Source organism: Pseudomonas sp. AC112 (assembly GCF_979253545.1).
Genome location: NZ_CEEDCM010000001.1, coordinates 3,977,671 through 4,892,472, shown reverse-complemented (window position 1 = coordinate 4,892,472; position 914,802 = coordinate 3,977,671). Strand labels below are relative to the sequence as shown.

843 protein-coding genes, 11 tRNA genes, 1 other RNA gene, 13 pseudogenes and 2 riboswitches (2 of these 870 cut by a window edge) are annotated in these 914,802 nt (G+C 61.5%); of the genes and pseudogenes, 358 read left to right on the top strand and 510 right to left on the bottom strand.

What is annotated here, in order from left to right:
• From AC0IYN_RS22745 to nuoN, 23 genes are all read left to right on the top strand, one after another.
• Positions 1-1,408: the 3' portion of an NADP-dependent isocitrate dehydrogenase gene (locus AC0IYN_RS22745; protein WP_471843354.1), read on the top strand. The gene continues 818 nt to the left of window position 1, outside the view; the window shows 1,408 of its 2,226 coding nt (coding positions 819-2,226); the start codon falls outside the window, past its left edge; it ends in the stop codon at positions 1,406-1,408.
• 180 nt (positions 1,409-1,588) lie between these two features.
• Positions 1,589-1,990: a carbohydrate-binding module family 20 domain-containing protein gene (locus AC0IYN_RS22740; RefSeq protein ID WP_457239991.1), complete on the top strand. Its 402-nt coding sequence runs from the start codon at positions 1,589-1,591 to the stop codon at positions 1,988-1,990.
• A 71-nt stretch (positions 1,991-2,061) separates the two neighbouring features.
• A complete protein-coding gene (locus AC0IYN_RS22735) occupies positions 2,062-2,508 on the top strand; it encodes an NUDIX hydrolase (protein WP_406597496.1) in 447 nt (148 codons plus the stop codon).
• A 59-nt stretch (positions 2,509-2,567) separates the two neighbouring features.
• On the top strand, positions 2,568-3,692 hold the full coding sequence (gene mnmA, locus AC0IYN_RS22730) for a tRNA 2-thiouridine(34) synthase MnmA (RefSeq protein WP_457248064.1): 1,125 nt from the start codon (positions 2,568-2,570) through the stop codon (positions 3,690-3,692).
• Complete coding sequence (gene hflD / locus AC0IYN_RS22725; RefSeq protein ID WP_028616800.1) at positions 3,689-4,312, top strand: high frequency lysogenization protein HflD; 624 nt, start codon at positions 3,689-3,691, stop codon at positions 4,310-4,312. Before mnmA ends, hflD begins: the two co-directional genes overlap by 4 nt.
• 125 nt (positions 4,313-4,437) lie before the next feature.
• On the top strand, positions 4,438-5,808 hold the full coding sequence (purB, locus tag AC0IYN_RS22720; protein ID WP_471843350.1) for an adenylosuccinate lyase: 1,371 nt from the start codon (positions 4,438-4,440) through the stop codon (positions 5,806-5,808).
• Between the two features lie 84 nt (positions 5,809-5,892).
• Positions 5,893-7,059: a ribosomal protein uL16 3-hydroxylase gene (locus AC0IYN_RS22715; RefSeq protein ID WP_099491829.1), complete on the top strand. Its 1,167-nt coding sequence runs from the start codon at positions 5,893-5,895 to the stop codon at positions 7,057-7,059.
• Positions 7,052-7,474, top strand: a complete 423-nt coding sequence (locus AC0IYN_RS22710; RefSeq protein WP_457239988.1) for a GNAT family N-acetyltransferase — start codon at positions 7,052-7,054, stop codon at positions 7,472-7,474. Before AC0IYN_RS22715 ends, AC0IYN_RS22710 begins: the two co-directional genes overlap by 8 nt.
• A gap of 218 nt (positions 7,475-7,692) precedes the next feature.
• Positions 7,693-8,430, top strand: a complete 738-nt coding sequence (locus tag AC0IYN_RS22705; RefSeq protein WP_457239283.1) for a secretin N-terminal domain-containing protein — start codon at positions 7,693-7,695, stop codon at positions 8,428-8,430.
• Positions 8,431-8,922: 492 nt separating this feature from the next.
• A complete protein-coding gene (gene aceA, locus AC0IYN_RS22700; RefSeq protein WP_025858968.1) occupies positions 8,923-10,248 on the top strand; it encodes an isocitrate lyase in 1,326 nt (441 codons plus the stop codon).
• Positions 10,249-10,920: 672 nt separating this feature from the next.
• Positions 10,921-11,334: an NADH-quinone oxidoreductase subunit A gene (locus tag AC0IYN_RS22695; RefSeq protein ID WP_003219575.1), complete on the top strand. Its 414-nt coding sequence runs from the start codon at positions 10,921-10,923 to the stop codon at positions 11,332-11,334.
• Positions 11,335-11,344: 10 nt separating this feature from the next.
• Positions 11,345-12,019 (top strand): NuoB/complex I 20 kDa subunit family protein, encoded by a 675-nt coding sequence (locus AC0IYN_RS22690; protein WP_012724951.1) that lies wholly within the window; start codon positions 11,345-11,347, stop codon positions 12,017-12,019.
• Between the two features lie 72 nt (positions 12,020-12,091).
• Complete coding sequence (nuoC, locus tag AC0IYN_RS22685; protein WP_025858969.1) at positions 12,092-13,876, top strand: NADH-quinone oxidoreductase subunit C/D; 1,785 nt, start codon at positions 12,092-12,094, stop codon at positions 13,874-13,876.
• 2 nt (positions 13,877-13,878) lie between these two features.
• Positions 13,879-14,376 carry an NADH-quinone oxidoreductase subunit NuoE gene (gene nuoE, locus AC0IYN_RS22680; RefSeq protein WP_003174721.1) on the top strand — a complete coding sequence of 166 codons (498 nt, stop codon included), beginning with the start codon at positions 13,879-13,881 and terminating at the stop codon, positions 14,374-14,376.
• Positions 14,373-15,728: an NADH-quinone oxidoreductase subunit NuoF gene (gene nuoF / locus AC0IYN_RS22675; RefSeq protein ID WP_406597499.1), complete on the top strand. Its 1,356-nt coding sequence runs from the start codon at positions 14,373-14,375 to the stop codon at positions 15,726-15,728. Before nuoE ends, nuoF begins: the two co-directional genes overlap by 4 nt.
• A 135-nt stretch (positions 15,729-15,863) precedes the next feature.
• On the top strand, positions 15,864-18,578 hold the full coding sequence (gene nuoG, locus AC0IYN_RS22670; protein WP_457267281.1) for an NADH-quinone oxidoreductase subunit NuoG: 2,715 nt from the start codon (positions 15,864-15,866) through the stop codon (positions 18,576-18,578).
• Entirely contained in the window at positions 18,575-19,582 is a 1,008-nt protein-coding gene (nuoH, locus tag AC0IYN_RS22665) for an NADH-quinone oxidoreductase subunit NuoH (RefSeq protein WP_017137518.1), read from the top strand. The genes nuoG and nuoH overlap by 4 nt, the downstream gene beginning before the upstream one ends.
• 11 nt (positions 19,583-19,593) lie before the next feature.
• Positions 19,594-20,142 carry an NADH-quinone oxidoreductase subunit NuoI gene (gene nuoI / locus AC0IYN_RS22660; RefSeq protein WP_003174725.1) on the top strand — a complete coding sequence of 183 codons (549 nt, stop codon included), beginning with the start codon at positions 19,594-19,596 and terminating at the stop codon, positions 20,140-20,142.
• 9 nt (positions 20,143-20,151) lie between these two features.
• Positions 20,152-20,655, top strand: a complete 504-nt coding sequence (nuoJ, locus tag AC0IYN_RS22655; protein WP_049712667.1) for an NADH-quinone oxidoreductase subunit J — start codon at positions 20,152-20,154, stop codon at positions 20,653-20,655.
• 2 nt (positions 20,656-20,657) lie between these two features.
• Positions 20,658-20,966: an NADH-quinone oxidoreductase subunit NuoK gene (nuoK, locus tag AC0IYN_RS22650; RefSeq protein ID WP_003174727.1), complete on the top strand. Its 309-nt coding sequence runs from the start codon at positions 20,658-20,660 to the stop codon at positions 20,964-20,966.
• Positions 20,963-22,816, top strand: coding sequence for an NADH-quinone oxidoreductase subunit L (nuoL, locus tag AC0IYN_RS22645; RefSeq protein ID WP_095015610.1), 1,854 nt, complete (start codon positions 20,963-20,965; stop codon positions 22,814-22,816). Before nuoK ends, nuoL begins: the two co-directional genes overlap by 4 nt.
• Positions 22,817-22,880: 64 nt before the next feature.
• Complete coding sequence (gene nuoM / locus AC0IYN_RS22640) at positions 22,881-24,413, top strand: NADH-quinone oxidoreductase subunit M (protein ID WP_010209575.1); 1,533 nt, start codon at positions 22,881-22,883, stop codon at positions 24,411-24,413.
• Positions 24,414-24,420: 7 nt separating this feature from the next.
• The gene (gene nuoN, locus AC0IYN_RS22635) at positions 24,421-25,884 is read left to right on the top strand and encodes an NADH-quinone oxidoreductase subunit NuoN (protein WP_028616809.1); all 1,464 of its coding nucleotides are present in this window, start codon (positions 24,421-24,423) and stop codon (positions 25,882-25,884) included.
• A gap of 247 nt (positions 25,885-26,131) precedes the next feature.
• On the opposite strand, the gene AC0IYN_RS22630 is transcribed toward nuoN, so the two are convergent.
• Positions 26,132-27,160 (bottom strand): AraC family transcriptional regulator, encoded by a 1,029-nt coding sequence (locus AC0IYN_RS22630; protein ID WP_099491833.1) that lies wholly within the window; start codon positions 27,158-27,160, stop codon positions 26,132-26,134.
• 203 nt (positions 27,161-27,363) lie between these two features.
• Here AC0IYN_RS22630 and AC0IYN_RS22625 point away from each other — a divergent pair, with 203 nt between their 5' ends.
• The gene (locus AC0IYN_RS22625; protein WP_471843342.1) at positions 27,364-28,305 is read left to right on the top strand and encodes a SphA family protein; all 942 of its coding nucleotides are present in this window, start codon (positions 27,364-27,366) and stop codon (positions 28,303-28,305) included.
• Positions 28,306-28,602: 297 nt separating this feature from the next.
• Here the strand turns inward: AC0IYN_RS22625 and AC0IYN_RS22620 are convergent, their stop codons facing one another.
• Complete coding sequence (locus AC0IYN_RS22620; protein WP_406597502.1) at positions 28,603-29,067, bottom strand: Lrp/AsnC family transcriptional regulator; 465 nt, start codon at positions 29,065-29,067, stop codon at positions 28,603-28,605.
• Positions 29,068-29,225: 158 nt separating this feature from the next.
• On the opposite strand from AC0IYN_RS22620, the gene AC0IYN_RS22615 reads away from it, so the two are divergent.
• From AC0IYN_RS22615 to AC0IYN_RS22605, 3 genes are all read left to right on the top strand, one after another.
• Entirely contained in the window at positions 29,226-31,013 is a 1,788-nt protein-coding gene (locus AC0IYN_RS22615; protein WP_471843340.1) for a tyrosinase family protein, read from the top strand.
• Positions 31,010-32,743: a hypothetical protein gene (locus AC0IYN_RS22610; RefSeq protein WP_457248068.1), complete on the top strand. Its 1,734-nt coding sequence runs from the start codon at positions 31,010-31,012 to the stop codon at positions 32,741-32,743. Before AC0IYN_RS22615 ends, AC0IYN_RS22610 begins: the two co-directional genes overlap by 4 nt.
• Before the next feature lie 67 nt (positions 32,744-32,810).
• Positions 32,811-34,400 (top strand): hypothetical protein, encoded by a 1,590-nt coding sequence (locus AC0IYN_RS22605; protein WP_471843336.1) that lies wholly within the window; start codon positions 32,811-32,813, stop codon positions 34,398-34,400.
• Positions 34,401-34,576: 176 nt separating this feature from the next.
• Here AC0IYN_RS22605 and AC0IYN_RS22600 read toward each other — a convergent pair whose 3' ends face one another.
• From AC0IYN_RS22600 to gspG, 9 genes are all read right to left on the bottom strand, one after another.
• Positions 34,577-46,621, bottom strand: coding sequence for a filamentous haemagglutinin family protein (locus AC0IYN_RS22600; protein ID WP_471843334.1), 12,045 nt, complete (start codon positions 46,619-46,621; stop codon positions 34,577-34,579).
• Between the two features lie 185 nt (positions 46,622-46,806).
• A complete protein-coding gene (locus AC0IYN_RS22595) occupies positions 46,807-48,009 on the bottom strand; it encodes a substrate-binding domain-containing protein (RefSeq protein WP_406597507.1) in 1,203 nt (400 codons plus the stop codon).
• Between the two features lie 449 nt (positions 48,010-48,458).
• Complete coding sequence (gspF, locus tag AC0IYN_RS22590) at positions 48,459-49,670, bottom strand: type II secretion system inner membrane protein GspF (RefSeq protein ID WP_471843330.1); 1,212 nt, start codon at positions 49,668-49,670, stop codon at positions 48,459-48,461.
• A complete protein-coding gene (gene gspE, locus AC0IYN_RS22585; RefSeq protein WP_078049044.1) occupies positions 49,670-51,088 on the bottom strand; it encodes a type II secretion system ATPase GspE in 1,419 nt (472 codons plus the stop codon). The genes gspF (AC0IYN_RS22590) and gspE (AC0IYN_RS22585) overlap by 1 nt, the downstream gene beginning before the upstream one ends.
• Before the next feature lie 793 nt (positions 51,089-51,881).
• Positions 51,882-54,158 (bottom strand): type II secretion system secretin GspD, encoded by a 2,277-nt coding sequence (gspD, locus tag AC0IYN_RS22580; RefSeq protein WP_471843327.1) that lies wholly within the window; start codon positions 54,156-54,158, stop codon positions 51,882-51,884.
• Positions 54,155-54,667, bottom strand: a complete 513-nt coding sequence (gene gspM / locus AC0IYN_RS22575) for a type II secretion system protein GspM (RefSeq protein WP_457239275.1) — start codon at positions 54,665-54,667, stop codon at positions 54,155-54,157. The genes gspD (AC0IYN_RS22580) and gspM (AC0IYN_RS22575) overlap by 4 nt, the downstream gene beginning before the upstream one ends.
• Complete coding sequence (gene gspL / locus AC0IYN_RS22570; RefSeq protein ID WP_457267184.1) at positions 54,660-55,718, bottom strand: type II secretion system protein GspL; 1,059 nt, start codon at positions 55,716-55,718, stop codon at positions 54,660-54,662. The genes gspM (AC0IYN_RS22575) and gspL overlap by 8 nt, the downstream gene beginning before the upstream one ends.
• A complete protein-coding gene (gene gspK / locus AC0IYN_RS22565; RefSeq protein WP_457239273.1) occupies positions 55,715-56,584 on the bottom strand; it encodes a type II secretion system minor pseudopilin GspK in 870 nt (289 codons plus the stop codon). Before gspK ends, gspL begins: the two co-directional genes overlap by 4 nt.
• Positions 56,585-56,592: 8 nt before the next feature.
• Positions 56,593-57,042: a type II secretion system major pseudopilin GspG gene (gene gspG / locus AC0IYN_RS22560; protein ID WP_053140795.1), complete on the bottom strand. Its 450-nt coding sequence runs from the start codon at positions 57,040-57,042 to the stop codon at positions 56,593-56,595.
• 148 nt (positions 57,043-57,190) lie between these two features.
• Here gspG and gspI point away from each other — a divergent pair, with 148 nt between their 5' ends.
• On the top strand, positions 57,191-57,556 hold the full coding sequence (gene gspI / locus AC0IYN_RS22555; protein ID WP_406596446.1) for a type II secretion system minor pseudopilin GspI: 366 nt from the start codon (positions 57,191-57,193) through the stop codon (positions 57,554-57,556).
• Here the strand turns inward: gspI and AC0IYN_RS22550 are convergent.
• Positions 57,543-57,974 (bottom strand): type II secretion system protein N, encoded by a 432-nt coding sequence (locus AC0IYN_RS22550; RefSeq protein WP_406596445.1) that lies wholly within the window; start codon positions 57,972-57,974, stop codon positions 57,543-57,545. The genes gspI and AC0IYN_RS22550 overlap by 14 nt on opposite strands.
• A gap of 93 nt (positions 57,975-58,067) precedes the next feature.
• On the opposite strand from AC0IYN_RS22550, the gene gspH reads away from it, so the two are divergent.
• Complete coding sequence (gene gspH, locus AC0IYN_RS22545; protein ID WP_406596444.1) at positions 58,068-58,520, top strand: type II secretion system minor pseudopilin GspH; 453 nt, start codon at positions 58,068-58,070, stop codon at positions 58,518-58,520.
• Positions 58,517-59,113, top strand: a complete 597-nt coding sequence (locus AC0IYN_RS22540) for a prepilin-type N-terminal cleavage/methylation domain-containing protein (RefSeq protein WP_406596443.1) — start codon at positions 58,517-58,519, stop codon at positions 59,111-59,113. Before gspH ends, AC0IYN_RS22540 begins: the two co-directional genes overlap by 4 nt.
• Before the next feature lie 161 nt (positions 59,114-59,274).
• On the opposite strand, the gene AC0IYN_RS22535 is transcribed toward AC0IYN_RS22540, so the two are convergent.
• The 3 genes from AC0IYN_RS22535 to AC0IYN_RS22525 are packed head-to-tail and all read right to left on the bottom strand — an operon-like array spanning position 59,275 to position 61,425.
• On the bottom strand, positions 59,275-60,201 hold the full coding sequence (locus AC0IYN_RS22535) for a FecR family protein (protein ID WP_457239271.1): 927 nt from the start codon (positions 60,199-60,201) through the stop codon (positions 59,275-59,277).
• Positions 60,202-60,238: 37 nt separating this feature from the next.
• On the bottom strand, positions 60,239-60,784 hold the full coding sequence (locus tag AC0IYN_RS22530; protein ID WP_406596441.1) for an RNA polymerase sigma factor: 546 nt from the start codon (positions 60,782-60,784) through the stop codon (positions 60,239-60,241).
• Entirely contained in the window at positions 60,781-61,425 is a 645-nt protein-coding gene (locus tag AC0IYN_RS22525) for a TonB family protein (RefSeq protein ID WP_457239270.1), read from the bottom strand. The genes AC0IYN_RS22530 and AC0IYN_RS22525 overlap by 4 nt, the downstream gene beginning before the upstream one ends.
• 217 nt (positions 61,426-61,642) lie before the next feature.
• Between AC0IYN_RS22525 and AC0IYN_RS22520 the strand changes: the two genes are divergently transcribed.
• The gene (locus tag AC0IYN_RS22520; RefSeq protein ID WP_471843321.1) at positions 61,643-61,954 is read left to right on the top strand and encodes a hypothetical protein; all 312 of its coding nucleotides are present in this window, start codon (positions 61,643-61,645) and stop codon (positions 61,952-61,954) included.
• A 932-nt stretch (positions 61,955-62,886) separates the two neighbouring features.
• Entirely contained in the window at positions 62,887-63,450 is a 564-nt protein-coding gene (gene mntP, locus AC0IYN_RS22515; RefSeq protein ID WP_406596438.1) for a manganese efflux pump MntP, read from the top strand.
• 148 nt (positions 63,451-63,598) lie between these two features.
• Here the strand turns inward: mntP and AC0IYN_RS22510 are convergent, their stop codons facing one another.
• A complete protein-coding gene (locus AC0IYN_RS22510) occupies positions 63,599-64,666 on the bottom strand; it encodes an NAD(P)-dependent alcohol dehydrogenase (protein ID WP_406596437.1) in 1,068 nt (355 codons plus the stop codon).
• Positions 64,667-64,813: 147 nt separating this feature from the next.
• On the opposite strand from AC0IYN_RS22510, the gene AC0IYN_RS22505 reads away from it, so the two are divergent.
• Positions 64,814-65,632, top strand: a complete 819-nt coding sequence (locus tag AC0IYN_RS22505) for an alpha/beta fold hydrolase (RefSeq protein WP_406596436.1) — start codon at positions 64,814-64,816, stop codon at positions 65,630-65,632.
• Between the two features lie 44 nt (positions 65,633-65,676).
• Here AC0IYN_RS22505 and AC0IYN_RS22500 read toward each other — a convergent pair whose 3' ends face one another.
• Both AC0IYN_RS22500 and AC0IYN_RS22495 read right to left on the bottom strand, forming a co-directional pair.
• Positions 65,677-66,063: a DoxX family protein gene (locus AC0IYN_RS22500; RefSeq protein ID WP_406596435.1), complete on the bottom strand. Its 387-nt coding sequence runs from the start codon at positions 66,061-66,063 to the stop codon at positions 65,677-65,679.
• Positions 66,064-66,139: 76 nt separating this feature from the next.
• The gene (locus tag AC0IYN_RS22495) at positions 66,140-67,015 is read right to left on the bottom strand and encodes a LysR family transcriptional regulator (protein WP_406596434.1); all 876 of its coding nucleotides are present in this window, start codon (positions 67,013-67,015) and stop codon (positions 66,140-66,142) included.
• A gap of 168 nt (positions 67,016-67,183) precedes the next feature.
• Here AC0IYN_RS22495 and AC0IYN_RS22490 point away from each other — a divergent pair, with 168 nt between their 5' ends.
• Together AC0IYN_RS22490 and AC0IYN_RS22485 are read left to right on the top strand one after the other, a co-directional pair.
• Entirely contained in the window at positions 67,184-67,378 is a 195-nt protein-coding gene (locus AC0IYN_RS22490) for a hypothetical protein (protein ID WP_471843320.1), read from the top strand.
• A complete protein-coding gene (locus AC0IYN_RS22485) occupies positions 67,375-68,373 on the top strand; it encodes an NAD(P)H-quinone oxidoreductase (protein WP_406596432.1) in 999 nt (332 codons plus the stop codon). The genes AC0IYN_RS22490 and AC0IYN_RS22485 overlap by 4 nt, the downstream gene beginning before the upstream one ends.
• Positions 68,374-68,415: 42 nt before the next feature.
• Here AC0IYN_RS22485 and AC0IYN_RS22480 read toward each other — a convergent pair whose 3' ends face one another.
• The 3 genes from AC0IYN_RS22480 to AC0IYN_RS22470 form a co-directional block, all read right to left on the bottom strand.
• Positions 68,416-69,540: an alkene reductase gene (locus AC0IYN_RS22480; RefSeq protein WP_457239251.1), complete on the bottom strand. Its 1,125-nt coding sequence runs from the start codon at positions 69,538-69,540 to the stop codon at positions 68,416-68,418.
• Between the two features lie 78 nt (positions 69,541-69,618).
• Entirely contained in the window at positions 69,619-70,296 is a 678-nt protein-coding gene (locus tag AC0IYN_RS22475) for a type 1 glutamine amidotransferase domain-containing protein (RefSeq protein WP_471843319.1), read from the bottom strand.
• Positions 70,293-70,922 carry a TetR/AcrR family transcriptional regulator gene (locus AC0IYN_RS22470; protein WP_457239249.1) on the bottom strand — a complete coding sequence of 210 codons (630 nt, stop codon included), beginning with the start codon at positions 70,920-70,922 and terminating at the stop codon, positions 70,293-70,295. Before AC0IYN_RS22470 ends, AC0IYN_RS22475 begins: the two co-directional genes overlap by 4 nt.
• Positions 70,923-71,095: 173 nt before the next feature.
• Between AC0IYN_RS22470 and AC0IYN_RS22465 the strand changes: the two genes are divergently transcribed.
• Entirely contained in the window at positions 71,096-72,034 is a 939-nt protein-coding gene (locus AC0IYN_RS22465; protein ID WP_406596429.1) for a GlxA family transcriptional regulator, read from the top strand.
• Here the strand turns inward: AC0IYN_RS22465 and AC0IYN_RS22460 are convergent.
• The 3 genes from AC0IYN_RS22460 to AC0IYN_RS22450 are packed head-to-tail and all read right to left on the bottom strand — an operon-like array spanning position 72,021 to position 76,252.
• The gene (locus tag AC0IYN_RS22460; protein ID WP_471843315.1) at positions 72,021-73,442 is read right to left on the bottom strand and encodes an aldehyde dehydrogenase family protein; all 1,422 of its coding nucleotides are present in this window, start codon (positions 73,440-73,442) and stop codon (positions 72,021-72,023) included. The two genes, AC0IYN_RS22465 and AC0IYN_RS22460, sit on opposite strands and share 14 nt — an antisense overlap.
• On the bottom strand, positions 73,439-74,734 hold the full coding sequence (aptA, locus tag AC0IYN_RS22455; RefSeq protein ID WP_457248188.1) for an omega-aminotransferase AptA: 1,296 nt from the start codon (positions 74,732-74,734) through the stop codon (positions 73,439-73,441). Before aptA ends, AC0IYN_RS22460 begins: the two co-directional genes overlap by 4 nt.
• A 12-nt stretch (positions 74,735-74,746) precedes the next feature.
• Positions 74,747-76,252 (bottom strand): serine hydrolase domain-containing protein, encoded by a 1,506-nt coding sequence (locus AC0IYN_RS22450; protein WP_471843313.1) that lies wholly within the window; start codon positions 76,250-76,252, stop codon positions 74,747-74,749.
• A gap of 141 nt (positions 76,253-76,393) precedes the next feature.
• Here AC0IYN_RS22450 and AC0IYN_RS22445 point away from each other — a divergent pair, with 141 nt between their 5' ends.
• Entirely contained in the window at positions 76,394-77,272 is an 879-nt protein-coding gene (locus AC0IYN_RS22445; RefSeq protein ID WP_471843310.1) for an FCD domain-containing protein, read from the top strand.
• Between the two features lie 272 nt (positions 77,273-77,544).
• On the opposite strand, the gene AC0IYN_RS22440 is transcribed toward AC0IYN_RS22445, so the two are convergent.
• The 6 genes from AC0IYN_RS22440 to AC0IYN_RS22415 form a co-directional block, all read right to left on the bottom strand.
• A complete protein-coding gene (locus tag AC0IYN_RS22440) occupies positions 77,545-78,828 on the bottom strand; it encodes an OprD family porin (protein WP_406596425.1) in 1,284 nt (427 codons plus the stop codon).
• Positions 78,829-78,939: 111 nt separating this feature from the next.
• Positions 78,940-80,568, bottom strand: coding sequence for an ABC transporter ATP-binding protein (locus AC0IYN_RS22435; RefSeq protein WP_406596424.1), 1,629 nt, complete (start codon positions 80,566-80,568; stop codon positions 78,940-78,942).
• Positions 80,569-80,570: 2 nt separating this feature from the next.
• Positions 80,571-81,425 (bottom strand): ABC transporter permease, encoded by an 855-nt coding sequence (locus AC0IYN_RS22430; RefSeq protein WP_457239243.1) that lies wholly within the window; start codon positions 81,423-81,425, stop codon positions 80,571-80,573.
• Positions 81,422-82,363 carry an ABC transporter permease gene (locus AC0IYN_RS22425; RefSeq protein ID WP_406596422.1) on the bottom strand — a complete coding sequence of 314 codons (942 nt, stop codon included), beginning with the start codon at positions 82,361-82,363 and terminating at the stop codon, positions 81,422-81,424. Before AC0IYN_RS22425 ends, AC0IYN_RS22430 begins: the two co-directional genes overlap by 4 nt.
• A gap of 13 nt (positions 82,364-82,376) precedes the next feature.
• Positions 82,377-83,933, bottom strand: coding sequence for an ABC transporter substrate-binding protein (locus AC0IYN_RS22420; RefSeq protein ID WP_406596421.1), 1,557 nt, complete (start codon positions 83,931-83,933; stop codon positions 82,377-82,379).
• Between the two features lie 256 nt (positions 83,934-84,189).
• On the bottom strand, positions 84,190-84,696 hold the full coding sequence (locus tag AC0IYN_RS22415) for a GNAT family N-acetyltransferase (RefSeq protein WP_368945950.1): 507 nt from the start codon (positions 84,694-84,696) through the stop codon (positions 84,190-84,192).
• Positions 84,697-84,875: 179 nt separating this feature from the next.
• On the opposite strand from AC0IYN_RS22415, the gene AC0IYN_RS22410 reads away from it, so the two are divergent.
• Positions 84,876-85,748 (top strand): undecaprenyl-diphosphate phosphatase, encoded by an 873-nt coding sequence (locus AC0IYN_RS22410; protein ID WP_471843304.1) that lies wholly within the window; start codon positions 84,876-84,878, stop codon positions 85,746-85,748.
• Here AC0IYN_RS22410 and AC0IYN_RS22405 read toward each other — a convergent pair.
• The 5 genes from AC0IYN_RS22405 to AC0IYN_RS22385 are packed head-to-tail and all read right to left on the bottom strand — an operon-like array spanning position 85,745 to position 90,224.
• On the bottom strand, positions 85,745-86,707 hold the full coding sequence (locus AC0IYN_RS22405) for a Dyp-type peroxidase (protein WP_471843302.1): 963 nt from the start codon (positions 86,705-86,707) through the stop codon (positions 85,745-85,747). The genes AC0IYN_RS22410 and AC0IYN_RS22405 overlap by 4 nt on opposite strands.
• 50 nt (positions 86,708-86,757) lie before the next feature.
• Entirely contained in the window at positions 86,758-87,576 is an 819-nt protein-coding gene (locus AC0IYN_RS22400) for a sugar phosphate isomerase/epimerase family protein (RefSeq protein WP_458375500.1), read from the bottom strand.
• 2 nt (positions 87,577-87,578) lie between these two features.
• The gene (locus AC0IYN_RS22395; RefSeq protein ID WP_458375501.1) at positions 87,579-88,778 is read right to left on the bottom strand and encodes an NAD(P)/FAD-dependent oxidoreductase; all 1,200 of its coding nucleotides are present in this window, start codon (positions 88,776-88,778) and stop codon (positions 87,579-87,581) included.
• A 2-nt stretch (positions 88,779-88,780) separates the two neighbouring features.
• Entirely contained in the window at positions 88,781-89,101 is a 321-nt protein-coding gene (locus tag AC0IYN_RS22390) for a MocE family 2Fe-2S type ferredoxin (protein WP_058426960.1), read from the bottom strand.
• Positions 89,102-89,129: 28 nt separating this feature from the next.
• Positions 89,130-90,224: a fatty acid desaturase family protein gene (locus AC0IYN_RS22385; protein WP_457239238.1), complete on the bottom strand. Its 1,095-nt coding sequence runs from the start codon at positions 90,222-90,224 to the stop codon at positions 89,130-89,132.
• Positions 90,225-90,386: 162 nt separating this feature from the next.
• On the opposite strand from AC0IYN_RS22385, the gene AC0IYN_RS22380 reads away from it, so the two are divergent.
• Positions 90,387-91,430, top strand: coding sequence for a LacI family DNA-binding transcriptional regulator (locus AC0IYN_RS22380; RefSeq protein ID WP_406596413.1), 1,044 nt, complete (start codon positions 90,387-90,389; stop codon positions 91,428-91,430).
• Here the strand turns inward: AC0IYN_RS22380 and rtcA are convergent.
• Genes rtcA through AC0IYN_RS22365 form a run of 3 tightly spaced genes read right to left on the bottom strand, consistent with a single transcriptional unit; the run spans position 91,427 to position 94,489 of the window.
• The gene (gene rtcA / locus AC0IYN_RS22375; protein WP_471843295.1) at positions 91,427-92,452 is read right to left on the bottom strand and encodes an RNA 3'-terminal phosphate cyclase; all 1,026 of its coding nucleotides are present in this window, start codon (positions 92,450-92,452) and stop codon (positions 91,427-91,429) included. The genes AC0IYN_RS22380 and rtcA overlap by 4 nt on opposite strands.
• Before the next feature lie 8 nt (positions 92,453-92,460).
• The gene (locus AC0IYN_RS22370; protein WP_471843293.1) at positions 92,461-93,249 is read right to left on the bottom strand and encodes a nucleotidyltransferase domain-containing protein; all 789 of its coding nucleotides are present in this window, start codon (positions 93,247-93,249) and stop codon (positions 92,461-92,463) included.
• Positions 93,250-93,262: 13 nt separating this feature from the next.
• The gene (locus AC0IYN_RS22365; protein ID WP_406596411.1) at positions 93,263-94,489 is read right to left on the bottom strand and encodes an RtcB family protein; all 1,227 of its coding nucleotides are present in this window, start codon (positions 94,487-94,489) and stop codon (positions 93,263-93,265) included.
• 213 nt (positions 94,490-94,702) lie between these two features.
• On the opposite strand from AC0IYN_RS22365, the gene rtcR reads away from it, so the two are divergent.
• The gene (rtcR, locus tag AC0IYN_RS22360) at positions 94,703-96,283 is read left to right on the top strand and encodes an RNA repair transcriptional activator RtcR (protein ID WP_471843289.1); all 1,581 of its coding nucleotides are present in this window, start codon (positions 94,703-94,705) and stop codon (positions 96,281-96,283) included.
• A gap of 197 nt (positions 96,284-96,480) precedes the next feature.
• Here rtcR and AC0IYN_RS22355 read toward each other — a convergent pair whose 3' ends face one another.
• Positions 96,481-98,442: a sigma-54 interaction domain-containing protein gene (locus AC0IYN_RS22355; RefSeq protein ID WP_471843287.1), complete on the bottom strand. Its 1,962-nt coding sequence runs from the start codon at positions 98,440-98,442 to the stop codon at positions 96,481-96,483.
• Between the two features lie 184 nt (positions 98,443-98,626).
• Between AC0IYN_RS22355 and AC0IYN_RS22350 the strand changes: the two genes are divergently transcribed.
• The 3 genes from AC0IYN_RS22350 to AC0IYN_RS22340 are packed head-to-tail and all read left to right on the top strand — an operon-like array spanning position 98,627 to position 101,353.
• Positions 98,627-99,631 (top strand): Gfo/Idh/MocA family oxidoreductase, encoded by a 1,005-nt coding sequence (locus AC0IYN_RS22350; protein WP_471843285.1) that lies wholly within the window; start codon positions 98,627-98,629, stop codon positions 99,629-99,631.
• Positions 99,628-100,407 carry a TIM barrel protein gene (locus tag AC0IYN_RS22345; RefSeq protein WP_471843283.1) on the top strand — a complete coding sequence of 260 codons (780 nt, stop codon included), beginning with the start codon at positions 99,628-99,630 and terminating at the stop codon, positions 100,405-100,407. The genes AC0IYN_RS22350 and AC0IYN_RS22345 overlap by 4 nt, the downstream gene beginning before the upstream one ends.
• Positions 100,408-100,426: 19 nt before the next feature.
• Complete coding sequence (locus tag AC0IYN_RS22340; protein WP_099491868.1) at positions 100,427-101,353, top strand: sugar ABC transporter substrate-binding protein; 927 nt, start codon at positions 100,427-100,429, stop codon at positions 101,351-101,353.
• Positions 101,354-101,484: 131 nt separating this feature from the next.
• On the opposite strand, the gene yghU is transcribed toward AC0IYN_RS22340, so the two are convergent.
• From yghU to AC0IYN_RS22315, 5 genes are all read right to left on the bottom strand, one after another.
• Entirely contained in the window at positions 101,485-102,318 is an 834-nt protein-coding gene (gene yghU / locus AC0IYN_RS22335; RefSeq protein ID WP_471843280.1) for a glutathione-dependent disulfide-bond oxidoreductase, read from the bottom strand.
• A gap of 44 nt (positions 102,319-102,362) precedes the next feature.
• Positions 102,363-103,463, bottom strand: a complete 1,101-nt coding sequence (locus tag AC0IYN_RS22330; protein ID WP_471843278.1) for an agmatine deiminase family protein — start codon at positions 103,461-103,463, stop codon at positions 102,363-102,365.
• Between the two features lie 150 nt (positions 103,464-103,613).
• Entirely contained in the window at positions 103,614-104,690 is a 1,077-nt protein-coding gene (locus AC0IYN_RS22325; RefSeq protein WP_471843276.1) for an extracellular solute-binding protein, read from the bottom strand.
• The gene (gene aguB / locus AC0IYN_RS22320) at positions 104,687-105,568 is read right to left on the bottom strand and encodes an N-carbamoylputrescine amidase (protein ID WP_471843274.1); all 882 of its coding nucleotides are present in this window, start codon (positions 105,566-105,568) and stop codon (positions 104,687-104,689) included. The genes AC0IYN_RS22325 and aguB overlap by 4 nt, the downstream gene beginning before the upstream one ends.
• The gene (locus tag AC0IYN_RS22315; protein WP_406596405.1) at positions 105,565-106,614 is read right to left on the bottom strand and encodes an agmatine deiminase family protein; all 1,050 of its coding nucleotides are present in this window, start codon (positions 106,612-106,614) and stop codon (positions 105,565-105,567) included. The genes aguB and AC0IYN_RS22315 overlap by 4 nt, the downstream gene beginning before the upstream one ends.
• A gap of 134 nt (positions 106,615-106,748) precedes the next feature.
• Between AC0IYN_RS22315 and AC0IYN_RS22310 the strand changes: the two genes are divergently transcribed.
• On the top strand, positions 106,749-107,606 hold the full coding sequence (locus AC0IYN_RS22310; RefSeq protein ID WP_471843272.1) for a LysR substrate-binding domain-containing protein: 858 nt from the start codon (positions 106,749-106,751) through the stop codon (positions 107,604-107,606).
• A gap of 1 nt (position 107,607) precedes the next feature.
• Here AC0IYN_RS22310 and AC0IYN_RS22305 read toward each other — a convergent pair whose 3' ends face one another.
• Positions 107,608-108,834 carry an MFS transporter gene (locus AC0IYN_RS22305; RefSeq protein WP_471843270.1) on the bottom strand — a complete coding sequence of 409 codons (1,227 nt, stop codon included), beginning with the start codon at positions 108,832-108,834 and terminating at the stop codon, positions 107,608-107,610.
• A 64-nt stretch (positions 108,835-108,898) separates the two neighbouring features.
• Between AC0IYN_RS22305 and AC0IYN_RS22300 the strand changes: the two genes are divergently transcribed.
• From AC0IYN_RS22300 to AC0IYN_RS22290, 3 genes and pseudogenes are all read left to right on the top strand, one after another.
• Positions 108,899-109,897, top strand: a complete 999-nt coding sequence (locus AC0IYN_RS22300; RefSeq protein ID WP_406596454.1) for an AraC family transcriptional regulator — start codon at positions 108,899-108,901, stop codon at positions 109,895-109,897.
• A pseudogene (gene mug / locus AC0IYN_RS22295) lies at positions 109,894-110,427 on the top strand (G/U mismatch-specific DNA glycosylase). Before AC0IYN_RS22300 ends, mug begins: the two are co-directional and overlap by 4 nt.
• A gap of 29 nt (positions 110,428-110,456) precedes the next feature.
• Complete coding sequence (locus tag AC0IYN_RS22290; protein WP_457267905.1) at positions 110,457-111,053, top strand: glutathione S-transferase; 597 nt, start codon at positions 110,457-110,459, stop codon at positions 111,051-111,053.
• Between the two features lie 156 nt (positions 111,054-111,209).
• On the opposite strand, the gene AC0IYN_RS22285 is transcribed toward AC0IYN_RS22290, so the two are convergent.
• Positions 111,210-111,977: an SDR family NAD(P)-dependent oxidoreductase gene (locus AC0IYN_RS22285; RefSeq protein WP_471843267.1), complete on the bottom strand. Its 768-nt coding sequence runs from the start codon at positions 111,975-111,977 to the stop codon at positions 111,210-111,212.
• 138 nt (positions 111,978-112,115) lie between these two features.
• Here AC0IYN_RS22285 and AC0IYN_RS22280 point away from each other — a divergent pair, with 138 nt between their 5' ends.
• A complete protein-coding gene (locus AC0IYN_RS22280) occupies positions 112,116-113,264 on the top strand; it encodes an aldose epimerase family protein (protein ID WP_471843265.1) in 1,149 nt (382 codons plus the stop codon).
• A gap of 114 nt (positions 113,265-113,378) precedes the next feature.
• On the opposite strand, the gene araH is transcribed toward AC0IYN_RS22280, so the two are convergent.
• The 7 genes from araH to AC0IYN_RS22245 are packed head-to-tail and all read right to left on the bottom strand — an operon-like array spanning position 113,379 to position 121,715.
• Positions 113,379-114,347, bottom strand: a complete 969-nt coding sequence (gene araH, locus AC0IYN_RS22275) for an L-arabinose ABC transporter permease AraH (protein WP_068933932.1) — start codon at positions 114,345-114,347, stop codon at positions 113,379-113,381.
• 10 nt (positions 114,348-114,357) lie between these two features.
• Positions 114,358-115,860 (bottom strand): L-arabinose ABC transporter ATP-binding protein AraG, encoded by a 1,503-nt coding sequence (gene araG, locus AC0IYN_RS22270; RefSeq protein ID WP_457239226.1) that lies wholly within the window; start codon positions 115,858-115,860, stop codon positions 114,358-114,360.
• The gene (locus AC0IYN_RS22265) at positions 115,857-116,861 is read right to left on the bottom strand and encodes a substrate-binding domain-containing protein (protein WP_010211214.1); all 1,005 of its coding nucleotides are present in this window, start codon (positions 116,859-116,861) and stop codon (positions 115,857-115,859) included. The genes araG and AC0IYN_RS22265 overlap by 4 nt, the downstream gene beginning before the upstream one ends.
• Before the next feature lie 37 nt (positions 116,862-116,898).
• A complete protein-coding gene (locus AC0IYN_RS22260) occupies positions 116,899-117,762 on the bottom strand; it encodes an SMP-30/gluconolactonase/LRE family protein (RefSeq protein ID WP_458375512.1) in 864 nt (287 codons plus the stop codon).
• Positions 117,763-117,795: 33 nt separating this feature from the next.
• A complete protein-coding gene (locus tag AC0IYN_RS22255) occupies positions 117,796-119,376 on the bottom strand; it encodes an aldehyde dehydrogenase (NADP(+)) (RefSeq protein ID WP_471843259.1) in 1,581 nt (526 codons plus the stop codon).
• Between the two features lie 11 nt (positions 119,377-119,387).
• Entirely contained in the window at positions 119,388-120,377 is a 990-nt protein-coding gene (gene araD1 / locus AC0IYN_RS22250) for an AraD1 family protein (protein ID WP_471843257.1), read from the bottom strand.
• A gap of 15 nt (positions 120,378-120,392) precedes the next feature.
• Positions 120,393-121,715: an MFS transporter gene (locus AC0IYN_RS22245; RefSeq protein ID WP_471843255.1), complete on the bottom strand. Its 1,323-nt coding sequence runs from the start codon at positions 121,713-121,715 to the stop codon at positions 120,393-120,395.
• 192 nt (positions 121,716-121,907) lie between these two features.
• Between AC0IYN_RS22245 and AC0IYN_RS22240 the strand changes: the two genes are divergently transcribed.
• Positions 121,908-123,644: an IlvD/Edd family dehydratase gene (locus tag AC0IYN_RS22240; RefSeq protein ID WP_457239221.1), complete on the top strand. Its 1,737-nt coding sequence runs from the start codon at positions 121,908-121,910 to the stop codon at positions 123,642-123,644.
• Between the two features lie 48 nt (positions 123,645-123,692).
• Complete coding sequence (locus tag AC0IYN_RS22235; protein ID WP_078049097.1) at positions 123,693-124,415, top strand: FadR/GntR family transcriptional regulator; 723 nt, start codon at positions 123,693-123,695, stop codon at positions 124,413-124,415.
• A gap of 63 nt (positions 124,416-124,478) precedes the next feature.
• Here the strand turns inward: AC0IYN_RS22235 and AC0IYN_RS22230 are convergent, their stop codons facing one another.
• Entirely contained in the window at positions 124,479-126,605 is a 2,127-nt protein-coding gene (locus AC0IYN_RS22230; protein ID WP_457267941.1) for a TonB-dependent siderophore receptor, read from the bottom strand.
• Positions 126,606-126,778: 173 nt separating this feature from the next.
• Here AC0IYN_RS22230 and AC0IYN_RS22225 point away from each other — a divergent pair, with 173 nt between their 5' ends.
• Positions 126,779-127,468, top strand: a complete 690-nt coding sequence (locus tag AC0IYN_RS22225; protein ID WP_457267940.1) for an SOS response-associated peptidase — start codon at positions 126,779-126,781, stop codon at positions 127,466-127,468.
• Here AC0IYN_RS22225 and AC0IYN_RS22220 read toward each other — a convergent pair.
• Positions 127,459-128,550, bottom strand: a complete 1,092-nt coding sequence (locus AC0IYN_RS22220) for an NADH:flavin oxidoreductase/NADH oxidase (protein WP_078049100.1) — start codon at positions 128,548-128,550, stop codon at positions 127,459-127,461. The genes AC0IYN_RS22225 and AC0IYN_RS22220 overlap by 10 nt on opposite strands.
• A gap of 78 nt (positions 128,551-128,628) precedes the next feature.
• Between AC0IYN_RS22220 and AC0IYN_RS22215 the strand changes: the two genes are divergently transcribed.
• Positions 128,629-128,940, top strand: a complete 312-nt coding sequence (locus tag AC0IYN_RS22215) for an ArsR/SmtB family transcription factor (protein ID WP_078049101.1) — start codon at positions 128,629-128,631, stop codon at positions 128,938-128,940.
• Between the two features lie 7 nt (positions 128,941-128,947).
• On the opposite strand, the gene AC0IYN_RS22210 is transcribed toward AC0IYN_RS22215, so the two are convergent.
• From AC0IYN_RS22210 to AC0IYN_RS22200, 3 genes are read right to left on the bottom strand one after another with little or no spacing between them, the layout of a single operon-like run.
• Entirely contained in the window at positions 128,948-129,142 is a 195-nt protein-coding gene (locus tag AC0IYN_RS22210) for a hypothetical protein (RefSeq protein ID WP_100520203.1), read from the bottom strand.
• Positions 129,132-130,193, bottom strand: coding sequence for a GGDEF domain-containing protein (locus AC0IYN_RS22205; RefSeq protein ID WP_406596384.1), 1,062 nt, complete (start codon positions 130,191-130,193; stop codon positions 129,132-129,134). Before AC0IYN_RS22205 ends, AC0IYN_RS22210 begins: the two co-directional genes overlap by 11 nt.
• Before the next feature lie 26 nt (positions 130,194-130,219).
• Complete coding sequence (locus AC0IYN_RS22200; protein WP_406596383.1) at positions 130,220-131,062, bottom strand: hypothetical protein; 843 nt, start codon at positions 131,060-131,062, stop codon at positions 130,220-130,222.
• Between the two features lie 494 nt (positions 131,063-131,556).
• Between AC0IYN_RS22200 and AC0IYN_RS22195 the strand changes: the two genes are divergently transcribed.
• The 6 genes and pseudogenes from AC0IYN_RS22195 (at position 131,557) to AC0IYN_RS22170 (ending at position 138,883) form a co-directional block, all read left to right on the top strand.
• Positions 131,557-131,745, top strand: a complete 189-nt coding sequence (locus AC0IYN_RS22195) for a hypothetical protein (RefSeq protein ID WP_406596382.1) — start codon at positions 131,557-131,559, stop codon at positions 131,743-131,745.
• 83 nt (positions 131,746-131,828) lie between these two features.
• The gene (locus tag AC0IYN_RS22190) at positions 131,829-132,719 is read left to right on the top strand and encodes a bestrophin family protein (protein ID WP_010211227.1); all 891 of its coding nucleotides are present in this window, start codon (positions 131,829-131,831) and stop codon (positions 132,717-132,719) included.
• Between the two features lie 146 nt (positions 132,720-132,865).
• Positions 132,866-133,945, top strand: a pseudogene (locus AC0IYN_RS22185) (cache domain-containing protein); the annotation flags it as partial.
• A gap of 321 nt (positions 133,946-134,266) precedes the next feature.
• Positions 134,267-134,809: pseudogene (locus tag AC0IYN_RS22180) on the top strand (methyl-accepting chemotaxis protein); the annotation flags it as partial.
• 345 nt (positions 134,810-135,154) lie between these two features.
• On the top strand, positions 135,155-137,563 hold the full coding sequence (locus AC0IYN_RS22175; protein ID WP_471843248.1) for a glucose/quinate/shikimate family membrane-bound PQQ-dependent dehydrogenase: 2,409 nt from the start codon (positions 135,155-135,157) through the stop codon (positions 137,561-137,563).
• 54 nt (positions 137,564-137,617) lie between these two features.
• Complete coding sequence (locus AC0IYN_RS22170; protein ID WP_457239199.1) at positions 137,618-138,883, top strand: carbohydrate porin; 1,266 nt, start codon at positions 137,618-137,620, stop codon at positions 138,881-138,883.
• A 6-nt stretch (positions 138,884-138,889) separates the two neighbouring features.
• Here AC0IYN_RS22170 and rpiB read toward each other — a convergent pair whose 3' ends face one another.
• Positions 138,890-139,375, bottom strand: a complete 486-nt coding sequence (gene rpiB, locus AC0IYN_RS22165; RefSeq protein ID WP_406596379.1) for a ribose 5-phosphate isomerase B — start codon at positions 139,373-139,375, stop codon at positions 138,890-138,892.
• A gap of 254 nt (positions 139,376-139,629) precedes the next feature.
• On the opposite strand from rpiB, the gene AC0IYN_RS22160 reads away from it, so the two are divergent.
• Genes AC0IYN_RS22160 through dhaL form a run of 5 tightly spaced genes read left to right on the top strand, consistent with a single transcriptional unit; the run spans position 139,630 to position 144,553 of the window.
• Positions 139,630-141,117 carry a sugar ABC transporter ATP-binding protein gene (locus AC0IYN_RS22160; protein WP_471843245.1) on the top strand — a complete coding sequence of 496 codons (1,488 nt, stop codon included), beginning with the start codon at positions 139,630-139,632 and terminating at the stop codon, positions 141,115-141,117.
• Positions 141,114-142,091: an ABC transporter permease gene (locus AC0IYN_RS22155; RefSeq protein ID WP_406596377.1), complete on the top strand. Its 978-nt coding sequence runs from the start codon at positions 141,114-141,116 to the stop codon at positions 142,089-142,091. Before AC0IYN_RS22160 ends, AC0IYN_RS22155 begins: the two co-directional genes overlap by 4 nt.
• A gap of 14 nt (positions 142,092-142,105) precedes the next feature.
• Complete coding sequence (locus AC0IYN_RS22150) at positions 142,106-142,864, top strand: SDR family oxidoreductase (RefSeq protein ID WP_457239198.1); 759 nt, start codon at positions 142,106-142,108, stop codon at positions 142,862-142,864.
• 36 nt (positions 142,865-142,900) lie between these two features.
• The gene (locus AC0IYN_RS22145) at positions 142,901-143,902 is read left to right on the top strand and encodes a dihydroxyacetone kinase subunit DhaK (RefSeq protein WP_406596375.1); all 1,002 of its coding nucleotides are present in this window, start codon (positions 142,901-142,903) and stop codon (positions 143,900-143,902) included.
• Positions 143,903-143,905: 3 nt separating this feature from the next.
• Complete coding sequence (gene dhaL / locus AC0IYN_RS22140; RefSeq protein WP_457239197.1) at positions 143,906-144,553, top strand: dihydroxyacetone kinase subunit DhaL; 648 nt, start codon at positions 143,906-143,908, stop codon at positions 144,551-144,553.
• A 254-nt stretch (positions 144,554-144,807) separates the two neighbouring features.
• On the opposite strand, the gene AC0IYN_RS22135 is transcribed toward dhaL, so the two are convergent.
• Together AC0IYN_RS22135 and AC0IYN_RS22130 are read right to left on the bottom strand one after the other, a co-directional pair.
• A complete protein-coding gene (locus AC0IYN_RS22135) occupies positions 144,808-145,785 on the bottom strand; it encodes a sugar-binding transcriptional regulator (protein WP_078049113.1) in 978 nt (325 codons plus the stop codon).
• Between the two features lie 88 nt (positions 145,786-145,873).
• On the bottom strand, positions 145,874-147,046 hold the full coding sequence (locus AC0IYN_RS22130; RefSeq protein WP_471843240.1) for a XylR family transcriptional regulator: 1,173 nt from the start codon (positions 147,044-147,046) through the stop codon (positions 145,874-145,876).
• Between the two features lie 138 nt (positions 147,047-147,184).
• Here AC0IYN_RS22130 and xylA point away from each other — a divergent pair, with 138 nt between their 5' ends.
• From xylA to AC0IYN_RS22110, 4 genes are all read left to right on the top strand, one after another.
• Positions 147,185-148,501: a xylose isomerase gene (gene xylA, locus AC0IYN_RS22125; RefSeq protein WP_406596372.1), complete on the top strand. Its 1,317-nt coding sequence runs from the start codon at positions 147,185-147,187 to the stop codon at positions 148,499-148,501.
• Between the two features lie 227 nt (positions 148,502-148,728).
• On the top strand, positions 148,729-149,721 hold the full coding sequence (gene xylF, locus AC0IYN_RS22120) for a D-xylose ABC transporter substrate-binding protein (protein WP_471843238.1): 993 nt from the start codon (positions 148,729-148,731) through the stop codon (positions 149,719-149,721).
• Positions 149,722-149,726: 5 nt separating this feature from the next.
• A complete protein-coding gene (gene xylG, locus AC0IYN_RS22115) occupies positions 149,727-151,271 on the top strand; it encodes a D-xylose ABC transporter ATP-binding protein (protein WP_406596370.1) in 1,545 nt (514 codons plus the stop codon).
• A complete protein-coding gene (locus tag AC0IYN_RS22110) occupies positions 151,272-152,408 on the top strand; it encodes a sugar ABC transporter permease (RefSeq protein WP_406596369.1) in 1,137 nt (378 codons plus the stop codon). It abuts the gene before it with no gap.
• 17 nt (positions 152,409-152,425) lie between these two features.
• Here the strand turns inward: AC0IYN_RS22110 and AC0IYN_RS22105 are convergent, their stop codons facing one another.
• Entirely contained in the window at positions 152,426-154,972 is a 2,547-nt protein-coding gene (locus AC0IYN_RS22105) for a hypothetical protein (protein WP_471843235.1), read from the bottom strand.
• Positions 154,973-155,365: 393 nt separating this feature from the next.
• Positions 155,366-156,865: a CoA-acylating methylmalonate-semialdehyde dehydrogenase gene (locus tag AC0IYN_RS22100; protein ID WP_457239193.1), complete on the bottom strand. Its 1,500-nt coding sequence runs from the start codon at positions 156,863-156,865 to the stop codon at positions 155,366-155,368.
• A gap of 109 nt (positions 156,866-156,974) precedes the next feature.
• Between AC0IYN_RS22100 and AC0IYN_RS22095 the strand changes: the two genes are divergently transcribed.
• From AC0IYN_RS22095 to AC0IYN_RS22075, 5 genes are all read left to right on the top strand, one after another.
• Entirely contained in the window at positions 156,975-157,916 is a 942-nt protein-coding gene (locus AC0IYN_RS22095) for a LysR family transcriptional regulator (RefSeq protein ID WP_471843233.1), read from the top strand.
• Between the two features lie 132 nt (positions 157,917-158,048).
• A complete protein-coding gene (locus AC0IYN_RS22090; protein ID WP_223204463.1) occupies positions 158,049-158,312 on the top strand; it encodes a hypothetical protein in 264 nt (87 codons plus the stop codon).
• A gap of 93 nt (positions 158,313-158,405) precedes the next feature.
• The gene (locus AC0IYN_RS22085) at positions 158,406-159,350 is read left to right on the top strand and encodes an ornithine cyclodeaminase family protein (protein WP_471843231.1); all 945 of its coding nucleotides are present in this window, start codon (positions 158,406-158,408) and stop codon (positions 159,348-159,350) included.
• Positions 159,347-160,480, top strand: a complete 1,134-nt coding sequence (locus AC0IYN_RS22080; protein WP_406596364.1) for an NAD(P)/FAD-dependent oxidoreductase — start codon at positions 159,347-159,349, stop codon at positions 160,478-160,480. Before AC0IYN_RS22085 ends, AC0IYN_RS22080 begins: the two co-directional genes overlap by 4 nt.
• Complete coding sequence (locus AC0IYN_RS22075) at positions 160,480-161,106, top strand: helix-turn-helix transcriptional regulator (RefSeq protein ID WP_016978348.1); 627 nt, start codon at positions 160,480-160,482, stop codon at positions 161,104-161,106. Before AC0IYN_RS22080 ends, AC0IYN_RS22075 begins: the two co-directional genes overlap by 1 nt.
• Positions 161,107-161,245: 139 nt before the next feature.
• On the opposite strand, the gene AC0IYN_RS22070 is transcribed toward AC0IYN_RS22075, so the two are convergent.
• Positions 161,246-162,022 carry an ABC transporter substrate-binding protein gene (locus tag AC0IYN_RS22070; protein WP_099491894.1) on the bottom strand — a complete coding sequence of 259 codons (777 nt, stop codon included), beginning with the start codon at positions 162,020-162,022 and terminating at the stop codon, positions 161,246-161,248.
• Between the two features lie 263 nt (positions 162,023-162,285).
• Between AC0IYN_RS22070 and AC0IYN_RS22065 the strand changes: the two genes are divergently transcribed.
• The 4 genes from AC0IYN_RS22065 (at position 162,286) to AC0IYN_RS22050 (ending at position 168,172) form a co-directional block, all read left to right on the top strand.
• A complete protein-coding gene (locus tag AC0IYN_RS22065) occupies positions 162,286-163,986 on the top strand; it encodes an AMP-binding protein (RefSeq protein ID WP_471843227.1) in 1,701 nt (566 codons plus the stop codon).
• Positions 163,987-164,137: 151 nt separating this feature from the next.
• A complete protein-coding gene (locus AC0IYN_RS22060; protein ID WP_010211243.1) occupies positions 164,138-164,593 on the top strand; it encodes a (2Fe-2S)-binding protein in 456 nt (151 codons plus the stop codon).
• Positions 164,593-166,812 carry a xanthine dehydrogenase family protein molybdopterin-binding subunit gene (locus AC0IYN_RS22055; RefSeq protein WP_406596362.1) on the top strand — a complete coding sequence of 740 codons (2,220 nt, stop codon included), beginning with the start codon at positions 164,593-164,595 and terminating at the stop codon, positions 166,810-166,812. Before AC0IYN_RS22060 ends, AC0IYN_RS22055 begins: the two co-directional genes overlap by 1 nt.
• Before the next feature lie 16 nt (positions 166,813-166,828).
• The gene (locus tag AC0IYN_RS22050) at positions 166,829-168,172 is read left to right on the top strand and encodes a c-type cytochrome (protein ID WP_471843224.1); all 1,344 of its coding nucleotides are present in this window, start codon (positions 166,829-166,831) and stop codon (positions 168,170-168,172) included.
• Positions 168,173-168,252: 80 nt separating this feature from the next.
• Here the strand turns inward: AC0IYN_RS22050 and AC0IYN_RS22045 are convergent, their stop codons facing one another.
• Positions 168,253-169,146, bottom strand: a complete 894-nt coding sequence (locus tag AC0IYN_RS22045) for a glycine betaine ABC transporter substrate-binding protein (protein ID WP_471843223.1) — start codon at positions 169,144-169,146, stop codon at positions 168,253-168,255.
• 156 nt (positions 169,147-169,302) lie between these two features.
• On the opposite strand from AC0IYN_RS22045, the gene AC0IYN_RS22040 reads away from it, so the two are divergent.
• Entirely contained in the window at positions 169,303-171,339 is a 2,037-nt protein-coding gene (locus AC0IYN_RS22040; RefSeq protein ID WP_406596359.1) for an oxidoreductase, read from the top strand.
• 134 nt (positions 171,340-171,473) lie between these two features.
• On the opposite strand, the gene AC0IYN_RS22035 is transcribed toward AC0IYN_RS22040, so the two are convergent.
• Positions 171,474-172,163 (bottom strand): TetR/AcrR family transcriptional regulator, encoded by a 690-nt coding sequence (locus tag AC0IYN_RS22035; protein ID WP_406596358.1) that lies wholly within the window; start codon positions 172,161-172,163, stop codon positions 171,474-171,476.
• 217 nt (positions 172,164-172,380) lie between these two features.
• Here AC0IYN_RS22035 and AC0IYN_RS22030 point away from each other — a divergent pair, with 217 nt between their 5' ends.
• The gene (locus AC0IYN_RS22030) at positions 172,381-172,683 is read left to right on the top strand and encodes a hypothetical protein (RefSeq protein ID WP_406596357.1); all 303 of its coding nucleotides are present in this window, start codon (positions 172,381-172,383) and stop codon (positions 172,681-172,683) included.
• A 180-nt stretch (positions 172,684-172,863) separates the two neighbouring features.
• The gene (locus AC0IYN_RS22025) at positions 172,864-173,271 is read left to right on the top strand and encodes an NIPSNAP family protein (RefSeq protein WP_406596356.1); all 408 of its coding nucleotides are present in this window, start codon (positions 172,864-172,866) and stop codon (positions 173,269-173,271) included.
• Positions 173,272-173,283: 12 nt separating this feature from the next.
• On the opposite strand, the gene AC0IYN_RS22020 is transcribed toward AC0IYN_RS22025, so the two are convergent.
• Positions 173,284-174,168 (bottom strand): SMP-30/gluconolactonase/LRE family protein, encoded by an 885-nt coding sequence (locus tag AC0IYN_RS22020; RefSeq protein WP_471843219.1) that lies wholly within the window; start codon positions 174,166-174,168, stop codon positions 173,284-173,286.
• A 2-nt stretch (positions 174,169-174,170) separates the two neighbouring features.
• Entirely contained in the window at positions 174,171-175,016 is an 846-nt protein-coding gene (locus AC0IYN_RS22015) for an SDR family NAD(P)-dependent oxidoreductase (RefSeq protein WP_406596354.1), read from the bottom strand.
• A gap of 295 nt (positions 175,017-175,311) precedes the next feature.
• On the opposite strand from AC0IYN_RS22015, the gene AC0IYN_RS22010 reads away from it, so the two are divergent.
• A complete protein-coding gene (locus tag AC0IYN_RS22010) occupies positions 175,312-176,250 on the top strand; it encodes a LysR family transcriptional regulator (protein WP_406596353.1) in 939 nt (312 codons plus the stop codon).
• Here the strand turns inward: AC0IYN_RS22010 and asnB are convergent.
• From asnB to AC0IYN_RS21975, 7 genes are read right to left on the bottom strand one after another with little or no spacing between them, the layout of a single operon-like run.
• Entirely contained in the window at positions 176,247-178,082 is a 1,836-nt protein-coding gene (gene asnB, locus AC0IYN_RS22005; RefSeq protein ID WP_471843216.1) for an asparagine synthase (glutamine-hydrolyzing), read from the bottom strand. The two genes, AC0IYN_RS22010 and asnB, sit on opposite strands and share 4 nt — an antisense overlap.
• A 12-nt stretch (positions 178,083-178,094) precedes the next feature.
• Complete coding sequence (locus AC0IYN_RS22000; RefSeq protein ID WP_471843214.1) at positions 178,095-179,477, bottom strand: amidase; 1,383 nt, start codon at positions 179,475-179,477, stop codon at positions 178,095-178,097.
• 5 nt (positions 179,478-179,482) lie between these two features.
• Entirely contained in the window at positions 179,483-180,448 is a 966-nt protein-coding gene (locus tag AC0IYN_RS21995) for a class I adenylate-forming enzyme family protein (RefSeq protein WP_471843212.1), read from the bottom strand.
• A gap of 3 nt (positions 180,449-180,451) precedes the next feature.
• The gene (locus tag AC0IYN_RS21990; RefSeq protein ID WP_100490329.1) at positions 180,452-180,736 is read right to left on the bottom strand and encodes an acyl carrier protein; all 285 of its coding nucleotides are present in this window, start codon (positions 180,734-180,736) and stop codon (positions 180,452-180,454) included.
• A 4-nt stretch (positions 180,737-180,740) separates the two neighbouring features.
• The gene (locus tag AC0IYN_RS21985) at positions 180,741-181,136 is read right to left on the bottom strand and encodes a hypothetical protein (protein WP_406596350.1); all 396 of its coding nucleotides are present in this window, start codon (positions 181,134-181,136) and stop codon (positions 180,741-180,743) included.
• Between the two features lie 9 nt (positions 181,137-181,145).
• Entirely contained in the window at positions 181,146-182,885 is a 1,740-nt protein-coding gene (locus AC0IYN_RS21980) for a prenyltransferase/squalene oxidase repeat-containing protein (protein WP_457239182.1), read from the bottom strand.
• Positions 182,882-184,198: an AMP-binding protein gene (locus AC0IYN_RS21975; protein ID WP_099492780.1), complete on the bottom strand. Its 1,317-nt coding sequence runs from the start codon at positions 184,196-184,198 to the stop codon at positions 182,882-182,884. Before AC0IYN_RS21975 ends, AC0IYN_RS21980 begins: the two co-directional genes overlap by 4 nt.
• Positions 184,199-184,625: 427 nt before the next feature.
• Between AC0IYN_RS21975 and AC0IYN_RS21970 the strand changes: the two genes are divergently transcribed.
• Complete coding sequence (locus AC0IYN_RS21970; protein WP_406596347.1) at positions 184,626-185,990, top strand: 3-deoxy-7-phosphoheptulonate synthase; 1,365 nt, start codon at positions 184,626-184,628, stop codon at positions 185,988-185,990.
• A gap of 34 nt (positions 185,991-186,024) precedes the next feature.
• A complete protein-coding gene (locus AC0IYN_RS21965; RefSeq protein WP_406596346.1) occupies positions 186,025-187,215 on the top strand; it encodes an MFS transporter in 1,191 nt (396 codons plus the stop codon).
• Between the two features lie 33 nt (positions 187,216-187,248).
• Here AC0IYN_RS21965 and AC0IYN_RS21960 read toward each other — a convergent pair whose 3' ends face one another.
• Positions 187,249-187,548 (bottom strand): putative quinol monooxygenase, encoded by a 300-nt coding sequence (locus AC0IYN_RS21960; RefSeq protein ID WP_457239200.1) that lies wholly within the window; start codon positions 187,546-187,548, stop codon positions 187,249-187,251.
• Positions 187,549-187,646: 98 nt separating this feature from the next.
• Entirely contained in the window at positions 187,647-188,657 is a 1,011-nt protein-coding gene (locus tag AC0IYN_RS21955) for a zinc-binding alcohol dehydrogenase family protein (protein WP_406596345.1), read from the bottom strand.
• A 98-nt stretch (positions 188,658-188,755) separates the two neighbouring features.
• On the opposite strand from AC0IYN_RS21955, the gene AC0IYN_RS21950 reads away from it, so the two are divergent.
• The 7 genes from AC0IYN_RS21950 to AC0IYN_RS21920 all read left to right on the top strand — a co-directional run bounded on the left by AC0IYN_RS21950 (position 188,756) and on the right by AC0IYN_RS21920 (position 194,666).
• The gene (locus AC0IYN_RS21950; protein WP_406596344.1) at positions 188,756-189,658 is read left to right on the top strand and encodes a LysR family transcriptional regulator; all 903 of its coding nucleotides are present in this window, start codon (positions 188,756-188,758) and stop codon (positions 189,656-189,658) included.
• 103 nt (positions 189,659-189,761) lie between these two features.
• Positions 189,762-190,352 (top strand): amino acid synthesis family protein, encoded by a 591-nt coding sequence (locus AC0IYN_RS21945; RefSeq protein ID WP_078049151.1) that lies wholly within the window; start codon positions 189,762-189,764, stop codon positions 190,350-190,352.
• A gap of 43 nt (positions 190,353-190,395) precedes the next feature.
• Positions 190,396-191,229 carry an alpha/beta fold hydrolase gene (locus AC0IYN_RS21940; RefSeq protein WP_078049153.1) on the top strand — a complete coding sequence of 278 codons (834 nt, stop codon included), beginning with the start codon at positions 190,396-190,398 and terminating at the stop codon, positions 191,227-191,229.
• Complete coding sequence (locus AC0IYN_RS21935) at positions 191,226-192,707, top strand: aldehyde dehydrogenase (RefSeq protein ID WP_252992619.1); 1,482 nt, start codon at positions 191,226-191,228, stop codon at positions 192,705-192,707. The genes AC0IYN_RS21940 and AC0IYN_RS21935 overlap by 4 nt, the downstream gene beginning before the upstream one ends.
• Positions 192,708-192,719: 12 nt before the next feature.
• Positions 192,720-193,205, top strand: coding sequence for a flavin reductase family protein (locus AC0IYN_RS21930; protein ID WP_065905749.1), 486 nt, complete (start codon positions 192,720-192,722; stop codon positions 193,203-193,205).
• Positions 193,206-193,347: 142 nt separating this feature from the next.
• Positions 193,348-194,100: a GntR family transcriptional regulator gene (locus AC0IYN_RS21925; protein ID WP_078049157.1), complete on the top strand. Its 753-nt coding sequence runs from the start codon at positions 193,348-193,350 to the stop codon at positions 194,098-194,100.
• A gap of 2 nt (positions 194,101-194,102) precedes the next feature.
• Complete coding sequence (locus tag AC0IYN_RS21920) at positions 194,103-194,666, top strand: NUDIX hydrolase (protein WP_100492442.1); 564 nt, start codon at positions 194,103-194,105, stop codon at positions 194,664-194,666.
• A gap of 665 nt (positions 194,667-195,331) precedes the next feature.
• Here AC0IYN_RS21920 and AC0IYN_RS21915 read toward each other — a convergent pair.
• The gene (locus AC0IYN_RS21915; RefSeq protein ID WP_471843198.1) at positions 195,332-195,625 is read right to left on the bottom strand and encodes a DUF1330 domain-containing protein; all 294 of its coding nucleotides are present in this window, start codon (positions 195,623-195,625) and stop codon (positions 195,332-195,334) included.
• 69 nt (positions 195,626-195,694) lie between these two features.
• Between AC0IYN_RS21915 and ribBA the strand changes: the two genes are divergently transcribed.
• The 5 genes from ribBA (at position 195,695) to AC0IYN_RS21890 (ending at position 200,898) form a co-directional block, all read left to right on the top strand.
• Positions 195,695-196,804: a bifunctional 3,4-dihydroxy-2-butanone-4-phosphate synthase/GTP cyclohydrolase II gene (ribBA, locus tag AC0IYN_RS21910; RefSeq protein WP_078049167.1), complete on the top strand. Its 1,110-nt coding sequence runs from the start codon at positions 195,695-195,697 to the stop codon at positions 196,802-196,804.
• A 166-nt stretch (positions 196,805-196,970) separates the two neighbouring features.
• The gene (locus AC0IYN_RS21905) at positions 196,971-197,996 is read left to right on the top strand and encodes an ABC transporter substrate-binding protein (RefSeq protein WP_457238734.1); all 1,026 of its coding nucleotides are present in this window, start codon (positions 196,971-196,973) and stop codon (positions 197,994-197,996) included.
• Positions 197,993-198,910 (top strand): ABC transporter permease, encoded by a 918-nt coding sequence (locus AC0IYN_RS21900; protein ID WP_406596343.1) that lies wholly within the window; start codon positions 197,993-197,995, stop codon positions 198,908-198,910. Before AC0IYN_RS21905 ends, AC0IYN_RS21900 begins: the two co-directional genes overlap by 4 nt.
• A 6-nt stretch (positions 198,911-198,916) precedes the next feature.
• Positions 198,917-199,726, top strand: coding sequence for an ABC transporter permease (locus AC0IYN_RS21895; protein WP_078049170.1), 810 nt, complete (start codon positions 198,917-198,919; stop codon positions 199,724-199,726).
• A 17-nt stretch (positions 199,727-199,743) separates the two neighbouring features.
• A complete protein-coding gene (locus tag AC0IYN_RS21890) occupies positions 199,744-200,898 on the top strand; it encodes an ABC transporter ATP-binding protein (RefSeq protein ID WP_457266713.1) in 1,155 nt (384 codons plus the stop codon).
• 232 nt (positions 200,899-201,130) lie between these two features.
• On the opposite strand, the gene AC0IYN_RS21885 is transcribed toward AC0IYN_RS21890, so the two are convergent.
• Positions 201,131-202,537 carry a purine-cytosine permease family protein gene (locus AC0IYN_RS21885; RefSeq protein ID WP_471843189.1) on the bottom strand — a complete coding sequence of 469 codons (1,407 nt, stop codon included), beginning with the start codon at positions 202,535-202,537 and terminating at the stop codon, positions 201,131-201,133.
• Positions 202,538-202,859: 322 nt separating this feature from the next.
• Here AC0IYN_RS21885 and AC0IYN_RS21880 point away from each other — a divergent pair, with 322 nt between their 5' ends.
• Positions 202,860-203,345, top strand: a complete 486-nt coding sequence (locus tag AC0IYN_RS21880; protein WP_252992626.1) for a flavin reductase family protein — start codon at positions 202,860-202,862, stop codon at positions 203,343-203,345.
• A 156-nt stretch (positions 203,346-203,501) separates the two neighbouring features.
• Here the strand turns inward: AC0IYN_RS21880 and AC0IYN_RS21875 are convergent.
• Positions 203,502-204,098, bottom strand: a pseudogene (locus tag AC0IYN_RS21875) (methyl-accepting chemotaxis protein); the annotation flags it as partial.
• Between the two features lie 261 nt (positions 204,099-204,359).
• Positions 204,360-205,292, bottom strand: a pseudogene (locus AC0IYN_RS21870) (cache domain-containing protein); the annotation flags it as partial.
• Positions 205,293-205,636: 344 nt separating this feature from the next.
• Between AC0IYN_RS21870 and AC0IYN_RS21865 the strand changes: the two are divergent.
• On the top strand, positions 205,637-206,680 hold the full coding sequence (locus AC0IYN_RS21865) for an LLM class flavin-dependent oxidoreductase (RefSeq protein WP_471843186.1): 1,044 nt from the start codon (positions 205,637-205,639) through the stop codon (positions 206,678-206,680).
• A gap of 108 nt (positions 206,681-206,788) precedes the next feature.
• On the opposite strand, the gene AC0IYN_RS21860 is transcribed toward AC0IYN_RS21865, so the two are convergent.
• The 6 genes from AC0IYN_RS21860 to AC0IYN_RS21835 form a co-directional block, all read right to left on the bottom strand.
• The gene (locus AC0IYN_RS21860; RefSeq protein WP_406596452.1) at positions 206,789-207,100 is read right to left on the bottom strand and encodes a YdcA family protein; all 312 of its coding nucleotides are present in this window, start codon (positions 207,098-207,100) and stop codon (positions 206,789-206,791) included.
• 473 nt (positions 207,101-207,573) lie between these two features.
• Positions 207,574-207,649: transfer RNA gene (locus tag AC0IYN_RS21855), tRNA-Gly, on the bottom strand.
• 63 nt (positions 207,650-207,712) lie between these two features.
• Positions 207,713-208,273 carry a CDP-diacylglycerol--glycerol-3-phosphate 3-phosphatidyltransferase gene (gene pgsA, locus AC0IYN_RS21850; RefSeq protein WP_099492790.1) on the bottom strand — a complete coding sequence of 187 codons (561 nt, stop codon included), beginning with the start codon at positions 208,271-208,273 and terminating at the stop codon, positions 207,713-207,715.
• 32 nt (positions 208,274-208,305) lie between these two features.
• Positions 208,306-210,129 (bottom strand): excinuclease ABC subunit UvrC, encoded by a 1,824-nt coding sequence (gene uvrC / locus AC0IYN_RS21845; RefSeq protein WP_078049179.1) that lies wholly within the window; start codon positions 210,127-210,129, stop codon positions 208,306-208,308.
• A gap of 1 nt (position 210,130) precedes the next feature.
• Positions 210,131-210,772: a response regulator transcription factor GacA gene (gene gacA, locus AC0IYN_RS21840; RefSeq protein WP_010211277.1), complete on the bottom strand. Its 642-nt coding sequence runs from the start codon at positions 210,770-210,772 to the stop codon at positions 210,131-210,133.
• Positions 210,773-210,923: 151 nt separating this feature from the next.
• Complete coding sequence (locus AC0IYN_RS21835) at positions 210,924-211,289, bottom strand: helix-turn-helix domain-containing protein (protein WP_406596339.1); 366 nt, start codon at positions 211,287-211,289, stop codon at positions 210,924-210,926.
• Positions 211,290-211,371: 82 nt separating this feature from the next.
• Here AC0IYN_RS21835 and AC0IYN_RS21830 point away from each other — a divergent pair, with 82 nt between their 5' ends.
• Positions 211,372-211,611, top strand: coding sequence for a DNA-binding protein (locus tag AC0IYN_RS21830; protein WP_078049181.1), 240 nt, complete (start codon positions 211,372-211,374; stop codon positions 211,609-211,611).
• Positions 211,612-211,646: 35 nt separating this feature from the next.
• Here AC0IYN_RS21830 and AC0IYN_RS21825 read toward each other — a convergent pair whose 3' ends face one another.
• Both AC0IYN_RS21825 and AC0IYN_RS21820 read right to left on the bottom strand, forming a co-directional pair.
• Positions 211,647-212,078, bottom strand: a complete 432-nt coding sequence (locus AC0IYN_RS21825) for a GNAT family N-acetyltransferase (protein WP_457238703.1) — start codon at positions 212,076-212,078, stop codon at positions 211,647-211,649.
• The gene (locus AC0IYN_RS21820; RefSeq protein WP_457247471.1) at positions 212,079-212,828 is read right to left on the bottom strand and encodes a carbon-nitrogen hydrolase family protein; all 750 of its coding nucleotides are present in this window, start codon (positions 212,826-212,828) and stop codon (positions 212,079-212,081) included. It abuts the gene before it with no gap.
• A 610-nt stretch (positions 212,829-213,438) separates the two neighbouring features.
• Between AC0IYN_RS21820 and AC0IYN_RS21815 the strand changes: the two genes are divergently transcribed.
• Positions 213,439-214,518, top strand: a complete 1,080-nt coding sequence (locus AC0IYN_RS21815) for a 3-deoxy-7-phosphoheptulonate synthase (RefSeq protein WP_471843181.1) — start codon at positions 213,439-213,441, stop codon at positions 214,516-214,518.
• A 122-nt stretch (positions 214,519-214,640) separates the two neighbouring features.
• On the opposite strand, the gene AC0IYN_RS21810 is transcribed toward AC0IYN_RS21815, so the two are convergent.
• The 11 genes from AC0IYN_RS21810 to AC0IYN_RS21760 all read right to left on the bottom strand — a co-directional run bounded on the left by AC0IYN_RS21810 (position 214,641) and on the right by AC0IYN_RS21760 (position 227,798).
• Positions 214,641-215,342, bottom strand: coding sequence for an NAD(P)H-dependent oxidoreductase (locus AC0IYN_RS21810; protein ID WP_406596335.1), 702 nt, complete (start codon positions 215,340-215,342; stop codon positions 214,641-214,643).
• Positions 215,343-215,351: 9 nt separating this feature from the next.
• Positions 215,352-216,971, bottom strand: coding sequence for an ABC transporter ATP-binding protein (locus AC0IYN_RS21805; protein WP_471843179.1), 1,620 nt, complete (start codon positions 216,969-216,971; stop codon positions 215,352-215,354).
• A gap of 2 nt (positions 216,972-216,973) precedes the next feature.
• Complete coding sequence (locus AC0IYN_RS21800) at positions 216,974-217,801, bottom strand: ABC transporter permease (protein WP_028619646.1); 828 nt, start codon at positions 217,799-217,801, stop codon at positions 216,974-216,976.
• Positions 217,802-217,804: 3 nt separating this feature from the next.
• Positions 217,805-218,764 (bottom strand): ABC transporter permease, encoded by a 960-nt coding sequence (locus AC0IYN_RS21795; protein ID WP_471843176.1) that lies wholly within the window; start codon positions 218,762-218,764, stop codon positions 217,805-217,807.
• 136 nt (positions 218,765-218,900) lie between these two features.
• Positions 218,901-220,487 (bottom strand): ABC transporter substrate-binding protein, encoded by a 1,587-nt coding sequence (locus AC0IYN_RS21790; protein ID WP_457247475.1) that lies wholly within the window; start codon positions 220,485-220,487, stop codon positions 218,901-218,903.
• A gap of 19 nt (positions 220,488-220,506) precedes the next feature.
• Positions 220,507-222,114, bottom strand: coding sequence for a 5-guanidino-2-oxopentanoate decarboxylase (locus AC0IYN_RS21785; RefSeq protein WP_457238700.1), 1,608 nt, complete (start codon positions 222,112-222,114; stop codon positions 220,507-220,509).
• Positions 222,104-224,212 carry an acetate--CoA ligase family protein gene (locus tag AC0IYN_RS21780; protein WP_471843173.1) on the bottom strand — a complete coding sequence of 703 codons (2,109 nt, stop codon included), beginning with the start codon at positions 224,210-224,212 and terminating at the stop codon, positions 222,104-222,106. Before AC0IYN_RS21780 ends, AC0IYN_RS21785 begins: the two co-directional genes overlap by 11 nt.
• 18 nt (positions 224,213-224,230) lie before the next feature.
• Positions 224,231-225,391, bottom strand: a complete 1,161-nt coding sequence (locus AC0IYN_RS21775) for an acyl-CoA dehydrogenase family protein (protein WP_406596329.1) — start codon at positions 225,389-225,391, stop codon at positions 224,231-224,233.
• A 27-nt stretch (positions 225,392-225,418) separates the two neighbouring features.
• Positions 225,419-226,210, bottom strand: a complete 792-nt coding sequence (locus AC0IYN_RS21770) for an enoyl-CoA hydratase/isomerase family protein (protein ID WP_471843171.1) — start codon at positions 226,208-226,210, stop codon at positions 225,419-225,421.
• A 149-nt stretch (positions 226,211-226,359) separates the two neighbouring features.
• Entirely contained in the window at positions 226,360-226,998 is a 639-nt protein-coding gene (locus tag AC0IYN_RS21765) for a TetR family transcriptional regulator C-terminal domain-containing protein (protein WP_406596327.1), read from the bottom strand.
• Between the two features lie 41 nt (positions 226,999-227,039).
• Positions 227,040-227,798, bottom strand: a complete 759-nt coding sequence (locus AC0IYN_RS21760; RefSeq protein WP_406596326.1) for a class II aldolase/adducin family protein — start codon at positions 227,796-227,798, stop codon at positions 227,040-227,042.
• Positions 227,799-227,928: 130 nt separating this feature from the next.
• Between AC0IYN_RS21760 and AC0IYN_RS21755 the strand changes: the two genes are divergently transcribed.
• From AC0IYN_RS21755 to dkgB, 3 genes are all read left to right on the top strand, one after another.
• On the top strand, positions 227,929-229,884 hold the full coding sequence (locus tag AC0IYN_RS21755; protein ID WP_457238696.1) for an oxidoreductase: 1,956 nt from the start codon (positions 227,929-227,931) through the stop codon (positions 229,882-229,884).
• Complete coding sequence (locus AC0IYN_RS21750) at positions 229,872-230,450, top strand: helix-turn-helix domain-containing protein (protein WP_406596324.1); 579 nt, start codon at positions 229,872-229,874, stop codon at positions 230,448-230,450. Before AC0IYN_RS21755 ends, AC0IYN_RS21750 begins: the two co-directional genes overlap by 13 nt.
• A gap of 162 nt (positions 230,451-230,612) precedes the next feature.
• Positions 230,613-231,431 (top strand): 2,5-didehydrogluconate reductase DkgB, encoded by an 819-nt coding sequence (dkgB, locus tag AC0IYN_RS21745; RefSeq protein WP_471843167.1) that lies wholly within the window; start codon positions 230,613-230,615, stop codon positions 231,429-231,431.
• Here dkgB and AC0IYN_RS21740 read toward each other — a convergent pair.
• The 7 genes from AC0IYN_RS21740 to AC0IYN_RS21710 form a co-directional block, all read right to left on the bottom strand.
• Positions 231,428-231,856 carry an ANTAR domain-containing protein gene (locus AC0IYN_RS21740; RefSeq protein WP_406596322.1) on the bottom strand — a complete coding sequence of 143 codons (429 nt, stop codon included), beginning with the start codon at positions 231,854-231,856 and terminating at the stop codon, positions 231,428-231,430. The genes dkgB and AC0IYN_RS21740 overlap by 4 nt on opposite strands.
• Positions 231,857-231,990: 134 nt before the next feature.
• Positions 231,991-235,605, bottom strand: a complete 3,615-nt coding sequence (locus AC0IYN_RS21735; RefSeq protein WP_471843164.1) for a transporter substrate-binding domain-containing protein — start codon at positions 235,603-235,605, stop codon at positions 231,991-231,993.
• 1 nt (position 235,606) lies between these two features.
• On the bottom strand, positions 235,607-236,236 hold the full coding sequence (locus AC0IYN_RS21730) for a response regulator (protein ID WP_406596320.1): 630 nt from the start codon (positions 236,234-236,236) through the stop codon (positions 235,607-235,609).
• A gap of 303 nt (positions 236,237-236,539) precedes the next feature.
• The gene (locus AC0IYN_RS21725; RefSeq protein WP_471843161.1) at positions 236,540-237,256 is read right to left on the bottom strand and encodes an MgtC/SapB family protein; all 717 of its coding nucleotides are present in this window, start codon (positions 237,254-237,256) and stop codon (positions 236,540-236,542) included.
• A gap of 81 nt (positions 237,257-237,337) precedes the next feature.
• Positions 237,338-240,043, bottom strand: coding sequence for a magnesium-translocating P-type ATPase (gene mgtA / locus AC0IYN_RS21720; RefSeq protein WP_471843159.1), 2,706 nt, complete (start codon positions 240,041-240,043; stop codon positions 237,338-237,340).
• A 420-nt stretch (positions 240,044-240,463) separates the two neighbouring features.
• On the bottom strand, positions 240,464-241,066 hold the full coding sequence (locus AC0IYN_RS21715) for a GNAT family N-acetyltransferase (RefSeq protein WP_471843157.1): 603 nt from the start codon (positions 241,064-241,066) through the stop codon (positions 240,464-240,466).
• Positions 241,067-241,077: 11 nt separating this feature from the next.
• The gene (locus AC0IYN_RS21710) at positions 241,078-241,422 is read right to left on the bottom strand and encodes an FKBP-type peptidyl-prolyl cis-trans isomerase (protein WP_471843155.1); all 345 of its coding nucleotides are present in this window, start codon (positions 241,420-241,422) and stop codon (positions 241,078-241,080) included.
• Positions 241,423-241,811: 389 nt separating this feature from the next.
• Here AC0IYN_RS21710 and AC0IYN_RS21705 point away from each other — a divergent pair, with 389 nt between their 5' ends.
• The gene (locus AC0IYN_RS21705) at positions 241,812-242,057 is read left to right on the top strand and encodes a DUF6124 family protein (protein ID WP_471843153.1); all 246 of its coding nucleotides are present in this window, start codon (positions 241,812-241,814) and stop codon (positions 242,055-242,057) included.
• Between the two features lie 186 nt (positions 242,058-242,243).
• Here AC0IYN_RS21705 and AC0IYN_RS21700 read toward each other — a convergent pair whose 3' ends face one another.
• The 8 genes from AC0IYN_RS21700 to AC0IYN_RS21665 all read right to left on the bottom strand — a co-directional run bounded on the left by AC0IYN_RS21700 (position 242,244) and on the right by AC0IYN_RS21665 (position 249,474).
• Positions 242,244-242,864, bottom strand: a complete 621-nt coding sequence (locus AC0IYN_RS21700) for a transglycosylase SLT domain-containing protein (protein WP_457238691.1) — start codon at positions 242,862-242,864, stop codon at positions 242,244-242,246.
• A 70-nt stretch (positions 242,865-242,934) separates the two neighbouring features.
• Positions 242,935-243,396 carry a RidA family protein gene (locus tag AC0IYN_RS21695; protein ID WP_406596314.1) on the bottom strand — a complete coding sequence of 154 codons (462 nt, stop codon included), beginning with the start codon at positions 243,394-243,396 and terminating at the stop codon, positions 242,935-242,937.
• Complete coding sequence (locus tag AC0IYN_RS21690) at positions 243,393-244,277, bottom strand: PhzF family phenazine biosynthesis protein (RefSeq protein ID WP_406596313.1); 885 nt, start codon at positions 244,275-244,277, stop codon at positions 243,393-243,395. The genes AC0IYN_RS21695 and AC0IYN_RS21690 overlap by 4 nt, the downstream gene beginning before the upstream one ends.
• Positions 244,274-245,314, bottom strand: coding sequence for an ABC transporter substrate-binding protein (locus AC0IYN_RS21685; protein ID WP_457247485.1), 1,041 nt, complete (start codon positions 245,312-245,314; stop codon positions 244,274-244,276). The genes AC0IYN_RS21690 and AC0IYN_RS21685 overlap by 4 nt, the downstream gene beginning before the upstream one ends.
• Positions 245,315-245,338: 24 nt before the next feature.
• Complete coding sequence (locus tag AC0IYN_RS21680; protein WP_123474208.1) at positions 245,339-246,103, bottom strand: ABC transporter permease; 765 nt, start codon at positions 246,101-246,103, stop codon at positions 245,339-245,341.
• Positions 246,100-246,918, bottom strand: coding sequence for an ABC transporter ATP-binding protein (locus AC0IYN_RS21675; protein WP_471843148.1), 819 nt, complete (start codon positions 246,916-246,918; stop codon positions 246,100-246,102). Before AC0IYN_RS21675 ends, AC0IYN_RS21680 begins: the two co-directional genes overlap by 4 nt.
• Positions 246,919-247,616: 698 nt before the next feature.
• Positions 247,617-248,420, bottom strand: a complete 804-nt coding sequence (locus tag AC0IYN_RS21670) for an AraC family transcriptional regulator (RefSeq protein ID WP_028619615.1) — start codon at positions 248,418-248,420, stop codon at positions 247,617-247,619.
• An 85-nt stretch (positions 248,421-248,505) separates the two neighbouring features.
• Entirely contained in the window at positions 248,506-249,474 is a 969-nt protein-coding gene (locus AC0IYN_RS21665; RefSeq protein WP_471843145.1) for a hypothetical protein, read from the bottom strand.
• 173 nt (positions 249,475-249,647) lie between these two features.
• On the opposite strand from AC0IYN_RS21665, the gene AC0IYN_RS21660 reads away from it, so the two are divergent.
• Together AC0IYN_RS21660 and AC0IYN_RS21655 are read left to right on the top strand one after the other, a co-directional pair.
• Positions 249,648-251,138: a PAS domain S-box protein gene (locus tag AC0IYN_RS21660; RefSeq protein ID WP_471843143.1), complete on the top strand. Its 1,491-nt coding sequence runs from the start codon at positions 249,648-249,650 to the stop codon at positions 251,136-251,138.
• A 109-nt stretch (positions 251,139-251,247) separates the two neighbouring features.
• Positions 251,248-251,520 (top strand): DUF1652 domain-containing protein, encoded by a 273-nt coding sequence (locus tag AC0IYN_RS21655; protein WP_078047830.1) that lies wholly within the window; start codon positions 251,248-251,250, stop codon positions 251,518-251,520.
• Here AC0IYN_RS21655 and AC0IYN_RS21650 read toward each other — a convergent pair.
• The 3 genes from AC0IYN_RS21650 to AC0IYN_RS21640 all read right to left on the bottom strand — a co-directional run bounded on the left by AC0IYN_RS21650 (position 251,483) and on the right by AC0IYN_RS21640 (position 253,618).
• Positions 251,483-252,676, bottom strand: coding sequence for an MFS transporter (locus AC0IYN_RS21650; protein WP_471843140.1), 1,194 nt, complete (start codon positions 252,674-252,676; stop codon positions 251,483-251,485). The genes AC0IYN_RS21655 and AC0IYN_RS21650 overlap by 38 nt on opposite strands.
• A gap of 76 nt (positions 252,677-252,752) precedes the next feature.
• Positions 252,753-253,061 (bottom strand): RcnB family protein, encoded by a 309-nt coding sequence (locus AC0IYN_RS21645; protein ID WP_028619610.1) that lies wholly within the window; start codon positions 253,059-253,061, stop codon positions 252,753-252,755.
• A 140-nt stretch (positions 253,062-253,201) separates the two neighbouring features.
• On the bottom strand, positions 253,202-253,618 hold the full coding sequence (locus tag AC0IYN_RS21640) for a nuclear transport factor 2 family protein (protein WP_471843137.1): 417 nt from the start codon (positions 253,616-253,618) through the stop codon (positions 253,202-253,204).
• Between AC0IYN_RS21640 and AC0IYN_RS21635 the strand changes: the two genes are divergently transcribed.
• The 4 genes from AC0IYN_RS21635 to AC0IYN_RS21620 all read left to right on the top strand — a co-directional run bounded on the left by AC0IYN_RS21635 (position 253,617) and on the right by AC0IYN_RS21620 (position 258,657).
• Positions 253,617-254,174 carry a helix-turn-helix domain-containing protein gene (locus AC0IYN_RS21635; RefSeq protein ID WP_406596306.1) on the top strand — a complete coding sequence of 186 codons (558 nt, stop codon included), beginning with the start codon at positions 253,617-253,619 and terminating at the stop codon, positions 254,172-254,174. The two genes, AC0IYN_RS21640 and AC0IYN_RS21635, sit on opposite strands and share 2 nt — an antisense overlap.
• Before the next feature lie 11 nt (positions 254,175-254,185).
• The gene (locus AC0IYN_RS21630) at positions 254,186-255,532 is read left to right on the top strand and encodes a glutamine synthetase family protein (protein WP_457239926.1); all 1,347 of its coding nucleotides are present in this window, start codon (positions 254,186-254,188) and stop codon (positions 255,530-255,532) included.
• Positions 255,533-255,549: 17 nt separating this feature from the next.
• A complete protein-coding gene (locus AC0IYN_RS21625; RefSeq protein WP_457247490.1) occupies positions 255,550-256,650 on the top strand; it encodes a DNA alkylation repair protein in 1,101 nt (366 codons plus the stop codon).
• Positions 256,651-256,797: 147 nt separating this feature from the next.
• A complete protein-coding gene (locus AC0IYN_RS21620) occupies positions 256,798-258,657 on the top strand; it encodes a DUF3857 domain-containing transglutaminase family protein (protein ID WP_406596303.1) in 1,860 nt (619 codons plus the stop codon).
• A 126-nt stretch (positions 258,658-258,783) separates the two neighbouring features.
• Here the strand turns inward: AC0IYN_RS21620 and AC0IYN_RS21615 are convergent, their stop codons facing one another.
• Positions 258,784-259,677: a LysR family transcriptional regulator gene (locus AC0IYN_RS21615; RefSeq protein WP_406596302.1), complete on the bottom strand. Its 894-nt coding sequence runs from the start codon at positions 259,675-259,677 to the stop codon at positions 258,784-258,786.
• A gap of 129 nt (positions 259,678-259,806) precedes the next feature.
• Between AC0IYN_RS21615 and AC0IYN_RS21610 the strand changes: the two genes are divergently transcribed.
• From AC0IYN_RS21610 to AC0IYN_RS21585, 6 genes are all read left to right on the top strand, one after another.
• The gene (locus AC0IYN_RS21610; RefSeq protein ID WP_457239924.1) at positions 259,807-261,453 is read left to right on the top strand and encodes a GMC family oxidoreductase; all 1,647 of its coding nucleotides are present in this window, start codon (positions 259,807-259,809) and stop codon (positions 261,451-261,453) included.
• A gap of 74 nt (positions 261,454-261,527) precedes the next feature.
• Complete coding sequence (locus tag AC0IYN_RS21605; RefSeq protein ID WP_406596300.1) at positions 261,528-263,150, top strand: MFS transporter; 1,623 nt, start codon at positions 261,528-261,530, stop codon at positions 263,148-263,150.
• 167 nt (positions 263,151-263,317) lie between these two features.
• The gene (locus AC0IYN_RS21600; protein ID WP_406596299.1) at positions 263,318-265,267 is read left to right on the top strand and encodes a DNA topoisomerase III; all 1,950 of its coding nucleotides are present in this window, start codon (positions 263,318-263,320) and stop codon (positions 265,265-265,267) included.
• 131 nt (positions 265,268-265,398) lie between these two features.
• On the top strand, positions 265,399-265,839 hold the full coding sequence (locus AC0IYN_RS21595) for a CBS domain-containing protein (RefSeq protein WP_406596298.1): 441 nt from the start codon (positions 265,399-265,401) through the stop codon (positions 265,837-265,839).
• Positions 265,840-265,847: 8 nt separating this feature from the next.
• The gene (locus AC0IYN_RS21590; protein WP_406596297.1) at positions 265,848-266,693 is read left to right on the top strand and encodes an NAD-dependent protein deacetylase; all 846 of its coding nucleotides are present in this window, start codon (positions 265,848-265,850) and stop codon (positions 266,691-266,693) included.
• Positions 266,694-267,238: 545 nt separating this feature from the next.
• On the top strand, positions 267,239-267,568 hold the full coding sequence (locus tag AC0IYN_RS21585) for a hypothetical protein (protein WP_016977362.1): 330 nt from the start codon (positions 267,239-267,241) through the stop codon (positions 267,566-267,568).
• 173 nt (positions 267,569-267,741) lie between these two features.
• Here AC0IYN_RS21585 and AC0IYN_RS21580 read toward each other — a convergent pair whose 3' ends face one another.
• The gene (locus tag AC0IYN_RS21580; protein WP_406596296.1) at positions 267,742-268,641 is read right to left on the bottom strand and encodes a LysR family transcriptional regulator; all 900 of its coding nucleotides are present in this window, start codon (positions 268,639-268,641) and stop codon (positions 267,742-267,744) included.
• Positions 268,642-268,774: 133 nt separating this feature from the next.
• Here AC0IYN_RS21580 and AC0IYN_RS21575 point away from each other — a divergent pair, with 133 nt between their 5' ends.
• Genes AC0IYN_RS21575 through AC0IYN_RS21565 form a run of 3 tightly spaced genes read left to right on the top strand, consistent with a single transcriptional unit; the run spans position 268,775 to position 271,361 of the window.
• Positions 268,775-269,473, top strand: coding sequence for a CoA transferase subunit A (locus AC0IYN_RS21575; protein ID WP_010211319.1), 699 nt, complete (start codon positions 268,775-268,777; stop codon positions 269,471-269,473).
• Positions 269,474-269,508: 35 nt separating this feature from the next.
• On the top strand, positions 269,509-270,168 hold the full coding sequence (locus AC0IYN_RS21570; RefSeq protein WP_078047819.1) for a CoA transferase subunit B: 660 nt from the start codon (positions 269,509-269,511) through the stop codon (positions 270,166-270,168).
• A gap of 11 nt (positions 270,169-270,179) precedes the next feature.
• Positions 270,180-271,361 carry an acetyl-CoA C-acetyltransferase gene (locus AC0IYN_RS21565; protein WP_406596295.1) on the top strand — a complete coding sequence of 394 codons (1,182 nt, stop codon included), beginning with the start codon at positions 270,180-270,182 and terminating at the stop codon, positions 271,359-271,361.
• Positions 271,362-271,422: 61 nt separating this feature from the next.
• Here AC0IYN_RS21565 and AC0IYN_RS21560 read toward each other — a convergent pair whose 3' ends face one another.
• Positions 271,423-271,839, bottom strand: coding sequence for a PaaI family thioesterase (locus AC0IYN_RS21560; protein WP_095016884.1), 417 nt, complete (start codon positions 271,837-271,839; stop codon positions 271,423-271,425).
• 149 nt (positions 271,840-271,988) lie between these two features.
• On the opposite strand from AC0IYN_RS21560, the gene AC0IYN_RS21555 reads away from it, so the two are divergent.
• Positions 271,989-272,852, top strand: a complete 864-nt coding sequence (locus AC0IYN_RS21555) for a DUF4349 domain-containing protein (RefSeq protein ID WP_457267515.1) — start codon at positions 271,989-271,991, stop codon at positions 272,850-272,852.
• A 72-nt stretch (positions 272,853-272,924) separates the two neighbouring features.
• On the opposite strand, the gene AC0IYN_RS21550 is transcribed toward AC0IYN_RS21555, so the two are convergent.
• The 4 genes from AC0IYN_RS21550 to AC0IYN_RS21535 form a co-directional block, all read right to left on the bottom strand.
• Positions 272,925-274,010: a DUF1615 domain-containing protein gene (locus AC0IYN_RS21550; protein ID WP_457239921.1), complete on the bottom strand. Its 1,086-nt coding sequence runs from the start codon at positions 274,008-274,010 to the stop codon at positions 272,925-272,927.
• 289 nt (positions 274,011-274,299) lie between these two features.
• Positions 274,300-275,274 (bottom strand): porphobilinogen synthase, encoded by a 975-nt coding sequence (hemB, locus tag AC0IYN_RS21545; RefSeq protein ID WP_016977356.1) that lies wholly within the window; start codon positions 275,272-275,274, stop codon positions 274,300-274,302.
• Positions 275,275-275,397: 123 nt separating this feature from the next.
• Complete coding sequence (locus AC0IYN_RS21540) at positions 275,398-276,240, bottom strand: PhzF family phenazine biosynthesis protein (RefSeq protein WP_406596291.1); 843 nt, start codon at positions 276,238-276,240, stop codon at positions 275,398-275,400.
• Between the two features lie 2 nt (positions 276,241-276,242).
• Positions 276,243-276,941 carry a glutathione S-transferase N-terminal domain-containing protein gene (locus AC0IYN_RS21535; RefSeq protein ID WP_457247494.1) on the bottom strand — a complete coding sequence of 233 codons (699 nt, stop codon included), beginning with the start codon at positions 276,939-276,941 and terminating at the stop codon, positions 276,243-276,245.
• 251 nt (positions 276,942-277,192) lie between these two features.
• Here AC0IYN_RS21535 and AC0IYN_RS21530 point away from each other — a divergent pair, with 251 nt between their 5' ends.
• The gene (locus AC0IYN_RS21530; RefSeq protein ID WP_471843122.1) at positions 277,193-277,894 is read left to right on the top strand and encodes a histidine phosphatase family protein; all 702 of its coding nucleotides are present in this window, start codon (positions 277,193-277,195) and stop codon (positions 277,892-277,894) included.
• 635 nt (positions 277,895-278,529) lie between these two features.
• Here the strand turns inward: AC0IYN_RS21530 and AC0IYN_RS21525 are convergent.
• The gene (locus AC0IYN_RS21525) at positions 278,530-279,282 is read right to left on the bottom strand and encodes a TerC family protein (protein ID WP_078047812.1); all 753 of its coding nucleotides are present in this window, start codon (positions 279,280-279,282) and stop codon (positions 278,530-278,532) included.
• Between the two features lie 41 nt (positions 279,283-279,323).
• Entirely contained in the window at positions 279,324-279,575 is a 252-nt protein-coding gene (locus AC0IYN_RS21520; RefSeq protein WP_471843119.1) for a hypothetical protein, read from the bottom strand.
• A gap of 134 nt (positions 279,576-279,709) precedes the next feature.
• Here AC0IYN_RS21520 and nhaR point away from each other — a divergent pair, with 134 nt between their 5' ends.
• Entirely contained in the window at positions 279,710-280,612 is a 903-nt protein-coding gene (nhaR, locus tag AC0IYN_RS21515) for a transcriptional activator NhaR (protein WP_078047809.1), read from the top strand.
• A 4-nt stretch (positions 280,613-280,616) separates the two neighbouring features.
• On the opposite strand, the gene AC0IYN_RS21510 is transcribed toward nhaR, so the two are convergent.
• Positions 280,617-281,774: an MFS transporter gene (locus AC0IYN_RS21510; protein WP_406596290.1), complete on the bottom strand. Its 1,158-nt coding sequence runs from the start codon at positions 281,772-281,774 to the stop codon at positions 280,617-280,619.
• Between the two features lie 238 nt (positions 281,775-282,012).
• Here AC0IYN_RS21510 and sstT point away from each other — a divergent pair, with 238 nt between their 5' ends.
• Positions 282,013-283,233, top strand: a complete 1,221-nt coding sequence (gene sstT / locus AC0IYN_RS21505; protein ID WP_406596289.1) for a serine/threonine transporter SstT — start codon at positions 282,013-282,015, stop codon at positions 283,231-283,233.
• A 69-nt stretch (positions 283,234-283,302) separates the two neighbouring features.
• Here sstT and AC0IYN_RS21500 read toward each other — a convergent pair whose 3' ends face one another.
• Positions 283,303-283,812 carry a DUF1993 domain-containing protein gene (locus AC0IYN_RS21500; RefSeq protein WP_471843116.1) on the bottom strand — a complete coding sequence of 170 codons (510 nt, stop codon included), beginning with the start codon at positions 283,810-283,812 and terminating at the stop codon, positions 283,303-283,305.
• A gap of 115 nt (positions 283,813-283,927) precedes the next feature.
• Here AC0IYN_RS21500 and AC0IYN_RS21495 point away from each other — a divergent pair, with 115 nt between their 5' ends.
• The gene (locus AC0IYN_RS21495) at positions 283,928-284,575 is read left to right on the top strand and encodes a YceH family protein (protein ID WP_471843114.1); all 648 of its coding nucleotides are present in this window, start codon (positions 283,928-283,930) and stop codon (positions 284,573-284,575) included.
• A gap of 50 nt (positions 284,576-284,625) precedes the next feature.
• Here AC0IYN_RS21495 and AC0IYN_RS21490 read toward each other — a convergent pair whose 3' ends face one another.
• From AC0IYN_RS21490 to pedF, 8 genes are all read right to left on the bottom strand, one after another.
• Positions 284,626-286,089 carry a DASS family sodium-coupled anion symporter gene (locus tag AC0IYN_RS21490; RefSeq protein WP_457267734.1) on the bottom strand — a complete coding sequence of 488 codons (1,464 nt, stop codon included), beginning with the start codon at positions 286,087-286,089 and terminating at the stop codon, positions 284,626-284,628.
• Positions 286,090-286,166: 77 nt separating this feature from the next.
• Positions 286,167-287,537, bottom strand: coding sequence for an ATP-binding response regulator (locus AC0IYN_RS21485; RefSeq protein ID WP_457240373.1), 1,371 nt, complete (start codon positions 287,535-287,537; stop codon positions 286,167-286,169).
• A complete protein-coding gene (gene ercA / locus AC0IYN_RS21480; protein WP_406596284.1) occupies positions 287,521-288,684 on the bottom strand; it encodes an alcohol dehydrogenase-like regulatory protein ErcA in 1,164 nt (387 codons plus the stop codon). The genes AC0IYN_RS21485 and ercA overlap by 17 nt, the downstream gene beginning before the upstream one ends.
• A gap of 104 nt (positions 288,685-288,788) precedes the next feature.
• On the bottom strand, positions 288,789-288,860 hold the full coding sequence (pqqA, locus tag AC0IYN_RS21475; protein ID WP_010209364.1) for a pyrroloquinoline quinone precursor peptide PqqA: 72 nt from the start codon (positions 288,858-288,860) through the stop codon (positions 288,789-288,791).
• A gap of 234 nt (positions 288,861-289,094) precedes the next feature.
• Complete coding sequence (exaC, locus tag AC0IYN_RS21470) at positions 289,095-290,615, bottom strand: acetaldehyde dehydrogenase ExaC (RefSeq protein WP_457247499.1); 1,521 nt, start codon at positions 290,613-290,615, stop codon at positions 289,095-289,097.
• A 13-nt stretch (positions 290,616-290,628) separates the two neighbouring features.
• Positions 290,629-291,561: a quinoprotein relay system zinc metallohydrolase 1 gene (locus AC0IYN_RS21465; protein WP_457239646.1), complete on the bottom strand. Its 933-nt coding sequence runs from the start codon at positions 291,559-291,561 to the stop codon at positions 290,629-290,631.
• A gap of 2 nt (positions 291,562-291,563) precedes the next feature.
• On the bottom strand, positions 291,564-292,307 hold the full coding sequence (locus AC0IYN_RS21460) for a quinoprotein dehydrogenase-associated SoxYZ-like carrier (RefSeq protein WP_471843111.1): 744 nt from the start codon (positions 292,305-292,307) through the stop codon (positions 291,564-291,566).
• A 3-nt stretch (positions 292,308-292,310) separates the two neighbouring features.
• On the bottom strand, positions 292,311-292,772 hold the full coding sequence (gene pedF / locus AC0IYN_RS21455) for a cytochrome c-550 PedF (protein WP_078047799.1): 462 nt from the start codon (positions 292,770-292,772) through the stop codon (positions 292,311-292,313).
• A 254-nt stretch (positions 292,773-293,026) separates the two neighbouring features.
• Between pedF and exaA the strand changes: the two genes are divergently transcribed.
• Positions 293,027-294,922: a quinoprotein ethanol dehydrogenase gene (exaA, locus tag AC0IYN_RS21450; protein ID WP_457239643.1), complete on the top strand. Its 1,896-nt coding sequence runs from the start codon at positions 293,027-293,029 to the stop codon at positions 294,920-294,922.
• Between the two features lie 57 nt (positions 294,923-294,979).
• Positions 294,980-295,627 carry a pentapeptide repeat-containing protein gene (locus AC0IYN_RS21445; protein ID WP_406596280.1) on the top strand — a complete coding sequence of 216 codons (648 nt, stop codon included), beginning with the start codon at positions 294,980-294,982 and terminating at the stop codon, positions 295,625-295,627.
• Positions 295,628-295,810: 183 nt separating this feature from the next.
• On the opposite strand, the gene AC0IYN_RS21440 is transcribed toward AC0IYN_RS21445, so the two are convergent.
• Positions 295,811-296,437 carry a response regulator gene (locus tag AC0IYN_RS21440; protein ID WP_457239642.1) on the bottom strand — a complete coding sequence of 209 codons (627 nt, stop codon included), beginning with the start codon at positions 296,435-296,437 and terminating at the stop codon, positions 295,811-295,813.
• 153 nt (positions 296,438-296,590) lie between these two features.
• On the opposite strand from AC0IYN_RS21440, the gene AC0IYN_RS21435 reads away from it, so the two are divergent.
• Both AC0IYN_RS21435 and AC0IYN_RS21430 read left to right on the top strand, forming a co-directional pair.
• A complete protein-coding gene (locus tag AC0IYN_RS21435; RefSeq protein WP_214498439.1) occupies positions 296,591-297,130 on the top strand; it encodes a PQQ-dependent catabolism-associated CXXCW motif protein in 540 nt (179 codons plus the stop codon).
• Between the two features lie 27 nt (positions 297,131-297,157).
• Positions 297,158-297,823 (top strand): response regulator, encoded by a 666-nt coding sequence (locus tag AC0IYN_RS21430; protein ID WP_406596278.1) that lies wholly within the window; start codon positions 297,158-297,160, stop codon positions 297,821-297,823.
• Between the two features lie 139 nt (positions 297,824-297,962).
• On the opposite strand, the gene AC0IYN_RS21425 is transcribed toward AC0IYN_RS21430, so the two are convergent.
• The 3 genes from AC0IYN_RS21425 to AC0IYN_RS21415 form a co-directional block, all read right to left on the bottom strand.
• A complete protein-coding gene (locus AC0IYN_RS21425; RefSeq protein ID WP_471843108.1) occupies positions 297,963-299,903 on the bottom strand; it encodes a PAS domain-containing hybrid sensor histidine kinase/response regulator in 1,941 nt (646 codons plus the stop codon).
• The gene (gene nosP, locus AC0IYN_RS21420) at positions 299,845-300,990 is read right to left on the bottom strand and encodes a nitric oxide-sensing protein NosP (RefSeq protein WP_471843106.1); all 1,146 of its coding nucleotides are present in this window, start codon (positions 300,988-300,990) and stop codon (positions 299,845-299,847) included. Before nosP ends, AC0IYN_RS21425 begins: the two co-directional genes overlap by 59 nt.
• A 104-nt stretch (positions 300,991-301,094) precedes the next feature.
• Positions 301,095-301,913, bottom strand: coding sequence for a shikimate 5-dehydrogenase (locus AC0IYN_RS21415; RefSeq protein WP_471843104.1), 819 nt, complete (start codon positions 301,911-301,913; stop codon positions 301,095-301,097).
• A 156-nt stretch (positions 301,914-302,069) separates the two neighbouring features.
• On the opposite strand from AC0IYN_RS21415, the gene AC0IYN_RS21410 reads away from it, so the two are divergent.
• The 3 genes from AC0IYN_RS21410 to AC0IYN_RS21400 all read left to right on the top strand — a co-directional run bounded on the left by AC0IYN_RS21410 (position 302,070) and on the right by AC0IYN_RS21400 (position 303,116).
• Entirely contained in the window at positions 302,070-302,423 is a 354-nt protein-coding gene (locus tag AC0IYN_RS21410; protein ID WP_012723373.1) for a hypothetical protein, read from the top strand.
• 224 nt (positions 302,424-302,647) lie between these two features.
• The gene (locus tag AC0IYN_RS21405) at positions 302,648-302,842 is read left to right on the top strand and encodes a hypothetical protein (RefSeq protein WP_068931762.1); all 195 of its coding nucleotides are present in this window, start codon (positions 302,648-302,650) and stop codon (positions 302,840-302,842) included.
• Positions 302,843-302,933: 91 nt separating this feature from the next.
• Complete coding sequence (locus AC0IYN_RS21400; protein ID WP_078047790.1) at positions 302,934-303,116, top strand: hypothetical protein; 183 nt, start codon at positions 302,934-302,936, stop codon at positions 303,114-303,116.
• A gap of 3 nt (positions 303,117-303,119) precedes the next feature.
• Here the strand turns inward: AC0IYN_RS21400 and AC0IYN_RS21395 are convergent, their stop codons facing one another.
• The 3 genes from AC0IYN_RS21395 to AC0IYN_RS21385 form a co-directional block, all read right to left on the bottom strand.
• The gene (locus AC0IYN_RS21395) at positions 303,120-304,187 is read right to left on the bottom strand and encodes an AI-2E family transporter (RefSeq protein ID WP_406596274.1); all 1,068 of its coding nucleotides are present in this window, start codon (positions 304,185-304,187) and stop codon (positions 303,120-303,122) included.
• 104 nt (positions 304,188-304,291) lie between these two features.
• Complete coding sequence (locus AC0IYN_RS21390) at positions 304,292-305,500, bottom strand: cytochrome c biogenesis protein DipZ (protein WP_471843100.1); 1,209 nt, start codon at positions 305,498-305,500, stop codon at positions 304,292-304,294.
• Positions 305,501-305,526: 26 nt separating this feature from the next.
• Positions 305,527-305,790 carry a DUF2790 domain-containing protein gene (locus tag AC0IYN_RS21385; protein WP_457239637.1) on the bottom strand — a complete coding sequence of 88 codons (264 nt, stop codon included), beginning with the start codon at positions 305,788-305,790 and terminating at the stop codon, positions 305,527-305,529.
• Between the two features lie 224 nt (positions 305,791-306,014).
• Between AC0IYN_RS21385 and trhP the strand changes: the two genes are divergently transcribed.
• On the top strand, positions 306,015-307,334 hold the full coding sequence (gene trhP / locus AC0IYN_RS21380; protein ID WP_457249015.1) for a prephenate-dependent tRNA uridine(34) hydroxylase TrhP: 1,320 nt from the start codon (positions 306,015-306,017) through the stop codon (positions 307,332-307,334).
• Here trhP and AC0IYN_RS21375 read toward each other — a convergent pair.
• The 6 genes and pseudogenes from AC0IYN_RS21375 to AC0IYN_RS21350 form a co-directional block, all read right to left on the bottom strand.
• On the bottom strand, positions 307,331-308,533 hold the full coding sequence (locus AC0IYN_RS21375; RefSeq protein WP_471843097.1) for a pyridoxal phosphate-dependent aminotransferase: 1,203 nt from the start codon (positions 308,531-308,533) through the stop codon (positions 307,331-307,333). The two genes, trhP and AC0IYN_RS21375, sit on opposite strands and share 4 nt — an antisense overlap.
• Positions 308,530-309,189: an RraA family protein gene (locus AC0IYN_RS21370; protein ID WP_457239634.1), complete on the bottom strand. Its 660-nt coding sequence runs from the start codon at positions 309,187-309,189 to the stop codon at positions 308,530-308,532. Before AC0IYN_RS21370 ends, AC0IYN_RS21375 begins: the two co-directional genes overlap by 4 nt.
• Positions 309,186-309,863, bottom strand: a complete 678-nt coding sequence (locus AC0IYN_RS21365; RefSeq protein WP_471843095.1) for an RraA family protein — start codon at positions 309,861-309,863, stop codon at positions 309,186-309,188. Before AC0IYN_RS21365 ends, AC0IYN_RS21370 begins: the two co-directional genes overlap by 4 nt.
• 102 nt (positions 309,864-309,965) lie before the next feature.
• Entirely contained in the window at positions 309,966-310,721 is a 756-nt protein-coding gene (locus tag AC0IYN_RS21360; RefSeq protein ID WP_471844813.1) for a methyl-accepting chemotaxis protein, read from the bottom strand.
• A 102-nt stretch (positions 310,722-310,823) separates the two neighbouring features.
• Positions 310,824-311,645, bottom strand: a pseudogene (locus tag AC0IYN_RS21355) (cache domain-containing protein); the annotation flags it as partial.
• Between the two features lie 137 nt (positions 311,646-311,782).
• Entirely contained in the window at positions 311,783-313,102 is a 1,320-nt protein-coding gene (locus AC0IYN_RS21350) for a Na+/H+ antiporter family protein (RefSeq protein WP_178076901.1), read from the bottom strand.
• A 332-nt stretch (positions 313,103-313,434) separates the two neighbouring features.
• Here AC0IYN_RS21350 and AC0IYN_RS21345 point away from each other — a divergent pair, with 332 nt between their 5' ends.
• Positions 313,435-315,582, top strand: a complete 2,148-nt coding sequence (locus tag AC0IYN_RS21345) for a methyl-accepting chemotaxis protein (protein WP_406596267.1) — start codon at positions 313,435-313,437, stop codon at positions 315,580-315,582.
• 449 nt (positions 315,583-316,031) lie between these two features.
• Here AC0IYN_RS21345 and AC0IYN_RS21340 read toward each other — a convergent pair whose 3' ends face one another.
• Positions 316,032-322,241 (bottom strand): amino acid adenylation domain-containing protein, encoded by a 6,210-nt coding sequence (locus AC0IYN_RS21340; RefSeq protein ID WP_471843093.1) that lies wholly within the window; start codon positions 322,239-322,241, stop codon positions 316,032-316,034.
• Between the two features lie 490 nt (positions 322,242-322,731).
• Here AC0IYN_RS21340 and AC0IYN_RS21335 point away from each other — a divergent pair, with 490 nt between their 5' ends.
• A complete protein-coding gene (locus AC0IYN_RS21335; protein WP_457239631.1) occupies positions 322,732-323,526 on the top strand; it encodes a helix-turn-helix transcriptional regulator in 795 nt (264 codons plus the stop codon).
• The gene (locus AC0IYN_RS21330) at positions 323,526-324,977 is read left to right on the top strand and encodes an efflux transporter outer membrane subunit (RefSeq protein ID WP_471843091.1); all 1,452 of its coding nucleotides are present in this window, start codon (positions 323,526-323,528) and stop codon (positions 324,975-324,977) included. Before AC0IYN_RS21335 ends, AC0IYN_RS21330 begins: the two co-directional genes overlap by 1 nt.
• On the opposite strand, the gene hpaA is transcribed toward AC0IYN_RS21330, so the two are convergent.
• The gene (gene hpaA, locus AC0IYN_RS21325) at positions 324,904-325,761 is read right to left on the bottom strand and encodes a 4-hydroxyphenylacetate catabolism regulatory protein HpaA (protein WP_457239629.1); all 858 of its coding nucleotides are present in this window, start codon (positions 325,759-325,761) and stop codon (positions 324,904-324,906) included. The two genes, AC0IYN_RS21330 and hpaA, sit on opposite strands and share 74 nt — an antisense overlap.
• A gap of 128 nt (positions 325,762-325,889) precedes the next feature.
• Between hpaA and AC0IYN_RS21320 the strand changes: the two genes are divergently transcribed.
• The 8 genes from AC0IYN_RS21320 (at position 325,890) to hpaI (ending at position 333,191) form a co-directional block, all read left to right on the top strand.
• On the top strand, positions 325,890-326,555 hold the full coding sequence (locus AC0IYN_RS21320; protein WP_457249106.1) for a fumarylacetoacetate hydrolase family protein: 666 nt from the start codon (positions 325,890-325,892) through the stop codon (positions 326,553-326,555).
• Complete coding sequence (locus tag AC0IYN_RS21315; RefSeq protein WP_406599855.1) at positions 326,552-327,322, top strand: fumarylacetoacetate hydrolase family protein; 771 nt, start codon at positions 326,552-326,554, stop codon at positions 327,320-327,322. Before AC0IYN_RS21320 ends, AC0IYN_RS21315 begins: the two co-directional genes overlap by 4 nt.
• A 5-nt stretch (positions 327,323-327,327) precedes the next feature.
• Positions 327,328-328,788, top strand: coding sequence for a 5-carboxymethyl-2-hydroxymuconate semialdehyde dehydrogenase (gene hpaE, locus AC0IYN_RS21310; protein WP_406599854.1), 1,461 nt, complete (start codon positions 327,328-327,330; stop codon positions 328,786-328,788).
• A gap of 154 nt (positions 328,789-328,942) precedes the next feature.
• Entirely contained in the window at positions 328,943-329,800 is an 858-nt protein-coding gene (gene hpaD / locus AC0IYN_RS21305) for a 3,4-dihydroxyphenylacetate 2,3-dioxygenase (protein WP_471843087.1), read from the top strand.
• A 15-nt stretch (positions 329,801-329,815) separates the two neighbouring features.
• Complete coding sequence (locus AC0IYN_RS21300; RefSeq protein ID WP_406599852.1) at positions 329,816-330,208, top strand: tautomerase family protein; 393 nt, start codon at positions 329,816-329,818, stop codon at positions 330,206-330,208.
• A gap of 46 nt (positions 330,209-330,254) precedes the next feature.
• Positions 330,255-331,559: an MFS transporter gene (locus AC0IYN_RS21295; protein WP_406599851.1), complete on the top strand. Its 1,305-nt coding sequence runs from the start codon at positions 330,255-330,257 to the stop codon at positions 331,557-331,559.
• 11 nt (positions 331,560-331,570) lie between these two features.
• On the top strand, positions 331,571-332,374 hold the full coding sequence (gene hpaH / locus AC0IYN_RS21290; protein WP_471843083.1) for a 2-oxo-hept-4-ene-1,7-dioate hydratase: 804 nt from the start codon (positions 331,571-331,573) through the stop codon (positions 332,372-332,374).
• A 16-nt stretch (positions 332,375-332,390) separates the two neighbouring features.
• On the top strand, positions 332,391-333,191 hold the full coding sequence (gene hpaI, locus AC0IYN_RS21285; RefSeq protein WP_471843079.1) for a 4-hydroxy-2-oxoheptanedioate aldolase: 801 nt from the start codon (positions 332,391-332,393) through the stop codon (positions 333,189-333,191).
• Positions 333,192-333,283: 92 nt separating this feature from the next.
• Here hpaI and hpaR read toward each other — a convergent pair whose 3' ends face one another.
• On the bottom strand, positions 333,284-333,712 hold the full coding sequence (gene hpaR / locus AC0IYN_RS21280) for a homoprotocatechuate degradation operon regulator HpaR (protein ID WP_061449003.1): 429 nt from the start codon (positions 333,710-333,712) through the stop codon (positions 333,284-333,286).
• A 206-nt stretch (positions 333,713-333,918) separates the two neighbouring features.
• Here hpaR and AC0IYN_RS21275 point away from each other — a divergent pair, with 206 nt between their 5' ends.
• Genes AC0IYN_RS21275 through AC0IYN_RS21255 form a run of 5 tightly spaced genes read left to right on the top strand, consistent with a single transcriptional unit; the run spans position 333,919 to position 337,987 of the window.
• On the top strand, positions 333,919-335,217 hold the full coding sequence (locus AC0IYN_RS21275; protein WP_471843078.1) for an NAD(P)/FAD-dependent oxidoreductase: 1,299 nt from the start codon (positions 333,919-333,921) through the stop codon (positions 335,215-335,217).
• A 31-nt stretch (positions 335,218-335,248) separates the two neighbouring features.
• Positions 335,249-335,614 carry a cupin domain-containing protein gene (locus tag AC0IYN_RS21270; RefSeq protein ID WP_028617036.1) on the top strand — a complete coding sequence of 122 codons (366 nt, stop codon included), beginning with the start codon at positions 335,249-335,251 and terminating at the stop codon, positions 335,612-335,614.
• A gap of 13 nt (positions 335,615-335,627) precedes the next feature.
• Positions 335,628-336,449 (top strand): molybdenum cofactor biosynthesis F family protein, encoded by an 822-nt coding sequence (locus AC0IYN_RS21265; RefSeq protein ID WP_471843077.1) that lies wholly within the window; start codon positions 335,628-335,630, stop codon positions 336,447-336,449.
• Positions 336,442-337,242, top strand: coding sequence for an SDR family NAD(P)-dependent oxidoreductase (locus tag AC0IYN_RS21260; protein WP_457267444.1), 801 nt, complete (start codon positions 336,442-336,444; stop codon positions 337,240-337,242). Before AC0IYN_RS21265 ends, AC0IYN_RS21260 begins: the two co-directional genes overlap by 8 nt.
• Positions 337,235-337,987, top strand: coding sequence for an SDR family oxidoreductase (locus AC0IYN_RS21255; RefSeq protein WP_471843076.1), 753 nt, complete (start codon positions 337,235-337,237; stop codon positions 337,985-337,987). Before AC0IYN_RS21260 ends, AC0IYN_RS21255 begins: the two co-directional genes overlap by 8 nt.
• Before the next feature lie 138 nt (positions 337,988-338,125).
• Here the strand turns inward: AC0IYN_RS21255 and feaR are convergent, their stop codons facing one another.
• The 3 genes from feaR to AC0IYN_RS21240 all read right to left on the bottom strand — a co-directional run bounded on the left by feaR (position 338,126) and on the right by AC0IYN_RS21240 (position 341,203).
• Positions 338,126-339,061, bottom strand: a complete 936-nt coding sequence (gene feaR / locus AC0IYN_RS21250; RefSeq protein ID WP_457248763.1) for a transcriptional regulator FeaR — start codon at positions 339,059-339,061, stop codon at positions 338,126-338,128.
• A gap of 113 nt (positions 339,062-339,174) precedes the next feature.
• Positions 339,175-339,741, bottom strand: coding sequence for a DUF3156 family protein (locus tag AC0IYN_RS21245; RefSeq protein ID WP_457267446.1), 567 nt, complete (start codon positions 339,739-339,741; stop codon positions 339,175-339,177).
• Complete coding sequence (locus AC0IYN_RS21240; protein ID WP_457239678.1) at positions 339,704-341,203, bottom strand: APC family permease; 1,500 nt, start codon at positions 341,201-341,203, stop codon at positions 339,704-339,706. The genes AC0IYN_RS21245 and AC0IYN_RS21240 overlap by 38 nt, the downstream gene beginning before the upstream one ends.
• A 217-nt stretch (positions 341,204-341,420) precedes the next feature.
• Between AC0IYN_RS21240 and AC0IYN_RS21235 the strand changes: the two genes are divergently transcribed.
• A complete protein-coding gene (locus tag AC0IYN_RS21235) occupies positions 341,421-342,743 on the top strand; it encodes an alginate export family protein (RefSeq protein ID WP_471843074.1) in 1,323 nt (440 codons plus the stop codon).
• Positions 342,744-342,775: 32 nt separating this feature from the next.
• Here AC0IYN_RS21235 and AC0IYN_RS21230 read toward each other — a convergent pair.
• A pseudogene (locus AC0IYN_RS21230) lies at positions 342,776-343,255 on the bottom strand (flavin reductase family protein); the annotation flags it as partial.
• Between the two features lie 58 nt (positions 343,256-343,313).
• On the bottom strand, positions 343,314-344,483 hold the full coding sequence (locus tag AC0IYN_RS21225) for a p-hydroxyphenylacetate 3-hydroxylase oxygenase component (protein ID WP_471843071.1): 1,170 nt from the start codon (positions 344,481-344,483) through the stop codon (positions 343,314-343,316).
• A gap of 236 nt (positions 344,484-344,719) precedes the next feature.
• On the opposite strand from AC0IYN_RS21225, the gene AC0IYN_RS21220 reads away from it, so the two are divergent.
• Entirely contained in the window at positions 344,720-346,207 is a 1,488-nt protein-coding gene (locus AC0IYN_RS21220; RefSeq protein ID WP_471843068.1) for an aldehyde dehydrogenase family protein, read from the top strand.
• Here the strand turns inward: AC0IYN_RS21220 and AC0IYN_RS21215 are convergent.
• The 5 genes from AC0IYN_RS21215 to AC0IYN_RS21195 all read right to left on the bottom strand — a co-directional run bounded on the left by AC0IYN_RS21215 (position 346,182) and on the right by AC0IYN_RS21195 (position 350,201).
• Complete coding sequence (locus AC0IYN_RS21215) at positions 346,182-346,604, bottom strand: RidA family protein (protein WP_471843066.1); 423 nt, start codon at positions 346,602-346,604, stop codon at positions 346,182-346,184. The genes AC0IYN_RS21220 and AC0IYN_RS21215 overlap by 26 nt on opposite strands.
• Positions 346,605-346,744: 140 nt before the next feature.
• A complete protein-coding gene (locus AC0IYN_RS21210) occupies positions 346,745-347,677 on the bottom strand; it encodes a flavin-nucleotide-binding protein (protein WP_471843064.1) in 933 nt (310 codons plus the stop codon).
• Between the two features lie 80 nt (positions 347,678-347,757).
• Positions 347,758-348,642, bottom strand: a complete 885-nt coding sequence (locus tag AC0IYN_RS21205) for a LysR substrate-binding domain-containing protein (protein WP_471843062.1) — start codon at positions 348,640-348,642, stop codon at positions 347,758-347,760.
• Entirely contained in the window at positions 348,642-349,562 is a 921-nt protein-coding gene (locus AC0IYN_RS21200; protein ID WP_406599546.1) for a LysR family transcriptional regulator, read from the bottom strand. The genes AC0IYN_RS21205 and AC0IYN_RS21200 overlap by 1 nt, the downstream gene beginning before the upstream one ends.
• Positions 349,563-349,580: 18 nt before the next feature.
• A complete protein-coding gene (locus AC0IYN_RS21195) occupies positions 349,581-350,201 on the bottom strand; it encodes a glutathione S-transferase family protein (protein WP_471843060.1) in 621 nt (206 codons plus the stop codon).
• Here AC0IYN_RS21195 and AC0IYN_RS21190 point away from each other — a divergent pair.
• Positions 350,200-350,352 carry a hypothetical protein gene (locus AC0IYN_RS21190; RefSeq protein WP_471843058.1) on the top strand — a complete coding sequence of 51 codons (153 nt, stop codon included), beginning with the start codon at positions 350,200-350,202 and terminating at the stop codon, positions 350,350-350,352. The genes AC0IYN_RS21195 and AC0IYN_RS21190 overlap by 2 nt on opposite strands.
• Before the next feature lie 117 nt (positions 350,353-350,469).
• On the opposite strand, the gene AC0IYN_RS21185 is transcribed toward AC0IYN_RS21190, so the two are convergent.
• Together AC0IYN_RS21185 and AC0IYN_RS21180 are read right to left on the bottom strand one after the other, a co-directional pair.
• Positions 350,470-351,261: an ABC transporter permease gene (locus AC0IYN_RS21185; RefSeq protein ID WP_099492996.1), complete on the bottom strand. Its 792-nt coding sequence runs from the start codon at positions 351,259-351,261 to the stop codon at positions 350,470-350,472.
• Positions 351,258-351,941, bottom strand: coding sequence for an ABC transporter ATP-binding protein (locus AC0IYN_RS21180; protein ID WP_471843055.1), 684 nt, complete (start codon positions 351,939-351,941; stop codon positions 351,258-351,260). The genes AC0IYN_RS21185 and AC0IYN_RS21180 overlap by 4 nt, the downstream gene beginning before the upstream one ends.
• Positions 351,942-352,114: 173 nt before the next feature.
• Between AC0IYN_RS21180 and AC0IYN_RS21175 the strand changes: the two genes are divergently transcribed.
• A complete protein-coding gene (locus AC0IYN_RS21175) occupies positions 352,115-353,323 on the top strand; it encodes a DUF1835 domain-containing protein (protein ID WP_471843053.1) in 1,209 nt (402 codons plus the stop codon).
• On the opposite strand, the gene AC0IYN_RS21170 is transcribed toward AC0IYN_RS21175, so the two are convergent.
• Complete coding sequence (locus AC0IYN_RS21170; protein WP_471843051.1) at positions 353,302-353,874, bottom strand: hypothetical protein; 573 nt, start codon at positions 353,872-353,874, stop codon at positions 353,302-353,304. The two genes, AC0IYN_RS21175 and AC0IYN_RS21170, sit on opposite strands and share 22 nt — an antisense overlap.
• Positions 353,875-353,971: 97 nt before the next feature.
• Here AC0IYN_RS21170 and AC0IYN_RS21165 point away from each other — a divergent pair, with 97 nt between their 5' ends.
• Positions 353,972-355,900: a hypothetical protein gene (locus AC0IYN_RS21165; protein WP_471843049.1), complete on the top strand. Its 1,929-nt coding sequence runs from the start codon at positions 353,972-353,974 to the stop codon at positions 355,898-355,900.
• Between the two features lie 46 nt (positions 355,901-355,946).
• Positions 355,947-356,771: a 5'-nucleotidase, lipoprotein e(P4) family gene (locus tag AC0IYN_RS21160; RefSeq protein WP_471843047.1), complete on the top strand. Its 825-nt coding sequence runs from the start codon at positions 355,947-355,949 to the stop codon at positions 356,769-356,771.
• Here the strand turns inward: AC0IYN_RS21160 and AC0IYN_RS21155 are convergent.
• A complete protein-coding gene (locus AC0IYN_RS21155) occupies positions 356,740-358,113 on the bottom strand; it encodes an LLM class flavin-dependent oxidoreductase (RefSeq protein ID WP_406599542.1) in 1,374 nt (457 codons plus the stop codon). The two genes, AC0IYN_RS21160 and AC0IYN_RS21155, sit on opposite strands and share 32 nt — an antisense overlap.
• A gap of 287 nt (positions 358,114-358,400) precedes the next feature.
• Between AC0IYN_RS21155 and AC0IYN_RS21150 the strand changes: the two genes are divergently transcribed.
• On the top strand, positions 358,401-358,778 hold the full coding sequence (locus AC0IYN_RS21150) for a c-type cytochrome (RefSeq protein WP_406599560.1): 378 nt from the start codon (positions 358,401-358,403) through the stop codon (positions 358,776-358,778).
• 3 nt (positions 358,779-358,781) lie between these two features.
• Here the strand turns inward: AC0IYN_RS21150 and AC0IYN_RS21145 are convergent, their stop codons facing one another.
• The 18 genes from AC0IYN_RS21145 to AC0IYN_RS21060 all read right to left on the bottom strand — a co-directional run bounded on the left by AC0IYN_RS21145 (position 358,782) and on the right by AC0IYN_RS21060 (position 377,812).
• Positions 358,782-359,216 carry a RidA family protein gene (locus AC0IYN_RS21145; protein ID WP_406599541.1) on the bottom strand — a complete coding sequence of 145 codons (435 nt, stop codon included), beginning with the start codon at positions 359,214-359,216 and terminating at the stop codon, positions 358,782-358,784.
• Positions 359,217-359,227: 11 nt separating this feature from the next.
• On the bottom strand, positions 359,228-360,811 hold the full coding sequence (locus AC0IYN_RS21140) for a flavin monoamine oxidase family protein (RefSeq protein ID WP_471843044.1): 1,584 nt from the start codon (positions 360,809-360,811) through the stop codon (positions 359,228-359,230).
• Positions 360,812-360,823: 12 nt separating this feature from the next.
• Positions 360,824-361,747 carry an ABC transporter substrate-binding protein gene (locus tag AC0IYN_RS21135; RefSeq protein ID WP_457248747.1) on the bottom strand — a complete coding sequence of 308 codons (924 nt, stop codon included), beginning with the start codon at positions 361,745-361,747 and terminating at the stop codon, positions 360,824-360,826.
• Positions 361,748-361,765: 18 nt separating this feature from the next.
• Positions 361,766-362,539 carry an amino acid ABC transporter ATP-binding protein gene (locus AC0IYN_RS21130; protein ID WP_457239660.1) on the bottom strand — a complete coding sequence of 258 codons (774 nt, stop codon included), beginning with the start codon at positions 362,537-362,539 and terminating at the stop codon, positions 361,766-361,768.
• On the bottom strand, positions 362,532-363,497 hold the full coding sequence (locus tag AC0IYN_RS21125; RefSeq protein WP_406599538.1) for an amino acid ABC transporter permease: 966 nt from the start codon (positions 363,495-363,497) through the stop codon (positions 362,532-362,534). Before AC0IYN_RS21125 ends, AC0IYN_RS21130 begins: the two co-directional genes overlap by 8 nt.
• Positions 363,498-363,513: 16 nt before the next feature.
• Positions 363,514-365,922, bottom strand: coding sequence for a TonB-dependent receptor plug domain-containing protein (locus AC0IYN_RS21120; protein ID WP_457267457.1), 2,409 nt, complete (start codon positions 365,920-365,922; stop codon positions 363,514-363,516).
• A gap of 1,109 nt (positions 365,923-367,031) precedes the next feature.
• Complete coding sequence (gene gspD, locus AC0IYN_RS21115) at positions 367,032-369,149, bottom strand: type II secretion system secretin GspD (protein WP_471843038.1); 2,118 nt, start codon at positions 369,147-369,149, stop codon at positions 367,032-367,034.
• 5 nt (positions 369,150-369,154) lie between these two features.
• Complete coding sequence (locus AC0IYN_RS21110; protein WP_457240294.1) at positions 369,155-369,673, bottom strand: hypothetical protein; 519 nt, start codon at positions 369,671-369,673, stop codon at positions 369,155-369,157.
• The gene (gspM, locus tag AC0IYN_RS21105; protein ID WP_457267803.1) at positions 369,670-370,272 is read right to left on the bottom strand and encodes a type II secretion system protein GspM; all 603 of its coding nucleotides are present in this window, start codon (positions 370,270-370,272) and stop codon (positions 369,670-369,672) included. The genes AC0IYN_RS21110 and gspM (AC0IYN_RS21105) overlap by 4 nt, the downstream gene beginning before the upstream one ends.
• Positions 370,247-371,239, bottom strand: coding sequence for a PilN domain-containing protein (locus AC0IYN_RS21100; protein ID WP_457240295.1), 993 nt, complete (start codon positions 371,237-371,239; stop codon positions 370,247-370,249). The genes gspM (AC0IYN_RS21105) and AC0IYN_RS21100 overlap by 26 nt, the downstream gene beginning before the upstream one ends.
• On the bottom strand, positions 371,236-371,937 hold the full coding sequence (locus AC0IYN_RS21095; protein WP_457240296.1) for a type II secretion system minor pseudopilin GspK: 702 nt from the start codon (positions 371,935-371,937) through the stop codon (positions 371,236-371,238). Before AC0IYN_RS21095 ends, AC0IYN_RS21100 begins: the two co-directional genes overlap by 4 nt.
• On the bottom strand, positions 371,934-372,503 hold the full coding sequence (locus tag AC0IYN_RS21090; RefSeq protein WP_457240297.1) for a prepilin-type N-terminal cleavage/methylation domain-containing protein: 570 nt from the start codon (positions 372,501-372,503) through the stop codon (positions 371,934-371,936). The genes AC0IYN_RS21095 and AC0IYN_RS21090 overlap by 4 nt, the downstream gene beginning before the upstream one ends.
• Positions 372,500-372,832, bottom strand: coding sequence for a type II secretion system protein (locus AC0IYN_RS21085; RefSeq protein WP_078049375.1), 333 nt, complete (start codon positions 372,830-372,832; stop codon positions 372,500-372,502). The genes AC0IYN_RS21090 and AC0IYN_RS21085 overlap by 4 nt, the downstream gene beginning before the upstream one ends.
• Positions 372,829-373,254, bottom strand: coding sequence for a GspH/FimT family pseudopilin (locus AC0IYN_RS21080; protein WP_214497862.1), 426 nt, complete (start codon positions 373,252-373,254; stop codon positions 372,829-372,831). The genes AC0IYN_RS21085 and AC0IYN_RS21080 overlap by 4 nt, the downstream gene beginning before the upstream one ends.
• A 7-nt stretch (positions 373,255-373,261) precedes the next feature.
• Positions 373,262-373,651 (bottom strand): type II secretion system protein GspG, encoded by a 390-nt coding sequence (locus AC0IYN_RS21075; protein WP_078049377.1) that lies wholly within the window; start codon positions 373,649-373,651, stop codon positions 373,262-373,264.
• Between the two features lie 13 nt (positions 373,652-373,664).
• Positions 373,665-374,861, bottom strand: coding sequence for a type II secretion system inner membrane protein GspF (gene gspF, locus AC0IYN_RS21070; protein ID WP_471843031.1), 1,197 nt, complete (start codon positions 374,859-374,861; stop codon positions 373,665-373,667).
• Complete coding sequence (gene gspE / locus AC0IYN_RS21065; RefSeq protein WP_454197894.1) at positions 374,858-376,549, bottom strand: type II secretion system ATPase GspE; 1,692 nt, start codon at positions 376,547-376,549, stop codon at positions 374,858-374,860. Before gspE (AC0IYN_RS21065) ends, gspF (AC0IYN_RS21070) begins: the two co-directional genes overlap by 4 nt.
• Positions 376,550-376,771: 222 nt before the next feature.
• Complete coding sequence (locus tag AC0IYN_RS21060; RefSeq protein WP_471843029.1) at positions 376,772-377,812, bottom strand: LacI family DNA-binding transcriptional regulator; 1,041 nt, start codon at positions 377,810-377,812, stop codon at positions 376,772-376,774.
• Positions 377,813-378,020: 208 nt separating this feature from the next.
• On the opposite strand from AC0IYN_RS21060, the gene AC0IYN_RS21055 reads away from it, so the two are divergent.
• Genes AC0IYN_RS21055 through AC0IYN_RS21045 form a run of 3 tightly spaced genes read left to right on the top strand, consistent with a single transcriptional unit; the run spans position 378,021 to position 382,455 of the window.
• Positions 378,021-380,204, top strand: coding sequence for a TonB-dependent receptor (locus tag AC0IYN_RS21055; RefSeq protein ID WP_457240300.1), 2,184 nt, complete (start codon positions 378,021-378,023; stop codon positions 380,202-380,204).
• Between the two features lie 2 nt (positions 380,205-380,206).
• On the top strand, positions 380,207-381,538 hold the full coding sequence (locus AC0IYN_RS21050) for an LLM class flavin-dependent oxidoreductase (protein ID WP_406598299.1): 1,332 nt from the start codon (positions 380,207-380,209) through the stop codon (positions 381,536-381,538).
• Positions 381,535-382,455, top strand: a complete 921-nt coding sequence (locus AC0IYN_RS21045; RefSeq protein WP_457240302.1) for a sulfonate ABC transporter substrate-binding protein — start codon at positions 381,535-381,537, stop codon at positions 382,453-382,455. Before AC0IYN_RS21050 ends, AC0IYN_RS21045 begins: the two co-directional genes overlap by 4 nt.
• A gap of 560 nt (positions 382,456-383,015) precedes the next feature.
• On the opposite strand, the gene fecE is transcribed toward AC0IYN_RS21045, so the two are convergent.
• The 5 genes from fecE to AC0IYN_RS21020 form a co-directional block, all read right to left on the bottom strand.
• Positions 383,016-383,801, bottom strand: a complete 786-nt coding sequence (gene fecE, locus AC0IYN_RS21040) for a Fe(3+) dicitrate ABC transporter ATP-binding protein FecE (protein WP_078049383.1) — start codon at positions 383,799-383,801, stop codon at positions 383,016-383,018.
• 4 nt (positions 383,802-383,805) lie between these two features.
• Positions 383,806-384,774, bottom strand: coding sequence for an iron chelate uptake ABC transporter family permease subunit (locus AC0IYN_RS21035; protein ID WP_471843026.1), 969 nt, complete (start codon positions 384,772-384,774; stop codon positions 383,806-383,808).
• Positions 384,771-385,760, bottom strand: a complete 990-nt coding sequence (gene fecC / locus AC0IYN_RS21030) for an iron-dicitrate ABC transporter permease FecC (RefSeq protein ID WP_078049385.1) — start codon at positions 385,758-385,760, stop codon at positions 384,771-384,773. The genes AC0IYN_RS21035 and fecC overlap by 4 nt, the downstream gene beginning before the upstream one ends.
• Positions 385,761-385,762: 2 nt before the next feature.
• Positions 385,763-386,677, bottom strand: a complete 915-nt coding sequence (locus AC0IYN_RS21025; RefSeq protein ID WP_406598338.1) for a Fe(3+) dicitrate ABC transporter substrate-binding protein — start codon at positions 386,675-386,677, stop codon at positions 385,763-385,765.
• A 222-nt stretch (positions 386,678-386,899) separates the two neighbouring features.
• Positions 386,900-389,305, bottom strand: coding sequence for a TonB-dependent siderophore receptor (locus AC0IYN_RS21020; protein WP_471843023.1), 2,406 nt, complete (start codon positions 389,303-389,305; stop codon positions 386,900-386,902).
• Positions 389,306-389,523: 218 nt separating this feature from the next.
• Here AC0IYN_RS21020 and AC0IYN_RS21015 point away from each other — a divergent pair, with 218 nt between their 5' ends.
• Positions 389,524-390,375, top strand: coding sequence for a lipopolysaccharide biosynthesis protein (locus tag AC0IYN_RS21015; RefSeq protein WP_406598303.1), 852 nt, complete (start codon positions 389,524-389,526; stop codon positions 390,373-390,375).
• A 66-nt stretch (positions 390,376-390,441) separates the two neighbouring features.
• Here AC0IYN_RS21015 and AC0IYN_RS21010 read toward each other — a convergent pair.
• The 9 genes from AC0IYN_RS21010 to thrS form a co-directional block, all read right to left on the bottom strand.
• Positions 390,442-390,518, bottom strand: a tRNA-Pro gene (locus AC0IYN_RS21010).
• 90 nt (positions 390,519-390,608) lie between these two features.
• Positions 390,609-390,965, bottom strand: coding sequence for a MerR family transcriptional regulator (locus tag AC0IYN_RS21005; RefSeq protein ID WP_003174972.1), 357 nt, complete (start codon positions 390,963-390,965; stop codon positions 390,609-390,611).
• Complete coding sequence (ihfA, locus tag AC0IYN_RS21000) at positions 390,946-391,248, bottom strand: integration host factor subunit alpha (protein WP_002553164.1); 303 nt, start codon at positions 391,246-391,248, stop codon at positions 390,946-390,948. The genes AC0IYN_RS21005 and ihfA overlap by 20 nt, the downstream gene beginning before the upstream one ends.
• 3 nt (positions 391,249-391,251) lie before the next feature.
• Positions 391,252-393,630 (bottom strand): phenylalanine--tRNA ligase subunit beta, encoded by a 2,379-nt coding sequence (gene pheT, locus AC0IYN_RS20995; RefSeq protein ID WP_457267374.1) that lies wholly within the window; start codon positions 393,628-393,630, stop codon positions 391,252-391,254.
• A gap of 26 nt (positions 393,631-393,656) precedes the next feature.
• Positions 393,657-394,673: a phenylalanine--tRNA ligase subunit alpha gene (pheS, locus tag AC0IYN_RS20990; RefSeq protein WP_003192486.1), complete on the bottom strand. Its 1,017-nt coding sequence runs from the start codon at positions 394,671-394,673 to the stop codon at positions 393,657-393,659.
• A gap of 108 nt (positions 394,674-394,781) precedes the next feature.
• Positions 394,782-395,138 (bottom strand): 50S ribosomal protein L20, encoded by a 357-nt coding sequence (gene rplT / locus AC0IYN_RS20985; protein ID WP_002553161.1) that lies wholly within the window; start codon positions 395,136-395,138, stop codon positions 394,782-394,784.
• 30 nt (positions 395,139-395,168) lie between these two features.
• Positions 395,169-395,363, bottom strand: coding sequence for a 50S ribosomal protein L35 (gene rpmI, locus AC0IYN_RS20980; RefSeq protein WP_002553160.1), 195 nt, complete (start codon positions 395,361-395,363; stop codon positions 395,169-395,171).
• Between the two features lie 60 nt (positions 395,364-395,423).
• Positions 395,424-395,975: a translation initiation factor IF-3 gene (infC, locus tag AC0IYN_RS20975; RefSeq protein ID WP_015884933.1), complete on the bottom strand. Its 552-nt coding sequence runs from the start codon at positions 395,973-395,975 to the stop codon at positions 395,424-395,426.
• Positions 395,975-397,897, bottom strand: coding sequence for a threonine--tRNA ligase (gene thrS / locus AC0IYN_RS20970; protein WP_471843019.1), 1,923 nt, complete (start codon positions 397,895-397,897; stop codon positions 395,975-395,977). The genes infC and thrS overlap by 1 nt, the downstream gene beginning before the upstream one ends.
• Positions 397,898-398,264: 367 nt before the next feature.
• Here thrS and AC0IYN_RS20965 point away from each other — a divergent pair, with 367 nt between their 5' ends.
• Together AC0IYN_RS20965 and AC0IYN_RS20960 are read left to right on the top strand one after the other, a co-directional pair.
• Positions 398,265-398,579, top strand: a complete 315-nt coding sequence (locus AC0IYN_RS20965) for a hypothetical protein (protein WP_016978147.1) — start codon at positions 398,265-398,267, stop codon at positions 398,577-398,579.
• A gap of 289 nt (positions 398,580-398,868) precedes the next feature.
• Entirely contained in the window at positions 398,869-399,081 is a 213-nt protein-coding gene (locus AC0IYN_RS20960) for a cold-shock protein (protein ID WP_003179963.1), read from the top strand.
• Between the two features lie 75 nt (positions 399,082-399,156).
• Here the strand turns inward: AC0IYN_RS20960 and AC0IYN_RS20955 are convergent, their stop codons facing one another.
• On the bottom strand, positions 399,157-399,477 hold the full coding sequence (locus AC0IYN_RS20955) for an I78 family peptidase inhibitor (protein ID WP_025857833.1): 321 nt from the start codon (positions 399,475-399,477) through the stop codon (positions 399,157-399,159).
• Between the two features lie 144 nt (positions 399,478-399,621).
• Positions 399,622-399,930 (bottom strand): hypothetical protein, encoded by a 309-nt coding sequence (locus AC0IYN_RS20950; RefSeq protein WP_071492213.1) that lies wholly within the window; start codon positions 399,928-399,930, stop codon positions 399,622-399,624.
• Between the two features lie 171 nt (positions 399,931-400,101).
• Between AC0IYN_RS20950 and AC0IYN_RS20945 the strand changes: the two genes are divergently transcribed.
• Positions 400,102-400,314, top strand: coding sequence for a hypothetical protein (locus tag AC0IYN_RS20945; protein WP_010209115.1), 213 nt, complete (start codon positions 400,102-400,104; stop codon positions 400,312-400,314).
• Between the two features lie 33 nt (positions 400,315-400,347).
• Here the strand turns inward: AC0IYN_RS20945 and AC0IYN_RS20940 are convergent, their stop codons facing one another.
• The 7 genes from AC0IYN_RS20940 to AC0IYN_RS20910 are packed head-to-tail and all read right to left on the bottom strand — an operon-like array spanning position 400,348 to position 407,311.
• Complete coding sequence (locus tag AC0IYN_RS20940; protein ID WP_471843012.1) at positions 400,348-401,376, bottom strand: nucleoside hydrolase; 1,029 nt, start codon at positions 401,374-401,376, stop codon at positions 400,348-400,350.
• Positions 401,377-401,401: 25 nt separating this feature from the next.
• Entirely contained in the window at positions 401,402-401,806 is a 405-nt protein-coding gene (rbsD, locus tag AC0IYN_RS20935) for a D-ribose pyranase (protein WP_078049393.1), read from the bottom strand.
• Complete coding sequence (rbsK, locus tag AC0IYN_RS20930; RefSeq protein ID WP_406598308.1) at positions 401,803-402,720, bottom strand: ribokinase; 918 nt, start codon at positions 402,718-402,720, stop codon at positions 401,803-401,805. Before rbsK ends, rbsD begins: the two co-directional genes overlap by 4 nt.
• Before the next feature lie 23 nt (positions 402,721-402,743).
• Positions 402,744-403,766, bottom strand: coding sequence for a LacI family DNA-binding transcriptional regulator (locus AC0IYN_RS20925; protein WP_406598309.1), 1,023 nt, complete (start codon positions 403,764-403,766; stop codon positions 402,744-402,746).
• 3 nt (positions 403,767-403,769) lie between these two features.
• Complete coding sequence (locus tag AC0IYN_RS20920) at positions 403,770-404,747, bottom strand: ABC transporter permease (RefSeq protein WP_010209107.1); 978 nt, start codon at positions 404,745-404,747, stop codon at positions 403,770-403,772.
• A complete protein-coding gene (locus AC0IYN_RS20915; protein WP_457239455.1) occupies positions 404,744-406,297 on the bottom strand; it encodes a sugar ABC transporter ATP-binding protein in 1,554 nt (517 codons plus the stop codon). The genes AC0IYN_RS20920 and AC0IYN_RS20915 overlap by 4 nt, the downstream gene beginning before the upstream one ends.
• A 57-nt stretch (positions 406,298-406,354) precedes the next feature.
• A complete protein-coding gene (locus AC0IYN_RS20910) occupies positions 406,355-407,311 on the bottom strand; it encodes a substrate-binding domain-containing protein (RefSeq protein ID WP_471843005.1) in 957 nt (318 codons plus the stop codon).
• Between the two features lie 561 nt (positions 407,312-407,872).
• On the opposite strand from AC0IYN_RS20910, the gene AC0IYN_RS20905 reads away from it, so the two are divergent.
• From AC0IYN_RS20905 to AC0IYN_RS20895, 3 genes are all read left to right on the top strand, one after another.
• Positions 407,873-408,961: an asparaginase gene (locus AC0IYN_RS20905; protein WP_457239456.1), complete on the top strand. Its 1,089-nt coding sequence runs from the start codon at positions 407,873-407,875 to the stop codon at positions 408,959-408,961.
• Positions 408,962-409,204: 243 nt separating this feature from the next.
• Positions 409,205-409,456 carry a DUF1654 domain-containing protein gene (locus AC0IYN_RS20900; protein WP_028617096.1) on the top strand — a complete coding sequence of 84 codons (252 nt, stop codon included), beginning with the start codon at positions 409,205-409,207 and terminating at the stop codon, positions 409,454-409,456.
• Positions 409,457-409,460: 4 nt separating this feature from the next.
• Positions 409,461-410,150, top strand: a complete 690-nt coding sequence (locus AC0IYN_RS20895; protein WP_457248642.1) for an endonuclease — start codon at positions 409,461-409,463, stop codon at positions 410,148-410,150.
• Positions 410,151-410,181: 31 nt separating this feature from the next.
• On the opposite strand, the gene AC0IYN_RS20890 is transcribed toward AC0IYN_RS20895, so the two are convergent.
• The gene (locus tag AC0IYN_RS20890) at positions 410,182-410,547 is read right to left on the bottom strand and encodes an SPOR domain-containing protein (protein ID WP_406598339.1); all 366 of its coding nucleotides are present in this window, start codon (positions 410,545-410,547) and stop codon (positions 410,182-410,184) included.
• Positions 410,548-410,809: 262 nt separating this feature from the next.
• Between AC0IYN_RS20890 and csrA (AC0IYN_RS20885) the strand changes: the two genes are divergently transcribed.
• The 3 genes from csrA (AC0IYN_RS20885) to AC0IYN_RS20875 all read left to right on the top strand — a co-directional run bounded on the left by csrA (AC0IYN_RS20885) (position 410,810) and on the right by AC0IYN_RS20875 (position 411,839).
• Complete coding sequence (gene csrA / locus AC0IYN_RS20885; RefSeq protein WP_003192511.1) at positions 410,810-411,004, top strand: carbon storage regulator CsrA; 195 nt, start codon at positions 410,810-410,812, stop codon at positions 411,002-411,004.
• A 210-nt stretch (positions 411,005-411,214) separates the two neighbouring features.
• Positions 411,215-411,451, top strand: coding sequence for a hypothetical protein (locus tag AC0IYN_RS20880; RefSeq protein WP_457248643.1), 237 nt, complete (start codon positions 411,215-411,217; stop codon positions 411,449-411,451).
• A gap of 94 nt (positions 411,452-411,545) precedes the next feature.
• Entirely contained in the window at positions 411,546-411,839 is a 294-nt protein-coding gene (locus AC0IYN_RS20875; RefSeq protein WP_406598340.1) for a hypothetical protein, read from the top strand.
• A gap of 26 nt (positions 411,840-411,865) precedes the next feature.
• On the opposite strand, the gene AC0IYN_RS20870 is transcribed toward AC0IYN_RS20875, so the two are convergent.
• Positions 411,866-412,543, bottom strand: a complete 678-nt coding sequence (locus tag AC0IYN_RS20870) for an HAD family hydrolase (protein WP_471843001.1) — start codon at positions 412,541-412,543, stop codon at positions 411,866-411,868.
• Positions 412,544-412,750: 207 nt separating this feature from the next.
• Here AC0IYN_RS20870 and AC0IYN_RS20865 point away from each other — a divergent pair, with 207 nt between their 5' ends.
• The 5 genes from AC0IYN_RS20865 (at position 412,751) to AC0IYN_RS20845 (ending at position 416,339) form a co-directional block, all read left to right on the top strand.
• On the top strand, positions 412,751-413,521 hold the full coding sequence (locus AC0IYN_RS20865; RefSeq protein WP_406598314.1) for an alpha/beta fold hydrolase: 771 nt from the start codon (positions 412,751-412,753) through the stop codon (positions 413,519-413,521).
• 111 nt (positions 413,522-413,632) lie between these two features.
• Complete coding sequence (locus AC0IYN_RS20860) at positions 413,633-413,878, top strand: DUF2790 domain-containing protein (RefSeq protein WP_025857849.1); 246 nt, start codon at positions 413,633-413,635, stop codon at positions 413,876-413,878.
• 42 nt (positions 413,879-413,920) lie between these two features.
• Positions 413,921-414,592 carry a heavy metal response regulator transcription factor gene (locus tag AC0IYN_RS20855; protein WP_010209090.1) on the top strand — a complete coding sequence of 224 codons (672 nt, stop codon included), beginning with the start codon at positions 413,921-413,923 and terminating at the stop codon, positions 414,590-414,592.
• A complete protein-coding gene (locus AC0IYN_RS20850; RefSeq protein WP_406598316.1) occupies positions 414,589-415,989 on the top strand; it encodes a heavy metal sensor histidine kinase in 1,401 nt (466 codons plus the stop codon). The genes AC0IYN_RS20855 and AC0IYN_RS20850 overlap by 4 nt, the downstream gene beginning before the upstream one ends.
• Before the next feature lie 125 nt (positions 415,990-416,114).
• Complete coding sequence (locus tag AC0IYN_RS20845; protein WP_406598317.1) at positions 416,115-416,339, top strand: hypothetical protein; 225 nt, start codon at positions 416,115-416,117, stop codon at positions 416,337-416,339.
• Positions 416,340-416,354: 15 nt separating this feature from the next.
• Here AC0IYN_RS20845 and pcp read toward each other — a convergent pair whose 3' ends face one another.
• Genes pcp through AC0IYN_RS20830 form a run of 3 tightly spaced genes read right to left on the bottom strand, consistent with a single transcriptional unit; the run spans position 416,355 to position 418,667 of the window.
• A complete protein-coding gene (pcp, locus tag AC0IYN_RS20840; RefSeq protein ID WP_457239461.1) occupies positions 416,355-416,996 on the bottom strand; it encodes a pyroglutamyl-peptidase I in 642 nt (213 codons plus the stop codon).
• 7 nt (positions 416,997-417,003) lie between these two features.
• Positions 417,004-417,954 carry a DUF979 domain-containing protein gene (locus AC0IYN_RS20835; RefSeq protein ID WP_078049409.1) on the bottom strand — a complete coding sequence of 317 codons (951 nt, stop codon included), beginning with the start codon at positions 417,952-417,954 and terminating at the stop codon, positions 417,004-417,006.
• A complete protein-coding gene (locus AC0IYN_RS20830) occupies positions 417,951-418,667 on the bottom strand; it encodes a DUF969 domain-containing protein (protein WP_099492559.1) in 717 nt (238 codons plus the stop codon). Before AC0IYN_RS20830 ends, AC0IYN_RS20835 begins: the two co-directional genes overlap by 4 nt.
• Before the next feature lie 468 nt (positions 418,668-419,135).
• On the opposite strand from AC0IYN_RS20830, the gene AC0IYN_RS20825 reads away from it, so the two are divergent.
• Complete coding sequence (locus tag AC0IYN_RS20825; RefSeq protein ID WP_457239463.1) at positions 419,136-420,557, top strand: MFS transporter; 1,422 nt, start codon at positions 419,136-419,138, stop codon at positions 420,555-420,557.
• A 117-nt stretch (positions 420,558-420,674) separates the two neighbouring features.
• Here the strand turns inward: AC0IYN_RS20825 and AC0IYN_RS20820 are convergent, their stop codons facing one another.
• On the bottom strand, positions 420,675-420,869 hold the full coding sequence (locus tag AC0IYN_RS20820) for a hypothetical protein (protein ID WP_457267379.1): 195 nt from the start codon (positions 420,867-420,869) through the stop codon (positions 420,675-420,677).
• Positions 420,870-420,982: 113 nt separating this feature from the next.
• Positions 420,983-421,059: transfer RNA gene (locus AC0IYN_RS20815), tRNA-Val, on the bottom strand.
• 184 nt (positions 421,060-421,243) lie between these two features.
• On the opposite strand from AC0IYN_RS20815, the gene AC0IYN_RS20810 reads away from it, so the two are divergent.
• Complete coding sequence (locus AC0IYN_RS20810) at positions 421,244-422,527, top strand: NAD(P)/FAD-dependent oxidoreductase (protein WP_457248648.1); 1,284 nt, start codon at positions 421,244-421,246, stop codon at positions 422,525-422,527.
• 201 nt (positions 422,528-422,728) lie between these two features.
• Here the strand turns inward: AC0IYN_RS20810 and AC0IYN_RS20805 are convergent.
• The 19 genes from AC0IYN_RS20805 to leuC all read right to left on the bottom strand — a co-directional run bounded on the left by AC0IYN_RS20805 (position 422,729) and on the right by leuC (position 441,733).
• Positions 422,729-422,805 (bottom strand) — tRNA-Asp (locus AC0IYN_RS20805).
• A 106-nt stretch (positions 422,806-422,911) separates the two neighbouring features.
• A tRNA-Asp gene (locus AC0IYN_RS20800) sits at positions 422,912-422,988 on the bottom strand.
• 55 nt (positions 422,989-423,043) lie between these two features.
• Positions 423,044-423,119, bottom strand: a tRNA-Val gene (locus tag AC0IYN_RS20795).
• Between the two features lie 107 nt (positions 423,120-423,226).
• Positions 423,227-423,991 (bottom strand): SDR family oxidoreductase, encoded by a 765-nt coding sequence (locus AC0IYN_RS20790; protein ID WP_078049415.1) that lies wholly within the window; start codon positions 423,989-423,991, stop codon positions 423,227-423,229.
• 11 nt (positions 423,992-424,002) lie between these two features.
• On the bottom strand, positions 424,003-425,214 hold the full coding sequence (locus tag AC0IYN_RS20785) for an O-succinylhomoserine sulfhydrylase (protein WP_078049416.1): 1,212 nt from the start codon (positions 425,212-425,214) through the stop codon (positions 424,003-424,005).
• A gap of 65 nt (positions 425,215-425,279) precedes the next feature.
• Positions 425,280-426,785: an amidophosphoribosyltransferase gene (purF, locus tag AC0IYN_RS20780; protein ID WP_015884965.1), complete on the bottom strand. Its 1,506-nt coding sequence runs from the start codon at positions 426,783-426,785 to the stop codon at positions 425,280-425,282.
• Between the two features lie 41 nt (positions 426,786-426,826).
• Positions 426,827-427,384 (bottom strand): CvpA family protein, encoded by a 558-nt coding sequence (locus tag AC0IYN_RS20775; RefSeq protein ID WP_003192538.1) that lies wholly within the window; start codon positions 427,382-427,384, stop codon positions 426,827-426,829.
• A gap of 202 nt (positions 427,385-427,586) precedes the next feature.
• On the bottom strand, positions 427,587-428,249 hold the full coding sequence (locus AC0IYN_RS20770; protein ID WP_406598325.1) for an SPOR domain-containing protein: 663 nt from the start codon (positions 428,247-428,249) through the stop codon (positions 427,587-427,589).
• Positions 428,233-429,540: a bifunctional tetrahydrofolate synthase/dihydrofolate synthase gene (folC, locus tag AC0IYN_RS20765; RefSeq protein WP_471842987.1), complete on the bottom strand. Its 1,308-nt coding sequence runs from the start codon at positions 429,538-429,540 to the stop codon at positions 428,233-428,235. The genes AC0IYN_RS20770 and folC overlap by 17 nt, the downstream gene beginning before the upstream one ends.
• Positions 429,537-430,457 carry an acetyl-CoA carboxylase, carboxyltransferase subunit beta gene (gene accD, locus AC0IYN_RS20760; RefSeq protein WP_078049420.1) on the bottom strand — a complete coding sequence of 307 codons (921 nt, stop codon included), beginning with the start codon at positions 430,455-430,457 and terminating at the stop codon, positions 429,537-429,539. Before accD ends, folC begins: the two co-directional genes overlap by 4 nt.
• Positions 430,458-430,701: 244 nt before the next feature.
• Positions 430,702-431,334: a phosphoribosylanthranilate isomerase gene (locus AC0IYN_RS20755; protein WP_406598327.1), complete on the bottom strand. Its 633-nt coding sequence runs from the start codon at positions 431,332-431,334 to the stop codon at positions 430,702-430,704.
• A gap of 64 nt (positions 431,335-431,398) precedes the next feature.
• Positions 431,399-432,223, bottom strand: a complete 825-nt coding sequence (gene truA / locus AC0IYN_RS20750; RefSeq protein WP_457267872.1) for a tRNA pseudouridine(38-40) synthase TruA — start codon at positions 432,221-432,223, stop codon at positions 431,399-431,401.
• A 214-nt stretch (positions 432,224-432,437) separates the two neighbouring features.
• On the bottom strand, positions 432,438-435,005 hold the full coding sequence (locus tag AC0IYN_RS20745) for a FimV/HubP family polar landmark protein (RefSeq protein WP_471842984.1): 2,568 nt from the start codon (positions 435,003-435,005) through the stop codon (positions 432,438-432,440).
• Positions 435,006-435,167: 162 nt separating this feature from the next.
• Positions 435,168-436,178, bottom strand: a complete 1,011-nt coding sequence (locus AC0IYN_RS20740) for an aspartate-semialdehyde dehydrogenase (protein ID WP_471842982.1) — start codon at positions 436,176-436,178, stop codon at positions 435,168-435,170.
• 269 nt (positions 436,179-436,447) lie between these two features.
• Positions 436,448-437,560 (bottom strand): aspartate-semialdehyde dehydrogenase, encoded by a 1,113-nt coding sequence (gene asd, locus AC0IYN_RS20735; RefSeq protein WP_034107599.1) that lies wholly within the window; start codon positions 437,558-437,560, stop codon positions 436,448-436,450.
• 64 nt (positions 437,561-437,624) lie between these two features.
• Positions 437,625-438,707: a 3-isopropylmalate dehydrogenase gene (gene leuB / locus AC0IYN_RS20730; RefSeq protein ID WP_406598330.1), complete on the bottom strand. Its 1,083-nt coding sequence runs from the start codon at positions 438,705-438,707 to the stop codon at positions 437,625-437,627.
• Between the two features lie 53 nt (positions 438,708-438,760).
• Positions 438,761-439,525, bottom strand: a complete 765-nt coding sequence (locus AC0IYN_RS20725) for a class I SAM-dependent methyltransferase (RefSeq protein WP_471842979.1) — start codon at positions 439,523-439,525, stop codon at positions 438,761-438,763.
• A gap of 134 nt (positions 439,526-439,659) precedes the next feature.
• Positions 439,660-440,304 (bottom strand): 3-isopropylmalate dehydratase small subunit, encoded by a 645-nt coding sequence (gene leuD / locus AC0IYN_RS20720; protein ID WP_033901804.1) that lies wholly within the window; start codon positions 440,302-440,304, stop codon positions 439,660-439,662.
• Positions 440,305-440,314: 10 nt separating this feature from the next.
• Positions 440,315-441,733, bottom strand: a complete 1,419-nt coding sequence (leuC, locus tag AC0IYN_RS20715) for a 3-isopropylmalate dehydratase large subunit (RefSeq protein ID WP_406598332.1) — start codon at positions 441,731-441,733, stop codon at positions 440,315-440,317.
• A 140-nt stretch (positions 441,734-441,873) separates the two neighbouring features.
• Here leuC and AC0IYN_RS20710 point away from each other — a divergent pair, with 140 nt between their 5' ends.
• Both AC0IYN_RS20710 and AC0IYN_RS20705 read left to right on the top strand, forming a co-directional pair.
• A complete protein-coding gene (locus AC0IYN_RS20710) occupies positions 441,874-442,764 on the top strand; it encodes a LysR family transcriptional regulator (protein WP_406598333.1) in 891 nt (296 codons plus the stop codon).
• Positions 442,765-442,830: 66 nt separating this feature from the next.
• Positions 442,831-446,127, top strand: coding sequence for an EAL domain-containing protein (locus AC0IYN_RS20705; RefSeq protein ID WP_457267887.1), 3,297 nt, complete (start codon positions 442,831-442,833; stop codon positions 446,125-446,127).
• Here AC0IYN_RS20705 and AC0IYN_RS20700 read toward each other — a convergent pair.
• From AC0IYN_RS20700 to uvrB, 12 genes are all read right to left on the bottom strand, one after another.
• The gene (locus AC0IYN_RS20700) at positions 446,124-448,064 is read right to left on the bottom strand and encodes a hypothetical protein (RefSeq protein WP_471842971.1); all 1,941 of its coding nucleotides are present in this window, start codon (positions 448,062-448,064) and stop codon (positions 446,124-446,126) included. The two genes, AC0IYN_RS20705 and AC0IYN_RS20700, sit on opposite strands and share 4 nt — an antisense overlap.
• A 162-nt stretch (positions 448,065-448,226) precedes the next feature.
• Entirely contained in the window at positions 448,227-450,308 is a 2,082-nt protein-coding gene (locus AC0IYN_RS20695) for a hypothetical protein (protein WP_471842968.1), read from the bottom strand.
• 541 nt (positions 450,309-450,849) lie between these two features.
• Entirely contained in the window at positions 450,850-451,809 is a 960-nt protein-coding gene (locus AC0IYN_RS20690) for a tRNA dihydrouridine synthase (RefSeq protein ID WP_406600017.1), read from the bottom strand.
• Positions 451,810-451,864: 55 nt separating this feature from the next.
• Positions 451,865-452,299 carry an acyl-CoA thioesterase gene (locus AC0IYN_RS20685; RefSeq protein WP_100490178.1) on the bottom strand — a complete coding sequence of 145 codons (435 nt, stop codon included), beginning with the start codon at positions 452,297-452,299 and terminating at the stop codon, positions 451,865-451,867.
• A 39-nt stretch (positions 452,300-452,338) separates the two neighbouring features.
• Positions 452,339-453,172 (bottom strand): alpha/beta hydrolase, encoded by an 834-nt coding sequence (locus AC0IYN_RS20680; protein WP_457249262.1) that lies wholly within the window; start codon positions 453,170-453,172, stop codon positions 452,339-452,341.
• Positions 453,173-453,186: 14 nt separating this feature from the next.
• Positions 453,187-453,726 carry a TetR/AcrR family transcriptional regulator gene (locus tag AC0IYN_RS20675; RefSeq protein WP_078050968.1) on the bottom strand — a complete coding sequence of 180 codons (540 nt, stop codon included), beginning with the start codon at positions 453,724-453,726 and terminating at the stop codon, positions 453,187-453,189.
• A gap of 180 nt (positions 453,727-453,906) precedes the next feature.
• Positions 453,907-453,982 (bottom strand) — tRNA-Glu (locus AC0IYN_RS20670).
• A gap of 78 nt (positions 453,983-454,060) precedes the next feature.
• Positions 454,061-454,136, bottom strand: a tRNA-Ala gene (locus AC0IYN_RS20665).
• 50 nt (positions 454,137-454,186) lie between these two features.
• Positions 454,187-454,262, bottom strand: a tRNA-Glu gene (locus tag AC0IYN_RS20660).
• 78 nt (positions 454,263-454,340) lie between these two features.
• Positions 454,341-454,416 (bottom strand) — tRNA-Ala (locus AC0IYN_RS20655).
• Between the two features lie 147 nt (positions 454,417-454,563).
• Positions 454,564-456,045, bottom strand: coding sequence for a glutamate--tRNA ligase (gene gltX, locus AC0IYN_RS20650; RefSeq protein WP_457240478.1), 1,482 nt, complete (start codon positions 456,043-456,045; stop codon positions 454,564-454,566).
• Between the two features lie 200 nt (positions 456,046-456,245).
• Positions 456,246-458,261, bottom strand: coding sequence for an excinuclease ABC subunit UvrB (gene uvrB, locus AC0IYN_RS20645; RefSeq protein WP_078049432.1), 2,016 nt, complete (start codon positions 458,259-458,261; stop codon positions 456,246-456,248).
• Positions 458,262-458,605: 344 nt separating this feature from the next.
• Between uvrB and AC0IYN_RS20640 the strand changes: the two genes are divergently transcribed.
• Both AC0IYN_RS20640 and AC0IYN_RS20635 read left to right on the top strand, forming a co-directional pair.
• A complete protein-coding gene (locus AC0IYN_RS20640; RefSeq protein WP_078049433.1) occupies positions 458,606-459,802 on the top strand; it encodes an amino acid aminotransferase in 1,197 nt (398 codons plus the stop codon).
• Positions 459,803-459,990: 188 nt separating this feature from the next.
• A pseudogene (locus tag AC0IYN_RS20635) lies at positions 459,991-460,254 on the top strand (HAAAP family serine/threonine permease); the annotation flags it as partial.
• Positions 460,255-461,150: 896 nt separating this feature from the next.
• Here AC0IYN_RS20635 and AC0IYN_RS20630 read toward each other — a convergent pair.
• Positions 461,151-461,303, bottom strand: a pseudogene (locus AC0IYN_RS20630) (hypothetical protein); the annotation flags it as partial.
• Positions 461,304-461,395: 92 nt separating this feature from the next.
• On the opposite strand from AC0IYN_RS20630, the gene AC0IYN_RS20625 reads away from it, so the two are divergent.
• Positions 461,396-461,605, top strand: a complete 210-nt coding sequence (locus tag AC0IYN_RS20625; RefSeq protein WP_017847720.1) for a hypothetical protein — start codon at positions 461,396-461,398, stop codon at positions 461,603-461,605.
• A 26-nt stretch (positions 461,606-461,631) separates the two neighbouring features.
• Here AC0IYN_RS20625 and ptrR (AC0IYN_RS20620) read toward each other — a convergent pair whose 3' ends face one another.
• Entirely contained in the window at positions 461,632-462,501 is an 870-nt protein-coding gene (gene ptrR / locus AC0IYN_RS20620) for a putrescine utilization regulator PtrR (protein WP_406599388.1), read from the bottom strand.
• Positions 462,502-462,604: 103 nt separating this feature from the next.
• Here ptrR (AC0IYN_RS20620) and AC0IYN_RS20615 point away from each other — a divergent pair, with 103 nt between their 5' ends.
• Entirely contained in the window at positions 462,605-463,987 is a 1,383-nt protein-coding gene (locus AC0IYN_RS20615; protein WP_406599389.1) for an aldehyde dehydrogenase family protein, read from the top strand.
• Positions 463,988-464,021: 34 nt separating this feature from the next.
• Here AC0IYN_RS20615 and AC0IYN_RS20610 read toward each other — a convergent pair whose 3' ends face one another.
• Entirely contained in the window at positions 464,022-464,927 is a 906-nt protein-coding gene (locus AC0IYN_RS20610) for a LysR substrate-binding domain-containing protein (protein WP_457238569.1), read from the bottom strand.
• A gap of 111 nt (positions 464,928-465,038) precedes the next feature.
• On the opposite strand from AC0IYN_RS20610, the gene AC0IYN_RS20605 reads away from it, so the two are divergent.
• The gene (locus AC0IYN_RS20605) at positions 465,039-466,238 is read left to right on the top strand and encodes an MFS transporter (protein ID WP_471842959.1); all 1,200 of its coding nucleotides are present in this window, start codon (positions 465,039-465,041) and stop codon (positions 466,236-466,238) included.
• A gap of 3 nt (positions 466,239-466,241) precedes the next feature.
• On the opposite strand, the gene AC0IYN_RS20600 is transcribed toward AC0IYN_RS20605, so the two are convergent.
• Both AC0IYN_RS20600 and AC0IYN_RS20595 read right to left on the bottom strand, forming a co-directional pair.
• A complete protein-coding gene (locus AC0IYN_RS20600; RefSeq protein ID WP_406599392.1) occupies positions 466,242-466,547 on the bottom strand; it encodes a protealysin inhibitor emfourin in 306 nt (101 codons plus the stop codon).
• A 14-nt stretch (positions 466,548-466,561) separates the two neighbouring features.
• A complete protein-coding gene (locus AC0IYN_RS20595; protein WP_078049439.1) occupies positions 466,562-467,626 on the bottom strand; it encodes a M4 family metallopeptidase in 1,065 nt (354 codons plus the stop codon).
• A gap of 128 nt (positions 467,627-467,754) precedes the next feature.
• Between AC0IYN_RS20595 and AC0IYN_RS20590 the strand changes: the two genes are divergently transcribed.
• Positions 467,755-468,681, top strand: a complete 927-nt coding sequence (locus AC0IYN_RS20590; RefSeq protein WP_406599394.1) for a DNA/RNA non-specific endonuclease — start codon at positions 467,755-467,757, stop codon at positions 468,679-468,681.
• A gap of 694 nt (positions 468,682-469,375) precedes the next feature.
• On the opposite strand, the gene AC0IYN_RS20585 is transcribed toward AC0IYN_RS20590, so the two are convergent.
• On the bottom strand, positions 469,376-469,513 hold the full coding sequence (locus tag AC0IYN_RS20585; RefSeq protein ID WP_406599395.1) for a hypothetical protein: 138 nt from the start codon (positions 469,511-469,513) through the stop codon (positions 469,376-469,378).
• A 69-nt stretch (positions 469,514-469,582) separates the two neighbouring features.
• Positions 469,583-469,777, top strand: a riboswitch (cobalamin riboswitch).
• A 116-nt stretch (positions 469,778-469,893) separates the two neighbouring features.
• Here AC0IYN_RS20585 and AC0IYN_RS20580 point away from each other — a divergent pair.
• From AC0IYN_RS20580 to AC0IYN_RS20570, 3 genes are read left to right on the top strand one after another with little or no spacing between them, the layout of a single operon-like run.
• Positions 469,894-470,904 carry an ABC transporter substrate-binding protein gene (locus AC0IYN_RS20580; protein ID WP_457248650.1) on the top strand — a complete coding sequence of 337 codons (1,011 nt, stop codon included), beginning with the start codon at positions 469,894-469,896 and terminating at the stop codon, positions 470,902-470,904.
• Positions 470,901-471,905, top strand: coding sequence for a FecCD family ABC transporter permease (locus tag AC0IYN_RS20575; RefSeq protein ID WP_100490166.1), 1,005 nt, complete (start codon positions 470,901-470,903; stop codon positions 471,903-471,905). The genes AC0IYN_RS20580 and AC0IYN_RS20575 overlap by 4 nt, the downstream gene beginning before the upstream one ends.
• Positions 471,902-472,666 carry an ABC transporter ATP-binding protein gene (locus AC0IYN_RS20570; RefSeq protein ID WP_457238564.1) on the top strand — a complete coding sequence of 255 codons (765 nt, stop codon included), beginning with the start codon at positions 471,902-471,904 and terminating at the stop codon, positions 472,664-472,666. The genes AC0IYN_RS20575 and AC0IYN_RS20570 overlap by 4 nt, the downstream gene beginning before the upstream one ends.
• A gap of 117 nt (positions 472,667-472,783) precedes the next feature.
• Here the strand turns inward: AC0IYN_RS20570 and AC0IYN_RS20565 are convergent, their stop codons facing one another.
• From AC0IYN_RS20565 to AC0IYN_RS20535, 7 genes are all read right to left on the bottom strand, one after another.
• The gene (locus AC0IYN_RS20565; protein WP_457238563.1) at positions 472,784-473,281 is read right to left on the bottom strand and encodes a GNAT family N-acetyltransferase; all 498 of its coding nucleotides are present in this window, start codon (positions 473,279-473,281) and stop codon (positions 472,784-472,786) included.
• Positions 473,278-473,502 carry a hypothetical protein gene (locus tag AC0IYN_RS20560; protein ID WP_457238562.1) on the bottom strand — a complete coding sequence of 75 codons (225 nt, stop codon included), beginning with the start codon at positions 473,500-473,502 and terminating at the stop codon, positions 473,278-473,280. The genes AC0IYN_RS20565 and AC0IYN_RS20560 overlap by 4 nt, the downstream gene beginning before the upstream one ends.
• Before the next feature lie 99 nt (positions 473,503-473,601).
• Positions 473,602-474,141, bottom strand: coding sequence for a hypothetical protein (locus AC0IYN_RS20555; protein WP_406599400.1), 540 nt, complete (start codon positions 474,139-474,141; stop codon positions 473,602-473,604).
• 177 nt (positions 474,142-474,318) lie between these two features.
• Positions 474,319-475,245, bottom strand: a complete 927-nt coding sequence (locus AC0IYN_RS20550; RefSeq protein ID WP_471842940.1) for an alpha/beta hydrolase fold domain-containing protein — start codon at positions 475,243-475,245, stop codon at positions 474,319-474,321.
• Entirely contained in the window at positions 475,245-475,685 is a 441-nt protein-coding gene (gene tspO / locus AC0IYN_RS20545) for a tryptophan-rich sensory protein TspO (RefSeq protein ID WP_406599402.1), read from the bottom strand. The genes AC0IYN_RS20550 and tspO overlap by 1 nt, the downstream gene beginning before the upstream one ends.
• A 136-nt stretch (positions 475,686-475,821) precedes the next feature.
• Positions 475,822-476,385, bottom strand: a complete 564-nt coding sequence (locus AC0IYN_RS20540; RefSeq protein WP_406599403.1) for a nucleotidyltransferase family protein — start codon at positions 476,383-476,385, stop codon at positions 475,822-475,824.
• 220 nt (positions 476,386-476,605) lie between these two features.
• Entirely contained in the window at positions 476,606-476,839 is a 234-nt protein-coding gene (locus AC0IYN_RS20535) for a hypothetical protein (protein ID WP_406599404.1), read from the bottom strand.
• Between the two features lie 300 nt (positions 476,840-477,139).
• On the opposite strand from AC0IYN_RS20535, the gene AC0IYN_RS20530 reads away from it, so the two are divergent.
• The 4 genes from AC0IYN_RS20530 (at position 477,140) to AC0IYN_RS20515 (ending at position 481,117) form a co-directional block, all read left to right on the top strand.
• Positions 477,140-478,123, top strand: a complete 984-nt coding sequence (locus tag AC0IYN_RS20530; RefSeq protein WP_457248653.1) for a DUF1852 domain-containing protein — start codon at positions 477,140-477,142, stop codon at positions 478,121-478,123.
• A 27-nt stretch (positions 478,124-478,150) separates the two neighbouring features.
• Positions 478,151-479,179, top strand: a complete 1,029-nt coding sequence (locus AC0IYN_RS20525; protein WP_457266983.1) for a methionine synthase — start codon at positions 478,151-478,153, stop codon at positions 479,177-479,179.
• An 8-nt stretch (positions 479,180-479,187) separates the two neighbouring features.
• Entirely contained in the window at positions 479,188-479,697 is a 510-nt protein-coding gene (locus AC0IYN_RS20520) for a flavin reductase family protein (protein WP_471842932.1), read from the top strand.
• A gap of 175 nt (positions 479,698-479,872) precedes the next feature.
• A complete protein-coding gene (locus AC0IYN_RS20515; RefSeq protein WP_471842930.1) occupies positions 479,873-481,117 on the top strand; it encodes a serine hydrolase domain-containing protein in 1,245 nt (414 codons plus the stop codon).
• 45 nt (positions 481,118-481,162) lie between these two features.
• On the opposite strand, the gene AC0IYN_RS20510 is transcribed toward AC0IYN_RS20515, so the two are convergent.
• Positions 481,163-482,047 carry a LysR family transcriptional regulator gene (locus AC0IYN_RS20510; protein WP_406599409.1) on the bottom strand — a complete coding sequence of 295 codons (885 nt, stop codon included), beginning with the start codon at positions 482,045-482,047 and terminating at the stop codon, positions 481,163-481,165.
• 103 nt (positions 482,048-482,150) lie between these two features.
• On the opposite strand from AC0IYN_RS20510, the gene AC0IYN_RS20505 reads away from it, so the two are divergent.
• Positions 482,151-483,140, top strand: coding sequence for a zinc-dependent alcohol dehydrogenase family protein (locus AC0IYN_RS20505; protein WP_471842923.1), 990 nt, complete (start codon positions 482,151-482,153; stop codon positions 483,138-483,140).
• Between the two features lie 340 nt (positions 483,141-483,480).
• Positions 483,481-483,720: a DUF6124 family protein gene (locus tag AC0IYN_RS20500; protein WP_457248657.1), complete on the top strand. Its 240-nt coding sequence runs from the start codon at positions 483,481-483,483 to the stop codon at positions 483,718-483,720.
• 192 nt (positions 483,721-483,912) lie between these two features.
• Here AC0IYN_RS20500 and AC0IYN_RS20495 read toward each other — a convergent pair whose 3' ends face one another.
• Together AC0IYN_RS20495 and AC0IYN_RS20490 are read right to left on the bottom strand one after the other, a co-directional pair.
• Entirely contained in the window at positions 483,913-484,326 is a 414-nt protein-coding gene (locus AC0IYN_RS20495; RefSeq protein WP_034104958.1) for a hypothetical protein, read from the bottom strand.
• A gap of 247 nt (positions 484,327-484,573) precedes the next feature.
• Positions 484,574-484,813, bottom strand: coding sequence for a DUF7660 family protein (locus AC0IYN_RS20490; RefSeq protein WP_093547024.1), 240 nt, complete (start codon positions 484,811-484,813; stop codon positions 484,574-484,576).
• Between the two features lie 252 nt (positions 484,814-485,065).
• Here AC0IYN_RS20490 and AC0IYN_RS20485 point away from each other — a divergent pair, with 252 nt between their 5' ends.
• The gene (locus tag AC0IYN_RS20485; RefSeq protein WP_231986859.1) at positions 485,066-485,503 is read left to right on the top strand and encodes a hypothetical protein; all 438 of its coding nucleotides are present in this window, start codon (positions 485,066-485,068) and stop codon (positions 485,501-485,503) included.
• Between the two features lie 527 nt (positions 485,504-486,030).
• Here the strand turns inward: AC0IYN_RS20485 and AC0IYN_RS20480 are convergent.
• From AC0IYN_RS20480 to AC0IYN_RS20450, 7 genes and pseudogenes are all read right to left on the bottom strand, one after another.
• Positions 486,031-486,417 (bottom strand): hypothetical protein, encoded by a 387-nt coding sequence (locus tag AC0IYN_RS20480; protein WP_141537488.1) that lies wholly within the window; start codon positions 486,415-486,417, stop codon positions 486,031-486,033.
• 225 nt (positions 486,418-486,642) lie between these two features.
• Positions 486,643-486,936, bottom strand: a complete 294-nt coding sequence (locus AC0IYN_RS20475; protein ID WP_457238554.1) for a hypothetical protein — start codon at positions 486,934-486,936, stop codon at positions 486,643-486,645.
• Positions 486,937-487,107: 171 nt separating this feature from the next.
• Positions 487,108-487,361, bottom strand: a pseudogene (locus tag AC0IYN_RS20470) (response regulator); the annotation flags it as partial.
• A gap of 54 nt (positions 487,362-487,415) precedes the next feature.
• Positions 487,416-487,934 carry a GNAT family N-acetyltransferase gene (locus AC0IYN_RS20465; RefSeq protein ID WP_471842914.1) on the bottom strand — a complete coding sequence of 173 codons (519 nt, stop codon included), beginning with the start codon at positions 487,932-487,934 and terminating at the stop codon, positions 487,416-487,418.
• Positions 487,935-488,004: 70 nt separating this feature from the next.
• On the bottom strand, positions 488,005-488,199 hold the full coding sequence (locus AC0IYN_RS20460) for a hypothetical protein (protein WP_457238547.1): 195 nt from the start codon (positions 488,197-488,199) through the stop codon (positions 488,005-488,007).
• Positions 488,200-488,239: 40 nt separating this feature from the next.
• A complete protein-coding gene (locus AC0IYN_RS20455) occupies positions 488,240-488,971 on the bottom strand; it encodes a hypothetical protein (protein ID WP_471842909.1) in 732 nt (243 codons plus the stop codon).
• Between the two features lie 101 nt (positions 488,972-489,072).
• The gene (locus tag AC0IYN_RS20450) at positions 489,073-489,756 is read right to left on the bottom strand and encodes a hypothetical protein (RefSeq protein WP_471844809.1); all 684 of its coding nucleotides are present in this window, start codon (positions 489,754-489,756) and stop codon (positions 489,073-489,075) included.
• A gap of 300 nt (positions 489,757-490,056) precedes the next feature.
• Between AC0IYN_RS20450 and AC0IYN_RS20445 the strand changes: the two genes are divergently transcribed.
• The 3 genes from AC0IYN_RS20445 (at position 490,057) to AC0IYN_RS20435 (ending at position 493,259) form a co-directional block, all read left to right on the top strand.
• Positions 490,057-490,578 (top strand): hypothetical protein, encoded by a 522-nt coding sequence (locus AC0IYN_RS20445; RefSeq protein ID WP_471842906.1) that lies wholly within the window; start codon positions 490,057-490,059, stop codon positions 490,576-490,578.
• 116 nt (positions 490,579-490,694) lie between these two features.
• Complete coding sequence (locus tag AC0IYN_RS20440) at positions 490,695-491,402, top strand: lysostaphin resistance A-like protein (RefSeq protein ID WP_471842903.1); 708 nt, start codon at positions 490,695-490,697, stop codon at positions 491,400-491,402.
• A gap of 90 nt (positions 491,403-491,492) precedes the next feature.
• Positions 491,493-493,259, top strand: coding sequence for a S8/S53 family peptidase (locus tag AC0IYN_RS20435; protein ID WP_471842901.1), 1,767 nt, complete (start codon positions 491,493-491,495; stop codon positions 493,257-493,259).
• 80 nt (positions 493,260-493,339) lie between these two features.
• On the opposite strand, the gene AC0IYN_RS20430 is transcribed toward AC0IYN_RS20435, so the two are convergent.
• Positions 493,340-493,948: a LysE family translocator gene (locus AC0IYN_RS20430; protein ID WP_457238543.1), complete on the bottom strand. Its 609-nt coding sequence runs from the start codon at positions 493,946-493,948 to the stop codon at positions 493,340-493,342.
• Positions 493,949-494,060: 112 nt separating this feature from the next.
• On the opposite strand from AC0IYN_RS20430, the gene AC0IYN_RS20425 reads away from it, so the two are divergent.
• The 3 genes and pseudogenes from AC0IYN_RS20425 to AC0IYN_RS20415 all read left to right on the top strand — a co-directional run bounded on the left by AC0IYN_RS20425 (position 494,061) and on the right by AC0IYN_RS20415 (position 496,292).
• Positions 494,061-494,924: a LysR family transcriptional regulator gene (locus AC0IYN_RS20425; RefSeq protein WP_457238542.1), complete on the top strand. Its 864-nt coding sequence runs from the start codon at positions 494,061-494,063 to the stop codon at positions 494,922-494,924.
• Between the two features lie 41 nt (positions 494,925-494,965).
• Positions 494,966-495,661 carry a DUF1963 domain-containing protein gene (locus AC0IYN_RS20420; protein ID WP_471842896.1) on the top strand — a complete coding sequence of 232 codons (696 nt, stop codon included), beginning with the start codon at positions 494,966-494,968 and terminating at the stop codon, positions 495,659-495,661.
• A 251-nt stretch (positions 495,662-495,912) separates the two neighbouring features.
• Positions 495,913-496,292: pseudogene (locus AC0IYN_RS20415) on the top strand (hypothetical protein).
• Here the strand turns inward: AC0IYN_RS20415 and AC0IYN_RS20410 are convergent.
• The gene (locus AC0IYN_RS20410) at positions 496,276-496,995 is read right to left on the bottom strand and encodes a hypothetical protein (RefSeq protein WP_457238539.1); all 720 of its coding nucleotides are present in this window, start codon (positions 496,993-496,995) and stop codon (positions 496,276-496,278) included. The pseudogene AC0IYN_RS20415 and the gene AC0IYN_RS20410 overlap by 17 nt on opposite strands.
• A gap of 146 nt (positions 496,996-497,141) precedes the next feature.
• Between AC0IYN_RS20410 and AC0IYN_RS20405 the strand changes: the two genes are divergently transcribed.
• Both AC0IYN_RS20405 and solA read left to right on the top strand, forming a co-directional pair.
• Positions 497,142-498,398 (top strand): hypothetical protein, encoded by a 1,257-nt coding sequence (locus tag AC0IYN_RS20405; RefSeq protein WP_471842894.1) that lies wholly within the window; start codon positions 497,142-497,144, stop codon positions 498,396-498,398.
• Positions 498,399-498,439: 41 nt separating this feature from the next.
• On the top strand, positions 498,440-499,615 hold the full coding sequence (gene solA / locus AC0IYN_RS20400; RefSeq protein ID WP_471842892.1) for an N-methyl-L-tryptophan oxidase: 1,176 nt from the start codon (positions 498,440-498,442) through the stop codon (positions 499,613-499,615).
• A 28-nt stretch (positions 499,616-499,643) separates the two neighbouring features.
• Here the strand turns inward: solA and AC0IYN_RS20395 are convergent, their stop codons facing one another.
• A complete protein-coding gene (locus AC0IYN_RS20395) occupies positions 499,644-500,378 on the bottom strand; it encodes a BPL-N domain-containing protein (protein WP_406599423.1) in 735 nt (244 codons plus the stop codon).
• 126 nt (positions 500,379-500,504) lie between these two features.
• On the opposite strand from AC0IYN_RS20395, the gene AC0IYN_RS20390 reads away from it, so the two are divergent.
• On the top strand, positions 500,505-501,131 hold the full coding sequence (locus AC0IYN_RS20390) for a LysE family translocator (RefSeq protein ID WP_406599424.1): 627 nt from the start codon (positions 500,505-500,507) through the stop codon (positions 501,129-501,131).
• Between the two features lie 20 nt (positions 501,132-501,151).
• On the opposite strand, the gene AC0IYN_RS20385 is transcribed toward AC0IYN_RS20390, so the two are convergent.
• Together AC0IYN_RS20385 and AC0IYN_RS20380 are read right to left on the bottom strand one after the other, a co-directional pair.
• Complete coding sequence (locus AC0IYN_RS20385) at positions 501,152-501,778, bottom strand: glutathione S-transferase family protein (RefSeq protein ID WP_471842889.1); 627 nt, start codon at positions 501,776-501,778, stop codon at positions 501,152-501,154.
• A gap of 68 nt (positions 501,779-501,846) precedes the next feature.
• Complete coding sequence (locus AC0IYN_RS20380) at positions 501,847-502,470, bottom strand: TetR/AcrR family transcriptional regulator (RefSeq protein WP_406599426.1); 624 nt, start codon at positions 502,468-502,470, stop codon at positions 501,847-501,849.
• Between the two features lie 135 nt (positions 502,471-502,605).
• Between AC0IYN_RS20380 and AC0IYN_RS20375 the strand changes: the two genes are divergently transcribed.
• Positions 502,606-503,046, top strand: a complete 441-nt coding sequence (locus tag AC0IYN_RS20375; RefSeq protein WP_406599427.1) for a hotdog fold domain-containing protein — start codon at positions 502,606-502,608, stop codon at positions 503,044-503,046.
• A 37-nt stretch (positions 503,047-503,083) separates the two neighbouring features.
• Here AC0IYN_RS20375 and AC0IYN_RS20370 read toward each other — a convergent pair whose 3' ends face one another.
• The 5 genes from AC0IYN_RS20370 to AC0IYN_RS20350 all read right to left on the bottom strand — a co-directional run bounded on the left by AC0IYN_RS20370 (position 503,084) and on the right by AC0IYN_RS20350 (position 509,091).
• Complete coding sequence (locus AC0IYN_RS20370; protein WP_471842885.1) at positions 503,084-504,826, bottom strand: OPT family oligopeptide transporter; 1,743 nt, start codon at positions 504,824-504,826, stop codon at positions 503,084-503,086.
• Positions 504,827-505,071: 245 nt separating this feature from the next.
• Complete coding sequence (locus AC0IYN_RS20365; protein WP_471842882.1) at positions 505,072-507,129, bottom strand: methyl-accepting chemotaxis protein; 2,058 nt, start codon at positions 507,127-507,129, stop codon at positions 505,072-505,074.
• A gap of 220 nt (positions 507,130-507,349) precedes the next feature.
• On the bottom strand, positions 507,350-507,640 hold the full coding sequence (locus AC0IYN_RS20360) for a DUF3144 domain-containing protein (protein ID WP_406599002.1): 291 nt from the start codon (positions 507,638-507,640) through the stop codon (positions 507,350-507,352).
• Between the two features lie 39 nt (positions 507,641-507,679).
• The gene (locus tag AC0IYN_RS20355) at positions 507,680-508,375 is read right to left on the bottom strand and encodes a tRNA (adenine(22)-N(1))-methyltransferase (protein ID WP_457238531.1); all 696 of its coding nucleotides are present in this window, start codon (positions 508,373-508,375) and stop codon (positions 507,680-507,682) included.
• Complete coding sequence (locus AC0IYN_RS20350) at positions 508,372-509,091, bottom strand: FadR/GntR family transcriptional regulator (RefSeq protein ID WP_406599004.1); 720 nt, start codon at positions 509,089-509,091, stop codon at positions 508,372-508,374. Before AC0IYN_RS20350 ends, AC0IYN_RS20355 begins: the two co-directional genes overlap by 4 nt.
• Before the next feature lie 338 nt (positions 509,092-509,429).
• Between AC0IYN_RS20350 and AC0IYN_RS20345 the strand changes: the two genes are divergently transcribed.
• Both AC0IYN_RS20345 and gudD read left to right on the top strand, forming a co-directional pair.
• Positions 509,430-510,791 carry an MFS transporter gene (locus AC0IYN_RS20345; RefSeq protein ID WP_471842878.1) on the top strand — a complete coding sequence of 454 codons (1,362 nt, stop codon included), beginning with the start codon at positions 509,430-509,432 and terminating at the stop codon, positions 510,789-510,791.
• A gap of 19 nt (positions 510,792-510,810) precedes the next feature.
• Positions 510,811-512,136 carry a glucarate dehydratase gene (gene gudD, locus AC0IYN_RS20340; protein ID WP_471842875.1) on the top strand — a complete coding sequence of 442 codons (1,326 nt, stop codon included), beginning with the start codon at positions 510,811-510,813 and terminating at the stop codon, positions 512,134-512,136.
• 1 nt (position 512,137) lies between these two features.
• On the opposite strand, the gene AC0IYN_RS20335 is transcribed toward gudD, so the two are convergent.
• The 3 genes from AC0IYN_RS20335 to AC0IYN_RS20325 all read right to left on the bottom strand — a co-directional run bounded on the left by AC0IYN_RS20335 (position 512,138) and on the right by AC0IYN_RS20325 (position 513,870).
• Positions 512,138-512,503 carry an addiction module antidote protein gene (locus AC0IYN_RS20335; RefSeq protein WP_471842873.1) on the bottom strand — a complete coding sequence of 122 codons (366 nt, stop codon included), beginning with the start codon at positions 512,501-512,503 and terminating at the stop codon, positions 512,138-512,140.
• 1 nt (position 512,504) lies between these two features.
• The gene (locus AC0IYN_RS20330) at positions 512,505-512,807 is read right to left on the bottom strand and encodes a type II toxin-antitoxin system RelE/ParE family toxin (RefSeq protein ID WP_099492331.1); all 303 of its coding nucleotides are present in this window, start codon (positions 512,805-512,807) and stop codon (positions 512,505-512,507) included.
• A gap of 139 nt (positions 512,808-512,946) precedes the next feature.
• A complete protein-coding gene (locus AC0IYN_RS20325; protein WP_078049478.1) occupies positions 512,947-513,870 on the bottom strand; it encodes an ABC transporter substrate-binding protein in 924 nt (307 codons plus the stop codon).
• 241 nt (positions 513,871-514,111) lie between these two features.
• Here AC0IYN_RS20325 and AC0IYN_RS20320 point away from each other — a divergent pair, with 241 nt between their 5' ends.
• A complete protein-coding gene (locus AC0IYN_RS20320) occupies positions 514,112-515,353 on the top strand; it encodes an acyl-CoA dehydrogenase family protein (protein ID WP_406599007.1) in 1,242 nt (413 codons plus the stop codon).
• A 222-nt stretch (positions 515,354-515,575) separates the two neighbouring features.
• Here AC0IYN_RS20320 and AC0IYN_RS20315 read toward each other — a convergent pair.
• From AC0IYN_RS20315 to AC0IYN_RS20280, 8 genes and pseudogenes are all read right to left on the bottom strand, one after another.
• Positions 515,576-515,680: pseudogene (locus AC0IYN_RS20315) on the bottom strand (MBL fold metallo-hydrolase); the annotation flags it as partial.
• Between the two features lie 196 nt (positions 515,681-515,876).
• Positions 515,877-517,034, bottom strand: a complete 1,158-nt coding sequence (argE, locus tag AC0IYN_RS20310) for an acetylornithine deacetylase (RefSeq protein ID WP_471842868.1) — start codon at positions 517,032-517,034, stop codon at positions 515,877-515,879.
• Complete coding sequence (locus AC0IYN_RS20305; protein WP_406599009.1) at positions 517,031-517,705, bottom strand: DUF1028 domain-containing protein; 675 nt, start codon at positions 517,703-517,705, stop codon at positions 517,031-517,033. The genes argE and AC0IYN_RS20305 overlap by 4 nt, the downstream gene beginning before the upstream one ends.
• Positions 517,706-517,714: 9 nt before the next feature.
• Positions 517,715-518,446 (bottom strand): class II aldolase and adducin N-terminal domain-containing protein, encoded by a 732-nt coding sequence (locus tag AC0IYN_RS20300; RefSeq protein WP_406599010.1) that lies wholly within the window; start codon positions 518,444-518,446, stop codon positions 517,715-517,717.
• Between the two features lie 54 nt (positions 518,447-518,500).
• Positions 518,501-519,331: an ABC transporter substrate-binding protein gene (locus AC0IYN_RS20295; protein ID WP_406599011.1), complete on the bottom strand. Its 831-nt coding sequence runs from the start codon at positions 519,329-519,331 to the stop codon at positions 518,501-518,503.
• 42 nt (positions 519,332-519,373) lie between these two features.
• Positions 519,374-520,246, bottom strand: coding sequence for a phytanoyl-CoA dioxygenase family protein (locus AC0IYN_RS20290; protein ID WP_406599012.1), 873 nt, complete (start codon positions 520,244-520,246; stop codon positions 519,374-519,376).
• Between the two features lie 27 nt (positions 520,247-520,273).
• Entirely contained in the window at positions 520,274-521,791 is a 1,518-nt protein-coding gene (locus tag AC0IYN_RS20285) for an amino acid ABC transporter permease/ATP-binding protein (RefSeq protein ID WP_406599013.1), read from the bottom strand.
• A gap of 334 nt (positions 521,792-522,125) precedes the next feature.
• Entirely contained in the window at positions 522,126-523,094 is a 969-nt protein-coding gene (locus tag AC0IYN_RS20280) for a LysR family transcriptional regulator (protein ID WP_025855077.1), read from the bottom strand.
• 182 nt (positions 523,095-523,276) lie between these two features.
• Between AC0IYN_RS20280 and AC0IYN_RS20275 the strand changes: the two genes are divergently transcribed.
• From AC0IYN_RS20275 to AC0IYN_RS20250, 6 genes are all read left to right on the top strand, one after another.
• Positions 523,277-523,699 carry a RidA family protein gene (locus AC0IYN_RS20275; RefSeq protein WP_010567220.1) on the top strand — a complete coding sequence of 141 codons (423 nt, stop codon included), beginning with the start codon at positions 523,277-523,279 and terminating at the stop codon, positions 523,697-523,699.
• On the top strand, positions 523,696-524,676 hold the full coding sequence (locus AC0IYN_RS20270) for an NAD(P)H-quinone oxidoreductase (RefSeq protein ID WP_457238525.1): 981 nt from the start codon (positions 523,696-523,698) through the stop codon (positions 524,674-524,676). Before AC0IYN_RS20275 ends, AC0IYN_RS20270 begins: the two co-directional genes overlap by 4 nt.
• 13 nt (positions 524,677-524,689) lie before the next feature.
• A complete protein-coding gene (locus tag AC0IYN_RS20265; protein WP_457238524.1) occupies positions 524,690-525,130 on the top strand; it encodes a type II 3-dehydroquinate dehydratase in 441 nt (146 codons plus the stop codon).
• Between the two features lie 182 nt (positions 525,131-525,312).
• Entirely contained in the window at positions 525,313-526,563 is a 1,251-nt protein-coding gene (locus tag AC0IYN_RS20260; RefSeq protein WP_471842858.1) for a flavin-containing monooxygenase, read from the top strand.
• A gap of 205 nt (positions 526,564-526,768) precedes the next feature.
• Positions 526,769-527,299: a hypothetical protein gene (locus tag AC0IYN_RS20255; protein ID WP_471842856.1), complete on the top strand. Its 531-nt coding sequence runs from the start codon at positions 526,769-526,771 to the stop codon at positions 527,297-527,299.
• 64 nt (positions 527,300-527,363) lie between these two features.
• The gene (locus tag AC0IYN_RS20250; protein ID WP_406599018.1) at positions 527,364-527,861 is read left to right on the top strand and encodes a septation protein IspZ; all 498 of its coding nucleotides are present in this window, start codon (positions 527,364-527,366) and stop codon (positions 527,859-527,861) included.
• Positions 527,862-527,921: 60 nt separating this feature from the next.
• Here the strand turns inward: AC0IYN_RS20250 and msrA are convergent, their stop codons facing one another.
• The gene (gene msrA, locus AC0IYN_RS20245; protein WP_406599019.1) at positions 527,922-528,428 is read right to left on the bottom strand and encodes a peptide-methionine (S)-S-oxide reductase MsrA; all 507 of its coding nucleotides are present in this window, start codon (positions 528,426-528,428) and stop codon (positions 527,922-527,924) included.
• Positions 528,429-528,560: 132 nt separating this feature from the next.
• Between msrA and AC0IYN_RS20240 the strand changes: the two genes are divergently transcribed.
• Genes AC0IYN_RS20240 through AC0IYN_RS20230 form a run of 3 tightly spaced genes read left to right on the top strand, consistent with a single transcriptional unit; the run spans position 528,561 to position 531,550 of the window.
• A complete protein-coding gene (locus AC0IYN_RS20240) occupies positions 528,561-529,604 on the top strand; it encodes an alpha/beta hydrolase family protein (protein WP_406599020.1) in 1,044 nt (347 codons plus the stop codon).
• 26 nt (positions 529,605-529,630) lie between these two features.
• Positions 529,631-530,149: a DUF2569 domain-containing protein gene (locus tag AC0IYN_RS20235; RefSeq protein WP_406599021.1), complete on the top strand. Its 519-nt coding sequence runs from the start codon at positions 529,631-529,633 to the stop codon at positions 530,147-530,149.
• Positions 530,150-530,155: 6 nt separating this feature from the next.
• Complete coding sequence (locus tag AC0IYN_RS20230; protein WP_406599022.1) at positions 530,156-531,550, top strand: aminotransferase-like domain-containing protein; 1,395 nt, start codon at positions 530,156-530,158, stop codon at positions 531,548-531,550.
• Here the strand turns inward: AC0IYN_RS20230 and panB are convergent.
• Entirely contained in the window at positions 531,538-532,353 is an 816-nt protein-coding gene (gene panB / locus AC0IYN_RS20225; protein ID WP_406599023.1) for a 3-methyl-2-oxobutanoate hydroxymethyltransferase, read from the bottom strand. The two genes, AC0IYN_RS20230 and panB, sit on opposite strands and share 13 nt — an antisense overlap.
• Positions 532,354-532,492: 139 nt before the next feature.
• On the opposite strand from panB, the gene AC0IYN_RS20220 reads away from it, so the two are divergent.
• Positions 532,493-532,654, top strand: a complete 162-nt coding sequence (locus AC0IYN_RS20220; RefSeq protein ID WP_406599024.1) for a DUF2986 domain-containing protein — start codon at positions 532,493-532,495, stop codon at positions 532,652-532,654.
• 1 nt (position 532,655) lies between these two features.
• Here the strand turns inward: AC0IYN_RS20220 and AC0IYN_RS20215 are convergent, their stop codons facing one another.
• Complete coding sequence (locus AC0IYN_RS20215; protein ID WP_471842847.1) at positions 532,656-533,867, bottom strand: YeeE/YedE family protein; 1,212 nt, start codon at positions 533,865-533,867, stop codon at positions 532,656-532,658.
• A 254-nt stretch (positions 533,868-534,121) separates the two neighbouring features.
• Here AC0IYN_RS20215 and AC0IYN_RS20210 point away from each other — a divergent pair, with 254 nt between their 5' ends.
• Positions 534,122-535,390 (top strand): MFS transporter, encoded by a 1,269-nt coding sequence (locus AC0IYN_RS20210; RefSeq protein ID WP_471842844.1) that lies wholly within the window; start codon positions 534,122-534,124, stop codon positions 535,388-535,390.
• Here AC0IYN_RS20210 and AC0IYN_RS20205 read toward each other — a convergent pair.
• From AC0IYN_RS20205 to AC0IYN_RS20185, 5 genes are all read right to left on the bottom strand, one after another.
• Positions 535,341-536,138, bottom strand: a complete 798-nt coding sequence (locus AC0IYN_RS20205; protein ID WP_457238519.1) for a DNA/RNA non-specific endonuclease — start codon at positions 536,136-536,138, stop codon at positions 535,341-535,343. The two genes, AC0IYN_RS20210 and AC0IYN_RS20205, sit on opposite strands and share 50 nt — an antisense overlap.
• A 133-nt stretch (positions 536,139-536,271) precedes the next feature.
• The gene (locus tag AC0IYN_RS20200; RefSeq protein ID WP_406599028.1) at positions 536,272-537,291 is read right to left on the bottom strand and encodes a sensor histidine kinase; all 1,020 of its coding nucleotides are present in this window, start codon (positions 537,289-537,291) and stop codon (positions 536,272-536,274) included.
• Between the two features lie 8 nt (positions 537,292-537,299).
• Positions 537,300-538,760, bottom strand: a complete 1,461-nt coding sequence (locus AC0IYN_RS20195) for an RAD55 family ATPase (RefSeq protein WP_458375648.1) — start codon at positions 538,758-538,760, stop codon at positions 537,300-537,302.
• A complete protein-coding gene (locus AC0IYN_RS20190) occupies positions 538,757-539,191 on the bottom strand; it encodes a hypothetical protein (RefSeq protein ID WP_471842839.1) in 435 nt (144 codons plus the stop codon). The genes AC0IYN_RS20195 and AC0IYN_RS20190 overlap by 4 nt, the downstream gene beginning before the upstream one ends.
• A 61-nt stretch (positions 539,192-539,252) precedes the next feature.
• Positions 539,253-540,464, bottom strand: coding sequence for an MFS transporter (locus AC0IYN_RS20185; RefSeq protein ID WP_457238517.1), 1,212 nt, complete (start codon positions 540,462-540,464; stop codon positions 539,253-539,255).
• 122 nt (positions 540,465-540,586) lie between these two features.
• Here AC0IYN_RS20185 and AC0IYN_RS20180 point away from each other — a divergent pair, with 122 nt between their 5' ends.
• On the top strand, positions 540,587-541,240 hold the full coding sequence (locus AC0IYN_RS20180) for a TetR/AcrR family transcriptional regulator (RefSeq protein ID WP_457247927.1): 654 nt from the start codon (positions 540,587-540,589) through the stop codon (positions 541,238-541,240).
• Here the strand turns inward: AC0IYN_RS20180 and AC0IYN_RS20175 are convergent.
• Entirely contained in the window at positions 541,237-542,148 is a 912-nt protein-coding gene (locus AC0IYN_RS20175; protein ID WP_457238515.1) for a LysR family transcriptional regulator, read from the bottom strand. The two genes, AC0IYN_RS20180 and AC0IYN_RS20175, sit on opposite strands and share 4 nt — an antisense overlap.
• Before the next feature lie 283 nt (positions 542,149-542,431).
• On the bottom strand, positions 542,432-543,328 hold the full coding sequence (locus AC0IYN_RS20170) for a LysR family transcriptional regulator (protein WP_471842835.1): 897 nt from the start codon (positions 543,326-543,328) through the stop codon (positions 542,432-542,434).
• A gap of 121 nt (positions 543,329-543,449) precedes the next feature.
• On the opposite strand from AC0IYN_RS20170, the gene AC0IYN_RS20165 reads away from it, so the two are divergent.
• The 3 genes from AC0IYN_RS20165 to AC0IYN_RS20155 all read left to right on the top strand — a co-directional run bounded on the left by AC0IYN_RS20165 (position 543,450) and on the right by AC0IYN_RS20155 (position 546,689).
• Entirely contained in the window at positions 543,450-544,115 is a 666-nt protein-coding gene (locus AC0IYN_RS20165) for an RraA family protein (RefSeq protein ID WP_406599035.1), read from the top strand.
• Positions 544,112-545,317 (top strand): pyridoxal phosphate-dependent aminotransferase, encoded by a 1,206-nt coding sequence (locus tag AC0IYN_RS20160; protein ID WP_406599036.1) that lies wholly within the window; start codon positions 544,112-544,114, stop codon positions 545,315-545,317. Before AC0IYN_RS20165 ends, AC0IYN_RS20160 begins: the two co-directional genes overlap by 4 nt.
• A 94-nt stretch (positions 545,318-545,411) precedes the next feature.
• On the top strand, positions 545,412-546,689 hold the full coding sequence (locus AC0IYN_RS20155) for a cation:dicarboxylate symporter family transporter (protein WP_368946082.1): 1,278 nt from the start codon (positions 545,412-545,414) through the stop codon (positions 546,687-546,689).
• A 52-nt stretch (positions 546,690-546,741) separates the two neighbouring features.
• Here the strand turns inward: AC0IYN_RS20155 and AC0IYN_RS20150 are convergent, their stop codons facing one another.
• Positions 546,742-547,200, bottom strand: a complete 459-nt coding sequence (locus AC0IYN_RS20150) for an Hsp20 family protein (RefSeq protein ID WP_099492304.1) — start codon at positions 547,198-547,200, stop codon at positions 546,742-546,744.
• 278 nt (positions 547,201-547,478) lie between these two features.
• On the opposite strand from AC0IYN_RS20150, the gene AC0IYN_RS20145 reads away from it, so the two are divergent.
• The 3 genes from AC0IYN_RS20145 (at position 547,479) to AC0IYN_RS20135 (ending at position 549,150) form a co-directional block, all read left to right on the top strand.
• Positions 547,479-547,781 (top strand): ArsR/SmtB family transcription factor, encoded by a 303-nt coding sequence (locus AC0IYN_RS20145; protein WP_406599037.1) that lies wholly within the window; start codon positions 547,479-547,481, stop codon positions 547,779-547,781.
• Positions 547,782-547,873: 92 nt separating this feature from the next.
• Positions 547,874-548,854, top strand: coding sequence for a zinc-dependent alcohol dehydrogenase family protein (locus AC0IYN_RS20140; protein ID WP_406599038.1), 981 nt, complete (start codon positions 547,874-547,876; stop codon positions 548,852-548,854).
• Positions 548,851-549,150, top strand: coding sequence for an antibiotic biosynthesis monooxygenase family protein (locus AC0IYN_RS20135; RefSeq protein ID WP_471842828.1), 300 nt, complete (start codon positions 548,851-548,853; stop codon positions 549,148-549,150). Before AC0IYN_RS20140 ends, AC0IYN_RS20135 begins: the two co-directional genes overlap by 4 nt.
• A gap of 57 nt (positions 549,151-549,207) precedes the next feature.
• Here AC0IYN_RS20135 and AC0IYN_RS20130 read toward each other — a convergent pair.
• Together AC0IYN_RS20130 and AC0IYN_RS20125 are read right to left on the bottom strand one after the other, a co-directional pair.
• Positions 549,208-549,283, bottom strand: a tRNA-Asn gene (locus tag AC0IYN_RS20130).
• Between the two features lie 60 nt (positions 549,284-549,343).
• Entirely contained in the window at positions 549,344-550,240 is an 897-nt protein-coding gene (locus tag AC0IYN_RS20125; protein ID WP_099492301.1) for a LysR family transcriptional regulator, read from the bottom strand.
• Between the two features lie 101 nt (positions 550,241-550,341).
• Between AC0IYN_RS20125 and lldD the strand changes: the two genes are divergently transcribed.
• Complete coding sequence (gene lldD / locus AC0IYN_RS20120; RefSeq protein ID WP_457238507.1) at positions 550,342-551,472, top strand: FMN-dependent L-lactate dehydrogenase LldD; 1,131 nt, start codon at positions 550,342-550,344, stop codon at positions 551,470-551,472.
• Here the strand turns inward: lldD and AC0IYN_RS20115 are convergent.
• From AC0IYN_RS20115 to AC0IYN_RS20105, 3 genes are read right to left on the bottom strand one after another with little or no spacing between them, the layout of a single operon-like run.
• Positions 551,469-552,701 (bottom strand): CaiB/BaiF CoA transferase family protein, encoded by a 1,233-nt coding sequence (locus tag AC0IYN_RS20115; RefSeq protein WP_406597666.1) that lies wholly within the window; start codon positions 552,699-552,701, stop codon positions 551,469-551,471. The genes lldD and AC0IYN_RS20115 overlap by 4 nt on opposite strands.
• A 26-nt stretch (positions 552,702-552,727) precedes the next feature.
• Positions 552,728-554,257, bottom strand: coding sequence for a 3-hydroxyacyl-CoA dehydrogenase (locus AC0IYN_RS20110; protein ID WP_471842823.1), 1,530 nt, complete (start codon positions 554,255-554,257; stop codon positions 552,728-552,730).
• 2 nt (positions 554,258-554,259) lie between these two features.
• A complete protein-coding gene (locus tag AC0IYN_RS20105; RefSeq protein WP_214498054.1) occupies positions 554,260-555,045 on the bottom strand; it encodes an enoyl-CoA hydratase in 786 nt (261 codons plus the stop codon).
• Between the two features lie 357 nt (positions 555,046-555,402).
• Between AC0IYN_RS20105 and AC0IYN_RS20100 the strand changes: the two genes are divergently transcribed.
• The 4 genes from AC0IYN_RS20100 (at position 555,403) to AC0IYN_RS20085 (ending at position 559,966) form a co-directional block, all read left to right on the top strand.
• Positions 555,403-556,179, top strand: coding sequence for an IclR family transcriptional regulator (locus AC0IYN_RS20100; protein ID WP_406597673.1), 777 nt, complete (start codon positions 555,403-555,405; stop codon positions 556,177-556,179).
• A gap of 69 nt (positions 556,180-556,248) precedes the next feature.
• On the top strand, positions 556,249-557,403 hold the full coding sequence (locus tag AC0IYN_RS20095; protein WP_406597663.1) for an acyl-CoA dehydrogenase family protein: 1,155 nt from the start codon (positions 556,249-556,251) through the stop codon (positions 557,401-557,403).
• A gap of 54 nt (positions 557,404-557,457) precedes the next feature.
• Positions 557,458-558,732: an MFS transporter gene (locus tag AC0IYN_RS20090; RefSeq protein WP_406597662.1), complete on the top strand. Its 1,275-nt coding sequence runs from the start codon at positions 557,458-557,460 to the stop codon at positions 558,730-558,732.
• Positions 558,733-559,039: 307 nt separating this feature from the next.
• Positions 559,040-559,966 carry a GGDEF domain-containing protein gene (locus tag AC0IYN_RS20085; RefSeq protein WP_406597661.1) on the top strand — a complete coding sequence of 309 codons (927 nt, stop codon included), beginning with the start codon at positions 559,040-559,042 and terminating at the stop codon, positions 559,964-559,966.
• A 19-nt stretch (positions 559,967-559,985) separates the two neighbouring features.
• Here the strand turns inward: AC0IYN_RS20085 and AC0IYN_RS20080 are convergent, their stop codons facing one another.
• The 7 genes from AC0IYN_RS20080 to AC0IYN_RS20050 form a co-directional block, all read right to left on the bottom strand.
• A complete protein-coding gene (locus AC0IYN_RS20080) occupies positions 559,986-560,753 on the bottom strand; it encodes a TenA family transcriptional regulator (RefSeq protein WP_406597672.1) in 768 nt (255 codons plus the stop codon).
• A gap of 79 nt (positions 560,754-560,832) precedes the next feature.
• Positions 560,833-563,295, bottom strand: a complete 2,463-nt coding sequence (locus AC0IYN_RS20075) for an EAL domain-containing protein (RefSeq protein ID WP_471842817.1) — start codon at positions 563,293-563,295, stop codon at positions 560,833-560,835.
• A 71-nt stretch (positions 563,296-563,366) separates the two neighbouring features.
• Positions 563,367-565,184: an ABC transporter ATP-binding protein gene (locus AC0IYN_RS20070; protein WP_099492293.1), complete on the bottom strand. Its 1,818-nt coding sequence runs from the start codon at positions 565,182-565,184 to the stop codon at positions 563,367-563,369.
• Positions 565,177-565,779 (bottom strand): DsbA family protein, encoded by a 603-nt coding sequence (locus AC0IYN_RS20065; RefSeq protein ID WP_406597671.1) that lies wholly within the window; start codon positions 565,777-565,779, stop codon positions 565,177-565,179. The genes AC0IYN_RS20070 and AC0IYN_RS20065 overlap by 8 nt, the downstream gene beginning before the upstream one ends.
• A 36-nt stretch (positions 565,780-565,815) precedes the next feature.
• Positions 565,816-566,757 (bottom strand): oxygen-dependent tRNA uridine(34) hydroxylase TrhO, encoded by a 942-nt coding sequence (trhO, locus tag AC0IYN_RS20060; RefSeq protein WP_078049531.1) that lies wholly within the window; start codon positions 566,755-566,757, stop codon positions 565,816-565,818.
• 118 nt (positions 566,758-566,875) lie between these two features.
• Complete coding sequence (locus AC0IYN_RS20055; RefSeq protein ID WP_406597658.1) at positions 566,876-567,172, bottom strand: BolA family protein; 297 nt, start codon at positions 567,170-567,172, stop codon at positions 566,876-566,878.
• 6 nt (positions 567,173-567,178) lie between these two features.
• Positions 567,179-567,697, bottom strand: coding sequence for a DUF2059 domain-containing protein (locus tag AC0IYN_RS20050; RefSeq protein ID WP_003236690.1), 519 nt, complete (start codon positions 567,695-567,697; stop codon positions 567,179-567,181).
• 193 nt (positions 567,698-567,890) lie between these two features.
• Here AC0IYN_RS20050 and AC0IYN_RS20045 point away from each other — a divergent pair, with 193 nt between their 5' ends.
• Entirely contained in the window at positions 567,891-569,273 is a 1,383-nt protein-coding gene (locus AC0IYN_RS20045) for a class II fumarate hydratase (protein ID WP_471842812.1), read from the top strand.
• Here the strand turns inward: AC0IYN_RS20045 and AC0IYN_RS20040 are convergent.
• From AC0IYN_RS20040 to pap, 3 genes are all read right to left on the bottom strand, one after another.
• Positions 569,270-570,226 (bottom strand): DMT family transporter, encoded by a 957-nt coding sequence (locus AC0IYN_RS20040; RefSeq protein ID WP_471842810.1) that lies wholly within the window; start codon positions 570,224-570,226, stop codon positions 569,270-569,272. The genes AC0IYN_RS20045 and AC0IYN_RS20040 overlap by 4 nt on opposite strands.
• 468 nt (positions 570,227-570,694) lie before the next feature.
• Positions 570,695-571,879 carry a thiolase family protein gene (locus tag AC0IYN_RS20035; RefSeq protein WP_471842807.1) on the bottom strand — a complete coding sequence of 395 codons (1,185 nt, stop codon included), beginning with the start codon at positions 571,877-571,879 and terminating at the stop codon, positions 570,695-570,697.
• 108 nt (positions 571,880-571,987) lie between these two features.
• Positions 571,988-573,502 carry a polyphosphate:AMP phosphotransferase gene (pap, locus tag AC0IYN_RS20030; RefSeq protein ID WP_100490096.1) on the bottom strand — a complete coding sequence of 505 codons (1,515 nt, stop codon included), beginning with the start codon at positions 573,500-573,502 and terminating at the stop codon, positions 571,988-571,990.
• Between the two features lie 141 nt (positions 573,503-573,643).
• Here pap and mnmC point away from each other — a divergent pair, with 141 nt between their 5' ends.
• Positions 573,644-575,632: a bifunctional tRNA (5-methylaminomethyl-2-thiouridine)(34)-methyltransferase MnmC2/FAD-dependent 5-carboxymethylaminomethyl-2-thiouridine(34) oxidoreductase MnmC1 gene (gene mnmC, locus AC0IYN_RS20025; RefSeq protein ID WP_457247934.1), complete on the top strand. Its 1,989-nt coding sequence runs from the start codon at positions 573,644-573,646 to the stop codon at positions 575,630-575,632.
• Here mnmC and AC0IYN_RS20020 read toward each other — a convergent pair.
• Positions 575,629-580,461, bottom strand: a complete 4,833-nt coding sequence (locus tag AC0IYN_RS20020; protein ID WP_471842803.1) for an NEL-type E3 ubiquitin ligase domain-containing protein — start codon at positions 580,459-580,461, stop codon at positions 575,629-575,631. The two genes, mnmC and AC0IYN_RS20020, sit on opposite strands and share 4 nt — an antisense overlap.
• Positions 580,462-580,770: 309 nt before the next feature.
• Here AC0IYN_RS20020 and AC0IYN_RS20015 point away from each other — a divergent pair, with 309 nt between their 5' ends.
• The 4 genes from AC0IYN_RS20015 (at position 580,771) to AC0IYN_RS20000 (ending at position 585,900) form a co-directional block, all read left to right on the top strand.
• On the top strand, positions 580,771-582,543 hold the full coding sequence (locus AC0IYN_RS20015) for an N-acetylglutaminylglutamine amidotransferase (RefSeq protein WP_471842801.1): 1,773 nt from the start codon (positions 580,771-580,773) through the stop codon (positions 582,541-582,543).
• A gap of 3 nt (positions 582,544-582,546) precedes the next feature.
• Positions 582,547-584,280, top strand: coding sequence for an N-acetylglutaminylglutamine synthetase (gene ngg / locus AC0IYN_RS20010; RefSeq protein ID WP_471842799.1), 1,734 nt, complete (start codon positions 582,547-582,549; stop codon positions 584,278-584,280).
• A gap of 148 nt (positions 584,281-584,428) precedes the next feature.
• The gene (locus AC0IYN_RS20005) at positions 584,429-585,613 is read left to right on the top strand and encodes an osmoprotectant NAGGN system M42 family peptidase (protein WP_015885092.1); all 1,185 of its coding nucleotides are present in this window, start codon (positions 584,429-584,431) and stop codon (positions 585,611-585,613) included.
• A gap of 59 nt (positions 585,614-585,672) precedes the next feature.
• Complete coding sequence (locus AC0IYN_RS20000; RefSeq protein ID WP_003192759.1) at positions 585,673-585,900, top strand: YheU family protein; 228 nt, start codon at positions 585,673-585,675, stop codon at positions 585,898-585,900.
• Positions 585,901-585,902: 2 nt separating this feature from the next.
• On the opposite strand, the gene csrA (AC0IYN_RS19995) is transcribed toward AC0IYN_RS20000, so the two are convergent.
• Together csrA (AC0IYN_RS19995) and AC0IYN_RS19990 are read right to left on the bottom strand one after the other, a co-directional pair.
• A complete protein-coding gene (gene csrA / locus AC0IYN_RS19995; RefSeq protein ID WP_078049540.1) occupies positions 585,903-586,106 on the bottom strand; it encodes a carbon storage regulator CsrA in 204 nt (67 codons plus the stop codon).
• 128 nt (positions 586,107-586,234) lie between these two features.
• Positions 586,235-587,050 carry an SDR family oxidoreductase gene (locus AC0IYN_RS19990; protein WP_406597652.1) on the bottom strand — a complete coding sequence of 272 codons (816 nt, stop codon included), beginning with the start codon at positions 587,048-587,050 and terminating at the stop codon, positions 586,235-586,237.
• Positions 587,051-587,378: 328 nt separating this feature from the next.
• Here AC0IYN_RS19990 and AC0IYN_RS19985 point away from each other — a divergent pair, with 328 nt between their 5' ends.
• Positions 587,379-587,531 carry a DUF3309 family protein gene (locus AC0IYN_RS19985; RefSeq protein WP_015885095.1) on the top strand — a complete coding sequence of 51 codons (153 nt, stop codon included), beginning with the start codon at positions 587,379-587,381 and terminating at the stop codon, positions 587,529-587,531.
• A gap of 71 nt (positions 587,532-587,602) precedes the next feature.
• On the opposite strand, the gene AC0IYN_RS19980 is transcribed toward AC0IYN_RS19985, so the two are convergent.
• From AC0IYN_RS19980 to AC0IYN_RS19960, 5 genes are all read right to left on the bottom strand, one after another.
• The gene (locus AC0IYN_RS19980) at positions 587,603-589,690 is read right to left on the bottom strand and encodes an LTA synthase family protein (RefSeq protein WP_406597651.1); all 2,088 of its coding nucleotides are present in this window, start codon (positions 589,688-589,690) and stop codon (positions 587,603-587,605) included.
• A 344-nt stretch (positions 589,691-590,034) separates the two neighbouring features.
• Positions 590,035-590,226, bottom strand: a complete 192-nt coding sequence (locus tag AC0IYN_RS19975) for a PLDc N-terminal domain-containing protein (protein WP_003172956.1) — start codon at positions 590,224-590,226, stop codon at positions 590,035-590,037.
• Positions 590,227-590,294: 68 nt separating this feature from the next.
• Entirely contained in the window at positions 590,295-590,825 is a 531-nt protein-coding gene (locus tag AC0IYN_RS19970; protein WP_471842791.1) for a hypothetical protein, read from the bottom strand.
• Between the two features lie 41 nt (positions 590,826-590,866).
• Complete coding sequence (locus AC0IYN_RS19965) at positions 590,867-591,382, bottom strand: ankyrin repeat domain-containing protein (protein ID WP_078049544.1); 516 nt, start codon at positions 591,380-591,382, stop codon at positions 590,867-590,869.
• A 114-nt stretch (positions 591,383-591,496) separates the two neighbouring features.
• Positions 591,497-593,323 (bottom strand): long-chain-acyl-CoA synthetase, encoded by a 1,827-nt coding sequence (locus tag AC0IYN_RS19960; protein ID WP_406597650.1) that lies wholly within the window; start codon positions 593,321-593,323, stop codon positions 591,497-591,499.
• A gap of 352 nt (positions 593,324-593,675) precedes the next feature.
• Here AC0IYN_RS19960 and AC0IYN_RS19955 point away from each other — a divergent pair, with 352 nt between their 5' ends.
• Positions 593,676-593,954 (top strand): DUF3509 domain-containing protein, encoded by a 279-nt coding sequence (locus AC0IYN_RS19955; RefSeq protein WP_010208870.1) that lies wholly within the window; start codon positions 593,676-593,678, stop codon positions 593,952-593,954.
• A gap of 68 nt (positions 593,955-594,022) precedes the next feature.
• On the opposite strand, the gene AC0IYN_RS19950 is transcribed toward AC0IYN_RS19955, so the two are convergent.
• The 4 genes from AC0IYN_RS19950 to aroC form a co-directional block, all read right to left on the bottom strand.
• Complete coding sequence (locus AC0IYN_RS19950; RefSeq protein WP_406597649.1) at positions 594,023-594,292, bottom strand: response regulator transcription factor; 270 nt, start codon at positions 594,290-594,292, stop codon at positions 594,023-594,025.
• 210 nt (positions 594,293-594,502) lie between these two features.
• On the bottom strand, positions 594,503-595,033 hold the full coding sequence (locus tag AC0IYN_RS19945) for a 1,2-dihydroxy-3-keto-5-methylthiopentene dioxygenase (protein ID WP_406597648.1): 531 nt from the start codon (positions 595,031-595,033) through the stop codon (positions 594,503-594,505).
• The gene (locus AC0IYN_RS19940) at positions 595,030-596,193 is read right to left on the bottom strand and encodes an MFS transporter (protein WP_406597647.1); all 1,164 of its coding nucleotides are present in this window, start codon (positions 596,191-596,193) and stop codon (positions 595,030-595,032) included. Before AC0IYN_RS19940 ends, AC0IYN_RS19945 begins: the two co-directional genes overlap by 4 nt.
• A gap of 97 nt (positions 596,194-596,290) precedes the next feature.
• Positions 596,291-597,382, bottom strand: a complete 1,092-nt coding sequence (gene aroC, locus AC0IYN_RS19935) for a chorismate synthase (protein ID WP_471842782.1) — start codon at positions 597,380-597,382, stop codon at positions 596,291-596,293.
• A gap of 143 nt (positions 597,383-597,525) precedes the next feature.
• On the opposite strand from aroC, the gene AC0IYN_RS19930 reads away from it, so the two are divergent.
• Both AC0IYN_RS19930 and AC0IYN_RS19925 read left to right on the top strand, forming a co-directional pair.
• The gene (locus tag AC0IYN_RS19930; RefSeq protein ID WP_471842780.1) at positions 597,526-598,488 is read left to right on the top strand and encodes an alpha/beta hydrolase; all 963 of its coding nucleotides are present in this window, start codon (positions 597,526-597,528) and stop codon (positions 598,486-598,488) included.
• Between the two features lie 99 nt (positions 598,489-598,587).
• Positions 598,588-599,394, top strand: coding sequence for a hypothetical protein (locus AC0IYN_RS19925; RefSeq protein ID WP_406597644.1), 807 nt, complete (start codon positions 598,588-598,590; stop codon positions 599,392-599,394).
• Between the two features lie 542 nt (positions 599,395-599,936).
• Here AC0IYN_RS19925 and prmB read toward each other — a convergent pair.
• Positions 599,937-600,845 carry a 50S ribosomal protein L3 N(5)-glutamine methyltransferase gene (prmB, locus tag AC0IYN_RS19920; protein ID WP_457267464.1) on the bottom strand — a complete coding sequence of 303 codons (909 nt, stop codon included), beginning with the start codon at positions 600,843-600,845 and terminating at the stop codon, positions 599,937-599,939.
• 239 nt (positions 600,846-601,084) lie between these two features.
• On the opposite strand from prmB, the gene AC0IYN_RS19915 reads away from it, so the two are divergent.
• The 4 genes from AC0IYN_RS19915 (at position 601,085) to AC0IYN_RS19900 (ending at position 603,467) form a co-directional block, all read left to right on the top strand.
• The gene (locus AC0IYN_RS19915) at positions 601,085-601,675 is read left to right on the top strand and encodes a cysteine hydrolase family protein (RefSeq protein ID WP_025855010.1); all 591 of its coding nucleotides are present in this window, start codon (positions 601,085-601,087) and stop codon (positions 601,673-601,675) included.
• 142 nt (positions 601,676-601,817) lie between these two features.
• The gene (locus AC0IYN_RS19910; RefSeq protein ID WP_028617257.1) at positions 601,818-602,138 is read left to right on the top strand and encodes a hypothetical protein; all 321 of its coding nucleotides are present in this window, start codon (positions 601,818-601,820) and stop codon (positions 602,136-602,138) included.
• Positions 602,139-602,213: 75 nt separating this feature from the next.
• Positions 602,214-602,771, top strand: a complete 558-nt coding sequence (locus tag AC0IYN_RS19905; RefSeq protein WP_032888029.1) for a Smr/MutS family protein — start codon at positions 602,214-602,216, stop codon at positions 602,769-602,771.
• Between the two features lie 315 nt (positions 602,772-603,086).
• Complete coding sequence (locus AC0IYN_RS19900; protein ID WP_471842774.1) at positions 603,087-603,467, top strand: hypothetical protein; 381 nt, start codon at positions 603,087-603,089, stop codon at positions 603,465-603,467.
• Here the strand turns inward: AC0IYN_RS19900 and AC0IYN_RS19895 are convergent.
• Together AC0IYN_RS19895 and AC0IYN_RS19890 are read right to left on the bottom strand one after the other, a co-directional pair.
• A complete protein-coding gene (locus AC0IYN_RS19895) occupies positions 603,448-603,675 on the bottom strand; it encodes a hypothetical protein (RefSeq protein ID WP_471842772.1) in 228 nt (75 codons plus the stop codon). The two genes, AC0IYN_RS19900 and AC0IYN_RS19895, sit on opposite strands and share 20 nt — an antisense overlap.
• Positions 603,676-604,099: 424 nt before the next feature.
• A complete protein-coding gene (locus tag AC0IYN_RS19890; RefSeq protein WP_471842770.1) occupies positions 604,100-604,633 on the bottom strand; it encodes a glycoside hydrolase family 19 protein in 534 nt (177 codons plus the stop codon).
• Between the two features lie 144 nt (positions 604,634-604,777).
• Between AC0IYN_RS19890 and AC0IYN_RS19885 the strand changes: the two genes are divergently transcribed.
• Positions 604,778-605,002 carry a hypothetical protein gene (locus AC0IYN_RS19885; protein WP_471842767.1) on the top strand — a complete coding sequence of 75 codons (225 nt, stop codon included), beginning with the start codon at positions 604,778-604,780 and terminating at the stop codon, positions 605,000-605,002.
• 11 nt (positions 605,003-605,013) lie between these two features.
• On the opposite strand, the gene AC0IYN_RS19880 is transcribed toward AC0IYN_RS19885, so the two are convergent.
• The 39 genes from AC0IYN_RS19880 to AC0IYN_RS19690 all read right to left on the bottom strand — a co-directional run bounded on the left by AC0IYN_RS19880 (position 605,014) and on the right by AC0IYN_RS19690 (position 632,581).
• Entirely contained in the window at positions 605,014-605,733 is a 720-nt protein-coding gene (locus tag AC0IYN_RS19880) for an SGNH/GDSL hydrolase family protein (protein WP_471842765.1), read from the bottom strand.
• 71 nt (positions 605,734-605,804) lie between these two features.
• Positions 605,805-606,194, bottom strand: coding sequence for a tail fiber assembly protein (locus AC0IYN_RS19875; RefSeq protein ID WP_471842763.1), 390 nt, complete (start codon positions 606,192-606,194; stop codon positions 605,805-605,807).
• Entirely contained in the window at positions 606,191-607,396 is a 1,206-nt protein-coding gene (locus tag AC0IYN_RS19870; protein WP_471842760.1) for a hypothetical protein, read from the bottom strand. The genes AC0IYN_RS19875 and AC0IYN_RS19870 overlap by 4 nt, the downstream gene beginning before the upstream one ends.
• 3 nt (positions 607,397-607,399) lie before the next feature.
• Positions 607,400-607,990, bottom strand: a complete 591-nt coding sequence (locus AC0IYN_RS19865) for a YmfQ family protein (protein WP_471842756.1) — start codon at positions 607,988-607,990, stop codon at positions 607,400-607,402.
• 9 nt (positions 607,991-607,999) lie between these two features.
• A complete protein-coding gene (locus AC0IYN_RS19860) occupies positions 608,000-609,058 on the bottom strand; it encodes a baseplate J/gp47 family protein (RefSeq protein WP_471842754.1) in 1,059 nt (352 codons plus the stop codon).
• On the bottom strand, positions 609,058-609,525 hold the full coding sequence (locus AC0IYN_RS19855) for a phage GP46 family protein (protein WP_206222718.1): 468 nt from the start codon (positions 609,523-609,525) through the stop codon (positions 609,058-609,060). Before AC0IYN_RS19855 ends, AC0IYN_RS19860 begins: the two co-directional genes overlap by 1 nt.
• The gene (locus AC0IYN_RS19850) at positions 609,525-610,058 is read right to left on the bottom strand and encodes a phage baseplate assembly protein V (RefSeq protein WP_471842750.1); all 534 of its coding nucleotides are present in this window, start codon (positions 610,056-610,058) and stop codon (positions 609,525-609,527) included. Before AC0IYN_RS19850 ends, AC0IYN_RS19855 begins: the two co-directional genes overlap by 1 nt.
• Positions 610,051-611,169: a phage baseplate assembly protein gene (locus tag AC0IYN_RS19845; protein ID WP_471842746.1), complete on the bottom strand. Its 1,119-nt coding sequence runs from the start codon at positions 611,167-611,169 to the stop codon at positions 610,051-610,053. Before AC0IYN_RS19845 ends, AC0IYN_RS19850 begins: the two co-directional genes overlap by 8 nt.
• Positions 611,162-612,412, bottom strand: a complete 1,251-nt coding sequence (locus tag AC0IYN_RS19840) for a DNA circularization protein (RefSeq protein WP_471842743.1) — start codon at positions 612,410-612,412, stop codon at positions 611,162-611,164. The genes AC0IYN_RS19845 and AC0IYN_RS19840 overlap by 8 nt, the downstream gene beginning before the upstream one ends.
• A 12-nt stretch (positions 612,413-612,424) precedes the next feature.
• Positions 612,425-614,110 carry a hypothetical protein gene (locus AC0IYN_RS19835; RefSeq protein ID WP_471842739.1) on the bottom strand — a complete coding sequence of 562 codons (1,686 nt, stop codon included), beginning with the start codon at positions 614,108-614,110 and terminating at the stop codon, positions 612,425-612,427.
• Positions 614,111-614,210: 100 nt separating this feature from the next.
• Entirely contained in the window at positions 614,211-614,513 is a 303-nt protein-coding gene (locus AC0IYN_RS19830) for a hypothetical protein (RefSeq protein WP_025858882.1), read from the bottom strand.
• Positions 614,513-614,881, bottom strand: a complete 369-nt coding sequence (locus AC0IYN_RS19825; RefSeq protein WP_471842735.1) for a phage tail tube protein — start codon at positions 614,879-614,881, stop codon at positions 614,513-614,515. Before AC0IYN_RS19825 ends, AC0IYN_RS19830 begins: the two co-directional genes overlap by 1 nt.
• A gap of 23 nt (positions 614,882-614,904) precedes the next feature.
• Positions 614,905-616,377, bottom strand: a complete 1,473-nt coding sequence (locus AC0IYN_RS19820; RefSeq protein ID WP_471842732.1) for a phage tail sheath subtilisin-like domain-containing protein — start codon at positions 616,375-616,377, stop codon at positions 614,905-614,907.
• Complete coding sequence (locus AC0IYN_RS19815; protein WP_025858885.1) at positions 616,374-616,562, bottom strand: DUF2635 domain-containing protein; 189 nt, start codon at positions 616,560-616,562, stop codon at positions 616,374-616,376. Before AC0IYN_RS19815 ends, AC0IYN_RS19820 begins: the two co-directional genes overlap by 4 nt.
• Positions 616,559-617,113 carry a hypothetical protein gene (locus AC0IYN_RS19810; protein WP_471842729.1) on the bottom strand — a complete coding sequence of 185 codons (555 nt, stop codon included), beginning with the start codon at positions 617,111-617,113 and terminating at the stop codon, positions 616,559-616,561. Before AC0IYN_RS19810 ends, AC0IYN_RS19815 begins: the two co-directional genes overlap by 4 nt.
• Positions 617,114-617,115: 2 nt before the next feature.
• Positions 617,116-617,448, bottom strand: a complete 333-nt coding sequence (locus AC0IYN_RS19805) for a head-tail joining protein (RefSeq protein WP_146116084.1) — start codon at positions 617,446-617,448, stop codon at positions 617,116-617,118.
• Positions 617,449-617,463: 15 nt separating this feature from the next.
• Positions 617,464-617,817 (bottom strand): DUF2190 family protein, encoded by a 354-nt coding sequence (locus tag AC0IYN_RS19800; protein WP_471842723.1) that lies wholly within the window; start codon positions 617,815-617,817, stop codon positions 617,464-617,466.
• 83 nt (positions 617,818-617,900) lie between these two features.
• On the bottom strand, positions 617,901-619,910 hold the full coding sequence (locus tag AC0IYN_RS19795) for a prohead protease/major capsid protein fusion protein (protein ID WP_471842720.1): 2,010 nt from the start codon (positions 619,908-619,910) through the stop codon (positions 617,901-617,903).
• Positions 619,870-621,390 carry a phage portal protein gene (locus AC0IYN_RS19790; protein WP_471842718.1) on the bottom strand — a complete coding sequence of 507 codons (1,521 nt, stop codon included), beginning with the start codon at positions 621,388-621,390 and terminating at the stop codon, positions 619,870-619,872. Before AC0IYN_RS19790 ends, AC0IYN_RS19795 begins: the two co-directional genes overlap by 41 nt.
• Positions 621,387-621,596 carry a phage head-tail joining protein gene (locus tag AC0IYN_RS19785; protein ID WP_269131353.1) on the bottom strand — a complete coding sequence of 70 codons (210 nt, stop codon included), beginning with the start codon at positions 621,594-621,596 and terminating at the stop codon, positions 621,387-621,389. The genes AC0IYN_RS19790 and AC0IYN_RS19785 overlap by 4 nt, the downstream gene beginning before the upstream one ends.
• Positions 621,596-623,542: a phage terminase large subunit family protein gene (locus AC0IYN_RS19780; RefSeq protein ID WP_471842714.1), complete on the bottom strand. Its 1,947-nt coding sequence runs from the start codon at positions 623,540-623,542 to the stop codon at positions 621,596-621,598. Before AC0IYN_RS19780 ends, AC0IYN_RS19785 begins: the two co-directional genes overlap by 1 nt.
• Entirely contained in the window at positions 623,514-624,059 is a 546-nt protein-coding gene (locus tag AC0IYN_RS19775) for a terminase small subunit (RefSeq protein ID WP_065890650.1), read from the bottom strand. The genes AC0IYN_RS19780 and AC0IYN_RS19775 overlap by 29 nt, the downstream gene beginning before the upstream one ends.
• A 153-nt stretch (positions 624,060-624,212) precedes the next feature.
• On the bottom strand, positions 624,213-624,953 hold the full coding sequence (locus AC0IYN_RS19770) for a hypothetical protein (protein WP_213553095.1): 741 nt from the start codon (positions 624,951-624,953) through the stop codon (positions 624,213-624,215).
• A 19-nt stretch (positions 624,954-624,972) separates the two neighbouring features.
• A complete protein-coding gene (locus AC0IYN_RS19765) occupies positions 624,973-625,158 on the bottom strand; it encodes a hypothetical protein (RefSeq protein WP_471844860.1) in 186 nt (61 codons plus the stop codon).
• Complete coding sequence (locus AC0IYN_RS19760; RefSeq protein ID WP_330214372.1) at positions 625,121-625,507, bottom strand: hypothetical protein; 387 nt, start codon at positions 625,505-625,507, stop codon at positions 625,121-625,123. The genes AC0IYN_RS19765 and AC0IYN_RS19760 overlap by 38 nt, the downstream gene beginning before the upstream one ends.
• Positions 625,504-625,827 carry a phage holin, lambda family gene (locus AC0IYN_RS19755; RefSeq protein WP_033901767.1) on the bottom strand — a complete coding sequence of 108 codons (324 nt, stop codon included), beginning with the start codon at positions 625,825-625,827 and terminating at the stop codon, positions 625,504-625,506. Before AC0IYN_RS19755 ends, AC0IYN_RS19760 begins: the two co-directional genes overlap by 4 nt.
• A gap of 79 nt (positions 625,828-625,906) precedes the next feature.
• On the bottom strand, positions 625,907-626,164 hold the full coding sequence (locus AC0IYN_RS19750; RefSeq protein WP_471842708.1) for a hypothetical protein: 258 nt from the start codon (positions 626,162-626,164) through the stop codon (positions 625,907-625,909).
• A gap of 251 nt (positions 626,165-626,415) precedes the next feature.
• Positions 626,416-626,979 carry a hypothetical protein gene (locus tag AC0IYN_RS19745; protein ID WP_471842705.1) on the bottom strand — a complete coding sequence of 188 codons (564 nt, stop codon included), beginning with the start codon at positions 626,977-626,979 and terminating at the stop codon, positions 626,416-626,418.
• Between the two features lie 3 nt (positions 626,980-626,982).
• Positions 626,983-627,300: a hypothetical protein gene (locus AC0IYN_RS19740; protein ID WP_471842702.1), complete on the bottom strand. Its 318-nt coding sequence runs from the start codon at positions 627,298-627,300 to the stop codon at positions 626,983-626,985.
• Positions 627,297-627,527 (bottom strand): hypothetical protein, encoded by a 231-nt coding sequence (locus AC0IYN_RS19735; RefSeq protein WP_471842699.1) that lies wholly within the window; start codon positions 627,525-627,527, stop codon positions 627,297-627,299. Before AC0IYN_RS19735 ends, AC0IYN_RS19740 begins: the two co-directional genes overlap by 4 nt.
• 16 nt (positions 627,528-627,543) lie before the next feature.
• A complete protein-coding gene (locus AC0IYN_RS19730) occupies positions 627,544-628,824 on the bottom strand; it encodes a tyrosine-type recombinase/integrase (protein ID WP_471842697.1) in 1,281 nt (426 codons plus the stop codon).
• Positions 628,821-629,192 carry a RusA family crossover junction endodeoxyribonuclease gene (locus AC0IYN_RS19725; protein WP_471842695.1) on the bottom strand — a complete coding sequence of 124 codons (372 nt, stop codon included), beginning with the start codon at positions 629,190-629,192 and terminating at the stop codon, positions 628,821-628,823. Before AC0IYN_RS19725 ends, AC0IYN_RS19730 begins: the two co-directional genes overlap by 4 nt.
• Positions 629,189-629,491, bottom strand: coding sequence for a nuclease domain-containing protein (locus AC0IYN_RS19720; protein WP_368945079.1), 303 nt, complete (start codon positions 629,489-629,491; stop codon positions 629,189-629,191). The genes AC0IYN_RS19725 and AC0IYN_RS19720 overlap by 4 nt, the downstream gene beginning before the upstream one ends.
• Positions 629,482-629,691: a hypothetical protein gene (locus tag AC0IYN_RS19715; protein WP_093544107.1), complete on the bottom strand. Its 210-nt coding sequence runs from the start codon at positions 629,689-629,691 to the stop codon at positions 629,482-629,484. Before AC0IYN_RS19715 ends, AC0IYN_RS19720 begins: the two co-directional genes overlap by 10 nt.
• Entirely contained in the window at positions 629,684-630,379 is a 696-nt protein-coding gene (locus tag AC0IYN_RS19710) for a replication protein P (RefSeq protein ID WP_368945081.1), read from the bottom strand. The genes AC0IYN_RS19715 and AC0IYN_RS19710 overlap by 8 nt, the downstream gene beginning before the upstream one ends.
• Complete coding sequence (locus AC0IYN_RS19705) at positions 630,376-631,119, bottom strand: DnaT-like ssDNA-binding domain-containing protein (protein ID WP_471842690.1); 744 nt, start codon at positions 631,117-631,119, stop codon at positions 630,376-630,378. Before AC0IYN_RS19705 ends, AC0IYN_RS19710 begins: the two co-directional genes overlap by 4 nt.
• Entirely contained in the window at positions 631,119-631,781 is a 663-nt protein-coding gene (locus tag AC0IYN_RS19700; RefSeq protein WP_368945105.1) for a phage regulatory protein/antirepressor Ant, read from the bottom strand. Before AC0IYN_RS19700 ends, AC0IYN_RS19705 begins: the two co-directional genes overlap by 1 nt.
• Before the next feature lie 104 nt (positions 631,782-631,885).
• Complete coding sequence (locus tag AC0IYN_RS19695; protein WP_471842687.1) at positions 631,886-632,308, bottom strand: phage regulatory CII family protein; 423 nt, start codon at positions 632,306-632,308, stop codon at positions 631,886-631,888.
• A 66-nt stretch (positions 632,309-632,374) separates the two neighbouring features.
• Positions 632,375-632,581 carry a hypothetical protein gene (locus AC0IYN_RS19690; RefSeq protein ID WP_471842685.1) on the bottom strand — a complete coding sequence of 69 codons (207 nt, stop codon included), beginning with the start codon at positions 632,579-632,581 and terminating at the stop codon, positions 632,375-632,377.
• A gap of 90 nt (positions 632,582-632,671) precedes the next feature.
• On the opposite strand from AC0IYN_RS19690, the gene AC0IYN_RS19685 reads away from it, so the two are divergent.
• On the top strand, positions 632,672-633,499 hold the full coding sequence (locus AC0IYN_RS19685; RefSeq protein WP_471842683.1) for a S24 family peptidase: 828 nt from the start codon (positions 632,672-632,674) through the stop codon (positions 633,497-633,499).
• Between the two features lie 39 nt (positions 633,500-633,538).
• On the opposite strand, the gene AC0IYN_RS19680 is transcribed toward AC0IYN_RS19685, so the two are convergent.
• Entirely contained in the window at positions 633,539-633,856 is a 318-nt protein-coding gene (locus AC0IYN_RS19680; protein ID WP_471842681.1) for a DUF1654 domain-containing protein, read from the bottom strand.
• A 460-nt stretch (positions 633,857-634,316) separates the two neighbouring features.
• On the opposite strand from AC0IYN_RS19680, the gene AC0IYN_RS19675 reads away from it, so the two are divergent.
• The 6 genes from AC0IYN_RS19675 (at position 634,317) to AC0IYN_RS19650 (ending at position 639,581) form a co-directional block, all read left to right on the top strand.
• Positions 634,317-634,841: a hypothetical protein gene (locus AC0IYN_RS19675; protein WP_471842678.1), complete on the top strand. Its 525-nt coding sequence runs from the start codon at positions 634,317-634,319 to the stop codon at positions 634,839-634,841.
• Between the two features lie 561 nt (positions 634,842-635,402).
• A complete protein-coding gene (locus tag AC0IYN_RS19670) occupies positions 635,403-635,765 on the top strand; it encodes a hypothetical protein (protein WP_471842675.1) in 363 nt (120 codons plus the stop codon).
• Positions 635,762-636,076, top strand: a complete 315-nt coding sequence (locus AC0IYN_RS19665; protein WP_471842673.1) for a hypothetical protein — start codon at positions 635,762-635,764, stop codon at positions 636,074-636,076. Before AC0IYN_RS19670 ends, AC0IYN_RS19665 begins: the two co-directional genes overlap by 4 nt.
• Positions 636,077-636,167: 91 nt before the next feature.
• Positions 636,168-636,515, top strand: a complete 348-nt coding sequence (locus AC0IYN_RS19660; RefSeq protein WP_028619156.1) for a hypothetical protein — start codon at positions 636,168-636,170, stop codon at positions 636,513-636,515.
• A 43-nt stretch (positions 636,516-636,558) separates the two neighbouring features.
• The gene (locus tag AC0IYN_RS19655; protein WP_471842669.1) at positions 636,559-637,374 is read left to right on the top strand and encodes a DUF2303 family protein; all 816 of its coding nucleotides are present in this window, start codon (positions 636,559-636,561) and stop codon (positions 637,372-637,374) included.
• A 68-nt stretch (positions 637,375-637,442) separates the two neighbouring features.
• Complete coding sequence (locus AC0IYN_RS19650) at positions 637,443-639,581, top strand: DNA cytosine methyltransferase (protein WP_471842665.1); 2,139 nt, start codon at positions 637,443-637,445, stop codon at positions 639,579-639,581.
• Here AC0IYN_RS19650 and AC0IYN_RS19645 read toward each other — a convergent pair.
• Positions 639,578-639,808 (bottom strand): hypothetical protein, encoded by a 231-nt coding sequence (locus AC0IYN_RS19645; protein WP_093544177.1) that lies wholly within the window; start codon positions 639,806-639,808, stop codon positions 639,578-639,580. The genes AC0IYN_RS19650 and AC0IYN_RS19645 overlap by 4 nt on opposite strands.
• A gap of 70 nt (positions 639,809-639,878) precedes the next feature.
• Between AC0IYN_RS19645 and AC0IYN_RS19640 the strand changes: the two genes are divergently transcribed.
• From AC0IYN_RS19640 to AC0IYN_RS19600, 9 genes are all read left to right on the top strand, one after another.
• The gene (locus AC0IYN_RS19640; RefSeq protein ID WP_471842661.1) at positions 639,879-640,190 is read left to right on the top strand and encodes a DUF4406 domain-containing protein; all 312 of its coding nucleotides are present in this window, start codon (positions 639,879-639,881) and stop codon (positions 640,188-640,190) included.
• Positions 640,187-641,026 (top strand): hypothetical protein, encoded by an 840-nt coding sequence (locus AC0IYN_RS19635; RefSeq protein WP_471842658.1) that lies wholly within the window; start codon positions 640,187-640,189, stop codon positions 641,024-641,026. The genes AC0IYN_RS19640 and AC0IYN_RS19635 overlap by 4 nt, the downstream gene beginning before the upstream one ends.
• Positions 641,027-641,106: 80 nt before the next feature.
• Positions 641,107-641,397: a hypothetical protein gene (locus AC0IYN_RS19630; protein ID WP_471842654.1), complete on the top strand. Its 291-nt coding sequence runs from the start codon at positions 641,107-641,109 to the stop codon at positions 641,395-641,397.
• A 49-nt stretch (positions 641,398-641,446) separates the two neighbouring features.
• Entirely contained in the window at positions 641,447-642,727 is a 1,281-nt protein-coding gene (locus AC0IYN_RS19625; protein ID WP_471842652.1) for a DNA-methyltransferase, read from the top strand.
• Between the two features lie 49 nt (positions 642,728-642,776).
• Entirely contained in the window at positions 642,777-643,364 is a 588-nt protein-coding gene (locus AC0IYN_RS19620) for an FtsB/FtsL family cell division protein (protein WP_471842650.1), read from the top strand.
• A gap of 44 nt (positions 643,365-643,408) precedes the next feature.
• Complete coding sequence (locus tag AC0IYN_RS19615) at positions 643,409-643,750, top strand: hypothetical protein (RefSeq protein WP_240036027.1); 342 nt, start codon at positions 643,409-643,411, stop codon at positions 643,748-643,750.
• Positions 643,654-644,799, top strand: coding sequence for a tyrosine-type recombinase/integrase (locus AC0IYN_RS19610; RefSeq protein ID WP_471844806.1), 1,146 nt, complete (start codon positions 643,654-643,656; stop codon positions 644,797-644,799). The genes AC0IYN_RS19615 and AC0IYN_RS19610 overlap by 97 nt, the downstream gene beginning before the upstream one ends.
• A 22-nt stretch (positions 644,800-644,821) precedes the next feature.
• Positions 644,822-645,367, top strand: a complete 546-nt coding sequence (folE, locus tag AC0IYN_RS19605) for a GTP cyclohydrolase I FolE (RefSeq protein WP_019826593.1) — start codon at positions 644,822-644,824, stop codon at positions 645,365-645,367.
• A gap of 102 nt (positions 645,368-645,469) precedes the next feature.
• Complete coding sequence (locus tag AC0IYN_RS19600; protein ID WP_078049555.1) at positions 645,470-645,841, top strand: glutathione S-transferase N-terminal domain-containing protein; 372 nt, start codon at positions 645,470-645,472, stop codon at positions 645,839-645,841.
• 96 nt (positions 645,842-645,937) lie between these two features.
• On the opposite strand, the gene AC0IYN_RS19595 is transcribed toward AC0IYN_RS19600, so the two are convergent.
• The 3 genes from AC0IYN_RS19595 to AC0IYN_RS19585 are packed head-to-tail and all read right to left on the bottom strand — an operon-like array spanning position 645,938 to position 648,871.
• Positions 645,938-646,255 (bottom strand): AtuA-related protein, encoded by a 318-nt coding sequence (locus AC0IYN_RS19595; protein ID WP_406597642.1) that lies wholly within the window; start codon positions 646,253-646,255, stop codon positions 645,938-645,940.
• Positions 646,252-647,577, bottom strand: coding sequence for an acyclic terpene utilization AtuA family protein (locus AC0IYN_RS19590; protein ID WP_471842643.1), 1,326 nt, complete (start codon positions 647,575-647,577; stop codon positions 646,252-646,254). Before AC0IYN_RS19590 ends, AC0IYN_RS19595 begins: the two co-directional genes overlap by 4 nt.
• 1 nt (position 647,578) lies before the next feature.
• The gene (locus AC0IYN_RS19585) at positions 647,579-648,871 is read right to left on the bottom strand and encodes a CitMHS family transporter (protein WP_100490090.1); all 1,293 of its coding nucleotides are present in this window, start codon (positions 648,869-648,871) and stop codon (positions 647,579-647,581) included.
• 111 nt (positions 648,872-648,982) lie between these two features.
• Here AC0IYN_RS19585 and AC0IYN_RS19580 point away from each other — a divergent pair, with 111 nt between their 5' ends.
• The gene (locus tag AC0IYN_RS19580; protein ID WP_406597640.1) at positions 648,983-649,870 is read left to right on the top strand and encodes a LysR family transcriptional regulator; all 888 of its coding nucleotides are present in this window, start codon (positions 648,983-648,985) and stop codon (positions 649,868-649,870) included.
• Between the two features lie 75 nt (positions 649,871-649,945).
• Here the strand turns inward: AC0IYN_RS19580 and AC0IYN_RS19575 are convergent, their stop codons facing one another.
• A complete protein-coding gene (locus AC0IYN_RS19575; protein WP_078049560.1) occupies positions 649,946-650,548 on the bottom strand; it encodes a glutathione S-transferase family protein in 603 nt (200 codons plus the stop codon).
• Positions 650,549-650,558: 10 nt separating this feature from the next.
• On the bottom strand, positions 650,559-651,725 hold the full coding sequence (locus tag AC0IYN_RS19570; RefSeq protein WP_406597638.1) for an aminotransferase-like domain-containing protein: 1,167 nt from the start codon (positions 651,723-651,725) through the stop codon (positions 650,559-650,561).
• Positions 651,726-651,806: 81 nt separating this feature from the next.
• Between AC0IYN_RS19570 and AC0IYN_RS19565 the strand changes: the two genes are divergently transcribed.
• The 3 genes from AC0IYN_RS19565 to AC0IYN_RS19555 all read left to right on the top strand — a co-directional run bounded on the left by AC0IYN_RS19565 (position 651,807) and on the right by AC0IYN_RS19555 (position 654,413).
• Positions 651,807-652,235 carry a MarR family winged helix-turn-helix transcriptional regulator gene (locus AC0IYN_RS19565; RefSeq protein WP_078049561.1) on the top strand — a complete coding sequence of 143 codons (429 nt, stop codon included), beginning with the start codon at positions 651,807-651,809 and terminating at the stop codon, positions 652,233-652,235.
• Positions 652,236-652,417: 182 nt separating this feature from the next.
• Positions 652,418-653,764, top strand: coding sequence for an NCS2 family permease (locus AC0IYN_RS19560; RefSeq protein WP_368945459.1), 1,347 nt, complete (start codon positions 652,418-652,420; stop codon positions 653,762-653,764).
• Positions 653,765-653,774: 10 nt separating this feature from the next.
• A complete protein-coding gene (locus AC0IYN_RS19555) occupies positions 653,775-654,413 on the top strand; it encodes a LysE family translocator (RefSeq protein WP_099492375.1) in 639 nt (212 codons plus the stop codon).
• Here AC0IYN_RS19555 and AC0IYN_RS19550 read toward each other — a convergent pair.
• Positions 654,397-659,583 carry a dermonecrotic toxin domain-containing protein gene (locus AC0IYN_RS19550; protein ID WP_471842637.1) on the bottom strand — a complete coding sequence of 1,729 codons (5,187 nt, stop codon included), beginning with the start codon at positions 659,581-659,583 and terminating at the stop codon, positions 654,397-654,399. The two genes, AC0IYN_RS19555 and AC0IYN_RS19550, sit on opposite strands and share 17 nt — an antisense overlap.
• A gap of 155 nt (positions 659,584-659,738) precedes the next feature.
• Positions 659,739-660,092 carry a hydroxyisourate hydrolase gene (uraH, locus tag AC0IYN_RS19545; protein ID WP_457239881.1) on the bottom strand — a complete coding sequence of 118 codons (354 nt, stop codon included), beginning with the start codon at positions 660,090-660,092 and terminating at the stop codon, positions 659,739-659,741.
• 388 nt (positions 660,093-660,480) lie between these two features.
• Here uraH and puuE point away from each other — a divergent pair, with 388 nt between their 5' ends.
• The 8 genes from puuE (at position 660,481) to AC0IYN_RS19505 (ending at position 667,653) form a co-directional block, all read left to right on the top strand.
• Positions 660,481-661,407 (top strand): allantoinase PuuE, encoded by a 927-nt coding sequence (gene puuE, locus AC0IYN_RS19540; protein ID WP_471842633.1) that lies wholly within the window; start codon positions 660,481-660,483, stop codon positions 661,405-661,407.
• Positions 661,404-661,919, top strand: a complete 516-nt coding sequence (gene uraD / locus AC0IYN_RS19535; protein WP_406597636.1) for a 2-oxo-4-hydroxy-4-carboxy-5-ureidoimidazoline decarboxylase — start codon at positions 661,404-661,406, stop codon at positions 661,917-661,919. The genes puuE and uraD overlap by 4 nt, the downstream gene beginning before the upstream one ends.
• A gap of 41 nt (positions 661,920-661,960) precedes the next feature.
• Entirely contained in the window at positions 661,961-662,956 is a 996-nt protein-coding gene (gene alc, locus AC0IYN_RS19530; protein ID WP_078049568.1) for an allantoicase, read from the top strand.
• A 126-nt stretch (positions 662,957-663,082) separates the two neighbouring features.
• The gene (locus AC0IYN_RS19525; RefSeq protein ID WP_099492371.1) at positions 663,083-663,586 is read left to right on the top strand and encodes an ureidoglycolate lyase; all 504 of its coding nucleotides are present in this window, start codon (positions 663,083-663,085) and stop codon (positions 663,584-663,586) included.
• Positions 663,587-663,637: 51 nt separating this feature from the next.
• Entirely contained in the window at positions 663,638-664,942 is a 1,305-nt protein-coding gene (locus AC0IYN_RS19520) for a urate hydroxylase PuuD (protein WP_406597635.1), read from the top strand.
• A gap of 142 nt (positions 664,943-665,084) precedes the next feature.
• Entirely contained in the window at positions 665,085-666,431 is a 1,347-nt protein-coding gene (locus AC0IYN_RS19515) for a nucleobase:cation symporter-2 family protein (RefSeq protein ID WP_406597634.1), read from the top strand.
• Positions 666,432-666,475: 44 nt separating this feature from the next.
• A complete protein-coding gene (locus AC0IYN_RS19510) occupies positions 666,476-666,844 on the top strand; it encodes a hypothetical protein (protein WP_457239880.1) in 369 nt (122 codons plus the stop codon).
• A 23-nt stretch (positions 666,845-666,867) separates the two neighbouring features.
• A complete protein-coding gene (locus AC0IYN_RS19505; protein WP_025854988.1) occupies positions 666,868-667,653 on the top strand; it encodes an outer membrane protein OmpK in 786 nt (261 codons plus the stop codon).
• A gap of 91 nt (positions 667,654-667,744) precedes the next feature.
• On the opposite strand, the gene AC0IYN_RS19500 is transcribed toward AC0IYN_RS19505, so the two are convergent.
• A complete protein-coding gene (locus AC0IYN_RS19500; protein WP_099492370.1) occupies positions 667,745-668,878 on the bottom strand; it encodes a patatin-like phospholipase family protein in 1,134 nt (377 codons plus the stop codon).
• Between the two features lie 42 nt (positions 668,879-668,920).
• A complete protein-coding gene (locus AC0IYN_RS19495; RefSeq protein WP_457248098.1) occupies positions 668,921-669,853 on the bottom strand; it encodes a lipid A biosynthesis lauroyl acyltransferase in 933 nt (310 codons plus the stop codon).
• Between the two features lie 119 nt (positions 669,854-669,972).
• On the opposite strand from AC0IYN_RS19495, the gene minC reads away from it, so the two are divergent.
• The 8 genes from minC to AC0IYN_RS19455 all read left to right on the top strand — a co-directional run bounded on the left by minC (position 669,973) and on the right by AC0IYN_RS19455 (position 678,131).
• Positions 669,973-670,710 (top strand): septum site-determining protein MinC, encoded by a 738-nt coding sequence (gene minC, locus AC0IYN_RS19490; protein ID WP_078049573.1) that lies wholly within the window; start codon positions 669,973-669,975, stop codon positions 670,708-670,710.
• Between the two features lie 200 nt (positions 670,711-670,910).
• Entirely contained in the window at positions 670,911-671,723 is an 813-nt protein-coding gene (gene minD, locus AC0IYN_RS19485; protein ID WP_003175251.1) for a septum site-determining protein MinD, read from the top strand.
• A gap of 3 nt (positions 671,724-671,726) precedes the next feature.
• Positions 671,727-671,981 carry a cell division topological specificity factor MinE gene (gene minE / locus AC0IYN_RS19480; protein WP_003175252.1) on the top strand — a complete coding sequence of 85 codons (255 nt, stop codon included), beginning with the start codon at positions 671,727-671,729 and terminating at the stop codon, positions 671,979-671,981.
• A gap of 95 nt (positions 671,982-672,076) precedes the next feature.
• On the top strand, positions 672,077-672,712 hold the full coding sequence (locus AC0IYN_RS19475) for an RluA family pseudouridine synthase (RefSeq protein ID WP_078049574.1): 636 nt from the start codon (positions 672,077-672,079) through the stop codon (positions 672,710-672,712).
• Between the two features lie 172 nt (positions 672,713-672,884).
• Entirely contained in the window at positions 672,885-674,174 is a 1,290-nt protein-coding gene (locus tag AC0IYN_RS19470) for a M18 family aminopeptidase (protein WP_406597630.1), read from the top strand.
• 207 nt (positions 674,175-674,381) lie between these two features.
• Positions 674,382-674,558, top strand: a complete 177-nt coding sequence (locus AC0IYN_RS19465; RefSeq protein ID WP_406597629.1) for a hypothetical protein — start codon at positions 674,382-674,384, stop codon at positions 674,556-674,558.
• A gap of 52 nt (positions 674,559-674,610) precedes the next feature.
• Positions 674,611-676,776, top strand: a complete 2,166-nt coding sequence (locus AC0IYN_RS19460; RefSeq protein ID WP_406597628.1) for a mechanosensitive ion channel family protein — start codon at positions 674,611-674,613, stop codon at positions 676,774-676,776.
• A gap of 17 nt (positions 676,777-676,793) precedes the next feature.
• On the top strand, positions 676,794-678,131 hold the full coding sequence (locus AC0IYN_RS19455; protein ID WP_471842619.1) for an amidohydrolase: 1,338 nt from the start codon (positions 676,794-676,796) through the stop codon (positions 678,129-678,131).
• A gap of 183 nt (positions 678,132-678,314) precedes the next feature.
• Here AC0IYN_RS19455 and AC0IYN_RS19450 read toward each other — a convergent pair whose 3' ends face one another.
• From AC0IYN_RS19450 to AC0IYN_RS19430, 5 genes are all read right to left on the bottom strand, one after another.
• On the bottom strand, positions 678,315-678,536 hold the full coding sequence (locus tag AC0IYN_RS19450) for an MbtH family protein (protein ID WP_015885138.1): 222 nt from the start codon (positions 678,534-678,536) through the stop codon (positions 678,315-678,317).
• Positions 678,537-678,618: 82 nt separating this feature from the next.
• The gene (locus AC0IYN_RS19445; RefSeq protein WP_471842614.1) at positions 678,619-680,013 is read right to left on the bottom strand and encodes a diaminobutyrate--2-oxoglutarate transaminase; all 1,395 of its coding nucleotides are present in this window, start codon (positions 680,011-680,013) and stop codon (positions 678,619-678,621) included.
• 172 nt (positions 680,014-680,185) lie between these two features.
• Positions 680,186-680,953: an N-acetylmuramoyl-L-alanine amidase gene (locus AC0IYN_RS19440; protein WP_471842612.1), complete on the bottom strand. Its 768-nt coding sequence runs from the start codon at positions 680,951-680,953 to the stop codon at positions 680,186-680,188.
• Positions 680,954-681,077: 124 nt separating this feature from the next.
• Positions 681,078-682,400 (bottom strand): ATP-binding protein, encoded by a 1,323-nt coding sequence (locus tag AC0IYN_RS19435; protein WP_458375707.1) that lies wholly within the window; start codon positions 682,398-682,400, stop codon positions 681,078-681,080.
• The gene (locus AC0IYN_RS19430) at positions 682,397-683,077 is read right to left on the bottom strand and encodes a response regulator (RefSeq protein ID WP_025858611.1); all 681 of its coding nucleotides are present in this window, start codon (positions 683,075-683,077) and stop codon (positions 682,397-682,399) included. The genes AC0IYN_RS19435 and AC0IYN_RS19430 overlap by 4 nt, the downstream gene beginning before the upstream one ends.
• A gap of 164 nt (positions 683,078-683,241) precedes the next feature.
• On the opposite strand from AC0IYN_RS19430, the gene dsbD reads away from it, so the two are divergent.
• From dsbD to dsbG, 3 genes are read left to right on the top strand one after another with little or no spacing between them, the layout of a single operon-like run.
• A complete protein-coding gene (gene dsbD / locus AC0IYN_RS19425; RefSeq protein ID WP_406597622.1) occupies positions 683,242-684,969 on the top strand; it encodes a protein-disulfide reductase DsbD in 1,728 nt (575 codons plus the stop codon).
• Positions 684,969-685,820: a TlpA disulfide reductase family protein gene (locus AC0IYN_RS19420; RefSeq protein ID WP_078049581.1), complete on the top strand. Its 852-nt coding sequence runs from the start codon at positions 684,969-684,971 to the stop codon at positions 685,818-685,820. The genes dsbD and AC0IYN_RS19420 overlap by 1 nt, the downstream gene beginning before the upstream one ends.
• Positions 685,796-686,557: a thiol:disulfide interchange protein DsbG gene (dsbG, locus tag AC0IYN_RS19415; protein WP_471842604.1), complete on the top strand. Its 762-nt coding sequence runs from the start codon at positions 685,796-685,798 to the stop codon at positions 686,555-686,557. Before AC0IYN_RS19420 ends, dsbG begins: the two co-directional genes overlap by 25 nt.
• Before the next feature lie 109 nt (positions 686,558-686,666).
• Here dsbG and AC0IYN_RS19410 read toward each other — a convergent pair whose 3' ends face one another.
• Entirely contained in the window at positions 686,667-699,557 is a 12,891-nt protein-coding gene (locus AC0IYN_RS19410; protein WP_471842601.1) for a non-ribosomal peptide synthetase, read from the bottom strand.
• Positions 699,558-699,608: 51 nt separating this feature from the next.
• Positions 699,609-700,361 (bottom strand): thioesterase II family protein, encoded by a 753-nt coding sequence (locus tag AC0IYN_RS19405; RefSeq protein WP_457267403.1) that lies wholly within the window; start codon positions 700,359-700,361, stop codon positions 699,609-699,611.
• Between the two features lie 302 nt (positions 700,362-700,663).
• Between AC0IYN_RS19405 and AC0IYN_RS19400 the strand changes: the two genes are divergently transcribed.
• Complete coding sequence (locus AC0IYN_RS19400; protein WP_005789991.1) at positions 700,664-701,215, top strand: RNA polymerase factor sigma-70; 552 nt, start codon at positions 700,664-700,666, stop codon at positions 701,213-701,215.
• Between the two features lie 157 nt (positions 701,216-701,372).
• Here the strand turns inward: AC0IYN_RS19400 and AC0IYN_RS19395 are convergent, their stop codons facing one another.
• Both AC0IYN_RS19395 and AC0IYN_RS19390 read right to left on the bottom strand, forming a co-directional pair.
• Complete coding sequence (locus tag AC0IYN_RS19395) at positions 701,373-702,161, bottom strand: substrate-binding periplasmic protein (RefSeq protein ID WP_457239549.1); 789 nt, start codon at positions 702,159-702,161, stop codon at positions 701,373-701,375.
• A 94-nt stretch (positions 702,162-702,255) separates the two neighbouring features.
• Positions 702,256-702,879, bottom strand: a complete 624-nt coding sequence (locus AC0IYN_RS19390; RefSeq protein WP_406597618.1) for a TetR/AcrR family transcriptional regulator — start codon at positions 702,877-702,879, stop codon at positions 702,256-702,258.
• A 153-nt stretch (positions 702,880-703,032) separates the two neighbouring features.
• Between AC0IYN_RS19390 and AC0IYN_RS19385 the strand changes: the two genes are divergently transcribed.
• The 8 genes from AC0IYN_RS19385 to ppnP all read left to right on the top strand — a co-directional run bounded on the left by AC0IYN_RS19385 (position 703,033) and on the right by ppnP (position 712,619).
• A complete protein-coding gene (locus tag AC0IYN_RS19385; RefSeq protein WP_457239550.1) occupies positions 703,033-704,811 on the top strand; it encodes an acyclic terpene utilization AtuA family protein in 1,779 nt (592 codons plus the stop codon).
• A gap of 13 nt (positions 704,812-704,824) precedes the next feature.
• On the top strand, positions 704,825-705,697 hold the full coding sequence (locus AC0IYN_RS19380; RefSeq protein ID WP_457248092.1) for an SDR family oxidoreductase: 873 nt from the start codon (positions 704,825-704,827) through the stop codon (positions 705,695-705,697).
• 3 nt (positions 705,698-705,700) lie between these two features.
• Positions 705,701-707,317, top strand: coding sequence for a geranyl-CoA carboxylase subunit beta (gene atuC, locus AC0IYN_RS19375; protein ID WP_406597615.1), 1,617 nt, complete (start codon positions 705,701-705,703; stop codon positions 707,315-707,317).
• Between the two features lie 45 nt (positions 707,318-707,362).
• The gene (atuD, locus tag AC0IYN_RS19370) at positions 707,363-708,520 is read left to right on the top strand and encodes a citronellyl-CoA dehydrogenase (protein ID WP_406597614.1); all 1,158 of its coding nucleotides are present in this window, start codon (positions 707,363-707,365) and stop codon (positions 708,518-708,520) included.
• Positions 708,517-709,278, top strand: coding sequence for an enoyl-CoA hydratase/isomerase family protein (locus AC0IYN_RS19365; protein ID WP_406597613.1), 762 nt, complete (start codon positions 708,517-708,519; stop codon positions 709,276-709,278). The genes atuD and AC0IYN_RS19365 overlap by 4 nt, the downstream gene beginning before the upstream one ends.
• Before the next feature lie 376 nt (positions 709,279-709,654).
• Positions 709,655-711,538: an acetyl/propionyl/methylcrotonyl-CoA carboxylase subunit alpha gene (locus AC0IYN_RS19360; protein WP_471842591.1), complete on the top strand. Its 1,884-nt coding sequence runs from the start codon at positions 709,655-709,657 to the stop codon at positions 711,536-711,538.
• A gap of 73 nt (positions 711,539-711,611) precedes the next feature.
• A complete protein-coding gene (locus tag AC0IYN_RS19355) occupies positions 711,612-712,154 on the top strand; it encodes a 3'-5' exonuclease (protein WP_078049594.1) in 543 nt (180 codons plus the stop codon).
• A 180-nt stretch (positions 712,155-712,334) separates the two neighbouring features.
• Entirely contained in the window at positions 712,335-712,619 is a 285-nt protein-coding gene (ppnP, locus tag AC0IYN_RS19350) for a pyrimidine/purine nucleoside phosphorylase (protein ID WP_406599995.1), read from the top strand.
• Between the two features lie 65 nt (positions 712,620-712,684).
• Here ppnP and AC0IYN_RS19345 read toward each other — a convergent pair whose 3' ends face one another.
• Both AC0IYN_RS19345 and AC0IYN_RS19340 read right to left on the bottom strand, forming a co-directional pair.
• Positions 712,685-713,491: an MOSC domain-containing protein gene (locus AC0IYN_RS19345; RefSeq protein ID WP_406599994.1), complete on the bottom strand. Its 807-nt coding sequence runs from the start codon at positions 713,489-713,491 to the stop codon at positions 712,685-712,687.
• Between the two features lie 39 nt (positions 713,492-713,530).
• On the bottom strand, positions 713,531-714,466 hold the full coding sequence (locus AC0IYN_RS19340; protein WP_458375712.1) for a chemotaxis protein CheV: 936 nt from the start codon (positions 714,464-714,466) through the stop codon (positions 713,531-713,533).
• 540 nt (positions 714,467-715,006) lie between these two features.
• On the opposite strand from AC0IYN_RS19340, the gene AC0IYN_RS19335 reads away from it, so the two are divergent.
• From AC0IYN_RS19335 to AC0IYN_RS19325, 3 genes are all read left to right on the top strand, one after another.
• The gene (locus tag AC0IYN_RS19335; protein ID WP_406599992.1) at positions 715,007-715,456 is read left to right on the top strand and encodes a hypothetical protein; all 450 of its coding nucleotides are present in this window, start codon (positions 715,007-715,009) and stop codon (positions 715,454-715,456) included.
• A gap of 371 nt (positions 715,457-715,827) precedes the next feature.
• A complete protein-coding gene (locus AC0IYN_RS19330; RefSeq protein WP_406599998.1) occupies positions 715,828-716,721 on the top strand; it encodes a sensor histidine kinase in 894 nt (297 codons plus the stop codon).
• Positions 716,718-717,377, top strand: a complete 660-nt coding sequence (locus AC0IYN_RS19325) for a response regulator (RefSeq protein ID WP_406599991.1) — start codon at positions 716,718-716,720, stop codon at positions 717,375-717,377. Before AC0IYN_RS19330 ends, AC0IYN_RS19325 begins: the two co-directional genes overlap by 4 nt.
• Here the strand turns inward: AC0IYN_RS19325 and yegS are convergent.
• The 15 genes from yegS to flhA form a co-directional block, all read right to left on the bottom strand.
• On the bottom strand, positions 717,336-718,256 hold the full coding sequence (gene yegS / locus AC0IYN_RS19320) for a lipid kinase YegS (protein ID WP_406599990.1): 921 nt from the start codon (positions 718,254-718,256) through the stop codon (positions 717,336-717,338). The genes AC0IYN_RS19325 and yegS overlap by 42 nt on opposite strands.
• Positions 718,257-719,139: 883 nt before the next feature.
• The gene (locus AC0IYN_RS19315) at positions 719,140-719,532 is read right to left on the bottom strand and encodes a DUF2802 domain-containing protein (RefSeq protein WP_368946369.1); all 393 of its coding nucleotides are present in this window, start codon (positions 719,530-719,532) and stop codon (positions 719,140-719,142) included.
• Positions 719,533-720,015 carry a chemotaxis protein CheW gene (locus tag AC0IYN_RS19310; RefSeq protein WP_010564003.1) on the bottom strand — a complete coding sequence of 161 codons (483 nt, stop codon included), beginning with the start codon at positions 720,013-720,015 and terminating at the stop codon, positions 719,533-719,535.
• 80 nt (positions 720,016-720,095) lie between these two features.
• Positions 720,096-720,890: a CheW domain-containing protein gene (locus AC0IYN_RS19305; RefSeq protein ID WP_406599619.1), complete on the bottom strand. Its 795-nt coding sequence runs from the start codon at positions 720,888-720,890 to the stop codon at positions 720,096-720,098.
• Positions 720,890-721,678, bottom strand: coding sequence for a ParA family protein (locus tag AC0IYN_RS19300; protein ID WP_016976611.1), 789 nt, complete (start codon positions 721,676-721,678; stop codon positions 720,890-720,892). The genes AC0IYN_RS19305 and AC0IYN_RS19300 overlap by 1 nt, the downstream gene beginning before the upstream one ends.
• A gap of 51 nt (positions 721,679-721,729) precedes the next feature.
• On the bottom strand, positions 721,730-722,617 hold the full coding sequence (motD, locus tag AC0IYN_RS19295) for a flagellar motor protein MotD (RefSeq protein ID WP_078049602.1): 888 nt from the start codon (positions 722,615-722,617) through the stop codon (positions 721,730-721,732).
• Between the two features lie 15 nt (positions 722,618-722,632).
• On the bottom strand, positions 722,633-723,373 hold the full coding sequence (locus AC0IYN_RS19290; RefSeq protein WP_033900785.1) for a flagellar motor protein: 741 nt from the start codon (positions 723,371-723,373) through the stop codon (positions 722,633-722,635).
• Entirely contained in the window at positions 723,373-724,497 is a 1,125-nt protein-coding gene (locus tag AC0IYN_RS19285; RefSeq protein WP_471842574.1) for a protein-glutamate methylesterase/protein-glutamine glutaminase, read from the bottom strand. The genes AC0IYN_RS19290 and AC0IYN_RS19285 overlap by 1 nt, the downstream gene beginning before the upstream one ends.
• Before the next feature lie 48 nt (positions 724,498-724,545).
• Entirely contained in the window at positions 724,546-726,750 is a 2,205-nt protein-coding gene (locus AC0IYN_RS19280; RefSeq protein WP_457240040.1) for a chemotaxis protein CheA, read from the bottom strand.
• An 11-nt stretch (positions 726,751-726,761) separates the two neighbouring features.
• Positions 726,762-727,550, bottom strand: a complete 789-nt coding sequence (locus AC0IYN_RS19275; RefSeq protein WP_078049605.1) for a protein phosphatase CheZ — start codon at positions 727,548-727,550, stop codon at positions 726,762-726,764.
• An 18-nt stretch (positions 727,551-727,568) separates the two neighbouring features.
• Positions 727,569-727,943: a chemotaxis response regulator CheY gene (locus AC0IYN_RS19270; protein WP_015885173.1), complete on the bottom strand. Its 375-nt coding sequence runs from the start codon at positions 727,941-727,943 to the stop codon at positions 727,569-727,571.
• 168 nt (positions 727,944-728,111) lie between these two features.
• A complete protein-coding gene (gene fliA / locus AC0IYN_RS19265) occupies positions 728,112-728,852 on the bottom strand; it encodes an RNA polymerase sigma factor FliA (RefSeq protein WP_016976604.1) in 741 nt (246 codons plus the stop codon).
• On the bottom strand, positions 728,849-729,682 hold the full coding sequence (gene fleN, locus AC0IYN_RS19260) for a flagellar synthesis regulator FleN (RefSeq protein WP_003192912.1): 834 nt from the start codon (positions 729,680-729,682) through the stop codon (positions 728,849-728,851). Before fleN ends, fliA begins: the two co-directional genes overlap by 4 nt.
• 105 nt (positions 729,683-729,787) lie before the next feature.
• On the bottom strand, positions 729,788-731,104 hold the full coding sequence (flhF, locus tag AC0IYN_RS19255; protein WP_078049606.1) for a flagellar biosynthesis protein FlhF: 1,317 nt from the start codon (positions 731,102-731,104) through the stop codon (positions 729,788-729,790).
• A 12-nt stretch (positions 731,105-731,116) separates the two neighbouring features.
• The gene (gene flhA / locus AC0IYN_RS19250) at positions 731,117-733,231 is read right to left on the bottom strand and encodes a flagellar biosynthesis protein FlhA (protein ID WP_250883698.1); all 2,115 of its coding nucleotides are present in this window, start codon (positions 733,229-733,231) and stop codon (positions 731,117-731,119) included.
• A 580-nt stretch (positions 733,232-733,811) separates the two neighbouring features.
• On the opposite strand from flhA, the gene AC0IYN_RS19245 reads away from it, so the two are divergent.
• Entirely contained in the window at positions 733,812-734,015 is a 204-nt protein-coding gene (locus AC0IYN_RS19245) for a DUF6124 family protein (RefSeq protein ID WP_471842569.1), read from the top strand.
• Here the strand turns inward: AC0IYN_RS19245 and AC0IYN_RS19240 are convergent.
• Positions 733,966-734,166, bottom strand: a complete 201-nt coding sequence (locus tag AC0IYN_RS19240; protein ID WP_471842566.1) for a cold-shock protein — start codon at positions 734,164-734,166, stop codon at positions 733,966-733,968. The genes AC0IYN_RS19245 and AC0IYN_RS19240 overlap by 50 nt on opposite strands.
• Positions 734,167-734,663: 497 nt before the next feature.
• Here AC0IYN_RS19240 and AC0IYN_RS19235 point away from each other — a divergent pair, with 497 nt between their 5' ends.
• A complete protein-coding gene (locus AC0IYN_RS19235; RefSeq protein WP_471842564.1) occupies positions 734,664-738,251 on the top strand; it encodes a YncE family protein in 3,588 nt (1,195 codons plus the stop codon).
• A gap of 184 nt (positions 738,252-738,435) precedes the next feature.
• Here AC0IYN_RS19235 and flhB read toward each other — a convergent pair whose 3' ends face one another.
• The 35 genes from flhB to AC0IYN_RS19060 all read right to left on the bottom strand — a co-directional run bounded on the left by flhB (position 738,436) and on the right by AC0IYN_RS19060 (position 774,843).
• Positions 738,436-739,572: a flagellar biosynthesis protein FlhB gene (gene flhB / locus AC0IYN_RS19230; RefSeq protein ID WP_406599626.1), complete on the bottom strand. Its 1,137-nt coding sequence runs from the start codon at positions 739,570-739,572 to the stop codon at positions 738,436-738,438.
• 3 nt (positions 739,573-739,575) lie between these two features.
• Positions 739,576-740,361 (bottom strand): flagellar biosynthetic protein FliR, encoded by a 786-nt coding sequence (fliR, locus tag AC0IYN_RS19225; protein WP_406599627.1) that lies wholly within the window; start codon positions 740,359-740,361, stop codon positions 739,576-739,578.
• A gap of 4 nt (positions 740,362-740,365) precedes the next feature.
• On the bottom strand, positions 740,366-740,635 hold the full coding sequence (fliQ, locus tag AC0IYN_RS19220; RefSeq protein WP_010208761.1) for a flagellar biosynthesis protein FliQ: 270 nt from the start codon (positions 740,633-740,635) through the stop codon (positions 740,366-740,368).
• A 4-nt stretch (positions 740,636-740,639) separates the two neighbouring features.
• On the bottom strand, positions 740,640-741,383 hold the full coding sequence (fliP, locus tag AC0IYN_RS19215) for a flagellar type III secretion system pore protein FliP (protein ID WP_016976565.1): 744 nt from the start codon (positions 741,381-741,383) through the stop codon (positions 740,640-740,642).
• Complete coding sequence (fliO, locus tag AC0IYN_RS19210; RefSeq protein WP_406599628.1) at positions 741,383-741,826, bottom strand: flagellar biosynthetic protein FliO; 444 nt, start codon at positions 741,824-741,826, stop codon at positions 741,383-741,385. Before fliO ends, fliP begins: the two co-directional genes overlap by 1 nt.
• Position 741,827: 1 nt before the next feature.
• A complete protein-coding gene (fliN, locus tag AC0IYN_RS19205; protein ID WP_033900765.1) occupies positions 741,828-742,295 on the bottom strand; it encodes a flagellar motor switch protein FliN in 468 nt (155 codons plus the stop codon).
• 34 nt (positions 742,296-742,329) lie between these two features.
• Positions 742,330-743,298: a flagellar motor switch protein FliM gene (gene fliM, locus AC0IYN_RS19200; protein WP_017735217.1), complete on the bottom strand. Its 969-nt coding sequence runs from the start codon at positions 743,296-743,298 to the stop codon at positions 742,330-742,332.
• 9 nt (positions 743,299-743,307) lie between these two features.
• On the bottom strand, positions 743,308-743,808 hold the full coding sequence (gene fliL / locus AC0IYN_RS19195; RefSeq protein WP_071489823.1) for a flagellar basal body-associated protein FliL: 501 nt from the start codon (positions 743,806-743,808) through the stop codon (positions 743,308-743,310).
• 233 nt (positions 743,809-744,041) lie between these two features.
• Positions 744,042-745,382, bottom strand: coding sequence for a flagellar hook-length control protein FliK (locus AC0IYN_RS19190; protein ID WP_406599629.1), 1,341 nt, complete (start codon positions 745,380-745,382; stop codon positions 744,042-744,044).
• An 849-nt stretch (positions 745,383-746,231) separates the two neighbouring features.
• Positions 746,232-746,579: an Hpt domain-containing protein gene (locus tag AC0IYN_RS19185; RefSeq protein ID WP_178954099.1), complete on the bottom strand. Its 348-nt coding sequence runs from the start codon at positions 746,577-746,579 to the stop codon at positions 746,232-746,234.
• 30 nt (positions 746,580-746,609) lie between these two features.
• Positions 746,610-748,328 carry an ATP-binding SpoIIE family protein phosphatase gene (locus AC0IYN_RS19180; protein WP_406599535.1) on the bottom strand — a complete coding sequence of 573 codons (1,719 nt, stop codon included), beginning with the start codon at positions 748,326-748,328 and terminating at the stop codon, positions 746,610-746,612.
• Positions 748,325-748,630: an STAS domain-containing protein gene (locus AC0IYN_RS19175; protein WP_028617324.1), complete on the bottom strand. Its 306-nt coding sequence runs from the start codon at positions 748,628-748,630 to the stop codon at positions 748,325-748,327. Before AC0IYN_RS19175 ends, AC0IYN_RS19180 begins: the two co-directional genes overlap by 4 nt.
• A 182-nt stretch (positions 748,631-748,812) precedes the next feature.
• The gene (gene fliJ, locus AC0IYN_RS19170) at positions 748,813-749,262 is read right to left on the bottom strand and encodes a flagellar export protein FliJ (RefSeq protein ID WP_028617325.1); all 450 of its coding nucleotides are present in this window, start codon (positions 749,260-749,262) and stop codon (positions 748,813-748,815) included.
• A gap of 3 nt (positions 749,263-749,265) precedes the next feature.
• Positions 749,266-750,624, bottom strand: coding sequence for a flagellar protein export ATPase FliI (fliI, locus tag AC0IYN_RS19165; protein ID WP_078049619.1), 1,359 nt, complete (start codon positions 750,622-750,624; stop codon positions 749,266-749,268).
• Positions 750,614-751,378, bottom strand: a complete 765-nt coding sequence (fliH, locus tag AC0IYN_RS19160; protein WP_406599534.1) for a flagellar assembly protein FliH — start codon at positions 751,376-751,378, stop codon at positions 750,614-750,616. Before fliH ends, fliI begins: the two co-directional genes overlap by 11 nt.
• 10 nt (positions 751,379-751,388) lie before the next feature.
• Complete coding sequence (gene fliG / locus AC0IYN_RS19155; protein WP_010208743.1) at positions 751,389-752,408, bottom strand: flagellar motor switch protein FliG; 1,020 nt, start codon at positions 752,406-752,408, stop codon at positions 751,389-751,391.
• Positions 752,401-754,179 (bottom strand): flagellar basal-body MS-ring/collar protein FliF, encoded by a 1,779-nt coding sequence (fliF, locus tag AC0IYN_RS19150; protein WP_406599533.1) that lies wholly within the window; start codon positions 754,177-754,179, stop codon positions 752,401-752,403. Before fliF ends, fliG begins: the two co-directional genes overlap by 8 nt.
• 16 nt (positions 754,180-754,195) lie before the next feature.
• Positions 754,196-754,525, bottom strand: coding sequence for a flagellar hook-basal body complex protein FliE (fliE, locus tag AC0IYN_RS19145; RefSeq protein ID WP_015885194.1), 330 nt, complete (start codon positions 754,523-754,525; stop codon positions 754,196-754,198).
• 132 nt (positions 754,526-754,657) lie between these two features.
• The gene (locus tag AC0IYN_RS19140; RefSeq protein WP_406599532.1) at positions 754,658-756,034 is read right to left on the bottom strand and encodes a sigma-54-dependent transcriptional regulator; all 1,377 of its coding nucleotides are present in this window, start codon (positions 756,032-756,034) and stop codon (positions 754,658-754,660) included.
• Between the two features lie 7 nt (positions 756,035-756,041).
• Entirely contained in the window at positions 756,042-757,253 is a 1,212-nt protein-coding gene (locus AC0IYN_RS19135; protein ID WP_078050981.1) for a sensor histidine kinase, read from the bottom strand.
• A 110-nt stretch (positions 757,254-757,363) separates the two neighbouring features.
• Positions 757,364-758,839, bottom strand: a complete 1,476-nt coding sequence (locus AC0IYN_RS19130) for a sigma-54 dependent transcriptional regulator (RefSeq protein WP_033900748.1) — start codon at positions 758,837-758,839, stop codon at positions 757,364-757,366.
• 170 nt (positions 758,840-759,009) lie between these two features.
• On the bottom strand, positions 759,010-759,306 hold the full coding sequence (fliT, locus tag AC0IYN_RS19125) for a flagellar protein FliT (RefSeq protein WP_406599531.1): 297 nt from the start codon (positions 759,304-759,306) through the stop codon (positions 759,010-759,012).
• A 25-nt stretch (positions 759,307-759,331) separates the two neighbouring features.
• On the bottom strand, positions 759,332-759,736 hold the full coding sequence (gene fliS / locus AC0IYN_RS19120; protein ID WP_406599530.1) for a flagellar export chaperone FliS: 405 nt from the start codon (positions 759,734-759,736) through the stop codon (positions 759,332-759,334).
• A gap of 140 nt (positions 759,737-759,876) precedes the next feature.
• Positions 759,877-761,283 (bottom strand): flagellar filament capping protein FliD, encoded by a 1,407-nt coding sequence (gene fliD / locus AC0IYN_RS19115; RefSeq protein ID WP_471842537.1) that lies wholly within the window; start codon positions 761,281-761,283, stop codon positions 759,877-759,879.
• 81 nt (positions 761,284-761,364) lie between these two features.
• Positions 761,365-761,715: a flagellar protein FlaG gene (locus tag AC0IYN_RS19110; RefSeq protein WP_078049626.1), complete on the bottom strand. Its 351-nt coding sequence runs from the start codon at positions 761,713-761,715 to the stop codon at positions 761,365-761,367.
• Between the two features lie 74 nt (positions 761,716-761,789).
• Positions 761,790-763,205, bottom strand: a complete 1,416-nt coding sequence (locus AC0IYN_RS19105) for a flagellin N-terminal helical domain-containing protein (RefSeq protein ID WP_406599527.1) — start codon at positions 763,203-763,205, stop codon at positions 761,790-761,792.
• Between the two features lie 265 nt (positions 763,206-763,470).
• Positions 763,471-764,400, bottom strand: a complete 930-nt coding sequence (locus AC0IYN_RS19100) for a ketoacyl-ACP synthase III (protein WP_406599526.1) — start codon at positions 764,398-764,400, stop codon at positions 763,471-763,473.
• A gap of 275 nt (positions 764,401-764,675) precedes the next feature.
• The gene (locus AC0IYN_RS19095; protein WP_406599525.1) at positions 764,676-766,277 is read right to left on the bottom strand and encodes a flagellar hook-associated protein 3; all 1,602 of its coding nucleotides are present in this window, start codon (positions 766,275-766,277) and stop codon (positions 764,676-764,678) included.
• 14 nt (positions 766,278-766,291) lie between these two features.
• Positions 766,292-768,340 carry a flagellar hook-associated protein FlgK gene (gene flgK, locus AC0IYN_RS19090; RefSeq protein WP_406599524.1) on the bottom strand — a complete coding sequence of 683 codons (2,049 nt, stop codon included), beginning with the start codon at positions 768,338-768,340 and terminating at the stop codon, positions 766,292-766,294.
• 10 nt (positions 768,341-768,350) lie between these two features.
• Complete coding sequence (gene flgJ, locus AC0IYN_RS19085) at positions 768,351-769,622, bottom strand: flagellar assembly peptidoglycan hydrolase FlgJ (RefSeq protein ID WP_471842531.1); 1,272 nt, start codon at positions 769,620-769,622, stop codon at positions 768,351-768,353.
• A gap of 4 nt (positions 769,623-769,626) precedes the next feature.
• Complete coding sequence (locus AC0IYN_RS19080) at positions 769,627-770,733, bottom strand: flagellar basal body P-ring protein FlgI (RefSeq protein ID WP_311893326.1); 1,107 nt, start codon at positions 770,731-770,733, stop codon at positions 769,627-769,629.
• Positions 770,734-770,742: 9 nt separating this feature from the next.
• Positions 770,743-771,438, bottom strand: a complete 696-nt coding sequence (gene flgH, locus AC0IYN_RS19075; RefSeq protein WP_038847728.1) for a flagellar basal body L-ring protein FlgH — start codon at positions 771,436-771,438, stop codon at positions 770,743-770,745.
• A 53-nt stretch (positions 771,439-771,491) separates the two neighbouring features.
• Positions 771,492-772,277 carry a flagellar basal-body rod protein FlgG gene (gene flgG, locus AC0IYN_RS19070; RefSeq protein WP_005790105.1) on the bottom strand — a complete coding sequence of 262 codons (786 nt, stop codon included), beginning with the start codon at positions 772,275-772,277 and terminating at the stop codon, positions 771,492-771,494.
• A gap of 71 nt (positions 772,278-772,348) precedes the next feature.
• Positions 772,349-773,089: a flagellar basal body rod protein FlgF gene (locus tag AC0IYN_RS19065; RefSeq protein WP_368945580.1), complete on the bottom strand. Its 741-nt coding sequence runs from the start codon at positions 773,087-773,089 to the stop codon at positions 772,349-772,351.
• 191 nt (positions 773,090-773,280) lie between these two features.
• Positions 773,281-774,843 carry a sigma-54-dependent transcriptional regulator gene (locus AC0IYN_RS19060; RefSeq protein ID WP_406599522.1) on the bottom strand — a complete coding sequence of 521 codons (1,563 nt, stop codon included), beginning with the start codon at positions 774,841-774,843 and terminating at the stop codon, positions 773,281-773,283.
• Between the two features lie 257 nt (positions 774,844-775,100).
• Here AC0IYN_RS19060 and phhA point away from each other — a divergent pair, with 257 nt between their 5' ends.
• The 3 genes from phhA (at position 775,101) to AC0IYN_RS19045 (ending at position 777,542) form a co-directional block, all read left to right on the top strand.
• Positions 775,101-775,892, top strand: a complete 792-nt coding sequence (gene phhA / locus AC0IYN_RS19055; RefSeq protein ID WP_078049633.1) for a phenylalanine 4-monooxygenase — start codon at positions 775,101-775,103, stop codon at positions 775,890-775,892.
• A 97-nt stretch (positions 775,893-775,989) separates the two neighbouring features.
• The gene (locus AC0IYN_RS19050) at positions 775,990-776,346 is read left to right on the top strand and encodes a 4a-hydroxytetrahydrobiopterin dehydratase (protein ID WP_010208721.1); all 357 of its coding nucleotides are present in this window, start codon (positions 775,990-775,992) and stop codon (positions 776,344-776,346) included.
• Complete coding sequence (locus AC0IYN_RS19045; RefSeq protein ID WP_458375726.1) at positions 776,346-777,542, top strand: amino acid aminotransferase; 1,197 nt, start codon at positions 776,346-776,348, stop codon at positions 777,540-777,542. The genes AC0IYN_RS19050 and AC0IYN_RS19045 overlap by 1 nt, the downstream gene beginning before the upstream one ends.
• 90 nt (positions 777,543-777,632) lie before the next feature.
• Here the strand turns inward: AC0IYN_RS19045 and AC0IYN_RS19040 are convergent, their stop codons facing one another.
• A complete protein-coding gene (locus AC0IYN_RS19040) occupies positions 777,633-778,442 on the bottom strand; it encodes a UDP-2,3-diacylglucosamine diphosphatase (protein ID WP_025855848.1) in 810 nt (269 codons plus the stop codon).
• Between the two features lie 136 nt (positions 778,443-778,578).
• On the opposite strand from AC0IYN_RS19040, the gene AC0IYN_RS19035 reads away from it, so the two are divergent.
• From AC0IYN_RS19035 to AC0IYN_RS19025, 3 genes are all read left to right on the top strand, one after another.
• Positions 778,579-779,328 (top strand): helix-turn-helix transcriptional regulator, encoded by a 750-nt coding sequence (locus tag AC0IYN_RS19035; protein WP_471842525.1) that lies wholly within the window; start codon positions 778,579-778,581, stop codon positions 779,326-779,328.
• A 99-nt stretch (positions 779,329-779,427) separates the two neighbouring features.
• The gene (locus tag AC0IYN_RS19030) at positions 779,428-780,312 is read left to right on the top strand and encodes a DMT family transporter (protein ID WP_406598554.1); all 885 of its coding nucleotides are present in this window, start codon (positions 779,428-779,430) and stop codon (positions 780,310-780,312) included.
• A 127-nt stretch (positions 780,313-780,439) separates the two neighbouring features.
• Positions 780,440-780,721, top strand: a complete 282-nt coding sequence (locus AC0IYN_RS19025) for a hypothetical protein (protein ID WP_406598555.1) — start codon at positions 780,440-780,442, stop codon at positions 780,719-780,721.
• A gap of 41 nt (positions 780,722-780,762) precedes the next feature.
• Here the strand turns inward: AC0IYN_RS19025 and AC0IYN_RS19020 are convergent, their stop codons facing one another.
• Positions 780,763-781,050 (bottom strand): Rdx family protein, encoded by a 288-nt coding sequence (locus tag AC0IYN_RS19020; RefSeq protein ID WP_065873766.1) that lies wholly within the window; start codon positions 781,048-781,050, stop codon positions 780,763-780,765.
• 84 nt (positions 781,051-781,134) lie between these two features.
• Between AC0IYN_RS19020 and AC0IYN_RS19015 the strand changes: the two genes are divergently transcribed.
• On the top strand, positions 781,135-783,324 hold the full coding sequence (locus AC0IYN_RS19015; RefSeq protein ID WP_406598594.1) for a patatin-like phospholipase family protein: 2,190 nt from the start codon (positions 781,135-781,137) through the stop codon (positions 783,322-783,324).
• Positions 783,325-783,457: 133 nt separating this feature from the next.
• On the opposite strand, the gene AC0IYN_RS19010 is transcribed toward AC0IYN_RS19015, so the two are convergent.
• Positions 783,458-783,892: a MarR family transcriptional regulator gene (locus AC0IYN_RS19010; protein WP_028617350.1), complete on the bottom strand. Its 435-nt coding sequence runs from the start codon at positions 783,890-783,892 to the stop codon at positions 783,458-783,460.
• Positions 783,893-784,013: 121 nt separating this feature from the next.
• On the bottom strand, positions 784,014-786,140 hold the full coding sequence (gene recQ / locus AC0IYN_RS19005) for a DNA helicase RecQ (protein ID WP_078049641.1): 2,127 nt from the start codon (positions 786,138-786,140) through the stop codon (positions 784,014-784,016).
• Between the two features lie 276 nt (positions 786,141-786,416).
• Here recQ and AC0IYN_RS19000 point away from each other — a divergent pair, with 276 nt between their 5' ends.
• From AC0IYN_RS19000 to AC0IYN_RS18990, 3 genes are all read left to right on the top strand, one after another.
• Positions 786,417-787,004 carry a UPF0149 family protein gene (locus AC0IYN_RS19000; protein WP_016972455.1) on the top strand — a complete coding sequence of 196 codons (588 nt, stop codon included), beginning with the start codon at positions 786,417-786,419 and terminating at the stop codon, positions 787,002-787,004.
• Positions 787,005-787,024: 20 nt separating this feature from the next.
• Complete coding sequence (locus AC0IYN_RS18995; RefSeq protein ID WP_406598556.1) at positions 787,025-787,408, top strand: YbaN family protein; 384 nt, start codon at positions 787,025-787,027, stop codon at positions 787,406-787,408.
• 118 nt (positions 787,409-787,526) lie between these two features.
• Complete coding sequence (locus AC0IYN_RS18990) at positions 787,527-790,997, top strand: hybrid sensor histidine kinase/response regulator (protein WP_406598557.1); 3,471 nt, start codon at positions 787,527-787,529, stop codon at positions 790,995-790,997.
• Positions 790,998-791,097: 100 nt separating this feature from the next.
• On the opposite strand, the gene AC0IYN_RS18985 is transcribed toward AC0IYN_RS18990, so the two are convergent.
• Complete coding sequence (locus tag AC0IYN_RS18985) at positions 791,098-792,462, bottom strand: DNA recombination protein RmuC (protein ID WP_406598595.1); 1,365 nt, start codon at positions 792,460-792,462, stop codon at positions 791,098-791,100.
• 175 nt (positions 792,463-792,637) lie between these two features.
• Complete coding sequence (locus tag AC0IYN_RS18980; protein WP_078049644.1) at positions 792,638-792,961, bottom strand: SEL1-like repeat protein; 324 nt, start codon at positions 792,959-792,961, stop codon at positions 792,638-792,640.
• A 457-nt stretch (positions 792,962-793,418) separates the two neighbouring features.
• On the opposite strand from AC0IYN_RS18980, the gene AC0IYN_RS18975 reads away from it, so the two are divergent.
• The 4 genes from AC0IYN_RS18975 to AC0IYN_RS18960 all read left to right on the top strand — a co-directional run bounded on the left by AC0IYN_RS18975 (position 793,419) and on the right by AC0IYN_RS18960 (position 796,591).
• Positions 793,419-793,724 (top strand): hypothetical protein, encoded by a 306-nt coding sequence (locus tag AC0IYN_RS18975; protein WP_458375728.1) that lies wholly within the window; start codon positions 793,419-793,421, stop codon positions 793,722-793,724.
• A 444-nt stretch (positions 793,725-794,168) separates the two neighbouring features.
• A complete protein-coding gene (locus tag AC0IYN_RS18970) occupies positions 794,169-794,393 on the top strand; it encodes a hypothetical protein (protein ID WP_005790139.1) in 225 nt (74 codons plus the stop codon).
• Between the two features lie 279 nt (positions 794,394-794,672).
• Entirely contained in the window at positions 794,673-795,155 is a 483-nt protein-coding gene (locus tag AC0IYN_RS18965) for a hypothetical protein (RefSeq protein WP_406598559.1), read from the top strand.
• Positions 795,156-795,301: 146 nt separating this feature from the next.
• Entirely contained in the window at positions 795,302-796,591 is a 1,290-nt protein-coding gene (locus AC0IYN_RS18960) for an OmpP1/FadL family transporter (protein WP_406598560.1), read from the top strand.
• Positions 796,592-796,656: 65 nt separating this feature from the next.
• Here the strand turns inward: AC0IYN_RS18960 and AC0IYN_RS18955 are convergent, their stop codons facing one another.
• From AC0IYN_RS18955 to cobO, 13 genes are all read right to left on the bottom strand, one after another.
• Complete coding sequence (locus AC0IYN_RS18955) at positions 796,657-797,208, bottom strand: glutathione peroxidase (RefSeq protein ID WP_406598561.1); 552 nt, start codon at positions 797,206-797,208, stop codon at positions 796,657-796,659.
• A gap of 150 nt (positions 797,209-797,358) precedes the next feature.
• Positions 797,359-798,558, bottom strand: a complete 1,200-nt coding sequence (locus AC0IYN_RS18950; protein WP_471844803.1) for an MFS transporter — start codon at positions 798,556-798,558, stop codon at positions 797,359-797,361.
• Between the two features lie 63 nt (positions 798,559-798,621).
• The gene (locus AC0IYN_RS18945; protein WP_406598562.1) at positions 798,622-799,026 is read right to left on the bottom strand and encodes a MarR family winged helix-turn-helix transcriptional regulator; all 405 of its coding nucleotides are present in this window, start codon (positions 799,024-799,026) and stop codon (positions 798,622-798,624) included.
• Positions 799,027-799,068: 42 nt separating this feature from the next.
• A complete protein-coding gene (locus AC0IYN_RS18940; protein ID WP_471842512.1) occupies positions 799,069-799,797 on the bottom strand; it encodes an adenosylcobinamide-GDP ribazoletransferase in 729 nt (242 codons plus the stop codon).
• 2 nt (positions 799,798-799,799) lie between these two features.
• A complete protein-coding gene (gene cobC, locus AC0IYN_RS18935; protein WP_471842510.1) occupies positions 799,800-800,375 on the bottom strand; it encodes an alpha-ribazole phosphatase family protein in 576 nt (191 codons plus the stop codon).
• Positions 800,372-801,427: a nicotinate-nucleotide--dimethylbenzimidazole phosphoribosyltransferase gene (gene cobT / locus AC0IYN_RS18930; protein ID WP_406598565.1), complete on the bottom strand. Its 1,056-nt coding sequence runs from the start codon at positions 801,425-801,427 to the stop codon at positions 800,372-800,374. The genes cobC and cobT overlap by 4 nt, the downstream gene beginning before the upstream one ends.
• The gene (cobU, locus tag AC0IYN_RS18925; protein WP_471842507.1) at positions 801,424-801,945 is read right to left on the bottom strand and encodes a bifunctional adenosylcobinamide kinase/adenosylcobinamide-phosphate guanylyltransferase; all 522 of its coding nucleotides are present in this window, start codon (positions 801,943-801,945) and stop codon (positions 801,424-801,426) included. Before cobU ends, cobT begins: the two co-directional genes overlap by 4 nt.
• 91 nt (positions 801,946-802,036) lie before the next feature.
• Entirely contained in the window at positions 802,037-803,488 is a 1,452-nt protein-coding gene (locus AC0IYN_RS18920; protein WP_406598567.1) for a cobyric acid synthase, read from the bottom strand.
• Positions 803,485-804,474, bottom strand: a complete 990-nt coding sequence (cobD, locus tag AC0IYN_RS18915; RefSeq protein ID WP_457239600.1) for a threonine-phosphate decarboxylase CobD — start codon at positions 804,472-804,474, stop codon at positions 803,485-803,487. The genes AC0IYN_RS18920 and cobD overlap by 4 nt, the downstream gene beginning before the upstream one ends.
• Positions 804,467-805,375, bottom strand: a complete 909-nt coding sequence (gene cbiB, locus AC0IYN_RS18910) for an adenosylcobinamide-phosphate synthase CbiB (RefSeq protein ID WP_471842504.1) — start codon at positions 805,373-805,375, stop codon at positions 804,467-804,469. The genes cobD and cbiB overlap by 8 nt, the downstream gene beginning before the upstream one ends.
• Positions 805,372-806,022 carry a 5,6-dimethylbenzimidazole synthase gene (gene bluB / locus AC0IYN_RS18905; RefSeq protein WP_457239601.1) on the bottom strand — a complete coding sequence of 217 codons (651 nt, stop codon included), beginning with the start codon at positions 806,020-806,022 and terminating at the stop codon, positions 805,372-805,374. The genes cbiB and bluB overlap by 4 nt, the downstream gene beginning before the upstream one ends.
• On the bottom strand, positions 806,019-807,350 hold the full coding sequence (locus tag AC0IYN_RS18900) for a cobyrinate a,c-diamide synthase (protein WP_471842500.1): 1,332 nt from the start codon (positions 807,348-807,350) through the stop codon (positions 806,019-806,021). The genes bluB and AC0IYN_RS18900 overlap by 4 nt, the downstream gene beginning before the upstream one ends.
• Positions 807,347-807,958 carry a cob(I)yrinic acid a,c-diamide adenosyltransferase gene (gene cobO, locus AC0IYN_RS18895; protein WP_406598572.1) on the bottom strand — a complete coding sequence of 204 codons (612 nt, stop codon included), beginning with the start codon at positions 807,956-807,958 and terminating at the stop codon, positions 807,347-807,349. Before cobO ends, AC0IYN_RS18900 begins: the two co-directional genes overlap by 4 nt.
• A 78-nt stretch (positions 807,959-808,036) precedes the next feature.
• Positions 808,037-808,289: riboswitch (cobalamin riboswitch) on the bottom strand.
• Between the two features lie 99 nt (positions 808,290-808,388).
• Between cobO and AC0IYN_RS18890 the strand changes: the two genes are divergently transcribed.
• The gene (locus AC0IYN_RS18890; RefSeq protein WP_471842497.1) at positions 808,389-809,702 is read left to right on the top strand and encodes a PQQ-dependent sugar dehydrogenase; all 1,314 of its coding nucleotides are present in this window, start codon (positions 808,389-808,391) and stop codon (positions 809,700-809,702) included.
• Positions 809,703-809,780: 78 nt separating this feature from the next.
• Here the strand turns inward: AC0IYN_RS18890 and AC0IYN_RS18885 are convergent, their stop codons facing one another.
• From AC0IYN_RS18885 to AC0IYN_RS18865, 5 genes are all read right to left on the bottom strand, one after another.
• Positions 809,781-810,320: a C40 family peptidase gene (locus AC0IYN_RS18885; protein WP_025855819.1), complete on the bottom strand. Its 540-nt coding sequence runs from the start codon at positions 810,318-810,320 to the stop codon at positions 809,781-809,783.
• Between the two features lie 144 nt (positions 810,321-810,464).
• Positions 810,465-811,094 carry a C40 family peptidase gene (locus AC0IYN_RS18880; RefSeq protein ID WP_078049660.1) on the bottom strand — a complete coding sequence of 210 codons (630 nt, stop codon included), beginning with the start codon at positions 811,092-811,094 and terminating at the stop codon, positions 810,465-810,467.
• Between the two features lie 213 nt (positions 811,095-811,307).
• A complete protein-coding gene (gene hda, locus AC0IYN_RS18875; protein WP_025855817.1) occupies positions 811,308-812,012 on the bottom strand; it encodes a DnaA regulatory inactivator Hda in 705 nt (234 codons plus the stop codon).
• A gap of 203 nt (positions 812,013-812,215) precedes the next feature.
• On the bottom strand, positions 812,216-813,289 hold the full coding sequence (locus AC0IYN_RS18870) for an AI-2E family transporter (protein WP_078049661.1): 1,074 nt from the start codon (positions 813,287-813,289) through the stop codon (positions 812,216-812,218).
• A 44-nt stretch (positions 813,290-813,333) separates the two neighbouring features.
• Entirely contained in the window at positions 813,334-814,374 is a 1,041-nt protein-coding gene (locus AC0IYN_RS18865) for a DUF2066 domain-containing protein (RefSeq protein ID WP_471842491.1), read from the bottom strand.
• Between the two features lie 355 nt (positions 814,375-814,729).
• Here AC0IYN_RS18865 and purM point away from each other — a divergent pair, with 355 nt between their 5' ends.
• The 4 genes from purM (at position 814,730) to AC0IYN_RS18845 (ending at position 817,634) form a co-directional block, all read left to right on the top strand.
• On the top strand, positions 814,730-815,788 hold the full coding sequence (gene purM / locus AC0IYN_RS18860; protein WP_010208661.1) for a phosphoribosylformylglycinamidine cyclo-ligase: 1,059 nt from the start codon (positions 814,730-814,732) through the stop codon (positions 815,786-815,788).
• Positions 815,788-816,438, top strand: a complete 651-nt coding sequence (purN, locus tag AC0IYN_RS18855; RefSeq protein WP_471842488.1) for a phosphoribosylglycinamide formyltransferase — start codon at positions 815,788-815,790, stop codon at positions 816,436-816,438. The genes purM and purN overlap by 1 nt, the downstream gene beginning before the upstream one ends.
• An 8-nt stretch (positions 816,439-816,446) precedes the next feature.
• On the top strand, positions 816,447-817,160 hold the full coding sequence (locus AC0IYN_RS18850; RefSeq protein WP_406598576.1) for a DUF3108 domain-containing protein: 714 nt from the start codon (positions 816,447-816,449) through the stop codon (positions 817,158-817,160).
• Between the two features lie 285 nt (positions 817,161-817,445).
• Positions 817,446-817,634, top strand: a complete 189-nt coding sequence (locus AC0IYN_RS18845; protein WP_010208657.1) for a hypothetical protein — start codon at positions 817,446-817,448, stop codon at positions 817,632-817,634.
• A gap of 98 nt (positions 817,635-817,732) precedes the next feature.
• Here AC0IYN_RS18845 and AC0IYN_RS18840 read toward each other — a convergent pair whose 3' ends face one another.
• The 7 genes from AC0IYN_RS18840 to AC0IYN_RS18810 form a co-directional block, all read right to left on the bottom strand.
• Complete coding sequence (locus AC0IYN_RS18840) at positions 817,733-818,278, bottom strand: DUF2058 domain-containing protein (protein ID WP_471842483.1); 546 nt, start codon at positions 818,276-818,278, stop codon at positions 817,733-817,735.
• A gap of 25 nt (positions 818,279-818,303) precedes the next feature.
• A complete protein-coding gene (gene mazG / locus AC0IYN_RS18835; RefSeq protein WP_471842480.1) occupies positions 818,304-819,137 on the bottom strand; it encodes a nucleoside triphosphate pyrophosphohydrolase in 834 nt (277 codons plus the stop codon).
• Positions 819,138-819,290: 153 nt separating this feature from the next.
• On the bottom strand, positions 819,291-821,534 hold the full coding sequence (relA, locus tag AC0IYN_RS18830) for a GTP diphosphokinase (RefSeq protein WP_078049666.1): 2,244 nt from the start codon (positions 821,532-821,534) through the stop codon (positions 819,291-819,293).
• A gap of 138 nt (positions 821,535-821,672) precedes the next feature.
• Positions 821,673-823,025, bottom strand: coding sequence for a 23S rRNA (uracil(1939)-C(5))-methyltransferase RlmD (gene rlmD, locus AC0IYN_RS18825; protein WP_471842474.1), 1,353 nt, complete (start codon positions 823,023-823,025; stop codon positions 821,673-821,675).
• On the bottom strand, positions 823,025-823,927 hold the full coding sequence (gene cysM / locus AC0IYN_RS18820; protein WP_025855807.1) for a cysteine synthase CysM: 903 nt from the start codon (positions 823,925-823,927) through the stop codon (positions 823,025-823,027). The genes rlmD and cysM overlap by 1 nt, the downstream gene beginning before the upstream one ends.
• Before the next feature lie 208 nt (positions 823,928-824,135).
• Complete coding sequence (locus tag AC0IYN_RS18815) at positions 824,136-824,741, bottom strand: tRNA-uridine aminocarboxypropyltransferase (protein ID WP_471842468.1); 606 nt, start codon at positions 824,739-824,741, stop codon at positions 824,136-824,138.
• A gap of 7 nt (positions 824,742-824,748) precedes the next feature.
• Entirely contained in the window at positions 824,749-825,642 is an 894-nt protein-coding gene (locus AC0IYN_RS18810; protein WP_078049670.1) for a LysR family transcriptional regulator, read from the bottom strand.
• A gap of 260 nt (positions 825,643-825,902) precedes the next feature.
• Here AC0IYN_RS18810 and speB point away from each other — a divergent pair, with 260 nt between their 5' ends.
• Genes speB through AC0IYN_RS18790 form a run of 4 tightly spaced genes read left to right on the top strand, consistent with a single transcriptional unit; the run spans position 825,903 to position 830,225 of the window.
• Complete coding sequence (speB, locus tag AC0IYN_RS18805; protein WP_021490873.1) at positions 825,903-826,853, top strand: agmatinase; 951 nt, start codon at positions 825,903-825,905, stop codon at positions 826,851-826,853.
• The gene (locus AC0IYN_RS18800) at positions 826,853-827,275 is read left to right on the top strand and encodes a YybH family protein (protein ID WP_406598579.1); all 423 of its coding nucleotides are present in this window, start codon (positions 826,853-826,855) and stop codon (positions 827,273-827,275) included. Before speB ends, AC0IYN_RS18800 begins: the two co-directional genes overlap by 1 nt.
• 21 nt (positions 827,276-827,296) lie before the next feature.
• Complete coding sequence (locus AC0IYN_RS18795; RefSeq protein WP_406598580.1) at positions 827,297-828,808, top strand: purine-cytosine permease family protein; 1,512 nt, start codon at positions 827,297-827,299, stop codon at positions 828,806-828,808.
• A gap of 34 nt (positions 828,809-828,842) precedes the next feature.
• Positions 828,843-830,225, top strand: coding sequence for a sodium:solute symporter family protein (locus AC0IYN_RS18790; RefSeq protein WP_471842462.1), 1,383 nt, complete (start codon positions 828,843-828,845; stop codon positions 830,223-830,225).
• Positions 830,226-830,292: 67 nt separating this feature from the next.
• Here the strand turns inward: AC0IYN_RS18790 and AC0IYN_RS18785 are convergent, their stop codons facing one another.
• The 3 genes from AC0IYN_RS18785 to ptrR (AC0IYN_RS18775) form a co-directional block, all read right to left on the bottom strand.
• On the bottom strand, positions 830,293-832,374 hold the full coding sequence (locus tag AC0IYN_RS18785; RefSeq protein WP_471842459.1) for an FAD-dependent oxidoreductase: 2,082 nt from the start codon (positions 832,372-832,374) through the stop codon (positions 830,293-830,295).
• A gap of 377 nt (positions 832,375-832,751) precedes the next feature.
• On the bottom strand, positions 832,752-832,874 hold the full coding sequence (locus tag AC0IYN_RS18780; RefSeq protein ID WP_003193089.1) for a PA1414 family protein: 123 nt from the start codon (positions 832,872-832,874) through the stop codon (positions 832,752-832,754).
• A 142-nt stretch (positions 832,875-833,016) separates the two neighbouring features.
• Positions 833,017-833,910, bottom strand: a complete 894-nt coding sequence (gene ptrR, locus AC0IYN_RS18775; RefSeq protein WP_078049676.1) for a putrescine utilization regulator PtrR — start codon at positions 833,908-833,910, stop codon at positions 833,017-833,019.
• A 103-nt stretch (positions 833,911-834,013) separates the two neighbouring features.
• On the opposite strand from ptrR (AC0IYN_RS18775), the gene AC0IYN_RS18770 reads away from it, so the two are divergent.
• Entirely contained in the window at positions 834,014-835,222 is a 1,209-nt protein-coding gene (locus AC0IYN_RS18770; protein ID WP_471842452.1) for an MFS transporter, read from the top strand.
• On the opposite strand, the gene AC0IYN_RS18765 is transcribed toward AC0IYN_RS18770, so the two are convergent.
• The 3 genes from AC0IYN_RS18765 to AC0IYN_RS18755 form a co-directional block, all read right to left on the bottom strand.
• Complete coding sequence (locus AC0IYN_RS18765) at positions 835,134-836,576, bottom strand: NCS1 family nucleobase:cation symporter-1 (RefSeq protein WP_406598586.1); 1,443 nt, start codon at positions 836,574-836,576, stop codon at positions 835,134-835,136. The two genes, AC0IYN_RS18770 and AC0IYN_RS18765, sit on opposite strands and share 89 nt — an antisense overlap.
• Before the next feature lie 198 nt (positions 836,577-836,774).
• On the bottom strand, positions 836,775-837,173 hold the full coding sequence (locus AC0IYN_RS18760; RefSeq protein WP_471842447.1) for a DUF2177 family protein: 399 nt from the start codon (positions 837,171-837,173) through the stop codon (positions 836,775-836,777).
• A 61-nt stretch (positions 837,174-837,234) separates the two neighbouring features.
• On the bottom strand, positions 837,235-838,071 hold the full coding sequence (locus AC0IYN_RS18755; RefSeq protein WP_406598588.1) for a CvfB family protein: 837 nt from the start codon (positions 838,069-838,071) through the stop codon (positions 837,235-837,237).
• 323 nt (positions 838,072-838,394) lie between these two features.
• On the opposite strand from AC0IYN_RS18755, the gene AC0IYN_RS18750 reads away from it, so the two are divergent.
• The 3 genes from AC0IYN_RS18750 (at position 838,395) to AC0IYN_RS18740 (ending at position 840,436) form a co-directional block, all read left to right on the top strand.
• Positions 838,395-838,574 (top strand): hypothetical protein, encoded by a 180-nt coding sequence (locus AC0IYN_RS18750; RefSeq protein ID WP_003193095.1) that lies wholly within the window; start codon positions 838,395-838,397, stop codon positions 838,572-838,574.
• Between the two features lie 207 nt (positions 838,575-838,781).
• Positions 838,782-839,504, top strand: coding sequence for a TorF family putative porin (locus AC0IYN_RS18745; protein WP_406598589.1), 723 nt, complete (start codon positions 838,782-838,784; stop codon positions 839,502-839,504).
• 65 nt (positions 839,505-839,569) lie between these two features.
• The gene (locus tag AC0IYN_RS18740; protein WP_471842439.1) at positions 839,570-840,436 is read left to right on the top strand and encodes a DUF6279 family lipoprotein; all 867 of its coding nucleotides are present in this window, start codon (positions 839,570-839,572) and stop codon (positions 840,434-840,436) included.
• Positions 840,437-840,445: 9 nt separating this feature from the next.
• Here the strand turns inward: AC0IYN_RS18740 and AC0IYN_RS18735 are convergent, their stop codons facing one another.
• Positions 840,446-840,835: a hypothetical protein gene (locus tag AC0IYN_RS18735; protein ID WP_017134854.1), complete on the bottom strand. Its 390-nt coding sequence runs from the start codon at positions 840,833-840,835 to the stop codon at positions 840,446-840,448.
• A gap of 152 nt (positions 840,836-840,987) precedes the next feature.
• Between AC0IYN_RS18735 and AC0IYN_RS18730 the strand changes: the two genes are divergently transcribed.
• Positions 840,988-841,263 (top strand): hypothetical protein, encoded by a 276-nt coding sequence (locus tag AC0IYN_RS18730; protein ID WP_457240082.1) that lies wholly within the window; start codon positions 840,988-840,990, stop codon positions 841,261-841,263.
• A gap of 49 nt (positions 841,264-841,312) precedes the next feature.
• Here AC0IYN_RS18730 and AC0IYN_RS18725 read toward each other — a convergent pair whose 3' ends face one another.
• Positions 841,313-842,659 carry a DEAD/DEAH box helicase gene (locus AC0IYN_RS18725; protein WP_471842434.1) on the bottom strand — a complete coding sequence of 449 codons (1,347 nt, stop codon included), beginning with the start codon at positions 842,657-842,659 and terminating at the stop codon, positions 841,313-841,315.
• A 193-nt stretch (positions 842,660-842,852) separates the two neighbouring features.
• Here AC0IYN_RS18725 and AC0IYN_RS18720 point away from each other — a divergent pair, with 193 nt between their 5' ends.
• Positions 842,853-844,151 (top strand): mechanosensitive ion channel family protein, encoded by a 1,299-nt coding sequence (locus AC0IYN_RS18720; protein ID WP_100492368.1) that lies wholly within the window; start codon positions 842,853-842,855, stop codon positions 844,149-844,151.
• Positions 844,152-844,275: 124 nt separating this feature from the next.
• On the opposite strand, the gene AC0IYN_RS18715 is transcribed toward AC0IYN_RS18720, so the two are convergent.
• From AC0IYN_RS18715 to AC0IYN_RS18705, 3 genes are all read right to left on the bottom strand, one after another.
• A complete protein-coding gene (locus AC0IYN_RS18715; protein WP_406598592.1) occupies positions 844,276-845,142 on the bottom strand; it encodes a carboxylate/amino acid/amine transporter in 867 nt (288 codons plus the stop codon).
• Positions 845,143-845,344: 202 nt separating this feature from the next.
• Positions 845,345-845,944: an FMN-dependent NADH-azoreductase gene (locus AC0IYN_RS18710; RefSeq protein WP_078049686.1), complete on the bottom strand. Its 600-nt coding sequence runs from the start codon at positions 845,942-845,944 to the stop codon at positions 845,345-845,347.
• A gap of 138 nt (positions 845,945-846,082) precedes the next feature.
• Positions 846,083-846,397: a 3-phosphoglycerate kinase gene (locus tag AC0IYN_RS18705; RefSeq protein ID WP_078049687.1), complete on the bottom strand. Its 315-nt coding sequence runs from the start codon at positions 846,395-846,397 to the stop codon at positions 846,083-846,085.
• Positions 846,398-846,446: 49 nt separating this feature from the next.
• Between AC0IYN_RS18705 and AC0IYN_RS18700 the strand changes: the two genes are divergently transcribed.
• The 5 genes from AC0IYN_RS18700 (at position 846,447) to aqpZ (ending at position 851,636) form a co-directional block, all read left to right on the top strand.
• Positions 846,447-847,370: a LysR family transcriptional regulator gene (locus tag AC0IYN_RS18700; RefSeq protein ID WP_078049688.1), complete on the top strand. Its 924-nt coding sequence runs from the start codon at positions 846,447-846,449 to the stop codon at positions 847,368-847,370.
• A 14-nt stretch (positions 847,371-847,384) separates the two neighbouring features.
• A complete protein-coding gene (locus AC0IYN_RS18695; RefSeq protein ID WP_471842428.1) occupies positions 847,385-848,188 on the top strand; it encodes an alpha/beta fold hydrolase in 804 nt (267 codons plus the stop codon).
• 3 nt (positions 848,189-848,191) lie between these two features.
• Entirely contained in the window at positions 848,192-848,755 is a 564-nt protein-coding gene (locus tag AC0IYN_RS18690; protein ID WP_010208614.1) for a peptidylprolyl isomerase A, read from the top strand.
• An 81-nt stretch (positions 848,756-848,836) separates the two neighbouring features.
• Positions 848,837-850,669 (top strand): ABC transporter ATP-binding protein, encoded by a 1,833-nt coding sequence (locus tag AC0IYN_RS18685; RefSeq protein WP_457240116.1) that lies wholly within the window; start codon positions 848,837-848,839, stop codon positions 850,667-850,669.
• 265 nt (positions 850,670-850,934) lie between these two features.
• Positions 850,935-851,636: an aquaporin Z gene (gene aqpZ, locus AC0IYN_RS18680; RefSeq protein ID WP_214498119.1), complete on the top strand. Its 702-nt coding sequence runs from the start codon at positions 850,935-850,937 to the stop codon at positions 851,634-851,636.
• A gap of 12 nt (positions 851,637-851,648) precedes the next feature.
• Here the strand turns inward: aqpZ and AC0IYN_RS18675 are convergent, their stop codons facing one another.
• On the bottom strand, positions 851,649-852,773 hold the full coding sequence (locus AC0IYN_RS18675; protein WP_471842427.1) for a GNAT family N-acetyltransferase: 1,125 nt from the start codon (positions 852,771-852,773) through the stop codon (positions 851,649-851,651).
• 283 nt (positions 852,774-853,056) lie between these two features.
• Between AC0IYN_RS18675 and AC0IYN_RS18670 the strand changes: the two genes are divergently transcribed.
• Positions 853,057-854,409 carry a putative porin gene (locus AC0IYN_RS18670; RefSeq protein WP_078049695.1) on the top strand — a complete coding sequence of 451 codons (1,353 nt, stop codon included), beginning with the start codon at positions 853,057-853,059 and terminating at the stop codon, positions 854,407-854,409.
• Between the two features lie 107 nt (positions 854,410-854,516).
• Here AC0IYN_RS18670 and AC0IYN_RS18665 read toward each other — a convergent pair whose 3' ends face one another.
• The 5 genes from AC0IYN_RS18665 to aceK all read right to left on the bottom strand — a co-directional run bounded on the left by AC0IYN_RS18665 (position 854,517) and on the right by aceK (position 862,634).
• Positions 854,517-854,762, bottom strand: coding sequence for an anti-sigma factor family protein (locus tag AC0IYN_RS18665; RefSeq protein ID WP_078049696.1), 246 nt, complete (start codon positions 854,760-854,762; stop codon positions 854,517-854,519).
• Positions 854,756-855,370, bottom strand: a complete 615-nt coding sequence (locus AC0IYN_RS18660) for an RNA polymerase sigma factor (protein ID WP_471842426.1) — start codon at positions 855,368-855,370, stop codon at positions 854,756-854,758. The genes AC0IYN_RS18665 and AC0IYN_RS18660 overlap by 7 nt, the downstream gene beginning before the upstream one ends.
• Positions 855,371-855,506: 136 nt before the next feature.
• Positions 855,507-856,628: a beta-ketoacyl-ACP synthase III gene (locus tag AC0IYN_RS18655; protein WP_457267717.1), complete on the bottom strand. Its 1,122-nt coding sequence runs from the start codon at positions 856,626-856,628 to the stop codon at positions 855,507-855,509.
• Positions 856,629-856,935: 307 nt separating this feature from the next.
• Positions 856,936-860,847: an ATP-dependent RNA helicase HrpA gene (gene hrpA / locus AC0IYN_RS18650; protein WP_471842425.1), complete on the bottom strand. Its 3,912-nt coding sequence runs from the start codon at positions 860,845-860,847 to the stop codon at positions 856,936-856,938.
• A 71-nt stretch (positions 860,848-860,918) separates the two neighbouring features.
• The gene (gene aceK, locus AC0IYN_RS18645) at positions 860,919-862,634 is read right to left on the bottom strand and encodes a bifunctional isocitrate dehydrogenase kinase/phosphatase (protein WP_457240112.1); all 1,716 of its coding nucleotides are present in this window, start codon (positions 862,632-862,634) and stop codon (positions 860,919-860,921) included.
• 390 nt (positions 862,635-863,024) lie between these two features.
• Here aceK and AC0IYN_RS18640 point away from each other — a divergent pair, with 390 nt between their 5' ends.
• Both AC0IYN_RS18640 and AC0IYN_RS18635 read left to right on the top strand, forming a co-directional pair.
• Positions 863,025-864,650: a methyl-accepting chemotaxis protein gene (locus AC0IYN_RS18640; RefSeq protein ID WP_406597994.1), complete on the top strand. Its 1,626-nt coding sequence runs from the start codon at positions 863,025-863,027 to the stop codon at positions 864,648-864,650.
• A 52-nt stretch (positions 864,651-864,702) separates the two neighbouring features.
• A complete protein-coding gene (locus AC0IYN_RS18635; RefSeq protein WP_406597993.1) occupies positions 864,703-865,590 on the top strand; it encodes a DMT family transporter in 888 nt (295 codons plus the stop codon).
• Positions 865,591-865,667: 77 nt separating this feature from the next.
• Here the strand turns inward: AC0IYN_RS18635 and AC0IYN_RS18630 are convergent, their stop codons facing one another.
• A complete protein-coding gene (locus AC0IYN_RS18630; protein ID WP_471842424.1) occupies positions 865,668-866,528 on the bottom strand; it encodes a DMT family transporter in 861 nt (286 codons plus the stop codon).
• Between the two features lie 408 nt (positions 866,529-866,936).
• On the opposite strand from AC0IYN_RS18630, the gene AC0IYN_RS18625 reads away from it, so the two are divergent.
• The gene (locus AC0IYN_RS18625; protein ID WP_406597991.1) at positions 866,937-867,728 is read left to right on the top strand and encodes a CPBP family intramembrane glutamic endopeptidase; all 792 of its coding nucleotides are present in this window, start codon (positions 866,937-866,939) and stop codon (positions 867,726-867,728) included.
• A 73-nt stretch (positions 867,729-867,801) separates the two neighbouring features.
• Positions 867,802-869,367 (top strand): methyl-accepting chemotaxis protein, encoded by a 1,566-nt coding sequence (locus tag AC0IYN_RS18620; RefSeq protein ID WP_058427327.1) that lies wholly within the window; start codon positions 867,802-867,804, stop codon positions 869,365-869,367.
• A 75-nt stretch (positions 869,368-869,442) separates the two neighbouring features.
• Here the strand turns inward: AC0IYN_RS18620 and AC0IYN_RS18615 are convergent, their stop codons facing one another.
• Positions 869,443-870,135 carry an alpha/beta family hydrolase gene (locus tag AC0IYN_RS18615; RefSeq protein ID WP_471842423.1) on the bottom strand — a complete coding sequence of 231 codons (693 nt, stop codon included), beginning with the start codon at positions 870,133-870,135 and terminating at the stop codon, positions 869,443-869,445.
• Between the two features lie 79 nt (positions 870,136-870,214).
• Here AC0IYN_RS18615 and ccoN (AC0IYN_RS18610) point away from each other — a divergent pair, with 79 nt between their 5' ends.
• The 16 genes and pseudogenes from ccoN (AC0IYN_RS18610) to hemN all read left to right on the top strand — a co-directional run bounded on the left by ccoN (AC0IYN_RS18610) (position 870,215) and on the right by hemN (position 885,283).
• Entirely contained in the window at positions 870,215-871,639 is a 1,425-nt protein-coding gene (gene ccoN, locus AC0IYN_RS18610; RefSeq protein ID WP_099493583.1) for a cytochrome-c oxidase, cbb3-type subunit I, read from the top strand.
• Between the two features lie 10 nt (positions 871,640-871,649).
• Complete coding sequence (ccoO, locus tag AC0IYN_RS18605) at positions 871,650-872,258, top strand: cytochrome-c oxidase, cbb3-type subunit II (RefSeq protein WP_017735321.1); 609 nt, start codon at positions 871,650-871,652, stop codon at positions 872,256-872,258.
• Positions 872,259-872,261: 3 nt separating this feature from the next.
• Complete coding sequence (locus AC0IYN_RS18600; protein WP_010208563.1) at positions 872,262-872,462, top strand: cbb3-type cytochrome oxidase subunit 3; 201 nt, start codon at positions 872,262-872,264, stop codon at positions 872,460-872,462.
• Positions 872,459-873,406 (top strand): cytochrome-c oxidase, cbb3-type subunit III, encoded by a 948-nt coding sequence (gene ccoP, locus AC0IYN_RS18595; protein WP_406597989.1) that lies wholly within the window; start codon positions 872,459-872,461, stop codon positions 873,404-873,406. The genes AC0IYN_RS18600 and ccoP (AC0IYN_RS18595) overlap by 4 nt, the downstream gene beginning before the upstream one ends.
• A gap of 351 nt (positions 873,407-873,757) precedes the next feature.
• Positions 873,758-875,200, top strand: a complete 1,443-nt coding sequence (gene ccoN, locus AC0IYN_RS18590; protein ID WP_028617468.1) for a cytochrome-c oxidase, cbb3-type subunit I — start codon at positions 873,758-873,760, stop codon at positions 875,198-875,200.
• Positions 875,200-875,808 (top strand): cytochrome-c oxidase, cbb3-type subunit II, encoded by a 609-nt coding sequence (ccoO, locus tag AC0IYN_RS18585; RefSeq protein ID WP_025854274.1) that lies wholly within the window; start codon positions 875,200-875,202, stop codon positions 875,806-875,808. The genes ccoN (AC0IYN_RS18590) and ccoO (AC0IYN_RS18585) overlap by 1 nt, the downstream gene beginning before the upstream one ends.
• A gap of 5 nt (positions 875,809-875,813) precedes the next feature.
• Entirely contained in the window at positions 875,814-875,999 is a 186-nt protein-coding gene (locus AC0IYN_RS18580; RefSeq protein WP_016775513.1) for a CcoQ/FixQ family Cbb3-type cytochrome c oxidase assembly chaperone, read from the top strand.
• A complete protein-coding gene (gene ccoP / locus AC0IYN_RS18575; RefSeq protein WP_406597988.1) occupies positions 875,996-876,958 on the top strand; it encodes a cytochrome-c oxidase, cbb3-type subunit III in 963 nt (320 codons plus the stop codon). Before AC0IYN_RS18580 ends, ccoP (AC0IYN_RS18575) begins: the two co-directional genes overlap by 4 nt.
• A gap of 220 nt (positions 876,959-877,178) precedes the next feature.
• A pseudogene (locus tag AC0IYN_RS18570) lies at positions 877,179-877,301 on the top strand (VapC toxin family PIN domain ribonuclease); the annotation flags it as partial.
• Positions 877,302-877,412: 111 nt separating this feature from the next.
• Entirely contained in the window at positions 877,413-877,823 is a 411-nt protein-coding gene (locus AC0IYN_RS18565; RefSeq protein ID WP_406597987.1) for a hypothetical protein, read from the top strand.
• 368 nt (positions 877,824-878,191) lie between these two features.
• A complete protein-coding gene (gene ccoG / locus AC0IYN_RS18560) occupies positions 878,192-879,607 on the top strand; it encodes a cytochrome c oxidase accessory protein CcoG (protein ID WP_406597986.1) in 1,416 nt (471 codons plus the stop codon).
• 16 nt (positions 879,608-879,623) lie between these two features.
• Positions 879,624-880,163: a FixH family protein gene (locus tag AC0IYN_RS18555; protein WP_078049713.1), complete on the top strand. Its 540-nt coding sequence runs from the start codon at positions 879,624-879,626 to the stop codon at positions 880,161-880,163.
• A gap of 114 nt (positions 880,164-880,277) precedes the next feature.
• The gene (locus tag AC0IYN_RS18550) at positions 880,278-882,728 is read left to right on the top strand and encodes a heavy metal translocating P-type ATPase (protein WP_471842421.1); all 2,451 of its coding nucleotides are present in this window, start codon (positions 880,278-880,280) and stop codon (positions 882,726-882,728) included.
• 22 nt (positions 882,729-882,750) lie between these two features.
• Complete coding sequence (ccoS, locus tag AC0IYN_RS18545) at positions 882,751-882,963, top strand: cbb3-type cytochrome oxidase assembly protein CcoS (RefSeq protein WP_033900568.1); 213 nt, start codon at positions 882,751-882,753, stop codon at positions 882,961-882,963.
• Entirely contained in the window at positions 882,956-883,639 is a 684-nt protein-coding gene (locus AC0IYN_RS18540) for a sulfite exporter TauE/SafE family protein (protein WP_471842420.1), read from the top strand. The genes ccoS and AC0IYN_RS18540 overlap by 8 nt, the downstream gene beginning before the upstream one ends.
• A gap of 261 nt (positions 883,640-883,900) precedes the next feature.
• A complete protein-coding gene (gene hemN, locus AC0IYN_RS18535; RefSeq protein ID WP_458375750.1) occupies positions 883,901-885,283 on the top strand; it encodes an oxygen-independent coproporphyrinogen III oxidase in 1,383 nt (460 codons plus the stop codon).
• A 10-nt stretch (positions 885,284-885,293) separates the two neighbouring features.
• Here hemN and AC0IYN_RS18530 read toward each other — a convergent pair whose 3' ends face one another.
• Positions 885,294-885,761 (bottom strand): hypothetical protein, encoded by a 468-nt coding sequence (locus tag AC0IYN_RS18530; RefSeq protein ID WP_406597982.1) that lies wholly within the window; start codon positions 885,759-885,761, stop codon positions 885,294-885,296.
• 153 nt (positions 885,762-885,914) lie between these two features.
• On the opposite strand from AC0IYN_RS18530, the gene fnr reads away from it, so the two are divergent.
• A complete protein-coding gene (gene fnr / locus AC0IYN_RS18525) occupies positions 885,915-886,649 on the top strand; it encodes a fumarate/nitrate reduction transcriptional regulator Fnr (RefSeq protein ID WP_015885309.1) in 735 nt (244 codons plus the stop codon).
• A gap of 92 nt (positions 886,650-886,741) precedes the next feature.
• A complete protein-coding gene (locus tag AC0IYN_RS18520) occupies positions 886,742-887,290 on the top strand; it encodes an adenine phosphoribosyltransferase (protein WP_025854263.1) in 549 nt (182 codons plus the stop codon).
• 135 nt (positions 887,291-887,425) lie between these two features.
• Here the strand turns inward: AC0IYN_RS18520 and AC0IYN_RS18515 are convergent, their stop codons facing one another.
• The 5 genes from AC0IYN_RS18515 to dnaX all read right to left on the bottom strand — a co-directional run bounded on the left by AC0IYN_RS18515 (position 887,426) and on the right by dnaX (position 893,065).
• Positions 887,426-888,574, bottom strand: coding sequence for an acyl-CoA dehydrogenase family protein (locus tag AC0IYN_RS18515; RefSeq protein ID WP_457248239.1), 1,149 nt, complete (start codon positions 888,572-888,574; stop codon positions 887,426-887,428).
• 199 nt (positions 888,575-888,773) lie between these two features.
• Complete coding sequence (gene recR, locus AC0IYN_RS18510) at positions 888,774-889,376, bottom strand: recombination mediator RecR (RefSeq protein WP_471842419.1); 603 nt, start codon at positions 889,374-889,376, stop codon at positions 888,774-888,776.
• Positions 889,377-889,441: 65 nt separating this feature from the next.
• Positions 889,442-890,476: an NADP-dependent oxidoreductase gene (locus tag AC0IYN_RS18505; RefSeq protein WP_368945333.1), complete on the bottom strand. Its 1,035-nt coding sequence runs from the start codon at positions 890,474-890,476 to the stop codon at positions 889,442-889,444.
• 134 nt (positions 890,477-890,610) lie between these two features.
• Positions 890,611-890,949 (bottom strand): YbaB/EbfC family nucleoid-associated protein, encoded by a 339-nt coding sequence (locus AC0IYN_RS18500; protein WP_406597980.1) that lies wholly within the window; start codon positions 890,947-890,949, stop codon positions 890,611-890,613.
• 43 nt (positions 890,950-890,992) lie between these two features.
• Positions 890,993-893,065 carry a DNA polymerase III subunit gamma/tau gene (gene dnaX / locus AC0IYN_RS18495; protein WP_471842417.1) on the bottom strand — a complete coding sequence of 691 codons (2,073 nt, stop codon included), beginning with the start codon at positions 893,063-893,065 and terminating at the stop codon, positions 890,993-890,995.
• A 133-nt stretch (positions 893,066-893,198) separates the two neighbouring features.
• Here dnaX and AC0IYN_RS18490 point away from each other — a divergent pair, with 133 nt between their 5' ends.
• Together AC0IYN_RS18490 and AC0IYN_RS18485 are read left to right on the top strand one after the other, a co-directional pair.
• A complete protein-coding gene (locus tag AC0IYN_RS18490; RefSeq protein WP_471842416.1) occupies positions 893,199-893,948 on the top strand; it encodes a substrate-binding periplasmic protein in 750 nt (249 codons plus the stop codon).
• A gap of 53 nt (positions 893,949-894,001) precedes the next feature.
• On the top strand, positions 894,002-894,373 hold the full coding sequence (locus AC0IYN_RS18485; RefSeq protein WP_406597977.1) for a VOC family protein: 372 nt from the start codon (positions 894,002-894,004) through the stop codon (positions 894,371-894,373).
• Here the strand turns inward: AC0IYN_RS18485 and AC0IYN_RS18480 are convergent.
• Positions 894,287-895,246: a DMT family transporter gene (locus tag AC0IYN_RS18480; RefSeq protein WP_457239135.1), complete on the bottom strand. Its 960-nt coding sequence runs from the start codon at positions 895,244-895,246 to the stop codon at positions 894,287-894,289. The two genes, AC0IYN_RS18485 and AC0IYN_RS18480, sit on opposite strands and share 87 nt — an antisense overlap.
• Positions 895,247-895,348: 102 nt before the next feature.
• Between AC0IYN_RS18480 and AC0IYN_RS18475 the strand changes: the two genes are divergently transcribed.
• Entirely contained in the window at positions 895,349-896,212 is an 864-nt protein-coding gene (locus tag AC0IYN_RS18475; RefSeq protein ID WP_406597975.1) for a LysR family transcriptional regulator, read from the top strand.
• A gap of 127 nt (positions 896,213-896,339) precedes the next feature.
• Here AC0IYN_RS18475 and AC0IYN_RS18470 read toward each other — a convergent pair whose 3' ends face one another.
• The 10 genes from AC0IYN_RS18470 to AC0IYN_RS18425 form a co-directional block, all read right to left on the bottom strand.
• On the bottom strand, positions 896,340-896,930 hold the full coding sequence (locus AC0IYN_RS18470; protein ID WP_471842415.1) for a hypothetical protein: 591 nt from the start codon (positions 896,928-896,930) through the stop codon (positions 896,340-896,342).
• A 1-nt stretch (position 896,931) separates the two neighbouring features.
• Positions 896,932-897,978 (bottom strand): N-acetylmuramidase family protein, encoded by a 1,047-nt coding sequence (locus tag AC0IYN_RS18465; protein ID WP_471842414.1) that lies wholly within the window; start codon positions 897,976-897,978, stop codon positions 896,932-896,934.
• A gap of 157 nt (positions 897,979-898,135) precedes the next feature.
• Positions 898,136-900,097, bottom strand: coding sequence for a hypothetical protein (locus AC0IYN_RS18460; protein ID WP_471842413.1), 1,962 nt, complete (start codon positions 900,095-900,097; stop codon positions 898,136-898,138).
• A 20-nt stretch (positions 900,098-900,117) separates the two neighbouring features.
• Positions 900,118-900,549 (bottom strand): hypothetical protein, encoded by a 432-nt coding sequence (locus AC0IYN_RS18455; RefSeq protein WP_471842412.1) that lies wholly within the window; start codon positions 900,547-900,549, stop codon positions 900,118-900,120.
• Positions 900,550-900,675: 126 nt separating this feature from the next.
• An RNA gene (ffs, locus tag AC0IYN_RS18450) (signal recognition particle sRNA small type) lies at positions 900,676-900,772 on the bottom strand.
• Between the two features lie 149 nt (positions 900,773-900,921).
• Positions 900,922-902,085: a zinc-binding metallopeptidase family protein gene (locus tag AC0IYN_RS18445; RefSeq protein ID WP_471842411.1), complete on the bottom strand. Its 1,164-nt coding sequence runs from the start codon at positions 902,083-902,085 to the stop codon at positions 900,922-900,924.
• A gap of 223 nt (positions 902,086-902,308) precedes the next feature.
• Entirely contained in the window at positions 902,309-904,666 is a 2,358-nt protein-coding gene (gene ligA, locus AC0IYN_RS18440) for an NAD-dependent DNA ligase LigA (RefSeq protein WP_406597969.1), read from the bottom strand.
• Positions 904,667-904,753: 87 nt separating this feature from the next.
• The gene (zipA, locus tag AC0IYN_RS18435) at positions 904,754-905,617 is read right to left on the bottom strand and encodes a cell division protein ZipA (RefSeq protein WP_078049731.1); all 864 of its coding nucleotides are present in this window, start codon (positions 905,615-905,617) and stop codon (positions 904,754-904,756) included.
• 259 nt (positions 905,618-905,876) lie between these two features.
• Positions 905,877-909,365: a chromosome segregation protein SMC gene (gene smc, locus AC0IYN_RS18430; protein ID WP_458375757.1), complete on the bottom strand. Its 3,489-nt coding sequence runs from the start codon at positions 909,363-909,365 to the stop codon at positions 905,877-905,879.
• Positions 909,366-909,367: 2 nt separating this feature from the next.
• Positions 909,368-910,027 (bottom strand): GntR family transcriptional regulator, encoded by a 660-nt coding sequence (locus AC0IYN_RS18425; RefSeq protein ID WP_406597966.1) that lies wholly within the window; start codon positions 910,025-910,027, stop codon positions 909,368-909,370.
• Positions 910,028-910,307: 280 nt separating this feature from the next.
• On the opposite strand from AC0IYN_RS18425, the gene xdhA reads away from it, so the two are divergent.
• The 3 genes in view from xdhA to xdhC are tightly spaced (at most 21 nt apart) and all read left to right on the top strand, a layout consistent with a single transcriptional unit that may run on beyond the window.
• The gene (gene xdhA, locus AC0IYN_RS18420) at positions 910,308-911,756 is read left to right on the top strand and encodes a xanthine dehydrogenase small subunit (RefSeq protein WP_406597965.1); all 1,449 of its coding nucleotides are present in this window, start codon (positions 910,308-910,310) and stop codon (positions 911,754-911,756) included.
• Positions 911,749-914,151, top strand: coding sequence for a xanthine dehydrogenase molybdopterin binding subunit (gene xdhB / locus AC0IYN_RS18415; protein WP_457248236.1), 2,403 nt, complete (start codon positions 911,749-911,751; stop codon positions 914,149-914,151). Before xdhA ends, xdhB begins: the two co-directional genes overlap by 8 nt.
• Positions 914,152-914,172: 21 nt before the next feature.
• Positions 914,173-914,802, top strand: partial view of a xanthine dehydrogenase accessory protein XdhC gene (gene xdhC / locus AC0IYN_RS18410; protein WP_457248235.1) — the 5' portion only. 210 nt of this gene lie beyond the right edge of the window; 630 of the gene's 840 nt are visible here — the first part of the coding sequence; it begins with the start codon at positions 914,173-914,175; its stop codon lies beyond the right edge, outside the window.

The following is a 914,802-nucleotide window of genomic DNA, read 5'->3' as shown; positions in this document are numbered from 1 at the left end:
GTTCTATAAAGACGCCCTGGCCAAGCACGCCACCGTGCTGGAGCAGATCGGCTTCAACCTGAACAACGGCATCGGCGACCTGTACGCTCGCATCAAGGCCCTGCCGGCCGAGCAGCAAGCGCAGATCGAAGCGGACATCCAGGCGGTCTACGCCGCTCGCCCTTCCCTGGCGATGGTCAACTCCGACAAAGGCATTACCAACCTGCACGTGCCGAGCGACGTGATCGTCGACGCCTCGATGCCGGCCATGATCCGTGACTCTGGCAAGATGTGGGGCACCGACGGTCAACTGCACGACACCAAGGCTGTGATCCCGGATCGCTGCTACGCCACCATCTACCAAGCGGTCATCGAAGACTGCAAGGCCAATGGCGCCTTCGACCCAACCACCATGGGCAGCGTGCCAAACGTTGGCCTGATGGCGAAGAAAGCCGAAGAGTACGGCTCCCACGACAAGACCTTCCAGATCAAGGCTGACGGCGTAGTCCGCGTCACCGACAGCAAGGGCAACCTGCTGATGGAACAGAAAGTCGAAGCCGGCGACATCTTCCGCATGTGCCAGACCAAAGACGCGCCGATCCAGGACTGGGTCAAACTGGCCGTCAACCGTGCCCGCGCCAGCAACACCCCGGCCATTTTCTGGCTGGACCCTAAACGAGCGCACGATGGCGTCGTGGTCGAGAAGGTTCAGGCTTACCTGAAAGACCACAACACCGAAGGCCTGGACATCCGCATCATGTCGCCGGTCGACGCGATGAAGTTCACCCTGGAGCGCACCCGCAAGGGCCTGGACACCATCTCGGTGACCGGTAACGTACTGCGTGACTACCTGACCGACCTGTTCCCGATCATGGAACTGGGCACCAGCGCCAAGATGCTGTCGATCGTGCCGCTGATGAACGGTGGTGGCCTGTTCGAAACCGGCGCCGGCGGCTCGGCTCCAAAGCACGTACAGCAACTGGTTGAAGAAAACTTCCTGCGCTGGGATTCCCTGGGCGAGTTCCTGGCGTTGGCCGCGTCCCTTGAGCATTTGGGTGTGACGTACAACAACCCGAAAGCCCTGGTACTGTCCAAGACCCTGGACCAGGCCACCGGCCAGTTCCTCGACAACAACAAGTCGCCATCGCGCAAAGTCGGCAACATCGACAACCGCGGCAGCCACTTCTACCTGGCGCTGTACTGGGCTCAAGCCCTGGCCGCCCAGACCGAAGACACTGCACTGCAAGCGCAGTTTGGCGAACTGGCCAAGGCCCTGACCGCGAACGAAGCAACCATCGTTGCCGAGCTCAACGCCGAACAGGGCAAGCCAGTGGACATCGGCGGCTACTACGCGCCGAACCCAGAGCTGACCAGCAAAGCCATGCGCCCAAGCAACACCCTCAATGCGGCAATTGCCAAGTTGAAGTAAGGTTGTAAGGCGATACCACGAACCCCGGCCATGTGCCGGGGTTTGTGTTTTCAGGCCACTGCAAGGGAAGTGTTATCTCGAAAGACTCTAATGAACTGTTAGCTTTGACAGGTTACCTGACGCCCCCCAGAGACCATCCTGCTAATGCGGCTAATGCCCCAAAGAACAGGAGACACTCAAATGTTACACACCTATATTTCTGTACCGCTTTACGCTGTCTTACTTGCAGTGCTGCCATTAGCGAATGCCGGTCAAAATGTCCAAATAAGCTATTTTCTCCACGCCGACTTCACCTGCAAAAATGGCATCACAAAACCCGGATACAGCGTCTATGTAGTGGGGTCGCTGCCAGAGATCGGAAAATGGGACCCAGCTAAAGCCGTTTTACTCACCCCTTCGAATTACCCGACCTGGACCGGCTCGGTGGGATTTTCCAATGTTAAGCTCAATGAAAAAGTGGAATGGAAGTGCATTATCCGCAATGAGAATAACGCCTCAGACGTTCAAAAATGGCAGCCCGACCCGAACAACGAGGCAATACTGACATTTTCCCCGACAGTGCAAACCACTGGCACGTTCTAAGCCTTTCGACATTGCCAGGCGTATCATGCGGACACGATACACACCCCCCCCCCCGTACTTGAGACCCGCTTATGACCTGGCAACCCCACATCACCGTCGCCACACTCGTCGAAGACAATGGCCGCTTCCTGATGGTCGAAGAGCTCAAAGGCGGTCGCGCCGTGCTCAACCAGCCTGCCGGCCACCTCGACCCAAACGAAACCCTGACCGAAGCTGCCATCCGCGAAACCCTCGAAGAAACCGGCTGGGACGTCGAAGCCACCGGCATCGTCGGCATTTACCTGTACACCGCCCCCAGCAATGGCGTGACCTACCAGCGTGTGTGCTTCATCGCCAAAGCCCTGAAACACCACCCTGACTATCAACTCGACGAAGGCATCCTGCGTGCCCGCTGGCTGACCCGCGACGAACTGATGGACCTGCGCGACGACTGGCGCAGCGAGCTGATCATCCGCTGTATCGATGATTATCTGGCCGGCCACTGCCACAGTCTCGAATTGATCCGCCCTTCTCTTTAGCCTTGAAGGCCTGAGCCTGATAGAATCGCGTCCTTTTTCAAGACACCCGTTGAAACCCTATGCGTGATCCAGCCCCTTCTGACACACAAAAGAAGCGCGTCATCGTCGGCATGTCCGGCGGCGTGGATTCTTCCGTTTCCGCCGTTCTGCTCATGGAGCAGGGTTATGAGGTGGAAGGCCTGTTCATGAAGAACTGGGAAGAAGACGATGGAACGGAATACTGCACCGCCATGGACGACCTGGCGGACGCCCAGGCCGTGTGCGACAAGATCGGTATCAAGCTACACACCGCCAACTTCGCCGCCGAGTACTGGGACAACGTGTTCGAGCACTTCCTGGCCGAATACAAGGCCGGCCGCACGCCGAACCCGGATATCCTGTGCAACCGCGAGATCAAGTTCAAGGCGTTCCTCGACTACGCCATGATGCTCGGCGCCGACCTGATCGCCACTGGCCACTACGTGCGCCGCCGCGATATCGAGGGCCGCACCGAGTTGCTCAAGGGCCTGGACCCGAACAAGGACCAGAGCTACTTCCTGCACGCCGTCGGCGGTGAACAGATCGCCAAGACCCTGTTCCCGGTGGGCGAGCTGGAAAAACCCGAAGTGCGCAGGATCGCCGAGAAACACGGCCTGGCCACCGCCAAGAAGAAGGATTCCACCGGGATCTGCTTTATCGGCGAGCGCCGCTTCAGCGACTTCCTCAAGCAGTACCTGCCGGCGCAACCGGGCGAAATCCATACCACCGAAGGTGAAGTCATCGGCCGTCACCATGGCTTGATGTACCACACCATCGGCCAGCGCCAGGGCCTGGGCATCGGCGGCTTGAAAGATGCCGGTGAAGAACCGTGGTACGTGCTGGTCAAGGACCTGGAAAACAACGTGCTGATCGTCGGCCAAGGCAACGAGCATCCGCTGCTGTTCTCCGGCGCCCTGCTGGCTTCGGAAATCTATTGGGTCAACCCGATCGACCTGAGCACCCCGCGCCGCCTGACCGCCAAAGTGCGTTATCGCCAGAGCGACCAGCCCTGCACCCTGGAAAAAACCGCCACCGGCTACCGCGCCACTTTCGATGACCCGCAACGCGCGGTCACGCCTGGCCAGTCTGTGGTGTTCTACGACGGCGAAATCTGCCTGGGCGGCGGCGTGATTGAAGTGGCCGAAGCTTGGAGCAAATCGGCATGAGCCCGACCCAGGAGCAATTGACGGCGCTGGGCGGGGTCTTTCTCGCCGCGGTGCTGGTGGACAAGATCGCCAAGACCGGCCAGGTCACCGAAGCAGGCCTGACCTGCATGCTCGGCAGCCTGCTGATCCGCGACCCCAAGGACACCCTGGAGGTCTACGGCGGCGACGACCTCGCGCTGCGTGAAGGCTACCGCGCGCTGATCGGCGCACTGGAACGCGACCCCAGCACCCTGCAGCGCGAGCCGCTGCGCTACGCCTTGTCGATGCTCGGCCTGGAGCGTCAACTGGCCAAGCGTGACGACATGCTGGAAGTCATCGGCAAGCGTCTGCCGCAGATCCAGTCCCAGGTGGAACACTTCGGCCCGGCCCACGAAAACGTGATCGCAGCCTGTGGCGCGCTGTACCAGGACACCTTGAGCACCTTGCGCCAGCGGATCCAGGTCCACGGCGACATGCGCAACCTGCAGCAACCGAACAACGCCTCGAAAATCCGCGCCCTGCTCCTGGCCGGTATTCGTTCGGCGCGGTTGTGGCGCCAGTTGGGTGGTCATCGTTGGCAATTGGTGATCAGCCGTCGCAAATTGCTCAAAGAGCTTTACCCGTTGATGCGCAACGAATAAGTCGCACCAGCAGGCCTTTTTCAAGCCGTTACGCGTAATACGCCGGTCAGTTGGCAACGGACCGGCGGATTTTTTCATGTATGATACGCGCCCCATTTCGTTGCCCGACTGTCCGAGAACACCCCATGCAGCTCTCTTCGCTCACTGCGGTTTCCCCTGTAGACGGCCGCTACGCCGGCAAAACCCAGGCCCTGCGCCCTATTTTCAGCGAATACGGCCTGATCCGTGCTCGTGTACTGGTTGAAGTGCGTTGGCTCCAGCGCCTGGCCGCTCACCCCGCCATCAGCGAAGTTCCGGCGTTCTCCGCGCAAGCCAACGCCGTGCTCAACACCCTGGCGGAAAACTTCTCCCTGGAGCACGCCGAGCGTGTGAAAGAGATCGAGCGCACCACCAACCACGACGTCAAAGCCATCGAATACCTGCTCAAAGAGCAAGCGGCCAAGCTGCCGGAACTGGCCCAGGTCAGCGAATTCATCCACTTTGCCTGCACCAGCGAGGACATCAACAACCTGTCCCACGCCCTGATGCTGCGCGAAGGCCGTAATGACGTGATGCTGCCGCTGATGCGCCAGACCGCCAACGCCATCCGCGAACTGGCTATCCGTTTTGCCGACGTGCCAATGCTGTCGCGCACCCACGGCCAACCGGCTTCGCCGACGACCCTGGGCAAAGAACTGGCCAACGTGGTGTACCGCCTGGAGCGCCAGATCGCTCAAGTCGCCGCTGTACCGCTGCTGGGCAAGATCAACGGCGCCGTGGGCAACTACAACGCCCACCTGTCGGCCTACCCGGAGATCGATTGGGAAGCCAATGCCCGCGCCTTCATCGAAGACGAGCTGGGCCTGGGTTTCAACCCGTACACCACGCAGATCGAACCGCACGACTACATTGCCGAGCTGTTCGACGCCATTGCGCGCTTCAACACCATCCTGATCGACTTTGATCGCGATATCTGGGGCTACATCTCCCTGGGCTACTTCAAGCAGCGCACCATTGCCGGTGAAATCGGTTCGTCGACCATGCCACACAAGGTCAACCCGATCGACTTCGAAAACTCCGAAGGCAACCTCGGCATCGCCAACGCCCTGTTCCAGCACCTGGCCAGCAAGCTGCCGATCTCCCGCTGGCAGCGCGACCTGACCGACTCCACCGTACTGCGCAACCTCGGTGTGGGCTTTGCCCATAGCGTGATCGCGTACGAAGCCAGCCTCAAAGGCATCAGCAAGCTGGAGCTCAACGAGCAGAAGATCGCCGCTGACCTGGACGCGTGCTGGGAAGTCTTGGCCGAGCCGATCCAGACCGTGATGCGTCGCTACAACATCGAAAACCCGTACGAGAAGCTGAAAGAATTGACGCGCGGCAAGGGCATCAGCCCTGAAGCACTGCAGACTTTCATCGACGGCCTGGACATGCCAGCCGCGGCCAAGGCCGAGCTGAAACTGCTCACCCCGGCCAACTACATCGGTAACGCTGTAGAGCAAGCCAAGCGCATCTGATCATCGCTCGACCCTTTGAGACGCCCGGCCGCGCCGGGCGTTTTTATTCCAGTCTGAAAAGTGCTTTTTTTCAATAGGTTACACATGAATCCTGATATCCCTCTTCAACTTCTGGGCGGCATCACGGCACGGGAATTCCTGCGCGACTACTGGCAGAAAAAACCGCTGCTGATCCGCCAGGCCATCCCTGATTTCGAAAGCCCGATCGACGCCGACGAACTGGCCGGCCTGGCGCTGGAAGAAGAAGTCGAGTCGCGCCTGGTGATCGAACACGGCGAGCGTCCGTGGGAACTGCGTCGCGGCCCATTCGCCGAAGACGCCTTCAGCACCCTGCCTGAGCGCGAGTGGACCCTGCTGGTGCAAGCGGTCGACCAGTTCGTGCCGGAAGTGGCGGAATTGCTGGAGCAGTTCCGCTTCCTGCCAAGCTGGCGCATCGACGACGTGATGATCAGCTTTGCCGCGCCGGGCGGCAGCGTCGGCCCGCACTTCGACAACTACGATGTGTTCCTGCTGCAGGCCCAGGGCAAGCGCAACTGGAAGATTGGCCAGATGTGCAGCTCGGAGAGCCCGCTGCTGCAACACGCGGACCTGCGCATCCTCGCCGAATTCGAAGAAAGCGCTGAGTGGGTGCTGGAACCGGGCGATATGCTCTACCTGCCGCCACGCCTGGCGCACTTCGGCATTGCCGAAGATGACTGCATGACCTACTCCGTGGGTTTCCGTGCACCGAGCGCCGCCGAAGTGCTGACCCACTTCACCGACTTCCTCAGCCAGTACCTGACGGACGAAGAACGCTACACCGACGCCGACGCCCAGCCGGTCAGCGACCCGCACCAGATCCAGGGCGACGCGCTGGACCGCCTCAAGAGCCTGCTGGCCGAGCACATGAGCGACGAGCGCATGCTGCTGACCTGGTTCGGCCAGTTCATGACCGAGCCGCGCTACCCGGAACTGGTGGCGGGTGAAGAGCTGGGCGAAGAAGACTTCCTCAGCAGCCTGCAAGACGGCGCGATCCTGGTGCGCAACCCAAGCGCGCGCCTGGCCTGGTCCGAAGTCGACGACGACGTACTGCTGTTCGCCAGCGGCCAGAGCCGTTACCTGCCCGGCAAGCTGCGTGAACTGCTGAAGCTGGTGTGCTCGGCCGATGCGCTGCACAGCGAGAACCTCGGCGACTGGCTGGCTGACGAAGACGGCCGCGACCTGCTGTGCGAACTGGTCAAGCAAGGAAGCCTGGGATTTGCCGATGAATAAGATTCACGTAAGTGTCGCGGACTGGCAAAAGGATATCGCCGAGATTCGGCGCATTCGTGAAGCGGTGTTTATCGCTGAACAATCGGTTCCACCGGAGCTGGAATGGGACGCGGATGACGCCGGCGCGGTGCATTTCCTTGCATTCGAAGGCGATTTTCCGATTGGCACTGCGCGCCTGCTGCCCAGTGGCGAGATCGGACGCGTGTCGGTCCTCAAGGACTGGCGCGGCTTGAAGGTCGGCGACAAGCTGATGGAAGCGGTGATCGGCGTGGCCGAGAAACGTGGCCAGACCCGGCAGTTCCTGAGTGCGCAGGTTTATGCTGCACCGTTCTATGAACGGCTGGGTTTCAAGATTGTCAGTGATGAGTTTCTTGAAGTCGGGATTCCGCATGTAGACATGGTGCGCGGGGCCTGAGCTGTCTCGTTCGCGAGCAAGCCCGCTCCCACATTCGACCGCATTCCAAAGAGTGCACTCGGTCAAATGTGGGAGCGGGCTTGCTCGCGAAGGCTATTTGAGCACCACTACAAATGCCCTGCCATGCAGGGCATTTTGCCGTCTACGATTCAATTTGCGACCCGCCAGGCCGACAAACTGGCACTATCCAGCCTAAATGACTCGCAGAGATAACGGACATGTCCCTACGCACCCTGCTCACCGCCCTCCTCCTGACCGCCAGCGTCTCGGCGATGGCCGACACCGAAGTCGTCAACCTGAGCAACCGCACCAGCGCCGACCTGCTCCCCGTGGCGCAGAATTTCATCGGCAAGGACGGCACCGTCAGCGCTTACGGCAACCAACTGATTGTTAACGCTGACCCGGCCAAGATCGAGAATCTGCGCGCCCTGCTCTCTCAACTCGACACTCCCGCCAAACGCCTGCTGATCACCGTCGACACCAACGAAAACAATCAGCAGAACAGCGGCGACAGCCAGACCCGCATCATCAGCTATGGCACCACCAGCCGTGACGGTGGCATCCAGCAGATCCAGGCCAGCGAAGGCGTGCCCGCGCTGATCCAGGTCGGCCAGAGCGTACCGCTGACCACCACCCAGCAGGACAGCTACGGCCGCCTGCAAAACCAGACCCAGTATCGCAACGTCACCCAGGGGTTCTACGTGACGGCCAGCGTCACTGGCGAAACCGTGCACCTGGCAATCAGTACCAACCGTGACCGCATGAGCCAGGAACGTCCGGATGTAGTGAATGTGCAAAGTACCGACACAACCGTCAGCGGACGACTAGGCGAGTGGATTCCCCTGGCCGGCATCAATCGCGAAACCCAGGCCGACAAATCCTCTACAACCCGCAGCTACTCTACTCAGGGCCGCGATGACCTGACTGTACGGGTGAAGGTCGACACCCTGAACTGAAGCACCAAAAACTGACTGATGAGTCGTATTAGACTAAAGATGTAGTGCTTGAAAAAAAGCACTACAAAACATTTGACGATCCAAAAAAGCATGGGCATGATGGCCTCGCTCCCGCTAATCAGGGGCCCTGGCAAGGGCCTTCGGATCGCCGCTCTAAGCTACCCACCTGAGCCGATTCGTGTCTGTACCGCCCACAAGGCGTGTTTGACGAGGTTGCGACTGGAACGAAGTTGTCCCGAGGGACGGAAGCTAACCAGGTAACCCGGCTGCACGCTGTTGAACACCCAAGGGCCCACGACGCCCGGAGACTGTTCTCGGTCCGCCTGTACCTACTCCACCCTCTCGCCACTCGTTCATCCCGTCGCATTCCCCGCCAGACCCGACATGACCGCCTAAGCTTCTGGTCAGCGAGCAGCCCTGCCCACGCATTTGAATGCAGGGCTGGCAAATGGATTTTTTCCACCACAAGAAGACGCGACGAGGTTTACTTCCATGGCACTGACACGCGAACAGCAAATTGCAGCCCTCGAAAAAGACTGGGCTGAAAACCCACGCTGGAAAGGCGTGACCCGCGCTTATTCCGCTGCTGACGTCGTCCGCCTGCGTGGCTCGGTCCAACCTGAGCACACCTTTGCAAAACTCGGCGCCGAGAAGCTGTGGAACCTGGTGACCCAAGGTGCCAAGCCTTCCTTCCGTCCCGACAAAGATTTCGTCAACTGCATGGGCGCCCTCACTGGCGGCCAGGCAGTGCAACAGGTGAAAGCCGGTATCCAGGCGATCTACCTGTCCGGCTGGCAAGTGGCAGCGGACAACAACTCCGCTGAATCCATGTACCCCGACCAATCGCTGTACCCGGTGGATTCGGTTCCAACCGTGGTCAAGCGCATCAACAACTCGTTCCGTCGTGCCGACCAGATCCAGTGGAAAGCCGGTAAAGGCCCGGGTGATGAAGGTTATATCGACTACTTCGCGCCGATCGTGGCTGACGCTGAAGCCGGTTTCGGCGGCGTACTGAACGCCTACGAGCTGATGAAGAGCATGATCGAGGCTGGTGCTGCCGGCGTGCACTTCGAAGACCAACTGGCATCCGTGAAGAAATGTGGCCACATGGGTGGCAAGGTACTGGTTCCGACCCAGGAAGCGGTACAGAAGCTGACCGCTGCCCGCTTGGCTGCTGACGTTGCCGGTACTCCGACCATCATCCTGGCGCGTACCGACGCCAACGCCGCCGACCTGCTGACCTCGGACTGCGACCCGTACGACCAACCGTTCGTGACCGGCGAGCGTACCCAGGAAGGCTTCTATAAAGTCCGCGCCGGTCTTGACCAGGCCATCGCTCGCGGCCTGGCCTACGCGCCGTACGCCGACCTGATCTGGTGCGAAACCGCTAAGCCAGACCTGGACGAAGCCCGTCGTTTCGCCGAAGCGATCAAGAAGGAATACCCGGACCAACTGCTGTCCTACAACTGCTCGCCTTCTTTCAACTGGAAGAAAAACCTGGACGACGCGACCATCGCCAAGTTCCAGCGCGAACTGTCCGCCATGGGCTACAAGCACCAGTTCATCACCCTGGCCGGCATTCACAACATGTGGCACAGCATGTTCAACCTGGCGCACGACTACGCCCGCAACGACATGACCGCCTACGTGAAGCTGCAAGAGCAAGAGTTCGCTGACGCCGCCAAGGGCTACACCTTCGTGGCTCACCAGCAGGAAGTGGGCACCGGCTACTTCGACGACATGACCACCGTGATCCAGGGCGGCACCTCGTCCGTGACCGCGCTGACCGGTTCGACCGAAGAAGAGCAGTTCCACTAAGCACCGCGTACACGGCCACTGCGGCCCCAAGGAAGACCTAACCGCAGTGCCGCACAACAATCACGCCCCGACCTGTTCGGGGCGTTTTTTTTGCGCTGGTAAACATTCGACTGACACAACACCGATCAAAATGTGGGAGCTGGCTTGTCGGGTCGCCGCATCGCTGCGATAGCGTTGGGTCAGACACCACATTCATATCTGATGCACCGCCATCGCGGGCAAGTCCGGCTCCCACAGGGAACGCGCCGAGTTGAAGATTTTGGGCAAAACATTGATCCAGAGCGGTATTCGCGTGGATCAGATCGGTTAAAAGATCCCCGTCAGCAACTAAGCGACATTCAAGCAAGTAACGACAACTTCCCCCGCCACACGAGAAACATTCGCTTAAAACCCGCGCAAACAATAGTCATTATCATTTAGCGCATGAAAACTTCGTTACAGGTGAAACAAAACTTAATTGTTCAAAAGCTCGCTAATGCCCACACCGCAAGGGCTGCAGCCCCAAGAAGGTGCACTATGTCCTTATTCCATCGAATAATTTCGCTATCGGAATTTTACTTGCCCGGTGTTTAGCCATAAAATCACCGCGATTGATTGCAGTGCGACATATCGTCACTGCATCGTTACTTTTTCGAGCTCAGAGACCTTTGCTCTCTGTTAAGGATTTCCAGCATGACCGAAGCGACAGGACTCATGGCCCACAACTGGGGCTTTGCCATTTTCCTCCTCGGTGTTGTCGGCCTCTGCGCCTTCATGCTTGGTGTCTCCAGCCTCCTCGGGTCAAAAGCCTGGGGCCGCAGCAAAAATGAACCGTTCGAGTCCGGCATGCTGCCTACAGGTGGCGCCCGCTTGCGGCTCTCAGCCAAATTCTATCTGGTCGCGATGCTGTTCGTGATCTTCGATATCGAAGCCCTCTTTCTCTTTGCCTGGTCTGTGTCCGTCCGCGAAAGCGGCTGGACCGGATTCGTCGAAGCCCTCGTTTTCATAGCAATTCTGTTGGCAGGCCTTGTCTACCTATTCCGAGTGGGCGCCCTTGATTGGGCTCCGGAAGCTCGTCGTAAGCGGCAAGCGAAGCTGAAACAATGAGGCTTTGGCGATGCAATACAATCTCACCAGGATCGACCCGGATGCTCCTAACGATCAGTACCCCATCGGCGAACGGGAAACCGTTTCCGATCCGTTAGAAGATCAAGTCCACAAAAACATCTACATGGGCAAGCTCGAAGACGTGCTGAGTGGCGCGGTCAACTGGGGACGTAAGAACTCCCTGTGGCCGTACAACTTCGGCCTTTCGTGCTGCTACGTGGAAATGACCACCGCCTTCACGGCGCCCCACGACATCGCGCGCTTTGGCGCCGAAGTTATCCGGGCATCGCCGCGCCAGGCGGATTTCATGGTTATCGCCGGAACCTGCTTTATCAAGATGGCGCCGATCATTCAGCGTCTCTACGAGCAAATGCTCGAACCAAAGTGGGTTATCTCCATGGGTTCGTGCGCCAACTCCGGTGGCATGTACGACATCTACTCCGTCGTTCAAGGGGTGGACAAGTTCCTGCCCGTGGACGTCTACGTGCCTGGCTGCCCGCCCCGCCCTGAAGCATTCCTGCAAGGCTTGATGCTGTTGCAAGAATCGATTGGCAAGGAGCGTCGCCCGCTTTCCTGGGTCGTCGGTGATCAAGGCGTGTACCGCGCCGAGATGCCTTCGCAAAAGGAACAGCGCCGCGAACAGCGAATCGCAGTCACCAACCTGCGCAGCCCCGACGAAGTCTGATCCAGCACCGCTTCTTTTATAGAACGAAAACCTGGCTTCATTCTTTACGTTGACCGAAAGCGATAAAAAACCATGACTACAGGCAGTGCTCTGTACATCCCGCCTTATAAGGCAGACGACCAGGATGTGGTCGTCGAACTCAATAACCGTTTTGGCCCTGACGCCTTCACCGCCCAGGCCACACGCACCGGTATGCCGGTGCTGTGGGTGGCGCGTGCCAAGCTTGTCGAAGTCCTGACCTTCCTGCGCAACCTGCCCAAGCCGTACGTCATGCTCTATGACCTGCATGGCGTGGACGAGCGTCTGCGGACAAAGCGCCAGGGGCTGCCGAGCGGCGCCGATTTCACCGTGTTCTACCACCTGCTGTCGATCGAACGTAACAGCGACGTGATGATCAAGGTCGCCCTGTCCGAAAGCGACCTGAGCGTGCCGACCGTGACCGGTATCTGGCCGAACGCCAGTTGGTACGAACGCGAAGTCTGGGACATGTTCGGGATCGACTTCCCGGGCCACCCGCACCTGACGCGCATCATGATGCCGCCGACCTGGGAAGGTCACCCGCTGCGCAAGGACTTCCCTGCCCGCGCCACCGAATTCGATCCGTTCAGCCTCAACCTCGCCAAGCAACAGCTTGAAGAGGAAGCGGCGCGTTTCCGTCCGGAAGATTGGGGCATGAAGCGCTCCGGCACCAACGAGGACTACATGTTCCTCAACCTGGGCCCGAACCACCCTTCGGCTCACGGTGCCTTCCGTATCATCCTGCAACTGGACGGCGAAGAAATCGTCGACTGCGTCCCGGACATCGGCTACCACCACCGTGGTGCCGAGAAGATGGCCGAGCGTCAGTCCTGGCACAGCTTCATCCCGTACACCGACCGTATCGATTACCTCGGCGGCGTGATGAACAACCTGCCGTACGTGCTCTCGGTCGAGAAGCTGGCCGGCATCAAGGTGCCCGACCGCGTCGACACCATCCGCATCATGATGGCCGAGTTCTTCCGGATCACCAGCCACCTGCTGTTCCTGGGTACTTATATCCAGGACGTCGGCGCCATGACCCCGGTGTTCTTCACCTTCACCGACCGTCAGCGCGCCTACAAGGTCATCGAAGCCATCACCGGTTTCCGCCTGCACCCGGCCTGGTACCGCATCGGCGGTGTTGCCCACGACTTGCCGAATGGCTGGGAGCGCCTGGTCAAGGAATTCATCGACTGGATGCCCAAGCGTCTGGACGAGTACCAAAAGGCTGCGCTGGATAACAGCATCCTCAAGGGTCGGACCATCGGCGTCGCCCAGTACAACACCAAAGAAGCCCTGGAATGGGGCGTCACCGGTGCTGGCCTGCGTTCCACCGGTTGTGACTTCGACCTGCGTAAAGCGCGCCCGTACTCGGGCTACGAGAACTTCGAATTCGAAGTGCCGCTGGCCGCCAATGGCGATGCCTATGACCGTTGCATCGTGCGCGTCGAAGAAATGCGCCAGAGCCTGAAGATCATCGAGCAGTGCATGCGCAACATGCCGGCCGGCCCGTACAAGGCGGATCACCCGCTGACCACGCCGCCACCGAAAGAACGCACGCTGCAGCACATCGAAACCCTGATCACGCACTTCCTGCAGGTTTCGTGGGGCCCGGTCATGCCGGCCAACGAATCCTTCCAGATGATTGAAGCGACCAAGGGTATCAACAGTTATTACCTGACGAGCGATGGCGGCACCATGAGCTACCGCACCCGGATCCGTACCCCAAGCTTTGCCCACTTGCAGCAGATCCCTTCGGTGATCAAAGGCGAGATGGTCGCGGACTTGATTGCGTACCTGGGTAGTATCGATTTCGTTATGGCCGACGTGGACCGCTAAGCATGAACAGCACGCTTATCCAGACAGACCGTTTCACCCTCAGTGAAACCGAGCGCTCGGCCATCGAGCACGAGCTGCATCACTACGAAGACCCGCGCGCGGCGTCGATCGAAGCCTTGAAGATCGTCCAGAAGGAACGTGGCTGGGTGCCGGACGGCGCGCTCTACGCCATCGGCGAGATCCTCGGCATCCCTGCCAGCGACGTTGAAGGCGTGGCCACGTTCTACAGCCAGATCTTCCGTCAGCCAGTGGGTCGCCACATCATTCGCGTGTGCGACAGCATGGTCTGCTACATCGGCGGCCACGAATCCGTGGTCAGCGAAATCCAGAACAAGCTGGGCATCGGCCTCGGCCAGACCACCCCGGACGGCCGCTTCACGCTGCTGCCGGTGTGCTGCCTGGGCAACTGCGACAAGGCGCCGGCGTTGATGATCGACGACGACACATTCGGTGACGTGCAGCCTGCTGGCGTGACCCAATTGCTCGAGGGCTACCCATGACCCTGACTTCTTTCGGCCCGGCCAACCTGATCAAGCGTTCGCCTGAGACCCACCCGCTGACCTGGCGCCTGCGTGACGACGGCGAGCCCGTGTGGCTCGACGAGTACCAGGCCAAGAACGGTTACGCCGCCGCGCGCAAAGCCTTCGCCGACATGGCCCAGGACGATATCGTCCAGACCGTGAAAGACGCCGGCCTCAAAGGCCGCGGCGGTGCAGGCTTCCCCACGGGCGTGAAGTGGGGCCTGATGCCCAAGGACGAATCCATCAACATCCGCTACCTGCTGTGCAACGCGGATGAAATGGAGCCGAACACCTGGAAAGACCGCATGCTGATGGAGCAACTGCCCCATCTGCTGATCGAAGGCATGCTGATCAGCGCCCGTGCGCTGAAAACCTACCGTGGCTATATCTTCCTGCGCGGCGAGTACACCACCGCCGCCAAGCACCTCAACCGTGCCGTGGAAGAAGCCAAGGCAGCGGGCCTGCTGGGCAAGAACATCCTCGGTTCGGGTTTCGACTTCGAACTGTTCGTGCACACCGGCGCCGGGCGTTACATTTGCGGTGAAGAAACCGCACTGATCAACTCCCTCGAAGGCCGCCGCGCCAACCCGCGCTCCAAGCCGCCCTTCCCTGCCGCCGTGGGCGTGTGGGGCAAGCCGACGTGCGTGAACAACGTCGAGACCCTGTGCAACGTGCCGGCAATCATTGCCGACGGCGTGGACTGGTACAAATCGTTGGCCCGCGAAGGCAGCGAAGACATGGGCACCAAGCTCATGGGCTTCTCCGGCAAAGTGAAGAACCCTGGCCTGTGGGAACTGCCGTTCGGCGTGACCGCACGCGAGCTGTTCGAAGACTACGCCGGCGGCATGCGCGACGGCTACACCTTGAAAGCCTGGCAGCCCGGTGGCGCCGGTACCGGCTTCCTGCTCCCCGAGCACCTCGACGCACAGATGTATGCCGGCGGCATCGGCAAGGTCGGCACCCGGATGGGTACCGGCCTGGCGATGGCGGTCGACAACACGGTGAACATGGTCTCGTTGCTGCGCAACATGGAGCAGTTCTTTGCCCGTGAATCGTGCGGCTTCTGCACCCCATGCCGCGACGGTCTGCCGTGGAGCGTCAAGCTGCTGATGGCCCTGGAAAATGGCGAAGGCCGCGAGGGTGACATCGAGACCCTGCTGGGTCTGGTCGGTTTCCTCGGCCCAGGCAAGACCTTCTGTGCTCACGCACCGGGCGCCGTGGAGCCATTGGGCAGCGCAATCAAATACTTCCGCTCGGAGTTCGAAGCCGGCATCGCGCCTACCAGCGCCGCCGTCCCGCCTCTGGCGAGGCCGATCGTAGTCGGCGCGTAACGCTTTAACAGGTGAAGGGTCCGTGCCCTTCACCTGCTCATGGGCTGACGCCGTAAAGGCTGTGTTGACGCCCATGAATAACAAGATTCCATTAGCCACGCCCGCTGACAACGGGCCAACGAAGAACTTTGAACCATGGCCACTATCCACGTAGACGGCAAAGCGCTCGAAGTCGATGGGGCAGACAACCTGTTACAGGCATGTCTCTCACTAGGCCTCGACATCCCGTATTTCTGCTGGCACCCCGCGCTTGGTAGCGTCGGTGCCTGTCGCCAGTGTGCGGTCAAGCAATACACCGACGAGAACGACACCCGTGGTCGTATCGTCATGTCGTGCATGACTCCAGCCACCGACAACACCTGGATCTCCATCGACGATGATGAATCCAAGGCGTTCCGCGCCAGCGTTGTCGAATGGCTGATGACCAACCACCCCCACGACTGCCCGGTCTGTGAGGAAGGCGGTCACTGCCACCTGCAAGACATGACGGTGATGACCGGCCACAACGAGCGCCGTTATCGCTTCACCAAGCGTACCCACCAGAACCAGGACCTCGGCCCGTTCATTTCCCACGAAATGAACCGCTGCATCGCCTGCTACCGTTGCGTGCGCTTCTATAAAGACTACGCCGGCGGCACCGACCTCGGCGTATTCGGCGCCCACGACAACGTGTACTTCGGTCGTGTTGAAGACGGCGTGCTCGAAAGCGAGTTCTCCGGCAACCTCACCGAGGTCTGCCCGACCGGTGTATTCACCGACAAGACTCACTCCGAGCGCTACAACCGTAAGTGGGACATGCAATTCGCCCCGAGCATCTGCCATGGCTGCTCCAGCGGTTGCAACATCTCCCCGGGTGAGCGATACGGTGAACTGCGTCGCATCGAAAACCGCTTCAACGGTTCGGTCAACCAGTACTTCCTGTGCGACCGTGGCCGTTTCGGCTATGGCTACGTCAACCGCGAAGACCGCCCTCGCCAGCCACTGTTGGCCGATGGCGCCAAGCTGAGCCTGGACGACGCCCTGGATAAAGCCGCCGACCTGCTGCGCGGCCGTAACATCGTCGGTATCGGTTCACCGCGCGCCAGCCTCGAAAGCAACTACGCGTTGCGCGAGCTGGTCGGCGCCGAGCACTTCTACAGCGGTATTGAAGCCGGTGAGCTGGAGCGCATCCGCCTGGTCCTGCAAGTGCTGAACGACAGCCCGCTGCCGGTTCCGAACATGCGCGACATCGAAGACCACGACGCCATCTTCGTGCTCGGTGAAGACCTCACCCAGACCGCCGCACGTATCGCCCTGTCGCTGCGCCAGTCGGTCAAAGGCAAGGCCGAAGACATGGCCGACGCCATGCGCGTACAGCCTTGGCTCGACGCCGCCGTGAAAAACATCGGCCAGCACGCGCTGAACCCGCTGTTTATCGCCAGCCTGGCTGAGACCAAGCTCGACGACATCGCCGAAGAATGCGTGCACGCTGCACCGGATGACCTCGCGCGCATCGGTTTCGCCGTGGCCCACGCCCTCGACGCCAGCGCACCGGCCGTCGAAGGCCTGGACACCGAAGCCGCCGAACTGGCCCAGCGCATCGCTGACGCACTGCTGGCCGCCAAGCGTCCCTTGATCATTGCCGGCACCTCCTTGGGTTCCAAGGCGTTGATCGAAGCCGCTGCCAACATCGCCAAGGCCCTGAAGCTGCGCGACAAGAATGGTTCCATCAGCCTGGTCGTGCCGGAAGCCAACAGCCTTGGCCTGGCCATGCTCGGTGGCGAGTCCCTGGACGCAGCCCTGCAAGCGGTGATCGACGGCAATGCCGACGCCATCGTGGTGCTGGAAAACGACCTGTACACCCGCACCGATGCCGCCAAGGTTGACGCTGCACTGAATGCCGCCAAGGTCCTGATCGTCGCCGATCACCAGAAGACCGCTACCAGCGATCGCGCCCACCTGGTGCTGCCAGCCGCCACCTTCGCCGAAGGCGACGGTACCCTGGTCAGCCAGGAAGGCCGCGCCCAGCGCTTCTTCCAGGTGTTCGATCCGAAGTACATGGATGCCAGCATCCTGGTTCACGAAGGCTGGCGCTGGCTGCATGCCCTGCGCGCTACCTTGCTGAACCAACCGATCGACTGGACCCAACTCGACCACGTCACCGCCGCCGCCGCTGCAAGCGCGCCGCAGCTGGCCCGTATCGTCGACGCTGCACCGTCCGCCGCGTTCCGCATCAAGGGCATGAAGCTTGCCCGTGAACCGCTGCGTTACTCCGGCCGTACGGCCATGCGCGCCAACATCAGCGTGCACGAGCCACGTACTCCACAAGACCCGGACACCGCGTTCGCCTTCTCCATGGAAGGTTACTCGGGCTCGGCCGAACCGCGCCAACAGGTGCCATTCGCCTGGTCGCCGGGCTGGAACTCGCCGCAGGCCTGGAACAAATTCCAGGACGAAGTCGGTGGTCATATCCGCGCCGGCGACCCGGGCACCCGCCTGATCGAAAGCACCGGTGACTCGCTGAACTGGTTCTCTGCCGTACCGCGTCCGTTCAACCCGGCTCAGGGCACCTGGCAGGTTGTGCCGTTCTTCCACCTGTTCGGCAGCGAAGAGAACTCTTCGAAAGCCGCACCGGTTCAAGAACGCATCCCAGCTGCCTACGTGTCCGTGGCAAAGTCCGAAGCCGACCGCCTGGGCGTCAACGACGGTGCCCTGCTCAGCCTGAACGTGGCTGGTCAGACCCTGCGTCTGCCGCTGCGCATCAACGACGAGTTGGGCGCTGGCCTGGTTGCACTGCCTAAAGGCATCGCCGGCATTCCAGCGGCGATCTTTGGCAAAACCGTTGACGGTCTGCAGGAGGCAGCGCAATGACTTGGTTCACTCCTGAAGTGATCGACGTGATCATCTCGGTGGTCAAGGCCATCGTGATCCTGTTGGCCGTGGTCGTCGCGGGCGCCCTGCTCAGCTTCGTCGAACGTCGCCTGCTGGGCTGGTGGCAGGACCGTTACGGTCCGAACCGCGTTGGCCCGTTCGGTATGTTCCAGATCGCCGCCGACATGCTGAAAATGTTCTTCAAGGAAGACTGGACCCCACCGTTTGCCGACAAGGTGATCTTCACCCTGGCACCGGTCGTGGCCATGAGCGCCTTGCTGATCGCCTTCGCGATCATCCCGATCACCCCGACCTGGGGCGTGGCGGACCTGAACATCGGCTTGCTGTTCTTCTTCGCCATGGCCGGTTTGTCGGTCTACGCGGTGCTGTTCGCCGGTTGGTCGAGCAACAACAAGTTCGCCCTGCTGGGCAGCTTGCGGGCTTCGGCCCAGACCGTGTCCTACGAAGTGTTCATGGGCCTCGCGCTGATGGGCATCGTGGTGCAGGTTGGCTCGTTCAACATGCGCGATATCGTCGAGTACCAGGCGCAGAACCTGTGGTTCATCATTCCGCAGTTCTTCGGCTTCTGTACCTTCTTCATCGCTGGCGTCGCCGTGACTCACCGTCACCCGTTCGACCAGCCGGAAGCGGAACAGGAACTGGCCGACGGTTACCACATCGAATACGCCGGCATGAAATGGGGCATGTTCTTCGTCGGCGAATACATCGGCATCATCTTGATCTCGGCCCTGCTGGTCACGCTGTTCTTCGGCGGCTGGCACGGTCCATTCGGCATCCTGCCGCAGTTGGCGTTCTTCTGGTTCTTCCTGAAGACCGCGTTCTTCATCATGTTGTTTATCCTGCTGCGCGCTTCCATTCCGCGTCCACGATACGACCAGGTGATGGATTTCAGCTGGCGCTTCTGCCTGCCACTGACCCTGATCAATTTGCTGGTGACGGCTGCCGTTGTGTTGTTGAACACGCCAGCCGGCGCGGTTCAGTGAGGATTTGACCCATGTTCAAATATATTGGCGACATCGTTAAGGGTACCGGTACCCAGTTGCGAAGCCTGGTGATGGTGTTCGGTCACGGCTTCCGCAAACGCGACACCCTGCAATACCCGGAAGAAGCGGTGTACCTGCCGCCGCGCTATCGCGGCCGTATCGTGCTGACCCGCGACCCCGATGGCGAAGAGCGTTGCGTAGCCTGCAACCTGTGCGCCGTGGCGTGCCCGGTGGGTTGCATCTCCCTGCAGAAAGCTGAAACCGAAGACGGTCGCTGGTACCCGGACTTCTTCCGCATCAACTTCTCGCGCTGCATTTTCTGCGGCCTCTGCGAGGAAGCTTGCCCGACCACCGCGATCCAGCTCACGCCGGATTTCGAGATGGCCGAGTTCAAACGTCAGGACCTGGTGTACGAGAAAGAAGATCTGCTGATCTCTGGTCCCGGTAAAAACCCTGATTACAACTTCTATCGTGTTGCAGGTATGGCCGTTGCCGGTAAGCCGAAAGGCGCCGCACAAAACGAAGCCGAGCCGATCAACGTGAAGAGCTTGCTGCCTTAAGGAAGAAAGATGGAATTCGCTTTCTATTTCGCGTCCGGTATTGCAGTGGTGTCCACGCTTCGCGTGATCACCAACACCAATCCTGTGCACGCCCTGCTCTACCTGATCATTTCGTTGATCGCCGTGGCCATGACCTTCTTCGCACTCGGCGCCCCGTTCGCCGGTGTGCTGGAAGTGATCGCCTACGCCGGCGCCATCATGGTGCTGTTCGTGTTTGTGGTGATGATGCTCAACCTGGGGCCGGCTTCGGTCGCCCAGGAACGCGTCTGGCTCAAGCCCGGCATCTGGCTCGGCCCGGTGATCCTGGCAGCACTGCTGCTGGCTGAACTGCTGTATGTGCTGTTCGCCCACCAGAGCGGCCAGGCCATCGGCCACACCACCGTAGACGCAAAAGCCGTGGGCATCAGCCTGTTCGGCCCGTACCTGCTGGTGGTCGAACTGGCTTCGATGCTGCTGCTCGCCGCAGCCATCACCGCCTTCCACTTGGGCCGCAACGAAGCCAAGGAGCAATGACGATGCCTGCTATCCCTTTGGAGCATGGTCTGGCGGTCGCCGGCATCCTGTTCTGCCTTGGCCTGGTCGGCCTGATGGTCCGCCGTAATATTCTGTTCGTGTTGATGAGCCTGGAAATCATGATGAACGCCGCGGCACTGGCGTTCATCGTTGCGGGTGCACGTTGGGGCCAGCCGGATGGACAAGTCATGTTCATCCTGGTGATCAGCCTGGCAGCCGCCGAGGCCAGTATTGGCCTGGCGATCCTGCTGCAACTGTATCGTCGCTTCCACACGCTTGATATCGACGCTGCCAGTGAGATGCGCGGATGAACATGATCTTTCTGACTTTCGTATTCCCCCTGATCGGTTTCCTGCTGCTGTCGTTCTCCCGTGGACGCTGGTCGGAAAACCTCTCGGCCCTGGTGGGTGTGGGTTCCATTGGCCTGTCGGCGATCGTTGCCGCCTACGTCATCTGGCAATTCAACGTGGCGCCGCCAGAAGGCGGTCACTACACCCTGGTGCTGTGGCAGTGGATGTCGGTGGAGGGCTTCAAGCCCAACTTCGCTCTCTATGTTGACGGCCTGTCGATCACCATGCTCGGCGTGGTGGTGGGTGTGGGCTTCCTGATCCACCTGTTCGCGTCCTGGTACATGCGCGGTGAAGCCGGTTACTCGCGCTTCTTCTCGTACACCAACCTGTTTATCGCCAGCATGCTGTTCCTGGTGCTCGGCGATAACCTGTTGTTCCTGTACTTCGGCTGGGAAGGCGTGGGCCTGTGCTCGTACCTGTTGATCGGTTTCTACTACAGCAACCGCAACAACGGTAACGCGGCACTCAAGGCCTTCATCGTCACCCGGATCGGCGACGTGTTCATGGCCATCGGCCTGTTCATCCTGTTCCAACAGGTGGGCACGCTGAATATCCAGGAACTGCTGGTGCTGGCACCGCAGAAATTCCAGGTTGGCGACTTCTGGATCACCCTGGCGACCCTGATGCTGCTGGGCGGCGCCGTGGGTAAATCCGCGCAACTGCCGCTGCAAACCTGGCTGGCGGACGCGATGGCCGGTCCTACGCCTGTTTCGGCTCTGATCCACGCCGCAACCATGGTTACCGCCGGTGTCTACCTGATTGCCCGTACCCACGGCCTGTTCACCCTGGCGCCGGATATCCTGCACCTGGTGGGCATCGTTGGCGGCGTGACCCTGGTCCTGGCCGGCTTCGCCGCGCTGGTACAGACCGACATCAAGCGGATCCTCGCCTACTCGACCATGAGCCAGATCGGCTACATGTTCCTGGCCCTGGGCGTGGGTGCCTGGGACGCGGCGATCTTCCACCTGATGACCCACGCCTTCTTCAAGGCCCTGCTGTTCCTCGCTTCCGGTGCGGTGATCGTTGCCTGCCACCACGAGCAGAACATCTTCAAGATGGGCGGCCTGTGGAAGAAACTGCCACTGGCCTACGCCAGCTTCATCGTCGGCGGTGCCGCCCTGGCCGCCCTGCCGTTGGTGACTGCCGGCTTCTACTCGAAGGACGAAATCCTCTGGGAAGCCTTTGCCAGCGGTAACCAGAACCTGCTGTACGCAGGCCTGGTGGGTGCGTTCATGACCTCGCTGTACACCTTCCGCCTGATCTTCATCACCTTCCACGGTGAAGCCAAGACCGAAGCACACGCAGGCCACGGCATTTCGCACTGGTTGCCATTGTCGGTGCTGATCGTGCTGTCGACCTTCGTCGGCGCCATGATCACCCCGCCGCTGCACGGTGTGTTGCCACAAAGCGTCGGCCATGCCGGCGGCGAAGCCCAGCACAGCCTGGAAATCGCCTCGGGTGCCATCGCCATTGCCGGTATCCTGCTGGCCGCGCTGCTGTTCCTCGGCAAGCGTCGCTTCGTGACCGCCGTGGCCAACAGTGGCATTGGCCGTTTCCTGTCGGCCTGGTGGTTCGCTGCCTGGGGCTTCGACTGGATCTACGACAAACTGTTCGTCAAGCCTTACCTGGCCATCAGCCACGTACTGCGCAAAGACCCGCTCGACCAGACCATCGGTTTGATCCCGCGTGCCGCCAAGGCCGGTCACACCGCCCTGAGCCGCAGCGAGACCGGTCAACTGCGTTGGTATGCCGCTTCCATGGCCGCCGGTGCCGTACTGGTCATCGGCGCCATCGTCGTGGTAGCGGTCTGACCATGTCTATGAACCGTGCGAACATTGCCAACTTTGCGAACTTGCGAAAGGAAACGAGCCTGTCATGATTCTGCCCTGGCTAATCCTGATCCCCTTTATCGGCGGCCTGCTCTGCTGGATGGGTGAACGCTTCGGCGCCACCCTCCCCCGCTGGATTGCGTTGCTGACCATGTCCCTGGAACTCGCACTCGGCCTCTGGCTGTGGGCCCATGGCGACTATTCATTTGCTCCGGCACCGGGTGTCGATCCGACCTTCGCGCTTGAATTCAAGCACGTGTGGATCCAGCGCTTCGGCATCAACGTGCACCTGGCCCTCGACGGCCTGTCGCTGTTGATGATCCTGCTGACCGGCCTGCTGGGTATCCTCTCGGTACTCTGCTCCTGGAAAGAGATCCAGCGTCACGTGGGCTTCTTCCACCTGAACCTGATGTGGATCCTGGGCGGCGTTGTCGGCGTGTTCCTCGCCCTCGACCTGTTCATGTTCTTCTTCTTCTGGGAAATGATGCTGGTGCCGATGTACTTCCTCATCGCGCTCTGGGGTCACAGTTCTTCGGACGGCAAGAAAACCCGGATCTACGCGGCGACCAAGTTCTTCATCTTCACCCAGGCTTCCGGCCTGATCATGTTGGTGGCGATCCTGGGCCTGGTACTGGTCAACTTCAACAACACCGGCGTGATTACCTTCAACTACGCCGACCTGTTGAAAACCAAGATGTCCCTGACCACCGAGTACATCCTGATGCTGGGCTTCTTCATCGCGTTCGCGGTGAAGCTGCCGGTGGTGCCGTTCCACTCCTGGCTGCCGGATGCCCACGCACAGGCGCCGACTGCCGGTTCCGTGGACCTGGCCGGTATCCTGTTGAAGACGGCGGCCTACGGCCTGCTGCGTTTCGCACTGCCGCTGTTCCCGAATGCCTCGGCGGAATTCGCGCCGATCGCCATGACCCTGGGTCTGATCGGGATCTTCTACGGTGCGTTCCTGGCCTTCGCACAAACCGACATCAAGCGTCTGATTGCCTTCTCGTCCGTGTCCCACATGGGCTTCGTACTGATCGGCATCTACTCCGGCAGCCAACTGGCGCTGCAAGGCGCAGTCATCCAGATGTTGGCCCACGGTGTCTCGGCCGCTGCCCTCTTTATCCTGAGTGGCCAGCTGTACGAGCGCCTGCACACCCGTGACATGCGTGAAATGGGTGGCGTGTGGTCGCGCATCGCGTACCTGCCGGCGATCAGCCTGTTCTTCGCCGCCGCGTCCCTGGGCTTGCCGGGCACCGGCAACTTCATCGGCGAGTTCCTGATCCTGATGGGTGCATTCGTGCAAACACCGTGGATCAGTGCGATTGCTACCTCCGGCCTGGTGTTTGGTTCGGTTTACTCGCTGATCATGATCCACCGCGCCTACTTCGGCCCGGCCAAGTCCGACACCGTCCTGCAAGGGATGGATGCTCGCGAACTGATCATGGTGCTCGGCCTTGCGGTGCTGCTGATCTACATCGGCGTGTACCCGCAACCGTTCCTGGACACTTCTGCCGCGACGATGCATGGCGTGCAGCAGTGGTTCGGCACCGCCTTCTCTCAACTCGCTTCGGCCCGGTAAGAGCGCTATGGAATTCACGATCCAACACTTTATCGCGCTTGCGCCGCTGCTGATTACCAGCCTCACCATCGTGGTGGTGATGCTGGCAATCGCCTGGCGCCGCAATCACTCGCAAACGTTCCTGCTGTCCTGTGCCGGCCTCAACCTGGCCCTGCTGTCGATCATCCCGGCCCTCAAGGTCGCGCCATTGGCGGTCACGCCGTTGATGATGGTGGATGACTTCGCCCTGCTGTACATCGCGCTGATCCTGGTCGCGACCCTGGCGTGCGTCACCCTCGCCCACGCCTATATGGGCGAAGGCGGCACCGGCTACCCAGGCAACAAGGAAGAGCTGTACCTGCTGATCCTGCTGGCTGCGGCCGGTGGCATCGTGCTGGTCAGCGCACAGCACCTGGCGGGCCTGTTCATCGGCCTGGAACTGCTGTCGATCCCGACCTACGGCCTGGTGGCCTATGCCTTCTTCAACAAGCGCTCCCTGGAAGCCGGCATCAAGTACATGGTGCTGTCGGCGGCCGGTTCTGCGTTCCTGTTGTTCGGTATGGCCTTGCTCTACGCCGAAGCCGGCAGCCTGAGCTTCACCGGTATCGGTCACGCCTTGGCCACCACCAACATGCCTGCGCCAATCGCCCAGCTGGGCCTGGCCATGATGTTGATCGGCCTGGCGTTCAAGCTGTCGCTGGTACCCTTCCACCTGTGGACCCCGGACGTGTACGAAGGCGCCCCGGCGCCGGTGGCCGCGTTCCTGGCCACTGCGTCGAAAGTGGCAGTGTTCGCGGTGATGGTGCGTCTGTTCCAGATCTCCCCTGCCGCCAACACCGGTGTGCTGAGCACCGTGCTGACCGTGATCGCCATTGCGTCGATCCTGTTCGGTAACCTGCTGGCCCTGACCCAGAACAACCTCAAGCGTCTGCTGGGTTACTCCTCCATCGCTCACTTCGGCTACCTGCTGATCGCCCTGGTGGCGAGCAAAGGCCTGGCCGTGGAAGCCATGGGCGTGTACCTGGTCACCTACGTGATCACCAGCCTGGGTGCATTCGGCGTGATCACGCTGATGTCCTCGCCGTTCAAAGGCCGTGACGCCGACGCCCTGTACGAATACCGTGGCCTGTTCTGGCGCCGTCCGTACCTGACTGCCGTACTGACCGTGATGATGCTGTCCCTGGCCGGTATCCCGCTGACTGCCGGCTTTATCGGCAAGTTCTACATCGTCGCCACCGGCGTCGAAGCGCACGAGTGGTGGTTGGTGGCGTCCCTGGTACTGGGCAGCGCTATCGGCGTGTTCTACTACCTGCGCGTGATGGTCACCCTGTACCTGATCGAGCCAAACCTGCGCCGTGTGGATGCCGAGCTGCACTGGGAACAGAAGGCAGGCGGCGTGATGCTGCTGGCCATCGCCCTGCTCGCGTTCTTCCTGGGCGTGTACCCACAACCGTTGCTCACCCTGGTGCAGCACGCGGTGTTGGGCGTTTGATCGCTTAGCGGGATGCAGTAAACAGAACGGCGCCTTCGGGCGCCGTTTTGCGTTTCTGTGAATGAATACATGTCCATAGGACAGACCTCGTGGTGAGCGGGTTTCTGTGGTGAGCGGGCTCGCCCCGCGCTGGGGCGCGGAGCGGCCCCAAAACCGGCTATAGCGTTATACCTGAACGTACCCTGTGATCTTACTGGGGCTGCTTCGCAGCCCAGCGCGGGGCAAGCCCGCTCACCACAATGTCGGCCTATAACGCCCCCCCGCGAAATGCGCTGGGGCTCACCCCCGTCCACCGTTTGAACGCCCGCCGAAAACTGCGCACATCGCTGTAACCCACCTCTTCCGTGATCCGTTCGATAGACAACCCCGGGTTGCCCAGCAGGCCCATGGTCCGCGCGCGTCGCACTTGCTCCAACAAGGCTTCGAAGGTCAGGCCATGCTCAGTCAAGCGCCGGCGCAGGGTGCGGCCACTCATGTTCAAGTCGCTGGCGACCTTCTCCAATTGACTGCCCTGCAAGTCGCGGGAAATCGCGCGTTCGACCGCCTGGATAAGGTCCATCTTCTGGTGCAGCTGGGCGCTTTCCAGCTCCAGCAATTCCAAGGCCTGGCGCAATGCGAGGGCGTGATGGTTGGGCAAGCGCGCATCCATCCAGTGCGGCGCCAGCACCATGCGGTTGTGCAGGCAGCCGAAGCGCACATCGTCACCAAACAGGCGCCGGTACTCGGCGGCATAAGGCGGTGGCGCATGCACGAACTCCATGCGCAGCGGCATGAATGCCGGCCCCACCAGCGTACGGCCATACACCATGAGGCTGGCGAAGAATTCTTCTGCGGCAAACACCTGCACCTCGGCATAGGGCAACAGGCATTCCACGTCGACAAACACCTCATCGGCGCCCTCAAGGGTGCGGGTGGTGGCAATGCCGCCGGAGGTGTGCTGGTGGCGCTCGCCGATCGCGAAGGCATCGCGCAAGGTCTTGCACAGGGAAATCACATGACCGAGTAAACCCAGGGTGCCCAGGACATTCTGGTTGCCCACCCACAGGCCCAGTCCCTGATCGGGCAGCACCTTGAGCGCACGCTGGATCATCGCCACGGCCTGGCGATAGGAGATGCGTTGCGCCGGGTCGTCAAGGTCGCCCAGGGTAAACCCCAGGCCACGGCACAGGGCGTCGGCACTGGCGCCCTTTTGCGCCACCACCTGCCCAAGGGTCTGCAACAGGAACGGCGACACAAGCGCCAGCTCGAACTGCGGGTCTACGGCTTTCCTTTGCATGGATCACGGGTTCCCGACTGAGTACTTCAGTTCTTGTTTTAGAAACATTCTGACAATCATAGGCGCTTGCAAGATTCACTGCACCCTGAGTGAAACCTGTCCGGCAAAGTCCCCCTATCTGGCCGCCAAAACCCTGCCGTGCGGGGCGTACAGGGCTTATTTCTATGGCCTGCGGTGCCCTAACAATAATAATGAGGCCAGACATGAACCCCACCCGTGTGCTTCACCCGCTGCAATTCGCCCTGTTGAGCCTGATCAGCCTGCCCGCCCTGGCCACCGAAGGCGGCGTCGACAACATCGGCCCCGGCACCGATGGGTTCTACATCCTGCCCCTGGATGTGAACAACCTGCCGGACCATATGTTCGCCTTCAACCTCTACTACAACCATTACGAAGCCAGGAAGCTGGACATCAGCTCCCTGGGCGGCAAGGTCTCCGAGGTGCGCATCAAGTCGGACGCGGTCATCCCGCGCCTGGACTACCTGAGCCCCGTGCGTATTTTCGGCGGGCGCCTTGGCGGCTATGTCGCGCAGCCGTACCTCAAACAGCAGGTGGCGCTGTTCGGAATGTCCGACACCCGGGAAAGCATGGGCGACACCACTGTGGCGCCGATCATCCTGTGGGACCTGGGACCCCGCCTGACCTTGGGCGCCGCAGTGGAAATCACCCTGCCTACCGGCGAGTACGACGCTTCGCGGCTGGCCAACACCAGCAATAATTTCTACACCTACAAGCCGTTGGTGTCGGCGACCTGGATGCCTACTGCGCGCACTGAGTTGTCGATCAAGACCACTTACAGTTTCAACAAGGAAAACCACGATACCGACTACCGGTCAGGGCAGATTTTCCATTTCGATTATTCGGCCAGCTACAAGGTCACCGATAACCTGAGCCTGGGTGTGAATGGCTATTACCTCAAGCAGACGACCGACGATAAGCAGTACGGGCATACGGTGGTGAATATCTTGGGTGAAGAGGTGGATGATGGTGTGCGGGGGCAGGTGTTCGCGATTGGGCCGGCGGTGTATTTCACTTTTTTGAAGTACGCGAGTGCGGAGGTGCGGTGGGCCAAGGAGTTTGATGTGGAGAATCGGCCGGAGGGGGATATGTTGTGGGCTAAGTTGACGATTCCTTTTGCTTTGTGAGGCGGATAGAGGTCGTGGTTTGTAGGGGTGTACATATCCGTTTTTTTGATAACGGCGGAGCTCGGTATGCCCGGAATCCGACCGGTATTTTGAGGGGGCTGCCTAAGATTAAAATCAAAAGCAAGCGCATGGCGGCCTGAGTGGTCGGTTCAAAAGCAGGTAGTTGTAGGAGCTGGCTTGCCGGCGATGCAGGCGATTAGGTACGTCAGGCCACCCAGGTGATGCCATCGCCGGCAAGCCGGCTCCTACAGGCTGGGCGGGCATCCCCAAATAACGGATATGCACTCACCCCCCAGATCAAAACCCAACCCCCTGCAACGGCAATTCATAAGACTTCTTAACCGTGCGCACCACCAACGTCGACGAATAAGTCCGAATCGGAATATCCCGATAAGTCTCCAAAAAACGATAGATATACTCCGTGTACTCTGCAGCATCCCGAAACTTCGCCACCATCACAAAATCAAACTCCCCGGTCATCAAATAACAATCCTGAATCTCCGGATGACTCGAGAGTATGTGCTGCATCCTGCGATCAATATCCTTGCTGTCCCTGTCCAGCTTGATCAGGAAGAACGCCGTCACCTGGATCCCCAGCTTGCGTTCATCCAGTACCGCCACTTTCGCCTTGATAATCCCCACGCTTTCCATGCGGCGAATCCGCCGGTAACAACTGGTGGAGGACAGCCCCACGCTGTCGCTCAACAACTCCAGGCTCTGGTCGCAATCCTTTTGCAACTTGCCCAGGATCTTCAAATCCATGGCGTCTGTCATCGGTTCCAAATCGTCCTTGAAAAATGCAATGAATCCGTCGCAATGACGGGCCAATTTGCACAAATCCTGCGCAATGGCTAGTTAACATCGATCCAGCTTAGCAGCCCGGCCAACACCTGGCCTCAAGGCGGCATGAGAGGGATCTTATGATAGTCGCGAAACCGACATGGACCGCTGATATCCAAGGACTTTTCAGCGCCCCTTACTGGATACCCGCCAGCCAGCGCGCGGCCGTGGCGGCCACGTGGGCAGGCTGCATGAATGCCTACGATGTGTTCCTCGAAGACCCGGCGTCGGTCAAGACCTGGTCGCAAACCATCTACCAGCACCTCGCCTCGCGCAACATGCCGTTGACCACCGACCAGCAACAATTCTGGCCCATCGACGCACTGGAAACCTTCCGCCTGTGGGTCAACCAGGGTTGGCGGCTGGACAGCATCTCGCCGTTCGACCTGGCTGAGCGCATCCCGCCACCGACGCTGCCGCATCCGGTCAAGCGGGTGCGCCAGGACATCCGCGCCCTGAGCCCCGAGCAGTTGAACCTGTACCGCGCCAAACTGGATGATGTGATGCACATCAGCGACCCCGACAGCGGTTCGCCCTGGCAGCGCTACGCGTATATCCATACCAACTGGTGCCTGCATTACCAGGAAGCCTTCGCCCTGTGGCATCGCGCCTACTTGCTGTACCTGGAAGCGCTGATCGACTGCGCGATCCCTTACTGGGACTGGATGGCCGCCGACGCCAGTGTCGATGGCAGCCCCCAGGCGGGCCTACCCCAGGCGTTTCTCGATGAGACCTACGTGCACCCGCACACCGGTGAGGTGCGGCGTAATCCATTGCGCTATGCGGCGGCCAAGGATGGCTGTTCAAAGGTCTGCGCCGCTGCGCCCGTGGCGGGCGTGGAGTGCCTGTATGTGCAGCGCAACCCGCTGTTCTACACCCAGGGCGAGGCCTTTCGCATTGAGCGTACCCAGCTGTATGGCATGAGCCGGATTTTCCAGCAGCAGGTGGTCGACGCGCTCGCGTTCACCACGTTCAGCCAGCCCCAGGGCGTACCCGGATACCCCTGGGCCAACATCACCACCTTTGACCCGCCGCAACCCAACAACCTGTACCCCAACCGCGCGCTGAATTTCGACGGCCTCTACGAGCAGCCCCACGACAACTATCACGGCTGGATCGGCGGCGACATGGCCGACAACGCCTACACCGCCTTCGACCCGGTGTTCTGCTCCTATCACGCCAATATCGACCGCATGCTGGAAGTCTGGATCCGCGCCAACCCGGCGGCGCAGTACACCACCCAGTGCCTGTTGCAGCCGTTCGCCGGGCACCAGGCCGACGAGGTGACCTTCACCAGCGCCGATGCCTGGCGCTACACCAGCCTTGGCGACATGGCCCAGGACAGCCGGCACATCGGTTACGACTATGGCACCCCGGTAGCCCCGCAGTTTGGTGCGGCCAAAGCGGCGTGCTGCCCGCAGAAACACTCCGCCGCCAGCGGCCCCTGGGTAGTGTTCGACCACGTGCGCTGCACCCATGACACCTACCTGATCGATGTCTTCCTCAACCAACCTGAAGCCACGCCGCCCCAGGCAAGTGCCGACAACCCGCATTACGTCGGGCGTTTCAGCCGTATCGGCATGGGCCTGGTGGATGACAAGGGGCGCTGCATCAGCCAAGGCGTCTCCCGCGCCCTGAACGCCGCGCGCAACGTCAAGGCACTGAACCTCAAACCAACCGACGCGACGCAGTTATCGCTGATCGTGACCCATCCCGATACTGGCCAGGTGTTGACGCCCGATGCGTACGCGCCCCTGCCTGGCTTTATCGCCCAACTGGTGTGGGACGACCCACGCCAAACCTCTGCCGGCCCCGCTTCGGACGCCGGTTGCTGCTCCACCAACACCAATGCTGGAGAACCAACATGAGCACGCCCTTCACCCAATTCACCTCCCCTGCCGAACAAGCCCCCAAGGACTACAACAAGCTGGGCCTGGAGAACCAACTGCCCACCTTCGAAACCAACTGGAACAACAACGTCACCGGCTGGACCCAGATGTCGGTGATCGGCAATCCGTGGTCCAACCTCAACGACGCACCGCGCTCGGGCTACTACAACCCGCTGGAGAGCGGCTACGGCACACAGACGCCAGTGACCATCACGTGGCAGCCCTTCCCCAATCGGCTGTGGACGTTCTTCTACAACAACGGCGCCGCCGTGGTCCCGCAACTGGGCGGCAAGGCCATGACCCTGGACCAGGTGATGCAGTTGACTGACCACGGCCAGATCACCCTGAACAACACCCTCTATTCGCTGTACCCGGACCCCAAGGCAACCCAACTGCAGATCCCCAGCGTGCTGTGCAAGTCCATCAACTGGAACGGTCCTTACGCCGACTTTTCACCCTCGGGCCCACGGGGCTGGCTGGATGAATACTGCGAGTGGTCGATCACCCGCGATCCCGACGGCAACATGCGCAGCATCATGTTCACCAGTGAGAACCCGGCGTACTTCCTGACCATGTGGAATATCGATCCGCAGGCCGTGCTGGGGTTGTACAAGGCGTATGTCGACCCGCAAGTGAAGATCGAAGACCTGTACCTGCGCTACACCGCCAACGGCCCGACCGGCCAGGCCGGCGAACCGGTGCTCGACCCCACCACCGGCCAGCCCGCCTATGACACGGTGAACAAATGGAACAGCGGCACCGTGCGTATCCCAGGGGTGTCGGGCGGCGCCATGCACCTGACCTCCGGGCCCAATACCCTGAGTGCCGAGATCTACCTGGCGGCGGCCGCCACTATCCTGCGGCCGCTCAACAGCAGCCGTAACCAGCAGAGCCTGATCTGCTGCGCGCAGTACGGGCAGAACTATCGCAACTCCGACCCGCATATCGGCTTTTCCGCCAACCAGGCGGCGGTCAACAACCTGATCTCATTGACCAACCCCATCGGCCTGTACCTGCAACAGCCGAAATCCTTCAGCACCTGGAAAGGCCCGCAAGGCCAGGATGTCAGCAGCTACTGGCGCGTCACCCGTGGCACGGCCGGCACCGGTCCAAACAACTCCGACCAGATCCTGCAGGCGGTGTTCGAGGTGCCACAAAGCGCGGGGTTCTCGATCAATGACATCACCATCAACGGCACGCCGATCGACTACGTGTGGGTGATCGCCAATGAATTGAATGTGGCCCTGAGCGTCACCCCGGCGCCGCTCCCCGCACCGCCCAAGGAATGCGATTGCGTGGCGGCCAACAACACCGATGCGCAACCCTGGCCGGTGCAGTTGCTGCCGATCGACCTGTTCTACGGCCAGTCCCCCAGCGACTTGCCGGCCAGCTTTGCCCCCGGCAGTTCCGGCCAGTTCGTACTGGTGGTGCAAGGCGCCGACCCGAACACCACGGCGGCGGATGCGCGGGTGCAGTTTTCCAACCCAGGGATTACCGCCCAGGTCACCCAGTTCTTGCCGGATGCGTCGGCCATTCCAGGGCAGACCGACAGCGGCGGCACCCAGGGCTACATCATGACGGTCACCGTCAGCAGCAACGCGGCACCGGGGCTGGTCAGCGTGCGTGCGCTGAACCCCAGCGAAGGCGCCAACCCGAGTGCCACCCAGCACCCATGGGAAAGCGGCCTGGCACTGGTGCCCGACGCCTGAGTGCCTCCCGGCCGTGCATGCCTGGCGTGGGCGGCCACCCCTCAAGTCTTGAGCAAGGAATGCGATCATGAACGGATGGCTTCGCCCGCTGCGTCGGGCACGCTTGCGTGTGTTCTGCTGGATCACCTGCGCCCTTCTCCCACTGCTGGCCCCGTCACCGGCCAATGCGGCTACCGATGCCCAGAGCTGCGTCAGCCAGCTGGTGTTCGACCCCACCAGCGGCGGCTTCCTGCCGGTGAATAACTTCGGCACCGAGCAGGACTTTCTCAATTGTTTCGGCTGGCAGCTGTTCATCGCCATGAACTGGCCCGTCAACCCTGGCTGGCCGGCCAACGCGAGCCTGGCCGGCGAGCCGGACACCCAAAGCAGCGTGGCCCAATTCGGCGTGCCGGCAACACCCGGCCAGCCAATGAGCAACGCCCCGGTGTGGGCCAGCTATAAGGATGCCAGCGAGATCTTCCTGCCTGGTGCGCCCAAACCCTCTGGCTGGGGCGTGGAAACCCTGGTGCCGTCCAATTGCACCGCCAGCGGCAACCTCAAGGCCTATGCCACCGGCGCACGTAAGTTCATCACCGCCACCTCGGAAAGCGCGATCAACCGCAAGCACCGTTTCCACCTGTCCAGCGGCACCCAGGTGACCCTGCCGGACTCGATCATGGAAGCCTCCGGCGGCTGGCTGACGGACCAGTCGGGCAACCTGGTGTTTTTCGAGCGCAAGGTCGGCAAAGCCGAGTTCGACTACATCGTCAATAACGAGCTGTACGACGCTGCCAACCAATTGATCGTGGCGCAGAACAGCGACAACCGGCACCCCGCCGGGCTGTCCTTGCCCGCCGGCAAACTGGTGCGTGAACTGCCAGCCCAGGCACTGCCCCAAGAGGAATTGGGCGCCCTGGAGCTGAAGGCGGCCTGGCGCGTACTCACTAACAAGCCCGAATTGTACGGGCGCTACCTGACCACCGTCGCGTGGCTGCAACGCCCGGACACGCTGCAGTGCACCCAGGAAGTGGTGGGCCTGGTGGGCCTGCATATCATCAACAAGACCCAGACCCAGCCGAACTTCATCTGGACCACCTTCGAGCAGGTCGACAACGTGCCCGACGCCGGCCCGACACCGCCCCAAGGCTACAGCTTCAACAACCCGGCATGCAGCGGCACTGCCTGCACGCCCAACGTCGCCCGCGTGCAGTGCGACGCCACCCACGCCCCGCCCAACTGCACGCCCCTGGATCAGCCGGTGCAGGCCACGCGAGTCAATGCCACGCCCCAGGACCTGCAGGCCTTGAATACGGCTGTACAGCAGACCTTCGCCCAGAAAACCCAGGGCCAGTCGGTGTTCCAGTACTACAAACTGGTGAATGTGCTGTGGTCCAAGACGCCCAATGCGCCCAACGATCCAGGCCCTGGGCCCAACGTGAAAACGCCGCTGTCCTACGGGCCGTTTGTCAGCGACCAGAGCGTCGTCGTCGCCAATACCACGATGGAAACCTACGTGCAGGCAGACAACTGCAACGACTGTCACCAGTACGCGGCGATTGCCGGCAAGTCGGGCCTGGCATCAGACTTTTCGTTCCTGTTCGGCAATGCCGATTCGGCGAAGAACACCCGCCTGATCAAACGCATCGAGGGGTTCAAGACCCTCAAGGATGATCAATAGTCGTGCTTTTCTGTGGGAACTGGCTTGCCTGCGATGGCATCACCTCGGCTCAACTCAAGACCGAGGTGCCCGCATCGCAGGCAAGCCAGCCCCCACATCGGACCGAGCAATGCCGCAAAAAAAGGGGCGATCATTGATCGCCCCGAACAGTACAACGAGAGGTCCTTTCCCAAGCCTTACAAGCTGATCTGCTTACGCTCCTCATCCGTCAACCGCGCCCGCGCCTGTTCGCTCAGCGGCCCCGCGCCCAGCACTTGCACCGGGCTGTCAGGGTTGTAGCCGGAGGTTTTCTGCGCCGGTTCCGGCTCCCGTGGCAATGGCTCGCTGCCCAGGCTCAACACCTCGACCGTCATGATCGAAGGCCGGCCTTGCTTGGCCGCCGCCTGCTGACTGCGCGCTGCGTCTTCCGCCGCCTGGGACGCCGCCGCCCCGGCCGCGCTGGCCGAACTCATGGCGCCGGTGTTGACGGTGGCGGAGACCGGCACCCCGGACGACTTGCCCTGGGTCTGGATGTTCGCTGCGTTCACCACGCGCAAGGCGGCGATGTTGACGTTGCCCGACACACGAATGCCCGCCTCGCCCGCGTCGATGGTGCCCAGCGGCGCGATGAGATCGATGTCCCCGGCCGGCACTTCCGGGATCGGGTTGAGCGTGGCGATCCCCGCGCCAGTGCTTGGCACCGACGGCGACAGGCCGACGTTGCCCCAGTTGTCATAGACACGCTTGGGCGGCGTGTACACAACGGTGGTCTTGGAGCCACGGCCGGCGTTGATGTCGCCTTCGCTGGTCCAGCCCATGATCGAGCCGCCAAAGGTGGTCATGATGCGGCTCTGGCCGAGCAAAATGCTGCCCAGGGAATACAGCTGGATATCCCCCGCGCCCTGGGTGATCACGCCCGCCGTCGACGGTGGGGCCGCGCCTTCGATGCCGAAGGTCTGGCTGCCGCCTGGGGTGAGCATCTGGATCGAGCCACCGAAGTTGGTGTGCACCCCGGCGCCGCCGAACAGGGTGATATCGCCTTTGTAGGTGATCGGGTTGCCGGCCACGTCCTTGTCCGGGAACAGCGCGGCGATGGCTGCACGGCCCCGCACATAACTGCCTTCACGCACGCCGCCGTCACTGTTGTACTCGCGGCCAGCGGCCTTGAGCTCGGCGAAGTACACGTCACGGGCGAACACTCGTTGTTGCACGGCGGGCAGCGCCGCGTAGTAGCTGCGGGCCTGCTCGGGGCTGCCGATGAAACCGAAGCGCTCGGCGAGCCAGCCGACCAGCTCGTTTTCGTAGGTCTTGGCGACCTTGCCGCCCTGGATCGACTCGCCGGGTTGCGCCAGGTTGACCGGGTTGAGGTAGGCCTCGACAAAACGCAGGTAATCCGGGCCATTGGGGCCGACGCCGGCTTGCATCACGATACTGGCGCCGGGGCGCGTGTCGCCTGCCGCCACGGCGCCCAGGCTGGTAATGCCGACCCTGTCGTCCATCAGGATATTGTGGCCGGCGGTGATTTCCAGGTTGCCGGGACCGGCAACGTTGAAGCTGCTGTAGAGGATATCGCGACCGGCACTGACGATGGAGACATCGGTGGCGCCGTTGTGCACGAACAGGTTGCCGGCGAGGGTGTATTGCCCCGTCCCGAAGTCGCCGCCGCTGGCACCGCTCAAGCCTGTACCACTGCTGACGATGTCCCGGCCCGCACGCATCCACACCGCGCCCGCGCCTTCGTAGTAGGTCTGGCCCAGACGCGGGTCATCAGCGCCGGTCAAGGTGATAGTGCGCCCACTGCTGACCCCCAGCAGATCGCCCGTCAGGGCATAGAAGCGTGCGGGTTCCAGGCTATTGCCCCACGCCGTGCTGGCGGTATTGGGACCAAAAGCAAACAACGGGAGGGCATTGCCCAGGCGGGCCACGTTGCCATCGGCAGAAACGGTGCCGCTGCCATCCACCCGAACACCACCGATAAACCCTTGGACGGCTGGCTTGAAGACAGTCGCCAGGCTGTCCGGCGCTGCGCTGGAGCGGCTGATGATCAGGTCGCCGCCGTAGATCGAGTCCGCCGCCAGCAATTGCAGTTGTCCCTTGGCCGATGGCGCCAAGACCATCGACTTGAGTGGCTGCGGCGTCTCCGGGTTGTTGGTGGAGGCACTGCCGTAATACAAGCTGCCGCTGGCGGCCACGGCACGCAAGGTCGCGGGATAGACCGCCGCCATGTCGGTTTCCACCGCCTGGGTCAACGGCGTGAGGTTGCCACCGGCTGAAAAGAGGTCGATGGCCGTGCGATCGGTCCACAGGCTGAACCAGGTCTGCCCGACACCCGTGACCCCGTCTTTCTGGTAGGCCCACAGGTTCATCTGCGGTGCGCGACCAGGGTCGGCCACGTCCTGCAGCACCAGGTCTCCACGGGTGGATACGCTGAAGGTCGCGTCGCCCGGCAACAGGCTCCAACCACCCGCCGCGCTCGCAGAAGTCGAGCGCATCGCGTCAAAGGCGCGAACCTCGCTGGGGCTGTGATCCACCGCTCGCGAGCCGTAACGCAACGCCAGGCTACCGAGGCTGCCGCCGGTCAGTTGAACGTGCCCGCGCAGGTCCACCACCGCACCGTTAAGCTGCCCCAGAACGATCTGGCTGCCAGGGTTTACCGCCCCACCGACCCGAACGTTCATGTCGCCGCCGCCGGTGAGTTGCAGGCTGCCATCCGCCGCGACCCGGCCGGTGCTACCGACCGCCAGCACCAAGCCTGTGCTGCGGGGGCTGACATTGCGTGCCACGTAGCCGGCAGCCAGCGGCGCGATAATGCCCGCGTCCCCCCCGACGTCGACATTCAGGTTGCCACCGCCCAATGTTCCAAACCCGGTAAAGCCCACCATCTGGTCGGCGGCACCCGGTACAGGCGCGAATGAGCCGAAGTTGATCCACCAGGCAGTGCCTTGTGCCTGGCTGCCGCTCAAGCCGTTGCCCTGGCGCCACAGCCAATTGCCGACGTTGGTCGAATCCTGGCCAATGTCCAAGGTTACCGGGCGCCCGGCACCACTCCCCGCCTTGCTGGTGACGTTGCCGGTCAGGTTGCCACCCGCCTTCACCAGCAAATTGCCGCCGTTCTCTGGGTACCAGGCGCCGGCAGGGCTACCCGGTGTAGCGGCGGCAGAAGTGCCGGCGGTGTAGACACCGAACAGCGACTCCATGCTCAAGTTGCCTGCGGCCAGCAGTTCCAAGTCCGCCGCGCCGGTACGGATCACGCTGAAGCGCGTGCTGCCGCCAACGATCTTGCTCGGGCCGTAGACGCCATAATGGCTGTCGGCCAGGCGCAGATTACCGGCCTGCGGTTGCGACTGCAGCGCACGGCTGTCAGCCGCCTGGGTGTCGGCACCCGCCAGCAGGCGCATCGACCAGGCCTGGGAACCGTCGGGCAGCATTGGCGCCGCCGCCCACAATTTGCCTTGCCCATTCGCCCCTGGCACGCGCAGTTGCACCGAAGTGGCATTGCCCGGCAACTTGACGTTGGTGCCCACCGGCAACAACGCCCCACGGGGCAGCAGTTTGGTGCCACTGAGAATGACCGTGCCAGTAGTGCCCAGCTTGCCGGGCAATGGCACGCCCGCAGGCCAGGTCATGATCCGCACACTGGTGAGACTCACCAGCACGTTGCCCGCGTCCAGGATGCTGCCGTTCGCCAAGTCCAGAGGTTCGGTCAGGTGTGTGCCGGCCGGGTGTATCACGTTGCCTGCGGCATCACGTACAGCGCCCGCCAAGACCGTGCCGGCTGGCAGTGTCAACGCCGCATTGAGTGTCACCGCCGTGGGTAACCGAGTACCGGCTGGCAAGCTGCGGGCCTTGATCGTCACGTCGAAATTCAGCGTCACGCCCGCGGGGAATGTCGTGCCGTCCGCCAGCATCGCGCCGTTGCCTGGCACCACCACGGTACCGCCGGTGAAATCGATGCCGGCGCGCAGTACCCAGCCATTGTCATCATTGGAGGCTGCGGGCGCGGCGAAGCCGTCGTTGATACTGCCGTAGATGTTCAGGTCGCCACCGGCGCGCAGGGTCAGGCTGCCGGCTTCGGTCACTGCGTGAGTCGGCGACTTGAGACTGGCGTAGCGATAGCCGGACAGGTCCAGATCACCCTGGACGACCAGGTCGCCGTCAGCGGTTTTGCTGATGATCTCGACGCCCGGACGCAGGTGGAACGTGTCGCCGTAGGTGGCGTTGTTCAGGCCGGCCAACTTGTTTTGCACCAGGTCATTGTTGAGCAGTGCCGCATTGATGAACGCCGTGCTCAGCGCGTGTTTCTGATCCAGGTAGGCCTGGGTGATTTCCTGGTACGGCCTGCCACTGGCTGTCGCATCGGTCTTGGCTGGGGCATCGTCATACGTGACCATGCCGTTAAGGGCGATGGAGCGTGCACCCTCGATTGTCAGGCGCCCACTGGCGTCGATGGCAATGTCATTGCTGCCCAGTCGCGGCGCATTCAGCTCCAGCGTGCCACGGTTGCGCCCATCGTTGCCGGTGGCGTCGGTGCCATGGCGCAGGTCGATGTGCACGCCATCGGCCAGGGTCAGTTGGCCGGTGCCGGACCCCAGCATCACGATAGCGCGGTTGGGCGAGTCGATGATCTTGCCGTAGCTGTCCACGCGCAACTGCGTGCCATGGGCGTCGAGTACGGCGCTGCCGTCCAGGGTCAGGCCATTCTTGCCTGCCAGGTTGATGCTGCCGACGCGCTCGCCGCTGGCATCCACCCGGCCCGTCACACGCAGACTGCCGTTGTCGACCGAGACGTTGACGGTGTTGGCCTTGACGTCGCTGCCGATGATCAGGTCGCCCTGCTTGAGCTGGAAGCTGCGCGCACCAAAGACCTGCCCCTGGTTGAGGCGCTGGTTGAGTGCCGCGAACTGGTCGCTGAGGCTACCGCTGCCGCCCAGGCGCTGGGCCTGTATTTCCACCGCACCGGCCAGGTACGGCACCCGCGTACCACCGGCGTCGTAGTCACCGCTGCTGCCGGCAAGGACCTTGCCCGCCAGGTCGACGGTACCCGCCGCACCGCCCACCGCGACGGCGCGCAGTTTACCGGCCTGGTTGTACTGTGCCGACAGGTCGATGGTGGAGCCCGCACTCTGTCGTACATTCCCTTCGCGACTTTCCAGCAGTACCTCACCGCCTGCGCTGTATTGGGTCAGGTCGTTGAACGCGATCGCGTGGCCGGACACATCAACCAACGCGGCGTCGGTCAACACCACATCACCACGGGCACCGAGGGTGACCTTGCCGCTGGGCAGGACCACCGCACTCGCCAAGCGCAGGCTATCGCCCTGCAGCGACAACTCGCCGCCAAGGCCGTCGACCTTGCCCACCGGGCTGCCCGACGCGCTGATATCGATGGCCCCACCGGCGGTGATTTTATTCACCGAGCCCGCTGCGCCGGTCATCAGCGGCGTCAGGATATTCAGGTTCCCGCCACTGTAGGCAAAGCCCTTGATGGCGTCGTAGGCGCCCTGGCTCTGGTACACCGAAAGGCTGCCCTTATGGTTCGCGGTGATGCGGTCGCTGGCCTTCAGGTTGACGTTGGCAAACCCCAGGGCCAAGCGGTTGAGGCTGGCGGTAGTGCTCGCCTGGGCGAACTCGCCATACCCGAATTCGATGCGCTCGGCGTTGATATCCAGGCGCCCGCTACCGGTGCCCGCACCACCCGCCACCACGGTGCCAGGCGCTGCTTCGGCGCCCTGCCAGATCAGGTTGGCGGTATGGATGGTCGCCACGTCATTGGCACCGCCAGCGCCGTAGACGGCTGGCGTGGAGAGCATCAGGTTATTGAGCAGGGACTTGCCGGTCACCGCGTCATAAGTGTCCAGGGTGGTGGTGCCATAGAAGTTGAAGCTGTCCCGTGCCGACAATTGCAAGGTTTCCAGGCCAGGAGCGCCGAATTGAGTGTCGCCACGCAGCAGGCGGTCGAGTACGGCCTGAGTCAGGGTCAGGCCCGCGGGCAGACGGTTGGCCGCGGCAGCGGCAGCGAGCGCTTCGGGGCTGCCGACGTTGATGCTGCTCAGTCCCAGGTTGAGATGGCGGGTGCCGTAGCGCACCTGATCACCCATTTGTAGGGTGCTGTCGGTCAAGACGGCGATGGTGCCTTCCGAGTACAAGGCCGTCGGCCCACTGCACGGCGCGCTGTTGCACACACCTATCTGGATGCCTTGGCCCACTTCCGATTGCTTGGCGGCGACGACGTTGAGCAAGCCATTGGACACCGCCAACACGTTGGCCATGTTGTAGACAAAACCGTCGCGTGCGTCATAACCGACCTTGCCGCGCCCGATGGTGTTGATCGAAGCGCCTTGCTCCACCACGATACTGCCGGTGGAAGCGACCAGGAACACTTCCGGCGCCGCCAGGGTTGCGCCATCGCGAAGAATCAGCGCACCTGTGGTGCCCGCCGCCAGGTTGATGTAGTTGCCGCCCTGGCCATAGTTGACCACCGTCATCCCACCGACCAGCAAGCGCGAAGCGCCCAGCGCATTGAGGCTGTCTGCATTCAGGGTGACGCCATTGAAACCACTGGTGACGCCCCGCCCTGCCCCGACGATTTCAATGTCGGTGTCGACGCTGCTCGAGTTCCTCACGGACACGCTGCCACCGTAACCGCCGGCAGCCGCCTCAAAGCGCCCGATGCCCTGAAACGAGAAGGCGTCCTCACCCGCGCCCGAACGCAGCACCAATTGCAAGGTCTTGGCGTCCACCGGCAGCAATGCCCGAGGTACGCCGAGCCGGGCAGCATCCGCTACAGCAAATTGCGCGTAGCCGGTCTCGTTGTACTGCGAGTAACGGCGCAACGTATCGGCGGAGGTCAGGATCACTTGGCTGTCGAGGCTGTTGGCGATACCCGTGTTGGCAATCGACAACCGCCCCGCCGTGGACCAGGAGCCATTGCGCATCGCCTGCGCCGAACCGTCGCTTGCCCCTGCGGCGAGCCCGTTGATTTCCACCCGGAACGCCCCCGGCATCAGGGCATACGTGGAGGGCATCAGGGTATAGGTGCCTGCCGCCAGCCCCGGCACACCGGCGCCGATGGTGATTTGCTGACCGATCAGCGGGTCGACCGCGCCCCCCTCCGGCGCCACCGGGGCATAGCCCGGTTGCACGCCCGGCACAATCGCGTAGACCGGGTTGGTGCCCAGCCCCGGCAGGACAAAACCGCCGTTCGCACCGAATTGCACCAATGGGTTGTAACGCGCATCCGTGGAACCACCGCGCCCGGAAATAAAGCCGGCCCCCAGCAATTCCCCGCCGCCCGACAGATCCAGGGTCGCGTCCGGCAGCACCGCCACGGACTGCCCGCCCAACGTCACGCCAACCAACAGGTTGCCGGCATTGTTCGCACCGCCCTGGCCAATGAACGTCACGGTCTTGCCGTTGTATTTGTAGATCTGGCCGTCCACGGTCCCGCCGTACGGCAGCACCAGGCCCTTGCCGCTCACCGAGGTGAGGCTGCCGGGCAGCAACTCCACGCGGGTGGAACCCAGCCTGCCGATTTCAATCAGCCCCAGCGGCGCACGGACCACACCACCCTGCTTGATGGTGGGGCCGCCCAGTTGAAGGCGGCCAAACACCGAGTACGGCATGGCCGCATTGCTGTTACCGGTGCGAGCAATGGTCAGGGTGCGCGTTGGGTCGTAGGTGAAGCCAGTGTCGACGTCTTGATTATCCAGGAAGCCTGCCAGCACCCGCGCCCCGACTTCGGTAGCCGGGTACAGCTGCGCCGCGCGCAGGGTCATGTCACCGCGCGTCATCAGTTGGGTGCTGATGCCTTCGGCGATTACGTCCGCCCCGGCACCGGCCAGGAAGCGCAGGTCGCCCTGGCTGGTCAGTTGCACATCATCGAACCCACGACGGTCGACATTCACCAGGCTGGTGTCGCTCAGCGGCAGGTTGCTGTTGTTGCCGAACAGCACGTTGCCGCGCACATCGATCAGGTTACCGCTGGCGGCAAACAGCGCCTGGCTGGCGCGTTGCGACATGCCGGTGGTCAATACCGGGTGCAGGTACTGGTCCTTGGCTTCCAGCGGTTCAAGGATGCCCGCCAACAGCAGGTACGGCGCCGACAGGTTGATACGGGAATTGTCCGCCGCCTGTTCCGTGAGGCCCATGGCGCCGCTGTACAGGCGCAGGCTTTGGCCCATGTGCAGTGACACGTCACCGTCAAAACCCAACAGGCCGTTGCTCAACACGGCGAGGTTGTCGAACCCGCCCGCGTTGACCTGGTCGACGCCAAGGCGACCATGACCATATTCCAGGCTGGCGGCCGCCGCGTCGGCGGTGTCCGGCAATGCACTGCCCTGGTGGGTCTGGCTCAGCACCAGTTCGCGCAGCTTGAGCACGCGGTCGGTGACTGCGTTCTTGGCGTAGTACGGGCTTTCCAGGGCCAGGGACAAACTACCGCCCGCCGCACCGGCGCCACCGGCGCGGGCGACAAAGCTGCCATCCAGGTACAGGCCGTTATTGGAGGCAAAACTGATGCTGCCGCCATTGCTTGCCACCTGTACCCGGCCCTGGCCTGGCACATCCAACGCCGCCTGGGTACCGGACGCGTCCAGGCGCGCGCCGTCGCGCACCACTACAAACAGGTCGCTGGCCTTGGCAATGCCGGTCGCCAGGTCGATGTCGCCACCGATGCTGATCTTGCCGCCGTTACGCACCTGACCGTAGACACCGCCACGATTGTTCACCGCCGTGACCGCCCGCGATGCGACGTCGATCAGCGCATTCTCGCCCACCCAGATCGAGCGGCCATGGCCAATGGCGTTGACCGCCTCGGACGCCTGGACCGTCAAGCCGCCAAGGCTGACGCTGCCCCCCCAGGCATTGAGGGTGCCGTTCAGGGTCAATTGGCCGACGCTGCGCAGGCTGATGCCCTGGCCGGGGTCGACGTTGATCACGGCGCCCTTGCCCACTGTCAGGGCCGTGGTGGCCAGTTCGGCGGCCGTCGAATCGCGATGGCCGGCAGTCAGTGCCAGGCTGGCGCCACGGCGCTGGGTCAGCACACCCTTGGCAGCGTCTTCCTGGTAAAGCGCCGGGGTCCAGCGCTCCAGGGCCGTCGCCGGGTCGCTGCCCGTTGGCGTGGCCGACGTCTGCTCGCCCAATCGGTAGACGGGCGTGGTGACATCCACCTGGGTGCCGTCCGTGACCAGCAGCCCTTCATTGCCAGTGATGTCGTACGCCGAGAAGCCCTTGTTGAAAAAATCCCCCGCCAGTTTCAGGGTATCGGCGGCGGGCGCCGTGCCGCTGTCGCCGATCTGCACCTTGCGCGCCTGCAACGCCAGGGTGCCGCCGCCCGTGATGCCAAAGCCACGAATCTCACCGCCCAGCGCCAGCGCACCGAGCGCCCCCAGGCTCACGTCGCCGCCCTTGCCGCCGATAAGCTTGCCCTCCACGCCGAGGGTGGCCCCAGAAGATGCATCCACCACACTGCCCTGCGCCAGGCTCACATTGCCGGTGCCGCGCAGTGATACCTTGCCGCCGTTGACATAGGCCACGCCGCTGGTGTCGGAAGGGTTCAGTGGCAGGTTGTTCCAGCGCCCGCTGGCATCCAGCTTGACGCCGCTGGCGACGTTGACCGTGCCCGCCCCCGCCGCAATCGCATCCTCAACGGCCCCGGCTTTAAGCGGGTTGACCTGGCTGAGCAGGTTGCCTGCGTTGATACTGCCGCCATGGGCCGTCAGGTTCGCATTGAGAGTGACCCCAGGCCCGAACAGGGTGATATCGCCGCCGTCCGCCACCTTGAGCGCGCCATTGACGGTGATCTGCTGTGTGGCGCCCACCTTGATCGCGCCCAGTTGGTAGCCACTGAGTTGGTTACTGTCGAGCACCATCTTGCCTTGGCGATCCGCCGGCAGTGCTGTGGTGAGGTCCAGGCCATCGGCAATGTTCTGCGTGTTGCTGTCGATCAGCACTTGGTCGGTGGCGCCACTCAGGGCGTAGCGCAGGGTGCCGGTGGTCTTGTTGTAGATCGGAATGTACTGACCAATGATCAATTGCGCCCGCTGGGCCATGGCCTTCTTGGATTGCTGGTAACCGTCGAGGTTGATAGTTGGCGCCTGGGTCTGGCGATCACCCTGGAATACATCGCTGATCAACTGGCCTTCCAGCACCGCGCTGGTGGTGCCGATCACCAGTTTGCCGGCATCGCGACCCACGGTGTAGCCGGCCTCATACCGGCGTTGCGGTGCAATCAGCGGGTTGTAGTAGTACTCGGTCTGGCCCCAGCGCGCGCTGTTGTCTTCATAGCCTTTGTAAAACCCCAAATAGAGGATGTCGCCCGGCGCCTTGGAGAGTTCATACAAGCGTCCGTTGGGACCCTTGAGCCAGGTTTGCTGGATGTAGCCGGCTTGCACGTCCACGGTGCCGCCGGACAGGTTGATCTGCGCGCCCTTCTGGGTCACCACATCGTTGCCGGTAAAGGTCACGGTGCCGCCCTGGGCCATCCATTCACCGACCGTGTGCCCCTGGGTGCCGAGGTAACCGCCGACTTCCAGCAAGCCGCCGGCGGTGTACCAGCGATCCGTTGCATAGCCGTTGGTACCCGCCGGTACAAACACCAGCTCGCGCAGGTCCACCCACACATCGTTGTTGATCAGTTGCCCGCCGTCGCGGTTAACCGGCGCATCGCGCTGTTCGTTGCCCTGCACGTTGATCTTGATGTTGTTGGATTCCATCGACACCTTGACGCCGACCGCGCCTGACACGTCGATCATCGCGCCATCGCGCACCAGGCTGCGCCCCGTCGCGCTGACCGCCACCTGGCCGCCGGTGGCCAGGGTGATCGAGCCTTTCTGGAAGTCCACGGTGCCGCCGCTGACGATCTCGATCCGCGACTGGTCGGTACGGTCGGCCACGGTGCTGAGGTGGTTGAACGGGCCGGTGATCAGGTTGGCCGGCGTGCCATCGAGCTTGATCAGGCCGTTGTCTTTCTGGCCGTTGAGGGCGGTGCTGCCACTGGCGTCCAGCAGGATCGCGGTGGTGCTGCCCTCGCCCAGGGTCACGCTGCCGGTGGTGTCGGTGGCAGCGTTGAGCAAATGAAGGGTGCCGCGCGTGTCCACCGACGTGCTGGCCAGGGCTACGCCGTTTTGCTGCACCTGGTGACCGGTCAGGGTGATGTCGCCGGTGGAGGCCATGATCAGGCCGCTGTTGGTGACCTTGCCGGCACTGCTGCCGGCGTTGAGGCTGGTCGCCACTTCATTGCCGCGCGTGGTGGAGCGGTCGTTGCCGGTGGTGCCGACACCCTTGCGGATGTAGAAGCTGTCACCCGCCGCCAAGGTCGTCTGGCCCTTGGCGGTAATGAGGGTGCCGGCGTTGTCCACTTCGGCGCCCAACAGCAAAGCGTAACCGCCCGCATCAGTGGACGTGGCCGGGTTGTGGGTCTGGATCACGGCGCCACGCTGCACCTGCACCTTGCCGACGGCATCGGTAAAGGTCGGCTGGGTGCCGTTGGCGTCGACGTAGATACCGCGCTGGGTGAACTGCTCGTCGGTGATGTTCGCCGCTGCGGCCACCAGGTTGCGCACATTCACCTGGCTGGTGCCGCTGAACACCACGCCATTGCGGTTCATGATCATCACCGTACCGGCGCCGTTGATCTGGCCCTGGATCTCGCTGGGCCGCGCATTCGGATCGTTGACGCGGTTAAGCACCGCCCAACTGGACTGCTGCTGGAAATCCACGGTGGTGTTGCGCCCGACGTTGAAGGTCTCCCAGTTGAGGATCGCCTTGTCGGCGGTCTGCTCGATGGTCACCGTGGTCTTGCCACCGGACTGGTTCTGGGTCGGGCCCTTGGCGTTGGTCCAGCCCTGGGTGAGGCTGTTATCGACCTGCAGGCCGCCCTTGCCCAAGCCATCGGGAACGTTCGAGACCTGGCCGAATGCCGCCTGGCGCCCCGCTGCTTGCGCCGCCTGTTGGGCCGCAATCGCCGCGACGCTGGTGTTCAAGGTGCTGATGGAGCGCGACAACTGCTGCTTGACGCGCGCCTGTTGGTTCAACGAAGGAATCCCCGGCACCTGGCCTGCGCCGGTACGCGCCGCCGTCGCCGCCTGGGACGCGCCCTTGTCGGCAAACCAGCCGGAACTGAACGCCGTCGCCGCCTGGGCATTCCCCGCCACCATCAACAACGCAATGGCATGGGCCAATGGCTTGAGGCGCAGGATTGTCTCTGGGGCTTTGAGGTTAACCGGTGATTTGCAGCGGACCATCTGGAATCTTCCTTCTTGGTGTTAGCCCAGGGGCAAGACAAGCTCACGTATGAGGGTTAGGCGGTTGGCAAGGGGCGCGACTGAACTTCTGTCATGGAAAGTTCACATGCGGCTGGTAACGCAAAAAAATCAGCAACGGCACAGGCCGTTGCTGATCAGGTGGTGCGGGTCTTGGTTAGCTTGGATTACAGCGGACGACCGATGCCGTTGCAGACGTTGGTCTTGCCAATGCTCAGGGCGCTGGTGGACGTTACGAATGTGTCGGTGATGGCCGCTTTCCAGTTAGCGGGCAGCGGTACGAAACGGTTAGCCGAGATGGCCTCGTCGTTGTTGGCGGTTTCGCCGAAGTGCTTGGTGAAGAAGTCACGCACCTGGGTAGTCTGGCCAGCGTTGGCGTAGCACTGGCTGAAGATCAGGTTGGTGAAACCAAGGATCGGGTAGCCCGAAGTCGGGTAAGGCTGAACGCCGGCCACACCGTCTTTACCGAACACAGGCACCCAGTTGTCCGGCTGGGTGATGTCCAGTGGAGCGCTAGGATCGTTAGGGGCTGGAACCAGTGCGATGGCATCCGACACGTTGCCTGGTGCTGGCGATACACCTTCGATGCCGTTGGCGACGTCTTTACCGACGCGAGCGACTTTGGTGGCGTCGTCCAGACCTTCCAGGGTGGTCGCGGCGTAGTCAGGGCTCATGTAGGTGATGCGGCCTTGAGCGGCGTTCAGGGCGGTCATCACGCCTTGGCTGCCAGTGGCGGCAACGGCGCCAACCAACGGCGTCAGGCCCAGGCTGTAGCTGTTGGCGAAGGTGGTGGTGACAGCAAAGGTGCCAGGCTCAGTGGTGCACTTGGCATTCAGGAAGCGGGTGAACAGCTCGGTAGTGCCGCTGCTTTCGCTGCGATACACCACGGTGATCGGGCCGGTACGGCCAGAACCGGAGATGCCCGACCAGTTAGTGATACGGCCGGAGAACACACCGCACAGCTCTTTGACGCTGAGGTCAACCGCTGCGGTACCGCTTTTGTTGAACGGGATGGCAACCGAAGTGGCAACCGATGGCACCTGGATCAGCTTGCCCCAGGCAGCTTGTTTGGTGGAAGCGTAGGTCGACAGCTCAGCCGAGGTCAGCTTGGAATCGCTGCCTGCCCAGTGCACGTTCTTGTTGGTCACGCCGGCCACGAACTTGGTGTAGTCGTTGGTCAGGAAAGCCGCCTTGCCGTTGCCGCTGCCCACGCCGATGTAAGGGGCGAAGCCGGCAGTGAGTACGCCGGCAGTCTGGTACAGCGGTTGTGGCAGGGTTGCACCGCCGCCGTTGATGTCAGCCATTGCAGCCTGTGCCGAGCACAGGGCAGCGAGGGTCATGGATACCGCGAGAACGTTGCGCTTAAACATGAAGAATCTCCTTTCGTCGTGTTTGTACGTTGGGGTAGATGGCTCTTGCATGACGCCATGGCTTCGGTCCCAAGCCGTCTTCCGGGGGGTGGCCGGGGGTGAAAACCATGGGAGAGAAATTCGCAGTTTCCGATGACGGTTATGGGAAAAAACCTCGGGAGGAACACCTTGATTTTTAAAAAGATTCTCGGGTGTTTTGGTCATCGTTTTGAGCGGTTTGGGCACAGGTGACAGGGAGATTTCAGCGCAATCGGCTACAAGCGCCGTGGGGCGTCGGGATGTGACGGAATGAGGAACCCGAGGTTCGGGGCCACGCACAAAACGCTGCCGAAAAAATATCGATTTGCAGGAGCCGGCTTGCCGGCGATAGCGGTGGGTCAGTTCTATCTGTGCCGGCTGACCTATCGCTATCGCTGGCAAGCCAGCGCCTACAGGATGAGAGGGTGTATTCAGGTGACCAACTGGTTGATCTCGATGATCGGCAACAGCACCGCCATGACGATTACCAGCACCACAGCGCCCATCACCACGATCATCAACGGCTCCAGCAACGCGGTCATGCCCATGGCGCGGCGTTCGATATCCCGTGACAGCGTTTGCGCCGCGCGCTCCAGCATCGGCGGGAGCGAGCCGGTTTTTTCGCCGCTGGCGATCAGGTGGATCAGCACCGGCGGGAAGACCTTTTCCACCGCCAGCGCCGGGGCCAGGTTGACGCCTTCGCGCACTTTGGCGGTGGCGTCGTTGACGCATTGGCTCAGGCGGTCGTTGGACAGGGTTTGCCGCGCCGCTTCCAGGGCGCGCAACAGCGGTACGCCGGCACCGCCGAGAATCGCCAGGGTCGAGGCAAAGCGCGCGGTGTTCAGGCCCAATACAAAACGCCCGATCAGGGGCAGGCCCAATACACGGCTGTGCCAATTCAAGCGCGCCACCGGGTTGCGCAAATACAGGCGCCAACTCCAGAAACCGCCAACGATCCCGGCAAAACACAGCCAACCCCAGGCGCGGATAAAGTCACTGGCGTTGAGCATTGCCAGGGTCAGCCCCGGCAAATCCTGGCGCGCCTGGGAGAACGCGCTGACCACCTGGGGCACCACGTAGCTCAGCAAGAAAATCACAATGCCGATGGACACCAGCCCCACCACGCCGGGGTAGATAAACGCGGTGAGGATCTTGCCCCGCAGGTTGTTGCGCTCCTCGATGTAGTCGGCCAGCCGCTCCATGACCTGGGCCAGATCACCCGACTCCTCCCCCGCCGCAATCAACGCGCGGTAGATCGACGGAAAGTCCCGTGGCCGCGCCGCCAAGGCATCCGCCAAGCGCATGCCACCGCGCACATCGGCGCGCACGGCGGCCAGGGTCTGGGCGATATGCTTTTTCTCGGCCTGCTCCACCGTGGCGCTCAGGGCGGCTTCCAATGGCAGGCTCGCACCCAGCAGGCTTGCCAGTTGCCGCGTGGCCCAGGCCAGGTCGTTGTCCGACAGCTTGGCGGTGAACAGGCTGCTGCCGGCGGCCGCTTGCTGGTTGCCTTCAATCTGCACCAACAACGCCGTCAGGCCCCGGCTACGCAGGCTGGCAAATGCTGCGCTCTGGCTGTCGGCCTCCACGTGCCCGGCCTCAACCTTGCCGCTGGCATCGGCGGCTTCATAGCGATAGCGATTCATCAGGCGTCCCGTGTCACGCGCAGGATTTCTTCGGGCGCGGTGGCACCGCTGCGCACCCAGCGCTCACCGTCTTCACGCATGCTGAACATCCCGGCACGCCGGGCGGCCAGGCGCAGGTCCTGCTCGTTGGCGCCCTGGTGGATGAGGCTGCGCACGTCATCATCGACGCAAAACAATTCGTGGATCCCGGTACGGCCGCTGTAGCCCATCTGGTTGCACTGCGCGCACCCCACCGGACGCCACGTGCCGGGCGCCGCCGGGTCCTCCTGCTTGCAGTGCGGGCACAGGCGGCGCACCAGGCGCTGGGCCAACACACCCAGCAAGGATGACGCCAACAGAAACGGTTCGACACCCATGTCGATCAGCCGGTTGACCGCCGACACCGCGTCATTGGTGTGCAAGGTCGCAAGCACCAAGTGCCCGGTGAGCGAAGCCTGCACGGCGATTTGTGCGGTCTCCAGGTCGCGGATCTCACCGATCATGATGATGTCCGGGTCCTGGCGCAGAATCGCTCGCAGCGCCAGGCCGAACGTCATGTCGATCTTGGCGTTGACCTGGATCTGGCTGATGCCCGGCAGGTCGTATTCCACCGGGTCCTCGACGGTGAGGATATTGCTGGTGCTCGCATCCAGCCGCGCCAGGGCGGCGTACAGGCTGGTGGTCTTGCCGCTGCCGGTGGGGCCGGTGACCAGCACGATGCCGTGGGGTTGGCGGATCAGCGTGTCCAGGCGCGCCAGTAACTGCGGCTCCATGCCCAGGGTCTCCAATTGCAGGCGCCCGGCTTGTTTGTCCAGCAGGCGCATGACGACTCTTTCACCATGGCCGGTGGGCACGGTGGACACCCGAATATCGATGGGACGACCGGCCACGCGCAGTGCGATGCGGCCGTCCTGGGGCAGGCGTTTTTCGGCGATATCGAGTTGGGCCATGATCTTGATCCGCGACACCAGCGCGCCATGCAGCGCCTTGCGTGGTGACACTACGTCCCGCAGGGTGCCGTCGACACGGTAGCGCACGACGGAGTGGGTTTCGTAGGGTTCGATGTGGATGTCGCTGGCTTCGTCGCGGGCGGCCTGGGTGAGCAAGGCGTTGATCATGCGGATCACCGGGGCGCCGTCCTGGGTGTCGAGCAGGTCGGTGACTTCGGGCATGTCTTGCATCAGGCGGTCGAGGTCGACTTCGTTTTCGGCGGCGCCGACCACGGCGGCGGCGCTGCCGGTGTCGGCGTAGGCGCTGGTGAGCAGGCCGTCGAGTTCGTCGTCGCGGACCTGTTCGAGGTGGGTTTGGCCGAATTGGCGGTGGACTTCGCTGATGGACCAGCCGGGGGTTGAGGGGCATACGGTTAGCAGGTGGCCTGCTTCGGTGGGGCGCAGGAGGATGCGTTGGGATTTGGCCCAGGCGTACGGTAATAGGCTCATTGGGTTTGCCCTTTGGAGGGGTGTACATATCCGTTGCTGCGGTCACGGCGGCTTATGGTTCCGCTCTTACAGCGGCTCACTTTTGAAAAGCGCAAAAGTAAGCAAAACGCTCTTGCCCCAACACTCGGCACCTCGCCTAGGCTCGGTGTGCCCGTAATCCGACAGTGATTTGGGGGGCCGCCGCCACGCGCCATCCATGGCGCGGGGCGGCTAAACCGGCATCCCTGCCGGTTTACCCCCCAAATCCCTGCCGAATTCCGGCCAGCGTGTTTGACGGGGCGCCTAAGATCAAAATCAAGATCAAAAGCAAGAGCACAGCGGCCTGACAGCCGGCTTGAGTGGTGTGGAGCAAAGGCAAGTGCAAAAACGGTCGTGTAGGGGCTGGCTTGCCGGCGATGGTCGTTAACGATGATGGGGGTACAACTGGATGATCGCGGCGTTGTCGCGTTTTTTGCCGGCAAGCCGGCTCCTACAGGGCCGTGTATCCACGATGCGAAGCGAGCCGCTTTTGCTTTTGCTTTTGATCTTAGGCGCCCCGTAAAACCACGCTGGCCGAACGCAGGCTTTGGAGCGTGGGTAACCCGGCAGGACGCCGGGTTAGCCGCGCTGGGCCAAGGATGGCCCATCGCGGCGGCCCACGCTCCAAAGCCGGAGTGAGGGCACACCGAGCCCAGGCGAGGTGCCGAGTGGTGGGGCGAAGGCCTTTTGGTTACTTTTGGGCCTTTCCAAAAGTGACCCGCTGTAAGAGCGGAACCATAAGTAGCCGTGACCGCAGCAACGGATATGTACTCAATCACGGCCGCCCCCCAGAAACAGGAATCGCCTTCTCCACCGAAGGCAGCTGCGGCGCCTGCACATCCGGCATCGCCCAACTATGCTCCGGCTGCAACCCCCCTTGCGCCCTGCGCATAAACTCATACCGATTCAACGTAATACTGCGCCCCGCCCCACTGTCCCGAATAATGTACGGCCGCAAAAACACCATCAGGTTGGTCTTGTTCACACTGCGCTTCTCATTGCGAAACAACGCCCCCAACCCCGGAATATCCGACAACCACGGCACCGCATCATTACTCTGGCTGTAGCCATCCTGCAGCAACCCACCAAGCACCATGATTTGCCCGTCATCGAGCAAAATACTGGTATCGATCGCCCGCTTGTTGGTCACCGTCCCCGCCTCCACCGAGGCCCGCGCATCCACGGTGCTGACCTCCTGGTAGATATCCAGCTTCACCGTGCCCCCCTCGGAAATCTGCGGCCGCACATTCAGCTTGAGCCCCACCTCTTCACGCTGCACCGTCTGGAACGGGTTATTGCTGGTCCCCCCGCCACCGGTCACGTAGCTGCCGGTGACAAACGGGATGGTCTGGCCGACAAAAATACTCGCCGCCTCGTTGTCCAGGGTCAGCAGGTTGGGCGTGGACAATACGTTGGTGCCCCCCTTGCTCTTCAACGCCCGGGCCAACACCTTGAGGTCGAGCACCTTGCCAATACCGGGAATGTCCACCGTGCCGTTGACCAGCCCCACGTTCAGGCCCTTGGGCAAAACGTCGATGCTGGTCTTGCTGGTCGGTGTGCTGTTCACCCCGCTACCGCCCAGGTTGACCCCGCCGAAACCGCCCTTGCCGCCCAGATTGCCGGCCTGCCACTGCACGCCAAACTCAGTGGCATCGTCTTCGCCGACTTCCACGATCAGGCTCTCGATCACCACTTGGGCGCGGCGCTGGTCGAGCATGTCGATGACTTCGCGCAGGTTGCGATACAGCGGGTCCGGTGCGGAGATCAGTAAAGTGTTGGTGGTGGCGTCCGCCTGGATAGTCACGCCGCCGGCACTGAACGCGGTGTCCTGATTCTCGTTGTTGGCGCCATTGGGGCTGGTCGTCGAACCAGGGGCCTGGCCATAGCCCGACTGCACACCGCTGCCGGTGGGTGTGCCGCTGCTGTTTTGCGCAGTGCTGTTGCCTTGGCTGTTCTTGCCATTGCCGCCCATGGCGCTGAGCTTGCCGCGTGCGTCATCGCTCACGCCGGAATCACTCTCGCCGGTGAGCAAGCCGCGCAGCGACTGGGCCAACTTGCCCGCCTGGGCGTTGCGCAGGTACACCACGTGCATGTTGCTGGGGTTGCTCTGGGCATTGTCGAGCTTGTAGATCAGGTTGCGCGCCAGCTCGGTACGCTCGGGGCTGCCGGAGCGGATGATGATCGAGTTGGAGCGTGGGTCGCCGATCACGTTGATCTTCTGGGTCTGGTCGGCGCCCTGGGTTTCCAGCAGCTCGGAGACCATGGCGGCGATGTCCACGGCAATGCCGTTCTGCACCATCACTACGTCGGTGTCGATGGCGCTGGGGGTGTCGATGCCGTTGATGATCTGCGCCACCCGCGCGAGGTTTTCCGCGTAGTCGGTGATCACGATGCTGTTGTTGCCGGGGTAGGCATTGATCGGGTTGTTCGGCGACACGATGGGGCGCAGCACCGGGATCAGGTTGACCGCGTTTTCATATTGCAGGCGAAAGGTGCGAGTCTGCATGCCGCTGCTGCCAGCGCTGTAGATCGGCCCGCCGAGCAACTTGGCATCGGCTTCGGGCACCACCTGGGCCACGACGCCCACATCGACCACGCTGAAGCCCTGCATGCGCAGCGCAGCCAGCAGCATGTCGTAGGCCTGATGCGCCGGCACCTGGCCTTCGCTGACCAGGGTGAGGTTGCCCTTTACACGCGGGTCCACCAAAAATTGCTGGCCCGTGGCGCGGGACAGCGCGCGCACCACCGCCTGGATATCGGCATCGACAAAGTTGAGCTGCACCGGCTGGTCGCCCAGCGGGTTGCGCGCCTTGACCGCCGCCGGGGCGTGGCCGCGTGCGCTGTTGGTGACCCGATGCTGGACGGGCGGCTTGGGTGCCGGTTCGCGCTGGCGATCGAGCAAGGTCTCGCCGCTGCGGCGGGTGTCCGCCAGGGGTTGGCCGAGTTCACTGTCCACCAGCAACGGCTTGGCCGCCTCCTGGCTGCTGCACGCACTCAGGGCCAGCACCAGCAGCGGCGCGACCAGACGAAACGGGGGGACTGACCACTTCATGAAGCTTCCTTAGCGCCAAGCGCCTGATCCATGCGAACGGTCCCGGACACAGTGCCGGCCGAGTTGTCGACGGCGTCGAGGGCGCGCTGCAAGCGCGCCTCGGACACCTCCAGGGAAAACGAGCGGGCAGTGCCCAGCAGCCAGCCCACCACCGCGTCGGCCGGGGCGTTGTCGAACGTCAGACGCCAGCCACCCGGTGCCAGCGCCTGCAATTGGTAGTGGCCTTGCAGGCCGGCGCTATCGAGGGCCTGGCGCAGTGCGGTTTCGTCACCCGGCCGGGGCGCGGCGACATCCTGCAACAGCACCTGCAAGGCTTCGGCCTGGGCACGCAACTTGGGGGTTTCGGCCTGCCAGTAATCGATCTTCTTTAACGCGGGCGCTACCAGTACCAGCCAAGTCAACAGGCTCGCCAAAGCCAGGCCGGCAGCGCCGAGCATGCGTTTCTCGCGCAGGGCCAGGCCACGCCAGAACACCTGGGCCTGGCTGCGCAGTCGCTGGATTTTATTCATCCGCGGCTCCTGGCTTTTCCGCCGCCGGCGCCGGGGCGATGGTCCAACCGTGCTCATCGCGGCTGGCGGCAAAGCCGGCCTGGGCCAACGCGGCCTGCCATTCACCTTCGGCTGTCGGGTTGCGACTGTCAGCCAATAGCTCGACGTGCAGGCGCCCCTGCTCATAACTCACGTTGTCGACGCTGCCGACCATGAACGGCAGGTGGCTGCCCGCCAGTTGCAACAAGCGGGTGAAGCGTTGTCCGGGGTCGTCCGCCGCGCCGCTCTGGCGTGCGGCCAATTGCTGACGCGCCTGCTGCAAGGGGTTGAGCACCACCGGCAATTCGGGGAACGCCTGGCGCACTTGCTGACTCATCAACGCCTTGAGTCGCTGGCCTTCTTCCACCTGGCGTGCGGCGTACAGGTTGAGTCCCAGGGTCCAGATGGCCACGGCCAGCGCCACACAGGCCAGCGCCCTGCCCCAGCCGCCAGTCGATGGCGGGTTGAGGCGACCGTGCAACCCCCAGGCAGGCACCGGCCCACTCCAACGCTGGGTCGCCTCCACCAGCGGCACCTCCAACGCCTGCACGCCCAACGGGTGCACCGCGCCTTGCTGCAGGCTCTCACGCGTCAACAGATAGCCTTCATCCAACGCCGCAGCGCCGACCGGCAAGGCATAGGGCGCCGGGTACAGGCCGCGCAACTTGAGTGGCAATTGCGCCAACCGCTCCAGCCCGGCCTTGGGCACCCAGGCCACTTGCACGCGGCCATCGCTCTCACGCGGGCCGTGGGCCACCTGCATCTGGTCCACCGGGCCGAGGATCAGCGCCTGCGCCGCACAGGCCACGGCGGCCGCTGTCTTCGCCGCCGGCAATGGCGGCAGCTCCAGGCTAGTGAGCAGGCTGTCACGGGGATGCAGGAAACAATCGGCCGCCTGGCGCGATTTACCCAGTTGCGCCAGGCTCCGAGAGCCCTCTTCAACGACCACGCCACGCTCCAGCCAGGCAAACCTGACCAGGCTTTCGGCGCTCAATTGATCCAGTGGCGGCAGGCCAATGCGCAAGCGTTTCATACACCCACCCGCGACCAGATCACCCGTGGCTGACGGTCTTCAGGACGGTGCAACAAGGCGTCGAGGGCGACCCGGCGTTGTTCGCGACGCGCCTGGCCCTGCACGCGAAACCACTCGCTGGTAATGCCCACCTGCACCGACTCCACCGCCACCTGGGGCAAGTGCAGACGGTTGACGAAATCCCCACGGTTGATAAACCACTGCCCACTGTCACGCTCGGCCACCAGCCCATGGGCCTGGGACAAACTCAGCTGAGGCACCACCGCGCTGAGCACTTCGGCGCTCGCGGTGTTGCCGTTGACCCAGGTCGGGCCGGGCAGCACGCTGATATAGGCTTGCATGCGCTGCAACACGACAGGGTCGAGGCCTTCGATGCCGCCCAGGTCATCCAGATTGCGCAGCATCGGGTATTTGGCGGGCGGTACATAAGACGCGATCACCCGCTGGCTGATGCGCCGACTTACCGCCGGGTCGACGCCGATCAGCCGGCACAGCCGCTCGAAACGCTGCAACTGTTCGGTGTCCACCTGCTGGCGATTGACCAGGTTACGCAGGTTGAACTTGCCCTGCTCATCCTCGATGCGCCCCTCAAAGGCGCCACGCTGGGCCAGCGCCCAGGGCTGGTCAAGGCGGGTCAGCACGTCTTTCTGGCGCGCATCCCAGAGCAGCTGGCGGCTGCGCTCCAGGCCACCCTCCAATAGCCACTGGCCCTGGATCCGCAACTGCTCGGCTTCCAGGCTGCGGGTGAATACGGTCTGGCGCGTGAGCATGGCGCCGGCCAGTACTGCCACCACCGCCGCGATCAGCAAGGCGCTAATAATCGCCATGCCGCGCTGCTTCGCCGCTGGGGGCGAATACCCTTTCATGGCGCGCCTTACAGCTGCCAGGAGCCAATATCGGCATTCACGCCATCGCCATCCGGCTGGCCGTCGGCGCCGAGGGAGAACACATCCACCTCGCCATTGGCGCCTGGGTTGAGGTAGTGATAAGGGTGGCCCCACGGGTCATTGGGCAAGCGTTCCAGGTAGGCGCGCCAGTTGCTGTTCTTCGCATCGGCCGGGCGTTCCACCAGCACCTTCAAGCCCTGGTTCATGCTCGGGTAAGTGCCGTGGTCGAGGCGGTAGAGTTTCAGCGCCTGCATCAACCCGCCGATGTCCTGTTTGGCTGCCGTGGCCCGCGCCTGGTCCGGACGGTCGAGGACCTTGGGCACCACCATGGCCGCCAGGATCCCGAGGATGACCACCACCACCATGATCTCGATCAACGTGAAGCCACGCTGCCCACGAGGGCCTGGCAATGGGGACGTTAGGCGCGCGATATCCATCTCGACATTCCTTGGCTTGAGTGCAATTCGTGGCGCAGTGTTGCAAGAACACATGTCAGTCGTATTGAAAATCCTCGGGAGTTTCGGTCGCCAATCGGTCAACTGCCGGCGCTAGTCTGCGGGCCTGTTTCCAGGCATTGAGAGCGCCATGTACGGCCGTCGCAAGGAGCAAGGTTTTACCCTGATTGAAGTGCTGGTGGCGCTGGCGATCATCGCCGTGGCCATGGCCGCCGCCGTGCGCGTGGCCGGGCTGATGACCCAGAGCAACGGGCTGCTGCGGGACAAGTCGATCGCCTTGCTGGCGGGCCAAAGTCGACTCGCGGAGTTGCGCCTGGAGGGACACCTGCGCAGCGGCCAGAGGACGTTCGAATGCGATCAGGGCCGCCTGAAACTGCGTTGCGAGCAGACCATCAACGCCGACGGCCGCGTGTTTCAGGTCAACCTGCAGGTGCTCGACGCCAGTCGCGAAGCCCCGCCCCTGGCGCGCCTGGACACCCAGGTCATGGCCGAGTGAGCAGCGGCAACGCCGGCCCTTGCGGCAACTTGTCGAGGTTGACGCGCAGCGTCTCGCCACCGCGTTCGATCTCCACGCCGTCGCCTTCGATGGCCGTCAGCCGCACGCCGGGGCTGAGCCGTTCACCCAGTAGAAAACTGCGCGGCGGGCCGTCATTCAGACTGAGGATCGCCACCGCTCCTCGCGCGCCTGCCAGCACCCCCGTGACCTTCACCTGCAGCGCCGTCGGCGCATTGGAAAACCACTGCAGCGCCGGGTTGTCGCTGCGCGCCGCCAGTGCCTGGGGCGTGGCTGGCGGTGTGTGGGATTCGGCGGTGGTCAGCAGCAGCGGCGTCCATACCGCCACGCCCGTCAGCGCGGCCAACATACCCAGCGCCTGCACGCCTTGGGCCAAGGTGAAACGAGGGATGAATGTCATGGGCAGGACCTCCTGTTTGTCCGTCGCACCAGCCTACAGGTCAATTCGCACGCTTTTATTTCACACACTCCCCAGTTCTCCAGGTGGTCACCGATGAAACAGCAAGGCTTCACCCTGATCGAGCTGATGGTGGTGCTGGTGATCATCGGCATCGCCAGCGCCGCCATCAGCCTCACGATCAAACCCGACCCGTTGCACCTGCTGCGCAAGGACGCCGAGCGCTTGAGCCAACTGCTGCAAGTCGCCCAGGCCGAAGCCCACGTCGACGGCCGCCCCATCACCTGGCGCGCGGATGCCAAAGGGTTTCGCTTTAACCGCCAACGGGACGACGGCCAGGGCATCGAGACGTTTAAAAACGACGATCAACTGCGCCCGCGCCTCTGGGAAAGCACGCCGATGAACATCAGCATCGAACCCCGACAAACCCTGGTGCTCAACGCCGAATGGATCAACCCGCCGCTGCGCGTGGTGCTGTCCGACGGCCAACACAGCCTCAGCCTGCAACGCGACGCCGCCGGCCTGATGCGCGTGGTCAGCCAACCATGAACAGGTCCCAGCAAGGCTTCACCCTGATCGAAGTGATGGTGGCGATCATGCTCATGGCGGTGGTCAGCCTGATCGCCTGGCGTGGGCTCGACAGCGTGACCCGGGCGGATCAGCATTTGCAGGCGAGCACCGAGCAGACCGAGGTATTGCTGCGTGCGCTGAACCAGATGCAACGGGACATCAGCCTGCGCGCCCGTGTCGAACTGACGTCCCCGGACACGGCACAAACGGAAGGCCTGGCCGCCGTAACCGTACGCAGCTCTGACAGCAAGGGCTTTCGCCTCGACGTGATCCGCAGCGCCCCAATGGCAGGCGATGGCCTGCAACGCGTGCGCTGGTGGCTCAAGGGCGACGCACTGTATCGCGCCGCCGCCCCGGCGCGGGATCGCTACCCCCTGCCGGCAGCGAAGGACGGCGTAGTGGTGCTGACCGGCGTCAGTGACTTGCAGGTACGGGTGTGGGAAGCAGAAAAAGGCTGGCGGCAGCTGAGCGGCAATCGACGCGAAGACCCGGTGGGACTGGAGATCAGCCTGGTGCGACAGACGCCGCAGGGGGTAGAAAAATACCGGCAGGTCGTGGGGCCATTGAAGTAGGGGCGGCCCCTCGGCCGCCCCGCCGCCGTCAACGTTCGCGCTGGCCTGTCTCAAGCCACGCTTTGTTGACACTCAAGGTTGTCGCCAGTTTTTCCATGCGCGCAACCGGCAGCCCGCGTGAAAACCAATTGTTGAGGCACGGGGATGAACCATCAAGGCCTTCAACTCAACAACACCACCCCACCCGGCAACTCCGTACACTTGGCTCCGTACGCATCCCGAATCAACAACGCCACACCGGCCAGTTGCTGCAAACTGAACCGCGCTTGCACCCGGCGTTGGCCCAGTTGCTTATTCAACAGCACCAGCATGCCGGGGCGGTATCGGTTGATTTCATCCACCACCGTCGCCAGGGTGGCGTTGTTGAAGACCAGCACTTGCTCACGCCAGGCCACGACCGCCTGGGTGTTCACCGTCGTCACGTCGCTGACGCCGGCAGCGCCGTAGGTGAGCTGCCGGCCGCTGTCCAGGCGCACGCTGTGTCCGGCGATGTCCACCAGGAGTGAACCTTCGATGCAGGTGACGCACACGTTGTAGTCGGTATTGCGCAGGTTGAAGCGCGCCTGGGCCGCGCTTACCCAGCCTTCGCCGGCCTGGACCTTGAGCGGTTGTGCCACGTGGGCGACCACTTCGACTTCGCCCTCGATCAGTTCGATGCCCTGCCCCACCCGGCTGATGCGGGTCTGGGTGTTGAGTTCCAGGCTGATGCCGTCGCTCAGCAGGACGTGGCGTTGCTCGCCGACTTCGGTGCGGTAGTCGGCGGTGAGCCCGGCAAAGCCGCCCGGTACGCCGACGCGAACCATCACCACGGCGGCCGAGGCGGCGATCGCACCGCCCAGGAATGCGCGCCGGCCAAGGCTGCGCGGTTGCGAGACGTGCTCCAGCGCAGGCGCCACGTGCTGCCACAGCGTCTTGGCCTGCTCGAATGCCTGGGCATGTTCCGGGCTTTGTGCGCACCAGGCCTTGAGGGCCTTGGCATCGGCCACGGTGGCGCGGCCCGAGGTCAGCAGGACCAGCCAGTCGCGGGCTTCATCGTGCAGGGGGCTGGCGGCGGATTGCCGGGCGGTGGAGAGGCTAAAAATATTCAAGCGCGCACGTACTCACGGATTTATCAGGGACTCGACACTAAGACGGTTTTCCGGCCCCGGGACCGAACCGCTGAATCACTTTTCTTTCCAGGCGCTTGGCACAGTGGCCCAGGGCAGCCTTGATTTCTTTCTCGACCATGCGCGTGGAAATGCCGAAACGCTGGGAGATTTCCAGGTGCGGCGCCTCTTCCAGGCGGGCGGCGATGAGGATTTTGCGCCGGCGTGCCGGCAGCTCGTAGAGGGCCTTGACCAGGGATTGGATGTCTTTCTGGCCGCCCACCACCCGCGACGGGTCCTGGGCTTCGTCGGCGCTTTGCAGCAACTCTTCCACCTCGCTGCCGGTGAGCAGGCGCGCATCGGCCTGGCGGCGATCGGCGGCGATGTTCAGGGCCATGCGGTACAGGTAGGCATTGGGCTGCTGCAGGTTCGGCGGCACGTCCATGCGGTCGACCCGCAGGTACGTCTCGTGCAGCACGTCGTTGGCCAGGTCCTCCGAGCCCAGGCGCTTGCGCAAACGCACCTTGAAGTCTTCGTAGGAGGCCAGGAACAAGCTGACCATTGTGCTGTGCCCGGTATTTTTCATCCGCCCGAGGCTCCTTTCGCTGCTGTGCATTCCATGCGTGTTCCTGTTGTGTCAGGCATCAAAAGTAAAGTCACCGGTTGGCGCAGCGAGCTTGGCGCCGGGCGTTCGACCCGCGCCGTTGCCAGGCTGCGTACCAGTGCTTCATCGCGTTGTTCATCGCCGGTGGAACTGACCAGCCGGCTGTGTTCGATCACCCCGTCCGGGTTGACCCACACCTGCACCAGCGCCCGAAAACTGCCGGGCCGGGTCAGCGGCGAACGGCACAGGCTGCCTTCGATGGCTTGCTGCAGCGCCGTCGCGTAGCTGTTGTTGATCCGCACAGCACTGCGTGCCGCCGCACCACGGCTGGGGGGCGGCTGACTGACCTGCGGGGCCTGCAAGGTAAACGCATCGCTGCGTGCATAACGGGCCATCAGGCCACTCCCTGTCAGCAACATCGCCAGTGCCTCTTGCGCCGTAAAGCGCCCGCGCGCCCCGATGGCGCGCCGGCCCCGCGTCAACTCGCGGTCGACCAGCACCGCCATCCCGGTGGCGCGGCTGTAGGCTTGCAGTGCGTGTTCCAGGTCTTGCGCCGGCAGGTCCAACGACAACAGGGGTGAATCTGCCTGCGCTGCGCGACCACCGACCAGCAGCAACAGCAAGACCAGGGCGCATGCGGCGCGCCTCCAGACTCCCTGTTCACCCCCTGCTCTGCATCGCTGCACGGCCGACGCGCCCTAGAAAACCGTCATCCTGAGGCCAGTTTATGAACCTGATGTTACGGTGATAGCAAAAAAAACATCACGGTGATGAGAGGCGCGCTGCACTAGACTTTCAAGCCTAACCGGCCCACTCCCCAGCGCCCGCCAGGAGGCCCCGATGAAATCGTTACCGACCCTCGCCAGCCTGTTGCTGTGCGTCGCCCTGCCCTTGCTGGCCCATGCCGACAACAGCGCCGGCACGTGCGCCGAAGTCACGGTGGATGGCTACAAGGCACCGGACTATGGCTGCCTGAGCCAACAAATGGGCAACGACACAAATGCGGCCAAGGCCACGCAAAAGAACCGCGAAGCGCAGGCCCTTTCCGTGGAAAAGCGCCTACCGAATAAACTTGGCCTGGCCACCCCGGCGGCGACCAGCGTGCGCATGGGCAATACCTTCGGGACGTCGGTGAAGCCGCAGCGGCCTTGAGAAATCGAAGTGCCCAGGCGATGCCATCGCAGGCAAGCCAGCTCCCACATGGGAACGGGATCGACAGCAAGAACCCGGTCGACTACAAGGCCGCCTTCGCTGGCAAGCCAGCTCCACATTTGACCGGGTTCGGCAGCAAGAACCCGGTCGGCTCTAAGGCCGCCTTCGCTGGCAAGCCAGCTCCTACATTTGACCGGGATCGACAGCAAGAACCCGGTCGGCTACAAGGCCGCCTTCGCTGGCAAGCCAGCTCCTACATTTGACCGAGATCGACAGCAAGAACCCGGTCGGCTCTAAGGCCGCCGCGCTTTGCTTTTGATCTTAGGCGCCCCGTCAAACACGCTGGCCGGAATTCGACAGGGATTTGGGGGGTAAACCGGCAGGGATGCCGGTTTAGCCGCCCCGCGCCATGGATGGCGCGTGGCGGCGGCCCCCCAAATACCTGTCGGATTACGGGCACACCGAGCCTAGGCGAGGTGCCGAGTGTTGGGGCAAGAGCCCTTTGCTTACTTTGGGGCTTTTCCAAAGTGAGCCGCCGTAAGGGCGGAACCAATAGCAGCCTTTACCTAAATAACGGATATGTACTCGATCAGATCCAACATCCAGGCCAGCTGTCAGGCCGCCTTCGCAGGCAAGCCAGCTCCCACATTTGAATCGCAAGGCTTCAGTTAAATAGCGATAAGGAGCAAGCCCCCCAATTACGCAACAAGGCCTTTTGACGGAATTTTCATATCCGTCCGCCTAAGATCGCCCACCTCGTTGGGGAGTAACCTGCTTCTGACCCCCTCAGAAGCGTTCGTATCAACATATTCGGCAACCTGCCGTGGTGCGAACACCGTCTTTTCGGTTGGTGAGACCAGCGACACCTCCATGCCTAACGTCGGGCGTGTGGAAGTGTCGTTGTCTCATATAGCCCGACTGGAAGCCTCACCGTGAACCCCATTTCCCTGATCCTCCTTGCCCTGGCCATGTCCACGGACGCCTTTGCGGCGGCCATCGGCAAAGGCTCCAGCCTGCACAAACCGCGCCTCACCGAAGCCCTGCGCGCCGGTCTGATCTTTGGTGTGATTGAAGCCATCACACCGATGATCGGCTGGGCCATCGGCCATGCCGCCACACGTTGGGTGGAAGACTGGGACCACTGGATCGCCTTCACCCTGCTGGTCGGGCTGGGGCTGCACATGATCTGGAACGGGCTGAAAGCCGACGATGAAGAGGCCGAGAAGCCCACCCAGCACTCGTTCATGATCCTGGCCGTCACGGCATTCGCCACCAGCATTGATGCACTGGCGGTCGGCGTGGGCCTGGCGTTTGTGGACGTGAACATCCTGGTGGCTGCGGCGGCGATTGGCCTGGCGACCATGACCATGGTGACCATCGGCATGATGCTCGGCCGAGTGCTGGGCAGCGTGGTGGGCAAGCGCGCCGAAATGGTTGGTGGCGTGGTACTGATGCTGGTGGGTGCGACGATTCTGTACGAACACCTCTGCGCCTGAGCACCGCGCCGCTTGAAAGGGTCGCTCCCTGTGGGAGCCGGGCTTGCCCGCGATAGAATCACCTCGGTCTATCTGACAAACCAAGGTGCCTGTATCGCAGGCAAGCCAGCTCCCACAAAGAGCTGATACCACCGAATCGTCGGTGGGATCAGGCGGCGTGGCTTTCTTTTTTCAAGCTGTCCATGTCGATCACGAACCGATACTTCACATCCCCCTTGAGCATCCGCTCATACGCCTCGTTGATGCCTTGGATATCGATCATTTCAATATCCGAGACAATCCCGTGCCTGGCGCAGAAGTCCAGCATGTCCTGGGTCTCCTGGATGCCGCCAATCAGCGAACCGGCGAGGCTGCGGCGCTTGAAGATCAGGTTGAACACCGTGGGCGACGGGTGCGGGCTGTCGGGGGCACCGACCAGGGTCATGGTGCCGTCGCGCTTGAGCAGGTTGAGGAACGCATCGAGATCATGCGGCGCGGCCACGGTGTTGAGGATGAAGTCCAGGCTGTTGGCGACCTTGGCCATCTCGTCCGGGTTCTTCGACACCACTACTTGATCGGCGCCCAGGCGCAGGCCGTCTTCGCGTTTGTTGGGTGACGTGGTAAACAGCGTGACATGGGCCCCCATGGCATGCGCGATTTTCACCGCCATATGGCCCAGGCCACCCAGGCCGACCACACCGACCTTCTTGCCGGGGCCGACCTTCCAGTGATGCAGCGGCGAATAGGTGGTGATGCCCGCGCACAGCAACGGCGCCACGGCCGCCAGGTTGGCGTCGTCATGGGAGATGCGCAGCACGAATTTCTCCTTGACCACGATGCTGTCCGAATAGCCGCCGAAGGTGTTTTCACCGCCGAACACCGGGCCGTTGTAGGTGCCGGTAAACCCATTCTCGCAGTACTGTTCCTCGCCCTCGGCGCAGGACGCGCAGTGCTGGCAGCTGTCGACCATGCAGCCGACACCGGCCAGGTCACCCACCTTGAATTTCTGCACATTGGCGCCTACCGCCGTGACGCGGCCGACAATTTCATGGCCGGGCACGGAAGGATACAGGGTGTTGTTCCATTCGTTGCGCGCGGTGTGCAGGTCGGAGTGGCACACCCCGCAGTAGAGAATATCGATCTGCACGTCATCAGCCCCCGGCGCGCGGCGCTCGAAGGTAAAGGGCTTGAGGGAATCCTTGGCGTTCTGGGCGGCGTAGCTGTAAGTCTTGGCCATTTCGTTCACCTGTGTGATCTGACGGTAGAGGTCAGTGGACCAGCATAGACGCTCAACCGTTCAACCGAGCACAGGCGTACAAGCCCTTCGTCCGGTTTGACGCAATAGTGAGGCTGAACTGTTTTGCCACCCTCCCAGGAGTTTTCCATGAGCACATTTGTTGCCAAAGACGGTACCCAGATCTACTTCAAGGACTGGGGCAGCGGTAAGCCCGTGTTGTTCAGCCATGGCTGGCCGCTGGATGCCGACATGTGGGAATACCAGATGGAATACCTGAGCAGCCGCGGCTTTCGCACCATTGCGTTTGACCGTCGAGGCTTTGGCCGGTCGGACCAACCCTGGACCGGCAATGACTACGACACCTTCGCCGACGATATCGCACAGTTGATCGAACACCTGGACCTCCAGGACGTGACCCTGGTGGGCTTCTCCATGGGCGGCGGCGACGTCGCCCGCTACATCGCTCGCCACGGCAGTGCACGGGTTGCCGGGCTGGTGTTGCTGGGCGCAGTGACGCCGATCTTCGGCCAGAAACCGGACTATCCAGAAGGCGTGCCGACCGAGGTGTTCGATGGTATCAAGGCTGGGCTGTTGAAGGACCGCGCGCAATTTATCAGCGACTTCAACGCCCCGTTCTACGGCACCAATAAAGGCCAGGTGGTCTCCGAAGGCGTGTTGACCCAAACCTTGCAAGTGGCGCTGCTGGCGTCTCTCAAGTCGACGGTGGATTGCGTCACGGTGTTCTCCGAAACCGACTTCCGCCCGGACATGACCAAGATCGATGTGCCCACCCTGGTCATCCACGGTGACGGCGACCAGATCGTACCGTTCGAGACCACCGGCAAAGTGGCCGCCGCCTCGATCAAGGGCGCCGAATTGAAGGTCTACAAGGATGCGCCCCACGGGTTCGCCGTGACCCACGCGCAGCAGTTGAACGAGGACCTTCTGGCGTTCCTGAACCGCTGAAACACCCTCTCCTTTTTTGGCCGGGCTTGCCCGGCCTTTTTTGCTCAGGAGAAACGCGGGCTCAGGACCAGGCGCCCGGGACCGGCAATCAAGACACTGGTGAAAATGATCAACAGCAACCAGCCGAACTGCCCCTCGAACACCGTCCACTCCGGGTGCACCACCAGCATAGCGATCAACAGCACCGCCATGATCGGCAGGCACGCCAGGCGCACTAGCAGCCCGGCGAGGATCAGCAAGGGGCACAGCACTTCGGCGAAGATCGCCAGCAGCAGCGTGACGTGGGCGCCCATGTGGAACGGGTCTTCGATCTGCGTCAATTGTTCGCTGTAGTTCAGCAACTTGGGCACACCGTGCACCCACAGCAGGAACAACGCCCCGCTGCCGCGCAGAAACAATAGGCCCAAGTCCTGACTTTTCGATTCGTTCATACGTGCTCTCGTGGGTGGACACAAAGGTCGATTGTGTCGACAGAGCCCTGCGCCTGCTTGCAAGCCTGTGCTGACCTCAGTCCCCGGTGCCGGCAAACGCGGCGACGATTTCGTCGATCACCACGCGCACCCGGGCGGTGTGGCGCAGGTCGGCGTGGGTCACCAGCCACACGTCATACGGCAGTGGCCGGGTACGCTGCGGCCACAGGCGCACCAGCCCGTCGCGCTCACCGGTGGACACCGGGATTTCACCAATGCCGATACCCGCGGCGATGGAGCGGCGCACCAGCAGGCTGGAACTCAAGGCGGCGACAATGCGCCCGCGCGCCACGGGCTCAGAGACCAGGCTCATGTCCTTCTGGCTTTGCAGGTAGGGTTGGTAGACCACCAGGTCATGGCCTTCGAACAGGCTGCCCGACGTGGGCACGCCGTGACGGTCGATATAGCCCTGGGATGCAAACAGCCCGACCGGCCAGCGTGCAATGCGCCGGGCGATCAGGTCGGGGTTGTCCGGGCGGGTGTTGCGCACGGCGATATCGGCTTCACGCTTGGCCAGGCTGAGGATCTGGGTGGAGGCGTCCAGTTGCACGCGCACGTCGGGGTGTTTGTCGTGCAGGCGCGCGATGCACGGAATCAGGAAGTCGATGGCCAGGGAGTCGGTGGTGCTGACCCGCACCGTGCCGGTCAGGCGGTCATCCAGGCCCTGGATCTGCCGCTCCAGGTCGAGGGCTGAGCGCTCCATTTTCTCCACCGAGAGCAACGCCGCTTCGCCTACCGCCGTGAGCGCGTAGCCTTCGGAGGTGCGCAGGAACAAGGTCGCGCTCAAGGACTTTTCCAAGGCATTGATCCGCCGCCCTACCGTGGCCTGGTCCACCCCCAGCACCCGCGCGGCACCGCGCAGTGTGGACTCACGGCACACCGCCAGGAACACCCGTGCATCATCCCAATTCATACCGCCCTCCAGTGATGCATATATGCAACGCAATGACGCTAATTCGCTGCATTATTGCATCGAAAAACCTCGCTATGCTGGCACCAGAGAAACCTTCAGGACCTTCATCATGCTCGACACCCCTGTTTCATCCCGCAGCGCGGTCTGGCTGCCGATCGTCGCCGGCCTGTGTGCCTGGCGTTCTTCGCCTGTGGCTTTGCGCTGTCGGTGGTGTGGTTTTTCGCCTGGCGCCTGCTGTCGGCGATCGCCGTCGGCGCGATCGTGGTCGCACTGGCCCTGGAACTGGGCATGATTGTGCTGAACCGTCGACCGCTCGACACGGTCCCAACCCATACGCTCATCGCTGCAGGTACTTTGAAATGACGCTTCCTAAAGAAATGACCCTGATCGAAATCACCACACCCGGCGCACCTGAAGTGCTGCAACCGCGCCGCGCCGATGTGCCAGTCGCAGGCCCCGGCGAAATCCTGATCCGCGTGCATGCCGCCGGGGTCAACCGCCCAGACGCCCTGCAGCGCGCCGGCAAGTACCCGATGAAACCCGGCATGAGCCCGATCCCAGGCCTGGAAGTGGCGGGTGAAGTGGTCGCCCTGGGCGATGGCGTGAACGAGTACGTCGTCGGCGACAAGGTCTGCGCCCTGACCAATGGCGGCGGCTACGCGCAGTTCTGCAGCGTACCGGCCAGCCAGGCCCTGCCGATCCCGGAGGGCATGGACTGGATTCAAGCCGCCGCCGTGCCGGAGACCTTCTTTACCGTGTGGGCCAACCTGTTCGGCCTCGGCGGTGCGCACAAAGGCCAGCGCGTGCTGATCCACGGCGGTACCAGCGGCATCGGCACCACCGCCCTGATGCTGTGCCGCGAGTTCGGCATCCAGGCCTTCGCCACCGCCGGGAGTGCCGACAAGTGTGCCGCGATTGCCAAGCTGGGCGCCGAGCCGATCAATTATCGCGAGCAGGACTTTGCCGAGGTCATCGCCAAGCGGACCGGCGACAAGGGCGTGAACGTGATCCTCGACATCATGGGCGCCTCCTACTTGAACAACAACATCAAGTCCCTGGCCATGGACGGTCACCTGGTGATGCTGGGCTTCCTCGGTGGTGGCAAGGCCAACGACGTCGACCTGCTGAGCATCCTTGGCAAACGGGCGGTGATTACCGGCTCGCTGTTGCGTGCACGCACCCGGGAAGAAAAGGCCGCGATTGCCGAACAACTGCGCGAATACGTGTGGCCGGTGCTGGCCGCCGGGCGTTGCCTGCCGATCATCGACAAGGTGTACGAATACACCGACGCCGCCCAGGCCCACGCGCGGATGGAGGGCGGTGATCACATTGGCAAGATCGTGCTGCGCGTGGAGTAACACAGGGGCTGGCCAGCTCCCACCTTGATCAGCGTTGCCTGGCTATTGGGCGTACACCGGGTAGTCGATATAGCCCTCTGCACCACCGCCGTACATCCCTTCCACCCGCAGCGGATTCAACGGCCACCCGTTGAACAACCGCTGTGGCAAGTCTGGGTTGGCAATGAACGGCCGCCCGAACGCGATCAAGTCCGCCAGCCCGGCTTCGACCAGACCGGCACCGCGCTCAGCAGTGTAGCGACCGGCGTAGATGATGCGCCCGCTGAACGTGTCGCGCACCGCGCGGCGGAACGATTCGGGCAACACTGGGGCGTTATCCCAGTCTGCTTCGGCAATGGACACATAGGCGATGCCCGACTCTTCCAGCACCTTGATCGCTTCGACGTAGGTGTGATGCGGATCGTCTTCCACCAGGCCGATATACACCCGGTCCTGATCAGTGCCGCTGAACAGCGGTGAGAAACGCACCCCCAGCCGCTCAGGCCCGACCACCGCGCTCACGGCTTCGACGATCTCGCGCAGAAAGCGCAGGCGGTTGTGCAGCGAGCCACCGTATTCGTCATCACGCTGGTTGGCGTGGGCCGAGATGAACTGATTGACCAGGTAACCATTCGCCGAATGGATCTCCACCCCGTCGAAGCCGGCATCCAGTGCATTGCGTGCGGCCTGGGCGTAGTGCCCGACCAGTTCCTCGATCTCCAGGGCGGTCAAGGCACGCGGCACCGGCGGTTGCTTCAGCTCCCCCTCGCCCGGCGCGGTTTCGATGAAGGCCTTGGCCTGCAGCGCCTGGAGTGCCGAGGGTGCGACAGGTGCCGCGCCGTCTGGCTGCAAGGCGTTGTGGGACACCCGGCCAACGTGCCACAGCTGGGCGAAGATCACCCCGCCCTCGGCATGTACCGCCTCGGTGACCTTGCGCCAGCCGTCGATCTGCGCCGGGGAGTAGATACCTGGCGTCCAGGCATAGCCCTGGCCACGCGGTTCAATCTGTGTGCCCTCGCTGACCATGAAACCGGCACTCGCGCGCTGGCGGTAGTACTCGGCCATCAAGTCGGTGGCGATATTGCCTGGTTGCGCACTGCGCTGGCGTGTCAACGGCGGCAGCACAATACGGTTGTTCAGCGTGTGGTGCCCCAGTTTTACCGGGGTACTTAAAATAGGCTCATTCATTGAATCATTTCCAAATAGCGGGCGCGCTAAAGCATTGGCGACTTATAAAAGTCGCCAATGCATCAAGCGGTCAGTTAATTAAGCGGTGAGTGTCAGCAGGGCTTTGGCGACATCACTGGAACTGCCTGGGTTTTGCCCGGTGACCAGCAAGCCATCGGTGATGACAAAGGATTGCCAGTCAGCGCCTTTCTCATAAAGGCCACCCAACTTCTTGAACTCATCTTCCACCAGGAACGGCACCACATTGGTCAGTTCCACTGCCGCTTCTTCCGAGTTGGAGAACCCGGTGACGCGACGGCCCTTGACCAATGGGTCGCCGTTGACCGCCTTGACATGACGCAAGGCACCCGGTGCGTGGCAGACGAAACCGATCGGCTTGCCAGCGCGCTCGAAGGACTCGATCAGGGCGATCGACACCGGCGACTCCGCCAGGTCCCACAGCGGGCCGTGGCCGCCTGGGTAGAACACGGTGTCGAAGTCATCGGCGTTGACCGAATCGAGCTTCTGCGTGGTCGCCAGGGCCTGCTGCGCAGCCGGGTCGGCGGCGAAGCGGTGGGTCTGTTCGGTCTGGAAGTCCGGCTGGTCGCTCACCGGGTCCAGAGGCGGCTGGCCGCCGGCGGGAGAAGCCAGCACCACCTCGGCACCGGCGTCCTTGAACGCGTAATAGGGGGCGGCAAACTCTTCGAGCCAAAAGCCGGTCTTGCGCCCGGTATCGCCGAGCTGGTCGTGAGAGGTCAGTACCATTAATACTTTCATTTTCCAGTGCCTCGATAGGTGTGAATGTCAGTTTCTTCCGGCTGACCCAACAACTGTCGAGTCAACCCCAACGCCTCGTCAAAAGGCGCCGTAGTACGGGTGATCTTGCTCATGACGCTGGTGCCCAACCACAACGCATACAGACGCCGGGCCAGGCTGTCCGGGTGTTGCGTAATCGCTACCGAGCCGTCTTCGACGCCCTGCTGCAAGGCCTCGGCCAGCAACCCGATGGTGCGTGCAGTGCCGCGTTGCAGGGCCAGTCGCATCGGCTCTGAAAGGTCTGACACCTCAGCGCCGAGTTTGACGGCAAGGCATTTGCCCGCGTCGGTGCAGCCGGTCTGGTTGTCGATCCAGCAGTCCCAATAACGCATCAACTTGGCGTGCTGGGTTAAACCCGGCTGGTCGAACAGTTGCTGCATGCCGTGCACGTAGTGGTCGAAGTAGTGGTCGAGCAATACAACGCCGAACGCATCTTTGGAGGTGAAGTAGTGATAAAACGAACCTTTGGGTACTTCGGCGGCTTGCAGTATTTCGTTCAGGCCCACCGCAGAAAATCCTTTGCGACCGACAATACGTTGCGCGGTATCGAGAATGGTCTGCCTTGCACTTTTGGTTTCGTTGCTCATGCTTCATCCCGTCCGATTAGACCAGTCGTCTAGTTCGTTGAGGGAATGTTAGGAGGCGGGGCAATTGCGCACAATGTCAGATCCGCAAGGATTCCGGACATGCCGCGAAGGCAGTTGCCGTTTACCCGGCACGCGCCGACAATCCCCTCTCCCGCGCCCCTTGGAGAATGACGATGCACAGCGTTGCGCTGATGGTTTACCCGAACTTCCAGTCCCTGAGCCTCAGCCTGGGGTCGGTGTTCGAGTGCGCGAACCTGCTGCGCGGCGAGCCGGCCTATGAGTTTCACCTGGTGTCGGAGAGTGGCGGCGCGGTGATGACGTCCCAGGGTTTCTCGGTGAATACCACGCCGATCCGGCCGGAGGGCTACGACACCCTCATCGTCAGTGGCTACCTGGAATTCCGCCTGCCGGAAGCCAACCTGCTCGAACTGGTCAAGGCCGCCTCCGCCCAGTCGCGGCGCGTGGCTTCCTTGTGCATGGGCATCTTCGTGTTGGCCGAAGCCGGCCTGCTGGCAGGCAAGCGCACCACCACCCACTGGATTCACGCTCCGGCCTTTCGCAAGCGCTACCCAGACATTCGCCTGGAAGAAGACAAGCTGTTTATCGTCGACGGCCAAGTGTGGACAGGCGCCGGCATGAGTGCCGGCGTGGACCTGGCCCTGGCCATGGTGGAGAACGACTTGGGCAGCGACCTGGCCCGGCGCATAGCGCGCAAACTGGTGATCGCCCAACGGCGCGGCAGTGAGCAATCGCAGTTGTCGGCGCTGCTGGAGCTGGACCCCAAGTCAGACCGCGTGCAACTGGCCCTGGCCTACGCCCGCGAGAACCTGACCCACGACCTTTCGGTGGAAGCCCTGGCCGACGTCGCCCGGCTCAGCCCGCGCCAGTTCAGCCGGGTGTTCCGTGAAGAGACCGGGCAAACGCCGGCCAAGGCCATCGAATCCCTGCGGGTGGAAGCCGCCCGGGCGATGATGGAAACCAGTCGCCACCCGGTTGAAGTGGTGGCCCGCGAAACCGGTTTTGGTGATCGCGAGCGCATGCGCCAGGCGTTTCTAAGGGCGTTCGGGCAGCCGCCGCAGGTGATGCAGCAAGCGCTGTTCATCCCAGGGTAGGTTGGTAGCCAAACAGCGATTTCACTTCCAGGTAGTCCTCCAGGCCAAATACCCCCCACTCACGGCCATTACCGGACTGCTTGTACCCGCCAAAGGGCGCGCCGTTGTCCGCCTTGCTGCCATTGAGATGGACCATCCCCGTGCGCAGACGGCGGGCGACCCTGCGCGCGCCTTCCAGCGTGCCGGCCGTGACGTAGCCCGACAGGCCATAGGGGCTGTCATTGGCGATGGCAATCGCCTGCTCTTCGCTGTCGTAGGGAATGATCACCAGCACCGGCCCGAACACCTCTTCGCGGGCAATCGGCAGGTCGGGGTGGACATCGGCGTAGACCGTGGGCCGCACATAGAAACCGTGGGTGATGCCCGGCGGCCGCCCTGCACCGCCGCACACCGGCGGGACGTCCACGGCCGCCAACAGCGCCTGCACCCGTTCGAATTGCGCCTGGTTGGCCAGAGGCCCCATGGCGGTCACGGGGTTGCTGTCATCAAAGCAGCTCTGCGCGGCGACCTCCTGGGCAATTTCCACTGCCCGCGCCTGCAAGGCACGCGGCACCAGCAGGCGCGTCGGCGCATTACAGGACTGGCCGCTGTTGCGAAAACAGCTGCTCACGCCGTGTCGCACGGCAGCGTCCAGGTCCGCATCGGCGAGAATCAGGTTGGCCGATTTGCCGCCCAGCTCCTGGGAGACACGCTTGACCGTGTCCGCCGCCGCCTTGGCCACAGCGATGCCCGCGCCAGTGGAACCGGTAAACGAGACCATATCGATCCCGGCATGCCGGGCGATGCCGTCACCCATCGTAGGACCGTCGCCATTGACGAGGTTGAACACGCCCTTGGGCACCCCGGCCTGGTCCAGGATATCGGCCAGCAGCATCGCCGACAGCGGCGCCTTTTCACTGGGTTTGAGCACCATCGTGCAGCCCGCGGCCAGGGCCGGAGCGAGCTTGCAGGTGAGTTGGTTGAGTGGCCAGTTCCAGGGTGTGATCAGGCCGCACACCCCTATCGGTTCGCGGCTGATCAGGGTGCTGGCGTGGGCGTATTCGAAGTCATACGTCTTGAGCACGTCATAGGCACGCTGCAAGTGGCCCAACCCCGCAGGCACATGGGCACTGCGTGCCAGTGAAAGCGGTGCGCCCATTTCCTGGTGCACGCATTGCGCCAGGGCTTCGCTGTGCTGGCGATAGCGGTCGATGATCGCCGCCAGCAGCTCCAGGCGTTGCTCGCGCGTCCATTGCCCATAGCTGTCGAAGGCGCGCCTGGCCGCAGCGACAGCGCGGTCGAGGTCGGCCAGGGTGCCGAGGCTGATGGTCGCGACGGTTCGCTCTGTCGTCGGGTCGATCACCGGCAAGGTGTCGCCGCCCAGGGGCTTGACCCACTGCCCGTCGATGTAGAAATCCAGGTGATTCATCGCGTCGCCTCAAGTGCCAGGCCCAAGCTGCTGAACACCTGCGCGACCTGTTCCTGGTTGATGATCAGTGGCGGCGATAGCACGATGTTTTCTCCGGAGGCGCGCACCAGCACGCCCGCCTCGAAACACCGCTGGGCCACCTCTGCCGCCCGCGCACCGGGGGCACCCTCACGGGGCTTGAGCTCGACCGCGCAAAGCAGGCCAATGGCACGTACGTCCAGCACCAAGGCCTGCTCACGCAAGGCCAGCGCGGTGTCCTGCCACAACGGCGCCATCTGCCGTACATGCGCATTGAGGCCCAGCTCTTCGTGCACCTGCAGGGTCGCCAAACCGGCGGCGCAAGCCAGTGGATGGGCCGAATAGGTGTAACCGTGCATCAGCTCGATAGCCTGTTCCGGGCCCTGCATGAACGCCTCGTACACCGCGTCGCTGACCAGCACGCCGCCCATGGGCACCGCGCCGTTGGTCAGGCCCTTGGCCAAGGTCATCAAGTCGGGGGTGACGCCAAAGGCCTGGGCGGCAAACCCATGGCCTACACGACCGAAGCCGGTGATGACCTCGTCGAAGATCAACAGCAAGCCATGCCGGTCACAGATCTCGCGCAGTTTTTGCAGGTAGCCCAGGGGCGGCGCGTAGACCCCACCCGAGCCGGTGACCGGTTCGACAATCACTGCCGCCACCGTGGCCGGGTCGTGTACTTCCAGTAAGTGCAGTAACGCATCCGCATAGTGCGCGCCCTGCTCCGGCTGGCCGGGGCTGAAACGCGAGCCAGCGTCATAGGGCAACGGCAAGTGCGCCACGTCGCCGAGCAACGGCCCGAAATCACGCTTCTGCCGGCCGATGCCCGACACCGACAGACCGCCAAACCCCATGCCGTGATAGCCCTTGGCGCGGCCGATCAGCTTGGTGCGCCGGCAATCGCCTCGGGCCTGATGATAGGCGCGCGCGATCTTCAAGGCAGTGTCCACTGCCTCGGAACCGGAGTTGGTAAAGAACACCTTGTCCAGGCCGGCTGGCGCTTTGGCAACCAGCTGATCCGCCAGGGTCAGCGCCGCCGGGTGGCTCATCTTGAACGAGGACACAAAGTCCAGGCGCCCTGCCGCTTCGCGGATGGCCTCGACGATACGGGGCTGGCCATGCCCGGCATTGACGCACCACAACCCGGCCATCGCATCGAGCACGTCGCGCCCTTCGGTGGTGGTGTAGTGCATGCCGGCGGCGCGGTCGAACAGCATTGGTTGGCGGTTGAAGGGGCGCATTGCGGTAAAGGGTGCCCACAGGGAAGAGGTCATCATTTGTACTCCTTAAAGCGGGATTCGTGAGCCGATCAGGGTCGGGCGTTGCAGGGCACCGGCGTTGGTGTTGACGCCCCGGTCGAATCGCAGGCGCCCGTCCTGCACGCGACCGGTAACGTGGTCGCCAAAGGCGGTTTCGACGAAGCGCCAGTCCATACGTAACTCACCTTCCGTGGACCAGCAGGCCTGCGCGACCACGGCGGTCTGTTCAGGCTGGTACTGGTGGTGCAAGTAATTGCCGGTGATGCTGGTGAGGGTCTCGATCGGCTGTCGGAAACCGGCGCGCACGTGATGAGTGCCGCGATGATCCACCAGGGTGAAATCGCAGTAATCCGCCTGGAAATCGAAAGCCACTTCGCGCACGCCATCCTCATTCGGTTCGATGGCGAAACGGCCCTGCAGTGCACGGCTGGCGGGCGAGCTTTGCAAACCGTGCAGCGTGGGCAGGCGCAGGCCGTCGATCAGCGCATCCAACTGCGCCTGACTGGCACTGGCATCAACGGCGGCACGCCCCAGCGCCGGGAACAGGTGCTGCCACAGCGCCGCGTGCAAGCGCTTTTCTCCCAGGCGCAGGCCGCAGGTGAAGACAATCACCGTGTCCTGTTCCGGCAGCACCATGCACTGCTGGCCGAACACGCCCGAGGCGTAATAACCGCCGTGTTCGGTCATCCACCATTGGTAACCGTAGCCTTCACGCTGGGCTTCATTGGCTTTGTTCTTGTCGCGCGGCAGGTACTGCTTGCCGTCGAACTCCCCCATCCACACGTCCTGCACCTGATTGCGCGTGGCCTCGCTGACCCACTGTGGCGACAGCAACTGGCGCCCTTGCCATTGGCCATGATTGAGGTGCAACACGCCAAACTTCAACGAATCTTCGCTGGTGCAACTCAAGCCATTACCTCCGGAGTTGAAACCACCGGGAGCCAGGTCCCACCCCAGGTGATCGAGCCCCAGGTAGTCGAGGACGCGCGCCTGCAACAAGGCGTGCATCGTCTGCCCAGTCACCTGTGTGACGATGGCAGACAACATGAAACTTGACGCACTGCTGTAGATAAACGACTGCCCAGGTGGCTCGTCCACCGGCTCATTGAGAAAGGCCTCGACCCAGCTGCTCTGCAGGTTGCGCCAGTCGCCGCCAGAAATGCCACGGGTGTGACCGGTGCGCATGGTCAGCAGGTCTTCCACGGTCATGGCCGCCAGGTTGGCGCTGATAGGTTGTGGGCACAGGTCGGGGAAAAAGCTCACCACCTTGGCATCGAGGCTCAGGCGACCGTCGTCGATCAGCAGGCCGATTGCCGTAGCCGTCCAGCTCTTGGTGGCCGAATGCTGCACGTGCAGGCGATGCGCCGAATAGGGCTGCCAATACGCCTCGGCCACCACTGCGCCCTGGCGGTACAGCAGGAAACTGTGCAGCTCAAGGCCTTGCTCGGTCACGGCTTGGAGGAAGTCAACGACGCCGGACGGGTCGACGCCGCACTCATGGGGCAAGGCTCTGGGCAGCGGGATGTAGGTCATGATGGGTCCTCAATGATGTTTTTATATTTCAAATAATGCAGATAAAGATTTATTCGCTGCGGCCCTGATGTATTTGAGCCCCCTATAATTCAGTTTTTCCGGTTATCCTTGCCTCCCCTGTCACAGGAACGACCTCGCACCATGTCTCAACTCACCTCGCTGCAGACCAAAGTCGCCGGCCAGATCCTTGCCGCCATCGCCAGCGGCGACCTGCAACCTGGTCTGCACCTCAAGGAAGTGGAACTGGCCCAGCGCCTGGGCGTCTCGCGCTCGCCCATCCGCAGCGCACTGGCGTACCTGGCCGAACAGAAAGCCATTGAGCCGCTGCCGCAACAGGGCTATCGCGTACCGCTGGAAACCACCGAAGGCTTGGCGCAGCAGTTCACCGAGTTGCACAACGAAGAGGACGAGCTGTACACGCGGCTGATCGACGACCGGCTGAACCAGGTGCTGCCCGACCAGATCTCCGAGAGCGACCTGCTGCGCCGCTATGTCGTCGGCAAAAGCGTGCTGCGCCGCTGCCTGTTGCGCCTCTCCGATGAAGGCGTGATGCAGCGCAAGCACGGGCACGGCTGGCAGTTCCTGCCGACGCTGAACAGCCCGCAGACCCGCTTCGAGAGCTACCGCTTCCGCATGCTGCTGGAGCCAGCCGGGTTGCTGGAGCCGACCTTCAAGATCAACCCCGAACAATTCCGCCGCTGCCGCGAACGCCAGATGGAACTGCTGGAAGGCAAAGTCGATGGGCAACGCTTTATTGAGTACAACGCCGAATTCCACGAACTGCTGGCGGCCGCTTCGGGTAACGGCTACATCCTGCAGGCGATCCAGCAGCAGAACCGGTTGCGTCGACTGACCGAGTTCCACACCGTGAACAATCAGGAAAGGGTCAAGGTCTCGTGCTGTGAACACCTGGCGATTCTGGATGCCCTGGAGCAGGGCGATAACGAATGGGCGTCGACACTGCTGCATCGACACTTGGATGTGGCGAGCAAATTGCGCGTGGCACGCAACAAGGGATGAGGGGTGCGCCTCCACGCCCTTCTCGGAACCGACCCGACCTCGAAGCGCTCTCGAAACCGGCCAGGCCTCAAAAACATTCGCAATCCCTGTAGGAGCCGGCTTACCGGCGATGGTCGTCAACGAGGACGCGACAAACCAGAATAATCGCGGCGCCCTCACGTTGTTCGCCGGCAAGCCGGCTCCTACAGAAAAGCGCACGCTCGATGCGAAGCGAGCCCGGCAGGACGCCGGGTTAGCCGCCGTAACCACAGCAATGCACCCCAAAGCGCTCATTACCAAAGCGCCACGGTATAACCAACAATCACCCGGTTCTCATTCATATCCCGGAAATAGTTAGCCTTGCTCAACCCATTGCGCCAACGCAACGACACCCCTTTCAGCGCTCCAGACTGAACCACATACCCCAAATCAATATCCCGCTCCCACTCACGCCCCTCCCCCACAAACCCTTTCACCTGCGCCTGATCACCCTTGGCCCAACGCGTTGAAAACGTCAGCCCCGGTACGCCCAGCGCGGCAAAGTCAAAGTCATACCGCGCATGCCAGACCCGCTCATTGGTCTGCGAGAAATTACTCAACTGATACTCGGAAAACAGATAGGTATTGGTCCCGTCCACATAAGTAAACGGGGTATCCCCATACTGCTCCTGGTACCCCCCACCCACACTGTGCCCCTTGTAGCTGAACATCGCCCGCGTACTCAGCGCACGGTTATCCACCTTGCCCGCCAGGCCCGCACCCGACTTGTCCGCATCGAAATAACGGATGTCCGTCTTGAGCGTGCCACCGCCCAGGGCGAAACTATTTTTCAACCCTACGTAATGCTGCTGGTAGATATCCTCCAACTGCGCGAAGTGGTAGCTCAACGTCATCCCCGGCGTGAGCTTGTAATCGCCACCGGCAAAGCGGAAACGATCACTCTTGGCGGTGCTTTTGTAGGCGCCGCTCTGGCTGGTCAACCCCATGTCTTCGTATTCGGTGGATTCGCGCTGCTTGGTCTGGTCGATCTGCCCGCCGATCAACGCCAGCCCGGCGATGTCCGTGGACGTCACCTGAGTGCCCCGGAAGGTCTGCGGGAACAGCCGGCTGGTGTTGGGCTGCAAGGTCGGCAGGTCCGGCAGCAGGTAACCGCTGCGCAGCTCGCTCTGGGCGAAGCGCACCTTGCCGGTCACGCCGTACTTGGAATACTCGTCATGGGCGCGCTTGGAATAGCTCGGCTTACCCGGCGTGGCATCGTTGTCCCTGGACAACAGGCCGGAGCCGGAGCGGTCAGGGCTGGAATCGAGCTTCAGGCCGAGCATGCCTACCACGTCCACACCGAAGCCGACGGTGCCTTCGGTAAAGCCAGACTTGAGGTTCAGGATAAATCCCTGGGCCCATTCCTCACGCTTGGATTGCCCGGCGTCTTCACGATAATCGCGGTTGAAGTAGTAGTTCTTGAGGTCCAGATCTGCCTTGCTGTCCTTGAAGAAATCAGCCTGGGCCGGGGCGCACAGCAGCCCTCCGCTCACGAGGCCGACGCCCTTCACGATCAGGTTGAGATTGTTGTTGTGCATGTTCTTGGCTCCTGGCAGTCGTTATGGGTGAGTAGGTCTTATTGTTTTTCTGGGCACGACATTCCCCATCGCGCAGGCGTGAGGGCCTGCGCGCCGGGTGAAATCAGGGGTTTAAATGGCCGGTCGTATTCGGTAGCCACCGTCCGGCAGTTGCTCCAGCGGGCTGGCGGCGGCCAGCAATTGCCGGGTGTACGGGTGCTGCGGGTGATCGAAGATCTGCTCGCGCGCGCCCACTTCCACCACGTTGCCCTGATGCATCACCGCAACCCGATGGGCAATGCGCTCCACCGCCGCCAGGTCATGGGAAATGAACAGGCAGGCAAAGCCGTACTGCGCCTGCAGGCGTTCGAACAGTTCGAGGATCTGTTTCTGGATAGTCATGTCCAACGCCGAGATCGGTTCGTCGGCAATCACCAGTTGCGGGTGGCGCACCAACGCTCGTCCAATGGCGACACGCTGGCGCTGGCCACCGGAGAGCTGGTGGGGGAAACGCTCGACAAATTGCTCGCCCAGTCCGATGTCCTTGAGGGTTTGCGTCACCCGCTCACGGCGCTCGGCGGCATTCAAGCCGGGTTCGTGGCGCAACGGTTCAGCGAGGATTTCACCGATTTTCATCCGCGGGTTCAGGGACGAATAGGGGTCCTGGAAGATCATCTGGCATTGCAGGCGGTGGGTGCGGTTGGCGGCCTTGAGGATGTCCACGCCCTTGAAGCGGATCGAGCCGGCACAGGGTTTGATCAGCCCCACCAAGGAACGCCCGAGGGTGGTCTTGCCCGAGCCGCTGCCGCCCACCAGCGCCAGGGTTTCACCGGGGGCGATCACCAGGCTGGCGGAATGCACCACGCGGTTGTGCTGACGCTTGCCCCAGAACGTGGTCGGCCCAGGGTGCTCGATGCACACCTGATCCACTTCAACCAAGGGCCCGTTGCTGACCGGCAATGGCGCCAACACGCCCCGACGCGGCAACGCTTCCAGCAGTTGGCGGGTGTACTCGGCCTTGGGCGCGAGCAGGATGTCTTCGATGCTGCCCTGCTCCACCGCCTTGCCATGACGCATTACCACCACCTTGTGGGCGTATCGCGCCACCAGCGACAGGTCATGGCTGATAAACAGGATCGCGGTGCCCTGCTCGCGTGTCAGTTCGAGCATCAACTCGATCACATCCAGTTGCGCCAGGCAGTCGAGGGCCGTGGTCGGTTCGTCAGCGATCAGCAAGGCCGGGCGCAGCAACATCACCGAGGCCAGCATGATGCGCTGGCGCATGCCGCCGGAGAATTGGTGCGGATAGGACTCCAGGCAGCGCTCGGCGGCCTTGATGCCGATGCGGCGCAACATGGTCAGGCACCGTTCGCGGATCTGCGGTGGGTCGAGGTCGGTGTGCAGCTTGAGCGCTTCGCTCATTTGCTGGCCGATTTTCAACGCCGGGTTGAGCGACACCATCGGCTCCTGGAACACCATGCCGATGCTGGCGCCGCGAATCGCACGCAGCGCTTCAGGGCTGACACTCGCCAGGTCGCGCCCCTGGAAATCCAGGCGTCCGCCGCACACTTGCATCGGTAACGGCAACAGGCCGATAGCGGCACGAGCGGCCATGGTCTTGCCGCTGCCGGACTCCCCTACCAGCGCCACGATCTCGCCCGGCGCGATGCTGAAACTCAGGTCATCCACCGCCAGTGGGCCGTGTTCGCCCACACGGATCTTCAGGTGTTCGACGTTCAACAAAACAGGATTGGCGGACATGTTCACTTCCTCATCCGGGGGTCGAGACGATCACGCAGGGCGTCGCCAAACAGGTTGATCGCCAGCAATGTCAGGCAGATAAACAGCCCGGGGAACACGCCCAGCCAGGGTGCTGAAGCGATGTACGGCCGGCTGCTGGCAAGCATGTTGCCCCACGTCGCCGCCGGCGGCGGTACGCCCAGGCCGAGGAAGCTCAGGGCGCTTTCCGACAGCAGCGCCCAGCCGAACATGCTGGTGGCCAGCACGCACAACGGCGCCAGGCAGTTCGGCGCGATGTGCCGCAGCATGGTGTACAGCTCGGAGTTGCCGATCACTCGCGAGGCTTCGATGTACTCCAGCTCACGCAGGGACAGCACGGTACCGCGCACCACGCGCACCACCGACGGCGTGTAGGCAATGCCCAAGGCCAGCACGATGCCGTACTTGCTTGCGCCGATGATCGCCATGATGCCCAACGCCATAAGGATGCCGGGAAAAGCCAGCAGCGCGTCGTTGAACATCATCAGCACGCGGTCCGTCCAGCCGCGCAGGTAACCGGCGAGCATGCCGATGAACGTGCCTGCCAGCACGGCAACGCTGACCGTCAGCAGGCTCACCCACAGGCTGGTGCGCGCGCCGATCAACAGACGGCTGAACACATCGCGGCCAAATTCGTCGGTGCCCAGCCAGTGGGCGGCCGATGGGGCCTGGAAGCGCGACATCAGGTCGATCTTCAGCGGGTCGAACGGCGACCACACCAGCCCGATCAACGCCAGCGCAATCAACACCACCAGCAGGCCACCACCGATCAATGCGTTGGCCGGCACCCACACGCGCCGATGCTTGGCCGCTGCGGGCACGGTAATCGTCGAACTCATAACTTCACCCTTGGATCGAACAGCGGATAGAGCAGATCCACACACAGGTTGACCAGCACGTAGATAAAGGTGATCAGCAGCAGGCAGCCCTGCAGCACGGGATAATCGCGGGCGAAAATCGCGTCCACCATCAGCCGCCCGATGCCTGGCAGGGTGAACACGGTTTCGAGTACCGCGATGCCACCCAGCAGGTTGCCGAGGATCAACCCCACCAGGGTCCAGGTCGGCGCGAAGGCGTTGGGCAACGCGTGTTTCCACAACACTGCACGCTCTGACAAGCCTTTGGCCCGGGCATGGGCGATGTATTCCAGGCGCAGCACTTCGATGGTGCTGGCCCGTGCCATGCGGGTGATCGCGCCGACTTCCACCAGGGTCAAGGTCACCACCGGCAGCACCATGTAGCTCATGGCTTGCCACGGCGCCTGGGAGAAACTGACGTAGCCCACCACCGGCAACCAGCCGAGCTGGATGCCGAACGCGTGCAGCAACAGCAGCCCAAGCCAGAAGCTGGGGATCGACAGCAGCAAGGTCGCGATGGACACCAGCCCCAGGTCGAGCGCGCTGTTCTGTTTCCACGCGGCGATCAGGCCAATGGGCACCGCGATCAGCGTGGCCAACAGCACAGCCACCAGCACGATGGTCGCGCTGACGCTGAAGCGGTCGAGAATCAGCGGCAGCACCGCCTGCTTGGTGCTGATGGAAAACCCCAGGTCAACGCTCAACACGGCTTTGAACCAGATCAGAAACTGCGTCACCAACGAGTGATCCAGGCCGAGGGTGTGGCGCATGTCGGCCAGACTTTGCGGGTCGGCCATGTCGCCGAGCATCAGCAGCGCCGGGTCGCCCGGAATCAGGCGGATCAGCGCGAACACCATCACCGAGATCAGCAACAGGGTGGGGACCGCCATGGCGAGTTTTTGCAGGATAAAACGCAACATGCTGGAGGCCCCGTTAGTGCGCCGCGAGGCTGACGCCCCACAGCCGTGGCGACGAAACCGGCCACGAATGGAAGCCCTTGACGCTGTCACGCAGCGCTGCGGCGACCGTGCCGTTGTAGATGATCACCATCGGCGTGTCGTGGATCATCATGGTGTGCAACTGGTCGAATAGCGCCTGGCGCTTGGCCGTGTCGCTCTCGCGCACCGCGTCACGCAGCACCGCCTGGGCCTGGGGATTATCCCAGACCTTACGCGGTTCCTTGGTCTTGTCGCCCATCAGCGAGTCGAAGCTGGTGGCCGGGTCCAGGCGCGAGGAGTAAGAGAACGCCATCATCTGGTAGTTGCCACTCTGGTAGCGTTCCAGTTGGGTACCCCACTCCAGGGTTTCCATCTGGATGTTCAAGCCGCTGGCCACGGCCATCGCCTGGCTGAGCAGGCCCATGTCGAACATCTGCGAATAGCGTTTGTTGACGATCATCTTGATCGGCTGGCCGTGGTAGCCGGCCTCTTTCAACAGGCGCTGGGCTTCCTGCGGGTCGTAGCGATAACCCTGCCTGGCGGTGGCGCTGTAGAACGGACTGGTTTGCGGGATCGCCGAGTTGTTCGGTTCGGAGGTGCCGTTGGAGAGCGCGGTGACCATCTGCCCGTAGTCGAGGGAATGGGCGATGGCCTGGCGGATACGCACATCCTTGAGCAGCGGGTCGTTGGTCTGGAACAACAGGCCGCAGATGGCCATGATCGGGCTGAACGAAATCTGCACGCCCGGCGTGGCTTTCAGCTCTTGGGCGTCGCTGGCGCTGACGTTGGGCAACAGGTCGATGTTGTTGGACATCAGGGCGGCCTTGGCCGACGAAGGATCGGGAATCACCATGAAGCGCACGGCGTCGACCAGGGCGGTCTTCTTGCCGGTAAAGCCGTCCGGCCCGGCGTCATCGCGCGGGCTGTAGTCCTTGAAGCGCGATAGCACCACGTACTGTCCGGGCTTCCATTCGCCGAGGCTGAACGGGCCGGTGCCAACCGGCGCCTTCCAGCTGCCGTCCGCCGCCAGCGAGTCGGGGTGCAGGATGCCGCTGCCGCCACAATCGGGGCGCGCCATCGACGCCAGGAACAGGCCGCTGGGCTGGTCGAGGTGGAATACAACCGTGAGGGGGTCCGGGGTGTCGATGCCGGTGATTTTCGCCCCGCCGCGGCCATCGAACTCTGCCAGGCAGCGCCATTGGGTCTTGGGGTTGAGGTAGCGTTCCCAGGTCCACTTGACGTCCTGGGCGGTCAGCGTCGCACCGTTCTGGAAATGCACCCCGTCGCGCAATGTGAAGGTGTAGGTCATGCCGTCATCGGAGCGTTTGACCTCGCGGGCCAGCAGCGGGCCGACAGAGGCGTCTTCACGGTGGGCCACCAGGCCCTCGACGATGTGCAGCATCACCGTGTCGGTATTTTCGTCACGGTTGACGCCGGGTTCGGTGCTACGGATATCGGCGTTCAAGCCGACACGCAAGGCGGTCTCGGCCTGCGCAAGGCCGGCGCCCAATGCGAGGGTGACGCACAGCGTTCCATTGAGTAAGCGATTCACGGGAGATGTTCTCCTTCGCTGAAAAGACCGGCCAGGGGCAGGAGCCGGCTTCAAGCCTGTGTTAGGTCGTTGTTGTTATGGTCTGATCGAGATCAGCACCGCGGACGTTTTTGTTTTTTTAAATTCGCCTGAACATATTCACAGCAAGCAGCATCCTTGTAAATGTTTTTTTAAGCATATAAAAACATTGATAGCTAAATCACAGGCAAAAAAAAGAGGCCGAAGCCTCTTGCAGGGATGAGCCGGCGCGCGTCTATCAGTGCAACGCCGCCCGCGTAATCAGGTAACTCACCAACTGCGGGTCATCATCCAGCTCAATCGTCTGCACCGGACGTGGCAGGTTATCCAGCACTGTGCGCCAGAACGCTTGGGACACTTCGTCCTGGTCATAGAAGCGCACCAGCCAATTGGCGTCGCCACTGCACAGCACCTGGCTGGCGATGGCGCGGCCGATGCCTTTGCGGCGGTAGCGCTTGAGGATGAACAGATCGGCCAGCTCCAGGGCGTCGATGCCCGGCAGTTCGCTGCCTTCGATCAGCAGGAAGCCGGCGATATAGCCATCGACCAGCAGCAGGTTGGCGCTCCATTGCGGGTCCTGCCAGTAACGGGTCAGGTGTTCGTCATGGATGTAGAAGCGGCCGTCCGCCTCGACATCTTCCTGCTCCCAGTCCGACGACTCATAAGCGTAGTACTGGTAGAGATTGCGGATCAGCTCGGCGTGCTCCGGGCCGGTCTGGATCAGTTCGACGGTGGTTTCAGGCATGGGGCTCTCGGTCAGGAATGCAGGGCGACATTGTTCACAAAACGCGGGGACAGTCCAATAGCGTCGCCAACCTTTCTACTTGCTGAACCGATTGCAAATACGTGTTGCCTCCCCCAAAACCCTGAAACATTTCGAATAAACTCCGCGAAATTGCCTCCCCTTTTTCAAGGACACGTATTGTGAGCAACGTCTGTTCCGCCGGCCTGGATGTCGGTTTTGCATCCCTGGATTACCTGCAGATCTTCATCCTGGGCGTGATCCAGGGCATTACCGAACTGTTGCCGGTGTCGTCCACCGCCCATATGCGCGTAGTGCCCGCCCTGCTCGGCTGGCAAGATCCCGGCTCGGCGTTTTCGGCGGCCATGCAGTTGGCAGCGCTGGCGGCGGTGGTCAGTTATTTCTGGCGCGACGTGCGCCAAGTGACCACCGGCAGCATCGACGCCGTGCGCAGAGGTGACTACAACGATCGCTGGTTCAAGCTGGCGGTGGCGATTGTGCTGGCGACCGTGCCGATCGGGATCGCCGGCCTGGCGCTGTCGTCAACCTTGAATGCCTGCAACTCGCCGTTGCGGGGGCTGATGGTGATCGGTATTTCCTGCGTGGTCATGGCCGTGCTGTTGGCCGTGGCGGAAATGCGCGCACGCCACACCCGGGAGATGGGTGAAATGCGCCTGCGGGATGCGTTGATTGTGGGGGTTGCGCAGATTGGCGCGTTGATTCCTGGCGTCTCGCGTTCCGGTTCCACCCTCACCGCCGCGCTGTTCCTGAACTTCAAGCGTGAGGAAGCCGCGCGGTTCTCCTTCCTGCTGGGCCTGCCGGCCATCGCCCTCGCCGGCCTGAAGGAGCTGTGGGTGCTGCTGCACGCCGACATGCCCGCCCATGCCTGGCCGCATTTGCTGTTCGGCCTGGTGGTGGCGAGCATCTCGGCGTTTTTTGCGATCTGGGGCCTGATGAAGTTCCTGGAGCGGTGCTCCACCTGGCCGTTCGTGATCTATCGCGCGTTGCTGGGGATCTTCCTGATTGTGGCGGTCAGTACCGGGTTGCTGGCTTAAGCCTGTGGCTCACGCTCGGCCAGTTCTTCCAACAGATCGGCCGAAGGCACGAAAAACAGGCCGCCGGTGACCGCCGTGCTGAAATCCAGCAGGCGGTCATAGTTGCCGACCGGACGGCCGACGAACATGTTTTCCAGCATCAATTCCAGAGGCTCCGGCGAACGCGCATAGCCGATAAAGTAGGTGCCGAACTCACCGGCACCGGGGCGGCCGAAAGGCATGTTGTCGCGCAGGATCTTCACTTCATCGCCGTTCTTGTCGGTAATGACTGTCAGCGCACTGTGGGAATTGCTCGGTTTGGTCTCTTCGTCCAATTCAATATCCGACAGCTTGGTCCGCCCGATCACCTTCTCCTGGGCCTCCACCGTCAGGCCGTTCCAGGCTGTCATGTTGTGCAGGTACTTCTGCACCAGCACGTAGCTACCGCCGCGAAATTCACTGTCCTCATCACCGACAATGGTGAACCCCTCGGCCTTGCGCCCCACCGGGTTCTCGGTACCGTCGACAAAGCCGATGATGCTGCGCATATCGAAATAGCGGAAACCCTGGACCTCATCCACCACCTGCACGCTGTCGCCCAGGGCCGTCATGATGTGGGTGGCCAACTCGAAGCACAGGTCCATCTGTTCGGCACGGATATGCAGCAGGATATCCCCCGGCGTCGACACCGCTTTGCGCCCTTCTACGCCGAACTCACGAAACGGATGCAGCGCCGCTGGGCGCGGTGTGCCGAACAGCCGGTCCCACGCGTCCGAGCCAAACCCGCAGACGCAGGTCAGATTGCCCGCCGGTACGCGCTTGCCCACCGAACGCACCAAGCCGGCGATGTCCGCGCACCAGCCACGCACGGTGTCTTCACTGCCGGGGGCGACCGTGGCAACCATGAAAATCGCGCTGCTGGTGATGGGATGGCAGACGGACTGTGGCTCAAGGGGCGGCTGAACGGAGGATGGTGTCATGGTGAAAGTCCAGGCTAAAGGGCGAAATTCAACTCGCGCAGATTAGCAGATCATGCCTGACAGCTCTCCCACACCTCGCGAATCAGCGCCTGCATCTTCAGCGCTTCGGCCCAGCGATCGCTGATTTCGCGGCCGTCCGCACCGGTAATCGCATAGGGCGGCGGCCCCAGTTCGCAGGTAAAGGACAGGCTCTGTGACATGTCGGGCCGGGCCAGCCAGTCTTCGATCCCGTAGCGCCACCACTGGGTAAAACGCTGTACCCAGGCTTGGTGTTGGGGGAAGTCCAGGGAGACCTGCACTTGTTCGCTGCTGGCGACACGGCCGTGGAAACCCCAGCTGTGGCGCAAAATCGTGCGGATATAGTCGTCGTCTTCAGGCGCGCCTGGCTCAGGCAGTTCACGCCCGACCACGTAGTGGGACAGGTCGGCCAGCAGCTTCAAATCTGGCATTTGCGCCAGCAGGTCGAGGGTAAACAACAGGTCATTGGTGAGCCGATAACGGTGGGTTTCCAGCAGCACCGGAAAATCCACCTGCTCGGCCAGGCGTTGCCAGCCTTCGATCAACCGGGCCGCCTCGGATTGGGTACGCGGGCGCACATCGGCTTGCAGGGTGAGGTGGTGGCAGCCGTAGCCGCTGATCACATCGAGCGCGGCCGCCAGGTCGTCCACCGTTTGCGGGAACAACTGGCCTTCGACCTGCAGGCCCCTGGCTGTAGCGGCGGCGTGCAAACGCGCGACGTCGGCGGGCTTGAAGTAATGGTCGGTAATGCCGTCAAAACCGGCGGCCTTGATGCGGTCGAGTTGGGCATCGAACGAACCGGGCTCGGTTTGCATGGCCCACAGGGATTGGAACACCAGGAATTGGCGCATAATCAGCCTCGCAGCAAGTATTTGAGGGACAGCTCGGGGTCGGCCAGGCTGGCGGGATCAAGGGGGATCCGGGCGCTGATCAGGCGCTCGCAAAGCTTGATGTCCTTGGCCACGCCGTTGCCCGGCGCCCAACCACAGGCGCCTTGTAAATGATGATCGGCATCGAGGTAAAACAGCAACAGGCCGCCGCTCGGTAATGAGCGGTTGAACACTGTCGGTGTGATTACGCCCACGGTCTGCAAACCCCAGTCGAACTGATCGGACCAGAAACCGGGCAGCGCCTCGAACGGCACTTCGCGCCCCAGCAGATTCAGCGCCGCATGCCGGCCCTGGGCTTCAGCATTGCGCCAGGTTTCCTGGCGCTGATAGAGACCGTCGAGGCGAAACTCACACACATCACCAGCGGCATAGATGTTCGGCGCGCTGGTACGCAGGCACGCATCAACACGAATGCCTTGTCCCACCTCCAGCCCTGCTGCCGCCGCCAGTTCGATGTTGGGTTGCATGCCGATGCCGACCACGACGAGGTCGCAGGGCAAGCGTTGCCCGTCCACCAACAGCACGGCATCGGCCTGGATGGACTCCAGTGCCACATTCAAACGCACCTCCACACCGTGCTCGCGGTGCAGATCCAGCAGTGCCTGGGAGATTACCGGCGGCAGCACACGCCCCGCCAGGCGCGGCCCGGCTTCCAGCACCGTCACTTCACAGCCCAGGCCACGTGCGGTCGCCGCCACTTCCAGGCCGATAAAACCACCGCCCACCACCACCAGCCGTGTGCCGGGGCGTAAAGCACTGCGCAAGGTCAGCGCTTCATCATGGGTTCGTAGGTAAAGCACATTGGCCTGTTCCTGGGGCAATCGCCGCGCCCGGCCGCCGGTGGCCAATAGCAGACCGGCGTAAGACAGCCACTGGCCGTCGGCGAGTTGCAGCCGATGTGGCTGCGGCTCCAGTCGAGTCACCGGGTTACCCGCGATGTGCTCGATGCCCAGCGCGGCCAGTCGCGCGCTGTCGCATAGGCTGTATCCGGCCAGATCCGCCGTGCCTTGCAACAGGCCTTTGGACAACGGCGGCCGCTCGTAGGGCAAGTGCACTTCATCACCAATCAGGATCAGGCGGCCGGTATAACCTTCTTCGCGCAGGGTCAGCGCCGCCCGGCCACCGGCATGACCGGCCCCGACGATAATCAACGGAGCGTTCATCATCAGGCCGTGACAGCGAGCAACACCCGCCCCGCTTCGACCCGCACCGGGTAGGTCTTGAGGTTGACGCACACCGGCGCGCCGAGGGCCTTGCCCGTACGATAATCGAAACGCCCGTTGTGCTTGGGGCACTCGATCACGTGGTCCATTACCAAGCCGTCGGCCAGGTGGATTTTCTCGTGCGTGCACAGGCCGGCAGTGGCGAAGAATTCATTCTCGGCCGAGCGATACACCGCGTAGGTGTGCGGGCCGTGGTCGAAGCGCAGTACGTCTTCCTCGTCTATTTCGCCCACGGCGCAGACGTCGATCCATTGATCGTTCATGGTGTTTTCTCTTGTTCTAGGGGGGAATTCAGCCAGCAGCTGTTTCTGCATGCAGCGGGGCATGGGCAGCCGGTTCGGCTTTAGTGTGGATCGGGCGCTGGATGAAGTAGGTCGGGTCGCTGCGCTGCTTCCAGATCGTCGGCAAGATTTCCTTGTACGCCTCGAACAGGTTGGCGTACGGCGGCGGGCAGTCGCTGCGGATTTCTTCGTGCAATTGCGCGAGGGCGTGGTACGGCACCATCGGGTACATGTGGTGTTCGAGGTGGTAGTTCATGTCCATGTAGATAAAGCGCAGCACGCGGTTCATGTAGATAGTGCGGCAGTTGCTGCGATGGTCCAGCACGTCTTCGGCCAAGCCGACATGCTGGGTGAGGCCGAACAGGTAACCCAGCCAGGCGCCGTAGAGGCTCGGCAGGCCAACCAGCATCAGCGGCAGCCAGCTATGCAGGTACAACGCGGTGCCGATCACCACGGCATAGAGGCCGACCCAGATGCGCGCCGCGCGAAACACTTTGGGCCATTCGGATTCGGGAATGAAGTCCGCCTCCTGGGCACTCATCTTGCCAATGGCATGCCGCGCCACACCGCTGAAGGTTTTCCAGGCCAGGGGCAGGTTGAACAGGCTCAAGACCATCATCAAGAAGCTTGGCGGGCGCGGTTCGACGATCTCCGGGTCGCGGCCGACCACGATGGTGTCGGTGTGATGGCGGGCATGGCTCCAGCGCCATACGTGGGGTTCGAAGATGCACATGAAGCTGGCGACCTGATAGAGCACGTCGTTCATCCAGCGGGTCTTGAACGCGGTGCCATGACCGGTTTCGTGCCAACGCGGATTGGATGCAGTGCCGTAGAGCACGCCATAGGCGAGGAAGAACGGCACACAGGCCCAAGTGCCCCAGAACCAGTAGCCGCCAAAGCCGGTGACCAACAGCGCGATCACCCAGAGGGCGGTGTCGAGCAAGGCCGGGCCGTCGCGGCGCTGCATCAGTTCTTTCATGCGTTTGCGCGAGATGGGCGACTGGTACCAACTGGCCGAGACCAGGCCCTTTTCAGCCGCGCGGGCAGCTTCGGGGCCGGTGAGGCTGTAATCGCGCCGGGCGGTGTGAGCGGTGTGTTCAGGCATTGTTATTGTTCTCCGCAAGCGGGTGGTTTCAGGTGCTGTGTGAAACCAACCTTAGAGAACGAATCTTTCACCCTCAATGCCTTGAATCCATTCCCTATCAAGCTATCATCCAGGCCCAGCGGGGCTTGATAGTTTTCTATCAAGACGCTCAAGGGGGCTGTCATGAACAACAACAAACGCCCAACCATCGCCACCGTCGCCGCCCAGGCGGGGCTCAGCGTGGCCACCGTCGACCGCGTGTTGAACGCACGTGCGCCGGTCAACCCCGAGACCGCCGAGCAGGTGTTCCAGGCGGCCGAAGCCGTGGGGTATTTCGCGGCGCGGTTGATCGGCCAGCGCATTCGCGAACGCCGGCCGACCTATCGTTTCGGCATCCTGTTGCTGGCCACCGCCCAGGCGTTCTATGCCAGCCTGGCGCAAGCCATCAACGCCGCCGCCGAGCAGCATGCCGGTGCCAACCTGACGTGCCAGTTCGACTACATCGTCGATCGCACGCCCAGCGCCATCGTCGCGCAAATCGAACAGCTGGCCGTGCAATGCGATGGCCTCGCGGTGGTCAGCTTTGCCCATCCGCTGATCAACGCCTGCCTCAAGCAGATCCGCGAAGCCGGCGTGCCGGTGGTTGCCCTGCTCTCGGACATCCACGAACAGGCCGAAGAACCCTATGTTGGCCAGGACAACCACGTGGTCGGCCGTACCATGGGCTGGCTGCTCGCGCGCACCTGTGGCGCGCGCAAAGGCAGCGTGGGGATTCTGCTCGGCGGCCATCGTTTTCTCGGCCACCAGGCGCGGGTCGAAGGCCTGCACAGTTACCTGGCCGAGCACGCGCCGGGGCTCAAGCCGTTGGAACCGCTGATCAACCTCGACAACTGCGACATCACCGAAGAAGCCACCCTCGACCTGATCAGCCGCCACAGCGAGCTGCGCGGCCTGTGCGTGGTGGGCGGCGGCGGTGACGGCATCATCAGCGCCCTGGCGCAGTTGCCCAAGCGACCGGCGTTGTGTTGCATCTTGCAGGAGTCCACCGAGCTGTCACGCCAGGCGTTGCGCGAGGGGGTGATTGATGTGGTGATGGATTCACAGCCACGGCACACGGCGACCGCACTGGTGCAGTTGATGGTGCAGTTGCAGGGCGCTGAGGGGTTCGATCCGGTGCGGCAGCGGGTGTATATACCGCCGCACATTGTTACGTCGGAGAACCTCTAGCGGGCGCGGCACTCGATTTTCAAACCGCCCTCCTCCAGCACGTGGCTCTCGATCACCACCGGCAGGAAGCGTTGGATCACCTGCATGTTGCTGTGCAGATGGTCGCTCATATGGGGCGTGGTGAAACGACCACCGCCAGCCAATGCCATCGGCAACAGCAACTGGTCGGCCAGGTGCTCACCCACCGCCGCGTCGGTCCCCCGCCACTCCATGGCTTGGTCGATGGCCTGGTCGGCCACGGTCTCGGCACGCACGTTGGCCAGGCCGAACGCGCTGAACACTTCGGTGACGTGCTCGTGGACATACTCCAGCATCAGCACGTTGCCCGGTCCTTGCGCCGGGTCGACCTCAATAGGGAGCCACTGGCTGTCGTCGAACGACAAGCGCTGGCGCACGCGCTTGAACTCGCGCTCGCTCACCTGGGCAGGCAACCCGGCGTTCAGCGTTATCGCGCGGGCTTCGAGCAACTTGCCGCGCTGCATCAACTGCAACGGCGCCAGTTCGCCGGGTTGGATATAGACCTCCAGCTCGCCGCCGCCTGCGGGCACGAACCCGTGCCGGTTCAAGTTCAATTCAATACGCGCGCCCATGCGCCGCAACAGCGGGAGCCAGGCACGCTGCAAAAAGTCCACCGGCGGTGCCAGTGGGTTATGGGTACCGCCGCAGATCGTCACGCGACTGACCGTGGGGGCGCGCAGCAATGCCGGCAGCAAAGTCTGCAACACCAGGGTGCAACTGCCGGCCGTGCCGATGGAAAAGCGGTATTCGCCCCCTCGGATCGGACCGGGCTCGAACACCAGGGACTGCGAGCCCAATTGCGCACCGTGCACCTGGGCACCACAGACTTGCGCCGCCGCCAGCACAGCGGTCAGGTGTTGACGCATCAAGCCTGGCCGGCTGCGCTTGGCGCGAATGTTTTTGATCCGCAGGGTCAGCCCGGTCACCATCGACAGGCTCAGGCCACTGCGCAGCACCTGGCCGCCGCCAATGGCGCCATCGAGTTCAATCACGTCCTGTTTCATCGTTTTCCTCAGGCAAAGCGTTTGACCGTATCCCGCAGGTAGTGGTCCAGTTGTCGGGAGTCTGCATGGGTACGTGGCAACACCGGTGCGCCGCGTTCCAATTCACGTTGTATGTACGCGTGCAGCGCCGGGCGCCGAGGCCCGTACGCCGCTTCCCCGGCATTGCGTTTCAGCGCCAGCAGGTTCGCGACTTCCTCGAGTAATTGCGCGTCATCCACCGTGCTCAACAAGTCAGCGAACGTCATCGGCGGCCGGCCCAGCCCCAGGTCGATCCAGCGCACTGCCAGCAAAGGTCGCAGCACGTAGAAGTACTTTTTGAACCGCACCGTGTCGCCTTGCAGGTAGCCGCGGAAATTTTTCCGGGCCATCGACAGGTAATGATTGCGCGCCGCCGGCGGGCTGTAGAACGTCTCGGCCAGGGCGCGCAGTTGCGCGGTGGCATCGACCTGCTGGCGATACACCAGCGGCGAGTCCAGCCATTCCAGCAACGTGGGGTTGGATTTGCGCAACAGGCCCAGCGTCTTGCGCAACTCCCAGCCACTCACGTCCAATTCATCATCCAGCGGACGCTCGATGACATCGCGCGGCGCAGCCACCTGCATGAACCAGTCGGGTTTTTCCACGTAGACAAAGCGCACGTCGTAGTCGCTGTCGGTGGAAGCAAACCCCCAGGCCCGGCTGCCGGACTCGCAGGCATACAGCACGCTGACATTGCGTTCGCGCTCTATGCGCTCCAGCTCCAGCAGCACCCGCGCGCGCATGGCGTCACTCAATGGGTGGCGTTCATCCTTTTGCATCTTGATTCCCCTCTTATCCTTTGACGCACACCACTTGGCGCAAGGTGTGCAGCACTTCCACCAGCTCGCGCTGGGCATGCATAACCTGGTCGATGTCCTTGTAGGCCATCGGAATTTCGTCGATCACATCGGCATCCTTGCGGCATTCCACATGGGCGGTGGCGCGGATCTGGTCAGCCAGCGTGAACGTATTCTTCGCCTTGGTGCGGCTCATGGTGCGGCCAGCGCCGTGGCTGCAGGAACAGAACGACTCTTCGTTGCCCAGCCCGCGCACGATGAAGCTTTTGGCGCCCATGGAGCCCGGAATAATCCCCAGCTCGCCTTTCTTGGCCGACACTGCGCCTTTACGCGTGACCAGGATTTCTTCGCCGAAGTGCCGCTCTTTCTGCACGTAGTTGTGATGGCAATTCACGGCTTCCAACGCCACGTCAAACGGTTTGCTGATCACCTGGCGCGTGGCCTGGACCACCGCACGCATCATCAATTCACGATTCTGCCGGGCAAAATCCTGGGCCCAGCCCACCGCTTCCACATAGTCATCGAAGTGCTGGCTACCCTCTTCGAAATACGCCAGGTCACGGTCCGGCAGGTTGGCCAAGTGTTGGCGCATGTCGGCCTGGGCCAGTTGGATAAACAGGTTGCCAATGGCGTTCCCAACGCCACGCGACCCGCTGTGCAACATGAACCAGACGCGGTTGGCTTCATCCAGGCACACCTCGACGAAGTGGTTGCCGCTGCCCAGGGTACCGAGGTGTTGGCGGTTGTTGCTGCGCTCCAGTTGCGGGTACTTGTCAGTGATCGCCTTGAAGCGTGGGTGCAGCGCCGACCACACCTGATCGGCCTGGGCCGGCACATCCTCCCACGCGCCTTTGTCGCGACCCTTGCGGCTGTGGGTACGGCCATGGGGCACCGCTGCCTCGATGGCGCAGCGCAGGCCGTGGAGGTTGTCGGGCAAGTCGCTGGCCATCAACGTCGTACGCGCAGCGATCATGCCGCAGCCGATATCCACGCCCACTGCCGCCGGGATGATCGCGCCCACGGTGGGGATCACGCTGCCGATGGTCGAGCCCTTGCCCAAATGCACATCCGGCATCACCGCAAGGTGCTTGAAAATGAACGGCATCTGGGCGGTGTTCATCAGTTGCTTGCGCGCCTCGGGCTCCACAGGCACGCCCTGGGTCCAGAGCTTGATCGGCTTGCCGTTGGTGACTTCCAGCAGTTGGTAGGTGTTCTCTTGCATGATCTCGATTCTTTTCTTGAAAGCCGGCAGTGCGGCGTTGGCTGAGAGATAGCAGCGGGCGTGCCAGGTTTATTCCTACCGCGAAAAAAACTTTTATCTCATTGTTTTATATAGTTTTTATTAATAATCACGCTGCGTGACGTTAAAAACCGATGACAAGGGCGCTAGCGCATTCATATCCTTGCATATCGCCACTTATATTTTGGTCTAGTTATGAAACACAAGCGCACGGTCGCCATCGGGTTTATCGGGTCCAAGCTGGACCGCGTTGGCAAGGGCGCCAACCGCTGGAATCACTGGCGCCCCAGTGTCGGCCTGTGCCAGCAAGATGACCTGCAGGTCGATCGCCTGGAGCTGATCCACGACATTGACGCCCGTGACGTCAGCCTGGCCGAGCGGGTACGCGCCGACATCCAGCAGATCTCGCCCACGACCGAGGTGCGCCTGCACCCCATGCCACTGAACGATCCCTGGGATTTCGAAGAGGTCTACGGCGCGCTGCACGACTTCACCGCCGGCTACACCTTCGACACCGACCGCGAGGACTACCTGGTCCACATCACCACCGGCACCCATGTGGCACAGATTTGCTGGTTCCTGCTCACCGAGGCGCGCAACCTGCCAGCACGACTGATCCAAACCGCCCCCACCCGCCGCCGTGACGACAGCGCCCCCGCCACCGGCACCCACACCCTGATCGATCTCGACCTGTCGCGCTACGACCGCATCGCCTCGCGCTTCGCCCACCAACGCCTGGAGGGGCTGGCCTTTCTCAAATCCGGGATTGCCACGCGCAACAGTGCGTTCAATGCCTCCATCGAACAGATTGAACGGGTGGCAGTGCGCTCCACCGCGCCCATGCTGCTGATCGGCCCCACCGGGGCGGGCAAATCCTTCCTCGCCCGACGCATTTACGAACTCAAGCGCAGCCGCCACCAGGTGCAGGGGCGCTTCGTCGAAGTCAACTGCGCCACCCTGCGTGGCGATAGCGCAATGTCGGCTTTGTTCGGGCACACCAAGGGCGCCTTCACCGGCGCGCAAAACGCCCGTGACGGCCTGCTGCGCGCGGCGGATGGCGGCATGTTGTTCCTCGATGAGATCGGCGAACTGGGCCTGGATGAACAGGCGATGCTGCTCAAGGCCATCGAAGAAAAACGCTTCTACCCCATGGGTGCCGACCGTGAAGTGGCCAGCGACTTCCTGATCATCGCCGGCACCCACCGCGACCTGCGCGGGCGCGTGGCCGAAGGGCTGTTTCGCGAAGACCTGTATGCGCGCATCAACCTGTGGACCTTCGACTTGCCAGGCCTGGCAGGACGGCGTGAAGACATCGAACCCAATATCGGCTTCGAACTGGAGCGCCACGCCCGCGAGCAAGGTCGTCGCGTGCGTTTCAACCTGGAGGCGCGCCGCCGCTACCTGGCGTTCGCCTGTTCCAGCGAAGCGGCGTGGCCGGGCAACTTTCGCGAGCTGTCGGCGTCCATCACGCGCATGGCCACCCTGGCCGACAGCGGGCGTATCGATCAAGCCCAGGTCGAAGAGGAAATCCAGCGCCTGCGCTACGCCTGGGGGCTGACCGAAACCCATGCACTGCTGCCGGTCGATCTGGACCTGTTCGACCAGCTGCAACTCAAGGCGGTGATCGAGGTGTGCCTGCAATCCGACAGCCTTTCGGACGCCGGCCGACGACTGTTCGGGGTTTCGCGCCAGGCCAAGGCGCAACCCAATGACGCGGACCGCCTGCGAAAGTACCTGGCGCGCTTTGCCATTGATTGGAAACAGTTAAAGCCTTAGGCCTGCTATACCGCCAGCTAACGGGCAGTGAGTGGCATGTGCTGGAGATTGCCAAGACCATGGTGGAACGTTCTATCGAGCGCATGAAACACGTTTAAACAATGTGGGAGAGGGCTTGCTCCCGATAGCGACGGGTCAGTCTGAATTTCCTTGGCTGACTCTCTGCTATCGGGGCAAGCCCCCTCTCACGCTTGGCCTCAGGCGCCGCGAAAATCGCTGGCACTCAGCCCGAACCGGCTCATTTTGTTGTACAGCCCGCCCCGCGACACGTTCAGTTGCCGGGCGGCCAGGCGGATGTTGCCGCCGGTGTTCTGGAGTGCGGCGACGATGGCGTGCATTTCGTGGCTGCTCAGGTCCTGGGCGGGTTGCGGCTCATAGGCGCGCAACGGGGTGTGCTGCTTGGTTTCCATCGGCAGATCGGCAGGCTGAATCAGCTCGCCCATCGCCAGGTTGGTCGCCCGCTCAATACTGTTTTCCAACTCCCGCACATTGCCCGGCCAGCCATAGGCCGACAGCAATGCCATCGCCTCCGGCGAAAAGCCCTGCACCGACTTACGCAACGAACGTGCACAGCGCGCCAGGAAGTGCCGTGCCAGCAACGGAATGTCATCGCGGCGCATGCGCAGGGGCGGCACGGTCAGGTTGAGCACGTTGAGGCGGTAGTAGAGGTCTTCGCGAAACGCGCCTTGCGCCACGGCCTGGCTGAGGTTGCGGTGGGTGGCTGCGATGATGCGCACGTCCACTTGCCGTGAGTTTTTTGCGCCGACGCGGGTGATCTCCCCCTCCTGCAAGACCCGCAACAGGCTGACCTGGGCATCGAAGGACATATCGCCGATCTCATCCAGAAAGATGGTGCCACCGTCCGCCAGTTCGAACTTGCCCGCCGAACCACCACGGGTGGCGCCGGTGAACGCGCCTTCGACATGGCCGAACAGTTCGCTTTGCACCAGGTCACGGGGGATCGCCCCGCAGTTGACCGCCACGAAAGGGCCTTTTTGGCGGTCGCTGCCGTTGTGGATGGCCTGGGCGAACAGCTCTTTGCCGGTGCCACTTTCGCCGAGGATCAGGGTGGTGGAGTCGCTGCGACTGGCGATACGCCCCAGGTGCAGGGCGTCGTGGATGGCTCGGGAGTTGCCCTGGATGGTTTCAAATGTATAGCTGGCCTGGGTGCCGATCAGGCGCCGGGTGATTTCGCGGATGCGGCGGTTTTCGCGCAGCGACACGATCACCCCGCCCTGCTCCAGCGGGCACACCGACACCAGGCAGGCGAGTTGGCCCCGGTTAGCCAGGTGGAAGGTGCAATCGAGATCACGCACCGGCTCGCCAAGGACGTCGCTCAACTCACTACGACCCAGGTGCTGGAAAGGTCGCCCGACCAGCTCCAGCCCTACGCCGAACAACTGCCGGGCATAGCGGTTGAGCGCCTTGATGCAGCCGCGCTCGTCCAGCACCACCAGGCCTTCGTTGAGGACTTCGAGCACCGCTTGCTGCTCCTCCAGCAACGCCTGCAACGCCATCTGCCGCGACACCGCCTCGGCGGCCGCCTGCACCGTGCCGAGGGTATGGAAGTGAAACCAGCCAGGCTCGGCGGTGAGGGTCAGTATCGCCACGGTGCGGCCTTGGGCATTCCTGATCGGCGCGGCGGCGCAATGCATGCGGCGCTGGCGCAGGCCGATGCCGAAGTTTTCCTCGGCCAGCACGTACACCAGGCGGTCTTCGGCCAGGGCCAGGCCGGTGCAGTTGGTGCCTTGCACCGACTCCAGCAGGCGGCTGCCCACCGGGGTGATGTCAAGGCCACAGAAATACAGGGTGATGCCGTCGGCATCGGTGAGGTTGATATGGCCGCGCGGGTTGTAGGCCAGCAAGCCGTGCATGACTTGCGCGGCGGCGGCGATCAGCACGCGGTGGGTGGCCAGGGTGGCGGTCAGCGTGTCGGCGGCGACAAAGCGGTACGCGTTGTCGGCTGGATCGATGCCGGCCTCGACGCTGCGCCGCCACGAATCCCAGATCACTTGGCGCACAGGCGCCGAGCGCTCGACCTGACCAGCCAGGCAATCGCGCCAGGCCTGCTCCAGCGCGGCCACCGGGCCGTCATTCAGCGCCGCAGGCCCCAGGGTCGTCAGGTAGTCGAGGTCTTGCACACTGAAGGCCATGCTCATTGGGTGATATCCATGTTCATGTTTTTGACATGTCAGTATAGGCATGTCATCAAATTGAACACTTTTTGTTTATAGATAATTATTAATCGTTATTTATCAACACGTTAAAAAATGGCACAAGCCTTGCTCTCACCCCTTTGCCATCAGGACCGTCCTGCGGCCAATAACAACAAGGGGTTATTTCATGGGTACACAGAACATCCGCCTGGGCTTGATCGGTGCCGGCCGCATGGGCAGCTTCCACGGCCTGACCGCCGCACGACATATCCCCGGTGCCAGCCTGGCAGCGATTGCCGACCCGACACCAGGCCAGGCCGCCCGCCTCGCCGCTGAACTGGGCGTGAGCAAGGTCTACACCGACCCGCAGCAGTTGCTCGACGACCCGGACATCGATGGCGTGCTGATCGCCGCCCCCGCCCGCAGCCACGCAGAGCTGGTGATCAGCGCCGCCCGCGCCGGCAAGGGCATTTTCTGCGAAAAACCCATGGCCATCACCCTCGATGAAGCCGACCGCGCTATCGCTGCCGCGGCCGATGCGCGAGTGCCGCTGCAAGTCGGGTTCAACCGGCGCTTCGCCAAGAGCTTTCGCACCGCGCACCTCGATGTCGCCGCCGGCCGCATCGGCACCCCGCAGTTGCTGCGCTCGCTGACCCGCGACCCGGCACTGAACAACCCGGCCAAGTCGCCGCAATGGGTGATCTTTCTGGAAACCCTGATCCACGACTTCGATACCCTGCGCTACCTCAACCCTGGCGCCGAGGCGGTGCAGGTCTACGTGATGGCCGACGCATTGATCGCGCCCGAATACAAAAACAAAGGCTTCCTCGACACCGCCGTGGTCGCGATACGCTTCGACAACGGCGCCATCGCCACCGCCGAGGCCAACTTCCAGGCGGTGTATGGCTACGACGTGCGCGGCGAGGTGTTCGGCAGCGCCGGCATGCTCAGCATGGGCAGCCTCAATGGCTCAGACCTGGTGCGCTACCTGGCCCAGGGCATCCAGACCGATACCCAGCGCCTGGACACCGACCTGTTGCGCGACGCCTACATCGCCGAGCTCAACCACTTCGTCGACTGCCTGCGCAGCGGCGCCAAGCCCCTGGCCAGTGGCGAAGACGCGCGTGCGGCGTTGGCGATTGCCCGCGCCTGCATCGAGTCATTCGAAACCGGCAAGGCGGTGGCCGTATGAGCCCCTTCAAGCTGGCCGTCAGCGCGGAGATGGTGTTTCTCGACCTGCCCTTTGTCGAGCGCGTACAGCGCATTCATGCGCTGGGCTTCAGTGCCGAAATCTGGAACTGGACAGACAAGGACATCGCCGCCCTGGTCGCTACCGGCGCCGACTTCACCTCCATGACCGGCTACATCAGCGGTACCCTCACAGACCCCGGCGGTATCCGCCAACTGCTCGACAGCGCCCGCGAATCCTTAGGGGTCGCCGAACGACTGAATTGCCCCAGCCTCAACCTGCACGGTACCGGCCTGGGTGAAGGCGGCCTGCCCGTTCAACCGGTGGGCCAGACCACCGGGCGCATGTGGCTGAGCGCCTGCAAGACCCTGGAGAAGATCGCCCGCCTGGGGGAAGACGCCGGCCGTGTGTTCCTGCTGGAAAACCTCAACACCGAGGTCGACCACCCCGGCACCCCGTTCGCCCGCGCTGACGATACCCTGGCGCTGATCGAGGCCGTGGGCAGCCCGCACCTGAAGCTGAACCTGGACCTGTACCACGCGCAGATCGGCGAAGGAAATTTGATCGAACTGATCCAGCGTGCCGGCAGCGCCATCGGTGAAATCCAAGTGGCCGATGTACCAGGTCGCAAGGAGCCTGGCACCGGTGAAATCCACTACCCGGCCATTGCCAAAGCCTTGCACGCCATAGGCTACAGCGGCGTGGTCGGCCTGGAAGGCTGGGCCAGCGGCGACAGCGAGCTGGCCCTGGCGCGTTTCCGCCAGGCGTTCACCCTATAACAATAAAAGGATCACCCTTATGAATCGCTATTCGTTGTTTGCTGCCACCTTGTTGCTGCTGTTCAGCCAATGGACCTTCGCGGCTTATCGCATCGGCGTGAGCATCGCCCGGGTCGACGATAACTTCATGACCTACGTGCGCACCGGCCTGGAAGCGGCCGCCAAGCAGCAGGATGTGCAGATCCAGTTCGAAGACGCCCAGGGCGACGTGGTGCGCCAGCTTAATCAGGTCGAGGGCTTCCTCAACCAGAAGGTCGACGCGGTGATCGTACTGCCGGTGGACACCGCCGCCACCGCCAACATGACCCGTGCTGCCGTGGCGGCCAAGACGCCGCTGGTGTATGTCAACCGCCACCCGGACGAGCGCACTCTGCCCAAAGGCGTGGTCACCGTGGCCTCCAACGACATCGAGGCCGGTCAGTTGCAGATGCGCTACCTGGCGGAAAAACTCGGTGGCAAGGGCAACGTGGCGATCATCATGGGCGATCTCGCACAGAACGCCACCCACGACCGCACCGAGGGCGCCAAACAGGTGCTCAAGGACTTTCCCGGCATCAAGGTGGTCGAGCAGCAAAGTGCCGAATGGCAACGCAGCAAGGGCATGGACCTGACCAGCAACTGGCTGCTGGCGGGCACGCAGTTCGATGCCATCGTGGCCAATAACGATGAAATGGCGATTGGCGCGGCCATGGCTTTGCAGCAGGCGGGAAAAACCAAGGGTGAAGTGGCGATTGTGGGTATCGATGGCTTGCCCGATGGGCTGGCAGCGATCAAGCGGGGGTTGCTGACGGCATCGGTGTTCCAGGACCCGAAGGCCCAGGCTACCCAGGCCGTGCAGGCGGCGGTGCGAATGATCAAGGGCGAGGCGATTGAGTCGGAGGTGTGGGTGCCGTTCGAACTGATCAAGCCCGAGCAAGTGGCGGTGTTCGAGCAGCGCTACAAGTAGAGTGAAATACACAAATCCAAATGGGGGAGCGGGCTTGCTCGCGATTGCGGTGGATCAGCCAATGAATCTGTCGACTGACACTCCGCAATCGCGAGCAAGCCCGCTCCCACATTTCTTACCGCGTCAGGCCTTTAGTCCAGGTCGCTGGCGTTATGCCGCTCGGCCAATTGCTCATGGGGCTCACCGGAAACCCGGTTCACCCGCCGCCCCCGCTGCACCGCCGGCCGTGCTTCGATCGCGTCTGCCCAGCGCAACACGTGCTTGTACTCATGCACCGACAGGAACTCCGCCGCGCCATACAAGCGGCCTTTGACCAGCCCGCCATACCAGGGCCAAATCGCTATATCGGCGATGGTGTACTCATCACCGGCGATGTACTCGCTGACTGCCAAGCGCTGGTCGAGCACGTCGAGTTGACGCTTGGTCTCCATGGCGAAGCGGTTGATCGCGTACTCCATCTTGCTCGGCGCATAGGCATAAAAATGCCCGAATCCACCGCCCAGATACGGCGCGCTGCCCATCTGCCAGAACAACCACGACAGGCATTCCGCGCGGGCCGCAGGCTCGGTGGGGAAGAACGCACCGAACTTCTCGGCCAGGTACTGCAGGATCGCCCCCGACTCGAATACGCGAATCGGCGTGGCGCCGCTGCGGTCCAGCAGCGCCGGGATCTTCGAGTTGGGGTTGACCCCGACAAAGCCGCTGCCGAACTGGTCGCCGTCGCCGATCTTGATCAGCCAGGCGTCGTATTCCGCACCGCTGTGACCCAGCGCCAGCAGCTCCTCCAGCAAGATCGTGACCTTCTGCCCGTTAGGGGTGGCGAGGGAATACAGCTGCAGCGGGTGCTTGCCTACCGGCAGTTCCTTGTCATGGGTCGCGCCGGCAATCGGGCGGTTGATGCTGGCGAAGGTGCCGCCACTTTCGGTGTCCCAGGTCCACACTTTCGGGGGTAGGTAATCGGTCATGCTGACTGCTCCAGAGGCGTTTGCGATCGGCGAAGCGCTCCAGACTAAACCAAAGGTTGATGGCTCGTCACACAGTGAATGCCACCGCCCCCCGCTGCAATCGCATCGATATTCAGTGCGACCACCTTGCGGTCCGGGTAGAGCCGGGCCAGCAGGTCCAGCGCCTTGCGGTCCGCCACCGGGTCGCCAAACTCCGGGGCGATCACCGCACCGTTTATCACGAAGTAATTGATGTAGCCCGCCGCAAAATCCGGATTGCCCTTGCTGAACTTGCTTTTACGCGGGTTGCGCGGCGGCGACACCGTGTGCACTTGTAAAGGCCGGCCTTCGGCATCAGTGGCCTTTTTGAGAATCTCCAGGTGCGCCAGGGTGACCTTGTGATCATAGGATTCAGGGTCGGTATCGAGGTTGGCCAGCACCACGCCAGGCGCGACGAAACGCGCGTAGAAATCGACATGGGCGTCGGTGATGTCCTTGCCCCTGATGCCCGGCAGCCAGATGATCTTGCGCAGGCCCAGGCGTTCCTTGAGTTCGGCCTCGACCTCGGCCTTGCTCCAGTCCGGGTTGCGATTGCGGTTGATCCAGCTGCTTTCGGTCATGATGCCGGTGCCCAGGCCATCAACCTCAATCCCGCCGCCCTCGCCCACCAGTTCGCTGTGGATAGGCCGGGCGCCGGTTTCCTCGGCGATCTGGGCCGCCAGCAGCGCATCCTCGTCGTGCTGCTGCTTGTTACCCCAGCCGTTGAAGTTGAAGTCCACCGCGCCCAAGCCGCCGCTGCCGTCGATGACGAAATTGGCGCCGGTGTCGCGCATCCAGATGTCATCCAGCGCGGTTTCCACGAACGTGATGTTGCGGGTGCCACAGTGTTTTTCCGCCAGCGAACGCTCGTCTTCGCGGCAGAACACGGTGACCGGCTCGTACTGCGCAATCGCCCTGGCGATACGGCCCAAAGCCGCTTGCACGTCGGCGGTAAAGTCTTCCCAGATGGCGTCCTGGGCACCAAAGGCGATAAAGGCCTGGCGGTGTTTTTCGCCCTCGTCGGGCATGTGGAAGCGACCGCTCGCGGCGGCGCGCAGGTGCGGGGCGATCAAGGTCATGGCGCAGACCACACTGGCTTGTTTGATGAAGGTGCGACGGGTTGGCATGGGGTTCTCTGGTTTCGGTGCTGGGTTGGAAAGGTTGCATTCGTGGTGAATGGGGTTGTTGTGGTGAGCGGGCTTGCCCCGCGCCGGGCTGCGCAGCGGCCCCCAAAAAAAAGGGAGCACTGCGCACTCCAGCGCGAGCAAGCTCGCTCACTACAGAGCTGTCTTGAATTTAGTCCACACCCGCATCCGTGCGCGCATGTCGGCCTGGGGGATGTCCTTGCCGGCGATCAACCGTTCGAAGGTCGCGGCGCCCGGGTAGATGTCCGGGTTGTCGCGCATGCTTGCCTCCACGTCCGGACGGGCCTTGGCATTCGCGGTGGGGTAGCCCGTGAGGTTGGTGATGGCCGCCATGTTTTGCGGGCGCATCACGAAGTTGATAAAGGCGTAGGCGTATTCCGGGTGCTGGGCGTCGACCGGGATGGCCATGGTGTCCATCCACACCGTGGTGCCTTCGCGCGGGATGTGATAGCCGAAGGTCACCGCTTTGCCGGCCGCATCGGCGGCGCGCTGGGCCTGGGTCATGTCGCCGCTGTAGCCGAGGGACAGACACAGGTTGCCGTTGACCAGATCGGTCACCGGTTGCGACTGGAATTTGCGGATGTACGGGCGCACCTTGAGCAATAGATCGCTGGCCGCCGCCAGGTCTTCGCGCTTGGCGCTGCGCGGGTCACGGCCCAGGTAGTTGAGCACCACGGCGAGTACTTCGTCCGGCGAGTCGATCAGCGAGATGCCGCAATCGGCAAACTTGGCCGCGTTCTCCGGCTTGAACAGCAGGTCTAGGCTGTTGACCGGCGCATTCGGCAGGCGCTGCTGGATCAGCTGCGTGTTATAGGACAGGCCGATGGTGCCCCAGGTGTAGGGCACGGTGGCGTTGTTGGAGTTGACGTAATGGGTGCGCAGTTTCTGCAGGCCCGGCTCGATATCGCCCATTGCGTTGAGCTTGGCGGGGTCCAGTGCCTGCAGGCTGCCGGCGCGCATCAGGCGTTCGGCCACGGTATCGCCGGGGAAGATCAGGTCGTAGCCGCTGCCGCCGGCCATCAACTTGGCTTCCAGGGTTTCGCTGCCATCCATCACGTCGTAGATCACCCGGATCCCGGTCTCGGCGGTGAATTTGGACAGGGTGTCGGCGGCGAAATAGTCGGCCCAGTTGTAGAGCTTCAAGGTCTTGTCATCGGCCGAGGCGCAGACACTCGTCATGATCAGCACACAACTCAATAGCCGCTTCATGATGGACGCCCATCCAGGGTCAGCAGGCTGCTGTACATCTCAGGGCGACGGTCGCGGTAAATGCCCCAGGTCAGGCGGTCTTCGCGCATGGCGGACAGGTCCAGGCTATGCAGCAGCAGGCCCGTGGAGTCGCGATCCGCTTCAGCCAGCAGCTTGCCCTTGTGGTCACAGATGAACGATGAGCCGTAGAAGTCCATTTGCAGGCTCGGGTCGGTGGTCGCCACTTCACGCCCGACGCGGTTGGCCGCCACCACCGGCAACAGGTTCGCCGCCGCGTGGCCGCGCATGGTCATTTGCCAATGGTCCCGTGAGTCGAGCGTGGCACAGCCGGGTTCCGAGCCGATGGCGGTGGGGAACAGCAGTGCTTCGGCGCCTTGCAACGCCAGGCAGCGCGCGGTCTCCGGGAACCACTGATCCCAGCAGATGCCCACGCCGAGGCGCCCGAATGCGCTGTCCCATACGCGAAAACCGGTATCGCCGGGGCTGAAATATTCTTTCTCCTGATAGCCGATGGCATTGGGGATGTGCGTCTTGCGGTAGACGCCCAGCAAGCGCCCATCGGCATCCGCTACGCTCAGGGAATTGAAGAAGGCATTGCCGGCCTTTTCGAACCAACTGAGCGGCAGCACCACACCCAGCTCCCGGGCCAGGGCGGCGAAGCGCTTGAGCACCTGGCTATGCGCGTAATCCTCGGCCAGCGCCAAGTGCTTGTGGTGCTGCTCGATGCAGAAATACGGCGTGGCAAACAGCTCCTGCAACAGGATCACCTGCGCGCCCTGCGCCGCCGCGTCTCGCACCAGTTGCTCAGCACGGTCGAGGTTGCCCGGCAGGTCCCAGGTGCAGGGCATCTGGGTAGTGGCAATCGTCAGGAGGCTCATGGCTTCACCCACGCTGGCTGTTGCTGGGTGATGCAATGCACCCCGCCGCCGCCATGGGCCAGGTGGTTGATCTGCACCGGTACGATCTCGCGCCCCGGGAAGGCCTGGGACAAGACCTCGGCAGCCACTTGATCGGCGGCAATGCCATAGGCCGGCATGATGATTGCGCCGTTGGCGATGTAGAAGTTGGTGTAGGAAGCACAGAACACCTCGGCCTCGGTGTCCACGGCATCGGTGGCCTCATACAACTCAAGCATCTCGAAGCGCCGGCCCTGGGCGTCGGTAGCCAGGGCAAGGGCGCGACGGTTTTCCCGCACGACGTCGGCGTAGACCGAGCCTTGATCGTGAGTCGCGTCGACCAACAACACACCAGGGCGGGCGAACGCGCAGACGCCATCGACATGGCCGTCGGTCATGTCGCCGGTCACGTAGTCCGGGTCGCCGGGCAGCCAGATGGTCTTCTTGATGCCCAGCAGGCGCGTGAAGATGTCTTCGATCTCGGCCTTGCTCACACCGGGGTTGCGGTTGGGGTTGAGCAGCACCGATTCGGTGGTGATCAGCGTGCCCTCGCCGTCCACATGGATCGCGCCCCCCTCGTTGCTCAGCGGCGTGCCGAAGCAGGCCAGCCCCAGATTGTTGAGCACGCGGCGGGCCAGGCTTTCGTCCAGGTCGTAGGCCGACTTGCCGCCCCAGGCGTTGAAACGCCAGCTCACCCCGGCCGTACCCAGTTGCGGGTGGCAGACAAAGGTCGGGCCGGAGTCGCGGCACCAGCTGTCATTGACGGCCTGCTCGATCAGCTCGATACCCAGCCCGCACAAGGCCTTGGCGCCGGCCACGGCCGACGGATCAACAATCATCTTTACCGGTTCGAAGCGTGCAATCGCATTGGCCACCCGCGCGAAATCCTGCTGCACCTGGGCCAAGGTCACGCCCCACGTGGTTTCCCACAAGGCCTGGTTGTGCGGCCAGACCATCCACGTCGCCGCATGCCGGGCCCACTCCGCAGGCATCCACCAACCGTTGTGTTGCATTGCATTCTGCTGCATGACAAGTACCCTTCAGTTAAGTCATTGTGTTCAGTGAAAACTGCCCACGGAGTCTTTGGGTACATGCTATGGCGGCTCGAAAAGCCGGACAAACGATGGATTTTGTAGAAAACTGATTAGAGGAACTTATCAGTATGCTTAACCACTGGCCGCCCCTCGGCACCCTGCGCGGCTTCGAAGCCGCCGCGCGGCTGGGCAGCTTTCACAAGGCCGCCGAAGAACTGCACCTGACCCAATCAGCGATCAGCCAGCAAATCCGCAGCCTGGAGGCATACCTGGAACAGCCGCTGTTTTTCCGCAGCGGACGCAGCGTGAGCCTGACCGACGCCGGCCATGATTTCCTCAGCACCACCCAGGCGCTGCTGCAGCAATTGGCGGTGGGCGTGCGGCGCCTGGGGCAGTACCGCAAGCCCAATCAACTGGTGCTCAACACCACGCCGACCTTTGCACGGCACTGGCTGTTGCCACGGCTCGCGGATTTCCGCCAGCAGCACCCGGAGGTCGACCTGTGGGTATTCAGCACCGACGCAGTGCCCGACATGGCCAGCCAGACCATCGACCTGGCGGTGCGCGACGACATCAGCTCCCAGGCTGAATGCAGCTTCAAGGTGCTGCACACTGACCGGCTGTTTCCCGCCTGCCATCCACGGGTGTTGGAGCAGCCCTTGGCGCAACGCACCACCCTGCATGGCGAACGGGAAATGGACTGGAGCCATTGGGCGGTGGAAGCCGGAGTCGATGTGGGGCAACAGGACCAGGGCCTGAATTTTTCCGACCCTGGCCTGTTGCTCGACGCAGTGTGTGCTGGCCTGGGAATTGGTTTGGTCAGCCAGTTGCTGAGCCGTCAGGCGCAAAAAGATGGGTTGCTCACGCCACTGGTCGACGCGACGATTCGCGGGCCGAGCTGGGCGCTGTTGACCCATCGCGACAGCGAGCACGACCCGCTGGCGCGTAGTTTCACGGCGTGGTTGCTCGCCCACCTGGCCCACTAGCTCACAGGTGCAGCGCCACGCCCACGCCGGCTTCGGTGCGTGGCACCTGCACCCGCAGCGCAATCAACAAGGCAGCCAACAGCATCAGCACACCCGCGCCCAGAAACACCCCGCTGATGCCACTGAGACTGAACATCGCGCCCCCACCGGCCGCACCCGCCGCAATGGCCGATTGCACGGATGCCACCACCATGCCACCGGCACTCTCCGCCTGGTCCGGCACGGCGCGGGCGACCCAGTTCGACCACGCCACCGGCACCCCGCCAAACGCCATGCCCCACAGCGCCAGCAGCAAGGCCTGGCCTGGCAGCGAGGCCGGCAGCAACACCAGGGCCAGCGCCGCGACGCCCACCAATACCGGCATCAGCACCAAGGTACCGCGCGGATAACGCACCAGCATCCAACCGGCCAACAGCGTGCCGACGAAGTTGGCTGCACCGAACCCCAGCAGCATCAAGGCCAGCCCTTCGGTGCCCACGCCCGTGGTGCTTTCCAGGAACGGCCGGATGTAGGTGAACAGCGCGAAGTGCCCGGTGTGTACCAGCACACAGCCAAACATGCCGATGGCGATGCCAGGGCGCAGCAGCACGTCCAGTACCGTGCGCAAGCGTGCAGTCCCCGAGGGCGCCAGGCGGGGCAGCGTGAACAACTGGAACGCCAGCGTCACTGCACCGACGGCGGCGGCGGCAACGAACGCACTGCGCCAGCCATACAGACCACCGAGGTAGCTGCCCAGCGGCACGGCCACCACCGTACCCACTGCAATGCCACTGAAGATGATCGACAGCGCACGGGGCAGCAGCGCCGCCGGCACCAGGCGCATTGCCACCGCCGCAGCCATGCTCCAGAAACCACCCAGGGCCACACCCAGCAGGATGCGCATCAACAGCAACACCGCCAGGCTGGAAGAAAACGCCACCAACAGGTTGGACGCAATCATCAGCAGGGAAAAACCCAGCAGCACCACGCGCCGGTCGATCCCACGCGTGAGGCCGGGCACCAGCAGCCCGGCGAACAGTGCCACCACCGCCGTGACAGTCACGGCCTGGCCGGCCAACGCCTCGGACACCCCCAGGTCCATCGCCATTGGCGTCAACAGGCTGGCCGGCAGGTATTCCGCCGTCAACAGCCCGAATACCCCCATGGCCAGGGAAAACACCGCCATCCAGGCGGGCGAATCGGGCTCCACCTGGGCAGGGTGAGCGGCTTGGGCTACACAATCATTCATCACTCGACATCCTCGGTCATTTGCGCGACGGTCAGTCTAGGTTCGCGACACCGGATGATCTATGATGCAAACCCTTGAGTTTTTGATCGAAACCCCGAACATGACCGCAGCGGCCCCGTTCAACCTGTCCTCCGACCTCATCGACGAGCTGCTGCGCGGCATGCGCCTGCGTGGGGTGCAGTACCGGCGTATCCAGGCCGGGCCGAGCTTCGGCATGGGCTTTGAGGCCAAACCCGGGCATGCCTACTTTCACTTCCTTGCCGCCGGGACGGCCACCTTGCGTACCGACGACGACAGCCTGTTCGAGTTGTCGGCGGGCAATGCCGTGTTTATCTCCCATGGCGGCGCCCATGCGCTGTCCTCCACGGCGGATCGGCCTGTGCAGGACATCAACGGCTTTGACGCGACGTCGCTGGGCGATACCGTGTGCGCCGTGGATGCCTCGCCCGAGACGCCACCCAGTACCTTGCTGTTCAGCGCCTGCATGGCGTTCGAGCTTGGCAGTATCCAGGGGCTCGGCAGCCTGATGCCGGCCTTGATGCTGATCGATGCCCAGGGCCAGCGTTACCCTGGCTTGATGCCGATTTTGGCGGTGATGGAACGTGAAGTCAGCGCGGCTCGCGTCGGCTATTCCGGCATCCTCGCGCGCCTGGCCGATGTGGTGGCCGCCATGATCGTGCGGGGCTGGGTGGAATGCGCCTGCGGCAACGCGTCGGGGCTGGTGGCGGCGCTGCGCGACACGCGGCTGGCCGGCGCCCTGCTCGTCCTGCACCAGCAACCCGGGCGCAACTGGAGCGTGGCCGAGCTGGCCGCGCACTGCCATACCTCCCGCTCGGTGTTCGCCGAACGCTTCCAGGCCACCCTGGGCATCCCGCCCCTGCGCTACGTGACGGAGTTGCGTATGCGCCTGGCCAGCCAATGGCTGACCCTGGAGCGGCTCCCCATCGAAGAAGTCGCGCTGCGCCTGGGCTATACCTCGCAGGCGGCGTTCAGCCGCGCGTTCAAACGCATTACCGGCCAGCCTCCTGGCGCCAGCCGCCACAACCTGCGGAGCCCGGCATGATCGAGCGCCTCGAAGACATCCTGGCCGCCCACCTGGGCGTGGTGTTCTGCGGCATCAACCCCGGCAGGGGCTCCGCCACCCTGGGCCTGCACTTTGCCAACCGCAGCAATCGCTTCTGGCGCACCTTGCACTTGGCGGGCTTCACACCCCATGAACTGCGCCCGGAGGATGGCCGTACATTGCTGGACTATGGCTGCGGCCTGACCATCGTGGTTGAACGCCCCACCGCGAGCGCAGGTGAGTTGGCGCGGCATGAATTCACCGACGCGGCGGCCGCGTTCGAGCAGAAACTCCGCCGCCATGCACCGCGTTTCGTGGCGTTTCTCGGCAAGGCGGGCTACAGCGCGCTGTCCGGCAAGCGCGAGCTTGACTGGGGGTTGCAACCGCAGCGGCTGGGCGGCGCGTCAGTGTGGGTGCTGCCGAACCCGAGTGGGCGCAACCTGGCGTTCAGCCTGGAATAATTGGTCATCGCCTACCAGCAACTACGGGAGGCCATTGCGCACGCCGATCCCGTGCCCTTACTCTCTTGAGCCATCCCCTTGAGAGCAATGGAGGCTTCATGAAACTGATCGGCATGCTGGACTCGCCCTTCGTGCGCCGCGTGGCCATTTCCCTGGACCTGTACGGGATGGAGTTCGTGCACGAACCCCTGTCGGTGTTTCGCACCTTCAACGAATTCGCCCAGATCAACCCGGTGGTCAAGGCCCCGACCCTGGTGCTGGATGACGGCACGGTGCTGATGGATTCCAGCCTGATCCTCGACTACCTGGAAACCCTGGCTCCGAACGACAAGAAGCTACTCCCGCAGCAAGCCACCGCCCGCGCCCAGGACTTGCAGGTGCTTGGCCTGGCCTTGGCGGCCTGCGAGAAAAGCGTGCAGATCGTCTACGAACACAACCTGCGCCCCGCCGAAAAGCAGCATGCACCCTGGCTCGACCGCGTCAGCGGCCAACTGCTGGCGGCGTATTCACTGCTGGAAAAGCAGCTGCCTGCCAGCGAGGCGCTGACCCAGGCGTCGATTACGGCGGCGGTGGCCTGGTCGTTCAGCCAGTTCACCGTGGCGTCGGTGGTCAAGGCGGATGCGTTTCCTAACCTTAAGCGCCATGCCGAGCGGCTGGAACAGCACCCGGCGTTCAAGCGTTATCCGATCGAATAAGCACCCTGGTCATGATGTCGGACTGGGCGTTGTGTGGGAGCGGGCTTGCTCGCGAAGGCAGCGTGTCAGTCGGCAACTGTATCCACTGACCCAGCGTATTCGCGGGCAAGCCCGCGCCCACATTTGGCCTGTGCAGCCTGGATAATTGAGCGCGACTCAGACCCACCCACCGTCCACGATAAAGTTCTGCGCCGAACACATCGCCGACGCCTCAGAGGCCAGGAACAACGCCATATTGGCGATGTGTTCCGGCAGCACGCTGCCCGGCAAGCATTGGCTGCGGCTGATCAGTTCCTTGGCGGCATCGTCGACCCACATCGCCAGTTGTTTTTCGGTCATCACCCAGCCCGGCACCAAGGTGTTCACGCGGATGCGGCTCGGCCCCAGTTCACGGGCCAGCGCGCGGGTCATGCCGTGGGCGGCGGCCTTGCTGGCGGCGTACACCGGGTAGCCGGCAGAGGCCATCATCCAACCGACCGAGCCGAGGTTGATGATCGCGCCGCCGCCGGCGCTTTTCATCATGGGCACCACGGCCTTGGCGGCGAAGAACGCGTGTTTCAGGTTGACGGAAATAAGCCGGTCGAACATCTGCGAGTCGACTTCTTCCAGGGTATGACGCACGTCATTGGCGGCGTTGTTCACCAGCACGGTGATGGGCCCCAGGGAGTGTTCGAAGCGCCCGATGGCAGCCTTGTAGGCGATCTCATCGGTGATGTCGCAATTCACGAACTCCACGGTATGCCCGCGCGAACTCAACAGCGCCGCCAGGCGTTCGCCCTGGCTTTGCGCGCGGTCGACAAAGCCGACCTTGGCACCCTGGGCGGCAAAGGCGCGCACCATGAATTCGCCAATGCCTGAGGCGCCGCCGGAGATCAGGACAGCCTTGCCTTCAAGGTCGGGGTAAACCGCATGCTGAGTGTTCATATACAAAGTGCCTCGCTTAATTAGTCTTATTTTATTTTGCAAAAATGGCGTTAAAGGCTATAAATTCGCTGTCCAACCGACAAAATATCGCACATTAGTAGAACTATTCCACTCAAAACAACAAAAGGAAGTTCGACCATGAAGCACCCTCGTTACCTGCTCTCCGGCCTCGCCCTGTCCATGCTGGTTGCCAGTGGCGGCGCCCAGGCCGCAGGCCTCACCAGTGAGCACAAGCCCTTCGGTAAAACCAATGACGGCACTGCCGTCGAACAGTACGTGTTGCGCAACAGCCATGGCATGCAAGCCACGGTGATTACCTACGGCGGCGTGTTGCAGTCGCTGAAGGTGCCGGACAAACACGGCAAGGTCGAGGACATCGTGCTGGGCTTCGACGACGTGCAGGGTTATCAAAGCGGTACCGCGTTTTTCGGCGCGACCATCGGGCGCTTCGGCAATCGCCTGGCGGGCGGTGCCTTCGAGCTCGACGGCAAACGCTACCAAGTGCCGCTCAACGACGGCCCCAATTCGCTGCACGGCGGCGCCCAGGGCTTCGACAAACACGTGTGGAAAGCCACGCCGGTCAAGGCCAAGGACTCGGTCGGCGTGACCCTCACCTACCTGTCCAAGGACGGTGAGATGGGCTTCCCCGGCAACCTGAAGACCGAAGTCACCTACCGCCTCACTGACACCAACGAACTGCACATCGACTACACCGCCACCACCGACAAACCCACGGTGCTCAACCTCACCAACCATAGCTACTTCAACCTGGCCGGCGCGGGAAATGGCGACATTCTCAAGCAGGTCGCGACCTTGCATGCCAGCCACTACACGCCGGTGAACGCGACGTTGATTCCCACCGGCGAACTGGCGCCCGTCAAAGGCACGCCGATGGACTTTCTGAAACCGACGCCGATCGGCCAGCACATCAAGGACGATCACCCGCAGATAAAGTTTGCCGAGCCGAAACAGGGTGGGTTCGACTTCAACTGGGCGCTGGATAACAAAGGTGATGTGAAGCAGCTTGCGGCCGAGGTGCATGATCCTGAGTCGGGGCGACGGTTGCAGCTGTTTACCACGGAGCCTGGGGTGCAGTTTTATACCAGCAACTTCCTGGATGGGTCGGTGAAGGGTAAGGCTGGGAAGACCTATCTGCACTGGAGCGGTTTTACGCTGGAGACTCAGCATTTCCCGGATGCGCCTAATCAGCCGAAGTTCGCGTCTACCCGCCTGAATCCAGGGCAGACCTACACCCAGAACACCGTCTTCAAATTCTCCACCGACTAAACCTGTGGGAGCGGGCTTGCTCGCGAATGCGCCGTGTCAGTCAATTCATTCGGGTCTGACACTCCGTATTCGCGAGCAAGCCCGCTCCCACATTTAGTTTTCACAGGGCATGACTCAGCGTTGTTTCATGCGGTCGATGACCACGGCCAGCAGCAGGATTGAGCCGCGAATAACATATTGATAGAAGGTGTCGATATTCTTCAGGTTCATCGCATTCTCGATGATCGCCAAAATCAGCACCCCGGCGATCACGTGACGGATCATCCCTACCCCGCCGCTCAACGATACCCCGCCGAGCACGCACGCCGAAATCACCGTCAGCTCGAAGCCCTGGCCGATCATGGGCTGGCCGGAGGTCATGCGCGAGGCCAGGATCACCCCGGCCAAGGCACCGATCACGCCGTGCACGGCGAAGATCAGGATCTTGGTGCGGTCCACATTCACGCCCGCCAGCAAGGCCGCTTCCGGGTTGCCGCCGATGGCCATGGTGTTGCGCCCGTAGGTGGTGTAATTGAGCAGCCAGCCGAAGAACAGGAAGCACAAAATCGTGATCAGGATCGGCACCGGCACGCCAAACAACTGGCCATTACCGAAGACAAAGAACTGATCCTGGGACACGCCCACCGCCTTGCCGTTGGCAAAGATGTACGCCAGGCCACGCACGATCTGCATGGTCGCCAGCGTGGTAATCAGCGCATTGACCCGCAGCTTGGCGATCACGATGCCGTTGATCAGCCCCACCATCAGGCCCATCAGCAACGCGGCGCCAATGCCGAGCATGACGCTGTCGGTGTCACGCATCACGATCGCCGCCACCACGCCGGCGCAGGCAATCACCGAGCCCACTGACAGGTCGAAATGCCCCGACGCCAGGCAAAACAGCATGGTGCAGGCGGCAATGCCCACGGTGGAAATCGCCAGCCCCAGCCCGCGCATGTTCAGCGGTGAAAGAAAGTTATCGATCAACAAGGCGCACAGCAAAAAGATACTCACGGCGGCCAGCAGCATCGCCCAGTTGTCCAGCAATGCGCGCAGGTCCAGGGGCTTGCGCGCGGTGGGCAGCACGTTGTGTTGAGTGGTCATAGGGGGTCTCTCAGTTCGCCACGCTGCGCGGCAAGGCCAGTTGCAGCAAGTTGGATTCGGTGGCGTGCTCACGGGTCTGTTCACCCCGCAAGGCGCCTTCGCACAGCACCAGGATACGGTCGGAGATGCCCATCACTTCCATCAGGTCGCTGGACACCACGATCACCGCAATGCCCTGGGCGGCGAGGTTATGAATGATCTGGTAGATCTCGGCCTTGGCGCCGATGTCGATGCCACGGGTGGGCTCGTCCAACAGCAGCACTTTCATCGGCATCGACAGCCAGCGGCCGAGGATGGCTTTTTGCTGGTTGCCGCCGGAGAGGAACATGATTTTTTGCGCAGCAGTGGGCGTCTTGACCTTCATGGCCTGGATCTGCTGGTCGGCGTTGCGCTTTTCCCAACCGTCGCGCAGTAGCCAGCCAAACGTGGAATGGGCGCCCCGCGCGCTGATATTGATGTTCTCGGCGACGCTGGACAGCGGAATGATGCCTTCCTTCTTGCGGTCTTCCGGGCACAACAGCACGCCGGCGGCGATCGCATCCCGTGGTGACTGCAGATGCAGCGGCTCGCCGCAGAGTTGCAGTTGCCCGGCGCTGGCACGCTCCAGGCCGCTAAGCAGACGAAACAGCTCCGTGCGCCCTGCCCCCACCAGCCCGAACAGGCCGAGAATCTCGCCCTTGCGCACGTTGAAGCTGATCGGCTCGCGCAGGCCGGGGCCCAGCAGGCTGTCGACCTTGAGCGCTACCTCGCCGTGCTCACGCGGGCGGTAGTCGTAGATGTCCTGGATATCGCGACCGACCATGCAGGTCACCAATTGATCATGGGTCAGCGCACTCATGTCGTCGAAGGTGCGCACATAACGGCCGTCCTTGAACACCGTCACCGCGTTGCAGATATGGAACACTTCCTCCATGCGATGCGACACGTAGAGCACCACTTTGCCCTCATCGCGCAGCCGCGTGATGATCGCCATCAAGCGGTCGATTTCCCGCGCAGACAAGCTGCTGGTGGGCTCATCAAACGCAATCACGTGGGCGCCCCGGGACAGCGCCTTGGCGATTTCCACCAGTTGGCGCTGGCCCAGGGACAGGCGCCCGAGCTTTTCGGCCGGATCGATTTCATCCGCCAATCCCTTGAGGCAAGCGAGGGCCTGCTTGCGCAGGAGCCCTCGGTTGACCACGCCAAAACGCGCCGGCAAGTGCCCGAGGAACAGGTTCTCGGCCACGCTCATTTCCGGCACCAGGTGCAGTTCCTGATGGATCACCGCCACGCCGCTGGCAATGCTGTCAGCAGCGTTTTTGAAGGCCATGACCTGCTCGCCGATCTGCAGCGTGCCGCTGTTGGGAATGTAGGCGCCGCCAAGGATCTTCAGCAGCGTCGACTTGCCCGCGCCGTTCTCGCCCATTAACGCGTGCACCTGCCCTGGGTGGGCGCTGAAGCTGATGCCCTCCAGCGCCTTGACCCCAGGAAAGGTTTTGCCGATGCCGTCAAACCGCAGGGCGGCAGCGGTCATTGCCACAGCCCGATCTTGGTCAGCTCTGCCTGGAAGTTCTCACGGGTGATGAGGGTCACTTCGTCCATGGCGGTGTACTTGGCAGGCTCGGTGCCCTTGGTCACCCACTCGTACATCATCAGCGCGGTGTTATAGCCTTCGATATGCGGGCTTGGCAGCATCGAGCCGAAGAAGCCGCTGCTGGGTTTCTTCAATTCGCCGATGGCGTCGGTGCCATTGATGCCGATGCCGATCACGTTGGCGGCCTTGAAGCCGGCGCTTTCAGTCGCGCGCACGCCGCCGAGCACGGTGTTGTCGTTCATGCCGCCGATGATCAGGTTTTTCGCGCCGCTGGGCAGCTTGACCAGGGCGGAGTTGGTGGCGTCCATGCTGCCGGGTACGTCGAGGGTCTTGGCGGCGGTGAACAGAATGTGGTCCTTGGGGATACCCGCTTCTTCCAGGGACTTGACCGAGCCGTCGGTGCGTTTTTTACCGGTGTCGAGTTCGTTGAAGGTGTTGATCACCGCGTAGGTGTCCTTCCAGTCCCAGCCGCGTTTTTTTGCTTCGGCGGCCATCGCGGCGCCCTGCTTCTGGCCGACTTCGAACGCCGCCATGCCCAGGTACGGCACGTCTTCCATGAAGTTGCCTTTGGCATCGACGAACCGGTCATCTACGGCAATCACTTTCAGGCCGTTGGCCTTGGCCTTGGCGACAATGGCCGGGCCGAGGGACACGTCCGGCGGGCAGATCACAAAGCCCTTGGCACCGTTGGCGGCCAGGCTGTCGATAGCCGACAGGGTCTTCTCACCATCCGGCACGGCGATCTTGATCACGGTGAAACCATGCTCCTTGCCGGCTTTTTCGGCGAAGGCCCATTCGGTCTGGAACCACGGTTCTTCAGCCTGCTTGACCAGGAAACCGATCTTCACTTCCTCAGCGGCCAGCAACAGCCCGCTCAAGCTCATGGCCGAGACCGCCACAGCGGCGCAGCACAGGGAACGCAAACCACGACGACGATTCATACGGGTGACTCCTTGTTGTTGTTTTTAAGTCTTGGGTTTATCCGGCAAAGCGATGACAGGGTGTTCCAGGTACATCCACTTCCATGGCCAATACCGCACCGTCCCAGGGGTGATCCAAGGGGCTGGCGGCACTGGTGATGTAGAGGGTAGTGAGGTTCGGGCCACCAAACACACAACTGGTGGGACGGCTGACGGGCAGTTCGATAATGCGGTCGACTTCACCGTCCGGGGTCAGGCGCAACAGGCAGCTGCCATCCCAGCGGGCGTTCCAGAGGTAGCCTTCAACGTCCATCGCCGAGCCGTCCGGCCCGCCGCGCGGGTGCGGGCCGAACCACGCCTGCGCAGGGTCGAGCTGGCCGTCTGGCCTGATCGCGTGCCGATACAGCGTGCCGTCCAGGCTGTCGCCAAAATGCACTTGGCGGCCGTCATCACTCCACAGCAAGGTGTTGGGAATGCCCAGGCCGCTGAGCAACGGCGTGACCTGCGCATCCGCATCAATGCGAAACAGGCCGCCGGAACGCTGGGTAATGGGCAGGTCTTCACCCTGCTCGCCAATGTTGTTCTGCATGGTGCCCAACCACAGGCGGCCCTGGGCATCGCAGCGTGCTTCATTGCCACGGTTGCCCGCTTGCGGGTCGGCCACGCACAGCAGGGTCAGGGCTTCGGTGACGAGGTCGAGGCGATACACGCCGCTGCTCAAGGTCACCAGGGCATCGCCGCTTTCACACGGGATGAACGCCGAGACATGCTCGGGCAACTGCCACACCTGCAACTGCCCGCCCATCAGGCGCAGCGCCTGCTTGCCGGCGATATTCACCCAGTACAGTGCCTGGGTGGGCGCATCCCAGAACGGACCCTCGCCCAACTGCGCACGGTGCGGGGTAACGGCGATACACGACATGATGCCTCCTGGATTGTTGTTCTCAGGTGCGCGTTACAGCGGGTCGCGAGATGGCGTGCCATCCACCAGCCGCTGGATACGCAACGGGTTGGCGTTTTTCAACGCGTCGGGCAGCAGGCTATCAGGGTAGTTCTGGAAGCACACGGGGCGCAGGAAACGGTCGATGGCCAAGGTGCCCACCGAGGTGCCACGGGCATCCGAGGTGGCCGGGTACGGCCCGCCGTGCACCATCGAATCGCAGACTTCCACGCCGGTTGGGTAGCCATTGAGCAGGATGCGCCCGACTTTCTGTTCCAGCAGTGGCGTGAGTTCCACGAACTGCTGCAGGTCGGCCGGCTCACCAATGATTGTCGCCGTGAGTTGGCCGTGCAGGCCGTGCAAGGCCACGCTGAGTTGGGCCTGGTCGGCGACGTCGACAAACACCGTGGTGGGGCCGAACACTTCTTCCTGCAGCACTTCATCGCCCTCGATCAACAGGCGCACGTCAGCCTTGAACACCTGCGGGTGCGCTTGATTGCCGGCCTGCTGGCTGCCCGCCAGGTGCTGGATGCCAGGGTGCGCCAGGAGTTTTTCCAGGCCCTTGCCATAGCTGCCCAGGGTGCCGGCGTTGAGCATGGTCTGTGCCGGTTGGTCGCCGATCAGTTGCGCGACTTGTTGGGTGAACGCAGTGAATTCAGGCGAAGCGATGCCTATCACCAGGCCGGGGTTGGTGCAGAACTGGCCGCAGCCTTGTACTACCGAGGCAGTCAGGTCGCGTGCCACGCTTTCGGCCCGTGCAGTTAATGCCTGAGGCAGCACGATCACCGGGTTGATGCTCGACATCTCGGCGAACACCGGGATCGGCTGCGGGCGTGCCGCCGCCATGTCACACAGTGCACGGCCACCCTTGAGCGAGCCGGTAAAGCCGACCGCCTGGATGGCCGGGTGCTTGACCAGCGCTTCACCGACGCCACCGCCAAAGATCATATTGAACACGCCGGCCGGCATCTCGGTGGCCTCGGCCGCGCGGATGATTGCATCGGCGACGCGTTCCGCCGTCGCCATATGCCCGCTGTGGGCCTTGAACACCACCGGGCAGCCAGCCGCCAGCGCGGCAGCGGTGTCGCCGCCCGCAGTGGAAAACGCCAAGGGGAAATTGCTCGCGCCAAACACGGCGACAGGCCCGAGGCCGATGCGGTACTGACGCAAATCCGGGCGTGGCAGCGGTTGACGGTCAGGCAACGCCTTGTCGATGCGCGCGCCGTAGAAATCACCGCGACGCAATACCGTGGCGAACAGGCGCATCTGGCCGCTGGTGCGCCCACGTTCGCCCTTGATACGTGCAGCCGGCAGCGCGGTTTCGCGGCACACCAGCTCGACAAAATCATCCCCCAGCGCGTCCAGCTCGTCGGCCACTGCGTCGAGGAACTGCGCGCGACGCGATGCACTCAAGGCGCGGTAAGCAGGGTATGCCGCAGCAGCAGCCTTGGCGGCGGCGTCGACCTCTTGTGGTGTGGCCTGGTAGAACGCCTGGGGCAAGGCTTCGCCGGTGGTCGCGTCGAGGCTTTGCAACGTGACGCTGCCATTGGCGCTGCGCTGGCCGCCGATGTAGTTGTGGCCGAGGTACTGGGTCATGGGGATCTCCTTTAAAGGGTGACGACGTTGCCGGGCTCGAAGGCCGCCTCGCTACTGCCGACACGGTTGACCAGCGGCGCGCCGAACTCGGCCTGGCTGATCTCGAACACATCGCCGGCCTGGGTACGTATACCGTCGGCAAATGACAGCGTGGCGGTGCCGAAAAAGTGGATGTGCACATCGCCCGGCTTGAGGAACTGGCGGTATTTGAAGTGGTGGTATTCAAGGTTTTCCAGGCTGTGGCACATATTGGCCTCGCCGCTGAGGAATTCGTTCCGCCAGATTTCCTCACCGTTACGCAAGAGACGGCTGGTGCCCGCCAGGTGCTGGGGCAACTCGCCCACGCGCAACTCCGGGCCATAGCTGCAACTGCGCAATTTGGAATGGGCCAGGTACAGATAGTTCTTGCGTTCCATGACGTGGTCGGAGAATTCATTGCCCACTGCAAAACCGACGCGATAGGGCTTGCTGTCCGGCCCGATGACGTAGAGGCCACCGATTTCCGGTTCTTCACCGGCATCCTCGGCAAACGGTGGCACCGGGAAGGCCGCGCCGGGGCGCACGACGATGCTGCCGTCGCCTTTGTAGAACCACTCGGGCTGCACGCCCGCCTGGCCAGCCGCGGGCTTGCCGCCCTCCACGCCCCATTTGAAGATGCGCATGGTGTCGGTCAGCGCGGTGTCGTCACCGGCCTGGTGCATCTTGTCCCGCGCCGAGGCGCTGCCCAGGTGAGTCAGGCCGGTGCCGCTGATCAGCATATGGGCCGGGTCCGGGTGGTCCAGTGGCGGCAGGATTTTCAGGTCGGCCAGCAAGGTGGCGTAGTCGTAGCTGTCGCCCAGGCCCAGGCTGTCCACCTGTTGCGCCAGGCCGACACCGGCTTCGATCGCAGCCAGGGCCAACTCACGCACGCTGCGGGCCGTGCTGACTTCGCGCAGCTTGGTGCCATCGACCACGCCGACGCGACGCTCGCCATTACGCAACTCGAACTGAACTAAACGCATGCCATTTCTCCTGGATTAAGTACGTGTGGCGCCACGGGCACTGGCGGCGAATTGGTCGGCAGGCAGCACATGCTTGCGCTCTAGCAGGCGGTAAACCACCCAGGTCAGCACCAGCCCGAACACCATCACCCCGGACAAAAAGTACAAGCCCGATGCCAGGTTGCCGGTGTATTCCTTGAGCGCGCCGATCACGAACGGGCCGATATAGCCACCGAGGTTGCCCACCGAGTTGATCAAGGCAATGCCCGCCGCCGCACTGGCGCCCGCGAAGAAGCGCCCCGGCAAGGTCCAGAACACCGCCGTACAGGAAAACATCGCGAACGCCGCCAGGCACAGCGCGGCCATTTGCAGCACCGGCACGCTGAGCCAGGCGCTGCAGGACAGGCCGATGGCGCCCAGCACGTAGAGCACGGCGAGATGGCCGTAGCGGTCATTCAAACGGTCGGAACTGCGCGGGATAATCAGCAGGCCGATGATGCCGAAGATGTACGGCACGGCAGAGATGAAACCGGTGGTGAGGTCGCTGCCGCCGAATTGCTTGATCAGGGTCGGCAGCCACAGGCCCAGGCCGTAGATGCTCAGGGTCACCGGCAAGTAGAACAGCGCGAGCAGCAACACGCGCTTGTCTTTCAACGCATGCAGCGGGTTGCCATGGCGGGTCTGGCCGTAGGCTTGCAGGTCTTTGGCGAGTTCGCCAGTGAGCCAGGCCTTTTCGTCGTCGCTCATCCAGGTGACCTGCTTGGGGCCGTCCGGCAAATAGCGCAGCACGGGCCAGGTGAGCAGGATCGCCGGGGTGCCGATCACGATGAACAGCCACTGCCAGCCGTGCAGGCCAAGGATGCCGTCCATGCCCAGCAAACCACCGGACACCGGGCCGGTGATCATCATCGCGATGGGTTGCGAGAGGATAAACAGCCCAAGGATCTTGCCGCGATGGCGCACCGGGAACCACTGGGTGATGTAGTAGAGAACGCCCGGAAAGAACCCCGCCTCCGCCGCGCCGAGCAAAAAGCGCATGACATAGAAGCTGTGCGTCCCTTGCACGAAGGCCATGCCGATGGTGATGGCGCCCCAGGTGATCATGATGCGTGCAAACCAGCGCCGCGCGCCGAAGCGGTCGAGCATCAGGTTGCTGGGGATCTCGAACAGGAAGTAGCCAATGAAGAACAACCCCGCACCCAGGCCATAGGCGGCGTCGCCGATGCCGACGTCGGCGCCCATGTGCAACTTGGCGAACCCCACGGCGGAGCGGTCCACGTAGGCGATCAGGTACAGCAGGATCAGGAAGGGAATCAGTTTCAGCGTGATGCGCCGAATAAGCCGCAGTTCCTGGCTCATGGGGTCGATCTCCGATTGTTGTTTTTATAGAAGCTCGGGGGACGCCTCTCGCGAAAATTCGCCAGGGCCATACCTCAGTGAAGACCGACTATATAGTATGACTATTTGCAAAACAACTCTTCCAAAGCATCGATTTTGCGCTTATGTTTAAGCACGCATAGAACATATAGTCATACAATAAGAGAATCGATCATGCCTGATAAAAAGCCCGGCCTACGCTCTGCCCAGTGGTTTGGTACCGCCGACAAGAACGGCTTTATGTACCGCAGCTGGATGAAGAACCAGGGCATTGCCGACCATCAGTTCCATGGCAAGCCGATCATCGGCATCTGCAATACCTGGTCGGAGCTGACCCCGTGCAACGCGCATTTCCGCCAGATTGCCGAGCACGTCAAACGCGGCGTGATCGAGGCCGGTGGGTTCCCGGTGGAATTTCCGGTGTTCTCCAACGGCGAGTCGAACCTGCGCCCCACCGCGATGCTGACGCGCAACCTGGCGAGCATGGACGTGGAAGAGGCGATTCGTGGCAACCCGATTGACGGCGTGGTGTTGCTGACTGGCTGCGACAAGACCACCCCCGCGCTGCTGATGGGCGCGGCCAGCTGCGACGTGCCCGCCATCGTCGTAACCGGCGGGCCGATGCTCAACGGCAAGCACAAGGGCCAGGACATTGGCTCGGGCACCGTGGTGTGGCAGCTCAGCGAACAGGTCAAGGCTGGCACCATCACGCTGGATGATTTCCTCGCGGCCGAGGGCGGCATGTCGCGTTCGGCAGGCACCTGCAACACCATGGGCACTGCGTCGACCATGGCGTGCATGGCCGAGGCATTGGGCACTTCCCTGCCCCACAACGCCGCGATCCCGGCAGTGGATGCGCGGCGCTATGTGCTGGCGCATATGTCGGGCATGCGTGCGGTCGAGATGGTGCGCGAAGACTTGAAGCTGTCGAAGATTCTCACCAAAGAAGCATTCGAAAACGCGATCCGCGTGAATGCGGCCATCGGAGGTTCGACCAACGCGGTGATCCACCTCAAAGCCATCGCCGGGCGCATCGGCGTCGAACTCGACCTGGATGACTGGACCCGCATCGGCCGTGGCATGCCGACCATTGTCGACCTGCAACCCTCGGGGCGCTTCCTGATGGAAGAGTTCTACTACGCCGGTGGCCTGCCCGCCGTGCTGCGCCGTCTCGGTGAAGCCAACCTGATCCCGCACCCGAATGCCCTGACCGTGAACGGCAAGTCCCTGGGCGAGAACACCCAGGACTCGCCGATCTATGGCCAGGACGAGGTGATCCGCACCCTCGACAACCCGATCCGCGCCGACGGCGGCATTTGTGTACTGCGCGGCAACCTGGCGCCGCTCGGTGCAGTCCTCAAGCCGTCCGCCGCCAGCCCTGAACTGATGCAGCACCGAGGCCGCGCGGTGGTGTTCGAGAACTTCGACATGTACAAGGCGCGCATCAACGACCCGGAGCTGGACGTCGACGCCAACTCGATCCTGGTCATGAAAAACTGCGGCCCCAAGGGTTACCCAGGCATGGCCGAAGTCGGCAACATGGGCTTGCCCGCCAAGCTGTTGGCCCAGGGCGTGACGGACATGGTGCGGATTTCCGACGCACGCATGAGCGGCACGGCCTACGGCACGGTGGTGTTGCACGTGGCGCCGGAAGCCGCCGCCGGCGGGCCGTTGGCCACGGTGCAGGAAGGTGACTGGATCGAACTGGACTGCGCCAACGGCCGCCTGCACCTGGACATCCCCGACGCAGAGCTGGCGGCACGCATGGCCGACCTGGCGCCACCCGAGAAGCTGATCGTCGGCGGCTATCGCCAGCTGTATATCGACCATGTGCTGCAGGCCGACCAAGGCTGTGACTTTGACTTCCTGGTGGGTTGCCGTGGGGCGGAAGTCCCAAGGCATTCCCACTAATTGGGATGCTATGATGCCGCGTCTTTAAGCCAGAGCCTCCCTGTCGTCATGGATCACCAGCCGCCCAAGCCGCGCAAGAGCCAGCATGCCCAGATCGTTCAGGACTTGGGCATGCACATCGTTTCCGGTCGCTTCAAGCCTGAAGAACGGCTGCCCATGGAGGCCACGCTCTGCGAGGAGTACCAGGTCAGCCGCTCGGTGTTGCGTGAAGCCACGCGGGTGCTCAGCGCCAAGGGCCTGGTGTATTCCAAGCCACGGGTGGGCGCGGTGGTGCGGCCTCGGTTGAAATGGCACCTGCTCGACCCGGACGTGCTGTCCTGGTTGATGCAGTCCACGCCCCACAGCGAATTCTTCAACACCCTGGCCGGGGTGCGGCGCATCCTCGAACCGGAGATCGCCGCCATGGCCGCGACCACCGCCACCGATGAAGACATCGCCACCATCGAACAAGCCTACCTGGGCATGGAAACCGCGCAGACCCACGAACAGCTGCTACAGGCCGACCTGGACTTCCACCGCGCCATTGCCGACGCCACCCGCAACGACCTGCTGGCCTACATGTGCAATATGCTGTCGCTGCCGTTGCGCGAGTCGATCAACATCACCAACCGCCGCCCGGACATCCAGGGCCTGAGCCTGCCCCGGCACAAGGCGATCCTTACCGCGATCCAGAACCGCGATGCCCTGGGCGCGCGACATGCGTCGCTGGTGCAACTGGATGACACGCGGGTGGCGTTGGATACGGTGATGAATGTGCTCACGCCGCTCTGACCCCCAGACCAAAACACACGCTATCAGCTGAACACCGCTCCCACAGGTTTACCTGCGTACGCCTTATAGGGTGTAGGCGATCCCGACCTGAACGGTGCGGGGTTCGCCTGGGTAGGCATACACATTGCCGAACGCTCCCTCTTCATACTCGCGATTGAACAGGTTTTTCACGTCCAGGTTCAGCCGTACCTTGTCGTTGACCTTGTAGTAGCTGAGCAGGTCGACCACGGTGTAGGCGTCCATCGAGAATGCCGTGTTGGACGTCTGCCCGGCGCGCTCATCCACGTATTTAGCGCCGGCTCCCAAGCCCAGGCCTTTCAGCGTGCCGTCCTGGAATTCATAGACGTTGAGCAAGTTGAAGCTGTTGCGCGGGATGTTCAGCAAGCGCGTGCCAGTGCGCAGGGTGTTGTCCTTGGTGACTTCGGCGTCCACATAGGCATACCCACCGATCACGCGCCATTCAGGGGTGATATTGCCGGCGACATTGAGGTCGAAACCTCGGCTGCGCACCTGGCCGGCAGCGACACTGAAGGTTGAGTCAACTGGGTCGGTAGTGAGCACGTTTTTCTTCTCGATCTGGTAGATCGCCGCGTCGACACTGAGTTGGCGATCCAGCGCTTCCCACTTGATGCCCATCTCGTAGGACTTGCCCTTCTCCGGCTCAAAACCACCGCCTTGACGGCTGGCACCGGTGTTGGGCTTGAACGAACGGGCTGCGTCCGCGTACACCGCGACGGTGTCGGTGAGGTCGTAGATCACACCCATGCGCGGGGTGACCGCGTTATCGCTGGCTTCCCAGCTTTTACCGCCTGGCACGTAGGTGTGGTAATCGTGTTCGAAGCGCTCGAAGCGTGCACCAGCCAGCACTTTGAGGCGCTCGGTCAGGGCGACCTGGTCCTGGACGAAAGCGGCGTAGGTCTTGAGGTTTTCTTTGTCATGGGTCGGGGTGCGTGTGAGCGCCGGGCGCGGCTGGCCGTAGACCGGGTTGAAGATGTCGATGGCATAAGCGCCCACCGCGCCGCTGGAGCGCTGGATGATCGACTTGTAATCGTAGTCTTCGAACTCGACGCCGGTGAGCAGAGTGTGATCGAAGCCGGCCGTGGAAAAATGCCCGGTGAGGTTGAGCTGGGTGTCTTTGTCGGTCCACTCCAGCTTGCGGTAGTTGAAGTTGCGACCCAGGGTGCGGCCGTCAGCAGCCAGGCCGTTGGCTTCGATGGCGTTGCCTTGCAGGGTGCCGTCCAGCCATTGGAAACCGCCGCCCAGGGTCCAATTGTCATTGAGCAGGTGTTCGAAACGCAGCTGGGCCATGCTGTTGTCATTGTGCAATTTACCGACGTCTTTCTCGCCCCAGAAAGTGTCGCGCGACGGCGTACCTTTTTGGTTCGGGTAACGTGTCAGGCCACGGTCCAGCGGGTGATTGTTGCGCATGAAATCACCTTCGAAGATCACCTTGGTGGCATCGGTGGCTTGCCAGGTGATGACCGGGGTCACGCCGTAGCGTTCGGTTTCCACGTGATCACGGAAGGTGTCGCCGCCCTCGCCCACCACGTTCAGGCGATAGGCCACGCGGCCCTGTTCGTCCAACGGGCCCGATGCGTCGAGCGTGGCGCGCTGCATGCCCTGGTCATCCAGCTGGCTGCCGAGGGTCACCGTCGGCTCGGCCAATGGCTGCTTGGACACCACGTTGAAGGTACCGCCAGGATCGCCCCGGCCATAGAGCATGGTTGCCGGGCCGCGCAGCACTTCCAGACGTTCAATGGTGTTGGCGTCGGGCATGTTCGGATAGCCGCGGTTGATCGGGAAACCATTGCGGTAGAACTCGCCCGTGGTAAAGCCGCGCACAGTGAAGGTGGTGAGCCCTTGCCCGCCGAAGTTGTTGGCACGGCCAACGCCGCCGGCATAGTCCAGGGCGTCTTGCAGGCGGGTGGCGCCGATGTCCTCGACCACCGCCTTGGACACCACGCTGATGGACTGCGGGGTTTCGTGGATCGAGCTGTCGGTGCGCGTCGCACTGGCCGAGCGGGTGGCGTGGTAGCCCAGCACGGGCCCCTGGGCGGTTTCATAATCGGCAGTGCCGGTGATGCTGGTGGCTTGCAGCTCGATCGCGGCTCTTTCAACCGGTTCGACCTCCGCCCAGCTCAGAGGGGAAAACGCCTGAAGCACACACACGGAAACCAGGGTACGACGCATGAGATGAACCTAGTGAAAGAGCCAGATGGGGCGGCATATCTGCCAATTTTTGTGCGGCGCAGGGTATACCAACTTTCGCGCCATTGATATTTATTCTCATTTGTCATGTTCAAATTTGTACAAGCGTGCGCACGGTGGCGGCTAAGCTCAGGGTTCAGCCGGAGGATCCAGCCATGTGCGGACGACTTTCGCAGTACCGCGGCATTCATGATTTTGTGGCGGCCTTGAGCATGCCCAATGCCCTCGCCGACTCGGCGGGCGATCAGGCCCGTTACAACGTCGCGCCCTCCACCCTGGTGACGCTGCTGCATCTGGACAACGAGGTGCTGCACGCCGACCGCGTGCGCTGGGGCTGGCGCCCGCATTGGGCCAAGGACCGAGCAGCGCCGATCAACGCCCGCGCCGAAAAAGTCGCCCACGGTGCGTTCTTCCGGGCGATCTGGCCACACCGTGTGATAACGCCGGTGGACAACTGGTTTGAATGGGTGGATGAAGGCGGCCCGAAAAAGCAGCCTTACCTGATACGGCGAAGGGACGGCGCGCCCGTGCTGTGCGCCGCCATCGGCCAGCTACCCGACGCCGATGAAGGCGCGGGCGAGCACGATGGGTTTGTGATCATCACCGCCGACAGCGCCGGCGGCATGGTCGACATCCACGACCGCCGGCCGGTGGTGCTCAACCCGGCGCTGGCGCGTGAATGGCTGGACCCGGCGACAACTAAGGGCCGGGCCGAGCAGATTGTGCTGTTCCAGGGTGAACCTTGCGATGTGTTCGAATGGTTCAGGGTGGACACGGCGGTAGGCAATACGCGTAACGATGGGCCCGGTTTGCTTGAGCCCGTCGGCGATCAGCCTCAGCGATAGCGTTCCAACCAATGCGCATAAGGCGCAGGCAAGGTCCACGACGACTTCTCAACCCCCAGTTCCTTGGCTGCAAAGTACGCCCAATGCGGGTCTGCCAGGTGTGCACGGCCCACCGATACCAGGTCCAGATGCCCGGCCTGCAACGCGCCTTCGGCCAGCTGCGGGGTGCCAAAGCCCCAGGCCGAAGTCACCGGGATACCGGCTTCACGGCGCACACGCTCAGCAATCGGCCCCATGAATGCCGGGCCCCACGGGATGTTGGTGTCAGGGATGGTGAACCCGACGCTGACGCTCAACAGGTCCAGGCCACCGGCTTTGAAACGACGGGCCAGTTCGATGGATTCGGTGAGGGTCTGCTCGTCACGGCCATCGTATTCGATCACTCCGAAACGCGCGGTGAGCGGCAGGTTTTCCGGCCAGACTTCACGCACGGCGGCCAGGGTTTCCAGAAGGAAACGGCTGCGGTTGTCGAAACTGCCACCGTAGGCGTCGGTGCGCTGGTTGGAGTGTTCGGAGAAGAAGCTCTGGCCCAGGTAACCGTGGGCGAAGTGCAGCTCGATCCATTCGAAGCCGGCGTCGCGGGCACGGCGGGCAGCGTCGACGAAGTCCTGGCGCACCCGGGCGATGTCGTCCAGGGTCATCGCGCGCGGCACCTGCGGCAGGTTGGCACCGAAGGCGATGGCCGAGGGGGCGATGGTTTCCCAGCTGCGAGCATCGGAGGCGGCGATATGGTCGTCACCTTCCCACGGGCGGTTGGCGCTGGCCTTGCGACCGGCGTGGCCGATCTGGATGCCCGGCACCGAGCCGGCAGCCTTGATAGCCTTGACCATCGGCACGAAGGCCTCGGCGTGAGCATCGCTCCAGAGGCCGGCGCAGCCCGGGGTGATGCGGCCTTCCGGCGCAACGGCGGTGGCTTCGACCACCACCAGGCCAGCACCGCCACGGGCCATGCTGGCCAGGTGCACCAGGTGCCAGTCATTGACGATGCCATCTTCGGCCATGTACTGGCACATCGGCGGGATAGCGATGCGATTGCGCAGGGTGACGTCTTTAAGGGTGAACGGTTCGAACAAAGCGGACATGGAGAACTCCAGGAGCGAGTGAGTGATTCGATAGTTCGATGGTAATCGAACTATGGTATTCAACGATACCCCCCTGTTATGATTCATTTCATGCGAGCCTTTAAACACCCTCCCCTTGAAGACCTGACCCTCGAACGCCTGCTATACGCGTTGAGTGATCCGGTGCGTCTCGACATCGTACGCTGCCTGGCGGGTGTGCCCGAGGCCACCTGTGGCGAACTGGACGGCGGACGGCCCAAGTCGAGCATGTCCCATCACTTTCGCGTGTTGCGCGACGCCGGGCTGGTGCATACCCGTAGCGTGGGGACCACTCATCTGAATTCGTTGCGTGCCGAGGTGCTAGAGGAACGCTTTCCCGGTTTACTCGGGTGCATCCTCGCGCAGCACTGAGCCAGGATCAGGCTGGCGGATCACCCTCCCCCTGCACAGCATCACGGCTCGGCGCACCGCCGAATTTGAGTGCGCCAATGCGCCCTTGCAGTTGATCAACAAATTGCTGCGCCTCCAACCGTGTGTTGAACATCATGCTCAGGTCACCCAGGCGCAGCAGGCAACCCTTGGGTGAATCCACGTCTTCCAACTCAATCTTCATAGGTCCTCGCTGGTTTAATTGGCACAGGCAGGCGCGATCGCAGAGGCTCGCCATCCAGGTACACGCAGTCCTTGCCATTGCGCTTGGCTGCGTAAAGGTTTCTGTCAGCACATTTGAGTACCGTCGACAGATCGGCACCCGCCGAAAAGCGCGCCATGCCCGCACTGCACGTGTAGTGGTGCGGCGGCGCGACACTGCAGCGGATTGCCTGCAACAAGCACAGGGCAAACTCGCTGGCGACGTCTGGGTCATCCCCTACCACCAGGACGCCGAACTCTTCGCCGCCGATTCGTCCGAAGCTGTGGCTGCCCTTTGTGGACTTCAGGCAAGCGGCCATGGCGCAGAGGATCTTGTCGCCAATGTCGTGACCGAATTGGTCATTCTTCAACTTAAAACTGTCGATATCCAGCATCATGAAATGACCGCTTTGCCCTGTTTCGATCAGTTTTTCGAAACTTTCCATAAAGGCGCGCCGGTTCAATATGGAGGTCAAATAGTCGGTTTCCGCCAATTCGCGAAACTCACTTTCCACCAACAACACGGAACGCAGGTTTTTCAAGTAAGAAAAGTTCAGGTTAAACCCGAGCAGCACTGAAGAAACACAAAATATCAACAGATACATCTCCAGCCCACCCGGCAAGCCTGTTTCAATCACCGCCCACATTACCCACCAGATTAATAGCGCACTGAATAAGTAATCCTGAACGCTCACAAACAGGATGGAACTACTGATCACTAATGTTACGGTCAGCGGCAGTGCCAATATACGCAACTCGGCATTGGATCGAATCACATATGCAAAGCCGACCGACAGCACCACGATATAAACAACACCCAGTGCACGCCACATGAAAAAGTTAACGACAGCACGGTGCAACCTGTAAACCACCAGCAACGTGAGTGTGCAGACTGCAGCGTAAAAACCAAACACTTCTAGGGGATTAATCAACAGCACCGCCAACCACGCAACGATGCCGATCAACTGCGCTTGCGCCACCGCGGGTGACAGCAACCGCTGCATCCTCGGTCTGAGCTTTAAACTGGCCGGCATCCTGACACTCCCTGCGCATAAGCTGCCTAACTGTTGTGGGTCTGGCTCAGTTCAACACTGTGCAAACCGGACGCAAACGTAAATGCCATAAACCTTCGAACCAGGCTAATAAACGGCGGCAGCACCTCCAGCTGGGTCTTGGAATGAATTTTGAAATAGCCCTTGTCGGCGCCCTCCTGTACCAGGCGGATCACATGGGTCTTGGACACGGAAAGCTGCTGTGCCAGCGCCAGGTAAGAAGACGATCTGAAACTTGCGCCGTTGCCGCCCTGCCCGCAGGCGTCGTTATAAATAGCCAGCATCAGCATGTGGCCGCCGTCGCGCTTGACCAGCCAATAGCACTCAGGCAACAGCACATCAATTGCCAGCTTATTGTTCAGCAGCGTCGCATAGCCTTTGAAGTAGAGGGCCAGGAACGCCCGATCATCCAGTTCGCGCAATTGCGTGAACACCGCCCGTTCAGGGCACATCACCGCCAACGGGTCGGTGATGGACGTCATCATCACCCTCACCTCTCGACACGCCTGCGTTGATGGCGTGAAGGTCCGGAAGCGGCTGTCTTCCGGATTCACCCTGACGTGCATGAAGCCCAGCGCCCTGAAGAGCAGGAAAATGGATTCGAGGCTGTTTCTCGAACAGAACCCCTGCGCAACGCAGAAGGCTTTGACTTCGCACAACAACGGCATCGGCTTGGAAAAGTATTCGCTCAATAAGGCGAAAGACACCATCAAACGGCTGTACTTAAGCGCACTTTTATAGAAAAACGGTCTTTTCGAATAGTTATCGAGCAACACTGCGTAGTGCGCCCGAATGCTCGATTCAAAATCCACATGCCGCTCAAATGCCTGCGCGGAATGATCGATTGCCAACTTCAACGACCTGACACACATGAGATAGAGCCCTGATCAAATAACTTCAATTCACTGATCTTGGCCGCAGCTTCTCTGCGCCCAGGTCTCACAACAACTCACGTCGTAAACGCTGCCAGTGCTGGCGTTTTGCCCGTACGCAATGTATCGCGATTACTCCACATGACATCATGGCTACCAAAATTGTTCCAAAATCTTCCTCACCATGACATTTATATGTCCATGCGCACTCTTGTGACATTTGCTTACATCTATTCCCAACCCTACCAAATATGGTCTTAAATACCACCCACCAAATACGCTAGGGTCGCGCAACTGCTCAACTAACAAGAAAGTTAGCGTGCAGACGCAGCGCGGTAACAAATAACTAACTCGTCGCCACCAAGGCCGACATTTCGAGCTGATTAAACCCATGAAGCTCTCGATGAAACTCGGCATTGAGGTGGTCAGTGCCATTGATAAAAACACAGTACTCGCCCGAATGAGAAACCGTCATGAATAGCTCGATCATCCTGTTTGCCGACACTATTGAAACCAAAATCAACCACATCGTGGAAAACGCGCGCGTCTTGCAGCAACACGGGCATGAAGTCATGGCGGGCAACGTCATTGAACAAGCGCATGTCGTGCTGGCAGCGCTTGAGGTGCTGCGCCAGGAAGAGATCGACATTCGCGGCACTTAAACGATTCAGGCGCCAGGCGAACCTTTGCCGTTAACCCGCGTCCGAGCTTAAGCACTGTTGCTTACCGCTCGCGAGGTTCTCGTTTGAAAGCCGCCATCATCAAAAAGTACCGCCTGATCATCAAGACCATGGGCTACGTGGGCTGGGCGCTGTTCTGGCTGTTGTTGTGGGACGTCGCCGTCACCGTGGACTTCATGTTGTTCCTCACCTACAAGATCAATCTGCCGCTGATGCCCCTGACCCTGCTGGGTTCGGCGCTGGTGGTGCTGATCAGTTTTCGTAACAGCAGCGCCTACAACCGCTGGTGGGAAGCCCGTACCCTGTGGGGCGCGATGGTCAACAACTCGCGCAGTTTTGCGCGCCAGGTACTGACCCTGCTGGACGATCCCGACGACGAAGTGAACCCGGTCAAGGCCACCCTGCTGCGTCGCCATGTGGCCTATGTGAATTGCCTGGCCGCGCACCTCAAGGGCCAACCGTGCCCCGAAGAAGTCCGCGCGTTTATCCCCGGCGATGAGTTTGCGCGTAACGGCGCCACCAACAACTTTGCCAACGATATCCTCACCGGTTCAGCGGCGTTGCTGGCACGGGAGTACAAGGTCGGTCACCTCGACAGCATTCGCCTGGCACGGCTGGAGTCGACCCTGGTGGATTTGTCCAACGCCCAGGGCGGCATGGAACGGATTGCCAACACCCCGCTGCCCTACCCCTACGTGTATTTCCCGCGCCTGTTTATCTCGCTGTTCTGCCTGATCGTACCGGTGGGCCTGGTGGAGTCCCTGGGTTGGTTCACCCCGCTGGCCTCGACGGTGGTGGGCTTCATGCTGCTGGCCATCGAGCGCATCGGCACCGACCTGCAAAGCCCGTTCAACTCCAGCGAACACCAGATCCAGATGGACACCATCTGCGAAACCATCGAGAAAAACCTGCAGTCGATGCAGCGTGATGCGCTGGGTGGCGAGCGCATCGGTTAAACCCTCCCTTCGGCCTCAAGTGCGTGCTCCCTCAGTCGATATACAGGGAGTACGCATGGGCCACACCCCCCCTCATAACAACACATGCGACGCTCGACGCTACTGTTTTCTCCTTGCCAAAATTATAAATACCCGCGGGTGAAGTCATGAATATCAAGCAAAAGCTGACCTGGGCATTTGCGGCCATCGCGTGCGTGCCGGTTATCCTGGTGGCCGTGCTGGTCGTGTTGAATCTGCGCGAGGGGGCCCAGGCCAATTTCCTCGACAGCAGTGGCCGCGAGATCCGCCAGATCGACAATGGCATGCAGCAGTTCTTCGATGGCATCAGCCAAAACGTCGACTATGTGGCCAAGGACCCGCGCGTTGTCGCGGCCAAGGACCTCAAGAGCTACGCCGGCGCCGACGCCGCACAAATCCCTCTCACGCCGACCAACACGGCGCTGCTGGAGATTTTCGACCAGTTCGCCAAGAGCCATCCGAGCACCGCCTACCTGTCCCTGGGCTTGAAGGACGGCGGCTACGCCAGTTGGCCCGACGACACCAAACTGAACAATTACGACCCGCGCGTCCGCCCCTGGTACCAGGCGGCCATCGCCGCGCCGGGTAAAACCGTGCGCACCGGCGCCTACTATTGGGCGCCGGACGATGTGACACTGATCGGCACCGTACACACCGTCGCTGACGCCACCGGGAATATCCTCGGCGTGGTCGGCCTGGACGTGTCGCTCAAGCAACTCACCGAACTGGTGCGCAACATCAAGCTGGGCGACAGCGGCTACCTGATGCTGGTGGAAGGCAACGGCAACGTGCTGGTCGACCCCAGCGATGCCAAGCACAACTTCAAGCCCCTGGCCGACCTGGGCCCCAACTACGCCGAACTGGCCAAGCGCGGCGACGGCGTAAGCCAGATCGACATCGATGGCGTGGCCTACATGGCCAACATGGTCAGCTCCAAAGACCTCGGCTGGCGCTTTATCGGCCTGATCAAGCGCGACGAAGTGATGGCCGGCGCCACCCGCCTGACCTGGTTGATCGCGGCCATTGCCGCCGTATTGGCGTTGGTGTTCGCGGTGGTCGGCGCCAGCTTTGCCAGCGTCATCGTACGGCCGATTCGCGGCGTGGCCGACGGATTGCAAGAGATCGCCGAAGGTGAAGGCGACCTGACGCGCCAGCTCAAGGTGCAAGGCAAGGACGAAACCGCCAGCCTGGCCGGTTGGTTCAACCAGTTCCTGAGCATGATCGCCCAGTTGGTGCAGCGCATCGGCAACGCCTCGTCCGACCTGCAGACCGCCGCCGCCGACACCAGCGAAGTCGCCCACAACATGAACCAGGCTGCCGGCCGCCAGCGCGAAGCCGTGGAACTGGTGAGCACCGCGTTCAACGAAATGGTGGCCACCGCCAACGAAGTCGCCCGCTCCTGCAGCGCCGCCGCCACCAGTGCCGACGAAGGCTACCGCGACGTACACGACGGCCAGCAGCACATCGGTGAAGCCACCGGCAGCGTGCTCCAGCTCAGCGAAGACCTGCAACGCTCGACCCAGACCATGCAGCAGCTTGAGCAGGACAGCAAAAACATCAACACCATCCTCGACACCATCCGCTCGATTGCCGAGCAGACCAACCTGCTGGCGCTCAACGCGGCGATCGAGGCCGCGCGCGCCGGCGACCAGGGCCGAGGCTTTGCGGTAGTCGCCGACGAAGTCCGCGCCCTCGCCCGCCGCACTGCGGACTCCACCGGCGAGATCGACAGCCTGCTCGGCAACCTCGCCCGCCGCACCCAGGAAGTGACCCAGCAGATGCAAGGCAGCCTATTGGTGTCTCACACTAGCGTGGAACGTATCCAACAGGCCCGCGACAGCTTCGACAAGATTCGCGGCTCGGTGGATTCGATCCGCGACCAGAACACCCAGATCGCCACCGCTGCCGAAGAACAGCACCAAGTGGCCGAAGAGATCAACCGGCACATCGCGCAGATCCATGCCGATGCGCAACTGGTGGAAGGCTTCGCCCACTCGGCGCAGACCGGATCAGGGCGGCTGACGGATATTTCAGGTCAGCTCAAGGGGTTGGTGGGGCGGTTCAAGTTCTAACAGGCCAGCGAGTGCGCAGAGCAACAATTGATCACGAGCGGACTTGCTGTAGTGAGCGGGCTTGCCCCGCGCTGGGCTGCGAAGCAGCCCCCTATAAATCCACCGAGTTAATCCAGATAGATCTCGGTGCCCGGATTGGGGCTGCTTCGCAGCCCAGCGCGGGGCAAGCCCGCTCACTACACGTTGCGTGCGCCTTTAAGTATCACATCAGATCCTCGGCGACATTTAGCCACACGCCATCATCGCAGCACCTGTAATAGTCTATTGCAGGACTCTAATGTACTAACCAGTTACTTATCTTGCTAAAATCGCGTCTTTGCCCTCTCACATTCGAGTCCTTTCGACATGAAACGAGCATCGCGCGCCGCTGGCGCCTCTAGATTATTACTGCTGGGCCTGGGCGTGATCATCGCCCTGCTCGGCCTTGCGCTGGCTATTGGCGGCGTCAAACTGGTCAGCCTGGGAGGTTCCTGGTACTTCCTGATCGGCGGCGCGGTCATGGCGATTGCCGGGCTGTTGATTGCCGCTCGCAAACCGGCGGGCGCCTGGCTGTTCGCGGCCTTTCTGGTCGGCACGGCCATCTGGGCGGTGGCGGATGTGGGCCTGGTGTTCTGGCCCTTGTTCTCCCGCGTGTTCATGTTCGCGGCCATCGGCATGGTGGTGGCGCTGGTTTACCCATTGCTCGTCAATCGGCCTGCACGCGGCGCCTATGCCGTGGCGGCGGTATTGGCGGTGGGTGTAGCAGTGGCGGCAGGCAATATGTTCGTCGCTCACCCAAGCGTCGCACCGACCGGTGCCGGCCCCGGCATCACGCCGGTGGCTGCAGCGGATGCGCAGAAAGACTGGGCGCACTACGGCAACACCGAAGGTGGCAGCCGCTTTGCCGCGCTGGACCAGATCAACCGCGAAACGGTCAACAAGCTCAAAGTGGCCTGGACCTATCACACCGGTGATGTAGCCATCAGCGACGGCAACGGTGCCGAAGACCAATTGACGCCCCTGCAGATCGGCAACAAAGTGTTCATCTGCACGCCGCACAACAACCTGATCGCCCTGGACGCCGACACCGGCAAAGAGCTGTGGAAGAACGAGGTCAACGCCAAATCGGCGGTCTGGCAGCGTTGCCGTGGCATGGCCTACTTCGACGCCACCGCGCCGATTGCCCAGCCGAACCAGCCCAACAGCTCGCCGATTATTGCCGCCAGCGTTCCCGCCGGTGCGCAGTGCCAGCGTCGCTTGCTGACCAACACCATCGATGCACGCCTGATCGCCGTGGACGCCGACACCGGCAAGTTCTGCGAAGACTTCGGCACCCATGGCCAGGTGGACCTGAAAGCCGGCCTGGGTAACGTGCCGGACAGTTACTACCAACTGTCCTCGGCACCGCTGATGGCCGGCACCACCGTGGTGGTGGGCGGCCGTGTGGCCGACAACGTGCAGACCGACATGCCCGGCGGCGTGATCCGTGGCTTCGACGTGATCACCGGCCAGATGCGCTGGGCTTTCGACCCGGGCAACCCGGAAGACAAGCAAGCCCCGGCCGACGGCAGCACCTATGTGCGCAGCACCCCAAACAGCTGGGCGCCGATGTCCTATGACCCGCTGATGAACACCGTGTTCTTGCCGATGGGCAGCTCGTCCACCGACATCTACGGCGTGGAACGCACCCAGCTCAACCACAAATACGGCGCTTCGGTGCTGGCGCTGGACGCCTCCACCGGCACCGAAAAGTGGGTGTACCAGACCGTCCACAATGACCTGTGGGACTTCGACCTGCCGATGCAGCCAAGCCTGATCGACTTCACGCCGCCAGGCAGCGACAAAGCCGTGCCTGCGGTGGTGATCGGCACCAAGGCCGGGCAGATCTACGTGCTCGACCGCGCCACCGGCAAGCCACTCACAGACGTGCAGGAAGTCCCGGTCAAAGCCGCTAACATCCCTAACGAACCCTACTCGCCCACCCAGCCAAAATCGGTCGGCATGCCACAGATCGGCGCGCAAACCCTGACCGAATCGGACATGTGGGGCGCCACTCCCTACGATCAGCTGCTGTGCCGCATTGACTTCAAGGGCATGCGCTACGATGGCCTGTACACCGCGCCGGGCACCGATAAATCCCTGAGCTTCCCGGGTTCGCTCGGTGGCATGAACTGGGGCAGCATTTCCACCGACCCGGTGCACGGCTTTATCTTCGTCAACGACATGCGCCTGGGCCTGTGGATCCAGATGGTGCCGTCGCAGAACAAGGCCCAGGCCGCGTCCGGTGGCGAAGCGCTGAACACCGGCATGGGCGCCGTGCCGCTCAAGGGCACACCGTATGCCGTGAACAAGAACCGCTTCCTGTCGGTGGCCGGCATTCCGTGCCAGGCGCCACCGTTCGGCACCCTGACTGCGATCGACATGAAGACGCAAAAGGTCGCCTGGCAAGTACCGGTCGGCACCGTTGAAGACACCGGCCCCCTGGGCATCCGCATGCACCTGCCGATCAAGATCGGCCTGCCAACCCTCGGCGGCACCCTGTCGACCCAGGGCGGCCTGATCTTTATCGCCGGTACCCAGGACTTCTACCTGCGCGCCTTCAACAGCGGCAATGGTGATGAAATCTGGAAAGCCCGCCTGCCCGTCGGCAGCCAAGGCGGCCCGATGACCTACGTGTCGCCGAAAACCGGCAAACAGTACATCGTCATCACCGCGGGCGGCGCACGCCAGTCCACCGACCGCGGCGACTACGTGATCGCCTACGCCCTGCCATAACCCCCTCCAGGCGCGGTGCCCCCGCACCGTGCCTTTTGCTTTGGAAGAACCCGCATGACCCCCTCTTCTCATCTTTCCCTTGGGCGCCTGCTGCTCGGCCTGGCCCTGGGTGCCGCGCTACCCGTGCAAGCCGATGACACCACCCTGACCGGCGACTGGGGCGGCCTGCGCCGTGAACTCGACGAGCAAGGCATCCGTTTCACCGGCGACTACAGCGGCGAAACCGCCTACAACGCCCACGGCGGCCAGCACCGCTCGGCGCGTTACTCGCAAAACCTCAAGCTCGGTGTGCAATTCGACTTGGGCAAGCTCTACGGCTTGACCCATGGCGACCGCATCCAGCTCACCATCAACGATCGTCGCGGCAACAGCGCCTCCGAGGACCTGGTGGGCAACCGCCTACCGATCCAGGAAAACTACGGCGGCCTCTATACCCGCCTCACCGAGTTGAGCTACGAACGCACGCTGTTCACCCCGGCGCTGAACATCAAGCTCGGCTACATGGCCATGGGCAATGACCTTGGCGGCCTGGACAGCGGGATTTTGTGCAACTTCATGAACGCCGGTTTCTGTGGGCACCCGCTGAACATGTCCGGCGGCAGCGGCTGGACCAACTACCCCAACGCACGCCTGGGCGCGCGGGTGAAATATGACTTCGCGCCGTCCTGGCAACTGCGCGTCGCCGCGTTCAACGTCGACCCGGACAGCAACGGCGACTCCAGCCGCGCCTGGCACTTGAGCCCCAAGCACACCACCGGCACCGTGGTGCCCATCGAGCTGGTGTACAAGCACGCGGGCCGCCTGCCAGGGGAATACAAACTGGGCTATTACTACGACAGCTCCGACGTTAAACGCATCGGCAGCAACAAGGAGGTCAGCGGTCGCGGCGGTCACTACCTGCTGGTCGACCAGGCGGTGTGGGCTTCGGATTCATCCACCGGTCGTGTGCTGCACGCCTTCGGCCAGTACTCCGCAGCCAGCGAAGCGGCCTCGCCGTTCAGCAAGTGGTACGGCGCGGGCGTGGTCCTGTACAAACCGTTCGAAGGCCGGCCGCGTGACACCCTGGCCCTGGGTTATGGCCGTGCCGTACCCAACCCCCGCAGCCGCGACGTACAGGAACTGGCCGCCTTCAACGCCGGGACCGACTACCCGAACCTGAACAATGCCGAGCAGTTGATCGAGCTCAGTTATGGCTACCAGGCCACCCCATGGCTGACCCTGCGCCCGGATGTGCAATACATCATCGAGCCGGGCGCGTTTTCTGGCGAGAATATCGACAACGCGCTGGTGCTGGGCCTGCAGGTCAAGGCGGTGTTCTGAAGCGGCTCAGTCGTCGCCCGACGGCAATGCCCTGTTCGCCTGTTCGAGCGCAGTGATGCGCTCGACTTTCTTCCCGGAGCGCTCCGCTTCGAATTCCGACGCCAGAAACACTTTGACGATGCTCTTGGCCAGCTCGGGCCCGATCACCCGTGCACCGATGGACAGGATCTGCGCATCATTGCTCTTGCGCGCGCGCTCGGCCGAATAGGTGTCATGGGCCTGGGCCGCCCGCACGCCTTTGATTTTATTGGCGGAAATCGCCATGCCGATGCCAGTGCCGCAAATCAACACGCCCAGGCGCTGTTCACCCGCCCCCACCGCCGTGGCCACGGCGGCTGCAATGTCCGGGTACAGCACCGGGCTGGACGAATAGCAGCCAAAATCCGCAACCCCGTGCCCAAGGCTTTCGATAAAGCCCTTGAGCATTTCCTTGAGTTCAAAGCCTGCCTCGTCGCATCCGATCGCCACCGAAAACGTCGTTTGTGCACCCATTATTGTTTCTCCGCCAGACCGATCAAATGATCACTCACTGAAAATATGCACAAACATTAGCAGGCGACAGGCAGGCGACTGTCAAGGCTTATTTAAAGAGCGCTACCCCTTAAAGTTGCAAAACGAGACAAGCTAGCTTGCCGGGCCATTGACAAAACCGGCCCAGGCAGTTTAAACATATGATCATGATCCGATCATATGATCAGGCAATTGGTTAAACCACCTAATAAGAAAATCAGCAAGAGGACACACCGATGGCCACGCCATTACTGCTCCAGGCTGAACACGTTTCCAAGGCCTACGCCGGGGTCCCTGCCCTGCGTGACGGGCGCCTCTCCCTGCGGGCCGGCAGCGTGCACGCCCTGTGCGGCGGCAACGGCGCGGGCAAATCGACTTTCCTCAGCATCTTGATGGGCATCACCCAGCGTGACGCCGGCAGCATCCTGCTCAACGGCCAGCCGGTGCAGTTCGACCGCCCCAGCGCGGCACTGGCCGCCGGGGTGGCGATGATCACCCAGGAGCTGGAACCCATTCCCTACATGACCGTGGCCGAAAATATCTGGCTGGGCCGCGAGCCGCGCCGTGCCGGCTGTATCGTCGACAGCAAGGAACTGAACCGGCGCACCCGCGAGCTGCTGCAAAGCCTCGAATTCGACGTGGACGCCACCCGCCCGATGCACCGCCTGAGCGTGGCGCAGATCCAGCTGGTGGAAATCGCCAAGGCCTTCAGCCATGACTGCCAGGTGATGATCATGGACGAACCCACCTCGGCCATCGGCGAGCGTGAAGCCGAGACCCTGTTCAAGGCCATCCGCCGCCTGACGGCACGGGGTGCCGGCATCATCTATGTGTCCCACCGCCTCAGCGAGCTGGCGCAGATCGCCGATGACTACAGCATCTTTCGCGATGGCGCCTTTGTGGAGAGCGGGCGCATGGCCGATATCGACCGCGCCCACCTGGTGCGCGGCATCGTCGGCCAGGAGCTGCAACGCATCGACCACAAGGTCGGTCGCGAATGCACGGCCACTACTTGCCTGGACGTCAGCGGCCTGAGCCGCGAGGGCGAGTTCGAGGACATCAGCCTGCAATTGCGCCAGGGTGAAATCCTCGGGATCTATGGGCTGATGGGCTCGGGCCGTAGCGAATTCCTCAACTGCCTGTACGGCCTGACCCTGCCGGACGCCGGCAGCGCCACCCTGCAAGGCCAGCCGTTGCCCACGGGCGCCCCGGCGGCAACCATTCGCGCCGGCATGTCCCTGGTCACCGAAGACCGCAAGGACAGCGGCCTGGTGCTCAGTGGTAGCATCCTCGCGAACATCGCACTCTCGGCCTACAAGCAACTGTCGAGCTGGTCGGTGATCAATGCGCGCAAGGAACAGGCGCTGGCACACAGCATGGTCAAGCGCCTGCAGATCAAGGTTTCGTCCCTGGACCTGCCGGTGGAGTCGATGAGCGGTGGCAACCAGCAGAAGGTGGTGCTCGCCAAATGCCTGTCGACCCAACCGATCTGCCTGTTGTGCGATGAGCCCACGCGCGGCATCGACGAAGGCGCCAAGCAGGAGATCTATCACTTGCTGGACGAGTTTGTGCGGGCCGGTGGCGCGGCCATCGTGGTCTCGTCCGAAGCACCGGAGCTGCTGCACCTGAGTGATCGCATCGCCGTGTTCAAGGGTGGCCGCCTGGTCACCGTCAGCAGCGACACCGCCCTTTCCCAGGAAGCCTTGTTGAGTCTTGCCTCATGAACAGTAAAGTCCTTGCCGCCGCCGTTACCGCCGCACCGCGCAACCGCCTGCGCCTGTCCCTCGACCGTTTCGGCCTGCCGCTGGTGTTTATCCTGCTGTGCCTGGTAATGGCGTTTTCCAGCGAATACTTCATGACCTGGCGCAACTGGATGGACATCCTGCGCCAGACCTCCATCAATGGCATCCTCGCGGTGGGCATGACCTACGTGATCCTCACCAAAGGCATCGACCTGTCGGTGGGTTCGATCCTGGCGTTCGCCGGCTTGTGCAGCGCGTTGGTCGCGACCCAGGGCTATGGCCTGCTGGCAGCGGTGAGTGCGGGGATGTTCGCCGGGGCCATGCTCGGGGTGGTCAATGGCTTCATGGTTGCCAACCTGAGCATCCCGCCCTTTGTCGCCACCCTTGGCATGCTCAGCGTGGCGCGGGGCATGACCTTTATCCTCAACGACGGCAGCCCGGTCACCGACCTGCCGGACAGCTTCCTGGCCATGGGCATTGGCAAGCTCGGCCCCATCGGCGTGCCGATCATTATCTTTGCGGTGGTCGCGCTGATCTTCTGGATGGTGCTGCGCTACACCACCTACGGCCGCTACGTGTACGCCGTGGGCGGCAATGAAAAGAGCGCGCGCACCTCGGGCATCGGCGTGCGCAAGGTGACGTTCTCGGTGTACGTGATTTCCGGCCTGCTGGCGGGACTGGCGGGCGTGGTGCTGGCGGCGCGTACGACCTCGGCCCTGCCCCAGGCAGGCGTGTCCTATGAGCTGGATGCAATTGCGGCGGTGGTGATTGGCGGCACCAGCCTGTCGGGCGGCACCGGCAGCATTGTCGGCACGCTGTTTGGCGCGCTGCTGATCGGGGTGATCAACAACGGTTTGAACCTGCTCGGGGTGTCCTCGTATTACCAACAAGTGGCCAAGGGGTTGATCATCGTGCTCGCGGTGCTGATCGATGTCTGGCGCAAGAAAAAACGCTAAGTGGAGTGTGTGCAATGTCCAATTTCTGGAACCAGGCGTTCGACCTCACCGGCCGTTGCGCCGTGATCACCGGAGGCGCCGCCGGTATCGGCCTGGCCTGCGCCAATTTATTGGTGGAACGCGGCGCCAGGGTGGCCTTGCTGGACCGTGACCCGGCGGTGGTGGAAGTGGCCGCCAGCCTCGGCAGTGGCCACCTGGGCGTGGTGGCCGACCTGCGCCAGCTCGATTCACTGCAGGCCGCCGTCGACCAGGCTGCTGCCCGCCTCGGGCGCATCGATTACCTGGTCAACAGCGCCGGGGTCGCCCTGCTCGACAAAGCCCTGGACGTCAGTGAAAACGCCTGGGACACCACCCTGGACATCAACCTCAAGGCCAGCTTCTTCGTGGCCCAGGCCTGCGCCCGGCATATGATCGAACACGGCGGCGGGCGCATCGTTAACCTCGCTTCCCAAGCCGCCGTCATCGGCCTTGATCGTCACGTTGCCTACTGCGCCAGCAAGGCCGCAGTGGTCGGCATGACCAAGGTGCTAGCCATGGAATGGGCGCCACACGGCATCAACGTCAACGCCGTCTCGCCGACCATCGTCGAAACCGCCCTGGGCAAGAAAGCCTGGGCCGGTGAACTGGGCGAACGGGCCAAATTGCAGATCCCGGTGGGGCGCTTTGCCCAGCCGGAAGAGATCGCCGGCTTGGTGCTCTACCTGGTCAGCGATGCGGCCAAGATGATCACTGGGGAAAACGTGGTGATCGACGGCGGCTACAGCATTCAGTAATCCGATTCCAGACGAATAAGAACAAGGAAACACCCTATGAATCGAGTCATCAACGATCCGGACCTGGTGGTCGAGGACATGCTCGCGGGCATACTCCTGGCGCACCCGGAACTGGTGCAGTACGAGAGCAACCCACGGGTCATCCGCAAACGCACGCCTTCACCGATCGGCCAGGTGGGCATTGTCACCGGCGGCGGCTCGGGCCATGAGCCGGCGTTTCTCGGCTATGTCGGCCCAGGGCTGGTGGATGCGGTCGCCGTCGGCGAGATATTTTCTTCGCCCACCGCCAAAAGCTTTTTCGATGCCTTCCGCGCCGCCGACCAGGGCGCGGGCGTGGCGTGCCTGTACGGCAACTACGCCGGCGACAACATGAACGTGAAGCTGGCGATGAAAATGGCCGCCAGCAAAGACATGACCATCCGCACGGTGGTCGCCAACGACGACGTGGCGTCTGCCCCGCCGGCGGACATCGCCAAGCGGCGTGGCGTGGCGGGTGAGATCTTCATGTGGAAAATCGGTGGTGCCGCCGCTGCCCAGGGCTACGACCTCGACGGTGTGATCCGCGTGGCGCAGAAAGCCGTGGACCACTGCCGCTCCATTGGTGTCGGCCTCACGCCCTGCACCATCCCCGCCGTGGGCAAGCCGAACTTCCAGATTGCCGACGGCCTGATGGAACTGGGCATTGGGCACCACGGCGAACCCGGTATTGAAGTGGTGCCGGTGGCGTCTGCCGCCGCCATGGCCGAGCGCATGCTCGCGCCGATCCTGGCTGACCGCGACTTCACCCAGGACCAGAGCGTGGTGGTGCTGGTCTCGGGCCTGGGCGCCACGCCGGTGATGGAGCTGTATATCTTCTACGCCGAGGTCGAGCGTCAACTGCGCGCCAAGGGCCTGCGCATTCACCGCTGTTACGTGGGCAATTACTTCACGTCACTGGAAATGATGGGCGTGACCCTGACCCTGCTGGGCCTCGACGCCGAATTGAGCACCTTGATCGACCAACCCTGCCGCGCCATCGGCATGACACAGTCGGAGTGAAGCATGAGCGAGCATTTCCCCAGCAATACCGGTAGCGCCATCGTCACCAACCTGGTGTCGATCATCGTCGCCAACCGCGAATACCTCAGCGAAGTGGACGGCGCCATCGGCGACGGCGACCACGGCATCAACATGGCCAAGGGTTTCTCGCGCTGCGGCAAGACCCTGGAAGGGCGCGAACTGTCCCTGGCCGAGGCACTGGACGAACTGACCCTGGCGTTGATGGAAGGCATCGGCGGTTCCATGGGCCCGCTGTATGGCAGCCTGTTTATCGGCATGGCCGACGAAGTGCGCGGCCGCGACAGCATCGATGCGGCGACCTTCGCCAAGCTGCTGCGCGGTGGCCTGACCTCGCTGCAGGACATCAGCGATGCCGGCGTTGGCGACAAATGCCTGATGGATACGCTGATCCCGGCTGTCGAGGCGTTTGAACAGGCCCAGGCCAGCGGCGCGTCGTTCCGTGACGCCTTGCGCCAGATGAAAAGCGCCGCCTCCCAGGGCCGCGACTCCACCCGTGACCTGGTGGCCAAGATCGGCCGCGCCAGTCGCCTGGGGGAACGGTCCCTGGGGGTATTGGATGCCGGCGCGGTGTCGTGCTGCCTGATCCTGACCGACCTCGCCGAATCGGTCGAGGCGCGGTTGGACGCCTAGCTGTGGTGAGGGGATTGCTGTGGTGAGCAGCTCTCTGTGGTGAGCGGGCTTGCCCCGCGCTGGGCTGCGAAGCGGCCCCAGAACCTGCCAATGAGTTCTACCTGGATAAACGCGGTGCCTGGATCGGGGCGGCTTCGCCACCCAGCGCGGGGCAAGCCCGCTCACCACAGAAAGCCCGCTCACAACAACAAGCCCGCTCATTGCAGCAAACCTACTCACTGCAGCAAGCCCGCTCACCCCCTACAAGATGTCACCTAGCGGCGCGTCGCATCATCCAGGGCGAGGATCGTGTAGGCATTCGACACGGTCGTCGCCAGGGTGTTGATCACCCCGGAGCGCAATGCGCCGAGGGTGGCCGCCGCCTTGGTGTTCTCGCTGGCGATCGCCACCACGTCGGGAATGCGCACCAACTCCTGCACCGTCAAGCCAATCACCCGGCCCTGCAGGGTGTTGACCGCCGGCTGGCCATGGATGTCGATAAAGTCGTAGCCCATCATGTCACCGACGGTGCCGGACACGCGGGCCTGGGCGATTTCCTGGGGTGAGAACCAGCCCATGCGCACCATGTTGCTGTTCTCGCTCATGTCACCGATGCCGATCAAGGCGATGTCGGCGCGACGGGCGCGGTCGAGGGTGGAGCGCACGGTGTCGTTGTTGATCAACACGCTGCGCAGTTCGGGGTTGGCGACCAGGGCCGGCGCGTAGAGGGTTTCGCTCTCGGCGCCGAAGCGCAGGGCCAGGCGCCGGCAGATATGGTCGGGGTTCATGTATTCGCCGGCCTTGAGCGAACCGCCGATGGCACACACGAAGGTGCAGTTGCGCGTCACCGGCAGGAACACGTTCTCGGCCACTGCGCCCACGTTGCGGCCCATGCCGACCGCAACGATCATGCCGTCGCTGAGGGTCTTGTTCAGGTAGTTGGCGACCAGGCTGGCCACGGCGGAGCGCTGGGTGTCGGGGTCGCCATGGTCGACCGCGATCAATGCGCGGTCCAGTTGGAAACGCTCGACCAGCGCCTGTTCCAGTTCAGTGTTCAGGGCCGGATGCTGCAGCACCCGCACCTCCACCACCCCTTCATCACGGGCGCGCTTGAGCAAGCGGCTGACCTTGACCCGCGACAGGTCGAAGCGCTTGGCAATGGCTTCCTGGGTGATGTTGTCGAGGTAATAAAGCATGGCCACTTCAGTCATCAGGTCGATGTCGCTGGCGGCACGCTGGGCACTGTCGGTCATGGGAGCTTCCATTTACGCCACAAAAAACCATTCTCCCTAGTCTGTGCGGTGCAAGTCCAGCGGCGAATGGGCGATGCCTGCAAAGATTCTAGTGACTGTGCTGGTATTCCCGTGGCGTACAGCCGAACTCGCGACGGAACACCGTGTGCAGGTACTGCGCCGACTTGAAGCCGCACTGCCGCGCAATATCGGCAATTGCCAGTTGGTTGCCCTGCAGGCCCTTGGCGGCGCTGGCCAGTTTGAAACGCAGGATTTCGTCATGCACGCTGCACCCGCGCGCCTTGCGAAAGTGCGCCTCCAGCGAGGAGCGCGACACCCCCACATACGCCGCCACCTGGGCTGTCTTGATGCCCTGGCACGCGTACTGGCGGATAAACAGCAGGGCCTGCATCACGTAAGGATTGCCCAAGGGTTGATGCAGGCTTGAGGCCTGCACGTTGATCGCGTCCGGCGGCACCAGGATCTGCTCCCCCCGGCAGGGCTTGCCGTGCAGCATCTGGTGCAACAGCGCGGCGGCGGTACGGCCCATGGTCTCGGTGCCCTGGATCACCGAACTCAACGGCACGCGTGTGAGCGTGCGGGTCAGCGGGTCGTTGTCGATGCCGATCAGCGCCACTTCCTCCGGCACCGCAATGCCGGCGGTCAGGCAGGCTTGCAGCAATTGCCGGGCGCGGGCGTCGGTGACCGCGATAATGCCAATCGGCTTGGGCAGGCTGTGCAGCCAGGCGATCTGCTGTTCCACTGCGCTGTCCCACAGCGGCGCGCTGGTGCCCAGGCCGCGATAGATCTGCACCGGCAAACCGTCGCGTTGCAGCAAGCGCTTGAAGGCTTTTTCGCGCTCCTGGGCCCAGCGGTTGGCCTGGGCCTGGGGCAGGCTGAAACAGGCAAACCGCGTCACACCGGCCTCGATCAAATGCTCATAGGCGAGTTCCATCAAGGCCGCGTTGTCAGTGGCCACGTAGGGGACACCCTTGGGGTAGTCGCGCACATCCTCGTAGGATCCCCCCACCGCCACCACTGGCACCTTGCTCCCGGCCAGCGCCTCGCCGATCAGCGGGTCGTCGAAGTCGGCAATGATCCCATCGCCCTGCCAACGCTCGATGCCTTTGAGGCGGCACAGGAAGTCTTCTTCGAGGAACAAGTCCCAGGACGCACGGGTGCTGCTCAGGTAATTGCCGATGCCGGCGATGATGCCACGGTCATAGATTTTGCTGCCATTGAACAGCAAGGCAATGCGGTGCACGGGCGGTAGGGTTTTCATTGTTGTTGTCCTTGGACGGTCGCAACAGCCTAGACCCTGCCACTCAAAATCGCACCCTCCCTTGGTGATTTTCATAATCGCCAGCCCATTGGCCGTTGCTAGTATCGGGGCACCGCCAAGAACAATAAGGAAAACGCCATGCCGTACTTCCCCGGTGTCGAGAAGGTTCGCTTCGAAGGCCCCAGCAGCGACGCCCCCCTCGCCTTTCGCCATTACGACGCCAATAAAATCATCCTCGGCAAACCGATGCGCGAGCACCTGCGCATGGCCGCCTGTTATTGGCACACCTTTGTATGGCCAGGCGCGGATATGTTTGGCGTGGGCACGTTCAAGCGGCCGTGGCAGCGCAGTGGCGATCCGATGGAACTGGCGATCGGCAAGGCGGATGCAGCCTTCGAGTTTTTCTCCAAGCTGGGCATCGACTACTACAGCTTTCACGACACGGATGTCGCCCCCGAAGGCAGCTCGCTGAAAGAGTACCGCCACCACTTTGCGCAGATGGTCGATCACCTGGAACGTCATCAGGAACAGACCGGGATCAAGCTGCTGTGGGGCACGGCCAATTGCTTCAGCAACCCGCGCTTTGCCGCCGGCGCCGCCAGCAACCCGGACCCGGAGGTGTTTGCCTACGCCGCCGCCCAGGTGTTCAGTGCCATGAATGCAACGCTGCGACTCAAGGGCGCCAACTATGTGCTGTGGGGCGGCCGTGAAGGCTATGAAACCCTGCTCAATACCGACCTCAAGCGCGAGCGCGAACAACTTGGGCGCTTTATGCGCATGGTCGTGGAGCACAAGCACAAGATCGGCTTCAAGGGCGACTTGTTGATCGAGCCCAAGCCCCAGGAGCCGACCAAGCACCAATACGATTACGACAGCGCCACAGTGTTCGGCTTTTTGCATGAATACGGGCTGGAACATGAGATCAAGGTCAATATCGAGGCCAACCACGCGACCCTGGCCGGGCACAGTTTTCATCACGAGATTGCCACCGCCGTGTCCCTGGGCATCTTCGGCAGCATCGACGCCAACCGGGGCGACCCGCAGAACGGCTGGGACACCGACCAGTTCCCCAACAGTGTCGAGGAAATGACCCTGGCCACTTATGAAATCCTCAAGGCCGGCGGTTTCAAGCATGGCGGCTACAACTTTGATTCCAAGGTGCGCCGCCAGAGCCTCGACGACGTGGACCTGTTCCACGGGCATGTGGCGGCCATGGATGTGCTGGCCCTGGCACTGGAACGCGCGGCGGCGATGGTCGAGAACGACCGGTTGCAGCAGTTCAAGGACCAACGCTATGCCGGCTGGCAGCAACCGTTGGGCCAGGCCGTGCTGGCGGGTAAGTTCAGCCTGGAATCACTGGCTGAGCATGCGTTTGCCCAGGAGCTGAACCCGCAGGCGGTGAGTGGGCGGCAGGAGATGCTTGAGGGTATTGTGAACCGCTTTATCTACCGCTAGCACTGTGGCGAGCGGGCTTGCTTGTGGGGTGTTGGCTTGTATGTGGTGAGCGGGCTTGCCCCGCGCTGGGGCGCGTAGCGGCCCCACTGCAGGCGATGTGTTTTTACCTGACACTCTGAGGTACCTGGTTTTGGGGCTGCTTCGCAGCCCGGCGCGGGGCAATCCCGCTCACCACAGAGACAGTGTTTGTCTAGAGTCTTCCAACAACAATAAAAGGACACACAATCATGAAACGTACACTCATCGCCACTGCCCTGGCCTTGCTCGCCCTGCCGGTGATGGCCGATTCGGCTCATCCGAAGATCGGCTTTTCCATCGACGACCTGCGCCTGGAACGCTGGTCCCGCGACCGCGATTACTTCGTGGCCGCAGCGGAAAAACTCGATGCCAAGGTCTTCGTGCAATCTGCCGATGCCAATGAGCAAAAGCAGATCTCGCAGATTGAAAACCTGATCTCCCGTGGCGTCGATGTGATCGTCATCGTGCCCTTCAACGCCACCGTGCTCACCAATGCCGTCGCCGAAGCCAAGAAGGCCGGGATCAAAGTGGTGTCGTATGACCGCCTGATCCTCAACGCCGATATCGACGCGTACATCTCCTTCGATAACGAAAAAGTCGGTGAGATGCAGGCCAGCGGTGTGCTGCAGGCGGCGCCCAAGGGCAACTACTTCCTGCTCGGCGGCGCGCCCACCGATAACAACGCCAAGGTGCTGCGCGAAGGCCAGATGAAGGTGCTGCAACCGGCCATCGACAAGGGCGATATCAAGGTGGTCGGCCAGCAGTGGGTCAAGGAGTGGAACCCCACCGAAGCCCTGAGCATCGTCGAGAATGCGCTGACCCGCAATAACAACCAAATCGATGCCATCGTCGCCTCCAACGACGCCACCGCCGGCGGTGCGATCCAGGCCCTGGCCGCGCAGAAGCTGGCGGGCAAGGTGCCGATTTCCGGCCAGGACGCCGACCTCGCGGCCATCAAGCGTGTGATCGACGGCACCCAGACCATGACCGTGTACAAGCCACTCAAGCTGATCGCTTCGGAGGCGGCCAAGCTCTCGGTGCAACTGGCACGCAATGAAAAACCCACCTACAGCTCGCAATACGACAACGGCAGCAAGAAGGTCGACACCATCCTGCTGACGCCGACACCGTTGACCAGGGCCAATATCGACGTGCTGGAGAAAGACGGGTTCTATACCAAAGAGCAGATTGCCGGGCAGTGACCGCCATGGCCGACTACCTGCTGCAAATGAACGGCATCGTCAAAACCTTTGGCGGAGTCAACGCGCTGGACGGTATCGACATCAAGGTGCGGCCGGGGGAATGCGTCGGCCTGTGCGGCGAGAACGGTGCCGGTAAATCCACCCTGATGAAGGTGCTGTCGGCGGTCTACCCGCACGGCACCTGGGACGGTGAAATCCTCTGGGACGGGCAGCCGCTCAAGGCCCAATCCATCCGGGACACCGAGGCGGCCGGCATCGTCATCATTCATCAGGAACTGACCCTGGTGCCCGACCTGTCGGTGGCCGAGAACATCTTCATGGGCCACGAACTGACCTTGCCGGGTGGGCGCATGAACTACCCGGCAATGATCCACCGTGCCGAAGCCTTGATGCGCGAGCTCAAGGTGCCCGACATGAACGTGGCGCTGCCAGTGTCGCAGTACGGCGGCGGCTACCAGCAACTGGTGGAAATCGCCAAGGCCCTGAATAAACAGGCGCGCCTGCTGATTCTCGACGAGCCCTCCTCGGCCCTGACCCGCGCGGAAATCGAGGTGCTGCTCGACATCATCAAAGGCCTCAAGGCCAAGGGCGTGGCCTGCGTGTACATCTCCCACAAGCTCGATGAAGTCGCAGCCGTGTGCGACACCATTGCGGTGATCCGCGATGGCAAGCACATCGCGACCACCGCCATGGCCGACATGGACATCGCGCAGATCATCACCCAGATGGTCGGCCGCGAGATGAGCAACCTTTACCCCACCGAACCGCATGCGGTGGGCGAGGTGATCTTCGAAGCGCGCAACGTCACCTGCTACGACGTCGACAACCCCAAGCGCAAACGCGTGGACGATGTGTCCTTTGTGCTCAAGCGCGGGGAAATCCTCGGCATTGCCGGGCTGGTCGGCGCCGGGCGCACGGAACTGGTGTCGGCGCTGTTCGGCGCCTACCCCGGCCGCTACCACGGTGAAGTGTGGCTCGATGGCCAGGTGATCGACACGCGCACACCGCTCAAAGCCATCCGCGCCGGGCTGTGCATGGTGCCCGAGGACCGCAAGCGCCAAGGCATCATCCCGGACCTGGGCGTGGGCCAGAACATCACCCTGGCGGTGCTCGACACCTTTGCGCACCTGACCCGCATCGACGCCGAAGCGGAGTTGGGCAGCATCGACCAGCAGATCGCGCGCATGCACCTCAAGACCGCCAGCCCGTTCCTGCCGATCACCAGCCTGTCCGGTGGCAACCAACAAAAGGCCGTGCTGGCGAAAATGCTGATGGCCAAGCCCAAGGTGCTGATCCTCGACGAACCCACGCGCGGGGTGGACGTGGGCGCCAAGTATGAGATCTACAAACTGATGGGAGCCCTGGCGGCCGAAGGGGTGTCGATCATCATGGTCTCGTCGGAGCTGGCCGAAGTGCTCGGCGTGTCCAACCGCGTGCTGGTGATCGGCGACGGCCAGTTGCGCGGGGACTTTATCAACGAGGGGCTCACCCAGGAACAGGTGCTCGCCGCTGCGCTCAGTCATCACAATAACGATCGGAAGACCGCGTAGATGAATCAGGTCAAACACCTTTTTACCCGCTACAAAATGCTCGCCCTGGTGATCGCGGTGGCGGTGATCTGGCTGTTTTTCAGCTGGCAGACCGAGGGCGGGTTCCTCACCCCGCGCAACCTGTCCAACCTGCTGCGGCAGATGTCGATCACCGGGATCCTGGCGTGCGGCATGGTGCTGGTGATCATCAGCGGCGAGATTGATTTGTCGGTGGGGTCATTGCTCGGCCTGCTCGGCGGGCTGGCGGCGATTCTGGATGTGGTTTACCACGTGCCGCTGCTGGCCAACCTGAGCCTGGTCGCTTTATGCGGCTTGATGATTGGATTGGCCAACGGGTATATGACCGCCTACCTGCGCATCCCGTCGTTTATCGTCGGCCTGGGTGGGATGCTGGCGTTTCGCGGGATTCTGCTGGGGATCACCGGTGGCACTACCATTGCGCCGGTGTCGCCTTCATTGGTGTATGTCGGCCAGGGGTATTTGCCGCATGCGGTCGGTATCGGCCTCGGCGTTTTGCTGTTTGCCCTGACGCTGTTCCTGACCTGGAAACAACGCCGCAACCGCGCACTGCATAGCCTGGCTGCGCATTCATTGGTGCGTGATGTGCTGCGCGTGGTGGTGATCGGCGCTGTGCTGGCCGGGTTCGTCACCACCCTCAACAGCTACGACGGCATCCCCGTGCCGGTGCTGCTGTTGCTGGTGCTGCTCGGTGTATTCAGCTACGTCACCAGCCAGACCGTGTTCGGCCGCCGCGTATACGCCGTGGGCAGCAACATGGAAGCCACGCGCCTGTCGGGCATCAACGTACAGGCGGTGAAACTGTGGATCTTCGGCATCATGGGCGTGATGTGCGCCCTCGCCGGGCTGGTCAACACCGCGCGCCTTGCCGCCGGTTCCCCTTCGGCGGGGAACATGGGCGAGCTGGATGCCATTGCGGCCTGCTTTATCGGCGGGACGTCGATGCGCGGCGGTTCGGGTACGGTGTATGGCGCGTTGCTCGGGGCGTTGGTGATTACCAGCCTGGACAACGGCATGTCGATGCTGGATGTGGACAGCTATTGGCAGATGATTGTGAAGGGCAGCATTTTGGTGCTGGCGGTTTGGGTCGACGTCAGCACACGCGCCGGGCGGCGGTGATACTCACGGCCGTGGGCTCAATAAATCGGAGCCCCGTCATAAATAGCGTAAAGATTGTCGGGCACTTCAGAAGGCCTGGAGAGATAGACGAACAGCTTGCCATCGTGTTCTTCGTACGCAAGTACTTTCATATTTTCTCCAGGCCCCACAGCGACATGATCCATCAAGTATCCGGTTGATAGGTTTTTCTTGGGTATTGACTCATCGAATACAAACACCACAGGCTGGACTTTATCACTTCGGCCCTTGACGGCATTCTTTGCCCATGTTTCCCATTCTCCGGCGCTACCCGCAGTTGCCGAAGCTGACTGTACACCGGCATCTTGAAAAACCTTCCCAACCCCTTTTTTAATTCTTTCTGCGCCGTCACGTGTGACAAAGGCGCTGCGATAGGCCTTACCCTCATAAGCATTCAGTTGGTCGAACTCCTCAAGAAACGCTTCCAGGTCAGGCGACGTGTCGCCGGAACGCAGAGGCCCGTTAACAAAATCGGAGCCTGCCTCAATATAGGTTTCAATACCCGCGAAATCCTCCGCATTACTGCCCTGTATCAGTGAACCCAGCACACGTTCAACCCGTTGCATTTCCTCTTTCGTGACGGCCTGCAAGTGATTGCGCTGCGCAATGACCGCCTTCAACTCCGCGCGTGCCTGCCTATATTTAGGTGAAAAAAATTCTGATATTCTCCCTCCACCTTCAGTACCCATTTTTCGCCACACGCCCGCGGCATCAGGTTTGGCAGCAATACTACTACTCGCCGGTTTCTCAGGATCATGCGGATCTTTTACATATAACCGGTAATGCATTGAGTCACCCGCGTCGGGGTGTTCAGCGACGTAATACACCTTCCCCCTGAATTCCACCTCGCGCATGCCTGTCAAAGATGAAGGTAGTTCGAAAGCAGGCGTCGTCTCAGGCGCATTTCCCAACGAAACAGATACCTCATCCGTTGTGACCTGATACTTCGGCTCCCGCACTAATTCAAAACCGTCAGCGAGCGAACTGTATCGCCATCCAAACTGTTCGCGGGTGGAGGCATCAAAAGTCAACAGGGGTTCACCTGCTTCCTGCACCCCGTCGCCAAGCAATAATTCTTGCGCAAGTTGCAGCCCTGATATAACCACTGCCGCATTACCGCCAACGCGATCACTGGCTGTCATGCCATCGATGGAATCATGAATCCCGAAAACGATAGTGCCGATGTTGCCGAAGATGGGTACATAGCCAAAGGTGCTCCCCCAGAGGTCTTTTGCTGCCTTCCAGTTTTGCTGCGCGGAGCCAAACACCTCGGTTTGATCGGACCATACCGCGTTGTGGGCATTCGCCTTTTGGAACTTGGCAGCCATACCGGAATCCAGGCGACCATAGATCAGTTGGTAAGCACTGCCCCGCGCGCGGGTGTAGTTGAATGTCTCCCACACCGGCACCGCTTTGTCTTTGACCAAGTTGGCGTACCCAGGGTAACTGGCGTGATTACCGGCAATCACGTTATCGAGCACATCCCCTGCCCTTGGCCAATGGGCATCCAGGCCGCCTTGCCTGTCGCGGGCATTGAAGCTGCGCAACAAATTGTCCCTGTTGTTTTTAGCCCAGTTGGCAAATGCCTCATCACCTTGTATTTCACTCACCGTGCCGTTCTTCAAATCGATCATCAACCCCTTGTTTGGGCGATGCTCATAATTGCCGTCATAGGCGGTATAAGGAATAAATGCATACCCCGTCAGTGGGTAGCCATAGAGGTTGGGAATAATCACTTGCCCATTGTGCGACAGTGTTTGCGTGACCGCCGCTTGACCCTCGGCGCTTAATGTCTTGAAGGAATTCTTATTGTTCTTCAGGCTTTGCAAGGTGCCTCTGACAACGTAGGCGTCCGCTTTGCCCGAGCGCTCTGCCAGCACGCCGGACGCGTCGCGCATGGGCGGCGCTATTGCATTGTCCCAGTGTTTCTCGAGGTGCGTACCCACGGACTCCAGGTCGGCGACCTTGCTCCGGTCTTGCGGCTCGATCTCCATGAACTGGAAATTGAGCGGGCCGCCTCTCTGGACTTTGTCGTGCGCCAGTGCGCCGGCCGCGATTTCCCAGGCGAAGTAAGTACGCGTGTCGGTGCGGGTCAAATGCTCAGGTTTTCCGACCCCAGTGTACGAGGTGAACTTGAGCGTGAATTTCTCATGCGGATCGTAACCGGCAGCCAGCAGGCCACCACTGAAGTAACCCGCTGGCTCCAGGAACTGGCGAACCTGCTGGAAGCGGATGTTTCTTTCGCCTTCACTGCCCACTTCAATATTGCTGGCCTGCGTGACTACACGACTCGCATAGGCATTGATACGTTGTATCTGCTCTGGCAACGGATCGCGTGCGGTCGGTGGCGATACCGCATCTGATCCAAATATCAGGGTGTCATGAAAAGAATCGGAAACCGACGGTACGGATATCGACGGGGTAGGAGAAAAAGTAACACCCGCATAGGTCAGCGTCAGTCCCTCCTCGACGAAGCCCATGTCGTCATTCAAACAGGAGTAGTCGGCTGCGGGGATAGGCGACGAAGAGTACGTATTTACACTCATGAAAGGACGACCTTTTAAATATTCTCGTAATTTTCCCTACACCGTTGAAAGCATGATTCTCACGCTTTTGAGAAGGGCACACATGGCCGGATATTTTCGTACATAGACCGCACGACGATACCGATACCATCAGGCCAATGTGTCGTTCCTGAAAGTGAAAGGGTTCCTTCAATGAGAAGGCCCGTTTATTGCGCACTATTTTCACGAGCACAGCACTCAAACTTCTGGCAGCGGCCAAGCTAAAGCGCTGGTTTGATCGCCTGAAGCCCACGCAAAAAAAATGTGGGAGCTCGCTTGCCTGCGATAGCGGTGAATCAGTGCCAGATGTACTGACTGACACCACGCTATCGCGGGCAAGCCCGCTCCCACAGTTGACCGTGTACAGGCTTTTGGTTATTTGGAGACCGGCATGGCGAATTCGGCGCCCTGCTCGATACTTTCCGACCAGCGCTGCATGATCGACTTCTGCTTGGTGTAGAAGCGCACGCCCTCGGTGCCGTACGCATGCATGTCGCCAAACAGGCTCTTCTTCCACCCGCCAAACCCGTGCCACGCCATCGGCACCGGGATCGGCACGTTGATGCCGACCATGCCCACTTCAATGCGCCGTGCAAATTCGCGGGCAATGTTGCCGTCGCGGGTGAAGCAGCTCACGCCGTTGCCGAATTCGTGATCGTTGACCAGCTTGATCGCTTCGGCGAAGTCATTCACGCGCACGCAGGCCAGCACTGGGCCGAAGATTTCTTCGCGGTAGATACTCATCTCTTTCGTCACGTGGTCGAACAACGTCGCACCCAGCCAGAAGCCGTTTTCCAGGCCGGCTTCGGTCGGCACATAGTCACGCCCGTCGAGCAGCAGTTGCGCGCCGGCTTGCACGCCTTGTTCGATGTAGCCGCTGATGCGTTCGAGCGCCGCGCGAGACACGATCGGGCCCATTTCTGCCTTGAGGTCGCGACCGTCAGTGATGCGCAGGTGCTTGGCCCGTTCGGTCAGGGCGGCGATGACTTTGTCGCCCACATCGCCCACCAGCACCGCCACCGAAATGGCCATGCAGCGTTCGCCGGCACTGCCGTAGGCGGCGCCCATCAGGGCGTCGACGGTTTTTTCGATATCCGCGTCGGGCATCACCACCATGTGGTTCTTCGCGCCGCCCAGGCCTTGCACGCGCTTGCCATTACGAGCGCCGGTTTCGTAGATGTACTGGGCAATCGGCGTCGAGCCGACAAAGCTCACCGCCTTGACGTCCGGGTGTTCGATCAGCGCGTCCACCGATTCCTTGTCGCCCTGCACCACGTTGAACACACCTTTGGGCAGGCCGGCTTCGCGCAGCAGTTCGGCCATGAACAGCGAGGCGCTCGGGTCGGTCGGGCTTGGCTTGAGGATGAAGGTGTTGCCCGCCGCGATGGCGATCGGGTACATCCACATCGGCACCATCACCGGGAAGTTGAACGGCGTAACGCCGGCGACCACGCCCAGGGGCTGGCGCATAGTCCAGTTATCCATGCCACGGGAAACCTGGTCGGAATGCTCGCCCTTGAGCAGGTTGGGAATGCCACAGGCGAATTCGAGGATGTCGATGCCACGGTCGACTTCGCCCTGGGCGTCGGTAAAGACCTTGCCATGTTCGGCGACGATGATGCGCGCCAGGTCGTCCTTGCGCTCACGCAGCAGGTGCAGGTACTCGAACAGCACGCGCGCACGGCGGATCGGCGGCGTGTCGGCCCAGCCGGCGAACGCGGCCTGGGCAGCGGCGACGGCTTCGGCGACGGTCTGGCGGCTGGCCAGGGCGACGCGGCCGGTCTTTTCGCCGGTGGCCGGGTTGTAGACGTCCTGATAGCGATCATCGCGGGACACGCGCTGGTCGTTGATGTAGTGCTCGATGGTGGTGGTCATGGCAGGCGATCCCAGGTGAGTAGCGTTGGCGCAAACGATAGGCTTTCGATTTGTTCCAAACCAGAGCAGAATCCAGAACTTATTGTCCACAACAGCGAACAATACACCCATGGAAAAGGCTGAAATCGAAGGGCTCTGGACCCATATCCATTGGCTGTCAGTGCTGGAGGAACACGGCACCTACACGGCCGCCGCCGCACGCCTGGGCGTGAGCAAGTCGGCGGTGAGCCAGCGCATTTCCGACCTGGAGAAGGCCACCGGCACCCGACTGGTGACGCGCACCACGCGCAGCGTACGGCTCACCGATGCGGGGCTGTCGCTGACCCGCGACGTGCGCAGCGCCTATGAACAGATCGCCCGCAGCTTCTCGTCGGTACGCGACTCGGCCGGGGAGATTCGCGGGCTGGTGCGCCTCACCGCACCGGTGGCGTTTGCCCGTCAGCAACTGGTGCCGCATCTGTCGGAATTCTTGCAGCAGTACCCGCAGGTGCGCATCCAACTGGACGTATCCGACGCCCTCAGTTCACTGGCCGCCGAAGGCTACGACCTGGCCGTACGCCATGGTTTCCAGGTGCCGGAAACCCATGTGGCGTGGAAGCTCTGCGACACCGGCTCAGTACTGGTCGCCACCCGCGACTACCTGCAACGCCACGGCGAACCACGCCAACCCGGCGACCTGTCCGCGCATAACTGCCTGTTCTACCCGCGCGGCACCGACCAGCCCGCCTGGACCTTTGAGCGCGGCACAAAAAACATCGAGCGCCTCACCGTGCCCATCGCCGGCAGCTTCGCCACCAATAACAGTGAGGCCCTGCGCGATTCGGCGCTCAACCACCTGGGCATCGCCCTGCTCCCGGACTTCAGCGCCCATGCCGCCCTGGCCAGCGGCAAGCTGGTGCAGGTGCTCAAGGACTGGACGCTCAAGGGCGCGTTCGCCGATGAGATCTACCTGATCCGACCGTACTCGCCCCATGTGCCGAAGTCGGTGAGCGCGTTGGTCAGTTATTTGAAGGGCAAATTGTCCGGTGGGTTTCGCTATACGGCGACATAATGGCTCTACCCAATCCACCATGAGTGGATCTTTTTGAGGAACCAATTCGCCCATAGGATGTTCCTGCGGCCACACCACTCCAGGCCGTTGCAGAACTATCTCAAGGGCTCTCCTGCGGGAGTGTTGATCATCATGAATTGGAACATCGTCCCCTCCACCGCCTTTCAAACCACCGCTGCCGTGATGTCCGCCATTGCCTTGCTCGGCTGCCAACCGCCGACGCGGGCGGACTTCATCAAGTACCCGTCGCTGCAACAACGCTGGTCGATGATCTGTGACCCGCGCAGCAATATCGCAGACGCGAATGTGGAGGGCTGCCAGCACTTTCACGAATGGCAAGCGGCCAGCCGGGGACCGGTGCTGGACAACCTGATGAATCAGCACTTGGGCAAGTGAGGCGCGCATCGCGCCAGCTTTTTTGCATTGGGATATTGCTCGGCAGAACTAAAAGTCCATAATGGACAAATTAGTTTAACTGCGGAGATCCCCATGTCCAGCTCGCCTCATGTGATCCACTCGGCCCAGGCCCGAGAACTGCTCGCCCAGGTCGATGTACCGCAGATCCTGCGCAAGCTGTTCCGAGACCTGGCGGCCGGGCAAGCGGTGCAGCCGGCACAGCAGTGGGTGGAATTCCCCCACGCGGCGGGTGACTTCATCAACTACCTGGGCGTGCTGGCCGAGGATGGGGTGTATGGGGTCAAGACGTCGCCCTATATCGTGCGCGAGCAAGGGCCGCTGGTGACGGCCTGGACCTTGTTGATGTCGATGCAGACCGGCCAGCCACTGCTGTTGTGCGATGCAAGCGAGCTGACTACGGCACGTACTGCGGCAACGACTGCACTGGCGGTGGATGCATTGGCGCCTTTAGCAGCGCGACGATTGGCGATCATCGGCAGTGGCAAGGTGGCCCAGGCGCACCTGCACTATGTGAAAGGCTTCAGGGATTGGCAGAGTATCAGTGTGTTTTCGCCAAGCCTGGTCAATGCATCCGCCGATGCCATCGCACACATCAAGCATTTGGACCCACGGGTAAACATCACTCACAGCTGCGAGGCGGCGGTGGCCGATGCAGACGTGATCCTGCTGTGCACCTCGTCGGCCGGGCCGGTGCTCGACCCGGCGTGCCTGAGCAAACCGGCGCTGATCACCTCGATCAGCACCAATGCCCCACGGGCCCATGAGGTCCCGCCGCAACGTCTCGGCGCGATGCAGGTATTCTGCGACTATCGACAAACCACCCCGGGCTCGACCGGTGAGATGCTGATCGCCGCCGAACAACACGGCTGGGACCCACGCACAGTGGTCGGTGACCTGCCTGAATTGCTCAGCGAACAGGTGCCGCGCCCGGCCTACGACCGCCACGTATTCTTCCGCTCCATCGGCCTGGGCCTGGAAGACATCGCACTGGCCCATGCCCTCTGGAGACAACTATGAGCCACGCAGACTTCATCATCATCGGCGGCGGCATTGCCGGCGCGTCCACCGGTTTCTGGTTGTCACAGCACGGCAAGGTGCTGGTGCTGGAGCGTGAAAGCCACCCGGCCTATCATTCCACCGGGCGTTCCGCCGCCCTGTATACCGCCGCCTATGGCACCCCGCAGGTGCGTGCGCTGACCCTGGCCAGCCGGGCGTTTTTCGACAACCCGCCAGCGGGTTTCTGCGAACACCCGCTGCTGACGCCACGGGGCGAAATGACCGTGGATTTCCTCGGCGATGCGGCCGAGTTGAACGCTCAATACCTGAGCGCCAAGGCCACCGTCTCCCAGGTCGAATTGCTCAGTGCCGATGAAGCCTGTGCGAAGCTGCCGATCCTGCGACGCGAAAAAGTCCACGGCGCGCTGTATGACCCCACCGCCAGCGACATCGACACCGATGCCCTGCACCAGGGCTACCTGCGCGGTATCCGCCGTAACGGTGGCGAGGTGCGCACCAACAGCCACGTGCTCGGCTTGAGCCGCGACGCCGCCGGCATGTGGCAGGTGCACACTCAGGATGCCACCTGCACCGCGCCGGTCATCATCAATGCCGCCGGCGCCTGGGCCGACCATATCGGTGGGCTCGCCGGCGCAGCCTCCATCGGCTTGCAACCCAAGCGGCGCTCGGCCTTCATCTTCGCCGGCCCAGAAGGCGTCGACAGCCATCACTGGCCGATGCTGGTGGCGCTGGACGAATCCTTCTATATGAAACCCGACGCCGGCATGTTCCTCGGCTCGCCAGCCAACGCCGACCCGGTCGAGCCCCAGGATATCCAGCCCGAAGAGCTGGACATCGCCATGGGCATCTATCAGATCGAAGAAGCCACCACCCTGACCATCCGCCGTCCGACCCGTACCTGGGCCGGCCTGCGCAGTTTTGTGCACGACGGTGACCTGCTTTCGGGTTTCGACCCGATGATACCGGGCCTGTTTTGGGTGGCGGCACAGGGCGGCTACGGCATCCAGACCTCGCCGGCCATGGGCCAGGCGAGCGCGGCCTTGGTGCGTGGCGCGCCGCTGCCGGAGGCACTGACGCAGTTCGGCCTCGACGCTGGTATGCTCTCCCCTGCCCGCCTGGAGCCGCATTGATGAACACCGCTGAACAAGACAAGGTCATGCAGAACTTCCGCGCGATGGCCGACGCCATCGCCACCCTGTTCTTCCCTCACGCCGAAGCGGTGTTGCATGACCTGCGTTCGCAAAAAGTCGATTACATCGCCAACAACCTGTCCAAGCGCAGCATTGGTGATGACTCGGCGCTGGAAGACATGCTCGACGCTGACGTCAGCGAAGTGAATATCGGCCCGTACGAAAAGCTTAACTGGGACGGTCAGAAAATCCGCAGCCTGAGCACCGTGCTGCACGACCACAAAGGCCGCCGGCTGGCGGTGCTGTGCATCAACCTGAATATTTCGCTGTTTGAAAACGCCAAGGCGGCGCTGGATCTGTTCCTGTCGCCGAGCAAACTGATCCCGCAACCCGACTCGCTGTTTCGTGATGACTGGCAGGAGCGTATCAATACGTTTCTGCATGCGTGGATGCGCGAGCGTCAGTTGAGCCTCAACCTGCTGACCCGTGACCACAAGCGTGAGCTGGTGCTGGCACTGCACGCCGAGGGGGCGTTCAAGGGTAAGAGCGCCTCGAACTATGTGGCCAATGTGTTGGGCATGGGGCGGGCGACGGTCTACAAGCATTTGAAAGAACTGAAGGGCTGATCGGTACGGCTGGAAATACCGCCGGACAAGTGTGGGAGCGAGCTTGCTCGCGAATGCGGTGGTTCAGTTGGCCTATCGGGTGACTGACATTCCGTATTCGCGAGCAAGCCCGCTCCCACACTTAGTCCGCGTAGACCTCTCAGTCGCCGTAGATGTCGGACTTGAAGTACTGCTGCGAAATCTTCTGGTACTCACCACTGGCGCGGATGCCGTCGATCGCCGCGTTCAACTCGCTGACCAGCTCGGTATTGCCCTTGCGCACGGCAATCCCGGCACCCTCGCCCACGTATTTCGGGTCCTTGAGTTCCGGGCCGACAAACGCATAGCCCTTGCCCCGTGGCATTTGCAAAAAGTCGTTCAGGGGAATGGTGTCGGCAAAGATCGCATCCAGCCGCCCGGCAGCCAGGTCCATGTAGATCTCCTCGTTATTGCTGTAGCGCTTGACGTTGATGCCCTTGGGCTCGAACACCTCGGTGGCGTAGCGATCCGTGGTGGTGGCGCGTTGCACGCCCACGGTCTTGCCCTTGAGGCTGGCGTACTGGTCATCGACTACCGCGCCGTCCTTCATCACCAGGCGCGATGAGGTGAAGTAGTACTTGTGGGTGAAGTCCACTGACTTCTTACGGTCTTCGTTGATGGTCATGGACGACAACGCCATGTCGATTTTCTTCACCTTGAGGGAAGGAATCAGGCCATCGAACTCGCCTTCTACCCATACGCACTTGACCTTCATTTGCGCGCACAGCGCATTGCCGATGTCGTAGTCGAACCCGACGATCTTGCCTTCCTGGGTCTTGGACGCAAAGGGCGGGTAAGCCGCCTCGATGCCGATGCGCAGGGTTTTCTCGGCGGCCACCAAGTGGCTGGACGCAAGCAGGCCAAAGGCCAGGGCGGTAATGAGGGCGCGTTTCTTCATGAGGATGTTCTCGCAAGTTGTTGTTGGTTTTGGCAAGCCTGAAGAAAGAGAGGGCAGCGGTGCTTTTGTACTTATAATTCCATATTGGACTTTTACGTATTGATCGTCAATCACGCCACCACGCCGATGCACACCCATGACTTTTTTGCACAACGCACCGGTGTTTTTGAGCGTTCTGCTCTGATTTATGCGTGCCTATACTCGGTCCAGCCTCTGGGTTCAGCCGGGGGCAAGTCCCACAACAATAATTAAGGACAGCCACCATGACCCAGCCCTTCCTGGCCGCTCGGGATTTTCTGCTCGCTCACCGCACCGACTACGCCACCGCCGTACGGGATTTCCGTTGGCCGCAACTGGGCGAATTCAACTGGGCCCTGGATTATTTCGACGCCATGGCCGAGGGCAATGCGGCGAATGCGCTGTGGATCGTCGAAGAGGACGGCAGCGAGCAGCGCTACAGCTTCCAGCAATTGGCCATGCGCTCCAACCAGGTGGCCAACCACTTGCGTGCCCTCGGCGTACGCCGGGGTGATCGTGTGCTGTTGATGCTCGGCAACGATGTGGCGTTGTGGGACACCATGCTCGCAGCCTTCAAGATCGGCGCAGTGGTCATCCCCGCCACCGCCCTGCTGAACCCGGATGACCTGCGTGACCGCATCGAACGCGGGCAGGTTCGCCATGTGGTGGTCGGCGATGCGCATGTGCACAAATTCGCCGGCCTCGCGGAGGGTTGCAGCCGTATCTGCGTGGGCTCGGCGCCTGCCGGCTGGGTTTCGCACAGCGCTGCCTTTGAATACCCCGAACATTTCGAGGCCGAAGGCCGAACCTTGGCCACCGACCCGATGCTGCTGTACTTCACCTCGGGCACCACGTCCAAGCCGAAGATGGTGCTGCACAGCCACCAGAGCTACCCGGTGGGCCACCTGTCGACCATGTACTGGATCGGCCTGCAACCGGGCGACCTGCACCTGAATATCTCATCGCCCGGCTGGGCCAAGCATGCCTGGAGCTGCCTGTTCGCGCCGTGGAATGCCGGCGCGTGCATCTTTATCCATAACGTCGCGCGGTTCAGCGCACCGGCCTTGCTCAGTGCGTTGGAACGCTACGGCGTGACCAGCCTGTGCGCGCCGCCCACGGTATGGCGCATGCTGATCCAGGAAGACCTCGCCAGCTACAAATCGCGCTTGAGCCTGCGCGAACTGGTCGGCGCCGGGGAGCCGTTGAACCCGGAAATCATCGAGCAGATCCAACACGCCTGGGGCCTGCCGCTGCGCGACGGTTTTGGCCAATCGGAAACCACCGCCCTGGTGGGCAACACCCCCGGCCAGGTGCTCAAGCCGGGTTCCATGGGCCGCCCGCTGCCGGGCTACCAAGTGGCCTTGCTTGATCCCGATGGCTGCCCCAGCACTGAGGGCGAAGTCGCCCTGCCCCTGGCCGTACGCCCGCTCGGCCTGATGCTGTGCTATGAAGACAGCCCGGAAAAAACCGCCGAGGTCATGCGTGACGGTTACTACCGCACTGGCGACACCGCGCAGATCGACGCCGACGGCTACATCACCTTCGTCGGTCGCGCCGACGATGTGTTCAAGGCTTCCGACTACCGCATCAGTCCGTTCGAGCTGGAAAGCGCCTTGATCGAACACCCGGCCGTCATGGAAGTGGCCGTGGTGCCAAGCCCCGACCCGTTGCGCCTGGCCGTGCCCAAGGCGTTCCTGATCCTGGCCCACGACGAACCGGGCAGCGCGGAGTTGGCCCGACATATCCTCGCCTTCGCCCGTGAGCATCTGGCGCCCTACAAGCGGGTACGACGTATCGAGTTCGTCACCGAACTGCCCAAGACCATCTCCGGGAAAATTCGGCGAGTGGAGCTGCGGCAAATGGAAGTGCTGCGACGCCAGGGTGATACGCGGGGTGAGCATGAGCACTTCGAGGAGGACTTCGTGCGGCCAACGGCTGAGTCGTAGTCGCACAATCCTGTTGAATACTTGCCCAATCCTCCGACTTGGCGACTAACGGATAGATAGCCCTGGCGCACTGGTCTAGAGTTCGACGATAAGCGGCCACTGCGTTCATCATTAAAACAGGCCGCACCTACCGTCGATCAGCAGGTGAGCCATGGAATTACGAATCAACCAAAAGGCCTATCAGGTCGATGCCGACGCGGACACGCCATTGCTGTGGGTGATCCGCGATGACCTGGGCCTGACGGGCACCAAATATGGCTGCGGCCTGGCCCAGTGCGGCGCGTGCTCAGTACTGGTGGACGGCAATGTGGTGCGCTCCTGCGTCACGCCGGTGGCTGGGGTGGTCGGGCGCGAAATCACCACCATCGAAGCGATTGAAACCGATGAAGTGGGCAAGCGTGTGGTCGCGACCTGGGTCGAGCATCAGGTGGCGCAATGCGGTTACTGCCAGTCCGGGCAGGTGATGGCGGCCACGGCGCTGCTCAAGCACACCCCGGCGCCCAGCAAGGCGCAAATCGATGCGGCAATGATCAACCTGTGCCGCTGCGGCACCTATAACGCCATCCACGCGGCCGTCGACGACCTGGCCAAGCAGGGGGGTGTCTGATGAACCTCATCAACGAACTGCTCGATGCACCGGTGAACCTGTCGCGCCGCCGCTTTCTGGCGAGTACGGCCGTGGGTGCGCTGGTCATTGGTTTTGGCCTGCCACTGGGGTCGGGCCGGGTACAAGCCGCCACCACCGCTGAACGCGGCACCCAGGTGCCGGCGTTCCTGGAGATTCGCCCGGACGGCACGGTGCGCCTGCTCAGCCCCTTCATGGAAGGCGGGCAAGGCACCCACACCGCCATGGCGCAGATTGTCGGTGAAGAGCTGGACGCCGACCCCGCCACATTCATCGTCGAGGCCGCGCCGCCCGGCGAAGCCTATGTGGTGATGGAGAACGGTATGCGCATCACCGGCGGCAGCATGTCGGTGCGCATGAGCTACCCGACCATGCGTCGCCTTGGTGCTCTGGCCCGCGCGATGCTGCTGCAGGCTGGCGCTAAACAATTGGGCGTGCCGGTTGGCGAACTGACCACCCAGCCGGGCCGCGTGGTGCATGCGGCGTCCGGTCGTTCGCTGGGTTATGGCGAGCTGGCCAGCAGCGCCCTCGACATGCCCGTGCCAGATCCCGCCAGCATCACCCTGCGCGACCCGAGCCAGTTCCGCTGGATCGGCAAGCCGGTCAAGCGCCTGGACGCCTACGACAAATCCACCGGCAAGGCGCTCTACAGCATCGACCTGAAAGTCGACAACATGCTCCACGCCGCGGTACAGCATGCGCCACGCCTGGGCATGACCGTGGGCAGCCTGCGCAACCAGTCGCAGGTCGAAGGGATGAAGGGTGTGCATTCGGTTCACGTACTGCCCGGCGCGGTGGCTGTGGTGGCTGAGCGCTGGTGGCACGCCAAGCGCGCGGTAGAAGCAATCCAGGTCGACTGGCAGGAAGCGGCTGCCGACTCGGCACTGCGGGTCATGCCGGCGGATTTTTCCAGCGACAAGCACTTCGAATTTCTCGCCGCCCAGCAAGGGCCGGCCCGTGATGACGAGAACGAAGGCGACGTGGCCGCCGCGCTCAAAGGCGCCAAGACCCAGGTCGAAGCGACGTATCACAACCAGTACCTCAACCACGGCCAGTTGGAGCCACCCTCCGCCCTGGCACGCTTCAACCCCGATGGCACCCTGGATATCTGGCTGCCCAACCAGGCGCCGGACATGTTCCGCGCCGATATCGCCAAGCGCACCGGCCTCGACCCTGCGCAGATCAACCTGCACTCGCCGTTGCTCGGCGGGTTTTTCGGCCGGCATTTCCTGTATGACTCGGCCAACCCCTACCCGCAGGCTATTGCATTGGCCAAGGCGGTGGGCCGTCCGGTCAAGCTGATCTGGAGCCGTGAGGAAGAGTTCCTGCGTGATGTATTGCGCCCGGTGGCGGTGGTCAAGTTCCGCGCTGGGCTGGATGATAAAGGCCTGCCGGTGGCCATCGAAGCGGTGAGCGCCACCGAAGGCCCGACCGAAGCCCTCGCCGGCAAACAGGGCGACAAGATCGACCCTACGGCGGTCGAAGGGTTGTCGGGCAAGTCCTACGCCATCCCCAACAAACGCATCGCGCAGATCTACGTCAAAGGCGCGCCCATGCTCGGCTACTGGCGTTCGGTGGGCAATTCGCTGAATGACTTTTTCTACGAGTCGTTCCTCGACGAGCTCGCAGACAAGGGCAAACATGACCCCTATGAGCTACGCCTGCACCTGCTGCGCGACAACCCACGGCTGACCACCTTGCTGCAAGCGGCGGTTGAGTTGTCCGGCGGCTGGAAGCGTGGCCCCTTCACCGCCGAAGACGGCAGCCGGCGCGCACGCGGTGTGGCCATGGCCTCGCCGTTCGGCTCCCATACGGCGGCGATCGCCGAAGTGTCCATCGAGAATGGCAAGGTCAGGGTGCACGATATCTGGCAGGCCATCGACCCAGGCAGCATCGTCAACCCGGCGATTGTCGAGGCGCAAGTCAATGGCGCGGTGGCGTTGGGCTTGTCCCAGACGTTGCTGGAGGAAGCGGTGTACGTGGACGGCAAGCCACGGGCGCGCAACTACGACCTTTACCCGATCCTGGCGCCTGCGCAGATGGCGCGGGTGCATGTACGGGTGGTCGAGAGTGGCGAAAAGATGGGCGGTATCGGCGAGCCGCCGTTGCCGGCCGTGGCACCGGCCGTGGCCAATGCGGTGGCGCAGTTGACGGGCCAGCGTGTTCGCAGCCTGCCAATGAGCCGACACACCTTCAGCTGACCTTCAGGAAACGCCCATGAACAACCGTCGATTCGCAAGAACCGCAGGCTGGCTGGCGCTGCCCTGCCTGGTCGCGGCAGGCCTGCTGGCCTGGTACGTCACCCGTGAGCCTGCTACACCGTTCGAACAGGCGCAGGCCGCCGCCCCCTTTGAGCCCGCCTTGGTCAGCCGGGGCGAATACGTCGCCCGCCTCAGCGACTGCGTGGCCTGCCACAGTCTGGCGGGCAAGCCTCCGTTCGCTGGCGGCCTGGAAATGGCCACTCCGTTGGGCGCGATCCATGCCACCAACATCACACCGGACAAGCAGAACGGTATCGGCGCCTACACCCTGGCCGACTTCGACCGCGCGGTGCGCCACGGCGTAGCGCCCGGTGGCCGACGGCTCTACCCCGCCATGCCCTACCCGTCCTACGTCAAACTCAACGACGACGACATAAAAGCGCTGTATGCGTTCTTCATGCAGGGCGTGCAACCGGCCAACCAGCCGAATATCCCCAGTGATATTCCGTGGCCGCTCAACCTGCGCTGGCCTATCGCGTTGTGGAATGGCGTGTTCGCGCCCACCGCACCCTATGCGGCGAAACCGGATCAGGACGCGCTGTGGAACCGCGGCGCGTATATCGTCCAAGGCCCCGGCCACTGCGGCAGTTGTCACACGCCGCGCGGGCTGGCGTTCAACGAGAAAGCCCTGGACGAATCCGGCGCGCCGTTCCTTGCCGGCGGCCTGCTCGATGGCTGGTATGCACCGAGCCTGCGCCAAGACCCCAACACCGGGCTGGGGCGCTGGAGCGAGGCGCAGATCGTGCAGTTCCTCAAGACCGGGCGCAATGCCCATGCGGTGGTCTACGGTTCGATGACCGAAGCCTTCAACAATTCCACGCAGTTCATGCAGGACGACGACCTGGCCGCTATCGCCCGCTACCTCAAGTCACTGCCTGGCGACCCACAGCGTGACGGCACACCCTGGCAATATCAGGCGGTGGCGGCGGTTCAAGACGCCCCCGGCGCCCACACCTACGCGACCCGCTGCGCCTCCTGCCACGGCCTCGACGGCAAAGGCCAGCCCGAATGGATGCCGCCCCTGGCCGGCGCCACCTCGGCACTGGCCAAGGAAAACGCCTCCGCGATCAACATCACCCTCAACGGCTCGCAGCGTGTAGTGGCCGCCGGTGTACCGGACGCCTACCGCATGCCAGCGTTTCGTGAGCAACTGACCGACCAGGAAATTGCCGAGGTACTGAGCTACGTGCGCGGCACCTGGGGCAATAACGGTGGCGCGGTCGATGCAAAGGCGGTGAGCAAGCTGCGCGGGCATACCGACCCGGCGAGCAGCAGCCCGATTATTTTGCATATGCGCTGAAGCGAAACAAACCTGTGGTGAGCGGGCTAGTCCTGCTCACCACAGGTTTCCACGGGCTCCCGGGATTTGCACATCTGTGCCTATCGGGAAACCACCCCCGGATTGAACATCCCCTCAAACCGCGCCTTGTTCGCCGCGTAATACGCCGCCACTGCCTTGTCCGCCGTGCTCTCCCGTGCCTGCATCATCAGCGCCTCCAGGTCGGCTTGGGGGATGGAGAAATGCGCAAAGAAGTACGCCACTTCAGGATGTTCCTGGCTGAAGCCTTTGCGGGCCATGGCGTGGATTTGCTCGGCGCCACCGAAAATCTGCTTGGGATCGTCCAGGTAGCGCAGCGACCATTTGGAGAACATCCAGTGCGGGCTCCAAGCGTTGACCAATGACCACTTGTTGCGCTTGAGGTTACGCTCCAGCTCATTGAGCATGCCGCTCTCCGAAGACCCCACCAGTTTGTAGCCGGCCAATTTGTAGTCTTCGATGGCCTTGACGGTGAGCTTGTACTGGCCGTTGCCGACTTCGGAGGTAAAGATCTTGCCGTCGAACTTCTCGCGGACGCCGGGTTTGTTCAGGTCTTCCACGCTGGCTACTTCTGCGACCGGCACCGTGGTGGGCACGGCCATGCCGATGCGTCCCTCATACAGCACGCCGAGGTCTTCGAGGCGGTCTTTGTACTTGTCATAGAACGCCTTGTGGGTGCTGGGCAGCCAGACCATCGGGATCAGGTCAATGTTGCCGTTGGCCAGTGCCTGGAACTGGATGCCAATGTCGGCCATCACCAGCTTGACCGGTTGCTTGAGGTGCTCCTGCAACGCGGTACTGGCGAGCTTGACGGTGATTTCCGTGTCGGACCAGTTCACCCAACCGATGCGTACCGGTGGTTTTTGCTCCGCATGGGACAGTGCAGCACTGGCACCCAGCGCAAGGCCGAGCAGGTAGGCACAGGCTTTTTTCCGATAGCGCACTTGAGTATTCATCAGGCGTCCTCCTAGGGGGTGAAGGCGATCTTAGCGACGACTTCCGGGCCCCGCAATAAAAATGTACATGCGTGTCGTCGATTGTTGACACATGTGTACATTTACCATAATTTCAAATCGCCCAGCCTGATGATGCCCACGACGGAGCACACCCCGATGTCCAGCGATCCCCTGCTGCAGCCCTACAAAATCAAGCACCTGACCCTGCGCAATCGGATCATGACCACCGCCCACGAACCGGCCTACCCGGTGGACGGCATGCCGCAGGCGTTGTACCGCGCGTACCACGTCGAACGTGCCAAGGCCGGCGTGGCCTTGACCATGACTGCAGGCTCTGCCGCGGTGTCGCGCGACAGCCCGCCGGTGTTCAATAACGTGCTGGCATACAAGGACGAGGTTGTCGGCTGGCTGAAGGACCTGACGGATGAGTGCCACGAACACGGCGCGGCCGTGATGATCCAGCTGACGCACCTGGGTCGTCGCACACGCTGGGACAAGGCGGATTGGCTGCCGGTGGTTTCGCCGTCGCACCGTCGCGAAGCCTCACATCGCTCCTTCCCGAAGAAGATGGAAGACTGGGACATCGAGCGGATCATCAAGGACTACGTCGACGCCGCCGAGCGCATGCAGGCGGCCGGGTTGGATGGCCTGGAACTGCAAGCCTACGGGCATTTGATGGACCAGTTCTGGTCGCCGCTCACCAATGACCTCGACGGCCCATACGGCGGTTCGCTGGAGAACCGCATGCGGTTTACCTTCGATATCCTGCGCGGCATTCGCCAGCGGGTCGGTGAACACTTCCTGTTGGGCGTGCGCTACACCGGCGACGAAGCCTTGCCAGGCGGGTTTACTGCCAACGAAGGCTTACAGGTGTCGCACATGCTCAAGGACAGCGGGCTGGTGGATTTCCTCAATGTGGTACGCGGGCATATCGACACGGATGCGGGCCTCACCGATGTGATTCCTATCCAGGGCATGCGCAACTCACCGCACCTGGATTTTGCCGGCGAGATACGCGCGTCCACCGGGTTTCCCACTTTCCATGCGGCAAAAATCCCGGATGTCGCCACCGCGCGTTATGCCATTGCCTCGGGCAAGGTGGACATGGTCGGCATGACCCGCGCCCACATGACCGACCCGCATATCGTGCGCAAGATCATCGAGCGCCGTGAAGAGGACATTCGGCCCTGCGTCGGCGCCAATTACTGCCTGGACCGTATCTACCAGGGTGGCGCAGCCTACTGCATCCACAACCCGGCGACTGGCCGCGAAACCAGCATGCCCCATGACATTCCCAAGGCGGCGCTGAAGCGCAAGGTGCTGATTATCGGCACGGGCCCGGCCGGGCTGGAAGCGGCGCGGGTGGCCGGGGAGCGTGGTCACGACGTCACCGTGCTGGAGGCCGCCGACCGAGCCGGCGGGCAGATCCGCCTGACGGCACTGAGTGAGCGGCGTCGCGAGATGATCGGCATCATCGATTGGCGCATGGCCCAGTGTGAACGCCTCGGCGTGCGGTTCCACTTCAACACCTGGGCCGAGGCCGAGACAGTGCTGGCCCATGAGCCGGACGTGGTGATCGTCGCCACCGGCGGCATGCCGCACACCGAGGTGCTGGCCCAGGGGAATGAGCTGGTGGTCTCGACCTGGGACATCATTTCCGGCGACGTCAAGCCGGGGCGCCACGTGCTGATATTCGATGACGCCGGCGACCATGCCGCCCTGCAAGCCGCCGAGGTGATCGCACAGAGCGGCGCCAGCGTCGAAATCGTCACCCCGGACCGCGCGTTCGCCCCGGAAGTCATGGCCATGAACCTGGTGCCCTACATGCGCAGCCTGCAAGACCTGGACGTGACCTTTACCGTGACTTACCGAGTCGAAACGGTGGAGAAACGCGACGGTCGGCTGCTCGTCAGCTTTGGCAGCGACTACGGCAAGGTGCACAAGCAGCGGGTTGTCGATCAGGTGGTGGTCAACCACGGCACCCTCCCCCTGGACGACCTGTACTTCGACCTGCGCGCGCATTCCAGCAATGGTGGGGCCGTGGAGCAGCACGACTTGATTGCCGGGACCCCGCAGAACATCGTGACCAACCCCAAGGGCCGCTTCCAACTGTTCCGGATCGGCGATGCAGTCGCCGCGCGCAATACCCATGCGGCGATCTATGATGCGTTGCGGTTGGTTAAAGACCTGTAAAGAACACCGAGCCCCCTGTTGGAGCTGTCGAGCTTTAGCGAGGCTGCGAAAGCGGTGGGTCAGGCGATAAAAATGCCAGCAGTGCCGACAGCCCCCACACTTAGATCCATGTCGCGGCCGACACTGCGCCCGTGCTATGTCGGTTCGTCAAAGGTGTCAGTCAACGGCACAAACACCCCCGGCGAGGTTTCGGCGTAGCCAAACGCCCCATAGAAGCGGTCCAGTTCGCGCCGCTTCAAGGCCTTGCCGGTGAATACGCTGACGTACTGGGGAATTCGCCGGAACCGCACCACCACGTCTTCGGTGGTTTTCATCGAGATGTAGCCGATCTGTGTGAGGTAGATGGTTCGCGCGCGCACATCGGCGGCTTCGTCATCGTAGCCAAAGCGCCGGAACATGCCGGCCAAGGCGTTGATACGGGTGTCGTCGGCCAGGGCAATTTCGGCGCTGACCTCCCCCGACTGCATTGCCCAACTGCGCACGGCAAATTCGAACTGCGAGTCGAACAGTTCCGGGTTCAGCCAGCATTCGAAGACGTTGAGGATCGCCTCGCAAATACTCTCGGCATAACGCTCGCACTGGCGCACCAGGTTGCCGGTGTTCTTGTCGCGCCAACGGGTCAACAACGCGGCGAGCAGTTGCTCGCGGTCTTCATAAAACCAATAAAAGCTGGTACGCGACAGGCCCAGTTGCTTGGCCAGCGGCATGACGCGCACGGCGTCGATGCCGGACTCTTTCAGCGCTGTGTACGCGGCGTCCAGCCACACGTCGACCGAGCCTCGCCAGCCCGTGTCCTGGGTCTTGCCTCGGGGTTTTGCGATCATCCGGGGGTCACCTTGCCTGGGAATTGCAGGCCACTCTACACGCCCAGCTGCGTGGTGCACAGGAAGTGTACAGCGACGTACATTTCGACTCGCCCTGCTGCACCGCCTTTTGCGCAACCTAGAGGTTTAACGTACTAAATTGAACGAATCTGACCCTGTTCCGCTCAATACTTCAGGACACATAAACCCCCACACGGACGAGGTTGAGGTAGCGGACATGGCAGCGAAAAAGGGTGAAGCATCGACCACACCTGGCTGGGACGAACAACTGGCCAGCAACACCGAACTGTTCTTCGAAGCTGATCGGTTGGAGAAGGCAGCCTACGACATCATTGGCACCAGTCTGGCCGACGCAGCCGCGTGGTTGCGCTTTAGCGAGGCCAAGCAGATTGCCGACGCAAAGCGTACCGAGGCGTACCAAGACTTGATGCGCATACGCCGGGGCATGCTGGACCGAGACTCGCGGCCCTCCCCCCGCGCCAATCACCCTCCCCAGCGCGGCCCCTTCGCCGCCCATTGAGACTGCACGCGTCTCACCCGCCGCGAGAAAAAATATTATACAAACCCGCCCCGCTCCCCAAACATCCATGGGCCGCCCGCGTCAGCGGAACTTCCCTGGTTTTTTAGAGCAGGCCCCTCTATGGCACGATTTAAAACCACGCTGTTGGCTTTCCATTTCCTGACAATCGCAGGCCTATTCATGCCCTCATTGAATGCCCACGCCAACACCCCCGATTCAAGTGTGGCAGTCCCTTCGCAAGACGCCGTCTACCAACTGCGCATCTACGAAATTTTCGAGACCAACAAGGTTGCGTTTCATCAGCGATTTCGTGATCACGCCATGCGCATCATGGCCCGCCATGGGTTCGATATCATCGCCCTGTGGGAAGCCAAGACCCACCAGCGTACCGAATTCGTCTACGTGATCAGATGGCCTGACGCCGATACGATGCGCCAGGGCTGGAAAAACCTGATGGCTGACCAGGAGTGGTCCGCCATCAAGGAAAAAAGCGCCGCGGAACACGGCGCGATGGTGGGCGAGATTCAGGAAAAGGTGATGGCGTTGACCGACTATTCACTGATACCCGCCGGCCTGCCACGGCCATGACGCAAAGGTAACCTACAGTTCCTTGAAGCGGTGCCGCGGTATTCCCGGCACCGGCAAGCGGATGCTGTAGATATTGCCCGCCGCCGGATAGTCCGAGTGCTCCGCCGCCGACATGCCGAACTTGGCAGTGGTGATAAACAAGGTGCGCCTGTCCGGCCCGCCAAAGCAGCAACTGGTGGGGCGTGGCACTGGCATTGGCAAGGTCTGGAGCAGGACGCCATTGGGGTCATATTGGAGCAGGCAGCTGCCATTGAACTGGCAAACCCAGAGGTTGCCCTCGACATCCAGGGCCAGGCCGTCCGGGCGCCCAAGTTCAGCCGGGGTCTGGGCAAATACCGAGACTTGTTCCAGGTAGCTGCCATTTGCCGGGTAGCGGGCACGGTAGAGGGTCCGGGCTACCGAGTCGACGAAGAACAGCTCGCGCCCATCACGTGACCACACCAGGCCGTTGGGCAGGCTGATGTTGTCCAGTATCACCGAGGCGTTCAGGCCGGCGTCGTAGCGGTAGAACTTGCCCGTGTTGCGGCTGTGCGCCTCATCCATCAAGCCGGTGATGAAACGGCCCTGGGGATCGCAGGCACCATCGTTGAAGCGGTAGGACGACAGCGTGATGGCCAACTTTGAGTGCTGGATGACCCGCAGGCGGGTGCGGTCGAGGATGGCAACCCCGGCATTCTGGGTAAAAATCAGATTGCCCTTTTCGGTCAATGCCAAGGCGCCAATACGCGAAGGCGACTCATACAACCGTGTCAGGTTGCCGTGTAGATCCAAGGCATTGATCTGGCCGCCACTGATGTCCACGAACAGCAGGCACTGGTGGGTTTCATCCCAGACCGGGCTCTCACCCAGGTCAGCCTGGCAGTGCGAAAAAAGACGAAGCTCTTCCTGAGCAGGCATAGTCAACACTCCTTGATCTGGTCCCAACGCTGGGCGACTTGTTCGGCAGTGGCGGCCTTCACGCGAGCCAGATCGACGGGATAGTCGACACCCGGGTTTTCCACAAACCGCGTCGCCGTAAACTGGCCATTGCTGGCGCGCAGGACGTAACCGGAATCCTGGCATTGCTGCGACGCCAGGAACACCACGCCAGGCGTCACCCATTCGGGCTTGAGGTTTTCCGGTTCGCCCGTCACGCCCCACATGCGGGTCTTGGCCACGGGTGATACCGCATTGACCAGAATGCCCGACTCCGCACCTTCCATGCTCAACGCATTCATGATGCCCAGTTGCGCCATCTTGCCGGCGGCGTACGCCACCAGGCCGGGTTGCGCATAGTGCTGGTACATCGCACGGTCTGACGAGGTCAATATCACCCGGGCGGCAGTAGAGTGCTTGAGGTGTTTCCAGGCATGTTTGCATAACCAGATCGGCGTGTAGATATTGATATCCACCGCGCGACCTATGAATGTTGCATCAGCCTCATCAATGGGTTGATAACCGACCCAACCGGCGTTGTGAATCAAAATATCGAGTTGACCAAACGCCTCGATGGCCGTCGCCACCAACTGCTCGCAACCCTGTTCGGTGGACAGGTCACCGTGATGTCCGACCACGTTAAAACCCTGGTCTGCAAGGGTGCGTGCCGCTTCCATGGCAATCGAGCCATCGCCCCCCGCGCCCAACTTGTCCGCACCAATATCACTGATCACGACATTGGCGCCCAGCGTAGCCAGGGCTTGCGCGTAACTGAACCCCAACCCTCGGCCAGCGCCCGTTACAACGGCAGTCATTCCTGTAAAGTTCATTGGCTTTTCCTCTTGAGTGCCACTTCACCTTAACAATGTATATGAGTGCTGTTTAATACTAACGGCGGCGCAAGTTGATACTTGGTTCATATCAAGTTGATGTTTATTGCGCGCAAACCCGGAGTGAACGGCCCCTCCATGAACTTCAGTGCGGGATTCAGGTCTGCTGGGTAGTTTTGCAAGTTTTGGATCCAAAGTTTAACTGAGCGATGTTTATTCCTTAGTCGAACGCTGGATTACCGGTACCATTGCTGCACCTAGTCCACTGATCAGTTCAAATGAAGGAACAGAAGAAATGATCGAAACCCGCCTGCTACGCCAGTTCATTGCCGTGGCTGAAGAGCTGCATTTCCACAAGGCTGCCATTCGCCTGCACATGGCCCAGCCCCCGCTGAGCCAGGCCATCAATCGCCTGGAAGACAAACTGGGGTTCAGTCTGTTTACCCGTAATAAGCGCGGGGTAAAACTGACCCCGGCCGGCGGTGCGTTCCTGGAGGCCGCCTATAGCACCCTGAAGGCGTTGGAGCAGGGCATCGAACACGCACGTCAGGTGTCCGAGGGGATTGCCGGCAAACTCACGGTGACTGCGGTGTCGATCGCCTACTACGAGTCACTGCTCAGTACGCTGCGCCAGTTTCGCGAGACCTTTCCCAAGGTCCAGTTGGTCATCAAGGAGATGCCCTCCTCCAGCCAGGCCAAGGCCATTCTGTCGGGAGAGGCGGATATTGCCTTCATGCGCAAGCTGCCGATTTCGGCGGAAAACGTCGAGTCACGCCTGTTGCTGGATGAAGAGATCGTGATGGCGCTGCCCGCCCATCACCCTAAGGCAAAGGACGGCCAGATAGACTTGAGGGACTTCGCCGGCGAAGACTTCGTGTTCACCCCCGAAGCCCTGGGTACCGGCTATCACAGTCAGCTTATTGCATTGTGTGAAGCCGCCGGTTTTTACCCCAAGGTGGTGCAAGAGGCCGCACAGATCCATACCCTGATCGGCCTGGTAGCCTGTGGCTTCGGGGTCGCCCTGGTACCCGAGTCGATTGCCAATTCAATCATGCGCGACAAGGTACTGTTTCGCCGGATCTACCCGGTGACCGCCTCCCCCAACCCGGCAATCGGCCTGTACATGAGCTGGAACACCCACAACGAATCACCGTTGATGGACAGCTTTATTTCCATGCTCGACTTCAACGCAGCCCCCCGGGTTGAAGGGGCACTGGCCGTACAGGTTGGTTAGAGTGCCAGCCGGTAATCCTTGAGCCATGCGGCAAGGGACAAAGCGGTCTCCAGGTTATTGCGCTTGAGCTGGGAGTTGAAGGCCCCCACAGGCTGTTCAAGCTCGCGACGCAATTGCGTGCGATCAATGATCTGGAAAACCGCGTTGTCGGCTTGTTGCAACAGCGCACGGGTTTGCGCACGCAGGAACTGTTCATACGCCAGATTGGCAGACGTCGGGTAGGGACTCTTTTTGCGCTGCATGACAGCGTCAGGTACCAGGTCGGCACAGGCCTGCTTGAGCAACCACTTTTCCACGCCCTCCTTGCCCTTGATGCTCCAGGGTACGTTGTAGACGTACTGCACCAGTTCATGGTCGGTGAACGGCACACGCACTTCGAGACTGGCGTACATGCTCAAGCGGTCCTTGCGATCCAGTAGAATCGGCAGCCAGCGATGCAGGTGCATGTGGCAGACTTCGCGCATCTTGCGCTCCTCAAGGCTGTCGCCCGGCAGATGTTCGACGCTGTCCACCGCCTGGCCATAACTGCTGCGTTGGTATTCGGCGAAATCACACAGTTTGTTGAAGTCCGGGTTGATCATCTCGGCCTGCAGCAGCTGCATGCGCGACAGCCATGGAAAGCGCTGGGCTTCCAGGGCCTGGGGGTCGCGGAACCAAGCGTAGCCACCAAACACCTCATCCGCTGCTTCGCCGGAAATGGCCACGGTGGAGTGCTCGCGAATGGCCTTGAACAGCAAGTGCAGTGAGGTGTCCACATCGCCGAAGGTCTGGGCCGAGTCGTTGGCCCTGAATACCGACTGCCGCGCCACCTCGCTCACCAGTTCCTGGTTGTCGATCAGGATGGTCTGGTGATGGCTGCCGATCGCTTCGGCCGCCGCCAGGGCAAAGGGTTGGTCGCGGTCAGGGCGAAAGGTGTCGGCACGGAACTGTTCGGCCTGGCCGACAAAGTCCACCGAAAACGAGTTGACCACACCGCCTTGCTCGGCTTGCAGTTTTTTCTGCGCCATGGCGGTGAGGACGGTCGAGTCCAGGCCGCCGGAGAGCAAGGTACAGACCGGCACGTCGGCATACAGCTGTTCGCCCAGGGCCTTTTCCAGCAAGGCGCGGGTTTTCTCGACGGTTTGTGCGTCGGTGTCGGTGTGCTCATGACGTTCGACAGCCCAATAACGCTGCACCTTCGGTGCGCGCCCCGCCAGCAATTGCAGGCTATGGCCCGGAGGCAGTTCGCGAATGCCCTTGAAGGCCGTCTGCGCGGTAGCCTTGGACAGGGACAACGCGTCCACAAGGCCGACAACGTCCAGCGCTCGCTGGAACTGCGGATGGGCGAGAATGGCCTTGGGCTCCGAGGCGAACAGCAGGCCAGCGTCCAGCGCCGCATAAAACAGCGGCTTGACGCCCAGACGGTCGCGCAGCAGCAGGAAACGCCCCTGGCGCTCATCAAAAATAGCCATCGCAAACATACCGGTGAGGTGGTCGACGCATTGCTCACCCCACTCCAGATAGGCGTGCAACACCACTTCCGTATCGCTGCGAGTCGTGAACTGGTGCCCGGCCTTGCTCAAACGTTCACGCAGTTGGACATAGTTGTAGACCTCGCCGGTGTACACCATCGCCACCGTCGCCCCGCCCGCAGTGGTGAATGTCATCGGCTGCACGCCGCCGCTCAAGTCAATGATTGCCAGCCGCCGGTGCCCCAGTAGCGCGTGCTGCCCCTGCCAGTTCCCTTCGGCGTCCGGGCCACGTCGCGTGAGGCTGGCGGTCATCTCGGCAACCAGTGGACGTTGATCTTTGAGGTCTCGCGCAAAGTCGACCCAGCCTGTAATTCCACACATATCAAAGGATCCTTATTGGTCGAGTGCAGCCGCCGGCAACGGGCCACGCAGCGTTTCAAGTCGTTTAGCCAAGTCGATCAATTGCAGCTCGCTGTCGCGGCGCCCCATGATCTGCAGGGCCAGGGGGGCCTTGCCGTCAGCACTGAGCATGATCGGCAAGGTGATTGCCGGCAGGCCACTGAAGCTGGCTAAGGGTGTAAAGCCGATTTTGCGTGAGTAATACGGGTCGGCAGGCGACGGAATGGTCGAATCGCCCGGCAGCGGACGGCGCACATCGAAAGGCCGGCAAGGGTCGATGGGAAACACCACCACGTCCACGCCTGCAGCGTCAAAACAACTGTCAATGGAGGCACGCACCGCCTGCATGCGCGCGGTTATCTGCTGATACTCGGCGTCGCTCACACCGGCACCTACCTCCAGCGCGGCCTGGGTCGACCAGTGCAAATCCGCATCGAAAATTTCACGCCATACCTGAGAAGCCAGCCACGCGTCCCGGGCACATAACTGCCACGCCGAACCACGGCAGTCCCACAGTTCGGGCAACTGCATGGGCACTTGAGGCATGCCCAGGTCTGCCAGGAGGCTTTTTGCCTGATCCATCATCGCCAGCATCGGTGCCGTGGTGACACCGTCGTCAATGTGGCTTAACACGCCAATCCGGTAGGTGCCGGCCAGCGGCTTTTGCACGCCCAGGTGTCGCTCAAGCCCCAGCCTGGGCATCAGGAAGTCCAGGTCATCGGCGGTACGCGTGACCCAGCCGAGGGCGTCCATGGAGGGTGACAACGGGAACACGCCGTCCAGATTGGAGGCCTTGTGGGTCATGCGCAGCCCCACCATGCCGCAATGGGCTGCAGGCCAACGCACGGAGCCGAGCACATCGGTGCCCAGGGAGATGTCACACAGGTGCGCGGCCACGGCCACCGCCGAACCGGTGCTGGAGCCGGAGGGGTCAATGCTCGGATACAATGGATTGCGCGCCCCGCAGCCGAAACCGATATTGAGTTCGGTGGTGGCGACCTTGTACAGGATGCGCACCTCGGGGTGTACCGCCCACAAGGCGCTGGCTGACACATCGGGATAGTGCCGGTAACTGCGCAACCCCAGGCGCGTGGGCATGCCCGCCACGTCGACGGTGTCTTTGACCCCCATGCGGAACGTGGCTGTGTCGTCGGTCACACTCGACACCAGGCAACGGTATTGGCTGTCCGCCGAGCCTGCCCAGTGGTTGTACTGCCCGGCCCATTGATGCCGCAGTTGCGGCTGTTCCAGCAGCAAACGGTAGCGCTGGCGCAACGGTAACCTGAGAAATTCCGGCACCGCCGTGGCCTGTTCACGTTGGCTCGCGTGGCCGGACAGGTAGGCAGTAATGCTCTGCTCTGCAGTACGGATGCTCATGACTCTCAACTCCCTGTTTGCTGGATAGCCCAAGCCTGCGGCTTGCCGCTGGCCGACAAGGGCAAATGCTCGACGCGTCGAATCTGCACCGGCTTGGGAAAATGAACGCCCAGGCGCTCGATGGCCTGGGCAAGGCTCGCCTCCGTGAGTGTGGGCGAGCTGAAAACCACTTCGTAGGCCTCACCGCGCAACTCATCGCGCAGGGGCATGCACGCCAGGTGCTGGCACTGGGTCACGGCACTGAGTTCAGCGCGCAGGACACCCAGGTCCTGGCGCACACCATTGATTTTTATCAGCTGGCTGGCACGCCCCAACCACTGGAATTGCCCATGCCCTACCGCCAGGATCCAGTCGTCGCTCTGGTGCGTCAGTGCCGACACTTGTCCCTCAGCGGCCCTTGCGATTCGCGGGCTGTGCACGTTGAGTCGCGACTCCACCCCCACCGGGCTGAGCAGCGAGACATCCTCGAACACCGTCCAGGCCGTGGGCGCCTCGCTAATGGGACGATGTGCAATGGCACCGGTCTCGGTCGAGCCGAGCAGTTCAATAAACGTCACGCCCTGGCCGGCATAACGATCAACGATCGCGTACGCCTTGGAAGGCAGCGCCGAAGCGCTATGCAGCACCAGTACTGGCACCTGCGGCACCAGGCGTTTGAGCAGCGATGCGAGCAATGTCCAGGTGCTGGCGATGCACAGGATCACTGTCGGCCCCCTGACCTGCAGGTCCGGCAGCAGGAGTGCTTCCAGGGAGCAGGATTGCAATCGGGCCCGGGTCACATCGGCACCGACCTGCCCCAGAATCATGCCGTAGCTGTGTTCGGTAGGGGCGAACGACAGGATATCCGTGACACCCGCGGCCCACGTACCGAGGATCATCCGTGCTTCCTGCTCCATCTGCCGCCGGGTGCGGGCCCACTGGCGCGGCGCGCTGGTAGACCCGGACGTACGGAAGACATGCTCCGCGCTCATCGCCTACACCGCCTGCAAGGTGGCAGTGTCTTCCAGGCGCTCCTTGACGAACTGCTCCATTTTTTCCAGGGTCTCGAACCAGTAGCGAACGTCGTCGCCGACATAGTCCACCTCGATACCAAACCGCTCCTCGATAGTGGTCACCACTTCGACCGCCATCAGGCTGTCGAAACGCTCGCCGATAAAGTCGCGAAAACTCTCGTCCGCGCCAATGCTGCGAACTTCAGGCCCCAGTAGTGTTTCCAGGGCGGTACGGATATCGTCTTTTACAGTGCTGACGTTAGTCATGTTATTAACCCTTGGTGGCGGCGTTAGTCAGTGTTTCACCCGTGGCGTAAAAAACACTTTCAGGAAACACATCCTCGTACTGCAGATAAAAGAATGAATCGGCAAACTGCGCGGTAAAGAAGTTGAACAGTTGCGTGGCAAAATCCTTGCGGAAAAACTGATCACGGCTGGCGGCTATCGAGGCGCGAATAAAGAACACACGACTACGCTTTGTTTCACCATGGTTGATCGGCATGGGTAGGCCGGCACTGAATACACTGTCTTCATCCAGCGCACTAAAAATCACCATGCAGTGCCCCGGATCCAGGCCATGGCCCTTGAGTTCCCGGGCAACTTTCAAGGCGATTTTCTTTTTCTCGCTTATTCCCAGAAACCCGGAGCGAATGTTGATCGTCGGCACATGAGCCTCTCAAGACAAATACAAGTTAGGAAGTACCGGCAACTGCCCCTTGAACCACTGCCCCACCAGACTGCCCAGGCAGGTGGACAGCGCGTCGTGCCCTTCGCGGTACATCGGTGACCAGGCGTAACCGCCCTCCGTCTCGACGTTTTCCAGGAAATACAGCACGTGAGCGCGGTCTACCTCGAGGCCGAAATCGCAGGACGCGGCCATGGCTTCGTAGGTACTGAGCAGGTCCGGAATGCGATTGCCGGTATTGGCGAAACCACCCTGCCTGACCTTGTGCCGCCGCAACAGGGCAAGCATTTCGTCATCATCGCGGTGGCCCAGGTATCGCAGGCATTTGAGCGCCTGGACACTGGAACGGAACGTCGGCACACCGCCCGGGAAATTGGCGAAGGCCAGCGGTTCCTGGGTGACGGCGCAACGCCTTACAAAGCGCTCCAATTGCCCGCAGTCGATTCCGTCACTGCGGCCCAGCCGAGTGATGATCGAAACCGCGGAAGCCGTCGACACCATGTCCGAGCCTCGCCCCTCCCAGAAGCCGAAGCCGCCATCGGGGTTCTGGATCCGCCCCAACCACGCCAACACGGCCTGCCGCGCCTGTGGCGAGTCGCGCAGCGCACCGGCCGCCAAGGCCCACGCCGTACAACGTACTTCTGCGCCACGGCCGGGCATATACATGACGCCGGCTTCGTTGGGCAGTTGACAGCCCTCGATCCACCTCACCGCCGAGGCACGGGCCTGTGGGGAGAGGCGGCCATCCAGGACGGTGGCGGCAGTGGTCAAGACATCCGCCGCCGCGCTTTTTTCACGGTAGGTGTAGCCGCCATTGTCGACATAAAGCTGCTGGACAAACCGGCTGACGCCCAAGGCCAGCCCACTCACATCCTGGCCCAGGGCCTTGAGCGAACCGACCGCACAAAACACCGCCCATACGTCTTCACAGTCATAGCCTTGCCAGCGCACAAAGCCGCCTTCAGGGCCACGCAACGACTCGATCCACGCGACGCAATCGGCACTGTGCAATGGCGCGGTTCCCAGTGCGGCGAGGGTCGCAGTGGTGCGATAGGTGGCCCACAGGCACGGTGTATCCGCCGCTTCACTGAAACGAAACCCGCCCCCTTCAAGCTGCTGGGCCTGCATCCAGTGGACCAGTCGATCCATATCCCATGCAGGCACCCAGTCGCCTTGCTGGCTGAGCGCCTTCCAAGCCATCACGCCATAAAAGCACGCGCGCACATCGGCCTTGTTACGCTGGGCAAACGCGGGCGACCAACTCAGCCCGCCATTTTCGCACTGCAATGCACTGAGCCACTCGAGCAGCATGGCCGGCGCTTTCACTTGACCGTGGCACACATTGATCAAGGTGCGTACGGCATAGTGCGTCGCCCACACGTCTGCGCCCTGCCCCGCGCACATGGCGTAAGCCTGCCCGTCCCACAGGCTGTCCAGCCATGGCTCGGTCTTTTCCGACACCTGTTCCAACGCGCCAAGATCGTTGAGGGTTTCCGTGCAGTAAAACGTTGCCCAGGCATCCGAAGGCATGCCTTTGCTCCAGGCATAGCCACCATCGCGATTCAATCGCGTCTCGATGTAGCGACGAATCTGCGGCTGGTCGACGGTGTGCAACTGATCGATCCAGGCCAGGCTGCGGATGGCCGCATACGTGCACCAGAGGTCCGGTTGGCCGCTGACCACCGCGCGCCCCTCGGGGAAACGTGGCGGGACCGGACTGAAGGCATTCATTGCTGGCCACCGACAAAGCGCAGGTTGGTTTTTTTCCAGCTTTTTTGCGAGGCGCCACTCTTGCTGACCGCCGCCAGGTTGTTGACGAACAGGATCCTGTCCCACTGCAGGTTCATGCGTTCCTGGGAGCACTCGCGCAACGAGTCTGCGAGCCCGGCTTCCAGCGCGTTGTCCCAGACCACGTCGCGCTCCAGGATCAGGCTGGCACTGTCGGTCGTACGGTCCACCTCGATCATGTAGCCGGTGGCGTTGCTGGTGCCGTAGACGATTTCCTCGATCTTGCGGATTTCAAGGTCCACTCCAGAGACCATGACAGCGTCGGAATCGCGACCGTTGACCATCATTGTCGGTCCAGGCAAACCGACTGCACACTCGGACGTGATGGTCACGCTGTCGCCGGTGTCCAGGCGCAATAGGGGGCGGGCGTAAAGATTCAGCGGCGTGACGACCAGGCGTCCGCTGGCGCCTTTGCTCAAGGGTACGATCTGACCGCTGGCGGTCACCAATTCGAAATAGTTGGTACCCGTGGTCAAGCGTTGCACCTTGCCCTGGGTCACCGCCGCCAAGGTGCCGGTTTCGGTGCTGCCGTAGCTGGCGTCGTGAATATCGCAAGCCCACCACTGCGCCAGTTTTTCCCGGAATGGCCGGGTATTGACCTCGCCCAGCAACATGATCGCCTTGATCGACTCACTGACCCGCTCCAGCATCTGCCGCTGCTTGAGGTAGCGCGTGAGCTGGACGAGGACCCCCGGCGCGATAAAGATCACAGTCGGACGGTACACCTCGAACATTTTGCACAGGCGCTCCCAATCGGTGATACCGGTAGTGAAGGGGTAGGCACGCACATGGGAGACATCGAGGTATTCGCACACATTGGCGATCAAGTCGCCCACTGGAACGATGTCTGACGGCATCAGATTGGCGACCCGCGAACCGGGCTCGATAACGTGGCGCCAGTGGAACGCTACCGACACCGCGTTCCAGATGATGTCCTCCTTGAGCCTGGGGCTGGGGGTCGGCTCGCCGGTGGTGCCGGTGGTTGCGTAATACTTGGCGGCCTGGCCGTATTCAACGGTGCAGAATGCACGTGGAGAACCTTTCAGGCTGGCCTTGGGTGTCAGCGCCAGGGCCTGGAACCCGGCAAAACTGTAGTCACCCAGGGCATGGTAGAACTCGCTCTTGCGAGCACGTTCCCATACGGCCCGCAGTTTTCGCTCATAGAAAGGGGCGTCGGGGATCAACTCCCCATGACGCAGGATTTCGCTTTCGGCGCCCTGCAAAACCCCATAGTAATGATCGTTATGCACTAACATTAACTTGCCCTCGTTAAAAAACCCCAGCGAGAATTGGCGAGCCGAGCGATAAAGTAAAATACTTTCGCGGTCTATTTGTAAGAGCCTGCAGATATCAGAGAAAACGCCCGATACTTGGCGACCCGGCGATATTATTTAGTTAGGGTCGTGCCCCCGCGATACGCGAGTCGGCCGTACATTACAACTAACCAGACAGTTCACAGCTCTCTAACACTGGGGGTCTTCACGCGCCGACTAATACCCGCCAAAAGTATTAAACAGAGACTTTTATAGTATTTCTCATCTCACTGTTGTCACCGCACTATCACCGCCACCTTGCAAAAACGAGTTCCGGGCATAACCACGACAGTCGCTTAAAAGACGGCGCCAACTTAGTGCACTTGCACCGGTGGGACCTTCGACTTATGCACCGACAAGGAGACGCTGAATGCTGACGACACACAAACACTTCCAGGCCAACGCCACTGGCTGGACACCCGACACGTGGCGCTCACGCACGGCCCTGCACCAGCCCGTCTACCCCTGCCCCACCGAACTCCAGCATACCTTGCAGCGACTGGCCCAGCGGCCCGCGCTGGTGAGCGCTGGCAAGATCCTGCAACTCAAGACCTTGATCGCCCAGGCGCAGGACGGCCAAGGCTTCATCCTGCAAGGCGGCGATTGCGCGGAGTCTTTTGATCACTGCTCCAGGGAGACCACCGCCAGCCAGGTCAAAGTGCTGCAACAAATGACTCAAGTACTGATGCAGCGCCTGCAAATGCCGGTGATCTGCCTGGCGCGCCTGGCTGGGCAATACGCCAAGCCGCGTTCCAGCGACAGCGAAACCCTGGGCCAGGAAACCCTGCCGGTGTACCGTGGTGACATCGTCAACGGCAGCACGTTTAGCCCACAAGAACGCCGCGCCGACCCGCAACGCCTGCTGCAGGCTTACAGTTGTTGCGCTTCAACCCTGGGGTTTGTCCGTGCCCTGTATGAAACCGGTATCGATGACCTGCTCAAGCCCGCGCACTGGAGCACGGCATGGATCGACACGCACCCTGAGAAAGCCGCCTTCCATCGCACAATCCAGGGTGTGCAGCACACCGCGCAATTCATGGCGGCGCTGGCAGGCAGCGACACTGACCGTTTTCTGCACCGTGAAACCTTTGTGTCCCACGAAGCCCTGCTGCTGGACTACGAGCATGCCCTGACGCGCCAAGAACCGGGTTTCGACGGCTGGTTCAACCTGTCCACGCACTTTCCCTGGATCGGCAAACGCACCGCCGACCTGGAAGGCGCGCATGTGGAGTACTGTCGCGGCATCCGCAATCCATTGGGCGTGAAAGTGGGTGCCGAGGTCAGCCCCGACGCCTTGCTGGCGCTGATCGAGCGACTCAATCCCCACAACGAACCGGGCCGACTGACACTGATTCACCGCATGGGCGCTGACCAACTGCGCAAGGCACTCCCGCCCTTGCTCAACGCCGTCACTCGCTCAGGCGCCAAGGTGCTGTGGCTATGCGACCCCATGCACGGCAATACCGAGACCCTGGCCTGCGGTACAAAAACCCGACGTTTCGAGCAGATCATGGGCGAGATCGAGGTGGCCTTCAGTGTCCATCGCGAACACGGCACGCGTTTGGGCGGCCTGCACTTGGAGCTCACAGGGGAGCACGTCACCGAGTGCCTGGGCGGGGCACGCAACCTGCAGCCCGAGGACCTGTCCCGTCGTTACTTGAGCAAGGTCGACCCGCGCCTTAACTATGAACAAGCCCTTGAACTGGCGTTGCGCGTCGCACACCTGACCCACTGACATGAACCCGCCCTCCTCCCACCACTGAGTTCCTATGCCAGCTGTCATCTATATTTTTTCGCTCTGCACCTTCACCTTCGGCTTGTCCGAATTCGTTGTCGCCGGCTTGGTATCCGCGATTTCGCTGGACCTGCACGAGTCCATTTCGAACGTCGGCTCGGCCATTGCAGCGTACGCCCTGGGTGCCGCCATCGGCGCCCCGGTCATCACGGCCATGCTGGCCAGCTGGCGCGACAAATCCGTCTTGCTGCTGACCCTCGCCGTACTTGCCGTCGGCAGCGTGGTTATCAGCCTGGCGCCGGATATCCTGACCTTGCACGGCGTACGCTTCATCATCGGCTTGGCGCATGGCGTGTTCATGGCCGTGGCGTCCAACGCGGCAGTCAAACTGGTCGACCCGATGCGTGCAGGGCGCGCGCTGTCGCTGGTGTGGATCGGCCTGACGCTTTCGATTGCCTTTGGCGTGCCCATCGGCACCTTCTTCGGCAGCTACTGGTCCTGGCGGATAGTGTTCCTGGCTATCGGCGGCCTGGGCCTGATCAGCACGGTGGGGCTGGTCCTGCTGATGCGCCGGCAACCCACCGCGTCACCTAACGCTGGCCAAGGCTTGAAACAAGGCCTCGCCGCCCTGTTGCACCGCGAACTGTTGATGGCTGCCACGATCGCGATGCTGGTGAGCGTCGCCACGTTTTCGTTTTTTACCTTCGTGTCGCCGTTTCTGCTGGACATCACCCGTATCCAACCGCAGGTGCTGAGCCTGGCGATGCTGGTGTTCGGTGTCTGCTCCATTCTCGGCAATGTGCTCGGCGGCTATCTCGTGGATGCATTCGACGCGGACCGATGCTTGCTCGGTGGCTTGAGCGCTTTGATGCTCAACCTGATGAGCTTGTATCTGTGGGGGGACTCGATGATCGCCACCCTGACGCTGGTGGGGCTATTGGGGGTAGTGTTCTTTGCCATTGTGACCATGTCGACCCTGCGCATGCTGCGCCTGGCACACCACTATATTCCGCAATCCAGTGCCGTGGCGTCGGGACTCAATATTGCGTCGTTCAACCTCGGAACAGCGTTGGGTGGCGTCGGCGCAGGGTGGGTGATTACCCATTTCGGTCTCGCCTACATCCCCATCGCAGGCGCAAGTGCGGCCCTGTTGGCCATGGGCACACTTGCCCTGCAAATGAAAAGCCGGCCGGAGCTGCAGGAGGCCTTGCGGGAAAGCCCCTGATATCCAGGGGCTGCCGATCACGGTTTGGGGGCCTCAGTCCGACACTTGCTCGAGGAAAATAAGCTGCAAAGGCTCCTTGAGCAAACCGTTGGCCGCTGCTGCAAATGCCTTGAAGTACGGCGTGGCAAAATGTGCGTCGAGGGCGGCCTGGTTCTTGAAAGCTTCCCGCATGTAGAACGTACCGGGCTCGTCACGCAGCTCAAACAGCACATAGTCAAGGTTACCGGGCTCGGTGCGCGTTGGTTCAACCAACGCCAACAAGCCTTGCTTGAGTGCCTGCTGCTGGCCGGGCTTGGCCTTGAGCACGGCGATGGATACCAAGGGTTTTTGCATGGCGGTCACTCCGTTGGGGGAAAGGCTCGGGTGTTGGCTGGCGCAACCTGCGGTCATCGACACAAGCAGTGTCAACCCCATCGACCTGATCAAGGTGTTCATGCAAACCCCTCCAGCACAATTTTGCCACGCGCCTTGTTGCTCTCGACCAACGCATGGGCACGGCGCATGTTGGCCGCATTGATAGCGCCGAAATGCTCACCCAGGGTGGTCTGCAAAATGCCTTGGTCGATCAGTGTGGCGATGCGATTGAGCAGGTGATGCTGGTGGATCATGTCCGGGGTTTCGAACAGCGAGCGGGTGAACATCAACTCCCAGTGCAGGGACAATGACTTGAGTTTGAGCGGCATCACATCCAAGGTGCGGGGATCATCGATCACCCCCAGGCGCCCTTGGGGTCGCAACACTTCGATCAATTGCGCCAAGTGCTCCTCGGTGTGCGTCAGGCTGGCCACATGACTGACCTCGCCAACCCCCAGCGCTTGCAGTTGGGCCAACATCGGCCGGCGATGGTCGATCACATGATCGGCGCCCATGCGCTTGACCCAGTCGACGGTCTCCGGGCGCGAGGCCGTACCGATCACGGTCATGCCGGTCAGCTCGCGGGCCAGTTGCACCAGCATCGAGCCCACGCCGCCAGCGGCACCCACCACCAGCAATACATCGCCGTCGCCGCCGTCTTCGCGCACTCCGAGGCGATCAAACAACAATTCCCAGGCAGTGATCGAGGTCAGCGGCAAGGCCGCCGCGTGGGCAGCGCTCAACGACTGCGGGCGGTGCCCGACAATACGCTCGTCCACCACCTGCAGTTCACTGTAACTGCCTGCCCGGGTCAGCGAGCCGGCGTAGTAGACCTTGTCTCCCGGCTTGAACAACCGGACGTCGGCGCCGACGTCGCGCACGGTACCGGCCGCGTCCCAGCCGAGCACCTTTGGCTCCTTGGCGAAGCTGCCGGAGCGGACTTTAGTGTCCACCGGGTTGACCGCGACTGCCTCGACTTCTACCAGCAAGTCCCTGGGGCCAGGCGTGGGTGCGGCGATGTTGACGTCTTGCAGTGAGCGCGGGTCGTGGATGGGCAGACCGTGTTCGGTAAAGGCGATGGCTTTCATGGCAGCTCTTTGATGAGGGAAGTGGCGAGCATCTTTACCGTTCCCACTACAAAGAAAAATCTACACAATGCAGCAACACTTTCACTCTGGAAGAGAAAATGATCCGTATCGATGACCTTGGCTTGTTCCTGCGCAGCGCCGCCCTGGGCAGCTTTACTGCCGCCGCGGTCGAGGCCGATTTGCTACCGGGGCAGGTGGCCGCTGCAATCAAGCGGCTGGAGCGGGAACTGGACGTGCGCCTGTTCACCCGCACGACGCGCAGCCTGCGCCTGAGCGCTGAAGGTGAGCAGTACTTGCCCACGGCGCGGTCAGTGCTCGAACACCTGGAGCAAGGTCGGGCCAACCTGCACGGTGACAATGCGCCGCTGCGTGGCACCCTGCAGATCGCCGCCCCGTCGGACCTGGGGCGCAATATCCTGCTGCCGTGGCTCACCGAATTCCGCCGGCTGCACCCGGAGTTGCACCTGCGTTTCCTGCTCTCGGACCACGTGAGCAACCTGTTTCGTGACCCCGTGGATGTGGCCATCCGCTACGGCCTGAACGAAGACGCCAACTACATCGCCCTGCCCCTGGTGCCCGGCAACCGCCGGGTACTGGTGGCGTCACCGGACTACCTGGCACGCCATGACGCGCCCCGAACGCCGCAGGACCTGTCGCGTCACACGTGCCTGCCCTACCTGCAAAGCGGTCGGCTGCATGACCGCTGGCAACTGGGCACGCAAACCGTGCACGTCGCCGGCCCGCTGTTCAGCGATGACGCGGATGTGGTGCGCCGATGGGCCCTCGAGGGTGAAGGGATCGCCTACAAATCCTGGCTGGATGTCAGCGCCGACGTCCAGGCAGGCCGTCTGGTGGTACTGCTGACCGACTATCCCGGTGATGTGTATCCCCTGAGTTTCGCCTGCCCCCATCGCGGGCAGGTCTCGCGATCAGTGACTGCGCTGCATCAATGGCTGAGGCAGCGGTTCAGTGCTATGGCGCCTTTTGCCATCGAGCACTAGCCAACCGTCGTGACGGTGCTGATCAAATTATCGCTGACTCTTGCGCTTCCGGTATTATGGTATACCATCATACACAAACCCACCGTACCCAGATGGAGCAGCCATGAGTTTCGAAATCCGCAAGATCGTCAGCTACGTAGAAGAAACCTTTATCGAAGGCGGCAAGGCTTCTGACACGCCGGTGACCATGGTCGGCCTGGCGGTCGTCCTGAAGAACCCCTGGTTGGGTCGCGGCTTTGTCGAAGACCTGAAACCCGAGATCCGTGCCAACTGCTCGGATCTCGGCGCGCTGATGGTGGAGCGTCTGGTCGGCATCATCGGCGGCGCAGAGAAGATCGAAGCCTACGGCAAGGCCGCCGTGGTCGGTGCCGACGGCGAGATCGAACACGCCTCGGCCATCATCCATACCCTGCGCTTTGGCAACCACTACCGAGAAGCGGTCAACGCCAAAAGCTACCTGAGCTTTACCAACAAGCGCGGCGGCCCGGGCACGTCGATCCAGATCCCGATGATGCACAAGGATGACGAAGGCCTGCGCTCGCACTACATCACCCTGGAAATGCACATCGAGGATTCGCCGCGTGCCGACGAAATCGTCGTGGTCCTGGGCTGTGCCGATGGCGGTCGCCTGCACCCACGCATCGGCAACCGTTACATCGACCTTGAGGAACTGGCCGCTGAAAAAGCCCAGTAATCAAGGCTCGTCACTCAAACAAAAAGGTATGCAGGAGCGCTCCATGATTCGGCTCACCGCTGAACGCACCCCGGCTGGCACCAGTTACCTGGCGACCGGCCAAGGCCAGCCTGTGGTTTTGATCCACGGCGTGGGCCTGAATAAAGAAATGTGGGGCGGGCAAGTCGTTGGCCTGGCCCCGCACTATCGCGTGATTACCTATGACATGCTCGGACACGGCGCCAGCCCGCGGCCGGAAAACGGCACACCGTTGCTGGGGTATGCCGACCAACTGCTGGAGCTGCTTGACCACCTGCAATTGCCCCAGGCGACGGTGATCGGTTTCTCCATGGGCGGGCTGGTGGCACGCGCGTTTGCCCTGCATTACCCCGAACGCCTCAAAAGCCTGGTGGTGCTCAACAGCGTGTTCAATCGCAGCCCCGAGCAGCGCGCCGGCGTTATCGCGCGCACCGCCCAGGCCGCCGAACACGGGCCGGATGCGAATGCCGAAGCCGCCCTCTCGCGCTGGTTCAGCCGTGAATACCAGGCAGCCAACCCGGCGCAGATCGCGGCGTTGCGCCAGACGCTGGCGGGGAACGATCCACAAGGCTACCTGACCACCTACGAGCTGTTTGCCACCCAAGACATGTACCGCGCCGACGAGCTGGGCAACATCAAGTCTCCCACCCTGGTGGCGACCGGCGAACTGGACCCCGGCTCGACACCACAGATGGCCCGGCAATTGGCCGACCGGATTCCGGGCGCCACCGTGGCTATATTGGCCGAGCAACGGCATATGATGCCGGTTGAATCGCCGCGCCTGGTCAACCAGCTGTTGCTGGACTTTCTCGAAACGGCACACGCCCAACAACAAACGATAAAGGGGATCGTGGCATGACACTTGAACGCTTCCAGATGTGCATCGGCGGTGAATGGGTCGATGCCCTGTCCGGCAAGACCTTTGACAGCCTTAACCCGGCCCTGGCAGCACCCTGGGCGCAACTTCCGGATGCCGATGAAGCCGATGTGGAGCGCGCCGTACAGGCCGCACAAACGGCTTTCGACAGCCCGGCCTGGCGTGGCCTGACCGCCACGGCACGCGGCAAACTGCTGCGCCGCCTGGGAGACCTGATCGCCGAGAACAAGGAACACCTGGCCCAGTTGGAGAGCCGCGACAACGGCAAGCTGATCCGCGAGACACGCGGCCAGGTCAGCTACCTGCCGGAGTTCTTCCACTACACCGCCGGCCTGGCCGACAAGCTCGAAGGCGGCACCCTGCCGCTGGACAAGCCCGACCTGTTTGCCTACACCGTGCACGAAGCCATGGGCGTGGTGGCCGCGATCATTCCGTGGAACAGCCCGTTGTACCTGACCGCGATCAAGCTTGCGCCAGCCCTGGCGGCGGGCAACACCATCGTGATCAAGCCGTCGGAGCACGCCTCGGCGACCATCCTCGAACTGGCGCGCCTGGCCCTTGAAGCCGGCATCCCGCCTGGCGTGGTCAACGTGGTCACCGGCTACGGCCCCAGCACTGGCGCCGCCCTCACCCGTCACCCGCTGGTGCGCAAGATCGCCTTTACCGGCGGCGCGGCCACGGCACGGCATGTGGTGCGCAGCAGCGCCGAGAACTTCGCCAAGCTGTCCCTGGAACTGGGCGGCAAGTCACCCAATATCATCTTTGCCGACGCTGACCTCGACAGCGCCATCAACGGTGCGATTGCCGGGATCTATGCGGCATCCGGCCAAAGTTGCGTCTCGGGCTCGCGCCTGCTGGTGCAGGATGAGATCTACGACGAATTCGTCGAGCGCCTGGTTGAGCGTGCGCAACGCATCCGCATCGGCAACCCGCAGGACGACGCCAGCGAAATGGGGCCGATGGCCACCGCGCAGCAACTGGCCGTGGTCGAAGGCCTGGTGGCGGACGCCATCGCTGAAGGCGCGCGCCTGCGCACCGGAGGCAAACGCCCGCAGAACCTCGGCGAGGGCTGGTTCTATGAGCCGACACTGTTCGAATGCGACCGCAATTCGATGAAGATCATGCAGGAAGAAGTCTTCGGTCCGGTGGCCTCGGTCATCCGTTTCAAGGACGAAGCCGAAGCGCTGGCCATCGCCAACGACTCGCAGTTCGGCCTCGCCGCCGGCATCTGGACCCGCGACCTCGGACGTGCCCACCGCCTGGCCCGGGACGTGCGCTCGGGGATCATCTGGGTCAACACCTACCGCGCGGTGTCGGCCATGGCCCCCATCGGTGGTTTCAAGAACAGTGGCTACGGACGCGAAAGCGGCATCGATTCGGTGCTGGCCTACACCGAACTGAAAACGGTGTGGATCAACCTCTCCCAGGCGCCCATGCCTGATCCTTTTGTGATGCGTTAAGAGACCCCGACCATGATCGAACCCGGCATTTACAAAGACGTCATGAGCTCCTTCCCATCCGGGGTCACGGTGGTCACCACCCTCGACCCGGACGGCGGCATCGTCGGCATCACCGCCAGTGCATTCAGCGCGCTGTCGATCGACCCGGCCCTGGTGCTGTTCTGCCCCAACTATGCGTCGGACACCTACCCGATCCTGCGCGACAGCAAGCGCTTTGCGATTCACCTGCTGTCGGCCGACCAGACCGCCGAGGCCTATGCCTTCGCTGGCAAAGGCAAGGAAAAAGCCAAGGGCATCGAATGGCACTTGAGCGAGTTGGGCAACCCGCTGCTGGCCAAGGCCACGGCGATCATCGAGTGCGAGTTGTGGCGCGAATACGACGGCGGTGATCATGCGATCATCGTCGGCGCGGTGAAAAACCTGATCCTGCCTGCGCAGCCGGTCACGCCGATGATCTACCACAAAGGCAAGCTCGGCCCGTTGCCCACGCTGGCGTGAGGAGCGCCGGGGGCCGGATGGCGGGCGCCGCGAGGGTTTGTCGCTTAAAGAACGCAGCATGATAAACTTCGGCACGATTTCGGCCTCAATCGGCGCAGCCGCCCCTGGCCTCCAGTTAACCGCCACATTCAGAGCAGACCCCATGAAACGCCTGCCACTCGACGACAGCTTCAAGGTCAATCACAACCCAGTTACCCTGCGCGAAATCGTGCTGGAGAAACTGCGCAGCGCCATCATGAACTTCCAACTGCTGCCGGGTGACCGCCTGGTGGAGCGCGACCTTTGCGACCGCCTCGGCGTCAGCCGCACGTCGGTGCGCGAGGCCTTGCGTCACCTGGAATCCGAAGGCCTGGTGGAGTTTGCCGATGCCAAGGGCCCGCAGGTAGCGATCATCACCCTGGCCGATGCCGTCGATATCTACGAACTGCGCTGCGTGCTCGAAGGTTTGATCGTGCAACTGTTCACCCTGCGCGCCAAGGCCAAGGACATCAAGGCCCTGGAAAAAGCCCTGGAGGAAAACCGCAAGGCCCTCAAGGATGGCGAGTTGCAACAGGTCATCGACTCGGTACAGGGCTTCTACGACGTATTGCTCGAAGGCTCCGGCAACCACGTGGCCGCCACCCAGTTGCGCCAGTTGCAGGCCCGCATCAGCTACCTGCGCGCCACTTCGGTGTCCCAGGAAAACCGCCGTGGCGACAGTAACCAGGAAATGGAACGCATGGTCCAGGCGATCAAGAGCGGTGACCCCCTGGCCGCCCACCAAGCCTGTGTCGATCATGTGCGCGCCGCCGCCGCCGTGGCCCTGGACTACCTCAAGCGCAAGCAGGAAGAAACCGGCAAGCTCCCGGAAATCACCCTGCCCATCGCCCTCAAAGAACCCCGCATAGGCCATTGACCGTGCCCAGCCCACGCTTTTGCCCGACGTGCGGCGGCAGTGACCTCAGTCACCAGCTGCCACCGGGCGATACGCATGAGCGCCTGATGTGCCGGGGCTGCGGCTATATCCACTACATCAACCCCAAGATCATCGCCGGCTGCATCATCGAGCAGGACGGCAAATACCTGCTGTGCCAACGGGCGATCCCGCCCCGCCCCGGCACCTGGACCCTGCCGGCCGGCTTCATGGAAGGTGGCGAAACCACCGAGCAGGCCGCGTTGCGTGAAGTGTGGGAAGAAAGCGGCGTACGCGCGGAGATCCTTTCGCCCTACTCGATCTTCAGCGTGCCCAGGATCAGCGAGGTGTACATCATCTTTCGCGCCATCGCGCTGGAGGTCACCGGCCAGTTCGGGCCGGAAACCCTCGACTACAAATTCTTTGCGCCCGAGGATATCCCTTGGGACAGCATCTACTACCCGGCGATCCGGCAGATCCTCGAGCGGTATATCGAGGAACGCCAGGCGGGGGTGTATGGCATTTATATCGGGAATGACGACAGCGGCAGGATCCACTTTATTCGCTGACCGCCAGGCGGAACCGAGTCATGTAGGAGCTGGCTTGCCTGCGAAGACGGCCTACCAGACGACCACCCTCTAACTGTAACCCCGCGATCCAAATGTAGGAGCTGGCTTGCCTGCGATGGCGGCCTGACAGCCGACCACAATCCAACTGTCACCCCGCGATCCAAATGTGGGAGCTGGCTTGCCTGCGAAGACGGCCTGACAGCCGACTAGGATGTTGGATCAGACCGGGTATATATCCGTTACTTGGGTAACGGCTGCTAATGGTTCCGCCCTTACGGCGGGTCACTTTCGAAAAGCGCGAAAGTAACCAAAGCGCTCTTGCCCCAACACTCGGCACCTCGCTTAGGCTCGGTGTGCCCGTAATCCGCCAGGTATTTGGGGGGCCGCCGCCACGCGCCATCCATGGCGCGGGGCGGCTAAACCGGCATCCCTGCCGGTTTACCCCCCAAATCCCTGTCGAATTCCGGCCAGCGTGTTTGATGGGGCGCCTGAGATCAAAAGCAGGATCAAAAGCAGGGTCAAGAGCAACATCAAGAGCGGCTCGCTTCGCATCGTGGTGAGTGTTGGGGGTTACAACGTTGTGTAGATACCTATGCTGATCTACCGAGGTGCCTGCATCGCAGGCATGCCTGTTCCCAGATTCGAGCTGCCTTGGCCTGATAGACCTAGGGCGCCATCCCTTCCACGATAATGATCTGCGCCTGTCCAGCGCCCTCACGGCGTGCCTTCGCCTCCTGGTACTCCGCCGATTCATAACATGCCACGGCCTGTTCGTAGCTATCAAACTCGATCACTACATTGCGCTGTCGTGCCGGCCCACCTTCCAGCGCCACACTGCGCCCGCCCCTGGCCAGGAACCGCCCGCCAAACTTCGCAAACGCCGCCGGCGCGCGCTGGGTGTATTGCGTGTACTGCTCTGCATCGGACACATCCACGTGGGCAATCCAGTAGGCCTTCATCACGACATCCTCTTGTTGAGTTTTTGTGGTATACCATAATACATACAACCAACAGACCGAGCATCCCCAATGTCTTTCAACAGCATCGCAGACATCATCGAAGACTATCGCCAGGGCAAGATGGTGCTCCTGGTTGACGACGAAGACCGGGAAAACGAAGGCGACCTTTTGCTGCCTGCGGCGTGTTGCACCGCCGAGACTATCAGTTTCATGGCCCGTGAAGCCCGTGGCCTGATCTGCCTGACCCTGACCGATGAACACTGCCAGCGCCTGGGCCTGGAACAGATGGTGCCAAGCAACGGCAGTGTGTTCAGCACCGCGTTTACCGTGTCCATCGAAGCCGCCACCGGCGTGACCACCGGCATCTCCGCCGCCGACCGAGCGCGCACGGTGGCGGCAGCCGTGGCTATCAACGCCGGGCCTGCGGACATTGTGCAGCCAGGGCATATCTTTCCGTTGCGCGCCAAGGACGGCGGCGTGCTGACCCGGGCCGGCCACACCGAGGCTGGCTGCGACTTGGCGCGCCTGGCCGGGCATGCACCGGCCTCGGTGATCGTCGAAGTGATGAACGACGACGGCACCATGGCCCGCCGACCTGAGCTTGAGGTGTTTGCGCGCAAGCACGGCATCAAGATCGGCACCATCGCCGACCTGATCCACTACCGCCTCAGCACCGAACGCACCGTGGTGCGCATCGGCGAACGTGACTTGCCCACGGTGCATGGCACCTTCCGCCTGATCACCTTCGAAGACCGCATCGACGGCGGCGTGCACATGGCGATGGTCATGGGCAACCTGCATCGCGATACGCCTGCGCTGGTCCGCGTGCATGTGATCGACCCGCTGCGCGACCTGGTCGGCGCCGACTACAGCGGCCCGTCCAACTGGACCCTGTGGGCGGCCTTGCAACGCGTCGCGGCAGAAGGCAGCGGCGTAGTAGTGGTGTTGGCCAATCATGAATCGTCCCAGGCATTGCTGGAGCGCGTGCCGCAGCTGACCCAGGCGCCGCGCCAGTTCAATCGCTCGCAGTCGCGGATTTACTCGGAAGTGGGCACCGGTGCACAGATTCTCCAAGACCTCGGCGTGGGCCAGTTGCGCCACCTCGGCCCGCCGCTGAAATACGCGGGCTTGACCGGTTATGACCTGGAAGTCGTGGAGAGCATTCCGTTCGTTGAGTGACGTCGGCCAGATGGCCGGTATGGCAAAATGCTTGCGCAAAGTTTGGAATACCATAATATGATATCCCACAGGTTGAATGACCCTTCAAGGGTCATCCACACCGACTGCTCCCGATAGGCGGGCACTCAAAAGCCCCGCTCATAAACACAACAATGAGGGCGTAAAAATGGTGTTGAACACACGTATCAGCGCAGTCCTGTTCGCGGGTTTGCTGGCCACCGCCAGCCATACCGCCATGGCGGCCGAAAGCGTCAACTTCGTGAGCTGGGGCGGTAGCACCCAGGACGCACAGAAGCAGGCGTGGGCCGACCCTTTCAGCAAGGCCAGCGGCATCACCGTGGTACAGGACGGCCCGACCGACTACGGCAAACTCAAGGCCATGGTCGAAAGCGGCAATGTGCAATGGGACGTGGTGGATGTGGAGGCTGATTTTGCCTTGCGCGCCGCCGCCGAAGGGCTGCTCGAACCCCTGGATTTCTCGGTGATCCAGCGCGACAAGATCGACCCGCGCTTCGTCTCCGACCATGGCGTAGGCTCGTTCTTCTTCTCCTTCGTGCTCGGCTACAACGAAGGCAAGCTCGGCGCCGGCAAGCCGCAGGACTGGGCCGCGCTGTTCGACACCAAGACCTACCCCGGCAAACGTGCGCTCTACAAATGGCCAAGCCCCGGCGTGCTCGAACTGGCACTGCTGGCCGACGGCGTCCCCGCCGACAAGCTCTACCCGCTGGACCTGGATCGCGCCTTCAAGAAGCTCGACACGATCAAGAAAGACATCGTCTGGTGGGGCGGCGGCGCGCAGTCGCAACAACTGCTGGCCTCCGGTGAAGTCAGCATGGGCCAGTTCTGGAACGGCCGCATCCACGCCCTGCAGGAAGATGGCGCCCCCGTGGGCGTAAGCTGGAAGCAGAACCTGGTGATGGCAGACATCCTCGTGGTACCCAAAGGCACCAAGAACAAGGCCGCCGCGATGAAGTTCCTGGCCAGTGCCAGCAGCGCCAAGGGCCAGGCCGACTTCTCTAACCTGACCGCTTATGCACCGGTGAACATCGACAGCGTACAGCGCCTGGATTCGGTCCTTGCGCCCAACCTGCCGACGGCGTATGCCAAGGACCAGATCACCCTCGATTTCGCCTACTGGGCCAAGAACGGCCCGGCCATTGCGACACGGTGGAATGAATGGCTAGTCAAATGAAAATGACGGCAACCACGCCGACCGGAAACGCCCTCGGCGCTGCCGGCGCGGTTTCCCGCAACAGTGGGGCACCGTCTCTGGCGCAGCGCTGGCGGGGGTCGAGCAACCTGATCCCGGCCCTGTTGTTCCTCGGTCTGTTCTTCCTCGCACCGTTGATCGGCCTGCTGCTGCGTGGCGTGCTGGAGCCGGTACCGGGCCTGGGCAACTATGAACAACTGTTCGCCAACTCGGCGTACGCGCGCGTGCTGCTCAACACCTTTTCGGTGGCGGGCCTGGTGACGCTGTTCAGCCTGTTGCTGGGTTTCCCGCTGGCGTGGGTCATTACCCTGGTGCCACGTGGATGGGGGCGCTGGATCCTGAATATCGTGCTGCTGTCGATGTGGACCAGCCTGCTCGCCCGCACCTATTCCTGGCTGGTCTTGCTGCAAGCCTCCGGGGTGATCAACAAGGCGCTGATGGCGATGGGCATCATCGATCAACCGCTGGAAATGGTGCACAACCTCACCGGCGTGGTCATCGGCATGAGCTACATCATGATCCCGTTCATCGTGCTGCCGCTGCAGGCGACCATGCAGGCCATCGACCCGATGATCCTGCAAGCCGGCTCCATCTGTGGTGCCAGCCCGTGGACCAACTTCTTGCGCGTATTCCTGCCGCTGTGCCGGCCGGGGCTGTTCTCCGGCGGCTTGATGGTGTTCGTGATGTCGCTCGGTTACTACGTCACCCCGGCGTTGCTTGGCGGTGCGCAGAACATGATGCTGCCCGAGTTCATCATCCAGCAGGTGCAATCGTTCCTCAACTGGGGCCTGGCCAGTGCCGGCGCGGCATTGCTGATTTTCATCACGCTGGTGCTGTTCTACTTCTACCTGAAGCTCCAGCCGGAATCCCCGGTTGGCGCCAGCAACGCGAGGTAAGCCGTCATGCTCCTGACTCCCAATGCCATGAGCCGCAGGATGCGCTTGGGCCTCTATACCACCACCGGCTTGATTGGTTTATTCCTGCTATTGCCGATCGTGTTTATCGTGCTGCTGTCGTTCGGTTCATCCCAGTGGCTGGTGTTCCCGCCGCCGGGCTGGACGCTGAAATGGTACGGCCAGTTTTTCTCCAATGCCGACTGGATGAACGCGGCGATGGCCAGCCTCAAGGTGGCGGTGCTGACCACCGTGTTCGCCGTCGCGTTGGGCCTGCCCACCGCGTTTGCCCTGGTGCGTGGCCGCTTCCCCGGCCGCGAACTGCTCTATGGTCTGTTCACCTTGCCGATGATCGTGCCGCTGGTGATCATCGCCGTGGCGGTGTATGCGCTGTTCCTCAAGCTCGGCTACACCGGCACGATGTTCGCCTTTGTGGTCAGCCACGTGATCGTTGCGCTGCCGTTCACCATCATCTCGATCATCAATTCGCTGAAGCTGTTCGACCAATCGATTGAAGACGCGGCGGTCATCTGCGGCGCGTCACGTGTGCAGGCGGTGTTCAAAGTGACCTTTCCGGCGATACGCCCTGGCATGGTGGCCGGTGCCCTGTTCGCCTTCCTGGTCTCGTGGGACGAAGTGGTGCTCAGCGTGATGATGGCCAGCCCGACCCTGCAAACCCTTCCCGTGAAAATGTGGACCACCCTGCGCCAGGACCTGACGCCTGTGATCGCCGTCGCCTCGACGTTGTTGATCGGCCTGTCGGTGCTGGTCATGGTGATTGCCGCCGTCGCTCGTCGACGCACTGAAACCCGCGCTTGAGCGCCGAGGATTAAGACATGAGTGCAGTGATCAAAGACCCCGCCCAGCACCCAGGCCAACCCCTGGTCAGCCTGCGCAACCTGAACAAGTACTACGGCGAATTCGCCGCCGTGGACAACATCTCGCTGGACATCAAGGACGGTGAATTCCTCACCTTCCTCGGCTCCAGCGGCTCGGGCAAGAGCACCACCCTGTCGATGCTCGCCGGCTTCGAAACGCCAAGCAGCGGCGAAATCCTGGTAGGCGGCCAGTCACTGGTCAATGTGCCGCCGCACAAGCGCGACATCGGCATGGTGTTCCAGCGCTACTCGCTGTTCCCGCACCTGTCGGTGCGCGACAACATCGCGTTCCCCCTGGCGATCCGCAAACTGGCCAGCGCCGAACGTGAGAAGCGTGTCGACGCCATGCTCAAGCTGGTGCAGTTGGAAGCGTTCGCCCACCGCCGCCCCTCGCAACTGTCTGGCGGCCAGCAGCAACGGGTCGCCATCGCCCGGGCACTGGTGTACGAACCGCGCATCCTGCTGATGGACGAACCCCTCGGCGCCCTCGACAAAAAACTGCGAGAAGACCTGCAGGACGAACTGCGCCAACTGCACCGACGCCTGGGCATCACCATCGTCTACGTGACCCACGACCAGGAAGAAGCCATGCGCCTGTCCCAACGCATCGCGATTTTCAGCCAGGGCAAGATCGTCGGCCTCGGCAGTGGGTTCGACCTGTACCAGAACCCGCCGAATGCGTTTGTCGCTTCGTTCCTTGGCAACTCCAACTTCCTCAAGCTCAAGGCCCAGGGCAACGCAGTGGCGTCGTTTGAGGGGCAGTCGTTGTCGATCCGCCTGACCAGCGGCCTGCACACCGAGCAGGAGGTGCTGCTGATGGTGCGCCCGGAAAAAGCCCTGGCGCTGAGCGCGGAACAGGCTGCTGAACAACCTTTGACGGCGGGCTGGAACGAAGTGTCGGCGATTGTGGGCGAAGTGCTGTTCCTCGGCGAAAGCCAGACCTGCACGGTGAAAACCCTCGGTGGCACCTCGATGACGGTCAAGGCGCTGTCTGCCGCCGGCATGCCGCTCAAGGCTGGCGACCCGGTGCGCGTACGCTGGGCCACGGCGGATGCGTGTGTGTATACGGAGTGGACGGAGAATGATTTGAACAAGGCCGCCGGCGCTCATTGAGTCACCCTTGGGCCGCCACAACGTCGGGTTGTGGCGGCCTTTTTTTGCCTGAGTATCGCGTGTGTAAATCACACCCTCGACCCAGATGTCGATCCCGGTTAAACAGGTGGAAGCGGGCCTGCTCGCGAATGCAGTGTGTCAGCCCATACATCCAGTGACTGACACTCAGCATTCGCGAGCAAGCCCCACCTTTGAATCGTGATAAATCAGACCGATAATGTTCAGCACACGATCAGTCGGAGTAGCCCAACCGCGCGGCCCTGACCCTCTGGGTATGTGGACGTGTCGCCAGGCAGTAATAAAGCGGACACGTCACCACCAACCCCACCAGCCACGACAGGTCCGCGCCTTCCACCAGGTTGGCCCACGGCCCTACGTACAGCGACGTATTGGCAAACGGCAGTTGCACGATAATGCCGATGAAATACGCGACGATTGCATGGAGGTTGAACCGCTCGTAAACCCCGCCATCCGCGCGGAAGATCGAGGCAATGTCGTAGGCGCCACGCTTGATGATGTAGAAGTCGATCAGATTGATCGACGCCCACGGCACCAGCACCAGCAACAGGGCGAGGATCAGGCCGATGAACTGCGAGATGAAGTCCGCCGACGCGCCCAGCGCGACCACGCAGCAACCGGCAAGGACCACGCCCGACAGCACCACGCGCACCTTGATGCTCGGCGTCCACTGGCTGGCGAAGGTCTGGATCGAGGTGATGATCGACAGCACCGCGCCATACAGATTCAGGGCGTTGTGGCTGATGATGTTGAGCAGGAACAGCACCATCAAAATCGGGCCGAGCCAGCCGGTGGCTTGCTTGACCGCGACCATGGCTTCGGTGCCCTCCGGCGTCGCCAGCGCTGCAACCAGGCCGAACGCGAAGGACAAGATGGTGCCCAGGGTCGCGCCCAGGTAGGTCGCGATAAACGGCCGGGTAATGCCGATATCTGCCGGCAGGTAGCGCGAGTAATCGCTGGTGTAGGGTGAGAAGCTGATCTGCCAGATCACGCCAAGCGACACCGTGGCTAGCCAGCTGGCGGCATTGAAGCCGCCACGGGTGAAGAAGTCTGCCGGCAGGTCATGGGCAAAGATGTAGATGAAACCAGCCAGCAACGCGCTGCCCATCACCCAGGTGCCGATGCGGTTGAGGCTATGGATAAAGCGGTAGCCGATCACGCCGATGGCCGTGGCGCTGAGGGCGCCGATCAGGATACTCGCCGGCACCGGAACCGAAGGGACGATGCCAACGATGGACTTGCCCGCCAGCACGATGTTGGAAATAAAGAAGCCGATGTAGATCAACGCCGCGAAGAACACAATCAGCAGCGCGCCATAACGGCCGAACTGCCCACGGCTCTGCACCATCTGCGGGATGCCCATGCGCGGGCCCTGGGCCGACGCGAGGGCAATCACGATGCCGCCGAGCATATGCCCGAGGGCAATCGCCAGCAGCCCCCACATCAGGTTGAGGTGGAACACCTGGGCCACCATGGCACCGGTGACAATGGGCAGCGGTGCGATGTTGGTGCTGAACCATAAAGTGAACAGGTCGCGGGCCTTTCCATGGCGCTCTGCGAGAGGGACGTAATCGACCGTGTGATTCTCGATCAGGGGATCTTGCCGGGACATCTGGGGCATGGAAATGAACTCGCGTTTGTCTGATCTTATAGTTGTTTGACGCCATACCGGGGACGCTTCATGGTCGCCCCTCAGATGAACACCATATTATGGTATTCCAACATTTTCACAAGACTGATCCGTAGTCCTGGCGCGCATCTGATCCGTAATTGTGCCACAGGCTTTCACCCCACCTCATGGCAAAACCCCCGTATTTATTGGTTATAAGACCAAAGGCTGACGTTGATCGGGTGGCTTAAAAAGATGTTGCGTAGATTGTATTACGGTATACCATCAGACCTACAAACTTATAAAAACCGCTCTACCCTACGAGGACCGCCCAATGATCGATGCCGCCATCTACAAACAAGTGATGGGTTCTTTTCCGTCCGGGGTCACCGTGATCACCACACTGGACGACGACGGCCAAGTCGTCGGGCTGACCGCCAGTGCCTTCAGCTCGCTGTCGATGGACCCGGCGCTGGTGCTGTTTTGCCCCAACTACAGCTCCGACTCGTACCCGGTGTTGATCAAGAACAAACGCTTTGCCATCCACGTGCTCTCCGGCGGGCAGCAGACCGAAGCCTACGCCTTCGCGCGCAAGGGCAAGGACAAGGCCCAGGGCATTGAATGGACCTTGAGTGAGCTGGGCAACCCGATCCTGGCCAATGCCACGGCAGTGATCGAGTGCGAGTTGTGGCGCGAATACGAAGGCGGCGACCACGCGATCATGGTCGGCTCGGTCAAGAACCTGATCGTGCCCCAGCAGAACGCCGGGCCACTGGTGTATTGCCACGGCAAGATGGGCGCCCTGCCCCTGCCGGCCTAATACCCCTATTTGAAGGCACCACACATCAAAATGTGGGAGCGGGCTTGCTCGCGAAGGCAGTCTTTCAGTCGATGCATTCAGTGACTGACACACCGCATTCGCGAGCAAGCCCGCTCTCACCTTTTTTGCATTTCAAATAAAAGCAAGCGGCGCTGGTCAGGTACGGAAACGACTGACCAACTGATTCAACGTCTGCGACAACGCCGTCAATTGCTGGGCATCCTGGCGCGTGGCATCGGCCAGGCTTGCCACCAATTGTGCGTCCCCGTGAATCTGGCTGATATGCCGATTGATGTCTTCAGCCACCTGATGCTGCTCTTCAGCGGCGGTGGCGATCTGGGTATTCATGTCACGGATCACGTCTACCGACTCCCGGATCAGGCCAAAGCTGGCCCGCGCCTCATTGATCGACACCACAGTTTCCTGGGACACCTCCAGGCTCGCGTGCATCTGCTTGCCCATCTGGTGAGTGCGGCGTGCCAGGTTGCCGAGCAGCCCGTCGATCTCGCCGGTGGAGTCCGAGGTGCGCTTGGCCAGGGCGCGCACCTCGTCCGCCACCACCGCGAAACCACGGCCCTGCTCGCCCGCCCGCGCGGCTTCGATGGCGGCGTTGAGCGCCAGCAGGTTGGTCTGCTCGGCGATGGAGCGGATGGTGCCAAGAATCGACTGGATGTCGTTGCTGTCTTTTTCCAACTGCTCCATGGCCTGGGCAGAGTGGCCGATCTCTTCGCTCAAGCGCCCGACACTGCTCACCGCCGCGTCGATTTGCTGCTGCCCGGTATGCGCCTGGCGCTGGCCGTTGTCGGCCGAGTCGGCCGCCTGGCTGCACGAGCGCGCGACCTCGTTGGAGGTGGCGACCATTTCATGAAACGCCGTGGAGACCATGTCCACTGCTTCGCGCTGGCGCTCGGCGACGTCGGCCATTTCCACCGACACTTCGGTGGCGCTGCCAGAGCTGCTGTGGATCTGCCCGGCGGCCTGGCCGATGCGCTGGATCAACGTGCGTATGGCTTCGAGGAACTGGTTGAACCAGCCGGCGAGCTGCGCCGTCTCGTCGCGGCCTTTCACTGCCAGGCGCGCGGTCAGGTCACCTTCGCCCTGGGCGATGCTTTCCAGGCCACTGGCCACGCCGCGAATTGGCTTGACGATCAGCCCGGCAAACCACGCACCCGCCACCGCGAACAACACACCGCACACCAGGGCGATGCCCGCGATCAGCCAGGTCAGGCGTGCCGCGCCGGCCATCACCTCACTCTCGCGCACCAGCCCGACAAACCGCCAGCCCAAGGCCTTGGACGGCCATACCAGGGCCATGTAACGCTCACCCGCCAACTCGACCTGCACCAGGCCTTGGCCGGCCTCGCTCAACTGCCGATAGCCTTCACCCAACTGGCCCAACTGCTTGAAATTGTGGGACGGGTCATGCGGGTCGACCAGCACGGTGTTGTTGGCTTCCATCAGCATCAGGTAGCCGCTTTCGCCCAGCTTGATCTGCTTGACCAGGTCGGTCAGCTGCTTGAGGGAGACGTCGATGTTGACCACCCCGCTCGCCTTGCCCTGCTGATCATTGAAACTTTGCACGGTGCTGACCAGCACCACATCGTCGGCGGCCCAGTAATAGGCTTCGGTGCGCAGGGTCTTGCCCGGCTGCGCCATGGCCGTCTTGTACCAGGGCCGCGTGCGGGGGTCGTAGCTGGCAAGCTTGGGGTCGCCGGGCCAGAACACGTAGCCGCCGTCCTCGGTGCCCAGGGACAGGTAGGTATAGGCCGAATGACTCTTGGCCAGCCCCTCGAACAAGGTGAACAGTTGCTGGTCGCGTGCGCCGGGAGCGATTTGCGCGGCACTGCTGGCCAGGTAGCGCTTCACATCGGCATTGATCGCCTGTAACTGCGGATGCGCGGCCAGGTAAGCGACGTTCTGGCTGATCCCTTCGAAAAACAGCTGCATTGCGTTGTCGACCTGGCGGATCTCGCGCCCACTGCTGTCGACAAAGCCGTCCCGTGCCTCATGGCGCACATTGAGGATGATCAGCACAGCCACCAGAATCACCGGTAGGCTGGCGATCACCGCAAAGGCCAGGATTAGTTTTTGTTTTATGTTCATCGAGCTCGTCTTCCTTGTGAGGTGAGGGTGTAACCGTTGGAGAGAAAAGTTTTGCGGATATTCCGTATTATGGTATACCAACAATCAATCCGCCGAACAGCCGTCTTCACCGGCACGCGTCACCCAGGCGAGAGTACTTAAGGGCCCGCAGTCGACAGGCCGATCACAATAGATCCGAGGTAAGCGTCATGAAGTTTTCCCTGTTCGTACACATGGAACGTTGGGATGAGAGTGTCAGCCATCGCCAGTTGTTCGAAGACTTGACCGAACTGACCCTGATGGCTGAGGCCGGTGGCTTCAGCACCGTGTGGATTGGCGAACACCACGCCATGGAATACACCATCTCGCCAAGCCCGATGCCGCTTCTGGCTTACCTCGCGGCCAAGACCACCACCATTCACCTGGGCGCCGGTACCATCATCGCGCCGTTCTGGCACCCTCTGCGGGTGGCGGGCGAATGCGCCCTGCTCGACGTGATCAGCAATGGGCGCATGGAAGTCGGCCTTGCCCGGGGTGCCTACCAGGTTGAGTTCGACCGCATGGCCGGCGGCATGCCCGCCTCAAGCGGCGGCCAGGCGCTGCGCGAGATGGTGCCAGTGGTGCGCGCCCTGTGGAAAGGCGACTATGCCCACGACGGCGATATCTGGAAATTCCCCACCTCCACCAGCGTACCCAAGCCGATCCAGCAGCCCAACCCGCCGATGTGGATCGCCGCCCGCGACCCTGACTCCCACAACTTCGCAGTGGCCAACGGCTGCAACGTGATGGTCACTCCGCTGATGAAGGGCGACGAAGAAGTCCTCGACCTGAAAAACAAATTCCAGGCCGCCCTCGACAACAACCCCGACGTGCCGCGCCCGCAATTGATGGTGCTGCGCCACACCCACGTGCACGCAGTCGATGACCCCGAAGGCTGGAAAGTCGGGGCCAAGGCGATCTCGAAGTTCTATCGCACCTTCGATGCCTGGTTCGGTAACAAAGCCGTGCCAGTCAACGGCTTCCTCGACCCAAGCCCGGAAGAGAAATTCATCGGGCGCCCCGAGTTCGAACTGGAAAGCCTGCACAAGACCGCGATGATCGGTACAGCGGAAGAAATCATCCCGCGCATCCAGTACTACCAGGAACTGGGCGTCGACGAGTTCAGCTTCTGGTGTGATAACAGCCTGCCCCACGCCGAGAAGAAAAAATCCCTGGAGCTGTTTATCAAGCACGTGGTGCCCGCGTTCCGTTAAGCGTGCGGCGAAGTGCACGGCGGCCTGCTGTGCACTCAGCCAATGTGTAGATCGAAGCGCTGCGGGCAGGGCGTGAAGCCTGGGTGGGTGCAAGCGCGGGCGATGACGTCAACGACGCCGGTAACTTTTCTGCCCGGAAGGCGTGAGGCAGTAAACCCCGCCCCGCGGCCCGGTGCAGTAGGCACCACTGCCACAGCCGCAGCTGTCGCTTAGGCCTTGCAGCGGTTGCAACGCGGGCCGTGCCTGGCGATTGCCGGTGTAGGCCGTGCAGCTTTTTTTCGAGGCACTGATGGAGCCGTCGTTGCATAGGAACACGTCACCGTCACAGCCGGCAATTCCACCCTTGCGACCGGAGCAAGGCGTATTGGCAGCCAAGCCAAGGCTGCTCGACAGCATCAACACAAGACCCAGCATGACCATACGGTGATGAGAACGAGACATGACGGACACTCAAAAAAAGTGGCCAGATGCTATCAGCGTTTGTTTCGCTTTGAAAATAGCCCGTTGATCTTTACGACGCACCTATCTTTAAGGGCAAGTGAAATTGGTCAGACGCGGCGCATGGCATTTCGGCTATTCGCTTCCTGTATGGCCAAATGGGCGCACCACGTGAGCCATTCGCGGTCGACGGCGAATTGAATCGCCTGCAGGGAACACCAACACCGACTAGAGCCAAGGATAAAGCGCCCAATGAATATGCAATGGCAAACCCGCCCGGCAGCGCCGGACGACGTGCCTGCACTGATAGCACTGGATACCTACGCGACAACGCACGCCACTCACCGATGATTGGCGGGCAAATCGAAGGCGGGGTTGAACTGAAGGCCTGAGTAAAAAAGGCCAAATCGCAGGCAAAAAAAAGCCACTCGTTAGAGTGGCTTTTTCTTTGTGTTTGGAGCGGGAAACGAGACTCGAACTCGCGACCCCGACCTTGGCAAGGTCGTGCTCTACCAACTGAGCTATTCCCGCGTCTTGGTGATGCGCATTCTATAGAATTATCAGAACCCGTCAACCCCTTGATTCAAAAAAGTTTTATTTCTTTTCAACGGTGGTGCGCAGATGCGGCCAGGCGGCGCGCAGATACTGGAGCATGGACCACAACGTCAGGCCCGCAGCAATGAGCAGCAAGGCGTAGCCCAGCAGGACCCAGAAGGTGAAGTCCGACGGGTTGGCCAACAGGATAACCAGCGCTAGCATCTGCGCAGCGGTTTTCCATTTGCCCATGTTGGAGACGGCAACGTGGGCACGCGCGCCGATTTCGGCCATCCATTCGCGCAGGGCCGAGACCACGATCTCGCGGCCGATGATCACGGCGGCCGGCAGGGTCAACCACAGGTTGCCGTGTTCCTGCACCAGCAGGACCAGGGCGACGGCGACCATGAGTTTGTCGGCCACCGGGTCGAGGAACGCGCCGAACGGCGTGCTCTGTTCCAGGCGGCGGGCCAGGTAACCGTCGAGCCAGTCGGTGGCGGCCGCGAAGGCGAACACCGAACTGGAGGCCGCGTAGCTCCATTCATACGGCAAATAGAACAACAGGATAAAAATCGGAATAAGCAGGACGCGTAGAACGGTGATCAGATTAGGGATATTCATCGGCACAACTGGCTACGAGGTGGAAAGGCATTCTATTCGCTATGCAGATTCGCATAAATCAACTCAGCGAGCTTTTTACTGATACCGGGTGCTTTGGCTATTTCGTCAATGCTGGCACGGGACAGCTCCTGCAAGCCACCAAAATGTTTAAGCAAGTCGCGACGCCGTGTCGGCCCAACCCCCGCCACCCCTTCCAGGGTTGAGGTTCGCCGGGTTTTGCCACGCCGGGCGCGGTGGCCGGTAATGGCGAAACGGTGGGCTTCGTCGCGGATCTGCTGGATCAAGTGCAGCGCAGGTGAGTCGCCCTTCAAGGTGAACTCATGGGCGGCATCATTCAAGTACAACGTCTCGAAACCGGCCTTGCGCGTGGCGCCCTTGGCCACGCCAAGCAGGATCAGGTCGGGCACCGCCAGCTCGTTGAGCACGTCGCGGGCCATGGATAACTGGCCCTTGCCGCCGTCGACCAGCAGGATATCGGGCAACTTGCCCTCACCGTCCTTCAACTTGCTGAAACGCCGGGTCAGGGCCTGGTGCATGGCCGCGTAGTCATCGCCGGCGGTGACGCCTTCGATGTTATAGCGCCGGTAATCGGATTTGATCGGCCCTTCCGGCCCGAATACCACGCAGGACGCCACCGTGGCCTCGCCGCTGGAGTGGCTGATGTCATAGCACTCCAGGCGCTGCGGTGGCTCGTCCAGGTTAAGGACTTCGGCCAGGGCATCAAAACGTGCGGCGACGTGCTGTCGATTGGCCAGCCGCGCGCCCAGGGCCTGTTCGGCATTGGTCACCGCCAGTTGCTGCCACCGCGCGCGGGTGCCGCGTACGCGGTGGCTGATGTCCAGCTCGCGGCCGCGCAGTTCGTGGATCGCCTCGATCAGCGTGGGGAAGTCTTCATGCACCACATTGACGATCAGTTCCGACGGCAGGTCGCGCTCGGGGCTGCTGACGTAGTACTGCCCAAGGAAGGCCGCCATGACTTCGGCCACTTCCTCATCGATACCGGTCTGCGGAAAGAAGTTCTTGCTGCCCAGTACCCGCCCGCCCCGCACGCTGATCAGGTGCACACAGGCGCCGCCCGGATTGACGAAGGCCGCGATGACATCCACGTCACCGCTGCCGCCTTCCATGCTCTGTTGATCCTGCACCCGGCGCAGCAGCGAGATCTGGTCGCGCAGCTCAGCGGCGCGCTCGAAGTCCAGGGTGCTGGCGGCTTGCTCCATGGCGCCGGAAAGCTCGTCGGTGAGGGCATTGCTGCGCCCTTCGAGGAACATCACCGAATGCCGTACATCCTCGGCATACTCGGCCGGCTCGACCAGGCCGACGCACGGCGCCTTGCAGCGCTTGATCTGGTATTGCAGGCATGGCCGCGTGCGGTTCTTGTAGAAGCTGTCTTCGCACTGGCGCACAAAAAAAGTCTTTTGCAGCAGGCTCAGGCTTTCCCGGATCGCGCCGGCGCTCGGATAGGGGCCGAAGTACTTGCCCTTCTGCTTCTTTGCGCCCCGGTGAATGCTCAGGCGTGGGAAGTTGCCGTCGGACAAAAACACGTAAGGGTAGGATTTATCGTCGCGCAGCAGGATGTTGTAGGGCGGCCGCCATTCCTTGATCAGCGTCTGCTCGAGCAGCAGCGCTTCGGTTTCATTGGCGGTAATGGTGGTTTCGACCTGGGCGATACGCGCCACCAGCGCCGCGGTCTTGGGCGCGAGACCGCTCTTGCGAAAGTAGCTCGCCAGGCGGTTTTTCAGGTTCTTGGCCTTGCCGACATAGAGCAGGCGTGCCTCGCTGTCGAACATGCGGTACACGCCGGGGCGGCCACTGCAGGTCGAGAGGAAGGCACTTGGATCAAACGGTGTGGTCATGTCAGGCGCTGGCGTCCACCATGCCGTGGCGCACTGCGAGCAGGGTCAATTCAACATCACTGCTGATGGCGAGCTTCTCGAAAATGCGATAGCGGTAGGTGTTGACGGTCTTGGGCGACAGGCACAGCTTGTCGGAGATCGTCTGCACCTTCTGGCAACCGACGATCATCAAGGCGATCTGGATTTCCCGCTCCGACAGCACATCGAACGGCGAGTCGCTGACGGGCTGGAAAGATTTGATGGCCAATTGCTGGGCAATCTGTGGACTGATGTAGCGCTGGCCGGCAAACACCAGGCGGATGGCTTGCACCATCTCGGCCAGGCCTGCGCCTTTGGTCAGGTAACCGGCTGCGCCCGCCTGCAACAGGCGAGTCGGGAACGGGTCTTCTTCACACACGGTCACCACCACGACTTTGATGTCGGGATGGCTGCGCAACAGTTTGGTCGTGGCGCCAAGACCGCCGATACCAGGCATCTTGACGTCCATCAGCACCACATCGGGTTTCAACTCCCGGGCCTTGATCAGGGACTCTTCACCCGATTCGGCCTGGCCGACTACTTGCAGGCCATCGATGTCAGCCAGCATTCGTGTAATGCCTGTACGAACGAGATCATGGTCATCGACTACTAGCACCCTAATCAAGCAGACACCTCGCGATATGGTCTTATAGGTTGCTGAACACCTTAGCAAAAAACCGAGGCGCAGACCTAGCTGCAAGCGTCATATATATAGCGTTTGAACACACAGTGGCCGCCCACCAAGGGGTGAACGGCTGTATTTGTTGGGCAGCGGGTCAGGAATCCTGGGGCTGCGGCTTGATTTTCCCGTTATGCAAAACGGAGTGCTCGGCCAGGGTTGACGTCAAGCGGCGGATCGCAGCCTGGTCTTCCTTGAACATTGCGCGGTAGTCACCCAGCACCTTTTCTTCGATCTGGCTAAGGTTTTCCAGTTGGATCGGCGTAGTCACACCGGTCAGCACGTACAACACATCTACTCCCTTTTCGGCCACACGCGACAAGTAGTCGGCCTTGGGTGCTCGTCCTCCGCTTTCGTATTTACCTTGCGCGTTGGCTTCAACGCCTCCTATTTCACCAAACACTTTTTGCGACAGGCCAAGTCGCTCTCTCTCTTGCCTCAAACGCGAACCGATTCCACTCATTTGGATGTATGATCCTATTTGGCACACCCCAAGAGGTGACACTCTCATCTCATTGTTAAACGAACTTGAACGGTTTTGAACTATGCCCGGAATCCGTACTGCTGCACAAGCCAAGGCCTGGCTGGAACATCAAGGCAAGTCAGTTCAAGCGTTCGCTCGTGAACATGGCGTTGATCCGGCAACCACCTATCAAGTGCTCGCTGGGCGCAAAAAGGGACGGCGTGGAGAGGCCCACAAGGTGGCGGTCCTGTTGGGCATGAAAGAAGGGATCATCCTTGCTGAGGCCGATAGCCAGCACAACGCTCAGGAAGTCATTTCCTGAAGCCAGTATGCGCTTATTAGCGTCAGATGCATGGTTTAGCTTGAAGGGCAGACGCGCTCCATGCGCCAGAAGCAGTCTTCCTCACCGACAATGCTCAACCCGCGGCGCTGATAGAGCCTCCTCGCCGGATTGGTCTTGAACACGGTTAGGCGCAACAAGCCCAGGGCCTGAGCCTTGAGTGCCATCTGCTCCAACACCCAACTGCCAGCGCCCAGCCCACGACAGGCCTCGAGCATATGCAACTCGCGGATATAGAGCGCTCGGCTGTCGCGGCTCAAACTGATAAAGCCCATCACCCCATCCTCGTTGCAGACCAGCCAGTTCTCGCGGCCCGCCCAGGCGACGTCGAAGCCATCGTTGGACCACACCAGGCCGTATTGCCGGTAGTAACGGCTCATGGCGGCAAAGGTCAGGCTTCGTGCAAACGGCAGGTCCTGGTCTGTCGCCGCGCGCAGATGGAACGCCATTCAGACAGCAGCCACTTGGCCGGCCCACTGCCCGCCCTCGCGACGGGCAATCACCAGCGCCTCGCCGACACCAGGGGAGGCGGCGAGTAAACCGCCGTCAGCCGTCCAGATAGCGCTGCGACCGGCGCACACATAACCACCGGATGGGCCACCATGGTTGGCCATCAACACCAGCAGGCCATGCTCGGCCGCATAGCCCTGGAGCAACGCGCTGTCTGTGGCGTAGCCGCCCGCGCTGATCAACACGCCGGCGGCGTAAACCGTGGCGCCGGCCTCAGCCGCGAGACGCGGATGGCTGGCATGGGTGAAGTCCGCGCACACCGCCAGCGCAATTCGATCGCTGCCCCGTTCCAGGGCCGCGCCACCCTGCCCCGCGACAAATGCCAGTTCTTCGCCAGGATGCAAATGCTGTTTGGTGTAGACCGCCACGGAGCCATCCGCGGCCAACACCAACGCACCGATCAACACTCCCCCTTCAGGCGCCAGGCGGATGGGCATCCCCACCACCGCCGTCAGCCTCAGTTCCCGCGCCATGTCCCGCAGGGGCGTCAACACAGGGTCGTCAGGCGCAATCGCCAAGCCTGCCGCCAATGACGGTTCGTACCCGGTCAACGACAGCTCCGGAAACACCAGCACTTGCACGCCATGGCCGGCAGCCGCTTGCATGAATGCCAGGTGGCGTTCGATATTGGCCGGCAGGTCGCCCGCGATGGAAAGGGTTTGGGCAGCAGCAAGGGTCAGGGCAGTCATGGTCGCGTCCAAGCAATCATCATCAAGTGCCTACAAGCATATCTCGACCCATAGCGGTTGAGGTCGGTGCGCGATAGAAATTACTGATTGAATCCTCCTGCATGCCTCTAGTAAGCTCCCCCCATCATTTGGAGACCTACCATGTTGCAACTCACCCACACTCAGGTTTGCCCTGCTGCCAGCGCCTCGCGCTCGGTGTCGGCTACCCGTGTGAGCGGTTCGAGCGCAGCGGTAAGCTTTTATTTTGGGTATTGGTTTAGCCACTGGCGCGCCTGATACCTGAAATCGGCGGCCACTACTCAAGGGGTCGCCTACCAGAGAAATCTAAACCCCCGGTCGGCTCCCCGACCGGGGGTTTTGTTTTTTCAGGCCTCTATCCATTTTGCAGAACACTTAAAGGACACACGACATGAACTACGCCACTTATTACCGCTACGACACCTCCACCGCCTGGCGATTTAGCCAGCTCCGCTCGGGACAGCCTGCCGCCTCCGATCGGTCACCTCTTGGTGGCAAGCCAACACACGTAGCCAACACGGCCAATTGTCGAACACCCCAGTAGGGCAAAGCGCGCGGGAACTGCCCGCCGCTTGCCCAGGAAGCCTTGAATATGAACTCTGCCACCGCCGCTCTGCCCGTTTCTGCCCTCACCAGTGCCAATGAAGCCCTGACCCAGCGTCTGCCCAGTTCCCTGGATTTAAAGCTCAAGCTGCCGCTCAGCCCCTTCCTCAACGAACAAGTCCACGCCCATCGCCACGCCGTGCGCGCCATCCTCAATGGCGAAGATTCGCGTTTGCTGGTGATCGTCGGCCCGTGCTCGATCCACGACCCGGAATCGGCCATGGAATACGCACGCAACCTGAGAAAGCTCGCGCTGGAAGTCAGCGACCAGATGCTGCTGGTGATCCGTGCCTACGTCGAAAAACCGCGCACCACCATCGGCTGGAAAGGCCTGGCCTACGACCCGCACCTGGATGGCAGCGATGACATGGCCGCCGGCCTCACGCTGTCCCGCGAACTGATGCGCGAAATGCTGCGCCTGGGTCTGCCGGTCGCCACTGAACTGCTGCAACCGATGGCCGCCGGCTACTTCGATGACCTGCTCAGTTGGGTCGCGATTGGTGCGCGCACCACCGAATCGCAGATCCACCGCGAGATGGCCAGCGGCCTGGGCATGCCCGTGGGCTTCAAGAACGGCACCGACGGCGGCGTGGCGATTGCCTGCGACGCGATGCGCTCGGCCTCTCACCCGCACCGCCATTTCGGCGTCGACAGCCAGGGCCACCCGGCGATTATCCAGACCCCGGGCAACCCCGACACGCACCTGGTGCTGCGCGGCGGTCACCGTGGGCCGAACTACGATGCGCAGAGCGTGGCGCAGGTGAAGCACGACCTGGCCAAGTCCAAGGTGGCGGCGCGGGTCATGGTCGATTGCAGCCACGCCAACAGCGGCAAGGACCCGTTGCGTCAACCGACGGTGTTCAACGAAGTACTGGAACAGCGCCTGCAGGGCGACACCTCGCTGATCGGCATGATGCTCGAAAGCCACCTGTTCGAAGGCTGCCAGCCGCTGAGCGCGTCGATGAAATACGGCGTGTCCGTGACCGACGGCTGCCTGGGCTGGGATAGCACCGAGCAATTGCTGCGCAGTGCGGCCGAGCGTTTGCGCCAACAACACAAAACCAACTGATTGGTCGAGATCTAAATGTGGGAGCTGGCTTGCCTGCGATGGCGCAGTGTCAGGCTACAAATCTGTAGCTGATGTACTGTTATCGCAGGCAAGCCAGCTCCCACATTTGATCAGTGTTTGGCTCACGACAGGGGATACAGCGCCTCATCAAACTGCTCAAGCTTCGGAAACACCAAGGGCTGCTCATCCGCCAGCCCTTGCAGCCGTTGCTCATACCCCACCAGGAAATCCTGCCGTGCCTCGGCACTGATGTACGGCACATGCCATGCCACAAACGGCGCCAGCACGTCATAGCCCACATACGCCAGCGTCCCGCGCAGAATCGGCCGCAACATATCCTCCAGCGGTCCGTGAATCGCGCCTTCACCAAACATATGCTCGCGCCCGCCCAGGGTCACCGTGACCAGCGCACGCTTGCCCGCCAGCCCACCCTGATCGTAAAAGCGCTTGCCGCCGTAACACACGCCCGACACCAGCACCCGGTCAATCCAGCCCTTGAGCATCGCCGGCGCCGAGAACCAGAAGATCGGAAAGTTGAGGATCAACAGATCAGCCCACAGCAGCTTGTCCAATTCGCCCTGGATGTCCGCCGCGATCGACTGCTTTTTCACCCCCAGGCGCTGCTCCAGGGCATACACCAGGTAGTCGGGATTTTCCCGCGACGAAAAGTCCGCCGCCGACGCCACCGGGTTCCACTGCATGGCGTACAAATCACTGACCTGAACCTCATGCCCCTGGCGCTCCAGCGTGGCGACCGCCTGGTCGCGCAAGGCAGCGGTAAACGACTGCGGCTCAGGGTGGGCGTGAACAATCAAAACCTTCATACAAGCTCCTCAAACGGTGTGCGCTGCCCGTTGGGCCAGCAAGTGATCGAGCCAGTCCGGGTCCATTTCCGGCTCCGATGAAAACAGCAGGCCGGTGTAGTCCTGGTACGGCGGGGTAAAAATCGCGTTGCGGCTGCCCTGATCCACCACCCTGCCCCGCTGCATCACCACCACCTCGTCGGCAATCGCGCGCACGGTGGCCACGTCGTGGGTGATAAACAGGTAGGCCACGTCCAATTGCTGTTGGAGGCGGTTGAGCAACTTCAGCACGCCCTCGGCTACCAGTTGATCGAGGGCCGAGGTGACTTCGTCGCAGATGATCAGTTGCGGGTCGGCCGCCAGCGCGCGGGCGATGCAAATCCGCTGTTTCTGGCCGCCGGACAGTTCGCGCGGTTGGCGCTCCATGAACACCGCCGGGTCCAACTCGATCATCTCCAGCAACTCGGCGACCCGCGCGCGCAGGGCCTTGCCCTTGAGGCCCAGGTAAAACGTGAGCGGGCGCCCGATGATGTCGACGATGCGCTGACGCGGGTTCAGCGCGGTGTCCGGGATTTGATAGATCATCTGGATACGTCGCAGTTGCTCCTTGCTGCGCTTTCGAAAGTCCACGGGCAAGGGCGCACCGTCATACATCACCTGCCCCGCCGTTGCCGGCAGCAAACCGGTGATCAAACGCGCCGTGGAGCTTTTGCCACTGCCGGACTCGCCGATCACCGCCAGGGTCTGGCCGCGATAGAGCTTCATCGACACTTCATGCAGCACCGGTTGATGCCCATAACTGGCGCTCACCCGCTGCACATCCAACAGCGGCACTTGCTGGACCGGACACGCCTTGGGCTCGGTGCGAAAACTGCGCACTGCCCACAGCGACTTGGTGTAATCCTGCTGCGGCTGGCTGAGCATGCTGCGGGTATCGGCCTCTTCCACCAGCTTGCCATGGCGCAGCACCATGATGCGGTCGGCCATCTGTGCCACCACCGCCAGGTCATGACTGATGTACAACGCGGCGCTGCCAAAGGTTTTTACCGCGTCGCGGATGGCTGCCAGTACTTCGATCTGGGTGGTGACGTCGAGGGCCGTGGTGGGTTCGTCGAAGATAATCAGGTCCGGGTGACAGGCCATGGCCATCGCTGTCATGACCCGCTGCAACTGCCCACCGGAGACTTGATGGGGATAACGTTGGCCGATGGTTTCCGGGTTGGGCAGGCGCAGTATGCGGTACAGTTCGACCGCTTCGCGTTCAGCCTGAGCGCGGTCAATACCGCCGTTGATTACCGCCGTTTCGACGTGTTGGTCAATCAGGCGATGCGCCGGGTTGAACGACGCCGCCGCGCTCTGTGCCACATAGGCAATACGCAGGCCACGCAGTTTGCGCAGCGCTTCGGGCTTGGCCTGCAGCAACTGGATGCCGTCAAAACACACCGAGCCGCCGGTGATGCGGCAACCGTCCCGCGCGTAGCCCATCGCTGCCAGACCGAGCGTGGATTTACCCGCACCCGACTCGCCGATCAGCCCCAATACTTCACCGCGCTGCAAGGTCAGGTCGATGCCCTTGATCAGCGGGTGCCAGGCGTCTTCGTAATGCCCTTCGATCTGCAGGTTGCGGATTTCCAGCAGTGGCTTGTCCATCCTCAACACTCCTTCAGGCCGCTGGACTTATGCAGCATCCAGTCGACGACAAAATTCACGCTGACGGTGATCAACGCCACCGCCAGGGCCGGCAGCAACGGGCTGATGTCGCCGAAGGTGATCAACACCGCGTTGTCGCGCACCATGCTGCCCCAGTCGGCGGTGGGCGGCTGGATGCCCAGGCCGAGGAACGACAACGCGCTGATAAACAGGAACACAAAGCAGAAGCGCAGGCCGAATTCGGCAATCAGCGGCGCGGCGGCGTTGGGCAATACTTCGCGGGTGACCAGCCACCACAAGCCTTCACCGCGCAGGCGGGCGGCCTCGACAAAGTCCTGCACCACCACGGTCATTGCCACGGCACGCGAGAGGCGAAACACCCGGGTCGAATCCAGCAACGCAATCACCAGTACCAGTGACGTGGCGTTGGTGCCCACCACGCTCAGAATCAGCAAGGCAAAGATCAGCTGCGGAATGGCCATGAGCACATCCACCACCCGCGACAAACCCTGGTCAATCCAACCGCCTTTGATCGCCGCCACCAAGCCGCTCAAGCCACCCAGCAAAAACGCCAGCGTCGTTGTCAGGAAGGCAATGCCCAGCGTGTTGCGCGCGCCGTAGACCAAACGGCTGAACATGTCGCGCCCCAGGTTATCGGTGCCCAGCAGGAACTGGCCGCTCCAGGGCGCAAAGCCCTCGCCCACCACCTGGGTTTCGCCATAGGGCGCCAGCAACGGCGCAAACACAGCCACCGCGATGTACAACAGAATAATCAGCAAGCCGAACTTGGCGCTCAACGGCGCACGGGCCACTTGGCTCAACAGGTTCATGGGCTACCCCTTGGGATGCATCAGGCGTGGGTTGCTGGCGATGGACAACACGTCCGCCCCGGTATTGAGCAGGATGTAGGTCGCGGCAAAGATCAGGCTGCAGGCCTGCACCACCGGGATGTCACGCTTGGACACCGAGTCCACCAGCAACTGACCGAGGCCCGGATAGACAAACACCACTTCGACCACCACCACCCCCACCACCAGATACGCCAGGTTCAGCGCGACCACGTTGACGATCGGCGCCAGCGCGTTGGGCAGTGCATGCCGCCAGATAATCCGCGATTGACTGATGCCCTTCAGGCGAGCCATTTCGATATACGGGCTGGCGAGCAGGTTGATCAGGGACGCGCGGGTCATGCGCATCATCTGCGCGATCACCACCAGGCTCAGGGTCGCCACCGGCAGTACCGAGCGTTCCAGGATCGTGCCAAAGGTGGCATCCGGCGCCAGGTTGGACAGACTGGGGAACCAGCCGAGTTTCACCGAGAACACCAGGATCAGCAGGTAGGCCACAAAGAACTCCGGGAACGACACCGCGCTCAACGCCGAGGTATTGAGCAGGCGATCGAACCAGCTGTTACGGTACAGCGCCGCCAGCATGCCCAGCACCAGCGCCGTGGGCACCGAGACCAACGCTGCGAGTGCGGCCAGGCTCAGGGTGTTGCCCAGACGCGCGCCGATCAGCTCGGCGATGGGTCGCTGGTTCGCCAGGGATGCACCCAGATCACCGTGCAGCAGCCGCAGCAACCATTGCGCAAACCGCGTGGGCGGCGGCAAATCCAGGCCGAGTTGCGCACGGAACGCCGCCACGGTTTCCGGGGTGGCAGACTGGCCGAGCATGGCCTGGGCAATATCCCCCGGCAGCATGCCCACGGCGAGAAAGATGATCACCGACACGGCGAACAACGACAGCACGCCGAGGGCCAGGCGTTGGAGGACCAGTTTCAACAAGCTATTCATCGTGCGATTCCTTGACTGGGCACGCGTTCAAAGACATCACCGTCCTAATGTAGGAGCTGGCTTGCCAGCGATGAGGCCAGCGCCATCACTGCGAACTTCCGGTCCGCCATCGCCGGCAAGCCGGCTCCCACAAGGGTCAGGCCTGCCACCACCGCTCGATCAACCGCAACCCATCCAACTCGCCATAAGGCGCCGTCAGCGGTCCATGGTTGACCCGGTTCGAACGCGCCGCCACCGAGCTGGCAAACAGCGGCACAATCGCGCCGCCGTCATCCCGGCACAGCGCCTGCATTTCGTTGTACATCTCCTGGCGCAGCGGCGCGTTCATCTCGCCACGGGCGGCGTTGAGCAGTTGGTTGAAGCGCGGGTTGTCCCAGTGGGTTTCATTCCAGGCCGCGCCTTTGGCGTAGCCGATGCTGAACATGCGGTCGGCGGTCAGGCTGCTGTACCAGAAGGAGGTGGTGAACGGTTGCTTCATCCACACATTGGAGAAGAACCCGTCGGCCGGTTCGCGTACCACATCGATGTCGATGCCGGCCTGGCGTGCCTGTTCCTTGAACAACACCGAGGCATCCACCGCGCCGGTGTAGGCGGCGTCGGAGGCCTGCAGGCGTACCTTGAGCGACTCCACACCGGCCTGGCGCAGGTAGAAGCGCGACTTGTCCGGGTCGTAGGCACGTTGCTCAAGGGCGCTGTTGATAAACCGGCTGCCCGGCTGGATCGGATGGTCGTTGCCCACCAGGCCATAGCCATGCAGCACCGAAGCCAGAAGCGTCTCGCGGTTGATCGCGTGCTTCATCGCCATGCGGATGTCGTTGTTCTTGAACTCATTGCTGTCGCACAGCATCGGGAAGGTGTAGTGCTGCGCGCCCTTGGTTTCTTCAATCACCAAGCCGGGGTTGCGCTTGAGCAGTGCCACGGTTTTCAGGTCGACCTTGTTGATCACATCCACCTGCCCGGTGACCAACGCATTGACCCGCGCGGCGCCGTCGGCGATGGCGAGCAATTCGGCACTGGCGAAGTGCGCGCGGCCGGGTTTCCAGTAGTCGGGGTTGCGCTCCAGGTCCATGCGCACGCCGGGCTCGAAGCTTTTCAGGCGATAGCCACTGGTGCCCACGCCGGCTTGCCAGTCAGCCACGCCGTCCTTGGCGGGCATGATCACCAGGTGGTAATCGGCGACGACGTAGGCGAAGTCGGCATTGCCTGAATGCAGTTCGAACACCACCGCATCGCTGCCCTTGGCGCTCACGCTGGCGACATCACCCAATACGGTCTTGGCCGCCGAGGTGGACTTGGCGTCCAGGTGATGGTTGATCGAGGCCACCACGTCTTCGGCGGTCAGACTTTTACCGTTATGGAAGGTTACGCCAGGACGCAGGTGGAAGGTCCACACCCGCGCATCGGGCGTGGATTCAAAGCGCTCGGCCAGCTCAGGAATCGCGCTGCCGTCCACCGCGATTTCCGTGAGGGTGTTGTACACCGCCGAGAACCCGACAAAGGTGAAGGTATCGACCCAGGAACCCGGATCCCGGGAATCGGTGGTGCTGCCACCGGCCAGGCCCAGGCGCAGCACGCCGCCCGGTTTGGGCGTAGCATCTGCGGCAAACGCCTGCAACGGCAAGCCCATGGAAAACGCCGCGGCCACCGCGCCGGCCACGGCGCTGTGTTTGAGGAAGTCGCGGCGGTGCATCGCTTGAGTCATTTTGTTGTTGTTTTCGCTCATGGTCTTGTCTCTCTAAAGGTCAACAGGCACAGGCATGTTTCAACTCGATCAAGGTCACGCCGTTGCGTTTGAACGCGTTGCGCAGGTCCGTCTGCAATTCATCCAGGTTGCGGGGCTGGTTCACGGTGCAGCCGAACGCCTGGGCGAACAGCGCGAAATCCGGGTTGCGTGGCAGCACGCCGATGGGTTCGATATTCAGGTCGAGCATGTCGTCGCGGATCTGGCCGAGGGCGTCGTTGTTCCACAGCAGCACCACCAGCGGGCTGTCCAATTCCTCGACGGCAGTGGCCAGTTCCTGGGCGGTGTAGAGAAAACCGCCATCGCCCACCAGCACCAGGCCCGGTCGTTGCGGCGCGCCGAACTTGGCGCCGATGCCCGCCGGCAGGCCATAGCCCAAGGTGCCGTAGCCGGTGGGATGCAGCCAGCTTCGAGGGGCGCGACTGCGGTAGGCGTAGTTGCCGGTGTAGGCCAACTGGGTCATGTCGCTGCTCACAAAGGCGTTGGCCGGAAGCTCGGCTTCAATGCAGTCGAGAATGGCTTGGTGGATGGACTGCAAGGGGCCGTGGCCCAACTCGACCGCCTGCAGCAACGCGGACACCTTCGCGATGGCGTCATCCGCGTTACGCGGGGTGGACGGCAGGCGTTCCAACAAGGCTTGAACGGTCTGGCGGGCATCGCCGTGCAGCGCCACGGCACAGGGGTAGAAGTCATTGAACTTGCGCGGGTCGATGTCGACCCGCAGCAGCTCACCGCCGAGGGGCAGACGTTCGCGCCAATAGTCGGTGTCGGCCATTTCCGTACCCACCGCCAGCACCACATCCGCCTCGCTGATCAGTTGCCAGCCAGGGGCGACACACAGGGTGGAACCCGCATTGAGCGGGTCGTCGACGGGTAACAAGCCCTTGCCCGCCACACTGGTAAAAAAGGGCGCCGCCACGTGTGTGCTCAAGCGTTGCAACGCCTCGCCCGCCTCCAGTGCACCGCCACCGGCAATGATCATTGGCCGCTTGGCCGCCGAGAGCTTGGCCGCGGCCTGATCCAAGGCTTCAGCAGGCGGCAGGCCGCGACCTGGACGACGCCCCACTTCGTGGCTCCAGTCGCGCTTGATCGGCGCGGCCAACACATCCAGCGGCACCGAAATATGCACTGGGCGCGGTCGCTCACTGTCGAACACCGCGTAGGCGCGGGCGACCAGCTCGGGCAAATCCTCCGCGCTCAACGCCACCGCCGAAAACGCCGTGATCGGCGCGGTGATCGCACGCTGGTCCTGGGTTTCGTGCAGGCTGCCCCACCCTTTGCCGAGGCTGGCGGTGCTGTTGACGCTGGAGATCACCAACATCGGAATCGAATCGGCATAGGCCTGGCCTATAGCGGTGGCCGCATTGGTCACGCCAGGGCCTGTAATCACAAAGCACACGCCCGGCTTGCCGCTGACCCTGGCATAGCCGTCGGCCATGAAACCGGCGCCTTGCTCATGGCGCGTGAGCACATGCCGAATGCCACTGCCGGGCAGGCCACGATACAGCTCCAGGGTATGCACGCCGGGGATGCCGAACACTGTGTCGACGCCATACTGCGCCAGTAACCGCACCAGGGCCTGGCCGCCGGTCATGGTTTTATCGTGCATGTTCATCTCCTAGACGAATCAATGCATCGACCGCCACGGCGCCCTGGGCATTGACCAACAATGGGTTTACATCCAACTCCAGCAACTGCCCGGCGTTGGCGCAGGCGTAATCGGCGACCGCGCGGATCGCCGCCACCAGCGCGTCCATGTCCGCCCGGTCTCGACCGCGAAAACCCTGCAGCAACGAGGCGCTGCGCAGGCTGAACAGGGCATTGCGGATTGCGCTGTCGGTGGTGGGCAGCAGCAAGCTGCGGCTGTCCTTGAGCAATTCGACCAGGATGCCGCCGGCGCCAATGACCAGCGCCAGGCCAAAATCGTTTTCGCGCTTGATGCCCACGATCAACTCGGCCAGCGGTGGTGCAGCCATGGACTCCAGCAGCAGTTGGTCAAAGGCGATACCCGGCGCATAAGCCGCGATGTGCTCGCGCATCTGCGCCAGTGCGCTGGTCAGGGCCATGCCGTTTTGCAGGTTGAGCACCACGGCACCGGCCTCGGTCTTATGCGGCAGCTGGGTGCTGACTGCCTTGAGCACCAGCGGATAACCCAGCAGGTCTGCATCGCTGACAGCCCTTCCCGGCGTGCTCAGCACCCCGGCGGGCGTGGTCAGGCCGAATGCACGCAACGCCTGCTTGGAGGCCCATTCGTCGAGCGCCTCGCCGCTGCCCGTGAGGCCTTGGGGGCACAGCGGTTCGAGCATCGATTCGCCCCGCTCCAGCAAGACGCGTCGGTTGTTCTGGTAGTCGGCAATCCGCCCCCAGGCCGCCAGTGCATCTTCAACGCCCTGCAACGCCGCAATGCCTTGGGCATGCAGGCGTTCACGGGCATGGGCCGGCAGCAATTCGGGAAAGGCTGAGGTGACAAAGCCGGTCTTGCCATGGCGACTGACCGCGTTGCAGAACAGCTCCAACAGCAGGTCGCACTCCTGGCGCTCGCCCGTGAATTCGGCGGGGTAATCCAGCACCAGCATGGCGGCATCCGCTTCGGTGCGCAGGGCGGTGTCGAGCATGGTGTCGAGCGCTTCACGGTTGCCCCAGATGGCGGTCGTGAAATCCAGCGGGTTGACCAAGTTGGCATAGCTGGGCAACACCTGCGCCAGCTCACTGCGCTGGCGGTCATCGAGCTTGGGCAGGGCCAGGTGATTGCGCTCGGCATAGTCGGCAATCAGCCCCGCATCGCCGCCGGAACAGGCCAATGCAATTAGGCTATTGCCCGCAGGAAGATTGCCGCACGCCGCAGCCTTGAGGGTTTCGACAAAACTCACCGGCCCGCTGACACGGATCACGCCCAGCCGTGTGAACAGGCTGTCGTACAGCGCGTCGGAGCCGGACAGCGAACTGGTGTGACTCAAGGCCAGCTCGGCACCGATCTGCGAGACACCGGTTTTCAACGCGATAATCGGAATGCCTTTCTCCAGCGCCTTGTGCGCTGCGCGGGCGAACCCCGGTACGTTCTTCAAGCCTTCCAGGTGCAGACCGATAGCGGTGACGCGCGGCTCATCGAGCAGCACATCCATCAATTCCGCAACGCCCAATTGCGCCTGGTTACCCACTGAGGCCATGTAGGCCACCGGCAGCGAACGGTCGCTCATCGACAGGTTGTAGGCGAAGTTGCCGCTTTGGGTCAGCACCGCTACGCCCTGCTCTACCGCCTTGCCGCCATGGGCCACCGGCCAGAGTGCCGAGCTGTGCAGGTAGTCCAGCAGGCCGTAACAGTTGGGGCCGAGCAAGGCCATGTCACCCGCCGCCGTCAAGAGCTGTTGCTGCATGACCGCACCGCTGGCCCCGGTTTCGGCAAAGCCCGAGGCATAGCAGATGGCACCGCCCGTGCCGATGGCCGCGAGTTCGGCGACGCAGGTCAGCGTGAGTTCGCGGTTGGTGGCGATAAACACCGCGTCCGGCCCATAGGGTAAGTCGGCAACATGGCGCACACAGGGGACGCCATCGAGGCTGTCATGCTGCGGGTTGACCAGCCACATGGGCCCGGTGAACCCGCCATCGGCGCAGCGCTTGAGCGCACGCGCCATGCTGCGCCCGCCGACGAAAGCCAGGTGGCGGGGCGCCAGCAGGCGCTTGAGGTTGTCGCGAATAGCCTGGGACATAAGCGTTCTCCGCGCCGATCAGCGCAACAGCGGCCGCAATAGTTCACGGGCAATGATATGGCGCTGGATTTCCGAGGTGCCCTCCCAGATCCGTTCGATCCGCGCGTTGCGCCAGATGCGTTCCACCGGCCCTTCATCCATCAAGCCCATGCCGCCGAAAATCTGCACCGCCTCGTCGGCGACCTTGCCCAGGGTTTCACTGGCAAACAGCTTGGCCATGCCGGCCTCGCCGTCGGTCATGGTGCCCTGGTCCATCTTCCAGGCGGTGTGCAGGGTCAGCAGTTCGGCTGCGCGAATCTGCGTGGCCATGTCCGCCAGCTTGAAGCTCACGCCTTGATAGGTGCCGATGGGCTGGCCGAATTGCTTGCGGTCCGCCGCCCATTGCAGCGACACCTCCAGCGCGCGCTGGGCCTGGCCGACGCAGTTGGCGGCCACCATCACACGGCCAGCGGTGAGCCAGGCGTTGGCCACTTCCCAGCCCTTGCCCACTTCGCCCAGTACTTTGGAGGCCGGGACACGGCAGTCGTCGAAGAACATTTCATAGGTGTGGTAGCCCCTATTGCTCACGCACTTGGGGCCCCGGCGGATGGTCATGCCAGGCGTCCCCCGGTCCACCAGGAACGACGTCACCGCGTTGCGCTGTCGGCCGTTGTGCTCATAGGTATCGGTGACCGCAAACACGATGGCGAAATCGGCGTGCCCGGCGTGGCTGATGAAGTGCTTGCTGCCGTTGATCACGAAATCATCGCCACTGCGCACGGCGCGGGTTTTGATGGCATTGGCGTCGGAACCGGCGCCGGGTTCGGTCAAGGCAAAACAGTCGATTTTCTTGCCTTGCACGCAGGGCAACAGGTAGTCGCCAATCTGTGACCCCGTGCACGCCATCAAGATCTTGGACGGCCGTGCGACAAACACATGCAGCGCCCACGAGACTTTGGACAATTCCCGCTCGATCAGCGCCTGGGACAGGTAATCCAGGCCACCGCCACCCACCTCTTCCGGCATGTTGAACGCGTAGAAACCGGCGGCAATCGCCTTGTCGCGAATCTGTGCAGCGAGTTCGGGCGAGACCTCATCGGCACGGTCTACCGCCTCCTCATGAGGCAACAATTCCTTGGCAACAAAACTGCGTACCGCGTCCACCAACATGTCTTGTTCTTGGCTGAGTTGGAAATTCATGGCGCTACCTGTTCGGAGGTGTTGTTGTTATTTGCCGCAGAAATTCGGGAGGCGTTTTTCCATGGATGCGCGCAGGGCTTCGGCGCCGTCGGCACTGCGACCACACAACAGGCCGGCGGCCAGTTCGGCCTGCAACTGCTCGGGCAGGTTGCGGTCGGCGCCTTCGCGGATCAGGGTCTTGGTCTGGGCGAAGGCGAAGGTCGGGCCGCTGGCCAGGCGTGCGGCCAACTCGGTGGTGTGCGCCTGGAGCTGATCATCGGCGACCACTTCACCGACCAGGCCAGCGGCCAGTGCGCGGTCGGCACTCCACAGCTCGTCGAGGAACAGCAGGCGCTTGGCTTGCTCGCTGCCAATCAAGCGTGGCAAGTGCCAGCTGGCGCCTGCGTCCGGCGAGTAGGCCATGCTGGTGTAGCCGGCCTTGAAGCGCGCCGATTGGGCCGCGATGCGCAGGTCACAGCACAATGTCAGGTCCATGCCGGCGCCGACGGCCGTGCCGTTGATCGCAGCAATCGTGGGTTTATCGAGGGTGTGCAGGCGGGTCATCAGCGCGTGGGCAGTTTCGGTCCAGCCGTAGGTTTCGAGGGCGCCACGGGCTTCGGCGTCGGCCCATTCGGCCAGGTCGGCACCGGCGCAGAAACTGCGACCGTTGCCGGTCAATACCACCACGCGCACCGCGGCGTCAGTGTTGAAGGCGTCGAGCAAGCTGTGCAGGTGCTTGAGGGTGGGGATGTCCAAGGCGTTGCGCTGCGGGCCACGGTTGAGGGTGATCCAGGCAACGCCTGCTTGTACCTGACTGAGCACGGGCGAATCGGTCGTCATGGCTTCCTCGAATTATTGTATTTGGCTTGAGGGGTGCGACATGAGGCGATACTAAACAAGTGTTCAGTAAGAAGGCAATCAGCAAACCGCAAATATTTTCAAAGAGGGAAATGCCGGCCCGAACCTGGCGTTCGGGCGACGGGATGGGCTCAGGGTTTGAGCTGATATCGCTGGCGACCACCGGCCTGCAGCCCGTCCACCCAGGCCTCACAGATTTGAATGCCCTGCTCGGGTGTGAAGGTGCCGGGGTTGAGCCCCGACTCCAGCCACAACCCGTCGAGCAATGCGCTCAAGCCGATGGCGGCGAGGTCGGCGTCGAAGTGCTTCCAGCCCTCCTCCCTGGCCATGTCGGTCAGGGCCGAACGCATGATGGTGCGGTACTCGCCATAGGAATGCTCGTGGGCCAGGTTGATCGCCGGGGCCGTCTTGACCGCGCCCCAGAACACCAGCCAGGCGTCCAGCAGGTGCGGGTCGAGCAATTCGGCGGAAAACGAGCCACGGAACAACGCCGACAGGCGCTCCCTGGGGTTCGGCGGCGCCTTGGCCATGGTCTCGCGCAGCAGGCTCATGACCTGGTCGGTGATGGTCCGGTAGGCCTCGGCCACCAGTTCATCCTTGCCCGAATAGTGATGGCTGATCAGCCCCACCGACACCCCGGCCTCGGCGCTGATCTTGCGGATCGACGCGCCCTGGAAACCATCACGCTTGAGGCACGTGAGCGTGGCCTGCACCAGCGTGGCCTTGCGCACTTCCGGCTCCATCCTGGAAAAACGGGATTCCTGGGTCATACGGCGGTGTCCTTGGGTTGAGTCGGCAGCACGACTCTACATCAGTCGCGATACCCCGGCGACACCCGATCCAGCATCCGCAGCAACGCCGCCCAGGCCAATTGCATGGCGTCCAGGTCGACCAACTCGCCCTCCTCCAGTGGTCGGCCAGGGTTGTTGAATTGCTGCTCGGTGTAGGCGCAGACCTCGGCAGGCGGCAGCACCAGCGGGCCACACGCCTGGGCGGCAATCTGGATATCGCAGGCCTTCTCCAGATAGTACATGCGCAGGAACGCCTGGCTGACCGTCTCGCCAACAGTGAGCAAACCGTGGTTGCGCAGCATCAGTACCGGCTTGTCGCCCAAGTCCTGTACCAGCCTCTGCTGTTCAGCCATGTCGAGGGCCACGCCTTCGTAGTCGTGGTAGGCGACCTTGCCGTAGAACTCCATGGAAATCTGGTTCACCGGCAACAACCCGCACTCCAAGGCCGCCACCGCGCAGCCCGCGCGGGTGTGGGTGTGCAGCACGCACTGAGCGTCTTCGCGGGCGCCATGAATCGCACTGTGAATCACGAAGCCCGCCGGGTTGACCGCATAAGCCGAGGGCTCCACGGCATGGCCGTCCAAGCCGATCTTGACCAGGCTGGACGCGGTGATTTCGTCGAACATCAGCCCATACGGGTTGATCAGGAAGTGATGTTCAGGCCCAGGGATGCGCACCGAGATATGCGTAAAAATCAGGTCGCTCATGCGGTAGTGCGCGATCAATCGATAGCACGCGGCGAGCTGCTCACGCAGTTGTTGTTCGGTGGAGTGCGTCATTTTTATTCTCCAGGCACGGGTTGATGAGGGCGACGCTAATCCAGCCGCCAGTAAAAAAACAAGTTGATTTTTTACTGGCGCTCGCCTCCTATAGAACGATAACAATAACAGCGCCTGGAGTATTCGCACCATGTCGCACCCTGCCTTTCCCCATCTGTTCGAACCCTTGGTGCTGCGCGGCAAGCGCCTGAAAAACCGCATCATGTCCAGCGGGCATGACACCTCGATGCCCACCGATAACCGCGTCAATGCGCAATTGATCGCCTACCACCGCGCGCGTGCCGAAGGCGGTGTGGGGCTGATCGTGTTACAGGTGGCTGGGGTGCATGACAGTGCGCGGTACACCTCCCATGTGCTGATGGCGACTGACGACGGCTGCATCGACGGCTACCGCGAACTGGCCAACACTTGCCATGCCCAAGGCACCGTGGTGCTCTCGCAGATCTTTCACCCTGGGCGCGAAATCATGGAGTCGGCCGACGGTTTGCTGGCCGTGGCGTACTCGGCGTCCGGCGTGCCCAATGAGCGCTTTCGCGTGATGCCACGGGCGTTGGACCAGGCGATGATCGACGCGATCGTCGCAGGTTATGCGGCGGCGGCCAGGCGCCTGCACCAGGCCGGGATCGACGGGGTTGAAGTGGTCGCCAGCCATGGGTACTTGCCGGCGCAATTTCTCAACCCTCGGGTGAACCGGCGCAGTGATGCTTACAACGGCTCCCTGGAGCATCGGCTGAAGTTCTTGAGAGACATCATCGCGGCGGTCCGGGCCGCCACCGACGACCAGTTCATCATCGGCCTGCGCATATCTGCCGATGAACGCGATGCCGAGGGGCTCACCGAAACCGAGTCCCTGGAGGCCGTGCAACGTCTGGAGGCACAGTTGGATTACGTGCATATCGTCGCGGGTACATCAGCCTCCCTGGGCGGCGCGATCCATATCGTGCCACCCATGGCGATCGCCGCTGCGTACCTTGCCGATGAGGCGGCGACGTTCAAGGCCAGCCTGTCGATTCCGCTTTTCGTCACCGGGCGGATCAACCAGCCTCAGGAGGCGGAGCTGATATTGGCGCGCGGCCAGGCCGATGTCTGCGGCATGACGCGGGCGTTGATCTGCGACCCCCGGATGCCAGCCAAGACCCTTGAGGGCCGCACCGAAGATGTGCGGGCGTGCATTGCCTGCAATCAAGCTTGCATCGGTCATTTTCACAAGGGGTTGCCGATCTCCTGCATCCAGCATCCGGAGACCGGCCGCGAGCTGATATTTGGTGAAGTGCAAGGGACGTTGAAGCGCAAACGCATCCTGGTAGTAGGGGGTGGCCCGGCAGGCATGAAAGCGGCGGCAGTCGCCGCACAACGCGGGCATGACGTGACGCTGTACGAAGCCAGCGGGCAATTGGGTGGCCAAGTATTGCTGGCCCAACTGCTGCCCCGACGCAGCGAATTCGGCGGCGCCAGTACCAACCTGCAACGTGAGATGGAACTGGCCGGTGTACGGGTGGTGCGCAATACCCGGGTCGACCGTGCCCTGGTGGAACAGGAACGTCCCGACCACGTGATCATCGCCACCGGCGCCGAACCTTACTGGCCAACCTTCGAGCAAGGCGGCGAGCTGCAGGTGGTGGACGCCTGGCAGGTGCTGCGCGATCAAGTCCCCCTGGGGCGTTCGGTGGTGGTGGTCGACTGGCGTTGCGATTGGATCGGCCCCGGCATTGCCGAGCGCCTGACGCGCGCAGGCCACCCGGTACAACTGGCGGTCAATGGCACTCACTGCGGGGAAAACCTACCGCTGTACGTGCGCGATCAATTGGCGGGCGAACTGCATCGGCTGGGCATCCCGATCATCCCCTACGCCCGCCTCTACGGTTGCGACGACACGACGGTCTACCTGCAACACACCGCCAGCGGCGAGCCGATGCTGCTGGAGAATATCGACACCCTGGTGTTGTGCCAGGGGCACCAGCCGGTGGACACTCTGGGCGCGGAGCTGCATGGCTTGGTGCCCTTTGATCGGATCGGCGACTGCCTGGCCCCGCGCACCGCCGAAGAGGCGATCTACGAAGGACTCAAGGTAGCGTGGAACCTGTGACAGACGAACCCCAGCAACTGTTTCTCGGCACGCGCATTCGTGGCCTGCGCAAGGCGCGTGGGCTGACCCTCACCGCCCTGGCGCAGGCCAGTGAATTGACCGCCGGTTACCTCAGCCAGTTGGAGCGTAACCTGGCCTACCCCTCGATCCCGGCACTGTTCAACATTGCCCGCAGCCTGGGCGTGACCACCCAGTGGTTCTTCGCCAGCGAAACCGTGCCCGCGGTCGAGGACGAAGGCTACGTGGTCCGCAAAGGCAATCGCCAAAGCATTCATTACGAAGATGGCATCGTCGACCAACTGCTGACGCCCCTGCCCAACCACCAGCTGGAAATGCTGCAATCGAGCTTTCCGCCCGGCGCCTTTAGCCAGCAGAGTTACAGCCATGAAGGCGAAGAAGCAGGCTACGTGCTGAGTGGTCGGTTCGAGCTGTGGGTGGGTGAACGGCATTTTATGTTGGAGGCGGGCGACAGTTTCAGCTTTGCCAGCAGTGAACCCCATCGGTACGGCAACCCTGGCAAGGTGAACACAGTGGTGATCTGGGTGATTACGCCGCCGACGTTTTAAGCCGCTGGCGGGAATGAGAACGTTCCGACGGGAACTGGCGACAGTGGCAAGGCGGCCATTCGTGACCTGCGGTAAAGAGTCCTTTTCGGATTCGGCGGTTTTTCCGAAGGAACGACGGGCGGATACTCGACTCCATTGTTCACACCCCGTCTGGAGTTACTGATGTCTACCCCTATGCAAAACGTTCCGGCCTTTGGCCTAGGCACCTTCCGCCTGCAAGGCCAGGTGGTGATCGATTCCGTCAGCAATGGCCTGGAACTGGGCTACCGCGTCATCGACACCGCGCAAATCTACGAGAACGAAGCCGATGTCGGCCAGGCGATTGCCGACAGTGGCATCCCGCGCGATGAGCTGTTCATCACCAGCAAAATCTGGATCGCCAACTTCGCCGAAGGCCAGCTGATTCCAAGCCTGAAAGAAAGCCTGCGCAAACTGAAAACCGACTACCTGGACTTGACCCTGATCCACTGGCCCTCGCCGGAAGACCAGGTGCCTGTCGCCGAGTTCATGGGCCAACTGTTGGAAGCCAAGCGCCTGGGCCTGACCCGCCAGATCGGCATTTCCAACTTCACCGTCGACTTGATGAAGCAGGCGATTGCAGCCGTAGGCGCCGAGAACATCGCCACCAACCAGATCGAACTGCATCCCTACCTGCAAAACAGCAAGGTCGTGGACTTTGCCACCGCCCACGGTATCCAGATCACGTCCTACATGACCCTGGCCTACGGCGAAGTGCTCAAGGACCCGGTGATCCAGCAGATCGCCGAGCGCCATCAGGCAACCCCGGCGCAAGTTACGTTGGCCTGGGCCATGCAGCTGGGCTACGCAGTCATTCCGTCGTCGACCAAACGCGCCAACCTGGAAAGCAACCTCAAGGCCCTGCAACTGACCTTGAACGCTGCCGACATGGCGCAGATCGCCGCACTGGAACGCGGCCATCGCCTGACCAGCCCTAAAGGCATCGCCCCGAAGTGGGACTAAACCCCGGCCACGTGGCTGCGCGATAGCTCCCGCAGCCACGGCAATACCCGCAGGCCGGCTGTGGCTGCGGGTGGGTCGATGATGTCCATGAAGTGTTCAAGGTTGACGTTATCCGGCGCGCCGGGCAGGCGTACCAGAACCTGCGGCGTTGCACCGGCGGGCGTGTCCGGGTTCAGGTCCAGATGATCGTAGACCAGCACATGGTGCACCTGGGGTTGAGGCCCGCAGGTTAGTGTGACCAGCCCCGCGTTGATGATCATTACATCAAAAGGTTGGGCCGGAATGGCGGTGAGCAGTTGGACCTCTTCGAAGGTCTGCACCGGGACGATCCGGTGATAACCCAGCCGGTTGAGCATCTTCTCTATGTACAGGCGTTGCAGGTGTTGCTCATCGGCTATCAGAATGGTCAGTGCTTTGTTTGGCATGGCGAACCCCTGGGCAGGCAGTGCTCGTCATTGAGCCCCGCCTATTTTCCAGACATACCTCGAAGACAAAATCAGGCTTGTTCCCGTTCCATGTAGGAGTTCTCCCAAATCCACCGAATGGCTATCACCCTCGGTCAAGCCTGCTTGCAGTGTTGGCTGAGACTATGGTGCAAGCCGTCGATGGCCGCCCCTACTGCCTCAACCGCAGCCACTGAGGCATTGTGGTCACGCCGTTCACACACGCCCTCCAAGGTTTCGCAACAGGCGACCAGCACCTGAGCCTTGACCATGCGGGCCCCGCCTTTGACGCGGTGAGCCAGGTCATGCAGCCTGGCGAAGTCCACCGGCTCAAGCAGCAACGGCAGCAACAGGCGGTCCTCGACGAGGCTGCCGAGCAATGGCTGCAACAACTCGTTGAGTGCGGCCTTATCGCCGCCCGTCAACGTAATCAACGCGCTCAAATCAAACACCGGTTCGGCTTTAGGCGTGGCAGCACTGGCCGTGCGTGATGCCAGCGCTGCGCGCAAATCATCCAAACCGGTCGGTTTGAACAAACAACCATCCATGCCCGCCTGTCGGCAGCGCTCCGTTTCTTCCGGCTGGGCGTTGGCGGTGAACCCCAATATCAGGCAAGGCACCAGGCCACGTTGACGCTCTTGGGCGCGGATATCTCGCGCCAACGTGTAGCCGTCCATGATGGGCATGTTGCTGTCGGTGATCACCCCATCAAAATGACCGGCCTGCCACAGTGCAAGGCCCTCGGCGCCATCGTCGGCGGTGACGATGCGGTGCGCCAGGAAACTCAATTGTCGAGCCAACAGCAGGCGGTTGGCCGGATAATCATCGACCACCAGCAGGTTCAAGGACTGGGTAGGGGGAACGCGTGACACCGGTACGGAAACCGGCGTTTGCGTGGTCAACGCCAGCGTCAACGCCACGTCCACCCGCGTGCCTTTTCCCAGCACGCTGCTCAAGTGCAATTGCCCGCCCATCATCTCGCACAGGTTGCGGCTGATCACCAACCCAAGGCCGGAACCACTGCGTGCCGATTGGGCGTGATTGCTGCCCTGGATAAACGGGTTGAACAAGCGCTGCTGATCTTCGGCACTGATGCCTATCCCCGTATCTTCCACAGACAACCGCAGGTTCACGTGCTCGTCAGCGGACGCCGGCGCGCACTGGGCACTCAGGCGCACCTGGCCGGTGGCGGTAAACTTGATGGCGTTGCCCAGCAGGTTGGACACCACCTGCTTGAAACGCAAAGGATCGATGAGCACCGAGCAATCGGTCGCCGGGTCGAGCTCGACGTGCAGCGACAGCCCCTTATCCCGCGCCAACCCCTCGAACACCCGCGCTACTGAGGCCAACAACTCGCGCGGATTAGCCGGCGCCAGGGTCAGGGACAGGTGACCGGTTTCGATCCGCGCAATGTCCAGGATATCGCCGATCAGCTCCAGCATGCTGCGCGAGGCCATCGACGCCACCTCCAGCGCATCCTGATCGGCACGACCTTGCTCGGCGTTTTTCTGGGCCAACTCAATCATGCCGATCACCGCGTTCATGGGCGTGCGGATCTCATGGCTCATGGTCGCCAGGAACGTGGTCTTGGCGCGGTTGGCCGCGTCGGCCTCCTCCTTGGCTTCCTGCAACTGGCCCAGCAGGCGCTGGCGCTCGCTCACATCGACCCACCCGGCAATCATGCCCACGACGTTGCCGTTGCTATCGCGGTACGGCAGCATCCACTGGTAAATGGTCAGTACACCACCACCGGGCACCTTGAGGACCCGGTCCTGGATCTGGGGCTCACCACGCGCCATCAGGCTCAAGTAATCAGCATGGAAAGACTGGGCCTGGGGCGGGTTACCGGTGTCGGTTTCCACGACCGTCTTGCCGATGACATCCTCCAGCTTGAAGCCGAATACATCCAGGTAGGCGTTGTTGCACGCCATCAACCGCCCCTGGCGATCGCGCACGTAAATCGGGTGGGGGGTGCCGTCGATCAGCACGCCCATGAACCGCATCTGGTCGCTCAGGGCCCGCTCGGCCTGGGCGCGCTTGCGTATCAGGTTGCGCAGGTAGAGCACCCAGCCCAGGGTAATCACCAGCAACAGCGCCGCCAGGCCAAACCCTTGGATAATCACGTTGCGATGGCTGACCCAGTAACTGTCTTCGACGATGATCTCACTGCGCCAATGGTTGGACAGTTCGTCCATCTCCTCGGGTGTGATGCTCAGCAGCGCCTTCTCCAGGATGGAATACAGCTCCAGTTGGCTGCGGTTGACACCAAAGGCAATCCTCGCCGGTTCCGTCCCGACTGTGCTGGTGATCCGCAGACGATCCCGATAATCGCGCGCAATCATGTAGCGTGCGCTGATCAGCGAAACCACCGTCGCATCGACACTGCCCTTGGCGACCTGGCTCATGGACGCTTCAGGGTTCTCGACGTCGACAAACTCGATACCTGGGTAATCCTTGGCAATTTGCGCGGCGAGGCTGTTGCCGCCAATGAACGCCAGGCGTTTGCCCGGCATGTCCTCCAGCGTAACGACGCGTTCATCAGCGGCGCGCACCACCAGCACATAAGGATTGGACAGGTAAGGCCGGGTAAAGCGAATCCTCTCGGAACGCTCGACACTGGGCGTGATCACCGCCAGCATGTCCACTTGACCGGTGCTGACGTCGTCAATTTGCCGAGGCAGCGAACTGCCCTGCACCACGTCGAATTTCAACCCGGTGCGCAAACTGATCCGCGATAAAACCTCGTCACTCAAACCGGCGAACTGCCCTTGCTCATTAAAAAACGACAGCGGCATGAATTTATCGAGGGCCGCCACTTTTACCCGTGGATGCTTTTCCAGCCAACGCTGTTCGTTGTCACTCAGTCGCAAACGGTCGGCCTCCAGGACACCGTTGCCACCGGCACTCCAGCGCCGCAGGATTTCCATCTGCTGGCTGGCCGGGATAACGGCCAGCGCCGTGTTGATAATGTTCAACAGGCGAAGATTGTCGGCGGTAAACGCAAACCCGAACGGATTGACTTCCAACGCGGAAAAATCCGCCATGCGCACATTGTTCAGGTGGTTCTTGTTGATCAGATAACGGGTACTGATGGCGTCGCCCAGGTAGACATCCGCCTGGCCGAACGCTACGGCACCGATCGCCTGGTGCGTCGAGCCGTACAACTGCAGGTGTGCCTTGGGGTAAAAAGCCTGGACTGCGTCGGGCTGCATATAGTGGTAAAGCATCGCCACGCGCTTGTCGGCGAGGTCGGCGCTCAATGAATGACTGTCACCTGCACGGGTGACCAGCACAGGTTGATCATTGGCGTAGGAACGCGACAGTACCAGCGCCTTGTCGGCCGCTTCATAACCATTGGCCGACCCGACGAAATCCACATCGCCTGACTTGAGTGCCTCGATCACTTCATCGCGGGTATCGTAGCGCCGCACCTCGATGGGTATGTTCAAGACCAGGCTGACCAGCCCCGTGTAGTCAGCCGTGATGCCTTCAAAGTCATCATGGTTGCTCAAATCGAAAGGGGCGTAGTCGGGTGCCGACACCCCCATCACCAACGTGCGTCGCTCACGCAGCCAGCGCCAATCGCTTTCATCAAGCGCCACATCGGGGTGTTCAAGGGTGGAATGGCCAAGCAGGCGCAGGGGATGGGGTTGATCCAGGGCCATTGCCGCCAAGGGTAACAGCCCCATCAGCAGGATGGCCGTGAGTTTCACCCGCCGGGAGGTGGTCATTTCAGATCAGATGGTTGCGCTGGGCGAACTTGGACAGGTGCACCACCGAAGACATACGCAGTTTCTCCTTGAGGCGCGTCTTGTAAGTGCTGATGGTCTTGTGGCTCAGCAGCATGTCCTCAGCGATCTCCTTGTTGCCCAGGCCCAGCGCCAATTTTTGCAACACTGTCAGCTCACGGTCCGACAGCGCTTCCACCAGTTCTTGCTCGGTGGTCTGCAGATCATCACGGCGTACCGAACTGGTCGGCAGGCTCGGAAAGCAACTGTAGCCAGACTGGATCGCCCTGATCGCCTTTTGCAGCTCATCCAGCTCACCCGTCTTGGCCACAAAGCCCATGGCCCCGGCGCGCATGCAACGGGTGGAAAAGAACACCGCCAGGTAAGAGGTCAGCACCAGTATCTTGCAAGGCAACTCCAGGGCTTTGATCCGACTGATCACCTCCAAACCACCGAGCTTGGGCATTGCCAGGTCGAGAATGATCAGGTCCGGGCGCTCCTCACGCGCAATCTGCATGGCGTCGGCACCGTTGCCAGCTTCAAAAATTTTTACAAAACCTTCCTGCTTTAACAGGTACTTCACGGTGGCACGTATAAAAGGGTGATCGTCCACAACTAAAGCTTTGTTGCCCATAAGACTCCCCTAAGAGGACCAGTACGCTTACATATCACGCGAGACCTATCTACCTGTGAAAAGTAACAGTTCCGACGGACGGCACTGATGACTCTACGGAACATCTCAGGCAGTACAGACCCCTCCTTTTGATCAAACACGGTATTAACGTAGAGCTGCGTCTTGGTTCCTGAGCAGACGCAAGCCCGCAACCTTAACAACGGCGTGTTGTTTCAAATGAAGGGATAATCTCGAATGCTTGTAGGACTTTTCCCCTGTACAGCATAGCCGGCTTTGCGCAGGGCATTGCCTGACAGACACAACCTACTCCGTAGTACTTGGACTCCAGAATGCCTGCACCACCAGGGTCGACATCGAGATGCGCGCCACCAGGGCGTCCAACTCGTCACCGTCTACAGAGGTCACGGCCAAGGTGGCTTCGATTTCGACCTCTTCCGTGCCGAAAGGACGCACATCCACGTCACTGGCGGGGTAATTGCACCGTGCCAGCTCATCTTCCAGCAACGCCAGAACGGCTTTTTGCTGAGTGCGCCGGGCGATCACATACAGGATGTTGGTGACTTCTGCCGACACCACATCCAGCGGCTGGCGGTTGATGTTGTTGACGATCGGGCGCAGCAACGTATTGGCCGCCAGCACAAACAACGTGCCCAGCAGCGCTTCCAGGATCAAGTCGGCACCCGCGCAGGCACCCACCGCAGCCGAGGCCCAGAGGGTGGCGGCAGTGTTGAGCCCACGCACGTTGCCCTCCTCGCGCATGATCACGCCGGCACCGAGAAAGCCGATACCCGACACCACATAGGCCACCACCCGCACGGCGCCTTCGGCACCACCGAGACGGTTGGCCATGTCGACGAAGATCGCCGCCCCCACTGCCACCAGCACGTTGGTTCGCAGGCCCGCCGTACGCTGGCGGTACTGGCGCTCGAAGCCGATCAGGCCGCCGAGGATAAAGGCCGCGGTGAGGCTGACCAGGGTGTCGATCAGCGAATTGAGGTTGATGTTGTTGATTGCTTGCATGAAAACTCTCCTAGACCCCCCACCCTGTATGCGCTGGCTTGCCAGCCCATACAAGGGGAGTTGTTACTGTTGTTGCTGTGGTTACTGCCAGCCAAATTTACGGATGTAGTAGCCCTTCACCGCCTGGGTCAGGGCCATATACGCCAGCAGGATCACTGGCAGGAATACAAAGTACAGCGACGGCAGCGCCTGCAATTTGAAGTAGTGCGCCAACGGGCCCATCGGCAGGAAAATGCCCACGGCCATGATCACGCCCGTCATCACCATCAATGGCATCGCCGCACGGCTCTGCAGGAACGGGATTTTCGGGGTGCGGATCATGTGCACGATCAACGTCTGGGTCAGCAGCCCCACCACGAACCAGCCGGACTGGAACAGGGTCTGGTGGTCGGGGGTGTTGGCATCGAAGACATACCACATGAGTGCGAACGTGGTGATGTCAAAGATCGAACTGATCGGCCCGAAAAACAGCATGAAACGGCCGACATCTCCTGGCTGCCAGCGCTGGGGTTTACTCAGCATCTCGTCGTCGACGTTATCGAACGGGATCGCAATCTGCGAAATGTCATACAGCAGGTTTTGCACCAGCAGATGCATCGGCAGCATCGGCAGGAACGGGATAAACGCACTGGCCACCAGCACCGAGAACACGTTGCCGAAGTTGGAGCTGGCAGTCATCTTGATGTACTTGAGCATGTTGGCGAAGGTGCGCCGGCCTTCCAGCACGCCCTCCTCCAGGATCATCAGGCTCTTTTCCAGCAGGATGATATCGGCAGCTTCCTTGGCAATATCCACTGCACTGTCCACCGAAATGCCGATGTCGGCGGTCCGCAGCGCTGGCGCGTCGTTGATGCCATCGCCCATGAAGCCGACCACATGCCCATTGGCCTTGAGCAAGCGCACGATGCGTTCCTTGTGGCTTGGCGTCAGCTTGGCGAACACATTGGTGGTTTCCACGGCCTTGGCCAGCTCGGCGTCGGTCATGTCCTCAATGTCGTTGCCCATCAGCAGACCCTGTTGCTCCAGGCCCACTTCGCGGCAGATCTTGGCGGTGACCAGTTCGTTATCGCCGGTCAGCACTTTCACTGCCACGCCATGGGCCTTGAGGGCTTTGAGCGCAGGCGCGGTGCTTTCCTTGGGTGGATCGAGGAACGCGACGTAACCGATCAGCGTGAGGTTTTTCTCATCCGCCAGGCTGTAGGTGTCACGCCCCGGCGCCAGCGGTTGCGCCGCCACGGCGACCACACGCAGGCCTTCTTCGTTGAACGCGGCGGTGACCTGACGGATGCGTGCCAACAGGTCATCGGTCAGTGCTTCATTGACGTCGCCATGGCGCACGTTGTTGCACACCGACAGAATCTCCTCCACGGCACCCTTGCAGATCAACAGGTGCGGCTGGCCCTGCTCGGCGACCACCACGGACATGCGGCGGCGGTTGAAGTCGAACGGGATCTCATCGACCTTCTGGAATGCCGTGCCGACCTTCAGCTCACGATGCACCTCCACATGTTCCAGCACCGCCACGTCCAGCAGGTTTTTCAGGCCGGTCTGGTAGTAGCTGTTGAGGTAGGCCATTTCCAGTACGTCATCGGACTCTTCACCCCATACGTCCACATGACGCGCCAGGAAAATCTTGTCCTGCGTCAGGGTGCCGGTCTTGTCGGTGCACAGCACGTCCATGGCACCGAAGTTCTGGATCGCGTCCAGGCGCTTGACGATGACTTTTTTACGCGACAGAAACACCGCGCCCTTGGCCAGGGTGGACGTGACAATCATCGGCAGCATTTCCGGGGTCAGGCCCACGGCAATCGACAGCGCGAACAGCAGTGCCTCGGTCCAGTCGCCCTTAGTGAACCCATTGATGAACAGCACCAGCGGCGCCATCACGAACATGAAGCGGATCAGCAACCAGCTGACCTTGTTGACGCCATGCTGGAACGAGGTGGTGGCGCGATCAGTCGCGGTCACGCGCTGGGCCAAGGCGCCGAAATAGGTGCTGTTGCCGGTGGTCAGGATCACCGCCGTCGCCGCGCCGGACACCACGTTGGTGCCCATGAACAGGATGTTCTCCAGGTCCAGCGGGTTGCGGGTCTTGGCGTCCTGCTGCTGGGCGAACTTCTCCACCGGCATCGATTCCCCGGTCATTGCCGCCTGGCTGACAAACAGGTCCTTGGCGCTGAGTACGCGGCAATCGGCGGGGATCATGTCCCCAGCGGACAGTACGATCAGGTCGCCCGGCACCAGTTGTTTGATTGGCAGTTCGATGCGCTTGGCTTCATCGCGGCGCAGCACCGTAGCGGTGTTGCTCACCATGGCCTTGAGGGCGTCGGCGGCCTTGTTGGACTTGGCCTCCTGCCAGAAACGCAGCAGCGTCGACAGCACCACCATGGAGAAAATCACCGTGGCGGCCTTCATGTCTTCGGTCAGCCAGGAGATCACCGCCAGCAACGTCAGCAACAGGTTGAACGGGTTTTTGTAGCAGTGCCACAGGTGCACCCACCATGGCAGCGGTTGCTCATGCTCGACTTCGTTGAGGCCGTATTGCACGCGCAGGGCATCGGCTTCCTGAGTCGTCAAACCCTCGGAATGGCTGCCCAGGGTGCCGAGCAATTGCCCCGCACTGCCGTTGGCCGAGACCACCAGGGTTTGCGCCAGGGTCGGCGGCACTTCGCGGCTGACGCTGGCGTCGGTCACGGTGTCGAGCATCGCCAGGCGGCGGAAATGCCGGGCGATGTGCCGGGTCCGCAGGAAGCCGGCAAAGAACTCTTTCAACAGAGTCAGGTTCATGGTGTTACTCCTGCGCGAGGAAAAAACCGTCGTGCAGGTACCGCCGTCTGCACCGCGCCCGTTTTATAGGCACAGCCAGCTTGGCCCGCCTGTCGTAAAAGACAGGCGCGTCCGTAGCATCCCGAGGTGAGGCGGGTGCTGGTCAGCGTCGATGAGAGGGATTCGGGCAGGTGCCAGGACTGGCGCTGCCGGGATGCCGCTTCTCGCTTTTAGTGGCGAGACAACGGCATCGGAAAAATGCGCGTTACCTTGCCAAGCCTGTGCCGGTTACCGAAACCGGCCGACTACTGTCACTCGAACAAGTACCCACTGAGGGTCTCCGCTATTGATGAAAACGCGCGAAGCTTACGCCCCGATGAAAGGAGAGTAAACCGTAGGAAAGTTTCCGTATGGGGAATAAGAAGATTCTTCAGGATGGGTTCAGGAAGGTGCATCCACTTGATCTCGCGGCACCAACGTCAGGTAATCACCCACCTGCCCACCTGTCAGGGCCTTGACCTGTATCGATACGCTGTTCACTTGACGCCCCATCGTGATCCCTTCGCGGGTGCGTACCTGCACATAGCCAAGCTTTGGCCAGAAACGTTCGGCCTTGGCATTGCCGATGACTACTGTCAAACGCAGCCATTGAGCGCCGTTGCCCGCAGCCCAAGCCTCAAGATCGGCGTGCAGCCGCTGCGCCAACCCAGTGCCATGCAAGCGTGCATCCACCAGCAACAGCCCGATATGCCAAACACCAACAGCCAGCAAGTGCGCCGCAATGTTCACCACCGCCACCAGCTGGTTTTCCAGATCGCGGTAACCCAGCCAATACATCCGACTGCACGCCCACCCTGCGGGCAACTGCCCCTGCAATTCCTCATGCGCTTCGGTGGCAGTGGCCGGTGCGCCGTTGACCGCTATGAAGTAATCCGGCGCCCGCTCAAAAAACCGCTGCAACTCGACCTCATCGCGATCACCCAGCTCAACGACCTGAATGCCCACGACGGAACACGCCGGCAACCCGTGTGAATCAACTTCCATGTCCATCGTCCTCAATCATCCCGCGTCAGCACTTCCAGCAACTCAATCTCAAAACGCAGGTTGCTGTTTGGCTTGATATGCGCCCCCATCGATCGCTCGCCATAGGCCAGATGCGCCGGCACAAACAGCGTGCGCACACCGCCCACCTGCATGCCCATCAAGCCCAGGTCCCAGCCCTTGATCACACGCCCGGTGCCGATCACACACTGGAACGGCTTGCCGCGCTCCCAGGAGGAGTCGAACACCGTGCCGTCTTCCAGGGTACCGGTGTATTGGGTGGTGATCAGCGCGCCCTTGACCACGGCTTTGCCGGTGCCGGGGCGGATGTCGCTGATTTGGAGTTCTTCGGTATTCATGGGACGCTCGTTGACCATACAAAGGGTGGGTTTTTCCCAGAATCGGGTGGGTTTGGCAAGTGTAGGAAGAGTCGTTTCGGTGACATTTCCCTTTATCTCGCAAGACGTTTCCGAGAGAATCCCAACCGCTTGCGCCGCTCAAATCACGTGGCTAGTCTTCGTCGGTCACTGCCCATTCAGTGACCGGGTTTAGTAGCCCACGATGTGATTAGGCGCCAAGCGCCCCCTTACGCAAGGGGCCTTTTTTCGGCCCTGCGTTATGGTGGCCGTGCGCAGGGCACCCTCGGGTGCACCGGGTCCTAATCACCGGTCTACTAACCTGCGTACGGCCGCCACCCCGTTTAGTAGCGAAGGTAACGGCTCTCTAACGTTGATTAGGAGTTGAACCCATGGACAAACCTGTCCCCGCGCCACCCGCTTCAGAACTGCAATTCTTCACCACCACCCCAGACCTCAGCTTCGAAGACGCCCTGGCCCACGCCAGCAGCGTGTTGCGTTGTGCCGCCGTTGCGGCGCAAACGGCCGGGGATCAACTGGAAGGGACTTCACGCACGTTGGTGCTGTCGGTCCTGCACCTGGTGGACATGGCCAGTGTGATGGTGGATCGGTCGCTGGAGTGTATTCAGCCCAGTTAAGTCCATTCGCATCAAGCAAACCTTGTGGTGAGCGGGCTTGTCCCGCGCTGGGCTGCGAAGCGGCCCTAAAACAGACTCGTTCTAACCAGGCAGAACGCGTTTTTTTGGGGGCCGCTTCGCGCCCCAACGCGGGACAAGCCCGCTCACCACAACAAGCCCTGCCCACCACAATAGTTAACTTAACCCTCACAACCACCGCCAAAACCGACTCCAAAACCCCCGCCCCAAATCATCCTTGCACCGCGCATACTGCGCCGCATACAGCTGTGAACGCGCCTGCACCTTGCTCGCCACCGGCGGCAGCCAGGCCTTGGCGGCGTAGGTGCGTTGGCGGTAGCCGCCCCAGCCTTCGTGGTAGTTCAGGTACTGGCCATACGCGTCGTATTTGTAGACGCCGTTGACGGTGTAGGTCTTGTCCATGTACCAACCGACAAAGTCGATGGCATCGTCGAAGTCCTGGCGACTGGCGCCGCTGCGGCCGGTGCTCTTGCGGTAGTCGTTCCACACTTCGTCCTTGGCCTGGGCGTAGCCGGCGGCGGTGGAGACGCGGCCCCAGGGGATGATCCACAGCAGGTATTTGCGGGGGGCCAGGGCGTCCTGGCGGAAGCCGGACTCCTGGTACATGATGGCGAACGGTACCTGAATCGGCACGCCCCAGCGTTTTTGCGTGACTTTGGCGGCGTCGTACCAGTCGTCCTTTTCGCGGAAGATGCCGCAGAGGTCATTGGGCGTGCGTGGCGGCGAGGTGCCGCACGCCGCCAACAGGGAGGTGAGTAGTAACAGTCCGACGGTTTTGCCTGCGCTCAAGGGGCACCTTTGCGAGATACGCGTAAAAAGACCGGCATTTTACGCGTTCATTGAGGTGAGTGCCGATGTGTCATCCAGTCGTTTTGATAACGGCGGTGACCTCCAATTCCAGCATTCCGCCGCTGGGCAACCCCGCCACGCCCACCGCCGAACGTGCATGCCGGCCCTGCTCGCCAAACACATCAATCAACACCTGAGAAGCGCCGTCGACCACGCTGGAAAAGCGCTGGAAACCCTCGCCGCCAAACACAAACCCTCGCACAAACAGAATGCGCTCGACGTTCTCCAACCCTACCGCCTGATCCAGCACGCTCAAGGCGCGCAACGCGCAGGTTTGACCGGCCTGTGTCACCCGCGCTGGTGAGGTCTGGTCCGTCACCGGTCCGCTGATCACGCCATCGCCCAGCCGGCACACTTGTCCACTCACATAGGCCACACCCGCATGAATCGTCACCGGCACATAGTCACCCTTGGGTCCTGGCGCCTCGGGCAGTTGCAAGCCCAAGGCGGCGATACGCTCGCGAATACTCATGCCGGCTCCTCGACAAATTCCACCTGCCCACCCAACCAGCAACCCTGTAGCTGCCCTGCCGCATCGTGACGAAAGCGCAGCGAAATCTGCGAAGGCCGCCCCATCGCGCGGCCCTGGCGGATGTACACCGGACGATCGTCAGCGGTCACCAGGCCGTTTTCCAGCAGGCCAAAAGACAAGGCCGCGGCGGCGATGCCAGTGGCGGCGTCTTCCGGGTAACCCGAGGATTTGGGGAATTGCCGTGCATCGAACTGGCGACCTTCAAGGTCCGACGGCGCGTAGGGATACAACCCCGTGGAACCAATGCGCTCGCACAGTTGCTCCATGCGGCGGTAGTCCGGCTTGAGGCTGTCCAGCACGGCCACGCTCTTCAGCGCGACCAGGGTCTTGACCCGGCTGGTGCGGGCGTTCTGGATCGGCAACGGCGCCAGTTCATTGGACGTGATGCCCAACACCGACAAAATTTCGGCCTCCACCTGCGGGTCGTTCAAGGTTTCAACCTGCCCCTTGGGTTGGCTGATTTCGACTTGAATCTGCGGCGTGCCGGCATTGGTAATCCGTGCATCAACCCGCCCGCTCAACGTCCACAGCGCCAGGCGCTCCTTGTGCAACATGCCCAATTGATCCAGCAGCCAAATGGCGCCGACGGTGGCATGGCCGCACATTTCCATCTCATGGTTGGGCACCCAGAAACGCAGGGCAAAATCGAAATCGCTGCCGGCCGGTGCGGCGAACACAAAGCCGCACTCATGCCCGTAATCGCGGGCGACTTGCTGCATATCGGCGTCGCTCATGCCGTCGGCCAGCGCCACGGTCGGCGCCGGGTTGCCGCCACGCGCGGTGGCGGGAAATACATTGACCAGATGAACCTCGGGCGTCATTTCGCCTCTCCCTTGAGGGTGGAAACAGTCGGCGCCACGGCGTCGACGATGGTGTTGGTGTAGACCTGCTGCGGGTCGAGTGTCACCGGGTCATTCTCGACGGCGTTCATGAAACTGATGTTCTTCTCGACGCCGTCTTTTTCGATACGCGGCGTGGCCGGGTAGGACGGCAACGAAGCCGTCCAGGCGGCGTCGAAGATCGCCGCATCGGTGTGGGCGAAGTACGGGCGCACCGACTCGCGGGCCTTGTCCGGTTCGCTGGCGATCAGGTGTTCGGCCTTCCAGATGGCGCGCACCAGTTTCTCGGCGGTGGCCTTGTTGCTGCTCAACCAGTCCTCGCGGGCGATCATCGCGGTGAACAGGAAACCATCCAGGGGTTTGTATTCGCCCTTGGCCAGGTCCATCAACACAAAACCGCCCTGCTTGGCCGCCGTGGTGATGGTGGGTGGCGACAGCGAGAAGCCGTTGATGCTGCCCTGGGAAAACGCCGCGAGCATGTTCGGCGCACCACCGATGGGCATGATGGTGAAGTCTTTGTCCGGGTTCAGGCCGGCGTCCTTGGCCAGGTAGCGCACCAACATGTCGGTGGTGCTGCCGGGGCCAGTCACGCCGATCTTCAAGCCCTTGAGGGCCTCGGCACGCGCCGAGATGGGCGACGCGGCCGACACACCGGCTTTGCGCGCAGACTCGCCATCGATCACTACGGTGCTGCCGAACTGGGTCTGCACGGCGGCAAACGCCTGCACGTTCTGGCCTTTGGACCGCGCGCGCACGGCGACCGCAGGCAAACCGACATAGGCATCGGCATCACGACCGAGCACGGCCGTCAACGCCGCCGAGCCGCCTTTTTGAAACACGATCACTTCCACATTCAGGCCTTCTTCGGCGAAGTAGCCCTGTTTCTGCGCGACGTAGATCGGCACATACAGAAAGCCTTCGCTGGGGAACGCCAGGGTGACCTTGGTGAGGTCCTGGGCCTGGGCGGCGGGCAGGATGGCAGCGCACAACAGACCGACAATCACAAGACGCTTAAGCATGATCAAGCTCCAAACCAGAGGGGGTTAAACCGCGACTTCACGTTCCGCTTCATTGGCTTTCCACGGCATCAGCTTGCTTTCGGCCACCTTCACCGCCGTGTTCAGGATCAGCGCCAAAGCAATGATCCCCACCAGCGCGGCAAACACGCCGGCGGTGTCGAACTGCGAGGCCGCATCCGATAGCAGATAACCCAGGCCACGGTTGGCCGCGATGATCTCGCCCACCAGCGCGCCGATCAGCGCATAAGGCACCGACAACCGCAGGCCGGTGAACACCCAGGTGAATGCCGAAGGGATCACCACCATGGTCAACAGGTCACGTTCCTTGGCGCCCATCAAGCGCAGGATGGTCAGTTGCTCGCGGGACACGTTGCGCACGCCGCTGTAGGTGTTGAGGAACACCAGGAAGAACACCACCGCAGCGGTGAGGATGACTTTCATCGGCAAGCCGATACCGAACCAGAGGATGAACAGCGGCGCCAGCGCCACTTTCGGCAGGCTGTAGAACGCGGTCAAGAACGGATCGAGGATGTCGGCCAGCAACTTGGCGCGACCCAGCACAAGGCCTGCAATCAAGCCCGCGAGGGAGCCGAAGAAAAAACCCAGCACCGCCTCCAGGGTGGTGATGCCGGCATGGTAGAAAAACACACCATTGAGCAGGATTTTCCACAGGCTCTGGGCCACGGCCGAAGGGCGGCTGATGAAGAACTCCACGCCAAACCAGCGCGACACGCCTTCCCACAACAGCATGAGGAACACCAGGAACAGCAAGCGATAGACCTGAATCATACGACCTCCAGCGAGTGAGCCAATGAAGAAGGGTCAGCGGCGCCGGCAACGTCGGGCGCCAGGCGTTTCCACAGTTCGGCGCAGAGTTCCACGTAGCGTGCGTCGGAGCGCAGTTGCACCAGGTTGCGTTCACCGGTCAGCGGGATATCGAGCACATGGTCGATGGTGCCGGGGCGACCGGCGAACACCACGCAGCGATCGGCCAGGGCGATGGCCTCGTCGACGTCATGGGTGACGAACAGCACGGTCTTGTTGAGCTTGCGGCACAGGCGCAGCAGTTCGGTCTGCAGCGTCAGGCGCATTTGCGCATCGAGGGCGCCGAAGGGCTCGTCCATCAGCAGGGTTTCCGGGTCGCTGGCCATCAAGCGCGCCATGGCCGCGCGTTTGCGCATGCCGCCGGAAAGCTGGTTGGGATAACTTTCGCCGAAACCGGTGAGGCCCACCAACGCCATCAGCTCCTCAACCCGCGCCTCGATCTCGGCCTTGGGCATGCGGCGAATCTGCAACGGCACGGCGATATTGCCAGCCACGGTGCGCCAGGGCAGCAGGTGATCGGCCTGGGTCATGTAGCCGACCCGGGTGTTCACGCCTTTGACTTCAACGCCGTCGTAGTGCACTTCGCCGACCGTGGGGCCGAACAGCCCGGCGGTCATGTTGAGCAAGGTGGATTTGCCGCAGCCCGACGGGCCGACCAGGGTGATGATTTCGCCGCGCTGGACCTCCAGCGACACATTACGCACGGCCACAAATTGGCGGCCCTCGACGTTGAAGCTTTTTTGCACGCCTGAAAAACGGATAAAGGGTTTTGCGCTCACCGCCCCTCCTCGTCCGGTACGCCGGACTTGTCTGTTGTTGGTGAGCAGAGGATGAAGGGATGACAGATTTGTGGCGCACGGGATCGGGCCGGATCATGCGCGGGATCGGGACACCGGTGATTGGGGTTGCGCCTGGAGGAACCGACTCAAATGTGGGAGCTGGCTTGCCTGCGAAAGCGGCCTACCAGACGACCACAATCTAACTGTCACACCGCAATCTAACTGTGGGAGCTGGCTTGCCTGCGAAGGCGGCCTAACTGCCGACCACTCTCTAACTGTCACCCCGCGATCTAACTGTAGGAGCTGGCTTGCCAGCGATGGCGGCCTGGCAGCTGACCTGGATGTTGGATCTGACCGGGTACATATCCGTTATTTAGGTAACGGCTGCTATGGGTTCCGCTCTTACAGCGGGTCACTTTTGGAAAAGAGCCCCAAAAGTAACCAAAAGGGCTCTTGCCCCAACACTCGGCACCTCGCTCACGCTCGGTGTGCCCGTAATCCGCCAGGGATTTGGGGGGCCGCCGCCACGCGCCATCCATGGCGCGGGGCGGCTAAACCGGCATCCCTGCCGGTTTACCCCCCAAATCCCTGTCGAATTCCGGCCAGCGTGTTTGACGGGGCGCCTAAGATCAAAAGCCAGATCAAAATCAAGATCACGATCAAGAACGGCTCGCTTCGCATTGTGGTTAGTGCGGGTGTCAGCTACGGCGCCATTCATCCGGGGAGATGCCCAACACCCGGCGGAACACATGGGCCAGGTGCGATGGCGATTCGTAGCCGACGTTGTTGGCGATCTCCAGCACCGACAGGCGTGTATGCCGCAGCAGGGTTTGCGCCCGTTCCAGGCGCAGCCGTTGCACATAGGCCAACACCGTTTCACCGGTGTGCTGCGCGAACAGGCGGGTCAGGTGTCGGCGGGACAGATGGAACACCGCCGCTATGTCATCCAGCCCAGGCGCATGCTCGAGATTGCCTTCCACATAGGCTTTCACATCGCGCACCAACATGGCGCCATGGCGCTCGGTGGAAGAGCGTTGCAGGCTCGGCTGACTAAGGGAGATCGCCAGGCATTCGAGCAACAACAGGTGATCGGCCTGGGCCAGTTGGCGGCGGCGATCTACGTAGGGGTCGGGTTGGCTGAAGGCTTTTTTCGCCAGCAACAAATGGTGCAGCGGCGCGGAGGTTTGCCAGATGCCCAGGGTGGGCACGCGCAGCAGGCGGTTGGCGTCACCGGACAGGTCACGCAGGGCGTAGCGCATGTAGTCAGGGTCGACGTAGAACGCCAGGTGGCCCTGGCTGGCCGTGAGTGATGAGGACGAATGGCTGCATTGCGGCGGCACCAGCACGAACTGGCGGTCGATCACCGAGGTGCTGCGCCCGCTGTCTTCGTCCTTGAAGCGCAGCAAGCCGTGCTCGGGCACCATGAGCATGAACTCGTCATGGGCATGGGCCCCGGTTTCATAGGCGCCGTTGGAGTTGAAGACGCTGTAGATATCACGCATCGCCAGGCACTGCCGGTGGGTATTGGAATGCTGACACTAGCATGTTTGGTGCCAGTGAAAAGCAGCGTCCCTGCTGCAAGCATTGTTAAGCCAATGGCACTCGGCGCGTGGTCAGGGCCATCCGCCCTACCAGGAAGCTCAAGGCCGCGCCCAACAACAGCATGGCCAAGGTGCTCCAGGCCGCACGGGAGAGCTGTTTGGCCGCGACTTCGCCAGCTTCACGGGCTTTCTGCTCGGCCTGTTGCTTCAGTTCATCAACCTTTTGCATCGCCTGCTGATAGGCCTGGGCGTAGTTGTCGACGATCTGGGTCGCTTCTTCCTTGCTCTTGCCGGTGCGGGCCGCAACGATATTGACCAATGCGTCCTTGTCCGCTGCATTCAGCGCGGGCTCACCGGAAGCCTTGACGCGCTCGAACCATTGCTTCAACGCATCGCCAGCCTGGGCAGGGTTGCTGGCTGCGGCGGTCGCCGACTGCTTGCCATCGGCAGCGGCCTGGTCGGTTTTCTGTTCGACGTTGGCCGGGTCCAGTTCAGGCTTGCCACTTTGCTTGAGCAAGGTGTCCAGCTCGCCTTGCAGCCTGTTCCAGTCCAGTTGGATGCCCTGCTCGTTCAGCTGCTGCTTGAGGCTGTCGCCAATGCCTGGTGCTACCGCGGCAATGCCGCTGCCGGCAGCCGACAGGCCTTTACCTACCACATTGCCGGCGGTGCCGACGACACTGGCGGCCAAGCCCGCCAGCAGCCAGGTGGTGAGGAGCGTGGTGAGGGTCCAGGTCAGGACGCCGTGCAGGCCGCCGCGATCAGGGGCCGTGCGGCCGGCCACAAAGGCGCCGAGGCCAACAGCGACCAGGGTCGAGACAAACAGCCAGATCCCGGCGCCCGTGCCGAACCCACTCAAGGGGTTGCCGGCTTGCATGGGGTCGACGGCGCTGGCGCCGATGGCGGTGCCCAACACACTCAGCACCAGGTAACTCACCAGGGCAATTGCGCTCCCGGCCAGTACCGCACTCCAGGACACGCGAAATGGCGAACGGTTGGTTTCATAGACAGGGGTCATGATTAATCCTTTTTGCGTTATTGACCGCCTCAGTCTGGCGAGCCAAGTACCGCTCGTCCCCGCGCAAATGCACCGGGATGAATAGTGCATTTGCACCCCACCCCAGGCAATTGGTCTGCACTATCCTGAAGCCCCGGTGTCGTAATTCCACGCGTCTAAAACCCGGAGAAACCATGACCCAGGATGTCCTCGCCAAAGAAACCAACCGCCGCCAGCTGCAGCAGATTGTCTCCGGGGTCTCCGACGGCATCATCCTCGCGGAAGTCGACCAAACCATCCTCTGGGCCAACGAAGCTGCGCTGAACATGCACGGCATCGATGACGTCGCTGCACTGGGTGCCAATACCCACGCCTACGCCGAACGTTTTGCCCTGCGCTATCGCAACAACCACCCGGTGCTGTTGGAGAACTACCCCCTCGCCCGCGTCGCCGCTGGCGAAGAGTTCAGTGACGTGGTGGTGGAAGTTTCCCCCACCGACGACGCCGACAGAACCTGGGTCCATCGCCTGCGCAGCCTGGTGATCAGTGACGCCCACGGTGAGCCGGAATTGCTGGTGCTGATCCTCAGCGACGCCACCGAGTGGGCCAGCGCCGAACAGCGCTTCGAAAAAACCTTCAACGCCAACCCGGCCCCGGCAGTGATCTGCCGCCTGAGCGACTTGCGTTACATCAAGGTGAACCAGGGCTTTCTGGAGATGACCGGCTACAACCGCGACCAGGTCATCGGCAAGTCGGTGTACGAACTGGATGTGCTGGAACAGGCCGAGCGCAAGGACCTGGCCATCCAGCGGTTGGGCGAAGGCGCGACCATCCCGCAAATGCAGGCCGAACTGAAACTGCCCGAGGGCGGCAGCAAACTGGTGATCGTCGCGGGGCAACCGCTGGACATGAACGAAGAGGACTGCATGCTGTTCTCCTTCATGGACCTGGAGCCGCGCCGCAAGGCGGAAATCGCCCTGCGCCAGAGTGAGGAGCGCTTCGCCAAATCGTTCCGCCTGACGCCGGTGCCCACCCTGGTGTGCAGCGCCGCCAACCGCCAGGTGGTGGACATCAACGAAGCCTTCATGAGCATCACCGGCTATACCAGCGAGGAGCTGATCGGTAAATCCATCGAAGACATCGACTTTATCGACAGCCCGCAGGCAGCCGCGCAGTTGTTCGCCAACCTGGAAAAGGCCGGCAACCTCGACGGCCAGGACATCAAGGTGCGCAAGAAAGGCAACGAGGTGATCGACTGCGTGGTCTCCGCCGACACGGTGATCATCCAGGACGTGCCCTGCTATCTGCTGGTGATGATGAACATCACCGAACGCAAGCGCTCGGAGCTGGAACTGGTGGCGGCCATCGAGGAAGTGATGCAGGACGCCTCCTGGTTCAGCCAGACCCTCATTGAAAAACTGGCCAACGCCAAGAGCGTCAACAGCCCCAGCCAACCCAATGTCGCCTTCACCGACCTCACCGCCCGAGAGCGCGATGTGCTGGGGCTGATCTGCGAAGGCCTGGCTGACAAGGAGATCGCTTCGCGCTTGAAATTGGCGCCCAACACGGTGCGTAACCATGTGGCCACGGTGTATTCCAAACTGGATGTGCACAGCCGCAGCGCAGCGATCGTCTGGGCCCGTGAACGCGGGCTGTTTGCCGGTGAATTGCGGGTTAAAAAATAGCCCTCGCCAGTGCAAATGCACTAGTGCGGCTAGTGCGAATTCGCCTTATTGCCGCGAGGGGCAAGCAATACCCTTCAGGGGTCGAACTTTACGCCCTGAAGGAACCCGCATGTTTACCCTCTCCCAACTGCGAAACTGCATTGAAGAAGGCTTGTCGCCACTGACCTGTGAGTTCACGTTGTGCCGGGACGCGTCCCTGACCCTCAAGGTCTACGACGCCGAAACCGGCCGCGTCGACCTGGTGGTGACCGGGATCAGCACCAACCGACTGCAGACCCCGCAAGAAGTGGAAAAGATGGTGGAAGAGTTGCGCTACGAATTGCAAAGCAACAACGTGGGCAAGCTCACGCTGGATGACTTGCCTTCAACGACGCACCAATGAAATAGAACACCCCGCCAGCCACAATAAACGCCCCCAGCATCAGGAACATATAGGGGGCCGGCAGGCTCGCCAGCACCAGCCCACACAACACCGGCCCCAGGGCGGCACCCAGGTTGGACAGGTTCTGCGCCCCGTAGTACATGCCGCGCAAGTGGTCCGGGGCGATCCGGTCAATGAACATGTACTCGGCCGGGAACACGATGATCTCCCCTACGGTGAATACCGCCATCGCCAGCACCCACCACAGCACACTGGTGGACAAGGCAAAGCCGATCACCCCCAGCATGAACATGCCCAGGCCCGCGATCAGCCACTGGCCCAGGTAACGATGCGAGATGCGCCGCCCGATCACGTATTGCAAGGCAATCACCAACACCGCGTTGGTGGTCAGCACCGCACTGACAACGGTGTAGGTGTAGTCGGCGGTGGTAGTCGTCACCAGGTATTGCGACAGCCACGCAGTGAATTGGCCGAACACCACGGCACTGAGCACACCCCCCAGGGTGAAGCAGACCAGGCGACGATCGCGCAGCAATACGCGGCCGACGGCCAGGAATGGCACAGGCTTTTGCAGGGCTTCGACGGTGGTCAGCCTACGGTCGCCCCAACGCCAGTACAGCAGGAAAAACCCCACCCCCAGCAGCGCCGACAACACAAACGGCAAGCTGATATCCAACTTGGCAATCATCGCCCCGAAAAAAGGCCCCACGGCATAACCGACATTGGTCAGGGTGTACTTGATGGAAAACACTTCGCTGCGCGCCTCTTCGGGCAACAGGCTGGCAAAGCCGGCTTTGACGGCGATATCGATCACCGCGTACGCGAGGTTGATCAGAATCAGGCAGGCATAGAACACCCAGAAATGCTGCACCAGCACCGTGCCGATAAAGCCCAGTACAAACAGCGCACTCAGCCCCAGCAACAGCCGGTAGCTGTTGATGCGGTCGACAAGGAAACCGCCATACACGCTGAGCAATGAGCCGACGATCAGCGAGCTGCCAATGACCAGGCCAACCTGGGTGATGTCGAGGGCAAAGCGGTGGGTAAGGTAAATCACCAGGTAGGGAAAGGTGATGGCCTTGGCCAGCGTCAGCATGAGCGTGGCCGAGAGCAGCAGGTTTACGGTGCGGGGGTAGTTTCTTATTGTGGCAAGCATCCTGCTCTCGATCGTTGAAGGTAACGCGGCGTCTATGGCCGGTTACCTTAACCCAGGGCAGGCACTACAGACACGGTCATTTCTTGACGGGGGTGATCTCGAGAATGGTGCCGTTGGTGGTCTTGAGCAGCACGAATTTATCGCCTACCCGCGTCCATTGGCTGTCTTCCTCAGGCTGCTTGAGGCCGCGCTTTTTCCAGTCGCTGACCGCCGATTCCTTGCGCATCAGCATGTCCGGCGCACGATCACCCTCTTTCAGGTCACGGGTGTTGATGTTCGAAGGTTGCACGGTTTCCTGGGGGGTGTCACCGGCCTGCACGATAAAGCTGGCGGTGGACAAGCTTGTGGCGACCAGCAGGCTGGCAATCAGGGATTTGGCTTTCATGGGTGCTCCTTCAATGAATGATGCGTACCCAGGTTCGGACCGCTGCGATGCGTGATCATTCCATCGGGCCTCTCACTGCCCCAATGGGTTGGGGCCGCTTCGCGGCCCAGCGGGAACAAGCCCCCTCGCCACAGCAATGGCTAAACAACTGCCAGGGGTGTGCCTTGATGGAACACCATCTGCCACTGCCCTTCTTCTGCCCGCCATACCGAGCTGCGCAACGAGGTCCCGACTCCGCTCCGGTGACAGCGATAGGTGACCAACGCTACATGCTCGCTCAGCATTTTCACCACGAACTCAGTCATGCTCCGCGCAGAAAACACCTCATCCTGCAGCCCGTCGATCACCTCGGCCTTGCTGCCCCACACATGGCCGCTGGCGCCGAACTCAACAAAATCATCGGCCAGCAATCGTTCCAACTGCCTCGTATCCGAACGGGTCGCGCTTTGCTGTAGTGCTTGTTCCAGCCCGAACAAGTGCGCGTGTAAATCCATGCCTATTGCCTCCATGAAATAAATCCCGTATTTTTTCATGAAATTAATCAAAAAAAATTTCATGAACCAACAACAAGAACTTGCCACCCTCGCGGCGCTGATCCACGACCTGCGCAAGCACAAGAAGCTCACCCTCGCGCAGTTGGCGCAAAAAATCGAGCGTTCGGTGGGTTTCCTGTCCCAGGTCGAGCGCGGTTTGTCCCGCCCAACCGTGGCGGATTTGACCGCCATCAGCCACGCCCTCGACGTGCCCACCACCTATTTCTACAGCCAGCCAAAACCCAAGGCCGTGGACTGGATCACCCGCCCCAACGAGCGGCGTACGGTGTATTACGCCAATGGCATCACTGACATTCTCGTCTCACCGAGCATGAACGGCGCGTTCTCGATGCTCGACAGCCTGTTGGCACCCGGTGCCAACAGCGGTGAACAAACCATGAGTGACCGCGCCGAACAGGCCGGTTTTGTCCTGGAGGGCGAGTTGACCCTGTGGGTCGAGGGTGAGGCCGACTCGGTCACCCTCGGCCCCGGCGACAGCTTTCACCTGGCCAGCTTCGCCCATTGCCGCTACGCCAACCTGACCGACCTGCCCGCCCGCGTGCTGTGGGTTTACAACTAGGAGCAACACCCGTGAAAAGCCATGCCTCCACGTTACTGGCCGAAGTACGGACCTTTCGCCAGAACCATCCCGACGTGCGTTATGTCGACCTGATCGCCCTGGACATTCCCGGGCACTTCTACGGCAAGCGCTACCCCATCGAGATGCTGGAAAAAGTCGCCGCCGGCAGCCCCTTGAAGCTGCCGCAGAATGCCGTGCTGCTGGGGGCTCAGGGCGGGTTGTTCAAGATTGGCGACTACTGCTTCAACGACGGCGACCCAGACGCCAACCGGCGCCTGGTACCGGGCACGCTCAAGCCGGTGAATTGGGAATCGCAACCTTTGGGCCAGATGCTGATCACTTCGGACGGCACCGAAGCACCCATCGAGTTCGAACCCCGCGAAGTCCTGGCCAAGGTGCTGGAGCGCCTGCAGCACAAGGGCATTCACCCGGTGGTGGCGTTTGAGCTGGAGTTCTACCTGTTCGACAAAAAACTCGACAACGGCCTGCCGCAATTCGCCCGCGATCCGTTGAGCGATGACGCCGATGACCAGCCCAACCTGCATATCGAACGGCTGTCGCGCTTCGGCGATGTGCTGGACGACATGGCGCAAACCGCCAAGGATCAAGGCATCGATATCACGGTGATCACCGCCGAAATCGGCCCAGGCCAGTTCGAGATCAACTTCGGCCACCTCGACGATGGCATGCGCGCCGCCGACTGGGCCGCCCTGTTCTGCCGCAGCACCCGTGGCGTGGCGCTCAAGCATGGTTACCGCGCCAGCTTCATGGCCAAGCCTTACCTGCAATTCCCTGGCAGCGGCATGCATGTGCATGTGAGCCTGTATGACGGCGCGGGCAACAATGTGCTGGCGGCTCATCAGCAACAACCCCTGCGCCATGCCGTGGCCGGGTGCCTGGAATTGTTGCCCCATTGCATGCCGATCTTCTCGCCCAACCACAACGCCTTCCGCCGCCTGGGCGGTACGGTGAATGCCGCCACCCGCGCCAGCTGGGGCTTCGAAGACCGCGACGCGTGCGTGCGTATTCCCGAGTCCGACCCGCGCAACCTGCGCATCGAGCATCGCCTGGCCAGTGCCGATGCCAACCCCTACCTGGTGCTGGCCGCGATCCTGGTCGGCCTGGAGCATGGCCTTGAAGCCAAGCGCGAACCCATCGCCCCGCTGAACGAGGACCGCAGCAGCGGCACCGGCTTTCCCCTGGAAATGCTCGACGCCGTACGTGCCATGCAGCATCACGCGGTATTGCGCGATAAGCTGGGGGCTGAATTTATCGACGTGTATTGCGAGAACAAGCGCCAGGATCACCTGGCCTTTCAACAAGAGATCAATGCGCGGGAATACCGCTGGTTTCTTTAACCGCCCAGGAATCATCGATGACCGAACAAGCTGCCCCGGCGCTGAAGGAAATCTTCAATGTCGAACGCCTGCACCATATAGCCACCGAGATGACGGCGGTGTACCCGGCATTCAACGCCAAGGGTTTCCTCAAGCACGCCAAGAGCGGGCTGGCCGAGTTATCGGTGATGCAACGCATGGCGCGGGTCAGCGAGAGCCTGCATGCGGTGATCCCGCTGGATTACCCGCAAACCCTCAAGGTGCTTTATGCGTTGGCCCCACGCCTGAACAGCGCGTTCGTCAGCCTGTTCCTGCCGCATTTCGTGGCAAGTTACGGGTTGCACGACTTCAAGCGCTCGATGGCCGCACTCAAGTACTTCACTGCCTTTGGTTCCGCCGAATTCGCCATCCGCCACTTTTTGCTGCACGACTTCCCGCGCACCCTAGCGGTGATGCAAGCCTGGTCACTGGATGACAACGAACACGTGCGTCGCCTCGCCAGCGAAGGCTCGCGGCCGCGCTTGCCCTGGTCATTCCGCCTGGCCGACGTGCAGGCCAACCCCGAACTGTGCGCGTCGATACTCGACAACCTCAAGGCCGACAGCAGCCTGTACGTGCGCAAGTCCGTGGCCAACCACCTCAACGACATCACCAAGGACCACCCGGACTGGGTGCTCAGCCTGATCGAAGGCTGGAACCTGGAGAACCCTCACACCGCCTGGATCGCCCGCCATGCCCTGCGCAGCCTGATCAAGCAAGGCAACACCCGCGCGCTGACGATCATGGGTGCGGGTGCCAAGGCCGAGGTGAAGATCCACCACCTACAGGTCACGCCGGCGGTGATCAACCTGGGCGACCGCATCAACCTGTCGTTCAGCCTGGAGTCCACCGCCACTACCGCACAGAAACTGGTGGTGGACTACGCCATCGACTACGTGAAAAGCGCCGGCCACAGCGCCGCAAAGGTGTTCAAGCTCAAGGCGTTTACCCTCGGCGCTGGCGAACTTCACAGCATCCGACGTGAGCAACATATCCGCGAGTTGACCACGCGTAAGCATTACCCCGGCAAGCATGTCGTCCATGTGCTGATCAACGGCGAGAAGCTCGCCAGCGCCGACTTCGAACTGCGAAACGACTGACACAAATCAAAGAAAAGGCTCTAGAACGGGCCTTTCAGCCACATAAATTGTCGAACAATCCTGGCTTTTGTTGTTGCGATCCATTATCATCCGGCGCCTTCTCGCTACCCGTCGGGTAGCTGTTTCGATGTGTCACCCGAGGCGCCCATGTACCGTTTTTCGTTTCACCGCCCCCTGATTGTCCTCAGTCTGGGGCTTGCCAGCCCTGGTGTGTTCGCGGCAAAGCAACCCCTGGCCGAAGCACCACTGGCCAGCGACACCGAGCTGCACTGCCACTTCAACCGCGACGCCAGCACCGACTGCACCACCACCTACCGTTATACGATCCTCAAGCCCAACGGCCGCGAAATGCTCTCGCGCATCGACTTCGATTACTCTGAGGGCGATACCTTTGAAGTGATCAGCGCGCAGTCCACCCAGCCCGGCGCCAAGCCAGTGGCGCTGGATGCGACGCAGATCGACACCCGCACCGCGCCCAATCCGGACCAGGGTTTCAGCCGCGACCAACAGACCTCGCTGGCCTTCCCCAACCTGCGCGTCGGCACGCAGATTCGCTACACCGTACGCGAGCACCACGCCGCCAAACCCTTGATGACCCAGTTTCATTACGTGCTCAAATTCGGCGCCAGCCCGGCGCGGCGCGACCGGTTCAAGGCGCGTTTTACTGCCGAGCGCCCCATCCAGTGGCGCAGCGAACTGTTCGAGGGCTTCAGCGTAACGCCGTCGCAGAATGGCAAGACCCTGGACGTGGTGCAAAAAGCCCCGACCTACCTCAACTACATCAACGAAGCCTCCAACGCCGCGTTGCTGCGCATCCCGCGTATCGAGGTAGGCAGTGCTCTGGAGCGCCAGGCGTACTTCGGGGCGTTCGCGCAGCGCTACAACCAGATCCTCGGTGCCAACCTGCCGCCACAAGGTGCTGCCGCCGTGGTTGCCGTGCGCGGTTTGGCGCCGGCCGAACAGGTCGCGGCATTGATGCAGCACATCAACGATCACTACCGCTACCTGGGTGATTGGCGGGCGACAGAGCGCGGCTACGTGCCCTTCAACCTCGCTGAAATCGAACAACACGGTTATGGCGACTGCAAGGACCTGGCAATCCTGCTGACCGCCTTGCTCAAGGCCAGTGGCATCAAGGCCGAGACCGCCTGGGTCAGCCGGGGTGATGTGGTCGAGTCGCTACTGATCCCCGGCACCCAGGCGCCGAACCACGCCATCGTGCGCGCCGAAGTGGACGGCCAGGTGTGGTGGCTCGACCCGACCAACCCGGTGTTCGCCCCCGGCCAGGTCATGCCCGATATCCAGGACCGCTGGGTGCTGGTCAACGATGCCCAGGGCCAGGTGCGCGAGGAACACATTCCGCTGGAACGCCCCGAAACCACCCTGCGCCTGGACAAACACGTGCACTACGACAGCCAAGGCCATGGCGCGATCCAGGCCAGCATCACCTTCAGCCGCCTGCCGCTGATGCAACTGAGCGTCGCCGACCGCCAGCAAGGTAGCACCGCCACCGACCACGACATCTGCGCCAACTTCGGCAACGAGATCAGCGACTGCCAGATCACTCGCCCGGCCACCGGCTTTGTGGTGCATGACGGCTATACCGTCACGGCCAAAATGAATGATCAGCGTGCGCTGGAAAAGCTGGCGAATGACTACGTATATAGCGATGAATCGCTCAAGGATCGTTGGGATGGTTTTATCAACTACCGCCGCCAAGGGCAGCAGGCCGAGCTTGATCTGGGCAACCCGCAAACCCATGACTACAGCGTCACCCTGACCGGCGGGCGGATGAAAAAAACCATCCCGGGTTGCCAGGTGCGTTCGCCGTGGTATGACTTGGACCTGCAGGGTTCGCAGGAGAATAGCGGGCTGCGTTATCACTATCGCCTGAGCCAGAAGGTGCGTTGGTTGAGCCGTGATGAGATTGTCAGCAAGGCGTTCGGGAAAATGATCGAGGATGCACGGGCTTGCGCGGAGCAGGTGCATCAGGTGGTGAAACTCTAGGGAGTACCTGCCCCCCCAACTGTAGGAGCTGGCTTGCCAGCGATGGCGGTGCATCAGCGACACCTATGCCCGCTGACCCACCGCCATCGCCGGCAAGCCGGCTCCTACAGGTTTAACCCAATGCCTTCAGCTGGGTTCGCCGAGCAACAAGCGTTGCTCCCGCGCGCACAACTCCACCACGTAATCCCACAACACCCGCAACCGTACCGACTTGTGCAACTCCCGGCGCGAGCTGATCCAGTAACTGCGCTGGATCCCCTCCCCCGGCAGCAACGGCACCAGTTCCGGGTCACCGGCCGCCATGAAGCACGGCAACACCGCAATCCCCAACCCGGAGCGCGCGGCTTGGTGCTGGGCAATCACGCTAGTGCTATGGAACACCACCTTGGGGTTGCGGCAGAAGCTGCTGAGGAACTTGAGTTCCTGGCTGAACAGCAGGTCATCCACGTAATCGATCCACGCATGCACCGCGAGGTCTTCGCGTTTTTCAATCGGCGGGTTGCGCTCCAGGTAAGCGCGGCTGGCGTAGAGGGCCAGGCGATAGTCGGTGAGTTTGCGCGTGACCAGTTGATCGACGCTGGGACGTTCAAGGTGAATGCTGATTTCCGCTTCACGGTTGAGGATGCTGACAAAGCGCGGCACGGCGACCAGTTCCACTTCCAACCCGGGGTAGCGGTCGAACAGCCCGCCCATGCGGCTGGCAAGGAACATCACGCCCAACCCTTCGGCCACGCCGAGGCGGATCTTGCCCAAGGGCGCGGCGGAGTGGGTCAGTTCGTCTTCGGCCAGCAGCGCGACGTTCTCCATGGCTTCGGCGTGCTTGAGCAGGGCTTCGCCGGCGGGGGTCAATTCGTAACCCTGTGCATGCTGCACGAACAGCGCGGTGCCGAGGCTTTTCTCGATCGCCTCGATATGCCGGGCCACAGTGGCGTGCGTGGTTTTCAGGCGTTGCGCGGCGGTGAGCAGGCGACCGCTGCGCTGCAGCTCCAGAAAATACCGCAGGTCGTTCCAGTCGAACATGACGCCTCCATTGCATGAAACTCGACCACGCTGTTTAAAAACGCACAGCAGCTGGGTAAAAACTAACATTTTTAAGACGAAAACTAACAACTAGGATGGAGCCAATAAGAAAAACAAGCGAGGCCTCAGATGCCCATTGCTACTGCTGAATACGATTACATCGTCGTAGGGGCCGGCCCCGCGGGCTGCCTGCTGGCTAATCGACTGTCCGCCAACCCCGCCCATCGCGTGCTGCTGCTTGAAGCTGGCGGCCGCGATAACTACCCCTGGATCCATATTCCCGTCGGCTACCTGTTCTGCATCGGCAACCCGCGCACCGACTGGTGCTTCAAGACTGAAGCCCAGGAAGGCCTGCAAGGCCGTGCACTAAGTTACCCACGCGGCAAGGTGCTGGGCGGTTGCTCGTCAATCAACGGCATGATCTACATGCGCGGCCAGGCCCGGGATTACGACGACTGGGCGGCAGAAGGCAATGACGGCTGGGCCTGGAAAGACGTACTGCCGCTGTTCAAGCAAAGCGAAAACCACTTTGCCGGCAGCTCGGAGTTCCATAGCGACGGCGGTGAATGGCGGGTTGAGCAACAGCGCCTGCACTGGCCGATCCTCGATGCGTTTCGTGACGCGGCAGCGCAAAGCGGCATTGCCACGATCAATGACTTCAACAGAGGCGATAACGAAGGCTGCGGCTACTTCCAGGTCAATCAGAAGGCCGGGGTCCGCTGGAACGCGGCCAAGGCGTTTCTCAAGCCAGTCCGCCAACGCCCCAATCTCACCGTATTGACCGAGGTGGACGTGGACCGCGTCCTGTTGGAAAACGGCCGCGCTTCCCAGGTGATCGCGCGCCAGCAGGGCCAGCAGGTGAGCTGGAAGGCGCGCAAGGAAATCGTGCTGTGCGCCGGCTCCGTGGGTTCGCCGGGCATTCTGCAGCGCTCGGGGATCGGTCCTTCCAGCGTGCTCAAGCCGCTGGGCATCGATGTGGTGCACGAGTTGCCGGGCGTTGGCGGCAACCTGCAGGATCACCTCCAGCTGCGCCTGATCTACAAACTGGAAAACGCCCGCACCCTCAACCAGATCGCCGGCACCCTGTGGGGCAAGATGGGCATGGGCCTGCGCTACCTGTATGACCGCAGCGGCCCGCTGTCGATGGCGCCCAGCCAGCTTGGCGCGTTTGCTCGCTCGGGGCCGGAACAGGCCTCGGCCAACCTCGAATACCACGTGCAGCCGTTGTCCCTGGAGCGTTTTGGCGAACCCTTGCATGGGTTCCCGGCCTTTACCGCATCGGTCTGCGACCTGCGCCCGCAAAGTCGCGGGCGTGTCGACATTCGCTCAGCCAACCTGGCGGACGCACCGTTGATCCGCCCCAACTACCTCAGCCACCCGGAAGACCTGCGCGTGGCCGCTGATGCAATCCGCCTGACCCGCCGCATCGTGGGCGCACCGGCCCTGGCCCAGTTCAAACCGGTGGAATACCTGCCGGGCGATTCGCTGCAGTCCGAAGAGCAATTGCACGAAGCCGCCGCGCGTATCGGGACGACGATCTTCCACCCGGTCGGCACATGCCGCATGGGCAGCGATAAAGACGCGGTGGTCGATGCTCAACTGCGGGTGCATGGCGTGCCCGGATTGCGCATTGCCGACGCATCGATCATGCCGCGCATCACGTCCGGCAACACCTGTTCGCCTACGCTGATGATCGCGGAGAAAGCCGCGCAGCTGATCCTTTCGCCGAATACAAGGAACCTTGCCCCCGAGAGAGAAATGACCGCACCCGCTTGACCTGTAGGACAACCGGCGCTGAGGTTGGCGCCGACAGTGGAACAACAATAAATAATCACTGTGAGGGCTACCCGATGTCAGAACATGCTCAACCCCTGGGCGCGTCTATGGACGCGAGCACCCGCAACGACTCAAAGAAGGTCATCTTCGCCTCGTCCCTGGGGACGGTGTTCGAGTGGTATGACTTTTTCCTCTACGGCGCCCTGGCGGCGGTGATCAGCAAGCAGTTCTTTGCCGGGGTCAACGACACCACGGCGTTCATCTTTGCCCTGATGGCCTTTGCGGCCGGCTTTGTAGTGCGGCCGTTCGGCGCGCTGGTGTTTGGCCGACTGGGCGACATGATCGGGCGCAAATACACCTTTTTGGTCACCATCATCCTGATGGGCGTGGCGACCTTCTGCGTCGGGCTGTTGCCGACCTACGCCAGCATCGGCATTGCCGCGCCGATCATCCTGATCGTACTGCGCATGCTGCAAGGCCTGGCGCTGGGCGGTGAATATGGCGGCGCAGCGACCTACGTGGCGGAACATGCGCCCGCCGGCAAACGCGGCTTCCACACCAGTTGGATTCAATCCACCGCGACCCTCGGCCTGCTGCTGTCGTTGCTGGTGGTGCTGGCCTGCCGTTACTTCACCGGTGACCAGTTCGAAGTGTGGGGCTGGCGCATTCCGTTCCTGTTCTCCATCGTGCTGCTGGGTATTTCCACCTGGATCCGCATGAGCCTGCATGAATCGCCGGCGTTCCTGAAAATGAAAGAGGAAGGCAAGGCCAGCAAGTCGCCAATCCGCGATTCATTCGGCAAATGGGAAAACCTCAAGATCGTGCTGATCGCCCTGTTCAGTATCAACGGCGGCCAGGCGGTGACCTTCTACGCGGCGCAGTTCTATGTGCTGTTCTTCCTCACCCAGTTCCTGAAAATGGACCCGGCTTTGGCCAACATGCTGTTGATCATCAGCGTGGTCATTGGCGCGCCGTTCTTCATCTTCTTCGGCTGGCTGTCGGACAAGGTGGGCCGCAAGCCGGTGCTGATGCTCGGCCTGCTGCTGGCGACCGCGCTGTACTTCCCGATCTTCAAGAGCCTGGCGCACTACACCAACCCGGCGATGGACCAGGCCAGTCACCAGGCCCCGATCACCGTGCTGGCCGACCCGGCCACTTGCACCTTCCAGTTCGATCCGGTGGGCAAGGCCAAATTCGACAGCCCGTGCGACAAGGTCAAGACCTTCCTGGTCAAGCAAGGCCTGCCCTACAGCAGCGCCGCCGCACCTGCCGGCAGCCCGGTGCAAGTGAGTGTGGGCGACGTGCGTATCGACGGGTTCGACGAAAAAGCCCTGCGCGGCGCCGTGACCCTGGCCGGCTACCCGTCTTCGGCGGATGTGGCGCAGGTCAACAAGACCATGGTGGTGGTGCTGATCGTGGCGCTGATCCTGATTGCCGCCATGTGCTACGGCCCGCTGGCGGCGCTGATGGTGGAACTGTTCCCGACGCGCATCCGCTACACCTCGATGTCCCTGCCCTACCACATCGGTAACGGTTGGTTTGGCGGGTTCCTGCCGACCGTATCGTTTGCCTTGGTGGTGTACACCGGCGATATCTTCTACGGCCTGTGGTACCCGGTGGTAGTGACCGGGGTAAGCCTGATCGTGGGGATGTTCTGCCTGAAAGAAACACGGCACGTGGATATCGATAACAACTGACCCGATCTCCTGAACACTGGAGATCCCCCTGTGGGAGCGGGCTTGCCCGCTCCCACAGTCATTTCATGGCGCCACACAAATTGCTGTACATCCATACAGATAATGGTTGATCAAAGCCCTCCAACTGAGCATTCTGCAAGGCATCAACCCAATCTGATGTGATGACCATGCGGCTGTACCTCTGTGAAAAACCCTCCCAAGCCAAGGATATCGCGGCCGTGCTCGGCGCCAGCCGCCGTGGCGACGGGTGCTGGCTGGGCAACGGGGTCACGGTCACCTGGTGCATCGGCCACCTGCTCGAAACCGCCCCACCTGACGCCTACGACGCCAAGTACAAACGCTGGGTGCTGGCCGACCTGCCCATCGTCCCGGAAAAATGGAAAATGCGGGTCAAGCCCAAGACCGCCAGCCAGTTCAAGGCGGTCAAGCGCCTGCTGGGGGAAGCCCAGGAACTGGTGATCGCCACCGACGCCGACCGCGAAGGCGAGATGATTGCGCGCGAGTTGGTGGAGCATTGCCGCTATCGCGGGCCGATCCAGCGGCTGTGGCTGTCGGCCCTCGACGATGCCTCCATTCGCAAGGCCCTGGCAGCCCTCAAGCCCGGCGCCGAGACCTTCAGCTTGTATCACTCGGCCCTGGGTCGCTCTCGCGCCGACTGGTTGATCGGCATGAACATGAGCCGTCTGTTTACCCTGCTCGGGCGTCAATCCGGCTACCAGGGCGTATTGCCCGTAGGCCGTGTGCAAACACCAACCCTGCGCCTGGTGGTGGACCGCGACCGCAGCATTGCCGATTTCGTGCCGGTGGCTTACTGGGCTATCGATGTCGACTTGCGCCACGACCGCATCACCTTCACCGCCCAATGGCGCGCAGCCGAGGATGCGTGTGATGACCAGGGCCGTTGCCTCAACCCGCAACTGGCGCGTGACGCAGCCGATGCCATGGCCAATGCCGCTACCGCACGGCTGGTGAAACTGCGTACCGAGCGCATGCGCGAAGTCGCTCCCCTGCCCTTTGACCTGGGCACCCTGCAGGAAATCTGCTCGAAGAAACTGGGACTCGGCGCGCAGGAAACCCTGGATATCGCCCAGTCGCTGTATGAAACCCACAAAGCCATCACCTACCCCCGTAGCGATTGCGGCTACCTGCCACTGAGCCAGCACAGTGACGCACCGAAGATTCTTGCTGCGCTGGGGCGCGCTGATGCAGCCGTAAACGAACTGATGCCACATATCGACCCGCAACGCCGCTCACGGGCGTGGAACGACGCCAAGGTCAGCGCCCACCACGGCATCATCCCTACCGGCGCCGGCAAGGATGTCGGGCAGCTCACCGGTAAGCATCGTGCGGTCTACACCCTGATTCGTGCGCGCTACCTGGCGCAATTCCTGCCCAACCATGAGTACGATCGCACCCAGGCAGATTTTGAGTGTGCAGGCCAAGCGTTACGCGCGGTGGGCAAGGTAGTGATCGAGCCAGGCTGGAAACGCGCCTTGCCCGAAGCCCTGGCGCCGGCCAAGGGGCGCGAAGCCCCCGCCCCCCAGGCGCTGCCGACATTGGCGCAGGGCCAGGACTACGCGGTGGCCAAGGTCAACCTCAAGGACCTGTGGACCCAACCGCCCAAGCCCTTTACCGAAGGCGACCTGATCAAGGCCATGAAGAACGTCGCCAAGCTGGTGGAAGACCCGCTGCTCAAGCAAAAGCTCAAGGACACCACCGGCATCGGCACCGAGGCCACTCGCGCCGGCATTATCCAGGGCCTGCTGGACCGTGGTTACCTGGTGAAGAACGGCAAGGCACTGTCGGCCACACCGGCGGCATTCAGCCTGATCGACGCGGTGCCCCGTGCCATCGCCGACCCCGGCACCACCGCAATCTGGGAGCAGGCCCTGGACATGGTGCAAAGTGGCGAAATGAGCCTGGAAGAATTCGTCGCCAAACAGGCGGCCTGGATGAGCAAGCAAGTGGCGCGCTGCAATGGCATGCGCATGACCATCAGCGGCCCGGCCAGCCCGGCAGGTCGAGGTGCCACGCCGTGGAAAAACAAACGTAAAAGCGCGCCACGCAAAACGGCAGCCAGCCCCAAGCGCGCTAAAAAGCCGACAAATGCTGGGTAAGCAGCGAAAAAATCCGGCGAATGACGTTTTTCGACGGGTTTGACGCCGCTTTGGACCTTGCCCCAGCGTGGGCCGTCTAGGATTCTGTAAGGGGACCCTGACTCACCAATAACAATACCGGAGTGGCCGCCATGAAAACCGTTGCACAAGTGCTCAAAGCCAAGGACCAGAAAAACCAGGACGTCCATACCATCAAGCATGACCATACCGTGTTTGAAGCACTGGTCCGGATGTCGGAGAAAAACGTCGGGGCCTTGCCGGTCGTACAGGATGGCGTGGTGGTGGGCATCATCAGCGAACGAGATTACGCACGCAAAATCATGCTCAAGGGGCTGTCATCGGTCACCACCAAGGTCCATGAGGTAATGAGCTCTCCAGTCATCACCGTCGACACCCATAAAAAAGTCGATGAGTGCATGAACATCATGACCGACAGTCACCTGCGCCACCTGCCCGTGGTCGAAGACGGCAAACTGCTGGGCCTGCTGTCCATCGGCGACCTGGTGAAAGAAGCCATTGCCGACCAGGCGGACCTGATCAGACAACTGGAGCAGTACATCCGCGGCGAATAGGGGAACACATGCTCGATACGCTGGAACATCAAGAAGACCACCTCGACACCCTGCAACGGGCCATGGCCGGACGGCGCTTCCTGGTGCTGACCGGTGCGGGGATCAGCACATCCTCGGGCATTCCCGATTACCGCGACAGTGAAGGCGTGCGTCGAGGCAAGGCGCCAATGATGTACCAGGAATTCCTCGCCACCCCGCAGGCACGGCGCCGTTATTGGGCCCGGGCAATGCTGGGGTGGCCGAGGGTACGTATCGCGCAACCGAACCAGGCGCACCTGGCGCTGGCGACGTTGCAGCAACGTGGGCGTATCAGCGGGCTGATCACGCAAAACGTCGACACCCTGCATGACCAGGCCGGCAGCCATGATGTGATCGAACTGCACGGCAGCCTGCACCGGGTGCTGTGCCTGGATTGCCAGCTGCGCAGCGAGCGCGGTGTGATCCAGCGGCAGATGGAAATCGACAACCCCTACCTAGCGCAGGTGCATGCGGTGCAGGCACCGGATGGCGATACCTTGCTCGATCCTGCGTTTGAAGAACATTTCCAGGTTCCCCGCTGCCCCCATTGCAATGGCGAGCGCTTGAAGCCCGACGTAGTGTTTTTTGGCGAGAACGTGGCGCCGGCGACAGCCGCCAGGGCAATGAATGCGGTTGAGCATGCCGAGGGGTTGCTGGTAGTGGGCTCATCGCTGATGGCTTATTCGGCGTTTCGCCTGTGCAAAGCCATGGTCGAACAGGGCAAGCCCGTGATTGCCATCAACCTGGGCAAGACTCGCGGGGATGAGCTGTTGCAAGTGAAGATCGAGGCGTCGTGCGAGCGACTGTTGCCGCTGTTGACCGATCGTTTGCAATAACCCATTCACCACGGATTAAAACCGTTATCGCCGGCAAGCCGGCTCCTACAGTGTTTTGTGTTGAATTCGTCCTCTCGGCTCTACGACTCACCCCTCCAGAAAATGACGCCCAAGTCACGTTTTCCCGCATTCTCCCGTCCCCACGGCAATTTATGTAGTGAGCAAAAATAATCACTACATAACCGTTGACGTAACGTTTTTGTCCTTGCATTATCGAGACGTCTCCCGGATCGGGAGCGTTGGCAACACGTGTTTTGAACAAGCTCGTCTGACCGCCGAGCTGTTTTTTCCGGATGTGCACTGCCCACAAGGCGGATTGATGAAGCTGACCGGCCCGAAGGGCTCGGTACAAGGCGCTCAAATGCGGCTTGTCTTCGTTATGAAAGCATTGCGTAGCAGTTCATCAGCAAGACTACATGCATCAGGTTCAAGACCCTGCCCGTATTCGGCAGACAGACGCTGACGCCCGGTTTTCGGAACCGGAGACAACTAAGCAGTATTAATGAATCAACTGATAGATCGCCAACTGGTCAAGGGGCTTACATATGAATCTGAACAACCAACCAACTATCGATGAATTGGCTGAGATGTTCGCAGCGCAGAAAGACACACTCGACGACCATATCCTGTGGATTGGCAAATCGGGCGAAGTCCAAATTGACTGCCTGGCGCCCCACACCGAAGAAGCCGAGTTCGACCGCAATAACCGCGAACTGGCGGCGCGCCTGAAGATGTACCGCCGCGGCCAGGGTTATGTCGGCAAGAAAGCGGCGGCCGATCGCAACTTTATCGAGCAGGTCTTCCACACACTTAATACCGAATGGCAGAACCTCAAGGGCCAATCGCACGTTAAAGTGATTGATAGATACTGCTGATAAATACTAATTAGCTTATTAAGTCCGCTCGGTTAGCCGAGCGGGCTTTTTTATTGCCATCATTCTTTTACTGTCCACATAACTTTGTAGGCGCCGGCTTGCCGGCCATGCCTTTCTTGGTTGTACGGCCAGACACAGGACCGCTATCGCCGGCAAGCCGGCTCCTACAGGGGTCAGAGTGGGAAGCGACCTTTTGCGGCTTCGTCGCGGAAAATATCAAACAGCACCTGTGCCGCCGCCGACAGTTCATGTCCCGGCTTGGTCAGCACGCCAATGGGGCGCTCGATGACCGGGTCGGTCAAGGTAATGCAGTGGGCGCCCGCCTCTTCCATCTGCTGCGCGCACAACGCCGGCACCGCGCTGACGCCCAGGCCGCTGGCAACCATCTTGCCGACTGTCGCCAATTGATGGCTTTCCAAAGCGACCGGTAGCTTCATCTGTAGCGCGCCCAGGTGTTCCTCCAGCATCACCCTTACCGTGGACGGCCGTTGCAAGGTGATGAATGGCTGCTCCAGCAAGGTTTTCCAATCGATTTCGGCACACTCGGCCAACGGCGAATCACCGGGCACCACGGCAATGAAGCGGTCCAGGTACAACGGGGTGAACGCCAAAGATGACCCGTCTGATGGCTCGAACGCCACGCCCAGTTCTACCTGGCGGTCGCGCACCATCTCCAGCACTTGCTCGTTGATCAAGTCATGCACCGTGACATTCACCTGCGGGTACCGGGCACGGAATATCTTCAGGATCGGTGGCAACAGGTTGCCCGCAAACGAGGGCATCGCCGCCACCGTGACCCGCCCACGCTGCAGGGTGAAGCGCTGGCGCAGTTCGTCCTCGGCATTGTCCCAATCGGCAATCAACCGGCGAGCCAGGGGCAGCAGGGATTCACCTTCAGGAGTCAGCGCGACATTGCGCGTATTGCGGCTGAACAGGCGCCCGCCCAGGCCTTCTTCCAGGCCCTTGATGGTCAGGCTCAGCGCCGACTGGGAAAGGTGCAGGCGCTCGCAGGCGGCGGCAAAACTCAGGCTCTGGGCCACGGCGAGAAACGCCCGCATCTGTTTGACTGTCATGGCGCGTCTCCAAACGGCTAGGCAACTATGCTGTTTTTTAAATCAATCAACCTTAAAAAACAACTTAACAAATCAATCCGACGGAGCAACACTCGGTCCATTGGCTGGCCCACAAACAATAAAAGAGGTGCATATGGCAGGTTTCGATAAACGCGTGGCGTCCTATGAAGAAGCGCTGGCAGGCCTGGAAGACGGCATGACCGTGCTTTCCGGTGGCTTTGGCCTGTGCGGTATTCCGGAAAACCTCATCGCCGAGATCAAGCGCAAAGGCACCCGCGACCTGACCGTGGTCTCCAACAACTGCGGCGTCGACGGCTTTGGCCTGGGCGTGCTGCTCGAAGAGAAGCAGATCAGCAAGGTAATCGCGTCCTACGTCGGCGAAAACGCGCTGTTCGAGAAGCAGTTGCTCAGCGGCGAAATCGAAGTGGTGCTGACCCCCCAAGGCACCCTGGCCGAAAAAATGCGCGCTGGCGGTGCCGGCATCCCGGCTTTCTTTACCGCCACCGGCGTCGGCACCCCAGTCGCCGAAGGCAAGGAGACCCGCGAATTCAACGGTCGTCCGTACCTGATGGAAGAATCCATCACCGGCGACTTCGCCATTGTCAAAGGCTGGAAAGCCGACCACTTCGGCAACGTCATCTACCGCCACACCGCCCAGAACTTCAACCCGCTGGCCGCCACCGCCGGCAAGATCACCGTGGTCGAAGTCGAGGAAATCGTCGAACCGGGCGAGCTGGACCCGGCGCAGATCCACACCCCTGGTATCTACGTCGACCGGATCATCTGCGGCACGTTCGAGAAGCGCATCGAACAGCGCACCGTGCGCAAATAATCCGCCCCCAGCCCGAACAATAAGGACACATAAAAATGGCTCTTACCCGCGAACAAATGGCTCAACGCGTCGCCCGCGAAATGCAGGACGGTTACTACGTCAACCTAGGCATCGGCATTCCGACCCTGGTGGCCAACTACATCCCCGAAGGCATGGAAGTGATGCTGCAATCGGAAAACGGCCTGCTGGGCATGGGACCGTTCCCGACCGAAGAGACCATTGATGCCGACATGATCAACGCCGGCAAGCAGACCGTGACCGCGCGCATCGGCGCGTCGATCTTTTCCTCCGCCGAGTCCTTCGCGATGATCCGTGGCGGCCACGTCGACCTCACTGTGCTTGGCGCGTTTGAAGTAGACGTACAAGGCAACATCGCCTCATGGATGATCCCCGGCAAGCTGGTCAAAGGCATGGGCGGCGCCATGGACTTGGTGGCCGGTGCGGAAAACATCATCGTGATTATGACCCACGCCTCCAAGGATGGTGAGTCCAAGTTGCTCAGCCAGTGCAGCCTGCCGCTGACCGGTGCCAACTGCATCAAGCGCGTGCTGACGGACCTGGCGTACCTGGAAATCGAAAATGGCGCTTTTGTCCTCAAGGAACGCGCACCTGGCGTCAGCGTTGAAGAGATTGTGAGCAAGACCGCCGGTAAACTGATCGTCCCGGACCACGTTCCAGAAATGCACTTCCAGTGAGGACAGATTCCATGCAAGACGTCGTGATTGTTGCTGCTACCCGCACCGCCGTGGGCAGCTTCCAGGGTTCGCTGGCGAACATTCCGGCACCGGAACTGGGCGCTGCCGTAATCCGTCGCCTGTTGGAACAGACCGGCCTTGACCCCGCCGAAGTGGATGAAGTGATCCTCGGCCAAGTGCTCACCGCAGGCAGCGGCCAGAACCCGGCGCGCCAGGCTTCGATCCTTGCCGGCCTGCCTCATGCTGTGCCGAGCCTGACCTTGAACAAAGTCTGCGGCTCGGGCCTCAAGGCCCTGCACCTGGGCGCCCAGGCCATCCGTTGCGGTGACGCCGAGGTGATCATCGCCGGCGGCATGGAGAACATGAGCCTGGCTCCGTACGTGCTGCCCGCCGCGCGCACCGGTTTGCGCATGGGCCACGCCAAGATGGTCGACAGCATGATCACCGACGGTCTGTGGGACGCGTTCAACGATTACCACATGGGCATCACCGCCGAGAACCTGGTGGACAAGTACGGCATCAGCCGTGAAGCCCAGGACGCGTTCGCCGCGGCGTCCCAGCAAAAAGCCGCCGCCGCCATCGAGGCCGGGCGTTTTGTCGATGAAATCACGCCCATCCTGATTCCCCAGCGCAAAGGCGATCCAGTGGCCTTCGCCGTGGATGAACAGCCACGCGCCGGCACCACTGCCGAGTCACTGGCCAAGCTCAAACCAGCGTTCAAGAAAGACGGCAGCGTCACCGCCGGCAACGCTTCCAGCCTCAACGACGGCGCCGCTGCGGTGCTGCTGATGAGTGCCGACAAAGCCAAGGCCCTCGGTTTGCCAGTGCTGGCACGTATCGCCAGCTATGCCAACGCCGGCGTCGACCCCGCCATCATGGGCATTGGCCCGGTCTCGGCCACCCGCCGTTGCCTGGACAAAGCCGGCTGGAGCCTGGGCGACCTGGACCTGATCGAAGCCAACGAAGCCTTCGCCGCGCAATCCCTGGCAGTGGGCAAAGAGCTGGAATGGGACGCCGATAAGGTCAACGTCAACGGCGGCGCCATCGCCATTGGCCACCCGATCGGTGCCTCAGGCTGCCGCGTGCTGGTGACGCTGCTGCATGAAATGATCAAGCGCGATGCCAAGAAAGGCCTGGCGACCCTGTGCATCGGCGGCGGCCAGGGTGTAGCCCTCGCCCTCGAACGCATCTGATTCAAAGAGCAACACGGAAAAGGCCTGGTTCCACGAAAACCAGGCCTTTTCTTTATTGTTTTCACTGAGGTTGCGGCACCGCAAACACCGCATTCGCCCGCGCCACCACCTTCTCCCCCACCTGCAGGCTCACCGTGGCAAACGCCATCTGCCGCCCGCGTTTGTGATGTTCCAGGCGTACCACAATCCACTCCCCCACCTGCACCGCGCCCAGGTAATCCAAGGTCATGCTCGCGGTAATCAACGGCAATGGCGGCTCGCTGGAAAACGCCATTGCGTAACCCATGCCGATGTCCGCCAGGGTCGCCAATACCCCGCCATGCACGGTGCCGCGGCCATTGGCGTGGCGATTGTCGGCGCGCAGGCCGATTTCCAGTTGCAGGCCCTCCCCCCGGCAATACGCCGGGCCGAGCAGATCCAGCAATGGACTGCTGCGGGGCAATGAAACAAAACCTTCAGGTACGGCGTGAGTGATCATGGCGGATTCTTCCCTGGAGTGAAGGTTGAGATGTACGCCTGGCCGCAAGCAGCGGCCATTACCATCCACCGCGCAAATCCCCCGCGATGCTTTGCGTTAATCCACCAGACCCGCTTTAATCGCCGCATCAACTCCCTCAAGGAACTGCAATGCGCCATCCGGACGGCAAATCCCCCGCACTTCGTGCCCCTCTTTTGACACTGCTGGCCGGCTTGGCCCTGGTTGGCTGCTCGCCCAGTGACCACTCGCGCACGCGGGTGATCAACGGCGAACAAAGCCGTGCCGGCGCGCAATTGGCCTACGAACACGAACTGAGTCTGGCCCTTCCCGGCGCCTTGCTTTCACCGCGCATGCAGGCCACTCGCGAAGCCTGCGAGACCGCGCGTTTTGGCGCCTGCAATATCCTCGGCATCACCGAAAACGACAGCGGCGGCCAGATCATCCTGCGCATCGCGCCGACCGGCGTGGAGCCGATGGTCACGATGGCCGCTGAAGGTGGCAAACTCGGCCAGCGCATCACCACAGCCGAAGACCTGGCCGATGCCGTTGCCGATGTGCGCCGTCGCCAGGACCGTCTGCAAGCCCAGCAGCAACGCCTCGACGAACTGGCCAAACGCAAGGACATCACCGTCAGTGACCTGATTGCCTTAAGCAAGGAACAGGCGGGCATTGAAAACGAACTGCAGGAACTGGCACAGGTTGCCGCCGGCCAGCAACGCCGCCTCGATACCAACCGTGTGACCCTGAACTTCCGCTCCTCCGATGGTGCAAACCAGCAGTCGAGGTTCAGCCGCATGTTCAGCAGCTTGGGCGACAACCTGGTGGACGGCACTGCCGACGCCCTGGAGCGGTCGGCCTATGTACTGCCGTTCGTGATCCTGGCGTTTCCGGTGGTGTGGTTGTGGGTGTGGCTGTGGCGCCGCTTTGTTGTGAAGAGCCGCCCTATGGTGAGCGGGCTTGCCCCGCGCTGGGGTGCGAAGCACCCCCAGAATGAGCCGCAGAGTGACACCTGAAAGTCCTCAGTGTCTTTGATTGGGGCTGCTACGCACCCCAGCGCGGGGCAAGCCCGCTCACCACAAAGCTGATCAGCGCTTCATGCACCGCTGATAACGTTCATCCACCCGCTTGGCGAACCAGGCGGTAGTGAGATTGCGGGTGATTTTGGGGCTCTTGAGCACGATGCCCGGCAGGATCGCCCGCGGCATCGGCTTGCCCGCCACCTTGTCGGCCAGGGCAAACACGCGCTTGTAGAGGGTGGTGTCTTCAAAGTCCAGTTGCTCGCCTTGCTCCAACTGGCTGCGGATGCTGGGGTTGCGCATGTCCAGCTTCGCACCCAATGAACGCACCGCCAACTCGGTAGTGCCCGGCAGCAGTGAACCGTAGCGAATCAGATCCCCATCCAAGGCCAGGTCGGTGCCCGAGGCACGGCTGACGGCAGCCTGGAACGCGGCATTGCGGCTGGCGTACCAGCCGGCATTGAAGTCGGCAAAGCGATACAACGGCTGGTCATAGTTAACCGGATAGCCGAGCAAATGCGCGATGCCGAAGTACATGCCGCCCCGGCGGGTGAACACTTCGCGGCGAATACTGCCGTCCACCGTGTAGGGATAACCCCGTGCCTGTTTCTGCGCAAACTCGATACTCACCTGCATCGGGCCGGCGGTGTGCACCGGGTTGAACCCGCCAAACAGCGTGTTGCCCAGGGGCACCATGCTGATGAAGTCGTCGAAGATGCCGCTCAGGTCCTTCTCCGTGCGCGCCGCGCTCAGGCGGTCGGCGTAGGTCTTGCCGGTGGGCGAGCGCAGTTGCAGCGCGCTGCGCACGACAAAGGCCGGCACGTGGATTTTCCCGGCGCGCCGCAGGATCTCGTCCTGGGCGATCTTGCCCATGTTCGGCACAGGCGGGTCGACCTGGTAGGTGGACTCCTGCTCGGTGACCGCCAGCACCGCACAGATATTTTCCGTGCTGGGGTAGATTTTCTGGGTGTCGAAGGCGGTGTAGATGTCCTGGGCCCAGCCATTGCGGTCCGGCACCTTGGCCGGCAGCAGGCGCACAATCTGCGCCTTCACCTCAGCCTCGCTGCGCTCCGGCTGTTGCGGGTTGCGTGTGGTGGAGCAACCGGCCAGTACCAGTAAAGTGGCAAGGCACAGGATCAGGCGGCTTGGGTACATGGCGCTTCCTTGGGTGGCGACGGGCCGGGCATTGCAGATATCGACCGGTAAGTCTAACCAGGGTTCGCCCACCTTGCGCGCTCGCCAGTGACCCGCAAAACGCAGAATTGGTTGCGCCGCAGCTTTGCGACAACCTTTGCGGGGTTGGAATTGAACCTGACGTTCACACAGCGCTGACACCCCACAAAACCGTAGGAGCTGGGTTGCCGGCGATACAGGCACCTCGGTCTTTCAGTAACACCGAGGTGATGCTATCGCCGGCAAGCCAGCTCCTACAGTGGAGGTACGTTTAGATGCCGGCCAATGCCAGATCCATCGCGAAGTAGGTGAAGATCAAATCCGCACCCGCGCGCTTGATCGAGCCCAAGGTCTCACGTACCACACGATCCTCATCAATCGCGCCGGCCTGGGCGCCGAATTTGATCATCGCGTACTCGCCGCTCACCTGATACGCCGCCACCGGCAGGCGCGAGGCTTCGCGGATGTCACGGATGATGTCGAGGTAGGCACCGGCAGGCTTGACCATCAGCGCATCCGCGCCCTCCTGCTCGTCCAGCAGCGATTCACGCACGGCTTCGCGGCGGTTCATCGGGTTCATCTGGTAGCTTTTGCGGTCGCCCTTGAGCGCGCTGCCGCCGGCTTCGCGGAACGGGCCGTAGAGGGCCGAGGCGAACTTGGTGGAATACGCCATGATCGGGATATGGGTGAAACCGGCATCGTCCAGGGCACGGCGAATCGCCTGGACCTGGCCGTCCATCGCCGCCGACGGGGCGATGACGTCGGCACCGGCACGGGCCGCCGCCACGGCTTGCTTGCCGAGGTTGACCAAGGTCGCGTCGTTGTCGACATGGGCACCGTGCATCACGCCGCAGTGGCCGTGGTCGGTGTATTCGCAGAAGCAGGTGTCGGACATCACGATCATCTCAGGCACGGCGTCCTTGATGATCGAGGACATGCGCGAGACCAGGCCGCGTTCTTTCCAGGTGTCGCTGCCGCTGGCGTCCAGGTGGTGGGACACGCCAAAGGTCATCACCGACTTGATACCGGCACGGGCGTAGCGCTCGATCTCGCCGGCCAGTTTCTTCTCAGGGATGCGCAATACGCCCGGCATGCTGGTGATCGGCACGAAGTCGTCGATTTCTTCTTCGACGAAGATCGGCAACACCAAATCGTTGAGGGTGAATTCGCTTTCCTGGAACAAGCCCCGCAGCTCCGGGGAGCGGCGCAGGCGGCGTGGGCGGGCTTGGGGGAACTGGCTGGTCATGGCAATCCTGAAAAAATGGCAGAAAACGAAAATAGTGGGGCGAAAGCTTATGCCTCAAGGCCCCCGCAGCACAAACGCCGAGGGGCCAACAGTGTATTGCGCGGGTCGTAACAATTTATTGATCTAGAGCTGTACACGCCCATCGATGCACGCCGCCACGGCGCCACCGACCCAGATTTCATCGCCCTGGCGCTCAACGTGAATCCGCCCCGCGCGCCCGATGGCCGTGCCTTGGCTGACCACGTAGCGCTCGGGTGCCAGGCCCTCGCCGAGCAACCATTGCGCAAGCCCGGCGTTCAAGCTGCCGGTGGCCGGGTCTTCCTGGGCGCCGTCGCCTGCAATAAAGGCGCGCACCTCAAATTGCGTGTCCACTTCGTCGCGGGTGGGGTCGCAAGGGGCGATCACGCCCACGGCCAGGCCGAGCAGTTGCGCGTAGTCCGGCTGCAGGTCCAACACCTGGTTACGCTCGGCCAGCATCACTGCCAGCCAGCCCGCGCCGTTATCCACCCACTGGCTGCGCACAATCGCGTCGGGCGCCAACCCCAGCGCCAAGCGCACGCGCTCTATCACAGCGGCCTCCACCGGGCCGGAGCGCATCAACGGTGGCGCGATAAACGCCAGCTCATCACCTTGACGGCGGATACGCACCAGGCCAATTTCGCACTCCTGGATGATCTCCTCGCCTTTCGGGATACCGCCTGCCTGCAGCCACGCGTGACAACTGCCCAGCGTAGGGTGCCCGGCGAACGGCAATTCCTTCAAGGTGGTGAAAATGCGCACCCGGTAGTCAGCCCTGGGATCGCGGGGTGCGAGCAAGAACGTGGTTTCGCTGAGGTTGGTCCAGTTGGCAAAATCCGCCATCTGCTGGTCGCTCAGGCTGTCGGCACCGAACACCACTGCCAGCGGGTTGCCCTTGAGCGGCACCCGGCTGAACACGTCGAGCTGTTTGAAATCGAAAGTCGGCATGTTCAACCCGGAATATTCAGGCCACGGATCACCGCCGGCCGTGCGACGAAACCGTCCAGCGCGCGCAGTACATTGGGGAAATCAGCGATACCCACCAGGTCACCCGATTCGTAGAAGCCGATCAGGTTGCGGATCCACGGGAAGGTCGCGATGTCGGCGATGCTGTACTCATCGCCCATGATCCAGGTACGGCCCAGCAGGCGTTTTTCCAGCACGTCCAGCAGGCGGCGGGATTCGGCGGCGTAGCGGTCGCGGGGGCGCTTGTCTTCGTAGGCCTTGCCGGCGAATTTGTTGAAGAACCCCAGTTGGCCAAACATCGGTCCGATACCGCCCATCTGGAACATCAGCCACTGGATCGTTTCATAACGCGTGGCCGGGTCTTCGGAGAGCAACTGGCTGGTTTTCTCCGCCAGGTAGATCAGGATCGCGCCAGACTCGAACAACGCCAGCGGCTGGCCGCTGGGGCCATTGGGGTCAATGATCGCGGGAATCTTGTTGTTCGGGTTCAGGGACAGGAACTCGGGCGATAGCTGGTCCTGCGTCTCGAAGCTGACCTTGTGCGCTTCAAAGGGCAGGCCCAGTTCTTCGAGCATGATCGACACTTTTACCCCGTTGGGGGTTGGCAGCGAGTACAGTTGCAGGCGCTCAGGATGCTGGGCGGGCCATTTGCTGTTGATCGGGAATGCAGCGAGTGGGTTCATCGGGAAATCCCTGTGCAGAAAGGCCCCATCATAGTCATCCCGGCGATGTCCTGCATGGGTCATCAATACGCAACAAGCGCTGGCTATTCTCCCGCGTGGGCGAACCAATAAGCCCTTGCGCACTCTTAAGTGCGCTCAATCGGTGAACGGAGGCACCTCGCCATATCGACAGGGAACACCGCAGGACGCTTGTAGCGTCACTGGGGCCGGGCTTGTCCGCCCTCACCCGATGCACTGAAGACTCGACACTCATGACAATCAAGCCTCTGTGCCTTGCGCTGCGCCTGAAACGATATTCATACATCATGTTGCCGCTGCTGCTGGTCGGCGGCGCCATCGGTCTCACCCTGGAGTCGCGCATCAGCCGTGCCGAACAGGTGGACGGCGTGCAAACCCTGGTGTTCCTGCGCCACGCGGAAAAACCCGCTGGCGGCCTGGGCCAACTCAATTGCCAGGGCCTCAACCGTGGGATGAACCTGGCCACGGTGCTGCCGGAAAAATTCGGCAAGGCCGATTTCGTCTTCGCCGCCAACCCGACCCGCAATGTGGAAGAAGGCGAGCTGGACAATTCCTACAGCTACATCCGCCCCTTGATGACCATCAGCCCCAGCGCCATTAAGTTGGGCCTGCCGGTGAACATCAAGTTTTCGGCCAACGACACGAGTGACCTCGCCGACGAGTTGGTGGAAGACAAGTACCATAACGCCACGATCTATACCGCCTGGTCACACGGGTACCTGCCTGAGTTGATCAACAAGGTGGCGAGTGAAGCTTCGGGGGAAAAGCACACGATTACCGAAGACTGGTCCGGTAGCGACTACGACACGCTGTATGTGCTGACGCTGACTTGGCACAACGGCAAGGCTTCGCTGCTGAGCCGCAATTACAAGCAAGGCTTGAACAACGGTGATGAGAGCTGCCCGGATCCTACACAGGTGAGCGCAGATTCCTGAAGGCGCAAGGCCGGTTGGGTTTCTGGGAGTTTAGGTAGTTGGGTACGGTGCTGGAGCTGTGGTGAGGGAGCTTGCTCCCGCTGGGGGATTACAGCTATCTGACTGTAACCCTGCGATCCAAAAATGTGGGAGCTGGCTTGCCTGCGAAGACGGCCTAACTGCCGACCACCCTCTAACTGAAGCCCCGCGATCCAAATGTGGGAGCTGGCTTGCCTGCGAAAGCGGCCTCACAGCCGACCAGGATGTTGGATCAGACCGAGTACATATCCGTTACTTGGGTAATGGCTGCTAATGGTTCCGCCTTTACGGCGGCTCACTTTGGAAAAGCCCCAAAGTAAGCAAAGGGCTCTTGCCCCAACACTCGGCACCTCGCCCAGGCTCGGTGTGCCCGTAATCCGACAGTAATTTGGGGGGCCGCCGCCACGCGCCATCCATGGCGCGGGGCGGCTAAACCGGCATCCCTGCCGGTTTACCCCCCAAATCCCTGTCGAATTCCGGCCAGCGTGTTTGACGGGGCGCCTTAGATCAAAAGCGGATCAAAAGCGAATCAAGAGCAGGATCAAGAGCAGGATCAAGAGCGGCTCGCTTCGCATCGTGGTTGGCGGTGGGAGCGTAGCGAGCCTGTGTTTCTGCTGTTATTGCCGGGCAGCCAGCAAGCGCTTGTGGCGGTTGCGGCGGGCGATGTTCAAGCATTCGATGGCCGCCGAGAATGCCATGGCTGCGTATACGTAGCCTTTTGGCACGTGGGCGCCGAAGCCTTCGGCGATCAATGTCATACCGATCATGATCAGGAAGCCCAGGGCCAGCATGACTACGGTCGGGTTGTCATTGATGAACTTGGCCAACGGCTCGGCCGCTACCAGCATCACGATGACCGAGGTCACTACGGCAATGATCATGATCGGCAAGTGCTCGGTCATGCCCACGGCGGTGATGATGCTGTCGATGGAGAACACCAGGTCGAGCAACAGGATCTGGCCGATGGCCGCGGCAAAACCGATCGCCACGACGTTGCTGGTGCTGGTCTCCTTCTCTTCCGGCTCCGGGTCCATGCTGTGGTGGATCTCGGTAGTCGCCTTCCACACCAGGAACAGGCCACCGGCGATGAGGATCATGTCCTTCCACGAGAAGCCCTGGCCAAACACTTCGAACACCGGCGTCGTCAGTTGCACGATAAACGCGATGGTGCTCAACAGGCCCAGGCGCAATACCAACGCCATGCTGATACCGATGCGTCGTGCCTTTGCCCGATGCTTCTCCGGCAATTTGTTGGTGAGGATCGAGATGAAGATCAGGTTATCGATGCCCAGCACGATCTCCATGACGATCAAGGTTGCCAGGGCAACCCAGGCGGTGGGGCTGGCGGCCAGTTGTAAAAGGTAGTCCATAGGTCAGTCCTGACGTTGTACGGGAAATGAGGGGCGGGTCATTAAGCTTCGTTGCGGTTCGATTCGGCTTCTTTCTCTTCCTGGTCATCCTTCTTCTGCGGGGTGATCAGGCCGTTTGTCGCTTCACTCAATGCCTGTTCGGCGGCTTTATGGGTGTCATCGATCGCTTGCTTGGCCGACTCGGTGGCCTTGCCCAGCACATGCTGCGCGCTTTTCTCGACCTGATCGCAACCGCCGATCACTACCAATGAAAGCGCAAGCAACGCTGCCGCGCCCAGGGAATTGAGTTTCATGATGTCTTCCTCGTTAGAACCATTGGGTCCAAATAGTGGCCCCGCGATAGCGAGGCATTCTATGCAGACGGACAGTTCAGGAAAATTCGTATTTTTCTCGCGTATACTTCGGTTTTCACGAAGTGATGGCCGCGATGCTCAATTACCGACAACTGCACTACTTCTGGGTGGTGGCCAAGACCGGCAGCATCGTGCGCGCCTGTGAGCAACTCAACCTCACGCCCCAGACCATCAGTGGGCAGATCAGCCTGCTGGAAGAGACCTATGGCGTGGCGCTATTCCAGCGCGTCGGCCGCCAGTTGGAACTGACCGAAGCCGGCCGCCAGGCCCTGCCCTACGCCGAGCAGATGTTCCAGACGGGTAATGAATTGGAGGCGATGCTGCGCGCGCAACCCGACGAACAGCAGATCCTGTTCCGCGTCGGCGTGGCGGATGTGGTGCCCAAGTCCATCGTCTACCGGCTGATCGCGCCGACCATGGAGTTGAGCGAGCCGATCCGCATCACCTGCCGCGAAGACAAACTCGAACGCCTGCTGGCCGACCTGGCGATCCAGCGCCTGGACCTGGTGATTTCCGACAGCCCCATGCCCACGCACCTGGACATCAAGGGCTACAGCCAGAAACTGGGCGAATGTGGCATCAGTTTTTTCGCCACCCAGGCGTTGGCTGACGCCTACGGGGGGGACTTCCCACAGTGCCTGCACGGCGCACCGTTGTTGATTCCCGGCGCGGAAACCGTGGTGCGCAGCCGTTTGCAGCGCTGGTTTGCCGAGCAGCAGATCCAACCGAAGATCATCGGCGAGTTCGATGACAGCGCCTTGATGCAGGCTTTCGGTCAATCCGGCAGCGGGATCTTCATCGCCCCCAGCGTGATTGCCGATGAGGTGGTGCGCCAGTACGGCGTGGCGCTGATTGGCCAGACCGTGGCCGTGACCGAGTCGTTCTACGCGATCTCGGTGGAGCGCAAGGTCAAGCACCCCGGTATCGTGGCGATTACCGAAGGCGCGCGACGGGAGTTGTTTACCACCCTGCCCTGACGGTTCAAGCCTGGGAGGCGACCGGTTGCTTGGCAGTCATCAGCCACAACGCCAGCAGGATCGACACCAGGATAAACCCGGATGCCGCAAAGCCCAGGCTGCCCAGGCCGAGGGTGTCGATCACATGGCCGCCGACCATCGCCCCCAGCCCGATCCCCAGGTTGGCGCCGGCAATATTCAGCGACGCGGCAAACGCCGGCGCATGGGGCGCGGCCTTCATCAGGCGCACATGGCTGACCAGGAACATGGCCGCCTGGGTCACGCCCCACACGGCCATCGCCGCCGCCAGGCCGACGGTGGAGTGAATCGCCGGTACCAGCGCAACCATGCCGGCGATCATGAAGCCGCAGAACACCATGGAAGCGATCAACGGGTGGCGATCCACCGCACGCCCGCCCAGCGAGTTGCCGATGAGCCCGACCGCACCAAAGCCCATCAGGCACCAGCCCACCAGCGTACCGTCGAACCCGGCCAGGCGTTCAAGGATGTCCGCCAGGTAGGTGTAGGCCGTGAACATGCCGCTGAACACCAGGATCGACAGCAGGATATGGCCCTGCATCAGCGGGTTGCGCAGGATCTTGAACTGCGAGCGCAACGTCACCTCATCGTTCTTCGGCGTTGTCACCGGCAGGTAGATAAACAGCAGCAAGGCCTTGGCCACCGCCACGACCGCGAGGATCGCAAACGCGGTACGCCAGCCGAACATATCGGAAATCAGCGTGCCCACCGGAATGCCGAACACCGTGGCGCAGACGATCCCAAAGCCGATCTTTTCGATGGCGCGCCCGGCGTATTCGGGGCCGACGATGTCCACTGCGGTCTCACTGGCCAAGGCCCAGAACACTGGCAAGCCCAGGGCCGGGATCAACCGCGCCAGCGCCATCACCCATATATTCGGTGCCAGCGCCGCCACCGTATTGGCCACGCCAAACATGATCAGGATGCTGATAAATAGCCGCTTGCGTGGGAAACGCGCGCAGTACGCCGTGAGAAACGGACCAAAGGCCGCCACGGTAAATGCGAACAAGGTCACCAGCAGCCCGGCCTGGGACACGCTCACGTTCAAGTCGCGGGCGATGGACGGCAGCAGGCCGACAATCACGAATTCTGTGGTCAGCACGGTAAAGCCGGCGGCCGACAGCAGCAGGATGGGAAACAACATGAAAACTCCAGAAACGACGACATCAACGACAGCCCGAAGGGCCCGCTGACAGAGAGGAAAGATGAGAGAAAGGAATCTTAACAGAGTATGTCTGGATTTGGCCAAGGCCAGCGGGCCGGGATGACGCAATGACGCACCGTCAGGATCTGTTCATACAGCATGCTAGACTTCGCGATCCGCGTCCTACAGCCGTTTCTGCGTGCGCTGCTGTGCCTTCAAAAAACTAGAGACAATGTTTATGACTGCTGCCCCTTCCCTCCTGCAACGACTGGCGCGTGTCAGCCTGGTCACGCAAATCATCATCGGCCTGACGGCTGGCATTCTACTGGCCTTGCTGTTGCCCGAGGCGGCCAGGGCCACCGGGTTTATCGGCAAGGTATTCGTCGCGGCGCTCAAGGCCGTGGCGCCGATCCTGGTGTTCGTGCTGGTGATGGCGTCGATCGCCAACCACAAACACGGCCAGGAAACCCATATCAAACCGATCCTGTTCCTGTACTTGCTGGGCACTTTTGCCGCTGCCGTGGTCGCGGTGATTGCGAGCATGTGGTTTCCCTCTTCGCTGGTGCTGGCGACCCACGATGCGACGGTGAGCGCCCCGGGCGGCATTGGTGAAGTGCTGCAAAGCCTGCTGCTGAGCGTGGTAGACAACCCGGTCAGCGCACTGATGAATGCCAACTTCATTGGCATCCTGGCCTGGGCCATCGGCATGGGGGTTGCCATCCGGCATGCCGGCGAAACCACCCGCACCGTGATCGACGACCTGTCCAACGGCGTCACGCTGATCGTGCGCGTGGTAATCCGCTTTGCGCCGTTGGGCATTTTCGGCCTGGTGGCCTCCACCCTGGCCACCTCCGGTTTCGGCGCCCTGCTCGGCTACGCTCACCTGCTGCTGGTGCTGATCGGCTGCATGCTGTTCGTCGCGCTGGTGATCAACCCGGCCATCGTGTTCTGGAAACTGCGCCGCAACCCGTACCCACTGGTGCTGATGTGCCTGCGCGAAAGCGGGATCACGGCCTTCTTCACCCGCAGTTCGGCGGCGAACATTCCGGTCAACCTGGCACTGAGCAAACGCCTGGGCCTGCACGAAGACACCTACTCTGTGTCGATCCCGCTCGGTGCCACCATCAATATGGCCGGCGCGGCGATCACCATCACCGTGCTGACCCTGGCCGCCGTGCACACTGTGGGCATCGCCGTCGACCTGCCCACGGCGGTGCTGCTCAGCGTGGTCGCGGCTATCTGCGCCTGCGGTGCTTCTGGCGTGGCGGGCGGTTCGTTGCTGTTGATTCCGCTGGCGTGCAGCCTGTTTGGCATTCCCAGCGAGATTGCCATGCAGGTGGTGGCGGTCGGTTTCATCATCGGCGTGCTGCAGGATTCGGCGGAAACCGCGTTGAATTCATCCACCGATGTGCTGTTCACCGCCGCCGCTTGCCTGGGCAAGGAAGAACAGCCGGCTTAACCGCCCGGCGAAAAAAAGCCCGGGGTCGTTCACTGAAGAACGCCCCCGGGCTTTTTTGTGGCTGGGTGCTTAGAAAGCGCCCATGTAGTCGCGCTTGCCCACTTCCACACCGTTATGGCGCAGCAAGGCGTAAGCCGTGGTGACGTGGAAGAAGAACTGCGGCAGGCCGTAGGTCAGCAGGTAGGACTGGCCGCTGAAGCGCTTTTCTTTCGGCGTGCCAGGACGGGTGATGATCTCGATGCCTTCCTTGCCATCGATCTGCGCAGGCGTGAGGGTGTCGATAAATGCCAGGACCTTGGCGATCAGCGCCTGCAGGTCGGCGAAGGTGACTTCGGTGTCTTCATATTTCGGGACTTCGATCTCGGCCAGGCGTGCGGAAACACCCTTGGCGAAGTCGACGGCGATCTGCACCTGGCGCACCAGTTGGAACATGTCCGGAAACAGGCGTGCCTGCAGCAAGGCGTTCGGCTCGATGTTCTTGGCGGTGGCGTGGGCTTCGGCCTTGGTCAACACGCCGCTCAGGGCGGTGAGCATTTGCTTGAAGACCGGGATGGAAGCGGCGTACAGGGAAATAGTCATGGCAGTCTCATGGTTATGGCACGGTTTGAACCAGCGACGATTATAGGCATGCCCGCAGCTTGTCTTTTATTTTTTCCGGCTTACGCTAGGCACTTCACTGCATAGGGAAAGCGCGATGACCGCCGAGCACGACACCGACACCCCTGAGCCGCGCCTGAACAGCACGGAAATCCGCATCCTGGGCTGCCTGATCGAAAAGCAGGCGACCAACCCGGAAACCTACCCCCTGACCCTCAACGCCCTGGTGCTGGCCTGCAACCAGAAGACCAGCCGCGAGCCAGTGATGAACCTCAGCCAGGGCCAAGTCGGTCAGAGCCTGCGCGTGCTGGAAGGCCAAGGCTTTACCCGCCTGGTGATGGGCAGCCGTGCCGACCGCTGGGAGCATCGCGTGGACAAGGCACTGGAATTGGTGCCGGCCCAGGTGATCCTGACCGGGCTGCTGTTCTTGCGGGGGCCGCAGACCGTCAATGAACTGCTGACCCGCAGCGGGCGTATGCACGACTTCGAAGACGCCGAGCAGGTCTTGCACCAGCTTGAGCGCCTGATTGCGCGGGGGCTGGCGTTACTGGTGCCGCGTCAGGCGGGCCAGCGGGAAGACCGTTATACCCACGCGCTGGGTGATCCGGCGGACATCGAGGCGATTCTGGCCGCGCGCGGCAGTCCGGTAGAGCGCGGGGCGGCGGTGTCCGTCGACCGGCTGGAAGAACTGGAAGCGCGGATCGCTGCGCTGGAGGAGCGCCTGGCCCGGTTGGAACAGGCCTGACGCATGTGCGCACCCGGGCGCCTGCGCGCGCCCGGTTTCGCCTGGCGGGGTCACACCCAACCGAGCCAGCTCCAATAGGTCGCCGCAAACACCAGCATCAACGCATACCCCACCAGCGTCACCAGAATCCCCACCTTGGCAAACTGCCGCGCCGTGAACGTGCCCGTCCCCAGGCACACCATGTTCTGTGGCGCATTGATCGGCAGGATAAACCCGTAGCTCATCACAAACCCCAAGAGCATGGTCATGCCCAGGCGGCTGAATTCACCCGGCAAGGTCTGCAACACCGCAATCAGGATCGGCAGCAACGCCGAGGTCAGTGCCGTGGCGCTGGCAAAGCCCAGGTGGATCAGGATCAAGAACGCACCCAGAATCGCAAACACACCCAACGGCCCGACCTGATCCAACCCCGTGTGCGCCACCACGGTAGCCCCCAGCCATTGCCCGGCCTGGGTGGTCAGCAGCGCCGTACCCAGGCTGATGCCCACCCCGAACACAATCACCGTGCCCCACGGAATACGCGACTGCACATCCTTCCAGGTCATCACGCCGATCCCCGGCAACAACAAAAACACCAAGCCGGCGTAAGTGGTCGAGGTGGTGTCGAAACTGTGCAAACGCCCTTCCGTGGCCCAGGCCAGCAGCAACAACACGGAAACGCTCAGCAAGCGTTTTTGTGGTCCGGTCATCGGGCCGATTTCCACCAGCGACTGCGCCACCGCTTCCTTGCCACCGGGAATGCTGTCGGTCTCTGGCGGCAGCAACTTGAGGACCAGAAACAGCAGCACCGCCGACATGATCAACGCCCACGGCGCGCCCGCGATCAGCCAGTCGATCCACGACACGCGCTGGCCGAGCATCTTGTCCATGAAGCCGACCGTCAGCAGGTTCTGCGCGGCGGCGGTCTGGATACCGACGTTCCAGATGCTGGTGCCCTGGGCCACCACGATCATGATGCCGGCGGCGATGTTCGAGCGTTTGTCCACGCCGAATGCAGCAATCACCCCCATCATGATCGGCACCACACAGGCACTGCGCGCGGTGGCGCTGGGCACCACCAGGCTGAGCAGGATCGTCACCGCAATCGCCCCCAGCAGGATGCGTCGGGTGCTGGTGCCGACACGGCTCAGGGTGACCAGGGCGATACGCCGGTCCAGGCCGGTGTGGGTCATGGCCGCCGCGATAAACAGTGCCCCCGCCACCAACGCCAGCGCCGGGTTGGAGAACCCGGTGAGCGCCATGCTGATCGCCGGGCTGGTGCCAATCAAATGAGTGGGGTCTTGCAGCGACGGCGCGGTGCCAAGCAGAAAGGCGATCAGTGAAGTGATCATGATCGCGCTGGCCTCATAGGACACCGCCTCGGTGATCCACACCACCACGGCAAACGCGAGGATCGCCAGCATGCGGTGCCCGGCCACCGGCAAGTCGGCGGGCAGCGGCAACCACAGCACCCCGGCCATCACCAGCACGGCGATCACCAGGCCCAGGGGGAGTTTGAAAGATGCCGCGCTCATGGGGTGCTCCAAGGCTCTAAATCAGGCCTTGAGCATGAGGCAAAGCGCCGCGCAGCGTGTTGACAGGTGTCAACGCCCTAGGCCAATAACTGGCTGAGCACCGCGCGCAACTTGCCGGGCTTGACCGGCTTGTTCAACAAGGGCGCTTCCAGCCGGCGAAGGGCGCGTCGGCATTGGTCGGTACGGTCTGCAGTGATGATCACGGCGGGGATTTTCTGCTCGAAATGCTCGCGCAGGTGCTTGATCACCGCGCAGCCCACCACCCCGTGGTCCAGGTGATAGTCCGCCAGGATCAGCTCCGGCGCCCGGCCCTGCAGCGCCAACAATGCACCTGCCTGGTCAGTGGCGGTGACCACGTCACACCCCCACTGCCCGAGCAGCGCGCGCATGCTTTCGAGGATACTCACCTCATTATCGATCACCAGCAAACGCCGGCCCGGCAGGGGGTTGCCGGTGGTCGGCTGCACCGGCAACTGGCTGATCGGCAGGGGCATGTCGGCACTCAACGGCACCTCGATACTGAACATTGAACCGCGCCCCGGCCAGGAGCGCACGGCGATCGGGTAGCGCAAAATCTCGGCGATACGCTCCACAATCGCCAAGCCCAACCCTACGCCCTTGCGGTCCGCTGCGCGGCCAACGTCGAGCTGGTTGAACTCGAGGAAAATCGCCTGCAGCCGGTCCGCCGCAATCCCGCGCCCGGTGTCCCACACTTCCAGGCGCAGGCTATCGCCCCGCTTGCGCGCGCCCAGCAGGATGCAACCTTCGTCGGTATAGCGGCAGGCATTGCTGAGGAAATTACGCAGGATCCGCGTCAGCAACCGCAAATCGGTGCTGATCGCATAAGGCCCGGTGTGCACCCGCAGGTTCAACCCCGTCGCCTGGGCCACTGATTGAAACTCCGAGACCAGCGGTGCGAACAGCTCGTCGAGGCGATACAGCGCCACATCCGGCTTGACTGCGGCCTGGTCGAGTCGTGAGATGTCCAGCAAGTCGGTGAGCAAATCCTCGGCGCCTTCCAGCGCCTGGTGCGTGCGTTCCACCAGCACCTGCTCGACGCTGGGCAACTGGCGCTCACGCAGGGTGGCGATCAACAGCCGTGCGGCGTTGAGCGGCTGCAACAGGTCATGGCTGGCGGCGGCCAGGTATTTGTCTTTGCTGCGGTTGGCCGCCTGGGCGGCGTCGCGGGCGTCGCGCAGGTCCTGTTCGATCTGCTCGCGCTGGGCAATCTGCTGTTGCAGGTTGTGGTTGGCTTCCAGCAACTCGTCGGTGCGCGCGGCGACACGTTGTTCCAGCTCGTCGTTGAGGCGGATATAACGCTTGCGCTCGGCCTCCAGCTCATCCAGCCGGGCGGTGAGTTCCGGGTAGTGGCTCTTGCGTGCCGAATGGTTGCCCAGCCCCAAGAGCCCGGCAAGGGCACGTTGCTGGTCGTCAGAGAGCTTCGCCATAGACGACCTCGACGTCACGCTGGCTCGACTCACGCGGGTTGGTGAGGATGCACGGGTCGTGCATCGCATGCTGGGACAGGAACGGAATATCCGCCACGCGCACGCCGTGCAGGCCGAGGGTTTCGTGGAAGCCGATCGCGTGCTTGAGCGCGATCAGGTGGTCCACCAGCCGCGCGCAGATTTGTCGATGGTTGAGGCCCCGGCAGTCGATGCCGAACGTCTCGGCAATCACCTTGAAACGCTCCGGCGCCGAGCTGTAGTTGAACGCCACCACATGCTCGACCAGCACCGCGTTGCACAGCCCGTGGGGCAAGTCGAGGAAGCCCCCCAGGCTGTGGGACATGGCATGCACCGCGCCAAGGATCGCATTGGAAAACGCCAGCCCGGCCTGCATGCTGCCCAGCATGATTTTCTCACGCAGGGCGATGTCGCTGGGGTTGGCGATCATCTGCACCAGGTTGCCGTTGATCAACCGCATCGCCTCCAGCGCATGGGGGTCCGTCAGCGGGCCATGACCGGTGGAAACGAACGCTTCGATGGCATGCACCAACGCGTCGATGCCGGTGCAGGCGGACAGGAACGGGTCCATGCTGGCGGTGGTTTCCGGGTCGATCAGCGACACATCCGGCACCACCGCCTTGCTGACGATGGAGAACTTCATGCGCTCCTGCTGGTTGGAGATGATCACGAACTGCGAGACATCCGCCGAGGTGCCGGCGGTGGTCGGAATCAGGATCAATGGCGGGCTGGGCACGCGAAGGGTGTCGACACCTTCGAATTCGAGGATGCTGCGCCCGTGGGCCACCACAATGCCGATGGCCTTGCCGCAATCCATGGGGCTGCCGCCGCCGATGGCGACGATCACGTCGCAGTGGTTTTCGCGGTACACCTCGGCACCGAGCATCACTTCTTCGACACGCGGGTTGGGGGACACGGCGGTGTACAGGCAGTAGTCGATGCCGATGGCTTGCAGGCTGGCTTCCACATCGGCGACCCAACCGGCGGCGATCACACCGGGGTCGCTGACCACCAGCACCTTGCGCGCGCCGAAGGTCTTGGCGTAGTTGCCAACGTTGTGCCGGCAACCGGCACCAAAGATGATTTCAGGCGAGACGAATTTACGCAGAAGGCTCAGATTAGGGCTCATTGGAAAGCCTGTTTTTATTATTTTGGAAGAATGCGCTCCACACTAACCCATCCGGCTGCGAATGCAATCAGACCAAAGAGGCATCCTTCCGACAGCACCCGCAGTCAGCGGCTAGCGAAGTACATCGTGACTTCGAAGCCGATACGCAGGTCGGTAAACGCAGGTTTGGTCCACATGGGGGCAGTCCTCTTGTTGGGCCGGAAGATTCCGGTGGGGTCATTAATGCACGGGGGGTTGAGCGCGCGAATGCTACTTTCGAAGTAGCGAAGACACTGCATTAGTCGCGAATGTACAGAAGTCAAACTGTGGGAGCGGGCTTGCTCGCGAATAGGGTGTGTCAGCCACATATAGTTTGACTGATACACCGCTTTCGCGAGCAAGCCCGCTCCCACAGTTTTGACCGCGTTGAATCAGAAGAAGCCCAGCGGGTTGATGTCGTAGCTCACCAGCAGGTTTTTGGTCTGCTGATAATGGTCGAGCATCATCTTGTGGTTCTCACGCCCGACGCCCGACTTCTTGTACCCGCCAAAGGCCGCATGCGCGGGGTACAGGTGATAGCAATTGGTCCACACCCGTCCGGCCTTGATCGCCCGGCCCATGCGGTAGGCGCGGTTGATGTCGCGGGTCCACAGGCCGGCACCCAGGCCGAACTCGCTGTCGTTGGCAATCGCCAGGGCTTCGGCTTCGTCCTTGAAGGTGGTCACGCCCACCACCGGCCCGAAGATTTCTTCCTGGAACACGCGCATCTTGTTGTGCCCCTTGAGCAGGGTCGGCTGGATGTAATAGCCGCTGGACAGGTCTCCTTCCAGACGCTCGGCCGCGCCACCGGTGAGCAGCACCGCGCCCTCCTCCTGGGCGATCTTCAGGTAGGAGAGGATCTTGTCGTATTGCTGCTCGGACGCCTGGGCGCCCACCATGGTCTCGGTGTCCAGCGGGTTGCCGCGCTTGATCTTGACGATCTTCTTCATCACCTCAGCCATGAACGGCTCGTAGATTGACTCCTGCACCAGCGCCCGCGACGGGCAGGTGCACACTTCGCCCTGGTTGAAGAACGCCAGTACCAGGCCTTCGGCGGCTTTCTCGATGAATTGCGGCTCGGCCTGCATGATGTCTTCAAAGAAGATGTTCGGCGACTTGCCGCCCAGCTCCACGGTGGACGGAATGATGTTCTCGGCCGCCGCATGCATGATGTGCGCGCCCACCGGGGTGGAGCCGGTAAAGGCGATCTTGGCGATGCGCTTGCTGGTGGCCAGCGCCTCTCCCGCTTCGCGACCGAAGCCGTGCACGATGTTCAGCACGCCAGGCGGCAGCAGGTCGCCGATCAGCTCGGCAAACACCATGATCGACAGCGGCGTCTGCTCGGCGGGCTTGAGCACGATGCAGTTACCGGCGGCCAAGGCCGGTGCGAGTTTCCACGCGGCCATCAGCAGCGGGAAGTTCCACGGGATGATTTGCCCAACCACGCCCAAGGGCTCGTGGAAGTGGTAGGCGGCGGTCAGCTCGTTGATCTCGGCAGCGCCGCCTTCCTGGGCGCGGATGCAGCCGGCGAAGTAACGGAAATGGTCAGCGGCCAGGGGCACGTCGGCGTTGAGGGTTTCGCGCACGGCCTTGCCGTTGTCCCAGGTCTCGGCCACGGCCAGTACTTCGAGGTGCTGTTCGATGCGGTCGGCGATTTTCAGCAGCACCAGGGAACGGTCCTGGGCCGAGGTCTTGCCCCAGGCATCGGCAGCCGCGTGCGCGGCGTCGAGGGCCTTGTCGATATCGGCGGCGCTGGAGCGCGGGAATTCAGCAATCACCTCACCGGTCACCGGCGAGGTGTTGGTGAAGTATTCGCCATTGACCGGCGCGACGAACTCGCCGCCGATGTAATTGCCGTAGCGCGGCTTGAAGCTGACGACGGCGCCAGGGGTGCCAGGTTGTGCATAGATCATGGTGAGGCCTCGGTTATTGTTGGGTCGTGAGGGGCTGCATCTGTGTGCGTTCGTACTGCGGATACAAATGGCTGACGCTGCGGATCAGCTCATAACGGCTGAGACTGATGGCGGCGAAACGCTCGGGAATCGGGCTGCGGATCAGCTCCGGCATGTCGCTGCCCTGTGCGGCGGCGTCACGCAGCAATTGGTCGAGCCAGGTGAGGTAGTCGCGCATCTGCTCGAAGGGTTTGGCATCCGTCGCGACAGGGCCATGGCCGGGTACGATCAGCATCCAGGGCAAACCTTGCAGGGTGGCGATATCCGCCAGCCAGATCAGCAGCCCCGGTGAATGAGGCGTAGTGAGCGCACGTTGGTAAAACACCAGGTCACCGGCAAACAGCACGCCGGTCTTCTGGTCGAAGATCGCCAGGTCGGCACCGGTATGGCCGCGCAGCTGCAGCAGTTGCAGGTCGTGGCTGCCGAAGGTCTTTACACCCGCTTGCAGTGCTTGGTTGGGCAACGCCACTTCGGTGCCGCGCATCCAATCGCCGACCATGCGGTACAGGTTCTCGGCCATGCTGTCGCCCTGCTCATGCAGCAACGCGGTGGTCCCGGCCAGGGCACCGATGGGCACGTCCTTGAAGGCTTGGTTGCCCAGTGCATGGTCGGGGTGGTGGTGAGTCAACAACACCTGGACCACCGGTTTGTCGGTGACGCGGGCGATGGCCTGGCGCAGCGCTTCGCCGTAGCGCCTGGACGGCCCGGTGTCGATCACCACCACGCCGGCTTCGGTGACGATGAACCCGACATTGACGACGTTGCCGCCGTTGGCCTTGGCGAAATTGTCGGTGCTGCCTTCCAGCAACCAGGTGTTGTCGGCGATCAAACGGGGTGTGAGGGCGTAATCCAGCTCCGCCAGCACCGGCAGGCTGATGAGCACCAGCCACAGCAGAATCCAGCGCAGGTTCATGGGATGGCCGCCTCGAACTGGCTGCCGCTGGTGTCACGCAGGGTCAGGCGCGTGGCGCCTGCACCTTCGATATCAAAGGCCAGGTTGGGGTTTTCGCTGACCGCAGGAAACAGTTCCAGGCGCGCCAATAGCCGGTTGTCGTCACCGCGCAGCTCGGCCTGGTGGAGGAAGAATTCGGGAATGCCGTTGACCATGCCGTTGTCCATCGGGTGGGCGACTTGCAGCTTCACGCGGCTGAACTCGGCGCGCGGGTAACGGCCGCCCAGCACTTCGCCCAGGTGCTCTTCCCAACCCGGTTGGGTGCGTACCACGCTGGGCGCCGTGCAACCGCCGCCGGCGGCATCGATCAGCGTCGAACCGACATGCCACATGCCATCCCTGGTCAACACCGCTGCACGCAACGGCGTGGCCTGCTCGATGCGGATCCGGATCGACAGCCACGGCAGTACACGCTCCAGCGGCTGGAAATCGACGATCTGCGGCAGCGGGTTCAGCTCGGCCCAGGCAAGGATCCTGACCACGTCACCCTTGAATGCGCGGGCGTCGATCTCCAGCGGCACCTGTCGTGCATCCTCGGCGAACGGTGGCGCCAAGAGCTTCACCCGCTCGTCGAACACGAACGCTGCATTGTCGAGAAAACGCTGGTGATAGTAGGCCCACATCACCGAGGGCACCGGGTCCACAGGCGCGCCCCAGGCCAGCACCGGCCAGCAGCAGATCCACCACCCACGCAGGCGCATGGCTTACTCCTCGACGTGCACGCTGTCGAGGTAGGTGCGCACCGCCCACAGGGCTTCCTGGCTCAGGTAGTCGGCCATTTTCGGCATGTACACCCGGCCATCGCGCACGGCGCCGTGGCGCACCCGTTCCACGAACCATTCATCGCCGGCGTCACCGGCGTCGAGCATGCGCAGGTCGGGGGCGATCCCACCGGACTTGGCTTCCAGGCCATGGCAGGCGGCGCAGTTCTGGTTATAGGCAGAGGCACCGACTTCCACCGCCTTGTCATGCTCCGGAGTGGTGCGATAGGGGTTGGTGGCAGCCCAGCCATCGGCGTCCAGCGGTACGCCGGCCTCCTTGATCGGGGTGAGGCCCTTGGTTTCCACGGCGGTGGGTGTCACGTTGCCGTGGGCCCAGACGGAACCGGCACTGAGCGCGCCGGCAAACAGGCAGGCGGTGATCAAGGCGTTGCGTTTTGTTGTCATTATTTTTTCCCTCAGGATTGCACGCAAAACCTCTTCGCAGAGGCTATGGCAACCATCTTAGGAAGCCCCCGGCGGCACCCGTATGCTGCTTTGGTGGGCGGGTTCTCATCCGTTGGTAGCAGGCCTTGTGGGGCACTGCTAAATCAGAGGCGGTTCGGGAAATTGTCCCGGCAACACCGGGACTTTTTCCGTATTCTCCGCCGCATCCAGGCAGCAACCTGTGCAGGCCAAAACCTCCACTGGGAACTGCAACCATGACAATAAGATCGCTACCCGCCCTCTCACCTTTGAGCCTTGCCGTGCAAGCCTTTCTGCTGGTGGGCAGCCTGTCCCTCAGTGCTGCAAGCTATGCCGCTGCCGAACCCGCAGCGAAGCAGACGCGCAATGTCACCTGGGAAGACATCGCCAACGACCACCTGACCACCAAGGACGTGCTGCAATACGGCATGGGCACCAACGCCCAGCGCTGGAGTCCCCTGGCGCAGGTCAACGACAAGAACGTGTTCAAGCTCACGCCGGCCTGGTCCTACTCGTTCGGCGACGAGAAGCAGCGCGGCCAGGAATCCCAGGCCATCGTCAGCGACGGCGTGGTCTACGTCACCGGCTCCTATTCCCGCGTGTTCGCCCTTGATGCGAAGACCGGCAAGCGCCTGTGGACCTACAATCACCGCCTGCCCGACAACATTCGCCCGTGCTGCGACGTGGTCAACCGTGGCGCGGCGATCTTTGGCGACAAGATCTATTTCGGCACCCTCGACGCGCGCCTGATCGCCCTCGACAAAAACACCGGCAAAGTGGTGTGGAACAAAAAATTCGGTGACCACGCCGCCGGCTACACCATGACCGGCGCCCCGGTGCTGATCAAAGACAAAGTCAGCGGCAAGGTGCTGCTGATCCACGGCAGCTCCGGCGATGAATTCGGCGTGGTCGGCCAGTTGTATGCGCGCGACCCGGACACCGGCGAAGAAGTCTGGATGCGCCCGTTCGTGGAAGGCCACATGGGCCGCCTGAATGGCAAGGACAGCACCCCGACCGGCGATGTCAAAGCGCCGTCGTGGCCGGATGACCCGACCACCGAAACCGGCAAGGTCGAGGCCTGGAGCCACGGCGGCGGCGCGCCTTGGCAAAGTGCGAGCTTCGATGCCGAGACCAACACCATCATCGTTGGCGCCGGCAACCCTGGCCCATGGAACACCTGGGCGCGTACATCGAAGGACGGCAACCCCCACGATTTCGACAGCCTCTACACCTCCGGCCAGGTCGGCGTCGACCCCAGCACTGGCGAAGTGAAATGGTTCTACCAACACACCCCGAACGACGCTTGGGACTTCTCCGGCAACAACGAACTGGTGCTGTTCGACTACAAGGACAAGGATGGCAAGGTCATCAAGGCCACCGGCCACGCGGACCGCAACGGCTTCTTCTATGTGGTCGACCGCAACAACGGCAAGCTGCAGAACGCCTTCCCGTTTGTCGACAACATCACCTGGGCCAGCCACATCGACCTGAAGACCGGCCGCCCCGTGGAAAACGAAGGCCAGCGTCCGGCCAAGCCGTTGCCGGGTGAAACCAAGGGTAAGCCGGTGGAAGTCTCGCCGCCGTTCCTGGGTGGCAAGAATTGGAACCCCATGGCCTACAGCCAGGACACCGGGCTGTTCTACATCCCGGGCAACCAGTGGAAAGAGGAATACTGGACCGAAGAGGTCAACTACAAGAAGGGCTCGGCGTACCTGGGCATGGGGTTCCGCATCAAGCGCATGTATGACGACCACGTCGGCACCTTGCGGGCGATGAACCCGACCACTGGCAAGGTGGTGTGGGAACACAAGGAACACCTGCCCTTGTGGGCCGGCGTGCTAGCGACCAAGGGCAACCTGGTGTTCACCGGCACCGGCGATGGCTTCTTCAAGGCCTTCGACGCAAAAACCGGCAAGGAGCTGTGGAAGTTCCAGACCGGCAGCGGCATCGTCTCGCCGCCGATCACCTGGGAGCAGGATGGCGAGCAGTACATCGGCGTCACTGTCGGCTATGGCGGCGCAGTGCCGCTGTGGGGCGGCGACATGGCTGAGCTGACCAAGCCAGTGGCACAGGGTGGGTCGTTCTGGGTGTTCAAGATCCCGAGCTGGGATCAGAAAACCGCTCAGAAGTAACCTTCGGCCGGGGGAATCCATAGGCTCTCCCGGCCTTCCTTCTTTAGAGGCCCCGCCATGAAACTCTTGCCCTTACTGCTGCTGCTGAGCCTGCCCCTGGCCCACGCCGACGATGGCGACGACGCCCCCCTCGTCATCAACGGCTGCACCCTCGCCGAACACAGCCAATGCCCCGGCGCCAACCTCAAGGGCGCCAACCTGAGTAATCAGAACCTGAGCAAAATGAACCTGGCCGGTGCCGACCTGCGCGATGCGGATTTGCGCCACGCCAACCTCGACCTGGCCAACCTGGAGAAAGCCCAGCTGCAAGGCGCCAACCTCACCCGCGCCAGCCTGCAACAGGCCAACCTGCGCCTGGCGGATTTCACCGGCGCCACGCTGATGGCCGTGCAAGGCTGGGGCCTGTTTGCCCAGGGCGCGCAGTTTGAAAATGCCAACCTGAGCGCGGCTTACCTGCAATTCGCAAGGCTGTCGGGCGCGAAGATGCACAAGGTCAACCTACGGGCGGCCGACCTGGAAATGACCTGGCTGAGCAAGGCCGACCTGCAGGGGGCGGACCTCAGCGAGGCCAACCTGCAAGAGGCCAAGTTCGGTGAAAGCAACCTGGAAAAGGCCACGCTCACGGGCAGTCGCCAGCACTATGCGAATTTCCAGGATGCGAACATGGAAGGCTGCAAGGACTGCCCTACCACCTGGGATCGCTAGACACACCTCACTCTGTAGCTGGCTTGCCGGTGAAGGCGGCCTGGCAGCCCGCCTGAGTGGTCGAAGCAAAAGCAGGACGTGTAGGAGCTGGCTTGCCGGCGATGCAGGCAACTCGGTACAGCAGACAGACGCAGGTGACGCCATCGCCGGCAAGCCGGCTCCTACAGGTAATGGGGGGTGGGTTCAGCCCGCCACGCGCACCACCCCCATGTCGATACCCAGGTGCACCAGCTCTGCATGGGAACTCACCTGCAATTTGCTCTTGAGCAGGGTCAGGTGGTTGGACACGGTCTTGCTGCTGATACTCAGCTGGGCAGCGATGGCGCGGGCCGGGGTGCCCTTGGCGAGCATCAGGAAAATCTCCAGCTCACGCTGGGTCATGCTCTGCAAGCGCCGATCCGTGGGTTGATAGGCCAGCTGCGTGGCCAGGTCCTGTTCGATATAGGTGTGGCCGTCGAGGATGCGCTCTACCGCTTCCAGCATCACCCCAGGCGATGCACTTTTGGTCAGGTAACCCGAGGCCCCCGCTTCCAGGGCCTGGCGCACCACCGGCAATTCGGCATGCTGGCTGAAAAACAGCACGCGCAGTTGTGGCAGGCGCTGGCGCAGGCGTCGTGTGGTTTCGAGGCCGCTGATGCCCGGCAAGCCGAAGCCGATGATCACCAGGTTGGGCACCGCTTCGTGCACCCGCGCCAGGGCTTCCTCGCCACTCGCCGCTTCGCGCACCACCACGCCCGGCAGTCCGTCGCGCAACAGCCCGGCATAACCCAGGCGGACCACGGCGTGATCATCGACCAGCAGGATATTCATAGTGCCTCCAATGGCTGCGCTTCACGCCATGCTAGAGCCCCTGCGCCCACCGCGACCTACTACTTTGGTACTGGTTTCCCTGTCTATCGTCGCATTCCCAAGGCAGCGGGACTCGCGTGTAATGGGTGCATAACGATAAGGATCGGACCCGCCATGCTGCCCGCTCGACTGCCACTTGCGGCACTGTTGTGCCTGTTCTTCACGCCCGTACAGGCCGACACCCCACTGTTTTCCCCCGATGGCTACCGCGTCAGCCTGTACCGCAGCCCTACGCCTGCTCAACTGCCCGGTGCGACCATCGTCGACACCCCTGCCCTGCAAGCCCTGCTGACCCAGACACCCGCACCCGTGCTGGTCGATGTGTACCGTCGCCAATGGCTGCAAGGCCGCTTCATCGAGGACCAGCCCCATGCCAACCTGCCCGGCAGCCACTGGCTGGCCAATACCGGCGACGGTGACCTCACGCCCGAGTGGCAAGGCTATTTCGCGCGACACCTGTACACCTTCACTGGCGGCAACCTCGCACGCCCGCTGGTGTTCTACTGCCGCGCCGATTGCTGGCTGAGTTGGAACGCGGTAAAACGAGCCGCCAACCTGGGCTATACCTCTGTGTATTGGTACCGCGATGGCTTGGACGCATGGGAAGCGGCAAACCTGCCAGTGATGGCTGCGACACCCGAACCCTTTGAATAAAAAACCACAACAAGAAGGTGAACGGCCATGTACAAAATTCTGATTGCCGACGATCACCCGCTGTTTCGCGAGGCGATCCATAACGTCATCAGCGACGGTTTCCCCGGCAGCGACGTGATGGAAACCGCCGACTTGGACAGCGCCCTCGCCTTGACCCAGGAACACGACGACCTCGACCTGATCCTGCTGGACTTGAACATGCCCGGCATGCATGGCCTCAACGGCTTGATCAACCTGCGCAACGAGTCACCGACCATCCCGGTGGTGATCGTCTCGGCCGAGCAAGACAAGCAGATCGTACTGCAAGCCATCACCTACGGCGCCGTGGGTTTTATCACCAAGTCGTCACCCCGCCTACAAATGACCGAAGCGATCCAGCAGATTCTCAACGGCAACGTGTACCTGCCGCCGGACATCATCCGCACCCAGCGGAACACCGGGCAGCGCCGCATGAACGACAGCCCCGGGTTTGCGCCAGAACTGCTGCAAGCACTGACGCGCAAGCAGTTGCTGGTACTGGAACGGATGACCAAGGGCGAGTCGAACAAGCAGATCGCCTACACGCTGGAGATTGCCGAGACCACAGTGAAGGCGCATGTGTCGGCGATTCTGCGCAAACTGAATGTACACAATCGGGTGCAGGCGATTCTCAGCGCTGGGGATATCGATTTCGGCTCGTACCTGCGCCGCTGAAACGTCAGGACGACGAGGTCGAGGTGGGAGCTGGCTTGCCTGCGAAAGCGCTGGGTCAGTTTGCACATCCGTAACTGATACACCGCTTTCGCAGGCAAGCCAGCTCCCACATTTGATCTCCGTGCGCAGGGTTCAGTGTTTATTTTCCAAGCAGATGACTCATGGCAGTCTTGAGCTTCATCGGCCGCACCGGCTTGTGCATCAACGTGTGCCCCAACTCGCGTATCTGCAGCTTCAACTCATTGCTGTAGTTGGCGGTGATCATCAGCGCCGGCACCGCACTGCCGCGCCGGGCGTTGATGCGGGCCACGGCGTCCACGCCGTTCTGGTCGTCGTCCAGGTGGTAGTCGGCAATCAGCAAGTCCGCCTCGGCATGGTAGTTGTCTACCTGCCGCGCCAGGTCCTGCTCTGACAGCGCGGTGATCACCTGGCAGCCCCAGCCTTCGAGCAAGGTGCGCATACCGGCGCAAATCGCGGCGTCGTTATCCAGCACCCACACGCGCGCGCCTTGCAAGCGCTCCAGCATCGGCTCGCTCATGCACAGCGTCGGCAATGACTTTGGCGCAGTGGCACTCAGCGGCACTTCCACCGAAAACATCGAGCCCTTGCCCGGCCAGGACCTGACGCTGATGCGATGGCCCAGTATGCCGGCGATTTTCTCCACGATCGCCAGGCCCAACCCGAGCCCACGGTCCTGGTCCGGACGCTGGATATCGCCGCGCTTGAACTCCTGGAAAATCTCTTCAAGCCGGTCCTCGGCAATGCCCATGCCGCTGTCCCACACTTGGATCAGCAAGCGCTGCTGCTGGCGGCGGCAACCCAGTACCACGCGCCCTGAGTAGGTGTAGCGAATGGCATTGCTCAACAGGTTGCGCAGGATCCGCGCGAGCAACTGGGTATCGCTGCGCACCAATGCCGAACAACCGACAAAGTGCAGCTCAAGCCCTTCGCTGCGCGCCAGTTCGGTGTATTCGGCAGCCAGGTTGTCGAGCAATTCGCTCAGGGCAAACGGGGCGATATCAGCCTTGATCACCCCGGCGTCCAGCTTGGAAATATCCACCAGCGTGCCCAGCAAGTTTTCCACGTCTTCCAGGGAGTTGCTGACGTTGCGCACCAGGGTTTCGCTGGGGCGCTCCAGCAATGCGCTGGTGAACAGGCGCGCGGCATTCAGCGGTTGCAACAGGTCGTGGCTGACCGCCGCAAGGAATTTGGTCTTCGACAGGTTGGCCTGCTCCGCTTCCAGCTTGGCTTCGCGCAGACGGGTTTCCATGCGCCGGCGCTCGTCGATTTCCTTGAGCAACTGGTCGTTCAGCGACGTGAGTTCCGAGGTGCGCTGGGCCACGCGTTGCTCCAGGTGCTGATAGGCCTGGTGCAGGGCCTCGGCGGTGCGGCGCCGTTCAGTGATGTCGCGGATCAGCACGAAGATCCCCACCACTTCGCCACTGGCGAGCATATTCGGCACGTAGGAGCGCAGCATGTAGCGCTCCTGGTTGTTGATGTTGGTTTCGGCAAACTCGAAGGTCACGCTTTCGCCCGCCAGCGCGCGGGCGACGTAGGCGTCCAGGCGCTGGCAATGTTGCTCGCTGTGCACTTGGCGCAGGCTCTGGCCGAGCATCATGCCGCGCGGCCAGCAGTACCATTCTTCATAGACTTTGTTGGTGAATTCGTAGACCAGGTCGGCATTCAGGTAGCCGATCAGCGCCGGCACGTTGTCGGTGATCAGGCGGATCCAGCGTTCGCTCTCCTGGGCTTTCTGCGCCGCCACCTGCTCGCCGCGCAAGGCTTCGGCCCGCAGCCGCGCGTTGATCAGCAGGTGGTTGCTGGCCTTGAGCTCGGCCATCGCCTGGTTCAAGGCGTCGGTGCGTTCGCGCACTTGTTCGGCCAGCACCACCGAATGCTGGAAGGTGGTGTAGGGGTTGTTGCCCTGGGTCATGCCGGACTCGATGCGCTCGATCAGCGCCGCGTTGATCCGGGCCAGCTTGTGGTTGTCCTGTTGCAGCCGGGCCAGTTGGGCGAGCAGTTCAGCGTCGGCCTCGGGCAATGGCGACCCCAGTGAAGGTCTGGTTGATGTGCATGCCATTGAACTGTTCTCCGTAGGTGTTGAAGCCCATCACCCGCTGGTCGCGCAAATAGCCGCCGATCTGTTCCAGGTCGCCGGCGTCTTCCAGTTCCAGGCGGCGCAAAAAGCAATCGCAGCCGATGGTCAGCAACAGGTCGCCGAGGCGCGCTTGAAGGCCGCCGAACAGGGTTTGCAGGTTGGGCAGGATCGGCCCGGGTCTCATGACCGTCAGCACGATGCCGTTTTCCACCGCGCAGTAGAAACTCAGGCTCAGGTCGTCGTGCACCTGCTGGATCGAGCGCAGGTAGTACTGGTCGTGGATGCGCACGGCCAGTGGGTGGGCGGCGAAGGTGCGGTGGTCGAGATCGGCCACGGCCACGCCGATGTGTCGTGCGTACTCTGCGGCGGCGGGCTCGGCGTTGAGTTCGAAGACCCGGCGCGAGGGACTGTCAGCGCCGGTGACCACCAGTTTTTCCGAGCGCGGCAGGATGTGGTGGGTGGTGAACACCTCGAAATCCAGCCAGGTATTGACCAGCACCACCACCGCTGCGCCACTGTGGAACACGCCATTGAAGTACACGTGGGTGTGGGTGAGGAAGTTGTCATCACCCGCCGAACCGCCGAAGTGGGGAATATCCCCCAGGGCCGCGCTGAGGGCCGCCAGCACCATTTCCTCACGGCTGGACAGGCCATCGAGCAATGTCAGCGCAAAGGTGTTGCCCTTGATCGGCGCCAGGGTATTGCTGCGGCAGCCGCCGACCAGCCGCTCGACCATGTCCTGGGCGTTGATCAGGCTGAAATGCTCCACCTGGTCGATGAGTTCGGTGGCGATGGAAAAGTGCGCATGGTTGAAGCCCACCGCCGTGATGCAGTTACGGCCATAGCCTTGAGGGGTGATTTCGCCGGCGCTGGTGCAACCGACCACGCGTACGCTGCCAAAGCACTGTTGCAGCGCCTGGCCCAGGGCCTGCAGGTCATAGGACGCCGAGCAGAAAAACAGCACAAAACCCAAGTACGGGTGCAGCAGTTGCCGCGCCAGCTCTTCGGCGGCCTGCCCGGCATCCGTGGCCTGGGACATGGCACTGACTACGCCTTCACTGTTGTGCATCGTTGGCTCCCCCCTCTGAGGCACCAGTGTACGAAGGGCCAGGAGGGAGACCTATGCTACTTGGGTACTGGGTCGGGGATGCGTTGGGATGAAGCCGCTACTCCTCAGGCTCGGGCAAAGGCCACGGCTTTCTCGAACTGCTCGGGAGTCGGACGCACGCCGGTATAGAGCACGAACTGTTCCAGGGCCTGGATGGCGATCACCTCCAGGCCTGTGATCACCCGCTTGCCCTTGGCACGGCCACGCACGATCAGCGGTGTTTCGCTGGGGATCGCTACTACATCGAACACAGTCTCGGCAGAATCCACCGCATCGGCATCAAACGCGAGCGCATCCGCCTCGGCGCCACCGGTCATGCCAATGGGTGTGACGTTGATCAGCAATTGAGGGCGCAAGTCGCCCAGTTCGGCCTGCCACTCATAGCCCAGGTTTTGCGCCAGTGCGCGGCCTGCCGCCTCGTTGCGCGCCACTATGACGCCATTGGCGTAGCCGCCATCACGCAAGGCACTGGCCACGGCCTTGGCCATGCCGCCACTGCCGCGCAGGGCGAAGGTCGAGTCTGTCGGCACCGCGTGCTTTTTGAGCAGTTGTTCAATGGCGATGTAGTCGGTGTTGTAGGCCTTGAGGTGCCCATCGGTGTTGACGATGGTGTTCAGGGAGTCGATGGCCTGGACCGAATCGTCGAGTTCGTCCACCAAGGCAATGGCAGCCTCCTTGAACGGCATGGAAACCCCGCAACCGCGTACGCCCAGCGCGCGGATACCACCGATCGCGCCGGGCAAATCCTGGCTGCTGAAGGCTTTATAGTAGAAGTTCAGACCCAGCTGTTCGTACAGGTGGTTATGAAAACGCAGGCCAAAATTCCCGGGGCGCGCCGACAGAGACATGCACAGTTGGGTGTCTTTGTTGGGGTGCATCTGCATGGGTAGCTCCTTTGAGTAAGCAAATCGGTACAGACCTTACACAACCTTTACCTAGCGGCTGTGCTGTTTTTTAGAAATACGTTGTCTTAAAAGTATCCCCGCGACATTACTTGAGTCTATTGATGACAGACCACAAGCGCTGGGGCTAACCGAGGAATGACCATGATTCGTACAATCCCCAAGATCGCCTTGCTTGTTGGCGCACTCGCTATGGCAGGCCAAGCCTCCGCCCACGGTGGTGGTTGGGGTGGCCCGGCCGTATTGGGTGCTTTAGTCGGCGCCGCAGTCGTGGGCTCCGTGGTTGCCAGCCAGCCGCGTGAGGTCTATGTGCAGCAGCCGGTGTATGTGCAACCGCAGCCGGTGTATGCCGCACCGCCGCCGGTCTACTACGCACCGCCGCCACCGGTGTATGTGCAACAGCAGGTTTATTATCGCCCGGCGCCGGTCTATTACGGCCCACCCCGTGGCTACTACGGCCCTCCCCACGGCTACTACGGTCGCGGCTGGTAACAACGCTTCTGGAAACAGGCCCCGCAGGTTGCGGGGCCTTTTTTTGCCTGAAAAGTCCGGATTTACAGCGCCAAGGTCGCTTTGAGGACACTGATCGAGCCGAAATCGCACATCATCAACACCAATGTCTACTTGCCCGAACAGGCCTCGCGCTGTCATGTTTGTGTCACGACATACTTCCACTATCGATCCTGTCCACCCAATAACAACAAGGACGACTGACCATGCCCACGCAAAACCCGCACCGCACCGCCGGCCTTTGTACATCCAGCAAGGTCTACAACGCCCTGACCGAGCTCAAGCACCTGGAAGGCCACCGCAGCGCCAAGTTCCTCGCGCTGCTGGCGGAAAACCTGGTGCGCAAGGGTTTGGTCAGCGAGCAGGAAGTGGTGAACATGCTCGATCAGGTGGTGGACTGACGCCTCGCGTCGATGTCGACTATCAAGACAGGTGATTTTTCCTACGCAGGCCCAACCCGTAAGGTGACCCCCATAGCAATTGGAGGTCCTTATGCCCACTGTTCAGATCATGTCCGTCATCGGCAGCGCCGTCCCCGCCCGTCTTCGGGAGTCGGGTTTACTCGCCTGCTGGTACCTGGTGCGCGATGGCGAAGCCATCAGCGGCCCGCTTACGTCCTTGTCGGCCGCTGAAAAACAACTGCAACAGGCCTCGAACTTCAGGCTGCATGCCTGAGGTTCAGGGTAATGGCAACTTGACTCGCGGCTTGCTCTCCACGAACAACGCCCAGCTGGACATGAACAACGCCGCCACCAGTGGCCCGATCACGAAACCGTTCAAGCCAAACACCGACAGGCCGCCCAGGGTCGAGATCAGGATCAGGTAGTCGGGCATCTTGGTGTCCTTGCCCACCAAAATCGGGCGCAACACGTTGTCCACCAGGCCGATCACAAACACGCCAAACAGCGCCAGCACCACGCCCTGCCAGATCGAACCGCTCAACAGGAAGTAGGCGGCCACTGGCCCCCACACGATCCCCGCGCCCACCGCCGGCAACAATGACAGAAACGCCATCAGCACCGCCCAGAGCAACGCACTGGGGATATCCAGGAACCAGAAGATCAACCCGCCCAGCGCGCCCTGGGTCACGGCCACTAGCACGTTGCCCTTGACCGTGGCACGCACCACCCGGTTGAACTTGAGCTGCAACCGGCGCTTCTGCGGCTCGGCCAACGGCACCGCCGTGCGCACCTTGCGCACCAGTTCCGGGCCATCGCGCAGCAAGAAGAACAGCAAATACAGCATGATGAAAAAGCTCACCAGGAAATCAAACGTGCCCTGGCCGAAGCTGAACGCCTGGGTCGCAAAGAACTGGCTGCCCTGCATCGCGCTCTTGACGATTTTCTCGCGCAAACCTTCCAGGTTGCCCATGCCAAAGCGGTCCAGCAGGTGCTGGAAGTACGGCGGCAACACATTCTTGAATTGCTCGATATACCCCGCCACGTCCAGCTTGCCGCTTTCCACGTTCTTATAAAGCGTAGCGCCCTCTTGCACCAGCAACGCGCTGGTGATGATCACCGGCAGGATCGCAATGATCAGGCAGGCGCTCAAGGTGGCCAGGGAGGTGAAGTTGCGGTTCCAGCCAAAGCGCAGCTGCAGGCGACGCTGCATCGGGGCAAAGATGATGCCGAGGATCACCGCCCAGAACACCGCGCCATAGAACGGCAGCAGTATCCAGATAAAGGCGACGGTCACCAGGCCCAGCAGCAACAGCAGGGTTTTGAATTGCAGGTTGGTTTGATTCATGTCCGGTCCATGTCAGAAAAGCAGAGGGCCCATGTAGGCCCTGTTGCTTAGTCCGCAGCGAAACCTGGGAGTGCCCCTGGGTTATCGAACAAGCATAGACCGCCTCACTTGAGCGCCTTGGCCTCATTCAGCAGCGTCTGGATCATCTGCTCCTGCGCCTCGTACCGTCCTTCGCCAAAGTGGGTGTAGCGCACTTGCCCGTTGGCGTCGATCAAGTAATGGGCGGGCCAGTACTGGTTGTCGACGCTGCGCCAGATCGCATAGTTGTTGTCGATAGCCACCGGGTAGGTGATACCCAGCTTGCGCACCTGGTCCTTGACGTTGCCGATGATGCGCTCATAACCGTATTCCGGGGTGTGCACGCCGATCACCACCAGCCCGTCCTGGGCGTACTTTTCCGCCCAGCGCTTCACGTAGGGCAGCGTGTGCTGGCAGTTGATGCAGTCGTAGGTCCAGAAATCCACCAGGACCACCTTGCCTTTCAAGGATTCGCGGGTGAGTTCGGGTGAGTTGAGCCACTCGACTGCACCGGCCAGCGCGGGCATGGCGCCCTGTGCGTTGGCGCGTGCCGGATCGGCCTTGACCTTGCTCACCACGTAGTCCACGACTTTGGGCACGCTGTCGAGCAGGCCTTGTTCCAGGCTGCCGAGGCCTTCGGACGATGTGCCGGCAAGCAAGGTTTTATCGGCACCGGTAGAAATCACCACCGCCGCCGCCAGTACCGCCACCCCTGCCCCACGGCGCAACCAACCGGTGACCGGGATCGACGCCTTGAGCCGATTGACCAGGCTGCGCCCGGCAACCATCAAGGTGCCCAGGGACAACGCACTGCCCAGCCCATAGGCCACCAGCAACAGGCTGGTCTGGGCATTGGCGCCTTGCAGCATCGCGCCGGTGAGGATCACCCCCAGGATCGGCCCTGCGCACGGCGCCCACAGCAGGCCGGTGGCGACACCGATCAACAGCGATGTGAGCGGGCCTGGCTGCCTACGGTGGTCGGGGTCGATGCGGTTGCCCAGCAGCACGAACGGCCGCGCCAGCCAGGCGCCAAGCCGCGCCGAGATCAACGACAGCGCAAACAGCACCATCACGACCAGCGCCACGTGACGGCCGGTGTGACTGGCCTGCGCCACCCACTCACTGCTGACCACTGCCAGGCTGGACACCAGCGCGAAGGTCAGGACCATGCCGCCGAGTGTCAGCAGGATCGCACGACGGGTTCGGCCAACGCCGGCGAACAGAAACGGCACCACCGGCAGGATACAAGGGCTGAGGACGGTCAGGATGCCGCCCAGGAATGCGATCAGTAGCATGATGTTCACCTTATGGCCGCAGGGACTCAGTTATCACCAATGCAGCCGTCGCCGAACTTGAGGTAATCCAGCACCTGGGTCTTGTCGTGGGAGTCCAGGTAGGTCATGCGCGCGTTCACCACGCCACAGGCGGGCGTGGGATCCTGGCTCACGGCTACAACGCGCTTGATGTCCAAGTGAGTGCCGTAGGTGTAGGTGTGCGCAGTGGCCGTGGCTTCGGCGCGGGCCGACAAGGTGCAGATGTTCAGGGCGGCAAACAGGCAGGCGGCGTAGATAGCTTTAGTGTTCATGGCGGTAGGCTCCAGGTTTCAATGACGAGAGGCGATGGGACTCGTTGGAACCAATTAGATGCTCCGGAGGTATCGCGCCTGTGTCGAAAACCCGCGCGGGTAAATCCATACGTATCCAGCCTGCCTGCCGATACACAGCGATACAAAAAGCCCAAACGACGACCTGGATCAATAAACCGCCAGCGCTGCTCGGCTACCTTCGCGACCTTTTGCGACCTGTGCCCATGCCACCCATCCTCGCCCCCGAACTGCTCGCCCCCGCCGGCACCCTGAAAAACATGCGCTACGCCTTCGCCTATGGTGCCGATGCGGTGTACGCCGGCCAGCCGCGCTACAGCCTGCGGGTGCGCAACAACGCGTTCGACCATGCCAACCTGGCCCTGGGTATCCAGGAGGCCCACGCCTTGGGCAAGCGTTTCTACGTGGTGGTCAACATCGCGCCGCACAACGCCAAGTTGAAGACCTTCCTCAAGGACCTGGCCCCGGTGATCGCCATGGGCCCGGATGCGCTGATCATGTCCGACCCGGGGCTGATCATGCTGGTGCGCCGGCACTTCCCGCAGATGCCTATCCACCTCTCGGTGCAGGCCAATACGGTGAACTGGGCCAGCGTGGAGTTCTGGCAGCAGCAAGGGATCTGCCGGGTGATCCTGTCGCGGGAATTGTCCCTGGAAGAAATCGACGAGATCCGCCAGCAAGTGCCCGCCATGGAACTGGAAGTATTTGTACACGGCGCCTTGTGCATGGCCTATTCCGGGCGCTGCCTGCTCTCGGGCTATATGAACAAGCGCGATGCGAACCAGGGCACCTGCACCAACGCCTGCCGCTGGAAGTACCAGGCGACGCCGGCGGTGGAAAACGCCACGGGGGATATCGTCCAAACGTTCCAGCCGGAACCGACCCTGGGCATCGGTGCGCCCACCGACCAGGTGTTCCTGCTGCAAGAAGCCAACCGCCCCGATGAACAGATGCCCGCCTTCGAAGACGAGCACGGCACCTACATCATGAACGCCAAGGACCTGCGCGCGGTGCAGCACGTGGAGCGCCTGACCCACATGGGCGTGCATTCGCTGAAGATCGAAGGCCGCACCAAATCGCACTTCTATTGCGCGCGCACCACCCAGGTGTATCGCCAGGCCATCGACGATGCGGTGGCCGGCCGCGCCTTTGATCGTACCCTGATGACCGACCTCGAATCCCTGGCCCAGCGCGGCTACACCGAGGGCTTCCTGCGTCGGCATGTGCACGATGAATACCAGAACTACCAGAACGGCAGTTCGGTATCGGAGCGCCAGCAATTCGTCGGCGAGCTGACCGGCGAGCGCCGGGCCGGACTGGCCGAGGTCAAGGTAAAGAATCGTTTCGCCGTGGGCAATCACCTGGAATTGATGACGCCCGCCGGCAACTTTCACTTTGACCTGGCCACCTTGCACAACGCCAACGGCGAGGCCATCGACGTGGCGCCGGGGGATGGGCACACCGTGTATGTGCTGCTCCCGGCCGAGCTGGACCTGCGCTTTGGCCTGCTGATGCGCGACGTCTAACGGGTCGCCGCGCAGAACCTGTGGATCGCCGCGCATGCCTGGCGCAACGACGCCTCATCCAGGGCGTAGGCGATCCGCAGGTAAGGCGCCAGCCCGAACGCGCTGCCGTGCACCACGGCCACATTGGCCTCGTCGAGCAGGGCGAGGGCCACGTCTTCGTCGGTGTGCAGCCGCTTGCCGGCGGGCGTGGTGCGCCCCAGCAAGCCGGCGCAGGACGCAAAGGCGTAGAACGCGCCGTCCGGTCTGATGCAGGCCAAACCGGGCGCAGCGTTCAGCAACGACACGACCAGGTCGCGACGCTGCTCGAAGACCCCGCGCGACTGCTGGATAAAGTCCTGCGGGCCGATCAGTGCGGCGATGGCCGCGTGCTGGGAAATCGCGCTGGCGCCTGAGGTCTGCTGGCCCTGGAGTTTTTCCATCGCCTCCAGCAACCAACGCGGGCCGGTGGCGAAGCCGATGCGCCAGCCGGTCATGGCGTAGGCCTTGGACACCCCGTTCATCGTCAGTACCCGAGGCGCCAGGCGCGGTTCGACCTGGGCCAAGGTGTGAAAAACCTGCCCATCGAACACCAGGTGTTCGTAGATATCGTCGGCCAGCACCAGCACATGGGGATGCTTGAGCAGCACCTGCGCCAGGGCCCGCAACTGCGGTTCGCTGTACACCGCCCCGGTGGGATTGGACGGCGAGTTGAGGATCAGCCAGCGGGTACTGGGAGTGATTGCCTGGTCCAGCGCAGCCGGTGTCAGTTTGAAACCGTCTTCGGCCGCGCACGCCACGATCGTCGACGTGCCGCCGCACAGTTCGACCATTTCCGGGTAGCTGACCCAATACGGCGCCGGCACGATCACTTCATCGCCTTCGTTCAGGGTGGCGGCCAGTGCGTTGTAGATCACATGCTTGCCGCCATTGCTGACGAGGGTGTCCTGCCAGGTCACGTCCAGGCCGTTTTCGCGGCGGAACTTCTGCGCCACCGCCTCGCGCAAGGCGCGTACGCCCGCCACCTGGGTGTAGCGTGTATGACCGTTGCGGATCGCCTCGATCCCGGCCTCGCGGATATGTGCCGGGGTGTCGAAATCCGGCTCTCCCGCGCACAACGAAATGATCGTTACCCCCTCGGCCCGGCGGGCGGCGACGCGGTCGATGATGCGGTAGGTGGCAGACGGTTGCGCCTGGGCCAGGCGCTTGTTCAACGTATTCACGCGCCCTTCCTCTGCAGCGTGTGGTACCCCAGGGCTTCACGGGCCTGCTTGAGTGTCTTGCCGGCCTCGATCTGCGCACGGATCTGCGACTCCACTGCTTCGATCTGCCGCGCGGCCTGCGCCACTTCGGCGGCACGCGCGCGAGGCACCACCAGCACGCCGTTGGCGTCGGCGACCACAATGTCCCGCGAACACACGCGAGCACCGCTGATTGCCACCGGCTGGTTCACCGACAGCACCTCGACGCGATCCTTGCCGGTGCGCATGTAGCGGCCACGGGTGAACAGCGGGTAGCCATCGCCCAGGGCTTTGCTGACGTCGCGGCACACGCCGTCGATCACCGTCGCGGCGATGCCGCGCGCGCCGGCGTACTGGGTCATGATGTCGCCCCACACAGTGCAATCGGTGCGCCCGCCGTTGGCGATCACCACCACGTCGCCTGGCCGCACGTCTTCAATAAAGTCGCCCACCGAACCCGGCGGGCTGTTGGCCGGTACGTATTGCACGGTAAACGCCGGGCCCACCACGGTGCCGCGATAATTATCCAGCGGGGCGATACCCAGGCATTGGCCGGCAATGCCCAGCTTGTCCATGGCGTCCGAGACGCCGGGGGTGTCCAGCCCTGCAAACAGGGCAACCAGTTGTTGATCGTTCATCGGGCAGGCTCCACGCGGATGGCTTCGAATTGGCTGTCATGCATCACATCGGCGACCGAGCGGCCGCTGCGCACGGCATCGACCATGCCGGCTTCACGCGCGGCGATGCGCTCGCCCAGGTCGAGCACTGGCTCGATCAGCGCAGCGGGAATGAACACCGTGCCGCAGCGGTCGGCGATCACGTAGTCGTCTTGCGCAACCTCGACCCCGCCCACGCAAAGGGTCACACCGGCATCGACCTGCACCACGCGATTGCGCGCGCTGATCATGGTCACGCCACGGCCATACACCAGGTAGCCAATGGACGCGCTGCCGTCGATATCGCGGCTGGCACCGTCAATCACCGAACCTCGGATACCCTTGGCCACGGCGGCATTGGCGATGATGTCGCCCCAGCACGAGATCCCCTCCAGGCCGCCGGCGATCACCAGCACGCGGTCATCGGTGGTGATTGCGTCAATCACTGGGGAAATCAGGTGCGCGGTCGGCGTCGCGTCAGTCTTGGGCGCCAGCTTGACGGTACTCGCCCGGCCCACCACTTTGGGGCAGTCCCACAACGGCAGGATGCCCACCACCGCGCCTGGCAGTTGCAGGAAGTCCAGTGCGTCGGAAACCGTATTGGTGTCGAGTGCAGCCAGGCGCTGAAGCGGGTCGGCAAGGTCGGCAAGTGACATGAGATTAGCCCCTGTTTTGGTTGGGGCTCAAGTCTCACAAAGGGGCTGTGATCGGTATATTCGTATTAACGTTAGGCCAACATACGCCCAAGCTATGGTTGATCAGATCCGGAACTGGCCGACCAATTGCCCCAGGCGCTGACCCAGGTCCGCCAGGCTGCGGGAGGTCTGGGCACCCAATTGGGTCTCATCGGCGACGCTGTCCACCGCCACGGCAATCTGGTGCACGCTGCGGTTGATCTCTTCGGCCACGGCGGTCTGCTCTTCGGCGGCGCTGGCGATTTGGGCGTTCATCGAATTGATGGTGCCAATCAGCTGCGCCATGGTGTCCAGGGACGCTCCGGCTTCGTTGGCTTGAGCCGAAGTGCCGTCACCGGCGTCGCTGGAGCGGCGCATGGCATCCACGGCGGCTTCGGTGCCTTTTTGCAGGCGGTCGATCATGCCCTGGATTTCCTGGGTGCTGGTTTGCGTGCGGCTGGCCAGGGCGCGCACTTCATCCGCCACTACCGCGAAACCACGCCCGGCCTCCCCTGCCCGCGCGGCTTCGATGGCGGCGTTGAGCGCCAGCAGGTTGGTCTGTTCGGCAATGGAACGGATCACGCTGAGCACACTGACGATGGAGGACACGTCCTGCTGCAAGCTATCGAGGGACACGCCACTGCTGCGGATGTCGTTCACCAGCGCATGGATCTCCGCGATGCTGCCGTCCACCACGCGCTTGGCGGCCTGGCCTTCGGCGTCAGTTTGCTGGGCCGCCACCGACGCGCCCTGGGCACTGCGCGCCACTTCCTGGGCGGCGGAAGACATCTGGTTGATCGCGGTGGCGACCTGGTCGGTTTCGTGGCGCTGACGCTCCATGGCCTGCTCGGAGCGCTGGGCCTGGTCGGAGACCTGGCTGACCAGGCCGGTGAGTTGGGTGGTCATCTCGGTGATCTGGCGCACCAGGCCGTGGATCTTGTCGACAAAACGGTTGAACGCACCGGCAAGGTCGCCCAGTTCGTCCTGGCTGGTGATGGCCAGGCGGCGGGTCAAGTCACCTTCGCCGGCGGCGATGTCGTCGAGGTTGGCTTTCATCAGGTGTAACGGACGCAAAATGGTATTGGCCAGCAGCATGCCGACGGCGGCAATCACCAGCAGCACCACCACGGCCACCCCGAGGATGCTCAGCAGCACGCCTTCCATGCGTTTTTGCACCTTGGCTTCGACCACCGCCACCTGGGCTTCAATGCCATCCAGGTTCACCGAGGTACCGATGACCATGTCCCACTTCGGCAGGTATTCGGTGTAGCCCATCTTGGGCACCAATTCGGTCTGGCCCGGCTGGGTCGAGCTGTATTGCAGGTAGTGGGTGCCGTCCTTGCCGACCTTGACCAGGTCACGGTTGACGTACACGCCGTTGGGGTCGCGGTTGTCCTTGAAGCTCTTGCCGACGCCATCGGGGCTGTTGCCCTTGAACAGGCGGATGGTCTCGGAGTCGTAGCCGAAGAAGTAGCCGTCCTTGCCGTAGCTGGTGTTGGACAGCAGCTTGACCACCTGGGCGCGCGCGGCGGTGTCACCGGGAGCGGCCGCGTCGTAGAGCGGCTTGATGGTGGTCATGGCCACTTCGACGTAGCTTTGCAAAGTGGCCTTGGCGTCATTGAGCAGGCGCTGGCGGGTTTCTTCCACTTCGTTGCGGGCCTGGCCCTGCAGGATCCACACGGTGGTCAGGCTGATGACCACGGCAAACAGCAGCACCGGCACTACGGCGAGGGACAGGACTTTGGCCTTGAGGCTCAGACGCATGGCTTTTCTCTCTCTTATTAGTGGCGACCTGAGAGTTTATCGGCCAGTTGCCAAATACCTGTAGGAGCCGGCTTGCCGGCGATTGCGGTCTCATGGACGCCATCGCCGGCAAGCCGACTCCTACAGCGCGCGGGGTGTCAGAGGGTCATGGCGGCCAGCCAGCCGAATGCCAGCAGCGGGAGGTTGTAATGCAGGAACGTCGGTACCACGGTGTCCCAGATATGGTGGTGCTGGCCGTCGATATTCAGGCCGGAGGTGGGGCCGAGGGTCGAATCCGAGGCGGGCGAGCCGGCGTCGCCCAAGGCACCGGCCGTGCCGACGATGCACACGATGGCCAGCGGGCTGAAGCCCAGTTGTACACACAGCGGCACAAAGATCGCGGCCAGGATCGGCACCGTGGAAAACGACGAGCCGATGCCCATGGTCACCAGCAGCCCCACCAACAGCATCAGCAGCGCCCCTACCCCACGGCTATGGCCAATAAAGGCCGCCGAGGTTTCCACCAGCGAGCGCACATCGCCGGTGGCCTTGAGCACTTCGGCAAACCCTGACGAGGCGATCATGATGAAGCCGATCATCGCCATCATCTTCATGCCTTCGGTGAACAGGTCGTCGGTGTCGCGCCAGCGCACGATGCCCGACACCGAGAAGATCAGGAACCCGGCCAGGGCGCCGATGATCATCGAGTCCAACCACAACTGAATGATGAACGCGGAGGCAATCGCCAGGCCGGCCACCAGCAGGGTCAGCGGGTTGTACTGCACGGCCACCTGTTCGACCCGCTCGATTTTCTCCAAGTCGTACACGCGTTTCTTGCGGTAGCTGATAAAGACCGCCACCAGCAGGCCGACCACCATGCCCAGCGCCGGCAGGCTCATGGCGTGGGTGACGTTGACCTGGCTGATGTCCACGCCGCTCTTGGCCACGTTGGCCAACAGGATCTGGTTGAGGAAGATATTGCCGAAGCCCACCGGCAGGAACATGTACGGCGTGATCAGGCCGAAGGTCATCACGCAGGCGATCAGGCGGCGGTCCAGTTGCAGCTTGGTCAGCACGTACAGCAGCGGCGGCACCAGCAACGGAATGAACGCGATATGGATCGGCAGGATGTTCTGCGAAGCAATCGCGACCACCCACAGCAGGCCGATCAGCAGCCATTTGACGTGGCTGCCGCCGGTGGCTTCCTGGCGGTCCACCAGCAGCAGGGCCTTGTCGGCCAGCGCGTGGGCCAGGCCGGACTTGGCAATCGCCACGGCGAACGCGCCGAGCAAGGCGTAGGACAACGCCACCGTCGCCCCCCCGCCCAAGCCGCCATTGAAGGCTTTGAGCGTGGCCTCGATGCCCAGGCCACCGCTAAGGCCGCCCACCAGGGCGCCGACGATGATGGCGATGACCACATGCACGCGGGACAGGCTCAGCACCAGCATGGTGCCGACCGCAGCAATGACTGCGTTAATCATGGTTACCTCAAGCAGAAACATAAAAAACAGGCATGCCCGCGCCCAGGCGGCCATCGGGTGGCAACCAGCGTGCAGGCTTGAAGGAGGTCTTATTAGAGGGCGCGCACTTTGCCGGACGCAGGTTCACATGTCAAAAAACGAACCTTGTAGTGAGCGAGCTTGCTCGCGCTGGGCTGCGCAGCGGCCCCAAAATCAAGGGGAGCGCTGCGCACTCCAGCGCGAGCCAGCTCGCTCACCACAAAAGCAGGTTTAAATTGATCGTTTGAATAAAGAAAATTCGGCATCGGCCGATAACCAGCTTCTATGTGTTTTCAGGTAAGGATGTACCGATGTCGCTTAGGCAGCTCTCCATTCAATGGAAAATCACCCTGCTCGCCGGCCTGTGCCTGCTGGGAATCGTGACCCTGCTGGTGGGTCTGTCGTTGTATCGCATGGAGCAGAGTTCACAGCAGGTCAAGGCCTCCAGTATGCAGATGCTGGATGAAGCCGCCCAGGCGCGCATCGAGGCCCAGGGTGAAGTGCAGGCGCTGGGCATCCGCCGCCAGTTCATGGACGCCTATCAGTACGGCCATGGCTTTTCGCGCCAGGTGCTGTTCTTGCGCGAGCAGGCCGAGAAGCGCTTTCTCGACGCCTTCGACACCCGCGAAGACCTGACCCGCCAGGTCAAGGCCGCGTTGCAGGCCAACCCGGATCTGCTCGGCCTGTCCCTGGTGTTCGAAGCCAACGCCCTGGATGGCAAGGACGAACTGTTCGCAGGCCAGGCAGAGCTGGGCAGTAACGACAAAGGTCGCTTCGCCCTGTACTGGTCGCAACCGACGCCGGGCACGCTGACCTCGATGGCGCTGCCCGAAAGCGACATGTCCGACACCAGCATCAGCCCCAGTGGCGAAAAAGCCAACGCCTGGTTCACCTGCCCGCGCAGCACCTTCAAGCCGTGTGTGATCGAGCCCTACTTTTACACCATCAACGGGCAAAACGTGCTGATGACCAGCATCGTCTTCCCGCTGATGGTCAACGGCAAAGTCATTGCCTCGCTGTCGGTGGACATCAACCTCAACAGCCTGCAGGCGGTGAGCCAACAGGCCAGCCACAAACTGTATGACGGCCAGACCCAGGTCAGCATCCTCAGCCCCACGGGCCTGCTGGCCGGCTACAGCGCGGATGCCAGCAAGCTGAGCCAGCGCCTGGACCGGGTCGATACCGCCAACGGCGCGCAGTTGATCAGCGCCCTGGCCGGCAGTACACAGATCCGTAGCCTGCGCACCGACCATCAGCTCAAGGTACTGGCGCCGTTCGCGCCAATCCCGGAGGGCAAGCCCTGGGGCGTGTTGCTGGATGTACCAGAGAGCGTCCTGGTCGCCCCCGCCGAAGCACTGAAAACCCAACTGGATGCCGACAATGCCAAGGGCACCCTGCTGGAACTGAGCCTGGGCCTGATTGCCGCCGTGGTCGGACTGATCCTGGTGTGGCTGATGGCGCGTAGCGTGACGCGGCCGATCCTCGGCGTGGCGCACATGCTCGAAGACATCGCCAGCGGCGAAGGCGACCTGACCCGCCGCCTGGCCTACGACAAAAAAGACGAGCTGGGCCAGTTGGCCGGCTGGTTCAACCGCTTCCTCGACAAGCTGCAACCGATCATCGCCGAGGTGAAACGCTCGGTGCAGGACGCCCGTGGCACTGCCGACCAATCTGCCGCCATTGCGACTGAAACCAGCGCCGGCATGGAACAGCAATACCGCCAGGTCGATCAGGTGGCCACCGCCTCCCATGAAATGAGCGCCACCGCCCAAGACGTGGCCCGCAGTGCCGCACAGGCGGCGCAAGCCGCACGGGATGCCGACCAGGCCACCCGCGACGGCCTCACAGTGATCGACCGCACTACCCGCAACATCGGCGAGTTGGCAGCGGACATGAGCACGGCCATGACCCAGGTGGAAGGGTTGGCCGCCAACAGCGAGAAGATCGGCTCGGTGCTGGAAGTGATTCGCGGCATCGCCGAGCAAACCAACCTGTTGGCGCTCAACGCCGCCATCGAAGCCGCCCGCGCCGGTGAGGCGGGCCGTGGCTTTGCGGTGGTCGCCGATGAAGTGCGCAACCTGGCGCGGCGCACCCAGGAGTCGGTGGAAGAAACCCGCCTGGTGATCGAGCAATTGCAGAGCGGCACCGAAGAAGTGGTCGGCTCCATGGGCAACAGCTATCGCCAGGCCCAGGGCAGCGTCGAACAAGTTGGCCAGGCCGTGACCGCCCTGCGCCAGATCGGCGATGCGGTGACAGTCATCAGCGACATGAACCTGCAAATCGCCAGCGCCGCCGAAGAGCAAAGCGCAGTGGCCGAGGAGATTAACAGCAACGTGGCGACCATTCGCGACGTGACCGAGTCGCTGTCCGAGCAAGCGAATGAATCGGCACGGGTGAGCCAGGCGTTGAATAGCCTGGCGAATCAGCAGCAGGGATTGATGGACCAGTTCCGCGTGTAAAACGCACACCTGTCGGAGCCGGCTTGCTGGCGATGGGGCCTACACAACGTTGCCCCCCATCGCTAACCACGATGCGAAGCGAGCCGCTGTTGATCCTGCTCTTGATCTGGCTTTTGATCTAGCTTTTGACCTTAGGCGCCCCGTCAAACACGCTGGCCGGAATTCGACAGGGATTTGGGGGGTAAACCGGCAGGGATGCCGGTTTAGCCGCCCCGCGCCATGGATGGCGCGTGGCGGCGGCCCCCCAAATACCTGTCGGATTACGGGCACACCGAGCCTAGGCGAGGTGCCGAGTGTTGGGGCAAGAGCGTTTTGCTTACTTTTGCGCTTTTCAAAAGTGAGCCGCCGTAAGGGCGGAACCCATAGCAGCCGTTACCTAAATAACGGATATGTACCCGGTCAGATCCAACATCCAGGTCGGCTGTCAGGCCGCCTTCGCGAACCCCATTTCAAATCCTGCGCCGCCGACCAAGCTGAGGGATAGCCACCTGAGGCACCTCCACACGCCGCACCTGCGTCGCCGTCTGCGCAGCCAATTGCGCCAATGTCGGATAACTGAACACACTCCGCGCATCCACCTCCAACCCTGCCTTGCGCATCCGCGCCACCAGATTCACCGCCAGCAACGAATGCCCCCCCAACTCAAAGAAATGGTCATGCCGCCCCACCCGCTCCAGCTTCAACACCTGCGCCCACACCCCAGCCATCAACGTTTCCACCTCCCCAACCGGCGCTTCATAAGCACGACTTACCACCGACCCCAAGCCCGGCTCCGGCAAAGCCTTGCGATCCAGCTTGCCCGCCGGATTAAGCGGCAAAACCTCCAGTTGCACAAAAGCCGCCGGCACCATGTATTCCGGCAATTGCTCCAACACGTGAGCACGCAAGGCCTCCAGGCTCGGCGCCGGCCCACGCAAGGTGAAATACGCCACCAAGCGCTCATCGCGAATCAACACCGCCACCTCACGCAACGCCGGGTGCGCCGCCAAGCGTGCTTCGATCTCCCCCAACTCCAGGCGCACTCCACGCAGCTTGACCTGGAAGTCGTTGCGCCCAAGAAACGCCAGGCTGCCATCCGGCAGATAACGCACCAGGTCGCCGGTGCGGTACAGCCGGTCCCCCTCGACAAACGGGCTGTCGATAAAACGCTCGGCCGTCATCTGCTCCAGCCCGAGATAACCACGGGCAACCCCAACACCGCCGATATGCAACTGCCCGCTGACGCCCATCGGCACCGGCGCATCCTGTTCATCCAGCACATACAAGCGCGTGTTGTTGATCGCCCGGCCAATCGGCAATTGCAGGGCCGGCACCGGCGCGCCAGGCTCCAGGGTCCAGGCGCTGCTGTCCACCGTAGCTTCGGTGGGGCCATAGACATTATGCAAGCGCACCTTGGGCAAGCGCGCCTGCACGCCACGGGCCAGGGCTTCGGTGAGTTCGCCGCCGCCGCACAACACATCGGTGAGGCTGGTGCACAGCGCCGACGCCTCCAGCTCAAGGAATTGCTGCAACATCGCCGGCACAAACTTGATCACCGTGATCTGCTGCTCGCGAATCACCTGCGCCAGGTAGGCAGGCTCGCGATGACCATCGGGCCGCGCCAGGACCAAACGCATGCCATGGGTGAGCGGCCAGAATAGCTCCCACACAGACCCATCGAAGCTGAACGGCGCCCGCTGCAACAGCGCGCCGCCTTCGGCATTGGGGCAAAGCCTAGAACCCCAGTGCATCAGGTTGCCGAGCCCGCGATGCTCGATCATCACGCCTTTGGGCGTACCGGTGGAGCCCGAGGTGTACATGACGTAGGCCAGGTTGGCGACGCTCAAACCGGGCACAAGCGGGTTGCCGCTGGGTGCCTGGCTCCAGGCGCAGTGGTCGAAGTCGATCACCGGGATCGACACCTCGCCCGGCACGTCACGGGTAGCGGCGTGCACCAGCAACGCGACCGGTTGGCTGTCCTGAAGCATGTAGGCCAGGCGCTCGCGCGGGTAGCCAGGGTCGAGCGGCACATAGGCGCCGCCCGCCTTGAGGATGGCCAGCAGGCCCACCACCAGGTCCAGCCCGCGTTCGACGCACAGCGCGACGCGGGTGTCCGGTTGCACGCCGCGTTCACGCAGGTGGAAGGCCAGTTGGTTGGCGCGTTCGTTGAGTTCGCGGTAAGTCAGTTGCCGCTCGCCAGCCTGCACGGCCACGGCATGCGGGATTTGCCGCGCGTGGGCTTCGAACAGCGCCTGCACGGTGAGGTGCTCGGGGTAGTCCGTGGCCGTGGCGTTATAGTCCACCAGCAGGGTGTTCAGTTCGCTGGCGGGCAGTACCTGCACGTCACGCAAGGGGCTTTGCGGCATGTGTTCCAGCGCGTCCGCCAAGTTGACCAACGCGGTTTCGAGGTAGTCCAGCAGACGCTCGGCGCCGACCTGGCGCGGGGCCTTGGCCTTGAGGCGAAAACCGCTGGCGATGTCGTCCACGGTCAGCATCAGCGGGTAGCTGAGGATGTCTTCGCTGCTCAGCAAGGCAATGCCCGGTACCAGGGTCAGATCGCGCTCGGCGTCGGTGTGCCGGTAGTTGAGCAGGCTGTTGAACAGCGGCGACGCGCTGCTGCAGCGTTGGGCCAGCGCAAGGGAAGCTTGTTCATGGGCGAGCAAGGCGCTGAGCCGGGTGTGGGTGTCAACGAGGGCATCGGCCACCGTTCGCCCCGCCAGGCGCACCCGCAGCGGCAGGGTGTTGATGAACATACCCAAGGCCCGGTCGGCGCCCTCGCCCGCTTGCAAACGGCCGAGCAGCACGGTGCCGAACACCACATCATCGCGCCCCGCGACACGCCCAAGCACATGGGCCCAGGCCAGGTGGAACAGGCTGGCGGCGCTCACGCCGACCCCACGCGCCTGCGCACGCAGACGCTGGTTGAGGCTGTCGCTCAATACACGTTCGGCTTCGTCGGTGTGGGCGCGATCCGCCTGGCGTTCCTGCAGGCCGAACGCCAGGGTCGGCTCATCCACATCCCCCAATTGCTCGCGGAAAAACGCCTCATGCCCGGCCTGTCGCGCCGGCGAACGGGCTTGCACCACCACATTGCGATACGGCACCGGCGTAGGCAGTTGCGCCTGTTGGCCGAGCAGGTGGGCGCGGATTTCCTGCATCAGGAGCGTGGTCGACGTGGCGTCGTTGACCAAATGATGAAAGCGCAACCGGGCGACCCAGCGCGGGTGTGAAGGCTCTTCGGCATAGTCCAGGGCCATTAGCGGCGCCCGGCGCAAGTCCAGCGGTGCAGGGCCTTCGCGCAGCGGTTCGACGCGCAACGGCGCCTGGCGCCACACCACCTGCATCGGTTGCTCCAAGCCCTCCCACACCAGGCTGGTGCGCAGGATGTCGTGGCGATCGATCACCTGTTGCAGGGCCTGGGCAAACGCGTCCAACTGCTCGCGCCGGGCAAAACTGAACTGCGCCTGTTGCTGGTAGGGATCGTGCTCGTCGGTGAGGTGGTGGTAGAGCAAACCTTCCTGCAACGGCGCCAGCGGGTAGATGTCCTGCACATTGGCCGCGCCGCCCGGAATGCTGGCAGCGATGAGGTCACGGATGGCGGGGTCCGGTTCGGCCAGGTCCGTCTCGTCGGCCTCAGTGTATTCACTCGCCGCCGCCAAGGCCGCCAGGGTCGGCTGGCCAAACAGCACCTGCACATCGGCGCGCAGCCCGACCTGGCGCATGCGCTGCACCAGTTGCACCGCCAGCAGCGAATGCCCGCCGAGTTCGAAGAAGTGGTCATGTCGCCCCACCTGCTGCACGTGCAACAGCTCGGTCCATATCGATGCCACCAAGGTTTCCACCCCGGCGTGCGGCGCTTCATAAACGCGAGTGACGAAGGCGTCCTGGGTCGGTGCCGGCAGGGCCCTGCGGTCGAGTTTGCCGTTAGCGGTCAGGGGCAAGCCGTCGAGTTGCATGTAGGCGGCCGGCAGCATGTAGTCGGGCAACGAGGCTTGCAGGTGGGCGCGCAGGGCCTCGATCTGCACGGCTTCGCGCGGGACAAACCAGGCCAGCAATTGCCCCTCGCGCGCCTGCACCACGGCTTCCTGGATCTGCGGGTGGGTGGCCAGGGCGGATTCGATTTCACCGAGCTCGATGCGCACGCCACGGATTTTGACCTGGTCGTCATTGCGGCCCAGGTATTCAAGGTGGCCTTGCGGCAGCCAGCGCACCAGGTCGCCGGTGCGGTACAGACGGCCATCGCTGAAGGGGTCGTCCAGAAAACGCTCGGCGCTGAGGTCGGGGCGATTCAGATAGCCGCGCGCCACGCCCTGGCCACCCACATACAACTCCCCCGCCACCCCGATGGGCACCGGCCGCTGCTGCGCGTCCAGCACGTGCACACACGCATTGGCGATGGGCGCGCCGATATGCAGCGGCTCGCCCACGTGCATGCGGCCAGAGGTGGCGACCACCGTGGCTTCGGTGGGGCCATAGTTATTGATCACCGCGAAGGACTGCGCCTGGGGGAACGAACGCAGGCGGTCGCCGCCGATCAGCAGGGTGCGCAGGGTCGGGTGTTGCAGGCCCTGGCTAAACGCGTATTCGGCCACCGGCGTGGGCAGGAAGCACAGGTCCAATGGCTGCGCCTGCCACCAACCGAGCAGCGCGTCGATGTCTTCAGCGCCGTCATGGGCGGGCGGCAGGTGCAGCGTGGCGCCCACGCACAGCGCCGGCCAGACTTCCCAGGCCATCGCGTCAAAGCCAAAACCGGCGACACTGGCGGTGTGGTTGCCGGCGCGCAGGTCGAAGGCCTGGCAATGCCAGTCCACCAGGTTCGACACACTGTGATGCTCGACCATCACCCCCTTGGGCAAGCCAGTGGAGCCGGAGGTGTAGATCACGTAGGCGAGGTTGGAGGGGCTCACTGCGACACGGGGGTTGGTGCCCAGGTGGAAGGTCGGACGGTCGAGTTGGATCACCGGCACATTCAGCGGCGGCAGGCGCTGCAACAGGTCGTGCTGGGTCAGCACCACCACCGGCTCGCTGTCCTGCAGTAAGTAGTTGAGGCGTTCAGCGGGATGGGCCGGGTCCACGGGCACATAGCAGGCGCCGGACTTGAGAATCGCCAGCAAGCCCACCAGCGTGTCCAACCCGCGCCGCGCCAGGATCACCACGCGGTCGTCCGGCTGCACGCCACGCTCCAGCAGTTGATGCGCCAGGGCGTTGGCTTGCTGGTTGAGTTGCGCGTAAGTCAATTGCCGGCCCTGGTACACCGCCGCCGCCGTGTCCGGCGTGCGCTCGGCCTGGGCTTCGATGCGCGCGTGCAGGGTTTGCGGGTGCGCGTTGGGTTGGGCAGTGGCGTTCCATTGGTGCAACTGGGCTTGTTCGGCGGGCGTTACCAACGAAAAGTCGCGGATTTTCAGCGTGGTGTCTTCCAGCCCCTGCTCCAGCAGCCAGGTGAAGCGTTGCGTCAGCGCAAGCACTTCGTCGTGCTGGAAGTAGGCTTCGTTGTAGACGCAATGCAGGTACGCGGTGTCCTGATAGCGGTTGCTACGCAGGTGGATGGCCAGCGGCAACGGCTCATGGTGGTTGGACACCTTGATCGCACGGGCCTCGGTCGTGCCGTAGCGCAGTTCATGGTCGTCCTGCTCGTAGGACAACGACACGTCGAACAACTGGCCGCGATCGCTGCGGCGCAGGCCCAGCGCCCGGTTCATCTCACTCAGGGGGAACCGCTGGTGGCGGAAATCCTGCTTGAGCTGGTCACGCACCCCGCGCACCAAGGCGCTGAACGGCAACTGCTCATCGAACTGCAGGCGCACCGCGCTGACCTGGGTAAACAGCCCGACGGTGGAACGAAAGCGCGCATTGGAACGGTTGAGAATCGGCAGCCCCACGACCCATTCCTGGCGCTGGGCGGTGCGGGTGAAATACACATGCATCGCCGCCAGCAGCACATGAAACGCCGACGCCTGGTAACGGTTCGCCACGTGTTCCATGCGGTTGAGCAACGCGACCGGGAACGCTTGCAGCAGGGTATTGCTCGAGGCCTTGGCGGCGTGCCGTGGCGTCAGCAGTGGCTCCGGCAGTTGCTGGTATTTGTCCAGCCAATAGGCGCGGTCGCGGGCATAACGGGCCGAGGCGTGGTAGTGAGCATCCGCGTCGATGAAGTCGATATAGGACGGCGCCAGTGGCTCCGATTGGCGACCGTGTCCCAGGTCGGTGTACAGCCGGGCCAGCGACTGCAGCATCTGGCCGAAGCCCCAGCCATCGAGAATCAAGTGGTGGGCCTGGGTGCCGAGGCGGTAGTGATGGGCACTGAGCTTGACCAGGAAGAAGCGGAACAGCGGCGCGCCCCTCATCACAAAGGGCAAGGCCATTTGCGTTTGCATCAAGGCCTGGCTCGCGGCCTGAGGGTCGCGTGCTGCGGACACATCATGCAGCGCCAGGTCCACGGCCAACGTGGTAGCAAAGGACTGCCGGGGCAAGCCGTCGGCGTCGCTGTGCAGTTGCGTGCGCAAGGCGTCGTGCTTGGCCACCAGTCGCTCAAGGGCGCGCTGCATCAGCTCGGGATCGATGGCGCCGGCGAAATCCACATAGCCGCCGATGTTGTACAGCGGTGAGTCGCCCACACGCAGTTGGTCGAGCCAGATGTCCTGTTGGGCGGCGGTGAGGGGGAAGCTGGAGGAATGCTTCATAAGATCCTTCTCATGGAGGTCAGGCACTGGCCGCGCAGGGGCGCCCATTACGACGAATGTGCCGGATTGGAGCATGGGGGTGGGGGGCTGTCTGTCACCCGAAACCCGGACATCCAAAGGGTAGGATCAGGCTTGGCTGAGGGTTCATTGCTGAAACGATTAAAGCGATGTAGGACATTGGCTATATCTTGCCGATGCCAAGGTGCATTGATTTATTTTATCAAAATATTTTTTCGTTATTTATCAGCTAGTTAAATAAAAATAGAACGTTTTATAGGATTTAACTGGCCGGAAACGCCTTTCAGAAACGTCGAATTAATGACGTGGTTTTTATGGCACGTTGTGTCCCTCGTTTCCGCTACATACGTAGGACGAATCCCCAGGCTAAATACACGCTCGACTACCGACTCTGGTGCGTGAGCAACGGATCGCCCCCGCAGAGAGCCCAGAGAGTCTGTTGACGGTGTTCGACATCAAGGATGAGATGGCTATGAGTTTGACCCGCAATAATGCCGACCCGCAAAGCCCGAATTTCTATGCCGAAATGGGCGAGTTGATTGCCAGCAGTGGCCAATCGGACTTCGCCGCCCACATGCTGCACCTGGTGGACAAGTGGGTGCCGATCCACCTGGTGGACCTGAGCGAATGGACCCTCGACGAGCTGCGCAACCGCGTGCTCGATATCAAGCTGTTGGGCAGTGCCGGCGAGAAGCAGGACCTGCCGCCGCCCCTGTCCCTGAACTCCATGGAAGACCATCCGCTGCTGCGGGACATGCTCGGCATGCAGGACCCGCTGCTGATCCAGCTCAAGGCCAAGGCCAAGAGCCTGTACCCGCGCGGCACCTCGCACCAGTGCAACCTGGTGTCGCGCCAGGGCAACCGGCGGTGCGTGATTTCGTTTTATCGACCGCCCAACCATCGCGGGTTTTCACTGGCGGAGCTGTCGTTTCTCAAGTGCCTGTCGGACACCCTGCTGCCGCTGATCGAGTGCCACGCCCAGAGCCTGCGCCAGGCGCCCCACACCGAGGTCGAACCGGCCCACACCTTGCTGGAGCAATCCCAATTGCAGCGTGAGTTCTACAAGCGCCTGTCCCTGGGCGACATCACCCTGTCGGCACGCGAGCAAGAGGTGTGCCTTGGCCTGCTGACCGGCGGCACCGTGCCGCAAATGGCCGAAAAGCTCAGCGTGAAAAACAGCTCCATCGAAACCTACCTCAAGCGCGCCGCCGCCAAGCTGGGCGTCAGTGGTCGGCATGGCTTGGCCAAATGGATGATTGGCGCCTGATGCATAAATTGAGCACGTTCGCGATGGCATGGATGCTCGGCGGTTGCTCGCTGATCCCGGACTATCAACGCCCCCCGGCCCCTGTGCCGACACAGTATCCCCAGGCAGGTGTGTACGCATTGGCGCAGTCCGGTACGTCGGACTGGCAGCACCTGTTCCGTGACCCGGCGCTGCAACGCTTGATTGGCGATGCCCTGGTCAATAACCGAGACCTGCGGGTGGCGGCGCTGAACGTCGAGGCGTTCCAGGCGCAGTACCGTATCCAGCGGGCGGACCTGTTCCCGGCGGTGTCCGCCACCGGGGCCGGCCAACGTCGGCGTTTGCCGGGGGATGTGACCGGCACGGGCAAGCCGGCGATTACCTCCAGCTATTCGGCGACCCTGGGGATCAGTGCCTACGAACTGGATTTGTTCGGCCGCATCCGCAGCCTCAGCGAACAGGCCATGCTCACCTACCTGGGCACCGAAGAGGCGCGGCGCAGCGCACAACTGAGCCTGGTTGCGAACGTCGCCAATGCTTACCTGACCTGGCGCGCCGACCAGGAACTGTTGGCCCTGGCCCACCAGACCCTGGTGGCCAACGAACGCAGCCTGCGCCTTACCAGTCGCAGCAAAACCGCCGGCAAAGCCTCGGCGCTGGATGTGGTGCAAGCCCGTACGAGCGTTGAAAGCACCCGCGCCAGCGTGGCCCGTTATGAACGCCAGGTGGCCCAGGACCTCAACAACCTCGCCCTGCTGGTGGGCGGCCCGGTGGATGAACACTTGCCGTCGCGGCCACTGGCTGACGACCTGGTGGCACGCGTGCCCGCCGGCCTGCCCTCGGACTTGCTGCAACGGCGCCCGGACATCCTCCAGGCCGAATACCAACTGCGCGCCGCCAACGCCAACATCGGCGCGGCGCGTGCGGCGTTTTTCCCGTCCGTGAGCCTCACCGCCAACGCCGGCAGCGCCAGCACCGAACTGTCGGGGCTGTTCAAGGGCGGTTCGGGCAGTTGGACCTTCCAGCCGCAGATCAACCTGCCGATCTTCAATGCCGGCAGCCTGCGCGCGAGCCTCGACTACGCCAAGCTGCAAAAAGATATCAGCGTGGCGCAGTACGAAAAATCCATCCAGACCGCCTTCCAGGAAGTCGCCGACGGCCTGGCGGCACGGCAGACCTTTGTCGACCAGTTGCAAGCGCAACGGGATTTTGTCGCGGCCAACCAGCAGTACTACAACTTGGCCGAACACCGCTACCGCAGCGGCGTCGACAGCAACCTCACGTTCCTGGATGCCCAGCGTGCGTTGTTCAGCTCGCAGCAGGCGCTGATCGTCGACCGCCTGGCGCAGTTGGTGGCGGAGGTGAATCTGTACACGGCGCTGGGAGGCGCGTGGCAGGTCAGCGCAAGCCCGACTGCCGCAGCCGATATTCCCCCGGCGTCACCTGCGCATAACGAAGGAAAAACCGGCTGAAATAGGCCGGGTCCTTGAAGCCGAGCTGGTAGCAGATTTCGTTGGCGGTGCTGCCGGTGAACAGCAGCAGCCGCTTGGCTTCCTGCATCACGCGCTCCAGGATCAGGCGCTTGGATGGCAGACCGGCCAGGCGCCGGCAGACATCATTCAGGCGCGCCTCGGTCACACCAATCCCCTGCGCATAGCGCGCCAGCGGCCAATGCTCCAGATAGTGAGCCTCGATCAGTTCGTTGAAGCGATGGAAGATGCGCAGGTCTTCGTGGCGGGTTGGCTGTGCGGGGAGTGAGTGCGCGCACAGGCGCAGCAATCGAATCATGATCAGCCGCGTGAGGCTGTCCAGCGCGGCGGCGCGCCCTGCCCGTGCGGCGTTGATCTCTTCGTTCAACTCTTCGAACAGCCGGTCCAGACCCTGGTCATCCGTCAGCGCCACACAGGCAGCGCCAGAGGCCAGGCTGGGGTCGGCGTCGATCAATCCCCAAACAAGCTGCTGGCGCACGGTCAGCACATGGCCGTCGGCATCCGCCTCGGTGACAAAGGCGTGGGGCACCGTGGGCGGCGTGAGGAAGAACATCGGCCCCGATTCGACGTATTGGCGGTCATCCAAATAGACCCGCACCGCGCCACTCTTGACGTAATGCACCTGAAAAAACCGGTCATGCCGATGCACCGGCATGTTGCGCCCGAAAAAACCCGCCAGGTTGCCGAGCTTGTCGTAATGCACCTCGGCATCGCTGTAACGCTGGTCGTAGACCTGCCCGATGTTGATGTTGGGAATCGGCTGCACGCTGCCCCCTTGTTGTTATTTGAATGCCGCTGGATTTTGCCACGCTTGACGGTAGTTAACATATTAATTATAACGTTAATACATTAACGAACTGCCTATGCAGCAGTCGCCACCGCCAGGAGAAACGCATGAGCCGTACCCTGCATGATGTTGCCAGCGGCACCCTGTTCGGCGTTGCGCTGAACTACCAGGGCCTGCTGGACCAGCATCTCGCCGCCTTCCAGCAGGCGCCCTACCAGAAGCCACCGACCAAGCCGGTGCTGTTTATCAAGACCCCGAATACGCGCAATCAGCACGATGCGGTGGTGCTTCACCCACAGGGCGAACGCCTGCAACCCGGCCCGGCGCTGGGCGTGGTGATCGGCCAGCGCGCCAGCCGCGTCAGCCTGGACAATGCCATGGCCCACGTGGCCGGTTATGCGGTGGTCAACGAGTTCAGCCTGCCGGAAGACAGCTACTACCGCCCCGCCGTCAAAGCCAAATGTCGCGACGGGTTCTGCGCGCTGGGGCCGGCGTTCGTGCCACGGGACCAGGTGGGCAACCCCAACCAACTGAGCCTCAAGCTGTGGGTCAACGGCGAACTGCGCCAGGAAAACTCCACCGCGAACTGGGTGCGGGACATCCCGCAATTGATCGCAGAGATCAGCGAGTTCATGACCCTGTACCCCGGCGACGTGCTGATCACCGGCACGCCCGAAGGCCGTGTGGATGTGGTGCCGGGCGACACCGTTGACGTCGAGATCAGTGGCGTGGGCCGCCTGACCAGCCATATCCAGGCGGAGACCCCAGCATGAAACGCGCCCGCATCCGCTATGAAGATAAAATCCACGCCGTAACGGTCGAAGCCGACAATGCCGTGCGCCTGAACGATGGTCGCCTGCTCGCGGAAGATCAGGTCGAGTGGCTGCCCCCAGCCACCGGCAACATGTTCGCCCTCGGCTTGAACTACGCTGACCACGCCGCTGAACTGGCCTTCACGCCGCCGACTGAACCGCTGGCTTTCATCAAGTCCGTCGGCACCTACACCGGCCACCGCCAAGTCACCTGGCGCCCGGACAACGTCGCCTACATGCACTACGAGTGCGAGCTGGTGGCGGTCATCGGCAAGGCCGCGCGCAACGTCAAACGTGCCGACGCCCTGGACTACCTGGCCGGCTACACGGTGTGCAACGACTACGCGATCCGCGACTACCTGGAAAACTACTACCGCCCCAACCTGCGCGTGAAAAACCGCGACGCCACCACCCCGGTCGGCCCGTGGATCGTCGACGTCGCCGATGTGCCCGAGCCAGGCAACCTGACCCTGCGTACCTGGATCAACGGTGAATTGCGCCAGGAAGGCAGCACGCGCGACATGATTTTCGACATCCCCTATCTCATCGAATACCTGTCCAGCTTCATGACCCTGCAACCCGGCGACATGATCGCCACCGGCACGCCCGAGGGCCTGGCCGATGTGGTGCCTGGCGATGAAGTGGTGGTGGAAGTCGAAGGCGTAGGCCGCCTGGTTAACCGAATTGTCAGCGAGGCGGAGTTCTTCTCTGCCCGGAAAGAGGCGTAAGCAGCATGATCAAACACTGGATCAATGGCCGCGAGGTCGAAAGCAAAGACACCTTTATCAACTACAACCCGGCCACCGGCGAGGCGATTGGTGAGGTTGCCAGCGGCGGTGCCGAGGAAGTCGCGTTGGCCGTGGCGGCAGCCAAGGAAGCCTTCCCCAAGTGGGCTAATACTCCGGCCAAGGAACGCGCACGCCTGATGCGCAAGCTCGGTGAATTGATCGAACAGAACGTGCCGCACCTGGCCGAGCTGGAAACCCTCGACACCGGCCTGCCGATCCACCAGACCAAGAACGTGTTGATCCCACGGGCTTCGCACAACTTCGACTTCTTCGCCGAAGTCTGCACGCGCATGGACGGCCACAGCTACCCGGTGGACGACCAGATGCTCAACTACACCCTCTACCAACCGGTAGGCGTGTGCGGGTTGGTGTCGCCGTGGAACGTGCCGTTCATGACCGCCACCTGGAAGACCGCGCCGTGCCTGGCACTGGGTAACACGGCGGTGCTGAAGATGTCGGAACTGTCGCCGCTGACCGCCAATGAACTGGGGCGCCTGGCGGTGGAGGCCGGCATCCCCAACGGCGTGCTCAACGTGATCCAGGGCTACGGCGCCACGGCCGGTGACGCGCTGGTGCGGCACCCGGACGTGCGGGCGATTTCCTTTACCGGCGGCACCGCCACCGGCAAGAAAATCATGCAGACCGCCGGCCTGAAGAAGTACTCCATGGAGCTGGGCGGCAAGTCGCCGGTGCTGATCTTCGAGGACGCCGACCTGGACCGTGCCCTCGACGCCGCGCTGTTCACCATTTTTTCCCTGAATGGCGAACGTTGCACCGCCGGCAGCCGCATCTTTATTCAAGAAAGCGTCTACCCGCAATTTGTCGCCGAGTTCGCCGCCCGCGCCAAGCGATTGATCGTGGGGGACCCGCAAGACCCGAAGACCCAGGTCGGTTCGATGATCACCCAGGCGCATTACGACAAGGTCACCGGCTACATCAAGATCGGTATCGAGGAAGGCGCCACCCTGCTTGCCGGCGGCCTGGATCGTCCGGCCAACCTGCCGGCGCATTTAAGCAAAGGCCAGTTCATCCAGCCGACCGTATTTGCCGATGTGAACAACAAGATGCGCATCGCCCAGGAAGAAATCTTCGGCCCGGTGGTGTGCCTGATCCCGTTCAAGGACGAAGCCGAGGCCCTGCAATTGGCCAACGACACCGAGTACGGCCTGGCCTCGTACATCTGGACCCAGGACATCGGCAAGGCCCATCGCCTGGCGCGCGGGATTGAAGCCGGCATGGTATTTATCAACAGCCAGAACGTGCGCGACCTGCGCCAGCCGTTCGGCGGGGTCAAGGGCTCCGGCACCGGGCGAGAAGGTGGCCAGTACAGCTTTGAAGTGTTTGCCGAGATCAAGAACGTGTGCATTTCCATGGGCAGCCATCACATCCCGCGTTGGGGTGTGTAGTTCGCACATGTTTGCTTTCCTGTGGGAGCCGGGCTTGCCCGCGATGCAATCGACTCGGTACACCTGAGACACCGCGTCGCCTGCATCGCGGGCAAGCCCGGCTCCCACAAGGATCTCGCTGGCCTTACAACAATAACTATTCAGGAGAATCATCATGGGCGAAGTGGTCCTGGCGGCGAAGATCTGCCACGTACCGTCGATGTACCTGTCGGAACTGCCCGGCAAGCATCACGGCTGTCGCGAAGCGGCGATTGCCGGGCATAAGGAAATCGGCCGTCGCGCCCGCGAACTGGGCGCCGACACGGCGGTAGTGTTCGACGTGCACTGGCTGGTCAACAGCGGTTACCACGTCAACTGCGGCGAGCAGTTCCAGGGTACCTACACCAGCAACGAGCTGCCGCACTTCATCAAGAACATGGACTACGCCTACCCCGGTTGCCCCGAGCTGGGCGAATTGATCGCCGCCGAGGCCAACGCGGCCGGCGTGCGCAGCATGGCCCACAACATCCCGAGCCTGGAGCTGGAATACGGCACGTTGGTGCCCATGCGCTACATGCACATGGGTGTGCCCGAGGATGAAAAATTCAAGGTCATCTCCATTTCGGCCTGGTGCGCCTGGCATCGCCTGGAAGACAGCTTTGCCTTTGGCGCCGCCGTGCGCCGCGCTATCGAAAAGAGCGACCGCAAGGTGCTGGTGTTGGCCTCCGGCTCGCTGTCCCATCGCTTCTCGGATGACCGCCAGGCCGAAGCAAACATCCACAACTGGACCCGCGAGTTCGACAAGCAGGTGGACCTGCATGTGGTGGAGATGTGGAAGCAGGGCCGCTTCAAGGAGTTTTGCGCGATGCTGCCGGACTACGCCGAACACTGCTTCGGCGAAGGCAAGATGCACGACACCGCCATGCTCCTGGGGCTGCTCGGTGGGCCGGATTATAACCAGCGCGCGGAGATCATCACGCCGCCGTTCGGCAGCTCGGGCACCGGCCAGATCAACGCGATTTTCCCGCTGTAAACCTGGGAGAAACCCATGCCGCACTTTATCGCCGAGTACACCGACAACATCGAACAACAGGCCGACCTGCCCGGCCTGTTTGAAAAAGTCCATCAACTGCTGGGGGACACCGGCGTGTTTCCCTTGGGCGGTATCCGCAGCCGTGGCGTGCGCCTGGACACCTGGCGCATGGCCGATGGCAAGCACGACTACGCCTTTGTGCACATGACCCTCAAGGTCGGCCACGGTCGCGACCTGGCCACGCGCGAAGCGGTTGCCGAGGCGTTGTTTGCGGTGATCACCACACACTTCGCCGAGCTGCAGGCGCAACGTTTGCTGGCGCTGTCGTTCGAGATGGTGGAGCTGCACCCGCAGCTGAATTTCAAGCAGAACAATGTGCATGCGTTCCTGAACAACCCGACGGGGTAGATCCCGTCGCTCCCCTCACGGCCTCTCAGACAAAAAGTACAACATCATGAGCACAGCCCAATCGACTGCCAGCCGCGTGCTGGCCGAGCATGACCGCACCCATCGTTCAGTGACCTGGCGCCTGATGCCGCTGTTGCTGGTGTGTTACCTGTTCGCCCACCTGGACCGCATCAACATCGGCTTCGCCAAGATGCAGATGAGCAGCGACCTGCACTTCAGCGACACGGTGTACGGCTTCGGCGCCGGGTTGTTCTTTATCGCCTACGCGTTGTTTGGCGTGCCGAGCAACATGGCGCTGGACCGCGTCGGCCCACGGCGCTGGATCGCCAGCCTGATGGTGGTGTGGGGCTTGTTGTCCACCGGCATGCTGTGGGTAGACAGTGCCAAGGGCTTCTACGTGCTGCGCTTTCTGCTGGGGGTAGCCGAGGCCGGCTTTTTCCCAGGCATCCTGGTGTTTCTCAACCGCTGGTACCCGGCACGCCGCCGCGCCCAGGTCACCGCGTTGTTTGCCATCGCCGTGCCCATGGCCGGCGTGCTGGGGGGGCCGTTGTCCGGGGCGATCCTTGAACATTTCCATGATGTGGGCGGCCTGCGCGGCTGGCAGTGGATGTTCCTGATCGAAGGCCTGCCGGTGGTGCTGCTGGGGCTGGTGGTGCTCAAGTGGTTGCCGGACGGTTTCGACTCGGTGCACTGGCTGACGGCCGAGCAGAAACTTCAACTGCACGCCCAACTGCGCAGCGAAGAACAGCGCAAGACCATCACCTCGTTCGGCGGCATCCTGCGCGACCCACAGGTGTGGTTGCTGGTGGCGGTGTATTTCGCGGTGATGCTGGCGGTCAATACCCTGGCGTTCTGGATGCCCACGCTGATTCATGGCGCCGGTATCGGCCGCGACAGCCAAGTGGGCCTGCTCAGCGCCGTGCCGTACCTGGCCGGGTGCTTCTTCATGATCGGCTGCGGGCGTTCGTCCGACCGCCATCGCGAACGCCGCTGGCACCTGTGCGTACCGCTGCTGATGGCCGCCGTCGGTATCGCCGTGGCCGGCCTGGCGCCAGGCAATCCGCTGCTGGTCATGGGTGGCCTGGTGGTCGCCGGCATGGGCGCCAGTGCCGCCCTGCCGATGTTCTGGCAACTGCCGCCGGCGTATCTATCCACCACCACCCAGGCCGCCGGCATCGCCATGATCAGTTCGTTCGGCAGTGTCGCCGCGTTCCTTGCGCCATACCTGATCGGCTGGATGCGCGACGCCACCCAGAGCGCCAGCCTGGCGCTGTACGTACTCGCCCTGTTCATCGCCCTCGGCGGCCTGCTGGTGCTGCGCACCCACGCCGCCATCGTCAACCCCCATTAAGGACCATTGCCATGCTCGACCCCCAGCAAATCCTCCAGGCCGCTGCACACCTGGACCGCGCCGAACGCAGCCGCGAACAGGTGCGCCAGTTCTCCCTCGACTATCCCGGCATCACCCTTGAAGACGCTTACGCCATCCAGCGCGCCTGGGTCGCACAAAAGATCAAGAACGGGCGCACGCTGAAAGGCCACAAGATCGGCCTCACCTCGCGGGCCATGCAGGTCTCGTCGAATATCACCGAGCCTGACTACGGCGCCCTGCTCGATGACATGTTCTTCGACGAAGGCAGCGACATTCCCTTCGAACGCTTCATCGTGCCGCGGGTGGAAGTGGAGCTGGCGTTTATCCTCGGCAAACCGCTCAGGGGCCCGAACTGCACGGTGTTCGATGTGCTAGACGCCACCGAATGGGTGATCCCGGCGCTGGAGATCATCGATGCACGCATCCAGCAGGTCGACCCGCAGACCAACGCGACCCGCAAGGTCTTCGACACCATCTCCGACAACGCCGCGAATGCCGGTGTGGTCATGGGTGGCCGCGCGGTGCGACCGACCGAGATCGACCTGCGCAAAGTGCCGGCCGTGCTGTACCGCAATGGCGTGATCGAGGAATCCGGCGTTTCCGCCGCCGTGCTCAACCACCCGGCCAAAGGCGTGGCCTGGCTGGCGAACAAACTGGCACCGTATGACGTGACCCTGCTGCCGGGGCAGATCATCCTCGGCGGCTCGTTTACGCGCCCGGTCGCGGCTCGCCCTGGCGACACCTTCCACGTCGACTACGACCTGCTCGGCTCGATCGCCTGCCGCTTCGTCTGAACCCTGGAGGATTGTCATGGACATGCCCGTCAACCGCTTCAAACAACGCCTGCGCAACGGCGACGTACAGATCGGCCTGTGGCTCGGCCTGGCCGACGCCTATTGCGCCGAACTGGCCGCGAATGCCGGTTTCGACTGGCTGTTGATCGACGGCGAACACGCGCCCAACCACCTGCAAGGCATGCTGGGTCAATTGCAGGCGGTGGCGCCCTACCCCAGCCAGGCGCTGATTCGCCCGGTGATCGGTGACAGCGCATTGATCAAGCAACTGCTGGATATCGGCGCCCAGACCCTGCTGGTGCCCATGGTCGAAAGTGCCGCCCAGGCCCGCGAACTGGTGCGCGCGATGCGTTATCCGCCTCAAGGGATCCGGGGTGTGGGCAGTGCACTGGCGCGGGCTTCACGTTGGAACAGCATCCCTGGCTACCTCGATTGTGCGGATGAACAGATGTGCCTGCTGGTGCAGATCGAAAACCGTGAGGGCTTGCTGAACCTTGATGAGATTGCCGCCGTCGAGGGCGTGGACGGTGTATTTATCGGCCCGGCGGATTTGAGTGCGTCGATGGGGCATCGCGGCAATCCTGGGCACCCCGAGGTGCAAGCGGCAATTGAGGACGCCATCGGGCGCATCGTGCAGTCGGGCAAGGCGGCAGGCATTCTCAGCGCGGATGAAGGCTTGGCGCGGCGCTACATCGAGCTGGGCGCGACCTTTGTGGCGGTGGGCGTGGATACCACGGTATTGATGCGCGGGTTGCAGACGCTGGCCGGCAAGTTCAAAGGCGTTCCCACGCCAACCCACGCCGGCAGCGTGTATTAACCCCCTGTAGGAGCCCGGCTTGCCGGCGATGGCGATCTTGAAGACGCTATCGCCGGCAAGCCGGCTCCTACACAGGGTTGTGCGGTGCTGACTCAACGCTTGAGGTTGATGTTCTTCAAGTCATCCAGCAGGCCCAGCAGGGTCTGCAACTTCTCTTCACCCAGCTGATCTTGCAAACGCTGGTAGTTGGCCTCCATGCACTGGCTCATGGACTCGAAACTCGCCTTGCCCTTGTCGGCCAATGTCACCAGTACCCGGCGCTGGTCCTGCTCGGCTTTGCGCCGGTGCACCATGCCGGCGGTTTCCATGCGCACCAGCACGCCGGTCATGCTCGGCTTGAGGATGCAGGCGAGTTCCGCCAGCTGGTAGATCTCCAATTCACCGTACTGTTCAAGGATGCGGATGATCCGCCATTGCTGTTCAGTCAGGCCGTGTTCGTTCAAGGACGGGCGGAAAAAACTCATCGCGGCTTCGCGGGCTTGCAGCAGGGTCAAGGTCAGGGACTGGCGAGGTTTGAGCATAGGATCAGGGTCACGACGGATTTAGTTAATAATTTAACGAAACTCTAGCATTCCCAGTCCAGGAGCGCGCTATAACTTGTCTATCGCACCGCCCATGGCGCGCAGAATCAAAAGCCTGGGCACGCAGGATCAAGACTTCCACCCCGCCAGGGCCCCTAATGGAGGCATCCGCTTTAGAGCCTTCCTTCACCTTTTCAGGCTGCGCCATGATCAACATCGAAACCCCCACGTATTACACCGCCACCAAGAAATACAACCTCAGCTTCCCGACCCTGGAACAGGACATCGACGCCGATGTGGTGGTGATCGGCGGCGGTTTTTCCGGCATCAACACGGCCCTGGAACTGGCGGAAAAAGGCATCACCAATATCGTCGTGCTTGAGGCACGTTACCTGGGCTTCGGCGGCACCGGTCGCAATGGCGGGCAGATCATGGCGGGCGTCGGCCATGACCTGGAGAAGATCAAGAAAGACGTGGGCGAAGACGGCCTGCGCCAGGTGTTCGAGATCAGCGACCTGGGCGCCGACATCATCAAGAGCCGCATCGCCAAGTACAACATCGATGCGGACTTCTGCCACGGCTACGGCTACATGGGTTTCAACGCCCGCCAGGAAAAAACCCTGCGCGCCTGGGAGAAGGACTTCAAGTCGATCAACAGCCAGCATGAGATCCGCTTTCTCGGCGGCTCTGACGTGCAGCAGATCATCGGCTCCAAGGCCTACAGCAGCGCCCTGCTGCACATGGGCGGCGGGCACGTGCATTCACTGAACCTGTTGCTGGGCGAAGCCACCGCGCTGGCCAGCCATGGCGTGCGGATTTTCGAGAACAGCCCGGCGTTGGAGGTCAGCTACGGCGAGCGCATCACCGTGCGCACCGGCCGTGGTTCGGTGCGCGCCAGCAAGTTGCTGTGGGCCTGTGACAGTTTTCTCAACAAGCTGGAGCCGGAGCTGCACCGCTCGACCATCAACACCTACGCGTTCCAGATGATGACCGAGCCGTTGTCCGAAGAGCTGATCCAGCGCATCAGCCCGATTCGCGGGGCCTACAGCGACATTCGCCCGGTGATCGACTACTACCGCGTCACCAACGAAAACCGCCTGCTGTTCGGCGCCGCCACGCCGCTGGTGGAGCACATTCCCGGCGACCTCAAGGCCTGGAACCGCAACCTGATGCTGAAGATTTTCCCCTACCTCAAGGACGTGAAGATCGACCTGGCCTGGGGTGGCCCGATGGCGTGCAGCCCCAACCTGTTCCCGCAGATCGGCACCTTGCCGGGGCGCAGCAACGCGTTTTTCGTGCAGGGCTATTCCGGCTTCGGCGTGACCCCCAGCCACATCATCTGCAAGGTCCTGGCCGAAGGCATGAGCGAAGGCTCGGCGCGCTATGACCTGGTCAGTTCGATTCATCGCCCGACCATTATCGGCAAGGACGCGATCCGTCCGTTGCTGCTGACGGCGGGCAAATCCTGGCACCAACTGTCCGGTTATTGGAACGGGCGCCGCTAACCCCCTTTTTTCCTCATCAGGAGCAACTGCCATGACCCTCACTACCCTCAAACACAACATCCAGCTGTCGGAACTCGACCCCTGGGGCACCGTGGCCGACCTCGGCTCGCAGATTCTTGAAGGTGAAGTGCGTGCCTTCGGCAAGATGACCTTCGGCGCACCCACCGACCCGGTCAGCAGCGCCTATTTCGGCACCACCCAGGGCAAGTTCCGCATGGTCTACCCGTTTGCCGAACAGGCCACGGTGGTCACCGGTGAAGTGCTGCTCACCGACGAGTCCACTGGCCAAACCACGCGCTACAAAAGCGGTGATAGCTGGTTCGTGACCAAGGGCACGCCGGTGCTGTGGGAAGTGCTCAGCGAAAGCTTCGTCAAACACTACTTTGCCGTCGTGTAAGGGAGGCGTTGCCATGACGAGTTCTTCTGACTGGATCACCGTCGGCGCGCTGGCCGACGGTTTCGCCCCGGACGCGTTCATCCTGCCCAACCTCGCCGAGCTGGCGGGCCAGACCTTCACCCTGCACTTCGCCAACGGCTGGCAGATCGAGCACCGCTTCGAGCAGGACCGCCTGGCCTGGCATGCTGCCGACGGCCACTCCAGCGGCAGTGCGGCGTACCGCGCCACGTCGATCCGCCCAGGCCTGTACCTGGTGGATTTCATCAAGCATGAGGCCGGACACAACTGGTCGATCAGCCTGGTACTGGACACGCCGAACGCCTCATTCACTGCGGTGATCGGGCGCCTGCCGGACCAAGCCGAGACCCACGAAGGCCTTTATCACCGCGCCCTCGCCGGTAAACCGCTGACCTCGGTCGAAGTCGACTTCTTCCACGGCAGCCTCGACCGCCCATGGCAGGCCGGCCACTGCCTGCATGCACCGACCGACGAACTGGTCGGCCTGCGTAACCAGTACCGCTACAGCCCCAGCGAAGTCTACGAACACATCTACCTCAACGAGCGCTTCTACGCCTGGCAATGCTTGAAGGGCGTAGAGCAAGGCCTGTGCGACACCGACCGCTGCCATTACTACAAGATCGCCGAGCAGCTGTACCTGTTCGTGTGGCAGGAGAAGATCGTGCCGACTCTCGGCCTGGTACTGATCGACCTGCAGCAGCACCGCAGCGACGGCAAGATCTTCGGTTATGCGGGCGCGTCCTTCGATGCGCTGTCGAACTTCCCCATCAGCTCGTATTGCCAGGTGCTCAACCGCACGGAGTATCCCGATGACTGAGCCGCGCACGGTGGTGATCACCGGCGCCGGCACAGGGATCGGCGCCGCGTGTGCCCGGTTGTATGCCCAGGAAGGTGCACGCCTGGTGCTGATCGGGCGGCGCCGTGAGCCATTGGAACAGGTGGCGCAGGACACTGGTGGCCTGATCCTGGTGGGCGATGCCGCCTGCCCGCAGACCTGGGACGGGTTTATCCAACAGATCAGCGAGCACTATGGGCGCCTCGATGTGCTGCTGGCCTGTGCCGGCGGGCATGGCCTGGGCAGCGCGACCCAAACCAGCCCCGCCACCTGGGAAAGCGCCCTGCGCAGCAACCTGGACAGCGCGTTCTATAGCGCCCGCGCCTGCTTGCCGCTGTTGCAGGAAAACGCGGGGACTATCGTGTTGATCGGCTCCATCGCCTCCTTGGCAGCGGGGCCCGAGGTGTGCGGCTACACCACGGCCAAGCATGCGTTGCTCGGGCTTAATCGCTCGCTGGCGCGGGACTACGGACCACACGGTGTGCGGGTGAACGCGGTGTGTCCCGGCTGGGTGCGTACGCCCATGGCCGACGCGGAAATGCAGCCGTTGATGGACGCCTATGGCGACACCTTGCAGCAGGCATACGACCGGGTCTGCGCCGACGTGCCGCTGCGCCGTGCGGCCAGTGCCGAAGAGATCGCCACGGTATGTCGCTTCCTGGCCTCCAGTGAGGCATCGATCATTACCGGGGCGACGTTGGTGGCCGATGGCGGTTCCAGCATTGTCGATGTGCCCACCCTGGCGTTCGCGCACTTGGAGAATGCCCATGACTGACCTGGATTTCAGCGGGCACGTGGTGCTGGTCACGGGCGGCGCCCAGGGCATTGGCCGGGGCATCGTCGAGGCGTTTGCCCTGCGTGGCGCGCAGGTGGTGATTGCTGATCGGCAGTTGGAACAGGCTCAGGCCGTGGCGACCGAGTTATGCGCGCAGGGCTATCGGGTTGAAGCAGTAGGCGTCGACCTGGCCGAATCACAGGCGGTGTTCAAGTGCGTTCAAGGGTTGCCACAACTGGATATCCTGGTACACAACGCCGGGTATTTTCCGCTGACGGCCTTTGAAGACATCACTCCGGACATCCTGCAGCGCACCCTGGCGGTCAACCTGTCGGCGCTGTTCTGGCTGACCCAGGCGGCACTGCCGGCGTTTCGCGAACAGGGCCAGGGCTGTGTGCTGGTGACCTCCTCGGTGACCGGCAACCGCGTCGGTTATCCGGGCCTCAGCCATTACGCGGCGTCCAAGGCCGGGGTCAACGGGTTTATCCGCAATGCCGCGCTGGAACTGGCGCCGTTGAACGTGCGGGTCAATGGCGTGGAGCCGGGCATGATCGCTACGCCGGCGATGGACAACCTGGGTGACGCCGCGCTGAATGACAGCATCGCCAACCGGGTGCCGCTTGGGCGTCTGGGCGCGGCGGCGGATATTGCCGGCGCCATGCTGTTCCTCGCCTCCGATCTCGCCAGCTACATCACCGGGCAAACCCTGGTGGTGGACGGTGGCTCGACCCTCCCCGAAATCTAAACGCTATCCGCTCTATGACCGCTGCCCCCCCCGTAGGAGCCGGCTTGCCGGCGATGGCGCCCCTGAGAACTACGTTGAACTCACGGGCCTTATCGCCGGCAAGCCGGCTCATACAGGGGTGGATGTCGTTTTGGGTGGTTAGACCGCCTGGAGCCGGCTGGAACGGAAATCCTTGGGCGACACCTCGAATTGCTTCTTGAACGACCGGCTGAAATGCGCCGAGTCGGTAAAGCCCCATTTGTAGGCGATCGAGGTGATCGACTCACTGCGCAGGAACGGGTTGGTCAAGTCATCCGCGCTGCGTTTGAGCCGCGCGCGCTGGATGTAGCGGCAGACGCTGTCGTCCTGCTCTTCGAACAAGCGGTACAGGTGGCGAACCGAGATATTCAGCCGATTGGCCAGGCCGATCGGGCTGAGGCCAGGCTGGCTCAGGGACTCATCGATGACCTTCTGCACGTAGCTGCGCAGGTTGTTGCCCTGCAACAGCGCCAGGCCCTCGCGACACTCGTCGCCCTGCTCCAGGGCCGAGCCCAGCAGCGACACAAAAGCGCTTTGCAGCGCCTCCACTTCACCTGCGCCGTCTTCGGTGTCGTCCTTGCAGAGTTGGTCCATCAGCACATGCAGCATGCGCCCGCAGGCTTTGGTCGAGGAGATCTTGCCAAAGGCGCGTGCGTCGCCGCCCAGGTGCTTGCACACCTGCGGGCGTGACAGTGACAGGGAGGCGTGTTCGATCAGGCCGAAGGGGGTGATTTCGATGGAGCCCACCGAGTCCATCAGCAGCATCTCGCCGGGGGCCAGTTGCAGGGTCTGGCCGTTCTGCGCGATCTGCGAGTAGCCGCTGCGCTGGCTGACCAGGAAACAGTCCTGGTCGTTGTCGTGGTCGGCGTGGTGCGCCGGGCGTTTGATCAGCCCGGCATTGGTGCGCAGGATGGCGACGCCGCGCGGCAAGTCTCTGATCTCGCCGATAAACAGCGAGCGGTTGAACGCCAGTTCTGTATCGAAGTAACCGCACGCGGCACGTAGGTCGCGGTTCCAGGTGTCCAGCCCGTCGTGTGCATGCTGTGGGATGCTCATGGGGTGTCTCCACAAAGGATTCTTTTTGTTGTTCTGGCGCAATAGTTAACATGTTATCTATATGCATGCAACAACAACCTGTTTGCCCTTTGCAGAAGCACTAATGATGCCAATCAGAGGTTCGACAACACGCGATTCAATCCGACCAGCGCCGCTAGCAAGTGACTGCGTTGCGCACGGCTCAAGGCGATGTAGCGTCGAAAAGCCGGTAGGCGATTGACCACCTCACTGCCGCCCATATGCTCCAGGCGCACGCACCATTGCTGGCCTTGCAGCTCGATGCGCAGGCGTTTGAAATCCAGTGGCATCAGCGCTTGGAACAATGTGGTGTCAGCCAGTAATCGTGCCTGTATTTCACGGCACAGGGCCTGGTTACCGGAACGACGCCGCACACGAATGCCAGTGCGTCGAATCGCGCCGCCGTGGTGCACTTCGAAGCTCGCTGTGCCTCCTGTCGCAGCAGGCACACGCAGAACAAACTCAGTCAACACCAGGTGCATCAGCAACTGCGACTCGGTGCGTTCGACAATCTCGAACGCCACGCCGTCCACTTCAAGTGTCGCCAACCCGAGGTTGCGCCGCAGGTGCGCCAGGGTCACTCCCGGTCGATAGCCTGCCGGCGCGCGCTCGGCGCGAAACAGTTCAAACAGTCTTTGCCGCAAAGTCGCTATAACCGTCATCGGCCTGCTCCGGTTGGTGGCTGAATTCCTTTGCCAGCACCTCCTCCACGGAGGCTGGCTTGAAGGGGTTGACCTTCTGCACCACCAGGGTCCAGAACAGCGCGTACGCGGCTGTGCCGCCCAACATCACACCGAACGGCACGTAGATGTCCGCCGGGTTCATGCCCGGTGGCGTGATGAACCACATGCCCAGCAGGATGCCGATGCTCGACACGATCTGTGGCAGCGGGAACCACGGCGAGCGATACGCCCGTGGCAGGTCCGGCCGACGGATGCGCAGGCTCACCACCGAGATCGTCACCAGCAGGTAGGCAAAGCTCCACGCGCACACCGCCGCCAGCACCAGGTGCATGATGTTGTCGGTGTTGCCGCCCAGGTACAGCGCGTGCAGGCAAGGAATCAGCATCGCCACCAGGATGCACAACAGCGGCGTCTTGAAGCGTGGGTGCAGGTAGGTGAAGACTTTGGGCAACGCCCCATCCACCGCCATGCCGTAGAGAATGCGTGGCACGCCGGCCATCAAGGTGTTGATGGTGGCCGCGCCGGCAAACAGGAAGCCGATGCCCAGCCACAGTGGGCCGATTTGGCCCATCACCTGCTCGGCGAATTTGGGGATGGCCATGGGTGTGTCCAGCAAGTGCACGCCGGAGGCGGCATCGAGTACCACGTTTTCTACTTGGCGTTTCATTGCCGCGCCGTAGATGAACATGCACGTGGCCACACCCATCAGCCCCAACATCATGGCGCGCGGCATCACCTTGGCCGACTGGCGCAGGTCCGGCGCCAGCGGTGTGACGAATTCGCAGCCGACAAACATGAACATCGCCATGCCCACCAACGACAGCACGGTGATCAGGTCGGTGCCCACCAGCGACTCACCGAACCAGCCGTCCAACTGCACGGCGGGCGCGGCGATCAGCCCCAGCACGCCAAACACCATCAGGGTGGTCCACATACCGAAGGTGAGGATGATTTCCGCACGGCCAAACGCGCTGACACCAAACGCGTTAAGCACACCAAAGACGATCACGAAGCCGACGCCCAGCAACCACGAACCACCGGCCGATTCCGCCAAGGTGTTGAGGTGCTCGAAGTTCACCAGGGCCATGACCCCGGACAGGATGGTTTCGGCGGTGCCGGCGAACACATGCACGATCAGGTAGGCCGACAAGGTGCCGGTGATCGCGAAAAACCGCCCCATGCCGCAGTTGATGTAGTCGTACACCGAACCGGTGGTGGGCAGGATCGAGGCGGCTTCGGCAAAGGTGGTGGCCTGGGCCAGCATCATCACCACGGCGATCAGCATCGCCAGGGCGAACGCACTGCCGCCGATGCCAAAGCCCATGGTGGCGGTGAGAATCACCGGGCTGGCCATGATCAGGCCGATGGTGCTGGCCAACGCGGTGGGGAAACCTACCGTGCCCCGGTTGAGGTGCGCGGTGAGTCGGTCGTTGATCGACATGGTGGGGTCCTCGAAAGCGGTTTTTTTTAATGTGTCAGCACTCTGCGCCCCACTCGAGTTGATCGTCTTGCCCCTGTCTGCCGCCGGTTTTGTTGCTCCCTGCCACAGCGTAGGGCATGGCGGCCTGGGTCAATTCCCTGGCACGCAGAGAAAAGACTTCGCCCCCCGCGCTCGCCCTAATGCGCCCTCACTCTTAACCAAGATGGGGACAATAACAATGGAGCACACACTGAAAAATCGCCGCCTGCGCCAGGCGGTCGGCCTGGGTATTGCGCTGCTGATGGGCCAGGCCCAGGCCATCGAGTTGTATGCCGATGCCGACACCAGGGTCACCGGTAACTTCCTGGCCGTATATGGGATGTTCAACAGCCCGAAGAACTACGACGGGCGCAGCGGCGGCTCCACCTGGCGCGAGGCCTTTATCAAGTACGGCCTGAGCGTGGACCAGAGCCTGGGCGCCTTTGGCGGCGTGTATGGCACGGCCAACCTGGTGAGTTCCGGCACTTGGGGCGATGGCGATGCATCCGGGGTGACCACGGGCAAGGAGCGCACCACCAAGTTTGACGAAGCCTTTGCCGGCTGGCGCTCCGGCGATCTGTTCCCGGCGTTGGGCAAGGACGGCGTGGACCTTTCGTTCGGCCGCCAAATCATCATGCTGGGCGACGGTTTCCTGATCAACGATGACGGCCCCAACCTCGGCAAGGGCGTGGGCGACGGTGAATTCAACCGCGGCGGCGCCTACTACATCGCCGCACGCCATGCCTTCGACAAGACCGCCGTGGTCCGCCTGGGCGGCAAGGATGGTGTGCATGGCAGCCTGATGTGGATCAAGTCCGACAACCCCGCCCAGGCCATGACCGAAATGGCCGCTGGCACCCTGGAATACAGCGCCGCACCGGGCACCCTGGGCCTTACCTACATTCATGGGATCGACGTGGATGAACGCTTCGCCAGCGAGGTGCAGCGCCAACGCAAGGGCATGAACCTCTATAGCCTGCGCGGCGCGGGCAATGTCGGCATCGACAACGCGCACTTCGCCTTTGAACTGGCCCGCCAGGACCGCCGCGACAGCCAGCAGAATGCCGGTTACGCCGAAGCCGGCTACACCTTCGCCGACCTGCCCTGGTCGCCGGACCTGACCTACCGCTACGCGCGTTATTCAAAGAACTGGGACGCAATGTTCGCAGGCTTCAACCGGGGCTACGGCACCTGGGTGCAGGGTGAAGTGGCGGGCAACTACTCGGGCCCCTACAACACCAATACGTCAGTGCAACACGTGGCGCTCAAGGTCAAGCCGCTGGAGAACCTCACCCTCAGCGCGCTGTTCTTCGACTACACCACCGTCAGCACCCGTGGCCAACTCAACCTGGACGGTCGCGAGCTGGACCTGTACGCCGAGTGGGCGGTGAATGAGCACCTGATCATCACGCCACTACTGGGCCTCTACAAGCCCAACAAGGATGCCGAGACCGGCGGCAATCAGGTCGGTGGCAACGGCACCAACGTGTACAGTCAGTTGGTGGTCGCCGTGCCGTTCTGAACCGCTTGGGGCGCGCAGGGACGCAGCGCCTGGACCTCGGCATAAGCGCCCTGGTGGTACAACAGCGGCGCACGCCCGAAGTCATCAAACGCAACCACCTTGCCGATCATGATCCAATGGTCGCCGCCGTCGACCTGCTGGTATTTCTCGCAGTGGAACCGCGCCGAGCAATCGGCGAATACCGGCGAGCCACCCTCCCCCGGTTCGTACTCGATCAGGGCGAAGCGATCCTCACGCGGGCGAGCAAAATTGTTGGACAGGTGCACCTGGTCGGCGGCCAGCACATTCACCGCAAAGTGGCTGGCCTCCTCGAACACTTCGTGGCTGTTGGAGCGCTTGTCGATGCTCCACAGCACCAACGGCGGGTCGAGGGATACCGAGTTGAAACTGTTGGCGGTCACGCCCACCTTGCGCCCGGACGCGGTGGCGGCGGTGACCACGGTCACGCCGGTGGCGAAGTTGCCCAGTGCACGGCGAAAGGCGCGTGGGTCGAAAAGGCTGCTGTCGGACATGCAAGACTCCCGGGCGCCATTGGATGGGCGCCCTGATTGTTGTGAGGGGAAGAACGCGCTACACCATGCTCGGGTCCGGCTCCAGGCCCATCAGCTCACGGCCGAGGATCTGCGCGCAGACGTCGTAGTCGGTGTAGGCATGGGCGCCGGTCATGTGCGAATCGCGGAACAGGCGCTGCATTTCGTTGTGTTCGAACCAGGCATTGCCGCCGGCGGCGGCGAACAGCCGGTCCACGGCTTCGATGCACATTTTCGTTGCGTAGGCCTGGTTGGTGCGCCAGAACGCCAGGGTTTCGCGGCTCGGGTAGCGGTGCGCGGCGCTATGTTCGGCGTGGTCCTGCCAGGTCTTTTCGAGGAATGCGCGGGCGGCAGCCACTTGGTGGGTGGATTCGGCCAGGCGCATCAAGGCGGGCGTGGCCGCACCGACGGCGGCACCGGTGTAGGCACGCACGCGGTTTTTGGTTTTTTCGCGGAACACCTCCAGCATGCGCTCGGCCACGCCGAGGCTGACGGTGGAAAATCCACTGGCGAAATACGGGCGGTACGGCGCGTAGAAAATCTGGCTGTCCGGATAGAGGCCAAAGCCCGCCGACTTGCCTTCCATCATGTCCTTGGCTTTCTGGATGCGATGCTCGGGCACCCAGGCATTGTCGATGACCAGGGTCTTGGTGCCGCTGCCCTTCATGCCGGCAGCGAACCAATCGTCACGGATCTGGTAGTCACTGCGCGGCAGCACGGCGAAGCAGTAATCCTGGCCGCCTTCGGCGTTCTGCCGGCGGCAGCCGACAATCGCCCACTCGCCATGATCACAGCCGCTGCTCCAGCCCATTTCACCACTGAAGTACACCCCGCCTTCGCCCTCCACCACCCGGCCAAACGGCGCAATACTGCTGCTGGCCGTGGCGTGCGGGTTTTCGCCCCAGATCTCCTGCTGCAACTGCGCCGAAAACAGCGCCAGTTGGTGGCTGTGGGTGCACAACAAGCTCATGGCCCAGGCGGTGCTGGCGCAACTGCCGGCGAGCAAGGCGATGCAGTCAGCGAATTCGGGCAGTGACAGTTCCAGGCCACCAAAGGCCTTGGGTTGAAAGGCGCGGTGTAGGCCGATGCTTTTGAGCAAGGCGATGTTTTCATCCGGCACCTGACGCTGCTGTTCGGCCCACGTGGCATTCGCGGCAATCAGGGGCAGGAGGGGCTTGAGGTCTTCAAGGAGCGGGTTTGGCTTTTTCATGGACGGCCCTGCTTATTATTGGAAGTCCGGCAGGCGCTCCGGGTAGAGGAACGACGCGGGATGCAGGGCCAGTATCGAATGGGTCACGCCGCTGGAAAATGCACGTTCCACAGGCAAGGTTGTACTTTTCATAGCGGTGGCAGCCACAGACATAGCGCGCGGCAGGCAGAGTCAAGCCATGTCCTGATCACCTGGTTACTCTCGGGCTTTCCTTTGTGAACTGCCAGGAACCTGCCATGAGTGATATCCCGCTGCTGCCCCACGTCGAAGCCTTCCTGCGTCGACCCCACGGGCTGTTTATCGACGGCGTGAACGTGCGCAGCCATTCCAGCCAGACCCTGGCCGTGACCAACCCGGCCAACGGACAGGTGATTGCCCACGTGGCTGATGCCGACCTGGCGGATATTGACGCAGCGGTGGACTCTGCCAACCGGGGTTTTCAACGGTGGTCCCAGGCTGCGCCGGCGACACGCAGCAATGTGCTGCTCAAGCTCGCCGACCTGCTGGAGCGCAACCGCGAAGAACTGGCGCAAATCGAAACCTGCCAGTCCGGCAAGATCATCCAGATTTCCCGCGCGTTCGAGGTCGACCAGGCTGCGCATTTCCTACGCTACTACGCCGGCTGGGCGACCAAGATCAGCGGCCAGACCCTTACCCCGTCGCTGCCCTCGTTCAACGGCGAACGCTATACCGCGTTCACCTTGCGTGAACCGGTGGGTGTGGTGGTGGGTATCGTGCCGTGGAATTTCTCGACCATGATCGCCATCTGGAAACTCGGCTCGGCGCTGGTGACCGGCTGCAGCATCATCATCAAGCCCAGCGAGTTCACGCCGTTGACCCTGCTGCGCATCGCCGAACTGGCCATCGAGGCCGGGCTGCCGGCGGGTGTGCTCAACGTGTTGACGGGCGGTGGTCATGTCGGCAAAGGGCTGGTGGAACACCCCGGCACCCACAAAGTGTCGTTCACCGGCTCCGTGCCCACCGGTATCGCCGTCGGCCGCAGCGCCATGGGTGCCGGGCTGACCCGCGCGACTCTGGAGCTGGGCGGCAAGAACGCCGCCGGGTTCCTGCGCGACGTGGATGTGGACAAAGCGGTGGACGGCATCATCGAAGCAGGCTTTTTGCATTCCGGGCAAATCTGCGCGGCGGCCGAGCGCTTCTTCGTGCACCGCTCGCAGATAGACGCGGTGCTGGAAAAACTGAGCCAGCGCCTCAGCCGTCTCACCATCGGCTCGCCGTTGGACGAGCGCACCGAATTCGGCCCGGTCACCCACCATCAGCATCAACTCAAGCTGCTCGGCTACTTTTCCCAGGCCCGTGCTGAAAACAACACGATCATCCACGGCGGTACCCTCATCGACCGCCCTGGCTGCTACGTCGAACCCACGGTGATCCTTGCCAACAGCATCAGCGACACCCTGCTCAACGAAGAAACCTTCGGCCCCATCGCCACGTTCCTGCCCTACGACAGCGAGGACGAACTGCTCGCGCTGATGAACAACGGCCCCTACGGCCTCAGCGCCAGCCTGTGGACCAACGATCTGGGCAAGGCCCTGCGCATGGTGCCGGCGATCCAGGCCGGCACCGTGTGGGTGAACATGCACACGCTGCTCGACCCGGCGGTGCCGTTTGGTGGGAATCGCTCTTCGGGGGTGGGCCGGGAGTTTGGCAGTGCATTCATCGAGGATTACACCGAGCTCAAGTCGGTGATGATTCGGTACTGAACGGAACCACTGCCTCCGCCTCGATCTCGATCAACCACTGCGGCATCGACAACCCGCTGACGATAATCCACGAAGACGGCGGCGGGTTGTGCGGAAAGCGCTCGCGCAACGCCTGCGCGATGGGCTCCTGCTGGTCGCGGGCGGACTCGACGATATACAGCCGCAGCATGATCACATGGGAGAGATCGCCCTCGACCTCGGCCAGGACCTTTTCGATATTGTCCAACGCCGTGGCGGTTTGCTCGGCTATGCCAGGGCCGACGGTGCGCTCGTCTGCATCCACGCCCACCTGGCCGGAGAGCAGGATGCGCCGGCCTTGCGGGACTTCGAGGGCCTGGCTGAAGCCGTATTGCAGGGAGTTGAATACCGTTGCGGGATTGATGACTTTTCGCTGCATGACGCTTCCTTGTTGTCTGTAGGAAAACAAGGCTAACCCAAAGGCGTCGCTCAATCGGGCAGTTCAACATCCCGCAACATATCGGGTTCAGGTCAACACCGAACGTGGCGCATGCCGACCTTGTGGGAGCTGCATTGGGCCTACCACTGCCCCATCGCCAGACTGAACGGCGAAAACTCCGCAAATTGCCAACGCAACGCCAGTGCCGCCGGGCGGCGGACTATGTGTTCCACGGTCACCGTCCACAAGCGCTGGGCGCCCTCGAATGGGTCCACTTGCGGGCCGTCGAGAATCAGTGAGGTGCGCCCCGCCACTTGCAGCACATCCCCCGAGTCGAAATCGATGAACAACAACCCCGCCACCGGGTTCAACTGCAGGTTGCCCAGGGTGTTGAAGAACAGGTTGCCGGCGAAGTCGGGGATGGTCAGCACGTTGCCTTCCACGCGCACGAAACCGGTATTGCCACCCCGATGAGAAACGTCCACAGAACGCTGGCCGTCGACTTCGACGTAGCTGGCGACAAAGAAAGTGTCGGCGTTGCGGATCATGGCGTGGGCCGCGGCGTCCAGGCTGTTGGCACGCTCGACCAGCGTGCCGGGCTTGCGCGCGATGGCATCGACGGGCCGCAGCTGGATGTACTTGGGGCAGTTGCCGAAGGTGTGCACCACGTCGACCGAAAAGCCGTCGTGATCGAGCGCGCCGATGCGCCCGTTCATGCGGTTGCGGCGACGGGTGTTGAGGTCGATGCCCAGCAGGCCCACCGAGGCGCCGTCGAGCAATGCGTTGCGGGCAGGGTCGCCCACGGAGGGCAGGCTGTCGACCTGCAAGGTCTGTGGGTCCGGCGAGTGGGCGAAGCCCGGGGCGCCTTCAATCAGGGTTGCCCAGGGAATGCCCTGCGCGTCCACCACCCCCAGCAACAGGTACGGCAACAAGGGGTAGAAATCCCGGTGCTGTTCCGGCAGGTGATCACGAATCACCTTGGGCCCGACCACGGCCATGCGGTCGGCCACACCGACCGCTGCTTGCAGCTGCCGTTCACCGGCATGCCAGGGCGTTTGTTCGTTCAGGTTCATGGCAATCACCTCAGGGTTGGATGCCTTGATGCTGCGCCTTGCCTGGCATTGGTGGAATAACCACGCCAGGCAATCCTCTATTACGCCAGCTGAAATGCCGGGTGGTCGCGCAGCGCTGCCACGCAGTGGTCGACAAAACTGCGCACACGCATCGGCGCATGGCGGCCCTGGCGATACACCACCTGCACGGGCAGTGGCGGCGGCTCGAAGTCCGGCAATACACGGCGCAATTGCCCGCTCTGCAGATGCTCGTGCACCGGGTAACTCAGGCAGCGAATCAGCCCGGCCCCATGCACCGCCGCGTTGATCGCGCCCTGCACCGTGGCGCAGCCCAGGCGTGCGCGAGCCTTGAACTGATAGCCGCTAAAATCCCACTGCACCCGGTCGGCACTGGCGATCAGCCGATGTTGCTTGAGATCTGCGGGGTGCCGGGGTTCGCCATGGGCGGCGAGGTAGTCGGGGCTGGCGCAGAGGATAGACCGCACCTGCCCCACAGGCCGGGCGATCAACGACGAGTCGGGCAGCTCACCGACCAGGATCGCCACGTCCAGTCCCTCTTCATGCAGGTTCGGGTAATAGTCGTGGTAATGGGCGGCCAGGCGCACCTCGGGATAGCGGTCCAGGTAGCCGGCCAATACCGGCGCCATCACATAGCGGCTGAATAAGAAGGGCAGGAACACCCGCAGGTTGCCCTGGGCCTGGGCATGCAACCCTTTGGCCGAGGCTTCGGCGGTGTCGACCGCAGCGAGCAGGCGCACGCAGTCCGCCAGGTAGGCGCTGCCGGCGTCGGTCAGGTTGACGCCGCGCGTACTGCGTTCGAGCAAGCGCACGCGCAGGCGCGCTTCCAGACGGGCCACCGCACGAACCAGAGTCGGGCCCGACACCTGCGCGCCACGCGCTGCGCTGGCCAGGCTCGATTGCCCGGCCAGCGCGGCGAACAGTTGCATGTCGCGATAGCGTTCCATCAGCTGCGCCGTTTCATCGCCGGTTTCAGGGCAGCGTCCTGGCCCAGGCGATGGGTGAGGAAGTCGACAAAGGTGTTGACCTTGGCCGGCACGCGGCCGCTTTTCTGAAACACCACCTGGATCGGCAGCGGCGGCGCCTCATAGTCTTCAAGGACAATCTCCAGCTCCCCCGCCGCCACCGCTGTGGCGACCTGATAGGACAACACCCGCGTCATGCCCCAGCCCAAGCGCGCCAGGTTGATGGCGGCGTTGTTTGCCGTGACGACCAGGCGCGGCTCGATGGGCACAGTCAACGCTTGGCCGCCGTCGACGAATTCCCAGCCACTCACCAACTGGCTGGACGACGACGTGGCTATCTTGGCCTCGCGCAATTGCGACGGATGCCCAGGCCGGCCATGTTGGTCGAGATAGGCCGGCGACGCACACACCACCCGGCGCACTTCGCCGACCTTGATCGCCTGCTGCCCCGGCTCGTGCAGATGGCCGATTCGCACCGCCACATCCACACCCTCGTCGGTCATGTTGACCACGCGGTCGACCAGCAAGGCGTTGATGTTCACCAACGGAAAGCGGTCCAGGTATTCCCCCAGCACCGGCGCCACATACAACTCGCCGAACAGCACCGGTGCCGTAACCGTCAAGTGGCCGCAGGGGATGGAATAACTGCCCGCCGCCGCCTCCTCGGCTTCATCGAGCTCGGCCAGGATGCGCCGACAATCTTCCAGGTAACGCTGGCCGGCTTCGGTCAAGTGCAGGCTGCGGGTGGTGCGCGCCAGCAGCTGAGTGCCGATGCGTTCCTCCATGGCGGCGATGGCACGCGTCACACTGGGTGGCGAGGTTTTCAGGCGACGCGCGGCGGCGGCGAAGCCCTCCTCCTCGGCCACCGCCAGGAACACCTGCATTTCATGAAATCGGTCCATCGGCACGCCTCTAGAAAGTTATTGCGACTGCAAGCCCACCGCCGTGCGCGGCATGCCCACGAACCCCGGCAATGCCTCGATGCTGGCGAGCCAGGCGCGCACCTGAGGGTAGTCGGCCAGCGACACATTGCCTTCTGGCGCATGGGCGATGTAGGTGTAGAAGGCCACATCGGCAATGGTCGGCTGCTCACTGGCCAGGAAGCGGCTTTGGCCCAGCTGCGTTTCCATCAGTTTCAGCAACGCGTGGGACCGGCTGATGGCGGCGGCGGTGTCCACCTGGGCACCAAACACCAGGGCAAGGCGTGCAGTCGCGGGTCCCGCGTGGAGTTGCCCGGCGGCCGCCGAGAGCCAACGCTGCACACGGGCCTGGCCCACCGGGTCGCTCGGCAGCCACTGGCCATTGCCGTAGGTGTTCGCCAGGTAGACCAGGATCGCGTTGGAGTCCGCCAGTACCACACCGTTGTCATCGATGGCTGGCACCTGGCCGAACGGGTTGATGGCAGCAATGAACTCGGGCGCTTTGTGGGCGGCTTGCTTGAGGTCCACCAACACATAGTCCGTGGGCAGGCCCAACAGAGACAGCATCAGCTCGACCCGATGGGAGTGGCCGGACAACGGGAAACCATAGAGTTTGATCATGAAAGGCTCCAAAAAAGGGGTTATCGACCCCCGCATGTTCCACCGCTGCCGCGACCGTTGGAATCACCAGGATTTACAATCCAGCATTTCATCCGGCGAAACAATCACTCACTGCGACACAATCAAAAATCTCGCCATCTATTCCCTGTAGGAGCTGGCTTGCCGGCGATAGCGGTATCTCAGGCGAAAAAAAATGCCAGCAGTCCCGCCGCCTTCGCAGCCTCGCCAGGGCTCGACAGCTCCCACAGTTGACCTTCGTCGTGGCGCGTCAACGCTCTACGAGGCGATCCCGCAGGAATCGATGGCTACTGGAAAACAACCGCCGGTAGGTCAGCAACACCGCCCCTACCGTGCCCAGCGCCGACGACGCGGCAATCAGAAACATGATCACGATCTGATACCGCACCGCATCCTCCGGGCTCTCCCCCGCCAGCACCTGCCCGGTCATCATGCCGGGCAGGCTGACGATGCCCACCACGGTCATCTGGTTCAACGTCGGGATCATCCCGGCGCGCACGGCCTGGCGGATGGCTTCCTGCGCCGCTTCCCAGCGCGAGCCACCGAGGGCCAGGATCATTTCGATGGTGTTGCGGCCCGAGGTCAGTTCCTGGGTCATGCGCTCGATCCCCAGGGACACGCCGGTCAGGGTGTTGCCGAGGATCATGCCGAGGATCGGAATTGCATACTGCGGCTCGTACCACGGATGGATGCGAATCACCGCAAACAAACCCACGGCCGTGACCAGCCACGAACTGCCCCACACCGACAGGATGCTGTCAGCGCGCTGCCCGCGATAAGTCCGTCGCCCACGCCCTGCTGCCGAAAGGCCGGCGATCAGGGTCATCGCACACATCAACGGCAGCACCACGTACCAGTAGGCGAACTCGAACACCCAGCCCAGCAGGTAACCGATGGCCAACAGTTGCACCACGGTGCGCACCGCCGCCCACAGCAACTGGCGGCCCAACCCCAGGCGCAGCAGCAGCGAGAGTGCACCGTTGATAAGGATCAGCGACGCGGCGATGCCCATGTCGAGCGCGGTGAGGTTCTGATAATTCATGGCTGGGGCACTCCGCTCAACACACCGGCACTCATCTGCAAATGGATGTCACTCATGCGCCGCGCCTGTTCCAGGTCGTGGGAGACCCAGATACAGGCGCGGGACGGGTCCCCGGCGAACCAAGCATCGATCAGCGCTTCCACCTCGCGGGATGAGGTGGGGTCGAGGGCGGCGGTGGGCTCGTCCAGCAACAGCACTTCGGGATTGAGTTGCAGAGTGCGGATCAACGAAACCACCTGGGATTCGCCGCCCGACAGGTCGGCGGCGCGCTTGGCCAAAAAGTCCGGTGCCTTGCCGGCATGCCCCAGCAGTGTGGTGACGGTCGCCAGGTCGAAGCGGCGCTTGCGTGAGGTCTTGAGGCTGAAGGGAAAGCGCAGGTTGTCTTCCACCGAGCCTTCGAGCAGCGCCGGGCGTTGCGACAGGTAGCTGATGTGGCAACGGTAGTGAGGTATCTGTGCGTTGCCGATCGGCTGGTTGTTCCACAGGATCTGCCCGGACGTGGGTGCATCCAGCAGCGCCAGCGCGCGCAGGAACACGCTTTTGCCGGAGCCGGATGCACCGGTGATCGACACACGGTCGCCGGCCAGCAAGGTGAAATTAGTGGGCTGGAGCAAGCGCACCTGGCGGCGCTCGTCCATGCGCGTGAGGGCGCGGGTTTCGATTAATGGGGTGTCGGTCATGAACTCATTACTCGTTTGAACGGCTTGCAATCAAAAACTTCACTGCCTATATTCCTTGCCTGGCGCTCTCTACGCCACCTTCCGCGGAAAGGGCTGCGCCCAAGACACTGCAACACCCTCATTCTCTACGACTCCCAACCTTAAAGCGGAAAAGGTTTGTACAAGGAGATCGTATGTCCCGACACTTCAACACCGATGGCCGCCTCAACCTTGAGCAGCAGCGCAAGCGCGCCAAGGAATTGCTGCCACACCTGAAAACCCAAGACCCGAATGCGACCCTGTCCCAGGCGCAATGGGCGATCGCCAAGCAGTTGGGTTTCAGCAGTTGGCCGAGGCTCAAGGCCCATGTCGATGCCATCGACTTCGCCGCCCACCACCCCGACTTCGCCGCCAGCGATGAACCTCGCACCACCCATTGGCGTTGCGGCAATGACATTGCCCACAGCCTGCAGATCGCCGGGTTCAAGGGCGACTTCAAAATGCTCACCGACCCGCTGTGCATGGGGCCGGTTCGTGATGTGCCCAGCGAAGCATTCCGCGCCATGCGCAGTACGTTTATCAGCCAGGCTTTCGCCCTGGACAAAACCCAAGCAGCGCGCCGCGTCGCTGATGAATATGACCAGCTTGACGCCTTGGCCAACGCCGATCACAGCGTGCTGTGGTGCGAAGCGGATGCCTACGACCAACTGTTCCTGATTCGTGCACTCGCCAGTCTTGAGCAGGCGCCGCGCAAACTGGAGCTGATCGAGGTGGACCGCGTGCCCGGTGTCGAGCGTTTTATCGGGATCGGCCAATTGGCCCCCGATGTACTGGCCTGGCTCTGGCCGCAGCGACGACGGCTCGGTGACGACGCGGTGCACTTGGCCAAACGCGCCTGGGCGGCGTACTGCTCCCCCTCTCCCGAACGCCTGGCGGAACTGACCCACGGCACCCATTCGGCATTGCCCTTGCTGGCACCTGCGCTGTTGCGCCAATTGCAGGAATTACCGGGCGTGCGCGATGGCTTGTCGCTCACCGAGCGCCTGTCACTGAGCTACATCGCCGAAGCCGGACCGGTCCCGTTTGGCCGGGTGTTTGCTGAGTTAACGGGCAAGCGCGAACCGCTGCCGTTCCTGGGGGACATGATGTTTCATGCGCTGTTGCGGCCGTTAATTGACGGTGACAGCCCTTTGCTCATGGAGGCAGAAGCACAAAACTCGTGGCCGCAACGCGTGTTGACGCTGACGGCATTAGGGGTTGAAGTGCTTGAAGGCCAAGCCTATTGGCTCGACCACTGCACACATGAACGCTGGGTCGGAGGGACACGCATTCGACCCGGCCGGCCTCACTGGACAATTGATGAGGCTAACCAACCTGTTTTTCAGCGAAGAGCCATCGCGTAGGCTTCTTCATCCGAGAAGCCCTCCATGATGAGGTCGATAATGGCCTCTCTGTACTCACTGACCTTCACCGGCAGGGTGGCTTTATTCGCTTGATAATAAGCCGCCATCCGTTGCAGGGCTTGGGGCTTCTTCACCTTTTTGCGAGGTTTCACCGTTTGTTCGGTCACACTGACGAAACCATCGAAATCGGCTGTCGCGGTGCTCCAGTCAAATTCAAAGACCTGCTTGCGCGCAGCCACCGGATCGAAGTGTCGAGTAAAAAAGCTGCCACACTCTCCCGAACCTTTGCTGATTACCAGCGATGTCAGGTCTGGCAGTACCCGCTCATTGGTGAACAGCCTGACCACATCCAGCCGCCGTCCGGTAGAGACGGGAATAGCATTTTTAACCACCGGATGATCCGGGTTCTCGCTCTTGGCGCGATCGACCAGTTCGGAATACGTCAAGCAATGCTTGTGTTGGGCCAGATCAACCAGAATCGGGTAATAGACAGACGCCAGCTGGACGTCAATAAGCGTGATGTTTTCGTAAAGACCTTGCTGTGCGTTCATGATGATCCTGTCAGGCGCATGATTTCCTTGAGTGGGGTACCATCCCACATTTGGCGAATTATGGCCAATAGCCAGCAACCCCAATCAAGGAAGATCCGTGACGATTAAAACAGCTGCTGACCTGTGGGACAGCCTGAACTCAGCAGGACGCCTGGCACCCAAGAGCCACGACAAACAATTCGTCGCAGACCTGCGCGCGGCGTTGCATATTCCACCGTCCGAAGACATTGGCGACTATCTGAAACAGCACGCAGTCGATACCACGTCTTTCCTGGTCGCAGTTCTGAACGCCTTACAGCCTTTCGGCATGATGCTCAATGACATCTATGAACTGTTCGCTGAAGGCGGCGTCTCCCACAGCAATGAGCGACTGCTGATCGAGTTCGATTTTGGTCAGGCCGGCAAAGTCCCCTTCAACGTCGATGCGTTTCGTCGGGCACGGGAGATATTGAAGAACCTCGACAACATGATCCCGCAACGGGCCTATGACTTTGACGACTTAAGGCTCATCAGCAATGGTGTGTTCCAAGCGCTAAGGGAAACGCCTGGAATGGACAATACGAGGTTCGCGCCCCTGATAGATACACCCGCGAAAAGCTGGATGGATGACCCGCAATGGCCCTATACAAGACCTGTGCCGCTGCCCGAGCCTATGGTATCCGACTCACTTACCCAGGCACTTGCACCACTGGCCCGCCTGATTGAACAGTTGTGCCAACGCACCGGCCGCTACACCAGCCAGGATGATCTGCGCAGCGCTCGGCGCAACGATGACCCCTCCAGGCCAGAAAGAGCCCCGATCAATCAATGGAGTGAATCCCGACTAGCGCACGCGCAGGACGATCACATTGCGCGGTTTCACCTCTTGCCGCTGCTCTGGTATTGCCAACAGCGTGTGCCTCTGTCACAGAGAGACGGACTGGCGAGAAGAATCGAGGCCATCATCAACACCCACTCACAGATCGTCCCATCCCGACCTGTGTCACGTGAACTGGAAGACCTGCTCGACCTGCCCATCTGGAAACAACGCTCACAGCTCTACTCTGTGTGGCTCATCACGTTGTTGCGACGTGAGCTCAAGCAACCGGACGAACGTTTTCAACTGATGGCCCAGGACAACGGCCTCACATTTGCCTTCAGGCCCACGCTCATTGCCAAGCTGCATGTGAGCAACAATGTGCTCGACCTGATGGCGGAGCTTCGCGTCGCCAACCCCGGTGTCAAACTGGCCGGCGACGGTCGCAGCCAGAACATTCAACCTGACTATTCGCTCGTTCAGCACCTGGCCGATGGGACCCAACGGATTGTGTATGTATTGGAAGCCAAGCAGTACGCCCGCGCCAACACCCGAAACTTCAATGAAGCACTGTACGATTACGCCAGAGTCAATACCCAGGCACTCGTGGCCCTCGCCAACTACGGACCGGTGCCCGCCTGCCAGCCGAAGAAACTCGCCGAACTGTGCACACGCTACGGCGATAAAAACGTCAGTGAGCGCTGCGAAGCATTCGCCGGCGTCACACCCACTAATGCCATCTCGACACATAAGTTGCGCCTGCATTTTCGCCGTGCAGTCACTGAATACGCGTTACCACTGCCCCGCCTGATTATCGACATGTCTAGCTCCATGGGGCATGTGTTGAATGCTAATGCGCAAGGCAACTGGCCGATACTTGCCGGGCACATCGCGAACTCAGGCATGGGGTTGATACTGAACCAGCACTACCCCACATCCGTGAGCCCCGGCCAGCCTACGCACGATGCCATGCTGGCGCTGTTCGAAAAAACCGTCAACGGAACCAAGGGAATCTACGACATCACCCGAACAGAGCGCGGCCTGTTGATGCTGTTTACCGATAACAGTGGTTTTCATGAAGAGCGCAACTATCATGACAAACTGGCGGGTGTCATCATCCTGCAACCGGACGGCTCCCTGGGGCTACGGTTCAATACGCTCTACGAAAGTCTTCTCCGACGAGCGATACCGAGGCTGATCGCTTGCACTCATGTCGGCGAGCCCTATTGACCGCTCGTCGCACCACCTACGTCTTCTTTTCGAGGCTCATTGTTCAATGCGCAACCTGATCGTCGCCAGCCTGCTTCTGCTGGCGGGCTGCCAACAAACGCCACCCGCCAACGACCAACTCGACGCCGTGCTCTGGACACAGACCTCCATTGAGCATGAGCTGATCTACCGTCAGCTCTTCGCCAATGCCACCCGCCAACTCGACGTGGCGTTGGCTGATCCGACCTGGGACGCCCTGCCCTTCCCCCCGCGCGACCTCAAAGGGTTGCCGCCGGCGGTCGTGGTCGATATCGACGAAACCCTGCTGGACAACGTGCCGCTCAACGCCCGCGATGTGGTCAACAACCAGGTTTATTCCTACGACCGCTGGAACACCTGGGTCGACCAGGCCAAGGCCCAGGCATTGCCCGGCGCAGTCGCCTTCGTGCAAGCGGCCCAGCAGAAAGGTATCGCGGTCTACTACCTGACCAACCGTGAACACAGCCAGGTCGCCGCCACCGTGAAAAACCTGCGCCTGCGCGGTTTCCCGGTGGAAAGCGACGTACATGTCCTCGCCGCCAGCACGCCCACCGGCCATTGCGAAAGCGCCGGCTACGGCAAGAACTGCCGCCGCCAATGGGTCGCCGCCCATGCCCGCGTGTTGTTGATGGCCGGTGATTCCCTGGGAGATTTCGTCCAGGCCGAGCACAACACCGTCGCGGATCAACGCAAGGCCGTGGCGCCTTATGTGAACTGGCTGGGGCAGCGCTGGTTTCTGTTGCCCAACCCGACGTATGGCAACTGGTACAGCGCACCGTATGGGGATGATGAGAAGTTGCCGTTTGAGCAAAAGCGCAAGCTCAAGCAACAGGCGTTGCAGTTGCAGGAGTAGCCCGCGCGGCTGAACGGGCCTGGGATGCCGCCGTATGCCGATTCACCGGCACCGGCAGCCCCAGGTGCCCCCGCAACGTACTGTGGCTGTACTCACTGCGAAACAAACCGCGCTCGCGCAACAGCGGCAACACCTGATCGGTAAACCGCGCAAAATCCTCCGGCGCGCCCACATGGATGTTGAACCCATCCACCGCGCCCTCCACAAACCATCGCTCTATCTCATCCGCCACGGTCTTGGGTGAGCCGACAAAGCTGGAAAACGGCTTGGCAAAGCGCAACGCCGCCTGACGCAGGGTCAACCCCTGCTCACGGGCTACGTGCTTGATGTTCTCCGCATGCCCGCGATAGCCATTGCTACCCAGGTCGCCCAACTCAGGAAATGGCTCATCCAGCGCGTACTGGCTGAAGTCGTGGTAGTTGAACGGCCGCCCCAATTGCACCAGCGCCTTGTCCAGGTCCAGCTCGCCATTGCGCTCGCGGTCGATCGCCTGGGCCTGCTCGTCGGTGTCGGCAATGATCGGCGAGATGCCGGGCAGGATGGTCACGTGATCGGGGTTGCGCCCGGCGGCGGCCGTGCGTTGCTTGATGTCGCGGTAGTACGCCTGGGCGTCTTCGAAATTACCCACTCCGGCAAAAATCCCCTCGGCATAGTTCGCCGCCAGGCTGCGCCCGGATTCGGAAATCCCCGCCTGGAAAATCACCGGTTGGCCTTGGGCCGAACGGGCTATATTCAGCGGCCCGGTCACCGAGAAAAACTCGCCGTGGTGATCGAGGCGGTGTTGGCGCTGTGGGTCGAGGAACACCTTGGTTTGCTTGTCACGCACAAAGGCATCGTCCTCATAGGAGTCCCACAAGCCCTGCACCACTTCCAGGTGCTCGGCCGCCCGGCGATAGCGCTCGGTGTGGTCGATGTGCTGTTCACGGCCGAAGTTGCCGGCAGCGCCTTCCAGGCCGGTGGTTACCACGTTCCACCCGGCGCGGCCGCCGCTGATGTGGTCCAGGGACGCAAACTGCCGCGCCACGTTGAAGGGTTCGGTATAGGAGGTTGTAAGGGTCGCCACCAGGCCGATCTTCGAGGTGGCACCGGCGATGGCCGAGAGCAGCGTCAAGGGCTCCAGGCGGTTGAGGAAATGCGGCGCGGAATCCGGGGTGATGTAGGGGCTGTCGACGATGAACACCAGGTCGAACTTGGCGGCCTCTGCCTGCCGGGCCTGGGCGCGGTACCAGTCGATATCCACACTCGCATCGCCGGGGATCTGCGGGTGCAGCCATTCGTTTTGTGCGGTGCCGACACCGGTAAGAATGGCGCCGAACTTGAGTTGTCGGGATGAGGTGGGCATCAAGGTATTCCTCCGTGGATGGCAGCGGTGCTGGCCTGTGGAGATCGACCTTAATGCCCGCGAGCGAGGGTTGTGAAAGGCTTTGTAGATCTATGCTAATTATTAAAAATACTGATTTAAATAAAGGTAAAACATCCGAAACCGACATAACCGTACGCGGGCCGTCGAAGCGGCCTTGGACACGGTCACGGCAAAACAAGGAGAATGGCGACCTTTCAAACTCAACGCGCTGGCATCAGGTTCTTCCCTCGATCCCAATCTGATTCACGCCACAAGGTCATATGGATATGAAACGGGTACTTATCGCTGGGCTCGGCCTGTTATCGCTGGCCCAGCCCTCACTGTCCTTTGCGGATGACCTCAACGGGAAAACCCTCTTTACCCAACGGTGTGCGATGTGCCACGGCGCCGATATCAAAGGCACAGGCCCCTTGGCCAACAAGAGCAATCCCCCCACCCCCGACCTGACCACCGCTGCGTTCAAAAAACGCCTGAGTGATTATCCTGGCGTTATTGTTTCGTCGATTATCCTTCGCCCCAATGGCGACTTGATCCCGAGGACCTTGCGAGAGAACGGCGTAAAGCTGGCACCGTTCGCTTGGAGGGTTAACGACTTCCGCGATTTGAACCAATACATGAGCGGTGTGATTGCAAAGAGCCGCTGAGCCTCACACCGCTCTTGCAGCGATCGCCTCCACTTCAATCAATGCGCCAGGCAATGGCAACGCCACCACCTGCAACGCAGTGCGTGCCGGTTTGTTCGGCTGCTCCGGCGTGCCAAAAAACTGCGTGTAGCCCGCCTGCAAGCCGGTGAAATCCAGCTTGCCGCCGGTCTCTTCCGCGCCCACCAGGAATACGCGCAACTGCACGATATCCCCAAGGTCCAGGTCCTGCTGGCGCAGGATCTTGCGGATCTTGTTGAACACCGACACGGTCTGGATTTCAGTATTGCCATAGGCAGCCGGCGTGCCCGCCGGGGCATTGGCATCGTGCAGGTCGGGCAAGGTGCCGCTGACGAAGATCAGGCTGGCGGATGCCGGCACGGTCACGGTCTGCGAAATCGGGAAATCGCCGACGCTGGTGCGTTGAATGCTGTCGCTCATGATGATGCTCCTTAGGAGGCGGCCAGTGCCGCGCTGTGCCGTTGTTGGGTTACCCGTTCGGCCAGTTGCCCGACCACATGGCGCGCCGAGTTGGCCGCCGATTCCTGCCAGATGCCCACGCCGCTTTGCACCAGGCCGTCGCCGGCGAAGTACACCCGGCCATGCCCGGCTTCGAGCAAGGCGCTGGCGTCGGCCGGGAAGTGTTCACGTTGCAGCCACGGGCCTTCGCTGTAGGGGATCTGTTCCCAGGACACCGCCAGCGGGTTGCGCAGGTGCTTGGAATAGCCCGGATGCAACAGCTCCACCGCCTCCTTGGAGGTGGCGTACTGCTTGTCGAATGGTTGCGCGCCAAAGACGTCAGCGCCCTCCCCCGTCACGTAACCCGCCACCAGCAAGCCTTCGCGGGTGTTGAGGTCGTTGCTCGGGTACCACAGCAGGCGCGCCGGGTGCTCGATCCACGACAGGCCGCCGTAGGTGCGGTAGTCGGTTTCCCAGAACCGCGGCGACTGCCACGCGACTTTGGTGGCCTGGTCGCTGCGGGTGCTGAGCAAGGCAGCCTTGATCGGGTCGCTGAAATCGGTGTCGAGTTTGGCCAGCAGCGGTAGCGGCAATGTCGAGATCAGATAATCGGCGCGTACCACCTGTTCACGGCCGCTGAGTGCGTCGTGATAGGTCACCGCAACGCCGTCTTCCAACTGGCGGATCTGCCGCACCTGGGCACCCAGTTGCACCTGGCCCCGGACGCGCTGGTAAAAGGCATCCGTGATGCGGTCCATACCGCCCACCGGCTGGAACATGGTGGCGGAGAACTCCGGGAATTCCGTGTGCAGCAACGCGCCCCACAGTTCCGGATGCAGCAGTTGATCGAGTGATAACGGGCTACGACTGGCGGGCAATGCGCCGGGATGGGCAGGCGACTCCAGGTGCCCCGAACGCAGCGTGCCCTCGAAGGCCAATGCTTGGGACAAATCGCCATACACCTGCAGGAAGGCCAGCAGCCGGGTGCGTTCTTCAGCGCTCAACACATCATCGAGGGCATCGCGCTGCACGGCTTTGGCCAGCAAGCCGGAGAGGTGCCCACGCGCATCGTTGATCGCCTGGCCGACGGTGAACGCCGGCTTGTTCACATCCGGCCGCAACTGGGCGCCATGGCTGCTGTTGACCAGCACCTCCAGCGGCACGCCCAACTCGCTGCAATAGTCGAGAATGGTGCGATGCTGGCTGGGAATCCGCGCCGGTCCGGCATTGAAGTAATGCCCGGTGTCGAACGTGGCGGTTTGCGTGCGGCCATCCTTGTAGTCCACGCGGTCGCCGTTGCGGATTGTCCAGGTACGGCCGCCCGCCCGTTCACGGGCTTCCAGTACTTGCACGTCGAACCCGGCGCGGGTCAGCTCCAGCGCAGTGACCAGCCCCGCGATCCCAGCCCCCAGGACCAGCACGCGGGTGCCCTGCCCCAGGCCTTCCTTGAGTTTCAGCGGTTGCGGGCGCCGGTGTGACGACGGCCCCAGGCCCAATGCCGCCAGTGCCTCCTTGACTGCCTTTTCGCCGCCTACCGCAGCAATGCTCGACAGCGCTTCACGTCGTGTCAGTCCCATGCTCGATGCTCCTTAATCCGGCAGGCCCGGTGGGTTGATCAACGACTGGTCGACGCGCTCGATATCCAGGCCCCAGCGTTGCAGCACCTGTTCGTATTGGCCGCCGGCAATTGCGCCTTCCAGGGCGGTGTGGATCGGCTTGACCAGGCCGTTGTCCTTGCGCGTGGTCACCGCGATATCCGCTTTTAAAGGCCAGCCACCATTGACCGTGCCGACAAGCTTGATACCGCCGGTGATTGCCGCCGAATAGGCGTACACCGAGTTGGGCCCGAACAGGGCGTCGCTGCGCCCGGACTGCACGGCCAACTGGGCGGCCGCCTGGTCGTCGAAGTACTGCAACAGCGCCGGCTTGAGGCCGGCTTTTTCATTGGCGTCGTTCCAGGCCAGCAGGACCTTTTCCTGGTTGGTGCCGGAACCAACGATGATCTTCAGCCCGGCAATATCTTCGGCCTGCTTGATCGCACTGGTCTTGCTGGTGCTCTTCACATAAAACCCGAGCACGTCCTGGCGGTAAGTCGCGAAGTCGAAACGCTTCTTGCGCGCCTCGGTCACCGTGACGTTACTGATCACCGCGTCGTACTTGCCCGAACTGACGCCCAGGGGCCAGTCCTCCCAACTGGTCTGCACCACGTTGAGTTGCAAGCCCAAACTATCAGCAACAAGCTGCGCCGTGTCGGCCTCGCTGCCGATGGTGGTTTTGTCATCGCTGGCCAGCAGCGCCAGGGGTGGCCCGGCCACGCCGGACACGGCCACGGTGAATTTCCCCGGCTGGGCGAACTTGAAGCCTGGCGGGATCTGCGCGATGGCCGCCTCGTTGCGCGGTACATGGATGCGCACGCGGTCGGGGCTGAGGTCGACCTGTTGCGCGGCAAACGCGGTTTGCGCGGTGCTGACGGCAAGCGCCAGCAAGGCCACGCGGGTAGTCGCGATAAACATGGGCAGTCACTCCTTGAACTAAAGCACCTTGCCGAGAAAGGCCACGGTGCGGGGATGTCGGGGTTGGCGGAAAATCTGTTCGGGCGGGCCTTCTTCGATCAACTGACCGTCGCAGAGGAACACCACGTGGTCGGCCACCTCACGGGCAAAGCCGATCTCATGGGTGACGATCACCAGGGTCACGCCCAGTTGGGTCAGGCCCTTGATCACGTCGAGCACTTCGCCCACCAGCTCCGGGTCGAGGGCCGAGGTGGGTTCATCGAACAGCAGCACTTTGGGGTCCAGCGCCAGGGCGCGGGCAATGGCGACGCGCTGTTGCTGGCCGCCGGAGAGCTGGCGCGGGTAGGCATCGACCTTGTCCGCCAGGCCGACCTTGGCCAGCAGCTCGGCCGCCTTGGCTTGGGCGTCAGCCTTGCTCCAGCGTTTATGGGCCAGGGGTGCTTCGGCAACGTTTTCCCAGGCAGTCAGGTGCGGGAACAGGTTGAAGTTCTGGAACACGAAGCCCACGTCGATACGGCGCTTGAGAATCTCGCGCTCTTTCAGTTCGTAGAGCAGGTCGCCCTTACGGCGGTAGCCGACGTATTCACCGTCGATAGTGATATGCCCGCTGTCGATCTTTTCCAGATGATTGATGGTGCGCAGCAAGGTGGACTTGCCCGAGCCGGACGGCCCGAGGATCACCGTGACCTTGCCCGGATCGATCGTCAGATCAATGTCCTTGAGCACCTGCTGGTTGCCAAAGCGCTTGCCCACGCCTTGGATCTGAATGCGCCCGGCGCGTGCTTCAGCCATGGGTCTTCTCCTTCAACCAACCGCGTAGGCGTTGCAACGGCGTGGGCGGCAGCACCCGCGCGGTGCCGCGCGCAAAGTGGCGTTCGACGTAGTACTGCGCGCTGGTGAGCACGGTGGTGATGATCAGGTACCAGACCGTGGCGACGATCAGCAGCGGGATCACCGCCTGGGTGCGGTTGTAGATGACCTGTACGGTGTAGAACAGCTCGGGCAAGGCCAGTACGTAGACAATCGAGGTGCCCTTGACCAGGCCGATGATTTCATTGAAACCCGACGGCAGGATCGAACGCAGCGCTTGCGGCAGGATGATCCGAAAGATGCGTCGCGAGGCCGGCAGACCGAGGGCCGCCGCCGCTTCATGCTGGCCGGCGTCGACACCGATCAGGCCGCCGCGAATGATCTCCGCCGCGTACGCCGCCTGCATCAGGCTCAAGCCCAGTACGGCCACGGTGAACTGGCTGAGCACGTCCACGGTGGACCACTCGGCGAACACCACCGAGGTGAACGGCACGCCCAGCACGATGTGGTCATACAGGTAGGCAAAGTTGTACAGGATGATCAGCACCAGCAACGCCGGCATCGAGCGGAAGAACCAGATATAGCCCCAGGCCAACGCCGCCAGCAGCGGCGAGCCTGACAGCCGCGCCAACGCCAGCGCGGTGCCAAGGATGATGCTGAACACCGTGCTCAACAGCGTCAGCAACAGCGTCTGCCCCAGCCCGCGCAGCACCGACGGCGAGAAGAACCACTGGCCGAACACACCCCACTCCCAGCGCGGGTTGGTGGCCAGGGAATGCACGATGCCAAGCAGCACCAGCGCCGCGAAAATCGACCCGGCCCAGCGCCAGGGATGCCGCGCGGGCACCACCTGCAGGGCCTTGATCGGCGTGGAGACACGGGCCTGGCGCACCGGGGTGGGCTGTTCAATCAGGTCATAGGATTTGGCGACGATGGGCATGGTGTATTCCTCGGCCTCAGAAGGCATAGGTCAAGCGGGTGTAGTAGTACCCGCCGGTAAAACCGTAGGGCGAATAGACGCCGTAGCTGCTGACCATGGTGCTGCTCGGCACCCCTTGTTTCTTGGGGTAGATGTCGAACAGGTTCTTGGCGCCGACGGCGATGTTCAGGTCTTTGGTGAGGTTGTAGCCAAGGTCGAGATCGGTGATCCACTTGGCGCTGTAGATGCGGTCCAGGTCGCGATTGGCCGATGAGTTCACTTCCTTGTAGGACCCGTAGCGCGTCAGGGCCAGGTTGAGGTTGAAACGATCGATGCTCCAGTCGCCGCCCAGGATTAGCTTGGTGTTGGGCTGCACGCCGGTGATCAGGTTGCGCGCCTCCCGGTTCATCAGCTCGTAGGAGGTGCCGAGGATGTTGGTCGACTCCTTGTAATTGAGGATTTTGGTCTGGTTCCAGTTGAACGCGGCGGTCCACTTCAGCGCGCCGTACTGGCCGAGGTCCTGGCTGTAGTTGCTGACCAGGTCGAGGCCCTTGGTGCGGGTGTCGGCGCCATTGATGAAGTACTGGCCGCCGGAGGTGGAGTTGATGCCGTTGTTCTGCAATACCTGGGTGATCTCGGGGCCGAGCAAGGTGCCGGTGAGCGTGATGCGATCGCGCAGGTTGATCACATAGGCATCGGCGGTGAAGCTCAGGCGATCAGTGGGCGTGAGGGTGAAACCGAGGCTGAAGTTGGTTGAGCGCTCCGGCTTCAACTGCTGGGCTCCCAGGGCCTGGGCGGCAGCTGACCCCACAGGCAACACGCCGTAGTTGATCGACTGGTACACGCCGTCCACCACGCCATAGGTGGTGGAGCGCGCACTGAACAGGCTGTTGGCCAGGGACGGCGCGCGGAAGCCGTTGCTGACAGTGGCGCGCACGGCGAACTGCGGGGTGAAGTCATAGCGGGTGGTCAGCTTGCCGCTGCGGGTGGCGCCGACGCCCTGGTTGTAGTGCTCGTAGCGAAACGCCGTGCCAACGTACCAATCCGGCACCGGGTTGAAGCCCACATCGACGTAACTGGCCAGGCTGTTGCGCGACGCGCTGCTTTCTTCGTCCGGCGAAATGCCGTTGGTGACCTGCGCGCCCGAAGACGCGCAATTGCCCGGCGCCACGCAGTAGCCGCCGTTGGCATAGGACTCATAGTCACCGGCCTGCACCTCATAGGTGTCGCGCCGATGCTCGAAGCCGTAGCTCAGGTCCAAGGGTTTTTGCAGGCCGATATCGAAGCCGCGCTTGAAATCGAGGTTGGTGGTCAGCTCGGTGGAAATCCACGTACCGGAAGTAAAGTGATTCGGCGTGGCCTCGCCCAGGGACGGGTTCTGATTATGGGTGGTGCCCTGTTCCGCGTCGTTGCGCCCGTAGGTGGTGGAGAGGTCCCAATCCCACTCGCCAACGGTGCCCTTGCCACCGAATGCGGCCTGGAAATCGTCCTCGTCGATAAACCACGTGGGCGTGTAGCCGCCTGGGTAACCGTTCGGCCCGGTGGTGATGGTGTTGGTGATGGTCGGCAGGCGAAAGTTCTGGCCCTGCTCGGCCTTGCGGCGAGAATAGGTGGTGAAGGAGTACAGGCTGAAGCTGTCATCAATCGGCAGCTCGGCGTTGTAGCCCAGGGTCAGCAGGTTGGTCTTGGGCGTTCCGTAGCCACCGTAGGTGGAGCGGCCAGCCTGTTCATAGGCTTGCGCATAGGTGTAGCCGTTGGCGCTGGCCTTGTTGTCGTCATTCTGGCTGCGGGCGTCCAGGGCCAGTTGGACAATGCCGCCGTTGCCGATCTCGAAACCCTTGTTGAGGCTTTGCTGCACGGTCTGTTTCTTGCCGTCATAACCCTGGCCGACGTTGGTCACTGAGGTGCCGCTGGTGTCGGCCTTGAGGATCACGTTGATGACCCCGGCGATGGCATCGGAACCGTATTGGGCAGCGGCGCCGTCGCGCAGGACTTCCACGTGGTCGATGGCACTGATGGGGATCAGGTCAAGGTCGGCCGGGGCTGCGCCGGTGTTGATGCCGTTGATGTTGAGGGTGGCAGCGGTATGACGGCGCTTGCCGTTGACCAGCACCAGCACTTCGGCGGCGCTCAGGCCGCGCAGGTTGGGGGCGCGGGCGATGCCGCTGGCGTCCCAACCGGTTTTTTCCGGCAGGGTCAGGGACGGGATCACGGCGCTCAGGGCTTCCATGAGGCCGGGCTTGCCGGTGTTCTGTAATTGCTTGGCGCTGACCACGTCGATCGGTACCGGGCTGCTGGTGACGGTGCGTTGCTCGGCGCCGCGGTTGCCGGTGACCACTACGGTGGACAGGGTGCTGTCGTCCTGGGCTTGGGCGGTGTTGGCCAGGATGGCCAGTGCCAGGGTGGCCAGTGCCAGGGTGGCGGTTGGGTGTATGGCTCGCTTCATATGCATTCCTGCGTTTCCAAATCGCGAAGTCGGGCAGTCACGCGGGTGGGCGCGGTGCTCGGGTTTTTTCTGGGGGGTCAGGCGATTTGGGGCTAGGTGTGGGGCGAGGTTTGAATTGGCAACATACGTTGAACTCCCTTCCAACGATTCTGCTGCGGGGTGGCAGCGCAGAATCCGAATCTAGATTGGTACCATCCGAGGTCAGGGGTAGGCTGTTGAGTTCAAACATAACGGAATGGATTTTAAAAATATAATGCTATTTGGGTATAAGCTAATATTCTTGGATTTCATTATTTGTTTGATGCTTTATTCGTATTGGTAATGTTTTTTTGCCATCGGCCATGAGTACATATCCGTTGTTGCGGTAACGGCCGCTTAGGGTTCCGCTCTTACAGCGGCTCACTTTTGGAAAGGCCCAAAAGTAAGCAAAAGGCCTTCGCCCCAACACTCGGTACCTCGCCTAGGCTCGGTATGCCCGTAATCCGACAGTGATTTGGGGGGCCGCCGCCACGCGCCATCCATGGCGCGGGGCGGCTAAACCGGCATCCCTGCCGGTTTACCCCCCAAATCCCTGTCGAATTCCGCCAGCGTGTTTGACGGGGCGCCTAAGATCAAAATCAAAAGCAAGAGCACAGCGGCCTGACAGCCGGCTTGAGTGGTGTAGAGCAAAGGCAGAAGCAAACGCGGTCCTGTAGGAGCCGGCTTGCCGGCGATGGTCTTCAACGATGACGCGGGGAATCAGACAAAACGCGGCGGTCTCACGTTTTTCGCCGGCAAGCCGGCTCCTACAGGGACCGCGTATCTACGATGCGAAGCGAGTCGCTCTTGATCTTGATCTGAGGCGCCCCGTCAAACACGCTGGCCGAACGAAGGCTTGAATCCGTGGGTAACCCGGCAGGACGCCGGGTTAGCCGCGCTGGGCCAAGGATGGCCCAGCGCGGCGGCCCACGGATTCAAGCCGGAGTGAGGGCACACCGAGCCTAGGCGAGGTGCCGAGTGTTGGGGCGAAGACCTTTTGCTTACTTTTGGGTCTTTCCAAAAGTGAGCCGCCGTAAGGGCGGAACCCTAGGCGGCCGTTACCTAAACAACGGATATGTACACCAAACGACCTACCTCCCCCCAGGCCGCAACAACTGCATCTGCTGCCGATAATCATCCGTCACCTGCCGCGCCTGCCCACTGCTGGTAATCACCTTAGGCGTAATCAACACAATCAACTCCGTCCGATCCTTCGACTTGCTAGTACTCCCAAACAACCACCGCAACCCCGGAATCTTCCCAAGATACGGCACCGCACTCACACTCTCCCCGTTGTCCTGCTTGATCAACCCCCCCAGCAACACCGTCTGCCCACTCTGCACCGCCACCTGCGTCGACACCGAACGCGTCGAGATACGCGGGTTCACCGGCGTGTCGCTGTTACCAATCTGGTTCTCGGCATCACTGACCTGCTGCTGAATATCCATGTACACCAACCCACCCGGATTGATCCGCGGCACCACGTCGAGGATCACCCCGGTCTGCACATACTCGACGCTGCTCAAGGTGGTGTCCGCATCCCCGGTGTTGACGGTGGTCTGGCTGATGGGAATGTTGTCCCCCACCTGAATCTGCGCCGGCTGGTTGTTCATCACCACCAGCGACGGCGCCGACAGCACCTGGGTGCGGCCATTGGTTTCCAGCGCATGCAACGCCACCTGCAGATTCGAACTGACAAACGAGTAGAACAACGAATCCGTCGCCCCCAACCCCGCCCCACCACCGCCGAGTGCGCCCTGGCTGCCGGAAGCGTTGGCGACGGTGGTGCTGGAGGAATTACCCGCCAGCCGCCCCAGGTACCACTGCACCCCGAGGTCCAGTTCACCAGTCAGTTTGACTTCAAGGATGCGCGTCTCGATCTGCACTTGCAGCGGCGGGTTATCGAGCCGCTTGATCGCCGCTTCGATCTCTTTCCACTGCGCAGGCCGGGTGCGCACCAGCAGTTGGTTGCTGCTCTTTTGCGCGGTGATGCGGGTGCCGGCTTCGAGGCCGCTGGCAGGGGCGACTTCTTTCTCGTCCGGCTCCGGCTCTTCAGCCGCCGGTGGGGTGTTCTGCAAGCCGCCGTTGGTGGGTGAGGATAAGGTGGTGGTGCGCAACCCTGGCGCAACCTTGGCCGGCGTGTCGTCCTTGATCGCGCCGGTGCCGTAGATCTGACGCAGGTATTTGGCCAAGTCGGCAGCCTTCATGTTGCGCACGTCGTAGACGTACATCTGCGGCTCGTTGCCGCCGCCCTCATCGATGGTGCGGATCCAGTCGCCCACTTCACTGAGGTACTGGGGCTGGGAAGAAATCGCCACCACCGAGTTGGTCCGTTCGATCGGCAAAAAGCGCAGCATGCCGGCCAGGGGCATGCCGCTGTCAGGGCCGAACATGCTTTGCAACTGGGGCATCAACTCCGCCACGGAAGCCCGTTGCAGACCGAAAACGCCCACCGACATGCCCTTGAGCCAGTCCACGTCGAAGGTATCGATGGTGTCTTGGTAGTTGGCCAGTTCATCGGGCGTACCGGCCAGGCTCAGCACGTTGCGCGCCGGGTCGACCAGCAAGAATGCATTCTCGCGGGCGAACGGCTTGAGCAATTTCTGCATCTCGGTGGCGGAGATATAGCGCAGTGGGAACAACCGCGCCGACAGGCCACTGGACGGTGCGGCCACGCTCATCTGCGGCACCAGTTTGCCCGCCACCGCCTGGTTGGCGGGCAGGATCACGTAGCGATTGCCCTGCTTGATCATCGTGTTGTCGGTCCAGGACAGCAGGGTTTCGAGGATCGACAGCGCCTGTTGCTTGTCCACCGGTTTGGAGGTGGAAAAGCTCACGTTGCCCTTAACGCCTTGGGCGATGCTGTAGTTTTCGTGCAGCAGGTCGCCCATCACGCTGTTGATCACGGCTTCGATGGGCTGGTCGGCAAAGTTGAAGACGATATCGCCGCCCTCCTCCTTCGCCACCGGCTGCGTTGCGGGCGCACGCACGAACTGCTGGTTGCCGCGAATCAGCTGGCGCTGCGGCGGGGATTTCGCCGGGGGCTGCGCCGCTGTTTCAGGCACGGGTTGCTCAGCCGGCGGGCGTTGCGCGCCGGTGCCCTGCATGGCTTCGTGCAGCAGGTCGTCGTCGGGTTCGAGACGGTCGGGGAAGGTGCCACAGCCGCCCAAGGCGAGAGCAGTGGCCAGGCAAAACGTTGAGGTGCGCATGTCGATCAAGGGAGGGGCTCGCGGGGCAAAGTAAGGGGGGGCCGGTTGGACGGCGGCGGCAGGCGCTTGGCGTAGAGGCTCAAGGTCTGGGTGCGGCCATCCAGGCTGAATCGGGCGTATTGCGGGGTGAGGTGGTCCAGGCGCCAGCCATTGGGCAGGGCCTGGCCCAGGCGAACGGTCAGCAGTGGGCCATCGACCTGTTTGAGCATGGCCATCTGCAGGTTGCCGGTGATCATGATGCCGCTGAGGGTGAGATTGGCCAGGCTGGTGACCGGTGCCTTGCCCACCACGCGATCCGGGCTGCGATCCGGACTGAACAAGGGGGCTTGCCAAGTGGCCGCAAGGTTCTCGAGGGCGACCGTGGGCGCCACTTGCACCGTGGTCGAAGGGTGGGCGCGAGTAGGCGGTTCGGGCAACCACTGTGGCTCATCACCGATGCTGCTGAGGATCACCGCCATCAATAGGCCCAGCAGCCCGGCCAGGCCGAGCAGGCCCCACTCCACGGGGCGCAATCTACCGATCATGGCGTCACCCGCGACGGTTGCAGGTAACCCCGCACCAGCAGGTGCACCACCAGCTTGCCCGCACCGCCACTGGCCGGCGCCTGTTGGCTGCGGCGGATGCGCAGTTCATCCACAAACAGGAACGGCGGCTGGTACTCCAGCTCATGCAGCAGCGCTTCCAGGGGCTCGATGGCGCAGTTGAGGGTCAGGCTGACCTTGACCTGGCGATAGGGCTCACCGTCGTCCTGCTCCGGGGTGATGGGCTTGCGCTGGGTCAGGCCGCAACCGCCCCCCAGATTGGCGTGGCTGTTGACCAGGTCGGCGAGGCGTTGCATCAGGTCGGCGGCCACCACATCGGGGTCATCCCCCGGCAGCAGGCTGGTGCTGCTGGCCGGGTCCTGCTGCGCCTGCTCAAGCTGTTGGCGCAGCGCCTCGCGTTGGCGCAGTACACCGGCGTACCGTTGCTGCTGCTCGCGCAGTTGCTCGGCCTGTTCGCCCATGTCGCGCAACGGGCCGGCGAACCAGCTGTCGACCAGCAGCCAGTAGGCCGTGCCGACCACCACGGCCAGCACCAGCAAGGCGGCGCCGCGGCGTTCACGGGGTGTGAGGGGTCGGCGCATCGGCGGCCTCCTGGCGTAGGTGGGCGCGCAAGGCAAACTGGTCCTTGCCGGTGCGCGCATCGGGCTGGATCACCCCTTCGAACTGGGCGTTTTCCAGGCTGCGGCAGCCTTTGATACGGGTGATCAACGCACTGGCCTTGGCACTCTGGCCGGAGAGGGAAATCTCGCCGTCCTTCACGTCCAATTGATCCAGCCAGGTGTCGGCGGGCAGGCAAGTCGTCAGGTCGTTGAGCAGCGCCGCCAATGGCGGTTGCGCCAGTTTGCGCCGGGTGAGGTATTGCGCCGCGCCCCGGGTGTTGAGCAGTTGCTGGCGCAGGGCATGCACCTCGGCGACCTGGGCTTTTTGCTGCTGGACACTGGCGTGCATGGCGTCGATGACACGCTGGCGGTCGTTGAGCCACAGCAGCATTGCCGCGATCAGCAAGGCACCGCACAGCCACGGCAGGCTGCGTTGCAGGCCCATGCCGGCCGGGCGTTGGCGTGGGCGCAACGGAGCGGGCAATAGGTCGATCCCCAGGTGGGCCGCATCCACGCGATGGGGATGCAGGCCAAGGGCGGCGCAATCGACGAGGATCTGGTCCAGGCGCTCGCGCAGGATCGCCACCAGCGTCACCTCAAGATGGGTGGGCGTGCGGCGTTCCTGACGCGCGACAAAGTAAAGCTGGTCGGCCTCGTACGGGGTGTAACGGTCCAGTTCATACCCAACCACGGTACTCAGAGTGCGCCCGGCGGCCAGCGGCAGTTGCACGCGTTGCACCAGCACAGCGTCAGCGGCGAGCATCAGCACCTGGCGCGTGCTGCTCGCCGCGACCGGCGCCGCCAATGGCCAGTGGTGGACCTGCTCGGGCGGCTCTTGCCGTGCCAGCCAACTCGGCACGCAGGCGCGCAACTCGCTCAGCCACACACGCCAGCCCTGCTGCAGCAGGCTGCCACGCCAATAGCGGGCGATGGGTTCCAGTCGATTCATTCTTGCCAACGCAACACCCGGTAGGGTTGTGCGCTGTCCTCCGATGGGCTCAATAAAACGGTGACTTGCAGCCGCGCCTGATAACCGCCGGGGCGTTCGGCGCGGCTGTCGACCACCAGCACTTCGCCAGGGTCGACCCCTTCGGCGTTCTGGCGCGGCAGGCTCAGCGCCTTACGCATCAGTGGGCTGGCAAAGGCGGGATCAGGGCGATCCAGGTCGCTCCACAGGGTGATCTCGGGGAGCAATTGGCTGTAGAGGGTTTGGGTCATGCCGGGCAGTTGGCGCACTTCTTCCAATACCCGAAACGGTGCCAGGCCCTGGTGACGGCGGGCTTCGAGGGCCTTGGCCAGTTGCGTCGCCTGGGCTGCAGTGGCGCCGCAGGCCAGGGCCAGGCGGGTAAAGTCCTGCAGGTCGGCGTTGATCAGGTAGAGCTTGCCGCGCTCGCTGCGCAGGCTCACGTGCAGTTGAGCATCGTCAAAGGCCAGGGGTATATCGCGACCATCGGCAACCCAGCGCCGATCGGCCATGACCTGCGCGATACCCGCTTGGGCAGCCAGGACGGTCTGGGTATGCTGGCGCAGCCACAGGGCTTGGCGACTCTCAAGCTGCACCCACCCCGCCAGGCCGCCGAGCAACACGCTGAGCAACGCCAGCACCCACAGCACCAGCAGCAAGGCCGCACCGCGTTGGCGCTTCATTCTTCGACACTCCCACCGGCCAGGTTCAGGCGCAGCGCAATCACCTGGGTGACCCAGGGCACCGGCCCCTCGACGCGGGCTGCGATGCGCACCGCAGAAGGCAGGCGCCTGGGCCATGGCCATTCACTGACCCACCCAGTGGGTTGACCCAGCGGTGACACGCCGCGATAACTGAACTGCACAGCCTCGATGTTGTTCAGCAGGACCTGGGGTTCACGCTGAGAAAAGCCGACCTGCAGATCCTGCTCGACCCGTTGCAGGCTGAACCGGTGAATTCCCCCGCCGAGCACACCGGGCAAGGTCGAGACAAACTCCAGACGCTGCGCCGTGCCGATAAAAAAACCATCGCCCTCGCCCACCGCCAACGGCAACGCCTCGCTGATTGCCGTGCGCAAAAACTGTTGCGCGGCGCGCACTTCGTCCAGGCTCACCGTATAGGACTGCGCCTTGGACACAGCCCGATTGGCCCCCAGTAATGCCCCGCCCACCAGCACCAGCAAAACGCCGAGCAAGCTGAGCACCACGAGGATTTCCAGCAAGGTGAAGCCCTGCTCGCGGCGCTTCACAGCCGCGCCTTCAAGGTGCTGAAACGGGCCTGGTGCGGGCCCTCGCTGAGGACCAGGTCGAGACGAAAAAGACGCGGTTGCGGCCGGGTGGTGGTCAGCTGCCAGTGGATGCCGTCCAGTTCGCCCTGGCTGACGCCAATGCCCAACCGCCCTGCGGCCTCCTGGTCGAAAATCGTCAGCGCCGCGTGGGTGAGTCGGTCACTGTGGGCAACCTGGGACAACGAGCGCGCGCTCTGGCCAAACGCAACCAGCAGCACCGTGCTGCACACCGCCATCAGCGTCAGGGCGGCGAGCATTTCCAGCAGCGTGAACCCGGCCTGGCGCTTCATGGCAGCGCCTTGGACTGCACGCTGCCGGTGAGCCAGCCGATGTCGATGCGCCAACGCCGGGTGCCGTTGGCCACGAGGAGATTGCCGCCGGTGGAGCTGCCGTCAGGGTAAAACTCGACGGCAGGGCCGACCTGTTCGGCGGTGTGCAGCGTGACGCGCAGCTGCGCCGGCCACCGTTGCAGCGCCCTCCCCGGAGCCTGGAAGGTGCGCTCGCGCAAATCAAACGTGGTACGCGCGGCCTGCCCGCTCACAATCGCGCCCGCCCGCGTGGTGCGCAGCGCCTCCACCATCTGCCCCACCGCCCGCCGCTCTTTCGCCGCCTGCAGACCCTGGCGCACACCCAGCCCCAGCACGCTGGCAGCCAGGCTGATCAACAGGATCACCACCAGCATTTCCAGCAGGGTAAAGCCGCGCTGGAACATGGCAGCGTTACTCCCAATTGCCCAGGTCGGCGCTGTAGCCTTCGCCGCCCGGCTGGCCATCCTGGCCGTAGAAAATCAGGTCGAACGCACCGTGTTCGCCAGGGAAGCGATAGCCAAAGGCATGCCCGAACGGATCCTTGAGGTCCGAAGGCTTGGCATAGCCGCCGGGCCTGTCCACCAGCTGTTGCAGGCTGGTGGGCGGTGCGCCGACGTCGAGGGCGTAGCTGTCGATCTTCATGCTCAGGCTGGCCAGTTGGGCCTTGCCCGCACCGTACTTGCCCTTGTCCACATTGCCGCCGACCTGGCGCACGACGATGGTGGCAACGATGCCCAGCAGCACGATCACCGCAAGCATTTCCAACAGGGTGAAACCGCTTTGGCGGCGCGGTGTTCTCATAGGTTCAGCTCCTTCATATATTGCTGGTCAGGCTCATCAGCGGCAGCATGATCGCCAACATGATCACCGCCACCAGCACCGCCATGACCACGGTCAGGGACGGCACCAGTGCAGCGAGCAGGCGGTCGATGCCGCGCTTGGCGTCGACGTCGAAAACGTCGGCGACCTTGAGCAGCATGCTGTCGAGTTCGCCGGCCTGTTCGCCGACTTCAATCATTTGCAGGGCCAGTTCGGGCAGCAGCGGCTGGCTGCCAAATGCGCTGGCGAGGGTGCCACCGCCCTTTACCGATTCCGCCGCATGCCCCACCTGGGCCTGCAGCGCACGGTTGGTGCAGACTTGCCGCGCAATCACCAAGGCCTGCAGCAAGGCCACGCCATTGCTCAGCAGCGTGCCAAGGGTGCGGGTCAGGCGCGCCGCTTCGACGCGTTGCAGCAACGGGCCAATCACCCGGATGCCCAGCAGGCGCCGGTCGTATTGCTCCCGAAACGCTGGGTCGCGCAGGCGGGCGGCCCATAGCCAACCGGTCAGGATCAACCCGGCCAACAGCGCCAAGCCATAGGTGCCGAGGAACTCTCCGAGGGCGAGGATCACCTCGGTGATCAATGGAATCGGCACGCCCAGGTCCTGGAAGATCGGCACGAACTGCGGCACTACATAGGCCAGCAACAGCGCCAGGGAACCGAGCACGCCCACCACCAGGAAGGCCGGGTAGATCAGGGCGTTGACCACTTCGCCGCGCAGCCGCTGACTGCGTTCCAGGTAGTCGCTGAGTTGGCGCAGGGTGTTTTCCAACGCGCCACCGGCCTCCCCGGCGCGCACCATGCTCAGGTACAACGGCGAGAAACTGCCGCCCTCTTGTTCCAGCGCTGTCGATAAGGGCTTGCCCGCCTTGACGTGATCGCGGATGCGTTCGATCAACGCGCGCACCGGGGCTGGGCCGGGTTGCTTGAGCAACAGGTTCAACGCGCGTTCAAGAGGCTGGCCAGCCCCCAGCAACGTTGCCAATTGCTGGGTAAAACTCACCAACGCCTGGCCCTTCATTTGCCCACGTGCAGTGCGCAGCAGCGGGCTGCCGGCCGCTTCAATCTGCAACAGCAACAGGCCGCGCTTGTGCAGGATCGCCACCGCAGCGGCTTGATCCGGCGCTTCCAGCGTACCGTTCTGCGACACCCCCTGGCTGTCCAGGGCGCGGAATTTGAAGAGACTCACGCGCCCTCTCCACGGGTCACGCGCAGCACTTCTTCCAGCGAAGTGACCCCCGCCAGCGCCTGGCGCAACCCTTCTTCATGCAGGGTGCGCAAACCGGCACGGCGGGCGGCCTGCTCAAGGGTGGCGGCGTCGGCGTGGCGCATCAGCAGGCCGCGCAGTTCGTCGTTCATTACCAGCAGTTCGGTGATGGCGCTGCGGCCGTGGTAGCCCCCGCGGTAGAGCAGGATCGGGCGCTGTTCGGTCAGGCGATCCAGGCCATGTTCGGCGATCAGTTCGGGCGGTGCTTCAAAGGCCACGCGGGTGGCAGGGTCCAGACGCCGCACCAGGCGCTGGGCGAGGATGCCGCTGACGGTCGAGGCGATCAGGTAGCTTTCCACGCCCATGTCCAGCAGCCGCGTGATACTGGCAGCGGCGCTGTTGGTGTGCAGGGTGGAGAGCACGAGGTGGCCGGTGAGGGACGATTGGATGGCGATACGGCAGGTTTCCAGGTCGCGGATCTCGCCGATCATGATCACGTCCGGGTCCTGGCGCACGATGGAGCGCAGCGCCCCGGCGAAGTCCAGGCCGATGGCGGGCTTGACCTGGATCTGGTTGATGCCTTCGAGCTGGTATTCCACCGGGTCTTCCACGGTGATGATCTTGCGCTCGGCAGTGTTGAGCCGCGACAGCGCGGTGTAGAGCGTGGTGGTCTTGCCGGAACCGGTGGGGCCGGTGACCAGCAGGATGCCGTGGGGCCGCTCCAGCAAATCGAGAAAGGCGGCCAGGCGCTGGCCATCGAAGCCCAGGCTGGGAAAGTCGAACTGCACGGTTTGCCGGTCGAGCAGGCGCATCACCACCGACTCGCCGAAACTGGTCGGCACCGTGGACACCCGCAGGTCCAGCTCCTTGCCCTGGATACGCAGCATGATGCGCCCATCCTGGGGCAGCCGACGCTCGGCGATGTCCAGCCGCGCCATGATCTTCACCCGCGAGATCACCGCCGCCGATGAGCTGGCGGGCGGTGCTTCGGCGTCATGCAGCACACCGTCGATGCGGTAGCGCACCTTGAGCTGGTTTTCGAAGGGTTCGATATGGATGTCCGAGGCACGCTGTTCGACCGCACGCTGCAGGATCAGGTTGACCAACCGGATCACCGGCGCTTCGGAGGCCATGTCCTTGAGGTGTTCGATATCTTCCTGGGCGCCGCCCTGCTCATCGAGGTTTTCGATCAGCGTGCCCATGGCCGAGCGGCCCTGGCCGTAATAGCGCTCGATCAACGTATCGACTTCATTGCGCGGGCCGATCGCCAGCCACACCGGCACTTGGCACGCATAGGCCAGGGCCTGGAACGGATAGAGCTGCGCCGGGTTGGCGGCGAGCACCCGCAGGCCGCCCTGGGTCCAGCCCATGGGCACTACCTGGTAGTGACGCATGAAGCGTTCGGTCAAGACGGGCAAGGGATCAAGCAACGGCGGCGCAGCGTCGGCCAGCAACAGCGGCGCCCCGAGCAACGCTGCCCAGGCGCGGGCCAGTTCGACTTCAGAGACCAGGCCCAGGCGCGTCAGCAGGCTCAGCAGGTCGTCCGTGGACAGGCGTCGGGCGCGCTCCAGGTCGACGGTTTTCAACCCGGCATGCTGCATCAGCCACGCGCACACCTGTTCGGTGTGCGGGATCTGCATCTGGCAGGCATCGATAGGCGCTGACGACATAATTTTGAGGTATCTAGTGTTGCGGGAAAGTATGGCTATTTGGAACTACCGAAAGATGCCATTAGTTAGCCACAACCCAAGCGAGAGTAAGCCGGGGTTATCGACTGGAAGTTATAGCGCTAGTTCCTGAGAGAGGGGAATAAAATAAACACAATGACCAACAAGCCCGGGACAGAGCCTTAGCAGCTAATAGCCATCACTTCACTAGTTGCAATTAGCCACTTACGCGCTTTCACGCGCAATTAAACGGCATTCCAATAAATTCAACCGGCTTACTTCATGTTCAACGGGTAGCACCCCCAGACTTTCAAGTACGCGCGTCGCGGCCAATACACCAATTTCCAACGCTGGCGGTTTGATGGTGCTGAGGCTCGGCAACAGCATTTCGGCAAACGGATAATCACCAAAACCAAGCACCGCGCAGTCCTGCGGGATCTTCAGCCCGGCACGTTGCCCCGCCAACAAACCACCGGCCGCCAGGTTGTCGTTGGCAAAGAAGATCGCATCCGGCGGCGTGGCATGGCTCATCAGCACTTGCATTGCCTGTTTGCCCGCTTCGAAAGGCGCGCGGTCGGCGTCGGGGGCAAAGACCCAGGGCTGCACGCCCAACTCGGTCAGGGTGGCGGCGAACCCTTCGCCCCGCTCCCTCGCGCTGAAGTCCCCTGTCGCACTGTTCTGCACGAAAGCGATACGCCGATAGCCCTGGCCGTGCAGGTAACGCGCGGCGGTGACGCCCACGTCGTAGTGGGAAAAACCGATCTGCAACGGCGCACGCTCGGGCACGTAGTCCCAGGTTTCCACCACCGGTATATCCGCGTCGGCGATCATCTTCTCGGTGCCGAAGCTGTGGAAACGACTGGTCAGCACCAGCGCCGCCGGCGACCAACCGAGGAATGCGCGCACTGCGCTTTCTTCCTGCTCGGCGCTGAAGTAACTCGACGCCAACAACAGCTGGTACCCGTGCCGACTGAGGGTGTCGCTGAAGCCCTGGATGGTGTTGGCAAAGATCGGCCCCGAGATGTTCGGGATCACCATCGCCACGATGCGCCCGCGCGCCGAGGCCAGCCCACCAGCCACCAGGTTGGGCACGTAACCCAGCTCGGCCACCACCTCGGCAATCCGTTCACGCCGCTCCGGCGATACCTGCTCCGGCTGGTTGAAGTAGCGCGACACGGTAATGGCCGACACCCCGGCCTGGCGGGCCACGGTGTCCAGGGTGACGCGCCCGGCGCCACGGCGCTTGCGCGGTTTGTCTTCACTCACGGGATGATCCTGTTAAAAACCAAAAAGAATATAGGACTAATTTTTGAGTATTTGACGTTCTAAACCAGACCTACCAATAATGCCGATGTTAGCGCTAACAAAGCGCGCTGTCTGCTACTCGCTCGAGCGAATGCCCAAGACATTTTCACAGGCGCTGGCGGTCGCAAGAACCGCAGCGGTTCAGGGCATTCTTTTGAGCGGACACAGCATGCACACACACGCGCACTTATTACTCCTTGCCGGTTTGACCGCCCTTCCCGTGGCCACGACCTTTGCTGCCGACGAGCCGCAAGCCACCCTCAAAGCGGTGACCGTTACCGCCACCCGCCGCGAAGAATCGCTGCAAAAAGTGCCGGTGGCCGTCTCGGTCCTCGATGGCGAACAGTTGGAACGCGACAACCGCAACGGCGTGGCGAGTATCGCTCAACAAGTGCCGTCGCTGAACTTCCGCACCGGGGCCTCCAACAAAGACACCTCGTTGTTCGTGCGCGGCGTGGGCACCATTTCCACCTCCCCCGGCGTCGAGCCCACGGTTGCCACGGTGATCGACGGCGTGGTCTACGCCCGCCCCGGGCAGGCCACCCTCGACCTGCTGGACCTGGAACGCATCGAAGTACTGCGCGGCCCGCAAGGCACTTTGTTCGGCAAGAACGCATCGGCCGGCGTGCTGAATATCACCAGCAAGGCGCCCACCGCCGAGACCCACGGCTATATCGACCAGTCGTACTACAGCGGCAACGAAAGCCGCACCCGTTTCGGCATCGGCGGCAGCCTGGTGCCGGAGGTGCTCAAGGGGTCGATCAGTACGCTGTTTGGCAGCTACGACGGCAACGTGGACAACAAGCACAACGGCCAAGAGGTCAACGGCTACAACCACAAAGGCATTCGCGGCAAACTGGAATTCACGCCCAATGACGATGTGAAGCTGACCCTGATCGCCGACTACATGCAGTCCCACGACGATGCGCCGAATGGCGTGGTCAGCAAGTCCCTGACCCCGGCGTTCGCCAACGCGCTGAGCCCGGTGCGGGCGTCCAGCGACAACCGCGACATCAACACCGATACCCGCAGCCATGTGGAAGACACCAACAAGGGTTTGTCGGCGCAACTGGACTGGAACCTCGGCGACTACACCCTGACGTCGATCACCGCCTGGCGCGGCTGGGACAACACCCAATACCAGGACGGCGACCGTCTCGGCACCGTTACGGCGGCCTTCCCCGGTACCGCCGACAAGGGCGAGCTGGACTTCAACCAGTACTCCCAGGAACTGCGCCTGGCCTCGCCCAAGGGTGAATTTGTGGAATACGTTGGCGGCCTGTTCTACATGCATGGCAAGGACGAAGAGACCTATCAACGCACCCTCACGACCACCGCACGCACCGACCGTGGCATCGCCGACTACAGCACCACTAACGACAGCTACGCGGTGTTCGGCGAAACCACGCTGAACTTCACCTCACGCTTTCGTGGCATCGCCGGCCTGCGCTACACCCACGATGACCTGAAATACGATCACCGCCGCGTCTCTACCTCCGCCACTACGGTCAGCGGGATCCAGCCGGCCACCTCCAGTTCGGGCTCGGTGGACGAAGACGGTTGGTCCGGTCGCCTGGGCGTGCAATACGACCTGACCGACAGCATCACCAGTTACCTCACCTACTCCCGTGGCTACAAAGGCCCGGCGTACAACGTGTTCTTCAATATGCAGCCGCGCGACACCGACGCGCTCAAGCCGGAAACCTCCAACACCTGGGAAGCCGGGATCAAGGCCACGGCGTGGAACCACCGCCTGACCACCAACCTGGCGGTGTTCCACAGCGATTACGACAACTACCAGGCCAACTTTTTCGACACCGTCGCCGGCCAGGTGGTGACGCGCCTGATCAACGCCGGCAGCGTCAGCACCGAAGGCGTCGAACTGGATTACGCCTTGCAGGCCACCCAACAACTCAAGCTCTCCGGCGCCCTGGCCTACACCCGCGCGCGCATCGACGAATTCGCCTGCCCGGCGGGTGCGGCCGCCACGTGCAACGTAAACGGCAAGCCGCTGCCCTTCAGCCCGGACTGGAAAAGCTACGTGCGCGCCGACTACAGCATCCCGCTGGATAACGGCCTGGACATCGAACTGGGTACCGACTACAGCTGGCAGAGCGAAGTGCAGTACGACATCAGCCAGAACGTCGACACTAAGCAAGGCGCCTATGGCATCTGGAACGCCAGTGTGGCCCTGGCCGACTACAGCAATGGCTGGCGCGTCGCGTTGCTGGCCAAGAACCTCGCCGACAAGTCTTACTCGCCATTGCTGGCCAGTGGCGGCAACTACATCTACCGCGCCGTGCCCCGTGACGATGAACGTTACTTCGGCGTGCAACTGCGCAAGGATTTCTAAGCATGAGCCGTCAATTGAAACTCGGCGCCTTCCTCATGGCCACCGGGCACCACGTCGCCGCCTGGCGCCACCCGGACGTGCCGGCGGATGCCGGGCTGGACTTCGCCCAGTACAAACACCTGGCACGCGTGGCCGAAGCGGCGAAGTTCGATGCGCTGTTCGTGGCCGACAGCATTGCCGCGCCTACGGGTGAGATCGCCCGTCACATGGCGCGCTCGGATCATTTCGAACCGCTGACCCTGCTGTCGGCGCTCAGCGCCGTGACCGAGCACATTGGCCTGATCGCCACGGCGACCACCACCTACAACGAGCCCTACCACGTGGCGCGCAAATTCGCCTCGCTGGATCACCTGTCTGGAGGCCGCGCGGGCTGGAACCTGGTGACCTCGGATGCCGCTGCCGAAGCGCAGAACTTTGGCCGTGATGAACACCTCGGCCACGCCGAGCGCTACAGCCGAGCCAGGGAGTTTCATCAGGTGGTGACGGGGTTGTGGGACAGTTGGGAGGACGATGCCTTCGTGCGTGACAAGGCCAGCGGCAATTACTACGACCCGGCAAAGCTGCACGTGCTGGAGCATGTCGGCGAGCATTTTCGCGTCAAAGGCCCGCTGAACGTGGCGCGCTCGCCCCAGGGCCACCCGGTAATCGTGCAGGCCGGCTCCTCGGAAACCGGGCGTGAACTGGCGGCGCAAACCGCCGAGGTGGTGTTTACCGCGCAGACATCGCTGGAAAATGCCCAGGCGTTTTATGCCGATCTCAAGGCGCGCCTGGGCCGGCATGGACGTGAGCCGGATTCGCTGAAAATCATGCCGGGGGTGTTTGTGGTGGTGGGCCAGACCGAAGCCGAGGCCCAGGCGAAATTCGAGGCGTTCCAAGACCTGGTCGAGCCGGAAGTGGGTGTGGCCTTGCTGGGGCGCATGCTGGGCAACTTCGACTTGTCTGGCTACCCGTTGGACGGGCCGTTGCCGGCGTTGCCGTTGACTGACAGCGGGCAACGCAGCCGCCAGCAATTGCTCAGTGACCTGGCCCACCGCGAGCAACTGACACTCGCCCAATTGGGCCGGCGGATTGCCGGTGGACGCGGGCATTACAGCCTGATCGGCACGCCCGCACAGATTGCCGATGAGCTGCAGCGCTGGTTCGAAGGTGGCGCCGCCGATGGTTTCAACATCCTGGTGCCGCACCTACCGGGCGGGCTGGAGGATTTCGCCCAATGGGTGGTGCCCGAGCTGCAACGGCGCGGCCTATTCCGAACCGAATACACCGGCTCGACCTTGCGTGAGAACCTCGGTTTGGCGCGCCCCGACAATCGCTTCAAAAAGGAGGAGGCATGAAGATTCCAGCACTGTTACTGACCCTGCTGGCCGTCACCCACACCGCTCTGGCGGCCGACCCCGCCACGCTGCGCATCGGCTACCAGAAAGGCTCCATCGCCCTGGTGCTTGCCAAGGAGCACGGCCTGCTGGAAAAGCGCTTCCCACAGACCGCCGTGAAGTGGATCGAATTCCCCGCCGGCCCGCAGATGCTCGAAGCGCTCAACGTGGGCGCACTGGATGTGGGCTCCACCGGCGACATCCCGCCCCTGTTCGCCCAAGCTGCCGGGGCCGACCTGCTCTACATCGGCGCCGAACCGCCCAAGCCCAGCGCAGAAACCATCCTGGTGCGCAACGACAGCCCGCTGCACTCAGTGGCGGATTTGAAGGGCAAGAAAGTTGCGTTCCAGAAGGGCTCCAGTTCCCATAACCTGATCCTGCGCGCCCTGAACAAAGCCGGGCTGAGCTACAAAGATATCCAGCCGGTGTACCTGCCACCTGCCGACGCACGCGCGGCGTTCGAACAAGGCAGCGTGGACGCCTGGGCCATCTGGGAGCCTTATTCGTCCCTGGCCCTGAGCCAGAGTCCCAGCCATGTACTGGCCAATGGCGAAGGCCTCGGTTTATCAGGACCGGTGTATACCGCCCGGCGTGAGTACGCGAAGACCAACGGAGCATTTGTGCACCACGTGCTCGATGAACTCAGCGCGGCCGAAGCCCTCACCCGCAGCCAGCGTGAAGACAGCCTCAAGGTGCTGACCGAATTCATGGGCCTGCCCGCCGAAGTAATTGCACGCTACATGGACAACCGCCCGCCTTCACCGATCCTGCCGATTGATGAAAAAATCATCCAGGCACAGCAGGCGACGGCGGACCTGTTCTACCAAAACCGGTTGCTTCCCAAGGCCATCGACGTGAAGCAAGCTGCTGCTCTGTAAGAGCCGGCGATGGCAGCCCGCCCCCAAACCACGATGCGAAGCGAGTCGCTCTTGATCTTGATCTCGCTTTTGATCCTAGACGCCCCGTCAAACACGCTGGCCGGAATTCGACAGGGATTTGGGGGGTAAACCGGCAGGGATGCCGGTTTAGCCGCCCCGCGCCATGGAGGGCGCGTGGCGGCGGCCCCCCAAATACCTGTCGGATTACGGGCACACCGAGCCTAAGCGAGGTGCCGAGTGTTGGGGCGAAGGCCTTTTGCTTACTTTTGGGCCTTTCCAAAAGTGAGCCGCTGTAAGAGCGGAACCCTAGGCGGCCGTTACCTAAATAACGGATATGTACCCGGTCAGATCCAACATCAAGGTCGGCTGTCAGGCCGCCTTCGCAGGCAAGCCAGCTCCCACATTTGGATTGCGGGGTGACAGTTAGATTGTGGTCGGCTGTCGGGCCGCCATCGCTGGCAAGCCAGCTCCTACAGTTAGATCGCGGGGTGACAGTTAGATTGTGGTCGGCAGTTAGGCCGCCTCCGCAGACAAGCCACACACTTTCAACCAAGCCAGGCTTAAAGCCGTGTGCTTTTTTCGATCAAACACATCGGCGTACCTGCCACCGGCTCACTCATCACCCGCACCTGCACCTCAAACACCTGCCGCATCAACCCGACACTGATCACCTCCCCCGGCGCCCCATCGGCCACCAACTGGCCGCCATGCATCACCGCCAAGTGATCGGCGTAGCGACAGGCCTGGTTGATATCGTGGAGCACGGTGATCACCGTCTTGCCTTCAGCCGCCAGCTCGCCCATCAGGTCGAGCAATTCGACCTGATGGCTGATGTCGAGATAAGTGGTAGGTTCGTCGAGCAGCACCACCGGCGCGTTCTGCGCCAACACCATGGCCAGCCAGGCCCGTTGACGCTGGCCGCCGGACAGGTCCGCCAGGGCGCGGTCGGCCAGGGTGTCCAGTTCCAGGCGTTGCATGGCCTGGGTGACATGGGATTGATCGTTGCCGCTCAGGCGCCCCCATAGCGAATTGTGCGGGCTGCGGCCATAGGCAACCAACTGGCGCACGCTGACGCCTTCCGGCACCGGCAACACCTGGGGCAAGAACGCGATCTGCCGCGCCAATTGGCGGGCGGACAGGCTCGCGTAGGCCTGGCCATCCAGGGTCAATTCACCCTGGGTCGGCTTGAGAATGCGGGCGAAGGCCTTGAGCAAGGTGGATTTGCCGCAGCCATTGGGACCGATCAGGGCGGTGACCTTTCCGGCGGGCGGCGCAAAGGACAACCCCTGCACGATACGCGTGGTGCCGTAGCCGATATCCAGCTCGCGTGCTTGAAGAATACTCATGTCATCAGCCCTTGAACCGTGCCAGCAACCAAAGAAAATACGGTGCACCGATCACTGCGGTAAGCACCCCGGCGGGGATTTCACTGGGCGCGATCAAAGTACGCCCCAGCGTATCGGCCAGCACCAACAACAGCGCGCCAATCAGCATCGCGGCCGGCAGCAGCCATTGGTGATGCCCACCGACCAACCGGCGCGCCATGTGCGGCGCCACCAGGCCGATAAAACCAATCGGCCCGATCACACCCACGCCAAGGCTGGTCAACACTACCGCGCACGCCATTGCCAGCCAGCGCGTGCGGCCCAGGGCCGTGCCGAGGCTGTGGGCGGCTTCATCACCGAGGGCGATCAGGTTCAGCGGCTTGGCCAGGCACAGGCCCAGGGGGATCAGCACCAGGAACGGCAGCACCAACGCCACATGGTGCCAGTTGCGGCTCCACAGGCTGCCAGTCAGCGCGAGCAAGGCGGTGTTGATATCCAGCGGGTGGGACAGGATCAGGAATTCGGTGACACTGGACAGGGTCACCGCAATCGCCACGCCGGAAAGCGCAAAGCGCACCCCGGAAAAACTCATCCCGGTGTTGTACAGCGCCAGCAGCAACGCGCCACCGGCACCGCCCAGGCAGGCCACCAGCGGCAGCCAGGCAATCGGCAAATGCGGCCAGCCGATGATCGCGACGGTCAGTGCCAACCCGGCGCCCTGGGTCACACCGAGTATCTCCGGCGAGGCCAACGGGTTGCGGATCACGCCCTGCACAATGGCGCCGGCAAGGCCGAAGGCGCAACCGGCCAGGATCGCGATCAGGCTACGTGGCAGGCGGTGGTTCCACACTTCGAAATCGAGGGCGTCGTGGGCCAGCAGGCGCTCCAAAACAGTATGCGGCGTGAGCCACAAGGTACCGGCGCAGAGGCTGACCAGGGTGGCCAGCAGCAACAGGCCGAGCAGCAGCCAGAGGCGCAGTCGTGGGCGGATCATAGGGCGCGCCTGGCAAGAAAGAGGAAGAACGGTGCGCCGATCAGGGCAGTGACCACGCCGGCCGGGGTCTCCACCGGAAACGCCACGGCGCGGCTGAGCAGGTCGGCGCCCAGTACGATCACAGCGCCCAATGCCGCGCTCAGCGGGATCAGCCAGCGGTAGTCATTGCCGAGAAACTGGCGAAGGATATTCGGTGCGATCAGCCCGACAAACCCGATCGGCCCCACCGCACACACGCTCGCCCCCACCAGCAGCAAACTGGCGATAAACACCTGCAGGCGCAGGCTGGCGATGCCCACGCCCAGCGAGCGGGCGGCGTCTTCACCGAGGTTGATCAGGTTCAGCCGCGGTGCACACCAAAGGGCCCACAGGCCGCCGATCAAGGTGCATGGCCACAGCAATTGCACTTGCGCGGCGCCGACATTCGCCAAGGAACCGGCCAGCCAGTTGAGCACGCTTTGCGCCTGGGCCTCGACCAGGATCACCGTGAGCCGGGTCAAGGCCGCGCACAATGCCGCCACGGCCACGCCGGCCAATACCAGGCGGCCTTGGGCGGTGGTCGGCGACCACGCGCCGCCGAGGCTGAATACTGTGACCCAGGCCAGCGCGCCACCCAGGCAGGTCATCAACAACGCACCGCCCGCGAAGGGTGGCGCGACCAACCCAGTGGAAAACAACGCCAACCCCAGCGCCGCCCCCGCCGTCACACCAAACAAGGAGGGTGAAGCCAGCCGGTTGCGGGTAATGCCCTGCATCAACGCGCCGGCCAGGCCCAGGCACGCACCGACCAACGCCGCGCACACCGCACGCGGCACCCGCAACTGAGCGACAATATACGCCATGTTGCCGCCCACGCTGCCCTGATGCACCAGGCCATTCCATGCGTCCGTCGCGGTAAGCGTGAACGGCGACCAGCTGTACAGCGAACACCAGAACAACCCAGCGCCTAACAACAGGATGCCAATGGCGGCGAAACTGCGTTGCACGGTTATTGGCTCAATACGGCTTTGCCGCCCTTGAGAATCGCCAGCGCGTCTTCGGCGATCTGCTCCGACGCCAGCACGCCACGGTTGCGCGCCCAGCTGTCGCCGTCCACTTCGGCTACGTGCTTATTGCGCACCGCACCGAGTACTTGCCACAGCGGCTGCTTGCTCCAGCTGTCGACAATGCTGGGGCGACGGTAGTGCCCGACCAGCAACCAGCCAGGGTCGAGGGCCAGCAGTTGCTCCAGGCTGACGAACTCGGTGGGCGCGGCGTTGGCGCGCACCGATGGAACCTTCAGGCCGATGGCTTCGAGCACGCTGCCGGCATAGGAGTCCGGACCGTGCACGGAGAAGCTGTCCTCACGCGCCACCCCGAACAACACGCTGGCGCCGGCGGGGATCTGTTGCGCAATGACCTTGAGGTTTTCACGGTTCTGCTGGATGCGTGCTTGCATCTGCGCGCTCTTGCCGAGGGCTTTACCGATCAGCTCGGCGGATTTCAGGCTGCCCTGGTAATCCTCGCCACGCGAGGGCAGCAACAGCGTCGGCGCGATGCTCGCCAGGTCGCTGTACAAGGCCTGGTGGCGGTTGAGGTCGGCCACGATCAGGTCCGGCTTGAGCCGGGCGATTTCCTCGATGCTCGGCTGCGAGCGCAGGCCCACGGACGTCCACTGGCCGATGGCCTGGCGCACACGGGGCAACACACGGTTGGCATCGCCATCATCGGCAGCGCCAACCGGCGTTACGTCAACGGCGGCCAGGCTGTCGAGGAAGGAAAACTCCAGCACCACCACACGTTTGGGCGCATCGGGCAGATGCACCGCGTGCTGGCCGTCGTTGAGGTCGATGGGGGCGGCGCTCAGCAGGCTTGAAGACAACGCCAACACGCAGGCGGCAAGGGTGGGGATGGAGCGCAGCATTCGCATGACAAGGACCTCGGCGTTAAAACACCCCAGCTAGACAGGCCGGGGAAAACGGCGGGTACTATTCCATATCGAGGCGGCGTGATCAAAAAACATTCTCATTTATACCCCGCCGTCCTGTGTAGGAGCCGGCTTGCCGGCGATTCAGACACCTCGGTGTGCCATGGCTACCGAGGTGGTGCTATCGCCGGCAAGCCGGCTCCTACAGTTTATCGGTGCTTAGAAGTCGACGGTGGCGGAAAGCAGATAGGTACGCGGCGTCGACAAGGTCAGCCCCGGCTCGCTATCGTCCGACGCACCCGCCGAGCTCCAGTAGCGCTTATCGGCGACGTTCTCCACATTCGCTCGCAAGGTGATGTGTTTATCGTCCACCTTGAACCCGTAGCGCGCCCCCACGTCGAGGCGGTTCCAGGCGTCGATTTCCTTGACGTTGGACTGGTCCAGGTACTGCGAGCTGGAATAGATCCCACGGCTGGTCAGGGTCAGGCCTTCGAGGCCCGGCACATCCCATTCAGCGCCCAGGTTGACGTTGTACTTGGGCGTGGCCGGGGCGCGGTTGCCGTCCCAGGTGCCGTTGATGGTGTCTTTCAGCTCACTGTCGATGTACATCACCCCACCCAGCAGGCGGAAGCCCTTGAGCGGTTCGCCGAACACACTCAGTTCTACGCCTGAGTTCTCGCGCTTGCCGTTAGGCCCGAATACACGCGTGGTGGCGTTGGTTTCATAGGCCGGCTGCTTGATGCGGAACACGGCGGCGGTCACGGCGAATGCGCCGGCGTCGTACTTGGCGCCCACTTCCACCTGGCGGCTGATGAACGGCGGGAAGATTTCGTCTTCGTTTCTTGAGGTAGAGGGCGCGATCTTGCCCTGGCTCAGGCCTTCCATGTAGTTGGCGTACAGCGACAGCTTGTCGGTGGCCTTGAACAGAATGCCACCCGACGGCGAGACCTTTTCTTCATCGTAGGCGGTGCGGCCTTTGACACCGTCGCTCCAGTCATCCACCTTCACGCGCTGCCAGCGCGCACCGAGGGTGAGCAGCAGGCGGTCGTCAAAAAAGCCCAGGGTGTCGGACAAGGCCACGCCGCTGAACTTGTTTTCGGTGTAGACCTTGGCGTCCTGGCGGGTAGCGGTGGACGGCGTCGGCGTTTGCACCGGGTTGTAGAGATTGCTCGGCGCCGCCCCATAGCGTGCGCCACCGTTGGTGAAGTCCATATCGAAGTAGCTGGCGGCGAGGTTGACCTCATGGCTCACCGGCCCGGTATGGAACCAGTTGCGCACACCGGCCGTGTAGGTGCGCACGTTTTCATCACGGGTAAAGTCCCGTGGCTGCACGCTGAAGTCACCCGCCGCGTTGGTCACGGACACCGCGTGACGCAGGAAATCATGGTTGCTTTTACGCGCGCCCACACCGCCGTAGAGCATCACGTTATCGCTGAGATCGTACTCACCGTTGAACGTCCCGAACGTGTCATTGGTGCTGGCCTTGCTCCAGGACTGCGCGTAATTGCGACGCACGTCGTTGGCACTCGGCACCGGGGCCGCCGCCGCGACTTGCACGCGCTCCTGCGGGGCATCGGTGTCGCGCTCGGTGTGGCCGATATCGGTGGAAAGGCGCAGACGCTCGCCGCGAAAATCCAGGCCCAGCACGGCCATTTCGCGATCGACGCTCTGGTGGTCCCACTCGGTATCGCCGGACTGCTTCACGCCGTTGAAACGAATGCCGAACTGGTTGTCTTCGCCAAAACGTCGGCCGATGTCGACCGCGCCGCCCGCCTGGCTGTCGGAGGCCCAGTTGCCGGTAAACGAGTTGATGTCCTTGTCGGTGGCGCGCTTGGGCACCACGTTGATCCCACCGCCCACGCTGCCGCGCGGAGAGATGCCGTTGATCAACTGGCTCGGGCCTTTGAGGATGTCGACGCGGTCGGCCATTTCCATGTCGATGGTGTAGGTCGGCAGCACGCCGTACAGGCCGTTGTAGGCCACGTCACTGTTGAACAGGCTGAACCCGCGAATGGTGAACTGCTCGTAACGCCCGCCGGCCGGGTTGGTGGCGCGCACCGAAGGGTCGCTGGCGATCAAGTCGCCCAGGGTGCGCGCCTGTTGGTTCTTCACCGCATCGGCGGTGTAGGTGGTGATGCTGAACGGGGTCTCCATGAAGTCCCGCGTGCCCAGCATGCCCTGGGCCGTGCGGCGTGCAACCTGGCCGCCGGCATAGGTGTCGCCGTCATATAGGCCGGTGGTGCCGAGGATCGAGGTGGGCGCTAATTCCAGGCTGCTGCCCTCCGGCGCCGGTATCAGCCTGTAGCCCTGCTCACCCATTGGCTGCAATTGCAGGCCGGAGCCCTGCAGCAAGCGGGCAAAGCCCTCCTCTACCGCATATTCGCCAGACAACCCGCTGCTGGTTCGACCACTGACCAGCGCCGGGTCTACCGACAGGTTGACCCCCGACAGCCCGGCAAAACGCGTCAACGCCGCACTCAGGCTGCCGGCCGGTACCTGGTAGCTGCGGCGGCTGGCGGTGTCTTCGGCGTAGCTGACAGCGGCGAATAACGGGCTGGCGCTGAGGCTCAGCATCAGGCTCAGTTTCAGCAACGGGCGCAAGCGCAAGGGTCGGACTGCGGGCATTGGAGGAAGCTCTCGATGATGTTCACTTACCTGGAATGACAGGCGAAGTGAAAAAAGGGGACAGCCGCCGCCGACATTTTTTTAACAGCTTCAGTACACAGATACAGGATCCCAGCCAGCCGGCAGGTTCATGAACATTGCTTTAAGAAGGAACTCTGCGATGTCCCACAAGGTCGGGTGATGTACGCATTTTCCTTTTAACTGCACGGCAGGGTCGGATGAAACAGATATCTTTGGCGGGTACCGAGCCTGCTGGTCATACCCGGCCGGCTGCGCAGGCACGCCGTTCAGGACCACGGGTTTCGAACAATGGCGAACTGGACCTGCACGCCTTTGAGTCCTGCCGGAACACCGAATCCGGCGCCGTGTTTATCGTCGCCTCAGGCTTGTCCGCACAGTCGTTCCCCGTCGAGAAATTCGCGCACGTGCCGATGATCACGATGAACGGCGCTATCTCAATGTTCCTGGACACTGACGTTAAGCCGTATTTCTACGCCTGTACGGACAGAAGCTTTTCCGAGCAGCAACCGGCGTTATTCAAACACGCCATGGCTGTCAGCCAACGAGTCGCGCTGTGGGAGGATCACGCACGGTCTTCACAGGCTCGCCCGACCGGGCGGCTATACCCGTTGACCAAAGCCAAGAGACCCTCCTGGCTGGAGTCGGTGCTGGGCAAGCACAGCGCCTTGGTCGTCAACCACCCCCTGCTGCCGAGTCGTGAAAGACCGCTTGGGTTCAGCAAAGACATGAGCGAGGGCTTCTTCGACGCCCGAACCGTGGCCTACCTGGCCATACAGCTGGCGTTTCACGTCGGATTCACTCAGGTCTTCCTGGTGGGCGTTGATCTGGACCAGAACGCCGGCAGGTTCTACGAGAATCGCGACACCACAAACTCTCCCTGCGGCCTTGATCAACACTACTTCACACGCATATTGCCGTCGTTTGAGCTGATGTCCGCAAAGGTCATGGGCAACGACTTCATGGTCTACAACCTGTCTGACACCTCAAAAATCCCGGACAGTGTCGTCCCGCATGTCACCCTCGCGGACGTTGAGGCCATGCTCGCTTAGGGCGATGAACGCCAGAAACGAGAAAGGGGACCAACTACCTAGGTAATTGGTCCCCTTTCGGAATAATGGTCGGGACGGAGTGATTCGAACACTCGACCCCTAGCACCCCATGCTAGTGCGCTACCGGACTGCGCTACGCCCCGACTAGGCGTGTTACTGGGTTCGCTTCTTGACGAAGCGATCCGGAATATACCGCAAGCTTTTGAAATGTGGAAGTATTTTAAAAGCCGGAATTACTTTTTCAACACCACCAGCACATCTTCGAGTTCGGAGATCATCTGGCGGATCAGTTGCTTGTATTGGGTGGTGTCGTCTTTGGCTTCATCACCGGACATGCGCTGGCGCGCGCCGCTGATGGTGAACCCCTGGTCGTACAGCAACGCGCGGATCTGTCGGATCATCAGCACATCCTGGCGCTGATAATACCGACGGTTCCCAGTGCGTTTGACGGGGTTGAGTTGAGGAAACTCCTGCTCCCAATAGCGCAGCACGTGCGGTTTTACCGCACAGAGCTCGCTGACTTCACCAATGGTGAAGTAGCGTTTGCCTGGGATGACGGGTAGCTCGTCGTTATGACTTGGTTCCAGCATAAGCCTCAACTCGGGCCTTCAACTTCTGCCCTGGACGAAAGGTGACCACACGGCGAGCCGTGATCGGGATTTCTTCTCCCGTTTTTGGATTGCGGCCAGGCCGCTGGCGTTTGTCCCGCAGGTCAAAATTGCCGAAACCGGACAACTTGACCTGTTCGTTGTCTTCCAGAGCGTGTCTGATCTCTTCAAAAAACAGCTCGACCAATTCCTTGGCCTCGCGCTTGTTCAGACCCAACTCTTCGTACAGACGTTCCGCCATCTCAGCTTTCGTCAAAGCCCCCATACGTCACTTCCTTAACGTGGCGTTCAACCTTTGTTCGAGCGAGGTGAGGATATTTTGTGTCGTGGTATTCACCTCATCGTCATTAAGAGTGCGCGATGGATGCTGCCAGGTCAAGCCAACTGCAAGGCTTTTTCTATGCGGATCAATACCTTTACCCTGATAGACGTCAAATAGCCTGAGGTCTGTCAGCCATTCCCCTGCATTTTCACGGATTACATCCAGAACAGCAGTGGCGGCCACTTCGCGGTCGGCAATCAACGCCAGGTCACGACGCACTTCAGGGAAGCGCGACAACTCGCTGAATTTAGGCATTTTGCCCGAAGCGACTTCAGCCAGGACCAGTTCGAACACGAACACCGCACGGTCGAGACCGAGGGTTTTCGACAGTTCAGGGTGAATGGCACCGACGAAGCCCACCAAACGGCCTTCGCGCTCGATGCGTGCCGTCTGGCCCGGGTGCAACGCCGGGTGGCTGCCAGCGACGAAGGTGAACGCGTCCAGCGCACCGGCAAAGCCCAGCACAGCTTCCACGTCAGCCTTGACGTCGAAGAAGTCCACGGCATCGCGGCCCTGCGCCCAGCCTTCCGGCAGGCGGCTACCGCACACCACACCCGCCAGCATTGGCTCTTGCTTCAGGCCGTCGAGTTGGCCGACGAAACGCAGGCCGCTCTCGAACATGCGCACGCGGTCTTGTTGGCGGTTCAGGTTGTGGGAAAGCGCTTTCACCAGGCCTGGCCACAGTGACGAACGCATGGCCGCCATGTCGTTGGAGATCGGGTTGGCCAACAGCAGCGGTTCGACGCCTGGGTTGAACAGCTCGAACTGCTTGGGATCGATGAAGCTGTAGGTCACTGCTTCCTGGTAGCCACGGGCAACCAGCAGGCGACGCAGTTCAGGCAAGTGCGCACGCGCCTCAGCCTTGGGTTGCGGCGCCAGGCGCGCTTGCGGGTAACGAACTGGCAGACGGTTGTAACCGTAGAGACGAGCGAGTTCTTCGATCAGGTCAACTTCCAGGCTGATATCGAAGCGGTGGCTTGGCACTTCAACGGTCCACTGCCCTTCCCCGCCAGCGGAAATACCCAGGCCGAGGGCGGACAATAGTTGTTCGATTTCAGCCGGCTCAATCACCAGGCCGAGCATCTGCTCGACACTTTTGGCACGCAGGGTGATCGGCGCAACAGACGGCAGGTACTGCTCGTTGACGGTTTCGGTGATCGGACCCGCTTCGCCACCGGTGATCTCCAGCAGCAGGCCAGTGGCGCGCTCCATGGCTTCACGCGCCAGCTTCCAGTCCACGCCGCGCTCATAGCGGTGCGATGCATCGGTGTGCAGGCCGTAGGAACGGGCTTTGCCGGCGATGGCGATCTGGTCGAAAAATGCACTTTCAAGGAACAGGTCACGGGTGGTCTCGGACACACCGCTGTGCTCGCCACCCATTACGCCGGCAATCGCCAGGGCACGGGAGTGGTCGGCGATGACCAGGGTGTCGGCACGCAGGCTGACTTCCTGACCATCAAGCAACACCAGTTTCTCGCCTTCTTCGGCCATGCGTACGCGGATGCCGCCGTTGATTTCGGCAAGGTCGAACGCGTGCAGCGGCTGACCCAGTTCCAGCATCACGTAGTTGGTGATGTCGACGGCAGCGTCGATGCTGCGTACGTCAGCACGGCGCAGGCGTTCAACCATCCACAGCGGGGTTGGCTTGGACAGGTCGACGTTACGGATCACACGGCCCAGGTAACGCGGGCAGGCGTTTGGCGCCAGCACGTCAATCGGGCGTACTTCGTCGTGCACAGCCGGCACGGCGGCAACCACTGGACGGGTGACCGGGGCGTTGTACAGCGCGCCCACTTCACGCGCCAGGCCAGCCAGGGACAGGCAGTCGCCGCGGTTCGGGGTCAGGTCGACCTCGATGCTGGCGTCTTCCAGGTCAAGGTAAACGCGGATGTCCTGGCCCACTGGCGCATCGGCCGGCAGCTCCATCAGGCCATCGTTGCCCTCGCCGACCTGCAGCTCCGCCTGGGAGCACAGCATGCCGTTGGACTCAACGCCACGCAGCTTGGCCTTCTTGATTTTGAAGTCGCCCGGCAGCTCGGCACCGATCATGGCGAACGGAATCTTCAGGCCCGGACGCACGTTTGGCGCTCCGCACACGACCTGGAAGGTTTCCGCGCCATTGCTGACCTGGCACACACGCAATTTGTCGGCATCGGGGTGTTGTTCGGTGCTTAGCACCTCGCCCACGACCACACCGCTGAAAACACCGGCGGCCGGCGTAACGCTATCGACCTCAAGACCGGCCATCGACAGACGCGCAACCAGCGCGTCGCGATCTACCTGCGGGCTTACCCAGCCACGCAGCCATTGTTCACTGAATTTCATCCTGCTCTCCTAAAGATTCGTTACGACTAGCGAAATTGCGCGAGGAACCGCAAGTCGTTGTCGAAGAACAGACGCAAGTCGTTCACGCCGTAACGCAGCATGGCCAGACGCTCAACGCCCATGCCGAAGGCAAAGCCCGAGAACTCTTCCGGATCGATGCCGGACATGCGCAGCACGTTAGGGTGAACCATGCCGCAGCCCATCACCTCAAGCCAGCCGGTCTGTTTGCAGACGCGGCAGCCTTTGCCGCTGCACATCACGCATTCCATGTCGACTTCAGCGGAGGGCTCGGTGAACGGGAAGAACGATGGACGGAAACGCACCGCCAGTTCCTTCTCGAAGAACACCCGCAGGAATTCTTCGATGGTGCCCTTGAGGTCGGCGAAGTTGATGTCGCGATCAACCAGCAGGCCTTCGACCTGGTGGAACATCGGCGAGTGGGTAATATCGGAGTCGCTACGGTACACACGGCCTGGGCAGACGATGCGGATCGGCGGCTTGTTCGCTTCCATGGTGCGGACCTGTACCGGCGAGGTATGGGTGCGCAGCAGCATGTTCGCGTTGAAATAGAAGGTGTCGTGCATCGACCGGGCCGGGTGATGGCCTGGGATGTTGAGCGCCTCGAAGTTGTGGTAGTCGTCTTCGACCTCAGGGCCTTCGGCGATGCCGTAGCCGATGTGGGTGAAGAACTGCTCGATACGTTCCAGAGTCCGGGTGATCGGATGCAGACCGCCCGAGGCCTGGCCACGGCCAGGCAAGGTGACGTCAATGGACTCGGCGGCGAGTTTGGCCGCAAGATCGGCCTCCTCGAGCGACGCCTTGCGCGCATTGAGCACCTCTGTAACACGCTCCTTGGCGACGTTGATCAGCGCACCGACTTGCGGACGCTCTTCAGCCGGCAAATTCCCCAGGGTCTTCATCACCTGAGTCAATTCACCTTTCTTGCCAAGGTAGTGAACCCGGATTTGCTCCAGGGCATTTACATCTTCAGCGCTTTGCACAGCCTCAAGGGCTTGAGCGACGAGCGCGTCCAGGTTTTCCATGTACAGACTCCAGATACAAAATAGGGGAAGAGCTTGAAGGCTCTTCCCCTATTTATGACGTTTAACACCTTGGGCTACAGCGTAACCCAGGGTGACTGTCGGGGGTACTTAAGCCAAGGTGGCTTTAGCTTTCTCGACAATCGCAGCAAACGCCGCTTTTTCGTTCACTGCCAGATCAGCCAGAACCTTACGGTCGATCTCGATGGACGCTTTTTTCAGGCCAGCGATGAAACGGCTGTAGGACAGACCGTTAACACGTGCACCAGCGTTGATACGAGCGATCCACAGAGCGCGGAACTGACGTTTTTTCTGACGACGGTCACGGTAGGCGTATTGGCCTGCCTTGATTACCGCTTGCTTGGCAACACGGAATACGCGTGAACGCGCGCCGTAGTAGCCTTTAGCAAGTTTCAGAATTTTTTTGTGACGTTTACGGGCAATGACGCCACGCTTTACACGAGCCATGAGTTACTTCCTCTATTCTTGATCCAAAAATTAACGAAGGCGCAGCATGCGCTCGACTTTTGCCACGTCAGACGGATGCAGCAAGCTGCTACCGCGCAGTTGACGCTTACGCTTGGTCGACATTTTGGTCAGGATGTGGCTCTTGAAAGCGTGCTTGTGCTTGATACCGTTAGCAGTTTTCAGAAACCGCTTAGCAGCACCACTTTTAGTCTTCATCTTTGGCATGTTCGGATACTCCGCATTCAGTTGATAAACATAATCAGAAGGCCTGCCGTGCCCTGTTGATTACTTCTTCTTTTTCGGGGCGATGACCATGATCAGCTGGCGTCCTTCCATCTTAGGATGCTGTTCGACCGAACCGTACTCGAGCAGGTCAGCTTCAACCCGCTTGAGGAGTTCCATCCCCAGCTCCTGGTGGGCCATCTCACGGCCGCGGAATCGCAAGGATACCTTGGCCCTGTCCCCATCACTCAGGAAACGTACCAGGTTGCGCAGTTTTACCTGGTAATCCCCTTCCTCCGTCCCTGGACGAAACTTGATTTCTTTTACTTGAATCTGCTTCTGGTTCTTCTTCGCCGCGGCAACCTGCTTCTTCTTTTCGAAGATCGACTTGCCGTAGTCCATCACCCGGCATACGGGTGGGATTGCATCGGCGGAGATTTCCACCAGGTCCAATTTGGACTCTTCTGCAATACGAAGCGCTTCATCAATCGAGACGATGCCAATCTGCTCGCCGTCAGCGCCAATTAACCGAACCTCGCGTGCCGAGATATTCTCGTTGATCGGGGCTTTCGGTGCAGCTCGTTTATCTTGTCTCATTTCACGCTTAATAATAATTACTCCGAATCTGGGCGACCACGCCGGGAAACCGCTTGCGCGAGGAACTCAGCGAACTGGGCGACGGGCATCGAGCCCAGGTCAGCACCTTCACGAGTACGCACAGCGACAGTCTGCATCTCGACTTCCCGATCTCCGATAACCAAAAGATAGGGAACCTTGAGCAAAGTATGCTCGCGGATTTTAAAGCCGATCTTTTCATTTCTCAAGTCGGACTTGGCACGAAATCCGCCTTCGTTGAGTGTTTTTTCAACTTCAGCGGCAAAATCTGCCTGTTTATCAGTGATATTCATGATCACTGCCTGGGTCGGAGCCAGCCACGCAGGGAATGCTCCCTCGTAGTGCTCGATCAGGATCCCGACGAACCGTTCGAACGAGCCAAGGATCGCCCGGTGCAGCATAACCGGGTGTTTACGGCTGTTGTCTTCGGAGACGTATTCGGCTCCCAGACGGATCGGCAGGTTAAAATCGAGCTGCAGGGTACCACACTGCCAGACGCGGCCAAGGCAATCTTTCAACGAGAACTCGATCTTCGGACCGTAGAAAGCGCCCTCACCCGGTTGCAGGTCGTACGCAAGCCCCGCACTGTCCAGCGCTGCAGCCAGTGCAGCTTCGGCGCGGTCCCATAGTTCGTCAGAGCCGACACGTTTTTCCGGACGAGTGGACAGTTTCATTTCGACTTCGGTAAAGCCGAAATCGCGATAAACATCCATGGTCAGCTTGATGAACGCGGCGGATTCAGCCTGCATCTGCTCTTCGGTGCAGAAGATGTGGGCGTCGTCCTGGGTGAAGCCACGCACGCGCATGATGCCGTGCAGCGCACCCGATGGTTCGTTACGGTGACAGGCACCGAACTCTGCCAGGCGCATCGGCAACTCGCGGTAGCTCTTCAGGCCTTGGTTGAACACCTGCACGTGGCAAGGGCAGTTCATTGGCTTGATCGCGTAGTCGCGGTTTTCCGACTGGGTGGTGAACATGTTGTCGGCGTAGTTGGCCCAGTGCCCGGATTTTTCCCAGAGGCTACGGTCAACAACCTGGGGCGTCTTGATCTCCAGGTAGCCGTTGTCGCGCTGTACTTTGCGCATGTACTGCTCAAGCACCTGGTACAGGGTCCAGCCGTTCGGGTGCCAGAACACCATGCCCGGCGCTTCTTCCTGGAGGTGGAACAGGTTCAGGCGCTTGCCGATCTTGCGGTGGTCGCGTTTCTCGGCTTCTTCGATGCGCTGGATGTAGGCGGCCAATTGCTTCTTGTCAGCCCACGCAGTGCCGTAGATCCGCTGCAACTGCTCGTTCTTCGCGTCGCCACGCCAGTAGGCGCCGGACAGCTTGGTCAGCTTGAACGACTTGAGGAAGCGCGTGTTTGGCACGTGCGGGCCACGGCACATGTCGACGTATTCTTCGTGGTAGTACAGGCCCATGGCCTGCTCGTCCGGCATGTCTTCCACCAGGCGCAGCTTGTAGTCTTCGCCACGGGCGGTGAACACGTCGATCACTTCGGCGCGCGGCGTGACTTTCTTGATCACGTCGTAATCTTTTTCGATCAGCGCGTGCATGCGCTGCTCAATGGCAGCCAGGTCGTCCGGGGTAAAAGGACGCTCGTAGGCGATGTCGTAATAGAAGCCTTCTTCAATGACCGGGCCGATTACCATCTTCGCGGTGGGGTACAGCTGCTTGACCGCATGGCCAATCAGGTGCGCGCAAGAGTGGCGAATGATCTCCAGCCCCTCTTGATCCTTGGGCGTGATGATTTGCAGGCTGGCGTCACTGGTGATCAGGTCGCTGGCGTCGACGAGCTTGCCGTCGACCTTGCCGGCCACGGTGGCCTTGGCCAGGCCTGCACCAATGGATGCGGCGACCTCGGCTACGGAAACCGAATGATCGAATGAACGTTGACTGCCGTCGGGAAGAGTAATAGTTGGCATGGCGCCTCCTCTCCTAGTGGTGACCCCTACCAAAGGTCACGTGGGTTGGGATGAGCCAGTACAAGATCCAACACCAGGCCGTTCAGTGATGAACGCCTGCCTTACAGCGGCAGGAGCCTTTCGGCCAACCGATAATCGAACCAGAGTGACTGGAGTGAGCTAAAAAGAACCTGGCAAGGCGGCAATTGGCACGCCTGGAAATAGCCAAGCGCAAGATGCTAGCACAGATGAACGGTCATCGCGGCGCTGCTATCTTGCGTAACGACAAAATCCGGCCTTTATAGCTGCAAAAGTGAACTTGAGCTGTACGCAATGCCTCAAACCCACTGAGAATCGCCGTTCGTCCTCGACCCAAAGGAGCATCCTCATGATGCGTTTTACCTCTACCCTCGCTCTCGCCGCTTCCCTGACCCTCCTTTCCCTCGGCGCGCAGGCAGCAGCCCCGTCGAACTGGCCAGCCGGTGCTCGCGACAGCTTCGTCAGCGATTGCAGCGCAGCTGCCAGCCAGAACGTAGACGTCAAAACTGCCAAAGCCCACTGCGAATGTGGCGCCGACAAGATCAACGCTGAATTGAGCACTGCCGAAATCAAAGAGCTCATGACCAACCAGAACGCCAGCCCGGAGCTTAAAAACAAAGCTGTCGCGGCTATTTCGTCCTGCAAAGTCGTGAAGAAAAAGTAAGATCTGCCACTGATCACACGGCTTTTTTACGGGTAAAACGGCCCGAAAACTGCCATTTCTCACAAATTACGCAGCTTTTACGGCTTTTTTTACCAGTTGATATTTCGAGCCAAAGCCCCGTAGATCGGGGCTTCCAGCCGAAAAAGGTACTAAACGCAACGCTATTGATTAGCAAACAATGCCTTGGGGGGGCTCCCAAGCCGAACATTTCGACTATGATAGCCCGGTGTGCCCAGTTGGCCTGAGCAGCACAGCACTACTGAAAATATATGTTTCTTGGAGATACACCATGTCTAATCGCCAAACCGGCACCGTTAAATGGTTCAACGATGAAAAAGGCTTCGGCTTCATCACTCCTCAAGGTGGCGGTGACGACCTGTTCGTACACTTCAAAGCTATCGAAAGCGACGGTTTCAAAAGCCTGAAAGAAGGCCAAACCGTTTCCTTCGTGGCTGAGAAAGGCCAAAAGGGTATGCAAGCTGCACAGGTTCGCCCAGAGTAAGTTCTGCGCTGAGCTAAAAAAAACCCCGTCCATGTGACGGGGTTTTTTATGGGCACTGCAAAAGCCTTGAACGACTTAGCCGCAGTTGACCCGCGTGATCACCAGGTTGTCATCGGTGTTCAGGTTCAGGCGATCGGAGCGATACTCCAGGGTGATCATGTCGTTCGGTTTGAGGATGCGTGCGTTCTGCGCACCGGCACGGGTACGTGCCTGCTCCAGCAACTGGGGCGAAGCTTTCTGGCCGATCGTGAATTCGGCGGCCTTCGACTCACAGCGGCTATGACCGGCATCGGCCACGGCGGCGTCTTTGGCTGGCTCAGAGGCACCCGGGGTGCTGCAACCCGCCAACGCGAGTGCTGCCAACAAAGTACCGAATGATGCGAGCTTCCAAGGCATGAAGCCTCCTATGATAAAAAATGGACAGAGATCGTGCGACAGCGGTCGGGCGGATTGGTTTCAAGACGTAAACCGCCGCTGGGCAAGTCTGCCTGACTCTCGGCAGGCATTCGCCCGGTCAATCGTGACCAGATATGAATGTATTCAGTAGATGTCGATGTAGTCGAACGCCGGCTTCGGCCAGTTTTCCTTCAGCGCATTGAAAATCTGCGTCACCCAGACTTCGTCGCTGGCGGCCACATTGCCTACGTACCCGGAACCCTTCGCCCAGGTCTCCAGGCGAAACAGCAGCCCGTCGATGTCCACGCCACCCACGACCCTCCCTGAGGAGATATAGGCTATCCCGGCCTTGGTCACCCGCAATTGGGCATGTTCGTCGTCACTGGCACTGGCGAGAAGCTGGCGCACATTCGCCAGCGTCAGGTTCTCGGGGTTGTTCAAGTCGATCTGCACGTGGTGTTCCCCGGCAATTAAACAGGCGGACAGTGTCGCACAGCGCCGCCGTCATTCCGAATCGCCTCATGCCTAAGTATCAGTGCCAAACCCGATACAAAATGGTTAACTGGGCCGGTAAGAACCGCGTTCCAGCGCATTGCCCAGCACTTTCAGCCCCGCGAGACAGTCATGACCACCGTAACGCTCCAAGCCGACATCAAAGCCAAGTGGCCCCAAGGACAGAGCTCCTACAGCCCTGGAAGCCCAGAAGAATTGGCGATCATTGGTATCGACCTGCTGGTCAAGGAACTGGGTACACAAGCGGCACAAGCGTTCATCGGCCAGATATTCGAGAAATATCCGGCCGATCACATGGGAGCACACGACCCCGAGCGCGAATAAGAACCGGCCAGCGAACGCCGACCGGTCAACACGTTACTTCAGGCGCGCCAGGCGCTCGGTCAGCAGATCGAAGAAGCCCTGGGCATCGCCGTTTTCCACCCAGAACGCGTTCTTCGGTTGTTTCAGGCCATCGTACCAATCAACGATGGTCTGGCCGAAGGTCGGGCCTTCACGGCTATCCACCACCACGTTGACATCACGGCCGCTGAACAGCGATGGCTTGAGCAGGTAAGCAACGACGGTAGCGTCATGCACAGGACCGCCTGGAATACCGTAGTGTTCCATGTCGCCCTTGACGTATTCATTGAGAATATCGCCAACAACCTTGCTTGCGTTGTTCTTGAGGTCGGCGATCTTTTTCAGGCGGGCTTCGCTGGTCAGTACCTTGTGGGTCACGTCCAGCGGCAGGTAGGTCAGCTTGACACCGCTCTTGAGCACAATCTCAGCCGCAACCGGGTCGGCGAACAGGTTGAACTCCGCTACCGGTGTGATATTGCCGCCATTGAAGTGCGCGCCGCCCATCACCACCACTTCCTTGATGCCCTGGGTGATTTCCGGTGCCTGGGTCAGCGCCAGTGCCAGGTTGGTCTGCGGACCGAGCATGGCGATGGTGATGCTGTGAGGCTTGGCGGTGGTGAGGGTCTTGACCAGGTAATCAACGGCATTACCGTCAGCCAGGCCCTTTTTCGGCTCATGCACGGTGACGCCGGAAATACCTTCCTTGCCATGGATATTCTCGGCATAGATCGGCGTGCGCAGCAGAGGCGCCGGCGCACCCGCGTACACCGGGATGTCCTCGCGCCCTGCCCACTCGCGGGCCAGGCGTGCATTGCGGGAAGTCTTGTCCAGGCGCACATTGCCGGCGACGGTGGTCAGCGCACGAATGTTCAGTTCCTCCGGAGAGGCCATGGCAAACAGCAGCGCCACCACATCATCGGCGCCTGGGTCGGTGTCGATGATCAGGTCGATTTTTTCCGCCGCCTGGGCGCTTGCAGCAGTGAGTGCGGACAAAAGCAGAACACTCCGGAACAGGTTTTTCAGGGTGGGAAGACCATATTGCATAAAACACTCCTTGTCGTTGAGAACGCTAGAACGTTACGCCGGACACCAGCGCGATATTGCAGTAAGGCTGGCATTCGCCGGTGCGCACCACGGCGCGCGCCTTGTGGCTGAGCTGCTTGAACTCCTCATGGCTGACCAGACGCCGCTCACCGAGGGCCGCCTGCTCTGTGAGCGTATTGAGCTCAGCCAGCGCCGGTGGTTGCTTGAGCAGGATCTCTTCTGCCAGCACATGGCGCTCCACTTGCATTTCGCTGAGCACGATACGCAAGGTGCTGATGAAGTCCGGAATACCCTGGGTCAACGCCAGGTCGATCAATTCGACGCCCGGCGGGACTGGCAGGCCAGCGTCGCCGATCACCAGGATGTCACCATGCCCAAGCGAGGCGATGACACGCGACAGGGCGATATTGAGCAGAGGTGTCTTTTTCATGAGGGCACAAAACCTTGGACGTCGTGCAGCGTTGGAATAGAGGGTTGCGCGCCGGCACGGGTGACCGACAGCGCCGCCGCGACCTGGCCAAAACGGATGGCCTCGGCCTCGCTTTTGCCATTGGCCAGTGCCGCCGCAAAGCCGCCGACGAAAGTGTCGCCCGCGGCCGTGGTGTCGACCGCCTTGACCTTTGGCGCCAGCAGGTGCTCAAAGGCCTGGCCGTCAGTGAACAACGCGCCTTGAGACCCCAGGGTGATGATGACTTTGCCGGCGCCCGCCTGGATCAGTTGGGTCGCCGCCGCCTTGGCGCTGTCAATGGAGTCGACCGTCACGCCACTCAGTGCGGTGGCCTCGCTTTCATTGGGGATCAGGTAGTCGATCGAGGCGTACCACTCAGCCGGCAACGGTGCGCTGGCCGGTGCCGGGTTGAGGATCACCGTCTTGCCCAGCTCACGACCGCGCTTGAGGGCGTAGCCCACCGTATTCATCGGCACTTCCAACTGGCAGACGATCACGTCAGCCGCTTGCAGCACCGCGTCAAACGCCTGCAACGAGGCCGGTGTCAGTTCGCCGTTACTGCCTGCCACAATCACAATCGCGTTCTGGCTGCTGTCATCGACCACGATCAGGGCCACGCCACTGGAACCGTCCACGGTACTGACGGCCTGGCAATCGATGCCCTCCACCGTCAACGCGTCACGCAATTGGGTGCCGTAGGCATCGGTACCGACACAGCCAATCATCGACACATCGGCACCCAGGCGTGCGGAGGCTACCGCCTGGTTCGCGCCCTTGCCGCCGGGCACGGTGGAGAACGTCTGCCCGATCAAGGTTTCACCGGCACGCGGCAACCGGCTCGCGCGAGTCACCAGGTCCATGTTCAAGCTGCCTACTACCACTACTTTTGCTGGCATACATCAGTACTCATCAATTCGGTTCAGCGGTATTGGGCGAACGTACCGGCGACAGGCGCCGTCGACTCACGCAATACGATGCTCGGCGTCACGATGCGTTGATCGATCGGCAATTGGGGTGTCGCAATTCTTCGTAGTAAAAGTTCGGCCGCCGTCTCGCCCAGTTGCACGATCGACTGCCCGACCGTGGTCAACGCCGGGTAGACGTAACGGCCCATTTGAATGTCATCGAAACCGATCACCGAGAGTTCGCCCGGCACACGGATATTGCGCTCTGCTGCTGCGCGCAACACACCGAAACCAATCATGTCGTTGCTGGCAAAAATGGCACTGGGCGGGTTATGCGCCAGCAGCTGCACGGCGGCGGCATACCCGCCGGTGCTGGTGAAGTCGCTTTCCTGGGTGCGATTGGCCGCCACTTCCACGCCCGCCTCGCGTAACGCGCGGTGATACCCCGCCAGACGCATTTGCGCGACACGGGTATGGGCAGGGCCGCCGATGCAAGCAATGTCGCGATGACCGAGTTCGAGCAAGTGCCGGGTCGCCAGGTAGGCGCCCTCCTCGTGATCGATACGTACCAGGTCCACATCAATACCATCCAGCGCCCGGTCGACGATCACCATGGGCGTGCGTACCGCGCTCAAGCCAGCGGCAAGGCCGCTGTCGTCGCCGCCGACCGAGGTCACGATCAAGCCGTCGATGCGCTTTTCCAGCAATACGCGCAAATAGCTGCGCTGCTTTTCAGCGTTGTCGTCGGAGTTGCAGAGGATCACGCAGTAACCGTTACGCTCGCAGTAATCCTCGATGCCGCGGGCCAGCTCCGCAAAATACGGGTTGAGGCTGTTGGGCACCAGCAGACCGATGGTGGCCGTGGTCTTGGCCTTGAGCGAACGCGCGACGGCACTGGGCACGTAGTCGAGTTGCTTGATCGCCGCTTCGACCTTGATGCGCACCGGCTCACTGACCGGGCGCGTCTTGTTCACCACATGGGACACCGTCGTGTAGGAAATACCTGCAAGCGCTGCCACATCCTTGATCGTTGCCATGGCTCAGCCTCGCCGACTGGCGCGCTGGCTGCGGTAGGTATCGAGGACCACGGCAATCACGATCACGGCACCCGTGATGATGCGTTTCGTGGGTTCCGTGGCACCGATCTGCGCCAGGCCAGCCGCCAATACCGAAATAATCAACACACCAAAGAAGGTACTGATCACTGAGCCGCGCCCGCCCATCAGGCTGGTGCCGCCGATCACCACGGCTGCAATCACTTGCAGTTCCAGGCCGGAACCGGCGTTCGGGTCCGCCGCTTCCAGGCGCGAGATCTGGAACAGCGCGGCCACACCGGCCAGCAGGCCCATGAGGCTGAACACCAGGATCTTGTAGGGCTTGGGATTGATCCCCGCCAGGCGCACGGCCTCTTCGTTGGTGCCGATACCGATCAGGTAACGACCAAACACAGTGCGGGTCAATACCAGCTGCGCGGCAATGATCACCAGCAAGGCGATGATGAATGACGGCGAGATACCAAAGGCAATCGGGTTGGACAGCCAGGCAAACGAATCACCGATGTAAGCAGTACGCGAGCCGGTCATTTGGTACGCCACGCCACGGGCCATTTCCAGCACGCCCAGGGACACGATAAACGACGGAATGCGCCAGGCCACGGTGATCGAGCCGGTGATGGTGCCGGCCAATGCCGCGCAGCCCATGCCCAGCACGGCCGCCGGCAATACGCTCCAGCCCCAGCCGAGAATCGCTACACTGACCGCCGACGCCGCCAGTGCCAGCACCGAGCCCACCGACAGGTCGATTCCGCCGATGATCAGGATGAAGGTCATGCCCACCGCCAGCACCATCAAGTCCGGTATCTGGTTGGCGAGCGTGCTGAAGGTGTCATAGGACAGGAAGTGATCGCTGAGCACCGAGAACAGCGCAATCATCGCCAGCAAAGCGCCTGCCAAGCCCAGGTAGGTGCCCAGGCCGTAGAAGTTGCCGCCAGTCTTGCCGGGGGAAGTTGTGGTTTTCATGGGGTATCCCTAAGCACTGCGTCGTTGAGCAGCGCATCACGTTTCTGATAGCCGGCGAAGGCGGCGGCGAGCAATTCGTCTTGGGTCCAGCTGTCGCGCTCGAACGTCTCGATCAAGCGCCCGGCGGACAACACGCCGATGCGGTCGCAGATCAGCATGAGTTCACGCAGATCACTGGACACCACCACCAGCGCTTTGCCCTGGCGGGTCAACTCGCCCAGCAAGGCATAAATATCGAACTTGGCACCCACGTCGATGCCGCGGGTTGGCTCATCGAACAGCATCACCGAGCAGTCGCGCTCCAGCCAGCGGCCAATCACCACCTTCTGCTGGTTGCCGCCGGACAATTCGGAAACCAACTGCGCCGGACTGGAACTGCGGATGCGCATGGCGTCGATCTGACGCTTGGCCAAGGCGGTTTCGTCGCGGCTGTTGACCACGCCACCGCCGGAGATCTCCGGCATATTACCCAAGGCAATGTTGGCGCTGATGGACTGGGTCAGCAGCAGGCCTTCACCCTTGCGGTCTTCGGTAATCAGGGCAATGCCATGGCCTACCGCGTCCACAGGCGAGCGGATGCTCACGACCTGGGCTGGCGAACCGAGCGCCACAGTGCCGCTGTCGGCCAGGTCGGCACCAAAGATCAGCCGCAACAATTCAGTACGCCCCGCACCGATCAGGCCGGAGATTCCGTAGATCTCGCCCGCGCGCACTTCGAAGGACACATCGCGGACTTTGTCCGAGCGGGTCAGGCCTTTCACCGTCAGGGCCGGGCCACCAATGGCGCGCGGGCCCAGGTCGATGTGTTCGCCCAGCTCGCGACCAACCATCAAGGTGACCAGTTGCTCGCTGTTGTAGTTGGCCATCGGCTCGACACAGACCAGCTTGCCGTCGCGCAATACCGCAATGCGCTGGGCAACACGGGCCAGCTCTTCCAGCCGGTGCGAAATATAAATGATCGCCACGCCCCGGGCCTGCAGGCGGGTGATTTGTTCAAACAGCATCTCGACTTCACGGGCAGTGAGCATGGCCGTGGGTTCGTCGAGGATCAGTACGTGACAATCGCCGATCAGGTTGCGGGCGATTTCGACCATCTGCTGATGGCCAATACCCAGGCTGCCAACCAGCGTGTCGGGGTCGATGGCGTCCAGGCCGACCTGGGCCATGGCCTCGATCGCGGCCTTGCGCAGTTGCTTGCGGCTGATCCAGCCACAGTGGCTGGGCAGGTTGTCCAGGAACAGGTTTTCGGCGACGGTCAGGGTTGGCAGCAGGTTGAGCTCCTGCATGACCATGCGCACCCCCAGCTCTTCGGCCTGGGTGCGGCTGCCAGGGCGGAAATCCTGGCCATTGAACTGCATGTGCCCGGTGGTCGGTGTGACCAGCCCGCCGATGATCTTCGACAAGGTACTTTTGCCTGCACCGTTCTCACCGGTCAGCGCCAGCACTTCCCCGCGATTGAGCGTCAGGGTGATGTCGGACAGAACCGGCTGGGCATAGGTCTTGCCGATACCGCTGACCGAGAGGACAGCGTTCGGGGCGGAAGATGACATAGGAAAATCTCCAGGCGCCCGCTCAGGACGAGCGGGCGCTGTTGGGTGCTGCCAGGATTACTTCTTGAGGACGAGTTCGACCGGGGTTTCGATCACGCCATCTTTGGCCTCGACTTTCTCACCCTTGACCAGCTTGAGCGCATTCTGGATACCGAACACGGCTTGCTGGGCAGCCGCCTGGTCAGCGGTCGCCAGTACACGGCCGTCCTGTAGCATCGGCTTGATGGCTTCGATGTTGTCGTAGCCTACGACCAGCACCTTGCCAGCCTTGCCGGCCGCACGCACGGCGGAGACCGCGCCCAGGGCCATGTTGTCGTTACCGGCCAGCAGCGCCTTGAGGTCCGGGTACTCGCTCAGCATGGCGGATGCCACTTTCTGGCCCTGGTCGATTTCCCAGTTGCCGGACTGAGTGGAAACGATCTTCATGCCGGCAGCTTCCATCGCATCCTTGTAGCCTGCGGTACGTTGCTGGGCGTTGGTGGTCGTCGGCACACCTTCGATGATGCCGACCTTGTCACCCGAGGCCAGTTGCTTGGCCAGGTAGTCGCCCACCAGCTTGGAGCCTTTGCGGTTGTCCGGGCCTACGAACGGAATATCGAGGTTCTTGCTCTTGAGCACGTCCGGGTCCAGGCGGTTGTCGATGTTGACGACCTTGATGCCGGCGTCCGAAGCTTTCTTCAGCACGGTGACCAATGCCTTGGAGTCGGCAGGCGCGATGACGATGGCGTTGACCTTGGCGAGGATCATCTGGTTGACGATGTCGATCTGCGCGCTGGTATCGGTTTCGTTCTTGATCCCGTTGGTGATCATGTCGAAATCGGCGGCGTGTTCTTTCTGGTACTTCTTGGCACCGTCTTGCATGGTGACAAAGAATTCGTTGGCGAGGGATTTCATGACCAGCCCGACCTTGGGTTTGGCGGCGTCATCGGCAAATGCAGAGGAGAGAGGCAGGGCAGCGGATGCGGCGGCAAGCACAGCGACAGCAAGAAGACGTCCAGCAAATGGCAGCTTCATGGGTTCACTCCGATCTTATGATTATTGTGAGCAACGCTTGCACCGAAGAGCGCTTCGGCAGCCTTCCCACCCGGGTGGCTGATACGAGCTGTCACGATACTCCAGGCGTGTTCCGTGAAACATCTCGCAAACGTTTGCGTTAGTCAAACTATGAGAACCTTGTCGAGATTTGTCAACGGTTGAAAACAGCCTTTCATCCACCCTATCCAACCCTCCCCCTCGCCCGGCAAAGTGGCCTATTAAACATTTCCGCCTACCGGTCGTTCTCTAAAACGACAGGCAACGCCGCGTCACTCGGCCAACCTCCAAGCCCCTGGCGCCGCTTTTTTCGGACATCCGAACACAATACAGCCAGATGTTCGGAAAGCCGGACACCTACACGACCGCCCACCCACAAAAATCAAGATAACTTGTTATAAATCAGTAATTTATTTTATAACCGCGAATACGATCAGCCTGGTATAGATCCTGCTCTACTCCATCACCTCGTGGCATTCAGAACCGCCCGGGTGTTCTAGATGAACCTGCTACAGCACTCATCAAAAACCAGAGAGAAAAATAATGAAATCTGCACTGAAGACTTTTGTTCCGGGCGCGTTAGCCCTCCTGCTGCTGTTCCCCGTTGCCGCCCAGGCAAAGGAAGCTGAAACCAAGACTAAACTCTCCAACGTGGTGATCCTTGCCACGGGCGGTACCATTGCCGGCGCCGGCGCCAGCGCGGCCAACAGTGCCACTTACCAGGCCGCCAAAGTCGGCATCGAGCAATTGATCGCCGGTGTGCCTGAGCTTAGCCAGATCGCCAATGTGCGTGGCGAGCAAGTCATGCAAATTGCATCCGAAAGCATCAACAATGAAAACCTGCTGCAACTGGGTCGCCGCGTCGCCGAACTGGCCGACAGCAAGGACGTGGACGGCATCGTGATCACCCACGGCACCGACACCCTGGAAGAAACTGCCTACTTCCTGAACCTGGTGGAGAAGACCGATAAGCCAATCGTGGTGGTCGGTTCCATGCGCCCAGGCACCGCCATGTCGGCTGACGGCATGCTCAACCTGTACAACGCTGTGGCAGTGGCCGGCAGCAAGGATGCACGCGGCAAGGGCGTGCTGGTGACCATGAACGACGAGATCCAGTCGGGTCGCGACGTCAGCAAGATGATCAATATCAAGACCGAAGCGTTCAAGAGCCCATGGGGCCCACTGGGCATGGTGGTTGAAGGCAAATCCTACTGGTTCCGCCTGCCCGCCAAGCGTCACACCATGGATTCGGAATTCGATATCAAGAACATCAAGAGCCTGCCCGATGTCGAGATCGCCTATGGCTACGGCAACGTAAGCGACACCGCCTACAAGGCCCTGGCTCAAGCCGGCGCCAAAGCCATCATCCACGCTGGTACCGGCAACGGCTCCGTGTCCTCCAAAGTCGTACCTGCCCTGGTGGAACTGCGTAAGCAAGGCGTACAGATCATTCGCTCTTCCCACGTGAATGCCGGCGGTATGGTGCTGCGCAACGCCGAACAGCCTGACGACAAATACGATTGGGTCGCTGCACTTGACCTGAACCCGCAGAAAGCCCGCATCCTGGCCATGGTCGCCATGACCAAGACCCAGGACAGCAAAGAGCTGCAACGGATTTTCTGGGAATATTGATTCCTAGTTTTTCCCCGTAGGTGCGAGCTTGCTCGCGAAGGTCGTTAACGATGACGCGGTCTGTCTGGTTTAACCCATCGCCCTCAAGCCTCTCGCGAGCACGCTTGCTCCTACAACCCCCCTCCCCGTCCCTATACAAAATTGCCTGAATTGCTGTCAGACGAACTTCCTGAAGCTTAAGCAGTTGCGAAATCGCCTACAGTTAAATACTGTATGTGCGTACAGCTTATTAAGGAATACTCCGTGGCAAAGTCCTCTCCCGCAGTGCCAACCCCACCTGGTGCCTACGAACGCCTGGCCATTCGTGTGCAAAAGATCATCAATTCGACCAACGCCCAGAAAGCCAAGGCGGCCTTGATCTTCCGTTTGCCTGACGAACCGGAAGATGAGTGGGCGCGTTTGCTGGAGGAAATCGCGGAAAACGACAACGTCACCCTCGCTTATCGCGACGACGGCGGTGTGCAGATTTTCTGGGTTGTGCCGAAGGAAGATTGATTCAATGAGTGTCCGTTTTATCGCCGTATGCTGCGTGTTTTTTGCCGTTACCGCCCACGCCCAGGCCCCCCGAACGTTCAGCGAAGCCAAGAAAGTCGCCTGGAAGCTCTACGCCCCACAATCCACCGAGTTCTATTGCGGCTGCAAATACACCGGCAACCGCGTGGACCTGAAAGCCTGCGGCTACATACCGCGCAAAAACGCCAACCGCGCTGCGCGCATTGAATGGGAGCACATTGTCCCAGCCTGGCAGATCGGGCATCAGCGCCAGTGCTGGCAAGATGGCGGGCGCAAGAACTGCACGCGCCACGATGATGTGTTCAAGCGTGCCGAAGCCGACCTGCATAACCTGGTGCCGAGCATCGGCGAGGTCAACGGGGACCGTAACAACTTCAGTTTTGGCTGGCTGCCGGTGCAACGCGGGCAGTACGGCTCATGCCTGACCCAGGTGGACTTCAAAGCCAAGAAGGTGATGCCACGCCCATCCATCCGTGGAATGATCGCCCGCACGTATTTCTACATGAGCAAGCAGTACGGCTTGCGCCTGTCAAAACAGGATCGCCAGTTGTACGAAGCCTGGAACAAGACCTACCCGGTGCAGGCCTGGGAACGCCAGCGTAACCAGACCGTGGCGTGTGTGATGGGGCGCGGCAATGAGTTTGTCGGCCCGGTGAACCTTAAAGCCTGCGGTTGAATGTGTGCGGGGCTTGCGCCCCGCCAGGCTATTACTGGGCGGCCTTGTGCTCAATGATCTCTGACACCGTGTCAGTTTTCTTGGCCCGGGCCATCTTCTCGTTAAGCAGCGTCTGCTTGGCCTCAGCCTCCGCCTTGGATGCGAACGGCCCCAGCAGGACTTCATCCTTGCCGTCCACCTTCACGATATAAAAATTGAAACCATGTTCCAGCAACCAGGCCGTGAGGTCGGTGATTGCCTGCAGCTTGTGGTCGGGCGGGCCTACCCGGATATCCCATTCCTGGGCGGCAATTGCGCCGGTTTGAGGCTGGCTTTCAGTCACGGCAGGCTTGGCCTTGGGCGCATCGACGCTTTTGCCTTCACCGCAACCGGCCAATGCCAACACCGCAATTGCCATCGCTACTTTACGCACTGCCCTGCTCCTTCAAAGATAAAGAGGCGACTTTATCATTCACTGTCTATTCTGGCCGTCATAAACGTTGGCTTAAACAATGCGAATCATGTATCGCAGACCTGTATGATGCCGCCATGGGAATTAATGTCGCCTCTATGCGTCCTAAAAGAGGCAGTCACAGGGAAGCGCTTAGCAGTAAGCTACACACATCCGACACCTGCCCTGTCTGAAACATGTGTCCTTAAAAGTAATCAAGGAGAAGTCCATGCTTATACTCACCCGCAAAGTTGGTGAAAGCATAAACATCGGTGATGACATCACGATCACCATCCTGGGCGTCAGCGGCCAGCAAGTACGAATCGGCATCAACGCACCCAAGGATGTTGCCGTGCATCGCGAGGAAATCTACCAGCGTATCCAGGCTGGCTTGACTGCTCCGGACAAAAACCAGACACCTTGAAGCCCCCTCAGTAGCCAGCCCTTTCGTTCACGGTAACGGCTGGCGAAAACTCCTTCAGACTGTTCTTGTCGTTGTTGCGTGACGGACATTCCCCCCAGTACATCTTCATGGAAAGATGAAACTGTCTTCACGCCTGGAACTTGTTGTTTCATTCACGGCCGAATCTCTTGACTGACACTTAGCCATTCGTGTGCATTCAGGAGCACGTCGATGAGGCCTACGACCAAACCGCCACTTGCCTACAGGTCATGGATGATCGCCTTATTGATAGGCCTGGCCTTCATGGGGACGGCTTATGGCTTGAGGTACGCAATAGAGGGCGCTGACGCTACCGACCACTCCTGGCTGGACCTGGCCCTGCTGCTTTGCGGGTACCTGTTTCTATTCTGTCTCCAGCCCATCCAGAAAGCTGTACTGCGTCGATTGAGCCGGCAAGCGACACGCTGATGCCGCGCGTTTCGTTATCAGATAACCGGTATTTACAGCACCACAGCAGGACCTATGCTTGGACATGCATGACCAGTCAAAGGCGCCGATACAGATGGATACCCTGAGTAAATCCCAAATCGAATCTGCTCTGGCAGCCCGCCTGCCAAGCTATAAAGTGACCTGCACCCTGCACGCCGACGGGACCCTTTCAGCCGTGCTCAGCGGCCCGGAAACCGACCACTTCGCAATTACGGGAATCGTGCGCGCGCATTATCGCGGGCCTGAAGCCATTGCTCGGCTGGCCAATGAGATCCTCAGGGAAATGGTGATGTCACGCCAGGGCATGCGCAATGATCGAATGCAGCCAACCGCGCCAGCCGGCGCAGAACAAGGCCGAGACCACTAAGGGGCTCGGCCTTCTTGTATCAGCGATCAGCCCGCTCGGTTCTGCACGCTCAACAAGCCGTTCGCGTCGCGCTGTACGTTAAGGTGTTCGTACCCGGCAATCGTAGGATGCTCGGTCTCCATCGGCGTGTGATGCGTCGACGTCACCACCATAACGTCCGCCCCAGCGGCCTCCCCCGCACGAATACCCACCGTCGCATCTTCAAACACCAGGCACTCCTGCACCGGCACGCCCAGGCGTTGCGCGCCCAGCACGTAACACGCGGGGTTCGGCTTGCCGATGGCAACGTCTTCAGCCGTCACCAGCACCGCCGGCGGCGTAATGCCCGCCGCTTGCAGTCGCCGCAACGCCAGTTCCCTGGGTGCCGACGTGACCAGCGCCCATTGGTCGCCCGGCAGGCTGTTCAGGAAATCGACGGCACCGGGAATCGCGACAACCCCCTCGACATCATTGAGCTCAGCCTCGGTAATCCATTGCGCCTCCACCTCGGGATCGACGCCGGGCAATGCCTGGCGCGTGATGGTATCGATCGCGCGGGCACCGTGAATGGTCTTCAAGAACGCCGCCACATCCAGGCCGTGGCGTTCGGCCCAAATGCTCCATACCCGCTCAGCGGCGGCGATGGAGTTGAGCAACGTCCCATCCATATCAAACAGAAAGGCGCGGTAATGGCGGTTGAATACGGCTGAACCTCGGATGGACACTGCGTGGCTTCCTCGTGGGCTGTAACAAATAATTGGCCCGATGCAATCTACGGATCACCTCGCTGCTTGTAAACGCTACCGACAGCGATTGCATTACAGGTTTGTAATCAAGCTGTAAGTCTTGCCGGCACCCTCACTTCATACAGTGGAGTCGTCAGTCACCCACATCGGATGACGCTACTTCCTACTGATGAAAAGGGTCCACCCATGAAACCTGCAAGCAAACTCTGCCTGATCGCCGCCAGCCTGTTGATGCTGGGTGCCGGCACCGCCATGGCGGGCACCGTGGCGCCAGTCAAAGCCAACAACGTGGTGCTGGTGCACGGTTCCTGGGCTGACGGCTCAAGCTGGTCCGAGGTGATCAGCCGTCTCCAGGCCGCTGGCCTGCACGTCACGGCCGTGCAGAACCCCCTGACCTCGGTGGCCGACGATGTTGCCGCCACCAACCGTGTGCTGGACCAACAAGATGGCCCCACGGTGCTGGTCGGCCATTCCTACGCCGGCACCGTGGTCAGCGACGCCGGGGTCAACCCCAAGGTCAGCGCCTTGGTGTACGTCGCCGCGCGTGCACCGGACGCCAACGAAGACTTCGTCGCGCTCTCGGCCAAGTACCCGACCATGCCGGTGCGCGCCGGTGTTGAAGACCACGACGGCTACCTCACCCTGAGCCAGGACGCCTTCCTCAAGTACTTCGCCGCCGATGTACCACGCGCCAAGGCCCTAGAGCTGTACGCCGTGCAGCAACCCATCACCAAGACCCTGTTCAGCGGCCGCACCGTCAATGCCGCGTGGCACACCAAGCCGTCCTGGTACGCGGTGTCGGCAAATGACCAGACCATCAATCCGGACCTGGAGCGCTTCCTCGCCAAGCGCATGAACGCCACCACCGTCGAGCTGCCTTCGAGCCACTTGTCGCTGGTGTCCCACGCCAAGGAAATCACCGACCTGATCCTCGAAGCCTCTGGCCGTCAGCCCTGAGTCCTGCATTACACATTTGTCATCATCCTGTTGGTTGGCTGTTCGGGGGGCCTGGTTACTGTGAACTCACTGCCACGACCTGGCAGCCAACCCTTTAAGAGAGATACCACCATGAAACTGTTTATCCTCGGCTTTGCCGCTTTGCTCGCGACCGGTTCCGTGTTTGCTGCTGAACCTGTGATCCACGACAAGACCGGTTTTTTCGTACACCTGGACGTGGCCAAAGTGCTGTCGAGCACCGACACCTACGGTCAATGCGGCATCGTCCCGGCACGACTCGACTACCTGGACAGCCAGGGCCGCGAACACGTGCTGGACTACCAGGTCCAGGGCATCGGTTGCGCCAGTGACAACTGATCGGGCTACACTTGCGCCACGCATTGAGACAGGGCACTTCCCATGAACATTCTCGTCGTCGAAGACGAACCCAAGGCCGGCAATTACCTGCTCAATGGCTTGCAGGAATTGGGCTACTCCGTCAGCCTCGCCCGCGATGGCGTGGACGGCTTGCACCAAGCCTTGGAAACGCCGTTCGACGTGATCGTACTGGACGTGATGATGCCCAAAATGGACGGCTGGGAAGTGCTGCGCCGCCTGCGCAAGGAAGCCGATACGCCGGTGCTTTTTCTGACGGCCCGCGACGACATTGCCGACCGCATCAAGGGCCTGGAACTGGGTGCCGATGATTACCTGATCAAGCCATTTTCCTTCGCAGAACTGGTGGCACGCTTGCGTACCCTGACCCGTCGCGGCCCGAGCCGTGACGAGGAACAACTGCAAATCGCCGACCTGCAAATCGATGTACTGAAGCGCCGCGTCACCCGCGCCGGCACCCGCATTACCCTGACCAACAAAGAGTTCGCCCTGTTACATCTGTTCGCGACTCATCAGGACCAGGTGCTCTCCCGCTCGCTGATCGCGTCGCGTGTGTGGGACATGAACTTCGACAGCGACACTAACGTGGTAGACGTGGCCGTGCGGCGCCTACGCTTGAAAATCGACGATCCTTTCCAGCTCAAACTGATCCACAGCGTGCGTGGCATCGGCTACCGCTTCGATACCCAGCCATGAACAAACGTCGCCATTACTCCTTGACGCTGCGTCTGGCACTTATCTTCGCCCTGCTCGCCTTCGCCTTGCTGGCGACCCTGGGTGTGGCGCTGTACCGCGAGCTGGAGCGAGAGTTGATCAAGCGGGACGATGCCGCATTGATTTCCCGCGTCGACCAACTGCGCAACCTGCTCAACGACAGCAATACCCTGGACCTGATCAAGACCAAGCCGGAACTGTTCCAGAACATGCTGGGCAACCGCGAATCGGTGCTGAGCATCGCCGCGCCAGGGCAGAAGCCATTGCTGATGGTCAACCCCGGCAATATCGAGCTGCCTGCCGTGCCGCCGGTCCCCAAGCACCATGAACTGACGTTCGCCGATGTGCACCATTTTCCCGGCATCAATGGCGTACCTTTCGCCACCGTGGCCGCCTCCATCGACTCCGGTGACCTGGGCAGCCTGCAAGTGACTACGGGGCGCCTGATGACCGAGCGCACCGCCGTGCTCGCCAGCTATCGCTTGAGCGTTTATATCCTGGCGAGCATTGCCGCCATCACCCTGGCCGTGGTCGGTTACCTGTTCGTCCACCGGGGGCTGTTGCCGCTTCGCCGCCTGGCCCGGCACGCCCGAGGCATCGGTGTCGGCAACCTTGCCGAACGCCTCGACAGCCACGGCGCGCCGAAAGAGCTGCTGCCGATGATTGATTCGTTCAACACTATGCTTGAGCGGCTGGCCAAGGGCTTTGTACAACTGGGCCAGGTGTCCACCGACATGGCCCACGAGCTGCGTACGCCCATCAATAACCTGCTGGGGGAAACCCAGGTCGCCCTGCAACAGAACCGCAGCATCGAGAGCTATCAGCAACTGCTGGCATCCAACGTCGAAGAACTAGAACGCCTGGCGCGGATGCTCGACAACATGCTGTTCCTGGCCCGAACCGACCCGGCCAGCGCGATGCGCCAGCGCCAGGAACTCAGCGCGGCAGACGAGGTGGAACGCATCGCCGAGTACTTCGAGGGCTTGGCGGGTGATGTGGACATCAGCATTCAGGCCGAAGGTGACGGCGTGATCTGGGCGGAACCGATGCTGCTGCGCAGGGCCCTGGCGAACCTGTGCGCCAACGCCATCAAATATGGTGCGCCGAATACAGTACTGGCGATCCAGGCGATTCCAAGTGCCGAAGGCATTCACCTGAGAGTCAGCAATCGAGGCGAAACCATCGCCGCCGAGCACCTGCCGCGACTGTTCGAACGGTTTTATCGGGTGGATGAGTCACGGGAACGTTCGGCGCAGTCCAATGGGTTGGGCTTGTCGATCGTGGCGACCATCATGCAACTGCATAACGGCCATTACAGCGTGAGCAGTGAGGCGGGGGTGACGTGTTTTGAGCTGTACTTTCCGAAACGCGAAGACTGAACGGCGAACGCCCAGTGTTATTTTGCAAAGGTTTGTCGCTTACGGTTGGACTGAAGCCACACTACTCTCCCTTTCCAAGGGGCTCAAGGCAGAGCCGGCAACCGTCGAAAAATGGAGATTCGGAAATGGAAATACGTTTAGGTTTACTGGAAAAGGGGCTCGCTGAAATGAATGAGAAGCTGATCACCGTTTCGAGCAAGGCAGACGCCATGGATAAGCACTTCGCGTCCAAGGCTGACCTGGCAACCACTGAACTGAACCTTATCAAATGGTACGTGGCCACTGCATTCGCAATGACAGGCCTGGCCTGCGCCATCACCTTCGGGCTCACCCGAGTGTTTGCAATTTGAGAAGCGTCGGGCCGGTCAGCTGACTTGCCCGCCCGCTTCTTTCGCGTCCACCGGTGTATGCCACGCTGTCAGTACAGCCGCCTGCAATCCCGCGATCATCGTATCCAGCGCCATCGAGGGCCGCTGCGCCGCCGCCACCTGTTCCGGCAGAAACGGTACGTGGATAAACCCACTGCGTATCCCAGACCCTGCGAGCGCATGCTGCAACAGATAAAAAATCTGATTACACACGAACGTCCCTGCCGTCTGCGATACCGAGGCCGCAACTCCCGCTTCGCGCACGGCCTTGACCATCGCCTTGATCGGCAGCGTCGTGAAATACGCCGCCGGGCCGTCAGCCACCACTGCCGTATCGATGGGCTGCTCGCCGAGGTTATCGGGGATACGTGCATCATTGATATTGATCGCCACCCGTTCGACTGAGATATCGCTGCGCCCTGGCCCCAGGCCAGTAGCGATCACCATCGCCGGGCGCAGCTCGTCGATCAACTGACTCAGGCACTCGCCAGCGGTGGCAAATGCACAAGGCAGGCGGCGCGCAACAATCTGCGCATCGACGCCCAGTCGCACGCCGTCCAGTTGGCGCACCGCTTCCCAGGACGGATTCACCGGGTCTTGATCAAAGGGTTCGAAACCCGTCAGGAGTATGATTTGCATCCTGGCCTCACATCAGCAGGTAAAGCAGCACAATATTGACCACCAGCATCATCAACGCGGTTGGCAGTTGAGCCTTGATCACTGCGTTCTTGTCCGGCAGCTCAAGCAACGCCGCCGGCACGATATTGAAGTTGGCGGCCATCGGGGTCATCAGGGTACCGCAGTAGCCGGAGAACATGCCGATGGCTGCCATCACCGCCGGGTTACCGCCGTAGATACCGACCAGCACCGGCACGCCGACGCCGCCGGTCATCACCGGGAATGCCGCGAAACCGTTCCCCATGATCACTGTAAACAGCGCCATGCCCAGCACGTAGACCATCACGGCCACCAACTTGTAATCCAGGTTGATATAAGTGGTGGTGACATGCGCGACAGCCGTGCCGACCCCGGCTTCGTTAAACAGCAAACCCAGCATTGCCAGCATCTGCGGAAGCACCATGGCCCAGCCAAGCGCTTCAGTCAGGCGACGGGACTCGCGCAAGGCCTGTACCGGCGTATCACGGGTCAGCCAGCAAGCCAGGCCCAGAGCGATCAGGCAGCCGATGCCGAGGGACACAAAGGTGGTGTTTTTCGGGTCCAGCAGCGGGACGCCGCCGATCTCGGTGTGCTTGAGCAATACCGAGCCGATCACGGTGGTCAGGGGAATGGCCAGCGCCGGGATAAACAGCTTATGACCCAGGCGACCGGCACTGGCACGGGATGCCTTGTCATGCAGTTCGGCATGTTTGCCACGGCCAACGCCGCCCATGCCGGCGATCAATGCCATCACCACGACGCCAGCGCCGATGGCCACCGATGGCAGACGCTCACCGATCAGGAATGGAATGGCGAACAACAGCCAAAACAGTGCCGTGGACCAGCGCTTGGGATGGGTCCGGTCCATCACGATCATGCCTGCCGTGATCAGCAGCAGAACCCCGGCCAGCCAGTAAAGGTATTGAATGGAAATAATCATTGCACGGCCTCCACTGGGGTGGCGGCCGTCGTCATCTCACGGGTGAGCCTTCGGTCGAACCGATGCAGGCGGATGGCGTGGATGATGAAGGCGCAGATCGCTGTCGGAATCCCCCACACCGCAATGTGCAGTGGCTCCACATCAATGCCCGAACCGAGCAGGAAGGTGTGCATCAGCGCGATCGCGCCAAAGGCGACAAAAATGTCTTCACCAAAAAACAGCCCGACGTTGTCCGTCGCGGCGCACATGGCCAACACCTTGTGACGCAACTTGTCTGGCAGCTTGCCATAGCGTTTCTCCGCCGCGCCTTCGGCCATCGGTGCCAGCAGTGGACGCACCATCTGCGGGTGCCCACCCAGGCTGGTCAAGCCCATGGCGGCCGTGGATTCGCGCACAAACAGATAGATGATCAACAAACGCCCCACCGTGGCGCGCTCGAACCGCGCAATCCAGTTCTGTGCATGCAGGCGCAGCCCGTGACGCTCCAGCAGGCCGATGACCGCCAGGGGCAATAACAGAATCAATTGCAGGGCACGGGTCTGAAGGAAGCCATCGCCCATGGTGGCGAGGATTTTTTCCAGCGGGAAATGAGCGGCAAACCCGGTGGCAATTGCGGCGGCGGTCACCACCAGCAAAGGGTTAAAGCGCAAGACAAAGCCAACCACGATCACAAGTACGCCGATCAACGGCCATAAGTTCACAACAGTTTGCATGGCGGTGAGGTCCTTAAGTGCGCGCTGCGGCGCCATTACAGCAGGATGTGAACAAAGGGTTCACAGCAAGAAGTGGCGTGCAGTCGGCTCGGTTTTTTATTGTTGACCCGAAAGGTCGAGCGTCAGTGGCGGCAACTTTGCTGCCTGGGAGCGGGAGGTGTCCAACAAGAAAAATTGTTGCTGCGAACCAATAAATTTTGTGGGTGATTCCACACCGCGCATGTAACGAGATGTGGACAGACCGGCAGGGATTCGCGCATCTTAGCGCCGCCTGTTTTATCAGGCGTTTACCTCAAATCAGTGCACCCCTCCCGATTACTGTTGCGGATATGGAAATTCAATGAAAACCCAAAAGGTCCTGGTCGCCCTCTCCTGCGCTGCTGCAGTTTTTTCTTGGCGGTAGCGGCTAAGGCTGCCGCCGGGTATCGTCAGGCCCAAGCGACCTTCATTGAACAAGGGCCTGCACCGGTGACTTCTTCCACAATACCCGACACCGACCTCAGCGTAAAAACCCGCTTGATTGCCCTGGTGGTCGCCGTGACCTTCTTCATGGAAAACCTCGATGCGACGGTGATCGCCACCGCCCTGCCGACCATGGCATCGGCCTTCGGGGTGGCGCCGGTCGACATGAACATCGGCATCACCGCCTACATTCTCGCCGTGGCGATCTTCATCCCACTGTCCAGCTGGGTCGCTGATCGATTTGGGGCGCGCCGGGTATTTGCCGGCGCGATCATCGTCTTTACCCTCGCCTCATTGCTGTGTGGCCTGAGCCACAGCCTTGAGATGTTCGTGTTCGCCCGCGTCCTGCAGGGCATCGGCGGCGCCCTGATGGTGCCGGTGGGGCGCTTGGCAGTGCTGCGCAATACCGATAAAAAAGACTTGGTGAAAATGATCGCGATCATCACCTGGCCAGGGTTAGTGGCGCCGATCCTGGGGCCATTGGCCGGTGGCTTGATCGTGACCCATGCTTCGTGGCCATGGATCTTCTACGTGAACCTGCCGCTGGGCGCCCTGGCACTGGCCGCTGCGCTGTGGCTGGTGCCGGAAGGCCGTGAGGCCAGCGTGCGCAAGTTCGATGCGAAGGGCTTTGTGTTGCTCGCGGGCGCCTGTGTGGCGTTGCTGGGTGGGCTGGAATGGCTGGGTAGCCAGTCCGGCGAAATGCTCATCCCCGGCGCCGGATTGGTGGCGGCGGGCCTACTGCTGTCGGTGTGGGCCGTGCACCATTGCCGGCATTACTCCGACTCGTTGCTGCCGCTGGAAACGCTGTCCATCAACACCTTCCGCGTCAGCATCTATGGCGGCTCACTGTTCCGCCTGGCCATCAGCGCACTACCCTTCCTGTTGCCGCTGCTGTTCCAGGTTGCCTTCGGCTTGTCCCCGGTGGATGCCGGCTTGTTGGTGCTGGCGGTCTTCGCCGGCAACCTGGCGATGAAGCCATTCACCACAGCAATCATGCAGCGCTTCGGGTTTCGCAAGGTGTTGATGGTGAATGGCGTGATCGGCGTGGCGTCGATCGCGGCCTGCGCCTTGTTTACGGCGCAGACACCGTTTGCAGTGATTGCAGCGGTGTTGTTCGTGGGCGGGCTGTCACGCTCGATGCAGTTCACTTGCTACAACTCGATTGGCTTTGCCGACGTGCCCAAGGCACGCATGAGCGAGGCGTCGGCGTTGTTCAGCATGTCGTTCCAGCTGGCCATGGGCATGGGTGTGACGGTGGCCGCGTTGTTGTTGCGCGCATCCATGACGGTGCAAGGGCATGAGGTTCAGGCCCAGGTTGTAGATTTCCGGGTGGCGTTTGTGGGGGTGGCGTTGCTGGGGGCGTTGGCGTTGGTGGATGTGTATCGGTTGCCGGCGCAGGCGGGGGAAAGTGTATTGACGCGAAGCTGAGTGAGCCATTCCGATTGGTGAGCGTCGTTCGACGATGACTTATCGTGCTCGACATTGACGAACACCCTGCCGGAGAGCCCGCCCAAGATGATGGCTAGACAGAGCACACTGGAAGCTTCAACGCTTATCGTGAACCTCTGGCGGCCAGGCGCTGAAGAAAAAAATCACCCCGGGGATCATTACATAGAGCCAGTGACTACTTGGATACGCAACCAGCCCGACAATCCACGTCATCAGTAAAACACCGCCGGCCCATCTTCTGCGCCTTGGCGTGAACCACTCTCGGAACGACTCAAGCTGTTTACTGGCCATGATCACTTTCCTTTTTGATTAGGCGCTGCATTAAATTACCAAATCGCAGGCAACAAAAAAGGGCCCACCTTTCGGTGAGCCCTTCTAGACCGCCCAGCAGAGCGGATTTTGTTTGGTAGGCGCGATTGGACTCGAACCAACGACCCCCACCATGTCAAGGTGGTGCTCTAACCAACTGAGCTACGTGCCTGCTGTGAGGCGGCATTCTACGGAATTCCGGAGGGGTGTCAACATCTTTTTTGCAGCTAACCCTATGAATATGCGAATTTTTTATTTGCGTGGGGCACACCCGTGGATTTCGGGTGGCTGGCAGGCAATTTTCAACTCAGGTAGGATCGGCGCACTCGTAAAAAATATAAAACAGAGGTTCCAGGATGGCGAACACCCCCTACCCCCAGTCGTATTACGCCGCTTCCGCGAATGCCGTTCCGCCCCGTCCCGTGCTGCAAGGCGAGGTCGAAACCGATGTGTGCGTGATCGGCGCTGGCTACACCGGCCTCTCCAGCGCGCTGTTCCTGCTGGAGAACGGTTTTCGCGTGACGGTGCTGGAAGCCGCCAAGGTGGGGTTTGGCGCCTCGGGCCGCAACGGTGGGCAGATCGTCAACAGCTACAGCCGTGATATCGATGTGATCGAGCGCAGTGTCGGGCCCAAGCAGGCGCAATTGCTGGGAGAGATGGCGTTTGAGGGCGGCAGGATCATTCGCGAGCGGGTAGCCAAGTATCAGATCCAGTGCGACTTGAAGGACGGCGGTGTGTTCGCCGCGCTCAACAGCAAGCACATGGGCCACCTGGAATCGCAGAAGCGCCTGTGGGAGCGCTACGGCCATACTCAGCTGGAGCTGCTGGACGAGCGCCGCATTCGTGACGTGGTGGCCTGTGACAACTATGTGGGCGGCCTGCTGGACATGAGCGGCGGTCACATCCACCCGCTTAACCTCGCACTCGGCGAAGCGGCTGCCGTGGAATCCCTGGGCGGTACGATCTACGAGCAATCGGCTGCGGTGCGTATCGAGCGCGGGGCCAACCCGGTGGTGCACACCGCCGAGGGCAAGGTCAGGGCCAAGTTCATCATCGTCGCGGGCAATGCCTACCTGGGCAACCTCGTGCCAGAGCTGGCGGCCAAGTCGATGCCGTGCGGCACACAAGTGATCACCACGGCCCCCCTGGGCGACGCACTGGCGAAGACGCTACTGCCGCAGGATTACTGCGTAGAAGACTGCAATTACCTGCTCGACTACTACCGCCTCACCAGTGATAAGCGCCTGATCTTCGGCGGCGGCGTGGTGTACGGCGCGCGCGACCCGGCGAATATCGAGGCGATCATTCGGCCGAAGATGCTCAAGGCGTTCCCTCAGCTCAAGGATGTGAAGATCGACTACGCCTGGACCGGCAATTTCCTGCTCACCCTATCGCGCTTGCCGCAGGTGGGGCGCCTGGGCGACAACATCTATTACTCGCAGGGCTGCAGCGGCCACGGCGTGACGTACACGCATTTGGCCGGCAAGGTACTGGCGGAAGCCCTCAGAGGCCAGGCAGAGCGCTTTGATGCGTTTGCCGACCTGCCGCACTACCCGTTCCCGGGCGGGCAATTGTTGCGTACGCCGTTCGCGGCAATGGGCGCCTGGTACTACGGCCTACGCGACAAACTGGGGTTCTGACCCGAAACCTGTAGGAGCCCGCTTGCGGGCGATGGCGTCCGTGAAATTGCCATCGCCCGCAAGCGGGCTCCTACAGGTCGCGCGTATCAAATCGCAGACACAAAAAACCCCGGTCTTTCGACCAGGGTCTTTGCTATCGGATCAAAGTAGCCAGAGGCTTTCTTTGTGCTTCAAGGCGTTCAGTGGGCCTTGAGGCAGATATGGCGCAGCGGACGGGACTCGAACCCGCGACCCCCGGCGTGACAGGCCGGTATTCTAACCGACTGAACTACCGCTGCGTATCGCTTGACCGGCTGAGCGTAAGGCCTCAACCGTCCTTGAACATCTGATCGATCAGCCTTGGCTGTTCAATCTCAAGCCCGACAAAATCAGGCTTGGAAAATATGGCGCAGCGGACGGGACTCGAACCCGCGACCCCCGGCGTGACAGGCCGGTATTCTAACCGACTGAACTACCGCTGCGCGTCGGTGCAACCTTTAGCGTTGCGTCTCGCCCTAGGGCAAAACTCTCAAGAAGTGGTGGGTGATGACGGGATCGAACCGCCGACCCTCTGCTTGTAAGGCAGATGCTCTCCCAGCTGAGCTAATCACCCTTTGCTTCGTTGAGGCCGCGAAATTTACGCAGGTAGCGGACCTAAGTCAATAGCCCGCTTGAAGTTTTTCTGAAAAAGACAAAATGGCTTCAAGACGACAACCCGCCCTACTCGCTGTAAATCATCTTCTTGCTCATGCCACCGTCCACGACAAACTCTTGCCCGGTGACAAACCCCGCCTGGCGCGACAGCAGCCATGCCACCATCGCCGCCACATCTTCTACAGTGCCCACCCTGCCCGCCGGATGCTGGGCATGGTCGGTGTCGCTCAACGGCTCGGCACGACGTGCTGCAGGATCACGGGCATCGATCCAGCCAGGACTGACCGCATTAACCCGCACTTCCGGGCCCAGGCTCATCGCCAGGGCATGCGTGAGGGCCAGCAGGCCACCTTTGCTTGCGGCATAAGCCTCGGTGTCCGGCTCCGACTGACGAGCCCGTGTCGACGCCAGATTGACGATGGCACCACCGTGGGCGCGCAGGTACGGCGCACAGTGCTTGGCCAGTAGCATCGGCCCCCCGAGGTTCACGGCCAGCACCCGATTCCAGTAAGCCAGGTCCAGGCTTTCCAGGGTGATGTTGCGCGGATCGGCCACTGCCGCGTTGCAGACCAACGCGTCCAGGCGCCCAAACTGCCCCAGCACCTCGGCGACACCCTGGGCCACTTGCTTCTCGTCGGCCACGTCCATGCTGATAAACCAGGCGTTCTCGCCCAGCACCTTGGACACCTTGGAACCGCGCTCGCGGTCCAGGTCGGTCAACACCACCTGCCAGCCTTCGCTGATCAGCCACGCGGCAATCCCGAGACCAATGCCCCGTGCCGCACCGGTGACCAGTGCGACACGCCCGTTACTGGCGGCTGCGGCTTCCATGGACCACTCGATCACAAGGCTGCCAGCCCGCGAGCCAGGTCAGCCTGCAAGTCAGCCACGTCTTCCAGGCCAACCGCGATGCGGATCAGGCTGTCACGGATACCTGCTGCCTCACGCTCCTGCGGCGCCAGGCGACCATGAGACGTGGTGCTCGGGTGGGTAATGGTGGTCTTGCTGTCACCCAGGTTGGCGGTGATGGAGATCAGGCGCGTCGCATCGATAAAGCGCCACGCGCCCTCTTTGCCGCCCTTGACTTCGAAGCTCACCACGGCACCAAAACCGCGCTGCTGGCGCTGGGCCAACGCGTGCTGCGGGTGGCTCTTGAGGCCAGCGTAATGCACCTTCTCGATACCGTCCTGCTGCTCCAGCCACTCGGCCAGCGCCTGGGCGTTGGCGCAATGGGCCTTCATGCGCAGGTTGAGGGTCTCCAAGCCCTTGAGGAAGATCCAGGCGTTGAATGGGCTCAAGCTTGGGCCAGCGGTGCGCAGGAAGCCCACGACCTCTTTCATCTGCTCACTGCGACCTGCAACCACACCGCCCATGCAACGACCCTGGCCGTCGATGAACTTGGTCGCCGAGTGCACGACGATGTCCGCGCCCAGCTTCAACGGTTGCTGCAGCGCCGGGGTGCAGAAGCAGTTGTCGACCACCAGCAGGGTGCCCTTGGCATGCGCCACTTCGGACAATGCAGCGATATCCACCAGTTCGGCCAATGGGTTGGACGGCGACTCGACAAACAGCAACTTGGTGTTGGCCTTGATCGCTGCCTCCCAGCCAGACAAGTCCGCCAAGGGCACGTAGTCCACTTCGATGCCAAAACGCTTGAAGTACTTTTCGAACAGGCTGATGGTCGAGCCGAACACACTGCGCGACACCAGCACATGGTCGCCGGCACTGCACAGGCTCATGACCACCGCCAGGATCGCCGCCATGCCGGTGGCCGTGGCTACAGCTTGCTCAGCGCCTTCCAGCGCCGCGATACGCTCTTCGAACGCGCGCACGGTCGGGTTGGTATAACGCGAATACACGTTGCCCGGCACTTCGCCAGCAAAGCGCGCAGCGGCATCGGCGGCGGTGCGGAACACATAGCTGGAAGTGAAGAACATCGGGTCACCGTGCTCACCTTCCGGGGTGCGGTGCTGGCCGGCGCGCACAGCCAGGGTATCGAAAGCTACGCCATCGAGGTCGCTGTCCAACCGACCGGCATCCCATTCCTGACTCATGCTGCGACTCCTTACTCAATTCTTTATTTAAGATACAAAACCGGCCCCTCAGGGCCGGTTGTCACTCAGTTGTTGTACAGGTCGATGATCGCGCTGACCGCCTGGGTCTTGATCTTCGACGAGTCGTTACGCGCCTGCTCGATCTTGTTCAGGTAGGCCTCGTCGACGTCACCGGTCACGTACTTGCCGTCAAACACGGCGCAGTCGAACTGGTCGATCTTGATTTTGCCACCACCGACCGCTTCGATCAGGTCCGGCAAGTCCTGGTAGATCAGCCAATCGGCACCGATCAGGTCGGCCACGTCCTGGGTCGAACGGTTGTGAGCGATCAGTTCGTGGGCGCTCGGCATGTCGATACCGTACACGTTCGGGTAACGCACGGCAGGTGCTGCGGAACAGAAGTACACGTTCTTCGCACCGGCTTCGCGGGCCATCTGGATGATCTGCTTGCAGGTGGTGCCACGCACGATGGAGTCATCCACCAGCATGACGTTCTTGCCGCGGAATTCCAGCTCGATGGCGTTGAGCTTCTGGCGTACCGACTTCTTGCGCGCTGCCTGGCCCGGCATGATGAACGTCCGGCCAATGTAGCGGTTCTTCACGAAGCCTTCGCGGAACTTTACGCCCAGGTGGTTGGCCAGCTCCAGCGCAGCGGTACGGCTGGTGTCCGGGATCGGGATCACCACGTCGATGTCATGCTCAGGACGCTCGCGCAGGATTTTCTCGGCCAGCTTCTCGCCCATGCGCAGACGCGCCTTGTACACCGAAACGCCGTCGATGATCGAATCCGGACGCGCCAGGTAGACGTGCTCGAAGATGCACGGGGTGAGTTTCGGCGCCACGGCGCACTGGCGGGTGTGCAGCTTGCCGTCTTCGGTGATGTACACCGCTTCGCCTGGCGCGAGGTCGCGGATCAGGGTGAAACCCAGCACGTCCAGGGACACGCTTTCGGAGGCGATCATGTACTCGACACCTTCGTCGGTGTGACGCTGGCCGAACACGATCGGGCGAATGCCGTGCGGGTCACGGAAACCGACGATGCCATAACCGGTGACCATGGCCACTACGGCATAACCGCCGACGCAACGGTTGTGCACGTCAGTGACGGCAGCGAACACGTCTTCTTCGGTCGGCTGCAGCTTGCCGCGCTGGGCCAGCTCGTGGGCGAACACGTTGAGCAGCACTTCCGAGTCGGAACTGGTGTTGACGTGGCGCAGGTCAGATTCGTAAATCTCCTTGGCCAACTGTTCAACGTTGGTCAGGTTACCGTTGTGCGCCAGGGTGATGCCGTAAGGCGAGTTGACGTAAAACGGCTGAGCTTCGGCCGACGTCGAACTGCCGGCAGTCGGGTAACGCACATGGCCAATGCCCATGTGCCCGACCAGGCGCTGCATGTGACGCTGGTGGAACACGTCACGTACCAGGCCATTGTCCTTGCGCAGGAATAACCGGCCGTCGTGGCTGGTCACAATACCGGCAGCGTCCTGGCCGCGGTGCTGGAGGACGGTTAGCGCGTCATACAGCGCCTGATTGACGTTCGACTTACCGACGATACCGACGATGCCACACATGCGACGCAACCCCTACTTAATGAATCTTGACTGAACACAGCTTACTGAGGCGTTTTGGCCGGTAAGAGGTGCTCCTTGAACGGAAGATCAGCGGGTACGCTGATTCCGCTGGCCAGCCACTGACTGCTCCACCCCAGAATGAGGTTTTTGGACCAATCTGCAACCAATAGAAATTTTGGCACGAGTACCGACTCCTGCCACCACGAATCCTGCTGTACCGGCCCCAGGCTCAACAGCCCGACCGCCACGACCACCAGCAACGCGCCACGCGCGGCGCCGAAGGCCATGCCGAGAAATCGATCGGTCCCGGAGAGGCCGGTGACACGTATCAGCTCGCCAATAAGATAATTGACCATTGCCCCCACCAGCAGCGTGGCGATGAACATGATGGCGCAGCCCGCGATGACGCGAGCCGAAGGTGTCTCGATGTATCCGGCCAGGTAGACCGACAATGAACCGCCGAACATCCAGGCTACGACTCCTGCGATGATCCAGGTCAGCAACGACAGTGCTTCTTTTACGAAGCCGCGGCTTAGACTGATCAAAGCGGAGATGGCGACGATTGCAACGATCGCCCAATCAACCCAGGTAAATGGCACGTTTGAGCCTACGGACAGATAAGGCGGCGCATTTTAGCAGAGCGTCGGGCTATCGGTAAGCTGTGATTACGGCAGCTTTGCAAATCAATGGGTTGTACCCCTGGATGCAGGAGCCCGGCTTGTCGGCGATAGCAATCTTATCGACGCCATCGCCGGCAAGCCGGGCTCCTACAGGTCGGCCGCCTCTCAAGCAGGGACCGAATCAGCCGCGCTCAGGCTGGAAACGGGTGACGAATCCTTTAAGGTTCTGCTGGCGATCCAGCAGGTCCCGCAGGCGATCCGCCTCGGCACGCTCGATCAGCGGGCCGATAAACACCCGATTCTTACCATCGGCGCTTCGAATATAGGCGTTGTAGCCCTGGCTACGCAGCTTCTTCTGCAAGGCGTCGGCGCCTTCGCGATTGCCCAGGCTGGCGACCTGGATCGACCAACTGATCGGCAAGCCATTCGGGTCGATACGGCTCTGCCCAACATCCGGCTTGCCCGGGGCGGCAGGTTGCGGCGCTACCGGCTTGGGTGCAGGTGCGGGCGCAGCGGGCTTGCTGGCGACAACCGGCGCCGCGGGTGCTGGCTTGACCACTGGCACGCTGGGTTGCACCGGCATCGACGGTGCCTGCTGCGCAGCCACTTCATCATCAGTCGGTACAGGTTCTTCTTCAGGCAGTGCCTGGGGCTCAGGCACCACCACCGGTTCAACCTGCACCTGGGGCACTGCGGGCGCCTGGGGCGCAGCCGGGGCTTCGACGACAACCTGACGCTCTTCGTCCTGGCGGGAAAACAGCATCGGCAGGAAAATCACCGCCAATGCCACCAGCACCAAGGCTCCGACCATTCGCTGCTTGTATGCGCTATCCAGTAATGCCATGTGCAGCTTCCTCCGTGGAGCGCCGGGCCAACCACTCAAGCGCCTCGGCAACACAATAAAATGACCCGAACAACAGAATCTCATCGTCGAGCGTGGCAATGGCGCACTGTGCTTCAAGGGCATCGGTCACGCTTGCATACGACGTCACCGGCGCACCAAGGTTCTGCAAGGCCACTTCCAGTTCGGCCGCCGGACGGCTGCGCGGTGTATCCAGCGGCGCCACGGCCCAAGCCTGGACATTGCCCAGCAAGGGCGCGACCACGCCCTCCAGGTCCTTATCGGCGAGTAAACCGAAAACTGCAAGGCGACGGCCGACGGGTGGCCTGCGCGACAGGCGCTGCGCCAGGTACTCGGCCGCATGGGGGTTGTGGCCCACATCCAGCAGCAGGTTCAGGCGCTTGCCCTGCCATTGGAACTCACGTCGATCCAGACGCCCGACCACGCGCGTTGCCAACAAGGTGGCGGCGATCTGCTCGGCATTCCACGGCAGATCCAACAGCAGATAGGCCTGCAGCGCGAGCGCGGCGTTTTCCATCGGCAGGTTCAGCAGCGGCAGATCGCCCAGCGCCACAGCCTGGCCTTGTGCATCGCGCCCACGCCATTGCCAGTGCTGCTCACCGATCTCAAGGTTGAATTCGCGACCGCGCAGGAAAAACGGGCAATCCAACTCACGCACCTTGTCCAGCAAGGTGTGTGGCGGATCCAGGTCGCCACACAGCGCTGGCTTGCCCTGCCGGAAGATCCCGGCCTTTTCGTAGGCCACGGATTCGCGGGTATTGCCCAGGTAGTCGGCGTGGTCCACACCAATACTGGTGACCAGCGCCAGATCGGCATCCACCACATTGACCGTGTCCAGGCGTCCGCCCAGGCCGACTTCCAGCACCACCACATCCAGTTGCGCACGCTCGAACAGCCAGAACGCCGCCAGGGTGCCCATCTCGAAGTAAGTCAGGGAAGTCTCGCCCCGGCCGGCATCGAGTGCGGCGAAGGCTTCGCAGAGTTGCTCATCGGTGGCTTCGACGCCATTGAGCTGCACCCGCTCGTTGTAACGCAGCAGGTGCGGGGAATTGTAGACGCCGACTTTCAGCCCTTGGGCCTGCAGCAGCGCCGCGACAAAGGCACAGGTAGAGCCTTTGCCGTTGGTGCCGGTCACCGTGATCACTCGCGGTGCCGGCCGGCCCAACCCAAGGCGGGCCGCTACCTGTTGCGAGCGCTCCAGGCCCATGTCGATGGCGGACGGATGCAACTGCTCAAGGTAGGCGAGCCATTCGCCCAGGGTACGTTGGGTCATAGGTTTGCAGGCACCGGCGGCACAACGATCGGCTCGACCTTGGGCGCGATGTAGACAGGTGTCGGCAGGCCCATCATTTGTGCCAGCAGGTTGCCCAGGCGTGGACGCAGCTCGCCGCGCGGGATGATCAGGTCGATCGCACCGTGCTCCAGCAGGAACTCGCTGCGCTGGAAGCCTTCCGGCAGTTTTTCTCGCACGGTCTGCTCGATCACGCGCGGGCCGGCAAAGCCGATCAGGGCCTTTGGCTCGCCAACGATCACGTCACCCAGCATCGCCAGGCTGGCGGATACGCCGCCGTAGACAGGGTCGGTCAGCACGGAGATGAACGGGATGCCTTCTTCGCGCAGACGCGCCAGTACCGCGGAGGTCTTGGCCATTTGCATCAGGGAAATCAGGGCTTCCTGCATACGCGCACCACCGGAGGCGGCGAAGCAGATCATCGGGCAACGGTTTTCCAGGGCGTAGTTGGCCGCGCGGACAAAGCGCTCGCCGACGATGGCACCCATGGAGCCGCCCATGAAGGAGAACTCGAACGCCGACACTACGACAGGCATGCCGAGCAGTTTGCCGCTGACGGAAATCAGCGCGTCTTTCTCGCCGGTCTGCTTTTGCGCAGCGGTCAGGCGGTCCTTGTACTTCTTGCCGTCACGGAACTTGAGACGGTCCACTGGCTCCAGGTCGGCGCCCAGTTCGTTACGGCCTTCGGCGTCGAGGAAGATGTCGATGCGGGCGCGGGCGCCGATACGCATGTGGTGGTTGCACTTGGGGCAAACGTCCAGGGTCTTTTCCAGCTCCGGGCGGTACAGCACCGCGTCGCAGGATGGGCACTTGTGCCACAGACCTTCAGGAACCGAGCTTTTCTTCACCTCGGAACGCATGATCGAAGGGATCAGTTTGTCTACTAACCAGTTGCTCATGCTTTCTTTCTCCAGTACCGGTGGCTTGAACACAGCCCCGCGTATGCCCTTGAGCTAAATTCATATGTGGCGATGACACATGCTGGACGGGGTCAGACGTTCGACCGGCCTTTTCCCGCATGTATCCTCAGCCTTCCAGACAACCTGCCAGCGCAGGGTTGCCACTTCATTTCCGGGCCACCCACAGGCGGCGCCGGGCTGTTTTACACAGTGGTAGTTATGGACGGCGGCAGACTGCCAGCCGTCACATCCCACCGCTGCTGTTGCGCACGGCCTGCATGAATGCGCGAATCTTGCTGTGATCCTTGATGCCCTTGCCCTGCTCTACCCCACCGCTGACATCCACGGCATACGGGCGAACCTGCTCGATCGCCGCCCCGACATTCGCAGGGTTGAGCCCGCCGGCCAGGATAATCGGCTTGCTCAGCCCTGCGGGAATCAGCGACCAATCGAACGCTTCACCGGTTCCACCGGGCACGCCTTCGACGTAGGTGTCGAGCAGGATCCCGCGAGCGCCACCATAGGCGGCACAGGCGGCCGCAATGTCATCCCCGACCTTGACGCGCAACGCCTTGATGTACGGGCGCTGGTAGCTTTCACATTCGTCGGGCGTCTCGTCGCCGTGAAACTGCAGCATATCCAGCGGTACGGCATCCAGGGTTTCGTTGAGTTCGCAACGGCTGGCGTTGACGAACAACCCCACGGTGGTCACGAACGGCGGCAATGCGGCGATGATCGCCCGCGCCTGCAACACATTCACCGCCCGTGGGCTCTTGGCGTAAAACACGAAACCAATGGCATCCGCCCCCGCCTCGACTGCCGCCAGCGCGTCTTCTATGCGGGTAATCCCACAAATCTTGCTGCGAACGGCTGACATGTCGTGGAAACCTCAGGGGTTGGACCGAGAAAGTCCCGGATGGTAACAAAAGCTTTTCCGGGCGTCAGCCGCCAAGTTCGCTGAAACCTGTGAGGAAGTGTGGCCCGATGAAACGATCCGGCAGTTCGAACTCGTCGCGGTACTCCACATCCACCAGGTACAAGCCGAAGGGATGCGCCGTGACCCCGCCGGTACGGCGAACGCGGCTTTCCAGTACTTCCTTGGCCCACTCCACCGGGCGCTCGCCGGTGCCGATGGTCATCAGCACCCCGGCGATATTGCGCACCATGTGATGCAGGAAGGCCCCGGCGCGGATATCCAGCACGATCATCTTGCCGTGGCGGGTCACGCGCAGGTGATGGACCTCCTTGATCGGCGACTTGGCCTGGCACTGGCCGGCACGGAAGGCGCTGAAATCATGCACGCCCACCAGGTACTGCGCGGCTTCGGCCATGCGCTCGGCGTCGAGCGGGCGATGGTTCCAGGTGATTTCTTCGTTGAGGTGCGCCGGGCGGATCTGGTCGTTGTAGATCACATAGCGATAACGCCGGGCGATCGCCTTGAAGCGCGCGTGGAAATGCGCGGGCATGATCTTGGCCCAGCTGACACTGACGTCATGGGGCAGATTGATATTAGCGCCCATCACCCAGGCCTTCATGGAGCGTTCTGCCTGGGTGTCGAAATGCACCACCTGGCCGCAAGCATGCACGCCCGCATCGGTGCGCCCGGCGCACATCAGCGACACCGGCGAATCAGCAACTTTGGACAGGGCATTTTCCAGGGTTTCCTGCACCGTCAGCACGCCAGACGCCTGACGCTGCCAGCCGCGATAGCGCGAGCCTTTGTATTCCACGCCCAGGGCGATGCGGTAAAAGCCTGCGGCCGCCATTTCGGCAGCCGGATTATCTATATTTGCCAAGAACTGAGAGCCTGATGAGTTGCGCAAAGGCGGCCATTATGCCCAATTGTGTAGGCGCTGGCTTGCCGGCGATACCATCAACTCGGTTTTACTGAAAGACCGGGGCGCTGGCATCGCCGGATAGCCGGTGCCTACAAAAGCAAACGGCGACCCGAAGGTCGCCGTCGCGCCATACAGTTGGCGGTTACGCCAGTCGGCCAAGCATTTCCTTGGCCTCGCCACGCTGGGTCTCGTCACCTTCGGTCAGCACTTCCGAGAGGATGTCCCGTGCGCCATCTGCGTCACCCATGTCGATATAGGCCTGGGCCAGGTCGAGCTTGGTGGCAACTTCGTCGGTGCCGGAGAGGAAGTCGAATTCCGGCTCATCATCGCCTAACGCCGCATCTTGCGCAGTGAAGGACGGTTCGATGGACGGATGCTCCAGGCTCTGGGACAGGCGGTCCAGCTCGGCGTTGACATCATCCAGCTCCGACGCAAATGCATCAGGCTTGGCCGGCGCTTCCGGCTCATCGGCCAGGGACAGGTCGAAATCTTCCGGCAGGTCGAAGTCGTCCGGTGCCGCAGGTGTGAGGGTCGGTGGCTCGACGGCCGGCACGTCCTTCATCTGGTCTTCGAGGCCCGAGAGAAAGTCGTCATCCGATTGCGCCGAAGCCGGGGCGTCCAACTGCAGGTCCAGATCGAAGTCCGACAGGTCGTCCGGGCTGGCCTTGGCTTCAGTCTGCTGCTTTAGTAGCGACTCAAAGGTCTGTTGATCGTCCTTGACCTCGGCCGGGGAAGCTTCTTCGAGATCGTCCAGGCTCAGGTCAAAATCGGTATCAAAGGCCTCCGGCTGCGCAGGCGCCGGTTTGTCTTCGAGCAAATCCTTGACGTATTGAGCGTCCAGGGCAGCAGCGGCCACCGCCGCACTAACGCCTGCCGCCAGCACGGCCATGGCCGGGAAGCGACTCTTGAGCTGCTCGACCTGGGCATGGTTTTCACCATTGGCCACCAGTTGACGCTCCTGGGTCACGAAGCCGTCCTTGTCGTTTTGCAGGCCGTAGACTTCCATCAGCTTCAAACGCAGGTCGCTGCGCTTGGGCTCATGCTTGATCGCCTGTTGCAGCACGTCGGCGGCCTGGTTGAGGTGGCCGCGGTCGATATGGGACTGGGCCTGGGCCAACGCATCGCTTGAGTTCACCGGGGCCACGGCAACGGCCAGCGGCGCGAGCACGGACGCAACGGTCGGCACCACAACGGCCGGCGCGGCCACCGGGGCCGGTGCTGGCGCAGCGGCCAGCTTGACGTTTGGCGGCGGCACTTCCAGTCCTTCGAAGCTGTCCGGCGGCAGGTCGTGATCGATGTTCGAGGTGAACTCTGGCTCTTCCGCCAGGGCCCGCGCCATGCGCAGGTGCTTTTCTTCTTCGCGGCGCGCATTGCGATGGCGCGCCCACAACAGCAAGAGCAACAGCACCAGCAAGATAGCGGCGCCGCCAAGTACGCCGAGCACGACCGGATTGGTCAGCAGGTCGTTGAATTTGCCCTCGGTAGTGGCCGGCGCTGCATCCGCCTTGACCGGCTCAGGTGCTGGCGTTGGCGCGACGGGTGCTGGGGCAGCAGTGGACGTAGCGGTATCGGGCGCTACCGGGGCAACCGCCGGTTCGCCTGCCAACTGCGCGGGCATCGCCGCCGTGGCCGCCGTAGCCGGGACACCCTTTTCCGCCTGCAAACGCGCCAGTTGATCGTTCTTCAGTTGAATCAGCTTTTGCAGCTTGTCCAACTGGCTTTGCAAGTCGGCCGCGCGGCTTTTCAGCTCTTCGTTGTCACGGCGGGTGGTGTCCAGTTGCTCCTGGGTCATCGCCAGCTTGTCGCTGAGTGCCGCGCTGTCGCCGACTTTACCTTTGGCACCCTTCTTGGCCGCCTCGGCCGACACCAGGCTCAAGTTGTCCTTAGCGTTGGTGCTGGCTGGGGCGTTGCCGGCCTGGGTGCGCTTGGTGGCGTCCAGTTGCTGCTTGCCCGCTGCGGGATTGGTCGCGACACGCCGACCCTGACGCCAGGCGGCGTTCTGCGCGCTCACCTCGGCAATCGCCTGGGGTTGCGGCAATGCGGTGCTTTGTACGGTGTCCGGCAGGCGCAGGACCTGCCCGGTTTTCAGGCGATTGATATTGCCGTCCACAAAGGCATCGGGGTTCAGCGCCTGGATCGCCAGCATGGTCTGCTGCACCGAGCCGCCATTGCGGTTCTTCGCGGCAATTTCCCACAGGGTGTCACGGGAGGTGGTGGTGTGCTGCGCCGTTCTGCTCGCGGCCGGCGCGGTGCTGGCCGGTGCAGCCGAGCGCGGTGCTGGCGCGGCGGTCGTCGGTGCCGGCTGGTCGAACTTGGCCGGGTCGAGCAATACGCTGTAGTCACGCATCAGACGGCCATTAGGCCATTGCACCTGCAACAGGAAACGGACGTAGGAATCAGGCAACGGCTTGCTGGAGGTGACACGCACCACACTGCGGCCGTTTGGATTGACCACCGGGGTAAACGTCAGGTCATCGAGAAATGCCTGGCGATCAACGCCCGCGTCCACAAACGCCTGGGACGAAGCCAGGCTCGGCGTGATTTCGGACGCCGTGAGGCCGCCGACATCGAGCAATTCGATTTCCACCGCCAACGGCTGGTTCAACTTCGACTTGAGGGTCATCTCCCCCAGCTGCAGCGCCTGCGCCATACCGGAGGACAGCGCCGAGGCGGCCGCTATTGCTAACACCAGTTTGCGAACTTGAACCATAGCCTCATCCTTTGTTTGAACACTCCCCGGCCTGCGAGAAGGTTGGTAACCGCTGCCATAAGGCATGGCGAGCCGATAGGTCACCGACGCGCAACTTTTCCTGCCTGGGGCCAAGCATAGCGCTTGGCTAGAATCAATCTACAAAATGCCGCCAAGTATCTTTTACGCAAGGCCTTTTATCAACAACTGCGCCAGCTGCACGGCATTCAACGCGGCGCCTTTGCGTACGTTATCTGACGTCAGCCACAGATTTAGTTCCGCCGGGTCATCCAAGCCCGCCCTGACACGACCGACATAGACCACATCCTGGCCCACTGCGTCACCAACGGCTGTAGGGAAATCCCCTTCATCCACGAGCTCGATCCCCGGCGCAGCGTCAAGTGCGCGGTTCACCGCAGCGAGGTCGACCGCCGTGCCCAGTTGCAGGGACACAGTCAGGCTATCGCCAAAAAACACCGGGGCTTGAACGCAGGTTGCGGAAATCTTCAGCAAAGGTGATTCCAGCACCGCACGCAGCTCATGGACGAGGCGCTTCTCCAGGGCGGTATGACCTTGGGCGTCCGGCGTGCCGACTTGTGCAAGCAGGTTGAAGGCTACCTGGCGATCGAAGAATTTCGGCTCAAGTGGGCGCATGTTCAACAGCTCGGCGGTTTGCCGGGCCAGCTCGCTGACGGCCTCACGCCCCTGGGCTGACATCGCCAGGCTGGCGGTGACGCTCACACGCTGGATATCCAGCAGGCCACGCAAGGGCGCAATGACGACCGCCAGGTTGGTCGCCGATGGGCTTGGGCTGCCGAGCTGGAACGGTTTTTCCAGGCGATCCAGCACATGGGCATTGGCCTCCGGCACGACTTGAGGCGCCTGCTCGGCCGGCAAGGCGCCGGACAAGTCGATCACCGAGCAACCCGCTGCCGTGGCACGCGGCGCGAAACTCAGGGTGGCCGCCGGGCCCGCCGCAAAGAACGCCAGCTGCACTTTGCTGAAGTCGAATTCATCGACCTCCCTCACCCGCAGGTTCTTGCCGCGAAACGGCACCGAGGCACCGGCAGAGTTGTTGCCGGCCAGCAGGTGCAAGGTGCCCACCGGGAAGTCCAGCTCTTCGAGGATCTGCACCAGGGTTTCGCCGACGGTGCCGGTGGCGCCGATCACGGCGATATCAAAGGTCTGGGTCATGGGGGCTGCCTCGGGCATTGCGGGGGGAGCGGCACTTTACCGGGTGGCTGGGGGTGAGGCAATTGCACACACTTTCTAGGCTGGCACATTCTCCTGTAGGAGCCCGGCTTGCCGGCGATGGCACCCGCAAGAACAACGCAAGCCTTAGGGCCGCCATCGCCGGCAAGCCGGGCTCCTACAAGGGGCCATGCCGGAAAACTGGTGGCATCAGCCAACAAAAAACCCGCGCCTGTCACCAGAGCGCGGGTTTTCCTCATTGCCTCAAGCGATCAACGCTCCAGCAAGATCCGCAGCATGCGACGCAGCGGTTCGGCCGCGCCCCACAGCAGTTGGTCGCCAACGGTGAACGCGCCGAGGAACTGGCTGCCCATGTTCAGCTTGCGCAAACGGCCCACCGGTACATTCAGGGTGCCGGTGACCTTGGTCGGGCTCAGCTCCTGCATGCTGATGTCGCGGTTGTTCGGCACCAGCTTGACCCATGGGTTGTGCTGGCTGATCAACGCTTCGATATCGGCGATCGGCACATCTTTGTTCAACTTGATGGTCAGCGCCTGGCTGTGGCAGCGCATGGCGCCGATGCGCACGCAGATGCCGTCCACCGGGATCGGGTTCTTGAAGCGGCCGAGGATCTTGTTGGTCTCGGCCTGGGCCTTCCACTCTTCGCGGCTCTGGCCGTTCGGCAGCTCTTTGTCGATCCACGGGATCAGGCTGCCAGCCAATGGCACGCCGAAGTTCTCGGTCGGGTAGGCATCACTGCGCATGGCTTCGGCCACACGGCGGTCGATGTCGAGGATCGCGCTGGCCGGGTCGGCCAGTTGATCGGCAACGGCTGCGTGAGTCGCGCCCATCTGCTTGATCAGTTCACGCATGTTCTGCGCGCCGGCACCGGAGGCCGCCTGATAGGTCATGGCGCTCATCCACTCGACCAATCCAGCCTCGAACAGGCCACCCAGGCCCATCAGCATCAAGCTGACGGTGCAGTTGCCACCGACGTAGTTCTTGGTGCCGGCGTCCAGTTGCTGGTCGATGACCTTGCGGTTCACCGGGTCAAGGATGATCACGGCATCGTCCTGCATGCGCAGGCTCGACGCGGCGTCGATCCAGTAACCCTGCCAGCCGGCTTCGCGCAGCTTGGGGAATACTTCGCTGGTGTAGTCGCCACCCTGACAGGTCAGAATCACGTCGAGGGTTTTCAGCTCTTCAATGCTGTAGGCGTCCTTGAGCGGAGCAATATCCTTGCCCACAGACGGCCCTTGGCCACCCACATTCGAAGTGGTGAAAAACACCGGCTCAATAAGATCGAAATCCTGCTCTTCCAGCATCCGCTGCATGAGCACGGAACCGACCATACCGCGCCAACCGATCAGACCTACACGTTTCATCGCAACTACACCTTGTTAAAAAGTGGGCCGCCTTGCAGCAACAACTGCAAGCGGGCCCGAGAGATTACAGATTCCGCAGCGCGGCGACTACTGCGTCGCCCATTTCTTGCGTACCGACCTTGGTGCAACCCTGCGACCAGATGTCGCCGGTGCGCAAGCCTTGGTCCAACACCAGGCTCACGGCCTTCTCGATGGCATCCGCCGCTTCGCTCAGGTTGAAGCTGTAACGCAGCATCATCGACACCGACAAAATGGTCGCCAGCGGGTTGGCAATGCCTTGGCCCGCGATGTCCGGCGCCGAACCGTGGCAAGGCTCGTACATGCCCTTGTTGTGGGTGTCGAGGGACGCCGACGGCAGCATGCCGATGGAACCGGTGAGCATCGACGCCTGGTCGGACAGGATGTCGCCGAACAGGTTGTCGGTGACGATCACGTCGAACTGCTTCGGTGCACGCACCAGTTGCATGGCGGCGTTGTCGACGTACATATGGCTCAGTTCGACGTCCGGGTAGTCCTTGGCCACTTCTTCGACGATTTCACGCCACAGCTGGCTGGAAGCCAAGACGTTGGCCTTGTCCACCGAGCAGACCTTCTTGCCACGCACACGGGCCATGTCGAAACCCACGCGGGCGATACGGCGGATTTCGCTCTCGCTGTACGGCAGGGTGTCGTAGGCCTGGCGCTCGCCATTTTCCAGCTGACGCACACCGCGTGGCGAGCCGAAGTAGATACCGCCGGTCAGCTCGCGCACGATCAGGATATCCAGGCCCGCGACCACTTCCGGCTTGAGGCTCGACGCATCGGCCAGTTGTGGGTAGAGGATCGCCGGGCGCAGGTTGCCGAACAGGCCCAGTTGCGCGCGGATCTTCAGCAGGCCGCGCTCAGGGCGGATATCGCGTTCGATCTTGTCCCATTTCGGACCACCCACGGCGCCGAGCAGCACGGCGTCGGCCGCGCGGGCACGGTCCAGGGTCTCGTCGGCCAGCGGTACGCCGTGCTTATCGATGGCAGCGCCGCCGATCACGTCGTGGCTCAGTTCGAAGCCCAGGCTGTACTTGCTGTTGGCGAGTTCCAGGACCTTGACCGCTTCGGCCATGATTTCCGGACCAATACCGTCGCCAGGGAGAATCAGAATCTGCTTGCTCATGCGTTCCTCATTTCATCAAGCGACCCGCCCGTGGGCAGGTCGGGAAAAATCAATCAGCGTTCGGCAAAGACCACCAGTACGTCGGTGCTGAAGGTGCCGTCGGCCTGAATTTCGTAATAATCGCGCACTTCCTGGCCCATCGCCTGTTGCAGCTCAAGGATGGCAGCGCGCAGTACTTCTGGCGTGCGCATGCGCTCGACCCAGGAGGTGTATTCCAGGCACAAGCGTTGGCGGCTGCTGTTGCGCACGTGCAGGCCGGATTCGCTGAGCTGCTGCATCCACTCGGCGGCGGCGTAATCACGCACGTGGCTGGTGTCGCGCAGCACTTCGACGGTTTGCAGGTAAGTGTCCAACAGCGGGCTGCCCGGTGACAAGACGTCGACGAACGCGGCCACACCACCCGGTTTGAGCACGCGGCGCACTTCGCGCAGGGCCAGGCCGAGGTCGCTCCAATGATGGGCCGAATAACGGCTGAACACGAAGTCGAACTCGCCATCGGCGAACGGCAGGCGCTCGGCGGCGCCGTGTACCGTGCGGATGTTGCCCAGGCCACGGTCCGCCGCAGCAGCGGCGACCACGTCAAGCATCTGCTGGGACAGGTCGTAGGCCACCACTTCTTTAACCAATGGCGCCACGTGGAAGCTGACATGACCGGCACCGCACCCCAGGTCCAGCAAGCGCGCGCTGCCCTGCCCGGCCAGTTCGGCCTGCAGCAGCGCGAATTCGGTGCCTTGGGCGTGTACGGCACTGCTCAGGTAGGCTGAGGCTTGCTCGCCGAATTGTTTTTGCACGACTTGGGTGTGGGCGGTGGTGGTCATGGTGGTTTCCTCGGGTTTTGTGGTGTTGGTACGGGCGCTATCGCAGGCAAGCCAGCTCCCACAATTGACCGTGTTCACAGGTCAACATGTGGGAGCGGGCTTGCCCGCGATGGGGCCCGCACGGTTACCGCAAATCAGGCATCACGAAACAACCAAGGCTGGCTCGCCCGGTGCTTGGCTTCAAACGCGGCAATCGCATCGCCGTCCTGCAAGGTCAGGCCGATATCGTCCAGGCCGTTGATCAGGCAGTGCTTACGGAACGCATCCACTTCAAAGTGATACACCTTGCCATCCGGACGGGTCACGGTTTGCGCGGCCAGGTCGACGGTCAGTTGGTAGCCTTCTTCAGCTTCCACCTGCTTGAACAGCTCGTCGACTTCTGCGTCGGTCAAGATGATCGGCAGCAGGCCATTCTTGAAACTGTTGTTGAAGAAGATGTCGGCGTAGCTCGGCGCGATGATGCTGCGAAAGCCATATTCTTCCAGGGCCCACGGCGCGTGTTCACGGCTGGAACCGCAACCGAAGTTTTCCCGGGCCAGCAGCACGCTGGCACCTTGGTAACGCTCGGCGTTGAGCACGAAGTCCTTGTTCAACGGGCGCTTGGAGTTGTCCTGGTAGGCGTAGCCCACGTCCAGGTAGCGCCACTCGTCGAACAGGTTCGGGCCAAAACCGGTGCGCTTGATCGACTTCAAGAACTGCTTAGGGATGATCTGGTCGGTGTCGACGTTAGCGCGATCCAAAGGGGCGACAAGGCCAGTGTGTTGAGTAAAAGCACGCATCGGGTATTCCTCAGATCAATTCGCGAACGTCGATGAAACGACCGTTGACGGCAGCGGCAGCGGCCATGGCCGGGCTGACCAGGTGGGTACGCCCGCCGGCGCCCTGACGCCCTTCGAAGTTACGGTTGGAGGTGGACGCGCAATGCTCGCCCGACTCCAAGCGGTCCGGGTTCATCGCCAGGCACATCGAGCAGCCCGGCTCACGCCATTCAAAACCGGCTTCGAGGAAGATCTTGTCCAGGCCTTCGGCTTCGGCCTGGGCTTTAACCAAGCCCGAACCCGGCACCACAATGGCTTGCTTGATGGTCGACGCCACTTTGCGGCCCTTGGCAATCACCGCCGCGGCGCGCAGGTCTTCGATCCGCGAGTTGGTGCAGGAACCGATGAACACGCGATCCAACTGGATATCGGTGATCGCCTGGTTGGCTTGCAACCCCATGTACTTCAAGGCGCGCTCGATGGAGCCACGCTTGACCAAGTCAGTTTCCTTAGCCGGGTCTGGCACGTTCTGGTCGACGGCCAAGACCATTTCCGGCGAAGTGCCCCAGCTGACTTGTGGCTTGATCTGGGCAGCGTCGAGTTCGACCACGGTGTCGAACACCGCGTCGGCGTCGGAGACCAGGTCTTTCCAGGCTTCGACGGCGGCATCCCAATCCGCGCCTTGCGGGGCGAATGGACGGCCTTTTACGTATTCGACGGTCTTTTCGTCCGCCGCCACCATGCCCACGCGGGCACCGGCTTCGATGGACATGTTGCAAATGGTCATGCGGCCTTCGATGGACAGGTCGCGAATCGCGCTGCCGGCGAACTCGATGGCATGGCCGTTACCGCCGGCAGTGCCGATTTTGCCGATCACAGCGAGCACGATGTCTTTGGCGGTCACGCCAAATGGCAACTGGCCTTCGACCTTCACCAACATATTCTTCATTTTCTTGGCGACCAGGCACTGGGTGGCGAACACATGTTCCACCTCGGAGGTGCCGATGCCGTGGGCCAGGGCGCCAAAGGCACCGTGGGTCGACGTGTGGGAGTCACCGCAGACCACGGTCATGCCAGGCAAGGTGGCGCCCTGCTCCGGGCCGATCACGTGCACGATGCCTTGACGCACGTCATTCATCTTGAATTCAGTAATGCCATATTCGTCGCAGTAGTCGTCGAGGGTCTGCACTTGCAAACGCGACACCTGGTCGGCAATGGCTTCGATGCCGCCCTTGCGCTCTGGAGTAGTGGGCACGTTGTGGTCTGGAGTGGCGATGATGGAGTCGACGCGCCAAGGCTTGCGCCCGGCCAGTCGCAGGCCTTCGAACGCTTGGGGCGAGGTCACTTCATGGATGATGTGACGGTCGATATAGATCAGCGACGAGCCATCGTCGCGCCGTTTCACTTCATGGGAATCCCAAAGCTTGTCGTAAAGCGTTTTGCCGGCCATCAGTCGGTCCTCATCAGCGGTGTTTCTTTATGCCGGGCTTTTCAATAACCCTTTGGCTTGTGAGGCTGATGGTATGGCGCTACATTAAATAACTCAAATTCATATTTTTTATGCTTTGGATTACCAACTGGAATACTACCATGGACTTGGCCAACCTCAATGCCTTTATCGCCATCGCCGAGACCGGCAGCTTCTCCGGCGCCGGCGAGCGCCTGCACCTGACCCAACCGGCCATCAGCAAACGCATCGCCGGCCTGGAGCAACAATTGAAGGTGCGTTTGTTCGACCGCCTGGGCCGTGAAGTCGGCTTGACCGAAGCCGGCCGGGCCTTGCTGCCGCGCGCTTATCAGATCCTCAACGTGCTGGACGATACGCGCCGCGCCCTCACCAACCTGACCGGCGAAGTCAGCGGGCGACTGACGCTGGCCACCAGTCACCACATTGGTCTGCACCGCTTGCCGCCGGTGCTGCGCACCTTTACCCGGGAATACCCGAATGTGGCGCTGGATATTCAGTTCCTCGATTCAGAAGTGGCCTACGAAGAAATCCTCCATGGCCGCGCCGAAGTGGCGGTGATCACCTTGGCGCCCGATCCCCACCACCTGGTGCGCGCCACCCCGGTGTGGGACGACCCGCTGGATTTCGTGGTGGCGCCGGAGCACAGCCTGACCAGCAACGGCAAGGTCAGCTTGGCGGACATTGCCGGCCACCCGGCGGTTTTCCCCGGCGGCAACACCTTTACCCACCATATTGTCAGCCGGCTGTTCGAGGCCCAGGGCCTTACGCCGAACATCGCGATGAGCACTAACTATTTGGAAACTATCAAGATGATGGTGTCTATCGGCCTGGCCTGGAGCGTGTTGCCGCGCACCATGCTGGATGATCAGGTGGCAAGTATCGCTTTGCCGGGCATACAGCTCAGTCGCCAGCTAGGCTATATCGTGCACACCGAAAGGACGCTGTCGAATGCTGCGCGGGCTTTCATGAGCCTATTGGATGCACAAGTCGATCTGCCAGGGATTCCGGCATGAACCTGTGCGGCCTCAAGGTCTGAACCGAACCGCGCCTTACGCCCATCGAGCCAAGGCCCTTTGATAATGCGCAACCCCGTCGACTCCTTGCCACCCCTGCCCCGCATTTACGCCCTTGACCCTCAAGAGGCGGAACAAAGCTGGGACAGCGCCCCGCAATTGCTGGCAGCGCTCAATGCTGCCCGGCTGGGCGCATGGTGCTGGGAAATCGACACCGGCAGAATCAGTTGGTCGCGCGGCACCCAGGCGCTGTTTGGCTTTGATCCGCGCCAGCCACTGCCCAAGGACCTGGACTACCTCGACCTGCTCGCGCCGCAGGATCGCGCCCGCGTGGTGCGGGCCTTTCACGCGGTTCTGGCCGGCGAGCCGTTCGAGCAGGCCATGCATCACCATATCCAATGGCCGGACGGCACCCACCACTGGCTGGAAATCAATGGCAGCCTGGCACCTGACAAAGCCGGGCGGCGGCGCATGATCGGGGTGATCCGCGAGACCACCCGCCAGCGCGAGCGGGAGCACGCCCTCAGCCACTCGGAAAAACGCTTCGCCACGCTGTTTCACCTGTGCCCCAATATGGTCTTGCTGACGCGCCAGTCCGATGGACTGATCAGTGAAGCCAACCAGTATTTCGAGATGCTCTTCGGCTGGCCGGTGGCCGATGCCATCGGCCGCACCACCCTGGACCTGGGCCTGTGGCGCCACCCCGAGCAACGCGCGCAGCTGGTCAAGGCCACCCAGCGCAAGGGCGAGCCCATCACCATGGAGGTGCAATTTTGCGCCAGTAACGGGCAGATCCACGATGGCACGCTCAGCGCACAAAAAGTCGAACTGGAGGGCGAGGCCTACCTGATCAGTACGTTTCTCGACACCACTGAGCGCAAAAACGCCGAGCAGGCCCTCAAGGACAGCCAGGAGCGCCTCGACCTGGCCTTGGACTCGGCGCAACTGGGCACCTGGGACTGGCACATTCCCACCGGCATGCTCTACGGCTCGGCGCGCGCCGCCCAACTGCACGGCCTGCCGCCGGAGCCATTCCATGAGTCCTTCGACGCCTTCTTCGAGGGCATGCCCGATGAAGAGCGCGATAGCATGCGCAACGCCTACCGCACCCTACGCGAAGGCCCGGCCGGCAACTATCAACTGACCTACCGCGTGCCGATGGAAGACGGCAGCTCGCGCTACCTCGAAAGCCGCGCGCGCCTGTACCGCGATGCACACGGTGCGCCGCTGCGCATGGCCGGCACGTTGCTGGATATCACCGACCAGGTGGAACGTGAACAACGCCTGACGGCCTCCGAAGAAAAATTCGCCAGCCTGTTCCAGGCCAGCCCGGACCCGATCTGCGTCACTTGCCTGGACAGCGGCGCGTTTATCGAGATCAACCCGGCCTTCACCCAGACCTTTGGCTGGACGGCAGCCGAGGTCATCGACAAAAGCGCCGAAGAGATCGGGCTGTGGGACGAGTCGAGCAAGCGCCTGCAGCGTATCGAGCGGGTGATCCGCGAGCAGGCGCTGAGCAATGTGGCCATCGTGGTGCATCACAAGGGTGGCCAGAGCCTGACCTGCGTGATTTCCAGCCGCTTGATCAAGGTCGGCGACCAGCCCTGTATCGTCACCACGCTACGCGATATCACCCAGCAGCAACGTTCGGAGGCGGCACTGAAGGCCAGCGAAGAGAAATTCGCCAAGGCCTTCCATTCCAGCCCCGACGCGATTTCCATCACCGAGCGCGATACCGGCCGCTACGTGGAGGTCAACGACGGCTTTTGCCGCCTGACCGGCTACCGTGCCGATGAAGCCATTGGCCTGACCCTCTACCAGATCGGCATCTGGGCCGATGAAAACCAGCGCGCGGCGCTGCTGGCGGAATTGCAGATCAAAGGCCGCATCCACCATCTGGAAATGCTCTGGCACAACAAACGCGGCGAAGTGCTGGCAGTGGAAGTCTCGGTGGAGCCCATCACCCTGAATGAAACGCCCTGCCTGCTGCTGACCGCCCGGGACGTGAGCCTGCTAAAAAACGCCCAGGCGCAGATCCGCCACCTGGCCTACCACGACCCGCTGACCAACCTGCCCAACCGCGCCCTGCTGATGGACCGCCTGAGCCAGCAGATCGCCTTGCTCAAGCGGCATAGCCTGCGCGGCGCATTGCTGTTCCTCGACCTTGACCACTTCAAGCACATCAACGATTCACTCGGCCATCCGGTGGGCGATACGGTGCTGAAGATCGTCACTGCACGCCTGGAAGCCAGCGTGCGCATGGAGGACACCGTGGCGCGCCTGGGTGGCGATGAGTTCGTGGTGCTGCTCAGCGGCCTTGACGGCACGCGCACGGAAGTCAGCGGCCAGGTACAGGAGCTGGCCGATACCCTGCGCGAATTGCTCTCGGAGCCGATGTTCCTGGACGGGCATCGCTTGCAGGTCACGCCGAGCATTGGCGTGGCACTGATTCCCGATCACGGCTCAACGCCTGCGGACTTGCTCAAACGGGCCGATATCGCTCTGTACCGCGCCAAGGACTCGGGGCGCAACACCACGCAGATGTTCCACAACAGCATGCAGAAAACCGCCAGCGAACGCCTGCGCATGGAGACCGACCTGCGCCTGGCCCTGTCGCGCGGCGAGTTCAGCGTGCATTACCAGCCGCAGGTCGACGCGCGTGGCAATCGGATCGTCGGTGCCGAGGCCCTGGTGCGCTGGCAGCATCCACAGCTAGGGGCGCAGTCACCGTCTGAATTTATCAAGGTGCTCGAAGACAGTGGCCTGATCCTGGAAGTCGGCACCTGGATCCTGGACGAAGCCTGCGCGGCCTTTCAACAGTTGATCGCGGAAGGCTTGGTGGACCCGCTGAATTTCAGTCTGTGCGTGAACATCAGCCCCCGGCAGTTTCGCCAGAACGACTTCGTTGAGCGGGTGGAACGCAGCCTCAAGCAGCACCAACTGCCGTTCAGCCTGCTGAAACTGGAAATCACCGAAGGCATCGTGATCCAGAACCTGGACGACACCATCAGCAAAATGCGCCGCCTGAAAAAGCTCGGCGTGAGCTTTGCGATGGATGACTTCGGCACCGGTTACTCGTCACTCACCTACCTCAAGCGCTTGCCCGTGGACGCGCTGAAGATCGACCAGTCCTTCGTGCGTGACGCCACCCATGACCCCAACGACGCCGAAATCATCCGCGCCATCGTGGCCATGGCCCGCAGCTTGAACCTGGAAGTGATTGCCGAAGGCGTGGAAACCCAGGAGCAACTGGCCTTCCTGCAGGGCCTGGGTTGCCATCTGTACCAAGGGTATCTGCACAGCCGGCCACTGCCCATGATCGGTTTCAGGGCGCGCTTGATCGCGGGGGATGGCCGGGGTTAAACCAATTTCAGTGCGACGCCGCCCGGTTGCCTCCAGTGCGAGCTTTTCAAGTCGCGCCGGGCGCCATACGAATCAATAGCACCCTCTACCACGACGACCGAATGCCCGAAGTTTGCCAGAGTGCCGAGTGCACCTGATGCCAGCTCCTCCACGCTACTGGGACGCGTAAAAGCGTATAGGCCAAGACGCCGTAATGCCTCACCCGGAACTTCACCGTCGTTCAGCGTTTGCAGGGCGGTGTCAAAACCGGCACCGGCGCGAAACTCGTGATTCTCCAACTGTGCCCGCTTGGCGCTCGCTGCATAAAGGAACAAGGCATTGTCAATAAGACCAGCATTCGGACCACGAAAGTGGGCCGCTGCCCGGGCCCTTTCCAGCTCGGCGAAGGTGAGCCGCACCGTGCAGTTATCGCGCATGGTGATGGTGTAGCCTTCCGGCGTTTCGGTGACACGCTTGAAAATACCCAAAGGGTTTTGCCCGTACTTCATCATCGCCGCTTTGATGGCGGACACCGTGACACAGTTGCCCTCCATGCCCTGATAGAAACCACTCCAGATATCGGCGGGCTTGACGCCAGCGGGCGCAGCCGGGAATCGCGCAGGTTGACCGTCGTGCTCGTGGGGTAGGTCTGCGGCAAGCTGGTAACCGTAGTCTCTACCGACCGCCTCTTGCTTGCCGTGGCTATGTTTAACACCCTCCACCACCAATGCCCCCGAAAAACTGGAGGTCTCGGTGACGCCAATACTGTGGGGTTCTTGAAGCTTGGCGGGAGGCACAATCCGCAAAAAGCCAATCAAGCCCATCCCAGTCAAGACCCTGTAAATGCTCTCACCCCGCAGCGTGCCAGACAGCGCCGCATCGAACCGGACATTGCTGACAAGCTGCTTGCGCTTTGCGTAGGCAGCCAGGATCAGGCTGGCGTCGTTGCGCATTTGCGCGTCTGGGCCTGTAAACCGCGTCGCCTCGGCGGTGCGCTGCAGCTCCTGCGTCGACAACGTCAGCTCAAAACCGTCTTTCATGGTGATGCTGTACCCATTGCCCGTGGTGTCGACTTTTTCAAACACATCGGACGGCGATCGGCCAAATCTGAGCATCATCATCTTGATGACGGCTGCGTGGCTGCCGAGGTCGAACACCTCACCGAAATGACGCGAGGGGGCAATGAACCCTTGCAACACCTCGGCGACCTGGGGACGGTTACCCTTGGCCTGGTCAACCTGGGGCGTGATCCTCACCACAGGCATTGGTACGACAGGGACAGGGGCGGTAGGAGGCTTCGGCGCGCTATGGCTCTGCAGCGTATACATGGAGCTTCGATCGGGTGAACGCTCCCTGCCAGCGCGGTGCGCCTTGCCGGCGTATATCAGTGATGAACCCAGGTCATAACTGTCTGCCACCCCCCACCGCCCTTCGCCGACAACCGTGGCAGTAGGCTCGTACTTGAGATGGCCGGATAAGCCCATGCCTTTGAGCATGTTGAAGGTTGTCTCACCCTGCAAAGACGCGGTCAGGGCTGACGTAAAACTTGTCAAATCAGCGGCATTGCCACTTCCCAGCTGTTTGCGCTTGATGAACACCGCCAGTGCGAAATGGGCGCTGCCCAGTATTTCGTTGTCGCTGCCGGTAAAACGTGATGCCGCCCCTGCCTGCTGCAGCTCCTGCTGGGAAAGATGCAACCTGTAGCCATCTTTCATCGTGACGTCATACCCCCCGCGATTGCTGCGCACACTGCTGAACATAGCCTCAGGCTGCGTGCCAAAGGTGTGCATCATCAGTTTGATGACTGCGCTGTGCGAGCTGGCATTGTAATGCTCGCCGAAAGCGCGTTCAGGCGACTCAAATGCGGTAGAGAGAGAAGTCTCTGTTTCCGACGTTTTGGAAAGCTGCCACGCCATGGTAATCGAGCGCGCAGAAGAGCCAATCGCAAACGTATTCATAGCCATCACGCCTAAAAAAGAAATAGTCTGGCGAGCCGCTGATAGGACACACTAAACCCGTGCCAACAGTGGACTTTACATAGCAACAGGCTCCCCAACTGCGCTAGCAATCAGAGAGCCTTATTTAGCATTCAGCGGTTAAAGACAACGGTGCGACAGCCGTTATAGCGCGCGCCGGAAAGCATCGGGACGATGATGAATGGGCCGTCCAGCACCTGACGCCTGGGATGTCATACCGGAGGCAAGCTTGGACGTGTCAGCGGTCTGGATCTCAACCTTCGGCTCAATAACAGCCTTAACGCTTTCATCGGTCTTGCCACCCGCCTTCACCTCAACAAGTGGTGCAGCAGCAGCCGTCACTTGTGCACTTGCCTGAACACTGGGTGTCGCGTCAGCGCTTGGCTGGGTCTCGAGTTTGCTTGGGATAGTTGTCGCTGTATTGGCCGCACTACCCACTTTTACTGCATCAGTATTCAACTGCGGATTGCGCAACGGACGAGGGCCAGACACGTCCTCCGAACTCACCCGGACTTGGACACCGGCAGCCAAATTGATATTGAACCGCCTGCCGTTATCAGGCGCCAGGCTCACCTGCGTGCTGCCATCTGACAGGACCGTGACCTTGGCATCACCCTCGGACCCGATGCTCACTTGCGAAGCGGTTCCGGCTCCCGGCTGCGGCGAATCAGTGACTTTGTCTTTACCGCCAGCCTCCACGCTGACGCTGCCGCCGAGGTTAGCTTGTGTATCTTTGCCAGCGCTTGGCTGCGGCGAAACAGTGACTTTGTCTGTACCGCCAGCCTCCACGCTGACGCTGCCGCCGAGGTTAGCTTGTGTATCTTTGCCAGCGCTTGGCTGCGGCGAAACAGTGACTTTGTCTGTACCGCCAGCCTCCACGCTGACGCTGCCGCCGAGGTTAGCTTGTGTATCTTTGCCAGCGCTTGGCTGCGGCGAAACAGTGACTTTGTCTGTACCGCCAGCCTCCACGCTGACGCTGCCGCTGCCGCCGAGGTTAGCTTGTGTATCTTTGCCAGCGCTTGGCTGCGGCGAAACAGTGACTTTGTCTGTACCGCCAGCCTCCACGCTGACGCTGCCGCCGAGGTTAGCTTGTGTATCTTTGCCAGCGCTTGGCTGCGGCGAAACAGTGACTTTGTCTGTACCGCCAGCCTCCACGCTGACGCTGCCGCCGAGGTTAGCTTGTGTATCTTTGCCAGCGCTTGGCTGCGGCGAAACAGTGACTTTGTCTGTACCGCCAGCCTCCACGCTGCCGCTGCCGCCGAGGTTAGCTTGTGTATCTTTGCCAGCGCTTGGCTGCGGCGAAACAGTGACTTTGTCTGTACCGCCAGCCTCCACGCTGACGCTGCCGCCGAGGTTAGCTTGTGTAGCTTTGCCAGCGCTTGGCTGCGGCGAAACAGTGACTTTGTCTGTACCGCCAGCCTCCACGCTGACGCTGCCGCCGAGGTTAGCTTGTGTATCTTTGCCAGCGCTTGGCTGCGGCGAAACAGTGACTTTGTCTTTTCCGCCAGCCTCCACGCTGACGCTGCCGCCGAGGTTAGCTTGTGTATCTTTGCCAGCGCTTGGCTGCGGCGAAACAGTGACTTTGTCTTTACCGCCAGCCTCCACGCTGACGCTGCCGCTGCCGCCGAGGTTAACTTGTGTATCTTTGCCAGCGCTTGGCTGCGGCGAATCAATGACTTTGTCTTTCCCGCCAGCCTTCACTCTTAGGCCTGCGCCGAGGTCAGCCTGCGTACCTTTGCCTGCCTTCGGTGGCGTCGCCTCAGTGCGTTTGCCATTCATACTGACCTCGATGCTGCCGTCGGTGCCAAGTTTCACCTGCGCCTCTTTATCAGCAGTCGGCGTCGCCTCAGTGCTTTTGCCTTTCGCGACTATCTGCACGCTACCGCCAGTGCTGGCCCTCACCTGCGCATCGCCAGTTGGGAGCACCGAGGCAGTGTCGACTGGCAACTTAGCGTTAAACCCTCTACCCGACAACAAGCTGCGCATTGCTTTGAAGACGAGTTCAAACATCTCAAACAACTTTTCCAAGGCATCGGAATTAACCGTCACTTCCTTCCCTATCACTTGGGCGCTGTCATTGCGAGGTAACGTGCTGTTTTTCGAACCCAACTCTTCACGAGAGGTACTGGTTTTTTCTATATCCTTCAACGTTTCAGTCGCGGATTGGCCTGCCGCGTGAAGCTCTGGCTTAAAACCATGGAAATTATTCGCCGCTATATTGGACATGTACTTTCTCACTCTTTGTGTGGTGCCACCCGTCAACAACTCATTAACCCTGGCAGCGATAGATTAGAACTGGAAATAACCATCATCACTTCGCAGTCCCCTGATTGGTGGGGCGCGGCGCTATCGAGTTCCAAAAATCCTTATTCATATAAGGAAACCAAAACAAAAAATCAGATTTTACCCCATGGACACTTACGAAACTCAATAGCCCGCGCCCATTAACCCACCGCACCCCAGAGACATAAAGTAATAAGGCGACCAATCACATAAACAATGAAATTATTAAACCAAACCAGTGACGTCAATCCATGTTAGTCCGCCCCCACGCACACACCAATAACAAAACAACCTGCAAAACAAACAAACCCCATGTAGCAACAAAATAAAAACATACACCTCACACTGTTACCCCCCTGAAAACAACAATAAACATCTATCCACTAACACCCCCATACAAGGGGATCATGCTTAAACGCGCGCCAAAAAAAAGAGCGCCAATGGCGCCCCTTTCAAGCTGCTTGCAACGTTTATAAATGCAGACTTAATCTTTCAGAACAGGCGCCATCCCGAGCAGCAACGCCACCTTGCCCAATTCGGTCTCGCGGCGCATCGCATTGAACAACTCCACCGCCTCCGGGTAGTTACGCGTCAACATCGCCAGCCATTGCTTCAAACGCCCCGGCGCTTGACGCTCTGTCAACTGCGCCACCGACTGGGTCCAGAACTCCTGGAGCATGGGCTGCATCTGTGCCCAGGTCATCTCGACCACTTCTTCACCGGCCCGTGCCGCTGCGATCTGCCGCGCCAAATCCGGACGCGCAACCAGGCCACGGCCGAGCATGATGTCTTCGGCACCGCTGACTTCGCGGCAACGCTTCCAGTCTTCGACACTCCAGATATCACCGTTGGCGAACACCGGCACCTTGACCACGTCTTGTACCCGCGGGATCCATTCCCAATGGGCTGGCGGCTTGTAACCATCGGTTTTGGTACGCGCATGCACCACGATATGGGCTGCGCCGCCTTCAGCCAGCGCCGTGGCGCAAACCAGTGCGCCGTCCGGGCTGTCGAAACCCAGGCGCATCTTGGCAGTGACCGGGATGTGAGCCGGTACGGCGCGGCGTACATGTTCGACGATCTGGTTGAGCAGCTCCGGCTCCTTGAGCAGCACCGCGCCGCCACGGGACTTGTTGACGGTCTTGGCCGGACAGCCGAAGTTGAGGTCGATGACTTGCGAACCCAGTTCACACGCCAGGGCAGCGTTTTCCGCCAGGCACACTGGGTCGGAGCCGAGCAATTGCACGCGCAACGGTACGCCGGCAGCAGTGTGGGCACCGTGCAGCAGTTCAGGGGCGAGCTTGTGGAAATACGCCGGGGTGAGCAGGCGGTCGTTGACGCGGATGAACTCGGTCACGCACCAGTCAATACCGCCGACACGGGTCAGCACGTCCCGCAGGATGTTGTCGACCAACCCCTCCATGGGCGCCAAAGCAATTTGCATGGAAAACACTCAACAAAAATCGTGGCGCAGTTTACTGGGTTTCCCACAGCAACCGTTAACCCCCTGTCAGGGCAGGGCCATAACCGTCGAGGAATTCGGCAGGCATGCGCTTGGGCTTGCCGGTGGACAGTTCGATGCAGACAAACGTGGTTTGGGCTCGCAGTAAAGTGACACCGTCGCGGGGCCGGACCAGTTGAAAGCGCCGGGTCATCTTCAGGCGTTGGTCCCAGTCGACGATCCAGGTGGCCAGTTGCAGCTCGTCGCCCTCATAGCCTGCGGCCAGGTAGTCGATCTCATGGCGCACCACGGCCATGGCGCGGTCCAGGCGGCGATATTCGGTGAGGTCCAGCCCGAGGCGCTGGGAGTGGCGCCAGGCGCAGCGCTCCAGCCAGGACACGTATACCGCGTTGTTGGCGTGCCCCAGGCCGTCGATGTCTTCAGGGGCGACCTGCAGATCGATGATAAACGGCGTTGCCAAATCCCAGCCCATGCCTTGCTCCCGGTCGATTGACTTAACCGGGGCAGTGTATCAGGCGGTTTGCCGCGCCTGTAAACGAGCGCCAGCCAGCAACGCCAGCACACCGTCGATCACGCGCGGATCGGCCAGCACTTTCTGGTGCCCACCCTGCTCCAGGCGCAATAGGCGGCTGTCGAACCAGGCTTCGTGAATAGCCTGAGAGGCTTTGACCGGGACGAACGTGTCGTCTTCGGCGTGCACGATCAGGCCAGGGATATTCATCTGGTAGTGGGCCACGTCCAAGTGCTTGAGCGGCATACCGAAGGTCAGTTCGACCTCCTGGATAAACGCCGAACGCGCCCGCGCTGGCAAACCCACCATCCGGGTGAAGCCGCGCAGTACATCAAGGAATCGCGACGGAGCGGCGATACTCACCAACGCCTCGGTACGCAGCCCCAACTGCACCGCCAGCATCGCACTGGCGCCGCCCATGGAGTGACCGATTACGGCGTGCAGCGGCGGCAACTCGGCGGCGGCTTCAAGCATGGCGCGGGCAAACAGCAGCACGTGAGCCTCACGCCCAGGCGAGCGGCCGTGGGCAGGACCGTCCAGGGCAACCACCGAGTAACCGTTGTCGACCAACGCCGTGATCAGGCTGGCAAACTGTGTGGGCCGGCCTTCCCAACCGTGCATCAACAACACCGCCGGCCCCTGGCCCCAACGCAGTGCAGACAAACCGAAGCGCAAGGTGATGCGCTCCGATTGCGCCAGCAGCGGCAGTTCCCAGTCACGTGGCGGCAGGTCGCGGGGCGTCATGAAGGCGCGACGCATGCGGTTGGCAACCGTTTGCGGTGCCAGGTGCCCCAGCGTGCCATTGAAGCGACGAATCCAGGTTAGCGTGCCCATCATGCAGCCCTCTTCTAGCGCACGGCCGACTTGGCGGCGCGCAGCACACGGTCAGACAACTCACCTGGCCCCAAGGCGCGGGCCAGGGCCAGGCCACCGATCATCAGCGCCATGTCAGCCAGGGCTTTATCGGTGTCTTCAGGACTGGCGGCGAGTTGCGCGGCCATCAGCTCACAGTGCTCGTTCAACGCCTGGCGGAACTCATCTGGCAGGCGGCTCATTTCGCCTACGGTCGCCGGGATCGGGCAGGCCTGGGCGGTGGAGTCACGGTGCTTGCGCGACAAGTAGAACGCCGCCACCAGGGCCCTGCGCTCTTCTCCGGTCAAGGTTGAGTCCATGTCATCAATCGACGCACGACGCTTGGCCAGCAGCTGGGTGAAGGCCTCCAGCATCAGCGCGTCCTTGCTTTCGAAGTGCGCGTAAAAACCACCGACGGTCAGCCCCGCCGCGCCCATGACTTCACCCACACTCGGTTCGGCCGGGCCTCGCTGGATCAACGCGGCGCTGGCAGCCTGCAAAATGCGTTCGCGGGTTTGCGCTTTTTTATCGCTCATCTTTGCCTCCGATGTTCATGGGTTGAATATTATTACCATAATAATATTTGGCAAGCGACAGGCATGACCGCTGGTCAGAAGAAAACGAGGGAGGGAAAAAGAATTGGCCAAACGCCAGACAAACAAAAGGGCCATTCAATAATTGAATGACCCTTAAAAATCCCGCAGAGCGGGTAATCGTGGCGTCCCCTAGGGGACTCGAACCCCTGTTACCGCCGTGAAAGGGCGGTGTCCTAGGCCACTAGACGAAGGGGACACAAACCTTCTATACACTGATCAGCGCTGAGGACTGATCGATTCAAGGACGGTGTGGCCAGACCTTGAACCTGTAAATTGGTGGAGCTAAACGGGATCGAACCGTTGACCTCTTGCATGCCATGCAAGCGCTCTCCCAGCTGAGCTATAGCCCCGGATTTTTCGTCTCGCGACGCAGCAGACCTTTCGAGCTGCTTGTTGAAACTGGCGTCCCCTAGGGGACTCGAACCCCTGTTACCGCCGTGAAAGGGCGGTGTCCTAGGCCACTAGACGAAGGGGACAAAACCTTCTGTACAACTGATCAGGGCTGAGACCTGATCGATTCAAGGACGGTGTGGCCAGACCTTGAACCTGCAAATTGGTGGAGCTAAACGGGATCGAACCGTTGACCTCTTGCATGCCATGCAAGCGCTCTCCCAGCTGAGCTATAGCCCCTCATCGGTGAGGACGGGGCGAATCTTAATGGCGGTTTGGAAGTGTGTCAAATTTATTTTCAACAATTTCCAAAATTTTTTGCCGGGATAACAATCACTTACCGGCGAAACCCCGGAAAACCGGGGTTTCGTCGATTCAACCGCGTGCTTAGGCGATGGCGCCCAGCAGCTTTTCCCACTCTTTGTTTTCTTTCTTCGACACACCACCAAGCAAATCAAGGGCTTGGCGCAGACGGAAACGCGTCAGGTCCGGGCCGAGAATTTCCATCGCATCGAGCACCGACACCGAACTGGCCTGCCCGGTGATCGCGGCAAACATCAGTGGCATGGCATCGCGCAGTTTCAATTCCAGGGACTCCACCACCGCCTGGATCGTCGCGGTGATCGCCTCCTTCTCCCACTGGCGCAGGCTTTCCAGCTTCCACAGGATCAACTGCATCAGCTGGCGAACCTGGTCGCCCGAGAGCTTCTTGGATTCGAACAGCTTGGGATCCGGGTTAACGCCCCCGGCAAAGAAGAAACTGGCCAGCGGCGCGACCTGGCTGAACGTCTCCACCCTGCCCTGTACCAGCGGCGCGATCTTCATCATGTACTCAGGATTCAGCGCCCACTGCTGCACGCGGCTGGCGAACTCTTCCACCGGCAGGTCACGCAGCCACTGGCCGTTGAGCCACGACAGCTTCTCGATGTCGAAGATCGGCCCGCCCAGGGACACGCGCGACAGGTCGAAGTTGTCGACCATTTCCTGCAGCGAGAACTTCTCGCGCTCGTCCGGCATCGACCAGCCCATGCGGCCCAGGTAATTGAGCATCGCCTCAGGCATGAAGCCCATGCGCTCGTAGAACGTCACCGAAGTAGGGTTCTTACGCTTGGACAGCTTGCTCTTGTCCGGGTTACGCAGCAGCGGCATGTAGCACAGCTGCGGTTGTTCCCAGCCGAAGTACTCGTAGAGCAGGATCAGCTTCGGCGCCGACGGCAGCCATTCTTCGCCGCGCAGCACATGGGTGATGCCCATCAGGTGGTCGTCGACCACGTTGGCCAGGAAGTACGTCGGCAGGCCGTCGGTCTTCATCAGCACCTGCATGTCCATGCGGTCCCACGGGATCTCGACATCACCGCGCAGCATGTCCGGTACCACGCACACGCCTTCGCTTGGCACTTTCATGCGGATCACATGCGGCTCACCAGCGGCCAGGCGACGGGCGACTTCTTCTTTCGACAGCAGCAACGCACGGCCATCGTAGCGCGGGGTTTCGCCACGGGCCTGTTGCTCGGCGCGCATCTGGTCCAGCTCTTCTGCGGTGCAGAAACAAGGGAACGCGTGGCCCATGTCGACCAGTTGCTGGGTGTACTGCTTGTAGATGTCGCTGCGCTCGCTCTGGCGATACGGGCCGTGCGGGCCGCCGACGTCCGGGCCTTCCGCCCAGGTAATGCCCAGCCAGCGCAGGGCATCGAAAATCTGCTGTTCCGACTCACGGGTGGAGCGCAGTTGGTCGGTGTCTTCGATCCGCAGGATGAATTCACCGCCGTGCTGCTTGGCAAAGCAGTAGTTGAACAAGGCGATGTAAGCAGTGCCGACGTGGGGATCCCCAGTAGGCGATGGCGCGATGCGCGTGCGGACGGTGGTCATGGCAGGTCTCGAATGGGCGATATAACTGAAAATTGAAACAAGGGGCGAATGGTAACACCAGCTTGGGTGATTCTGGCAGACCGAGGTGCCTGCATTCGCGAGCAAGCCCGCTCCCACCCTTGACCGATTTCCGACATGAGAATGCGGTCAACAGTGGGAGCGGGCTTGCTCGCGAAGAGGCCATCACCGCCCCTGCAAGATCAAACGGCCAGCAACCGCTCACGCAACTTGCCAATCTCATCCCGCGTCTGCGCCGCTGCCTCAAACTCCAGGTCTCGCGCCAACTGATACATCTTCTCTTCCAGCTGGCGGATACGCTTGGTGATCTCGCTCGGCGAGCGCAGTTCGTTTTCGTACTTGGCGCTTTCCTCGGCGGCCTTGGCCATGCCCTTGCGCTTCTTGCTGCGCGAGCCCGGCACGGTGGCGCCTTCCATGATGTCGGCGACATCCTTGAACACGCCTTTCGGGGTGATGCCATTTTCCAGGTTGAACGCGATCTGCTTGTCGCGACGGCGCTGGGTCTCGCCAATCGCACGCTCCATGGAGCCGGTGATGCGGTCGGCGTAAAGAATCGCCCGGCCATTGAGGTTACGCGCAGCACGGCCAATGGTCTGGATCAGCGAACGCTCGGAGCGCAGGAAGCCCTCCTTGTCCGCATCGAGGATCGCCACCAGCGACACTTCCGGCATGTCCAGGCCTTCGCGCAGCAGGTTGATCCCCACCAGCACATCAAAGGTGCCCAGGCGCAGGTCGCGGATGATCTCCACACGCTCCACAGTGTCGATGTCCGAGTGCAGGTAGCGCACGCGCACGCCGTGGTCGGCCAGGTAGTCGGTCAAGTCTTCGGACATGCGCTTGGTCAGCGTGGTCACCAGCACACGCTCTTCCAGGGCCACGCGCTTGGTGATCTCCGAAAGCAGGTCGTCGACCTGGGTCAGCGCCGGGCGGATTTCGATTTCCGGGTCGACCAGGCCAGTCGGGCGCACCAGTTGCTCGATCACGCGACCGGCATGCTCGGCCTCGTAGTTGCCCGGCGTGGCAGAGACAAAAATGGTCTGCGGGCTGATGGCTTCCCACTCATCAAAGCGCATAGGCCGGTTATCCAGCGCCGACGGCAGGCGGAAGCCGTATTCCACCAAGGTTTCCTTACGCGAACGGTCGCCCTTATACATCGCGCCCACTTGCGGCACGCTGACGTGGGATTCGTCGATCACCAGCAACGCGTCGGGCGGCAGGTAATCGTAGAGGGTCGGCGGCGGCGCGCCGGACTCACGGCCCGACAGGTAGCGCGAGTAGTTTTCGATACCGTTGCAGTACCCCAGCTCCAGGATCATCTCCAAGTCAAAACGGGTGCGCTGCTCCAGACGCTGGGCTTCCACCAGCTTGTTATTGGAACGCAGGTACTCCAGGCGCTCGGCCAACTCGGTCTTGATGCCCTCGATGGCGCCCATCAGGGTTTCACGCGGGGTCACGTAGTGGCTTTTCGGATAGAAGGTGAAGCGCGGCAGTTTGCGGATCACCTCGCCGGTCAGCGGGTCAAAGGCCGACAGGCTCTCGACTTCATCATCGAACAGCTCGATGCGAATCGCCTCCAGATCCGATTCCGCCGGGTAAATGTCGATGACATCGCCGCGCACGCGGAAGGTGGCGCGGGCAAAGTCCATGTCGTTGCGGGTGTATTGCAGGCTTGTCAGCCGGCGCAGCAGCTCGCGCTGGTCGAGTTTGTCGCCGCGGTCGACGTGCAGCACCATCTTCAAATAGGTTTCCGGGCTGCCCAGGCCGTAGATGCACGACACCGTGGTGACGATGATCGCGTCCTTGCGCTCCAGCAAGGCCTTGGTCGCCGACAGCCGCATCTGCTCGATATGGTCGTTGATCGACGCATCCTTCTCGATAAAGGTATCGGAGGACGGCACGTAGGCTTCGGGCTGGTAGTAGTCGTAGTAGGAAACGAAGTACTCCACCGCATTGTTCGGGAAGAACGCCTTGAACTCGCCATACAGCTGCGCGGCCAGGGTCTTATTCGGCGCCAGCACCAGGGTAGGACGATTGATCTGCGCGATCACGTTGGCGATGCTGAAAGTCTTGCCTGAACCGGTCACCCCAAGCAGCGTCTGGTGGGCCAGGCCGGCTTCGATGCCCTCGACCATCTGGCGAATCGCTTCCGGCTGATCGCCAGCGGGTTCAAAGCGGGTGACGAGTTGGAAATCCGACATAACGTACCTCGTGTAGTCACCCCCAGACTGTAGACCCGTCGAGGACGAAATAGACCACCACCCGCGAAGATTCAAAGCGGGCCGTAGGAAAAAACCATGATAGCCATAGAAGTGGTGGCGAATGTGACGGGTTTCAAGGCAATCGTCCTACCTGCCGTCGCCGACCAATGTTGCAATAAGACTAACGGTCGGCAAATAAACCGAAAAACTTGGCCGAAAAGCCATTTCGGCTGTCGCCCTTGACGGTGATGGCCTCTATACTAGCTCCCCGTTTGTGCACCGCTCTAGTGCATTCGGCTGGAGCGCGACACGTCCCTCCATTCCCCCATAGAGCTGCCGCAAAAATGAGCCTGTTCTCCGCTGTCGAAATGGCACCACGCGATCCTATCCTGGGCCTCAACGAAGCATTCAACGCCGACACACGAACCACCAAGGTCAACCTTGGCGTGGGCGTTTACTGCAACGAGGAGGGGAAGATTCCACTCTTGCGTGCCGTTGCCGAAGCGGAAGCCATTCGCGTGGCGCAACACGCCGCCCGTGGCTACTTGCCGATCGACGGCATCGCGGCCTACGACAAGGCAGTGCAGACCCTGCTGTTCGGTGAGACCTCGCCCCTGCTGGCTGCCGGCCGTGTCGTCACCGTGCAAGCGGTGGGCGGTACCGGCGCCCTGAAGCTGGGCGCAGACTTCCTCAAGCAACTGCTGCCAAACGCCGTCGTCGCCATCAGCGACCCAAGCTGGGAAAACCACCGCGCCCTGTTCGAAACCGCCGGCTTCCCGGTGCAGAACTACCGCTACTACGACGCCGCCACCCACGACGTGAACCGTGCCGGCCTGCTCGAAGACCTCAACGCCCTGCCGCCACAGTCCATCGTGGTGCTGCACGCCTGCTGCCACAACCCGACCGGTGTCGACCTGAGCCCGGCCGACTGGCAGAACGTGCTGGACGTGGTCAAGGCCAAGAACCTGGTGCCGTTCCTCGACATGGCCTACCAGGGCTTTGGCGACGGCATCCACGAAGACGCCGCCGCCGTGCGCCTGTTCGCTGAGTCGGGCCTGACCTTCTTTGTGTCCAGCTCGTTCTCCAAGTCGTTCTCCCTGTACGGCGAGCGTGTGGGCGCACTGTCCATCGTCGGCGAGTCCAAGGAAGAAAGCGCGCGCATCCTGTCCCAGGTCAAGCGCGTGATCCGCACCAACTACTCCAACCCGCCGACCCACGGCGCGGCCATCGTTGCTGCCGTGCTGAACAACCCTGAGCTGCGTGCCCAGTGGGAAGCCGAACTGGCTGAAATGCGCCTGCGCATCCGTGGCATGCGCGAGCAGATGGTGGCCGAACTGGCCAAGGCTGCTCCGGGCCACGACTTCAGCTTCGTCGGTCGCCAGCGCGGGATGTTCTCCTACTCCGGCCTGACCGTTGAGCAAGTCACCCGCTTGCGCAGCGAGTTTGGCATCTACGCGCTGGATACCGGGCGTATTTGTGTGGCGGCGTTGAACCAGTCGAACATTGGTGCGGTGACCAAGGCGATTGTTCAGGTGCTGTAAGCCTTGAGCAGGTGACGAGGGGGGAAGCCATTCATGGGCTTCCCCTTTTTTGTTAGTGAGCACTGAACCTGTGGTGAGCGACCTTGCTCGCGCTGGGCTGCGCAGCAGCCCCAACCCTGACACCTTGAACTTCCTGACGAAACGCGGTGCCTGAACAGGGGCCGCTGCGCGCCCCAGCGCGAGCAAGCCCGCTCACCAAGCGTCTGGACCGCATGACGGCCGCGTTCATGCTGGTGGTGTGCTGGATCGTGGCGACGTTGAACCCAAGCATTCTCGGCATGATTGAGGCGCTGGGTGGTCCGATCATTGCTTCGATCCTGTTTCTGATGCCGATGTATGCCATCCGTAAGGTGCCGGCTATGGCCAAGTACCGTGGGCAGGCGTCCAATGTGTTTGTCACGGCGGTGGGGTTGGTGGCGATCAGTGCGGTGGTTTATTCGTTTTTTGCTTGAGGCTGTTTGGGAGCTGGCTTGACTGCGATAGCTGTGTTCCGGTGTGTATATCCGTTGCTGCGGTAACGGCGGCTTATGGTTCCGCTCTTACAGCGGGTCACTTTTGGAAGAGCGCCAAAAGTAACCAAAAACGCTTCGCCCCAACACTCGGCACCTCGCTTAGGCTCGGTGTGCCCTCACTCCGGCTTTGGAGCGTGGGCCGCCGCGATGGGCCATCCTTGGCCCAGCGCGGCTAACCCGGCGTCCTGCCGGGTTACCCACGCTCCAAAGCCTGCGTTCGGCCAGCGTGTTTGACGGGGCGCCTCAGATCAAGATCAAGAGCGACTCGCTTCGCATCGTGGATACGCGGTCCCTGTAGGAGCCGGCTTGCCGGCGAAAAACGTGAGATCGCCGCGTTTATCCAGATGTACCCCCATCACCGTTAACGACCATCGCCGGCAAGCCGGCTCCTACAGTGGGCCGCGTTTGCTTCTGCCTTTGCTCTACACCACTCAAGCCGGCTGTCAGGCCGCTGTGCTCTTGCTTTTGATCTTGATTTTGATCTCAGGCGCCCCGTCAAACACGCTGGCCGGAATTCGACAGGGATTTGGGGGGTAAACCGGCAGGGATGCCGGTTTAGCCGCCCCGCGCCATGGATGGCGCGTGGCGGCGGCCCCCCAAATACCTGGCGGATTACGGGCACACCGAGCGTGAGCGAGGTGCCGAGTGTTGGGGCAAGAGCCCTTTGGTTACTTTGGGGCTCTTTTCCAAAGTGACCCGCCGTAAGGGCGGAACCCATACCAGCCGTTACCCAAATAACGGATATGTACCCGGTCTCACCCATATCCCAGGCATAAAAAAACGCCGCGTACCTCACGATACGCGGCGCCTCTTCACATCAACACTTTAGGCTTGAATCACCGGTCAGCAATTTGGTCGAAGTTCAGGTAGCGATAAACGTCACTGGCCATGGTGTCCAGTTTCGCCGCGTAGCCCATGTACTCCTCGACAGTCGGCAGGCGACCCAGGGTAGAAGCCACTGCCGCCAGCTCGGCCGAAGCCAGGTAGACGTACAACAATCGCACCGCTTGCAAAAAATTCACTGGGCGTAACGCGCAGCCCCTAGACTGAACCCTGACTGCCCCTTTGCTGTGAGAGCCCTATGAGAAACGACGACCTGGACCTGCGTGCCGACCGCGACGAGCTGGACCACTTCACCCCACGCGCACCGCAAGCCAAGCGCCAGAAGAGCCTGGTGCTGCAAGTCGCCCTGGGCGTGTTTCTGGGCGGCCTGGCCTTGTGGCTGGTGCAACTGGGCGCGACGGCAATCATGGCAAAACTGGCCATGGGTACCCTGCAATTCGGCGGCTGACGCCCCCGCTTACTGGCTGCCCCCCCCTACAGTGGGGGTACGCGCTCCTCCAGCAATGTCACAAAGCTGTTCAAGCTCTGCGACACCGTCCCCCGCCGCCAGATCAGCCAGGTGTTCAATATCCGGAAGTTGTCCGCCAGCGGCCACACACTCACCGCCGCGAACCCAGGCATGTTCTCCAGCATGCTGCGCGGCATAAGCGCCAGCCCCGCCCCGGCGCTGACACAGGCGAGCATGCCGTGGTAGGACTCGATCTCGAAGATCTTGCCCGGTACCGCGCCGTCCTGTGAGAACCAGCGCTCAAAGTGATGCCGGTACGAACAGTTGGAGCGAAAGGTGTAGATATTTTCGCCATTCACGTCCTGGCCGCGTTTGATCGGCGCGTGGTGCAGCGGCGCAATCACCACCATCTCCTCTTCAAACACCGCCACGCCTTCCAGGGTGGAATGCAGCACCGGTCCGTCGACAAACGCCGCCGTCAGCCGCCCCGACAGCACACCTTCGATCATGGTGCCCGAGGGACCGGTGCTCAGGTCCAGCTCAACCTTGGTGTGCTTCTGGTTGTACGCCGCCAGCAGCGCCGGGATGCGCACCGCTGCGGTACTTTCCAGCGAGCCAAGGGCAAACGCACCCTGGGGCTCCTCCCCCGCCACGGTCGCGCGGGCTTCCTGCACCAGGTCGAGGATGCGCCGCGCATAGCCGAGGAAATTCCACCCCGCCGGTGACAGGCGCAAGCGGCTTTTCTCGCGGATGAACAATTCCACACCCAGGTCCTGCTCCAGCTGCTTGATGCGCGTGGTCAGGTTCGACGGCACGCGATGAATCAACTGCGCGGCGGCGCTGATGCTGCCTTGCTCGGCAACGGCCTTGAAGATTTCCAGCTGCACCAGGTCCAAGTCATTCTCCGATCGTGAATGTACTGCTTAATATTATTCAGTTTCCAGAAAAGAGCCAGCCCCGTACGCTGAATCCAACTTAATCATTCAGCAGGACAGTGCCATGAACGCGACCACCCACGCTCTCTCGATCAACCCCGCCAACGGCGAAACGGTCGGCAGCTATCCCTACGACACCGAGCAGCAACTGGACGCCGCCCTCGACCGTGCCACTCGCGCCTTCCGCACCTGGCGTCGCCAGCCGGTGAGCCAGCGCGCCGAGTTGCTGCTGAGCCTGGCCAGTGCCCTGCGCGAGCAAGCCGAAGACATGGCGCAGATGATCACCCTGGAAATGGGCAAACCCATCGCCCAAGCCCGTGCCGAAATCGAAAAATGCGCGCAGCTCAGCGAATGGTACGCCGCCCACGGCCCGGCCATGCTCGCCCCGGAACCGACGCTTGTGGACAACGGCAGCGCCCAGATCGAGTACCGCCCGCTGGGCCCGGTCTTCGCCGTGATGCCGTGGAACTTCCCGGTGTGGCAAGTACTGCGCGGCGCCGTGCCGACCATGCTGGCCGGCAACACCTATGTGCTCAAACACGCACCGAACGTCATGGGCAGCGCGTACCTGATCCAGCAGGCCTTCCACAAAGCCGGGTTCGCCGAAGGCCTGTTTGAAGTGGTCAACGTCACCAACGACGGCGTATCCAAAGCCATCGCCGACCCACGGATCGCCGCCGTCACCCTCACCGGCAGCGTACGTGCCGGTATCGCCATCGGCTCCCAGGCCGGTGCCGCGTTGAAAAAATGCGTACTGGAACTGGGCGGCTCCGACCCATTCATCGTGCTCAACGACGCCGACCTCGACGCCGCCGTGCAAGCCGCGCTGATCGGCCGCTTCCAGAACAGCGGCCAAGTCTGCGCCGCCGCCAAACGCCTGATCATCGAAGCGGGTGTGGTCGAAGCCTTCACCGCCAAATTCCTGGAGGCCAGCCGTGCGATGGTGATGGGCGACCCCACGTCAGCCGCCACCTACATCGGCCCGATGGCCCGCTTCGACCTGCGCGACGAGCTGCACGGCCAGGTCCAGGCCACCCTGGAAGAAGGTGCCACCCTGCTGCTCGGCGGCAACAAAGTACCCGGCGCAGGCAACTACTACGCGCCGACCGTGCTGGCCAACGTCACCGACCAGATGACCTCGTTCAAACAGGAACTGTTCGGCCCCGTCGCCTCGATCATCACCGCCCGCGACGCCGAGCACGCCGTGGCGCTGGCGAATGACAGCGAGTTCGGCCTCACCGCCAGCATTTTCACCACCGACCCGGCAAAGGCGCGCGATATCGCCAACCAGCTGGAAACCGGAGGCATCTTCGTCAATGCCTTCAGCGTCTCCGACCCTCGGGTGGCGTTTGGTGGGATCAAGAAGAGCGGTTTCGGGCGTGAGTTGTCGCACTTCGGCGTGCGGGAGTTCTGCAACGCACAGACTGTGTGGCTGGATCGCAAGTAAGACGCTTCGGTGGCGCGGGCACGGGTCGTGGCTATCAACCACTCAGCCCCGCCGCCAAGGCTTCCAGAACCACATTGACCTTGGGCAACGCCTGGCGATTCTTGACCCAGGCCAGCCTGATCGCAGCCCCTTCGGTGGCCAACTGCGGCAACACCTCAACCAGCTTGCCCTCCTCCAGCGACGGCCGGACCATCCACGACGGCAGTTGCACGATCCCACAACCGGCCAATGCGGCCTGCATCAAGCCATCGCCATTGCCGATCACCAAGTGCGGCGCCATCTGCCAACGCCGCGGACTGCCCGGGTCACAGGCGAAGTTCCAGGGGCTGATGCGTCCGTCCACCCAGCCGTAGGCGATGCACTGATGCTGCTCAAGTGCCTGTTCGGATGTCGGCACGCCATGGTTCGCCAAATAGGCCGGCGAGGCGCACAGGGTGTGCCATTCACGCGCAAGCACACGCTGCTCTACCGTTTCCGGCCAGACATCCGCACCACCGATGCGCACCACCACATCCACGCCCTCTTTAAATGGGTCCACTAACCCGTCACTGAAGGAAATGTGCGGCACCAAGGACGGAAATGCCTGCAGCAAAGGCAGCAGCATCGGCAACACGCGGACGCGCCCGAACACACTGGGCAGGTCAATGCGCACACGTCCGCGCGGTTCACTTTGCTCGGCGCGCAGCGACAGCTCGGCGTCCTCCAGGTCAGCCAGCACGCCCGTGCAGGTACGGTAAAACGCCACGCCGGCCTCGGTGAGGGACAAGCGCCGTGTCGTGCGCAGGAACAGTCGAGCGCCCAGGCGTTTTTCCAGCCGCGCGATGCTTTTACTGATGGCCGACGCCGTCAGGTTCATCTTCTCGGCAGCGGCGGTAAAGCTGCCGTAGTCCGCAACGCACACAAACACATCGATACCTTTCAAGCGTTCGGAAGAAAACATGGACGTCCTGTATTCGTGAATTCAGTTCAGGCAACTCGGTAAAAAGCATCCTAAATCAGAATTTAACTCAACAGTAAGCTATGCCCGATAAACGCTGACACTGAGGCCCGGATGCTGACCACGCTGAAAAACTACCCCCTGACCGTCAACCTGCTGCTGGGTGCGTCACTGGTGTTGACGCTCGCCAGGGCGATCACCCTGCCCTACCTGGTGATCTACCTGTCGGGCGAGTTCGGCTTGGGCGTCGCCGACATCGGCCTGATCATCGGTAGCTCGCTGATCATCGGCTCCGTGATGAGCCTGTATGGCGGTTACCTGGTGGACAGCCTGCCCAATTATCGTTTGCTCCTGGGCTGTTGCGCAGTTTTCACCCTGGGCTTTCTGGGGGCGTTTATCGCGCGGGAGCTGTGGGTGTTCTTCACCTGCCTGGTCGCGATCAACCTGGCGTATGCCGTGATCGACATTGCGGTCAAATCCGGATTTGGCCGGCTACTGCCCGTTGATGCGCGTAGCGAAGCGTTTTCGATCAAATACACCCTGACCAATATCGGCTATGCCGTCGGCCCCTTTCTCGGTGCAGGGCTGGCCACGCTCGCTATCAGCCTGCCCTTCCTGGCGTCGGCGGTGCTTGGGGCCGGGTTCTTCACGGTGTATTGCGTGTGGGGCGACAGGCACTGGGTGCCGCCCCCTGCCAACCAGCATGGCGCGCCGTTCCTGGCGCTCGGCAAACGACTGCTGCGGGACTACCGCTTGGTGTGCTTTACCTTGGGCGGGATGCTCAGCGCAGTGGTGTTTGGCCAGTTCACCGCTTACCTCTCGCAATACCTGGTCGTCACCACCACGCCCGAGGCCGCGTACCGGATTATCAGCAGCGTGGTGGCCACCAACGCGCTGATGGTGATCAGCCTGCAATACATGATCGGCAAGCGCATCACCCATCAGCACCTGCACCTGTGGCTTGCAGGTGGGCTGGGCATGTTTATCGCCGGGCTGGCGGGGTTCGGCTTGTCCACCTCACTGATGTGCTGGGTGCTGTCCATGGCGATCTTCACCTTGGGAGAGATCATCGTGTTCCCTGCCGAGTACATGTTCATCGACATCATCGCGCCCGAGCCTCTGCGGGGCATGTACTACGGCGCGCAAAACCTCGGCAACGTCGGCGCAGCCCTGGGGCCGGTGCTGTGCGGGATGGTGCTGGCGACACAGCCCGCCCACGCCATGTTCTACATGCTGGCGCTGTTTGTGGTCGCGGGCGGGTTGCTCTACAGCCTGGGCGCGTGCCTGGCAGGCAGGGTTAACGCTGCCACCTGAACATCAGCAGCGCACATGCCGACGCACACACTGCACCAGCCCGTCCAGCGCCTGTGACTTCACCGGTGCGAGCACGCAGACCGTGTGCTCGCGCTGAGCCTCCTTCACCGTCAGGGTGTAATGCACCTGGCCCGGATTACCGGGGGCAGGTGCATTGCTTTGCGGCAATTGAAAGAAGTCGCATGCCTCGACAAGCCGCCGCAACTCCTGCTGGTCCTGCTCCGGCAGCGCGTCCAGTTCCACCGTCTGTGGCTTGGCCAGGCCCGGAAAGAACCCAGGCCCGCCATTTTCCTTGATTGAAATTTGCATGGTTGTTCCTCGCGTCAGACAGCAATGCCGACCGCCTTCCAACCGTCCTTGACCGCCTTCTGTTCATCCTTGTTCGCGCCGTAGAGTCGGCCCGCAACATCGTAAGTGATACGCGCAAAGCGCAGGAACCCGGAGTTGGGCCGCAGCCGCGCATCGCGCAGCGCGTCATACCAGATGCGCCCGGCGCGCTCCCAGGCAAACCCGCCCAGCGCTGTTGCCACCTGGTAGAACGCATGGTTGGGAATCCCGGAATTGATGTGCACCCCGCCATTGTCCTCGTAGGTTTGCACAAAATCATCCATGTGCCCGGGCTGTGGGTCCTTGCCCAGCAGTTTGTCGTCAAACGCGGTGCCGGGGGCCTTCATCGAACGCAGGGCGGTGCCTTTGATCTTCTTGGTGAACAGCCCTTTGCCGATTAGCCAATCGGCGTCTTCCGCGCTTTGCTTCAACGCGTATTGCTTGATCAGTGAACCGAACACGTCCGACAGCGACTCGTTCAACGCCCCGGACTGGTTGAAATACATCAGCTTGGCCTCGTCTTCGGTGACGCCATGGGCCAACTCATGGCCAATCACGTCGAGGGCCACCGTGAAGCGGTTGAACAACTGCGCGTCTCCATCCCCGAATACCATCTGGGTCGAGTTCCAGAACGCGTTGTTGTAGTTCTGGCCAAAATGCACGGTGGCGTCCAATGCCATGCCGGCATCGTCGATGGAGTTGCGGTCGAAGACCTCGTCGAAAAAATCGAAGGTGGCGCCCAAGCCATCATAGGCCTCGTCCACCGCCGCATCACCGCTGGCAGGCTGCCCTTCGCCACGTATCAGCGTGCCGGGCAGGCTATCGGTGCCTGCGGCGCTGTAGATCGAGCGACGCTTGCCGGCGCCCATGGCCAGGGCCATGCGCGCCGGGCCTTGGGCCGGTACGGCGACCATGCGCAACGAGCGGAACGTGCTGTCCTTGGCGCGGGTGCGCAGCGCGACCTCCCGTTGCGCCTTGTCGCCGTTGCGTGCGATCTGGTCGAGCATATAGGGCGGGATGAGGCAAAAAATCGGATTGCGATGCTGCTGACGAACACACATTGGCTGGCTCCATTTGGCATGTGACAACGTCCGAGTAGTCGATTCAGGATAGACCCAGGGGGCTAACGCGCATCATCAATTGTCATTAACGTATGTTGCAGTCGTGTTTATCCAAGGAGGACTTACCGATGCCCGCACGTAAAACCAAAATCGACCTTTCGTACCGCCCCCGGCTCGCCGACCTGCGCCCATTGATCGCACCGAGCCCCACCTTGCTGGCGGCGCGAGCGGCGACACCCCGCGTCACACCGGCCAAAGACTTGAAGGACCGGCGCGGTTACGCTGACGACTTTCTCGGCAGCTTCGCGGTGTCCTGGCCCACGGTCGAGGAGGCCTTGGCGGGTGATACACAGAAGCGCCTGGACTACACGCACTTCTCAATCACGATGTCACGCGCGAAGCGCCTCGCACTGTACGTGGGCGTCAACATCGACGGCGGCCAGCACGTAGACATCGTCCGCAGCAACGACACCTGGGCCTACGACGGCCGCCTGCCCACGGACGCACAGGTGGGCGAAGCGCTCTATGCCAGCAATGGCCTGGACCGCGGCCACCTGGTCCGCCGCCAAGACCCCAACTGGGGCGACACGGCGCAAACCGCCAACCTCGACACCTTTCATTTCACCAACTGTTCACCGCAGATGAGCGGGTTCAACCAGAAGACCTGGCTGGAGCTTGAAGACTACATCCTCGACAACACCCAACGCTGGAAAGCCCGGGCCACCGTGTTCAGCGGCCCGGTATTCGCCGACGACGACCGTGTGTACCGCGGCGTGCAGATCCCCAAGGCATTCTGGAAAGTCGTCGCCTACCTCAGCGATGACGGCAAGCCTTCGGCCAGTGCCTACATGATCGACCAGAGCCGCGAACTGGGCCAACTCGACCTGGTGTTCGGCCAACTCAGGACCTACCAGCGCAGCGTGATCCAGATAGAACGCCTGACCGGCATCCGCTTCGCCAACCTGGCCGACTACGACGGTTTCAGCAACGAAGAACGCGCCACCGGCACGCGCATTGAAGCGCTGATACAAGGTCCAGAGGACATTCGTCTCTGACCGAGGCTTCACCTGTTGAACGGCGTCACACCCAAACCAACCACGATGCGAAGCGAGCCGCTCGTGATCTTGATCTTGATCTTGATCTTGATCTTGATCTTGATCCTGCTTTTGATCTCAGGCGCCCCGTCAAACACGCTGGCCGGAATTCGACAGGGATTTGGGGGGTAAACCGGCAGGGATGCCGGTTTAGCCGCCCCGCGCCATGGATGGCGCGTGGCGGCGGCCCCCCAAATACCTGGCGGATTACGGGCACACCGAGCGTGAGCGAGGTGCCGAGTGTTGGGGCAAGAGCCCTTTGGTTACTTTGGGGCTCTTTTCCAAAGTGACCCGCCGTAAGGGCGGAACCCATAGCAGCCCTTACCTAAATAACGGATATGTACCCGGTAAGATCCAACATCTAGGTCGGCTGTCAGGCCACCATCGCTGGCAAGCCAGCTCCTACATTTGGATCGCGGGGCGACAGTTAGATTGTGGTCGGCTGTCAGGCCGCCACCGCTGGCAAGCCAGCTCCTACATTTGGATCGCCGGGGGGGGTTACAGTCAGATAGCGGTCGTCTGTGAGGCCGCCTTCGCAGGCAAGTCAGCTCCCACATTCTGGATCGCGGAGGTTAACAGTAAGATTGCGCCCGGCCGTCAAGTCGCCAGCGCCGTACCCAGCGAGGTGTAGATACCTGCGCCCGTTGGCCGCCCCTCATTGCGCATTGATGTAATGAAACTGCGCCTGCGACTTCTCAACCGCCGCACGCACTTTGTCCTTCTGCGCATCGGTGCCCGAGTAGTAAATCTGCAGACCCTTCAAATCCTGCCCTTCGACGGCTTTGCCGATCACCGCAACGTCGACCGGCGTGCCAGCCCAGAGCTACCGTTGAGTTCACGGCCTCCCGTTCAACCTCGCGATCGACTACCATACCGCGCCGGTTCCCAAACGGGACTAATAGGGAATCCGAAGCGCGGTACCTGCGCGCCAATCGGAACTGCCCCCGCAACTGTAGGTGCTGAGCCTGCTCCTCGATGCCACTGGACCTTGTCCGGGAAGGCCGGAGCGTGGCGACGACGCATCAGTCAGGAGACCTGCCGGCTCAAGCTCAATCACTAACCGGCGGGGTGTCCGGGAAGGACATTCTTGCCTGTCTCTACCACAGCGCTCGAGGGTGTGTTTCCGAACCGTACCTCCCCAGTTCCACGTACGGTTCACTCGGAGATCGCCTCATGCTGCCACGCGTTACCGCCCTGCTCACCGGCATTGGCTACTGTGCCCTGGCCCACGCCGCGCCCACCCACTACCCATTGATCGTGGAAAACTGCGGCAGCAGCCTCACCTTCCAGCAAGCCCCCGCCCGTAGCGTGACCATCGGCCAGGCCGCCACCGAGATGCTGTATGCCTTGGGCGTGGGCGACAAAGTGGTCGGCACCTCGCTGTGGTTCAACAGTGTGTTGCCGCAATACAAAACGCAGAATGACCGCATCGAGCGCCTGGCCAACAACGAGCCGAGCTTCGAAGCCGTGATCGCCAAGCGCCCGCAACTGGTGGCCGCCGAGCTGGAATGGGTGGTCGGGCCGCAAGGCGTGGTCGGCACCCGCGAGCAATTCCATGAACTGAAGATCCCCACCTACTTGCTGCCCTCCGACTGTGAAGGCAAGGACAACCTGGTGGGCGCCGACGGCACACGGCTGGAGCCGTTCCGTATCGAAACTATCTATAAGAGCATCAGCCAACTGGCGCAGATTTTCGACGTTCAGGATCGCGGCCAGCAGTTGAACGATGAGCTCAAGGCACGCCTGGCCAAGTCCGTCGCCACGGTGCAAGGCAAAGGCCTCAAGCAGGCCAGCGCGCTGGTATGGTTCTCCAGTTCGGAGATGGCCAGCGACCCGTACGTGGCCGGCCATAAAGGCATTCCCGAATTCATGCTGCAAACCCTCGGCCTGTCCAACGTGGTGCAGTCCGATGAAGAGTGGCCCGCCGTCGGCTGGGAAACCATTGCCAAGGCTAACCCGACCTTCCTGGTGATCGCGCGCATGGACCGCCGCCGCTACCCCGCCGACGACCATGAAAAGAAACTGGCGTTTTTGCGCAGCGACCCGGTGACCCGCAACATGGACGCGGTGAAAAACAACCGTATCATCATCCTCGACGCCCTGGCGTTGCAGGCCAGTATCCGCATGTTCGACGGTCTTGAACAACTGGCCACGGCCATCGACGGCTACGACCTGCCTAAATGATGCGCACCCTGCTCGCCCTGGCCCTGCTCCTGGCCGCCGTACTTGCCGGCGTGGCCATCGGTGAAACCGCCATCTCGCCGCACGTGGTGCTCCAGGTACTCGCCAACAAACTGTGGGCGGCCGGCTACGTGCTCGACCCCATCGACGAAGGCGTGGTGTGGAACTACCGCCTCACCCGCGCCCTGGTCGCTGCCGCGTGCGGTGCGGGGCTGGCCACCTGCGGGGTGATCCTGCAATCGCTGTTGCGCAACCCGCTGGCCGATCCGTACCTGCTGGGCATCAGCGCTGGCGCTTCGACTGGCGCGGTGTTGGTGGCGTTGATGGGCGTGGGCGGTGGCTTGATTTCGTTGTCGGCCGGCGCATTCGTCGGCGCGATGGCGGCATTTGCGCTGGTGATCCTATTGGCGCGTGCCAGTGGTTCGGCCAGCGGCACCGGCCAGATCATCCTCGCCGGCATTGCCGGCTCGCAGCTGTTCAATGCACTCACCGCGTTTCTGATCACCAAGTCGGCCAGTTCCGAACAGGCGCGCGGCATCATGTTCTGGCTGCTGGGCAACCTCAGCGGCGTGCGCTGGCCCTCGGTGTGGCTGGCGGTGCCGGTAGCGGTCGCTGGGTTGGCCGTGTGCCTGTGGCACCGACGGGCGCTGGATGCGTTTACCTTCGGCAGCGACTCGGCGGCGTCACTTGGTATCCCGGTGCGCCGCGTGCAATTTGTGCTGGTGGGCTGCGCGGCCCTGGTGACGGCGGTGATGGTGTCGATTGTCGGCTCCATCGGCTTTGTCGGGCTGGTGATTCCCCACGCCGTGCGCTTGCTGCTCGGCACCGGGCATTCACGCCTGCTGCCGGCGAGTGCGTTGGGCGGTGCGCTGTTTTTGATTGCGGCGGACGTGCTTTCACGCACCTTGATCAAGGGCCAGGTGATTCCCGTCGGCGTGGTCACTGCGCTGGTCGGCGCGCCGGTATTTGCGCTGATCCTGATCGGACGGAGGAATGCGCGATGAGCGTACTGAGCTGCACCGGACTGGGCTTCAAGGTGCGTGAGGTCGAGCTGCTGCGCGATATCCACTTGGACGTTCAGCTGGGTGAAACCTTGGGGATTGTCGGGCCGAATGGCTCCGGCAAGTCCACTTTGCTCAAGCTGCTCGCCGGTCTGCGCACGCCGGCGTCTGGCGACGTGTTGCTGGGCGGCCAGGGCCTGGGCACGCTGTCCCGCCGCGCCATCGCCCAGCAACTGGCGGTGGTGGAACAACAGGCCGACACCGACGACGCCATCCGCGTGTTCGACGCCGTGGCGCTGGGCCGTACGCCGTGGCTGTCGGCGCTGAGCCCGTGGTCCAGCGACGACGACGCCATCGTGAACCAGGCCTTGCATGACGTCGACGCCACCCACCTGAGCCAACGCGCCTGGCGCAGTCTCTCGGGCGGTGAACGCCAACGGGTGCACATCGCCCGTGCGTTGGCGCAACGGCCGCAGATCCTGTTGTTGGATGAGCCGACCAATCACCTGGATATCCAGCATCAATTGGGGATCTTGAAGGGTGTGCAAGGCTTGCCCGTCACCACCCTGATTGCCCTGCATGACCTCAACCAGGCGCTCACCTGCGACCGCTTGGCGGTGCTGGATCACGGGCGGTTGGTCGCCCTGGGCAAACCGCTGGAAGTGCTGACGCCGCAGCGGTTGCAGGAGACGTTCGGGGTGCAGGCGCATTACCTGACAGACCCGTTCGATGGGGCGCAGATACTGCGGCTACGCCCAAACTGATCAACGCATCCCATTGTAGGAGCCGGCTTGCCGGCGATACGGCCAGACCTGCTTGCATCTCTGTTTACTGCCACACCGCCATCGCCGGCAAGCCGGCTCCTACAGTGGGCGGTGGTGTTAGAGAGTGCGCTGCATATGCGTCGTGCGCCACACCGGGTCAGCGTCCACATCCACCACCTCGAACCCCTGCCGAAGCCAAAAATCAATCGCCCCCGGCAGAAACGGATGGGTGTGCAGGTACATCACTGCGACCCGTTGTGCCTTGGCCTGCGTCTCCAGCGCACGGTACAACTCGCCCGCCAGACCAAAGCGGCGAAACGCCGGCAGCACAAACAGGCGCACCACCTCCACGGCCTTGCGGCCGTGGTAATTCAACTGCGGGAAACGCCCGTCATAGGGCAGGTAGCCGATGGCAGCGACGATCTGGCCCTCATCACGCGCGATCAGAAATCGCCCATCGCCGTGCAGATAAATCGCCTCGAAATCCGCCAAGTCCGCCGGCATGCCTGTCGCACAGAGCGTGGGAAACAGCTCGGCACGGGCTTGCAGCACAAACCTCACGACCTCAGGGATATCCGCCGCCGTGACCGCCTGAATGATGGGCCCTGGGCTCATGCAACCTCGATCTGCGTAATCCCTACCACGTGTGCCTGCTCCAGAATTTCCTCCGGCGTCGCATCCGCAGGCGGCAGGATCAAGCCATTCTCCGCATCGCCAAAATGCAACTGCAGCAGGTGCAACGCCGCTTCATGCACCGGCAATTGGGGTTGCTTGAGTTCGAACACATGGGTGCGGGGCTCGTTGTTGAACAAGTAGTCGAGGGTGAATTCGCGCATGGGGGAGTCCTTTTATAGAAGAAGAGCAACTGAACAACCTGACTAGGTGATCAGGTTTTAAGTTCCATGGACCAGCTTTGGCAACCTCCCCGACCGCATTTACTGACGCAACTCACACACTGCATTGCCCTTCATCCCCGACGCATGCACGCTCACATGGCGCACGCCGAAGCCCGGTTTTTGGACGAGCTTTTTCTCTTCCCAGGTGCCGCCGTTTTCGACTTGGTAGCCGATTGCGCCATCGGCTTGCCACGTCAGGCGTAGCGTATACACACCGTTTTGATCGGGAGCCCGATGGAAAAACATGTCGATCACCGGCTCCGCCTTGTTGAAGGTGCGCACCTGGAACAAGCGCAGGTCAGTGTCGGCGGGCGTGTAGCTGGACAGAAACAACGTATCGTCTTCAGCAGCATCCTCAGCGGCCGCGAGGATCACCGACGGCACCCACTTCTCGCCACGGTCCTGGGTGTCGGTAGTCACCTTGCAGGTCAACTGGCCCTTACCGGTAACGTCCTGGCGCCAGGCGGTCTCGTAGTAGCCGTAGGGCACATCGAAGCGCAATGTTTTCTCAGTGACTTGCTCGCAACCTGCCAGCAGGTACAGCGCCGACAAACCGATGAATCCTTGAAGAAACTTCACGTGCTTTCCTTGGCTTGATAGTAAGAGGCGAGAGGTTACCCGGCTTGTAGGAAAAAGTGGATCGATTTAGCCGGGCCGTTCCAGCTGTAGAGGCGGCGTGTTATACCTTCGCGCCACCTCTACAACTGCACAGGCGTTGACCACAAAGGTCAGCACCTCAGGAATGCGCTTGAGTGTTCATCCCGCCGTCATCCCCAGTCGGGCATCGATCCACTGGCGGCTGTTAGCAAGCACGCTACCTGCCATCACCACCGGAAAATGAATAAACCCATGCGCCGCCTCCGGCAACAGGTACGCTTCAGCCCCTGGCCACCGTTCAGCAATCAACAGAGTGTCATCCTTCAAAGGGTCCAGTTCCCCCACAAACATCAACGCCGGTGGCAGGCCCTCGAAGTCGCCATACAACGGTGACAGCGGCGGTCGCCGGCGCTCGTCATCGCTCAGCCCTGGCGTGAGCATGCGCAGCGCCTCGACCATGCCCGGGCCGTCTAGCAGCAAGGTGTCCGGCCCTGCCGCGCGTACGCTCGGAGTGCCGGTCAGGTCGTAGACGCCGTAATACAACACCGCGCCGCTCACCCGCTTGAGCAGTTCCGGCCATTGTTTCAACGCCAGCAATGTCGCCGCAGCCAAGTGCCCGCCGGCCGATTCGCCGACGACGATCACCGGCAGGCCGGCAAACTCATCGGTGGTGAGCAGCCAACGCGCGGCCGCCAGGCAGTCGACCATCAGGCCCTCGACGGGCGTGTCGACCGCCAGCCGATAGTCCACCGACACCACCGCCACGTCGCAGGCGTTGACCATGCCCAGGTTGAGGTCGTCATCCATCTGTGCATTGCCGATCACCCAGCCGCCGCCGTGGATATCCAGCACCACGCCCTTGGGTTTGCCGCTCGGCCGCAAGATACGCACCGGGACGGAGTCGACTGTTTTGCATTCCGCCCGTGGCGCTTTTTTGATCTTTTGACTGGCGCGCAACAGCGCCTGGATCAAACGCGGCGTAATGCGATTGCGGATTTTAAAGCGCGGCATCCACGCGAGTTTCTGGTTGAAACCACGCATCTCGGCCCGTTCAGGCTCACTGGCGGGCCAGGGTTTATAAGCCATCAACGGTTATTCCGCAGGATCGAGAAGTTCAGCGCCGCCGCCACACACAGCCACGCCAGGTACGGGAACAGGATCAGGCCGGTGATCAGGTCCAGGCGCACTGCCAACACCACCATCGCCGCCACGGTCACCCACAGCGCCGCAATGATCACCATCCCGGCGAGGATGCGATGGGCGCCAAAAAACACCGGTGTCCACAGCGTGTTCAACGCAATCTGCGCCGCCCACAGCGCCAGCACCATTTGGCTGCCGGGGATAAGGCTGAGGCGATAACCGGCCCAGGCCAGCAACAGGTAGATGATCGTCCAGGCCACCGGGAACAGCCAATTGGGCGGGGTGAAGCTGGGCTTGACGAGGGATTCGTACCAGGCACCGGGCTTGAAGAGCATGCCGGTACTGGCGGCGGCGACACAGGCGAGCAGGAAGATGAAGAAAGTCATGGTCGGTCCTTGGCTGAGCATTTCAAGCTTGGACGTGTCGCACACGGGTAAAAGTTCACTGCCGATCTTCCGGTGGGCACTGGCAGTGCGGGGTATCTTTATCGCCTGACCTACCGCTTTCGCAGCCTTGCTAACGCTAGTCAGGCGCCACAATCCTCAACCAAGGCCACCGCGCCTGATAACTGCTGGCCTTGCGCGCAAACAACTCCCGCTCCGGATGCAGTGGGTTGATGCGCAGCACCCCCTGCTCCACATCCTCCAGGCCATAGGGCGCGTACACCTCGCCCGTCGCAATCTCCAGGCCGATGCACGTACCCGCCACCAGGTAACGGTCAATCCCCTGCTTGGCGGTGTGCAACTGCGGATAAGGCCGGCCGAACCGCTGGCCGTACCAAAGGTGAACCCGTGCCTGGTTCTTCACCTCGACGTTTACGCCCAGGTCCTGGAACAGCGCCTCGGCCGCGCGGATCACCGCATCCTCCGCCTCGTAAGACAGGTCCGTGTCGAAGTAGAAAACGTCGTAGTCCTTCACGCCCTGTTCAGCAGGCAAATTCGACTGATGATTCCACACCGCCTGGAACAGACAGCCCGCCGTCAGAAAGCACTGGTCCACCCCAAGATCGGGCAGGCGCGCGGTAATTTCAGCGTTGATGGGGTTGGCCATGGCCAGGTCAAGCAGGGTGTTGACGGTCAATGTCATGTGCATTCCTTACTATCGGTGCTGCGTCAGGTAACCCCTGCATCTTCGTTATTTTCGGTGACGATTGGAATATTCAAACCGGCCCGGACGTTCTGACAGTCACGCGCCCCACCTGTGAAGGGGCGCTGCCTGTGGCTGGGGCACTCGGCTCAATCCGACGCCCGAGCGTGCGTGCGCCTGCCGCAGCAACACGCCAGCACCCATTGGCAAACGTTGAAGCCTAACCTTTCAACTCACTCGCCCGATGACTCGCCGCGTCGTCGTAGGCCACATACAACGACTCGGCGATCTGGCTTTTGATCGCCTTGGCCGCCTCAAGGCCCAGCACAAAGCCTTCGGCCTTGCCGCCAGCGCGGTTGAGTTCTTCGTGAGTGGACGCGCCGGTGATGGCGTCGAGGAGCTTGGTGGCGTGGGGGCCTACGCCTTTAGGAAGGCTGATCTGGTCAATGGACATGGGCGATACCTTGCAAGAGAGAAATCGGTAGCGCGTGAAACCACTGCCGGGCAGGCATGGTAGACCGGTTTGCAACGAAACGGGCTGGTTTCGGCGGTGGCGCCGGCAACGACACCTGCAACGGGCGCACGCCCCATCATGAGGAGGGCTAAAGTTTCAGTGAATTCAATTCAGTTCCGCTCATGTTGTAGCCCTGCCTAAAATGCACCCCACTTAAAGACAGGTTATAGACCGCTGAACAAGCACCTGAACACTCAATACGTTCAGGCTCTATCGCGGCAATCAGGGTGTGGGGTCACAATGAACAAAGAGTTTGCATTTACGGTCAAGAGCATTCGTTTCGACGAGCACTACCACCCCGCCGAAAATACGCGCATCACGACCAACTTTGCTAACTTGGCAAGGGGAGCAAGCCGTCAAGAAAACCTGCGTAACACGTTAAGGATGATTGACAACCGCTTCAACGCCTTGGCCCATTGGGACAACCCCAAGGGCGATCGTTATACGGTGGAGCTTGAAATCATTTCGGTCGAAATGGATATTTCTGTTCAACGCAGTGGCCACGCCATTCCTTTGATTGAAATATTGAAAACCAACATTGTCGATCGAAAAACCAACGAACGCGTGGCAGGCATTGTCGGCAATAACTTTTCCTCTTACGTACGCGACTACGACTTCAGCGTGCGCTTGCTGGAGCACAACAAGGACCAACCCCACTTCAGCACGCCCGCAGACTTTGGCGAGTTGCACGGAAAGTTGTTCAAGAGCTTCGTCAATTCAAGCACTTACAAAGAGCACTTCACCAAGCCGCCTGTCATCTGCCTGAGTGTGTCGAGTGCCAAGACCTACCATCGCACCGAAAACCTGCACCCTGTACTGGGCGTTGAATACCAGCAAGATGAATATTCCCTGACGGATGAATACTTCAACAAGATGGGGCTGAAGGTCCGCTATTTCATGCCTGCCAATAGCGTTGCGCCCCTGGCTTTTTATTTTTCCGGCGATCTGCTCAGCGACTACACCACGCTTGAGCTGATCAGCACCATCAGCACCATGGACACCTTCCAGAAGATTTACCGCCCGGAGATCTACAACGCCAACTCTGCAGCCGGCAAATCCTATCAACCCAGCCTGCAACACCAGGACTATTCACTGACGCGGATTGTTTACGACCGCGAAGAGCGCAGCCGACTGGCCATTGAACAGGGCAAGTTTGTTGAAGAAAACTTCATCAAACCCTACCAGTCGGTGCTGGAGCAATGGTCTGCCAACCACGCGCGTTGATTCATTTAAAAGACAAGGTCACCCGTAATGAAAAAGTTATTGCCTACTTCAACCGCCGGCAGCTTGCCTAAACCGTCCTGGCTGGCACAACCCGAGACGCTCTGGTCGCCCTGGAAACTGCAAGAAAACGAGCTGATCGAGGGCAAACAAGACGCCCTGCGTTTGTCACTGCAAGAACAGCAAAACGCCGGCATTGATATCGTCAGTGATGGTGAACAAACGCGCCAACACTTCGTCACCACCTTTATCGAGCACCTCGGCGGCGTTGATTTCGAGAAGCGCGAAACCGTCAGAATCCGTGATCGTTATGACGCGAGCGTGCCAACGGTGGTGGGTGCTGTCACGCGTCAAAAGCCCGTGTTTGTCGAAGACGCCAAGTTCCTGCGCCAGCAAACCACGCAACCCATCAAATGGGCGCTGCCAGGCCCCATGACCATGATCGATACGCTGTACGACAACCACTATAAAAGTCGCGAAAAACTGGCCTGGGAATTCGCCAAGATCCTCAACGAAGAGGCCAGGGAACTGGAAGCGGCGGGCGTCGATATCATCCAGTTCGACGAGCCGGCCTTTAACGTGTTCTTTGATGAGGTGAATGACTGGGGCGTTGCCACCCTGGAACGCGCAATCGAAGGCCTTAAATGTGAAACCGCGGTGCATATCTGCTACGGCTATGGCATCAAGGCCAACACCGATTGGAAAAAGACACTCGGATCAGAGTGGCGCCAATACGAAGAGGCCTTCCCCAAGCTGCAAAAATCCAGCATCGATATCGTCTCGCTCGAGTGCCACAACTCCCATGTGCCCATGGAGCTCATCGAACTCATTCGCGGTAAAAAAGTGATGGTCGGTGCCATCGACGTGGCCAACCATGCCATCGAGACGCCCGAGGAAGTCGCCAATACCCTGCGCAAAGCCCTGCAGTTCGTGGACGCCGACAAGCTATACCCGTGCACCAACTGCGGCATGGCGCCCCTGCCCCGTCAGGTTGCGAGAGGCAAGCTGAAGGCGTTGAGTGCCGGCGCAGAAATCATCCGCCGAGAACTGTCGAACTAGTGCCCACCATGTCACGTTCCAGCCAGGCCATCGAGCCATTGAGCTTTCGCGAAGCGCTCGGGCACTACGCCTCCGGCATCACCGTGATTACGTCGCACATCGATGACGAACCGATTGGTTTCACTTGCCAGTCGTTCTACAGCGTGTCGATGAACCCACCGCTGGTGTCCTTCAGCGTCATGTCCAATTCCGCCAGCTATCCCAAAATCCGCCAGGCCGGTCGATTCGCCGTCAATATCCTCTCGGGTGAGCAGGTCAGGATCTCCAACCAGTTCGCGCGGCGTGGCACCGACAAGTGGCACGACGTCGACTGGCAGGCATCGCCGCTGGGCAACCCGATCATCGCCGGCAGCCTGCATTGGCTGGATTGCGACATTCACGCCGAACACGTCGCCGGTGATCATCTGATCGTGATTGGCGAGGTGAAAGCACTGAACCTGCAAGAGGTAGCGGCGACGCAGCCGTTGCTGTATTTCAAAGGGCAATATTGCAACATCGCCGCGCCTGACGCGGTTTGAGCCTTTACCCGCGCCGCCCTCGCAAAGGGCGGCCGCTGTCCCAATCCCACGCATAAAGCGGCCCGATCCCGCGCGCCAAAAAAAATCCCCCGACGCATGCTGGCTTTCGACACGTCAGCCGCGCTGGCGTGCAGCAGTCCTTTAAGACCGATCAAAAACAATCAAAGAGGTTCTTATGCCCGTGCTCCCTCGCCCGTCGTCGCGCCTGGCGCGCCACCCTTTTCGGGCCATGATGTGTGCTTCAACACTCGCACTGTCGCTGTCCGCCTGCGCCACCCCACCCTACCCGCATGCCCAGGAACCGATTGGAGACGTGCAGGCCATCTACGACGGCAAACTCAGCCCCGAACTGGCAGTGACCACCTTCCGCAATACCGACCGCTTGTTCCCGGTGCGCACCATCAAGGCGGGAGGCCATCCGTTCCCCCTACCGCGCAGCAGCCAGCCGCTGGCCCCCGTGGCATTCGACTTCAAAGGCAAGCACTACAGCCTCGATGACTACGTGGTGACCAACCGCGTAGCGGGCCTGCTGGTGCTCAAGGACGGCAAGATCGTCGATGAGCGCTACGCACACGGCAACACCGCCGAGACCCGCTGGATGTCGATGTCGGTGGCCAAATCCGTCACCTCCACCCTGGTCGGCGCAGCCCTGCAGGACGGCGCCATCAAAAGCCTGGATGACAAAGTCACCCGCTACCTGCCGGCACTGGCCGGCAGCGCCTACGACCAGGTCACCGTGCGGCAAATCCTGGCCATGCGTTCCGGGGTCAAATGGAACGAGAAATACACCGACCCCACCTCCGACGAACGCCACCTGATCCAACTGCGCAGCGAACAAGTCACCGGCTCCCTGCTCAAGTTCATGGCCACCCTCTCCACCGCAGCGCCACCCGGCACGCGCACCAACTACAGCACCGGCGAAACCCAAGTGCTGGGCCAACTGGTCAGCGCCGCCGTGGGCAAACCCCTCACCCAATACCTGAGCGAAAAAATCTGGGCGCCCTACGGCATGCAGACCGACGCCAAATGGTGGCTCGACGGCGCCAATGGCAACGAAGTGGGCGGCAGCGGCATCAGCGCGACGCTTGAGGATTACGGCCGCTTCGGCCAATTCGTACTCAGCGGCGGCAAGGCCGGTGGCAAGCAAGTGTTGCCGGAAGGCTGGTTGAGCTTCGCCAGCGCCGTCACCGGTTCAGATGGCGCCTACGGCGAGTTCGCCTCCATGTGGTGGCCGGGCTGGACCGACGCGTCCAAGGCCGACAAAGCCTTCACCGCCGCCGGCACCTTTGGCCAGTACCTCTACATCAACCCGACCAAAAACGTGGTGATCGTGGTGTGGCAGGCGCAGACCCAGCCGACTGGCGGCGAGGTGATCGACGACATGGTCGCGTTTGACGCCATCGCCAAGGTGCTGCCGTAACGTAAAAAGGGCGCGAGCCATGCTGACGCTGGCCCGCCCCCTCAATCACCGCCCCAACACCCCTTTCACAAACTCCACAAAACTGCGCACCTTCGGCGTCACCTGCCGACCCGCCGTGTACAGTAAGTTCATCGGCAACACCGGCACACTGTAGTCCGGCAACAACGCCACCAACGTACCCTTGCGCAGCGCGTCGTTCACCAACTCCTGGGGCAACAACACCACGCCCAACCCCGCCACCGCCGCCGACAACAGCGGGTCACCCTGATTAATCGTCAAACGGCTTGTAATCGGCACCTCCACCCGCCCCTCTGGCCCGTCGAACTGCAAATGCGAGCGCCCGTCCGAATAGGCAAACGCCAGGCACTCATGCTCCTGCAAATCCCAAGGTGTGGTGATGGCGGGCCGCCGCGCCAGATAAGCCGGCGCCGCGCACAACAGCATCTGGTACGGCTTGAGGGGCAAAGCGGTCAGGCCGCTGTCGCTCAGCTCACCGATGCGAAACACCACGTCGTAGCCGTCTTCCACCAGGTCGATCAGCTCGTTGGACAAGGTCAAGTCCACCGACACCTGCGGGTACTTGACCATATATTCCAGCAAACGCGGCGCCAGGGTGCTTACGCCAAACGTGACCGGCGCGTTGATGCGCAGGCGCCCGCTGGGCACGCCACGGGTGACGGCGGCCATTTCTTCGGCGGCGTCCATGTCCGCCAAAATCAGCTTGGCGCGCTGGTAAAACGTGCGCCCAAAGTCGGTCAGGCTCTGCTTGCGCGTGGTGCGGTTGAGCAGTGACACACCGAGGTGCTGCTCCAGCATCTTCACCTGCTTGCCGATCAATTGCGGCGACAGGTTCAACTCATCCGCCACCGCACTGAACGAGCCCAGCTCCACAGCTTTGACGAAAGTGGCCATCAAGGTAAGGCGGTCCATTGGAAACCCATTGTTTCTAGTGTTGCGCCATCCTAGGCCTTTATCTCACGTCTTCCCAAGCCTAAATTGAACGCCTTATCGATCAACACCGAGGTCTACCCCCATGCCACGCATTGTCCGAATCCACGCCTACGGCGACGCCAGCGTCTTGAAACTCGAAGACATCGACGTCCCCGCCCCCGCCGCCGATGAAGTGCAAATCGACGTCAAAGCCTTCGGCCTCAACCGCGCCGAAGTGATGTTCCGCAACCACGCCTACCTGCAAGAAGCCGAATTCCCCAGCCGCCTGGGCTACGAAGCGGCCGGCATAGTCACCGCCATCGGCGCCAACGTCAGCAGCCTCCAAGTGGGCGACGCCGTCAGCGTCATCCCACCGCTGGACATCGCCCGCTGGGGCACCTACGGCGAAGTCGCCAACGTGCCCGCCCACCTCACCGTCAAACACCCACAAAACCTCAGCTTCGTCCAAGCCGCTGCCTCGTGGATGCAATACGTCACCGCCTGGGGCGCCCTGGTCGAACAAGCCAAACTCACCACAGGCGACTTCGTACTGGTCACCGCCGCCTCCAGCAGCGTCGGCCTCGCCGCCTTCCAGATCGCCCGCAGCGTCGGCGCCACCGCCATCGCCGTCACCCGCACCCGCGCCAAACAACAAGCCCTGCTCGACGCCGGCGCCCACCACGTCATCGTCAGCGACGAAGAAGACCTGGTGCAACGCGTGATGCAACTGACCGACGGCAAAGGCGCCCGCGTCGTGTTCGACCCCATCGGCGGGCCGGGTTTTGAAGCACTCACCCAAAGCATGGCCCAGGGCGGGATCTTGTTGGAGTACGGCGCGTTGAGCTCCGAGCCGACGCCGTTTCCGTTGTTTACCGTGTTGGGGAAATGTTTGACGCTCAAGGGGTATTTGTATGCCGAGATCGTCGGTGACCCGGCTGCGTTGGAACGGGCTAAGGCGTTCATCTTGGATGGGCTTGCGTCGGGCGCATTGGCGCCTGTGATTGCGAAGACGTTTGGGTTGGATGAGGTGCAGGACGCGCACAGGTATTTGGAGGCGAACCAGCAAGTGGGGAAGGTGGTGGTGACGGTGTGAGGGCGATGTCCTAGGACATTTCCCAAAGCTAGGTAGTGGGTTGCTCGATTGCCTACGCGTGCGTCAGAATCCGCCGGCTTGTGTGCTGGGGTGGTGGAATCTATGGTTGCGCAGTCGCTGAATTTTTTGGTGATCGGGTTTAGTAGCCTGATGGTTCAATTACGTTGAGTGCACAAGCTTCATCAATCTGACATTCCTGTCGGTGCTTGATGGTGGCTGTGCGTAGGGCGCCTTCGGGCGCGCCGGCTTTGCGTAATTCCCCGGTCTACTAACCTGCGTACAGCTGCCACCCTTTCGTTTAGTAGTGATGGGGTGACGGCCCGACTTGGGAATTACGAATATGTGCAAAGCCTCATCTGACCCAACCGTCCTATTTACCGTCAGTTTCGACGCGAGTACTGAAAGCCTCATTACCAATAGCTACGAGACCTTTAGCTCGGTTAGCACTCTTCTACTCGACCTCTCGGAAGACCTCAGCGGTAAGCACCGTGACATTGCACTGGCGATTCACCAACTGAGCGAATTGGGCATGCTGATGACGGCAAGACTCCTCGACCGCGAAGCACCGTGCCCTCCTTGAATAACAGAAATTCCAGTCACTAGCGGACTGCTCGCCGAATCGTCGTATGCGGGAGTTACGATTAGGCGACTTTGCTTCCCATGAAATCGATGAACTCCGGAGCAGGTCTAAACTCCCGGCTTTACCTATGTAGTTCAGGGCCTGCTTTCGGCCAGAAGCGGTCATTTAGACAGGAAAAAACAAACCGGCTCGCTAACCCCGCTTTTTGACCGGCATCGGCCAATGCTTTAGACCTTCCTCAGCGTACTTGCTTAGGCCAGGGTCGAGCTGTTGTGTCATGAGTTCCAAAGCTACCTTTGAATCGCTAGAGCCAATACGCGCTAATGCATAAGCGCACTTGCGCTGGAACTCTTCCAGGTTGCCCCACCTGATCAGGTGCTCGAAATTTTTCTGCGCGGCTTCCGTAATCGCGTACGTCGCGCAGTTTTCCCCGATTAACCCCAACTCGAAAACGATGTCTTCATGCTCTTCATGCCAGTCTTCCAGCAGGAGCTTCGCCAAAAGTGGCGCGGTAATTTGTGCGTCGACGCCGACGAGTGCAGCCCAGAAGGCCGCACCGTCTTTGGCCCGCAAAGCGGACTCAGTTTTCTCATACAGCCCGCTCATGGGAACTTTGCTCCTGGCTATAAACAGATATCTGGAAAACGGCAGTGTGAATCGCCCTCAGTTTTCCAGACACATCCAAGGTCTGCAATTGGCAGATTACTGCCTGTCGCGACCGGCTGAAAACGACCCAACGCAGCCAGTGACAATTGGCAGTGACCGACCAGAATCGGTCGATCGTGAGGTGGAGCCGAGCCCGTTCCGCTACCCGGTAGACGCAACGCTTAAAGCGAATAAACACTTCACGTGTTTACTCGTAGATTTTTCCGCAGTACAAAAAATTAGCGAATTGCCCCCAAGGATTGGAGGCTTGAAGCCCTTGATCGACGCCAAAATTACTGGCCTCGGCCCATGCAATAGCTCCGTCCAGGAATGCTTCTATCGTCCCGTTTTCCCAGTCACCATTCGATTTGTCTTCCGCCAGGGCGTGGGCAAAAGCCAGAAAGGAATTGGCGTCCTTGACCTGATCCAATTGCTCATGAAGCTCCATGGGTTCCTCCGCTCAATGTCATAAGTAGCTCGTCGGATTATCCATCGAGCGACTCACGTCCGCTACGGGTCGTTTTCTGCCTCTCGCGACCGGCAGAGAACGGCCAGAAGCGGACGTATTGGCGTTTGTGTAGTATCTGCCTCTCTTCCCACCTGTATGAGGTGCCCGATGTCTAGCCGACACTCCCCATCCCCTACAAGAGCTGCCCTAGACCTGCAAAACGCACGTTCGCTTTTGGGAAAGCGGCTGAGTGTGCTGCTGCACGATCAGTACTATTTCAACGACGAGAAAGATCTGGGAGACATAGGTTCTCTAGAGTGGCGTTTTGGCGAGCGAGAAGTTGTATCCATGTATCTCTTGAGTGATGGCGAGAGAGTAGGCGCGGACTTGTTGCCTTCTTATACGCCGGCTGCCTTCGAGATAGAGCCGAACGTGACCTGCTCCTGGAAGAGGGAAAACCTACTTGCAGGTCTATCAGCAACCCACCTCGAGAACACAAAAATTTGCGCAGTTGAGGGGATTCTTGACTCTTTCAACGGGCAAGAGCCTTGGCTGGCCGGATTCAGAGTTACGTTCGAGACCGGTGACTCATTGATCTACCTTAACCAGGGCGACGACGCCGTCGTATTGATTAATGCGCTACCGCCAGTAAGTGTAGGTCTCGAAACCCGCTTCGTTACCTCAATTTAATGACAGCTATGGGTCGACTCCCGCCCATAGTGAACGGCAGAGTTCGGTCAAGGTGGACCCGCGAGCTATGCCAGCATATGAAGCATGTCTATGAACATCGGACCTGAGAGATCACGTATCTCTCCGTCGTCAGCAACCAAGCAACCTACAGCGCCAGCGAATGACTCTTGGTCATACGCTGGGATGTCCAAGCTGCAAATGATCCTATAACGGAACAGCCAGCCGCAGGCGACCCGACCGCACAGTTCTACCGTTTGATGATAGCCATCAACGGACAGGGGACGGGCACCGTGGGTCTGCGCAAGGTTATATGCTGCACTGTCGGTAGATTCGCGTTGGGAAGATTCGTTGCTCATACGCACTCGAAATGGCTGGTATAGCAGTCGATTATCTACTCATTTGGTTTGAATGTCTGGGCACCCGCTCTGGGTCGATTACGGTCCTCGCTACAGGCAGAGATCGGCCAAAAGCGGCCTTCGATCCACTACCTTCCAGCCGAAAAGCGGAAACTTCCCGATCTGTGAAAGCTAGTCTCTAAGGGTACGCATTATTTCCTCGACCACATACTTCGTGTATTTCTCATTGGGGTCAGTTTCCGGTGGGTCGTTACTGCGGAACCATTCACCTTGATCGAATGCCTGGTAAAGCGAGAAAGCGGGCTGAGGCATATCGTTAGTCATGCCTACTTCAACCACAGCATTTATGATCCCGTTCATAACGCCGTCGCAAAAATCATAGGGTAGAGATCCTTGGAGAAAGCCTTCCGCAACCGCGACGGACAGTCCGTTCAGCACATCATGCGGTGCAACGCCGAACCTTTCGCAAATGGGGGCTAGATCACTCAGCGTTAAACCCTCTGCTTCCGCTTTCACCGACAGTTCCTTGAGTTCGACCTTCGATAACACCATGATCATGAGCTTCTTCCGGTTAGGTGCGAAGGTCGCGCTTACAGAGTGGTCGCACAGCGGTGCCACACTTCAATTCCATGCTGCAATACGGATTCATGGTCGGTCAACTTCAGCTACAGGCAATGTCCGCTTTGGGTCGATTACGGCCCTCGCGACAGGCAGAGATCGGCCACAATCAGACATCCGTGACGGTTAGCATTCAGCTCGAAATAGCCCCCCCCCGCACGGTAGTTACGTCAGCTTTTCAATCAAAATCGAGGTAGCCGTGATCGTTATATCTCCAAAATCACCTTCAAGGGATAGGACATTATCAACGACGTTTATTCCTTCAAGCTCTCCGAGTTCACTGGTGTTTTGAACGTTAAGAGCGCCAAGTCTGATAGTTAGCTCAGTGCCGTCCGCGTTCCATGCCATCAGCTTATTTCTGGACCCGTCATCCAGCCTGACAACCATCTCGAAATAGCGATGGGCTTGATCCAGGGTGATCGATAGGACAATGCTTTCTTCAAGTGCGTGAACATCCATGATGAAGCTTCTTTTGTTCAAATCCGCATCCTACTACAGGCTGATATAGGCGAATGCATGCGTCTAAAATGAAGGTCCGCTTCTGGCTGGAAGCTGCCGCTCTTAAGCGTCCGCTTTTGGCCGATAGCAGACAGTCATTCTCCCCCTCCTCCGGAGTACATAACTATCCCCCTACCTCCCCAACAACTCCCGAACCCTCCCCCCACCACGTCCACCGCAAACGGCTTCAACGCACCTATCCCGCCCCAACCGCCCAGACCCCATTACCGCATTACCGCATTCTCCGCGTACACGGTAATAAACAACGTCTCCAACCCCAGCCTTAGCTCCATCCCCGCCTCGGCCATCTGCCACCCATTCATCCCAATCAGCAACCCCACATCCATCAACAGCAGATCAATGTGCACATCCGCCCTAAACAAGCGTCCGGCAGACTCACCTTCCTTTCCTAGAGGCTTGGAGGCCTGACAGTTTTGTAATTACGCCACTGGCCATGCCATGGCACACCGACTGTCCGGAGCGAATCCATGCTTGTACTCCTCGCTCAATATCCCCGCCAGCCTCTCATCCAGGTCTGCGGTGGCTTTAGTCAGGAAGCCTATGCGGGAGTAAAAGGGTGCATTCCATGGCACGTTTTTGAATGTCGTAAGCGTTACGAAACCAAGTCTGCTTGAGCGCGCATAATCCTTCGCGGCCTCAACCAGTCGCCGCCCTGTACCTTGTCCTTGCATCGATTGCATCACTGATAATTCATAGATGTGAAGATCATTGCCATGGCGCTCGGCACTGAGAAATCCTTGTGGCCGATTCTCGGCATCAAGTGCAACCCAACATGTCGATAGCGCAATGAGTTGGCTATGACGTTCGATGGACATCGGAGGCGATTCAGCCAGCCAACTCAACTCATCAATCAAGCGAAATGCTTGAGCAGCGGAGGTTTCAATGGCAGGCAGGAGTTGTGCATCTTCCGGTACAGCAAGGCGGATAATTGCAGGCATATGTTGCCTTTGGTGAGGTGAGTGAGGTAGCGGTCAAACTGGAAAAGCCAGCTTTGGATAGTCGAAGATATCACGCGCTCAGACGACCGGACGCGCGCCCTTCGGGGCACAGCAACTGCAGGGTGCAGTACGGCGAGCCGGTGATGGACACGGCGGCGTCGACAATCTTGCCGGAGAGGGCTTTGAGGTGTTGCTCGCCGATTAGGTCAAGGCTAATGCGGTGTAGGAATTCGATGTCCGAGAGGGCGGATTCCGAGTCGCTCAATCGTTATTCTTCAAGATAGGCGACACGCTTATGACCGGGACTACTTCTCCCTACCTTTAATCGATGTTAGCGCATCAAACGCTCGTTCATAGAGCGTTAGAGGCGTCTTGCCGAAGGTCACCAGCGTGGGTGAAAACGCCTCAAAAAACTTCACCGCCCTGTCGGCATTACCATTTGAGGCGATGAGTGCGCCTGCCTGGGCATCGTATAACTCTGCCAACTGAGAGTAGTACCGTAAAAAAGAAATTGCGACTTGGAGCATGAGGATGGCTAACGCAATCGCGCCGATAGAAAATGCAATGGAAGAAAGTGAAGAAACCCAATCAGAACCTCTCATTTCTGACTCTGGCTCCTTTGCTTTGAACGCTTTTTCGGCGCGCTCATACAGCCCAACCAATCGATCAACTTCATGCAGGTAGGCCAGGCGTTCCTCTGACATAAGCTCTACTTTCTTGACCTCCTCGCCATCCATTGCTTTGCCCATGGCGACCAATTCATCAGGGTAGGCCTTATTCAATAAATCTCGGGAGGTCCGCAGAAAAATACTGGGATCACGCGGCGCGCTATTCGAAATTATTTCTGCAAAACTTCGGTAGGACGTGATGCCACCCACATTAAAAACATACACACCCGTTACGGCGGTAAAGATCGAGACAAACATACTGATCGCAATAATCCGCCTCGTTTGCCGCGCGAGCAAAGCCCGTGCTTTCAAGTCCTCGATCGCGGCCTTAAAGTCAAACCCTTTAAACCCCTGGTCTAATTCTTCCATCTTCTTCGCTCTATAATTTTGAACACACAACAAGGGCTTTTTTTCGATGAACAGTCCCAACAAACCTACCGATTTTTTGCAAGTGACGCCCCTGCTGTTTCTTACAACCCACGCCCGTACTCAAACAACGCCATATCCATAACCCGAGCAGTGGAATATGGCAGTTTCAACCGCCCCGTTTTCAACACCAACGGGCGAACCTTCAATGCTCGGACCACACCTGCAAGCGCAGTGAGGCCCTTTCCGCTGGCCGCAGTGATGTGTGGAAGACGCGGAAATAGATCTCGGCAAGCCGCAATATAAAAACGGTCCAGCGCCGGGCACTCCCCCCAGACGCCCATCAGGATTTTGGTCTTGAGCGTATCCGTCCAAGAGACGTTACTGGCCAGCTTCTCCATCGCCCCCAATACATCGTCCAAGAGCTTCTGGTTGTAGACCAGGTTTGGCGAGCCCGCTGCAAAATCATCCAAAGAGAGCTCAAGCAATTCCGGACCTTTGCCGGTAAAGAGAGACTTGGCCAGCGCTTTCATCAGATCAAGGTTGCTGTTTTGCAACAACCCCGAGGAGCCGCGAAACATCCCCCAGTTCGCCAGGTAGAACCCGATGTGCAGCGCTGTCGTGTCGATCTGATCATCACTGATGAGATCCGCCCAATGAGGCCGGCATTCGTCCCAGATGTACTCGTAGAGGAACTCCCACGCTTTGAGTCGCGGGTAGTCGTTACCCGGTGATGGCTGGATATTCTGGTAATACATTCGAGCATAATGGTTAACGTCAAACATCATCATCCGGCTTCCTGCGCGAGGCATCCCTATTGATTACCGCAGCGCAGGTTATCGGCAGGGTGGACGAGATAATGAGGGCACAGCTCAGTAGGGTGAAGCCCAGGCCCAGCCACCTGCATCGCGCGCCCTTTCAGCACCGCGCTGGCGATGGAAACAGAATGTGGTTATCCGGACATCGTTGCCGAACACTGCTGGAACGAATGGCACCGTGTGCTCCTCTAGATTCAACCCGCGCCCTTTAACGCGTCGCCGCGAGCGACACGGGGGCGGTTCGCGTGCCCTATGAATGGAATCGACACCATGAAAAAAGCCAGCTTATTGATGCTGCTATCAATCCCACTCTTTTCGGGATGCTCTACGGTCACGGGCCTCAAATCCTATACCACGGCGTATAACGAACCACAGCCCGCCACCTCCAGCAGGCTTAGGGTTATCACTGATCAAACGGTTCGGCTGGTTCCCGACAGCCAGTGCATAGACTGGCACTTACCCGGCGCAGGGATTGTCAATTCAAGGTCTTTGGCACCGTTGAATGATCACACGTTCAACGACAGGAGCCTTGGGATTCCAGGAGGAGACGGTGTTCAAAACAGCTCAGAAATTTATATCCGTCCGGACACACCGATCACGCTGGTGTATGCAGGTGCCACACGAAAATATCAATGTGTCACCGGTGTCCATTTTGTGCCCGAGGCCGGCGCAGACTATGAAGCCAAATCAGAGCCGTGCGGGATCTGGATCAGTAAAATCGTCAAGAACAGCACAACGGGAGCGGTCAGCCGCGAACCTGTCAGCAGTCACACCGCGAAGGCATGCCATTAGTGGGTGGGGTGAACGTACAGGACGGCATTTTTTATGTCGCCGAGTCGTTCACAGAGTCTGGGTCGGAAACAGTTTTAAGATGCCTACAGCATGCCTACCGGTAAAGGAAATATCGAATGAAGTACGAACCTCTCTCAGGCCCCTCTGAAACTCACATGGACACCTATTCCTGGCGACGGCGTCTCTTAACAGCCTGCCTCGCGATGGGGTTATTTATCGTGACTCAACTGGCGCTGGTGTCAGTGCTGGGCGCCGGTAACCTGAACGCAATGCGGCTGCTGGCTGACAGTGGTTTTTCTGCGGCGGTGCTGTTTTTGTTTGCGGTGTTCGAGCGTAGACACTCGGGGGGCGCGCGTGCCCTTATCGGTCATGACGTGGGCAGGACATTCAAGTTATGCGTTGCATGGACAGCGGGCGCTTACTTGGTCTGCAGCGGGCTCGATATCTGGCTGGGGTACGGGCGCACGGAATCGATGTTCGATACTGGCGGTGCGTCAGTGTCTCAAAAAGTGCTTTTCTGGGTGATGGCGCTGACCTTTTTGCCTATTTTCGAGGAACTGCTGTACCGGCATTTCCTGATTCGCCTGTTCCCTCTTGAGAGCCGCGTTTGGCAGTGGGTTGCGATTCTGTCCACCAGCGCCTTGTACATGTTCATTCACATGCCATTCACTCACTGGACCTCGTTCCTGCTCATCGGCACGCTCGCCGTTATCCTGGCCTATGCGCGGGTACGAAGTGCGGGCCTGTTGGTGCCGGTGCTACTGCATATTTCTGCGCAAGTCATGGCCATTTCGAAGGATCTCGTGGCTCACCACTGGTTTTAGGCACCTTTCCACCTGTGATGCCCCCTGCCTCTGAACGAAGCGCCCTTTGCCGCAGTCCGAACACCATCACTCCGGCAAAGACCTGAACCCATGCCCCTACGCCCCGCTGCTCTCGCTACCCTGTTCACCTTGGTCGCCAGCGCCAGCGTCGCGGCGCAGGAGCCGCTGCGTCTGGAAAACCTGAAACGCTGCGGTGACCTGCTGGAAAGTCGCCAACAGGACTGGTGCCTGACCGTGCGCGGGCTGGGTGATGCAGCGCCGCAATTGAAACTAGCGGGCAAAGCGCTGCCATCGAGTGCGTTGCAACGCGACGGCCAAACCCTGCGTCTGCGCCTGGACGCCAGCCATTACCAAAGCGGCCCGCTCTGGCTTGAAGACGGTTCCCGCGTCAGCAACGCCGCGTGGCTGACGGTGCGCAACAGCCATGTGGTCGCCGCCACGCCGGGCGAGGTGACGAAGAACATGGACGGCCTGACCACCTACGTCGACCTGGTCAGCGTACTGATCGAAGAGGACCACGACGGTCGCCAGGAGGCCGAGCGGCTGGCCCACAAATATGGGGCGACGGTGGTCGGCAGCATCGCGCCGCTGAACCTGTTCCAACTGCGCCTGCCGGCCAAGGACCTGATTCAGCGCGATGCCTTGGTGCTGCGCTTGGGCAGTGAAACCAGTGTGGATGCGGTGGTGATTGAAGAGTCCGCCGCGGAAGAATCCGAGCAGGCCGCCGCTCGTCCCAAGGAGCCGAGCAAACCTGCACCGGACTCTGATGAATGGGCGGCAAACCGCTTTCTGGATGCAGTCACCTACTATCAGCGCCGGATTCCGGGGCGTTACACGCCGATTGTGCCGCAGCCGGTGCGTGTTGGGGTGATCGAGCGGGGCGTGGATTTTGACACCGCGGATTTTGCCGATTACCGGGGCGGCTGTTCGCCCAAGCGCACCTGTGTTTACGCGCGGGACACGGGCGCTGCGGACGGGCATGGCACAACCGTCGCCGGGATCCTTGCGGCGAAGTGGGACGATGGCGGCAACAGTGGTTTCCTGCGCGGGCTGGACAAGGCGAGCGGCGGGTTTGATGTAATCGTCGACCGCAATTCCGATGCGGGCATCACCGCCAATATCGCCGCGTCGGTCAACCTGGTGGAGGACGGTGTGCGGGTGCTCAATTGGAGTTGGGGCATTCACCGTGTCGGCGCCAAGGACGTCAACGGTGATGAGGTGGATTCACTGCTGCGCTCGGGTATCGCCATGAGTGGCTATGAGGAAATGCTGGAAGAGTTTTTCCTGTGGCTGCGCAAGGCGCATCCGGAGGTGATCGTGCTGAATTCGGCGGGCAATGGGTCGGCGTTTTCGGGCACGGATGACTACCGCTTGCCCTCCTCGTTTATCACCGAGCAGTTGCTGGTGGTTGGCGGCCATCAGCGCGGTGAGCGCGGCGGTGTCGCCGTGGATGACCCGGCCTACGCGGTGACGCGCAGTTCGTCGAATGTGGACATGCGTGTGGATATCACTGCGGCGGCCTGCGCCCATGCGTCTACGGTAAAGGCCGGTGAGGAAGGCGCGGTGCATTGTGGTACGTCGTACGCCACGCCGATGGTCGCGGGGCTGGTGGCGGCGATGCTGTCGATCAACCCGCAGTTGCAACCCGAGCAGTTGCGCATGCTGTTGCGCCGCAGCGCCATGGCGATTGGCGACAATCATGACTTTGAACGCAGCGATGCCCAGGACCTCACCGCGCCGATTCTGCCGTCGGAGCGTAATTATCAACTCAATGATAAAGACGTAGGGCGCTCGGCGCGGCTGGATATGCAGAAGGCGTTGGACCTGGCGGTGCAGAGCAGGACGCGGGTGCGTTGACAGTTGCTGGACATCATCCATCAGACAGCCGCGAAAGGCCGGCCCCCGAACCGTTGTGCTGTGGGGGGAAGGTCTGGCCGTCAGCTGTGAATGGGTAACGCCAACCCAAACAGCACAAAGAACCCGCCGCAGACTTTGTTGAACCGCCGCCCGGTTCGCGCCAGCCAAGGCCTGACCCGGTTGGCAGCACTTGCGACCAGGTATTCAACGACAAATTCCACAACTGCATAGGTCAGCGCGATGGCGGCCGTCTGCGCGATGAGGTTTCCGTGCGGGTCCAGGAACGGTGGAATAAACGCGGTGAACAGCAGCAACGCCTTGGGGTTTGAGATGGCCGAGACCAGCCCCTGGCGGAACAGCGACCAGTGTCGCAGGCTTGTCGTAGCGGGGGCTTCAAGGGTAACGGGCGCCGAGCGCCACAGGCCGAACCCCAGCCAGATCAGGTAGAGCCCGCCGGCAATTTTCAACGCCGTGAACCCGGTGGCCGAGGCTTGGATCAGTGCACCCAGGCCCAACGCGCACAGCGTTAGCACCAGGGCGAAACCGAGCACGCCGCCGCTGATGGTGAACAGCGTTTTGCGGCTGCCGTGGAGGGCGCCATGGGTCAGCACCAGTAATGCATTCGGGCCTGGCACTACGGCGATACCGCAGCAGGTGAGCAGGTAGAGCAACCAGGTTTCGAAAGGCATGTTCAGTTCCGCCAGGGTTGGGTCCAGGCCACTATCTTGCGAATGAACAAGCGCCGTGAAAAGCGCATAATTCACGTCATAGACATTCGATTAACGAATAAAGGTAAACGCCATGTCCTCCAGCGATTTGCAGATCGATTGGCTCAAGTGCTTTGTGGCAGTGGTGGACGCCGGTTCGCTGTCGGGCGCGGCCCATGAGGTGAACCGCTCGCAGTCTGCCGTCAGCATGCAGATGAAAAAACTGGAGGCGGCGTTGGGGCGGCCTTTGTTGAACCGTGGCCCGAGGCACCTGCAACTGACCGATGACGGGCAGACGTTGCTGGGCTACGCCCGTCGCATGCTGGCGCTGCACGCCGAGACCCAGGCGGCGTTTCATGGCGAAACCTTGACTGGGCGTATCCGCCTTGGGGTCGCGGAAGACTATGCGGCAAAGTACCTCACGCCAGTGCTGAAACGGTTTGCGCCGCGATATGCGGGTGTGGACATCGAGCTGACCTGTGAACAGTCGACCGCCCTGATCCCGCGTGTGCGCAGTGGCGACCTTGATCTTGCACTGGTGTCCAGGGACTCGCCGCACACGGGGACTTTTTTATTCAAGGAGCCGATGGTCTGGGTAGGCTCCCCGCAGTTCGAACTGTGGCGCCGAGACCCGGTGCCCATCGCCGTCTACGAAAGCGAAAGCCTGGCGCGCCGGTATGCGGTGAATTCACTGGCCCAGCAGGGGCGTCAGTTCAAGGTGGTGTACAACAGTTCCAGCCTGGCCGGCCAGGTCGCCGCCGTGGAGGGTGGGCTCGCGATTGCTGCGATCACCCAATGTACCGTGCAGCCCTCACTGCAGGTCTTGAGCGGCGAACAGGGTTTGGGGATTATCGAACCTATGGAGGTGTCGATTCTACGTAGCCGGGCCTCTCGCGGGTCCAAGGCGGTCAATAGCCTGCACGGGTTTATCATCAGTGCGCTGCGGGTTCAGGCATAGCTCTCTTGCGCACCGCTATCAAAAGGAAGGTTGACACACCCATGGATATTCAGGACATCAAACAACGCCTGGCCCGCCCGGCGCTCAAACTCATCGCTGGCGGCTTTCGCCCTGCGGGCACCGATGACGAAAGCTGGCTGGGTCACGTCTTTCTGTTCCGCGCCGATGGAGGCATCCCCACCAACAAGGCCGGTGAACAGTTGCTGCCCTACGCGCAGTTCTACTTGCCCGCCCTGCCCTTCAACAGCCCGGCGCTGGAGGGGGTTCGGGTATTGACGTTGTTTGTGTCGAACCCGTTTCCCGAGCATTTTGAACCTATGGGGGATAACTGGCTGATACGCGAATACGGGCCGGACGATGTGCTGGTGCGTAAAACACTGCCAGTGGCAGGCGCCTTTCTCAAGCCATACCCCTTGAAGACGGAAAACGTGCCGGAGGATTACCCGTTGTGGGATGGCGGTGGCGTTCCTTCCGAGCTCGAGGACGAAATTCTCAAGCTGGAACGCGCGGGCGAGATACAGAGTTACTATGACCTGGTGACCCACACCTATGAGCACAAGATCGGCGGTTACCCGTCGTTCTGCCAGTCGGGCGTCGATCCGGGCGAAGGCTTTGAGTTTGTGTTCCAGATTTCGTCGGACGCGAAAATCCAGCTGAATGTGGTGGATAACGGAAGCCTGATGTTCTGGAAGCACAGCGTCACGGGGGAGTGGGCGCTTTACTATGATTTTTACTGAGGCGTCAGGCTGGAGGCGATACAGGCGTTGCGTGTTTACACGGACACCGAGGTGATCCCTTCGCAGCCTCGCTGGGGCTCGACAGCTCCCACACTTGATCGTTGTCGTTGCTTAAATTGCATGTGCAGGCACGACCGCAATCCACCAAGCAAAACAATTCCCACCCTGAGAATCCAGCATTTTCATCACCCCTCCCACAGGTGCCAGCACCCTGTTAATCTGCGGCGCTTGTCTGCATTCGGAGCGTTAGCATGGCCCTATCCAAACGCGAAACCGCCGGTATTGAACGCCGACTGGTCGCCACACTGACGCAGGCATGCGAAACGGCCAAGGCTGAAATACCGGGGTTTGAATGGCTGACGCATACCGTCGATTACGCCGCGTTCCCCCCAGCCTGCGTGTCACCTGGGTATTCGACACGCGCGCCAGCAAGGACCACGCCCTGGCCAGCAGCGTCGACCAGCGCATGCGCGAGTTGACCGGCGCCGCGTTGCTAGCGGCAGGCGTCCCCGCCATGCCGTTGGGCCGTTGCGTGCACTTTGATTCTGAAGAGGCCTGCCACTCGCAGCACGGCGGCGACTGGCGTGCGCGCCTGGCTCGCGCGACAAGTGCTGTCAGGCCTGTGCGCTAAACCGCTGCGCAGCACGCCGCGCGAACATCGCCTCTTCGGTTTCGCGCGTGGCCACTTGTCCTTTGTAGGCCAACTGGTTGATGAATAACCCTGCGGAATACTCTTTGGGCGGCAAGGAGCCGGGGCGGTTGAACAGGGCTGCCAAATCAAAGGTAGCGGCAAAGTTCTCCTGGGTCAGGCTGTAGTAGCCCATCAAGTTTCCCGACCAAGGTGAGTCGGCGTCCAGCAGGTCGATGGTGGCGTCGCGGAATTTGATCGCGGCAGGCTTCAGGTCAGAGGCCTGGTTGAGCAGGTCGGTCAGGCGCTGAATATCCGCACGGCTGAGCTGGCCTGCCGTGTCGAGGACCTTCCAGCGGTCATCGGCCTCGACGGTGAAGCCAAACTTTTTGCCGGCCAAGTCCGCTGGCAGTGCTGCCTTGAAGCGCTCGACTGCGGCCTTCAGCACGCTTTGTGCCCCCTCAAACAGTTTTTCGAATCGAGGCAGTTCCGGCGATGCCGACCGGCCGACCCAGGTGTCGATAGCCTCCAGGGGTTGCGCCAGGGTCTGGGCCGCTTCACTTGGGTGATAGACAGCCGCTGGGGCGGCGTTTGCCAAGGCTGCCTCGGCGGTATCCGTTAGCGGCGCGGGTGCGATTGCCTGGCCGGAAGGCGTAAGGAGGGTGTTGGCCGGTGGGACGTAGGCTGAGCTGACGGTGAGTGCCATTTAATCGGTCCATGATTGGCGGGTTCATCCGGGTTATCGGCGGTGATGGATCAGGCTTTAAGTCAGTGGTCCAGATAAGCGCTAGAGCCTACGCGCCAATCCCTGGATAATGCCCCCCTCCCGCCTCGATACGGAAATCCCGCTCAATGAAGTTGCCCGCGTCCGCCGTCGTCCTCGCCTCAGCCTTGCTGTTGCCTTCCCTCGCCCACGCCGACGACGCCGCATTGGTCGACACGCTCAAGGCTTTCACCCGCTGCGACGCCAGTTTCTTCAGCCGCCTGAACACCCACCGCGACGCCTGGCAGGCCTATGCGCCGCTCAAGCAGGAAAAGGACTTCACCTGGATCGCGGTGAGGGATCGCACCGACCGCAAGGCCAACGCAGTGCCGGTGAGCGCGCCGGCCATCGCGGGGTTGAAGCTGCTGTCTTACAACGATGAGGTCGCCGACCTCGGCCCGCTGGGCCTTTACTATTACTGGGGCTTTATTGTCGATGGCGGTGTCGATGAGGTGGCCAAGCACTTAGCAGCACTGCTCGACCAGCCTGGGGCACTGCAAAAAGGCGATGGCGAATACACGCGCAGCGAACTCAAGGTTGGCAACACTTGGCAGGGGATCAAGCCCATGCCGGGCAAGGCGCCGGGCCTGCGCAACGTGGAGCGGGTGCTGATCGTGGAGCCGGAAGGCAAGCTCGGCACGCAATCGCGCGTGAGTTGCTCGGTGCAGGGTGGCGTCAACGCCGGGCTGCTGGCGCTGTTGCGGCCCGACATTGCGCCGGTTGACTACCCGCGCACGGTGGTCGAAACCACACTCGGTGACGTCGCCGTACCACCCAACGTGCTCCAGCGCCTTGATGCGCCGCTGTTGCAGCCCAGGTTCAAGACATTGACCTACACGTACCTGTCCAGGAATGGCGATGGCAAGGACGCGCCGGTAACGGTCACGTTGAAGGCCGAGGGCGGTTTGCTGGTGAAGAACGAAGCCTATGGCCGCGCCTTCAATGTGGACCGCCTGATGTTGGCGGACCTGATTCAGTTGAAATCAAAAATGAACGGTGTGGGCGCAGGCCAGGTCCTGCAGACCCGCGACGCCGACTTGAAGGTCCCCACCCACTGGACGCCCGGCCAGACCCTGAGTGCTCACCTGCAAATGGCCTATGTGCCCACCAAGCCCACTGACCTACCCACCGAAACGACGCTCACCTGCACAGTGGGCGAGCGCTTCCCGGCACGCCAGGTGTTTGCTTCGTTGACGGGGGATGCCATTCGGCTGGCTTGCGAACAGGACGACTATAAGTCCAATCGCGCCTTTATCGAGGACCTGGGCGTCGCGTTGACGCTGGAGTCGACATCGAGCCAGACGCACTACGTGAATGAGTTCACGGCCCTGGATGTGGTGCGCTAACGTGTGGTTTCCCAACTCAGCCTCTCACGCGAGTATCAACCTTGGAACGATATGAATCGCTGGTCATCGGCCTGGGTGCCATGGGCGCCGCCACGGTGTACCAACTGGCGAAAGCCGGTGTAAAGGTCGCCGGTGTCGACCGTCATCACCCGCCCCACACGTTTGGCTCCAGCCATGGCGACACACGGATCACGCGGCTGTCGGTGGGTGAAGGCGCGCAGTACGTGCCCATCGTGCGCAATTCGCACCGGATCTGGCGAGAGCTGGAGGCACTGTCGGGGGAGGCGTTGTTCGAGCAGTCGGGGTTGCTGGTACTCACCTCCCGCGAGGACTTCGACCCCAGCGATGCAACCGACTTCACCTTGCGCACCATTGGCCTGGCGCAAACCTATGGCATCGAACATGAGGTGTTGGGCGCCACGCAGATTCGCCAGCGCTTTCCTCAATTTGCCCAGGTCGCCGACAGCGCCATCGGCTATTACGAACCGGGCGGCGGGTTTGTGCGGCCCGAGCGCTGCATCGAGGTGCAACTGCGCCTGGCCGAGCAACAGGGCGCCACGCTGTACACGGGCGAGACGGTGACGCACATCCACTCGGATGAGCACGGTGTGACGGTGACCACCGACCAGCGCACCTTGCAGGCGGACAAGCTGGTGGTGAGTGCCGGCAATTGGGCGGGTGATCTGTTGGGGGCGCCGTTTGACCAGTTGCTCAAGGTGTATCGGCAGCAGCTGTTCTGGTTCGAGTTGGAGCCGGATGCACAACTGGTGGGGGCGTCGCCCACGTTCATCTTCACTCATGGGCCAGGCGAAGGTCATACCAGCTATGGCTTCCCGGCGTTGCCTGGCGAGGGCAGTCTGAAGATCGCCACGGCGCAGTATCACACCACCTCCACGCCCGAGACGCTGGACCGCACGGTCTCGCCGGCGCAGGAGCGGGAGATGTACACGCAACAGGTGCAGGGCCGCATTGCGGGGCTGACGGCCAAGGTGGCCAAGTCGGCGGTGTGTGCCTATACCGTGACGCCGGACCACCACTTCATCATCGATAAACACCCCAGGTTGCAGCACACGCTGGTGGTGTCGCCGTGTTCGGGGCATGGCTTCAAGCATTCGGCGGCGCTGGGTGAGGCGTTTGCGCAGTGGTGCATACGGGGCACGAGTGAGTTGGATCTGTCGTCGTTTTCGTTGCAGCGTTTCGACGGGATTAGCGGTTGAAAGCGCATTTTTTGTGGTGAGCGAGCCTTTAGAAGTTGCGGATTAACGCTCCGAACAGATCACCCTGCGGCATTTTGCTCAACGGGATGTCAGCGTTCTCGAACCACTCGCGCCCGGCCTCTGGGTGTGGGCCGCTCAGTACCACCACGCCCTTCTGATAGGTATACCGCGCCGCCGCGACGTCGCCGTTGCGGTAGGTCGCGATGGTCTTGTAGGGCGCGGCCGGCTCGGCTTTGGGGAAGTACGGGCCGTCCTGGAAGAAGACGTGGTCAGGCTTGCCCTCCCACGTGACCTGCACGGCCGCGTCGGCGATACCGGGCACTTCAAAACCGGGTCGGCCGGCTTCGGCGTCGAGGTCCTGGGGGATCAGGCCGAGGTTGCTGTCATCCGCCAGGTAGGCGCCCATGCACAGGCCCAGGTAGCGCCCGCCGTTGGCGACGTAACCACGGATGGCCTCGATACGCGCATCCCCCAGGCTATCGAGGGCGCCGGGAATGTCCTGGCCGCCGCCGGGTTGCACGTAGAGGTCATAGCGCGCCAGGGTTTTTGGCGTGATGTCGATGGCCTCATCCGCGCCCACGTAATCGATCTGATAGCTGGGGTTGAGACGGTGCAAAGCCTTCGCCACGTTCTCGGAACAGTCATCGCAGCCTGCCGGGCCCCGGTAGATGGCGACGTGGGTAATGGGCGTCGCGGCTTCGGACTGCGAGGGCAGCAACAGCGCGAATGCAAACAACGTGGCGGCGACAGCGCGTAGGTTCATGGCCGGGGGCTCCTGTACGGACAACGCACAGCCTATAGCGATTGCGCCAATCAATCCGTTAACAGTTGTAAACACCGTTCACATCAGGATAACTGGCGGTCGAGCCCTATTTTGAGAGCGTCCGCCATGTTTGAACTCGCCTCCCTCCTCACCTATGTCGCCGTGGTGATCGGTTTGTTCCTGATCCCCGGCCCGTCCGTGTTACTGGTGATCACCCGCACCGTGCAGGGCGGCCGTAGAGTCGGGGTCGCCACCGGCCTGGGTGTGGCGTGTGGCGACCTGCTGCATACCCTCGGCGCAGCGCTGGGACTGTCGGCGATCTTGATGACCTCGGCCAGCGCGTTCAACGCCGTGAAGTGGGCCGGCGCGGCCTACCTCATCTATTTGGGCGCGCGTGCATTCATGGCCAAGACCGGCACACAGGCGGGGCTGACGCTACCTACCGTCACCCCACGCCAGGCGTTTTTCCAGGCGGTGGGTGCCGAGGTGCTCAACCCGAAAACCGCGATTTTCTTCCTGGCCTTCCTGCCGCAATTCGTGCACCCGGAATCCGGATCATCGCTGGTGCAATTCGCGGTGCTGGGCCTGATCTTTTCCGGGCTCAGTGCGGTGTACACCAGCTTGCTGGCGCTCGCGATCCGCCCCTTGAGTCGTGGGATCAAGGGGCTCTCCAAGCTGCGGCGCTGGGAAGGCAAAATCATCGGCACGCTGTTTATGGGCCTGGGCCTGAAAGTAGCCCTGCAACAACGCTAAAGCATGACGTTGCCAAGCCTTCACTTGGCAAACGCATACTCCCCACCCTGCTCCACCGCCTTGCAATACGCAGGCCGCGCCTGGAATTTTGCCACCCAGGCCGCCAGGTTCGGGTAGGCCTGCAGCTTGCCCTGGGCCCTGGCGATTTCGCCGATAAAGCTCATCTGGATATCCGCGCCACTCAGCTCATCACCCACCAGGTACGGCGCCTGCCCCAGCACGTCGTTCAGGTAACCGAGGTAGTTGGCCACTTCCGATTCGATGCGCGGGTGCAACGGCGCACCGGCATCACCGAGGCGGCCGACGTAGAGGTTGAGCATCAACGGCAACATGGCCGAGCCTTCGGCGAAGTGCAGCCATTGCACGTACTTGTCGTAGCTGGCGCTGGCAGGGTCCGGTTGCAGGCGGCCCTGGCCGTGGCGGCGGATCAGGTAGTCGATGATGGCGGCGGATTCGATCAGCACTTGGCCGTCGTCTTCGATTACCGGGGATTTGCCCAGTGGGTGAATGGCCTTGAGCTCGGGCGGTGCGAGATTGGTCTTGGGGTCGCGCTGGTAGCGCTTGATTTCGTAGGGCAGGCCGAGTTCTTCGAGCAGCCACAGGATGCGTTGCGAGCGTGAGTTGTTGAGGTGGTGGACGATGATCATGCTGTACTCCGAGGGGCCTGGGGGATGTCTTGGAAAGAGACTACGCCAGTGCCGGGGAGTGCCAACAATTAAATGTCTGGCGCGTTGATCGACGCCCACGCCGCCTGTGCCAGCAACTGCGCATAGTCCTTCGGGCTTTTCTTGACCCGCCCGGACAACCACGCCCGGGCGTAGCTTTCGGCCGAACCGATGATGAGCGACAGTAAAAGCTCGGCAGGGATATGACTGAACGCCTCGCGACGGCCTTCGTCGCTCATCCACTCGGTCAATTGCGCATTGCGCTGCTTGTTGCGGGTGAGCAGTTCGTCCTTGTGCGGGCCGTTGGCCACGGCGAAGCGGCTTTGGAACATGAAGCGCGCCCATTCAGGTTGCGCGTCAACCCATTCCACGTAACTGCGCACCAGCGCCTCCACGCCTGCCTGCGCCGTTTGCGCCTGCTGCAAGTAGCGATCTCGCAAGGCCGCCTGGTCCTCCAGCGCGGCAAAAAACAGCGCGGCGACAATGCCTTCCTTGTTGCCGAAATGATGGTAGATGGCGCCCACGCTGGTCTCGCACCGCGCGCGGATGGTTTCGATATTGGTGGCTTCGATACCGACCTCGTTAAAGCTGGCCAGGGCCTCGCGCAGGATGCTGCGTTTGAGGTCGCTGCGCTTGCCCGCAAAGGTGCGCTCGATCAGATCAGGTGCGTGCATGGAGTGGCTCGCCAAATGTGCGGAGTTTAAAGGTACAGCAGTCGCTAGAGAAGGCATGGCTTGACACCCTTGGAATTTACAGAATATTGTTCCGTTACAGAATTTTATTCTGTAAACCCATCAGGAGGATAATCCATGAGTCAGTTTCTCAGCATGTTCAACAGCGTAGGCCCAGCAGCGTTCAGCCAAATGGCCTGCCAAGTGGCGCCCTACTTCAGCACCATCAACCCGGAAATCGCCGAACTGCGCCCAGGGCATGCGGTGGTCAATGTGCCGTTTCGCAAGGAAATCACCAACCACCTCGCCTCCGTGCACGCCATCGCCTTGTGCAACGCGGCCGAGTTGGCAGGTGGGACGATGACCGACGTGTCGATCCCGGCCGGTGCCAGATGGATTCCGAAGGGCATGACCGTGGAGTACCTGGCGAAGGCCAAGTCGAATATCCGCGCGGTGGCGGACGGCAGTGGCATTGATTGGTCAACCGCGGGGGACAAGATCGTGCCGGTGGATATCTTCGATGAAGGCGAAGTGAAGGTGTTCACGGCGAAAATCATCATGAACGTGAAAATCGCCTAGCGGTCATCGACAGGCTCGGCCACTGCCGAGCCACGCTTCACCCACTCCCCACCATCGACCACAGCGACGCCCCCACGCCCGTGATGCTTTCTCCTGCGATCAACCCGGCGGCGGCAGTAATCGCGAAGCGTTCGGTCAGGCTCGGCCAGCGGCAGCTCACCAGCCAGGTGAGGATCGCGCCCAGAGCCATCATCAGCGACACCGAGGCCGGCAGTACAAAGGCCAGGCCCAAGGCCGCGGCACTCGGCAAGTAACGAGCGCGATGGGCGGGCAAGGTGCTGTCGAGGATGCCCAGCAGCACGCCGACCAGGCCGCCAATGGCGATTGCCCAGCGAATGCTGGTCGACAGCGAATCGAGCCCATGGGTCAGGGTTTGCGCCACGGCTTTCCAGGTGGCGACTGCCGGTGCCGGCCACTCTTCGGTGAGCAGCATGGATTGCGGGTCGGGGATCAGTGCCAGGTAGGCAAATACGCCAACGATGCTGCCGATGAAAATCCCCAGGATCTGCGCGATCACTTGCTTGTGGGGCGTGGCGCCAATGGCCTTGCCCACTTTGAAGTCATTCATCAGGTCCGTGCATTGCCCAGCCGAGCCGCCGGCAGTGTTGGCGCTCATCAGGTTGATCGGCACCTGCCCCGGCGCGACGATGCCAAAGCTCAATTGGGACAGCTGCCCGATGGCGCCGATGGGCGGAATGCCGGTGGCCCCCACCACGCGCGCGGCGACGGCGGCCAGGCAGATCGCCAATGGGATCGTGAGCAACGCCATGCCCAGATTGATGCCGAACAGCAGCGCCTGCAGGCTCACCACCAACGCAATCGCCAGCACAAAACCGGCGGCCGGCCCCGGCTTGGGCACCGTCCATGTCGATTCGCCGCCAGAGTGCGTTGACCGGTATAACGCCCACAAACGAATCGCCAGCGAGGCCAAGGTGGAACACACCATCAGGCTCACACCCGGCCACAGCAACCACTCCACCAGCGCGGCGAACTGCGGGCCGCTGCTGCCCGCAGGCAAGGTCATCAGGTGTTGCGCCAACAACCAGGGGCCCAGGCCGCCCCAGGCGAGCAAGGCGCCGAGCAGCAGGGTCAGGCCCACGCGAATGCCGATAATACCGCCGAAGCCCACCAGCAACAGCGAAGGGTCGGCGGTGAAGGTCAGGCGCTCCAACTGAGCGCTGGGCGACCAGCGCGGGAAGGCCCACATAAAAGTATCGACCCCCTTGACCAGCCCGGAGAGCAACGCGGCGCTGAGCAGCACCTTCAAGCGCGTCGCGGCTTCGCGCCCATGGTTGTAGATGTGCAGCAAGGTTTCCAGGGTGGCCATGCCCTCGGGGAATTTCAGCGCCTTGTCATTCAGCAACGAGGGCCGTAGATACCAGGCGATCCAGATGCCCAGGAAACTCACCGAGAACACCCAGGCAATCATGGGGATAGCGTCTAACTGGTTGCCCGTCAGCAAGGTGTAGGCCGGGATCGGCGCTACCAGTCCGCCGGAAATGATTGAAGCGGCGGCCGAGGCGACGGTCTGGTTGATGTTGCTTTCATGCAAGGTCCACGGCAGGTGGTCGGTGGAACGCTTGGCCACTCCTTGAAAGATGGCATAGCCGATCAACAGCGCGATGATCGACATGTTGAACGACCAACCGATTTTCAACCCGGCGTAGACATTGGACGGCGTGAGCAGGATGCCGAGGACACTGCCGGTGATGACGGCGCGCAGGCTGAGTTCGCGGGTGACGGGGCCGTGCGGGAGGGTCGTTGGCGGGGCTGAAGTCATGCGGAGTCCTTTCGGCGACGAAACAGGGCGACCTAGTAAGTGAGCCCTGTAGAAGCCGAAGGTTCCTGTGGTGAGCGGGCTTGCCCCGCGCTGGGCTGCGAAGCGGCCCCATTAATAACACCGCGCATCGTCAGTTGAACCGAGTCGCCAGAATTTAGGGCTGCTGCGCAGCCCAGCGCGGGGCAAGCCCGCTCACCACATCAAGCCTGCTCACCACTGGAAGCCTGGTCACCACAAAAACCTGTTCAGCCCAGGCGAAACCGCGCGGTGTTGTCGCTCAATGCCTGGCTGCCTTTGCTCAAGGTGTCGGCCGCTCGGTTCACTGCCCGCGCGCCGTCGAGCAAACGCCCGGCCGCCTGGTCCACTTGCTGGATATTGCCGCTCACTTCATCCGCCGTCGCCGCTTGTTCCTCTACGGCGGTGGCGATTTGCGCCAGGGTGTCGGTGACGTGCTGCACCGCGCCGGCGATCTCGCCCAGGCGGGTGCCCAAGCCGGTGACGGACTCTGCGTCGGTGAGCGCTTGCTCGCACGCGGCGCCCATCAGGGTGACCGCCTGGCTGACGGTGGCGCGCAGGCTGTCGACGGTGCCAGCGATCTGTGCGGTGGAGGCCTGGGTGCGCTGCGACAAGCTGCGCACTTCATCAGCCACCACGGCAAACCCGCGGCCCTGCTCCCCGGCACGGGCGGCTTCGATGGCGGCGTTGAGCGCCAGCAAGTTGGTCTGCTCGGCAATGCCACGGATGGTGTCGACCACCGATTGAATCTGCTGGCCCTGCTGGCTGACCTGCTCCAGCGCATCGGCGGTATCCGTCAGGCGCTGGTTGAGTTGCTGGATGCTGGCCGTGGTGCGCTGGCTGTCACGGCTGCTGTCTTCGGCAATACGCCGGGTTTGCTGGGCACTGCCCGAGGCCTGTTCGCAGCTTTTGGCGACGCCCAGGGAGGTCGCGGCCAACTGGGTCGCGGCGGCGGCGATCTGGCTGATTTGCAGTTGCTGGTCTTCGACTTCGGTCAGGGTGCTGCCCGATTGCGAATTGAGGGTGAGCACCGCCGAGCCGAGTTGCTGCGTCTCGTGGTTGACCCCCAGCAGGCTGGTGCGCAGTTGCACCACCGCAACGTTGAGCGCGGTGCTGATGGCCGCGAGTTCGTCGCGCCCTTCCACCGCCACCTCGACGCACAGGTTGCCGTCGCGCAGGGACTCGGCCAGGGTGGTGATGCCACTGGCACTGCGGCGAATCGAGGCTTGCAGGCATATGAACAGGTAAAGCGCGGCCAAGGCCAGCAGGCTGAATGTCGCCGCGACGGGAATGAATTTCTGCAGCGAACGATCACGGTAGTAACCCAAGCGCGCGTCCAGCGAATGGAGCGACTGGTTACGCAGCGCGCCGAGGCTGTCGAGCATCGCGTCGACACTGCGTTCGAAGCCTGCAGTGTCGAGCTTGATGGTGCCGCCGAAGACGCCGTCGTCGAGCACCTTGAGTTCGTTGTCCAGCCGTTGCAGGCTGTCGTCATACTGCGCGGTCCAAGGTTCGAGACCGGCGTATTGCTTGGCCTTGAGCGAGGCTGCCGCCTTGACCAACTGGTCCCGCGCGTCGCCGATCCGACCGCGCAGGTCACGCATCTGCAAGCGGCTTTGCAACGTGAACTGCCCCGACGCGATAGACGACTGGCCGACACTGGCCATGCGCCCGATACGCTCGATCAGGTCGGGGGTGTGCTGGGTGGAAATCTGCATCAGCAGGTAGGTTTCCAGCCACGGGTCGAGGATCAGGCCAGCATCCAGGGTGATCTGCTCGCGCAGGGTTTGCATGGCGGTGAGCGCCGAGGTGAAACGGTCATAACCGTCCGGCCACCAGCCCACCGTGCGCAGGGATTGGGAGTCCATGCCCTTGACTGTCGCCTGCAAGGCGTCGAAGCGCGCGAGGATATCAGCGCTGGCGTTCTGGGCTTTGAGTGAATCGCCCAGGGTTTGCAGGCTTTGCAGGATCACCGGGAAATTGGCGTCGACTTTGTCCATCGCCGCCTTCGCCGCCGGGGTGGGCGCGTGCAGTATGTCCGCCGCCTTCCAGCGTGCGGCCAGGTTGCGCTGGGCCGTCAACTGGCCATCCAACGCATCCAGGGCCAACAATTGCCGAACGCCGGACTGCTCGCTGGAAATCACGGTTAATTTGTCGCGATAGTCCGAGCCGATCATCCACAGGCTACCCGCCAGGGGCAGCATGAACAGGAAAAACAGAATCTGGAATTTACGCGCAAAGCCGAAACGCCCAAGCAGGCGGATACCCGGTGATAAAAGGCTGTGCATGTACGACCACTCCCCAAAAACGACCCACGCGGTGCACCGCGGGGTGAAGCCTTGAAATGACTAACGGCAAAATGCCATGTCATTGATTAGCTTGGCACTAGCAAGATACGGGCCGCTGTCAGCGTGCCCGAGATAGGCGGCGCGGGGAGCAATCGAGAACGTAGCGTGCGCGAAAATGGGGCAAAAGCACTCAAGGCCTGTGCAGACCTGTAACAGTGGCCTATCGGGTCAACATGTACCGGTCAAAATTATTGATGTGATCGTCCAGATTATCCTCAAGCATCATCCGGTACTGGTCGCAGAAGTACTTCAACATCGCCTCCCGCGCCTCGGCCATTTCCGCGCCGGACTTGAAGTTGCGCGCGCTGGCCCAGGCGTTGAAGCGCGTAGTGCCGAACATCATTGAGGCGCTGACCTGGCCGAGGTTTTCGTGAGCCTGTAGCTGCTCGTTCGACAGTTCGATGTGCGCGTCGGCACGGTCGTAGAAGGTGGGGTCGGTGGCGTCGGCCATGGTGGGTATCCTAGGTCATCAGGTTTGAATGAAGGGGTATCAGGCCAGTAGCGCGGTAATCCATCTGGCCTGCTGCGCGATCTCTTTTCGCTTCTCTTCCGGCACCGCTTGCCGAGCGTGCTCGAAGCTGGCCAGGGTCTTGTGTTTTTGGCGCAACATACGCTGCCACTTGGCGATGAACGCCGGGCTGCGAGCTTGCATTTGCAGTGGGCCGAAGTACAGCTGTTCAGGGGTATAAGCCACCGGCCCGGCGCGCTCGGCGACGATGATTTCGTAGTAGAAACGGTTCTCTCGCAACAGCTCTTCACTGAGGATCGAATACCCGTTGTCCATCAGCCATTGGCGCAGCGGTTGCTCGCCGCCGTTGGGTTGCAGGATCAGCCGTTCCTGACCGGTCAGGTTGGCCTTGCCGTTTTCAAGGATGTCGCGAATCGTCTCGCCGCCCATACCGCACACACTGACCGCGGTGATGCCGTCATCGGGCTTCATGGCCGCCAAACCATCGGCCAGGCGTACGCTGATCTGCCGCTCCAGGCCGTTGTCGCGCACGGTGCGTTGCGCTGCGTGAAAGGGCGTGGTCGCCACCTCCCCCGCCACCGCTGCGGCGATCACGCCCCGGCGCATCAACGCCACCGGCAGGTAACCGTGGTCGGAGCCGATATCGGCCAAGCGTGCCCCCAACGGTATGTTGGCGGCGACGCGCTCCAGGCGCATGGATAAGGTGTGTTCGTTCAACGGCCCTGCTCCCCGGAAAAGCGGTCCCGGCTGTTGGTCAAGTGCAGCACCATGGCGGCGCGGGCGGCGTCCGGGTCCTGGCGTTTGATCGCGTTGAAGATCGCTTCATGCTCCAGGTTGGCCAACTGGCCCAACTGGGTGAAATCCGCGCCGCCACGTTCAGCGCCCTTTACCTGGGTGCGCGGGATCATTGCATTGCCCAGGTGCAGCATGATTTCGGTGAAGAAGGTATTGCCGGTGGCCTCCGCGATCAATTGGTGGAAGCGTTTGTCTTCCTCCACGCAGCTGTCGTTGTTGGCCAGGGAGGCCTGATAGTCGTCGAGTGCCTGGCGCATGTGGGCCAGCTGTTCGTTGGTTCTGCGCAGGGCCGCCAGCGCCACGGCCTGCACCTCCAGGCCCAGGCGCAGCTCAAGCATATTGCGCACGCTGGCTACCGTATCCACATGCAGGCGCAAACCTTGTTGGGCCTGCTGCTCCAGCACAAACGTGCCGATGCCGTGGCGGGTCTCGACCAACCCCGACGCCTGCAACTTGGAGATCGCCTCGCGGACGACGGTCCGGCTCACGCCGTGCTCCAGCACGATGGTGGATTCCGACGGGAGTTTTTCGCCGGGCTTCAGGTGGCCGAGCAGGATGCGCTGGGTCAGCGCATCGACCACGCCTTGGGCCAGGTTGGTGGAGCGTCTACGGATGGGGGGTCCACTTTCAATGGGCATTGCTACAGGTCCACGGGGTTGAGCTGGTGGGAGCTTAACACCCAGTCCGTGGGTGGGTCTGAGTTGATTGAAAACACGCCCAACTTGTATGACAACCAAACTTAACCCTCGATAGCTTCTAACCGCCCGCCAAGCACTCAATTCGCACGCCAGCCACACAAAAAACGACACTACGGCCAATTAAAACGGGCAAATAACCAAATACACGCACCCAGCACTGTCGTTATGAAAACAAAAACACTTGCCCCTGCATTGCGGTCAAGAGAAAAGCACTTGTATGATGTCTATCAACAAGACACGCAAACCCGCATAAAAATAATCAGGGGGAGTTTTGAATTGTGACCAATTCAATCCATGTATCTGCCGTACCCGAAAGTGTTCCGGTCCTCACGCGCGCCGTGAGTAAAGTGAAGCGCCATGTGCTCCCACTGTTCGTGATCATGTTCATCCTCAACTACATCGACCGGGTCAATATCGGCTTCGTGCGCACGCACATGGAGCACGACCTCGGCATTGGCGCCGCCGCCTATGGCTTCGGTGCCGGGTTGTTCTTCATCGGCTACGCCCTCTTCGAGGTGCCCTCCAACATGCTGCTGCAAAAGGTCGGCGCGCGTATCTGGCTGACTCGCATCATGTTCACCTGGGGCATCGTCGCCACGCTGATGGCGTTCATCCAAAACGAAACCCACTTCTACATCCTGCGGTTTCTGCTGGGCGTGGCCGAAGCCGGCTTCTTTCCTGGGGTGATCTACTACTTCACGCGTTGGCTGCCGGGTGTGGAACGCGGTAAGGCCATTGCGATTTTCCTCAGTGGCTCGGCAGTTGCCTCGCTGATTTCCGGCCCGCTCTCGGGCGCGCTGTTGCAGATCGAAGGGTTTGGCTTCCACGGCTGGCAATGGATGTTCGCCATTGAAGGCCTGGCGTCGGTGGCGCTGGGGTTCTTTGTGTGGTTCTGGCTGGACTCCAAACCCCACGACGCCAAATGGATGACCCGCGAAGAACAGGATGCGCTGGTCAATGCCATCGACCAGGAACAGCGCGATCGTGAAGCCCTCACCAGCGTCAAGCCGACCCTGGGCAAACTGCTCAAGGACCGCCAGATCCTGCTGTTCTGCGCGTTGTATTTCTGCATCCAGCTGACGATCTACGCGGCGACGTTCTGGCTGCCGAGCATCATCAAGAAGATGGGCGACCTGAGTGATGTGCAGGTGGGTTTCTTCAACTCCATCCCCTGGTTGATCTCGATCATCGCCATGTACGCCTTCGCCTCGCTGTCGGGCAAGTTCAAGTTCCAGCAGGCCTGGGTCGCAGCGGCGCTGTTGATTGCGGCAGCGGGCATGTTCATGTCCACCACCGGCGGACCGATCTTCGCCTTTGTGGCGATCTGCTTCGCGGCCATCGGTTTCAAGTCGGCGTCGTCGCTGTTCTGGCCGATTCCCCAGGGCTACCTGGATGTGCGTATCGCCGCCGCCGTGATCGCGTTGATCAACTCTATCGGCAACCTGGGCGGCTTCGTTGCGCCCACCACTTTCGGCTTCCTGGAACAGACCACCGGCTCGATCCAGGGCGGGCTCTATGGCCTGGCCGGTACGTCGGTGCTCGCCGCGATCCTGGTGTTTTTCGCCAAGACCGCGCCCTCTGCCGCGCTGGCTTCACCGAGCGCCGTGCCCACCCGCGCCGCCCTCAGCAAACCTCTTTAAGACTATTCAGGAACTTGCCATGACTACGCCCGTCGTTACTCACTTCCAGGTCATCCCCGTCGCCGGCCACGACAGCATGTTGCTCAACCTCAGTGGCGCCCACGGCCCGTACTTCACACGCAATATCGTCATCCTCAAGGACAGCTCCGGAAACACCGGCGTGGGTGAAGTGCCCGGCGGCGAGCGTATCCGCGAAACCCTGGAAGACGCCCGCAGCCTGGTGATCGGCCAACCCATCGGCCAGTACCAGCGCATCCTCAACCAGATGCGCAGCACTTTTGCTTCGCGCGACGCGGCGGGTCGTGGTTTGCAGACCTTTGACCTGCGCATCACCATCCATGCCGTCACCGCCATGGAAGCCGCGCTGCTCGACCTGCTGGGTCAATTTCTCGAAGTCCCGGTGGCCGCCTTGCTCGGTGAAGGCCAGCAACGCGACGCGGTAAAAATGCTCGGCTATCTGTTTTATGTCGGCGACCGCAGTGCCACCGACCTGGCCTACCGCAACGAAGCCGACAGCGACGATGAGTGGTTCCGCCTGCGCCACGAAACCACGCTGACGGCCGACGCCGTGGTGCGCCTGGCCGAAGCCGCCAAAGCCAAATATGGTTTCAATGACTTCAAGCTCAAAGGCGGCGTGCTGAGCGGCGACGAAGAAATCGAAGCCGTCACCGCCCTGGCCGAACGCTTCCCGGATGCGCGTATCACCCTCGACCCGAACGGCGCCTGGTCATTGAAAGAAGCCATCCGCCTGTGCCGCGACCAGCACCACGTACTGGCCTACGCCGAAGACCCCTGCGGTGCCGAAAATGGCTACTCGGGCCGCGAAGTCATGGCTGAATTCCGCCGTGCCACCGGCCTGAAAACCGCCACCAACATGATCGCCACCGACTGGCGCGAAATGGGTCACGCGATCCAGTTGCAATCGGTGGACATCCCCCTCGCCGACCCACACTTCTGGACGATGCAGGGCTCGGTACGCGTGGCGCAGATGTGCCATGAATGGGGCCTGACCTGGGGCTCGCACTCCAACAACCACTTCGACATTTCCCTGGCGATGTTCACCCAGGTCGCCGCCGCGGCCCCCGGCGACATCACCGCCATCGACACCCACTGGATCTGGCAGGACGGCCAACACCTGACCAAGGCGCCGCTGAAAATCGAAGGGGGTTATGTAAAAGTGCCGAGCAAGCCTGGCCTGGGGGTGGAGATCGACATGGACGCAGTCGCCAAGGCCCATGAGGTTTACAAAGGCATGGGCCTCGGCGCGCGGGATGACAGCGTGGCGATGCAGTTTTTGATTCCGGGGTGGCGCTTCAACAACAAGCAGCCGTGCCTGGTGCGCTGATTTAGATTTTTGTAGGGGCGGGCTTGCTCGCTCCTGCAATCGGCCGCACAGTCAGCTCAACCCCTAGCGCCAGCATCAGCTTCTGGATCGTTTCATAGCGCGTCTTCGAGCCACCCTTCAGGGTTTTGTAAAGACTCTCCCGATTCACCCCAGCCGCTTCCGCCACTTTGTTCACGCCTTGGGCCTTGGCAACCTCGGCAAGCGCCTTCATCAGTACCTGCGGGTCTTGAGACGTCATGCTCTGCGCCAGATACGCACTGATGGTTTCCGGGGTGTCGAGGAAGCGCGACGCTTCATAGACGCGGGTGCCGGACGTATCCAGATCGAGGATCGGCATATCCTCGGGTTTGAATTTCGATTCGCTCATTTCATCTACCTCTCAGGGCATCAAGAATCTCTTTTGCCCGCTTGATTCCTCTTTTCTGGTCGGTTTTATCGCTCCCCCACAGCATCAGGTAAGCAGTGATTCCCGTACGCACGAAATACATCCTGTAGCCGGGCCCGACAAACACACGCATCTCACTCAGGCCGTCACCTACGGATTCACAATCCCCAAAATTGTTTTCCTCCGCCCGGTCCAAGCGAGTAAGAATCGCCGTTTTTCCCCAAATATCCCGCATACCGTCGAGCCATGTATCAAACTCCGGCGTCCTGCCGATTGAATTAGTCACAGTATCACTTGTAGCCTACTGGCTACTCCTTGTCGATGCCAGTGGAATTTTGTTTCCGGTGAGCGCCGGAGTAAAAAATCCTAGTTCAGCACCTGTACAAACAGCCGGTGGATACTGTGAGCGCTTATTTCCCCCGCGTTTAAAGCACCCGATCAAACAACGGCGCCACGTCATACCGCTGCTTCAACATCTGCGCATCCACCAAAAAATCCGCCGTGGCCTGGGCTTCGCTGACAATCGTCGGCGAGATCGGCAGCACCTTGATCGCGTCGCGCTTGAACCATACTTTGGCGATTTCCGGCGCCGACTGGTTGGCCTTCGACCAGGCTTCGGCGTACTCATCCACGTGCGTGTTGCTCCACACCCGGGCGCGCGTAAGTCGGGCGATGAAGTCCTTGATGATCGCGCTTTTCTGCGCAAGGGCCGGCTCGTAGGCGACGATGTAGGTCGGTGCGCTCATCAGGCCCTTGGCGTTGCGGATCAAGGTGCTGCCTTCTTTTTCCTGCAGCGACACGTAGGGTTCCCAGGTCCCGAAGGCGTCGATGTCGCCTTGGGTCAGCGCCAGGCTGGCCTCGGCCGGCAGCAGGTATTTGAAGTGAACGCTGCTGCGCGGCACCCCGGCTTCATCCAGCGCTTTATAGGCCAGTTGCTGGCTCCATGAGCCGTTCCAGATGGCGACGGTCTTGCCCTTGAGGTCGGCCACCGACTGAATGCCCTTGCGCGCCACGATGCCCACGCCGTCGAGGCTGGTCTGGGTGCTGGCGACGACTTTGACCGGCGCGCCATTGGCGGCCAGGCTGATCACCGGGGTGTCGCCGACGATGCCTACGTCCAGCGCTCCGCTGGCCACGGCCGAGGCCACCGGCGAGCCGGTGTTGAAGCGCTTGAAGTCGATTTTATAGGGCAAGTCTTTCAGCTCGCCCGACAGCTCCAGCACGATGCGGTTGGAGAAGAACTGGTCACCCACGGTAAGGGTCAGGGGTTCGGCGGCGCCGGCCGATGGGCCATACAGAGCAAGAGAGGCCAGGCCCAGCAAAGACAGCAGTGTTCGACGATTGATCATGGAAAATCCCACAGGGTTGGAGGGTCGGTTCAACCATCCGTGGGCGTGCAGTCTGGTCGTTTGTCGTAGAAGCTAACGCAATAAAAGCGCGGGGTTTAATACTGTTGGGCACTATCGATAGAACCGTCGTACAGGTCGCTAGCTGCTTTTCGTATTAAAAACTTCGCCACGCCTGAGTTAGGGTGAGCTCACCAGACCACTGGACCCCAGCACCTGAACCATTTTCTGCAAGGTCCATTGCATGTCGATTCCCGCTTTGAACATCTGGGGCGCACCGCCCACTGCCCGTTACGAACAACTGGCCGCACCGTTTCGCCCGCTCTTTGCGCAGATTCTCGCGCAGGCGGCGGTGGCGGATCAGACACGTGGCAGCCTCGCCACCGTGATCCAGCAACTGAACGCCTTGGGCCTGCCGCGCTGGCGCCTGCCAGCCAGTTATGGCGGCCAGGATGCAACATTGGTCGAGTTGCTGGCGCTGCTCACAGAACTGTCCGCCGCCGACTCCAACATCACCCAGGCCCTGCGCGGGCACTTCGGTTTTTGCGAAGACGTGCTCAGCGCCAAGGACTTGGATTGGCGCGCCAAGTGGCTGGACCGGCTCGGCCAGGGTGCCCTGCTCTCTCCCGGCAGCACTGAAGTCGGCAACCAGGCCCGTGGCGATTTCGAAACCCGCCTGCACCGTGACGAAGCCGGCGCCTTGCGCATCAGCGGCAGAAAGTTCTACACCACCGGCGCGCTCTACAGCGACTTGATCAACACCATCGCGACGGGCGAAGACGGCACGATCTACAGCGTAGTCGTCGACCTCAAGGCCCCCGGCGTGCAGATCGTCGATGACTGGAATGGCTTCGGCCAACGCCTCACCGCCAGCGGCACCTGCCTCTTCGATAACGCGCCCGTGGTGGATGACGATGTACGCCCCACCCAGCAGCGCTTCGGCCACGGCCAGTCGTTCTTCCAGCTCTACCACCTCAGCACCCTCGCCGGCATCGCCCGCCGCGCCGCCCTCAGTGGTGCCGAGGAACTCAGCCAACGCGCGCGCACCTTCACCACCGGCAATGCCGACACCGCTGGCCAGGACGTACAACTGCTGCAAGTGATCGGTGAAGTCGCCAGCCAGGCCTACGCCGCGCAAGCCATCGCCCAGCAAGCGGCGCAACGGCTGGAGCACACCGCGCGGTATGTGATCGCCCATGACCAGCCGTTGCACGATGACGACCCGCAGGTCGCGCTGGCCGAACTGGAAGTGTGCCTGGCGGTGAACCCCGTGGTGGATGCAACCCTGGCAGCCACCACGGCGCTGTTCGATGCACTGGGCGCCAGTGCCACCGCCAGCAACAAGGCGCTGGACCGGCTGTGGCGAAACGCGCGAACCCTGGCGAACCACAACCCGCGCGTGTACAAATCGCGGATTGTGGGGAATTACCTGGTGAATGGAATCCTGCCGCCTGCGCAGTGGCGAGTAGGCGTGGCGAAGGTATAACGGCCATAACTTGGCCCTATTCTGAGCGGGCCTCTGTATGTTGAGCGGGCTTGCTGTGGTGAGCGGGCTTGCCCCGCGCTGGGCTGCGAAGCAGCCCCAAAACGGCTAACGCGTTTTTGCAGGAAAAATGCGCTGGCTTTAGGGGGGGCCGCTGCGCAGCCCAGCGCGGGGCAAGCCCGCTCACCACCAAAGCCTGCTCCCCCCAAAAAACTCGACCAACCATCAAAAGTCCCAAAACGCCGCCACCCAGCGAAACGCATCCCCATCCACCACCCGCCCCACGGACGGAAACGGCAGGTGGGTAGCCACGAACAACTCTCCGCTCGCCGTCACTGATCACCAGCACATCAATGTCTCCGACGCGCACTGCGTAGCGCGACGGCACCAGTTCTTCGGTCGGGGCTTTCAGTAGGGTTGTCATGGTCGCTCTCCTGTTGTTTGAAGGCGAATGTCTCGCCTGCAAAACAGTGTGCGACGGGGCTACAACGCTCGGAATCCTACCTGGGTATGGGCCGTGTATACCTTAGTTTGCAGGCTGGCTCGCAAACCCCAGCACCCGCGCCAGCATCCGATCACAGGCCTGCAACTGCGCCACACTGATGAACTCGTCCGGCTTGTGCCCCTGTTCCATGCTGCCCGGCCCGCAGACCACCGTGGGAATGCCGGCTTGGTCGAACAGCCCACCTTCAGTGCCAAAAGCCACGGTGCCGAATTCCCGCGAGCCGCAGAACTGCGCCACCCACTCGGCGGCCTGACTTTCCAACGACGTGGCCAACCCCGGATAGCTGGACAACTCGCTGAGACTGATCGCCGATTGCCCACTCACCGCCCGCATCGCCGGCAGCAGGGTTTGCTCGGCGTATACCTGTAATTGCCGGGCAACCTGCCAGGGATCCTGAGTCGGCAAGGAGCGCACTTCGAAGTCGAAACTGCAGTCCTGCGGGACGATATTCAGGGCCTTGCCGCCGTTGATCAGGCCGGTCTGCACCGTGGAAAATGCCGGATCGAAACGCTGATCCAGATTCTGCGGCGCCTTGAGCGTTTCGCCGAGCCGCACCAGTTCGCTGATCAAGCGCGCGGCGTATTCAATGGCATTCACGCCCGTCGGCGCGTAGGCCGAATGGCACGCCGCACCGTGCACGTGGCAACGCATCGCCAGTTTGCCCTTGTGGCCGAGTACCGGCTTGAGTTCGGTGGGTTCGCCGATCACGCACAGCAGCGGTTTGACCGGTTGCCCATGGAATCGCTCGATCAGCGAACGCACACCCAGGCAACCGACTTCTTCGTCGTACGACAGCGCAATGTGCACCGGCATACGCAGCGAAACCTTCACCAGGGCCGGCACACACGCCAGTACACAGGCGATATAACCCTTCATGTCTGCCGTGCCACGGCCGTACAACTTGCCGTCTTTCTCGGTGAGGTCAAACGGCGCCACGCTCCAGCGTTGGCCGTCCACGGGCACCACGTCGGTATGCCCGGATAACACGATGCCGGGCACTTCTGCCGGGCCGATAGTCGCGAGCAGATTGGCCTTGCTCTTGTGTTCGTTGTACACCAGCTCGCAGGCCACGCCGTGGTCCTGCAAATACGTGCGCACAAAGTCGATCAAGGCCAGGTTGGATTCGCGGCTGGTGGTGTCAAAACGCACCAGTTGCGCCAGCAGGTCGCGGCTGTTCATCGGTCGTCTCCCGGTACGGCGTAGCCGGGTGCGACCTGTGGGTTGATGGCGCGGTCGATGTAGGCCTGCAATTGCCCGCGATAGGCCTGCCAAAGGTGGTCGAGGACGCCGATGGGGTCTTCATCCGCCCAGTCCACGCGCAGGTTGACGATGGGCCACAACAGGTCATCGACAATAACCAGCGCCGCCGAATGCACCGGCCCGGCTTCACCACCGCCTGCCACGCCGGCGTGCATCGCGGCCAGCAAGCGATCGGCAAGGTGCCCCGAGGTCGTTTCGAACGCCGTCACCATGGCCTCGATCACGCCGGGATTGGCCAACATGTTCCCCGCCGCCACGCATTGCTCGCCACTCACCGCGTTGTGAATACCCAGGGTCTGCGCGCCGCTGAAATGCGCCGTGCGGCCTGCGTTGTCAATCACCGTCACTTGGCGATATTCACTGTGATCCTGCCCGGCCAACGCGGCAAGCGCCTCACTCGGCGCCATCCCTTGCTCCAGCAAGTCGAGCACCTGCGGCCCCAGGCTGGGCAAGGTGATGTTCTGCGACGCCACCGCGCCCACGCCGGGCCGTAGCCACGGGCAACGCGCCCCCACCGCAATACTTGATGAGCTGATGGCGATACCCAACTGGCCCGTCTCGGCGCAGCGGGCGACAACGGAAAAAGTCATGGGGTTTCCTCAGTCGAGCACGGAAGGGTCTGCGTCGATCATCAACTGCTTCATTTCTTCAAAGTGCTGGCGCGAGAAATCGGCAATACCTTCCCAGCCGCGCGCGGTTTTTTCCGCCACTTCATCGGACAACACCCGCAACGGCTGCCCGGTGGTCCAGGCGGTCACGAGGATCTGGCAGGCGCGCTCCAGGGTCCAGATGTCGTCAAACGCCTCACCGATGGAACCCGCCGTGACCATCACGCCGTGGTTGCCCATCAGCAGGCGGCTCTTGCCATCCAGCAGCCCGGCCAGGCGCGCGCCTTCGGCTTCGGTGTCGGCCATGCCACCGTACAGTTCGTCCACGGCCACGCGGTTGAAATAGCGCGCGGTGTTCTGGTCGATTGGCGGGATGTGCGGCACGGCCAGGCACGCCACTGTCGTGGTGTAGACCGGGTGCAAATGCAGCACCGCACGGGTGTGCGGCAGCAGCCGGTGGATCTGCCCGTGGATCGACCAGGCGGTGGCGTCCACATTGGGGTTTTCGGCGCAGGAGGTGTCGTCCGCGTTCAGCAGCAACAGGTCACTGGCGCGGATACGGGAGAAGTGCTTCCACTTCGGGTTGAGCAAAAACTGTTTGCCATCGGCCGATACGGCGGCGCTGAAGTGGTTGGCCACCGCTTCATGCATGCCCAGGTGCGCGATGATGCGAAAGGTCGCTGCCAGGTCGATGCGCGTCTGTTCTTCGTGGGATAACGCCATGAATCGGTCTCCGCAGGGCGCGGCCGCACGCGAATGCGGCACGCACTTGTAGGTTTACTTCGGCATCAGTGCTGCGATGTCCGCGTCGGTAGGCGCTTCGAAGTTGTACTTCTTGAGCAAGGCGGCGTACTCAGGCGTGGCGCGGTATTTTTCCAGGCCGTCGAGCAAGGCCTTCTTCACCGTGTCATTGCCCTTCTTCACGCCGAAGCCGTTGAGCACCGGGTAGATCAGGGTGTCGGACGAGATCACCACGCGGTTGCCGAGCTTGTCGATCACGCCACGGGCGACGGCGGCGTCGGTGATCTGCGCTTCAACAGCGTGGGCCAGCAGGGCCTGGGTGGTTTGCGGGTCGGTGCTGTATTCGCTGATCTGGATCGGCTTCAAGCCCTTGGCCACACAGTACTCCGCCGACAGCTTGTTCATCTGTGCCAGCCACGAGGTGGCGCCCATGGAGCCGATCTTGTGGCCGCAGAACTCTTCCGGGGTCTTGGGCTGGAAGCTGCTGTCCTTGAGGGTGAGGATCGACTCGCCGCTCTTGAGGTAAGGGATCATGTCGATGACCTTGACCCGCTCGGCGGTGATGTACATCGACGAGTTGGTCACATCGAAACGCCCGGCCTGCAAGCCGGTGATCAGGTTGGGGAAGCGTGTGTCGAGGGTCTCGACCTTGCGGCCCATGACCTTGCCTAGGCCGTCCATGAACTCGATGTCAAAGCCTGCCGGCTTGTTGTTATCCATGTACTCGTAGGGGAAGAACGTCACATCGGAACCGGCGATGATCTTGCCTTCCTGCTGGAACGCCGAAGCCGCCAACGAAGTCATCGCAACCGCTGCGCCCAGCAGGCACACGGCAAGGGGACGAACACTTTTACGAAACGCTGTCATGGTGATTACCTGCAAGGTTTTAGTAAGTAGCAAGGAATGTGGCTAGGCAGTGGCTGAGTCTTGTCCCGCCTGTTGCACGAAGAATGAGGCGCCACGGGGCTTCTGCGGCAAGCGCATGTGGTTGTCGGTGGAGCGCACCAAGCCGCTTTCTTCACCGGCCACCAGCAGGCCGGCATGTGTGCTGGGCAACGGGTTTTCGCCGAATGGCAGCGCGTCTTCAGCGGCGTATACGCTGATGAAAAGGGTGCGCGGCAGTTCAGTCTCGTTAGGGCTGGAAGCATGCAAAAGGCGGGTGTGCATGAAGCACACCGAGCCGGCCGGGCCATAGCAGGCCACCGGCTGCTGGCAGTGCTCCTCGACGACCGCATCGTCCACCGAGCCGGTGAAGCGCTGGTGTTGCCAGTGCGACCACAGCGGGCCTTTGTGGCTGCCGGGAATCACGTTCAACGGGCCGTTTTCCGGCGTCACCTCACTGACCATCAACAAGGCGGTGACGATGTCGTCGTTGCTATGGGGCGTGAACAGGAAGTCCTGGTGCCACTTCACCTGGGTGGCGGTGTGGGGCAGTTTGGAGTTGATCTTGCTGTGGTGAAAACGCGTGCCCTGGGCGCCGATCAGCTGCGCGGAAATCGCCGCCATCCGCGAGTGCAACGCCACGCGCTCATACGCCGGGGAAATCTCCGTGGGCGAGCTGACCCGGCGCAGCGACGGGTGATCGGCGCGGTGGTCGCCCTCCAGGTCAAAGCGCTCACGGCCATCGACGGTGGCGCCCCAACCCCGGTCATGACGGCGGCTTTCTTCAACCCACTGGTCGAAATCATGCTGCAGCGCGGCCACTTCCTCCACCGACAACACGCCTTCTACCACCAGGAATCCGTCGCGCTGGAATTGTTCGATTTGCGATTGCTCGATCATTTTAGTGTTTCCTGAACGTTAAAGAGATCACGCCAGCGAGACGTCCTTGAGGAACGCCTCCACGCGTGGGTTGTGGCCGCTGCGCAGGGCGCCCGGCGTGTCGTCGCAGACCACGCGGCCCTTCTCCATGAACACGATGCGGTCGGACACCTTGAAGGCGAAGTTCATCTCGTGGGTGACGATCACCATGGTGATGCCCTCCTCCGCCAGGGCTTCGATCACCTGCAGCACTTCGTTGACTTTCTCCGGGTCGAGGGCCGAGGTGGGTTCGTCGAACAGCATGATCTGCGGGCGCATCATCAGCGCGCGGGCAATGGCCACGCGTTGCTGTTGGCCGCCGGACAGCTGGTGCGGGTACTTCCAGGCGTGGTCGAGCATGCCGACCTTATGCAGCAGTGCGTAGGCCTGTTGCTTGAGCTCGGACGTCGCGCCCAGGCGATGGTATTTGGGCGCCATCAGCAGGTTGTCGAGCACGCTCAAATGCGGGAACAGGTTGAAGCTCTGGAACACCATGCCGATGTTCAGCCGATGCTCGGCGTGTTCGATGTACTGGGGCTTTTGCGCGCCGACCTTGTTCAGGTGAATGAACGGCTGGCCGTTGATCCTGATCTCGCCGTTGTCCAGTTGCTCCAGGCCATTGAGCAGGCGGATCAGCGTGGTTTTGCCAGAGCCGGACGGGCCGATCACCGACACCACTTCGCCGGGCTGGATCTGCAGGTTGACCGAGCCGAGCACCTCGATGTCGTTGTAAGCCTTGTGCAGCCGTGCGGCTTGCAACGCGGGTTCGCCGTTGCTGGCCGGGCGCGCCAAGGCGGTGCGCTGTTGGGTTGCCAAGGCCAGCACTGCTGCATCGGGAACGCGGGAAACGTTGCGCTGGTTGACGTCGAGGAAGCGCTCCAGGCGCTTGAGCAGGAAGTCGAACACCGTGACGATAAATACGTAGAAGAACGCCACCGCCGCCATGGTCTCGATCACCAGGAAGTTCTGTGAATACAGGCGCTGGCCGACCATCAGGATCTCGGTCAGCGAGATCACCGACACCAGCGAGGTGAGCTTGACGATGGAGATGTATTCGTTGGCCAGCGACGGCAAGGCCACTCGTAGCGCCTGGGGAATCACCACGCGCCATTGCGTGCCGAAAAACTTCAGGCCCAGCGCCCGCGCCGCCTCGCCCTGGCCTTTGGGAATCGAGAGCAGGCCACCGCGATGGATCTCGGCCACATAGGCGGTTTCGCAGATCACCAGCGCCAGCAAGCCAGACCAGAACGGGTCGGCCAGGATCGCCGAGGTGCCGGGCAACGCTTGCGGCAGGTTGTAGATAAAGATCAGCAGCACCAGCAACGGCAGGCTGCGGAACAGCCAGATATACCCACGCGCCGGCACGCTGAGCAGGCCGTGCCTGGATTGCTTGGCCAGCGCCAGCAGAAAACCCAGGCCGATGCTCAAGACCCAGGTCAGGGTACTGAGCTTGATCACCGTCCACGTCGCGCGCCAGAACTCGGCATCGCCCAGCAAACCAAACATGTAATTCCAGTCGAATGTCATCGTCGCTGTGCCCTGAGAAGTTGATCTACATCGATGGGTTCAGAGTCGTGGGGGGGAGGCACTTGGGTCAATTCGTAAAAGCCGGGGCACTGGGTAGGCAGAACCTATGCAGTCCTGAACAGCCGTACTGGGGTGACCCGGCCTGCTGTAATCAGCCGGCATGCTGTGGTGAGCGGGCTTGCCCCGCGCTGGGGCGCGAAGCGCTCCCCCCTAGTCCAGATACCGCACTTCCCAGTTCCCCCCGCAGCCAGGTCAAGGGCCGCTTCGCGCCCCAGCGCGGGGCAAGCCCGCTCACCACAACGAGATAGGCGCCCCGTTGTGGAGCACCCTCAATTCACACCGCCATCGCCCGCACCGCATGCGGGTCAAAAAAGCTCGGCGGCGCCATGCCGGGGATGTACTGGTCGGACACAAACATGCGGCACCGTTCGGCAAACGCCGACACCACCCGCGACAACTGGGTATTGCTGGCGGTGGCGTAGCCCAGGCGCATCGGCCGGTGAGCGCCGGCCAGGCGCAGGCGAATCACGCGTTTGCCGTCCTGGGACATGTTCGATTTTGGGCGCGCATTCGCGAAGGAATAGCCGATCCCATTGCCGACCATGGCGCGCACCGTTTCGAGGTTGGTGGAACGCATGATGATGTTCGGCGTGGTGCCAGCCTGGATGAACAGGCTGAGGAAATAGTCGCGGCTCCAGGGCGTGTCGAGCAGCACCACCGGGTAAGCCTCAAGGTCTTGCATGCTCACTGCCGGCAAGCTCGCCAGCGGGTGGTATTCGCCCACCATCACATAAGGCGGCAACTGCGCCAGGGGTTGGAAGTCGATGTCCGGGCTGGTCACCAGGTCGTAGGTCAGGGCGATATCCAGCTCGCCGCTGCGCAGTTTTTCCAGCAGTTCCTCGTGGTTGCCCTCGGCTTGCGTCAGGCGCACGCCGGGGAACGCGCGGCCGAAACCGAACACCAATTCAGGCGTGATCATCGGCGCCAGCGACTCCAGGCAGCCCACCCGCAACGGCCCGCGCACGGTGTTCAATGACTCCGAAGCGATGGTGTAGAGGTTGGTCATCTGCTCCAGGATCAGCTTGGCTTCCTGCATCACCAGGCGCCCCACCGCCGTGAGGGAAATGCCCTGGGCGTGGTGGCGGATAAACAGCTGGATGCCCAGCTCGGCCTCCATATGGGTGATCGCCGCCGAGATCGACGGCGACGACACGTGGATGCGTTCAGCGGCAGCACTGATGCTGCCCGCCTCTCCCGACGCAACGAAGTACTCCAGTTGACGCTGAGTAATACGACTGAGCATCACGCCTGCCCCTCAACAATGACTGTGCGGGTAGCGTTGCAGGGTTCGTGCCGGGTCAGGCGCAAAGCGATGACCTGCACGGGCTTCGGTTTTTCCTAAGCACTACCCCGCGCAAATGCTGGTTTCGCTGGAAACGGACCGGTGTGAAGCTGGATTCATCCCGCTTCCCACGAGTTGCCGTTATGCCTACCCACACCCGAATCCGTATGTTCAACACCAAACAGACCTACCCCAACCAGGCACTGGACAACGACCTGTGCCAGGCCGTGCGCGCCGGCAACACCATTTACGTGCGCGGCCAGATTGGCACCGATTTCGACGGCAACCTGGTAGGCCTCGGCGACCCGCGCGCCCAGGCTGAGCAAGCGATGAAGAACGTCAAGCAACTGCTTGAAGAGGCCGGCTCGGACCTGTCGCATATCGTCAAGACCACCACCTATTTGATCGACCCACGCTACCGCGAGCCGGTCTACCAGGAAGTGGGTAAATGGCTCAAAGGTGTGTTCCCGATTTCCACCGGGCTGGTGATCTCGGGCCTCGGCCAGCCGGAATGGTTGATGGAGATCGATGTGATCGCCGTCGTGCCGGACGACTGGACCGTATGAAAGCGGTGATCGCCCGCGAGCCTGGCGGGCCTGAAGTACTGCAGCTGGTGGAGCGCCCTGTACCGGCGTTGCAAGCCGGTGAGGTGCTGATTCGCGTCGCGGCGGCTGGGGTGAATCGCCCGGACGTGATGCAACGCAGCGGCTCGCCGATTCCGGCTGGCGTCACCGATGTACTGGGGCTGGAGGCTGCGGGCATTGTTGTTGCGCTGGGCAAGGGTGTGGATGAGTTTGCCCTCGGCGATCGCGTCATGGCTTTGCTCAATGGGGGTGGCTATGCCGAGTACGCTGTCGCCCACGCGGCGCACTGCTTGCCAGTGCCTGTGGGGTTGTCGCTGCTCGACGCTGCCGGGGTGCCGGAAGCGGCGTTTACCGTGTGGCACAACCTGTTTGAACTGGGGCGCCTGCGCAGTGGCGACTCGGTATTGATCCACGGCGCGGCCAGTGGCGTCGGCAGTTTTGCCGTGCAGTGTGCGCAGGCCGCCGGGGCGCGGGTGATTGCCACCGCCGGCGGCCCGCAGAAAGTCGCGATGCTGCAAGCATTGGGCGTGTGGCGCGCGATTGACCGGCACCTTGAAGACTTCGTCGAGGGGGTGAACGACTGCACCGAAGGGCGCGGTGTCGACGTGGTGCTGGACAACGTCGGCGGCCCTTACGTGGCGCGCAACCTCGCTGCCATGGCCATGGGCGGGCGGCATGTGAGCCTGTCGTTCCTGCAAGGCGCTCACATCGAGTTGGACTTGCAGGTGCTGATGCGCAAGAACCTCAGCCTCACCGCCTCCACCCTGCGCCCCAAAAGCCACGCCGAAAAAGCCCGCCTGGCGGTGTGCATCCGCTCGCGTTTCCTGCCCTGGCTGGCCTCCGGCCTGGTGCGCCCGCAGATCCATGCGCAGTTGCCGCTGGCTCAAGCCGCTGATGCGCATCGCCTGCTGGAAGCCAATGCCAACGTCGGCAACGTCGTGCTGACCGTCGCCGAATAACCTGGAGCCCTTCATGACCCACCGCGTGTTTTTCCTCAACGGGCCCAACGCCAACCTCTACGGACTGGATAAAAACGGCGCCTATGGCAGCGAAAGCTTCGCCAGCATCGAAGCCCGCTGCCAGCGCCACGCCGCTGCGCTGGGCCTGGCCCTGGACTTTCGCCAGAGCAACCACGAAGGCGTGCTGGTGGACTGGATCCAGGACGCACGCCTGAGCGCCGATGCCATCGTGATCAACGCCGCCGGGCTCAGCTACAGCTCGGTGCCGATCCTCGATGCGCTGCTGGCGTTCGACGGCCCGATCATCGAAGCGCACATGAGCAATATCTGGAAGCGCGAAAGCTTCCGGCACCACTCCTACGTGTCCAAGGCCGCCACTGGCGTGATCGCCGGGCTAGGCGCGCTGGGCTATGAACTGGCACTCACGGCCGTGGCCGAGCTTTTAGCGACATAAGCCTCAGACAGACGAACTGCTGTGGTGAGCGGGCTTGTCCCGCGCTGGGGCGCGAAGCGGCCCCAAACCTCACAGCGGGGTTTACCTGAAAGAACGCGATGACTTGATTAGGGCCGCTATGCAGCCCAGCGCGGGACAAGCCCGCTCACCACAAATGTTCAACCTACCCTCGGGAACCGCCCATGTCAGTAGAAACCATCAACACCCTGGTAGTCGGCGCAGGCCAGGCCGGTGTCGCCATGAGCGAACACCTGTCCCTGATGGGCGTGCCCCATATCGTACTGGAGCGCCACCGCATCGCCGAACGCTGGCGTTCCGAACGTTGGGACTCCCTCGTCGCCAACGGCCCCGCGTGGCATGACCGCTTCCCCGGCCTCAAATTCGAAGGCATTTCACCCGAGGCCTTTCCACCGAAAGAGCGCATGGCCGATTACTTTGAAGCCTATGTGCAGCAGTTGCAGGCGCCGGTACGCACGGGCGTGGAAGTACAGGCGGTGGAGCGCCATGTCGGCCGCCCCGGCTTCAAGGTCACCACCTCGGCGGGCGTGATCGAAGCCGCCAACGTGGTCGCCGCCACCGGCCCGTTCCAGCGCCCGTCCATCCCGAACATCGTCCCCGCCAGCGCGCCGATTCATCAGTTGCACTCCTCCACCTACAAGAACCCCGGCCAACTGCCCGAAGGCGCCGTGTTGGTGGTTGGCGCTGGCGCCTCCGGCTCGCAAATCGCCGAAGAACTGCAAAAAGCCGGCAAGACCGTGTACCTCTCGGTGGGCGAACACTACCGCCCGCCCCGCGCCTACCGCAGCCGCGACTACTGCTGGTGGCTGGGTGCATTGGGCCTGTGGGATGAAGTCAAAATCCAGCCGAAGAAAAAACACGTGGCGTTCGCGGTGAGTGGTTATGAGGGCGGCAAGACCGTGGACTTCCGCCGCCTGGCGCACCAGGGGATTCGCCTGGTGGGCGTCACCCAGGCGTGGGCGGACGGTGTCATGACCTTCCAACCGGGCCTGGCCCAGAACTTGGCCGAAGGCGATCGGGCCTACTTCGATGTACTGCGCGATGCGGATGCCTATATCGAAGCGAACGGGTTGCCGTTTCCGCCGGAGCCGCAAGCCTGGGAACTGTTGCCTGACCCGGAGTGCCTGGTGAATCCGATCCTCAACCTGGATTTGGCTGAGGCCGGCGTGACCACCCTCCTGTGGGCGACCGGCTTCACCTTCGATTTCAGCTGGTTGAAGGTGAATGCGTTCGACGAGAAAGGCGAGCCGTTCCACAAGCGCGGGATCTCGGCGGAAAGCGGCATCTACTTTTTGGGGCTGCCGAACCTGGTCAACCGCGCGTCCTCATTTATCTACGGGGTGTGGCACGATGCGAAGTACGTGGCGGACCATATCGTGTTGCAGAACGAGTACAAGGCCTACAAAACCGACTGAGTGAGGGGACATTTCTTTTCGCGGCCACAACTCCCACCTATAACGCCGCTCCCCAGTGGGAGTTGTCGAGCCCTGGCGAGGCTACGATGACGGCCGCCCTAACAATAAGCATGCCCCCTCAAGCCCCCCCCTGCGCAGCCTCCACATTTTGCGTAGAATGCGACCCGCTCTCACTCAGGAAAACACCACCCAGGAGGGGTATCGCTTGAAGCAATCCGACAACCACACAGCCATCACCCGGCTGACGCTCAAAGACCAATTTACGGTCGACCCCTACAAGGCCCTGGCCCTCCCCCAAGCCATCGTTATCTATCACACACTGATGGCGGGCCTGCTATGGGCTGCCCATGGCCTTGGTATAACCGACACATTCAAGAACGACTTTCTCTTCAATTGGACCTTTGGTATGTCGGTAGCCACTGCCTACAGCCTGTACCGTTTGGCCGCGCTTTCCGAATGGCATATTGCAGGCGCCATCAACCCCGACGCCCTGCAAAACGCCTTGCTCACCTTGAAATATTCCGAACGAGAGGAAGGCGTGTATTACCCAAAAAGACCGATGTTCACCCCCTTGTATCGCTGTGATTCAGAGAGGATCACCGTGACAACACGTGACGGAGAAACACGCTTGACAGGCCCTCATAACAAGCTGAAAGCACTGTCGGCCCTGCCACTCGGTGATGCAGCAGGAACGCGAGTTTTTGGGGAAGTCAGTGAAGGGTCAGGGAGACGATAAAGGCGATAAGTTGAATGACCACCCCATAACATTGGCGACTTTTCTGACAAGGACGTAGGTAGTGATGATAAAACAGCGATTTTCCCTGGCCCTCAGCCTCCTGTGGCGTACGTACCTGGCATTTTTCATCTACTCCGGACTTTTCAGCCTGGTGTTGGGTTTCACGATCGGCGGTGCGTTGCTCGTCAACGCGGATTTTTTGCGATTAGGGCCACCCATCACACTCGCTTTGTTCGCACTGTTGATCACGGCCCTGGAGGTCGGGTGTCGCGTGAACGTGCTGCAGGCCGTATTCGGCGCCAGGTTAAAGCGCTCGCCGGCGCAATGGCGCACCTACGTGCTTCAGCTGTCACTGCTAATGACCGCCCTGGCCATCTTGAATGCCCTGCTTGCCTTTTTTGCGCCGTTTGAAGTGTGGGTGTACTACAAGGTCTACGGCAGCCCGCTGCTGTTAGCGCTCAGCATCTTTGTGCTGGGTTGGGCCCAAGCGCCTTCCACCGCTGAACAGATCGCGGCACTGGAAGAAGACTCGTTAACCCGCTCAGCGCCCAAGTGGCCTTGACCTAGGGGGTCAGGGGTCAGACCTTGGAGGGGCTGACCCCGAATCAGCTGCACCTTTGCATCAGGCGCGCTTTGGCAACTTCCAATTCGGCCGAATAAAGTGGCAGGTATACCCATTGGGAATCCGCTCCAGGTAATCCTGATGCTCCGGCTCCGCCTCCCAAAACGGCCCCGCCGGCTCAATCTCCGTCACCACCCGCCCTGGCCATAACTTCGATGCATCCACATCCGCAGCCGTGTCTTCGGCAATGTCACGCTGCTGCTCACTCAGGTAGTAAATCGCCGAGCGATAGCTCGGCCCCAAATCATTCCCCTGCCGGTTAGGCGTGCTCGGGTCATGGATCTGGAAAAAGAACTCCAGAATCTGCCGATAACTGATTACCGCCGGGTCAAACACGATTTCAATCGCCTCGGCATGGTTGCCATGGTTGCGATAAGTGGCATTCGCCACATCGCCGCCGGTGTAGCCGACACGGGTGTGCAGCACGCCGGGGTAGCGACGCAACAGGTCTTGCATGCCCCAGAAGCAGCCGCCGGCGAGGATGGCGGTTTCGGTTGGGTTGGTCATGGTCGGTTCTTCCGCGCAATGGATACAGGCAAGTTATGGGGTTGGGTTGGCAAATACCAAGGGTAAAGAGGGGTACCCAGACGATCGGTTTCAGGTAATGATGCGCGACCAAAATCAAGGAAGATAACAACAATGAAAACCGCCTTGCGCGCCCTGCTGGTGTTTTGCCTGACCACGCCCGCCCTCGCGGCCGAAAGCCCTGTCGGCTTCAAGACCACCACCCTGCCCGACGCGCAGACCAGCCGCCCGCTGGAAATGGTGGTGTGGTATCCCGCTGCTGCAACCACCGCAAAACCCCAGCTGATCGCCGACAACGGGGTGTTCATCGGCGCCCTCGCTGTGACAGATGCACCACCGGCTGCCGGTGAGCATCCTTTGGTCGTGCTCTCCCACGGCTACGGCGGTAATTGGGGCAAACAGGTGTGGTTGGCCAGTGCCTTGGCGCACAAAGGTTACATCGTGGCGGCAGTCAACCACCCTGGCACCACCACCAAAGATCGCAGCCCGCAGGCCGCCGCTCAGTTATGGAAACGCCCGGCCGACCTGAGTCGCGCTATCGACGCAGTCCTGGCCCAGCCCAAGCAATTTGGCGCGGTGGCGAAAACCCGGATTGCCGCCGTCGGCCACTCCCTCGGCGGTTGGACTGTGCTTGAGATTGCTGGCGCGCGTTTCGATCCCGACCTGTTCACTCAAGCCTGCAACGCACACCCGAAGCTCGGCGGCTGCATGGGTTACCACGAGATGAACCCCGCCGGCACACCCGAAGGCAAAGCCCAGTTGGCCGCGGACTTGAGCGACAAACGCGTCACCGCCATTGTGTCCCTGGACCTGGGCCTCGCACCCGGCTTCACCGACGCCAGTCTGGCCACACTTTCCGTACCGGCGCTGGTGATCGCGGGTGGCGTGCCCACAGAAGATATGGACCCTAACCTGGAGTCCGCCGCGTTGGTCAAGCGCCTGCCCAAAGCCTCGACTCAGTACGTGGAGATCGGCGACGCCACTCACTTCACGTTCATGTCGATCTGCAAGCCGGGCGGCATGGAGCTGATTGAAGAAAGTTCGCCGGGCGATGGCATGATTTGCCGGGATGGAGAAGGGGCTCGGCCAAGGGCAGAGATCCAACAACAGGTGGTAGGACTGATGACTGCGTTTTTGCAGCAATCGTTCAGCCATTGATCAACTGAGTCCCCATGGAGCGCAACATGCAAGAAAGCGAAGAGTTGAGAGGGTTACGGGGCTGGCTCGTGCTCATTGTAATAGGCCTGGTCATCACGATTTCCCGCACGGCCTATAGCCTGCTTGCGGTGCAATACCCTCTGTTTGCAGATGGCACTTTTACCCTGCTGTCGACGCCCGGGACGACGCTGTACAACCCGTTGTGGGCGCCGATTCTGGTGTCGGAAGCGCTGATGAATGTGTTGTTTGTCGCCACCTACGCGTACCTCATTTACCTCTTCATCACCGAGCACTATCTATTTCCCAAGGTTTATATCGCGACGGTGATTGCGTCGGCGGTGTTCATTCCGCTCGATGCCTGGGTGTGCTCATTAGTGTTCGTAGATGAACCCATCTTCGACGCCAACACGACAAAAGAGCTGGCACGGACATTGATCGCCTTGTTCATATGGGTGCCTTACATGCTGGTCTCCAGACGGGTAAAGGCAACGTTTGTCATGCATAAGCCGCAGAGCGCTGACGCGCACACGGCCGTCGGCTCTTGAGTACGCATGGCTAACCCCAAGGACACCGCCTTCGCCTATCAAGCGGTGTATCGCTACCTCGTCGAGCTGATCGAGGTCGGCCCTGTGCAAAGCGAGCAAAAACTGCCGTCCCTGCGCCAATTGGCGCAGCGCCTCGGCGTGTCGGTGTCGACCACCAAATACGCCTATTCGTTGCTGGAGGATGAGGGACGGATCTACGCACGGCCCAAGCTCGGTTATTTCACGCGGTTGATACCCGCGCCTTTATCGACTGAACGCTCATCCAACCTGCTCGACCAGGTCTTCGCCAACTCCCGCCAACCGGGCATGCTGGCCCTGAGCGCCGACGTCCCGGCCATCTTGCTGTCGCTGGAAAACCCACTGCTGATGATCGAGCGCGAACTGGCCCGCCACTACCCGCGTGCCCTGACACCGCAGTACCTGCCCTTCGGCGAGCCCGAGTTGCGCGCGGCATTGGCTGAACGCTACACCTGTTCCACGGGCAACTACTGGCAGGCCGATCAGGTGTATATCGGTGCGGACCTGCACAGTGTGTTGGAGCTGGCGCTCAACGCCCTGGACCTGGCAGGCAGCGTGGCGCTCGTAGAGTCGCCGTGTTCGTGGGCGATCCTGCGCCAGTTGCAGGCGGCGAATATCCGTGTGATCGAACTGCACCTGGACGACGACGGTCGTTTCGACCTGCTCGCCCTGAATGAACTGCTCGAACATACACCCGTCCGCCTGGCAGTGCTGTCATCCACCGTGAACATTCCCCACGGCAGCCGCATGCCCCCCGAGGATAAGCAGCAGGTCTGCCGGTGGCTGGCGGAGCGGGCTATCTGGTTGTTCGAAAACGACACGTACGGCGACTTGTATTTCGCGCCCCAACCAGCGCGCTATCGCGACTTTGCCGACCCACAGAAGCTGCTGGTTTTCTCGACCTTCGACAAGGTGATCGGCTCGGAAGCCCCCTATGGTTATGTGCTGTGCCGTGGGTGTGGGCCGCAGTTGCAGCGTTTGTTCCTGGAACGGGCGTTTCGCCTCTCACCGATCCGTCAGAAAGCGATCGCCAAGCTGTTCACCTCCAAGCGCATCGACGCGCACCTGCACAAGCTGCGGGCCTTGTTGCACGAGTGCATGATCCGCATGAAAAACCTGCTGGACGAATACGCCCAGGGCGCCTTTGAGGTCATGACTCCGCAAGGCGGTGCGTGCTTCTGGCTTGCGGCGACGCACCCGGTCGACATGCGCCAGGTGCTCGAACGCTTGCTGGGCGAGCGCATCGTCATCGCCCCCGGTGAACTGTTCAGCCAGCAAGGCAGCTGGAAACAGCACCTGCGCCTGAGCTTCACCCTCGATTGGAGCAAGGATATCGCCCAGGCCGTGGAGCAGTTGTCGCACGCGGTTCATCAGAGCCCGTAGCAGTGCCGCGCCTCTGGGAAGCGGCCGTGGCGAACGTCTTCGGCAAACCGCTCGCAGGCGTCGCGAATCACTGCCCCCACATCCGCGTACTGTTTGACGAAGCGCGGCAGGTGTTCACCGCCCAGGCCCAGCACATCTTCAGTGACCAGCACTTGGCCGTCGCAGGCCGGTGATGCGCCGATGCCGATGGTCGGCATTTTCGAGTCGAGGGTGATCTGACGGGCCACGCCTTCAGCCACGCCTTCGAGCACCAGGCTGAACGCCCCCGCCTGCAGATTGGCCCGCGCGTCCTCGGCAATCCGCGCGCCCGCTTCAGCGGTAAGGCCCTGGGCCTTGAAGCCGCCCATCACGTTGACGAATTGCGGCATCAGTCCTATGTGAGCCATCACCGGAATACCCCGCGCCACCAGGAATTCGACAGTGCCGGCCAAGGCCTGGTTGGCCTCCAGCTTCACGGCATCGCAGCCCGTGCGCGCCAGCACCTGGGCGCAATTGCGAAAGGCCTGCTCGTTGGATTCCTGATAACTGCCAAACGGCATGTCGGCAATGACACACGCCAGGCGCGTACTGTCGACCACGGCGCGGGTGTGGCCGATGATTTCTTCAAGCTGCATGCTCAAGGTCGAAGGCCGACCATAACCGACCATGGCCGTGGAATCACCGATCAGGATGAAATCGACCAACGGATCGATCAGCTTGGCGATGGCACTGGAGTAAGCCGTCAGAGAGACGATTTTCTGCTGCCCTTTCATGGCAACCAATTGTGGGACGGTCAGGCGTTTAGTGCGGGTGTGGAGGCTCATCTGGTGTCTTCCGTTGTGCGATGGAGCACCCGATTATTGGCGAAAGGACAGGCGATTCAATGCACAGATCGGCGCTAAAAAGCGACCCAGTGAGCGAAGCTGGTATCATCCCGAGCCTGAACAACCCGGGTAGAACGACATGAACCGCCAGAAAAAGCTCCAGCAGCTCTTCAAGGAAAAAGCCAGGAAGGCCAACGCCAAATTGGCGCCGAAGAAAAAGGATAAATACATCAGCAAGGCGGACCGCGAAAAGCTGGCGGCTGAAGCGGCTCAGGCGCCAGACAATTCCCCGGAAAGCTGATTCAGCAACCGCTCAATGCCACCTGCGGCCGCTCGCCCGCAAAGAAAAACGGTCGCAGACGCACACCCAGGCTGTTGCCAATGAACGCCGCCACCAGCCATACCCAGCCATGCAGGCTGCCCGAGGCGATGCCGCTGAAGTACGCGCCGATGTTGCAGCCGTACGCCAAGCGCGAACCGTAGCCGAGCAGCAGGCCGCCGATCACCGCAGCCACCAGCGAGCGCGCCGGGATTTTCAGGCTCGGGGCAAAGCGCCCGGCCAGGCCTGCGGCCAGCAGTGCACCGAGGACGATGCCGATGTCCATCACGCTGGTGATGTCTTCCCACACCGGCGCGGCCAGGGCCTTGGCATTGCCCGGCATCTGCCAGAACGCCCAGCTGGCCACATCCACACCCAGGCCGCTCGCGACTTTGGCACCCCACAGCGCGAATGCCGAAGTAATGCCCCATGGCCGCCCCGCCAATGCCAGCGTGGCGTAGTTGAGCAAGGCCAGGCCGATGGCGCCCCACACCAAGGGCCACGGCCCCCGCAGGAAGCGACGCACGCCTTGGTGCTCGCTTTTCACGCCCTCCTCCAGCTGACCATGACGGCGCTTCTCCAGGCGCACGGTCACCAGCGCAATGATCGCGAACACCGCCAGGCTCAGGCCCATCGCCGGCACCACGCCGAAGCTCTTGACGATGGACACTGCCGGGAAGGCCGGCAGCGCAAACCACCAGTCCACGTGGTGCGTGGCGATCAGCGAACCGCAGATAAAGAAGAACAGCGTCACCAGCATGCGCGCATTACCGCCGCCCACGGTGAACAGCGTGCCCGACGCACAACCGCCGCCCAACTGCATGCCGATCCCGAAGATAAATGCCCCGAACACCACCGACACCCCGGCCGGCGCCACCAGCCCGACCACCGGCTGCCCGAACAATGTGCCCGCCCCCAAGGCCGGGAAAAACAGCAACACCGCCACCGCCAGCATCACCATCTGCGCGCGCAGGCCAGCGCCACGGCGATCATTGATGAACACCCGCCAGGCTGACGTGAACCCGAAGGCGGCGTGATAAAGGGTCAAGCCCAGTGCCGCGCCGACCACCAGTAACAGCACCTGGCGCGCGCCGACACTGTTTTGCAGGAACAGGGCGCCAAGCACCAGGATGATAAAGGCCACCAGCGGCGCGACAGGCTTGCGCGCGGGGGTGAGAGGAAGAGAGGTGCTCATGGGGTATCTCGGGTTTGAATGGGTTGATTGCGAGGGGGCGAGTATAACCCCGTGGGAGCTGTCGAGCTTTAGCGAGGCTGCGAAGGCGGTGTGACAAGCCAAGGATATGTCAGCAATGCCGCCTTCGTAGCCTCGCTGGGGCTCGACAACTCCCCCATTGATGTTCACTGTGGTTGTGGACGGCACTCGCCGCACACTGTTGCCAGGTCATCTTCCAATCGTCCTGGCCTGTTTGAGGAGTCACGAACACCGCCATGAGTTTCCTCGGTACCTTCCGTTCCCTGCGCAGCCCCAATTACCGCATCTGGGCCGCCGGCGCGCTGGTTTCCAATATCGGCACCTGGATGCAACGCACCGCCCAGGACTGGCTGGTACTCACTCAACTCACCCCGCACAACGCCGCCGCTGTCGGTATCGTTATGTCGCTGCAGTTCGGGCCGCAATTGCTGTTGCTGCCGTGGACCGGTTTCGCTGCCGACCACTACGACCAGCGCAAATTGCTGATCGTGACCCAGGCTGTCATGGGTCTGCTGGCGCTGACGCTGGGGGTGTTGACCATCACCGGGTTTGTCGAGCTGTGGCATGTGTATGTGTTCGCATTCCTGTCCGGCTGTGCCTCGGCGTTCGATGCGCCGGTGCGGCAGATTTTCGTCGCCGAATTGGTAGGCGAGAAGGACCTGTCGAACGCCATCGCGCTCAATTCCACCTCGTTCAATATGGCGCGAATGATCGGTCCGGCGGTGGCCGGGCTCACCATCGCGTCGGTGGGCACCGGCTGGGCGTTCCTGCTCAATGGCAGCAGCTTCTTTGCGGTGCTGGCCTCGCTGTTTTTCTTACGGGTGTCAGGGCAGCACGCCAAGGTCCGTGCCTTGCGCACCAAGGGCAGCCTCACCGAGGGCTTGCGTTATGTGTGGGCGCGACCGGACTTGAAAGCGATCCTGCTGATGCTGTTTCTGATCGGCACCTTCGGCATGAACTTCCCGATTTTCATCTCGACCATGGCGGTGCGCGTGTTCGAGACCGATGCACGCGGGTATGGCCTGCTGTCCTCGACACTGGCCATCGGCACTATCGCCGGCGCATTGATCGCGGCGGGCCGTGAACGGCCACAGTTCAAGTCGCTGCTCAACGGTGCGGCGATCTTCGGGATTGGCTGTACGTTGGCGGCCTTGGCGCCGAACTACGGGTTGTTCGCGGTGGCGCTGGTGATAATCGGCGTGGGCGCCATGACCTTCAGCAACACCACCAACAGCCTGATGCAGCTCACCACCGAGCCGGCCATGCGCGGCCGGGTGATTGCCCTGCGTGTCGGCGTAGCCCTGGGCGGTACACCGATCGGTGCGCCCATTGTCGGTGGGGTGGCCGACCACCTGGGCCCGCGTTGGGCGCTGGTGGTCGGCGCAGTGTCGGGCATCCTTGCCGTGGGGGTGGCGCTCTACACCCTCAAGCGCCAGCTGGATCGGCCCGCGTCGATCATGTCCGCCCCACCGACCCCGAAACCGGGAGATCCCCCAGTAACTTGAGCCCGGTGCTTTTTACAAAGGTGGCGTAGTCCATCGGCTTCTGGACCCGCGTCTCGGCGTTGGGTAACACGTAGGCCCAGGCGCGCTGGCTCGAGGCGTCGTACACCAGTTTGAACAGGCGCGTCGGCACCCAGACTTTGTTGTCACCGATGGTGCCGTAGCCCGCGTCGAACAATGGGCCGGTGAACACATACACATCGCCACCGGCCCGCTTGGCAAACTTGCGCACGTCGGCCTCGACCTTACTCCAGATCTTGCGGTTGTTGGTGGGGTCTTGCGGCACCATGTTCGACAGCGCGAAGGATTGGGCCATGGCGTGGGCGTTCGGCGCGTCGGCGGCCGGAGCCTGGTGGCCACGGTCCACGGCAGGGTGCTGGCTGCGGTAGTCACTCAGCTCTGCGCGACCGCCTTTGGGAATGCGCGGGTCCGCATAGAACTGGTTGGTGCGCTCCTCGCCCTTGGCGTCTTTCAATTGCGCGGCATTCAGGCGCTCGACCACCACCAGCGGCGTCTTGCTGGTTTGCGAATACAGCACCGCAAAGGTGTCGGAACACAGGGCCAGGGGCTTCATCGACGCCGGAACGGTGGCCGTCTTGATCGGGTTGGTGGCGGGAAAGAGTTGGGCGCATCCGTCAAACGAGCTGCGTTGCTGCGCGGGGGTATAGGGATTGGCCAGGCTGCGTGCGTCTACAGCGGTGGAAAGCAAAACAAGGGCCGACAGCCCGACTGCAATGTTGCGTAGGTACATGCGTTAGATCTTATGGTGAGGGTAAAACGGACGACAGGCTCCGAGGCACGGAGCCGACAGACGCACGACCACAGTCGGCCGCGCGGGGCTTATGGACCCTCATAAGTCAATTTGGTGCCGCAGGTTCAGCCTGCTAGACCGACAGCGGCAGCGTCACCACAAATTCGCTGCCCTTGCCGTGCCCTTCACTCTTGCCCGTGACCGTTCCGCCGTGGGCTTCGACCAGTTCGCGCACCACGGTCAAGCCAATGCCCAGGCCGGCGCTGTTGAAGCCGATGGCGTGGGCGTCCTGCACATAAGGGTCAAAAATGAACGGCAAGGCCTTGGCGGTCACGCCGATGCCGTTGTCGGCAATGCTGATCCTCAATTGCCCGGCCTCTACGGTCACCTTCATCGCAATGGTGCCACCCGCCTGGGTGTACTTGGCCGCGTTGCCCAGCAGGTTGTGCAGGATCTGCGCGAGCCGCACGGGGTCGCCGTTCAGGCTGAGGACGGCGTCGGGCAGCGCCACATCGAATTGCTGCTTGCGGGTGATCATCACCGGGCTACAAGCGTCGACAGCGGCATTGAGGATGCGCAGCATGTCCACCTCGCGGCGGTTGATGCGCAGTTTGCCGGTGCTGGCGCGTGACACATCCAACAAGTCGTCGACCAGTTGGGAAATATGCTGGACCTGGCCTTCGATCAACTCGCGCATACGCGGCAGCTGGTCGCTGGGCAGCCGGACCATGCGCTCGGCAATCAGGCTGATGGGCGTCAGTGGGTTGCGCAGTTCATGGGCGACCATCGCCAGGATGCTTTTCTGCTGGCCCAACGCACGTTCGGCGGTGGCCTGCAGGTCCTGGGCGCTGAGTGCGGCGATCACCAGTTGTGCATTGGCTTCGCGCAGTTCCTGGAACAGCTGCTGCTCCTCGACCTGAGGCGCCGCGACCGCGTCGGATTGCGCCAGCAGGATCGCCAGCACCAACTGCTGGTTGGCCTCGATCAGTTGCTCGACGTGCTGGGAATCCACCAGGCGGCTGTTGGCGTCGCTCAGTTGCTGCTGCAGTGCAGCCAACACCGCGCGCGCTTCAACCGTTTTCTGGCCGAGCAGGAACAGTTCATGGGCGGCATTGGCCACCTCACGCGCGTCCCCGCCTGTGCCTTTACTCATGAGTCAACTCACACATTTTCAGCGCCTGTGCGCAAGGTGGTCGGGCGACCACCCAGCAGCCCCTCCTGGTCGGCGAGCATCTCGCCGATCTGCAGGCCATCGTCATTGATATGGTATTGGCGCAGCTCATCGCAGTGGGCGCTGGCGCGTACCTTCACCACGGCCATGATGCGCAGCAGTCGGCTGCGCACTTCGATGTAGCGCTGCACGATGATCGCATCCGTCAGGAACGCCGTGCCGTAGGGGCTGAAGCGCAGGTCGGTGTAGCGGTCTTCGAGTTCCGAGGTCATCAACACACTGACCCCGGCGCGGGTCAGCGCGGTGACCATGCGTGACAACGACTCACGGAAGTCCGCGCGGAAGGTCGGCGCCAGGGCCAACTCAAAGCCCGACAGCGAATCGATGACCACCCGTGTGGCGTTCAAGCGGCTGATTTCACTGAGCAGCAGTTGGACGATTTCATCGATCGACAGGTCCGGTGCGCGGCTGTCCACCAGGCCGACCTTGCCGCTATGGATCAAGTCGGCCAATACGGCATTTTGCGAACGGTTGGGCCGCTGCTCGAACACCGCGATAACGCCGGTTTCGCCATTGCGCGCGCCCTCGGCCAGGAAGGTCGCCGCGAGGATGCTTTTGCCCGACCCCGACGGCCCCGCCACCAGCAGCGAATAGCCGCGAGGCAGGCCGCCGCCAAGCATATCGTCAAGGCGTGGAACGCCCATTTTCAGGCGTTGCACAGGCAGCGTCATTGGCGCTTCGACCGGGTTGATCGCAGCCGGTGCGAACACCTTGATGCCGGAACTGGCGATACGGAAGGTGTGCAGCCCCGGCAAGGTCGGTTGGCCGCGCATCTTCATGATTTCCATCTTGCGCACCATCGAATTGCGCTCGACGCTCTGGCGCAACCAGATCAGCCCATCGGCCACGGTGAAGATCGGGTTGGTGTCGGTCTCGGTGAAGTACTCGCCGATCAGGAAGGTGGTCGCCTGCCAGGTGGTCATCAACATGCCCAGTTGTTGCACGAACTGCGGCAGGTTGTTATTCGGGTTGTGCTGGGTCTGGCTGGCGAGCACCACCGAACGGAAGGAGTCGACAAACACCAGCGACGGCGAGTGTGCCTCCACTTCGCTGACAATGCGGCGCAGCACTTCGTCCAGGTTCCCGGCCAGGGTGTCGTCGGCCAGGTTGATATAGCGGATCGACTGGTTGATGGCGTCGTTGTCGAAGAAGTCGAACTGCTGCTGATACCGCAGCATCTTCAGCGGTGGCTCGCCCAGAACGGTGAAAAACAGCGCTGGGCGTTCGGGTGTCGCCAGGGCGAACATCATCTGGTGCGCCAGGGTGGTTTTGCCACAGCCAGGCGGGCCGGCGATCAGGTTGAACGAAAACTCCGGCAAACCTCCGCCCAGCACCTCGTCCAGCCCTGGCACACCGGTAGCCAGGCGGTTGATAGTTACTTTGGTGCTCATGGCGAATTTTCCTGCGAAGGGGTGTCGCTCAAAGAAGGTTCCCACACGTCACGCAGTAAGCGGGCAGTCAGCGAGGGCCCGATCAGCGTGGTGAGCAAGGTATAAAAGGTGGTGAGCAGCACCTCACCGAAAAACAGTGCATCGGCTTCACTCAGCTCAAGCAGTGCGGCCTTGAGCCCGGCCCGATCCGGTGCGGCCTGCACGCGGTCGTGCACACTGGCCAGGCGCGCCTGGGTCGACGCACTGAGGTGCAGGCTGCGGCGCAACAGCGCGACACAGCCTTGCTGCCCGATGATGGGGGTGAGTGCTGCGTCCATGTCCTGCAATATCGACATGATCGCCTCGGCGATGCCTGCAATATCAGCGGTGGGACCAGCACGGTGCGCCAGAGACGCTACGATCTGGCGGCTCTCTTCGCTTTGCGTGGACATGAAGGGCTAATATCCGATGAATTGAGGCCCAGCGTACACCCTGTGGCGTTCGTCCGAAGGTTTAATGCGCCACCACTGCCGCACCCGCCCGCCGTCCGGGCTTGAAACCATGGGCACGGGCGCCCCAGGCAATCGCCAGGGACACGCCGACCAGCACCAGCATGGCCCAGGGAAACGACGCCACGCCCCAAGTGTCCAGCAACACCCCGCCGACCACGCCACTGCCGGCAATCGCGCTGTTCCAGGCCACCACATTCAGCGACAGCGCCACATCCGCGCCATCTCCCGCCGCATCGGCCAAGGCCGTTTGCAGCAAGGTTGCGGCACCGCCGAAGCTCAGGCCCCATACCGCCACGCCGAGGTAGATCACCTGCGCCACGCTGCCGAACAAGCCCAATACCAACGAGACGGCCCCGAACACTGCCAGGCTGGTGAGGACCGTGAGGCGCAACAGTGGCTCCACCAACCTGGCGGTGATCCAGATCCCCGCCAACGCAGCGATCCCGAAGACCAACAGCACCAGGTCGACCCGTTCTGCCAAGCCGGCAGGCACCACGAAGGGTGCGATGTAGGTGTAGAGAATGTTGTGTGCCAGCATCCAACTGATCACTACCGCGAGCACCGGCCGTACACCTGGCGTGGTCAACACCTTGCCCAACGACACGCGTTGGTGCGCAGGCTGGGGCGCGTAGTCCGGGACCTTCACCAACACCCAGGCAATCAGCACCAGGCTCACGGCCGACATCAAGCCAAAGGTAGTGCGCCACCCCACGAGCCCGCCCAGCCAGGTGCCCAGCGGCACACCTAACGACAGCGCAATCGGCGTGCCGACCATCGCCAACGCCAGCGCCTTGCCCTGTTGATGCGGCGCAACCATGCGCCGGGCGTAACCGGCCAGCAGGCTCCAGGCCAACCCGGCCGCGACACCCGCAAAGAAACGCGCTACCAGGGTCACGCCATAGTGGGACGACAGTGCCGTGATGGAGTTGAACAGCAGGAAACCGACGATGGTCAGCAGCAGCACATTGCGCCGGCGCCAGCCACGGGTGGCGATGGTCATCGGGATCACCGCCAGCACCGAGCCCAGGGCATAGGCGGTGACCATCTGCCCGGCCATGGACGGGGAAATCGCCAGGCCGTCACTGATCAACGGCAACAGGCCAGCGGGCAGGGTTTCGGTGACGATGCAGATAAAGCCGGTCATGGCCAGGGCGAGCAAGGCACCGATGGGCAGGCGGTCGGATGACGCCGATAAAGTCAGTGAGGGTGTCACGGGAAACTCCTTGAGCGGGACTTAAATACTGATCGATACAAATGTTGCAGGCGAGCACGCCACGTTGTCAACGACTTATGTATCGACTAGTATTTATCTCGCTTCCCCACCGGAGATCAGACATGGCACAGATGGGCCGCCCCCGCACCTTCGACCGCGAACTCGCCGTGGACCAGGCCCTGCACCTGTTCTGGCAGCACGGCTACGACGCCACCTCCCTCGCCCAGCTCAAGGCCGGCCTGGGGGGCGGGATCTCCGCGCCGAGTTTTTATGCAGCGTTCGGCTCCAAGGAGGCGCTGTTCGACGAATGCGTGCAGCGCTACCTCGCCACCTACGCCCGGGTCACGGAATGCCTATGGGATGAAAACCTGCTCCCGCGCAAGGCCGTTGAAACCGCGCTGCGCCAATCCGCACGCATGCAGTGTGAAGACGGGCACCCCAAGGGCTGCATGGTGGCCTTGGGCGTGATGAGTGCACCAAGCCCGGAGAATACGCGGGTGGCGGATGGCTTGACGCAATCGCGGCTGCGCACGCGGGCGGGGATCGTGGCCTGCGTGGAGCGCGCCATCAGCGCAGGGCAGTTGCCGGAGACGATCAACGCCCCGGCCATGGCGGCGGTGTTTGACAGTTTCTTGCAAGGCGTTTCGATACTGGCGCGCGACGGCGTGCCCCATGCAGCCATCGACGCGGCAATCAGCCAACTGCTGCTGACCTGGGATATTGCTGCATCCATCGCGTCTCCCTCACCACAGGGGCGCCTGCATACCGGAGGCTAGGCCTCTCGACATTGCATCAGAAAATCCACAAAAGCCCGCACCCGGTGCGGCACATACCGACCATGGGGATACAGCAAGGTAAACGGTCGAGAGCGTCCGCCGTAAGGCTGCAAAACCTCCACCAGGCTGCCATCGGCCAATTCTTGCTCGACGATAAACTTGTAGGTCTGGAACAACCCCGCGCCGTGCTTGGCCAGGGTCACGCCGCCCAGCACATCATCGGAGCAGCTGTACCCCGCCTCCCCTGCATACTCCTGCGCCTTGCCGTCGACTTGGAACAGCCAGGCAATGCGCCGACCGTTGCTCGGCAGTTCATACTGGATGCATTCATGGTTGGGCAAATCCGCCAGCGTCTGTGGCACGCCGGCGCGTTTCAGGTAGGACGGTGCCGCGACCACCACCAGTTCAGCGTCTTCCAGCAGGCGCGCGATCAGTGACGAGTCTGGCTGGGCACGTACGCGGATCGCCAGGTCATAACCTTCGGCGACAAAGTCGATATTGCGGTTGCTGATGTGGATATCCACCCTGACCTGCGGGTATAAGGCGCGGAACTTCGGCAGCAACGGCAGCAAGCGGTGATGGGCATAGGTGGTGGGAATGCTGATACGCAGCAGCCCAGACGGCACGGCCTGGGCGCCCATCACTTCCTGTTGGGCTTCCACCAGTTGGGTCAGGGCCTGGCGGCATTGTTCGAAGAACGTCCGGCCATTGTCAGTCAAGCGAATGCTGCGAGTGGTGCGCACAAACAGGCGCGAGCCAAGGCGTTCTTCCAGGCGCGAAATGCTGCGGCTCACGGCGGCCGGTGTGACACCGGCAACCTGCGCGGCGGCGGTGAAGCTGTTGGCTTCGGCGGCAAGGCAGAACAGTTCGATACTGCCCAGCTGCAAATCTTCGAAATGGCGCTTCATGACGCATTACACCGGGTAAATAGATGTCGCCATACTTACCAGCCCACCGCAGGTAAATACAACAATTCCCGCGCTATTCAACCGCCTTCGGCACAGTGACATACGCATCGGCGCCGGCTGAATACTCAATAATCGACGGTGTGTTCATTCTGAGTTTGTGGCGTTCGATATGGTCGCTTTTCATCCGCGAAAGAAAGCGAACCAGGTACAAGCCTGGCTCATCCAACTTGACCACATATTTGAGCTCGTAGGATTCGGACGGTCCAATGTCCAAAGATAGGCGCTAAAACAACAGCCGCGAAAAGTCGCAGCAGGCCTGGGCCAGCTTCGCCACGTCCTGGTTCAGGCCGAACTGGCGGTCCACCCTGTGCAGCGCCACATATTGGATATCCGGCAACGCCGGCTGTGTGATCAGCGCGCGCAACGTGCCTTGCTCGATCAGATGGGACAGACACGCCACCGGCAGGTAGCTCACGCCGATCCCCGACAGCGCCAACCCGGCCTGCACCAGCAGGTTGTGGCTGGTGAGGGTGCGCGGCATCTGCACGTTGTTTGCCGCCAGCCAGCGCTCGTAGATCATCCCGGTCCCCGACTGTGAGCCTTGGGTGAGCACGGTGTAGCTGGCCAGTGTTTCGAGGCTGATGGGGTCGGCGTCCGGGATCAGGCCGGGGGAGCACATCCAGGCGTTTTCCACGCATTGCAGGGGGGTGCTGTGGAAGCGCGGATCGCTGTAGACGTCGGGCACGATCACCAGGTCCAGTTGGTCGCTTTCCAGTTTGCGAAACAGCTCGCTGCTGAGCTCCACCGACGGCTCGATCTGCACCTTGGGGTAGGCCTGGCGCAGCGCTTCCACCAACGCCGGTAGCCAGGTCAGTGCGGTGAGTTCAGTGACGCCCAGGCGAAACCTGCGCACCAGCACTTCACGCGCGCTGACACGCTCCAGCAACTGGTCGCGGCTGTTGAGCAGGTCACGCGCATAGTCCAGCAGCTCGCCGCCCTTTTCCGTCAACCGGGCGTTGCGCTTGCTGCGGTCGAAAATCTCGACATCAAAGGTGTCCTCCAGCTCCTGGATGCGCTTGGAAATGGCCGACTGCGACATATTCAGCTTGTTGGCGGCGGCTTCGAAGCTGCCCAGTTCAGCGATCCAGTACAGCGCGTCGATTTGCTTGAAGGTAATCATGCGGGCCAGTCATGAAAAAAAGCGATGCTAACACATCATAAAATATCGCTAAAACTCTCCGATCATCACTCCTAAGATCCGGCCATAGCCCGTCGCTATTCAACGATTCTGGAGATTTGCCATGTCCTTGCCCGGTTCACGCATCCTTCCCAACGCCCCCATGGCCTCGGCCGAACTGGTCGAGGCCTTCGCCCAGGTGGTCACTCCGCACATCAGCGACAACCTCGGCCGGCACATCGGCGTGCGCGGCCTGACACGCTACAACCGCAGCGGCAAACTGGTGGGCACGGCGATCACGGTGAAGACCCGCCCCGGCGATAACCTGCTGATCTACAAAGCCCTGAGCCTGCTACAACCCGGCCATGTGCTGGTGGTGGACGGCCAGGGCGATACCAACAACGCGGTGATCGGCGAGTTGGTCAAGCTTTACGCCCAGCAACGCGGTTGCGTGGGGTTTGTGATCGACGGCGCGATCCGCGATGTCGCCAGCTTTGACGACACGCCCTGCTACGCCCGCGCCGTGGTGCACACCGGCCCCTACAAGACCGGCCCCGGTGAAGTGAACGTGCCGGTGTCCATCGGCGGCATGCTGGTCAACCCCGGTGACCTGGTGGTGGGTGATGAAGACGGCCTGGTTGCGTTCTCCCAAGCCGACGCCGCCGAAGTGCTGCGCCGCGCTGCGCAACATGCCGACCATGAAGAGGCCGTCAAAGCCGAGATCGCCAGCGGTGCCGTGCGCCAGAGCTGGATCGACAAGGTCCTGGACAACGCAGGGCTCGCATCATGAAGCACTTGTTGTCTGATCGCGTCCTGGGCATCGCGCCCTCCCCCAGCATCGCCGCCAATGCGTTGGTGACCCAATTGCGTGCCCAGGGCCGCGATATCGTCAACTTCACCGTGGGCGAGCCGGACTTCGACACGCCGGCGCATATCCTTGCCGCGGCCAGCCAGGCGATGCACAGCGGCGACACCCACTACACGCCCACCACCGGCACCCTCGCCCTGCGCCAGGCCATCTGTCTCAAGCTGCAACGGGACAACGACCTGGCCTACGGCCTGGATGAAGTGGTGGCCGGTTGCGGCGGCAAGCACATCATCTACCACGCGCTGGCGGCCACGCTGAATCGCGGTGATGAAGTCATCGTGCACACGCCGTATTGGGTGTCGTACCCGGACATCGCACGGCTCAACGATGCAACACCGGTGATTATTCCCGGCGACGAAAGCCTGGGGTTCAAGCTGTCGCCCGAAGCCTTGGAACAGGCGATCACCCCACAGACCAAATGGGTGATTCTCAACAGCCCGAACAACCCCAGCGGCGCGGTCTACGGTGAAGCCGAACTGCTGGCGCTGGCACAGGTGCTGCGCCGTCATCCCCATGTGCTGATCATGGCCGATGAAATCTACGAGCACTTCGTCTACGGCGACGCCCGCCACGTGCCGTTGACGCGCCTGGCGCCCGACCTCAAACCGCGCACGCTGATCGTCAACGGTGCTTCCAAAGGCTATGCCATGACCGGCTGGCGCTTGGGTTTTGGCGCAGGCCCCGCCTGGCTGATCACGGCCATCGCTACATTGCTGTCGCAGACCACCACCTGCCCCAGCTCATTGAGCCAGGCGGCTGCCGTCGCCGCGTTTGCCGCAGACCAGGCTCCCATCGCCGCCATGCGCGAGGAATACCAGCAACGCCGCGCGCACATGCTGGCCCTGCTGGCGGGTATCCCCGGCTTGAGCTGTACCCCACCAGACGGTGCGTTCTACGTGTTCGCCAATGTCAGCGCACTGATAGGCAAGCTCACCCCGCAAGGCGATCGCCTCGACAGCGACATCCAGCTGGTGGACTACCTGTTGCGTGACTACGGCCTGGCCACGGTGAGCGGCGCGGCGTATGGCATGTCGCCCTATGTGCGCCTGTCCTTCGCAAGCTCGCTAGAAGTGATCGAAGAAGGTTGCCGTCGTCTCAAGGACGCGTGCCACGACCTGCGCTGAAGCCTTTTGCTGCACCCGGCGGCCACCGGACGGCCGCTGTTTGACTGCCTAGAACAACAACTTAAAAATCATTGATCTCAAATGAGGCATTCCCATGCACACGCCCCGTATCGCGCTGGTCTGGCAAATCATGATCGGCTTGCTCGCCGGCATCGCCATTGGTGCCCTGTTGCACCAGTTCCCCGAATCCCGGCCGTGGCTGGTGGACAATCTCCTGCAACCGGCGGGCGATATTTTTATCAAGCTGATGAAGATGATCGTGGTGCCCATCGTTTTTGCCTGCATGGTGGTGGGCATTGCCGGGCACGGCGATGGTAAATCCCTGGGCCGTATCGGCGTGCGCTCCCTGGGGTATTTTTTCTGCATCACCACCTTGGCGATCATTGTCGGGCTGGTGCTGGGCAACCTGCTCAAGCCGGGGGCCGGCACTGAACTGTCGAGCCTGCATGCGGCGTCTATCACCCTGCCCACCAGCAGTGGCGCGGGTCACAGCCTGGGGCAGATTATCGTCGGGATCATCCCCGACAACGTGGTCAGCGCCATGGCCCAGGGCAGTCTGTTGTCGGTGCTGTTTTTTGCGGTGATGTTCGGCCTTGGTGTGGCGCGGTTGCCCGCCGAGCGCAAAGACCCGGTGATTGCGCTGCTGCGTGGCGTGTCGGATGCCATGTTCAAGGTCACGTCGATGATCATGGCCTACTCGCCCATTGGCGTGTTCGGCATGATTGCCGTGACCGTGGCCAACTTTGGCTTTGGCTCGTTGCTGCCGTTGGCCAAGCTGATCATGGTCAGTTACGTGTCCATCGCGTTCTTTGTGCTGGTGGTGCTCAACCTGGTGGCGCGCCTGTGCGGGATCAACCTGTTTGCCTTGATGCGCCATATCAAGGATGAGCTGATCCTGGCTTTCTCCACCGCGAGTTCGGCGTCGGTCATGCCGCAACTGATGAAGAAGCTGGAGACCTACGGCGTACCGCCTTCGCTGGTGAGCTTTGTGGTGCCGGTGGGTTACTCGTTCAACCTCGACGGCGCCTCGCTGTTCCTTGGCATCGGCACGCTGTTCGTGGCGCAGCTATACGGAATCGACCTGAGCCTTGGGGATCAGGCGCTGCTGGTGGTGACCATGGTGCTCACCTCCAAGGGGGCTGCGGGTGTGCCGGGGTTCATGTTCGTGATTCTCTCGGCAACACTCGCCAGTGCCGGGTTGCCACTGGAGGGGATCGCGTTTATTGCCGGGGTGTATCGCTTGATGGAAATGCCGACGACCGCACTGAACGTGCTGGGCAATGCGCTGGCGCCGTTGGTGATTGCCAAGTGGGAAGGCCGTGACGCTAAGGCGACGCACGAACCGAGCGCCAAGAATGTGCCTTCACGTTAGCGAGGGCGTTACGAATAAAGGCGCTCCAAAGAGCGCCTTTATTCATTTCAACTCACTGCTCGCCGATGGATTTCACCTCAGCCTTGGCAGCGCCACCGATGGCAATGCGTTTAGGCTTGGCTTCCTCCGGCACGACCCTGAGCAGGTCGATGCTCAGTAAGCCATTGGAAAGCTGTGCGCCTTGCACTTCGATGTGGTCGACCAGGCGGAACGACAGGCGGAACGCGCGCTGGGCAATGCCTTGGTGCAGGTAGGTGATGCCTTCATTGTGCTCGCGTTTGCCGCCGGCGACGGTCAACACGCCCTTTTCCACCTGGATTTCCAAGTCATCTTCCACCAGGCCTGCCGCCGCGATGACGATTCGGTAATGGTCATCTCCGTGCTTTTCGACGTTGTGCGGTGGGTAGGTGGTACCGGCCTCGCTGCGAAGCGCCGATTCGAAAAGGTCGTTGAAACGGTCAAAGCCGACGGAATGGCGGAACAGTGGGGCCAACGAAAGAGTAGTAGCCATTGCAAAATCTCCTGAGGTTTCTCCAAGTGATTTGGTACGCGACCCGTATTCGGCATCGCGTAAAACCTATGTAGGTTCAGGCTTAAAATTTTCAAGCGGCGCCCACAAAAAATTTTTACCCGAGGCGATAAGCCCCCGCGCCGCTGCCGTAGGTGTGCACGATCCACTCCACCGTTTCGCTGAGCGTGTTGCACGGGATGGCGACGGCCTGGGCACCGGCAACATCATGGCTTCACTTTGCACATTGACATATCGGTAAATCTCGATATCCTCGCGACATGGACCTACTCGACATATTCAAAGCCCTCTCAAACCGAACTCGACTTGAAATCCTGAAAGGTTTGAAGGATCCCGAAAAGAACTTCCCCCCGCAGGATGAAGGGGACGTTCATACCGTGGGCGTTTGCGTCAGCAGCATCCAGGAAGGCGTCGGGCTGTCGCAGTCAACTGTGTCCGATTACCTGGCCACGCTACACCGCGCGGGCTTGATCGAAACCCGGCGTATCGGCCAGTGGACCTACTACAAGCGCAACGAAGCAACCATCAGCGCCCTGGCCGAAATCATCGGCAAGGAGCTGTAATTTTTTACCCTAGGATATCGAGAATTCCCGATATCCCTTTTTACCGAAACCCACTGCTATTGAACCCACTGTTACTGAAACGAGGTAATGCAATGAAAGCGATGATGCTCGACTCATTTGGCGGCCCGGATTCGTTCAAACGCTGCGAGGTGCCCACGCCGGTTCCGCAGACAGGACAGGTACTGGTGCGGGTCCACGCAACGTCTATCAACCCGCTGGATTATCAGGTGCGGCGCGGTGACTATGCCGACCTGGTGCCCCTCCCCGCCATCACCGGCCACGACGTCTCCGGCGTTGTCGAAGCCATCGGCCCCGGCGTGACGAATTTCGCGCCAGGCGACGAAGTCTGGTACACCCCGCAGATCTTCGACGGCCCCGGCAGTTACGCCGAATACCACGTCGCAGCCGAAAGCATCATCGGCAAGAAACCGCCCACCCTGAGCCACCTTGAAGCGGCCAGCCTGAGCCTGGTCGGCGGCACGGCATGGGAAGCGCTGACCGTGCGCGCAGCGCTTCGGGTCGGGGAAAGTATCCTGATACATGGCGGCGCCGGCGGCGTCGGCCACGTGGCGATCCAACTGGCAAAAGCCATCGGCGCCAGGGTGTTCACCACCGTGCGCGAAGCCAACATTGAGTTCGTTGAAAGCATGGGCGCCGACGTGATCATCGACTACGAAAAGGAGGACTACGTTGACGCCATCTTGCGGGAAACCGGTGGGCGCGGCGTCGATGTGGTGTTCGACACCATCGGCGGCAACACGCTGTCGCGCAGCCCCGACGCACTCGCGCAACTGGGCCGCGTGGTCTCGATCGTCGACATCGCCCAGCCACAGAACCTGGTCCAGGCCTGGGGCAAGAATGCGAGTTACCACTTCGTGTTCACGCGGCAAAATCGCGGCAAGCTGGATGAGCTGAGCACGTTGGTTGCGCAGGGCCAACTACGCCCCCATGTGGGCGCCGTCTACTCGCTGGCCGACATTGGACGCGCCCATGCCCGCCTGGAGAGCCCCAACAACGGCATCCAAGGGAAGATCGCAATTGCTGTCGAGCCTACTCAAGGAGCAACGTCATGATCTACGAGATCGCCGTGCTGCCTGTTCACAAGGAACACATCGACGCCTTCAGGCTTGCCTTTGCCGAGGTGGCGCCACTGCTCAGCCGTGCGCAAGGCTACCTGGGCCATATGCTTGCCCAGGGCGTTGAAACACCGGAGCGCTTCAACCTGATCGTGCGCTGGGAATCGCTGGAGCACCACACGCCGGGGTTTGAAGCGAGTGAGGACCATCGGCTGTTCATGCTGGGGTTGGAGGCGTTTTTTTCGGAGGAACCGCAGGTTTATCACATTGAGGGGGCGGGGTTTATCGACTAGAAAATCCAAGGCAAAAAAAAGCCTGCATCTCTGCAGGCTTTTCTTGATGTCGCTATCTGGCTCCACGACCTGGACTCGAACCAGGGACCCAATGATTAACAGTCATTTGCTCTACCAACTGAGCTATCGCGGAATGCGCCGTATGTTACTGATTGAAAAGGAGAAGTCAAGCTTTCTATGGCATTCGGCGCGATTAAACCGGATGGCCGGTTGAAACGGCGTGTTCCCTGGCCAGTTCCAGCCATGCCAAGGCGGCGGGTGGCAGGTGGGCGCTGGTGCGCCAGGCCAGGGCGATATGCCAGTCGGTATGGGGTTCGTCCAGAGGGATCAGGGCGATACCGGCGTGTTGATGCTTGTGCGCCAGCATGCGTGGCAGGAAGGCCACGCCCAGGCCGGCCGCGACCAGGTCGACAATAAAGTCGATCTGCCCGCTGCGGGCTGTCACTTTGGGGGTGACGCCTTTGCGCTCACAGGCGGCGAGGATCTTGGCATTCAGGGCGAAGCCGGCTTCGAACAGGATGAACGGCGAATCGGCCAGGTGGGTGAAGTCGATACGCCCGAGGTGAGCCAGCGGGTGGCTGATGGGCAGTACGGCCATCAACGGCTCATTGCGCACGGGCTGGTAATCGAAGTCTTCGTCGACCGGCAGCAACAGCGCCGCCAGGTCGACCTCCCCGGCTTCCAGGCACTCGCGCAGGCGTTTGCTGCCGTATTCGGTGAGTTCGATGTCGATGTCCGGGTAGCGGCTGCGGTAGGTGGCGAACATTGTCGCGAAGAGCACGCCGCAGCCCACGGGGGGCAGGCCAATGCGCAGCACGCCACGCTTGAGGCCGCGCAGGTCGTTGATTTCGGCCACCAGGTCATTGCGCTCGGCGAGCAGTACCAAGGCACGGCGGTAGGCAATCTCGCCGGCAGCGGTGAGTTCGTTGCGGTGGCCCAGGCGATTGAGCAGCGGCGTGCCCAGCTCCTCTTCCAGGGTCTTGACCGCCTTGCTCACGGTGGATTGAGTCAGGGCCACCACCTCGGCAGCCTGGGAGAAACCGCCCTGGCGCACCACTTCGACAAAGGCCCGCAATGTTCTGAGGTTCATCAGTATTCCTTTGGCGACTGGCTACCAGCGATAAAAGTTGTTTTTATCATGCCAGAGAGTTGCCTATCCTGAACCCACTTTGCCTTGTGGAGCCCCAAATAATGATCATCTCGTCCGCCTCCGACTACCGCGCAGCCGCCAAGCGCAAGCTGCCGCGCTTCCTGTTCGACTACATCGACGGCGGCGCCTACGCCGAACACACGATGCGTGCGAACAGTTCGGACCTGGCCGAGATCAGCCTGCGCCAGCGCATCCTGCGTAACGTGGACAACCTGAGCCTGAAAACCACCCTGTTCGGCCAGGCACTGGACATGCCAGTGATCCTCAGCCCGGTCGGCCTCACCGGGATGTACGCGCGGCGCGGCGAAGTGCAGGCGGCCAAGGCGGCGGCGAACAAGGGCATTCCGTTCTGCCTGTCGACGGTGTCGGTCTGCCCGATTGAAGAAGTGGCGTCGCAAAGCGCGCGAGCGATCTGGTTCCAGCTGTATGTGCTCAAGGACCGTGGCTTCATGCGCAACGCGCTGGAGCGCGCGCAAGCTGCCGGGGTCACCACCTTGGTGTTTACCGTGGACATGCCCACGCCCGGCGCGCGCTATCGCGATGCTCATTCGGGTATGTCGGGGCCGTTCGCGGCACAGCGGCGCATGCTGCAAGCCGTGACCAAGCCGCAGTGGGCGTTCGACGTCGGGTTGATGGGCCGCCCCCACGACTTGGGCAATATCTCCAAGTACCTGGGCAAACCGACCCATCTGGAAGACTACATCGGCTGGCTGGCGAACAATTTCGACCCGTCGATCAGCTGGAAAGACCTGGAGTGGATCCGTGAGTTCTGGAAAGGCCCGATGATCATCAAAGGCATCCTCGACCCCCAGGACGCCAAGGACGCGGTGAGCTTCGGCGCCGACGGCATCGTCGTGTCCAACCACGGCGGCCGCCAGCTGGACGGCGTACTGTCCACCGCCAAGGCCTTGCCGCCGATTGCCGATGCAGTGGGCGATGACCTCACGGTGCTGGTGGACTCGGGCATCCGCTCCGGGCTGGACGTAGTGCGCATGCTCGCCCTGGGTGCCAAGGCGTGCCTGCTGGGACGCGCCACCGCCTATGCACTGGCTGCCGATGGCCAGCACGGCGTGGAAAACCTGCTGGACATCTTCGCCAAGGAAATGCGCGTGGCCATGACCCTGACCGGCGTCACCTCCATCGAGCAGATCGACCGCACCACCCTGGTCTAACCCTGCTGCTCGACGATCCCGCGTGCCTTGAGTTGGGCCAGTTGCTCCGGCGTCAGGCCCAACCGCCCGCTGAGGATATCGTCGGTGTGTTGCCCCAGCATCGGCGCCGGCCGCACATACTCCACGGGCGTACCAGACAGCTTGATCGGGCTGCCGACCATGGCAAAGTCCGGGTTGCGGGGGTGGGGGATTTTCACCATCAGGTTGCGTGCAATCACCTGGGGTTCTTCCAGGGATTGGGCGATGGAATTGATCGCCCCCACCGGCACTTTCGACGCATGGATGCACGCCACCCACTCATCAGCGCTGCGCCCCAGGAAGTGCGCCGAAAGCAGCGCGACGATTGCTTCACGATGCGCCACGCGGTCGGCATTGCGGCGAAAGCGCGGGTCGTCCGGCAAGTGTGGCAGGCCAATGCTCTGGCACAAGGCAATGAACTGGCTGTCGTTGCCGCAGGCGATAATGAAGTCGCGGTCGGCGGCGCGGAACACTTGGTAAGGCACGATATTGGCGTGGGCATTGCCATAGCGCTGCGGCACCTTGCCCGAGGCCAGGTAATTCATGCTCTGGTTGGCCAAGGTTGCGACCTGCACATCCAGCAGCGCCATATCAATGTATTGACCCACACCGGTACGTTCCCGGCTGAGCAGCGCGGCCTGGATTGCCACGGTGGAATACAGGCCGGTCATCAGGTCGGAAAACGCCACGCCGACTTTTTGCGGGCCGCCGCCCGGCAGGTCATCACGCTCACCGGTGATGCTCATCAGGCCGCCGATGCCCTGGATGATGAAGTCGTAGCCGGGCTCTTCGGCACGCGGGCCGGTCTGGCCGAAGCCGGTGATGGAGCAATACACCAGGCGCGGGTTGATCTCTGCCAGGGTCGCGTAGTCCAGACCGTAGCGGGCCAGGGAGCCCGCTTTGTAGTTTTCGATCAGTACATCCGAGCTGGCCGCCAGTGCGCGCACCAGCTCCTGGCCTTCGGGGCTGGCCATGTCGATGGCCACGGATAACTTGCCACGGTTGGTCGACTGGTAATACGAAGCCTCGCCGGACGACTCGCCGTTGTCAGTCTTCATCCAGGGCGGGCCCCAGCCACGCGTGTCGTCGCCGCTTTGGGGGCGTTCGATCTTGATCACTTCCGCACCGAGGTCGGCCAACACTTGCCCGCACCAGGGGCCGGCCAACACACGGCTTAAATCCAGCACCCGCAAACCTGTCAATGCACCCATTGTTCTTATCCTGTGAGGTTGGGAAATCAGCCGAATGTCGGCTCTTCATGGCGCAGGGAAATCCCCAGCATCGCCCGCCGCCGCAGCCAGGGGCTGGGGCGGTAACGCGGGTCGTGGGTGAGTTCGCTCATGCGCTGCAAAATCGTCAGCAACCGCCGTGGCCCAAGGGCATCGCCCCACGCCAGCGGACCGTTGGGGTAGCCCAGGCCGAGCTGCACCGCCTGGTCGATATCCTCGACGCTGGCGATGCGTTGCTGGGCGATGTCACACGCCAGGTTGACCACCATCGCCAAGGTGCGCTGCGCCACGAAGCCAACGCTGTCACCAATCACCGTGACGCCCACGCCATCCGCCGCCAGCAAGGCGTGTGCCGCGTCGCGCATGGCCGTGGATGTCAGCGGGTTTTGCATCAGTGTGCGATGGCGTGACAGGTCCGTCAGCAGGTCGACGCACAGGGTCCGTGCAGGGTCGGTATCGAAACGCACGCAGGCGCTGGTGGCATCGAGGCCATACGGGGCCAGCAGGCATAACGCGTCGGGCGAGGGTTGCGCGGCGTGCTCCAAGTGGGCGCCCAGGTTGATCACCAGGGCACTCAAGCGCTCGTAGTCTTCGCTGTTCTCGGTGGCGATCCATACCGGTGGCTGCTGTTGCACACGGGGCACCGGCTGGGGTTGCGGGCCGTTGATGAGCTGGCCGTTCTCATAGTGATAGAAGCCATGGCCGGTCTTGCGCCCGAGGCGGCCGCCCACCAGCATTTGCCGGGTCAGGGGCGACGGTCTGTAGCGTGGCTCCTGATAAAACTGGTTGTAGATCGACTCCATCACCGGGTGCGACACGTCCAGCCCGGTGAGATCCAGAAGCTGCAGCGGCCCCATGCGGAACCCGGCGCCGTCGCGCAGGATGCGGTCGATATCGCCGCGCTCGGCGATGCCTTCATCCAACATCTTCAGGGCTTCGGTGCCATAGGCACGGCCGGCGTGGTTGACGATGAAACCCGGGGTGTCCTTGGCGCGCACACCGCGATGGCCGATCCGCGCCACCAGCGCCAGCAGCGCGTCACCGACCGCCGGCGCGGTGGCCAGGCCGTCGATCACCTCCACCACACGCATCAACGGCACCGGGTTGAAGAAATGCAGCCCGGCCACGCGCTCAGGGCGCTGGCAACCGGTGGCGATGGCCGTGACCGAGAGTGACGAGGTGTTGGTCGCCAGGATGCAGTTCGGGCTCACGATACTTTCAAGCTGTTGCAGCAGCCCGCGCTTGGCGTCGAGGTTTTCGACGATGGCTTCCACCACCAGGTCGCAGCCCTTCAGCTCGTCGATGAGGCCGACCACCTGCAAGTTGGCCAACGCCGCGTCCATCGCCGCCTGGCTGATCTTGCCCTTGCTTACCAACGTCGCAAACGTGCTGTCGAGGTGGTCCCGCGCCGCTTGCGCAGCGCCGTCACGGGCATCGAACAGGCGCACCGCCACACCGGCTTGAGCGGCGATTTGCGCAATGCCTGCGCCCATGACACCGGTGCCCACCAGCCCCATCGTATTCAGGGTGTCGGTCATGCTTATTCCCCTCGGTATTGCGGCGTGCGTTTCTCGAAGAACGCCGCGGCGCCCTCCTTCTGGTCCTTGGAATCGAACAGCAATTGGAACGCCTTGCGTTCCAGCACCAAGGCGCTTTCCAACGGCAGGTCGGCACCGGCCAGCATCACTTCCTTGATCTGCTGCACCGCCAGTGGCGGCAGTGCGGCGATCTGCGCGGCCAGTTCCAGTGCGCGCGGCAGTGTCTGGTCGTCGCTGACCATTTCGCTGAGCATGCCCATCGCCAGGGCTTCCTTCGCACTGACCATGCAGCCGGTGAGCGCAATGCGCATCGCCTGGAACTTACCCACCGCACGCACCAGGCGCTGGGTGCCGCCCGCGCCCGGCATCAAGCCCAGCTTGACCTCGGGCTGGGCGAAGCGCGCCGATTCGCCGGCCACGATCAGGTCACAATGCATCGCCAGCTCGCAGCCGCCGCCCAGGGCAAAACCGTTGACGGCAGCGATCACCGGCTTGGGGCAACGGCTGATGGCTTCCCACAGGTATTCGGTATGGCGACGGTACATATCAATCGCCCCCGCCGCGGCGAACTCCTTGATATCCGCCCCAGCGACGAAAAACTGTTCGCCACCGGTCAGCACAATGGCGCGCACATCCTGGCGCCGGGACAGCGCGCGGAAATGCTCGGCAAGGGCTTCACGCACCTGGGCATTGAGGGCGTTCTTGACCTCGGGCCGATGGATACGGACTACGGCCACGCCGTTGTCCTGGACGTCGAGGGTCACTACGGGTGGGTTAGCGCTGGTCACATTCACTCCTGCTACAACGTTCTTGTTAGTGGAATTGCTACAGTTTCGCTGTGCGAAATAACATTCCGTATTTGTCGATAATCATAAGTATCGACCCCGCACGTGTAAACGTAAAAACCCTAACCCTTACTAAAACAATCGATAACTTGCTGTTTTAAAGGGTTTTATCGACGTTAACTATCACAGATAAAAAATTTGCTTAGTTTCGCTGTGCGGAATACTATTTTGTTTTGTTGATTTTATAAAAAAATGAGGATTAACATGCGCCGTCGAAACGCGGACTCGGACACCCCCGGAGCTCCTGCAGGAAACGTCCCTACAGGCACCAACGCCTTCGAGCATTTGTTGATTGACCCGATGAACAACGATGAGGAGGAAGACAAGGACCGCCAGTTCGTCACCGCCCTGGCCCGTGGCCTGGAACTGCTGCGCTGTTTCACGCCGAGCGAGAGCGTGCTGGGCAACCAGGAACTGGCGCGCAAAACCGGGCTGCCAAAGCCGACGATCACCCGCATGACCCACACTTTGACGCGCTTGGGTTACCTCAAGCACCTGCCGCAGTCGGGCCGGTACCAGTTGGACGTGGGCGTGATGGCGTTCGGTTACGCGATGCTGTCGAACCTGTCGATCCGGGCCGTGGCGCACCCGTTGATGGAGACCATGGCCAAGTACGCCCAGGCTGCCGTCGCGATGGCCACCCGGGACCGCCTCGACGCGGTGTACCTGGATGTGGTCCAGGGCGAAGCGAATATGACCATGCGCCGCCAGGTGGGTACGCGGTTGCCGTTGCACTTGAGTTCAGCAGGCCGCGCCTGCCTGGCAGCGATGCCGGAAAACGAGCGGGATTTCATTCTCGACCACATCCGCCAGCGCCATCTGGAGGACTGGCCGACGATCCGCAAGGGGCTGGAACGCGCCTTCCGGGACTACACCGATTTCGGCTACTGCATGTCGATCGGTGAGTGGCACCGCGATGTCAACGCCATCGCCGTACCGCTGCGACACGCACAACACGGCTTGCTGGCGTTCAACTGTGGCGGACCGAGTTTCCACCTCTCCCGGGAGAAACTCGAAGACGACATCGGCCCACGCCTCAAGCACATGGTGAACAATATCGAGGCCGCCACCCGCTAGCTGGACCGGTGCATGGCCTCGGCAGATCGACGATAACAGGCCCGCCGAACGGGCCGCTGAGGAATGCACATGATCCGAGACGCACAAACGCTTCATATCCTGGTGGACGCCATTGCGCAGTTCGTCGACGAAGCGCTGATCCCACGGGAAAACGAAGTCGCCGAGACCGATGAAATCCCGGCGGATATCGTCAGCCAGTTCCAGGACATGGGCCTGTTCGGCCTGACCATTCCCGAAGCCTACGGCGGCCTGGGCCTGACCATGGAAGAAGAGGTGACTATTGCCTTTGAACTGGGGCGCACCTCCCCGGCCTTCCGCTCCTACTTCGGCACCAACAATGGCATCGGCTCCATCGGCATCCTGCTCGACGGCACCGATGCGCAGAAAGAACACTACTTGCCGTTGCTGGCCAGCGGCGAGCTGCTCAGCTCGTTCTGCCTCACCGAACCGGACTCGGGCTCCGACGCCGCCTCGCTGAAAACCACGGCGGTGCGCGATGGTGATGACTACATCATCAACGGCACCAAGCGCTTCATCACCAATGCCCCACACGCCGGGATCTTTACGGTAATGGCGCGCACCAATCCTGGCATCAAGGGTTCGGGTGGGATCAGCGCTTTTATCATCGAACGTGAGACGCCAGGCCTGTCGCTGGGCAAGCGCGACCACAAGATGGGCCAGCAAGGCGCGCACACCAGTGACGTGATTTTCGACAACGTGCGCGTACCCGCCAGCCAGTTGATCGGTGGCGTGGAAGGCGTGGGTTTCAAGACCGCCATGAAGGTCCTCGACAAAGGCCGCCTGCACATCGCCGCCGTCAGCGTGGGCGCAGCCGAGCGCATGTTGAGCGACGCGCTGAATTATGCGATCGAACGCAAGCAGTTCGGCCAACCGATTGCCGAGTTCCAACTGATCCAGGCCATGCTCGCCGACAGCAAGGCTGAAATCTACGCCGCGCGCTGCATGGTGCTCGACGCCGCCCGCCAGCGCGACGAAGGCCGGGACATCGGCACCGAAGCCTCGTGCTCGAAGATGTTCGCCACCGAGATGTGCGGCCGCGTCGCTGACCGTTGCGTGCAGATCCATGGCGGTGCCGGCTATATCAGCGAGTACGCCATCGAACGTTTCTACCGGGATGTGCGCCTGTTCCGACTGTACGAAGGCACGACGCAGATCCAGCAACTGGTGATTGCCCGCAACATGATTCGCGCGGCGCAACGCTAAGCCTCACCGCACCACCATACCCAATGCCCTAACAACTACAAGCAAGGTATCGTTATGGAAGTCGCCGCATCGGCGGGCGCGTTGTCGCCTGCAAAAAGCAAACTGTGGATCATCGTTTTTATCTTCTGCTTCCTTGGCCTGTTGATCGATGGCGCAGACCTGATGCTGCTGTCCTACAGCCTCAGCAGCCTCAAGGCCGAGTTCGGCCTGACCAGCGTCGAGGCCGGCAGCCTCGGCAGCTTCACCCTGGCCGGCATGGCCATTGGCGGCATTTACGGTGGCTGGGCCTGCGATCGCTTCGGCCGGGTGAAGACCGTGGTGTGGAGCATCGTGCTGTTCTCCGTGGGCACGGCGATCCTGGGCATGACCCACAGCTATTGGCAGTTCGCGAGCACGCGGTTTTTCGCCTCCCTCGGCCTGGGCGCGCTGTATGTGGCGTGCAATACGCTGATGGCGGAATACGTGCCGACCCGCTACCGCACCACCGTGCTCGGCACCCTGCAGGCGGGTTGGTCGGTGGGTTACATCGTCGCCACCCTGCTGGCCGGCTGGATCCTTCCCGAGCACGGTTGGCGCTGGCTGTTCTACGTGGCAATCATCCCGGTGATCCTCGCCGTGCTGATGCAACGCCTGGTCCCCGAGCCCCAGGCCTGGCTGACCGCACGGGCCGAGCGAGCCCGGGAGAAAGCCACTGGTAGCCAGCAGGCGCTGAAGAAAAAGCCCGACGGCATGTTCAAATTGATCTTCAGCGACCCGAAGGCCAGCCGCATGTTCCTGCTCTGGGCCCTCACCGCAGGCTTCCTGCAGTTCGGCTACTACGGCGTGAACAATTGGATGCCGTCCTACTTGGAAGGCGAGCTGGGGATGAACTTCAAGTCGATGACCAGCTACATGGTCGGCACCTATGCGGCGATGATCTTTGGCAAGATCCTCGCAGGGCTGGCGGCGGATCGCCTGGGACGTCGCGCCGTGTTTGCATTTGGCGCCCTGGGCACGGCGGTCTTCCTACCGGTAATCGTGTTGTTCCAGAGCCCCGAGAACATCTTGTGGATGCTGGTGGTGTTCGGCTTCCTGTACGGGATTCCCTATGGCGTCAATGCCACCTACATGACCGAAAGCTTCGAAGCGAAGTTTCGCGGCTCGGCAGTGGGTGGCGCCTATAACATCGGGCGCATTGGTGCGGCAGTGGCACCGGCGGCCATCGGTTTCCTGGCGTCCCATGGCTCGATCGGCATGGGCTTTTTGGTGATGGGCGGCGCGTATTTTATCTGCGGTGTGATCCCTGCGTTGTTTATTCGCGATAAACAGTTCGATCCGCAAAAACAGTAAGCCCCGCCTTCAGTTGCCAAATAACTGGCGTCATCATTCGGCGACTGTTTTTAGCGATAAAAACAGTCGCTTGATTTATAAGCCATTTAATTAGATTGAACCTATTTGGCATGAATCTCGCTCTAACCTCACCCAAGCAGGTTAAGCGATGACAAGACGTGCGGCAGTACCCAGGGGTTATAACCCTTGGCAAAGCGGTCTAAACTGTTACCTATGTTTTACGGAACTGACGGAACAGTAAGACGCTTGGCACTCGCCACTCTCATCGAGCCTGTAAGACAGCTATGTGCTTAGAGGCCGATCGCTTATGAAAACACCTACCCAGACCAACGCAATTGACTTTGACACCGCCAAATTGCAACGCCTGGGATTTGGTCAACCATCCCTCCTTCCACGCCGCCCCACGACCCTTGCGCAACTTCGCCAGCAGCTGGGCCAGCAATTGCAAACCAGCCTGGAACCGGAGCGCATCCTCGGCGTGTTCTTCCGCGAGATCCAACGCCTGGTGCCCCTGGACGCCCTGCAGTACCGCCATCAAGCCAGCGACCTGCGCCTGGAGTTCGGCCATCGTGGCCACCATTCGGTGAGCTACAGCCTGAGCCATGAAGGCGAGCACCTCGGCGAGCTGATCTTTCGGCGCAACCAGCGCCTGGTGGAAGAAGAACTCGGCCAGCTCGAATCCCTGCTGTCCACCCTGCTCTACCCGATGCGCAACGCCTTGCTTTACCGCGCCGCCACCCGCAGCGCCCTGCGCGACCCGCTGACCGAGACCGGCAACCGCATCGCCATGGACCAGACTCTGCAACGGGAAATCGACATGGCGCGCCGGCACCTGAACCCGCTGTCGTTGTTGATGCTGGACATCGACCACTTCAAGACCATCAACGACACCCACGGCCATGCCGCTGGCGATAACGTACTGCGCGCCGTCGCCGGGGCGATCAAGAGCCAGTTACGTAACGTGGACATGGTGTTTCGGTTTGGCGGGGAAGAGTTTCTGATCCTGCTGTCCAACACCGGCCGTGAGGCGGCGGCGATGGTCGGTGAACGCCTGCGCCAGGCAGCACAGAACCAGGAATACTGGGCGGATGGAACACGGATCGAATTGACGGTCAGCCTGGGTTGCTCGACCCTGCTGGCCGCCGAGTCTGGCGAAAGCCTGCTGCGCCGGGCCGACAGCGCGTTGTACGTGGCCAAGCGCGAAGGCCGCAACCGCCTGGCAATGGCGGGGTAGCCCCCGCCATTGAATGACATCAGGCTTCGCTGGCGACCCGCGCCGGGCGTTCACGCAGTACGGCTGGGGCTTTCTCTTTCTCCAGGCGCATGCAGCTTTCCAGGAACAGGTACATGTAGTCGTAGCTCTTGCACACGGCCTGGCGCAGCTCGACCTGCAATTCCTTGCTTGGGTTCATCCCGGCCAGGGTGCAGATGATCTCCAGTGCCTCCCACGGATGAGCATCGTCGTACTGGGCGTGCATCTTCAGCCACTTCATTGCACGCTTGCGCTCTTCCTCGGGGAAGGCCGCCGCGTAGACACCGGTGGAGCAAACCACAGCAGACCACTCCCCCGTTGCCCCTTCGATCGCGTAGTTGGTCGCGGCAATGGCCACGATCAGCGAATCGGCGGAGCTGGTGTGCCAGCACCAGTGGCTCAGCGCATGCAACTCCGGCGGCACGTTCTGGGCCTGCAACTCCTCCAGGCTCACACCGTGGGCACGGGCCCAATGCACCCAATAGTCGGCGTGGTTGAGTTCCACGCGAATATTGCGCATCAGCCAGCGGCGCGCCATGTCTTCCCCAGGATGGCGGGCGAATTTGGTCTTCGTGAGGTTCTGTGCCATGTACAAGGCAAACTGTTCCACCACGGGCCAGCCACCGATCAGGTAGTGACGCATGGTCTTGGCGCTGAGCGCGTTATCGCGCATGCGCTGGTACAGTTCGTGTTCGACAACGCGACGCTTGCTCTCGCTACAGTCCAGGATCAGTTTCTGAGCCCAGGCGGGGTAACTCGAGGCTTCCATAAGCGGGCCGGTTCTGATGAATGTGTCGATCACTGTTAAGGCTCCTTTTTAAGTGTGATTGTACAGACCAGCAAATGTTTCAGCGGAATGTGCCGGGCGCCTTGAATAACAGAGGCTGCGGCCGCACAGGTCGACACTGCAAGCTATCAAAGGTAAACAATTGCGGTCGTTCAATCAGGTAGCCCTGAGCGTAATCCACACCAATCTCGAGTAACGCCTGTTCGATTTGCGGTGTCTCGACAAACTCTGCAATTGTGCGCTTACCCATGACATGGCCGATGTGATTGATCACTTCGACCATCGCGCGGTTAATCGGGTCGTCCAGCATATCCTTTACGAAACTTCCATCGATCTTCAGGAAGTCTACAGGTAAATGTTTGAGATAGGCGAATGAGGACATTCCGGCACAAAAGTCATCCAGGGAGAAATGACACCCTAAGGCTTTGAGTTCATTAATAAAGCGGATCGCACTGCCCAAGTTTGCAATCGCACTGGTTTCGGTAATTTCAAAACAGATCATTCCCGGCGGAATATTGTATGTATGAAACTTCTCACGCAAAAACCCGAGGAAGTCATCATCGCCAATGGTGATGCCTGACAGATTGATCGCACACATGGCCATGGGGCGCCCCGGACGCTCCAGCAGGCAACGGGCGATGATCCTGAACACGTTTTCCACCACCCAACGGTCCAGGGATGTCATCAAACCGTAACGCTCGGCGGCCGGAATGAAGCTGTCGGGCAGGATGATCCGCCCGGCCTCGTCATGCAGGCGCAGCAGAATCTCGATATGCCCATCGCCGCCGTCGGTGTGGCCCAGGGGTGAGATTTCCTGGGCGTACAGGCAGAACCGGTTCTCTTCCAGCGCCATGTGCAGGCGCTGCACCCAGGCCATTTCGCCAAAGCGCAGCGACAGTTCAGAATCGTCGGCGTGGTACACCTGCACACGGTTGCGGCCTTTTTCCTTGGCCATGTAGCACGCCATGTCGGCGGCGCGCAGTGAGGTTTCCAGGGTGGTCGGGGTGTTCCCCAGGTGTACCAGGCCGATGCTGACGGTGGTCATGAATGGCCGGCCCTTCCAGACGAAGTGCAGGCTTTGCACAGTATGGCGCAGGCTCTCGGCAATTTTTTCCGCCACCGCCGGCGGGCAGTTCTCCAGCAGGATGCCGAACTCATCACCGCCCAGGCGCGCCAGGGTGTCGCCCTCGCGCAGGTCCGACTGCAGCAGCGCGCAGATATGCCGCAGCAACTCGTCACCCGCCGCATGGCCACAGGTGTCGTTGACCAGCTTGAACTGGTCCAGGTCGAGGAACATCAAGGCATGGCGCCCGCCGTTTTGCTGAGTGGAAGGATGCAGCACCTGCTCCAGGCGGAACTCGAACTCGCGGCGGTTGGCCAGGCCGGTCAGGGCGTCGTGGGTCGCCTGCCAGGACAGGTTGGCGATGTATTGACGCTCCTGGGTCATGTCATGCAACACCAGCACCGCCCCCGTGATTTTGCCGGCACTGCGGATCGGCGCGCCCACCAGGGTCACCGACACCGTGCTGCCATCCAGGCGCTGGATGGTTTTGGAGTGCTCGCTGCCCCCGCTGAGCTGGCCCTTGACGATATGCTCGATCAAGGTAAAGCCGTCAGGCTGGGCATTGTCGTCCAGCAACTTGAACAGCGCCGCCAGCGGCAGCCCCTGGGCCTGGGCCGAATTCCAGTGGGTCAGCGCCTCGGCTGCCGGGTTCATATAGGTGATGGCGCCTTCGACGTCGGTGGTGATCACCCCGTCGCCAATTGACTCCAGGGTGATTTGCGCCCGCTCCTTCTCTTCCTGCAGTGCGTCGGCAAACGCGTGGCGCTGGGTCAGCAGCTTATGGGTACGCAACAACGCCAGCACGATCAGGCCCATGGCCGTCGCCAGGTTAGTGATCAACAGCAGCCGCAGGATCATCCGCGAGCCTTCGCCCAAGGCATCGCTGAAGGCCTTGGCCGCTGGCGTCACACCTTCGTTGATGGCGATGATGTGCGCCTTCCACTGCCGCACATCGTTGGCACTGACCTGGTCACGGGTGATTGCACCGTGCATCTCCCGCGCCAGGTCATCGAGTTGCACCAGGTAGCCATCACCCACGGTCCATAGCTCGATGGCTTTTTCCAAATAGCTGAAATGGCGAAAGTTGAGGTACAACCAGATCAGGCTGGAGACGTCATCCGGGTGGTTGCCGCCCTTGAGAATGCCCAGGCGTGCAGCGCTCAGGTCGGGGGTCGAGCGGTCCAGGGCGATGCGCAGCTCATGCCCGCCCTGGGGCACGGCGATGGCTTGCTGGTATTTGAGGTACGTGGCTTCGTCGCGGTTGTCGGCGTAGAGGGTCAGGTAGTAGATGGCGTCCTTCTGGCCCTTGGACCACAGGCTTTCGCCAGCCACGTAGCCACGCACCGCCGAGAGCACATAAAGACTGACGCAGCCTAACAATGCCTGGAACAGTACGACGGCGATAAAGGGCCAGACAATGCCCAACAGCCTTGGCGTTCCGAGAGTCCGCTTTTGCTTCATGAAGTCCCTTGCACATGCACTGCTGGATACGCACGCAAAAATCCGCTTCCGATAGCTCAGCCTAGGCTAAATCAACGCACTTGTTGTAAGTGTCCGTAGAGTTTGGCGTACAGCCCACCGTCAGCAATCAGTTGCTGATGGTCACCGTCCTCTGCAATGTGACCGCCGTCGAACACTAATACTCGATCGGCCTGCTTAACCGCCGACAGGCGGTGGGCAATAATCAGTGTAGTACGCCCACTGAGGAACCGCGCCAGCGCCTGGTGCAGGTTGTACTCGGTGGCGGCGTCCAGGGCGGAGGTGGCTTCGTCGAGTATCACCACCTTCGGTTCGGCCAACACCATGCGCGCAATCGCCAAGCGCTGACGCTGCCCGCCGGAAAACCGCACGCCCGAACGCCCGACCACACTGTCCAGGCCCATGGGCAATGCCCTGACGGTAGCATCCAGCTGCGCGATTTCCAGTGCCTGCCAGCAGGCCTGGTCACTGCGCTCACGGCCCATGGTCAGGTTGGCACGCACGGTGTCGTTGAACAGCGCCGGGTGCTGCAGCACCACGGCGACGTGCTCGCGAATAGTCTCCAGGCCGATTTCCTGCTGGGTTGCACCGCCAAAACGGATCGTGCCGGCCTGGGGCGTGTAGAGCCCGAGCAACAGTTGCACCAGGGTGCTTTTACCCCCGCCGCTGGCGCCGACAATCGCCACCTTTTCACCGGGCGCAATGGCCAGGTTCAACTGGTCGAGCACCAGCTCTTCGCCATAGCCGAAATTAAGGCCGCGCACTTCGATGCCGACGGTCTCACGCCCGGTGAAGGGGTCTTGGCCACCGGCGTATTGCGGCTCATCGGCGCGCGCCAGCAGCTCGTTAATCCGCGTCAGCGCCCCGCCCGCTGCGTAGTAGGCATATTGCAGGTTGAGCAATTGCTCCACCGGACCAATCATGAACCACAGGTAGCTGAACACGGCGAGCATCTGGCCGATGGACAGGTCGGAAAACAACACCGTCAGCATCGCCGCCGCGCGGAAGATGTCGATACCGAACTGGAACAGCAACCCGCTGGCACGGCTGGAGGCGTCGGTTTTCCACTGCGAGTGGATCGCGTAGTCGCGCACCTCCTGGGCACGCTGGCCCAGGCGCCCAAGGAAAAAGCCCTGGCGGTTGCCGGCGCGTACTTCCTGGATCGCGTCCAGGGTTTCGGTCAACGCCTGGGTGAAACGCGAGGTGCTGTCGTTTTCCAGCTTTTTCAAGTGTTTGACGCGCTTGCCCAACTGCACCGTGGCGTAGATCACCAGCGGGTTGAACAACAGGATCAGCAACGCCAGTTGCCAATGCATCCACACCAGAATCGCTGAGGTGCCCACCAGGGTAAGCATGGCCACCAGGAAACGGCTGAGGGTTTCGCCGACGAATTTATCCAGGGTATCCAGGTCGGTGACCAGGTGCGTGGTGACAGTGCCACTGCCCAGGCTTTCATATTCGCCCAGGGATATACGCTTGAGCCGTTCGATCAGCCGCACGCGGATGCGGTACACGATGTCCTTGGCCAGCCGCGCAAACAGCCGCGCCTGCACCACGTTGAACACCAGGGCGCCGCAGCGCAGGCACAGGGTCACCAGCAGCATCAGGCCGATATAGCCGGCTGCCTTCTGCCAGCCCAGGGGCAGCGCGTGGTTCATCACCTTGAGGGCGGCATCGCCATGGCCCAGCAGCACTTCGTCCACCAGCAACGGCAAAAGCAGAGGGATCGGCACGCTGCACAGGGTTGCCAGTACGGCAACGCCATTGGCGATCCACAGGGATTTTTTGTGGCGCAGGGCCAGGCGACGAATTTCCGCCCAGGTCAGGCGGTCGATGCGTTTACCGGGTTCTTTGTCAGGCTGATCATGCACAGGTTGCTCGCTCCAGCCATCGACCCAACAACGGCGACAGCTCGGACAGCGGCTGATACCCGTTGGTCAACAAGGCCAATTGGCCATTACGCTCGGCCAGCAATGTCGGGAAGCCGGCAATGCCCAGGTCTTGTACCCAGGTGAAATCGGCCGCGGTAGCCGCATGTTGCTCGGCACGGTCGAAGGCGCCGGCAAACTCGATACGCGGGATGCCCGCCTGCTCGGCCAGCTCCACCAGCACGCTGGCGAGGGTCACGTCGCGGCCCTCGACATAAAACGCGCGCTGGATCAGCCCCACCAGCTTCCAGGCACAATCCGGCGCCAGGCTGCGGGCAGTGACGATGGCACGGCACGCAGGCTCAGTGTCGTAGACAAACCCCTCGGGCAACGCACCTTCACGCTTGAACGGCTGGCCGGTGGCGTCGGTGACCGCCTGCCAGTGCTCCAGGATATAGCGCCGGGTCGTCGGCTCCAGCGCCGCGCCGCTGCCGGTGCGCAAGCCGCCCACCACCAGGTGCAACTCCACGCCGGCCGCCTGGGCCTGCTCCACCAACGCCTCGGCCACCGGGGCAAAGCCCCAGCACCAGGAACACATCGGGTCCATTACATAGAGCAGGCGCGCGGACATGGCTCAGGCCTCGGAAGGAGTTTGCTTATAGTTGAAGCCAATCGGGTGCGGCATGTTGCGGGCCTTGGCCAGCTCGATCTGCTTCTGGCGGTCAATCGCGCTGCGACGGGTCTTCTCCGGCAGCTTATCCCAGCAATGCGGGCAACTGATGCCAGCCACGTAGTGCTCGGAGGCGCGGTCTTCGACGCTCACCGGTGTGCGGCAGGCATGACATTGATCGTAGTCGCCTTCGCTCAGGTCGTGGCGCACGGTCACGCGATTATCGAAAACAAAGCAGTCGCCCTGCCACTTGGTGTCTTCCTGGGGCACCTCTTCGAGGTACTTCAGGATGCCGCCCTTGAGGTGGTACACCTCATCGAAACCTTCGCTGAGCATGTAGCTCGAGGCTTTCTCGCAACGAATGCCGCCGGTGCAGAACATGGCGACTTTCTTGTGCTTGGCCGGGTCGAAGTTGGCTTTGATGTAGTCGGGAAATTCGCGAAAACTGGTGGTTTTCGGGTCGATCGCGCCTTCAAAGGTGCCGATGGACACTTCGTAGTCGTTACGGGTGTCGATCAACAGCACTTCCGGGTCGCTGATCAGCGCGTTCCAGTCCTGCGGGTCGACATAGGTGCCAACCTTTTTGTTCGGGTCGACGCCTTCGACACCCAGGGTCACGATCTCTTTCTTGAGCTTGACCTTGGTGCGGTAGAACGGCTGGTCGTCGCAATAGGATTCTTTGTGGTCGATGTCGACCATGCGTGGGTCGTTCTTCAGCCAGGCCATCAGGCCATCAATGCCTTCGCGGCTGCCGGAAACGGTGCCGTTGATGCCTTCTTCGGCGATCAGCAAGGTGCCTTTGATGCCGTTGTCGACCATCGCCTGCAGCAGTGGCTCGCGCAGGGCGACGTAATCTTCGAGGGTGACGAACTTATACAGTGCCGCCACGACAATCGGTTGAGTCATGGGTGTTCTCTCCAGGTGGCTACCCTCGTAAGGGGTGAACCGGATGCAAAAAAAACGCGCCGACTAAGCGGCGCGTTGCGGATTCTAGCAAATGCAGGGTTTCAGCAACACCCGCGTATCAGCTATGCCCGCCGGCGCAGGTCGGCGAAGCCGGGGCTGCGTCGATTTTCGCCCATTCCTCAGGCGTGTAGGTATGCAGCGCCAGCGCATGAAACTCGCTCATCAGGTCACCCAGGGTGGCGTAGACCTTCTGATGGCGCTTGACGCGGTTGAGCCCCTCGAACTGCGGGCTGACCAGCACGGCCTTGAAGTGGGTCTGCAACCCACGGCTGTGCATATGGCTTTCATCCAGCACGCTCAAGTGGTCGGTGCCCAAGGCGGCAAGCGCCGTTTCGATACGCTGTTGCATGGTCATTCCTGATTACTTCTTCTTGGCCGGTGCGGCGGCTTTTGGCGTCAGCTCGTTGGTCATGTCTTCCAACAGCTTGTTCACTACCGGCACGGCGCTTTCCAGCTTGGCCTGGGTCATCTGGGCCGATTGCTGGGTCAGCTGCGGCATTTTTTCCAGGACTTTCTTGCCCAGTGGCGACTGGTAGAAGGCAACCAGGTCCTTGAGCTCGGATTCGCTGAAGTTGGTGGTGTAGAGCTTGACCATGTCAGGCTTCAGCTTTGGCCAGCCAATGGCCTGGTCCAGGGCGGCGTTGGCCTTGGCCTGGTAGCTGTCCAGCACGGATTGCTTGGCGGCAGGCGCCTTGGTCTGTTCGAAACGCTGGGCGAACATTTGCTGCACTTGCATGTACACCGGGGTACCCAGCTTATCGGCGTGGGCCAGGGTAAGGAAGGCTTCGGCACTGGCGTTGTGGCTGGCGGTATCGGCAAAGACTTGGCCGCTGGCGCAAACCAGAGCAACCGCGGTACAGATGGCACGAAGACGAGTCATCGAGTTTCCTTTTCTAGCAGGCGAGGTAATACCCCAAGGGCGCCCATTCTGCGCCTAAAAAACGCCATGGCTCAACCCCACCCCTTGTCGCGCCTGGATTTGCGGCGCTCAATCCGATGAAAAGTCTTTTAGGGGAACCCCCAGGGCCCATCACAGCCTAAACTGCGCAAACGAACCTGAAGGAGTGTGCCCGATGAGCCGTATCGAAACCGACAGCCTGGGAGAAGTCCACGTCCCGGATGACGCTTACTGGGGCGCCCAGACCCAACGTTCGCTGGTGAACTTCGCCATTGGCGAACAGCGCATGCCCCTGGCGGTATTGCACGCCCTGGCCTTGGTCAAGAAGGCGGCGGCACGGGTCAACGACCGTAATGGCGACCTGCCCGCCGATATCGCCCGCCTGATCGAACAGGCTGCCGACGAAGTACTGGCGGGCCAGCACGACGACCAGTTCCCCCTGGTGGTCTGGCAGACCGGCAGCGGCACCCAGAGCAACATGAACGCCAACGAGGTGATCGCCGGGCGCGCCAATGAACTGGCGGGCAACAAGCGCGGCGGCAAGAGCCCGGTGCACCCCAACGATCACGTCAACCGTTCCCAGAGCTCCAACGACTGCTTCCCTACGGCCATGAGCATCGCCGCCGTGCAGGCGGTGCATCAACAACTGCTCCCTGCGATCGCGACCCTGTCCGGCGGGCTCGCCGAGCAGGCTGCCAAGCATATGAAGCTGGTGAAAACCGGGCGCACCCACATGATGGACGCCACGCCGATCACCTTCGGCCAGGAACTCTCGGCCTTTATCGCCCAACTTGATTACGCTGAACGCGCCGTTCGCGCGGCCCTTCCCGCCGTGTGCGAACTGGCCCAGGGCGGCACCGCCGTCGGCACCGGGCTCAATGCGCCCCACGGGTTTGGCGAGGCGATTGCCTCCGAGCTGGCCGCACTGTCGGGCTTGCCGTTCGTCACTGCGGCGAACAAATTCGCCGCGCTCTCCGGCCACGAGCCGCTGGTGACCCTGCACGGCGCACTGAAGACCCTGGCCGTGGCCTTGATGAAAATTGCCAACGACTTGCGCCTGTTGGGCTCGGGCCCGCGCACCGGCCTGGCAGAGGTGAAGTTGCCGGCCAACGAACCGGGCAGCTCGATCATGCCGGGCAAGGTCAACCCTACCCAATGTGAAGCGTTGTCGATGCTGGCCTGCCAAGTCTTGGGCAATGACGTGACCATCGGCATTGCCGCCAGCCAGGGGCACTTGCAGTTGAACGTGTACAAGCCGGTGATCATCCATAACCTGCTGGAGTCCATCCGCCTGCTGGCCGACGGCTGCAACAACTTCCAGGAGCACTGCGTGGCCGGTCTCGAACCGGATGCCGTGCAGATGGCCGAACACCTTGAGCGTGGGCTGATGCTGGTCACAGCGCTCAACCCGCACATCGGCTACGACAAGTCCGCCGAGATCGCCAAGAAGGCGTATGCCGAAGGGCTGACGCTACGGGAGGCCGCGCTGGACCTGGGCTACCTCACCGATGCGGAATTCGACCAGTGGGTGCGCCCCGAAGACATGCTCGGTGCCTAGGACGCCATGCGCAACCGCCGGGCCTTGAGCCCGGCGAGCAATGATGGCGCCAGCGCCACGGTCGCCGAGCCCAGCACCACCACCAACGCCCCGGTATACCCCAGGGGGTTGATCTCTTCGGCCTGCACGTATTCCGGCCACAGCCACGCCGCCAAGGCCACCGCCACGAACGTCACCAGAGGCGTCAGCGCCAAAGTCGCACTGACCCGCGAGGCTTCCCAGTGGGCGAGCGCTTCGGCAAAGGCGCCGTAGGCCACCAGCGTATTCATGCAGCACGCCAGCAACAGCCAGCCTTGCAGCGGGCTCAGGTCCAATGCCTCCAAGGGATGCGCCCAGGGTGTCAGCAGCGCGGCGCAGCATAGGTAGATCACCATCATCACTTGCAGCGAATTCCACACCGTCAGCAATTGCTTCTGGCCCAGGGCGTAGAACACCCAGATGGTGGTGGCGAGCAGGATGGTCAGCACTCCGGCGGTGTAGGCGCCGAGCGAGGTGAGCATTTCTTCCAGGCGCTGGTTGAAGAACAGGCCAAACCCGATGATCAATACCACCAGGCCCACGCCCTGCCCCAGGCTGAAGCGCTCCTTGAACACAAACACACTGGCGATCATCAAGAAGATCGGCCCCATCTGCACCACCAACTGCGCGGTGCCGGGGCTGAGCATTTTCAGGCCCACCAGGTACAACACATAGTTGCCCACCAGGCCACACACCGCCATCCCCACCAGCCAGCCACCCTTGGGGCCGAGTACCTTGCGGCTGGGCAAGCGCCTGGTAAGCGCCAGGTAGACGAACAGGCAACCGCCGGCCACGGTCAGTCGAAACCAGGTGACGGTGATCGGGTCCATCACCTGCAACACCTGCTTGAGTTTGATCGGCAGAATGCCCCACAGAAACGCGGTCAGCAGGGTCAGGAGAAAACCGTAGACCCAGCGGCCGGAAGAGATGTGCATGAGTGCCCCGAATGCCTGAGGAAGTGGAAGCCGCATTCTAGGGGCAAGCGAACGATCCGGGATACGCCGCCGTTCAAAATGTAGGCGCTGGCAAGCAAACTCCAGAGTGCGAAAATAGCGTATCCACGATGCGAAGCGAGTCGCTCTTGATCTTGATCTCGCTTTTGATCCTAGGCGCCCCGTCAAACACGCTGGCCGGAATTCGACAGGGATTTGGGGGGTAAACCGGCAGGGATGCCGGTTTAGCCGCCCCGCGCCATGGATGGCGCGTGGCGGCGGCCCCCCAAATACCTGGCGGATTACGGGCACACCGAGCGTGAGCGAGGTGCCGAGTGTTGGGGCAAGAGCGTTTTGCTTACTTTTGCGCTGTTCAAAAGTGAGCCGCCGTAAGGGCGGAACCCATAGCAGCCGCTACCTAAATAACGGATATGTACACCGGACCAGCGCCTACAACGGTCGCTTCAAGATTCAGCGCACCGTTTCGAAAAGCCCGCTGGCGCCCATGCCCCCGCCCACGCACATGGTGACGATGCCATAGCGCAGGTTACGCCGCTGCAACTCACGCACCAGGTGCCCCACCTGCCGCGAACCGGTCATGCCGAAAGGGTGGCCGATAGAAATCGAGCCCCCATTGACGTTGTACTTGGCACTGTCGATTTCCAGGCGGTTACGCGCATACAGGCACTGGGACGCAAATGCTTCGTTGAGTTCCCACAGGTCGATATCCGCCACCTGCAAGCCCTTGGCCTTGAGTAGCTTGGGCACCGAGAACACCGGGCCGATGCCCATCTCGTCCGGTTCGCAGCCGGCTACGGTGAAGCCGCGGAAAAACGCCTTGGGCTTGAGCCCCAGCGCCAGGGCTTTTTCCAGGCTCATCACCAGGGTCATTGAGGCGCCATCGGAAAGCTGCGACGAGTTGCCCGCCGTCACCGAGCCGTCTTCGGCAAACACGGGCTTCAAGCCTTGCAGGCTGGCCAAGCTGGTGTCCGGGCGATTGCAGTCATCACGGTCGACCACGCCATCGAGCACCTGCACCTCACCGGTGTTCTTGTCCTCGACCTTGTACTTGACCGTCATCGGCACGATTTCATCGTTGAACAGGCCGTCGGCCTGGGCCTGGGCGGTGCGCTGCTGGCTTTGCAGGGCGTACAGGTCCTGGTCTTCGCGGCTGACGTTGTAGCGACGCGCGACGATCTCGGCGGTCTGGCCCATGGGGAAGTAGATGCCGGGCACCTGTTCTTTGAGCAACGGGTTGATCAGGTTGTCGGTGTTCACGCTTTTCATGGTCAGGCTGATGGACTCGACGCCGCCGGCGACGATGATGTCGCTGCAGCCCGAGGCAATCTGGTTGGCCGCAATGGCAATCGCCTGCAAGCCCGAGGAGCAGAATCGGTTGAGGGTCATGCCCGCGGTCCCCGTGCCCAATTGCGAGAGTACCGCCACGTTGCGCCCAATGTTGTAGCCCTGGGCGCCTTCGTTGGAGCCGGCGCCGACGATGCAATCTTCCACCGTGGCCGGGTCGATGCAATTGCGCGCGAGCAGCGCATTGACGCAATGGGCGGCCATGTCATCCGGACGGGTCTGGTTGAACTTGCCGCGAAAGGATTTGGCCAGGCCGGTTCGCACGCTGTCGACGATCACTACTTCACGCATGGGCTACCTCGATCTTGTCATTGTTGGAGAGATGGATCGAGGATAGATCCAGCTCAGCGCAACCGCGACGATCATTCACCCCGCCTATGCAAAAGCATGGCGTCGAACCTACTTCTTGCGTTTCTTATCGTGCTTGTCGGTCTTGGCGAACGCCTCTTCCAGCGCCAGGTTGATGGTGCGCAACACCTTCACCCGTGCCCAGCGCTTGTCATTGGCTTCTACCAGGGTCCAGGGCGCGACTTCGGTGCTGGTGCGGTCGACCATGTCGCCCACGGCCGCACGGTAGTCGTCCCATTTGTCGCGGTTGCGCCAGTCGTCTTCGGTGATCTTGAAGCGCTTGAACGGGATCTCTTCGCGCGCCTGGAAGCGCTCCAACTGCGTCTGCTTGTCGATGGCCAGCCAGAACTTGACCACAATCACCCCGGCGTCGCGCAGTTGCTCTTCAAAGTCATTGATCTCGCCATAGGCGCGCATCCAGTCCGCCGTGGTGCAGAAACCCTCGATACGCTCCACCAGCACGCGGCCATACCAGGAACGATCAAACACGGTGAACTTGCCCCGCGCCGGGATTTTCTGCCAGAACCGCCACAAGTACGGCTGGGCGCGTTCGTCCTCAGTGGGCGCAGCAATCGGCACGATATGGTACTGACGCGGGTCAAGCGCCGCCGCCACGCGCCGGATAGCCCCGCCCTTGCCTGCCGCATCGTTACCTTCAAACACGGTAACCAGTGCATGCTTGCGCATGCGTTTGTCACGCATCAGGCCGGAGAACCGCGCCTGTTCGGTGATCAGTTGCTCCTCGTAATCGTCCTTGTCCAGGCGCAGCGTCATGTCGAGGCTGTTAAGCAGGCTCATCTGGTCGACGGCAGTGGGCAGCGGCGCCGGGTTCATGCCACTGGCCTTGCCTTTGGGCAGCTTCAAGGCGTTCTGCAAGCCTTCGAGCAGGATCTTGCCCACGGTCAGGCTGCGGTAATTGCTGTCGACGCCTTCGATCACATGCCACGGCGCATAGTCGCGGCTGGTACGGCGCAGTACGCGCTCGCCGAAATGCACGAACTTGTCGTAGGTCTCGGACTGCTGCCAGTCCAGCGGGCTGATACGCCAGCTGTGCAGCGGGTCATCGGCCAGGGCCTTGAGCCGGGCCTTCATCTGCTTCTTGGACAGGTGGAACCAGAATTTGAAGATCAGCGCACCTTCGTCGCAGAGCATTTTTTCCAGGCGTTCGGCGCCGGCGATGGCCTGGTCGAGCCGCGCGTCCTTGATCTGCCCATGCACGCGGCCTTGCAGCATCTGGCTGTACCAGTTGCCGAAAAAGATGCCCATGCGCCCTTTGGCCGGCAGTTGCCGCCAGTAGCGCCAGGCCGGTGGCCGTGCCAGCTCTTCGTCGGTCTGCTGGTCGAAGGTGCGCACTTCAATCAGGCGCGGGTCCATCCATTCATTCAACAGCTTGACGGTCTCGCCCTTGCCGGCGCCCTCAATGCCGTTGATCAGGATGATCACCGGGAAGCGCTTTTGCTGCTGCAGTTCGTATTGCACTTCCAGCAAGGCTTCGCGCAGGGCGGGCACTTCGGCCTCAAAGGTGTCTTTGTCGATGGCGTGACCGATTTCGGCGGATTCGAACATGGGCAGCTCCGTTTCAAGATGGATCAAGACTAGCGGATTGGGCAACGCCATGCGGGAGGAAATTCCACCCGCGCTTGCCATGGGTCAATTCAAAGCCTGTTGATCGGCTAGAATGGCGGCCTTGTATTAGCCGAGCCGCCCATGAACCCCATCACCCACGCCCAACTCGACTGGGATGACCAAGGTCGCCCGCACTCGCGGGTGTTCGACGACGTGTACTTCTCCGACCAGTCGGGCCTTGAAGAAACCCGTTATGTGTTCCTTGAACAGAACCGTCTGCAAGCGCGTTTTGCTGCGCTGCCGGTGGGCGGGCGGTTGGTGATCGGCGAGACCGGGTTCGGCACCGGCTTGAACTTTCTGTGTGCCTGGCAACTGTTCGAGCAACACGCCGTGGCAGGCGCGCGCCTGCATTTTGTCAGCGTGGAAAAGTACCCACTGAGCCACGCCGACCTGCAACGCGCCCTCAGCCTCTGGCCCGAGCTTGCGCCCTTCGCCGCGCCTCTGCTGGCCCAGTACGTCGCCATTCATCAAGGCTTCCAGCGCCTAGTGCTGGATAACGGCCGCGTGACGTTGACCCTGCTGATCGGTGACGTCCTGGAGCAATTGCCGCAACTGGATGCGCAGATCGACGCCTGGTTCCTGGACGGCTTCGCGCCGGCGAAAAACCCCGAGATGTGGACCGCTGAACTGTTCGCCGAGTTGGCCAGGCTGTCAGCACCGGGTTGCACCATCAGCACCTTCACCAGCACCGGCTGGGTGCGTCGGCTGATCAATGCCGCCGGGTTCAAGATGAAGCGCACGCCGGGGATCGGCCATAAGTGGGAGATCCTGCGCGGTGAGTTTCTCGGTTGGCCCTCCGATACACCAACGCCTGCACACCCCAAGCCGTGGTTCGCCCGGCCCCCTGCCCCTCAGGGTGAGCGCCAGGCATTGGTGATCGGCGGCGGCCTGGCCGGTTGCGCCACGGCGGCGAGCCTGGCGGCGCGAGGTTGGCAGGTGAGCCTGCTGGAACGCCATGCGGCCCTCGCCCAAGAGGCTTCCGGTAACCCGCAGGGCGTGCTGTACCTCAAGCTATCGGCCCATGGCACGGCGTTGTCGCAACTGATCGTCGCCGGGTTCGGCTACACCCGCCGCGTGCTCGAACACCTGCATCGCGGCGTGGACTGGGACGGTTGCGGCGTGCTGCAACTGGCCTTCGACGCCAAGGAAGCGCAACGCCAGGCACAACTGGCCGACGCCTTCGCCCCGGACTTGCTGCACCTGCTCGACCGCGAACAGGCCCAGGCCCGCGCCGGCATTGCGCTGGAGCACGGCGGGCTGTTTTTCCCGGAAGGCGGCTGGGTACATCCGCCGGCCCTGTGCGAATGGCAGGCGCACCGGCCTGGCGTCCGCGTACTGCCCCACCATGAGGTACTCGACCTGCGTCGAGTCGACGGCCAGTGGCAGGCCTGGGATGGCGAGCAACTGCTGGCCAGCGCCGCCGTGGTGGTGCTGGCCGGCGCGGCCGAGGTCAAGCGCTTCGCCGCCAGTGCCGAGTTGCCCCTCAAGCGCATTCGCGGGCAGATCACCCGTTTGCCACACACGACCGAGAGCCAAGCCCTCGCCACCGTGGTGTGCGCCGAAGGTTATGTGGCCCCGCCGCGTCTGGGCGAGCACACCTTGGGCGCCAGCTTTGACTTCACCAACGAAGACCTTACCCCCACGGCCGCCGAACACGCCGACAACCTGGGCCTGCTCAACGAAATCTCCACGGACCTGGCTCGACGCCTGCACGCCGACACCCTGGACCCAGCCACCCTGCAAGGCCGCGCGGCGTTCCGCTGCACCAGCCCGGACTACCTGCCGATTGTCGGGCCACTGGCTGACAGCCCGGCGTTCACCGAGGCCTACGCGTCGCTGCGCAAGGATGCCCGCAGCGTGCCAAACATCAACTGCCCCTGGCTCGATGGCCTGTATATCAACAGCGGCCACGGTTCACGGGGGCTGATCACCGCACCGCTGTGCGGCGAACTGCTGGCCGCGTGGCTGGACAATGAACCCTTGCCGGTATCGCGCAGCGTGGCCGAGGCTTGCCACCCCAACCGGTTTGCCGTGCGCGGCCTGGTCCGCAGCAACACCGCGAAGGCCTAGGGCATGACACACCCGCCCAGGTCGCCGTCTTTCAGGGCTTGCTGGGTCAAATGCTCGAACTCGGTACGTTCGGCGCTCACCCGCTCCTGGAGAATCGTGTCCATCTGCTCGCGGTAGCTGGCGTCGTCCAGCGTCAATCGTTGTTCGAACACCGCTTGCGCTCGCGCCTCCAAGGGCTCGTTCAACACCTCGAACCGCGCCGCGTGGGTGCGCTTGAGGTACTCTGTCCAGAACGGCAATTGCACCAGGTAATTCAACAAACGCGATGACAGTTCAGCGGACTTGACCAGATTCTCTGCCTCGTCCAGGTGCTTCATCGTCACCCCGCCCAAGCTTGAAAAGCGCATATGGGTGGGCTGTCCGGGCAGATGGAACCGGTTCACCAGACCGGTTCGATACGCCAGGCTGACCTCCAACGGGTCGGCGTCAGGATGTTCCAGGCTGTGGGCATAAGCCAGGCGTTCCAACTGATCGAGACGAAACAACCCTTTGGCCAACTTCAGCAAAGGACCCGCGGTCAGTTGCCCACTGGCGACCAGGCGGGATGCCTCGCGTATTTCAACCAGTACTTCCAGATTGCTGAAACTGACTGCGGCGGCGTCGTCGCAATTGAGTGGCGTGGCGGCGCGCTCGAAGATTTCTTCGCGCAGTTCGGTATCCCGGCTGGCGGCTTCGAGTACTCGCCAGACCCGCCGGTCCATGTCCTCGCGCACCTGAGTGGCGTCGGCCGTGCCGCCCAACTGGGCCAACAGATTGAACAGCCCGTCGCAGCCCAATTCATCCCTGAGCCCGGTCCACGTGTGGTCTTTCTCGCTGAACCCCGCCACACGTTCATCGGCCAGCCAAAGATCCCGTGCTTTCTGCTCAGTCATGCGGGCAATATCATCTTCCAGGTAACCCATGCCCACGCCATGGGTGGTGCGGTAGTCCTTCAGTAATTGCTGGCTGCGTACATCCAGCGGGTTATGCCGCAGATTGACGACCTGGGTATAGCTACGCGGGGCCTGGAACAGCCACTCGGGCAACACGCTGATGTCATTCTCGCGCAGGTCGAGGTTTTCCAGGTATGGCAGGCGCGAAACGCCCTTAGGGAACTCCGTGAGCCTGCAATTGCGCAACATCAACTCGCGCAGCACAAACATCCCGCTGACATCCGGTGGGTCCATCAATGGGTTGTTGCTCAGGTTCAACACCTGCAGGCTGCGCAATCCGGCCAGGGTGTTGCGCGAGTACTCATCGAGCAACAGAGCGTTATTGGCCAAGCACAGGTATTCCAGCTGCGGCATCAGCGACAGCACCTGAGGGATGCGACTGACACGGTTATGCGCCATGTTCAGGGACATCAGGTTTTTGAAGTGTTTGAGAAAATAGGCAGCCGTATCGGCCAGCGCCATCTTGCCCAGGGACAGCAACCGCACATGCTCGAAGTTGACCTGCGTCGGCAGCGTTGGCAAGGGATCATGCAGCATGCCGTCCAGTGACAGTGCGGGTACGCTCCGGCGCTGGTGGTCGAACAGCCGCGTCATGCCTTTCCAGCCCTGCTCTATGGCCTGGGCGACCTGATAGCGACTGAATCGGTAATCCCAGCGCGGCATGACCTTAGGGTCATATGCGGAGCGGTCGCTGCGCCAGATTTTCAAACCCCTGTGCAGCGCTGCAAATTGCTGTTCGAGGGCCTCCACCGCCTTGGCCCGGCTCAGGTGATCAGCACCCGCAGACTGGACGATGCCCGCCAATTGCGCATCTTCCGTCAACGGGTAGAGCTTTCTCATTTTGCGCATCAACGCGGGCACCAGGGACGGCAATGCCGCAGGCGCACCCTGTATACAAGGGACAGGCTCGGGCTCGGCAGGTACCCACTCGGGTTGCAGGTAAGCCGCCACACGTGCGCGTTGATCCTGGGTTCGCAAGCGCAAACGCGTGAGCAGCCGCTGGGGCGCGGCATTGCCTTGCAGATTCATCGCTGCGCGGTGGCGGTTCGGCACCGAATCCACCAGCGCCTGATAAAACCCGTACGGCCCCTCCACACGTTCGGCCAAGGGCTGGTGCGCTGGGTCAAACGCCTGGAAACCCTCGCCAGTCTGTACCAACGTGTGCCGGACACTCGCCGTCGGTTCGCCGACCTGTGCCACGAGTTCTCCATCCACACGCTGTTGGCGAAGTTGCAGGCACAGATCGCGGGGCCAGCCAGGCAAATCTTGCATTAGCCCAAGGGCGAGGCGTCGGGTCGAAGCCTGCGCTTGCCCGGGCAGATACAGCCCGGTCAACGCGTGATCCTCCTGCATCAGGGTCACCGCCTCGCGCGCACGTTCGGCAAGTGCCAACGGAACGCGACCCAGCGTGCGCAAGTGCCTGCGCTGGGCATAGGGTGCGTCGGTCAGTAACTCCCAGGCCAGGCGGTTGGAGAGCGGTGGAAACGCTTTTTTGAGCGGAACCAGTTCGCCCTGGGGGTCTCCCTCAAGATCCAGGAATAGCCGCTGCGTCAGCACTGACTGCTGAGACTTGAGTGTTGGCAGCAACCGTCGGCCCAGCAGCGCCGGCGCCTCGTCCAGCGTAACGGCTTCACCCAGCAGAGTGCTGCGTTCTTCGTCGGTGAGCGCCTGCAGCACCGTCGGCATCACTTGGCCCCCCTTGAGCTGGCTTTGAGTGAGGTGAACACTTAGATCTTCATAATCGAAGGGACTGACGTCCGGGTAGCTTTCCAACAGATGCTCATGCTCATCCAGCAGCTCGATAAAACGCCCCCTGGGCCAACCGGGCATCAACGGGATCGCCAGCATTTGTATGCGCGCCGTATCGGCAGATGGCACCTCCCCGCGCTCCAACTGGCCCATCAGGTCAGCCACCCTTTGGTGCTGTTTGAAGCGCATCACGCAGTCCTGGAAGCGCTGTGGCAAAGGTTCGTGCTCGAGGGCCAGGCGACGCACCCGAGGGATGTTCAGGTCGGTGATTTGGGCCATCGCCTCAGTGTCTTCCGGGCTCCACTCGTCAAGGCTGGGATCGAGGCGGGTCAAGTTGTAACGCAGGTCATTCCATTGCTCAGGTTGCTCGTAGATATGCTGCCAGCCGCCGCGATAATTATGGTTCAGCGGGGGGCGGTACGCAGAGGGGCGCAGTGGATGGTTGATCCGCCATTTGCCAATGCCCGGGTCGAAGGTGATCGCGTAGGTTGCACCATCGAACTTGACCCAGGACTGCCCTTTCGACTGGACCACGCCCTTGCTATCGGCGACCCACGGCAGCGGCTCGGGAAGCGTCTGGCTGTAGGGCGCCAGGCGCGGTCGCCACAGGCCTGGACGGTGATCGGTGCGCGTGACGGCCTCGACTTTACTGAAAAACCCAGCCGACGACATCCGGGCCTTCAACGTACCCACCACCCGCCCGCCCACTGCAAACGCAGCCATGGCGGCCAGGCTCTCGCCGATATTCGCCAAGTGATGCAGCGCCTCGGCCTTGTCATCGTGAGTCCAGTCCTCAATGCCATCAAACACCTCTCCCAGCAGTTGTCCGACCGCTACGCCCATCATCAGTTGGCCCAGTACCGGCACTACAAAGGCGGCCACATTCAGCACATCCAGCCCTGCTTCCAGATAGCCCAGCCAGCGCGCCTCGTCGGCGTCCTTATCCACCAGCACAGTCGGCGGCGCCAATGCCAGGGCATCGCGCTGGACCTTGCCCACATAGGCATTGAAATAAAACCCTGAGAAATTGCTGTTGACCGGCACGGGCTCCATCGAGCCCAAGCTTTTGTCCTGATCGAAACGCTGGAAAAAATCCAGGCGTACGAACTCATCCAGGTAGCCCGCGAAAAAGCTGCGGTAGGACGCCACCTGCAACTTCAAGCGCAGGTACAACTTGAAGTCCTCCAGCCGCTCGTATTCGTACCAGGGCCTGACCGGTTCGTTGGGCATGTACACCAGGAACGACCCGCCCCCCAGTTTGCCGGGGGAATCATCGGACACCACCAAGACGCTCCACAGGCAGGCGTCATGCAGGTTGAGGCCTTGCCAACGCAGTGGTTTATCCTGCGGCGCCAGGTAAGCCAGCTCATTGGCCGGGCGGTCAGCCTTGATCAACTTCAGCAGTCGCTCAGCCGTGGCGGCGCTGACGTGCTCCTTGGCGCAGGCGATGTGCAGGTCGATCTGCATGTCCAGGCACTTGGACTTGCCAATCGTCACGGCAGCCGGGTTGTAACCCAAGCCCATCGTCTGCGCTGCCTCAGACGGATGGGGCAGGCTGAACACTTCACGCAGGTGGCGCTGGTAGGCTTCACCCAGGTCCAACTCCCGACAATGGCTCATGAATTGCTGCCCGGTGATACCCACGAGCACCTGCTGCGTCTCGCCGGAGCGTACCCGTGCCAACGGCGGCCTTTTATCATCGCGCGCCTGGGCCGCATCGAAATTCTGCATGGCTGCCTTGATCAGGCTGTGCTTTTCCCATCGAATCGTTTCAATCAAAGGACCGTTCAGCGGCGGCGTGGGGGCTGAAATCGTGCGCTTGGGTAGCTCCAGTTGGTCATGTTCGACATCAATCGTTTCCACACCCTTGCTCAGCAGAAACGTATGCAAGCGCTCCGCGCAGAACAGGTACAACGGCTGCACCTGTTCCAACAGCTGTTCGAGTTGGCGGCGGGGCTTTTCACTGTCGCCATGGGCTTTTTCCAGGGCCGCCAGGGTTGCAGGTTCGGCTTCAACCAGCCAGGAAGGCAGGGTCTGGCGCAGCACCTTGGCTTTGTCCAGGTCACCGGTCATGTCCAGCAGGAGCGCCAGCCGTTCATCTTCAGTCACTGATTCAGTGACTGCACTCAAATCGCGTTTATCCGTCATGGATGAGCATCCCTGTCACGCTGCAAAAGAATCACTCACCCTAAAGGCGTGCCGGTTAAAAACGCATTCGAATAACGAGACGGTCAGCCGTCGGATCGGCCGTTTTTTTGGATGCAACCTGGCGTTATGTAACGCCCTTTGCGCCCAGCCCGCGCGGCGTCTAAGGGCTCATATGAGACGCTAAGGCCATGTGCCTTATAACGTATTGTTCTAAAACTCCCACTGTAGCCCCGTGTCAGTTTCTGGGTACGCGCCCTCAGGGCGTATTGAGTGTTTCCCCTCCCCAACGGAAAAACCGGTAAGGAATTTATGTGCGGATTAGCTGGAGAATTACGTTTCGATGCCCAACCTGCCGACCTGGCTGCGATTGAGCGCATCACCCATCACTTGGCCCCCCGTGGTCCCGACGCCTGGGGCTTCCATGCCCAAGGGCCGATCGCGCTGGGCCATCGACGCCTGAAAATCATGGACCTGTCGGACGGCTCCGCCCAACCGATGGTTGACGCCCACTTGGGGCTATCCCTGGCGTTCAACGGCGCGATCTACAATTTCCCGGAACTGCGAGAAGAGCTGGAAGCCCTGGGCTACGCCTTCTATTCCGGCGGCGACACCGAAGTGCTGCTCAAGGGCTACCACGCCTGGGGCGAAGCGCTGCTGCCCAAGCTCAACGGCATGTTCGCCTTTGCCATCTGGGAGCGTGATGCGCAGCGCCTGTTTATTGCCCGTGACCGCCTGGGCGTGAAGCCGTTGTACCTGTCACGTACCGGCCAGCGCTTGCGCTTTGCTTCGGCATTGCCCGCGCTGCTCAAGGGCGGCGATATCAACCCGATCCTCGATCCGGTCGCCCTCAATCATTACCTGAACTTTCACGCCGTGGTGCCTGCGCCGCGTACCTTGCTGGCCGGTATCGAAAAACTCCCGCCGGCGAGCTGGATGCGCATCGATGCCAGTGGCAAGACCGAGCAGAAAACCTGGTGGACCCTGCCCTACGGTCCCCATGACGATGAAAAACACCTGACCCTCGAGGACTGGACCGACCGCGTGCTCGACAGCACCCGCGAAGCCGTGGCGATCCGCCAACGTGCAGCCGTGGATGTCGGTGTGCTGCTCTCGGGCGGTGTCGATTCGAGCATGCTCGTCGGCCTGTTGCGCGAGGTTGGCGTGCAGGATTTGTCGACCTTCTCCATTGGCTTCGAAGACGCTGGCGGCGAGGCCGGCAACGAGTTCCATTACTCGGACCTGATCGCCAAGCACTACGGCACCCGTCACCATCAACTGCGCATTGCCGAAAGCGAGATCATCGAGCAACTGCCGGCCGCCTTCCGCGCCATGAGCGAGCCGATGGTCAGCCATGACTGCATCGCGTTCTACCTGTTGTCGCGGGAAGTGGCCAAGCACTGCAAGGTGGTGCAAAGCGGCCAGGGCGCCGATGAACTGTTCGCCGGCTACCACTGGTACCCACAAGTCGAGGGGGCCAGCGACCCGTATGCCGCCTACCGCGAGGCATTTTTCGACCGCAGCTACGACGACTATGCCGCCACGGTCGCGCCCAAATGGCTGACCGCCAACGATGCCGCCGGCGACTTTGTGCGCGAACACTTCGCCATGCCCGGCGCCGACGCCGCGGTGGACAAGGCCTTGCGCCTGGACAGCACCGTGATGCTGGTGGACGACCCGGTCAAACGCGTCGACAACATGACCATGGCCTGGGGCCTGGAAGCGCGTACGCCGTTCTTGGATTACCGCCTGGTAGAACTCTCGGCCCGTGTGCCTGGCAAGTTCAAGCTGCCCGACGGCGGCAAGCAGGTGTTGAAAGAAGCCGCGCGCCGCGTGATCCCAAGCGAAGTCATCGACCGCAAGAAAGGCTACTTCCCCGTGCCCGGCCTCAAGCATCTGCAGGGCGACACCCTTAACTGGGTGCGCGAATTGCTGCTCGACCCGAGCCAGGATCGCGGCCTGTTCAACCCGGCCATGCTTGACCGCCTGCTCACCGACCCGCAAGGCCAATTGACCCCGCTGCGCGGCTCCAAGCTGTGGCAACTGGCAGCGCTGAACCTGTGGCTCAGCGAACAAGGAATCTGATTGATGAAACCCCATGCAGCGGCTTACAGCCAACGCTTGCTCAAGGGCCAGGCGCCCACCTATGAGCGCCTGCAAGCCCGCCTGGCAGAAGACGGCAGCCCACTGGCCGCCGAGCCGATTGCCGTGCATTGCGGTTGGGGCCGGTTGCTGATCGGGCATACCTTCCCCGACCCGGCGAGCCTGGCCCAGGAACTGCTGAACGAACAGCCTGGCGAGCGTGACATCGCGCTCTACGTGGCGGCACCGCAGCAGATCCTGGGGATCGACCCGCAGCAATTGTTCCTCGACCCGTCCGACACCTTGCGCCTGTGGTTCAGTGACTATCGCCCTGCCACCCGTGTGTTTCGCGGCTTTCGCATTCGCCGGGTGCAGACCGACGCCGATTGGCAGGCCGTCAATCAGCTGTATCAAGGGCGCGGCATGCTGCCGGTCGACGCCGGACGCCTGACCCCGCGTCATCAAGGTGGCCCGGTGTATTGGCTGGCGGAAGACGAAGACAGCGGCGCGGTAATCGGCAGCGTGATGGGCCTCAACCACCAGAAGGCGTTTCACGACCCGGAAAACGGTTGCAGCCTGTGGTGCCTGGCGGTAGACCCGCAATGCACGCGCCCAGGCGTGGGTGAAGTGCTGGTGCGCCATCTGGTGGAGCACTTCATGAGCCGTGGCCTGAGCTACCTGGACCTGTCGGTGCTGCACGATAACCGCCAGGCCAAGAACCTCTACGCCAAGCTCGGTTTCCGCGCGTTGACCACCTTTGCGATCAAGCGCAAGAACGGTATCAACCAGCCGCTGTTCCTCGGTCCTGGTCCGCAGGCGGGATTCAATCCGTATGCGCGGATCATCGTCGAAGAAGCCCACCGGCGCGGCATCGATGTGCAAGTGGATGACGCCGATTCGGGCTTGTTCACCCTCAGCCATGGCGGGCGCCGTGTGCGGTGCAGAGAGTCGTTGAGTGACCTGACCAGCGCGATCAGCATGACGCTGTGCCAGGACAAAAGCCTGACCCATAAAACGTTGAAAGCGGCCGGGCTGCGGCTGCCGTCGCAGCAGCTGGCGGGCAGTGCCGATGACAACCTGGAGTTTCTCGACGAGCACCAGCGCATCGTGGTCAAGCCGCTGGACGGTGAGCAAGGCCAAGGCGTGGCGGTGGATTTGCAGAGCATCGAAGAGGTGCAGCAGGCGATTGAAGCGGCGCGCCAGTTCGACAGCCGTGTGTTGCTGGAGAGCTTTCACGAAGGCCTGGACCTGCGCATCCTGGTGATTGGTTTTGAGGTGGTGGCTGCCGCGATCCGTCGACCTGCAGAGGTGACCGGTGACGGCCAGCATTCCATCGGCGCGTTGATCGAGGCGCAAAGCCGTCGGCGCCAGGCCGCTACCGACGGCGAAAGCAAAATCCCCCTTGATGGCGAGACCGAACGCACGCTGAAAGCGGCCGGCTACGACTACAGCAGCATCCTGCCCCGTGGCCAGACCCTGGCCGTGCGCCGTACCGCCAACCTGCACACTGGCGGTTGCCTGGAAGACGTCACCGCCATCCTGCACCCCACGCTGGTGGACGCCGCCGTGCGCGCCGCCCGCGCCCTGGACATCCCCATGGTGGGCCTGGACCTGATGGTGCCCGCCGCCGACCAACCCGAGTATGTGTTTATCGAAGCCAACGAACGGGCCGGCCTGGCCAATCATGAACCGCAGCCTACGGCCGAGCGGTTTGTGGATTTGTTGTTTCCTCACAGTTAACCGATGGCTTGAGCGATGGGTGGCCTGTTCCGGCCGCATCGCGGGCAAGCCCGCTCCCACAGGTTGAACGCCTTCCAATGTGAGAGCTGGCTTGCCGGCGATGAGGCCGTCAATGGCCCCCCATCTTCGCGAGTCATCAGGAGTCTTTATGAGCCGAACCATTCCAGAACCCGATCTGAACTACCTGCAAAAAGTCCTGCTGGAAATGCTCGCCATTCCCAGCCCCACCGGCTTTACCGACACCATCGTGCGGTATGTCGCCGAGCGCCTGGAAGAACTGGGCATTCCCTTTGAAATGACCCGGCGCGGCACCATCCGCGCCACCCTCAAGGGTCAGAAAAACAGCCCCGACCGCGCGGTGTCCGCGCACTTGGACACCATCGGCGCAGCCGTGCGCGCGATCAAGGACAACGGCCGCCTGAGCCTGGCGCCCGTGGGCTGCTGGTCGAGCCGCTTCGCCGAGGGCAGCCGCGTCAGCCTGTTCACCGATAACGGCGTGATCCGCGGCAGCGTGCTGCCGCTAATGGCCTCCGGGCATGCGTTCAACACCGCCGTGGATGAAATGCCGGTGAGCTGGGACCATGTGGAACTGCGCCTGGACGCCTACTGTGCCACCCGCGCCGATTGTGATTCCCTGGGGATCGGCATCGGCGACTACGTGGCCTTCGACCCGCTGCCGGAGTTCACCGAGAGCGGGCATATCAGCGCCCGCCATCTGGACGATAAGGCAGGTGTCGCCGCCCTGCTTGCCGCACTCAAGGCAATTGTCGACAGCGGCGAGCCCTTGCTGATCGACTGCCACCCGCTGTTCACCATCACCGAGGAAACCGGCAGTGGTGCAGCGGCTGCCCTGCCCTGGGACGTCAGTGAATTTGTCGGTATCGACATTGCCCCGGTCGCACCCGGCCAGCACTCCAGCGAGCATGCAGTGAGCGTGGCGATGCAGGATTCCGGCGGGCCGTATGACTATCACCTGTCGCGGCATTTGCTGCGCCTGGCGTCTGACCACGAATTACCCGTGCGCCGCGACCTGTTCCGCTACTACTTCAGTGACGCCCACTCGGCCGTGACGGCCGGCCACGATATCCGCACCGCCTTACTGGCCTTCGGTTGCGATGCGACCCATGGCTACGAGCGAACGCATATCGACAGCCTGGCGGCGTTGAGTCGTCTATTGGGCGCCTACATCCTCAGCCCGCCCGTGTTCGCCAGCGATGCGCAGCCGGCCCAGGGCTCCCTGGATCGGTTCAGCCATCAGATCGAACACGAGACGCAGATGGAGAGCGACACGCGGGTGCCGTCGGTGGACAGTCTGGTGGGCAACAAGTCCTGAGACTGGCAACTCTGATCCCGGCGCAGTAGGATCGCCGGGATCCATCACCCGAGGCTTGTATGCTGATTCCCTACGACGCACTTGAAGTCGACACCCTGACGCGCCTGATCGAAGACTTCGTCACCCGTGACGGCACCGACAATGGCGACGACACGCCCCTGGAAACCCGCGTGCTGCGCGTGCGCCAGGCGCTGACCAAGGGCCAGGCGCTGATCGTGTTCGACCCGGAAAGCGAGCAGTGCCAGTTGATGCTCAAGCACGATGTGCCCAAGCATCTGTTCGACTGACCTCAGAGATTGGGCACCGGTACCGGATGGGTGGCGGCGCCCTGGCGGTCACGGATCTTCTGGTAGACCTCGGCCCGGTGTACATGCACCCCACTCGGTGCCTCCACACCGAATTTCACCTGGGTACCGTTCAGTTCAAGAATGTGCACGGAGATGTCATCGCCGATGGAGATGACTTCGCCCACGGCGCGGCTTAAAACCAGCATGGCGGTTATCCTTTTAGCAATGAAAGGACCTTGACCATGCGCGCTCGGTGTAGGGGCATCAATGGCTTGCGGTGAATTCAGGCAAGCCCTACAAACGCAGGTAAATTGCCTGACAGACTGCTGCCGGATTAGCCCTTGGCTGCCTGCGCCTTGGCACGCATCTTATCGGCCATGCTAGTCATTTCGTCGTACAGCAACTGCGGGTTCTTCTGCTTCAATGCCCACGCCATCCGCCCCTGTTCGTGGGGCAGGATCATGAATTCACCCTCTGCGACCCGCTGATAGATGTAATCCGCGATGTCCGCCGCCGAGATCGGAGAACTCTCCAGCAACTTGCCCACCTGGGCTTTCATTGCCGGGGTCGGCCCACGGAACGAGTCCAGCAAGTTGGTCTGGAAGAACGACGGGCATACCACATGCACCCCGACTTCCTGTTGCTTGAGTTCCACCAGCAAACTTTCCGACAGCGCCACCACGCCGGCCTTGGCCACGTTGTAGTTGCTCATGGCCGGCCCCTGCATCAGCGCGGCCATGGACGCGATGTTGATGATGCGGCCCTTGCTCTTTTCCAGCAGCGGCAGGAACGCCTTGCAGCCCTTGACCACGCCCATCAAGTTGATTGCAATCTGCCAGTCCCAATCCTCCAGGGACAATTCGGCGAAGAAGCCTCCCGAGGCCACGCCGGCGTTGTTGACGATCACATCGACCCCGCCGAGTTTCACCTCGCAGGCCTGGGCAAAGGCGGTGAGCTGGCTGTAGTCGCGCACGTCGCAGCGCTGGGTAAACCCATCGCCACCGGCCTCGCGGACGCGCTTGAGGGTTTCCTGCAGGCCCGGCTCGCTGACATCCGACAAGGCCAACTGCCAACCTTCGCGCGCCCAGCGCAAAGCGATTTCGCGACCCAGGCCGGACCCGGCGCCAGTGATCATCATGCGGTTTTGCATAGGAAGTAGCCTTGTGGTTCACGGAAGAAGTGATCGGCAGTGTAGCGAAGGATTTTCCTGCACCCATCCACCATCAGGGTGATGAATGCCCCCGGCAAACCAGCGGGCGGGTCGGATGTTCGCCTGTAGCCTAAGTTCAATATTTTTCAACGTATAAGGTGAAGTTGCGAACGCATTAAAAGAAATAAGCAAGTTCGCAAAATGCTTTAAAAAAATAGTGAATTTTTCGCGATAGACGGCAGTCGGAGTTGTTAAGGCGTTCGTGAATTAACTAGCGGGCCTATCGTTAATAACCGGTCTTTGCAGAAGGCCAATAAGGAAAAAAACCATGAGCCTCATTCTGATCATTATCTTGATCCTCCTGCTGGTCGGTGGTCTGCCAGTGTTCCCTCACTCGCGTAACTGGGGTTACGGCCCGTCGGGTATCCTGGGCGTCGTACTGGTGGTCCTGCTGGTCCTGTTGTTGCTCGGCCGGATATAAATCAGCGCCGCTGTAAAACACGCGCAAAAAAAAGAGGCCTTTAAAAGGCCTCTTTTTTTATGGCCGGTTAATTAGTCCGGCTTGCCGTCAACCACGCCGGCAGTGTTATCCAACAGACTCTTGGTGGCCGTCTGCAGGAAGGACTCGAGTTTCTGCCTCAATGCACCTTCATCCGGTGATTCAGGAATCACTTTACCCGTCGGGTTAGCGCCCAATTTGTATTCCCACAGCTTGGGTGGCATTTCCTTCGGCAGTACCAGAATTCGGTCGCCGGTGACCAACGCAACAGTCTGGTCGCTGCCGGACGGTTTGATGACACCAAAGCCTTTATCGCCTTCCGGCAGGTTCAACAGATCGCGACCCCAGCACTGGTGCAGGGTTTCGCCGCCCAGACGGCCCATGATGGTCGGCACGATGTCGATCTGCGTACCCACCGTGTGGTCACGCTCGCCGAACTTCTCCTGCATGCCCGGTGCAATCATCAGCATCGGCACGTTGAAGCGGCCCAGGTCCATTTCGGTGATCTGCTGTTCGTTGCCGAAGCCGTGGTCGCCCACGATGACAAACAGGGTTTCCTTGAAGTACGGCTCCTTGCGGGCTTTTTCAAAGAACTGGCCCAAGGCCCAGTCGGAGTAGCGCATCGCCGTCAAATGCTCGTCGAGGCTGCCACGGCCTGTAACCCGCTCCACCGGCAATGGCGTCGGCAAGGCATACGGCGTGTGGTTGGACAGGGTTTGCAGCAAGGCATAGAACGGCTTGCCGCCTTCGCGGGCTTTCAATTCTTCCAGGCCACGGTTGAACATATCCTGGTCGGACACGCCCCATGTCGGGTCGGAGAACACTGGGTCGACGAAGTCGTTGCGACCAATGAAGTTGGTCATGCCCTGGTTGCTGAAGAAGCCCGATTGGTTGTCCCAGGCGAAGTCGCCGTTATAGACGTACACGTCGTCAAACTTGCGCGCGCTCAGCAGCTGCGGCAGGCCCGACAGCTTGTGGCTGCCTTCCGGAGTCTGCATCAGGTATTCGAATGCCGGCAGGTTCGGGAAGCACGCCATGGTGGCGAACATCCCCTGGTGAGTGTGAGTGCCGTTGGAGAAGAAGCGGTCGAACAACAGGCCTTCCTTGGACAGTTTGTCGAAGTACGGCGTGATGTTGCCCGGACGACCCAGGGCGCCCACCGAGTGGCCGGCAAAGCTTTCCATCAGGATCACTACAACGTTCTTGATCGGCAGGGTTTTCTCTGCCGGCGGCGTGAACTCGCGGCGCACGGCGGCGGTGTCGGTGTCGACCAGTTTTTCTGTCGGCAGCACCAGCATATCGCGCACGGTCTGGGTGGCCAGCGGCTGTTCCAGCGTGGCTTTCCAGGTGTTATCACGATGCTCGGAGAAACGTGCCTTGGCCGCGCCGATCAGCGACAGGGTGCCATTGAGGCCCAACTGGTTGGCGAAGTTGGATTCGGTGGTGTAGACGTCACCCCAACGCAGCGGCGGGCCCTGGCGCAGGGTGCCACGGGCGGCGACCACGGCGATCAGCAGGCAGACCACGAATACCGCGATGCGTGTGTACCACGGGGCAACCTGGCGGGTGCCAATGGTGCCGCCACTGAACGGGCCACGCGGGCGTGTCGCACGGTCGGCACCTTTGAACGCGATGCTCAGGATCAGCGTACCCACGGCCCAGGCCAGCAGGTAGCGCACCACCGGGAAACCGTACCAGAGCATGCTCATCACGGTTTTCGGGTCTTCCTTCACGTACTGGAAGACCAGGCCGTTGAGGCGCTGGTGGAACTCGCGGTAGAAGTCCATCTCCATCAGGCCCAGGAACAGCGCGATGCTGGACGCAACGGTGAGCCAGAAACGGAAGAACCCGCGCGCGGCCATGGCCCGTACGCTGAACAATGCCAGCAGCAACGGGATCAGCAGGTACACCACCAGGCGGATATCCAGGCGCAGGCCGTTGGCGAACGCTTCAAGGAAGGTCGAGGCCGGCGTGTCGAGGATCATCTCGCGGTTGTAGACCAGCAGCGCCAGGCGCAGCAGGGAGAACATCACCATCATGACCAGTGCGCAGAGCAGCGTGTACGCCAGATGGGATTTGACGGTCGGTTGCAGCAGGCGATTAGAAGCTCGCTGCTGACTCAGGGCGTCCGGGTTTGCCATGTCGTTTCAGGACCCATTGGAAGTTTAAGTGACGAAGTAGTGCAGTGGCGCGAATGGTGCCCGATCAACGGCAGCAAGGCTATTAATTACTGAACGTGCACCGCTGCCCCGCCTTTAGTGGCACGTGCGATAGAGCCTTGGCAGGGAAATAAAGCCGGCGAATTGTCTTGGATGGGATGTGAAAATTCTGTGCAGCGAATATTTCGATACACAAATCTAAGGGTTGTGCTGAAACCAATGTGGGAGCGGGCTTGACCGCGAATGCAGTGGGTCAGTCGAAATAGCTGTGACTGACCTGCCGCATTCGCGGGCAAGCCCGCTCCCACATTTAGCGTGCTACGTCATCAAATACGCACATTGCCCCGCGGCCCGGCAATCGCCCAGATGATCAGGCCCAGCACTGGCAGCAGCAGGATCAACAGGATCCACAGCACCTTGGCGCCCGTGCTCGCGCCGCTTTTGAATACGTTGATGATCGCCCAGATATCCAGCGCCAGGATGATCAGGCCGATCAAGCCATTAAAAGTGGAACCCATGGTGTCGCTCCTAAAGTGAGGGCATGCACGTTTAGGATAGTCAGCCCTGGCCGGGGTTCCGTTTTATTTCAGACGTGGACGGCGATCTTCAGCGCTTCCAGGGACGGCTCGCCCTTGATGCCCACTTCGGTGCACAACTCCAGCACGCGCGGCAGGTCGTTGCCGTACACCAGCACCGCCTGGATTTCATCATCCAGCAATTGGCTGAAGTTAAGCAGCACGTAGCCGCCGTCTTCCGGGCTGAGGGCGCTCATCTGAATCTGGATACGGTTCAGCGCCGTCAGGTCTTCGGTCTTGGCCAGTTGCTTGGGCTTGAGGTTGAACGCCACGCCGGGGCCGAACGACGCGACGATCTGCGCGAACAGGTCAGCGTAGGTGTCGGCCTGGAACAGCACGGTGTCCGGCAGGCTGCCGACCACCACCCACTCACCCAACGGAATGGGGAAGGTGTCGTCGTAGTTGATGTCCGGGTTGGCTGCCAGAAACGCCTCAGGATCCGCGTAGGCCTGAGCCGCTTCATCGGCAATACGCGCCACCTCGTCTTCGCCCATGACCCCGGCGCTGATTTTGCTGATAAGTTCGACGAGGGCGGTTTTCATGGGGCAATCCTGTGGCGTGCTGGTTTTCGAGGGCGCAAAGCCTACACCAGTTTCTGCAGTTTCGCCGCCGTATCCACCGCGCCCATGGTCAATGCTGCTGCCAATGCCGTTGCGCCCTGGGCATCGGTAGCCTTGGGGTTGGCGCCCTGGCCGAGCAGGTAGTCGAGCATTTCGACGCGGTTGAACATCGCCGCCATCATCAATGCGGTACGCCCGTCCGAGGAGCAAGCATCGACCGGTGCCCCGCCTTCGATCAGCGCCTGCACCACAGGCAAGTTGCCTTTGAACGCAGCACCGGCAATCGGCAGTTGGTTCTTGTCGTTGGCGATCAGGGGGTCGGCCTTGAACTCCAGCAACACTTTTACCGCGTCGGCATGGCCGTGGTAGGCCGACAGCATCAGCAGGGTGTCGCCATTGTGGTTGCGGAAGTTGGCCGGCAAACCTTTGGCCAACAGCGCGGCAAGCATGGCCGCGTCGCCACGGCGCGCCACGTCGAAGACCTGCTCGGCAAATTCGGCGGCTTCGTCATCGGTCATTTGTTTGGCTTGGTCTGACATGTGGGACGGCTCCATAGGTAGTGCTTTATATGGCGCCCAGTGTCGCGATGGAGTTCCCACATGTCATGGCTTTTTTGTCAAAAGCCCCGATAGGCACCTTCAATAGCGCTGCTTTTAGTAACGAAAGTGTCCCCCCTGGATCTGCGCCAGCAACTGCCCGGTGACGGGCACATAGCTGTCCGACCCCGGCAGCCAGGCGTAGACCGGGTCATTGCCCGCCTTGTCCGGGTCGAATGCTTCCTCCTTGAGCCGGACCTTCTGGTACTTGAAGGTGCCAGTGGTTTCCATCTTCACTTTGATCCGCAGGAACAGCGGCACTGCGTAGTGCGGCAACTGACCATGGGCAAACTGCAGCAACTCACGCATATCCAGGGCGGCCAAGGACTCGCTCGGGGTAATGGCGACCATGCCCGCGCGGCCGTTGGTGTTTTCGATTTCCACCCCATAGGCCACAACCTCGGCGATCTGCGGGTGTTGCAACAGGATATTTTCCACTTCCGTGGTGGAGACGTTTTCGCCTTTCCAGCGATAGGTGTCCCCCAGGCGGTCGACAAATTGCGCATGGCCAAAACCGATGCTGCGCACGAGGTCGCCGGTGTTGAAGTAGCGGTCACCCTTCTCGAACACATCGGTGAGGATCACCTTGCGGTTTTTTTCAGGGTCGGTGTAGCCGTCATAGGGCGATTTTTCATCGATCCTGGCGAGCAACAACCCCTGACCGCCTGTCTTCACTTTGTGCATGAAGCCATCGCTGCCACGGATCGGCTCACCGGTGTCATGGGCGTAATCCACCAACGCCCAATGCTGCAGGCAAAAGCCGACCGTGTTATCGAAGTTCAAGACGTTGGTGAAACCGATATTGCCGTCGCTGGCGGCATACAACTCGCACACATGCTCTACGCCATAACGCGCCTTGAACTGCGCCCACACGCCTGGGCGCAGGCCATTGCCGACCATCTTGGTCACGCGGTGCCCACGGTCGTTTGTGCTGGCTGGCTGGTCGAGCAAATAACGGCACAATTCGCCGACATACCCGAGGGTGGTCGCGTTGAATCTGCGGGCGTCATCCCAGAATTGGCTGGCACTGAACTTGCGCCGGATGGCAAACCCCGACGCCCCTACAATCGCCGAACCCCAGCACACGCACAGACCCGTGGCGTGGTACAGCGGCAAGGTGCAATAAAGGACATCGTCCGGCCCCATGTCCAGGGCAATGCTGCCGAAGCTGACGGCAGTCTTGGTCCAGCGGCCATGCTTCATGATGCCGGCCTTGGGCAATCCGGTTGTACCGGAGGTGTAGATATAGAAGCAGGGGTCGTTGAAGAAGATCTGCGCGGTGCTTGGCGGGTTGTCCACCGGGCACTCGGCGCTGGCGGCCAGCAAGTCGCAATAACCGTCGGGCGCTGCACTGGCCTGCTGGTCTGCAACAAACCAGGTCCGCTCGGCGGGAATTTCCACCTGCTCACGCACCGTTTCATAAGCAGCCACCAATTCTGCACCGACCACAATCGCCACCGGGCTCACCAGGTTCAGGCTGTGCACCAGCGCCGCCTGGGTCTGCGCGGTATTGAGCATGGCGCATATGCCGCCCAGCTTGGCCACGGCCAGCACGCTGAGGAGCAACTCCGGGCGGTTTTCGATAAACATTGCAACCACGTCGCCCTTGCCGATGCCTTGGGCATGCAGATGGTGGGCAATGCGGTTGGCCTGCTGATTGGCCTCGGTGTAACTGAGCACGCGATCGGCGTACAACAACGCCGTACCCTGCGGGTTGCGCAGGGTCGCTTGTTCAAAATGCCAGCCAAGGCCACACGGTTGCGCGGGGTCCGTGACATTGGCAGCGCGCATGCCGCGGACCACGCGAGGCAGTGCGCGAACAATGGCAGGCACCTTACGCAACATCATGCCCCAGGTGATCATGTCGTTTTGCGGGTAGCTCATGGGAACGTCCTTTTTCTTATTCTTCTTAAACCTCGAAGGAAAGTACGCCAGCCCCTCTTCGGCTGTACACGCGGGATTTGAAAAGTTTTGTATCCCGATGGGCGAGCATTGAAAAAAGGAATTTAGCCAGGCGGCAGCAGTCTTTAAAAGTAAGGACGCGCCCGTTCGTCCGTGTCGAGCAACGCAAAATGCAGGATGCATGATGGCCATTCATGCAAATTGCACGAATCTGAAAAATTACATTTTTTATAAGATGCTGATTTAAAACGATATTTTATAATTCCGGTAGCTGGCACAATCACTGCACTTATCTCTCCATGCTTGCCCAATTGAGCCAACGGAGCTGATAGACATGAGCCTGATCCAAGATAAATTCGCTTCAGTATTCTCCAACTACGACGTCACCACCCAGCCACGTCCTGACGGTGGCATCCTGTTGACCCTGCGTAACAGCGAAGGCAAACAGGTCAAGCGCTCGATCTCTTACCAGCAGCTGCACACTGCCGACCAACTGACCTGGGTCATCAGCGCCATTCGCCGCGACCTGGCAGAACAAGCCAGCGATCTGCCGCAAATTTCGATGCTGCAAAGCCAAAACCGCTTTGCCCTGCCGACCTACCATTCGGCTTAAGTAGCCAAAGTAGCGGACATAGAAAAGGGCCGCGACACCATTGGGTGTCGCGGCCCTTTTTCATGTATTCAGAATAGTCCCATGCGCGCCGCTTCGTTCAACGCCTGCACACGATTACAGACTTGCAACTTGCCGTAGATATTGCGCAGGTGGAATTTCACCGTGGCTTCGGACGTGGCGCGTATCTGGCTGATCTCCCAGACAGTCTTGCCTTCCGACGCCCAGTGCAGTATTTCCAGCTCCGCAGGCGTCAGCGATTTTCCGGCCAGATTGGCCCGGCGCCTGACCGCATTGGGCACCGAATACGGCGTCTGGAACGATTCCGTTGAACCTCTCATTGGTTTCTCTCCTAATTATTGGCTAAGCCTCATCACCCTTCGGATTCCTCCTATTGACAGGTGATATAAACGTTAATACCGAGGAGAGTTACACAATGAGAGAGACTCAGGCGTAGGCCTTGAAATAAACAGCAAGGCCTCACAAAGTTTTAAGTTTCTTCCTACAAGAACTTCCACCCTTCAAGGGTTGAAGTTTCTGATAGCCCGCGATTAATCGTCCAAACCGGGGAAGCGACGGGCAATCTCGTCATCGGTGAATTCCGGCACCGACCCTGTTGCGGTGTTGAATAACCGCAATGCCACAACGTGCGGGTTCTCCCCCATATCAAACCAGTGCGCCATACCGGCCGGGATCACCAGCAGGTCGTTTTTCTCACAACGCACGGCGTAGACAGAGTCGCCTATGTGCAGGGCAAACAGGCCCTGCCCCGCCAAGAACACCCATACGTCGTCTTCGCTGTCGCGGCGCTCATCCAGAAACTGCGCACGTAGTTCGTCCTTTTGCGCGTGGTCGCCGGTAACCCTGAGCACTTCCACGCGGGCGTAGCCAAGGGCCTCGATCTGCGCCTGGTAGGCCGCAACCAGTTCAGCATCGCTGGCGCCCTTGTCGGTCGCGGCGGGTTGCCAACGCTCAAAGCGCACACCCTGCTCGGCGAGGGTCGCGGCGATGTCATCGAAATGGGTCAGGACCTTGTTCGGAGTGTCCGGTGTAGCGACGGAGTAGACAGCGACATAACTCATTGAAGGGTTCCTTGGTTCTGCTCGTGCAATCGAAAACCGATGATAATGGCGGCGGCCAGGGCCGCGACACTGGCGATACTGAAGGTCAGGGTCGGCCCCAACAGGTTCCAACTGTAACCCGAATACAACGCGCCCAATGCGCCGCCGGTACCGGCCAGGGCGGCGTACAGCGCCTGGCCCTGGCCTTGTTGCCTGTCGCCGAAACTGCGCTGCACAAAGGCAATCGCCGCCGCATGAAAACTGCCGAAGGTGGCGGCGTGCATCACTTGCGCCAGCAGCAGCACCCAGAAAAACTCGGCAAACGACCCTAACAGCAACCAGCGCAGCGCCGCCAACAGGAAGCTGGCCAGCAGCACCCGGCGTACTGAGAAGCGCGCGAGGATGCGGCTCATGGCCAGGAACATCAACACTTCCGCCACCACCCCCAATGCCCACAGCAGGCCGATCACGCCACGGCTGTAGCCCAGGTGTTCGAGGTGCAGGGTCAGAAAGGTGTAGTACGGGCCGTGACTCATCTGCATCAAGGCCACGCAGACGTAAAACGCCAAGACTCCGGGGCTGCGCAGTTGCCTGAGAAAGCCGTCGCCCGCCAGGCGATTACCCTGGGTGGCGGGCTGCGCATTCGGCACCCACAGGCTGGCGCCAATGATGCCGGCCATAATCACCACGACCACCACCGGGTAGATGTCCAGGCTCAGCCAATCGAACAGGCGGCCCATGATCACCACGGTAAGGATGAACCCGATGGAACCCCACAGGCGGATCTGGCTGTAGCGCGCGGTCTGTTTTTGCAGGTGTGCGAGGGTAATCACTTCGAACTGTGGCAACACCGCGTGCCAGAAGAAGGCATGCAGGGCCATCACCAGGGCCAGCCAGGCGTAGGTGTGGCTGACGAAGATCAGCGAAAAACTCACCAGCGTGCACACCGCGCCAAATCGCACGATGGCCAGGCGTCGGCCGGTGTAGTCGCCCAGCCAGCCCCACAGGTTGGGGGCCACGCAACGCATCAGCATAGGAATGGCTACCAGCTCGCCGATGCGCGCGCTGGAGAATCCCAGGTGGTCGAAGTACAGCGCCAGGAATGGCGCTGTCGCCCCGAGCAGGGCGAAGTAGGAGAGGTAGAAGCTGGAGAGGCGCCAGTAAGGAAGTGGCAGCGTCATGTCGATTTTTGGGGCTGCTTCGCAGCCCAGCGCGAGCAAGCTCGCTCACCACAAAAAGCTTGCCGAGCACAGCAAGCTCGCTCACCACCGCAGGCTGTCACAGCTGGCCCAGCACCGGTGTGTTCACGCGCACATCAGCGTTTTGCCCACGGTTGCGCAGCAGGTGGTCCATCAACACGATGGCCATCATTGCTTCGGCGATCGGCGTGGCACGGATGCCGACGCACGGGTCATGGCGGCCCTTGGTGATCACGTCCACCGGGTTGCCCTGCACATCGATCGAACGGCCCGGGGTGGTAATGCTTGAGGTGGCCTTGAGCGCCAGGTGCGCAACAATCGGCTGGCCGGAGGAAATGCCGCCGAGGATGCCGCCGGCGTTGTTGCTGAGGAAACCTTCCGGGGTCAGCTCGTCGCGATGTTCGGTGCCGCGCTGGGACACGCACGCGAAGCCGGCACCGATTTCAACCCCCTTCACGGCGTTGATGCTCATCAGCGCGTGGGCCAGTTCGGCGTCGAGGCGGTCGAAGATCGGCTCGCCCAGGCCCGGCTTGACGCCTTCGGCCACCACGGTGATCTTGGCGCCGACGGAGTCCTGGTCGCGGCGCAGCTGGTCCATGTAGGCCTCCAGCTCCGGCACTTTATCCGGGTCGGGGCTGAAGAAGGCGTTGTCTTCAACGCTGTCCCAGGTCTTGAACGGGATTTCGATCGGACCCAACTGGCTCATGTAGCCGCGAACAGTGATGCCCTGGGTGGCCAGGTATTTCTTGGCGATGGCACCGGCAGCTACGCGCATGGCCGTTTCGCGGGCCGAGCTGCGGCCACCGCCGCGGTAGTCGCGCTCGCCATATTTGTGGTGGTAGGTGTAGTCGGCGTGGGCCGGGCGGAACAGGTCCTTGATCGCCGAGTAGTCCTTGGACTTCTGGTCAGTGTTGCGGATCAGCAGGCCGATGGCGCAACCGGTGGTGCGGCCTTCGAACACGCCGGAGAGGATCTCGACTTCGTCAGGCTCCTGGCGCTGGGTGGTGTGGCGGCTGGTGCCGGGCTTGCGACGGTCGAGGTCACGCTGCAGGTCTTCCAGGGACAGCTCGAGGCCGGGCGGGCAGCCGTCGACAATGGCGACCAACGCCGGGCCATGGCTTTCGCCCGCGGTGGTGACAGTGAACAGCTTGCCGAAGGTATTGCCGGACATGCAGGGCGCTCCGTGAAATCAGTTGAATCAAGTCAACCGTAATAACTTAAGGCGGCCAGTATACGCAGGCTAACCGAGTAGTTCATCCTCGAAACCTTACCGGTAGACCTTGGTCCAACCGGCACCTTCCTCATGATGGCGCGATGATGCTGCGAGTTCTTCTGTTCACCCTGACGTTGTTTACCGCCGTGGCCCAGGCCACCTCCCCTGTTGTGCTGCAACGCCCCATCAGCCTGGACACCGGCAGCGGCGAGCTGTTTGGCTCGTTGTTGCTGCCTCAATCTGACAAACCCGTGCCGGTGGTGCTGATCATCGCTGGTTCCGGTCCCACCGACCGCAATGGCAACAGTGCCGACGGCGCCCGCAACGACAGCCTCAAGCGCCTGGCCTGGGTGCTGGCGCGGCATAACATCGCCAGCGTGCGCTACGACAAGCGCGGCGTGGCCGCCAGCCTGGCCGCCACGCCGGATGAGCGCAACCTGACCCTGGACGCCTACGTGGCTGATGCGGTGGCCTGGGGCAAACTGCTCAAGGCCGACAAGCGCATGGGCCCGCTGATTGTGCTGGGCCATAGCGAAGGCGCCCTGGTCGCAGCCCTCGCCGCCCCCCAACTGGACCCGGCGGGCGTGATCTCCCTGTCCGGCAGCGCGCGCCCGGTCGATCAAGTCATTCGCCAGCAATTGGCCGATCACCTGCCCCCTGCCCTGTTGCTGCGCAGCAACGAGATCCTCGATCACCTCAAGGCCGGCCAGGTGGATGCCGATGTGCCTGGCCCGCTGGAAGGCATTTTCCGACCCAGCGTGCAGCCTTACCTGATCAGCCTGTTCCGTGCCGACCCGTCGGCCGCGTTTGCCAAATTGCGCATGCCCGCGCTGATCATCCAGGGCAGCAACGATATTCAGGTGGGTGTGGGCGACGCGCAGCAACTGAAGAAGGCCAAGCCCGATGCGCAACTTGTGCTGATCGAGGGCATGAACCACGTGATGCGGATCGTGCCCAACGACGTGAAGCAGCAATTGGCCTCCTACAATGACCCGCAACTGCCGCTCGCTGCCGAGCTGGGCAGCCGCCTTGTGCGCTTTATCGACGGACTTCAACCCCGTTAAGCGACAATTTGCCTCCAGTCCTGAGAGAAACGGCCGATAAGCCCAGAGTCGACAGTAAAAAGACTGTCGACTTGCTGGGTTTGGACAGGATCGCGCCGCATGACAACCACTGAAGCAACACCGGAATCCACCGCCGACACCCCGGCTGAAAAAACCGAGGCCGTCGACACGGCACCCCTGCCGTGGGCGGATGTACAGGCCGAGCATTTCAAGATGCTGCGCCTCGCGCCCCTGGCCACTGACCGTGCCACCGGTGTACGACCGCTGCGCTTCGTGCAGTTCGGTTATGCCGAACGCAATGACAAACACCATAGCTTGCTGCGCATGGTCATCCAGCTGCCAGGCCAGCGGGTGCGCCGTGAACAGAACCATCTGGATATCTGGGTCGACCACGACAAGCACCGTGTGCACTTCGGCCCCGGCAACAGCCTGGAAATCGAACCGGCCAACCGCGGCATCGGTCGCTTCCTGGTGGCCCAAGGCGCTGCGTGGGCGAAGAAGAAATGGTCACATTACCGCGTCGACGGCGTTGACCTGGCCAACAAAGATGCATTGAACGAGGCCACCCGCCTGCGCCGCGATCACTTCTTGCGCATCCAGGGGTTTGATGTGGCCTACGCCGATGTGCAGCACCTGAAAGGCAACGTGCAGCCGGGCAAGGTCGGCGATGTGCTGGACAGCTGGAACACCGAGAAGGTGCAGTTTGTGGAGATTCTCGAAGCCGCGCAGATGCTGCAACAGGCCGAGCAGAACCTGGCGGAGCAGGAAGTGAAGCTGCGCAAGGAAGAGGAAAAGGTTACCAAGTTCAAGCGTGAGGACAGCGGGTTGCGCTTTACCATCACGTGCCTGGTGGCGTTTACGGTGTTTCAGGCGGGGTTGCTGATCTGGATTGCCACCCACCGCTAGTGGGCTGGAACGCAGTCAAAGATGGGAGCTGGGTTGCCTGCGAGGGCGGCCTGACAGCCGACCTTGATGTTGGATCTGACCGGGTACATATCCGTTATTTGGGTAACGGCTGGTATGGGTTCCGCCCTTACGGCGGGTCACTTTGGAAAAGAGCCCCAAAGTAACCAAAGGGCTCTTGCCCCAACACTCGGCACCTCGCCTAGGCTCGGTGTGCCCGTAATCCGACAGGTATTTGGGGGGCCGCCGCCACGCGCCATCCATGGCGCGGGGCGGCTAAACCGGCATCCCTGCCGGTTTACCCCCCAAATCCCTGTCGAATTCCGGCCAGCGTGTTTGACGGGGCGCCTAAGGTCAAAAGCTAGATCAAAATCGCGATCAAGAGCGGCTCGCTTCGCATCGTGGTTAGGGTTGGTTGCTACGAAGGTACCTGTGGTAAACGCACCTGTAGGAGCCGGCTTGCCGGCGATTGCGGTGTGTCGGTGACGATTGCGGTGTCTGACACGGCGTGATCGCCGGCAAGCCGGGCTCCTACAGATTTTGCCTCACACTCGGGCGGCGAAGATGGCCTGATGCTGGCGGCACTGCTCCGCGGTGAGCATGAACACGCCGTGGCCACCGCGCTGGAAGTCCAGCCAGGCGAAGTCCACTTCCGGGTACAGCGCTTGAACGTGCACTTGGCTATTGCCTACTTCAACAATCAGCAAGCCCTTCTCGGTCAGGTGGTCTGCTGCTTCGGCCAGCATGCGCCTCACCAGGTTCAAGCCATCGCCGCCGCAGGCCAGGCCCAGTTCCGGTTCGTGCTGGTATTCATCCGGCATGTCGGCGAAGTCTTCGGCATCCACGTACGGCGGGTTCGACACGATCAGGTCAAAGCGCTGGCCCGGCAGGCCGTCGAAGCCGTCGCCCTGCACGGTGTACACGCGCTCGTCGACGCCGTGGCGCTCGATGTTCTGGTTGGCGACTTCCAGGGCTTCGAAGGACAAGTCCCCCAGTACCACTTCAGCGTCCTGGAACTCGTAGGCGCAGGCGATGCCGATGCAGCCGGAGCCGGTGCACAGGTCGAGGATGCGCGCCGGTGGCTGGGCCAGCCAGGGTTCGAAGCGGTTTTCGATCAGCTCGCCAATCGGTGAGCGCGGGATCAACACACGCTCGTCGACGATAAACGACAGGCTGCAGAACCAGGCCTCTTTCAGCAGGTAAGCGGTGGGTACACGCTCATGGATACGGCGATGCAGCAGACGCTGCACGTGGGAAATTTCCTCTTCTTCCAGGTTGCAATCCAGATAGCTATCGGCAATTTCCCACGGCAGGTGCAAGGCGCCGAGTACCAATTGCCGGGCTTCGTCCCAGGCATTGTCGGTGCCATGCCCAAAAAACAGCTCTTCCCCATGGAAACGGCTGACAGCCCAACGGATGTGGTCGCGCACGGTGCGCAGGCGGGATGTGATCACGGGGGCAAGCTCCTGGAAAAAACGACTGGCGATTCTAACAGCCTTCACCTGTACCGACGATGTACGAAAGCCCATCGCCATCCGTCGGATTTCATACAAATTGCCATCATTGTGTTAAACAGGCCCACCTCTTGACATGGCTGCACGTCAACAACGGCGTACCTTACGATGGTAGCGATTCACAGAACCGCTCAGCCAGTGGACAATGTCGCAAAAGCCCCCCTCACAGGAGCCCCAGAATGTCCGTTCCAAAGACGATGTTTCAACTCAGCGGTCGTGGTTACGCAGCAGCGAACCTCAGCCATGCGACCCTCGTGATCATCGACGCCCAGAAGGAATACCTCAGCGGTCCGCTCGCCCTCTCGGGCATGGATGCTGCCGTTGGCAACATCAAGCAACTGGTTGCCGCAGCGCGCAATGCCGGGCGCCCGATCGTGCACGTGCGCCACCTGGGCACCGTGGGCGGCCTGTTCGACCCCCAGGGCGAGCGCGGCGAATTCATCCCGGGCCTTGAGCCTGAAGGTGACGAAACCATCATCGGCAAGCTGCTGCCCAGCGCGTTCCACGGCACCGGCCTGGAAAAACACTTGCAGGACCTCGGCTCCCTGGACTTGATCGTCTGCGGTTTCATGAGCCATTCCAGTGTCAGCACCACCGTGCGTGCCGCCAAGAACCTGGGCTTTCGCTGCACCCTGGTGGAAGACGCCTGCGCCACCCGTGACCTGCCGTACAAAGGCGGCATCCTGAGCGCCGAACACGTGCAGCAGACCGAAATGGCCATCATGGCCGACAACTTCGCCACCTTGGCGTTGACCAAAGATCTGATCTGATCGACCTTCTGATGAGCGGTGCGGCAGTGTTTATTGCCCCGCTCATCCGCAATGCCTTTTCATTTGGCGCATTTACCCCTCGTCCCGGAACAACCTGTGTATTGTCCGGTCGAAGGGCCGATACCCTGGAGGAAAGGTCGGAATGAAGATATCCGATGGTTTTGATGCTCGTCGCTTGCGCCCCAAGGGCCCGAGCAACTGGCGTCTGCGCCTGGTGGCCGGCATTGCCGCGCTGCTGGCGATAGTTGGTTTGCTGTTGGCCGGCGCTGGTGGCGCCGGTTTGTTTGGTCACTCGCCGGCCCTTGGTGAATTGAATGCCAGCCCCGGCGGCTCGGCGATTCTGTTGGTGATCGGGCTGCTGGTGCTGTGGTTGGGCGTATGGTTATGGCGGCGCAGCCGTCGGAAAATGCGCCAACCATTGTCGCTGAATATCGCATCGCACCTGATGAAAAAGCACGACTGATGGCGCTTGGATAGCGTTTCCTGCGCCCTGGCCGCCGCGATTTAGGTAAACTGCCCGCCCTTCGCGGAGGCTGACATGCAAGACGACGATTTTTCCCTGTTCAAAAACGAGCTGCGCGGCGTCAAGCCGATCAAGCACGACCGCGCCGACACCGGCAAACCCAAGGCTGACCGGGCGCAAATCGCCAAACTGCGCCAGGCCGCGACCGTGCGCACCGATGCCACCACCGTGGACGGCCTCTCGGACCAGTTCGTGATCGACGTCGGCCCCGAAGACGAGCTGATGTGGGCCCGCGACGGCGTGCAGGAAAGCCAGATGCGCAAGCTCAAGGTCGGCCAGATCCCGTTCGAAGGCAGCCTCGACCTGCATGGCATGACCGTGGAAAAAGCCCGGGAAACCCTGTGGGCCTTCCTGGCCGAAGCGACCAAGTTCGAAATCCGCTGCGTACGCGTCACCCACGGCAAGGCCGTGCGGCTGGACGGCAAGCGCCCGATGATCAAGAGCCACGTCAACACCTGGCTGCGCCAGCATGCCCAAGTGCTCGGCTTTACCTCATGCCAGGCCCGCCACGGCGGCGCCGGTGCGGTGTATGTGATGCTCAAGCGCACCATGATGGAAGGGCGCGACGAGTAACAAGTGCCATCGTCAGGCTTGCAGCGATGTGCCCGCCACCGTAACCTTGCGCTTTGCGAAAATCCCACAGGTAGTTTCATGTCCCTGGAACAGAATTACACCGCGATTCTAAAGGGGTAAGGCAAGGTAACAATAGCCAATGAAATCGGGTACTTGCTTACTCAGCATTACCCGGTTTTGACCTGCTTTACACGGTCAGTGGTACAAAAATTGGTACGAGCTGCATCCCTCCCCGGCGTCCTGCCGACGAACACCACTCCCAAATAATTAACACCTCGATTACTGTACGCACATACAGTATTTGAGTTTCGAAATATGAACGTTGACATGGATACCGATGACTGGCTTGGCTGCCCCACGCCCCTGGAAATGTACCAACACCAGTGCGCCCTGCTCGAGGACGAGCTCATCCAGACCGAGGCGATGCTGCGAAAGGCCCGGGCCAATGTGGCCGGCCTGGTGCAGATGAATGACCTGCTCGCCACGGGCAAAGCCGCGGCAGAGACCCGGTTGAGGGATGCCCTTGAACGCATATCGGAATTGAGCGGCCAGGCCCCTGACAACGTGAGCTTTCGACCGATCGACCTGGTTACCGGCCAACGCGACCACCTGCTCAGGGAGAACCAGCGGTTGCTGGGCGAGCTTCGCTACCTCAAGGAGGCTTCAGCAGCAGCGCCTACTCGGCAAGCTCTTTGAGACGTTGCTCGGTAGCCGAGTCAAATATCACGTAGAGCCGGTCTATTGTCGCCTCTGTCAGCGCGCGGGCCGACTCCAGGCCCAGCACGAAGCCCTCGGCCCGAGCGCCAGCCTTCGCCGCAACAATCATAGAGTCCGCCCGGGCGATCTGCGCCAGCAGCTTGTCAGCCTCGCGCTCGATCTTTGGGCTGAGCGTCATGCCTTCCATGCTGGTTCCCCTTTTCTAAAAGGGTCAAGGATAGCCCATCCGATCTGGCGGGTTACGCCGATCCATTTGAATGTCTCAGGGGCGCCTCATGAAATATGATCCTCGCCATGCATTAGAGGTCAATTGGTAATAAACTCGCTAACGCCTGCCGATATCCAAACATTCAAGGAATGATGACCATGCGCAACTCTATCGTAAGCTCCCCGCTAGCAAAAGAAATCGAAAATTACCGTCCCAGGTTTGAGGAGATCACCCGTAAGAGGGACCCTATGGCCGACCTTACACGCGATGGCATCTCCTACAAAGACCCTATTGTTCAGCAGGAGTGGATTGCCTACTCCGACTTCGAATACCTGAGCGACACCGCTTGGTAATTCTCAGCTCTTCTGAACAACGGTAACGAAGAACTCTGGCTGCCCCTTGTTCAACCCAGGACCTTCAATGCCTTTTCATACAACGATTGCCGATCTTCTAAGCCGTTGATCCCGCCATTTATGCGGCGGGTGATCTTCGCGAAATATCCTTGATCTGCCAGTGTGTTCAAGCCGCGGGTAGACCAGAACCAAGCCGCCGACATCGCGGCGTGCTGCGGTAGCTCCAGAAGTTCGGGCTTGTTGATCAGGTCCAGGCCCAGCGCTTCACCGCAATCCGCATAATTTGCCCGGCCGGTGATCTGAATCAGGCCGCGCCCCCGGTACTTGGAGCCGTCACCCTTTACTGTGTTGCCCAGATCGGCGCGGCCTTCGTATCCGGCCTGCTGCGCCGTGGGGCCCCAGATCTCGCGCATGTAGCGCAGTTGCCCGGACTCATGGCCGATTTGGGCAATGAATGCAGCGGCACGCGCGGTACCCACGATGCCGTAGCGATTCATGGCGGTATTTAGAGCAGGAACAAAAACGCCGGCATTGCGGCCGGCGCTCGGTAGGATTTGCAGCAACTGCTGCTCGTTGACGGGCATAGCGGTCTCCAGAAATAGTACCCGTTAGTATCGGCATGTTGAAATCAGCCACCAAACGAACGTTTTGTTATATGATGTCCATATTTGGGCGCGCATAGAGGCGCGCTCCAAAAATGAACGGACTGACTTTACAGGGAGTTAGAAGTGAAATTTAAAGTACTGACCGCGCTATTTAAAAAAGTAACGCGGGAACTATCTTCCCCGCGCTTAGATTTTGATCACGAACTATTCAGAGATGAATTCGAACATAGCGGACAATGGAAATCTCTCTTAAGGGACGAAGACAATTCCTATATCGACCAAGAAGTAGAGGCGGCCTGGCATAAGTTCTTAAAGACAAAGCACGATGAGATAATGGCGATTTGGTAAACAGCCAACAATCATGAAAATTTGTTCAGCTCCTCTGATACAGGCAGCAAATCTGCTGGGTTCTGTCCATTTACCAAGTATCGGGCGATCGCCAATGCCATATTGCTCACCGACGCGCTGGCAGCCGGAGCACTAACTGCCGGCAAAGGCTCCCAGCATTTGGCAAAACAACTGCGCAGCATTATTTTCGACAACTGCACATGCCCAGCTTTTGACTGATGCAACGCATCGTTCGGGGCGTACCATGTGAGGAATATCGCCGTCGAGCACAAATAGTCAAACGCATAGTTTCTGTAGCAGTCAATAAATAGGCAGCCCTCCTCTGCCGCCACTCGTTCCATTGCATACACGTACTCGCGGTTGCGCGCGTGACCAGCCTCATCTGCCCGCCAGATCGGCGGGGACACAAACACGCATTTGGTATGCGCGGCAGACGCCTGAATTGCTATTGAGCGAAGAGCATTGGAGTAGTCAGTGACGGATATCAGCTGAGCGATATCGTTAAACATACCCATTACGGCGCAAACTGTTGCGCCGCGTGCAACAACATCTGTCTGGAACCGTGAAGCCATCGAAACCGTTGTATTCCCAGAGATCCCAGCATTGATTATGTTCGCCGGATCATAACCAAGCCCAACCCCAACAAGGGTTGCAAACGTGTCGGCCTGAGTCACACCGCCGTAATCAGTCCCCTTGGTGATGCTGTCACCAAGGAATGCTATTTTTGCCATGGACGCCGCCTTATAGAAATATGTTGATGTCATGCCGGCAACATAACTGCCGGCACGTTCGCTCAGGACGATTAAGCGGGCTGCTCAGGCCACTTGATGGCGTGCGGATACCCGGATTGAGTCTTGACGTCGTCTACATCAATTCGGTACTCCTTCCATTTTTTGAGCAGGGCAGCCTTTTCCGGTGTCGATTTCCCTACATCAACCGAATCCTGCAATGGCGCAATACGAAGTGCGGCCACCGTCAAAAGGCTATTGATTTCAACGGCGGCGGCTTCGATAGCCTCTTCATCATTCAGGGCCCGTCGAACAGGGTCAGGTGGTGGGCCCTGGTCAAACGGGAGGTAGGTTTCCACCGCATAGTCCGGGTATGTTGAACCCTCTGGATCACCCTCTTCCGGCCTTGGCCCCTGAACCAACCTGCTATATGACAAATCGATACTTACGGCATAACCGCTCATAGATTTTCCTCCCACCCCATCAAGAACAACGCAGGCGTACCAGCAGTGCCACTACTCGCCCCCCAATATACAGAGGCCGAAACTGGTGGTAATTGGACTGTAAAATCAGAACTGTTTCCGCTCACTGATTGCGTGTACTGATATTGATAATCAGGCGAGTTTGAAAGCCAGCCAGCACCTGCTTGAGCATGTGTTATTTTTAGATAAAGTGATCCAGCCCCAGGGGGCGCATAACCGCCCCACCCCACGGCGGTTGGGAAACTTACTACGCCGCTAGCAATCTGAGGTGGCGCCGTCAAGTTTGTCGCTGGCTTGGGAACGTAATTAAAACGGCGACCAAACTGAATAAACGGTAGTGGGAACTTGTTAGCTGTAGCATCCGTTCGAACAGGGCCCACTCGGGCTTTGAATGTATAGCCAGCCGGCATTACTGGAGAATTCCCATAGGCGCAAAACAATGCCCCCACGGTGGTTCCGTTTGAAATAACCCATCGATCGTAGAAACTGCTCGCCTGCACGGTGCCAGTATCAAGACCATTTAGTCCGTTGGCATTTGCAAAAGACGGAGAAAGATTGATGTTCCGCACCGTCATGTAGCTACCGGTCGACGACTCAAGCACAATCTCGTCTGCTGTAATAGTGGATGCGGCACTGAGACCAGTAGCACCTCCTCTTAGGTTAGTGGAAGCCCCTTGAACTCCTACCAGACTTAACGATGGTAGCTGATCCATCAAAACCCAATCGACACCGTCGTAAATCACGTCAGATATCTGATCAGCCGCAAACGCTGCAGAAATCTTCGCTCCGCCAGCATCGTATTGTTTTAGATTCTTGGCCCCTTTAGCGGAAACGTTAATCGTAGGGTTTAAGCCCGAACTAACGGGGAACTTCACTGTGAACCGCTGGTTCAGCGCGTATGCAGAGATCGCCGGGCTCGGCGTTAAGGTAAGCGCCGTGGAAGTACCGCCAGCCACAAACGCTGTAGCCTTCTGCGACTGAGCGAGCTTGTAAATTGCCTGAACCACCTGGTCCTGAGTACCTTTTACTGGCGCTACTCCGCCGGCAGTCAGAACACTGATCAGTTCTTCTTGAACGTCGTTCAGAAAATCATCGGTCACAACCGTGGCTTGAATACCGCCTACCGGATCACCTTCAGTGAACTTGTTGTCGACCGTGGCGCCCGGCCCATCAATTCTGTGCATGCGTCAATCTCCGTAGGCGAAGAGCGCGATGGTGTGCGCTGGCTTCAATTGATTTATTTTGCATTCGAGGGTGTCGTTTCCCCAGGTGCGTAGCCTCTCGCCCGCAGCAGAAACCCCTGCGCGGAACGAAATGACCGATGTTTCAGGAGCACGGATCAACCAGGTGAAAATCCAGTCGCCGTTAGTAAGCGCATCGCCTGCGCGAGAGAAGCCTGCCCGAAACGGCCGGTACTCTTCGATGGTTACCGTGTATCCGAGCACACCCGCCAGCTCGATGAAGTAAGCCGCCGACTGCCCGCCAGTGCTGGATAGCTTCGCCAGCAAGGCGTTCTTCCGGCCTTGCAACGTTTCTTCCAGAACGCCTGAGCATTTGTCGGGGAGGCCTGCGACCCTCTCCCAGTCGCTCAGCATCTCGCTGGTGGTGGATGGGTTGGCCTCCAACGGAAGAGCTTCGCCCCGGCCATCTACTCGAGCCAGTTCAATTGACATGCCGTCAAGCAGGCTGTGAAGCGTGGTACCAGATTCCCGCGGGAATGCTTGTCCAGGAGGCAGCAGCGTTTTCAGCTGCTCCAGGTAGTCGACAGCTGTCGGCATTACGCCTCCTTAAAAGCTGGAGAAGGTTATGGTGCCGGGCACTGCCATGTGTCCGGTGGCGTGCGCAACGTCCGCGGTCGGTGCCGTAATCTGGTTGTCCGCTTCGCCGGCCGCGATAGAAACGGCCTCGCGCAGTCGGCTGATTAATGTCGGGCTGCCCGGTTTCGAGTCGCGCACAATCAGGTCGGCAACTTCTGCTCGGACTGCAGCCTGGACAGCCGCCGTGTTCGGCAACAGCTTCACCGCCATATTGAGCGGATCCGCCACAGGAGCCGCGACGAACACCTCGGCGGTCACCGGTGCCCGCGCATCAATGTAGGCCTGAACCTCTGCGACCTTCGCCGCGTCCGGGATGATATCGGCCTCACCATCACAGACGAACAAGACCGTTACAGTCCCGGCGCCCATCTGAAGCGGATACACCCATACCCGGGTAACGCCAGGAACCTCAAGAGCCCAAAGCTCATAGTCTGAGGCTGCACCTCCGTGTGGCGGCTGCCTGATACGCTTCAGTAGCCGACTGAGCAACTGTTCGTCCGTCTCAACATCAAGACCGCCATCAATGTCCGTAGACGCGGAGCCGGTCGATTGAACACCGGCCACGGGTGACAACAGAAATAACGGTGTTCCGGCCGGCGCATCGCCAGCGGCACCAGCCTCTACGGCGACAACAGTAGGCTGGAGCGTGATATCAGTGAAGACCGCATCAGCCAGGACGCGGTACTGCACGCCATCTTGCCGCTGAAGGATCGTTCCGACCGGGAGTGTTGAGCCGATTGCGCCGGCAAGCAGCGCGGCACCGGTCGAATAATCAGCGGCCTTGCGAAAGACTTTCCAGATTGCTGCCCAGCGCTCGAGGTATTCCTTTTCGGCAGTGTCGATAATCGCCTGCTTGGCCGCCCACTCAAGGAAGCCGTAGAGCATGTGCACTGCGCCAGCCTCAGACCGGGCGAGGATCCCCAGCAACGAGCGGCGCAGCACTGCGCTTTGGACGCCGGTCACGCGCCCGCTGATGTCGGTGGTAACCCGGTCAATGAGCTCAGGCAAGGTTGGTCTAGCAAATGGCATCAGGCAGCCCTCTTGCCGGCCTGGGCCGACCATTCATAGTTGTATCGGTAGCGAACGGCCGGGCCGGTCGGGCGATAAATGTCGATAACGAGCAGCATCACGCCGCGCGAGTGATATGAAGCAGCAACCTCGATCGTCGTGGCCACTACGTCATCAATCATCCAGGCCAAGGCGTCACGGCAATACTGCTCAGCTCGGCTCAGCGTTTGGGGCAGTTCTTTCTCCCTGGCCAGTAGCCAGAGCAGCGAGCCCGTCTGATCAGTCGCCGAGACATTTGTGAGATCACCCCAGTAACCGCGCAAATCGTCCTGCTCATATTCGGGCGGGATCTGCTCAGCACTGGCGCGACGATCGGTGAATAGGCTGATGATCACGGCAGTTTCAAGACCGTCATCGCGCTCGAGGTCGAAACCAAACAGCACCAGGTCTCCACCAAACTCAGTCATTACCATTGCGGCGTCAGCCATTAAATGGGCACTCCCGTGTTTGCGGATCCGACCAACACCCCGTCATGTTGGTGGGTGCTGCCGATGTTCTTGCCGTTGTTTGTGACGGTGCCGGTGGAATCAATATTCCCCTGGATTTTTACGTTACCGACCATCTCAATCTCTCCGATCATCTTGATGGTCGGGGCCTCCACCTCTGCATGCTGAACAGCCGTGACCTTGACCATGTCACGCAGCAACTCGACCTTGTTGCCAAGGTCGTCGTACATCGCGACTTCTCCTGCCTGTAGGACGAGACGGTAACGGCGGTCGTCGACAGCGAGGACTATTCCCTGCTCGCGGTTGCCGCCAATGAAGGCCACCGCTACGTCTCCACCTGTTGCGTGGCTGGTGAAGCCGTAGTTCTGCATGTGTTCTATATCATCTCGCAACTCGTCCTTGAGCAACTCGACCTGCAACTGCTGCCGGCCGTTGGTATCCGTGACCCTGCGAACAACACCACGGGCAAACATCATCATCACGCGGTTGCTTAGATCGCGAATTGGGTTACCCATCTTTTTTGTCCTCTTCCCCGATGGCTTCCGCCCAAATATTCCGACCGCCCTTTTTCCCTGCCTTGCCTTTCTTCGAATCAGGAGGCTCCGGCGAAAAGGCTTGCGGGCTGACGATGTCGAGCTTGGTAGTGGTACCGCCCTCCCCACGCTCGTAGGTGGCCTGCCGAATAATCATTTGCCCATCCATGCGCAACCATGGCGACCTGACCTGCACCAGCATTCCTGGCTCCCAAATTGGCCCGCCAGGGCTTTGCCGCCAGCCCTGGACGGTTATGGAAGCGGAAGCTGATTTTCCCAGCCGGCTGTTGGCCTCCCAGGTAGCTCGCTCTTGGGCGCTGCCGTTCGATCCACCGGACTCAGCGACGATCAGCATCGGTCGATAACGCCTGACTCCGCTGTCGCTTGCCCCGCCCTCGACATGCGCCTCAGTGCTTCCATCACTGTTTGGGTTGTATCCAGCCTGCCCTTTAACCAGGTAATTGCGGAAACGCTGGCTGTGATCAATGCTGCCGGTGGCACTGAGGATGTTTTCACCCTGAACCAGTCCCACGTTGGCCCGCTTGTTACCCGCCCGGGTGATCAGTAGGCCGCCGGCACCATCCGTCGTCAGCAATAGGCGTCTCTGCTTGGCGTAACGCTCAATTGCTTCGAACGCTGTTTCGCCCTGCTGCAGCTTGCAGACCGTGAATGGAGTGCCCACCGGGACATCAGCCGAAACGCCGACGCCGAATGGCTGGGCCAAGACCTGGGCAAAGCGCAGCAGATCAATGTTCTTCCACTCGTCCGGCGTGTGCACGGCACTACAGTCGATCAGGTCCGATGTCCGGTCGCGCCCTTGGATATTGATGGTGTGGTCATCCGCACTGAACGAAGGCTTGAAGATGTCGACATAGCCAACCACCATCGTTATTCCGCCGAGACGGACCTCGCACTTATCGCCAGGGAGGATGGGCCAGGGCTCAACTTGAGCACCTCTGCCCTCCTGCCCTTCCCAGCGCTCCGTAAGGGTCACAGTGAACGCGCCAGAGGAAGCATCAACCGCGCGCGTTACTCCAATCTGGGTCCATCCCGCGTAATTCATGCCGTTGACCAGCAGTTCAAGGTCATCCATTTGCAAGAACCTCAAGCTGTTGGCCGCCGATCAGGAAGCCTGGGCGGCGCGGGTCGTTGCGCAACACGATATCTTCGGCCCTGCTGGCGTCACCGTAGAGTTGGTATGCAACAACAAGAGACGGCAGCGTCTGCCTGGGCGAGAATGTCGCAAGCCTGGGCAAGTCCTGTTCAGGGTCAGGAACGGCCTGAACCACGGCGGTCCTTAAATCGGTAACCGCGACATACACCAGGTCGTTACTGGTCAACTCGCTCTCTTCATCCAACCTGTCGGAAAGCTCAGCGCGCACCGCAATGGCCGCCTCGTAGCTATCGTATTTAGTAGGTTCGGAGGTTGTTTTCGTACCGCCGTTGGAAACGTCCTCAGTTGCCTGCGTGACCACTGCGGCGACAGCTGCCTCAGAAATGGCGGCCTGACGAACCAGCGCGGAAACGGCGCTCGTATTCCTCACGACCTGCTGACGGCTCGGCGTACCAGAATAGGATGTATCGTCGGAGCTTGGGAAATACTGGCTGTAAAGACTCATCAGCATTCCGAAGGCGCTACCGCCGAAGGCTGACCGGATGCTGCTGATAGCGTCAACGACCTGGCCAGCGAACTCGAACGGTGCCTGGATCAGATTGAAAGCATCAGTGCCGATGCCTTTGACCTTGTCGTAGTAATCGGATACTGCCTGTATGTCGCTTGAAACGATGAACTCAGGCGAACTCAAAAAATCGCTCAACCCCTTTATCTGCGTGGTAGCGGCCTCGGCTACGAACGACGGGTAACCCTTGGTGAGGAAGTCGGCAACGAAATTTTCCTTGCTGGCCTCGGTGACCTCGCCCGCCTTCGCGCTGATCGCATTGACGCTATCCACCTTGGCAGATGGGTAAGACGCCTCGCCCGCTTCAAGGAAGGTCATGGTCAGAGTGCATTTTCCACCCTCGTCCGCGGTCTCGCTGACATTGAGCCCACGGCAGACCACTGTCATTTCGCCACGATACGGGTGAACCAAAACACCGGGACCTGCTTGCTCGCAGGCCTTTATCAACTCCTCACGGTCGACGTCATATTCCTTGCCCAGCAGGTATCCGGTAATACTGAAGTCCCTGGCCTTGCGGCCCATATCTTCGGTCTGAGGGATGTCACGCTGAGCTGCTTGGTGTACTGCCTGGCGACGGCCGTGATTGCTGTCTGCCGTAGCCACAAAAAAGCCCACGCCGCGAAAGGTCGCGGCGCGGTAGTTGTCTCGCCAAGCCATAGGGAACTCCGGTTACGGGGCCATCATCGAGTAACCGATGTCGGTATCGAATGTCGCTCCCTGGCTGCCCTCGGTTTTCACCTTGGACCCTGCTGGAACGTTGTTCAGGTCGACCTGCACCCTTACTGCTTGCTCCGGCGGGGCCAACTGCTGAACAGCATCCCGCCCGATCTGCGCTGCGCGCCGGCCCAAATCAGTATCGGCACCACCGGTGGCAGCCGACGGCGATCCACCCTCAGCGCCGCCGCTGACCCCGGCACCATCAATGCCAAGTAACTTCTTAGCCCAGTCGGGCAATCCGTTCTTGATGGCGGCAACAGCCTCGGTGATCTTGCTGCCGAGGATTGCGCCCAGGTCCCAGCCTGTCAGGTACTTAATCAGACCGTTGAAGCCTTCCATCATCAAAGTGATGGGGTTGTATTCCTTCCACAGCTTCCAGATACCGTTGATTATTCCGTCACTGAAGGCCGCTTTGACGCCCGCCCATTTGTCCTCGAAGAACCCGACGATGTTGTCCCAGTTCTTGTAGATGACATAGGCCGCGGCGCCGATGGCCACGATGGCCGCCAGGAACCAGCCGACCGGCGTTAGAGTGATAGCCAACCCGAGCCCCTTCAGAGCCAGCGCCAGGTTCAGCACCGCCATCAGGAAGCCTCCGCCGATGTACAAGCCCAGCGCCGTAAATATCAGGTTGGCCGTGCCGAAGGTGTCGGAAAGTGAGCTGAATATCTCGATCACCGGCTGGACACCGTCGTACAGGTCACCAAGAAAGCCGGTGACTCGTTCGATGTTGCCTGGCAGGTTTTCGGCGAAAGCCGTGGCGAATGCTTCAATCTGGGGGCGGTACTTGACGATCGTCTCAATCAACCGCTTGCCCAGCATATTCAACTGCGGTACCAGGGAGCTTCCGATGCTATTGCTGACACCGCCGAGTGCCGCATGGATCGTGTCAAGCGTATCTCCGAAATCCTCGCCTTCACGAACCGCGCTGTCAGAAATGACGACGCCGAGGCGGCGCGCCTCGTCTGACATTTCCTTCAGGCCCGCACTACCACCGCGAATCAACGGAAGAAGCTCTGTAGCGCTCTTGCCGAATATCTTCACGGCCGCCTGAGCCTGCAGGGACGGGTCTTTGATCTTCGAGATTCGATCAACGAAAGTGTCGAATAAAGCATCGGAGCTTTTCAGCTTGCCGGACGAATCCTTGATGTTGATGCCCAGGCCTTTGAACATTTGCGAAAGCTCTTTCGAGCCCGCCGTCGCGGCACCGATGTTGATTTGCATCTTCTGCAAGGCGCCGCCCAGGGTCTCGGCGGACGAACCTGTGAGCTTCGCTGCAAAGCTCAGCTCCTGGAATCGCTCACGGCTGATGCCAGTGCGCTCGGCAGTGTCACCAATAGCGCCGGTTGCATCAGCGAAACCCTGGAAAAACATATTCAGCGCCGCGCCGGTAATGCCAAGCGTGGCCCCAAGCCCAAGCAACTTTCTGGTGCTCGAAGCGACCGCGTTACCCACACCCCCAATCGCGCCACCAACGTTCTTCAGGCTATTCGCGAAAATCGGCAATCCTGTTCGGTCAAGCGCACCAGCAATGCCGGCACTCGCCGCTTTGACCTTACCGAAAATCCCACGCAGCGGTGCCGTGATCTTGTCCACGGCCGCGATGATGACGTTTAGGGAGTATCCTTTGTCTGCCATCCAACCCACTCCTCGGTGCGCTCAAGCCACCAGTTCAGCTCGTCGAAATCCATTTCCATGACTTCCGACGGCTGAACGCTCATAACTTTGACGACGACGGTTACGCCTCCTTCCCACCCCCGAGGTGCTTCAGCAAAAAATCCCGGGCCTCGCCGATGACGGCGGCTTGATCGTCCTCGCTCAGCTCGTCGAGCAACGCAGGAGGATGGCCAACCATCTTGGCCCCGAGGTCAATCAGCGTGGCGAAATCCATGTCCGCGCCGCCGTTGCCCTTGCCATCCGAAGTGATACGCAAAGCATGGCCACGCAGGTATTTCAGCTTGCGGGTCACGGTCAGCTCGGTGAAGGTGTCCTTGCCGAACGTGATCTGCTCGGCGAGTTGAATCGTTTTTTCCTTTGCCATTACGAGATTTCCTCGGCAGAGATGCCTTCAAAGCGGCAAGCGATGTTGCCTTCTTCGGTGTTGCCGGTGCCCTCACCCGCGTACCAGGCCTCACTCAGGGTGATGACCTTGCCGTTGGCAAGCTCCAGCGTGATGGTTGCGTCATCGAGCGTGACCAGGTCTTCAAGACTCAGCTCGTTGCGATCGGTGATCTCACCCTCAATGAATGGAATCTGAGGGGTTTCCTTGTAGCCGTGGACAACGTCGGAGCCCACCACGCCTTCGCGCTTGGGCTTGCCGAGGTTGTAAGTGAAAGCACCCTTGGCGAAGTAGATGTCGCCGTTGACCTTCAAGGCGATGAGTCCGCCAATACGGTTTTTTGCTGCCATGTTCTTTCTCCTGGCAATCGCCGTTACAGGCGGAACTGAATTTTATTGGCGACGATTCGCAGCTGGTTGACCAGGTCAGGCGGGATCAGCATATCCAGGCGATTTGGGTCGCTCTCGTTACGCTCGCCGATCAGGTTGGCCTTGAAGTCTTCCATGTTCTCCACCAGCCCCAGACGCTCCCACTCACGGAACTTCGAGACCGCCTCGGCCTTCATCACCACCGGTGTTACCACTGGCTGCCCGACGCCGTAGCGCGTGCCATCGTTGGCAAGCTTGTGCCGCGGGTACTTGCGCAGGATGTAGTCGCGCCAGTCGTGGCGGATGTACATCAGGGTGAACAGCGTTTCGCTGTCCAGGTAGCTGATGTCAGTGCCGCCGGCGGTGTTGGTTTTGTAGGTGGTGATCAGGCGCTCAACAACCATGGTGCCGTCGTTGTTGACCTTGCTGGTCGCGATACCGTCGAACAACAATAGGTTCCGTTCCTGGTTGGTGAACTTGTCCGCCGTGGCAGGCGCCAGGCACCAGGCGTACTGAAGATTCTGGATTGGCCGGGCCGGATCGATGGCGGCGTACAGGGCCGCAATGGCCATAGTCTCCGCGGCCTTCTCGTACGTCGGCATCGGCTCGTCGTTGGCCATCATGATGACCAGGTGCTGACTGTTGTGGCTGTCGCCAAGGGTTCCAAGGGAGCCTTGAGTGCCGCGCGCCGCTGTGAAGGCGTGGGCCTCGATTTCACGATCCCAGGCAAAGCGGCTGTTCAGTTCTGTCTTCACCGTCGCCAGGGTGGCTGCGTCGGTATATGCCAGCCCCCATACCTGGAACCACTCATCACCCAGAGCCGCCAGCGCCGAACCCAGCTCTGGGTTTCCAGAGCCGCCGGTGAAAGCGCTGATGGTGACCGCGACACCGGAAGGCAGTACCTGGCCGGTGTAGTAATTAACACGGGCGTTCAAGCTGTTGCCGGCCTCGCCTTTGTGGCGGCTGGTCAGCGTAACGGTGCCTGTCGCGGCGGTGGCCGTTACTGGCATGTCATCCGCGGCCGTGATTGCCGCCACCACAGATGCCGCGATGACGGTTGCGGTGTCAGCACTGATCACGCCGACAGAAACGCGGCGCCCGGCGATCATCAGCTCAATGGTGCCGGATGCTGTGGCGGGGCCGGTGAACGCCAGCGTGGCGGCTGCCGCTACGCCTGCTGGATTATCAACCACCGGCATCACTTGTAGCTCGGTGTAGGTATCGATCGCCATCGCCGCGCGAACCATGCCAGCCAGCATCGAGCCCTTCCCGAACTGAACGTCTGCCTGGGCCGGGCTGGTGATGCGGATCAGGGTGTTGGCAGCGGCAGCGCCGGCGGCCAGCTTCTGACCAATCAGCAGGCGACGGTAGCTGACCGGCTGAGGGCCGCGCACCGCCTTGCTGTTGTCGATTTCACTGTAGACACCAGGCTTGCGAAGCGCGCCGGCACCAGGAATCGTATCCATTCCGATGGTCATTGTTTTTCACCCTTGGTTTCGGCCGGTACTACAGCCTCTTTGATGACGACGTCACCGGCCTTTTCCTTGCGGATCCAGTAACTGTTAAGTTCCACAGGCAAGCCTTCTGGCTTGATCTGCTCATAGGTGTCGGGGTGACGCACCAGGCGGCCCTCGGCCGGTTTCACGAGCACGCGCGTGGTCATGGATTCAGGTCCTCGATGATGGTTTTTGCGCGATCAGCCGGATTCGACTGCGCGTTGCCCAGGCTGTATTCGGTCTTAACCGACTTCAGGTCTGGCAGGCTTTGGTTGAACAGGTCGTCAGGGTGACGATCAAAATATTCAGCGTCGAAGATGAGGCGGCACGCGCCCGTCAGGTGCTCCGACTGGTCCAGCAGAACCATGCGCGAGCGCACGTACTGCAGGTCATTCACCGTATCGCCGAGAGTGTCGTCCATGAGCAAGAGGCGCTCTACCTGGCGAGCCAGCGTGTCGAGGGTGTCATCCAGCGCATCGTTGCCTTCGGCGTGTATTTCCACCACCAGCTCGACGCGGCGCCTGTACTCCCTGGGGGCCTGGTTAAAGATCTCTGCCGATTCGTCCATCGTGAAAACGATGATCGCCGGCAACTCGCTCTGCCAACCGTTGGAAATGAGCGGCGCCACCCGGCTGGCATAAACGCTTGCCCCCGCATTGGTGGCACCCAGCAGCACCGCGACGGCCTGCTTGCGGATCAGTTCTCGTGGGTGAGCCATATTCAAACCTTGCGAAGGAAAAGCGTCACACCCGCCACGCCGTCGGCCTGCACGTCATGGATTTTGTATAAAACACCCCGCGCCTGGACGCGATCCCGGTTCGTGGGTTCGTTCGGCAAGTCAATGACCCGAACTCCGAGGACGGGGTTGTTAGAGGACACCGGCGCGCCAGTCTCAGGATCGACGGTAACGTGGGCACTATCGAACACCGCCTGGGCCAGCGGCACACCAGGCGCAACACCGTCTGTAAGCCAGTACACGGCGCCCAATGGATCAAGCGCTGCTGTCGGCTCACTGAAGGCGCGGATCGAAACGCCGAGCATGCGCTGGGCCATTGAGGCCCAGCCCATTTACGCCACCGCCGCCGGCGCGGATACGCCGTTCAAACGGCAGGCGCCGGTGGCAGATGGGTTAGCGGCAACTTCAGTCGCCATACCCACCAACACCAGGCCGGTGGCCGACACGTTCGTCAGGGCACGGCTGGTGGTGTTCATGTAGATCGGGTCACCGATTGCCCAGGCCTGGGCGCTGATTTTGTTCAGGCCGAACACGCCGTTGAGTTTGAGCACCACCGGTGCAGCGGCTGCTTCGGTAGTAGCAGCCACGCCGACAATAGAACCGACTTTGTAGAGCTCGCCCGAAACAGTGCCGCCGGCTGGTGCTGGAACAGTCAGGCAGTCGCCGTGCTGGATGAAAGTCTTCATGCAAGGTCCCCTTTAGAGACAAGAACTGAAAAACAAAAAGGGCGCCACACGGCGCCCTTTTGGGTTTGGATCGAACGCCTCGCTTACGCGCCCGGGTTTTTGTAAGCGCCGCGGTAGTCGATCCAGGCTGCGCCGAACACCAGGCGGGCTTTGATTTCCATGCCGTCGACTTCGAAGCCCTCGCGGGTTTCGGTGAACACACCCTGCTCACCTTCGAGGTAGGCGTATTCAAAGGTGTCGATGGACCCAGGTGCAGCGAACAGGTACCACTGGTTGCCCGTGATGCGGGCATCGACGATTACAGTCAGCGAGGCGTTGCGCACATCGTTGATGTCGGCGTTCTTCGCTGGCACGTAGTTGGAGCTGGTGAACTGGTAAGCCTCCAGTTCTTTGTCCGGGCCGACCACCAGGTACTCGGGAGCCAGGTTGAGGAACTCGCCAGCCTTGCTCTTCTGCTTACGCATCGATGCGCGAGCAGCCGCCAAGGTTGTGGTGTTGATTGCCCCGCCGCTGGCCGCGAGGTTAGCGTGGCCCGCGTCGTAGAACGGAACACCGTCGGTGAAGGTCGGGTTGCCCAGCAGGAGGGCCCAGACCACGTTGGACTCGGTCGCCGCAGCAGCATTACCGAGCGCTGCCGGGATACGGGTCAACGCACCCAGGTCATCGTTCACGATGGTTTCCCAGGTGATGGCGATGATCTTGCCGAACTTGGCGACTTTGATCGGTGCACCGTCTTCGGACAGCGTGCCGTACTTATATTCGCCGTGTTCCTTAACCTGCTCGAGCGCCGCAATGTCGCCCAGGGCTGCGCGAGTTACAGCGCGGAAGTCTGGCACAGTGGTCGGACGGCCCAGCGGGCGCCAGGTTTGAGGGGCGTTGGCGTAAGCATCACGCAGGGTGCGGTTCACAGTGCTGCCGAGCAGCAGCGGGAAGTCGCTGGTGCTGTGCATGCCTGCGGCGCGCACTGCTTGGCGATCACAGCCCAATGCTGCGCGGGCCAGCTCCTGCGGCGTCATGCCCCGAGCGTTACCACCAGCCATCTCGACGAACTCACGAGCCATGTCCACCAGGCGCATGCCACGGAACTCACGGCCAGCGTCTTCCAGCTTGACGGTGGCGTCGCAGCGGTGCAGCAACGCGTTCTGCATGGCAGAGCGTTTAGCGTTCAGGATGGTGACATCTTGGCCACCATTCACGTTCGTAGGCTGACTGTTGCGGGTGTTCGGCTGATCTTTATTCTGGCGCTCGGCCACGGCATCGATCAGCGCGGCGCTCGCATCGCTCACGGAAACCCCGCGGGCAATCAAGTCTTCGACGACGGCTTCGTCATCGAGACCAACCTTGCGGGCCATGGTGCGAATCGTCAGGCTGCGCTTACGCTCTTCTTCAGCCGATTCACGGCGAAGCTTCTCGTCGGCCGCGCGCTTCTCTTCTTCGGTCATTGCAACTTCCTCTTGGATAATAGGCACGGCGGCCGGTTCTACGATCGGCTCAACTGCCGACCGAACTTCAAAAACTGTGGGGAATCGACGGCCGGTGTAGTCGGCCGGGGTCGCAGCACTGCGGATATTGGCGCCGTCGTCGAAGGCAATCGGCACCACCGACAGCTCCAATGGCTCCCAATCCACTGCCCGGTAAGTTGGAAGCTTTTCTTCGCTGTCTTCCGTGATCTGGTAGCGGTGCACGATGTACTTGACGCTGATCTTTCGAAGAATTGTGTCTTGGACGTCTTGAAAGATTTTTTCCGCGTCATCGCGCTTGCTGAATCGGACTAGCGCGTGGCCTTGCTCGCCATCGAGCCAGGCGCGCTCAACAACACCAATAACGTCGCCCAGGTCATCACACTTGTGGCTGTTAAGAAGAGGAGCGCCATTGTTCAGCCTGTCCATTCGAACAGCCTCTGGACTAACCTCAAGCTCCTCCATATAGCTGCCGACATCCCAGTTCCATCGAGGCCCTTTGGCGCCAGTAGTCCAAATCAGTTCGACAGTACGGGCCTCAACATCAACCGAGCCTTCGCGCACAGCGGCCCGAAGACTCAGCACCGGGGTTTCATGGGTCTTGTTCGTCGTCGCCTGGTTCGGAGTTGGCATCGTCTGGTTTCTCTTCGTTTGATGGTGGCTGACTCGGCGAACCTGCGGCCGCTACTCGGCGCGGGTCGCAGTCCAGCACCAACCCGTACTCGTCGATCATGTCGTTTGCTTTCTTGATTTGTTCGGCGTGCCGCTTGGGGTCGGTGATGCCAAGTTCGCGCAGCGCGTCTGGCCAGGTAGTGAGACCGTTGCGCACGCGAGTGATGACGTTCTCTGTTTCCGCCTTCGGGTCGACCATGTCGCGGCGAGGCGGAACCCAATAGGCCTTCACGTCGTCGGTGACTCCACCAGGGAGAAGCACCTGCGCTTCCATAAACCAGCGCCAAACCTGATCGCACAGCTGAGGGATCAACATGCGCCACTGCCAAACGTCGACCCGCCGCGCGAAGTTCAACCACCCCATTCGACCGCTGGAGAAGTTGACGCCCTTGAGGTCGCCAGTGAGCAGTTCGTAGGGAACGCCCAGCCCAACCGCCATGGCGTGCAACTGCTGCCAGGAGTAGGTCGTGTAGCCGTTGAATGTCGGCGGTGTGCCGAAGCTCACGCTTTCCCCGAATCCCAGTTCCTGAATAATTCCGGGCTCTACTCGATCAATAAGAGGTGGCGTCTTGCCGCCAGGCGCCGCGTTATTTTCGTCCTTGGTGATAAAAGCAGCGAAACAGGAGGCGATCTTCGCCTGCTCCATCACCGCGTCTTCCATCTCGTCGAAGTTGCGCATGCGCTGGATTACAGGTGCCAGCCAGCTATAGCCGCGTGCTTGGCCGGGCCGCTTGCGCAGAAAGACGTGAATCACATCCTCGGCGGGCACCCGGCGCGATTGAAGGGATCCCCAAACTGCGTTGGCACCCGGGTGCTCATCGAACAACCAATACGCAACCCGGCGGCCGAGCGCGTCGAACTCGACGCCCTGGATAATCCGGTTCAGCCCGACGATGTCCGCCTTAGACTCGTCGAGGAAGTCAGCCTCAAGCACCTGCAGTTGAACGGGAACCGGCAAGCCGTCAGAGCTGAAGCGCCGCCGGCGACGAATCAAGCACTCGCCGCTTTCGGCGACAGCCTCCATGATCATGTGCTGCAGGCCGTAGAAGTTGTCTAAGCCGTCGGCATCGCATTCAGTCGTTTCGGCCCAGGCCTTCCAAAGATCCATCAGGCGCAGGCCGTCGCGGTCACGCCTCGCCAACGGTAGTGGCACGATACCTGCGCCCACGGCGTTGTCAGCAATCCCGGTAATGCCGCGCTCGCCGAAGGGATTGTTGCGCCGTTGGTCCCGAGCGCGGTTGCGTAGCTTTGCCAGCGCCGGAGCGTTCTCAACGTTCGCATCGGCACCGGTGGCCCGCCACCCATCATTTCGCCGGCCGCCTGCTGCACCCTCAAACCGCCGCTCGATCATCTTGAGCGCCATGTCCGTGCGTGCCTTTTTCAGGCGCATCTCGGAGCGTTTCGCCGCGTACCCAGGGAACAAGCTGTCGAGCATGCTCATGGGCAATATCCTTTGGAGAATGAGGTGTAGCGGCGACCGCCGTCGTTGCAGGCATTCAGGCCCAGATCAGTGGCCATGTGCTTGAGGATCCGCATCATCTCGTCGAGTGACCGATAGGTGACGCTCTTGTCGGCGTACCTGACCGACAACGCCCCTTCAGCGATTGCCGCCTGCAGGGCGTTGTATTGCTCGATCGTGTAGGCCATCAGTTTTTATTCCAGTGAGAGGATTTCTTGCGCGGCCGTTCTTCGGCATCCGGTTCGTTGCCCCCAGTGACAGCAGCAACCAACAGATCGAGGTCGAGCCCGAACCGCTGCTGGCAGATGCGCAATGCGGCGAGCGCGTACACGAAGCAGTCGAGGGCTTCGTTTCGTCGGCCACCGCTGTCCCAGCGCATCACGCGCTTGCCTTTGGATATGGCTGCCCTTTTCTTTTCTGAAGTGAGTTGCTTGACCTCCGACTCATCGCAGATCGTGTCATTTGCCGGAAGGTGAACAACGCCTGGCTGAGACACGCCTGCCTGTGAGGCAGCCGTATCGACAGGAAGCACCATTCGGCTGTACAGCAACTCTTTGGCGTTGTCGGTACCCACCTCGGTGAGGAAGACCTTGTGCACCTTGTTCTTCGTGCGCGGGAAGTTAGCGATCGGCTTGCCGTAGATGGTCGCACCACGGATTGGCACGACCCAGTGCACGCCATGCTTGCGACTTTCGGCGTAAACCTCGTCGGCATAGTGACCGCCGGCGTCCCACGTCCAGCGCTCAACCTTCATGACGGTGCCGTCAACCCGGGTGAATTGCCGGTGCAGTTCGAGCCCCACCTTGCGGCGAAGCTCTTCGCTGGCCGGGTCGCCCATCAGAATAAAACGATGGACCAGCCATGCCTCCTCGCCTGGGCCGAACGCCCAGACACGCCCCTCGAAACGGTCGTCCTGGGTATCGATGCCACCCACAAGAACAAGGCCAAGGGCCGGGACCTGCGGATAGACTTCGCGGCGGCCGTAAAGAACTTCGGAGTCGAGCTTCTCGCCCTGGTCGTCGTCCCACGTTTCGCCGCGCGTGGTGTTCATGAAGGTGATCAGCTTTGAGACATCGCCTTTCACCTTCAGCCACTCTTCCGCCAGGCTGAGCCAGGTACTCCAGGTGCTGTAAATCGCCCAGATGCTGAAGCTGACAGAACGCGGGGTGCGCATAATTTCGCCGTCAACCCCAAACCAGTCCATCCCGTCACGGGTCCAGATGCCGGTGTGCTCGCAGATCCAGCGACCGGTCTTCGACGCCTCGACCATCTCGTTGTGCCAGATCACGCAGGCTGCGTGCTCGCACAAGTACCAAGCTTTTTCCGCCTCACCGAGTGCGTTCTTTTCCCACTTCAGGCCGAATTCGCAATCCTTGCCGCCCCACTTGAGCGTCTGCTCTTGGTGGCAGTGCGGGCAGTCGATGTGAAACTTCAGCAGGTAGGGCGACTCCTCGACCGCCTTGGTGATCTGGCAGGAGCCGACACGCTTTGGCGTTGAGCCACGAATCGACTTAGGGTAGATCGCACCATTGAGGCGCTTGTCACCCAGGGTGATCGGCGAGCCCTCACCTTCGACGCTCTCGTCGAAGTTGGACAACTCGTCGTAGATCACCTCGTCGGCTGACTTCTCGCGGTAGTTGCGCGAAGCCTTGCCTCCGCGGATCCAGAGCGTGCGGCGGTTGGCGAATATCTTTTGGTCGAGTGTGTTGTCGCTGTGCTTGCGGCCGAACCACGGGGCCAGGTCGCCCACTGCCGGTACGTCGCGGATCATGCCGTTGACGTGGCTCTTGCTGATGTCCTCAGCGTCCGGGTCAGTCGGACTCCACATCATCACGTTGCGGCGCTTGTGCTGAATCTTGTAACCGATGTTCGCCATCAGCAGCTTGGTGTAGCCGATTCGCGCCGACTTGATGAAGTTGACGACGTTGATCAGGTCGTTACCCATACTGTTCAGGATTGCGACCTGGAACGGCTCGGTCGTCCACTTGCCCTCGTTATAGGAGGACTCAGCCGACATGTAGAAATTCTTGTCCGCCCACTCTACGGCGGTTTGCGGTGGTTCTTTGTAGAGCGCCTGGAGTCCTAGCTTGACCGACTTGCGCAGATCATTCAGCCACGGACTCAGCGTACTCATCTAATAATTCCGGAAGTTGCTCGCCAAAGCTGGCGGCAATATTTCGAGCAAGCGCAATCTCCCGCTCGACCGACTCGATGATGCGAGGGTCAACCTCCGGGTGGCGTCGAGTGACGGTCTTGCCGACGGTGTCCAGTTTCGAGCCGATTTGAGCGGCGATTTTTGCCAGGGCAAATGTGGCGAATGGAACGGGCACGAGCTGCTTGTCCAGCACCAGGTTCTTCTTCTCCTGAGCAATGCGCTGAGCGGCGGTGAGGCCGCGGCGCTCTTCGAGCAGCTTGTACTCGATCAGCGGATCGAGACCTTCGGTTCCATCCCCCGTCGGTTGTTGTTTCCGCTGCGCGTGTTCAACGCGGTTTTCCACCACGTTCTGCACGGTATAGAACGCCTCTCGACCGATGCGTGCGACGGGCGCAACTCCCCATTTGTCAAAGGCTTGCGGGGAAATCCCGAGGCTCGAAGCCATCTCGGATTTGTTCAACCACCCGCGCTGTTTGGTTGTTTCGTTTTTGGCCATGATTAAACAACAACCAACCGTGGGAAAAAGGTCATACATATTTGGCGCGCGGGGCCCGAATTACCCGCATGTGGCTGGGGGCCGGGGAAGGACCCAAAGGGGGGGGGTGGGTGCACCATCCAGGGGCGCCCACCGCCCGACATTCGAGACCCCCTATCGTTTCGTCGCCAGTGCCGTGTCCATTGCGCTTTGGAACTCACGAACCCTGTTCGCTTTCACGATGTTGTCGGCGATCTTGTAGAACGGGAGGATGACTCGGTAACCAGGCTCGCCATCACTGAAGATGAACACCGGCCGAACCGCATCACCCCACGCCGTCTTCTTCCGCTCCCAAACACCCTGGGTTCCGTCGACTTCGCCGGCGAAATACTTCTGGGCATTGCCCTTACGCTTACTGCGTTTGCTGCCTGTGGCGTTGGCCTGCACACCACTGACTGTCTCGGCCGCACCAAGGCCCGACAGGATCTTCATGATCGTGCCGCGCGGTACGTTACCGAACTGATTGAGCGCTGATGCTGCCGGCAAGGCGTACTGCCCGGGCTTCATGATCCCTTTGGCTATCAGTGCTTTCTCGAACCGCTTATGAGGTCGGCGACCACCCTTCACTGCCTGTTGCAGGTAGGTGTCAGCCGGAACGCCTGATGTCCACGCGTCCTTGAAGAACGTGCGGGCTTCTGGCTTACCCGGCTTGGCAGGCTTCACGTAAAGACTATTCAGGGTCGTTGTCGTAGGCCTATCAATGCGGGCCTTCAGAACCGACAACTCGCCCTTCTTCACCAGTACGGCCAAGCGGGTAGCCATCAGAGCAAAGGCGAAGGGCAACTGCTTTTCACCAACCGTGCGCAGCGCCTTCGAAAGCTCTTCGATGTTGGTTCGAGCGTCAATCTGAAGCATCTGATGTCACCGTGGCTGACTACTTGCTCTGGCTGCGCTTGATCTGGGCGTCTACCTGGTCGGCGCACGTGTCGAGCAGGTTGATTGCCCTGTCCTTCAGCTCCCACACATCGCCATTCAGGCGAAGGTCGGCGGTATCCTCATCAACGCGTTCGCACGGGATCAGTTCAGGGGCTTCCAGCCTTACGGCCTGGGTCTTTGTCACTACCACCGGCTTTGCCGCGCAGGCCGTCAGGCAAAGGCTGAGCAGCCCAATCACGAACAGGCTTGCTGTTGCGCTTGAGGTCTTCAAAGTTCTTCTCCGCCTTTTTCGCCTTGTCCTGGCTGGCCTTTAGGCGCTTTGCCAGGTCGGCCTGGTATTCGGCATTGCGCTTTGCTTCAGCGCGCAGGGTGGTGATGGTGGCTTGGCTCTCGGTGTTGGCCTTGATGGCCTCGTCCTTTGCCTGGGTCTCGACGAGCTTCTCTTCGCGAAGATCCTCGACCCGCAGCTGTTGAATGCCAACCAACAGAAGGCCCACCAGCGCGATGATGATTGCCGCAGCGATCGCCTTCATGCCGAGTCCACCTTCTTGCCCAGGAATCGGATGATCATGTCCCTGATCGCCGTTACGCCAATGAAGCCAATGGCACCACCAGCAGCAACGGACAAACTTGGGGGCCAGGTCATCCATTCAATAATGCTGCTGGCCGACAGGCTGAGCGCGCCACAAATGAGCGCCTCCAAGATGATCCGCCACTTGTTTGGCTCTTTCGCTTCGTACAACACCCGAAGAAGAGTAATCGTGACGGCCATGATTGCGCCCTGCCATAGCGGGTTCGAGAGGGCCAGCCAGATCTGGGCCCACGTGTCTGGCTTGTCTGGCATGGGTGGCATCCGGATTTCCTCCCTCTCGGGGAGTGTTAAAGAAAAACCCCGGCATTAACCGGGGCGATTTTGGTCTGTGGCGGAGTACCTACTCAGCCAGCGTGAAATCAACGTAGTAAGCCTTTCCCGGCTCAAGCTTGTCGGCGACGGACTTCACGATCTTGGCCTTGTACTCGGCGACAGGAGTGAACTTGCCGAACACAGCGTTTTCACCAGGCGGGTCTTTAGGAAGAGCGCATACCGCGCCAAACCGGACGTCACACAGTGGATCGTCTCGGTCTTGGTTGGCGTGACGAACATGGGTGACTTCGTGGCATACCATTTTGCAGCGCATTACTGGAGACATGAGGTTTCCTCGGGTTGTGAGCAGGAGGGCCTATCAGTCTTTCGCCTGCGGATTTGAATCAGCCCCATCAGCACTCCCGGCCATAGCAACGGGTGTGGTGGAGCCGAAAACGAAAAAGCCCCGGCGAATGCCGAGGCTCAATGAAGCTCAGGAAGCAAAAAGCCCAGCGAGTGGCTGGGCTTTATTCGTCGTCTCTCATAACGCGCAAGATCGACATGATGGGGCTAATTTACGGCCAGTCGGCCAACTGGTCAAGCGGCATCTACAAAGATTTTCTCGCTGTCGAATATCTCGGTCGCGTGGATCACGGCCTGCTCTTCGAGTTTCTCCAAACGCTTGTGGATTCCGCCTCTCCAGTTACGGCGCGTGCGCTCCGGGGATCCCTCCAAGTCCCATGTGTTCATGTCGTAGAACTCAGCAGGAAGCACGATCATGTCGGTGGAGCGCTTACCGACCTGAACGCCTTTCAGCTTCGGTATGGCCCAGGCCGTCAGTGCCTTATAGATGAACAGCTGCGGCGCCGGAGAAACCATGCGGGCAACCAGCCTACCGATGGCAGCGACCTTATTGGCCTTGTGCGTCGAGTACTTGGCCACCAGCACATCCCACTGAGCCGGCTCAAGCTGCCGGTGCAGCAGCGCATAGAGGCAGCAGTCGTAATCGAACTTGTCACGCACTGACAACGTGCTGCCGGTGCCGCCCTGACGAAGGTCGGCGTCGATCAGCTTCTGCCAGGACTGCTTGGTGCTGTTGTCGATGTTGTCCGCTGCCAGCACGCGCACCAGGGTGCCCATCACGTCTCTGTACATAGCCATGGCTCAATCCCCTGTGAAGTTGGTGGCACCTGGGCCACGGCGGTTGTTCTCGTTGTACTGCGCCTCAGCACCGGCAGGCTTGAAGCAGTTGAATTGCGCGATCTGCTGCTCGGCCGCCTGGAGCCGGATGCTCAGCTGCGTCACCAGCACCTCCAGCGGCAGCGCTTCGCCCGTTTCGGCCGTGACCCAGCCCGAGGCGTTGCACTGCACGCAGGCCAGTTCATGGAAGACGCCCTTGATCACCGCTCGACCACGGCATGCCGGGCACTTGGCCAGGTCAAGTTGGGCGGCGCGGAATGCTGGGCCATGGATCTTCTTCATATGTCACCCACAAGCCAATCGGCGGCGATATCGAGGTTGAACGGCACCTGATGGCTATCGATATCGAAGCTATGTCCGCCCTGCATGACGACGTGCAGGCGGCGGAATTCATCGAAATTAAGCATGCAGACCATGAACACTTTGGACCGATCAAAAGCTGGTTTCTCGACACTGCTTAAGGCGTTGGCCATGGATAGGGCGAAGGCGCCATGCTCTGAAATATGCATTTTTAAACCTCGCCTTTTATGGTTTCTGGATTTGGCTAGAGGCCGCGCCAGTCAAGGCCTCGGCGTCATTGTGCGAATTTCCGTTTCTAGTCATGGTCGAGCGGTGAATGAGGTTGAAACCCTTCCCGTCTAACCAGCCGTGCCACTTCACCAATGCCTCGCGTTTGAGCAGTTCGGCCGAGGTGTGGATGTAGGTCTGCACGTTGCGGGTCAGCGTGTGGTTCACCAGCATCTCGCCAATGAGGAAGTCGACGCCCAGGTCTGTCCACCCGGTTCGGGCCACCTTGCGCAGGTCGTGGCTCGTCCACTCACCCTTGCCCAACCTGGTGAACACTGCGCACGCCTGGCTGTCACTGATCGGCCCACGGCTCCGCGCAGGGAACACGTAGGTGCCCTTGTAGCCTTTGTCTGACTGCGAGTTCCGGTACCGCTCCAGCAGCGCGCACACCTGGTGGGTCAGCGGCAAGTGATGCTCGCAGCGGGTCTTGGTGTTCTCGGTGGGAATGAACCACTCGCCCTGCTCACCAAGGGTGAAGTGGGACCACTGCGCTTGTCTGGTCTCGCCGGCGCGAGTGCCGTGGCACAGCATCATCAGGGCCAGCATGCAGTCCTGTGGGTGCTGGTCGAAGCCGGCGGCTAGTTCGCCAATCACGTCCTCGAGCTGCACGGCACGCAACCGTGACGGCTTGGGCTGGATTCGGGCCTTGGTGAAGTCAGTGAACTTGAACCCGGCTATGGGGTTGGTGGTGATCAGGCGCAGCTTCTCGGCCTGGCGGAACGCGACCACCAGCACTCCCCACATCAGACGGACGTAGGACAGGGACATTTCAGCCTGCATCGGCCACATCACCAGCTTGTCGAGGGTGGAACGGTCGACGTCCTCCACGGCGATATCGGCAAGCCGTGGCCTCAGATGGCACGAGATGATCGAAGTGTTGGTGGAGCGGCGCTTGGCCGACAGGCTTCGGTCAACGGCCTGGCGGGCGGTGAACCAATCCAGCAGTTCGCCCACAGTCTGCAACGTGCCGGCGGCGGCTGATGCTTTGGGGTCGGCGGCCAAGCGCTCGCGGATCTTCGGCAATGCGACGATCAAACCCTTCGCCGGCAGCTGAGGAAACGCGGCGATCTTGTCCCACTTGCCGCCCGAAACCAGGTACCAAGTGCCGCGATCGCGGTTTCGATGGAAGCGGAAGTACACTCCCGGGTATCGAGCATCGCGCAGGTCGCGCACGCCGGTATTGCCGGCCTGGCGACGGATCTCCGCATCGGTGAATGAAGTGGTCACTGTCTGGGTCATGGCGTATTCGGCTCCGGCTCGATTGGATAATCCCGGATGTGCACGCGCACAGCGCCACCCGGTACCGGTTCGCCGACGTTGATCGTGGTTACGAAGTTCTTGTCGTCGATGCCCAGGCCGTCGGCGATGCCATCCCGGCCAGCCTTGAAGCGGGCCAGCAGGTTGTCATCGTCGTAAGAGCGGCGATTCGGCGGGCAGAAGGTCACCCAGAAGTATTTCTTTCCAGTGAGGCGCGGTGCAACGAGCGCCAGCGCGATCAGGCCACAAGTGCGGCGGTAGGCTTTCGCGTGCTTGTGTTTTTGCCGCCAGTGCACGCGCGCGTTAGGGCTGAGCTCTTTCGGCGGCCACGGTAGCGTCATGTCGATCATGCAGACCCCTTTACGGTGAGGATTCCGGCCCGGATCAGGCCTTCGTGGGTTTCGGCAATTGCACGCGGCATGTCCTGCCAGTCGATTTCACCAGCGGCGCGGCCGTCGATAACGTCGTGGCAGGAACTGCAGGCGTAAACGGCAACGGTGTCGAAGCCCTTCATGCCCATGCCTTTCTGCCCGCACGGCAGATGCGCGAGAACGGTTGTTTCTGGATTGTGATTGCAGATTCCTGGCATCCGGACGGTGCATTCTTGGCCGTTGGCCGAGGCGCGGAGTTTCTTCGAACTCACTCGCATGCCGGTTTCCCCGTGACGACGTCGACGACTTCGTAAGTCCCAGGCCACATCCACGAGCCATAACGCTTGGCCATGGCCTGGTCGGCGAATAAAGCCAACGCGTGATCAGGCGGGGAGCTCAAATCGACCTTGAACGAGCAGCAGAACACTGCCCAACGGTAGGTATCGATCTCAGGAAGAGCCAGGCGGCGATCAGGCATGACGGGCTGCTCCTGATCGCATGGCACGCATCTCGGCAAGCGCTCTGTTGCCGATCTCCGGCGTGCGGCGCCCTTCAGCTCTCTCAGGCAGCGCCAAAGGCATCTTCTGCAATGGCAGGCCCTCGATCAGGCGCCGAACTGTGATGGTGTAATTGCGCTCGAACAGTTTGAGGCTGAGCGATTCCTCAAGCTTGTTCAGGCTTTCAAAACCACACTCTTTCGCGGTGTGCCAAACCGCGTCGTGGCTCCATCGCGCACGGCCGGCCATGCAGGGATGGGCATTGCGGCACGCTTCGCGATGCGCAGCAGAAAGCGTTGGCAGGCCAAGCATCTCGGCAGTCGGCGTGCACCAAGCGATAAACACACCAGGTGCAGGCACGAAGTCCCTACCTGACTGCCGAGCGCCCATCAGACCGAACTGCAGCTGATCCAGGCTGCGCAGTCCGGCCTCAAGAAACGCTTGAAGCCATTCTTTTTTGGCAGCCTTGTAGGCCGCCACATCCGGCCAAGCCTGCTTCCAGGCAGGAAAAATCGCGCGCAACTGGCGGAACAGGCCGTTGATCACGGCGGCAGTTTCGCGGTTAAGTTCTGCCTGAACCTCCTGTGGCAGAGTTTGTTCCTTTTCGATGTACTGGCCCGACTGCACCTTCGCCCAGAGCCCAGTCGTTACGACCGCGACGCTTTTCATTGGGAGACCCCCTGCTCATTCCAGCCAGTGTCGTCATCATCAAAGTCTTGAGACGCTTGGCGCGGTGCGAACGGCTTGACGTTGGAGTTTCTGTTGAGGTCGTTGCGCACCCACTTGACCAACATGCTGACCCACTCGGCCTCGGTATTGATCTGCCCCTTCGGCTCGTAGTAACCGGTGAACGCTTTCAAGGCATCATCGGTGAACAGATCCAACGCTACGCCCTGGTGCAGCGCATAGGTCTTCAGGATTTTCGAGTCTGGCTTCCAGTCGAGCGTCATTTCGCTGGGCATGCGAGGATCAATCGGCATACGCGCAGAGAGAGGTTCTTTATTCTTCTCTACATCTTCTTTAGGTAACGCACCGCTAACGGTGGCAGCGTTACCTTTACCGTTATTTGCTTTGTGATTCGCAACCCGCTTTGCCGTGAGAAGCCGATTCTTAGCGGTCTTCCCATTGTGCCGGTCGAAATGTGGAAGGCTAATAACGCCGTCGATCTCGATCATCCAGGCAACCGATTTCATGTGTTCGCAGAAACCGATAACGCCAACCATGCGATCAAGTAACTTTTTGCTAACGCTCGGGGCGTTACCGTTTTCGGTTTGTTGGTCGAACCAGCCCCATACGCGCATCAACTTGCCGACGACAGCGTCTGGGTCGATGTCCGCAAAGTCAGCGATCTGGCAAACCTCTGGCTTGTCCAGGGTAGTGAGTTCGAATTTGATCCAGTCACCGGCCATTACGCGGCCTCCTGCAGTAATTCAGCGAGGCGTGTCAGCCCCTTTGGGGTGATCATTGGGTCGAACGCCGCACGGTCGATGCCGGTCTCCGGATCAGGCTTCAACGCAGTGACCTTGTGGGTCATGTGTCCGGAGGTTATGCGGGGCTGGTATGCAACCCAGCGCTTGCAGCCGTGCCTGCGGAATATCCAGCGATGCTGTTCTAGCCATGCGAAGAGTCGAGACGGTGCCAAGCCAAGCTGCTTGGCGGCGTCCGTGATGCAGATTGCCCCGCCGGCGGCGGCAAGCCGTTTAATGGCAGCGACCTTGGGGGCCTGATCTGAAATCAGTCGCTGCAGTTCGCCATTCTTGTCGGCGAGATCGGCGGCTAGGCGCAGTGCTTCTGGAAGTGATTGAGGGATGGCTACGTGTCGCGACACATTTTCAAGTTCCTGCAAGCGTGTCACGACACGATGGCGAAGCGGTACGCTGTAGCCGGTCAGTAACGTCATCACGAGGTCGGGCGGCAGCAGGTATTCGGTTTGCTTGCGGTTGGAAGAGTCGAGATAGATGCATCCAAATTTGGATGCATCTATGTTCAGCTCTGCCAGGTTGTGCTTGATGTCGCGCACGACATGGTGATGCTGCTTCCCGGTTAGATCAGCGACTTCCCGGCTTGACATCGTGACGGTATTGCTTGGAGCAACGAGTGTGTTCATAATGGCCCCACAAGTTTTATTGCTGTTGAAAGGACCGCCCTGCCAGGCGGTTTTTTTATGCCTGCGATTCAGGCGACTTTTATCGATGCCTTGAGCTGCGCCAGCGCTTCTTCAGCATGGGCGATCTCTTTTAGGATCCGGGCGCGCTCCACCTGGTCGACACGGCCGTCGGCCATGGCGGTGTGCGTCTCGACAGTCACCTCTGCGAATTCCAGGGTGGCGCGCCCGAGCGCGTCATGAATGGCAAGCGGTGCCGGCTGATCCTTTTGCACGATCGAGTACCCGAACTCGCCCGCCAGTGCGGCCAGCGGACGCATGTCCTTGGTGTGCAAGAGCAGCGCGTACAGGTGCTTCACGTTGAACCAGGCGCCGTCGTAGTTCGAGTTGGCACGCTGGAGCAGGCTCACGGGCGGCATGTTCATCAGCGTGGCGAGTTCCTTTGTGTTGGCTTCGTCAACCACGGTGTCGCAGGCCTTCAGAAATTCGTGCATCCGTAAAACCTCAATCTTGTTTATGTGGCTGCGTGCCATCACGCATTGCAAAATGTTTCCCAAGACCTAGGCGGATTGCTTCATCGCCTGAGCTGGGTCATCGCCTCGCTTGGCGACCAGTGCACCGCCGGACTCTTTTTCGAGAACGCACTGCATTGGGTACGAAAAACCGCCCGCCGCACGGCATTGGGAAACGCGGCTACCGCTGACACGGAGTGCGTCACCGATGGCGCGGCCAGTGCGGAAATGTTTCAGGGCTTCGTCGTAGGTCATGGGGTATGTCTCCATTGTCTCTGACGAGTTTAGAGTTCTTAACAATACAAGGCAAGTTATCTAAACAATGAAATGTTTAGAATCCTAAATATGGAATTTAAAGACCGCGTTACCTCACGCATGAAGGCGCTCAACCTCAGCGCCACCGACATCAGCAAATTGACTGGCGTATCGAAGGCGACGGTTAGTTTTTGGGTGAGCGGGACGAATGGGGCAAAGGGCAAAAACCTACTGGCGCTGGCGAAGGCACTTGAGTGCTCACCGGACTGGCTCTCCGATGGTGTCGGAACGGCAGGTCTTGTAAGCCATGACGACACCACGGCTGGCATGTCCACGGTGGAGATGATGGCCAAGATGCTTGAGTCCAAGGCCGGAAAGAACCTTTCGGAAAAGGCTCGGGAAACGATGCTTGCAGCTGCAGCGGTGGCTGACAACCCGATCGAGCAAGGCGGAGGTTATGTTCATGGCCACCTCGCGAGCTTGCGCCCGACCAACGACGAAATCGTCATTCCTCAATACGATATTCGGGCAGCCATGGGCCATGGCCAGGTCCCACCGGACTACACCGAAGTAGTTCGAAACCTAGTTGTGCGCGAGGAAATCCTTCGAGAAAAAGGCATCACCTACACATCCGCCACCTCGCTTGGCATGATCAATGGGTGGGGCCAAAGTATGGAAGGCACCATCAACGATAAAGACCTGGTTATCGTCGATAAAGGTGTGCGGGATTTCATCGGCGAAGGGATATACGTCCTGACCTGGCATGGCGAGCTTTACATCAAGCGCGTAATGCGGATGGACGAAGAGAACTACAGGCTGATTTCAGACAACAAGCACTACGAGAGCCAGACGGCCAGGATCGACGATGTGACGATTCACGCGAAGGTGCTGCTGATCTGGAACGCGCGAAAAGCATAAGCAAAAGCCCGCCCCCCCCCGGCGGGCTTTTTTGTCCTATTAGAAAGGCGCTGCCTCTTCTACTGCTTCGAATTCCTCGTGACCCTGTGCTCGAGGATCTTCTTCGGCCGCAGATTCCCAACTCAATGTCACCGAATCATCCTCGTCGTTGAACGTCATATCGATTCCATCAACGTCCGCAAGCACGGTCATCACTTCATCCCACTCACGATCACCATCGCTATCAAGCCGGTGGATGGTTGCCCACTTTCGATCCTGGGCGATGGGGTGGTTGATCATATTGGAAACCCTGAGCGTCAGGCGCTCTACTCCGGACATTGGCTTTTGTTCTTGAGGTTTCTTCTGCGGGCTCGCCATCGGGTGCTCCTTGATTGCTGTATATCCATACAGGTTCGCATCTAGATTATCTGAACATTTCCACTTTCGTAAGACTTGACGCTAAACGGTTTCAGGCGTAGCCGAACGCCTAGAAAGTTAAGATATCTAAAATAGTTGTTGACGCACTTCGTTAAGTTTTCTAAATTAAATCCATCGCCAGCGACAACACGGCGAAGGGGCGGCGCCCCACCGCTCTTTAACAGCCAGCGCAACAAACAACAGACCGCATTGCCTCTACCGGCGACCGGCGAGCAGACAGGCCCGAAAGCCTGCCAACGACAGGAACAACCTGGACGGCTGCTCGATGGTGAAACGCCAGAACCGAGTGAATGACCCGGCATGCAATGCGCTCCGCCCCTTCCGGCGGCAATAGGACGGAAGGCATCACTGGAGCGCCTTGGCAACAGGGCGCTCTGGGATGACAACCGGAGGAAGCGAGATGGCCTACTACAAGACAAGCGACGCCGGTGTTCTGGCTGCTTGGAAAACTTATGTTGAGGGATGCGATCGCCTTAAGGCGTTGGCTGATGAGTTTGCAGCCACCTATCCGGGTGCAGAAGCCTTAATGCAGACAGATTGGCATAGCGGAAAGAGCTTCTACGGGCTCAAGTTCAAACCGCCAATGCCTCAGCCGCTGTGGACAAAACCCGATCCGAAAGCAGGGCAGTCTCAGTTTCCACGTCAGAGCTTGCCGCCGGGAACCAAAGGCGATGAGCGAAAGGCTCTCAAGGAAGAGCTGACAAAGCTTCGCGACGACTTCAAAGCGCGTAAGCCCAAGGACAAAGCTGATATGCAGCCATTCCTTGAGGCCATGGGGCTTGGTGGTGGCGCGCTGTTCTTCGCCAGCTACAAGCACATCGTAAGAGACGACTGCATCTACGTCAGCACATCGGCCAAGCCGAATAATGTGATGACAGAAATCCTCGGCAGTGAGTTTGAAGCTGCTGAAAAAGCCAAACCCTGAACAACCAGCGCCACGACAGCCTGTCGTTAACTGCCCGAGGCCCTGGTACTCCCCAGCACCAGGCCGCATCGGAATGTGATCTGTTTGCCCCGCAATGGGTGGGCCCAGCAATGGGAAGCCGGAGCGGAGGAATATGGGAGGCGCAAGCCAGTAAGCCGGGCAGCCCAGACCGGACGACAGATCACACCCCGATGCGGAAGACCAATACCGCTATGCGGCCACCTGCATCCAAACCAAATCGGAGAATCACATGCTCCAACTGATCCTGATCGGTGCCACGCTGAGTTTCGAGAGGCCAGAACCTCAAGTACTTGCAAGCGTGCCAGGCGATCGCGTGCGCTTCCATCGCGAGGCTTGGCGATGTACTTCCGGGGTCGTGGCGTTCTGGAGCTGACGGTCCCGCCAAAAACTCAAACCACTGCATCGGTGAAAGGCCCGAACGTCCAACGGGCCTTTCTTTTTGCTCGCCTTTATTCGTCAGCACCCTCCCATAGGCCCACCGGCAACCACCAGGCGGTCAGGCTGCTGACGAATAAACGCAACCAACCATAAGGAATCGTGATGAACCAAACCATTCGCCAAAAACTAGCGGTCCTGCAGGCGTTGCAGGCTCGATTCGAAATGTCCGCCTCGGAGATGTACGTGATGATCGGTCGCGAAGAGCCAGTCAAGGTACCCCGCTTTAACGTGGTGCCACTCGGCAAGAATCTGTTCGATGTGGTGGAGCGCTCCACCGGCGCTTCCCGTGGCGCACGCACCGGCCACGATGGAGCCTGCCAGTACGCCGAGCAGCTCGAGCGCAACGCCGACTTCTTCAGTGCTGCCAAAGCGACTTCGCGGCGATTCGGTCTCCGCATGCTGCGATGGACGCTTGGCTTTGCCGGGATGATGGTTCTGTTCGCCTACTACGGTGCGCAGCCATGATCGGCGTGCCAATGCCCAACCCGCGGGACTCGATCATCGACAACTTGAACCAGCAGTTGGACGCGTTCTTCGGCGCCGGCAACAAGGCCCAGGAGATAGCGCCGGGCGTCAGCGGCGAGGAAGGCGGCCCCATCAAAAGTACGCGCAGCGACAAGCTCCGCGTCGAGCGCGACAAGATCGCCCCCAAGCTGAAGCAGGCAGTCGACTCTGGCGCATCCCTGCACCAGGCATGTCTTGCTGCAGGCGTCGACTACAAGCGGGCCCGCCTCATTGCTCGCGAGAACGACTTCAAGCTCCCCCGCAATCCATGAAGCGAATCAACAACCAGGTGCGACAGCGCCTTCGCCAATCTCAATTCAAACTCCCACCCAGCGGCCTGCAGGCCATCCCGGAGAAACAGCCATGTCAACCGCAACAGATACAGCCGAGTTTCTTGAAGAGCTCAACGGCGGCGCCTTCGCCAGCCAGATCGGTCACGCCATTTCCGAAGTAGCTGCTGGTGTGGTTGACCACGGCAAGGCCGGCAAGCTGGTGATCACCTTGGACTTCAGCCAGATCGGTGAATCGCACCAGGTGAAGATCAAGCACAAGCTCGATTACAAGGTGCCGACCAAGCGTGGCACTCGTAGTGAAAACACCAGCCTCGACACGCCCATGCACGTGGGTACCGGCGGCCGCGTGACCCTCTTCGCGGAAAAGCACGACCAATTGTTCAGCCGCGACGACGCGCCGATTCCTAAGCGTACCTGATCGATCCCCGCTAACCCTCCCTCCGCAATCAAGGAAATAACCGATGTCACTTACCAAAGATGCACTCCAGCTGATTAACGCGAATGCCCTGGACGCCGCCGGCAAGACTCTGGCGACGCTGATCCCGACTGTGGTGCTGTCGGAAGATGCGAAAGTAGTCGATCTGGAACGCTTCCAGGCCGGGCGCAGCCGCTTTCGTGGCACCTACAGCACTCACTCGCTCGCAGACTTTGGTGCCTATGTTGTTGAGCGCGCGGAACCAGGCGCGCGCGGCTTCATTGACCAAGACGCAATGAGCTGTGTCCTGCTGTTCAACCTGGGCACAACCGGCGAACCCGGCCACGCCGATGACCGCGCCGTCCTCAAGCTGAAGCCAACTGCAGGCTATACCGCCGCCCAGCAAATCGGCGGACGCGGCATCAGCCAGAAAGACCTGAGCGACTGGATCGAAGACTGGCACCAGTACCTCACGCCGGTTGATGAGTCCGGCAACGCCATACCGGTGGCCAAGGCCATTGCCGCCGTGCGCACTATCACCATCAAGGCTTCCAGCGAATCCGAAACCACGGTAGGCGAGACTAGCGCCAGCCGCAGTGCTATGGATCAAATCGAGGCCCGCAGCAAAGAAACTCTGCCGGTGTCCCTGCAGTTCAGCACCGTCCCGTTCGAAGGCTTGACCGAGCAAGTCATCACTCTGCGCCTGTCGGTCATCACCAGCGGTGCGGTGCCGGTCCTGAAACTGCGCTGGGTCGGCGAAGAGGTCCAGCGCGAAGACATCGCCCAGGAATTCAAATCAGTACTGCAGGACAAGATCGGTGAGGCAGCGACGTTGTCTCTCGGCGCGTTCGACCCGAAGTAAAGCAAACATCCCCGCTATAACCCCCAGGCGCCCAAGGGCGCCTTTCTCTTGTCCAGAGGAAAGTGCCCATGGCCGCACCGAAGAGACACCCATTCGATTTCAAAACCCAATACGGACTCGGCTTCAACCCTCAGGACGATGAGATCGTTGTCGACTTCTTCTGTGGTGGCGGCGGCGCCGGCACCGGCCTGGAAATGGGCCTGGGCCGCGCGGTGAACGTGGCGAAGAACCACAGCCCTCAAGCCATCAGCATGCACACCGTGAATCACCCAGGCGCCAAGCACTTCACCACCGACGTGTTCGATGGTGACCCGGACACCGAATGCGGCGGCATGGCCGTGGGTTGGTTCCACATGTCGCCGGACTGCACGCACCATAGCCAGGCAGCCGGCGGCCAACCGCGCAAGCGCGAGATCCGCAACCTTTCGTGGATCGGCCTCAAGTGGGGAGGAAAGAAGCGCCCACGGGTGATCAGCCTGGAAAACGTGAAGCAGATCCTGCAGTGGGGCCGATTGATCGCCAAGCGCGACAAAACCACGGGCCGCGTGGTCAAGCTGGACGGAACTATTGCTGCACCTGGCGAAGTCGTACCCGTGGGCCAGCAGTTCCTGATACCCGACCCGAAGCAGCGCGGCCGCACCTGGCGCCGCTTCGTAGCCTTGTTGGAATGCATGGGCTATGTCGTTGAGTGGAAGGTGATCAAGGCCTGCGACTTCGGCGCGTCGACCACTCGGGAACGCCTGTTCATGATCGCCCGGTGCGACGGCCAGCCGATTGTGTGGCCTGAGCCAACCCACGCCAAGAACCCGGCCAAGGGCCAGCAGAAGTGGAAAACAGCCGCTGACTGCATCGACTTCACTGACCTGGGCAAAAGTATTTTTGGCCGCAAGAAGGACCTGGCTCCGGCCACCCTGCGTCGAGTTGCCAAGGGCATGAAGAAATTCGTTATCGACAGCGCGGCGCCATTCATTGTCCCGATCGCCAACTGGTCAGGGGAGGCGGTGCAGTCGGCCGCCGAGCCGCTGCGCACGATCACCTCCTACCCGAAGGGGGGAGCCTTCTCGGTGGTCAGCCCTGTGATTGCCCCGGCAACGCACCAGGGTAGCGACCGCATCAACGACCCGCTCGACCCGCTACCCACGGTGACGTGCGCGAACCGCGGTGAGCTGACACTGATCAGCCCGTTGATGGTTGGGGCCGGTGGCCCCGAGTATTCGGGCAAGCCGGTGGGCATGGACCAGCCGGTTGGCACGCTGATGACCCAGAACCACCGCTCGATCGCAGCGGCACACCTGGTGAAGTTCCGCTTCGATGACGCGGGCAAGGCGCTGGACGAGCCACTGCCGACCATCACCAGCGGCGGCAACTATCAGCGCCCGGCCGGCGCCGCTCACGCCATGGGCATTTCCACGGTGTTCATGGCCCAGATGAATGGCGGCTTCAACACCACCGACGCCAAGAGCATCGAAGACCCGATGACCACGGTGACCAACACCGGCAGCCAGCAGCAGTTGGTGACGGCCACCCTGGTGACGAACACCACCGGCCACGCGCCGACTGCCCTTGACTGCCCCGTGCCGACGGTAACGACCGGGCAGCATCACGCACTCACGACGGCACACCTGGTGCACATGCGCGGCAACTGTGATGCACGGGACGCGAACGACCCGCTGCACACCATCAGCGCCGGCGGCCAGCACCACGGGTTGGTCAGCGCTTTCATGGAACGTGCATTCGGCGGCAGCGTGGGCCAGGGCTTGGACGATCCAGCACCAACCATTACTGCCGGTGGTGGGGGCAAGAGTTCGCTGGTGTCGCTCACCCTCTCGCCAGAGCATGAAGCGGGCGCCCTGCGCGTTGCAGCTTTCCTGATCAGCTACTACGGCACCGAGAACATCAGCGCTTGCGACTCGCCGGCGCCAACGATCACTACCAAAGACCGCTTGGCGATGGTCACCGTGATGGTGAAAGGCACGCCCTACGTGATCGTCGACATCTGCCTGCGGATGCTGAAACCGGCCGAGCTGTACAAGGCCCAGGGGTTCCCGGCCGACTACATCATCAGTCACGGTGCCGACGGCAAGCCATTCACCAAGACCCAGCAGGTGCACATGTGCGGCAACAGCGTCAGCCCACCGCCGATGGCAGCACTGGCCAGGGCCAACGACCCATGGCGAGTGGCTGAGCGTCAGGCTGTTGCGGCTTAAACGCCCTCGGCAATCAAGCGGGCCCCGACCTCACGCCCGGCAACCTGCGCCAGGCCACGGTCAACATAGGTTCGGTCACCAGCAACAACCGGCACCACCACCTCACCACCGCGCTTCACCTCGACGTTGATACGCCAGGTCTCCCGGCCTTCCTCGTCCTTGTCGCACTCCATGTAGTTCCAAACCTGAAAGCCTTCGATGTCATCGTAAATATCGTGCTTTGTCATGGTCCAGCCCATTTAGAGGAAGGGGCCATCGTAGCACCACACCCCGGGCATGGCCCGGCAAGGACTCCCCGTGAAACGAATTTACCTCAGCGGCCCTATGACCGGACTGCCAGACCTCAACTTCCAGGCCTTCGCCGCAATGACAGACAGACTGCGCGATGGCGGCCACACCGTCACCAACCCCGCCGAACTCAACCCTGAGGGCGGAAGCTGGAACGACTGCATGCGCCGCGACATTGTCGCCCTGATGGAGTGCGACACCGTGGCCACCCTTCCCGGCTGGGAAAACTCGAAGGGTGCCCGCCTGGAAGTGCTGATCGCCGAACGCCTCGGCATGACGGTTGTGAATGCCCATGATCTGGTAACGAGGGAGGCTATATGAGCAATCAATGGAAGCTGGTGCCGGTTGAACCGACCGAATCCATGGTCATTAACGGCTTTGAGTCGGCGCCGGACGAGTGCTTCTCCGATGAGGAAGTCTGGGAGCAATACCAAGGCATGAGCGGCTGCCAGCAAGCGGCGTTCCGCGCGAAACTGTGCTGGGCCGCCATGATCGCCGCCGCGCCTGCTCCAGACACACATATTGCCGTGCCGGAAGAGTCCGCCGGCGTGGACTTCGGAATCGACGGGCGATCGGTGCGCGTATCGCATGAGGCTTACTCGATCTTCCTGGCGCGTGAAGAGGCTGGACGAGAAAAGATCGCGGGCCTGCAACAGAGCCTGACCGTGGCGGATCAGCAAATAGATGATTTGCGTGCTGAGCTTGCCGCCAACCCAAAGCCCGACCCAGTGCTCTGCAAGTTTTACGACGTGGCGGACTGGCCCGGCCTTGTGCATGAACTGGTAGGCCACGTGGCACAGCTCCAGGATTCGGCAAAGCGCAACGTCAAGCCTTGGGAAGACACATTCCCACCAACACTGCTGCCGGCCTATATCGAGCGCGTAAATGCCGAGAGTTCGGCGGTCCAGCACCAGGAGAATCCGTTAGCGGTGGTGCCTGAACTTACCTCGGAACTTCGTTGGATTCTGGGCCAGATGTGCTTCCAGCATATCCATACCGCTCAGGCACTTCGCTTGATGGGGCACCAAATCGCCAAGAAGGCCGAGGACGAACAGGCCGTAACGATTTACTGGATGCTCGGCCACTACCTGAAGGACCCGGCCAACTGGCGCCATAACGCGTCTGCCGAGTTGAAAGCGTCAGCGCCACCCGCATAGGAGTACATCCGTACTCCACCCTCAAAACCTGTAACCCCTCCCCCTTCAAAGTCAGCCGCTATAGCGGCAAGGACGAAGTCATGCCTAAAACATTGCATTTGGACATCGACGCGCTTGAACAGCAAGCCTCAAGCCTTATCGGTTGGGACAACCTCACTGAGTGCTGGCCGGCCGAAAACAATTGGGACTGGGAGGTGGGCCACCGCTCCGAGTCGGGTGACACCTACCCAGTTTTGACGATCTCAACGGCTGACTACGGTGCGGCCTATGACACGGAAAATATGGCTCGATATCACGCAGCGGTGAGGCCTGCCGCAATCTTGGCGCTGATAGCTGAAATCAAAGCGCTGCGTCAGCAGGTGACGCCATGATCGCCACCCTCTGGTTCGCCTACGTCTTCATCTACAAGGGGCCAAGGCCATGAAACAGCATCGCGTTTTGATCGGCGACTGCATTGAGTCGATGCGGACGCTGCCAGACAACAGTATCGACAGCGTTGTCACCGATCCGCCCTACGGTATTCGCTTTATGGGCAAGAGCTGGGATGGCCAGGACATCGAATCGCGCGCAGCCTACCGCGATAGCATGCCTTCGGCTGATCTCGCCTGCGGTGCCACTGGCGGGCATCGATCGATGGCGGCCGAGGCCGGAAAGTACGACTTAACACCTGGTGGCATGAAGGCGTTTCAGTCGTTCACGCTGGAGTGGGCCACCGAATGCCTGCGAGTACTCAAGCCCGGTGGTCACCTGCTCTCGTTCGCAGCTGCACGCACTTATCACCACATGGCGGTTGGCATTGAAATGGCAGGGTTCGAGATCCGCGACCAGATCATGTGGGTGTTTGGCTCAGGCTTCCCGAAGTCGCACAACCTAAAGGGTGATCGCGCCGGCTGGGGTACCGCGCTGAAGCCTGCGCACGAACCAATTTGCATGGCCCGCAAGCCGTTCCCTGGAACAGTTGCTGCGAATGTAGCTGCGCACGGCACGGGCGCAATCAACATAGATGCATGTCGGATTCATGGGCATGACGCCAAGGGCGGCGAGTACTCCCAGAAACGCATGGCTCCCGGGCATGTCGTGAATGCCACTGGTGTATACAAACAGGATGTCCGATTCGTGGGAATCATGAAGGCAGGCCGATGGCCAGCAAACCTGGTTCACGATGGCAGCCCGGAGGTGGTGGCCATGTTCCCCGCCCAGGCAGGCGCATGTGCGCCGGTCATGGGTACCGAGGAAAGCGCGGCAAGCGTGGGCAAGATCATGGGGCAGCGCGATCGCGTGGTCGGCGCCTTTCACGGCGACAGCGGCAGCGCAGCCAGGTTCTTCTACTGCGCCAAGACTAGCCGCGCCGATAGGCACGAAGGACTGAACAATCCGGGCCCCCAGTTCAAAATGGGTACAACCCTACGCAAAGTCCAGACCACGGACACGAAAGGCAACAACCACCCAACCGTCAAGCCAACGGACCTGATGGCGTACCTATGCCGCCTGGTGACCCCGGTCGGTGGTGTAGTGCTGGATCCGTTCATGGGCAGCGGTAGCACCGGCAAAGCAGCAATGCGCGAGGGCTTCGAGTTCATCGGCTGCGAGATTGACGAACAGTACGCTGCGATCGCTCGGGCGCGCATCGAATACGAAGTACTCCGCCAGCAAGAGCAGAAGATCGAAACCGATCAGCTCGATCTGTTCGCAACAGCCTAACCCCAATCCCCCTACATGCCTGCCGGTGAGCGGCGGGCGAGGATTCGCTATGTCTCGAAATATCAAAACCCGTGAAGGCTATGAATTCTGGGATCGCCTCAACGCCATCCCGCACTACGGTTTTCTGCTGAACCAGCAAGGTAACGGCGTGATCCGGGCGGAAGGCATAGGCGACTGGATCGAGCGGCACCCTGCACAGGTGGTCGTCGATGATGCCCAGACCGAAGTGAACGTCTTGCGCGAAGAAAATGCCAGGTTGAAGGCCGAGGTCACCGCGCTCAGCAAGAACGTCATCGAGTTCACCCGCGAGGACTTCGACGCCACGATCAACAATCTCCGCCGCATGGGCGCCAGCATCGACGGCGAAAACGCCTACAAGCGCGACCTCTGCGATGCGATTGTCGGGACCCTGGCATTCGGCGCCCAGGACAGATGCCCACCGCCCGAAGGTCATTGGGCGCAGCGGTTCTGGGACATGGGCCGGGAGTCTTCAGCCAACACAGCAGAGCTTGTCTCAGCGCTGGACCTCGCATCTGGCTGCCTGATGGACGCACTGGCCGGGCGGGATTTGCCGCCATCCAAGGTCGGCCGCGCCATCGCGACATCAGCCGAGCTGCTCGCCAAGCAAACGGTTTAACCCATCCCCACCTTCTGCCGTCCAGCGCGGCGCGGAGCATCATCATGGCAGCAGCAGAGCAACTACCTGTTGAGTACCTGTCCGACAAGGTCGCGGAGAAGAACTTCGCGGAGATGGTCGGCACAACGCGCCGCGCGCTTCAGGGCAAGCGCCAGCGCAACATCATCCCCAAAGGGGTGTGGAATGAAATCGATGGTCAGATTTACTACAGCATCAGGAGATATGAGGCATGGCTAGAAAGCCTATGGGATTGCCCGCCGGAGTTGAATTCGCAGGTCAATCAGTCCGCATTCGCTTCACCTGGAAGTTCCGGCGCTGCGAGACCCTCGCCTATTCCCAAACGCCAAAAGGCATTAAAGCGGCCGCAGATCTACGCGCTACAGTAATAAGCCTGATCAAGCACGGCGTGATGGACGACAAGCGTTACGCCGAGCTTTTCCCGAACTCGACATACTCCACCTACTCCGCAACTCCACTATTTGGGGAGTACGCCCAGACCTGGCTGGACAGTCGCGAAGTGGTCGGGGGCACCCGCAAAAACTACCGGATATCCCTCAACCTTTACTGGATGCCGCACCTTGCGCTGCTTCCGATCGACCAGATCACGTCGGCAATGCTCCGGAAAATCGCCGGAGAGACGCCGTGGAAGTCGTCGACGGTAAAGCGCTCGGCAATCCAGCGCCTGCACACGATGTTCGAGTGCGCCGTGAACGATGAGCTGATCACCAGGAACCCGGTCGGCTCAATTGAGCTTCCGGTGAAGGCAAAGAAACCGGTGGACCCTTTCACAGTAGCGGAGGCGGATTTGATCATCGGGCACCTGTACGAGGTGCTGACCGGTTCAATGCGGGTATACGCGGCCTACTTTGAGTTCGCGTTTTACACAGGCATGCGGCCTGGGGAGATAGCGGCGTTGCGCTGGGATGAGGTGGATACAGAGGGGCGTGTCGCCAACGTGTGCAGAATCGTGGCTGACTACAAGATCGAGGAGCGCACGAAAACCCGCGAAACGCGGCGAGTCATGCTGAACAGCAGGGCATTAAATGCCATTGAGGTGGCCAAGGGTGTGGCCGATTTGAGGGCAAAACAGAGCCGGCGCCAGCATAAACAATCGCCGTACGTTTTCCCGCCGACCAAGAACTTTGAGTTCATTCAGCAGGCCAGCGTGACCGACAAGCACTTCAAGGCGGCGCTGGTCGCGTTGAAGATCAGGGCCAGACGGCAATACAACTGCCGCCACACTTACGCTACCATGTGCTTAATGGCAGGCATGAACCTTGGGTTCATCGCTAATCAGCTCGGTCACAGCGTGCAAATGCTGCTGACGACTTACGCCCGGTGGATCAATTCCAGTGAAGACTGGAGCGAAGTCGGGAAGCTTGAGCAAAGCCTGATTGGTACAAAATTGGTACAGACAGAACCCGTACCCCTCTAGAACCCATACGGAATAACGCTCTGTGACATTGGAACAGAATTACACCGCGATCCTCGGCCAACTCGGCGAGGACGTTTCCCGCGAGGGCCTGCTCGACACGCCAAAGCGTGCCGCCAAGGCGATGCAGTACCTTTGCCGCGGCTACGAGCAGACTCTGGAAGAGGTCACCAACGGTGCCTTGTTCAGCTCCGACAACAGCGAAATGGTGCTGGTCAAGGACATCGAGTTGTACTCGCTGTGCGAACACCACCTGCTGCCGTTTATCGGCAAGGCTCACGTCGCCTATATCCCGAGCGGCAAAGTGCTGGGCCTGTCCAAGGTTGCGCGGATTGTCGACATGTATGCCCGCCGCCTGCAGATCCAGGAAAACCTCAGCCGCCAGATCGCCGACGCGGTGATGCAAGTGACCGGCGCCCTGGGCGTGGCCGTGGTGATCGAAGCCAAGCACATGTGCATGATGATGCGCGGTGTGGAAAAACAGAATTCGTCGATGATCACCTCGGTGATGCTGGGTGAGTTCCGCGAAAACGCGGCCACCCGCAGCGAATTCCTCAGCCTGATCAAGTAACGGGCTGCGTAAGAAAAAACCGGCGTTCATCGCCGGTTTTTTTTCGCCTGCAGAATTAAGGTAAGCTGCGGCCCCTTCTGTCATGGGCAAGAGGTTTCAGCCATGTTCGTCAAAGCACTTCGAGTCGGCCTCGGCCACATCATCATCGCGGGCGACTTCCTGACCCGCCCCCGCAAAAAGCAGCGTCCCGCCGAGCAGCAGGCGCAGGTGAATGCCGCCGCCAAGGAACTGACCCTCTATCAATTCCACGCCTGCCCATTCTGCGTGAAGACTCGCCGTACCCTGCATCGCCTGAATGTACCGGTGGCCCTGAAGGACGCGAAAAACAACGAGCAGGACCGCCAGACCCTGCTGGAACAAGGCGGCAAGATCAAGGTGCCGTGCCTGCGTATCGAAGAGAATGGCCAGACCACCTGGATGTACGACTCCAAGGTGATCATCGATTACCTCGACAAGCGCTTCGCCGCAATCTGACAGACACCGCCCTCCTGTAGGAGAGCGGCTTGCCGGCGATGGCGTCCGAAAAATCGCCGCCTGGCGTTGGGGCCTCATCGCCGGCAAGCCGGGCTCCTACAGGTCGTTGATATCCAGATCCAGCAGCGCGGACCCTAGGCATTTGCCATGGGCATCCAGCGCCAGCGAGCGGGTGACGCCGCCGCGCAGGATGCCCGGCAACACGAAGTTCAGCGCCTGCACATTCGGCAATTCATAGCGCCGTACAGGCGCCGCGCCCGGCTCACGCAACCCCGCGAAAAACTCGGCCACGCGCTCGGCCGTCAATTGTTCGCAGAGCAGTGGGTAGTCCTCGACACGATAAGCAATGATCGAAATGTTCGACGTGTCGCCCTTATCCCCGGTGCGGGAATGGGCCAGTGTGTGCAGCTTCATGCTTCGATCCTCGGTTTGACCGCACCACGCGGCAGCAGCAAAGACGCCACCGCCACCACCTGCCGCAGGCTTTTACTGGCACCGCCGCCACCGGACGGGCCATTGGTGTAGAGGGTTTCCACTTCATTGCCCACGCGCACCGCTTCACCGCGCTCTTCAGAGCGAGCCGCCACGCGCAGGCGCACTTCCCAGGGCTCGACCGCGCTGCGCGGGCCGTGCAGCGAATCGATGCCGATCAGTTCGGCGCGTACGTCCTGCATGTTCACGCCCGTCAACTCAAGCCGCTTGAGGACGACATCCCGCGCCAACTGCGCCCGCGCGACAGCACCGGGGCCGCCGTAGGACATCTGCCCTTCACCGATCCAACCGTCCAGGTAACCCACGCTGACTTTCAACTGCTCGGGTCGTGCACGGCCATCCGCCCCCACGGCGCGAATGCGATCAACGCCCTCCTCCACAAAGCCCACGTGGGAAAAGTCCGCGGTCACATCCGGCGTTAGATACGCCGCCGGGTCGTGCACTTCGTAGATCAGTTGCTCGGTACAGGTGGCGCGGCTGACCCGCCCACCGGAGCCGCTGACCTTGGTGATCAGCGCTTCGCCATCGGCATCGATCTCGGCCAACGGAAAACCCAGGCGCGCCAGGTCGTCCACATCCTTGAAACCGGGGTCGGCAAAATAGCCGCCACTGACTTGCCCGGCGCATTCGAGCAAATGCCCGACCAGGGTGCCTCGGCCCAGGCGTTGCCAGTCGTCCGCCGCCCAGCCGAATTCGAACATCTGCGGCGCCAGGAACAACGAAGGGTCGGCCACGCGCCCGGTGATCACCACATCGGCATCAGCGCGCAATGCCTCCAGAATGCCGTCGACACCCAGGTAGGCATTCGCAGAGATCAGCCGCTCACCCAGGGAGCCGACGGTCTGGCCGTTGTCCAGCAACCACTCTGGCTGCAACACCGTCAACACATCGTCGCCGACCACGGCAACCACCTTGAGACCAAGGCCCAACTCGCTGGCAATTCGCCGCACTTCGATTGCCGCTGCCACCGGATTGGCCGCGCCCATATTGGTGATCACCCGCAAACGCCGGCGATCGGCCTTCACACCAACAAACGGCAACACCCGGCGCATGCGCTCACTCAGGAGCGGGTCGTAGCCACCCTGCGGGTCACTGATGCGCGCCTGCTGCGCCAGGGCAATCGTACGTTCGGCCAGGCATTCGAACACCAGGTAATCCAAGTCGCCGTATTCGGCCAACTCGACTGCAGGTTCGATACGGTCACCGGAATAGCCGGCGCCGGAGCCGATGCGCAAGGTTTTCATTTCAAATAACTCCCAGGAGCAACGCCGTCAGGGTCATCAACACCGACGCGGCAAACAGAAACGGAATGGTGAAGCGTTGGTGGTCGGCCAATTCGACCTTGCACAGGCCCACCAGCAGGAAGGTTGCGGGGGTCAGCGGGCTGACTGGGAAACCGGTGGTGTGCACGCCCAGCAACGAGGCCTGGGCCACTTGCAGCGGGTCGACGCCCAGGGCCTTGCCGACTTCGGCGATCACAGGCATCACGCCGAAATAGTAGGAATCAGGGTCGAACAGCATGCTCAGCGGCATGGAAATGAAGCCCACCACCGCCGGGATCAACTTGCCATGACCCGCCGGAATCTGCGCCACCGCCACCTCGGCAATGGCCTTGAGCATGCCGGTACCCTGCATGATCCCGGTGAACACCCCGGCGGCCAGAAGGATACTGGCCATGGTCAGGGCGGTCTTCGCATGGGCATCAATGCGGGCACGCTGGGCGTCGACGTTCGGGTAGTTGATGCACAGCGCCACGACGGTACCGAGCATGAACATCACCACCGGGTCGACCCAACCGGCAATCATCACCACCATCACCAGCACGGTGAGGATCAGGTTGACCCAGAACAGGCGCGGGCGACGCAGCTTGATGTCATCGTCACTGAGCACCCGCTGCGGCACGGCATCCACACTGGAGCCGGCGCCGAGGCCCAGGCGTTTTTCTTCTCGACGGCCGAGCCACCAGGCACAGGCAAACACAAAGATCAGGCCGACGATCTGCACCGGGATCAGTGGCTGGAACAAGTCTGCCACCGGCACATGCAGTGCCGCAGACGAGCGCAACACCGGCCCGGTCCAGGGCAGGAAATTGACCCCGGCCGCCATCGCGCACACGCACGCCAGGATGCGTTTATCGATGCCCAGCCGCGTATACAGCGGCAGCATCGCCGGCACCGTCACCAGGAAGGTCACCGCGCCGGAACCGTCCAGGTGCACAAGGAGCGCCAGGGTCGCGGTGCCTACGACAATTCGTGTAGGACGCGTCCCTACCGTGCGCAAGATGCGGTCAATGATGGGGTCGAGCATGCCAGCATCGGTCATGATCCCGAAAAACAGGATCGCGAACACAAACATACCCACCACGGGGGCGACGTTCTTGATACCGGTGATGATGAAAGCGCTGGTTTGCAGGCCGAATCCGCCGAGCAGTGCAGCGATGATCGGCAAGGCGATCAGGGCCACTAGCGGCGAAAGGCGTTTGCTCATGACGGCAGCGAGCAGGCACAGGATGGTAATGACACCCAGGGTAGCGAGCATGGGTTACTCCAGAGCGGCCTTGATGGCCGGTTATTGTTTTCCCTGGAGTATTGGAAGCGGGTTAGTCTTTGTAAATTGGAATATTCACCAGCCAGTGTTCGGAAAAACAAAATGAAGAACAGCATCCAGCACATTCAGGCGTTCCTTGCGGTCGCCCGCACCGGCAGTTTCACCAAGGCGGCCAATGAGCTGCATCTGTCGCCGTCGGCGCTGACGGTGCAAGTCCAACAGTTGGAAGACTGGCTAGGCGTCACCCTGCTCGATCGCAGCCCGCGCCATGTCAGCATCACCGCCGCCGGCCAGGACGCCCGCGGGCCGATGGAAAAACTGCTGCTCGACCTGGACAACATTGTCACCGGCTCCCGCGACCTCGCCGCCTTGCGCCGTGGCGTGGTCACCATCGCCGCCCTGCCCTCGGTGTGTGCCGGCACTCTGCCGCCGGTTCTACGCCTGTTCCGCGAACGTTTTGCCGGGATTGAAGTACGCCTGCATGACCTGGTGGCCCATCGCATTCATGCCCAGGTGCGTTCCGGCGAAGTGGATTTCGGCATCGGCGTGCGCGCACGGCTCAGCCATGGCCTGGACTTCGTGCCGGTGCTGAATGATCGCTTGTGTGCATTTGTGCCGGTGGATCATCCGCTGGCCCGCCATCGCACACTGGCCCTGGAACAACTGGCGGACCAACCGATCATCCTCACAGGGCGTGACAGCAGCGTGCGTGAACAAGTGGACGCGCTGTTCGATGAGACGCGCCTGACGATGAATGCGGGGATGGAGGCCAACTACATGTCGACCGTGCTGGCATTGGTGCGCCAGGGGTTGGGGATCAGTGTGCTGCCGGAGTCGGCGGCGGACAGCCTGGAGGGGTTGAAGCGCATCGACATCGATCACCCCGGCGTGAACCGGGAGATCGGGCTGATCAGTCGCAGCGGGATGGGGTTGAGTCCGGCGGCGCAACGCTGCTTCGAGCTCTTGAACACTGAAATGCGACCTGTGTAGGCGCCTGGCTTGCTGGCGATGGCGCGATTGAAAACGCATCGCCGGCAAGCCGGGCTCCTACAGATCAGGGGGGGTTCAGTCGAGCATTGGCACGTGTTTGGGATGGCTGGCAACACGCTTCAACCACGCCTGCACACCCGGATAAGCATCCAACTCAAAACCACCCTCATTCGCCACATGGGTGTAGGCATACAAAGCCACGTCCGCGATGGAGAACTGCTCGCCGACCAGGTACGGCGTCAGTTGCAGTTGGCGCTCCATGACCTTGAGGGCCTTGTAACCGCCCTTGTGCAGTTTCTTGTATTCCTCCAGGCGGTCTTCGGGCAGGCCCAGGTAAAACTGGATAAACCGCGCCACCGCAATGTACGGCTCATGGCTGTATTGCTCGAAGAACTGCCATTGCAGCACTTGCGTGCGCAGGCGCGGCTCGGTCGGCAGGAACTCACTGCCATCGGCGAGGAAGTTGAGGATCGCGTTGGACTCCCACAGGCAGGTGCCGTCTTCCAGCTCCAGCACGGGGATCTTGCCATTGGGGTTCTTCGCCAGGAACTCGGCGGTCTGGGTGTCACCCTTGAGGATGTCCACATCGATCCATTCGTACGGAATGCCCAGCAGGCTGAGCATCAATTTGACCTTGTAGCAGTTGCCCGACTTGTAATCGCCATAAACCTTGTACATGGGGCTCCCCTTATGCCGCTTGCGCGTGCTGTGCTTGACGGACCACCGCGGCCAGGCGCTTGAGACCTTCGTCCAGGCGGGCCGGGTCGATATGGCTGAAATTGAGCCGCAACGAGCCAAGGTGTTGGTCTGGCTCGGAAAAGAACGGTTCACCGGGCATGAACGCGACGTTCTGGTCGAGCGCTTGAGCCAACAAGGTGCGGGTGTCGAGCGGCTGTTTCAAGGTCAGCCAGAAGAATAATCCACCCTGGGGCACTTGCCAGTCGGCCAGGTCGCTGAAATGCCGTTCCAGTGCGGCCTGGAAAGCATCGCGGCGTTCGCGGTAAAAGCTGCGCAGTTGCACCAGGTGGTGCTGGTATTTTTGCGTGCCGATCCACTGCATCGCCTGCCATTGGCCGACGCGGTTGGTGTGCAGGTCCGCCGACTGCTTGAGCTTGAGCAGGTGTGGGAACAGGTCCGGGCTGGCGATCAGGTAGCCGACGCGCAACCCTGGCAACAAGGTCTTGGACACGGTGCCGGTGTAAATCCAACTGGCCTTTTGCAGGCGCCCGACGATGGGTTTGGCGCTGCCGCCGTCGAAGGTCAATTCGCGGTAGGGTTCGTCTTCGATCAGGGTCACGCCGTACTCATCGAGCAACGCCGCGACGGCCTCGCGCTTGGCTTCGCTGTAACGCACGGCCGAGGGGTTCTGGAAGGTCGGGATCAGGTAGATGAACGCCGGGCGATGACGTTCGAGGTTTGTGCGCAACGCGGCCAGGTCGGGACCGTCGGCTTCCAGTTGCACCGTCAGGCAGTGCGCGCCGAACAATTGGAAGATCTGCAAGGCGGCCAGGTAGGTCGGGCCTTCCAACAGGATTTGCGTGCCTTTATCGATATAGAGCTTGGCCGCCAGGTCGAGGGTTTGCTGGGAACCGCTGACCACCAGCACCTGGCTGGCCTGGCACGGCACACCCAAAGCGCGTGCTTCTGCGGCGAGCAGTTCGCGCAGCTGTGGTTCGCCTTCGCTCATGCCGTACTGGCCGATGTTCAGCGGCATGTCGTCCCAGTTCAGTGCGGGCAGCATGGCTTCTGCGGGCAGGCCACCGGCGAACGACATCACTTCCGGACGCTGGGCGGCCGCGAGGATTTCACGGATCAAGGAGCTTTTAAGGCGCGTAACACGTTCAGAGAAGGCCATAAGGTCACCGGTAGCGAAGCCTGTGGGAAATACGTCAAACTGGTTGACCGAAATTACGATGACTTGCACGGATACGTCAATATGCTTGACCTTAAAAACCCAACCGCCCAGCAGGAGGCCATGGAAGCGTTCTTCTTTGGCTACCAGGCGTTCACCGCCAAGGCCGACGAAATGCTCGAGCGCCGTGGCCTGAGCCGGGTGCACCAGCGCATCGTGTTTTTTATCGCGCGCTACCCTGCCTTGAGCGTGAAAGAACTGCTGGAACTGCTGGGCGTGAGCAAGCAGGCGCTGAACATACCGCTGCGCCAACTGCAGGAAATGCACTTGGTGAACAGCGTCGCGTCCGAGACCGACAAGCGCAAACGCCTGCTTGAACTCACGGAAGAAGGCCTGCGTTTCGAGCAATCCCTGCGCCGTGAACAGGTGAAGTTGTTGCAGCGCGCGTTCGGCGAGGCCGGGGAAGAAGCGGTAGCCGGATGGCTGGCCGTCAATCAAGCATTGAGCGGCTGAACTAGCTTCCCACACTGCTATTCGAAAACATTATTTGCTTTATTTGTATACAAAAGCATAATTCGCCTCGTGCGAGTTCCTGACCTATTGGTCAACAAAACCCGCCAGTACCTCAAAGCGCTGTTGCCCACATCTGTGACCGGCGCTGGAAATAACAATAAAACTCTTGAGGAGTACTCGCTGTGGATAGCCGCAAATCCGAAGCCCCGACGCTGGACCTTGCCCCCTCACAGAACAGTTGGCTGGAACGCCTGTTCAAACTGCGCTTGCATGGCACCACAGTGAAGACCGAGCTGATCGCAGGCCTCACTACCTTCATCACCATGGCCTACATCATCTTCGTCAACCCCAACATCATGGCCGACGCCGGCATCGATCACGGCGCGGCGTTCGTCGCCACCTGCATCGCCGCCGCCCTGGGCTGCCTGTTGATGGGCCTGTACGCCAACTGGCCCGTGGGCCTGGCACCGGGCATGGGCCTGAATGCGTTTTTCACCTACACCGTGGTCGGCACCATGGGCTACACCTGGGAAACCGCGCTGGGTGCGGTGTTTATTTCCGGCGTGCTGTTCATGGGCCTCACCCTGTCCCGCGTGCGTGAATGGTTGCTCAACAGCATCCCCGTGAGCCTGCGGCATGCCATGGGCGCTGGGGTGGGTCTGTTCCTCGGGGTGATTGGCCTGAAGACCGCCGGCATCATCGTTGACAGCCCGGCTACCTTGATCAAGCTCGGCTCCTTGCACGAGCCGGCGCCGCTGCTGGCGGCCGTGTGCTTCCTGCTGATCGCCATTCTGAGCTATCACCGTGTGTTCGGCGCGATCCTGATCAGCATCATCGCCGTGACCCTTGCCGGCTGGGGCCTGGGCCTGGTGCACTACAACGGCATTCTCTCCACCCCACCCAGCCTGGCACCGACCTGGATGGCCATGGACGTTAAGGGTGTATTCAATGTCAGCATGATTAGCGTTGTATTTGCATTTCTTTTTGTACACATGTTCGACACCGCAGGTACACTGATGGGCGTCGCGCAACGGGCAGGCCTGGTGAATGCCGATGGCAAGATCGACAACCTGTCCCGCGCCTTGAAGGCCGACAGTGCTTCCAGCGTATTCGGCGCCATGGTCGGCGTTCCACCGGTTACCAGCTACGTGGAAAGTGCCGCAGGCGTGGCCGCTGGGGGTCGCACCGGGCTGACAGCGGTAACGGTAGGCATCCTGTTTGTGGCGGCGATGTTTTTCGCGCCCTTGGCCGGCATGATTCCGGCGTACGCCACGGCAGGTGCGCTGATTTATGTGGCAATGCTGATGATGGCAAGCATGGCCCATATCAATTGGGATGAAGCCACCGACAGCATTCCGGCAATTGTCACCGCGATCATGATGCCGCTGACGTTTTCGGTCGCCGACGGGATCGCCCTGGGGTTTATCACCTACGTGGCGCTCAAGGCCGGCACTGGCAAGTACCGCGAGATTTCTGTGAGCCTGTGGGTGCTGTGCGCGATCTTTATTGCCAAATTCATATTTCTATAAGGAGTAACGGATGAACCTGGAAACCTGGCTACTGTTCAGCGGCGCGGCATTGGTGGTGATTCTGATCCCCGGGCCGTTGTCACTGTTGATGATCAGCAACAGCCTCAATTATGGCTTGCGTCGGTCATATCCAGCGTTTCTGGGTGGGGTGTTTGCCTCTATCTGTTTGCTTAGCGCCTCGGCCCTCGGTTTGGGCGCGCTGCTGCTGGCGTCGGAACAACTGTTCAGCGCCTTGAAAGTGCTTGGCGCGGCGTACCTGTTTTATCTGGCCTGGCAAAGCTGGCAGCAATCGCGGCAGCCGGCCCACGCTGCCGAAGTCCCACCGGTAGCGAGCACGCCGCGCTTTCGCGCCCTGTTTGGCCGTGCGTTTGTACTGGGCGCCAGCAACCCCAAGGACATTCTGTTTTTCGCCGCGTTCCTGCCGCAATTTCTCAGCAGCCAGCAAGCGTTCCTGCCGCAGTTGCTGATAATGATTGCGACGTGGACGCTACTCGATTTGCTCTGCAAGCTGGCCTACGGCCTGGGCGCGCACGGCGCCGCCCGCTACTTGCGCAGCGGCAAGGGCCAGAGTTGGTTCAACCGCATCAGTGCCGCCCTGTTCAGTGGGGCGGGCATTGTTTCGCTGATCAAGGTCAGGCTGCCAGTTTGACGAAGTAAACGGTGGCAGATACCCGCCCATTAACGGGCCACTGGATGCCGGCCAAAATACGCACCAACCGTTGCTCACTCAGTGCGAGCTTAACCTCGGCCGATAACGCCGTGTTCATATAGACGGCGGATCGCCCCATGAACCAATTATCTGACAACCTGTTGCCCAAGGGGAGGTTGGCCTGTTCAATCCAGTGAAAAGACAGGTAGTAGAGCGTGCCGGGTGAATGGGGGTGTGTGGCGACGGCTTCCCGTACGGCTTTAGCGCCGCGTTTGACGTCGAGCTCCCGAACACTGAACCCTTGCTCCTGCAGCACGCTCTTGACGGCATCGCGCTGCGCGATACCGCGTTGAGCCGCCCGCCCTTTGCCTTCGCGCTGCAGCGGTTTTGCCAAGGGGCGCGGCGGCGTGAAATCAACACGCGTGAAGCCTGGGGCTGCGCCTTGGTAGCTGATGAATGTACTGCTTCGTCCTCTTTCAATTGGCCGCAACATCCTCAGTAAATCGTCCGTCTGCCCTGGTTTTGCAGGTGCTGGCGGCAACCAGCTGTCCAGCGTTGCGCGCACATTGAGCATATGAGTCGCCGTCGCCGCCCTGGTCGGATCTGACAGCTCAATCATCCTCGCCACGGTCAAATCGCGACTTTCACGCGTCAAGGAAGGAAAGGCGTCTGCCACATACTCCGTGAGCGGCTTATCGAACAAGGGCGCATGCAGCTGCCACCCGCCCGTTGGCGTGCGAGACGCTGCAAGGGGTTGTTCAGCCAGATGCGTGCTTGTCCAACGCTCGATATCGGCGCGAGCCAACGAGACCGGGGGCTCATTCTTCGTAATAAACACGATACGGTTCAAAGGTGCTTGCGTACCCTGCGGCAGCAACCTGTAAAAACCGCTTGAGGGGTCTGTGAAGATCGTATAGTCGGGGGCGACCCGGAGGGCATGGTAGGAAAACCCGTGAGCATCCAATGGCACCAAAAAAATGCCCGGTGCGGGGGAGCTCATTTGCGGACTGATCTGGATTTGCATACGCCAATCGAGCCAATGGAGGGCGGGTGTGGAGGACTGGAGGATCCTGTTTTCGGTAGCGGTGCGCACGACGGGTGGCCACCAGTCCGGCGCCGGCGATGCCCGGGCGACCCATGGATCAAGCACGCCCGAACTCGTTCCGGCTGCCGGCAGAGGCGCGTCCGCGCCCAGTAACCACTCCCGGGACTCATGGATGTTGATGATCAGTTCGTCCTGCTCCGGCAGCTGCTTGTTTTTCAAGCGCAACGACGGCTCGTTCGCGCGCCGGTAAACCGGATAATGGTGTGTGCCATCCGCTACAAACAGCTCGCCATTTTTGACATAGACACCTTCCCGCCCAGGCCCTTTCAACGCCACCGCGCCTTCGGGCACCGATTTGACACTAAAACGCTCCAGTGCCGGAAGCTGCCTCACCGAGGGGGTCGAGGGGAAGGCAGGGCCAGGCTCCCCACGCCAGCGATGCATCCGCCGCAACGCTGGCGGCAGAGCAGACCGTGCAGCACCAGCCCCCGCTTTACCGGGGCCAGGTATGAAGGTCATGACCAGGTCCACCAGGAAGAACTTTATCGTATCGGCCAGCACGCGTTTATCACGGGGATCGCCAGAGCGTTGATAACGTTTCGCCACGACGTACAACTCATAGAGGTCACTGAACAGCCCGACAATCGGAACGAAGACACTCAATACCATGCGTATTTTGGCGACGCTGTCGTCACGAAGACGACGGACTCGATATTCTTCCAGCGCCTTGTTGGAGTAGCTGGCCGCCTGTGTCTGGCGCTGCAGCTCATGCACGTAGCCGCGGTACAGCAACGCTTGGGCATCGCAGCCCGGATTGGCGACAATCGCCAGCCAATCCTGCGGATCACTGGCAATCTGTTCGAACACCTGCTCCTCTATCTCGTCAAGCGACAGCGATGGCTCCCGATGCTTCACGCGAAGCGCGCGAGACAATTGCCATATCCCTTTCACAAAGGCGGCACCGGTGGCCACATCGAGAATGCTGATGGCCTTTGGGTCAAGCGTTGCCTGAAAGGCCCAGCCAGGCGCGACCTGCCGCGCCAGCGCCTTGGCGTTATCGGGTAATGCGCCCAGACGGTTCAACTCAGCTCGGGCCTTTTCAAGACCGCTGTACTCAGTGAGCACCAAGGCGTGCGGGGCCTGGGGCCAATAGACCACGCAAAGTCCGGAGCGCTTGTCTTCTACCACCACTATCCCGGCGACATAGCGATCATGTTGCATGGTATGTCCCACCACATGAACCCCATGCAGTTGTAATTCATGCTGGTTTTTCAACAGATCCTGCGGCGCTCGTGCAGCCATTGCCGTGCTGAACACGCCTTGTGCTGTGGTGGACAACCCCTGTTGAACCGCGCAAAACAGATGATACTCAGCGCCCGTGTGCAACACGCGATTCAATAACTCGGGAATACGTGCTTCGCTGGGCGAGTGTTCGGGGCTGGCCGGTGGGTAAAAGGTGTTGTTTATCAACGCGTCGTAGTGACCGCCGATATCCAGCGAAGAGATTATTTGCCTCAGATGGTTAACATGAAAGCCTGGCCACGGCCCTCGCAGAACACAGGCACGGTTTAATTTGTACTGCGTCCAGGAAGCCAGCGGGTCCAGGTTTTGCAGCGCAACCTCCAACAGACTGAAGGCCCTGCATGCAGAAGACCGAGGCAATAGGGTGTGCGGGCCCCTCAGGAGGCAGGCCTCTTCATAACCACAATAGGTGCCGTGAATATCGCCAGACATCGCGATAAAGGGCTCATCTATGCCGACCCCCAAGACGATCCCCTCGCGATGCAAGCGGTCGGTCAACGACTGGCGGGCATACGTGTGCAAGTCCGGCAGACGTTGTTCTTGCCGCGCTAAAAATGCCCAGACGCTGCTCATGTACAACGACTGCAAGCGCCTGAAGGTCCTACGCTGCGCACGCGTTGCCCGTGTTAACCATGCCGGCAGTTTTTTCGCTTCAAGCGCAACCTTGCGCAGCAGTTCAATATTCGTCTGCGCGCGGCTCAGAGTGCTGTTGACAGGAACCTGCAGTTGTTGCTTCAGCTCAATCAGCAGCAGCTCACGGCTCAACTGCGCATCCTTGACCTCACTGAAAACACGGGTGATAGCCTCGCTGCTTTTGTGCAAACGGTCGTAGGCCCCCAGCAATTTCTTGAGAGTGGCCAGCGCGGGTTTACCTGGGATCTCTACATAGCGCACGCTCAGGGCTTCACGAGCAGCGTGTGCACGTAAGTCGCGACGCTTATCGCGCTCCACACAGCCCCACAGCACAGAGTCGTCCCGACTGCTCAGGCTCGCCTTGAGACTGCGGGTTAACCGGTCCACCCCGGAAAAAGCCAACACCCCACCCTCCACCCCGAAAGCGTACAGAACCACGGGAAGCTGGCGCGTCGGCCTCCTCAGCGCCGCTGCCGTGGTGACCACCCACACGTTATGGAGCGAAAAGAAGCCGTCTAGGTCATTGCCGATTGCGACTGACATCACCCTTGTTTGACTGCCGGGTCGCTTGCTTGCCAAAGGCTGCTCTATCACTTCAATCATCAAGTCCCGATGGGCCGTGCTGAGGAGTGCGAGCCGGTGTTGCAATTGAACCTCACAACGCAGAGCCTCGGCCTGGGCGTTCATAAACAGAGAAACACGCCTGGGAGTCCCCGCCCCCCCGGGTCGCTCAGCCCAAAAAACCAGATCAAGCGACCGTTGCAGCGCCTCCTTCATCAACGCCTTCAACGCCTGTGCATGAGCCTCCAATTGATTCATCAGCGACCGGAGCTCTTGGTACGCGGGTGTCTCTGCGGCGGGATCATCCGGGGCCAACAGCGCGACCAGACCTTTTTCATAGCGTTTGAACTGATGCTTTTCGGTGAGTAACGCGAGGCCCGGTGCCATGCTGGCAAACACTATTTCTGCGTGTCGTCGCTGATGATCCCATTCAAGTAATGAGTCGCGGATAGGCCCCAGGCGAACGCCGCCGATCAACTGCTTTCTGGTGCGCTCCATGAACCTGAGAAAGGGCACTGTCTCCAGCGGTTGAGACCGGGAGGGCTCTGCGGAGTAAACCTGCGCCAGGTTAATCGTAAAGGCACACGCGACTTCATTGGCCCATTGCCCCTCCAGCAACCTCTGAGCGCCTTGCGTCAGTGCATCCCCCACAATCTTCGGACCACACAGGAATCCAGTTGCCGGCGACAGTGCAGCCGGTGGGCACAATCCATTGCGCCGTTTCAACGGCATGCACTGCCACAGCTGGTGAAAACGCTCTCTGTCCAGCTCCAGCAGGCCGCATTGAAGGTCGGCGAAGCTCGGGTACTCGTAAAAATTGCGTACCACACCTGGAAGGTAAATCACGTGGGGAGCTTCAGCAGACTCGCCCTCACGATAAATATGCAATGCCCCAGGGATCGCTTCAGCGGGCGACCCCGGCCACATCAATTGGCTCACGTGCACGTTGGCCCAAGGTCCACCCGCCCGCTGGCGTGCGTCAGCCGTCGGGGCATCGATCACGGCCTGGACCATCAGCATTGCCGCACTCGATAGTTCGTCCAGTTGTCGGGTGATAAAGGCCCGGTCAGCGAACAGTCCCACGTGCAGCTCGATCCAGCGCTCACGCCGCGTCAGCCAGGAACCCTCAGTCAGGGTATTCCAATAGGTTTCATGCGCGTGGGCCAGCCGGTCAGTCAGCCGCATCTCGATAACCCGTTGCAATACCTCCAGCGGCGTGTAGAGCAATCGACGATTTGGCTCGCCCTTGACGCTCAGTGCGGTGAAGGTGTTGACATTGAAATCCACCGCCGGCTTCACCAGCAACAACAATGCCCGCTCGGTCAGCGTCTGGATCTTCTCGGGCACCAGCGGCGGCTTGGGCTCGGTAAACAACAGCGTGTCCGGGTCAACCTCAAACGCCTTGTGCAGCTCGGCGCGAATGACCTTCAATACTGTGGGGGCACGTCCTATCAGGTGGGCAAGTGCCCGAGTCGACTCGACGCACCGAAGGTCGGCAAGCGCAATCTTATTGATCAAGCGGCTGGGATGCGTACTGGCGTTGATTCGCCACCGCAGGGTGTTGCGCATTTCCTGCGATGCCGTTTGGGCGGCTATGTCTGCATCATGGGTATCGAGGGACGGGCTCATGGTGTTTTCTATCAATGAGAAAAAACCAGCCTAAATAGGGCGCATATTCAAAATGAGCTAGATAGTTAAGCCCATCCAAAAATCGAAAAAAAGCCCGCAGTGTGGGCGGGCGAAAAACCAACGAAGAGCTTTGGGGGTGTGAAGCGAGGTGACGCTCAGCTACCGCGATAGGTGGAGTAGCTGTAAGGCGAAATCAGGAGGGGAACATGGTAATGATCCTGCTCGGCGCTGATGCCGAAGCGCAGCACCACTACATCCAGGAAGGCCGGCTCTGGCAATTGCACACCACGGGCGCGGTAATAGTCGCCGGCGCAAAATTGCAGTTGGTATACGCCGCTGCGGTAGTCATCACCTTGCAGCAACGGCGTGTCGCAACGGCCGTCGCTGTTGGTCAGGGCGGTGGCAACCAGTTCCAGTTGCGCCCCTTCGACGCGGTACAGTTCAACCTTGATCGCGCTGCCGGGGCAGCCGTGCGCGGCGTCCAATACGTGTGTGGTCAAGCGTCCCATGGCGTCTTTGCGCCTCCCGTAGACAGTGGAAGAGTAATCCGCACTTTTTCGGGGCAGCGAAAAAGTCGGCGATGGCTGATTAAGACACTTTCTAAAAAAATTGTACACAATAAATTCAACAAATATCCCAACCCCTGTAGGAGCCGGGTTGCCGCCGACAGTGTCTGGCCTGATACGCCGATGGGAACCTATCGCTGGCAAGCCAGCTACTACAGGTGGGTATCTGGCAAAAAGTTTTTGCGGTTTAGCTGACCAGTCAGGCAGGTTTCTTGCAATGGCTTATTCATATGCCGTTTAGAAAAAATGCGGAAATGCGGGCTTACAAAGTCGGCGATAAGTTGTATACAATCACTCATCGCTACTACGACGAACAAGAAGGAAGACTGCAGTGAGCGCTGACTACCCACGCGACCTGATCGGTTACGGCAGTAACCCTCCTCACCCCCACTGGCCGTGCAAGGCGCGCATTGCGCTGTCTTTCGTACTCAACTACGAAGAAGGCGGCGAGCGCAATATCCTGCACGGCGACAAAGAGTCCGAAGCCTTCCTGTCGGAGATGGTCTCGGCCCAGCCGCTGCAGGGCGAGCGCAACATGAGCATGGAGTCGCTGTACGAATACGGCAGCCGTGCCGGCGTGTGGCGTATCCTCAAGCTGTTCAAGGAATTCGATATCCCGCTGACCATCTTCGCCGTGGCCATTGCCGCCCAGCGCCACCCGGATGTGATCCGCGCGATGGTCGCCGCCGGCCACGAGATCTGCAGCCACGGCTACCGCTGGATCGACTACCAATACATGGACGAGGCCCAGGAGCGCGAGCACATGCTCGAAGCCATCCGCATCCTCACCGAACTGACCGGCGAACGCCCGCTGGGCTGGTACACCGGGCGCACCGGCCCCAATACGCGGCGGCTGGTGATGGAGGAAGGTGGCTTCCTCTACGACTGCGACACCTACGACGATGACCTGCCCTATTGGGAACCCAACAACCCTACCGGCAAGCCGCACCTGGTGATCCCCTACACCCTGGACACCAACGACATGCGCTTTACCCAGGTGCAGGGTTTCAATAAGGGCGATGACTTCTTCGAGTACCTCAAGGACGCGTTCGACGTGCTCTACGCCGAAGGCGCCGAGGCACCGAAAATGCTTTCCATCGGCCTGCATTGCCGCCTGATCGGTCGCCCGGCGCGCCTGGCGTCGTTGAAGCGTTTTATCGAATACGCAAAAGGTCATGAACAGGTGTGGTTCACCCGCCGCGTCGACATCGCCCGTCACTGGCACGAAACCCACCCGTACACGGGAGCCGCGAAATGACTGCGTTCCACACCTTGAAACCGTCGACCCTGAGCCGCGATGCATTCGTCGCAGCCTTCGCCGACATCTACGAACATTCGCCATGGGTGGCCGAAAAGGCCTTCGACCTGGGCCAGGACGCGTCGATCGACCAGATCGAAACCCTGCACCAGCGCATGAGCGACATCCTGTTGAGCGCCGATCATGCCAGCCAGCTTATGCTGGTAGTCGCTCACCCGGACCTGGCCGGCAAAGCCGCCGTCCAGGGGCAACTCACCGAAGCCAGCACCAATGAACAGGCTGGCGCCGGTATACACCAATGCACGGCCGAAGAGTTCTCGCGCTTCACCGAGCTGAACGATGCCTACAAGGCCAAGTTCAAGTTTCCCTTCATCATGGCGGTAAAAGGCAGCAACCGGCACCAGATCCTCGCCGCGTTCGAAACGCGCATCCACAACTCGGTGGACACTGAGTTCAAGTGCGCGCTGGACGAGATCAACAAGATCGCGTTGTTCCGCTTACTGACCCTCTAAACGACCATCCCCAGCCACTTTATCTAAGGCAGACAAGAAGAATGAAAGCTTACGCCGTACCTTTCGAAAAGTTCGTCAACCTGGCCGACGCCCGCCTGGGCACCAAGATCATCTCCGTCACCGATGACTGGTTCGCCGACGCCAACCGCCTGTTCCAGCCGACCCCGGCCGTGTGGAAGGAGGGCGTTTTCGATGACAACGGCAAGTGGATGGACGGCTGGGAGTCGCGCCGCAAGCGCTTCGAAGGCTACGACAGCGCGGTGATCCGCCTGGGCGTGCCGGGTTCGATCAAGGGCGTGGACATCGACACTTCATTCTTCACCGGCAACTACCCGCCGTCGGCGTCCCTGGAAGCCTGCTTCCTGGCCTCGGGCGAGCCTGACGAAAACACCCAGTGGGTGGAAGTGCTGTCGGCTGTCGAGCTGCAAGGTAACAGCCACCATTACCACGAGATCAACAACGACCAGGCGTTCAGCCACCTGCGCTTCAACATCTACCCGGATGGCGGCGTGGCGCGTCTGCGTGTGTACGGCGTGCCGTTCCGCGACTGGTCTTCGGTGGGCGACAACGAACAGGTCGACCTGGCTGCCGCACTGAATGGCGGGCGTGCCCTGGCGTGCTCCGACGAGCACTTCGGCCGCATGAGCAACATCCTCAACCCGGGCCGTGGCATCAACATGGGCGACGGCTGGGAAACCGCACGTCGTCGCACGCCAGGCAATGACTGGGTGATTGTCGCCCTGGGCCACCCGGGCGAGATCGAGAAAATCATCGTCGACACCCTGCACTTCAAGGGCAACTACCCGGACACCTGCTCGATCCAGGGCGCGTTCGTGAAGGGCGGCACCGACAGCCAGATCGAAACCCAATCGCTGTTCTGGCGCGAACTGCTGCCGGCGCAGAAGCTGGAAATGCACGCTGAACACACGTTTGCCGAGCAGATCAAGGCACTGGGCCCGATTACTCACATCCGCCTGAATGTGTTCCCGGATGGTGGCGTGAGCCGCCTGCGGGTCTTGGGCAAAGTAGCTAAATAAGCGGTGAGCCCATCGCAGGCAAGCCAGCTCCCACATTTGACTGTATTCGCAGATCAAAATGTGAGAGCCGGGCTTGCCCGCGATAGCAATAGAACAAACAACACAGAACTCGGATAAGAGACAGCCATGCGCACACTGATGATCGAACCCCTGACCAAAGAAGCCTTCGCCCCTTTCGGAGACGTTATCGAAACCGATGGCAGCGATCACTTCATGATCAACAACGGGTCGACCATGCGCTTCCACAAACTGGCAACGGTGGAAACCGCCAAGCCAGAGGACAACGCCATCATCAGCATCTTCCGCGCCGACGCGCAGGACATGCCGCTGACCGTGTGCATGCTGGAACGACACCCGCTGGGCAGCCAGGCTTTCATTCCGCTGCTCGGCAACCCCTTTCTGATCGTGGTCGCGCCACTTGGCGATGCACCTGTATCGGGCTTGGTCCGCGCCTTCGTCACCAACGGCAGGCAGGGCATTAATTACCATCGCGGCGTCTGGCACCACCCGGTGCTGACGATCGAAAAGCGGGATGACTTCCTGGTGGTTGATCGCAGTGGCACAGGCAATAACTGCGATGAGCATTTTTTCAAAGAGGATGAGCGGTTGATCCTCGCCCCCCACCAATAAGAGAAGGTCTGATCACCCGACAACAAGGGTGACAGGCGAGAGGTAAAGACTGTGGAAGCACATTTGATGGAATGGCTGAACCTGAGCGTGCGCTGGGTTCACATGATCACGGGCGTCGCGTGGATCGGCGCTTCTTTCTACTTCGTCTGGCTGGAAAACAACCTCAATCGCGTCAACCCCAAGAGCGGCCTGGCCGGTGACTTGTGGGCGATCCACGGTGGCGGTATCTACCACCTGGAAAAATACAAACTGGCCCCACCGACCATGCCGGATAACCTGCACTGGTTCAAATGGGAAGCCTATTTCACCTGGATGTCCGGCATCGCGCTGCTGTGCGTGGTGTTTTACTGGAACCCCACGTTGTACCTGCTGGCCCCCGGCAGCAGCCTCAGCGGTCCGGAAGGCGTATTGCTGGGCATTGGCTCATTGTTCGCCGGCTGGTTCATCTACTCCTTCCTCTGCGACTCGGCCCTGGGCAAGCGCCCTGCCCTGCTCGGCTTCATCCTGTTCGTGCTGTTGATTGCCGCCGCGTACGGCTTCAGCAAAGTGTTCAGTGGCCGTGGCGCCTACCTGCACGTGGGTGCGGTGATCGGCACCATCATGGTCGGTAACGTGTTCCGCATCATCATGCCGGCGCAACGTGCACTGGTCGCAGCGATCGCCGAGAACCGCACGCCTGACCCGGCGCTGCCGGCCAAAGGCCTGCTGCGTTCACGACACAACAACTACTTCACCTTGCCAGTGCTGTTCATCATGATCAGCAACCACTTCCCGAGCACCTACGGCAGCCAATACAACTGGCTGATCCTGGCCGGCATCGCGGTGGCGGCGGTGTTGGTGCGGCACTACTTCAACACCCGGCATAACAGCCAGAAGTATGCGTGGACGTTGCCGGTAGGCGCACTGGCGATGATTTGCCTGGCGTATGTGACCGGACCAAAACCGGTATCGACTTCGCCAGAAGTGGCCAAGGCCCCCGCGGTAATCGAGTATCAGCCATTGCCGGAAACCGCAGTGGGTGGTGGTCTGAAACCTGCCGCGCCTGCCGCACCTGCCGAACCGGCTGCAGCGCCCGCTGCGCCCGCCCAGGCGACGATTGATTTCGACAAGGTGCATGGGGTGATCCAGGAGCGCTGCGCCGTGTGCCATTCAGCCAAGCCCACCAGCCCACTGTTCAGCACCGCGCCGGCTGGGGTGATGTTTGACACCCCGGCACAGATCCAGCAGCAGGCCGCGCGTATTCAGGCGCAGGCCGTGGCGAGCCAGATCATGCCGCTGGGCAACATCACCCAGATGACCCAGCAGGAACGGGACTTGATTGGCACCTGGATCAATCAGGGGGCGCGTACCAATTAAGTACTCGGTGGCTTGACGGCCGCCTTCGCCGGCAAGCCGGCTCCTGCAGGGTGTGCGCTCACCTGTAGGCGCCGGCTTGCCGGCGATCAACCGCGCAGCGGTTGCCAAACAACACAAAAATAAAAAAGATCCGAGGTGTTGCATGACCGAGTTAGCCGAACCGCAGATTCCTGCCGCGCCCGCCATGGTGCGGCTGCCCCTCTTGCAACTGATTCTGGTAGGCCTGCAACACGTCTTGCTGATGTACGGCGGCGCCGTCGCCGTGCCCCTGATTATTGGCCAGGCCGCCGGCCTGAGCCGTGAAGAAATCGCCTTTCTGATCAACGCCGACCTGCTGGTGGCCGGCATCGCCACCATGGTGCAGTCGTTCGGCATCGGCCCGGTGGGCATCCGTATGCCGGTGATGATGGGCGCCAGTTTTGCCGCCGTCGGCAGCATGGTCGCCATGGCCGGCATGCCGGGCATCGGCTTGCAGGGGATCTTCGGCGCAACCATCGCCGCCGGGTTCTTCGGCATGCTGATCGCGCCGTTCATGTCCAAGGTCGTGCGCTTTTTCCCGCCACTGGTGACCGGCACGGTGATCACCGCGATTGGCCTGTCGTTGTTTCCGGTGGCCGTGAACTGGGCCGGGGGTGGCAGCGCCGCCGCGACCTTCGGTTCACCGATCTACCTGGCGATTGCCGCACTGGTATTGGCCACCATCCTGCTGATCAACCGCTTCATGCGCGGCTTTTGGGTGAACATCTCGGTGCTGATCGGCATGGGCCTGGGTTACGCCTTGTGCGGGGCCATGGGCATGGTCGATCTCAGTGGCCTGGCCCAGGCGCCGTGGGTGCAAGTGGTGACACCGCTGCACTTCGGCATGCCCAAGTTCGAGTTGGCGCCAATCCTGTCGATGTGCCTGGTGGTGGTGATCATCTTTGTCGAGTCCACCGGGATGTTCCTCGCGCTGGGCAAAATCACCGGCCAGGACGTCACCCCGAAGATGCTGCGCCGTGGCTTGCTATGTGATGCGGGCGCGTCGTTCGTGGCCGGCTTCTTCAACACCTTTACCCACTCTTCGTTTGCCCAGAACATCGGCCTGGTGCAGATGACCGGCGTGCGTTGCCGCTCGGTGACGATCATGGCCGGGGCCTTCCTGATTGTGCTCAGCCTGCTGCCCAAGGCCGCCTACCTGGTGGCGTCGATTCCACCGGCGGTACTCGGTGGCGCGGCGATTGCGATGTTCGGGATGGTGGCGGCGACCGGGATCAAGATCCTGCAGGAAGCCGACATCGCCGACCGGCGCAACCAATTGCTGGTGGCGGTGAGTATCGGGATGGGCCTGATCCCCGTGGTGCGCCCGGAGTTCTTCGCGCAGCTACCGCTGTGGATGAGCCCGATTACCCACAGTGGCATCGCCATGGCCACCCTCAGCGCGTTGTCGCTGAATATCCTGTTCAACATTCTCGGCGGCGCTGAACGACCTGCCGTGGCTCACACGCATTGATTCCTTTGTTAGTAAAACAATAACAACAAACAGGGAACACCCACATGCACACCCTTCACCTGGGGCCGGCCACGAGCCGTGCCCCATTCTCGCCCCACGCGCTCTGTTACAGCGCACTTGAGCCCAGGCTTTGGAGCCAGTATTCTCCGCGCCCGCTCGAATCGACTCAAAAAAAAACAGCAAATGTAAAAGCTGACTGCAAGGCCAACTTATCCCGGCCTTATGTCTGCGGCCAAAGTGCGCAAAAGTCCTCTGAATTCGACTGCATTCCATGCAGCCGACGGGGATTTTTTGGCTTTTTAAACACCTTGGCGCAGCTCTTGCTAAAAGCACTAAAGCTGACCGAACAGACGATTTTTGCAGCGAACCAAAAGGCGCCACACCAGAGCGCCTGCGTAGAAGAAAAACCATAAAACTTTAACTCGGGAGCAACCGAATGAAACCTATGTTCAAAGGCCTGATGCTGGCGGGATCCCTGCTGGCCGGTGGCCAAGCCGTGGCCGGTGACCTGTTGCAGTGGCAGAACAACAGCCTGACTTACTTGTGGGGCAAGAGCTTCACCGTCAACCCACAGATCCAGCAAACCGTCACCTTCGAACATGCCGATGCCTGGAAGTACGGCGACAACTTCTTCTTCCTCGACCGCATCTTTTATAACGGCAAGGAAGACGGCAATGTGGGCCCGAATACTTACTACGGAGAGTTCAGCCCACGTTTGTCGTTCGGCAAGATTCTGGACAAGGACCTGTCATTCGGCCCGATCAAGGATGTATTGCTGGCACTCACCTACGAGTTCGGCGAAGGCGATAACGAGTCGTACCTGGTGGGCCCTGGTTTTGACTTGAACATCCCCGGCTTCGATTACTTCCAGTTGAACTTCTACCAGCGCCAGACCGAAGGCAATCGCCCGGGTGACGGTGTTTGGCAGATCACCCCGGTGTGGTCGTACACGATCCCGGTGGGCAACTCGAATATCCTGATCGACGGTTTTATGGACTGGGTAGTCGACAACGACAAGAACGCCCGTGGTACTTACCACGCCAACCTGCACTTCAACCCACAAGTCAAATACGACCTGGGCAAAGCGCTGCATTGGGGCGACAAGCAGTTGTACGTGGGTTTCGAATACGACTACTGGAAGAACAAGTACGGCATCGAAGATTCCGGCGCGTTCAAGACCAACCAGGACACGGCGAGCTTCCTGGTCAAGTACCACTTCTGACCCTGGCTGATTTCCATGCCCCTCCCCCTGTAGGAACCCGGCTTGCCGGCGATAGCGTTGCTGAGGACGCCATCGCCGGCAAGCCGGGCTCCTACAGGTTCGGCGTGAGGCCTAGGAACCGCGACAATTCCTCACGCTTGGCCAACGCATCGCGCCGCCCCAGCTCGATCAACTCGCTGCAATACCCCGCCTCGAACAGCAAGTAACTCAACACCCCCGCCCCGCTCGTCTTGGTCGCCCCAGGCCCCCTCAAGAACATACGTAATGCCGCCGGCAATTCCTGCCGATGCCGCGCCGCGATTTCATCGATGGGCTGGCTCGGTGCAATCACCAGCACCTCCACCGCCGCCACGCCAGGCGCGGCATGGCTGTACTGATTCAAGCGTTCCAGCAATTCGATGTCGCTTTCCAGGCTGTCAATGAACGTGCTGTTGAGCATGTGCCCGCCGATCTGCGCCAGGGTCGGCTCCTGGCCGGTGTAGGTGCGTTGCGTCGCCGGTTCATTGCCGCGCGGGTTGCCACTGACGCCGACCACCAGCACGCGGCTGGCGCCCAGGTGCAAAGCCGGGCTGATCGGCGCGGATTGCCGCACGGCGCCATCGCCGAAATATTCCTGGTCAAGCTTCACCGGGGCGAACAGCAAGGGGATTGCCGAACTGGCCAGCAGGTGCTCAACCGTCAGTTGGGTCGGCACGCCGATGCGGCGGTGGCGTAACCAGGCGTCAATGGTGCCACCGCCCTGGTAGAAGGTCACCGCTTGCCCGGACTCGTAACCAAAGGCCGTCACCGCAACGGCGTGCAGGTGCTTGTGGCGGATAGCCTCGTCGATACCCTCAAGGTTCAAGCGCTCTTGCAACAAATCGCGCAGCGGCGAGCTGTTCAGCAGTGCCACCGGCACTTGGGCACCAATGCCCAGCAGGCTGTGGATGAAAAAGCGGCCCGCTTGACGAATCACCCCCGGCCAATCGCTGCGCAGCACCAGATGGCTGCGAAAGCCCTGCCAGAACGCAGTCAGGCGTTGGATGGCGGCGGTGAAGTCCATGGCACCACTGGCCAGGGTCACTGCGTTGATCGCGCCGGCCGAGGTGCCGACGATCACCGGGAACGGGTTCGGCGACCCTGGCGGCAACAACTCGGCAATGGCCGCTAATACCCCTACCTGATACGCCGCTCGCGCCCCGCCGCCGGAAAGAATCAAGCCTGTAACCGGTTCAGCTGGGCGCATTGCGTCACTCCATGTGGGCCATTAAGGGAAAGTTCGGTCTTATCAGCGGCGTTTTTCGTACAGCTTAGGCTCACCCGGCGGCCGGCTCTTGAAGCGGCGATGGGTCCATAGGTATTGCTCAGGGCATTCACGCACCGAGGCTTCGACCCACTGGTTGATGCGCAGGCAGTCGACTTCATCGCTTTCGCCAGGGAAGTCAGTCAACGGCGGGTGGATCACCAGGCGGTAACCGCTGCCATCGGCCAGGCGCTGTTGAGTAAACGGCACCACCAGCGCCTTGCCCAGCTTGGCAAACTTGCTGGTGGCAGGCACGGTGGCGGCCTGGATGCCGAACAGCGGCACGAAGATGCTTTGCTTGGCGCCGTAGTCCTGGTCCGGTGCGTACCAGATGGCGCGGCCGGCGCGCAGCAGCTTGAGCATGCCACGCACGTCTTCGCGCTCCACGGCCAGGGAATCGAGGTTATGGCGCTCGCGGCCACGGCGCTGGATATAGTCGAACAACGGGTTGCCGTGCTCGCGGTACATGCCATCGATGGTGTGCTTCTGCCCCAGCAGCGCTGCGCCGATTTCAAGGGTGGTGAAGTGCAGGGCCATGAGGATCACGCCCTTGCCATCCAGCTGGGCCTGCTTGAGGTGTTCCAGGCCTTCGACGTGGGCCAGGCGCGCCAGGCGCTGGCGCGACCACCACCAGCTCATGGCCATTTCAAAGAACGCGATGCCGGTGGAGGCAAAGTTTTCCTTGAGCAAATGTTTACGCTCTTTGGCGGATTTTTCCGGGAAGCACAGTTCCAGGTTTCGCGCAGCGATGCGGCGACGTTCGCCGGCCACGCGGTACATACCCGCACCCAGCAGGCGACCAATCGCCAGCAGCGCACGGTATGGCAGTTGGGTGACCAGCCACAGCAGGCCGAGTCCCAGCCATAACAGCCAAAAACGCGGGTGAAAAAATACAGCTCGAAAACGCGGGCGATCCATTACAGATTCCGGTAAAGACAAGGGCCGCGCATTCTACAACGGTTCGACTCGGCTTGCGGCCCGTGAGTGTTCTCGTTATAAGTCTCGACACTTTTCGTGACAAGCCGCTTTTGCCGACCATGAGCCAAACCGAACCGCTAGACCAAGATCCCGTGTTCCAGCTGAAAGGCAGCATGCTCGCCATCACCGTGCTGGAACTCGCCCGTAATGACCTCGAGGCCCTGGACCGCCAGCTGGCCGCCAAGGTCGCCCTGGCGCCGAATTTCTTCAACAACGCCCCGCTGGTGCTGGCCCTGGACAAACTGCCCGCCGGCCAGGGCAGCATCGATCTGCCTGGCCTGATGCGTGTGTGTCGCTCCCATGGGCTGCGCACCCTGGCGATTCGCGCCAGCCGTATCGAGGACATTGCCGCTGCCATCGCCATTGAACTGCCAGTACTGCCACCGTCCGGCGCGCGCGAGCGTCCGCTTGAACCATTGGTCGGTGAAGAGAAGAAAAAACCGGAAAAACCACCCGAGCCTGCGATCAAGCCTACAAAGATCATCACCTCGCCCGTGCGCGGCGGGCAGCAAATTTACGCCCAGGGCGGCGACCTTGTAGTGATCTCCTCGGTCAGTCCGGGGGCGGAACTTCTGGCCGATGGCAACATCCATGTATACGGCCCGATGCGCGGACGTGCCCTCGCCGGCATCAAGGGTGATACCAAGGCCCGTATTTTTTGCCAGCAGTTGACCGCTGAGCTAGTGTCCATCGCAGGTCAGTACAAGGTTTCAGAAGATTTGCGCCGTGATCCACTGTGGGGGGCTTCGGTGCAGGTCAACCTGTCGGGCGATGTGTTGAACATCATCCGTCTTTAACGGATACTGCCGCATTTTCCAAGCATCTCTAGACTCTGATAGCACAGCGAAACCGGCAAGACTTGCGTAGGAATAATTGGAAGTGGCGTTTCCCCTAGGGAAACCCCATCTTTTTCCTACAAAGGCTGTCCGCCTGCAGCGAGTTCCAAGAGATGTTTTTCAGGGACCGAAATGTCCTTTTTCCTTAGGGGTGAAACACCTTGGCCAAGATTCTCGTGGTTACATCCGGCAAGGGTGGTGTGGGTAAGACCACCACCAGCGCCGCTATCGGTACCGGTCTCGCTCTGCGCGGCCACAAGACAGTTATCGTCGACTTCGACGTCGGCTTGCGTAACCTCGACCTGATCATGGGCTGCGAACGCCGCGTGGTGTATGACTTCGTCAACGTGGTCAACGGTGAAGCCAACCTGCAACAGGCCCTGATCAAGGACAAGCGCCTTGAGAACCTGTACGTGCTGGCCGCCAGCCAGACCCGTGACAAAGACGCGCTGACCAAAGAAGGCGTAGGCAAAGTCCTCGCCGAGCTGAAGGAAACCTTCGAATACGTGGTCTGCGACTCGCCGGCCGGTATCGAGACCGGTGCTCACCTGGCGATGTACTTCGCCGATGAAGCCATCGTGGTCACCAACCCGGAAGTGTCCTCCGTACGTGACTCGGACCGCATGCTGGGCCTGCTGGCCAGCAAGTCCAAGCGCGCCGAGGAAGGCCAGGACCCGATCAAGGAGCACCTGCTGCTCACCCGCTACAACCCTGAGCGCGTCAGCAACGGCGAAATGCTCGGTGTTGAAGACGTGAAGGAAATCCTCGCCGTGACCCTGCTGGGTGTGATCCCGGAATCCCAGGCCGTCCTGAAGGCTTCCAACCAGGGTGTTCCAGTGATTCTTGACGACCAGAGCGACGCCGGCCAGGCGTACAGCGATGCCGTTGATCGCTTGCTGGGCAAGACCGTGGAACATCGCTTCCTCGATGTTAAGAAGAAGGGATTCTTCGAGCGTATCTTTGGAGGCAACTAAACAATGAAATTTCTCGACTTCTTTCGCGCCAACAAAAAGCCAAGTACCGCGTCGGTAGCGAAAGAGCGTCTACAGATCATCGTGGCGCACGAACGCGGCCAACGCAGCACGCCGGACTACCTGCCAGCCTTGCAGAAGGAACTGGTCGAGGTGATCCGCAAGTACGTCAATATCGGCAACGATGACGTGCATGTCGCCCTGGAAAATGACGGCAGCTGCTCGATTCTGGAACTCAATATCACCCTGCCTGATCGTTGATCGAAAAGGCGGCTGCCACGGCGGCTCGTTCACCCTGACCTGTTTTACGGGCTGGGTGGGCGAGCCGCCGTTGGCGTTTGTTACGAGGCTGTTTAATGCCGTTGTCCACTATCCATATCCTCTATCAGGACGACGCTGTCCTGGTGGTGAACAAGCCCACCCTGCTGCTCTCGGTGCCTGGCCGCGCCGATGACAACAAGGATTGCCTGATCACCCGCCTGCAGGAAAACGGCTACCCCGAAGCCCGCATCGTCCATCGCCTGGACTGGGAGACCTCGGGGATCATCCTGCTGGCCCGGGACGCCGACACTCACCGCGAGCTGTCCCGCCAGTTTCACGACCGTGAAACCGAAAAAGCCTACACCGCCCTGGCCTGGGGCCAACCGGAACTGGACAGTGGCAGCATTGACCTGCCCCTGCGCTACGACCCGCCGACCAAGCCGCGCCATGTGGTCGACCACGAATTCGGCAAGCATGCGCTGACCTTCTGGAAGGTGTTGGAACGGTGTGGCGACTGGTGCCGCGTCGAGCTGACGCCGATCACCGGGCGCTCGCATCAGTTGCGCGTGCACATGCTCTCCATCGGCCACCCGCTGTTAGGTGATGGCCTGTATGCCCATGAGCAGGCCCTGGCCGCCTGGCCGCGCCTGTGCCTGCACGCCAGCATGCTGAGCTTCACTCACCCGCAGAGTGGCGAGCGTTTGCGCTTCGAGTGCCCGGCACCCTTCTAAACCACACCACACCCTGTAGGAGCCGGCTTGCCGGCGATGGCGGCCTGCCTGATACACCTCGATCGCCGGCAAGCCGGCTCCTACAGGGTATGTGTTGCGTTCAAAGAGGCAGCTTCACGCAAATCCTGTGGCCAATACGGTAAACTCCGCGCATTGCTGTCTGGAGCTATTTATGCGCGAAGCGTTGAATCAAGGCCTGATCGACTTCCTCAAGGCCTCCCCTACTCCTTTTCATGCCACTGCTGCCCTGGCCCAGCGCCTGGAAGCGGCCGGCTACCAGCGTCTCGACGAGCGCGAAACCTGGACCACCGAGGCCAACGGGCGCTATTACGTCACCCGTAACGATTCCTCGATCATCGCCTTCAAGCTCGGCCGTCATTCGCCGCTGCAAGGCGGTATCCGCCTGGTCGGCGCCCACACCGACAGCCCGTGCCTGCGGGTCAAGCCCCAGCCTGAGCTGCAACGCCAGGGCTTCTGGCAGTTGGGCGTGGAAGTCTACGGCGGTGCGCTGCTGGCGCCGTGGTTCGACCGCGACCTGTCCCTGGCCGGCCGCGTCACTTTTCGCCGCGATGGCAAGGTCGAAAGCCAACTGATCGATTTCAAGCTGCCGATTGCCATCATCCCCAACCTGGCCATTCACCTGAACCGTGAAGCCAACCAGGGTTGGGCGATCAACGCCCAGACCGAGCTACCGCCGATCCTCGCGCAATTTGCCGGTGACGAGCGCGTGGACTTCCGCGCCGTGCTCACCGAGCAACTGGCGCGCGAGCATGGGCTGAACGCCGACGTGGTGCTCGACTACGAGCTGAGCTTCTACGACACGCAAAGCGCTGCAGTGATTGGCCTGAACCGCGACTTTATCGCCGGCGCGCGCCTGGACAATTTGCTGTCGTGCTACGCCGGCCTGCAAGCCCTGCTCACCAGCGACAGTGAGGAAACCTGCGTGCTGGTGTGCAACGACCACGAAGAGGTCGGCTCCTGCTCGGCGTGCGGCGCCGATGGCCCGATGCTCGAGCAGACCTTGCGCCGCCTGCTGCCGGAAGGTGATGAATTCGTACGCACCATTCAGAAATCCCTGTTGGTATCGGCCGACAACGCCCACGGCGTGCACCCGAACTACGCCGAGAAGCACGACGCCAACCACGGTCCCAAGCTCAATGCCGGCCCGGTGATCAAGGTCAACAGCAACCAGCGCTACGCCACCAACAGCGAAACCGCCGGGTTCTTCCGCCACCTGTGCATGGCCCAGGAAGTGCCGGTGCAAAGCTTCGTGGTGCGCAGCGACATGGGTTGCGGCTCCACCATCGGCCCGATCACCGCCAGCCACCTGGGCGTGCGCACCGTGGACATCGGCCTGCCAACGTTTGCCATGCACTCCATTCGCGAACTGTGCGGCAGCGATGACCTGGCGCATCTGGTCAAAGTGTTGGGTGCGTTTTACGCAAGTCACGACCTGCCCTGATAATGAGGGCTGACTCGGTCAAAAATGTGGGAGCGGGCTTGCTCGCGAATGCGGTGGATCAGTCACAACATCTTTGACTGACACTCTGCATTCGCGAGCAAGCCCGCTCCCACATTAGTTCTGCGTACACCTGATCTGCATCACCTGCATTTTCCGCAATCCGACCTAGACTTGTCAGTATTCCCACTCCGACAAGGCCGTCGCACCATGATCTCCATGTCCTCCTTCCACGCCATGCTTATCCCGATTCTGATCGGCATGATCCTGTTGGCTGTAGGCTTCAACTTCCGTGACAAGCCCCTCGGCGTATTCGGCATGTGGATCGGCATGCTGCTGATCCTGGGCACCGTGGTGTACAAGATCCTCGCCAAACTGGCCGAATGACGATTGCACTCGTACACTCGGTCAATTCGTCGTTTCCAAGGTTGACCGCCTCGTGCTTTCCCGTCTGTTTGCCCTGCCCCGCTATTGCCTGATTGCCCTGCTCACCCTGCTGCCGCTCGCGCCTGCCCAAGCCGTGAGCTTGCCTGGCTTGCTGGGCAGTACCAACAAGCCCCAACCCCAGGCCGACGTGCCGCTGGGGCAGTCGTTGGATGAGGTGATCAAAACCCTGGAGAACGACCAGCAGCGTACCCAGTTGCTCACTGACCTGAAAAAACTGCGTGCAGCCACACAAAAAGCCCAGCCTGCCGCCGAGCAGGGGGTACTGGGGCTGATCGGCAGTACGCTGTCCGGTTTTGAGCAGCAGTTCTCCGGCGCCGACAGCCCGTTGGGGCGCTGGTCCAACGAGGTCGACCTGGCCAAGGAAGAACTCAGCGCGCTGATGCTGCCGGCCAACGAATGGCTGCCGATCATTTTCGGGTTTGCCCTGATCCTGGCGGTCTGGAGCCTGCTCGCCGCCGCGCTGATCTGGCTCAGCCACCGCGTTCGCGAACGCTTCGGCCTGCCCGAAGAACTGCCGCAACACCCGCGCACCTGGGACATGGTGCGCTTTGCCCTGCGCAAACTCGGCCCGTGGCTGATCGCCCTGGTGATCACGGTCTACCTGAGCTATGCGCTGCCCTCGTCCCTGGGCAAATCCCTGGCGATGGTCCTGGCCTACGCGCTGGTGGTGGGCACCTGCTTTTCGGCGATCTGCGTGATTGCCTTCTCCGTGCTCGACGGTCCCCATCGTCATCGCGCGTTGTATATCCTGCGCCACCAGGCCTTCCGCCCACTCTGGTGGATCGGCAGCTTTGCCGCCTTCGGTGAAGCCTTGAGCGACCCGCGCTTGGTTCAGGCCCTGGGCCAGCACTTGTCCCATACGGCTGCAACGGTCGCCAATGTGATGGCGGCGCTGTCCACCGGCGTATTCATCCTGCGTTTCCGCCGGCCCATCGCCCACCTGATCCGCAACCAGCCACTGTCGCGCCGCCTGACGCGCCGCGCCCTCAGTGACACCATCGAAATCATCGGCTCCTTCTGGTACATCCCGGCGTTGTTGCTGGTGGGCATCTCGCTGTTCGCCACCTTTGTCTCTGCCGGCGATACCAGCACGGCCTTGCGCCAGTCCCTGCTGTGCACTGTGTTGCTGGTGCTGTGCATGGTGATCAACGGGTTGGTGCGCCGCCACGCCCTCAAGCCGCAACGCGGGCACAAACGCCATGCGCTGTACTCCGAGCGCCTGAAAAGCTTCGTCTACACCCTGGCCCACCTGGTGGTATGGCTGGTGTTTATCGAATTGGGCCTGCGCGTGTGGGGCCTGTCGCTGATCCGCTTTACCGAAGGCGACGGCCATGAAATCAGCGTCAAGCTGTTCGGCCTCGGCGGCACGCTGCTGTTCGCCTGGCTGATCTGGATCCTCAGTGACACCGCGATCCATCACGCCCTCACCCGTTCGCGCAAAGGCCTGGCCAATGCGCGGGCGCAGACCATGATGCCGTTGATCCGCAACGTGTTGTTCGTGACCATCTTTATCATCGCCGCGATTGTCGCCCTGGCGAACATGGGCATGAACGTCACGCCGCTGTTGGCGGGTGCCGGTGTGATCGGCCTGGCCATCGGCTTTGGTGCGCAATCGCTGGTGGCAGACTTGATCACCGGCCTGTTCATCATCATCGAAGACTCCCTGGCCATCGATGACTACGTGGATGTCGGCGGCCACCTCGGGACGGTGGAAGGCCTGACCATCCGCACCGTGCGCCTGCGCGACATCGACGGCATCGTGCACACCATTCCGTTCAGCGAGATCAAGAGCATCAAGAACTACTCACGGGAGTTCGGCTACGCGATCTTCCGGGTGGCGATTCCCTACAACATGGAAATCGACGACGCCATCAAGCTGATGCGCGATGTCGGCCAGAAAATGCGCAACGACCCTCTGCAACGTCGCAATATCTGGTCGCCGCTGGAGATCCAGGGCGTAGAGAGTTTCGAATCGGGCAGCGCCATTCTGCGGGCACGCTTCAAGACGGCGCCGATCAAGCAGTGGGAAGTGTCGCGGGCGTTCAACCTGTCGCTCAAGCGTCATCTGGATGAAGCCGGGCTGGACCTGGCCACGCCGCGCTTGAGTGTGCAGGTGGTGACCGCCGGCACGGTGCAGGAGAAAGATCAACAACAATAAACTCAGGAGAGGTCCTTATGCGTTTAACCGGTCTGACACACCAATGGGCGTTCGGCATGCTGTGCGCTGTAGCCAGCAGTGTCGTGATTGCCGCCAGCAGCGACCAAGACAGTGCCCGGGAGGCGATCGCCACCCAGGCAACAGCGCTTGAGCCGGCGCTGCTGGAAACCCGACGCGACATTCACGCCCACCCTGAACTGGGCAACACCGAAACCCGCACGGCCGAGCTGGTCGCCAAACAACTGCGTGACCTGGGCCTTGAGGTCAAGACCGGTGTCGCCCGCACCGGCGTGGTCGCCGTACTCAAAGGCGCCCTGCCCGGCCCGACCGTCGCCTTGCGTGCCGACATGGATGCACTACCGGTGAAGGAAGTCGCCGACTTGCCTTTCGCCTCCAAAGCCAAAGGCACCTACTTGGGCAAGGACGTCGACGTGATGCACGCCTGCGGCCACGACGCCCATGTCGCCATCCTGCTGAGCACTGCGAAGATCCTGACCGGCATGCGCGAACGCCTGCCCGGCACCGTGGTGTTCTACTTCCAACCGGCCGAAGAAGGCCCGAGTGATTTCATCCCCGACGGTAAAAATACCTGGGGGGCCAAAATGATGGTGCAAGAAGGCGTGATGAAGGCGCCCAAGCCGGACGCAGTGTTTGGCCTGCATGTGTGGGCGGGTGTACCCGCCGGCCAGATTGCCTACCGCCCGGGACCGACCCTGGCCAGCTCGGATGACTTGCGCATCAAGATCCTCGGCAAACAGACCCACGCCGGTCGCCCCTGGGACGGCATCGACCCGATCACCGTGGGCGCCGAGACCATCGTCGGCCTGCAAACCGTGGTCAGCCGCCGCACTGACATTTCCTCGTTCCCCTCAGTGGTGAGCATTGGCACCATCAACGGTGGCACGCGCTACAACATTATCCCTGAGTCGGTGGACATGACCGGCACCATTCGCTCCTACGACTACGGTATCCGCCAGAAACTGCACGCGGATGTGCGGCAGACCGTGGAAAAAATCGCCGAAAGCGGTGGCGCCAAGGCCGAAGTCACCATCATCGAGAAGTACGACCCCACCATCAACAACCCGGCGTTGACCGAGAAGATGCTGCCGAGCCTGCGCTGGGCGGCCAAGGATGACGTGGTGCAGGGCCCGCTGGTGGGCGGCGCCGAAGATTTCTCGTTTTATGCCAAGGAGACACCGGGGCTGTTTGTGTTCCTGGGGGTGACGCCGAGGGATCAGGACATGAGCAAGGCGGCGCCGAACCACAACCCGGGGTTCTTTGTGGATGAGTCAGCGTTGGTGGTGGGGGTGAGGACGTTGGCGTCGTTGGCGACGGATTATCTCTATACAAACTAACCGCCGAGATGGTTTTCTGTGGTGGGCAGGGTTGGTGTGATGAGTGGGCTTGTCCTGTGGTGAGCGGGCTTGTCCCGCGCGGGGCTGCGCAGCAGCCCCTAAAAAGCCGGGAGCGCTTCGCACTCCGGCGCGAGCAAGCTCGCTCACCACAGAAGCCCGCTCACCACAGTAAGCCCACCCTCTTCAGCCCAGCGCAGCGCCATCCATCTTCTGGCGCAGGCTCAGTGGACGCATATCGGTCCAGACTTCTTCGATGTAGGCCAGGCACTCTTTCTTCATGCCGCTCTTGCCCACGGTGCGCCAGCCTTCCGGCACAGCCTTGTAATCGGGCCAGATGGAATACTGTTCTTCATGGTTGACCACTACCTGAAACAGGATGTCGTCGCGGTCAAATACTGAGGTCATTGCTGTTCTCCATCGCTAAAAGGCTGGCTGCGCACCGCGCGCAGCACTGATATCTGTAGAAACGTACCGAACCGGAAAAAAATTAGAGGCTGGCGACCGCTGCCGCCAAAGCGCGCCCGAAGATATCCGCCACCCGGTCGATTTCAGCAGCGGTGATCACCAGGGGCGGCAGGAACCGCACCACGCTGCCATGCCGGCCACCGAGTTCGAGGATCAGCCCACGCTTGAGGCATTCACGCTGCACCAGCGGCGCCAACTGGCGATGCACCGGCGGGTGGCCCTGGATGTCTGGCGTGCCAGTCGGGTCTACCAGCTCCACGCCGAGCATCAGCCCACGGCCGCGAATATCCCCCAGGTGCGGGAAGTCGCGCTGCAAGATGCGCAGGTGTTCACCCAGGCGCTCGCCCATGGCTGCGGCGTGACCGGCCAGGTCGTGGTCCTTGAGGTAGCGCATCACCGCCGAGCCCGCCGCCATCGCCATCTGGTTGCCACGGAAGGTCCCGGCGTGTGCGCCTGGCAGCCAGGTGTCGAGCCAGTCGCGGTACACCACCACCGCCAGCGGCAGGCTGCCGCCGATGGCCTTGGACATCACCACCACATCCGGAATGATGCCGGCGTGTTCGAAAGCGAACATCTTGCCGGTGCGACCGAAACCACTCTGGATCTCATCGACGATCAACGCCACGCCAGCCTGCTCGGTGATGCGTCGCAGGCCACGCAGCCAGTCGAGGTCAGCCGGAATCACACCGCCCTCGCCCTGCACCACTTCGACAATCACCGCCGCCGGCAGCAATACCCCCGCCTCAGGGTCATTCAGCAGGTTTTCCAGGTAATGCAGGTTGACCCGCACCCCTTGCGCCCCGCCCAAACCGAACGGGCAACGGTAGTCGTAGGGGTACGGCAAGAATTGCACACCATTGCTGAGCAAGGCGCCCAAGGGTTTCTTCGGCCCCAGGCTGCCCATCAGGCTCAAGGCACCCTGGCTCATGCCGTGGTAACCGCCCTGGAACGACAACACCGTGCTGCGCCCGGTGGCGGTGCGCACCAGCTTCAACGCGGCTTCCACCGCATCGGTGCCGGTGGGCCCGCAAAATTGGATCTTCGCTTCCCGCGCCAATGCTGGCGGCAACAGGCCGAACAGGTCCTGCACGAACTGGTCCTTGACCGGCGTGGTCAGGTCCAGCGTGTGCAGTGGCAGTTCATCGGCCAGCACTTGCTGGATGGCCTCGATCACCACCGGGTGGTTATGCCCCAAGGCCAGGGTGCCGGCGCCGGCCAGGCAGTCGATGAAGCTGCGGCCTTCTACGTCTTCCACGTAAATACCCTTGGCGCGCTTGAGCGCCAGGGGAATGCGCCGAGGGTAGCTGCGGGCGTTGGACTCCTGCTGGCGCTGGCGGGCGAGCAAGGGTGTTTCGTCGAACTGGTAGAGCGTTTCATGCACCTGGGCGTCTTCGATACGGCTGGTAGCGACTGACATTTCTCGATCCCTCAATACGCTGATGTGGTGACCAAACTGCCGATCCGCTGGCGTCTGGCCCAAGGGGCATGCGCACGGATTTCCTGTTCTGGAAACGCACCAGCATGAGAGGGATTTAGTGACTGTGATCGTTAACTGATGGATGAAGATCCAAATGTGGGAGCGTTCGGCATCAGAGCCCCAGGTATTTTTCGTTCAGCGCATACAAAATCGCGCAGGTCTCCCCATCCAGAAACCCGCAGTAATCCCGAGGCCGAAAGTGCATCTGGAACGCCCTCGTTCTCTGCTGAAACCCTTGCCGATTTTTAGCTGGCGCATACCCGTAACGCTGAAACGCCCGCTCCACCTCGACCTCTGGTGGCAACCCGAGACAAAAGCGTCGCTGATACATCGCCCGCGTCGCCTCATCAAACCAGGCCCCTGCCCCCGCCTCATGCAAACGTTGCCACGGCAGCCGAGGCCCCGGATCACTCTTGCGCCCGTACGCCACGTCCGAGTGCCCGAAGATGTCGGTCGACCCGATCTGCGGATAACGCCCCAGAACGTCGCGGACCAGCGCAATCAATACCTCGATTTGTTCCTCCCCGTAGGCAGGAAACGTGAACACGCCGCCGTCATCCCGCGCCAGGTTGACGATCTCGATGCCAATCGAGCGGCTATTAAGGTTGTCACGCCCCGCCCAATGGCTCACCCCGGCATGCCAGGCGCGTTTGTCCTCCTCCACCAACCGGAAGACCCGCAGTTCTTCATAGCCCGCAGCGCGGTAGCTGGGATCCTGGGGATCGGGCAGCAAATAATGGGCGCTGACCCCGTCCTTGGTCAGGGTGCGCAGGGAAGAGCCAAAAGGCGCCGCGGTGTAATGCAGGATCAACTGCCGCACCGGCTCGCCGTTGCGTTCGTTGAAGCCTTTGGCAGGGAAACTTGTATCAATGACCAACATAAGAACCGTCCTTTTCAATACAGGCCGAGTCGTTCAGCCCGTTCAAGCGCAAAAAAATTACCGCCATCCTGAAGACTTGATCCTCAGGAGGGCGGTAACTATTTGGCACGTGAGAGAAAAGGGATCAGCGCCGCAGCGGCATGCCCAGGTCGACGCGCAGGCCGTCCGGTTGGCTGTCGAACTTCAACGAGCAGGCGCAACGCTGCACGATCGCTTGCACGATCGCCAGGCCCAAGCCGCAGCCTTCGCTGTTGCCATTGCGCCAGAAGCGTTGGGTCAGGTACTGCAGGTCCTCGGCGGAGATCTGCTTGCCGTGGTCGCGCACGCGAAACACCACCGTGTCGGCGTCGGTGAATACGCTGAGTTCCACCCGAGTGTCCGCCGGCGTGTGGCGCAAGGCGTTGTCCAGCAGGTTGCGCAAGGCCGCAACCGCCAGGCCCACCGGCATTTCCACTGGGGTGGCCGAGAGGTTGGCCGGCAGGATCAGGTCGATGCGCGCGTTGTCACCGGCATTGGCATCCTGGATCGCCAGCCGTGCCACATCTTCGGCACTGGAGTGCATGCCATCGTCAAACGACAGGTTGCCCTCCACTCGCGCCAGCAACAGCAACTGTTCCAGGGTCCGGTGCAGGCGGTCGGCGCCCTCCTCGGCATGGGCCAGGGACTGGTCGCGGGCCGCGCCTTCGGTCATGCGGGCTACTTGCAGGTGGGTCTTGATGGCTGTCAGCGGGCTGCGCAGTTCATGGGCGGCGTCACCGGTGAGGCGGCGTTCGCGTTCGATGGTCTTGGCAATGCGTTGCAACAGTTGGTTCTGGGTGTCGAGCAACGGCTTGAGTTCGCTGGGCAACGGATGGATCTGCAACGGTTCGAGGGAGTCGGCACTGCGGCGCATCAAGGCGTCGCGCATGCGATTGAGCGGCAGCAGGCTCTGGCCGATGCCCAACCACAACAGGCACAGGCAGCCGAGCATCGCCACGCCCACCGGCACCGACGCCGCCAGCAGGATCGACAGGTTCAGCGCTTCACGCTCCACCTGGCGGTCGGCGGTGGTGATTAAAAGATCGCCACGGGACAGGGTGAAACTGCGCCAGCCCACGCCATCGATGACCTGGTCACGAAACCCGCTCTTGCGCGATTCCAGCCCCTCGTCCGGCGTGGTGTGGCTGCGCGCCAGGATTTCCCCGCGCAGGGAGCTGACCTGGCAGGCCATGCCACCCGGCACATGCAACTGTTCGGCGCTGAAATGCGCGCCGCCACTCACGCTGGCCAGGCCCGGCATCTGCTCGGTCAGCCCTGCCACCATGCGCGCCGACGCCACCAGGCGCTGGTCGAGGGAGAACATCATCTGGTTGCGCAGGTCGTTGAGCATCCAGGCGGCCGCCAGGGCCCAGATCAACACAAAAGCGGCGCCCAGCTTGAACGTCAGGCGCAGGCGCAGGCTTTTCACGATGCGTCCTCGCCCCCGTCAGCCGGGCCCAGGCGGTAGCCGAGGCCGCGCACGGTCTCGACGATGCCGTTACCCAATTTGCGCCGCAGGTGGTGGATATGCACGTTGAGGGCGTTGCTCTCCAACTCGTCGTTGAAGCCGTAGACGCTGTCCTTGAGCTGCTCGCTGGACAACACACGCCCCTTGTTGTGCAGCAAGGCTTGCAGCAGCGCCTGCTCGCGGCGCGAGAGGTCCACCGGCTGGCCGCCCAGGAAGGTTTCGCGGCTGCTGGGGTCGTAGGCCAGGCGACCATGCTCGATCAGGTTGACGCTGCGCCCCGCCACCCGTCGCAACAGGGTTTGCAGGCGCGCGGCGAGTTCGCGCAGGTCGAAGGGTTTGAGCAGGTAGTCGTCGGCGCCGGCTTGCAGGCCGTCGACGCGGTTGGTAACCGAGTCTCGCGCGGTGAGGATCAGCACCGGGATTTCCAGGCCCTGGCTGCGCTGTTGCTGTAACAGCTTGAGGCCGTCTTCATCCGGCAGGCCGAGGTCGAGCACCATGATGTCGAAGGTCGCCGCCTTGAGCATCGCGCGTGCGGCGCCCGCCGTGGCCACGCGCTCGACGGTAAAACCCTGGGCGGTGAGGCCGGCCACGATGCCGCTGGCGATGAGTTCGTCGTCTTCGCAGACCAATACGTGCATGCTGAACCCTTCATAAAAGATGGGGAGATTAAAAGTGCCGTGGATTAAGCGCCGATTATGCCGTGAAAAGACGCCCACTAAGACTCTAGAATAGCTTCGGTTAATCATCGGTTAATCAACGCCACACATTGTGTGCCTCACTTGCATCGAACTAAGGCTTGACCATGCGGCATCTGTTTACCTTACTGCTGGTGTTGTTCGCGGGATTGGCCCAGGCCGCGCCGGGCAACCCGTTTGAGACCAAACCTGATTTCCTTCCGGTGGGCAAAGCCTTCACCTTTACCTCCGAACGTCTTGAAAGTGGCGAGACGCAGCTGTATTGGCAGATTGCCGACGGTTATTACCTGTACAAGCAGCGCATGAAATTCGATGGCCTGGCCGAAAAGCCCGTGCTGCCGCAAGGCGAGGCCCACAGCGATGAGTTCTTCGGCGACCAGGAGGTGTATCGCCAGGGCCTGGAAGTGAAGATTCCGGCCGGCGCCACCGGCCAAATCAAGCTGGGCTGGCAGGGCTGCGCCGACGCGGGCCTGTGCTACCCGCCGCAATCGATCACCGTGGACCTGGGTGGCAACCCGGCCGTGGCCGCCACCGCCGAAGCCCAGGACCAGAGCCTGGCCAGTGGTTTGCAGCAGCGCAGCCTGGGCTGGAGCCTGTTGCTGTTCTTCGGCCTGGGCCTGTTGCTGGCGTTTGCGCCGTGCTCGTTGCCGATGCTGCCGATTCTCGCCGGCCTGGTGGTGGGCAGTGGCGCCAGCCCGCGTCGCGGCTTTGCCCTGGCCAGCAGCTACGTGGTGTGCATGGCGCTGGTGTATGCCGCGCTGGGTGTATTGGCTGCCCTGCTCGGCAGCAACCTCGCCGCGCTGCTGCAAACGCCCTGGATCCTCGGCAGTTTCGCCGCGTTGTTCGTGATCCTCGCCCTGCCGATGTTCGGCTTCTTTGAGCTGCAACTGCCGGCCTTCCTGCGCGACCGCCTGGACAACGTCAGCCGTCAGCAAAGCGGCGGCAGCCTGGTAGGCGCCGGGGTGCTCGGTGCACTGTCCGGCCTGCTCGTGGGCCCCTGCATGACCGCGCCACTGGCGGGCGTGCTGCTGTATATCGCGCAAAGCGGCAATGCGCTGCACGGTGGCTTGATCCTGTTCTACATGGGCATCGGCATGGGTATTCCACTGCTGCTGCTGGTGACCGTGGGCAACCGCTTCCTGCCCAAGCCGGGCACCTGGATGAACGTGCTCAAGGGCATCTTCGGCTTCCTGTTCCTCGGCACCGCCGTGTGGATGATTCGCCCGGTGGTCGGCGAAAACCTGTGGGTCGGCCTGTGGGGCGCACTCGCGCTGGTGATGGCCTACTGCGGCTGGACCCTGGCCCGCGAATACGGCCTGGCCGCCAAAGTGTTCGGCGCCGGGTCCCTGGTGTTGGGCCTGTGGGGCGCCGTGCTGGTGGTGGGCGCAGCGGGTGGCAGTGATGACCTGTGGCAACCGCTGAAGGTCTACAGTGGCTCACGGGCCGCCGCCGCCCCCACCGCTCACGACGCCTTCATGACCATCAGCGACCCTGCCGTGCTGCAAAGCCAACTCGACAGTGCCAAGGCCCAGGGCCAATGGGTGCTGGTGGACTATTACGCCGACTGGTGCGTGTCGTGCAAGATCATGGAAAAACAGGTGTTCGGCAAACCTGAAGTACTCGACGCCTTGAAAGACGTACGCCTGCTGCGCCTGGACGTTACCGCCGACAATGCCGCCAGCCGCGAGCTGCTCGGCCGCTATAAAGTCCCCGGCCCACCCAGCTTCGTGTGGATCGGCCCGGACGGTGAAGAACGCCGTGCCCAACGCATCACCGGCGAAGTCGATGCTGCCGCCTTCCTGCAACGCTGGACGCAAGCCCGGGACGCCCTCTGATGCTGACCCTGACCATTGGCACCTTCGCCATCGCCCTGAATCACATCCTGCTGATCAGCGCGCTGATCCTCGCCACCCTGGTGGGCTGGCGCGTGGCCAAGCGTGGCGGTGAAAACCCGGAGTCGGTGCTGTTCAGCCTGTTCCTGCTGGGTATGCTGGTGGCCCGCGTCAGCTTTGTGCTGATGTACTGGAGTGACTACCGCAACGACTGGCTGCAAATGGTCGACCTGCGTGACGGCGGCTTCCTCGCCTGGCCCGGCGTGATCGCACTGGTGCTCGGCGCACTCGCCTACGGCTGGCGTCGCCCGGCCCTTCGCAAGCCGCTGAGTGCCGGGGTCATCACCGGCCTGGTGTTCTGGGGCATGGCCAGCCTGTCCCTGAGCCTGTATGACAAAGGCTCGCAACTGCCGGACATCACCCTGCGCAATGCCAATGGCGACGTGGTGCAACTGGCCGACTACAAGGGCGGCCCGCTGGTGATCAACCTGTGGGCCACCTGGTGCCCGCCCTGCCGGCGTGAAATGCCAGTGCTGGAACGCGCCCAACATCAACGCCCGGACGTGACCTTCCTGTTCGTCAACCAGGCCGAAAGCATGCAAAGCGTCAGCACCTTTCTCGCCACCCAGGGCCTGACCCTCGACAACGTGCTGTTCGACGCCAGCGGCCGCCTCGGCCAGGCCGTGGGCTCGATGGCCTTGCCTACCACCCTGTTCTATCGCGCCGACGGGCGCCTGATCAACAGCCACCTGGGCGAGTTGTCCCAGGCCAGCCTGGCCCGTGCCATGGAACCCTTCGACTCCGCTCCTGCTGCCACAAGGAAACCGACATGCCCCGCCTCCGCCACCTGCTGACCCTGCTGCCGCTGACGCTTGCCGCCACCCTGGCCCAGGCCGAAGACTGGCCGGCGCCGATCAAACAGATCGAAGCCAAGGGTGCCAAGATCCTCGGCAAATTCGACGCTCCCAGCGGCCTCACCGGCTACGCCGCCCAGTACCAGAACCGTGGCATGGCGCTGTACTTGACCGCCGACGGCAAGAACGTGATCGCCGGCAATCTGTACGACGCCCATGGCAACGACCTGAGCAGCGCGCCCCTGGAAAAACTGGTGTACGCGCCGATGGCCAAGGAAGTCTGGGCCAAGATGGAAAAAAGCAGCTGGATCCAGGACGGCGACAAAAACGCGCCGCGTATCGTCTACCTGTTCAGCGACCCCAACTGCCCGTACTGCAACATGTTCTGGGAACAGGCCCGCCCCTGGGTGAAGGCCGGCAAGGTGCAACTGCGCCACATCATGGTGGGCATTATCCGCGAAGACAGCCCAGGCAAATCCGCCGCGCTGTTTGCCGCCAAAGACCCGCAAAAGGCCCTGGAAGAACACGAAGCCGCCGGCAAGGGCAGCAAGCTGCAGGCCCTGGCCAAGATCCCGGCCGATATCGAGGCCAAGCTTGATAACAACATGAAGTTGATGGACGAGCTGGAATTGTCAGCGACGCCGGCGATTTTCTATCTGGATGACAAGGGTGGCTTGCAGCAACAGCAAGGGGCGCCGTCGCCGGAAAAGCTGGTGAAGATTCTTGGGCCGAAGTAAGCGGCGCCCGGTCTGACACCATCGCCGGCAGGCCGGCTCCTACAGTTGGAGTGCGTTTCACCTGTAGGAGCCGGCTTGCCGGCGATGAGGCCCTGACAGACAACGAAGCTTAAAGCCCCTCCAACTCCGCCATCAAATCACTCAACCGGTCCACCTTCTCGGCGCTGATCTCATTCGCCGCCAACCCATCGATGTACTCGGCCAACTCCGCCACCGTGCTGCACTCGAACATCGCCCGCAGCGGTACGTCACGTTGCAGGGTTTTCTGCACCCGCGAGGCAATCTGCGTGGCGAGCAACGAGTGCCCACCCAGCTCGAAGAAGTTGTCCTGCACCCCCACCCTGTCGACTTTCAGCACCTCGGCCCAAATGGCGGCCAGGGTGGTTTCCAGTTCGTTGCGCGGCGCCAGGTAGTCCTGGCTGTGCAACTGGCCGATCTCCAGGGTCGGCAAGGCCTTGCGGTCGAGTTTGCCGTTGGCGTTCAGTGGCAGGCGGTCAAGCCATAGCCAGTGCAGCGGCACCATGTATTCCGGTAGTTCGGCCCGCAGGCGCTGCTTGATGCGGTCCAGGCGCTCGCCGGGGTTCAGCGCTGCATCAGCCGCCACCAGGTAGCCGACCAGGTGCTTGCCATTGACGCCTTCCTGCACGCCCACCGCCGCATCGCGTACTTCCGGTTGTTCGTGCAGGCGCGCTTCGATTTCACCCAGTTCGATGCGGTAGCCGCGAATCTTCACTTGATGGTCGATGCGCCCGACGTACTCCAGCACGCCGTCACTGCGTCGCCGCGCCAGGTCGCCGGTGCGATAGAGACGTTCGCCCGGTGCGCCGAACGGATTCGGCACAAACACCGGGGCGGTGCGCAGCGGATCGCTGACGTAACCGCGACCGACGCCGGTACCGGCGACACACAACTCGCCGACTGCGCCTTGAGGCACCAGCTCCAGCGCCCCATCGAGCAGGTACAAACGGTTGTTGTCGGTCGGTGTGCCAATCGGCAAGTAAGTGCCACGGGTCGACGCCAGGTCGACGCGGTAGAACGCCACATCGTCCGAGCATTCCGCCGGGCCATACGCGTTCACCAGGCCAATCTGGGGGTAGCGCAACAGCCATTGGTGCGCCAGCTCCGGCGGCATGGCTTCACCGGTCGGCAACATCCAGCGCAGGCCGTCCAGGCCAATACGCTCCTGGGCCAACATACCCTGGATCAATGACGGCACGCTCTCCAGCACGGTGATGCCCTGGGCCTGGACATGTTCCAGCAGGCCTTGGGGATCATGGGCGAGGGTGTTCGGCACGATATCTACCCGCGCACCGAACAGCGGCGCGGCGAGGAATTGCCATACGGAAATATCGAAGCTCTGCGAGGCGGTTTGTGCAATCACATCCGCGTCGCTCAAGCCCAGGTACGGCACCTTGCTCAACTGGTTATTGAGCATGCCGCGCTGCTCCACCATCACGCCCTTGGGCAGGCCAGTGGAACCCGAGGTATAGATCACATAGGCGAGGTTGTCCGGGCCGCTGTAGATGCCAGGATTTTCGCCGCGTGCAGGCACTTCTTCCCACACCAGCAACTGGCAGTCGAAGCCTTCCAGCAACCCGATGGCCTGCTCGCGACAGGCCTCGGTGCACACCAGCAACGGTGTGCGGCTCAGGTCGATGATGCTGCGCAGGCGCTGGCTCGGCAGGCCTGGGTCGAGCGGCAGGTAGCCGGCACCGGCCTTGAAGCTGCCGATGATCATGCCCAGCAGGTCGAGGTTGCGTTCGGCCAGCAACGCCACGGGTTGATCCAGGCCGACGCCTGCGCTGATCAGCGCGTGGCCCAGGCCGTTACTGCGGCGGTTAAGTTCGTCATACGTCCATTGCTGATCAAGGCAACTGGCGGCAACCCGCTGAGGATGTGCGGATACCTGGGCCTCGAACAGTTCGACATAGCTACGCTCCAGCGGGTAGTCGTGCTCGCTCTGGTTACAGCCTTCCACCAGGAACCCGCGCTCTTGCTCACCGATCAGCGGCAGGTCGGCCATGTCGCCATGGAAGCCCTGCACCAGCGCCAGCAGCAGGCGCTTGAACTCGCCGAGCATGCCTTGCACTGTGGTCTCGTCGAAGTAGCGCTGGTCGTAGGACAGGTGCAAACCAAGGTCATCACCCGGGTAACACACGGCGGTCAGCGGGAAGTTGGTGTGGGTGCGGCCGGAGTCCGAGGTGGCATTCAGGCTTTGCGCACGGTCCAGCACCGAGACTTCCACCGGGGCATTTTCGAACACGAACAGGCTGTCGAACAGTGGCTGGCCCTTGGGCAATTCGCTGTGCTCCTGGATCGTCACCAGCGGCAGGTATTCGTACTCGCGCAGTTGCATATTGCTGTCGAGCAAGCCGCTCAACCACTGGCGCACGCTGCAACGCTGATCGTCCTCGGGCAGTTTTACCCGCAGCGCGATGCTGTTGATGAACAGGCCGACGGTGCGTTGCATCTCCGGCATGTCCACCGGGCGCCCGGCCACGGTGACACCGAACAACACGTCACGGTCGCCGCTCAAGCGCCGCAGCACCAAGGCCCACGCCGCCTGGGCGAAGGTGTTGACGGTCAGTTGATGAGCCTGGGCCAACTCACGCAATTGCGCACCGTCGCGGGTATCGAGGCGGGTGTAGCAATCGCCCACCACCATGCCGCCGCTGTGGCCCGCGTGTTCACGCAGGAACGGCCGGTCACTCGGGATCGGCGTGGTGCGTTCGAACCCTTGCAGGCTCTGCTGCCACCATTGGCGTGCCTCGTTGAGGTTCTGGCGTTGCAGCCAGGCAATGTAGTCGCGATAACGCGGCGGCGTGGCCAACTGCGCCTCGCGGCCTTCACCCAGGGCCATGTAGATCTCAAAGAAATCATTCATCAGCAACGACCGGCACCAGGCATCGATAAGAATGTGGTGGTTGCTCATCATGAACCAGTAGCGTTCAGCGCCGACGCGGATCAGGCGCAGGTGGAACGGCGCCTGGTTGAGCAGGTCGAAACCGGCTTCGCGCTCTTGCTTGAGCAGCGCTTGCAGACGCGGTTCCTGTTCGCTTTCCGGGTCCTCGCTCCAGTCCAGGTATTCAATCGGCGTGCTGCCCGGTGTGTGGATCACTTGCAGCATGTCTTCGCCGACGTTCCAGCAGAACGAGGCGCGCAAGGCTTCGTGACGGGCGATCACCGCCTGCCAGGCCTGGGCGAAGCGCTCGGGGTCCAGAGCGCTGTTGATACGGTAGCGGTCCTGCATGTAATAGAGGCCGGTGCCCGGTTCCAGCAGGGTATGCAGCAACAGGCCTTCCTGCATCGGTGTCAGCGGGTAGACGTCTTCAATGACGTTGGCCGGTACCGGCAGGCTGTCGAGTTGCGACTGGCTCAGGTGGGCCAGCGGGAAGTCGGACGGTGTAAGGCCACCGGCATCGTCCTGCAGGCAGTGCTGGGTCAGGCTTTTCAGTTCGGCCAGGTACGCCTCGGCCAATTCGCGCACGCTGTGCTGATCGAAGCGCTCACGGCTGAAGGTCCAGCGCAGCACCAGTTCACCGCCGTACACCTGGCTGTCGACGCTCAACTCGTTGGGCAGCGGCGCGTCCGGGTCATGGGCCAGGCCTGCGGACTCGTCCAGCGGGTGGAACAGCGCATCGGCGCCAAAGCTCTGGTCGAACTGGCCCAGGTAGTTGAAGGTGATCTGCGCGCTCGGCAGTGCAGCCATGCGCTGTTTACACAGGTCGTCGGCCAGGTAGCGCAGTACGCCATAGCCCAGGCCTTTATGCGGCACGCCGCGCAGTTGCTCCTTGATCGCCTTGATCGAGTCGCCCTGGGACGCTTGCGGGGTCAGGCGCAGCGGATAGGCACTGGTGAACCAGCCGACACTGCGGGTCAGGTCGATGTCATCGAACAGGGTTTCGCGGCCGTGGCCTTCCAGTTGGATCAGCGCCGACGCGTGGCCGCTCCAGCGGCACAGCACACGAGCCAAGGCGGTCAGCAGCAGGTCGTTGACCTGGGTGCGGTAGGCGCTCGGGGCCTGTTGCAACAACTGGCGGGTGTGCTCGGCATCCAGGCGCAAGCTGACGGTGTCGGCGTCGCAGTTACGCAGCGAACCTTGCGCACGGGGCACTGGCAAGGTCACGTCAGGGCCTGCCAACTGCGCCTGCCACACGCTCAATTCTTCACGCAGGGATTCGCTGCCGGCGTAGGCCTGCAAACGCGCAGCCCAATCGCGCAGGGCGCTGGTCTTGGCCGGCAGGCTGACGGACTGGCCGTCGCTCAGCTGGCGGTAGACCGTTTGCAAATCTTCCAGCAACACGCGCCAGGACACGCCGTCCACCACCAGGTGATGGATCGCGATCAGCAGGCGTTGCTGCCCCTCCGGCCCGTCCACCAGCAAAGCGCGCAGCAGCGGGCCATGCTCCAGGTCGAGGCTGCGTTGGGTGTCGGTGAACAGCGCGGTGCAGTGCGCCATATCACGCACTTGCGCCTGCATCAGCACGCCGCCTTGCGGCACGGCCAGGTGCTCGGCATGCCAGTGCGCGTCACGCCGGGAGAAGCTCAGGCGCAGGGCGTCGTGGTGCTCCAGCACGGCCAGCAGCGCTTGCTCCAGGCGATGAGGCTCCAGCAGTTGCAACGGTTTGAGGACCAGCGCCTGGTTCCAGTGCTGACGCTGTGGAATCTCGGTGTCGAAGAACCAGTGCTGGATCGGCGTGAGGCCCGAAGGCCCGGCCAGTACGCCCTGCTCGGCCGTGACCTGCTCGGAGCGGGTGGCGACGGCAGCCAGGGTTTGCACGGTCTGGTGCTGGAACAGGTCGCGAGGGCTGAAATGAATCCCGGCCTGCCGCGCACGGCTGACCACCTGGATCGACAGGATCGAGTCGCCGCCCAGCTCGAAGAAGTTATCGTCCAGGCCCACCTGCTGCACGTTCAACACGGCGCACCAGATCGCAGCCAGGGTGCTTTCAAGTTCATTGCGTGGCGCCACATATGTTTGGCGGTTTGCCTCAGGATCTGGTTGCGGCAGGGCACGGCGATCAAGCTTGCCGTTGGCTGTCAGCGGCATGCTGTCCAGAACGATCAAGTGCGCGGGCACCATGTAGTCCGGCAGTTGCGCCTTGAGATGGGCCTTCAGCGCGTCACGCAGCGCGCCGTGCTCGGCATCGCTGACCAGGTACGCTACCAGCTGTTTGCCACTCGGCGAATCCAGCGCCAGCACCACCGCTTCGCGCACGGCGTCGTGCTCCAGCAGGCGGGTTTCGATCTCGCCCAGTTCGATGCGGAAACCGCGAATCTTCACTTGATGGTCGATACGCCCCAAGTACTCCACCAGGCCATCGGCGCGCTGGCGCACCAGGTCGCCGGTGCGGTACAGACGCCCACCCTTGCGCGCAAACGGGTCCGCGACAAAACGCTCGGCGGTCATGCCCGGACGCTGGTGATACCCCTGGGCCAGGCCGGCGCCGCCGACGTACAACTCGCCGGTCGCGCCTTGCGGCACCAGGGCCAGGTCGGCGTCGAGAATGTAAGCCACGCGCTGACCGATGATGCTGCCGATCGGCACGCTGGCGGCGCCCTCCTCCAACTGCTCCGGTGCAAGGCTGGCCAGCGGCATCACCACCGTTTCAGTCGGGCCATAGGCATTGAAAAACACCTGCGGCTGGAACGCGGCACGGATGCGCTGCAAGTGTTCGCCGGTGAGCGCTTCGCCGCCGGTGATGCACATACGCACCGGCAAGGTCTGCTGCTGAGTAGCCAACCACTGCGCCAACTGGCTGCCGTAGCTCGGCGTAAAGCCCAGGATGTTGATGTGATGGGTACGGATCAGCGCGCAGATTTCTTCGGCATCCCACTGGCCCTGGGCGCGCAACACCACCTGCGCGCCACTGAGCAGCGGCACCAGCAAACGCTCGGTGGCGGCGTCGAAGTTGATCGAATAGAAGTGCAATTCGCAGTCATCCGGGCGCATGCCAAACCGCTCGATCACCGCTGTGCAATGCATGGCGATTTCCCCGTGGGACACCACCACGCCTTTCGGCTTGCCGGTGGAGCCGGAGGTGTAGATCAAGTACGCCTGGTGTTGCGCCAGGCTGATAAACGGCAGCGCATCAGCCGGGTAGTTGGCGAGCACCGGCAAGTCATCTTCCAGGCACCAGCAGGCCACGCTCGCCGGCAATTCACCGAGCGCTGCGAACATCGCCGCATCGCTGAGCAACAGGCCGATGCCGCTGTCTTCGATCATGTAGTGCAAGCGGTCCAGCGGATATTCAGGGTCCAGCGGCACGTAGGCGCCGCCCGCCTTGAGGATCGCCAGCAGGCCGATGACCATTTCCAGCGAGCGCGGCAGTGCGAGGCCCACCCGCACCTGCGGGCCGACGCCGCGTTCACGCAGCATCCAGGCCAGGCGGTTGGCGCGGGCGTCCAGCTCGCGGTAGCTCAGCGTTTCACCGGCGAAGGTCAGCGCCGGCGCATCGCCACGGGCTGCCGCTTGCTGGCTGAACAGGGGATGGATGCATTGGTCAAGGCGGTGTTCGCCCGCCTCGATGCCCAGGCTGTCCTGCACAGCCCGCTGCTCGGCGGCGCTCAGCAAAGGCAGTTCGCTGAGGCGCTGGTGCGGGTTGGCGATCAAGGCTTCGAGCAGGTTGCGCCAATGTTCGGCCATGCGCGCAATGCGCGGCTCGTCGAACAGGTCGGTGCTGTAGGTCAGGCAGCAACCCAGCCGATGGTCGAGGTCGGTGACTTCCAGGTTGAGGTCGAACTTGGTCGCACGCGCATCGTTGGCCAGGTACTCGACGGTCATGCCGGCCAGTTGGCGGCTCTGCTGGAATTCCCAGCGCTGCACATTGCACATCACCTGGAACAGCGGGTTGTACGCCGCACTGCGCGGTGGCTGCAGGGCTTCCACCAGGTGATCGAACGGCAGGTCCTGATGGGACTGGCCTTCGATCACGGTGTGGCGCACCTGCTCGAACAATTCAGCGACGTTCATCTGCCCAGTGAGCTGGCAACGCAGCACCTGGGTGTTGAGGAAGGCGCCGATCAGCCCTTCGCTTTCCGGGCGAATACGGTTGGCCACGGGCGCACCGATGCGCAGGTCGGTCTGGCCGCTGTAGCGGTAGAGCAACACAGCCAGGGTGGCGGTCATGGTCATGAACAGGGTCAGGCCGCGTTCGGCATTGAAGGCACGTACGCGGGCCGCAAGGTCGTCGCTGAGGTCGAAGCGATACAATTCGCCCTGGTGGCTTTGCACCGGTGGCCGTGGACGGTCGCCGGGCAGTTCCAGCAGCGGGTGTTCATTGCCCAGTTGCGCAGTCCAGTAATCCAATTGGCGCTGACGCTCGCCGGATTCCAGCCACTGGCGCTGCCACACGCTGTAGTCGAGGTATTGCACGGGCAGCGGCGCCAGCGGCGAGTCGCGCTCGTCGATAAAGGCTTCGTACAACGCGCTGAGTTCACGGGCAAATATGTCCATGGCCCAGCCTTCGGTGACGATATGGTGCAGGGTCAGGACCAGGTAGTGTTCCTGCTCGCCGGCCTTGACCAGGCACGCACGCAGCAACGGCCCGGTTTCCAGATTGAATGGCGTGTGCGCCTCGTGATCGGCCAGTTGTTGCAGGCGCGGTTGGCGTTCGGTTTCGCTCAGCGCGGAAAAATCCTGCCAGTCCATGCGCAGTCCTGTTTGCGGCGAAACCTTCTGATAGGCCACACCGTCGACGCTCGGGAACGTCGTGCGCAGCGTTTCGTGGCGCATGATCAGCGCTTGCAACGCCGCCTCGAAACGTCCCACATCCAGAACACCGCGCAAGCGCGCCATGCCGCCGACGTTGTAGGCTGGGCTGTCCGGTTCCATCTGCCACAGGAACCACATGCGCTGCTGGGAATAGGACAGCGGCACCGGCTGGCTGCGGTCGACCTTGGCGATCGCGGTCTGCTGGTTGCGTTGGCCCGACGCCTGGATCAGTGCGACCTGTTCGGCAAATGCCCCCAACTCACTGGCTTCGAACAAAGTGCGCAATGGCAGCTCGACGTCACACGCCTGGCGGGTGCGGGAGATGATTTGCGTGGCCAGCAACGAATGGCCACCGAGGGCGAAGAAGTCATCGCGCAGGCCGATGCCTGGCAGGCCCAGCACTTCGCGCCAGATCGCAGCGATCTGCTGTTGCAGCGGGGTTTCGGGCTCGACATGTTCGCGCACGTGCCACACCGGTTCCGGCAACGCGCGACGGTCCAGCTTGCCGCTGGGGCTCAGGGGCATGCTGTCCAGGCGCATCAGCAGCGCGGGCACCATGTACTCCGGCAGTTCGGCCGCCAGGGCGGTCTTGACCTGTTGTTCGTCCAGCTCGGCAAGGGCGGTGTAGTAGCCAATCAGCTGTGCATCACGCACCAGCACCACGGCGTGGGCGATGCCTTCCAGGGCGAGCATGCGCGCTTCAATTTCTTCCGGCTCCACGCGAAAGCCACGCAGCTTGACCTGCTGGTCGAGACGCCCGAGGTACTCGATCACACCGCTGGCATTCCAACGCGCGCGGTCACCGGTGCGGTACAAGCGTGCGCCTGCTTCACCATAGGGGTCAGCGACAAAACGCTCAGCCGTCAACCCGGCGCGGCCCAGGTAACCCCGGGCCAGGCCAATGCCGCCGATGCACAGTTCACCCGGCACACCCAGTGGCAGCGGGTTGAGCTGTTCATCCAGCACGCGGCAGATCACATTGCCCAGGGGGCGGCCAATCGGCGAGCGCTCGCCGTCTTCGACACGGCAGTGCCAGTGGGTCACGTTGATCGCGGTTTCGGTCGGGCCATAACGGTTGTGCAGTTGCACCGCAGGCAACTGCGTCAGCACGCGGTTGCGCAGTTCGGCGGGCAAGGCTTCACCGCCGGAGAACAGGCGACGCAGGCTGGTGCATTCGGCTACCAACGGTTCGTCGATAAACAACTGCAACAGCGGCGGCACAAAGTGCAGCGTGGTCACGCCGTGCTCCTGCACCAACTGCGCGATGCGATGTGGGTCGCGATGCTCACCAGGGCCAGCCAGCACCAGGCGGCATCCGGTAATCAGTGGCCAGAAGCATTCCCACACCGACACGTCAAAACTGATCGGCGCCTTTTGCATCAACACGTCGGTTTCATTGAGTTGATAAGTGGCCTGCATCCACTGCAAGCGCTCGGCCAGGGCCGCATGGGTGTTGCCCACGCCTTTGGGTTGGCCGGTGGAGCCGGAGGTGTAGATCACGTAGGCCAGGTTATCGCCGTGCAGGTGCAGGCCGGGCGGTTGGGTGGGCCAGCTGTCGAGGTGCAGGCTGTCCATCGCAATCACGCACACGCCTTCGGCGCTCGGTACCTGTTCCAGCAATGCGGTCTGGGTCAGCAGCAGGTGGACGCCACTGTCCTTGAGCATGTAGGCCAGGCGCTCGGCGGGGTAATCCGGGTCCAGCGGCACATAGGCGCCACCGGCCTTGATGATCGCCAGCAGGCCGATCAGCAGTTGCGGCGAACGCTCGGCGGCGATGGCCACGCACACGTCCGGGCCGACGCCTTTATCGCGCAGGTAGTGGGCCAGGCGGTTGGCCTGGGTGTGCAGTTGGGCAAAGGTCAGGCTACCACCGTCCCAGACCAGCGCAGTGGCGTCCGAGGTCTGCTGGTTGAGCAGCTCCGGCAGCCACTGCTGGGCTGGCGCGCAGGGTGCTTCGCTGTAAAGCGCCTGTTCGTCGTGCTGCATCAGCGCAAGGTCGCCGATGGCTTGCTGGGGCTGCTCGCAGACGGCGTGCAACAGGTTGATGTAGTGCTCGGCCAGGCGCTGGATGGTCGCAGTTTCGAACAGCTCATCGGCGTAGTCGAACGACAGGCTCAAGCGCCCGTTGCGGTCTTCTTCGGTGTGCAGCTGCAAGTCGAACTTGGCTTCACGGCTGTGCCATGGCAGTTCATCCGCAAGCATGCCCGGCAGGCGCCGCAACGCACTCAAATCGCGCTGCTGGTGGTTGAACATGACCTGGAACAGGCCCTGTTCGCGGGCTTGTGGGAAGGCTTCCAGCAGTTGCTCGAAGGGCAGGTCCTGATGGGCCTGGGCGCCCAGTGCCGTCTGGCGCGTCGCGGCCAACAGTTCGCTGAACGGCAAACGCCCGTCCAGCTCGGCACGCATGACCTGCGTGTTGATGAAGAAGCCGACCAGGCCTTGGGTTTCCTGGCGCGGACGGTTGGCGTTGGGCACGCCAATGCGGATATCACGCTGGCCGCTGTAGCGGTAGAGCAGGCTTTGGAAGGCCGCCAGCAACAGCATGAAGGGCGTGGATTCGTGGGCTTGGGCGGTCTGGCGAATCGCTTGGCTGAGGCTCACGCCAAGGCGCACGGTGTGGCGTGAGGCGGTATGACGGTGGTGCGCCGAACGCGGGTGGTCGGTGGCGAGGCTCAGGCTTGGATGCTCTTCACCCAGCTGCGCTTTCCAGTACGTCAGTTGGCGCTGGCCTTCGCCCTCGGCCAGCCATTGGCGCTGCCAACTGCCGTAGTCGGCGTATTGCAGGGCCAGGGGTGGTAATTCCAGGGGTTGGCCCTGGACAGCGGCGGCGTAGAGGCGCGAGAACTCGTCGATGAGAACGTTGAGCGACCAGCCGTCGGCGATGATGTGGTGCAGCGTCACCAGCAGTTGGTGATCCTCATCGTCCAGGCGCACCAGCGTCACCCACAGCAGCGGGCCTTTTTCCAGGTCGAACTGGGTGCGCGCTTCGTCCTCGCGGATCTGTTGCGCACGGGCTTCGCGTTCGGCCGCTGGCAGGTCACTGAGGTCGATGACTTGCAGCTCGAACTCCACCTTGGTATCGATGCGCTGGACAGCCTGGCCGTCTCTTTCGTAGAAGCGCGTACGCAGCGCTTCGTGGCGCTGGATCAGTTGCTGGAAGCTGGCGCGCACGGCGTCTTCATCCAGCTCGCCGCGCAGGCGCAGGGCACCGGGGATGGTGTAGGCGCTGCTGTGCGGGTCCAGTTGCCAGGTGATCCACAGGCGGTTCTGCGCCAGGGATTGGGGCAATTCATCCTGGCGTGACAGGCTGTGGATTACGCCCTGGGCCACGCCACCGTCCTGTTGCAGGTGCGCGACATTCGCGGCAAAACCCTGCAGGGTCGGCGCCTCGAACAGCAGGCGCAGGTTCAGCTCCAGGCCGAGGGTTTCGCGCAGGCGTGCGACCACTTGGGTGGCGGTGATGGAGTTGCCGCCGAGCAGGAAGAAGTGGTCGTCGGCGGCCACTGTTGCCACCTGCAGTTGCTCGCACCAGATTGCGGCGATCTGCTGTTGTAGCTCAGATTGCAGCGCGCCATCGCTCGCGGGCGCCTGCAGATCGGGGAACTGTGCATAGCGGTCGAGGCTGCCATCCGCATGGCGAAGTGCGCACGCCGCACGTTGCACCTTGCCGCTGGAGGTCTTCGGCAAGGCACCGGGGTTGAGCAGCACCACCACGCTGGGCGCCTCTTGGTAAGCCTCGGCCACGGCTTGGCGGATCGCCTTGATCAGCGCTTCGGGCGGCAGGATTTTCTGCACGCTGCGGCTGATTTCGGCGGCAATACCAATGCCTTCCAGCCCCTTGTCGCTCACCGCAAATGCGGCGACCCGGCCTTTACGCACCACTTCGACTTCGCGTTCGATGGTCTGCTCGATGTCCTGGGGGTACAGGTTGTGGCCGCGCACGATCAGCAGGTCTTTGAGGCGGCCGGTGATGTACACCTCACCATCACGGATAAAACCCAGGTCGCCGGTGCGCAGCCAGGTACGGCCAGCATGTTGCACGAAGGTCTTGGCGGTGGCTTCGGGGTTGCGCCAGTAGCCATGGGCGATGCTCGGGCCGCTGGCCCAGAGTTCGCCGACGCTGCTGTCGGGCAGTTCGGTGAGGGTCTGTGGATCGGCAATCAGTACCGCATGCTCGGGCTGGCGGGTGCCGCAGCTCATGACCGCACTGCCCTGCCCCGGCTCAGCGCGGTTGGCGGCCAAGGCCTGCTCGTCGACGCGCAACGCGGCAATACCCTGGCCCCGGGTGCCGCCGGCGACAAAAAGGGTCGCCTCGGCCAGGCCGTAGGAGGCGAAGAAATTGTTCGGGGTAAAACCACAGGTGGCGAACTTCTCGGCAAAGCGTTCCAGGGTGTCGAGGCGGATCGGTTCGGACCCGGAATAGGCCACGCGCCATTGGCTCAGGTCCAGGCGCTCCAGGGCCGAGTCGCTGACCCGTTCACTGCACAGGCGATAGGCGAAATCCGGACCACCGCTGATGGTGCCGCCGTACTCGCTGATCGCTTCAAGCCAGCGCAACGGCCGGCCGAGGAAGTAGGCTGGCGACATCAACACGCACGGCACACCACTGAAGATCGGTTGCAGCAGGCCGCCGATCAGGCCCATGTCGTGGTACAGCGGCAGCCAGCTGACGATCACGTCATCCGGGTTCAGGTCGATGCCGAAACCACGGCGGATCAGCACTTCGTTGGCCACCAGGTTGCCGTGGCTGACCTGCACGCCCTTGGGCAGCGCGGTGGAGCCGGAGGTGTATTGCAGGAAAGCGATGTCGTCGGGGTGCAGGTCGGGGGCGATCCAGTTGCCACCGCTCTCCAGGCTATCGACGCTTAATATCGGCGGCGCGTTGTCGATCTGCGACAAGCCGTCGGCGAGGCTGGCGATGGTCAACAGCAGGCGCGGCTCGGCGTCGCTGATGATCGATAGCAGGCGCTCCTGATGGTGACGCCGCGTGGACTCCGGCGGGTAGGCCGGCACCGCAATAACCCCGGCGTACAGGCAACCAAAGAACGCCGTGACGTAATCCGGGCCACTGGGGAACAACAGCACCGCACGGTCACCCTGCTCGGCATTGGCTTGCAGCGCAGCGGCGATGGTGCGGGCGCGCTGGTCTAGGTCGCGGTAGCTGAGTACCACGCTGTGCTCGGCAGACTCGGCGAGGAAGCGCAGGGCGACCTGATCCGGGGTTTGCGCGGCACGACGCTGAAGGGACTGGACCAGGGTGCGGGGAAGTTCGAAGGCGTCCATCATGGGGTTCCTGCCTGAAATCGGCTTACGGGAAATTCGGGAATTGGGGAGCTTTTAGCCAGCGGCCAGTTGCCGCGCCGCGCCATTGCGCCAGCGGGCCAGGTGTTCGTCGGCATAGCGCCGCACGCAACGCAGCACGGCGCTTTCGTGCTGGATGAGGAAGAAGTGGTGACCGTCGAACATGTCCAGGGAAAAGCCACTGGCGGCGTCGAGTTGCCAGTCGAGCAACTGGTCGGCGCGCACGCTGTCCTGTTTGCCGCCGAACACGTGGATCGGCATGTCCAGCGGCGTGCGCTCGCCGTAGGTGAAGCTGCCGCACAGCAGGAAATCGGCGCGCAGGATCGGCAGCATCAACTGCATCAACTCGGGGTTGGCCAGCGCTTCTTCAGCAGTCCCTTGCAGTTCGCGCAGACGGGTGATGAGTTGTTCGTCGGTCTTTTCGATGGCGTACTCGCTGACGTCACGACGCGCCGGCCCGGCTGTGCCGGAGGCGAACAACGCCAGCGGCGCGGGGACGCCGCGAGCGCTCAAGGCGTGCGCCAGTTCGAAGGCGAGCAGGCCGCCGAGGCTGTGGCCGAACAGCGCATAGGGCCCGCTCAAGTCGCGGCTGATTTCCTCCGCGAGCTGCGCGGCCAGGGCCTTGATATCGCGCTGCAGCGGCTCGTCCATGCGCATGCCACGGCCGGGCAATTCCAGCGGACACACCTGCAACCACTCAGGCAGGACTCGGCGCCAACGCGCATACACCATGGCGCTGGCGCCCGAATAGGGCAGGCAGAACAGGCGCAGTCGAGTCGGCGTACTCATCGAGCAACGACTCCAAACTGAAACACGCTGTATGCACGATAGAAACCCATTTCGTCCTCCTGCGGGTGCTGATCCTTGGCCGTTTTACTAACGGACCTGTCACCCAGAAGAACGGACGGCACCGGCAAATAATTAGTCGCCGGGTACGAGCGAGACGTGGTTCACACCAAACAAGAAAGCATAAGATTAGTTCGCCTTCTCATTTGACAATCATTATCATTAAGCATAATTTGTTGCCCGATGTGTAGGAGGCCTCAGCAAGGACGCCCTCCCCTAACCTCTTTTGCGACAAGGTGATTTCCATGACGGAACAAGTATCCACAGGCAGGTGCGACTCACCGCTTCTCCAGGCATTCGTCGATAACCGGCTGATTCTGGTGAAGATCGCGGCACGCATTACAGGGTGCCGCTCCCGAGCCGAAGACGTAGTGCAGGACGCCTACTTCCGGCTGCAATCGGCACCGACGATCACCTCATCGTTCAAGGCCCAGCTGAGTTATCTGTTCCAGATCGTGCGCAACCTGGCGATCGATCACTACCGCAAGCAGGCCCTGGAGCTCAAATACTCCGGGACGGAAGAGGAAGGCTTGAATGTGGTTATTCACGGCGCTTCACCGGAAACCTCGCACATCAATTTCAACACCCTGGAAAACATCGCCGACGCCCTGACGGAGCTGCCCCAACGCACCCGCTACGCGTTCGAGATGTACCGTCTGCACGGCGTGCCGCAAAAGGACATCGCCAAGGAACTGGGGGTTTCGCCGACCCTGGTGAACTTCATGATCCGTGATGCGCTGGTGCACTGTCGCAAGGTGTCGGGCAGCCATAGCGATACGTTTGCGCGCAGGGTTTGACGCTCAGCAGAGTGATCTGACACTCAGCAAATCAAATGTGGCAGCTGGCTTGTGTGGGAGCTGGCTTGCCTGCGATGCGGGCGACCCGGTTTGACAGAGGCACCGAGTCGGCTCCCACATGAGCCTATGTCCACCAAGACGATCTGTAGCGTGCCTGTCAGGGCACCGGCATCACATCAATACGATACGGCTCGAAAATCTTCAGCATCTCGCCATCGTCACGCAAGCGCTTGAGCAACGCGGAAAAGGCTTCCCCCGTGATCGGCGCCTTCGGCCGCAGCAGCGCATAGTGGTGATACACCTGGTCGATGCGCTCCGACACCAGGAACTGCCCCGCCATCTCCGCGTTGCGCACCATAAAGTCACTCAAGTACGAACGGGTCACCAAGGCGATGTCGGCACGACCGCGCGCAACCATCAGCAGGTTGCTGTCATGGGAGTAAGTCAACGTGGCGTTGAAGTGCTCGGCCATGTACTTGGGGTCGGGGTTGAAGTTGGCGAAGGCGTAGTGATATCCGCTGAATACCGCCAGGCGCTTGCCCTTGAGGTCGGCGAAATAGCTTTGGTCGCGACCGGTCTCACGCTGGGCGACGAAGATTTCTGCATCTTCCAAGCCCATGTCGACGGTAGTGTGGGGAATCTTCTGCCAGCCCCAGTCGGGGTTTTCGAAGATGGCCATGTCTACCCGGCCCTGCTCGAAATCACGAAAGCGTCGCGGGATAGAGGTGGGCACCAGTACAAATTGGTAGTCGGTTTGCGAGGCGTTGAGAGCCTCGACCAGTTGCGGCAGCAAACCGGTGTCGGCGCCCTGCTCGGGGCGCACGGTGTAGGGCGGGAAATGTGCCGCACCGATGCGGACCAATTGCGCAGCCGAAGCCGGCACCCACCACGCGGTGCCCAGTGCCCAAAAGGTCAGTCCTGCAGCCAGCCGCCATGGCGAAAACATCAAGGCACACACCGTTCAAAAACACTCATGGCGATAAGCTAGGCGTTTTTGTCTGGCGAGACAACTTTCCACCGGCAAATTAATAGCTTGCGCCTCAATCCGCTTTCAGAACCATCAGCAGGGCTTCTTCGGCCAACTGCTCAAGCGTCAGGCTGCCCTCGGCGCGAAACCAGGTGGTGGTCCAGGACAAGGCGCCGGTGAGGAAACGCCGGGTAATAAATACATCGCCACGGATATAACCGGCGTCCTTGGCCTCGCCCAGTACCTGCAGCCAGATCGCCTCATACACGTCGCGCAGGGCCAGCACCTGGGCCTGGCCTTCGGCCGACAGCGAACGCCACTCGTACACCAGCACCGCCATGGCCTCGCCGCTGCCGCCCATGATCGACTGCAATTCGCAGCGGATCAGCGCCAGCACGCGTTCGCGCACGTTGCTCGCTTCTTCAAGCGAAGCGCGCATCATCGCGGTGTTGTAGTGGATGGTTTCTTCCATCACCGCGCGCAGGATCTCGTCCTTGCTCTTGAAGTGATGAAAGATGCTGCCGGACTGGATGCCCACGGCGCTGGCCAGGTCGCGCACGGTAGTGCGCTCAAAGCCCTTGTTGCGAAACAGGTGGGCCGCGGTTTGCAGCAGCTTGCCACGGGCACTGTCGGGGTCGGTCAATTGGCCGTCATCGACCATGGTGCGCATCACCCGCAGGGCTTTGTGCTCATCCATGCCTCTCTCCTCTACTTCCACGGACGTCTTGGCCGGCAATTTAGGCCGTGCCGGCCACCCAAGCAAGCGCTTGGCTAAAACTTCTGTTCGGAGTTTACAAACCAAGCGCTTGCTTGGTAGTCTCGTTGCCAGCCATTCGAGGAAGGATTTCTCATGAGCAAGACGGTTCGTATCGGCTGCGCCAGCGCCTTCTGGGGCGACACCTGCACCGCCGCCGCCCAATTGGTGCACGGCGGCAAACTGGATTACCTGGTGTTCGACTACCTGGCCGAAATCACGATGTCGATCCTCGCCGGCGCGCGCATGAAAGATCCCCAGGCCGGTTATGCCACTGATTTTGTCGAGGTGCTCACCCCGCTGCTCGCCGATATCCAGCGCCAGGGCGTGCGGGTGATCAGCAACGCCGGCGGTATCAACCCCCAGGCCTGCGCCGCCGCCCTGCAAGCGGCCTGCGACAAGGCAGGCGTCGCGCTGAAAATCGCCGTGCTCCTGGGCGATGACCTGCAACCCCAGCTCAAGCATCTTCACACCATCACCGACATGTTCAACGGCACGCCACTGCCGCCGATGTGCGTGTCCGCCAATGCCTACCTGGGGGCACCGGGCATCACCCAGGCGCTGCAGCTGGGTGCGGATATCGTCATCACCGGCCGGGTGGTCGACAGCGCAGTGGTCAGCGCGGCGCTGGTGCATGAATTCGACTGGTCATGGCAGGACTACGACCGCCTCGCCCAGGCCGCACTGGCCGGGCATATCATCGAGTGTGGCGCGCAGTGCACCGGCGGCAACTTCACCGATTGGCGCGACGTGCCGGACTACGAGCACATCGGTTTTCCCATCGTCGAAGTCAGCGCCGACGGCCAGTTCACCGTGAACAAAGTCGACGGCACGGGCGGACTGATCAGCGAACTCAGCGTGGCCGAACAGCTGCTGTATGAAATTGGCGACCCACACGCGTACCTGCTGCCGGATGTGATCTGCGACTTCAGCCAGGTCAAGCTGCAGCAACAAGGCAAACACTGCGTACGCCTGCACGGCGCCAAGGGTTTGCCGCCGACCGGCCAGTACAAAGTCAGCGCCACTTACCCGGACGGTTTCCGCTGCACCGCCAGTTGTCTGATCGCCGGGATCGATGCGGTAGCCAAGGCCGAGCGGGTCAGCCAGGCGATCATCAACAAGACCTCGGAACTGTTCAGCCAACGCGGCTGGGCGCCTTTCACCGAAGTGAACATCGAATTGCTCGGCAGCGAAACCACCTACGGCGCCCACGCGCTGCGCCAGGACTGCCGCGAAGTGGTGGTGAAACTGGCGGTGCGTCATCCCAGCAAACAAGCATTGGTGCTGTTCGCCCGCGAAATCGCCCAGGCCGCTACCGGCATGGCGCCCGGCCTCACCGGCATCGTCGGCGGACGGCCCACCGTGTACCCGTTGATCCGGCTTTTTTCGTTCCTGATCGACAAGGCCTCCTGCGACATCGGGATCGACTTCCAGGGCGAACGCCACGCCTGCGCACTGCCGAGGGCCGACATGCCCACCCTGCCGGATGCACCGATTGACCCACCCACACCACAAGGCCGCGCCGACGCCAGCGTACCGTTGGTAAAACTGGCTGTGGCGCGTTCCGGCGACAAGGGCAACCACAGCAACATCGGTGTGATCGCCCGCGACCCCGACTACCTGCCGTGGATCGCCGAAGCACTCACCCCGGCAGTGATCGTCGACTGGATGGGCCATGTGCTCGACCCCGTGCAGGGTCGCGTCGAGCGCTGGTACCTGCCCGGCAGCCACAGCCTCAATTTCCTGCTGGAAAACGCCCTGGGCGGCGGCGGCATCGCCAGCCTGCGCATCGACCCTCAGGGCAAGGCCTTCGCCCAGCAACTGCTGGAAATCCCCATCGCCGTGCCGCAACACATCGCAGATTCTCTCACCTGACAGGAGCCTTGCCGTGGCCTTCGACTCAATCTTCAAAGCCGATCTGTTCCAGGGGCACACCGTGATAGTCACCGGTGGCGGCAGCGGCATTGGCCGTTGCACCGCCCATGAACTGGCGGCCCTCGGCGCTCACGTGATCCTGGTGGGGCGCAAGGCAGAGAAACTGCAGAACGTCGCGATTGAGATCGCCGAAGACGGCGGCACCGCCGATTGGCAGGTGTGCGACATTCGCGATGAAGAGGCGGTCAAGGCGCTGGTCAAACACATCATTCAGGCGCACGGCCCGATCCACGGCCTGGTCAACAATGCGGGTGGCCAATATCCGTCGCCGCTGGCCGCGATCAATCAAAAAGGCTTCGAAACGGTGCTGCGCACTAACCTGGTCGGCGGCTTCCTGATGGCCCGGGAAGTGTTCAACCAATCCATGAGCAAGCACGGCGGCGCCATCGTCAACATGCTCGCCGACATGTGGGGCGGCATGCCCGGCATGGGCCACTCGGGCGCGGCGCGTGCCGGCATGGACAACTTCACCAAGACCGCCGCCTTTGAATGGGGTTATGCCGGCGTCCGCGTGAATGCGGTGGCGCCGGGATGGATCGCCTCCAGCGGCATGGACACCTACGAAGGCGCCTTCAAGTCGGTGATCCCGACCTTGCGCGAACACGTGCCGCTCAAGCGCATTGGCACAGAGTCGGAAGTCAGCGCGGCGATCGTGTTCCTGCTCAGCCCCGCCGCCGCCTTTATCAGCGGCAGCACCTTGCGCATCGACGGTGCCGCCAGCCTGGGCAGCCGCGCCTGGCCATTGCACAAGGCGCAGTCGCCAAGCGAACCCTTCAATGGCTTCCACCGCGCTTACTTGCCCGATGTGCTCAAGGCGGAGCAATAGACCATGCCGGTGATTGAGTCCTTGATCGACACCCGCAGCGCCCAGTTCGCGCAAAACCGCGAGGCCATGCTGGCGGCCATCGCCCAGCTTCAGCAGTTGGAACACACCCTGCTCGCCAAGGCGCAGGAAGCCAAGCCCAAGTTCGACAAGCGCGGCCAACTGCTGCCCCGCGAGCGCCTCAACCTGCTGCTGGACCCCGGCGCGCCGTTCCTGGAACTGGCCAGCCTGGCCGGCTACAAGTTGCACGACGACAAGGACGGCAGCGCTGCCGGTGGTGGGTTGATTGCCGGCATCGGCTACGTCAGCGGCGTGCGCATGCTGGTGGTGGCCAATAACAGTGCGATCAAGGGCGGCACTATTTCCCCCTCCGGCCTGAAGAAATCCCTGCGCCTGCAACAGATCGCCATGGAGAACAAACTGCCGGTGGTGACCCTCGCCGAAAGCGGCGGCGCCAACCTCAACTATGCCGCCGAGATTTTCGTCGAAGGCGCGCGCAGCTTCGCCAACCAGGCGCGCCTGTCAGCCATGGGGTTGCCGCAGATCACCGTGGTGCATGGCTCGGCCACGGCGGGCGGTGCCTATCAGCCAGGGTTGTCGGATTACGTGGTGGTGGTGCGCGGCCGGGCCAAGCTGTTTCTCGCCGGCCCGCCGCTGCTTAAAGCCGCGACCGGCGAAGTGGCGACCGATGAAGAACTGGGCGGTGCCGAGATGCACGCACAAACCGCCGGCACCGCCGAGTACCTGGCGGAAAATGACGCCGACGGCGTGCGCATCGCCCGCGAGATTGTCAGCCTGCTGCCCTGGAATGATCACCTGCCGCCTGCGACCAAGCGGGCTTATGCAGAGCCGCTGTACCCCGTCGAAGACCTGCTGGGCCTGATCCCGGACGACCCGAAAAAACCCTACGACGTCCGCGAGATCCTCGCGCGCCTGGCCGACGGCTCGCACTTTCTTGAATTCAAGGGCGAGTTCGACGCCCACACCGTCTGCGGCCACCTGCACATCCAGGGGCGCGCCGTCGGCGTGATCGGCAACAACGGCCCCATCACGCCCAAGGGTGCGAGCAAGGCCGCGCAATTTATCCAGCTGTGCGACCAGAGCCGCACGCCGCTGCTGTTCCTGCACAACACCACCGGTTTCATGGTGGGCACCGAATCTGAGCAGCAAGGGGTGATCAAGCACGGCGCGAAGATGATCCAGGCGGTGGCCAATGCGCGGGTGCCTAAACTCACGGTGGTGGTGGGCGGCTCCTACGGCGCCGGCAACTATGCAATGTGCGGGCGCGGCCTGGACCCACGCTTTATCTTCGCCTGGCCCAACAGCCGCACGGCGGTGATGGGCGGTGCGCAGGCGGGCAAGGTGCTGCGCATTGTCACCGAGGCCAAACAATTGAAGGACGGCCTGGTGCCGGACCCCAAAGTGCTGGACATGCTGGAGCAGGTCACCGCGCAGAAGCTCGACAGCCAGTCCACTGCGCTCTACGGCAGCGCGAACCTATGGGATGACGGACTGATTGATCCACGGGATACGCGAACCTTGCTGGGCTTTCTGCTGGATATCTGCCATGAGGCCGAGGTGCGTGAGTTGCAAGCCAATACCTTCGGTGTAGCACGCCTCTAAATTTCGCCCGAGACGCTCCGCGTCGCGATAAGGAGCACAGTAAAAATGATCTTTACCCAGGAACACCAGGAACTGCGCCGCACCGTCCGCGCCTTCGTCGACCGCGAGATCAACCCCCATGTCGACGAGTGGGAAAAGGCCGGGCGCTTCCCCATCCACGAGATCTTCCGCAAGGCCGGCGACCTCGGCCTGCTGGGCATTTCCAAGCCGGAGCAATTCGGTGGAATGGGCCTGGACTACAGCTATTCCATCGTCGCCGCCGAAGAGTTCGGCAGCATCCGCTGCGGCGGCATTCCCATGTCGATCGGCGTGCAGACCGACATGTGCACCCCCGCCCTCGCCCGCTTCGGCTCCGATGAACTGCGCGATGAATTCCTGCGCCCGGCCATCAGCGGCGAGCAGGTCGGCTGCATCGGTGTTTCGGAAACCGGCGCCGGCTCCGACGTGGCCGGGCTGAAAACCCACGCGCGCAAGGACGGTGACGACTACGTGATCAACGGCAGCAAAATGTGGATCACCAACTCGCCCAGCGCCGACTTCATCTGCCTGCTGGCCAACACCTCCGACGACAAGCCGCACATCAACAAGTCGCTGATCATGGTGCCGATGAACACCCCCGGCATCAGTGTCAGCCCACCTCTGGAAAAGCTCGGCATGCACAGTTCCGAGACCGCCCAGGTGTTCTTCGACGGCGTGCGCGTGCCGCAGCGCAACCGCATTGGCCACGAAGGCGCGGGGTTCATGATGCAGATGCTGCAGTTCCAGGAAGAACGCCTGTTTGGCGCGGCCAACATGATCAAGGGCTTGGAGCATTGCATCGACAGCACCATCGAGTACTGCAAGGAACGCCATACCTTCGGCAAGGCGCTGATCGACAACCAGGTGATTCACTTCCGCCTGGCCGAACTGTCCACCGAAATCGAATGCCTGCGCGCGCTGGTCTACCAGGCCACCGAGCAATACATCAAAGGCCAGGACGTGACCCGCCTGGCCTCCATGGCCAAGCTCAAGGCCGGCCGCCTGGGCCGCGAAGTCAGCGACAGTTGCCTGCAATACTGGGGCGGCATGGGCTTCATGTGGGACAACCCGGTAGCACGCGCCTATCGCGACGTGCGCCTGGTCTCGATCGGCGGCGGCGCCGACGAAATCATGCTGGGCATCATCTGCAAACTGATGGGCACCTTGCCGGGGAAAAAGCCATGAACACCCTGCTGCTCGAACCCCATAACGGCGTGCTGCACATCACCCTGAACCGCCCGGAATGCCGCAATGCGATGAGCCTGGCAATGGTCAATGAACTGCGCAGCGTGCTGGCGCAGCTGGACAGCCAGACGCGGGCCGTGGTGATCAGCGGCGCGGGCGGGCACTTTTGCGCCGGGGCGGACGTGAAAGACCTGGTCACCGCGGGCGATCAACTCCAGGCGCTGAACCGGGCGTTTGGCACTTTGCTGCAGGCAGTGGAAGCCGTGCCGCAAGTGGTGATCGTGGTGCTGCAAGGCGCGGTGCTGGGCGGCGGTTTTGGCCTGGCGTGCGTGAGCGATATCGCCATCGCCGATCACCAGGCGCAATTCGGCCTGCCGGAAACCAGCCTGGGCTTGTTGCCGGCGCAGATAGCACCGTTTGTGGTCAAGCGCATCGGGCTGACCCAGGCACGCCGCTTGGCACTGACCGCCGCGCGCTTTGATGGCGTAGAGGCCGAGCGACTGGGGGTCGTGCACTTTACCGAGCGCGATCCGCAGGCGCTGGCAGAACGATTGGATGAAGTATTGGGCCAGGTACTGAAGTGTGCGCCAGGCGCCAATGCTCGGACCAAAGCGCTGCTGCTTGCGAGTGTGGATGAACCGCTTGAGGCAGTACTGGATCGAGGAGCGCAGTGGTTTGCCGAGGCCGTGAGGAGTGAGGAAGGGATTGAGGGGACGCAGGCGTTTGTGCAGAAGCGGAAACCGAAGTGGTGCAGATGACGCCTTCGCGGGCAAGCCCGCTCCCACATTTTTGACCTCGTACGACGCACAAAAAAGGTCGGCTTTCAGGCCGCCTCGCTTTTGATCTGGCTTTTGATCTGGAGCGCCCCGTCAAACACGCTGGCCGAACGCAGGCTTGAATCCGTGGGTAACCCGGCAGGACGCCGGGTTAGCCGCGCTGGGCCAAGGATGGCCCATCGCGGCGGCCCACGGATTCAAGCCGGAGTGAGGGCACACCGAGCCTAGGCGAGGTGCCGAGTGTTGGGGCGAAGGCCTTTTGGTTACTTTTGGGCCTTTCCAAAAGTGACCCGCTGTAAGAGCGGAACCGCCAGCAGCCGTTACCGCAGAAATGGATATGTACCCGAGGACCGCAGCAATGCCGCAGCTAACAAAAATCCTGATCGCCAACCGCGGCGAAATCGCCTGCCGCATTCAGCGCACTGCCCAGGCCTTGGGCTATCGCACCGTGGCCATCTACAGCGACGCCGACGCCCAGGCCCTGCATGTTCAAATGGCTGACGAAGCCGTGCACATCGGTCCGGCCCCTGTCCAACAGTCCTATCTCAATATCGCAGCAATTCTGGAGGCAGCGCGCAAAACAAGCGCCGACGCCATCCACCCCGGCTACGGCTTCCTCTCCGAAAACCCCGACTTCGCCCGCGCCTGCCAACACGCCGGCCTCACCTTCATCGGCCCCAGCGTCGAGGCCATCGAACTGATGGGCAGCAAACGCCTGTCCAAACTCGCCATGCTCGAAGCCGGCGTCCCCTGCATCGCCGGCTACCAAGGCAGCGCCCAGGACGACACCACCCTGCAACAGGAGGCCGACCGCATCGGCTACCCCCTGATGATCAAGGCCAGCGCCGGCGGCGGCGGTCGCGGCATGCGCCTCGTACACCAATCGAAAGACCTGCTGGACAACCTGCACACCGCCCGCTCGGAAGCCAAAAACGCCTTCGGCAGCGACGAACTGATCCTCGAACACGCCCTGATCGACCCGCGCCACGTCGAAATACAGCTGTTCGGCGACAGCCACGGCCACCTCATTTACCTCGGTGAGCGCGACTGCTCGATCCAGCGCCGCCACCAGAAAGTCATCGAAGAAGCCCCCTGCCCTGTCATGACGCCCGAGCTGCGCCAAGCCATGGGCGAAGCTGCTTTGAAGGCCGGACGTGCGGTGAACTACGTCGGCGCCGGCACCGTGGAATTCCTGCTCGACCGCCACGGTCGGTTCTACTTCCTGGAAATGAACACGCGCCTGCAAGTGGAACACCCAGTGACCGAACTGATCACCGGCCTCGACCTGGTGGACTGGCAACTGCAGATCGCCGCCGGCCAACCGCTGCCGTTGACGCAGGCCGACGTCACCCTCAGCGGCCACGCCATGGAAGTGCGCTTGTACGCGGAAGACCCGAGCCAAGGCTTCCTGCCGCAAACCGGCGATGTGTTGCGCTGGGACCCAGCCACTGGCGTGCGTATCGACCATGGCGTAATGGAAGGCCAACGCATCAGCCCGTTCTACGACCCGATGCTGGGCAAGATCATCGCCCATGGCGCCACTCGCGAAGAGGCGCGACGCAAATTGCTCCGGGCTGTGGAAGACACGGTACTGCTGGGGGTCGCGACCAACCAGCCGCTGCTGGTGGATTTGCTCAAGCATCCGGACTTTGTCGGCGGCGATTTCAGTACCGGGTTTATCGCTGAGCGCTTCCGCGAAATCCCGCCCCTGACGCCATCAACAGAACAGCTGGCCCTGGCCGCCGCGCTGTTTTACCAGCACAGTGCCAACCAGCACCCCCAAGGTTTGGCGGGATGGCGCAACAACGCCAGCGCGCCTTGCACCTATCGCCTGGAGGTCAACGGGAACATCCATACCGTCAGTGCTGAGCCACTGCAACTCACCATCGACGGTCGCCACGTCACTCTGGTGTTCAATGGCATCCGGCGCCGCACCGCCTATCACCTCGACGCCCATCAGTTGTGGCTGCCCGGCCTCAAGGTGATCAACCGCACCCAGCAAGTCGCCAGCCGCCAGGCCAATGCCAGCAGCGGCACGGTCAAGGCGCCGATGGACGGTGCAATCGTCGATGTGCGGGTCAGCGCCGGCGACAGCGTCACCAAAGGCCAACTGCTGCTGGTGCTCGAAGCCATGAAAATGGAGCATCCGCTGACGGCCGGTATCGACGGCGTGATCAAAGGCGTGCAAGTGATTGCCGGTGATCAGGTGCGCAATCGTCAGGTTTTACTGGAGATCGTCTAGCCCCTAGGCGGAACTACAGGGCCGGGCTACGCTCTATCCCCAACAGAAAGGGAAGAGAACGGGAACCTGCGCGATGCCTCATTGGCTGATTATTGACCTTGAAGCCACAACGGATGAAGGCGGCTGGCCCGTGACGGAGATGGAAGTCATCGAGATCGGCGCGAGCCTGGTGAACCGCCAAGGCCGCGAGCTGGATCACTTCCAACGCTTTGTGCGACCGCTGCGCCGGCCATTGCTGACGCCCTTTTGTCGCCAACTGACCCACATTACCCAAGCAAACATCGATACCGCCGCGCCGATCACCGAGGTGTGGCCGTTGTTCGAACGCTGGCTGGGCCAGCATCAGGCGCGCCTGGAAGGTTGGGCGAGTTGGGGCGATTACGATCGCAAGCAGCTGGAGTTGGAGTGGCAGCGTCATGGCCTGGCCAGCGCACTCGCCCAGACACCCCATGTGAACCTCAAGCAGCGCTTCGCCAAGGCCCGGCGCCTGGACAAGCCCCTGGGGCTCAACGGCGCCCTACAATTGGCGGGGATGCAGTTCCATGGCCAGCAGCATCGGGCGCTGGAGGATGCACGCAACACCGCGCGCTTGCTGCCGCTGATTCTGCCGGTCTAGGCAGCTCCCCAAGGCTTGGGCATACTGGCCGACCTTTTTCCGTAATCTGCATTCCCTGTAGGAACCGGCTTGCCGGCGATGAGGCCCGCATGCCGTGCATCGCACAAGCGAATGCCATCGCCGGCAAGCCGGCGCCTGCAGAGTGCGTGAAGCCTTTACTCACTTTTCGAGGATTCGCCCATGTTCAAAGTCAACGAGTACTTCGACGGCACCGTCAAGTCGATCGCTTTCGGCACCGCAGAAGGTCCTGCGACCATCGGCGTCATGGCCCCCGGCGAATACGAGTTCGGCACCGCCCAGCGTGAAATCATGCACGTGGTGTCCGGCGCCCTGACCGTCAAGCTGCCTGACGCCAGCGAGTGGGAAACCTTCGCCGCCGGCAGCCAGTTCAACGTCCCGGCCAACAGCAAGTTCGAGCTGAAGGTCGCCGTGGACACCGCTTACCTGTGCGAATACCGCGGCTAAGGGTCAGCCACAGGCAAAAAAAAGCCCGTCTCGCAGGAGACGGGCTTTTTTATGGGCGCGGGAAATTACTCAAGAATCGTCACCGGCATCCCGACTTCCAGGCGACCCACGCCATCGTTGACCAGGTTTTGGCCGAACATCGCGCCATTGTCAGTCTTGCGGTAGGCCTCCAGCGTCGCGAAGGGTTCGCGGTCGGCGCTGCGTTCGCCGGTCTGCGGGTCGATGGTGGTGAGGATGCAGCGCGAGCACTGCTTGACCGCTCGAAACTCCACATCACCGATGCGCAGGCGTTTCCAGCCGTCCTCGGCAAAAGCTTCGCCGCCTTCGATCACCAGGTTGGGACGAAAACGCAGCATTTCCATGGGCCGGCCAATGCGTTTCGACAGGTCATCCAGTGAGGCCTGGCCGATCACCAGCAGCGGGTAGCCGTCGGCGAACCCAACTTGATCGTCATCGTTGCCATAACCGGCTTCGGTGGTGCGGGCACGTTCGAGAGGGATCTGCACCAGGCGCGTTGGTTTGCCGATAAAGGCACTGACCCAGGCCGCGGCCTCGTCGCCGGCGTCGGGCACACGCAAGGTGTCGCGCCAGATGGTCACACCGCGCAATTGGGCGTCGCTACCAGGCAACGCCACGTCCAACGGCGTGTAGCCTGGCGAACTCAGGGTGAGCCCGCCATGGCTGTTCCACAGGGCCGAGAGTTGGCTCATCTTGGCCACTGCACGCTGCGTGAGGAAACGCCCGCTGGCCTCATCCACCAGCATCCAGCGTCGATCGCCGTCCACCCCAAGCTTGTCCAGGCCGACCTGCTGCAGGATTTCGGCCTTGCCGGACTTCAAGGGGTAACGGTACAACGCGCTGAGACGAAGCATGGGCCTGCATTCCTGAGGGGCAAAGCCGTCACCCTAAGGTCAAGAGGGCACTTCGTCCAGCATCAGACGCTGACGCACCACATCCACCAGCTTGTCGGGCTGGAATTTGGACAGGAAGTTGTCGCAGCCGACCTTCTTCACCATCGAATCGTTGAAACTGCCCGACAGCGAGGTGTGCAGTACCACATACAGTTTGCGCAGGCGCGGGTCGTTGCGGATCTCGGTGGTGAGGCGGTAGCCGTCCATTTCAGGCATTTCGGCATCGGTGAAGATCATCAGCAGCTTGTCGGTCATCACCTGGCCACTGTCGGCCCAGGCCTTGAGCATGTTCAGTGCCTTGAGGCCGTCGCTGGCAATGTGCATCTTCACGCCCAGTTGGCCGAGGGTGTCGCGCAGTTGCGAGAGCGCCACGTTGGAGTCATCCACCAGCAGCACTTCACGGTCACGGGCGCGCTCCAGCACCGGGTCTTCGAGTTTCTCGCGGGAAACCTTGGCGTTGTACGGCACAATTTCGGCCAAGACTTTTTCCACGTCGATGATTTCCACCAACTGGTCGTCGACCTTGCTGATGGCCGTGAGGTAATGCTGGCGACCGGCGCTGGTCGGCGGCGGCAGGATAGCTTCCCAGTTCATGTTGACGATGCGGTCCACACCGCCCACCAGGAACGCCTGCACCGAGCGGTTGTACTCGGTGACGATAATGGTGCTGTTAGGGCCCGGCACCAGCGGGCGCATGCCGATGGCCTGGGACAGGTCGATCACCGGCAGGGTCTGGCCCCGCAGGTTGACCACGCCGCAGACGAAAGGATGGCGCTGCGGCATCAAGGTCAGCTTGGGCAGTTGCAGGACTTCCTGCACCTTGAACACGTTGATCGCGAACAGCTGGCGCCCAAACAGGCGGAACATGAGGATCTCCAGGCGATTCTCACCCACCAGCTGTGTGCGTTGATCTACCGTGTCGAGAATGCCGGCCATTAAAAGCTCCTGTTGCGCTGAGGAATTGTGCGGTTCACATAAGCCTGGTTATCGGCGGCGAACGCCAGACCTTGACCCTGGTAAAATGCCACGTAAATTCATTGATGTCACACTGACATCATGGTTTACTGCGCAGGCCTCTCCAGATGGCGGTACAGCGACGTTGCGCGACATCCAATTCGACGCGAGGTTCCGCTATGTAAGGGATTCCCCTAGGCACAATCAGGCCCAACCTGATATTCGCAATATCTAATAGCCATTAATGTGACGCCATTCTCAATGCATGAATGGAGTCAGGCTTTTGTTTGCCATCCCAAGCCCTCGGCCCACGGGCCTTCCAGACATACAAGTGTCTGCCATTGAAGGTGTGCAACTGACCCCGCTCATGAGGGCAGCGCACCGCCGTTGCCGTCACACTAATAGACGTCCTACTGAAAACTCAGAAGCGACCTACAGATCACAGTCATATTTCAGCGTTACTTTTAAGCCATTCACCCGGTGCGACATCTCATCACCCGACCTTATGTTGTGGAGACTTGCATGATGAACAGCGCAAATGAATGGCAGACCACACTTCCCGAGTTTTTGTTGGAAGCAGAAAAGCTACTGGTCAAGTCGGAAGAGTGCTTGAGCCATCTGCAGCTGATTCGCGACGACAACGATGCCATCGACTGCATGAAGTCCAGCCTGGCCAAACTGGCTGAGAAGGCCGACAGCCTGGCCCTGCAGGCGATCAGCGAGTTTTCCCGGCATATCCAGTACCTGATCGCCAACGCCGCCAACCCCATGCAACTGCATGACCAGGCGCTGGATGCGTTGCATGCGTGCCTGACTCTGCTGGCATGGCAACTGGAACTGATCGATACCCGTACCGGCGAACTGAGTATGGATGAGAGTGAGCAGGCGACATTGATTGCAACGGTTACGCTGCAGATTCCACAGAAAGACTTCAGTTATAAACCCCAGCAGCGCCTGCATCACACGTCTTGAGTGAATGTCCATGTCGTGTTTAAGCTGAAGTTGCCTGAAAACGACTCACCCGATTAATCGAGTTGAATTGAATCGCGCGGGCAAAGATATCAATTAGCCATTAACGGTAATAACGATACAACCTTACAGAAATAATATAACTTCCCCCACTTCATAAACTCTGGGAATACCGCCCGGAGCATTTGCGCGGTTAATAATCCCGCCAGGCACGGCACCAGGCGACCAACGGTAACAGTGGTGGTACTATGCCCCGCTCGAAGTGACTCAACTTCATCATGCATAAAAACGATTCGATAACGCATTCCACACAGAGCCCAGTCAGCCGCCGTGACCGGACTTCCCGCAGCGAACCTTCATTGGCTCCATCCGCTATGTACGCCAGTCTCAAGCCCCTCATCGCCAGGTTCGCGTCCCGCAGCAATGCACGCCGTCTGATCCTTGCCCTGTGCCTTGCTTCGCTGCTGCTCGGCCTGTGGGCCTACACCCGTTCCGAGCCGCTGCCACTGCTGGTGATCGTGCTCAACCTGGCCACCCTGGTGGTGGTCGGCCTGCAACAATGGCGTTCGCGCAAGTCCATCAAGTTCCAACCCCAGGAGCTGGCCGACCGCCTGCTGCAAGTGCAGGAAAACGAACGCCACCGCCTCAGCCGCGAACTGCATGACGATATCGGCCAACTGCTCACCGCCGCCAAGCTGCAAAGCGAATGGCTCAAGCGCCGCCTGCCCGAAGACCTGCAAAGCCAATGCACAGTGCTGTGCAATACCCTGAATGAAACCCTGGCCAAGGTGCGCGACGTTTCCGCCATCCTCAACCCTCGCCAGTTGGCCAGCTTGGGCCTGGAAGCCAGCCTGCGCGCGCACCTGCTCAAGACCCTGGAAAACACCCCGATTCACTGGAGCCTGGAATGCCAGCAACGGCTGACCGGCATCCCGGAAGAAATGGCCGTGGCGGCCTTTCGCATCACTCAGGAAGCCGTGACCAACATGCTGCGCCACGCCCAGGCGCGCAACCTGCTGGTACGCCTGCAACGCCTGCCCGAGGGCCTGTCGCTGATTATCTGCGATGACGGCCAGGGTTTTTCGCCAGCCATCAACCCAGGCCTGGAAGGCCAACGGGGCATGGCCGGCATGTCCGAGCGGATTGATCAGCTTGGCGGTTCATTATCCGTCAGCAGCCAGCCAGGCAAAGGGACACGGATCGAAGCGCTTTTCCCCTGGGCGCCGCGCGCCCTCGAACGGGCCAGTTCCCCTAAGGTTCTCGAGTGACCTGCAAATTACTCCTAGTGGATGACCATGCACTGATCCGGGCCGGCGTTCGCGCGCTGGTCCAGGACATTCCCGGCTACACGGTGGTCGGCGAAGCCAGCGATGGCGCGCAGTTGCTGGAGCAGTTCAGCACCCTGCTGCCGGATATCGTGTTGTTGGACTTGTCGATGAAACACACCGGCGGCCTGGATGCCTTGCAGCAACTCAAGCGCGCCTACCCCAAGAGCAAAGTGCTGATCCTGTCGATGCACACCGACCCGGAGCTGATCATGTGCGCGCTGGAGTCCGGCGCCCATGGCTACCTGCTCAAGGACACCACCGCCAACGAGCTGGAACACGCACTGCTGGCCTTGCGCAACAACGAACGCTACCTGAGCCCGGCAATTGCCCACACCGTGATCAACCAGGCGCTGGTGCGCAGCCAGGGCCCCACCACCCCCGCCGGCCACAGCCACAACCTCACGGCGCGGCAGTTGGAGATACTGCGCCTGATCGTGCGCGGCAAGTCCACGCGGGAAATCGCCCATGGCCTGGGCCTGAGCATCAAGACCGTGGAAGCCCACCGCTCGCAGATCATGAAGCGCCTGCAGATTTTCGACGTGGCGGGCCTGGTGCTATTCGCGGTGCGCGAGCAGATCATCAGCCTGGACGACTAACGGCGAATCCACCGGCAGGTGCACGCGCAAGGCCTGGGGCAAGGCTTCGAAGTGCAGGTCATCGCCCTCCAGCGGCTCGCCATCGAGGTTGATATACAGGCCTTGCGCGACCTTGATATTCACCCACGGCAGGCGCGCGCGGACAAACATGGTGTCCAGGCCCCAGCCGTTGTTCATCAACTCGCGCAATGTACCGACCACTTCCTGGGGCGCGGGCAGGATGCTGATATCCAGCAAACCATCATCGGCCATGGCGCCTGGACAGAGCTCATGCCCACCGCCTGCCTGGCGACCGTTGCCGATCCCCAGGGCGAGCAGCTCGCCTTTCCAATGGAAATCCGGGCCATCCAGCTCGGCGTAGGCGGCCTTTAACTCGCTGAACCGCGTCAACCCCGTGAACAGGTAGGCGGCGCCACCCAGGACTTTCTTCAAGTCTTCTGAAGTGTTGGCGGTGACTTGACTGCCGAAGCCGCCGGTGGCCATGTTGAGGAAGATCTGCCCGCCGACTTGGCCGAGGTCGATCGCCCTTGGCGGCACGTCCAGCAGCGCCAGGGCCTGGGCGGGCTCCAGTGGCACGCCAGCGGCCTTGGCGAAATCGTTCGCGGTGCCCAGGGGCATCAGCACCAGGCTGGCGTCGGTCTTGGCCTGGGCCATGGCTTCGGCCACATCGCGCAGGGTGCCGTCGCCGCCACCGGCGATGATGTGGGTGTAGCCGTCAGTGAGGGCTTCGTTGACCAGGCGCTGGGCGTCGCCGCCTTCCCAGGTGACCCGCACTGCCAACTCTCCACCCAGCTCGCGCCGGGCCTTCACGGCAGCGCGCACGTCCTCGTTGAGGGCTTGCTTGCCGTGGAGGATCAACAGGGCTTTGGGGGTGATCATTGCGGGAATCTCCTGATTCAAGGGTGCTTGGAGGATGTGGACCTTGGGCGGGGAGAGAAAAGCCATTGGATGGGAAAAAAATTGGATGATTGAGTGCATATCCGTTTTTTGGGTAACGGCGGGTATTGGTTCCGCCCTTACGGCGGGTCACTTTGGAAAAGAGCCGGAATGCCGGCCCAGCCCAAAGTAACCAAAGGGCTCTTGCCCCAACACTCGGCACCTCGCTCACGCTCGGTGTGCCCGTAATCCGACAGGTATTTGGGGGGCCGCCGCCACGCGCCATCCATGGCGCGGGGCAGCTAAACCGGCATCCCTGCCGGTTTACCCCCCAAATCCCTGTCGAATTCCGGCCAGCGTGTTTGACGGGGCGCCTAAGATCAAGATCAAAAGCAAGAGCACAGCGGCCTGACAGCCGGCTTGAGTGGTGTAGAGTAAAGGCAAAGGCAAACGCGGTCCCGTAGGAGCCGGCTTGCCGGCGATGGTCTTCAACGATGACGCGGGGGAACCAGGCAAAACGCGGCGGTCTCACGTTTTTCGCCGGCAAGCCGGCTCCTACAATGGACCGCGTATCCACGATGCGAAGCGAGTCGCTCTTGATCTTGATTTTGATCTTAGGCGCCCCGTTAAACACGCTGGCCGAACGCAGGCTTTGGAGCGTGGGTAACCCGGCAGGACGCCGGGTTAGCCGCGCTGGGCCAAGGATGGCCCATCGCGGCGGCCCACGCTCCAAAGCCGGAGTGAGGGCACACCGAGCCTAAGCGAGGTGCCGAGTGTTGGGGCAAGAGCGTTTTGCTTACTTTTGCGCTTTTCAAAAGTGAGCCGCCGTAAGGGCGGAACCAATACCAGCCGTCACCGCAGCAACGGATATGCACTCAAAACCCAATCAACTCTTATGCAACTTACTCATCAACTGCGCCTCAGCCTGAGTCAACCCACACGACTGAGTAAGCTCATCCACCGTAGCCCCCATCCCCACCAACTTCGCCGCCTGCGCAAACGAAAGGCTCGACGGATCCCGCTGCTCAATCTGCGCCAGCTTGTCGGGCAACGGCGCAAGAATGGCGCGCAGTTCATGCACCTCATCCCCGACCTTCACTGCACTCTGCTGGTAATGATCAACCCGCTTGACCAACTCCAGAATGCGCCGGTCACGCACCGCATCACGCTCGGCCTGCTGCAGGAACAATTCGCGCTGCTGGCGCACATAGCGCAGCAGGAATGCCAGGGTCCCGGCCCACAACAGGGCCAGGACAATCACCGCGGCCTCAAGGAACAATCAGATGCTCTCCAGTTCCGACCATTCTTCTTCGCTCATCATCTTGTCCAGCTCAACCAGAATCAGCAGTTCGCCGTTCTTGTTGCATACGCCCTGGATGAACTTGGCGGACTCTTCGTTACCCACATTCGGTGCGGTTTCCACTTCCGATTGGCGCAGGTACACCACTTCCGCCACGCTATCGACCATGATCCCGACCACTTGCTTGTCGGCTTCGATGATCACGATACGCGTGTTGTCGTTGACCTCAGTCGGTACCAGGCCAAAACGCTGGCGGGTGTCGATCACCGTCACCACGTTGCCGCGCAGGTTGATGATGCCCAGCACATAGCTCGGCGCACCCGGTACCGGGGCGATTTCGGTGTAGCGCAGCACTTCCTGCACGCGCATCACGTTAATGCCATAGGACTCGTTGTCCAGTTTGAAGGTAACCCATTGCAGGATCGGATCATCCAAACCTTGTGCGGACGCTGACTTATTCATACCCCTGACCCCTTCAAATGCCGCATGACACGGCGTGTGTGCTTCGCTGACCGCATTCGCATGCGGCCCTTATTGTTCAATCAACTGCGTTTGTTCTGTGGCATCGCCTTGACCGCGCCACTGGCAATCAACTCGGCCAGTTCGGCGACGTCGAGCAACGCGCACATGTGTTCGATCACGGTGCCCGCCAGCCAAGGCCGTTGGCCCCGGTGGCTGCGCCATTTGATTTCGTTCGGGTCCAAGCGCAACGAGCGACTGACCTGATGCACCGCCAGCCCCCACTCATAACCCTGCACCGAGATCACGTACTGCAAGCCCTGGCGGAAGTCGTCGCGATAGCGGTCGGGCATGACCCAACGCGCGGTATCCAACACTTTGAGGTTGCCCGCCTGGCTGGGCAGGATGCCGAGGAACCACTCCGGCTGTCCGAACAGCGGCGTCAGCTCCTGGCCTTCCAGGGAGTAGATCGAGCCGAGGCACACCAGCGGTACCGCCAGGGTCAACCCGGCGACGTCGAACAGCAGGCATTCGAACGGCTCGGCAGCCCAGCTCGGGCGGCCATCGCCAGTCACCGGCGGCGGGGTGATGCTCGGTGGCAGGTGCACTTCCACCACCGGCTCGACCACCACGGGCGCAACCACTGCCGGCGCGATCGGCACGATGACCGGGGCAACCGGCACAACCTGCGCGTCGCGGGCCTGCTCTTCCAGAACGGCCAACTGGAATTCATCCAGCGTGCTGTCCAGTTCTACAGCGGGCTCCAGCACCAGGATCGGTTCCGGCAATGCTTCCGCGGTCGCATCCTGCAGCAAGGCATCCAGGTAGGATTCCAGTGCCAGTTGCGGCCGGGTCTTGAGTTCTACGGGACGGTTCATCACGCCACCTGCGCCACAAGTTGCTGGGACAGCAGGTGCTTGAGCAACGCGCGGTAGGCCAGTACGCCTCGGCTTTTCGGGTCGAACTGCGACGGCGCCAGGCCGGCGCGGCTGGCGTCACGCAGGCGCGTGTCCACCGGGATGTAGCCATTCCAAATGGTGTCCGGATAGGCATCGCGCAACACACGCAGGGTACCGAGGGACGCCTGGGTGCGGCGGTCGAACAACGTCGGCACGATGCTGAACGGCAGCGCCTGTTTGCGCGAACGGTTGATCATCGCCAGGGTGCTGACCATGCGCTCCAGGCCTTTGACGGCCAGGTGCTCGGTCTGCACCGGGATCACCAACTGCTGGCTGGCCGCCAACGCGTTGACCATCAACACGCCCAGCAACGGCGGGCTGTCGATGATGGCGTAGTCGAAGTCCTGCCACAGTTGCGCCAGGGTCTTTGCGATCACTAGGCCCAGGCCGCTCTGCCCCGGCGACTGGCGCTCAAGGGTGGCCAGGGCGGTGCTGGAGGGCAACAGGGAAATGCTTTCGTTGCTGGTGGGCAGCAGCAGTTGCCCCGGCAGATCGGCCGGCACGCTACCCTTGTGCAGGAACAGGTCGTAGTTACTGTGTTCCAGTGCATCGGGGTCGTAGCCGAAATAGCTGGTCATGGAGCCGTGAGGGTCCAGGTCCACCACGACCACACGCTTGCCCGCCTCGGCCAGCAAGCCGGCTAAGGCGATGGAGGTGGTGGTCTTGCCGACTCCACCCTTTTGATTGGCAACTGCCCAGACTCTCATTCGGTTGGTTCCTCCCGGCAGGCACAGGCGCGACCGAGACATTGCATAAGGTTATTGAGCCGGCGACGGAGAATTGACGGCGCTCTGACGAACCGGCGGTTTTACAGGGGGCGGTGCAGTTTGTGTGCCAGCCCGCTTCAAGGCTGCATCCGGCGTTGCATTGGCGGTACCGGTACCGGTCAGGCTGCGGCGCACATCCAGATTGCGCGAGACCACCAACACCACCCGACGGTTACGCGCGCGCCCCTCCACCGTGGCGTTATTGGCCACCGGCTGGAACTCGCCATACCCCACCGACGCCAGGCGTCCGGGGTTCACGCCCTGCATCGCAAGCATGCGCACGATGCTCGCGGCACGCGCCGAAGACAGCTCCCAGTTGGTCGGGTACTGCGCGGTGCTGATCGGAAAATTGTCGGTAAAGCCTTCCACGTGGATCGGGTTCTCAAACGGCCGCAAGATCGCCGCCACCTTGTCGATGATGGTGAATGCCTGGTCACTGGGCATCGCATCGGCACTGGCAAACAGCAGGCTGGAGTTCAGCTCGATCTCCACCCACAGCTCATTGCCACGCACGGTCATCTGGTTGGAACTGATCAAATCGCCGAACGCAGCGCTGATGTCATCGGCGATGCTTTTCAGCGGGTCGCTGGTGCCGCCCACGCCAGCGGCGGTTTCATCGCTGTCGTTGACCAACGGCTTGGCCGGCGTCACGGTCTTGGGCCGTTCTTCGCCGATGGGGATCGGCTTGAGGGCGCGGTCGGCGTCGTTGAACACGCCAATCAGCGCCTGGGAAATAACTTTGTACTTGCCTTCGTTGATCGACGAGATGGAGTACATCACCACGAAAAACGCGAACAGCAAGGTGATGAAGTCCGCGTAGGACACCAGCCACCGCTCGTGGTTGACGTGTTCTTCAGGCTCGCGACGGCGACGGCTCATAATCGATATCCCCCATCAATCCATGAAGCCCTGGAGCTTCAATTCGATGGAGCGTGGGTTCTCACCCTCGGCGATCGACAGGATGCCTTCCAGCAACATCTCGCGATAACGCGACTGGCGCATGGCAATTGACTTGAGCTTGCTGGCCACCGGCAACAGCACCAGGTTGGCACTCGCCACGCCGTAGATGGTGGCGACAAATGCCACGGCAATGCCGCTGCCCAGTTGCGACGGATCGGCGAGGTTGCCCATCACGTGGATCAGGCCCATCACCGCACCGATGATGCCGATGGTCGGCGCGTAGCCGCCCATGCTTTCGTAGACTTTGGCGGCGTTGATGTCGCGACTTTCCTGGGTGTAGAAATCCACCTCCAGGATGCTGCGGATCGCTTCCGGCTCGGCACCGTCCACCAGCAATTGCAGGCCTTTGCGTGCGTAGCTGTCCGGCTCGGCGTCAGCCACGCCTTCCAGGCCCAGCAGCCCTTCCTTGCGCGCGGTGAGGCTCCAGTTGACCACGCGGTCGATGCCGCCAGGCAAGTCGACACGTGGCGGAAAAATGATCCAGATAAGGATCTGCATGGCGCGCTTGAAGGAGCTCATGGGCGACTGCAGCAACGCCGCGCCCACGGTGCCGCCGATCACGATCAGGGCGGCCGGGCCGTTGGCCAGGGCGCCGAGGTGACCGCCTTCGAGGTAGTTGCCGCCGATGATCGCGACAAACGCCATGATGATGCCGATCAGGCTCAATACATCCATCAGAGGCAGGCCTCCACCAGGTGCTTGCCGATGTCGTCCAGGCTATAGACAGCGTCGGCCAGGTCCGCCTTGACGATGGCCATGGGCATGCCATAGATCACGCAGCTGGCTTCGTCCTGGGCCCAGATTGCGCTGCCGCCCTGCTTGAGCAGGCGCGCGCCTTCACGGCCATCGGCGCCCATGCCGGTGAGGACCACCGCCAGAACTTTGTCGCCGTAAGACTTGGCTGCCGAACCAAAGGTGATGTCCACGCAGGGTTTGTAATTCAGGCGCTCATCACCCGGCAGGATTTTGATCGCGCCACGGCCGTCCACCATCATTTGTTTGCCACCCGGCGCCAGCAACGCCAGGCCAGGACGCAGGATGTCACCATCCTCGGCTTCCTTGACGCTGATGCGGCACAACTTGTCCAGGCGCTCGGCGAATGCCTTGGTGAACGCCGCGGGCATGTGCTGGATCAGCACGATCGGCGCCGGGAAGTTGGCAGGCAGTTGGGTCAATACGCGTTGCAGTGCGACCGGGCCGCCGGTGGACGTACCGATGGCGACCAGCTTATAGGCCTTGCGCTTGGGCGCGGGCGAATGAGCGGCAGCAGGCGCAGCGGTCCGCACAGGCGCAGGTGCAACCGGACGCGTCACCGGTGCGGGCGCAGGACGCCCGAACGAGGTCGCCGGCGCCACAGCGGGAGCTGGCGTCGGCGCTGGCGTGCTGAACAGGCTGCGACGGTTACTGCGCGAAATGCTGTGCACTTTCTCGCACAGCATCTGCTTGACCTTCTCGGGGTTGCGCGAGATGTCTTCGAAATTCTTCGGCAGGAAATCCACCGCGCCAGCGTCCAGCGCATCCAGGGTGACCCGGGCGCCTTCGTGCGTCAGCGAGGAGAACATCAACACCGGGGTCGGGCAGCGTTGCATGATGTGCCGAACTGCCGTGATGCCATCCATCATCGGCATCTCGTAGTCCATGGTGATCACGTCCGGTTTCAACGCAATGGCTTGATCAATCGCCTCTTTGCCGTTGGTGGCCGTGCCGACCACCTGGATCGTTGGATCGGCGGAAAGAATTTCCGAGACGCGGCGGCGGAAGAAACCCGAATCGTCCACCACCAGGACCTTGACTGCCATAAACACTCCGTTAGGCGGGGCGGGCAATACCGCCCTGCCCCACCAGAATCAAATACGCCGAGCGGCGTAACGCTTGAGCATGCTCGGAACATCGAGAATCAGCGCGATCCGACCGTCACCGGTGATGGTCGCACCCGACATGCCCGGGGTTCCCTGCAGCATTTTGCCCAAAGGCTTGATGACCACTTCTTCCTGGCCAACCAGTTGATCGACGACAAAGCCGATCCGCTGGGTGCCCACGGAGAGAATCACCACATGGCCTTCGCGCTGCTCTTCATGCTTGGCCGATGCCACCAGCCAGCGCTTGAGGTAGAACAGTGGCAACGCCTTGTCGCGCACGATCACCACTTCCTGGCCGTCCACCACGTTGGTGCGCGACAGGTCGAGGTGGAAGATCTCGTTGACGTTGACCAGCGGGAAGGCGAAAGCCTGGTTGCCCAGCATCACCATCAGGGTCGGCATGATCGCCAAGGTCAACGGCACCTTGATAACGATCTTCGAGCCCTGGCCCTTGGTCGAGTAAATGTTGATCGAGCCATTGAGCTGGCTGATCTTGGTCTTCACCACGTCCATGCCGACGCCGCGGCCCGACACGTCGGAAATCTCGGTCTTGGTCGAGAACCCCGGGGCGAAGATCAGGTTGTAGCACTCGGTGTCGGTCAGGCGATCGGCGGCGTCCTTGTCCATCACGCCACGCTTGACCGCGATATTGCGCAACACGGCCGGGTCCATGCCCTTGCCGTCGTCGGTGATCGACAGCAGGATGTGGTCGCCTTCTTGCTCGGCGGCCAGGATCACCTTGCCGTTGCGCGACTTGCCCGAGGCTTCGCGTTCTTCCGGGGTTTCCACGCCGTGGTCGACGGCGTTGCGCACCAAGTGGACCAGCGGGTCGGCCAGGGCCTCGACAAGGTTTTTGTCGAGGTCGGTCTCTTCACCCACCAGTTCCAGGTTGATCTCTTTCTTCAGCTGACGCGCCAGGTCACGAACCAGGCGCGGGAAGCGGCCGAAGACTTTCTTGATCGGCTGCATCCGCGTTTTCATCACGGCGGTCTGCAGGTCGGCGGTCACCACGTCGAGGTTCGACACGGCCTTTTGCATGGCTTCATCGCCGCTGCTCAGGCCCAGGCGCACCAGGCGGTTACGTACCAATACCAGTTCGCCGACCATGTTCATGATGTCGTCCAGGCGCGCAGTATCAACCCGCACGGTGGTTTCGGCTTCACTGGCAGGCTTCTCGGCCACCGGTGCTGCAGCGGCACGCGCCGGAGCCGGTGCTGGCGCTGCGGCTGGCGCGGCAGCCGGCTTGGTAGCCGGGGCCGGCGTTGCGGCTTTGGCAGCCACCGGTGCTGCGGTCGCAACCGCTGCGGCCGGGGCCACTTCGCTGAACTTGCCCTTGCCGTGCAATTCGTCCAGCAGGGACTCGAACTCGTGATCGGAGATCAGGCCATCACCCGCCGGTGCTGCACTGGCAGCGGCAGGCGCCGCAGCCGTGGCGGCGACTTCCGGCAAGGCGTCGGCCACGAAGGTGCCCTTGCCATGCAGTTGGTCGAGCAACGCTTCGAATTCGTCGTCGGTAATGTCGGTGCTGGCACTGGCGGCAGGCGCCTGCGCAGCAGCAACCGGTGCGACAGCATCGGCCGCAAACTGGCCTTTGCCATGCAACTGGTCGAGCAGGGACTCGAACTCAGCGTCGGTAATGTCTTCGCTGGTCGGTGCCGCGACGGCAGCCGCCGGCGCCTCTGCCTCGGCCTTCACGGCACTGAGGGAGTTGAGCAGCTGTTCGAACTCGCTGTCGGTCACATCCGGCTCGGCTTCGGCCACAGGCTCGGGAGCCGCCTCAACCACAGGCGCAGCCGAGGTGTCGGCCGGTTCCGCCAGGCGCGCCAGGGCGGCCAGCAGTTCCGGGGTGGCCGCGGTGATCGGGGCACGTTCGCGCACTTCGCTGAACATGCCGTTGACCGCATCCAGCGCTTCGAGAATCACGTCCATCAGTTCCGAGTCGACGTGCCGCTCACCCTTGCGCAGGATGTCGAACACGTTCTCGGCGATGTGACAGCACTCCACCAGCTCATGGAGCTGGAGGAAGCCGGCGCCCCCTTTTACAGTGTGAAAACCGCGAAAAATTGCATTGAGCAGGTTCGCATCATCCGGGCGGCTTTCCAGCTCGACCAGTTGTTCGGACAGTTGCTCTAAAATTTCGCCGGCCTCTACAAGGAAATCCTGAAGGATTTCTTCATCGGCGCCGAAGCTCATGTGGGTGCTCCTTAGAAGCCTAAACTGGATAACAGGTCATCTACGTCATCCTGACCTGACACAACGTCTTCACGTTTATCGGCATGAATCTGCGGACCTTCACCCTTGGCGAGATGTTTTTGTGGATCTTTTTCCGAGAGGATCGCTTCGCGGTCATGTTCAATGCCGGCAAAGCGGTCAACCTGGCCTGCCATAAGCACCAATTTGAGCAAGTTGCTTTCCACTTCGGTGACCAACTGGGTCACACGCTTGATCACCTGGCCGGTGAGGTCCTGGTAATCCTGGGCGAGCAGAATGTCGTTGAGGTTGCTGGAAACCGTGCGGTTTTCCTGCTCGCTGCGTGACAAGAACCCGTCGACCCGACGCGCCAATTCACGAAACTCTTCAGCCCCCACTTCCCGGCGCATGAAGCGGCCCCAGTCAACGCTGAGGGCCTGGGCTTCGTTGGCCATGCCGTTGACCAGGGGCGTGGCGTTTTCCACCAAGTCCATGGTGCGGTTGGCCGCCGCCTCAGTCAGCCTGACCACGTAGGACAGGCGTTCGGTGGCATCAGTGATTTGCGAAATTTCTTCGGCCTGGGGCATATGCGGGTCAATCTGGAAATTGACGATCGCACTGTGCAGCTCGCGTGTGAGCTTGCCCACTTCCTGGTACAGGCCGCGGTCACGGGTCTGGTTGAGCTCATGGATTAACTGCACCGCGTCGCCAAACTGGCCTTTTTCAAGGCTGTCGACCAACTGGTGAGCATGCTTTTTCAGGGTCGACTCGAAGTCTCCCTGTGACGTTTCTTTATGCTCCATAGCTCCCCCGCGATGGCATTAGCCGTGGATGCGTTCGAAGATTTTTTCGATCTTCTCTTTCAAGGCCAATGCAGTGAATGGCTTGACCACGTAACCGTTAACCCCGGCTTGGGCGGCTTCGATGATCTGCTCACGCTTGGCTTCGGCGGTCACCATCAGCACAGGCAGGCTGCGCAGCTTTTCGTCAGCGCGCACGTGGCGCAGCAAGTCGATGCCGGTCATGCCCGGCATGTTCCAGTCCGTTACCAAAAAGTCGATGCTCCCGCTGTTGAGGATCGGAATCGCCGTAATGCCGTCATCCGCCTCGACCGTGTTAGTGAACCCAAGGTCACGCAACAGGTTTTTTATGATCCGCCGCATCGTTGAGAAGTCATCAACGATGAGGATTTTCATGTTCTTGTCCAATTCGACCTCCAAGCAGTCTTAAACGCGCCCAGCACCTGGACGCGCCATTTCAATCAACAGGCATTACACAAAAAGGACTGCCGAGGGCACCACGGGTCGAACCCGCGAAGGCTGCTTGCCCTCGCGGTATCGTCTGCAGTGTCCCCACACTGCCTGTCAGCGCGCTCGCCACTCTCCCAAACGCCCCCGCAAGCGGGCTGCGCACTGGCTGTGCAACTGGCTGACCCGCGATTCGCTGACCCCCAGGACCTCACCGATTTCCTTGAGGTTCAGCTCTTCGTCGTAGTACAGCGCCAACACCAGTCGCTCACGCTCCGGCAAATTGGCAATCGCGTCCGCCAACGCCCCCTGGAAACGCTCATCTTCCAGGTCACGCGATGGCTCCATATGAGCGCTCGCGCCGTCCTCGTGCAGCCCTTCGTGTTCGCCGTCCTGCAAGAGGTCGTCGAAACTGAACAGGCGGCTGCCCAAGGTATCGTTCAAAATCCCGTAGTAATCGTCGAGACTCAATTGGAGTTCGGCCGCAACTTCGTGATCTTTAGCGTCGCGACCGGTTTTTGCTTCAATTGCGCGAATTGCGTCACTGACCATGCGCGTATTGCGATGCACCGAACGCGGCGCCCAGTCACCTTTGCGCACTTCATCGAGCATCGCGCCACGTATGCGGATACCCGCGTACGTCTCGAAACTCGCCCCCTTGCTCGCGTCGTATTTGGTCGACACTTCGAGCAAGCCGATCATGCCCGCCTGGATCAGGTCTTCGACCTGGACGCTGGCGGGCAGGCGTGCCAGCAAGTGATAGGCGATACGCTTGACCAGGGGCGCGTAGCGCTCGATCAATTCGCCCTGGCTGTCACGGGCAGACTTCTTGTACGCGTTGTAGCCGGTCGCTGTCATAGCACGGGTCCTGCGCTCGTCTGATGCACCAATCGCTCGACGAAAAACTCCAGATGCCCCCGAGGGTTGGCGGGCAACGGCCAGGTATCGACCTTCTGGGCAATAGCCTTGAACGCCAATGCGCATTTGGAACGAGGGAACGCTTCGTAGACTGCACGCTGCTTTTGCACAGCCTTGCGCACACACTCGTCGTAGGGAACTGCGCCGACGTATTGTAAGGCGACATCGAGGAAGCGGTCCGTGACCTTGGTCAACTTGGCGAACAGATTGCGCCCTTCCTGCGGGCTCTGGGCCATGTTGGCCAGGACGCGGAAGCGGTTCATGCCGTAGTCACGGTTAAGCAGTTTGATCAGGGCGTAGGCGTCGGTGATCGAGGTGGGTTCATCGCAGACCACCAGCAACACTTCCTGCGCAGCGCGCACGAAGCTGACCACGGACTCGCCGATCCCGGCGGCGGTGTCGATCACCAGCACGTCGAGGTTGTCGCCAATATCACTGAAAGCCTGGATGAGGCCGGCATGCTGCGCCGGGCTCAGGTGCACCATGCTCTGGGTGCCCGAGGCAGCCGGCACGATGCGGATGCCACCGGGGCCCTGCAGCAGCACATCGCGCAGCTCGCAGCGGCCCTCGATCACATCGGCAAGGGTGTGTTTGGGTGTCAGCCCCAGCAGAACGTCCACGTTCGCCAAGCCCAGGTCAGCATCCAGCAGCATGACGCGACGGCCAAGCTCTGCCAGGGCCAGGGACAAATTCACTGACACGTTAGTTTTCCCGACGCCACCTTTGCCGCCGGTCACCGCGATCACCTGTACGGGATGCATGCTGCCCATTTTATTTCTTTACCTTGTCTTGCTTAGACGCAGGCTACATGGCTTGGCCGCGTGAATCGCTTGCAGACCATCGATGTAGATACATTTCACGGTGTTCATCCTGACTCAACCCACCCGCTTTGCCGGGTTGTGGTAAAGGTCGGCGAACATATCGGCCATCGCTTCCTCGCTAGGCTCTTCTTGCATTTGCACGCTGACTGCACGGCTGACCAACTGATGACGGCGCGGCAGATGCAGATCATCCGGGATCCGCGGCCCGTCGGTCAGGTAGGCGACCGGCAATTCATGACTGATGGCCAGGCTCAGCACCTCGCCCAGGCTCGCGGTCTCATCGAGCTTGGTGAGGATGCAACCGGCCAGGCCACAACGCTTGTAACTATGATACGCAGCGGTAAGAACCTGTTTCTGGCTGGTGGTTGCAAGCACCAAGTAATTTTTCGACTTGATGCCACGCCCCGCCAGGCTTTCCAACTGCATGCGCAATGCCGGGTCGCTGGCTTGCAGGCCGGCAGTGTCGATCAGCACCACGCGCTTGCGCAGCAAGGGGTCCAGGGCGTTGGCCAGGGACTGGCCCGGGTCGACATGGGTCACCGACACATTGAGGATCCGGCCCAGGGTCTTGAGCTGCTCCTGGGCACCAATACGGTAGCTGTCCATGCTCACCAGCGCGATATTCTGCGCGCCGTACTTGAGCACGTAACGGGCCGCCAACTTGGCCAGGGTGGTGGTCTTGCCCATGCCGGCAGGGCCGACCATGGCGATCACACCGCCCTCTTCCAAGGGTTCGATTTCCGGGGTGACGATCATCCGCGCTAGGTGGGCCAGCAACATGCGCCAGGCCTGGCGAGGCTCTTCGATTTCGGTGGTCAGGGCCAGCAGGTCGCGGGACAACGGGCCAGACAGGCCGATACGTTGCAAGCGACGCCACAGGTTGGCCTGTTGCGGCTTGCTGCCTTGCAGTTGGGTCCAGGCCAGCGAGCCAAGCTGCACTTCAAGCAGTTCGCGCAGGCCGTTGAGTTCAAAGCGCATCGAATCGAACACGCGCTGGTCAACCGCAGGCGCCGGAGCAGGCGCAGCAGGACGCGGCGGTTCTTTGAAGGTGGGCTCGACCAGCGGCTCGGCAGCAGTCAGCGGCAAGCCGGCGAACAATTGGCGGTTGGTGGTGGCATCGCTGTCGCCGCGCATGCTCAGTTCAGCCTGGGCCGAGACAATCCGCGAAGCGGTCTTGCGCAGCTCGTCTTCGAGCTCCATGTTCGGCACGCGCGGCGCCAGGGCCTGGGGTGTGTAGTCCAGGGCAGCCGTCAGCTCGACACCGCCGGCAATACGACGGTTTCCGATAATCGCGGCGTCGGCGCCCAGCTCATCACGCACCAGTTTCATGGCCTGACGCATATCGGCGGCGAAAAAACGCTTAACTTGCATAACCCACTACCCTCAGCCGTTGGGCCCTACTGTCGCGACGATAGTCACTTGCTTGTTGTCAGGAATTTCCTGATAAGCCAAAACGTGCAAATTCGGTACTGCCAGGCGTCCAAATCGCGACAACATCGCTCGGACCGGGCCCGCCACCAGCAGAATCACCGGTTGGCCCTGCATTTCCTGGCGCTGTGCGGCGTCGATCAACGAACGCTGCAGTTTCTCAGCCATGCTTGGCTCCAGCAGAACGCCCTCTTCCTGGCCTTGTCCTGCCTTCTGAATACTATTGAGCAATATTTGTTCCAACCTTGGTTCCAAGGTGATCACAGGCAGCTCGGAGTCAAGCCCTACAATGCTTTGGACGATTGCGCGCGACAATCCGACGCGCACCGCAGCCACCAGGGCGGCAGTATCTTGACTCTTGGCGGCATTGTTGGCGATGGCCTCGGCAATGCTGCGAATGTCGCGTACCGGCACCTGTTCGGCCAGCAGCGCCTGCAACACCTTGAGCAACTGCGACAGCGACAGGATGCCCGGTACCAGTTCTTCGGCGAGTTTTGGCGAAGCTTTGCCGAGCAAACCCATCAATTGCTGGACTTCCTCGTGGCCGATCAGCTCGTGGGAGTGTTTGTACAGGATCTGGTTGAGATGGGTAGCGACCACCGTGCTGGCGTCCACCACGGTGTAACCCAGGGACTGTGCCTGGCTGCGCTGGCTGATTTCGATCCATACCGCGTCCAGGCCAAAAGCCGGATCTTTGGCGGTGATGCCGTTGAGGCTGCCGAACACCTGCCCCGGGTTGATCGCCAGTTCGCGGTCCGGGTAGATCTCGGCTTCGGCCAGGATCACGCCCATCAGGGTCAGGCGATAGGCACTCGGGGCCAGGTCGAGGTTGTCGCGGATGTGCACGGTGGGCATCAAAAAGCCCAGGTCCTGCGACAGTTTTTTGCGCACGCCCTTGATCCGCGCGAGCAATTGGCCGCCCTGGTTGCGGTCCACCAGCGGGATAAGGCGGTAGCCGACTTCCAGGCCGATCATGTCGATCGGGGTCACATCGTCCCAGCCCAGCTCCTTGGTTTCCTGGGCGCGGGCCGGGGATGGCAGCAGCTCCTGCTGGCGCGCGATCTCTTGCTGGGCCTGGACCTTGACCGCATTCTGCTTTTTCCAGAACAGGTAGGCACCGCCAGCCGCCATGGCCGCCATGCTCAGGAACGACACATGAGGCATGCCCGGCACGATCCCCATGATCGCCATGATGCCCGCCGCCACGGCCAGGGCCTTGGGCGAGGCAAACATCTGCCGGCTGATCTGCTTGCCCATGTCTTCGGAGCCCGACGCACGGGTTACCATGATCGCCGCAGCTGTGGATAACAACAGTGATGGCAATTGCGCCACTAAACCGTCACCGATGGTCAGCAGCGCGTAAACCTTGCCCGCATCGCCGAAGGTCATGCCGTGCTGGAAGATCCCCACGGCCATGCCGCCGATAAGGTTGATGAACAGAATGAGCAGGCCGGCGATGGCGTCACCGCGCACAAATTTGCTGGCACCGTCCATGGAACCGTAGAACTCAGCCTCCTGGGCGACTTCCAGGCGACGGGATTTGGCTTGGTTCTGGTCGATCAGGCCGGCGTTTAGGTCGGCGTCAATCGCCATTTGCTTGCCGGGCATGGCGTCAAGGGTAAAACGTGCGCTCACCTCGGAGATCCGCCCCGCGCCCTTGGTGACAACGACGAAGTTGATGATCATCAGGATCGCGAACACCACGATACCGACCACGTAGTTACCGCCGATCACCACCTCACCGAAGGCCTGGATCACCTTACCGGCGGCGGCGTGGCCGTCCTGGCCGTGCAGCATGACCACACGGGTCGACGCCACGTTCAGCGCCAGGCGCAGAAGGGTCGCCACCAGCAGAATGGTCGGGAATACCGCGAAATCCAAGGGCCGCAGGGCATACACACAGACCAGCAATACCACCACAGACAGGGCAATGTTGAAGGTAAAGAACACGTCGAGCAGGAACGGCGGCATCGGCAACATCATCATTGCCAGCATCACCAGCAACAACAACGGCACACCCAGATTGCCTCGCGAGAGGTCAGTCAGGGTGCTGCGGGCGTTGCCGAGCATTTGAGAGCGATCCACCACCGGTATTCCTCGTGTCCTTTGAAGCAAAGTTTTGACGCAATTGGGCGTCTTGCAGGCGGTATTGCAAGAAGCCTTCCAACTTTTGCTTTGGCCCTTCGATGACCTCCCAAGCGACCAAGCAAGCCGGTTGTAAATCAATTCAACTGTGGGAGCGGGCTTGCTCGCGAAAGCCGTGGGTCAGATAGCACATTCGGCGACTGATAGTCCGCTTTCGCGAGCAAGCCCGCTCCCACATTTTGGATTTGTGTTCACCGGCCGCTACCGAGGAAATTTCCGACAAGGTTTTGGGGTTGCCTCTAGGAAAGCCGCTCTCTAGTCTCCGTACACCGCTGCAAACGCAGTGGTCGGGCGTCGCGGCCCGGTTTACTACGGAACAAAAGCACCATCTCCCTTTCAGTAAGCGGTTTTCTATCGTCTACTGTGCGGCGCTATGGCGGCTGTGCGCGGGATACCTTCGGGTATGCCGGGTTGTTCCTAGACCGGTCCGCGAACCTGCGTACAGCTGCCACCCTCCATCGCGTCGCGGCGATCAGTGGCGGCTCCACTTTTTAGGAACCTCACAATGATCAAACCCACCCCAAATCCCTCCATCAGTCTGTTTACCGTCGTAGACACTCTCAAAACCGAAGACCTGCTGGTCAACCTCACCGAAACCCTCGCCTCGGCCGACGCGCTGATGAGTGATTTTGCGTTTGAATTGGGAACGATCATCAAGCTCATAGGACGCGGACGTTCTCGGCCTGAGCGCCTTTGGGCCCTTGCGTAACCTCGAACTCCACTTTTTGGTTCTCTTCAAGCGTCCTGAAACCGTCGGCCGTGATGACCGAGAAGTGGACAAATATATCGCCCCCATCGTCTTGAGTGATGAACCCAAACCCCTTCTCCGCGTTAAACCATTTCACCGTACCTGTTGCCATTGCCGTTCTCCTGACTTACGGGATAACACGAACCTCAGACGCATAGACTGCATCAGGCCCATGGACTCTCAGAACTTCCACTCGCAGGCCTACGGCAAGCCGAATGCGTCGTGAATCAACGAAATCCACTCGCACATCGCCTTCGCCGCCTTCCAGGGCAATCAAGCCCTTCCCGGATGCTTGATCGTAAGATTTGACGATGCCTCTGACCGCTTTCAACCATTCTCTCTGCATCTCGTCCACAACCTGTTCACAGTACTTAAGGCAATGGAACCGCGAGAACGCTCGTATGACTACTGTCAAAGTTGACAGGTAGAGAGGGATTTTCGATATCCGACGGTCTAACGTGCCTAGCCCCCAAAGCCGTTCGTCGACACTGTCATTTCTCACAGCTAGCCCAAAGTCTCATCCGGCGTTACACCTGTTTGCAGCTACAGCCTACGTCGTGCACAGGGCGTAGAGACCCTCCCCTTAATCGTCTGCAAAGGTTTAGGATCATGACAAAACATTCCCAGCCCCCCGTCCCTGAATCGTCAGACGCTGCGCCTCCGCCTGCAGCAAACTACCCGACGGTACCCCCTGATCCCAGCGACGCTTCGGTCGAACCGTCGCCACTGAATCCCAAGTTTCTGGTCCCCCCCCAACCAGGGAACAGACCCAGAACTCCCGATTCGTTCAACTCGGTCGCCTTCGCCGATTTACCGCTCTACATCCCCAATGTCACCACCCCCTATGTCGGTTATCACGGCGCACTCAACATTGCAGCGACAGAAGTTCACAAGGAACTCGGCGTACTGTTCGTTTTACTACCTTATCTGGATAGAGCTGAGTTCGACGTGCTGCACTTGTTTTACGGGGATGAATTAGATTACGTCGCTGCCTACACCATCACCAAAGACGATATCGAAACTAATCGGCCCATTCCGATGTATGTCCCCCCAAATCGCATCATCCATGGGCCTGTCAGCCCCGTGTTCATCAGAGTGAGCATCTTCGGAGGTGGTACGGCGGAAACCCTGCATCTGAACCTGTTCGTTGATAAGGCACGTCCAGCAGACGATAATCCGATAGCCAGCACAGTGCAAAACGAAAACCTGCACTTGCCCATATTTCCTCAAGACCTTATTGACTTTGGCGTGGGTCCGGATGACATCGGCGTGCCCATTGCTGTGCGAATCAAACACTACCCCGTCGATACCTCGCGACCTGCCAACACATTCCGCAAAGTACGCGACCGTATTCGCCTGAGTATCGGCGGCAGGATCATCCCGCATAGCGTGACAGAGGGTGAAGCTGGCGGGACGGATGACATCTTCATCCGGGTCAATACGTCGGATTGGATAGCCATCGGCACCGGCTCCCATGTCTGCGAGTATGAAGTGGTCGATGAAGCGGGCAACCACTCCGACGGCTGGTCGCCCGCGCAGGTCCTTGACGTAATGTTGGAGGATGGTGCTGAACCGTTGCTGCCAATTGCCTTTGTCCAGGAAGCGCCGGATAACATCCTGGACCATGACACGTTGGTGGGCGATGCCCATATCTTCATTTTCATCAGCGGTAATGGCTATGCCATGGGCGATATCATCCGGGTTACGATCAATGGGCGCACCGCAGGCGGCGAGCCCCTTATCACCAATTATGACTCGCCCCCCCTGACCTCTACCACCGCGTTCTACCTCACGCTCCCCCTGCCCAACGAAGATGTCAAAGCCCTGGTCGGTGGACGCTTTCAGCTGAGATACAAGCGAATCCGCAGTGGTGTACCGGATAGACTCTCACGCAGCAATATTGTCGGCGTGATCGGCACAGAACTGCCGGTCGGGCTGGCGCCACCTTATTTTATCGAAGCACAACACGGCGATATTCTCGAACCCCAGGAGCTGTTCTTCACCGCAGTCATCCCTGAATACGTCGGCCAGAAGTACTACGATCTGGTGACCCTGATCCTCATTGGCACTTACGTCAACGGAAACCCCTACTACGACGAGTACGAAGATATTGCCGGGGACGGCGACGGGTTGCGCCTGATTCCCAATGGCCCGAACGGCGATATCGCCAAGTTGGAGGGGGGCACCCTGCGCATCTATTACCTGGTCGAGAACGAAAATGGCCTGCGCCCCCCCTCTCAGGACCGGCTTTATAACGTCGGACAACCAGCGGCATCCTTGGCAGAACCGCGCATATTGGAGGCCCCTGGGCCGCTCTATCAATTCGATCCTTCGGTTTCGCCGGGCGATGCCAATGTGCGCGTGTTGCCCGATGCGGATATCAAGGATGGCGATACCGTAAGGGTGTATGCCTTGGGCAACGCAGCAGGCGGCACTCCCTCAATACCCCCGTTTCCGGTAACGGCCTTTTGGGAGGGGCGTACGCTGCCGTTTCCGTTGCCGCGCGCCAACGTGATCGCCAATACCGTGATGCGTATTTATTACGCACGGGAGCGGCAAAATGCGCCAACGCGCTTTTCCCATGAGGTGCGTATGGGGGTCGGCGCCAAACTGGATTATCCGGCGCCACAGGTACTTGAAGCCACAGGGACGGGCCACAACACGGCCCTGCTCAATCCTCGTCATGTATTGACCCCCCCGGTTGTGACCATCCGGGTGATTTCTGACAAGTTCCCACCGTCTGCCGACATCAAGGTGTTCATTACGGGCAAGCCTGGCATCGGCATGCCCGACATACCGGCAAAACCCGCACGTCCCGAACCCGGGACCAACTATGTCAATTTTACGGTACCGAACACGTTTGTCCCGGCTTACCTTGGCGAACGGTGCACGGTGTATTACAACGTGATCGAAGTGGGGAAAAGCACCAAGTCAGATGATCTTGAGTTGAGTGTTGGGGCGTTTACTCAAGATGAGTTGGACTTGGTGAGTATTCCTCAGGCGCCAGACAATGTGATTATTGCAAACGAGGGCAATGACGTTGAAATAAATAAATGGCCTTTCATCTCGACCGCCCAAGCCGTTTTTATCGAACTGGAAAGCACCACCAATCACCCACTACGCGCGGGCAGGAAAGTGTCGTCGGCTGAACTGGGGGCCGGAAAAACCCAAGACTTGATACCGGCGAACTACCTGCAAGGGTTATCGAGTGATGATGAAATAACTATTGAGGCGCGGGTCTCGTTGGATGGGAGTGGCAGTCTCATTACGGCAATACCTTTCAAATCTGTTAGCTATCGTATTAAAAAGAAAGCTGAAATAATTAAAATCATTCCTATTGGAGGCTATCCCTATTCAATCGCCGCCAGCGCAGATGGCAAGCGAGTCTACGTTGCCAGTAGCACCCACCCCAGCACCGGAAGGGTATCAGTTATTGATACAGAAGACTTTACTGGTATAAGAATCATCACCACTGAGGGCATGGATATACGCGACGTAGCAACAAGTCCAGACAGTACGAGACTGTATATAGCAGGCGGCGCAAACGGCGCCTATCCAAACGGTTTTATGGCTTATGAAACCACAAACTTCACAAGGCTAATACTGCAAACCGGATACCATACCTATCGCATAGGCGTGAATCCAAACGGTCGTCAATTAGTCATGGCCCATTGGAGCACCGGGGGAAACTTCATACGCTTTGTGAACACAACAACATTTGGCTATAAAAGCATCCCCTCCCCCACAAGCACTATTTTCACTTCCCAGTACACCAATCCAGAAGGAACACTGGGTTACAGCAGTGGTTATCTATTTGATCTGGTAACTGAAACTGTAAAAACAACTACACCCGTCACAGGGGATTATGCCGCTTTTAGCTATCAACGCCCAAGGCTTTACATAGTACAAAACAGCAGCATTACAGTAGTTGATTCAAACCTCAACTCAACTGTGGCCGCCCTTCATGGATTTCACGGCCTGCGAAATATTGTATGCGACCCTCACCAACCACGGGCCTACGTGGTAGATCAAATAGCTAACTCTGTCATCACACTTGACATCAGCGCCGACACCCCCAGAATAATTGATACAATTACGTCAATTATACAGCCCTTTGCGCTCGCTCTTTCACCCGACAGCAAATACCTCTACGTCGGTGCGTCGTCCGACGAGTCCCTGGTGGTGATAAGACTTTAATAACTTCCACAACGACCTTATACGCCATTTATTGACTTTAAAATGGAGCCCACAAAAAGCCCTGCCTCATCTGAGGCGGGGCTTTTTAAAACTTAAGTTTACCCCCCCCCAGCAACGCTTAAATAATCTTGCCCCCAAAAAAGTGCTGTTTGACATTCTGTTAACATCCCAAGGCCAATACACTTCAAGAATCGCGCCGCAAATCCGGAGGAATCGGCAAGTCTTTCAACGGATCCGGCCGCTTGCCCTTGCCCGCGCGGTACTGGCGAATCTGATAGACGTACGCCAGCACCTGGGCCACAGCCAGGTACAGCCCCGCCGGGATTTCCTGGTCCAGGTCGGTGGAATAGAAGATCGACCGCGCCAGCGCCGGCGACTCCAGCAGCAGGATGTCATTGGCCACCGCAATTTCGCGGATCTTCAGCGCAGTAAAATCACTGCCCTTGGCCAGCAGCATCGGCGCGCCGCCCTTCTCTGGGTCGTACTTGAGCGCCACGGCGTAGTGCGTCGGGTTGGTGATAACCACGTCGGCGTCGGGCACCGAGGCCATCATCTTGCGCTGGGACATTTCCCGCTGCAGTTGGCGAATGCGCTGCTTGACCTCGGGGCGGCCCTCTTGGTCCTTGTGCTCGTCGCGCACTTCCTGCTTGGTCATCAGCAGCTTCTTGTGGCTTTCCCACAGCTGGATCGGGGCATCCACGGCAGCGATGATGATCAGCCCGGCCGCCATCCACAGCGCACTCCAGCCCACCACCTGCACGCTGTGGATGATCGCCGATTCCAGCGGTTCATGGGCAATGCGCAGCAGGTCGTCGATGTCGGACGACAACACCATCAGCGCCACAAACAGAATCAGGATGAATTTGGCCAATGCCTTGAGCAACTCCACCAGGGCCTTGGTGGAAAACATGCGCTTGAGCCCGGCAGCCGGGTTCATGCGGCTGAACTTGGGCGCCATGCTGCTGGCAGCGAACAGCCAGCCACCCAGGGCGACCGGGCCGATCAGCGCGGCCAGCAGCAAGGTGATGAGGATCGGTTGCACCGCCAGGATCGCGATCTTACCCGAGTGCAGCAGGTACTGGCCCATGGCATCAGGGTTGAGCAGCACTTCGCGGGGCAAGGCGAAGTTGTGCTTCATCAACTCCATCAAGTCCAGCGCCAGCCCGCCGCCATAGATCAGCAAGGCGCCGGCACCGGCCATCATGGTGGCGACGGTATTGAGCTCTTTGGAGCGCGCAATCTCGCCCTTTTCCCTGGAGTCCTTTTTACGTTTCTCCGTGGGGTCTTCTGTCTTGTCCTGACCACTCTCGCTCTCGGCCATGACTCAGCGCGCCCGTGCCAGATCACGTAAGAACTGCAAGGCGTCGGTCGCCAGCGGTTGATACTGATTGAGAATGTCGGCCAGGCCGACCCAGAAAATCCCCATGCCCAACACCAGGGTCAATGGGAAACCAATCGAGAAAATGTTCAGTTGCGGCGCTGCACGGGTCATGACGCCAAAGGCGATGTTGACCACCAGCAACGCGGTGATCGCCGGCAGCACCAGCAACAGCGAAGCACCCAGCACCCAGCCGAGGCGCCCCACCACTTCCCAGAAGTGATTGACCACCAGCCCCGAGCCCACCGGCAAGGTGGTGAAGCTTTCGGTCATCACCTCGAAGGCCACCAGATGGCCGTTCATGGCCAGGAACAGCAAGGTCACCAACATCGTCAGGAATTGCCCGATCACCGCCGCCGATACACCGTTGGTAGGGTCGACCATGGACGCGAAGCCCATGCCCATCTGGATCGAGATGATTTGCCCGGCAATCACAAACGCCTGGAAAAACAGTGAGAGGGAAAACCCCATCAGCGCGCCGATCAGGACCTGCTCGGCAATCAGCAGCAATGCACTCAGATCGATCGCGTTCACCGCCGGCATCGGCGGCAACCCGGGCACGATCACCACGGTGATCGCCACCGCAAAGTACAGGCGTATCCGGCGTGGCACCAGGGTCGTGCCGAACACCGGCATGGCCATCAACATTGCCGTCACCCGGAACAACGGCAGGATGAAGGACGCCACCCAGGTGCTGATCTGGGTGTCGGTCAATGCCAGCAAGGACTGCATCGGGTCAGCCGATCAACTGCGGAATACTGCCGTACAACTGCAGGATGTATTCCATGAAGGTCTGCACCAGCCACGGGCCAGCCACGATCAGGGTGACCAGCATCACCAGCAGGCGCGGCAGGAAGCTCAAGGTCTGTTCGTTGATCTGGGTCGCGGCCTGGAACATCGCCACCAGCAGGCCCACCAACAGGCTTGGCACCACCAGCACGGCGACCATCACGGTGGTCAGCCACAATGCTTCACGGAACAGGTCGACAGCGACTTCTGGCGTCATTGCGCTATACCCCGCCGAAACTGCCGGCCAACGTGCCGATAATCAGCGCCCAGCCGTCCACCAGCACAAACAGCATGATCTTGAACGGCAACGAGATGATCAGCGGCGAAAGCATCATCATACCCATGGCCATCAGCACGCTCGCCACCACCAGGTCGATGATCAGGAACGGGATAAAGATCATGAAGCCGATCTGGAATGCGGTCTTCAACTCCGATGTAACGAACGCCGGCACCAGGATAGTCAGTGGCGCCTGGTCCGGGGTGGCGATGTCGGTGCGCTTGGACAGGCGCATGAACAGCTCAAGGTCGCTGGAACGGGTCTGCGACAGCATGAAATCCTTGATCGGACCCTGGGCCTTGTCGATCGCATCCTGGGCGGTCATTTTCTCCGCCAGGTAGGGTTGCAGCGCTTGCTGGTTCACCTTGTCGAACACCGGCGCCATGATGAACAGCGTCAAGAACAAGGCCATGCCGGTGAGGATCTGGTTCGACGGTGTCTGCTGCAGGCCCAGGGCCTGGCGCAGGATCGAGAACACGATGATGATCCGCGTGAAGCTGGTCATCAGCATGACGAACGCCGGGATAAAACTCAGCGCGGTCATGATCAGCAGGATCTGCAGGCTGACCGAATACTCCTGCGCACCCGCAGCGTTGGTCCCCAGCGTAATCGCCGGGATCGACAACGGGTCGGCGCCGAACGCCAATGGCGCCGCCAGCAGCAGCATGAGCGTCAATAAAACGCGCATTACTTCTTATCCTTCTGATCCTTGCCCAGCAACTCCATCAGGCGCTGGGCGAATTCTGGCGTGGCGGACTGGCTCTGATCCACGCTCACCGGGGTCTTGAGCACATGCAGCGGCGTGATGCGGCCAGGGGTGATGCCGAGCAGGATCTGCTCCTCGCCCACTTGCACCAGCACCAGCCGATCACGCGGACCGAGCGCGCGGGCGCCGATCATCTCGATCACCTGGCCGTTGCCCGGGCCCACGCGCTGCACGCGGCGCATCAGCCAGGCCAGCACAAAGATCAAACCCACCACCAGCAACAGGCCCAGCACCAACTGAGTCAGTTGCCCGCCGATGCCGCTGCTCACCACCGGCGCTGCCGTCGCAGCCGCTTGCGCGACCGGCTCAGCCGCGAGGGCGCTCAATGGCAGCGCCAGAAACAGTCCCGCCATCGAATACTTCATATCAGCGCAACTTCTTGATGCGTTCGCTTGGGCTGATCACGTCCGTCAGGCGGATGCCGAACTTCTCGTTGACCACCACCACTTCGCCGTGGGCGATCAGCGTGCCGTTGACCAGCACGTCCAGCGGTTCACCGGCCAGGCGATCCAACTCGATCACCGAACCCTGGTTGAGTTGCAGCAGGTTGCGGATGTTGATTTCGGTGCTGCCCACTTCCATGGAAATCGACACCGGGATGTCGAGGATCACATCCAGGTTCGGGCCGTCGAGGGTCACCGGATCGTTGTTCTTCGGCACGCTGCCGAATTCCTCCATCGGCAGGCGGTTGCCGGCCGGCGCGGTGGCGGCGTCAGCGGCCAGCAGCGCATCGATATCGTCCTGGCCAACATCGCCGGTTTCTTCCAGGGCTGCCGCCCATTCGTCAGCCAGTGCCTGGTCTTCGGCGGAAGTGTTTTCGTGTTCGGTAGCCATTACATGTCCTCGGCGGAGCAGAAATTAATGTGGATCAGCGACGGTTGATCGGTTCAATCACTTGCAACGCCAGGTTGCCTTTGTGAGAGCCGAGCTTGACCTTGAACGACGGCACGCCGTTGGCGCGCATGATCATTTCTTCCGGCAGTTCGACGGGAATCACATCCCCTGGCTGCATGTGCAAAATATCGCGCAAACGCAACTGGCGACGGGCCACCGTGGCGCTCAGGGGCACGTCGACGTCCAGCAGGTCTTCGCGCAGGGCCTTGACCCAGCGTTCGTCCTGGTCGTCCAGGTCGGACTGGAAGCCGGCGTCGAGCATTTCGCGCACCGGTTCGATCATCGAGTACGGCATGGTCACGTGCAGGTCGCCGCCACCGCCATCGAGTTCGATGTGGAAGGTCGACACCACAATGGCTTCGCTGGGGCCGACGATGTTGGCCATGGCCGGGTTCACTTCCGAGTTGATGTACTCGAAATTGACTTCCATGATCGCCTGCCAGGCTTCCTTCAAGTCGATGAAGGCCTGCTCCAGCACCATGCGCACTACCCGCAATTCGGTAGGGGTGAATTCACGCCCTTCGATCTTGGCGTGGCGGCCGTCGCCACCAAAGAAGTTGTCCACCAACTTGAACACCAGCTTGGCGTCGAGGATGAACAGCGCGGTGCCGCGCAGCGGCTTGATCTTGACCAGGTTGAGGCTGGTGGGCACGTACAGCGAGTGCACGTACTCGCCGAACTTCATCACCTGCACGCCGCCTACCGCCACGTCCGCCGAGCGGCGCAGCATGTTGAACATGCTGATCCGGGTGTAGCGGGCAAAACGCTCATTGATCATCTCCAGGGTCGGCATGCGTCCACGGACGATACGATCCTGGCTGGTGAGGTCATAACTTTTGACGCTGCCGGGCTCGGCAGCCATTTCGGTCTGTACCAGACCATCGTCGACGCCATGCAGCAGCGCGTCGATTTCATCCTGGGACAGCAGGTCTTGCACGGCCATGTCGTGATCCTACTGCAATACGAAGTTAGTGAAGAGCGCCTGCTCGACCACGACTTTGCCGAGTTCCTTCTGGGCCACTTCCTGCACGCTGGCCGTGACCTTCTGGCGCAGCATTTCCTGGCCCACCGGGGTGGCGAGTGTGTCGAAGCTCTGGCTGGAGAACAGCATCACCAGGTTGTTGCGGATCACTGGCATATGCACCTTGAGGGCGTCCAGGTCCGACGCGTTGCGGGCCAGCAAGGTGATGCTCACTTGCAGGTAGCGCTGACGACCGTTCTGATTGAAGTTGGCGACAAAGGCCGGGAGCATCGGCTCGAAGATTGCCGGTTGCTTGACGTTAGTGGCGGTTTCGGCGGCGGGTGCTGGTTTGCTTGCACTGCTGTGCATGATGTACCAGGTGCCACCCACCGAAGCGCCAATGGCCAGGAGCAGGCCCAGGACTATCAGCAGGATAAGCTTGAGCTTACCTTTGCCTGCGGGTGCTTTTGCTGCGTCGTCGCTCTTCGCCATGCCAATAATCCGTCACTATTCGGGGATTCATAGATCTACGGAAAGGCAAGAGCAAGTGTTATGCCAGAGTTGTCTGGCAGATTGGGAAGAACACCCTGTAATCTGCCTTGCAACTGATCCCTGTGGGAGCGGGCTTGCTCGCGAAAGCGCTAGGTCAGCGATAGAAGTGCTGACTGATCCACCGCATTCGCGAGCAAGCCCCCTCCCACATCCGGGCCTGTGCAAGGCTTGAATCAGGCGTAGTAGTCGACGGCGCTGGAGCCGATCACGGTTGAGGTTACGGGCGCCACGGCTTCAGCCACATCAATATGATTGCCACTGTCGCCGTTATCACCGCCGCGCCCGCCGCTGCCGCTCACGCCACGGGTCTGGGCCTGTTGTTGCTGCTGTTCCTGGCCACGGGACTGGTCAGAGACGTTGACGTCCACCTGGCCCATGCCTTGCTGGGCGAACATCTCCCGCAGGCGGCCGGACTGACTTTCCAACGCTTCACGCACCACCGGGTGGGCGCTCATGAAATTGACCTGGGCCTGCTGGTCGGCGGTCATGTTGACCTTGATATCCAGGCGACCGAGTTCAGCCGGCTGCAACTGGATCTCCGCCGACTTGAGGTTGGCGCTGGACAGGTACATCACACGGTTGACGATTTCGTCGGTCCAGCCGCTCTGGTGCATGGCCAACGGCGCATTGGTTACCGGCGGCAAGGCGTTGGCGGTTTTCGGCGTGGCGGCCTGGGTCAATGCAGCCAGGCGGTTGGCGAAGTCGTCGACACGGGTGTCGCTGCTGGCGTTCTTCAGGTCCTTGAGGCCGTCCTCGATCAACCCGCCGAAGGCCTTGTCACCGCCCGTGTCGGTGCTGTCCTTGGTGGCTTGCTGGTCGACCATATTGGCCAGGCCGGCGGTAAAGTTCTGTGCGGCGGTGGGTTGATCCTGAGTTGGCGCCGGGGCGGTTTTGGCCTGGGCCTGACTACTGGCCGAGACGTGACCGCCCTGCTCCATCGCCAGGCGCACGGCTGGCATGGCGTCCAACGGGTCGGCTTCCGGATCAAAGACAGGCTTGGCTTCCTCGGTGGCCGCGACGGGTGCCGCGACTACCGGCTGGGTCTTGTCATCCTTGGCTGTGGTGACAGGCGCCGGGGTTTCCACCGGTACTGGCACGGCGACTGGAGTAACGGTGGCAATCAGGGCCGGATCGACCACCGGGTCAGCTGGAGGCTGCTGTACCAAGGTCGGGTCGGTTGACGCTTCGTCATCCTTGCTGGCGCTGTCGTCGGTCTTGTCCGGTGGGGTGGCAGGCAAGGGTTTGCCGCTATCGGCAACGGCTGGCGTGCTGGCGGCAGGTTTGTCGCTGCTTGCCGCTGGCTTGGCACTGGCGTCGGAAGACTTGCCGGCGGTGGGCTTGGGCGAATTGTCGTCGGCCTTGGCCGTGGGTTTGGAAGCCTGGTTGGCGAACACTTGAGCGAAGCCAGGGCCCTTGTCCCGTGGGTCCGCAGCCACTGCCGGTGGGTTGGCGGCGGGCGCTTGAGGCTTGGCCGCGGGGGCAGCCTGAAGGAGCGAATTAGGGGCGACTGGCATAGGTAAAGGTCTCCACTGCATGGGGATCGGGGATGCAGTACAGGGAGGTAGAGCAAGAGTCGGGCCAGGTTTCGGGTTGTGGTGTGTATATCCGTTATTTGGGTAACGGCGGGTATTGGTTCCGCCCTTACGGCGGGTCACTTTGGAAAAGAGCCCCAAAGTAACCAAAGGGCTCTTGCCCCAACACTCGGCACCTCGCCTAGGCTCGGTGTGCCCGTAATCCGCCAGGTATTTGGGGGGCCGCCGCCACGCGCCATCCATGGCGCGGGGCGGCTAAACCGGCATCCCTGCCGGTTTACCCCCCAAATCCCTGTCGAATTCCGGCCAGCGTGTTTAACGGGGCGCCTAAGATCAAAATCAAAAGCAAAAGCACAGCGGCCTGACAGCCGGCTTGAGTGGTGTAGAGCAAAGGCAGAAGCAAACGCGGTCGTGTAGGAGCCGGCTTGCCGGCGATAGTCTTTAACGATCATGGGGGACATCTGGATAAACGCGGCGATCTCACGTTTTTCGCCGGCAAGCCGGCTCCTACAGGGACCGCGTATCCACGATGCGGAGCGAGTCGCTCTTGATCTTGATCTTGATCTCAGGCGCCCCGTCAAACACGCTGGCCGAACGCAGGCTTGAATCCGTGGGTAACCCGGCAGGACGCCGGGTTAGCCGCGCTGGGCCAAGGATGGCCCATCGCGGCGGCCCACGGATTCAAACCGGAGTGAGGGCATGCCGAGCCTAGGCGAGGCACCGAGTGTTGGGGCGAGGACCTTTTGGTTACTTTTGGGTCCTTCCAAAAGTGACCCGCTGTAAGAGCGGAACCATAAGCCGCCGTTACCTAAATAACGGATATGTACTCAGTCAAATCTGAAACCGCTGCCGCTCCGTCTCATACAACGGCTTCACCAACGCAAACTCCCGATCAATCTGATCCACCAACTCCCCCAGATCCCCAACCACAGGCCCAACGGACTCAACCTCCAGCCGCTGACACAACTGCGCCAACCGTACCGCCCCGAGGTTCCCACTGCTCCCCTTGAAGCTATGCGCAATGCGCCCCAACGCCTTCGCATCATCCCTGGCCTTGCGCAACGCTTCGACGCGCTTCTGGGAATCATCGAGAAAGGTATCAAGCAACTTGGGATACTCGCCTTCCATGACTTCCTGCAGACCCGACAGCACCTCCGGGTCCAGATGTAGATCAACCACTTGCTCGCTCCTTGATCAAGAATCGGCGGATTATGCCAGAGCCTCCCAGCAAAACTCCACGCAGACACTACGCCCGCCATCCGACCAGCCTACATCGCTGCTCAACTGACGCACCAGGCTCAAACCCCGGCCAGACAGACGGTCAATGTCCAGCGGCCGCGCCAGCACCTGTTCCACGTCAAAACCAGGCCCGCTGTCCTCGACGCGCAGGGTCATGCGGCCGCCCGCCGCGGTCGGCACCACTTGCACATGCACGCGTATATAGCCGCTGTTGAGCTGCGCCAGGCGGTCATTGCGCTGGCGGTAATACTCGGCAAACCCCTGGGCATCGCGCTTGAGCCGCGAATCCAGGCCCAACACCCCGTGCTCCAGGGCATTGGAATACAACTCGGCCATCACGCTGTAGAGCGCCCCGCTTTGCTCCCGCAGGCCATGGATCTCCAGCAACAATTGCAGCAGGTACGGCAATGGGTTGTAACGCTTCAAGGTCTCTGCGCGGAACTCGAAACTCACCGACCAGTCCAGCGGGCACGACTGGCCGCTGTCAGCATACAACGGCCCGCTGGCACGCAGTTGCTGGCCGGCTTGCAGGGTGATCTCCACCATGCTCACGTCATCTCGCGCCTCACCCCGAAACGCCGCCAAGGCCTGTTCAATGTCTTCAAACAGACGATCAGGCTCACGGTTGGCAGCGAATACCTGCTGCAAGCGTTCGGCGCCGAACAGCTGATCATTGGCATCGGCGGTATCCAACACACCATCGGACAGCAGGAACACCCGGTCACCCAACGCCATCGGCCAGACTTCGGTGCGATCATCAAATGCTTCGGCCGACAACACCCCCAACGGCAAATGCCGCGACGCCAGCGGTGTACGCTTGCCGCTGGCGACTTCATGCACATAGCCTTCGGGCATGCCGCCGTTCCACACTTCCACCACGCGCCGCTGCGTGCTCAGGCACAACAGGGTGGCGCAGCAGAACATGTCCACCGGCAGGATGCGCTTGAGCTTGGCGTTCATCTCGCGCAGGGTTTGTGCCAGTCCGTAGCCCTTGGCGGTCATGCCGTAGAACACTTCCGCCAGGGGCATGGCGCCCACCGCCGCCGGCAAGCCATGGCCGGTGAAGTCACCGAGCAGCACGTGCATATCGCCGGACGGCGTGTAGGCGGCCAGCAGCAGGTCGCCGTTGAACAACGCATAGGGCGATTGCAGGTAACGAATGTTCGGTGCGGCATTGATGCAACCGGAATGCGCGACCTTATCGAATACCGCCTTGGCCACCCGCTGTTCATGCAGAAGGTAGTCATGATGCTTGGCGATCAGGTCGCGCTGCTGCAAGACCGTAGCCTGCAACCGCCGCAGGCGGTCCATGGCGTTGATCTTAGCGGCGAGAATAAGCTGGTTGTAGGGCTTGGGTAAAAAGTCATCGCCGCCAGCATCCAGGCACCGCGCCAGCGCTTCGCTCTCGCGCAGGGAGGTGAGGAAGATCAGCGGCACCAGCTCTTCACCTGCCAGTTGCTTGATCCGGCGCGCCGCCTCGAAGCCGTCCATCACCGGCATCAGTGCGTCCATCAACACCAGTTGCGGGCGCTCGCGGGTAAACACCTCGACCGCTTCGGCACCATTGGTGGCCGTGAGCACTTGGTGCCCTTGGCGCCGTACGATGGTCGACAGCAACAGCAGGTCGGCGGCGCTGTCTTCGGCGATCAGGATCGTCAGCGGCTCAAGGACCGGGGCCAGGGCGCTCAACTGATGTCGAACAGTTTGTCGAAGTTGGAGATGGCGAGGATCTTGCGCACATCGGAGTTGCTGTTGATCACCTGCACTTCGGCATTATCGCCACCGGCATGGTCACGCAACAGCAGGAGCATACCCAGGGCGGAGCTGTCCATGTAGGTGGCTTCCTTCAAGTCGACGACGTACAACTCAGGCACTTTATAGAAACGCTCGTAAGCATCACGAAACGCTTGATGGCTGCCGAAATCAAACCGGCCCTTGACCGCGATCATCAACTTCTTCCCATCCAGGGATACTTCTGACTCGACTGACATGCGACTGCTTCCTTGTCATTGGCAATGACACAAGGTTTAGCAGGCGAACCCGATCTGAGCAACACCACACATCAACTGTAGGAGCCGGCTTGCCGGCGATGGCGGTGTATCAGGCACAATTGAGCCCATTGATAGGCCGCTATCGCCGGCAAGCCGGCTCCTACAATACACGGCGGTGGTGGTTAGAACTGGGACTGGCGTGGGAGGCGCTGGGACAGTTCGTCGAGCAGCTTTTGCTCGCGCTTGTCTTCAAGCGCGCGTGCTTCGTCGATATAACGCTGCACCAATTTGCGCAAACCTTCGACCCGGGCAAACGCCGCTTGCCAGCTCTCGCGGGCTTTATCGAGGTTGTTCTGGTGCCACGCCAGGCTCTGGCGCTGCTGGCCGACGGCGGTTTCCAACTGATTGAGAAAGCCCTGGTAGCCCATCAGCCACTGGCCCGATACGCCTTTGCTGCCGCGCTCGATCCACTGCTGCTGGTACTCGCCCCGGAAACGCTCCAGGTCGCCCAGTTTGCTTTCGGCCAAGCGCACCTGCCCCTGGAAATAACCCAGGCGCTGCACGGCGGTTTTCTCGGCCTTTTCGGCCATGTCCACCACCGGAGCCAGGCGTGCGGCGCGGCTGTTGGCCATGGCTTAGCCGCCCGGCGCGGGGGCGAAGATCGTCTGCAGGTGCGCTTCGCTCTCGCCCATGCTGATCTTGTCGTTGAGGCCCTGGCGCAGGTAGGTCACCAACTGCGGTTGCAGGGCGATGGCCAGGTCGGTGTCGCGATCACCGCCGGCCACGTAGGCGCCAACGCTGATCAAGTCGCGGCTCTGTTGGTAGCGTGACCACAGTTGTTTGAAATGCTGGGCGCGGGCCATGTGTTCCGGCGTAACCACCGCCGGCATCACCCGGCTGATGGACGCTTCGATGTCGATGGCCGGGTAGTGCCCTTCTTCAGCCAGGCGCCGCGACAGTACGATGTGGCCGTCGAGCACGCCCCGCGCCGAGTCGGCAATCGGGTCCTGCTGGTCATCGCCTTCGGACAATACGGTGTAGAACGCGGTAATCGAGCCACCACCGGCTTCGGCGTTACCGGCGCGCTCCACCAGTTTGGGCAGCTTGGCGAACACCGACGGCGGATACCCCTTGGTGGCCGGCGGTTCACCGATGGCCAGGGCGATTTCCCGCTGGGCCTGGGCGAAACGCGTGAGCGAGTCCATCAGCAACAGCACGTTCTTGCCTTTGTCGCGGAAATATTCGGCGATGCGCGTGCAGTACATCGCCGCACGCAAACGCATCAGCGGTGCATCGTCCGCCGGGGATGCAACCACCACCGAGCGCTTGAGGCCCTCTTCGCCGAGGCTGTGCTCGATGAATTCCTTCACCTCGCGACCCCGCTCGCCGATCAGCCCCACCACGATGATGTCGGCCTCGGTAAAGCGGGTCATCATGCCCAGCAACACCGACTTACCCACGCCAGTACCGGCGAACAGGCCCAGACGCTGGCCGCGGCCGACCGTCAATAATCCGTTGATACTGCGAATGCCCACGTCCAGCGGCACGCTGATCGGGTTACGGTTGAGCGGGTTGATGGTAGGGCCATCCATCGGCACCCAGTCCTCGGCCTTCATGCCGCCCTTGCCATCCAGCGCGCGACCGGCGCCGTCGAGCACGCGGCCAAGCATGCTCATGCCCATTGGCAGGCGACCGGTGTCAGCCAAGGGCACCACACGGGCGCCGGGGGCAATGCCCGCCAGGCTGCCCACGGGCATCAGGAAGATCTTGCTGCCGGAGAAGCCCATCACTTCGGCTTCGACCTGCACCGGGTGGTAGCTGTCGTCGTTGATCACCATGCAGCGGCTGCCCATGGCGGCACGCAGGCCTTCGGCTTCGAGGGTCAGGCCAACCATGCGCAGCAAGCGCCCTTCGAGGATCGGCTGGCCAGGCAACTCGGCGGCCTCGGCATAACCGCTCAAGCGCTTGGCGAAGCTGGTGCGATCAAGGCGCATCAGGGGCGTCCAGGTCCACGCTAAGGTCGGGCTCGGCCGGGTTCAACACCTGCTCATGGGCTTGATCCAGCAACTTGGCCATGATCTGGCTGATGCGGGTTTCGACCGTGGCATCGATGCGGCTGTGTTCGGTTTCGACGCGGCAACCACCGGGCTGCAACGCGGCGTCCTCGACGATGCGCCAGGTCTCTTCGTGGCGCTCGCGCAGGGCTTTGACCTGCTCGAAATCCTGCGGGTTGATGTACAGCCGCACATTGCCGACACCCAGTGGCAGCAGTTTGAGGGCTTCGCGCATGACGCTTTCGATATGGCTGGAGTCCAGCACCAGCTCGCGCTGGATCACCTGCCGGGCGATGTGCTGCACCAGGTCGACCATGGCTTTTTCGATCTGTGAATCCTGTTCGGCGATCGGGTCGAACAACACCCCCATCAAGCGTTCCAGGCTGGCGAGCTTGACGCTCAGCGCCTCCTCCGCTTCCTGGCGCACCTTGAGGGTGGTGCTGCGAAAACCGTCTTTTTCACCCGCCGCGAAGCCCTCGTTGTAGGCCTCCTGGCGGATGGCTTCCAACTCTTCCAGGGTCAGGGGCTGGACTTCATCCAGCGGCACTTCTTCCATTTCCGCCGGAGGCTCTTCAACCGGTTCCGGCTCAGGCTCGGGCAAATGCGGATCGAAGCTGGGCAACGACCAGATGTCGAACCCACCGACGTCCCGCGCGCGAATCAGATCGCTGGGCGCCTCATCTTTGTTCGACATGAAAGGCGCCTTAGATCATTTCTTCGCCGCCCTTCCCGCCGAGAACGATTTCTCCGGCTTCGGCCATACGGCGGGCAATGGTGAGGATTTCTTTCTGCGCGGTTTCCACGTCGCTGACGCGCACCGGGCCTTTGGCTTCCAGGTCGTCGCGCAACAGTTCCGAGGCACGCTTGGACATGTTCTTGAAGATCTTCTCTTTGACGTTTTCGTCCGAGCCCTTGAGGGCCAGCACCAGCACGTCCGAGGACACTTCGCGCAGCAATGCCTGGATGCCACGATCGTCGACATCGGAAAGGTTGTTGAACACGAACATGAGGTCTTCGATCTGGCCGGACAGGGTGTCGTCGATCTCGCGGATCGAGTCCATCAACTGGCCTTCGACCGAGCTGTCGAGGAAGTTCATGATGTCGGCCGCGCGCTTGATACCACCCAGGGTGGTGCGCGAGGCGTTCGAGTTGCCGGAGAACTGCTTCTCCAGGATCGTGTTGAGTTCTTTAAGCGCCGCCGGTTGCACGGTGTTCAGCGACGACACGCGCAGGATGATGTCCAGGCGCACTTTATGGTCGAAGTGGCCGAGCACTTCACCGGCCTGGTCCGGGTCGAGGTAGGCCACTACGATCGCCTGGATTTGCGGGTGTTCGTAGCGGATCACGTCGGCAACGGCGCGCGGCTCCATCCATTTGAGGCTGTCGAGGCCGCTGGTGTTGCCACCAAGCAGGATGCGGTCGATCAGGCCGTTGGCCTTGTCTTCGCCCAGGGCCGAGGTGAGCATCTTGCGGATGTAGCTGTCGGAGCCGACACCCAGGCTGGTCTGGTCGCCGACGATCTCGACGAACTCGCTCATCACCTGCTCGACTTGCTCGCGGTGCACATTGCGCATCTGCGCCATGGCCACGCCGACACGCTGAACCTCTTTGGGGCCCATGTGGCGCAGCACTTGGGCGGCGTCGGTTTCACCCAGGGACAGCAGCAGGACTGCGGCTTTGTCGACCTTGGTGAGCTTGGCAACAGCGGCTCGATTATCACTCATCTGCGTTGATCCACTCTTTCACGACCTGGGCCACACGGCCCGGGTCTTCTGCCACCAGACTCTTGATTGCATTCAGCTGAGCGTCATAGCCTTCGCTCGGGCTTGGCAACAGGATACTTTGCGGGCCACCGAGGCTGACGCGGTCGTTGGCCAGTTCGCCGTCCAGGCCGCCCATGCCACCCAACTCGACGTCGCCGCCTGCCAGGGCAAGCTGTTTCTTGCCGTTGCCGGTGATGTTGTTGAGCACCGGGCGCAGCACGCCGAACACCAGTACCAGGATAAACAACACACCCAGTACTTGCTTGACGATGTCCCAGAACCACGGCTGCGAGTAGAACGCCGGCTCGGCGATCACTTCGCCACGCTCGGCGGAGAACGGCATATTGATCACGCTGACACTGTCACCACGGCTCGCGTCGAAACCGACGGCATCCTGCACCAGGCGCGTGAAGCGCGCCAATTCGTCGGCGCTCCAAGGAGCACGGGTGACGGCGCCATCCGCGGCATTGACCTTGACCTGGTCATCCACCACCACCGACACCGACAGGCGATTGACGCGGCCTTGTTGCTGTTTGGTGTGGCTGATGGAACGGTCAAGCTCGAAGTTCTTGGTGGACTGGTTACGCTTGTCCGCCGGGTACGGCGCGAGCATCGGCTGGCCGGTGGCCGGGTCCATGATCTGCTGACCATTGGCGTCCAGCAGCGGCTGGCCAGGTTGCACCGCGCCAGCGCTGGCAGCTGCGCCACCGGTGGTTTGCGGTGCCGAGGCCGGGGCCGGCGGCTGGTTGCTCAGGGCGCCGGGCACACCTTGCGGCGGGCCATTGGCGGCGGTGCGTTGTTCACTGGTGGACTGCTCGCTGCGCAGCGCCGGTTGGTCCGGGTTGAACTGCTCGGAGGTCGACTCGACGGCGCTGAAGTCAACGTCGGCGGACACTTCCGCCTTGTAGCGGTCGTTGCCGAGCACCGGTTGCAGAATGTTGTGCACACGCTGGGTAAGCATGCTTTCGACGCGGCGGCTGTAGTCGAACTGCTTGCCGGCCTGGGTCAACGCAGAGTTTTCCGCCTGGTCGGACAGCAGGTTGCCCTTCTGGTCCACCACGGTGATCTGCGATTTGCTCAGTTCAGGCACGCTGGTGGCGACCAGGTTGACGATCGCCAGCACCTGGCCAGGCTCCAGGGAGCGGCCGGAGAACAGTTCGACCAATACCGAGGCACTTGGCTTGCGCTCGTCGCGCACAAACACCGAGCTTTTCGGAATGGCCAGGTGCACACGGGCACCCTTGACGTTGTTGAGGCTGGAGATGGTGCGCGCCAGTTCGCCTTCCAGGCCACGACGATAGCGGGTGGCTTCCATGAACTGGCTAGTGCCCAGGCCCTGGTCCTTGTCGAGGATCTCAAAACCGATGTTGCTGTCGGACGGGGTCACGCCGGCGGCGGCGAGCTTCATGCGCGCACGGGCCACATCGTCGGCCTTGACCAGCAGCGCCCCGGAGTTGGGCTCCACGGTGTAGGCGATGTCGGCGGCGGCGAGGGTTTCCATGATCTGCTTGGAATCCATGCCCGCCAGGCTGCCATACAGCGGCCGGTAATCGGGTTGCTGCGACCACAGCACCACGGCAAAACCAATCGCCACGCTGGCAGCCAGGCCGACCATCAGGCCCACCTGACGCAACATGGTCATTTCGGAGAGGTTTTCCAGGAACGACAGGCCAAACAGCGGCGGCTTGCCGTCTGCCTTGGCGGGTACGTTGTCCACGACTGCTTCTGCCATGACTTAAATCTCGTCCTTAAACCGGCATCTGCATGATGTCTTGGTAAGCCTGAACCAGCTTGTTACGCACCTGGGTCAACGCCTGGAACGAAACGCTGGCCTTTTGCGAGGCGACCATCACGTCGGTGAGGTCCACGCCGCTTTTGCCGATCTCGAACGCGTTGGCCAACTGGCTGGAAGCTTGCTGGGTGTCACTGACTTTGTTGATGGCCTGGCCGAGCATGTCGGCGAAGCTGCTTTGGCCCAATTCCGGCGCTGGCGCGACGGATTTCGGTTGAGCCATGGCATCCATTTGCATGGAGCGCATATCCAACATCAACCGATTGAACTCAATACCCTGGCTCATGAACTTCTCTCTCCGACAACCCGCATTTTTTTTGACGCTACGCCGCACTTACTAGGGGAGGTAGCAACAAGGGTGCCAGCTCTGGTTTAACTCGTAAGAAAAGGCGACAAACCTTGTCGGCCTCGATACTAATCAGGTGGCGAACAGATACGCCTCGACATCCATCCCCGCGTCACGCATCTGCGCCAGCTTGTAGCGCAAGGTGCGCGGGCTGATGCCCAGGCGCTCGGCGGCCTCTTTGCGACGGCCACGCTCGGCGCGCAGGGTGTCGATGATCATCTGGAATTCGCGGCGACGCAGGTCGTCGCCCAGCGCACCGGCGGTTTCGGTTTCGGCCACCACGGGCGCAGGCGCCAAGGTTGGCAGCGGCGCGGCACCGCTGCCCAGGGCCAGGCAGAAATCCTGGGGCTGGATCAGGCCGCCCTGTTGCAGGATCAGCGCACGCTGGATGGCGTTGTCGAGCTCCCGCACATTACCCGGCCACGGGTAGGCGATCAGGCAGGCCTGGGCCTCAGCCGACAGCCGCGCCTGGGCGTGCTTCATTTTTTTGACGTGGTTATTCAGCAGACGCTCGGCCAACGGAATGATGTCCGCCGGGCGCTCGCGCAACGGGCGCCAGGCCAGGGGGAATACCGACAGACGGTAGAACAGGTCTTCGCGAAAGCGCCCGGCCGCTACTTCGCCCGCCAGGTCGCGGTTGGTGGTGGCGACTACGCGGATATCCAACTGGATCGGCTTCCGTGCGCCGACGCGCTCCACTTCACGCTCCTGCAGCACCCGCAGCAACTTGGCTTGCAGGCCCAGGGGCATTTCCGAAATCTCATCGAGCAGAATGGTGCCGCCGTCAGCCTGCTCGAACTTGCCCGCCTGGGCCGCGATGGCGCCGGTAAAGGAGCCTTTTTCGTGGCCGAACAGCGTGGCTTCGAGCATGTTGTCGGGGATCGCCGCGCAATTGATGGCGATAAACGGCTGCTTGGCGCGGGTCGATTGCTGATGGATGTAACGCGCCAGCACTTCCTTACCGGTGCCGGACTCGCCGGAAATCAACACCGTGGAATCGCTGCGCGCCACGCGGGCCGCCAGCTCCAGCAATTGCGCGCTGGCCGGTTCGAAGGCAATCGGACCCTCGCCGTCAGTGGCCGGGATTACACCCAGGGCGTGCCGAGCAACCAGCTCGATCAAGGCTTTGGGTTCGAAGGGTTTTACCAGGTAATCCGCCGCACCCTGGCGCATGGCATCGACCGCACGCTCGACGGCGCCATGGGCAGTCATCAGCAATACCGGCAACTGCGGCTGACGCGCACGCAGCAGGCCGAGCAACTGGTGCCCGTCCATGCCGGGCATGTTTACATCGCTGACCACCAGGCTGAAGGACTCCTGCTCCACCGCCTCCAAGGCGTCTTCGGCAGAACCGACCGCCCGGTAGTCATGGCCCGCCAACAGCAGCGTGTCAGCCAATGCTTCACGCAGGGCGCGATCGTCTTCCACCAACAGAACCTTGATTGCCATAGCCTTCCTACTCCGCGCTTGCCGCGCATGAAAACAGCGGCAAGGTCATCAATGCACAGGTGCCCCGCCCAACCCGGGAGTGCAATTGCAATTCTCCCTGATGAGCACGCGCCACTGCCTTGACCACGGTCAGGCCCAGGCCGGTGCCGTTGGTCTTGGTGGTGAAAAAAGGTTCGCCCAGACGCTGCAACACGGCGGGCTCGATACCGCTGCCGCTGTCACTGATGCACAGGCGCAGGTTTTGCTCGCGGTTGTACAGGTGCACCTTGAGCCGCGCACCGGGGCCGCTGGCTTGAGTGGCGTTCTCGATCAGGTTGAGCAGCGAGCCGACGAGGGTGTCACGGTTGCACAGCAGTTCACCAAGGTGGCTGTCGCACTGCCAACGCACGTGCACGTCTTGAATATGGGTGGCGGCCGCCGCTTGCAGGGCCTGCATCAACTCGGCCGGCGTGATGCGGTCGGTCAGCGGCAATTCGCCACGGGCAAACACCAGCATGTCGCGCACCTGATGCTCCAACTCGTGCAGACGTTCCTTGAGCCGCCCGGCAAACCGTTGGTGGGTGGCGGCAGGCAACTGTTCGTCAGTCAAATGACTGGCGTAGATCAGCGCCGCCGACAGCGGTGTACGGATCTGATGCGCCAGAGAAGCGACCATGCGCCCCAGCGACGACAGACGCTCGTGACGCGCCAACTGGTCTTGCAAGTGACGGGTTTCAGTCAGGTCATTAAGCAGCACCAACTGGCCCGGCTCCGCGTCCAGGGAACGGGTGGCGATGGACAAGCGGCGGCCGTCCTTGAGGGAGATTTCATGGCCGTCGTCTTCACGCGGCGCAAAGCAGCGGGTGATGACATGGCGCCAAAGCTCACCTTCCAACGGCAGGCCGAGCATGTCGCAGGCCGCCGGGTTGGCTTCGCGCACGCGGCCTTCTTCGTCGATGACGATCACGCCACCGGGCAGTAGCGACAGTAGGTTTTGCAGGCGGTTGGCCAGGCGCTCTTTCTCGGCCAACTCTTCCATGCGCTGGGCACTGACCACGGCCAACTCGCCTTTAAGCTCGGACACACGGGCTTCGAGCAGGCTGTAGGAGTCGGTCAATTGGCTGGACATCTGGTTGAACAGCGAAAAGGCCTGTTCCAGGCCTTGGCGGCTTTGCTGTTCTACAGAGGGAACCAGCCCTGCAATGGCAGGACTGGAAGAATGTTGGGCGGCGTGGGGCATCATGCTCTCTCGCTTGGCTGACCGTCAGTTAAACGGAACGTTGCGAGGGCTGTAGCAATACTTGTGCCGAAAAAAAACCGCTGATAAATCAGCGGCTTGAAAAACAGGCGTCAATCATCTGCCTGTTCATCACCTTCTTTGCGGCTCATACCGTACTTGCGCATCTTCTCCACCAGGGTGGTACGACGGATGCGCAGGCGCTCGGCGGCACGGGCGACGATGCCGTTGGCGTCGTCCAGGGCTTGTTGGATCAGGCCCTGCTCGAGATTACCGAGGTAGTCCTTCAGGTCCAGGCCTTCGGGCGGCAGCATGGCGGTCGAACCGAAGTCCGGGGTATGGCCGTTGATGGCCACCCGCTCTTCCATGTCGCTGCGCAGGCTGTCGACCAGTTGCTCGTCTTCGTCGTCGACGTAGCGGAATTTCTTCGGCAGCTCGACCACGCCGATCACACCGTAGGGGTGCATGATCGCCATGCGCTCCACCAGGTTGGCCAGCTCGCGCACGTTGCCCGGCCAGCCGTGGCGGCACAGGGACATGATCGCGGCGGAGTTGAAGCGGATCGAACCGCGCTTTTCGTGCTCCATGCGCGAGATCAACTCGTTCATCAGCAACGGGATGTCTTCCACGCGCTCACGCAGCGGGGCCATCTCGATCGGGAATACGTTGAGGCGGTAGTACAGGTCTTCGCGGAAGCTGCCGACCTCGATCATGCTCTCGAGGTTCTTGTGGGTCGCCGCGATGATGCGCACGTCGACGCTCTGGGTCTTGTTGCTGCCCACGCGCTCGAACGTACGCTCCTGCAATACGCGCAGCAGCTTGACCTGCATCGGCAGCGGCATGTCGCCGATTTCGTCGAGGAACAACGTACCGCCGTTGGCCAGCTCGAAACGCCCGGCACGGCTGGTGATCGCCCCGGTAAAGGCGCCCTTTTCGTGGCCGAACAACTCGCTTTCGAGCAGCTCTGCAGGGATCGCCCCGCAGTTGACCGGCACGAAAGGCCCGTCGCGGCGCTTGGAGTGATAGTGCAGGTTGCGCGCGACCACTTCCTTGCCAGTGCCGGACTCACCGAGGATCAGCACACTGGCGTCGGTATCGGCCACTTGCTGCATCATCTGGCGCACGTGCTGGATGGCACGACTGGTACCGACAAGGCTGCGGAACAGGTTGGGCTCGCGGTGACGACCGCGCTCGCGGGCCTGGTCATACATCTCGCGATAGACCTGGGCACGGTGCAGGGAATCAAGCAATTTGCTGTAGCTGGGGGGCATTTCCAGGGTGGAAAGCACTCGGCGGCGTTGGTCTTCCGGCAGGTCGACAGAAGAAATATCACCCATTAGCAACACTGGAAGGAACTCATCCCAGGTAGACAGTGTCTTTAACAAGCCCAAAACAGCGCCAGGAGCGTTCACCGTCCCGATCAGCACACAAATGACTTCACGGCTCGATGACAATGAGCTGACCGCCTGCTGCCAGTCATGGCTGCCGCAGGGCAAATTTTCTTCGCCAAGAAAATTCAAAATCACCGCTAAATCGCGGCGGCGGACGCTATCGTCATCAATCAGCAGAATTTTGGTTTCACGCCACATGCAATAGCAACTTCCCTAGTAAAACTTCCTGCCCCGAAGTGAGGGCAATCGAGACGCCTGTAAGACTTTGTACCTTACTAGACGTCTGAAATCTGAAAACAGCACTAGTTAAGTCAAAAATGCTGGCACAGTCAAATATATGACGCGCCGTTCGGACTAACTGAGCCCATTCAGCCGAACAGATGGTAAACCTTTGACGCGTTTTTAGCTTGGTTGATCTGCGACATCTCTTCGAAAATCGCCTGGCGCTCGCCCGTCGTCACCTCAAGCAATTGCTGGTAAACCGCTAGCAGGCTCTCAAGCTTTTCACGCAACGCACCTTCGTCCACCGGCGCTTCGCTGAGCACCTCGTCGATGACGTGACGACAGCCCAGGTCCAGTTCGCCGATGGCGTCCCAGTTGCGGTCCGCCAGCGCGCCGATCAGCGCCTCACGGGTTTCATCAATGCGTTGCAGTGCTTGGCTCATGACGTGCTCCTCAAGGCCGGTGGCCTTATTGTGCGGCGGTCTGTGGCGCGCCGATGGCATCCCAGCCTTCTTTCACGGTGATCAGCAAACGCGCAACTTCGTCGATCATGTCGGCGTCGTTGTGCAAATTGGCTTCCATCAAACGGTTGGTCATGTACACGTACAGGCCTTCCAGTTGCTGAACGTATTCCTTGTTGTCGCTCTTTTCCGCACTCAGGCCGTCACGCAGGCCGATGAGGATATCGGCGGCCTTGCCCAGCATCAGGCCCTTCGCTGCGATGTCGCCACGCGCCAGCGCGCCTTTGGCTTGCGCCATGCGGTCAAGCCCGCCCTCCATCAACATCTGCACCAGGCGGTGCGGGCTGGCTTCGGAGATCTGGGCATGGGAATTGACCTTCTGGTATTGGCGAAGGGCTCTCATGGGATTCATGTTTCTACCTCGTGACAGGCAACAGCGAGAAGGGTTGCAGTAACCATTATGTCGACCCGTTCGCAAAAAACTTTAAGCCGATGGTCCTACAAAGAACAAAGCCCAGGTCAACGGACCCGGGCTTTTTTATCCGCATTCAATCAGCTATCACTGCTTTGCGATTTACTGAGCGCATTGAGCGTGCCGAGGATACTGTTGCTCTGCTGGCGCAACTGCGCCACTAGCGTATCCATGGCCGTGTACTTGCGGGTCAAGGCGTCTTGCATGGTGGTGAGACGCTCATCCAGGGCGGTCTGCTGCTTGTTCAGGTCTTTGAGGCTGTCCGACAAGGATGTGGAACGCGTCGCCAGAATTCCCGTGGTGGCCTTGGCATAGCCATCGGTGGCGGTGGTCAGCCGTGCAAGCAAACCGTTCTTGCCGCTGAAGATACTGTTGATGTCGGCGGCGTTTGTCAGTACGGCCTTGTCCCACTGTTTGGCATCAATGCTCAGCGCGCCAGTGTCCTGGTCGGTAGTGACACCGAACTGGGCCAGGGACTTCAGGCTACCGTTGCCGGACAGTGCGTTGAACTCGTTGCGAATCGCAGCCTGCAAGGTGCGCATGGTCGAGTCGCCGGTCAGGGTGGCCGCCACCGAGTTGCCGGCAGCATCCTTGGTCACCTTGGTCTCGGCGTTCATCGCCTTGAGCAGGGCGTTGTAGGTGTCGACGAAACCCTTGACCCCGGATTTGAGGGCGGTGGTGCTTGTAGTGACCGAAATGGTCAGCGCTGTACGAAGCGGGTTCGGGCTCTGATCATTCGCAGTGACCGTCGGCGACAACGCCAGCAATTTAATGCTCACGCCACTCACCGCATCCGTGATGCTGTTGGTCTTGGATTCCGCGGCAATGCCATCGATGGTGTACTTGGCGTTCTGAGGTGGGTTGACCACCGTGTACCCCGTATCGATCCCGGAGTTGCCCGACATTGTCAGGTCCGAACCGACCCCGCCATTGGTGGAGGTCAGAATAAGACGCGAACCGTTGGAGTCGGTAAGAATGTTGGCACTCAAGCCAGCAGTACCAAATTGAGAGTTGATCGAGTCACGCACCTGTTGCAAGGTCGCGCCGGCCGGCACACTCAGGTCGAAGTTCTTGCCCGACTGGCTGATCGTCAGCGTCGTTGGGGTGGTGCCGCTGTTCACAACGGTCGACTGGCCACCCGTGAAACTCTTGGTCGACAACTTCGAAGGCGTCGCCAACTGGTTGACGATCAGCGCGAAGCTACCGCTCGCCGCACCCTGGTTGGCCGTCATGGTGGCAACCTTCTCGTCCGAAGACGTACCGGTCAAGCCACTGAAGCTGTTGTCGGTGCCCATATTGGCCAGCGCACCACGGAAGGCGTCCAGGGCGGCCTGGATCTTGCCGATCGACGACAGCTGGGTGGTCGCCTTTTGCGACTGCAGATTGATCTGAGCCTGTTTCGGCGCTCGCTCGGCATCCACCAGGGATTTCACAATTGCCTGAGTGTCGAAACCCGACCCCACGCCGGTAATCGTTGTACCCGCCATCATCTTTCTCCTATTCCGGTGGCTGCCGTTATCTTGACGAACGTCGCTTCAAGCGGTGACAGCAACAAATTTCATGCCAGTTCAAGCCTTGTCATCAAACAACACATGACTGGCGCTGGCCAGGTTTTGCGCCAGCTTCAGGGCTGTTTCCGAAGGAATCTGCCGGATCACTTCACCCGTGTCGGTGGCAATGACCTTGACCACGACCCTGTGGGTGGAATCATCAATGGAAAAGTCCAGATTACGCTGGGCCGCTTGTACGAATTCTTTAATATCGGTGACCGCTTTTTCCAGGCTGTCCTTTTGGGACGTGCCCACGGTTGGCGCGGCCGCTTCAACCTTGCTTTTGTCCTTGTCTGCAACCACAGGTGCCACGGTGCCTTGGGGGGCCAGCGGCGGATAAGACAAGTTCAGTTTTACATTCATGTCCATGCCCAATCTCCTCTGATTGGAAAAGACGAAAGGGCACGTAAACGCGCCCTTCCGTCAATCACCACGTGCCGTTATTACTGAAGCAGCTTCAGTACAGCGGATGGCAGCTGGTTAGCCTGCGACAGGATCGCAGTGGAAGCCGACTGCAGGGTTTGCTGCTTGGTCAGTTCAGCGGCTTCGGAAGCGAAGTCGACGTCCTGGATGGTGGAGCGAGCAGCGGTGCTGTTTTTCTGGATGTTGGACAGGTTGTCCACAGTGCTGGTCAGACGGTTCTGTACCGCACCCAGGCCCGAACGGGAGCTGGAGATGGTTGCGATAGCCTGGTCGATCACGGAAACAGCGTTCTGGGCCTTGGTGGCGTCAGTCACGTCAGTTTGCGATACGGAGGTCTTGGCCGAAGCAGCCGAAGTAGCGGCACCGAAGACACCGGTCACACCAGCGCCTTCCAGGGAGTAACCCTTGGCGGAGTCCATGTTCACAGCACCGGTAGCGATGATGCCGTCAGCCAGGGCAGTAGCGGTACCGTAAGCGCCCGAACCGTCTTTGGTGGCAACAGTGATGGTGCCGGCAGCGGTCGAAGCACTGAAGGACAGGTTTTCACCGGTGTCGGATTTAACCGACAGAGTGCCTTTGGCCTCGTCGTAGTTAACGCTGATACCCAGTTTGGCGGAGTTCGACTTCAGCTGGTCAGCCAGGCTGGCAGTGTCTTTTACGCCAACGAATGTGGTGGCTTGGCCGCCAACGGTCATGGTGAACGAAGCTGGAGCGGTAGCAGCACCGGCGCCGACTACGAACTGAGCTTCAGTGCTGGCGGTAGCGCTCAGGCCACCGATGGCGCCGTTCAGCTGGGCGGCGATGGTTTTGGCAGAAGCTGCACCGGCTACGGTAACGCTGGCAGTCTGGCCGTTACCGGTCACTGCGATTGCGCCGCCTACAACACCAGCGCCTGGAGTGATGCCGATGCTCTTGATTTGCTGCGAACCGATGTTGTTGGCAGCAACGTTGTCCAGGGACAGGTTGATGGTTTCGTTAGCGTTGGCGCCAACCTGGATCGACTTGGTACCGTACGAACCGTCCAGCAGCTTCTGGCCACCGAAAGTAGTGGTCTGGGCGATACGGGTCAGTTCCGAAGTCAGGGCCTGGTATTCGTCGTTGTTCGACTTACGGTCGTCAGGGCTCAGGGAGCCGGTTGCCGAGGACAGAGCCAGGGTACGCATTTTTTGCAGAATGTCGGTCGAAGCCTGCATTGCGCCTTCAGCGGTCTGCGCGATGGAGATACCATCGTTGGCGTTCTTTACAGCTTGACCCAGGCCGTTGATCTGGCTGGTCATACGGTTGGCGATACCCAGGCCGGCGGCGTCGTCTTTAGCGCTGTTGATACGCAGGCCGGAAGACAGGCGCTGCATCGATTGGGCCAGGGCGCCGCCAGCTTTGTTCAGGTTGCCCTGAGTAGTGATCGAAGCAATGTTGGTGTTTACTGTTAAAGCCATGACGAAATCCTCGTTGGATGGATACTGCGGCTTCCGGCCCTGGCAACCGCCGGGTGTGGCCTGAGAACCTACGTAATAGTTATCGTCGTGGTAGCCGGTTGCTTGAGGATTTTTTTTGATTTTTTTGCTGGCGTCGTGCCACCCCTTGCAATTCAAGGGTTTACGCGAGCTCCAAAGCCCGATTTCATTGGGTTTTTTGGCGCCAAATAAAAAACGCCGATGATCTTTCGATCATCGGCGTTTTTTTGTGGACGCTATCAAGGCATCAAGGGCGATAGAGAATTGCCGAGCCCCACGACAGGCCCACACCAAAACCGCTGATAGCCACGCGCTTCCAAGTGGCGTCCATCACGTGCTTTTCCAACAGCAAGGGAATGCTCGATGACACGGTGTTGCCGGTCTCGACCATGTCCTTGATGAACTTGTCCACCGGTGCATCTTCAAAACGACGCGCCACGGCGTCGACAATCGCCGCACTGCCCTGGTGGATGCAGAACGCATCGATCTCATCCGCCTTGAGATCCGACTCCTTGAGCAGCTCATGCAAATGCGCCGGCACCTTGAGCAGAGCGAAGTTGAAGACCTGGCGGCCGTTCATGAAGAACACGCCATCACTGACCTTCAGGTGCGGCGCACCGGAACCGTCGGTGCCGAACTTCGACTTGCCCAGCAACCACGGCGCATCCTCACCCATCCAGGTGGCAGTAGCAGCATCGCCGAACAGCATGGTGGTGTTGCGGTCTTCCGGGTCGACGATCTTGGAGTACGGGTCAGCGGTGATCAGCAGGCCGTTTTTCAGGCCCGCGGCTTCCATGAAGCCTTTCATCGCGTAGATACCGTAGACGTAACCGGAACAACCCAGGGAAATATCAAAGGCCGCGACGTGGGTCGGCAGGCCGAGCTTGTCCTGGACGATGGCGGCCGTGTGCGGCAGGCCTTCTTCATCACCGTTCTGGGTGACGACGATCAGCGCATCGATGGACTCGCGCTTCAAATCCGGGTTATTGGCAAACAAAGCGTTGACCGCCTCGACACACAGATCGGAGGTTTCCTGCGCGGCATCCTTGCGCGGCAGGAACGCCGAACCGATCTTGCCAATGATGAATTCTTCATCCTTGGCGAATTTGGCACCCTGGGCGTAGTTATCGATCCCGTCTGCCGGCACGTAACTGGCGATGCTTTTTATGCCAATCATTGTGGCTTCCCAATACTAAATAGCTGGAGAACACCCCTGGGCCACGCCCGGAGTGCTGACAATAAAGGGGATAACCCCATAAAAATCTCGCTGAAAGCCGCCTCGCAAGGACCCTGTGACGACTTATCCTTTTCACACGATACAGTGAAGATGCGCTTTATGACTCACAGGTCACTCAATTTTGTGTGCTTTATGCAAAACCTTCAAACAATTAAATCCCAGAAACGACAACGGCCCGCCCTGTTTCCAGGGCGGGCCGCATGACGTCACGCCATTTACATCTTGTTGAACAGGCTCAACTGCGAGATTTTCACGAAGGCCAGTTGCGAAGCCTGGAGCATGGTCTGCTGCAGCGTCAGGTTAATCGCCGCCTCGCCCATATCGATGTTGGCCAGGTCGCTCATGGTGCTGGTAGTAGCGATGGTGATACTCGAGTTTTCATCGGCCTGGATATCCATCGCGTTCTGCCGTGCCCCGATGGAGCCCCGCACGTTGACGATCTGCGACATTGAGTTGGCCAAATTGGCGATCGAGCTATCCAGGGCATCCTTGAGCTTGACCGTCGCCGCCGGATTGCCGTCGGCCGGCAATTCCAAGGCCTTACGCAACTGGCCGAGGGTATCCAGTGCATTCTGGGTTTTCTGGGTGTTGGCACCGACAGAAAATTGGTCCCCCGCTTGCGGCAGCCCACCACTGATGTCGAACGTCACCCCAGCCGCTGTTACAGTGGTCCCGCCGCCGGTATCACCCGTGGCGATCGCCTTGCTGGCGCTCGAATAAGGCTGCGCGTACACCTCATAGGCAGTCGCGCTGGTGAACTTGATGATTGCGCCATTGTTGCTTGGGAAGGTGCTGGCATAGTCCGCCTGGTTGGACACTCGGGCGCCCGTCAGTTGCACACTCGATGGATTGCTCGGTGTGCGCGAGACACTGAACGTATCCGGCTTGGCTGCCAGGCTGAACGAACGGTCCTTGACCAGCGCATCGGAGTTGGCGCCCGGCGCCACATCCCCAAGGTTCATGGTGATATCGAACTTCACGCCCCGCAGTGCAACGCTGGTGCTGCCTTCCTTGGTGGCGTCAAACGTGCCGTTGCCGGGAATCTCCGAAGTGACATCGTTGCCATTCTTGTCGGAGACTTTGTACTGGGTGCTGCTGGTGAACGTCAGCTTGTAGGGTTCGCCGTCGGCGAACTTGTTTGAGTAGTCGCTGCTGGAAGTCACCAGGCCAGCCGACAGGGCAACCTTGTTGTCATTGACCGTAGGCGGCACGGTCTGAGGGTTCGGCGCCAGCCAGGTGGCCTGGGTGCGCCCAGCATTGGCCGCACCTTCCAGGATAGTCTTGCCCGTATCACCGGCGCTGACGCTCAATGTATTGGAAATCCGCAGGCTCAACGGGGTTTCATCACCCTGATAGCTGTAGGTGCCATCGTTGTTGCGAGCATACGGCGGGGTCTGGGTCTTGGAGCCGGAGAACAGGTAATTGCCTGAAGAGTCCTTGCTGTTGAGCAGGCCCAGGACCTGGTCTTCAATCGCACCGACCTCACTGGCGATCGAACGACGATCAGCGTCACCGATGGCACCACCGGCACGCAGGGCCAACTGAGTGGCGCGCTGCATGGCGTCGCTAATGGCGCCCAGCACACTTTCTTCGTTGGTCAGAGAGTTTTTCAGGCTGGTGATGTTGGTCGTGGATTGCGCCACCATGTCTTTCTGCTGTTGCAGCATCAGCAACCGCGCGGCCGCCACCGGATCATCCGCGGCGGTTTGTACGCGCACACCAGAACTGGCCTGCTCCTGAGCCTTCACCACGCCCGAGTAATTGTCCGAATACTTGGCCGAGCTGGTTTCGAAATACTGCTGTGTAGAAATGCGCATCGTCCCAGACTCCCTTAAAGACTATTGATCAGCGTACTGAAGGTTTCTTGCGCAGCCTTGATGATCTGCGACGATGCCGTGTAGTACTGCTGGAACTTGATCATGTCGCCCGCCTCCTCATCCAGGTTGACCTGGGACACCGAGTTGCGCGCGTTTTTGTTGGCGGTCAGCAGCGCCCCGGTGGCCGTGCTGTCGGTACCTGCCGAAGCGGCCTTGGCGCCGACCGTCGACACCAACTTGCTGTTGGCCCCCACCAGGCTGGTGCCGCCGCTGCCATCGGCCGCCGTGCCTACAGTCGCCTTGGTCTGCAGGTTGATCAGTTGCTGGGCGTTGCGATTGTCGGACTTGCCGGAGGCGTTGAACGAAAAGGTCGTGCTGTCGCCATTGGTTGGCGAGCCGCCAACCGTGGTGTCGAAACTGAAGCTCTTGGCCGGTACCACCAAGGCACCGTTGGCATCACGCATCGGCACGTTGATCGTGACCTTGTTACCCTGCCCCGGGACAATACTGCCAGAGCCAATCGGGTTGCCTTGGGAATCATTGAGCGTGTACGGCTGGGTGCCATCAGCTGCCGGCTTGCCGAACACCATCTTCACCGGCATCGAATGTTCAATCCCGACACGCAGTTGCGCGGTGGCAGCACCGCCCTGGATATCCAGTGGCACCGTCAGCGTTGGCGGTGTAAACGAGCCCGTGCCCTGGTTGGTCTTACTGGCCTCGCCCGACAACGGCGCGGCAAAGGCAATCTTGGTCGGGTCGGTGAGGACGGTGCCGATTTCCTTGGCGCCATTGGCGGTCGGGCTGACCTTGAAGCTGTCACCCGCCTGCATGGGGCCGTTATTGAGTGCCAGGGTAAAGCCGTCGATCACCGCTGGCGGCGTGGCCGTAATATCAAAGGTGCCCATGGCCTGGCCGTCCGACCGCAGCACGGTAACTTTATTGAGGTCGGCAGGATCGTTGAAACTGACCTTGTAATCGTAATTGGTCAGTTTGCTGGTGTCTTTGATCGTCACGCCCAAGTTGCCGGCGCCCTGGTTACCTTGCGCGGAGACGCTGCGCTGGGCGATGGACGCGGCACTGTTGATGTCCTTGAACATCGAGCTACCGAACTCGCCGTTGAGGTCCAGGCCCTGGCCCAGTTGAGTGTTGATGGTATCGGCGGCGACGATCGCGATGCGCCCCAGGTCGTTGATCGCCGGCATCAACGCATCACTGCGATAGCGCAACAAGCCACCGATGCTGCCGCCACTGATCACATTGCCCAGGTCCATCGTCGTACCGCCGGACGCATTGAGCTGGATCGTGAACTGACTGGTGTCGTTCTTGCTCGGCACGGCGGACAGGGTGTTGGAGCGGTCGCCCAGCACCAGGGATTGGCCGGTACCGGTGCTGACACTGAAGATGCCGTCCTTCTCACTGGCGGTCACGCCGATCAACTCATTGAGCGACCGCACGGCTTCGGCGCGAGCGTCCAGCAAGTTGGCCGGCGTCGTGTTCGACGACCCCTGTACCTGGGCGATCTGCTTGTTGTAGGACGCAATCGACGAGGTCAGCTGGTTGACCTGATCGGTCATGGAGGTCAACTGGCTGTTGATGGTTTCTTTCTGTTGGCCCAATTGGCTAGCAATCGAGTTGAACCGGTTGGTCAACGTCTGCGCATTGGTGATCAGTACCTGGCGAGCCGACACGTCGCTCGGGTTGGCCGAGGCCGTCTGCACCGCAGCGAAGAACGAACTGAGCACGGCTGACATGCCAGTGGTCTTGTCCGACAGGGTCTTGTCGACGGCGCTGACCTGGTCCAGGTAGGCCTTGGCATCGCTGTTGAGCGCGGTGCTGTTCTGATAGGCCGTGTCCAGGAACTGGTTATACACCCGGCGCACATCGGCCAGGGTGGTGCCGCTGCCGATGAACACGCCGCCGTACTGGTTCGACGCATTCGCGGTCTGGGTGGTCTGCTGGCGCGAATAGCCCGCCGTGTTGGCGTTGGCGATGTTGTTACTCAAGACCGACAACGATCCTTGAGAGGCGTTGAGCCCCGACATCCCGATATTGAGCAAACTCATGGTTCAGACCTTATAAATGAGTGGTTGCGCCAGCGGCAGCGTAGTTCTGGTAACTGTTCATCGTTTTGGCAATCTGCGAAATCTTGCTGGCATAGTCCGGGTCGGTGGCGTAACCGGCTTTCTGCAACTCGCGTACAAACTGTTCCGGGTTGTCGGCCGACTTCACAACTTCTTTATAGCGATCATTGCTTTGCAGCAATGTCACCAGGTCGTGGAAGCTGTCCTGGTACGAGTTGTAGGAACGGAACTGCGCCGTTTCCTTGACCATCGCCCCATCACGGAACTCGCTGGTAACGGCGCGTGCCTGACCGCCCTGCCAACTCTGGCCGGCCTTGATGCCGAACAGGTTGTGGCTGCTGCTGCCGTCTTCGGCGCGCATCACCGACTTACCCCAACCGGTTTCCAGCGCGGCCTGGGCCACCAGGTACTTCGGATCGACACCAATGCGCGCAGCGGCCGCCTTGGCCATCGGCAACATGGTGGCGACAAATTCATCCTGCGAACTGAAGGCCTTCTTCGCCGGCGCCAACGGTGGCTGGGCCACGGCGCGGCCATAGACCTGCATGCGCCCGCTCGGCACGGCGAAGGTGCGTGCGGTGCTGTTGATCACGTTGTCGTCGGCCACGCTGTTACGCAACGGCGCGCTCTTGGCATCGATCGCGACCGGCGCGTTCGGCACAATGCCGGCGAGCAGGCGATCCGTCAGTTTGCTTGGCAAGGCAATACGGCGCTGGTTCATCAGCTCCATGTCATTGCTGTGGGACGCCGCAGCGCCAGCCTGTGGCTCAGCCACACGGTAAGCCCACAGCGGGCGCTGGCCATTGGAGCGGCCCAAGGGACCATCAGCCTGGGTGCCTGCGGCAATTTCCGTCGGCACATCGACCTTCTTTGCCGGCTCGGCTGCTGCCGGGCCTTGCAGGGTGGCGGCCTGGGCCTCCACCGGTTTGTTCTTCTGCATCTGGCGCATCAACACATCGGCCAGGCCGATACCGCCGCCTTCACGGGACATCGAGACCGCCAACTGCTGGTCGTACATTTCCTGGTACTGCTTGGCTGCCGGCGTGTTCAGCGGGTTGTCCTTGCCCAACGCCTCGGTGGCCGAGCGCATGGACTTGAGCATCTCGCTCAAAAACAGCGACTCGAACTCCTGCGCGACCTTGCGCATGTTGCCTTCGCTGTTCTTGTCGTCGCCGACCTTGAGCTGGTTAAGACGGTTCAGGTCGGAGTAGGACCCCGAGTCCGCCGTGCTGCTTATACCGCTCTTGCGCATATCCATGGCCATGGCCTCAGATCACGATCAGGTCGGCTTGCAAGGCGCCGGCCTGTTTCAAAGCTTCAAGGATCGCCATCAAGTCGCCGGGCGCTGCGCCCACTTGGTTCACCGCGCGGACAATTTCATCCAGGGTGGTACCGGGGCCGAACTTGAACATCGGCTTGGCTTCTTGCTGGGCATTCACGCGTGAACGCGGCACCACCGCCGTCTGGCCATTGGACAATGGCCCAGGCTGGCTGACGATCGGGTCTTCGGTGATGGTCACGGTCAGGCTGCCGTGGGTCACGGCCGCTGGCGAAACCTTGACGTTCTGGCCGATCACAATGGTGCCGGTACGCGAGTTGATGATGACTTTGGCGACGGCCTGGCCTGGGTCAACTTCGAGGTTTTCCAGGATCGACAGGTAATCCACGCGCTGGCTTGGGTCCAGCGGCGCCGTCACGCGGATCGAGCCGCCATCGATGGCCTGGGCCACGCCAGGGCCGAGCATGTCGTTGATCTTGTCGACCACGCGCTTGGCGGTGGTGAAGTCGGAGCGGTTGAGGTTCAGGGTCAGGCTGTTGCCCTGGTTGAAGCCGCTCGGCACGGTGCGTTCAACCGTGGCGCCGCCCGGGATACGACCGGCCGATGGCACGTTGACGGTGATCTTCGAACCGTCGCGACCTTCGGCGTCGAACCCGCCGACCACCAGGTTGCCCTGGGCAATGGCGTAGACGTTGCCGTCGATACCCTTGAGGGGCGTCATCAGCAAGGTGCCGCCGCGCAGGCTCTTCGAGTTACCGATGGACGACACGGTGATATCCACCACCTGCCCCGGCTTGGAGAATGCCGGCAAGTCGGCACTGATGGACACGGCCGCGACGTTTTTGAGCTGCACGTTGCCCGAACCCGCCGGCACCTTGATGCCGAACTGCGAGAGCATGTTGTTGAAGGTCTGCAGGGTGAACGGAGTCTGGGTGGTCTGGTCACCCGTACCGTTGAGCCCCACTACCAGGCCATAGCCGATCAACTGGTTGGAACGCACGCCGGAGATGCTGGCGATGTCCTTCAGGCGTTCGGCCTGGGCGACAGCGCTCAAGGAAAGCAGGAGTGCGGCCGCCAACAGCTGTTTGAAGTTCAAAGTGGCCACCTAGAAAGGGAACAGCGGGCTGAGGAAGAAACGGTCGAACCAGCCCGGCTGACTCGCATCAGCAAACGAACCCGTACCCGAGTAGGTAATGCGCGCATCGGCAATCCGCGTCGACGGCACGGTGTTGTCAGTGGAGATGTCATCGGCGCGGACCATGCCGGCAATGCGCACCAGCTCATCGCCGGTGTTGAGGGTCATCCACTTTTCACCGCGCACGGCGATGATGCCGTTGGGCAATACGTCGGCCACGGTCACAGTGATCGAACCGGTCAGGCTGTTGCCCTGCCCTGCCGCGCTCTTGCCGTTGGTGGCACGGTCGCCGCTGTAGCCGGCGTCCAGGCTCAAGTCACCGCTGCCCAGCGGGTTATTGGTGTTCGGTACGCCGCCAAACAAAGACGTCAGGCCGATGCTGGCCTTGCTGGTCTTGCCGATCTGCGAGTTGGCATTCTTGCTGGCCTGGGTCTTCTCGTTCAGGGTAATGGTGATGATGTCACCGACCCGGAACGCCTTGCGGTCGCTGTACAGGTTCTGTTCGAAACCAGCCTGGTAGATCGAGCCATTATTGGCAGCCGCCGGCAACGGCGTGCGTGGCAACACCGGCGCGTAGTACGGGTCATTGGGTTTTGGCGTCGGGGCGACACAGCCCGCGAGCACGGCAATCCCACTCAATGCCAGAACAGAAACATAGCGATTCATGACCCTTACCTCACGGTGTTGCAGGCGCCCTCAGGAGCGCCCCATAGACTTGATTACAGATTCTGCGTTACGAACGAAAGCATCTGGTCGGCGGTGGAAATCACCTTGGAGTTCATCTCGTACGCGCGCTGGGTGGTGATCATGTTGACCATCTCCTCAACGGTGCTCACGTTGGAGGTTTCCAGGGTGCTTTGCAGCGTGGTGCCGAAACCGTTCAGGCCAGGCGTGCCGATCTGCGGCGCGCCGCTGGAGGCGGTTTCCAGGAACAGGTTGTTGCCCATCGCCTGCAGGCCGGCCGGGTTGATGAAGTCGGCGGTTTGCAGGTTGCCGATCACTTGCGACGCCGGGTTGCCGGCAACGGTGATGGACACGGTGCCGTCGTTGCCGACGGTGAAGGTCTTGGCGTCGGCTGGAACGACCACGGCCGGTTCCAGGGCAAACCCGTTGGCGGTGACGATCTGGCCATTGGAGTCCAGGTGGAACGTACCGTCACGCGTGTAGGAAGTGGTGCCGTCCGGTTGCAGGATCTGGAAGAAGCCACGGCCGTTGATGGCCATGTCCAGCGGCTGGCCGGTCTGCTGCAGGTTACCGGCGCTGAAGTTCTTCTGGGTGCCGACGATCTGCACACCGGTACCCAGTTGCAGGCCCGACGGCAGTTCGCTGTCCTGGGTCGACTGGGCGCCGGGTTGCTTCTTGATCTGATAGAGCAAGTCCTGGAACTCGGCACGATCACGTTTGAAACCCGTGGTCGACACGTTGGCCAAGTTGTTGGAAATGGTGGTCAGGTTGGTGTCCTGGGCGGACAAACCTGTTTTGGCAACCCATAGAGCCGGAAGCATGCTGTTCTCCTTCGTGCGCCTGTTTGTTGGCGCTGCGCTGCAAAATTAGTGGTGGGTCAGTGACGCGGCGATCAGCTCATCTGCATGACGCGCGTCATGGCCTGGTCGTCTTCCTTGGCGCTGTTCATCATCTTGATGTGCAGCTCGAACTGCTTGGAAAGCGCCAGCACCGCGGTCATTTCTTCCACGGCATTGACGTTGCTCGCCTGCAGGAAACCCGAGGTCAGCGTGACGTTTGCGTCAGCCTGGGCTGGCTGGCCATCCTTGGTGTGGATGGTGCCGTCCAAGCCTTTGTTCATGTTCTTCAGGTCCGGCTGGACCAGCTTGATGCGGTCCACTTCAGCCATCACGCGCGGGCCTTCGCCCATGGCGCGGATGCTGATGGTGCCGTCGGCACCCACTTCGATTTTCTGCTGTGGCGGCACGGCAATCGGACCACCGTTGCCCATGATCGGCATGCCGTTGCCGGCGCGCAGCACACCCAATGCGTCGACGTTCATGCTCGCGCTGCGCACGTAGGCTTCGCTGCCGTCCGGGGTCTGCACGGCCATCCAGCCATTGCCGTTGATGGCCACGTCCAGGTCCCGACCGGTCTCGATCATGGCACCAGGGGTGAAGTCGGTGGCTGGGCGCTCGGTCATGGCAAACGCCCGCGCCGGAAAGCTGTCGCCGAACACCGGCATCGAACGCGCCTGCTCCAGGTCACGTTGGAAACCATTGGTGGAAATGTTCGCCAGGTTGTTGGCATGGGCCTTCTGCGCCAGAGCATTCTGGCTGGCGCCGGTCATTGCCACATAAAGGTACTTGTCCACGCTCTTTCCTCTTTCTGACGGACGCTTGCCGCCCACCGCTGTACTGATGAGGCTTAAGCAATTTGCGAACCAACTTTTGAAAAGAGGGTGAAGTACAGGCGGGGCGGGGGTTTGCGGGCGGGTGTCAAGAAATGACGCCCCTTCGAGAGTCGAAAAAACGGCGGACTACTGCCGCCTGCGGCAAGCGCAGGTTACTTGTCGGCCTTGATCACTTCGTAATCGCGCAACTTATTGGCGATGGTGGTGTGAGACACCCCCAAGCGCTTACCCAACTGTCGGCTGCTAGGGTGCTCGGCGTACAAGGCCTCCAACACCGCCTTCTCAAACCGCCCGACGATGTCTTCCAGGCCACCCTCCAATGAGAAATCGCCAAGCGGCTGACGCACGCCATAATCCGGCAGTCGGATATGTTCGGCCTTGACCGTCCCGCCGTCACACAGCGACACCGCCTGGAACAACACGTTTTCCAACTGCCGTACGTTGCCTGGCCAATGGTAGTGGCTCAGGCGATCCATGGCTGCTGGCGCCAGCTTGGGCAACGGGCAGCCGATCTGGCGACTGGCCTGGTCGAGAAAGTGATCAACCAGCGGCGCCAACCCATCGAGGCATTCGCGCAGCGGTGGAATATGCAGCGACAGCACATTGAGACGGTGATAAAGGTCTTGGCGGAACTCACCACGGGCACACAGCTCAGACAAGTCCACCTGAGTGGCGCAGATCACGCGCACGTCCAGGTACACCTCTTCATCGCTGCCTACACGTCGGAAGCATCCATCCTGCAAAAAACGCAGCAATTTCACCTGTAGCCGCGCGCTCATCTCCCCGACACCGTCGAGAAACAACGTACCGCCCGCGGTCAGTTCCAACAGCCCCAACTTGCCTTCGGCACGTGCACCTTCAAACGCACCGGGGCCGTAGCCGAACAACTCAGTCTCTGCCATCGACTCTGGCAAGCCCGCGCAATTAAGCGCCATCAACGGCGACTGCCCACGCGGGCTGGCCAAGTGACAGGCGCGGGCCAGCAGTTCCTTGCCGGTGCCGGTTTCGCCTTCTATTAATAGAGGCGCATCGAGCGGCGCCATGCGCCGGGCTTCGCGCACCACGGCGGCCATGACTTTGGAGCTTTGGAAGATGCTGTCGAAGCCACGCAGCTCCTGCTTGCGCACGTTGTAGATGCGCTCGCCCACGCGGTCGGCGCGGTGCAGGGTCAGCACGGCACCGGCCATGGCCTCGCTGTCATCATGCTCGGAGGATTGCAGCGGCGCGATGTCCGCCAGGAACACGTCACCCTTGACCTTGACCCGAAGGCCGTTGATTCGCGATTTACTGGCGCGCACCAGCTCCGGCAAGTCGAAGTCCTCGGCATACCGCGACAACGGAATCCCCGGCACCTCGTCCACCCGCACCCCGAGCAACTGCGCCGCTGCACGGTTGGCAGCGACGATAGAACCACCCATGTCGATCGACAGCACCGGAAATTCCAGGGCGCCGAGCAGCGCGTTGAGTTCCATGTGCCGCCGCTCGCTGGGCATCAGCCCGACCCTTTTGACCCCGAACACCCCGGCAATCGCCTCGAATTGCGGGCGCAACGCTTGGAACTGCATGTTCACCAGGTTCGGGCAGTACAGGTAAATGGCATTGCCATGCTCACCGCCGACCTCGCCCTTCGCGACGTTGACGCCGTACTCCACCAACAGGTTGAGAATGTCCCGCAGGATGCCGATGCGGTTCTGGCAGTGCACTTTGATACGCATGAAGAGGCCCGAAAAGTGGGTAGGCGCCGCGTCTTTTTGTCACTGGGCGCAGATAGTCGTCAAGATTATGTGACAGCCCAGGGTATTTTCCCAGCCCAACACAACGGCCAGCCCTACAGCCGTAACGAATACTTTACAAAAACCGGTAACTTTTCCTACTCGGCAGCGTTTTAAACTGACGGAATCTCGCCGCGCTCGGGTTATCAATAGGCTCATCGCAGGACATAACAAGAAAGAATGCCTAGCAGGAGAGCCGTATGAAGCAGACGCAGTACGTGGCCCGCGAGCCCGACGCGCAAGGTTTTATCCACTACCCGCCGGAAGAACACGCGGTGTGGAATACCCTGATCACTCGCCAGTTGAAAGTGATCGAGGGTCGCGCCTGCCAGGAATACCTGGACGGCATCGATAAGCTCGGCCTGCCCATGGACCGTATTCCGCAACTGGGTGAAATCAACAAAGTGCTGGCCGAGACCACGGGATGGCAAGTCGCCCGCGTGCCAGCACTGATCCCCTTCCAGACGTTCTTCGAATTGCTCGCCAACAAGCAGTTTCCGGTGGCGACGTTTATCCGTACCCGCGAAGAACTGGACTACCTGCAAGAGCCGGACATTTTCCACGAGATCTTCGGCCACTGCCCGCTGCTCACCAACCCGTGGTTCGCCGAATTCACCCACACCTATGGCAAGCTCGGCCTGGCGGCCAGCAAGGAGCAACGCGTGTACCTGGCGCGCCTGTACTGGATGACCATCGAGTTCGGCCTGGTGGACACCCCCGAAGGTCGGCGTATCTACGGTGGCGGCATTCTGTCGTCGCCCAAGGAGACGGTGTACAGCCTGTCGTCCGAGCCTGAGCATCAGCTGTTCGACCCACTGGAGGCGATGCGCACACCCTATCGCATCGACATTCTGCAACCTTTGTACTTCGTGCTGCCCAACCTCAAGCGGCTGTTCGAAGTGGCCCAGGAAGACATCATGGGCATGGTCGAGCGCGGCATGCAGCTGGGTCTTCACGCCCCAAAGTTTCCTCCCAAACCCAAAGCGGCTTGAACCTTACATCTTGAGGCCAGGTGAGTCTGTTCCCTGGCCCGGCGTTGCTTTAGGGTGACGCTACTGACCTTCAAACACTCGAATTCAGGACACCCCCATGACCACCTTGAACCAAGCCCACTGCGAAGCCTGCCGCGCCGATGCCCCCCAAGTCAGCGACGAAGAACTGCCGGTGCTGCTCAAGCAGATCCCTGACTGGAACATCGAAGTCCGCGACGGCGTGATGCAACTGGAAAAGGTTTTCCTGTTCAAGAACTTCAAATTTGCCCTGGCCTTCACCAACGCCATGGGCGAGATCTCCGAGGCCGAAGGCCATCACCCAGGCCTGCTCACCGAGTGGGGCAAGGTCACCGTGACCTGGTGGAGCCACTCCATCAAGGGCCTGCACCGCAACGACTTCATCATGGCCGCGCGCACCGACGAAGTGGCCAAGGACGCCGAGGGCCGCAAGTAATGCACTTCGATGCCATTGGCCGTGTGCCCGGCGACCCGATCCTCGGGCTGATGGACCTGTATGCCCAGGACACCAACCCGAACAAGTTCGACCTGGGCGTTGGCGTCTACAAGGATGACCAAGGCCTGACGCCCATTCCGCACTCGGTCAAGCTGGCCGAGCAGCGCCTGGTGGACACCCAGGCCACCAAGACCTACATCGGCGGCCACGGCAACGCCGCGTTCGGCAAGCTGATCAGCGAACTGGTACTCGGCGCGGACTCCGCACTGATCCGCGAACGCCGTGCCGGCGCCACCCAGACCCCAGGCGGCACCGGCGCCCTGCGCCTGAGCGCCGACTTCATCGCGCAAAACCTGCCGGGTCGCGGCGTATGGCTGAGCAACCCGACCTGGCCGATCCACGAAACCATCTTCGCCAAGGCCGGCATTGCGGTCAGCCATTATCCGTACGTGGGCGCTGACAATCGCCTGGACGTGGCGGCGATGCTCGCCACCCTGTCCACAGTGCCCAAGGGCGACGTCGTGCTATTGCACGCCTGCTGCCACAACCCGACCGGTTTCGACCTGTCACAGGATGACTGGCGCCAAGTGCTGCAGATCGTGCGCGAACGCCAGTTGCTGCCGCTGATCGACTTTGCCTACCAGGGTTTTGGCGACGGCCTGGAGCAGGACGCCTGGGCGGTGCGGCTGTTTGCGGCCGAGTTGCCGGAAGTGCTGGTCACCAGCTCCTGTTCGAAGAACTTCGGCCTGTACAGCGACCGTGTCGGCGCATTGATCGTGTGCGCGGCCGATGCCGAGAAACTGACGGATGTGCGCAGCCAACTGGCCAACACGGCGCGCAATCTGTGGTCGACGCCCCCGGACCATGGCGCTGCGGTAGTGGCGACCATCCTGGGCGATGCCGAGCTGAAAACGCTATGGAGCGATGAGGTCGAAGCCATGCGCTCGCGGATCGCACACCTGCGTTCGGGCTTGGTTGAGGCGTTGGCGCCACACGGTCTGTCGGAACGGTTTGCGCACATCGGGGCGCAGCGTGGGATGTTCTCCTACACCGGCCTGAGTGCCGAACAGGTGAAGCAACTGCGCGAGAAACACAGCGTGTACATGGTGAGTTCGGGGCGGGCTAACGTGGCGGGGGCTGATGCCACGCGGTTGACGCTACTGGCCGAAGCCATCGCCGACGTTTGCCGCGACTGACACCTCACCCTGTAGGAGCCGGCTTGCCGGCGATGGCGCCCTCAAAGTTGCCATCGCCGGCAAGCCGGCCCCTACGAGGGAGGTTGTGTTTCAGCCAGCAACCATTTCGGCTTTGAGCTGCGCCTCCTTGGCCTGCGCATCCGCCAACCGATACAACTCGATACTCCCATCCCAGTGCTCGATCAATGCCGTGCACGACTCCACCCAATCCCCGCAGTTGAGGTAATCCACCTCGCCCACCTTGCGAATCTCCGCATGGTGGATATGCCCGCACACCACGCCGTGCAACTCGCGCTTGGTCACTTCGTGGGCGATGGCTTCTTCGAAATCACTGATGAAGTTCACCGCCGTCTTGACCTTGTGCTTGAGGTACGCCGACAGCGACCAATAGCCATAGCCATAACGCGCACGCCAATGGTTCAGCCAGCGGTTCAGCGTGAGGGTGAATTCGTAGGCCGAGTCGCCAAGGAACGCCAGCCAGCGGTGGTAGCGGGTGATCACATCAAATTGATCGCCGTGGATCACCAACAAATGGCGGCCATCGGCAGTCACGTGCACGGCCTCGTCCACCAACTGGATATTGCCCAGGATCAGCTTGGAATAGCGGCGCAGGAACTCGTCGTGGTTGCCGGTGACGTAGATCACCTCGGTGCCGCGCTTGGCCATGGTCAGCAGGCGACGGATCACGTTGGTATGGGCCTGGGGCCAATACATGCCGCCGCGCAGTTTCCAGCCGTCGATGATGTCGCCGACCAGGTAGACCTTGTCCGCGTGGTAGCCCTTGAGGAACTGGGACAAATGTTCGGCCTGGCAATCCCGGGTGCCCAGGTGCACATCGGAAATCCACAGGGTACGAACCCGTTGCTTGCGGCTGGGCTTGGTGAATTCGGCACTGGTCATGGGCGTCCCTCGACGGTGTTTTCGCGAGCTTGCGCCCTGGCGATTAATAGCCCATGACAAAAGTGCGTCAGTCTGATGACAGCGCCCGCAGGCCGCGAAGCGTTGTAGACTGGCGCCAGCAACCCAGGAGACCGCGATGAGCCCCACTCTCACGCTACGCCACTACGTCGAAGCGCCGCTTGCCCACAGCCATGACCATGCGCAGTTGGTGTTCGGCCTGTCCGGGCATTTGGACCTGGAAGTCGATGGGCGTGGCAGCCAAGTGCGCGAGAGCAGCGTGATGGTGCTGCCCTTCTCCGCCCACCACGCGTGCGGCAGTCGCGACGGCAGCCGCTGCCTGGTGCTGGATGTGCCCACCGAGCACTGGGTGCTGCAATCCTTGGGCGAGCACGCCGATGCCAGTCGACGCCTGCTCGACCGACCCACGCGGTTGGCCCTGGACACGCGGCAAAGCCAGTTGGTGCAATGGTTGGCGCAGAGCCCGGTAGATGACCCGCTGATCGTCCAGCAGGGCGCGGTGCTGTTACTGGCCAGCCTCAATCATCCGCTGGCTCAACCGCTGCCGGGACGGCGCCTGCCGTATGCGGCATTCAATGCGCATATCAAGCGCCATGTTGCGTACCCGTTGCAGGTGGCAGACCTGGCGCGTATCGCCGACCTGTCGGTGGCGCGTTTACATGCACGCTTCGTGGCCGAATGCGGGCAAACGCCCATGGACTATATCCGCAGTCGCCGCCTGCAAATGGCCCTGGACCTGCTGCGCAAAACGCCGTTGCCCATCGGTGAAATCGCGGACCGCGTTGGTTACACCTCGCAAAGTGCCTTTGCAGCCGCGATGCTGCGTGAGTTTGGCGCCTCGCCGGGCGCATTGCGACGCAACGTGTAGGAAGAGTCCTGCGATAAAAAACGCGAGCCGGACGACAGACGCCTGCACGGTTGACCCACTAGACTGCGTTCCTGTCACCCGCTTGATTCAAGGACCGCAATGACTCCCCGCTCAGCCCTCGGCGCCCTGCATATCGGCGCATTGATGTTTGGCCTCACCGGCGTATTCGGCAAACTGGCGGCCGCCTCGCCGGCCATCATCGTGTTTGGTCGCGCGGTGTTTGCCGTGGTGGCCCTGGCGGTCTTTGCACGGTTTGCCAGCAACACGGCGTGGAGAACACTGGAACTGCGCGACTGGCGCCGGCTGCTGCTCAGCGGTGTCTTGCTGGCGGCGCACTGGGTCACCTTCTTTATTGCGGTAAAAGTTGCCGGCGTGGCCGTCGCGACCTTGGGTTTCACCGCGTTCCCGGCCTTTACCGTGATCCTCGAAGGGCTGATATTCCGCGAGCGCATCCGCGCCAACGAAGTACTGCTGGTGGTGCTGGTCAGCGTCGGCCTGGTGTTGGTGACCCCGGACTTCAACCTCGCCAGCGAAGCCACCGGTGGGTTGCTCTGGGGGATCGCCTCGGGGCTGCTGTTTTCGCTGTTGTCGCTGAACAACCGTGCCAGCTCCGGACGTATCCCGGCGGTGCAAGCGGCGTTGTGCCAGAACGTGGTGGTCGCCTTGTGCCTGCTGCCCGTGGCGGCGCCCGGTCTGACAGAGGTGCGCGCGATTGACTGGTTATGGATAGGCCTGCTCGGGGTGTTCTGCACCGGCTTGGCCCACAGCCTGTTTGTCGCCAGCCTCGCAGTGATCAAGGCGCGCACCGCCTCGGTGGTGTTTGCCATGGAGCCGGTCTACGGCATCACCGCGGCCTGGCTGCTGTTTGCCGAAACCCCGACACTGCGCATGCTGTTGGGCGGCGTGCTGATCATCGTCGCAATCGTGCTTTCCGGGTTGATGGGCGGTGCCAGCCAGGCCAAACAGCCCGTTGCGACGGCTTGATCTACACTTTGAACATCCGCAACAGTTTGTCGTCGTTCAACGGATACAGACTCCTCGACGACAGCCATGCCAGTTGAAGTTGCTGCAAGCGAGTGGTCACTCCATTAACGCATGCAGGGGTTTCACTATGGAAATGCTCATAAGCTTGTTGGTGCAGATCATCAGCGGTGCCGTCGGCGGCAATTTGGCCGGCATGACCAAACAAAGCCTGGGGACGGGTCTCAACACGTTTATCGGTGGTGTTGGCGGGCTGATCCTGGGGCAAATCCTGGCGCTATTCACTGGCACCTCCGGTGGCGAAGCGCTGGATGTGGCGGCGGTCGGCAGCAACATTGTCGGCGGTGGTGTCGGCGGGCTGGTACTGACTTGGCTGGTTGGCTTCATCAAGCAAAAGATGGCCGCCAAATAATTCCACCCTGCAGGGTCACCGCCCTCACACGGCGGTGACGTTTACTGCGTACGGTCGTTGTGCCCCAGGTCACGCTGCGGGTCGATCTGGTCACGTACGCGCTGCTTGAGCACCTTGGCTTCCGGGAAGCCACCGTCGGCCTTGCGCTCCCAAATCTGCACGCCATCACAAGTGATACGAAACGCGCCACCGGTGGCCGGCGCCAGCGACACCTTGCCCAGGTCATCGGCAAACGTACTCAGCAGTTCCTGCGCCAGCCACGCCGCGCGCAGCAGCCACTGGCACTGGGTGCAATAGGTGATGACGATCTCGGGTTTAATCGACGACATAATTTGAGAGGCTCCAGGCATAACGGGCTCGGTGGATCGAGTGGCTATAATACCGGCCTTTATCGCCCAGCCTCGAGATTCATGATGCGCCGCCTGCTGTCCTGCCTGTTTCTGTGCCTACTGCCTCTTGTTGCCGACGCCGTCGAACCGCCACGCCCGAAAATCGGCCTGGTGCTGTCCGGTGGCGCCGCCCGTGGACTGGCGCATATCGGCGTGCTCAAGGCGCTGGAAGAGCAAGGCATCCAGATCGATGCGATTGCCGGCACCAGCATGGGCGCGGTGATTGGTGGGCTGTACGCGTCGGGGTACAAGATCGACGAGCTGGAAAAACTGGCGCTCAATATCGATTGGCAACAGGCCCTGTCCGACGCGCCGCCTCGGGAAGATGTGCCGTTCCGGCGCAAGCAGGATGACCGGGATTTCCTGGTCAAACAGAAACTCAGCTTCCGCGACGACGGCAGCCTGGGCCTGCCCCTGGGGGTGATCCAGGGTCAGAACCTGGCACTGCTGCTCGAAAGCATGTTCGCCCACAGCAGCGACACGCGTAACTTCGACAAGCTGCCCATCCCCTTCCGCGCGGTGGCAACCGACATCACCACCGGCGAGAAGGTGGTGTTCCGCAAGGGCCACCTGCCTCAGGTGATCCGCGCCAGCATGTCGATCCCGGCGGTATTCGCCCCGGTAGAACTGGACGGCCGGCTGCTGGTGGACGGCGGCATGACCGACAACATCCCGCTGGATGTGGCGCGGGAAATGGGCGTGGATATCGCCATCGTCGTCGACATCGGCACCCCACTGCGCTCGCGCAAGCAACTGGCGACGGTGGTGGACGTGCTCAACCAGTCCATCACCTTGATGACCCGGCGCAACTCCGAGGAACAGCTCAAGGACCTGCACCCCAAGGACGTGCTGATCCAGCCGCCCCTCGCCGCCTATGGCGTGACCGACTTCGGCCGCGCCAAGGACATGATCGACGCCGGCTACCGCGCCACCCGCGCCCTTGACGCGCGCCTGGCCCACCTGCGCCCCGCCGAACCGATCGACCCGCAACTGGTGGCGGCCCGCACGCCGGGCGAGCGCACGCCGGTGATCACCGCCATCAATGTGGAAAACGATTCGAAAGTCAGCGACGACGTGATCCGCTACTACATCCGCCAGCCCCTGGGCGAGCCGTTGAACCTGGGCCGCCTGCAGTCAGACATGGGCACCCTGTACGGCCTGGATTACTTCGAGCAGGTGCAGTACCGCGTAGTCAAGAAAGGCCAGGACAACACCCTGGTGATCAGCGCGCGCGGCAAACGCAGCGGCACCGATTACCTGCGCCTGGGCCTGAACCTGTCGGATGACATGCGCGGCGACAGCGCCTTCAACCTCGGTGCCAGCTACCGCATGAACGGGATCAACCGCCTGGGCGCCGAATGGCTGACGCGGGTGCAGATCGGTGATCGGCAAGAACTGTACAGCGAGTTCTACCAGCCGATGGACACCGGTTCGCGTTACTTTGTCGCCCCCTACATCAGTGCCCAGGCACAGAACGTCGAGCTGATCCTGGACAACGACCCCATCTCCGAATACCGCCTGGAACGCTACGGTTTCGGCTTGAACGTCGGCCGCCAGATTGGCAACAGCGGCGAGATCCGCTTTGGCGTCGGTGAAGCCTGGGGCAAGGCGGACGTGCGCATCGGCGACCGCGACCTGCCCAGCGTGAGTTTCAGCGAAGGCTTCTACGAACTGAAGTACTCCTTCGACTCCCTGGACAACGTGTACTTCCCCCACACCGGCGAAGACATCGGCCTGGCCTACCGCGAATTCGAACCAGGGCTGGGCTCGGACCAACGCTACCGCCAGTGGGAATTCAAGCTGGACAAGGCCATGAGCCACGGCCCGGACACCCTGGTGCTGGGTGGCCGCTACGGGCGCACCCTGGATGATTCGGACGTGGTGATTTCCAGCTTCCTGCTGGGCGGTGCGCGGCAGCTGTCGGGCTTTCGCCAGGATGCAATCTCGGGCCAGAACATCAGCCTGATGCGGGCCGTGTACTACCGCCGGCTCACACCACGTTCGTACCTGCCGCTGGACTTCCCGCTGTACCTGGGTGCGTCACTGGAACGCGGCCGGGCCTGGAACAACGACAATGAATTCGACAGCGGCTACATCAACGCGGCGAGTATTTTCCTGGGCTTTGATACACCGTTGGGGCCGCTGAATTTCAGCTACGGGTTCAACGATGACAACCAGAAGGCGGTGTACCTGAACCTGGGGCAGACGTTCTAAAAAGGTCGTTCGCAAAACTAATGTGGGCGCTGGCTTGCCTGCGATGCAGGCACCTCGATTTTTCAGTTGCTCCGAGGTGGTGCTATCGCAGGCAAGCCAGCTCCCACATTTTTGACCTGCCGCGTATGCGAGGTCAGGATTTTTCCAAGTTCGCCAGGATGTGCCCATGCACGCGCATGCACACGCTCAAGTCGGCTTCGTCCACGCCTACAAACAGCTCATGGCGCAGGGCGGTGGCGATGGTTTCGATTTGTTCGATCAGCGGCCGGGCGGTATCGCACAGCAGGATGCGCTTGGCACGGCGGTCTTCCACCACAGCTTGGCGTTGCACCAGGCCCTGGCCTTCAAGGCTGTCCAGCAGGCGGGCCAGGGTTGGCCCTTCGACGCCGACGCTTTGGGCCAGCTCACGCTGGGTGGGTGCTTCTTCAAAACGAGCGAGGTGCAGCAGCACCAGCCAGCGCGCTTGGGACAGGCCTAGCCCGGCCAGGCGACGGTCCAGTTCAGCACGCCAACCTCGGGACATTTGCGCCAGTTGCATGCCAAATCGGTGTTGATCGGTTAACGGCATAAAAAACTCATGTTTTAGACTGAAAATAAAGTGTGGCTAATTATTAGTCAGCTAAGCATGAGCTTTGCCCATAGGCAAGAGTTGCTATGTACTGATTCGTTACATTGTCATAATTGGCGCACTAAATTTCGAATTCGGACTGCAAAGCCGCCCTTACGCAGTACAAAACACCCTCTGGAACGCGACCGGTAAACAGCGGCGCGATCTCCGCCACCGGTGGCAATTCGCCTTCTCCGTCGAGGAAAGCGTCCTGGATTTCGCCGAGCAAATCCTCCGGCAAATCAAGCGCCTGCTCCAACGAGAGTTGCTGCTTGCCGATGGATTCGGCGAGCAAGGTGTAGACGTTTTTCTCCGAGCATTGCAGTTGACCCGCGATCTGGATCGGGGTCATGCCGGCACGTGCCAGGCTGATCAGTTCGTGGCGGATATCGGCGACTTCCTTCGGCGCTTCGGCCTGGCCGCCGAGCACTTCGAGGAAGGCCTGGCCGTAACGCTCCAGCTTACGCGCACCCACGCCGCTGACGCGCGCCATCTCGGCCATGGTGGTGGGTTGCTCGCGCAGCATTTCCAGCAGGGTGGAGTCGGGGAAAATAACGTACGGCGGCACGCTGTGTTCCTGCGCCAGTTTGCGCCGCAGGGTGCGCAAGGCTTCCCACTGCTCGCGCTCTTCGCCACGCACCAGTTGGCTGGCTTGGCTGGTGCTGCTCTTGGCGGTGGTCTGCGGCTTGAGGTCGCGGCGCAGTTCCAGGCTGACTTCGCCCTTGAGCAACGGCCGGCAACTGTCATTCAAGCGCAACCCACCGTAGCCCTCGATGTCGATGTCCACCAGGCCGCGCGCGACCATCTGCCGGAACAGCGAGCGCCACTCGCCTTCTGCGCGGGCCTTGCCGACGCCGTAGACCGAGAGTTTCTCGTGGCCGAAGCTGCGGACTTTCTCGTTGTCCTTGCCCAGCAGTACATCCACCAGGTGACCGACACCATAACGCTGGCCGGTGCGGTAGATGGCGGACAAGCCCTGACGCGCCGGCTCGGTGGCATCCCAGGTCTGCACGCCGTCGACGCAGTTATCGCAATGACCACAAGGTTCAGGCATGTCTTCGTCGAAGTAGGCCAGCAAGGTCTGGCGGCGGCAACGGGTCTCCTCGCACAGCGAGAGCATCGCGTCGAGCTTGTGCTGCTCCAGGCGCTTGTGACGCTCGTCGCCTTCGGAGTTCTGCAACATCTGCTTGAGCATCACCACATCCTGCAGGCCGTAGACCATCCAGGCATCCGCCGGCAGGCCATCCCGGCCGGCGCGCCCGGTTTCCTGGTAGTACGCCTCCAGGGATTTGGGCAAATCCATGTGCGCCACGAAACGCACGTTGGATTTGTCGATGCCCATGCCGAACGCGATGGTGGCCACCATGATCAGGCCTTCCTCGTTGAGGAAGCGCTTCTGGTGGGCCGAACGCGTTTCGTTGGGCAGGCCGGCATGGTACGGCAGCGCCGGGTAGCCCTGCTCGCAGAGGAACGCGGCCACTTCATCGACCTTCTTGCGCGACAGGCAATAGACAATGCCCGCATCGCTGCGCCGCTCGGAGAGGAACGCCAGCAATTGCTTGCGCGGCTGCTCCTTGGGCACGATGCGGTAGAAGATATTCGGCCGGTCAAAACTCGACAGGAAGCGCTCGGCATTCTGCAGATGCAGGCGCTCGACGATTTCTTCGCGGGTGCGCTTGTCGGCGGTGGCGGTCAGGGCAATGCGCGGCACATCGGGAAACAGCTCCGCCAGTTGGCCGAGCTGCAGGTATTCGCGGCGAAAATCGTGTCCCCATTGCGACACGCAGTGGGCTTCGTCGATGGCGAACAGGGCAATTTCCAGGCTCTGCAAAAAGGCCAGCATGCGCGGCTGCACCAAGCGCTCGGGGGCCAGGTAGAGCATCTTCACTTCACCGCGCTTGATCCGCGCGGCCAGGTCGCGTTGCTGCTCGGCGCTGAGGGTGGAGTTCAACGACGCCGCGGCAACGCCCAGCTCTTCGAGGGTGGCGACCTGGTCGTCCATCAGCGCGATCAGCGGCGACACCACCACCGCCAAGCCATTGCGCAACAGCGCCGGCACCTGGAAGCACAACGACTTGCCGCCACCGGTAGGCATCAGTACCAGTGCGTCACCGCCACTGGCCACGCGCTCAATGATCGCACCCTGGCGGCCACGAAAACTGTCGTAGCCGAAGATGTCCTTGAGGACGCGTTGTGCCTGCTCGAGCATGTAAAACTCCAAAATAGTGCCGAAATCCCTCTGTACAGGCTGGCCGAAAAAATGCGCGTTCACGGGAAATAATCCGTAAGCGAAGTTTTCTCGGACTGGCGCTTGGCCTGCAAGGGCATCACAAAACGCGGCAGTATACCCGAGCGATACGCGGCAAAGGGCGCCACTGACGAACAGCGAACGCTATCTAAAACCTGGCAAATATGCAGTGTGGCTGGCCTGGGCGCTCAAGAAGGCCTAGAATTCAGCATCGTTTATTCCCAAGGTAGTCCTTCAATGTCCTTCGCTGAGCAACTAACCCGCCTGCAAGCCTTCCTCGACGCCGATGAGCTGCATGACGAGGCGCTGGACTACGTGGCCGCCCACGGCTACCTGACCGCCCTGTCGATCTGCTCCGAGGTCGTGCCCGACCGTGAATGGATCGACGCACTGTTCGCCGAGGAGCCGCACTACACCGACGCCGCCCAACGCGAAGAAATCGAATCCACCCTGCTGGCCCTCAAGGCCCACATCGGTCGCCAACTGGCCTCCGACGAGGAATTCGAGCTGCCATGCGAGCTGGACCTGGGTGAAGAGCCGGATGACTCTGACCTGCGCGGCTGGTGCATTGGCTTCATGGAAGGCGTGTTCCTGCGCGAAGCCGCCTGGTTCGAAACCGCCGAGGAAGAAGTCAGCGAAATGCTGCTGCCGATCATGGTCGGTTCGGGCCTGTTCGACGACCAGCCGGAGTTCTCCGACATCGCCGCCGACGCCAACCTGATGGACGACATGATCGTACAGATCCCGGAAGCCCTCACCGCCCTGTACCTGCTGTGCAACGCCCCTGACGAAAAACCGGCGATCCTCAAGCCACGTCACCACTGAGTCGCTTGCCCGTGACACCCATGGGCAATCGTTCGCTGCTCCTGCGCTACGTGCTGCTGGCCATCGGCTGGTTGAGCGTAGCGCTGGGGGTGATCGGCATTTTCCTACCGGTATTGCCGACCACGCCCTTCCTGCTGCTCGCCGCCGCCTGCTTCGCTCGAAGCTCCCCGCGCTTCTACCAGTGGCTGGTGCAACACCCGCGCCTGGGCCCGTGGATCCGCGATTACCTGGACGGCAACGGTATCCCCCTCAAAGGCAAGGTCTACGCCATCGGTTTAATGTGGCTGAGCATCAGCGTGTCCTGCTATCTAGTGCCACTGCCCTGGGCGCGAGGCTTCATGCTGACCAGTGCCGTGCTGGTGACGATCTACATCCTGCGCCAGAAAACCCTGCCACCGCGCTGAACGTCCCTGCGACATTCGATCCCACACGACCTTGGTCGACACTGACTAACCCCAGGCATCATGCGAGACTGTCCAACCGGGCCTGGAATGCCCGGGTGTTCCCATGCTCGGAGTTACCATGACGCTGTCCAGCGGGCTGATCGCCGCCGTTGCCCTGGCCTATATGGCCATTATGTTTGCCATCGCCTTCTACGGTGACCGCCGCCGAGCGCCGTTGCCGCCGCGCGTGCGTGCCTGGGTGTATAGCCTGTCGCTGGCGGTTTATTGCACCAGCTGGACCTTCTTCGGCGCCGTAGGCCAAGCCGCCGAACAGCTGTGGGCATTTTTACCGATCTACCTAGGCCCCGTGCTGCTGCTGGTGCTGGCACCCTGGGTGCTGCAGAAGATGATTCTGATCAGCAAGCAGGAAAACATCACCTCCATCGCCGACTTTATCGCGGCGCGCTATGGTAAATCCCAGTCCCTGGCCGTGGTGGTCGCGCTGATCTGCCTGGTCGGCGTGCTGCCCTATATCGCCCTGCAACTCAAAGGCATCGTGCTGGGGGTCAACCTGCTGATCGGCGCGGGCGCCGACACCACCGGTACCCGCGCCCAGGACACCGCACTGATCGTGTCGCTGGTGCTGGCGCTGTTCACCATTGTGTTCGGTACGCGCAACCTCGACGCCACGGAACACCACCGCGGCATGGTGCTGGCGATTGCGTTCGAATCCCTGGTCAAGCTGTTCGCGTTTCTGGCCGTTGGCGCATTCGTGACCTTCGGCCTGTACGACGGTTTCGGCGACCTATTCAGCCAGGCCATGCTGGCGCCAAGGTTGGAGGAATACTGGAAGGAGACCGTCAACTGGCCGTCGATGGTGGTGCAGACCGGCGTGGCCATGATGGCGATTATCTGCCTGCCTCGGCAGTTCCATGTCACGGTGGTCGAGAACATCGACCCGCAGGACCTGCGCCTGGCCAAATGGGTGTTTCCCGCTTACCTGATTCTTGCCGCACTGTTTGTAGTCCCGATCGCCCTGGGCGGCAAGATGATGCTGCCTGGCTCGGTACTGCCGGATTCCTACGTGATCAGCCTGCCCATGGCTGAAGCCCACCCGGCGCTGGCCGTACTGGCGTTTATCGGCGGCGCTTCAGCGGCCACCGGCATGGTGATCGTGGCAAGCATTGCGCTGTCGACTATGGTCTCCAACGACATGCTGCTGCCGTGGTTGTTGCGTCGCTCCAGTGCCGAGCGGCCGTTCGAAGTGTTCCGCCACTGGATGCTGTCGGTACGCCGGGTCAGCATCGTGATTATCCTGCTGCTGGCCTACGTCAGTTACCGCCTGCTGGGCTCGTCTGCGAGCCTGGCGACCATTGGCCAGATCGCCTTTGCCGCCGTGACCCAATTGGCACCGGCGATGCTGGGTGCGCTGTATTGGAAACAGGCAAACCGACGCGGCGTATTTGCCGGGCTGGCGGCGGGTACCTTCCTGTGGTTCTACACCTTGGTCCTACCGGTGACGGCGAAAAGCCTGGGTTGGTCGCTCAGCCTTTTCCCAGGGCTGACGTGGATGCATTCCCACCCACTGGGGCTGTCCGTCACCTCGTTGACCTTGGGCACCGTGTTCTCACTGGCGGGTAACTTCACACTGTTTGTGTGGGTGTCGATGCTCTCGCGCACGCGGGTGTCCGAGCACTGGCAAGCCGGGCGCTTTATCGGCCAGGAAATCAGCCAGCGCGCCAGTGCCCGCTCGATGTTGTCGGTGCAGATCAGCGACTTGCTCAGCCTGGCTGCGCGCTTTGTGGGCGAGGAACGGGCCCAGCAAAGCTTTATCCGCTTTGCCTATCGCCAAGGCAAAGGCTTCAACCCCAACCAGAATGCCGACAACGACTGGATCGCTCACACGGAGCGCTTGCTGGCGGGTGTACTCGGCGCTTCATCGACCCGTGCGGTGGTGAAAGCCGCCATCGAAGGGCGGGAAATGCAGCTGGAGGATGTAGTACGCATTGCCGACGAAGCGTCGGAAGTGCTGCAGTTCAACCGCGCACTGTTGCAAGGCGCGATCGAGAACATTACCCAGGGCATCAGCGTGGTCGACCAGTCGCTCAAGCTGGTGGCCTGGAACCGGCGCTACCTGGAATTGTTCAACTACCCGGACGGGCTTATCAGCGTGGGCCGGCCGATTGCCGACATCATCCGCTACAACGCCGAGCGCGGGCTGTGCGGGCCGGGCGAGGCCGAAGTGCATGTGGCGCGCCGCCTGCACTGGATGCGCCAGGGTCGTGCGCACACCTCTGAACGTTTATTCCCCAATGGCCGCGTGATCGAACTGATCGGCAACCCGATGCCCGGTGGCGGTTTCGTCATGAGCTTCACCGACATTACCGCGTTCCGCGAAGCCGAGCAGGCACTCACCGAGGCCAACGAAGGCCTGGAGCAGCGGGTCACCGAGCGCACACACGAGCTGTCCCAGCTTAACGTGGCGCTCACCGACGCCAAGGGTGTGGCCGAGTCCGCCAGCCAATCGAAGACACGCTTCCTGGCAGCCGTCAGCCATGACCTGATGCAACCGCTGAACGCCGCACGCCTGTTCTCGGCCGCCCTCTCCCACCAGAACGACGGCCTGTCCAGCGAAGCCCGGCAATTGGTGCAGCACCTGGACAGCTCGCTGCGTTCTGCCGAAGACCTGATCAGCGATTTGCTGGACATCTCGCGCCTGGAAAACGGCAAGATCACTCCACAGCGCCAACCCTTTGTACTCAATGAGTTGTTCGACACCTTGGGCGCGGAGTTCAAGGCGCTGGCCCAGGAGCAAGGCCTGCGCTTTCGCCTGCGCGGCAGCCGTTTACGCGTGGACAGTGACATCAAGTTGCTCCGCCGGATTCTGCAGAACTTTCTCACCAACGCCTTCCGTTATGCCGACGGCCCGGTGCTGCTCGGCGTACGTCGCCGCAAAGGCGAGTTGTGCCTGGAAGTGTGGGACCGTGGCCCGGGGATACCGCAGGATAAACAGAAGGTGATCTTTGAAGAATTCAAGCGCCTGGACAGCCACCAGACCCGCGCGGAGAAAGGCCTGGGGCTAGGCCTGGCGATCGCCGACGGCCTGTGCCGCGTGCTGGGCCACCGCCTGAGCGTGCGCTCGTGGCCGGGCAAGGGCAGCGTATTCAGCGTGCGCGTGCCGCTGGCACGCAACCAGGCCAGCCCGCAGGTCAAGACACCCCAGGAAACCGGCCTGCCGTTGAGCGGCGCGCAGGTGCTGTGCGTGGATAACGAAGAAAGCATCCTGATCGGCATGCGCAGCCTGTTGACGCGCTGGGGCTGCGAAGTGTGGACCGCCACCGACCAGGCGCAGTGCGCGGCGTTGCTGGCCGAGGGCGTGCGCCCGCAGCTTGCCCTGGTGGACTACCACCTGGACCACGGTGAAACCGGTACTGAATTGATGAGGTGGCTGCGCGCGCAATTGGCCGAGCCGATTCCCGGCGTGGTGATCAGCGCCGACGGCCGCCCGGAGATGGTGGCCGAGGTGCATGCGGCCGGGTTGGATTACTTGGCCAAGCCGGTGAAGCCGGCGGCGTTGCGGGCGTTGCTGAGCCGGCACCTACCGCTGTAGGTCCTCTGTAGGAACCGGATTGCCGGCGATGAGGGCCTTGGGAATGGCGCCGATTGTACGGACGCCATCGCCGGCAAGCCGGCTCCTGCAATGACCGCGTTTATTCGGGCAGGTGCGCTACACCATCGGCGTCGGTCATCGCCCGCTCCAGCAAATCCGCCGGCAAGCTTTTACTGGCACGCGCCCCCAGCAACTTCAATTGCTCGGTGCGGCTGACCAGATTTCCGCGTCCATCTGTCAGCTTGTTCCGCGCTGCGCTGTAAGCCTTATCCAACTGCTGCAAACGGTTGCCCACTTCATCCAGGTCCTGGATAAATAGCACGAACTTGTCGTACAGCCAGCCCGCACGCTCGGCGATTTCACGGGCGTTCTGGCTCTGGCGCTCCTGCTTCCACAGGCTGTCGATCACCCGCAGGGTGGCGAGCAAGGTGGTCGGGCTGACAATAACGATATGGCGGTCGAACGCTTCCTGGAACAGGTTGGGTTCGGCTTGCAGCGCGGCGGAAAACGCCGCCTCGATAGGCACGAACAGCAACACGAAATCCAGGCTGTGCAGGCCCTCCAGGCGCTTGTAATCCTTGCCGGCCAAGCCTTTGACGTGATTGCGCAGCGACAGCACGTGTTGCTTCAACGCCGCCTGGCCGATCACGTCGTCCTCTGCGGCCACGTATTGTTGATAAGCGGTGAGGCTGACCTTGGAGTCCACCACCACCTGCTTGTCGCCGGGCAGCATGATCAGCACGTCCGGCTGGAACCGCTCGCCGTCCGGGCCCTTGAGGCTGACTTGGGTCTGGTACTCGCGCCCCTTCTCCAGGCCCGCATGCTCAAGTACCCGCTCGAGGATCAGTTCACCCCAGTTGCCTTGGGTTTTCTGGCCCTTGAGCGCACGGGTGAGGTTGGTGGCCTCGTCTGACAGACGCAGGTTCAGTTGCTGCAGGCGTTCAAGCTCCTTGGCCAGGGAAAACCGCTCACGCGCCTCGTTCTGGTAGCTTTCTTCCACGCGTTTTTCGAACGATTGAATGCGTTCCTTCAACGGATCGAGCAACTGGCCCAGGCGTTCCTGGCTGGTCTCGGCGAAACGCTGTTCACGCTCATCGAAAATCTTGCCGGCCAGCTCGGCAAATTGCGCGCGCAGCTCATCGCGCGAGCCTTGCAGGTCGGTGAGGCGCTGTTGATGGCTGTCCTGTTGCTCGCGCAGTTCAGCACGCAAGGCCGCCGCCAACGCATCAAGGCGGCGCAGTTCGGTCTCCTTGGCGCTGCGGTCGAGGTTCCAGGCGTGAGCCGCGTCGCGGGCATTGTCGCGGTCGATCTGCAGCAATTCGACCTCACGGCGCACGGCAGCCAGGTCGGCCTGCTTAGCGGCGTTGGCTTGGCTCAGGTCGCTGATTTCATCACGACTGGCATCCAACTGGGCGGCGAGGCCTTCCTGGGCCAGTTGCGCGGTGGCCAGGCGCTCTTCGAGCAGCTCCCAGCCGGTCATGCGCGCGGTCAAGCGGCGCTGAAGCTGCCAGCACACCGCCAATAAAGGCACGGCAGCGCCAGCGAGGCCCAGGGCAATGCTGGTCCAGTCAAAAGCCATAGAAATGTCTGCCATCACCGAAAAAAAACAAGGTTAGCGGAGCGCAGGGCCTGAGGACAGCTCAGTCTTCGACCTGGCCCAGTTCACGTTGGGCGCGGCGGTCACCGGCGCGGGCCGCGAGGCGCAGCAGGTCGTGGCCGATGCGGCGGTCGCGGGCATTCCCGCATTCACGGCACATCAGTTGGCCCAGGCGGCTTTGGGCAGCGACCACGCCTTCACGGGCCGGCTGCTTGAGCAGACGCCCAGCGAAATGTTTGACGTTGGTGTTGTGACCCAGGCGCGGACTGTCGAGCAACCACAAGGCAACTTTCAAGGAGAAGCGCTTGGGGGCGGTAACAGTTTGAGGGGCGTCGGTAACAGAAGGTGATACTGAGCGAAACTTCATAAAGCACTGTGGGACAGATCGGAAGGCGCGCCACTCTACTCTTTTTTTCGTACAGGTAAAGCTGAAAAAACTCTGCACGCCCGTTCTAGAGCAAGCGCTCGGGACAATCCACAGAAGCTGTGGATAACTCAGTGGACAACCCCCCTTTAACTCGCGCAAAGCCGCATGGAATGGGGGCCGCAGTCAAACTGACGATTTTTTCACCAATAAAAAAAAGCCAGATTTTTCATTGACTTAAATTTCCATTGCAGGCAAATGGCGCCCCTGCACGGCAAATGACAGCGCGGTTACACGCCCCGCAACTAATGTGCACAAGTACCCATCTGATGGTTATATCAGCGGCTTTTTTTGAAGCGACACGCGTCATAAATGTTACCGCCGGCGCAAACCTGGCACTTTTCAAACCTTTCCTGGCTCGCCACACTCCCGGACCTACAGCGCAATGGTAGTAGGGTCGATGAAAGGAATTCTGTTGTTCGCCGTGTTGCTACTGGCCATCTGCGCCATTTCACTGGGAATCAATGCCGCATTGCCGTCCCCGGACGGGGCGTTGTTTGCCATCGCTATCTTGCTGTCGGCGGCGTTCACGGCGGTCAGCCTATGCATCGAGCTGGGTGAAGGTCGAATCAATGACATGGGCGATGTGATGAAGGTGGTGGAGGCTGGCCAGTCCCTGCGACTGACGCTCGCCGCCTACGGCCTGGGCTGCTCGCTGGCAGCCGCAATGACAGTGCTGGTCTATCGCGGCCTGCTGGGTGGCTGATTGAAGTTTTTTTGCTATCACACTTCCCTTACCGGATTCAATCCGTTACTATCCGCGGCGTTAGTACCAAGCTGAAAGTCAATTCTGGTCGAACAACTCCCCTGTCCAACACGGGATCGACCACCTCGATGGTTTCCAGGTATCGCTTGCGACGACACTGCCTTTGAACAAGCAAAGGGTGTCGCGAAGTTTCAATACTCTGACCGAACCAGCCTGCAAATTGATCAGGATCTTCACCCCGGGCCCAGAACCTTTGCCCCTGTTGTGTTGCCTGCCCTCCTAAGTACCTACCTGCCAGCCCAAGCGCGCCTAACTTATTAGCGCTTCAAACTGGCTGCTTTGTTCCAGTCGGGTTCTTCGTTTGATCAATGGTGATCAACGTTACTGGAACGTTTTAACGTTGCACGGTTCTTAATCCGTGTCATTTGTAGGAACACCAATAATATGAACGCTCAAATCCACACTCAGGATGCCATTCGCACCCTCACTAACGCTTTTGCCCCAATGAACTGCCTGATCATGGCCGCTCGCAAAGGCTGCTTCAGCTTCACCCTGGTCAACGAACACGGCATCGCTCGTCATAGCGAACGCCTGTACCCCGATCAATACTCCAGCGCAGAACCGCTGCAGGCCGTGATCGAGCGTACCCGTCAGGCGCTGACTGCCTGATCGACCCGAGTCGCTGAAACACAAAAACCCTGTTTAAAAAGCAGGGTTTTTTATTGCCTGGCTTTTATGCACAGGCGGGGGCTCTAAGTTCGAATAGATATAAACGTTATAACTAAATGAAGAAGATGTTTTAAAAACAGTCCTTTACATCACAAATATGACACTACACTTCAACTCAAGCGGCATGATCCGCTTCCGGCGAGCCTGAGATCCGATTCACTGCTGCCAAGCCCCCACCTTCTCAGGCCTCGTCGACCACTTTCACGGATTGAGGCTTGTATGGGTATCGCCGCCAGTGAATTGTGTCGTTATGTGATCCGGCCGACCTTGATGTATCTCGGCCGCCATAACCCGACGGCCGAGTCCCTACTGCTGGGCATTGCCGCCAGCCAGTCGGAACTCGGCTCCGCGTTGCACGATCGCCGTGGGCATGGCTTGTACAGCATCACCGAACCGCGCCACCGCGCCTTGTGGGATGACTACCTGGCGCTCGACCCCGAACGTGCCAGCCTGGTACGCGGGTTGGCCAGCCAGCACGCCTTCCTCAGCGCGCCACAACTGGAGCTGACGGTGAACCTGCGTTACGCCACGGCAATCGCCTGGCTTTTGGTCGAACAACACACCCCCGCACTGCCACCGCCTGGAGATGTACTGGCCATGGCGCGTATCTGGAAAGAAATTTTTCACCCACAGGGACGACTGCGCGATTTCACTCAAGCCTGGCAAACCTGTGTTTCACCCATGAATCACGCGGTTTGCTGACCGGGCATTTTGCAAGATTCGTCAAAAACCCTGAATTTTGGTCGGATTGTCCTACAAAATCGCTCTATCTCCTGCATTACAGCCTATAGCGCGATCTTAAATTTATTGTTACTTTCCGCAGCGGTGATCACCACGGAGTTCTAATAATGAAAAAAGTAATGCTCAAGACCACACTTAGCCTCGCCGTTGCCATGGCATCCTCCCACCTGTTTGCAAGCGGTTTCGCACTGAACGAACAGAGCGTCAGCGGGATGGGTACGGGTTTCGCAGGTCGCTCTTCTTCTGCCGATGATGCAAGCACTGTTTATGGTAACCCTGCCGGTATGGCTCGCCTGAATGGCCAGCAGATCACCGGTGGTGTTGCAGCAATTGACGCCTCGACTGACATCAGCAGCACAGGCGGCAACTCTCGCGGCTCCAACAAAGGTGACATGGTTCCGTTCACCGCGGTGCCATTTGGTTTCTATACCAACAAACTCAATGACCAGTGGGCTATCGGCTTCGGTGTCTACGCACCGTTCGGCTTGGTGACCGACTATGAAAGCGGCTTCCAAGGCCGTGGTTTCGGCAGCAAGAGCGAAGTGAAGGTCATGACCTTCCAGCCAACTGTCAGCTATGCGTTCAACGACCGCGTGTCCATCGGCTTTGGTCCGACCATTAATCGGATTTCCGGTGTGCTGGAGTCGGATAAGACACTGGTTGCTGGCGCCCCATTCGGTGACACCAATGTCAAGATCAAGGGTGACGATACCGCGCTTGGCTTCAACGTTGGCGTGTTGGTCCAGGCGACCGACACCACCCGCGTCGGTCTGACCTACCACTCGAAGGTCAAGTACAAGCTGGAAGGTCACACGACCGTCAGCGGCCCGGCACAAACTCAAGGAGTCCTGCGTAATAATCGTTACGATGCCTCCCTGAAAATCGACACCCCAGAATCCTATGACCTGTCCGTGACACAAGATCTGACTGACGCATGGAAACTGTATGGCGGTGCAACCTGGACACGCTGGAGCCGCCTGAAGGAAATCACCGTCAACAACGACGGCGTAACCGCAGCGGGCGGCATTTTGGCACCTAGCCAACTCAGCGCGATTACCGAGAAGCAAGACTGGCACGACACCTGGGCTTACGCCGTGGGTACCTCGTATCAGTTGACCAAACAAGTGGTACTGCGTACCGGCCTGACCTTCGACCAGTCGCCTACCAACAACACTGATCGTTCGCCGCGTATTCCTACTGGCGATCGCACGATCTTCAGCGTGGGCCTGGGCTACAAAGTCATGGATAACATGACCATCGATCTGGCCTACTCGTACCTGAAAGAAGAAGATGTGAAGGTCAACAACACGGCCAACCCACCTTCTACCGCCAGCTACCGCGCCAAATACGAAAACAGTGCCAACGGTTTCGGCCTGGGCATGACCTACACCTTCTGATTCAGACGGGTGTAAAAAAGCCCCGCTCTCCTGCAAAGGAGGCGGGGCTTTTTAATGGCTGGCGATCAAGGCTTGGACGCTATCGCCGCCTCCACCGCCTTGATCAACTCCGGACTGTCCGGCTTGGTCAGGCTGGAGAAATTGGCAATCACCTTACCCTGCCGATCCACCACGTACTTGTAGAAATTCCACTTCGGCGGCGCGTCAGTCTGCTGCGCCAACACCTTGAACAAGTGCACCGCATCCGGTCCCTTGACCTTCTGCGGCTCGGTCATGGTGAACGTCACGCCGTAATTCACGTAGCAGACCTTGGCGGTCTCTTCGCCAGTCTTGGCTTCTTGCTTGAAGTCATCGGACGGCACACCGATCACTTCCAACCCTTCGCCCTTGTAGCGCTGATACAAGGCTTCGAGGCCTTTGAACTGTGGAGCAAACCCGCAGAAGCTCGCGGTATTGACGATCACCAAGGGCTTGCCAGCAAAGCGCTGGCACAGGTCGATGGATTCCTTGGCGCGCAGCTTGGGCAATTGGCCCTCCAGCAACGGCGGGCAACTGGCGGCCAGGGCGGCGCTGCCAATGGCCATCAGGACGGGTACAGCGAGCCAGCGCATCTGCATGTCGTGTGTCCTTGAAAATATTCAGGCTACGAACTTAACAGATCGACATACCCAGTTGCATCAACGCCAGCCCACCGTGTTGCCAGCCCCACCAGGCCAGCAGCACCAGGACTAACCCTGCCGCGAGTATCACACCGCGTACCGCCAGACTCATGCTGCCTCCATCTGCGCCTGCAATCGCGCCACTGGCCGTTCACGCACCGGCCAGTTCAGGGCCGCGGCGAGCAGGCTCAACAGAATTGCCACCTGCCAGATCAAATCGTAGTTACCCGTTCGATCATAGACCACCCCACCCAACCAGCCGCCCAGGAACGAACCGAGTTGGTGGAACAGGAACACGATCCCACCGAGCATGGAGAGGTTTCGCACACCAAACAGTGTCGCGACGGTGCCGTTGGTCAGCGGCACGGTGGACAGCCACAAAAAGCCCATGGCCATGCCAAACAGATAGGCCGTGACTTCGGTGACGGGCGCCCACAGAAACAGCACGATCACCACAGCGCGCAGCAGGTACAAGCCAGTCAGCAAACGTGGCTTGGACATACGCCCGCCGAGCCACCCGGCAGTATAGGTCCCGAAGATATTGAACAAGCCAATCAGCGCCAACACCGTGGTGCCGACGGTGGCCGGCAGGTGCTGGTCCACCAGGTAGGCTGGCAAATGCACACCGATGAACACCACCTGGAAACCGCAGACAAAAAAGCCAAAGGCCAACAGCAAGAAGCCGGAATGAGAGCAAGCTTCCTTCAAGGCTTCACGCAGGGTCTGCTGACCGGCCATTACCGGCAGTGGCTTATCCTTGAGCATCGCGACCAGCGGCAAAATCAGCGCCACCATCAAGCCCAACGCCAGCAGTGCGGCAGACCAGCCGAGCCAACTGATCAGGCCCAGGGTGCCCGGCACCATCGCAAACTGTCCAAATGAACCTGCGGCACTGGCAATCCCCATCGCCATGCTGCGTTTTTCCGGGGCCACCGCACGGCCGACCACGCCGAGGATCACCGAGAACGAGGTGCCTGACAGGCCGATACCGATCAGCAGGCCCGCACTGAGGGACAGCGACCATGCCGAATCGGACATGCCCATCAACACCAGGCCTGCGGCGTACAGGACGCCACCAACGAAGACCGCTTTGGTGGCGCCAAACCGGTCGGCCAGCGCACCGGTAAACGGCTGCGCTAGGCCCCAGATCAGGTTTTGCAAAGCGATGGCAAAGGCGAAGGTCTCACGGCCCCAGCCGAACTCGCTGCTCATCGGTGCGAGAAACAAGCCGAAGCCGTGCCGCACGCCCAACGACAGCGCCAGGATCAGCGCACTCCCCACAAGAATCCAGCCACTGGTGCGCCACATCGAGTTCATTTCTTATTCTCCGCTCGCGGGTATATACCCGCTTATAGTCGGACAAACCCGCGCTCAGGCGAGTTCGTCCAGCAAGGCCAACAAGGTTTCGCGTTTTTCCGCGCCGAGTTGATCGATCAATTTCTGCTGTGCCGCCTCCCAGGCGGGTAATGCGGCGGCGAGTCGCGCTTCACCGTCCTCGGTCAACGTCACCAGGCGGTTACGCAGATCGTCACCCTCAACCAACTGCACCAGGCCCTCGCCTTCCAGCACCCGCAGGTTGCGTCCCAAGGTGCTGCGATCCAGGCCCATGGCTTCCGCCAGGCTGGAAATGCTTGGCTGGTCGAGGCGCTGCAGGTTGCACAGCAGAGAATACTGGGCGACGTTGATCCCGAAGCCATCAAGGGCGCCGTCGTAATGCCTGCTGACGCCACGGGCGGCACGTCGCAGATTGGTACACAAACATTGGGAGGCAAGCATGGAACGTGTATATACCCGCGATTAAGGAAATGCAAGAAAGTGTTACAGCGCCAGACCGACCACGACCGCGACTTCCAACAGTTCAAGCATGGCGCCTGCGGTATCCCCCGTGGTGCCGCGCAGGCGATTGACCATCAATTGGCGCAGGCCCATGAAGCAGATCGCCGCGAGCAATACGGCCATCCCGCCGCTGACACCGCCGATCAGCACGCAGGCCAGGCCACTGAGGATCAGTACCTGTTGGCCGACAATCCTCGGTAAATGGTCCGACAATGCCTGGCCCAATCCTCCGGCACGCACATAGCGTGTGCAGAGAAACAACGCCAGCATCGACGCGCGGCCAATCAGCGGTGCCAGGATCAGCGCTGCGCCGTTATGTTGCTCGATCAAGGCCACCAGCGCGGTGAATTTGAGCAACAGCACCAACCCCAGCGTAACCACGGCAATCGGCCCGCTGCGCGGGTCTTTCATGATCGTGAGCGTACGCTCGCGGTCGCCGAAGCCACCCAGCCAGGCATCGGCGCTGTCCGCCAGGCCGTCCAGGTGCAGACCGCCACTGAGCAACACCCAGGCCGTCAGCAACAGTGCGGCGTGCAGCAACAACGGTGCCCCCATCAAGACGCTGTTCAGGGCCCACAACAGCACACCGAACAACAGCCCGACGACGGGATAGAACAGCAACGAGCGCCCCAATTCGTGAGGCTGCGGCATGCCCGGCAAGCGAATCGGCAGGCTGCTGAGAAACTGCAGGGCAATCCAGAATGGCAGCATGTCTACACCCTTTCCTTCAGGACACCGTCCGCCGCGACCTGCACACTGAATAGTCCGCCGTGGCCCACTTCGACATTCAACAGTTGCTCCCGGGGCAAGCCACGCGCTTGTGCCAGCAGAAGACGCATCACGCCACCGTGACTGATCAGCAACACACGCTCACCGGCGTAGGCCTGGTGCAAGCGTGCGATTGCGCCCAGCACGCGGTCGGAAAAAGCGCTGACAGGCTCGCCGTCGGGTGGTGTAAAGCTGTAGGGATCGGTCCAGAACAACCCCAGGCCCTCAGCGTCAGTCTTCATCAAGGCTGCCGCACTCTGGCCCTCCCAAGCGCCGAAGTGCAGCTCTTGCAGGTCCTTCTCCAGCGTCACCGGCAGATTGAGCTGAGCGCCCAATTCCTCGGCAAACCGCGCACAACGCTGCAGTGGCGAACTGACTAAACGGTCCCACGGTCCCTGCTCCATCACCGCCGCGCGCATCTGCGCCCAGCCCTTGGCGGTGAGTGCGTCGTCCAGGCTGCCACGCAAGCCACCACCCAATTCGGTTTCGCCGTGGCGCAGCAGGTCAAGGCGCAAGGTCATGCCGGGCGGTCTGCCACGGCGGCTTCGGCGAAGGTCGCCATCTGCCCGTGCAGCGCGCAGGCCAGGCGCAACAACGGCACCGCCAGCGCGGCACCGCTGCCTTCACCCAGGCGCAGGCCCAGTTCCAACAACGGCTGCGCGTCGAGGCGCTGCAACACATGGCGATGACCAGGCTCGGCGCCGCGATGGCCGAACACCAGCCACTCACGGCACGCCGGGTTCAAACGTGTGGCAACCAGCGCCGCGACCGTGCAGATGAACCCATCCACCAGCACCACGATGCCTTCCTGGGCGCACGCCAGATACGCGCCCACCAGGGCGGCAATCTCAAAGCCGCCCAGATTGAACAGGGTCTGCAACGCATCCCCACGCTGACCGGCATGCAACGCCAGTGCACGCTCGATCACGGCCACCTTGTGGCTGACACCCTGGGCATTCAACCCAGTGCCCGGCCCCGTGAGGTCGCTGACCTGGCAATCGAGCAAGGCACACGCCAGCGCGCTGGCGGCGGTAGTGTTGCCGATACCCATCTCACCGCCGATGAACAGTTGCGCACCGTTCGCCAACGCACGTCGCGCACTGTCGCGACCGGCCTGCAAGGCGAGTTGCCCCTGGGCCTCGGTCATCGCTGGAGCGTTGACGAAGTTGGCGGTGCCGGCGCCGATATTCAGGTGACGCACGCCCGGCAGGTTCAAGGACGGCGTTACGGTCCCCAGGTCGACCACTTCCAGCTGCGCGTCCAGTTGCCGCGCCAATACGCTGATGGCCGCACCGCCGGAGACAAAGTTTTGCAGCATCTGCCCGGTGACTTCCTGGGGAAACGCCGACACGCCTTCGGCGACCACGCCATGGTCACCGGCGAAGATGGCGATCCACAGTGAATCCACCGACGGTTTGACCTGGCCCTGCAAGCCAGCCAATTGCACCGCCAGCGCCTCCAACTGACCGAGCGAGCCGGCCGGCTTGGTCAATTGCTGCTGGCGCGCCAGGGCTTGTTCGTACGCTTGAGCGTCGATCGCCTTACAAGGGTTGAGCCACCAGGTGTCAGTCATAACGCAGTACCTTTCAGAGTCAGGGGCAGGCCGGCAACGGTCAGGACAACACGCTGACAACGCTCGGCCAAGGCTTGATGGAGCCAACCGGCTTCATCCACATAGCGGCGAGTCAATTCGCCCAGCGGCACGACACCCAGACCGGTCTCGTTGCTGACAAAAATGATTTCACCCGGCAACGACGCCAGGGTGTCCAGCAGTTGATCGCGCTCGGACGCCAAGCGCCCGGCGTCTTCGAGCATCAGCAGATTGGTCAGCCACAGGGTCAGGCAGTCCACCAGCAGACACTGCCCGGTGGCCGCGTGGTCCCGCAGCACGCGAGCCAGTTCAATCGGCTCTTCGATCAGGCCCCAATGGTCCGGGCGACGCTGGCGATGCAACGCGACACGCTCGTTCATTTCGCCATCCAGCGGTTGGCTGGTGGCGATGTAAGTGACTGGCAAGGCGCTGTCGCTGGCGAGCTTCTCCGCCAGACGACTTTTACCGGAGCGCGCGCCGCCGAGGATCAGTTGAAGCATGGGATGGCACCTTGGATTGGCTGAAATGGGTTGACCGTTAGGCCGCCTTCGCGAGCAAGCCCGCTCCCACACGAGGACCGCGTACCCCTGCTCAAATCCCACATAGATTGCGCAACAACTCAGTATCCAAATGATTCTCCACCAGGTCCGCCAGGCGCTCGATATCGCGCTCGCGCAAGGCGTGGTAGTCAACCTCCTGCACATCCTGCAACCCAGCCCAGCGTAATAAGGCACTGCACGCCGCTGGCGTTTCGAACACGCCGTGAAGGTAGGTGCCGAGAATCTGTCCATCAGCACTCTGGGCGCCATCGCTGCGACCGTCGTCCAGCAAAACAGCGGCGTTCGCCAAGGCAGCACCGGTCGTCACGCCCGCATGAATTTCATAACCGCTGACGTGCACATCCTCCAGCAACAACCGCCCGCGCACATTGCGCAGTTGCTTCTCTTCCTCCAGCCTGGTGCTGAACGCCAGCAAGCCCAGCCCATCACTGGAGCCGGCAGGCCCTTCCAGGCCCAACGGGTCATGCACCTGCTCGCCAAGCATCTGCAAGCCGCCACAGATACCGAGCACCTTACCGCCATAGCGCAAGTGCCGCGCCACGGCGTTTTCCCAACCGTTGGCGCGCAGATAGGCCAAGTCGCTGCGTACGCTTTTCGAGCCTGGGAGGATGATCAGGTCGGCAGCCGGGATCGGCTGGCCAGGGCCAACGAACTGCAAATCCACCTGGGGATGCAGGCGCAGTGGGTCGAAGTCCGTGTGGTTGCTGATGCGCGGCAACACCGGCACCACCACCTTGAGCACCTGCGCCGCCTTGTCGATCTGGCGCTGGTCGATGCCGTCCTCGGCTTCCAGGTGCAGGTCCATCACGTAGGGCAGAACGCCCACCACCGGTTTGCCGGTGCGCGCTTCCAGCCAGTCCAGGCCCGGCTGCAATAAGGCGATGTCACCGCGAAAACGGTTGATGATGAAGCCTTTGACCCGCGCCTGTTCCGTGGGCGAGAGCAATTCCAGGGTGCCGACCAAGTGGGCAAAAACGCCGCCACGATTGATGTCGGCGATCAACAGCACCGGGCAGTCCACCGCCTCGGCGAAGCCCATGTTGGCGATGTCGTTGGCGCGCAGGTTGATCTCCGCCGGGGACCCCGCGCCTTCGACCATCACTACCGGGTAGGCCTGGCTCAGGCGTGCATGGGAAGCCAGCACCGCCTGCATCGCGATGGCTTTGTAGTCGTGATAGGCCACCGCGTTCATGCTGGTCACGGCGCGGCCATGGATGATCACTTGAGAGCCGGTATCGCTGTTGGGTTTGAGTAGCACCGGGTTCATATCGGTGTGTGGCGCCAGGTTGGCGGCCTGGGCCTGCACCGCCTGGGCGCGGCCGATCTCGCCGCCTTCGGCGGTCACCGCGCTGTTGAGCGCCATGTTCTGTGGCTTGAAGGGCGCCACCGCCACGCCCTGGCGTACCAGCCAGCGGCACAGTGCCGTCACCAACGTGCTCTTGCCGGCGTCGGAGGTGGTGCCTTGCACCATCAGCGTACTCATGTCGCTTCCTTATAGGCGACCAGCGCTGCGTCGAGACGCTGCCAGTCGGCCTCGGTATCGGGCAGGCCAAAGCGCAGGCTGCTGTCGTGGACAAACAGGCGCAGCAGGATGCCGCGCTGGGCCATGAATTCGTGCATGCGTTCGGCGTGGGGCGTGATCAGCCATTGGAACAGGGCACAGCCGCCCTGGGGTTGAAAGCCGTGGCGCTCAAGCGAAGCGAACAGACGCTGGCCCGCCTCGATGCATCGTGCGCGTTGCCGCGCTTGCCCGGCGGTGTCGCGCAGGCACACTTGGCCCAACACCCGCGTCGGCCCGCTGACCGCCCACGGCCCGACCTGTTCGGCGAGCAACTTGAGCAACTTGCGTTCGGCCAACACGAAGCCCAGTCGCACGCCGGCGAGGCCAAAAAACTTGCCAAACGAGCGCAACACAATCAGGCCAACCTGATGCGCCTGGCCCGCCAGGCTCAGTTGGGGCGTTACGTCCATGAACGCTTCGTCCACCACCAGCCAGCCGCCGCGCTGGGCCAGCCGCGAGTGCCAGTCAAGCAGGCGTTGCGGAGTCAAGCTCAAGCCGGTGGGGTTGTTGGGGTTGACCACCACCAGCACATCGAGGCCATCAAGGAAGAAGTCGACTTCCTGCTCCTGCACTTCGCGCACCACGTAACCGGCACGGCGCCAGGCTTCGGCGTGTTCGGCATAACACGGCGACAGCACGCCGACCTTGCCGGCACGGCGCAGGCGCGGCAGCAACTGGATGGCCGCCTGGGAGCCGGGCACCGGCAACAGGTGTGCTGCGCCGTAATACTCGCTGGCGGCCTGCTCCAGGCCGTCGTCGGTTTCCGGCAGGCGTGCCCAGGCGCGCAGGGGAATCTCGGGGATCGGCCAGGGCCAAGGCGCGAGTCCGCTGGACAGGTCGAGCCAGTCAGCCTCGGCTATCCCGTACTGAATCGCTGCCTTGCGCAGCCGGCCACCGTGTTCAAGCATAGAATTGCGCCCCCGCACATAGGATCAGCAGCCACAACCATACGCCGCGCTGCACCAGTTGCCAGCCCCGCTCGATGGAATCGGCATCCGCCGCCGGGCCTTCGCCCAATGGCGGACGCTGGTGCACTTTACCGTGATAGATCGCCGCACCACCCAGTTCCACGCCCAGGGCACCTGCACCCGCAGCCATCACGGGGCCGGCGTTGGGGCTGTCCCAGGTCGGGCCCTGGGTGCGCCAGCATTTCAGCGCCAGCCGCGTCTTGCCCAGCAGCGCGTAGGTCAATGCCACAAGACGAGCAGGAATGTAGTTCAGCACATCGTCGATTTTTGCCGCAGCCCAGCCGAAACGCTCGAAGCGTTCGTTGCGATACCCCCACATGGCGTCAAGGGTGTTGCTCAGGCGGTAAAGCACCACGCCCGGCACACCGGCGACCACAAACCAGAAAATCGCGGCGAATACCGCATCGCTGCCGTTTTCCAGCACCGATTCGGTGGCGGCGCGGGCGACTTCGGTGCGGTCCAGCTCGCTGGTCTGGCGGCTGACCAGGTAGCTCACGCGCGTGCGCGCTTCCTCCAGGTCATCGCTGCGCAGGGCCTGGGCCACCGGCATCACATGCTCGCCGAGGCTGCGCATGCCGAGGGCGCAGTACAACGCCAGGATCTCCAGGACCCAGCCGATATACGGCGCCCACGACAAGGCCGTCGCCGCCAGGGTCAGCGGCACCACGGCGATAACCCACGCGGTCACACCATGGCTGCGCCAGCCGCGACCACCGCTGTTGAAACGTTGCTCGATGCGCCCGGCAAAATTGCCGAACGCCACCAGCGGATGCCAGCGCCTGGGCTCGCCCAGCAGCGCATCCAGCGCCACGGCAGCGACACACAGCAAGGCCACACTCATTGACTCACTCCCCACACATTCTCATACAACATGTCACTTAATGGCCGAGGCTCGGTCCAGCCTTCGAGCTGCAACATCGGTGCCGGATAGAACTCGTCCACCGGCCCCAGGCACAGTACGGCCAGGGGTTTGGCACCCGGCGGCAAACCCAGCAGGTCGGCCAGCGCCTGCGGCTCGAACAGCGAGACCCAACCCATGCCCAGGCCTTCAACGCGGGCTGCCAGCCACAGATTCTGGATCGCGCAGGACAGCGATGCCATGTCCATTTCCGGCAACGTGCGCCGGCCGAAAATGTGCCGCTCGCGGTCATCCATCAACGCCGCCACCAGCACTTCGGCGCAGTCGTGGATGCCTTCAACCTTGAGCTTCATGAACTCATCGGAGCGCTCGCCCAGGGCTTCGGCAGTGCGTACGCGCTCGACTTCCACCAGTTGTTGAATCTGGCCGCGCAAGGCACGGTCGCTGATACGGATAAAACGCCACGGTTGCATCAAGCCAACACTCGGCGCCTGGTGCGCGGCCTGGAGCAGACGGTGCAGCAGTTCGGGGGCGACAGTGCCGCCGCTGAAGTGGCGCATGTCGCGGCGTTCGGCGATGGCGCGGTAGACAGCTTGGCGGTCGGCCTCGGGGAAGGCGTTGTCGGTCATGGCCTCATCGCCGGCAAGCCGGCTCCTACAAGATCGGGCGCGAACAATGCGGCCACCGCCTGGGGATTCGATGGGAAATAGAAATGTACGTAGGATGCCGTCATCCGACCCTGGCGATAAACCGCCTCGGCACCGCGCCCGCCATTGGGGCTAAGGCCACGCGCAATCGGTTGCCACTCGGTGGTGGTCAGGGAGTGATGATAGGTGTGGCCGCGCAGCGTACCTTCCGGCAATTCGACGCTTTGCAGGGCGAGGGCCGCGAGTTTCTTTTGCATCACGGCATCGCCCTGCAACAAGCCAACCAGTTCGGCGCGGGTGCCGTCGACATCGGTCAGCGAGTCGAGCAGGTAGAGCATGCCACCGCACTCGGCGAGCAAGGGTTTGCCGGCCGCGTGGTGGGCACGGATAGCGTCGAGCATCGGGGTGTTTTCCGACAGCGCCTGGTGGTGCAATTCCGGGTAGCCACCAGGCAGATAAAGACTGTCGGCGTCAGGCAATTCGCGGTCATGGATCGGCGAGAAGAAGCTCAATTCGGCGCCCATTGCCCGCAGCAGGTCGAGGCTGGCGCCGTAGGTAAAGGCGAAGGCTTCGTCACGCGCCACGGCGATGCGCACGCCCTTGAGCAATGGCTCGGCGTCGATCACTTGCGGCGCGGCAAAGGTCACCGGTGGCGGCAACGCTACTTCGCAACTGCTGCCCAACGCTTGGGCAGCCGCGTCCAGGCGCGCATCGAGGTCATTCAGTTCACTGGCCTGCACCAGGCCGAGGTGGCGGCTGGGTAATTCGATACCGGTCTCGCGGGACAAGGCGCCGTACCAGCGCAGGCCTTCGGTGAGGCTGCCTTCCAGCAATTGCGCATGGCGCAGGGTGCCGACGCGATTAGCCAGTACGCCAGCGAATGGCAAATCCGGCTGATAACGCGCCAAGCCCAACGCCAAGGCGCCGAACGTCTGCGCCATGGCCGTGCCGTCGATCACGCCCAGCACCGGCACGCCGAAGTGTCGGGCCAGGTCGGCGCTGGACGGTGTACCGTCGAACAGGCCCATCACGCCTTCGATCAGGATCAGGTCCGCCTCCCCCGCCGCTTCCCACAGCAGGCGGCGACTTTCCTGTTCGCCGACCATCCACATGTCCAATTGGTAAACCGGCGCACCGCTGGCACGCTCGTGGATCATCGGGTCGAGGAAGTCCGGGCCGCATTTGAACACGCGCACCTTGCGCCCCAGGTTGCGGTGCAGCCGCGCCAGTGCGGCGGTGACGGTGGTTTTGCCCTGGCCGGATGCCGGTGCGGCAATCAGGACAGCCGGGCAATGACGGGGCTGATTCAAAGTTCGACGCCCTTCTGTGCCTTGATGCCAGCCTGGAAGGCGTGCTTGAGCATGCCCATTTCGGTGACGGTGTCGCCCAGTTCGATCAATTCAGGCTTGGCACCCCGACCGGTGACCACCACATGTTGCATCGGCGGGCGGGCTTGCAGGTCGCTGAGAACCTGGTCCAAATCGAGGTAGCCGTGCTTGAGGGCGATGTTCAGCTCGTCGAGCACCACCAGGCCGATGGCCGGGTCTTGCAGCAATTCACGGGAAACCGCCCAGGCGGCTTCGGCAGCGGCGATATCGCGCTGGCGGTCCTGGGTCTCCCAAGTGAAACCTTCGCCCATCACATGGAAGCGCACTTGCTCGGGGAAGCGGCGGAAGAACAACTCTTCGCCAGTGCTGTTGCGCCCCTTGATGAACTGCACCACGCCGCACTGCATGCCGTGGCCCATGGCCCGGGCCAGCATGCCGAACGCGGAGCTGCTCTTGCCTTTGCCGTTGCCGGTCAATACCAGCAGCAAGCCACATTCGTTGGGGGAGTTGGCGATGCGCTCGTCGATCACGGCTTTTTTGCGCAGCATGCGCGCCAGGTGGCGTTCGTCGCGGTCGGGGGAATCGGTCATGGCAGCTCTCCGTTGGGGCTGGACAAAAACGGCGGGCAGGAAAAAAGAAAAAAGACAGCCAAGCATCGCCCACCGTGATGCTGTTGGATGTTTCAGGCCGGTCTCCGGGCTCATGAGTGACGCTTGCTCTTGTCGAGCAGGCAGGCCGACGGCGCGCCTTCCCATATCGCTCGCGATACAGTGGCAAAAGGCGCCGTCTTGACTCATTTACCGTTGCGGGGGCAGCGCCGGAATCGCGGCAGCACTGTGTACAAGCGCGCTCACTCACCGGCTTCCCTGTTTCACTCCATCGACCCATGGGTCACAGAGCACCTGGAACAAGCGGCGAAGGTTAGTGGGTTGGGGGTGGAGCGTCAATTAAAGCTGGCCTTGCACTTGAACCATCGCACTGCTGCCCTCCTCTACCCTTACAGGTATCAAGGAGAACACCATGCACAAAACCAGACTCGCCCTACTCATCATGGTCGCCGGCACCCTCGCCGCCTGTGGTGAAAGCTCCACCCTCCAGGTCTCCGACGGCACCGGCCCCTCGCCCAAGCTGCCGGAACCGAACAAGACGCTGATCCCCACCGTGAATATCGCGCCGGCCATCGGCTGGCCCAAAGGCGCGAAGCCCACCGCCGCCGCTGGCACCCAGGTGGCGGCCTTTGCCGACGGCCTGGACCACCCGCGCTGGCTGTATGTGCTGCCCAACGGTGACGTGCTGGTGGCGGAAACCAACGCGCCACCCAAGCCGGATGACGCCAAAGGCATTCGTGGCTGGGTGATGGAAAAAGTCATGGGCCGCGCCGGTGCCGGCGTGCCAAGCCCGAATCGCATCACGCTGCTGCGTGACGCCGACCACGATGGCGTCGCGGAAACCCGCACGGTGTTCCTCGAAAATCTCAATTCGCCGTTTGGCATGGCACTGGTCGGCAACGACCTGTACGTGGCCGACTCGGACAAGTTGCTGCGCTTTCCCTATCAACCGGGTGAAACCGCGATCAAGCAAGCCGGCACCAAGGTCGTCGACCTGCCGGGCGGCAGCATCAACCACCACTGGACCAAGAACGTGGTGGCCAGTAAGGACGGCAGCAAGCTGTACGTGAGCGTCGGCTCCAACAGCAATGTGGGGGAAAACGGCCTTGAAGCGGAACAGGGTCGGGCTGCGATCTGGGAAGTGGACCGCGCCAGCGGCGAGCACCGCCTCTTCGCCTCCGGCCTGCGCAACCCCAACGGCATGGCCTGGGAACCCCAGAGCGGCAAGCTGTGGACGGCGGTGAATGAGCGCGACGAGATCGGCAGCGACCTGGTGCCGGACTACATTACCTCGGTCAAGGATGGCGCCTTCTATGGCTGGCCATTCAGCTACTACGGCCAGCATGTCGATGTGCGCGTATCACCGCAGAATCCGGATCTGGTGGCCAAGGCAATTGCACCCGACTACGCAGTAGGCCCGCACACGGCGTCCTTGGGGCTGACGTTTGCCGAGGGCAGCAAACTCCCGGCGCAGTTCAGCAACGGCGCATTTATCGGCCAGCATGGTTCGTGGAATCGCAAGCCGCACAGTGGCTACAAGGTGATCTTTGTGCCGTTCGAGGGCGGGCAACCCAAAGGACAGCCGGTGGACGTGCTGACGGGGTTCCTCGACAAGGATGAGAAAGCTATGGGCCGGCCGGTGGGCGTGGTAATTGATCAGCAGGGGGATTTGCTGGTGGCCGATGATGTGGGGAACAAGGTGTGGCGCGTGTCGGCCGCTAAATAAACGGTAGGAGCCGGCCTGCCGGCGATGGCGGCTTCAAGGGCCTCATCGCCGGCATGCCGGCTACTACACGGCGGCGTGTCAGGGGTTGCGCGCCAGGTTTCCTGGCAGCACGCGCTTGGCGCTCAGGTAGGCATTCTGCCAATACGCCTTGGACAAGGTATCCAACTTGACCGTACCGCCGGTTTGCGGTGCGTGCACGAAGCGGCCCTCGCCCACGTAGATCCCGGCGTGGCTGACCTGGGAACCACCACCGGTGGCGAAGAACAGCAGGTCGCCGGTCTGCAGGTTTTGCTCGCTGACATCCTGCGCGCGCATCACGATCAGTTCGCGGGTGGTGCGCGGCAGGGAGATCCCCGCCGCATCGCGGAAGACAAAACCGATCAGGCCGCTGCAATCAAAGCCGGAGTCCGGCGTGTTGCCGCCCCAACGGTAAGGCGTGCCGACCAGGCCCAGCGCGCGGAAGAGCACATCTTCGGCCGCAGGCGAAAAATTCTGGGTGGAATAATTGAACACCGGCTTGGGTTTCACCGCTACAGGAGCGGGAGGCGGTGGACGACTTGCGCAGGCGCTGAGCAGCGCGGCGCAAACAATGAGAATAAGGCGGGCCGAGGTCGACATGTGCAGAACAATCCTGGTCTGGATGCGGCTTTCGCTGCCGAACGCTGAAAACCAGAACGCGCAAGCAAAGCTCGCGCGAACGGATTACAACAATATCCAGGGATTCTAGCGCTTACACGTCAAACTTCAAGTATCACTTTAAGTTTACTTGCTAGCGGTAACCGTAGTCGGGGCCATGGCGAGTGCGCGCTTGGCTTCGATGAAGGTTTTGCTCCAGTAGCTGTCGCCCAGGTTGTCGACTCGAACACCGCCACTGCGACGGCTGCTGGAGTGAATAAACTGGTTATCGCCCAGGTAGATACCGGCATGGCTGACGCGACCACGGCCTGCAGTACTGAAGAAAAGCAGATCACCCGGCTTGAGGTTGTTGCGCGCGACCAACGGTGCATTCACGTTGATCATTTCGCGAGTGGAGCGTGGCAGGTTCATGCCAGCTTCTTCACGAAACAGATAGCCGATGAAGCCGCTGCAGTCGAAACCGGCTTCAGAGGTACCGCCGAAACGGTAACGGGTACCGATCAGGGACATGCCGCGTTCGAGGATGCTGTCGGCCAGAACTGGAAGCTGGTAAGGCTTGCTGCCAGAGAAGTTGGCCAGCTCTTTTTCAGTTGCCACTTCTTCTTCGTAAACAGAAGCAGACTGTGCAGCAACGAATTTTGCCTGATTTTGAACCTGTGTTTTTTGCTGTTCTGCCACCTGCTGAGGGTGGGAGGCGCAACCAAACAACAGGGTAACGAGTGCGAGAGGCACGAGGGGTGCGAAGCGATTTAGCATGGGCACGACCGTGGCTGATATGTAAAGAAGTCGAGACTATGCCCACTATCACATCGATTTGCAAATTCAATCGTGATCTATGTGACTTCTTGTTTGGACTATGACATCTAAGCCCTTAACACCCTGTACCTGCCTTTTGCGTGGCCAAACCGGCTAAAACGCAGGTTTTCTGGCGCCTGGAATTTGCCGAAAGCCGCGAAAACAGTGGGCTGGCTACCAGCCGAGGGTTTCTTTCAGGAAGGGGATGGTCAGCTTGCGCTGAGCCTGCAAAGACGCCTGGTCGAGTTGTTCGAGCAAATCGAACAACGCGCTCATGCTGCGCGTGCCACGGGTGAGAATAAAATGCCCGACTTCGTCGGTGAGGTGCAGGCCGCGGCGTGAGGCGCGCAGTTGCAAGGCTCGCAATTTGTCTTCGTCGGAGAGTGGGCGCATCTGGAAGATCAGCGCCAGGGTCAGCCGCGACTTGAGGTCGGCCAGCTTGATCGGCAGCTCACGTGGCGAAGTCGACGCGGCAATCAACAGGCGCCGGCCGCTGTCACGCAAGCGGTTGAACAGGTGAAACAATGCTTCTTCCCAGTCCGCCTTGCCGGCAATGGCCTGCAGGTCGTCAAGGCACACCAACTCGTATTGCTCGAGGTGGTCAAAGATGCCGATACCGCGATCCATCAATTCCGCCAACGGCAGGTAAACCGCCGGTTCGCCCATCTGCTCGAAACGCAGGCACGCGGCCTGCAACAGGTGGGTACGCCCTACGCCGTGCTTGCCCCATAGATAGATCAGGCTTTCGGTCCACCCGGCGTCGGCTTCGCAAAGCCGCTCGACATAGCCGAGTGCAGCGGCATTGGCGCCTGGGTAGTAGTTGATAAAGGTGGCGTCATCACGCAGACGCACACCCAAGGGCAGCTGAATCGGTTTCATGCTGACTGAACGGCTCCAAACGAACCGTTAGTGGCCTCTGTGTAAAGTTTGCAAAGTTTATACCCGTGACGCCGGGCGCACAATGCAACAGACCCCAAGCAAAATCAAAGGTTTGCGTTAACTTGTTGGATTTGTGCAGATTGTTTGACGGCCCGCCTGCACAAATGACAAACCCGGCCTGGGCCGGGTTTGTGAAGAAACGGTTACAGGTCGGGGTCTTCAACCCCCGTATACGCATCCGAATCCTTGTACAGATCATGCACGTGGCGCACCAGCACCATGATCACCGCCGCTACCGGCAGCGCCAGCAGGATACCGGTGAAGCCAAACAGCTCGCCGCCTGCCAGGATCGCAAAGATCACCGCCACCGGGTGCAGGCCGATCCGATCGCCTACCAGCAACGGCGTCAGCACCATGCCTTCCAGGGCCTGGCCGACCATGAACACCGCCACAATCCCCAGCATCGGGTACAGGTCGCCGCCAAACTGGAACAGCCCCGCCACCAGCGCCGCGCCGATACCAATCACAAACCCCATGTACGGCACGATCGCTGCGAGACCGGCGATCAGGCCGATCAACAGGCCCAACTCCAGGCCGATAGCCATCAGGCCAGCAGCGTAGATGATCCCCAGGGCCAGCATCACCAGCAACTGCCCGCGCACGAATGCCCCGAGCACCTCATGGCATTCTTCAGCCAGCGAGACGATGCGCTCCTCACGGTTGCGCGGCAGCAGGCTGCGGATCTTGGCCATCATGATGTCCCAGTCGCGCAACAGGTAGAACGCCACTACCGGAATCAGCACCAGGTTGGTCAACCAGCCGATCAGCGCCAGGCTCGACGCTGTTGCCTGGCTGAGGATCACCCCGACGATATCGGTGGTCTGGCCCATGTGTTCGCTGATGGCAGCCTTGACCTTATCGAACTTCCAGAACCCATCCGCCAGACCCAGTTTGGCCTGGGCCCATGGCATCGCCGTGTGCTGCAACCAGTCGAGCATCTGCGGCGCCAGTTCATAAAGGCGGAACAGCTGCTTGGCCAGCATCGGCACCAGCACCAACACCAAGGCCGTGATGATCAGGGTAAACAGCGCGAAGACCGCCACCACGCCCCAGGTTCGCGAGAGCCCGGCTTTCTCCAGGCGATCCACCACGGGATCGAACAGGTAGGCCAGCAGCAATGCGACCAGGAACGGCGTCAGGATCGAATGCAGCAAGAACACAAAAACGCACAGCAGGGCAATCCCGCCAAGCCACACCCAACGACGCGTATCCGCCATAAACCACTCCATCTGTCATGTGCTTCTATATAGAAAGAAACTGTTTACCAACGAAAACGCAGCTGCGCCTGAGGCTCGGGTGCCGCAGCCGGCTGGGCACCCTCTGCTACCGGTTGCTGGACTGGCGCCTCGCCCGCAGGAATTTCCTGCAGCTTGGCCAGGCTCAACTGGGTGCGCAATTGATCGGCACTGCCGTTGACGCGATACACAATCCGGTTGCCATCCACTAATTGAGGCTGACCACCAAAAGGCTCCAGCAGATGACCCAACGCGGCATAGCGCTCCAGAGTCATGCCTTGCACTTCGAGCAGTTGCTCAGTGCTCACGCCAGGCTTGACGGCAAAACGCGGAGCCAATTTCTGGCTGACCGCCAGCATCACCGCATCGGCCACGGCGCCGGTGTCAGCCCCTTGGGCGGTGCCCTGCTCGCTCTTGTCACCCAGCCACAGGCGCCATTTGGCTTGCCATTGGCTGCCTTCCTGGCGCGCATGCACGGTCAGCAAGGCATCGGCGCCGTAGCGCTCGGAGGCGGCGCGCAGTGGCGTGGCGTCGGCGCTTTCCAGGTTCGGCGCGGTGGCCACCACCTGCTCATCCAGGTCCCCCAGCGGCAGACGCAACGGCAAGCCACGGTGTTGCGCCGCTCGACGCAGTGCCTGGGCGACGGTTTGGCCATCCCCCACCAGGCTGCTGCCTTCCGTGGAGTCGTTCAGCCACCAACCGAGGATCGATGGCCGGTTGCTGCCCCAGATCGACAGGCCCGCTTCACGCAGCGCGCGGTCAGTGCTCACCGGGTCGAAATCCACCTGCAGGCTTTCCGGCGGGCCGGCGTCGTAGCCGTACTGGCTGATGATCTGTTGCGGGTCTTTACGCACTGCTGCCAGCCCCGGGCCGTCGGCGGCCTTGGCGTCACCGGTCAGGCGGATCACCAGGGTCTGCACGGCTCGCTGGGTGGCCTGGTCGCGCTCTTGCGGCGATTGGCTGCTGACAGGTTCAAGTACTTGATAAAGGCCATTGAGGGTTTCGGCATGACTCGCCAGGCTGACCAACGACAAGCAGCCTACAAAGAAGAATTTACACAGACGCATGGAAGATTCCCGAACGACAAATTTAGCGGCTGGAACAGACCGCGTGAACTCGGTTTGGCAAGGCTGTGACCACAGGCACCGGCAAAACATTCACAGGGTCTTGGCAGTTTTTGTACTGTCATAACGATAGCGGGTTAAAGGCTATACCTTAATACGCGCCAAAGCAGAGCCGATTAGCATTTTTTTAACCGGCTTTTTTTGCCTATATGGCCCTGCCCGTCGGCCCGAGGATGGCCGCTGCCCCTCAAGCCTGATAAAATCGCGCGCCTTCGCAGACCGTCAACGGCTGGGGCTTTTACCAAAAGCGCCTGCCCGCTCGGTCGTTACCCCTGAATCCCCCCTAAAGGCCTGGATCATGAGCAAGCAACCCTCCCTGAGCTACAAGGACGCCGGTGTAGACATCGACGCCGGTGAAGCATTGGTCGAACGCATCAAGAGCGTCGCCAAGCGCACTGCGCGCCCCGAAGTCATGGGCGGCCTGGGCGGTTTTGGCGCCCTCTGCGAAATCCCGGCCGGCTACAAGCAGCCTGTCCTGGTGTCCGGCACCGACGGTGTAGGCACCAAGCTGCGCCTGGCACTGAACCTGAACAAGCACGACACCATCGGCATCGACCTGGTCGCCATGTGCGTCAACGACCTGGTGGTATGCGGCGCCGAGCCGCTGTTCTTCCTCGACTACTACGCCACCGGCAAGCTGAACGTGGACACCGCTGCACAAGTGGTGACCGGCATCGGCGCTGGCTGCGAACTGTCGGGTTGCTCCCTGGTCGGCGGCGAAACCGCTGAAATGCCAGGCATGTACGAAGGCGAAGACTACGACCTGGCCGGCTTCTGCGTGGGTGTGGTGGAAAAAGCCGAGATCATCGACGGCTCCAAAGTCGCTGCCGGTGACGCCCTGCTGGCCCTGCCTTCTTCCGGCCCGCACTCCAACGGTTACTCGCTGATCCGCAAGATCATCGAAGTATCCGGCGCCGAGATCGAGAACACCCAGCTCGACGGCAAGCCGCTGACCGACCTGCTGATGGCCCCGACCCGCATCTACGTCAAGCCACTGCTCAAGCTGATCAAGGACACTGGCGCCGTCAAGGCCATGGCCCACATCACCGGTGGCGGCCTGCTGGACAACATCCCGCGCGTGCTGCCAAAAGGCGCCCAGGCCATCGTTGACGTGGCCAGCTGGCAGCGTCCGGCGGTATTCGACTGGCTGCAAGAGAAAGGCAACGTCGACGAAACCGAAATGCACCGCGTGCTGAACTGCGGCGTCGGCATGGTCATCTGCGTGGCTCAGGAGCATGTTGAAACCGCGCTGAACGTCCTGCGTGAAGCCGGCGAGCAGCCTTGGGTCATTGGCCAGATAGCAACCGCTCCGGAAGGCGCGGCCCAGGTTGAACTGAAGAACCTCAAGGCTCATTGATGTCTCAGACCTGTGATGTCGTGGTGCTGCTTTCCGGCACCGGCAGCAACTTGCAGGCCTTGATCGACAGCACGCGCACCGGCGACAGCCCGGTGCGCATCGCTGCGGTGATCTCCAACCGCAGCGACGCCTACGGCCTGCAACGCGCCAGGGACGCAGGTATCGACACCCGCTCCCTGGACCACAAGGCATTCGACGGCCGAGAAGCCTTCGACAGCGCCCTGATCGAACTGATCGACGCCTTCAACCCCAAACTCGTGGTACTCGCCGGCTTCATGCGCATCCTCAGCGCTGATTTCGTGCGGCATTACGAAGGGCGCCTGCTCAATATCCACCCTTCCCTGCTGCCCAAGTACAAAGGCATGCACACGCACCAGCGTGCGCTCGACGCCGGCGACCGCGAGCATGGCTGCAGCGTGCACTTTGTCACCGAGGAACTCGATGGCGGGCCTCTGGTCGTACAGGCAGTGGTTCCGGTAGAGTCTGACGACTCGGCGCAGAGCCTTGCGCAACGGGTTCACACCCAGGAACACAGGATTTACCCGCTGGCGGTTCGCTGGTTTGCCGAGGGGCGGTTGATTCTTGGTGACCAGCGTGCATTATTGGACGGTCAGTTACTTGCGGCCAGCGGCCACTTGATTCGAACCTAGGAGATTTTATGCGTCGCGCCCTGCTCTTCGCTTTTGCGCTGTTCGCCTTGCCTGCCGTGCAAGCAGCAGACCTTCACCCTTTCTCCGTAAGCTACACCGCCGACTGGAAACAGTTGCCCATGAGTGGCTCGGCTGAACGCAGCCTGGCCAAGAATGGCGATGGCTCCTGGACCTTGAACTTCAAGGCTTCCATGATGATCGCCAGCCTGACCGAAACCAGCGTGATCCAGTTTGACAAGGACACCCTGCAACCGAAGAGCTACACCTTCGAACGCGGTGGCCTGGGCAAGGCGAAGAAGATCAACCTGGACTTCGACCAGACCGCGAAGAAAGTCACCGGCTTTGAAAACAAAGACGCCGTCAACGTGGCCCTGCAAAGCGGCATGCTCGACAAGTCGACCTACCAGTTGGCCCTGCAGCGCGACGTAGCTGCCGGCAAAAAGAGCATGAGCTACAACGTGGTCGAAGGCACCGACGTCGACACCTACGACTTCCGCGTGATCGGCCCGGAAAAGGTCCAGACCAAGGTCGGTTCCATCGATGCGATCAAGGTCGAGCGCGTGCGTGATCCGACACAAAGCAAGCGCATTACCCAGATGTGGTTTGCCAAGGATCAGGGCGGCATCCTGGTTGCCCTGCGCCAGGTGGAAACCGATGGCAAGGAATACAACATCATGCTGCAGGACGGTACGGTTGACGGTAAGGCTGTCAAAGGTAGCTGATCGGTAGATGGAATAAAGAGCCTCGCAGATGCGGGGCTTTTTTTCGTCTGGAGGTTTTGTGTTGACGCGTCAATACGAGGCTGAAGCCTTACGCCAACATGAAACTTTTGTCATAAAACTCAACCCCCTTTGCCGCAATATCACGGTTTACGCGGCCTGTAGCACTGTTGCATTTACTGCAATGAATTGTTGTGCAAAAAGTCAGTTTACTTAGCAAGCTAACAAAACATATAACAAAGGCCTGCGACGACTTGCCGCAGATCCACCAGAGATTGGAGCAAGCAGATGACTGTAAAAGTAACTGAACGCGACGACGAACATATGTCCCACGAAGCGCTGGGCCATGGGATTCACATCTGGGATGTACACCAACAAGACCTGTTGGTCGGCATGTTTCACAACGAGAGCGACGCTCATAATTATAAAAACGAGCTCGAAGCCCTTGAGATGAGACGCCAGGCGCAAGGCTCCTGAGACTCTGAAATTCGGCAGGCATCCAGCCCCACACAGCAGTTGGATTGCCTGCACACAAAAACCCCGCCTTTTGAGCGGGGTTTGTTGTTTCTACAGCCTTACCACATCAGATCATCCGGGATCTGGTAGGCCGCGTATGGATCATCCTCGTCCAACACCTGGCTCTCGGTGAGGATATTGAGCTGCACGATACGCTCCGGTGCACGCTCCTGGATCTTCAGCGCCGCTTCGCGTGGGATCACCTCGTAGCCGCCACCGTGGTGCACGATCGCCAGGGAGCCGTTGCTCAGCTTGTTGCGCATCAACGTGTTGACCGACAGGCGCTTGACCTTCTTGTCATCCACGAAGTTGTAGTAGTCCTCGGTGGTCAGCTTGGGCAGGCGCGAGGTCTCGATCAATTGCTTGACCTGAGCCGTGCGGGCCTTGGCCTCGGCTTTTTCCTGCTGCTGACGGTTCAGTTCCTGGTCGCGCTTGACCTTCTCGGCGTGCGCCTCGGCCGCCAGGCGAGCCTGGGTGTCATCCGCCTCGATTTGGCCTTTGTGGACCAGGCGCTGCTGCTTCTGTTTCTCTTTGCCGACCTGCTTGGCCTGCTTTTGGTTGACCAGACCTGCTTTGAGCAACTGGTCGCGAAGGGAAAGGCTCATGGTGCTTACTCACTTAGGCAACTGCTCAACCGCAGCTGGACACATTCTTTTCCTGACGTTTGGCTTCGCCCCACAGGGCGTCCATCGTTTCGAGGGTGCAATCTTCTATGGATTGGTGCGTATCGCGCAATGCCTGTTCGATAAATCGGAAACGTCGTTCGAACTTGGCATTGGCGCCACGCAGCGCGGTTTCCGGGTCGACCTTGAGGTGGCGGGCCAGGTTGACCGCTGCGAACAACAGGTCGCCGACCTCGTCTGCGATGGCCGCCGAGTCGTTGTCCGCCATGGCTTCGAGCACTTCATCCAGTTCTTCGCGCACGTTGTCCACCACCGGCAAGGCAGAAGGCCAGTCGAAACCGACCTGGCTGGCGCGCTTTTGCAATTTGGCGGCTCGGGACAAGGACGGCAGCGCCGTGGGCACATCGTCCAGCAGGGAGAGCTGCTCGGGTGCGTCGGACTGTTCCGCGCGCTCCTCGGCCTTGATCTGCTCCCAACGTTCCTTGACCTGCTCTTCGCTCAACTGCGGGACATCCAGCGGTGCGTACAGCTCGCCAGTGGGGAACACATGGGGATGGCGGCGGATCAGCTTGCGCGTGATGCTGTCGACCACCCCGGCGAATTCGAAGCGCCCTTCTTCCCGCGCCATCTGGCTGTAATACACCACCTGGAACAGCAGGTCGCCCAACTCACCTTGCAGGTGATCGAAATCGCCGCGCTCGATGGCGTCGGCGACTTCATAGGCTTCTTCAAGGGTGTGCGGGACGATGGTCGCGTAGGTTTGCTTGATGTCCCACGGACACCCGTATTGCGGGTCCCGCAGGCGATTCATCAGGTGCAGCAGGTCTTCTAGTGAATACATCGGTCTCTTTCCGCTGAAGTGGGAACGCTAGAGATCAAATGTGGGAGCGGGCTTGCTCGCGAAAGCGGTAGGTCAGCCACTGCATCCGGCACTGACAAACCGCATTCGCGAGCAAGCCCGCTCCCACATTTTATTCCGCGTTTATCCAGCTATTCATGGGGTGCGGTTACGGCGTGTCTCGATGATATTCGGCAACTGGGAAATCCGCCCCAGCAACCGTCCCAATGCGTCCAACCCCGGAATCTCGATGGTCAGGGACATCAGCGCGGTGTTGTCCTCTTTATTCGAGCGGGTGTTGACCGCCAGCACGTTGATCCGCTCATTGAGCAGCACTTGCGACACGTCACGCAGCAAACCGGATCGATCGTACGCGCGGATGATGATGTCCACCGGGTAGGTGAGCACCGGCACCGGGCCCCAGCTGACCTGGATGATGCGCTCCGGCTCGCGCCCGCCCAGTTGCAGCACCGAGGCGCAGTCCTGGCGGTGAATGCTCACGCCACGGCCCTGGGTGATGTAGCCGACAATCGCATCCCCCGGCAGTGGCTGGCAGCAGCCGGCGATTTGCGTGAGCAGGTTGCCCACGCCCTGGATCTGGATATCGCCGCGCTTGCCCGGCTTGTAGCCCGTGGCCTTGCGTGGGATCAGCTCCAGCTGTTCGTTGCCGCGCTCTGGCTCCACCAGCTGTTGGGCCAGGTTGACCAGTTGCGCCAGGCGCAAATCGCCGGCACCCAGGGCGGCGAACATGTCCTCGGCGATCTTCATGTTGGCCTTTTCGGCCAGCTTGTCGAAGTCCACCTGGGGCAGGCCCAGGCGTGCCAGTTCGCGTTCGAGCAAGGTTTTGCCGGCGGCGACGTTCTGGTCGCGTGCCTGCAATTTGAACCAGTGGACGATCTTCGCCCGCGCCCGCGAGGTGGTGATGTAGCCCAGGTTCGGGTTCAGCCAGTCGCGGCTCGGCGTACCGTGCTTGCTGGTGATGATCTCGACCTGTTCACCGGTCTGCAGGCTGTAGTTGAGCGGCACGATGCGCCCGTTGATCTTGGCGCCCCGGCAGTTATGCCCGATCTCGGTGTGCACGCGGTAGGCAAAGTCCAGCGGCGTAGCGCCCTTGGGCAAGTCGATGGCGTGACCGTCAGGGGTGAAGATATAGACCCGGTCCGGCTCGATATCCACGCGCAACTGTTCGGCCAGGCCGCCGATGTCGCCGAGTTCTTCGTGCCATTCCAGCACTTGGCGCAGCCAGGAGATTTTCTCTTCGTACTGGTTGGACCCTGCCTTGACATCAGTGCCCTTGTAGCGCCAGTGCGCGCAGACGCCCAGCTCGGCCTCTTCGTGCATGGCGTGGGTGCGGATCTGCACTTCCAGTACCTTGCCCTCGGGGCCGATCACCGCCGTGTGCAGCGAGCGATAGCCGTTTTCCTTGGGGTTGGCGATGTAGTCGTCAAACTCCTTGGGAATGTGCCGCCACAGGGTGTGGACGATGCCGAGCGCGGTATAGCAGTCGCGCATTTCCGGCACCAGCACGCGCACGGCACGCACGTCGTAGATCTGGCTGAAGGCCAGGCCCTTGCGCTGCATTTTGCGCCAGATGGAATAGATGTGTTTGGCACGGCCGCTGATGTCGGCTTCGACACCGGTGGCCTGCAACTCGGAGCGCAACTGGTTCATCACGTCGGCGATGAAGCGCTCACGGTCGAGCCGGCGCTCGTGCAGCAGCGTGGCAATCTGTTTGTATTGATCGGGTTCGAGGTAGCGGAAGGACAGGTCCTCCAGCTCCCACTTGATATGGCCGATGCCCAGGCGGTGCGCCAGCGGCGCGTAGATGTCGAAGACTTCGCGGGCGACGCGGTTGCGCTTCTCGTCGTCGGCGGTTTTTACCGCACGGATCGCGCAGGTACGCTCAGCCAGCTTGATCAGGGCGACGCGTACGTCGTCGACCATCGCCACCAGCATCTTGCGCAGGTTCTCGACCTGGCCCTGGGTGCCCAGCACCATGGACTGGCGCGGGCTGAGGCTGGCGCTGATCGCAGCCATGCGCAGCACGCCATCGATCAGCTTGGCCACCACCGAGCCAAAACGCTGGCCAACGGTGGCCAACGGAATATGCCCTTCACGCACGCCGCGATAGAGCACGGCGGCGATCAGCGAATCCTGGTCCAGCTTGAGATCGGCGAGGATCTCGGCGATTTCCAACCCGGTACGAAAGCTTGAAGTGCCTTCGGCCCACAGGTTCTTGGCCGCATTGTCTTGCTGTTCAGACTCACGAGCGAACTCGCAGGCTGCTTTCAAGGCTTCACGGTCCAGTGCCGGGTCGACACTGATGGCATGATCCAGCCATGCCTCGAGATTGATACTGCCGTCGGTGTTGATCGGCTGGTGTGCTCTCACCTGTACCATCTTGCTTACCTTCCCTACGACGCACCTTGGATGCGTCAAAAATCATCGCTGACCTGCTTTACCTTAATAAAGCTTACACACGCTCCCTGGCAGGTCACGGCCTTGGAGAATGCAGGCCAGTCGGATTAAACGGGCATCCTAGCCCGCTTCAAATAACGCCATGGCCTCGACATGCGCAGTTTGCGGAAACATGTCGAGGATCCCGGCACGTTTTAGCCGGTAGCCTTGCTTGACCAACTCAACAGTGTCCCGCGCCAGCGTGGCCGGGTTGCAGGACACATACACCAGACGCTTGGCCTTGAGGGTCGCGAGCTTGCGCACAACCTCCTGGGCACCGTCACGGGGTGGGTCCAAGAGTACCGCAGAAAAGCCCTGTTTGGCCCATTCCGCGTCGGTCAAAGGCTGGGACAAATCGGCCTGAAAAAACTGCGCATTATGCAAATTGTTGCTGACGGCATTCACGGCCGCCCGGTCCACCATGGTCTGCACGCCTTCCACCGCCACTACTTCGCGCACTTGGCGAGCTAATGGCAGGGCGAAATTGCCCAGACCGCAAAACAGGTCCAACACCCGCTCATCGGGTTGTGGCGCCAGCCATTCCAGGGCCTGGGCAACCATCGCCGCATTGACCCCGGCGTTGACTTGCACGAAGTCCCCAGGCCGGTAAGCCAGCTCCAGACCCCACTGTTCCAATCGAAAACCCAGGACCGAACCAGCCTCGGCCGGTTCCGGCTGGCCTTCGCCATGCAGCCACAATTGGGCGTCATGGAAAGCGCAGAATTCTTTCAACACGTGCAGGTCCGCCTCCGACAGCTGCGCCATATGGCGCAGCAACACGGCGATGGACGTCCCACTGAACAACTCCACGTGCCCCAGGGCCTGAGGTTTGCTCAAGCGCCGCAGCATGTTCGGCAGGCGCTGCATGATCGGTTGCAAGGCCTGTACCAGCACCGGGCAATCGTCGATGGCGATGATGTCCTGGCTGGCCACGGCGCGGAAACCGACTTCCAGATGTTTCGCCTTGGCATCCCAGCGCACGGCCACGCGGGCGCGGCGACGGTAGCCGAACTCTGGACCACTCAACGGTGCGGCCCACTCTTGCGGTTCGACACCGGCCACACGGGACAGTTGCTCGGCGAGCATGCGCTGTTTCAGGGCAAGTTGTTCGGCGTGGGGCAAGTGCTGCACGCTGCAGCCGCCGCAGCGACCAAAGTGCGCGCACGGCGCCGGGCGACGCAGTCCGCTGGCCTTGAACACGCGCTCGGTGCGCGCCTCGACAATCTTGCCGTGGGTGCCCAACACCCGCGCTTCGACTTCTTCGCCGGCCAGCGCGCCATTCACAAACCAGGTACGGCCTTCAAAGAACACAATGCCACGGCCATCATTGGCCAGGCGCTCGATGGTCAAGCGTTGCTTCTTGCCTACAGGTATCTGCGGGGCCCGGCTGCCGCCCGTCGGCTGGAAGCGCAGGCCTCTCTCGTGCTTGGCCATCAGTTGGGCGCGTCGAAGATGCCGGTCGACAAGTAACGGTCGCCTCGGTCACAGATGATCGCGACGATCACCGCGTTTTCCACTTCCTTGGACAGGCGCAACATGCCCGCCACGGCGCCACCGGAAGACACGCCGCAGAAGATGCCCTCTTCACGGGCCAGGCGGCGGGTGGTGTCTTCGGCTTCACGCTGGGCCATGTCGATGATGCGGTCCACGCGCGTGGCGTTGTAGATCTTCGGCAGATACTCTTCGGGCCAGCGACGGATGCCGGGGATGGCCGCGCCTTCCATTGGTTGCAGGCCGACAATCTGGATCGCCGGGTTCTGCTCCTTGAGGTAGCGCGAGTTGCCCATGATGGTACCGGTGGTGCCCATGGAGCTGACGAAATGGGTGATGGTGCCCTGGGTCTGGCGCCAGATTTCCGGACCGGTGGTGGTGTAGTGCGCCTCGGGGTTGTCACCATTGGCGAACTGGTCCAGCACCTGGCCACGGCCTTCGGCGGCCATGCGCTCGGCGAGGTCGCGGGCACCTTCCATGCCTTCTTCCTGGGTCACCAACACCAGCTCCGCGCCGTAGGCGGTCATCGCCGCCTTGCGCTCGGCGCTGCCGTTGTCGGGCATGATCAGCACCATCTTGTAGCCCTTGATCGCCGCGGCCATGGCCAGCGCGATCCCGGTGTTACCGGATGTGGCTTCGATCAGGGTGTCGCCGGGCTTGATCTGCCCGCGCAACTCGGCGCGGGTGATCATCGACAGCGCCGGGCGGTCCTTGACGGAGCCGGCCGGGTTGTTCCCTTCAAGCTTGAGCAGCAGGGTATTGCTGGTTTCACCCGCCATGCGTTGCAAGCGGACCAGGGGTGTATTGCCGACGCAATCGGCGATTGTAGGGTACTGCAAGGTCATGGCGTATTCGCAATCCAGACTGCGGGGGCGAACATCATACCGGGAAAGCCTGGCGGGCCATATCACGCAAAGTACGGTGCTTATGGCTTATAGGAATAAGCAGCAAATCTGTTGCCTGGAAGGACGCTATCGCGGGCAAGCCCGCTCCCACCCTAGAAATGCGTGTAGGAGCTGGCTTGCCGGCGATGGCCGCGCCTCGGTCAACCTACTAGCCAAGCCGCCCGTCGCCATGATTTTTCAGGAAAACCTCTGCCCCCATCGCCGCAATCTGCCCTTCGATCAATGCTTCAAAGGGCTTGAGCAACGGCTCGAATGAGCTGGGTGCTTCCAGCACGTGCAATGCCTGCACGATGGCTTCAACTGTCGACAACGCCCCCGGCCCTGGCGCCTTGCGCAGTCGGTAGCGGGAGACGGCGCCCTCCGCCAGCGCTACCCGTGGCAACGCTGCCAGCAACGGATTGAGGTGCAGCAACTTGCGCGCCTTGCGCCAAGTGCCGTCCGGCACCACCAGCAGCAACGGTTGGTCGGAAGGCGCGTAGGCCTGTAACGGTTGCGCATCGTCCGCCGGAAACAACAGCCGCGCCTGATAGCCGGGCAGGTTCAGCAGCGTCGGCAGATCCTCGAACACTTCCCCCACCACCAGCTGCGCGTTATTCAAACCCAACGCCGCCAGCCTTGCGGTATTAAGCGCGTGGTTGACCTCGCTCGGGTGCTGCAACAGCAACACGCGGGTGCGGCTGTCGAGGCTGGGGATCAGCGCGCACAGGCAGTGGGTGGCAGGCCGCAGGCAGCGGGGGCATTGGGGTCTGGACATGGTGATTTCAGGCCTGGTTGAGCTGGGCTTTGAGTAGGTCGCGGAAAGTCTGGATCAGTGGTTCACGGCTGCGACCACGGCGCATGATCATCGAGAATGGCGCCTGGTAGCCGAAGGTGGCCGGCAGCAATACGCGCAAATCTCCTTTGTCAGCCCAGGCCTGGGCGTAGTGTTCGGGCAGGTAGCCGATATAGGCGCCAGACAGCACCAGGATCAGCTGCGCTTCCATACTTTCCACCGTCGCCGCGCTGTGTTTGAAACCGTGGCGCGCCAGTTCGGCCTGGCTCCAGTAGCCGCGACCGACCATGCGTTGCTGGGTGATGACTTGTTCGGGGATACGCCGCTCGTTGAACAGCGGGTGCCGGGTGCTGCAATACAGCCAGTGCTGTTCGCGGTACAGCGGCATGTAGATCAGCCCGCTCATGCGGTTGGAGAAGGCGCCGATGGCCAGGTCGAGGCGGTTGTCCTGCACACCCAGTTGCAACTCATAAGGGCTCATCACCGACAAATGCAGGTGCACCGCCGGGTGCTCCAGGCTGTAGGCGCCGATGACTTCGGCGAACGGCAAGGCCTTGTCGCTGACGGTGGAATCGAGCACGCCGAGCTTGAGGGTGCCGCGCAACTCGCCTTTCAAGGCGGCAGCGTATTGCTCGAAGCCTTCCAGCTCACCCAATAGCCGCAAGGTTTCATGATGGAACAGCTCGCCCTTGCTGGTCAGGCTGAAACCGCCCCGGCCGCGATGGCACAGCACCAGGCCCAAGGCTGATTCCAGTTGGCTCATATACGTGCTGATGGCCGACGTGGACAGGTTGAGTTCGTGCTGGGCATTGGCAAACCCCTGGTGCCGCACAACGCTGACGAAGATGCGCAGGAGTTTCAGGTCGGGCAAGGCGTTGGCCATGGGTTCTCCAGAGGCACATACAAAACCTGTGGGAGCTGGCTTGCCTGCGATGCGGACATCTCGGAGCAGCAGGCACACCGAGTTGAGGCCATCGCAGGCAAGCCAGCGCCTACAGATGAACCAGGTTCAAGGTAAAGGAGTTTACCTCAGGCAATAGTTTAGAAAAATCTGAACTAAGTATTTGCCCCTGCCGATTCTTTCGTTTCCACGTATTTCGCAGAATCGGCCCCTAATAAACAAAACAACGATGAGGCAATCCCGTGGACAAGATTTTCCACCAACCACTGGGCGGCAACGAAATGCCGCGCTTCGCCGGCATCGCCACCATGATGCGTCTTCCCCACCTGCAAACGGCCAAGGGCCTGGATGCTGCCTTTATCGGCGTGCCTCTGGACATCGGCACCTCGCTGCGCGCCGGCACCCGTTTCGGGCCGCGTGAAATTCGCGCCGAATCCGTGATGATCCGCCCCTACAACATGGCCACCGGTGCCGCACCGTTCGACTCGCTGTCGGTCGCGGACATTGGCGACGTGGCGATCAACACCTTCAACCTGCTCGACGCCGTGCGCATCATCGAAGAAGCCTACGACGAGATTCTCGAGCACGACGTGATCCCCCTGACACTGGGCGGCGACCACACCATCACCCTGCCGATCCTGCGGGCGATCCACAAGAAACACGGCAAGGTCGGGCTGGTGCACATCGATGCCCACGCCGATGTGAACGACCACATGTTCGGCGAGAAAATCGCCCACGGCACCACCTTCCGCCGCGCCGTGGAAGAAGGCTTGCTGGACTGCGACCGGGTAGTGCAGATCGGCCTGCGCGCCCAGGGCTACACCGCCGAAGACTTCAACTGGAGCCGCAAACAGGGCTTCCGTGTGGTCCAGGCCGAAGAATGCTGGCACCACTCCCTCGCGCCGCTGATGGCCGAGGTGCGTGAAAAAGTCGGCGGCGGCCCGGTGTACCTGAGCTTTGACATCGACGGCATCGACCCCGCCTGGGCGCCGGGCACCGGCACTCCGGAAATCGGCGGGCTGACCACCATCCAGGCGATCGAGATTATCCGCGGTTGCCAGGGCCTCGACCTGATTGGTTGCGATCTGGTAGAAGTTTCGCCGCCCTACGACACCACCGGCAACACCTCGCTGCTGGGCGCCAACCTGCTGTACGAAATGCTCTGCGTACTGCCTGGCGTGGCGCATCGCTGATGAGCACCCGCGAAGTGCTGCAAGCCGCTGCCGACCTGGTGGCGGCCTTCGCCCGCAATGACCGCGCCGCCTACTTCGGCGCGTTCACGGCCGACGCCAGCTTTGTGTTCTACACCCTCCCCCAGCCGCTGCTGAGTCGCGATGCCTACCAGGCGTTGTGGGACAGCTGGCGCCGGGACGAGGGGTTCGAGGTGCTCTCGTGCACCTCGAGCAACGCCTTTGTCAGCCTGCAGGGTGACGTGGCGATTTTTATTCATGACGTGGCCACCGAGCTGCGCATGAACGGGGAGCAATTCAATAGCCAGGAACGCGAGACCATTGTCTTCAAACGGCAAGGGCTTGGCGCAGAACAACAAGAAGGCCTGTGGCTGGCCTGTCACGAACATTTGTCCGCTATGCCGGAAGGGCTGCCGCCCCCTTAGCCAATGTGATCGGAGCTGATCATGAATAATAAAAACAACGATAAAAGTATTCGAAAGATAGAAACCAACGGGGTCGAACAGATCCCGGACCACGAACGTACCGCCGGCCCCAAGGATCTGTTCCGACTGATCTTCGGCGGCGCCAATACCTTTGCCACCGCCGTGCTGGGCTCCTTTCCGGTGTTGTTCGGCTTGTCGTTCCAGGCCGGCGTCTGGGCGATTGTGCTGGGTGTGCTGGTGGGCGCGCTGATCCTGGCACCCATGGGCCTGTTCGGGCCGATCAATGGCACCAACAACGCGGTGTCATCCGGCGCGCACTTCGGTGTGCACGGGCGGATTGTCGGCTCGTTTCTCTCACTGCTGACCGCCATTGCCTTCTTCTCACTCTCGGTGTGGAGTTCGGGTGATGCGCTGGTGGGCGGTGCGAAACGTCTGGTTGGCCTGCCAGAAACTGACCTGACCCTGGGCCTGGCCTATGGCCTGTTCGCCCTGCTCGTCCTCACCGTATGCATTTATGGCTTTCGTTTCATGCTGTGGGTCAACCGCATTGCGGTATGGGCCGCGAGCCTGCTGTTTCTGCTGGGCATCTTCGCCTTCGCGCCGGCGTTCGACAGCCACTTCGCGGGCACTGTAGCCATGGGCCAGGCCGGCTTTTGGGCGGCCTTCATCGGCGCCGCGTTGGTGGCCATGAGCAACCCGATTTCCTTCGGTGCGTTCCTGGGTGACTGGTCGCGCTACATCCCGCGTGAGACGCCAAAAATGCGCATCATGCTGGCGGTGGTGCTGGCGCAAATCGCGACGTTGATCCCGTTTCTTTTCGGCCTGGCCACCGCAACCATCGTGGCGATCAAGGCACCGGACTACATCGCTGCCAACAACTATGTGGGCGGTTTGCTGGCGGTGGCGCCGACTTGGTTCTTCCTGCCGGTGTGCCTGATCGCGGTGATCGGCGGCATGTCCACCGGCACCACCTCGCTGTATGGCACCGGGCTGGACATGTCCAGCGTGTTCCCGCGCCTGTTGTCGCGGGTCAAGGCCACGCTGCTGATCGGGGTGATGTCGATTGCCTTCATCTTTATCGGACGTTTCGCCGCCAACCTGGTGCAGAGCGTGTCGACGTTCGCCGTGCTGATCATCACCTGCACCACGCCGTGGATGGTGATGATGATCATCGGCCTGATCGTGCGTCGCGGCTTCTATTGCCCGGATGACCTGCAAGTATTCACCCGGGGTGAAACCGGCGGGCGCTACTGGTTCAGCCATGGCTGGAACTGGCGCGGGCTGGGGGCCTGGATCCCGAGTGCGCTGGTGGGCCTGTGCTTCGTCAACCTGCCGGGGCAGTTTGTCGGGCCGCTGGGCAACCTGGCCGATGGGATTGATATCAGCCTGCCAGTGACGCTGGGGCTGGCGTCGGTGGTGTACCTGACGTTGCTTCGCGTATTCCCGGAACCGGCGGCCGTGTACGGGCCGACTGATCCCCGCAGCAAACGCACGGATGCGCGCGTTAAACCGGCGTTGCAACAAGCCGCCTGATCCCCATAAAAACGATAATCGGAGACTCGCCGTCATGGCTTTGGATTTATTCGTCGTACTCATCTACGCCGCCGGCATGCTCGTGCTCGGCTATTACGGCATGCGCCGCGCCAAGACCCACGAAGACTACCTGGTAGCCGGGCGCAACCTCGGCCCGTCACTGTACATGGGCACCATGGCCGCCACGGTGTTGGGCGGTGCGTCCACCGTCGGCACCGTGCGACTGGGGTATGTGCACGGTATCTCCGGCTTCTGGCTGTGTGCCGCGCTGGGCATGGGCATCATTGCGCTCAACCTGTTCCTGGCCAAGCCGCTGCTGAAGCTGAAGATCTTCACCGTGACCCAGGTACTGGAAAAACGCTACAACCCCATGGCCCGCCAGGCCAGCGCCGTGATCATGCTGGCCTACGCACTGATGATCGGCGTGACCTCGATCCTGGCCATCGGCACCGTGCTGCAAGTGCTGTTCGGCCTGCCGTTCTGGATCTCGGTGTTGCTGGGCGGTGGCGTGGTGGTGGTGTACTCGACCATCGGCGGCATGTGGTCGCTGACCCTCACCGACATCGTGCAATTCGTGATCAAGACCGTTGGCCTGATGTTCATCCTGCTGCCGATCTGCCTGTACCGCGTCGGCGGCTGGGACGAACTGGTGGCCAAGCTGCCGGCGTCGAGCTTCAGCTTCACCGCGATCGGCTGGGACACGATCATCACCTACTTCATGATCTACTTCTTCGGCATTCTGATCGGCCAGGACATCTGGCAGCGCGTGTTCACCGCCCGTGACGAAAAAGTCGCCAAGTACGCAGGCACGTTCGCCGGTTTCTACTGCATCCTCTACGGCCTGGCCTGTGCACTGATCGGCATGGCGGCGCATGTCCTTATCCCGGACCTGGATAACGTCAACAACGCGTTTGCCGCTATCGTGAAAGCCTCGCTGCCGGACGGCATTCGTGGCCTGGTGATTGCCGCCGCCCTCGCAGCAATGATGTCCACCGCCAGCGCCGGCCTGCTCGCCGCCTCCACCGTACTGACCGAAGACCTGCTGCCGCGCCTGCGTGGCGGCAAACAGTCGAGCCTGGCCATCAACCGCCTGTTCACGATGCTGACCGGCATTGCCGTGCTGGGGATCGCACTGGTAGTGAGCGATGTGATCAGCGCCCTGACCTTGGCCTACAACTTGTTGGTGGGCGGCATGCTGATCCCGTTGATCGGCGCGATCTTCTGGAAACGCGCGACCACCTCGGGTGCGATCACGTCCATGACCCTGGGCTTTGTGACGGCACTGGTGTTCATGATCAAGGATGGCTTGGACGCGAACACACCGATCTACTACAGCCTGGCGGTAGGGCTGGTGAGTTTTGTGGTGGTGAGTTTGTTGTCGCGCCGGCCAGCGGGTGTGGCGGCCAGCGCGGTTTGAGATACAACGGGTTTTAGAGCGGTTTCTTCAGCGGGCGCGACGTCGGATGTCGTGCCCGTTTTTTTTATCAGTACATTGCCGAACTTGCAGAAGCTTTTGCCTGGATGATTTCCTGGACTAGGCAGGCCCATAACAACCCTTGCGTAGTGCCCCCGGCATAGGTTGCCCCGGCCACAATTTGGTTGTAGGCAGACCAACAAACTATTGAAAGTCCATCTGAGGTGCCGGGCCGGGCACATTCGATAATATGCAAGTCACCACTCTCGACCGCCCCGCGATAGGACTTTGGAAAGTGCCGGGAAACAGCGGCCCGACACGCCGCCAATATCTGCTCCTTATACTCCAACGTCGAATCAGGTGGAACCTGCCCACCGGAGACAAGGATGTAATCCCCATCCAAGCGGCAATTCATGACGCCGATTGGTAAGTCGTACTGAAGCTTGAGCCCACGCATTTCGGCACCCTCATTACCGATAGCACGTAACTTGAAAAACCAGCCGATGATCGCGATTGCCTCTGGCCCCTCTACGCCCATGGCAGTGACGACGAAGTGCTCTCTGCTCAACTCGGCAATTTGAACCGCACTCAGGTGGCCGGGGAGGAACTGAACCCCGGAACGCAGCAAAAGCGCCCCGACCTCCTCCATAAGATGGCTGAATTCCAGATCGTAGCCCGACACCTCAATAGCCCGCCCAATCCCAGGGACCCCATAACGCTCTTGGAATTGCAGTGGACTGATCTCAGCAAGTCCACCTCCCTGTTTGCCACTGGGCCATTGCCTGTTTTCGATATCGCGTTGCTCTTGGATCGCGACCTCCACACCACTGGCATCATTCCTATAGGCTCGTACGATCCGCGACTGCACAAATCGGCCCAGCGATGGGTTGTCGGCCAGAAGCTTTTCAAACAGTTCAATGCCCGCACGATTGCATTCAACGGCCAAATACTGATTACCAGGAGTCAGGTGGTCGTTTTGCAGCGGCTTTGCAGTCGTCTCCGTTGCTGACAGATGCCGCATATTTACAGGCTTATGACTAGCTCCATCGCTCGCCTGATTTCCTCCGTATACGGTGACCCGATAATTTGCCAGGCGGAACATCAAGGCTTGCAGCAGGCCGTTGATACCTCTGCCGATGATAGACACACGCGGTGCATCGGCATAAGCCTGTTGAGAGGGGATAATCAATGACTGGGCAAGTTTGCGCCTGACAATGCCGCGCAAGGCAGTCAAGCTGAGCTGAACCGAGACCGCATAGTCAAGGTCGCAATGACAGGCTTCGGTGGTTGCCGCCTGCGTAGTCAGCGTCGCGGGTTTACGCCATGTGGCGACACCGCATCCGAGCGCTTGTGCGCGCATTCGAAACGCATCCAGTGTCCCAGGCCCATAGTCCAATACCAACTGGATATTTTCAGACGTTGCCAGCGCCCGCACAGCACCATCAGTGAAGACATCCGGTTTGGCGACACACACCAAGCGAGCGTGTGGGTGCAGGCTTTGAATCAGGGCTTGATCAATGCGATGGGCGGTTTCATCATTCATGGATACACATAGGGCAACAGCATAAGCACCCTCCAACGCCTCGAACCAGTCCGTCACAAATGACACGCGACTGTCGATATTGGCCGGTGAGCGGCCTTGTCGACCCAACACCTTGACCCGAACATCCGGATCTCGATCCAGCAACAATTTGACAAGCTCTTTACCCACATTGCCGTATCCCAGTACACAGATATCAAGCGGTAAGGAGCCATCGGCCTGTTTCAACCAATGCGCGATATAGGCAGCAACATGCGGTGCGTTGACCCCCGGTGTATTGAACACTCGAATATCGTTGGACTCACACAAGTCCAGCCGCACCTTATCCAGACTCGTGCCCCTGCGAACCAAAGAGAGGTCTCCAAAGGGATGGGAGGTACGCCACTGCTCAATGACGTCTGCATCAATGACTTGGTCCCCCACAATGAGCGTTGATGGACGCAGTAGTCCGATCTGCATGAGCAGAGTTTGCTTGGTCAATGTTTGAGGAAGAAACACTACGTTGCTGGGTGCGTCAGCCTTCCAGCCTCTTGATGCAGGTGCGATATGTAAAATGCTTTCGGTGGTGGCGATGAGTGACACGGCAACAGGCGGAACTGAAGAGAGTGACATAGCTGTGTCTCCAACATTTCTGAATGAGTGACCCCTCGAAAAGAGGAACTCAATAAAGTTGGGGCGCTACGAAGAGGCGCTTGAGTTTCAAGCTATGCGTATTTCCAGAATTAGATAAGTCAGCCGATTCCGACTGACAGGCAGTCCCTTTCCGACGATGTTCAGGGTCAAGGATGAGTTAGACGGAAATACAGCCCTGTGCGGAAGCAGGGAGCGGCGACAGCTGTCGCACATTTCTTTTGCCTGATGCAAAAGAGCTGTGGGAGCGGGCCTGCCAGCGAACGCGGCGTATCAGTCAACTTTTCATCGGCTGACACACCGTTTTCGCGAGCAAGCCCGCTCCCACATGGATTCTGAGGCGTTATAAAGACTGCAGTTTATCGCCGACGTGGACGACGTTGCTCGTCATCCGTGCGAATCGGCACAGGCTGCAGTGGAGGCTCGATCAAGCCCAGTGCAACACCCAGATCATGGAGCCAGTTTTGAATTTTCTCTTTCATGGTTGCCCCCTTTGAGGGTAATGCTGGTAGGCGCAAGTTCTGTCGCCCTTTCCTACACTGATAGTAGCCCTAAGTCCTACGCATTGCTTGAACGAAACCACAACGAACTATTACTGAATTGATCCAAATCCTGACGGATCGTTCAAGCAATCGCACGTGTGTCTTGCAGGACCTCGGCCTTGCCCTCTTGCTGCAGGTCGATCCATGCGTTGAGGTTAGCGCCGAGCATACCCTTTCGCCACATCAGCCAGGTCGTAGCAGTGGCAAAAGGCCCTGTCAGCGGATGAACGGACACGCTGTCCTTGCCTGGCAGGCTGGCGAGCATGGATTCGGACATCAACGCCACCCCGGATCCGGCGATCACACACGCGAGCATGCCTTGGTAGGATTCGATCTCAATTGCGCGCCCCATGGCCACCCGCTCGTGGGAAAACCAGGTTTCCAGGCGCGTGCGGTAGGCGCAACTGCGGCGAAAGGTGAACACTGAGCGGCCCGCCACATCCTGCGGCCCGCGCACCGGCGGGTGATCGGCTTCACAGATCAGCACCAGGCGTTCCTCGCACAGGGCCACCCCGTCCAGGGAGGCGATGGTGATGGGGCCGTCCACAAAGGCAGCATCCAGGCGACCGGTAATCAAACCTTCGAGCAACTCGCCGCTGGGCGCCGATTGCACCTGAAGGTTCACCATCGGGTAAGCCTTGTGATAACGCGCCAGCAGCTTCGGCAAATGCACCGCTGCCGTGCTGTACATGCTGCCCAGGACAAAATCACCCGCCGGCTGCCCGCCTTGCACGGCACCGTGGGCTTCGTCGTGTAGCGCCAGCAGACGGGTGCTGTAGTCCAACAACACCTTGCCCGCAGGAGAAAGCTGCAAACGCTGGCGCTCGCGCACGAACAACTCGACGCCGAGTTGTTCCTCCATTTGCTTGAGGCGCGTTGACAGGTTGGACGGCACCCGGTGCAAACGGTCAGCCGCGCGCGTGATGGAGCCCTCTTCCGCCACGGCTTGGAAGATGCGCAATTGACTGAACTCCATACCTTTCTCCAAAACAGAACAAGTTACTCACTATTATTCAATTTTACAGAAAGTCAATCGGCTTTAGCCTGAAGGTATTCGTTTATCCGCAGGAAGCCAGACCATGTCCCCGTTGATTCGCTTACTTGCCAGCTTTGTCGCCTTGATGATGGCGATGGGCATTGGCCGCTTCGCCCTTACCCCACAAATGCCCCATCTGCTCAGTGAAGGGCAGATCGACCTGACCGGCGCCGGCCTGATTGCCGCCGCCAATTACCTGGGTTACTTCGTCGGGGCGGTGGATTCGATCTTTGCGCGCAGTCATCACCACGTGCGTGGACGCTTGTATGGCGGGTTGTGGCTGTGTGTGCTGTTGACCCTGGCGTCGTACTGGGCCCATGGGTTCTGGCCGCATCTGTTGTTACGCTTCGGCACCGGGGTCGCGAGTGCCTGGGCCCTGGTGATGATTACCAGCCTGAGCCAACCATTGGCGATTGCCGCCGGGCGTCCGCGCCTGGGCGCACTGGTATTCGCCGGGCCCGGATTGGGGATTCTGCTGACCGGGTTATTGGCGCTCGGCGCCAACCTGCTGGGGCAAAACTCGGCCACCCTGTGGTTGGTGTACGGCGTGGTGGCGCTGGTGATGTTGCTGGCGATTCTGCCGTTCCTGCCCAAGCCGTCTGCCGCCGCAAGCCCCGTAGCCGGCCACTCCGACGCGCGCAGCAATGGCAGCATTGCGCATTTGTGCTGGATCTACGTGTTGTACGGCCTTGGCTATATCATCCCGGCAACGTTCCTGTCGCAGATGGCCAGCGCGCAATTCAAGGGCGCCTGGCAGGCCGACCTGTTCTGGCCGTGTTTTGGCCTGGCAGCGGCGATAGGTGTGGGGGTGGCAACCCTGCGCCGCAAGGATCCAGACACCACTCGCCGGTGGCTGATGACCACCCTGTGGCTGCAAGCAGCCGGGGTGTTTGCCTGCCTGCTGGGCAATGGTTGGGGCCTGGCACTCGGGGTATTGCTGTGTGGCGGCCCGTTCCTGGCGTGCATGCAGTTGGTGATGGCACGCCTGCGGGACGTCGCCCCCCATGGCTACCAACGCAGCACCGGTCTACTGACCGCCAGCTTCGCCATCGGCCAGTTAAGTGGCCCGTTGCTGGCGTCGGTCAGCAGCCACCTGAGCGGCGGCCTGCAACCGGCGCTGGTCGCCGCCGGCGCCGGCTTGTTGGTGGCAGGCTCGGTGTTGGTCAGCCGGCAACCATCGGCGCAGGCACACGCACCTGTTCACGCCGTGCCAGCACCAGGAAAAACAGCCCACCCAGGAAGCACCCGGTAAACCAGGCGAAGTTGGCCATGCCCTGCAGCGCCGGGGTGAAGGTGATCGCGACGCCAACCAGCGTCGCGGGCACCAGGGCCTTGACCGCCGTCCAGTTCACGCCGCCGTCGAAGTAGTAACGCCCGCTGGGGCTGTCGTCAAACAGTGCATCCACGTCGATCTTCTGTTTTTTGATCAAGTAGAAATCCACCAGTAGGATCCCGAACAGCGGCCCGATGAAAGCTGCAAGGATATCCAGGGTGTAGTGGATCATCAGCGGGTTGTTGAACAGGTTCCACGGGGTGATGAAGACCGACGCCACGGCAGCGATCATCCCGCCCGCGCGCCAGCTGATTTTGCTCGGGGCAACGTTGGCGAAGTCAAACGCCGGCGAAACGAAGTTGGCGACAATATTGATGCCGATGGTTGCCGTGACAAAGGCAAACGCGCCCAGCAATACGGCCATGCTGTTATCGATGCGCGAAACCGTCGCGATCGGGTCATGCAGCATTTCACCGAACACCGGCAAGGTGCCCGAGACGATCACCACCGTCACCAGGGAAAACGCCAGGAAATTCACCGGCAGCCCCCAGAAATTGCCGCGTCGCACATCCTGCATGCTGCGGCAGTAGCGGCTGAAGTCGCCGAAATTCAGGGTCGGCCCGGAGAAATACGACACCACCAGCGCCGTGGCCACAATCACCTGGCCAAATGCTTGCCAGCCCGACAGCGACTTCTCCGCCAGGGTGAAGCTGATGTTTGACCAACCGGCCTTCCACACGATCCAGCCCGCCAGGGCAAACATCACCGCATACACCACCGGTCCCGCCCAATCGATAAAACGGCGGATGGACTCCATGCCCGCCCAGAACACCGCCGCTTGCAGCACCCACAGGCTGAGGAAACCAAACCAGCCAAGGTAGGACAGGCCTGCAAAATGTGGCTCTGCATACACCGCCATCTGTGGGAAGAAACGCAGCACCACGATGATCAACGCACTCGAGGCCAAGTACGTTTGAATCCCATACCAGGCCACAGCGATCAAACCGCGAATCACCGCCGGAATATTCGCACCGAACACCCCAAACGCCAGCCGGCAAATCACAGGATAAGGCACCGCTGCCTGCTGGCTGGGCTTGGCCACCAGGTTGGCGATCAACTGCACGATGCAGATACCCACGAGCAAGGCGATCAACACCTGCCAGCTGGCCAGACCGAGGGCAAACAGGCTGGCGGCAAACACATAGCCACCAACGCTGTGAACATCACTCATCCAGAATGCAAAGATGTTGTACCAGTTCCACTTTTGCGGCAGTGGGCCCAAGTCCTGGTTATACAGGCGCGGGCTGTAGCCTTTGGGCAATTGTTCTGACATCGCTGGGCTCCTCGAAATACCGGCCTGCGCTACCGTCGCAGGGTGCATACGGGAGGCGGCATGGTTTGTATACGAGATAGTCAGCAGAATGCGTGCCAATTGAGCGCAATCCCTCTGGCACGCTGCTCCAAAAGGTTGGATACAGGGTTAAAAGGTGGGGCTACGCTCAGCAACGGTGCATGTACATCCTGTACACAATCAGCGGTGCACTCGTTGTGCACACAGGTAACCCACCGTGCAGCACGCGGCGGTCAGGAACGTGCCCCAGGCCATGTCCATGACCGCCAGCTGGGCCGACCAGCCTTGCAGCGTGGCCCAATTGCTCAGGTCGTACGTGCCGTAGGCGACCAGGCCGAGCAACGCGCCCATTCGGGCCGCACGTTGCCAGCTGGCGCTGGGCAATACGACGAACACCACACAACCGATGACATAGAGGAGATAGAACAACACCGCCGGCAACAGCCGTGGTTGGTCGAGCATCAATGGGCCGAGCAGCGATTTATAGGTGGAGCCCATCAAGATGCCGAGCCAGAGGCCGTCGAGGAGCAGAAACGCGAGCAGGGTACCGAGGAAGGCGAACAACGATTTTTTCGACATGGGTGCAGCCCTTTGTAGGAGCGAGGTGGAAGCCTAGCGCCTACAGAAGAGCAAACCGCACTCAGCTTAGTTCAATGCGGTCCGCATGAATCACGATCTGGCCTTGCTTATACAGCGCACCAATGGCTTTCTTGAAGTTGCCCTTGCTCACGCCGAACAAGTTACTGATCACCGCCGGATCGCTTTTATCACTGACCGGCAAGGTGCCGTTGTTTTCGCGCAACTTGGTGAGGATCTTCGAGTTCAGGCTGGACGCCGCTTCCTGCCCAACCGGTTGCAGGCTCAGGCTGATGTTGCCGTCGGCACGGATCTCTTTGATAAAGCCTTTTTCTTCCTTGCCCGGGCGCAGAAACTTGAACACTTCGTTCTTGTGGATCAGGCCCCAGTGCTTGTTATTGATGATCGCCTTGAAGCCCATGTCAGTGGCTTCGGCCACCAACAGGTCGACTTCCTGGCCCACCTGGTAGTTGGCGGGGGTCTTGTCCAGGTAGCGATCCAGTCGTGCGGTGGCGGTGATGCGCTTGGTGTGCTTGTCGAGGTACACGTGCACCACACAGTATTCACCGGCGCTCAACTGGCGTTTTTCTTCCGAATACGGCAACAGCAAGTCCTTGGGCAAACCCCAGTCGAGGAACACGCCAATACTGTTGACTTCCACCACTTTCAAACTGGCGAACTCACCCACTTGAACTTTAGGCTTTTCAGTAGTGGCGATAAGTTTGTCATCGCTGTCCAGATAAATGAAAACGTTAAGCCAGTCTTCATCTTCACTGGGAATATCTTTGGGAATATACCGATTAGGCAAGAGGATTTCCCCGTCTTGCGCACCGTCCAGGTACAAACCAAAGTTAGTGTGTTTAACCACTTGCAAGCTGTTGTAGCGCCCGACTAAAGCCATGTTCAATACCCTCATTACGTGGGCGGCATTCTACCCGAGTTGCGCCTGCCACGCGCGCGCGCCTGAAAAATCGCGGCCTGGCGTGGCTTTCCGATGGCACTGCCCCGCTCGTCCGATCACTGGACTGAATTTTCCGGCGCTGCCAACCGCCCTCCACCCCCGTCGTTTCGAATTAAAACAGCAAGTTAGAGGCTTATTTCAAAAATAAACTTTGGCTATTTTCGACCCCAACACTTATTCCCGGGGGATATTTACCAAGCAATTGTCAAGTATTTCCTGTACGATGCCTGGCCAAGTTAATTTTCTACAGGTTAGTGGCCGCCATGCGCGTAAAAGCATCCAACAGCAAAGCAAAGCCAGCTCCCGCCGTTGAAACCAGCGAGTCGATCAACAGCCAGATTGCGGCATTCCTCAAGTCCGGCGGCGAAATCCAGCAAATTGCCAAGGGCGTCAGTGGCCAGACATTCGGCCCGTCCAAGCAGATCAGCCTGGGTAAAAAGTAATACTGCGCAATACCCCTGGTCCCTAAGCGTCTTGCCTTCAAGGCGCTAGGACTAGAGCCCGAAACACCCTCGCCAGCCATCCCACAACCACGCTAATCGACGAACGGGCCTCATCTCCTGGCATTCGCCGGTATGCTTGCACACGTCTAGCACGGGCATCTGCCCGATTTTCCCCGTCACTGCTCCTCGCTTTTCATGGAGTGAAGCATGTTCAAATCCTGCATGTTCCTGATCGGAGCCCTGGTGGCCAGCCCACTCGCCGAAGCGCAGATTTTCCAGCGCGAATTGGGCGACTTCGACCTGAAATTGGGCACGACTCCCAGTCGCAGCATGGCCCAGGGTCTGGTCAAGCCAACCTCTCCCGGCAGTGACTCGTTCCACGGCGGTCTCGACTTGAGCCACGACAGCGGCCTGTACTTCGGCCAGTTCTCACCGAACATGGGCTTGTCCTCGTCCAGCAATCTCGAAGTCGACTCTTACATGGGCTTCAAACATCCCTTCGACCAGACCCTGGGCTACGAAGTCGGCCTGATCCACTACAGCTACCCCAAGCTCAGCCCCCTCGACAGCCAGGAGTTCTACGGCGGCCTGAACCTGTTGGGCAATCGCTTCGGCGCGTCCTTCAGCAATGACCCGGACCGCCAGGACAGCACCCTGTTTGCCGACCTGGGCGGCACTCAGCCTTTTGGCATCGGGGTCAGCATGAAATACACCACTCATCAGCTGGGCACCCCGGTCTCGGTGGAAGGCGGCTCCATTCGCACCTTCAGCGATTGGTCGGTGCAATTCTCCAGAGAGTGGATGGGCGTTGACCTGGATCTTATCTACAGCGACTCGAGCCTCAGCGGCGGGGATTGCTCGGCGTATTCCGGACACAATTCGCAATGCGATGGCCTGTTGACGCTGAAGGCGGTGCGGTCGTTTTATTAATGGGCTGAACTGTCGCACCCGGCGCAGGTTCACATGCAATAACCCACATTGCGAAGGACCCGCCCATGCTGCGTCGGCTCAAACTACTGGTGGTATTACTGACCCTGAGCCTGGTGCTCGCTGGCTGTAATCGCGTAGGCCTGGCCTATCGCAACCTGGACGTGATCATCCCCTGGACCCTCAATGACTACCTGGACATGAACGCCGGGCAGAAGAGCTGGTTCAACGACAAACTCAAGGAGCACCTGGCCTGGCACTGCACCACGCAATTGCCGGGCTACCTGGATTGGCTGGACCGACTGCAACAGATGGTCGACGACAACCAGGTCACCGACGCCGCCTTGCAGGCCCGCACCGCCGAAGCCAAAACGGCCATCGCCGAAGTCGCCCGCGAAATTACGCCGTCGGCCATCGAATTGTTGCAGGGGCTGGACGATCAGCAGGTCAAGGAAATGAATGACGCCCTGGCCAAGGACCTGCGCAAACGCCAGGACGACTACCTCAAGCCATCACTTGCCAAGCAGATCCAGGAACGCGCCGAGCGCATGAATAAGCGCCTGGATGCATGGATGGGTCCGCTGAGCGACAGCCAGAAAAACCGCGTCACGGCCTGGTCCATCAGCCTAGGTGAGCAAAACCAGCAATGGATCGGCAACCGCGCCCATTGGCAGGCGCAATTTATCGACGCCGTGAAACAACGCAAGAGCACCGACTTCCCGCAGAAAATGCAGCAATTACTGGTAGACCGGGAAAGCCTATGGACGCCTGAGTACCGCGTCGCCTATGCACAGACCGAAGCCGCGGCGCGCAGCCTGATCGTGGACCTTATGGCGGAAAGTACCGTGCAACAGCGCCTGAAACTGACGCAGAAAATCGACGGTGTACGCAGCGACTTCAAGGCACTTAAATGCCTCAAGGCCGCCGCACTCTAAGGCAATGGATCAGGCAATCTGAGCCTTGGAAGCCACCTCGGCAAAGGTCGCCGGATCCAGCGCATCCGCCTGCTCATCGAGCACCTGGCGCGGGTGATCATTGCCCGGAATCGAGCTGTCGATCAGCGCCAGCAACTGCGCACCCAGCGCCGTCAGGATGAAATTTTCGCCATTACCGCCCTCTTCCTCGGGGCGCGATTCAATAAAACCACGCTTGAACAGCAGCGCTTCATAATCTGCCGCAGTCTTCTTGAGTGCGTCCAGGTTGCCGGTGGACTCGCCCGCCGTGGCCTTCTCGGCCGCTTCCTGCTCGGCGTATTTGCGCGGGGCGAAGCTGCCCTCGCCGTTCTGCACTTCATGCAGCAGACGTTCGATCAAATCCCAGTTGTAAGTCGTCATCCTGATTCCTCCTGCAGGCTGGTGGAAAGTAGCCCGTCAAGGTTGTGACAGGCCGCGTCAGTAGCCGTTCAGCCTAATAGACAGACGTCATTTCTCTGAACTTTCCAGACGTTCGCAGCCTCAACAGCACATAACCGCCAAGGAGGTCTACCATGAAAACCCTGATGAACCTGGCCATCGCCGCTGCGTTGTTGAGCGCGCTGCCCGCCTGGGCCTGCACGCCCGACGAGGCCACAACCAAGCGCGAACAACTGGCCCAGGAAGTGGCCAAGCTGACTGAACAGAACCCGACCAAGGCCAAGGAGATGAACGACGAGCTGCAGAAGATGGACCTGGATACGGAAAGCGCTGAGTTCCCCGACAAATGTCAGCTCATCGACGCCCGCCTCAAGGAACTCAAGGAAGCCGCGGCCAAAACTCAAAACTGATGGCATAAAAAACCGGACAATCGTCCGGTTTTTTTACATCACCCGAGCCTTATTCGGCAGCCGGTGCTTCTGGCTTGCGGCGCTTGAGCGGTGCCATGCCGTCCTTGCTGACGAGCGACAGGTTGTCAGTCTTCGGGCGGTTGGCGATCTTGCGCTTGGTCGGCGACTTGGCACCGGTCTTCTTCTTGTCGCCCTTGGCGTCAGTCTTTTTCTTCTTCACGCCAACGGCCTTGCCCGATGCCTTGACCTTCTTCGGCCCGGTGTAGGTGCCTTTGACTTCCTTGATGGTGCGACGCTCGAACGACTGCTTGAGGTAGCGCTCGATGCTCGACATCAGGTTCCAGTCACCGTGGCAGATCAGCGAGATGGCCAGGCCATCGTTGCCGGCGCGCCCGGTACGCCCGATACGGTGCACGTATTCGTCACCGCTGCGGGGCATGTCGAAGTTGATCACCAGGTCCAGGCCGTCCACGTCCAAGCCGCGCGCGGCGACGTCGGTGGCAACGAGGATCTTCACACCGCCCGCCTTGAGGCGGTCGATGGCCAGCTTGCGGTCCTTCTGGTCTTTCTCGCCGTGCAGCACGAACGCCTTGTATTCCTGGGCCACCAGGCGGCCGTAGATGCGATCAGCGGCGGCGCGGGTGTTGGTGAACACGATGGCTTTCTGATAGGTCTCGTTGGCCAGCAGCCAGTTGAGGATCTGCTCTTTGTGCACATTGTGGTCAGCGGTGACGATCTGCTGGCGCGTGGTCGCGTTCAGGTCACTGACGTTGTTGACCTGCAGGTGCTCAGGGTTGTTCAGCACCTTGCCGACCATCTCGCGCAAGGTGGAGCCGCCGGTGGTGGCGGAGAACAGCATGGTCTGCTGGCGGTTGACGCACTCGCCGACCAGGCGCTGCACGTCGTCGGCAAAGCCCATGTCGAGCATGCGGTCAGCTTCGTCGAGCACCAGCACTTCGACTTCCTTGAGGTCGAGGTTGCCAGCATTGAGTTGCTCGATCATGCGACCCGGCGTGCCGATCAGGATGTCCGGCACCTTGCGCAGCATGGCGGCCTGGACCTTGAAGTCTTCACCGCCGGTGATGATGCCGGACTTGATGAAGGTGAACTGCGAGAAGCGCTCGACTTCCTTCAGGGTCTGCTGGGCCAGCTCGCGGGTCGGCAGCAGGATCAGGGTCTTGATGCTGACGCGAACCTTGGCCGGGCCGATCAGGCGGTTCAGCACAGGCAGGACAAAAGCAGCGGTCTTGCCGCTACCGGTTTGAGCCGTCACCCGCAGGTCACGCCCTTCGAGCGCGAGCGGGATGGCCGCTGCTTGCACAGGCGTAGGCTCGACAAATTTAAGCTCGGCCACGGCTTTGAGCAGGCGTTCGTGCAGGGCGAATTGGGAAAACACGGGTGCTACCTCGAAGAAATACAAAAAATCAGCTGCATAGGGTACCGGTTTCGGGCGTCCAAACCGAGTTTCTTTACGCGAACGGTGCTATTGAACCGCTTTTTTGTCAGGACATTTGTCCATGACGTCAACTTTGATGCACTTAAATGCTCTAATCGCCCCGTCTTGTCCCACAGAAGAATCGGTTTCACCCATGGATATCAAACAGCTCTGGCTCAACGCCCAGGACCTCTGGGGCGCCCTCGATGAACACCCGCTGCTGCATGCCAGCCTCGGCTTGCTGGTGTTGCTCGTGGTGGCCCTGTTGCTCGGGCGCGTGGCGCGCTACCTCATCCTCCACGCCGTCAAGCTGCTCGGCCGGCAACCTGCGCTGCACTGGCTCAATGACCTGCGGCACAACAAAGTCTTCCATCGCCTGGCGCAGATGACGCCGTCCCTGGTGATCCAGTTCGGCCTGTACCTGGTGCCGGACCTGAGCAAGACCGCCATCCTGTTCATCGGCAACGTGGCCCTGGCGCTGACCATCCTGTTCCTGGTGCTGGCCATGAGCGCCCTGCTCAGCGCCCTGCTGGACATCTACGCCCGCACCGAACATGCCCGCACCCGCTCGATCAAGGGCTACGTGCAGTTGGCGAAGATGGTGCTGTTCGTGTTTGGCGCGATCATCATCGTCGCCACCCTGATCGATCGCTCGCCCCTGTTGCTGCTGTCAGGCCTGGGTGCGATGTCGGCGGTGATCCTGTTGGTGTACAAGGACACCCTGCTGTCGTTCGTCGCCAGCGTGCAGTTGACCAGCAACGACATGTTGCGGGTCGGCGACTGGATCGAAATGCCCCAGGTCGGCGCCGACGGTGACGTGGTAGATATCACCCTGCACACGGTCAAGGTACAGAACTTCGACAAGACCATTGTCTCCATCCCCACCTGGCGGCTGATGTCCGAGTCGTTCAAGAACTGGCGCGGCATGCAGGCCTCCGGCGGGCGCCGCATCAAGCGCAGCCTCTACATCGACGCCAGCGGTGTGCGCTTCCTGCGCGACGACGAAGAACTGCGCATGACCCAAGTGCACCTGCTCACCGACTACATCGGTCGCAAGCAGGCCGAGCTGAAAGCCTGGAACGAAGCCCAGGGTCACAGCGCACAGCTGTCGGCCAACCGCCGCCGCATGACCAACCTCGGCACCTTCCGCGCCTATGCCCTGGCTTATCTGAAAAGCCACCCGGATATCCAGCCAAACATGACCTGCATGGTGCGCCAGATGCAGACCACCGCCCAGGGCGTGCCGCTGGAGATCTACTGCTTTACCCGCACCACGGCGTGGGCGGATTACGAGCGGATCCAGGGGGATATTTTTGATTATCTGCTGGCGGTATTGCCGGAGTTTGGCTTGAGCTTGTATCAGCAGCCAAGTGGTAATGATTTAAGGGCTGGGATGCTACCGGCCTTGCTCGGCGCCAGTCATTTGCCGACGCAGGAAAACAAATCTGCCTGACACCAGTCCCCCTGTGGGAGTGGGCTTGTGTGGGAGCGGGCTTGCTCGCGAAAGCGGTGTTTCAGCTAGTCAATCTGGTACTGATACACCGCATTCGCGAGCAAGCCCGCTCCCACAAGGGGGGTCAGCGCAGTACCGGCTGTTTGCGCACCCCCAATCGACTGATCCACACCGCCCCCACAATCACCAACCCACCCAAGGCCAAGCGACCCAGCGGTTCATGCTGGTTCCAGATCAGCAAGTTGAGCAGCAAGCCCACCGGCACATGCAGGTTGTTCATCACCGCCAGGGTGCCGCCCTGGACCAGGCAGGCGCCCTTGTTCCACCAGTACATGCCCAGCGCCGTACTGACCAGCCCGAGGAACACCAGCACGCCCCATTGCAGCGGCGCGTCGGGCAAGTAGTTGGCTTTGCCGAACAGCAGGAACGCCGGCAACACCACCAACAACGCGCCCACATAGAAGTAACCAAAGCGCCGGTAGTGCGGCAGGTCACTGGGGTAACGCGCCACCAGGTGCTTGTACATCACCTGCCCGGCGGCATAGGTGAAGTTGGCCAGTTGCAGCAGCAGGAAGCCCCCAAGGAAGTGCGGGGTGATCTGGTCAAAGCGGATCACCGCCGCGCCCGCCACCGCCACCAGCGCGGCGATCAGCGCCCAGGGGTTGAAGCGACGGTTGAGGGCATCTTCGATCAGGGTCACGTGCAGTGGCGTGAGGATGGTGAACAGCAGCACCTCCGGCACCGTGAGCACACGAAAGCTCAGGTACAGGCACACGTAGGTCACGCCAAACTGCAACGCGCCGATCACCAGCATGCCGCGCATGAAGGCCGGCTCCACCGAGCGCCAGCGGGTCAACGGAATGAAGACCAGCCCGGCGAGCAACACGCGCACCAGCACGGCGAAGTAGCTGTCGACGTGACCGGCGAGGTATTCGCCGATCAAGCTGAAGGAAAATGCCTGAATCAGGGTGACAACCAGTAAGTAGCCCATGCGCGCCTCGTTTCGAATGGGCGGGACATTAAAGGTTTTCGGCGGTTGAAGAAACTCGGGGCAAAAAAAACCCGACCTCGCTAAAGCGTCAGTCGGGCAGGAGCACTCAGGAGCAAAAGTGCAAAGGGAGGTTCGTTACGCGTACTTGAAGGGTTTGCGTGGGGCTAGATAAACATCGCGGGATTATCTGGCGATTAAAGGATCAGGCAACCTGGGCCAGCAACGCCTTGGCGTGGTTGATGCCCTTTTCCTGGAAGTCTGCGCTCAGGTTCACCCCTTCGGCGTGAATGAAAGTGACGTCATGAATGCCGATAAAGGCCATGACCTGACGCAGGTACGGTTCCTGGTGATCGGAGCTCGCGCCGGTATGGATACCGCCGCGCGCAGTGAGCACGATGGCGCGCTTACCGGTGAGCAAACCTTGTGGCCCGGTGGCGGTGTACTTGAACGTCACACCGGCCCGCAACACGTGGTCCAGCCAGGCTTTGAGGGTGCTGGGGATGGCGAAGTTGTACATCGGCGCGGCCATTACCAGTACGTCGGCGGCCAGCAGTTCGTGGGTCAATTCGTCGGAGCGATCCAGGGAGACTTGCTCCTGTTCATTGCGCTGATCCGCAGGCTTCATCCAACCGCCCAGCAAGTTGGCGTCCAGGTGCGGGACCGGGTTGAGGGCGACGTCACGCACGGTGATCTGATCGGCGGGATGGGTGGCCTGCCATTGGCTGATGAACTGCTGGGTCAATTCGCGGGAAATCGAATCCTGCTGGCGGGCACTGCTTTCGATGATCAGAACATTGGACATGGCTATGTAGGCTCCATCTGTAATTGCTGTAAGTCGATGGAGTGAAGAGTAGACAGAGCGGATTCGATAAAAAAGCGCAAAAAACTGCTATAACCAATCTATAAATTTGTTTATAAGCGGAGCATGCTCCGCTGTCGCTTACTTCGGCGTGCAGGCCAGTGCGATCCGCATCTTGATAATCGCGCGGTTGAACTTGACCGTGGTGTTAGTGCTTTTGCCTGCCGGCACCGTGACCGTTCTGCGACGCGGCGATTCCGGACCGTTGGTGAAGGTTACCGAGCAAACGGCATCCTGGGTGCCGTAGTTATTCAGTTGGATCGAACTGATATCGCCGTCCACGTCGGAGGCGGTGTAGTCGATGCTGACACCGTCGATCTTTTTGGTCACGTCGATGGGGTAGGCAAACGCGCTCATCGGCAGCAGCGCCAGCAACACACAACAGAATTTTCTCATTCGGCAGTCTCCAATAAGGACTGTCAGCTTAGGACAAGAGGAACCCATCTTGAAAGCGCCCCGCGTTACCCTCGATCAATGGCGCACGCTGCAAGCCGTGGTCGACCATGGAGGCTTCGCCCAGGCGGCTGAAGCGCTGCACCGTTCGCAGTCCTCGGTGAGCTACACCGTGGCCCGCATGCAAGACCAGCTCGGCGTGCCATTGTTACGCATCGATGGGCGCAAGGCGGTGCTCACCGACGCCGGTGAAGTGCTGTTGCGCCGCTCCCGGCAGTTGGTGAAAAACGCCAGCCAGTTGGAAGACCTCGCCCACCATATGGAACAGGGCTGGGAAGCCGAGGTGCGCCTGGTGGTGGACGCGGCCTACCCGAATGCGCGCCTGGTGCGGGCGCTTACTGCATTCATGCCGCAAAGTCGCGGTTGCCGCGTGCGCCTGCGTGAAGAGGTGTTGTCCGGCGTCGAGGAACTGTTACTCGATGGCATGGCCGACCTGGCCATCAGCGGGTTCATCATCCCCGGTTACCTGGGCACGGAAATGAGCGACGTGGAATTCGTCGCGGTGGCCCATCCCGACCACGCGCTGCATCGCCTTAACCGCGAACTGAGTTTCCAGGACCTGGAAAGCCAGATGCAGGTGGTGATTCGCGATTCCGGCCGCCAGCAACCGCGGGATGTGGGCTGGCTCGGCGCCGAGCAGCGCTGGACGGTCGGCAGTCTCGCCACCGCCGCCACGTTTGTCAGCAGTGGCCTGGGTTTCGCCTGGTTACCCCGCCACCTGATCGAACGCGAACTCAGGGAGGGCCTGCTCAAACAGCTCCCGCTGGAAAAAGGCGGAAGCCGCAACCCGACGTTTTACCTGTATTCGAACAAAGACAAGCCACTGGGCCCGGCGACGCAGATTCTCGTGGAACTGCTGCGCACCTTTGATACTGCCCCACTGGACGCGCCTTTCGCCGCCCCCCAGCAAGCCTGAAACGGAGTTCATGCATGGCCTGGTTCGACCATGAAGGATGCAGCCTGCACTACGAGGAATACGGCCACGGCACGCCGCTGATCCTGATCCACGGCCTGGGCTCCAGTTGCCAGGACTGGGAGCTGCAGGTGCCCGTGCTGGCAAGGCATTACCGCCTGATCGTAGTGGACGTGCGTGGCCATGGCCGCTCGGACAAACCGCGCGAGCGCTACAGCATCCAGGGCTTCACCTTTGATCTGCTCGCGCTGATCGAACACCTGGCCCTGCCACCCGCCCATGTGGTGGGTCTGTCCATGGGCGGCATGATCGCCTTCCAGCTGGCAGTGGATGAACCCGCGCTCGTCAAGAGCATGTGTATCGTCAACAGCGCCCCGCAGGTGAAGGTGCGCAGTGCCGATGATTACTGGCAATGGGCCAAACGCTGGAGCCTGGCACGCGTGCTCAGCCTGAACACCATCGGTAAGGCCTTGGGCGACCGCTTGTTCCCCAAGCCACACCAGGCCGACCTGCGCCGCAAGATGGCCGAACGCTGGGCAAAGAACGACAAACGTGCTTATCTCGCCAGCTTCGATGCGATTGTGGGCTGGGGCGTGCAGGAACGACTTTCGAGGATCACCTGTCCAACCCTGGTCATCAGCGCCGACCACGACTACACCCCCGTGGCGCAAAAAGAAAACTATGTAAAACTGCTCCCCGATGCGCGACTGGTGGTGATCGAAGATTCCCGCCATGCCACGCCCTTGGACCAACCCGAAGTCTTTAACGCAACCCTGCTCGAATTTCTAAAGACAGTCGAAACCACTACCCAGGATCACTGACCCATGCTGAAAAAAATCGCCTTCTTTGCCGGTTCTGTTTTGTTCGCTGCCAACCTGATGGCGGCTGAACCCGCCAAGGCGCCTCACGTCCTGATCACGACTACCAACGGCGACATCGAGATCGAACTGGACCCGGTCAAGGCGCCGATCAGCACCAAGAACTTCCTGGCCTATGTCGACAGCGGCTTCTACACCAATACGATTTTCCACCGCGTCATCCCAGGCTTCATGGTCCAGGGCGGCGGCTTCACCCAGGCGATGACCCAAAAGCCGACCAAGGACCCGATCAAGAACGAAGCCAGCAACGGTCTGCATAACGTACGTGGCACCTTGTCCATGGCGCGTACCAACGACCCGAATTCGGCCACCAGCCAATTCTTCATCAACGTCGCCGACAATGCCTTCCTCGACCCGGGCCGCGATGCCGGTTACGCCGTGTTCGCCAAGGTGGTCAAGGGCATGGACGTGGTGGATGTGATCGTCAATTCGCAGACCACTACCAAGCAGGGCATGCAGAACGTGCCAATCGATCCTGTGTACATCAAGTCGGCCAAGCGCATCGATTGAGGTAGCAGGTAGTTCCGCGCGCAGCCCACAAGGCCGCGCGCGCATTTGAAAGGAGAGCCCGCCCTGCGGGTGTCATACCTAATGCTCTATCGTCGTTTTGAACAACTGATCGATATTTTCCGCGACGCCCCCAGCGCCGCCCCGCCCGATAAAGTCCTGCCCTTCTACCTCTACTACCTGCGCCAGGTGTGGCCGCATTTTGCTGCCTTGTTGGTGGTGGGCCTGATCGGTGCACTCATTGAAGTGGCGCTGTTCAGCTACCTGAGCCGCATCATTGACTTGGCCCAGGGCACGCCGCCCGCGAATTTCTTCCAGTTGCACAGCACCGAGCTGATCTGGATGGCCGTGGTCGCCCTGCTGTTGCGCCCGATCTTCGGCGCCCTGCATGACCTGCTGGTGCATCAGACCATCAGCCCCGGCATGACCAGCCTGATCCGCTGGCAGAACCACAGCTACGTGCTCAAGCAGAGCCTGAATTTCTTCCAGAATGACTTCGCCGGGCGTATCGCCCAGCGCATCATGCAAACCGGCAATTCCCTGCGCGACTCGGCGGTGGCGGCAGTGGATGCAATCTGGCACGTGGCGATCTACGCCATCAGTTCCCTGGTGCTGTTTGCCGAGGCCGACTGGCGCCTGATGATCCCGCTGGTGACCTGGATCATCAGCTACAGCCTGGCGCTGCGCTATTTCGTGCCACGGGTGAAGGAGCGCTCGGTGATCTCTTCCGAGGCACGCTCCAAGCTGATGGGCCGTATCGTCGACGGCTATACCAACATCACCACCTTGAAGCTGTTCGCCCATACCCAGTACGAGCAGGAATACGCCAAGGAAGCGATTATCGAGCAGACCGAAAAAACCCAGCTGGCCAGCCGGGTGGTCACCAGCATGGACATCGTGATTACCACCATGAACGGCCTGCTGATCGTCACCACCACCGGCCTGGCCCTGTGGCTGTGGACGCAGTCGCTGATCTCAGTGGGTGCGATTGCCCTGGCCACCGGCCTGGTGATCCGCATCGTCAACATGTCCGGCTGGATCATGTGGGTAGTCAACGGTATTTTCGAAAACATCGGCCAGGTGCAGGACGGCTTGAAAACCATCGCCCAGCCGCTGGCGGTGATCGACCGCGACAATGCCCCGCGCCTGAGCGTGCCCCAGGGCGAAGTGCGCTTCGAGCAGGTGGATTTCCACTACGGCAAGAAGAGCGGGATCATTGGCGGCCTGAACCTTGAGATCAGGGCCGGTGAGAAGATCGGCCTGATCGGCCCGTCCGGCGCGGGCAAGTCGACCCTGGTCAACCTGCTGCTGCGGCTCTACGACCTGCAAGGCGGGCGCATCCTGATCGACGGCCAGAACATCGCCGAGGTCGCCCAGGAAACCCTGCGCGAACAGATCGGCATGATCACCCAGGACACGTCCCTGCTGCACCGCTCGATCCGCGACAACCTGCTGTACGGCAAGCCCGACGCCACCGACGCAGAGCTTTGGGCCGCGGTGCACAAGGCGCGTGCCGATGAGTTCATCCCATTGCTGTCGGACGCTGAAGGCCGCACCGGGCTGGACGCACACGTGGGTGAGCGCGGGGTGAAACTCTCAGGCGGGCAGCGTCAACGTATCGCCATCGCCCGCGTGCTGCTCAAGGACGCGCCGATCCTGATCATGGACGAAGCCACCTCCGCGCTGGACTCGGAGGTAGAAGCGGCGATCCAGGAAAGCCTGGAAACCCTGATGCAGGGCAAGACGGTGATCGCGATTGCGCACCGGTTGTCGACCATCGCGCGGATGGACCGTTTGGTGGTGCTGGAGAAAGGTCAGATTGCCGAGAGCGGCAGCCACGCCGAGTTGCTGGCCCATGGCGGGCTGTACGCGCGGTTGTGGCAGCATCAGACCGGAGGCTTTGTCGGTATCGACTAACCCACCTCTGTAGGAGCCGGCTTGCCGGCGATTGCGGCCTCAAGCACGCCGGTGATCTTTCTGGCCTCATCGCCGGCAAGCCGGCTCCTAAAGGTTAAAACGGCGCCAACCCTCTATTTCAAAGGGCTGGCGCTTTTTTTGTGCCTGGATTTGTGCCACAACCCTGCTGTAATCAATGCAGTGCCCAGACGGGCGCTGAAGTAAATCTGCAGGGAGCATCACTGATTTACTGATTGGGTAGAGCGATCTATCAAGGACGGGTTGCATGTCTTTGTTCAAGCGTTCAATCACAGAGGGTTTAGGTACGTTTTGGCTGGTGTTGGGCGGGTGCGGGAGTGCGGTGTTGGCCGCAGCGTTTCCCGCAGTCGGGATCGGGTTGTTGGGCGTGGCCCTGGCGTTCGGGCTCACGGTGCTGACCATGGCGTTCGCCATCGGGCATATCAGCGGATGTCACCTCAACCCGGCGGTATCGGTGGGGCTGGTGGTGGGCGGAAGGTTTCCGGCCCGGGAGTTACCGGCGTACATCGTGGCGCAGGTGATCGGTGGCACCGTGGCCGCTGCGCTGTTGTATTTCATTGCCAGCGGCAAACCGGGGTTCGAACTGGCGTCGGGCCTTGCGTCCAACGGCTATGGCGAGCATTCCCCCGGCGGTTATTCAATGGCGGCGGGGTTTGTGAGTGAGTTGGTAATGACCGCCATGTTCGTGGTGATCATCCTCGGCGCCACCGACCGCCGCGCTCCAGCAGGCCTTGCGCCCATCGCCATCGGCCTGGCGCTGACACTCATCCACCTGATCTCCATCCCCGTCACCAACACGTCGGTCAACCCTGCCCGCAGTACGGGCCCGGCCTTGATCGTCGGTGGGTGGGCGATCCAGCAATTGTGGATGTTCTGGCTCGCACCAATCCTCGGCGCGGTAATCGGCGGTGTGACCTACCGCTGGCTGGGCAAGGAGGAGCCGGGCTGACGCAACAGGGGTTCAGCCCTGCCGATAAGGCAGGGCTGCCCTCGCCTCCTCGGCATACGCCACGATCCCCACCCGCTCGCGCTCGAGGAAATCCTCCACGGCGTTCTTCAACCCCGGATGGCGCAAGTAGTGCCAGGACCGCGTGATCACCGGTTCAAACCCGCGAATCAATTTGTGCTCGCCCTGTGCCCCCGCGTCGAAGCGTTGCAGGCCGTGGGCGATGGCGTAGTCCATGCCCTGGTAGAAGCAGGTTTCGAAGTGCAGGCGATCGAACTCTGCCAGGCAGCCCCAGTAGCGGCCGTAGAAGCTGTCGCCGCCGATCAGGCTGAAGGCCATGGCCACCGGGCGTGGGCCTTGCTTGGCCAGCACCACGCGGATCGCTTCGGGCATGCGCTCGGCCAGCAGGCTGAAAAACGCGCGGGTCAGGTAGGGCGATTGGCGGCGCACGGCGTAGGTGTTGGCGTAGCAGGCGTAGACGAAATCCCACTGGGTTTCGCTCAATTCATGGCCTTGCAGCCACTCGAAATCGATGCCCTGCCCCGCCACTTGCTCACGCTCTTTGCGCATCTGCTTGCGCTTGCGTGAACTCAATGCATCGAGAAAATCCTGGAAGTCGCGGTAGCCACGGTTCTGCCAATGAAACTGACAGCCCAGGCGCTGCAACCAGCCCGGTTGCTGGGCCAGTGCAGCATCGGCCAGGTCATCGGTGAAGTTGATATGGGCGCTGGAAAGCCCTTCGATTTCCAGGTAGCCCGGCAGGCTCTTGAGCAGTTCCAAGCCCTCATCGGCACTGGCGGCCAACAGGCGCGGCCCACTGACAGGGCTGAAGGGCACCGCCGTCAGCAGCTTGGGGTAATAGTCGATACCGGCCCGCTCACAGGCATCGGCCCAGCCGTGATCGAACACGTACTCACCGTAGGAATGCCACTTGCGATAACTGGGCAAGGCCGCCACCAGCCGGTCACCCTCCCAGTGCAACAAATGCTCCGGCTGCCAGCCCGAGTGCGGGCCCAGGCTGGCGCTGTCTTCCAACGCGCTCAGGAACGCATGGCGCACAAACGGCTGGGCCTGTGGCACCAGTGAATCCCAGGCTTGCGGGGCGATCTCGGACAGGCTGTCCAGGCGTTGCAGCGGCATCGGCATCCTCACTACTTCAGGGCGTGAAAGCCTGGCGAGTATCGCTGATCGCCGGGCTTCGCACACCCCCGAATCGCGCGACAAGGCTCTAAATCAATAGTTCCGAACATAAATAATTTGTCATCTAGATGACATCACTTAGCCACTGCGCCGTCATAAACGATCGTGATACTGACGCCTGTTTTTAGAGCGCCTGGTTCTAGCAGGTGGTTATTTTTCCGTCCGTCATCGGTCGGTTGTGTCCTGGATGGTTTGCCATCCCTCCTCACTTTCGGAGATTGATATGCGTCTTGCTTCCACTAAAACTGCGGCGGTCCTGTGCGGCGGCCTGTTACTGGCCCTGAGCGTTCCGGCCAGCGCTGCAGTCGACGCTAAATTGCTCGACATGCTCAAGGCCAACGGCCAGATCACCGCTGCGCAGTACACCGAACTGCAAAGCGAATTGGCCAAGGACCAGAAAGAACAGCAGATCGCACGGCAAGCTCAACAAGAGACCAACGAACAGATCGCGGCCACCGCGAAGAAAACCAATGAGCTGAGCAGCTTCGACCAGAAGCTGGCCTGGGCCGCCAAGACTCAACTCAAGGGCGATGTGCGCTTCCGTCACGAAACCATCAAGATCGACGGCACCCCGAACAACGGCGGCAAGGACAAGGACCGTGAGCGTATCCGTGCTCGCCTGGGCGCCTACACCGAAATCAACTCGCAAGTCGACACCGGCATTCGTGTCGCCACCGGCAGCAGCGACGACGCGCGCTCCACCAACCAGGACCTGGATGGCTACTTCAACAAGAAGTCGATCTGGCTGGACCTGGGCTATATCGACTACCACCCGACCCAAATCAAGAACCTGCACGTGATCGGCGGCAAGATGCTGCAACCGTGGGTCAGCATGGGCGACGTGATCTGGGACAGCGATATCAACCCGGAAGGCCTGGCACTGACCTACAAGTACCCACTGGGCAGCAGCGCCGAGCTGTTCGGTAGCTTGGGTAACTACAACCTCAAGGACAACGTCAACGGCGACGGCGTGCAATTTCGCAACGACCTGCGCATGACCGCCGGCCAGTTGGGGTCTCGTTTCTCGCTGACCGACAATCTGAAACTGACCCTGGGCGGCAGCGTCTACGCGTTCCAGAACGATGAAGACAGCCGTTGCCCGACAGCAACCGGCACCACCCCAGGCTGCCTGACCCCAGGCGAAACCGTGGCCAATACCACGGCCGGCAACGCCAGCGAGTACCGCCTGTATGAAGGCTTCAGCCAAGTTGATATCGGCGGCCTGGCAGTACCGTTGTCGTTCTACGGCCAGTACGTGCAAAACACCAAAGCCACCGATAAAGACAAGGACACTGCCTGGCTGCTCGGTGCCAAGTCCAAGGTCTTCGGCCTGAACCTGGACTACAACTACCGCGACGTACAACGTTACGCGGTGGTGGGTGCCTTCACCGACTCGGACTTCGCCGGCGGCTTTACCGGCGCTCGGGGTCACAAGTTCAAAGTCGGTTACGACATCGACAAGAACTTTGCCATTGGCGCCACGTACTTCCTGACCAAAGCCGACTACGCCAGCGCCACCGGCTATCGCGATGCCAACGCCAATACCCTGCAGCTGGACGCAGAAGCCAAGTTCTAATAGTCAGTGTTGGAAGCCTCGGGACAGGACGGCCCGGGGTGGCTGTAACAGTCTTGCGTGGGTGGAGCGGTCCCCATCATCCGTCCGGTCCACTCACGCGAGCCTGCTTAGTCCCCGCCTTTCTGATCCTTGAGCCGCTCGGCAGCCAGCCGCTGTGCCAAGGCATCCACGCCCTCAACCGGCTCCTCCGGCATGATCTTCAGGGTCGCCTGCATCAGGCGCATCTGGCGGATAAACCGGCGACAGTTCGGGCAGAACATCAAGTGATGACGCACCAGCAGACGCTCGCGAAAGGTCAATTGCCCATCGAGATAGTCACTGGAACGTGCCACTTGTTCTTTACAGGTCAACATTCGCCCGTTTCCTCAAAATGCTCCACCGTGGCGAAGACTTTAAGCCGTGCCCGATGCAACAGCACACGGACATTGGAGAGCGACAGCGTCAGAAGATTACAGATCTCCTCCAACTCCAAGCCCTGGCGTTCACGCAGCACCAGCACACTGCTTTGCAACTCCGACAGACTCAGCAACGTGTGCTCCAGGCATTTGCGCAGTTCATCCTCGGTCAACAGGGCTTCCGGGGTGTCCTGGTGCCAGGCATAAGGGGCAACGGCCCAGTGGCCATCGTCAGGGCTGAAACGGTCATCGCCAATCGTGCCGTGGGGCGAAGGCAAATCATCAAGCAATACTTCGCGACGATTCTGCTTGTAGCGCACCTTGGCGGCGTTGGCGGTAATGGTCAGCAGCCAGGTCTTGAGGCTGGAACGTCCTTCGAACCTGGCGAGGTTGCGCACCACCGACAGCCAGGCGTCCTGCACGACTTCGTCGGCATGGCGCTGGCCGACAATGGCATAGGCCACCGCCCGCATGGCGCTTTGGTAGGTGGTGACCAATTCCTTGTAGGCCCGCTGCTCACCCTTGAGCAAGCGTTCTAGCAGGTGCGCGTCGTCCGCTGCTGCCATCGTTTACCTCGATTTCACTCTGGAAACCCAATCCCTGTGGGAGCTGGCTTGCCTGCGATGCAGGCGCCACGGTGCGTCATTTACACCGCAGGGATATCATCGCCGGCAAGCCGGCTCCTACAAGGAACGAGGTAGATCAGCGTTTGCGCAGGATCACGCTGCCGATCGAGTAGCCCGCGCCAAACGAACTCAGTACCGCCACGGAGCCTTTGGGCAAGTCGTCCTGGTAGGTGTGGAACGCAATCACCGAACCCGCCGAGCTGGTATTGGCGTAGGTGTCGAGGATCACCGGCGCTTCTTCCACCGACGCTTCGCGGCCCAGCAGTTTCTTCACGATCAGGTGGTTCATGCTCAGGTTGGCCTGGTGCAGCCAGAAGCGCTTCACATCGGCCACGTTCAACTGGTTCTCTTCCAGGTGCACGCCGATCAGCTCGGCCACCATCGGGCATACGTCGCGGAACACTTTGCGGCCTTCCTGTACGAACAGTTTGTCCGGCGCGCCGATGCCCTCTTCCGCAGTGCGGTTGAGAAAGCCAAAGTTGTTGCGGATGTTATTGGAGAACTTGGTCAGCAACTTGGTGCTCACCACGTCGAATTGGTGCTCGGAGGTCGCCAGGTCGGCGCGCTCGAGGACCACAGCGGTGGCCGCATCACCAAAGATGAAGTGGCTGTCGCGGTCGCGGAAGTTCAGGTGACCGGTGCAGACTTCCGGGTTGACCATCAAAATCGCACGCGCCTGGCCCAGCTGGATGCTGTTGGCGGCGTTCTGGATGCCGAAGGTGGCCGACGAGCACGCCACGTTCATGTCAAAACCGAACCCTTCGATGCCCAGGGCTTCCTGGACCTCAATGGCGATGGCCGGGTAGGCGCGCTGCAAGTTGGAGCAGGCGACGATCACACCGTCAATGTCGGCGGCGGTCTTGCCAGCGCGTTGCAAGGCTTGTTCGGCGGCGCCGACGGCCATCTGGCAGAGCACCGACCACTCGTCGTTGCTGCGCTCGGGCAGGCGCGGGGCCATGCGCTGCGGGTCGAGAATGCCGTCTTTGTCCATCACGAAGCGGCTCTTGATGCCCGAGGCTTTTTCGATGAAGGCTGCGCTGGATTCGGTCAGCGCCTGCACGTCACCGCGCTCGATGGCGGCGGCGTTATCGGTGTTGAACTGTTGCACGTAAGCATTGAAAGACTGCACCAGCTCTTCGTTGGAGATGCTGTTGGCCGGGGTGTACAGGCCAGTGCCGCTGATGACGACGTTATGCACGGTCGTTCCTCTAAATCTGTCAGGCAGAAGATATTGGTACCGTCGTACCAAACTATAAGTAGTCCGATTCCGCACCGCGGACACCAAACTGGCATCGCTTTATTCCATCGCGTCGCAGCCCTTCACGACGATCCCGGCATTTATAACCGCGAAGTTTGCCACAAACCCCGATATTTGGCGCTATCTGCTCAACAAACACGGCCCACCTGTAGGAGCCGGCTTGCCGGCGATGGCTATTTCTCAAGCAATGCCGGGCTCCGCCATGACTCCGCTATCGCCGGCAAGCCGGCTCCTACAGGGGAATGGGTCAGGCTTCGACCAGGGTCCATTGCTTGCTCAAGCGCTTGTCGGAAATCGGCACTTTAGTGCCCAGTTGCTGGGCAAACAACGACACCCGGTATTCCTCCAACCACCAGCGGTAAAGTTCCAACTGGGGGTCGCGCTTGCCTTCCTGGGCATGTTTTTTCAGGCGATTCTCGTACTGCGTCCACAAGCCTGCCATCTCGCCGCTCCACACCCGATCTTTTTGCACCTGGCTAGGCAGTTTCTCCAGGCGCAACTCGATGGCCTTGAGGTAACGCGGCAACTCCTTGAACCACTGCGACGGAGTTTCGCGCACAAACCCTGGGTACACCAGGTTGCTCAACTGCTGCTTGATGTCGTTCAAGGCCACGGCCTGGGCCAGGTCGATCTTGCCTTTGAAGCGTTTTTGCAGACCGTGCCAGAGTTTCAGCACCTCCAGGGTCAAGCGCGCCAGGCGCTCGGCGTGCTCGGTCCAACTGCCGCGCTTGCGCTCGGCCAAGGCGGCCAAACCCGCGCCATCACGCGGCAGGTTGGCTTCACCTTCGAGCACGCAGGTGTCGAGGCTGGCCAGCAGGATGTCTTCCACCAGCGCATCGATGCGCCCCAGTTCGCGGTACATCAGGCCCAATTCGGTCAGGCCCGGCAACTTGCCGCGCAGGAATTTCGCCGGTTCTGCCAATTGCTGCATCAACAGGCGCTGCAGCGCGCGGCGATGCTGGAATTCCGCCTCGGCGGCGGTGGAGAAGCGCCCTTCCTTGACCGTGCCGTTGTCTTCCACCAGCGCTGGATACACCGTCATCGACAGCCCGGCGATCTTCTGCTGGGTCTTCTCCGCTACCGCCGCAAACACCTTGGCTTCCACCGGCTGCTGGCTTTTCGCCGTCTGCGGCACCGCCAACGCGGCCTGGCTGGCCTCGGCAAACCGCGCCGTCAGTTCGGCCAGGTCGCGGCCTTCGCCGAGGAACTTGCCCTGGCCGTCGACGACTTCCAGGTTCATCTTCAGGTGGCTTTCGACCTGCTGTGCGGCTTCGGCCCAGGCTTCATCGCTGACCCGTGCCCCGGTCATGCGCAGCAATTCGCGGCCCAGCGCCTGGGGCAACGAGCCCTGGCCGAATTCGATACGTTGCAGCGCGGCTTTGACGAAGTCCGGCACCGGCACAAAATTCTTGCGCAGCGCCTTGGGCAGGTTGCGCACCAGGGCGATGCACTTGGCTTCGATCACCCCCGGCACCAGCCACTCCAGGCGCTCCGGCGGCAAGGCCGGCAGCAAGGGAGCCGGCACGCGCAGTGTCACGCCGTCACGTGGGTGGTTGGGTTCAAAGTGATAACTCAAGGCCAGTTCCAGGTCGCCCAGGTGCAGGGTGTCCGGGTAATGCGCGGCGGTGACTTCACTGGCTTCGCGGGCCAGCACGTCTTCCTCGCGCATGATCAGCAGTTGCGGGTCTTTCTGGCTGTTGACCTTGTACCAGCTGTCGAAGGTCGCAGTCTGGTGGATCTCCGCCGGCAAGCGCGCATCGTAGAAGGCGAACAGGGTTTCCTCATCGGCCAGGATGTCGCGACGGCGCGCCTTGGCTTCCAGTTCGTCGAGCTGCTCCAGCAACTGCTGGTTGGCCGTGAGGCACTTGGCCCGCGACTGGATCTCGCCACGCACCAGGCCTTCGCGGATAAACAGCTCGCGCGACACCACCGGGTCGATCGGCCCGTAATGCACCGGCCGGCGTCCGACCACAATCAGCCCGAACAGGGTGATCTGTTCAAAGGCCACGACCTGGCCGCGCTTCTTCTCCCAGTGGGGCTCGAAGTGGTTTTTCTTGATCAGGTGCCCGGCCAGCGGTTCGATCCAATCGGCGTCGATCTTGGCGACCATGCGCGCGTAGAGCTTGGTGGTTTCCACCAGTTCGGCGGTCATCAACCATTGCGGGCGCTTCTTGCCGATGCCCGAGGACGGGTGGATCCAGAACCGCCGCTGGCGTGCACCGAGGTAATCGCCGTCTTCGGTCTTCTGGCCGATCTGGCTGAGCAGGCCGGACAACACCGCCTTGTGCAGTTTTGGGAAGTCCGCCGGCTCTTTGTTGACCGTCAACTGCATGTCGCGGCAGATCAGGCTCAACTGGCGATGGGAATCACGCCACTCGCGCAGGCGCAGGTAGTTGAGGAAGTTCTTGCGGCACCAGTTGCGCAATGGGCTGGCGGTCAGTTCCTGGCGCTGCTCTTCGAAACCGCGCCACAGATTGACCAGGCCGGCGAAATCCGAATCCGGGTCTTTCCACTGCGCGTGGGCTTGGTCAGCAGCCTGCTGACGTTCCGGCGGACGCTCGCGCGGGTCCTGGATCGACATAGCGCTGGCAACGATCAGCACTTCCTGCAGGCTGCCGAGCTTGGCGGCTTCGAGCAACATGCGACCCATGCGCGGGTCCACCGGCAGGCGCGCCAGCTGGCGGCCCAACGGCGTGAGCTGGCTGTTGCGGTCCACCGCCGAAAGCTCTTGCAGCAGGTTGAAACCGTCGCTGATGGCCTTGCCATCCGGCGGCTCGATAAACGGGAAATCGGTGATCTCGCCAAGGCGCAGGTGCAGCATCTGCAGGATCACGGCCGCAAGGTTGGTGCGCAGGATCTCGGGGTCGGTAAATTCCGGACGGCCAATAAAATCCTCTTCGCTGTACAAGCGAATGCAGATGCCCGGCTCAACCCGGCCACAGCGGCCCTTACGCTGGTTGGCGCTGGCCTGGGAGATCGCCTCGATCGGCAGGCGCTGCACCTTGGCGCGGTAGCTGTAGCGGCTGATGCGCGCGGTGCCGCTGTCGATCACATAACGAATGCCCGGCACGGTCAGCGAGGTTTCCGCGACGTTGGTCGCCAGCACCACGCGCCGGCCCGGGTGGGACTGGAAAATGCGCTGCTGTTCGGCCGGCGACAGGCGCGCGTACAGCGGCAGGATTTCGGTGTGCTTGAGCTGGGCCTTGCGCAGCATGTCGGCGGCATCGCGAATCTCGCGCTCGCCCGGCAAGAACACCAGTACATCGCCAGGGCTGCGGCGCTCGCTGCGCTCGTAGGCGCCGATTTCGTCGAGAGCGGCAAGGATCGCCTGGTCGACCGTCAAGTCGTCCTCGACGCGGTTGCCCTCTTCGTCCTGCTCCAGGGTCAGCGGGCGGTACCAGGTGTCCACCGGGAAGGTGCGGCCCGAGACCTCGACAATCGGCGCATCGTCGAAGTGCTTGGAGAAGCGCTCCAGGTCGATGGTCGCCGACGTGATGATGACTTTCAGGTCCGGGCGACGCGGCAGCAGGGTTTTCAGGTAGCCCAGCAGGAAGTCGATGTTCAGGCTGCGTTCGTGGGCTTCGTCGACGATGATCGTGTCGTAGCGTTCCAAGTAGCGATCGTTCTGGGTTTCCGCCAGCAGGATGCCGTCGGTCATCAGTTTGATCAGCGTATTGGAATCGCTTTGGTCTTCGAACCGCACCTGATAGCCGACCAGCGCGCCCAACGGCGTCGCCAGCTCTTCGGCAACCCGGCTGGCCACGCTGCGCGCGGCAATCCGACGCGGCTGAGTGTGGCCGATCAGACCGAACTGGCCACGACCGATTTCCAGGCAGATCTTCGGCAACTGGGTGGTTTTACCCGAACCCGTCTCACCGGCGATGATCAGCACCTGGTGCTTGTTCAGCGCGGCTTTGATTTCATCGCGCTTGGCCGCAATCGGCAGGCTGTCGTCGTAGCGGATCAACGGCAGGCTGGCACGCCGCGCCGTGACCTGGGCACAGGATGCCTGCATGCGCGCCACCCACTGCGCCAGCTTTTCCTCGTCGGGCTTCTTGCGCAACTCAAGCAGCTGTCGCCGCAAGCGGTGGCGGTCGGCGAGCATGGCGTGATCGAGGGTTTTGAGCAGTTGGTCGATAGTGGGCGCTTGGTCAGTCATCAGGTACGCAAGGGTCGTCTATATATGCAGGGGGCGGATTGTCGCAGAAAACCGCCCATAAGCGTGCCCCCTCATTCGTTATCGCGGTCCTTGCGCCGGTACGGGAACACATCAATGACCTTGCCGGCGCGAATCGCGTCTTGCAGCCCCTTCCAGTAGTCGGCGTTGTACAACTCGCCATGCAGTTCATCGAACAGCTTGCGCTGGCCGGCGTCGGCGAACAGGAACGGCGGGAATTCCTCGGGGAAAACATCCAGCGGGCCGATGGAGTACCAGGGCTCGGAGGCCATTTCGTCCTCCGGGGTACGCGGTGCCGGGATATGGCGGAAGTTGGCCTCGGTGAGAAAGCAGATTTCGTCATAGTCGTAGAACACCACGCGGCCATGGCGGGTGACGCCGAAGTTCTTCAGCAACATGTCGCCGGGGAAGATATTGGCCGCCGCCAGTTGCTTGATTGCCAGGCCGTAGTCTTCCAGGGCTTCGCGGACCTGGGCGGGGTTCGCGTTGTCGAGGTAGAGGTTGAGCGGGGTCATGCGCCGTTCGGTCCAGCAGTGGCGGATCAGCACTGTGTCGCCTTCTACCTCGACGGTGCCGGCGGCCACTTCCAGCAGTTCAGCCAGGCACTCCGGTTCAAACTTGCTCAGGGGGAAACGGAAGTCGGCGAACTCCTGGGTGTCGGCCATGCGCCCGACCCGGTCGACGCTTTTGACCAGGCGGTACTTCTCGATCACCGTGGCGCGGTTGACGTTTTTCGACGGTGAAAACCGGTCCTTGATGATCTTGAACACCGTGTTGAAGCCCGGCAGGGTGAACACACTCATCACCATGCCGCGCACGCCAGGGGCCATGATGAACTGATCGTCGGTGGTCGCCAGGTGGTTGATCAGGGCACGGTAGAACTCTGACTTGCCGTGCTTGTAGAAACCGATGGAGGTGTACAACTCGGCGATGTGCTTGCCCGGCAGGATACGCTTCAGAAAGCCGATGAATTCCGCCGGCACCGGTACATCGACCATGAAGTAGGAACGGGTGAACGAGAAGATGATCGACACGTCGGCTTCGTCGGTGATCAGCGCATCGATCTGGATGCCCTGCCCTTCGCGGTGCAGCAGCGGGATGACCAGCGGCCATTGTTCGTCGCGGGTGTAGATGCGTCCTACGAGGTACGCGCCTTTATTACGGTAGAGCACCGAAGAAAACAGCTCGACCTTGAGGTCCGGGTCCTTGCACACCCAGTCCGGCAGGTTTTCGCGCAGTTGGGTTTCGAGACGGCGTAGGTCGGCAGCCAAGTCGGCGTAGGGTTCGCTGAAACGGTAGTCGGCAAAGACCTGCACGAGCATGTCCGGGATTTTCCCGGCGGGTGTGTAGGTGCGCGTCTGCGCGGCCCGTGCGCGGCGCAGGCTGGGCCGGGTGGTGTGGATAAACATGCAGCCGTCGCTGATCAGGTCGTGGCTGAACAGCCCGCAGAAGATCGAGTTGTACCAGGTCTCGGAGAGTTCATCGTCGAAGCGCAGGTCGATCAGGCCGATGTAGGCGCTTTTCACCACGGGCCACAGGTCGATATCAAGCAGTGTGGCGCCTTCGAAATGCTCACGCAGGCGCGCGGTCACCTCACTGACCTTTTCTTCGTAGAGGTTGATGCGTGCCGCCGACGCCCCCTGCCCCTGCTGCCACTGGGCCTTTTCGAAACGCTCGCGGGCGCCATCGGTGATCTGGCGAAAATGCTCACGGTAATCGTCGAAGCCATCGAGGATCATCTGGGCGATAGCGAGGGCGGACTGCGACATGCGGGAAACCTCTACGGGTATCTGGAAGCCCTGAGCTTAGCCAGTGTACGCAGGCAGGAGAAGGCTCATTTTTTGCGCCGCCTTATACAACTTCGTTCATTTCGTACATTTGTTTTCAATTTATTTAATTCGACCATACGGTCAATAAAAGCACCGTGAAGTCCTACGCTGTTTTATCTGCACCCCTGTAAGGGCGGGGCCTGGCCGCATTAACAAACGAATCCGGGCATCACGCTGGTGCTGACGACATACGCCGGGCTTTGGATCCAACTAAGGGAAACCCTGATTACCACCTTGATGGCACTTTGATATATAGCGCGCCCTCTCCCAGCCTAACAAGGTCAAAAGACCGATCCGGGAACAGGTTCTAATCGCCCAAGGAGCATTGAGATGTCATTGAGGAATATGAGGATCGGTCTGCGTGCCAGTCTGAGTTTTGGGGTTTTGGCCAGCTTGCTGGTGATTGTCGGACTGTTTGGCCTGGGCCAGATGGCCAAGCTGCGACAAAGCGCGCTGGTCATCGAAGAATCGTGGATGCCGAGCATCGAGAACATCCACGACAGCGCCGCCTACGTGGCCAGTATCCGCCTGGAAGCGTTGCGCCTGGCCACCACGGACGAATCGCGGATTCGCGACAACAGCAAAGCCCTGATCACCCGCCAGCGCGCCGAGCTGCAAACCCTGCTGGACCATCACAAAACCCTGCTCAGCAGCGATGCGGAGGGCGATCTGCTCAAGCAGCTCGAAGGTAATGTGAACACTTACCTGACCCTCGTCGGGCAGATCGTGGCCTTGGTGGACAAGGATCAACAACAAGACGCCATCGACCTGCTCAACAGTCGCGTCGCACCGCAGGGTGTAATCCTCAATAAGAGCCTGGAGGACATGATTGTCTTTAACCAGAACGGCGTGGAAACCGCCGTGGACTCCGCCGCGCAGACTTACGCCAGTGCCCAGTGGATCGTCGGCCTGATTATCGTGTTTGCACTGATCGCCACCTTGCTGCTGGCCTGGCTGCTGACCCGCAGCATCACCGCCCCGCTCGGCCAGGCGCTGACGGTGGCGCGCACCATTGCCGGCGGCGACTTGAGCCAGCCGATCGCCGTCGGCGGCAAGGACGAACCGGCGCAATTGCTCACCGCCCTGGCCGCTATGCAGACGCAGTTGCAGGGCACCATCCGTGGCATCAGCGAATCAGCGCAACAGCTGGCGTCGGCCGCCGAAGAGATGAGCTCGGTCATGGAACAAAGCACCCGCGGCTTGCAGGCGCAAAACGATGAGATCGAACAGGCCGCCACTGCCGTGACCGAAATGAGCGCGGCCGTGGACGAAGTGGCAGGCAATGCGGTGTCCAGCGCCGAGGCGTCCCAGGCTTCGGACGAGGACAGCAAGCACGGCCACTACCAGATCAGCGAAACCATCAGCTCGATCCAGAACCTGGTGGACGAAGTGCTCGGCGCCTCCAACAAGGCTGAAGGCCTGGCGGTGCAGGCCCAGGACATCAGCAAGGTGCTGGAAGTGATCCGTGGCATCGCTGGGCAGACCAACCTGCTGGCGCTCAACGCCGCCATCGAAGCAGCGCGCGCGGGTGAGGCCGGGCGTGGTTTCGCGGTGGTGGCCGATGAAGTGCGCTCCCTGGCGCAACGCACCCAGGACTCCACTGAAGAAATCGAGCAGATGATCACCGGTATCCAGCGCGGTACCCAAGACACCGTCGAAGCCCTGAACAGCAGCGCCGAGCACGCCGGCCAGACCTTGCAACGGGCCAACAGCGCCGGCAGCGCGCTGGAGAAAATCACCGCCGCGATCTCGCAGATCAGTCAGCGCAACCTGGTGATCGCCAGCGCCGCCGAGCAACAGGCGCTGGTGGCACGGGATGTGGACCGCAGCCTGGTGAACATCCGCGACCTGTCCACCCAGACCGCCGCTGGCGCTACCCAGACCTCGGCCGCCAGCCAGGAACTGTCACGCCTGGCGGTGGACCTGAATGGGCTGGTGACGCGGTTTGTCCTGTAATCAGTGAAAGCGGCGTGCAACACTCGCCGCCTGATTGCTATGGGAGTGTTCCGTGAGACCTGTCGACACCTTGTACTTATTGGGGCTCGCCGCCATTTGGGGCGCGAGTTTCCTGTTCATGCGCATCATCGCGCCGGAGATCGGCACGGTCCCGACGGCGTTTTTCCGCGTGTCGATTGCCGCCGCCGGGTTGCTGGTGATTTTGGCGATGATGCGGGTGAGCTGGGATTTCCAGGGCAAGTTCAAGACGGTGTTGCTGCTGGGGGTGATCAACTCCGGAATCCCGGCGACCATGTATTCGGTGGCCGCCCAAGTGCTGCCGGCGGGTTACTCGGCGATCTTCAACGCCACCACGCCGTTGATGGGCGTGCTGATTGGCGGTCTGTTTTTCAGTGAGCGCCTGACGCCGTCGAAAGTCGCCGGGGTATGCCTGGGCCTGCTGGGGGTGGGCGTGCTCACCCGCGCGGGGCCGGTGGCGTTTGACCTGGAATTGCTGATGGGCGCGCTGGCCTGTTTGCTGGCGACCACCTGTTATGGCTTTGCCGGGTTCCTGGCGCGGCGCTGGTTGGATCAGCGTGGAGGCTTGGACAGTCGCCTATCGGCGCTGGGCAGCATGCTCGGCGCGACGTTGTTCCTGTTGCCGTTCTTCGCCTACAGCGCGATCAGCCAGCCGCCCGCTAGTTGGGGTGGGTGGCAGGTGTGGTTGTCGCTGCTGGGGTTGGGGCTGGTGTGCACGGCGTTTGCCTACATCCTGTACTTCCGGTTGCTGACGTCCATTGGGCCGGTGAAGTCGATGACCGTGACCTTCATGATTCCGCCGTTTGGCGTGCTGTGGGGCGCTTTGCTGCTGGATGAGCCGTTGTCGATGGCGCATGTGTATGGCGGGGTGTTGATCGCAGGGGCGTTGTGGTTGGTGTTGCGACCGAAAAAAATCCTGTAGGAGATCGACTTGCCGGCGGTGGCGTTCTTATGGGCGCTATCGCCGGCAAGCCGGGCTCCTACAGGGGGGTGGTGGTATTAGATTTTGCGGAAGACGAACACCAAGCCGATGATGATCAACCCCATCCCCAGCAGGCTCAGCATCGCGAGCTTATTGCCAAAGATCAGGTAGTCCATTACCGCCGTCACCGCCGGCACCAGGTAAAACAGACTGGTGACATTCACCAGGTTGCCCCGGGCGATCAGGCGGTACAGCAACAGCGTGGCCAGCAACGACACCACCAGCCCCATCCACAGCACCGGCAGGTAAAAGCTGCTGCTGTGTTCAAAGTGGAACGGCTGGAAGGGCACAAAGACCGCACACAGCAGCAGGCCCGCGAGGTACTGCAACGGCAGCGTGCCCAAAGGATTGTCGGTGATGCGCTTCTGCATGATCGAGCCAAAGGTCATGCTCGCCAGGGCCAGCAGGCCGAACAGCATGCCCGCCAGGGACATTCCGGACATACCGATACCCTGGTAGACCACCATGATCAGCCCCGCCAACCCAAGGCCCAGGCCGAACAGGCGACTGAACGAGCGCTGGCGTTCCATCAGCACCACGGTGAGGATCGGCTGTACGCCCATGATGGTTGCCATTACGCCAGGGGTGACTTTGAGGTCCAGGGCCAGCAAGTAAAAAATCTGATAGGCCCCCAACAACACCAAACCCGTGGCGGCTGCGTACAGCATCGGCTTGCCGGGACGCGGCAGTTTCAGCTTGAGGATCGGTACCAGCACCACCAGGCCCACCAGCGCGATGGCAAAGCGCAACAACAGAAAGGCGAAGGGTGACGCGTGGGCCAGGCCCCATTTGGAGAAGATCGCCCCGCTGCTCCACAGCAGGACAAACAGGCTCGTCGAGGCCGCCGCGGCCACGGATTGTTTCGAAAGAACAGACATGGTTACCACCTGTTATCAGGCAAAAAGCCAATTCAGCTGACGCTGAAACTCAGTAGGTCTTTTTCAGGCGGGCAGACGGGAACAGCGATTCGCTGATCAGCCCGAAACGCCAACACCCGGCGGTGATGCGACTGCATGCACCGGCGTGCTACTGACAGGTGGGGGGTAGTGACTGATCTGCGCAGGCTGCTTGTCCGCGCACGGCACGACCACAGCGTTGACCGCTGAATCGACTACCGCTATGCGCTGGAGAGCTGGCATGGGCTGATCTTGTGTGAAGGGATGAAGAGGCTCGGACTATAACCATCCGCTGACACGTTTTGCAATCACCCTGGATGGAGGAGTTTTCATGCAGGCCCTGCAGGACGGGTCGCTATAATGCCGCCGAGTTTTTTCCAAGGATTTCCAATGATCGCATTGCCCTGGCTGTACCTGGTGCTTCTCTCCATTGGCTACCTGCTGGCCCTGATCTACGGGCAACTGGGAGCGCTGGCGGTGGTGTCCGTCGCCCTGCTGTTGCTCGCCGGGTACGCCGTACGCCAGCAACGCACGCCCTGGGCGCGTTACGTCGGGCACGGTTTGTTCATGGTGCTGGCCCTGGGCCTGGCGATGCATTGGCTGCCGGGTTTCTACAATGGGCGCGGCATTGCCCCGCAGCGTTTCACCGAAGATGCCGTGCCTTTCTCGATGTACCTGAACCAGGACAAGCCGCTGATTGGCTTCTGGTTGTTGCTGGCCTGCCCGTGGATCGTGGCGCGGCGCAGCCTGCGCCTGGCGATCTGCGTGGCCGCCCTGGCCCTGACCCTCACCGCCATCGCCGCCCTGGGCGGTGCAGCCTTGCTGGGCATGATCACCTGGGCGCCGAAATGGCCAGAACAGGCCTGGCTGTGGGTGCTCAATAACCTGTTGCTGGTGACGCTGGTCGAAGAAGCCCTGTTCCGTGGTTATGTCCAGGGCGGCTTGAGCCAGCGCTTCAAACACCTGCCTTACGGCGACAACCTTGCGTTGCTGCTGGCCTCGCTGCTGTTCGGCCTGGTGCATATCAGCGCGGGCTGGCACTGGGTGCTGCTGGCGAGCATCGCCGGGGTGGGGTATGGCTTGGCGTATCGCTTTGGTGGCTTGGGTGCGGCAGTGGCCACGCACTTTGGTTTGAATCTGCTTCACTTCGGGTTGTTTACCTACCCGATGCTCGCCGGTTGATTGTTGCAAAAATAAGTTAAATAAACGGCCGTTCGTGCCGATACCCCTTGAAAGCCTTGCGGATTGAACAATCATGCGTAATAACCAACCCGTTACCCAGCGCGAACGTACCTTCCCCGCTCAGCAACGGTTGATCTCCACCACAGATGCCAAAGGCGTGATCACCTACTGCAACGACGCCTTCGTCGAGATCAGTGGGTTCTCCCGTGACGAACTGGTGCGTGCGCCGCACAACCTGGTGCGTCACCCGGATGTTCCGGCGGCGGTGTTCGCGCACATGTGGTCAACGCTCAAACAAGGCTTGCCATGGATGGGCATTGTCAAGAACCGCTGCAAGACCGGCGACCACTACTGGGTTAACGCCTACGTGACGCCGGTCTTCGAAGGCAACCAGGTGGTCGGCTACGAATCGGTGCGCATCAAGCCCACCGCCGAGCAGATTCGCCGGGCCGAAGCACTCTATCAGCGCATCAACCAGGGCAAGTCGGCGATCCCGCAGCGGGACAAGTGGCTGCCGGTGTTGCAGGACTGGCTGCCATTTATCCTGGTGAGCCAGCTGAGCTTCATGATCGGCGCATCGCTCAATTCCCACTGGGGCTTTGCCCTGGCGGCGGGGCTGTCGGTGCCATTGGGCCTGCTGGGCCTGAGCTGGCAGCAGCGCGGCCTCAAGCGCCTGCTGCGCCTGGCGGAGCAGACCACGTCCGACCCGCTGATCGCACAGATGTACACCGACAGCCGTGGCGCCCAGGCGCGTTTGGAGATGTCGATCCTCAGCCAGGAAGCACGCCTGAAGACGTGCCTAACGCGCTTGCAGGACACTGCCGAACACCTCAACGACCAGGCGGCGCAGTCCAACACCCTGGCGCATAACAGCTCCAGTGGCCTGGAACGCCAGCGCGTGGAAACCGAACAGGTGGCCACGGCGGTTAACCAGATGGCGGCCACTACCCAGGAAGTCGCCAGCCACGTGCAACGCACCGCCGATGCCACCCAGGAAGCCAACCGCCTGACCGGTCGCGGCCGCGATATCGCCGGGGAAACCCGCGAGGCGATCCAGCGCCTGTCGGTGGCCGTCGGCGAGACCGGCGTGACCGTCACCCAACTGGCCAAGGACAGCGATGAAATCGGCGGTGTGGTCGATGTGATCAAAGGCATTGCCGACCAGACGAACCTGTTGGCGCTCAACGCCGCCATCGAAGCGGCGCGTGCCGGTGAGATGGGCCGTGGTTTTGCGGTCGTCGCTGACGAAGTCCGTCAACTGGCGCAGCGCACTGCCGAATCGACCGGGCAGATCCATGCCCTGATCGCCAAGCTGCAACAGACTGCCGCCGCCGCCGTGCAAACCATGGACGCCGGGCACCGCCAGGCCGAAGAAGGCGTGGCGCGGGTGATGGAGGCGGACCAGGCGTTGGTGGGCATCAGTGAGGCGGTGGCACATATCACCGACATGACCACGCAGATCGCCGCTGCCACTGAAGAGCAAAGCTCGGTGGCCGAAGAGATCAGCCGCAACATCAGCACCATTGCGCTGTTGGCGGACCAGACGTCAGAGCAGGCGTTGAATTCGGCGCAACTGAGTGAAGAGCTGACGCATACGGCGAATACCCAGTACTCGCTGGTTGAACGCTTTAACCGGTAAACCGCTATCGCCGGCAAGCCGGCTCCTACAGGTTAAGCAATCCCCTGTAGGAGCCGGCTTGCCGGCGATAGAGCCCTAACAGGCGCCAATAAACCTGGCGACGTTCACCGCCGCAGCCTCCAAATGCTGCTCATGGCTGAACCCCGACGCCTTCAACGGCTTCAAGTCATGATCCCCCGCCACTAGCCACATCACCTCGATGCTCGGCGACAAGTCATACCCCTCCACCGCCGCCCGATTGCCCAAGGCATCCCGCTCGCCCTGCACAATCAACGTCGGCGTCTTCAACCCAGCCAGGTGCTCGACCCGTGGCTTTTCCGGTTTGCCCACCGCATAGAACGGATACCCCAGGCACACCAGCCCACCGGCACCCAACTCATCCGCCAGCAAACTGGCCATGCGCCCGCCCATGGACTTGCCGCCAATCGCCAGTTTCCCAGCGACATGACGTCGCACCTCGGCGTACACCTCGCGCCAGGCTTCCAGCAGTTTGGGCGCCGGGTTCGGCGGGCGTTTACCGCCGTCCAGCCGGCGCTGGGCCATGTACGGAAACTCGAAGCGCAACACGTTCACGCCGTGCCCGGCAAGGCGTGCAGCCATGTCGTTCATAAAGGATGAGTCCATCGGTGCGCCGGCGCCGTGGGCCAGGATCAGCGTCGCCGGCGCGCCCTTCGCAGCCGTCGACGCGACATCCCACAACCAGCCCCGCTCCCGCACACACTGCGCCCATTGATCCCCGTCAATACTGGCCTTGTGCTCTTTGCCCATGCTTGCCTCGCTTTTTAGTCTGCCTATAACTCCAGCCCAAGTGCCGCATCTGCTTGGGTTGAACCGTGGATGGGGAACCATGAACACTACTTTAAGTACCGCCTATAACTACAAGGTGGTCCGCCAATTCGCCATTATGACGGTGGTGTGGGGCATCGTCGGCATGGGGCTCGGGGTTTTTCTCGCGGCCCAATTGGTCTGGCCTGCACTCAACTTCGATTTGCCGTGGACCAGCTTCGGTCGCCTGCGCCCGTTGCACACCAACGCGGTGATCTTCGCCTTCGGTGGCTGCGCCTTGTTCGCCAGCTCCTTCTACTCGGTACAACGCACCTGCCAAACCCAGCTGTTCGCGCCGAAGATCGCCGCGTTCTGCTTCTGGGGCTGGCAGTTGGTCATTCTCTTGGCCGCCATCTCCTTGCCGCTGGGCTACACCAGCTCCAAGGAATACGCCGAGCTGGAATGGCCGATCGACATCCTGATCACCATCGTCTGGGTGGCCTATGCCATCGTGTTCTTCGGCACGGTGATGAAGCGCAACACCAAGCACATCTACGTCGGCAACTGGTTCTTCGGTGCGTTCATCATCACCGTGGCCATCCTGCATATTGTCAACAACCTGGAAATCCCGGTCAGCCTGACCAAGTCCTACTCCCTCTACGGCGGTGCGACGGATGCCATGGTGCAGTGGTGGTATGGCCACAACGCGGTAGGCTTTTTCCTCACCGCCGGCTTCCTGGGGATGATGTACTACTTCGTGCCCAAGCAGGCCGAACGTCCGGTGTATTCGTATCGCTTGTCCATCGTGCACTTCTGGGCGCTGATCACCCTGTACATCTGGGCCGGCCCGCACCACCTGCACTACACCGCGCTGCCGGACTGGGCACAATCGCTGGGCATGGTGATGTCGCTGGTGCTGCTGGCACCGAGCTGGGGCGGCATGATCAACGGCATGATGACCCTGTCGGGCGCCTGGCATAAGTTACGCAGCGACCCGATCCTGCGCTTCCTGGTGGTGTCGCTGGCGTTCTACGGCATGTCGACGTTCGAAGGCCCGATGATGGCGATCAAGACCGTCAACGCCCTCTCCCACTACACCGACTGGACCATCGGCCACGTACATGCCGGCGCCCTCGGTTGGGTAGCGATGATCTCCATCGGCGCGCTGTACCACATGATCCCGAAAATCTTTGGTCGCGAGCAGATGTACAGCCTCGGCCTGATCAACGCGCATTTCTGGCTGGCCACCATCGGCACCGTGCTCTACATCGCCTCGATGTGGGTCAACGGCATCGCCCAAGGCCTGATGTGGCGTGCGGTCAACGAAGACGGCACCTTGACCTACTCCTTCGTCGAAACCCTGGTGGCCAGCCACCCAGGCTTCATCGTGCGGCTGGTGGGCGGCGCCATCTTCCTCAGCGGCATGTTCCTGATGGCTTACAACACTTGGCGCACCGTGCGTTCGGCGCAACCTGCCGAAGTCACCGCTGCCGCGCAGATGGCCTGAGGAGTCGATGATGAAACACGAAACGATTGAAAAGAACGTCGGCCTGCTGATGCTGCTCATGGTGCTCGCCGTGAGCATCGGCGGCCTGACCCAGATCGTCCCGCTGTTCTTCCAGGACGTGACCAACAAGCCGGTGGAAGGCATGAAGCCCTACACCGCGCTGCAACTGGAAGGCCGTGACATCTACATCCGCGAAGGCTGCGTACAGTGCCACTCGCAGATGATCCGCCCGTTCCGCGCCGAAACCGAGCGCTACGGCCACTACTCGGTCGCCGGCGAGAGCGTGTGGGACCACCCGTTCCTGTGGGGCTCCAAGCGTACCGGCCCGGACCTGGCGCGCGTTGGCGCGCGCTACTCGGACGACTGGCACCGCGCGCACTTGTACAACCCGCGCAATGTGGTGCCCGAGTCGAAAATGCCGGCCTACCCATGGCTGGTCACCGCCGCGGTCGACAGCAGCCACACCGAGACCAAGTTGAAAGTGATGCGCACCCTCGGCGTGCCGTACACCGACGACGATATCAGTGGCGCTGTGGCCAGCCTCAAGGGCAAGACCGAGATGGACGCCCTGGTGTCGTACCTGCAAGTGCTCGGCACTGCCATCAAGAGCAAGAGGTGAGCCATGGGATTTGAATTCGATGCGGGCACCATCCGCGGCCTCGGCACGCTGGTGGTCGCCATCGCCTTTATCGGCCTGTCGCTGTGGGTGTTCAACAACCGGCGCAATGCGGAATTCGAGCAGGCCCGCCTGCTGCCCTTCGCCGATGAACCTTCTCCATCCGACGCTCAAGAAGAGCCTGCAATAAGGAGCACTCGGCCATGACCCTATTCTGGAGTACATGGATCTGCGTACTGACCCTCGGCAGCCTGATCGGCCTGACCTGGCTGTTGATCGGCACCCGCAAGGGCGAGACCAAGGGCAGTGTCGACCAGACCATGGGCCACGCCTTTGACGGTATCGAGGAATATGACAACCCGCTGCCCCAGTGGTGGTTCATGCTGTTCGCCGGCACCCTGGTGTTTGCGGTCGGCTATTTGATCCTCTACCCGGGCCTGGGCAACTGGAAAGGCGTGTTGCCGGGCTATGAAGACGGCTGGACCCAGACCAAGGAATGGGACAAGGAAATGGCCAAGGCCGACGCCAAGTTCGGGCCGATCTTCGCCAAATTCTCGGCCATGCCCGTGGAAGAAGTGGCCAAAGATCCGCAAGCGCTGAAAATGGGCGGTCGCCTGTTTGCCTCCAACTGCGCGGTGTGCCACGGCTCGGATGCCAAGGGCGCGTTTGGCTTCCCCAACCTGGCGGACAACATCTGGCGCTGGGGCGGTTCGGCCGAAGCGATCAAGACCACCATCCTCAACGGCCGCCACGCGGCAATGCCGGCCTGGGGTGACATGCTCGGCGATGAAGGGGTGAAAAACGTCGCGGCCTATGTGCGTCACGACGTGGCCAAGCTGCCCTTGCCGGCCAACAGCAGCGCAGACCTGGCAGCAGGTCAGGCGGCGTTCAGCACGACCTGTGTCGCCTGCCACGGGCCGGAAGGCCACGGCATGGAAGCCATGGGCGCGCCCGACCTGACCAAACCGGCCGGCTATATCTACGGCACCAGCCTTGCGCAGTTGCAGCAGACTATCCGCCATGGCCGCCAGGGCCAGATGCCCGCGCAGGAAGTGCTGCAGGGCAATGACAAGGTGCACTTGTTGGCAGCCTATGTTTACAGCTTGTCCCACACCGCTGATGGTGCAACGCCAGAAAGCCAGCCTGAGTAACCTCTGAGCTGCTGCCCCACTCTGGGGCGGCAGCTCAACCTAGCTGCGCGACCAAGTGTCGCACCCTTCCAAAGCACACCTTTCCCCCCCTCACTTTCGGGTCTACGCTTGTTCCCACAGCGGACCAATCCTGGCGTACGCAACGACATTCGTTGCGACCCCAAAATTTTCCTGTCCACTCGATCAGCTTTCGATTTCTGATTTTGTCCCTACGCAAAACATGGAAAGGGCGCAGAATCTGGCGTGGAACGCATTGATACAGGTCAGCCATTGCGTTGCAATGGCCCCTCGCTTTCTACATACTTGCGGCCGATTTTACCTATAAAAAAACCTAAACCGTGGAACCTTAGAATGAGCACAGCAATCAGTCCGACTGCTTATAACTATAAGGTAGTCCGCCAGTTCGCCATCATGACGGTGGTCTGGGGGATCCTTGGCATGGGGCTCGGGGTGTTCATCGCCTCGCAACTGGTTTGGCCGGAGTTGAATTTCGGTTTGCCATGGACGACCTTTGGCCGCCTGCGCCCGCTGCACACCAACCTGGTGATCTTCGCCTTCGGTGGATGTGCATTGTTTGCCACCTCCTACTATGTCGTGCAGCGAACCTGCCAGACGCGACTGATCTCCGACAGCCTCGCGGCCTTCACCTTCTGGGGTTGGCAAGCGGTCATCGTGAGCGCCATTGTCACCTTGCCGCTGGGGTACACCACCACCAAGGAATACGCCGAGCTGGAATGGCCGATCGCCATTTTGCTCGCCATCGTGTGGGTGACCTATGCCGTGGTGTTCTTCGGCACCATCGTCAAGCGCAAGACCAAGCACATCTACGTGGGCAACTGGTTCTACGGCGCGTTCATCCTGGTGACGGCGATGCTGCACATCGTCAACCATGCCTCGCTGCCGGTGAACCTGTTCAAGTCCTACTCGGCCTACGCCGGGGCAACGGACGCGATGATCCAGTGGTGGTACGGCCACAACGCGGTGGGTTTCTTCCTGACCACCGGTTTCCTGGGGATGATGTACTACTTCGTGCCGAAACAGGCCGAACGTCCTATTTACTCGTATCGCCTGTCCATCGTGCACTTCTGGGCGCTGATCACCCTGTACATCTGGGCCGGCCCGCACCACTTGCACTACACCGCATTGCCGGACTGGGCACAGTCCCTGGGCATGGCGATGTCGATCATCCTGCTGGCCCCGAGCTGGGGCGGCATGATCAACGGCATGATGACCCTGTCTGGCGCCTGGCATAAATTGCGCACCGACCCGATCCTGCGCTTCCTGGTCGTCTCCCTGGCGTTCTACGGCATGTCGACCTTCGAAGGGCCCATGATGGCGATCAAGACCGTCAACTCGCTGTCCCACTACACCGACTGGACCATCGGCCACGTACACGCTGGCGCCCTCGGCTGGGTAGCGATGATCTCCATCGGCGCGATCTACCACATGATCCCCCGACTGTTTGGCCGCGTGCAGATGCACAGTGTCGCGCTGATCAACACGCACTTCTGGTTGGCCACTATCGGTACCGTGCTCTACATCGCCTCGATGTGGGTCAACGGCATCACCCAGGGCCTGATGTGGCGTGCGATCAACGATGACGGCACCCTCACCTACTCCTTCGTCGAAGCGCTGCAAGCCAGCCACCCGGGCTACATCGTCCGCGCACTGGGCGGTGCGTTCTTTGCCGCCGGCATGCTGTTCATGGCCTACAACGTCTGGCGCACCGTACGTGCCTCCGACCCTGCAGAAGCCGAAGCCGCCGCCAAGATCGCCGTTGTGGGAGCCCACTGATGAAGCATGAAGTAGTCGAGAAGAATATCGGCCTGCTGGCCTTCTTCATGGTCATCGCCGTGAGTATCGGCGGCCTGACCCAGATCGTTCCGCTGTTTTTCCAGGACGTCACCAACAAGCCGGTCGAAGGCATGAAGCCGCGCACCGCGCTTGAACTGGAAGGCCGCGATGTCTACATCGCCAACGGTTGTGTCGGCTGCCACTCGCAGATGATCCGCCCGTTCCGTGCCGAAACCGAACGCTACGGCCACTACTCCGTCGCCGGTGAAAGCGTGTGGGACCACCCGTTCCTGTGGGGCTCCAAGCGTACCGGCCCAGACCTGGCCCGTGTCGGCGGACGTTACTCCGATGACTGGCAGCGTGCGCACTTGTACAACCCGCGCAACGTCGTGCCTGAATCGAAAATGCCGGCGTACCCGTTCCTCGTGGAAAACAAGCTCGACGGCAAGGACACCGCGAAGAAAATGGAAGTCTTGCGCACCCTGGGCGTGCCCTACACCGACGAAGACATCGCCGGTGCAGCCGCAGCCGTGAAGGGCAAGACCGAAATGGACGCACTGGTGGCCTACCTGCAAGGCCTGGGCACCCTCATCAAAAGCAAACGGTGACCTTCATGGATATCGGGATGATTCGAGGCCTGGGCACCGTTGTGGTGATGGTGGCCTTTATCGGCCTGGCGTTGTGGGTGTTCAGCCCCAAGCGCAAGTCGGAGTTTGACGACGCAACCATGCTGCCCTTCGCGGATGATCCCGAAGCCATCAAGCACGTCGAGCAAGCTTCTAGGAGTAACAAAGAATGACTACGTTCTGGAGTCTGTACGTCACAGTCCTCAGTCTGGGTACCATCTTCGCCCTGACCTGGCTGCTGCTGTCGACCCGCAAGGGCCAGCGCACCGAGCAAACCGACGAGACCGTCGGCCACTCATTCGACGGCATCGAGGAGTACGACAACCCGCTGCCCAAGTGGTGGTTCATGCTGTTCGTCGGCACCATCATCTTCGCCCTCGGCTACCTGGCGCTGTACCCCGGCCTGGGCAACTGGAAGGGCCTGTTACCGGGCTACGCCTACCTCGACAACGACAAGCAAACCCCCTTCGCCAACGGCCAGACCGGCTGGACCGGCGTGCACGAATGGGAAAAGGAAATGGCCAAGTCGGACGCCAAGTTCGGTCCGATCTTCGCCAAATTCGCGTCGATGCCGATTGAAGAAGTGGCCAAGGACCCGCAAGCCCTGAAGATGGGGGGCCGCCTGTTCGCCTCCAACTGCTCGGTGTGCCACGGTTCCGACGCCAAGGGCGCGTATGGCTTCCCTAACTTGACCGACGCCGACTGGCGTTGGGGTGGCGAGCCGGCCACCATCAAGGAAACCATCATGAAGGGCCGCCATGCGGTGATGCCGGCCTGGTTGGATATCCTCAAGGAACAAGGCGTCAGCGATGTGGCCGCGTTCGTGGTCACCAACCTCGACGGCCGCAAGTTGCCCGAAGGCGTGAAAGCCGATGTGGCCAACGGCGAGAAACTCTTCGCCGCCAACTGCGTCGCCTGCCACGGCCCGGCCGGCAAAGGCACCCCCGCCATGGGCGCGCCCGACCTGACTCACCCGGGTGCATTCATCTACGGCTCCAGCTTCGCCCAACTGCAACAAACCATCCGTTGGGGCCGCCAGGGCCAGATGCCTGCGCAGGAGCAGCTGCAGGGGAATGACAAGGTGCACTTGCTGGCAGCGTATGTTTACAGCTTGTCCCAGAAGCAGGATTAAGCCTCAAGCTGCAAGCGACAAGACAAAAGCCCCGTGCAGCCAAACGCTGACGGGGCTTTTTTCGTTCAGTTTGCAGCGCAAAGCGAGGCGACGCTCTACCACTTGTAGCGTGCCGCTTGAAGCTTGCAACTACGACGTAGCAACGTAACGACATTCACTCCAATAAGCGGGAGGCGCCCATGACCATCACCCCGCTCTCCAGCCGCGAATTCAACCAAAGACCAATGAAAGTGATGCTCTGATCGCCGCTACTGCTCTGGTTCATGGCCTCACCGTTGTGACGCGCAACGTCAGTGACTTCAGCTCCAGTGGCGTTACATTGATAACACCATGGGACGTTTGATTTAATCTTTAAGCCCATATGTTCACGAGGAACCGAGGCGATGAAACGAACACTCACTCGTCACCCAATGCCCGTATCGGGAGTTGGATTTTTAACCAGTGAGATGACAACGTGACTATTTTCTCGATCCAGCCAACATCCAGCGCTTCGGCGTCCGCACCTACTGATAACTACGCCGCTTTAACCCATGATTTAATATCCAATCTGTACGTCGGCATGAGCGACTTCGACCTGGCGCAGATGCTGGATAACAACTTTCAAAGATTTGAGGACCCCGCAAACAGAGGGTTTATAACGGTCGATTTTCTGGGATCGATCACCATGGGCAAAGGCGGGAGTCAATTCAACGAGGCCGATCAAATACTCGCGCTTGAAATCCTCAAGCGTGATGGCTTTACCTCCGCTATCGATCTGGATAGCAATGGTGCACGAGACGGGAAATTCAACCGACAGGACATCGTTAGGTTCATGTACTCATCTGACCGGGGTTCCCAGGGTGGAACAGCCAGCACTCCCACTTGATCATCAGGTTGCCCCACCACCTGACACACAAATGAACCATTAAGGTATCCGTACCCACCTGTACGCATTTATCGGTACAACGCCGGAGGAGTGAACCATCGGCGTTTTTTTGTGCGACGACCTGACCTTGCGCCCAAGCGAGGATTCCGTTGGACGAATGACCGCCCACCGCGCAAAAACCGTCCATACTTCCCAAGTCAATTGATCCAGATCACGTACACCATCAATTGATTTTCCCCAACGCGACCAAAGGTCGCACCCCTTGCACCGCATCGGGGGCGTATCATTAGGCCACTGCAACACCCTTAATTTGACCCCGGTTGGCACGTACTGGCCGAGGCAAATCTCCACCGCCGTGGGATGCAATGATGAGCAACCAAATACCGGTACATGACGTTACCCCGCCTGCCAAAAACGCCAGCAGCACTGTCGACCTCTACGCCTCGCGAGAGAAGATCTACACCCGCGCCTTCACCGGCCTGTTCCGCAATTTGCGCATGCTCGGCGGTGCCGGACTGTTCCTGCTCTACTTCGGCACGGTATGGCTGAACTGGGGTGGCCACCAGGCCGTGTGGTGGAACCTGCCGGAGCGTAAGTTCTTTATTTTTGGCGCGACCTTCTGGCCCCAGGATTTCATCCTGCTCTCGGGCATTCTGATTGTTGCCGCGTTTGGCCTGTTCTTTATCACCGTGTACGCCGGTCGCGTGTGGTGCGGGTACACCTGCCCGCAAAGTGTGTGGACGTGGATCTTCATGTGGTGCGAAAAGGTCACCGAAGGCGACCGCAACCAACGCATCAAGCTCGATAAAGCGCCCATGGGCGCCAACAAGTTCCTGCGCAAATTCAGCAAGCACACCCTGTGGCTGCTGATCGGTTTTGTCACCGGCATGACCTTTGTCGGCTATTTCTCGCCGATCCGCGAACTGGTGTTCGAGTTTTTCACCGGCCAGGCCGATGGCTGGTCGTACTTCTGGGTGGGTTTCTTCACCCTCGCCACCTATGGCAATGCGGGCTGGCTGCGTGAACAGGTGTGCATCTACATGTGCCCGTACGCGCGCTTCCAGAGCGTGATGTTCGACAAGGACACCCTGATCGTCTCCTACGACCCCCGCCGTGGCGAGGTGCGTGGCCCGCGCAAAAAAGGCATCGACTACAAGGCCCAGGGCCTCGGCGATTGCATCGATTGCACGATGTGCGTGCAGGTGTGCCCCACCGGTATCGACATCCGCGACGGCCTGCAGATCGAGTGCATCGGCTGCGCCGCCTGTATCGACGCCTGCGACAACATCATGGACAAAATGGAGTACCCACGCGGCCTGATCAGCTACACCACCGAGCACAACCTGTCGGGGCAGAAAACCCACAAGCTGCGCCCGCGCCTGATCGGCTACGCCTTGGTGCTGCTGGCGATGATCGGCCTGCTGGTGGCGGCCTTCTTCATGCGCTCGCTGGTGGGTTTCGACGTGAGCAAGGACCGTGTGCTGTACCGCGAGAACGCCGAAGGCCGGATCGAAAACGTCTACAGCCTGAAGATCATGAACAAGGATCAGCGCGACCACACCTATGTGCTCGACGCTGCCGGCCTGCCCGACCTCAAGCTGCAAGGCCGCCGCGAAATCAAAGTGGCTGCCGGTGATATCGTCAGCATGCCGGTGGAGTTGTCGAGCGCGCCGGAACAACTGCCGTCGAGCACCAACGAGGTGAAATTCATCCTCACCGACGCCGATGACGCCAGCGTCCACATTGAAGCCAAGAGCCGATTCATCGGCCCGCAAGTTCGTTAATCAAGAGAACCGAACAATGTCCGTAGCCACTGCCGCAAGCCCTTGGTACAAGCACCTCTGGCCCTGGATCATCATCGGGATCCTGGCCTGCTCGGTGACCTTGACCCTGTCCATGGTGACTATCGCGGTGAACAACCCCGACAACCTGGTCAACGACAACTACTACGAGGCCGGCAAGGGCATCAACCGCTCCCTGGACCGCGAGTTGCTGGCCCAGACCCTGCAATTGCGCGCCAAGGTGCACCTGGATGAGCTGACCGGTGAAGTCGAAGTGAACCTCACCGGCAACAGCAACCCGGCCACCCTGGAATTGAACCTGATCTCCCCGACCCAGCCAGAGAAGGATCGCAAGATCAACCTGGCCCGCAGTGACAGCGAAACTGGCCGCTACATCGGCCAGGTCACCGACAAGGTCGAGGGCCGGCGCTTTGTCGAATTGCTCGGCGTGGAAGGCGATCGCACCTGGCGCATGTTCGAAGAAGAACTGGTCAGCCACGACAAGGACTTGCTGCTGGGTGATGAACCGTTGCAGGGTGCCGAAGACCTGAAAAAATAAACACCTGCGCTTCGCGCATCGCCGGCAAGCCAGCTCCTACAAGGGACCGCGTTAGACCTGTAGGAGCCGGCTTGCCGGCGATGAGGCCTTCCCAGCCGACTAAGATTCATACCCATGACCAGCCCAATCCCCTGCTACCACTGCGCCCTGCCCGTTCCGCCGGGCAGCCGCTTCACCGCAGTGATCCTCGGCGAACGCCGCGAGCTCTGTTGCCCAGGCTGCCAGGCGGTGGCCGAAGCCATTGTGGCCGGTGGCCTGGAAAGCTATTACCAGCACCGCAGCGAAGCCTCGGCCAACCCCGAGACGCTGCCGGTGCAACTGGTCGACGAGTTGGCACTGTACGACCGCGCCGACGTGCAAAAACCCTTTGTGCGCCACGAAGGCGAACTCGCCGAAACCACCCTGTTGATGGAAGGCATCAGTTGCGCGGCCTGTGGCTGGTTGATCGAAAAACACCTGCGCAGCCTGCCCGCCGTGGCCGAGGCGCGGTTGAACCTGTCCAACCATCGACTGCAGGTGCTTTGGGCAGACGGCCAACTGCCGCTGAGCCAACTGCTCAGCGAGTTGCGCCACATCGGCTACGCCGCCCACCCCTATCAGCCGGACCGCGCCGCCGAGCAACTGGCCAGCGAAAACCGTCTGGCCCTGCGCCAACTGGGCGTGGCCGGGCTGCTGTGGTTCCAGGCCATGATGGCAACCATGGCCACCTGGCCGGAATTCAATATCGACCTGAGCCCGGAGCTGCACGTGATCCTGCGCTGGGTGGCGATGTTTCTGACAACGCCCATCGTGTTCTACAGCTGCGCACCGTTTTTCAAGGGCGCTATGCGCGACGTACGCACGCGTCACCTGACCATGGACGTTTCGGTGTCATTGGCCATTGGTGGCGCCTATCTGGCGGGGATCTGGACCGCGATCACTGGCGTGGGCGAGCTGTATTTCGATGCGGTGGGCATGTTTGCGCTGTTCCTGTTGGCCGGTCGCTACCTTGAGCGCCGCGCCCGCGAGCGCACGGCCGCCGCCACCGCACAGTTGGTGAACCTGTTGCCCGCCTCGTGCCTGCGGCTCAAGGCCGATGGCCAGAGTGAACGCATCCTGCTCCCGGAACTGGCACTGGGCGATCGCGTCCTGGTGCATCCAGGCGCTGTGCTGCCGGCGGATGGCGTGATCCTCGATGGCCATTCGAGCATTGATGAATCGTTGCTCACTGGTGAATACTTGCCGCAACCGCGCCAGACCGGCGACGCCGTCACAGCGGGCACGCTGAATGTCGAGGGTGCCTTGACCGTCGAAGTGCGTGCCTTGGGCCATGACACGCGCTTGTCCGCCATCGTGCGCCTGCTGGAGCGGGCCCAGGCCGAGAAACCGCGCCTGGCGCAGATCGCCGACCGCGCCGCGCAGTGGTTCCTGTTGTGCTCGCTGATCGCCGCCGCCCTGATCGGCCTGCTGTGGTGGGAGCTGGATTCGTCGCGGGCGTTCTGGATTGTGCTGGCGATGCTGGTGGCGACCTGCCCCTGCGCGCTGTCCCTCGCCACCCCCACCGCCCTCACCGCCGCCACCGGCACCTTGCACAAACTCGGCCTGCTGTTGACCCGCGGGCATGTGCTGGAAGGCTTGAATCAGATCGACACGGTGATTTTCGACAAGACCGGCACCCTGACCGAAGGGCGCCTGGCGCTGAGGGCTATCCGCCCCCTGGGCAGCTTGAGCACCGACCTGTGCCTGAGCCTCGCCGCTGCCCTGGAAAACCGCTCCGAACACCCGATTGCGCGCGCCTTTGGCCGTGCGCCACTGGCCGCCGATGAAGTCATCAGTTCGCCAGGGCTGGGCCTTGAAGGGCGTGTCGGCGAGCGCGTATTGCGCATTGGCCAACCGGGTTTCGTCTGTGAACTCAGTGGTTGCCCGATCCCAGCCGCGCCTGAGGTTTCTGGCCAATGGCTGCTGCTCGGCGACCGTGAAGGCGCCCTGGCCTGGTTCGTCCTCGATGACCGTCTGCGCAGTGACGCGCCGGCCTTGCTCGCCGCGTGCAAGGCGCGTGGCTGGCGCACGCTGTTGCTGTCCGGCGACAGTTCGCCGATGGTCGCCAGCGTCGCCGCCGAACTGGGGATCGACGAAGCCCACGGCGGCTTGCGCCCCGATGACAAGCTGCACGTACTGCAACAACTGCACAAGGAAGGCCGCAAGGTGCTGATGCTCGGCGACGGGGTCAACGATGTGCCCGTCCTCGCCGCCGCCGATATCAGCGTGGCCATGGGCACGGCCACCGACCTGGCCAAGACCAGCGCCGATGCCGTGCTGCTGTCCAACCGCCTGGACGCCCTGGTGCAAGCCTTTACCCTGGCGCGGCGCACCCGCCGAGTGATCATTGAAAACCTGCTGTGGGCCGGGCTGTACAATGGCCTTATGCTGCCGTTCGCCGCCCTGGGTTGGATCACCCCGATCTGGGCCGCAGTGGGCATGTCCCTCAGTTCGTTGACCGTGGTGCTCAATGCCCTGCGCCTGACTCGCCTGCCGAGTGCGCCTGCGGCCCGAGCCCCCTCAGTAACCCGCCCGCTGCCGGTGTGAGACGCGCGGACATGGAGTGCAGATGCCAGCTTTATACGTGATGATTCCGGCGGCGCTGCTGTTAGTGGGCGTGGCCATCTACATCTTCTTCTGGGCCGTGGACAGTGGCCAGTACGACGACCTCGACGGCCCGGCCCATAGCGTGCTGTTCGACGACCAGGACCCGAACCACCTGGCCGGCATCGAAGAGGCCAACCACCCCGAACAACCGCCGAAAGACCCGCCCCATGCTTGAACTGGCGCCACTGCTGGTCTCCGCGCTGATCCTCGGCCTGCTGGGGGGTGGCCATTGCCTGGGCATGTGCGGCGGGCTGATGGGCGCGCTGACCCTGGCGATCCCCAAGGAGCAGCGCGGCCGCCGGTTTCAGCTGCTGCTGGCCTACAACCTGGGCAGAATTCTCAGTTATGCCGCTGCCGGCGTATTGATTGGCCTGGCCGGCTGGGCGGTGGCGAACAGCCCGGCGGCGATGTTCATGCGCGTGCTGGCCGGGCTGTTATTGATCAGCATGGGTCTGTACCTGGCCGGCTGGTGGAGCGGCCTCACCCGCATCGAAAGCCTTGGGCGCGGCCTGTGGCGCTACATACAGCCTGTCGCCACCCGTTTGCTGCCGGTGTCCAGCCTGCCGCGCGCCTTGCTGCTGGGTGCGCTGTGGGGTTGGTTGCCGTGCGGGTTGGTCTACAGCACGTTGCTGTGGGCGGCCAGCCAGGGCAATGCGCTGGACAGCGGGTTGCTGATGCTGGCGTTCGGGCTGGGCACCTGGCCGGTGCTGTTGGCTACCGGCCTGGCGGCTGAGCGGGTGACGGCGCTGTTGCTCAAACGCAGTGTGCGGATGGCCGGCGGCTTGCTGGTGATTCTGTTCGGTATCTGGACATTGCCCGGCCCGCACCAGCACTGGCTAATGGGCCACTAGCGCCCTGCCTCGTAAGTACGATCGTTTTTGACGAGTGGCTGTTGTCGTCAGGCAAGGCGCCGCGACGACTCATAGCTGGCTATGGGGAGGAGCGGCAACGCAGCATGACGGCAACAGACGCCGTCAAAAACGATCAGTACTTGCGAGGCAGGGCGCTCGGCGCCATGTGGCATAGCGCCGCTCCCCGTTGATGCAAATCAACATGCCATTTCGGCCACGCCCCTAGACTCGGCCCACTAGCCTATCCGGGGGAACGCCCGCATGCTCGACGCCATTCGTTGGGACGCCAATCTGATTCACCGCTACGACATGGCGGGACCGCGCTACACGTCCTACCCCACTGCCGTGCAATTCGACAGCCAGGTCGGCACTTTCGACCTGCTCCACGCCCTGCGCGACAGCCGCAAAGCCGTGCGACCCTTGTCGCTGTATGTGCATGTGCCGTTCTGCGCGAACATCTGCTACTACTGCGCTTGCAACAAGGTCATCACCAAGGACCGTGGCCGCGCCCAGGCCTACCTGCAACGCCTGGAGCAGGAGATCCAACTGGTGGCCTGCCACCTCGATCCGAAACAGCGGGTTGAGCAACTGCATTTCGGCGGCGGCACCCCGACCTTTCTCAGCCACGATGAACTGCGCCAGGTCATGGGCTGCCTGCGCCAGCACTTCAATTTGCTGGATGACGATTCCGGCGACTACGGCATCGAGATCGACCCCCGTGAAGCGGACTGGGCGACCATGGGCCTGCTGCGTGAACTTGGCTTCAACCGCGTGAGCATCGGCCTGCAAGACCTTGACCCCGAGGTGCAACGGGCAGTGAATCGCCTGCAGAGCCTGGAGGAAACCCGTGCGGTCATCGATGCGGCGCGCACCCTGCAATTTCGCTCGATCAATATCGACCTGATCTACGGTTTGCCCAAGCAAACACCGATCAATTTTGCGCGCACCGTGGAAGAAGTCATCAGCCTGCAACCCGACCGTCTGTCGGTGTTCAATTACGCGCATCTGCCGGAGCGTTTCATGCCCCAGCGGCGTATCAGCACCGACGAACTGCCCTCCCCTGCGTCAAAGCTCTTGATGCTGCAAACCACCATCGAGCAACTGACCCAGGCCGGCTACCGCTACATCGGCATGGACCATTTCGCCCTGCCCGACGACGAGTTGGCCATTGCCCAGGAAGAAGGCACGCTGCAGCGCAACTTTCAGGGCTACACCACCCACGGCCATTGCGACTTGATCGGGCTCGGAGTGTCGGCGATTAGCCAGATCGGTGACCTGTACTGCCAGAACAGCAGCGACCTCAACGGCTACCAGAACACCCTGGCCGGCGCGCAACTGGCTACCAGTCGCGGCCTGGTCTGCACCACGGACGATCGGTTGCGGCGGGAAGTCATCCAGCAGTTGATCTGCAATTTCAGCCTGGCATTCGAGGCGATCGAGCAGGCCTTCAATGTGGATTTTCGCGGGTATTTCGCTGACATCTGGCCACAACTGGAGACCATGGCCGAGGATGGCCTGATTGAACTCGACGCCCGGGGCATTCGTGTGTTGCCGGCCGGGCGCCTGCTGGTGAGGTCGGTTTGCATGGTGTTCGATGCCTATCTGGAGCACCAGAACAGGCAGCGTTTCTCGAGGGTTATCTAGTCGACGCGCCTTACTTGGCCATCAGGCTCATGGCTTCCATCTGAGCCTCCGGCGGTTCGTCCTTCATGGCTTTGGCCAGTTGGGCCTGGGTGGTTGCCAGCGCGGCCTGCAATGACGTCACATCACTCTGCAAGCCCGCGACTCTGGCCTGGCGCGCCTCCGGCGTCATCGAAGTATCAGCCATGGCCGCAGCGAGTTCGGCCATCTTGTCCTCGAGTTGTTTCTTGAGCTCACGGATCATTTTCAACAACTGCTTGACGCTGTCGCTCAGGTTGCTGTCGTCGATGTCTTTATTCGCGTCGTTACGGGCAGCCTGCAGACCCGCACCGGAAATTGTCACTGCCACGCCTTCGACCGGCTTGGCATCCGCCTGCGGTGCCGATGGGTTGCTGGCATCGTCAACCCCTGCGTCCTTTTTGAGGTCCGGCATTGTGGGTATGCGAATACTTGAGGGGTTAATACCGCCAATGGAAGCCATGATCCAAACCCTGGATTATTGAGATATACGCCTGTATCGGCCCTGATACAAAAACCTTTATACCCCTGCCGGTTTTTTGTACAGGCTGGCCTCACCGCCCCTCAGTGCGTTACCCTTACGTCTTATGTGTGTTTTCCCACAAGGATTTAAGAAATGTCCGAGCCAGTTAAACTGCGCGCTCACAGCCAGGCTCATTGCAAGGATTGCAGCCTGGCCCCCCTGTGCTTGCCACTTTCGTTGAATTTGGAAGACATGGATGCGCTGGACGAGATCGTTAAACGCGGTCGCCCGCTGAAAAAAGGCGAGTTTCTGTTTCGCCAGGGCGACAAGTTCGATTCCGTTTATGCAGTACGTTCGGGTGCATTGAAAACGTTCAGCCTCAGCGACGGCGGCGAGGAGCAGATCACTGGTTTCCACCTGCCCAGCGAACTGGTCGGCTTGTCGGGCATGGACACCGAGATTCATCCGGTGTCGGCCCAGGCGCTGGAGACTACATCCGTTTGCGAAATCCCCTTCGAACGCCTGGACGAACTGGCCCTGCAATTGCCGCAACTGCGTCGCCAACTGATGCGTGTCATGAGCCGCGAGATTCGTGACGACCAGCAAATGATGCTGCTGCTGTCGAAGAAAACCGCCGACGAGCGCATCGCTACGTTCCTGGTCAACCTGTCGGCACGGTTCCGTGCCCGTGGTTTCTCCGCCAACCAGTTCCGCCTGAGCATGTCGCGCAACGAAATCGGCAACTACCTGGGCCTGGCAGTGGAAACCGTGTCCCGCGTGTTTACGCGCTTCCAGCAGAACGCACTGCTGGCCGCTGAAGGCAAGGAAGTGCATATCCTCGACCCGATCCAGCTGTGCGCGCTGGCGGGTGGTTCGCTCGAAGGTTAAGAGAAGGGTTGATCCAGACACCTGCGGCCGCGCCAATCGCCGAGGCCGCAGGTATACTTCGAGTCCGTTTACAGCCCCAGGACTCTTCGACGATGACCTTCGATTCGTTCGACATCAAATCCCTGATCCGCCCCGTCATCGACTTCCCCAAGCCTGGGGTGATCTTTCGTGACATCACGCCCTTGTTCCAATCGCCCCGCGCCCTGCGCCTGGTGGCGGACAGCTTTGCCCAGCGTTATGTCGAAGCCGATTTCACCCATATCGGCGCAATGGATGCGCGGGGCTTCCTGATCGGTTCGATCATCGCCTACCAACTGAACAAGCCGCTGATCCTGTTCCGCAAGCAGGGCAAACTGCCCGCGGACGTGCTGGCCGAGGGTTACCAGACCGAGTACGGCGAGGCCTTCCTGGAAGTGCACGCCGACAGCCTGTGCGAGGGCGATTCGGTGTTGATGTTCGATGACCTGATCGCCACCGGCGGTACCCTGATCGCGGCGGCGAACCTGGTGCGGCGCATGGGGGCGAAGATCTTCGAAGCGGCGGCGATTATTGATCTGCCGGAGCTGGGTGGGTCGCAACGTCTGGAGGACATGGGGATTCCGACGTTTTGTTTGACGCAGTTTGCGTTGACTGAACAGTAACAGTTGCCTGGGCCGGCCTCATCGCGGGCAAGCCCGGCTCCCACAGGTGATCGCCTTCACCGATATGACTGTGTGAGCCCAATCAAATGTGGGAGCCGGGCTTGCCCGCGGTGAGGCCCGCAAGAACAGCGCAAATCACAACCCCATCTGCTTACTGATGATCTCGTTCATCACTTCACGCGTCCCCCCGCCAATCGACAGGATGCGGTTATCCCGATACAGCCGCTCCACCAGGTTGCCGCGCATATAGCCCTGCCCACCGAGAATCTGCACCGCGTCGTAGGTGACGCGGTCGGCGGTGTCGGTGGCGAGGTTCTTGGCCATGGAAATCTCCTTGATCACGCTGATACCGGCCGCCATTTTCGCCGCCTGGCGGTAGGTGAATTCGCGGGAGACTTCCACGGCGGTGGCCATCTCTGCCAGTCGATGCTTGATCACCTGGAACTTGCCGATGGGCTTACCGAAGGCTTCGCGCTGGGCGGCCCATGCAAGGCTTTCCTCCAGGGCCAACTGCGCAGTCATGTTGGCCATCAGGGCCAGCGCCAGGCGTTCGCTCTGGAAGTTGCCCATGATGCAGGCAAACCCCATGTTCTCGGCGCCGATCAGGTTGCCGACGGGCACGCGGCAATCGTCGAAGAACAATTCAGCCGTGTCCGACGCCCACCAGCCCATTTTCTTCAGGGGCTGGCCGACAGTGAAACCCGGCGTGTCTTTTTCGATCAGCAGCAGGCTGATGCCGGCAAAGCCCGGCCCGCCGGTGCGCACGGCGACAGTGTAGAAGTCGGCGCGGATGCCGCTGGTGATGAAGGTCTTGCTGCCGCTGACGCGGTAATGGTCGCCGTCGCGGATGGCGCGGGTTTGCAGGCTGGCGACATCAGAACCGCCACCCGGCTCGGTGACCGCCAGGGCGATGATCTTTTCACCGGCCAGGACCTGCGACGCCACGCGCTCGCGCACCTCGGGCCGGGCCCATTTGACGACCGGTGGCAGGCCGATATCCAGCGAACCAAGCCCGGCGACCACACCACCGGAGCCGCAACGCATCAGCTCTTCACTGGCCGCGACCTTTGCGAACAGGTCACCTTCATGGCTACCGCCCAAGGCTTCGGGATAACCGATGCCGAGGATCCCCGCCGCGCCGGCCTTGAGGTACAACTCGCGCGGAAAGCTCTGCGCCTCCTCCCACTGCTCGATGCCTGGCAGCAGCTCGCGCTCGACAAAGCGACGCACGCTGTCGCGGACCAATTGGTGGCTGGGGTCGAAGTATTCCAGGTAGGCAGACATCGGCAAGCTCCACGGTGAGGTGGTGCGAACTTACCAAGCGCTTGCTTGGTTATCAAGACGTGTACATCTTTTGCCAACAACACAACGCTAATGTGGGAGCGGGCTTGCTCGCGAAAGCGCTGGAACAGTCAATACATCGGGTACTGAAAGACCGCTTTCGCGAGCAAGCCCGCTCCCACATTTTGTCCGGAGGTGAACCTTAAAGGGCGATCGGTTTGCGGCCGGCGAAGGAATGCGCCAGAGTGCCGCCATCGACCAATTCCAACTCACCGCCCAGCGGCACACCGTGGGCAATACGCGAAGTGATCAAGCCTTTGTTGGTCAGCAATTGAGCGATGTAATGCGCGGTCGCCTCACCTTCCACTGTCGGGTTGGTGGCCAGGATCACTTCAGTGAAAGTGCCCTGCTCTTCAATGCGCGCCACCAGTTGTGGAATGCCGATGGCCTCCGGGCCCAGGCCGTCCAGCGGCGACAGGTGGCCCTTGAGCACAAAGTAGCGCCCGCGATAGCCAGTCTGCTCCACCGCATACACATCCATCGGTCCTTCCACCACGCACAGCAGCGTGTCGTCACGGCGCGGGTCGACGCATTGCGGGCAGAGTTCTTCTTCGGTCAGCGTGCGGCACTGGCGGCAGTGGCCTACCCCGGTCATGGCCTGGCTCAAGGCCTGGGCCAACCGGGTGCCACCGCTACGATCACGTTCAAGCAGTTGCAGCGCCATGCGCTGGGCGGTTTTCTGGCCCACGCCCGGCAATGTGCGCAGGGCGTCGATCAGTTGGCGAATCAGGGGGCTGAAGCTCATGGGCAATGGTCCGACAAAACAACGAGACGCGGTTTATACCCGCGCCCCGGATTAGCGTCAAATCCTCAATCCTGCGCGACGCGCACCACCAACTTGCCGAAGTTGCGCCCTTCCAGCAAACCGATAAAGGCCTCGGGTGCCTGCTCCAGACCGTCGACCACGTCTTCGCGGAACTTGATCTTGCCGTCGCGCACCCATGGCGCCATGGCGCTGAGGAACTCGGGCTGGCGGTCACCGTAGTCGTCAAACACAATAAAGCCCTGGATGCGCACGCGCTTGGTCAGCAGCGTTCGTTGCAGCGCCGGCAACCGGTCGGGACCGCTGGGCGCTTCATGGGCGTTGTAGCCGGCGATCAGCCCGCACAGTGGAATGCGCGCCTTGGGATTGAGCAGCGGCACCACGGCGTCGAACACCTTGCCGCCGACGTTTTCAAAATAGATATCGACGCCCTTGAAGCACGCCAGCGCCAGATCATTGGCAAAGGTCGCGCTTTTGTGGTCGACGCAGGCATCGAAGCCCAATTCGTCCACCACATAACGGCACTTGTCTGCGCCCCCTGCTATCCCGACCACGCGCAAGCCCTTGAGCTTGGCCACCTGCCCCACCACCGAGCCCACTGCGCCGGACGCCGCGGCCACCACCAGGGTTTCCCCGGCCTTGGGCTGGCCAATGTCCATCAGGCCCATGTAGGCGGTCATGCCCGGCATGCCCAGCACACCCAAGGCCATGGACGGGCTGGCCAGGCCATTGGGCACCGGCATCAGGTTACGACCGTCGGAGATGCTGTGGCTTTGCCAGCCGGTGGAGCCGACCACCAGGTCGCCCACTTCGAATTTCGGATTGCGCGACTGTTCGATGCGGCTGACAGCGCCACCGGTCATCACCTCATCGATTTCCACTGGCGCCGCGTAGGACGGTGCGTCGCTCATACGTCCGCGCATGTAGGGGTCGAGGGACAGGTACAGGGTTTTCAGCAGGACCTGGCCGTCTGCCAACTCCGGCAGATTCACACGCTCCAGGCGGAAATTTTCCGGGGTGGGTGCGCCCTGCGGGCGTGAGACCAGGACGATGCGCTGGTTGAGGGTCGGTTCTTGAGGCATGAAGGGGCTCCTTTATCCAAATCCATCGGTATAGGGTGCAGACCATGCGTGCGGTGCCAGGGTTCGATCCGATTGGCACAAACTAAAATGCCAGGCACGGGGCCTGGCATTGGAGTCTAGCTAACGCTCGTCGATCAGAACGGCAGCTTCATGCCCGGTGGCAGTTGCATGCCAGCGGTGACACCGCCCATTTTTTCCTGGCTGCTGGCTTCGATCTTGCGCACGGCGTCGTTGACGGCCGCGGCGAACAGCGCCTCGAGCATTTCCAGGTCATCTTCGCCAACGCCCGGCAGGACGCTTGGGTCGATGCTCACACGCTTGATGTCGTGACGACCGGTCATCACCACGCTGACCATATCGCCACCGGCTTTACCGGTGACTTCGGCGTTGGCCAGTTCTTCCTGCATCTTGGCCATCTTTTCCTGCATCTGCTGCGCCTGCTTCATCAGGCCGGCCATGCCACCTTTCATCATGGGAATCACCTCAAAAGTACGTGGATCAATTAATAGCCCGGTTTCATGACGCTTGGGGCACCGGGGCTTCGACAGGTTCAATAGTATCGTGACGGACGACCGCACCGAACTGTTGCATCATTTGCTGGATGAGCGGATCACCGTGGATCGAATCCTCGGCCTCGCGCTGACGGTTGATACGCCGGCGGGTCGCGGCCTGGGCCGGGGTTTCCTGCTCGGGCTTGATCAGCTCGATGGCGATGGTCAGCGGGCGCTCATGGTACTGGTTAAGTGCATCGTTCAGGCGGCGCTGCTGGGTGGCGTTGAACAGGGCGCTGTGGGCCGGGTCCAGGTGCAACAGCCAGTGGTCGCCTTCGATGGAGATCAGTGTGCAGTTGGCGGCGATGCTGCCGGTCATGCCGGAAATCGGCAGTTTCGGGAACAACTCCAGCCATTGCAGGGCCAGGCCGGTGGCCGGGGCCGCGGCAGGCTCAGCCTCGGGCTCGGGGGCTGGCTCGGCGGTGTGTTCGCTGGCCAGGTCGTCCAGGTAGCTGTAGGCCGAATCCATGTCCGGCTCGATGTAGTCTTCATCCAGCGGCGGTTCGTCGTCGAGGTCGATGCCCGGCGTAGCGGCTTCCACCTGAGCCACGGTGGGCTCGGGGACCGGCGCAGACACCCACTCCGGTGCATCCAGCACTACGCTGTCCGGGGTCGGCGTAGGCATCGGCGTCAGCTCGGGCTGCTCGCTGCTGGTTTCCAGCACGGGCTCCACGGCGGGCGCCAGCTCAACCTCGACTTCAGTCTCCACCGGATCATTCCAGGGCAGGTCGACGACCGGTTCAAGCTCGTTGACCGGTTCCGGCGCGACCACCGGCGCAGCCGACACAGTTTCAGATTCAGGTTCAGGTTCTGGCTCAGGCGTCGGCGCGACTGGCGCAGGCGCAGCAACCACTGGCGCAACCATTGCTGCGCCAGCCACTGGTTTGGCGGAATCAACTGTGGCCTGGCTGATCCCCACTGGCTTTAGCGGCTGTCTCGGCGCATCGGCCGAATCGGCAGGCCGGAAGGCCAGCATCCGCAGCAGTACCATTTCGAAGCCGCCCCTCGGGTCGGGCGCCAGGGGCAGATCGCGGCGACCAATCAGGCCCATCTGGTAGTAGAACTGCACGTCTTCGGCCGGCAACGCCTGAGCCAAGGCCAGCACGCGATCGCGGTCGCCGTGGCCATTGTCGACCCCTTCGGGCAGGGCCTGGGCGATGGCGACGCGGTGCAGCACATTGAGGATTTCCGAGAGCACGCCATTCCAATCCGGGCCTTGCTCCGACAGGTGGCGCACGGCCTCGAGCAACGCCTTGGCGTCGCCTTCGATCAGCGCATGCAGCACGTCGAACACCTGGCCGTGGTCCAGGGTACCGAGCATGGCGCGCACGTCGGCGGCCATGACCTTGCCTTCACCAAAGGCGATGGCCTGGTCGGTGAGGCTCATGGCGTCGCGCATCGAACCGTCTGCGGCGCGGCCGAGCAGCCAGAGTGCATCGTCTTCGAACGGGACGTTCTCGACGCCCAGCACGTGGGTCAAATGCTCGACCACGCGCTCGGGGGTCATGTTTTTCAGGGAGAACTGCAGGCACCTCGACAGAATCGTTGCAGGAAGTTTCTGCGGGTCGGTGGTGGCCAGGATGAATTTGACGTAGGGCGGCGGCTCTTCCAGGGTTTTCAACAAGGCGTTGAAGGAATGGCTGGAGAGCATGTGCACTTCGTCGATCAGGTAGACCTTGAAGCGGCCACGGCTGGGCGCGTACTGCACGTTGTCGAGCAGCTCGCGGGTGTCTTCGACCTTAGTGCGGCTCGCGGCGTCGATCTCGATCAGGTCGACAAAGCGCCCTTCGTCGATTTCCTTGCACACCGAGCAGGTGCCGCACGGCGTCGAAGTGATACCGGTTTCACAGTTCAGGCATTTGGCGATGATGCGCGCAATGGTGGTCTTGCCCACCCCCCGGGTACCGGTGAACAGGTAGGCGTGGTGCAGCCGTTGGCTGTCCAAGGCATTGATCAGAGCCTTGAGCACATGGGTCTGGCCGACCATTTCGCGGAACGAGCGCGGACGCCATTTACGTGCAAGAACCTGATAACTCATCGAAAACCGTCGCAACTGGGAAGCGGAAGCCGGTAATGCTAGCGGAGCAAGGGGGAAATTGCATCCGGCACGCTCGCCTAATCTGACTAAGCTCTCCTGGTTGGCCCCGAAAAGGCCTGAACCCGGAGAGTATATGCGCGTAGTCCTGGGCGCTTTATGGATGATCACCACGGCTAGCATTGCTGCGCCTGCACCGTTGCGCTTCTCGGTTTCCGACAGCTGGGCGATGCCCATGGTGCAACTGGAGGACGGCCAGCCCACCCAGGGCATTTTGTATGACCTGATGTTGAGCCTGGCCACCCAGGTGGGCCGACCGGCTGAGTTCCATGTACTGGCGCGGGCGCGCATCTCAAGTGCCATGCAACATGGCGACATCGATGTGCGCTGTTATGTCACCCAGGCCTGGGTCGACGACCTGTCCGGGGACTACACCTGGAGCATCCCCTTGATGGTGCAGCGTAACCTCTTGGTGAGCACCCACATTCCGCCTCAGCCGGTGCAGGTCGACAAACTCGCGCCACAGGCCATTGGCACCGTGCTCAACTACCGCTATGCCAGCCTCGACCCGCTGTTCGCCAACGGCCAGCTCAGCCGCGATGACGCCCGCAGCGAAGAACAGGTGCTGCACAAACTGGTGGCCGGGCGCTTCAAGTTTGCCGTTACCAATGAATGGATCCTCGACCGCTTCAACCAGCGGATGCCGGTGGGCAAGCGGCTGCACAAGGTCGCGGTGATTGATGAGCAGAACCTTGGCTGCACCGTGCGTAATGACCCAAACGTGCCGGTTCAGCTCATCCTGCGCACCTTGCTGCGGATGAAAATGTCGGGGGAGATCGACCAGATCATCCAGCTCTACACCGGTGAGACTCCTGACAGGAACTGACAGGACCGTCTTATAGACTCGGCTCCTCACACACGCAGCCCCCAGGAGCCAGCATGAACACCGTCGCCCATTACTTTTTGCTTTACGTCGACAGCCCGGCCACCAGCGCCAACTTCTATAGCCGCCTGCTGGGCAAGCCGCCGGTGGAGCTCAACCCCACCTTTGCCCTGTTTATTCTCGACAACGGGGTAAAGCTGGGTTTGTGGTCGCGCCATACCGTGGAGCCGGCGGCCCAGCTCACAGGCGGTGGCGGTGAAGTGGGCCTGTCGCTGGCCGACAAAGCCGCCGTGGATGCGTTGCACGACCAGTGGGTAGCGCGCGGTGCGACGATCATCCAGTCACCGACCACCCTGGACTTCGGCTACACCTTCGTCGCCCAGGACCTCGATGGCCACCGGCTGCGTGCGTTTTGCCTGAGCGACTGACCGCCAGCGCCCTTCCAGGCTGATGGCGGCCACGCTGGTCAACACGATCACACCGCCCAGCACCACTTGCAGGGCGATGTGCTCACCCAGCAGCGTCGCCGCCATCGTCATCGCCACTGGTGGGATCAGGTACATGGCCACCGACGCGCGGCTGACCTCGACATGTTTCAGCACATACCCCCAGGCCAGGTATGCCAGGGCGCTGGGGAAAACCCCGAGCACCAGCACCGCGAGGTTCTCCGGCACCGGCGCCTGCATCACGGCAGCGGGCAGCCCCGGCAGGTTCACACAGAGCATCAAGGTGCCCGCCCACACCATGTAGCACGCCATCGTCAGCGGGCTGTAGCGATGGGCGTAGTGTTTCTGGATGGCGAAGTACAGGCTCCACGACACAGCCGCCACCAGGATCAGCAAGCCGCGCGGGTCGATATCGCCCACGCCGTGATCGCCCCAGATCACCACCAGCACCCCGAGCAAACCCAGCAACACGCAGCTCCAGCGCCACAGGCTGACCCGCTCCTTCAAACAGAAAAACGCGATCAACACGCTGAACAGTGGCGCCGACTGCGCGAGCACGCTGGACGCCGCCGCAGTCACGAATTGCTGGCCGTAATTAAGGCTGGTGTGGTGCAGGAACACGCCAAAAAAACTCAGCACCAGCAGCCACGGCATATCCCGCAGGCGTGGCCGGCCGATGCCCAGCACCAGCGCCACACCCGCCATGAACACCGAGGCGATCAGAAACCGCAACAACGCGAGCTGGCCGGGGCTGTAGCTGTGCAGGCCCATGTGCACCCCAATCGGCGAATAGGCCCAACAGAGGATGACGCTGGCGATGACTAGCGTAAGCTTCAGGGGTGACGGGGTATTCATCGACGGCATCCAAACACTGAGAAGGAATGCCGTCAGTCTTGGCCGGGGCAAGGCGCAGGACAATTAACCGTTTCTGACTTCTGAAATCACTGGAACTGAGCGATGGAACTGGCCCAACTGAAAATGGTGCGAGCGGTGGCACAAACCGGCAGCGTGGCCCAGGCCGCCGTGCAATTGCATTGCGTGCCGTCCAACATCACCACGCGTATCAAGCAGCTGGAAAGCGAGTTGGGCACACCGCTGTTTATCCGCGCCGGGCGTGGGCTGGCGATCAGCGCTGCCGGTGAGATCTTCCTGGAGTACTGCGAACGCATCCTGGCGCTGGTGGACGAATCCAAACGCGCCGTGGACGCCAACGCCATTCCCCGTGGCACCCTGCGTATCGGCGCGGTGGAGTCCAGCGCCAGCGGGCGCTTGCCGCCACTGTTGGCGGAATATCACCGGCGCTACCCGGACGTCAGCCTGGAACTGGTCACCGGCGCCTGGGGCGAACTGCTCGACGACCTCCAACACCACCGCCTGGACGTGGCACTGGTGGCTGCCGGCAACAAACGCGCGAAGCTCGAACACAGCGTGGTCTACAGCGAACGCCTGGTGCTGATCGCCAGCGCCACCAGCGACCCGATACACGGCGCCGAAGACCTGGCCGGCCGCACCTTGCTGGTGTGGCCTCCCGGCTGCCCCTACCGGGCGGCGCTGGAAAACTGGGTCAAGCCGCACGCCTTCAAGCCGGCGATTGCCAGCTATGCCAGTTGGGGTACGATCATTGGCTGCGTCAGTGCCGGGATTGGCGTGGCGCTTGCGCCGGAAGGCATCCTGGCCCGCTATGAGCAGGCCAATCAGTTGGCATCGTATCGCTTTGAGGAATTGCAGGCAGTGGACAACCTGCTGTTCTGGCACAAGGACACCCAGCGGCACCTGGCACGGGATGCGTTTGCCGGGTTATTGCGCGAAATATTCGGTTGATGCAGATCCAAAATGTGGGAGCGGGCTTGCTCGCGAAAGCGGTGGCTCAGTCACTGCATCCAGCGACTGACACTCCGTATTCGCGAGCAAGCCCGCTCCCACATTTAGATTTTTGCCGTTTTCGAGATCAGCTCTTGGGGGCCGCCAACCGCGCGTATTGATCCTGGCTGATCCACCCCGTAAACGAGCGATCATCCGCGTTGATGAACTCGACCTGGGCCCAGCCATCCTTGAATGCCAGCACACCGACCACGTCGTTCTTGACGATGTAGGGACGTTTAGCCGCCTTGGCACTTGGATTTTTCAGCAGGTAAGCCTTGTCGGCTGAGACCTTGACCAGGCCGATCCATTTTTTGCTGGCGGTCTGGGTCAGGTCCAGGCCGGTGGCGATTTCCGGCATCAGCACGTTGAGGCAACCCGGATGCTGACGGCCTTCTGCCACGGTGAGGGTCACGCCATCGGACGAGGGTGCCACGCTGCCGGGGTAGGCAGTGTCGTTCCAGGTGGTCAGCGCTGAGGGCTTGCCTTGCAGGTAGAACGTGCAGCTGCGAGTAACGCCCTCGCCCATCTCTTCCGCGTAATAGCCTTCCACCTGATGCTCAGGCGTCACGGCCAGCATCAGCCCTTCGTATTTGCCTGAGTGCAACGCCGGTGAACCGGCCAAGACAGGCGCTGCGGCGCACAACGACAACACGCCCACTGCTAGAAAACGGATCATCTTATTTTTTTCCTTCAAGTTTCTCGTAGGCTTCTTTCATCAGGACGTCATAGTTGCCGTAGTCCTCGCCGTTATATTTACGGGCCATCGAAGTGAAATCCTTGGCTTTCATGGCCGTCATCAATGCCGGGCTGTTAGCGCAAAACGCGAGAAACGCCTTCAGTTGGTTACCGACATTCACTTTTAATGCCGCGGCAAACTCAAACACCGTTTTGTAACCGCATGAGGCGTAGTTGAACCCCATAGTCTGAAACATGCCCCACGACGCCGACATCAACGCCGCTTCCTGGTCCAGGGCGAATGCAGTGGCCATGGTTTCCCAGGCCTTGACCTGATCCTTGTTATTGACCTGCCACTGCGGCCCGGCCTTTCTCACATAGATGTACGAAAGCAGCGGATGCGCCTGGTCGTAGATATGCTTGGTGTACTTGCGAAATTGGTGCCCTTCAAACGCAATGATCGGTAACTTGGCCGGCCCGAAACCCGAGCGACCACCGGACTCCACCGTGGCGAAGGCCCTGATGACATTCACCGAAATGCCGTTGCCCAACTGCTTGGCGGCATTCTGAAAATCCGTATCAGTGAGCGTCATGCCGCCATCGCACGTGGCCTGGAGCATCAATTGGCGATTGCGCCGCTCAGCCTCGATCATTGCCCGCATACGGTCCAGGTACACGTTGACGGTGGCTTGCACCGCGTCACCCTGATTGTTACCGAATGCATTCAGAAAGCTTGGAATACGCATGCTCGGAAAGGCCTTCACCGGTACCTTCACCGCCTCTTCGATCAGGCTGTTGAAGGTTTTACCGGTCGGGTCGATCACACCATCGGGGTGCGCGTATTTCAGATGACGAAACTGGTATTGGCTGATGCACTGCACCAACTGGCCATCGCACTTGCCGTTTTCGGCCAACGGGAAGCCCAGTTTGGGAATGATCAGATTGAATAGATACTGGATGCACTGCACATCGGAAGGCAAGTTACGGGCTTTACCGGGCGCGCCTACCGAAGCACTGATAAGACGGGGCAACCCTTGCAGGCTTTTCATCACAGACATCCTTGTTAGTTAAAGAAGTGATGGCACTTCAATATCAAATCCACCCCCTTGTCATACTCTGAAACAAGTGGCTGGCGGAAACTAACAAGGCCGTTTTGGGTTGTCCAGAGCGACCGGTAAAAGTTGTGAAACAGCCGGATTAATTTAATCAGTAACCGTGAAACTCACGGGTCTTCTGATACTTGTGGAAATCAATCCACTCGACCACATCGTAAGGCAGGTAGAGCTGCACCCGCGCCCGGGAAATCGCGATGTACACCGCGCACAGCCGCTGATCGAACGCGTAGGCATCCTTGAACTTCACGTTGGTGAGTAACTCGGGCGTCAGCAATACGCGATCGAACTCCATGCCGCCCGCCTCCTCCGCCAGCATCAGCAGGCATCGCTTGCCGGGCACGCCGCCCAGCCGGTTCAAGCGCGTGATATCGGCAACGTTGAAGCCTTTTTCCAGCTCGCTCTCGACCCACAGGAACGACTCATCGTACTGGCTGGCATCGCGCACCTGTTGCCAGTCGTCCATGTCGCTGAAGTAAGCATGGGGGCCATTGTCGTTGTGCTCGTTGCTGTAGAACTCTGGCTTGAATAGCGCGATGACGCTGATCATGAAGCGCTGCAAATCCTGTTGCGCGCCACTGTCGAAGAAGCCAAACGGGCAGTTAGCCTGTTGCAACTGGATGGCCCATTTCATGGTGTCCCAAGGGGACGCAGTCAACACCACGCAGCCTTCAGGCGGCACGAAACCCTGGGGGTAATGCTCGATACCGACGTCGGCATCCCGCGCGCCTTCGAAGGGCGTCTTGCCCTTCTGCGAGTGCACGCTGATCAGCGGGTTGACCAGGCGCTCGACATTGCGGCCCGAACGCACCGAGTAACTGATGTCGGTGTGCCGGACTTCGCGCTTGCGCCGGACCACCTCACCGCTGGCCAATTGGTACTCATCGCCAAGCGTAATCAATACCTGACGGCCGCGTTCGATGATCTGCAACAACGAGGGTGGAATGTCCTGGCTTTCATCGATCAACACATGGGTGTATCGGGGCGGCACCACGCATCCATCGAGGCTTGCGCGCTTGATCAGCAACAGGGCTGCGAAGGCCGTCTGACCGGCCCACTGCGGGTTGGCGTCCAGATACGTCCACAACCGGCTGGAATACTCCAGCAACGCCTGGGCGTCCACGCTGGATAAGGCTTGCTTGAAATGCGGCAAATGCCTGGCCGACAGGCTGTGATGGTTGGAGTGGCAGTAGCTGTCGAGCACTTTCAGGCAGATATCAAGCGTTGCCGCGCCATCGTGACCACGCCAGCCGTGGATATTCAGGGTCTGCGACAGTTCGTGTTTGCCGGGCAACCGAGTGGGTGTGGCCTGCGCGGCGGGTCGTTGCCCCTGCAACAGCGCCTTGGCGAAGGCAGCAAAGGTCGAACCGGTCTTGCTGTCCTTGGCCAGTCCCATGCGTTCACGCAGGGTCGCGAGTTTTGCTCCAGTACGCGCCAGTATCAAGGTTTGGGCCGGCCGCAGGCACTCCATCAAGGCGCCGAGCAGGTGGCTCTTGCCGATGCCCGCGTAGCCCTGCACATGCAGGTCTTCGTTCAGGTTGGCGCGGAAGGTGCGCACCAGTTTGTCCTGGGCCGGGCTGAGCCAGCGCTCGCGCTGCCGGGGCGTGATCATCTGCTGGCTGAACGGGTCATTGCTGCGCAGGTGGCGGACCTTGTAGCCGATATCCCATTTACCCGACGGCAGCAGGTAATCGCGCGCCGCGACTTCTTCAGCCGACAGCAGCCGCAGGTTGACGGTTTTGAGCGCGTTGAAGCCGAAGTACAGTTTGCGCGGGTCGAACAGCCGCTGGGCTTCGGACAGCAAGGTCGCGGCGCCCCCTGCCGGCGCGTCGACCGCCCAATCGATCAGCTTGGTCAGGATGCGCTCGGCGCCGGCACAGGTCAGGTCCTTTTCCGCAGCCTGGGCCAGGTTCTGGATGACCAGCACGGCGGCCAGCTCCGGGTCCGACAGGCCGGTAAGGGCCTTGGCACCGTCCGCGCCAAGCAGCGCCGTGCAAGTTTCCTGCGTGACGGGCAGGAAGACGGGGCTGGATAAATCAAAGTGTTCCGGTTGCATAGTTCCTCGCAGCCAGGCAATCAGGCATTGCCCTGACTGCCCAGCTCAAACCGATATTCTCCAAGGGAGCCTGACATACCGCCGCCCTGGGGACGCGCGTCAGGCGTTGAAGCCATCGCGCTGATCTGCTGCTGAAGTTCGAACATCGCCATGTCCAGCAGCCTGCGCAAGTCTTCGGCACTCTGTGCGGCCACATTCAATTGCAGCGTGAAGGCCCCTGTGAGTGGCGGCGGCGTCGGCGCGGCGGGCGCCGCGGGCTCATCGGCCGCATCGGTCGCGCGGATCATTTCCGCCTGGCTGAGGATGTCCGCGTGCTCGTCATCCATCAGGTCCAGCACCTTCGATAACTCCAGGGTCTGTTCAGGGTGCGATTGAATACGGTCCTTGATCTCCAGGCGCCGCATCTGCCATTCCCGCAGTTTTTCGCGAGTGAGGTCGTCGACTTTTTCCACGTGTACTGTCTCCGGATGCCAGGCACTGGAGTATGCCGCCATGGACTGCCCGATGGCAGATGGCGTGAAAGCATTTTTTGAATTGAGTTTGAGGAGGTGTTGCAAGGAAGAGCGTTATGGAGGCAACCCCACCAGCCACACCCCGGCACACAATGTTCCCGCTGTGGCTGCTGCCTTCCGGCTCTGACCAGGTTCACGGGTAATCGTTGCGGGGGGACCGATGGGGTCACCATAACGACGCCTGCCTCTCGGCAAGCGGGGCCATTGTACCGATCTCATCGGAAGTTACAACCGTTGGGGGCGGATTAAAAATATTCGATGGTTCAAGCACTTGTGTCTATCGCGGGGCCGCCATCGCCGGCAAGCAGGCTCCTACAGGGTGACGGCTTCGTCTGCTCGGCCACCTTCTTCCTGAATCACCAGGTGGATAAAGTGCAGCTTGGCAATCACCGCCGGTGGCAGCACGAAGGGATAGAAATCCGGCTGGCCCATGCTACGCGACAGTTCATTGAGCATGCCGGCCAGCTCGATCCAGGCGTTGACGAACGACAGGAACGCCACGGCGCCGGGGTGTTCGGGGTCGTAGAGGGTGGTGAGCGGGAATGGCTGGTAATCCAGGTCCATCTCGCGGGCGCTCATGCCAAAGCCGAGGGCGGTGTCGACGGCGTCCATCATGTGCAGGTAATGGGCCCAGGTTTCGGCCCAGTCCTCCCAGGGGTGCATGGTGGCGTAGGCGCTGACGCAGGTTTGCTGCCAGTCAGGGCGCGGACCGTTTTGATAATGTTGATCGAGGGCATCGGCGTAACTGGCGCGTTCGTCGCCGAATAGGGCGCGAAACGGTTCGAGCCAGTGAGTATTCGCGATCAGGCGATCCCAGTAATAGTGGCCAACCTCATGGCGAAAGTGGCCGAGCAGCGTGCGGTAGGGTTCGCGCATTTGCACGCGTACCTTTTCACGGTGGGCGTCGTCGGCTTCCTTGATGTCGAGGGTGATCAAGCCGTTCGCGTGGCCCGTCATCGGTGCGTTGCCCTCCAGGTCGATACCGACGAAGTCGAAGGCCAGGCCGTTGTCTTCGTCGACACTCTTGGGCACCACTTGCAGGCCAAGGCTGATCAATTGCGCGACCAAGCGGCGCTTGGCGGTTTCGACTTTGCGCCAGCGCTCATGGTTTTCTACGATCGACAGGTCCGGAATGGTGCGATTGAGGCTGCAGGCCACGCACAGCGGCGCGGTGCTGTGAGCCGGGATCAGCCAATTGCAGGCGGCCGGCGTGTCGAGGTTGGCGCAGCGACGGAAAGCGCCGGCGTCGAGGTTGCCGTCTTGCAGCCAGGTGCCTTCCACCGGGCCGGGCCGCAGGGAGTCCAACCGGGCTTGTTGGGGTTGGTAGCCCAGCACCGCCTGGCAGGCCAGGCACTGGCTGTTGCGAAAGAACAGGGATTGGCCGCAACGGCACTGCCAGACCTTGCTGTCACGAGACGAGCCGGCCACGAACGGTGCGGCAATGCGCGAACTGAGTTGCTCGAAGTAGCGAAACATGGCGATCTCTCCCTGGGTGACTGAGACTAGATCACTTTCGCTTCAGAATCGTTCCACATTGTTGTAGTGAGCGGGCTTGCCCCGCGCTGGGCTGCGTAGCGGCCCCAATAAGGGCGTCGAGGTGGTTCAGATAGATCGAGGTGCCTGGATTTAGGGCTGCTTCGCAGCCCAGCGCGGGGCAAGCCCGCTCACCACAACACGCTTGTTTACCCCACAGTCCACATCAGACAGTGATGTTGTGCTTGGCGAGGAAGGCGACGAAAGCCTCTTCGTCCAATACCTTCAGGCCCAACTCGTTGGCCTTGGCCAGTTTCGAACCGGCGCCCGGCCCCGCCACTACGCAGTGGGTCTTCGCCGAGACGGAACCCGCTACCTTGGCACCAAGGCTTTCAAGCTTGTCCTTGGCCACGTCACGGCTCATCATCTCCAGCGAACCGGTGAGCACCCAGGTGTGCCCTGCTTCAGGCAAACCTTCCACCACTTTCTTCTCGCTCAGCCAGTGCATGCCGAAGTCCTTGAGCTGCTGCTCGATGGCCAGGGCGTGGTTGGCGTTGTCTGCATTATCGAAGAACTCGCGCACGGCCTTGGCCTGCTTCTCGGGCAGGGCCTGGCGCATATCCAGCCAGTCGGCCTTGATCACGCCTTCCAGAGTGACGAACTTGTCCGCAAGTTTCTGCGCAGCGCCGGGGCCCACGCTCGGCACGTGCAGCTTGTCCAGCAAACCACCCAGGGTGGTGCTGGCGGCGAACTCGGCGCTCAGCTCGCCCTGATCCTGCAACTGCAGGGCGCATTCCTGCGGCGACAGCAGCGCGCCGATCACGTCCTGGTTGTGGCTGTCCTCGAAGAAGCTGTGGATCTCGTGCGCAACTTCCAAGCCCACGTCCGGCAAGTACGTCAGCACTTCCGGCAAGGCCTTCTGCACACGCTCCAGGGAGGCCAGCGAGCGCGCCAGCACCTTGGCCGTCTCCTCGCCCACGTCGGGAATGCCCAGGGCGTAGATAAACCGTGCCAGGGTCGGGGTCTTGCTGTTTTCGATGGCGGTGATCAGCTTCTTGCTGGAGATATCGGCAAAGCCTTCCAGATCGATGATCTGCTCGTACTTGAGCTTGTAGAGGTCTGCGGGCGAGCCGATGAGTTTTTCATCCACCAACTGTTCGATGGTCTTGTCGCCCAGGCCGTCGATGTCCATGGCCCGACGCGAGACGAAATGGATGATCGCCTGCTTGAGCTGTGCCCCACAGGCCAGGCGGCCGACGCAGCGGTACACCGCGCCTTCGGTGACGGTTTCCTTGCCCTTGCTGCGCTTGACCAGTTGCGTGCGCTCCACATGAGAGCCGCACACCGGGCAGCTCTCGGGAATCTGCACCGCACGGGCATTTTCCGGGCGGCGCTCGGGGACAACGGAGACCACCTGCGGGATCACATCACCGGCGCGGCGGATGATCACGGTGTCGCCGATCATCAGGCCCAGCCGCGCAACCTCATCCATGTTATGCAGGGTGGCGTTGGACACGGTCACACCCGCGACCTTGACCGGCTTGAGCCGCGCCACCGGCGTGACAGCACCGGTGCGGCCGACCTGGAATTCCACGTCGAGCAGTTCGGTCAGCTCTTCCATGGCCGGGAATTTATGCGCGATGGCCCAGCGCGGTTCACGGGCGCGGAAGCCCAGTTCGCGCTGCGAGGCAATGCTGTTGACCTTGAACACCACGCCGTCGATTTCATACGGCAGGCTGTTACGCCGCTCGCCGATGTCGCGGTAGTAGTCCAGACAATCCTGGATCCCCTTGGCGAGCTTCAGCTCATGGCTGATCGGCATGCCCCATTTCTTCAGTTGTTGCAGGTTGCCGATATGGGTGTCGCTGATGTCGGTGGTGACACCGTAGCAGCAGAATTCCAACGGGCGGCTGGCGGTGATCTTCGAGTCCAGTTGGCGCAAGCTGCCCGCCGCCGCGTTGCGCGGGTTGGCGAAAGTCTTGCCGCCGACCTCCAGTTGCGAGGCGTTGAGCCGTTCGAAACCGGCCTTGGACATGAACACTTCGCCACGCACTTCCAGGGTCGCTGGCCAACCGCTGCCGTGCAGTTTCAACGGAATATTGCGCACGGTGCGCACGTTGACGCTGATGTCTTCGCCGGTGGTGCCGTCGCCTCGGGTGGCGCCGCGTACCAGTTCGCCGTCCTGATACAACAAGCTGACCGCCAGGCCGTCCAGCTTCGGTTCGCAGCTGTACTCAACAGCCGCGCCGCCCCCGAACAGATCGCCCACCGGCAGGTCGAGGCCTTCGGTGACCCGGCGATCAAACTCAAGCATGGTGGTTTCATCAAAGGCGTTACCGAGGCTGAGCATCGGAATCTCGTGCTTCACCTGGGTGAACGCCGACAACGCCGCACTGCCGACCCGCTGCGTCGGCGAATCGCGCGTGACCAGGTCCGGGTGCTCGGCTTCCAGGGCCTTGAGCTCGTGGAACAGCCGGTCGTACTCGGCGTCCGGGATGCTCGGCTCGTCGAGGACGTGGTAACGGTAGTTGTGCTGATCCAGTTCAGCGCGCAGTTCGAGGATGCGGGTGTGGGCGGCGGTCATGGGTGTTCTCTCAGAAAGCAAAAGAGCAGCCGAAGCTGCTCAATATGTTAGTGCGCTTATTCTACTGACAACGCTGAAGACCAATCCTCAGCGTTTCTGTGTCAGGGCGCGACGCTCGAACTCGACGATGCGCTGACGGTAATGCTCGATGGTTTGCGCGGTGAGGACGCTGCGTTGGTCGTCCTTGAGCTCGCCGTTCAGTTCTTGGGACAGCTTGCGGGCTGCGGCCACCATCACGTCGAACGCTTGTTTCGGGTGACGCGGGCCTGGCAGGCCGAGGAAGAAGCTCACCGCCGGGGTGCTGAACAGGTCGATATCGTCCAGGTCGAAGGTGCCCGGCTTGACCGCGTTAGCCATGGAGAACAGCACTTCACCGTTGCCGGCCATGCTTTCGTGACGGTGGAAAATATCCATCTCGCCAAACCGCAGGCCGCTTTCGAGGATGTTTTGCAGCAGCGCCGGGCCCTTGAAACCAGCGGCGTCGCGGCAGATCACGCTGATCACCAGCACTTCTTCGGCGGCCGGCTGGTCGTTCACGGACTGGCGCGGGGCATTCTTGCCAGCGTTTTCGTCTGGGAAATCATCGTCGCGGCTGCTGAAGCCAGGGCCGTCATCGACGTCCAGGTCCAGGTCAGCCTGGCGCGGCTCTGCCACCACAGGCGCGGCGCGCTTGCCACGTTTTGAGGACGGTTCGCGGGCTTCACGCACGGGGGCGCTCATCGACGGCAAGTCGTGCTCGTCCAGTTGCGGTTCTTTATGGGTATCCAGCACGCGGGGCGGCCCCAGCAGCTCGGCGCTGCCGTCGTCGTCAGGCAAGTTGGACAGGTTGCGGTCCAGACGGAATTTGAGCTTGCCCTTGCCACCGCGCATCCGGCGCCAGCCATCAAAAAGAATACCGGCAATGACAATAATGCCGATGACGATCAGCCACTCGCGCAGACCGATTTCCATGTAATCCCGTGCCTCTAATAAAAAATGCTGAAAAATAAGGGGTTTAGCAACGTGCAAACCGCTTTAAAACGTGGCGCCAACTCTATGTTCTGACTGACGTTTTGCCCACGCATACGAAAATTTGACATTAAACTAGCACGACCAAAGATAACTTTACACCGTCTGTCAAAATGCCTTGAACAAATATGTCCATTTGCCACTTTCGCCAGACCGGTAAAGCGTCTTACCGCGCGCTATCAAAATTCTTTGCTGGCATGGATCAAGACTCCACCATCGCCATCGCTTCTTCTACATCCACCGCCACCAGACGCGAACAACCTGGTTCATGCATCGTGACCCCCATCAGCTGATCCGCCATTTCCATGGCGATCTTATTGTGGGTGATATAGATGAACTGCACGGTCTGGGACATCTCCTTCACCAACCGCGCGTACCGTCCAACGTTAGCGTCATCCAGCGGGGCGTCAACTTCGTCGAGCATGCAGAACGGCGCCGGGTTCAACTTGAAGATGGCAAATACCAGGGCCAATGCGGTCAGGGCTTTCTCGCCGCCGGACAACAAATGGATGGTGCTGTTCTTCTTGCCCGGAGGCCGCGCCATGATCGTCACCCCTGTATCGAGTAGATCTTCGCCCGTCAGTTCCAAGTAAGCGCTGCCACCGCCGAAAACTTTTGGGAATAAGGCCTGTAAACCGCCATTAATCTGATCAAAGGTATCTTTGAAGCGGTTTCGGGTTTCCTTGTCGATCTTGCGGATCACGTTTTCCAGGGTGTCCAGGGCTTCCACCAGATCGGCGTCCTGGGCGTCCAGATAACGTTTGCGTTCGGATTGCTGCTGGTATTCGTCGATGGCCGCGAGGTTGATCGCACCCAGGCGCTGGATACGCGCGGCAATGCGCTCAAGTTCTTCTTCGGCTTCTTTCTCGTTGGCCTGGGCGGTGAGGGTATTGAGCACGCCGTGCAGGTCGTAGCCGTCTTCCAGCAATTGGTCTTGCAGGGTCTTGCGGCGCACGGTCAGGGCTTGCCATTCCATGCGTTGTTGTTCGAGCTGGCCGCGGATCAGCTGGGATTGCTGCTCGGCCTGGGTCCGGCGCTTTTCGGCGTCACGCAGTTCGCGGTCAGCGTCTTCCAGGGCGATCTGCGCGGTCTTGAGTTCTTCGTCGACGGTCATGCGCTTGTCGAGCAACTCTTCGAGCTTGAGGCGCAGCTCTTCCAGCGGCGCTTCGCCCTCCTCCAGGTTGAGGCTCAGTTGTTCGCGCTTTTCGGTGAGGCGCTCGGACTGCATCTCCAGGCGTTCAAGGGCCTGGGCCGTGGACGCGTGCTGGGCCTTGAGCGAACCCAGGCGCACCGCCAATTGGTGGGCATGGTCTTTGTGCTGACGGGCTTCCTGGCGCACACGGTCGAGGCGCTCGCGCAGGCTGTCGCGCTGGGCCAGCAGCAGTTCACGCTGCTCGGTGTCCAGCGCCATGCTGTCGAGGGCTTCCTGCAGGTGCAGGCGTGCTTCACCGATCTGTTCGTGTTCGAGGGCGCGTTGCTCACCCATCTCGGCGACTTCTTCGTCGAGGCGGGTGCGGCGCAGGGTCAGTTGCTCGACCTTGGCTTTGCTCGCGGAGAGCTGGGCTTTCAATTCACCTTGCTGGCGCGCTTCGTCCTGCAACAGGCGGCGCAGGTGTTCGCGGCCAGTCTCTTGCTGGCGCTGGGTGGCGCGCAGGGTTTGCAGTTCGGTTTCCAGGCTTTCCAGGGTCGCTTCGCGCTCTTCACGCTCGGCGATCAGGTTGACGATTTCCTGGCCACGGGCCAACACACCGCTTTGCGCTTCACTGGCGCGGCGTACGCGCAGGAAGTGGCGGCCGACCCAGTAGCCGTCGCGGCTGATCAGGCTTTCGCCGGCCGCCAGTTGGCCGCGTTGGGCCAGGGCCTGCTCCAGGGATTCGACCGGCTTGACCTGGCCCAGCCATGGCGACAGATCAATCGCCGCCTCAACCTTATCCAGCAAACTGCCCGGCACCCGCGTGCCATCGGCGGCCGGGCTGAGCAGACGCAAATCGCCCTGGGCGAAACCGGCCAGGTCGAAGCCGCCAAAATCATCCACCAGCACGGCTTGAAGGTCGGCACCGAGGACCGTTTCAACCGCCAACTCCCAACCCGCCTCTACCTTCAAGCCTTCCGCCAAGCGCGGGCGCTCGGCCAGATGCTGGTCACGCAGCCACTCGGCGGTGCCGGTACCGGGGTCCAAGGCGGCTTGCTGCAAGGCTTCGAGGGAAGCAAGCCGACCATTGAGCCGCTGCAAATCGCCCTGGGCCTGCTGCTGCGCCTGGGTCGCCTGTTGCAGTTGCTGACGCAATTGCTCCAGGCGCTCCACTTGTTGTTCTTCGCTGGCTTCCAACTCTTCCAGCGTCATTTCGCTTTCGGCCAGTTGCTCGCTCAGTTCCATGATCGCCGCGTCTTCCGGGTCGGCGGCGAGCAACACGCGCTCTTCCTGCAGACGACGCTGGCGCTCGGCCAGGCGCTCCATGCTGGTTTCCAGCTGCTGGATGCGCGACTGCTGCACTTCGGCCTGGCGGCGTGGCTCGGCGGACTTCAGGTTGAAGGTGTCCCACTGCTCCTGCCAGCCGTGCATGGTGGTTTCGGATTCTTCCAGCGCGGCGGCGGCTTCTTCGGCGGCGGCACTGGTGATTTCCTGCTCGGGCGTTAGCATGTCGAGCTCTTCGCCGAGGGTCAGCAGCAAGGTGCGGTCGTGGCCCAGGTGCGATTCAGTTTCCAGACGTGCGCGCTCGGCTTCCTTCAAATCATCCTGCAACTGGCGCAGGCGCTGCTGGCCGTGCTGGATGCTCTGCTCCACGCGGGCAATGTCGCCTCCCACCGAGTAGAAGCGGCCCTGCACCAGATTGAAGCGCTCGGACAGGTCATGGTGACCGTCACGCAGGCGTTCGATGCTGGCGTCGGCGTTGCGCTGCTCGGCCACCAGGGCTTCGAAGCTGATTTCCTGGGTGCCGATGATTGCTTCGCGCTGGCCGACCTGATCATTCAGCGCCTGCCAGCGCAGGGCCGAGAGTTGCGCCTTGAGCTGGCGCTCCTCGCCCTTGTATTCCTGATACTTCTCGGCGGCCTGGGCCTGGCGGTGCAGGCGTTCAAGTTGGCGCTCCAGCTCTTCGCGCAGGTCGGTCAGGCGGGCGAGGTTCTCGTGGGTGCGGCGGATACGGTTTTCGGTCTCGCGGCGGCGCTCCTTGTACTTGGAGATGCCGGCCGCTTCCTCGATGAAGTTACGCAGGTCTTCGGGCTTGGCTTCGATCAGCTTGGAGATCATGCCCTGCTCGATGATCGAGTAGCTGCGCGGGCCCAGGCCGGTGCCGAGGAAGATATCGGTGATATCCCGACGGCGACACTTGGTGCCGTTGAGGAAGTAACTGTTCTGGCTGTCGCGGGTCACTTTACGGCGAATGGAGATTTCCGCGTAGGCCGCGTACTCGCCGATCAAGGTGCCGTCGGAGTTATCGAACACCAGTTCGATGCTGGCCTGGCTCACCGGCTTGCGGCTGGTGGAGCCGTTGAAGATGACGTCGGTCATCGACTCACCACGCAGGTTTTTGGCCGAGCTCTCGCCCATCACCCAGCGGACGGCGTCGATAATGTTCGACTTGCCGCAACCATTGGGCCCGACCACCGCCGCCATGTTACTGGGGAAGTTCACCGTGGTCGGGTCGACGAAGGATTTGAACCCCGCCAGTTTGATGCACTTGAGCCGCACGCTTAGGCGTCCGCCAACGCTGCGATGACCAGAGAGCAACTGCGCTGGCCGTAAGCCGACAGCACTTGGCGAATCTGCACCAAGTCACGCGCGAGCACGGCGGCGAGCAGCTGTTCGAAGAATGCCAGGTACTCGCTCATGGAGGCCTTGCGTTGATCCAGCGCCAGGTAATAGGCGCGGTTCATCGCCGGCTGCAGGTTCTCGACGGTTTCCTGCAAATAAGGGTTATTGGCGAAGGGGTACGCGGCGCGCATCACGTTGAAGCTTTCTTCGACGAAAGCACGGATGTCCTGGCGCTCGAAGCTGCTCACCAGGCGCTGCTGGATCTGCAGGAACGGCGCCATGTCAGCCTGCACCTGCCACCCCTGGGCGACCGCATTGCCGAGCAGGATGTACAGCTCGCCCATCAAGGTGCACAGGCTCTGCACCTTGTGCGCGGTGAGTTCGGTGACGTGGGCGCCCCGGCGCGGCAGGATCGCGATCAGGTGGCGGCGTTCGAGGATCAGCAAGGCTTCGCGCACGGAACCACGGCTGACATTGAGTGCCAGCGTGACCTTTTGCTCCTGGATCCGCTCCCCAGGCTTGAGATCGCCGCGAATGATGCGTTCGGCGAGGTGGTGAGCAATTTGCTCGGCGAGACTGTCCGGCGCCTTGAACGTCATGTTTTCCCTTCAAAATCTTCTATCGGTACAAGCGCGGCAGTGTAGCGCATTGGCCCGCTGATGGCGCTACGCCCACCGTGGCGAATTTGGCATGAAATAAGCAACACGCAAAGCCCATAAGCCCCCAAAAACAACGGTTCCAGAAGACTGGACCATAATTGAATGTGTTGCGATCGCAATTTCTTGACCTTCTGGTCAGAAAATCGTTGACCGAAAAGTCAGACATGACTAGATTCGGCGCAAAGCGGTTAACAACAATAATGAGTCTGCGAGGCCTTCCGTGATCCAGTTTTTACTTAACCAGGAACTCCGTAGCGAGCACGCCCTGGACCCCAACCTGACCGTGCTCAACTATTTGCGCGAGCACCTGGGCAAATCCGGCACCAAGGAAGGCTGCGCCAGCGGCGACTGCGGAGCCTGCACGGTGGTGGTCGGCGAGCTGCATACCGATGCTCAAGGTGCAGAGCAGATCCGTTATCGCAGCCTCAACTCGTGCCTGACCTTCGTGTCGTCGCTGCACGGCAAACAACTGATCAGCGTCGAAGACCTCAAGCACCAGGGCCAACTGCACAGCGTGCAACAGGCCATGGTGGAGTGCCACGGGTCGCAATGCGGTTTTTGCACCCCTGGCTTCGTGATGTCGCTGTTCGCCCTGCAAAAGAACAGCGACGCGCCCGACAGCCAGAAAGCCCATGAAGCCCTGGCCGGCAACCTGTGCCGCTGCACCGGTTATCGCCCGATTCTTGCGGCCGCCGAACAGGCCTGCTGCAACAAACCCCAGGATCAGTTCGACAGCCGCCAGGCCGAGACCATCGCCCGTCTCAAAGCCATCGCGCCGACCCAAACCGGTGAACTCAACAGTGGCGACAAACGCTGCCTGGTGCCGCTGACCGTCGCCGACCTGGCCGACCTCTATGACGCCTACCCGCAAGCCCGCCTGCTGGCGGGCGGCACCGACCTGGCGCTGGAAGTCACCCAGTTCCACCGTACGCTGCCGGTGATGATCTACGTCGGCAACATCGAAGAAATGAAGCGCATCGAAGACTTCGACGATCGCCTGGAAATCGGCGCCGCCGCCGCCCTCTCCGACTGCTACACCGCGCTGCATCAGGCCTACCCGGATTTCGGCGAGCTGCTGCACCGCTTCGCCTCCCTGCAGATCCGCAACCAGGGCACCCTGGGCGGCAACATCGGCAACGCCTCGCCGATCGGTGATTCGCCGCCGCTGCTGATCGCCCTCGGCGCGCAGATTGTGCTGTGCAAGGGCGAGACACGCCGCACCTTGGCGCTCGAAGACTATTTCATCGATTACCGCGTCACTGCCCGCCAGGACAGCGAGTTCATCGAGAAGATCATCGTGCCGAAAGGCCACGCGTTGTTCCGTGCCTACAAAGTCTCCAAGCGCTTGGACGATGATATTTCCGCCGTCTGCGCGGCGTTCAATCTGAAGATCGACAATGGTGTGATCAGCGAGGCCCGCGTGGCGTTCGGCGGCATGGCTGCCATCCCCAAGCGCGCCAAAAGCTGCGAAGCCGCGTTGGTCGGCGCCACCTGGAACAGCGCCACGGTGGAGAAAGCCTGCGCCGCCCTGGCCGAGGATTTCACTCCGCTGTCGGACTTCCGCGCCAGCAAGGAATACCGCCTGCTCAGCGCGCAGAACCTGCTGCGCAAATACTTCATCGAACTGCAAACGCCGCACATCGAGACTCGGGTGACCGCTTATGTCTAACCATCACGCCGTCGTTAAAACCCAGGCCGAACTCGCCGAGCTGTTCGCCCAGGACCTCACCTCCGGGGTCGGTCGCAGCGTCAAGCATGACAGCGCCGCCAAGCACGTATCCGGCGAGGCGCAGTACATCGATGACCGCCTGGAATTCCCCAACCAGTTGCACCTGTACGCGCGCATGTCCGACCGCGCCCACGCGAAAATCATCAGCATCGACACCGCGCCTTGCTACGCCTTCGACGGCGTGCGCATCGTCATCACCCATGAGGATGTGCCGGGCCTGAAAGACATCGGCCCGTTGATGCCTGGCGACCCATTGCTGGCCATCGACACCGTGCAGTTTGTCGGTCAGGTCGTGCTGGCCGTCGCGGCCCGCGACCTGGAAACCGCACGCAAGGCCGCCATGGCGGCCGTGATCGAATACGAAGACCTGGAACCGGTGCTGGACGTGGTCGAGGCCTTCCGTAAAAAACATTTCGTACTCGACAGCCACACCCACCAGCGCGGCGATTCGGCCGGTGCCCTGGCAACCGCAAAAAACCGCATCCAGGGCACCCTGCACATCGGCGGCCAGGAACACTTCTACCTGGAAACCCAGATTTCCTCGGTAATGCCCACCGAAGACGGCGGCATGATCGTCTACTGCTCCACGCAAAACCCCACCGAAGTGCAGAAGCTGGTGGCCGAAGTGCTGGATGTATCGATGAACAAGATCGTGGTCGACATGCGCCGCATGGGCGGTGGTTTCGGCGGCAAGGAAACCCAAGCGGCCAGCCCGGCGTGCCTGTGTGCGGTAGTGGCGCGCCTGACTGGCCAGCCGACCAAGATGCGCCTGCCGCGCGTCGAAGACATGTTGATGACCGGCAAGCGCCACCCCTTCTATATCGAATACGACGTGGGCTTCGACGACAGCGGCCGACTGCACGGGATCAACCTGGAACTGGCGGGTAACTGCGGCTGTTCGCCGGACTTGTCCAACTCGATTGTCGACCGTGCGATGTTCCACTCGGACAACTCGTATTACCTGGGCGACGCCACGGTCAACGGCCACCGCTGCAAGACCAACACCGCGTCCAACACCGCCTACCGCGGTTTCGGCGGCCCGCAAGGCATGGTCGCCATCGAGGAAGTGATGGACGCCATCGCCCGCCATCTGGCGCTGGACCCACTGGCGGTGCGCAAGGCCAACTACTACGGCAAGACCGAGCGCAACGTCACCCACTACTACCAGACCGTCGAGCACAACATGCTCGAAGAGATGACCGCCGAACTTGAAGCCAGCAGCCAATACGCCGAGCGCCGCGAAGCGATCCGCTTGTACAACGCCCACAGCCCGATCCTGAAAAAAGGCCTGGCGCTGACGCCGGTCAAGTTCGGTATTTCGTTTACCGCCAGCTTCCTCAACCAGGCCGGTGCGTTGATCCATATCTACACCGACGGCAGCATCCACTTGAACCACGGCGGCACCGAAATGGGCCAGGGCCTGAACACTAAGGTCGCGCAAGTGGTGGCCGAGGTGTTCCAGGTGGACATCGACCGCGTACAGATCACCGCCACCAACACTGACAAGGTGCCCAACACCTCGCCAACAGCAGCCTCCAGCGGTGCCGACCTGAACGGCAAGGCTGCGCAAAACGCCGCCGAAACCATCAAGCAACGCCTGGTGGAGTTCGCCGCGCGCAAATACGACGTGAGCGAAGCGGATGTGGAATTCCACAACGGCCATGTACGCGTGCGTGACCAGATCCTTACCTTCGAGGCGCTGATCCAGCAGGCGTATTTTGCCCAGGTTTCGCTCTCCAGCACCGGCTTCTACAAGACCCCGAAAATCTTCTATGACCGCAGCCAGTCGCGCGGTCGGCCGTTCTACTACTTCGCGTTCGGTGCGGCCTGCTGCGAAGTGATCGTCGACACCCTGACCGGCGAATACAAGATGCTGCGCACCGACATCCTCCACGACGTCGGCGCCTCGCTGAACCCGGCCATCGACATTGGCCAGGTAGAAGGCGGCTTTATCCAGGGCATGGGCTGGCTGACCATGGAGGAGCTGGTGTGGAACAACAAGGGCAAGCTGATGACCAACGGCCCGGCCAGCTACAAGATCCCGGCGGTGGCCGACATGCCGCTGGACTTGCGGGTGAAGCTGGTGGAAAACCGCAAGAACCCCGAAGACACGGTGTTCCATTCCAAAGCCGTGGGCGAGCCGCCGTTCATGCTCGGAATCGCTTCGTGGTGCGCGATCAAGGACGCGGTAGCGAGCCTGGGTGACTATCGCCATCAACCCAAGATCGATGCGCCAGCGACGCCGGAACGGGTGTTGTGGGGCTGTGAGCAGATGCGGCAGTTGCAAACAACTCCACCCCCTGTAGGCGCTGGCTTGCCAGCGATGACGGCCTGACAGACACCACAAGAGGTGACTATGAACAATTGGATCAGCGCCCTCGCCGACCTGCAAAACCGGGGTGAACCCTGCGTGCTGGTGACCATCATCGAAGAGCTCGGCTCCACGCCGCGCAATGCCGGTTCGAAGATGGTGATCAGCGCCGCCCAGGCCTTCGACACCATCGGCGGCGGGCACCTGGAATACAAGGCGATGCAGATCGCCCGCGACATGCTTGTGCGTGGCCAGCAGAACACCCACCTGGAGCGCTTCAGCCTCGGCGCGAGCCTGGGCCAGTGCTGCGGCGGCGTGACGGTGCTGCTGTTCGAGCCCATGGGCCAGGTGCAGGCACAGATCGCGGTGTTTGGCGCCGGCCATGTCGGCCGTGCGCTGGTGCCGTTGCTGGCGAGCCTGCCGTGCCGGGTGCGCTGGATCGATTCCCGCGACCAGGAGTTTCCGGAACATATCCCCCAGGGCGTGCGTAAAATCGTCAGCGAAGAGCCAGTCGACGAAATTGCCGACCTGCCGGTGGGCAGTTACTGCATCGTCATGACCCACAATCACGCGCTGGACCTGGAACTGACTGCCGCCCTGCTCAAACGCAATGACTTTGCCTACTTCGGCCTGATCGGTTCGAAGACCAAACGGGTCAAGTTCGAACACCGCCTG

Coding starts and splice junctions, on each gene's coding strand:
- AC0IYN_RS20835 (WP_078049409.1), bottom strand. CDS start 417,954: ATGATTATTTCCATTCAATACCTTTACTGGCTGGCCGGGGTTCTGCTG.
- AC0IYN_RS19615 (WP_240036027.1), top strand. CDS start 643,409: ATGGCAGCAGCAGAGCAACTACCTGTTGAGTACCTGTCCGACAAGGTC.
- AC0IYN_RS19045 (WP_458375726.1), top strand. CDS start 776,346: ATGCACTTCGATGCCATTGGCCGTGTGCCCGGCGACCCGATCCTCGGG.
- AC0IYN_RS18540 (WP_471842420.1), top strand. CDS start 882,956: ATGCTTGAACTGGCGCCACTGCTGGTCTCCGCGCTGATCCTCGGCCTG.
- AC0IYN_RS20610 (WP_457238569.1), bottom strand. CDS start 464,927: ATGTTTTCTTCCGAACGCTTGAAAGGTATCGATGTGTTTGTGTGCGTT.
- AC0IYN_RS19955 (WP_010208870.1), top strand. CDS start 593,676: ATGAGCCTGATCCAAGATAAATTCGCTTCAGTATTCTCCAACTACGAC.
- AC0IYN_RS19430 (WP_025858611.1), bottom strand. CDS start 683,077: ATGCACGTATTGGTCTGCGAAGACGACGAACTCATCGCCAGCGGCATC.
- AC0IYN_RS19915 (WP_025855010.1), top strand. CDS start 601,085: ATGTCCGTTCCAAAGACGATGTTTCAACTCAGCGGTCGTGGTTACGCA.
- AC0IYN_RS21640 (WP_471843137.1), bottom strand. CDS start 253,618: ATGAAATTTTTTTTGATTAATTTCATGAAAAAATACGGGATTTATTTC.
- AC0IYN_RS20395 (WP_406599423.1), bottom strand. CDS start 500,378: ATGAACCTACGCGCTGTCGCCGCCACGTTGTTTGCATTCGCGCTGTTG.
- AC0IYN_RS18685 (WP_457240116.1), top strand. CDS start 848,837: ATGCTCTATCGTCGTTTTGAACAACTGATCGATATTTTCCGCGACGCC.
- AC0IYN_RS21660 (WP_471843143.1), top strand. CDS start 249,648: ATGACCCAGGATGTCCTCGCCAAAGAAACCAACCGCCGCCAGCTGCAG.
- AC0IYN_RS20405 (WP_471842894.1), top strand. CDS start 497,142: ATGAAGTTGCCCGCGTCCGCCGTCGTCCTCGCCTCAGCCTTGCTGTTG.
- AC0IYN_RS21555 (WP_457267515.1), top strand. CDS start 271,989: ATGCGCCATCCGGACGGCAAATCCCCCGCACTTCGTGCCCCTCTTTTG.
- AC0IYN_RS19860 (WP_471842754.1), bottom strand. CDS start 609,058: ATGCCATTTGCTAGACCAACCTTGCCTGAGCTCATTGACCGGGTTACC.
- AC0IYN_RS20040 (WP_471842810.1), bottom strand. CDS start 570,226: ATGCACATCTCTTCCGGCCGCTGGGTCTACGGTTTTCTCCTGACCCTG.
- AC0IYN_RS19395 (WP_457239549.1), bottom strand. CDS start 702,161: ATGTTTTCGCCATGGCGGCTGGCTGCAGGACTGACCTTTTGGGCACTG.
- AC0IYN_RS22025 (WP_406596356.1), top strand. CDS start 172,864: ATGCCCTCATTGAATGCCCACGCCAACACCCCCGATTCAAGTGTGGCA.
- AC0IYN_RS22460 (WP_471843315.1), bottom strand. CDS start 73,442: ATGAATCACCTGGATTTCTACATCGACGGGCAGTGGGTCAAGCCCCTG.
- asnB (WP_471843216.1), bottom strand. CDS start 178,082: ATGTGTGGAATTACAGGCTGGGTCGACTTTGCGCGAGACCTCAAAGAT.
- AC0IYN_RS20280 (WP_025855077.1), bottom strand. CDS start 523,094: ATGCTCAGTCGTATTACTCAGCGTCAACTGGAGTACTTCGTTGCGTCG.
- AC0IYN_RS21905 (WP_457238734.1), top strand. CDS start 196,971: ATGGTGTTGAACACACGTATCAGCGCAGTCCTGTTCGCGGGTTTGCTG.
- AC0IYN_RS22470 (WP_457239249.1), bottom strand. CDS start 70,922: ATGAGCAACGAAACCAAAAGTGCAAGGCAGACCATTCTCGATACCGCG.
- AC0IYN_RS20880 (WP_457248643.1), top strand. CDS start 411,215: ATGAGGCCTACGACCAAACCGCCACTTGCCTACAGGTCATGGATGATC.
- AC0IYN_RS21830 (WP_078049181.1), top strand. CDS start 211,372: ATGCCCGGAATCCGTACTGCTGCACAAGCCAAGGCCTGGCTGGAACAT.
- AC0IYN_RS19805 (WP_146116084.1), bottom strand. CDS start 617,448: ATGGCCCAGCGCATGCTCGGCGTTTCGATCCGCGCCTTCAGTGAGCCG.
- AC0IYN_RS20215 (WP_471842847.1), bottom strand. CDS start 533,867: ATGAGCACCTCTCTTCCTCTCACCCCCGCGCGCAAGCCTGTCGCGCCG.
- AC0IYN_RS19035 (WP_471842525.1), top strand. CDS start 778,579: ATGAGCCCCACTCTCACGCTACGCCACTACGTCGAAGCGCCGCTTGCC.
- AC0IYN_RS20490 (WP_093547024.1), bottom strand. CDS start 484,813: ATGGAGCTTCATGAGCAATTGGATCAGGTCAAGGACGCCAATTCCTTT.
- AC0IYN_RS19745 (WP_471842705.1), bottom strand. CDS start 626,979: ATGGCTATGTACAGAGACGTGATGGGCACCCTGGTGCGCGTGCTGGCA.
- AC0IYN_RS21760 (WP_406596326.1), bottom strand. CDS start 227,798: ATGACGCACTCCACCGAACAACAACTGCGTGAGCAGCTCGCCGCGTGC.
- AC0IYN_RS21865 (WP_471843186.1), top strand. CDS start 205,637: ATGAAGTTTTCCCTGTTCGTACACATGGAACGTTGGGATGAGAGTGTC.
- AC0IYN_RS18505 (WP_368945333.1), bottom strand. CDS start 890,476: ATGCCTCAAGAACCGACCCTCAACCAGCGCATCGTCCTGGTCTCACGC.
- uraD (WP_406597636.1), top strand. CDS start 661,404: ATGACTGCGTTCCACACCTTGAAACCGTCGACCCTGAGCCGCGATGCA.
- AC0IYN_RS18675 (WP_471842427.1), bottom strand. CDS start 852,773: ATGCCGCTGCAACGCCTGGACAGCCTGTCCGAGATCGCCCCGCAAGCC.
- AC0IYN_RS22065 (WP_471843227.1), top strand. CDS start 162,286: ATGACCCAGCCCTTCCTGGCCGCTCGGGATTTTCTGCTCGCTCACCGC.
- AC0IYN_RS20535 (WP_406599404.1), bottom strand. CDS start 476,839: ATGTCCATTGACCAGATCAGCCTTCCTAAAGGCGTAGGCCCCCACGCC.
- atuC (WP_406597615.1), top strand. CDS start 705,701: ATGCCGGTGATTGAGTCCTTGATCGACACCCGCAGCGCCCAGTTCGCG.
- AC0IYN_RS19670 (WP_471842675.1), top strand. CDS start 635,403: ATGAACCAAACCATTCGCCAAAAACTAGCGGTCCTGCAGGCGTTGCAG.
- AC0IYN_RS22015 (WP_406596354.1), bottom strand. CDS start 175,016: ATGAACTTTACAGGAATGACTGCCGTTGTAACGGGCGCTGGCCGAGGG.
- flgJ (WP_471842531.1), bottom strand. CDS start 769,622: ATGGCCATGGATATGCGCAAGAGCGGTATAAGCAGCACGGCGGACTCG.
- AC0IYN_RS19880 (WP_471842765.1), bottom strand. CDS start 605,733: ATGGCAAAAATAGCATTCCTTGGTGACAGCATCACCAAGGGGACTGAT.
- AC0IYN_RS21485 (WP_457240373.1), bottom strand. CDS start 287,537: ATGGCGAAGCTCTCTGACGACCAGCAACGTGCCCTTGCCGGGCTCTTG.
- AC0IYN_RS19060 (WP_406599522.1), bottom strand. CDS start 774,843: ATGCGTATCAAAGTGCACTGCCAGAACCGCATCGGCATCCTGCGGGAC.
- AC0IYN_RS19775 (WP_065890650.1), bottom strand. CDS start 624,059: ATGGCCAAAAACGAAACAACCAAACAGCGCGGGTGGTTGAACAAATCC.
- AC0IYN_RS21535 (WP_457247494.1), bottom strand. CDS start 276,941: ATGAACCCACTCGCTGCATTCCCGATCAACAGCAAATGGCCCGCCCAG.
- pedF (WP_078047799.1), bottom strand. CDS start 292,772: ATGACAACAAAACGCAACGCCTTGATCACCGCCTGCCTGTTTGCCGGC.
- AC0IYN_RS19965 (WP_078049544.1), bottom strand. CDS start 591,382: ATGTCAGACCAAGCCAAACAAATGACCGATGACGAAGCCGCCGAATTT.
- AC0IYN_RS19360 (WP_471842591.1), top strand. CDS start 709,655: ATGCCGCAGCTAACAAAAATCCTGATCGCCAACCGCGGCGAAATCGCC.
- AC0IYN_RS20145 (WP_406599037.1), top strand. CDS start 547,479: ATGGACCTACTCGACATATTCAAAGCCCTCTCAAACCGAACTCGACTT.
- AC0IYN_RS21335 (WP_457239631.1), top strand. CDS start 322,732: ATGAGTTTGACCCGCAATAATGCCGACCCGCAAAGCCCGAATTTCTAT.
- nuoH (WP_017137518.1), top strand. CDS start 18,575: ATGACTTGGTTCACTCCTGAAGTGATCGACGTGATCATCTCGGTGGTC.
- AC0IYN_RS21970 (WP_406596347.1), top strand. CDS start 184,626: ATGCTGACGACACACAAACACTTCCAGGCCAACGCCACTGGCTGGACA.
- AC0IYN_RS21080 (WP_214497862.1), bottom strand. CDS start 373,254: ATGTTCCAGCGCGGCTTTACCCTGCTGGAAATGCTGGTGGTGATCCTG.
- AC0IYN_RS21775 (WP_406596329.1), bottom strand. CDS start 225,391: ATGAATTTCCAACTCAGCCAAGAACAAGACATGTTGGTGGACGCGGTA.
- AC0IYN_RS21385 (WP_457239637.1), bottom strand. CDS start 305,790: ATGAACACTAAAGCTATCTACGCCGCCTGCCTGTTTGCCGCCCTGAAC.
- AC0IYN_RS18995 (WP_406598556.1), top strand. CDS start 787,025: ATGGGCAATCGTTCGCTGCTCCTGCGCTACGTGCTGCTGGCCATCGGC.
- AC0IYN_RS22705 (WP_457239283.1), top strand. CDS start 7,693: ATGTCCCTACGCACCCTGCTCACCGCCCTCCTCCTGACCGCCAGCGTC.
- AC0IYN_RS22430 (WP_457239243.1), bottom strand. CDS start 81,425: ATGAGTTCGACGATTACCGTGCCCGCAGCGGCCAAGCATCGGCGCGTG.
- AC0IYN_RS19175 (WP_028617324.1), bottom strand. CDS start 748,630: ATGTCAGTCGAGTCAGAAGTATCCCTGGATGGGAAGAAGTTGATGATC.
- AC0IYN_RS21445 (WP_406596280.1), top strand. CDS start 294,980: ATGAAACTCTTGCCCTTACTGCTGCTGCTGAGCCTGCCCCTGGCCCAC.
- ribBA (WP_078049167.1), top strand. CDS start 195,695: ATGTCTTTCAACAGCATCGCAGACATCATCGAAGACTATCGCCAGGGC.
- AC0IYN_RS20700 (WP_471842971.1), bottom strand. CDS start 448,064: ATGAATACGTTTGCGATTGGCTCTTCTGCGCGCTCGATTACCATGGCG.
- rplT (WP_002553161.1), bottom strand. CDS start 395,138: ATGGCTCGTGTAAAGCGTGGCGTCATTGCCCGTAAACGTCACAAAAAA.
- AC0IYN_RS19440 (WP_471842612.1), bottom strand. CDS start 680,953: ATGTTGGTCATTGATACAAGTTTCCCTGCCAAAGGCTTCAACGAACGC.
- AC0IYN_RS21695 (WP_406596314.1), bottom strand. CDS start 243,396: ATGAGTATTCGCGAGCGTATCGCCGCCTTGGGCTTGCAACTGCCCGAG.
- AC0IYN_RS21160 (WP_471843047.1), top strand. CDS start 355,947: ATGCGCAACCTGATCGTCGCCAGCCTGCTTCTGCTGGCGGGCTGCCAA.
- AC0IYN_RS21940 (WP_078049153.1), top strand. CDS start 190,396: ATGATTCGGCTCACCGCTGAACGCACCCCGGCTGGCACCAGTTACCTG.
- fliR (WP_406599627.1), bottom strand. CDS start 740,361: ATGCAGTCCTTGCTGGCATTGACCGACACCCAGATCAGCACCTGGGTG.
- AC0IYN_RS20285 (WP_406599013.1), bottom strand. CDS start 521,791: ATGACATTCGACTGGAATTACATGTTTGGTTTGCTGGGCGATGCCGAG.
- AC0IYN_RS20090 (WP_406597662.1), top strand. CDS start 557,458: ATGGAAGTCGCCGCATCGGCGGGCGCGTTGTCGCCTGCAAAAAGCAAA.
- AC0IYN_RS19635 (WP_471842658.1), top strand. CDS start 640,187: ATGAGCAATCAATGGAAGCTGGTGCCGGTTGAACCGACCGAATCCATG.
- AC0IYN_RS21135 (WP_457248747.1), bottom strand. CDS start 361,747: ATGTTTATCGCGACTACCCGCGTGGCCTTGCTGGCGCTTGCCGTCAGC.
- AC0IYN_RS22710 (WP_457239988.1), top strand. CDS start 7,052: ATGAATAAGATTCACGTAAGTGTCGCGGACTGGCAAAAGGATATCGCC.
- AC0IYN_RS19910 (WP_028617257.1), top strand. CDS start 601,818: ATGAAGATATCCGATGGTTTTGATGCTCGTCGCTTGCGCCCCAAGGGC.
- AC0IYN_RS19865 (WP_471842756.1), bottom strand. CDS start 607,990: ATGCCGACAGCTGTCGACTACCTGGAGCAGCTGAAAACGCTGCTGCCT.
- AC0IYN_RS20175 (WP_457238515.1), bottom strand. CDS start 542,148: ATGAAGCGCCATTTCGAAGATTTGCAGCTGGGCAGTATCGAACTGTTC.
- ccoP (WP_406597989.1), top strand. CDS start 872,459: ATGACCCTATTCTGGAGTACATGGATCTGCGTACTGACCCTCGGCAGC.
- AC0IYN_RS19455 (WP_471842619.1), top strand. CDS start 676,794: ATGCGTTTAACCGGTCTGACACACCAATGGGCGTTCGGCATGCTGTGC.
- AC0IYN_RS22520 (WP_471843321.1), top strand. CDS start 61,643: ATGAAATCGTTACCGACCCTCGCCAGCCTGTTGCTGTGCGTCGCCCTG.
- AC0IYN_RS19335 (WP_406599992.1), top strand. CDS start 715,007: ATGATGAACAGCGCAAATGAATGGCAGACCACACTTCCCGAGTTTTTG.
- AC0IYN_RS19475 (WP_078049574.1), top strand. CDS start 672,077: ATGCCGTTGTCCACTATCCATATCCTCTATCAGGACGACGCTGTCCTG.
- AC0IYN_RS18630 (WP_471842424.1), bottom strand. CDS start 866,528: ATGTCTGTTCTTTCGAAACAATCCGTGGCCGCGGCGGCCTCGACGAGC.
- ccoN (WP_028617468.1), top strand. CDS start 873,758: ATGAGCACAGCAATCAGTCCGACTGCTTATAACTATAAGGTAGTCCGC.
- phhA (WP_078049633.1), top strand. CDS start 775,101: ATGAAGCAGACGCAGTACGTGGCCCGCGAGCCCGACGCGCAAGGTTTT.
- AC0IYN_RS19815 (WP_025858885.1), bottom strand. CDS start 616,562: ATGACCACGCGCGTGCTCGTGAAACCGGCCGAGGGCCGCCTGGTGCGT.
- AC0IYN_RS20550 (WP_471842940.1), bottom strand. CDS start 475,245: ATGGCTTATAAACCCTGGCCCGCCAGTGAGCCTGAACGGGCCGAGATG.
- AC0IYN_RS19770 (WP_213553095.1), bottom strand. CDS start 624,953: ATGCTTCAGATTGACGCTCGAACCAACATCGAAGAGCTTTCGAAGGCG.
- AC0IYN_RS21495 (WP_471843114.1), top strand. CDS start 283,928: ATGACCGCCGAGCACGACACCGACACCCCTGAGCCGCGCCTGAACAGC.
- AC0IYN_RS18715 (WP_406598592.1), bottom strand. CDS start 845,142: ATGGGCTACTTACTGGTTGTCACCCTGATTCAGGCATTTTCCTTCAGC.
- AC0IYN_RS21210 (WP_471843064.1), bottom strand. CDS start 347,677: ATGAACCTGAACGAACAAACGCCCTGGCATGCCGGTGAACGGCAGCTG.
- purN (WP_471842488.1), top strand. CDS start 815,788: ATGTCTCAGACCTGTGATGTCGTGGTGCTGCTTTCCGGCACCGGCAGC.
- AC0IYN_RS20695 (WP_471842968.1), bottom strand. CDS start 450,308: ATGTCCAATATAGCGGCGAATAATTTCCATGGTTTTAAGCCAGAGCTT.
- AC0IYN_RS22060 (WP_010211243.1), top strand. CDS start 164,138: ATGGAATTACGAATCAACCAAAAGGCCTATCAGGTCGATGCCGACGCG.
- AC0IYN_RS19275 (WP_078049605.1), bottom strand. CDS start 727,550: ATGGAGCATAAAGAAACGTCACAGGGAGACTTCGAGTCGACCCTGAAA.
- AC0IYN_RS21735 (WP_471843164.1), bottom strand. CDS start 235,605: ATGACCACCTCCCGGCGGGTGAAACTCACGGCCATCCTGCTGATGGGG.
- AC0IYN_RS20465 (WP_471842914.1), bottom strand. CDS start 487,934: ATGCCTGCAATTATCCGCCTTGCTGTACCGGAAGATGCACAACTCCTG.
- cobD (WP_457239600.1), bottom strand. CDS start 804,474: ATGCTTGAACACGGTGGCCGGCTGCGCAAGGCAGCGATTCAGTACGGG.
- AC0IYN_RS21520 (WP_471843119.1), bottom strand. CDS start 279,575: ATGAAACTCAATTCCCTGGGCGCGGCAGCGTTGCTTGCGCTTTCATTG.
- AC0IYN_RS21565 (WP_406596295.1), top strand. CDS start 270,180: ATGCAAGACGTCGTGATTGTTGCTGCTACCCGCACCGCCGTGGGCAGC.
- AC0IYN_RS22175 (WP_471843248.1), top strand. CDS start 135,155: ATGAAACGAGCATCGCGCGCCGCTGGCGCCTCTAGATTATTACTGCTG.
- AC0IYN_RS19650 (WP_471842665.1), top strand. CDS start 637,443: ATGGCCGCACCGAAGAGACACCCATTCGATTTCAAAACCCAATACGGA.
- AC0IYN_RS20020 (WP_471842803.1), bottom strand. CDS start 580,461: ATGACGGATAAACGCGATTTGAGTGCAGTCACTGAATCAGTGACTGAA.
- AC0IYN_RS19850 (WP_471842750.1), bottom strand. CDS start 610,058: ATGGGTAACCCAATTCGCGATCTAAGCAACCGCGTGATGATGATGTTT.
- nuoE (WP_003174721.1), top strand. CDS start 13,879: ATGAACAGCACGCTTATCCAGACAGACCGTTTCACCCTCAGTGAAACC.
- AC0IYN_RS19875 (WP_471842763.1), bottom strand. CDS start 606,194: ATGAGCGGTTATGCCGTAAGTATCGATTTGTCATATAGCAGGTTGGTT.
- AC0IYN_RS20205 (WP_457238519.1), bottom strand. CDS start 536,138: ATGTACCTACGCAACATTGCAGTCGGGCTGTCGGCCCTTGTTTTGCTT.
- AC0IYN_RS19740 (WP_471842702.1), bottom strand. CDS start 627,300: ATGAAGAAGATCCATGGCCCAGCATTCCGCGCCGCCCAACTTGACCTG.
- AC0IYN_RS20410 (WP_457238539.1), bottom strand. CDS start 496,995: ATGGCACTCACCGTCAGCTCAGCCTACGTCCCACCGGCCAACACCCTC.
- aceK (WP_457240112.1), bottom strand. CDS start 862,634: ATGTCGCAGTCCGCCCTCGCTATCGCCCAGATGATCCTCGATGGCTTC.
- AC0IYN_RS19245 (WP_471842569.1), top strand. CDS start 733,812: ATGATCAAACCCACCCCAAATCCCTCCATCAGTCTGTTTACCGTCGTA.
- AC0IYN_RS22130 (WP_471843240.1), bottom strand. CDS start 147,046: ATGAAAACCCTACCGCCCGTGCACCGCATTGCCTTGCTGTTCAATGGC.
- dnaX (WP_471842417.1), bottom strand. CDS start 893,065: ATGAGTTATCAGGTTCTTGCACGTAAATGGCGTCCGCGCTCGTTCCGC.
- AC0IYN_RS19945 (WP_406597648.1), bottom strand. CDS start 595,033: ATGAGTTATGTCGCTGTCTACTCCGTCGCTACACCGGACACTCCGAAC.
- AC0IYN_RS20830 (WP_099492559.1), bottom strand. CDS start 418,667: ATGCAAACTGTTGTGAACTTATGGCCGTTGATCGGCGTACTTGTGATC.
- AC0IYN_RS18470 (WP_471842415.1), bottom strand. CDS start 896,930: ATGATCCGTTTTCTAGCAGTGGGCGTGTTGTCGTTGTGCGCCGCAGCG.
- AC0IYN_RS19235 (WP_471842564.1), top strand. CDS start 734,664: ATGACAAAACATTCCCAGCCCCCCGTCCCTGAATCGTCAGACGCTGCG.
- fliQ (WP_010208761.1), bottom strand. CDS start 740,635: ATGACGCCAGAAGTCGCTGTCGACCTGTTCCGTGAAGCATTGTGGCTG.
- AC0IYN_RS18940 (WP_471842512.1), bottom strand. CDS start 799,797: ATGCTGCCATTCTGGATTGCCCTGCAGTTTCTCAGCAGCCTGCCGATT.
- AC0IYN_RS19595 (WP_406597642.1), bottom strand. CDS start 646,255: ATGAAGCTGCACACACTGGCCCATTCCCGCACCGGGGATAAGGGCGAC.
- tspO (WP_406599402.1), bottom strand. CDS start 475,685: ATGACTTTCTTCATCTTCCTGCTCGCCTGTGTCGCCGCCGCCAGTACC.
- AC0IYN_RS22135 (WP_078049113.1), bottom strand. CDS start 145,785: ATGACCGACAGTGCCCAGCGTGCCGCCAGCGACATCGACCTGATGACT.
- AC0IYN_RS20790 (WP_078049415.1), bottom strand. CDS start 423,991: ATGGAAGCCGCAGCCGCCAGTAACGGGCGTGTCGCACTGGTCACCGGT.
- AC0IYN_RS19835 (WP_471842739.1), bottom strand. CDS start 614,110: ATGGCAGACAAAGGATACTCCCTAAACGTCATCATCGCGGCCGTGGAC.
- alc (WP_078049568.1), top strand. CDS start 661,961: ATGAAAGCTTACGCCGTACCTTTCGAAAAGTTCGTCAACCTGGCCGAC.
- AC0IYN_RS21670 (WP_028619615.1), bottom strand. CDS start 248,420: ATGCGTGATATCTACAGCGTCTTCAACTCCAACGGCGCCTATGAAACC.
- AC0IYN_RS20540 (WP_406599403.1), bottom strand. CDS start 476,385: ATGACATTGACCGTCAACACCCTGCTTGACCTGGCCATGGCCAACCCC.
- AC0IYN_RS21900 (WP_406596343.1), top strand. CDS start 197,993: ATGAAAATGACGGCAACCACGCCGACCGGAAACGCCCTCGGCGCTGCC.
- AC0IYN_RS21315 (WP_406599855.1), top strand. CDS start 326,552: ATGAAACGCGCCCGCATCCGCTATGAAGATAAAATCCACGCCGTAACG.
- aceA (WP_025858968.1), top strand. CDS start 8,923: ATGGCACTGACACGCGAACAGCAAATTGCAGCCCTCGAAAAAGACTGG.
- AC0IYN_RS22055 (WP_406596362.1), top strand. CDS start 164,593: ATGAACCTCATCAACGAACTGCTCGATGCACCGGTGAACCTGTCGCGC.
- AC0IYN_RS22090 (WP_223204463.1), top strand. CDS start 158,049: ATGAATTGGAACATCGTCCCCTCCACCGCCTTTCAAACCACCGCTGCC.
- AC0IYN_RS21815 (WP_471843181.1), top strand. CDS start 213,439: ATGAACTCTGCCACCGCCGCTCTGCCCGTTTCTGCCCTCACCAGTGCC.
- AC0IYN_RS21805 (WP_471843179.1), bottom strand. CDS start 216,971: ATGGACAAGCCACTGCTGGAAATCCGCAACCTGCAGATCGAAGGGCAT.
- motD (WP_078049602.1), bottom strand. CDS start 722,617: ATGAGCCGTCGCCGTCGCGAGCCTGAAGAACACGTCAACCACGAGCGG.
- AC0IYN_RS21435 (WP_214498439.1), top strand. CDS start 296,591: ATGCTGCCCGCTCGACTGCCACTTGCGGCACTGTTGTGCCTGTTCTTC.
- ccoG (WP_406597986.1), top strand. CDS start 878,192: ATGAGCAACCAAATACCGGTACATGACGTTACCCCGCCTGCCAAAAAC.
- AC0IYN_RS20820 (WP_457267379.1), bottom strand. CDS start 420,869: ATGGCCAGTAAACAGCTTGAGTCGTTCCGAGAGTGGTTCACGCCAAGG.
- AC0IYN_RS18850 (WP_406598576.1), top strand. CDS start 816,447: ATGCGTCGCGCCCTGCTCTTCGCTTTTGCGCTGTTCGCCTTGCCTGCC.
- nuoJ (WP_049712667.1), top strand. CDS start 20,152: ATGGAATTCGCTTTCTATTTCGCGTCCGGTATTGCAGTGGTGTCCACG.
- AC0IYN_RS20385 (WP_471842889.1), bottom strand. CDS start 501,778: ATGATCATCGTCCACCACCTCAACAACTCACGCTCGCAACGCATCCTG.
- AC0IYN_RS22540 (WP_406596443.1), top strand. CDS start 58,517: ATGAACAGGTCCCAGCAAGGCTTCACCCTGATCGAAGTGATGGTGGCG.
- fliF (WP_406599533.1), bottom strand. CDS start 754,179: ATGGCAGAAGCAGTCGTGGACAACGTACCCGCCAAGGCAGACGGCAAG.
- AC0IYN_RS18500 (WP_406597980.1), bottom strand. CDS start 890,949: ATGATGAAAGGTGGCATGGCCGGCCTGATGAAGCAGGCGCAGCAGATG.
- purM (WP_010208661.1), top strand. CDS start 814,730: ATGAGCAAGCAACCCTCCCTGAGCTACAAGGACGCCGGTGTAGACATC.
- AC0IYN_RS21125 (WP_406599538.1), bottom strand. CDS start 363,497: ATGCCCATCGTCGCCAAATCCTATGACCTGATTGAACAGCCCACCCCG.
- AC0IYN_RS22385 (WP_457239238.1), bottom strand. CDS start 90,224: ATGCCTGAACACACCGCTCACACCGCCCGGCGCGATTACAGCCTCACC.
- AC0IYN_RS18490 (WP_471842416.1), top strand. CDS start 893,199: ATGCGCGTAGTCCTGGGCGCTTTATGGATGATCACCACGGCTAGCATT.
- aguB (WP_471843274.1), bottom strand. CDS start 105,568: ATGAGCCTCCTGACGATTGCCACTACCCAGATGCCCTGCACCTGGGAC.
- AC0IYN_RS21665 (WP_471843145.1), bottom strand. CDS start 249,474: ATGACCCCTGTCTATGAAACCAACCGTTCGCCATTTCGCGTGTCCTGG.
- AC0IYN_RS19450 (WP_015885138.1), bottom strand. CDS start 678,536: ATGACCTCAGTATTTGACCGCGACGACATCCTGTTTCAGGTAGTGGTC.
- AC0IYN_RS19410 (WP_471842601.1), bottom strand. CDS start 699,557: ATGATGGACGCCTTCGAACTTCCCCGCACCCTGGTCCAGTCCCTTCAG.
- AC0IYN_RS20305 (WP_406599009.1), bottom strand. CDS start 517,705: ATGACTTTTTCCGTTGTCGCCCGCTGCGCCGAGACGGGCCAGTTGGGT.
- AC0IYN_RS18695 (WP_471842428.1), top strand. CDS start 847,385: ATGGCCTGGTTCGACCATGAAGGATGCAGCCTGCACTACGAGGAATAC.
- AC0IYN_RS22000 (WP_471843214.1), bottom strand. CDS start 179,477: ATGAGCATCCGTACTGCAGAGCAGAGCATTACTGCCTACCTGTCCGGC.
- purF (WP_015884965.1), bottom strand. CDS start 426,785: ATGTGTGGCATCGTCGGTATCGTCGGTAAGTCGAACGTCAATCAGGCG.
- fliL (WP_071489823.1), bottom strand. CDS start 743,808: ATGGCGAAGAGCGACGACGCAGCAAAAGCACCCGCAGGCAAAGGTAAG.
- dsbD (WP_406597622.1), top strand. CDS start 683,242: ATGCGGCATCTGTTTACCTTACTGCTGGTGTTGTTCGCGGGATTGGCC.
- AC0IYN_RS21110 (WP_457240294.1), bottom strand. CDS start 369,673: ATGATCGGTAGATTGCGCCCCGTGGAGTGGGGCCTGCTCGGCCTGGCC.
- mgtA (WP_471843159.1), bottom strand. CDS start 240,043: ATGAACCTGACTCTGTTGAAAGAGTTCTTTGCCGGCTTCCTGCGGACC.
- aqpZ (WP_214498119.1), top strand. CDS start 850,935: ATGTCTTTGTTCAAGCGTTCAATCACAGAGGGTTTAGGTACGTTTTGG.
- AC0IYN_RS21835 (WP_406596339.1), bottom strand. CDS start 211,289: ATGAGTGGAATCGGTTCGCGTTTGAGGCAAGAGAGAGAGCGACTTGGC.
- AC0IYN_RS18950 (WP_471844803.1), bottom strand. CDS start 798,558: ATGTGGCGCACCAGTGGCTGGATTCTTGTGGGGAGTGCGCTGATCCTG.
- AC0IYN_RS18780 (WP_003193089.1), bottom strand. CDS start 832,874: ATGAAAGAGAAAATTCAAAACTGGCTCCATGATCTGGGTGTTGCACTG.
- AC0IYN_RS22010 (WP_406596353.1), top strand. CDS start 175,312: ATGATCGAAACCCGCCTGCTACGCCAGTTCATTGCCGTGGCTGAAGAG.
- gspD (WP_471843038.1), bottom strand. CDS start 369,149: ATGCGCACCTCAACGTTTTGCCTGGCCACTGCTCTCGCCTTGGGCGGC.
- AC0IYN_RS20360 (WP_406599002.1), bottom strand. CDS start 507,640: ATGGCCGACGCCACCGACCCCACCTTCTACGACCGTGCCGACGCGCAC.
- AC0IYN_RS21690 (WP_406596313.1), bottom strand. CDS start 244,277: ATGACGCCCGAGGTTCATCTGGTCAATGTATTTCCCGCCACCGCGCGT.
- AC0IYN_RS19900 (WP_471842774.1), top strand. CDS start 603,087: ATGAACGTTGACATGGATACCGATGACTGGCTTGGCTGCCCCACGCCC.
- AC0IYN_RS18765 (WP_406598586.1), bottom strand. CDS start 836,576: ATGTCAGAACAATTGCCCAAAGGCTACAGCCCGCGCCTGTATAACCAG.
- AC0IYN_RS22415 (WP_368945950.1), bottom strand. CDS start 84,696: ATGCCTGAAACCACCGTCGAACTGATCCAGACCGGCCCGGAGCACGCC.
- AC0IYN_RS21625 (WP_457247490.1), top strand. CDS start 255,550: ATGACCGAACAAGCTGCCCCGGCGCTGAAGGAAATCTTCAATGTCGAA.
- AC0IYN_RS22690 (WP_012724951.1), top strand. CDS start 11,345: ATGCAATACAATCTCACCAGGATCGACCCGGATGCTCCTAACGATCAG.
- AC0IYN_RS19710 (WP_368945081.1), bottom strand. CDS start 630,379: ATGAAAAGCGTCGCGGTCGTAACGACTGGGCTCTGGGCGAAGGTGCAG.
- AC0IYN_RS22070 (WP_099491894.1), bottom strand. CDS start 162,022: ATGAAGAAACGCGCCCTCATTACCGCCCTGGCCTTTGGCCTGCTTGCG.
- AC0IYN_RS20095 (WP_406597663.1), top strand. CDS start 556,249: ATGATCCGAGACGCACAAACGCTTCATATCCTGGTGGACGCCATTGCG.
- AC0IYN_RS22170 (WP_457239199.1), top strand. CDS start 137,618: ATGACCCCCTCTTCTCATCTTTCCCTTGGGCGCCTGCTGCTCGGCCTG.
- AC0IYN_RS20725 (WP_471842979.1), bottom strand. CDS start 439,525: ATGACCACCACCGCCCACACCCAAGTCGTGCAAAAACAATTCGGCGAG.
- AC0IYN_RS21015 (WP_406598303.1), top strand. CDS start 389,524: ATGAAACAGATATCTTTGGCGGGTACCGAGCCTGCTGGTCATACCCGG.
- AC0IYN_RS21680 (WP_123474208.1), bottom strand. CDS start 246,103: ATGATTCAGGTCTATCGCTTGCTGTTCCTGGTGTTCCTCATGCTGTTG.
- cysM (WP_025855807.1), bottom strand. CDS start 823,927: ATGACCTTGCAGTACCCTACAATCGCCGATTGCGTCGGCAATACACCC.
- AC0IYN_RS19305 (WP_406599619.1), bottom strand. CDS start 720,890: ATGAACCGTCCCGTAGAACTCAAGACCCGGCCGCAACTGGCACTGGAA.
- AC0IYN_RS21245 (WP_457267446.1), bottom strand. CDS start 339,741: ATGACGGTTATAGCGACTTTGCGGCAAAGACTGTTTGAACTGTTTCGC.
- AC0IYN_RS20530 (WP_457248653.1), top strand. CDS start 477,140: ATGAACAAAGAGTTTGCATTTACGGTCAAGAGCATTCGTTTCGACGAG.
- flgK (WP_406599524.1), bottom strand. CDS start 768,340: ATGAGTTTGCTCAATATCGGGATGTCGGGGCTCAACGCCTCTCAAGGA.
- gspG (WP_053140795.1), bottom strand. CDS start 57,042: ATGGATATCGCGCGCCTAACGTCCCCATTGCCAGGCCCTCGTGGGCAG.
- AC0IYN_RS20230 (WP_406599022.1), top strand. CDS start 530,156: ATGGCTAACCCCAAGGACACCGCCTTCGCCTATCAAGCGGTGTATCGC.
- AC0IYN_RS20325 (WP_078049478.1), bottom strand. CDS start 513,870: ATGATCAATCGTCGAACACTGCTGTCTTTGCTGGGCCTGGCCTCTCTT.
- AC0IYN_RS21930 (WP_065905749.1), top strand. CDS start 192,720: ATGATCGAACCCGGCATTTACAAAGACGTCATGAGCTCCTTCCCATCC.
- AC0IYN_RS20480 (WP_141537488.1), bottom strand. CDS start 486,417: ATGATCATGGTGTTATCGAAGGTCGAACTCAAGGAACTGTCGGTGAAA.
- rbsD (WP_078049393.1), bottom strand. CDS start 401,806: ATGAAAAAGACACCTCTGCTCAATATCGCCCTGTCGCGTGTCATCGCC.
- csrA (WP_078049540.1), bottom strand. CDS start 586,106: ATGCTGGTTTTAAGCCGCGCCGTGGGCGAAGTCATCTCCATCGGCGAT.
- rtcA (WP_471843295.1), bottom strand. CDS start 92,452: ATGAAACAGGACGTGATTGAACTCGATGGCGCCATTGGCGGCGGCCAG.
- AC0IYN_RS20685 (WP_100490178.1), bottom strand. CDS start 452,299: ATGGGCTGGGATTTGGCAACGCCGTTTATCATCGATCTGCAGGTCGCC.
- pheS (WP_003192486.1), bottom strand. CDS start 394,673: ATGGAAAACCTGGACGCGCTCGTCGCTCAAGCCCTTGAGGCTGTGCAA.
- gspM (WP_457267803.1), bottom strand. CDS start 370,272: ATGCGCCGACCCCTCACACCCCGTGAACGCCGCGGCGCCGCCTTGCTG.
- AC0IYN_RS19620 (WP_471842650.1), top strand. CDS start 642,777: ATGTCTCGAAATATCAAAACCCGTGAAGGCTATGAATTCTGGGATCGC.
- AC0IYN_RS22510 (WP_406596437.1), bottom strand. CDS start 64,666: ATGGCCAAGACTTACAGCTACGCCGCCCAGAACGCCAAGGATTCCCTC.
- AC0IYN_RS22465 (WP_406596429.1), top strand. CDS start 71,096: ATGCACAGCGTTGCGCTGATGGTTTACCCGAACTTCCAGTCCCTGAGC.
- AC0IYN_RS19575 (WP_078049560.1), bottom strand. CDS start 650,548: ATGTACAAGGTTTATGGCGATTACAAGTCGGGCAACTGCTACAAGGTC.
- AC0IYN_RS21605 (WP_406596300.1), top strand. CDS start 261,528: ATGTCAGAACATGCTCAACCCCTGGGCGCGTCTATGGACGCGAGCACC.
- AC0IYN_RS20150 (WP_099492304.1), bottom strand. CDS start 547,200: ATGGCTACTACTCTTTCGTTGGCCCCACTGTTCCGCCATTCCGTCGGC.
- fliI (WP_078049619.1), bottom strand. CDS start 750,624: ATGCGCCTTGATCGCACCAGCTTCGCCAAGCGCTTGAGCGGTTATGCC.
- AC0IYN_RS20740 (WP_471842982.1), bottom strand. CDS start 436,178: ATGACCCAGACCTTTGATATCGCCGTGATCGGCGCCACCGGCACCGTC.
- AC0IYN_RS21415 (WP_471843104.1), bottom strand. CDS start 301,913: ATGCAGATGCACCCCAACAAAGACACCCAACTGTGCATGTCTCTGTCG.
- flgG (WP_005790105.1), bottom strand. CDS start 772,277: ATGCTTCCGGCTCTATGGGTTGCCAAAACAGGTTTGTCCGCCCAGGAC.
- AC0IYN_RS22100 (WP_457239193.1), bottom strand. CDS start 156,865: ATGACCACCACCATCGAGCACTACATCAACGACCAGCGCGTGTCCCGC.
- AC0IYN_RS20590 (WP_406599394.1), top strand. CDS start 467,755: ATGCCCGCACGTAAAACCAAAATCGACCTTTCGTACCGCCCCCGGCTC.
- AC0IYN_RS18980 (WP_078049644.1), bottom strand. CDS start 792,961: ATGAAGTTTCGCTCAGTATCACCTTCTGTTACCGACGCCCCTCAAACT.
- AC0IYN_RS20565 (WP_457238563.1), bottom strand. CDS start 473,281: ATGAGCCCAGGGCCCATCATTCAGGCGGTCACGGCGGCGGATATCCCT.
- AC0IYN_RS21560 (WP_095016884.1), bottom strand. CDS start 271,839: ATGATCACTCACGCCGTACCTGAAGGTTTTGTTTCATTGCCCCGCAGC.
- AC0IYN_RS19140 (WP_406599532.1), bottom strand. CDS start 756,034: ATGGCAATCAAGGTTCTGTTGGTGGAAGACGATCGCGCCCTGCGTGAA.
- AC0IYN_RS20275 (WP_010567220.1), top strand. CDS start 523,277: ATGCCTACCCACACCCGAATCCGTATGTTCAACACCAAACAGACCTAC.
- AC0IYN_RS19830 (WP_025858882.1), bottom strand. CDS start 614,513: ATGGCAAAGGAAAAAACGATTCAACTCGCCGAGCAGATCACGTTCGGC.
- nuoC (WP_025858969.1), top strand. CDS start 12,092: ATGACTACAGGCAGTGCTCTGTACATCCCGCCTTATAAGGCAGACGAC.
- rbsK (WP_406598308.1), bottom strand. CDS start 402,720: ATGCCAGCAAAAGTAGTGGTAGTAGGCAGCTTGAACATGGACCTGGTG.
- gspM (WP_457239275.1), bottom strand. CDS start 54,667: ATGAATAAAATCCAGCGACTGCGCAGCCAGGCCCAGGTGTTCTGGCGT.
- AC0IYN_RS19825 (WP_471842735.1), bottom strand. CDS start 614,881: ATGGCAGCAAAAAACCGTATTGGCGGACTCATCGCCTTGAAGGTCAAC.
- AC0IYN_RS22325 (WP_471843276.1), bottom strand. CDS start 104,690: ATGAAGCGGCTATTGAGTTGTGTGCTGATCATGACGAGTGTCTGCGCC.
- fliE (WP_015885194.1), bottom strand. CDS start 754,525: ATGAGCCAGGGTATTGAGTTCAATCGGTTGATGTTGGATATGCGCTCC.
- AC0IYN_RS20295 (WP_406599011.1), bottom strand. CDS start 519,331: ATGACAGCGTTTCGTAAAAGTGTTCGTCCCCTTGCCGTGTGCCTGCTG.
- AC0IYN_RS18810 (WP_078049670.1), bottom strand. CDS start 825,642: ATGGCCAACGCCTTGCCCGACCTGAAACTCCTGCGCATCTTCGTCAGC.
- AC0IYN_RS21825 (WP_457238703.1), bottom strand. CDS start 212,078: ATGGCGTTCCATCTGCGCGCGGCGACAGACCAGGACCTGCCGTTTGCA.
- AC0IYN_RS21360 (WP_471844813.1), bottom strand. CDS start 310,721: ATGGAGCGTCAGCGCCACGAAACCGACCAGGTCGCCACCGCGATCAAC.
- hflD (WP_028616800.1), top strand. CDS start 3,689: ATGAGCCCGACCCAGGAGCAATTGACGGCGCTGGGCGGGGTCTTTCTC.
- AC0IYN_RS19890 (WP_471842770.1), bottom strand. CDS start 604,633: ATGCCCGTCAACGAGCAGCAGTTGCTGCAAATCCTACCGAGCGCCGGC.
- AC0IYN_RS22035 (WP_406596358.1), bottom strand. CDS start 172,163: ATGATCGCAAAACCCCGAGGCAAGACCCAGGACACGGGCTGGCGAGGC.
- minE (WP_003175252.1), top strand. CDS start 671,727: ATGAAATTTCTCGACTTCTTTCGCGCCAACAAAAAGCCAAGTACCGCG.
- AC0IYN_RS20200 (WP_406599028.1), bottom strand. CDS start 537,291: ATGAGTAAAGGCACAGGCGGGGACGCGCGTGAGGTGGCCAATGCCGCC.
- AC0IYN_RS20875 (WP_406598340.1), top strand. CDS start 411,546: ATGGATACCCTGAGTAAATCCCAAATCGAATCTGCTCTGGCAGCCCGC.
- AC0IYN_RS19970 (WP_471842791.1), bottom strand. CDS start 590,825: ATGAAAACCGCCCTCGTCGAACTTATCAGCAAAATCAGCGCCGGGGTC.
- AC0IYN_RS20420 (WP_471842896.1), top strand. CDS start 494,966: ATGGATATTCAGGACATCAAACAACGCCTGGCCCGCCCGGCGCTCAAA.
- AC0IYN_RS22265 (WP_010211214.1), bottom strand. CDS start 116,861: ATGAATCGTCGTCGTGGTTTGCGTTCCCTGTGCTGCGCCGCTGTGGCG.
- AC0IYN_RS20085 (WP_406597661.1), top strand. CDS start 559,040: ATGAAAACACCTACCCAGACCAACGCAATTGACTTTGACACCGCCAAA.
- AC0IYN_RS20220 (WP_406599024.1), top strand. CDS start 532,493: ATGAACCGCCAGAAAAAGCTCCAGCAGCTCTTCAAGGAAAAAGCCAGG.
- gspK (WP_457239273.1), bottom strand. CDS start 56,584: ATGAAAGGGTATTCGCCCCCAGCGGCGAAGCAGCGCGGCATGGCGATT.
- AC0IYN_RS19190 (WP_406599629.1), bottom strand. CDS start 745,382: ATGCCAGTCGCCCCTAATTCGCTCCTTCAGGCTGCCCCCGCGGCCAAG.
- AC0IYN_RS21710 (WP_471843155.1), bottom strand. CDS start 241,422: ATGAATACCGAAGAACTCCAAATCAGCGACATCCGCCCCGGCACCGGC.
- AC0IYN_RS22475 (WP_471843319.1), bottom strand. CDS start 70,296: ATGAAAGTATTAATGGTACTGACCTCTCACGACCAGCTCGGCGATACC.
- AC0IYN_RS20680 (WP_457249262.1), bottom strand. CDS start 453,172: ATGGGCACGCTAACCTGGATTCGTCGCTTCAATGGCACGCTGGGGCAC.
- cobU (WP_471842507.1), bottom strand. CDS start 801,945: ATGCTTCAACTGATCCTCGGCGGCGCGCGCTCCGGTAAAAGTCGTCTG.
- ercA (WP_406596284.1), bottom strand. CDS start 288,684: ATGAGCCCTAATCTGAGCCTTCTGCGTAAATTCGTCTCGCCTGAAATC.
- AC0IYN_RS19130 (WP_033900748.1), bottom strand. CDS start 758,839: ATGTGGCGTGAAACCAAAATTCTGCTGATTGATGACGATAGCGTCCGC.
- AC0IYN_RS21880 (WP_252992626.1), top strand. CDS start 202,860: ATGATCGATGCCGCCATCTACAAACAAGTGATGGGTTCTTTTCCGTCC.
- AC0IYN_RS18720 (WP_100492368.1), top strand. CDS start 842,853: ATGGATATCAAACAGCTCTGGCTCAACGCCCAGGACCTCTGGGGCGCC.
- AC0IYN_RS19270 (WP_015885173.1), bottom strand. CDS start 727,943: ATGAAAATCCTCATCGTTGATGACTTCTCAACGATGCGGCGGATCATA.
- AC0IYN_RS19420 (WP_078049581.1), top strand. CDS start 684,969: ATGCTGACCCTGACCATTGGCACCTTCGCCATCGCCCTGAATCACATC.
- AC0IYN_RS21645 (WP_028619610.1), bottom strand. CDS start 253,061: ATGAAAGCCAAATCCCTGATTGCCAGCCTGCTGGTCGCCACAAGCTTG.
- AC0IYN_RS22210 (WP_100520203.1), bottom strand. CDS start 129,142: ATGAAGATTGAGTTGGAAGACGTGGATTCACCCAAGGGTTGCCTGCTG.
- AC0IYN_RS22215 (WP_078049101.1), top strand. CDS start 128,629: ATGATTCATTTCATGCGAGCCTTTAAACACCCTCCCCTTGAAGACCTG.
- AC0IYN_RS20160 (WP_406599036.1), top strand. CDS start 544,112: ATGAAGCACTTGTTGTCTGATCGCGTCCTGGGCATCGCGCCCTCCCCC.
- AC0IYN_RS20430 (WP_457238543.1), bottom strand. CDS start 493,948: ATGCCTTTCGAAACCTGGTTGCTCTACCTGCTCACCTGCTGCGGTATC.
- nuoG (WP_457267281.1), top strand. CDS start 15,864: ATGGCCACTATCCACGTAGACGGCAAAGCGCTCGAAGTCGATGGGGCA.
- AC0IYN_RS19505 (WP_025854988.1), top strand. CDS start 666,868: ATGAAACCTATGTTCAAAGGCCTGATGCTGGCGGGATCCCTGCTGGCC.
- AC0IYN_RS20525 (WP_457266983.1), top strand. CDS start 478,151: ATGAAAAAGTTATTGCCTACTTCAACCGCCGGCAGCTTGCCTAAACCG.
- AC0IYN_RS22240 (WP_457239221.1), top strand. CDS start 121,908: ATGCCTGATAAAAAGCCCGGCCTACGCTCTGCCCAGTGGTTTGGTACC.
- AC0IYN_RS19590 (WP_471842643.1), bottom strand. CDS start 647,577: ATGAAAACCTTGCGCATCGGCTCCGGCGCCGGCTATTCCGGTGACCGT.
- AC0IYN_RS22380 (WP_406596413.1), top strand. CDS start 90,387: ATGAACAACAACAAACGCCCAACCATCGCCACCGTCGCCGCCCAGGCG.
- AC0IYN_RS19730 (WP_471842697.1), bottom strand. CDS start 628,824: ATGACCCAGACAGTGACCACTTCATTCACCGATGCGGAGATCCGTCGC.
- AC0IYN_RS19340 (WP_458375712.1), bottom strand. CDS start 714,466: ATGGCCGGCATTCTCGACACGGTAGATCAACGCACACAGCTGGTGGGT.
- aroC (WP_471842782.1), bottom strand. CDS start 597,382: ATGTCCGGCAATACCTTCGGCAAGCTGTTCACTGTCACCACCGCGGGC.
- AC0IYN_RS22405 (WP_471843302.1), bottom strand. CDS start 86,707: ATGACACCATCCTCCGTTCAGCCGCCCCTTGAGCCACAGTCCGTCTGC.
- AC0IYN_RS22605 (WP_471843336.1), top strand. CDS start 32,811: ATGAACGGATGGCTTCGCCCGCTGCGTCGGGCACGCTTGCGTGTGTTC.
- AC0IYN_RS19950 (WP_406597649.1), bottom strand. CDS start 594,292: ATGAGAGGTTCAACGGAATCGTTCCAGACGCCGTATTCGGTGCCCAAT.
- AC0IYN_RS19580 (WP_406597640.1), top strand. CDS start 648,983: ATGAAGAACAGCATCCAGCACATTCAGGCGTTCCTTGCGGTCGCCCGC.
- AC0IYN_RS19990 (WP_406597652.1), bottom strand. CDS start 587,050: ATGCAAAACCGCATGATGATCACTGGCGCCGGGTCCGGCCTGGGTCGC.
- ptrR (WP_078049676.1), bottom strand. CDS start 833,910: ATGGAGTTCAGTCAATTGCGCATCTTCCAAGCCGTGGCGGAAGAGGGC.
- AC0IYN_RS22340 (WP_099491868.1), top strand. CDS start 100,427: ATGAATCGCTATTCGTTGTTTGCTGCCACCTTGTTGCTGCTGTTCAGC.
- gspE (WP_078049044.1), bottom strand. CDS start 51,088: ATGAGCCTATTACCGTACGCCTGGGCCAAATCCCAACGCATCCTCCTG.
- AC0IYN_RS20450 (WP_471844809.1), bottom strand. CDS start 489,756: ATGATGTTTGACGTTAACCATTATGCTCGAATGTATTACCAGAATATC.
- truA (WP_457267872.1), bottom strand. CDS start 432,223: ATGGCGGCCGCAGGCTTTTACCGCATCGCCCTGGGCGTGGAATACAAA.
- araG (WP_457239226.1), bottom strand. CDS start 115,860: ATGACCGCTGCCGCCCTGCGGTTTGACGGCATCGGCAAAACCTTTCCT.
- uvrC (WP_078049179.1), bottom strand. CDS start 210,129: ATGACCACACCGTTTGATCCAAGTGCCTTCCTCTCGACCTGCAGTGGC.
- AC0IYN_RS22530 (WP_406596441.1), bottom strand. CDS start 60,784: ATGAAAAATACCGGGCACAGCACAATGGTCAGCTTGTTCCTGGCCTCC.
- AC0IYN_RS18670 (WP_078049695.1), top strand. CDS start 853,057: ATGCGTCTTGCTTCCACTAAAACTGCGGCGGTCCTGTGCGGCGGCCTG.
- AC0IYN_RS19680 (WP_471842681.1), bottom strand. CDS start 633,856: ATGGCGAGCCCGCAGAAGAAACCTCAAGAACAAAAGCCAATGTCCGGA.
- AC0IYN_RS21340 (WP_471843093.1), bottom strand. CDS start 322,241: ATGAAGCATTCCTCCAGCTTCCCCCTCACCGCCGCCCAACAGGACATC.
- fliT (WP_406599531.1), bottom strand. CDS start 759,306: ATGAGCCAAGCACTGCAACGCATTGATGAAACCCGTGAGGCGCTGATC.
- xdhB (WP_457248236.1), top strand. CDS start 911,749: ATGTCTAACCATCACGCCGTCGTTAAAACCCAGGCCGAACTCGCCGAG.
- araD1 (WP_471843257.1), bottom strand. CDS start 120,377: ATGCGTTTAGTTCAGTTCGAGTTGCGTAATGGCGAGCGTCGCGTCGGC.
- leuD (WP_033901804.1), bottom strand. CDS start 440,304: ATGCGTGCTTTTACTCAACACACTGGCCTTGTCGCCCCTTTGGATCGC.
- AC0IYN_RS19135 (WP_078050981.1), bottom strand. CDS start 757,253: ATGCCCCACGCCGCCCAACATTCTTCCAGTCCTGCCATTGCAGGGCTG.
- AC0IYN_RS20260 (WP_471842858.1), top strand. CDS start 525,313: ATGTCAGTAGAAACCATCAACACCCTGGTAGTCGGCGCAGGCCAGGCC.
- pheT (WP_457267374.1), bottom strand. CDS start 393,630: ATGAAATTCAGTGAACAATGGCTGCGTGGCTGGGTAAGCCCGCAGGTA.
- AC0IYN_RS18580 (WP_016775513.1), top strand. CDS start 875,814: ATGGATATCGGGATGATTCGAGGCCTGGGCACCGTTGTGGTGATGGTG.
- AC0IYN_RS20080 (WP_406597672.1), bottom strand. CDS start 560,753: ATGGAAGCCTCGAGTTACCCCGCCTGGGCTCAGAAACTGATCCTGGAC.
- AC0IYN_RS20380 (WP_406599426.1), bottom strand. CDS start 502,470: ATGCACGCACCTGATCTGATCGAGCGCACCTTTGCGGGCAAGCGCAGC.
- AC0IYN_RS19310 (WP_010564003.1), bottom strand. CDS start 720,015: ATGAATAAGTCAGCGTCCGCACAAGGTTTGGATGATCCGATCCTGCAA.
- AC0IYN_RS19795 (WP_471842720.1), bottom strand. CDS start 619,910: ATGCCAACTCCGAACCAGGCGACGACGAACAAGACCCATGAAACCCCG.
- AC0IYN_RS18885 (WP_025855819.1), bottom strand. CDS start 810,320: ATGTCGACCTCGGCCCGCCTTATTCTCATTGTTTGCGCCGCGCTGCTC.
- recR (WP_471842419.1), bottom strand. CDS start 889,376: ATGAGCTTCAGCCCCCTGATTCGCCAACTGATCGACGCCCTGCGCACA.
- AC0IYN_RS19905 (WP_032888029.1), top strand. CDS start 602,214: ATGCAAGACGACGATTTTTCCCTGTTCAAAAACGAGCTGCGCGGCGTC.
- AC0IYN_RS18425 (WP_406597966.1), bottom strand. CDS start 910,027: ATGACGTTCAAGGCGCCGGACAGTCTCGCCGAGCAAATTGCTCACCAC.
- AC0IYN_RS20705 (WP_457267887.1), top strand. CDS start 442,831: ATGCGCAACCCCGTCGACTCCTTGCCACCCCTGCCCCGCATTTACGCC.
- AC0IYN_RS20500 (WP_457248657.1), top strand. CDS start 483,481: ATGTGCAAAGCCTCATCTGACCCAACCGTCCTATTTACCGTCAGTTTC.
- AC0IYN_RS19755 (WP_033901767.1), bottom strand. CDS start 625,827: ATGCCACCCATGCCAGACAAGCCAGACACGTGGGCCCAGATCTGGCTG.
- AC0IYN_RS19300 (WP_016976611.1), bottom strand. CDS start 721,678: ATGAGAGTCTGGGCAGTTGCCAATCAAAAGGGTGGAGTCGGCAAGACC.
- AC0IYN_RS20960 (WP_003179963.1), top strand. CDS start 398,869: ATGTCTAATCGCCAAACCGGCACCGTTAAATGGTTCAACGATGAAAAA.
- hemN (WP_458375750.1), top strand. CDS start 883,901: ATGCTCGACGCCATTCGTTGGGACGCCAATCTGATTCACCGCTACGAC.
- AC0IYN_RS22290 (WP_457267905.1), top strand. CDS start 110,457: ATGAAACTGATCGGCATGCTGGACTCGCCCTTCGTGCGCCGCGTGGCC.
- AC0IYN_RS18690 (WP_010208614.1), top strand. CDS start 848,192: ATGCTGAAAAAAATCGCCTTCTTTGCCGGTTCTGTTTTGTTCGCTGCC.
- panB (WP_406599023.1), bottom strand. CDS start 532,353: ATGAGCCTCCACACCCGCACTAAACGCCTGACCGTCCCACAATTGGTT.
- AC0IYN_RS20100 (WP_406597673.1), top strand. CDS start 555,403: ATGAACAACGATGAGGAGGAAGACAAGGACCGCCAGTTCGTCACCGCC.
- AC0IYN_RS21275 (WP_471843078.1), top strand. CDS start 333,919: ATGATCAACATCGAAACCCCCACGTATTACACCGCCACCAAGAAATAC.
- AC0IYN_RS19565 (WP_078049561.1), top strand. CDS start 651,807: ATGCTTGACCTTAAAAACCCAACCGCCCAGCAGGAGGCCATGGAAGCG.
- AC0IYN_RS19405 (WP_457267403.1), bottom strand. CDS start 700,361: ATGAGTACGCCGACTCGACTGCGCCTGTTCTGCCTGCCCTATTCGGGC.
- feaR (WP_457248763.1), bottom strand. CDS start 339,061: ATGAGCATCCCACAGCATGCACACGACGGGCTGGACACCTGGAACCGC.
- AC0IYN_RS19030 (WP_406598554.1), top strand. CDS start 779,428: ATGACTCCCCGCTCAGCCCTCGGCGCCCTGCATATCGGCGCATTGATG.
- AC0IYN_RS20365 (WP_471842882.1), bottom strand. CDS start 507,129: ATGCACAGCCTTTTATCACCGGGTATCCGCCTGCTTGGGCGTTTCGGC.
- AC0IYN_RS20770 (WP_406598325.1), bottom strand. CDS start 428,249: ATGGCATTACTGGATAGCGCATACAAGCAGCGAATGGTCGGAGCCTTG.
- AC0IYN_RS21085 (WP_078049375.1), bottom strand. CDS start 372,832: ATGAAGCGCCAGGCCGGGTTCACGCTGCTGGAAATGCTCGCCGCCCTG.
- AC0IYN_RS19930 (WP_471842780.1), top strand. CDS start 597,526: ATGATGCTGCGAGTTCTTCTGTTCACCCTGACGTTGTTTACCGCCGTG.
- AC0IYN_RS21185 (WP_099492996.1), bottom strand. CDS start 351,261: ATGAATTATCAGAACCTCACCGCGCTCGACATGGGCATCGCCGCGTCG.
- AC0IYN_RS22080 (WP_406596364.1), top strand. CDS start 159,347: ATGAGCCACGCAGACTTCATCATCATCGGCGGCGGCATTGCCGGCGCG.
- AC0IYN_RS18710 (WP_078049686.1), bottom strand. CDS start 845,944: ATGTCCAATGTTCTGATCATCGAAAGCAGTGCCCGCCAGCAGGATTCG.
- xylF (WP_471843238.1), top strand. CDS start 148,729: ATGAAACGTACACTCATCGCCACTGCCCTGGCCTTGCTCGCCCTGCCG.
- fliO (WP_406599628.1), bottom strand. CDS start 741,826: ATGAAGTATTCGATGGCGGGACTGTTTCTGGCGCTGCCATTGAGCGCC.
- AC0IYN_RS18555 (WP_078049713.1), top strand. CDS start 879,624: ATGTCCGTAGCCACTGCCGCAAGCCCTTGGTACAAGCACCTCTGGCCC.
- folC (WP_471842987.1), bottom strand. CDS start 429,540: ATGACCCAACGTACCCTGGGCGAATGGCTCGCCTACCTTGAGCAGTTG.
- AC0IYN_RS21990 (WP_100490329.1), bottom strand. CDS start 180,736: ATGACTAACGTCAGCACTGTAAAAGACGATATCCGTACCGCCCTGGAA.
- AC0IYN_RS18990 (WP_406598557.1), top strand. CDS start 787,527: ATGACGCTGTCCAGCGGGCTGATCGCCGCCGTTGCCCTGGCCTATATG.
- AC0IYN_RS21175 (WP_471843053.1), top strand. CDS start 352,115: ATGTCCCGACACTTCAACACCGATGGCCGCCTCAACCTTGAGCAGCAG.
- ppnP (WP_406599995.1), top strand. CDS start 712,335: ATGTTCAAAGTCAACGAGTACTTCGACGGCACCGTCAAGTCGATCGCT.
- AC0IYN_RS19040 (WP_025855848.1), bottom strand. CDS start 778,442: ATGACCAGTGCCGAATTCACCAAGCCCAGCCGCAAGCAACGGGTTCGT.
- AC0IYN_RS19870 (WP_471842760.1), bottom strand. CDS start 607,396: ATGCACAGAATTGATGGGCCGGGCGCCACGGTCGACAACAAGTTCACT.
- ligA (WP_406597969.1), bottom strand. CDS start 904,666: ATGACCGCCGCCCACACCCGCATCCTCGAACTGCGCGCTGAACTGGAT.
- AC0IYN_RS20045 (WP_471842812.1), top strand. CDS start 567,891: ATGAGCCGTATCGAAACCGACAGCCTGGGAGAAGTCCACGTCCCGGAT.
- AC0IYN_RS18530 (WP_406597982.1), bottom strand. CDS start 885,761: ATGGCTTCCATTGGCGGTATTAACCCCTCAAGTATTCGCATACCCACA.
- AC0IYN_RS20250 (WP_406599018.1), top strand. CDS start 527,364: ATGATAAAACAGCGATTTTCCCTGGCCCTCAGCCTCCTGTGGCGTACG.
- AC0IYN_RS22205 (WP_406596384.1), bottom strand. CDS start 130,193: ATGCCGGCCAGTTTAAAGCTCAGACCGAGGATGCAGCGGTTGCTGTCA.
- AC0IYN_RS21200 (WP_406599546.1), bottom strand. CDS start 349,562: ATGGACCGATTTCATGAAATGCAGGTGTTCCTGGCGGTGGCCGAGGAG.
- AC0IYN_RS20300 (WP_406599010.1), bottom strand. CDS start 518,446: ATGGCGTTATCCCACGAAGAACAGACGCGCATCGACCTGGCAGCGACC.
- AC0IYN_RS20240 (WP_406599020.1), top strand. CDS start 528,561: ATGAAAACCGCCTTGCGCGCCCTGCTGGTGTTTTGCCTGACCACGCCC.
- AC0IYN_RS19800 (WP_471842723.1), bottom strand. CDS start 617,817: ATGAAGACTTTCATCCAGCACGGCGACTGCCTGACTGTTCCAGCACCA.
- AC0IYN_RS20210 (WP_471842844.1), top strand. CDS start 534,122: ATGAGTTTCCTCGGTACCTTCCGTTCCCTGCGCAGCCCCAATTACCGC.
- AC0IYN_RS20425 (WP_457238542.1), top strand. CDS start 494,061: ATGTCCTCCAGCGATTTGCAGATCGATTGGCTCAAGTGCTTTGTGGCA.
- AC0IYN_RS20615 (WP_406599389.1), top strand. CDS start 462,605: ATGAACGCGACCACCCACGCTCTCTCGATCAACCCCGCCAACGGCGAA.
- AC0IYN_RS18945 (WP_406598562.1), bottom strand. CDS start 799,026: ATGCTTGCCTCCCAATGTTTGTGTACCAATCTGCGACGTGCCGCCCGT.
- AC0IYN_RS22030 (WP_406596357.1), top strand. CDS start 172,381: ATGGCAGCGAAAAAGGGTGAAGCATCGACCACACCTGGCTGGGACGAA.
- AC0IYN_RS18600 (WP_010208563.1), top strand. CDS start 872,262: ATGGGATTTGAATTCGATGCGGGCACCATCCGCGGCCTCGGCACGCTG.
- AC0IYN_RS20455 (WP_471842909.1), bottom strand. CDS start 488,971: ATGGAAGAATTAGACCAGGGGTTTAAAGGGTTTGACTTTAAGGCCGCG.
- AC0IYN_RS20855 (WP_010209090.1), top strand. CDS start 413,921: ATGAACATTCTCGTCGTCGAAGACGAACCCAAGGCCGGCAATTACCTG.
- nuoF (WP_406597499.1), top strand. CDS start 14,373: ATGACCCTGACTTCTTTCGGCCCGGCCAACCTGATCAAGCGTTCGCCT.
- AC0IYN_RS19960 (WP_406597650.1), bottom strand. CDS start 593,323: ATGAGCTACCCGCAAAACGACATGATCACCTGGGGCATGATGTTGCGT.
- AC0IYN_RS19735 (WP_471842699.1), bottom strand. CDS start 627,527: ATGCATATTTCAGAGCATGGCGCCTTCGCCCTATCCATGGCCAACGCC.
- AC0IYN_RS21410 (WP_012723373.1), top strand. CDS start 302,070: ATGACCATGATTCGTACAATCCCCAAGATCGCCTTGCTTGTTGGCGCA.
- fliD (WP_471842537.1), bottom strand. CDS start 761,283: ATGGCGGGTACAACGATTACCGGCGTGGGGTCGGGTTTCGACACTCAG.
- AC0IYN_RS22695 (WP_003219575.1), top strand. CDS start 10,921: ATGACCGAAGCGACAGGACTCATGGCCCACAACTGGGGCTTTGCCATT.
- AC0IYN_RS21075 (WP_078049377.1), bottom strand. CDS start 373,651: ATGAGAACACCGCGCCGCCAAAGCGGTTTCACCCTGTTGGAAATGCTT.
- bluB (WP_457239601.1), bottom strand. CDS start 806,022: ATGACCGACAACGCCTTCCCCGAGGCCGACCGCCAAGCTGTCTACCGC.
- AC0IYN_RS20945 (WP_010209115.1), top strand. CDS start 400,102: ATGACCACCGTAACGCTCCAAGCCGACATCAAAGCCAAGTGGCCCCAA.
- fliG (WP_010208743.1), bottom strand. CDS start 752,408: ATGAGTGATAATCGAGCCGCTGTTGCCAAGCTCACCAAGGTCGACAAA.
- dsbG (WP_471842604.1), top strand. CDS start 685,796: ATGCCCCGCCTCCGCCACCTGCTGACCCTGCTGCCGCTGACGCTTGCC.
- AC0IYN_RS19695 (WP_471842687.1), bottom strand. CDS start 632,308: ATGCACGAATTTCTGAAGGCCTGCGACACCGTGGTTGACGAAGCCAAC.
- AC0IYN_RS18800 (WP_406598579.1), top strand. CDS start 826,853: ATGAGCACCCGCGAAGTGCTGCAAGCCGCTGCCGACCTGGTGGCGGCC.
- AC0IYN_RS21925 (WP_078049157.1), top strand. CDS start 193,348: ATGAAACGCCTGCCACTCGACGACAGCTTCAAGGTCAATCACAACCCA.
- AC0IYN_RS20270 (WP_457238525.1), top strand. CDS start 523,696: ATGAAAGCGGTGATCGCCCGCGAGCCTGGCGGGCCTGAAGTACTGCAG.
- AC0IYN_RS19750 (WP_471842708.1), bottom strand. CDS start 626,164: ATGTCTCCAGTAATGCGCTGCAAAATGGTATGCCACGAAGTCACCCAT.
- AC0IYN_RS21425 (WP_471843108.1), bottom strand. CDS start 299,903: ATGGCATGCACATCAACCAGACCTTCACTGGGGTCGCCATTGCCCGAG.
- AC0IYN_RS19600 (WP_078049555.1), top strand. CDS start 645,470: ATGTTCGTCAAAGCACTTCGAGTCGGCCTCGGCCACATCATCATCGCG.
- AC0IYN_RS21715 (WP_471843157.1), bottom strand. CDS start 241,066: ATGGAAGTTGATTCACACGGGTTGCCGGCGTGTTCCGTCGTGGGCATT.
- xylG (WP_406596370.1), top strand. CDS start 149,727: ATGGCCGACTACCTGCTGCAAATGAACGGCATCGTCAAAACCTTTGGC.
- AC0IYN_RS18485 (WP_406597977.1), top strand. CDS start 894,002: ATGAACACCGTCGCCCATTACTTTTTGCTTTACGTCGACAGCCCGGCC.
- AC0IYN_RS18975 (WP_458375728.1), top strand. CDS start 793,419: ATGAAAGGAATTCTGTTGTTCGCCGTGTTGCTACTGGCCATCTGCGCC.
- AC0IYN_RS18615 (WP_471842423.1), bottom strand. CDS start 870,135: ATGGGCAAAGAGCACAAGGCCAGTATTGACGGGGATCAATGGGCGCAG.
- AC0IYN_RS21820 (WP_457247471.1), bottom strand. CDS start 212,828: ATGACTGCCCTGACCCTTGCTGCTGCCCAAACCCTTTCCATCGCGGGC.
- AC0IYN_RS20520 (WP_471842932.1), top strand. CDS start 479,188: ATGTCACGTTCCAGCCAGGCCATCGAGCCATTGAGCTTTCGCGAAGCG.
- AC0IYN_RS21100 (WP_457240295.1), bottom strand. CDS start 371,239: ATGAATCGACTGGAACCCATCGCCCGCTATTGGCGTGGCAGCCTGCTG.
- AC0IYN_RS21145 (WP_406599541.1), bottom strand. CDS start 359,216: ATGAGCGACAGCATTCAACGCACCAGCGTCGGCGATTTCCCGATTTCG.
- ccoS (WP_033900568.1), top strand. CDS start 882,751: ATGCCAGCTTTATACGTGATGATTCCGGCGGCGCTGCTGTTAGTGGGC.
- AC0IYN_RS19790 (WP_471842718.1), bottom strand. CDS start 621,390: ATGAGCATGCTCGACAGCTTGTTCCCTGGGTACGCGGCGAAACGCTCC.
- AC0IYN_RS21195 (WP_471843060.1), bottom strand. CDS start 350,201: ATGATCAAACTCTATGGTTTCCCGTTGTCCGGCCACTCCCATCGGGTC.
- AC0IYN_RS22075 (WP_016978348.1), top strand. CDS start 160,480: ATGAACACCGCTGAACAAGACAAGGTCATGCAGAACTTCCGCGCGATG.
- AC0IYN_RS20435 (WP_471842901.1), top strand. CDS start 491,493: ATGCCCCTACGCCCCGCTGCTCTCGCTACCCTGTTCACCTTGGTCGCC.
- AC0IYN_RS19445 (WP_471842614.1), bottom strand. CDS start 680,013: ATGTCAGTCGCTACCAGCCGTATCGAAGACGCCCAGGTGCATGAAACG.
- asd (WP_034107599.1), bottom strand. CDS start 437,560: ATGAAACGTGTAGGTCTGATCGGTTGGCGCGGTATGGTCGGTTCCGTG.
- flhF (WP_078049606.1), bottom strand. CDS start 731,104: ATGCAAGTTAAGCGTTTTTTCGCCGCCGATATGCGTCAGGCCATGAAA.
- AC0IYN_RS19940 (WP_406597647.1), bottom strand. CDS start 596,193: ATGACGCTGCCACTTCCTTACTGGCGCCTCTCCAGCTTCTACCTCTCC.
- AC0IYN_RS19700 (WP_368945105.1), bottom strand. CDS start 631,781: ATGTCAAGCCGGGAAGTCGCTGATCTAACCGGGAAGCAGCATCACCAT.
- AC0IYN_RS21655 (WP_078047830.1), top strand. CDS start 251,248: ATGTTTACCCTCTCCCAACTGCGAAACTGCATTGAAGAAGGCTTGTCG.
- AC0IYN_RS20290 (WP_406599012.1), bottom strand. CDS start 520,246: ATGATCGAGCAATCGCAAATCGAACAATTCCAGCGCGACGGATTCCTG.
- AC0IYN_RS19345 (WP_406599994.1), bottom strand. CDS start 713,491: ATGCTTCGTCTCAGCGCGTTGTACCGTTACCCCTTGAAGTCCGGCAAG.
- hpaH (WP_471843083.1), top strand. CDS start 331,571: ATGCTCGACCCCCAGCAAATCCTCCAGGCCGCTGCACACCTGGACCGC.
- AC0IYN_RS20235 (WP_406599021.1), top strand. CDS start 529,631: ATGCAAGAAAGCGAAGAGTTGAGAGGGTTACGGGGCTGGCTCGTGCTC.
- AC0IYN_RS19400 (WP_005789991.1), top strand. CDS start 700,664: ATGACGGAACAAGTATCCACAGGCAGGTGCGACTCACCGCTTCTCCAG.
- AC0IYN_RS21320 (WP_457249106.1), top strand. CDS start 325,890: ATGAGCCGTACCCTGCATGATGTTGCCAGCGGCACCCTGTTCGGCGTT.
- hda (WP_025855817.1), bottom strand. CDS start 812,012: ATGAAACCGATTCAGCTGCCCTTGGGTGTGCGTCTGCGTGATGACGCC.
- AC0IYN_RS18625 (WP_406597991.1), top strand. CDS start 866,937: ATGATCGCATTGCCCTGGCTGTACCTGGTGCTTCTCTCCATTGGCTAC.
- AC0IYN_RS18845 (WP_010208657.1), top strand. CDS start 817,446: ATGACTGTAAAAGTAACTGAACGCGACGACGAACATATGTCCCACGAA.
- AC0IYN_RS19110 (WP_078049626.1), bottom strand. CDS start 761,715: ATGGACATGAATGTAAAACTGAACTTGTCTTATCCGCCGCTGGCCCCC.
- AC0IYN_RS21995 (WP_471843212.1), bottom strand. CDS start 180,448: ATGAGCGCGGAGCATGTCTTCCGTACGTCCGGGTCTACCAGCGCGCCG.
- AC0IYN_RS18965 (WP_406598559.1), top strand. CDS start 794,673: ATGGGTATCGCCGCCAGTGAATTGTGTCGTTATGTGATCCGGCCGACC.
- AC0IYN_RS21620 (WP_406596303.1), top strand. CDS start 256,798: ATGTACCGTTTTTCGTTTCACCGCCCCCTGATTGTCCTCAGTCTGGGG.
- AC0IYN_RS18660 (WP_471842426.1), bottom strand. CDS start 855,370: ATGGCAGCAGCGGACGACGCGCACCTGCTAGAACGCTTGCTCAAGGGT.
- AC0IYN_RS21810 (WP_406596335.1), bottom strand. CDS start 215,342: ATGAAGGTTTTGATTGTTCACGCCCACCCTGAGCCGCAGTCGTTTACC.
- fliN (WP_033900765.1), bottom strand. CDS start 742,295: ATGGCTACCGAACACGAAAACACTTCCGCCGAAGACCAGGCACTGGCT.
- AC0IYN_RS19685 (WP_471842683.1), top strand. CDS start 632,672: ATGGAATTTAAAGACCGCGTTACCTCACGCATGAAGGCGCTCAACCTC.
- AC0IYN_RS22485 (WP_406596432.1), top strand. CDS start 67,375: ATGACGCTTCCTAAAGAAATGACCCTGATCGAAATCACCACACCCGGC.
- AC0IYN_RS22715 (WP_099491829.1), top strand. CDS start 5,893: ATGAATCCTGATATCCCTCTTCAACTTCTGGGCGGCATCACGGCACGG.
- AC0IYN_RS21215 (WP_471843066.1), bottom strand. CDS start 346,604: ATGCAGCGAAAAGTCATCAATCCCGCAACGGTATTCAACTCCCTGCAA.
- AC0IYN_RS19655 (WP_471842669.1), top strand. CDS start 636,559: ATGTCACTTACCAAAGATGCACTCCAGCTGATTAACGCGAATGCCCTG.
- AC0IYN_RS19000 (WP_016972455.1), top strand. CDS start 786,417: ATGTCCTTCGCTGAGCAACTAACCCGCCTGCAAGCCTTCCTCGACGCC.
- AC0IYN_RS21585 (WP_016977362.1), top strand. CDS start 267,239: ATGAATCTGAACAACCAACCAACTATCGATGAATTGGCTGAGATGTTC.
- hpaR (WP_061449003.1), bottom strand. CDS start 333,712: ATGCTCAAACCTCGCCAGTCCCTGACCTTGACCCTGCTGCAAGCCCGC.
- AC0IYN_RS21935 (WP_252992619.1), top strand. CDS start 191,226: ATGACACTTGAACGCTTCCAGATGTGCATCGGCGGTGAATGGGTCGAT.
- uvrB (WP_078049432.1), bottom strand. CDS start 458,261: ATGTCGGATTTCCAACTCGTCACCCGCTTTGAACCCGCTGGCGATCAG.
- AC0IYN_RS19465 (WP_406597629.1), top strand. CDS start 674,382: ATGATCTCCATGTCCTCCTTCCACGCCATGCTTATCCCGATTCTGATC.
- AC0IYN_RS22495 (WP_406596434.1), bottom strand. CDS start 67,015: ATGAATTGGGATGATGCACGGGTGTTCCTGGCGGTGTGCCGTGAGTCC.
- AC0IYN_RS18730 (WP_457240082.1), top strand. CDS start 840,988: ATGAAAACCCTGATGAACCTGGCCATCGCCGCTGCGTTGTTGAGCGCG.
- AC0IYN_RS19780 (WP_471842714.1), bottom strand. CDS start 623,542: ATGAGTACGCTGAGTCCGTGGCTGAATGATCTGCGCAAGTCGGTCAAG.
- csrA (WP_003192511.1), top strand. CDS start 410,810: ATGCTTATACTCACCCGCAAAGTTGGTGAAAGCATAAACATCGGTGAT.
- AC0IYN_RS19690 (WP_471842685.1), bottom strand. CDS start 632,581: ATGACCTACGACGAAGCCCTGAAACATTTCCGCACTGGCCGCGCCATC.
- AC0IYN_RS18745 (WP_406598589.1), top strand. CDS start 838,782: ATGTTCAAATCCTGCATGTTCCTGATCGGAGCCCTGGTGGCCAGCCCA.
- AC0IYN_RS21035 (WP_471843026.1), bottom strand. CDS start 384,774: ATGATCCGCCCACGACTGCGCCTCTGGCTGCTGCTCGGCCTGTTGCTG.
- AC0IYN_RS19985 (WP_015885095.1), top strand. CDS start 587,379: ATGAGCCTCATTCTGATCATTATCTTGATCCTCCTGCTGGTCGGTGGT.
- AC0IYN_RS21120 (WP_457267457.1), bottom strand. CDS start 365,922: ATGAAGCGAGCCATACACCCAACCGCCACCCTGGCACTGGCCACCCTG.
- uraH (WP_457239881.1), bottom strand. CDS start 660,092: ATGGGACGCTTGACCACACACGTATTGGACGCCGCGCACGGCTGCCCC.
- AC0IYN_RS19020 (WP_065873766.1), bottom strand. CDS start 781,050: ATGTCGTCGATTAAACCCGAGATCGTCATCACCTATTGCACCCAGTGC.
- fliH (WP_406599534.1), bottom strand. CDS start 751,378: ATGTCGAACAAAGATGAGGCGCCCAGCGATCTGATTCGCGCGCGGGAC.
- AC0IYN_RS19630 (WP_471842654.1), top strand. CDS start 641,107: ATGCCTAAAACATTGCATTTGGACATCGACGCGCTTGAACAGCAAGCC.
- AC0IYN_RS21095 (WP_457240296.1), bottom strand. CDS start 371,937: ATGAAGCGCCAACGCGGTGCGGCCTTGCTGCTGGTGCTGTGGGTGCTG.
- AC0IYN_RS18620 (WP_058427327.1), top strand. CDS start 867,802: ATGCGTAATAACCAACCCGTTACCCAGCGCGAACGTACCTTCCCCGCT.
- AC0IYN_RS21610 (WP_457239924.1), top strand. CDS start 259,807: ATGCCCATTGCTACTGCTGAATACGATTACATCGTCGTAGGGGCCGGC.
- AC0IYN_RS21955 (WP_406596345.1), bottom strand. CDS start 188,657: ATGAAAGCCATCGCCTTTACCGAACACGGTCTGCCCATCCACGACCCG.
- AC0IYN_RS20640 (WP_078049433.1), top strand. CDS start 458,606: ATGAGCCTGTTCTCCGCTGTCGAAATGGCACCACGCGATCCTATCCTG.
- cobC (WP_471842510.1), bottom strand. CDS start 800,375: ATGACCTTGCGCCTTGACCTGCTGCGCCACGGCGAAACCGAATTGGGT.
- AC0IYN_RS22225 (WP_457267940.1), top strand. CDS start 126,779: ATGTGCGGACGACTTTCGCAGTACCGCGGCATTCATGATTTTGTGGCG.
- AC0IYN_RS20375 (WP_406599427.1), top strand. CDS start 502,606: ATGAGTCAGTTTCTCAGCATGTTCAACAGCGTAGGCCCAGCAGCGTTC.
- AC0IYN_RS21960 (WP_457239200.1), bottom strand. CDS start 187,548: ATGCAAAAACCCTTGGTATCCATCGCCGTGCTCAAGGCCAAGCCCGGC.
- AC0IYN_RS21785 (WP_457238700.1), bottom strand. CDS start 222,114: ATGCACGATAAAACCATGACCGGCGGCCAGGCCCTGGTGCGGTTACTG.
- AC0IYN_RS20675 (WP_078050968.1), bottom strand. CDS start 453,726: ATGAGCGATAAAAAAGCGCAAACCCGCGAACGCATTTTGCAGGCTGCC.
- ccoN (WP_099493583.1), top strand. CDS start 870,215: ATGAACACTACTTTAAGTACCGCCTATAACTACAAGGTGGTCCGCCAA.
- AC0IYN_RS21525 (WP_078047812.1), bottom strand. CDS start 279,282: ATGGACTACCTTTTACAACTGGCCGCCAGCCCCACCGCCTGGGTTGCC.
- AC0IYN_RS19330 (WP_406599998.1), top strand. CDS start 715,828: ATGTACGCCAGTCTCAAGCCCCTCATCGCCAGGTTCGCGTCCCGCAGC.
- AC0IYN_RS21240 (WP_457239678.1), bottom strand. CDS start 341,203: ATGTCGATCAACGACCGACTCACCGCGCACCTCAACCGGGGCACGGTA.
- AC0IYN_RS21570 (WP_078047819.1), top strand. CDS start 269,509: ATGGCTCTTACCCGCGAACAAATGGCTCAACGCGTCGCCCGCGAAATG.
- AC0IYN_RS21220 (WP_471843068.1), top strand. CDS start 344,720: ATGAGTGATATCCCGCTGCTGCCCCACGTCGAAGCCTTCCTGCGTCGA.
- AC0IYN_RS20955 (WP_025857833.1), bottom strand. CDS start 399,477: ATGCCTTGGAAGCTCGCATCATTCGGTACTTTGTTGGCAGCACTCGCG.
- AC0IYN_RS18460 (WP_471842413.1), bottom strand. CDS start 900,097: ATGCAACCGGAACACTTTGATTTATCCAGCCCCGTCTTCCTGCCCGTC.
- accD (WP_078049420.1), bottom strand. CDS start 430,457: ATGAGCAACTGGTTAGTAGACAAACTGATCCCTTCGATCATGCGTTCC.
- nuoM (WP_010209575.1), top strand. CDS start 22,881: ATGATTCTGCCCTGGCTAATCCTGATCCCCTTTATCGGCGGCCTGCTC.
- AC0IYN_RS22350 (WP_471843285.1), top strand. CDS start 98,627: ATGGGTACACAGAACATCCGCCTGGGCTTGATCGGTGCCGGCCGCATG.
- AC0IYN_RS18475 (WP_406597975.1), top strand. CDS start 895,349: ATGGAACTGGCCCAACTGAAAATGGTGCGAGCGGTGGCACAAACCGGC.
- AC0IYN_RS21490 (WP_457267734.1), bottom strand. CDS start 286,089: ATGAGCGCGGCATCTTTCAAACTCCCCCTGGGCCTGGTGATCGCCGTG.
- gspE (WP_454197894.1), bottom strand. CDS start 376,549: ATGTCGTCAGCGCCTATCGATGCCTGCCAGATGCAGATCCCGCACACC.
- rlmD (WP_471842474.1), bottom strand. CDS start 823,025: ATGGCCAAGCACGAGAGAGGCCTGCGCTTCCAGCCGACGGGCGGCAGC.
- hpaI (WP_471843079.1), top strand. CDS start 332,391: ATGGACATGCCCGTCAACCGCTTCAAACAACGCCTGCGCAACGGCGAC.
- AC0IYN_RS19820 (WP_471842732.1), bottom strand. CDS start 616,377: ATGACCATCGGAATGGATACGATTCCTGGTGCCGGCGCGCTTCGCAAG.
- AC0IYN_RS20850 (WP_406598316.1), top strand. CDS start 414,589: ATGAACAAACGTCGCCATTACTCCTTGACGCTGCGTCTGGCACTTATC.
- yegS (WP_406599990.1), bottom strand. CDS start 718,256: ATGATCACCCCCAAAGCCCTGTTGATCCTCCACGGCAAGCAAGCCCTC.
- AC0IYN_RS19665 (WP_471842673.1), top strand. CDS start 635,762: ATGATCGGCGTGCCAATGCCCAACCCGCGGGACTCGATCATCGACAAC.
- AC0IYN_RS22245 (WP_471843255.1), bottom strand. CDS start 121,715: ATGAGCCAGGAACTGCGGCTTATTCGGCGCATCACGCTGAAACTGATT.
- AC0IYN_RS20940 (WP_471843012.1), bottom strand. CDS start 401,376: ATGCAATATGGTCTTCCCACCCTGAAAAACCTGTTCCGGAGTGTTCTG.
- AC0IYN_RS21980 (WP_457239182.1), bottom strand. CDS start 182,885: ATGAATGCCTTCAGTCCGGTCCCGCCACGTTTCCCCGAGGGGCGCGCG.
- relA (WP_078049666.1), bottom strand. CDS start 821,534: ATGGTACAGGTGAGAGCACACCAGCCGATCAACACCGACGGCAGTATC.
- AC0IYN_RS21365 (WP_471843095.1), bottom strand. CDS start 309,863: ATGTCACTTGCCGACCTTGCCGACCCGCTTCAGCGCCTGGCTGCACTC.
- AC0IYN_RS22230 (WP_457267941.1), bottom strand. CDS start 126,605: ATGCGTCGTACCCTGGTTTCCGTGTGTGTGCTTCAGGCGTTTTCCCCT.
- AC0IYN_RS22050 (WP_471843224.1), top strand. CDS start 166,829: ATGAACAACCGTCGATTCGCAAGAACCGCAGGCTGGCTGGCGCTGCCC.
- AC0IYN_RS21130 (WP_457239660.1), bottom strand. CDS start 362,539: ATGGCTGAAGCACGCGCCGGGCGCATTCAGATCCAAGGCGTGGGCAAG.
- AC0IYN_RS21050 (WP_406598299.1), top strand. CDS start 380,207: ATGAGCCGTCAATTGAAACTCGGCGCCTTCCTCATGGCCACCGGGCAC.
- AC0IYN_RS19015 (WP_406598594.1), top strand. CDS start 781,135: ATGCGCCGCCTGCTGTCCTGCCTGTTTCTGTGCCTACTGCCTCTTGTT.
- AC0IYN_RS22625 (WP_471843342.1), top strand. CDS start 27,364: ATGAACCCCACCCGTGTGCTTCACCCGCTGCAATTCGCCCTGTTGAGC.
- AC0IYN_RS19760 (WP_330214372.1), bottom strand. CDS start 625,507: ATGAAGGCGATCGCTGCGGCAATCATCATCGCGCTGGTGGGCCTTCTG.
- AC0IYN_RS22370 (WP_471843293.1), bottom strand. CDS start 93,249: ATGCAAAAGGATGAACGCCACCCATTGAGTGACGCCATGCGCGCGCGG.
- AC0IYN_RS18880 (WP_078049660.1), bottom strand. CDS start 811,094: ATGCTAAATCGCTTCGCACCCCTCGTGCCTCTCGCACTCGTTACCCTG.
- fliA (WP_016976604.1), bottom strand. CDS start 728,852: ATGACAGCGACCGGCTACAACGCGTACAAGAAGTCTGCCCGTGACAGC.
- AC0IYN_RS20350 (WP_406599004.1), bottom strand. CDS start 509,091: ATGCCCATTGAAAGTGGACCCCCCATCCGTAGACGCTCCACCAACCTG.
- dkgB (WP_471843167.1), top strand. CDS start 230,613: ATGTCTACCCCTATGCAAAACGTTCCGGCCTTTGGCCTAGGCACCTTC.
- AC0IYN_RS19500 (WP_099492370.1), bottom strand. CDS start 668,878: ATGCGCCCAGCTGAACCGGTTACAGGCTTGATTCTTTCCGGCGGCGGG.
- AC0IYN_RS20035 (WP_471842807.1), bottom strand. CDS start 571,879: ATGCGTGAAGTAGTGATCGTCGACAGCGTGCGAACCGGCCTGGCCAAA.
- AC0IYN_RS18665 (WP_078049696.1), bottom strand. CDS start 854,762: ATGTTGACCTGTAAAGAACAAGTGGCACGTTCCAGTGACTATCTCGAT.
- AC0IYN_RS20575 (WP_100490166.1), top strand. CDS start 470,901: ATGATGCGCACCCTGCTCGCCCTGGCCCTGCTCCTGGCCGCCGTACTT.
- pap (WP_100490096.1), bottom strand. CDS start 573,502: ATGTTCGAATCCGCCGAAATCGGTCACGCCATCGACAAAGACACCTTT.
- AC0IYN_RS20445 (WP_471842906.1), top strand. CDS start 490,057: ATGAAAAAAGCCAGCTTATTGATGCTGCTATCAATCCCACTCTTTTCG.
- AC0IYN_RS18865 (WP_471842491.1), bottom strand. CDS start 814,374: ATGCGTCTGTGTAAATTCTTCTTTGTAGGCTGCTTGTCGTTGGTCAGC.
- AC0IYN_RS22610 (WP_457248068.1), top strand. CDS start 31,010: ATGAGCACGCCCTTCACCCAATTCACCTCCCCTGCCGAACAAGCCCCC.
- AC0IYN_RS19290 (WP_033900785.1), bottom strand. CDS start 723,373: ATGGATGTATTGAGCCTGATCGGCATCATCATGGCGTTTGTCGCGATC.
- AC0IYN_RS19785 (WP_269131353.1), bottom strand. CDS start 621,596: ATGGCCTACACGATCGAGCAATACAACGCCCTGCAGGCGGCAATCGCT.
- AC0IYN_RS18465 (WP_471842414.1), bottom strand. CDS start 897,978: ATGAAAAGCCTGCAAGGGTTGCCCCGTCTTATCAGTGCTTCGGTAGGC.
- AC0IYN_RS18520 (WP_025854263.1), top strand. CDS start 886,742: ATGACCTTCGATTCGTTCGACATCAAATCCCTGATCCGCCCCGTCATC.
- AC0IYN_RS21950 (WP_406596344.1), top strand. CDS start 188,756: ATGATCCGTATCGATGACCTTGGCTTGTTCCTGCGCAGCGCCGCCCTG.
- AC0IYN_RS20570 (WP_457238564.1), top strand. CDS start 471,902: ATGAGCGTACTGAGCTGCACCGGACTGGGCTTCAAGGTGCGTGAGGTC.
- AC0IYN_RS20560 (WP_457238562.1), bottom strand. CDS start 473,502: ATGCGCGAATTCACCCTCGACTACTTGTTCAACAACGAGCCCCGCACC.
- pgsA (WP_099492790.1), bottom strand. CDS start 208,273: ATGAATATCCCTAATCTGATCACCGTTCTACGCGTCCTGCTTATTCCG.
- AC0IYN_RS18445 (WP_471842411.1), bottom strand. CDS start 902,085: ATGTTTCGCTACTTCGAGCAACTCAGTTCGCGCATTGCCGCACCGTTC.
- AC0IYN_RS22220 (WP_078049100.1), bottom strand. CDS start 128,550: ATGTCCGCTTTGTTCGAACCGTTCACCCTTAAAGACGTCACCCTGCGC.
- AC0IYN_RS21440 (WP_457239642.1), bottom strand. CDS start 296,437: ATGAATATCCTGCTGGTCGATGATCACGCCGTGGTCCGCCTGGGTTAT.
- AC0IYN_RS21540 (WP_406596291.1), bottom strand. CDS start 276,240: ATGCCGACTTTCGATTTCAAACAGCTCGACGTGTTCAGCCGGGTGCCG.
- AC0IYN_RS20745 (WP_471842984.1), bottom strand. CDS start 435,005: ATGGTTCAAGTTCGCAAACTGGTGTTAGCAATAGCGGCCGCCTCGGCG.
- AC0IYN_RS19390 (WP_406597618.1), bottom strand. CDS start 702,879: ATGGATGAGCACAAAGCCCTGCGGGTGATGCGCACCATGGTCGATGAC.
- AC0IYN_RS21595 (WP_406596298.1), top strand. CDS start 265,399: ATGAAAACCGTTGCACAAGTGCTCAAAGCCAAGGACCAGAAAAACCAG.
- hpaE (WP_406599854.1), top strand. CDS start 327,328: ATGATCAAACACTGGATCAATGGCCGCGAGGTCGAAAGCAAAGACACC.
- AC0IYN_RS21345 (WP_406596267.1), top strand. CDS start 313,435: ATGTCGCTTAGGCAGCTCTCCATTCAATGGAAAATCACCCTGCTCGCC.
- AC0IYN_RS22110 (WP_406596369.1), top strand. CDS start 151,272: ATGAATCAGGTCAAACACCTTTTTACCCGCTACAAAATGCTCGCCCTG.
- purB (WP_471843350.1), top strand. CDS start 4,438: ATGCAGCTCTCTTCGCTCACTGCGGTTTCCCCTGTAGACGGCCGCTAC.
- AC0IYN_RS18740 (WP_471842439.1), top strand. CDS start 839,570: ATGCTGCGTCGGCTCAAACTACTGGTGGTATTACTGACCCTGAGCCTG.
- AC0IYN_RS19625 (WP_471842652.1), top strand. CDS start 641,447: ATGAAACAGCATCGCGTTTTGATCGGCGACTGCATTGAGTCGATGCGG.
- AC0IYN_RS20785 (WP_078049416.1), bottom strand. CDS start 425,214: ATGAGTCAGGAATGGGATGCCGGTCGGTTGGACAGCGACCTCGATGGC.
- AC0IYN_RS21005 (WP_003174972.1), bottom strand. CDS start 390,965: ATGCTGGAACCAAGTCATAACGACGAGCTACCCGTCATCCCAGGCAAA.
- AC0IYN_RS21860 (WP_406596452.1), bottom strand. CDS start 207,100: ATGGTCATGCTGGGTCTTGTGTTGATGCTGTCGAGCAGCCTTGGCTTG.
- AC0IYN_RS22500 (WP_406596435.1), bottom strand. CDS start 66,063: ATGAACGAATCGAAAAGTCAGGACTTGGGCCTATTGTTTCTGCGCGGC.
- msrA (WP_406599019.1), bottom strand. CDS start 528,428: ATGACCAACCCAACCGAAACCGCCATCCTCGCCGGCGGCTGCTTCTGG.
- AC0IYN_RS20510 (WP_406599409.1), bottom strand. CDS start 482,047: ATGGACCGCCTTACCTTGATGGCCACTTTCGTCAAAGCTGTGGAGCTG.
- AC0IYN_RS19925 (WP_406597644.1), top strand. CDS start 598,588: ATGACAACCACTGAAGCAACACCGGAATCCACCGCCGACACCCCGGCT.
- AC0IYN_RS19555 (WP_099492375.1), top strand. CDS start 653,775: ATGAACCTGGAAACCTGGCTACTGTTCAGCGGCGCGGCATTGGTGGTG.
- recQ (WP_078049641.1), bottom strand. CDS start 786,140: ATGCTCGAGCAGGCACAACGCGTCCTCAAGGACATCTTCGGCTACGAC.
- AC0IYN_RS22355 (WP_471843287.1), bottom strand. CDS start 98,442: ATGAGCATGGCCTTCAGTGTGCAAGACCTCGACTACCTGACGACCCTG.
- hpaD (WP_471843087.1), top strand. CDS start 328,943: ATGGGCGAAGTGGTCCTGGCGGCGAAGATCTGCCACGTACCGTCGATG.
- AC0IYN_RS19010 (WP_028617350.1), bottom strand. CDS start 783,892: ATGCCGTTAACCGATCAACACCGATTTGGCATGCAACTGGCGCAAATG.
- AC0IYN_RS20440 (WP_471842903.1), top strand. CDS start 490,695: ATGAAGTACGAACCTCTCTCAGGCCCCTCTGAAACTCACATGGACACC.
- AC0IYN_RS21780 (WP_471843173.1), bottom strand. CDS start 224,212: ATGTCCCAGGCTATTCGCGACAACCTCAAGCGCCTGCTGGCGCCCCGC.
- AC0IYN_RS21370 (WP_457239634.1), bottom strand. CDS start 309,189: ATGAACGATCAACAACTGGTTGCCCTGTTTGCAGGGCTGGACACCCCC.
- cobT (WP_406598565.1), bottom strand. CDS start 801,427: ATGACTGACACCTGGTGGCTCAACCCTTGTAAGGCGATCGACGCTCAA.
- AC0IYN_RS21255 (WP_471843076.1), top strand. CDS start 337,235: ATGACTGACCTGGATTTCAGCGGGCACGTGGTGCTGGTCACGGGCGGC.
- AC0IYN_RS20265 (WP_457238524.1), top strand. CDS start 524,690: ATGACCCACCGCGTGTTTTTCCTCAACGGGCCCAACGCCAACCTCTAC.
- AC0IYN_RS21550 (WP_457239921.1), bottom strand. CDS start 274,010: ATGTACCCAAGCCGCCTGATCCTGTGCCTTGCCACTTTACTGGTACTG.
- AC0IYN_RS21730 (WP_406596320.1), bottom strand. CDS start 236,236: ATGGGCAACAAAGCTTTAGTTGTGGACGATCACCCTTTTATACGTGCC.
- rpiB (WP_406596379.1), bottom strand. CDS start 139,375: ATGGGTGCACAAACGACGTTTTCGGTGGCGATCGGATGCGACGAGGCA.
- AC0IYN_RS22600 (WP_471843334.1), bottom strand. CDS start 46,621: ATGGTCCGCTGCAAATCACCGGTTAACCTCAAAGCCCCAGAGACAATC.
- flhA (WP_250883698.1), bottom strand. CDS start 733,231: ATGCTCGGCAACGCCCGCAGCACCCTGACTGACCTCTCGCGAGGCAAT.
- AC0IYN_RS20050 (WP_003236690.1), bottom strand. CDS start 567,697: ATGACTCGTCTTCGTGCCATCTGTACCGCGGTTGCTCTGGTTTGCGCC.
- AC0IYN_RS21770 (WP_471843171.1), bottom strand. CDS start 226,210: ATGACGACCGATTCGCCCGTGCTCAGTCAGGTACAAGCAGGCGTTGCC.
- AC0IYN_RS20015 (WP_471842801.1), top strand. CDS start 580,771: ATGTGCGGATTAGCTGGAGAATTACGTTTCGATGCCCAACCTGCCGAC.
- leuB (WP_406598330.1), bottom strand. CDS start 438,707: ATGAGCAAGCAGATTCTGATTCTCCCTGGCGACGGTATTGGTCCGGAA.
- AC0IYN_RS20335 (WP_471842873.1), bottom strand. CDS start 512,503: ATGAGCGAATCGAAATTCAAACCCGAGGATATGCCGATCCTCGATCTG.
- AC0IYN_RS21945 (WP_078049151.1), top strand. CDS start 189,762: ATGAGTTTCGAAATCCGCAAGATCGTCAGCTACGTAGAAGAAACCTTT.
- AC0IYN_RS18760 (WP_471842447.1), bottom strand. CDS start 837,173: ATGTCGAAAAAATCGTTGTTCGCCTTCCTCGGTACCCTGCTCGCGTTT.
- AC0IYN_RS22330 (WP_471843278.1), bottom strand. CDS start 103,463: ATGCCAACCCGTCGCACCTTCATCAAACAAGCCAGTGTGGTCTGCGCC.
- nhaR (WP_078047809.1), top strand. CDS start 279,710: ATGCTCAATTACCGACAACTGCACTACTTCTGGGTGGTGGCCAAGACC.
- AC0IYN_RS18550 (WP_471842421.1), top strand. CDS start 880,278: ATGACCAGCCCAATCCCCTGCTACCACTGCGCCCTGCCCGTTCCGCCG.
- AC0IYN_RS19285 (WP_471842574.1), bottom strand. CDS start 724,497: ATGGCAGTCAAGGTCCTGGTGGTGGACGATTCGGGTTTCTTCCGCCGC.
- AC0IYN_RS20195 (WP_458375648.1), bottom strand. CDS start 538,760: ATGAGCACCAAAGTAACTATCAACCGCCTGGCTACCGGTGTGCCAGGG.
- AC0IYN_RS19105 (WP_406599527.1), bottom strand. CDS start 763,205: ATGGCTTTAACAGTAAACACCAACATTGCTTCGATCACTACTCAGGGC.
- AC0IYN_RS20390 (WP_406599424.1), top strand. CDS start 500,505: ATGTTTGAACTCGCCTCCCTCCTCACCTATGTCGCCGTGGTGATCGGT.
- ngg (WP_471842799.1), top strand. CDS start 582,547: ATGAAACCCCATGCAGCGGCTTACAGCCAACGCTTGCTCAAGGGCCAG.
- AC0IYN_RS22260 (WP_458375512.1), bottom strand. CDS start 117,762: ATGTCGTGTATCGCCGTTACCCCGCACCGTGCGCAGTTGGGCGAGGGT.
- AC0IYN_RS22615 (WP_471843340.1), top strand. CDS start 29,226: ATGATAGTCGCGAAACCGACATGGACCGCTGATATCCAAGGACTTTTC.
- AC0IYN_RS21205 (WP_471843062.1), bottom strand. CDS start 348,642: ATGGAACGCTATCGCGACATGCAACTGTTCGCCGCGCTGGCCGGGCAA.
- fecE (WP_078049383.1), bottom strand. CDS start 383,801: ATGAGTATTCTTCAAGCACGCGAGCTGGATATCGGCTACGGCACCACG.
- AC0IYN_RS18815 (WP_471842468.1), bottom strand. CDS start 824,741: ATGTCCAGACCCCAATGCCCCCGCTGCCTGCGGCCTGCCACCCACTGC.
- AC0IYN_RS21025 (WP_406598338.1), bottom strand. CDS start 386,677: ATGCTGCGCTCCATCCCCACCCTTGCCGCCTGCGTGTTGGCGTTGTCT.
- fnr (WP_015885309.1), top strand. CDS start 885,915: ATGTCCGAGCCAGTTAAACTGCGCGCTCACAGCCAGGCTCATTGCAAG.
- fliM (WP_017735217.1), bottom strand. CDS start 743,298: ATGGCCGTGCAAGACCTGCTGTCCCAGGATGAAATCGACGCGCTGCTG.
- gudD (WP_471842875.1), top strand. CDS start 510,811: ATGACTACGCCCGTCGTTACTCACTTCCAGGTCATCCCCGTCGCCGGC.
- argE (WP_471842868.1), bottom strand. CDS start 517,034: ATGAACAGCCGCGACCTGCTGGCGCAACTGGTGCGTTTTGACACCACC.
- AC0IYN_RS20055 (WP_406597658.1), bottom strand. CDS start 567,172: ATGACCATGCAACAGCGTATCGAAACGGCGCTTGCCGCCTTGGGCACC.
- hemB (WP_016977356.1), bottom strand. CDS start 275,274: ATGACCAGCCAGTTCCCCCAAGCCCGCCCACGCCGCCTGCGCCGCTCC.
- aptA (WP_457248188.1), bottom strand. CDS start 74,734: ATGACCTCTTCCCTGTGGGCACCCTTTACCGCAATGCGCCCCTTCAAC.
- AC0IYN_RS19100 (WP_406599526.1), bottom strand. CDS start 764,400: ATGATTGGCATAAAAAGCATCGCCAGTTACGTGCCGGCAGACGGGATC.
- AC0IYN_RS20625 (WP_017847720.1), top strand. CDS start 461,396: ATGAGAAACGACGACCTGGACCTGCGTGCCGACCGCGACGAGCTGGAC.
- AC0IYN_RS20155 (WP_368946082.1), top strand. CDS start 545,412: ATGCACACGCCCCGTATCGCGCTGGTCTGGCAAATCATGATCGGCTTG.
- AC0IYN_RS20600 (WP_406599392.1), bottom strand. CDS start 466,547: ATGCAAATTTCAATCAAGGAAAATGGCGGGCCTGGGTTCTTTCCGGGC.
- AC0IYN_RS19725 (WP_471842695.1), bottom strand. CDS start 629,192: ATGATCGACATGACGCTACCGTGGCCGCCGAAAGAGCTCAGCCCTAAC.
- AC0IYN_RS20910 (WP_471843005.1), bottom strand. CDS start 407,311: ATGAAGCTGCCATTTGCTGGACGTCTTCTTGCTGTCGCTGTGCTTGCC.
- AC0IYN_RS20895 (WP_457248642.1), top strand. CDS start 409,461: ATGAGTGTCCGTTTTATCGCCGTATGCTGCGTGTTTTTTGCCGTTACC.
- sstT (WP_406596289.1), top strand. CDS start 282,013: ATGACTGCTGCCCCTTCCCTCCTGCAACGACTGGCGCGTGTCAGCCTG.
- AC0IYN_RS19715 (WP_093544107.1), bottom strand. CDS start 629,691: ATGCCTGATCGCCGCCTGGCTCTTCCTGAGATCGATACCTACCGTTGG.
- ccoO (WP_017735321.1), top strand. CDS start 871,650: ATGAAACACGAAACGATTGAAAAGAACGTCGGCCTGCTGATGCTGCTC.
- AC0IYN_RS20515 (WP_471842930.1), top strand. CDS start 479,873: ATGCCCGTGCTCCCTCGCCCGTCGTCGCGCCTGGCGCGCCACCCTTTT.
- AC0IYN_RS19585 (WP_100490090.1), bottom strand. CDS start 648,871: ATGCTCGCTACCCTGGGTGTCATTACCATCCTGTGCCTGCTCGCTGCC.
- AC0IYN_RS22480 (WP_457239251.1), bottom strand. CDS start 69,540: ATGAATGAGCCTATTTTAAGTACCCCGGTAAAACTGGGGCACCACACG.
- AC0IYN_RS20125 (WP_099492301.1), bottom strand. CDS start 550,240: ATGAACCTCAGAACATTGCGGGCCTTTGTCGAAGTGGTGCGCCAGGGC.
- AC0IYN_RS20190 (WP_471842839.1), bottom strand. CDS start 539,191: ATGTCCACGCAAAGCGAAGAGAGCCGCCAGATCGTAGCGTCTCTGGCG.
- AC0IYN_RS21790 (WP_457247475.1), bottom strand. CDS start 220,487: ATGAGCGAAAACAACAACAAAATGACTCAAGCGATGCACCGCCGCGAC.
- AC0IYN_RS22235 (WP_078049097.1), top strand. CDS start 123,693: ATGGATCACCAGCCGCCCAAGCCGCGCAAGAGCCAGCATGCCCAGATC.
- nuoL (WP_095015610.1), top strand. CDS start 20,963: ATGAACATGATCTTTCTGACTTTCGTATTCCCCCTGATCGGTTTCCTG.
- AC0IYN_RS19570 (WP_406597638.1), bottom strand. CDS start 651,725: ATGGCCTTCTCTGAACGTGTTACGCGCCTTAAAAGCTCCTTGATCCGT.
- AC0IYN_RS21795 (WP_471843176.1), bottom strand. CDS start 218,764: ATGAATAGCTTGTTGAAACTGGTCCTCCAACGCCTGGCCCTCGGCGTG.
- AC0IYN_RS19810 (WP_471842729.1), bottom strand. CDS start 617,113: ATGGCTCACCCACGAGAACTGATCCGCAAGCAGGCCGTCGCGGTGCTG.
- AC0IYN_RS20965 (WP_016978147.1), top strand. CDS start 398,265: ATGATGCGTTTTACCTCTACCCTCGCTCTCGCCGCTTCCCTGACCCTC.
- AC0IYN_RS21020 (WP_471843023.1), bottom strand. CDS start 389,305: ATGCCCGCAGTCCGACCCTTGCGCTTGCGCCCGTTGCTGAAACTGAGC.
- AC0IYN_RS22390 (WP_058426960.1), bottom strand. CDS start 89,101: ATGAACGATCAATGGATCGACGTCTGCGCCGTGGGCGAAATAGACGAG.
- AC0IYN_RS20180 (WP_457247927.1), top strand. CDS start 540,587: ATGGCACAGATGGGCCGCCCCCGCACCTTCGACCGCGAACTCGCCGTG.
- AC0IYN_RS20475 (WP_457238554.1), bottom strand. CDS start 486,936: ATGGATGTTCACGCACTTGAAGAAAGCATTGTCCTATCGATCACCCTG.
- AC0IYN_RS19675 (WP_471842678.1), top strand. CDS start 634,317: ATGGCCTACTACAAGACAAGCGACGCCGGTGTTCTGGCTGCTTGGAAA.
- AC0IYN_RS21765 (WP_406596327.1), bottom strand. CDS start 226,998: ATGACCCAGGAATCCCGTTTTTCCAGGATGGAGCCGGAAGTGCGCAAG.
- AC0IYN_RS22425 (WP_406596422.1), bottom strand. CDS start 82,363: ATGTTGCGTTTTATCCTGCAAAAACTCGCCATGGCGGTCCCCACCCTG.
- AC0IYN_RS19895 (WP_471842772.1), bottom strand. CDS start 603,675: ATGGAAGGCATGACGCTCAGCCCAAAGATCGAGCGCGAGGCTGACAAG.
- AC0IYN_RS22280 (WP_471843265.1), top strand. CDS start 112,116: ATGAAGCACCCTCGTTACCTGCTCTCCGGCCTCGCCCTGTCCATGCTG.
- AC0IYN_RS21140 (WP_471843044.1), bottom strand. CDS start 360,811: ATGGGACTGACACGACGTGAAGCGCTGTCGAGCATTGCTGCGGTAGGC.
- AC0IYN_RS20845 (WP_406598317.1), top strand. CDS start 416,115: ATGGAAATACGTTTAGGTTTACTGGAAAAGGGGCTCGCTGAAATGAAT.
- cbiB (WP_471842504.1), bottom strand. CDS start 805,375: ATGAGTGTGGCCTTGCTGTGTGTCGCTGCCGTGGCGCTGGATGCGCTG.
- AC0IYN_RS22735 (WP_406597496.1), top strand. CDS start 2,062: ATGACCTGGCAACCCCACATCACCGTCGCCACACTCGTCGAAGACAAT.
- AC0IYN_RS22365 (WP_406596411.1), bottom strand. CDS start 94,489: ATGCAAGAGAACACCTACCAACTGCTGGAAGTCACCAACGGCAAGCCG.
- mnmA (WP_457248064.1), top strand. CDS start 2,568: ATGCGTGATCCAGCCCCTTCTGACACACAAAAGAAGCGCGTCATCGTC.
- minC (WP_078049573.1), top strand. CDS start 669,973: ATGAGCCAAACCGAACCGCTAGACCAAGATCCCGTGTTCCAGCTGAAA.
- AC0IYN_RS18785 (WP_471842459.1), bottom strand. CDS start 832,374: ATGTCACTCTCTTCAGTTCCGCCTGTTGCCGTGTCACTCATCGCCACC.
- AC0IYN_RS19645 (WP_093544177.1), bottom strand. CDS start 639,808: ATGACAAAGCACGATATTTACGATGACATCGAAGGCTTTCAGGTTTGG.
- AC0IYN_RS21295 (WP_406599851.1), top strand. CDS start 330,255: ATGAGCACAGCCCAATCGACTGCCAGCCGCGTGCTGGCCGAGCATGAC.
- AC0IYN_RS20370 (WP_471842885.1), bottom strand. CDS start 504,826: ATGACTTCAGCCCCGCCAACGACCCTCCCGCACGGCCCCGTCACCCGC.
- AC0IYN_RS20505 (WP_471842923.1), top strand. CDS start 482,151: ATGCCACGCATTGTCCGAATCCACGCCTACGGCGACGCCAGCGTCTTG.
- AC0IYN_RS19280 (WP_457240040.1), bottom strand. CDS start 726,750: ATGAGCTTCGGCGCCGATGAAGAAATCCTTCAGGATTTCCTTGTAGAG.
- AC0IYN_RS21045 (WP_457240302.1), top strand. CDS start 381,535: ATGAAGATTCCAGCACTGTTACTGACCCTGCTGGCCGTCACCCACACC.
- AC0IYN_RS21800 (WP_028619646.1), bottom strand. CDS start 217,801: ATGAACCTGTTGAGCCAAGTGGCCCGTGCGCCGTTGAGCGCCAAGTTC.
- AC0IYN_RS21685 (WP_457247485.1), bottom strand. CDS start 245,314: ATGCTTAAGCGTCTTGTGATTGTCGGTCTGTTGTGCGCTGCCATCCTG.
- trhP (WP_457249015.1), top strand. CDS start 306,015: ATGCCACCCATCCTCGCCCCCGAACTGCTCGCCCCCGCCGGCACCCTG.
- AC0IYN_RS22450 (WP_471843313.1), bottom strand. CDS start 76,252: ATGACCTACATCCCGCTGCCCAGAGCCTTGCCCCATGAGTGCGGCGTC.
- AC0IYN_RS21885 (WP_471843189.1), bottom strand. CDS start 202,537: ATGCCCCAGATGTCCCGGCAAGATCCCCTGATCGAGAATCACACGGTC.
- AC0IYN_RS22195 (WP_406596382.1), top strand. CDS start 131,557: ATGAATAGCTCGATCATCCTGTTTGCCGACACTATTGAAACCAAAATC.
- AC0IYN_RS18770 (WP_471842452.1), top strand. CDS start 834,014: ATGTCCCCGTTGATTCGCTTACTTGCCAGCTTTGTCGCCTTGATGATG.
- nosP (WP_471843106.1), bottom strand. CDS start 300,990: ATGCACAACAGTGAAGGCGTAGTCAGTGCCATGTCCCAGGCCACGGAT.
- AC0IYN_RS21235 (WP_471843074.1), top strand. CDS start 341,421: ATGGAGCACACACTGAAAAATCGCCGCCTGCGCCAGGCGGTCGGCCTG.
- AC0IYN_RS21330 (WP_471843091.1), top strand. CDS start 323,526: ATGCATAAATTGAGCACGTTCGCGATGGCATGGATGCTCGGCGGTTGC.
- AC0IYN_RS19510 (WP_457239880.1), top strand. CDS start 666,476: ATGCACACCCTTCACCTGGGGCCGGCCACGAGCCGTGCCCCATTCTCG.
- AC0IYN_RS18515 (WP_457248239.1), bottom strand. CDS start 888,574: ATGTCTGCCTACCTGGAATACTTCGACCCCAGCCACCAATTGGTCCGC.
- ihfA (WP_002553164.1), bottom strand. CDS start 391,248: ATGGGGGCTTTGACGAAAGCTGAGATGGCGGAACGTCTGTACGAAGAG.
- AC0IYN_RS18755 (WP_406598588.1), bottom strand. CDS start 838,071: ATGGCTTTAGTCGGGCGCTACAACAGCTTGCAAGTGGTTAAACACACT.
- AC0IYN_RS20755 (WP_406598327.1), bottom strand. CDS start 431,334: ATGTCAGCCGTTCGCAGCAAGATTTGTGGGATTACCCGCATAGAAGAC.
- AC0IYN_RS21615 (WP_406596302.1), bottom strand. CDS start 259,677: ATGTTCGACTGGAACGACCTGCGGTATTTTCTGGAGCTGCAGCGCAGC.
- AC0IYN_RS22505 (WP_406596436.1), top strand. CDS start 64,814: ATGAGCACATTTGTTGCCAAAGACGGTACCCAGATCTACTTCAAGGAC.
- cobO (WP_406598572.1), bottom strand. CDS start 807,958: ATGACCGATTCCCCCGACCGCGACGAACGCCACCTGGCGCGCATGCTG.
- AC0IYN_RS21265 (WP_471843077.1), top strand. CDS start 335,628: ATGACGAGTTCTTCTGACTGGATCACCGTCGGCGCGCTGGCCGACGGT.
- AC0IYN_RS18890 (WP_471842497.1), top strand. CDS start 808,389: ATGCACAAAACCAGACTCGCCCTACTCATCATGGTCGCCGGCACCCTC.
- ccoP (WP_406597988.1), top strand. CDS start 875,996: ATGACTACGTTCTGGAGTCTGTACGTCACAGTCCTCAGTCTGGGTACC.
- AC0IYN_RS19980 (WP_406597651.1), bottom strand. CDS start 589,690: ATGGCAAACCCGGACGCCCTGAGTCAGCAGCGAGCTTCTAATCGCCTG.
- AC0IYN_RS18795 (WP_406598580.1), top strand. CDS start 827,297: ATGAATAATAAAAACAACGATAAAAGTATTCGAAAGATAGAAACCAAC.
- nuoN (WP_028616809.1), top strand. CDS start 24,421: ATGGAATTCACGATCCAACACTTTATCGCGCTTGCGCCGCTGCTGATT.
- dhaL (WP_457239197.1), top strand. CDS start 143,906: ATGAGCGAGCATTTCCCCAGCAATACCGGTAGCGCCATCGTCACCAAC.
- AC0IYN_RS21390 (WP_471843100.1), bottom strand. CDS start 305,500: ATGCTACTGATCGCATTCCTGGGCGGCATCCTGACCGTCCTCAGCCCT.
- thrS (WP_471843019.1), bottom strand. CDS start 397,897: ATGCCAACTATTACTCTTCCCGACGGCAGTCAACGTTCATTCGATCAT.
- zipA (WP_078049731.1), bottom strand. CDS start 905,617: ATGGAAATCGGTCTGCGCGAGTGGCTGATCGTCATCGGCATTATTGTC.
- nuoI (WP_003174725.1), top strand. CDS start 19,594: ATGTTCAAATATATTGGCGACATCGTTAAGGGTACCGGTACCCAGTTG.
- AC0IYN_RS22285 (WP_471843267.1), bottom strand. CDS start 111,977: ATGAACACTCAGCATGCGGTTTACCCCGACCTTGAAGGCAAGGCTGTC.
- AC0IYN_RS19845 (WP_471842746.1), bottom strand. CDS start 611,169: ATGGATGACCTTGAACTGCTGGTCAACGGCATGAATTACGCGGGATGG.
- AC0IYN_RS21755 (WP_457238696.1), top strand. CDS start 227,929: ATGTCGCACCCTGCCTTTCCCCATCTGTTCGAACCCTTGGTGCTGCGC.
- fliS (WP_406599530.1), bottom strand. CDS start 759,736: ATGAATCCCATGAGAGCCCTTCGCCAATACCAGAAGGTCAATTCCCAT.
- AC0IYN_RS20890 (WP_406598339.1), bottom strand. CDS start 410,547: ATGGCAATTGCGGTGTTGGCATTGGCCGGTTGCGGTGAAGGCAAAAGC.
- AC0IYN_RS21055 (WP_457240300.1), top strand. CDS start 378,021: ATGCACACACACGCGCACTTATTACTCCTTGCCGGTTTGACCGCCCTT.
- xylA (WP_406596372.1), top strand. CDS start 147,185: ATGCCGTACTTCCCCGGTGTCGAGAAGGTTCGCTTCGAAGGCCCCAGC.
- AC0IYN_RS21180 (WP_471843055.1), bottom strand. CDS start 351,941: ATGACCGACACCCCATTAATCGAAACCCGCGCCCTCACGCGCATGGAC.
- AC0IYN_RS21705 (WP_471843153.1), top strand. CDS start 241,812: ATGGACAAACCTGTCCCCGCGCCACCCGCTTCAGAACTGCAATTCTTC.
- AC0IYN_RS21510 (WP_406596290.1), bottom strand. CDS start 281,774: ATGTTGTTTCCCATCCTGCTGCTGTCGGCCGCCGGCTTTACCGTGCTG.
- AC0IYN_RS22020 (WP_471843219.1), bottom strand. CDS start 174,168: ATGCCTGCTCAGGAAGAGCTTCGTCTTTTTTCGCACTGCCAGGCTGAC.
- AC0IYN_RS21270 (WP_028617036.1), top strand. CDS start 335,249: ATGACCCTCACTACCCTCAAACACAACATCCAGCTGTCGGAACTCGAC.
- AC0IYN_RS21530 (WP_471843122.1), top strand. CDS start 277,193: ATGACAATCAAGCCTCTGTGCCTTGCGCTGCGCCTGAAACGATATTCA.
- AC0IYN_RS19240 (WP_471842566.1), bottom strand. CDS start 734,166: ATGGCAACAGGTACGGTGAAATGGTTTAACGCGGAGAAGGGGTTTGGG.
- AC0IYN_RS20865 (WP_406598314.1), top strand. CDS start 412,751: ATGAAACCTGCAAGCAAACTCTGCCTGATCGCCGCCAGCCTGTTGATG.
- AC0IYN_RS21150 (WP_406599560.1), top strand. CDS start 358,401: ATGAAACGGGTACTTATCGCTGGGCTCGGCCTGTTATCGCTGGCCCAG.
- AC0IYN_RS22550 (WP_406596445.1), bottom strand. CDS start 57,974: ATGACATTCATCCCTCGTTTCACCTTGGCCCAAGGCGTGCAGGCGCTG.
- AC0IYN_RS22160 (WP_471843245.1), top strand. CDS start 139,630: ATGGCCACGCCATTACTGCTCCAGGCTGAACACGTTTCCAAGGCCTAC.
- AC0IYN_RS19495 (WP_457248098.1), bottom strand. CDS start 669,853: ATGGATCGCCCGCGTTTTCGAGCTGTATTTTTTCACCCGCGTTTTTGG.
- AC0IYN_RS21170 (WP_471843051.1), bottom strand. CDS start 353,874: ATGAACGCACAGCAAGGTCTTTACGAAAACATCACGCTTATTGACGTC.
- gspD (WP_471843327.1), bottom strand. CDS start 54,158: ATGAAGTGGTCAGTCCCCCCGTTTCGTCTGGTCGCGCCGCTGCTGGTG.
- AC0IYN_RS22300 (WP_406596454.1), top strand. CDS start 108,899: ATGCAAACCCTTGAGTTTTTGATCGAAACCCCGAACATGACCGCAGCG.
- AC0IYN_RS20170 (WP_471842835.1), bottom strand. CDS start 543,328: ATGATTACCTTCAAGCAAATCGACGCGCTGTACTGGATCGCTGAACTG.
- AC0IYN_RS22400 (WP_458375500.1), bottom strand. CDS start 87,576: ATGCGCCAATTCCTGGTGTTCCAATCCCTGTGGGCCATGCAAACCGAG.
- AC0IYN_RS21460 (WP_471843111.1), bottom strand. CDS start 292,307: ATGCGCCTGCGTGGGTGGTGGATCTGCTGCTGGCCGGTGCTGGCCTGG.
- AC0IYN_RS20860 (WP_025857849.1), top strand. CDS start 413,633: ATGAAACTGTTTATCCTCGGCTTTGCCGCTTTGCTCGCGACCGGTTCC.
- gspH (WP_406596444.1), top strand. CDS start 58,068: ATGAAACAGCAAGGCTTCACCCTGATCGAGCTGATGGTGGTGCTGGTG.
- AC0IYN_RS22620 (WP_406597502.1), bottom strand. CDS start 29,067: ATGGATTTGAAGATCCTGGGCAAGTTGCAAAAGGATTGCGACCAGAGC.
- AC0IYN_RS19525 (WP_099492371.1), top strand. CDS start 663,083: ATGCGCACACTGATGATCGAACCCCTGACCAAAGAAGCCTTCGCCCCT.
- AC0IYN_RS18960 (WP_406598560.1), top strand. CDS start 795,302: ATGAAAAAAGTAATGCTCAAGACCACACTTAGCCTCGCCGTTGCCATG.
- leuC (WP_406598332.1), bottom strand. CDS start 441,733: ATGGCCGGCAAAACGCTTTACGACAAGCTTTGGGATTCCCATGAAGTG.
- AC0IYN_RS21190 (WP_471843058.1), top strand. CDS start 350,200: ATGAAAGGCTCCAAAAAAGGGGTTATCGACCCCCGCATGTTCCACCGC.
- AC0IYN_RS21890 (WP_457266713.1), top strand. CDS start 199,744: ATGAGTGCAGTGATCAAAGACCCCGCCCAGCACCCAGGCCAACCCCTG.
- AC0IYN_RS21590 (WP_406596297.1), top strand. CDS start 265,848: ATGCTCGATACGCTGGAACATCAAGAAGACCACCTCGACACCCTGCAA.
- yghU (WP_471843280.1), bottom strand. CDS start 102,318: ATGACCGATTACCTACCCCCGAAAGTGTGGACCTGGGACACCGAAAGT.
- AC0IYN_RS20135 (WP_471842828.1), top strand. CDS start 548,851: ATGATCTACGAGATCGCCGTGCTGCCTGTTCACAAGGAACACATCGAC.
- AC0IYN_RS18870 (WP_078049661.1), bottom strand. CDS start 813,289: ATGGCGGATACGCGTCGTTGGGTGTGGCTTGGCGGGATTGCCCTGCTG.
- AC0IYN_RS20710 (WP_406598333.1), top strand. CDS start 441,874: ATGGACTTGGCCAACCTCAATGCCTTTATCGCCATCGCCGAGACCGGC.
- fliP (WP_016976565.1), bottom strand. CDS start 741,383: ATGCGCGTTTTATTGACGCTCATGCTGCTGCTGGCGGCGCCATTGGCG.
- AC0IYN_RS21430 (WP_406596278.1), top strand. CDS start 297,158: ATGTACAAAATTCTGATTGCCGACGATCACCCGCTGTTTCGCGAGGCG.
- AC0IYN_RS18640 (WP_406597994.1), top strand. CDS start 863,025: ATGTCATTGAGGAATATGAGGATCGGTCTGCGTGCCAGTCTGAGTTTT.
- hrpA (WP_471842425.1), bottom strand. CDS start 860,847: ATGACTGACCAAGCGCCCACTATCGACCAACTGCTCAAAACCCTCGAT.
- AC0IYN_RS19720 (WP_368945079.1), bottom strand. CDS start 629,491: ATGCGAGTGAGTTCGAAGAAACTCCGCGCCTCGGCCAACGGCCAAGAA.
- AC0IYN_RS19355 (WP_078049594.1), top strand. CDS start 711,612: ATGCCTCATTGGCTGATTATTGACCTTGAAGCCACAACGGATGAAGGC.
- trhO (WP_078049531.1), bottom strand. CDS start 566,757: ATGACTCAACCGATTGTCGTGGCGGCACTGTATAAGTTCGTCACCCTC.
- AC0IYN_RS19550 (WP_471842637.1), bottom strand. CDS start 659,583: ATGAGCCCGTCCCTCGATACCCATGATGCAGACATAGCCGCCCAAACG.
- AC0IYN_RS21260 (WP_457267444.1), top strand. CDS start 336,442: ATGACTGAGCCGCGCACGGTGGTGATCACCGGCGCCGGCACAGGGATC.
- mazG (WP_471842480.1), bottom strand. CDS start 819,137: ATGTATTCACTAGAAGACCTGCTGCACCTGATGAATCGCCTGCGGGAC.
- exaC (WP_457247499.1), bottom strand. CDS start 290,615: ATGATCTATGCACAACCTGGCACCCCTGGCGCCGTCGTCAGCTTCAAG.
- AC0IYN_RS22145 (WP_406596375.1), top strand. CDS start 142,901: ATGAATCGAGTCATCAACGATCCGGACCTGGTGGTCGAGGACATGCTC.
- AC0IYN_RS22095 (WP_471843233.1), top strand. CDS start 156,975: ATGGAAAAGGCTGAAATCGAAGGGCTCTGGACCCATATCCATTGGCTG.
- AC0IYN_RS19385 (WP_457239550.1), top strand. CDS start 703,033: ATGAGCAAGACGGTTCGTATCGGCTGCGCCAGCGCCTTCTGGGGCGAC.
- AC0IYN_RS22445 (WP_471843310.1), top strand. CDS start 76,394: ATGTCTCAACTCACCTCGCTGCAGACCAAAGTCGCCGGCCAGATCCTT.
- AC0IYN_RS21400 (WP_078047790.1), top strand. CDS start 302,934: ATGCCCACTGTTCAGATCATGTCCGTCATCGGCAGCGCCGTCCCCGCC.
- AC0IYN_RS19975 (WP_003172956.1), bottom strand. CDS start 590,226: ATGGGTTCCACTTTTAATGGCTTGATCGGCCTGATCATCCTGGCGCTG.
- AC0IYN_RS21725 (WP_471843161.1), bottom strand. CDS start 237,256: ATGCAAGCAATCAACAACATCAACCTCAATTCGCTGATCGACACCCTG.
- AC0IYN_RS22345 (WP_471843283.1), top strand. CDS start 99,628: ATGAGCCCCTTCAAGCTGGCCGTCAGCGCGGAGATGGTGTTTCTCGAC.
- fleN (WP_003192912.1), bottom strand. CDS start 729,682: ATGGGCAGCATGCATCCCGTACAGGTGATCGCGGTGACCGGCGGCAAA.
- AC0IYN_RS22150 (WP_457239198.1), top strand. CDS start 142,106: ATGTCCAATTTCTGGAACCAGGCGTTCGACCTCACCGGCCGTTGCGCC.
- AC0IYN_RS18955 (WP_406598561.1), bottom strand. CDS start 797,208: ATGCAGATGCGCTGGCTCGCTGTACCCGTCCTGATGGCCATTGGCAGC.
- AC0IYN_RS21395 (WP_406596274.1), bottom strand. CDS start 304,187: ATGAATCAAACCAACCTGCAATTCAAAACCCTGCTGTTGCTGCTGGGC.
- AC0IYN_RS20810 (WP_457248648.1), top strand. CDS start 421,244: ATGGCGAACACCCCCTACCCCCAGTCGTATTACGCCGCTTCCGCGAAT.
- AC0IYN_RS20065 (WP_406597671.1), bottom strand. CDS start 565,779: ATGTGTTCCTGGTGCTGGGGCTTTGCCCCGGTGGCCGAGGCGTTGGTG.
- AC0IYN_RS19050 (WP_010208721.1), top strand. CDS start 775,990: ATGACCACCTTGAACCAAGCCCACTGCGAAGCCTGCCGCGCCGATGCC.
- AC0IYN_RS22040 (WP_406596359.1), top strand. CDS start 169,303: ATGTCCAGCGATCCCCTGCTGCAGCCCTACAAAATCAAGCACCTGACC.
- AC0IYN_RS19705 (WP_471842690.1), bottom strand. CDS start 631,119: ATGGCCGGTGACTGGATCAAATTCGAACTCACTACCCTGGACAAGCCA.
- fliJ (WP_028617325.1), bottom strand. CDS start 749,262: ATGGCCAACAGCCGCGCCGCACGCCTGGCTCCGGTGGTGGACATGGCC.
- AC0IYN_RS20690 (WP_406600017.1), bottom strand. CDS start 451,809: ATGCAAATTGCTTTGGCGCCCATGGAGGGGTTGGTCGACAACATCCTG.
- nuoK (WP_003174727.1), top strand. CDS start 20,658: ATGCCTGCTATCCCTTTGGAGCATGGTCTGGCGGTCGCCGGCATCCTG.
- AC0IYN_RS22630 (WP_099491833.1), bottom strand. CDS start 27,160: ATGCAAAGGAAAGCCGTAGACCCGCAGTTCGAGCTGGCGCTTGTGTCG.
- ccoO (WP_025854274.1), top strand. CDS start 875,200: ATGAAGCATGAAGTAGTCGAGAAGAATATCGGCCTGCTGGCCTTCTTC.
- AC0IYN_RS20075 (WP_471842817.1), bottom strand. CDS start 563,295: ATGAAGCAAAAGCGGACTCTCGGAACGCCAAGGCTGTTGGGCATTGTC.
- AC0IYN_RS21225 (WP_471843071.1), bottom strand. CDS start 344,483: ATGAAAAAGCCAAACCCGCTCCTTGAAGACCTCAAGCCCCTCCTGCCC.
- gspL (WP_457267184.1), bottom strand. CDS start 55,718: ATGAAACGCTTGCGCATTGGCCTGCCGCCACTGGATCAATTGAGCGCC.
- AC0IYN_RS19660 (WP_028619156.1), top strand. CDS start 636,168: ATGTCAACCGCAACAGATACAGCCGAGTTTCTTGAAGAGCTCAACGGC.
- lldD (WP_457238507.1), top strand. CDS start 550,342: ATGATCATCTCGTCCGCCTCCGACTACCGCGCAGCCGCCAAGCGCAAG.
- AC0IYN_RS22085 (WP_471843231.1), top strand. CDS start 158,406: ATGTCCAGCTCGCCTCATGTGATCCACTCGGCCCAGGCCCGAGAACTG.
- AC0IYN_RS19025 (WP_406598555.1), top strand. CDS start 780,440: ATGGAAATGCTCATAAGCTTGTTGGTGCAGATCATCAGCGGTGCCGTC.
- AC0IYN_RS21155 (WP_406599542.1), bottom strand. CDS start 358,113: ATGCCCACCTCATCCCGACAACTCAAGTTCGGCGCCATTCTTACCGGT.
- AC0IYN_RS19855 (WP_206222718.1), bottom strand. CDS start 609,525: ATGGCTGACGCCGCAATGGTAATGACTGAGTTTGGTGGAGACCTGGTG.
- AC0IYN_RS18840 (WP_471842483.1), bottom strand. CDS start 818,278: ATGAGCCTTTCCCTTCGCGACCAGTTGCTCAAAGCAGGTCTGGTCAAC.
- atuD (WP_406597614.1), top strand. CDS start 707,363: ATGATCTTTACCCAGGAACACCAGGAACTGCGCCGCACCGTCCGCGCC.
- AC0IYN_RS21600 (WP_406596299.1), top strand. CDS start 263,318: ATGCGGCTGTACCTCTGTGAAAAACCCTCCCAAGCCAAGGATATCGCG.
- AC0IYN_RS20000 (WP_003192759.1), top strand. CDS start 585,673: ATGCTGATTCCCTACGACGCACTTGAAGTCGACACCCTGACGCGCCTG.
- AC0IYN_RS21915 (WP_471843198.1), bottom strand. CDS start 195,625: ATGAAGGCCTACTGGATTGCCCACGTGGATGTGTCCGATGCAGAGCAG.
- gspF (WP_471843330.1), bottom strand. CDS start 49,670: ATGAATCGCTATCGCTATGAAGCCGCCGATGCCAGCGGCAAGGTTGAG.
- AC0IYN_RS20915 (WP_457239455.1), bottom strand. CDS start 406,297: ATGTCATCTTCCGCCCCGAACGCTGTCCTCTCGGTCAGCGGTATCGGC.
- AC0IYN_RS22045 (WP_471843223.1), bottom strand. CDS start 169,146: ATGAATACTCAAGTGCGCTATCGGAAAAAAGCCTGTGCCTACCTGCTC.
- AC0IYN_RS19095 (WP_406599525.1), bottom strand. CDS start 766,277: ATGCGCATTTCTACACAGCAGTATTTCGAAACCAGCTCGGCCAAGTAT.
- AC0IYN_RS20580 (WP_457248650.1), top strand. CDS start 469,894: ATGCTGCCACGCGTTACCGCCCTGCTCACCGGCATTGGCTACTGTGCC.
- AC0IYN_RS18970 (WP_005790139.1), top strand. CDS start 794,169: ATGAACGCTCAAATCCACACTCAGGATGCCATTCGCACCCTCACTAAC.
- araH (WP_068933932.1), bottom strand. CDS start 114,347: ATGACCACTCAACACAACGTGCTGCCCACCGCGCGCAAGCCCCTGGAC.
- AC0IYN_RS18920 (WP_406598567.1), bottom strand. CDS start 803,488: ATGAGTACGCTGATGGTGCAAGGCACCACCTCCGACGCCGGCAAGAGC.
- AC0IYN_RS22310 (WP_471843272.1), top strand. CDS start 106,749: ATGCTTAACCACTGGCCGCCCCTCGGCACCCTGCGCGGCTTCGAAGCC.
- flgH (WP_038847728.1), bottom strand. CDS start 771,438: ATGAATCGCTATGTTTCTGTTCTGGCATTGAGTGGGATTGCCGTGCTC.
- AC0IYN_RS20925 (WP_406598309.1), bottom strand. CDS start 403,766: ATGGCAACGATCAAGGATGTGGCAGCGCTTGCAGGTATTTCCTACACG.
- AC0IYN_RS22595 (WP_406597507.1), bottom strand. CDS start 48,009: ATGTTTAAGCGCAACGTTCTCGCGGTATCCATGACCCTCGCTGCCCTG.
- AC0IYN_RS21965 (WP_406596346.1), top strand. CDS start 186,025: ATGCCAGCTGTCATCTATATTTTTTCGCTCTGCACCTTCACCTTCGGC.
- AC0IYN_RS20595 (WP_078049439.1), bottom strand. CDS start 467,626: ATGTGTGTTCGTCAGCAGCATCGCAATCCGATTTTTTGCCTCATCCCG.
- AC0IYN_RS21975 (WP_099492780.1), bottom strand. CDS start 184,198: ATGTTAGTGCATAACGATCATTACTATGGGGTTTTGCAGGGCGCCGAA.
- AC0IYN_RS18480 (WP_457239135.1), bottom strand. CDS start 895,246: ATGAATACCCCGTCACCCCTGAAGCTTACGCTAGTCATCGCCAGCGTC.
- gltX (WP_457240478.1), bottom strand. CDS start 456,045: ATGACCACCGTCCGCACGCGCATCGCGCCATCGCCTACTGGGGATCCC.
- flhB (WP_406599626.1), bottom strand. CDS start 739,572: ATGGCCGAGAGCGAGAGTGGTCAGGACAAGACAGAAGACCCCACGGAG.
- AC0IYN_RS20140 (WP_406599038.1), top strand. CDS start 547,874: ATGAAAGCGATGATGCTCGACTCATTTGGCGGCCCGGATTCGTTCAAA.
- AC0IYN_RS21740 (WP_406596322.1), bottom strand. CDS start 231,856: ATGCCAAACAAAGCACTGACCATTCTGATAGCCGATGAGCAACACCTG.
- AC0IYN_RS18735 (WP_017134854.1), bottom strand. CDS start 840,835: ATGACGACTTACAACTGGGATTTGATCGAACGTCTGCTGCATGAAGTG.
- AC0IYN_RS21500 (WP_471843116.1), bottom strand. CDS start 283,812: ATGACTATTTCCCTGTACGCCGCTTCCATCCCGGTCTTCAAGCAAATG.
- AC0IYN_RS22255 (WP_471843259.1), bottom strand. CDS start 119,376: ATGACCCAGTACCTCGGCCACAACTACATCGGCGGCCAGCGCAGCGCC.
- exaA (WP_457239643.1), top strand. CDS start 293,027: ATGACAATAAGATCGCTACCCGCCCTCTCACCTTTGAGCCTTGCCGTG.
- AC0IYN_RS19470 (WP_406597630.1), top strand. CDS start 672,885: ATGCGCGAAGCGTTGAATCAAGGCCTGATCGACTTCCTCAAGGCCTCC.
- AC0IYN_RS19365 (WP_406597613.1), top strand. CDS start 708,517: ATGAACACCCTGCTGCTCGAACCCCATAACGGCGTGCTGCACATCACC.
- AC0IYN_RS20605 (WP_471842959.1), top strand. CDS start 465,039: ATGCTGACCACGCTGAAAAACTACCCCCTGACCGTCAACCTGCTGCTG.
- AC0IYN_RS22740 (WP_457239991.1), top strand. CDS start 1,589: ATGTTACACACCTATATTTCTGTACCGCTTTACGCTGTCTTACTTGCA.
- AC0IYN_RS18750 (WP_003193095.1), top strand. CDS start 838,395: ATGCGCGTAAAAGCATCCAACAGCAAAGCAAAGCCAGCTCCCGCCGTT.
- AC0IYN_RS20005 (WP_015885092.1), top strand. CDS start 584,429: ATGAGCCGAACCATTCCAGAACCCGATCTGAACTACCTGCAAAAAGTC.
- AC0IYN_RS21575 (WP_010211319.1), top strand. CDS start 268,775: ATGGCAGGTTTCGATAAACGCGTGGCGTCCTATGAAGAAGCGCTGGCA.
- AC0IYN_RS22435 (WP_406596424.1), bottom strand. CDS start 80,568: ATGTCCGCCAATCCTGTTTTGTTGAACGTCGAACACCTGAAGATCCGT.
- AC0IYN_RS22315 (WP_406596405.1), bottom strand. CDS start 106,614: ATGCAGCAGAATGCAATGCAACACAACGGTTGGTGGATGCCTGCGGAG.
- AC0IYN_RS20920 (WP_010209107.1), bottom strand. CDS start 404,747: ATGAAAACCACAACTTCCCCCGGCAAGACTGGCGGCAACTTCTACGGC.
- gspI (WP_406596446.1), top strand. CDS start 57,191: ATGTACGGCCGTCGCAAGGAGCAAGGTTTTACCCTGATTGAAGTGCTG.
- AC0IYN_RS21300 (WP_406599852.1), top strand. CDS start 329,816: ATGCCGCACTTTATCGCCGAGTACACCGACAACATCGAACAACAGGCC.
- AC0IYN_RS20110 (WP_471842823.1), bottom strand. CDS start 554,257: ATGACCGACACCCTGAATACGATGGGGCTGGTGGGCACCGGTGTCATG.
- AC0IYN_RS19840 (WP_471842743.1), bottom strand. CDS start 612,412: ATGGCTTGGCGAGACAACTACCGCGCCGCGACCTTTCGCGGCGTGGGC.
- rpmI (WP_002553160.1), bottom strand. CDS start 395,363: ATGCCAAAGATGAAGACTAAAAGTGGTGCTGCTAAGCGGTTTCTGAAA.
- AC0IYN_RS21635 (WP_406596306.1), top strand. CDS start 253,617: ATGAACCAACAACAAGAACTTGCCACCCTCGCGGCGCTGATCCACGAC.
- AC0IYN_RS18705 (WP_078049687.1), bottom strand. CDS start 846,397: ATGAGAAAATTCTGTTGTGTGTTGCTGGCGCTGCTGCCGATGAGCGCG.
- AC0IYN_RS22440 (WP_406596425.1), bottom strand. CDS start 78,828: ATGCACAACAACAATCTCAACCTGATCGTGAAGGGCGTCGGCCTCGTG.
- AC0IYN_RS21580 (WP_406596296.1), bottom strand. CDS start 268,641: ATGACAGTCAAACAGATGCGGGCGTTTCTCGCCGTGGCCCAGAGCCTG.
- mnmC (WP_457247934.1), top strand. CDS start 573,644: ATGAACCCCATCACCCACGCCCAACTCGACTGGGATGACCAAGGTCGC.
- AC0IYN_RS21895 (WP_078049170.1), top strand. CDS start 198,917: ATGCTCCTGACTCCCAATGCCATGAGCCGCAGGATGCGCTTGGGCCTC.
- AC0IYN_RS18790 (WP_471842462.1), top strand. CDS start 828,843: ATGGCTTTGGATTTATTCGTCGTACTCATCTACGCCGCCGGCATGCTC.
- AC0IYN_RS22105 (WP_471843235.1), bottom strand. CDS start 154,972: ATGAGTGTAAATACGTACTCTTCGTCGCCTATCCCCGCAGCCGACTAC.
- AC0IYN_RS22155 (WP_406596377.1), top strand. CDS start 141,114: ATGAACAGTAAAGTCCTTGCCGCCGCCGTTACCGCCGCACCGCGCAAC.
- AC0IYN_RS22395 (WP_458375501.1), bottom strand. CDS start 88,778: ATGAACGCTCCGTTGATTATCGTCGGGGCCGGTCATGCCGGTGGCCGG.
- AC0IYN_RS20115 (WP_406597666.1), bottom strand. CDS start 552,701: ATGGGTGCATTGACAGGTTTGCGGGTGCTGGATTTAAGCCGTGTGTTG.
- pcp (WP_457239461.1), bottom strand. CDS start 416,996: ATGCAAATCATACTCCTGACGGGTTTCGAACCCTTTGATCAAGACCCG.
- AC0IYN_RS21650 (WP_471843140.1), bottom strand. CDS start 252,676: ATGCTTGCCACAATAAGAAACTACCCCCGCACCGTAAACCTGCTGCTC.
- AC0IYN_RS20320 (WP_406599007.1), top strand. CDS start 514,112: ATGTCGATTCCCGCTTTGAACATCTGGGGCGCACCGCCCACTGCCCGT.
- AC0IYN_RS21405 (WP_068931762.1), top strand. CDS start 302,648: ATGCCCACGCAAAACCCGCACCGCACCGCCGGCCTTTGTACATCCAGC.
- AC0IYN_RS19515 (WP_406597634.1), top strand. CDS start 665,085: ATGACCGAGTTAGCCGAACCGCAGATTCCTGCCGCGCCCGCCATGGTG.
- AC0IYN_RS20165 (WP_406599035.1), top strand. CDS start 543,450: ATGTCCTTGCCCGGTTCACGCATCCTTCCCAACGCCCCCATGGCCTCG.
- AC0IYN_RS20495 (WP_034104958.1), bottom strand. CDS start 484,326: ATGAGCGGGCTGTATGAGAAAACTGAGTCCGCTTTGCGGGCCAAAGAC.
- rtcR (WP_471843289.1), top strand. CDS start 94,703: ATGAAACACAAGCGCACGGTCGCCATCGGGTTTATCGGGTCCAAGCTG.
- AC0IYN_RS20905 (WP_457239456.1), top strand. CDS start 407,873: ATGAAATCTGCACTGAAGACTTTTGTTCCGGGCGCGTTAGCCCTCCTG.
- AC0IYN_RS22305 (WP_471843270.1), bottom strand. CDS start 108,834: ATGAATGATTGTGTAGCCCAAGCCGCTCACCCTGCCCAGGTGGAGCCC.